Origin of the sequence: Sulfuriferula plumbiphila (genome assembly GCF_009938015.1) — a bacterium.
GTDB lineage: Bacteria > Pseudomonadota > Gammaproteobacteria > Burkholderiales > Sulfuriferulaceae > Sulfuriferula > Sulfuriferula plumbiphila.
Genome location: NZ_AP021884.1, coordinates 56,378 through 915,000, shown reverse-complemented (window position 1 = coordinate 915,000; position 858,623 = coordinate 56,378). Strand labels below are relative to the sequence as shown.

Genomic DNA, 858,623 nt, shown 5'->3' with positions numbered 1-858,623 from the left:
GTCAGTTCAAATGATGAATGCATTCAATATTTCGCGTTTACCGCGCATCCTGTTCGGACCGGGTGCGGTGCAGCAGCTTCCTGAATTGGCTGCCCGCCATGGCAGGCATGCGTTGCTTGTCACTGGCCGCACCGCCATCCGTGATCCCCGCATCTGGGCAACGCTCCTGAGCGATTTTGCGGCACAGGGGATAACCTGGCTGGAATTGCAGGTGGAAACCGAACCTTCGCCGCATCTGGTTGATGCGGCGGTTGCACGCTTGCGGAATTGTGAAATCGACGTGGTAATCGGCATTGGTGGTGGCTGCGCACTGGATGCGGCGAAGGCCATCGCCGGTTTGCTGCGACCGGGCAACTCCGTCATGGATCACCTGGAAGGCGTGGGACCAGAGTTGCCTTATACGGGCCCGGCCACCCCCTTTATTGCGGTGCCGACTACGGCAGGTACAGGCTCCGAGACCACCAAAAATGCCGTGTTGAGCCTGCATGGTGCGAATGGCTTCAAAAAATCATTCCGCGATGCAAGTTTGATAGCGGAGTATGCGGTGGTTGATCCCGATCTGCTCGCATCCTGCCCGGCTCCGGTGATTGCCGCAAATGGCATGGATGCGCTGACTCAGCTATTGGAGTCGTTTGTTTCCAGCAAGGCCAATCCATTTACCGATGCGCTTGCGCTGGATGGCCTGCGCGTAACGCGTGACAGCCTTTTGGCATGGTATCGGCAGGGTGCCGCCACCACGAATGCGCGCACCGGCATGGCTTATGCCGCACTCCTATCGGGCATTACCCTGGCGCAGATTGGGTTGGGCTCGGTACATGGACTGGCAGCACCGCTGGGTGCGTTTTTTCCGATTCCGCACGGCGTGGCTTGCGGTACCCTGGCCGCCGCAGCGACGCAAATCAATTTGCAGTCATTGAAGCAGCACGCATCAGACGGTACCGCGCTGCGTAAGTACGCCCAACTTGGCCGCCTGCTGGGCAGGGATGAAACGCTGGACGACCTGGCCGCGCACGCAGTGTTGATTGACACACTGGATCGCTGGACCGAGGAAATGCACCTGCCACGCCTTGGTCACTATGGCGTCAGCGCGGATGATCTGCCGCGTATCGCGGCCAACAGCCGGGGCAGCAGCATGAAGACCAATCCGGTGCTACTGACTGACGCCAAGATCGAAGCCATACTCAGGATGCGGCTATAGCGGCAGGCTGGGTGAACTGTTTGCGGTAGCGGTTCAGATCCTTGACACCCTCGAAAGACTGACCGAACAGATTGGACAGCTTGATCAGGATGGTGTTGACCACCTTGGCTTCCCAGCTGGTATCGAACTGGATTTGCTTATCCAGCCAGTGTTCCAGCCAGTCCGGATCGGGCAGGCGGCTCTGGATGGTGTCCTGCGGGAAAAATTCGGCGCTGACGTGCAGATTGGTCGGGTGCAGTGGCTTGCTGCTGCGCCCGGAACTGGTCATCAGCACGCCGACTTTGGCAAAAGCGGCACGCGCCTCGTCACCTTGACGTTCGATCGCCTGCTGCATGTAACGAAAATAGACCCCGCCGTGACGCGCCTCATCGCCCGAGAGCAGGCCGTAGATATGCCTGATCACCGGTTCGGTGTGCCACTGGGCAGCCCGGCGGTACCACTGGGTCAGGCGCATTTCGCCACAGAAGTGCAGCATGAGCGTGTCCAGCGGCGGTGCCGGGTCGAATTCGAAGCGTACCTGATGCAATTCTTCTTCGGTAGGCGCCATGTCCGGGCGGTAGCGGCGCAGGTATTCCATCAACACCAGCGCATGCTTCTGTTCCTCGTAAAACCACACTGACATGAATGCCGAAAAATCGCTGTCATGGCGGTTATCGCGCAAAAACATTTCCGTAGCAGGCAGCGCCGACCATTCGGTAATCGCGTTCATCTTGATGGTGGTGGCCTGCTCATCGTTCAGCAGTGCCGGATCAAAGCGATTCCAGGGCACATCCTTGGCCATGTTCCAGCGCAGTTTTTCCAGCGTGCCAAAAACTTCCGGGTAAAGCATGTGTACTCCGACAGTCAAAGTTATGAATTCAAAGTTGTTAAATTAGCGCAATTCCGTTGCGCCATTGCGACAAAGGCGTGACAAATTCCGTCAATGACACCGGACGAACATAACACATCCGCCGGGCAAGCATGTATTGCTTGCCACATGTCCGGCATCGGCATCAGGGACACGAGCGTTCGCCAAGTAGCACAGTGCAACATCAAAGTAACTTGCATCGCTAAAGAATCCGGCTTCCAGACTTTTGAGCTGCCCAAATTCACAGCAGACGAAATGGCCCATACCATGTAAATGTCAAAGCCTGTTTGGCTGAACATGGGCTGGATTGCCGAGCTCGGTCGCCTTTGGATCGGCTTCTCCTCCATATATGGATATCGCCCCATCTTGCGCTCAAGGCCCACTTGAAGCATCCCCTGCGAGTCATCCGGGATGGCCTGAAGGCGCATCGCAACCGCTTGGTGCGCGAAGATCCGGACAGCCTGGACACGGGCATATCCAGATCGCATTCCTGCCGCCGTACGCGCCGGACCTGAATCCCGTGGAGTACCTGTGGGTGTGGCACGCCCGGCCAGCCACTGCCCCGACAATCTGAGCGAATTGCCCATGACCGCGCGCAACCAGATCAAGAGCGCCCCTCGATCATTACCGCTTGCTGGATGCAGGCTACGCCTGGGTGATGTCATGAATTATTGACGTTTCAATAAATTGGAGCAATTGCAAATTTCCGATTCGGGACGGATTTCGTCTCTTCGCGCAAAAAAGCACCGCGCTCATGCGTCACCCAGCCCGCCTGGTTTCCAGCATCTCCCAACGCGCCAGCGCCGCTTCCAGCGCCGCGTCTATGTCGGCAAAACGCGCCTGCAGCCGTTTGGCTTCGGCGGGCTGGCTGCTGTATAGCGCGCCGTCGGACAGGCGTGCAGCAATCCCGGTTTGCTCCTCTTCCAGGGCGCGAATCCGGTCTGGCAGAGCCGCCAGCTCCTGCGCCTCTTTCCAGCTCAGCTTTGATTTGGCAGCAGCGGGCCTGGCGGGTTCCGGTTTGCTCGGCGCCGTGGCTTTTATGGCTGACTTGTCCGAACCGGACTTGGGGCGTTGCGCCAGCCAGTCGTCGTAGCCGCCCGCATATTCGCGCAGCACAGCGTCGCCCTCGAAGGCGATCACCTGGGTCACCACGTTGTCGAGGAAGGTGCGATCGTGGGACACCAGCAGCACGGTGCCGGGGTAGTCCTGCAACAATTCTTCCAGCAATTCCAGGGTGTCGATGTCGAGGTCGTTGGTCGGCTCGTCCAGCACCAGCACGTTGGCCGGGCGGGTAAACAAGCGCGCCAGCAGCAGCCGGTTGCGCTCACCGCCGGACAGCGATTTCACCGGCGAGCGCGAACGCGCCGGGGCAAACAGGAAGTCTTCCAGATAACTGATGACGTGCTTGCGCTCGCCGCCGATTTCGACGAAATCGCCGCCCTGGCTGATGGTGTCGGCGACGCTCATTTCTTCATCGAGCTGGGTGCGGAACTGGTCGAAGTAGGCAACCGAGAGCTTGGTGCCCAGTTTTACCGTACCCGCATCCGGCTCGATTTCGCCGAGGATGAGCTTGGTCAGCGTGGTCTTGCCGATGCCGTTGGGGCCGATCAGGCCGACCTTGTCGCCGCGCTGGATCACGCCGGAAAAATCGCGGATCAGCGTGCGCCCGCCATAGGCTTTGGTCACGTGCTCGAGCTCGGCCACGCGCTTGCCGGATTTCTCGCCGCTGTCCACATTGAGGTTGACTTGCCCCAGATGATTGCGGCGTTCGCTGCGCTCGCGGCGCAGCTGCTCGAGGCGGCGCACGCGGCCTTCGTTGCGGGTGCGGCGCGCCTTCACGCCCTGGCGCAGCCACACCTCTTCCTGCGCCAGCACCTTGTCGAACTTGGCCTGCTCGACCGATTCAATCGCCAGTTGCTCGGCCTTGATGCGCTGGTAATCGGAAAAATTACCCTCAAAAGTGCGCAAGCTGCCACGATCCAGCTCGACAATCTGGCGCGACACGTTGTCCAGAAAGCGCCGGTCGTGGGTAATCACGATGACCCCGCCGGCGTAGCTGCGGATCAGCTCTTCCAGCCATTCGATGGAAGCCAGATCGAGATGGTTGGTGGGCTCGTCCAGCAGCAGCAAATCCGGCTCGGTGACCAGCGCACGCGCCAGCGCCACACGCTTTTTCAGGCCGCCTGAGAGCGTGCCGACCAGGGTGTCTTCGGGCAGGTTGAGCTTGGTCAATACCGTCTCCACCCGCGCCTGCAGACTCCAGCCGTCACGGGCTTCCAAAGCGCTTTGCAGGGTCTGCATGTGCTCCATCAGCACCTCGAAATCGGCATCCGGCTCGCCCATCTTGTGGGTGACCTCGTGATAATCCAGCAGCAACTGGCTCACCTCGCCCAGCCCCTCCGCCACCGCTTCGTACACGGTGTGGTCGGGTTCGAGTTGCGGCTCCTGCGGCACATAGGCGAGCTTGAGACCGGGCTGGCGCCACACGCAACCGTCGTCGGGTTTGGTATCGCCCGCCAGCACTTTGAGCAGGCTGGATTTACCCGCGCCATTGCGGCCAATCAGGCCAATATGGGCGCCGGGCTCGATGACCCAGTCGGCGTGGTCGAGCAGTGGCACGTGGCCGAAAGCGAGGGAGGCATTTTCTAATGTGAGCAGCGGCATGGGACGGGGAACAATACTGTGAGAAAACCGGGCATTCTACATGGTGGCGGCGATCAGCGACTTCAAGTCGGCGAGGTTGCGCGTGTTCACCACGTCACCCGGCGCCAGCCAGCCACGCCGCGCCTGGCCGATACCGAATGCCAGGTCATCGAAAGCCGCCGTGCCGTGCGCGTCGGAATTGACCGCCACCAGCGCGCCTTCGGCCTTGGCCATGCGGCACCAGGTGTCCGGCAGGTCAAGCCGCTGCGGCTGGGCGTTGAGCTCCAGCCAGCAACCGCGCAGATGGGCGTGACGGATAATGCGCTGCATGTCCACCTCGATCGGCTCGCGCTCATTGATGAGGCGGCCGAAGGGATGGGCAAGCAGGGTGAAACGGGGATGATCCATGGCGCGCAGAATGCGTCTGGTCTGTTTTGCGCGCGGCAGACCGAAGTGACTGTGCAGCGCACCAATGACGATGTCGAGCCGGCCAGCCAGTCCCTCCGGCAAATCAAGGCTGCCGTCCTCGAGAATCTCCACCTCGCAGCCCTTGAGAAGGGTGATGCCGGCGAGTTCGGCATTGAGCCGGTCGATTTCGTCCAGCTGCCGGCGCAGGCGCTGCGGATCAAGTCCGTGGGCGATCTTCAGAGCGCCGCAGTGGTCGGTGATGGCGAGGTATTCCAGGCCCTGCGCCCGGGCCGCCAGCGCCATGGCGTGCAGGCTGGCGTGGCCGTCGCTGGCCATAGTGTGCGCATGCAGATCCCCCCTGAGGTCGGCCAGCTCGATCAGGCGCGGCAGCCGGCCGGCGCGTGCCGCCTCGATTTCGCCACGGTCTTCGCGCAATTCGGGCGCGATCCAGGGCAGCCCCACGGCGGCGTAAACCGACTCCTCGGTCTCGCCCGCGATGCGCGCCTCACCCTGAAACACGCCGTATTCGTTGACTTTCAGGCCGCGCTCCCGAGCCAGAGTGCGGATCGCGATAGTGTGTGGCCTGCTGCCAGTGAAATATTCCAGTGCCGCACCGTAGCTGGCGTCCTCCACCAGCCGCAGGTCAACTTGCAGGCCGCATTTCAGGGTCACGCTGGCGCGGGTGGTGCCGCCGGACAACGCTTCGGCCACTTCGTCGTAGCCGACGAAACGCTGGATCACCGGACTCCCGGAGGCGGCGCTGACCAGGATGTCGAGGTCGCCTACGGTTTCCTTGCGACGCCGGTAGCTGCCCGCCAGCGTGACCTGATGCACGCCAGGCACACTGCGCAGGTAGGCCACCAGCGCCGTAGCGTGCTGCGCCGCCGCTGCCAGTGGATAGCGGCGCGCCTTGCTGCCGTAGGCTTCGATGGCATGCAGGATGCTGGCTTCGGTTTTTTCACCGAAGCCATGCAGCTGGCGGATGCGCCCTTCGCGTGCCATACGTAACAGCTGTTCCGGCGTTTCAACCGCCAGGTCGTGATACAGCGCGCTGACTTTTTTGGGACCGAGCCCGGGAATCTTGAGCAATGCGGTCACGCCGGTGGGAAGCTCTCCGCGCAGGCGCTCGAGCAACGCACAATGGCCGGTGGTGACGATCTCGCGGATCTTGCCGGCCAGATCCGTACCGATGCCGGGCAGCCTGGGCAGGTCTCCACCATTTTCCAGCAGCGCCCGCAACTCGCGGCCGTATTCGCCCACCACCCGCGCTGCGTTGCGGTAAGCGCGGATGCGGAACGGGTTGGCACCCTCGATTTCGAGCAGATCAGCGATCTCTTCGAAGATTGCCGCAATATCGGCATTGTGGATGGGCATGATCGTGCCCTTTCCGGTGATCACAAACTGGGACGAGCCTGCCCCGCGTAGATACGTTCGTGCTGTTGTTGGCAGGCAATGCAGCGCTTGGCAGTGGGATAGGCCATCAGCCGATCGAAGCCAATGTCCGCGCCACAGTCCATGCAGACGCCATAGCTGCCTGCCTTGATGCGCCGTTTGGCTGCCTCGATATCACGCATCTCGTGGATTTGCCGATCCACAATCGCCAGGTTGAGATCAGCAACTGCATCCGCCACTGATGCATCTCCGATATCACCGGGAGCGCGTCCCATCACCTCCACGTACTGGATATTGCCGGTGCGTTCCATCTCCTCCTGCACCTCGTCCATCAGACTTTGGTAGCGGCCTAGCAAAGCCTGATCGAGTTGTGCGGTTTGCTGCGCGGTCAATTCATCCATACTCGCCTCCAGGTCAGATAAATCAATACCTGCAGGTTCAAATATAGTTGACCTTTGCGATTGCAGGATTTTGTTGACAGCAGTGCCGATGGAGAAGGTCAGGGAAGGCTCAACGCGCATCCGCACGCGCTGCCTCGAGCCTGGGCAGATCGGCAATCACCTGTTCGGAGTTGCGGCCGGCGTCGGCACCGGCATAGACCTTGGCAATCCTGCCCTGCGGGTCGATGATGAAAGTATTGCGTTTGGCCAGTTTCATTACCAGCAGATTCATCACCGAACCGTAACGCGCTGCCACCACGCCCTCCTTGTCTGCCAGCAGCGGGAACGGCAGGCCGTGTTTTTTGGCGAATTCGGCGTGGCGGCTGGCGTCGTCTATGCTCACCCCGACCACTTCTGCACCGAGCTTGCGGATTTTCAGAATATCGTCACGAAACGCGCACGCTTCTGTGGTGCATGCTGGGGTTTCATCTTTGGGGTAGAAATACAGCACCAGCCACTTGCCGCGATAATCCGCCAGATTCTGCAGCTTGCCGTTCTGGTCGATCAGGCTGAAATCCGGCGCCGGTTGCCCCGCCTGAGGTAGGGCTGCGGCGTGGCTCGAACGCATCCAGATCAAAGCCAGCGCGGCGATCATGGCGATAAACAGGATAATGAACTTCATGAGTTGCCTCTCAGTTTTGCGGGCCACGCCCAAAAATGCATCGACAGCGCGGCGGCCAGCGCCAGCACGCCGGCGTAACGGAACGCCCATTCCGCAGACTGCAACTGCCAGATCAAACCAAACGCGAGTCCCGCCGGAATCGCCGCCACGCCGGTCATCAGATGATACCAGCCGAACGCGGTGCCGCGCGTCTCCTCCCCGGCGAAGTCGCTGATCAGCGCGCGCTCCGGGCCTTCGGCAAAACCGGTGGTGAGGCCATAGATGATGGCTACCACCCACAGCCAGACACTATGCGCCACCCACCCCAGCAGCAGAAAACTCACGCCAAACGCGGCCCAGCCAAACAATATCAGCGGCTCTTTGCCAAGCTTGTCCGCCAGCACCCCGCCGCGTGTGGAAGTCAGCGCCTTGGCCAGATTCAGCGCCGCCCACAGCAGCAGCAGTTCGACCACGCTCATGCCCAGTTCGTGCCCGCGCAGCACGATAAATGTCTCGGAAGCACGCGCGAAGGTGAACAGCATCAATACCAGCAGATAGCGCTGCAGCGGCGCCGCCAGCACCGACCAGGGCAATGGCGGCAGCACCGGGGGCGGTGCGGCAATGGCAGGCCGCGGTTTTTCGCCCACGCCAAACGCAATCAGCAACACCCCCATTGTACCCGGCACTGCCGACCATAGAATCACCTGCGTGAGCGACATGCCCGACCACGCCAATACCGCTGCCGCAATCAGGCTGCCGCCCACCGCACCGGCATTATCCAGCGCACGGTGAAAACCAAATGCCAGGCCCCGGATTTCTGGCGCTGCGGCATCCGCCACCAGCGCATCGCGCGGCGCGCTGCGCAGCCCCTTGCCTACCCGATCCAGGCTGCGCAATGCGAGCAATACCGGCCAACTCCCGGCCACTCCCAGCAATGGCCGGGCGCTGTTGGACAACGCATAGCCCGCCAGCGCCAGCCCCTTGCGCCGTCCGCCCAGCAGGTCCGAGCGCCGCCCCGACCACAGCTTGAGCAAGGCCGCTACCGCATCTGCCACGCCCTCGATCAGCCCCAGTGCCACCGGCCCGGCCGCGAGCACCGTGGCCAGCAGAATGGGGATCAGCGGCACCACCATTTCCGAAGCCAGATCGTTGAAAAAACTCACGAAGCTGAGGACGATGACGGTGCGGGGCAGGCGCGGGAGGGGCATGGCAGTCTCTTGGCAGCTTATTTGAAGCGATATAATAAGCTAGAATGGCAGCCCTGCCCCCGTAGCTCAGTGGATAGAGCATTCCCCTCCTAAGGGAAGGGTCACACGTTCGATTCGTGTCGGGGGCACCAGCAAAAAAGGGGTTGGATGAATTATCCAACCCCTTTCCCTTTTCTGCGCGGCTGGTTAATTACCTGAACTGCATTTGCATGTTCTCTTTTTTGACACGCGCAATCAATTTGCGCTCTCGGTCATAGTCCTTGTCGGTTGACGGCTGAAAACCGTCATAACCCTGATCCAGCGTTTTTAATATGGATACAGCTTCAGGCGTCGGCTGGTTGAGCGCCATGAACGCGTCTTTCAATTTAGTCTGCGTTGCAGCATCAAGCTCACCGTTCACCACGAAAACATAGGAAGCGAGGGATGGAGAGGTATACACAACGCGCAGACCCTGCGGTGCGAATTTCTCATAAATGGTGTCTTTCATGATGCCACCATCAAAATCACCCAGCAGAACCGCTTTGGCGCTGCCAATTGTTTCCGTACCAAAGATGACAGGCGCCGTAAAAGACAGACTCTGACCTTCCTGGCCAAGAATTTTGTTCGTGCGTTCAACGACGATTTTTCCATTCCGATTGATAATCCTGAGTATCCGCACATCCGGTGCTGCACACAATACTGTCAGCAAGTGACTCCATGTTGGTGTAATCGTAGCCTGCCAGTAAATTGGAGAGCGATTTTGCAATCAGCGCAATACGCTCTTGACCAGAGCTGTTTGCAGCCTGGTCAATATTCTGCCTGTCCTGGTGTAATTTAAAGAATCCGAGAATGCTGACCCCGATGAGCAGCCCGATGACTACGACAAGCATCAGCCTTGTTCTTAGGCCAAGCATTGTTTTTTCATAATAATTTCAGCCTATTATGTTTCTAATTTGGCTGGATTTGGCATCATGAATTCATATCTTTTTAAAAGAAACACGGTTTCGGCCGCCTTCTTTGGATTGATACATCGCTTTATCTGCGGCCTTGAGCATCTCTGAAAAGTCAGTGGCGGCGTCTGTTGATGTCTGATCCGCAATCCCGATGCTCAATGTAACCTGGATGGTATGGCCGTTTACAATAAGTGGCGACGACATAATTGATGCCCGAATTGCTTCTGCACGGCGATACGCATTGCCGGGTGTGCAACCCGGCATGACAACAAGAAATTCGTCGCCGCCATATCGCACCACAAAATCTTTATCCCGGGTGTGGTTCTCAATTTCGCGCGCAACCCGAGTCAGGACGTAATCTCCCACATCGTGGCCGTAACTGTCATTTATCTGCTTGAATTGATCCACGTCAAACAACATGACCTGCATCGGCAGATACGATTCAGGATCTGACTGGTTGAGGTCTGACAATTGCGCCCACAGGGCACGCCGGTTTTTCAGATTTGTCAGCTCATCGATGTGGGCATGTTTGCTCAGTTTTTTATTGGCATCAGTCAGTTCCTGCGTTGCCTGCCTGACTCTGTTTTCCAGTTGGTGATTAAGTTCATCACGTGCAGCCACAGCCTCTCTGATACTGTCCACCATGTGGATACTGTGGTTGCGCAGTGTCTCGATTTCCTGTGGCGCTATCATTCCCAACGGGCTGAATATCCCGGAATAATCATTTTTACGTATGCGTTTGACACCCTCTGCCAGTGCATTGATGGGCTGGGTAATCCAGTTCGCCAGAAATATCGCCAACGACACGGAGATGACCAAACCCAATGCGCCGAATAATAAGCTTCCATTAATCAGGGTCTTCGCCTCAGCGGTCAATTCCGACAGCGGTTGAGGTGTCAAAATAACCCAGTTGAATTCAGGTACGGCAGCGTAACCGGCAATCATGTCCGCCTTGATAAAAGGGGAGTAAAAAGTCATCACGCCGCGCCTGCCCTGGAGGCCGGTTTGCACAATGGGCCAGCCTGATATGTTTTTGACGCTACTGACCCACTTGGAGTTGGGATGATGAACAATATTTCCAAACTGATCTGTAATCGCACAGTGCCCCAGTTTGCCAAAATGGATCGCCTCTGCCAGACTCTCGATAGGCTCGAGCCTCAACGACCCGACCAGCATATTTTTTCCAACAGGATGCAGAAAAAACAGGGAAGGCCTTTCGGTCAATGGATTTAGAACCATGCCTGAATTTCCGGCAACTTGTCTGGATACCATGGACTGAATGACAGGGTTGGTTTGAAGAAAATGCATGTATTCAGACTTGACCCTGTCGCCATCAAAGCCCTGAGCCGTTCCTTCCGGCGAAACCAGCACAATATTTTCGAAGTAAGTCTGGGAAGCAATCGTTTCAGCTATGGCAGCCTGATTCCTGGATTTTTCCAGAAGATTTGCCAACAGGTTAAGATTTCTCTGCGCCGCCTTGAGGTATAAATAAACCGGATTTGCCAGGTTTTCTGACAATAATTGATTCTTGTCATGGGCTTCTTTCATCACTCGGCTCTGAATACCCGAATACAGCCAGATGGTCATGACTGCAACAGGTGTTACTGAAATAACGATGAACGCCAAAATCAGCATGGTTCTGAGTGAGGGGCGAAATATACGCATTTTGTATGTTTGAATTTTTCTGGCCAAAATTAATGGCGTTAAGGCGGTTTTTAACAATATTGAAATTTCGTCATGTTTGTCGAGTATTTATACGCGCACTGCCGCAATCTTTGTGTGCCGCTCAATCAGGACTCATAAGTCCAGCATTACATGCAGATTATGCCCACTCTCTACCGTTAATGAGCAAGAATCAGACCTCCACGCAGCTAGCACCGACAAACGTCAACATAAGCCACACAAATTCTGCTCTGGCGCCAGCATTGGAAAGCGCTTTAACATAGCGTCAAACAGCGTTCCCCAAACTCTCCGGAGTTCAAGACGCCAACAACGCATCAGCCACCATATTCCAGCGATCCTTTCATGCACGACCAATTCGAACTCATGCGCGCCCAACTCAATACCGAAACTGCCCAGGTGGACTGGGCGGAACTGCAACGCTTTTTTGCCAAAGGCGTGCTTATCCAGGTGAACAGCAATCTTGATCTGGTCGATGTCGCCGCGCACATTGCCTGCGACGACAGCGTCACGGTGCAGACGTGGATGGCCACTGGCAAAGTGATCAAACTGAGCGACAAGACGGCCACAGACTGGCACAGCCGCAGTCCCTTATTGTGGGCAGTGGTGGTTGCGCCGTGGATTCTGGTGCAGGAGCGGGCGCACTGATCCCGCCCACTGTGACCGCACACCTCAAACCTCACCGTTTTGCCCTCACCGTGCTGCTCGCCGGACTGGCGACGCTGGGTCCGTTTTCGATTGACACTTACATGCCCTCGTTCCCGGACATGGGGGCAAGCCTGCACGCCACGCCGATTCAGCTCCAGCAGACATTGAGCGTGTATCTGCTGGCGTTTGCGCTGATGCTGCTGCTGCATGGCGCGCTGTCGGATGCATTCGGGCGCAGGCCGGTGATTCTGGTGTCATTGGTGGCATTTGTACTGGCCTGTATCGGCTGCGTATTTTCTTACGACATCAACCATCTGCTGTTTTTTCGCGGCATGCAGGGCTTCTCCGCCGGCGCGGGCATGGTGGTGGGACGGGCGATTATCCGCGACCTCTACGCCGGCCATGAGGCGCAGCGGCTGATGTCGCAGGTAACCATGATTTTCGGTATTTCGCCTGCCATCGCACCGGTGATCGGGGGCTGGCTGCAAACCGGGTTTGGCTGGCATTCGGTATTTGTTTTCATGACGCTGCTGGGCGCGTTGCTGTTTGCGCTGGGCTGGCGTTATTTACCGGAGACACTGCCGCCGGTTGGGCGCCAGCCGTTCTCACCCCGGCCGCTGGCGCGCAATTACCGCATGGTATTTACCCATCCGGTGTTTTTGCTGCTATCTGGCGCGGTGGCATTGCATTTTGCCGGCTTCTTCCTGTATATCGCTTCGGCGCCAGTGTTTGTCATTCAACATCTGAAGCTGGGCGAGAGCCAGTTTGCCTGGCTGTTTATACCGGCCATCTCGGGCGTGATTCTGGGCGCATTCCTGTCGGGCAGGCTGGCAGGTCACGTGTCATCCCATACCACGGTGAAATACGCCTATCTGCTGCTGTTCACCGCGGCCGGGGCGAACCTCGTCTATAACCTGACTTCCAGCCCGTCGTTGCCATGGGCGGTGCTGCCAATCACCCTGTACAGCACCGGCATGTCGCTGGCGATGCCCAGCATCACAATGCTGGCGCTGGATTTGTTCCCGCCCAATCGCGGCTTGGTGGCTTCATTGCAGGGGTTTGTCCAGACCATGCTGAACGCGTTGGTGGCGGGGGTGATCTCGCCCATGCTGTCGTGGTCACCCATTGCCCTGGCGAGCGGCATGCTGCTGTTTCTGATATTGGGGCGGATTGTGTGGATGGCTTATTTGCACAAGCAGCGCGCTGCATGAACCCGATTAAAAATCGGCGCTCTGACAATAAATAAATCCATCCATTTCCTGAACATTGTGCGCCCTGGCGTGTCCGAGAAACATTGACCGATAGGCACCTATTGCATCAATCACCCTGGAAACGGCTCAAACACGGGAAACTGTTTTCCAGGATCAACACAACGATACAACCAGACAGAGGACAATCAATGAGCACAACATTGGCGCAAAAAATATTGCCAGAGATGAGAATTTCGGATCCCTCAGCGGACAGGGTCTGCGACGAATACGTGATCGTGAAAAGCCTGTTGCCACTCAGTGGCGCACGCGTTCTGGAGCTGGGTTGCGGCAAGGCGGAAAAGACCCGTGCGATCGCACAGGGGGGGCTGGTAGCGTCGATCACTGCGCTGGAGGTGGATGAGATCCAGCACGCAAAAAACCTGCAGATCGGCGACCTGCCCAATGTCAGCTTTTGTCTCGGCGGCGCGGAGGCGATCCCGGCGGCGGACGCGAGCTTTGACATCGTCCTCATGTTCAAATCACTGCACCACGTACCCATGGACAAGATGGATCTGGCGCTGGCGGAAATTCGCCGCGTGCTGAAACCCGGCGGGCTGGCGTACCTGTCCGAGCCGGTCTACGCGGGCGAATTCAATGATATCCTGCGCCTGTTCCATGACGAGAAATCGGTACGCGAAGCTGCCTTTGCGGCCATTCAACGCGCTGTGCACGACGGCACGCTGGCACTCGTCAGCCAGACCTTTTTCAATACGCCCGCGCACTTTGATGATTTTGAGCAGTTCGAGGAACAGGTCCTGAAGGTCACGCATACGCACCACCAGCTTTCCCCCGAGGTATATGAGGCGGTTCGAGCCGCGTTCATGCGCCACATGGCAGCGCAGGGTGTCGATTTTCAGCATCCGATCCGGGTCGATCTGCTACGTAAAACACCCCTGTGAAAACAAGGAACCCGGCATGAAGTATCGGCAACTAGGCAGCAGCGATCTGAGGGTGTCGGAGATTGCGCTCGGCACCATGACCTTTGGCGAGCAGAACAGTCCGGAGGACGCCGTCCGGCAGCTGGATTACGCTGTCGCGCGGGGCGTGAATTTTATCGACGTGGCGGAGATGTACCCGGTGCCGCCGCGTGCCGAAACCCAGGGGCGCACCGAGGATTACGTCGGGCGCTGGCTCGGCAAGCAGTCACGCGACAAACTCATTGTTGCGACCAAGATCACCGGCCCGGGGCGCGGCCTCGAATGGATACGCGGCGGGCCGCGCATCACGTCGAAACAAATCAAGATGGCCATAGACAGCAGCCTCACGCGTCTGAAAACCGACTACATCGACCTGTATCAAATTCACTGGCCAGACCGCAATGTGCCCACGTTCGGCCAGAGTGAGTATGACCCCGGCAAGGAGCGCGACGCCACCCCGATCGTCGAACAACTGGGCGCGTTCGCGGATTTGATCCAGGCCGGCAAGATACGCCACGTCGGCTTGAGCAACGAGACGCCCTGGGGCGTGTGCCAGTTCACCCGCGCGGCTGAAACAGCCGGACTGCCGCGCGTGGTGTCGATCCAGAACGCCTACAATCTGATTAACCGGGTATTCGAGTACGGGCTTGCGGAAACCTGCCATCGCGAACAGCTAGGACTGCTGGCGTATAGCCCGCTGGGCTTCGGCACACTCACGGGGAAATACATCGGCGGCGCTGACGCCGGACGCATGACCCGGTTCCCCGGCTTCGGCCAGCGCTATGACAAGCCCATGGTGCCGGAAGCGGTGGCGGCCTACGTTGCGCTTGCCAAACAAGCGAACCTGCACCCGGCTGCGCTGGCGCTGGCATTCGTGCGCAGCCGCTGGTTTGTGACCAGCACCATTATCGGTGCCACCACGATGGCGCAGTTGCAACAAAATCTGGATAGCGTCGAAGTGGAAGTGAATGCCGATCTGTTCGGGAAAATTCAGGCCAATCATACACATTATCCCAACCCGGCCCCATAGCCGGCGCCCGATTGGCGGCCTGGGCGTTTATTTTGCAAACGCGCCCGATGTAGGGGCGCATCGTCCATGGTCCTTGATATTTTTAGAAAACCATTACGCCCAGCAAGACGCCAAATACCAATACAATCAAGAAAATAATGAGCGCAATGAAAAACAGGACTTTGGCTATGCCTTTTGCTCCCGCTGCAATATTTGTAAAGCCGAAAAAACCGGCAATAAGGGATATGACGAAAAATATAATAGCCAACTTCAACATGGTCGCTCTCCTGTAGTTGATCATTGTGCTTGAGCCTGGGCCAATACGAAGATTAGTCCAAAGGCTTTGCGGTTTCTGTACGGTCGCACACTAATGCGCCCACCTCGCTGCTATCCCCTCTTGCTGAACCATGTCGAAGTGACTTTGTACGCCACCACACAGACTGTGCGTGTTAACGGGATTAAATTGCATTCACTCACGGTTTATTCGCGACCTGCTGCCCCATGCCACCTACACGAAGAAACTCTCCTGCGGCAGTCAGATGGAGCAGAGTCAGCGCACCTGAGTTTCGATGCAGTCACACACAACTTCACCAAGGAGTACGTTATGGAAACAGTCACGATGCCGGTTAACCACGCTTCGGCCAATTTTGCGGAAGCCCGGCGGCAGGCCGTTTGTAAAGCCAATGAAATGCTTACTGACCCCGTTATTATCGCCTGGAAAGATGACCAGACCAGGAAGTACGGCCCCGAGATTCCGGGTGGAACCAGCGACCGCTGGCACGAATACGCAGATAGCCACGAGGGAAAACTGGAACTGAAGATCGGTGATGCATTTCACTTCATTTTCTTGGAGGCTGCCGACTTCGAGGAACCTGATTTAAATCTCAGTAGTATTTCCGAAAAAGACGGCACGGCTTTTTTGTGCCTAAACAACGCGTGTACGGAAGAAGACCAGCGAAAACTTGGATACTTCGCTGGCGGTGGCATGGGCGGTTAGTTTCGCGTAACAAGGGCCATAAGGCACTCGTATTGCAGGCCGGCTAATGGGTGTCGGACTTAAAGGAAACCGGCTGTAAATCCGACAGCTTTCTAGGCTTTGCGCAGATTCCAGCTTGGCGCCACCACAAACCCCCGCGTCACTTCTTGCCAGGCATTCCCTGCCGCCGTCAGCCCCGCCACCAGCAACGGGGCGCCGTTCACCACGAAATGCGCTTCTAAGGCCGCGTTAAAATCCGTCTCTGTTTGCAATCCCTCTTCGTTCCGACTCATGGCCGGGGCAAGCCATTCCAGCCGGGGCAGCACTTTCCAGCGCAATCCGGGTTGCGGGTTGAACGCGGTTTCGCCCCAGCGCAGCCACCAGCCGGACAAATGCTGAGGCGACACTTCCGGCGCCGGGATAATAGTCTGCCCGTGCGGGTAGAACAGCCAGCCCTTGAGCAGCGCGCGTGCGCTGACCGGCTCGCCGGGGTGGGGCAAGGCCGCCTCCCCGGCCGGTGTGGCGGCGAGCTTGAGTTGTTTGTCGCGCAGGTGGGCAAACTTCAAATCGAGCCGGTCGCGGGTGAGGGTGCCGACATACCCCGCCAGTCCCGCTGCGGCATCCACCTGCAAATAGCATTTCACCGAGGCTTCCCAGTGGTTGAGCGCACCGCTCACGTCGCGCCAGAGGAAATCGTATTCGCCCATGACGATATCGCCGGCTTTTACCGGCAGATTGGCGGCCACCAACCGGCCGCCCATGAGGTGGCTGAGCCAGTATTCCAGCAGGGTTTCAAAATAGCGGCCAAGGCGGTGCGGGCTGCGCGCAGCAATCCAGTCATGCAGCGCTGCGGGGTGGCGATCCAGTTCAAGCAGCTGTGGCATGGCGCGCAGCACAGCATCTTGGCCAAACGCATCGGGTACGGCAAAACATGGCGCGCTGGACCCGCCCATCAAGCTCGGGGCGGCCATCACCCAAACGAGGTCGCGCACGCGTGGATCGTGGATGGTTTGCAGCAAATTCGTCATCATGTCATTGTGCCACCAGATTGGCGCATCATCCCGGACTTGATCCGAAATGACGCCCTTCCCTCCACCCCGTACAATGCCGCCTTTGCCATTTCCTGAAAAACCGTGATCAGCCTGCGTCAACTCACCCTCGCGCGCGCCGCCAAAGTCCTGATTGAGGACGCCAGCGTGCAAATCCACCCCGGCCAGAAGATCGGCCTCACCGGCGCCAACGGCTCGGGTAAATCCAGTCTGTTCGCGCTGTTGCTGGGCGAGCTGCACGCGGAAGCAGGCGACCTGTTCATGCCGCCGGGCTGGGTGATCGCGCACGTGGCGCAGGAGACCCCGGCGCTGGATCAGGCCGCGCTGGAATTCGCACTCGACGGCGATACCGTATTGCGTCAGGTAGAGCGTGATCTGGCTGCCGCCAGCGCTGCGGATGACGGTCATCGGGTGGGCGAGCTGCATGGGCGTTTGAGCGAGATCGACGGTTATGGTGCGCGTGCCCGTGCCGCCGAGCTGCTGCACGGCCTCGGCTTTACCGACACGGACTTCGCCAAGCCGGTGGCGGCATTTTCCGGTGGCTGGCGGGTGCGCCTGAATCTGGCGCAGGCGCTGATGAGCCGCTCCGATCTGCTGTTGCTGGACGAGCCCACCAACCACCTGGATCTGGACGCGGTGATCTGGCTGGAAGGCTGGCTCAAGAGCTACCCGGGCACGCTGCTGCTGATCTCGCACGACCGCGATTTTCTTGACGCGGTAACCACCCATATCGTGCATATCGAAAACCGCGTGCTCAGGCTCTACACCGGCGGCTATTCGGATTTCGAGCGCCAGCGCGCCGCCCAGCTGGCGGTGCAGCAATCCATGTTTGAAAAGCAGCAGCGCGAACGTGCGCATCTGGAAAGCTTCGTCGAGCGTTTCCGCGCCAAGGCCACCAAGGCGCGCCAGGCGCAAAGCCGCATCAAGGCGCTGGCGCGAATGGAAGACGTGACCGCGGCGCACGTGGATTCGCCGTTCACCTTCCGCTTCCGCGATCCGGTCAGCGCGCCCGATCCGCTGCTGGATTTGCGTGAAGCGGCGGTGGGTTATGGTACGCAACCGATATTGTCCAACGTCGAACTCACCCTGCGCCCGGGCGAACGCATCGGCCTGCTGGGGCGCAACGGCGCGGGCAAATCCACCCTCATCAAACTGCTGGCGGACGAAATCAAGCCGCTGGCTGGCACGCGCAGCGAGGGCAAGGGGCTGGCCATCGGCTACTTCGCCCAGCACCAGCTGGAACAGTTGCGCCCGGACGAATCGCCGGTGCAGCACATGCTGCGCCTGGCGCCGCAAACCCGCGAACAGGAACTGCGCGATTTTCTCGGCGGCTTCGATTTTCGCGGCAACATGGCGCAAGCCCCCTGCGGCCCCTACTCCGGCGGCGAGAAATCGCGCCTGGCGCTGGCGCTGCTGATCTGGCAGCGTCCCAACCTGTTGCTGCTCGACGAGCCCACCAACCACCTCGACATGGAAATGCGCCACGCCCTCAATCTCGCCTTGCAGGAATTCGGCGGCGGCGTGGTGCTGGTGTCACACGACCGCTCCCTGCTGCGCGCCACCTGCGACCGCTTCCTGCTGGTGGCCGACGGCGGGACAGCCGCTTTCGACGGCGACCTCGACGACTATCGCGACTGGCTCAACCAGCAGCGCATCCAGCAATCCTCCGCCAATGCCAGCCCCGAAAAAACCGTGCGCCGCGAGCAGCGCGCAGCCAGCCAGGCTGACCGCCAAACCGTGCTGGCCAAGCGCCGCCCGATGGTAAAGGAACTGGAACAACTGGAAAGGAAACTTGCCGGCTGGCAGAGTGAAAAAGCACTGCTGGACGAGCGTCTGGCCGATACGGCACTGTACGAAGCCGGCCAGCGCCCCCTGCTGCAAGACCTGCTCAAGCGCCAGGGCGAGTTGGCACAGGCCATCGAAACGGGGGAAGAACGCTGGCTGGAACTGCACGCAGCGCTGGAGCAACTGCCCAGCATTTAGTGTGGCGCATGCCGGGATTCTCTTTCTGCATCACTTCAATTGAGCGGTCAACGCAAAGCGTTTTGCGCGGCTACTCGATCCACGTACCGGCCTGCTCCGCATGCTATTTCTCATATTTCTCTATGAGTCCGGTCGCCAGAAATATCTCACGCAGAAAACATAACAGGCCCGTGATTAACGCCACCATTGCGGAAATGAACAGCATAGAGATTGCGTCGGATGGATCCATGTTCATCTCGGATCCGACAAAAAGTGCCGCAATCACGATGCAGATGAACAGTGCAGACACGGTGCAGAGACTGATTGCCCAATGAATCCATCGAGCCCGGCTCAACAGCGTCGCCATTTCTTTTTCATGCGCGGTCCGCTCATCGCCTTTCGAGTTGTTCAGCGTCCGAAAGCGGTCGACTACGCGCGTCAGTCGACTGGTAAGCACGGCCAGAATTGCACCGATTCCGCTCAGCAGAAAGACGGGTCCGACTGCCAGTTGAATGACATGGGCGACAGTCGTGATACTAGCGGCGGTTTGCATGGGAATAGCTCATGTTGAAATCATCAGGAACGCACTGGGAAACATCCGGACATCGAACACCTTTTGCGCAGCGCTGCCAAATTAGCATGAAGTATGAAGGACGGCATCCTTATGATGCGGCTTTTTCCGCTTAACCGGCAGTTCAGTCCGGTCATGTTTTTCTTCCGCCAACGCGGATCATTACCGTGCTTATCATCACGCTGTTGGGAACAATAATTTCGTTCCCGTCTGTGTCACGCAGATGGCTGTAGCCAAGAGACACCTGCTCCAGCCTGGCCGTTGCCAGCCCCTTCGGGGTGCTCAGTTGCACGCTGTCGCCAACACTAATCGGCCGGTATAGCACGAGCGAGAAACCGGCAATCAGGTTACTCAGGGTATTCTGGGCAGCAAGCCCCAACACGACGGAAACGACACTCACCCCGGCAAGGAGCGTGGTCCCCAGAGCCCGCAATTCTGGAATGAGATGGGCATAGAGAATGAACCCAACAAGGAATACGACGACCTGGGCAAACGCGCTGGCGAAGGCAATCCCGGTCACATCGGTGAAGTGCGACTCCACCCGTCTCGAGAACCTCCGGACAAGGCGCCCCAGTATCATGGCAAACGCAAGAAACACGAGACCATAAAACGCCGCGCCCAACAGGGTAGCCGGATTGAGCAGATCGCGCTGCAAGACATTCAACAGTGGACTCATGATCTCCCTCGCTGTCCGGCTAACAAAGCTGTATAAAACATGAAGGCGTCACATCTTGTCTTGTGAATTTTTACCATTCCGCGCATTGATAATGCGGTCCATTATGGCGTAGTGCAAGCCTCCGGAAACCGCTCTTGCGCAGCGTTCCACTTGAACAGGCTATTTGACTTCTCAGGCAATCAATCATTCGCTTTATCTCGGTCCTGACGAAGAATCATGGCAACCCCGCCCAACACCAGCATGCCACCCGGAATGAACATGGGTGTAAGCCTTTCCCCGAGTACCAGAAAGGCGAATATCCCGGCGAACAGCGGAATGAAAAGTGAAATCATTGCCGTAACAATGGCTGGCAAATGCCTTGACGCCACTGCAAAACCTATTGTAGGAATGGCCGTAGACAGCACCCCAAGACCCAGGAATACCAGGAGTGCATCTCCATTCAGGGCACCCCATCCGGAAGGTGTCGGTACCAGCCCCAAGATCAACACCAGAATAAAACCCCCCAGGCCGAATGTCAGAAAAGCCACGCCCATTGTTTCCGGTGCACTGCCGCGTTCGGCCAGAATTCGGTACATATAAGCATAGAACGCGGCCAATCCCGCTGCACATATTGCCAGCAGCTTGCCCGTGAGGTGGTGAACTGGCAGTTCTCCTGTGAAGGACATTTTGGAACCCAGAATCAAGGTGATTCCGGCGACTGCCAGCACTGCGCCAGCGATTTCAGCGCGGTCCGGAATGGCGCCGCGCACGCGGCGGAAAATCAGTACAAAAAACGGAGGGCTACTCAGCAAAAGCGCGACTTCCGCCACAGGAGCCATTTGGAAAGCCGCCGTTGCCAACAGATAATATCCTGTCAATAACAACGCGAGAACATAAGCGACGGGACACCCCAGTGCGGATTTGAAACTCCGGCGGCTGCTGCGCAACAGCCCAAGCACAGGCAGCACCACTACCAGCGCTACCAGGAGCCGGCCCGCAGTGACAGGCAATGCCGAGAGAGGAGGCAGCAGCCGCACAAAGATTCCCGTGAGACCCCACATCAAGGAAGTCAACCCGGCTGCCAGCAAGGCGTTGCTTTTCATTGTCTATGGCGCACCCTGGGATGCCAACGTGATTTATTGATTCGAAATGGACATGTTCAAAGCCCGGCATGACGACAACTGCAAACTTCACCTGGCCTAACCAACCTGAAAACGGCGTTTGCGGCGAGCAGGGCACCCGCGCAAACCCCAATGCTTGACAAGCGTAATATATTTTTCACGGACATCATGATTGACTTCCATGTCGGTATCGAACAATCGTCAAGTGTTTCGTCAAGTGTTTTAAGGGCGCGCATTACACATCCCGATCAGAAGATCGGACGCGTTCCGCCAATCACTCTATGCCACTCAGGTGACAGGGAATGACATGGATAGCGCAAGCGCAGAAGATATTCATAACCCCACAAACAGTATTGTGATGCGATCCTGTAATGTACGGAGAGCCTGGTTATCCCCTTCCGCGTCGCCTTGTCTGAGCCGGCGGGGCGGAAGGTTCAGGCGCGCACTGTTCGAGTTCCGCAGCAGTTTGCGCTTTGTGCAAGCTGCCAGGACGTTTCGCAGCCCCGTCTGATCGGCTCGATCGTATTGCAAGATGTGACCCTAATACACAGGGAATCGGCAAACTCCATACGGATAGAACGAGACATGATGGGAGAAATATAGCAGGGAGGACGCCACTTATACAGACCTGACCCGCGTGACCCCTACCCCCGCAACTCCAGCCGAAAATCATCGCGCTCCGCCACCACGTCCGCCAGTATCTCCAGCAGCCGCCAGTAATCCTCTCCCAGCGCGTCGCGCGTGACGCCCGGCTTTTCCCAGATCAGTTCAAAGGGGCCTTCCACATCGTCGGTCATCACATCCCACAACGCGTCGAGGTTACGGCCGAAGTGCTCGGGGAAAGCGAAATCCCTGGCGATCTGGTCATAGAAGATTTTCATGCTGGTGATGCCTTGCAGGTGGCAGGTTTTCATTGGCAGGCGGGGATCTCGGTAAAGGTGCGGTAGTGGTCAACAGTGACGAAACGGCGGCCTTCGCGGGAGAAGATGAGGCGCTTGGCGCCGCGATGGCCGCCTTTGTAGTCGAGGTCGGCTTCACGCCACTGGCCATAGGGCAACTGGCGTTCGCGGTTGCCGAAACGGTCGCCGCCGATGCTTTTGCCGTTGAGCGGGGGGGCCTCCCACAGGTCGTGCCCGCGCTGCCAGCCTGCGGATAGCGCCTCGCGCTTGGTGACGAATTTACCCGGCAGGCGCGTATTGTGATCGGCGTTGAGGGTTTGCAGGGCCTGCGTCAGTTCGGCCTCGTCAATACGCGCGCTCGACTGCTGATTGAGCATGTGCACGACGTCGCGGCAACTGGCGGCCTGGACCGCAGGTGCAAACACCAGCAATCCGAGCAACGCCACCAGTCCGCGTGTCATAGCATTTCCGCCGCCCAGTCGGCCAGGCGCGAACGCTCGCCCCGCGCCAGGGTGATATGGCCGCCGTGGGGCCAGCCCTTGAAGCGGTCCACCACGTAGGTCAGGCCGGAGCTGCCCTCGGTGAGGTAAGGCGTATCAATCTGCGAGATGTTGCCCAGGCACACCACCTTGGTGCCGGGACCGGCGCGGGTGATGAGGGTTTTCATCTGTTTGGGGGTGAGGTTCTGCGCCTCGTCGATGATCAGGTATTTGTTGAGGAAGGTACGCCCGCGCATGAAGTTGAGCGATTTGACCTTGATGCGACTGCGGATCAGGTCCTGCGTGGCGGCGCGTCCCCAGTCGCCGGCGCTGTCGTCGGTCTTGTTGAGCACGTCGAGATTGTCTTCCAGCGCGCCCATCCACGGCGTCATTTTTTCTTCCTCGGTGCCGGGCAGGAAACCGATGTCTTCGCCTACCGGCACGGTCACGCGGGTCATGATGATTTCCGAATAACGCTTGTGCTCCAGCGTCTGCATCAGCCCCGCCGCGAGGGTGAGCAGGGTTTTGCCGGTACCGGCCTGGCCTAATAAAGTGACAAAATCCACCTCCGGATCCATCAGCACATTGAGCGCGAAATTCTGTTCGCGGTTGCGCGCGGTGATGCCCCACACATTGTTTTTCTGGTGGCTGTAGTCCTTGATGGTCTGCAGCTCGGCGACATTGCCCTTGATGGTTTTGACGATGGCGTAGAGCGGGCTGGCGCTCTCCTGATAGACGAATTCGTTGACCAGCAGGCGGGTCACCAGCGGGCCTTTGACGCGATACCAGGTGTGGCCATCAGCCTGCCAGGACTCGATACCCTTGCCGTGCCTGTCCCAGAAATCCTCCGGCAATTCACGCACCCCGGCATAGAGCAGGTCGGTGTCTTCGAGTACCTTGTCGTTGAAGTAGTCCTCGGCGGGTAAGCCCAGTGCACGCGCCTTGATGCGCATGTTGATGTCTTTGGACACCAGGATTATCGGGCGCCTGGGCTGCTCTTCGCGCAGGCTCAGAATCACGCCGAGAATCTGGTTGTCCACCTTGCTGTTGGGCAGGCTGAGCGGGGTTTCAATGCGCGCCATTCTGGTCTGCAGAAACAGCCGTCCGGTCGCTGCCTTGCGGCTATGGCTGCTGAGCGGAATCCCGGCTTCGATTGCATCTTCGCAACCCGATACGATTTCGTCCAGGAAGCGGCTGGCCTGACGCGCATTGCGCGCCACTTCGGTCATACCTTTCTTGTTGTGATCGAGTTCCTCCAGCGTGCCCATCGGCAGAAATATGTCGTGCTCCTCAAAACGGAACAAGCTGGTGGGGTCGTGCATCAGCACGTTGGTATCAAGAACAAACAGCTTGGTGGGCGCAGCGGCTTTGCGGGGCATTCAGATTTTCTCCTGGAGCGTTTTAATGGTATCCAGCACTTCCTGCGCGTGGCCGGCGGATTTCACGCCGCGCCATTCCTTGACCAGCTTGCCGTCGCTGTCGAACACAAAAGTGCTGCGATCAATGCCACGGACTTCCTTGCCGTACATGTTCTTCAGCTTTATCACGCCGAACAGTTCGCACACTTTTTCGTCTGCGTCGGACAACAGCTCGAACGGCAGGCTGAGCTTGGTCTTGAATTTCTCGTGGGATTTCATATCGTCGCGCGAAATACCCACGATCTCGCAATTGTGCGCCTGAAACCCGGCATACAAATCGCGGAAGTCGGAGCCCTCCACGGTACAGCCCGGCGTGTCGTCCTTGGGATAGAAGTACACCACCAGCTTCTTGCCGCGCATGTCGGTGAGTTTGAAGGTTCGGTTGCCGGTGGAAGGAAGTTCGAATTCGGTAATTGCGGTCATGGCATTCCTCCAAAAAGTTTTCATGAAGACTTGAGTAACACTACCACCGCGCCGCTGCCGCCGTCCACCGCACGCGCCTGGCAAAACGCCAGCACTTCGTCTTTTTGCATCAGCCAGTTTTTCACCTTGGTGCGCAACACCGGCTCGCGGTTTTTGGAACGCAGCCCTTTGCCGTGGATGATGCGCACGCAACGCAGGCCGCGCTTGCCGCAGCCGGCGATAAACGCGCTCAGCGCCTGGCGCGCTTCCACGCTCACCAGGCCATGCAAATCCAGTTCGGCCTGCAGCACCCAGTGCCCGCGCCGCAGTTTTTTGAGCGTGTCGCGGCGCAAGCCAGTGCGCAGGAACACCAGCTCCTCGCCGGTTTCCATGGTATCCTCCCACACGATGTGGTCAGACAGGCTGTCGGCCAAGACCTGACGCTCATCGCGAATACGCTGGCGCGGGATAGGGGAAACGCGCGGCAAGGGCGGTTCCACCTTGCCGTGGTCGGGTAGCGGCTGGGCGTCCTGCACCGCCGCTTTGAACAGTGCGGCTTCGTCCGCTGGAGGCACACGCCCGGCCATGGGGAGATTACTTGCCGAGGCTTTCCAGATAGCGGTCGGCGTCCAGCGCGGCCATGCAGCCGGTACCGGCGCTGGTCACCGCCTGGCGGTAGATGTGATCCTGCACGTCACCCGCGGCAAACACGCCGGGAACACTGGTGGCGGTGGCATTGCCCTTGTTGCCCCCCTGGGTGACGATATAGCCGCCTTCCATCGCGATCTGGCCAGTGAAAATATCGGTGTTGGGCTTGTGGCCGATGGCGATGAACACGCCGGTCAGGGCGATATCCCTGGTGCTGCCATCCACGGTGGACTTGATGCGCATGCCGGTCACACCCGTCTTGTCGCCCAGCACCTCGTCCAGTTCGCTGTTCCACTCCACGCTGATCTTGCCTTCCTTGACCTTCTCCATCAGATGATCGGCGAGAATTTTTTCCGACTTGAACTTGTCGCGGCGATGCACCACGGTGACATGACGCGCAATGTTGGACAGATACAGCGCTTCTTCCACGGCAGTGTTGCCACCGCCGATCACCGCCACGTCCTGATTGCGGTAGAAAAATCCATCGCAGGTGGCGCAGCCGGATACGCCCTTGCCCATGAACGCCTGCTCGGATTCCAGCCCCAGATACATGGCCGACGCGCCGGTGGCGATAATCAGCGCATCGCAGGTGTAGCTACCCTGGTCGCCGACCAGCGCGATGGGCTTGTCGGTCAGTTTGGCAGTGTGGATGTGGTCGAAAATAATTTCGGTGTTGAAGCGGCGCGCGTGCTTCTCGAAACGCGCCATCAACTCCGGCCCCTGCACGCCGTCGGCGTCGGCAGGCCAGTTGTCCACATCGGTGGTGGTCATCAGCTGACCGCCTTGCGCCATGCCGGTAATGACGACCGGATTCAGGTTGGCGCGCGCAGCGTAAACGGCGGCGGAATAGCCTGCGGGGCCGGAGCCGAGGATGATGAGACGGTGATGTTGAGGGGTGGTCATGTAGTACTCCGTAGCGGGATTGAAAACTGGAAAACTGGAACAGTATGGAAGATGGTCACGGACTGGACAAGGTTCAAGTTATAATTTTGCCTTCCGATTAAATTGCTGACCATGTCCATTCCCCGGCGCAATACGCCCAAATCCGTCCGCAAACCGCTCCCGCCCAGGCTCACCGGCCTGCTGCGCGAGGTCGGCTGGCTGCTGAGCGTGGCGCTGGCGGCGTTCCTGGCGGTCATCCTGTTCACGTACACCCAGTCTGATCCGGGTTGGTCGCACAGCGGACAAGGCAGTGTGCACAATATGGGCGGCACGCTGGGGGCGTATCTGGCCGACATTCTGCTTGCACTGTTCGGGCTCTCCACCTGGTGGCTGGTGATGCTGGCGCTGTATGCCACCTGGTGGGGATATCGCAAACTGGAGATTAGCGAGGCGCCCGACCGCCGCCCGTTATATATCCGCAGTGCCGGGTTTTTGTTGCTGCTGCTGTCCAGCGCCGGGCTGGAATCGCAGCGTCTGTATAGCTTGCACATAGCACTACCGGAGCACCCGGGAGGCATTCTGGGAGCGGTTGTGGGAGAAGCAGTCACCCATTTGCTGGGCTTTACCGGCGGCACGCTGGCCTTGCTGGTGCTGATTGCCGCGGGCTTGAGCCTGTTTACCGGCATCTCCTGGCTGGCGCTAGTGGAATCCACCGGGGAATACCTCGAACGCAGCTGGTTATGGGCAATCGAGACCTGGTCCGCGCGGCGCGAACGGCGCATGGGTCAAGCCGCCACGCTGCGGCGCGACGAGATTGTACTGGAAGAAAAGCGCCGCAATATGGACCGCGCTCCGGTGGTCATCGAAACCCCGCCGCCCACCATTATCAAATCGGAACGCGTGCAGGTGGAAAAGCAGGTGCCGCTGTTTGCCGAAATGCCGGATTCCCCGCTGCCGCCACTGCATTTGCTGGATGCTGCGACTGCCCATGTGGAGAGCCTGTCGGCGGAAACCCTGGGATTCACCTCGCGCCTGATCGAGCGCAAGCTGGCCGAATTCAACGTGCAGGCGCGCGTGGTCGCCGCTCTGCCCGGCCCGGTCATCACCCGCTACGAGATCGAGCCGGCCTCCGGGGTCAAGGGCAGCCAGATCGTCAACCTGGCCAAAGACCTGGCGCGCGCGCTGTCGGTGGTGAGCATCCGCGTGGTGGAAACCATCCCCGGCAAGACCACCATGGCGCTGGAAATCCCCAACCCCAAGCGCGAGATCGTGCGGTTATCGGAAATCCTTTCCGCCAAGGTGTACCACGCCATGGCCAGCCCGCTGGCAATGGCGATGGGCAAGGACATAGCCGGCAACCCGGTGGTGGCCGATCTGGCCAAAATGCCGCACGTACTGGTGGCGGGCACCACCGGCTCGGGCAAATCAGTTGCCATCAACGCGATGATCCTTTCCCTGTTGTACAAAGCGGACGCCAGCCGTGTGCGACTGATTCTGGTCGACCCGAAAATGCTCGAGCTGTCGGTATACGAGGGCATTCCGCATCTGCTCGCCCCGGTAGTCACCGACATGCGTCAGGCCGCCGCCGCGCTCAACTGGTGCGTGGCCGAGATGGAGCGCCGCTACAAGCTGATGTCCGCACTCGGCGTGCGCAACCTGGCTGGTTACAACCAGAAAGTGCGCGACGCGAAAAGGGCCGCCACCCCGCTCACCCACCCGTTCAGCCTGACCCCGGATAATCCCGAGCCGCTGGAAGAGCAGCCCATGATTGTGGTGGTGATCGACGAGCTGGCTGACATGATGATGGTGGTAGGCAAGGCCGTCGAACAGCTCATTGCGCGGCTGGCGCAGAAGGCCCGCGCCGCCGGGGTGCATCTGATCCTGGCCACGCAGCGCCCGTCGGTGGACGTGATTACCGGCCTGATCAAGGCCAACATCCCCACCCGCGTCGCGTTCCAGGTATCGAGCAAAATCGACTCGCGCACCATCCTCGACCAGATGGGCGCAGAAGCCCTGCTCGGCCAGGGCGACATGCTCTACCTGCCGCCCGGCACCGGCTATCCGCAGCGCGTGCACGGCGCTTTTGTGGCCGACGAAGAAGTGCATAAAGTCGTGGAATACCTGAAACAGCTGGGCGAGCCCGATTACATTGACGGCATCCTCGACACCCCGGAAGACAATGAAGGCAGCGGCGAAAGCGCGGTCGGCGGCAGTGACGCCGAAAGCGACCCGCTCTATGACGAAGCCGTCGCCATCGTGCTGAAAACCCGGCGCCCCTCCATCTCCGCCGTGCAGCGTCACCTGCGCATCGGCTACAACCGTGCCGCGCGGCTGATCGAGGCAATGGAACAGGCGGGTCTGGTGACGCCGATGCAGAGCAACGGCAACCGCGAAGTGATTGCACCTAACCGGGAATGAACAATGTGATTAGACAGGATTAACAGGATAAGGACCGGATCATTCAGAATAAATATGAATTTTGGGGGGTGTTGAATTTTCTGCACTAAAACCAGACCAACTCTCTTGTTAAGCATTAAAAATCCTGTCCATTCGACTTAAAGTCCCAATGAAAAAACTCAGTCTCTTTACCGCACTCTTGATCTTCTCTGCCAGCGCCGCAGCATCCAGCATCGACGCGCTCAAGGCGTTCGTCGCGGATACCCAGACCGCGCGCGCCACGTTCACCCAGACCGTGCTGGACAAAAACGGACACGCGCGCCAGCAGTCGTCCGGCACCATGGCTTTCGCGCGTCCCGGCAAGTTCCGCTGGGTGTATGAGAAGCCCTATGAACAGATAATCGTCGGCGACGGCAAAAGAATCTGGCTGTACGACGCCGATCTGCAACAGGTCACCATCAAGAAACTGGGCCAGGCGCTGGGCAGCAGCCCGGCGGCCTTGCTGGCGGGCAGCAAGGACATCGGCAGGTTTTACACGATCACGGACGCCGGCAGCCGCGACGGTCTGGAATGGCTGGACGCGCGCCCGCGCGACAAGGAAAGCGCGTTTGAGAACGTGCGCATGGGATTCAGCAAAAACACGCTGGTGGCGATGGAGATCAAGGACAACTTCGGCCAGACCACGGTGCTGAAATTCGCCGGGCTGGAACGTAACCCGGCCCTTCCCGCCAGCGATTTCCATTTCACCCCGCCCCAGGGCGTGGACGTCATCTCCGACGGCAAGTGAGCCACGCCGACCTGTTCGATCATCCGCTGGACAGCGCGCCGCTGGCCGAACGGCTGCGGCCGCGCAATCTGGACGAAGTGATCGGACAGACGCATTTGCTCGGCCCCGGCAAGCCGCTGCGCGTCGCATTCGAATCCGGCAAGCCACACTCGATGATCCTGTGGGGGCCGCCGGGCGTAGGCAAGACCACACTGGCACGGCTGATGAGCCACGGTTTTGACATGGAGTTCATCGCGCTGTCCGCCGTGCTCTCGGGGGTCAAGGAAATCCGCGAGGCGGTGGCGCGCGCCGAAATGATGCAAGGCCAGGGGCGCCGCACCCTGCTGTTTGTGGACGAAGTGCACCGCTTCAACAAATCCCAGCAGGACGCTTTCCTGCCGTTCGTTGAAGCCGGGTTGATTACTTTCATCGGCGCCACCACCGAGAATCCCTCGTTCGAGGTCAATAGCGCGCTGCTCTCGCGCGCCCAGGTGTATGTGTTAAAGCCCATCGTGGAAACCGACCTCGCCGCCCTGCTGGAGCGCGCGCGGATCAGCACCTATCCGGACATTGCCATCACCGGGGCGGCGCGCGCCCAGCTCACCGGCTACGCCGACGGCGACGCGCGGCGCCTGTTGAACCTGCTGGAACAAGCCGCCAATGCCGCACTCGATGCCGCCCGTCATGAGATTGACGAGGATTTCATCCAGACCACGCTGGCGCGCGGCGCACGCCGTTTTGACAAGGGCGGCGACAACTTCTACGACCAGATATCCGCGCTGCACAAATCGGTGCGCGGTTCCCATCCCGACGCCGCGCTGTACTGGATGGTGCGCATGCTCGACGGCGGTGCCGATCCGCTGTACGTCGGCCGCCGCCTGATCCGCATGGCCAGCGAGGACATCGGTCTGGCCGACCCACGCGCGCTGCGCCTGACCCTGGACGCGGTGGAAACCTACCAGCGCCTGGGCAGTCCGGAAGGCGAACTGGCGCTGGCGCAGGCGGTGATTTATCTCGCCTGCGCGCCCAAGAGCAACGCCGTGTACGTGGCGTACAATAACGCCCGCAGCTTTGTGGCGGCGGACAAATCGCGCGAGGTGCCGGTGCACCTGCGCAACGCCCCCACCAAACTGATGAAACAACTGGGCTACGGCCACGCCTACCGCTACGCGCACGACGAACCGGACGCCTACGCCGCCGGGGAGGACTATTTACCGGAAGGTGTCAACGCGCACTTTTACGCACCAACCCCGCGCGGGCTGGAAGGCAAGATCGCCGAACGGCTGGCGTATTTGCGCAAGCTGGATGAACAAGCCAACAAGAAAACAGGGCAAAAATAATGTTAGACATTCAACACCTCCGCAACGACCTCGACGACGTGGCGCAACGCCTTGCCATGCGCGGCTACACCCTGGACACTGCCGAATTCCAGCGCCTGGAAGCCGAGCGCAAACAACTGCAAACCCGCACCCAGGAGCTGCAGGCCAGGCGCAACGCCAGCTCCAGACAGATAGGCATGGCCAAGGCCAAGGGCGAGGATGTCTCCACCATCATGGCGGAAGTGGCGAATCTCGGCGCCGAACTGAAAGCCGCGGAATCCGCGCTGGAAGCCCTGCAAGCCCGGCTCAATGCGCTGTTGATGACCATTCCCAACCTGCCGCATGCATCGGTGCCGACGGGTAAATCCGACGCCGACAACGTAGAGATCGCACGTGTCGGCACACCGCGCGTGTTTGATTTTGCGGTGAAAGATCACGTGGACGTAGGTACCGCGCTGGGGCTGGATTTCGAGACCGCCAGCAAACTGGCCGGCGCGCGCTTTTCACTGCTGCGCGGCGGGCTGGCGCGGCTGCACCGGGCGCTGGCGCAGTTCATGCTGGACACCCACACGGCTGTGCATGGCTACACCGAAGTGTATGTGCCGTATCTGGTCAACGCCGACTCCATGCGCGGTACCGGGCAGTTGCCCAAGTTCGAGGAAGATCTGTTTCACGTGCCGCGTGCGGATGCGGAAAAACTCTACCTCATCCCCACCGCCGAAGTGCCGCTGACCAACATGGTGCGCGACGCGATCGTGGCGCGCGAGCAACTGCCGCTGAAATTCGTCGCCCACACCCCCTGCTTCCGCTCCGAGGCCGGTTCCTACGGCCGCGACACCCGCGGCATGATCCGCCAGCATCAGTTCGACAAGGTGGAGCTGGTGCAACTGGTCGAACCGGAGCAATCCTACACCGCGCTGGAAGCACTCACCGGCCATGCCGAGGCCATCCTGCAAGCACTCGGGCTGCCCTACCGGAAAATGGCGCTGTGCGGCGGCGACATGGGTTTTTCTGCCGCCAAGACCTACGATCTGGAAGTGTGGCTGCCGGCGCAAAATACTTATCGCGAAATTTCCTCGTGCAGCAATTTCGAGGCGTTTCAGACACGCCGCATGCAAGCGCGCTTCAGAGGTGAAAAAGGCAAGCCGGAACTGCTGCACAGCGTGAACGGCTCCGGGCTGGCGGTAGGGCGCACCCTGGTCGCGATTCTGGAAAATCATCAGCAGGCGGATGGATCGGTGGCGCTTCCCGAAGTGTTGCGTCCCTACATGGGGGGGCTGACCGTGCTGATGCCCGCCTAGGAAACGAGCACTGCGCACCAGCCAATACGTCATTCCGGATCAGGTCCGGAATGACGCGCTTGTGGACTACGCTCCGGCTTCATTCCCGGACAACAACAGCGGCTTGTAGGGCCGCTGGTACTTGACCAGAATATCGTAGTAGGTGCGGATGTTTTCCACGAATACCACCGCCTCGCCGCCGCGGCAGTAACCGTGCTTGACCGTGCCGTGATGCTCGGAGCGCGCCAGCAGCGGCAGGGTCTGCTTGACGTCGCTCCATGCGAGCGGATTGAGCTTGTGCCGCTGCGCCAGCACCCGCGCGTCTTCCAGATGACCTTGCCCCTGATTGTAGGCCGCCAGCGCCATCCAGGTTCGATCAGGTTCCTCAACCCTGGACGGCATCGCATCCACCAGCAACGCCAGGTACTTCGCGCCGGCAATAATACTCTGGCGCGGATCGAGGCGGTCAGTCACCCCCATCCTGTCGGCCGTATCCCCGGTCATCATCATCAGCCCGCGCACCCCGGTGGGCGACGTGGCATAGGGATTCCAGTGCGATTCCTGATAGCCGATGGCGGCAATCAGGCGCCAGTCAATGCCGGTCAACTCCTCCGCCTCCTGAAAATAGCGCAGGTACTTGGGCAGCGTGTCTTTCATCCGCTCCAGGATACCTGCCACGTCTGCGCTTTCCAGGCGATCGGTGTGGCCGTAGTAGCGTTCCATCAGGCGCTTGAGCGTGCCATCTTTCTGGATACGCTTGAAAAACGCTTGCACCTGGGCGTACAAATCAGGGGCGACATCCTTGGGAAAAGCCCACGCCAGCTGATCCGGGCGTTTAATCTCGAATGCGACGCCCAGATTGGCATACAGATTTTGGGCAATATCGAATTCGTTGGAATTCACGATCACTGCATCCACCGCTGATTTGGACAGCTCATCCAGCAGATCCTCCCCCCACTCGGTCTTGACCTCAGTCCAGTGCAGGCCGGAGATGCGCTGGCGCATGTCCAGCAAGGTTTCTGCCGCACTGCTGCCCGCTACCACCGCCACGCGCGCGCCCACCAGATCGGCAAAACCGCGCGGCTTGATCGTATCGGTGTTGTAGATCACCTGCTGTGTCACCTTGAGATAAGGTGGGCCAAAACGCATGCGCTCCTTGAGTGCATCGGTCTGGGTGATACCGGCAGCAGCAAAGTGCGCCTGATGTTGCGACAGCTTCTTGAACAGGCTGTCCAGGTCGTTTTCCACCACGAATTTCACCCGGTAGCCCGCCTCCCTGGCGAACAGCGTGACCAGGTCGTACTCGAACCCGGTGGGGTCACCATTCGGATTTTCATAATAGGTCGTGGGGCCATTGTGGGTCAGCACTACCAGTTCGCCGGTCTTGGAAACCGGTGCTACAGGTGGCGGCGGTTTGGGCAAGGGCACATCACAGGACACCAACAACAGGCTGAAAGTAAACAGCAGCAGTTTGCGCATGGCCGCCAGTCTCGCCGAGAATGCCGGGCTTGTCTACCCGCTTGTAACGCATGCCACACCAGCCACGCGGCTTCTATTTCATGGAGCTTGCAGGTACAATTGCGCCTCCTTGGAGAGGTGGCAGAGTGGTCGAATGCGCCGGACTCGAAATCCGGTATGGCGGTTTCCGTCATCGTGGGTTCAAATCCCACCCTCTCCGCCAATATATTTTCATCTGGCTGATTCGCTACCGTCTGACCGCAAGGCTTTGGGGAGCCCATCGGATCCCTGCTCACGCGCACCACTTCCAGCTCAAACCGGTGTCAAAATGCCTGCGTTGCCTGCTCATCTAAAATTCCTTCCGGCATGTGAATGATCAGCTATCGAGGTGTCTGGAAAATTAAACCACCACAAACTTCGATGCAAACATAGGCCAATTGCACTTACCCACCGATGAACAGTCCCACTGTTAAGCGCTATCTGCCCTGGGTCGTCGCCACCGCCCTGTTCATGGAGCAACTCGACTCCACCATTGTCAATACTGCAGTTCCGGCGATGGCGGCGAGCCTGCACGTGACGCCGCTGAGTCTGAAGGCAGTCATTACCAGCTACATCCTGAGCCTGGCCGTATGTATTCCGGTGAGCGGCTGGATGGCCGACCGGTTCGGCACGCGGCGTGTGTTTGGCGTGGCGGTGGCGGTCTTCATTTTTTCCTCGATACTGTGTGGTTTGGCCGTCAACGCGCCGATGCTGGTAGCGGCGCGTATTCTGCAGGGAATCGGCGCTGCGATGATGATGCCGGTAGGCAGGCTTGCGATCATTCGGACCTTTCCCAAAGCGGAATTGCTGACAGCGATGAACTTCGTCATCATCCCGGCGCTGATCGGTCCGCTGCTCGGACCCACGGTGGGCGGTCTCATCGTGCACTGGCTGTCGTGGCGGGAAATCTTCTTTGCCAACGTGCCGGTGGGTCTGGTCGCACTGCTGCTCATCCATCGCCACATGCCGGATTATCGCGGTGCTGCGCCTCGACCGCTGGATCTAGTCGGTCTGGTCTTGTTCGGCTCGGGCACGGCGCTGCTTTCGTGGCTGCTGGAAGTCTTCGGCGAGCATCACCTGGACGTGACTTCGGCGGCTATTCTGCTGCTGCTCTCCCTCAGCCTGCTGGCTGCCTACGTCTTGCATGCCCGCCAGGCGTCTTACCCACTACTCCGCCTCGCGCTGTTTCGGATACGTACGTTCCGCGTCTCGGTGGTCGGCGGCTTCATCACTCGACTGGGTGTCGGCGGGCTTCCATTTCTGCTGCCGCTGCTCTATCAGCTCGGTCTGGGCCTGCCTGCCTGGGAGTCGGGCCTGTTGATGATGCCTAGCGCCGCCGCTGCCATGGCGATGAAGCTCATCTCTGCGCGGGTACTGCGGCGCCATGGATACCGGCAGGTACTCATTGTGAATACGGTCATGATCGGACTCACCCTCTGCCTCTTCTCACTGGTGATCCCGGCCACGCCGATTATACTGATCGTGCTGCTGGGATTGGCGCAAGGATTCTTCAACTCGCTGCAATTTTCCGGCATGAACTCGATGGCCTATGCTGACATCGAAACGCCCGACTCGAGCATGGCCAGTACCATCGCCAGCACGCTGCAGCAGATATCAATGAGCTTCGGGCTGGCCTGCGGGTCGCTGATCGTCGCCTGGTACCTGGGCGGCCTGCCCCAAACCGACCGCGTGGCCGTGACGAATGCGCTGCACCACGCATTCCTGACCCTGGGCGGTCTGACCATCCTGTCTTCGCTATCGTTCCGGGCGCTCCGTTCCGGAGATGGCGAAAGTGTCAGCAGGGGCAACCTGCACGAGGCAGAATGAGCTGAGCGAGAAACGTTCGCCGACAAGCCATATGAGAGCAACATCTGGCAATCCATTACGAAAATCGGATATCCGTATATACGAACGCGTATTTTTAACTTATCAATCGTTTATAATTTGACCGGCATGCATTTCAACATGCCATGCTGATTATTGGTTGATTAAATCTGTATTCTTTCAAAAAATCAACATAGAATAATTGCAGTATTTCCATGGCGATATTTTTATGTGGCTCGATTAGCATTTACAAATAACTCATTCACCAAAACCGCACAGGAACCCACGATCATGACGACTTACAAAGAAATGAAAATCAGAATTGCCAAGCTTGAACAAGAGGCAGAAGCATTGCGTAAAGCAGAGCTGGTTACCGTCATTGCCGACATTAAAGCCAGGATGGCCGAGTATGGCATTACCAGCAAGGATCTGGGGGTCATTAAAAACAAAACGAAAAAACAGCCCGGTCATGCTTCCGGTACTGCAGGCCCTGTTGCCCGCTACAGAAACGATGAAGGTAAAACCTGGAGCGGAAGAGGCCGTAAACCGAAGTGGGTAATTGAGGCATTGGCAGCCGGGAAAACGCTGGAAGACCTGGGGTATTTTATTGGTTGAACCGGGCTCGGGCTGATTTGCGTTCCAATAGACCCGGATTTTCCGTTGCTTGATTTTTAAGCAACGGATAGGGAACTATTTCTTTAACTCCGATCCAACGATCGGATCGTTCCTCAGCAGAAACCATGTCAAAAAACATACCCTCCCCCAGTCTGAAAATAAAGGTATGGGATTTTCCTGTACGCTTCTTTCACTGGAGCCTGGCAATTTGTTTTGCCGCCTCCTGGACCAGTGCCGAACTTTTTGACAACGCCATGCAGTACCATATTTATGCAGGCTACGCTACATTGGTTTTAATCCTCTTCAGAATACTGTGGGGGTTTGTTGGCAGCACTACAGCACGTTTTGCAAGCTTCATTCGAAGCTTTCTCACCACATTGAAATATGCCGGCACCTTACGCGAACCGCAGCCAGGCAAACAGATCGGACACAACCCCCTCGGCGGCTGGATGGTGATAGCGATGCTGGGTTTTTTATTGGTCCAGGCGGGGACAGGCCTGTTTGCCAGTGATGACGTCGTCACCCAAGGGCCGCTGGCGTTTTGGGTTGGCGAAACCCTCAGCGACACCCTCAGCGGCCTTCATCAGCAACTGTTTAATTTCCTGCTCGCGCTGGTCGGACTGCATATTGCCGCGGTGCTGTTTTACCGGTTCTTCAAGCACGACAATTTGATTGTGCCCATGATCACGGGATACAAGGACCTGCCTAATGGCATTCCAGCACCGCATCTGCATTTTGTGAGCAACGGGCGCGCATTTCTGTTATTTGGATTGGTGATGATCGGCGTCCTGGTACCCATTTCTATCGTTTGAATGCCTCATATGCGACGCATCCGAAATTGGCGCGGAATCACTAGCGCGGGCCGCCCCGGAATTCACGATGGCAAGCCAGGCAGCTATCTGTCACCTTCCCGTAATCCGCGCGAATCACATCCATATTCCCTGTTTTTGCACCCTCGACCAGCTGCGCTGAGGCCGCTATGAAAGTCTGCTGCGCTTGTTTGAATTCCGCCGGCTTTTGCCAAACCACGGGCTTCGCTCTGGTCGGCGAGTAATTGCTGTCTGCCGTGAAGTATTTCCAGGGTTGGGTACTCAAGGTTTGCAGTGCCACTGCATACTGCAGGAACCGGTCCTTCTCATAAGGCTTGCGCCCACGCACCACCAGCCCCATGGGTTCAAAATTGCGCAGCATTTGTTTAAATACGAGTTTGCGTTTGGTAAGCGGCTGCCCGGCATGCGTATCTTTCTCGGCATGTCCACAGGATGCCAGTGCAACACAAGTGAAAAACATGAGCGGCAAGCGCAATGAGAAAATGCTGAATTTATCGCTGATTACTTTATTGCTTATCCGTTTTAACCAAATCTTAAAGCTGGGCATATCCAATTCCTTCGTTAAAATCCATTTGCCAATCAAGTTACCCAGGCATAATGGCACAGCCAGCCTTACACTGGCCTTACCATGCAGGAACAAAACCTGTGTAATCAATGCTGAACACGCACATGCATGCATGATGAAGACGGTTTTTTGTCTTACGCATGCTGCCCCGCTGTTTGCGTTAGCGCAGCGGCGGCGATGTGTGAGTAGATTAGTAATTGACAGTCCAGTTCAGTCACTCCACAAAAAACAGCATATAGACGATATCCTGCACAATACCCGCAACGGATCAGGCCTGTTTTTGCCGGATTTCAGGAATATCTGTAGCAGGAACCGGCTGTCATGAGCTGACCTTGCGCGCTCCGATCCATGCGGAACGATCAGGTGCCTGGCGGCCTGCATATTAGGGCATAATCGGGGATGTGCAAGGTCATTCGCGATTACTGCACGGGATACAGCCAGTGATGAAAAATCCGACGCCGTTCAATGCCTTTGTCAAAGCACGCCTGTTCCCGAATCGCTCTTTTGGGTTGCACCTCACCCTGGGCGTGCTGGTGCTGGCGGGCGCAAGTTGGCTGTTCGGGGATATTGCCGAAGCCGTCGTGTCCGGTGGCCAGCTCACCAGCGTTGATGCCCAACTGGCCGCGTGGTTTCACACGCATTCGACGCCGCTGCTTACCCGCTTCATGCTAATCGCCAGCAACCTTCAAGGCATGCTGGCGACAAGTATTTATGCGCTCCTGTTCGGCCTTTTTCTGCTACGGAGACAACAACGCTATTGGCTGCTTGCCTTGATCCTGACTGTGCCCGGCGGCATGCTCCTGAATGTCCTCATGAAGTTCGCATTCCAGCGCGCGCGCCCCGGCTTCACCGATCCTATCATCACCCTGACCACTTACAGTTTTCCCAGCGGACACGTTGCCGGCGCGACCCTGTTCTATGGCGTATTGGCCGCATTCCTGGTCGCGCGTACAAGCATGTGGCGCTGGCGCGCTGTTGTCGTCCTGGTGGCCATCCTGCTGGTGGCCTTGGTGGGGTTGAGCCGTATCTATTTAGGCGTTCACTACCTGAGCGATGTGCTGGCGGCTGGCGCCGAAGGCGTTGCCTGGCTCGCGCTGTGCCTTACCGCCATGCATACGTTGCGGCAGCGCCGCACGCCCTGACTCATGCGAGAACCCATGCCTGCCCCCATTGCCGTCATCATCAACGCCTGCGCCGGTGCAGGCTATACAACAGACTGGGTAGACAATCTGACCGAAATATTTCGTGCGGGCGGACTTGATGTGCAGGTCACGCTTGCGCGCGACGGCGCCGCGATCATCGACACAGCAAACCGCGCCATTGCCGAAAAACCTTCGACTATCGTTGCCGGAGGCGGGGACGGCACGATCAATGCAGTTGCGTCGGCATTGATTGGAACGGACACTGCCCTGGGCGTCCTTCCGCTAGGAACGCTCAACCACTTTGCCAAGGACCTGCATATTCCGCTCGACCTTGATGGGGCTATACGCAATATCATCGCCGGACATACCATCAAGGTTGACGTGGGCGAAGTCAACGAGCGTTTCTTTCTGAATAATTCCAGCCTGGGAATTTACCCCAGCATTGTGCGAGATCGGGAAAATCAGCAGAAGCGGTTGGGACGCGGCAAGTGGACTGCTTTTGTGTGGGCAACCGTGACGATATTACGCCGTTATCCGTTTCTGAACGTGCGCGTCACTGCCAATGGAAAAGAACACGCGCGCCTCACCCCCTTTGTCTTCATCGGCAACAATGAATACCTGATGGAAGGCTTCAATATCGGTGAACGCAGATGTCTTGATGCCGGGCAGTTATGTTTGTATGTGACGCAACGTAGCGGACGGTTCGGGTTGCTGCGGCTCGCCCTGCGCGCCCTATTCGGACGATTGCGCCAGGCAAAAGACTTCGATGCTCTCAGCGCTCAAGAAATCCTGATCGAGGTACGGCACCCGCATATGCGCATTGCCACTGACGGCGAAGTCACCGTGATGGAAACTCCGCTACGCTATCGCGTGCGTTCCGGAGCATTGCGCGTCATCGTGCCACCAATCCATGAACCGGATGGTGGATAAAAGCAGAATATCATGCGCACGCTCGTTCACCTCTCTGATCTCCATTTTGGTCGTGTCGATGATGCGCTTATCGGGCCTTTAATCAAGCTGGTTGCGCAGATCAAGCCCGATGTCGTGGTGGTTTCCGGCGATCTGACGCAACGCGCGCGCAGCGCGCAGTTCAAGCAAGCACGCCATTTTCTGGATTCCCTGCCGTCGCCACAGATCGTCGTACCCGGCAATCATGATGTGCCGCTGCATAATATTTTTGACCGTTTTACTCGACCGCTCGACAAATATCGGCGCTATATCACGCACGATCTCGAACCGTTTTATGTCGATGATGAAATTGCCGTCCTGGGTATCAACTCCGCACGCTCACTGACCTTTAAAAACGGACGCGTCAATGAACGCCAGATCGCGCGCGTACAGGCGCGGCTCTCCACATTGGGCGCCCACATCACCAAAATCATTGTGACGCACCATCCGTTTGATTTGCCCGCCGATTACGCTGATACAGAGGTTGTTGGACGTGCACCGATGGCAATGAAGATGTTCGCCAGTCATGGCGCAGACATGCTGCTTGCCGGTCACCTGCATGTCAGTCACGCGGGAAACACCGCTGCCCGTTATGCAATCAGCGGCTACGCCGCCCTCGTCGTGCAGGCAGGTACCGCGACATCGACCCGGAGCAGGGGGGAATCCAATTCCTTTAATGTCATCCAGGTAAATTCTCCGCACATCAGCATCAAGCGTTTTGCCTGGGCGCCGGAACTGGGCGCTTTTAGCGTTTTTACCACCGAATCGTTTCAACGCAGCGCCAGAGGATGGTCGCGAGATTCTGCAACAAAGGACTGACCGATGATCAGGACGGCGGCTCCATGGGCCTGATCTTTGCCTTTTACCTGCTTGTTTTCCCTGTGGTTAAGTGTTTTTTCCAGACTCATTCGCTTTTTCAGAACAATCATTGACACAAAATAGTAACCTGCGTTACTTTCCGCTCCGTTACCATCACTCAGAAAATCATCTTCGTGGTCACACAATGCCTGAAAGAATTCGAGTCGCGCCTCGATGAAGTTTCCAGCCGGGTGCCAGGACAGCCGCGCCAGGAAGTGGTGCTGTCGCGGCTGTACTACATGGTATTCAAGCGCCTGCAGGAAACCATCAACCACAACCTGCAACCCTACGGCATCAATGATTCGATGTGGACGGCGCTGATCATGATGTATTCCAGCCCGGAGCATTTCATTTACCCGAGCGATCTGAGCCACGTGACCGTGTCGTCGCGCACCCATATCACCCGGCTGGCGGACGAGATGGTCAGCAAGGGCTGGGTGAGCCGCCAGGGCTGCCAGAGCGACCGGCGCAAGATCATTCTCACCTTGACTAAGTCCGGCACCAGGCTGGTCGAAACGATATTGCCCCGGCAATGGGCGCTGTATGAAAAACTCTGGCAAAGCTTTGATGCTGCGGAAAAAGACCAGATGGAAGCCATGCAGCGCAAGCTGCTGGCAGCCTTGTCCAACTAATTTCCTCAACGGAAAACACCATGTCGCTTAACCCCCCTTCACCCTTCCCCGCACGCCGCTGGGCTGGCCTGTTGCTGATTCCTGTTGCGCTGCTGGCGGGCTGCAAGGGTGAGCAAAAGGCGGCATTCAACCCGATGCTGGCACCGGTCGCAGTCGAAGTGGCCGAGGTAAGGGTTGCCCCGTTGCAGCAGACCCTGGCCGCGGTGGGCAGCTTGACCAGCCCGCAATCCACACCCATCGCGCCGCAGATCGGCGGCAAGCTGGTGGAACTGAATATCCAGCAGGGTGCATTGGTGAAAAAAGGCATGGTGCTGGCGCGGCTGGATGACGCGGTGCTGCGCGCGCAGCTCATGGCCGCGCAATCGGCACTCACCAACGCTCGGCAAATCTACGCGCGCGACCAGCAAATCGCCGACAGCGGGGCGCTGTCGGCACAGCAGGTGGAAAGCGATGCGGCCGCGGTGCGCACGGCCGAGGCCAATCTGGCGCAGGTGCGCGCCAATCTCGACTACGCCACGCTGCGCGCGCCGTTCGCCGGCACACTGGGCATCCGCCTGGTCAGCCTGGGCAGTTACGTGGCCCCCGGCACCACGCTGGTGACGCTGCAAAGCCTCGACCCGCTGTATCTCGATTTCAGCCTGCCGCAAAGCGAGCTGGCACATGTGCGCAATGGCCAGACCGTACATTTCAGCGTGGACGGGGTGAAGGGCGATTTCAGCGGCAAGGTGGTGGCGCTGAACCCGGCGCTCAACACCGGTTCGCGCTCGATAGCAGTCCGCGCCAACGTAGCCAACCCCGGCCAGAAGCTTAAACCCGGCATGTTTGCCAATGTGCGCCTGCACACCGGCACCATAGCGCAGGCGCTGTTTGTGCCGCAACAGGCGGTGGTGGCGGAAGGCGTAGCGCGCAAGATATGGGTGGTGGACGCCGGCGGCAATGCGACTTTGCGCGACATCAGCCTCGGCCAGTATCAGACCAACTCGGTGCAGGTGACCGCCGGTCTCCAGCCCGGTGAGCGCGTGATCGCGACCGGGCTGCAAAAAATGCATCCCAAGGCCAGGCTCGTCATCAAGCCTTATCAGCCGATTCATAACCCGCGCCTTGACCTGAGCGATCCGGCAGAGATGGGCGGCGGTGCATGAAGCTCTCCGATACCTCGATCAGCCGGCCGGTCTTTGCATCGGTCATCAGCCTCATCATCCTGCTCACCGGGCTGGCCGCCTATTTCGGCCTGCCGGTGCGCCAATACCCGGACGTCAGCAACCCGGTGGTGTCGGTCACCACCACTTACATCGGCGCCAGCCCGCAGACGGTGGAGAGCACCATCACCAACCCGCTGGAAGAAGGACTCAACGGCATCGACGGCATCCGCGCCATCACCTCGCAAAGCTCGTTCGGCACCAGCGCGATTACCGTGGAATTCGAAAGCAGCCGCAATGTCGACGCCGCTACCCAGGACGTGACCAACGCGGTGAACAAGGTCATCAACCAGCTGCCCAACAACGCCAACGTCAACCGCCCGGTGATTACCAAGGTCAGCGCCGATTCCCAGCCCATCATCTGGCTGGTGTTGCAGGGCAAGAATTATTCGCCGGAACAACTCAGCCAGCTGGCCGACCGGGTAGTCAAGCAGCGTACCGAGATTTTGTCCGGGGTAGGCAACGTGATTATCGGCGGCTACCAGGAGTGGGCGATGCGCGCCTGGCTCAACCCGAAAAAGCTCGCCGCGTACGGGCTGACCGTGAACGACGTGGTGACCGCGCTGCAACAGAATAACGTGCAGTTGCCCGCGGGACAGATCAAATCCGACGCGCTGTTCTTCAACGTCATCGCCAACGGCCAGATGGCCGACCCCAGGCAATATGCCGACCTGGTGGTGCGCGAGGTGAACGGTGTGCCGGTGCGCATCCGCGATGTGGGCTGGGTGCAACTGGGCGCCAGCAGCTACAGCTCGTTCGCCCGCTTTAACGGCGAGCGCGTGGTGGGGGTGGGCATCGTGCCGCAAAGCAAGGCCAATACCCTGGATGTATCGACGCTGGTATACCAGGCGCTGCCCGGCATTCGCGCCGCGCTCCCCCACGGCGTGACCCTGAACGTGGCCGTGGACAAAACGCAATACATCCGCGATTCCATCCACGAAGTCAGCATTACGCTGTTCATTGCCTTTGGCCTGGTGGTGCTGGTGGTGCTGCTGTTCCTGCGCACTTTCCGCGCCACCATCATTCCGGTGGTGGCGATTCCGGTGTCCATCGTCGGCGCCTTTGCCGGCATGTGGGCGCTGGGCTTTTCCATCAACGTGCTGACCTTGTTTTCGCTGGTGCTGGCGATCGGCCTGGTGGTGGACGATGCCATCATTGTGCTGGAAAACATCTATCGGCGCCAGGAGCTGGGCGAATCGCGCCGCGTCGCCGCCATCAACGGCGCGCGCGAAATCGGCTTTCCGGTGCTGGCCACCACCGCCACGCTGATCGCGATTTTCATCCCGCTGTCGCTGATGCAGGGCAATATCGGCAAGCTGTTCCACGAATTCGCCATTACCGTGGCGATTGCCGTGGGCCTGTCCGGGCTCATCGCCCTGACCCTGACGCCGATGCTGTGCTCGCGTTTCCTGCGGGTATCCCACGCCAGCTGGGGCCTGTTTGTCTATACCGAGCGCCTGATCGAAGGCGCCCGCGCGCGTTATGCAAAAACCGCCAACTGGGCCACCCATCACCGCAAGTCGGTGGGCATTTTCATGCTGGTCAATCTGGCACTCCTGGGCACGCTGTATTTCTTTTCGCCCAGGACCTTCGTGCCGGTTGAAGACCAGGGTCTGATCCTGGCGGTGGTCAAGGCACCTGAAGGCTCCAATCTGTTCTACACCTCGCACTACCTGCGTCAGGTCGAGGCGGCGTTCAAGGCGCAACCCGCGGTCAAGCAATACTTCGCCGCCGCCGGCCTGCCGGTGGGCGGGCCGGCTTCGCCGCGCAATGCGATTGTGTTCGCGCGCCTGCAGGATTTCGACAAGCGCAGCCAGAGCCAGATGGATGTAGTGAAACATCTGTTTCCGCCATTGATGAAAATCTCCGGCGCGCTGGCTTTTCCGATCAACCCCCCGTCGCTGAACGGTGCGGCCACCGCACAGGACGTGCAGTTCGTGGTGCAGGGGGCGGACTTCAACACGCTGGCTAAGTTAAATCAGCAGTTGCTGGACAAGGCCAGGGCCACGCCGGGCATGGTCAACGTGCAAAGCGATCTGACCGACCACACGCCGCAGCTCGAGGTGGACTTCCATCGCCGCCAGGCGGCGGATCGCGGCATCAGCGTGGGTGCGCTGGCGCAAACCCTGCAAACCGCGATTGGCGGCACGCACGCCAGCGATTTCATCATGAACAACAAAAACTACCAGGTGATCGCGCAGCTGGAACCGAAATACCGGGCCACGCCGGACGCCATCAACGGCCTCTACGTGCGCGCTGCCAACAACGAGCAGGTGCCCATATCCGACCTGGTCAAGGTGAGCCACAGTTACGGCCCGGACACCCTCTACCACTACAATCTGCAGCGCTCGTTTACCCTGAGCGCCAGCCTGTTGCCGTTCCTGCCGCTGTCGACCGCGCTGGATGGCTTGCAACAGGAGGCCAACAAAATCCTACCGGACGGTTATCAGACTGCGCTCACCGGACAAAGCCGCGATTATGTGGAAACCTCCGGCTCGCTGTATGTCACCTTTGCGGTCGCGCTGATCTTTATCTACCTGGTGCTGGCGGCGCAGTTTGAAAGCTGGGTGCATCCGCTCACCATCCTGCTGTCGGTGCCGCTGGCGTTGACCGGCGCCCTGCTGACCCTGATGCTGGCGCAGCAGAGCCTCAACCTGTTCAGCGAAATCGGCATTATTCTGCTGATCGGCCTGGTCACCAAAAACGGCATCCTGATGGTGGAATACGCCAACCAGCTGCGTGCCGCCGGCAAGGATCTGATCTTTGCCGCAGTCGAGGCCGGGCGCATCCGCTTCCGCCCCATCATCATGACCTCTCTGGCGATGATGGCCGGCAGCCTGCCGCTGGCGCTGGCGACCGGCGCCGGCGCACAAACCCGTCAGCCGCTGGGCTGGGCGGTGGTGGGCGGGCTGCTGTTCAGCACCGTCTTCAGCCTGCTGGTGACGCCAGTGTTTTACATGCTGATTACCGGACTGGCGGACAAGCTGGGCTTCCGTACCATCCCGCCCAAAATACATTTCGAGGAAGAAAAAGACCTGGAGCCGGCAGCATGAAAGCACGCAACGCACTTAACGCTGCACTGCTGCTGACCGGCCTGTCCGGCTGCGCGGCCGGCCCCGACTTCATGCAAGCCAAGGCACCCGATGTGCCGCGCTACACCCGCGCCGCCCAGCCAACGCAAACCGGGTCTGCCGCTGGCGTGGCGCAAAGCTTCAGCGCCGGTGCGAAAATCAGCGCCGACTGGTGGCGGCTGTTCCAGTCGCCGGCGCTGGACAGTCTGGTAAAAGAAGCCCTTGCCAGCAACCTCACGCTGGAGGCCGCGCGCGCCCGTCTGACCCAGGCGCAGGAAGTGCTGGAAGCGGATTACGGCGCGCTCTATCCGCAACTCACCGGCAGCCTGGGCGCGCAGCGGCAGCGAACTCCCGCGGTGCGCTTCGGCACCATGGCCAGCAGCACGATATTCAACCTCTACACGGGTTCCGTCGGGGTGAGCTATGCGCTGGATTTCTTCGGTTACTCGCGCCGCACGCTGGAACGCGAACAGGCCAACCTCGAGAACCAGCGCATGCAGTTGCGCGCGGCGCAGCTCACGCTGACCGCCAACGTCATCAACGCCGCGTTCCTGCGCGCCTCGCTGGCTGCCCAGATCGCAGCCACCCAGGGCATCATCCGCACTCAGCAGTCTCAGCAAAGCCTGGTCGGGCGCCAATACCAAGCCGGCCTGGTGCCCTATTCCGACGTGCTCAGCCTGCAGTCGCAACTGGCCGCCAGCGAGGCCACGTTGCCGTCGCTGCAACAGCGTCTGAGCCAGGCCAGCCACCTGCTCGCCACCTACCTGGGCAGGCCGCCGGCAATGGCAGACTTGCCGGAAATTCGCCTGGCGGATTTCCGCCTGCCCGCCGCACTGCCGTTGAGCCTGCCCTCCGAACTGGTGCGCCAGCGCCCCGACATCCTCGCCGCCGAGGCGCAATTGAAAGCCGCCAACGCCCAGGTCGGCGTCGCCACCGCCGCGCTGTATCCGCGTTTCACGCTCAACGCCAGCTACGGTCAGAACAGCCTCAAGCTGGCCAGCCTGTTCGACTCCGCCAACAGCCTGTGGACACTCGCCGCCAACCTGTCGCAACCGCTGTTCGACGGCGGCACGCTCAGAGCGCAAAAACGTCAGGCCGAAGCCGCCTACCGGGAGGCGCTGGCCAACTACAAGCAAACCCTGATCACCTCGTTTGCCCAGGTAGCCGATGTGTTGCGCGCGTTGGAGAATGATGCCGACAGCCTGCGCATTCAGCAGCAGTCGGCCCAATACGCGAGCCAGGCCAGCAATCTGGTCAACCTGCGCTACAAGGCCGGCAAAGCCAGCTATCTCGACCTGCTCAGCGCCCAGCGCCAGGAGCAACAGACGCGCATCGCTCTGGTGCAGGCCCAGGCGCAGCGCTACCAGGACAGCGCCGCGCTGTTCACCGCGCTGGGCGGCGGCTGGTGGCAAAACCCCGAGGCTGCGGATAAAGCCGCGATCAAGACCGGTTCCTGAAGTAATGGGTGGCGCATCGCGCCCAGACTCGCGCCGTATCGGCTACTGCTCGACCACCCTGGGCGATCCGGTATGCCGGGGCATGCGACCGCACCAGCACCGAAGTGGATCAGTGAATTTTGCTGTCGGACAACCAGAAACAGGCGGTCCGGGAACGCATCGCGCTTGACGACACCATCAGGGACAGGCGCATGGAATGACCCTAATTGTCTTGCGCCTGCGCAATCCACGCAGGCCCAGCACGCCCACAACACCGTTGCGTTTATCGCCCCCAAGGCGAAGCTGTATCCGTAAACAACGGGGAATATCTGGCTACCGGGAATGGCACAAACGCGGTGTGTCACCAGCCATCCGTCTGTTTTCATGCTGCAGTCTTATTAAATTCCTCATTTACGTACGCTAACGCACGGAGCCGTGCCGATATTCGTTCTATCTTGACAACGCTTGCTGTGTTTTCGAAATAGGAATTAAGTGGCTTTCGGCCAATTCTGTTGGTGAAAAACAGTGGGCAGCAATATGTTCAATATGCGTAATTCATCACCGTTGAATGGATTTTTAATTTTCATTAGGAGTTCCAATCATGAACAAAGATCAAATCAAGGGTACGATCAAGGACGGCGTCGGCAAAACTCAGCAAGAGACAGGCAAACTGATTGGAAGCAAGGAGCAGCAAGCCAAAGGACTTAAAAAACAAGTGTCTGGCAAGATGCAAAAAAGTGTAGGCGACGCCAGGGAAGCCATCAAGGATGGAACAAAAAAAGCCTCACACAAGCGCTGATTTGATTTAAGGCCCGTTGTTTTGGCAATGCCTATCCTTTCGATGCATCGAAGAGTTCGAGCTTCTCAGGCCAGGGTTTTGGCCACATGCATGAGTGTGGCCAAAACCCACAGAAAGCATATATCTGCCATGGATCAAAAAGTCCAAATACCGATCATGAAATCCAAATTCGTGGCATTGGCTCTGACCATCTCATTCGCCACGGCACCCGGTATGACAGGCGCGGCAGGCTGCCCCAAAGGGGCGAGCAAAGCTTCCATTGCGGGGCAGCGCACGGTTCCTGAGGCAATGGGTGGCGATGCTGTTGAACAACGCTCAGCGAGGAAGCGCGCACTGGAAAAAAAGAAATTCATGCAGCAGAACAGGCCGCGATGGACGTAAGCCGTTCGGGAGTAACGCGTTCAGCGTGACAATTTGTGTCTTCAATAATTGCTCTTCACCTCCCAACTGGAGATGCAAAATGCGCCATTCATCGCCTGCTCGTCTGCCTGTTAATACTGAATCTTGGCGCCTGTGGTGAAGTGGCGACATTGCCGGAACAGGCGGGCGTCGGTCCCCATCCGACGCTACCGACGCCGCACCCCACATTATTGCCCACCGTCAATATAGCCCCGGCCAAAGGCTGGCCTGCGGGCGCGACACCGAGGACTGCCGTTCGCCAAGGTACCCTGTCTGGACACCTGAGGATGTACTCACCGGCTTTGTCAGTGCGCACGGTGATGCGCTAGGCCGTCCGGTTGGCGTGGCAGTCGACCGTATGGGCGCGCTGCTTGTCGCCGATGACGTTGGCAACATCGTATGGCGGGTGACCCCCGCCATGGCGAAATAGGGGCTGCTCCACGCCGATGATGAAACAGCATGCAAGCTTTCCGGATTCCGTATGATTTTTTACCCATCGCCAGCATCGCAGCATCCAATCAAACAATCAATTAAGGAGACCCGTTCATGGATCAAAAGCATTTCAGCCGGCGCGATGTGCTGCGTAGTACATTACTGGGTCTAGGCATCGCCAGCCTGAGTCTGGGCGTGGCACGCGCCGCAGGTTCGCGCGTCCAGGCCGCGAATCTGCTGGCGCCGGGCGCCAAGACCCTGCAGGCGCTGAACCAGCGCCTGGCTGTATTGCCGCGCCGGCGCGATTTCAAGACGGTGCCGATGATACTGAACGCGCCGCATCAATGGGACAGCAAGGCATTCAACGAAGTGCTGCAGTACACCGGAGGTCCCAAGCAGGTTTGGGACAATACCGACCTGGCAGGTCCGTGGCTGAATCTGATGCGTAACGCGATGAATGCACAGATATGGGCGTTCAGGCACCCGGACTTTCTGGCAGTTTCGGCTACCCACGGCAGTGCACATCTGGCGCTGTATGACGAAATGATCTGGGACAAATACGGTTTCGCCAAACTCAGCAAGGACAAGTTCAAGACCAACACATTTCTGGCTGCCCCACTCGGATCGAAGGCTAATCCCGCCGATTACGAAAACACCAAGGGTGTATTCTCTCCGTACGACAACAGCATCACCGTGCTGCAAAAGCGCGGCGTGGTATTCCTGGCCTGCCACAACGAAATCTGGGAGGTGACCATGGATCTGCACAATAAGGGCGTGAACCCCGACCACCTGAGCCACGAGCAGATGGCCGCCGAGTTCACCAACCATTTGATTCCGGGTGTGATTCTCACCCCGGGCGTTGTCGGCACGCTGGTGGAATTGCAAAACGCCGGCTATCATTACGCCACGTAAGCCAATCCCGAGGAGGCAACGATGAAACCAGCCGCCAAACATACCCTCTCTGCTGCGCTGGGTGCAGCACTGCTCTTTGTGTTACCTGCCTGCGCTACGACTGCCGGCTGGGGCGGCAAGGTGCAGCCGCCCCAGTATAAAGGGGAGATTTTTCCACCCTGGCAGCAGGGCGCCAACGCACCGGCGACCATCAAGGGGCTGCAGTTCACCGTGCCCGAGGTCAACGTCCTGGCGGATTTCCACGGCAATCTGAATAATCCAAAACTGGTGATTTTCGTCGCCGGCAACTACTACTTCGCAATGGCGCCGCTGGTGGCTGCGTTCGAGCAGGAACACCCGCAATACCAGGGGCGCATCTATTTCGAAACCCTGCCGCCGGGCATTCTGCTCAAGCAGATGCATGCAGGTGGCACCATTACCGTGGGCAACATGACCTGGACGGTCAAGCCCGATGTGTATGCGGCCGGGCTGAAAAAGATCCGGGCCGCGATCGCCGACGGTATCCTGACCGGTGCGGCCGTGCCCTACGTGACCAACGATCTGGCCATCATGATTCCAAAGAACAACCCGGCGCATATCACCGGCCTGACCGATCTGGGCAAGCCTGGCGTGCGCCTGTCCATGCCCAACCCGGAGTGGGAAGGTGTGGCCCGGCAAATCAAGGCCTCGCTGGCCAAGGCGGGCGGTGCTGCACTGGAAAAAAGCGTGTATGAGGACAAGGTCAAGGACGGCCAGACCATCCTGACCCATGTCCACCACCGTCAGACGCCGCTGTTCCTGATGCAGGGCCTGGCCGATGCCGGCGTGACCTGGAAATCGGAGGCGATTTTCCAAGAGCAGGTTGGCCACCCGATCAGCAATATAGCGATTCCGGCTGACCAGAATACGACTGCGATTTACGCTTCGGCAGTGGTCAAAGGCGCAGCGCATCCCGAGGCTGGCAAGGAATGGGTGGGGTTCTTGCGTTCACCCACGGCACGGGCTATTTTCGAGCGTTACGGGTTCAGGGCCTATAGCGCGGCCAGGTGAGTGCAGCAGGGCAGCTGCAACACCAGACACAACACATCCGGCCCATATTGAATCAAGGGGTCATATTTTGTGTTCTGGCGATTTTTCAGGTTGAAGCTGCCGAGTCATGCTATCGGGTGCCCAAGGGGGCCGAATCGGCATTTTCCCACAGCGGGTCAGGCGCGAGCTAAATCCATGGCTTGCCAACAGCGCCGGGCTTGATTTTTGCCTTCCTTGTTTTTTCCCCATGGTTAACTGTTCTTTCCAGGTTTATTCCGCTCAACATCGGTTTTAGCCTCTCCCGTATCCTGTGGCTGCTCCGCCGACACTCCCTGTTCATCCAGCGCCGCGAGAACCAGATGTGGGTCGGTCGATTCCTGGAATGCTTCCGCTTCAGGATCATAGCGGTTTTTGACCATGGGCAGATCGCGTCTCAGTTCTTCCAGCAGGTCAATGATTTTGGTACTTTTCTGTTCGGTCAGCAGATTGACCTGTAGATCCAGGTGCGCGCGCTGTTCCTCCATCTTGGCCATGCGATTTTGCTTGATCGCAACCACTGTTGTTGTCAACAACGCACCCAAACTGACCGTACCTTGCAGCCAAAGAAATGGAGGTTCGTCAAATTCCACCAACCCGAGTTGGCGCGCAAATACATTGGCCAAAATCCAGGCTGAAACAAACAGCAGGATCGAACCGAAATAAAGCGGCTGTCCGACAAAATGGCTAATGTTCTCCAGGAACCGTTGCGACGGACTGATCTTTTGTTTTTCGCGCGCGTAGAACGCTGAAATGGCGCCGATGTTCTCGTTGATCTGGTCCAGTCCAGCTTCGGATAATTTGTCATGGCTATGTGAAGGTGATACGGGTTTAGAAGGTTTAGAAGGTTTGGAATTCATCGGTCTGTCAAGCTCCTTTCAGCATTGCATGTAGCCTGGTCATCGCAAGTTCATTACAGCCCACTTGCCCGATCAGCGCGCCCGGATCCGGCCCGACCGATCCAGGTGGTGCCGAAGTCGCCACGCACCAGGTGCGGCGCCAGGAAGCGCACCGGGTTCATCAGGGCGCCACTGATCGGCGCCGCCCAAGCCCCTGCCAGGGCAAGCTAGCCGCCCACCGCGATGGCGCCGTTGGTGCCGGTGTTGCGCGCTCCTGAGGCGGTGCCGAGAATCGTGTTCACCAGTCCGGCACTCAGCGCCCGCCACCGGCAGCAACCATGACCAGCAGAAAGGTGCCCCAAACCTCGGTAAACAGACGCCGCCACTCGAGCGCGCGATCGAGGGAAGCCGAGCGCTGACGCGACCCCCACCATACGTTGTTTCTGCGCTGTATCGGGTCGATTTTTGCGCAATGCCGTCATGCACACCTCCGCTTGTTTCAGTTACATGGATGTGACTAGATGTATTCCCGGCAACAGGGGATTGAATAGACTAAACAGGGGGGTTGGTTTCACGCCTTGTCACGCATCAAACATAGCGTCACTTCCTCGCGGTCGTGATACAGCTGTTTGATCTGCAAAGTGTAGCTCATATCTTCGCGCTCCAGCCGTTTGGCGATAATTTCTTCGCAGCGGCGCACTTCTTCCAGGCGTTTTTTCATCGGCAGTTTGAGATTGAAAATGGCGTGGCGGGCATGGCCGCGCGCGATCCATTCCGCCACCAGCTGGGCAATGCGCGACGGGCTTTCCACCATGTCGCACACCAGCCAGTTCACCGGATGATGCGGCCGGTAGGTGAAGCCGTCGCCGCGCATGTGCTCGACCATTTCGGTGGCCATCGCCGCTGCAGCCATCGGACCGTTATCCACGGCGGTGACGCGGATGCCTTTTTGCGCCAGCACCCACGCCCAGCCGCCGGGCGAGGCGCCCAGGTCGACAGCGCGCATTCCGGCCTTGAGTTCATGCGCGTTGCTGCCGTCGAGAAACACCATCAGTGCTTCCGCCAGCTTGCCGGCGGAGCGGCTCGGTGCATCGCGCCCGACGCGCACGCGCGGGATACCCATGAACCACGGCGCGGAATTGGCCGGATCGGAGATGCCCACATAAGCCGCATCGTCGGCCACAAAACACACATGCAGGCGCGGCGCGCTCGCGCCGGGAACCAACTGGCGGGTTTTTTCCAGCGCCGCGGTGAGCGGACGGGTGAAACGCCCACAAAATCCCAGACGCGTTTTGGCGACATCGGTGTCGGGGGTTTCCACCCGGATTTCAGAATAGCGTGGCGCAAGCTGGCTCACGGCGGCCTTGACTGCGGTAAGGCGGTCGCCCTCAGGCATGCCCTGAATCAGCGCCGCGACTTGCACCCACTGGCGCGCAAAAATGAGGCGGGTAAAGGGTAGCTCGCTGGTAATCAGCGTGATCTCATCCTGCGTTTCAGCCTGGAACAGGACCCAGCCGGTTTGCTCGGCGGCTCTGACGTAGCCATGTACGCCCAGCTCGGTCGCCCAGGCCATGATTTCGCCCGCGCATTCTTTTTCGAACCCGGCGCGACAGTAGAGTAGCAGTGCATTCATGCTGCTCATTGGAATTCCTTTATTCGATTAACGGGGTATTTTGTCTGACGGGGTAAATCGCCGCTGCGATGGGTTGCGCTGTATGCAACAAGGCCAATTGCACGGCGCCATGCCTGTCAGTATAACCGGCTGCATGGCGCGCCGGGGAAGCGGTTGCATGGCACCCCTGATGCTGGTAAAACGCGCAAGGCGCCGCGCGGGCGCTATACTGACCCATCCCAATCAGTCCAGTTGCAGGAGGCCAGCGTGACAGAAAACAATATTGAAGCCGGCAAGTTGCCGGCGGATGGCCTGGTGACGATCACCCACGTGATTTATGGTCTGCATGCGTTCACCGTGGTCACGGGTTTGCTCAGCCCCATGCTCATCGTTACTGCCTTCCTCACCGGCTGGCCGTCGATCCTGGCGGTGGTGCTCAACTATATCAAGCGCGGCGAGGCACGCGGCACTTATCTGGAATCGCATTTCCGCTGGCAGATCCGCACTTTCTGGTTCGCCTTGCTGTGGGTAGTGGTGGCGTGGCTGCTGGTGTTTACGCTGATCGGCATTCCGCTGGCGATTGCGGTCGTCTCCATCGCCGGATTATGGGTGCTATACCGCGTGGCACGCGGCTGGCTGCGGCTTAACGACAAACTGGCGATGCCGTTGTAGCGGGTAATGACCTCTCTTCGAAAAACAGTTAACCACGGTCACGGAGAGCACGGAGGAAACTGCAATGCAAAATTCAAGACGCCTCTCTGGACTTGGTTTTTGTCTTTCCATTTTTGCTTTTTTCCTTTTGCCTTCCTGCTTCTCCCCGTGCTCCGTTAATGCCGTTTCCAGACTCACGCCAGACGGGTCAGAAATCGATCCAGCTGATTGGCAAACGCCTGCCGGTCACTATTTGAAAAGGCCGCCGGGCCGTCTGTCTGTACGCCGCTGCCGCGCAACGCGTCCATGAAGTTGCGCATGGTGAGTAAAGCCCGGATCGTTTCCTTGCTGTAAAACTCGCCTCTGGGGTTGAGCGCATGGCCGCCTTTTTCAATGACGTCCGCCGCCAGTGGAATATCCGCGGTAATCACCAGGTCGCCCGCTTGCAGCCGCTGCACGATCTCGTTATCCGCCACGTCAAAACCCCTGGCTACCTGCAGCGCGCGGATATACGGCGAAGGCGGCGTGCGCAACAGCTGGTTGGCCACCAATGTCATGGAAATGTGCGCCCGCTCTGCGGCACGGAACAGGATATCCCTGATGACGCCCGGGCAGGCGTCGGCATCTACCCAGATGTGCATGACCGAATCCCGGCAATCAATGGCGCATCTTTAGACCGGCGCCTGCAGTACGACAAATTCCACCGGCACCGTTTCGGTGTCGCTGGACAGCCAGATTGCGCCATCTTCTATCGTGCAACTGAGCTGCATGTTGCGTTGCGCCAGTTTGGCCAGCGCCTGGGTGACGGGCAATGGCAGATTGATCACGGTCAGGTTTTTCAGCCGCGCGAGTCTGGGGCTGATGGCAGCCCACCACAGGTTGGCGCCGTGGCCGCCATAGCTGTATATCGCCACCTGGGCGGCACGGCCGCTGGCTTTGAGGATGCGTTTTTCATCAGGCAGCCCCACGTCTATCCACAGTTCAATCGCGCCGGTCAAATCCTTCTGCCAGGCGTCAGGCTCGTCCGCTTCGGAGATGCCTTTGGCAAACGCCAGATATTCATGCGCGTGGCGGGCGAATGCCAGCAGGCGCACCATCATGCGCTCGTCGGTTTCCGACGGATGGCGCGCAAGGGTCAGCGCGTGGCTGGCATAATAGTGCCGGTCCATATCGGCGATTTGCAGGTCGGCTTTGAAGATGGTTGCTTTGAGTGCCATGGGCTAGGGGGTATCAGGGTGGCGTGAGCGCGACAGTTTAGCCCCGGATGCGCACCCGTGCGAGCGCATCCGGGTAAAATTCGCCCAACACAAGGAATACACATGGATATTATCGAACTCGCCGGTTATGGGCAGCTGAAAAAATTGCTCGAAGCCGCGCAGGGCGGCGATGTGACCGCGCAATACAACCTCGGCGTGCTGTATTTCGAGGGCAAGGACGCACCGCAGGATTATATGGAGGCCGCCAAATGGTACGGCGCAGCGGCCGATCAGGGCGACCGTCAGGCGCAGTTCAACCTGGGATTGATGTTCTACCGTGGTGTGGGTCTGCCGAAAAACCTGGTGCATGCCTACGCGTTATTCAGCCTTGCCGCCGCGCACGGCGACGAGCGTGCCAAACAGGGCATGGCGGCGATCCAGCGCGAGGCCGCACCGGAACAGCTTGCGGCAATCAACGCGCTCGGCACCGATTCACACAGGCATTGAAACAGGGGCGCGCGGCGGTTCGTGCGCAGGTGCTAAGTCGCGACGTCCAGGTGCCCTATCTTGACCAGGATGGTGCAACCCGGCTCGCTGAATGGCTGATGCACGCTCAGATGCGGGCTGCGCAGCCACATCCCCTGACCGTAATCGCCAAACTCATCCTGAAACACGCCATCCAGCACCAGAATTTCCTCGCCGCCATAATGCCGGTGCGGCTGAAAGCGCGTGCCGGGCTGCCAGCGCACCAGCGCGGTATGCTCGCCGCCGAATGCGGACAGCGGCAGCACCTGCAGCCCGTCCACCAGCCCCGGCAGCCACTGCGCTTCATGGGTGTTGATGACTACGCGCTGCGTGTCGTCCGGCTGCATGTAGCGCAGTTTCACAAACAAAGTACAACCGCTGCTGCTGAACGGACGGTGCGCCGAACCCGGCGGATTTTTCAGATAAGTGCCTGCCGGATAGACGCCGTATTCATCCTCGAAGATGCCCTCCAGCACCAGGATTTCCTCACCCTGCGGATGGGTATGCGCGTCAAATCCGGCGCCCGGCTGATAGCGCACAACCGAAGTGGCGCGCGCCGCTTCCGCGCCGTTGCGCTCCAGCATGCGGCGCGCCACACCGGGCAGCGGCGAATCCACCCAGCGCAGTTGGGCGGGGTCAACCAGTGCGCGCTGGCTGTGGTCTGCGTTGATCATCATGGTGTTTCCTGGGCCTGTGTTTTGATTTGAGCGGGAACGCTTTCAATTTGGCTGACTCTTAATTCAACAACAAGCTTGCCGGAGGCACGTATCATGTCACCCCTGTTCAGACGCAGCTTAACGACATTGCTGGGAGTACTGGCGCTATTCATGCTGCAGGCATGTGATTCGGCTGGCGCCACCCTGCCCGATCCGGCAGCGGATGCCGCGCTGACCCGCCACGCCGCGCCGCAAACGGCAGTACTCGCCGGCGGCTGCTTTTGGGGCATGGAGGCAGTATTCCGGCATGTCAAAGGAGTGACGGCCGTGCAAGCCGGCTATTCCGGCGGCGCAGCGGATAGCGCCCGCTATGAAACCGTCAGCGGCGGCAATACCGGACACGCCGAGTCGATAAGAATCACCTATGATCCGTCCGTAATCACGTACGGCCAGTTGCTCAAGGTGTATTTCTCTGTCGCACACAACCCTACCGAACTCAACCGCCAGGGGCCTGACCGCGGCACCCAGTATCGCTCCAGCATCTTTATTGCCAATCCCGAACAGCAGCGCATCGCACAGGCCTACATCAGGCAGTTGCAGGCAGCCAAGGTGTTGGCCCGGCCCATCGTCACCACGGTGACCCCGCTCCAGGCATTTTATCCTGCAGAAGCCTATCACCAGGATTACGCCATGCGCCATCCGCATGACCCCTACATCATGATTTACGATCTGCCCAAGCTGACCGCGCTGCGCCAGCAGTTTCCCGGTTTATACGCGGGCGGCTAGCGCCCATCAGAAACGAATATAGGCGTAACCACGCTGCTGCAGGTCAATCAGCCGGGTGTAGGCGTCATGGACGATGACCACGCCGGGCAACAAATCTTCTGGCGTGAACCCCTTGGCGCGCATGGTGACGTTGCAGATCTCCACACTCACGCCATGCTGCAGCAGTTCGGCCACCACCTGGCTGTTCGGGTTGTAGGCGAACCGGTCTTTTTTGTCACGCTGATAAGCCTGGTCATTGAGCAGCCAGTATGCCGTGGGGCCATGCAGCACGATGCTGATGTGCAACTGATCCTGCCGGACACCCAAGGATTTGTATGCTTCCAGCAAGCCGCGCAGATAATACAGTCCCTTGCCGATCCCCGCCTCCCACACATCGTCCTTGTCATCGTATACAACCTTGATGTCTGTGCGTTTCTGCACACCGATCATGTCTGTTTGCTGCGACTGCGCTGCGGCGGACATAACGGGCGCGATTCCAGACAGGCAGCCGATCAGCAGGCAAAAAATCAGGCTGGCTTGGCGGGTCATGGTCATTCTCCTTCTCCTTTTGTATAAACGCGTTAAACATAGACCTATTCGCCCAGCGGTGCCAGCGCCCAACAGAAATTGTCCAGGTTAATCCGTTCAAACTGATTGGGTGCGGGGAATTTGTCACACGGCCTCCCTGGCGCTGGCGGTTATAATTCCCTGACTGGAGATGGAATGGACACCTCCCTCCCTACGGGGAGGGGGCTAGCAGTAAGTAGTGGGTCCCCCAGGACCGAACGGCATCGATGTGCCAAAGTGGAGTTTCACAGCAACCACTTGAGGAACGAGGGGCCCGAAATGAATGTTACGACATACGGATTAGATGTAGCAAAGCGTGTTTTCCAGATGTACTGGGTTGACGCAACGACCGGGGAAGTCGTGAATCGACGGTTTGGACGAGAGGAATTGATTGCATTTCTGGCGCAGCGGCCGGCGGGCCGGGTAGCACTGGAAGCGTGCGGGAGCGGTCATTGGTGGGCCCGCAAGATCAAGTCGCTCGGACACAAAGTGAATCTGTTGCACGCGAAATTCATACGTCCCTTTGTGCAGACCAACAAGACCGACGCAGCAGATGCGCGTGCCATCTGGACGGCAGCGCAGCAGCCGGGAATGAGGACGGTGGCGGCGAAGACGGAAGATCAGCAGGCAATGCTCAGCTTGCACCGGATGCGCGCACAGTTGGTCAAGATCCGGACGATGCAGGTGAACCAGTTGCGAGGGTTGTTGTACGAGTTCGGCATTACGTTTCGAGCGGGACGACTGGCAGGACTGACGGAGATTCGCCGGCGCATGGCCGAGATGGAAGAGATACTGCCTGGCAGGGTATTGAAGGGTCTGCAAGATCAGTTGCAGCGCATCGACGCGCTGGGGCAGGAGATCGATGAGTTGGAGAAGCAAATAGGCACGTGGCAGAAACAGGAAGCGGCGTGTCGCGCGATCACGGAGATTCCTGGCATTGGCCGGCTGACGGCAACGGCGCAGGTGGCAATGATCGGTGATGCCCGGACCTTCAAGTCAGGGCGCGAGTTTGCATCGTATCTGGGCCTGGTGCCGCGCCAGAGTGGCACCGGCGGCAAGGTGAAACCGGGGTCGATCTCGAAGCGAGGTGATCCTTACCTGCGCACCTTATTGATCCACGGTGCGCGCTCCGTGCTGAGTCACGCCAAGGTACCGACGGACTGGCAGAAACAAATTCAGGCACGGCGCCCCGCAAATGTTGCAGCGGTCGCCCTGGCCAACAAGATGGCACGTACAGCGTGGGCGATTCTGGCCCACGACCGGGCCTGCCAGCAGGACTACGTGAGCGTAAGGCCTGCGTAGCCGATTAACTTTACAGAGGAGTGGATGAGCCGATAGGTTGCGAAGGTTGATTACCATGTGATGGCAAGACTGGTCGGACCGCAAGAACGCAAACCTGGATGTTTCCTTGTGCTTCCAAGCACGCGACGGAGATGAGGACGTTCTTGGCGAATTCCATCAGGGCCCGCAGACGGAAAAATGGTCTGTAACAAGGCCGGATATAAGACTGCAGCCGTTTCCTTGTCGAGGCATCACGTAAAAATCATCCTTGCAAACCGGGAGGTGTCCATATCAAGGAATCATGCTGGAAATCGTTATTGCCCTGGCGGCGCTCATTATCGTTGCCGTGCTGCTCTGGCTCGGGTTCAAGATCAATTTGCTGGCGCAGGCGCAGGCTGGCCTGCCGGGCACGCTTCATGACGGCCTGGAAGTGCGCCACCGCGCCATGCTCACCGATTTACACAATGGTTTGGCGAATCAGTCCGATCGCACCCAGGGGGCATTGACCGAGGTGTCCGAGCGCCTGCGCCACACCGTGACGGGTGAGCTGGCTGCCACGCGCGAAGCGGTACTGGCGCTGCAGCACGCGCAAACCCGCGAGCTCGCGGACAGCCGCAGCGCGCAAAATGCGCAGCTGGCGGATTTTTCCGCCAAAATCCAGGCCGCGCAAGCCGATACCCTCGCCCAGACCCTGCAAACCCTGGCCAGGCAGGGCCGCGAAGAACAAACGCTGATCCAGATCACCATGCAAAACGCCACCACCCAGCTGTCGGCCGCGGTGGAAACGCTGGCCAGGAGCGTGGATGCGCGCCTGGCGGAAATTTCCGGCAAGGTCAGCGAACGCCTCGATGAAGGCTTCAGGAAAACCAACGAGACCTTTGCCAGTGTGATGGCGCGGCTTGCCACCATCGACGAGGCGCAGAAGAAAATCGACGGCCTGTCCAGCAACGTGCTCACCCTGCAGGAACTGCTCGGCGACAAGCGCTCGCGCGGGGCGTTTGGCGAGGTGCAGCTGGAGGGGCTGGTACGCAATATCATGCCGCCGGATGCGTACAGCTTTCAGACCACATTATCCAGCGGCAACCGGGTGGACTGCCTGCTGGTGCTGCCGGAACCGACCGGGCGTGTGGCAGTGGACTCGAAATTCCCGCTGGAAAACTATAACCGCATGTTTGCCCGCGACGCCGCCGATACCGATCGCACCCTGGCCACGCGTGCTTTCAAGGCCGACGTGAAAAAGCACGTGGACGATATTGCCGGCAAATACATTATCGCGGGAGAAACCTCGGACGGCGCGGTGATGTTCGTGCCCGCCGAGGCGGTGTTCGCCGAAATCCACGCCTACCATTCGGATCTGGTCGAATACGCCATGAGCCGGCGTGTGTGGATCGTCTCGCCGACCACGCTGATGGCGGTGCTCAATACCGCGCGCGCCGTGATCAAGGACGTGGAAACGCGCCGCCAGGTGCACATCATCAAGGACGAGCTGTCCAAGCTGGGCAAGGATTTCTCCCGTTTCGACGTGCGCATGAAAAAACTCGCCGACCATATCCGCCTGGCCAATGAAGACGCCACGGAAGTCCACATCAGCAGCCAGAAAATCAGCAAGCGCTTCAGCCAGATTGAATCGGTGGACCTGGAGCATTTGCAGCCCGCAGCGCCCCTGCTGCCCGACGCCGAAGCATGAGCACGCCGCACCCGCGCATTGCCGCACGCATGGCAGGCATCGCGCCGTTTCACGTAATGGACATCCTGGCGCGCGCGCGCCAGCTGGAAGCGCAAGGCCACGCTATCATCCATCTGGAAATCGGCGAGCCGGACTTTCCCACCCCGCGCCCGATTATCGAGGCGGGCATGGCTGCGCTGAACCAGGGCGACCTGCATTACACGCCGGCACTCGGGCTGCCGCAGTTGCGCAGCGCCATTGCCGATTTTTACGCGCAACACTATGGCGTGCAGCTAAGCGCACAGCGCGTAATCGTCACCCCCGGCGCATCCGGTGCGCTGCTGCTCGCACTGGGCGTGCTGGCCAATCCTGGCGATACGGTTCTGCTGGCCGATCCGGGTTACCCGTGCAATCGGCATTTTGCGCGCTTCATCGAAGCGCGCACGCTGGCCGTACCGGTAGGTGCCGATACCGGCTACCAGCTCACGCCCGAACTGGTTGAGCGTTACTGGGCACCCGGGATCAAGGTCGTGCTGCTGGCTTCGCCGTCCAACCCCACCGGCACCGTAGTGCCGGATGCTGACGTGCGTGCCATTGCCGGTATCTGCGCCGCGCGCGGCGCCACGCTGATTGTGGATGAGATTTACCACGGGCTGATTTACGAAGGCAGCTATCACACTGCCCTGGCGCACTCGAACCAGGTGTTCGTGGTGAACAGTTTTTCCAAGTATTTTCAGATGACAGGCTGGCGGCTGGGCTGGCTGGCAGCGCCGGAGTGGGCAATAGAAGCACTGGATCGGCTGGTGCAAAACCTGTACCTCGCCGCCTCTACGCCTGCCCAATACGCCGCGCTTGCGGCTTTTATGCCCGCCACGCTTGCCATTCTGGAAACGCGCAAGGCCGAACTGAAAGTGCGCCGCGATTATCTCGCCAGCGCGCTGCGCGAACTGGGGTTTGACCTGCCCGTGCTGCCACAGGGTGCGTTTTATCTCTATGCCGGCTGCGGGCGATTTAGCCAGGACAGCTTCGCCTTTGCGGCGCAGATTCTGGAACAAACTGGTGTGGCCATCACCCCGGGCGTGGATTTTGGCACGCACCAGGCGCAGCGCTTCGTGCGTTTTGCCTACACGACTTCGCTGCCTGACTTGCAGGAAGCGGTGCGACGGCTGCGGGAATATCTCCAGCCCTGAAGCTTGCAGACCACTGGATTCTCGGCACGACAACAAATATCCAGACCGAAAAAAAACCGACCCAAAGGTCGGTTTTCTAACAGCAGATGAGTTTGCTGGATTACTTCTTGTCTGCAGGAGCAGCGGCGTCAGGAGCCGGTGCAGGAGCAGCGGCGTCAGGAGCCGGTGCAGGAGCAGCGGCGTCAGGAGCTGGGGCAGGAGCAGCGGCGTCAGGAGCTGGAGCAGGTGCAGGAGCAGGTGCAGGAGCCGGTGCAGTAGCGTCAGGAGCTGGAGCCGGTGCAGCGGCCTCTTCTTTTTTACCACAAGCAGACAGAGAAACGGCCAGAAGAGCGGCGAGCAGGATGGAATGTTTCATTTATGTTCCCTCTTAAAAATAATGACAAGCAACCACAGTGAATCGGCCCAAAGTCATTTATGATGACCGACGGCCAAAATTCTAGCAAAATTCAGGAAATTTACTAGGGGTATACGTTATTTTGCGCGTTATTTAATTCGGATTACGCAAAAAGGCCACTCATTTTCACCTATTTTGCATGTTTCGGCAATCGCTAACCGTGTCCAGCACCCAGCCTCAGAAAACCATCGAGATAAAACCCATACAGCAATGGCAACAAATCCGCATTCACTTCGGCAGGCGCTAGCCGACGCCTGTCGGCTAGCGCCTGCAAGTCAGTGCGGCTGGCTCCGCTACTTATACGCTCACCGTTCAGGAAAAAGCTGCCGCCCCGAAACAGCATGTGTGACCGAGCTGCCAGGCGCACGCCGGACTGCCGTGCCCGCCGGTTAAAACCCGCTTTACTCAATGGTGTGGCAGGCGGATCAAAAAACACATGCGGCTTGGGCTCGGTGAGATAACATCCAAGAAAATCCGCAATCTCCGTCCGCCCCCAGTGAATGCGCGCCAGCATCGTCTCGACCCGCTCCAGCATGGCATCACTGATTTGTGCGGGGTGCTTTTGCAAACGCAGGTCAGGGTCCTGGTAGATACCGGTCAATTCGATCCTATCCTGCAGGTACACCAGAAACTGGGTGGCAATCTCCTGCACACCGGGGGCACGAAACCCGATCGAATAGGTGATGCATTCGCCTACTGCCACACCATTGTGTGCATAGCGCGGTGGCAGATAGAGCATATCGCCGGGGTTGAGCAGCCACTCCTGCTCCACCTCGAAATGACGCAGGATTTTCAGCGGCACGCCCGCCACCAGATCAAGATTGTCTTGCGCACTGACTTGCCAAAGACGCTGCCCCATGCCCTGCAACAAAAACACGTCATAGGAATCAAAATGGGGCCCCACGCCGCCCCCGTCCACTGCATAGCTCACCATCAAGTCATCCAGACGCGCGTGCGGGATGAAATTGAAACGTGCCAGCAATGTTTCGGCAGCATCCAGATGGTGATTGAGTTCCTGTACCAGCAGCGTCCACGGCAGTTTGCCGATGCGTTTGAAACCGCTCCTGGTAAAGGGCCCGTGGTGCAGCTGCCAGCCGTGTTTTTTTTGGCGTACCAGCCGGGCTTGAACATCATCTGCGCAGGATAGTTCGATGAGGGCATCGGGGTTAATCAGCCCGGCAAATGCGGGCACCGCATTGCGTATCAGGAGGGGCTTTTTTTGCCAGTATTCACGCAAAAACCGGGTAGCGCTGAGCCCGCCAAGCAAGTGTTTGTCCATGGGCGGATTATAGCGCCGCTGCAAACGAGATTGCCTACAGCCAGGTTTGAAATAGGTTAGAATCCGCCCATTACGAAGCAGCACACGTAGGGGTCAGCATGTTGCAGCCGGGTCAGATTGCGCCAAATTTCAGTTGTGCCGATGCCGACATGGAGCTCATCAGGCTGGCGGATTACAAAGGACATGCGCATGTGGTGTTATATTTTTACAAACGCGACAGCGCACCCAGCTGCACCCAGGAAAATATCGAATTCAGCGATCTGGCAGCTGACTTCGCCGCGCATGAAACGGTACTTTTGGGTGTGTCACGTGATGATTGCCTCAGCCATGCAGCGTTTCGCGACCAGCATGGCATCAGCACACGCCTGCTGGCAGACAAGGATGCCGTGGTATGCCAGAAATACGGCGTGTTGCATGATAGAATCATCGACGGTGTAAGCCGTAAAAGCACGCTGCGCTCCACCTTCATCATTGATAAGCATGGTGTAGTGCGCCATGCGCTTTACGACGTTGCAAGCAAGGGGCACGCACAACAAGTGCTTGCATTGGTCAAGCAGCTTTAATCTAAACACCGGCACTGCATCATTGCTATACCGCTTTCACTAAATTATCAACCGGCCTACCGAGGACACCATGCAAATCGCCAAAGACACCATTGTCACCATTTCCTACCAGCTTACCAATCTGGCGGGTGATATCCTGGAAAAAAGTAGCGCGCCAGTAAGCTACCTGCACGGCGGCTATGACGGCATTTTCCCGACCGTGGAAGAAGCCCTGCAAGGCAAGCAGGAAGGTGACGATATTGATGTCACCCTGGAACCGGAATACGCCTTTGGCGAATACGAGGCAGAACTGCTGCGCGCCGAACCGCGTCACCTGTTCCCGGCGGAAATCGCTGTGGGCATGCAGTTTGAAGGTGCGGCTGAAGGCACCGATGAATTCATGCTCTACACGGTCACCGAACTGACCGAGGACACCGTGATGGTGGACGGCAATCATCCGCTGGCTGGCCAGACCCTCAAATTTTCCTGCCACGTGGACAACGTACGTCCTGCCAGCGCAGAAGAAATCGCCCACGGTCACGCCCACGGCGAACACGGCGAACACGGCGAACACGGCCATCATCATTAATACAATGACAGCCTGCGTGCGGCACGGGCTGGAATGCGATTCAGCCTGGCAACTGAATCGGCTACAATGCCGGTTTTTTCACGGCCCTGACTGCCCATGAAAACCACTTTTCTGGATTTCGAGCAGCCGATCGCTGAGCTGGAAGCCAAAATCGAGGAACTGCGCTATGTGCAGGACGATTCTGCGCTGGACATCTCGGAAGAAATCGGCCGCCTGCAAAAAAAGAGCGAAAAGCTCACCAAAGACATATACGCCAAGCTCAGCCCTTGGCAGATTTCGCAAGTGGCACGACATCCGCAGCGCCCCTATATGCTGGACTATGTGGGTGCCCTGTTTAACAATTTTGAGGAACTGCACGGCGACCGCGCGTTTGGTGACGACCCGGCAATTGTCGGTGGCCTGGCGCGTTTCAATGGCCAGAGCGTGATGCTCATCGGCCATCAGAAAGGCCGTGACACCAAGGAAAAAATTTACCGCAATTTCGGGATGCCGCGTCCCGAGGGCTACCGCAAGGCGCTGCGTCTGATGCGCCTGGCGGAAAAATTCGCCGTGCCGGTAATGACCTTCATTGATACTCCCGGCGCCTACCCCGGCATTGGCGCCGAGGAGCGCGGCCAGTCCGAGGCCATCGCACGCAACCTGTTTGTCATGGCAGAGCTGAAAACGCCCATCCTGTGCACCATCATCGGCGAGGGCGGCTCCGGCGGCGCGCTGGCGATTGGCGTGGGCGACCAGACCATGATGCTGCAATATTCGACTTATTCGGTGATTTCCCCGGAGGGCTGCGCGTCCATTTTGTGGAAAAGTGCGGATAAAGCGCCAGTGGCTGCGGAAACACTGGGCATTACCGCCACACGCCTGAAATCCTTCAACCTGATTGATGGTATCGTGGACGAACCGCTGGGCGGCGCGCATCGTGACCCGGCGCTGATGATGCAATCCATGAAAAAGGCGCTGCAGGATGCTTTGGACAGCCTCACCAGCCAACCCCTCGACGCCCTGCTCAAAACCCGCTACGAGCGCCTGATGAGCTATGGCCGATTCAAGGACGCACCAGCCAAGTAATCTGCTGGAAACGGTGCGGACGCAACTGGTCCGCCATGTCCCGCCCGGCAGTCGCATCACCCTGGGCTTGAGCGGCGGCGTGGATTCGGTGGTATTGCTCGACCTGCTGGCGCGCCTGGCAGCCGACCATCCCTTCCGACTCTGCGCCATCCACGTCAACCACCAGATCAGCCCCCACGCAAAAGACTGGGTAGACGCCTGCCGCACGCTCTGCACTGCACATCATATTCCGCTGCAGGTGCATACCATCCGCATCGAGGACGCCGCGACGCTGGGACTCGAAGCCGCCGCGCGGCGCGCGCGTTATGCCGCATACGCGCGCCTGGATACCGACTTCGTTGCGCTGGCTCACCACCGCGACGACCAGGCTGAAACGCTGCTGCTGCAACTGCTGCGCGGCGCGGGGGTAAAAGGTCTGGCAGCCATGCCGGTGTTGCGCGAGGCGGGCAGCCATCCCGCCTACCTGCGCCCGTTGCTGGATATTGACCGCAGCGTGATCGAGACCTGGGCGCGACAACATGCGCTGCAATGGGTAGAAGACGAGAGCAACCAGGACACCCATTTCAATCGCAATTTTTTGCGCCGCACCGTGCTGCCGCTACTGGGTGGACGCTTCCCGGCGTGGCGTGCCAGCCTTGCCCGCAGCGCGCAGAATCTTGCTGAGGCCGCTGACCTGCTCGACCAGCTCGCCGCGCTCGACGCCACCGACGCCATCCAGCCCCAGCGCCTGGACTGCGCCCGGCTGGCTGCCCTGCCCCCACCGCGTGCGCGCAACCTGCTGCGCCATTTTCTCGCGCTCAATCACATCCCCATGCCCAGCCAGGCGCGACTCGCCGCCATGCTGGGACAACTCACCCACGCCGGCGCGGATAGCCAGCCATGCATCCGCCACGCCAATTGGGAACTGCACCGCTACCAGGGCTGGGCGCACCTCGCAGCCCGACTGCCCAGTCCCGACCCCGGCCTGCACTGGCACTGGCAAGGCGAAGCGCAACTTGCACTCGATCAGCTCGGCGCCAGCCTGGGTTTTACCCATGTTACCGGCCAGGGTCTGGATCGCGCCAAACTCGGTCATGCCCCGGTCACCATCCGCCTGCGCCAGGGTGGTGAACGTTTCCGCCCCGACTGCCGGCGTCCGCGCCGCAGCCTGAAAAATTTGTTGCAGGAATCCGCCATCCCGCCCTGGCAGCGTGATCGTCTGCCTTTGCTGTATTGCGGCGCGACGCTGGTGTGGGTAGCCGCGATCGGGGTGGACTGCGCCTGGCAGGCTCCGGCGGGTGCAGCAGGCATACAGCCGGAATGGGATAACAACGCCTGCTAAGCCTTTATTTTATGGGCGTTTCGTGGTATTTTAGGCGGGATTTTCAACCCTGAAACCCCTTACATCCACGGAGTACCGCAATGGCTGTCGAACGCACCCTTTCCATCATCAAACCCGATGCAGTCGCCAAAAATGTAATTGGCAAAATTTACCAGCGCTTTGAAGACGCCGGCCTGAAAATCATCGCCGCACGCATGATGCATCTGTCCCGCGCTGAAGCTGAAGGTTTTTATGCGGTACACCGCGAGCGTCCTTTCTTCAAGGACCTGGTGGATTTCATGATCTCCGGCCCGGTGATGGTGCAAGTACTGGAAGGCGAAGGCGCGATCCTGAAAAACCGCGACCTGATGGGTGCGACCGACCCGAAAAAGGCAGCACCCGGCACCATCCGCGCCGATTTCGCCGACAGCATTGACGCCAACGCCGTACACGGCTCCGACGCAGCGGAAACCGCCGCGGTGGAAATTGCCTACTACTTCCCGGCGTTGAACGTTTACTCGCGCTAGCAGGCTGTCGGACTTGAAGAATCGTAGCGCAAAGGTTCAAGCAGGCAATCCGCACAGCGGATGCTCGCAAAATTCGGCTGGGCGCGGGCAGATTTTGCGAGCTTTTGCCTTACGGCGAAATGCCTGCTTACCCCATTTGCCGGTTGTGCAGGGGCGCGCGGACTCGTTAGTGGCGAAGTCGCCCGCTTGCGGGAAGCGCGCCTTTGCCCCGCCTCCCGCCCCGGATGGCTTTGCCAGCGCCGTGTCGGCGGGGCATAGCCGTTCTATTGACCGAAAAAACGGTGAAATAGGCACCGGCCACGCGGATTTGCAGCCGGTTTTCTTTAAGTCCGACCGGCTCCCAGGCAGTCCTACCCGGTTTCCGCCCGCCCCCAACCCATGACCGTCAACCTGCTCGACTACGACCTGCCCGGCCTCACCGGTTATTTCGCCGAACTTGGCGAGAAGCCGTTTCGCGCCAAACAGGTGATGCGCTGGATGCATCATTTCGGCGCGGCGGATTTCGCCGAAATGAGCGATCTGGCCAAATCGCTGCGCGAGAAACTCGGGCAGCTGGCAACGGTGACGCCGCCCAGCATGATGGCGGAGCAGGCGTCCTCTGACGGCACGCGCAAGTGGCTGCTGGACGTGGGCAGCATGAACGGGGTAGAAACCGTGTTCATTCCGGATGATGCGCGCGGCACGCTGTGCGTGTCGTCGCAAGTCGGCTGTGCGCTGGAGTGCACATTCTGCTCTACCGGCCGTCAGGGTTTCAACCGCAACTTGTCGGTGGCGGAGATCATCGGCCAGCTGTGGTGGGCGAACCATGCACTGGGACACGACCCGAAGGGCCAACGCATCATCACCAACGTGGTGATGATGGGCATGGGCGAGCCGTTGGCGAACTACACCAACGTGGTCACCGCACTCAATATCATGCTCGACGACCATGCCTACGGCCTGTCGCGGCGCCGGGTTACAGTGAGCACTTCCGGCCTGGTACCGGCCATGGACCGGCTGCGCGCGGATTGCCCGGTGGCGCTGGCGGTTTCATTGCACGCCCCCAACGACAGGCTGCGCGACGTGATTGTGCCGATCAACCGGAAATACCCGCTGGCTGAACTGATGGCAGCTTGCCTGCGCTATCTGGAAAAGGCGCCGCGCGATTTTGTCACGTTCGAGTATGTCATGCTGGATGGCATCAACGACCAGCCGGAACACGCGCGCCAGTTGATTGAACTGGTACGCGATGTGCCATGCAAATTCAATTTGATTCCGTTCAACCCGTTCCCGGATTCCGGTTACCGCTGTTCGCGCGGCGATGCAATGCGCCGCTTTCGCGATATTCTGATGCAGGCGGGCCACATCGTCACCACCCGCAAGACCCGCGGCGACGACATCGATGCCGCGTGCGGCCAACTGGCCGGGCAGGTGCAGGATAAGACCCGGCGGGTCATGCGCCGTATGGAGGTGTCGCATTGAACAAGCTTGCTGTCCTTCTCATTACCTTGCTGCTGGGCGCCTGTGCTCAACCTCCGGGCGCCGATGCGCCAAGTTCGCAGCAGACCGCCACCAGCAACGTCGGCGAAGCACAAAACCGCGCGCGCATACACACCGAGCTCGCTGCCGACTACTTCACCCGGCGCCAGTATGCAATCGCGCTGGAAGAGTTGCGTGATGCCATCCGTGCCGATAGCCGCTATGCACCGGCTTACAACATGTTTGGTCTGGTCTACATGGAATTGCATGAAGACAAGACCGCTGAGAACAACTTCCGCCGCGCCCTCGAACTGGCGCCTAACGAATCCGAAACGCACAACAATTACGGCTGGTTCCTGTGCACGCGCAACCGCTTTGAGCCAGCCATTGCACAATTCAATGAGGCGCTGCGCAATCCACTCTATCCCTCGCCTGAACGCGCACTCACCAATGCGGGTGTGTGTTCGCTGAAAGCGGGGAACCAGACTGCCGCTGAAGCCTATTTCGAACGCGCGCTCAAGCGCCAGCCCAACCAGCCGCAAGCCCTGGCACAGCTCGCCGATATCTATTATCGCCAAGGCCGCTATCCCGAATCGCGCGTGCTGCTTGCCCGTTTTTTCGACGTCAGCCAGCCCAGCCCGGCTCCGCTCTGGCTGGGCGTGCGCCTGGCGCGTAAAATGGGGGATCGCGATGCTGAGGCGAGTTACGGCCTGCAATTGCGCAGACGTTTCGCCGATTCGCCAGAAACGCACTTGCTATTGAACGGACAATACGAATGAGCGCAGACGAACAGTCCGGCCACAGCGCCATCCAGTCAGTCGGCGCGCAACTCGCCGCCCTTCGTCAGGCACAGAACATGAGCGTGAGCGATGTCGCCTATCGCCTCAAGCTCACCCCCAGGCAGATAGCCGCGATTGAACAGGATGATTTCGCCAGCCTGGGACCGCTATTCAGCCGCGGTTTTGTGCGCAACTACGCACGGCTGCTACAGCTTGATCCGCAGCCGCTGCTGGATGCGATGCAGGCAGCCTCTGCCAACCCTGCCGAAGCGCTCGCCATCCATGACGAACACATTGCGCTGACCAGCAGCCTGTCACGGCACTGGCTAAAACTCAGCCTGCTGGCGCTGGTCATCGTGGTCGCATTGCCGTTGACGGTGTATCAGTGGCTACGTGCCGACAACGCGCCACCGACAGCGCTTCCCGTCTCCCCGGTTGCAGCGCCGCCAATTCCTCCCGCCACCCCAAAAGTTGCACCTGCACCGGTCGCGCCGGCAGCCGCGCCTGCCATGGCAGCGCCGCAGTCCTCACCGCCGGCTGCCCCCGCTGTTGCAGCACCTGCCATACCCGCCCAGGCAGGGGACGGTCATATCCAGCTCAGGTTCGCGCAGGATGCCTGGGTACAAATCACCGACGCCCGTAAACGACGCCTCACCGCGCGCCTGTATCGTGCCGGGGAGACAGCGCAACTCTCCGGTGAAGCACCCTTTAGCGCAATCGTTGGCAACGCCGCAGGCGTCGCCATGACCTACAATGGCAAACCGGTTAACCTCACGCCGCGCTCCGGAACAAGTGTCGCGCACCTGACTATCGAGTAAGCAAATGTTTGATTTTCACATCTCGCGTCACCCCACACGCACGGTATGGATTGGCAATGTCGCTGTCGGCGGCGATGCGCCGATTGTGGTGCAGTCGATGACCAACACCGACACCGCTGACAGCGCTGCTACCGCTGAGCAGGTCTACGCGCTGTGGCGCGCCGGTTCGGAACTGGTGCGCATCACCGTGAATACCCAGGAGGCTGCCGAGGCGGTGCCACGCATCCGCGACCTGCTGGACCAGCGCGGCTGCGACGTGCCGCTGATCGGCGACTTCCATTTCAACGGCCACAAGCTGCTTGCCAGCGTGTCCGCCTGCGCCGAGGCGTTGGCCAAATACCGTATCAACCCGGGCAATGTGGGTAAAGGCAGCAGGCGCGACGAACAGTTCGCTGCCATGATCGAAACCGCCTGCCGCTATAACAAACCGGTGCGCATCGGGGTGAACTGGGGCAGCCTGGACCAGGCGCTGCTGGCGCGCATGATGGACGACAATGCGCGGCTGGCCGAACCGCGCGCAGCGGAATGGGTGATGCGCGAGGCGCTGATCACCTCGGCGCTGGATTCGGCACGCAAGGCCGAGGAACTCGGCCTGCCCGGCGATCGCATCATCCTGTCCTGCAAACTTTCCGGCGTGCAGGATCTGATCAGCACCTACCGCGAACTGTCCACACGCAGCGATTACCCGCTGCACCTGGGCCTGACCGAGGCGGGCATGGGCTCCAAGGGCATTGTCGCCTCCACCGCGGCACTGTCGGTGCTGCTCCAGGAAGGCATCGGCGACACCCTGCGCATTTCCCTGACACCGCAACCCGGCGGCGACCGCACCCAGGAAGTCGTGGTCGCTCAGGAAATCCTGCAAACCATGGGTTTGCGTTCGTTCACCCCGATGGTGGTGGCCTGCCCCGGCTGCGGGCGTACCACCAGCACCGTGTTCCAGCATCTGGCGCAAGACATCCAGCGCTACCTGCGCGAGCAGATGCCGGTATGGCGCAACCACTATCCCGGCGTAGAGGACATGCGTGTGGCAGTGATGGGCTGCGTGGTGAACGGCCCGGGCGAATCCAAACACGCCAACATCGGCATTTCCTTGCCCGGTAGCGGCGAAGTACCGGTCGCCCCGGTGTATGTGGACGGCCAAAAAACCGTGACGCTGAAAGGCGAGCGCATCGCCGAGGAGTTTCAGCAGATTGTCGAAGACTACGTGCACAGCCGCTATGCTGATGGACAGATGGTCAGCAAGCCCAAAACCATACCGATTGCGGTTGCCTAAAACCATTTGCCACTGAGCGCACAGGGGGAATGCCTTTCTCTGGGCCCTCTGTGCCCTCGCTGGCAAAAGAAACGATTGAAAAATGAGTAACACTATCCAGGCCATACGCGGGATGAACGACATCCTGCCCGAGCACAGCCCGCGCTGGCAACACTTCGAAGCGGTGGTGCGCGACTGGCTCGCCGCTTACGGCTATCGCGAGATTCGCACGCCCATCGTCGAGCAGAGCGCACTGTTCAAACGCGCCATCGGTGAAGTCACCGACATTGTCGAAAAAGAGATGTACGCGTTTGAGGACATCTTGAACGGCGAACATCTCGCGCTGCGTCCGGAAGGCACTGCCGCCTGCGTGCGCGCCGTGATCGAGCATAACCTGCTGTACAACACACCGCAGCGGCTATGGTACGCCGGCCCCATGTTCCGCCACGAGCGCCCGCAAAAAGGCCGCTACCGGCAGTTTCACCAGGTCGGCGTCGAGGCACTGGGCTTTGCCGGTCCGGACATGGATGCCGAGCACATCGTGATGACCGCTGACCTGTGGCGGCGTCTCGGCCTCACCGACATTACGCTGGAGCTGAACACGCTCGGCAATGCCGCCTGCCGTGCCCGTCATCGTGGCCGCCTGATCGCCCATTTCGAGGCGCATCAGGATCAGCTCGACGCGGACGCCAAACGCCGTCTGCACAGCAATCCGTTGCGTATTCTCGATACCAAGAACCCGGCCATGCAGGCGCTGGTAGAGTCCGCGCCGCGCCTGATGGACGACCTCGACACGGACGCCATCAGGCACTTCGAGGACGTACAAGGCCTGTTGCGCAGCAATGGCATCGAATACCGCATCAACCCGCGCCTGGTGCGCGGACTGGATTACTACAACTACACCGTGTTCGAATGGGTAACCGACAAGCTCGGTGCCCAGGGCACGGTGTGCGCCGGCGGCCGCTACGACAGCCTGATCGAACAGATCGGCGGAAAATCCGCTCCCGCCTGCGGTTACGCCATGGGCGTGGAGCGCCTGCTGGCACTGCTGGAAGGATCCGGGGCAGTTGTGCCCGCTACCCCGACGGATGCCTACATCGTGCACCAGGGCGAGGCTGCTACGGCGTTTGCCTGGCAGGTCGCCAATGCCTTGCGCCAGGCCGGTTTGAACGTGGTGTTACACTGCGGCGGCGGCAGCTTCAAAGCACAGATGAAAAAGGCCGATGCCAGCGCCGCTCGCTATGCGCTGATTATCGGCGACGACGAAGCCGCTGCCGGAGAAATCACCCTGAAATCATTACGTGAAGCAGCCGAACAGGCGCGCTGCAGCATCGTTGAGGCAACATACCTCTTGCAATCAAGGAACTGAACATGACTTTCGATCTGGAAGAACAGGAAAAACTCGACGCACTCAAAGACTGGTGGAAACGCTACGGCACCTGGGTGACGGGCGCCCTGGCCATACTGATCATCGCGGCGGCGGGCAGCCAGTGGTGGAAGCATCAACAGCGCGAAAAATCTGCCCAGGCCGCCGTGATGTACGGCGCACTGCAACTTGCCTTGCAGGCGAACCAGCCCAAAGCCGTCAAGGATGATGCCGCAGCCATTATCGACAAATACCCCGGCACACCCTATGCCCCGCGCGCGGCGATGATTGCCGCCAGCAGCAACGCCCGGGCCGGGGATATGAAAAGCGCGCAGGCGCAATTACAGTGGGCCATCGACCACACCCGCGAAGACGGCATTAAACAGCTGGCGCTACTGCGTCTGGCCGCCCTGTTGCTGGAACAGAAAAACCCGGCAGGGGCGCTTAAATTGCTCGATGCCCACTACAATGAAGCCTTCGCCGTGCGCTTCAATGATCTCAAGGGCGATGCGCTGGTACAGCAGAACAAGCTTGCCGATGCGCGTGCCAGCTACAAGATCGCACTAGAAAAAATCGACGCGCAAAGCCCGTTCCGCAAATATATTGAAGTCAAACTCGACGCCCTCGGCGGGGAACCCAAATGAACAAGCCCATGAACATGTTGCCGCGCATCGGCGTATTCGCACTCGTCGCCGCGCTTGCCGGCTGCTCCAGCATGAACCCGATGAACTGGTTCGGCAGCAGCTCCACTGCCGAAAGACCTACACCGCTGGTAGCGTTCAAGCCTGCAGTCAATCTCAAGACCGGCTGGCAAGCCAAGATAGGGGCGGCACACAACTATGCTTTTGCACCAGGCTTGAGTGCCGATGCGATTTACGTGGCCGGATACGATGGTCAACTGGCCAAGCTTGATGCCGCCAACGGTGCCACGCTGTGGCGCATTGCAACCGGCGGTAAACTGTCTGCCGGGGTCGGCATAGGCGCCGACCTGGAACTGGTGGGCACACCCAAAGGCCAATTGCTGGCTTTCGATGGCAATGGCAAGCCGCGCTGGCAGGTGCAACTATCCAGCGAGGTGCTGGGCGTACCGCAAGTTGCCGAGGGCACCGTCGTGGCGCGCACCGCTGACGGCCACATTTATGCGCTGGACGCCAGGGACGGCAAGCGCAAATGGATGTACGAGCGCGCATTGCCCGCACTGTCGCTGCGCAGTCAGCCCGGTGTGCTGATTACCCGGGGCGGCGTATTCGCCGGTTATGCCGGTGGCAAGTTGGTGGCGCTGGCACTGGATACGGGAGTCGTCGGCTGGGAGGCCAGCGTGGCGATTCCCAGGGGCGCATCCGAAATCGAGCGGATTGCCGATGTCACCAGCAGTCCGGTCGCTGATGACAAACAGGTGTGCGCCGCGGCCTACCAGGGGCGCGTGGCATGCTTTGACCTGCGCACCGGCAATCTCGACTGGGCGCGCGACCTCTCCAGCGTGGCCGGTCTCACCATGGATGACCGCAATCTCTATGTAACCAATGACAAAGGTGAAGTCGTTGCACTGGAAAAAACCCGTGGCGTGAACCTGTGGACACAGGACAAACTGCGCGCCCGTCACACTACCGCGCCGCGCCGGGTCGGCAATTATCTGGCGGTAGGCGATGGGCAGGGTTATGTGCACCTGCTGGCGCTGGATGACGGCAGTTTTGCCGGACGCAGCGCCACCGACGGCTCCGCCATTATCAGCCGTCCGCAACCGCGCAGCGGCGGTGTCGTGGTGCAAACCGCCAATGGCAGCGTCTACGCGCTTGCTTTGTAGCCAATAAACCGGAACCAATCGCCGCCGGATGCACGGCAGTGAATACACCATGAAACCTACTCTCGTACTGGTCGGCCGTCCCAATGTGGGCAAATCCACCCTGTTCAACCGCCTGACCAGGACCCGTGACGCCATCGTTGCAGACATCCCAGGCCTCACCCGTGACCGCCATTACGGCCACGGCAAAGTGGGCGACAAGCCCTACCTGGTGGTGGATACCGGCGGCTTCGAGCCGGTGGTCAAAGACGGCATCATGCACGAAATGGCACGCCAGACCCTGCAGGCCGTGGACGAGGCCGATGTCATCCTGTTCATGGTGGACGTCCGCACCGGCTGCACCGCACAGGACAAAATCATCGCCGACCGCCTGCGCCAGAGCGGGCGTCCGGTGTATCTGGTAGTGAACAAAGCCGAAGGCATGCGCCGTGAAGTGGTGACCGCCGAATTCCATGAACTGGCGCTGGGCGACCCGCTGGCCATCTCCGCCAGCCACGGCGAAGGGGTGCAGGAACTGGTGGAACTGGCGCTGGAGGACTTTCCCGATGCCACTGAGGACGAGTCCGACAAACACCCGAAAATCGCCATCGTCGGCCGCCCCAACGTGGGCAAATCCACCCTGGTCAATACGCTCCTCGGCGAAGAGCGGGTCATCGCCTTCGACCAGCCCGGCACCACGCGCGACAGCATCCACATCGATTTTGAACGCGCCGGCAAGAAATACACCCTGATCGATACTGCCGGAGTACGCCGCCGCGGCAAGATTTTCGAGGCTATCGAGAAATTCTCCGTGGTCAAGACCCTGCAGGCCATCGAAGACGCCAACGTGGTGGTGCTGGTGCTGGATGCGCAAACCGACATTTCCGAGCAGGACGCGCACATGGCCGGGTTCATACTGGAGACCGGGCGTGCGCTGGTGGTGGCGGTGAACAAATGGGATGACCTCGACGACTACAAACGCGACACCGTCAAACGCGAAATTTCGCGCAAGCTGCAATTCCTCGAATTTGCCAAATTCCATTACATCTCGGCGCTCAAGGGCAATGGTGTGGGCGGTCTGATTGGCTCGGTGGACATAGCCTATGCTGCCGCCATGGCCAAGCTGCCCACGCCCCAGCTCACCCGTATCCTGATGGATGCCGTCACTGCACACCAGCCGCCCAAGTCCGGCCCGTTCCGCCCCAAACCGCGCTATGCCCACCAGGGCGGCATGAACCCGCCACTGATCGTGGTGCACGGCAGCGCGCTGGATAAAATCAGTGCCAGCTATAAACGCTATCTGGAAAAAACCTTCCGCCAGGCGTTCAAGCTGGAAGGCACGCCCCTGCGGGTGCAGTTCAACGTGGGTGCCAACCCGTTCGCCGACAAAAAACCCGCTCCGCTCAGCGAGAGCGAAAAACGCCAGGCCCACCGCAAGCGCATGGTGGGACGCAAGCTATACGGCAAACAGCGCAAAAAAGACTGACCCGGAAAAAGTATTTAACCACGGAGTTCACGGAGAACACGGAGTAAAAAACAACGGATTGCAGGCCGCCTGGTATTCACCTGTTGGGTAAGACCATAAAAGCCCAGGATTGCCTTCCTCCGTGAACTCCGTGGTTCCGTGGTTTTGAATTAAGTTTTTTAGAATAATTAAGGAGACAACATGAGCGAGCCCAACGAAATCCGCGAAATCCGCATCAATCCTATCGTACCCGGCGAATCGGTGCTGGTCGCCACAGCGCGCAGCATGCGCCCGAAAAAAGCCGAGGATCTGGCGCCCCGCGACACCCGCAAGCACGTGGAAACCTGCCCGTTCTGCCGGGGTAACGAAGACAAGACCCCGCCAGAAATTCTCACCTACCCGGCCACCGGTGACTGGCACATCCGCATCGTGGAAAACCTCTACCCGGTGCTGGGCGACGACCGCACCCAGACCAATTTCAGCTTTGGCCTGCAGCAGACGATCGACGGCTATGGCCGCCACGAGGTCATCATTGACCACTATGAACACGGCACCGCCCTCCATGACATGAGCAGCACCCACCTGGCCCTGCTGTTTGGAACCTACCGGGATCGCATGGCACAGATTTACGCCTCCGACGACCGGCTCAAATATGTGCTGGTATTCAAGAACTTCGGCCCCGCGGCAGGTGCCTCTATTCCCCACACCCACAGCCAGGTGATTGCCATGCCGGTGGTGCCGGAGAACGTGCAGGCCGAGGTGGACAACAGCCGCGAGTACTTCCGCAAGCACCATCACTGCATTTTCTGCGCGCTGATTGACGAAGCGCTTACCTTTGAAGCCACCATTTACGATCGCAACTCGGGCGAAATCCGGCGCAAGATCGACGTTGGCCAATACGTGGTGGAACGCGGAGAAAAATTCATTGCCATCAAGCCGTTTGCCAGCCGCTTCGAGTGGGAAGTGCATATCCTGCCGCTGGCGCATCAAGCGGATTTCCTGGCCATCAGCGCGGACGATCTGGCCGACCTCGCCAGCGTGGTCAAACGCACCATGGCGCGCCTCGATGCGGTCATCGGCGGCGCCCAGTATAACTACTTCCTGCACGCCGTGCCGCATGATGCGCATACCGCCGAACATGCCGCCAGCTACCACTGGCATCTGGAAATCTGCCCGCGCACTTCGATCCCGACCGGCTTCGAGCTGGGCTCCGGACTATTCGTCAATACTATCAGCCCCGAAGCCGCCGCAGCACGTCTGCGCAACGCGCAAATTGCGCCGGAGTGAAGGCGTGTGTGGTCTTTTTGGCAATGTTGACTAGACTGGGAAGCAAAGTGTCCGATCCTCTGGAGTGCCTGTCCACACCAGCGCGCCATCCGGCAAATAGACCCTGATGAAAAACAACTTGTCCGGTACATCCGATGCGGGTCCATTCCACACCGACACGAGCCTGCAGGATCGTCTGCGCGCACTGTGGCGACTGGCCACGGATCGCACCCTGGACGAGATACAAAAAATCGACGCCATGCTCGAGGCTGCAGCACAGGCGATGAACATGGAAACCGCGCTGGTGGGTGAAGTCGACCAGCATTACACCCTGCGTTATTTATTCGATGCCACCGGAGTGTTCCATATGCCGTGGCAGATCGCGTTGCATGACTCGATTTGTCATGCAGTGGCGACCACCCAGAACAGCCTGTGCCTCCCCAACCTGAGTCTGGATAGACACTACCGCGCACATGCATTGCTCACCCAGTCGGGCTTTCATGTGTATGTGGGCACACCGATATGGGTAGGCGAGCAGCTCTACGGCACCTTGTCATTCATGCATCGCACACCGCTGCTGGCCGAATGTTCACAAGACGATATCGCATTTGTCGAACTGCTTGCTGCCTGGTTCGGGCAGTTTTTGCTGCAGAAGCGGCAGCGCGAAGAACTCAAGGCACTGGCGCTCTCCGATCTGCTCACCGGCTTGCCTAACCGTCGCGCTGCAGAAACCCGGCTGGCTGAAGAATTCGCGCGCACCCAGCGCAGCGGCGAAGCGTTTGCTATTGCAATTTGCGACCTGGACCGGTTCAAGCTGGTGAATGACCACTACGGTCATGAAACCGGCGATACCGTACTGCAACAGGCCGCCGCCATATTGCTTGGACAGATGCGCGATGGCGACTGGATTGCCCGTTGGGGTGGCGAAGAATTCTTCATCTACCTGCATAATGTGGACGGCATACAGGCGTTTGCGGTGATGGACAGGCTGCGCCAGGCATACGGGCAACACCCTGTTGCAACGCCGCATGGTAGCCTGGATCTCACCCTGAGCGCCGGTGTAAGCGTATGCAAGGGTGACGACAAGAATCTCACACGAATCCTGGCCGAGGCCGACAGCGCCTTGTACGAAGCCAAGAATGGCGGGCGCGACCGCGTGGTTTTGCACCAGATGGCGCAGCGCGGACTGCTTTGGCATGCCGGGGAACTGCAATCCGCCTTGCAGGACAAGCGCATCGTCACGGCCTATCAGATCATGGTGGATCTCACCACCAGCGAGCCGGTCGCAGACGAAGCGCTGGCCCGCTTGATCGGCAAAACCGGACGTGCGGCGCCTGCCGCTGAATTCATCGAAGCCGCAGAAGGGCTGCACCTGATCCATCTGGTGGACCAGAGCGTCACCCGCCAGGCCATAATGCGCTGTGCCGCGCGCCTGGATGCAGGCGCCACGCCGGAATTCGCCCACTTTGTGAATTTGTCACCGCAATTCCTGGCGCGCGGCGATCTGGTCAAACAGCTGCTTGAACACACTCAGCAGATTTGTGGCAGCTGCGCGGCAGCACGGGATGAGGTCAAACCCCTGGTGTTCGAAATTACCGAGCGCCAGTACATCGCCAACTTCGAGCTCCTGACGCGCGAGATACAGCCGCTGCTGGATTCCGGCTTTCGTCTGGCGCTGGACGATTTCGGCAGCGGCTATTCCTCGTTTCTGTACCTGGCCAAGCTCCCCGTCAGTTTCCTCAAAATCGAAGGCTGGATGGTGGCTAATTTACGTCACAACTTGAAAATTCGCGACATGATACAAAGTATCGTTGACCTGTCTCGCAAACAGGGCATTACCACCATTGCAGAAAACATTGAGGATGCCGAGACGGCGGAACTCCTGCGCGAAATGGGCGTCAACTGGGGGCAGGGTTACCACTTCGGGCGTCCGCAATTCGATACATCGACGGTCTGACCTGCACATCAGCAATTTCCCATAATTTGCCCGATGCGCAGCTTCACCGCATAATCAACTGATATCCAATAAGCTTGGGAGTACATAAAAATGAGCGTATCCAAGGGTCAATTGCTGCAGGACCCCTTCCTCAACGCCCTGCGCAAGGAACACGTGCCGGTCTCCATCTACCTGGTGAATGGCATCAAGCTGCAGGGGCATATCGAGTCGTTTGACCAATACGTTGTACTGCTCAAAAACGCGGTGACACAGATGGTATACAAACACGCCATTTCCACCGTGGTGCCGGCACGCGCGGTCAACCTTCGTCCGGAACAAGGCGCTGAATAAATCCTCCCGGCCTGACCGCCACCAGACGTATCCGCTGGTAGCCTGCGGTCTGGCCAAAATTAAAATTATTGTGGTGCGTTTCCATGTTTGAACGTCATGCCGGTAGCGAGCGCGTGGTGCTGGCCAGCCTGGATTTTGGCGAGCCGGATTACGCCGACAGCGTGGAAGAATTGCAGCGCCTGGCTGAAAGTGCCCAGCTCGATGTGGCAGGGCTGATCGAAGGGCGCCGTGCCCGGCCTGACGCCGCGCTATTCGCCGGCAGTGGCAAAGTGGATGAAATCGCCACCATGGTGCGCGCCACCGACGCCGGTGTGGTGATTTTCAACCATGCCCTGTCCCCCGCCCAGGAGCGCAACCTGGAAAAGCTGCTGGAGTGCCGGGTGGTGGACCGCACCAGCCTGATTCTGGATATTTTTGCGCGCCGCGCGCAGAGTGCTGAAGCTCAGCTGCAAATCGAGCTCGCCCAGCTCGGGCACATTTCCACGCGCCTGGTACGCGGCTGGACTCACCTGGAACGCCAGAAAGGCGGCGTCGGCCTGCGCGGCCCGGGTGAAACCCAGCTGGAAACCGACCGCCGCCTGATTGGCAAGCGTGTCAAGCTATTAAAGGACCGGTTGGCCAAGCAGCATCGCCAGCGCACCATACAGCGCCGTGCGCGCAGTCGTGGCCGGGTCATGTCAGTGTCGCTGGTGGGCTATACCAATACAGGCAAATCCACGCTGTTCAACACGCTTACCCACGCCGGCAGTTATGCCGCCGACCAGCTGTTCGCCACCCTTGATACCACCACGCGCCAGCTGTATCTGCCCAATGCAGGCGAAATCGTGCTGTCCGATACAGTCGGTTTCATCACCCGGCTACCGCATACTTTGGTGGAGAGTTTTCGCGCCACCCTGGAAGAAACCATCCAGGCCGACCTGCTGCTGCACGTGGTGGATGCCGGCAGCCCGAATCGCGACAAGCAGATCGCCGAGGTCAACAAGGTGCTGGCAGAAATCGGCGCGCTGCACGTACCGCAAATTCTGGTAATGAACAAGATTGACCTGGGTACGATAGAACCCGGCGTCGAGCAGGATGAGTATGGTAACATTACGCGCATCAGAGTGAGCGCCAAAACCGGCGCAGGCATTACCGCGTTGCGTGATGTGCTGACGCAAATGTCGCAGCGCCACCGCGAGCCTGCAGCCCCGCAATTGAGCACCGCCATCATCAACAACGAATATCATCCAGAACTGGATTAAAACCATGGCTTGGAACGACCCACAATGGGGCAAAAAAAACGAAGGACCGCCGGATCTGGATGAGCTTTGGCGACGCTTTACCGCCAGGCTCAAGGGCTTGTTTGGCGGCAGAAAAACGCCCGGCGGCAATTCCGGCCCGAATGGCTTCGGGGCTGCCGGTCTGGGCATTGTGGCAGCGATCATCGTCGCAGTGTGGCTGGCCAGCGGGTTTTACATTGTGAATACCGGCGAGCGTGGCGTGGTACTCCGTTTCGGCAAATTTATCGAAACCACCCAGCCCGGTCCCAACTGGCATTTGCCGTGGCCGATTGAGAGCGTACAGGTAGTGAATATCGAGCAGGTGCGTACCGTGGAAATCGGCTATCGCAACAACGTCAAAAACAAGATGTTGAAAGAATCGCTGATGCTCACCGATGACGAAAACATCATCGACATCCAGTTCGCCGTGCAATACACCCTGAAAGACCCGGAAGATTACCTGTTCAACAACCGCTCCCCGGATGATGCTGTACGCCAGGTTGCCGAAAGTGTAATGAGCGAAATCGTGGGCAAGAGCAAGATGGATTATGTACTCTACGAAGGCCGCGCCGATGTCGCTGCCCGCGCCACCAGGCATATCCAGGATGCGCTCGATCGTTACAAGACAGGCATCAGTATCAGCAAGGTCACCATGCAGAATGCACAGCCTCCCCAGGAAGTGCAAGGCGCATTCGATGACGCGGTAAAAGCCGGGCAGGATCGCGAACGTCTGAAGAGCGAAGGTCAGGCTTATGCCAATGATGTCATTCCCAAAGCACGCGGCATGGCCGCACGCCTGGCTGAAGAGGCTGCTGGCTACAAGCAGTCGGTGATTGCCAATGCCGAAGGCGATGCCAGCCGCTTCAAGCAGATACTGGTGGAATACAGCAAGGCGCCGGTGGTAACGCGTGAGCGCATGTATCAGGACATGATGCAGCAGGTATTGTCGAATACCACCAAGGTGCTGGTAGACAGCAGCAAAGGCGGCAATAACCTGCTTTATCTGCCACTCGACAAGCTGATGCACATGTCCGGTCAGGGCACTTCCCCCGCGCCGGTCATGCTGGATACCACACCCAAGCCCGGCACGGCACCCACCACTCAGGACGACAGCCACTCGCGCAATACCTTCCGCAGCCGTGATCGGGAGGATCGGCCATGAAACATTTCAATATCCTGATCGTAGCCGTGCTGGTTATCCTGATACTGGCCAGCCTCACCATGTATACCGTGGATCAGCGCCAGAATGCGATGGTATTCCAGCTAGGTGAAGTCGTCGCCGTGGACAAACAGCCTGGCCTGTATTTCAAGCTGCCACTGGTGCAGAACGTGCGTTATTTCGATACCCGCGTGCTTACCCTTGACCCGGCCGAGCCAGATCGTTTCATCACCTCGGAAAAGAAAAACGTGCTGGTGGATTACTTTGCCAAATGGCGCATTATTGACATCAGACAGTATTACGTCAGCGTCGGTGGCGATGAAACACGTGCCCAGACGCGCCTGCAGCAGACCATCAACGATGGGTTGCGCGCCGAGTTCGGCAAACGCAGCGTGCATGACGTGGTATCGGGTGAACGTGATCAGATCATGGCCACGCTGCGCCAGAAAGCCGACCAGGATGCGCGCAAGATCGGCGTGCAGGTGCTGGATGTGCGCCTCAAACACGTGGATCTGCCGCAGGAAGTCAGTGAATCGGTGTACCGGCGCATGGAAGCGGAACGCAAACGCGTGGCCAACGAACTGCGTTCCACCGGCTCCGCAGAAGCCGAGAAAATCAAGGCCGACGCCGACCGCCAACGTCAGGTGATCATCGCCAACGCCTACCGCGACGCCCAGGCCATCAAGGGCGAGGGCGATGCCAGGGCCAGCACCATCTACGCCACCGCCTACTCGAAGAATCCCGAGTTCTACGCCTTCTATCGCAGCATGGATGCGTACCGCCAGAGCTTCAAGAGCAAGAGTGACGTGCTGGTACTCGAGCCTAACAACGCCTTCTTTAAATACATGAAATCACCCAATGCGGGCAAATAGGCGATGAGCAGTGGCAAGCTCCCGGCAGCAATCGCACTGAAACGGGTGCTGGAAGGCGCGCTGCCGCTACAGCCACCCAATTTATGGCATGAGACGTTTCGCAAGATGATCGTGCCGCACGATGGCCAGTTGCGCTTCGTGGGGCTCGCGTCTATGCTCGGCGGTTTGATAATCCTGCTTGCATCTCACTCCCATGCATAACTGGCTATTACCTGAATATATCGAAGACCTGCTGCCGCCGGTCGCCTGGCGCCTGGAATACCTGCGCCTCAGTACCCTCAATCTGTTCCGCACCCACGGCTACCAGCTGGTCACCCCGCCCATGCTGGAGTATCTGGAATCCCTGCTCACGGGTACCGGCAGCGACCTCGACACGCGCACCTTCAAGCTGGTGGACCAGCTGTCCGGGCGCATGATGGGTTTACGCGCCGACATCACCCCGCAGGTGGCACGAATCGACGCACACCTGCTCAATCATCAGGGCGTGACGCGCCTGTGCTACGCCGGTGTGGTTGTGCACACCCTGCCCGAGGGCATGAATCGCTCGCGTGAACTGCTGCAAGTAGGTGCCGAGCTTTACGGTCACAGCAGCTACGAGGCGGACGTGGAAATCCAGCGCCTGATGCTGGAAGCATTGACCCTGGCCGGCGTCGGCGACCTCTATCTGGATATTGGCCATGTCGGTGTATTCAGCGGGCTGATGGCTTATGGGCACGTGCCGGCGGAAAAAGAAACCGCCCTGTTTCAGGCATTGCAGGCCAAAGATACCCCGGCCATCCGTGATTTGACGCATGGTATGGACGAGGCAACCCGCGCCGCATTTATCGCGCTGCCCACGCTCTATGGGGGGCTGGAGGTGCTCGACGAAGCATTCCGCATTCTGCCCAGCAGTCTGGAAATCACCCAGGCACTGGAACAATTGCGCGCCATCGCAAATGAACTCAAAGGCAGCGCCAGAATCACCATTGACCTGGCCGAACTGCGCGGCTACCACTACCACAGCGGCGTGGTGTTCTCCGCCTATGCCGGCAGTCATACCAGCGTGCTGGCACAGGGCGGGCGCTATGACGAGGTCGGAAAATCGTTTGGTCGCGCACGTCCCGCCACCGGGTTTAGCCTGGACCTGCGCGAAATTGCCACGCAGTTCTGGCGCGCACCAGGCACAAAAGGCATCCTCGCACCCTACCTCAAAAACGCCAGACTGGCGGAGAAAATTCAGCAGCTGCGCAGCAGCGGTGAAATTGTAGTCGTCGAACTGCCCGGCCACGAAGCGGATCGCAGTGAACTCAACTGCGACCGCATATTGCTCGACAACAAGGGCGAATGGGAAGTCGTCCCTCTGGCAAAATAATTTTTGATAAACCGTTTGGATAACAACATGACCAAGAACGTCGTCGTCATCGGCACGCAGTGGGGAGATGAAGGCAAGGGCAAGATCGTGGACTGGCTCACCGACCACGCCCAGGGCGTGGTGCGCTTCCAGGGTGGCCACAACGCCGGGCATACGCTGGTGGTGGCCGGCAAAAAAACCGTGCTGCATCTGATCCCGTCCGGCATCCTGCGTGACAACGTCACCTGCTTTATCGGCAACGGTGTGGTGGTATCGCCGCAGGCATTGCTGGAAGAAGTGGACATGCTGCAAGCAGCAGGCGTCAACGTGGCGTCACGCCTGAAAATTTCCGAAGCCTGCCCGCTGATCCTGTCGCACCACATTGCCCTCGACCAGGCACGCGAGCTCGCCAAAGGCGCGGGCAAGATCGGCACCACCGGACGCGGCATCGGCCCCGCTTACGAAGATAAAGTGGCGCGCCGCGCCATTCGCCTGCAGGACGTATTCCACCGCGAGCGCTTCGCTGCCAAGCTGGGCGAGGTACTGGATTACCACAACTTCGTACTGAAAAACTATTTTCACGCCGAACCGGTTGATTTTAGCCAGTCGCTGGAGGAAACCCTGCGGCTGGCCGAGCGCATCAAGCCCATGGTGGCCGACGTACCGCGTCTGCTGTATGAGGCCAACCGGGCCGGCAGCAACCTGCTGTTCGAGGGCGCGCAGGGCACGCTGCTCGACATCGACCACGGCACTTATCCTTTCGTCACCTCCAGCAACTGCACCTCGGGCGGCGCGGCAACCGGTGCAGGCGTTGGGCCGCATACCCTGCACTACGTGCTGGGCATCACCAAGGCTTACACCACGCGTGTCGGCTCCGGCCCTTTCCCCACCGAGCTGTTTGATGACAATGGCAGATACCTGGCCGAACGCGGCCATGAATTCGGCTCCACGACCGGACGCGCGCGGCGCTGCGGCTGGTTTGACGCTGCGGCATTAAAACGTTCGATCCAGATCAATGGCGTATCCGGCCTGTGCGTGACCAAGCTCGACGTACTCGACGGCATGGAAACGCTACGCGTGTGTGTAGGCTACAATCTGGACGGCGGCTTCTCCGACATCCTGCCGGTGGGCGCCGAAACGCTGGCCAAGTGCGAGCCGGTATATGAGGAAATGCCTGCGTGGAAGGAGAGTACCGTGGGTATCAAGCGTTACGAGGATCTACCCGGAAATGCGCGCGCCTATCTCAAACGCATGGAAGACTTGTGCGAAGTACCGATCGACATTATCTCCACCGGCCCCGACCGCGAAGAGACGATTGTGCTGCGTCACCCGTTTAACTGAACTACAACGCCGTATTCGTCCCATACGGATACGGCATTCAAGGCAATACGAATGACTGAATTCGGACTGGCGCTACAGGAAAACACAAAAGGGCAGCTGGCGCTGCCCTTTTGTGTTTGGTGTACTGCTAATCTGGTGCCCAGAAGAGGACTCGAACCTCCACAGTGTTGCCACCGCATGGACCTGAACCATGTGCGTCTACCAATTCCGCCATCTGGGCTGGAAAGACGCGCATTATAAATGAACAAGGATACTTGTCAATGAAAAAACCCACGGCACAAGCCGAAACCACGCCCCATACCGGCCTGCGCGCGACTGATCCAAATCTGGAGCGCGAACGCGAACGCTACGAGCACCCCCTGCCCAGCCGCGAATTCATCATGGACGTATTGCGCCAGCAGGGGGCGCCGCTGCAGCCGGAAACACTGGCTGAACTACTCGATATCACCCCCGACGAGATCGACCTGTTTGCACGCCGCCTGCGTGCCATGGAGCGCGATGGCGAGTTGATGCAGAACCGGCGCGGTGACCTTTGCGTAGTGGAAAAACTCGACCTGATCAAAGGCCGCGTCGAAGGTCACCCCGATGGTTTTGGCTTCCTTTCACCTGACGACGGCAGCGACGATCTGTTTCTGTCGTCGCGTGAAATGCAGAAAGCCATGCACGGCGACCGCGTCATGGCGCGCGAAATCGGCGTGGATCGGCGCGGGCGGCGCGAAGGCAAGATAGTCGAAGTGCTGGAACGCGCCAACACCCACATCGTCGGGCGCCTGCTGGTGGAGCACGGCATCATGCTGGTGTCCCCGGAAAACAAGCGCATCACTCAGGACATTCTCATCCCCCCCGGCAATGAAGGCAGCGCTCAGACCGGCCAGGTAGTCACGGTTGAGATCATCGAGCAGCCCGCCAAATACGCCAAACCCATGGGACGCGTGGTGGAAGTACTGGGCAGCTACGCCGACCCCGGCATGGAAATCGAAATCGCACTGCGCAAGCATTCCCTGCCCTATATCTTCCCCGAGGCCGTGGAAAAAATCGCCAGGAAACTGCCCAGGAAAGTGCTCAAAAAAGACCATGCCGGGCGCGAAGACATCCGTCACCTGCCACTGGTGACCATCGACGGCGAAACCGCACGCGATTTCGACGACGCGGTCTATTGCGAGCCGCAAGGCAAAGGCTTCCGCCTGGTGGTGGCGATCGCCGACGTGTCGCACTATGTACAGCCCGGCGATCCGCTCGATGCGGAGGCCTACAATCGCGGCAATTCGGTGTATTTCCCGCGGCGCGTTATTCCCATGCTGCCGGAGGAACTGTCCAACGGCCTGTGCTCGCTCAACCCGCAGGTTGAGCGGCTATGCATGGTGTGTGACATGCAAATCGGCGCGCTCGGCGCGGTGAAGGAATACCGCTTCTACCCCGCCGTGATGTACTCGCACGCGCGCCTTACCTACAACCAGGTGTGGGACTGGCTGCAACACCCGCAAAACGCCGGTGCCCACGGCGACCTGTTGCCGCAACTCAACGACCTCTACACGCTGTTCAAAGTGCTGTTGAAAGCACGCGGGCGGCGTGGCGCGATTGATTTCGAGACGCTGGAAACGCAGATGATTTTCAACGACGAGAAAAAAATCGAGCGCATCGTCCCGGTCACGCGTAACGATGCCCACCGCCTGATTGAAGAATGCATGCTGGCTGCCAACGTGTGTGCGTCGGATTTCCTGCAAAAGAAAAAACAGCCCGCGCTGTACCGCATACACGCAGGCCCCACCCCGGAAAAACTCGCCGCATTGCGTGAATTTCTGACCGAATTCGGCTTTGCGCTGGGTGGCGGCGATGACCCGCAGGCCAGGGACTACGCCGCCCTGCTGGAAAAAATCAAAGGCCGCCCCGATGCCGCCCTGCTGCAAACCGTGATGCTGCGCTCTCTGCAGCAGGCGGTATACAGCCCGGACAGTGTCGGCCACTTCGGCCTGGCTTATGAACATTACACCCACTTCACTTCGCCCATCCGGCGCTATCCCGATCTGCTCATCCACCGCGCCATCAAGGCCGCACTGAATGGCGAAAAATACCAGCCCGGCAACTGGGTGGAACTGGGCGGACACTGCTCGATGACCGAGCGCCGTGCCGACGACGCCACCCGCGACGTGGAAGCCTGGCTGAAGTGCTTCTACATGCAGGATCGGGTCGGCGAGGAATTCCCCGGCACCATTTCCAGCGTGACCGGCTTCGGCATTTTTGTGGCACTCGACGACATCTACGTGGAAGGCCTGGTGCACATCTCCGAACTGGGCAGCGATTACTTCCACTTCGACAAGGCGCGTCACCAGATTCTGGGCGAGCGCACCGGCACGCGCTATCGCATGGGCGACCGGGTACAGGTGAAAATCGTACGCGTGAGTCTGGATACCGCACGCATTGATTTCACCCTGGCCGGCGCTAGCCGTCCCACCCAGACAGCGGTGCAAGACCAGTCCCATGGCGGCAGCAAACAGCCCAAAAAATCAGCTGCCGGTAAACCATCCCACACCCAATCGGCTGCCGCAACCAGCGAGCCGGCGAAAAAATTGCGCCGGCGTCGCAAATCCAGCAAGGGAACGCACTAAATGGCCGGTATATTGATCTACGGTTTCCACGCCGTGACCTCACGTCTGCGCCAGAACCCAGCCAGTGTCGAGGAAATTTTCGTGGATGCTGCGCGCCAGGATGGACGCGCGCGCGAGCTGCTGGAACACGCCAAAACCCTTGGCGTCCGTGTCTTGCAAGTGGACGGCAAGCGCCTCGACGGCATCGCCGGCGGCCCGCGCCACCAGGGCATTGCCGCGCGCGTGACGATGGTGCAACAGCCGCGCCACGTGGATGAAGTGCTCGAAGGCCTGCAAGGCGACCTGCTGTTGCTGGTGCTCGACGGCGTGCAGGATCCGCACAACCTCGGCGCCTGTCTGCGCGTGGCTGATGCGATGGGCGCCAACGCCGTAATCGCGCCCAAGGACCGCGCCGTCGGCCTCACCCCCACCGTGGCCAAAGTAGCCTGCGGCGCAGCAGACACCGTGCCCTACCTCACCGTCACCAACCTCGCCCGCGCGCTGCGCGACGTCAAGGAATATGGCGTGACGATCGTCGGTGCCGATGGCGCAGCGCAAACCGAATTGCCGGCAGCCGGTGTCGGCGGCTCCGTCGCCTGGGTGCTGGGAGCCGAAGGTGGCGGCCTGCGTCGCCTCACCCGCGAGCACTGCGACGTGCTGGTGAAAATCCCCATGTACGGTACGGTGGAAAGCCTTAACGTGTCGGTGTCGGCGGGCATCTGCCTGTATGAAACCAGGCGTCAGCGCATAACCAGCAGTCATGATCAATAACGCCGAAGCCTGGCGCATCCTCGATGACGCCGATCTGATTTACTCGGAGGCCGAGGTACAGGCAGCCATCACCACCCTGGCTGCCGCCATTAGCGCGCGCTTTAAAGATACCACTCCGCTGCTGCTCTCGGTGATGGGCGGCGCGGTGGTATTTACCGGGCAAATTTTACCCAGGCTGTACTTCCCGCTCGATTTCGACTACGTGCATGCCACCCGCTATGGCAAAACCACGCGCGGCGGCGAGCTGGAATGGATCGTCGGGCCGCGCGAATCGGTGGCCGGGCGCAGCGTGCTGCTGCTCGATGACATTCTCGACGAAGGCCATACCCTGGCCGCCATCCGCTCCCGCCTGCTGGCGATGGGTGCCGCTGAAGTTGCCTGCGCCGTGCTGACCGAAAAACACACCGGGCAGAGCAAACCGATCCGCGCCGATTTTGTCGGCCTGGTATTGCCCAACCGCTATGTATTCGGCTGCGGCATGGATGTGGAAGGCGCGTGGCGCAATTTGCCGGCGATCTATGCCATGAAAGACGGCCAAACCTGATTACCTCGATTTTTTCTGAGGCTCATGCAAGTTTATTCTGTCAAACCTGCTCAGCTGTACTTGATAGAATCACTGTTCATTGCCTTATATTTGGAGTGCGAAATGCGTAAATTCCTTGCCTTATTCCTGACCCTGTTGCTGAGCATGAGCATGATTACCACCGACGCCTACGCCAAGCGCTTTGGCGGCGGCAAAAGCTTCGGCAAGCAACGTGAAAGCATCAGCCAGCAGGCCGCACCGCGCGCGCCCGCCGCACCTGCTCCTGCAGTCCCGGCAGCGGGGGGTAATAAGTGGCTCGGTCCTCTGGCTGGTCTTGCAGCGGGCGGCCTGCTCGCCTCGCTGTTCATGGGTGGCGCCTTCGGCGGTATCAAGCCGATGGATATCCTGCTGATGCTGGCACTGGCTGCCGGCGTGTTCTTCATCATGCGTGCCATGCGCCGTAAATCAGCCGAACCACAAGCCACCGCCTATACCGCCCATGGCCAAAGCATCCAGGTACCGATGCCGGTGAGCAACGCCGGGCTGCCCATGGGCAGCCCGGCAGTCGCACCTGTTGCCAGCAGCCGCCCCGACTGGTTTGACGACGCCGCCTTCGTGCGCGACGCCAAGGCCCATTTCATTCGTCTGCAAGCCGCTTACGATGTGGCCGATCTCAACGACATCCGCGAATACACCACGCCCGAAGTATTTGCCGAGATCAGCCTGCAAATCCAGGAACGTGGCGCCAGCGCGCAAAAAACCGACGTCACCCTGCTCAATGCCGACATGCTCGATGTGGTCACCGAAGGCAGTCTGGTCATCGCCAGCGTGCGTTTCCATGGCCTGATCCGCGAAGAAGCCAACGCCCCCGCTGCGCCGTTCGACGAAATCTGGAACATCCAGAAATCCGCCACCGACCGAACTGCACCGTGGTTCGTCGCCGGCATTCAGCAGGCACAATAGGCTCATGCTCGCCATTATCGGAGGCACCGGCCTCACCCAGCTCGCCAACCTGGAAATCACCCACCGGCAGGTCGCCCGCACTCCCTACGGCGAGCCTTCCGGGGCGCTGACCTTCGGCAACATCAACGGGCATGAGGTGATTTTTCTGGCGCGCCACGGCTACGGCCACACCATTCCGCCGCACGAGGTCAACTACCGCGCCAACCTGTGGGCGCTGCAGGAGCAAAAAGTCAGTCACATCGTATCCGTGGCCAGCGTGGGTGGCATCCACCCCGATCTCACTCCCGGCGCGCTGGTCGTCCCCGACCAGATCATCGACTACACCTACGGCCGCAAGCACAGCTTTTACAACGGTGGCGACAAATCCGTTACCCACATCGACTTCACTGAGCCCTACAGCCCATGCATGCGCGCCAAAATCATGGCCGCCATCGCTGCTGCGGGGGAGCGCGCGATTGATAGCGGGGTTTATGCCGCTGTGCAGGGTCCGCGCCTGGAAAGCGCCGCCGAAATCAACCGCCTGGAGCGCGACGGCGCCACCATGGTGGGCATGACCGGTATGCCCGAAGCCGCCCTGGCGCGCGAACTGGGTCTCAATTATGCCGCCATCGGGGTCGTCGCCAACCACGCTGCCGGGCGCGGCAACAGCAAAATCGCCATCAGCGGCGCCGAAGTACAAACGACCCTGGCACAAGCCATGGAGCGCGTGCGCACCGTGCTGGCGCACCTGGTGGCGCTGCATAACGAAGGATAAAGCGGGATATGGATTCTTTATAGGCAGACTCAGCCCTGCGTACAACACACACGAACTTCCTTCGGCACAACTTTGAGTTGATCAGACGGGAGGTTGCGGACAGGGTAAGCCTCTGAAATTAACCACGCTCCCGCGGTCAGTGCCGTTTTCAGGATGAATGAGCATTTTCAGTTTCGGAAATCAGGCCGAACACCCCACATCGTCATCGTCCAGTGCCAATAAACCCGAATTCACGTCGGCAATGATTTGCCTGGCCGCGACAGAGAATTCACTCGGCACCTGCAATCTGACCCCACCGGCTGCGATGGACAGCAGCGAGTATGTCTGATTGATATTGACGTCTGCCACAAACGACGGAATGCCTTCCGCCTCCAGCAGAGCGCTCAGTATGAGCATCTCGGAACTGTCCAGTGAGCGTGCAACCGTTACAAATTCCATGCTTTCATCCATGACGCGCTCCTTATGTTGCGGCGTTGCCTGGTACACAATAGCTCTTCCGTCCAGTTCCTCTTTTGCCACTTTCATGGCCAGGTCAGTCTATGTTCTCGACCCCATTCTTCGAAGAGGTATCTCTCAGCCAGTTCATCCCGAGGAGTGGTCAAACCGGATCCAAAAATAGCCAACGTTAAAACCCGGCTGTGTAGCAAAAGCAAGCCGGTATGGCCCACAGAAATGCCGTATCAAGCGCAATCAGCGGAACAACACCAAGAACACACACGTTGCAGTGACGACCCCAAGCACACCGCAGACGCCCAGCAGGGCGCGTGTGCGGACGCGCAGTATATCCACTGCCTGGACCAACTGGGCATTTTGCTGCGCAAGAGACTTGATCAGTTCTGACGACAGCAGCACTTCTTTGTGAAGCTCCGAGGCCAGCAACTCAAGCGATTGAACCCGGGCATCGAGAGCCGACAGACTCCTCGACTGCGACGAGGCTTTCTCTGCAGCATGATCATTACTGCGTTGTTGTTGCGCCGGCTTCCCGGTAATGATGCTCCATAGCTTCTCCGCTCCCTGAACAATGTAAGGCGCCGCAGTCAGCACGTCAGCCCACGGAATAATTTTGAATGTCGTGATCCAGCTTATTGCCATGTCGCCATCTCCTCGAAAGCAATGCCGTCCAACATCGCACATAAGGGGCATCTCCGGAGTGAAGGAGCTGCATCCTGTCTTATGCCGTTTTGCCTTATCATTTCAATGATGCAATCCAATCCATCCATCGCGTGCCCGCAGAGCTCAAGCATTACACTACCTGTTCCACTTGCAGGCAACGCACTTTGTGCATCTGCGTCTGCAGTCATCTCGTCACGGAAAGAGCCAACATGAGCGCACTGAAACAGCGCCATTCAACCCGGTAGCTACTCCAGCCCTCCCGGGGACAGGATGGGGTGAAATGGCCCGGACACCGTCAGGGCAGGCTCAATGACCGGGCAGCACCAGATCGGACGTGCCTGGGCAAACCCAGCGCGGATACTCGCGCGATGTGTCGATGCAGCCGCCGTCGACGTACACGCCTTTCGGCTCCCGAAGCCGCAGCATTGTTTTGAGGATGCGCTCGACCTCTGCCGGATCATGCATCGAAGTTCGGACAAGCGCTTCAACGATCGTCTCGTCAATTTGCAATTCGCCTGCCTGATCTCGATAGGTCGCATTGCGCCAATGGAACAACTCCAGGCATTTCGCCGTCAGCGTGTACGGCTCGGCCCGTTTCCAGAAGTTGGTGAACAACCCGTCACCGAGGTAGAGCACCCAGGATCCCTCGTAACCGGTCACGTCCGATGAATGATCGTCAGGATTGCGGAACCAGGTTCGATCCCCGGGGACGAAATATTTGAGCGGCAACGGATCGCTCATGGAACCGTATTCGCGCAGAAAGACCTCGTGGAATTCGCCTGACATGATCGCTCTGGTTTCACCCTGATGTTGCAGGCAGCGCAACAATTCCGGGTTGCAGGTCATTGCTTCCTGAGCAATGCTGAGCAGAATGACATACTCGGTAGCACGATAACAGGAGAAAGAGTAGAGCTTCCCGGATTCGTCGGGCTGGGTCGCCTTCTGCAGCGCCGCGATCAGGGGCGTGCCGGGCAGCAGCGTGAACCCGCGATCTTCGGAATAGGTCCAGCAGTCAGCAGGCCGTTCCGCCTGGTTCGTGTCAAAGGCCAGCATGGTCTTGCGCGCCGCTTCGACGATGTTTTTTCTGATACGGACCGCCGACGCGAGTTCGTCATGACTCGGAAACCGAAACGCAACCGGACCCAGCAGCATGGCCAGCAGGATTTCCCGTTCCAGATCGCTGGAATTGCCCTGGGTGTCGAGATTGCGTACCTGACACAACTGCGTCGTATCACTGTCCGGCGCCCACTCGTTGGCGAACTCTTCACGAAGCTGGAACCGGATGCAGGGGCGCCCGGCATCCGGTTCGACAGCGCTCTTCACATATGGAGCGAGCCCGAGCGCTTCGAGTTGAACCAGGAAATTGCGTCGTGCCGCTTCGAGAACCTGTGCCGTCGCCCCGTGTAGCTGTATCCCCCCGAGAGCCGGTGCGCGGCCGTTGGCTGTACCGTTCATCAGGCCTGGACCTCGCTTTCACCCGCGGACGCAGTGTCGATATTCACCAGGATTCCCATCGCATTCCTTTGCATGCATCTCGCCCGAAAGGATGGGATATTACATGCATTTCATCGCGTAGGCACTTCGGCAAAACCTGCAAAAGCTGGGGCAACAAGGGGCGCATCTTACTGCGCGGATGAACACCGCGCCGCTTTGACTGATTCGCCCTCCCGCTGCGGAAGCAAACGTCGTTGACGTCCGCTTCAGTGCAGGAGATTCCCGGTGCCAAACAGCCCAATCAGGCCGATGACAATCAAATAAATGGCGACGATGTAATTTAACAAGCGCGGCATGACCAGAATCAGAATACCGGCAACCAGCGACACCAGCGGGGTAAGGCTCAAGTGGAGATTCATCGGACACCCTTTATAGAAGAGGATAGATCGACACATTTCAGGCGGGACGCCGCGGTGAGGTGGGCCCAGAGCATAACGCCCCATTTCCGCACCGGACCGAATCAAGATTGGACTGACTGATCGCATAAGCAGGGTACACGAAATCGATCGCCTTGATGCAAATCCGCAACCCATCTCAAATTCGGGTCAGCTATCATCTTGCATTACACGCCTGCATGGGGCAATAAGGACTGCCGTTATTTCCCAATATCCATAAACGGTTTCGTGGAAAAATAAATAATAGCGACAATGGCAGCCAAATAAACGGCAAACCGCAGCGGATTTTCCTTGATCACGTCAATGATGGTCCGCTGCCTGCCCGCCCTTTGCAGCTGCGCATATTCTTCCCTTACCCTGACCAAGCGCTCGCGCTGGTATACATCAATCAACGATCGGGCCTTCTCCAGCTGGGTCTCATCGTTCAACCATATTGCCGGCACAGAGATACCCCAGTTGCCTGCGGGGGTTTCGTAAAAATCAATCTCATCCGCCGTCAATAACGCACGAACGTCCTCTGCCTCATCATCGGGCACACCATTCAGGGCAAACAGTTTGGTTGGCATAGCGACCTCCTTTCTCAATTCGGTGCAGCAATATATCGCCGAGGGTTAAAGACAATGCATGGCTGCTGATACGCAGGCCCTGTTTTTGCCTTCTTGCAAATTTTTCGCCACCTGCTATACAGGTAATCCCTCATTTCTATTTGTAAGGATTAACCATGCGCCGCACAGCACTGGCAGTATTGCTTGTTGGTTTTTTTGCAGTTCCGGCCTTCGCAGCCAAGGAAATGCCGATCACCATCAAGCTCGGAGCTCAAAATAACTCGGGGGAAACGGGTACTGCGAAACTCACTCCTGAAGGTCACAAAACCAAAGTCGTCATCGAACTGTCGAATACGCCAGCCGGTGTCGCCCAGCCCGCGCATATCCATGAGGGTACCTGTGCCAAACTCGACAAGGCGCCAAAATGGAAACTGGAGCCGGTCAAGGACGGGAAATCGACCACCATGGTACCAGTCTCACTGGAAACCATTCTGAAAAACAAAACGGCAATCAACGTTCACAAAAGCCCTGCCGACATACAGGTTTACGTTGCCTGCGGCGATATCGTCCATTCCAAGTAACAGCAGCGTGCATTGGGCCTGGGTGCAGCCTTCAGCAGCATCAATGGGGCTGCGCCCCTTTAACCGGTCCGGTGTCAAAAACGAAACCCGCCTGAGCCTGCTGTCTAGCTGACAGCAGGCTCAGGCGGGTTCGCGTTACAAGCCTCGCCTCGTCAGCAATGCTACTCAAACTAGATGCGATCTCTTTGTCTGGCCGGATTGAGCCAGGCGAAAACAATCGCGCCCGACGTCATTTATTTTGAGAAAATGACCGCTTCGTAATGCTCAAGAAGTGGAATCATGGATACGGAACTGAACGTAAAAGATAGCAACGGAACCTCCCTCAATGAGGGGGACGCCGTGCAACTCATCAAAGATTTAAAAGTAAAAGGCACCTCCGTTACGCTAAAAAGAGGAACGGTCATCAAGAATATCCGCCTCACTGCAGATGAAGAAGAAATCGAGTGCAATGCAGACAAGGTCAAAGGCCTGGTGCTGAAAACCTGTTTCTTGAAAAAAGTTTAGTGCGCTGAATCAAGCCCAAGAAATAATCGTGTCTGAGCTCCGCAGCCCCGCTTTTCCGGCCAATCCGAAGGTAACCCGAAGGGACGGCGCAGCAGGATGGTCTGCCTTTGGGTTACCTTTTCTTGGCCAAGCAAGAAAAGATACCTAGCCGCCGGGCTACCCCCGGCACCCAAAATGTCGCACGCGAAGCGCACCTACGCTTGTCGTCCAAAGCAACTTCAGGCGGCCTTCATCGGAGGATCCCTAAGAAATAATCGAGTCTGACCCCATTATTTCATTATTTATTCAAAACAGCGTCGGAAACAGTATTGTTTGTGCGTTTCACGGCACCCATTCTACGATTTGAAACAGGATGGCCTGCCGCTGTACTTCGGGCGGGGTTGTTCAGAGCATCCTTAGCTTTGTAGCGCAGGATTACCGGCATCGTCAACTGGCCCTAATTTACTCAACAAAAAAGGCGCAGGGAACTGCGCCTTTTTCCTGTCTCCCATCAATCCCAGCTCAACGCCCCGCCGGTCTGATACTCGGTCACCCGGGTCTCGAAGAAATTCTTCTCTTTCTTCAGGTCGATCATCTCGCTCATCCACGGGAACGGGTTGCTGGAGTTGGGATAGAGTTCGTCCAGGCCGATCTGCTGGCAGCGGCGGTTGGCGATGAAGCGCAGGTATTCCTTGAACATGCTCGCGTTCAAACCCAGCACGCCGCGCGGCATGGTGTCTTCGGCGTAGCGGTATTCGAGTTCCACGCCTTTTTGCATCAGGACGCGGATTTCCTCGCGGAATTCGGGCGTCCACAGGTGCGGATTTTCCAGCTTGATAGTGTTGATCACGTCAATGCCGAAATTGCAGTGCATGGACTCGTCACGCAGGATGTACTGGTACTGTTCGGCGGCGCCGGTCATCTTGTTCTGCCGTCCCAGCGCGAGGATCTGGGCAAAGCCGACGTAGAAGAACAGGCCTTCCATGATGCAGGCAAAAACTATCAAGGACTTGAGCAGATTCCGGTCGTTCTCCGGGGTACCGGTTTTAAACTCAGAGTTGGTCAGGGTCTCGATGAACGGGATGAGGAATTCGTCCTTGTCGCGGATGCTTTGCACCTCGTGGTAGGCATTGAAGATTTCACCCTCGTCCAGACCCAGCGACTCCACGATGTACTGGTAGGCGTGGGTGTGGATGGCCTCTTCAAAGGCCTGGCGCAGCAGATACTGGCGGCACTCGGGCGCGGTGATGTGGCGATAGGTACCGAGCACGATGTTATTCGCGGCGAGGCTGTCGGCAGTGACGAAGAAGCCCAGGTTGCGCTTGACGATACGGCGCTCGTCTTCGGTCAGCGCGTCGGGATCTTTCCACTGCGCGATGTCGCGGCTCATGTTGATTTCCTGCGGCATCCAGTGGTTGGCGCAGCCAGACAGGTATTTGTCCCACGCCCATTTGTATTTGAACGGCACCAGCTGGTTGACGTCGGCAGTGCCGTTGATGATGCGCTTGTCCTCGGCGCGCACGCGCGCGGTGGCAGCGGCAACCGCGGCAAGCGGCTTCATGCCGGGCATGGCAGCTTGTGGTGCAGGGCTGGAGAAAGTGTCTTCAAAGCTCAGCATGGTGATGGTTCTCCTTCATTTATTTGACCGGGGCAGCGCCAGGGGTTCCCTGTGTCGCTGCGGTATTGCTGGTGGGTATCGTCTTGCTCAGCCCACTAAAGTTTTCCCTAAAAAGCGGTTTCACCACGGAGAATACGGAGGAAACCAAAGAATCTGGAATTCAAATGCATCCCATGCTCTCCCCGTGCTCTCCGTGGTTAACTGCTTTTCCAGGTTTATGCATGGCTGCTACTGGCACGATTCGCACGTCGGGTCATCTATCGCGCAGAACTTGACCTCGGTGGCCGGTTCCGTGGCTGCGGTCTGATGGGTGCTTGCGCCCCCTCCGGCGCTCACCGCGTTGAGCTCGCCGCCCTTGCCGGTGGATTTCTCCGCGCTGGTGGCACCCAGGGTGCGCAGGTAGTAAGTGGTCTTGAGGCCGCGCAGCCACGCCAGTTTGTAGGTTTCGTCGAGCTTCTTGCCCGACGCGCCGGCCATGTAGATATTCAGGCTTTGCGCCTGGTCGATCCACTTCTGGCGGCGCGAGGCGGCTTCCACCAGCCAGCGCGTTTCCATCTCGAACGCAGTGGCATACAGTGCGCGCAGATCGGCCGGAATGCGGTCAATGCGGGCCAGCGAGCCGTCGAAGTATTTGATGTCGCCCACCATCACTTCGTCCCACAGCTTCAGTGCCTTGAGGTCTTTCACCAGGTACTGGTTGGACATGGTGAACTCGCCCGACAGGTTGGATTTCACGTAGATGTTCTGGTAGGTGGGCTCGATGCTGGCCGACACGCCGACGATGTTGGCGATGGTCGCGGTGGGCGCAATCGCCACGCAGTTGGAGTTGCGCATGCCGTGCTGCTTGATGCGGGCGCGCAGGGCGTCCCAGTCGAGCGTGCTGGATTCATCCACTTCCAGGTAGCCGCCGCGTTCCTCGGCCAGCAGCTTGAGCGAATCCTGCGGCAGGATGCCGCGATCCCACAGGCTGCCTGTGAAGCTGGAATAGCGGCCGCGTTCGCTGGCCAGCTCGGTGGAGGCCCAGTAGGCGTAGTAGCATACGGCTTCCATCGAGCGATCGGCGAATTCCACTGCGGCATCGCTGGCGTAGGGCACGCGCATTTCATGCAGGCAATCCTGGAAACCCATGATGCCCAGTCCCACCGGGCGATGCTGCAGGTTGGAATTGCGCGCCTTGCCCACGGCGTAGAAATTCACGTCCACCACGTTGTCGAGCATGCGCATGGCAGTGTGGATGGTGCGCTGCATTTTTTCCAGATCGAGCGTCTTGCCGCCCTGGCCGTCGTCCTTGAGGTGCGCGACCAGGTTGACTGAACCGAGGTTGCACACGGCGATTTCGGTGTCAGACGTATTCAGGGTGATTTCGGTACACAGATTGGAGCTGTGCACCACGCCGACGTGGCTTTGCGGGCTGCGGATGTTGCACGGATCCTTGAAAGTGATCCACGGATGGCCGGTTTCGAACAGCATGGACAGCATCTTGCGCCACAGCTGGGTGGCGGACACGCGCTTGAAATACTTGATGTCGCCACTGACGGTTCTGGCTTCGTAGCGGGTGTAGGTTTCCTCGAAAGCGCGGCCGTACTTGTCGTGCAGATCGGGCACGTCGGATGGCGAAAACAGGGTCCACTCGCCGTTTTCCATCACCCGCTTCATGAACAGGTCGGGAATCCAGTTGGCGGTGTTCATATCGTGGGTGCGGCGGCGGTCATCGCCGGTGTTCTTGCGCAGTTCCAGGAATTCCTCGATGTCCAGGTGCCAGGTTTCCAGGTAGGCGCACACCGCGCCCTTGCGCTTGCCGCCCTGGTTCACCGCCACGGCAGTGTCGTTGACCACTTTCAGGAACGGCACCACGCCTTGCGATTTGCCGTTGGTGCCCTTGATGCGCGATCCGAGCGCGCGCACCGGGGTCCAGTCGTTTCCCAGGCCGCCCGCATATTTTTGCAGCATGGCGTTTTCCTTGATGGCCTGGTAGATGCCGTCGAGGTCGTCGGTCACGGTCGTCAGGTAGCAGCTGGACAGCTGGCTGTGCTGAGTGCCGGCGTTGAACAGTGTGGGCGTGCTGGACATGAAGTCGAAATTGGACAGCACCTGGTAGAACTCGATCGCGCGCGCTTCGCGGTCGATCTCGTTCAGCGCCAGCCCCATCGCCACACGCATGAAGAACGCCTGCGGCAGTTCGATGCGGCGCTCTTCGATATGCAGAAAATAGCGGTCGTACAGGGTTTGCAGGCCGAGGTAGCCGAACTTCAGATCACGCGCAGCATCCAGCGCCTGCCCCAGACGCGCCAGATCAAACTGGGCAAGGCGCTCGTCCAGCAGTTCGGCCGCTATGCCTTTCTTGATATAGCCAGCGAAATATTCCGCATACACGCCGGCCATGTCCGCCTGCAGCACGGTGCGTCCGAGCACCTCGTGGCGGATGGAATTGAGCAGCAGCCGCGCGCTGACAAAGGCGTAGCCGGGATCCTGTTCGATACCGGCACGCGCCGCCAGCACCAGGGCTTTTTCCACCTCGGCCATGGGCACGCCGTCGTACACGTCGCGCAACACGGTTTGCAGGATGGGCTCGGGGTTGATTTCGGCGCCCAGGCCTGCGCAGGCGGTGACCACCAGCGCATTGAGCGCGGCCATGTCCAGCGGTTTGCGCACGCCGTCTTCGGTCACGCTAATGGCATGCGTTTGCGCGGTTTCGGCTTTGTGGGCAGCGCGTTCCTGATTGCGTTTCTCGCGATACAACACGTAGGCACGCGCCACTTCGTGCTCGCCGGAACGCATCAGCGACAGCTCGACCTGATCCTGGATGTCCTCGATATGGAAAGTGCCGCCGTGGGGCTGGCGCCGCATCAACGCCTGCACCACCGCATTGGTCAGTCCGTCCACCATTTCACGGATACGCGCCGACGCCGCCGCCTGACCGCCGTGCACCGCAATGAACGCCTTGGTCATCGCAATCGCGATCTTGGACGGCTCGAAACTCACCACCGCCCCATTGCGCCGAATGATTTTGTAGTCGCCGTAGGCTGCTGGCTGGGCTGGCGCAGCGGTATCTTCAGAAGGGTTGCGCATCGGGCTATCGGTAGAAACTGGAGTGGCAAGCTGCATTGGGCGTCTCCCTGGGATTGGTTTTGGTTACGAACAGGTTATGCACAGCTTCTGCAATGAGTTACACACAACATATTGTGTCTCGCTGGCAACCACCCAACAAATTGTAGTAATCCTGCCGGCATACCGCAAGGACAAATTTGCGCTGTTTCTGGTGGATTTGAGGGAATTGCTTTGGAATCAAGCAGCTCGGACACCACTAAATTTTTTAGCCGATTGCGGTTAGTTGACGAGTCTGGCTATGATGCGCAAAAGGGACCCGCCATGACTACTAAAAACACCGCCATCCTGCTCATCAGTTGCCCCGACCAGAAAGGACTGGTCGCCGCCATTGCTGATTTTCTGTACCAGCACAACGCCAATATCCTGCACGCCGACCAGCATCAGGACGCTGAACTGAAGCTGTTCCTGATGCGCGTGGAATGGGATCTGGCCGGATTCGACCTGGACCTGAATGATTTTGAGCAGGAATTTGCCGTGACCGCCACGCGTTTCCAGATGCAATGGCGGCTGGCGCGTTCGGCTTACCGCCCCAAGCTGGCGATTTTCGTGTCGCGTTACGATCACTGCCTGGCCGACTTGCTCTACCGTTACCAGACCGGCGAACTCAACTGCGACATCCCGCTGATCCTGAGCAACCACACCGACACGCAATGGCTGGCCGAGGCCTACCAGGTGCCGTTCCAGCACATTGCAGTGAACAGGGAGGACAAGGCGGATGCGGAAAAAACCCAGCTTGCCCTGTTGCGTCACCATCATGTCGATTTCATTGTGCTGGCGCGTTACATGCAAGTGCTGTCGGCAGATTTTATCCGCCACTATCCCAATCGCATCGTCAACATTCACCACTCGTTCCTGCCCGCGTTTCACGGCGCGCGTCCCTACCACCGGGCGTTCGAACGCGGTGTGAAACTGATCGGCGCCACCAGTCATTACGTCACCGAGGTGCTTGACGACGGCCCCATCATCGAGCAGGACGTGGCACGCATCTCGCACCGCGATTCGCTGGATGACCTGATCCGGCGTGGCGCCGACCTCGAGAAAATCGTGCTCTCGCGCGCGGTGCGCTGGCATATCGAAAACCGCGTGCTGCTGTATGCCAACAAGACGGTGGTATTCGACTAAACCGGATTGTCCCGGGCCATCATCTCCAGCGCATTGCCATCCGGGTCATTCACATACACCGAGCGCGTGCCGTCACGGTGCGTGGTCAGCGTGCCAAAGCGCGCTGCGTCGTCCACCTGAATGCCGATGTGCGGCGGGTGTTGTGCAGGGATTACCAGCGCCATGCTGGTATTGGCGAATTTCAGCAGCGCCCAGGTCGCATCCTGATACGCCACCCGGCAAGCGAAATTGTCCTGATACCAGCGTACTGAGGCGGCTACATCCTGCACTGCAATGGCGAGGTGATGGATGCTGTCGAGAGTTTCCTGGGTACTTGCAACTGTTTCAGTCATGTCAAAAGCCTCCATTCAAGCGCTCGCGTCGAATCAATCTGGAAAAAGCAGTTAACCACAGGGAAAACATTAAGGCAAAAAGCAAGATCCGCGGCGCTTCCCTGAGCTTGATTTTTGCCTTTTGCCTTCCGTTTCAAACATGGCGACGCATCGGGTCAGGTTCAAGCGCGCATTGGGCCGAATCAGTCCATACCGAGCGCCAGCGCCGTTTTATCCACTATCCGGCGCAGCACAAAGCTGGAATGCACGCCGGTCACGCCCTCGATGCGGGTGATCCGGTCGAGCAGCAGCACCTGATAGGCGTCCATGTCGCGCACAATGACCTTGAGCTGATAGTCGGCGTCCTGGCCGGTGATGAGCAGGCATTCGAGCACTTCAGGCAGCGCGCCCACCTGCGCCTCGAAATTGGCAAAGCGCTCCGGTGTGTGGCGATCCATCGAGATATGGATCAACGCCATCAAGCTCAGCCCGAGTTTTTTGGCGTCGAGCAGGGCATGGTAGCCGGTAATCAGCCCGGACTCCTCCAGCGCACGCACCCGACGCAGGCAGGGCGAGGCTGACAGACCGATACGGTCGGCCAGATCCTGATTGCTGATGCGGCCTTCCTGCTGCAATACCGCCAGCAGGCTGCGATCATAGCGGTCGAGTTCCATTGCATGGCCCTTTGGTAGTTAAACAAACAATATGTTTTAAGTATATTTAATAAAATGGCAATTATATTGCCATAAAAATCCAATCATAGACATATAACGCAAGCACATGCCATCTGCTTTGCCTTAATATTTCTCCTGCCCGTCTACCGCGGACGAAGGCAGCACGCAGCGCCACAAGCGCAGCCAGGATGACGCGCAACATGACTAGGAGAGAAACCATGCAAGCCTTTGACCACCGTAAATACCACCCCACCCCGGCACCGCAGATGCGTAACCGCCAGTGGCCGAATCGTACCCTCACCCGCGCGCCGCGCTGGTGTAGCGTGGACTTGCGCGATGGCAACCAGGCGCTGCTGGAGCCGATGAACGTGGCGCAAAAGCAGCGCCTGTGGACGCTCCTGGTCAAGCTCGGGTTCAAGGAAATCGAAGTCGGTTTTCCGGCTGCCAGCCAGCCCGACTTTGACTTCGTGCGCTGGCTGATCGAGGCGCACGCGATTCCGGATGACGTCACCATTCAGGTACTGGTGCAGGCGCGTGAAGCCCTGATCGTGCGCACCTTCGAAGCACTCAGGGGCGCAAGGCGCGCGATTGTGCACGTTTATAACTCCACCTCACCGGTGCAACGCGAACGCGTATTCGGGCTGGATCGCGACGGTGTCACCGCGATTGCGCGTCAGGGTGCCGCATGGGTCCAGCGCGAGGCGCAGAAATACCCGGCCACCGCGTGGACGTTCCAGTATTCGCCGGAGAGCTTCTCCAACACCGAAATGGATTACGCGGTGGAAATCTGCGAGGCGGTGCTGGACGTATGGCAACCCACGCCCGGGCAGCCGTGCATCATCAACCTGCCGTCTACCGTGGAGAGCAGTACGCCGAATATATTCGCCGACCAGGTGGAATATTTCGCCACCCATATCAGCCGGCGCGACAGCATCATCATCTCGCTGCATACCCACAACGATCGCGGCTGTGCGGTGGCGGCCGCCGAACTGGGCGTGCTGGCCGGTGCCGATCGCGTCGAGGGCACCCTGCTCGGCAACGGCGAGCGCACCGGCAACATGGACATCGTCACCATGGCGATGAACCTGTACAGCCAGGGCATAGCCCCGCAGCTTGACCTGTCCAACCCCGACGAGATCATCCAGGTCGCCACCGAATGCACCGCGCTGCCCGTGCACCCGCGCCACCCGTGGGTGGGCGAGCTGGTGTACACCGCGTTCTCCGGCAGCCATCAGGACGCCATCCGCAAATGCCTGCAGCGACAGCAAGCCGAGGAGCCCTGGCAAGTTGCCTACCTGCCCATCGACCCGCAAGACCTGGGGCGCGATTATCAGGCGGTGATCCGCGTCAACAGCCAGTCCGGCAAGGGCGGCGTGGCGTTTGTAATGGAGCGCGATTACGGCCTCAGCCTGCCGCGCTGGATGCAGGTGGAACTGGCGCAAGCGGTGCAGCGCGCCAGCGAAGCCGACGGCGGCGAAGTGGACAGCGCACGCATCCACGCCCTGTTCATGCAAACCTTCGTCAACGACCACACCCGCGTCAGCCTCAAGGGCTACCGCCTGGATCGCAACGGCGGCCACGACACCCTTGCTGCGCAGATCATGGTGGATGGCCAGACCCAGCTGATACAGGGCCACGGCGAAGGCGCCATTTCCGCCTTCGTACAGGGCTGGATGCGCCACAGCGGCCAGCACATCAACGTGGTGGATTACAGCGAACACGCCATCGGCAGCGGCACCGGTGCCGAAGCCGTGGCCTACATCCAGCTCAATCTCAATGGCCAGCGCGTGGCCGGTGCCGCGTTCGATCACGACACCGTGAGCGCCTCGCTCAAGGCGGTGTTGTCGGCGTTGAATCGCGTCAGCGTGGGTGAGGCGATCCTGCCAGCGGCTCTATCCCCGGCAGCGTCATGAACGCCTGCTCGCGCAGGGTATCGACAAAATCCCGATGAAACGCCCGCGGCGCGTCGCTCGCCCGCGCGGCAGTGTAGAGTCCGCTCCACAAGCCCTTCTTGCCGATCGGCCGCGCCACCACGTAGCCGCGCTCGAGAAAAGGCTGCACCGCCCAGGCGGGAAGCGCGGCCAGCCCCTTGCGGCTGGCGACGAGCTGCACAATTGCGATGGTGAGCTCGGCCAGGCGCCGCTCCGGATTGACCCCGGCCGGTTTCAAGACGCGTCGCACCACGTCGAGCAGGCGGTCCGGTGCCGGGTAAGTAATCAATGTATCTTGCGCAAAATCTTGCGCGCTTAAATAAGCCCTGGCCGCCAGCGCGTGGCCGGTCGCCATCAGTGCCAGCATTTCGTAGCGGAATAACGGGCTGAACGCCACGCCTTTGTGACGCGCCGTTTCCGATACGATCACCAGATCGGCTTTGTCTTCCGCCAGCAATGCCAGGGGATCGGTATGAAACCCGCCCACCAGATCCATCTCCACCTCCGGCCAGTGCGCGCGGTAGGCGTCCATGCCCGGCATCAGCCAGTCGTAACAGGTGTGGCACTCTACCGCGATGCGCAGCCGCCCCGGCTGGTTGTCCTCGGCCAGCCGCGCCAGGTCGCGCCGGGCAGCCTCCATTTTGGGCAACACCTCTTGCGCCAGTTGCAGCAGGCGCACCCCGGCCGGGGTGACACGCAACGGTCGGCTGCGCTCGAACAGCACTACGCCGTAGTGCGCTTCCAGCGCCACCAATTGATGCGACAGCGCCGACTGGGTCAGGTGCAGACGGGTGGCAGCGCGGGTCAGGCTGCCGGTTTCATTCAGCGCCTCGATCACGCGCAGATGCTTGAGTGTGAGCATGTATTAGTTTAATTCATATAAAACAGTAAAATTACTCGTTTGTATCATAAAGCAAGACGTCGCATCATGCATGACACTTTCAAATCTGGACCAGCCACCATGACCACCATCCATACCCTGGGCTTTCCCCGCATCGGCAAAAACCGCGAACTGAAATTCGCACTGGAAAAATTCTGGCGCGGCGAGATCGATGCCGACACGCTGGAAGCCACTGGCCGCGAACTGCGCGCGCGCCACTGGCAGCTGCAAGCCGACGCCGGTCTCGACTTTGTCAGCGTAGGTGACTTTGCCTACTACGACCAGGTGCTCAATCACATTCAGCTATTGGGTTGCGAACCGGCACGCTTCGGCTTTACCGGGCAGGAAACCGAGCTGGCGCGTTATTTCACGCAGGCACGCGGCGTGGCAAGCGCGGCGAAACCCTGCTGCGGCGGTCATGCCGAAACCGGCGATCAGGGCCCCAGGGCACTCGAAATGACCAAGTGGTTCGATACCAATTACCACTATCTGGTGCCGGAATTCACTGCGGACACGGTTTTCAGACTGGCGTCCGAACGCCTGTTCAACGAAGTGAGGGAAGCGCAGGCGCTCGGACATAAGCTTAAAGTCACGCTGCTAGGCCCGCTGACTTTCCTGTTTCTGGGCAAGGAGAAGGCTGCCGGCTTCGACCGCTTGTCGTTGCTGGACCAATTGCTGCCGGTCTACGGCGAAATCCTGGTGCGCCTGAAGAACCAGGGCGTGGAATGGGTGCAGATGGACGAGCCCATCCTGTGCCTGGACTTGCCGCCAGCATGGAAAGCCGCGTTCGAACCCGCCTACAACCGTCTCAACGCCGCCGGGATAAAAATCCTGCTGGCCACCTATTTCGGCGCGCTGGACGACAACGCCGTGCTGGCCTGCACGCTGCCGGTGGCGGGCTTGCATATCGATGCCGTGCGCGCGCCGCAACAGTTGACCACCGTGCTCGACCGCCTGCCGCACTACAAGGTGCTGTCGCTGGGCGCGATTGACGGGCGCAACATCTGGCGTGCTGATCTCGACCAAACACTGGCATGGGTGGCAGCGGCGCACGCGAAACTGGGCGACCGGCTGTGGATTGCCCCGTCGTGCTCGCTGCAACACGTGCCGGTGGACCTGGCGGGGGAAGACAAACTCGACCCAGAATTGCGCGCATGGCTGGCGTTTGCGGTACAAAAGCTGAATGAACTGGGTGCGCTGAAACTGGCGCTGGACCAGGACATCGGCGCCGCCGACCTGGCGTATGCCAACGCATTTGGCGCATCGCGCGCTGCCGCCGCCACACGTCGTACCAGCCCGCGCGTACACAACCCGGCGGTGGCTGCACGCCTGGCTGCGTTGCCGCAGGATGCCGACCGGCGCGCCACACCGTTCAAGACACGCCAAGCCAAACAGCGTGCGCGCTTCAACCTTCCCGCTTTCCCCACCACCACCATCGGTTCATTTCCGCAGACCAAAGAAATCCGCGCCGCCCGTGCCGCCTTCAAGCGCGGCGAGCTGTCCGCAGCGGATTACACCGAGGCGATACAGCGCGAAATCAAACTGGCGGTGGACAAGCAGGTCAGCCTCGGGCTGGACGTGCTGGTACACGGCGAGGCCGAGCGCAACGACATGGTGGAATATTTCGGCGAGCAGCTGGCCGGCTTTGCCTTCACCCGCAACGGCTGGGTGCAAAGCTATGGTTCACGCTGCGTGAAGCCACCGGTCATTTACGGCGACGTGTCGCGTCCCACGCCGATGACCGTGGACTGGACCGTCTACGCCCAGAGCCTGACCAGCCTGCCGATGAAAGGCATGCTCACCGGCCCGGTCACCATCCTGCAATGGTCGTTCGTGCGCGACGATCAGCCGCGCAGCGACACCGCCCTGCAAATCGCGCTGGCGATCCGCGATGAAGTGGCTGACCTGGAAGCCGCCGGCATCGGCATTATCCAGATCGACGAACCGGCCATCCGCGAAGGCTTGCCGCTGCGCCGCGGCGACTGGCAGGACTATCTGGCCTGGGCCGGGCGCGCGTTCCGCATTTCCGCCTCCGGCGTACGCGACGAGACGCAGATTCACACCCACATGTGCTATTCCGAGTTCAACGACATCCTGCCCGCGATCGCCGCGCTCGACGCCGACGTCATCACCATAGAGACCTCGCGCTCGGACATGGAACTGCTGCGCGGCTTTGGCGATTTCAAATACCCCAATGAAATCGGTCCCGGTGTATACGACATCCACAGCCCGCGCGTGCCGTCCAGCGCAGAGATGACGCGTCTGCTGAAAAAAGCCGCCGAGGTGGTGCCGCCGGAAAATATCTGGGTCAACCCGGATTGCGGCCTGAAAACCCGCGCCTGGCCGGAGACCGAAGCCGCGCTGGCCAATATGGTGCAGGCTGCCCGGGAGATGCGTGCAGCCCAGTAAAACATGCGCAGAAACAGCGACCCTCAAACGCCCGGCGCCGGACGAATGGCTGTCCGGCGCCGGGCGTTTGAAATTCTGGAATATTCCTTCCTGTGACTGATTAACGCCCGACTCATCCACAAACCGGCTTCAAAACCGCCTAGTGTACGTCACCGCACAGACCTGCCTCGCTGCATCTCTTAATGTGCATTGATGCGATACGCGCCCCATGCATGACCATCCATCAACAGGAAAAATGCAAACATTTCATCCGATGTGTCTTGCCAAAAATCATGGAGTGTCAATAGCCGTCAACGCATCTGCATATGCCCTTAGCCGGCAAACCGAGTTAATCACCAAGGAGATCGATCATGAGCAAAGACAAAACCATGAGGAATTCAGGAAAAAATCCACAGAAAAAGGGCGCAACCCCGAACGCGCACTCACAACATGCGGCCGGCGGTGAGTTGCACCAGATCGCGGGCGGCGAGCACCCCGCGCTCACCACGAACCAGGGCGTCGCACTTTCCGATAATCAAAACTCGCTCAAAGCAAATCCGCGCGGCCCTGCGCTGCTGGAGGATTTCATCCTGCGCGAAAAAATCACCCATTTCGATCACGAGCGCATTCCGGAGCGTATCGTTCATGCGCGTGCCACAGGCGTGCATGGATACTTCGAGCTGACCACTTCATTAAAGCAATACACCACCGCCAGGATACTCACCGAGGCAGGTGAGAAGACACCCGTGTTTACGCGCATATCGACTGTCGCAGGCGGCGCGGGTTCGGTCGACACCCCGCGCGACGTGCGCGGGTTTGCCGTGAAGTTTTACACCAGGGAGGGCAACTGGGACCTGGTCGGCAACAACATCCCGATTTTCTTCATCCAGGACGCCATCAAATTCCCCGACCTCATCCATGCCGTAAAGATGGAACCCGACCGCGGCTTTCCGCAATCGGCAACCGCGCACGACACGTTCTGGGATTTCATTTCGCTCACGCCAGAATCCATGCACATGGTGATGTGGATCATGTCCGATCGCACCATACCGCGTTCGCTTAGAATGATCGAAGGCTTTGGCGTACATAGTTTCCGGCTGATTAACGACGCCGGCGAATCAACCTTCGTCAAATTCCACTGGCGCCCCAAGCTCGGCTTGCAGTCCACCATTTGGGATGAGACCGTCAAGATTTCCGGCGCTGATCAGGACTTTCACCGCCGCGATATGTTCGAGGCCATCGCGGCGGGTAATTTCCCCGAGTGGGAATTCGCGGTTCAGCTTTTCACGCAGGAGGAAGCGGATAAATTTCCGTTCGATCATCTGGACGCGACCAAGCTGATTCCCGAGGAACTGGTGCCCTTGCAGGTGATCGGCCGCATGGTGCTGGATCGCTGGCCGAACAACTTCTTTGCTGAAACCGAACAGGTTGCTTACTGCCCTTCGCATGTCGTGCCAGGCATCGATTTCTCGAATGACCCACTATTGCAAGGCCGTTTATTCTCCTATCTCGACACGCAGCTTTCACGCCTGGGTTCGCCCAATTTTCACCAGATCCCGGTCAATGCACCCAAATGCCCGTTCGCCAACCATCAGCGCGACGGACACATGCAGATGGCGCAACCGGCGGGCCGGGTGGGGTATGAGCCCAACTCCTTGTCTGAAAACTCGCCACGCGAAACGCCGGTCAAGGGCTTTCATAGCGCTGCGGTAACTGAAACGGGCGAGAAAGGCCGCATCCGTGCCGGGAGCTTCGCCGACCACTACAGCCAGGCGCGGCAGTTCTATCTCAGCCAGACCACGTATGAGCAGGCGCACATCGCCTCGGCCTTAGTGTTTGAGCTTTCCAAGGTCGAACATGTACACGTGCGCGAGGCCATGGTCGGCCACCTGCGACATATCGAAGCAGACCTCGCCAAGCGGGTCGCCGCGGGTCTTGGGTTCGACAAAATGCCCGCTGCGCCGGTGGCCGCCGCGCCGGTGCAGGAGATGGAGCCTTCGCCCGCATTGCAGATCATCGGCAAGATGAAACCCACGCTCATGGGGCGCGCGATTGGCATCCTGATCGCGGATGGTTCAGACGGCGCTGTCATCAAGAAGATTAAAAAGGCCGCGACCGATGCGGGCGCTAGCGTGAAGCTCGTCGCCCCCAAAGTGGGCGGCGCGAAGCTTGCCGATGGCTCGATGCTGGCGGCTGACGGACAACTGGCTGGTACGCCTTCTGTACTATTCGACGCAGTCGCTGTCATCCTCTCCGACGCAGGCGCAAAGGCACTGTCGGTGGAAGGCGCCGCCATCGATTTCGTGCGCGACGCCTTCGGTCATCTCAAGGCAATCGCCGTCGACAAAGGCGGCCAGGCGCTTTTGAAAATGGCGCATGTCGGACAAGACGCGGGCATCGTGGATAGCAACGACAAAGACGCCTTTATTGCTGCGGCAAAGACGCGCCAATGGGACCGGGAAAAATCCGTTCGAACCTTGGCATAAGCGCCGGTTGCGTAGAGCGTGTTCTGTCCGGTCAAGCCCACATCGATCTGATTTCAGCCTGAGTCTCCGCAGCGCGCACCAGTTGGTGCAGGCGGGTAAGCCGGGTCAGGCTGACTGAAGTTCGCGCCGGGCCCGGCCCAGTACGCGCCACGCTGAGTGCAGAAACAATGCGGCGATACCCAGTCCCACCACCCAGTCCGGCCAGGGATGATGAATCACGGCTACCAGGGCGGCAGCAGCCAGCACGGAAACATTCGCGACAATGTCGTTACGCGAGCACAGCCACACCGAACGCATATTGATGTCCTCGTCGCGGTGACGGGTGAGCAGGCGCAGACACACCAGATTAGCGGCCAGCGCCAGCACACCGACTGCGCCCATGGTGGCCGCTTCCGGGGGCACGGCGCTGAACATGCGGTATGCAATCTGCCCCAGTACCAGCAGGCCGAAACCCACCATTACCAGGCCCTTGGCCAGTGCCGCGCCCGCCTTCCAGCGCAGTCCGCGCGCCACTGCGTAGAGGCTCAGCGCATACACCAGCGCATCGCCCAGCATATCCAGGGAATCCGCCATCAATGCGGCGGAACCCGCCGCCAGCCCGGCGCCCAACTCGACCCCGAACATGACGCTGTTGATCAGCAATACCCACTTCAGGGTGCGCGACTGGCGCGCCTGAAGCCGATCGATGGCACAGGCGCTATCTTCGCAGCAGGCCATTCATGTATCCTTATCAAGCTGCAAATTCGGCGACGTAGCCAGGCGTGCGCAGCATCTTGTTGACTTCTCCGGCGTGCAGTTCCTCCACGGCGATGAGTTCGCGCGCATATTCTTCCAGCAATACCGATTTTCCCTGAGCCAGTTCGAGCAATTCGTAGTAAGTGGCCAGCGCAGCTTGCTCGTGCTCCAGCGATTCGCGCAGGATGGCGCCGATGTCGTGCTGGTGGGTCTCCAGTAGCGGTCCGATACCCAGCGAGGGATGGCCGCCGAAGTGGGTAATCAGTTCGCCGGCACGGCGCGCATGGAGCAGTCCTTCATCGCCCTGTTCGGTGAGCCAGCTCACAATCGGGATACGGTTATAACCGTAAATCATCAGCGCGTAATGGGTGTAGCGCACCACGCCGGCGAGCTCCAGTTCCATGATGCGGTTGAGCAGCGTAATGGCTTTTTGCTTGTCCTCAGTTTGCATGATTTTCTCCTTGGCTGTGAAACACCGGTCACCCGGCGGGGCGGGAAGCCCTGCTTTGCCATGCGTATCCGCCCGGAATAACAGGCGCGGGCTTCCCGAACTAACAGCATTACTCTAGAACATATAGCCTACACCCAGGTTGAAGCGGTCTTTTTTGTTGTCGGTTTTGTAGTTTTGATAATCGGCTTTTAACACCACTTCACGGCTCAGGTTGAAGTTGGCACCGGCTGTCACTACCGTCTCGTTATTCAGCGGATTGGCGGTATAGCCCGCATCCACGCTGCCCTGGGTATTGTAGCGCTCGTAGCGCACAAACGGACTCAAACGCATGTCGCCTTTTTTCCACACATGGTAGGCAGCCTGACCGTACCAGCCATAGAAGGACTTGGGCGCCGCGTTGCCGGAGCCCGGCGCAATCCCTGCGGCATTGTTAATGGCCAGGGTATCGCCCAGCGTGCCGCGCGCGTACAGCGCCTGCAGTTCGAGGTCGCCCACGCTGTATTTGCCGTGGATATCCCACAGGGTCATGCGTGCATCCTTGCCAGCCAGCAATGCACTGGGTGTATCACCGACGCCGTTCTGGGCGGTATTGCCGCTGAACAGCCCGCTACCGATACTCCAGCCGGGCTGACGGTAATTGAGGCCCGCATACAGCGCGAGGTCGTTGGCGGCCGCCTTGAAGCCCTCCGAGCGCATGCCGCGTACGCCGCTGCTCGCGCCCGAGTATTTGCTGGCATCCAGACTGGTGGCGATACCCGCGTTGTATTCCAGCGCGTTATCCAGAACGCGGCCCTGCAAGCCAAAGCCCAGTTCGCGCCAGGTGGAGGGAATGATGCGCGACTCCACTTCGTTACGTTCAGCACCGTAGAAAGTGGGGGGCTCGTGGGTTTCATTGAGAAAACCCAGCGGCATCAGCATCAGACCGGCACGCAGGTTGGCTGAAGGCGTCAGCCCGTATTCGAGATAAGCCTGTTCCATGGCCAGTTCGCCCTGGCCCGATTCCACCAGCGCGTGTTCGACTTCCAGCTCGGAATACAGGCGCAGCCTGTCGTTGAAGCGGTGGCCGAAGAACAGCACGAAGCGCCTCAGGTCGGCCTGGTCCTTGACCGAGCCGTCGCGATAATTGTTATACACGGCTTCGCCGTAACCACCGATGCTGGTGTCATCCGCACGCGCCGGCGCGGCACTGGCAACGGCGGCCTTGACGGCGTTGTCCACCTGCTTTTCGCGCGCCGCCTTTTCGTCGGCCAGCTGTTGCTTGAGCGCCGTCATTTCCTGTTGCAGCTGATCGAGTTTTTGTTCCAGGCTGATGGCGGATGACTCAGCGTGGACGTTGAACGAGAGTGTGATGAGGGTCGCCAGAAGCGCCGGTTTCAGTTTGGGGTGATGCATGGTTTTTCCTTTCGGCAGAGCAAGCGGTGTTCGGCTGGCTGGCGACGCTGAAAGGCGTGGGGCTGGCTGGCGGGTTGAGATATGTATCTGGAGCAGATACGGGCTTAAAAACAGTTTGCGGCGCGGCGCGGCCGCGCTGGATGTGCAGCACCAGCATCAGCGGCAATGCCAGCCCGACCACCCAGTGCAGCAGCGGCAGCCAGGCTGCGTTGGCATCGGTGGCAAAGTAATACAGCGCGTAGCCGGTGAGTGACAGCCATAACAATACGGTCTGCAACAAAAAACCCGTGCTGCGGTTTTTGTGCAAATGCCAGGCGCGACGGGTGTGGATAGGAAGTACGGAGCCAGCGGCTACCAGCATGGCAAACCCCATCAGCCCATGCAGGCGCAGCCACCAGATTTCCAATGGGTGTGCAGTTGCACCGAATTCACCCGGCGCGCGCAGAAAATAATGAAACCCCAGCCACAGCGCGCCCGACAACCACAGCAGCGCGAACACGGCATACAACACGCGCTTGTGCGGCCCGGCAAAACGAATTGGCAACGGCAAGTGTTTATACATGGCGTGCCTGTCCGGGGTCGCTGGCGACACCCCAGCGCGCACGCCAGCCGGGCTGGCCGGTTGCGGCGCTATCGAAGATGCGGCAGCCGCCGGTCAGCGGGTCGTTTTCCAGCATCAGCGCACGCGCATTGAAACGCATCAGCACAGCGCCGGCCTGGGCGGGGTCGGCGTGCACGACCTTGGTCAGCGCATCGGCGGTCATGCAGTCTTGCGCCAATACGGTGACGCTGCGCTCCACCCCGCACGCCTCACGCGTGTGCGGGTGAATCAACGGCGTGATCATGCGTCCGCGATGACGACGCTGGGTGTAGTAACCGGCGGAGGTGGCCGCGGCACCTGCACGCAGTTCAACCAGCGGCACGATGCTGGCGGGCGCGCCTGGGTGGCGCGCATGCAGGGTCTGCGTGGTAGCGCCGAACAGGCGCAAATCGCCGCCGGCGTTGACCCGCCCTGCGCTCATGCCTGAATCCATCAGTGCCTTGACCGCCAGGTCCACCGCATAACCCTTGGCGATACCGGAAACATCAATGCGCAGACGCCGCAGCAGGCGCACCCGGTTGTCCGGCAGCAGCGCCACATGGCGCCAGTTACCCTGGCCGGAAATACGCGGGAAATCGGCATGACGCGGCAGAAAACCCAGTTGCGTCAGCGTCGGTGCAATGGTGATGTCGAACAGCCCGTCACTCGCTTCGGCCATTTCCCGGGCCGCAGCCAGCACCCGCCAGGTGTGTTCATACACCGGCACCGGGCGGTCGAAAGCGCAGCGATTGATGCGTGATACGTCCGAATCTGCAGCGTGATAACTCATCAGCGTGTGCACCATTTCCACCGCCTGGAAAGCGCGCTCAATCCCAGCCTGTACCCGCTCCGCGGTCGCGCCGATAGCAGCAATTTCCACCAGGGTGCCGAGCAGCGGGCGGGCGCGCAGATGTTTTACGCCGGGCTGCGGGTGCAGCAGGGCTGCATCAACCGGTGCATTCACTTCAGCGCCGCCACGTAGGTCGCCAGCAGCCGCTTGACCCCATCGGTGATGTGCTTGCACGACAGCGTGGCGCCGCTGATGTTCTTGATGTCCTCGTCCAGCTTCAACGTGTCGCCGGCCTTCTTGCCGGTGAATTGGGCACGCCATTTGGGATTTTGTACCTCGCCGCCGTGGGTTTCGCGGTAATCGAGGATTTCCATCCCCTTCACTGCGCCATCCAGGTCAACGGCCACGGCGTAGGTAATGAATTCGTGCTTGCCGTAGACTTCATCCAGCATGAACCAGCCCGTCGCCTTGCCGCCCTGTTTGGCACGCCAGGCGTTGACCTGCGCCGTGCGCACGCGCACACCCGAGGCGGATTCGATCGCACTACGCTGGGCGGCGCTGAGCGTGACGGGCTTGGCCACAAACTGGTCGGCGCCTGGAAACAATACCTTTTGCGCCTGCTCCACGCTCAGATACTGCACCGCGAATGCGGGCGCAGACGCCGCGGCTGGCAGAATCAACGCCGGAATCATCAGCCAGCGGTCGAGATTGCTCATGTTCATTCCTTAAAAATTGAAACCAAGCTTGACACGGACTTCCTGTTTGGTTTTTTCTATCAGGTGCAGACCGGTGTCGTTCTGTGCCGCAAATTTCTCCCCGCCACCGCGCAGCTGGGGCAGCCAGCTCAAGGTAAACCACCCGTTTTTGTCACCATAATGAATATTCGGCCCGGCCTGTACCGACCAGCGTTCCTGCCCCACCTCGGTTTCAAATTCGCTGTCGTAAAGCGCCTCCGCACCGACAAACCACTTGGGCGCGATACGATAGGAGACGCCCGTTCCCGCCAGGATGCCGATTTCCATTTCGGGCCCGGTAGGCCAGTCAAAACCGGCAGGCAGGCCATTGATCGGCTTGCGCTTGGCATAGCTGCTCTCCAGCCCGAGGTTACCCACCCAGATCAGCTGATCGTCGATAAAATTCTTTTGCGCCAGCAGCCAGGTCTCGACCGTGTACTTGTCTTTCTTCTGCCCGGAATGCGGATCCAGCGTGCTGTAGGCGCCGGACACATAGGCCGCCAGACCGAAATCATCCTTGGCCGGACTCAGAAAATTATACTTGGCCGATACTTCCAGACCCGACAGCTTGAGCCCGGAACTTTCATCCTTGGGGATATAGCCGTCGATCAGCAAACCCTGGGTACTGACCGACTGCCCCAGCAGATAAGCGGCGCTGGTAAAACGGTCTGTCACACCGTATTCAAGCTCGGTCTTGCTGTCATACCCGGTATAGTCGCCAGCGCCCTTGTCCCAGCGTCGCGTCACATGCTGTACCAGCTCCGCAGCCCCCTTGGGCAGCGTTTCTGCGCCCCTGAGATAGCCAAACAAACTTTCATCGGCACCTGCCGCACCGGAAAATAAAAACAGCGCAGCCGCGCCACTTAACCCTGTGGCTTTTAAATATTTCATGGTCCATTCCCTGACAACACAGTTAAAAACCTGGCTGGCTTGCCCGGGATCGGGCTGGCTGGCGAAACAGCGCCGGCGACAAAACGCCCGCGGCAACACACTTACATCTGGCTTTGCAGCCAGTTCTGGATGCCGACTTTCTGCATCACATCGAGCTGGGTTTCCAGCCAGTCGATGTGCTCTTCGGTGTCTTCCAGAATATGCTCGAACAATTCCCGTGAACCGTAATCCTGCACGCCCTCGCAGGCGGCAATCGCCGCCACCAGCGTTTCGCGCGAGCCCAGTTCCAGCCTGAGGTCACAGGCGATACATTCTTCGGTTTTTTCGCCGATCATGAGCTTGCCGAGTTCCTGCAGGTTGGGCAGCCCTTCCAGGAACAGAATGCGCTCGATCAGCAGGTCGGCGTGCTTCATTTCCTCGATGGATTCGTCGTATTCGTGCTTGCCGAGGCTGCTGAAGCCCCAGTTCTTGTACATGCGCGCGTGCAGGAAATACTGGTTGATCGCGGTCAACTCGTGCTGTAGCTGACGGTTGAGCCACTGAATGATGTCTGCGTTGCCTTTCATGTTTGCCTCCTCAGGCTGCTGCCTCGTATAGACGGCCAGGTTCAATGGATGCGTATTGCATCGTGCTTTGCTGTTGTACAAGCGCCTGTTCCAGCACCTCCTTGGCGTGACCTGCACACTTGCCGCATTGCGCGCTCACCCCCAGTCCCGCTTTCAGATCGCGCATCCGGCACGCACCCTGGCATACGGCCTCGCGGATTGCGCTATCGGTCACAGCCTTGCATATACAGATATACATGGTGAATGCCCTTTTGCCTACTTGGTCAGAATCAGTTTGCCGTTGCGGGTACGACGCAGCCGGTAATGCTCGCCCTGATGGGTGATAAGCACCTCATCATTCTGTGTGAACAAAGATTCACTACGGATCGGCAATGTCCGGTCGAGTACCAGATAACGCCTTTGACTGTTGGAGGCGGCGCCATCGCGTACTGAAATACTGTTGTGCTGGTCCATGATCTCACTCGCACCAGGATTGTTAATAGGAATGATTCGCAATATTACACACCTTTTCCAAGTGCGCAAGTATTTTTGAGAACGATTCTTATTTGTTTGCGGACAGGCCATCCAGACGCTGCCAATCAAAATGGGCTCCGGGATCGGTTTTGCGTCCCGGCGCAATGTCGGAATGACCCACAATATCGATGCCAGGATAGACAGTTTTGAAGAGCGCAATCAGCGCAGCGAGTTGTGCGTACTGAGCATCGCTGAACGGGGTGTAGTCATCCCCTTCCAGCTCCACGCCAATGGAAAAGTCGTTGCATTTCTCCCAGCCGCGCCAGCTGGATATGCCTGCGTGCCAGGCGCGTTTGCCGCAGGGCACGAACTGGATGATTTCACCCGCGCGGCGGATGAAGAAATGCGCAGACACGCGCAACGGATGAATGCTGGCGTAGTAAGGATGAGCGGCAGGGTCGAGGCGGTTGGTGAATAAGGCTATCACGCCATCGCCGCCGAATTCACCCGGCGGCAGCGCGATATTGTGCACCACCAATAGGCGAATATCAGCCGGGTTGGGGCGCCAGTCGCAGTTGGGTGAGGCGATGAAACGCACGCCGGAAACCACGCCGTTTTGCTGCAGCTTCATCAGGGCTCCTCGTGCGCCGGCGCGGATAAGGCCCGATCGATCGCGTCTGCGAATTTCACCGGGACCGGCTCAACCTGCAGCGGCGCATGGAACTGCCCGTCCACAAACAGGAACAGGCTGGGCAGATGAAATACCTCGTATTCGCGCGCCAGTGCGGTGCTTTTCTGTACGTCCACCTTGTACAAATGCGTCGCGCGTCCGGCAGCAAGCCGGGGCAGCAGTTGCTCCAGGCGCCGGCAGCCGCCGCAATCCGGTCCGCTGAACAGCACCAGGCTCACCCCGTTGCTGCGAGCGATGCGCGGGTGAAAATCGAATTCAGTGAGCTCGACCAGGTTCATTTATTCAATCAGTGCCACAACCCGCTCCAATGCACCGGCCTGCGTTTGCAGCCAGGCTTTGGCCTGCGCGGCAAGCTGCTGGCTGTAGGCGGGGTCGTCAATCAATTTTCTGGCGTGCGCAAAAATCTGTTCGTTATCGTCGCCCGCCAGCACCACTCCCGCCTCCAGCGCTGCGGCCAGCAGCGGATGATCACGCTGGGCAGGGCCGACAATCACCGGCCTGCCATGCAGCACGGGCGAGGCGATATCCGGCGCATTGCGGGCGTGGCGATGCAGCGTGGCGCCTGCCACCACGAAATCCACGCAGGCATACAGCGCCTCCAGCGGGTACGCGTCTTCGACATAGTAAACCCGGGTCTTGATCGGTATAAAGGAAGTGGACAGGCGGCCGTGCCGAATGGTTTGCAGGCGGTATTTGATGGACTCCCGATACACCGGCTCACAACGTGCCGGATCGCGTGGCGCAAGAATCATCAGGCCCATCTTGTGGCGCATCAGGCGGCTGAAAATGGCATACGCGAGGTCTTCCTCATCCTCGTCCGTACCCGCAAAATAGCCTACCCAGCGCCCTCCCTCACGCTGCTCCTTGAGACGCTCGCACAGAGCCGTATCCGTCACGATTTGCGGCAACTGCTCAACACCGGCGAGTGGATCGCCGGTAACAAGTGCGTTCGGCACACCCATTCCATCCTGGGCAACCGTCACCGCCCGGCAACCCACCTGTGCAGCATGCGCGTCGCGGGCGTTAATCCACCAGGCCGGACAGCCTGCCGCTTGCACCAGCCCGGCATGACTGCCGTCCAGACCCAGAATAATCAGCCGCTGCGGGCGAATTTTCTCCAGTTTGGCCTGCGCTTTATCCGCCTCGGCGGGGAGCGCCAGATAAGGTAATCCACCTGCGTAGCTGCCGGCATCGGCCAGCGCCAGCGCCACGTTGCCGAACCGGGCTTGTAAAGTATTGAGCAAGCCGGTTGCGCGCGCCAGTGCGGCAGCCTCTGTTACCACCAGCGTACTGCCCGCCAAACCTGCGGGCAGTTTGTTGAAACCGAGTAAATCCAGCAAACCCATCAGGCAATCCGTTCATACTTAAAAGACCCAACTTTACGGGATAAGGCTTTAGCGCCGCAAGCCTGCTAAAATCCTGTATTTTTGCTGTCCGGGAATATCGATATGCTTTGGCTGGAATTATTGGGTTTTCTGGTACTTATCCTGATCGCCGCAGAGGTGTTCGTGAACGCACTCGAGCACCTGGGCGAAAAGCTGAGAATTTCCGAAGGCGTTACCGGCTCAATATTTGCCGCAGTGGGCACAGCGTTGCCGGAAACCATGGTACCGCTGCTGGCGATTTTCGCCGGCACCCAGAACGTCCAGGTGAACCAGGAAATCGGCGTCGGCGCCATCCTCGGCGCACCGCTCATGTTGTCTACCCTGACCATGTTTCTGATTAGCCTGGCGGTGCTTAAAAAACGTGGCGTGCAAGGGCATTTCACCCCGGAACGCACCGGTCTCAAGCGCGACATGAATTTTTTCCTGGCCGCATTCGGGCTGTCCTGCGTGGCGCTGTTCATTCCGCACGACTCGGGCCAGATACGCTTCCTGTTCTCCATCATCATGGTGCTGATCTATTTTGTGTACGTGATGATGACATTGCGCGCCTCGGCTGCCCTGGTACAGGACGGTCACGCCACCGAGGCGGGCAAACCCATGTTCCTGTCCAAAGTCGGCATCCCCACCACCCTGTTCACCATCCTGATCCAGCTGGCACTGGGACTGGGGCTGCTGGTGGCGGGCGCAGAGGGCTTTATCCACGGCATCGAACAGGCCGCGCCGATACTGGGCATCTCCGCCCTGTTGCTATCGCTGATGATCGTACCGCTGGCCACCGAACTGCCGGAGAAGGTCAACAGCATCCTGTGGATCCGCAAACACAAGGACACGCTCGCCTTCGGCAACGTAACCGGCGCAATGGTATTCCAGGGTACGCTGCTGCCCGCCATCGGCATTGCGCTGACGCCGTGGGTGCCGCAGAAAGAAGTTCTGGCCGGCGTGGTCATCACTCTGGTTGCCGCTGCCTGGCTGCGTCTGATGATCGCACGCGGCCAGTTGCGGGTATGGCATTTGTGGGTGAATGGTGCCCTGTATGTGTCTTATCTGGTGGTGGCGCTGGCGTAAAGGGCATCTCTAAAGTGAAATCCGACTGGACAGGATTAGCCAGGAAAGACTTTCAAGGGGTTCTCCCTCAATTCCTGTCAATCTTGAAAAATCCTGTTAATCCTGTTCATCCGCTGTTCCGGAGTCACTCCATCCCCAGCCGTTCCAGCCGGTATCGCAGCGCACGAAAAGTAATCCCCAGCAGCTTGGCAGCGGCGGTCTTGTTATAGCGGGTTTTTTCCAGCGCCTCCTGGATGGCTTCGCGCTCGAGTTTGTCCAGGTAATCCTGCAACGGCCATTTCGCGCCAGGCTGCAATGCCTCCTGCAACCCTTCCTCCCGCGCCGGAGTAAGGTGCAAGTCCGTCGCATCAATTTTCCCGCCGCCCGATAAGGCCAGCGCGCGCTCCAGGATGTTCTCCAGTTCGCGCACGTTACCCGGAAAATCGTATTGCGACAGCGCCCTGCCTGCCTCCTTGTCGAGCCTGGGAGCAGCTACGCCAGCAGCCTGTGCCAGGCGTGCCAGCAAGACACCGGCAATTTCCGCTACGTCTTCACGCATTTCGCGTAACGGCGGCATTTTCAGTTCGATCACATTGAGGCGGTAGTACAAATCCTGACGGAAACGTCCTTCTTCCACACAGCGCGCAAGGCTCTGATGGGTAGCGCTGATGACGCGCACATCCACGGACTCTTCCAGCGTGCTGCCGACCTTGCGCACCTTTTTTTCCTGAATCACGCGTAGCAGCTTGACCTGCATTTGCAGCGGCAAATCAGCAACTTCGTCGAGAAACAGGGTGCCGCCGCTGGCGGCCTGAAAAAAGCCGTCGCGATCCGCCTCGGCACCGGTGAAAGCGCCCTTTTTATAGCCGAAAAACTCCGACTCCATCAGATTCTCGGGAATCGCGCCGCAGTTGACCGGCACGAATACCTTGTCGGCACGTGCGCCGTGTTCGTGGATAAGCCGTGCGGCGAGTTCCTTGCCGCTGCCGGATTCGCCGGTGATGTATACCGGCGCCTGGGTACGCGCCAGTTTTTCAATCAGTTCACGCGCCTGCTGCATGGCGGGCGAAGTACCGATCAGCGCACGTTCCGAGGCTGGCGGCACTGCATGACGCCGGGGCAGCTTGAGTGCCGATTTGACCAGGGCACGCAACTGTTCCAGCGTCACCGGTTTGTTGATGTAGTCGAATGCGCCGGCCTTGAGCGCAGCCACCGCATTTTCGGTATTGCCATGCGCGGTGATCACCGCCACGGGGATTTCCGGACGCTGTTCGCCAATGTAGCGCACCACTTCCAGACCTTCTCCGTCAGACAGGCGCATGTCAGTGAGGCACAGGCTGAAATCACCCTGTTTGAGTTTTGCAATCGCTTCCTGCACGCGCATGGCGCGCACCACGTCAAGCCCCATGCGTAATAGTGTCAACTCCAGCAGCTCAAGAATATCCGCCTCGTCATCCACGATCAGCACCGTTGCCCCTCCCCGCCCGGTGTTGTTTTCCCTGCTTTTTAACACGCGCCCTCCCTGCAACTGATTTTGAAGTGTCCGCCCGCCGTTTCCGCAATGTAGCCGAGGCTGGCGCGATTGGCTTCACACATTTCACGGGAAATATACAGCCCCAGCCCGGTGCCCTGGCTGTCAGTAGTAAAAAATGGCTCAAACAGTTTGCCCAGATTTTCCGCTGCTATGCCCGCACCGTCGTCGACAACGTGAATTTCCACCATCCCTGCGATCATCGCCTTATTCACCCGCAACCGCATACTGCCCGGCTGTCTGCGCGAATGCCGCCAGCCATTGCGGCACAGATTCCACAGCACCTGGTTGAGATGGCAGCGGTCAAAATACACGCTGTGCCGGCTATCAAAACTCAGGCTGAAACTGTTCACCGGGATATTTTCCGCCAGACAGAATTCCTCTACAAAGTTTGGCAGATAGCTCGCCAGCATGATGGTCTCGGGTTGGGCACGGTCGCGCCGGTTGAGTGCCAGCACGTCACCGACCAGACGATCAATACGCTGGGTATTGTCGCGGATAATCTGCAACAGGCGTGCATGGGTTTTATCTTCCATCACATCCTCCTGCAGGATCTGCGCGGCATGACTGATCGAAGACAGCGGGTTACGCACCTCGTGCGCAATATTGGCGGTGAGCCGCCCCAATGCTGCCAGCTTGATCTGCTGCGCCTGCTGGTGCACCCGGCTCATATCTTCCAGCACCAGTACGGCGCCCATCACGCGTTTGTCACCCACCGCAATGAAGCGCGGCTGGCATTGCGCATTGCTGCGTCCGACAGTCAATGCAGCAAAGCGTGCCTGCGAATTTTTGCGCCACTGTTCCAGGCAATCCACCAATGCCGGCACCACGCTGCCCAACGGCTGGCCCGTGCCTTCGCCGGCTTTGTCAGCGAGGTCGAGTATGCGCACCGCGTGGCGGTTGGCCTGGCGTATATTGCCTTCGCTGTCGAGCACGATGACGCCGTCCTGCATGTCTTCGATCACCAGCTGGTTGATCTGCGCCATGTTTTCCAGATCCACCGCACGCGTCGCCGCCAGTTGCTCGCTGGCATGGCTACGCCTGGCTAACACATGCGCTATCCAGGCGGTGGTAAAAAACGCCCCCCCCAGCAATCCCGCTTGAGCATAATCTCCCACAGCCTGATGGTAATCCAGCACACCAAAGGTATGCGCCACCAGCACCGCAACCGTGGCAAGTGCCGCATGCAACATGACCAGCCTGCCGCGACTGATGAGCCCGCTCGATACCAGCGACACGATCAGTAACAGACCCAACCCGCTGCGCACCCCGCCGCTGACCGACATCATCAGCACAATCAGCACAATGTCGGTCAATATCTGAAAGCTCACCTGCCACTCGAAACGCGGCCTGCGCAAGCTGATGGTGACAATGGCCAGCGCAGCCAGGCCGAGATAAATCATGCTATAGAGAAAAAACAGTCCGGGATTCTCCTGGCCCAGCAAGGGCTGGTCAGAAGACACCAGATTAGCGGTCAGAAACACACCGCCGAGGGTAAGCCGGTACAAATTGAGGTAATGCAGCGTGCGCCAGTAGCTGGCAGGCTGGGAGATATCGGGAGAGGTTACAATGGCAGCGGCCGTCCCCAATGGCTTGCTCGCGTGCTGATTCACTCAGGTTTGATGCAACTGGCGGTGTTCGTTTCCGCAAAAAAACTCACCGCGTGACAGCACCGCTTCACTGCGTGGCAAGTTCACGCCGCAATGCACGCAACGCACCATGTCTTCAGGCGGTTTGGCCTGGGGCGATACGTCTGCCCGGCCATCGCTGCGGCCGGAGGATTTGATTATCCAGTAAATCAGTGCGCCGACAACCAACAACAACAGTAGTTTTGCCAAGATTATCTCCCGGAAATCCAGCGCTACAGCGCTGGCTGCAGACTTGGCAGAGGATTGGACAGCATATTTAAAACTGGTCGGGGTGAGAGGATTCGAACCTCCGGCCTCTACGTCCCGAACGTAGCGCTCTACCAGGCTAAGCTACACCCCGAATTGACTTGCGGCGCAAAATAAATTCAACCAGGCAACTAATAATCGCGGTTGACAGCAAAGTCCGCCAATTTTAACAGACTCGATTTATATTGAGAATCCGGCAATCCGGAAATGGCCGCACAGGCGATCTCCGCCTCGCATGCTGCCTGGCGACGCGTGTAATCCAGCGCACCACTGGTAGCAATCGCTGCCAGTATGGTCTGAAACTCGGCCCGACCGCCTTCCTCGATGGCGCGGCGCACCAGATTTGCCTGATCGGGCGTGCCATGCTTCATCAGATACAGCAGCGGCAAGGTGGGTTTGCCTTCAGCCAGATCGTCGCCGATATTTTTGCCGGTTTCCTCATGGTTGCCTGAGTAGTCGAGCACATCATCAATCAGCTGAAAAGCTGTGCCCAGATGCATCCCGTAAGCCGCCATGGCATCTTCTGCATCGCGATCAGCGGCGCCGATAATCGCCCCCAGGCGCGCTGCCGCCTCGAACAGTTTGGCGGTCTTGTAACGAATCACCCGCAAATAATCCTCTTCGCTGATGTCCGCATCGTTGCAGTTCATCAACTGCAGCACCTCGCCCTCGGCAATGATGTTGGTGGCATCAGACAACACTTCCATTACCCGCATGTTGTTCACCGTGACCATCATCTGGAATGCGCGCGAATAGAGGAAGTCCCCCACCAGCACGCTGGCGGCGTTGCCGAACAATGCATTGGCGGTCTCACGCCCGCGCCGCAGTGCAGACTCATCGACCACATCGTCGTGCAGCAAGGTCGCAGTATGGATGAATTCGACCACGGCGGCGAGTTCGTGCTGCTGCCTGCCCTGATAGCCAAACGCACCCGCAGAGAGCAACACCAGCGCCGGGCGCAGGCGCTTACCGCCGCTATTGATGATATATTCGCTGACCTGGCTGACCAGTGCCACTTCGGAATGCAGGCGGGCGCGGATAACTGCATCCACGCTACGCATGTCATCTGCCAAAAACGCTTGAATTGCCTGCATTATCAAAAAAATTGCAAAAAAGAGGTGAATGGTAGGGAGACACATGCAGCCGTGTCAAGGACGGTTTGACCTTGCCTGTTGATTTCTTTATAATTCCGCGCTTCCTCTAGTTTAGAAGTTTGGAGCTCACCATGTATGCGGTCATAAAAACCGGCGGCAAGCAGTATCGCGTCGTCGCCGGCGAAAAACTTAAAGTAGAACAGATTACCGCGGACGTTGGCAGCGAAATCGTGCTGGATCAGGTGTTTATGGTTGCCGAAGGCGACAACATCAAGGTCGGCGCTCCGTTGGTTAACGGCGCCAAGGTCACTGCGACCATTATTTCGCACGGCCGCGGCGAGAAAATCCGCATTTTCAAGATGCGCCGTCGCAAGCACTACCAGAAGCATCAGGGTCATCGTCAAAATTACACCGAAATCCAGATCAGCGGCATTTCGGCCTAAGGAGATAAACCATGGCACACAAAAAAGCAGGCGGCAGTTCACGCAACGGCCGCGACTCCCATTCCAAACGCCTGGGCGTAAAACGCTACGGCGGTCAGGAAGTGCTGGCTGGCAACATCATCGTGCGCCAGCGTGGCACCCAGTTTCATGCTGGCGACAACGTCGGCATGGGCAAGGATCACACCCTGTTTGCCACGGCGAATGGCGTAGTGCAATTCGTTATCAAGGGCGCGCAAAAACGCAAGATGATTAATATCATCCCGGCTGCGTAAGCAGTTCCAGGCAGCATCCCTAAGCCCTATCCTGCGGATAGGGCTTTTTTACTTTGGCGGTATCAGCACATGAAATTCATCGACGAGGCAAAAATCGAAGTCTTCGCCGGCAGCGGCGGCAACGGCTCGGCCTCGTTCCGCCGCGAAAAATTCGTTCCACGCGGCGGCCCGGATGGCGGCGACGGTGGACGCGGCGGCAGCATCATCGCGGTAGCCGATCGCAATATCAACACCCTGGTGGATTTTCGCTATACACGCGCCTTCCGCGCCCGCCCCGGGGAAGGTGGGCGCGGTGCGGATTGCAATGGCAAAGGCTCCGACGACATCATCCTGCGCATGCCGGTGGGCACCGTGATCACCGATCTGGCCACCAGCGAGGTGCTGGTGGATCTGGCTCACGATGGCCAGCGTGCCGTTATTGCCAAGGGCGGCAAGGGCGGTCTCGGCAATCTGCACTTTAAAACCAGCACCAACCGTGCCCCGCGTCAATTCACCCGCGGCGAACCCGGCGAAGAACGCGAACTCAAACTGGAGTTGAAGGTATTGGCCGACGTCGGGCTGCTGGGCATGCCCAACGCGGGAAAATCCACCTTTATTCGCGCAGTTTCCGCAGCGCGCCCGAAAGTTGCCGATTACCCCTTCACGACACTGGCGCCCAATCTGGGTGTGGTACGCGTGGACATCGACAAAAGCTTCGTCATCGCCGACATCCCGGGACTGATCGAGGGTGCAGCCGACGGCGCTGGCCTGGGCCACCGTTTTTTGCGACATCTGGCACGCACCCGCTTATTGCTGCACCTGGTGGACATCGCCCCCATGGATGCAGGCACCAACCCGGTTTACGAAGCCCGCGCCATTGTCGGCGAACTGCGTAAATATGACGAGGCGCTCTACAATAAACCGCGCTGGCTGGTACTCAACAAGACCGACATGCTCGACGAAACCGAGCGCGTGCGCAAGATCGCCGATTTCATCCGCGATTATGGCTGGGAGGGCGAAGTGTTCAGCATTTCGGCGCTGACCGGGGAAGGCTGCAAGACCCTCACTTACGCCATCATGGCGCATATCATTGCCACCCGCGCTGCCGAAGAAGCGGCTGCGCAGCCTGCCGCCGAGCCCGTTACGCAGAGTTACGACCCGACATTATGAAACCGGTTCTGCAATCCGCCCGCCGCCTGGTGGTCAAGGTCGGCAGCGCGCTGGTGACCAATGACGGACGCGGGCTCGACCATGCCGCGCTGGCCAACTGGTCGGCGCAAATCGCTCAACTCACCCATATGGGCAAGGAAGTGGTGCTGGTGTCGAGCGGTGCGGTGGCGGAAGGCATGCAGCGCCTGGGATGGAAAGCCCGCCCCGGCGCCGTTCACGAGCTGCAAGCAGCCGCAGCGGTGGGACAAATGGGGCTGGTGCAGGCCTATGAGACCAGTTTTCGCAGTCACAATCTGCATACCGCGCAGATTCTGCTCACCCATGACGACCTGGCCGACCGCACCCGCTATCTGAATGCGCTCTCCACTTTGCGCACCCTGTTGGCATTGAAGGTCATCCCTATCATCAACGAAAACGATACGGTTGCCACGGACGAAATCCGCTTTGGCGACAACGACACCCTGGGCGCGCTGGTAGCCAATTTAATTGAAGCCGATGCGCTGGTGATTCTTACCGATCAGGCTGGCCTGTACACCGCCGATCCGCGCAGCAATCCGGATGCCACCCTGGTCAACGAGGCGCACGCTGGCGACCCGGCACTGGAAAAAATGGCCGGTGGCGCGGGCAGCACGATCAGCCGTGGCGGAATGCTGACCAAAATCCTGGCTGCCAAACGCGCTGCCCGCAGTGGCGCTCACACCATTATTGCCAGCGGGCGCGAAGCCGATGTGCTGGTGCGCCTGGCCAGCGGCGAGGCTATCGGCACCCAGCTCGAGGCCACCCAGACACCGTTGTCCTCGCGCAAAACCTGGCTCGCCGACCACCTGCAAGTGCGCGGCAAATTGACCCTGGATGCGGGTGCAGTCAAGGCCTTGACGCTGGATGGAAAGAGTCTGCTGCCGATCGGCGTGATCAGCGTCGAAGGCGAATTCGCGCGCGGCGAAGTGGTGGCCTGCGTATCGCCGGAAGGCGTGCAAATCGCGCGCGGCCTGGCGAATTACGCCGCCAGCGAGGCACGCAAGATTGTACGCCTGCCGACGACGCAGATTGAGGCGACGCTGGGTTACATTGACGAACCCGAACTGATCCACCGCGACAATCTAGTCTTGCTCTAAACGTTTTAGTCTGTCGGACAAATTACCATACAGCGCGCATGTTTCTGAGCGCCTCTTGCGGACTGTGCACCATCTCCCCCTGCGGACACAAATATTCGTCGGCAAGGGGTCGATGATAAGACAGCTGAGAAGTTGAAGCGATTGGCTGCCAGTGGCTGTCACGGGCGCGAGACCAGCTACCGTCAGGGTGACCAATCGCATAAATCTTGCGTTCACGGGTAGCGCAGCGAATGCCCTCGAAACTCACATTGGTCGCCCCACCTCGCGCCTTTATGGTCAGCACGTAGCGCACCACGCCATCCTTGCCCATATCCAGCGTAGTCTTGTCCACAAAATAATGATTCCCGGCGATGCCGCTCACATAGAACTCCTGCTGGTTTCCGGCTTTGGGATAGGGCGGCAGCCGGGTCTGCGATTCTTCCCCCGACTTTTTCTGGTCATCAATATCCCTGTCAAACCCCAGTCCCCACGCATGGGCAAACGCGGGTGCAACCAGCATTCCAAGCAACGCGAGCCGTACAAGTTGGCGCATGATTATCCATCGCAAAAAAACTGCATGATACACCGCAGCTGCACGCGAAGACGCCAAAATGGAGGGTGGAGCGGATAATGGCGCGAACCGGTTACTCCACCAAAGAGGGTTTCAGGTGTAAACGTGATCGCGGGTAAACGGGTACGGCAAACTGCCGTTGGCAAGGGGTTTGCCAGCCAGTATCTGAAACAGCGCCATCCAGCCGCGATCGAAGGCGTGGGCGGAGCCCGCCATGTAGATACGCCAGATACGGTATTTCTGCTCGCCGATCAGGCGTCGCGCCTCGCTGCTGTGCGCCTCCAGCCGGTGTACCCATTGCCACAGGGTGCGCGCATAGTGGGGGCGCAGGTTTTCCGCATCCAGGCATTCCAGCCCGCTGCGCGCCAGCGATTCGATGACCCGTGCAGCATGCACCAGCTCGCCGCCGGGAAACACATAATCGTCAATGAATTCGGAGATACCGCTACCCAGCCCCCGGCTATCCAGCCCGGCTGCGGTAATGCCGTGATTCATCACCAGGCCGCCGGGTTTGAGCAGGCTGAATATCTTGTCGAAGTAGCCATCCAGATTACCGCGTCCCACGTGTTCAAACATGCCCACGCTGGCAATCTTGTCGAACTGCATGTCGGGCGGCACATCGCGATAATCCATCAGACGCACTTCCACCCTGCCCTCCAGCCCGCGTGCCTTGACTTGCTCGCGCACATAGTCATGCTGGTTCTGCGACAGGGTGATGCCGACCGCGTGCACGCCATAATGCTGCGCCGCCCACAGCACCAGACCGCCCCAGCCGCAGCCTATATCGAGCAGGCTTTCACCGGACTGCAGCATCAGTTTTTTGCAGATATGATCGAGCTTGGCTTCTTGCGCGGCTTCCAGGGTATCGTCCGGGTGACGAAAATAGGCGCAAGAGTAGACCCGTTTCTGATCCAGCCACAGCGCGTAGAAATCGTTGGAAACGTCGTAGTGATAGCTGATGTTCTTGCGGTCGCGCGCGCGCGTATGGCGCCACCATTTCCACGCCTGGCTGCCTTTTTTGTCCTGCACCAGGCATTCACCCTCAGCGCAGAGTTTTTCGCCCAGGCTGAGAATTTCGTGGATGTCGCCTTCCAGGTCAATTTCGCCTTCGACATAACAGCGCGCGAACTTGCCCAGAGTGGGTTTGGATAAGGATGCCGCCGCCCTAGCTGAATTGAGCGACAGCAGCACGCTGGCACGTTCGCCAAAGCGCAGCGTCTCGCCATTCCAGAACCGGATAGACAGCGGTAACGATTGGCCGCCCAGGCCGGATTTAAAACGATTGATCATCATGTTGTCGAGCACGATATCCTCCCCATCTTCAATCCGGTCAGCAGTATTTTTGGCGTCAAACCAGCCGCAGAAGCTAAATGGATAAATCCGACATCAATGATGCGCGTGTCGCGGCGGACACTGCGTCCACATGTGCAGTATAGGCGGGATGATCCACCCCCATAGCCAGTGCCGCACCCGCCTTGAGCGATTCCACCATCGCTGGTTGCAGATCAAACCGCAGGAAATGTACCGATGAGGTTTTTTCCTCGTTTTCGCGTTCCATGTCTTCATCGGCAATGGCGTAAACGCGTGCGTGACCTGCTACCTGCACATAAACCTTGTCTTCAATCCCCTTGAGCCGGGCGAGCATCGCGCGGCGCTCATCCACGTCAGGGTATTCGATAAGCATGGTGGCTTTCCAGTTGTTGCCGTCCGGTACCAGCGGGGTGTAGGCATTGAGCTCGTCCTGAATACCCTCTTCGTGGAAGGTTTTTTCCACACGCAACATTTCCTGGATCTGGTAACGCAGGGTGAGTTCGTCCTCGAACATCAGCGCCACATGCTCGCCCAGCTGGACCCGGCGATTTTTCTTGTGCTCGATGGTCTGTGCGCGCATGGCGGGGCGCGCTTTGGCGTAGGCTTCCAGTGTCATCAAGCTGTCCCGGGTAATCCGCCCCATATCATTTCTCCTCATCCGCGTGCTGGCCGGCGATGCGGCCCTGTTTAAACAAAGTCTCGCGCAATTCGTGATCCAGCCTTGGATCCTGACGGCGTATCCATTCCAGCACCATCACCGCATGCTCTTTCTCCTCGTCACGATTATGTTCGAGGATCGCCTTGAGTTCAGCGTCGGTACACGCATCCACACGCTGGTTGTACCAGTCGACCGCCTCCAGCTCCTCCATCAGCGACACGATTGCGCGGTGCATGTCCTGCGTCGCGGCGGACAGCTTGTCGACAGGCTCGTGGTAAGCTTCACTGCTCATGCATTGCTCCTTATAGTCCGTAGGCGATGCGCATCAAAGTGATGGGATGCGCCTTCTGTGCGTGGTTCTCACCCATGCCGTGCTGAATGTGGCGTGCAGCAATGGCGCAGTCCGAACTGATATAGTCCGGATCGGCAGCAGCCATCTGCTTGAACACCGGGCTGCCAATTTTCATCGCGTTGGGGTAGTACTCCGTTTTCACCCCCCAGGTACCATCGTGGCCGGAGCAGCGCTCCACCATGGTGACCTCGGCGCCCGCCAGTTTCAGGCTGTCGCGGGTTTTATTGCCGATGTTTTGCACGCGCTGATGACAGGGCACGTGGTAAGCCACCTTGCCCAGCGGCCTGACGAAATCGGTCTTGAGAAAACCGTCAGCCTGACGCGCCATCAGGTACTCAAACGGATCCCACATCGCTGCTTTCACCGCCTGCACATCAGCGTCATCGGGAAACATCAGCGGCAGCTCCTGTTTGTACATCAGCGTGCATGACGGCACGGCGGTGAGAATGGCATAGCCCTCCCGCGCCAGCCTGGCCAGGTGCGGAATATTCACGTTCTTGTGCTTTTCCACGGTTTCCAGATCCCCCAGTTCCAGCTTGGGCATCCCGCAGCAGGATTCCTTTTCCACCAGCACGCTGGGAATTTCGTTGTGCGCCAGTATCTTTAACAAATCATGGCCGATGCCTGGTTCGTTATAGTTCACATAGCAGGTGGCGTATATCGCTACTTTGCCGGGCGTCTGCGCGCCAGCGCGGCTGGGGAAACTGCTGTCGGGACGCGCGGTGCTGCGAAATTTGGCGCTGTCGTATTCCGGTAATGCCTGATCCCGATGGATACCCAGCGTGTCATCCATGAGCTTGCGTGCGGCGGGGTTTTTCATCACCGCGTTGACTGCCTGCACCACCACCGGGATGGAAGCCAGCTTGCCCATGGCATCGGTGCTGGAGAGCAGCTTGTCGCGGAATCGGGTATCACCTTGCTTGAACTTGACCGCCTTGGCGCGCAGCATGGTATGAGGGAAATCCAGATTCCATGGGTGCGGTGGCACATACGGGCATTTGGTCATGTAACACAGGTCACACAGGTAGCATTGATCCACCACCTTCCAGTAATCCTGTTTGTTAACGCCGTCCACTTCCAGCGTGGGCGACTCATCCACCAGGTCAAACAGCGTCGGAAACGTCGTACACAGTGACACGCAGCGGCGGCAGCCATGACACAAATCGAAAACGCGTTCCATTTCGTGGAACAGCGCAGCTTCATTATAAAAATCGGGATTTTGCCAATCCAGCGGATGGCGGGTAGGGGCCTGCAGATTACCTTCGCGCACGGTCATTTTTTGTTCTCTGAGTGCAAACAGGGTTGAAACCTGCGAGTCGTGTGTGCATGTCACAGCCACAACCCGCAGTGTAATTGCGCTAATTCACAGCCGCAATGGTCGGGGTTTAGTCAACCAGTGCGTCCAGCGCCTTCTGGAAACGGCCGGCGTGGGAGCGCTCGGCCTTGGCCAAGGTTTCAAACCAGTCGGCAATTTCGTCAAAGCCTTCTTCACGCGCGGTTTTGGCCATGCCTGGATACATGTCGGTGTACTCGTGGGTTTCACCCGCGACCGACGCTTTCAGATTGTCTCGGCTGGCGCCGATGGGCAGGCCGGTAGCCGGGTCGCCACAGGCCTCCAGGTACTCCAGATGGCCGTGCGCGTGGCCGGTTTCACCTTCGGCAGTGGAGCGGAACACGGCGGCGACGTCATTTTGGCCTTCCACATCCGCTTTTGCTGCAAAATACAGGTAACGACGGTTGGCTTGGGATTCGCCGGCAAACGCTTCTTTCAGACTTGTTTCAGTTTTTGAACCTTTGAGCTGCATGGTAAATCTCCTCAGGTAACGTTCAGGTAACGCGAAGCTCGATAATACGAACATCGAACAGATTAGACTAAATCTAAACTGTAAACACAATATAGATCACAATTGGCGGGAATGTCAACGCCAAAACTGTGAAATTTGATTTCTTGCCATTTGCTGCCCATCTGCGGTCATAATTCTATCTTGTTTAAAAGGAATCCAAATGGCTGACAAATTAATTCTGGATGAACAGGCTCTGCGCGAAAGGCTCACTCCCGAGCAATACCATATCTGCCGCGAGCATGGTACCGAACGCGCTTTCACCGGTAAATACTGGGACCTCAAGGATGCAGGCACCTACCGTTGCGCGTGCTGCGGCGAGGCGCTGTTCGACGCCGATACCAAATTTGACTCAGGCACCGGCTGGCCAAGTTTCTGGCAGCCGCTCGACCAGTCTGCCGTGGAAACCAGTCAGGACAACAGCCTGCTGATGGCGCGCACCGAAGTGCATTGCCGTCACTGCGGCAGCCATCTGGGACATGTGTTTGCAGACGGCCCGGCACCAGGCGGGCTGCGCTATTGCATCAACTCGGCCGCGCTGGATTTCGAGGCAAAGAAGTAACTGCGTTCCAAACAAACTGTGCAACCATAACCATAGCAACCAGTCAGGGACAGCCTTGTTTAACGCAACCATCACCCACATCCAGCAGGAAACCCCCAGCGTCAAATCGTTCCGGCTTGGCGTGGACACCCCCCCATTCCGCTTTCTCGCCGGCCAATGGATAGACCTGTACGTCGAGATTGATGGCGAAACCCAGGTCGGTGGCTATTCGATGACCTCCTCGCCAGTGCTCACCCACAGCCTGGAACTTGCAATCAAATCCAGCACGCGCCACCCTGTCACACACTGGCTGCATGAGCATGCCAAAATCGGCGATACCGTGCGCATTTCCGGCGGCCAGGGGGTTTTCGTCTATCAGCCGGAAATGAGCCAGCGCGTGGTGCTGGTGGGCGCAGGTGTCGGCGTCACGCCGCTCATCAGCATTTTCCGCTACATTGCCGATGCCGTGCCCGCCACCCAGGCCACGCTGGTGTACAGCATCCCCAATCCGGACGAGTTCCTGTTTCGTAGTGAAATCGAACACCTCACCCAGCACCACGTCAATCTGCGTAGCCTGATCACTGTCACCCAGCCCGATGACACATGGCATGGGCGCACCGGGCGCATCGACGCAGAGCTGCTGAAAAGCGCCGCCATGAGTGCCGAGACGCTCTATTATCTGTGCGGACCGCCAGGCATGGTGGAAGATGTCGGTGCCGTGCTGGAGAGCCTTGCCGTGCCCGCCAGCCGTATCATTTTCGAAAAGTGGTGGTAGCGCCGTACCATTTCGCCGTACCAGGCTGTGCGGCATCATACAGACTTGCCCGGATATTGGAGGAGAATGGTATGGACGCTTCCCCCCGGCGACGGGCTACTGAGGTGGCGTAGGGTGGGGCGAAGGTGGATCCTCATGGGCCGACGGCATCTAAGTGCCAAATCGGGAGGAACATGAAGTTCTTCACAGGCAAACCCGAGGATCCATCATGAAGCATGGCGTAGTCGGCATTGATATTGCAAAACGGGTATTTCAACTGCATTGGGTTGATATTGAGACGGGAGAGATGGTGAGTTTGCAGCTCAAACGCGAGAAGTTTCTGGAGCATTTTGCCAGGCATCGTGATCGAAGCCCTGCGTGATCAGTGGCAGCGCATTACGGAGCTGGATATGCAAATCGCGGGAATTGAGCTCAAGCTTAAAAGCTGGTTAAAGGTGGACAAGGCGGCCCGCGCCATTGCTGACATTCCCGGTGTGGGCCTGTTGACCGCCACCGCTGCGGTGGCCACGATGGGCGATGCCAAAGCCTTCAAGTCAGGCCGTGAGTTTGCGGCTTGGGTGGGCTTGGTGCCTGGGCAAACCGGCACGGGCGGGAAGACGAGGCTACTGGGCATCAGCAAGCGTGGTGACACCTATTTGCGAACCCTGCTCATCCACGGCGCCCGCTCGGTATTGGTACACGCCAAGCAACCTGGGGCGTGGGTTGACGAATTAGGCAAGCGCAGGCCATCCAATGTGGTGGTGGTCGCGCTGGCCAACAAGATGGCGCGAATGATCTGGGCGATGCTGGCCCATGACCGGGCGTACCAGGGCGACTGGGTCAGCATCAGGCCAGCATAGGGCCATGCACTGGGCAGTCAAAGAATAACGAACACAGGAGTGAATGCTGAAAGGTTGCGATAGGTAATTGTGTGTGATGGCAAACAGGTCAGACCGTGGCTTGCTGAACCTGAATGATGAGCTGGACATCAATAGTCCGCCAGGAGAATGAGGGGTAAGTCAGCGAATTCCATCGGGGCCCGCAGGGAAATAGCCTGCAACAAGGCCGGATATAGAACTGCAGCCTTGTCTTGTTTACCAAAACACAGCAAAAACCCTTGGCAATCGGGAAGCGTCCATATAGCCCCATCATGAAGATAATTCACGTCCTGTGTCGATTGTTCGCGCCGCTGTTATTTCTGCCGCTGAACGCTGCAGATGCCGCTGAAAACCCGGTACGCGACTACCCTGCCGACAAGATGGCAAGAACGATTTTGAGATGAAGAACGCCGTCGCAACCAGGCTCGGCGCTTACAAGGACTGGTCAGGATTTAATCTAAAAACCGTAGTTGACCACTCATTTCCCTCATGAGAATCGCATGAATACTGAGTGTTCCGCCTTCGTTCGCATTCACCTTTTGGGTGACATCGCTACGCGCCCGCTGGTGCGTCCAACTGCGGTTTCTAGGTTTAATGAACAACTGGGCAGGCATATCAGCCTGGCGGTGCTGGAAATCGAGGCCAGGTAGCGCGGCTGTCTGAATCCCCTGCTGCACCGCTTCGTCTGAGCGGGTCGAGCGCGAGATTCGGACGAGCAGTGTTTGTGCTCCGCAGCAGCTTGCGTCTTGTGCAAGCTGCCGCCCATGAACCAGCGAATCCGGGTTAAACCATCCAGACATTCCCCAGCCTGACATTCTCCACCGTGCTGCCCAGCATCAGCACCACACCGCCGCGGCGGTTATCTCCGGTATCGCTGAATTCAAAACGGTAGAAACGCCGCAGGGTAACTTGCCCTTGAGAATTGCGCGCCAGGCGTATTGACGCCATTGCCACGGTGTCATCGAGCAGTTGCACGGCGTCAATGGTGCACGCGCGTTTCGCCGCGGCGATGGCGATTTCGCGGGTTTTCAGGCTGTCCAGCCAGAACCAGGCAAGCGCGCCCAGCGCGGCCACAACAACCAGCTCAATCATGTGCAGAGGTGTTGTTAACGGCTGGAATTCACCGGTGGCCGGAACAACGCAGCGACCTGTTTGCGTCCGCTACCGGCGGATTCTTTGACACGCACGCTGAGCGGCGTGTCGGCTACCTCGATGTCCACGCGTTCGCGCCGTGGCGCAGGGCTGCTGCCCGCCAGCGGCTCGCGTGCCGGCGGCGCGGGGCGCTCGCTGCGTGTGCGGGGCGGTCGCGCCAGTTCGGGCAGGGCGCCCAGCTCAGGCTCGAAACCGGGGATGATTTCGGAGGTGATCTTGGTGTTGAGCAGCCGTTCTATATCGGCCAGGTAACGCAGTTCGTCTTCTGCCACCAGCGACAGTGCAATGCCGCTGGCACCGGCGCGGCCGGTGCGGCCGATGCGGTGCACGTAATCTTCCGCCGCGTGCGGCAGATCGTAATTCACCACGCACGGCAGCTGGTCAATATCCAGGCCGCGCGCGGCGACGTCGGTCGCTACCAGCACCTGAATCGCGCCTTGCTTGAACTGATCCAGCGCTTCCACCCGCGCCTGCTGCGTTTTGTCGCCATGAATGGCGTTGGCCGGAATACCGTCGCGACACAAATGCTGCGCCAGCCGGTTGGCACCGATCTTGGTGCCGCAGAACACCAGCACCTGACGCAGCTCGCGGGTTTTGATCAGATGTGCCAACAATGCGTGCTTGCGTTCCTTGTGCACCGGCAGCACGCTTTGCGTGACCGTCTCGGCGGCAGTATTGCGCCCCGCCACCTCGATCAGCTGCGGGTTGTTCATCATGCTGTCGGCAAGCTTCTTGATCTCGCCGGAAAAGGTGGCGGAGAACATCATGTTCTGGCGCGCGGCCGGCAGCAACGCGATGATGCGGCGCAAGTCGGGCATGAAGCCCATGTCCAGCATGCGGTCGGCCTCGTCCAGCACCAGCATTTGCACCTGTGACAGGTTGAGCGTTTTGTTTTGCACGTGATCGAGCAGGCGCCCCGGCGTGGCGACCAGAATATCCACGCCAGCGCGCAGGGTATCAATCTGTGGGTTGATGTTCACGCCGCCATACACCACGGTAATGCGCAGTGGCAGGTATTTGCCATAACGGTGCACGCTCTCCTCCACCTGCATCGCCAGTTCGCGCGTGGGGGTGAGGATCAGCGCGCGGATCGGATGACGCGCGGGGGATGGGCTGGAACTGGCGTAAGGAGCCAGGCGGCTGAGTAGCGGCAGGGTAAATCCGGCGGTCTTGCCGGTACCGGTCTGCGCGCCGGCCATCACATCGCAGCCGGTGAGCGCGACCGGGATGACGCGCGCCTGTACCGGCGTGGGTTCGGTATAACCGCACTCTTCTACAGCGCGGAGTATCTCTGGCACCAGGCCGAGATCGGAAAAAGCCATGCGTATTGCTCCTGATAAATCAAGCGCTTATTGTACAGCATTGCGCAGGGTTTCTGTCAGTGCGGCGCTGGATCAGCGCGCCCGACGGCAAACAGCGCAAGTATGCCGGCCGCTGCAAACCCGGCGCCCACAGCACACACCGCAGGCCATCCGGCGTGCTGCCAGGCATATCCGCCCAGCGCCGAGCCTGCCGCGCCGCCCAGAAAATACGTCACCATGTACACGGCATTGAGACGATTGCGCAAATCGGGGTGGAGCGTGTAAATGCGCGCCTGGTTGGACAGGTGGCTGGCCTGCACGCCGGCGTCCAGCAGCACCACGCCCAGCGCCAGTCCCAATAGCGTGGTCCCGGTCAGCCCCATCAGCAGGAATGCCAGCAGCACCAGGAGCAAAGCTGCGCCGTTCAGCAGCGGCGCTGCCACGCGATCGGCAAGGCGCCCGGCCAGCGGTGCGACGAGTGCGCCGGTGACGCCGATCAGGCCGAACATCCCCGCCACTTCGCTGCCATAGCCGGGTGACAGTTGATGCAGATGAAACGCCAGGGTTGTCCAGAACACGCTGAACGCGGCGAACCCGCAGCCGCCCACCAGTGCATGGCGGCGCAGCACCGGCTCGCTGCGCACCAGTTGGATCAGCGAAGCCAGCAGCGCCGTGTAGGCGATCGGCCGGCTCGACGGCAGGCGCGGCAGGGTGCGCTGCAGCAACACCGCCAGCATCAGCATCACCCCGATTGCCAGCAGATACACGTCGCGCCAGCCTGCATAGGCGCCAATCAAGCCGCTCAAGGTGCGCGACAGCAGGATGCCCACCAGCAGCCCGCTCATCACGATGCCGATAACGCGTCCCCGCTGGTCGGGCGCTGCCAGGTGTGCCGCAAAGGGCACCGCCAGCTGCGGTACCACGCTGACCGCTCCCAGCAGGAAACTCGCCAGCATCAGCCAGCCCAGCGTGGGCGCCAGCGCCACACCGAGCAGCATCAATACTGCGCATAGCGTAGTCGCCACAATCAGGCGCCGGCGCTCCATGCTGTCGCCGAGCGGAACCAGCAGCAGCAAGCCGGCCGCATACCCCAGCTGGGTCGCAGTGGGCACCACGCTCACCGCCGCCGGACGCACGCCAATGTCGGCCGCAATCGCCACCAGCAACGGCTGGCTGTAATACAGATTGGCCACCGTGGCGCCCGCCGCTACAGCCAGCAGGCCGACCAGCCGTGGTGAAATCAGTGACGGGGTTTGCATCTGCCTACGGATGCTTCAAACCGTGCGCAGATCACGCCAGTCAAAACCCTCGTCCTGGGTGGCGTGGCTGAACCAGTCCGGCATACAGCCCAGCACTTCGGCCAATGCCTGCACTGCCAGCTGCGGCGTATTGTTGTGCATGGAGAGATGGGCGGCGACGAGGTGTTGCAAACGCCTGTTGTCCAGCCTGGACAGAAGCGCCGCGGCGGCGTGGTTGTCGAGATGGCCGAAGCGCCCCGCGATGCGGCGTTTCAAGCCAAGGGGATAAGCGCTGCTGGCGAGCAGGTCGCGGTCGTGGTTGCACTCCAGCACCAGGGCATCGCAACCCGACAGCATGGCTTCGATATGCGCGGTCGAGGCGCCCACGTCGGTAAGCACGCCGAGCCGGTGCACGCCATCGCCAAACACGAACTGGACCGGTTCACGCGCATCATGCGGTACGGGAAAGGGATGAATTTCGATGGCGCCGATTGCGAAGGCGGTATGGCTGTCGAGTTCGTGTACCTCGGGCAGTTGCGCACACTGGTTGCGGAATACCGCCAGGGTGCCGCACGTCATCCATACCGGGATACCATATTTACGCGCAAAGCGCGCTGCGCCGCCGATATGATCGCTGTGCTCGTGGGTAATGACAATGGCGTCAACCGTTTCGGGCTGGAGCGCCTTGGCGGCCAGGCGACGTACCGTGTCACGCAGACCGAAGCCGCAGTCGAGCATGATGCGCGTACGCCCTACCTCGACAACCAGGGCGTTGCCCTCGCTGCCGCTGCCGAGTGAAGCGAAACGCATTACTTGAGTTGTTCGAGCAGCAGCCTGATGATCTTGTTGGCTGTTTCCGGTTTTGCTGGCGCACCTTTGGCGGTCATTACGCGCACCTCGGCGCCATTGGAAGCCTGATTCTCGGATACTTCAACCTGGAATTTGTCACCATTTGCCGCGGCTTTCTTGTTACTGCGCCAGAACGCCAGCTTGCTCAGGAAACCACTGCTCTTCTTGGTTTCCACATCCTGCTGTGGATCAATATAGCGTACGTAATAAAGCCCCTTGGCGCGGTTACGGTCTTCCACGGTGAAGTTAATGCGGTCCAGCGCCAGACCCACCCGTCGCCAGGCGCGATCGAATGGATCGGTGAGCACCAGCATCGGCGTGCCGTCGGCCGCCTGGGCAAGCTTGGCGCGATCGGGCTGGTTTTGCTCGGCCAGCATGGCCTTGGCCTGTGCTTTTTCCACTCCGAAGCGCTCCATCAGGCGGCTCAGCATTTCAGCTTCCAGCCCGGGATCAGCCGGGCGCGGCTGCCACATGGTGCGTTTGTCCTCGTAGCCGCTGCCCACATACACCTCGATCATGCCGCGATGGCTGATGTAAATTTCGGTTTCGCCCGGCGGGTTGGTGGTGCGTTCGAGACGGGTACGGAATTTGTCGCGCTCGGGTGTGGAGTAAAGGTTATCCACCACCTTGCCCAACAGATTGCGAATCATGTCCTGAGGAATTTTGGCGCGGTTTTCCGCCCAGTCGGTTTCCATGATGCCGGTCTGGGGATCCTCGACGTTGATCACAAAACCGTTTTCCTGCCAGAAATCCTTGACGATCGGCCAGACTTTTTCGGGCGGCATATTGACGACCAGCCAGCGCTCGCTGCCGGCGCGTTCGATGCGCACCTTGTTCTGGGCAGGCAGAATCTCGCTTTTCCCGGCGCCGGCGTTCTCGCTGCGCTCTGCGCTGTACGCCGAATACGTGGCGCTGCCGCGCGGATTGAGGTCAGGCACCTGGTAGCGGCTGTCAACGGTGGGCGCGGTCAGGTCGGGCGGCACTTCCAGCGTGGGGACCGTGGTGGCGGACTTGTAGTCGATCTTTTTTGATTTCAGAACATCCATGCTGCCACAACCCGCAACGCTCATCGCCACGCCTGCGCCAGCCAGCGCCATCCACAATTTGCTACGTTTCATGGTTACCAATCCTTAAAATGCTTACATGGCATTGGCCTGGCGCATGGCCTGGCGCAATGTATCGTGGTGCTGTGCAGACAACGGCGTCATCGGCAAACGTATCCCTGCACCGATCAAACCCATCTCGGCCAGCGCCCATTTCACCGGGATCGGATTGGCCTCGACAAACAGTTTTTGGTGCAGTCCAAACAACTGCTGATTGAGTTCGCGCGCGCGCGCCAGTTCCCCGTTGAAGGCGGCCACACACATTTCGTGCATGGCACGCGGCGCGATGTTGGCGGTGACCGAAATCACCCCATGCCCGCCCAGCAGCATGAATGCCAGCGCCGTCGCATCATCGCCGGTATACAGGGCGAAATCTGCCGGCGCGCGCAGGATAAGATCGGTGGCGCGTTCGATGTTGCCGGTCGCATCCTTGATACCGACGATGCCGGGCACTTCGGCCAGCCGCAGCGTGGTGTCGTTGCTGATGTCGCTGACCGTACGCCCGGGCACATTGTAGAGTATCAGTGGTAAATCTTCGGCCTCGGCAATCGCCCGAAAATGGCGGTACAAACCCTCTTGCGTGGGCTTGTTGTAATAGGGCGCCACCGACAGCGCATAATCCGCACCGGCTGATTTGGCGCAGTGTGTCAGCTCGATTGCCTCCGATGTGGAGTTCGCCCCGGTACCGGCAATCACCGCCATACGACCGCCAGCCCGCTCGACCACGGCACGAATCAGCGCACAATGCTCGTCATAGCTCACCGTCGGCGACTCACCCGTGGTGCCCACCACGACTATGCCGTCCGTGCCCTGCGCTGCGTGCCAATCCACCAGTGCGCGCAAGCGTGCCAGGTCAAGGCTGCCATCGTCCTGCATGGGTGTCACAATGGCGACCAAACTGCCTTTTAACATGCCATCATCCGCTTGAATTTAAATCCGGCCAGTTTACCCGATAACACCGCCCCCGGAAACCAGTGCAGTGTGAGCACATTATGGAAGATAGTGCGGGTACAACGCGCAGAAAAGGACAGCAGCATGGCTGATAAAACGCTCAGATTCCTGTTGGTGGACGACTTTTCCAGTATGCGCCGTATGCTGCGCAGCCTGCTCAAGGACATCGGCCATACCCACTGCGAAGAAGCCGAAGACGGTGTGGCGGCGCTGGAAAAATTGCACACCGGTCATTTCGATATGGTGATTACCGACTGGAGCATGCCCAACATGACCGGTATCGAACTGTTACGTGAAATCCGCCGCGATTCGGCACTGCGGCACCTGCCGGTATTGATGGTCACCGCCGAAGCGCTGCCGGAGAATATTGCCGAGGCACGCAACGCGGGGGCTAGCGGCTATATTCGCAAACCATTCACTGCCGATGCGCTGCACACCGCCCTGGCACAGATACTGCCAGAAATTTAGGCCAATTCGGGCGTCATCACCGCGCGTACTATGGTTTGCTGCGTGGCCTGGCGCACCCGGTTGGTGAGCCACCACAGCCCACCCTTCTTGATCGACAAATCCGACTCGGCGCCGCACAACAGCAGCGCTGCAGCCTGCCCCAGGCTGGGCTGGTGTCCAACCACCACCACGCAGCCACCCGCGTCCGGCCAGCCTGCGGCGAGTACCACGCTCATGGCGTCGGCTCCGGGTGCGATTTTTTTTGCGGTGTCGAACGGCCGTCCCAACGCCTCGGCAGTCTGCAGCGCACGCGTCGCCGGGCTCACCAGAATCACGGCAGCCTTGGGTAGGCGCGCATTCAACCATGCTGCCATCTGTGCAGCCTGTTTGTGCCCTTTGGCGGTGAGCTCGCGTCCCATGTCAGGCAGCCCATCTACCGCATCGGCGTGACGCCACAGGATCAAATCCATCTCTGTTTCCAAAAAGTCCAGCATGCTAGCGCTCCAATGTTACGGGATTAAAACCGGAGAATTTCCAGGAGCGGACCGGGCGTGGCTGCAGACTACTGGCGCCGGCGCCGAGTACACTCAGTCTCATGTCGGCTTGCTCCAGAACGGGCGGATTTTTTTCATGCGCCGCCAGGCTGACTCGAGCTCGGCGATCCTCGCCCGGGCACGGCTTTCCACCCAGCCCTGCACCACACCGCAGGCCCAGGCGCGACGGGCCGCACGGCCGCCGCGCAAGCCGTCGAGCAGGCGTCCGGTCACGGCAATGTCGTTGAGCGCGCCCAAACCGTCCTGCAGCGCGGCCAGGTTTTTTATATAGGCCCGCGCCGCCTTGCGCGGGTAAAGTTCGGCGAAAAATTCGGCAGTGTAGCGCTGTTTTTTGGCGGCGACGCGCAAGCGGTGGCGCGCCGCCGGCGCCAGCCGGGAAAAATGCCTGCCGCGCCGCAGTAACTGGCGCTGGCGCCGATCCAGCACCGACTCGGCCAGGGCTGTGACCGGGGCACTTTGCCAGGCTGAGCCGATCCGGTCCACGGCCTGCTCCCACGGGCGCGGCAGCAACACCCGCCCGGTTTCCAGCAGCAGGCGGGTGAGCCGCCGCGACGACACTGCCGCCGTCATCGCGGCGCGCGCTTCGTCCCGCTGCGCTGCGCCGTCCCGGGCAAGGCTTGCCAGCGGCCGGCCGGGCATGGCGGCCATCAGCGGCGGCAATGTTTCCGTCGCGAACACATCCCAGTCCCGCGCCGGGCCGAGCGCGCCCATGAGCCAGCGCAGCTCCTCCCGCAGCGATGCCAGCGCCGGATCGGGCAAGGCCGGGGCAAACACCGACAGCGCCGAACGCAGCCGGCGCACCGCGACACGCGCCTGGTGCAGGTATTCAGGGTCGGTTTCATGGATGAGGCCGGCCAGGTTGGCAGTGAACTGCCCCAGTCCACTTTGCATCACGGCCACGCAGGCGTCAGCCACACGCATCTCCGGCTTCAGGCCGACAGGTGCGGCTTGCAGCGGCTGGGAATGCAGGTTCTGAAACAGCGCATAGCCGCGCCCCGCCTTGCTCACCGGGTCCGGGCGCAGATCGAAATCCGCTGCCAGGGCCAGCGCCAGATCATACAGCGCCGCCGGCTGGCCGGATTTCAGCTCCAGTTCCACTTCGCAAATCGGCTGGCTGCGTCCGCCGCTGCTCACTTCACCCTGGTCCAGGGCGACTTCGATGCTGCCGCCTCCGCTGACCGGCAGCGTCCAGGCCGTGCGCCAGAACCGGGTTTGGAACAGCGGGCGCAGCCGCACCACCCGGCCGGGGGTAAGCAAGGCCTTGACTGCCGGCGTATCAAAGCGCCCCGGCTCGGGCACGGCGCCGGCCACCGGCGTCTCCCACTCCGGCCGCTGATGCAGTCCGCCCGCCGAGCCGCCACCGATTTTCACTGTCTGCACCCAGCCGCGCCCCACGCGGCGCACGCGCAGCGCGGCTTGTGCGCGCATCAGGTCAAGCCCGGGGGTATCGAAATACACGCTGACCAGCCACCGCCGTAACGGCCGATCTGCCCCGGCCAGCAACGCATGGCGTTTCAGACGTGCGGCCTGCACCGGCGCGAGGGCGAGCTTGAGTTCGATTTCAACTGTCATGTTTTGTCACAAAAAATCCTGTTAATGGACGGGGAGGGCGCACTTTGGCTGCCATACAAACGATTTTAGCTTTACTTTGATAACATGCTGCCATGACCACGACCACTCCCGAACATTTTCTCAACCGCGAGCTGAGCCTGCTTGCTTTCAACGAACGCGTGCTGGCGCAGGCTGAAGATCCCGGCGTGCCTCTACTGGAACGGCTGAAGTTCATCTGCATCGTCAGCAGCAATCTGGATGAATTTTTCGAGGTGCGTGTGGCCGAGCTGAAAGAGCACATTGCACTGGACTCTTCCTCCGTGAGCGCAGACGGGCTAAGTGCGCGGCAAACTTTCCGCGATGTTGCCCCGCGCGCGCATGTGCTGGTGGAAAAACAGTACGAAACCCTCAACCAGGCCATCCTGCCGCAACTGGCAGAGCAGGGTATCCGCTTTTTACGCCGTACCTACTGGAATGAAGAACAGGCAGCGTGGATCCGCGCCTATTTTTTCCGCGAGTTGATGCCGGTGCTGACACCCATCGGACTGGATCCGGCCCACCCGTTCCCGCGCGTGCTCAACAAGAGCCTGAATTTCGCGGTGGAGTTATCCGGGCGTGATGCTTTCGGCCGCAATTCCGGAGCCGCGGTGGTGCAGGCACCGCGCTCATTGCCACGCGTGATCCGGATGCCGGAGGAAATTGCCGGCTGCGAATACGGCTTCGTGTTTTTGTCGTCCATCCTGCATGCGCATGTCGGTGAACTGTTCGCCGGGATGACGGTGCAAGGCTGTTACCAGTTTCGCGTCACGCGCAACTCCGACCTGTTCGTGGACGAGGAAGAAACCAAAAACCTGCGCGAAGCATTGCAGGGCGAACTGCCCCATCGACATTACGGCAACGCAGTCAGACTGGAAGTGGCGGATAACTGCTCACCGGAAATGGCGGATTTCCTGCTCGCGCAGTTCAATCTTGGACGCGAGGATTTTTACCAGGTCAATGGTCTGGTCAACCTGGTGCGGCTGATGCAGATACCTGATCAGGTGGATCGGCCTGACCTGAAATTTCCGCTGTTCATCCCCGGCCTGCCCAGTCAGCTGACCAAGCCTGGCGACGTGTTCCGCGCCGTACGCCGGGGGGATATTCTACTGCATCACCCGTTCCAGTCGTTCCAGCCGGTGATCGATTTTATCCGTCAGGCGGCAGACGACCCGCAGGTGCTGGCCATCCGCCAGACGGTGTACCGTACCGGCACCGACTCAATGCTGATGCAGGCACTGATCGCCGCAGCGCAAAGCGGCAAGGAAGTGACCGTGGTGGTGGAACTCATGGCGCGCTTTGACGAGGAAGCCAACATCAACTGGGCTGCCAGGCTGGAGGAAGCTGGCGCACACGTGGTGTATGGCGTGGTGGCGCACAAGACCCACGCCAAAATGGCGCTTGTGGTACGGCGCGAGGGCACCAAGTTGTGCCGTTACGCACATCTGGGTACCGGCAATTACCACGCCCGCACCGCGCGCCTGTACACCGATTTTGGCCTGCTCACCTGCAACGAGGACATCTGCGCCGATGTGAATGAAATCTTCACCCAGCTCACCGGACTGGGCAAGGCGTCGCGTCTCAAGCACTTGTGGCAGTCACCGTTCACCCTGCATAACCAGGTCATCGCTGCCATCAGGCGTGAAGCCGAACACGCGCGTAATGGTCTGCGCGCCACGATCATTGCCAAAATGAATGCGCTGCTGGAACCGGAAGTCATCCGCGCGCTGTATGAAGCGTCGCAAGCCGGGGTAAAAATAGAATTGATCGTGCGCGGGGTGTGCGCGTTGAAGCCGGGCATGCCCGGTCTGTCGGAAAACATCCGGGTGCGCTCGGTAATTGGCCGTTTTCTCGAGCACACACGCATTTTCTACTTCCGCGACAATGGCGCCGAGCGTGTTTACCTGTCCAGCGCGGACTGGATGGATCGTAATTTCTTCCGGCGCATTGAAGCGTGCTTTCCGGTGCTGGAGCCACGCCTGAAAAAACGCGTCATCGCCGAAGGCCTGAAGCCCTACCTCAAGGACAACCAGCAGGCGTGGGAGATGGACCACCAGGGCACTTATCGCCGCCGCATCCGGCGCCGCGCCCGGCCTTACGGAGCGCAGCAGGCACTGCTGGAACTATTGGCGAAACCGGTGGCGTAAGGGCGCCCTTGAGCCGTTTCAGCCAGGATACGTCAGCTTTAGCCCGACCGCTTTCAAATCAGCCTTTTCTTCTTCCAGCGCCGTTGCCGTCAGCGGGTTATCCGCCAGCCACTCTGCCGCCAGGGAGAGCTGGCATGTCTGATCGCGACACGCCAGACGCAACTCGGGCAGCGCCACATCCGCACGGCTGCGGTAGAACAGCACGGCCAGCCGCAGCGCCAGCACCGCCAGGCGTGTGGCAGGTTCGGTCGGCTCCAGGCTATCGGGCTGGAATTCAGGCAGCTTGTTCAGGCCGCCACGCTGCGCTCGCACCAGACGTGCCAGCAGCGCCTGATCCATGCGCGAAAAACCCGGCATGTCGGCGTTGGCCAGGATATACGCGCCGTGTTTATGGTAGCCGGAGTGGGCAATCGAAATACCGATTTCGTGCAACTGTGCCGCCCACTGCAAAAATGCACGCAGCTTGGCAGTGTCAGTCGTCGCATCCGCTTGCAACTGGTCAAACAGCCTGACAGCCAGCGCGGTCACCCGCACTGCCTGGCGTGTATCCACATGATAGCGGCGCATGAACTGCTCCACGGTGGCGGCGCGCATGTCGCGATGATGGAAACGTCCCATCAAGTCGTACAGCACACCCTCGCGCAGCGCGCCATCGGCAGCGGTCATATGCTCGATACCGAATTCGGCGAATACGCCGCTCATGATGGCAAAGCCCCCGGCAATCACCGGCTTGCGGTCGGATTTCAGGCCGGGTAGCTCCAGCTTGTCCAGGCTGCCGGCGCGAAGCAGCTGGGCACGCAACGTCGCCAGACCTGCGCGGGTGATGCCGGATTCGGCCCAGCCGTTGTGCATCAATACATCGGCCAGCGCCCGCGCCGAACCGCTCGATCCCACCGCGTCGCGCCATTGCCCGGCGTAGCTGGCGACGATGGTCTGCACCTCGGCGCGGGCGGTAAGCTCGGCCTGCTTCATACCATGCTTGTCAATGCGGCCGCCCGGGAAAAAGCGCTGGGTGAAATTGACGCAGCCCATGTGCAGGCTCTCCATCAGGTGCGGCGTGTAGCCTTTGCCAACGATACACTCGGTGGAACCGCCACCAATGTCCACCACCAGCCGGGGCTGGTTGCTGGCAGGCAGGCTGTGCGCGACACCGATGTAGACCAGCCGCGCCTCTTCGCGCCCGGCAATCACCTCGATCGGATAGCCCAGCGCCGCTTCTGCATTTTCCAGAAACGCCTCGGCATTTTCCGCGATGCGCAGCGCGCTGGTACCCACACAGCGCACCGCGCCTCGCGGCAGGCCACGTAAACGCTCGCCGAAGCGTTTCAGGCAATCGAGCGCGCGTTGCTGCGAGGCCGCATCGAGACGCTTGTCCGCATCCACGCCCGCCGCCAGCCGTACCGGTTCCTTGAGCGCATCCAGCGGATAAATCTGGTCGTCCACTACCCGCGCCACCTGCAGCTTGAAGCTGTTGGAACCGAGATCCACTGCCGCCAGGATTGAATATTCGTTCATTTCACCACATTACTCAGACAAAATTCGCCACGGGGTTCGCCGGGAAAAACGCGCAACATCCTCTGTGCTCCCGGTGTTCCCCGTGGCAAAGCGCATTACCCAAAAAACAGATACGTCACTGCAATCGCCGCGACCAGCCCGCCCAGATCCGCCAACAAGCCGCAGACAATGGCATGGCGTACGCGCTGGATGCCGACCGCACCGAAATACACGGCGAGCACATAAAAAGTGGTTTCGGTACTACCCTGGATCACGGAAGCGAGCCGCCCGGCGAAAGAATCCGCGCCGAAGCTGTGCATGGTATCGATCATCATCGCGCGCGCACCGCTGCCGGACAGCGGCTTCATCAGCGCGGTCGGCAGCGCATCGACGAAGCGGGTGTCCCAGCCCAGCATTGCCACGCCGCTGCGCACGCCATTCATCAGCAAATCCAGCGCGCCGCTGGCGCGCAATACGGCAATCGCCACCAGCATCGCAACAAGATACGGGATAATGGTGACGGCGGTATGGAAACCATCCCTGGCGCCCTCGATAAACGCTTCGTAGGCATTGACGCGCTTGACCGCCGCGCCGCCGATAAACAGCGTGACCAGGCCGAACAACAGCACGTTACTCACCAGCGCCGACTGGTGCAGCATCTGCGCCGCCGGCAATTGCGCGAAATACGCCACCAGGCCGAACACCGCTGCACTGATTGCGGCAAGATAAGCCAGCACTACACGATCAAGCAGGTTGATACGCTGGTAAAACGCCGTCGCCAGCAAGCCAGCCATGGTCGAGCAATAAGTCGCGATGAGGATGGGAATGAACACATCAGTGGGGTCGTGCGCCCCGGCCTGGGCGCGATAAGTGAAGATGGTCACCGGCAGCAGCGTAACCGAGGACGCATTGATCACCAGAAACAGAATCTGCGCGTCCGAAGCGGTTTTCTTGTCCGGGTTGAGGGTCTGCAATTCCTGCATGGCCTTGATGCCGATCGGCGTGGCGGCATTGTCCAGCCCCAGCATGTTGGCCGCCATGTTCATGGTGATGGCACCCAGCGCAGGGTGGTTGCGCGGCACGTCGGGGAACAGGCGCTGAAACAGCGGTGCCATCAGCCAGGTCAGCCCTTGCAAAAAACCGGCACGCTCGCCCACCCGCATCACGCCCAGCCACAACGCCATCACACCGGTCAGCCCCAGGGCGATTTCGAAGCCGTTTTTTGCCGCGTCGAAGGCCGCTTTCATCACCAGCGCAAAACTGTCGGCATGGCCGAAAAACACCAGGTTGACGGCAGCGAAGACAAACGCAATGAGAAAAAAACCGACCCAGATTGCGTTCAGCAAAATTTATCCCGCCAGCTTGGCCAGTGTAATCAGCAGCAATGTCAGAAGCCACAGCCCGAGTACGCGCCAGCTCAGGCTCACCGCGCTGCCCAGGTATTGCGCATCGGCGCTGTCGCCGAGGCCGAGCTCGGGACGCTGCAGCCGCCCGCCCGCAGCGCTGATCGCCAGCCCCAGGCGCACCCCGAGTGCGCCGGCGCCGCTGGCCAGCACGATCCCTTCGCTGGCATCAGGCCAGTCCTGCGCCTGGGTACGCCAGCAATACATGGCATCCTCGAAATCACCCGCCACGGCAAAGCTCAGTGCGGTGAGCCGTGCCGGAATCCAGTTAATCCAGTAATACACACGTGCGGCAAATTCACCAAACTGTCCGGCACTGCCCGCACTGCCCCACTTGCGCCCGAGAATCGAGGCCAGGCGATACAGTACCGCACCCACCGGCCCCAGCGGCGACAGCAATACAAAGCACACAATCACTCCGAACATCTGCCGATGCGCGCTCTCCAGGGTGCGTTCGGTGGCGAGCCGGGCGATATCGTCGGCATTCAGCATGCTGGCATCCAGGCCGCGCCATTCGGCCAATGCGTTACGCGCAGTGTCCAGGTCGCCCGCTTCCAGCGCGCGCGCGATGCGCGCGCTGATTTTGCTGAAATACTTGAAGCCCAGCGTCACATACACCACCAGCGCGCTCCACGCCCAGGCCAGCAGCGGACTTGCCGCACCCAGCAGGAAATACACCACGCCAACCGTAATCAGGACGGGCAACACCGCCACCAGCCAGGCAAGCACGCCATGCTGATATTGCCCGGTGTTGAGCTGGCGCTCGATGTATTGGGCGTAGCGCCAAAACGCCTGGTAATGCGGCAGCGGGTGGCCGAGCGGCCGGAAATGTTCGAGCAGCAGGGCGGCGAGCAGTGAGAAGAAGGTCATCGCGCCGCCTGCCGGTTAAATTGGCATTTCCACGGTGAGAATACCCATCTGGTTGATGGATTTTCCCGGCACATAAATCTCCACCGTGGGCATGCGGATATCCTGGCCGCTGGTCTTGAGGTAATCGTGCAATGCCTGGTAGGCAGTGCTGGGTGCCAGCAACATGCTGGCCTGCACGCGCGCCGCGAGCACCGGGCGCGCAGCAATGTCACCCACTTGCAGCGGCGCCTTGATGGACACACCCGGTGCCAACAAATAGCCGACGCGCGCACGCTGCCGGCTTTTGGGCGTGGTGCGCGGATCGTCGTAGAGAATGGCGATGGGCGCACCCGGCGTGATGCCCTGGGCGCGCAGCGCATCGGCAACCTTGATCTGGATGTCGGGTATCTTGCCGTAGTCGCCGGTGTGTTCGGCGTAGACATAATGATAGGGGCCTGACACCGTCTGCCCGATCGTCGCCCGGTTGAATCCGCCCCACCACCAGAACACCAGCACGATCGGCAGCACGAACGCCAGCACGAAAGGCAGCCAATTCTTCTTGATCAAAATCTGTCCTCAATGAGCCTGTCTACGACGCTGTGAAGATACCATACCGCAGCGCCGACTGTCGCGCGTACAATGCCCAGGAAACACGATAATACAAGGAGGGCACACCCATGAAAACACTCGTCGCGATATTCCTGGCCTGTCTGGTTTCATTCGCCCATGGTGCGGAATACGCCGCTGTCGGCGTCAAGGTCACACCGATCAAAGTGGGTGCCCATAGCTACTACGTGCAGGGGCTATCCGGCGCCGCCTCTTCTGCCAACGAGGGCTACATGTCCAACGCCGGATTTGTCGTCACTCCGGCCGGAGTGGTGGTATTCGATACGCTGGGCACACCATCGCTGGCGGCCGAGATGGTCAAACAAATCCACAAGATCACCAGGCAGCCGATCAAACGCGTCATCATCAGCCACTACCATGCCGACCACTATTACGGCACCCAGGTATTCAAGGCGCTGGGCGCGGAAGTGTGGGCGCATAAAAACGGCCAGGGCGCGGTCAATACCGAGGCCGCCGCCGATCGCCTGGCGCAGCGCAAGGAAGTGCTGTTCCCGTGGGTGGACGAAAATACGCATCTCACCCCTGCTGACAAATGGCTGGACGGCGATACCGATTTCGACATGGGCGGCATCCATTTTGCATTGCGTTATGTCGGCCCGGCGCACTCTGCCGAGGACATGGCCATGCTGGTGCAGGAAGATGGCGTGCTGTACGCGGGCGACCTGGTATTCAAAGGCCGCGTGCCGTTCGTCGGCGACGCCGACAGCAAAGCCTGGCTGGCCTCGCTCAACAAGCTCATCGCATTGAAGCCGCGCGTACTGGTGCCGGGGCATGGCGCGGTTTCCACTGCGCCGCTGGCTGACCTGACCCTGACCCGCGATTATCTCAATTATGTGCGCGCCGAAATGGGTAAAGCAGTACGCGATCTGGTGCCATTCGACGAAGCCTACGCACGCACCGACTGGTCCAAATACGCCAAACTGCCTGCTTTCGCGCAGGCCAACCGCCCCAACGCCTACAATACCTATCTGTTGATGGAAAAAGAAGCGCTGGACAAATAGCCATGCGCGCGCTGCACCGCGTCATCGCACTCTTCTGCCTGTTGCCCGCACTGGCGCTGGCCAACGGGATGGAAGTGATCACCCTGCAAAACCGCAGCGCCAACGAAGTGCTGCCGGCACTGCGCCCGCTGCTGGAACCGGGCGGTGTGCTGACCGGCATCAACGACCAGATTATCTTGCGCGCCTCCAGCGCCAATCGCGCGCAGATCAAAGCTGCACTGGCGGCACTCGACAAACCGGTACGCCAGTTGCTGATTTATGTCAGCCAGCACCGCCAGCAAAACAGCCAGCAGCACGAACTGGCGGTGGCCAGCCGCAGTGGCGGCGGCGATTCGCTACCGCTGCACCAGCCCATTTCTGGCCGCGACGGCGTCACTGCCAGCGTACACGGCGGCAGCAGCGCTGCTGACGTGCGCCTGGACAACCGCCAGCACAACCGTGCAGAGCAAGTCGGCCAGATACTGCGCGTGGCCGATGGCGGGCGCGCCTACATTCAGGCCGGCGTGTCCCTGCCCATGCGGCTGCATCAAGTCTATCTGTCACCCAGTGGTGCCATTATTTCGGACAGCACGGTATACCGTGACATCGGCAGCGGTTTTTACGCTACGCCGCACCTCAATGGCCGGCGCGTGACGCTGGAAATCAGCCCGCAACTGGATAGCCCGGCGGGCAATGGCGCAATCAACGTGCAACGACTTTCCACCACCATCACCACCCGGCTTGGCGAATGGACGCAACTTGGCGCTGCCGACACCCGGAATAATCAGCAAAACAAGGCGTTACCTGGCCATGCCAGTGGCAACAATTCCACCCAGGGGAATGTCTGGGTAAAAGTTGAAGAAACACCGCAATGAACACGGCAACATGCTGCTCGGGCTCGCCGATCACTTTCGAGCCGGGTTCCCCACGGCCAGGCACTCATGGCAGTGAGTGCTGACGCTCACCCTCGTCAAAGGACAACCTGGTGTGAGCTATTTCATGGGCCTGCGCCGCGTCATGGCTGCTTATCTGGCCGCTGTCGGCGGCGTCATGTATGCTCGCCTTCATCCAGCACAAGTAGGATAATATAGCTGCCCAATATGAAGCTGCGCATACCACGCCTGAGTGATGGCGCTATGGCCTAACCGGCGCGGAGGCGAACAGGAGAACCATGCAAGCTGAAATCACAACCATCACCAGCCACTACCACCGCATCGGCGGCGCTGATCAGGTACGCACGTTGGTCAAGCGCTTTTACCAGATCATGGACGAACTGCCCGAGTCCTACGGCGTCCGCAAACTGCACCCGGAAAACCTGCAGGGCTCGGAAGACAAATTGTTCAAATTCCTGTGCGGCTGGATGGGCGGACCGCAACTGTATGTGCAAGAATACGGTCACCCCATGCTGCGCCGCCGCCACCTGTCTTTTCCGATCAGCGCATCCGAGCGCGACCAGTGGCTGCTATGCATGGACACCGCCTTGCAAGAGGTGGTCAAAGACCAGCAACTGCGCAACGAACTGTCTGCCGCATTTGCTAAAGTGGCCGACCACATGCGCAATCAACACTGATTTTTTACAGGAGAAACCCAATGAGCATGACGCCTCAACAACTCGTCGCAGAAGCCAAAGCCCAGATCAGGGAAGTCGATGCCAACAGCGCTGCCCAGCGCATTAGCGCAGGTGCCGTGGTGATTGACGTGCGCGAACCGGCCGAATTCGATGCCGGACGCTTGCCCAATGCGGTGAACATTCCGCGCGGCGTGCTGGAATTCAAAACCAGCGATCATCCCGCCCTGGCCAACAAGGATGCCGAAATCCTGCTGTATTGCAAAACCGGTGGCCGCTCTGCGCTGGCCACCCTCAACCTGCAGCGTCTGGGCTACACCAGGCCGGTATCCATGGTGGGTGGCTTTGAAGCCTGGGTCAACGCTGGCCAGCCAGTGGTAACAGGCACCACCAGCTTCGACGCCTAATACACGCGCCAATCGGTTCAAGCCTAAAAAACGCCACTAACCACGGTCACGGGAAATAGGGAATACAGGAAAGCAAAAGCCAAGTCCCTCTCCGGACTTGATTTTTGTCTTTCCATTTTTGCCTTTGTCATTTCCCCGTGCCTCCCTTGGTTAACGGCTTTTTCACGGTTTATTGGTTTTCGCCGCGTTTCAGCAAACGCTTCAATGCCGCGCGTTGCGCGCCGCTGCCCTTGCCGTCGGCGCCACCCGGCTTGCCGCGCAACGCCAGCGCAGCAGTATTGCGCGGTTTCTGCTGCGGCACCTGGAACACTTGCTTCTGCCGGGTATTCAGGGTTTTGCTGGCCATTTTATTCGCGCCCGAACATGCGGCTTTTGTCCGGAAAAACCTGCAAGAACTTGCTCAGCTTGGGCGCCACAACGTGTTGGCAATACGGCTGCTGTGAGTGGTTGCGGAAATACTCCTGGTGGTAATCCTCTGCCGGATAAAAGGTCGTGACCGGACTGATTTCGGTGACAATCGGGTTCGCCCAGACCTGCCGTGCAGTCAGATCCGCGACCATTTTTTCGGCCGCCGCCTGCTGTGCGGGCGTATGGTAGAAAATCGCTGAGCGATACTGCGTGCCGCGGTCGTTGCCCTGGCGATTCAGCGTGGTAGGGTCGTGTATGGTAAAAAACACCTCCAGCAGCGTTTCGAGTTTCAGTTCCGCCGGGTCGAATTCAATCTGCACCACCTCTGCGTGACCGGTGCTACCTGTGCAAACATCCTCATAGCTGGGGTTGCCGGTATGGCCGCCCATATAACCCGAGGTCACCTTATGCACCCCCTGCAAGCGCTCGTACACTGCTTCCAGGCACCAGAAACAGCCCCCGGCCAGGGTGATGGTGGACAAAGATGGCGCAACTGCTGGGTTTGGCGTCATGACGCTTCCTTTTCGGCGGTACGGACTAATGGCATCAGCAGGATGCAAACGCCATGAATCTAAACTCCCCAGGTGGAAAATGAAAGCCTTGATGAGGCGGGGCCGTCGCCTCACGACAATGCGCGTGCGCTGAGCAGGGGCTCACGACTGCATTGGCCGGTGCTCCTCATCACCTAGCTACCATCCCGGCCTTGTATCTCGAGCTGGCCGCGTCCACGCCAGCGCTCGGCAGTGCCGAGCGGCACAGTGCAGGGTATTGTCGCGCTCGCCTATGCGGTCACCTGGTCTGAAGCTCGTACTCAAGGCGCTGTGAGGCGAGATTGAGGCGCTACGTGTCGAAATTAAACGCCCGAGAAACCAGGGGGAAAATGGGCGTCAGACAAATAAGCCGTGTTACTTCTTCATCGCGTCTTTGGCTCCATCGACAGCGCCTTTGGCGGCGCCTTCGACGACTGCGGCAGCGTGTTTGGCGGCGTCCTTGCTTGCATCAACAGCATGGCCTGCAGCTTCAACAGCCTTGTCGGCAGCCGCTTTGGCATCATTAGCAGCAGCATCGGCAGCGCCTGTAGAAGGCGTAGGTAGCGCTTCTTTCTTACTGCACGCGGTCAGGGTCAGGGCCATCATTGCAGCAATCAACAGGGAACGGGTCATCATCATCTCCAGTCTGTATTTACTTGACAATGAAAACATCCTGCTCACACCTTCCTTCCCGGGAAAGGCGTGGACTGGCAAACGAAAAAAGATTCGTCTGTCCATGAATTATACTCATGTTTTTCAAGCAAGCCGGGTTAGGTGTCAGTTTTTTCTACACATTTTCCGCGCTATGGCATGATAAAATGCGCAGCTTGATTACCCACAGGATGCCGACCGATGTTTAACCCTCAGCACACTCTCGCCCAAACCGATCCCGCTCTCTGGAAAGCCATGGAGGCAGAACGCGGCCGCCAGGAAGATCACATCGAGCTGATCGCTTCGGAAAATTATGCCAGTCCGGCGGTAATGGAAGCCCAGGGTTCGGTGCTGACCAACAAATACGCGGAAGGCTATCCCGGCAAGCGCTACTACGGCGGCTGCGAATATGTGGATATCGCCGAACAACTGGCAATTGACCGTATCAGGAAATTATTCGGTGCGGAAGCCGCCAACGTGCAGCCGCATTCTGGCTCGCAGGCCAACCAGGCGGTATTCCTGGCCTTCCTCAAGCCGGGCGATACCATCATGGGCATGAGCCTGGCTGAAGGCGGACACCTCACCCACGGCATGGCGCTCAACATGTCGGGCAAGTGGTTCAACGCCGTGGCCTACGGCCTGAATAAAAAAGAAGAAATCGATTACCCGCGTATGGAAGCGCTTGCCCGTGAGCATAAGCCCAGACTCATCATCGCTGGCGCCTCGGCGTATTCGCTGCACATCGACTTCGAGCGCTTTGCCAAAATAGCCAGGGAAGTCGGCGCGATTTTCATGGTGGATATGGCGCACTACGCCGGACTGATCGCGGCGGGGGTGTATCCCAATCCGGTACCGCATGCGGATGTGGTAACCTCCACCACGCACAAGACGCTGCGCGGTCCCAGAGGCGGCATTATCCTGATGAAAGCCGAACACGAAAAGGCGATCAATTCCGCCATCTTCCCGGGCTTGCAGGGCGGTCCGCTGATGCACGTCATCGCCGCCAAGGCAGTGGCGTTTCAGGAGGCAATGGGCAAGGACTTCAAGTTGTACCAGGAGCAGGTGATCGATAACGCCCGCGTGATGGCGAAGGTGCTGCAGGAACGCGGCCTGCGCATTGTCTCCGGCCGCACCGATTCGCATCTGTTTCTGGTGGACTTGCAGGCCAAAAGCATTACCGGCAAGGAGGCAGAAGCCGCGCTCGGACGGGCGCACATCACGGTCAACAAAAACGCCATCCCCAACGATCCGCAAAAACCCTTCGTCACCTCCGGCATCCGCATCGGCACGCCGGCAATGACCACACGCGGTTTCAAGGAACTGGAAGCCGAGCAACTGGCGCACCTGATTGCCGATGTGCTCGACGCGCCCAATGACGAGGCGGTCATTGGGCGCGCGGCCACTGCCGCGCAAGCCTTGTGCAAGAAATATCCGGTGTACGGATGAACGGGTAGCGTGCCGCCCAACCAGGCTGCCTGCTGCTGACTATTACCTTACCCGCTACAAACCGTCTTCATGAAATGTCCGTTCTGCAGCGCGTTCGACTCCCAGGTCGTTGATTCGCGCCTTTCCGAAGCCGGCGACTCGATTCGTCGCCGGCGCCGCTGCACGTCTTGCGACAAGCGCTTTACCACCTACGAAACCATAGAACTGCGCCTGCCGCAGGTGATTAAAAGCAACGGCGTGCGCCAGGAATTCAGCCAGGAAAAACTGCACGAGGGCTTTCGCCGCGCGCTGCACAAGCGCCCGGTACCGACCGAATATGTGGATGCGGCGATTGGGCGCATCGTCAAACAAGTGCTGTCGCTGGGCGAACGTGAATTGCCCGCGCGCCAGATTGGCGAGATGGTGATGAACGAGTTGAAGCGCCTGGACAAGATCGCTTACATCCGCTTTGCCTCAGTGTACAAGAGCTTCCAGGATGTGGGCGACTTCCGCGACGTGCTCAAGGACTTCGACAAATAAACCTGTGTTTTCGCAGACAGATTACATCCATATGGCGCGCGCGCTGCAGCTTGCGGAGCACGGCCTGTACACTACCAGCCCGAATCCGCGCGTGGGCTGTGTGATTGTCAGGAATGGAGCGATGGTCGGCAGCGGCTGGCACCAGCAGGCCGGACAGCCGCATGCCGAAATCCACGCGCTGCGCGAGGCCGGCGACGCAGCGCGCGGTGCCACGGTGTACGTCACGCTTGAGCCGTGCAGCCACCATGGGCGCACCCCGCCCTGCGCCGAGGCGTTGATAGCCGCAGGCGTGGCACGCGTCGTGGCCGCCATGCAGGATCCCAACCCCCAGGTGGCGGGCAATGGTCTGGCCCTGCTGCAAAAGGCCGGGATTGCGACTGAATGCGGCCTGCTCGAAGCGCAGGCGCGTGAACTCAACGCGGGCTTTATCAAGCGCATGGTCATGGGGCATCCGTGGCTGCGCATCAAGACCGCCAGTTCGCTGGATGGCAAAACGGCCTTATCCGGCGGTGCCAGCAAATGGATCACCGGAGAGCCTGCGCGCCGCGACGTGCACCGGCTGCGTGCGCGTTCATGCGCCATTCTGACCGGTATCGGTACGGTGCTGGCGGATAATCCGGAACTGAATGTGCGCGCAGTGGAAACCACGCGCCAGCCGCTCAAGGTCATCGTCGATTCGCGCCTGCAAACCCCGCCCTCGGCGAATATACTGGGCGGTGCCCCGACCCTGATTGCCTGTGCCGAACCGGACGCCCGGCGCAGCGCCGGACTGGAAGCCGCCGGGGCAGAAATCCGCTGTCTGCCGGGTGATGCCGGGCAGGTTGATCTGGGGGCGCTATTGTCACTCCTGGCGCAGCGCGGGATAAATGAAGTGATGACCGAAGCCGGTGCCACACTCAACGGCGCGCTGATCGCGGCTGGATTTGTGGATGAATGGGTGATGTATGTCGCCCCGGTATTGCTGGGTGACACGGCGCGTGGCCTGTTTTCCCTGGCCGAACCGGCGCAGATGCAAGAGCGCCGCAAACTGGTGCTGCGCGACATACGTCAGGTCGGTGCCGATATACGCATCACTGCACAATTTGAAAAGAACTAACATGTTTACAGGCATTATTCAGGCAGTAGGCAAGGTGGCGGCAGTGGAACCCAGAAACGCGGATGCACGCCTGGTGATCGACGCCGCCCATCTGGATTTGAGCGACGTGGCGCCAGGTGACTCCATCGCCTGCAACGGTGTGTGCCTGACCGTCGTGGCGCTGGGTGCGGCGAGCTTCTCGGTAGACGTATCGGCAGAGACTTTCCGCTGTACGACGGGCTTTCCTGAACACGGCCTGGTCAATCTGGAAAAGGCGCTGCGCCTGTCCGACCGTCTCGGCGGACACCTGGTTTCCGGCCATGTGGACGGGGTGGGTGAGGTGCTGCATTTCGCGCCGGCCGGGGATTGCTTCGAACTGGTCATCCGAGCTCCCGGCGATCTGGCCCGCTTTGTCGTCAGCAAAGGTTCCATCACCGTCAACGGTGTGAGCCTCACCGTTAATCGCGTAGACGGCGACCGTTTCAGCATCAACCTTATTCCGCATACGCTGGAACATACCAATCTGCATACGCTCCAACCTGCCAGCCGGGTCAATCTGGAAGTGGACATGATGGCGCGCTACGCCGAACGCATCCTTAATTATCGAGATCAAACATGAGCCTGAGCCCTATCGAAGACATCATCGCCGACCTGAAAGCCGGAAAAATGGTCGTACTGGTGGACGAGGAAGACCGCGAAAACGAGGGCGATCTGGTGATGGCGGCCGAATTCGCCACCCCCGAAGCGATCAACTTCATGGCCAAGCACGGACGCGGCCTGATTTGCCTGACGCTGACCGACGAGCGCTGCAAGCAACTGGGCTTGCGCCAGATGGTGGCCGATAACCAGACGCCCTATAGCACTGCTTTCACTGTCTCCATCGAAGCCGCCACAGGGGTTACCACCGGCATTTCCGCCGCCGACCGGGCGCTTACCATTCAGGCCGCCGTCGCCAAACACGCCAAGGCCGCCGACATCATCCAGCCGGGCCACATTTTTCCGCTGCGCGCCCAACCCGGCGGCGTGCTGATTCGTGCCGGCCACACCGAGGCAGGCTGCGATCTGGCCGGGCTGGCCGGCCTGGAACCTGCCGCAGTGATTTGCGAAATCCTCAAGGATGACGGTACCATGGCGCGTCTGCCGGATTTGCTGGAATACGCCAAAATTCACGGCCTGAAAATTGGCGCAATCGTCGACCTGATCCACTACCGCAGCCACAATGAAAGCCTGGTGGAGCGTGCAGGCAGCCGCTGTATCGAGACGGTTTACGGCGAATTCCAGCTCATCGCCTACCGTGAAAAAATCTCCGGGGCAGCTCATCTGGCCCTGGTCAAGGGCGAAATCAGCGCCGCCAGCGAAACGCTGGTGCGGGTACACGAGCCAGTGTCGGTGATGGACATGCTCGAAGTCGGCAGCCGTACCCATGCCTACAGTGTCAACCAGGCCCTGGCAAAAATCGCTGCGGTGGGCAAGGGCGTTGTCGTCCTGCTGCACCGTCCGGAGAGCGCAGCAGAACTGCTCACCCGCGCTATGCCTGAAGCCGGTGTCAGGCTTCCGCAAAAATGGGACGCGCGCAACCATGGCATTGGCGCGCAGATTTTGAAAGACGTCGGCGTGGGCAAAATGCGCCTGCTGGCTACTCAGCGCAAAATGCCGTCGCTGGCGGGATTCGATCTGGAAGTGACAGGCTACGACGAGAACACCTGAACCCGCCCCCGCCTTGCACAGGCAATACATGCAATCCAGTCTCATCAGGAGAAATAAATCATGGCAAGCTACGACGATATTCCCGAACTTGAATCCAGTCTCGACGGCAGCGCATTGCGTATCGGCATCGTCATGAGCCGCTTCAACATGGACATTTGCGAGGGTTTGCTGGCGGCTTGCACCACCGCACTTGGCAAACGCGGCGTGAAAACCGGCAACCTGCTCCTCGCCACCGTGCCGGGTGCGCTGGAAATTCCGCTGGCGCTGCGCAAAATGGCCATGAGCGGAAAATTCGACGCGCTGGTGGCGCTGGGCGCCGTGGTGCGCGGCGATACCTATCATTTCGAGGTGGTTGCCAACGAAATGGCCAACGGTATCGCGCGTATCCAGCTCGATACCGGCGTGCCTATTGCCAATGGCGTATTGACCACCGATACCGATCACCAGGCCACCTCGCGCATGTCGGTAAAAGGCGCCGAAGCGGGCGAATGCGCGATCGAAATGGCCAACCTGCTCAAACAGCTATGAGCGGCAATCGTCGCAAGGCCCGCGAATTCGCAGTGCAGGGCGTGTATCAGTGGCTGCTCAACCATCAGCCGACTGCCGATATCGTCAAACAGCTGCGCGACGATCCCGTGTATCGCAACATTGATGAAAAAATGTTCCTGGCACTACTGAATGGCGTGGTCGATGAAGCACCGGCGCTGGACCTGCGGCTCGCTGCCTATCTGGATCGCAAGCCTGCGGAACTGAGCCCGGTGGAGCATGCCATTCTGCTGCTGGGCACGCAGGAGCTGCTGCATCATCTGGAAGTGCCGTATCGCGTCGTCATCAACGAAGCGGTCGAACTCGCCAAGATATTCGGCGGTACCGATGGCCACAAATACGTCAACGGCGTGATGGACAAGCTGGCTGCCGAGGTGCGCACAGTGGAAGTGAACGCGCCGCGCCGCCAGGGTTGATGACCCAGAAAACCGCAAGCTAACCGCCAGGATGGCAATGCAACATCCATGACTTCCGAATTCGGCCTGATTCAGCGTCATTTCTCCCGCGCCACACCCGGCGCGGTGCTGGGAGTGGGCGACGATTGCGCCCTGCTGCAACCCGCAACCGGGATGCAGCTCGCCGTTTCCACCGACACCCTGGTCGCCGATGTGCATTTTTTCGCCGATGCCGACCCGGAAAAGCTCGGCTGGAAAAGCCTCGCGGTCAATCTCTCCGATCTCGCCGCGATGGGTGCCGCGCCGCGCTGGGCGACGCTGGCGCTGACACTGCCGGAAGTAGACGATGATTGGCTGGCGGCGTTCGCAACGGGACTGTATCGCTGTGCCGATCAATTTGGCGTGAGCCTGGTGGGTGGCGACACCACGCGCGGCGCATTGAGCCTCACCCTCACTATCCTGGGCGAGGTGCCGCCCAACCAGGCCCTGCGTCGCGACGGCGCTCAGGCGGGCGATGAAATCTGGGTATCCGGCACGCTGGGTGACGCAGCACTGGCACTTGCCGCCCTGCACGGCCGGGTCAATCTGACTGACGCCGATCTGATCACCCTGGCAGCGCGCCTATATACCCCCACGCCGCGTGTCGAACTGGGCCTGGCCTTGCGCGGGCTGGCGCGCAGCGCAATCGATGTGTCGGATGGCCTGCTGGCTGACTTGGGGCATATTCTGGCGCGCTCCGGTGTAGGTGCCATCGTTGAATATACGCATTTGCCATTGGGTGAAATCGTCCATGACTATGCCGCACATCCGGAATTTGATGCCTGCGTACTGAGCGGCGGTGACGACTACGAGCTGTGTTTCACTGCACCCGTCGCACACCGTAAGGCACTCGGCGAAATCGCCGCCCGCCTCGGCGTGCGGCTCACTGCCATCGGCAGCATTCGCGCCGAGCCAGGCCTGATAGTGCGCGATGCACAAGGACAAGTTCTGGATATGCGCCACACCGGCTATGACCACTTTTCCGCCTGACTGGCGTTTCATCACCCGCCACCCGGCCTATTTTCTCGCCTTTGGTCTGGGCAGCGGACTCGCACCCAGGGCGCCGGGCACGTTTGGCACCCTGGCCGCGCTGCCGCTGTACTACCTGCTGGCCTGGTTCGCCACGCCGACCCAGCTGTACCTCATCATCGGCATCGCGGTTGTCGCCGGCATCTGGATTTGCGGCAAAACCGGACGCGATTTGGGCGTGGCGGATCACGGCGGCATCGTCTGGGATGAGATTGCCGCGTTCTGGATCGTGCTCGCTGCCACCCCGCAAACGCCGCTGTGGGTCGCCGCTGCCTTTGGCCTGTTCCGGCTGTTCGATATCTGGAAGCCGTTTCCCATCCGCCAATTCGATGCGCGCCTGAAAAATGGCTTCGGCGTCATGCTCGACGACTTGCTGGCGGCTGGCTACACTTTGCTGGCACTGTTCCTCGCGCAAAAAATTCTGCCATGAGACCGACCGACGCAGCACTCTACCAACTGGCCGAACAAACCGGCCAGGCCCTCAGCCGGCGCGGCATCATGCTCGCCAGCGCCGAGTCCTGCACCGGCGGCTGGGCGGGCATGCTGATCACCGCCGTGCCGGGCAGCTCGGCCTGGTATGAGCGCGGCTTCATCACCTACAGCAACGCCGCCAAACACGACATGCTGGGGGTGAAAAACGCCACGCTGCAAGCATCGGGCGCGGTATCCGAACCCACCGTACTGGAAATGGCGCAGGGCGCACTCGCCCACAGCCGCGCGCAGATCGCCCTGGCCATCTCCGGCATTGCCGGGCCCGGCGGCGCCACCCCGCAAAAACCCGTCGGCACCGTGTGCATAGCCTGGGCGATGCAGGACGGTACCCGCCTCGCCACCACCTGCAGGTTATGCGGCGACCGCGATGAAATTCGCGCGCGCGCCGTGGCTGCCGCGTTGCGCGGGGTGATTGAGTTGCTGGACTAGACAAAAACCATTCGCCCGTGGCTAACGGGTTCTAACGGTTTATGCCATAATCCCGCACTAATTTGAGGAAAAACACATGGACGAAAACAGAAGCAAAGCCCTCGCCGCCGCCCTGGCACAAATCGAAAAAAGCTTCGGCAAAGGTTCCATCATGCGCCTCGGCGATGGCGAAGTCGTGCGCGATATTCAGGTGGTCTCCACCGGCTCCCTGGGCTTAGATATTGCGCTGGGCGTCGGCGGTTTGCCGCGCGGCCGCGTGGTTGAAATCTTCGGTCCGGAATCCTCCGGCAAAACCACGCTCACCCTGCAGGTCATCGCCGAAATGCAGAAACTGGGCGGCACCGCAGCGTTCATTGATGCCGAGCACGCGCTCGACCCGCAATACGCACAAAAACTCGGGGTGAATGTCTCCGACCTGCTCATCTCGCAGCCCGACACCGGTGAGCAGGCGCTGGAAATTGCCGACATGCTGGTGCGCTCCGGCTCGGTGGACGTGGTGGTGATAGACTCGGTGGCGGCGTTGACTCCCAAGGCCGAAATCGAAGGCGAAATGGGCGACTCGCACATGGGCCTGCAAGCCCGCCTGATGAGCCAGGCGTTGCGCAAGCTCACCGGCAACATCAAGCGCACCAATACCCTGGTGATCTTCATCAACCAGATCCGCATGAAAATCGGCGTCATGTTCGGCAACCCGGAGACCACCACCGGCGGCAATGCACTCAAATTCTACGCCTCGGTGCGCCTCGACATCCGCCGCACCGGCGCAATCAAGAAAGGCGACGAAGTGATCGGCTCCGAGACTCGCGTCAAGGTCGTCAAGAACAAGGTCGCGCCGCCATTCAAGCAGGCTGAATTCGATATCCTTTACGGCGAAGGCATCTCGCGCGAGGGGGAAATCATCGAGCTCGGCGTGGAGCACAAACTGGTGGAAAAATCCGGCGCCTGGTATGCCTATAACGGCGAAAAAATCGGCCAGGGCAAAGACAACGCGCGCGAATACCTGCGCGAGCACCCCGAGGTCGCCCACGAGATTGAAAATAAAGTGCGCGCGGCGATTGGTGTCGCACCGATGGCCGTTACGGCAGAAGTCGGCGCGTAATTATCACCGCGATGCCGTCATTTCTGGCCAAGCCTGGAATGACGGCATAAACCTGGAACCGCGGCACCGGCTGGAAGCATGGTAATGCCCAAGCCCCCTGAAAAATCCCTGCGCGCGCGCGCGCTCGAAGCCCTCTCCCGGCGCGAACATTCCCGCATGGAACTGATGCGCAAGCTCGCCCCGCACACCGACAGCCCGGATGAACTGAATACCCTCCTCGACGACCTGCAAGCGCGTGGCTGGCTATCCGATGCGCGTTACGCAGAGCAGATGGTCAATGCCAGACAAAGCCGCTACGGCAGCCGTAAACTCGCGTTTGAATTACGCGAAAAAGGCATCGACGAAGACCTGATCAACACTACCCTGGCCAACGTCCGCGACACCGAACTGGAACGCGCCCGCGCCGTATGGGCGCGCAAATTCGGGCAGATTCCCGCCAGCGCGCAGGAACAAGCCAGGCAGATACGCTTTTTGCAGAGCCGGGGATTTGTGTGGGACGTGATCCGGAAAATACTGGGCACCATCGAATAGCCGCCAGTGCCAGAACCAGGGTGGACCGGGTAAATACATGCATAAGGCTCATTTTTATCGCCCCTTGATAGAGATACCGGCAGAACACATTCGGATCATCAGTTATGGTGTATAAAAATGTCGTACCCATTGCGGCAATATAATAATGTGCGCAAACAGACATACACTTGCAGTCAAAGACGGCAGAATAATGCCTAACTATTGACCGTCGCTTTGATCCGTGCATACTCTTCAATCCGTCAGTTTCACGCCTCGCTTCAAGGCACGATCATTTGCCCAATGTGTCCTGGGAGCCCGGACTTAAAGGGAATCGGCTGTGCGGATTGCCTGCTTGAAGCTTTTCGCTACGATTCTTCAGGTCCGACAGGCTCCTGGATAAATTGTAAGGTCGCAATGGTAAGCTCCACGTATGCATATCGCTGACGTCACCATGTTCTATACGCCGGTCAGTGGCGGCGTACGTACCTATCTTGAAGCCAAACACCGTGGGTTGACGGGACGCGCGCAACACAGCCTGGTTGTTCCGGGTTCGCAACGCGCCCACCATGATTTCTTCCACACTGTACCGGCGCCGCTACTCCCTTTTGGCCATGGCTACCGGTTTCCGCTGCGCAAAAAAAGCTGGGTGGACACCCTGACCCGGCTTCGCCCGGACCTCATCGAGGCTGGCGATCCTTACGTCACGGCATGGGCCTGCATAGACGCGGGACAATGCCTGGGCGTACCGGCGGTCGGCTTTTATCACTCCGATTTGCCGCGCCTGGTGAATTCCCGGCTCGGACACTGGACGGATCCTTTACTGGACAGCTACATATGCAAACTTTACCGCCAGTTTGACCGCGTTCTCGCACCCAGTCAGGTGATGGCCGACAAACTGCTCAGGCTGGGCGTGGAAAGGGTGAGACTGCAACCGCTCGGGGTCGATACCACGCAATTCCATCCGCGCCATCGGGATCCGTCCCTTAAACAGGCACTGGGCATTGCTGACGGCGTTTACCTGCTCATCTTCGCCGGCCGCGCCGCACGCGAAAAAAATATCCCCATACTGCTCCGGACCATGGAACTATTGGGCAAAAATTATCATTTACTATTGGTTGGGCCGGGCATGCCGCGCGGCGTGCCAGACAACGTCAGCGTGATCCATGAGTATGTCCCGGCTGACCGGATCGCCCGCTATCTGGCCAGCAGCAATGCGCTGATTCACGCCGGTGACAGCGAGACCTTCGGCCTGGTGGTGCTCGAGGCAATGGCGAGCGGCATTCCGGTAATCGGCACCCGCAAGGGCGCGGTCGCCGAACTGGTCGTGCCCGGTTGCGGCCTGCTGGCCGAAACGGTGAGCGCCCCGGCACTGGCGCAAGCCGCGCGCAACCTGTTTGCCGACGGCCACCATGGCATGGGTCGCCTGGCCCGCAAACGGGTCGAGGAGTTTTATGCCTGGGACAGGATACTGGTTCAACTCCTCGGGCAATATCACGAATTAACCGGCCATACAGACCAGAAAACAGAGGAAAGCCGCCGTGCCTGATCAGCCTGCCAGCCTTGCCGTCAGTGTGGTTCTGCATGACGTGACGCCGGCAAGCTGGGCGGTCTACCGGGACTTCATCCATGCGGTGGATGCCATGGGAAGCGTACCCTTGACCTTGTTGGTAGTACCCGACTTCCACCGCCAACTCCACCTGGACCGCTTTCCGGACTTCAGGAACGCCATCGAGCAGCGTATCGCACGTGGCGACGAAGTCGTTCTGCATGGTTATTATCACAACGATGACAGCCCCCTCTACCCCAGCCCGGTGAATCTGTTCATGCGCCGCATCTACACGCATGAAGGCGAGTTCTATAGTCTGGATGAAATGCGCGCCAGGGAACGCCTGGAATGGGGACTGGAACTGTTCAGCCGCTATCATTGGCCGGTGGCCGGCTTCGTCGCCCCGGCCTGGCTGATGAGCAAGGGAACGCAAGCCGCCCTGCGCCACTTCCCGCTGCGCTACACCAGCGACCTGAGCGGACTCATCCGCCTGCCGGATTGGCAGCGCCTGGACACGCCAACGCTGGTGTGGAGCTCGCGCAGCGCCTGGCGGCGTCTGGCCTCGCGCCACTGGAACCGGTTCCGTCTGACGCAAAGCTTATCCAGCCCCCTGTTGAGGCTGGGTCTGCATCCCATAGACATGCGCTATGGCGAGGCCGTGCGTTTCTGGCTGGAAACACTGGAAACACTGTTAGCCACCCGAACTCCGCAAACCAAGGCGCAATGGGTGAATAGCTGCCCATGAGGCGCTCCCTCTGGCTTGTGGCGTTTGGGCTGGTACTGGGTCTGAGTATTCCGCTGTTGTATGGCGGCAGCGGTCTGTTCCAGCGTCTGGCGACATTTCCGTTATCCCTGCTGGGCGTGGTGCTGACGATGATTTTCGTCGGCTGGAATTTCAACGCCGGGCGCTTGCGCCTCATGCTCAGCGGCATCGGGCAGCCCATGGCGCACGGACGTGCCCTGGCCACGGTCATGGCCACTGAATTCGCCTTTTGCGCCACACCGGCGGGCAGCGGCGGTCCCCTCACCTATGTATTCCTGCTGCGACGCCATGGCGTACCCGGCAGCGATGGCGCTGCCCTGTATGCGCTGGATGTCCTGATGGATATGCTGTTCTTTACCACGGCACTGCTTGTCATCGCGCTTGCCCTGTTCATCCAGCCAGAACAGCTGCGGGCAGGCTGGCAGCTTGCGCTGCTGGCAGGATTGCTGATGAGCGTCATGGCCCTGGCATGGCTGGCGGCAAGACACCATCGTTCCGCCTTGCTATGGGGTGGCAAGCACTTGCGGAAGTGGCGGGTTTCCCCTGCTGCCCGCCGACGCTTGGCTCGTATGCTGTTGCGCTTCCGCCAGGGATTGCGTCTCACCCTGGGCCTGTCACGCGCACGCCTGCTCGCCATCTACGTGCTGTGCGTGGGCCATTGGCTGATGCGCTATAGCATTCTGTATGTGCTCATTGTGGGGCTGGATCGTCATATCTCCTGGGCCTACAGCTTCCTCATCCAGATGCTGGCGCTGACCGCCGGCCAGTTCAGCATGCTGCCCGGCGGCAGCGGCGGCGTTGAATTGAGCTTCACCGCGCTGCTGGCGCCGGTGCTCGATCACGCGACGCTGGGCGCAGTCCTCCTGATGTGGCGCTTCACCACCTACTACTGGTACCTGATCGCAGGCGCACCGGTTTTTGCCCTGTTCGCAGGCAAGGCGCTGTGGCAGCATCCGGGAAACGGCGCCCCGAAAAAGGCCGGGGAGAAGGTGGGGGTGTAGCATGGGCGCCAAACGAAGCGCATGTCGATCGAGCTAATTTGCCTACAACAGAGGTCACCCACCAAGCCGAAAACACACCGGAAAAAACAGAATCCGGTGCTGCCCATTTTTTTATGCGCTTAACTCTATTATCCGTAGCAATGGAGGGGGGATCTTATAAAGCAAGATGTGGCCTTTTTGTTTCAAAAAGCGGCGCTTTTGGGTTCCCGCCGCGCTGCGCGTTCCGCCACCCGGTTAGCTAACATGTTATGCATTAAATAAAGAAAATAAAACGAGATTTCCGCTTTTGGTCATCATTCTACTTGTTGCCGCAATTAGCGGTTGTGCACATGATCCCGCTTTGTTGTCCCGGCAAGGGGTAGCACAGGAAATGGGGAGAACAGTCGGAATGACGCTGGCGAGGCTGGCTGTCTCGTAGCTTCACCGCAAAGCGTCGACGGGTGTTACAGGTCGAAGACGGAATTTTGTTGACCTGATGGAATGACGCGGCCTACTCCGTGCTCTTATACACATGTTTCAGTTATTTCAATCAGCCGAGTCCAGCTATAACCAATGGGTGCGCGAGCACTATCGCTTCCTGTTGCGTAGCGCATGGGCTTTGACCGGCTCGCGCGCGGTGGCCGAGGACGTGGTGCAGGACTGCTACGCCAACGCCTGGAAACACCGCGACCAGTTGCGCCAGCCCGAGTTGGCGCGCGCCTGGCTGTTCCAGATCATGCGGCGCGGCGCGCTGCGTCATTTAACGCCGGGACCACAGTCGCTGGACGACGCGGATCTGCCCGAGCAGGAGGCGCCCGATGTCGGCCTGGATGACAGGCTCGACGTGGTGAAGGCGCTGTCCCGCATCGCACCGATCCACCGCGAGGTGCTGGTGCTGTACTACTTCGACGACATGCCGACCACGCAGATGGCCGAAGCGCTGGAGATTGCGCCAGGCACGGTACTCTCCAGACTGGCTCGGGCACGCGACGCGCTGAAGGCGGCGATGGCGGTGCCGACGCGACCGCAACCCTTATGCAGCCCTGGCACCGCACCTGCCGTCCCGGCCACCGTGCTGCGAAAGGTTTGAGATGACCCATGATCCCCAAGACAGCGAGTTTGACCTGCGCGTTCGCGCCGAGTTGGCGCTGGCCTTTGAACCCGGCCAGGCGCCGGCGCACTTGCTGCGGCGCACCCCGTTGCTGGCGCGCCGCCACATACAGGGCAGCATCGGCGCACTACTGTTGCTCGTCACCGGTGTAGGCGGTGTGCTGGCGATGCGCCCGCCCGCGCTGGTGCGCGATGCGATCGAACACGAGTACTACGAGCGCACGCTGCGCGGCAACTTCATGGAGGCCCGGTCGCTGCTCAAGCACTTGGGTCTGGGAGATCGGCAGATCGTGCCCGGCTACCCGCAATTGATGCGGCCTTGCGAGATCGACGGCAAGCTGGCGTATCACCTGACCACCTTCTTCGAAAAGGGCGGCATGGTCACCGTGTTCGCGTTCGACGCACCAGTCAAACTGAAAGAAGGCAGTGGCTGGTGGGGCAATGTCTACTGGCAGGTGGTCAGCTCGCGCGAGGGCAAGCCGCTGGTGCTGGTGGCCCAGAAGAAGAAAGCCCTGGCCTTCGCGCAGGCCAGTCTCACCAAGCCGTCCGGATAGTTCGGTCCAGCGCACGGGCATCCGGCACCCAAACCATAAGAGATACCACCATGAGGAGACAAAAAAAATGAGCAAGACCTTGATTTCACTATCCCCCCCTGAGGCGAAAGACAGTCAGACTGCGGCACCCTATCAGGAATCGCGACGCACGCTATTGAAATATCTGGGTGCGCTCGGTGTCGGCGGCACTCTGGGGGCGGGGCCCTTGCAGGCGCTCGCCGCTGGTGCCGCGCAGGTGATGTTGCCGTTCGAGAATGGCGAGCGCGAGCTGGTCGCCTTTCCTCAAAAGCGGCCGCTGATTCTGCTGACCAGTCGGCCGCCGCAACTTGAGACACCCTTTAGCGTCTTCAATGATGGGCTGATCACGCCGAATGATGCCTTTTTCGTGCGCTATCACTGGAGCGGCATTCCCACCTCCATCGACCCGCAAACCTACCGGCTGCGCGTGGGCGGCAAGGTGAATACCCCGCTGGAGTTGTCGCTCGACGAACTCAAGCGCCTGGCTGATCCCGTAGATATCATCGCCGTTAACCAATGCTCGGGCAACAGCCGCGGTCACTTCACGCCGCGCGCCAACGGCGGACAGCTCTCCAATGGGGCGATGGGCAATGCACGCTGGACCGGGGTGCCGCTGAAGAAAGTGCTGGAGAAGGCTGGCGTGCAAGCCGGCGCCGTTCAGGTGAGCTTCAACGGCATGGACATGCCCCCGATCGAAGGCGGTCCGGATTTCATGAAGGCGCTCAATATCGATCATGCCCTCGATGGCGAAGTGATGCTGGCCTGGGCGATGAACGGCGAGGACTTGCCCATGTTGAACGGCTACCCGGTGCGGCTGATCGTGCCGGGTTACTACGGTACCTACTGGGTGAAGCACCTGTCGGACATCCACGTGCTGGACAAGGCGTTCGACGGTTTCTGGATGAATACGGCCTACCGCATCCCCGACAACGCGTGTGCCTGTGTCGAGCCGGGGACGGCACCGGCCAAGACCACGCCGATCAACCGTTTCAACGTCCGCTCCTTCATCACCAGTCTCACCGACGGGGCCAAGGTACACGCCGGGCGGGAAACCGTGGTGCGCGGCATCGCCTTCGACGGTGGCTATGGCATCGCCGAAGTCGCCTTCTCGTCCGACGGCGGCCGCACCTGGAACGCAGCGCGCCTGGGCAAGGATCTCGGCCGCTATTCGTTCCGCGAATGGACGGCGGCATTCAAACCGCCCCGCAAGGGAACTTACGAGCTGAAGGTGCGCGCGCTCAACCGCATCGGCCAGAGCCAGCCCATGACCGGGTTGTGGAACCCTGCGGGCTACATGCGCAATGTCGTTGAAACCACGCGCGTCGTCGCGGCATAAGGAGGAACCAATGAACATTCAAAAAAACAAGTCTTTGCGGGGCGTGCTCGCGCTGCTGATGTCGCTGACGTTGACCTCTGCGGTCTGGGCGTTGGAGATCACCTTGCCGGAAGAGACCGCGCGCTACCAGCCGAGCGATCTGCCCGGCTATCCACTGGTGCAGCAAAACTGCCTGGTCTGTCATTCGGCTCAGTACGTGCAATATCAACCGCCGTCGCCACGCACTTACTGGGAAGTCACCGTCAAGAAAATGAAGAAGACATTCCATGCACCGTTCGCGGACGAGGACATCCCGGCGATGGTGGATTACCTGGTGAAGACCTACGGCGCCGAACAACCAAGGCATAAAAATAGGGTCCGACCCTGAGGTTTCCCCACAAATTCACCCTGCAGTGCACGAAGAAGACAGCGCATAGAGTGGTCGTAGTAGCTCTTGTTTACTGAAGAGATACTGGTTTTGTCGAACGATCTGTAACGCCAAAGAGATCACTGACAATACCGGGCGACTACGCCGGGAGTTGCTTTTGTAGGACAGGCTGTTGCGGAGTATACAAGCACAAAAACAGCGCATGGATGGCCAAGTTTAAGCACTTCATGCGTTGAGCGCACCTTGAATCTTTCTGTCCTCCAAGAGGATTTAATTTATTAAGGGTTCGAGGGGCTCAAGTATTGGTTGATGGTCGTAGTTACTCTAAGGCTTAGAGTCCCGAAACCATTGAACAGCCTTGACAGTACCACAGTCAATAAACCGACAACATGGAGGAAGCCAACATGACAACGCAGGATTCGTGGAACGAAAGCAGCGAAGTGGCCAAGGTACGCAGGCCAGGTTGGGGGGATCTGTATCTGAAGGAGGATTGGTGGGCAATCTGGATCGGCATCGGCATCATGGTCATCGCCGTCCTCCTGTTCGCCAACGGCAGCACATTTCTCAAATCGCTGGCCATCAATCCTGGTGGTCTTAAATGGACGTCATTCGGACAATTGACCGATCACTTCTCGCAACATGCCGGGATGTATTCCCTCCAGTTCGTCACTTGGCTCGTGGTCTTCGGCGTCACCACCCATATCATGGGGATCAAGCTTTCTCAATTTGTGCCATCGTTCGTCTTCCTCTACATCATGGCGATCATCATGTTCGCGATCGCCGGATGGGCAAATGCGGCCCAGTTTAACCTGGAACCGCCATTGGTCGCATTGGTGGTTGGCCTGGTCATCGCCAACTTCGTAAAGTTGCCGCGGTGGATGGATGCCGCCTTCCGGGTGGAATACTTCATCAAACTCGGCATTGTGCTGCTAGGGGCGACCTTTCCCATTACGCTGGTGCTCACGGCCGGGCCAGTAGCCATCGCCCAGGCGACCATTATCTCCTTGGTCACTTGCACGACGATTTATTTCCTCGGCACCCGGGTGTTCGGCCTGGATCGTAAGCTGGCCGCCGTGTTAGGTGTAGGCGGATCGGTTTGCGGGGTGTCGGCATCGATGGCGATCGCGGCTTCGGTAGGGGCGAAAAAAGACCACCTCTAGGGAAAAATAGGGTCAGACTCGACATATAAATAGCAGAAAAATAGGGTCAGACTCGACATATTATCTGACCTGAACTATCATGCGTTAACCTTGACAAGCTCTGACACAAACCATGGCCCGCCTGCCTCGCTATAACCAATGACATCCTGCAGAAAGTCATTCGTGCCAATCGCCGCATTGGCTCCAAGAAGAACGAAGCACTACACTAGCAGCGCAGCGGTCAGCGTGGCGCCTGGCGTTCGCGCAAGTAATCTGCAAACGCGGACAGCTTGGTTACGCGCTGTGTGTTGCGCTGATAATGTCAAAGGCAGCGTAATATCCGAGTTCCGCGATTGAATTCGCATAGGGGTTGAATGGCCCCCGCATGAACGGGACATCGATGGCATTCCGGACTGTTCGACCGTGCGCCGAAGTAGCACGTGATCGCCAGCAACCGCGTCGAATCGGCCGAACACACCCTGCTCTGGTATCCCATTTTCCGCCTCGGCCCCTCCAAACCCCTGCAACAGGATCGTGATATTTCAATCGCGGAATTTGGGGGATTGACTTCGGTTGACAAAACGCCGCACAATGGCGCCAATCAGTTTAGATGTTTATTAACTATTTAACTTTAAAGGATGAGACGATGTTTTTCAAACAACGTAGCAGCGCAGATGGGACACTCTCGTATTTTTATGGCTGCGGCGGCAAGGGACTCGCTATTGCCGTGGACGTCGTCGCTGGCGACGAGGCGTGGTTTGTGGCCGAGGCAGAGAAGGCAGCGGTCCGCATCAGCTTCGTTATCGACACGCATATCCATGCAGATCACCTCTCGGGCGGACGCGTCCTGGCGGAACGAGTCGGCGCATCCTATTGCCTGCATGAAAGTGATCAGGGCCAGGTGCAGTTTCCCATCCGAGGACTCCAGGACGGCGAGGTGCTGGATACGGGCAATGTGACGACTCGAGTCTTGCACACGCCCGGTCATACCCCAGACAGCATCTGTCTCCTGGTGACCGATCTGCGTCGCAGCCAGGAACCATGGTTCGTCCTCACCGGCGATACCCTCTTAGTCGGCAGCGTCGGGCGACCCGACCTGGGGGGCGCCCCCGAGGTCTTGGCCGGGCGAATCTACGACAGTATTCATGGCAACCTGCTGAACTTTCCCGATGATCTGGAGATTTTTCCGGGTCACTCCGCCGGGAGCGTCTGCGGTGCGGGACTGTCAGGAAAACCCTCCTCCACGCTCGGCTTTGAAAAGCGCTGGGATCCCTATCTGAGTATGGACCGGGAGAGCTTCATCGCTCAACTCGTGGCCACCATCCCCGATCGGCCGGCGGAGATGGAACGCATCATGGCGGCCAATCTGGGGATGGCGGCATGACTTCGGAGACCGTCCGTTTCGCCCTCTTTGCCGAGGTCTTCGCCGCGCTCGCGCACCCCAAACGTCTGGAGATCATTCATACTCTGGGTCGGGGTGAGCATACCGCCGGACAGTTGGTGGAACTGACTGGCCTATCCAAGGCGAATCTTTCCCAGCATCTCAATATTCTCAAGGCGCGCGGCCTGGTGCACTGCGACAAATGCGGCACCTTCTGCCATTACCGCCTGACCAGCCCCAAGGTGTTGGAAACCTGCGAAATCCTGCGTCAGCTCATCCTCGAGCAGATGAACCTCACCACTCAGCATCGTGAGGAAATGGCCGAGGTCGTCCCGATTCGCAAAGAGGCATTCTAATGAATAGTGCGACACGGGTGGCAAAGACACACCAAAGAGGTATCGGTGTTAATCTCGGCCAGTTTTTGATGCTGACCACGCAGGTCTTCTTCGTGGGTCTTGTCATCGGCATGGAGCGCAATGTGCTGCCGGCCATGAGCCAGAACTTCGGCGTGGCCCGGGGCGCGTTTTTCTTCCTGGCCTCCTTCGTCATTGCTTTTGGCCTGGTCAAGGGGGTGCTCAATTTTGTGGCCGGCGGCCTGTCGGACCGCATCGGCCGCAAGCGCGTGATGCTGTATGGTTGGCTGGCTGGTATTCCCATACCCCTCTTGATCTTCTTCGCGCCTAACTGGTGGTGGATCGTGGCCGCCAATATCTTTCTGGGCATCAATCAGGCCTTCACCTGGACCATGACGGTCACCAGCCAGATCGATCTCGCGGACCGCCATCAGCGGGGACTTGCCGTTGGGATCAACGAAGCCATGGGCTATGTCGCCGTAGGTCTGGCAGGGCTCGTCACCGGTTATCTCGCGGTCCTCTATGGGCCACGCTGGACCCTGCTGGGTTTCGGCCTTCTGGTCATCCTGGCAGCGCTGGTTCTGCTCTTGTGGATGGAGGACACCCTCGCCTGGGTCCATGCGGAACATGCCCAAAACCGGCAGTCGCCTGGAGCGTCCCAGCCCGCACAAAAAGCGGGGTTATGGGCAACCTTCGTGCGCGTGTCCTTCCAGGATGTAACCTATCGGGCTTTGTGCCAGGGGGGCGTGGCCAACAAGATCGCCGATACGCTGGTCTGGGTGCTTTTCCCAATTTTTTTCCGGTTGCATGGATTGGGAGTAGTCCGCATCGGCTGGATTACCGGGGTCTATGCCATGGTCTGGGGGTTGTTCCAGCTATGGACCGGTCATCTGGGCGACAGGATCGGTCGCAAAACGCCATTGGTCCTGGGTTTTGCCTTACTGGCAGTGGGCTTGATGGGAACGGCACTAGTCACTTTTTTTTGGGCATGGATCGCCACCGCCACCGTCATGGGGCTGGGGATGGCCCTCCTCTATCCCAACCTCATTGCCGCCATGTCCGATGTCGCACCGCCCTTGGAACGGGGGCAGATTCTCGGTACCTACCGTTACTGGCGGGATACGGGCTATGCCATTGGAGGTGTGATGCTCGGTTTGGTGGCGCAATGGCGCAATGAAGTCTTGCCCACGATCTGGCTCACCGCCATTCTCGTGGCCCTATCCGGTCTATGGATTGCCTCGGCCGTGCAGGAAACCAATTCCATATCCAGTTAACTTTGAGGTTACCATGACCATTGCACTAATCCTTCTACATGCAAGTCCAGAGGCTGAGAATTTCCGCGCCCACACGGCCGTGCGCCTAGCAGGCGCCATGCTGGCGGACGGCAAGGATGTCACGATGTTCCTGGTGGAAGAAGGACTCCACCTGATCCATCCGGCGGGTGCCGACGACAACCCGGCCCGCCAACTCTTCATTGAACTGCTGGAAGCGGGCATGGCGGTGCAGGTCTGCGGTGCCTCTCTGCGCAAACTCGGCTGGAACGAAAGCAATCTCCCCGCGGGTGTTATCAAAAGCTCCATGAAGACCCTGAGTGCCCTCTTGAGCCAAGCCGATGAAGTGGTTTCCATATAAACCGAGTGGAAAATACCTGATGAGATCAAGCAAACTGCTTGCGTTAACTTCTCCTTGCCACGTCCCTTGCCAGCCTCAGTCTGCCTGCATCTGCGCGCAGACGACGCGGCCGTCAAAGCGATGGAAGTAAATAGGGTCAGACTCTAGAGTAAATAGGGTCAAAGTAAATAGGGTCAGACTCGACATATTATCTGACCTGAACTATCATGCGTTAACCTTGTCAAGCTCTGACATAAACCATGGCCCGCCTGCCTCGCTATAACCTCCCCGGCCAACCCCAGCACGTCATTGTGCGTGGCAATAATCGGGATATCGTTTTCGTTGCAGCCGACGACTACCGCTTTTTCCTGGCGTGTCTGGAGGAGGCCGCAATGCGTAACGGTTGCGCCATCCACGCCTACGTACTCATGACCAACCACGTTCACCTGTTAATGACACCCGAGCAGGAGAACAGCATCGGCAAAACCTTGCAGTCGGTGGGACGGCGTTACGTACAGTATTTCAACTATGCGCAGAAGCGCACGGGCACTCTGTGGGAAGGCCGCTTCAGGGCGACTTTGATCGATAGCGAAGCCTATCTGCTGACCTGTTATCGGTATATCGAGCTTAATCCAGTGCGCGCCAATATGGTGACTCATCCGAGAGAATACCCGTGGTCGAGTTACGCCTGTCATGCGGAAGGGAAGCCTGATAAGCTTGTGACCGATCATGCGCTGTATCGTGACTTGGGGAAGACAGACTCGGAACGCCAGTCCGCCTATCGGGGGCTGTTCAAGGCGCGCCTGAGTCAAGGCACACTTGAAGAGATTCGCGAAGCGACGAACAAAGCGTGGGTATTGGGTTCTGACCGTTTCAAGGAGCGTGTCGCTGCGGCGGCAACCCGGCGCGTGGCCCCCCTACCGAAAGGAAGGCCGCGAAGCCGGGAGAGTTAATCGAGTCTGACCCCATTTTTTTAAATCCCCTTGAATCAAGCCCGATTCAATTTTCTGTATGCGGCCAGCAGCCGTTGATGCATATCGCACCCCGCCAATTCCGCGCCGGGGGCCTGCAGGTCAAAGAAGCGCTGTTCACCGCGCAACATGGCCTGGGCTTGCTGCAGGGTATCTGCGCCGTAAAGCGTTTGCAGACTGTCGCTGTAGAATACGGCGTCGTCCATGGATAGCAGGGCTTCGATGCAACGGTAGACACGGCGCCGAGCGGGGTCGAGCTGTTCGAAGTGACGCACCCAGTGACAGCCTGCGCGGATCGCTTCGCTGTCGCCGATCGCCAGCGCCAGCAGGGTCTTGAGTTCGCCCAGGCGCAGGTCTTTCCACAGCGTACCGGCGTCGGCGACGAGGCCGATCAGTGCGGCGACGGGACGCTGGTCGTCGAGGGCGAGTTCGTCGAGCTGGTCCAACAGCTCGCTGCACGCCACCTCATCGAGTTGCGCCAGGTTCAGGATGGCGTGGCGCAGCAGGTTACCGACGCTGTTGTTGTTCCATTCCAGGTCGTCGGCGGGATAGATTTCGGACATGCCGGGGACGATGATGCGGCAGGCATACACGCCCAGATCAGGGAAATCCGCGATATAGATGTCGCGCTCTTGCGCGTGGATGCGTTCGCATAGCCAGGCATATTCCTGCTCGGTGGTGCCGTTGAAGCTCCAGTCGGCGAAATCATGATCGGGCGTGGCGCGCAGGAATTCCCAGCTGATAATGCCGCTGGAATCGACGAAGTGAATTTCCAGGTTTTGCGGATCGGCAATTTCTTCCAGGTCGAAACCGGGTTCGGGGAAGTCGTCCAGCGCATCCAGCGCGCGGCCCTGCAACAGTTCGGTGAGCGCACGCTCCAGCGCGATTTCAAAGCGCGGGTGTGCGCCGAAGCTGGCAAAGCAGCCCTGGTCGCGCGGGTTGAGCAGGGTGACGTTCATCACCGGGTATTGCCCGCCCAGCGAGGCGTCCTTGACCAGGATGCCGAACCCAGCGGCGCGCAGGTCGCGGATGCCGGCCTCGATTTTGGGATAGCGCGCAATGACGGCTTCCGGCACATCGGGCAGGCACAGGCCCTCGGCGATGATGCGGAACTTGACGTGGCGCTCGAAGATTTCGGACAGTGCCTGCACGCGCGCCTCAGCGGGGGAATTACCCGCCGACATGCCATTGCTTACATACAGGTTGCCAATAATGTTGACCGGGAACCACAGCGTGGCGCCGTCGCGCTGGCGCTGGTAGGGCAGCGCGCAAATGCCGCGTTCGGCATTGCCGGAGTTATGTTCCACCAGTGCGCGCGCATGCACCGTCGCTTCAGGGTTATAAAACGCCTGCAACCCGGCATCCAGCAAATCCTCCGGCCAGTGGCCATCCGCGTTGAATGGAAACCATTTTTCTTGCGGGTAATGCACATATTCGCGCCGGGCAATGGTTTCGCCCAGATAGTAATGCGTCCAGAAATAATGGCAGCCGAGGCGCTCGAAAAATTCGCCCAGCGCGCTCGCCAGCGCGGCCTTTTGCGATGCGCCCTTGCCGTTGGTAAACAGGATCGGGCAATCTCGGTCGCGGATGTGCACCGACCAGACGCTGACGATGGGGTTGAGCCAGGAGCGTTCCTCAATGTGGAAGCCCAGCGCCGCCAGTCTGGACTGCATGGACTGGATGGAGGATTCCAGCGAAGCGTCTTTACCGGGGATGAAACTTTCAGTTTGCATAGTGGTTTCCATGAATGACCTGAAACGGCAATTTAATTAACCCTATGGTTAACTGCTTTTCCAGAATGAATCTGCACCATTTCCTCGGCAGGAAATAATCGCCGTAGTTGTCTTGCTGCAGCGGCACATCGATCATGCCGGCGTCAAGTGCCTGCGCTTGACGCCGGTCAAACCGGGGCAGGCAATGAGCCCGGCAGATCAGCCAGCACCCGGCCGCGCGCCAGGGTCAGCAGTGCTTGCATGTTGGCGCCCGAATTGTTGTCAGATCGCCCCCAGCAGGCACAGCCAGACTACGACTCGCCCTGTTGGCAGGCAACCCCTCACCAAATCACTCCCCGGCCACGGTCATGCGCTCAATCAGGATCGAACCGGTCTGCTTGGAGCCGCGCGCTTCGACGTCGCTGCCGATGGCGATGATCTGCAGGAACATGTCCTTGAGATTGCCGGCAATGGTGATTTCTTCCACCGGGTACTGAATCACGCCGTTTTCCACCCAGAAGCCGGCCGCACCGCGCGAGTAGTCGCCGGTGACGGTATTGATGCCATGGCCAAGCAGTTCAGTGACCAGCAGACCGGTATCCATTTTTTTGAGCAGGGCGGCGAAATCTTCGCCGGTACTGGACAAAATCAGGTTATGGTTGCCGCCGGCATTGCCGGTGGACGGCATCCCCAGCTTGCGCGCGCTGTAACTGCTGAGGAAATAGCCGCCCAGCACGCCGTCCTTGACCAGGTCACGATCCTGCGTGGCCACGCCTTCATTATCAAACGGGCTGCTGGCCAGCCCCTTGGGGATATGCGGGCGCTCGGCAATCTGCACGAGCGGGGCAAATACCTGCTGACCAAGGCTGTCGAGCAGAAACGACGACTTGCGGTACAGGTTGCCGCCGCTGGCAGCGGAAACGAAATGCCCGAGCAGTCCTGCCGCCACCGGCGCTTCAAACAGCACCGGCACCTGGCCGGTTTTCACCCGGCGCGCATCCAGCCGACGCAGGCTGCGCTCGCCGGCACGGCGGCCCACGGTGGTGCCGGCATCCATGTCCGCTGCATCGCGCGCAGTGGTATACCAGTAATCGCGCTGCATCCCTGCTGCCGATCCGGCAATCACCGCGCAGCTGATGGCGTGGCGCGAGGTCGGGTAGCCCGCCAGAAAGCCCAGGCTGTTGCCGTACACAAACAGCGACTCCTGGGTATTGACGCTGGCGCCTTCGGAATTGCTGATACGGCTGTCCACGGCGAGCGCGGCGGCTTCGCACTCGCGCGCTGCGTCAATCGCCTGCTCCACGCTGTACGCCCAAGGATGGTAGAGGTCGAGATCGGGAATGTCGCGCGCCAGCAATGCTTCATCCGGCAGCCCGGCAAAGCTGTCCTCGGCAGTGTAGCGCGCGATGGTGAGCGCCTTGTCCACCGTGGCATGCAGCGCCTCCGTGCCAAAATCGGAAGTGGACGCGTGGCCCTTGCGCTGGCCGATGTACACCGACACGGCGATGCCCTTGTCGCGGTTGTATTCGATGGTTTCCACTTCGCCTTTGCGCACCGTCACGCTCTGGCCGAATCCGGCGGAGGCCTCGGCTTCGCAGCCGGTGGCGCCCTGCTGGCGGGCGTAAGCAAGCATGTCGTGGACGAGGGTTTGCAGGTGGTCGCTGGAATGGCTGAATCGGTCGGTCACGGAGACTCCAGGAGAGAATGCCTAAAAAGCCGTTATCATAGCAACATTTACCCTCCCCCTGCGCACCATGGACGATCTCGAACAACCCATCAGCAAAAGTGAAATCAAACGCCAGATGACCGCGCTGCAAAAGCTCGGCGAAGAACTGGTCGCCTTACCCGCCAGCAAGCTGGATCAGCTGGACTTGCCGGAAACCCTGCGCGACGCGGTGAACCAGGCCAAACGCATCACTGCACATGGCGGCCTGCGCCGTCAGATGCAGTATATCGGCCGCCTGATGCGCATTACCGACGCGCAACCGATAGCCGACCAGCTCAACGCCTGGCGCGGCGACAGCGCCGAGGTGATCGCCGAATTTCACCGCATGGAAAACTGGCGCACACGCCTGCTGGCCGATGACGCGGTACTGACCGAGTTTGTCGATGCCTGCCCGCAGGCCGACGCCCAGCAGCTGCGTACCCTGATCCGCAATGCGCGCCGGGAAGCCGCAGCCGCACAGGCGCCGAAAAGCAGCCGGGCGCTATTCAAGTTGATTCGTGAACTGGTTTCAAGCGATGCAACGGATGGGCAGGAGCAGACGGATGAACAAGAAAAAGGGCAGGATGCCTAGTATCCTGCCCTCGTTTGAATCAGCTACGCTGCGTAGTTCAGGCTTCGCGCATCATGATCATGTATTGCACTTTCATGGTGATCGCGCTGCCCGCCACAATCGCGAAAAATGCGATAAATGAGCCCAGGGCAAGCGTAGACACCCCGGTAATGCCCTGACCGATGGTGCATCCCAGCGCCAGCACACCGCCGAAACCCATCAAGGCTGCACCGATAACATGGGTTACAAAGTCCTTGAAGGAAGCAAACCACTCGATGCGGAAACTGCGGCTCACCAGCGACCACAGGAACGAGCCTGCGACCACTCCCAGCAGTGCCATGACGCCAAAGGTCAGCAGGCCTTTATTGAATCCGGAAGCTGTATAACCCCACATCTGCCCCATCGGGTTGATAAAGGTGAATGATTGCGGGCTGAGCGGGCGGACGTCGGCCGGTTTGCCGGCATCCGAGTCCGCCAGGAAATCCCATTGCTGGCCATAGTCCAGCAGCGTGTGGCGTGAGCCATCCACCTGGACACTGATGTTGCTGGTCACATACCAGGCCCCGAGTACCGCCAGCCCCACCACCAGACCGCCGATAATGAGATCGCGGTTAGTGCGGAAATCGGCCGATTTGAAAATATAGGCGAGCAGCGCCAGCCCCAGTATTGCACCGATGATCAGGCGTGCCATGACAGCGTTTTGCGCGCCAGCCAGGAGGGTGCCCAAATCCTGGTGACCGCCCAGATTGATCGCAAGCGGACGCAGCCAGCCGTTAAACAGCACGCTGAACAGCGTCTTGTCTGAACCTGGAAACGGGTTGGTCATGTAGTAGGCGATGACAGCAATGATCAGCACCACGACAATGGATTTAAGGTTGCCGCCGCCAATACGGATCAGGCTCTTGTTACCGCAACCTGACGCCAGCGTCATCCCGATCCCGAACATCAAGCCGCCCAGCAGGTTTTCTGCCCAGATGAATTGCGCACCGCGGTACGGAGGGAAGGACGCATCCGGATTCACTTTTCCGAAATATTCCAGCACCACGACGCCCAGCAGTGCCACCGCAATGGCCAGCAGCCACGAGCGCATGCGACCGGTGTCGCCCATGTTGACCCAGTCCGATACGGCACCCATGGTGCAAAAGTTGGTCTTGTTGACGACTGCGCCCAATATCAACGCAATGCCGAAGGTAAGCCAGAGGAACATCGACTGTCCCTGCTGAAATGTATCAAAAATCATTTTTCCTTACTCCTGTTACGGTAACGCACTGCCGCACGTACAATTTTATATTTTGTAGCCATTTAACAACGTCCTGCGCCCAGCCATCCGGCGCCTGACGCATGTTTAATAGACTACCCGTTCACAACCATTGTCCTGATCAAACCCAGGGACGACGCTGAGTTACCCAGGACTCGCCACATACCGCGTTGCATCCGCCACGCCCGCTTCGACGAAGCCTTGCCGGCGCAACCGGCACGCATCGCATACGCCACAGGCACGCCCTGTCGCATCGGCCTGATAACAGGAAACTGTGGCCGTGTAATCCACCCCCAGCCCGGTTCCCAGGCCAACAATCTGCGCTTTGGACAACTGCATCAGGGGCGTGTGGATGCGCAGTTGCTTGCCTTCAACGCCAGCCCTGGTGGCCAGATTCGCCATCGCCTCAAAAGCTGCGATGTATTCTGGCCGACAATCGGGGTAGCCGGAGTAATCCACCGCATTCACGCCAATGAAAATGTCGCGGCTCTCCAGCACCTCTGCCCAAGCCAGTGCAATCGAGAGCATGATGGTATTACGCGCCGGGACATAGGTCACTGGTATGCCTGTACTGGCTTGCTCCGGCACGGCAATGTTCGCATCGGTAAGCGCGGAGCCACCGAACACCGCCAGATCGAGATTGAATACGCGATGCTCCGCCGCACCCTGCTGGGCAGCCACCCGCGCCGCCGCATCCAGTTCGGCGCGGTGGCGCTGGCCGTAATCAAAACTCAAGGCGTGACAGGCAAATCCGCTGCTGCGGGCAATAGCCAGAACCGTTGCGGAATCCAGTCCGCCGGAAAGCAATATGACTGCGCGTCGCGTCCCGCTCATCGCCCCGCCACTTCGCCCCAGAAAATCTTGTGCAGCTGTACCTGCACCCGCACTGGCAGGCGGTCACGCAGAACCCAGTCAGCCAGCTGGCCAGCGCCAAGCTGGCCATGCACAGGAGAGAACAATACCGGACAACGCTGCGCCAGCTTATGCTCATGCAGCATGGCGCGCGCCCACTTGTAGTCGGCTGCATCCGCGATGACGAATTTTATTTCGTCGTGCGGGGCAAGGTAATTCAGGTTGTCCCAATAATTTTTTGCCACCTCGCCCGAGCCCGGGGTTTTGATGTCCACTATTCTGGAAACCCGCTGATCAACGCCACTGATGTCCAGCGCACCGCTGGTTTCAAGGGACACATCGTAGCCGGCATCACACAGAGCAGCGAGCAATGGCGGTGCATTTTTTTGGGCGAGGGGTTCACCCCCGGTGACGGTGACATAGCGCGGCGCATACTCCGCCACCTGCTGCAGGATAGCGGCGATGGTCATGCCGGTACCGCCATGAAAAGCGTAGGCGGTGTCGCAATAACCACAGCGTAGCGGACAGCCGGTAAGCCGGATGAATACCGTAGGCAGGCCAGCACGGCTGGTTTCGCCTTGCACGGAATAGAAAATCTCGGTGATGCGGAGGGTGGCGTCGAACAAGATACTACTTCAACGCTTCCAGGCGTTTTTGCGCCAGCGCCGAGGCACTGCTGTCCGGGTATTTGGCAATCAGCGTCTGCAGGGTCTTGCGGGCGGCAGCAAGGTCACCCAGCTCCAGTTGCGCGCTGGATATATTGAGCATGGCATCCGGCACTTTAGGGCTATCGGGGTGAGACGCAATCAGTTTTTTCTGCTGCGCAATGGCCGTCTTGTAATCCTTGATGGAGAAATAGGCATTACCTATCCAGTATTGCGCGCTGGGTGTCAGCGCGCTGTCCGGATATGTCTTGATAAAACCCTTGAATGCGGTAATCGCGGCCGGATAGTTACCTGCCTTGAACTGGTTTAACGCGGCTTCGTAGTCGCGTGCGCTGTCGCCACCGGCAGCGGGCTGCGCGGGCACCGCGGACGCGGCTTTATCGGATGCGCCGCTGGTTGCCGCCGGGGCAGCAGGCGCGCTATCGAGATGCGCCAGGTTGCGCAGCCGGGTATCCAGGTCCATGTACAGGTCATTCTGGCGTTTTTGCGTCATGCTGATGTCGTTGGACTGCACGTCCACGTCGCCACGCAGGCGCTTGACCTGCGATTTGAGCGCTTCGACTTCAGACAACAGGTTGAGCATCGCACCGTTTTGCAGCATAGATTCAAGCCTGCCGATACGGGCATCCATGCTGCTGATCTGGGATTGCATATCGGCCAGACGGCGCGCCACCTCCGCGTCATCTGCCCATACCGGAAGGCAGACGCCGGCAAGGCAGACAGCCAGCAGCAGACGGGGAAATGACGCGCGCATCATCCGCTGTTACTCGCCTTGATAGACGATGTCGACGCGGCGGTTTTCTTTCCAGGCGGCTTCGTTTTCACCGATGGCTTTGGGTTTTTCTTCCCCGAAGCTGATCGCTTCCATCTGTGCTTCGGGCACACCCATGACATTCAGCACCTTGCGCACGCTGTCGGCACGGCGTTGACCCAGCGCCAGGTTGTATTCGCGGCTGCCGCGGTCATCGGTATTGCCCTGCAGCGTCACTTTGGCATCCTTGTGGCTGCTCAGGTAACCGGCGTGCGCCTGCAGGGTTGGACGGTAGCTCTCCTGCACCACCGAGCTGTCGAAATCGAAATACACGCTGCGTTGCGCCAGCGGGCTGTTAGGGTCTTTGAGCGGATCAACCTGCTTGTTCCTGGCGGCTTCCTGCTCGGCGATGCGGCGTTGTTCCAGCGCACGCAGCTCGGCAGCCTTTTCTGCTGCTGCTTTTGCCGCTGCATCCTGTTGTGCTTTTTGCGCGTTCATATCCACCACATTGGCGGGTTTTTCCTGCATCGACGAACAGCCGGCAAGCACGCCCACCAGCAGCAGACTCAGTATCGTTTTGTTCATGTTATTTCCTTTGAGTTTAGGTTAATTACAGGTGCAACCAGTCGAACAAGTCATTGCCCAGGCCAGCATGGCTGCATTGCGGCCTGGGCAAATTCATCATAGTGCCAAACATGCCCATGGCAAGCACAGGCATGTTAAAACATTTTCTGATGATCCTGCGTTCATGGCACAGTTTCCTGTGGAACAGGCATTCGCTTGTTGTTCAAGTGCGATTTTGGCCAACTCCCCAGATTGTGCCTGCACGTCGGGTACCTCCCAGCATGCACTTTATTACGAACAACAAAAGGCAATGCCACCCCCGCATCCAAGCCCAACAGGGCTTGGGATGCTGGATTTCATTGCGAGTTCCTTGCTGACAATTTCGTCAGCTTAAGGCCCCCAGGCCGGTTCGCGCATGTCGCCGGCGCGATCGGATAAACGGGTACGCGTTTTGCCATCGACCGACACCGTTGCCAGTATCCCGCGGCCGTTGATCTCGGTCGCGTAAACAATCATGCTGCCATTGGGCGCAAAGCTGGGCGATTCATCGTGCGTGGTATCGGTCAGCACCTGTACCTGGCCGCTGCCGAGGTCTTGCAGCGCCACCTGAAAACGTCCGGCATCGCGACGAATGTAAGCAAAACTTTTGCCGTTCGGACTCCACGCCGGCGAGACGTTATAGTTGCCGTCAAAGGTGACGCGCTTGATATCGCCGCCGCTGGCAGACATGCGGTAAATCTGCGGGCTGCCGCCGCGGTCGGAGGTAAACAGCAATGACTTGCCATCCGGACTCCATGCCGGCTCGGTATCAATATTGCCGCCATGGGTAAGTCGAGTCACACCTGTGCCGTCGGCCTTGATGGTGTAAATTTGCGAACCGTTGTCGCGCGACAGCACCACCGCCAGCTGCGTACCATCCGGCGACCAGGCGGGCGCGCTGTTGCTGCCCTTGAAATTGGCCAGCACGCGGCGTGAACCGCTGGCGAGCGACTGTACGTAAATCACCGGTTTTTTGTTCTCAAACGAGACATACGCGATGCGCGTGCCGTCTGGCGACCAGGCCGGCGAAATTAACGGCTGCACCGAATTCACCACGACTTGTGGATCCTGCCCGTCGGAATCCGCTACCAGCAACTGATAGTGTTTGCCGTGCTTGATGATATAGGCAATGTGGGTGGAAAAAGAACCGGGGATGCCGGTGAGTTTTTCATACACCACGTCGGCAATCTTGTGGCCGGTGGCGCGCAACTGCGCAGGTGCGATGGTGTAGTTGAGCGCGGCGACCTGGGTTTGCTTGACCACGTCCATCAGCCGAAAACGCACTTCCAGCCGCCCATCCGGCAGCGGAGTGATGCGGCCGATCACTGCGGCGTCGCTGCCCAGTGCACGAAATGCGGGGAACTGAACATCCCCTGCATCAGTGGGCGCCGGAACCACGCTGCGCGCGTCTATCAGCTTGAACTGGCCGCTACGCTCCAGGTCGCCTCCTACCACGTCGCTAATGACCTGCGCCTGCGCCGGCGCCCCGGCGAACGGCACAATGGACACCGGAATGCGGCTGATCGCGCCGCCGAACACCTCGATAGTCATCGCTGCCCACGCGCTTTGGCCCAGGCCAAACAGCAGCAGCAGAACGGCGAATCGGGTCAGCTTTGTATTAATCCAGTCGGTCTTCATAAGTTGTCCATTTTAACATATCCATCCATCTCAATTTTCCTGCTTGGGCTGGATCGGCAGGACCAGATCATGGAAGCGTGCGGCCACCGTTTTGTCCGGCGGCAACGGCAGCGGCACCGCTTTCAGAATGGCGCGTTCCACCGCCGTATCGTAAGCGGGCTGGCCACTGCTGCTGATCAGCTTGACCTGCGCGACTTCACCGCTGGGCAATACCGTCACGGCGAATACGGCCTTGGGGTTGCCGACCATGTTCTCCGGCAGATTCAACATGCTGGCGATCTTGCTACGGATGCGTTCCTTGTAAGCCGCCTCCATTTTGGCCTGCTCGGCACCCAGCCTGCTCGCCTGTTCGGCCTGACGCAGCCGGCTGGTTTCGTTCGCCAATTCCTTGTTCATGATATCGCGCGCTTGCTGCTCGTTCAGCTTACGCAGCGCTTCCTGCTTGTGTTTCAGCTCGTCCTGCTTGCGTTTTGCGTCCTGTTGCTGTTTTTGTTGCTGTTTTTCCTGCTCGGCCAGTTTGCGTTGTTCCGCCTCTTGCTGTTGCAGCAGCTGCTGCTTGCGCTGCTGCGCCTCAGCCTGCTTTTGCTGCGCAAGCTGCGCCTGCTGCTTGCGCTCCTGACGTTGCTTTTGCTCGCGTTCCTTCTGCTTTTTTTCCTTCAGCGCAATGTCGGGACGCGGCTGCGCCGGTGGTGGTTCCACCACCGGTTCGGGCTTGGGTTTTGGGGCCGGCCGAGGCTGGACCACTGGCCGCGCTGGAGGTGGCGGCAACGCTTCCCACAAGTCCGCCATCACCGGCGCCGGCGGATGGGATTTCCAGTTCACGCTGAATATCAAAAACACGATAAACAGCAAGTGCACCAGCACTGCCAGTATGGCCGCCGGCAAGCGCCCGGGAGAGGCCTTATCCTCACGCATCAGCTGGCTCCGGGTTTGGCTAGCAGCCCCAAACGCCTGACGTGGTTTTGCTGCATCAGGCTCATCACTTTCATCACTTCTTCATAGCGCACATTCTTGTCGGCGGCGATGACGACTGGCTGATCCGGATTGGCACGCTGTTTTTCGTTGATGATGTCGGCCAGCTCGGTGCGCGTGACGGCGTTATCTGCGCTGCCTGTGGCACGGTCGCGCAGACGCAGCCTGCCGTCGGCACGGATGGTGACTTCAATCGGTTCCACCGGAACCGACTGGGATTTGGCCACGCTGGGCAACGCCACCTGGCCGGGGTTGATCAGCGGCGCAGTGATCATGAAAATAATCAGCAGCACCAGCATCACGTCGATGTAGGGCACCACGTTGATCTGGTTCATCTGCTTGCGCGGGCGACGGCTGCTCATGCATCAAGCCCTGTGTGCCTGGCGTTGCAGGATGTTGGAGAACTCCTCCATGAAGCTCTCAAAGCGGTTGGCCAGGCGATCAATGTCGTGGGTATAGCGGTTGTACGCCACGACCGCCGGTATTGCGGCAAACAGCCCCATGGCTGTGGCAATCAGCGCCTCGGCAATCCCCGGCGCCACATTTGCCAGCGTGGCCTGCACCACATTGGACAGGCCACGAAAAGCATTCATGATGCCCCACACCGTGCCGAACAACCCGACGTAAGGGCTCACCGAGCCGACAGTCGCGAGGAACGCCAGGTTCGATTCCAGCCTGTCCATCTCGCGCTGATAGGTGGCGCGCATGGCGCGGCGCGCGCCATCCATCACCGCTCCCATATCCATGCCGGGCTGCCCCTTGAGCTTGCTGAACTCGCGGAATCCTGCTTCAAAAATACGCTCCAGCTCGCCCGCCTGTTTCCAGTCCTGCGCGGCGCGCTTGTACAGGGTGTGAAGGTCGGCACCGCTCCAGAATTCCTTCTCGAAGGCCTCGGCCATGCGGCTGGCACGCCGGATGGCGAACATTTTGAGGAAAATGTACCACCATGACATGAACGACGCGACCAGCAACAGCCCCATCACGAATTGCACTGCCAGACTGGCGTTTCCGACCAGCGCCAGCATGGAAAGATCCTGGCTTAACCCGATATTCACGCTAGTTGTTCCAATGCCTGTAAAAGAGTGTCCGGTATTTTAACCGGTTTGAATGACAGCGAGCTGACGCACGCCACTTCCGTCTCACCGCTTGCCAGCAAGCTGTCGCGCACAATATTCTGGGCAAAAACGATACGGCACTGGCCAAAGCGCTTGACCGTGCTGGCCACGCTGAGTTCATCGTTAAAGCGCGCTGGCCGCAGGTATTCCACTGTCGCGCGCCGCACCACGAACATCACGCCATGCGCGGCCGCCAGTACGGTCTGTTCGAAGCCCAGCGCACGCAGCCACTCGGTACGGGCGCGCTCCATGAACTTGAGATAATTGGCGTAATACACCACACCGCCGGAATCGGTGTCTTCGTAATACACCCGCACCGGCCACACGAACTCAGACATCGCCATCCCATAATTCCGCTGCTGCCGTCTTGCCGGGTGCGGCCAGACCAAAGTGGCGGTAAGCCATGGCGGTAGCCATCCTGCCCCTGGGCGTGCGCTGCAAATAGCCCTGCTGGATGAGATAGGGTTCGAGCACGTCCTCGATGGTGTCGCGCTCTTCGCCGATGGCAGCGGCGAGGTTGTCCAGCCCAACCGGGCCGCCGTCGAATTTCTCCAGCACGGCGGCGAGCAGTTTGCGATCCATCACGTCCAGTCCGGCGCTGTCCACGTCGAGCATCACCAGCGCGGCATCGGCCACGCTACGGCTCACGATGCCATCGGCGCGCACCTCGGCATAGTCGCGTACCCGGCGCAGCAGCCGGTTGGCGATGCGCGGCGTGCCGCGCGAGCGGCGCGCGATTTCGAATGCTCCGTCATCCACGATGGTCATCTCCAGCAGATGCGCTGAACGGGCCACGATGCGCGACAGCTCTTCCGGTGTGTAGAACTCCAGCCGGGCGACGATGCCGAAGCGGTCGCGCAGCGGGTTGGTGAGCATGCCGGCGCGGGTGGTGGCGCCGACCAGGGTAAACGGCGGCAGGTCGAGCTTGACCGAGCGCGCCGCCGGGCCTTCGCCGATCATGATGTCGAGCTGGAAATCCTCCAGCGCCGGGTAGAGTATTTCCTCCACCACCGGGCTCAGGCGGTGGATTTCGTCGATAAACAAGACGTCGTTGGGTTCGAGGTTGGTGAGCAAGGCGGCCAGATCGCCGGCGCGCTCCAGCACCGGTCCGGAAGTGTGGCGCATGTTCACGCCCATCTCGCGGGCGATGATGTGCGCCAGCGTGGTCTTGCCCAGTCCGGGCGGGCCGAACAGCAATACATGATCGAGTGATTCACGACGCTTGCGCGCCGCCTCGATGAAAATGCCGAGCTGTCCGCGCGCCTTCTCCTGGCCGACGTATTCGGACAAGTTCTTGGGGCGCAGCGCGCGCTCGATTTGTTCCTCTGCGACGCTTTGCGCAGCAGGGGCGATGAGCCGGTCGGTTTCGATCATGTTTTCGAGAGCAATTTAAGCGCCTGGCGGATGCCGTCTTCCACGCCGGTAGCGGCTGCCAACTGACGCACGGCGTGGACGGCTTCGCGTTCATTGTACCCCAGCGCCAGCAGCGCATTGAGCACGTCGCCTCCGGCGGCCGCCACCCCGCCCTGCCCCGCCCCCGGCAGGGCGTCGGCGAGCCTGCCCTTGAGTTCCAGCAGCAGGCGCTCGGCGGTTTTCTTGCCGATGCCGGGGATTTTGGTGAGGCGCCCGGTCTCCTGCATCGCCACGGCCTGCGCCAGCTCGTTCGCATTCATGCCGGACAGCACCGCCAGCGCCATTTTCGCACCGACGCCGGTGATCCTGATGAGCTGACGGAAAGTGGCACGCTCCGCTTCGCTGCCGAAGCCATACAGCAGCTGCGCGTCCTCGCGTACCACCAGATGAGTATGCAGGGCCACCCGTTCGCCGATGGCGGGCAGGTTGTAGAAGGTGCTCATGGGCACGTCGATTTCGTAGCCCATGCCGTGCACGTCCACCACCACCTGCGGCGGATGCTTTTCGATGAGGGTGCCGGTGATTCTGCCGATCATGGGTTGCCCTTATGGGGTTAAATCTGAAAACGGCTATTGAAGCACGGGGAGAACAGTGAAGGCAAAAGGCAAAATTCAAGCCCCCTGGGCTTGCCTTTTGCCTTCCCCGTGGCGAGCTTTAAACCAGACGCCCGTTTTTGACCCGATAGCCCGCCGTGGCGAAGCCGCCCAACCCTTGTCCGCCGTGAGCGTGGCAGAGGGCGCAGGCCAGCGCATCGGCGGCGTCCGGGCTGGGTACGCCGGGCAGATTCAGCAGGCGTTTGACCATCTCCTGTACCTGCTCCTTGGCGGCGTGGCCGTTGCCCACCACCGCCTGTTTCACTTGCAGCGCGGTATATTCGGCCACCGGCAGCGCCTCCAGCACCGCCGCGCATATTGCCGCACCGCGCGCCTGGCCGAGCAGCAGGGTGGACTGCGGATTGACGTTGACGAACACCTTTTCCACCGCCACCTGCTGCGGCTGGTTGCTCTGAATCACCTCGCGCAGGCTCAGCAGGATGACTTTCAGCCGCTCCGGCAACGCCCCCTCCCCGCTCTTGATGCAGCCGCTGGTGAGGTACTGGATGCGGCTGCCGGTTTTTTCGATGACGCCGAAGCCGGTGATGCGCAGGCCGGGGTCGATGCCGAGGATACGGATGCTATTCACCTTGACGCGTTCAAGCCGGTCAGATAATGGCGGCTACTCATTAATCACTGCGGAGGTAAACACCTCCTGCACGTCGTCCAGGGACTCCAGTGCATCCAGCAGCTTTTGCATTTTTTCCGCATCGTCGCCACTCAGCTCGGTTTCATTCAGCGCCTTCATGCTCACTTCAGCGAATTCCGGCTTGAATCCAGCCGCTTCCAGCGCCTGTTTGATGGTGTGCAACTCGTACGGCGGCGTAATGACTTCGATACTGCCATCCTCGTGGCTGACAATATCATCCACACCCGCTTCCAGTGCGGCTTCCATCAGCTTGTCCTCGTCGGTCCCGGGAGCGAACAAGAGCTGGCCACAGTGCTTGAACTGGAACGCCACCGAACCTTCGGCGCCCATGTTGCCGCCATGCTTGCTGAAGGCATGGCGCACGTCGGCGACGGTACGCACCTTGTTGTCGGTGAGACAATCCACTATCACCGCCGCGCCATTGATGCCGTAACCCTCATAACGCACTTCCTCGTAGTTCACACCCTCCAGCTCACCAGAGCCGCGTTTAATGGCGCGTTCCGTGGTGTCTTTCGGCATGTTGGCATCGAAGGCCTTGTCCATGGCCAGACGCAAGCGCGGGTTACAACTGCTGTCGCTGCCACCCAATCTGGCGGCGACGGTGATTTCTTTAATCAAGCGCGTGAAAATCTTGCCGCGCTTGGCGTCCGTCGCGGCTTTCTTGTGTTTGATATTCGCCCATTTGCTGTGGCCGGACATAACTACCTCTTGGTTCTGAAAAATGCGTCAATCTTACCATTTTGGCCCCGCTCCCGATAACCCACCACGACCGAACCTCTGCCCATTGCCAAAACCAGCCAATCGCTCTTCCTGCTGCCGCAAATGGCCAACCGTCACGGTCTCATATTATGTAAAAGAAGCGGATCGGGAATGCGCCTACGAACTACTCAAAGGCCGCACCGGCGAGCGGTTCGGAAATGGAGCGACGGATTATTCGTGGCATGCTGAGGTCACTCGCTGCGCGAGCAGTGGCAGGATGAGAGCAGACCACATTACGTTCACTACACACCAGTTTTTTCATAATCGTTTAACTTGACTTGGAACTGGATATTCACGCTGATCAAGCCAGCAGGAAGGTGAGCCTATTCGTGCCCCACTTCCGACAGGACGTGCACTACCTCGTTGAAAGACACCCCGGCGTTGCTTACAAAACAGACCACATTTGCGATCGTGCAGATGGACAACGCATCGCCCAGCATCATCCATCCCCGAGGCGGCCAACCCGCCATGCCGGAAATGGTCATGAGGACATTGCTGCTTTGATGAGAGATGCGCCCATTGGCGTAACACAGCTGCGCCGCCAGACTTGCATTCTCTTGATCCAACTCACCTACCGACTCGGCCAGGGAACCGTCATCATTGAAGCGAAATGCGGCAACCACGCCCTTGATCACAAGCAGGTTTTCCAGATCAATCATGGTTCCATCCTCCTTTCCCGACGCCGGCGTGGCTAGGTATCTTCATTGAAGAGCGTGTAAGCCTGGTCGTAATCAAAATCCTTGCCGCGCGCGAGGATGGCCTGGCCTCCCATACCCATCATGACATGATCCAGACTCAGGAAGGCAAAACCGCGTTCTGGCAGAAAACCCTGCTGGCCAGTATATTTTGCCCATCCCGTGGCCTGCATGCGGTAAATGGCTACGTTAGCGGCGCACATCTGAGCGACAACTTCGGCGAAACCACGTTCAAGTTCGCCACGCATCTCGCCCAGCTCTCCAGTGCAGGAAAACTCAATTGCACCATACACGCCCGGCAAAGACATCAATTGATCCAATGTAGGCATATTGCTCCCTTTCATTCAGTACTGTTTTCTTCAACACCCGCCGATTGGCGCATGACCGAGATCACCTCGCTGAACGAAGTCTCCTGCGCATGCAGAATGCACATGCTGTCGCGTATGCTGGTAATGCACATTTCGGGACCCCACATCGCCCAGCCATAGCAGGACTCCCAGCCCGACTTATCCGCCAGATGATCCAAGAAAAGGCCCTGCATCTCCATGGTGAGGGTAATGGAAGAACACAAACTAGCCATTGCTGCGGCTTCCGCCGCGGAGAAAGGTCCTTCGAACTCTTCCAGCAATCCTTTTCTTGAAAAAAGACCCGCAGCCATGACACCTGGAAGTTTCAGCAATTCGGATGATCTTGACATGGATACCTCTCAATTATTTTCAGAGCGGGGCGGGCAGCTATAAATAACGAAGTCCTTTTGACTATAGAAGAAATTGAAAAAATCGCATCAAATGGGATACCGATGGGGAAACACGAGCGTTGATCCCGCCAGGGTCTTGGCGCAACAGCCTTCCGGCACGCTTTTCGGAGGGGCCTGCGATCGAGGTGGCGCCCGACGCTGGCACAGATGGTCGATTTGTTAGATACTGTCGTCACAAGATGTGGCAAAATATGGTTTTCGTAAAAAACTCATAACCGAATGCCAGAAACCATCCATCGACACGACATTACGGACAAACATTGGGCCTTGCTCGAACCGCATTTACCTGGGCGCGCAGGTGTTTGGGGTGGAGTGGTACAAGATAACCGCCGATTTATCAATGCGGTGTTTTGGATTCTTCGCACGGGTGCGCCGTGGCGAGACCTGCCTGCCTCGTATGGAGGATGGAAAAACACCCATCGACGCTTTTGCCGTTGGCGCGATCAAGGCATTTGGGAGTCGTTGCTGGAAAAGCTCATTGTCGAGCCGGATTACGAATGGCTCATGATCGATGCCAGCCATTGCAAGGTTCCCCCCCATGCCGCTGGGGCACGCGGAGGCAATCAAGGCATGAGCCGTACAAAAGGGGGCTCAACACAAAGATACATCTGGCCGTGGATGCGCATGGTATGCCGCTCAGAGCAGTTATTACAGAAGGTACCCGAGCAGATTGCGCTGAGGCTGACCAATTGATTGAGGGATTTCAGATGGAGCACCTTCTTGCCGACAAAGGCTACGACAGCGATGCGATCGTGGCGAAAGTCGAGGAACAAGGAGCAAAAGCGGTTATTCCGCCGCGCAAAAACCGTAAACAACCCAGAGAGTACGATAAGCATCTCTACAAGCTACGCCATTTGGTCGAGAACGCATTCTTGCATCTCAAGCGGTGGCGAGGGATCGCCACCCGCTATGCGAAAAACTTGTCATCCTTCGTGGCTGCCGTACAAATTCGCTGTCTTACCCTTTGGCTGACTATCTCGTGACGACAGTACCTAGCGAGTGCTGCACCGGATTAATGCAAAATACGCTCTATATTAGTGCTCCGCCTGTGTCCGTCATGCCTTATTAAAAACGAACAGCGGAGAACCACGGGGGCAAGGCCAAGGCTTCTCGTTGTTTTAACGGCAAGGGCACCGGGAAAAGTCCAGCCATACAACATTTACCGACGCAACTCCCAGGCCGAAAGTGAATTTCAAACAGCTGTGGTATGACAAGCATGCGATGACCTCGGGGCGAAGGCGCTGATACGTTTCGCCCGGAGCACTACCGCAATTCAATGCAGGTCACAGCCCCACTAACTGTGCATCCACACCGCGGCCGGTGAGATTTTGATGGATGCTGCGCATGCTGGTGCAGTCGGGATCATAGGCGACCAGCATGAGATGCGGAGCAGATTGTGAAACATGCGCGCTGATGACGCAGGGGTCTTCGCGCACGCAGTCTTCCAGCACGCCTTTTTCGGAAGGACCGAGATTACGATCGAGATGGAACATGACACTGGCGATGGATGTGAGCATGATTCTGCCTCCTGTCATTTCAATATAGGCCAGCTATCCCGCATCTGGCTGGCCATAAGATAATTTCATCGCGCCACACATTCTTCAGCTTTGCTTGCCGTACCCCAGCATTCCCATCATGAAGCGCACCGTACCATAGGCCAGCCAGACCAGGCTGCGCTTGTACCAGGGCCGATGCACCCAACTGTCGTGAATAAGGCACTGGCTGCCTGTATCCATGGCTGTTTGCAGGCTGGCACGCAGTTGCGCGGCAAATGAGCTGTCTTCGACCACCACATTGGCCTCGCGCGCCAGCAACAGGCTGAACGGGTCTATATTGCTGGAGCCGACGGTTGCCCAGTAGCGGTCTATTACCGCTACTTTGGCGTGCAGAAAACTCTTATGGTATTCACATATTTTTATCCCTGCCGCCAGAAATTGGCCATACAGGGCGCGCGTGGCATAGTGCAGCAGGCGGTATTCCACCCTGCCCTGCAATAGCAAAGTAACGCGCACGCCGCGTTCGGCCGCCTCGATCAATGTACGGCGGAAACGGATACCGGGCAGGAAGTAGGCATTGGCAATAATAATTTCACTGCGCGCTGCACTGATGGCATCCAGATAAGCTTGCTCAATGTCGCGCCGATGACGCAGGTTATCGCGTATCAGCAGCGCAGCATGCTGGTCGCCTGCTGGTGCAGTGTGCACAACTGAGTGCGGCAGACGCGAGCGGCGGCGGCCTTGGGTCCATTTAACCAGCTTCCACAGGCGCCGCATCACGGGCACGATTTGAGCGAGTATCGGACCCTCCACCTGCACCGCATAGTCGTAGCGCGGCGGAATCTGGCCGGGGGTGTCCATGTCGTCAATGATATTGATACCACCCACGAACGCGATGCGCGCATCTGCCATGCACAGCTTGCGGTGCAGGCGGCGCAGGCGGTTGCGGCGCAGGTGCAGCAGGCCGGGCTCGGGGCGAAATATCAATATCTCGACGCCATCGCGGCGCATCTCGTTCAGCAACATGTGTGGCAGTGTCTTGCAACCGAATCCGTCCAGCATCAAACGCACATTCACTCCACGCAATGCAGCACGCGACAGGGCGGCGGCAATCGTGCGCCCGGTCGGGTCGTCTGCAAAAATATAGGTTTCCAGATGGACTTCGTGCTGCGCAGCGTCTATCGCCGCCTGCAGCGCGGGAAAAAATTCCCTACCGTTTTGTAGCAGGGTAATGCGGTTACCGGACAGGAGACCGGGTGTCATGCGTGTTGTAGGGTTGCAGTGAGCGCGGCGTGGTCAGAAATGCGCCGCCAGCTGGCGCCGTGCAATACGCGCGCGTCCGCCACGTCAAAGCCGCGCACGTAGATTCGGTCGAGGTGGAACATCGGAAATGCCGAGGGGAAACTGCGCGCCGGGCTACCGTGGGCAAGCTCGAACACTTCTCTAAGCCCCAATTCCTGCGCCAGCTGCTTCCCGGCCCGGATGCGCCAGTCGTTGAAGTCACCGGCAATAATGAGCGGCGCGCCATCCGGTACTGCGCTACGGATACGTTCGGCCAGCAAATGCATCTGAATGGTACGGCCGCGTTCGAACAAGCCCATGTGCACGCACAGGCAATGCAGCTCTCGTTTCATCCCCGGCACCGCCATCTCGGCGTGTAGCAGGCCACGTGATTCGTAGGCGTGGGCGGAAATATCCAGATTCTCCCAGCGCAGGATGGGATAGCGCGACAAGATGGCATTGCCGTGGTGGCCTGCATCGTAGACGGCGTTTTTGCCGTAGGCGAAGTCCTCCCATACGCTGTCGGCGAGAAATTCGTATTGGGGCGTGGTGGGCCAGTTAGCGAAACGCTCCGCGTGGCCAGCGTGGCTACCTTGCACTTCCTGCAGAAACACAATCTGCGCGGACAGCGCCCGTAGCCGCTCACGCAGCTCGTGGATGACCATGCGTCGGTTAAAGTGGGAAAACCCTTTATGGATGTTGTAGCTGGCGACGCGCAGAACGATACTCATGGCCCTATGATAGCAATTCCTGCGGTCGAAGCGTCGGCTCGATGTGTCCCTGAAGCACAGCCTGATGGAGGATGGCTTGTCCATGCGCATCATAATCATGGATGGCTATGCGGCAACGCGTGGCTGCTCACGCCCCGGCGCGCTGCTGCGCTTATCAACGTAGAGGCTGGAGCCCGGGGTGCGTTTTGCCATTTTTTTTACTTCCGTCGCAGCCGCAGCGACCTCGTGATGTCCGGCAAATCGTCCCGGCGCAACCTGTACCACCCCAATGGATAATGCGGGGAAAGAATGAAATTCCATGTTGCCGCGCCGGTCTTCCGCCACATAGCCGCCGTCAGCCAGGATTTGGGCTGACAGCATCCGCGCAAGGTTGCTGTCAAATGCATCCAGTGTCTTGCGGCAACGCTGCTCCCAATCCGTGCTCTGGAAAAGTATAAAGAAATCATCACCGCCGATATGCCCGACAAAATCCATGTCCGGATCGCAATGCACAGATAGCAAATTGGCTGTCATCTGGATGACTTCATCCCCCTTGCGATAGCCGTAGACATCATTGAAGGGCTTGAAATGATCCAGGTCGGCATAGCACGCACAAAACGCCTGCTTATTTTCCAGCAAACGTTCGGTATGTTCGCTGATCGGCACGTTTCCTGGCAGCAGGGTCAGGGGGTTGGCATAGCGCGCTGCCTGGATTTGCATCCGGGTGATTTCCTGCATCAGGTCAAAGCTCGATCCCACACCCATGTAGCGCCTCCGATCGGTGAAGATATACCCATCGGCAAAATTGCTTTTACCCTTGTTGACAACCAGTTGGCTCAATTCGGCCACGGATGTTTTGATATCGACAATCAGCGGGGCGCTGTCCATGAACATGGCGCAAGGCTTGCGGCCATACAATTCACGCGTGTACACACGTGAAAAACGGTCAATCAGCATGCCGCGATTGATCAACCCGACAGGCACGCCATCTTTAACCACCGGCAAGGCGTGGAGCTTGGGATGCGCCTGCAATACATTGAGCACTTCTTCGCTCATTGCATCCGGCGATACCGAAGGCGCTTCAATCAGCAATTTTCTGGATTGATTCTTGCGGGCGTCAATTTTCCGGGTATGTGGATAAACGCAAATTTGTGCACTGGCCATGCACTCCAGCACTTCCTGGCTGGGCGAATGGGCCGGACGGTCTAGCGGGTGACCTATGAAATAGCCTTGCCCGAAACAGATACCCATGTCCTTGATGACCTGGAACTCGGCCCGGTTCTCGATGCCTTCCGCAATCAAGCGCGCGCCGCCGTTCTCGGCGATTTGCTGTATGGAACGGATGAATTGCAGCTTGGTGGGGTCCTGGTGAATCCCATGGACAAAATGCTTGTCTATTTTTACATAATCCGGCTGCAGTTCTGACCACAGCCTGAGACTGGAAAAGCCTTCACCCAAGTCATCCAGCGCAATCTGGAATCCCTGTGCACGCAACGCCATGACCGCTTCCACCACCGGCGCCAACGCCATCTTGGGAGAACTTTCGGTAATCTCGAAAACAATACGATCACGCGGGAAATCTTCTCTGGTGAGGCGTGCCTGGACTGCATCGGTTTTCAGGCAACCTTCCAGCAAACCCAGCGGACTCACATTCAAAAACAGGCGTCCGGGTAGCGCTCGCTTGATGAACCAGTCAAGCACGGTAGCCGCACACAGGGACTCCAGGCGGGCTGACAAGCCAAATTGCTCGGCAGTAGTCAGCAGCTTGATGGGGGCATGCAACGGACTGTCGGAAGGACCGCGGATCAGGCCTTCATAGCCTATCAGCTGGCCCGCGCGCAAATCCATGATGGGTTGGAAAACAGCCTGGAGGGTTCCGTTTTCCAGGATATCCAGCAACAGGTCACGCGGTCCCATGGACATTCTACCCATTAACAAAATAACCTGTGCATCCTATATGCACAATATGTCATTTACGTGACCACCCTGGCTACGCAAAACATCCTGAACGGATGCCAGACCTGGACAGGATTGACCGGATTGCACGTGTAGACACAGCTGTTGTTTCCTATATTTCGAGCAGGCGTTTGATCGCCTCGGCATTGCTGGGAGAGAAGCATTTTGCCGCCGCCGCTTCAGCCGCCAGCCATGTATAACGCAGATGCTCGCGCGGCGCCACGGTGACCGGCAGTGCCTCGGGCAAAATCAGGCCGAATACGTGCTCGGTATTCTCGGTGATACCCGGCGCGTAGCGATGACGCCACTGCGGGTAGATGGCGTAAGTGTTTTGATAGCCCCAGTCGTCAAGCTGAAAACATCGTGCATCCAGCCCGGTTTCTTCCGCCACTTCACGTACTGCGGTCTGCCGCGGGGTTTCACTGCCATCCTGGCTCCCCGTGACAGATTGCCACCAGCCTGGATGGTCGGCCCGTTCCAGCAGCAATACTTGCGCGTGCGGTGTGTGAATAACGACCAGCACCGAAACTGGCCGTTTATATTCTTGTTCCATAACAATTCCTCAAGGTGCGGAAATAATTACCGTTATATGACAATAACCGGTATTAGATTACCAGTTGAACAATATAAAAACTGGAGATTGAAGATGAACCCTGCACTCTGTTATGTCCGCACCCCCCTTGGACGGGAAGAACTGCGGCAACCCAAACTCGGGCTCAAGCCACGCTGCCGGCAGTTGCTGTTTGTGCTGGACGGCACGTTATCAGTAGCGCAAATCGGCGAGACCATGCGCGGAATAACCGATCTGGAAGGCACGCTGCAAGACATGCTGCAGCTGGGTTTGATTTGCCCCAGTGGCGAGGCCCCTGCGCAGACCAGCGTCGCAGCAGCCAGTCACGACGATCTGGCAGACAAGCTGGATCACGCCATGCATCACAGCACAGATAGCGGAAACCGTTTCGAGGATGCGAAGCACCATGCTGTAGACATGATGACTGCGCTGTTTGGTGCCAAATCCTCGCATGTGGACAAGCTCGCACAAGCCAACACGCAAGGCGAGCTGCTGGCAGAAGTCGCCAAGTGCAAAAAAATCCTCGGCGCTGTGGCGAGTTCGTCCAAGGCACAGCACTTCGAGCAATCGGTACTCGCCGCGCTGCAAAAATAAGCCCGCCATTTTGGCGGCGGGCTGAGCGGTTTACGCCTTTGCTGCCTCTACATTGCGCAAACGCACGTGCAATTCACGCAGCTGGCGCTCGTCTACTGCATTTGGCGCTTGCGTCATCAGATCGTTGGCACGCTGGGTTTTGGGGAAGGCGATCACATCACGGATGGATTCCGCACCCGCCATCAGCGCCACCAGGCGATCCAGACCGAAGGCCAGACCGCCATGCGGCGGCGCACCAAATTGCAGGGCATCAAGCAGGAAGCCGAATTTCTCGCGCGCTTCTTCCGGGCTGATACCAAGGGCGCGGAACACGATTTCCTGGACTGCTTGCTGGTGAATACGCACCGAACCGCCGCCGACTTCCCAGCCATTCAGCACCATGTCGTAAGCGCGTGACAGCGCAGCACCCGGGTTGCTTTCCAGCAGGGCTTCGTGGCCCGGCTTGGGCGCGGTGAAGGGGTGGTGTAGCGCGTCCCAGCGCTGTTCACCCTCGTTGTATTCAAACATCGGGAAATCCACCACCCACAATGGCTTCCATTCATTCACAGCGTGGCCTTTTTCATGACCGACCCTGCTGCGTAGCGCACCCAGCGCGTCGTTGACGATACTGGCCTTGTCCGCGCCGAAGAAAATCAGATCACCGTTGCCAGCCCCGGTACGCGCAATGATCTCGGCCAGCGCCGCTTCCGGCAGGAATTTGACGATGGGCGATTGCAGGCCGGTTTCATTGAGCTGGGTCACATCGTTGACCTTGATGTAAGCCAGGCCTTTGGCGCCGTAGATTTTGACGAAATCAGTGTAGTCGTCGATCTCCTTGCGCGAGAGCTCCGCACCGCCGGGCACTTTCATCGCCGCCACGCGGCCACCCTGCATGTCTGCCGCGCCGCGGAATACCTTGAAGTCCACGCTTTGCATCAGGTCGGTGAGTTCGACCAGTTGCAGCGCCACACGCATGTCCGGCTTGTCGGAACCGTAGCGGTTCATCGCCTCGCTATATGGCATACGCGGAAACGGGTCTGGCAAATCGACGCCCATGACCTTTTTGAACATCTCGCGGATCATGGCTTCCATCAGGTTCATGATTTCCTCTTCGGACATGAACGAGGTTTCAATATCCACCTGGGTGAATTCGGGCTGGCGGTCGGCGCGCAAATCTTCGTCGCGGAAGCATTTGGTGATCTGGAAGTAGCGGTCGAAACCGGACACCATGAGCAATTGTTTGAACAACTGCGGCGACTGCGGCAGCGCGTAGAACATGCCGGCATGCACGCGCGACGGCACCAGATAATCGCGTGCGCCCTCCGGCGTGGAGCGGGTCAGCATCGGGGTTTCGATTTCCATGAAGCCGTTGGCGTCAAGGTAGTCACGCAAGGTCTTGGCAACGCGATAGCGCAGGCGCATGTTGTTCTGCATTACCGGACGGCGCAGATCGAGATAGCGGTGGGTGAGGCGCACGTTCTCGGACAGGTTCTCGTCGTCGAGCTGGAATGGCGGTGTGGCAGAGGCGTTCAACACCTCCATTTCCAGCGCCAGCACTTCGATCTCGCCGCTGGCCAGGCCGGGGTTGGCGGTGCCTTCCGGGCGCGCACGCACGCGACCGGTGATTCTCAGCACGAATTCGCTGCGCACGTCCTCGGCTATCCTGAAAGTATCGGCGCGATCCGGGTCGCACACCACTTGCACCATGCCTTCGCGGTCGCGCAGGTCAATGAAAATTACCCCGCCGTGGTCGCGGCGGCGATGCGCCCAGCCACACAGAGAGATGGTTTGATCGAGGTGGGTGCGGTTCACAGAACCGCAGTAGTGGGTACGCATGGTGATTTTTTGGAGGAGAAATGTTGAAAAATGAAGCTGCTTAATTGCTGGAATTTGTGACTATAGGGTGCTTGTCAGGCGACGACACCACACCCATCGAAACGATGTACTTGAGCGCCACATCCACGCTGATACCGAGTTCGATGGTGTCGGATTTTTTTACGAAAAAATAAAAGCCGTTCACCGGGCTGGGCGTGGTGGGGATAAACACCCCAACATATTCCGCGTCGAGGCTGCCAACCACATCGCCGGGGATATGGGTCTGAAACGCCAGCGACCATGCATCCGGGTGCGGGTAGCGCACCAGCAGCACTTTGCGGAACGCCTCACCCGAGCCGGAAAACAGCGTGTCGGATACCTGCTTGACGCTGTAATAAATCGACTTCACTACCGGAATGCGCCCCAGCAGGCTTTCCCAGAACAGCAGCAGGCGCTGGCCGATGATGTTGGCAGTCACCAGGCCGGTGAGCAGAATCACCGCCAAAGTCAGCACCACTCCCAGGCCGGGCAGGTGCATTCCCAGCCAGGCCTCTGGCCGCCACGCCCGGGGCAACAGCAGCAGGGTTTGATCCATGCTGCCGATGATGAGATTGAGCACCCACAGGGTGATCCCCAGCGGCACCCAGATCAAGAGTCCGGTGATGAAGTAGCGTTTCATATTGACTTATCCTCGCGCAGTCTGTGATTGCGTTTGGTCACGTACACGCCGGGCAGGCTCCACTCCCGCAGGCCGCAGCTGGAGCAGATTCTTCCTTTTTGGCCGGACTGCCGCCCTTGAAGTCGGTGGCGTAATAGCCATTACCCTTGAGCTGGAAACCGGCGGCGGTAAGTTGTTTACTGAAGCTGTCCTTGCCACAGTGCGGACATACCGTAAGTGCAACAGCGGACATTTTTTGCATGACGTCTTCGGCATGGCCACAGGCAGCGCATTTATAGGCGTAGATAGGCATAGCTGACTCCTGAAAAAACGGTTAACAATTCAACCTGTTATTGTACATTAAGAATGTCTGATATATGGGTTTTTCAGGGCGTTACAAGTGGGGTAGCGCTTCGGCGGCGGCATCGCCGGTAATCAGCACTGCGGGCATGGCCGCGCGCAATCCCCAGCCGGCCAGAAGGCTGCGCATGGCAATGAGAATTGCCTCATCGACACACCGACGCGGGCAACATCGGGTAGCGATGCATTCAACAGCTGAATCTGGCATGATCGGGGTTGATCAGACAATTCACAGCCAGTCGCGGGAGAGGGTGGTGCCGCCGGAATGTGCTTCTCCAGCATGGCGCCGGATTGTACCGGCCAGCGCGGTGTAGCGCTCATCCTGCTTCTGCACCACCGTAATGCGGTAATCCAGTGCGCCTGCGCGCCGCCGTAACGATACATGCCATCGCGCACGCCATTGTCGCCAACCGTCATGAAGGCAGGCTTACCCTGGGTTTGCGAAAGGTGTTTGGTGCGCCGGTCCACCCGCACTGGCATGCACCGCGAGAAGGCATCGCTCATGCCGTGACAGGTCACCACCGGTGATATTGGCGGCGTAATCGGATACGCCAAACCCCGGCACCAGGCAAAGCAAATCGGAAATCCCGCGAAAACCGGAGGCACGGATCATCTCCTGGCCGATCACCGTCACCGCTGCCGGGGCTTCCTGCTGCGGTTGCAACAGCCGCGGAGCGGACAGCACTACCGGCAAGTCGGTAAGGTAATCCGCCTCGGTGGCAGTTGTTCCGTAGCGGCCCGCAACGGACTGCTCCCTGCCAGCGCGAGCCCTGTTACCAGGCGCAGGAATGCTGATTGCACGTTTCTCCCTTTTTTGCATTTTATTATTATTCAAACTGGATGACTAACTACACGCTACATGCGGCTGCTTATATACCTCCGGCCAAAGCCTGTAGTGACACATAATCCACCTTGCCTGTACCCAGCACAGGCAAGGTCTCGATATATTCAAGCCGGCGCGGCACGGCGATTTCCGGCAATCCCATGGTCCTGGCCGCCTCCAGCAGGAGCTCGCGCGACAGCCCTTGCGCGGTAGTGAACAACACTATCGCCTCACCGCGCTGTTCGTCCTGCGCCGTCGCCGCGCCATGTTGACAATCCGGCGCCGCCTGGGCGGCGATAGCCTCAACCGTTTCCAGCGAGATCATCTCGCCAGCCACCTTGGCGAAGCGTTTGACGCGGCCAACAATACGGACGAAACCGTCGTGGTCAATTTCGACCACGTCGCCGGTGTTGTACCAGCCCGAGCCGACTTCTGACGCCGGCGGCTCCAGCACGCCGGGGTTCTCGACCCGGTAGTAGCCCAACATCAGATTCGGTCCACGCACATGCAACACACCACCGCTGCGGATGCCGGGGATCGGCACCACGCGCGCGTCTACCCCCGGCAACAAACGTCCCACACTGCCCGGGCGAATATCCGTCAGCGGGTTCACCGCCAGTACCGGTGCAGTTTCCGTCGCACCATAGCCTTCTATCAGTTCAATGCCAAATTTGCTGCGCCAGGTCTCGCGCACCGGCTCGGTCAGTTTTTCCGCACCTGCCACCACGATACGCAGGCTGCGGAAGTCCTCCGCTGCGGCGAATTTTGCGTAATTGGCAAAAAAGGTACTGGTGCCAAACAGCACGGTCGAGCCGCGCACGCGAATCATTTCGGGGATCTGCCTGTAATGCAGCGGCGTGGTGTAGAGCATGCTGGACACGCCGGTGAGCAAGGGCAACAGGACGCCCGCAGTCAGACCAAAAGAATGAAATATCGGCAATGCATTGAAAAATTTCTCATCTGCAGAAAAATCAATCGCCGCGCAGATTTGATCCACATTGGCGAGCAGCGCCCGGTTGGATAACACCACGCCCTTGGGCCTGCCCTCGGAGCCCGAGGTAAACAACACCACTGCCTGCGCATCGGCATTGCCTGGGCTGGCGGCGCGCGCCGGGAACAACATGGCATAGCCCGCCAGCCAGGCTTTATCCAGCCAGCCGAATCCAGCACGCATGTCTTCCAGATACACCAGGCGTACCTGTTCGCCCAGACCGGCGGCTTGCTGTTCGAGTTCGGCAGTTTCGAGAAATTGACGCGAAGTGACGACGGTTTTCACCTGCGCGGCGGTGCAGGCATCGAGCAGGTTTTGCACACCTGCGGTATAGTTAAGCATGGCCGGCACGCGCCGGAATGCATTCATGCCCAGCACCAGACCAACCGTGCTGGCGAGGTTGGGCATCAACACGCCGACATGCTCGTCCGGCGCGGTGATTTTACTCACCAGCCGTCCCAGCGCCAGCGTGATCTTGAGCAGTGCGCCATAGCTGTAGTGTGGCTGACGGATGTCCTCCAGCGCCACACGCTCACGCCCAAAATGCGTCAGAGTATCGAGAAAACGGGTATAGAGACTTTCTGCTGCGCCCGGCCCGACAAATTCAACCTGGGCAGTCGCTGCCATCAGAACGGAATATCGTCTTCCATATCGTCAAAGCTGGTGCCGCCAGATTTGGCCGCGCTATTCGATGCGGGCGCCGGACGCGCGGCAGCGGGGCGGCGGCTCTCGCCGCTATCGCTATCCATGCTGGCTGAGCCACTGCGGCCACCCAACATCTGCATTTTGTCAGCCACAATCTCAGTGGTGTAGCGTTCCTGGCCTTCTTTGTCGGTCCACTTGCGGGTCTGGATACGGCCTTCCACGTACACCTGACTACCTTTTTTCAGGTATTGACCCACCACTTCGGCAGTTTTTCCGAAGAACGATACCCGATGCCATTCGGTTTTTTCCTGTTTCTCACCGTTTTTGTCTTTCCAGTTTTCAGTGGTAGCCAGGGTCACGTTGGCGATGGCATCGCCGCTGGGCGCATAGCGCACCTCCGGGTCCTTGCCCAGGTTGCCTACCAGAATTACCTTATTGACCGATGCCATTATGTTGTCTCCCCTATCAAATTAAGCGCACCCCGCTCATCCCAGCCGTGCAGTGCGACTTTAAGTATGGCCACACCCTCTTCAGCAATCACGGCGGCTTCCATTACGCCCGACAGCGCACCGAGGCGGCGAGCAAGCTGTCCGGCCTGGTCGCTATCCAGCCGCCCGACATGGAACATGCGGGTTTTCACCGCTGGCGGGGTACGCATCCCTGCCGCCGCCACCAGCCACGCCAGCATCAGCCCGGAACTGAACATGAACACGGCGGAAAAACCGTAGTGCTGCGACAGCCAGCCACCCGTGGCGCCACCGAAAAACAGCCCCAGCGACTGCGATGTATTATACACCCCCATTGCCGTACCCTTGGCAGTGGTTGGAGCGAGTTTGGAGATCAGTGAAGGCAGGGTGGCTTCGAGGACATTGAACGCTATAAAGTACATGGTGAGCGCGACAACGATACCCCAGAAGTGATCCATGCTGGCCGCCATCGCCAACTGTGCGGCAAGCATCCCGGCCACAGCGGTAACGAATACCTGCTTCAACTTGCTGCGTGTCTCGCCATAAATGATGGCCGGCACCATCAGCACGAACGACACCAGCACCACCGGCAGGTATACCTCCCACTGGTGGTTGATATCCAGACTACTGGTGTTGCGCAGCGCAAAGGGCAGCACCACGAACATTGCCATCTGCGCTGCATGCAGCGAAAAAATACCGAAATTGAGGCGCAATAACTGGGTATCCCTGAGCACGTCCCCCAGCCTTGCCGGGTTGGTCTCCGCATCTGCATGAAAACGGCTAATCAGCGGATCAGGAACACCCCACTTGACTACCGCCAATGCCGTTGTCGCGAGGATGCCCGTCATCGCAAAAATTCCTGGCATACCGATAAACTGGTACAAGGCTGGCCCCATCACCAGCGACGCTGCAAAGGTCACGCCAATGGTGCCGCCGATCATGGCCATCGCCTTGGTGCGGTGCTCCTCGCGCGTCAGGTCAGCCAGCAGCGCGGTCACCGCGGCGGAAATCGCCCCGGCGCCCTGGATCACGCGGCCCAGGATAATCGTCTCGATGGTTGTCGCGCTGGCAGCGACAAAGCTGCCAATGGCAAACAGGATCAGGCCGAAGTAGATTACGCGCTTGCGTCCGAATTTGTCCGAGGCAATGCCGAATGGCAATTGCAGCAGCGCCTGGGTCAGACCGTAGGCGCCCAATGCCAGACCTATCATGGTGTGGTTGGCGCCGCCTGGAAGGTGCTCAGCATAAAGCGCGAACACCGGCAAAATCAGGAACATCCCCAACATACGCAGGCCAAAAATGCTGGCCAGACCAATACTGGCACGCAACTCGGTGGAGGTCATTTTTTCGGATGGCTGCATGGATTTGGGCACGCTCTCAAAAGTCGGTATATTAACAGGTTAGCCTTTTCCGATTAAGACGGAAAAGGCATTTAACCCGCGGAAGACCAGCTCTATTTTGAGCAGGCAACGCCCCGCTGGTTCCATTCACCCAAGGAACACGCAACCAGATGGAATACATCCGCATTCGCGGTGCCCGCACCCACAATTTAAAAGACATCAACCTCGATCTGCCACGCAACAAGCTGGTGGTGATTACCGGCCTGTCGGGCTCGGGCAAGTCGTCGCTGGCGTTTGACACGCTCTATGCCGAGGGCCAGCGCCGCTATGTGGAATCATTGTCTGCCTATGCGCGCCAGTTTTTGCAACTGATGGAAAAACCCGACGTGGATCTGATCGAGGGGCTGTCGCCTGCCATTTCCATCGAACAGAAGGCCACCAGCCACAATCCCCGCTCCACCGTGGGTACCGTCACCGAAATCCACGATTACCTGCGCCTGCTGTTCGCTCGCGTCGGCACGCCGCAATGCCCGGAGCACCACATCGAGCTGGCGGCACAGACTGTGTCGCAAATGGTGGATCACGTGCTGGCGCTGGCGGAAGATACCAGACTGATGATCCTTGCCCCGCTGATCGTGGGACGCAAGGGCGAGCATGTCGACTTGTTGGACGAGTTGCGCGCCCAGGGTTTCGTGCGCGTACGCATTGACGGCAAGGTCCATGAAATGGACGCCCTGCCCAAGCTCGACAAGAACAGGAAGCACACCCTCGAAGTAGTGGTGGATCGCCTGAAAGTGCGCGCGGACGCCAAGCAGCGCCTGGCGGAATCGTTCGAGACCGCGCTGCGCCATGCTGATGGCCGCGCGCTGGCAGTGGAGATGGATCGCGGCAAGGAAACCTTGTTCTCTGCACGCTTTTCCTGTCCGGTGTGCGACTACTCACTCCCCGAACTCGAACCGCGCCTGTTTTCCTTCAACAATCCGATGGGCGCCTGCCCCAAGTGCGACGGACTGGGTGCAATCCAGTATTTCGACCCCAAACGCGTGGTGGCCTTCCCGCACCTGTCGCTGGCTTCCGGCGCGGTAAAAGGCTGGGACCGGCGCAATCAGTTTTATTTCCAGATGTTGCAAAGCCTAGCGCTGCACTACGGCTTTGACCTGGAAACCCCGTTCGAAAAACTGCCATACCCCATCCAGCAAATTCTGCTCCATGGCGGCGACAAGGAAAAAATCGCGTTCCGCTACCCCGGCGAACGCAGACCGCGCAGCCATCCTTTCGAGGGCATCATTGCCAACCTGGAGCGACGCTACAAGGAAACCGACTCCAACGCAGTGCGCGAAGAACTGGCCAAATACCTCAACAACAAACCCTGCCCAGCCTGTGCAGGTACCCGTCTGCGCCGCGAAGCACGCCACGTGTTCGTCAGCGGCCAGACCGTTTATGCGCTGTCGGCACTGCCGCTGAAGCAGGCACTCACCTTCTTCGAAACCCTGCGGCTGTCTGGCAACAAGCAAGCCATCGCGGACCGTATCGTCAAGGAAATTGCCGCACGGCTGACCTTCCTCAACAACGTGGGGCTGGATTACCTGTCGCTGGACCGCTCTGCCGACACCCTCTCCGGCGGCGAGGCGCAGCGCATCCGTCTGGCCTCGCAGATCGGTTCCGGGCTGACTGGTGTGATGTACGTGCTGGATGAGCCTTCCATCGGCCTGCACCAGCGCGACAACGCGCGCCTGCTCGGCACCCTGAAACGCCTGCGTGATATCGGCAACACGGTGATCGTGGTGGAACATGACGAGGACGCCATCCGCATCGCCGACTACGTGGTGGACATGGGCCCCGGGGCGGGCGAGCACGGCGGCCGGATTGTCGCTGAAGGCACCCCCGCCGACATCCTCACCAACCCGGCTTCGCTCACCGCTGATTATCTGTCCGGGCGGCGCAGCATTGCCCTGCCCAAGGCGCGCCGGGCGCCGGACGCTGAGCGTATGCTCACCCTCAGCGGCGCCACCGGCAACAATCTGAAAAACGTGACGCTCGAACTCCCCGCCGGGCTGCTGGTGTGTGTCACCGGCGTGTCCGGCTCGGGCAAATCCACGCTCATCAACGACACCCTCTACACCGCGATGGCGCGACACCTGTACGGTTCCGCGGAAGAACCCGCGCCGCACACCGAGATCCAGGGTCTGGCGCTGTTCGACAAGGTAATCAACGTCGATCAAAGCCCGATTGGCCGCACCCCACGCTCCAACCCGGCAACCTATACCGGCCTGTTCACACCCATCCGCGAGCTGTTCGCCGGGGTGCCGGGGGCGCGCGAACGCGGCTACGGGCCGGGGCGCTTCTCCTTCAACGTCAAGGGCGGACGCTGCGAGGCCTGTCAGGGCGACGGCGTGCTCAAGGTAGAAATGCACTTCCTGCCGGATATCTACGTACCCTGCGACGTTTGCCACGGCAAACGCTACAACCGCGAAACCCTGGAAATCCAGTACAAGGGCAAGACCATCCACGAGGTGCTGCAAATGACGGTGGAAGACGCGCATGCCTTCTTCAGCGCGGTACCGGTGGTGGCACGCAAGCTGCAAACCCTGCTCGACGTGGGCCTGGGCTACATCCAGCTGGGGCAGGCTGCCACCACCCTGTCCGGCGGCGAGGCGCAGCGCGTCAAACTGTCGCTGGAGCTATCCAAGCGCGATACCGGACGCACCCTGTATGTCCTCGACGAACCCACCACCGGCCTGCACTTCCATGACATCGACATGCTGCTCAAGGTGCTACATCGCCTGGCGGACCAGGGCAACACCGTGGTGGTGATCGAGCACAATCTGGATGTGATCAAGACTGCTGACTGGATTGTGGATATCGGGCCGGAAGGCGGCGACGGCGGCGGCCAGATTCTCGCCACCGGTACCCCCGAGCAAGTGGCTGCCAACCCGGCAAGTCATACCGGTCATTATCTGAAACCCATTCTGGCACGTTAAAAATGCAGACGGCCCAGGCGCGCGCGCTGCTGATTGCCTCGTTTCACGCCGCCCTGGCAGGCGCTGATCCGCTGCGGCTGGTGCCGCCCTATCTACCCGCCCCACCCAGCGGACGCACGCTGGTGCTGGGAGGAGGCAAGGCTGCCGCCAGTATGGCGTGCGCGGTGGAAGCGCACTGGCCTGACAGTGCGCCATTACAGGGACTGGTCGTCACACGCTATCAACACAGCCTGCCAACCCGGCGCATTGCAGTCATTGAGGCCAGCCATCCGCTCCCCGATGGGCGTGGCGCAGAGACTGCACAACAAATGCTGGCACGGGCCGCTACCCTTACCCGGAACGATTTACTGCTCGCGCTGATATCCGGCGGTGGCTCCAGCCTGCTGGCATTGCCGGTTGCCGGTATCAGCCTGCAGGCGCTGCGCCGGGTTACGCGCGCACTGGTCAATTCAGGCGCATCCATTCAGGATATCAACACGGTACGCAAACATCTCACCCAGCTTGCAGGCGGTCAACTGGCACGCGCTGCCGGGGCTGCACAAGTACGCGCACTGATCCTGTCCGACGTGACGGGCGATGACCCTACCCACATCGCATCCGGCCCGTGCTGTGCCGATCCCAGCACGTTTGGTGACGCGCTCGCGATACTCGAGCGGTTCCGGATCGAAGCCGATGCTGCCGTCCATGCGTACCTGCGGCGCGGTGCTAAAGGCGAGATCGCCGATACGCCCAAGCCTGGCGATACCTGCTTCGCACGCACGGAAAACCGCGTCATCGGCGGCGCCCGGCAGATGCTCCGCGCAGCCGTGGACTATTTCCAGACACAGGGGGTCACGGCAACCATTGTCAACGAGGCTGAAACGCAGTCGTCGCAGCAGGTTGCGCAGATACACGTGCATCGGGTACGCCAAATCCTGGCCAACAGCGGCGCTGCGCGCCCGCTGGTCCTGCTGTCGGGCGGCGAAACTACCGTGGCAACGCAAGGCAGCGGGCGCGGTGGCCGCAACGCTGAATACCTGCTGGCGCTGGCGATCGAACTGCACGGCATGGATGCGATTTATGCGCTGGCTGCCGACACCGACGGTATCGACGGCACCGAAAACAATGCCGGCGCACTGATTGGCCCGGATACGCTGTCACGCGCACAGGCGCTTGGGCTCAATCCCGCAAGATTATTGGCCAGCCACGATAGCCATACCTGCTTCGCCGCCCTGGGCGACTTGTTGGTAACCGGACCCACGCGTACCAACGTGAATGATTACCGCGCCATTCTGATCGCCTAGTTGGGCTTCAGCACACTAACCACATCCCCCACCTGCAAGCCGAAATCCGCAGCCGCGCTGCCGCGATTGACCGCCAGTTCGAGCAGGTCCACGCTGTTGCCGAACCAGAAACCTTGCCCCCTGCCGAGCCTTCCAAACGTCTCGCCATGGCCCAGTTCCATGCCGCGCACACGCACCCGGCTGGATGGCGGGATGCCTGCTGCACGAATGCCGGTAAACGCATTGCCATAGTGGTCGATATAAATGATCCGTGCCAGATCATCCGTATCGAACTCGACTTGTAGTTTGTTGGCCGGCAATAATTTGTGCGCAGGAAATTCACCGCGCGCAATTTCTGCCGCAATCACGGCAAACAGGTCGCGCCCATGAAAGGTGCTGGATAACAGCTCCGGCTGCCAGTCTATGTGCCAGATTTTGGCCTGTCGATCGCGTCCGGCCACTATCGACAGCAGACCATTGTCCGGCCCGACATACCAATGCCCGCCTGCGCTAACGACGGCGCCAGCGCGGTCTGTGCCCACTCCCGGATCCACCACGGCCAGGAATACGCTAGCCGGTGGAAATCCTGCCGCAAATGCAGCCAGCAGATGCGCGCCGGCATGGGCATTGAAATCCGGAACCTGGTGCAGCAAATCCACTACCAGCTGTCCTGGCGCTTCAACTGACAGGCGCGCCCTGACCTGCCCTGCATAGGGATCGTGTGCGCCAAAATCAGTGAACAATACGATCATGACCAAGCTCGCATACAGATCAAGTCCGACACTATGCAGAAGACAAAAAAGCCGGGCAAGCCCGGCCTTTTTGTTTATCAAGAATACTTATTCTGCAGCTTCGACCACGCCGGCATCTTCGGCACGATCCACCATCTCGATCAACGCCATGGGTGCATTGTCACCATCACGGAAACCGTATTTGAGGATGCGCAAATAGCCGCCGTTGCGGCTGGCAAAACGCGGGCCCAGCTCATCGAACAGCTTGACCACCATGTCACGGTCGCGCAGACGGTTGAAGGCCAGACGACGGTTAGCCAGCGAGGGCTTTTTACCCAGGGTAATCATGGGCTCGGCAACGCGACGCAGCTCCTTCGCCTTGGGCAAGGTGGTTTTGATAACCTCGTGACGCAGCAGGGCGTTGGTCAGGTTGCGCAACAGCGCAGCACGGTGGCTGCTGGTGCGATTCAGTTTGCGATTGGCAAGACGGTGGCGCATCGTTATATTCCTTCTGCTTAATTACGGCTTCTCAAGACCTGCGGGCGGCCAGTTTTCGAGTTTCATTCCCAGGCTGAGGCTCTTGGAAGCCAGCACGTCCTTGATTTCGTTGAGCGACTTGCGCCCCAGGTTAGGCGTCTTGAGCAGCTCGGTCTCACTGCGCTGAATCAGATCGCCGATATAGTAAATGTTTTCTGCTTTCAGACAATTAGCAGAACGCACAGTCAACTCCAAATCGTCCACCGGACGCAGCAGCATGGGATCAACCTGTGCAACTTTGGGCAACTCGGCAGCGACTGGAGTCCCCTTCAGATCAGCAAACAACGCCAGCTGGTCCACCAGAATGCGGGCGGCATAACGCACCGCCTCTTCTGGTTCGATGGTGCCGTTGGTTTCCACGTCCAGCACCAGTTTGTCCAGGTCAGTGCGCTGTTCAACGCGCGCACTTTCCACCGCATAAGCTACGCGACGCACTGGGCTGAACGAGGCGTCCAGTTTGATTGCGCCGAGGGTTTGCGTGTCTTCCGGCTGGCGACGTACGGAAACCGGCTGGTAGCCGCGCCCCTGTTCAACCTTGATTTCCATGTCCAGCTTCCCACCTTTGGTCAGGTGAGCAATGACATGATCCGGGTTGAGAATTTCCACATCGTGACCGACTTCGATGTCACCGGCGGTCACCGCACCTTCGCTGGATTTTTTCAGCTTGAGCAACACTTCACTACGGTCATTCAACTTGAGCGCGATACCTTTCAGGTTCAGCAGGATGTCAACCACGTCTTCCTGAACCCCTTCCAGGGTCGAATACTCGTGCAACACGCCGCTGATGGAAACTTCAGTTGGAGCAGCGCCTGGCATGGATGACAACAGAATACGACGCAGGGCATTGCCCAACGTATGCCCGTAACCACGCTCGAACGGCTCCATGATGACACGGGCGCGTAACGGCGAGACGCTCTCAACGTCGATGATACGGGGCTTCAATAGATCGGCGGTACTGCTTTGCATAAACGGTGTCCCTCATACATAAAAGCGTCGGGATTACTTGGAGTACAATTCCACCACGAGATGCTCGTTGATGGTAGCGGGCAGTTCGGCGCGTTGTGGCTTGGCTTTGTAAGTGCCTTTCATGTCTTTCGCACTTACCTCAACCCACTCCGGAAAACCGCGCTGCTCGGCAGCCTGCAAGGCTGCCTTGATGCGCAACTGCTGCCTGGATTTTTCGCACACTTCCACCACGTCGCCGGGTTTGACCACATAGGACGGAATGTTCACGCGCTTGCCATTCACCAGGATGCTGTTGTGACGCACGACCTGGCGGGATTCGGCGCGCGAAGCACCAAACCCCATACGGAAGGCAACGTTGTCCAGACGGCTCTCCAGGATCTGCAACAGGTTTTCACCGGTCACACCGCGCTGGCGGTCGGCTTCTTTGTACACATCACGGAACTGGCGCTCAAGCACGCCATAGGTACGACGCAGTTTCTGCTTTTCGCGCAGCTGAACGCCATAATCGGAAAGGCGATTGTTCTTCTTCTGGCCGTGCTGACCGGGAGGGTAAGGGCGACGTTCAATCGCACACTTGTCGGTGAAGCACTTCTCGCCCTTCAGAAATAGCTTCTCGCCTTCACGACGACACTGGCGGCATTTAGCATCAAGATTTCTGGCCACGTTGGACTCCTGCTTTAGATACGGCGTTTCTTGGGCGGACGGCAGCCATTATGGGGCACTGGCGTCACGTCGGAGATGCTGGTTATTTTAAAACCGGCGTTGTTGAGTGCGCGAACTGCAGACTCACGGCCTGGACCTGGCCCTTTAATGCGTACTTCAAGATTCTTGACGCCACATTCCTGCGCCAGCTTGCCTGCATTTTCAGCAGCAATCTGGGCGGCAAATGGGGTGCTTTTGCGTGAGCCTTTAAAACCTGCACCACCCGAAGTCGCCCAGGACAGGGCATTGCCCTGCCGGTCGGTGATGGTGACGATGGTGTTGTTAAAGGATGCATGAATGTGGGCAATGCCTTCCGCCACATTCTTTTTGACCTTTTTACGGACTCTGATATTCGCCTTAGCCATGATTCTCTGATCCTTTATTTGGTCGCGCGAACGGCCTTGCGCGGGCCTTTGCGGGTGCGGGCGTTAGTACGAGTGCGCTGGCCACGCAGTGGCAAACCGCGACGGTGGCGCATACCACGGTAGCAGCCCATATCCATAAGACGCTTGATGTTCATGGTGACTTCGCGGCGCAGGTCACCCTCAACCGTGTGCCTGGCCACGCCTTCGCGCAGCTTTTCCATCTCAGCGTCGGTCAGATCCTTGATCTTGGCTGCAGTATTCACACCCGCGTCCGCACAAATCTTGCGCGATACGGTGCGGCCGATACCGTAAATTGCAGTGAGTGCAATTTCGGCATGTTGGTGGTTCGGGATGTTTACCCCTGCGATACGGGCCATCTAATCACTCCGGAATCGAAAAACATAGAATTCTATCATTTAAAGCCAAGCTGAAACAGTCAGCCTTGGCGTTGCTTGTGACGTGGGTCTTCACAGATTACCCGTACCACGCCTTTGCGACGTACAATCTTGCACTTACGGCAGATTTTTTTAACAGACGCCTGTACTCTCATGAAAAACTCCTCAACATAACCGTGCGCTGCACGGGCAAATAAGCTACTTGGCGCGGAACGTGATTCGAGCTTTGGTCAAATCATAAGGCGTCAACTCAACCGTCACCTTGTCTCCTGGCAGAATGCGGATGTAGTGCATGCGCATTTTCCCGGAGATGTGCCCAAGCACCACATGACCATTTTCCAGCTTGACCCTGAAAGTCGCATTCGGCAGGGTTTCCAGAACCTCGCCTTGCATCTGGATGGTATCTTCTTTTGACATACTATCGATTCACCAACCGCTTAGCGCGAAACAAAACCATTACCCTTGAAGTTCGCCTTCTTGAGCAGCCCCTCATATTGGTGGGACATGATGTAGGCCTGAACCTGTGCCATGAAATCCATGGTCACCACCACAATGATCAGCAGTGAGGTGCCACCAAAATAGAACGGCACATTAAATTTCACGATCAGAAACTCGGGCAGCAAACACACCAGCGTGATGTAGATTGCACCCACCAGGGTCAAACGCCCCATAATCTTGTCGATGTAACGTGCGGTCTGCTCACCAGGACGAATTCCCGGTACAAACGCGCCGCTCTTTTTAAGGTTATCTGCCGTCTCCTTGGGGTTAAACACCAGGGCGGTATAGAAAAAACAGAAAAAGACAATTGCAGACGCATACAGAATCACGTAAATCGGCTGCCCCGGTGACAAAGTCGCGCCGACATCTTTCAACCAGCTCATGCTTTCATGGCTACCAAACCAGCCAGCCAGGGTTGCCGGGAACAAAATGATGCTCGAGGCAAAAATCGGCGGAATCACCCCAGCCATGTTCAGCTTGAGCGGCAGGTGCGAACTTTGCCCGCCATAAACCTTATTCCCCACCTGGCGCTTGGCGTAATTCACCAGAATTTTGCGCTGGCCGCGCTCCACAAACACCACCAACGCAGTTACCAGCACTACCGCAACGAACAACAGCAGCACCAGCGGTATCGAGAACGCGCCCGTACGCGTCAACTCCAGCGTGCCCCCAATCGCATGGGGCAGCCCGGCAACAATACCACCGAAAATAATCATCGAAATACCGTTACCAATGCCGCGCTCGGTAATCTGCTCACCCAGCCACATCAGGAACATGGTGCCGGCAACTAGCGTCATTACCGCCGTCAGACGGAACATATAGCCCGGATCGATCACCAGACCAGGCTGCGCCTCCAGCGCGATGGCAATACCCAGCCCCTGAAAAAAGGCCAACGCCACGGTGCCATATCGGGTGTACTGGGTTATCTTGCGGCGCCCACTCTCGCCTTCTTTCTTCAGCGCTTCCAATTGCGGGGAAACCACCGTCAGCAGCTGCATAATGATGGATGCCGAAATATACGGCATGATCCCCAGCGCAAACACGGTGAAGCGCGACAACGCACCACCCGAGAACATGTTAAACATGCCCAGGATGCCGCCCTCCTGAGAACGGAATAACTGCTCCAAGGTAACCGGGTCAATGCCAGGTACCGGAATATGCGCGCCGATGCGGTACACCACCAGCGCACCGATCAGGAACAGCAAGCGCCGCTTCAAATCGCCGAATTTGTCGGCACCACCAGTACTGGGCTTATTCGCAGCCAAGATTTATTCCGCGAAGCTGCCGCCGGCAGCTTCAATAGCTGCGCGCGCACCTTGAGTGGCCAATACACCATGCAGCTTCACCGCACGCTTTAATTGGCCGCACAGAATCACTTTCGCCGTCTTGGCACGGGCATGGACAATGCCAGCCTGCTTGAGCACCAGGATATCGATGTCATCAACCGGCAGCTTGTCCAGATCGGACAACCGCACTTGTGCAGTATCGCCTGCGCTCAGCGAAACAAAACCCCGTTTCGGCAGACGGCGCTGCAAAGGCATTTGTCCACCTTCGAAACCGACTTTATGAAAGCCGCCAGCACGCGACTTTTGTCCCTTGTGGCCACGACCTGCAGTCTTGCCCAGGCCGCTACCTATGCCACGACCGACGCGGCGCCTTGCGCTGTTGCTGCCGCCGGCAGGTTTGATAGTATTAAGTTGCATTTAGCCCTCGCACTTCACGAGATAATTGACTTTGTTGACCATGCCGCGATTGGCCGGGGTGTCCAGCACTTCCACGGTATGGTGCATACGCCGCAGACCCAGACCGCGGACGCAGGCACGGTGGGATTGTTTGGTACCAATAACGCTTTTAACCAGCGTCACCTTCATCGTTTTGGCAGTAGCAGTCATCACTTACTCCATGATCTCTTCGATGGATTTGCCGCGCTTGGCAGCAATTTCCGAAGGAGAATTTACCTGTAGCAGACCGTTGATGGTTGCACGCACCACGTTATAAGGATTGGTGGAGCCTATACACTTGGCCAGGATGTTATGCACGCCCATCACTTCGAACACGGCACGCATTGGGCCGCCGGCGATAATACCGGTACCTTCGGAGGCCGGCTGCATGTAAACCACTGCAGCGCCATGCTTGCCTATTACGGCGTGATGCAGGGTGCCGTTTTTGAGGTTGACTTTAACCAGTTTGCGGCGCGCCTCATCCATTGCCTTCTGCACCGCAACCGGCACTTCACGCGACTTGCCTTTACCCATACCGATGCCGCCATCACCATCACCGACCACGGTCAGTGCGGCAAAGCCCAGGATACGGCCACCCTTCACAACCTTGGTCACACGGTTAACGGCAACCATCTTCTCACGCAGGCCGTCGGTACTCTCTTGATTTGTTTCAAATCTTGCCATCATTCACCCCAATTAGAAGCTCAGGCCATGCTCGCGGGCAGCGTCGGCCAAAGCCTTGACGCGTCCGTGGTAACGGAATCCGGAACGGTCAAACGCCACTTCGCTGATGCCAAGACTCCTGGCTTTTTCGGCGATACGCTTGCCCACCGCAACTGCAGCACTGATGTTGCCACCGCTGGCAACCTCCTTGCGCACATCGACTTCGACGGTGGAGGCGCTGACCAGCACCCTGGCGCCTGCTGCATCGATAATCTGTGCGTAGATATGGCAGTTGGAGCGGTACACCACGAGGCGGGTGACTTTTTGCTCTGCAATGCGAGCACGGGTTTTGCGTGCTCTGCGCAGACGCGCGGTATTCTTGTCCATGATTAACCCTTACCTATTTTTTCTTGGTTTCTTTGATCACAACAACTTCATTGGCGTAGCGCACACCTTTGCCTTTATAGGGCTCAGGCTTACGATAGGCGCGCACGTCAGCGGCCACCTGTCCAACTTGCTGGCGATCAATACCCTTGATCAGGATCTCGGTCTGGCTGGGCGTTTCCACTTTCACGCCGACGGGCATCTTGTGCACAACCGGATGCGAATAACCCAGAGAAAGATTCAACACATCCCCGGCGGCCTGGGCACGATAACCCACACCCACCAGAGTCAGTTTTTTCTCAAAGCCCTTGGTCACCCCCTGCACCATGTTGGCCAATAATGCGCGCATGGTGCCGGACATGGAATTGGAACGAATGGTTTCAAAAGCAGCCCTGAATTGCAGGGCATCGCCATCACGCTCGACGACAACATCCGCATTGGCACGTTGCACCAACGTGCCCAGCGGGCCTTTGACGGTAATTGCATCAGCACTCAGGGTCACTTCGACACCTGCAGGCACAGCAACCGGATTTTTAGCTACACGAGACATTGCAATACCCCATCAGGCCACGATGCACAGAACTTCGCCGCCCACGCCATTGGCGCGCGCCTTGCGATCGGTCATCACCCCGTGAGAGGTGGACACGATAGCGATACCCAGTCCGTTCATCACTTTAGGAATTTCCTGGCTGCCTTTATAAATCCGCAGACCAGGACGGCTTACACGTTCGATTCTTTCGATAACGGGACGGCCGGCATAATATTTGAGACTGATGTTCAGCTCAGGCTTGCCGTCATTTTCACGCACAGCAAAATCGTCGATATAGCCTTCATCTTTTAATACTTGCGCAATGGCAGTCTTGACCTTGGAGGCAGGCATCACCACCGCGGTTTTTTCGACGCTCTGGGCATTGCGGATACGCGTCAGCATATCGGCAATCGGATCACTCATACTCATTCGATATTCCCCCGCTTACCAGCTGGCCTTAACCATGCCCGGCACTTCACCGCGCATGGCGATCTCGCGCAGCTTAATGCGCCCCAGACCAAACTTACTGTATACGCCACGCGGACGACCAGTCAGCTGGCAACGATTGCGCAGACGAACCGGGCTGGCATCCCTTGGCAGCTTTTGCAGTTTAAGGCGCGCCTCGTAGCGCTCCTCATCAGACAATTTTTCATTACCGGCAGCAGCGAGCAACTCGGCGCGCTTGACAGCATATTTCTTGACCGTTGCACGGCGCTTTTTATCACGGTTGATCAAAGCAAGTTTTGCCATGACGTCCTCAGCTCTTGAACGGGAATTTAAAGGCGGCCAGCAGTGCACGCGCCTCTTCGTCGGTATTCGCAGTGGTGGTAATGGTAATATTCATACCACGCAACGCGTCGATTTTATCGTATTCGATTTCCGGGAAAATGATCTGCTCACGCACACCCATGTTGTAATTGCCGCGGCCGTCAAAAGACTTGCCCGACAAACCACGGAAGTCGCGGATACGCGGAATGGCAACCGTCACCAAACGATCCAGGAATTCATACATGCGTTCACGACGCAGGGTCACCATACAGCCCACCGGGTAATCATCACGGATTTTGAAGCCCGCAATCGATTTCTTCGATTTGGTGACCACCGCCTTCTGTCCGGCAATTTTTTGCATGTCACCCACAGCGTGCTCCATCACCTTCTTGTCAGCCACCGCCTCGCCCACGCCCATATTCAGCGTGATCTTTTCGATACGCGGCACTTCCATCACGGACTTGTAGCCAAACTGCTGAGTCAGCTGCGGGGCAACCGTGGTTTTATAAAATTCCTGTAAACGAGCCATGCTCACCCCTTAAGCGTCAACGACTTCGCCGTTAGACTTGAAAATCCGGACCTTGCGGCCATCTTCAAGAACCTTGAAGCCAACACGATCAGCGCGCCTGGAAACCGTGTTAAACAGCGCGACGTTGGAAATATGGATCGGCATTTCCTTCGACACAATCCCGCCGGCCTCACCTTTGACCGGATTCGGCTTGACGTGTTTTTTTACGCTATTGACACCCTCGACCAGCAGGCGGTCATCATCACGCACACGCAGCACCGAACCGCGCTTACCCTTGTCTTTGCCAGCAATGACGATCACGTCATCGCCCTTACGAATTTTGTTCACATTGCTCCCCTTACAGAACTTCAGGAGCCAAGGACACAATTTTCATGAAGCGCTCGGTACGCAACTCACGCGTCACCGGGCCGAAAATACGTGTACCAATCGGTTCCAGCTTGTTGTTCAACAGGACAGCAGCGTTGCCGTCGAACTTGATTAACGAACCATCGGGTCGGCGCACACCCTTGGCAGTACGCACCACCACGGCGTTATATACGTCGCCTTTTTTGACGCGGCCGCGCGGGGCAGCATCCTTGATGGTAACCTTGATGATGTCACCTATGCTTGCGTAACGTCGCTTGGATCCACCCAGCACCTTGATGCACATAACAGAACGCGCACCCGTGTTATCAGCAACATCCAGCCTGGACTGCATTTGAATCATTTAAACTCTCCAACTTAACCCGCCGAGCCAGGTTACCCTGCCAGGACAGCTAGTTTTGGACCCGTACGGGAAGATCGCCGTTTCCGGCGGGACGAAAAGCGTTATATTATACCAGCTCTTTAGCCAAAGTACAATACATTAAGCTGCGTGCGCTTTCTCTACCAGTCCGGCAACACGCCAGGACTTGGTTTTGGCGATCGGACGGCACTCTTCGATAATAACCATGTCACCCTCGTGAAACTCATTGTTCTCATCATGGGCGTGGTATTTCTTGGACAGGCGCATCACCTTGCCAATTACCGGGTGTTTCACCTTGCGCTCAACCAGGACAGTGACCGTTTTGTCCATTTTATCGCTGACGACGCGCCCAGAAAGACTACGTGCGACCTTGATTTCGACTTCGCTCATTTGTTTACCGCTTTCAGTTCATTCTCACGCTGAATCGTATGGATACGCGCAATATTTTTGCGCAGCTTACCCAATTCGCTGGTTTTGCTGGTTTGCTGGGTCGCCACCTGCATACGCAGACTGAATTGGGCACGCAACAAATCCAGCAATTCCTGCTTGATTTCCGGGGTGGATTTGGCTCGCAGTTCGCTCGCATTCATAATCAGCTACCTATCATTCGAGTTACAAACACTGTCTGAATTGGCAGCTTGGCAGCGGCCAGGCGGAATGCCTCGCGCGCCAACACCTCATCAACACCGTCCATTTCATAAAGCATCTTGCCAGGCTGGATTTCCGCCACGTAGTACTCTGGGTTACCTTTACCGTTACCCATACGCACTTCAGCCGGCTTTTCCGAGATCGGCTTATCCGGGAAAATGCGAATCCAGATACGCCCACCACGTTTGATGTGACGTGTCATGGCGCGACGGGCGGCTTCAATCTGGCGCGCAGTCAAACGGCCACGACCGATTGCTTTCAAGCCGTATTCACCAAAACTGACCTTGTTGCCGCGTGTAGCAATGCCGGTATTACGACCTTTTTGCTCCTTGCGATACTTCCTTCTAGTTGGCTGCAGCATGTTTCGCTCCTGGCTTTCTTACGCGTTTTTCCGGCTCGGCGGGAGCGGCGGCAGGCTGCTCGCCCTTGGCCAGCGCGTCACCCTTGTATACCCACACCTTGACACCAATAATGCCGTAGGTGGTTTTGGCTTCATGAAAACCATAGTCAATATCTGCACGCAAGGTATGCAGGGGTACACGACCTTCGCGGTACCATTCAGTACGCGCGATTTCAGCCCCGTTCAGGCGGCCGGAACTCATGATTTTTATGCCCTGCGCACCCAGACGCATGGCATTCTGCATGGCGCGCTTCATGGCGCGACGGAACATGATGCGCTTCTCCAGCTGGCTGGCAATATTGGCTGCGATCAGCTGAGCATCGACTTCCGGCTTGCGCACTTCCTCGATATTGATATGCACAGGCACGCCCATCATCTTCTGCACTTGTGATTTCAGCGCCTCAATATCTTCGCCTTTTTTACCAATCACAATGCCTGGACGCGCACTGTGAATCGTAATGCGCGCGTTTTTAGCGGGACGCTCGATAACAATCTTGCTTACCGATGCATTAGCCAGCTTCTTTTTCAGGAAGTCGCGAACTTTCACATCTTCATTCAAGGTAGCTGCAAACGTACGGCTACCGGCATACCACTTGGAAGTCCAGTTACGCGCGACTGCCAGGCGAAACCCAATCGGGTGAATCTTCTGTCCCATTGCCGTTCCTTATTCGTCGCCGACCGTCACAACAATGTGACAAGTCTGTTTGTTGATGCGGTTACCGCGACCTTTGGCACGCGCCATGAATCGCTTCATGGACGGTCCTTGATCAACGGTAATGACAGCGACTTTCAACTCATCGATGTCTGCGCCCTCATTGTGCTCGGCATTGGCTATCGCCGACTCCAGCACCTTCCTGATCACACCAGCGCCTTTTTTGGGGCTGAAAGCCAGGATATTGAGGGCCTTGTCCACCGGCAGACCGCGAATCTGGTCGGCTACCAGGCGGCCTTTTTGGGCCGACATGTGGGTGCCACGTAATACAGCAGAAACTCTCATCATGGCTCCTATTTCTTGGCTTTCTTGTCGGCCGCATGTCCCTTGAAGGTGCGAGTCAGGGAGAACTCCCCCAGCTTGTGGCCTACCATGTTTTCGGAAATGAACACCGGCACATGCAGCTTGCCGTTGTGAACCGCAATTGTCAGACCAATGAAATCAGGCAGCACCGTGGAACGGCGTGACCAGGTCTTAATCGGACGCTTATCATTGCCCGCGCGCGCCGCATCCACCTTTTTCTGCAGATGATCGTCAACAAACGGGCCTTTTTTAACTGAACGTGGCATAACTCTCTACCCTTTAACGTTGATGACGGCGGCGCACAATCATGCCGCTGGTACGCTTGTTGCGACGCGTACGGAAACCCTTGGCAGGCACACCCCACGGACTCACCGGGTGACGCCCTGCCGCAGTTTTACCCTCGCCGCCACCGTGCGGGTGATCGACCGGGTTCATCACCACACCGCGCACAGTCGGGCGGATACCGCGCCAACGGGTTGCACCTGCCTTACCCAGTGAGCGCAGGGAGTGCTCACCATTGCCCACCTCGCCGATCGTAGCGCGGCAGTCTACGTGAACCTTGCGAATCTCACCCGAGCGTAAGCGCAACTGGGCATAACTGCCCTCACGCGCCAGCAGCTGCACCGAAGTACCGGCGGAACGCGCAATCTGCGCACCCTTACCCGGCAGCATCTCCACACAATGCACCGTGGTGCCCACCGGAATATTGCGCAGCGGCAGGGTATTGCCAGCCTTGATCGGGGCATCGGATCCGTTCATCAATTGCATGCCGGCTTCGATACCTTTCGGGGCAATCACGTAGCGGCGCTCGCCGTCGGCATAACACAGCAATGCAAGATGCGCGCTACGGTTAGGGTCGTACTCCAAACGCTCGACCTTGGCCGGGATACCGTCCTTGTTGCGGCAGAAGTCCACCAAACGATAATGCTGCTTGTGCCCCCCCCCCATGTGACGCGTGGTAATGTGGCCATTATTATTGCGCCCTGCGGTTTTGCTCTTGCTTTCAACCAGGGAGGCAACCGGCCTGCCTTTATGCAGACCCGGCGTGACGACCTTGACGACGGCGCGACGGCCAGGGGAAGTTGGTTTAACTTTAATCAGTGCCATTTTCTACTCCTACTGCCCGGCCGTGAAGTTGATTTCCTGCCCCGGCTTCAGGCAGACAAAGGCTTTTTTCCAGTCGCTGCGGCGACCCATGAAGCGGCCGAAGCGCTTTTGCTTGCCCTTGACGTTGGCAATCTGCACGCTTTCCACCTGCACCTTGAACAACAGCTCAACAGCAGCCTTGACCTCGGGCTTGGTGGCATCCGAAGCGACGCGGAAAATGACCTGTTCATGCCTGTCTGCAACGTAAGTGCTTTTTTCTGAAACCTGGGGCGCAAGGATAACCTGCATCAGGCGCGCATCATTGAATTTAACGGGGCTCATGCCAGCATCTCCTCAACCATCTTGACCGCGTTTTTGGTCATCAGCACATTGCCGAAATGCACCATGCTTACCGGGTCAATGTGACGCGCTTCGACCACCAGCACATTAGGCAGGTTGCGCGAGGACATCCACAAATTGTCATCGAGACTGTCGATCACGATCATGACGCGACCCAAACCCATACCCTTCAGCCTGTTTGCCAGGTCTTTGGTCTTCGGCGCCGCCATGGCCATGCTGTCCACCACCGACAAACGGCCTTCGCTGGCCAGCTTCGACAAGATCGACGCCAAACCTGCGCGGTACATCTTGCGGTTGACCTTCTGCGAGAAATTCTCTTCCGGGCTGTTCGGGAAAGTGCGACCACCGCCACGCCAGATGGGGCTGGAGGTCATACCGGAACGCGCCCGGCCGGTACCTTTTTGACGCCATGGCTTTTTCGTACTGTGCTTGACCATTTCGCGGTCTTTTTGCGCACGGTTACCGCTGCGGGCGTTCGCCATGTAGGCGGTCACCACCTGGTGTACCAGCGCCTCGTTGTATTCACGCGCAAACAGCTCGTCGGAAGCGGCCAGCGTGCTGGTCGCCTGACCTTGTTCGTTAATTACCCTGAGTTCCATTATGCACCTGCCTTCACGCTGGGACGCACAACCACGTGGCCGCCCTTGGATCCGGGCACGGCACCCTTGATCAGGATCAACTGGCGTTCGGTATCCACACGCACCACTTCCAGCTTCTGCACGGTACGCTGAACCGCGCCCAGATGGCCGGTCATGCGCTTGCCCGGGAACACGCGACCCGGGTCCTGCGCCTGTCCGATCGAGCCGGGCACATTGTGCGAACGCGAGTTACCATGACTCGCACGGTTAGAGGAAAAATGATGGCGCTTGATAACACCGGCATAGCCCTTGCCCTGGGTTGTGCCGGTCACATCGACCAGCTGACCGGCCTGAAATATTTCTACGCTAACCACACTACCCAGCTGCAGGGCGGCGACATCGGCATCAGCCAGACGAAATTCCTTGAGCAGCTCACCCGCTTCAACCGCAGCCTTGGCGAGATGGCCTGCCTGTGCCTTGGTAACGCGACTGGCACGACGCACACCATAGGCAACCTGCACCGCCGCATAGCCATCGGTGGCAGGGGTTTTGATCTGAGTCACACGGTTGTTCGACACGTCCAGCACAGTGACGGGAACGGTTGAACCGTCCTCGGCAAATAGCCGGGTCATGCCGATCTTGCGACCGACGAGTCCTAAACTCATTTTTCTGTCCTTAACAAAAAGGCGCCGATTTCAATTGACCGGCATTTTTATCCCCGGGAAAACCGCCCGGTACGGATTTAAACCTTGATCTCGACTTCCACGCCCGCAGGCAGGTCCAGTTTCATCAATGCATCTACGGTTTTGTCTGTGGGATCAATAATGTCCATCAGACGCAGGTGAGTGCGGATTTCAAACTGGTCGCGCGATGTTTTGTTGACGTGGGGGGAACGCAATACGTCAAAGCGCTCAATTGAGGTAGGCAGCGGCACCGGGCCCTTTACCACAGCGCCGGTACGTTTCGCAGTCTCGACGATTTCGAGTGCGGACTGATCAATGAGACGATAGTCAAACGCCTTGAGACGGATGCGAATTTTTTGGTTTTGCATAGCAGTACCCTAAAGAGCGGAGCATCAAACGCGAAAGGGCGGGATTGTACCGCCCTTTGCGCTTTTCAGCAAACTTGTTATTTACTCGACGATTTTCGCCACCACACCGGCCCCGACGGTACGGCCGCCTTCGCGAATCGCGAAGCGCAGACCCTCTTCCATCGCCACCGGCGCAATCAGCGCCACCGTCACCGATACGTTGTCGCCCGGCATCACCATTTCGGTGCCGGCCGGCAGCTCCACCGCACCGGTGACGTCGGTGGTGCGGAAGAAAAACTGCGGGCGGTAGCCGTTGAAGAACGGGGTGTGACGGCCGCCCTCGTCCTTGCTCAGCACGTAGATCTCGGCGCTGAACTTGGTGTGCGGGTTGATCGAGCCAGGCTTGGCCAGCACCTGGCCGCGCTCGACGTCTTCGCGCTTGGTGCCGCGCAGCAGGACCCCAACGTTGTCGCCGGCCTGCCCCTGGTCGAGCAGCTTGCGGAACATTTCAACACCGGTGCAGGTGGTCTTGACGGTGGGCTTGAGCCCGACAATCTCGACTTCTTCGCCCACCTTGATGACGCCGCGCTCTATACGGCCGGTCACCACGGTACCCCGACCGGAAATGGAAAACACGTCTTCCACGGGCATCAGGTAGGTGCCGTCGATGGCGCGCTCGGGATCGGGAATGTAGCTGTCAAGGGCCGCCGCCAGCTTGAAGATGGAGGGCTCGCCAATGTCGGACTGGTCGCCTTCCAGCGCTTTGAGCGCACTGCCGATGATGATCGGGGTGTCGTCGCCCGGAAAGTCGTATTTGCTGAGCAGTTCGCGCACTTCCATTTCAACCAGCTCGAGCAGTTCGGCGTCGTCCACCATGTCGGCCTTGTTCATGTAGACAACAATGTAGGGCACGCCCACCTGGCGCGCCAGCAGGATGTGCTCGCGCGTCTGCGGCATGGGGCCGTCGGCCGCCGAGACAACCAGGATGGCCCCGTCCATCTGCGCGGCACCGGTAATCATGTTCTTGATGTAGTCGGCATGGCCCGGGCAGTCGACGTGGGCGTAGTGGCGTTTCTCGGTCTCGTATTCTACGTGGGCGGTGTTGATGGTGATGCCGCGCGCCTTCTCTTCGGGAGCCGAGTCAATGTCTGCGTAGTTCTTCGCCTCACCACCAAATTTCTTCGACAGAATGGTGCTGATCGCCGCCGTCAGCGTGGTCTTGCCGTGGTCAACGTGACCAATGGTGCCAACGTTGACGTGCGGCTTGGTGCGTTCAAACTTGCCTTTTGCCATGATATCTATCCTTTAAATCAGACGTTATTTCTTGTTGATAATCGCTTCAGCGACGTTTTTCGGCGCCTCTGAGTAATGCTTGAATTCCATGCTATAGGTCGCACGCCCCTGGCTCATTGAACGCAGCGTGGTCGAGTAGCCGAACATTTCTGCCAGCGGCACTTCCGCCTTGATCGCCTTGCCGCTCGGCAAGTCTTCCATGCCCTGAATCATGCCGCGGCGCGACGACAAATCGCCCATTACATCCCCCATATAGTCTTCCGGGGTTTCCACCTCGACCGCCATCATGGGCTCCAGCAACACCGGACTGGCTTTGCGCATACCGTCCTTGAAACCCATCGAAGCGGCCATCTTGAACGCATTTTCGTTGGAGTCCACGTCATGATAGGAACCATCGAACAGGGTCACCTTGACGTCAACCACCGGGAACCCTGCAAGCACGCCGTTTGGCAAGGTTTCGCGCAAGCCTTTTTCCACCGCGGGAATAAATTCGCGCGGCACCGTCCCGCCCTTGATGGCATCAACAAATTCAAAGCCCTTACCGGCTTCATTCGGCTCCAGCTTGAGCCAGACATGACCATATTGACCTTTACCACCCGACTGCTTGACGAATTTCCCTTCAACTTCAACCGCTTTTCTGATGGCCTCACGGTAAGCAACCTGCGGCGCGCCCACGTTGGCTTCCACACCGAACTCGCGACGCATGCGATCCACCAGAATTTCCAGATGCAACTCACCCATACCGGAAATAATGGTCTGGCCCGATTCTTCGTCAGTGCGCACTCGGAAAGACGGATCTTCCTGCGCCAGACGGTTCAGGGCCATGCCCATTTTTTCCTGATCAGCCTTGGTCTTTGGCTCAACCGCGACGTGAATCACCGGCTCCGGAAATATCATGCGCTCCAGAATGATGGTCTTATTCAGATCGCACAAGGTATCACCCGTGGTTGCCTCTTTCAGCCCCACCGCAGCCGCAATGTCACCGGCATGCACTTCCTTGATTTCTGCACGCTGGTTGGCGTGCATCTGCAGAATGCGGCCAATGCGCTCTTTTTTGCCCTTGATGGGGTTGTAAACGGTGTCCCCGGATTTCATGGTGCCGGAGTAGACCCGGAAGAAAATCAGCTGACCCACAAACGGGTCGGTCATGATCTTGAATGCCAGGGCTGAGAACGGCTCATCATCAGCCACTTTGCGCTCGCCCTGGGAACCGTCTTCCAGCTCGCCCTTGACCGGAGGAATGTCCAGCGGCGAAGGCAGGTAATCAATCACCGCATCCAGCATGGCCTGCACGCCCTTGTTCTTGAACGCAGAACCGCACAGCATCGGCATGATTTCGCTCGCAATGGTGCGCTTGCGCAGCGCGCCTTTGATTTCTGCAGCGCTCAAGTCACCTTCTTCAAGGTACTTGTTCATCAGCTCTTCAGAAGCCTCAGCCGCAGCCTCGACCATCTTTTCACGCCAGGACTCACACTCGGCCTGCATGCCAGCAGGGATGTCACGCTCGTCGAACTTCATACCCTGGGTGGAATCATCCCAGTAAATGGCTTTCATTTTGACCAGGTCAACCACGCCCTCAAATTTTTCTTCAGCCCCGATCGGCAACTGGATAGGCACCACGTTGGCCTTCAAACGCAAACGCATCTGCTCGTAGACCTTGAGGAAGTTGGCGCCGGTACGGTCCATCTTGTTCACGAATGCCAGACGCGGCACGCCGTATTTGTTGGCCTGGCGCCATACGGTTTCGGATTGCGGCTGCACACCGCCCACCGCACAATACACCATGCAGGCACCATCCAGTACGCGCATGGAACGCTCAACCTCGATCGTGAAATCAACGTGCCCCGGGGTGTCAATGATATTGATGTGGTGTTCCGGGTAGTTGTTTTCCATGCCCTTCCAGAAGCATGTAGTCGCAGCCGAAGTAATGGTGATCCCGCGCTCCTGCTCCTGCTCCATCCAGTCCATGGTCGCAGCGCCATCATGCACTTCGCCGATTTTGTGCGACACACCGGTGTAATACAGGATGCGTTCAGTGGTCGTGGTCTTGCCAGCGTCAATATGTGCGCTAATGCCGATGTTGCGGTAACGTTCTAGAGGAGTTTTGCGTGCCACTTTATTACTACCCAGTTAGTGCCGACGCCATTGCGCCCGGCCATTGATCTTAGAAACGGAAATGCGAGAATGCCTTGTTGGCTTCCGCCATACGGTGCACTTCATCACGCTTCTTCATGGCACCGCCACGACCTTCGGCAGCATCCATCAATTCACCAGCCAGCCGGAAGCCCATGGACTTCTCGCCGCGCTTACGGGCAGCCTCTTTCAGCCAGCGCATTGCCAGCGCGGAACGGCGCGCAGGCCGCACTTCAACCGGAACCTGATAGTTGGCCCCCCCCACGCGGCGGCTTTTAACCTCAACCACCGGGCGAATATTGGACAGCGCAAGCGTGAATATTTCCAGCGGATCTTTACCGCTTTTTTGACTGATCTGTGCAAATGCACCGTAAATGATTCGCTCGGCAACGGACTTCTTGCCGCTGGACATCAACACGTTGACGAACTTGGCCACATCCTGGCTGGCAAATTTCGGATCCGGCAATATGTCACGCTTGGGTACTTCTCTACGTCTTGGCATGTTTTACCTCAATGTTGAATACTGAATTCTTAATGCTGGCAGTTGTGGCGCGCGTCGCGCTCTACGCAACCCAGCACCAAAAACGCAAACGCCCTAGGCCTTCTTGGGACGTTTGGCGCCGTATTTGGAACGGCTCTGTTTACGATCCTTAACGCCAGCCGTATCCAGACTGCCGCGCACGGTGTGGTAACGCACACCGGGCAAATCCTTGACACGGCCACCGCGGATCAGCACCACCGAGTGCTCCTGCAGGTTGTGACCTTCACCACCGATATAGCTGCTGACCTCGAAACCGTTAGTGAGGCGAACACGGGCGACCTTGCGCAGCGCCGAGTTCGGCTTTTTCGGAGTGGTGGTGTACACACGGGTACATACGCCGCGTTTTTGTGGGCAAGCTTCCAGCGCCGGCACCTTGCTTTTAACACGCTTGGCGACGCGGGGTTTGCGCACTAGCTGATTGATTGTTGGCATGCTTTTTCGTTTCCCAAGTATGGTTGTTCCGCTTTCGACCCTGATTTGGGCCGCTTTAAACAACGCGGACGGCATAACGCCGTCCCGTCAAAGCTGTCCGGCTGAGCAAAATTTACAGACCGGTAAAAAAGACGGTGGATTCTAGGGGCTTATGCCCCAGATGTCAAGCCACCTGCTCGCTTCCCGCTGCGCTGTCTTCGCCTTCGGCAAAGTCCGTTTCTGCGCCCATATCCTCACCCAGTTTCTGGCGGCGGCGGGTGTTGTGATAGGCCAGACCCGTACCAGCCGGAATCAGACGCCCCACAATGACGTTCTCCTTGAGACCGCGCAGATCGTCTTTCTTGCCCATGATGGCGGCTTCCGTCAGCACCCGCGTGGTTTCCTGGAAAGATGCCGCAGAGATAAATGAGTCCGTAGACAGCGATGCCTTGGTGATGCCCAGCAGCACGTATTCGAAACTAGCCGGCTGCTTGCCTTCGGCCAGCACGCGTTCGTTTTCAGCCAGCAACTCGGCGCGTTCCACCTGCTCACCCTGGATAAAGCGGGTATCGCCGGCATCGGCCACATTCACCCGGCGCAACATCTGCCGGACGATGACTTCGATGTGCTTGTCGTTGATTTTCACACCCTGCAAGCGGTACACATCCTGAACCTCGTCGGTAATGTAACGCGACAATGCTTCCACGCCCTTCAGGCCCAGGATGTCATGCGGATCAACCGGACCATCCACGATCATCTCGCCCTTGTTGACCACCTGACCATCGTGGGCAGTGACGTGTTTTTCTTTCGGAATCAGGTATTCATGCGCAACACCGTCAAAGTCGGTAATGACCAGACGCTGCTTGCCCTTGGTATCCTTGCCGAACGAAACCGTCCCGGTGACCGCGGCCAGCACGCCGGCGTCCTTGGGTGAGCGTGCCTCAAACAGCTCAGCCACGCGCGGCAGACCACCGGTAATATCGCGGGTCTTCGAAGTTTCTTGCGGAATACGCGCCAGCACTTCGCCCACGCCAACGTCCTGACCATCTTTCACGGTAATAATGGAGCCGATCTGGAAGGTGATATTGACCGGCGTTTCAGTGCCGCTCATTTTCACTTCTTTGCCGTTGGCGTCAAGCAATTTGACCTGCGGGCGCAGACCTTTGACGGCTGCACCAACGCGGCGCTTCGGATCAATCACCACCAGCGTGGACAAACCCGTCACATCATCAATCTGTTTGGCGACCGTGGCGCCTTCTTCCACGTTTTCAAAACGCACGCGGCCGGCATATTCAGTAATGATGGGGCGGGTGTGCGGGTCCCAGGTGGCCAGGATCTGGCCGGCTTTTGCCTTGTCACCATCCTTGACGCTGAGTAGCGCACCGTAAGGTACCTTGTGGCGCTCACGTTCGCGACCATTGTCGCCCATGATGATGATCTCGCCGCTGCGCGCAATGGCTATCAGTTCGCCTTTGGCGCTGGTGACATAACGCATCGCGGGGCTGTAATTCACCACACCGGCGGATTTGCATTCCAGCTGGCTGGCAACGGCAGCACGCGAGGCTGCGCCACCGATGTGGAAGGTGCGCATGGTGAGCTGAGTGCCCGGCTCGCCAATGGACTGCGCAGCGATGACGCCCACCGCCTCGCCCACGTTCACCAGGTGGCCGCGACCGAGGTCGCGGCCATAGCACTTGGCACACAGGCCGTAACGGGTATCACAGGTCAGCGCGGTACGCACCTTCACCTCATCGACACCCAACGCCTCGATATGCTCAACGGCATCTTCATCCAGCAGGGTGCCGGCATCAATCACCGTCTCGCCGGTCTCCGGATGAATCACGTCAAGCGCGGTTACGCGGCCCAGAACACGCTCGCGCAACGGCTCGATTACCTCGCCACCCTCCACCAGCGCCTTCAGCACCAGACCTTCACGCGTGCCGCAATCGTCCTCGATCACCACCAGGTCCTGGGTCACGTCCACCAGACGGCGGGTCAGGTAGCCCGAGTTGGCAGTCTTCAGTGCCGTATCGGCCAGACCTTTACGCGCGCCGTGAGTCGAGATGAAATACTGCAGCACGTTGAGGCCTTCGCGGAAATTCGCGGTAATCGGCGTCTCGATGATAGAGCCGTCCGGTTTCGCCATCAGGCCGCGCATTCCCGCCAGCTGGCGAATCTGCGCAGCCGAGCCACGCGCGCCGGAATCGGCCATCATGTAGATGGCGTTGAACGACTCTTGCGTGGTTTCCTTGCCGTCACGCGTGGTTACCGGTTCGCTGCCCAATTGCGTCATCATGGCCTTGGCCACCTGATCGCCAGCGCGCCCCCAGATGTCCACCACCTTGTTGTAGCGCTCACCCTGGGTCACCAGACCGGAGGTGTATTGCGCCTCGATTTCCTGCACTTCCTTTTCGGAGGCGCTGATGATGTCCTGCTTCTGCGTCGGCACCAGCATGTCATCCACGCAGATCGACATGCCGCCCCGGGTAGCATAGGTAAAGCCGGTGTACATCAGCTTGTCGGCAAAAATCACCGTCTGCCGCAGGCCGCAGCGACGGAAGCTGGCGTTGATGAGCCTGGAAATTTCTTTCTTCTTGAGTATCTTGTTGACGTGGGTAAACGACAGGCCGATCGGCAGAATTTCAGATAGCAGCGAACGACCCACGGTGGTTTCATAGCGGGTAATTTTTTCCGCGCGTTCGCCCTGCTCGTCGTAGTAGGCTTCCTTGATACGCACTGTCACCCTGGCGTTCAGCTCCACCTGGCGCGACTCGTAAGCACGCGACACTTCGTCCACGTCGGCAAACATCATGCCCTCGCCGCGCGCATTCACACGCTCGCGGGTCATGTAGTACAGCCCCAGCACAATATCCTGCGACGGCACGATGATCGGTTCGCCGTTGGCGGGCGACAGCACGTTATTGGAGGCCAGCATCAGGGTGCGGCACTCCATCTGGGCTTCCAGCGACAGCGGCACGTGCACCGCCATCTGGTCGCCGTCGAAATCGGCATTAAACGCCGCGCACACCAGCGGGTGCAACTGGATGGCCTTGCCCTCGATCAGCGTCGGTTCGAATGCCTGAATGCCGAGGCGGTGCAGTGTCGGTGCGCGGTTCAACATCACCGGATGTTCGCGAATGACGTCTTCGAGGATGTCCCATACCACCGGTTCTTCGGTTTCCACCATGCGTTTTGCAGCCTTGATGGTGGTTGCCAGCCCCATCACTTCCAGCTTGTGGAAAATGAACGGCTTGAACAGTTCCAGCGCCATTTTCTTGGGCAGACCGCACTGGTGCAGGCGCAGCTGCGGCCCCACCACGATCACGGAACGGCCCGAGTAGTCGACGCGTTTGCCCAGCAGGTTCTGGCGGAAGCGACCGCCCTTGCCCTTGATCATGTCGGCCAGCGATTTCAATGGGCGCTTGTTGGCACCGGTCATGGCCTTGCCGCGGCGGCCGTTATCCATCAACGAATCCACCGCTTCCTGCAACATGCGTTTCTCGTTGCGCACGATGATTTCAGGTGCCTTGAGTTCGAGCAAACGCTTCAAGCGGTTGTTACGGTTAATCACGCGGCGGTACAGGTCATTCAGGTCGGAGGTGGCGAAGCGGCCGCCATCCAGCGGCACCAGCGGGCGCAGCTCGGGCGGCAGCACAGGCAGCACTTCCAGCACCATCCATTCCGGTTTGATACCGGATTTCTGGAACGCCTCGATCACCTTGAGGCGTTTGGACAGCTTCTTGATCTTGGTGTCGGAGCCTGTCTTGGCCAGATCGTTGCGCAGCGTTTCTGCCTCGCTGTAGATATCAATGCTCTTGAGCAGGTCACGAATACCTTCAGCACCCATGCTGGCCTTGAACTCGTCACCGTATTCTTCGACCTTGGCAAGGTAGTCATCTTCGGTCAGCAACTGTGCGCGGTTGAGCGGGGTCATGCCCGGATCGGTCACCACGTAGGCTTCAAAATAGAGGACGCGCTCGATGTCGCGCAGGGTCATGTCCAGCACCATGCCAAGACGCGACGGCAGGGATTTAAGGAACCAGATATGCGCCACCGGGCTGGCCAGCTCGATGTGCGCCATGCGCTCGCGACGCACCTTGGACAAGGTGACTTCCACGCCGCACTTCTCGCAAATCACCCCACGGTGCTTGAGGCGCTTGTATTTGCCACACAGGCATTCGTAATCTTTTACCGGGCCAAAGATTTTGGCGCAGAACAAGCCATCACGCTCCGGCTTGAAGGTGCGATAGTTAATGGTCTCCGGCTTTTTGACTTCGCCATACGACCAGGAACGAATTTTGTCAGGCGACGCGAGGCCGATTTTAATCGCGTCGAATTCTTCTTCCTGAGTGACCTGCTTGAATAAGTCGAGCAATGCTTTCATAGTTTCCTCCAGAGCTTAGTGGCTTGCAGCGGATTGGCGCCGGCTCTTACCGGCGAGCGTGCTACGCACCGTCAGTAACGCTCCAAATCAATATCGATTGCCAGGGAACGGATCTCTTTCACCAGCACGTTGAAGGATTCCGGCATACCCGCTTCAATCTTGTGCTCGCCCTTGACGATGTTCTCGTACACCTTGGTACGTCCGGTCACGTCGTCGGATTTCACCGTGAGCATTTCCTGCAGCACATAAGCCGCGCCGTAGGCTTCCAGCGCCCACACCTCCATCTCGCCAAAGCGCTGGCCGCCGAACTGTGCCTTGCCGCCCAGCGGCTGCTGGGTCACCAGACTGTAAGGGCCAGTGGAGCGGGCGTGCATCTTGTCGTCCACCAGGTGGTGCAGTTTGAGCACATGCATGTAACCAACCGTAACCGGCCGATCGAATGCCTCACCCGTGCGACCATCGCACAGCGTGATCTGGCCGCTACGCGGCAGACCCGCCAGCTCCAGCATGTCCTTGATCTCGGCTTCGTTGGCGCCGTCGAACACCGGCGTGGCAAAGGGCACGCCATTGCGCAGGTTGCGCGCCAGCTCGATGATTTCGTCGTCGCTAAAACTGGCGAGATCTTCCGACTTGCCCGTGGCGTTGTATATCTGGGTGAGGAACTTGCGCACCTCCGCCACTTTTTTCTGCGCCTGCAGCATGTCGTCGATCTTCTTGCCCAGTCCTTTGGCAGCCCAGCCCAGATGGGTTTCCAGAATCTGCCCGACGTTCATACGCGAAGGCACGCCCAGCGGGTTCAGCACAATATCCATCGGCGTACCGTCCGCCATGAATGGCATGTCCTCGATCGGTACGATTTTGGAGACCACACCCTTGTTACCGTGGCGACCGGCCATTTTGTCACCGGGCTGCAGGCGGCGCTTGACTGCCACATACACCTTCACCATCTTTTGCACGCCGGGCGGCAGCTCGTCGCCGGCAGTGAGCTTTTTCTTCTTTTCTTCAAACATGGCATCAAATTCGATGCGCTTTTGATCCAGGCTGTCCTTGAGCGATTCCATCTGGCGGCTGGCTTCATCGTCAGCCAGGCGGATGTCAAACCAGTCGTGGCGATTCAGGCTATCCAGGTAGTCCTGGGTGATCTTGCTGTCCTTGGCCAGTTTTTTCGGACCCCCTTTAACCACTTTGTTCTGCAACAGGCGCTGCAGGCGGGCGAATGCGTCTTCTTCGACGATGCGCATACGATCCGCCATGTCCTTCTTGTATTCGGACAGCTGATTGTCGATGATCTGCTTGGCGCGCGCATCGCGTTCGATGCCTTCGCGGGTGAATACCTGCACGTCTATCACTGTACCCGCCATGCCGGACGGCACGCGCAGCGAGGTGTCCTTAACGTCGGAGGCTTTTTCACCGAAAATGGCACGCAGCAACTTTTCTTCCGGCGTAAGCTGGGTTTCACCTTTGGGCGTGACCTTGCCCGCCAGCACGTCGCCGGCTTCCACTTCGGCACCGATGTAGCAGATACCCGATTCGTCCAGACGCCCGAGCATGCGCTCGGACAGATTGGAAATATCGCGGGTAATTTCTTCCGGTCCCAGCTTGGTATCACGCGCAACGACGGTCAGTTCTTCAATATGGATGGAGGTATAGCGGTCTTCCGCCACCACGCGTTCGGAAATCAGGATTGAATCTTCGAAGTTGAAGCCGTTCCACGGCATGAATGCAACCAGCAGGTTTTGTCCCAGTGCCAGTTCGCCCATGTCGGTGGAAGCGCCATCGGCGATGACATCGCCACGCGCCAGCATGTCACCCACCTTGACCAGCGGACGCTGGTTGATGTTGGTGTTCTGGTTGGAACGGGTGTATTTGATCAGGGTGTAAATATCCACACCCACTTCACCTGCGGTAGTTTCCTCGTCACTGACGCGCACCACGATACGGCCTGCGTCCACGTAATCCACCACACCTCCGCGACGCGCCTGCACCGTGGTGCCGGAGTCCACCGCAGCGGTGCGCTCGATACCCGTCCCGACCAGGGACTTCTCGGCACGCAGGCAGGGTACGGCCTGACGCTGCATGTTTGAGCCCATCAACGCACGGTTGGCGTCGTCGTGCTCGAGGAATGGAATCAGCGAAGCGGCCACCGAGACGATCTGTGACGGCGCCACGTCCATGTACTGAATACGGTCCGGGCTGGCCAGCTCGAATTCGTTTTTGTGACGGCACGACACGATTTCGCTGGTGAATTTGCCGTTCCTGTCCAGCTCCGCGTTGGCCTGGGCGATGACATATTTACTTTCCTCAATGGCGGACAGATATTCGATCTGATCCGTCACCTTGCCGTTTTCCACCTTGCGGTAAGGCGTTTCCAGGAAGCCATACTTGTTGGTCCGGGCGAACAACGCCAGCGAGTTGATCAGTCCGATGTTCGGACCTTCCGGGGTTTCAATCGGGCACACCCGGCCATAGTGAGTGGGGTGCACGTCACGCACTTCGAAGCCGGCGCGCTCGCGCGTCAGTCCGCCCGGACCCAGCGCAGAAACGCGGCGCTTGTGGGTGATCTCGGACAGCGGATTGGTCTGATCCATGAACTGGGACAGCTGGCTGGAGCCGAAGAACTCTTTCACTGCTGCCGATACCGGCTTGGCATTGATCAGGTCATGCGGCATCAGGTTTTCCGATTCCGCCTGCGACAGGCGCTCCTTGACCGCACGCTCGACGCGCACCAGCCCGGCACGGAACTGGTTCTCTGCCAGCTCGCCGACGCTACGCACACGACGGTTGCCGAGGTGATCGATGTCGTCGATCTCGCCGCGGCCGTTACGCAGCTCCACCAGTATCTTGATCACCGCGACAATGTCCTCGGTGCTCAGGATACCGGCGCCTTCCAGTTCGTCGCGGCCAACCCGGCGGTTGAATTTCATGCGCCCGACGGCAGACAGGTCATAGCGATCTTCATTGAAGAACAAACCCTTGAACAACGCTTCCACCGCATCTTCGGTAGGCGGCTCGCCTGGCCGCATCATCCGGTAGATGGCGACCCTTGCCGCATACTGATCCGGGGTCTCATCGGTACGCAGGGTGGCAGAAATATATGCGCCCTGGTCCAGGTCATTGGTGTAGATGGTATTGACCTTGGCGATACCTGCCTCATGCAGCTTGGCGAGCAATGTTTCGGTGATCTCGTCGTTGGCGTTGGCGACAATTTCACCGCTATCCTTGTCCACCACATTGGCCGACAGCACGCGTCCCAGCACAAACTCTTCCGGTACCGCGATCTTGGTCAATCCGGCTTCCTGCATCATGCGGATATGCTTGACGGTAATGCGCTTGTCTTTGGGGACAATCACCGCGCCCTTCTTGTCCACAATGTCGAAGCGCGCAATCTCGCCACGCAGGCGATCCGGCACCAGCTCGAACTGCACCCCCTTCTTGGCAAAGTGGAAAGTATCGGTGGTAAAGAATTCCGCCAGGATCTGCTCGTTATTGTAGCCCAGCGCCTTGAGCAGGGTGGTCACGGGCATCTTGCGACGGCGGTCAATACGGAAATACAGGTAATCCTTGGCGTCAAATTCGTAGTCCAGCCAGGACCCGCGATAAGGAATAATCCGCGCCGAGAACAGCAGCTTTCCGGAGCTGTGCGTCTTGCCGCGGTCATGCTCAAAGAATACGCCTGGCGAACGATGCAGCTGTGACACGATCACGCGATCGGTGCCGTTGATGATGAACGAGCCAGTCGGTGTCATGAGCGGAATCTCGCCCATGTAAACCTCTTGCTCCTTGACCTCCTTCACAGTCGGCTTGGATGCTTCGCGATCCATGATGGTCAGGCGCACCTTGGCACGCAGGGGCGCAGCATAGGTCAGGCCGCGCTGCTGGCATTCCACCATGTCGAATGGCGGCTCACCCAGTACGTAGCTGACGAAATCCAGCTTGGCATTGCCGGAATGGCTGGCGATGGGAAAAATCGAGGTGAATGCGGCCTGCAAACCTTCATTGGCACGGCTGTCGGGCTTGACATCGGCCTGCAGAAAAGCCCTGAAGGAATCAATTTGGGTGGCCAGCAAAAAAGGCACTTGGAGGATGCTTGCGCGCTTCGCGAAACTTTTCCGGATGCGTTTTTTCTCGGTGAATGAGTAACTCATGGATTCTCCTAGAGGGCCCTGCGCAGAAGACAAAAGACAAAAGACAACACGCGCCTAATCCGCATTGATGTTGTGCCCCTGTCTTGTGTATTCTGCATTGGCCGGGATTCCCCGGCCAATGACAGAAGTTGTGTTGCGTGATGCGTAATTACTTGACTTCGCAAGTCGCGCCTGCTTCCACCAGCTGTTTCTGGACGGATTCGGCTTCTGCCTTGGAAACACCTTCCTTAACAGCCTTGGGGGCGCCGTCAACGAGGTCTTTCGCTTCTTTCAGGCCCAGGCCGGTAATCGCGCGCACCACCTTGATGGTGTTCACTTTGTTTTCGCCAGCGCCGGTCAGAATCACATCAAACTCGGTTTTTTCTTCAGCGGCAGCAGCGGCGGCAGGCGCAGCAGCGACAGCCACAGCGGCCGCCGCCGCGGATACGCCAAATTTTTCTTCCATTTCCTTGATCAGTTCGGACAGATCAAGCACAGTCATGCCAGCGATGGCATCCAGAATCTCAGCTTTGGACAAAGCCATGGTATTTCTCCTGATTGAAAAGTTTTAAATTGGTTCATTACGGCGCCCTATCGCGCCGTCAATGCTTCAAGCAGCCTGCTTGTCGCGTACCGCAGCCAGCCCACGCACAAACTTGGTCGGAACCTCGTTAAGCGTACGCACAAACTGGGTAATCGGCGCTTGCATGGTGCCCATCAGTTTCGCCAGCAACTCGTCGCGGCTTGGCATGCTGGCCAGGTTCGAGACATCTTTGGCGGACATCACGAAATTGGCCATCGCACCCGCCTTGACAACGATTTTGTCGTTACCTTTGGCAAAATCCGCAAGCACTTTTGCAGCGGCTACCGGATCTTTGGAAATCCCGTATGCCAACGGCCCGACCAGATGGTCGGACAAGCCGGCAAAGGGCGTTCCGGCAACCGCACGACGCGCCAGGGTATTTTTCAATACCCGCAGGTAAACGCCGTTAGCCCGTGCCTTGGCACGCAAAGCGGTCATGCCCACAACACCGATTCCCCGGTATTCAGCCACCACCACCGTCTGGGCATTTGCCAGTTCGGCACCCAGTTCGGCTACAACTGCCTTCTTTTCCTCTAGATTCAGACTCAAGGTCTTACCTCCTTCTATAAACACCGGCCGTCATCAGGGGAGAAACCCCAACAGCTGCCGAGAGTCGGCGACCTTTCATCAGGAGAAACATCCACAAACAAACGCTTTTCCTGTATCGGGGCACGCCATCTGCGTTGGGATCAGGACATAACGCACGCGTCCTGAAAATTAAATCGGGCATATCTCACAGGAAAATATTCCCTGTCATTTACACCCCAACCCCAACGGTCTTTGACAACCTGCCGGCACTTGCGCACCAGCAGCCCAAAGTTCTGTCCGGAACGCTGGTCACGCCCGGATTATTACCAATTACTGTGTCAGGCTGGCGTGGTCCACACGCACGCCGGCACCCATGGTGCTGGACACAGAAATTTTCTTCATGTACACGCCCTTGGCATTGGCAGGGCGGGCTTTCGCCAGCGCATCCAGCAGCGCGGCCAGATTCTCGCGCAGCGCTTCCACTTCGAACGAAGCACGCCCGATGGTGCACTGCACAATGCCGCCCTTGTCGGTACGGTATTGCACCTGACCGGCGCGCGCGTTCTTCACTGCGCCTGCGACGTCGGGCGTAACCGTACCCACTTTAGGGTTGGGCATCAGGCCGCGCGGACCCAGCACCTGCCCCAGCTGACCCACTACGCGCATGGCGTCCGGACTGGCAATCACCACGTCAAAGTCCATGCGACCTGCCTTGATCTCGGCAGCCAGATCATCAAAACCGACGATATCAGCACCGGCTTCCAGCGCAGCCTTTGCGGCCTCACCCTGGGCAAACACCGCAACCCGCACGGTTTTACCGGTGCCGCGCGGCAGCACCACGGAACCGCGCACCAGCTGGTCAGATTTGCGCGCATCCACACCGAGATTGATGGCCACGTCCACGGATTCGTCAAACTTGGCAGTGGCGGTTTCTTTGACCAGACCCAATGCGTCGTTGACCGGATAAGTTTTGCTGCGATCGATTTTGGCCTGGATCGCTTGCTGGCGTTTGGACAACTTGGCCATTTATACGCCCTCCACTTCAATACCCATGCTGCGGGCGCTACCTGCAATGACACGCACCGCCGCGTCCATATCAGCGGCAGTCAGATCCGGCATTTTTGCCTTGGCAATATCTTCTGCCTGGGCGCGCGTCAGCTTGCCCACCTTGTCCGTATGCGGTTTCGGACTGCCCTTTTGTATGCCTGCCGCCTTTTTGATCAGGATGGTGGCAGGCGGCGTCTTCATCACGAAGGTGAAGCTTTTGTCTGCAAAGGCGGTAATCACCACAGGAATCGGCAAACCCGGCTCCATACCCTGAGTCTGGGCATTGAATGCCTTGCAGAATTCCATGATGTTCAAACCGCGCTGACCCAGCGCCGGGCCGATGGGCGGACTGGGGTTTGCCTTGCCCGCAGGGACTTGCAGCTTGACGTAGCCAACGATTTTTTTTGCCACTTGGCACACTCCTGAAAATGGGTATTAGCGGATCACAAACGGCTGTTTGCACCCTCCCCGTTACACAAAAAACCTGGCGGCACACCGCCATTATTCAAAACCTCAGGCTTTTTCCACCTGGCTGAAATCCAGTTCAACGGGTGTAGCGCGACCGAAGATCAGCACCGACACACGCAACTTGCTCTTGTCGTAATTGACATCTTCCACGTTGCCGTGAAAATCGTTGAATGGCCCTTCGGTCACGCGCACTGCTTCGCCCACCTCGAATAGCACTTTGGGACGCGGTTTCTCCACGCCCTCCTGAATCTGGTGCAGGATTGCCTCAACTTCTTTGTCGGTGATAGGCGTGGGCTTCATCGCAGAACCGCCGACGAATCCGGTAACCTTGGGCGTATTCTTGATGAGGTGCCAGGTCTCATCGTTCATTTCCATCTGCACCAGGACATAGCCCGGGAAAAACTTGCGTTCGGAAATCGACTTCTGGCCGGCCTTCATCTCGATGACCTCTTCCACCGGCACCAGAATCTCGCCAAACTTGTCCTGCATTCCGGCACGTTCGATGCGCTCCCTGAGCGCACGCTGAACACTTTTCTCAAACCCGGAATAGGCGTGCACTACATACCAGCGCATACTCATGTGTCGCTCCGCCCCATCAGCAATTTCACTGCCCACAACAGCCCCGCATCCACCAGCCAGAGGAACAAAGCCATCACCACAACAAATGCAAATACAATTCCCGTGGTCTGAATGGTTTCCTTGCGCGTCGGCCAGACCACCTTGCGCGCCTCGACCACCGACTCCTGGCTGAACGCGAAGAACTGCCGTCCCGCCTGGGTAAACCAGAAAATCGCAATCGCCGCCGCAAATCCCGCCAGAATGGCACCCAGGCGAACCACTGCCGGACTGTCGGCTAAATAATAAAAGCCGGCAATGCCTGCGATAACCATCAGCACGGCAGCCAGCAACTTGATTTTGTCGGTCATATGAACCTTGTGAGACTCACCAGCACCTGTGAGATGGTCACGCTCCCGTTATATAGTGGCAGGCCAGGAGGGCCTCGAACCCCCAACCTTCGGTTTTGGAGACCGACACTCTGCCAATTGAGCTACTGGCCTAGAATCCAGCCGGCGACTGGCAGCGAACAGCGCGGAACCCGCACCAGCCGCCAGCCACCGGACAATTACTTTACTCGACGATTTTCGCCACCACACCGGCCCCGACGGTACGGCCGCCTTCGCGAATCGCGAAGCGCAGACCCTCTTCCATCGCCACCGGCGCAATCAGCGCCACCGTCACCGATACGTTGTCGCCCGGCATCACCATTTCGGTGCCGGCCGGCAGCTCCACCGCACCGGTGACGTCGGTGGTGCGGAAGAAAAACTGCGGGCGGTAGCCGTTGAAGAACGGGGTGTGACGGCCGCCCTCGTCCTTGCTCAGCACGTAGATCTCGGCGCTGAACTTGGTGTGCGGGTTGATCGAGCCAGGCTTGGCCAGCACCTGGCCGCGCTCGACGTCTTCGCGCTTGGTGCCGCGCAGCAGGACCCCAACGTTGTCGCCGGCCTGCCCCTGGTCGAGCAGCTTGCGGAACATTTCAACACCGGTGCAGGTGGTCTTGACGGTGGGCTTGAGCCCGACAATCTCGACTTCTTCGCCCACCTTGATGACGCCGCGCTCTATACGGCCGGTCACCACGGTACCCCGACCGGAAATGGAAAACACGTCTTCCACGGGCATCAGGTAGGTGCCGTCGATGGCGCGCTCGGGATCGGGAATGTAGCTGTCAAGGGCCGCCGCCAGCTTGAAGATGGAGGGCTCGCCAATGTCGGACTGGTCGCCTTCCAGCGCTTTGAGCGCACTGCCGATGATGATCGGGGTGTCGTCGCCCGGAAAGTCGTATTTGCTGAGCAGTTCGCGCACTTCCATTTCAACCAGCTCGAGCAGTTCGGCGTCGTCCACCATGTCGGCCTTGTTCATGTAGACAACAATGTAGGGCACGCCCACCTGGCGCGCCAGCAGGATGTGCTCGCGCGTCTGCGGCATGGGGCCGTCGGCCGCCGAGACAACCAGGATGGCCCCGTCCATCTGCGCGGCACCGGTAATCATGTTCTTGATGTAGTCGGCATGGCCCGGGCAGTCGACGTGGGCGTAGTGGCGTTTCTCGGTCTCGTATTCTACGTGGGCGGTGTTGATGGTGATGCCGCGCGCCTTCTCTTCGGGAGCCGAGTCAATGTCTGCGTAGTTCTTCGCCTCACCACCAAATTTCTTCGACAGAATGGTGCTGATCGCCGCCGTCAGCGTGGTCTTGCCGTGGTCAACGTGACCAATGGTGCCAACGTTGACGTGCGGCTTGGTGCGTTCAAACTTGCCTTTTGCCATGATATCTATCCTCTCGCCGTAAACGATCGCTACAAACGCTATAAAACTATGGTGCCCATGACGTGGATTGAACACGTGGCCTCTCCCTTACCAAGGGAGTGCTCTACCACTGAGCTACATGGGCTCTGAGGTGCCCAATAAAACCGGACAGCCACTAAACTGGAGCGGGTGAAGGGAATCGAACCCTCGTCATAAGTTTGGAAAACTTCTGCTCTGCCATTGAGCTACACCCGCACACATTTGCCGGATGATGTTTTCCGGACATGACCGCACGTGCGATCCGCAACATCAAAACCACCAGATTCTGGTGGAGGGGGAAGGATTCGAACCTTCGAAGGCAGAGCCGTCAGATTTACAGTCTGATCCCTTTGACCGCTCGGGAACCCCTCCAAAACAAGCCGAAAATTATCCCAATAATCGCTACTTTTGTCAAACGTTAAAGCGGAAATGCATCACATCGCCGTCTTTTACAACATATTCCTTGCCTTCCAGGCGCATTTTCCCGGCCTCTTTCGCACCCTGCTCGCCTTGGCAGGCTATAAAATCGTCATACCCGGTGACTTCGGCGCGGATAAAACCGCGTTCGAAATCGGTGTGAATGACCCCGGCAGCCTGCGGCGCGGTACTGCCCTTGTGAATTGTCCAGGCGCGCACCTCCTTTACCCCGGCGGTGAAATACGTCTCCAGCCCCAGCAATTGGTATGCGGCACGGATCAGACGATCCAGACCCGGCTCTGATTGCCCCAGGTCTGCCAGAAACGCCTGCCTGTCGGCATCATCCATATCCACCATTTCCGCTTCGAGGGCGGCGCATACCGCCACCACGGGTGCGCCCTCGCGCGCGGCAAACTCACGCACCCGCTCCAGCAACGGATTGTTGTCAAAGCCCTGCTCATCCACATTGGCCGCGTAGAGTACCGGCTTGGCAGTGAGCAGGCACAACGGCCTGAGCAAGTCCTGCTGCTCGGCATCCAGGGGCATGGCATGCACCGGCTTGCCCTGATCGAGGTGGGCGCGCACCTGATCGAGCAAGACCACCAGCTTGGCCGCCTCCTTGTCACCCGAGCGCGCCGCCTTCTGATAGCGCGTGCAAGCTTTTTCCAGCGTACCCAGATCCGCCAGCGCCAGCTCGGTCTGGATGGTTTCGATGTCGGAAATGGGATCAACCTTGCCTGCCACGTGAATCACATTGTCATCTTCGAAGCAGCGTACCACGTGGGTAATTGCGTCGGTTTCACGGATATTGGCCAGAAACTGGTTGCCCAGACCCTCGCCCTTCGAGGCACCTGCCACCAACCCGGCAATGTCCACAAATTCGACGATCGCCGGCAGTACGCGTTCAGGCTTGACAATCTCGGCCAAGCGGGCCAGACGCGGGTCAGGCACCTCCACTACCCCGGTATTCGGTTCAATCGTGCAGAATGGATAATTCTCGGCGGCAATGCCGGCGCGCGTCAGGGCATTGAACAGGGTGGACTTGCCCACATTGGGCAAGCCGACAATTCCACATTTGAGGCTCATGATTTATTTGGTTTGTGTGTGCAGTTTAAGCATGGCGACAGCAAAATCACCGCGCAGCATGTCGGGCAATACGCGCAGCCCATCGCTAATGGCATCTTCGATCAGCGCAAGTTCATCGGGGCGGGGCGGGTTCAACACATAGTTCACCACCTGGCTTTTTTCACCGGGATGGCCGATACCCAGGCGCAGCCGCCAGAAATCCCTGCTGCCAAGTTGCGCGGCGATGTCCTTGAGGCCGTTGTGGCCGCCGTGGCCACCGCCCATTTTCAGACGCGCCACACCCGGCGCCAGATCCAGTTCGTCGTGCACCACCAGAATCTGCGCCGGTTCGATTTTATAAAAACGCGCCAGCGCCGCGACCGACTTGCCGCTCGCGTTCATGAAAGTCTGCGGCTGCAGCAAAAAAACTTCGCCGGGCGCAGAATTTCCACGTCCGGCGATACCGAAATAGCGGGCCTCGGGTTTAAGCGCAATGCGCAAGTCCTCTGCGCAACGCTCTATCCACCAGAATCCGGCATTGTGCCGGGTACGCGCGTAATCGCGTCCGGGATTGCCCAGCCCCACAATAAGCCGGAGGGCAGTCATGGGACCGGCAGTTCCGGGATTTAGGCAGCCGGGGGCATGGCTGCAGGTGCAACTGCAGTTTCAGCAGCTTCTTCTGCCACCGCACCACGCGGCACCACAATGGTGACAACTGCAGAATCGTCACCCCTGTGACTGACAGCTTCCACACCTGCGGGCAGTTTCAGCTCGGAGAGATGGATGGAGTGGCCGGCCTGCAAGTCCGCCAGGTCCACCGCAATGAATTCCGGCAGGTTGTCCGCCAGGCATGACACATCCAGATCGGTCATGATGTGGGTGACGACGCCGGCAGCCAGCTTCACGCCCGGTGCAATGTCGGCATTGATAAAGTGCAGCGGCACTTTGACGTGGATTTTCTGGGTCTTGTCCACACGCTGAAAATCAATGTGCTGCACCTCCATCCGGAACGGGTGCATGATGTAGTCACGCAGCAGCACGGCTTCTCTGGCGCCATCGATAGCCAGGGTGAGGATGGAGGCGTGGAAGGTCTCGCGCTTGAGGGCGTGAAACAGCGCGTTGTGATCCAGCTCGATATTGACAGCGTCCTTGCCGCCACCATATACCACGCCGGGTGTTTTGCCCTGGCGACGCAGGCGGCGGCTCGCACCCTTACCCTGTACGTCACGTGTGTTAGCGATTACTTCCATGATCTACTCCAGTAAATTATGACTAAACCGACTCAGTGCCGGTTTCGTCCGGTTACTCCGCACCCGCGACCAGACTACGGAGGCGTGACACACGCAAGCGTGCACCACTAAAACTATTCCATAAACAACGAACTGACCGAATCCTCATTGCTGATGCGGCGCATGGTTTCCGCCAACAATTCTGCGACCGAAAGCTGACGGATGCGATTGCAGTTTTTAGCCTCATCACGCAGCGGAATGGTGTCCGTTACCACCAGCTCATCCAGCGCAGAATTCTCGATGCGCTGCACCGCAGTACCGGACAGTACCGGGTGGGTACAATAGGCCAGCACACGCTTGGCGCCCTTGTCTTTCAGCGCCTGCGCCGCTTCGCACAAGGTGTTGGCGGTATCCACCAGGTCGTCCATGATAACGCAGGTGCGGCCCTGCACATCGCCGATTATATTCATCACCTTGGCCACGTTGGGCTTGGGACGGCGCTTGTCGATAATGGCCAGATCGGACTCGAGACGCTTGGCCAAAGCGCGCGCGCGCACCACGCCGCCAACGTCGGGCGACACCACGATCAGGTCAGGATACGACTGCTTCCATACGTCACCCAGCAAGATCGGGGAAGCATAGATGTTGTCAACAGGAATGTCGAAAAACCCCTGAATCTGATCCGAGTGCAGATCCATGGTGAGCAGGCGATCCACACCGGCGCCGGCCAGCATGTTGGCCACCACCTTGGCGGTAATCGCCACGCGCGCCGAACGGGGACGGCGATCCTGGCGCGCGTAGCCGAAATACGGTATCGCCGCCGTGATACGCCCTGCCGAAGCACGCCTCAAGGCATCCACCATGACCATGATTTCCATCAGGCTGTCATTGGTGGGGGCACAAGTGGACTGCAGCACGAACACGTCCTTGCCGCGCACATGCTCGAGCAATTCCACCATCACCTCGCCATCGGAGAAACGCGCCACCGTGGCGCGCCCCAGATGAATATTGAGATGGCGCACTACATCTGCGGCCAGCCGGGGATTGGCATTGCCGGTAAACACCATCATGCTGTCGTACGCCACAACTCACCCCACCCAAAAAAAACTAAAGCGTGTAACGACCATTACACGCTTCTCGCTGGCGCCCGCATGGGCTACCGTAAAATTCTGGCAGGGGAGGTAGGGATCGAACCTACGAATGCCGGAATCAAAATCCGGTGCCTTACCACTTGGCGACTCCCCTGTTACTTGCTCTGTGCTACTTCACTGTCACCCGCATAATCATAAAGCGGGTGCATATCCAAACCAGCCGCCACGAAACCGCGCATATCCGGCGGAAGTTGTGCCAGCACGCGCTGCGCGGCAGCGGCAGTATCAAACGCTGCAAACACACTGGCACCCGATCCGCTCATGCGCGCCTCACCATGCTGAGAAAGCCACGCCAGATGTCGCGCCACTTCTGGATAATCACGGCAAACCACGGCTTGCAGGTCGTTCCGCATAGCAAACTGACTGGCTTCGGAAAAGTCGGCTATTCTGATGATTTCGCTGTCTCTTGTCAAATCCGGATGTGCAAATATTGCCGCTGTCGAAACACTCAGCGCGGGCGTCAGCACCACATACCAGGCTGGCGCAAGCGCCACGGCTTGCAGCGCCTCGCCGATTCCCTCGGCAAATGCGGTCTGGCCGAATACAAACACCGGCACATCCGCTCCCAGTTTTAGCGCCAGTTCCTGCAGCCGGGCGCGCGACAGGCCCAGTCCCCACAGCCGGTTGAGGCCAAGCAGCACGCTGGCCGCATCCGAGCTGCCGCCGCCCAGCCCAGCGCCCATGGGCAGGCGTTTTTCCAGCCGGATACCCACACCCAGCATGCAACCTATCTCAGCCTGCAACAGTTGCGCTGCACGCATGCACAGGTCATTTTCCTCTGCCACCCCCGCCAGCGGCTGCTGACGCACGATGCGCCCATCTTCACGCAGCATGAGGTGCAGGGTATCGCCATAATCTATCATGCGAAACAGCGTCTGCAACAGGTGGTAGCCATCTGCACGCCGCCCTACCACGTGCAGGAACAGGTTTAATTTGGCGGGTGCGGGGCATACCAGGGTGGTCATTGCGCGCCGGCTTTCAACGTCCACTGGTCCATCACCAAACGGATTTCCAGATCATCACGTTGCAGCGTCATTGTGCGCGGCAAGCCCTGCCCATCGACAGTTTGCCAGGTACTGTAATTCACCCGCCAGCCATCCTGCACGAGCTGCGTGGGGCGTTGTTGTGCATCACGTTCGGCTTGATACGGTAGTGACGGGGCCGGCTGCCCCACCACCCAATAGCCCAGCCCGGAGAGCGGCAAACGCCATCCCAGCAATTCCTGAGTGAGGGTTTCCGTGTCGGCGGCACGGTGGATTTTGTGCGCCTGATCAATCAGCGTCACGCCGTCCGCACCACGGGTAATTTGCGTGACCGTCTGACCCAGTGGTGACAGCAAAGTAATGTCGTCCTGGTCTGGCCGATGCCGCCAGCGCAGACTGCCGGAGGATGACTGGTCGCGATACTTCACCGCAATCCGGCCGGCGAGATCGAATACACGGGGCGCCTGACTTGCCACAGGCGCTACCGCCGCAGGGGGTAAAGCAGCGCAGCCAAACAGACCAAGCACAAAAAAAATGCTGGCGGGCATGCGCCAGCAGTGATTAATCCAGCGCAGGGTCACGGCTTATTAAACTTTTGCATCACGCCCAGCAAGGCCTGGTTTTGCGGATTGCCGTCCAGTGCGGTCTGCCACAGTTTGCGCGCCTCATCGCGATTGCCCTTGACCCACAGCACTTCGCCCAGGTGTGCCGCAATTTCCGGGTCTTTGCGCAGGGCAAATGCACGCTGCAGATAGTCCAGCGATTTGCCCAGATTGCCCTGGCGGTACTGCGCCCAGCCCATGCTATCGAGAATGAAAGCATCGTTGGGGGCAAGTTTCAGGGCATGCTGCAGGAGTTGCACTGCCTCGGCGAGTCGATTGGTGCGATCGGCCAGGGTATAGCCCAAGGCATTGTAGGCCTGTGCATAATCCGGCTTGATCTGGATCAGATGGCGCAGGTCTTTTTCCAGTATGTCAAGCTTGTTGACGCGCTCGGCGGCCATCGCATGGTCGTACAACAGCTCGGGCGAATCCGGCCTGGTCGCCAGCGCGCGACTCAGCAATTCGTACACGCCATTGTAGTCCCTGGCTTCACGCAGCAACTGCGCTTCCGCCTCAATCAGCAGGATTTTGTCAGCCTCGCCATCCACCTTCAGATTGCGCAAATAAGCGCGCGCCTCGTCCACCTTGCCCTGTTTCGCCAACAGTCCGGCATAGCGGATTTGCGCCGGGATATAGTGTGTACCGGGAGCGACCGACTGATACCAGTTGGCGGCCTGGTCGTATTGTTTGCGTATCTCGGCCACCTGGCCCAGATAGATCTGCGCCGCACCCGCATCAGCATAGCCCGTTTGCAACACGCCCTTGAATGCGCTCTCGGCGCCATCAAGGTCATTCAGCTGCAGCGACAACAGTCCAATGGCCATACCTATCTCAGGGTTGCCAGGCACCTCCTTTTCGAGTCGCCGAAACTCATCCCGCGCCGCGGCATACTGGCTCAGGCTGACCAGTTGGCGCGCGTAAATCAGGCGCACCTCTTTGGCATCGGGGTACTGTTTGAGGAACCCCCGCAGAAACGCAACGCCATCCGTTTTGGTTTCACGCCCAACCAGCTGAAACTGGAACAGCGCTGCCAGCTCCCAGCCCGGCTTGAGCTTGGCCGCTGCTTTAATTTCATTCAGCGCCTCGTCGTAGCGGGTGGCGTTCGCCGCTGCCTGGGCGATGGCGAAATGCGCTTCTGCCAGATCGGGATAGGGCGCGGCCAGGCTTTTGACCAGCTCCAGCGCGGCTTGTTTGTCCTTCTGGCGCGCCAGCAGGGTATCCAGGTGCATAAAACCGGCGCCCGCGTTGTCTCCCCCGGCTGCAATGAGTTTTTCCAGGTGCGGCCGCGCCTCGTCGAGCTTGCCATCACTCACCAGCACTGCCGCCAGGGATTTTTGCGCATTGAGCGAATCCGGTTGCACATCCAGCCACAGGCTGGCGGCAGCGCGCGCGGCGGCGGCCTGGTGCGCATACATCGCCACTTCAGTCGCACGCTTGGCAATACGCGGATCGCGCGTGGTTTTGGCGAGATCAAGATAAGCTGCGCTGGCAACCCCCAGATCACCGCGCTGGCCAGCGATTTCTGCCACCAGAAACTCATACAGCAACTGACTGGTCAGTTCCACTTTGGGAAGCGCAGCTTGCGTTTTCAGCTTTGCCGCCCTGGCGGGCGCTGTCTGCGCCGCCAAGGCCAGCGGCTGCGCACCAAACGTCAGGCACAGGCCCATGGCAGCAAGATAAAGGGGTGTCGGGCGCATGATTGCTCCAGGTTGAGATAAGTCTTTAGAGATTGTAGAGGAAATTAAGTTGCATGACCGCTGCCGTCGTCAAAAGCGGTGATAGTGCTGTCCATGCTCATGCAACACGCTGCGCGCAGCGGCAAAATCCGGATAGAGTCGAGCCACCTCGCGCCAGAATGCCGGAGAGTGGTCGAGATGCGCGAGGTGCGCCAACTCATGCGCCAGCACATAATCAATCTGCGGGTCAGCTGCCTGAACCAGGCGCCAGTTGAGCCGCACCACACCCGCACGCGTACAACTCCCCCAGCGCGTACGCGCATTGCTGACCAGCAAATTGCTGGGAGAACGGCGCAACAACGGCAAGAACAGTCGCAAACGCGCTTGAAAGTGAATCAGGGCGACATGCCGGTACCAGGCCAGCACGGCTGCCTGCACAGAGGCGCCGGTCTTTACCGGCAACCCAAGTTGCTGGCCTGTCACCGCTGCCATGCCGCCCTGAGGGAGGAGACACAAGTGCAGTTGGCCGCCCAGATAGGGCAGCAGCATTCCGTCACGCCAGTCGATAACCGGCGCCGGGACGGGTTTGGCGGCGTCGAGTTTGGCGCGCACCCAATCCGCCTTGTGGGCGATGAAACGCTCCACCTCGGTGAGCGGCAAGCGCCAGGGTGCGCTGACCGACAGCCCGCTGGCATTGATGGTGAGCGCCAGCGTGCGACGTGCGTTGCTGCGTTTCAGGGTGTAGCCAAGCTTTTCGCCATTGAGGCTGACGCTGCGCGTTTCGCTGCTGCGGCGCCGTTCAGGCATGGCGTTGCAGTTGCTTCATTTCAGTCTCTATCCAGGCTTTCACCTGCTCGTTAAGGGCGTCTGGCTTCATACCGGCTGCATCTATCACTGGACCAATGCTCAGCGTAATCAGGCCGGGGTGCTTGAGAAAGGAATTTTTCGGCCAGAGTTCACCTGCATTGTGCGCCACCGGCACCACCAGCGCATTCACATGGCTGGCCAGCCAGGCGCCGCCTATGCCGTATCGCCCGATTTCGCCTGGCGCCATGCGTGTTCCCTCCGGGAAAATCATCACGCCAAAACCCTCGGCCAGGCGCACGCGCCCCTGCTCCACGATTTGCTTGAGCGCAGCGCGTCCTTCTGCGCGGTTGATGGCAATCGGTGACAGCATCGCCATGCCCCAGCCGAAAAACGGCACCCACAGCAATTCGCGCTTGATCACCAAGGCCATCGGCGGCAGCAGCACCGGCAGCGCAATGGTCTCCCATGCGGACTGGTGTTTGGCCATCACCACCGCTGGCGTGTTGGGCAGGTTTTCCAGACCGATCACCCGATAGCGGATGCCGCATACGACTTCGGCCAGCCACACCACAATGCGGTTCCACAAGGTAATGGTGCGGTAGCGAATGCGCGCGGAAAAGGGAAACGTAAGCAGCGCAACGAGAGAAAACACTATGGTCAACAGAGTTTGCAAAACGGCAAATAGCGCCGAACGCAGAAGCAGAACAATCATTGCGCAAGAAGGTGGGTAACCACTTCGGCCAGATCAGTGAAAACCAGGGTGCCTTCGGGCAGGTTACCCGCATTTAACGTGGCCGTACCCTTGCCGGTTTTGACCAGCATGGGTGCGGCGCCGACTGCGGCGGCGGCCTGCAGGTCACGCAAGCTGTCGCCCACTGCGGGTATGGCTGACAGTTGCACATTGAAACGCGCAGCCATCTCCAGAAACATGCCCGGCAATGGTTTGCGGCACGCGCATTTCACGTCGGCCGCATGCGGACAATAAAACAGCGCATCGATCCGCCCACCTGCCTGCGCCAGCGCCTTGTGCATCTTGGTATGGATGGTGTTGAGCATGGCCATGTCAAACAGACCGCGCCCCACGCCCGACTGATTGGTTGCCACAGCCACGCGGTAACCGGCCTGGTTGAGGCGCGCAATCGCCTCCAGACTGCCGGGGATGGGTTTCCATTCATCCGGAGTTTTGATGAAGTGATCGGAATCCATATTGATGACGCCGTCACGATCGAGAATGATGAGTTTCATGGGGTAAAGAGTATACCCCGGAAAGCCGCAATTTAGGCGTACATGCGTATACGGTATCGCGTGTACGGTATTGGTGAACCCCGATTTCCGGACAGTTATTCAAGTTGCTAGCCTGCTGTTAAAAGGAGCAGGGGGTGAATGTGAAGAAGCGCAAGAATTTCAGCCGTCAGTACAAGGCCAGGGTGGCGCTTGAAGCGATACGAGGGGTCAGCACGGTAAATGAGATCACCCGGGAATCGGTGTACCTCCGCAATGCTGTGAGTCATCACCTGGATTAACGTTTCATTGCCCTTGCGGGGCGGGTATTGCCTGGTGCGCCTGCGGATTGGATCCGTCCCCTGGGGCACCCTATCACTGGCAACACCATAACAACCAGATGGATGCCACACTGCCGGTAAAATCGGGCTCGCCCGCTTTCTGGAGTTCCGCGGCAGGCTTTCGGCCGTCTTGTGGCTCAGGCCGGATGTTTCTCTACCACTGCAACAGCCACGCGCGCGTACCGGTGCGATCAAGGAGGGGGAACCGCCTGATATCCCGCCCCGGCTCCCGTGGCGGAACTGGCAGCGCAGGGGCGCGGATCCGGACCGCATTTCCCGGTTGGTCCGCGGGCTGTCGATCACGCTGCCAAACAGGAAAGCAGTACTGTTAAGTGAATTATTTCCCAAGCCGCGGCAGATTTATTGCCATTTTGTGGATCATGTGATAAAAGTAAAAACCATGATTATTGAATGGGTATTGCCAGACTGCTGACGCACGCGGCCATCGTTGCCATCCTTGGGCGGGAACACTGCACCCGGTTGTCGCGGCGCAGGATGTGTTGCAGGACGTTTGGCGCGCCGCCGGGCTATCGCATGGACTCTGAATAAGGGAAATACGCAATCCGCCGATATGCCATGCACACCGCCCGGCGTGCATGCACGTCGGGACAGAGCATCAAGAATGAACAAAACCTCCGCAACCTGGAAAGCCAAGATGGAAGAAATCTTGCGCAAGCAAGCAAGCAAGCAAGCCTGACGTCCTCCACGCCGCCGCTGGCCCCATAGAAGGAGCCGGGCCATGAATCTCCCGGACGAGGCCCTCGCTGCTCTGGCCCGGTCGGTCGGGATCGACGCGCAAGAGATTGCCCGCCGCCAGGCATTCCTGGAGTTCGACGAAACCGATGCCAGCCTGCTCACGCAGATGCACGCGCGCCTGCAAGATGTGTCACGGCGGTTCGTGGACGACTTTTACGCCCATTGCATCAAGTTCGAGGAAACCCGCCGTTGCATCCCGGACCCCCAATCCCTCAAGCGTCTGAAGCGGGCTCAGACGGCCTACTTCGACAGCCTGAGCGCGGGCGACTACGGCCCCGAACGCATTCTCCGCCGCCTGCGCGCAGGCGGCGTCCATCAGCGCATCGGTCTCGAACCCAAGTGGTACATCGGCGCCTACAGCAAGTATCTCATCGGGCTGTTACCCGAGCTATGGCGCCTGCTTGGCGACAGCCCGGACAAGTTTCTCGCCACGTACCGCGCGCTGCAGAAGAGCGTGTTCCTGGATATGGGGCTTGCCTTCGATACCTATATCCAGGCCGACCGGCACGCCATTCTCGGCCTCAAGCGCTACGCCGAGGACATCATTGCGAGCCTTCCTGTCGGACTGCTGGTCCTGGACCAAGCCCTCAAGGTGCAGAGCGTCAACCTCTCCTTCCGCGAAATATCCGGACTGAAGAACGGAGAAGACATTTCCGGGCGCGAACTCGAACATATCCTGCCGCTGTCCGATCTGCACCAGCAGGCGCAAGCTGTCCTGGCGAGCGGCACGGCATTGCACGGCATTGACGTCGCGCTGGGTGAAAAACGCTTGCGCCTCACCATCACCGGAATCCGTCTGGCAGCAGAAAACCGCCTGCTGGTAGCCGTGGAGGACATCACTGAATACAAACGGGCAGAGGAATGGCAGCAGCACTACACGCAGACGCTCGACTTGTTCACCGCGGATGCGCCTCTTGGCGAAGTACTGGAAGGCTTTGCCGCGTTTGCCGAGCAGCAGTGTGCGGGGGCATCCTGCTCGATCCAGCTGCTTTCCCCCGACCGCAAACACCTGATGCACGGCGCAGCGCCCAGCCTGCCCGAGTTCTATAACCGCGCCATCGACGGCCTCGAGATCGGCGAGGATATCGGGTCTTGCGGGACGGCCGCGCACACCGCCCGCACCGTGATCATCGAGGACGCGCTCACCCACCCTTACTGGGCCCCCTACCGCGAACTGGCCATCCGCGCCGGACTGCGCGCCTGCTGGTCCGAACCCATCCTGTCCGCCGACAACAAGGTGCTTGGCACCTTTTCCCTATACTACCGTGAGCCGCGCACACCGACCCCGGAAGAGCTCAAGCTCATTCGCCAAGGGGCCAGGCTCGCCGCCGTTGTAATCGAGCGCGCCCGGCAGCAGGAGAACCTGCGCCTGGCTGCCGTGGTATTCGAGCAAGGCACCGAGGCTGTGGTGATCACGGACGCCGAGCAGCGCATCCTCAGTGTGAACCACGCTTTCACCCAGACAACAGGCTATGCGCCCGAAGAAGTGATCGGTCAGACCCCACGCATCCTGCAATCCGGGCGGCACGATGCGGCCTTCTATCGCGCCATGTGGGAAAGCATTCAAGCAACCGGCCGCTGGCAAGGGGATGCATGGGAACGAAAAAAAACCGGGGAGTTTTATCCAAAACGCTTGTCCATTTCCGCTGTGCGCGGTGTGCAGGGGGAGATCACCCACTATGTGGGCAGCTCGGTTGATATCACCGAACAGAAGGCCCATGTCGCCCATATCGAACAGCTCGCCTTTTACGACCCCCTGACCGGCCTGCCCAACCGGACGCTGTTCATGGATCGCCTGAAACAGGTTCTGGCCGTCGCCCAACGGCATGGGCAGCGGGTAGCGATCCTGTTTATGGATCTTAACCGCTTCAAGGAGATCAACGATACCCAGGGGCACAATGTCGGCGACCAGGTCCTGATCGAAGTCGCCCGGCGCTTTCAGGCCACTACGCGAGGGGAAGAAACCCTGGCGCGCCTGGGCGGCGACGAGTTCGTCGTCATCGCCGAGGAAGCCGACCAGGCGGCTGCGACCCTCATCGCCAAACGGTTGCAACAGGCACTTGCCGAGCCCATTGCGGCAAAGGGGCAGACTTTTACCCTCGGGGTGAGCATCGGCATCGCCTTCCATCCCGAGGATGGCGCAACCATCGAGGACCTGCTCAAGCGGGCCGACATCGCCATGTATCGCGCCAAGGCATTCGGGGGCGGCCATCGCTTCTATCAGCCGGAGATGAGCGTGGGATTGGCCGAACGTATGCAGCTTGCCAAAAATTTAAGCCGCGCCCTGAACGCCGGGAACTTGGAACTGCATTACCAGCCCCAGGTGAATCTCAAAACAGGCACCCTGATCGGCGCCGAGGCTTTATTGCGCTGGAACGATCCCGAACGGGGCTGGGTGAGTCCGGCAGAATTCATCTCGATTGCCGAGGAGCGCGGCATGATAGGGGCGCTAGGGAAGTGGCTGGCAGGGAAGGCTTGCCGCCAGATGAAAGACTGGCAGGAGGCTGGTCTGAATTTCCCCGGCCGGCTCGCCGTCAACCTTGCCGCCCAGCAGCTTGAAGAGGCCGGAATTGCCGGCAAGCTTCAGGCGATCGTGCGCGCGGCAGGCTTAACGCCCGCCTGTCTTGAACTGGAACTCACCGAAAGCAGCCTGATGCGGAATGTGGAGCAGGCGATCGTGGTCATGGAGGCCCTGAAAACGGCGGGGTTTGCACTCGCGATCGATGATTTCGGTACCGGCTACTCATCGCTTACCTATCTCAAACGCTTGCCGGCGGACAAGCTCAAGATCGACATGTCGTTTGTGCGCGACATGCTGCAAGATCGCAACGATTACACCATCGTCGCCACCATCATTGGCATGGCACACAGCCTCGGCCTCAAGGCGCTTGCCGAAGGTGCAGAACAAGCGGAGCAGGCGGAAACCTTGCTGGCACTGGGTTGCGATGAAGCGCAGGGATATTACTTCGGCCACCCTGAAACGGCGGAAATCTTTGCGCAAAAATGGCTCAGGACTGGCGCCGCGCCCGAATAGACCTTGCCCGTAATGACCATACCGCTGTATGAGGTCCGGCACCGGAATGGGTCTGATTGAAAAACCGGCAACATGAATTTCACCTCAACACAGTAATGATTTTTACGCTCCATCCGACATTTACGTGGACCGAGCAGGGGCAGCCCTTCTTATTCAGTTAACCACTGAGCACGTGGCATGCATTTCGAATCATGGTACTGCATGATTTTCTCACATCACCCACTGGGTGGGATGATTTGAATTGCAAATTCGTTGGCTTTCCCCGTGCCCCCCGTAATGGAATGGACGCCCGCTTCCTAAAACGGCATCTGGGTGCCAAAGTAGTGGTGGCCTTACTACACTAAAATAGAAACGTCAGGAGGACAAGGCGGAAATATCGGCTACCCGGTTCATCAACCTGCCAAGTGCGCTTAGCAGCGCCAGGCGGTTGTTGCGAATCAGCGGTTCATCGGCCATTACCATCACTTCGTCGAAAAAACGATCCACCCCGATGCGGGCACTGGCGAGCGTGGTCAGCGCGTCAGCGTAGTCGCCGTTGGCGGCATAGGATTCCACCACCGGGATCAGCTGGTTGATGGTGGCGAACAGCGCTTTTTCCGCAGCTTCCTGCATCAGGGCGATATCCGCCGCGCCGTCGGGGGCGGCGGTCTTTTTCAGGATATTGCGGATGCGTTTGTTGGCAGCGGCAAGTGCCGCAGCCTCCGGCAGCTTGCGGAAGGCCTGCACGGCCTCAATGCGCGCCAGGATCAAATCCATGCGGGCGGGATTGCCTGCCAGCACGGCTTCGATTTCACCGGCCTGATAGCCTTTTTCTTTCAGGTAACCACGCATGCGCTCCAGCATGAAAGTGTACACATCCACCGCCACGCTGTCGGCGACCACCCCGTCGGGGAAAGTGGCGCGAGACTGTTCCAGCAACTGGGGCAGTTCCAGCGGCAGTTGGGCTTCCACCAGAATGCGCAGTATGCCCAGCGCCGCGCGACGCAGGCCAAAGGGGTCTTTGTCGCCGGTGGGGATCAAGCCAATACCGAAGATGCCAATCAGCGTGTCGAGTTTGTCGGCCAGTGCCACACTCGCGGCGACCTTGCCGGCGGGGATGGCGTCACCGGCAAAGCGCGGCTGGTAATGGGCGGCGATCGCGCTGGCCACGATGTCTGACTCGCCGTCGTAGCGGGCATAATAGGCGCCCATCACGCCTTGCAGTTCAGGGAATTCGCCCACCATGTCGGTGAGCAGGTCGGCCTTGGCGAGATACGCGGCGCGCTGGACGGCGGCGTCATCCGCGTGCAATAGGCGCGCGATGCTGCCAGCCAGCTTCTGGATGCGTTCGACGCGCTGTAACTGGGAGCCGAGTTTGTTGTGGTACACCACCTGAGCGAGTTTTTCCACGCGCGCGTCCAGGCGGATTTTTCTATCCTGGTCGAAAAAGAATTTGGCGTCGGATAGGCGTGCACGCAGCACCCGCTGGTTGCCGTGGATGATATGGCTGGGGTCGTCAGTTTTCAGGTTGGACACCACCAGGAAACGCGGCAGCAGCTTGCCGTTGTGGTCGGCCAGCGGAAAATATTTCTGATTCTGCTTCATCGACAGTATCAGGCACTCCTGCGGCACGGCGAGGAAATCTGCGCTATATGTGCCCGCGTAAACCATGGGATATTCGACCAGCGCGGTCACTTCGTCCAGCAGCGCCTCGTCCCATAGCACCTGAGCGTCGCCGGCAAGTGCTGCAAGCTGGGCGCGGATGGCGGCGCGACGTTCGGCGTAACCCGCCATCACATGACCGACTTGCATCAGCGTGGCGGCGTAGTCGCTGGCGTGGGCAATGCCCACCACGCCAGTGGAAAGGAAACGGTGTCCCAGTGTGGACTTGCCGCTGGCCAGCCCCAGCACTTCACCGGGCACAAGCTGATCGCCGTGCAGCATGACCAGTCCATGCACCGGACGCACGAACTCCACATCAGAATCGCCCCAGCGCATGAGCCTGGCGACCGGCAGTTTTTTCAGCGTCTCTGCCACCATCCCCGCCAGATGCTGCGCCAGCGCTGCGCCCGCTTTGGTGCTGCGGAACACGTAGCATTCCTGCCTGCCATCATTGGCGGTGGCGAGCGCGTTCACCTCCACGCCACAGGAGCGGGCAAAACCCAGCAAAGCCGGTGTTGGCTGGCCATTTTGCATGCCCGCCGCCAGCGTCGGGCCTTTACGCTCGACTTCGCGCTCGGGTTGGATGGCGACGACATGGGGGATCACCACCGCCAGTCGGCGCGGCGTGGCATAGGCTTTAAATCCGGCATCGCCAGCAACAAAACCTTGTGCCTTGAGGCTATTGAAAATACCGCTGGCGAACGCGTCAGACAGCTTGTTGAGGGATTTGGGGGGCAGCTCTTCGGTGAGCAGTTCGATCAGCAGTGTATCGGTCATCATTTCAATTCCTGGCCAGCATCGGAAAGTCCAGGGCTGCGCGGGAGTCATGGTAAGCCTGCGCCACTTTGCGCGACAGGGTGCGCACGCGGCCAATGTAGGCGGCACGTTCGGTCACCGAAATCGCACCACGGGCGTCAAGCAGATTGAAGGTATGTGAGCACTTCATCACCATCTCGAAGCCCGGTAGCGCCAGCCCAACATCCATCAGGCGTGCGGCTTCGCGCTCAAAGTCATTAAATTGCTGGAACAGCCATTGCGCATTGGAATGCTCGAAGTTGTATTTGGACTGCTCGACTTCATTCTGATGGTACACGTCGCCATAAGTCACGCCCGGCGTCCAGGTCAGGTCATAAACGTTTTCCACGCCTTGCAGATACATGGCCAGCCGTTCCAGACCATAAGTGATTTCCCCCAGAACCGGCTTGCACTTCAGCCCGCCCACTTCCTGGAAATAGGTAAACTGGGTGACCTCCATGCCGTTCAGCCACACCTCCCAGCCCAACCCCCAGGCGCCGAGGGTGGGCGATTCCCAGTCATCCTCGACGAAACGGATGTCGTGGATGCCGGTATCCACACCGAGCGCGCGCAGACTGTCGAGATACAGTTCCTGGATATTGTCAGGGCTCGGCTTTAATACCACCTGAAACTGGTAGTAATGCTGCAGGCGGTTAGGATTTTCACCATACCGGCCGTCTTTGGGACGGCGCGAGGGCTGCACAAACGCCGCTTTCCACGGTTCCGGTCCCAGGGCGCGCAGAAAGGTGGCCGTGTGGAAAGTACCGGCGCCCATTTCCATATCGTAAGGCTGTAGCAACACACAGCCCTGTTTCGCCCAGTATTGCTGGAGCGTGAAAATGATTTCCTGAAAAGTCAGCATGAGACACGCGCTTGGTTAATAAAAGCGCGATTTTACTGTGTTTGCAGCCAAATTGCGCTGGTGCCGGTTGCAGGCTGTCGAAAACACGACAGGAGTGTCCACAGTTCCACGCAATAACCGCCTGGCCAACCCCGCCACGAACACATAGATCCGCATGGACAGGGCATCTCGCAAGCAAGCATCAGCAGGCATGACGATTGCAGATATCTGCAAAAGGTAACCAGCATGAATCTGCAGCTATCCGACACAATCACCATTGAATTTGCTCCTACCCAGGCGCTGTTCGATTTTTTCAAGGCCAAGACCAATCGCACTCTGATGGTGTGCGTGAGCTTGCTGTTTCTGGAAGTGAAAATACTCAAGCAGCGTCCCTGGTAGGACGACGCACCCTCTCTGCCACAGAGTATCGTGTGCAGACTTCGGCCCCCGTGCTCGCACGGGGGCTTTTTTTATGCCCGCTCCGATGTGGCAGCGGGGGGGCGGAGCGGGATACGCACCTCGGCAACCAGGCCGCCGCCCGCGCGCGGCAGCAGTTGCAGTTGCCAGTGATTGGCTTGGGCCAGTTGCCGGGCTATTGCCAGCCCTAGCCCGCTGCCACCGGTAGCCTTGTTGCGCGATGTTTCCAGCCGGTGGAACGGCCGGAACACCGCCTCGATCTGGTCTGGCGGAATGCCCGGGCCACGATCCATCACGCGGATTTGCGCAGCGCCGGCAGTGCATACGCATTCCAGCGTGACCGGCTGGTGATCGCCATAGCGCAGCGCGTTCTCGATCAGATTCGACACCACCCGGCGCAGAGCGTGGGGCCCCACGGCAGCCATGCAGATGTTCTGCGCCGACCACTCCACCATACCCCCGCCACGGCGGGCGTCCCCGGCCAGTTCATCGAGCAGCACATTCAGGTCGAGCAACTGCACCGGCTCTGCCTGCAAGCCGCGCGACAGCTCAAGGAAGCCGCCGATCAGGCGGTTCATTTCTTCCAGGTCGTGCTCGATTTGCCCGATCAGCTGCGCATCAGCGTCCTGCGGCAACATGGCCAGCGCCAGTCGCATGCGCGCGATGGGCGTGCGCAAGTCATGTGAGATACCGGCCAGCAAGGTGGTGCGATTGGCAAGCAAAGCCTGCACCTCATTGGCCATGCGGTTGAAGGCGCGGGTCAGCGAAGCCAGCTCGGTGGAGCCGGATTCCGGCAGCGGCTGCGGCACCTGCCCTTGTCCCACCTCGCCCGCCGCCGCACCCAGCCGCACCAGAGTACGGCTGATGCGTCGCACCATGATGATGGCGGTCAGCCAGGTCAGCAGCGCGCCCAGGCTGACCAGCCCGACCGCAGCCAGCGGGGGTTGCACGCCGTAGCGTTCCTGTTCGAAACCGATGCGGATGAGATGTCCGCCCATGCGCATTTCTGCCCACACCCAGCCGTTTTCGCCGGCCTTGAGCACAATATCCTGCCCGGTACGCCGGGTGAGCGATTGTTCGATATAGCGACTATTGAGAAAACTGTCGGCACGCGCTGCCAGGGGCGCATCCACGCGCTTGATGAGCAAATGGTGATGCACGGCGAGCTCATGCTCGAAATAAGGCCGGGTTTCCGGTGGCAATTCCACCCAGGTCTGTACCGACAACACCATCAACGCAGCCAGATCATCGGCAGAACGCAACGCCATCGGCTTGAGGATAGTGACCGCCACCACCGCCAGTGCGGCTATCTGAAAGACCAGAAAGGCCAGCCCGAGGATCGCGGCGGTGCGTCCAAATAGCGAAGCCGGCCACAACCTCATGCAGCCGCGCCTTTCGGCGCAAACAAATAACCCTGTCCCCACACCGTGCGGATGAACACCGGATTGGCAGGGTCGGGCTCGATCTTGCGCCGCAGACGGGTGACGCGTACATCGATGCTGCGGTCGAACGGGTCACGCTCGTAGCCTTTGATCATGTCCATCAAACCATCACGGGTCAGCACCCGGTTGGGATGCTCGACAAAAATACGCAGAATGGCGAATTCGGCTGTGGTAATCGGTATTTCTTCGCTGTCGCGCAACAGGCGCTGGGCGTCCAGATCCAGGCTGAATGGGCCAAAACGGGCAACGTTGTTGGGCGCTGCAGCCGCGCCGAGTGTCGCCTGCCTGCGGCGCAACACCGCACGAATACGCGCCAGCAACTCGCGCGGGTTGAACGGCTTGGGCAGGTAATCGTCCGCGCCCACCTCCAGCCCGACGATACGATCAATATCCTCGCCCCGCGCTGACAGCATGATGATGGGCAACGCCGTGCTGGCGCGCAGACGACGCGCAATCGACAGTCCATCTTCGCCGGGCAACATCAGGTCGAGGATAACCAGATCGGGGCTTATCCGGGTTAATGCCTCGTCCATTTTGCCGCCATCTGCAGCACACGTTACCGTATAGCCCTGGCCGGTAAGATATTGCTCCAGCAGCGCGCGCAGCCCGGCGTCGTCGTCCACTACCAGAATGTGTTCCTGGGTATTTTCCATGCCGCCAATATACAACTGTCGCGGCAGGTTTCGCCACACGGTTACACACTGTTACAGTTTTATGCTGATTGGAAACGCTTTTGCAAACACTATCATCCATTATGCAATCGTGGATCCGGAAAAACCGGATCACAGACAAGGAGTAAACCATGAAGATACGCAACCTGATTCCTGTCGTTTCCCTCGGGCTTGGTCTGGGCGGGGTTGCACCGGCATTTGCTGCACCCGCCTTCTACCTCGGCCCGGCTCTGGATCATGCCACGCCACTCTTGCTGGCGAGCCGCGACGGGGATACCGAATCTCGCGGTAATGGCCGGGATCGTGCTGGACAGCGCGGTGACGGCGACAACCGCAGGCAACAGAATGAGGTACGCCGCGATGAGCGCCAGGGCGGTTTTGGCTATGGTTTTGAACGCCGCCAGGAACGCGGCGAGCGGCCGGCGAACGATGGCCGGGATCGCCAGCAAAACTGACCTCAGTCAGGGTGAATCACAATTGCATACCAGGAGAAAAATCATGCATACCCAAAAAATCATTGTATCTGCCCTGCTGCTGGCAGCCACTTCCACGGTTGCGCTGGCCGATCCGGGAATGAGTTTTACCGACCGCGCGCAAGTGATCTCATCCACCCCGATCTATGAGCAGGTAAACGAGCCGCATCGCGAGTGCTGGACAGAAACTGTCGGTGGTGAATACCGCAGTGAAGGCCGCTCATATGGGGGCGCCATACTCGGCGGCCTGGTAGGTGGCTTGCTCGGCAACACGGTGGGTCAAGGGAACGGACGCACTGCCGCTGCGGCAGTCGGCGCGGTTACCGGCGCCATGGTGGGCGACAACATCAGCAACCGTGACAGCTATGGTTACCAGCCACGCCAGGTGGAGCGTTGCCGGGTGCAGAACAACTATCGTCAGGTGGTATCCGGCTACAACGTGGTGTACCGCTATCGCGGCCGCGATTTTACCACTACGCTGCCCTACGACCCAGGCAACACGCTCAATCTCAACGTGAGCGCGACAGTGGCGCAAAACCAGGGCAACAACTGGTAATCACATCACTGGCGGCGCGATACTCTCACACAGTTTGCTAGGATTGCGGGGCATCGTCGTCCTGCGCCGCGCCCAGCGCATGACGAATTGCCTGCAGACGCGCGGCGCGGATTCGCTCCCCGACATCGTTCGTTTCACCGCTACGCGCAATCGCTCCGGCATCCACACCCTGCGCCGCCGCCAGTGCTGTACGCAGGTGGTCCGCCGCTGGATAGGCGCAGGTTTCAAAACCCGGCCGGCCGCGTGCGTCGCACTCACAGGCTTGCAGAAATTGCGCAAAGCGCTCCGGCCGGCGCAAGGCGTCGGTGGCTTCCAGCATGTTGAGGATGGTGGCAGGGCGCAATTGTAACGCGCGGTGCGCGTCGCCGTGATAGCGAGCGGTGATCAGCGCCAGATCACGACACCCGTTAGGCACACGGACGCGTTGGCATAGCGTCTTGACCAGTCCCACACTGCGCGCCTCGTGGCCGTGATGGCGCGGCCATTCCCCGGGCGGTGTGGTGCCCTTGCCCAGGTCATGGGTAAGCGCGGCAAAGCGCACTGCCAGGCTGTAATGCTGGGCAGCAGCGTAGTCCACCACCAGCATCACGTGGATACCGGTATCGATTTCGGGATGGTATTGCGGCGGTTGCGGCACACCGAACAGCCGATCGACTTCAGGCATGATCCGCGCCAGGGCAGCGCAGGCGCGCAGCGTCTCGAACATGCGCGACGGCTGCGCTTCCATCAGGCCGCGCGCCAGTTCCTGCCAGACGCGCTCCGGTACCAGGTGATCGACTTCGCCGCTGCTGACCATCTCGCGCATCAACGCCATGGTTTCGGGCGCGACGGAAAAATCGGTAAAACGTGCCATGAAACGCGCCACGCGCAAAACCCTGACCGGGTCTTCAACAAATGCAGCGCTGACATGGCGCAATACGCGTGCCTCAATATCGCGGCAACCGCCGTAAGGATCGACCAATTCGCCGGACTCGGCCTTGGCGATGGCGTTGATGGTGAGGTCGCGCCGGGCGAGATCCTGCTCCAGCGTGACCGCGGGTGCGGCGCTGACCTCGAATCCTTTATAACCTCGGGTCGTCTTGCGCTCGGTGCGGGCAAGCGCGTATTCATCATGCGTGACGGGGTGCAAGAATACCGGAAAATCGCGGCCTACCGGCTGGTAACCCAACCGTGCCATGGCCTCGGGCGTACTGCCCACCACCACATAATCACGGTCTTGGACGGGCAGGCCGAGCAATTCATCCCGTACTGCGCCGCCGACCGCGTAGATCTGCATGACAGCGGTCAGCGCCCGGCGCGATTGCGGAACGCCTGATAACGCCCGCGCGGGTGGCTGTCGTCGAGGTACTCGGCAGCGACGGCCTCCAGCGCAGCGGGCTTGTAGCCCGAGGGCGGCGGGAATTCACCGCTGCAGATGTTGTCCACTTGCATGGCGTAGTAATTGTCGCGCGTCATGATTTTTTTGCCCGGCTTGAATTCCATCGCCCATGCCTGCAAGTACGACATCCTGTCGCACAGCGCAATGATGCGCGGATGTGCGCCTACCGTCTGCCCGGCCAATTCCACCAGTTCCTCCAGGGTGTAGACCTTGGGACCGCACAAGTCATAGGTCTGGCCGAAGCTGGCGGTGTCGTCCAGCGCATTGACATACGCGCGCGCCACATCCTCCACCCATACCGGCTGAAAACGGGCGTGGGCATTGGCCAGCGGGATGATCGGAAAAGTCTGCGCCAGCCCGGCAAACAGGGTGAGGAAACTGTCACCCCGGCCAAAGATCACCGAAGGCCGAAAAATCGTGGTGTAGAGCCTGGCACCCCGCACGAACTTGGGGCCATCCAGGTACCAGCGTTCATTATCCGAATGCGCCATACCGGCTTCGCGCACCAGCGCCTCACCTATCCCCTTGGAGCGCTGATAGGCGCTGCGGGAGGTGCCGGAAGCGCCCAGTGCGCTCATGTGCAACAGACGCTGGATGCCGTTTTCGGTGCAGGCATGGATAAGCTTGCGCGGCAGCTCGATGTGCACATGCTGAAAATCACCCCGCCGCGCGGCGGGTTTGTCGATGCGTCCCGGATGAGTCTCGTGCAGGATGCCGACCAGATTGATGATCGCATCCATGCCATGAAAATGCTGCTTGAGTTGCGCCGGGTCGTGGATATCTGCGTCGATCACATCCACGCCAGGCAATACGATCAGGTCTTTGGCGCGCTCGCGGTTACGCGTGAGTACGCGCACACTGCGTCCTTGCGCGGCCAGCATGCGCACAATATTGGCTCCGACAAACCCGCTGCCGCCCAACACACAGATATTATTGAATTTCATGCCTGTTCCTGAAGAGAAATCTTACAAAGCTGTGGATTTTAACCTAAAACCCGCGCTCGCTGCGGAGCGGGTCAGTTGTCGCAGGCCGGAGCATTTTCATCCGCTCCGCCGCACAGCGGTGGGACTGCCACCCCGGCTATGCTACCCAGCCGCGCCTTGAGCGACTGTCCCGGCTGACCGAAACTGCGCGCGTAATAGATGGCATTGGCCATGACTTTCTTGACGTAATCGCGGGTTTCGCCAAAAGGAATGCTCTCCGCATAAATCGCGCCCTCCAGCGCCTGCCCGCCGCACCAGCGTCGTGCTCTGCCGGGCCCCGCATTGTAGGCCGCGGTCGCCAGCACCAGAGAGCCATCCAGGCTTTGCTGAATGGTTTTCAGGTAGTACATGCCAAACTGCATGTTGGTATCCAGTCCGTGGATGCTGTCCGCCTGAAAATGGCGGATACCCAGTTTGCTGGCGATCCAGCGTGCCGTCGCCGGCATCACCTGCATCAGGCCGGAAGCGCCCACTCCGGACTTGGCACGCGACACAAAGCGGCTCTCCTGGCGCATCAGACCGTATACCCAGGCCTCGTCCAGCCTATATTCTTTGGCGTATTTGTGGGCAATGTCCCGATAGGGTGCCAAAAAGCGCAGGTCAAAGTCGTGCAGCTGCTGGGTGCGATCGGCGGTATTGATGGCGCGGTCATACCAGTCGTTCTGCCGCGCCAGCTCGGCAGCGGCGAGCAGGCGCCGGTCATCAAAATTGCGCGTTGCCCAGATCCATTCATGATTGGCATCGGTACGCAAATCCAGCCTGTACAGGGCGAGCGCCCGGGCAATCGCCGGTACGCGCCCCATCGCCGCGACTTCATCACTGCCGACTTTAAAATTAATTGTTTGCGCACCCAGTGCGGCACCCAGCTCTTCTTCCGCCAGCAGTCCATAGAAATTGTGCTCGCGCGATAGCGATGCCAATAATGCATTGGCCTGAAACAGCTTGTTGTGCAGCTTGTAGGCGCGCGCCAGCCAGTAACGCCACGCCGGTTCAGCGCGGGCGCTATCGCTCATTTGCAGAATGGCCGCCTGCACCACACTCCAGTTACCCACTCGCAGTGCCTCGCGTGCCTTCCATGCCAGCAGGTCATCATTCATGCCGTCGACGCCGGCACGGTCAAACCAGCCCAACGCGTCGCGGAGATGCTGGCGTGCGCCATACAGCCCCAACTGCCCCCATACATAGCGCTGATCGGACACGGAAAAATCGGCACGGATCGCTTCCCAGAGCTGCGCCGCATTGCGTGCATCGCTGCGGGCCAGACGCGCAATTGCATAGATCGCCAGTTCGCGCTCGACACGGCTATCCAGGTCCAGATTGGGCTTGCCCAGCAGCCGCTCAGGCCTGGCGGTCACCGTATCCACCAGCCGCGCATCCGGTTGCTGCTGTTTGGGAAAATAGGCAAGCACCGATTTCGCCACACCCGGGTTGCCGGATTCAAGCGCCAGACGGAAGCGCTGCCAGATGTCTTCATGGCTGATCAGCTGGTCGGCGATCAGTTTTTCGAACAATGGTGTGCACGCCTCTGGCAGGTCCTTGCCGGTGAACCACAGCGCCACGCCATCCTTCAGCGCCAGCGTCTCGCCCTGCGCGATGCGGCCACGTATGGCATAACACTGCAGACTCACGTCGGATTTGACCAGCAAGGGGTATTCGGCCAGAAAAGTTGTCCAGTCCTGATTTTTCCCAAGCAGCCGCAGCCAATCGCCACGCAGCCTGTCAGACAGCACGCTGTCGGTATTGCGCGCCATGAAATCGCGAATTTCGTCTGCGCTCGCGTCTTTCAGGCGTGCCGATAACGCCCAGTATTGAATGTAAGGCAGCAGGATAGAACCTTTGAGGCGCTCAGCGTACCCGGGTAGCAATTGGGTTTTGCCGGTGCGAAAGGCTTCGCGCGCAGCCAGGAAATCGGCATTGTCGTCCGCATATCCAGGCAGCGGCAGCAGCCCCAGGCAAAGCACCGCAACGGCCAGCGCTGCGCGCAAACCTGCGCCCGGGCGCAACAGATATTTGACCCTATTCTCCACAGGTTTAACTCAGAAACAGCGTATAAGCAGGATTCTGGCTTTCGTCCCAGTAGCGATAACCCACCTGATCCAGCGATGCCTGAAAACTCGCATGATCTTCCGGCGGCACCTGGATGCCCACCAGCACGCGGCCATAATCAGCCCCATGATTGCGGTAGTGGAACAGGCTGATGTTCCAGTGGTGGCCAATGCTGTTGAGAAAACGCATCAGTGCGCCGGGGCGTTCCGGGAATTCGAAACGAAACACCCGCTCGTATTCAACCTGCGGCGCGTGGCCGCCAACCAGATGGCGCACATGCAGCTTGGCCATTTCGTTGTCCGTCAAATCCACTGCAACAAGACCGTTGTCCTTGAGCATGGCAACCAGTTGCGTAGCCTCGTCGCGGCTGGCCACCTGCACGCCGGCAAATACGTGGGCGTCGCTGTTATCCGAGTAACGGTAGTTGAATTCGGTAATATTGCGCGCACCCAGCAACGTGCAAAATGCCTTGAAGCTGCCGGGTGTCTCGGGAATGGTTACCGCCAGCACGGCCTCGCGCTGCTCGCCCAGTTCGGCACGCTCGGAAATATAACGCAGACGCTCGAAATTCATGTTGGCACCGCTGGCAATCGCCACCACGGTTTTGTCAGTGACGGCTTCGCGCGTGCACCACAGCTTGGCGCCGGCTATGCTTAATGCACCGGACGGCTCCAGGATGGAACGGGTATCCTCGAATACATCCTTGATCGCCGCGCAGATGGCGTCATTGTCCACACGGATGACTTCATCCACATACTGGCTGGCCAGGCGAAAGGTTTCCTTACCCACCTGCTTCACCGCCACGCCGTCAGCAAACAGTCCTACCTGGCTCAGCAATACCCGTTCATGCTGTTCCAGCGAGCACGCCATGGCATCGGCGTCTTCTGGCTCCACGCCGATCACCTTGATCTCCGGTTTGAGCGTCTTGATATACACGGCCACCCCTGCTATCAAGCCGCCACCACCTACCGGCACAAACACTGCGTCAATGTGGCCGCCGTGCTGGCGCAGGATTTCCATGGCAACCGTACCCTGTCCGGCAATCACGTCCGGGTCATCGTAGGCGTGCACATAGGTGGCGCCGCTTTCCTGTGCCAGCGCACGCGCATGCGCATAAGCCTCATCGTAGGAATCGCCATGCAAGACCACCTCGGCGCCGCGCGCCCTGACCGCGCTGACCTTGATCTGCGGCGTGGGCAGCGGCATGACGATGGTGGCGCGGCAGCCCAGCTTCTGCGCAGCCAGCGCGACGCCCTGGGCATGGTTGCCGGCAGATGCAGTAATCACTCCCGCCACCAGCGCCTGTCTGGACAAACCGGAAATCTTGTTGTAAGCCCCGCGCAGCTTGAACGAAAATACTGACTGCAAATCCTCACGCTTCAACCATAGCTGGTTACCCATGCGCGCCGACAGATTGGGCGCGCGCTCGAGCGGGGACTCGATGGCAACGTCGTAGACACGGGAGGTGAGGATGCGAACCAGGTAATCGTTGGGTGCGTGTGCGGTTGACATGATGCAGCTTTGGACAAGGACAGCGCCCAAGATTAGCAGGCTTTGGGACGTTTGTGAAAAAAGCGGATTGTGGCTATCCTGCGGGTTTTGTTATAAATGAGGATTGCATAATGACAATGAAGCAGGATGAGCTGAAACAGGCTGTCGCGCGTGCCGCGATTGATTATGTTCCACAAGGAATTATCGGCGTGGGAACGGGTTCCACCGCCAATTTTTTTATTGATGAACTGGCCACAATCAGAGGCCGTTTCGAAGCCGCGGTGGCAAGCTCCGAAGCCACTGCACAGCGCCTGAAAAACCATGGTATTCAGGTACTCGATCTGAACAGCGTGGGCGAACTGGAAATTTATGTGGACGGTGCCGACGAAATCACGCGTCACATGCACATGATCAAGGGCGGTGGCGGTGCGCTTACCCGCGAAAAAATCGTCGCTGCGTGCAGCAAAAAATTCATCTGCCTGGCGGATGACTCCAAACTGGTGGAGGTGCTCGGCAAGTTTCCGCTGCCTGTCGAAGTCATTCCCATGGCACAGAGCCATGTGGCGCGCGAGCTAGTCAAACTGGGCGGTCAACCCGTGCTGCGCACAGGCTTCACCACCGACAACGGCAATGTGATTCTGGATGTGCACAATCTTGCCATCACCAACCCGGTGGAGCTGGAAAAACAAATCAACCAGATCGTTGGCGTGGTCACCAACGGTCTGTTTGCCCAACGCCCTGCCGATATACTGCTGCTGGGCACCGCCGACGGGGTCAAAACCATGCAGGCGGGCTAGCCTTCGTTATCGAGATCGGTATTTTCTGACTCGCGCTTGCCGGTGTCGGGGATGCGATAGCCCTCAGCAGCCCATTGCCCTAAATCGATCAAGCGACAGCGTTCCGAGCAAAATGGCCTAAATTTGTTTTGCGCTGTCCATTCCACCAGGGCGCCGCAAGTCGGACAGGTGACGGTAACTGGCTTTTTCACAGATTAAAACGTAATCTTTAACATGGCTTGCAATCCCCTATCCATGCGGGTCTATGTATTTGAGCATCGCGCCAGCTACCCACCTAGCTACCCACGCCATGCCCGCTGGGGTCAATTTTAACCAAGATTGCTGCCAGTGACTCACGGATTGCCGATAAATTTCGCTTTCATGGGGTGGCGTTTCGATAATCCTTCCATGGGGGGTTTTGAGAACGCGCCCAGCAGTCAAAACCACGCGCGCGCGTACTGGTCGGAATATTTAGCTTTTCCCTTTGTCAGCATAACCGCGCTTGGCTTCCATAAAATTAATTATCAATCATAAGGTTTAAACCACCGGCTTTAGCCGGTCAGCTTTAGCTGCGAGAATAGGCTGCACGAAAGGAGGTGCGGCGTGGAATACAGATACGGCAGTCATACGGTATTTCAAATAGAGTACCACTTTGTATGGGTAACGAAGTACCGCTACAAAGTGCTGAGCGGAGAGGTTGCGGAGCGAGTTCGAGAACTGGTGAGAGAGACCTGCGAAGCCTTTGAGATCAGGATAGTAAAGGGTGTGGTGAGCAAGGATCACGTGCACATACTGGGCAGTTGTCCGCCGACCATGGCGCCGAGCGAAATCATGAGGCGGATCAAGGGGCGCACATCGAGCAAGCTGTTCGAAGAGTTTCCGCACCTGAAAAAGAAATATTGGGGTCGGCATTTCTGGGCAAGAGGGTACTTCTGTGCCACGGTAGGCCAGATGACGGAAGAAATGATAGAGCAGTATTTGGAACATCACTTTGAGCCGAGACCGAACGATGATTTCAAAATGGAACCCGATTAAGACGCGTCGTTCAGGCGACGCGTATCCGGACTTTCAGTCCGCCACTCAAACCCACCGGCTTTAGCCGGTGGTTGTTTAGTTCTTCAACGGATGCGTACGGCAGCCCTGCCCGGCATTTTCTGGATTCGATACAAAGCCAACGGCCAAACAGCCAAGCCTTGCGAATGGTGAACCTGAAAGCGTTACGACTGGATACCGCCTTGCCTTCGGGTGTGCGCGCACCTGTGCTGTGCGTCCACGGTTGCCAGCCATGTATCAAGGCAGCTTGCCGCAGCATTCGATGACGGACATCCACGATGTGAGTGCCGAGGCAGCGAGCTTGCCGGCGGCAGCGTAGAAATTACTCAACCTGCCGGGGAGAAATTTACACCAGCTTGACGAACGCTACCTGCCACATCCGATTTTGGAGCGCGGCTTAGATATTCATGGATAGCTCTATCCAGAAATTGCTCAAACCTTAATAGCTCCGTCATAGCACACCCCCTCTAAGTCTTGATGCGGCTCAACGCTTACGCGGCAGCGGGTGTCAGCTTCACCGATGCGCGGTAACCCACAGCATGAGCATAGCGCGCCAGGGTGCGCAGTGAAGGCAGGGTTCGCCCGCTCTCCATGCGGGCGATAACCGATTGCGTGGTGCCCATGCGCAGGGCAACTTCGGATTGCGTCAACCCGGCATGAATGCGCGCCGCTATCAGTTCATGCGCCACCGAAAATTCAGCCTCCATTGCGTCATAGGCTCTTAGGGTTGCGCTGTCCTGTAGCAGCGCGGTTTTGACTTCGGACAAGGTTTTCATGGTTCCAGCTCCTTAACGCGCGCCAGTGCGGTTGCTATCGCCTGAGGGTCATCTCCCGATGCTTGCCGCTGAAACGGTAGCGCAAAGTCCATGACGCCGTGCCCGATGCCGATAGCTTGAAGGTCAGGCCGTCCCCGTCCGACTTCGCCACGGCCTCCCCCGCCTTCACCCAGTTCTTGATGTGTACGTCTGTCAGCTTGCCGGCCATGATCGCCCCCTTGTGTGTAGCTAGAATCAGTCTAGCTACACACAAAACCCCTGATGCGAGGATAGCGCATGACACGGCAAGAAACAAAAAACCCCGCATTGGCGGGGCTTTTAAGGGTGTTTGTGATACGCCGTGAGACGGTAGGAAACAGCCCTACAGATTACAAAACGTCAGTTCAAACTCGATATCGCTCTCGCACAAGCGTGGACGGCCTTTGCCTAGCGACATGAAGCGAATATTGAGTGCATATTTATTCGCGCTGATTTCTGGTGCGCAAGGCAGCTCGCGACGCAGATTGATGCGCAACATCTGCGCGCTCTTACCCGCCAGCATTTGCTGATAGGCACCGGCGAAAGCAATATGATGGGTAGGCTTGCCACTCTCGCGCAGCAGTTTGAGCACCACGCTCAAACCATCATAAATCGGCAACATCGGGGTGAGCCATTCACCGATCTCATCCTGACGGCGTACCACGGGCAGGTGCAGCCAGTAGTGATACGCTGGCAGGTCAAACTCGCAGGCACCACCGGGAATATTGGTGCGCTGTTTGATCGCCATCAGCCATTCGTTGTCGCGCAGGTGCTGGCCAAGCTTGCCGGGAATGCCGTGGATATTAGCCATGCAGCGGGCGATCTCGGCCAGTACCTGGTTTAGCCGCTGCTCGGAAATTGCAGGATTGCTGCGCAATAGCTCCAGCCCCTGGCGCTGGCGTTCAAGCTCCTGGAGCAGATCGGATTTGAGATCGGCGCGACTGGCCACTTCGAGAATTTCAAACAGCGCCAGCAGTGCCGCGTGGTGTTGCTGACTGTCTTCCTGGGCGGCGAAATAGCGCACCTTGTCAAACATATCCTCCAGCCGCAGCAGGGTACGCACACGCTCGCTCAGGGGATATTCGTAACAGATCACCGCTGCATCCGGAAAAAATCAAAAGGAAGGATGGAAAGACTCACAACCTGCACGCCTCTTAGCTATGAACGAGGGGATCAGTACACGCCAACCCGTGTCATTGAAGTGTTTGACTGGGCCGATTCTGACTGATAAAGATTGAGTTGGCAAACATTATTCAGGCGAAGGATGAGAACGCTCGCTCAGCTTTTCGCAAGTGCAAGATAGGCTTGATGCAGTGTCTGGACCTGCTGGCACAAATCATCCAGGCCACCATTATTGACAATAATGTCGTCCGCTCCTGCCAGTCGCACCTTGCGCGGCAGCTGGCTGGCCATGATGGCACGCACCTGCTCCTCGGTCAGTGCGGCGCGCTGCATGGTGCGTGCGATTTGCAATCGCTCGTCGCAGTCCACCACCAGTACCCGCTTGGCCCTCCCCTGGTAGTTGCCTGTTTCCAGCAGCAGCGGCACCACCAGCACTGTATACGGCGCGCTTGATTGCGCTATGGCCATCAACGCACGAGCCTGAATCATGGGGTGGAGAATAGCTTCAAGCTGTGCTTTGGCAGTGCTGTCGGCGAATATCAGCGCACGCATCGCAGCCCGATTGAGGGCGCCGTCGGCAGTGACAAACTGATCGCCGAATGCAAGTCTGATTGCCGCCATCGCCGCACCATCCGGGGCAGTCAGTTCATGCGAAATCTCATCGGTATCCACCACGCCGGCGCCAAGTTCAGCAAATAACCGACTCACACTGGTTTTGCCGGACCCAATGCCGCCGGTCAATCCCACGCACAAACCCATGCTTAAAACCCGGCCAGGTAGGCCTGCAGGATGGGCTGCCCCCAAAACAGGGCAACCAGTCCGCCGCCCGCCAGATAAGGGCCGAACGGAATCGGCACCGAACGCCCACGCTGCGCCAGAACGATCAGCACAATGCCGACAAGGGCTCCGATAAAGGATGACAACAGGATAACCAGAGGCAGCATTTTCCAGCCCAGCCAGGCACCGATGGCGGCGAGCAATTTGAAATCGCCATAGCCCATGCCCTCTTTGCCGGTGACCAGCTTGAATAGCCAGTAAATACTCCATAGCACCATATAGCCCATCATTGCCCCGACTACCGCCTGGTCCAGCGGCACGAATACACTACCGAGATTGAACAGCAGCCCCAGCCACAACAGCGGCAGCGTGATATCGTCCGGCAGGAGCTGAGTATCGAAATCAATAAAGGTCAGCGCGACCAGTGCCCATACCAGCAGCAAAGCACCCGCTGCCGCCCAGCCAAAACCGAAATGCCAGGCGGCAAACGCGGACAGCAGCCCGGTAAGCAATTCCACCAGCGGGTAACGCAGGCTGATATGCGCGCTGCAGCCAGCGCACTTGCCACGCAGCCAGACATAACTCAGCACCGGGATGTTTTCCAGCGCGCCAATCAGGTGGCCGCAACTCGGGCAGGCAGAACGCGGTACCATCAGATTGTATGCGGCGGCCGACGGCGCATCTTCTCCCCTCAGCGCAGCACACTGGACACCCCAGTCCCGCTCCATGATTTTTGGCAGGCGGTGGATGACGACATTCAGAAAGCTGCCGACCAGCAGACCGAGTACGCCACACAGCATGGCAAACAGCTGCGGGTCAGCAGCGCCCAGCAGCGCGGTGAAGGACAAGGACATGATTATCGGCTCCTGGAATGGCGAAGCCCGGAGTTAACCGACCACGCTGCCCATTTTGAAAATAGGCAAATACATGGCAATTACCATGCCGCCAATCAGCGTGCCCAATACCACCATGATGATCGGCTCCATCAGGCTGGAGAGGGAGTCCACCGCATCGTCCACCTCACGTTCGAAGAAATCTGCCACCTTGCCCAGCATCGAATCGAGCGCGCCGGATTCTTCGCCAATAGACACCATCTGCTGCACCATGTTGGGGAAAATGCCGCTGTTCTGCATGGCCACGGTCAGGCTGGTACCGGTGCTCACTTCGGCCCGAATCTTTTGCGTCGCTTCATAAAACACATGATTGCCCGCTGCGCCTGCAACCGAAGTCAATGCGTCCACCAGCGGCACACCCGCTGCGAACATGGTGGACAGGGTGCGCGTCCAGCGCGCGATGGCTGCTTTCTCAATCAACGGACCGAAAATGGGTAGTTTGAGCATGGCTCGATCCATCACTGCCTGCATTTTTCTGGAACGCTTCCAGGTATAGAAGAAGAACCAGAACCCGCCGCCTATCACACCAAATATCAACCACCAGTAGGCCACGAAAATATCGGATATTTTCATCATGACCAGAGTGGGTGCCGGCAGGTCGGCACCAAAACTGCTGAACAGCTCTTTAAACGCGGGAATCACGAACAGCATGATGACTGCGGTGATGATGAATGCCACCACCAGCACAGCCGACGGATAAAACAACGCAGACTTGATCTTGCCTTTGATGGCGAGGATTTTTTCCTTGTAAGTAGCCAACCGGTCGAGCACGCTGTCCAGAATGCCGGCCTGTTCACCCGCGTTCACCAGATTGATGTAGAGCTGGTCAAAATACAAGGGATGTTTGGCAAATGCCTGGCTCATGCTGCTGCCGGTTTCAATATTGCTTTTGATGTCAATCAGGAGCTTTTGCACGGCAGGATTGGCATGCCCGCGCGACACAATATCAAACGATTGCAGCAGCGGCACGCCCGATTTCATCATCGTGGCAAGCTGGCGTGTGAACAGCGCCACATCTTTTTCAGTGATTTTCTTGCTGCGCCCGAAACTGCTCTGTTTTTTTACCTTGGTGACGGTAATACCCTGGCGGCGCAGGGTTGCATTGACCACAGCCTCGCCGCCGGCGTTCATCTCACCTTTGACTTTTTTGCCTTTTTTGTCCACCCCCTCCCACACGAACGGAATGTCTTTTTTGAGCGTTGCTGTTGTTCTTGCTACTGCCATATCGGGCTCCGCGTACCAGCTAGGGATAAATTCAGATTCATATCTGGAAATGTCATAAATTCGCGTGACTGATTAAAACTTAGAATGGGCACGCAATAAAATATTCAATACGGAATCCTGTGCAGACATGGGCGGTGATTCATGCGCCGGCTGAACAAGGTTTTCATATCAGGCAAAGACGCGCCAATTTATTATGGAATTATCCGGGTTAAGCCTTTAACGACCCGTTACGCCCTAACTTTATTTATCTATTCATTGGTTACGGCTTCAACTTCTTCCAGCGAAGTCATTCCGGCTTTGACCTTGAGCAATCCGGCCTGACGCAAATCGCGCACACCCTCACGCCGCGCCTGGTCTGCAATATCGATGGCGTTGCCGTTTTTCATGATGATGCGGGTCATCTCTTCAGTAATCGGCATTACCTGGTAGATGCCTACCCGCCCCTTGTAGCCGGTATTTTTGCATAGCTCGCAGCCCACCGCACGATATGGCTGCCAACTACCGTCCAGGTCTTCCTCCCTGAAGCCGGCGCGCAGCAGCGCTTCCCTGGGAATGATAGCCGGCTGCTTGCAGCTGCACAGTCGCCGCGCCAGACGCTGAGCGGTAATCATGATCACACTGGAGGCAATATTGAACGGCGCTACGCCCATATTCATCAGGCGCGTGAGCGTGGAAGGCGCATCGTTGGTGTGCAGGGTGGAGAGCACCATATGCCCGGTTTGCGCGGCCTTGATGGAAATATCCGCGGTCTCCAGGTCGCGAATCTCGCCCACCATGATGATGTCCGGATCCTGGCGCAGGAAGGCACGCAGCGCGGCAGCGAAGGTCAGTCCGGCCTTGTCGTTGACGTTGACTTGATTGATGCCGGGCAGGTTGATTTCCGCCGGATCTTCAGCCGTGGAGATGTTGACCCCCGGCTTGTTGAGGATATTCAGGCAGGTGTAGAGCGACACGGTTTTACCACTACCGGTGGGGCCGGTTACCAGTACCATGCCATAGGGGCGCTGCACGGCATTGAGCAACAACTCTCTTTGATCCGGGTCGTAGCCCAGCGCATCGATACCGAGCTGTGCACTGGCCGGGTCGAGAATTCGCATCACGATTTTTTCGCCATACAGCGTGGGCAGCGAACTCACCCGGAAATCGATGGCGCGGTTCTTGGACAGCACCAGCTTCATGCGCCCGTCCTGCGGCACACGTTTTTCGGCAATATCGAGTTTGGAGATCACCTTGATGCGCGAAGAGATTTTCTCCTTGATAGCTATCGGTGGCTGGGCTACTTCATAAAGCTGTCCGTCCAGGCGATAACGGATGCGATAAAATTTTTCGAATGGCTCAAAGTGAATATCGGATACGCCGGTGTTGATCGCATCCAGCAGGATTTTTTGCAGGTAACGGACGATGGGCGCATCGTCAATATCCGTACTGGCCGCTTCGTCCACTTTGGCCAGCGCATCGTCGTCGGCAAACTCCAGATCGATATCTTCACTATCGAGGCTGTCCAGTACGCTGGCACTACCCTCGCTGAACTGCTCGATCAGCTTGCCGAGCTTGTCATCCTCCACCACCACAATATCCACGCCGAGGTTGGTCTGGAACTTGACCTCGTCAATGGCCAGCAGATTGGTAGGATCAGATACTGCAACCGACAGCCGGTTGCCGCGCTGATAGAGGGCAAGCACACGACGTTTTTGCACCAGCTTGGGATCAAGCAGGCTTTTCGGCAAGACCTCAAGGTCAAGTGCCATCAGATCAAAATACGGGAAACCAAATTGCGCAGCAGCGAATTCGGCAATTTGCACTGGCTTGATTTTTTTGACGTTGATCAGTTGGGTGACGAACCCCTCGCCCATGCTCGCAGCCTGCTTGGCCAATGCCTCCGCCTCCGGCTCGGAGAGCCATTTTTCGTGAACCAGCGCGCGCGCCAAACCGGTCAGGCCGGCATTAGCAATGGTAGCAGCCATACTTTAATATCTCGAGAAAATGACAAGGTCAGTTAATGCAGTTTGCCAAATAGTGCGCTGCCGACCCTGATTTGTAAAGAATACCGACTAGCCATTTGCCGTATCGACGTTGCCCGCAATCGGGAAGATGCGCGCCACTTTGACCGCGCGTTCCTGTACCTGAACAATTTCGACTGCGTAACCCGCAATCTTCAGGGTGGTACCCGGCTCGGGGATATCTTCCAGGTGTTCCAGCACCAGACCGTTGAGGGTTTTCGGGCCCTCCAGCGGCAGGTGCAGCCCCAGCTTGCGGTTGATACTACGTACCTGACTGGCACCTTCCACCAGCCAGCTGCCGTCCGGCTGAATGATAAAGCCCGACAGTTGCGCGGGCGCCTGGGTGGTGAATTCGCCGACGATTTCTTCGAGAATATCTTCCAGTGTAACCAGCCCCATCAGTTCACCGTATTCGTCCACCACCAGCCCGACGCGGCGCTGGTTTTCCTGAAAATGGCGCAATTGGGTAAACAGTGGCGTACCTGACGGAATGAAATACGCCTCCTGGCGGCTCTGCATCAGTGCCTCGGCATCGAGCTCGCCACTACGCATGTGATACGCTGCATCGCGCACGTGCAACATGCCGACAATATCGTCCAGATGTCCGCGATACAGCGGCAACCGGGTATGGTGGCTGGTGGACAACTGGCGCAACAAAGTGTCTGCTTCGGCCTCGATGTCGATCGCCTCCATCTGGCTGCGCGGAGTCATCAAATCGTCCACGCTGATTTCTTCCAGATCCAGCAGATTAAGCAATATGCCGCGATGGGCCGAAGGCAGCAGTTTCCCCGATTCCAGCACCAGGGTACGCAGTTCTTCGATACCCAGAACACTGTCCTGATTTTCCCCGGATGGCCGCAGTCGCAGCAAGCGCAACAAGCCCTGCACAAACAGGTTTATAAACCACACCACCGGATAGGCCAACTTGAGCAGCGGCGTCAGCACAAAGCTGGCGGCAAAGGCTATTTTTTCCGGATAGGTTGCGCCAATCACCTTGGGTGTCACTTCGCTGAACACCAGGATGACGAAGGTCACCGCCAGTGTCGCCATACCCAGCGCCAGTTCACCCTGACCGAATACACGGATGGTAATCACCGTGACCAGCGTGGCGGCCGCCGCATTGATCAGGTTATTGCCGAGCAAAATCACCCCCAGCAGCTTGTCGGTATTGGCCAGCAAGCGGGCTGTGCGCATTGCACCACGGTGGCCATGCCGGACCAGGTGACGCAGCCGATAGCGGTTGATCGCCATCATGCTGGTCTCGGAGGTGGAAAAAAATGCTGAGATAAGCAGCAGGACTACCAGCGCTGCCAGGAGCGCACTAATCGGTATGTCGTTCAAGCGGGGTGTGAATCAAAAAAGGGATAGGCAAAGTTTAGATGCTGGACGGCGGCTGTCAAGTCATGGAAAATTAACGGTGCAACAGGATTTCCAGCACAAACTTGCTGCCAATATAAGCCAGCACCAGCATCACAAAACCTGCCAGCGTCCAGCGGATGGCGATGCGCCCGCGCCAGCCCCACAGGCGGCGGCCGCTCAACAGCGCGGCAAATACCAGCCACGACAGAATGGCAAATATGGTTTTGTGGTTGAACTGCAGCGGCTCGTGAAACAGCTCTTCCGAAAACAGCATCCCGCTCACCAGAGTCAAGGTCAACAACACAAAACCCACGCCGATGATGCGAAACAGCAGGCTCTCCAGCGTTAGCAAAGGCGGCAGATTGGCGACCACCCCCGGCTGGTTGACGTTGTGCAGACGCTTTTCCACGACTGCCATCAACGCGGCATGAAGCGCGGCGATGGTGAACAGACTGTAAGCCAGCAAGGCAATGATCAAATGCACCCGGAACGCCAGCAGTTCGGTATTGCCCAACACATGCGTCGCGGGCAACGCCAGCGGGGTAAGCACTGCCACTGCTGCCAGCAGCGCCAGCGGTGCCTGCAAAACCTCGAGCCGATAGCGGAAACTGCCCAGCCAGTAAATCAGTCCTGCCAGCCAGATGATGGCAGACAGCGCATTGCCCACTCCCAGATTGAGCCCGGCCGGATTTGCCACGGTGTCGACCAATAGCAGCAAATGCAGTGCCAGCGCGGGCAGGGGCAGCATTTTTTCCCATGCCGCGCCGGGCTGCACGCTGCGCCAGCGGGTACGCCAGAAATGCCAGCCTACCAAGGCGTATAACAAGCTGACCAGTGGATAGAACAAGGCAAGGTTCATCTGGGTTAGAATAGAAAAAAACAGCATTAGTCTACACCAACAGCGCCGCTTTGGCCGCCACCGGAACACACCCCATGCTTGATAATCTGACTTCCCGTCTATCTTCCGTCATCAAAAACCTGCGTGGCCAGGCCCGGCTCACCGAAACCAACATCCAGGATGCGCTGCGCGAAGTGCGTATGGCGCTGCTGGAAGCCGACGTCGCCCTGCCTGTAGTCAAGGACTTCATCGCCCAGGTCAGGGACAAGGCGCTGGGCGTGGAAGTGCTGCAAAGCCTGACTCCCGGCCAGGCCCTGATTGGCGTGGTACACGACGAGCTCACCCGCCTCATGGGCGAGCATAACGCCGCGCTGAACCTGGCCACCACGCCGCCCGCCGTGATCCTGATGGCGGGGCTGCAAGGCTCGGGCAAGACCACCAGCAGCGGCAAGCTGGCCAGGCTGCTCAAGGAGCAGATGAAGAAAAAAGTCCTGCTGGTGAGCTGTGACGTCTATCGCCCCGCCGCCATCGAGCAGCTTAAAACCCTGGCCGGGCAACTCGGTGTGGATTGCTTTCCTTCCAGCAGCGCACAAAAGCCGGTGGACATCGCGTTGGCCGCGCACGATTACGCCAGAAAACATTTTCACGACGTGCTTATCGTCGACACCGCCGGACGACTCGGCATCGACCAGGCCATGATGGACGAAATCCGCGCGCTGCATGGCGCCGTCAAGCCCATCGAAACCCTGTTCGTGGTAGATGCCATGCAGGGTCAGGACGCCGTCAACACCGCGCGCGCCTTCAACGACACGCTGCCGCTCACCGGCGTCATCCTAACCAAGCTGGACGGTGACTCACGCGGTGGCGCAGCGCTGTCGGTGCGCCACATCACCGGCAAGCCGATCAAGTTTGTCGGTGTCGGTGAAAAACTCACCGGGCTGGAAGCGTTCCACCCCGAGCGCATGGCCTCGCGCGTGCTGGGCATGGGCGACGTGCTGTCGCTGATCGAGGAAGCCCAGCGCGGCGTGGATCACGCCGAAGCCAAGAAACTCGCCGACAAGGTCAAATCCGGCAAGAATTTCGATCTCGAAGACTTCAAGGCACAGATCACCCAGATGCGCAAAATGGGCGGTCTCTCGGCCATGATGGACAAACTGCCGGGCGCAGCGGGCGCGGCCCTGCCGGCAGGCGCCGACGAAAAAGCCATGAATCGCGTCGAGGGCATCATCAATTCCATGACCCCGGCCGAGCGCCGCAAGCCCGAGCTGCTCAAAGCCGCGCGCAAACGCCGCATCGCTGCCGGTGCGGGAGTCCAGGTGCAGGAAGTCAACCGCCTGCTCAAGCAGTTCGAGCAAGCACAAAAAATGATGAAAATGATGTCCAAAGGCGGGCTCGCCAAAATGATGCGCGGCATGAAAGGCATGCTGCCGGGAATGTAGCGCTTGCAGACGCAACTTGTCAGCGCGGCAATTTTCCTCGTATAATCACGCTCTTTTTTAATTTCAACTGGTTAGGCACTCACGATGGTTATTATTCGTCTTGCCCGTGGCGGCGCCAAAAATCGCCCCTTTTATAACGTGGTGGTGGCCGATTCGCGCAATCGCCGTGATGGCCGCTTTATCGAGCGCGTCGGCTTCTACAATCCGGTTGCCAAAGAAGGCACCGAAGGTCTGCGTCTGAGCCTGGATCGTGTGACCCATTGGCAGTCCCAGGGCGCACAAGTGTCTGACGCCGTTGCCAAGCTGGTCAAACGTGAAAGCGCCAAAGTCGCTGGATAATCTGGTGGTAATGGGGCGCATCGCTGCGCCCTATGGCATCAAGGGCTGGGTCAAGATCCAGACCTTCAGCGAGTCGGTAGACACACTCGCAGATTATCCCGAATGGCAGATCGGCCGTGCTGGCAACTGGCGCGCAGTCCGTATTTTAAACGCGCACCTGCACACCAAAACACTGGTCGCTGAACTGGAAGGCATCGCTGACCGTGATGCCGCGCTGGCACTGAAGGGCAGCGAAATCGCCGTACCCCGCGAAACGCTGCCACCGGCACCGGAAAATGAATACTACTGGTCGGATTTGATTGGTCTGGATGTCACCAATGCCCAGGGCGTCGCATTCGGCAAGGTCACGGAATTGCTGGAGTCCGGCGCGCATGACGTGCTGGTGGTCAGCGGCGAGCGCGAACGGCTGATTCCGTTTGTCGGCCAGATTGTGAAAACGGTCGACCTCGCGGCCGGGACGCTGCAAGTGGACTGGGAAACCGACTACTGATGGCACTGCAGATCGACGTGGTGACGCTGTTCCCGCCGATGTTTGCTGTGCTGAGCGGGTACGGCATCAGCAGTCGCGCTTTCGAGCGCGGCCAGGCCAGTTTGCATCTGTGGAATCCGCGTGATTTCACCGAGAACAACTACCGTACCGTGGACGACCGCCCCTACGGCGGCGGCCCCGGCATGGTGATGCTGGCAGCGCCGCTGGATGCGGCACTCGACGCCGCCGAAGCACGCCAGCGTGCAGCCGGGGTGGCAATCCCCCGGGTGATTTATCTGTCGCCGCAGGGACGCACGCTGGATCACGCACGGGTAATGGAACTGGCGGCACGTCCCGGCCTGATTTTATTGGCCGGACGCTACGAGGGCGTAGACCAGCGGCTGCTGGATAGCCGTGTGCACGAGTCGGTTTCCATCGGCGATTATGTGCTGTCCGGCGGCGAACTGGCGGCGATGGTGGTGATCGATAGCGTGGTGCGGCAACTGCCCGGTGTGCTGGGCGATGCGGAATCAGCGGTGCAGGATTCGTTTGTCAACGGCCTGCTGGATTGTCCGCACTACACCCGCCCCGAGATTTATCGGGGCATGCCGGTACCGGCAGTGTTGATGGGCGGCAATCACGCCAGCATTACGCGCTGGCGCTTGAAACAGGCGCTCGGCGCGACCTGGCAGCAACGTCCGGATCTGCTGGAACAACGGGGCATGAACCCAACCGAGATTTCCCTGCTTGAAGAATTCAGGCAGGAAGCGCAAGCGGCTGGCAACAGTACGCAATAAAAAACCCGCGTGTCAGGCGGCGGCCTGCTCCACCCGGCTGAGCCCAAGGCTCAAACTTTTTTGACTAGGAGAAACGCAATGAACCTGATCCAGCAACTGGAACAAGAAGAAATCGCCCGTCTGGGCAAGACCATCCCCGATTTCGCACCCGGCGACACTGTCGTAGTGCAGGTCAAGGTGAAGGAAGGCACGCGCGAGCGTCTGCAGGCTTACGAGGGCATCGTCATTGCCAAACGCAACCGCGGCCTCAATTCTTCTTTCATCGTGCGCAAAATTTCCGCCGGCGAAGGCGTGGAGCGCACTTTCCAGACCTACTCGCCGCTGGTCGCCGCGATTGAAGTCAAGCGCCGTGGCGATGTGCGCCGCGCCAAACTGTACTACCTGCGTGAGCGTTCCGGAAAATCCGCGCGCATCAAGGAAAAGCTGCCGACCAGCAAGCGCAAGGCACAAGCGGCAGCCTGATCAACGCTGTGCTGTTGCAAAAAAATGGCAAGTCTTGCGACTTGCCATTTTTTGTTGGCAATGTGCGATTTGGCGCTAGAATCCAGCAATGAAAAGCCGCACGATTCAATCACCTTATCAGGCCGTGCTGCCCACGCCATTCGGCTGTGTCGGCATGAGTGTGGCCAATGAAAAACTTCACGGCATCGATTTTTTGCCTGCGGATTACCCTTTGCAAGCCCCCGACTCACCGCTGTCACGCCGCGTCGCCGCTGCCTTGAATCACTATTTTGATAACCCCGGCAGCAGCTTTGACCTGCCGCTGGCAATCCTTGGCACAGCGCATCAAGTCAGGGTATGGCGCGCGCTGACTGCGATCCCGCCCGGCCATACCACCACTTACGGGCAGCTCGCGCGTTGGCTGGATTCGAGTCCGCGCGCGGTGGGTCAGGCCTGTGGCGCCAATCCGCTGCCCATCATTATCCCCTGCCACCGGGTGGTGGCAGCAAACGGGCGCGGCGGCTTCATGCACGCCGCAAGCGGGGCGCCGCTGGCTTACAAGGACTGGCTACTCAACCATGAATCCGGTATCGCAGCAGGCGCTTGACAGCTTTTGCGACCTGCTGTGGCTGGAGGATGGACTCTCCCCCAACACGCTGCAAAGCTACCGGCGCGACCTGACGCAGTTCTCGGCCTGGCTGGAGGCACTGCGCAGCACGCTGTTGCTGGACGCTGGCCAGGCGGATATCGAGGCCTATCTGCAATACCGTTTTTCGCGTAAAACCAGCCCGCGCAGCACTGCGCGCCTGCTCTCCGCACTGAAACGCTTCTATCGGCTGGCGCTGCGCGATGGCCGTATCGTGCTGGACCCGACACTGAAAATCGATACCCCCAAGCTGCCGCGCTCATTACCCAAGAGCTTGTCGGAGGCCGACGTGGATATGCTGTTGAACGCACCCGACACATCACAGCCACTCGGGCTACGCGACAAGGCCATGCTGGAAATCCTCTACGCCAGCGGCCTGCGCGTCTCCGAACTGGTGACACTGAGAGTGGCAAATGTGAGTCTGGACATGGGCGTGCTAAGCGTGATGGGCAAAGGCGGCAAGGAGCGCATGGTACCGCTGGGTGAAGAGGCACTGCTCTGGCTGGCGCGCTATCTGACTGGCGCACGCCCGCAGATACTGGCAGGCACGATCAGCGATGCGCTGTTTGTCACCCGGCGCGGCACGGCCATGACGCGCCAGGCATTCTGGTATCTCATCAAGCGCCGCGCGCAGCAGGCCGGGCTGGCGCGCCTGCCCTCGCCCCACGTTTTGCGTCATGCCTTCGCCACGCATCTGCTCAACCACGGCGCGGATTTGCGCGTGGTACAGATGCTCCTCGGCCATGCGGATATTTCGACCACGCAAATTTACACGCACGTCGCACGCGAGCGCCTGAAACAGCTGCACGCCAGGCATCATCCGCGCGGCTAATTCAGCGCGCTGGCTGCATATGACTCATTACGCATCCGCGCTGACCGCGCTCGATGGTGATGCCCAGCGCCTTGACGCCGCGCACGATGGCGAGCTTGGTCACGGTGACCCTGACCCAGGGCGCGCCAAATTCATTGCGTATCAATTGTGCAACATGCTCTGCCAGCGCCTCTACCAGGGCTGGGCGCAGTGCGGCACAGGCCGCCCTGATACGCGCGGCAACCTGGCCATAGTCAATGGTATCTGCCACATTGTCGGTTTCACCGGCACGACTATTGGGCAGGCCGATTTCCAGGTCGAGCAATACCGGCTGGGGTACTTTGCGTTCCCACTCGTAAATACCGATAATGAGCTCGACTCTGAAATCCTTGAGAAACAGAATATCCATGCGTAGTTGTCAAAGCGCGAAAATCCTATATCTTAAGCGGAATCCCTGATGTTCATTTCATTTTTCATCGTATCGGCTTACCTGATCGGCTCGCTGTCCTTCGCGGTTATCGTCAGCCGCCTATTCGGCCTGCCTGACCCGCGCAAGCATGGCTCGGGCAATCCGGGTGCGACCAACATGCTGCGCACCGGGCGCAAATCAGCGGCGCTGCTGACCCTCGTCGGCGACATGGCCAAAGGCTGGCTGGCGGTGTATCTGGCGCGTTATTTTGGCAGCCAATACGGCGTGGAAATTGCCGCAACTTACGGCGCTGCGGTCGCCGTGTTCCTCGGACATTTATATCCGCTGTTTTTCGGCTTCAAGGGGGGCAAGGGCGTGGCCACCGCGCTGGGTATACTGCTCGCGATTTCGCCGTGGCTGGGTTTGGCAACGCTGGCCAGCTGGCTTGTCGTGTTTGTCCTCACCCGCATCTCGTCACTGGCCGCACTCACTGCGGCCACACTGGCGCCAGTACTCGGTACCTATTTAATCGGTGGCGCCCTGCCTGTGGTCGCGTTATGCATCATCAGTGCGCTGATTTTTTGGCGTCACCGCACCAATATCCGCCGCCTGCTGGCGGGTGAAGAAGGGCGCTTCGCCAAACCGGCGGACACCTCTTCCGAATAAACCGGGACAGACATGGCCTGGTTTGAAAAAGAAATCAACTACGCGCGCGAGAGCCTGGCCCAGGTCTCGAAAGACAGCATCGAGTTGGCGGGCGACAAACTGGGCAGCGTGGTCAAGGAAGGCGCAGCCAGCGTCGGTGCGGAATTACGCGACGTGGTCGTGGGCGCCAGCCAGGAAATCGACGCCAAGCTCGACAAGATTTCTGCCGAATTGCACAACCAGCGCCAGTTCACCAAGGACGACGTGCGCGAGCTGGTGGACTATGCTGCTGATCGTCTGGGCGCTGTTCTGGATGAACGCATGGCGGTGGCCAAACGCGAAATTTCTGCGCTGGTACAGGACAAGGTGGAATACTTTAAGCTGGAAGTGGACAGCTTTTTCATCCAGCGCCAGCAGGATTTGTCGCGCGAGCGGCGGCGACTGTTTTTCAATGTGCTCATTGCGGTAAGCGCTTCCATCCTGGTGGGGTTTGTGTCGTGGCTGTACCAGCACTTTGTGGCAGGCAGCATTGATTTGTTTGGCGTGTTCCGCATTGTGTTCGCCGCGCTCACCGGCGGCTATGCGGTGTATTTGGTGGTGCGGCTGGCATTGCGCTGGCGGCGCATGTCAGAGCATCGCAAGGATGTCATGTTCCTCGCCATGCGCTACTGGGGGGTGTTACGCCCGCAGAGCGTGTTTTCCACCCTGTTATTGATCTGCGTGCTGGCGCTGTTGTTCGGCCTGGTTTTGTTCCCGGAGGTGCTGGCGCAACTGCCGGGCGGCAAGCTGTTGCTTGGCTGGGTGCACGGCATGGCACCGCATCTTAAGCCATGACGGTGCCCGGATGATTATGGGGTGCCGGGATTTCCTGCAAGTCCCAGCGTGGCCGTACCGTAAACACCCCTGCGGCACGCCCGCCATGCACCAGGCGCATCGCGCCGGCAAAGGCAATCATCGCGCCGTTATCGGTACAAAACTCCAGGCGCGGGAAAAATACCGCACCGCCCAGTTTGCTAACGCCTGCGTTCAAGGCCTCGCGCAACTGCCGGTTGGCACCCACGCCACCGGCTACCACCAGCCGCCTGGATCGGGTTTGTTTGAGCGCCGCCAGCGATTTGGCCGTCAGCACCTCGGCCATGGCAAGCTGAAACGCAGCAGCGATGTCGGCGCGGTCAGCGGGACCGGGATGTTTTTGCGTGAGTGTGAGCACCGCGGTTTTCAAACCGCTGAAACTGAAATTGAGGTCGCCCGAATGTAACATCGGACGCGGCAGCTTGAAGCGCTGCGGGTCGCCGGTCTGCGCCAGCGTCGATAACGCCGCCCCGCCCGGATAGCCCAAACCAAGCAGTTGTGCGGTCTTGTCGAACGCCTCGCCCGCAGCGTCATCCAGGGTATCGCCCAGCGTGGTGTAACGCCCCACGCTGTCGACCTGCATCAATTGCGTATGCCCGCCCGATACCAGCAGCGCCACAAACGGAAATTGCGGCGGCGTATCGGAAATCAGCGCCGAGAGCAAATGCCCCTCGAGGTGATGTACCCCCAGCACCGGCACCCCCAGCGCCACGCCCAGCGCATGGGCGATGCCGGCACCTACCAGCAGCGCGCCAGCCAGACCGGGACCTTCGGTATAGGCAATCGCGTCAATGTCGGCCAACGTGCACCCTGCCTGTGCCAGTACCTGGCGGGTCAGCGGTAGCGCACGCCGGATATGGTCGCGTGAGGCGAGCTCGGGCACCACACCGCCATATTCGGCGTGCATGGCAACCTGGGAATGAAGTGCGTGCGCCAGTAGTCCGCGCCCGGTGTCGTATAGGGCGATACCGGTTTCGTCGCAGGAAGATTCGATTCCCAGAATAAGCATGGGCAGGAGTTTAATCGCGCCACACGGACAGGGCAATGCATAGCCTTGAAAAAAACGCTTTTTCAGTTATAATTGAGGTTTTTTCCGTCCCTGGAGACAAGATTTCATGCCGAACATTCGCGTCAAGGAAAACGAGCCTTTTGAAGTTGCCATGCGTCGTTTCAAGCGCACTGTTGAGAAAACCGGTCTGTTGACCGAACTGCGCGCACGCGAGTTTTACGAAAAGCCCACTGCCGAGCGCAAGCGCAAGCTGGCCGCCGCAGTCAAGCGTCACTTCAAACGCATCCGCAGCCAGACCCTGCCACCCAAGATGTATTAATCATCAAACCGGGCGCTGTTCCAGCCGGTAATAAGCTTATGAGTCTCAAAGCACGCATCACCGAAGACATGAAAACCGCCATGCGCGCCAAGGATGCGGCACGCCTGGGGGCAATTCGGTTATTGCTCGCCGCGATCAAACAACGCGAGGTGGATGAGCGTATCGAACTGGATGATGCACAAATCATCGCCGTGATCGACAAAATGCTCAAGCAGCGCCGCGATTCGATTACCCAGTTTGAGGCTGCCGGACGCCAGGAGCTGGCGGACATCGAAAAATTCGAAAGCGGCGTGTTGCAAGCTTACATGCCTCAAGCCGCATCCGCTGAAGAAATAGATAGCCTGATCATCCAGGCCATTACGAATACCGGCGCTGCCGGCATCAAGGATATGGGCAAGGTGATGGCGCTTCTAAAAACACAACTCGCCGGGCGCGCAGACATGGCGCAAGTTTCCATCCACATCAAAGCCAAGCTGGCGGGCTGATTGTCCGCCGCGTAGCGGCGTTGTTACGTCACCACCCCGAGGGAACAAGATGATCCCGCAGGATTTTATCCAGACGCTGCTGAACCGCGTGGATATCGTGGAGGTGATAGACCGCCGTGTGCCGCTGAAAAAAGCCGGCGCCAACTATCAGGCGTGTTGCCCGTTTCATAACGAAAAATCCCCTTCTTTCACCGTCTCGCCCACCAAGCAGTTCTATCATTGCTTTGGCTGTGGCGCCCACGGCAGCGCCATTGGTTTTTTGATGGAATACGCCGGGCTGGGCTATGTGGACGCCATCAGGGAACTGGCCGGCCAAATGGGCATAAGCGTGCCGGAGGGGCCTGCCGCCAACCCGGAACGCGCCAGGCAGGCCGCCAGCCTGGTCGAAATCATGCAGCGCGCCGCACAGTTCTATCGCCAGCAACTCAAACAAACACCGCACGCAATTGACTACCTCAAGAAACGCGGCTTGACGGGCGAAATCGCCGCCCGCTTTGGCCTTGGCTATGCCCCAGCCGGCTGGCAGAATCTCGCAGCGGTGTTCGACCAGTATGCCGATCCGGCGCTGGCCGAAGCCGGGCTGGTCATCGTTAACGACGCCGGGCAGCGTTATGACCGTTTTCGCGACCGCATCATGTTCCCGATTGTCGGGCAACGCGGGGATGTCATCGGCTATGGCGGCCGCGTGCTCGACGCAGCTGAACCCAAGTACCTGAATTCACCGGAAACGCCGCTATTCCAGAAAGGTAACGAGCTGTATGGCCTGTTCCAGGCACGCCGCGCAATCCGCGATGCGGGACGCGTGATTGTGGTGGAAGGCTATATGGACGTGGTGGCACTGGCGCAGCATGGGGTGGAGTACGCCGTCGCCACCCTGGGCACCGCCACCACCGCGGCGCACGTGCAAAAACTGCTGCGCCACACTGATGAGCTCGTGTTCTGCTTTGATGGCGACGCCGCCGGACGGCACGCCGCCTGGCGCGCATTGGAAAACAGCCTGGCCATACTGAGCGATGGCAGTCGTGTCGGGTTTTTGTTTCTGGCGCCGGAACACGACCCGGACAGCTATATTCGCGCATTTGGCAAAGGCGCTTTCGAAGCGCTGCTGGGCGGCGAGGTGGTACCGCTATCTGCCTATCTGTTCAAGGAGCTGGCAGCCCAGCATGACCTGGCCAGCAGCGAAGGACGCAGTGCCTTTTTGCAGGCTGCGCACCCCCTGTTAAGCCAGATACGCGCACCCGCCCTGGCACTCCTGCTGCGCAAACGTTGCGCCGAACTGGCAAATCTGCAGCTGTCCGAACTCGACAGCTTGTGGCAGATCAAATCCCGGCAATTCAACCCGGCGCGTGCACCTGTCCGTGCCCCACGCCAGGCACCCGCTTCCATTTGGCACTGGCTGCTGCGTGCGATTCTGTTTATGCCCAGCCTGGCACGGGAACTTGACGCCAGTTTGATTGCCCCAACTGACCCGGATGCAGACGCGCTACGCGCTGTGGTTGAATTGCTGCGCGTTCATCCCAATTTAGGCACTGCGAGCGTGATAGACCATTTTCGCGATAACGCTTTGGCGTCCATCCTGCAGCGCGCCAGCGCGGAAATAATGGGCTGGGCAGCCGATCTCGACATCAGCGCCGAATTTGCTGACGCCTGTTATCAGGCACGCATGCAACTCGACAAACAGCGGGGTGCGCGTGTAACCGACAAGCCCGTCAGCGCACTGAGTGAAACCGAAAAAGCAGCGTTGCGACAATTGGTTAATGCCAGACAGCAGGTGGAAAAATGAGCGATCAGGCTCGAACAAAGGTATAATTGTCAGTTTTTTTGATGCACCAAATTTTACTGGACCAAGACATATGGCAAACGATCACGAAAAAGGCGAGGTGAAAACGGTAGATGTCGAAGCCCGACGCACACGCCTGAAGAATCTGATTGTGCTCGGCAAGGAGCGGGGCTACCTGACCTACGCCGAGATCAACGACCATTTGCCAGATGACATGCTGGATGCCGAACAGATCGAAGGCGTCATCAGCATGATCAATGACATGGGCATCCAGGTCTATGACGAAGCCCCTGATGCCGAGACCCTGTTGATGTCCGACGCCGCCCCGGCAGTCGCCGATGAGGACGTGGTGGCCGAGGCCGAGGCTGCGTTATCTACCGTGGATTCCGAGTTCGGCCGCACCACTGACCCGGTGCGCATGTACATGCGCGAAATGGGCTCGGTGGAACTGCTCACGCGTGAAGGCGAAATCGAAATTGCCAAACGCATTGAAGACGGCTTGAAACACATGATTCAGGCCATCTCCGCCTGTCCCACCACGATTCAGGAAATCCTGACACTGGTGGACAAGGTTGAGCGTGAGGAAATTCGCATTGACGATTTCGTGGATGGTGTCGTAGCAGAAGAACTCGAAGCGATCGCCAGCGAGCCCGAGGTTGACATCAGCGAACTCGAAGAAGAGCTCGACGAAGATGCCGAGGAAGATGACGGTAGCGCGCTGGCTGCAGCCAATCTCGCTCAGCTCAAGATCGACGCCATGGCGCACTTTGAAGTCATCCGCAAGGTATTCAAGCGGATACAGGCCACGTTGAAGAAAAACGGCTTCGGCAGCCCGCAGTATCTGCAACTGCAGGAAGAGCTCTCCGCTGAGCTAATGAATATCCGCTTTTCTGCCAAGCAAGTCGAGGCGCTATGCGAAGGCTTGCGCAATCTGGTGGAAGAAGTCCGCAGCCACGAGCGTGACATCATGGAATTCGCGGTGAACAAATCAGGTATGCCCCGCGCCCACTTCATCAAGGTGTTTCCAGGCAACGAAAGCAATCTGGACTGGGTTACCAAGGAAATCAATTCGAAAAAGGCCTACTCAGAGGATTTGACACGCTACCAGCACACTATCGTCGAACGTCAGCAACGCCTGATTGCCCTGCAGGAAAAAGTGGGCATCCCGATCAAGGACTTGAAGGAAATCAATCGCCAGATGTCCACTGGCGAAGCGCGCGCGCGCCGCGCCAAACGTGAAATGATCGAGGCCAACCTGCGCCTGGTGATTTCCATTGCAAAAAAATACACCAACCGTGGCCTGCAATTCCTCGACCTGATCCAGGAAGGCAACATCGGCCTGATGAAAGCCGTGGACAAATTCGAATACCGGCGCGGCTACAAGTTCTCGACCTACGCCACCTGGTGGATCCGTCAGGCCATCACCCGCTCCATCGCGGATCAGGCACGCACCATTCGTATTCCGGTGCACATGATCGAGACCATCAACAAGATGAACCGTATCTCGCGTCAGATTCTTCAGGAAACCGGCAAGGAACCCGACCCGGAATTGCTGGCCGAAAAAATGGAAATGACCGAGGAGAAAATCCGCAAGATACTCAAAATCTCCAAAGAGCCTATTTCCATGGAAACCCCTATCGGCGACGACGAGGATTCCCATCTGGGCGATTTCATAGAAGACACCGCCACGCTGGCGCCGATAGACGCCGCCGTTTACGGCAGCCTGCAGGAAGTGACCAAGGATATTCTCGATGGCCTGACGCAACGCGAAGCCAAAGTGCTGCGCATGCGTTTCGGCATCGAGATGAATACCGACCACACCCTGGAGGAAGTCGGCAAACAGTTCGACGTAACCCGTGAGCGTATCCGCCAGATCGAAGCCAAAGCGCTGCGCAAACTGCGCCACCCATCGCGCTCTGACCGTCTCAAGAGCTTCATCGACAACAGCGGCAATTCCTGAACGTCCGCAACACCGGGGCCGCCTCGGCGCCTTGTGGCGTAGCGCAGCATTGCAGCCGATGGTATAGTTCGCCTCGTTTTCGGGTCTGTAGCTCAGATGGTTAGAGCAGGGGACTCATAATCCCTTGGTCCACGGTTCAAGTCCGTGCAGACCCACCATAAATAGCGGTTTTGCGAGTGCAAAACCATGTTGATCCCCCTTAAAGGTTCAACGAAAGTTCAACGCAGCCAGCGGATTCAAAGTTTTAGATTCCTGAAGCTGCTCTGGTGCCTAGCGTGCGTATTTCATAGCCATCGTTAGGCTTTATCACAGTGTTTTCTGTGGTGTTCATGTATTTCCGGTTCGAGCTCAGACGCAATAGGCACAGATCTGACTTTATCAGCTCATTGAATACTGCTCTCAAGCAAGCCAATTCATGATTCATAGTATTGGCCGTGACTCCGCTTCTATTCGTGCTGCCCGGTGATGTGCAAACAGGTCGGCGCTGCAAACCTCAGCGCGAGGATTGCCCATAGCCACACACAAGGCCAGCAATTTGTGATGTCCACCTGCCCCATCCCTGAGCCAGGGTGCCGATACCGGTGCCTTGCTCCACGTTACACACGGGCAGAGACCTACTTCGCCATCCACGCCAAGTCCTATACAAACAGCGCCGCTATTTCAACCTAGAAACCGCAGTGGGACGCGCCCGATGGTGCGTCTGGGCGTGTGGCTGCCGCAAAGCAACGAGGCGCGACAAAGGCAGGCGCGCGACCGGACGTACCGGCGGGTGCGTAGCGATGTCACCCAGAAGGTGAATGCGAACGAAGGCGGAATACTCAGTATTCATGCGGCTCTCATGAGGGAAATGAGCGGTCAACTACGGTTTTTAGGTTCAAACCGGTGGACAAACCGGGCTGCGTTCAATACGATCCAGCCATCGGGCTGACCAGCAACTTCGATAATTTAACGAGGGGTGAAATGGGTACATTGCAACAGTACGGCTTGCTGCTGGGCCTAACCAGCGGTGTGATCGGACTGGTTCTGTGCCTCTTTGCCCTGACCCGCGCTATTGGCCGCACGCAACAGGAACCGGGCAAGAACGTACCTGCCACGGCAGGCAAACTTTCGAGAAATCCTGTCTGGGTGCGCTACCACGCACGTTATTATGGCTATACACTGCTGTTCCTGGCCTTCGACATGGAAATGGCCTACATGTACCCGTGGGCGGTGGTATACAGGCAGGAAGGACTGGTCGCCCTGCTGGATATGGGCGTTTTCCTGGCCATCCTCTTTCTCGGCCTGCTGTACGGCTGGAGTCAGGGTGCACTGCGCAGGCAATAAGATGATTTCCGGCGCCCGGCGGGGTAAACCAACATGGCTGCACCGCCTGGTGGCCACGGGCATGGCGCGGGATTTGCGCGCACTCGTTGTGCCGGGGTTGGAAGTGGCACACGCCAGAGGCCTGGATCCCGGTGCAGCCGGTCTGCGGATCGTCGTCACACCGCGTCATGCCAATATATTGCTGCTGGTCGGCCCCGTCCCCCCTGAACTGGGAGCCGCCGCGGCCGTTCTGTACGCACAGATGATGCGTCCGCGCGCGATCTTTGCGCTGGGCTGCGGTGAACTCGCGTCTCTGCCCAAAGCCGACTTGACCGCAGCGCCGACTCAGCAGCATCTTCTCAATGGTGTGGCCCAGCTACGAAAGCTGCTGGCTCAGGGTGCCTTCCAGGCCGATCCCGCCGATTTCAATGCGCCGATGCTGGAAGCCCGCATCGAGTACACCTGCCCCATGCACCCGGAGGTTGTGCAGGACATGCCGGGTTCCTGTCCCAAGTGTGGCATGGCCCTGGTCCCCCGTGAAAGCGTACCGGCCGGCGATTCTGGCCATGATCATGTGGGCATGGATCATGCGGATAGGGATCACAGCGAGATGGGGTTCATGTCCATGGTCGAAGTCACGAAGGATCTGCCACGCAGTCCGGATGGCCTGCCGATGGACTGGATCGAGGTGCCGTTCGGCCCCTTGTTCCCCGGCCTGCCTGGTGGCCTGCTGCTGACCCTGACGCTCGACGGGGACGCCGTCGCGAAGGCGCATGCACAGTCGCTGGTCGGTGGGGCAGGGTCGCTGCCGGCAACCGGGATGGAGGCAACCCGCTTCGTTGACCACCTTGGCGCGATGGATCCCCTCACGCCAGTGGCCTACCGCCTGCTCGCCTGCCGCGCGCTGGAGGCCGCAACCGGACGCACGCCCGACCAGGAAATACTGCGCGGACGCGTCGTGGCGCTGGAGCGCGAGCGCATCGCCAGCCATCTGGGCTGGCTGGCGCAACTGGGCCGCCAGACCGGTTTTGCGTGGCTCGAACGGCACGCGGCCCGGATGCAGCTGGAATGCCTGCGGGCCGATCTGCCCGGGATCATGCGCCTGCGCCCGGCCGTGCATGCACTGGCGGGCCGGCTGGCACGCACCCCACTGCTGCGCTCCCGGCTTTCCGGAATCGGCCCCGTTGCGTCGGCCCCTGGCCTGCGGGGACCGGTGGCGCGGGCTGCGGGCATGTGGTCCGATGCACGCACTACCGATGAAACCTATAACGCGCTGTCATTCCGGGTGATGCGCCGGAAAGGCGGGGATGCCCTCGACCGTCTGCGCATCCGGCTGGAGGAAATGCGGCAAAGTCTCGCGCTCATCCAGTCGGCGGGCGTATTGAAGGAACCAGCGTCTGTCGATAGCGGGGCAGCTTCGGGTGAAGGGCAGGCCACGGTGGAAACACCACGCGGCGAAGCGCGTCTGAACCTGATCCTGGACAGCGGCCGGGTGATTCAGGCGCGCCTGGATACCCCCTCCACGTTTCACATGAGCCTGCTGCCGGACCTGCTGGCCCAACAGGAGCTGGGCGATGCGCTGACGACAGTCTGTTCCCTGGATCTGTCGCCCTGGGAGGTCGTGGCATGAACACCCTGATAGTCGTGTCGTTTCTATTGGCGGGTGCATACCTGGTCGCGGTCCTGGAGGCCTGGCTTGCGAGTGGTCGTTTCCGGCTGGCAGCCCCGGCATGGGCAGCCATGGCACTGCTGGGCCGGGAATCCATCGTACCCCGGACACCGGACAGGCTCTTCTTCGAAACCGCACCGGTCCTGCTGCTCGTCGCCGCGCTGCTGGCCGCCGCCGTGCTGCCACTGAGCCCGCAGCTGGTCATTACCGATCTGGCTACCGGCGCCCTGTTCGTCAACGCGGCGCTGGCCTATGTGCTGGTAGCGCTGTTGATGGCAGGGTGGGGGGTGGACGGTGCCTACGCACTGGTGGGCGGCTGGCGGTTCCTGGGACAGGTGATCGCCTACTCCATGCTCATCGTCATGCCCATCACGGCGGTCGCCATGCGCGCCGAGTCACTGCTCACCACGGATATCGTCGACTCGCAGGGCGCGGTATGGAACATCGTCTATCAGCCGCTGGGTTTCGTGCTGTTCTTCATCGCCGCCCTGGCCGTGTCCTTTCTGCCACCTTTCGACCTGCCCACCGCGGGCGGGGAGCTGGCGGGCGGCGTGGAGGCCGAATACACCGGCGCGCGCCTGGCCGTGTTCCGGCTGGCCAGGATGGTGCTGGTCGTGTCGCTGGCGGCGGCCACGACGGTATTCTACCTGGGCGGCTGGCTGGGCCCGGCACTGCCGCCCTGGGTGTGGAGCGCCATCAAGATCCTCGCCGTCAGCGCCGCCATGCTGCTGACCGGGCATTATCTGCCGCGCATTCGTGAGGCGCATCTGCTGGCCTGGAGCTGGAAACTGGGCATCCCGCTGGCTCTGCTCAACCTCTTTATCGTCGGCGTTTTGGTACTGATATGGCCATGATCACTCTGCAGACGCTGTTCATTGCTTTTTTCGGTATCGCCTCCGTCGCGTTCGGCGTATCCGTCTTTCGCACCTCTTCGATGATGCGCTCGGCCCTGGCGCTGCTGTTCTCGCAGACCGCCCTCGGCGCCATGTTCCTGGCCATGCAGGCGGAGTTTCTCGGCGTCCTGCAGATCATGATGATGGCCACGGAGATGAGCATCATGGCCATCTTCATGGTGATGTTCATGATGGATCCGGGCGGACTCGGTGAAATGGAAATGACTCACCAGAAGCAACTGTCCATCCTGGCCGGCGTGGCGGGTGCGCTGGTCACGGCCGGCATCGCCCTGTTCACGCACTGGGGCGCGGATGGCGTTGCAGCCCCGGCGGCGGCGGAACAGACGCGCGCGCTGGGTATGGAACTGCTCGGCCGATCGATGCTCATCTTCGAGACCGCCGGTGTCACCATCCTGACCGCGATGATCGCTGCCACTGCGGTGGCGATGCCGGCCCTGCAACGGAAGAAAACGTCATGAGTCTGGACCTGCTGCTGGCCCTGTTCATCGGCGCCGCGCTGTTTGGTGTGGGGATCTATGGTGCCTTGTCGCAGACCAATCTGGTCATGATCATGATGGGCGTGGAGCTGATTTTGGCCGGCGCCCTGGTTAACCTGGTCGCCTTCTGGCGCTTTTTGCACCCGGATAGCTATGCTGGCCAAATGTTCGTGCTCATTGTCATGACGGTGATGGCACTGGAAATGGCAGTCGGTTTCGGGGTGGCGATCGCGCGTTTTCGCACTAAGGGGTCTGTGGAAATGGAAGAAGCTCAGGAGCTGAAAGGATGAGCTTCCTTGCCCTTGTCGTGCTCGCGCCGCTCGCGGCGGCAGCTCTGATCCCGTTGGTGCGTCGCGCACCCGCTGCATTCGCCCTGGCGGGTGCGGGAATTGGTTTGGTTGCGAGCCTGTGGCTGCTGGCCGATGCCTTCGACGGCGTGCACCACACGCTGATCCTGCCCGGCCTGCCGGACATGCCCTTGCGCCTGATTTCCGAACCCCTGAATGCGCTCCTGTCCGTAATGGTCGCCGTCGTGGGCGCCTTCGTACTGGTCTATGCCGTCGGCTATATGAAAGAGGATCCGGACAAGCCCCGTTTCTTTGCCACCCTGTCGTTTTTCATTGCCGCCATGCAGACGTTGGTGCTGGCCGGCGATTGGGTGTTGTTGCTGGCGGCCTGGGAACTCATCGGGCTGAGCAGTTATCTGCTGATCGGCTTCTGGTACCAGCGCCCCGGCGTATGGGCGGCCGCCACCCGCGCCTTTCTCTATACGCGAACGGCCGACCTGGGTCTCTACACGGCGGTTTTCATCCTGATCGCCGCGACCGGCAGCAGCGAAATTGCCGCCGCCCTGCACACGGGCGGCGCTGCCGCCTTCGCCGCAGGGCTCCTGCTGCTGGTCGCCGCCATGGGCAAGTCGGCACAGACACCGCTGCACGACTGGCTGCTGGGTGCGATGGCCGGTCCCACACCGGTCTCGGCCCTGCTGCACTCGGCCACGCTGGTGGCGGCCGGGGCCATCCTGCTGATCCGTACCTCGCCGCTGCTGCCGTCCGATGCCCTGCTCGCCGTTGGCCTGGTCGGCGGTGTGACCACGGTCGTCACGGGCCTCATCGCCTTGGGCGAGAAGGACCTCAAGCGCCTGTTGGCGGCTTCGACCTCCAGCCAATATGGCCTCATGCTGGTAGCGGTGGGCGCCGGTGTACCCCTGGCGGCGCTGCTGCACCTGATCGCGCATGCGGCCATCAAGAGTTCGCTGTTTCTCGGCGCAGGCGTGTTTCAGCACAGCCGCGAGTCCACACGACTGACGGACCTGCATGGTGCCGGGCATGACCGGCCGCGCATCTTCGCCGGCTTTGCGCTGGCAGCGTTGGCGCTGGCCGGCATCCCGCCTTTGAGTGGTTTCTTTTCCAAGGATGCTGTCATTGCTGCAGCCCTGTCTTCGGAACATGCCGCCCTGCTCGGTTCACTCGCCCTGGCTGGGACGCTGCTGACGGGGGCCTACATGGCTCGGGCGCTGCGCATCCTGTGGCGCGGCGAGCGCCAGAAGCGGCCGGTGGCTGGGCTGGCCTGGATGGGCGCGGGACTCGCCGGTCTGGCCAGCCTGGCCGTCATCCTGGGACGCGCCTTTCCGTCTATCGAGGGGGTGCTGGTCAGCCACCTGCCTGAAAGCACCGTGGCGCAGATTGCAGGACTGGGGGCGGCGCTAACCGGCCTGGTGCTGGGCTGGTTTGCCGGTGGCCAGCGCCTGCTGGGGCCTCTCCTGACCTGGGCACAGCAAGGCTTTGCCATCGCAGGCGGCATGGATGCCTGGGTCGTGCGCCCTGCCCTGGCCCTGGCACAGGCCTGCGAGCAACTCGAAAGCAGGCTCTATAGGGCGATCCTCGCAATGGGTCGGCTCGGCCTCGCCATTGGCCGGGTGGTACGCAAGAGCGACGAACGCGGGGTCGATGGACTGATTTTCGCCCTGGTGCGCGGCAGTTTGGCGTTGGGCGCCCAGGTGCGCACGCTGCAAAGCGGTCTGATCCACCGCGAGCTGGCCATGAGCGTGGTGGGTGCGGCCCTTATCCTGGCGGCCCTGATGGCCAGCCTGCTGGCTTTAACATGATCATTCAGAATATTTGAAGAGGAGAATCCGGCGTGTTTCCCATTGTGTCGACGACCCTGTTTCTGCCTCTGCTGGGGGCGCTGTCTGTCATGGCCCTGCGCCGGACACCGGCCTCTGTTGTGCACGGCATAGGCATCCTCACCAGCGCACTGGTGCTGGCCGGCGCGCTGTGGATGTGGTCGCGGGGTGTGGATTCAGGGGGGTTCTCGCAGGTGGAGCAGTTCGACTGGATACCGACCATCGGCGCCAGCTATCGGGTGGGGGTGGATGGCATCAGCCTGTCCCTGGTGTTGCTGACCGCGTTCCTGTTCTTTCTGACCTTCATCTTTTCGGCCAACGTGAGGGAGCGCCCCCACGCCTACGTGATCCTGATGCTGCTGCTGGAGACGGCCTCGATCGGCACCTTCACGGCACTCGACGCACTGCTGTTCTACGTCTTTTTCGAAGTGTCGCTGGTTTCCATGTACTTCATGATCGCCGGCTGGGGTCATGAGGACAGACAGCGTGCGGCGCTGATGTTCTTCCTCTATACCCTGCTGGGCAGCCTGCCGCTGCTGCTCGCCATTCTCGGCCTTTACCTGGGCAGTGATCCGCATACCTTTGACATGCGCGCCTGGATCGCCAGTCCACCGTTGACCGGCACGGCGGCCATGCTGACGCTGGTCGCGATGCTGTTTACCTTCGCGGTGAAGACGCCGGTCTTCCCCCTGCATACCTGGCTGCCGGCTGCCCACGTCCAGGCGCCGACCGCCGGCAGCGTCATCCTCGCCGGCGTCATGCTCAAGTTCGGCGCCTACGGCCTGGTGCGCTTCGCCCTGCAGATGACACCCGATGCCTTTCGCCAAGCCGGCGTTGTGGTCCTTGTTTTCGGCGTATTCAGTGCACTATATGGCGCCTTTGCAGCGCTGGCACAGAGCGATCTGAAGCGCATGGTCGCCTATACTTCAGTCAACCACATGGGCTATGTCATTGTCGGCGTCGCTATCGCTGCGCTGACCACCCAGCCTGCTATACGCGCTATGGCGCTGGATGGTTCGGTTCTGCAGATGGTCAGCCATGGTCTGGTCACAGGCGCGCTGTTCTTCCTGATCGGCATGCTGAATGATCGTGCGCACACGCGCGAGATGGACAGTTTCGGCGGCCTGCTGAAGTTTGTACCGCTGCTCGGCTGGTCATTTGTACTGGCAGCATTCGCCTCACTCGGCCTGCCGGGGCTTGCCCATTTTCCGGCCGAGTTCCAGATCTTCCTCGCCACACTGCGCGAGGAACCGGTGGCGCTCATTGTGATTCTCGGCATTGTGATTACGGCTGGCCTGTACCTGCGCGCCATCGGCAAAGTATTTTTCGGCGCACCCCGCGAACAGTGGGCGGGCATGCCTGATCTGAACGCGCGTGAAGTTCTGACGCTGGCGCCGCTCCTGGTGCTGATCATCAGCATAGGCATTGCACCATCATGGCTACTGGGCACGATTCACCAGACCACTGCGGCCCTGCATTTTTGATGGGTACACGACTGGCATGACTCAGATGGCGCACGACCTGCCGTACCTGATCCCCGAGATGGTGGTGCTGATCGCCGGTGCCGGTGCCTTGGTGTTCGAGATGTTGCGCCTGTCGCGCGCTGCGCTGGCTTTTGCCGCTGGCGGGCTATTGCTCGCTACGGGCTTGACCCTTCCGTTGCTGGGTGTGGATACCGAGGTATTCGGAGGCACCTTCCGCATCGATACGCTGAGTATTTGGGCCAAGCTGATTCTACTGCCAGCCACCGTGCTGTCGCTGTTGTTGGCGCGCGCCGAACTCGCCGGCAGCGATCGGGAAGGTACCGTCTACAGCCTGCTCTGCTTCGTCACGTTTGGCGCGCTGGTACTGGCCGGGAGTGGCGACACCATGTTTTTGGTGCTGGGTGTGCTGTTGTCCTCGCTCGGAGCTTTCGCACTGGTCGCGCACCCTCGAAACGACGCCGCGACCGAGGCCGCCATGAAGTTTTTCGTATTCGCTTCGGTGACGGGTGGCGTGATGATTTTCGGCCTCTCCTACTGGTTCGGCGGAACCGGATCCACGCTGTTCACTGATCTGGTGCATCTCGACAAGACACCGCTCGCCGCAACGATCGGCCTGGCCGCCGTGATTACCGGCCTGGGTTATAAGGCGTCACTGGCACCATTCCATTTCTGGGCCCCCGATGCCTACGAAGGTGCCCCTATATCGGTCGCCGCGTATCTCTCTGTGGTGCCGAAGATCGGTGCAATTTTTGCCCTGGCCCAGGTTGCCCGCGACCTGCCCACGACCACCGGCTGGCCGTTTGTAGTCGCATCCGTGGCCGTGCTGACCATGTCCTGGGGTTATCTCGCTGCCCTGGTGCAGGAAAACGTCGTGAGACTCCTGGCCTATTCATCGATTGCCCAGGCGGGCTATTTCCTGCTTGGCATCGCCGCGGCAGGGGCAAGCTCCCTTGCGCTTGCGTCCCTTGTCGTGTTCGCTGCCGCCTACGCAGCCATGAACCTTGGGGCGTTCGCCATCATCCAGTGCACGGGCCGTACGCTTGATGCATTTACGGGCATGGGGCGTACCAGGCCGGTCACCGGCATCGCGATGACGATATTTCTCATGTCACTCGTCGGCATCCCGCCGCTTGCAGGATTTTCTGGAAAATTCCTGCTGTTTGGTGCCGCCATTGACGCACATTTCACCTGGCTCGCCTTCGTGGCTATCCTCAACAGCGTTCTGTCGCTGGCGGTGTACCTGCGGATTATCGTGCCCATGTTCCGTCCGCGCGATGAGGGTGGCGAGACCGTCGTGCAGCTGCACGGACACATGCTCCTGATCAGAACGGTCTGGCTCATTGCCTTGATCGTTTCTCTTGGCCTTGGCTTGGCGGCACAGCTGCTACTCGGAGCCATCGATTAACCCATTCATAAGCTTGATTTTGAATGGTGATGAGGTTGTTAGTGGCACCTGGGGTTTGTGAGCGGCCAATGACACATTGTGAGCAGTCTGTCGCTTTGCTGAAATGGGGCGCCGGGCGGCGCGCTGGTCACCGCGAAAAAGCCGTGCGCGTGCCGCAGAACCTTAGCGTGCTTTATTTTCCGCTTTCCGAGACCACCCTTAATACGTATGCGTGTTATCCGGATCGACCTTGCCGCGGAACACCACGTACTGGTAAATATTGTAAGTAATCATCACCGGGATCAGCATACCGATGCCGACCAGCATGAACACCAGCGTGTTGTTCGATGCTGCCGCCTGATCGATGGTGATGTAGCCGGGAATGATGTAGGGAAACCAGGTCGCCGCCAGCCCGGCAAAGGAAAACAGGAAGATCAGTGTGGTCCATACAAACGGCGCCACCTCGGAACGGTTTTTGAGCGCGCGCAGCAGCATGACCAGACTGAAAAGCGCGGCCAGCGGCAGCAGCGCAAAGTAATACACGTTGGGAACGCTGAGCCAGCGCGCAAAAATGGCCGGGAATTGCAGCGGTGTCCACACCGTGACCACGGCAGCAGCCACCATCATGGTCAGTGCCAGCCACTGGCCGCGGGCAAAGCAGGCGTCCTGCATCATGCCGCGCGATTTCATGATCAGGTAGGTCGAGCCCAGCATGGCGTAACCGGCCACGACACCGATGGCGACAAATACGCTGAATGGCGACAGCCAGTCCATCGTACCGCCCGCATAGACACCGTTGACCACTTGCACGCCATTCAACAGCCCGCCCAGAGTAAAACCCTGCGCCAGGGCGGCAATCAGACTGCCCAGCCCGAATGTGAAACTCCAGATGGGTTTGTTGGTAGACAATTCGTGGAATTCAAACGACACGCCGCGCAGCATGAAGCCAAGCAGCATGACGATGACCGGAATGTACAGCCCGTGCAACACGGTGCCGTACACCAGTGGAAATGCGCCGAACAGCGTGCCGCCGATGACCACCAGCCAGGTTTCGTTGGCGTCCCAGATGCTGCCCAAACTGGACATCATGGCCGCGCGACGCGGCTCGTCGCCGACAAACAACGAGAGCACACCGACGCCGAGATCGAAGCCATCGAGCACCACATAAATCACCATGAACAGCCCGATGATGAGGAACCAGATGGTCGCCAGCAGGTGGTGCGTAGAATCTAGCGCGATAACATCCATCAATGACCTCCTCCAACAACAACGGGCTGGGTCACAATATCGGCGTGCCGGGCAGGTTGATGCGGCGGATCTTCAAACACCGGCCCTTTACGCAGGACGCCGCGCATGAAGACCAGCGCCGCGATGCCGATGGCGCTATAAAACACCACGAAAGACAGCAATGACCACTGCAATACCGCCACGGAAATTTTGCTGACGCCTTGTGCGGTGCGCATCATGCCGTACACGATCCACGGCTGCCGCCCCACCTCGCGTACCAGCCAGCCCGCTTCGATGGCGATATACGCCGCCGGGATGGCCAGCATCCAGCCACGCAACAGCCATTTATTCTGCCCCACGCTGGCGGGCTGCATACGCTCGCGTCGACGCCACAGCAGCCACAGCGTCGTCAACGCCATGAAGGCGATGAACCCCCCTGCCGCGACCATCACGCGAAAACCGTAAAACGGGATCAGCACCGGCGGCTGGTCGGCGGGTTTGAAGTCGGTCAACCCCTGCACTGTGCCGTTCAGCGAATGGGTGACAATCAGGCTGGTGACGTCCGGAACGGTGATTTCCCAGTCGTTCTTTTGCGCCGCCGGGTTGGGTGCAGCGAGGATTGCCCAGGGCGCGCCCTCGCCCGGCTTGTTGGTGTGCCACAGCGATTCGATTGCCGCCAGTTTGGCCGGTTGCGTCTGCGCCAGCGCGGCACCGGCCGAGTCGCCAATCAGGATTTGCAGGGGTGCCACCAGTACCAGTGACAGCACTGACCATTTGAATGCGGGTAAAAAGAAATCCCTGTGGCGGTTGTTCAGCAGGTAGTAGGCACTCACGCCAGCGGTCACCACCAGGGAGATTTCAAGACAGGCCATGAACATGTGCCCGAAGCCGTGCGCCAGATCCGGATTGAATATCGCGTCGAAGTAGCTGGTGATGGCAAGCTTGCCATTCTGCATTTCGACCCCGCTGGGAGTCTGCATCCACGAATTGGCGACCATGATCCAGAACGCCGACAGCGTGCTGCCGAACGCCACCATGCCGGTGGCAAACAGGTGCATGCCGGCACTTACACGCTTCCAGCCGAACAACATGATGCCAAGGAAACCGGCCTCCAGCATGAACGCCATGGCGGTTTCAAAACCCAGAATATTGCCGAAAAAGTCGCCGCTGGCGATGGAGAATGGCCCCCAGTTGGTACCGAAGGAAAACTCCATCGGCAAGCCGCTGATCACGCCGACACCGAAGTTGATGAGGAAAATTTTGGTCCAGAAGCGTGCCTGGTGGTAATAAACGACTTTCCCGGTTTTGACCCAGGCGGCCTCAAGACCAAACAGAATCAGGGCAAGGCCGATGGTCAATGGCGGCCAGAGGATATGAAACAGGGCAATGAAACCGAATTGCGCGCGGGACAGAAACTCCGGGTTGTGCAGAAGATCCATGTTGTAACTCCTCAACCAGCAGACGACACATCGGACAGCTTGATTCAAATCGGATCCAGTATATCAGCGTATTGGAATCTACTGATTTAGAAATTATCAACCAATAATTGCGAGGCCTCGAATCGTTCACTTTCTCCGGTGGTTTTTTAGCCATTCGTCCACCAAACGGTAGGTTTGAAGACAGCTGGAACCAGGGCACTAACTGCGCTATTTTTTTGCGGGATCTGTCAAGCAGACGGCCCACAGATCCATGTCAATAACGTTACCGCTTTTACTCATGATAAAAACGTTATCTGGAGTAATGTCAGGCCATGGCTCGGATGCGCTGGAGTCGGCCAAGGTGCGTGCTGATAAAAGAGTATTTTGCAGGGACCAGCCGGGTGTATGAGGCATTGCGGAAAAAGCGGAGGGTGACGGGTAGTGACTGATTGATCAATAGCGCTGGATTCCTTTTGATTTCAGGCACACATCCTTGACAAGCCGGTTCCAGAATATCGGAATATAGGTTGTAGTATTGATGACCATTGGCGCCAATTCTCAGTTAGAATTAGCGCCCGGTTGACCTTGATTAAGGCATCAATTGGGGCAACAAAAACGTGCGGCGCAATAGTTCAACGCAGGCTCAGCGGCGTAGTCGTACAACAAAGCCATAAAGCAAACATGTTTTTATCTAACCTATTAATAATAAATAATTGTTATCCAATGTTACCCTATGCCAGGGACTCATAATCCCTTGCTACACGGTTCAAGTCCGTGCAGACCCGCCATTATTCAGTTAAACAGTAATCAAACGCTTAGCATCGCTAAAAATTCAAAACCATGAGCGCGACGGGACACGAATGATTTTTTGTGCGTCCCGTAATAATTTCCATGCAAGCACTCAAGTTTCTGGGCAACGCCTGGTCGCAACGAGGTTTGGATTTTCATAGATGCTCACTATAAAAGGGGAACGGCGTGGCAGCACCCGGAGAGCGCAAATTTCAGATTCTGCAAACTTTAGCTGGCATGCTGGAAACGCCCGGTGGTGAAAAAATCACCACTGCCGCGCTGGCAGCCCGGCTCGATGTATCCGAAGCCGCGCTGTACCGCCACTTTGCCAGCAAGGCGCAGATGTTCGAGGGGCTGATTGAATTCATCGAACAGTCGGTGTTTGGGTTAATCAATAAAATCACCGGCAGCCAGCAAAGCGGGCTCAGCCAGGCCGAGGCAATTCTTTCGCTGCTGCTTGGTTTCGCACAAAAAAATCCGGGCATGACGCGGGTATTGATTGGCGATGCACTGGTCAACGAAAACGATCGCCTGCAGGCGCGCATCAATCAATTGCATGACCGCCTGGAAGCCACCTTGCGCCAGTGCCTGCGTATCGCTGCAGGGAATGGCGATACCCGTGCCGAGCTGGATACGACGGCAGCGGGCAATCTGCTGCTATGCTATGTCATTGGGCGCTGGCACCAATTCGCCAAAAGCGGATTCAGGCGCCTCCCCGCAGAGGCATTTACGACGCAATGGGCATTATTAAGTGCCGACCTGAAGGCGAAAGTCTAACGCAGGATCCCGCATACCCCGCAACCCGGATCTTTCTGCAAACGGACACTGCGCCACTGCATGTTGAGGGCGTCAAGCAACAGCAGCCTGCCATTGAGCGATTCACCCGCGCCACACATTAATTTGAGCGCTTCGGCAGCCTGCACTGTACCGATCATCCCTACCAGCGGTGAGAACACGCCATTTTCTGCACAGCGTATTTCGTCACTGCTGCCGGTATCGGGATACAGACAATGATAGCAAGGGCTGCCTGCGTAGCGCAGATCGAATACCGTGACCTGGCCGTCGAATCCTATCGCAGCGCCAGAGACCAAAGGCTTGCGGTGTTCCACACAGGCGCGATTCACGGCATGGCGTGTAGCAAAGTTATCGCTGGCGTCTATCACCACGTCGGCAGCGGCGACCTGGGCTGCCAATGCCGCGCCTGCCAGGCGCTGTGTCAACACCTGCACATCTATGCCGGGGTTGATCGCGCGCATGGCAGCGGCGGCAGATTCGGCCTTGTTACGACCGATTGCATCGCTGCAATGGGCAATCTGGCGCTGCAGGTTGCTGATGTCCACGTTGTCGTCATCGCACACGGTAATCTGCCCAACCCCGCTCGCAGCCAGGTACAACAACACCGGCGAGCCCAGTCCGCCGGCGCCAATCACCAGCACGCGCGCATTGGTGATGCGCTGTTGGCCAGGCACGTCTATTTCGCGCAGCAGGATGTGGCGGCTATAACGCAGCAGCTGGTCGTCGTTCATGTCAGGGTGCGGCGGCTGCGTTACTTGTAAGTACGCCACTCTTCCGGAGTGTCGTCCTGGTCGCCGTGGGGATGATGCTGAAAGGCCTCCACGAAAGGTTTGGCGGATTTTTGTTGGGACGGCGGCACGCTGAGATTGTCGCGCTGGTTACGCTCGCAAAAATATACCAGCGCGCGGCGCAGTTTCTGCAACAGGGCATTATCGAGGTGAAATCCTTGTGCCAGCAAGGCAGACTCCAGTTTTTCCAGGGTGTAGTCACACACGTCGTAATGCACCACGATACTATTGGGGTGGCGGCCCGGCTCCACATGCATGCCCCGCATGCCATCCAGCAAAGCCAGCGCAGCCTCGGCCTGGCGCACAGGCATCGCGCTGAACACGATTTCGCGGGTTTTTTCCTGATCGCTGGGTTTCATCACAAGCACTTGAAAACGCCGACTTTCCGGCACGCGTGATCAGAATACGCGCAACCGGGCAGCCCTAGCAAGTCAGCCGTTTTTCCGGGCGCTTATTTTTCCCGTGCACGGATAATGCTCAAGCCCTTAAGCAGGCTTAAGGCCTGGTTGAACTGGAAATCATTTTTGGAGATGACTTCGCCTGGTTCTAATTTTTCCGGCTTAACTGGCTTGGCGGGTTTTTCCGGCACGATGATGATTGCTGGTGTAGTTGCGGGCTTGTGCGTGCCTGTTTGGGGATTGTCAAGATGCCGGTCCAGATCGGCCTCACGGATATTCAGATTGGGGTCGCGTTGGGCTCCGGTGACCGTGCCCTCTTCCACCACGATATCCGGGGTGATGCCCTTGTTCTGGATCGAGCGTCCGGCTGGCGTGTAGTAGCGCGCAGTGGTGAGCTTGATGCCCGTACCGTTACCCAATGGCAGGACCGTCTGTACCGAGCCTTTGCCGAAACTTTGCGTACCCATGATGATGGCGCGTTTGTCGTCCTGCAACGCACCTGACACGATCTCCGATGCCGACGCTGAACCGCCATTGACCAGTACCACGATGGGCACAGTTTTGGTCCAGGCAGGCAAGCCCTTGAGGTAATCTGCCTGGTTGCCTCGCAGGTAATATTCAGGACTGGCGTTGAGTTTCATCTTGGCATCCGCAGTACGGCCATCAGTGTAAACCACCAGCGAATTGGGTTTGACGAAAGCAGCTGCCACACCGACTGCGCTGTTGAGCAGGCCACCCGGATCATTGCGCAAATCCAGCACAAGACCTTTCAGTGGCGCGCCCCCGTTATCCTTCTGCAGGACTTCCAGGGCATGGGCCAGGTCTTCCCCGGTACGTTCCTGAAACTGGGTAATACGGATATAGCCGTAGCCATTCTCGGCCAGCTTGTATTTCACGCTTTTGACCTTGATGACAGCACGTATCAGAGTGACGGCAAACGGCTTGGATACGCCTTTACGCAGTATGGTCAACACAATCGGCGTGTTGGGTTTGCCGCGCATGCGCTTGACCGCATCATTGATCGTCATGCCCTTGACTGGTGTATCGTCCAGCTTGATGATCAGATCGCCCGGTTTCAGACCGGCCTTGAAGGCCGGAGTGTCATCAATCGGCGAAACGACTTTGACAAAGCCGTCTTCCATACCCACTTCTATGCCCAGGCCACCGAATTCGCCCTGGGTACCGACTTGCAAATCCTTGAATTCGTCGGCGTTCATATACGCCGAGTGCGGATCCAGCCCGGACAGCATGCCATTGATGGCGGAATCGATGAGGGTTTTGTCATCCACCGGCTCGACATAATCGCTTTTGATCTTGCCGTATACTTCGGCAAAAGTGCGCAGTTCGTCCAGCGGTAGCGCTTGCGTGGCTTCGCGATCTGCCACGGCAGAATAATTGAGGGTGAGTGCCGCACCCAGCATGACCCCCGCACCGACCAGACCGATTTTTTGCAGTTTGCTGCGCATTGCCTGTTCCCTCATTTACCTGCCATCCAGCTCATCGGGTCAAATGCCCGACTCTGATAGCGCAATTCAAAATATAACCCCGCATCCGGGTCGCCTCCACTATTGCCCACGGCAGCAATGGTTTCGCCCGCCCTGACGGCATCACCCACCTGCTTATACAATGTTTCATTATTACTGTACAGACTCATGTAGCCACTGCCGTGGTCAACAATGATCAGATTGCCAAACCCGCGCAGCCAGTCTGCAAACACCACCCGGCCAGCAGCAACAACATGTACTGGCTGGCCGGCGCGCGCCTTGAAGAACAAACCTTTCCACAACGAGCCGCCCCGTTCCCGTGGAGTACCGAAACGGTGAACAAGTTCCCCATGAACCGGTAACTCGAGCCGCCCTTTAAGGCGTCCAAACGAAGTTCCGGTTATAGCCAATTCCGGCACAGGTGTTGCCGGCCTGGGCCGAGGGGATTCCGGGGTGACTTCCTGGCCGCGTTCAGGCGCAGCCTGATGATGCTTCCTGCGCGCTGCAGCGGCTCTCTCTTGCGCGGCTTTTCTGGCGGCAGCGCGTTTAGCCGCCGCTTTGGCGAGCGCTTCTACGAGTTGGGTAAGGTGTTTTTCGTTGCGCTCCAGCGTGGCAATTTCCTTGCGCTGGCTTTGTATCTGCGCGCCCAACTTGTCTATTACACGGCGTTTTTCCTGACGCTGCACTTCGAGTTGCTGACGCTGGGCAAGCCGCTGCTGGCGAATACTGTCGAGCTGCGCCTGTTTTTCCTGTTGTGCCTGGGCAAGCTTATCGAGGCGCGCCAGCCCTGCATGCAAGCTCGCAATCAGGGCCGAGCGCGCTTGCGCAAGGCAGGCATAGTAGTGCAGGTTGCGTGCCAGCTGGTTGGGATCCTGGCCATTCATCAGCAGTTTGGCGGTGTCGTCCCGACCGCGCATATACTGCTGGTTGAGAAGCTGCGCCAGTTGTTGCTGCTGACGGGTGACGGACAGTCTGGCAGCGTCGCTATCCGCACGCAGTTGCGCCAGGCTTTGCTTCACCGCTCCCTGCTCGCGATCGAGCTGATAAACGCGCCGGTTGGCATCGCTGATGGCGCGCTCCGATTGCTGCAGGGCATCCGCCGCCTGGCTGCGGTTGGCCTGCGCATTTTCGTTGTCGCGGCGCAGCGCTTCGATATGCTGACGCAGCCTGACCAGATCTTCCTGGGACACTGCGACCGCATTACCCGCCCCACTCAGCAATACCAGCAATACGAACAGTCTGGGCGCGTGTTTCACTCGAACTCGATCAGCGATCTTCCGGACATTTCGGACGGCTGAGGCAGCCCCATCAATTTGAGCAGTGTGGGGCTCACATCTTCCAGCGCACCGTTTTCCGCCAGATGCACACGGCGCTTGCCGACATAAAGTAACGGCACCAGGTTGGTGGTATGTGCGGTGTGTGCCTGGGTGGTTTGCTCGTCCAGCATCATCTCGGCGTTGCCGTGGTCGGCGGTGATGATGACCTCGCCACCGGTTTCCAGCATCGCCGGGATGACGCGCCCGATGCATTCGTCCAGCACTTCGATGGCGCGCACGGCGGCAGGCAGATTGCCGGTGTGGCCGACCATGTCCGCATTGGCATAGTTGCAGATGATGGCGTCGAACTTGCGGGTTTCAATTGCACTCACCAGCTTGTCGGTGAGCTCATAAGCGCTCATCTCCGGCTTCATGTCGTAGGTGGCAACATCCGGCGAAGCGATCAGGATGCGCTCCTCGCCCTCGTAAACCGTTTCCTCGCCACCATTGAAAAAGAACGTGACGTGCGGATATTTTTCAGTCTCGGCAATGCGCAGCTGTTTCAGGCCTGTTTTTGAGACATACTCGCCAAAGCCGTTGCGAATGCGCTCCGGCGGGAATGCCACCGATACATTGAATTCGTCACTGTAACCGGTGAGCGTACAAAATGCGCCAAGCCGGGGTTGGTACTCGCGTTCGAATTCACTGAAATCCGGTTCGATAAAGGTGCGCGAAATCTGCCGTGCACGATCTGACCGGAAATTCATGAACACCACCGCATCACCATTTTCGATACGCACAGGCTTCTCGCCCGGTGCCACAAGCGCCGTGGCCTTGATGAATTCGTCGCTTTCGCCGCGCGCGTAGGCTTGCGCCAGGCCGGTCAATGCATCAGGCGCGGTGTATTCGGCACGCCCTTGAGTAATCAGATCATAGGCAGCTTTGACTCGCTGCCAGCGACGGTCGCGATCCATGGCGAAATAGCGCCCGATCATCGAGGCCACACGCCCGACTTGCAACTGTTCGATTTTTGCCTGCAAACGCTGCAGATTGACTTCTGCACTTTTGGGGGGCGTGTCGCGACCATCCAGAAACACATGCAGGTATATTTTTTCCAGGCCTTCGCGCGCGGCCATTTCCAGCATGGCGTGGATGTGCAGCTCGTGACTGTGCACACCGCCATCGGAGAGCAGCCCCAGGATATGCAGCGCCTTGCCGTTGTTTTTTGCGGTGGCTATCGCCGCCAGCAACGCCGGGTTGGTATAAAACGAACCGCTGCTGATGGACAGATCGATACGCGTGAATTCCTGGTACACCACACGCCCTGCACCGATGTTGAGGTGCCCCACTTCGGAGTTGCCCATCTGCCCGGAAGGCAACCCTACAGCGGATTCTGAGGCCTGGATGAGGGTGTGCGGGCTGGTTTGCCAGAGTCTGTCCCAATTGGGTTTGCGGGCTTGCGCGATGGCATTGTCGGTGCGGCAGCGACGGCAGCCAAAGCCGTCGAGGATAATCAGCAGAACGGATTTTACCTTCATGTTTATATTTGCTTTCGGTGCGCAAACAGGCGCAACCTTTTCTATACTGAATCTATTTTTTTAATAATTCAATTTTAGTATATTTTAATACTGATTGCATTATAATATTCTTTAAATCAGTTGATTTTTAAAGGGTACTTTACCAATGAGTACTGTTAACGCAAGCACTGCAACCATCCTGAACCTTGAACACGTGGACCTGATCGACAAAGACGAGCACATTGAGCAAGCCTCGCGCGCCATGAAGGCAATGTCGCATCCGTTGCGCCTCAAGATATTGTGCGTACTCGGTGATCGCGAAGTCAGTGTGCAGGACATTGTGGACAGTGTCGGCACCTCACAGAGCAACATCTCCCAGCACCTGGCCATTCTGCGCGACAAGGGTGTGCTGCGCACGCGCAAGGACGCCAACCGCGTATTCTACCGCGTCGGCGATACCCGCACCTTGCGCCTGATCAGCATGATGCGCGATGTTTTTTGCGGTTTCTCAAAATAAACCTTCCTCACGCGCAGCCATGGACAAGGTCCATGGCTGCGCGTTCTGATCGCCATTCCTGCCTTCCCAATCATTCACTTCAGCCAGCATCCGGTCAGACAAGCGCTCTAACACGCTTATAATCCAGAATATCGTTTGCTTCGACTATAATAGTTAGAATATAATTATTCTCTAATATATAAGCATGTCGTGTTGTTCAGAACTACAGCCTGTGCGGGGGTAATGCACGCGATTCCGTGCCAGCCCGATCAGGCCACGAGCCAGGGGGCAAGTAAAAATGCATCTGCGTCAACCACGCTATAACGTCAGGCGGCTCAGTGCCCTGCTGCTATCCGCTGCATTTTGGCTGGCGCACCTTCCCGCTGCGACGGCACAAACACTTGACTTTGACCAGTGTGTGGCAACCGCGCTGCGTCAGAACCCGGACTTATCCGTCAGCCGTGCCCAGCTTGATCAGGCCCTGGCCGGCCTGCGCCAGGCGCAAGGCAGCCGGCTGCCCCGGCTCACCGCCTCGGTCAATGCCACGCGTACCAACGACGCACTCAACGCGTTTGGCATCAAGCTATCGCAGCGCAACGCCACATTCAATGATTTTGGTGCCAGCCAGTTCACCGGGCCGGCCGCGCTGGGCGTTGCGCCAGACAACCTCAACCACCCGGGCAGCGTCAACAATTTCAACACGCGTCTGGAAGCCCAGCTGCCGCTTTATACCGGCGGCCTGATTGAGGGCAACATCGAACAGGCGCAGGCCTACATCAGGGCCGCCCAGCATGGCGATGTGGCGGCACGCCAGCAGGTCATTTTCAACGTATTGCAAGCCTATCAGGGCGTTCATTCCGCGCGCGCCTTCGTCAGCGTGGCGAAACAGGCTGAGGCTGCCGCTGCCGCCCAGGTCAAAACCATCGACAGCCTGGTCAAAGGCGGCGTGGTGGTGAAGAGCGACCTGTTGTCTGCGCAGGTGCGACTGGAAGACGTGCGCATCCAGCTGTTGCAAGCCAGGAACGCCGAAGCCGCCGCACTGGATCAACTGCATCTTCTGCTAGGACTGCCCTTGTCCGAACCGCTCGACGTCGGCGCACCGGTCATGCCGGCCGCCATCCCCGGAAGCGCCGCTGCTTTGCGCGCACTGGCGCTGGCTGACAACCCGAAGCTGAAGGCCATGCGCGACCAATTGGGCGCCTCGCAGGCGGGTGTCAAAGCAGCCAAAGCCGGCCTGTACCCGCAGGTCGGGCTGATGGCGCGGCAGGACTGGAATGACAGCAAGATCGGCTTTTCTGCCAGCTCTTACACACTGGGCGGCTCGCTAAGCTGGACCATGTTCGACGGCAACGTCACGCGCGGCGCGGTAGATCGCGCCTCAGCCAAGCATGCCGAGCAGCAGGCGCGCCTGGTGCAGGCAGAAAACGGGGTTGCCTTGCAGGTGGATGATTCGCGCCGCAAGGCCGAAGAAGCCGAATTTCGCCTGGCTGCGCGCCAGCTCGCCGTGACCAGTGCCGATGCGGCAGCCAATCTAGTCAACAAGCGCTATGCCAGCGGCGTGGCCACCATCGCCGAACTGCTCGCTGCCCAGGCCCAGCAGGACAAGGCGCATGCCGATGTGGTGGCAGCCCAGTATGACCTCGCCGTGCAGCGCGCCAGCCTCAAGCTGGCGATCGGCAAGCTCGAACCAGACCAGTTATAAAGACCAGGGAGTTGATCGTGAATCATCGAGCCATGAAAGCCATTAAATCCGCTGCTGTTGCGCTGGGGCTGGCGCTTGCACTAGCCGGATGCAGCGAAAAGGACCAACAACAGCAAACCACAACTCAGGCAGCCACAGTCACAGCCGATATGGCCGTGGTGCAGAAAACCGTGCTGCCCATCATCGCCACTGCTCCCGGCAGCGTCATTGCCGAACAGCAGGCCCAGATCGCTTCGCGCCTGATGGGTTTTATCCGTGAAATGAATGTGCAGGAAGGGCAAAGCGTCGTCGCCGGCCAGCGCCTGTTCACGGTCGATCCGACCGATATCCAGGGTCAGGTTAGCCAGGCCAAAGCCGGGCTGGCACAGGCGGAAGCGGCGCTCGCCGACGCCAAAAATGATTACCAGCGCTTTGGCGCCTTATACAAGGAAGAGGCCATTCCCAAGCAGCAATGGGACAAGGTGCGCCTGCAATACCAGGTGGCCCGGCAGCAGGCAGCGGCTGCCCGCGCCGGTCTCGGTACTGCCGCCGCGCAAATGCGCTACGCTACGCTGACCGCGCCGTTCGCCGGCATCATTACGCAGAAACTGGCCAACGTGGGCGACCTCGCCACACCGGGCAGGCCCGTACTGATGCTGGAAAACCCGGCCCGCCTGCAGGTACAGACAAGCGTGTCGTCCGATGTGTTCGCCCACTTGAAGCTGGGAGACAGCGTCAGCCTGCAAGTAAATGGTACCGGCACCGCCATCACCGGCACGATCGCGCGCCTGGTGCCCGCCGCCGATCCGGTCACGCGCACCTACCTGGTCAAAATTGATTTGCCTCAGGGTACCCGGTTCAAGAGCGGCATGTATGTACTGGTCGCCTTCCCCACCGGCCAGCGTGAGGGCGTGCGCGTCCCGCAGCCGGCTGTGCTCGACCGTGCCGGCATCACCGGCGTGTTCGTGGTGGACGCCCAGGGCATCGCCCATTACCGTATGGTGCGCGTCGGTGATACCAGCGCTGGCCAGGTGGAAATCCAGGCCGGCCTGACCCCCGGCGAGCGCGTCGTGACCTCGGCCACCGCCAATCTGCAATCCGGCGACAAAATAGTCAGCGCAGGGGGCGGCAATGTCTGATCCGCACCCGGCACCCCTGAATATCGCGGGCAGGATCGCCCGCACTTTCCTGGAATCAAAAATCACCGCCATGCTGATGCTGGCGGTAACGCTGGCCGGTGTGATGGCGCTATTCGTCACGGCGCGGGAATACAACCCGCAGATCGTGGTGCCGGCCGCCAACATTATTGTCGCCAAGCCGGGGGCATCGGCCACCGAAATCCAGAACCTGGTGGTAAAACCGCTGGAAGCGATCATGAACGCCCAGTCCGGGGTGAAACATACCTTCGGCTATGCCGCCCCCGACTTCGGCGTCGTCACCGTTCAGTTCGACGTCGGCGAAGACCAGGAAAAAAGCCTGGTCAAGCTCTACAACCAGTTGATGCAGAACCTCGACAGCATCCCGCCGGGCGCCATGCAGCCACTGGTCAAGCCGATCAACGTGGACGACGTGCCGATCATGACACTGACGCTGAGTTCCACCCAGATGGATGACTATCAGCTGCGTCAGGTGTCCGCCCGCGTGCTTGAACAGCTGCGCAATGTGCCGGGCGTGTCCTTCACCCAGCTGGTGGGCGGCGCGCAGCGTGCAATCAACGTGTGGATCTCCCCCGCCAAACTGGCGGCAGCCGGTGTGAGCCTCGACCAGGTGGACAAGATGCTGCAAGGCGCCAACGTCTCCGTGCCGATCGGCACCCTGGTCGACGCCAATCGCAACCAGCCGTTGCGTCTGTCCGGCTTTATTGGCAACGCACGCGAAGTGGGCCAGATCATCGTCGGCGCACCCAATGGCAAACCGGTATTCCTGAAAGACGTTGCCACCCTCCAGGACGGCGCGGCGGAAACCGATGAACAGACCCGTTTCGCCTATGGCCCTGCCGCTCATGATCCAGCCTATCGCGGCGAGGCACCGGCGGTCACCATCGCCATCGCCAAGAAGGCCGGCACCAATGCGGTAGTCGTCGCTGACGCGGTACTCCAGAAGCTGGACAGCCTGAAACGCCAGGCCATTCCCCAGGGCATTGAAGTCGCCGTCACCCGCGACGACGGCGCCAAGGCCAACGACGCGGTGAATACCCTGATGGAACATCTGGGCATCGCCATCGGCTCGGTGGTGGTGATTCTGGTGCTGTTTCTGGGCTGGCGCGAAGCCGCCATCGTTACCCTCACCGTACCGCTGATCCTGTTTGTGGTGCTGACCGTCGGCCTCATCGCCGGCCAGACCATTAACCGCATTACCCTGTTCGCGCTGATTCTGTCCCTGGGGCTGCTGGTGGACGCGGCGATTGTGGTAGTGGAAAACATCCACCGGCACATGCACCACGGCGGCGGCAAGAACTTCAAGGAAGCCCTGGTAACCGCCACCAACGAGATCGGCAACCCCACCAACATCGCCACCATCGCGGTCATCCTGGCGTTTATCCCGATGGCTTTCGTCACCGGCATGATGGGGCCCTTCATGCGTCCCATCCCGTTCAACGTGCCGATAGCAATGATTGCTTCGCTGGTGATCGCCTACATGGTGGTGCCCTGGGCTGCCAACCGCTGGCTCGCCGGCAAGGCCGCCAAGTCGCTCGCGCAGAAGCCCGCACTGGGGGAAAACGACGCCGACCCGAAAGACCGGCTGCACCGCGCCTACGTGGCGGTGATTACACCGTTTATCAGACACGCTGGCCGCCGCAACCTGCTGTTCCTGGTGATACTGGGCCTGCTGCTGGCGGCAATGATCCAGCCCGCCTGGCAGTTTATCCGGCCTTCCGGCATGAACGGCCCGTTGTCCGCTCTGGGCGTGGAGCTGAAAATGCTGCCCAACGACAACACCAACACCTTCCTGGTGCAGGTGGATACACCGGCCGGCACCACCCTGGCCGAAACTGATCGGGTGGCGCGTGCGGTAGGCGACGTTCTGGCAAACACAAAATACGTGACCGACTACCAGACCTTCCTCGGCATGACCGCCCCGGTGGATTTTGCCGCCCTGGTGCGCGGCGACATGCTGAAACGCGGCGACAACATCGCCCAGTTGCGCGTCAACCTCACCAGCAAACATGATCGCTCCGTGCCGTCGCACGCAATCGTGAACGACTTCAACGCGGCGCTGGCACCGGTACGCAAGGCCTTCCCGCAGGCCAGGCTGAAACTGTACGAAACCCCGCCCGGCCCGCCGGTACAGTCGCAGATTCTGGCCGAACTGTATGGCCCGGACTACAACAAGCTGCGCGCCGCGGCGGCAGACGTGGATCGAGATTTCAGCAAGATCTACGGCATCGTCAACGTGGACGATTCGGTGACCGCCACCGTGGATGCGTTCCATGTGAAAGTGGACCGCGAAAAAGCCGCACTATCGGGCGTGGCTGTAGGTCAGGTAGGCAGGCTGTTGCACGACTATGTATCCGGTTTCTCCATCGGCACCGTGCACGTGGATGATGCGCGCGAACCGGTAAACATTACCGTGCGCCTGCCGCAAAGCGAACGCCAGACGCCGGCCCAGATCCTGTCCATCCGCGTCACCAACCTGTCCGGCCAGCAAGTGCCGCTGTCTGCCATCGCCACCGTGGAACGCGCCACCCAGGACAAGCCGATCTACGACCGCGATCAGCATCCCGTGGTCATGGTCGGTGGCGAACTGCTCAAGTCCAGCCCGGTATACGCCGTGCTGGCGCTGGACAAAATGCTCGACGGCAAACTGCTGCCCGCCGGGGTGACGTTCAAGACCGGCAACCTTGGCTTCACCCAGGCCCAACCCGATGACGTGATGAGCTACCACCTGCTGTGGGGCGGCGAAATGCGCCTCACCCTGGACGTGTTCCGCGATCTGGGTTCCGCCTTCATCGTGGCGCTGGTATTCATCTACCTGATGCTGGTGGGTTACTACAAGTCGTTCATGATGCCGCTGATCGTGATGGGTGCGATTCCGCTCACGCTGGTGGGCGTGTTCCCCGGCCACTGGATCACCCAGCAGGCATTCACCGCCACCTCGATGATCGGCGTCATCGCCCTGGCCGGCGTGGTGGTGCGCAACTCGCTGCTGCTGATCGACTTCATCATCGATTACCGGGCGCGCGGCTACGGCCTCGAGGAAGCAGTGATCGAGGCCGGCGCGGTACGCTTTCGTCCCATCATGCTGACTGCGCTCGCCATCATCCTGGGTTCGGCCATCATGGTGACCGACCCGGTATTTGGAGGCTTGGCGGTGTCGCTGATTTTCGGTACCTTTGCTTCTACAGCGCTGACACTGATCGTGATTCCGCTGATATATTACCTGTGGGAGCGTCGCCTGCTGGCGCGTCAAAGCAGAACCATTTAACCAACCTGAAGGAAACACCATGACTGTAGAACGCGCAGTTCGTATTATCGCCGGCCTGTTCATCATGACCTCCCTGCTGCTGGCGCATCTGGCCGGCAGCGTGGACATGAGCCATATCAGCTGGCTGTGGCTGACCGCCTTTGTTGGCTTCAACCTGTTCCAGAGCGGCATTACCCGTTTTTGCCCGATGGATGTCATGCTCAAAAAAGCGGGCGTCAAAACAGGTTGCGGTCTTTAATCCCGGGAGCCCATTTTGGAATTTCTTCAACAAAACATCTGGCTGGTTCTGCTGGCTGCGTTTTCCGGCATCATGCTGATCCTGCCCATAATACGCGGCAAACTGAGCGGTGCACTCAGCGCTGACACCACCCAGGCGGTGCAGCTCATCAATCATCAGGATGCGCTGGTTCTGGACGTGCGCGAAGCCAACGAGTTCGCCGCCGGACACATTGCCAATGCGCGCCACATCCCGCTTGGGCAGCTGGCTGCCGGCCTCAAGCCTCTGGAAAAGCACAAAGACAAGACCATCCTGGTGAATTGCCAAAGCGGTACGCGTTCGGCCATGGCCTGCGGGGTCCTGCGCAAAAACGGCTTTAGCCAGGTTTACAACCTCAAAGGTGGCATCAAGGCTTGGGAACAGGCCGGTCTGCCGACGGTGAAATAGCATGCCCACAGTCATCATGTATTGCACCGCAGTATGCCCCTACTGCGTCATGGCTGAACGCCTGCTGCAGGGCAAAGGGGCCAGCGTGGAAAAAATCCGCGTCGACCTCGATCACACCCGCCGCGCGGAGATGATGACGCGCACCGGACGCCGCACCGTGCCGCAAATCTATGTGGGTAACACCCACGTGGGTGGCTTCGACGATCTCTCCGCATTGGACCGTGCCGGTAAACTGGACGCTCTGCTGAAAAGCTGATCGCCCGGCTTGAAAAACGCCTGAAATGCCGCACCTACCGGATATATTTTAACCGAGGTGCTTAATATGAATCTGGTCTGCCCGTCCTGTCAGGCGGTTAACCGTATCCCCGCCGAACGCGTCAATCAAACACCCAAATGCGGCAAGTGCGGCGCACTGCTGCACGCCGGTTTACCACTTGATCTTGGCGCCAGCAACTTCGACCGCTTCATCACGCGCAACGATTTGCCAGTGCTGGTGGATTTCTGGGCGAGCTGGTGCGGCCCCTGCAAAATGATGGCGCCTGCCTTTAAACAGGCCGGCGCGGAACTGGCCAGCCAGGTGCGCTTTGCCAAGGTCGAGACTGAGGCCGAGCAGGCGCTGGCTGCGCGCTATCATATCCGCAGTATCCCCACCCTGATTTTGTTCAAAAACGGCACCGAGGCAGCGCGCATGTCGGGCGCACTGGATGCCAGCGGACTCAAACGCTGGCTGGCGCAAAATCTGTAAATTCGGAAAAAAACAAGTTAACCACGGAGAACACGGGGTTCACGGAGGAAAAGCGAATATATGAATTTATCGTATTTAAGGTTTCCTCCGTGAACCCCGTGTTCTCCGTGGTTAAGCCATTTTTAAAGGCATTAGTACGCCACGACCTGCGGATCCAGGCTGCGCCACAGGTACCAGGTCGCCACCGAACGCCACGGGCGCCAGGTTTCGGCCAGGCTGCGCATTTTGATTTTGCTGATCGGTGCGCCGTTCTGATACTGTGCGGCCATGGCTTTTTGCAGGCCGATATCATCCAGCGGCAGCACATCCGGACGTAACAGATAGAACATCAGAAACATTTCCGCAGTCCAGCGGCCAATGCCGCGCACCCGGCACAATTCGACAATCACCGCCTCGTCGTCCATATCCTGCCACAAGCCGGGATGCAATGAGCCGTCGACAAATTTGGCCGCAAGATCGCGCAGGTATTCAACCTTGCGCAGCGAGAAACCGCAAGTACGCAAAACTTCCGGCGCAGTGTTTGCGATAGCTTCCGGGGTAAGCACAGCACATGCCAAAAGGCGCTGCCATACAGCTTCGGAGGCTTTCACCGAAATCTGCTGCCCGGCGATGGAGCGCGCCAGTGTAGAAAACGCGTCACCCCGACTGCGCATGCTGACTTCCGGGTAACGCGCAATCAGCGATTTCAACACCGCATCGCCGGCGGCCAATTCGCTCGTGGCTTGCTGCCAGTATTGCGGGTGCATCAGGCGTTCAATCGGGCGAGCAGCGTTTGCAGCTTGTCCGGCTCATGGCCGCGCATGATTTTGCCAGCCTGGGCGGCGGCTTCCACGCTATTGCTTTTGAGCACGCGCTGTTTGACCGAGAGCAGGCTGGCCGGGTGCATGGAGTAGCTGCGCAGCCCCAGACCCAACAACAGGCGTGTGAGCAGTGGGTCACCCGCCATTTCGCCGCACACCGATACCGGCTTGCCCGCTTTCTCGCCGGCGCGAATGGTCATCGCGATCAGCTGTAGCACCGCCGGGTGCAGCGGGTCGTACAGGTGCGACACGCTGTCGTCGGCACGATCAATCGCCAGTGTGTACTGGATCAGATCGTTGGTGCCGATGGACAGAAAATCCATACGCTCGGCAAAGCTCTGTGCGGCCAGTGCAGCGGCAGGGATTTCGATCATGCCCCCCACCTTGACAGCCGGATCAAACGCGATGCCATCGGCAACCAGACTGGCCTTGGCCGCCTCGATAGCGTACTGGGTCTGGCGCAGCTCCGGCAGGCTGGACAGCATGGGGATAAGGATGCGTACCTGACCAAAGTGCGAGGCCCGCAGAATCGCGCGCAACTGGGTGCGGAACAATTTCGGTTCAGCCAGACACAGGCGAATCGCGCGCAGACCGAGTGCCGGATTGAGGGTGTGGGCAGTGAGTCCGGCCAGTGGTTTGTCAGCACCCAGATCGAGGGTGCGGATGGTCACCGGCATTCCGTTCATCGCCTCCGCCACTTCGCGATAAGCTTCAAACTGCTCGTCCTCGCCGGGCAGATCGGCGCGGTTCATGAACAGGAATTCGCTGCGGAACAGACCAATGCCCGTTGCACCCGATTCCTGCACCGCCGCTACGTCTTGCGGCAGTTCGATATTACCGTGCAGTTCCACCACCACGCCATCGAGCGTGGCGGCGCGGTTGCCCTTCAGGCGCTTGAGCTTCTGGTGTTCAATCTTCCACTCGTTCTGGCGCAGGCGATACTCTTCCAGCACCGTTTCATCCGGGTCGAGAATCACCACACCGTGATCGCCGTCCACGATGATGGTTTCATTTTCACGAATCAGGCTGCGTGCGTTGTGCAGCGCCATCACCGAGGGGATGTTCAGGCTGCGCGCGAGAATGGCGGTATGTGAAGTGGTGCCGCCCATATCAGTAATGAACGCGGCAAACTGCTGGCGCTTGAAACCGATCATGTCGGCAGGCGACAGATCATGCGCCACCAGGATGCCGTCATGGCGCGCATCTTCGGCCAGTGGCAGATGGCCGGGATGCCCCAGCAGCACCTTGATGACGCGCTCCACCACCTGTACCACGTCGGTCTTGCGCTCGCGCAGATAGGCGTCGTCAATTTCGTCGAACTGCGCCACCAGCTGTTCCATCTGCTGGGTGAGCGCCCACTCTGCGTTGCATTGCTGGGTTTCGATGAGCTGCTTCGGCGCTTGCGACAGCATCGAATCATTCAGAATCATCAGATGCATATCAAGGAACGCGGGCAACTCCGCCGGGGCGTTGGCAGGGATCTGGCTGCGCAGTGCGCTCATCTCGGCGCGCACGGTTTGCACCGCTTCGTCGAAGCGCTCCAGCTCCTCGGCAATATGTGCTTTTTGCAGCACATAGTGGGCAACTTCGATGCGTGTATGCGAGGCCAGCCGCGCAGGACCGATGGCAATGCCGCTGGAAACGCCGATGCCGTGCAGGGTGGCGCTCACTCGCCTTCTCCAAACTTGTCGTTGATCAGCGCCAGCAGGGCGTCCATGGCCGCAGCCTCATCCGCACCCTCGGTTTCGATACTGAGAGTGCTGCCTTTGGCCGCTGCCAGCATCATCACGCCCATGATGCTTTTGGCGTTGACCCGGCGGTTGTTGCGAGTGAGCCAGATTGCGCTCTGGAACTGCCCGGCGGTCTGCGTGAGCTTGGCCGATGCGCGCGCATGCAGCCCGAGCTTGTTGATGATTTCAACGTCCTGTTGCAGCATCACACAGCTCCGGTGAAATATGCAGAATGCCTTCGTGGCCACCGGAGAGTGCCTTGATTACCAGTTTGTCGAGCGGCTCATGACGATAGGTGAGCGCGCGGATCAGCATGGGCAGGTTGACCCCGGCAATACCTTCCACGCGCCCCGGATAAAGCAGGCGACAGGCAGTATTGCACGGTGTGGCGCCATAGATGTCGGACAGCATCAACACGCCGTCGCCCTGGTCAAGCTCTTCAATCAGCTGCTGGGCTTTTGCCGTCATCGTCATGATGTCCGGGCAATCAATCACGTTCAACGGAGTGAGCAAAGGCGGGCGCTCGCCCATTACGTGCGTGGCGCATTGAATCAGACTTTCGCCCAGACTGCCGTGGGCGACGATGAGTATGCCAATCATGGTTATCGAATCAGATTAAGCGGGACTATCATTCTACCGCAGTCAGGAGCGTGGTTCGAAACGCAGGCGCTGTTTCATGCTGTCGGTGAGTTCAACATGCCCCTGCCCGTCTATAAACATCACATTGGCGACCCCCATGCGCTGCGCTGCTGCGCGCCAGCCTGCGCTGCCCGCAATGAAAATGGGCTTGCTGGCGACATCGGACAAGGTGCCGGCATGAGCTGACGGCGGAACCAGCACCGTGACCGCCTGCACCCCCTGCGCGGGCCAGCCGGTGCGCGGATCGATGATGTGGCAATAGCGCTTGCCGCCCACTTCGAAGTAGCGCTGATAATCACCCGAGGTGCCGATGGCTTCGCCGTCGCGCAATTCCAGCGTGGCAATGGGGCCAGGAGCGCGCGGATTCTGGATACCCACGCGCCAGGGACGGTCGCCGTGCTGCCCCAGCGCCAGGATATTGCCGCCAATATTGATCAGTGCGTTTTTTACCCCCTGGCTGCGCAGGTAGCTGGCTGCCACGTCCAGCGCATAGCCCTTGGCGTAGCCGCCCAGATCGAGACGCACGGCAGGGTTGGTGCTATGGAATAGAATGCCGTCGATGACAATGTCATGCATTTGCGGGTTGGCGCGCACCAGTTCGGCGATTTTTGCCGGGTCGGGCAATTTCGCCTTGAAAGTATCGGACTGGAACCCCCACAGCCGGATCAGGTTGCCTATGGCCGGATTGAACAGGCCTTGCGATTGTTCCGAATAGCGGGTGGCGTCACGAATAATCGGGATCATGCCGGGTGCAATCGCTGCCTTGCTCGGACTCAGCGCGAAAATGCCGTTCATACGCTCCAGCGTGCCCGGCTCCCAGGCATGCAGGCTGTGATGCATCTGGTCGAAATCACGCAATATTTGCGCCGTGACACGACGTGCCCTGGCTTCCGGTTCGCCGTAGATGCTCACCTCCACACGCGTGCCGAAGACATAGCTCTCCTGAGTGTAGAGAGGATGCTTGGCGCAACCCGTCAGCATCAGCAGCAATAGCGCAACAACGCTCATCAGGCGCATCGCCGCTCCAGCGCATCGATGAATATCCCTGCCACGTTAAAACCGGTCTGCTGGGCGATTTCCTGAAATCCGGTGGGGCTGGTGACGTTGATTTCGGTGAGATGGTCGCCGATCACGTCCAGCCCGACCAAAAACAGGCCCAGATCGCGCAACACCGGCGCAATGGTATGCGCAATTTCACGGTCGCGTGCGGACAAGGGCTGCGCGACACCGCGTCCGCCCGCAGCCAGGTTGCCGCGCGTCTCACCCTCGGCGGGAATACGCGCCAGGGCAAACGGCACCACCTCGCCATCAATCAGCAGGATACGCTTGTCGCCCCGGGTAATTTCCGGGATATAACGTTGCGCCATAACCGTACGGGTTTCCAGCCGGGTCAATGTTTCCACGATGACATTGAGATTGGCGTCACCGCGACGCACCCGGAAAATACCCGCCCCGCCCATGCCGTCCAGCGGCTTGAGAATCACATCGCCGTGCTCGGCGAGGAATGCGTGGATGTGGAAGGCGCACCGCGTCACCAGGGTGGGCACGGTAAATTGCGGGAAGCGCGCGATGGCGAGTTTTTCATTGAAATCGCGCAAGGCATCGGGGCGGTTGAATACCCGTGCACCGTGGCCTTGCGCCAGCTCCAGCAGATGCGTGGTGTACAGGTATTCGGTATCGAACGGCGGGTCTTTGCGCATCACCACCGCGTCGAAGCGGTTCAATGGCGTCGCCTCGGCGTGTCCCAGCTCAAACCAGTTGGCGTTGTCGGCAGCAACGCGCAGTGGCTTGGCATAGCCGATGACTTGATTGTCACGCAGGATAATGTCCGCCTGGCGCAGTGCAAACAGCGCATGCCCGCGTGCCCCCGCTTCGCGCAGCATGGCAACCGAACTGTCCTTATAGGCCTTGAGCGTGGCTGGCGGGTCGAGGATGAAGGCAAGATTCATTGATTGTCCGGGTCGGTTTGTTCCAGCTCGATGGATGCCGCCAGCATCGCCAGCCGTGCCACCACGCCGTAAGTATAGAAGCGGTTGGGGGTGGAATCGGGATTGGCTGACCGGTTGGGTGTGCAACACGGGGTTGCGAATGCCAGCGGCACGAAGTGCATCCCCGGTGCGTTCAGGTTCTCATCCGGTCCGCGCCCGGTATGCACGCGATAAAACCCGCCCACCACGAAATGGTCCACCATGTACACCACCGGTTCTGCCACCGCGTCGTTGATACTCTCGAAGGTGTGCACCCCCTCCTGGATAATGACCTCGGAAATTTGCTGGCCTTCCTTGCCCACCGCCATTTTGTTGCGCTGCTTGCGATTCAGCTCGCGCACTTCGGACGGGTCTTTCACCGTCATGATGCCCATGCCGTAGGTACCGGCATCCGCCTTGGCAATCACAAAAGGCTCGGCGTCAATCCTGTATTCAGCGTATTTCTTGCGGATTTTTTCGAGCACGATGGCAGCGTTCTTCTCAAGGCATTCCTCGCCCTGGCGCTCTTGAAAATTGACGCGTCCGCAGGTGGAAAAATACGGATTGATGAACCATGGATCGAGCCCGATCAGCGCGGCGAACTCCGTCGCCACCTGATTGTAGGCAGCAAAATGGCGTGACTTGCGGCGCACATGCCAGCCAGCGTGCAGGGGCGGCAGCAGCGATTGCTCAATGTTTTGCAGCAGCGCGGGGATGCCGCCGGAGAGATCGTTGTTGAGCAGGATCGCACACGGGTTGAACCCCGCCACACCGATGCGGTTGCCATGACGCACAACGGGTTCGAGCAGCAGCGATGCGCCGTCTGGCAAATCCACCTTGAGCGGCCCGGTGAGCTCGGGTATCAGGCTGCCCAGGCGCACTTCCATGCCGGTTTGCTGCAGGATACTGGCCAGCTGCGCCACGTTTTGCAGATAGAACAGATTGCGCGTGTGGTTTTCCGGGATCAGCAACAGGCGCTGCGCATCCGGGCAGATTTTTTCCACCGCGCTCATCGCCGCCTGCACCGCCAGCGGGATGAAATCGGGATTGAGATTATTAAACCCGCCGGGGAACAGGTTGGTATCTACGGGTGCAAGCTTGAAGCCGCTGTTACGCAAATCCACCGAGGTGTAAAACGGTGCGGCGTGCTCCTGCCACTGGTTGCGAAACCAGCGTTCAATCTGCGGGGTAGCGCCCAAAATCAGCCGCTCCATGTCCAGCAGCGGCCCGGTGAGGGCAGTCGTTAAATGCGGTACCATGCGCAAACCTCGTGTAATCGTTATGCATTGATTATATCCCGTAAACCCGGTCTTTCCGCCCATGTTCAACATCGTTCTCTATCAGCCGGAAATCCCGCCCAACACCGGCAATGTCATTCGCCTCGCGGCCAATACTGGCTGCACCCTGCATCTGGTCAAACCGCTGGGCTTTGTGCTGGAAGACAAACAACTACGCCGCGCCGGGCTGGATTACCACGAGTACGCCAGGGTGATGGTGCATGAAGACTGGGCGGCGTGCCGCGCCGGGCTGAACGGACAGCGCATGTTTGCGCTCACTACCAAAGCTTCGGCCAGTATCGGTTGCTGCCAATTCGCGCCGGGCGACGTGTTTGTATTCGGCCCGGAAACGCGCGGGCTGCCGGGTGACGTGCTGGATGAATTCACCAGCGAGCGGCGCATCCGCCTGCCGATGATGGCGGGGAGCCGCAGCCTGAATTTGTCGAACTCGGTAGCGGTGACGGTGTTTGAAGCATGGCGGCAGAACGGGTTTGGCGGTGGTATTTAGCAGCCCTGGCCCAGGACTTGGGCAGGGAGACGAAAATGCAAAGACCTACGTGAGCAAGCCGGTCGATTGTGGCGGATTAATAAGAAGTATGTGAAAATCCCCGGCCAGTGAATGTTCAGTCGCCATGGCCTGCTTGTATGGTTGCGCCCGTGCCGCAAGCCAAAAACCGCCGTGCGCAGGGCCTTTTGCATGGCACCAAGGCAGAGCCGTGTGTCCCGCAGTGTCCATCCGGTGACCACACTGCATCGCACACGCAGTAAGCGCATCGCCGCCTGAAAGCATCGTCCGATGAACCACGGGAATACAATCATCAAAATCTCCTTCATCATCAAGAAACACCTTCATGGCGTGAATCCTCCCATTGGAGCGATATCCGATGTCAGCGGCTTCGTACCCATGTCGGCGATCGTAGCAGCAGCAATATGCTGGCGGCAGCAAGCTCTTGAACATCAAATTTTTGCCATGCACGCTGTTTACGATCGCCACCAACATCACCGACCCCAATCACATGCTGCCGCCTTCTGCTGAAGATCCCCTGATCAACCTGCTTTCCCGCTGCGCCCTCAGGGATCAGCAGGCATTCGAGCGTCTATATCGCGTCACGTCCGCAAAACTGTTTGCCGTTGCATTACGTATAGTCAGAAGACAGGACTGGGCAGAAGAGGTTTTGCAGGAGGCGTTCGTCAATATCTGGCATCATGCCCCGGGCTATGTGAGCGGGAAAGCGGCACCGTTGACCTGGATGACGCATATTGTGCGCAATCGTGCCCTGGACTGGCTGCGGCGTCCACAGCGCGAGGACGCTGCGGACGAGGATGCCGAGGAAACCTGGAAGGACGAATCCGCAAGCCTGTTCGAACGGCTTGAGCAGTCACGCGATGCAACAGCGTTGAATGACTGCATGGGACGGATCGAAGCCAGGCTAAGACAAACGATTGCACTCGCTTTCTGGCATGGCTTGACGCATTCAGAGCTGGCGCAACATATGCAGCAGCCAATAGGTACCGTAAAAACGTGGATCAGACGCGGAATGGGCGCAATTAAAAAGTGTTTGGAAGATTCGCATGAAGTATAACGATCCCGAACTACAGCAAAGGTTGGCAGGCGAATATGTGCTGGGCACACTTCAGGGCCGTGCACGGGCGCGCTTCGAGCGTTTGCTGCTGCGCGACGCAAGTCTACGCGATGAGGTAGCGGCGTGGCAGACGCGGCTGATGCCGCTGGCGCACGCGCTGCCGCCGGTTGCTCCCCCACCGCGCGTGTGGCGCCGCATCCAGGCGCGCATCGGGGTTCAAGCAGTATCACGCTGGAGTCTCGTCTTCTGGCGCAATCTTGGCCTGGTTTCCACCGCCGCTGCGGCTGGGCTCGCACTGTATATCGCTGTTGCGCCTATGCGCACTCCGGAGATTGCTTATGTGGCGCTCATTACAGATACACATGCCAAACCGGCATGGATAGTGAGCGCGCGCGCTTCCCAACTCACCATCAAGGCCTTGGCGCCACGCATGCTGGCCGCGAATCAATCCCTGCAACTGTGGCTGCTCCCCGAGGGTGGCAAACCCGTGTCTCTGGGCCTCGTGCCACTTGCCGGCAGCAAAACCGCAGTGCTGCCGACGCAGGTACGCGGCCAGTTCGCGCACGCACAAGCGGTAGCGATCAGCCTGGAACCTGCCGGCGGTTCTCCTACTGGCCAACCTACTGGTCCAGTGTTATATCAGGGGCCTTTAGTCGTTTCCTGAATCCAATTTGCATTGGCTCTCGTAAATGGTAGTGGGTAGCTTACCCAATCACCTAAAAGGAGAGTGGAAATGCAAAACGATCTGAGCAACATTCTTAACGACCCCGCACGCCGGGGATTCATGCGCCAGGCGAGTGTATTGTCCCTGGGCGCACTGGCGGCTGTCAGTCTTGCGCACACCAATCCAGCCGCCGCTGCGGCCATGAAAGCCGGCATCTCCAAGAGCGACCATGACGACGTCGCCGTCCTCAATACTGCGCTGGCTCTTGAATATCAGGCCATTGCAGCTTATCAGGTGGGCGCAGAAAGCAATTTACTGCAAAAACCCGTGCTTGCAGTGGCGGTGAAATTTCAGGGGCACCATCGCGCCCATGCTGACGTATTGAGTGCCACCGTCAAGAAACTGGGCGGCACGCCAGTCGAAGCGCTCGCAGCGAACGGCTACGGCTTTCCGGTAGAGAAGCTCAAGAACCAGGCCGACGTACTTCGTTTCGCTGCGGGCTTGGAACATGGCGCGGCACTCGCGTATCTAGGCGCAGTACCGGTATTTCATAACCGTGAACTAGCCAAGGCGGCGGCAAGCATACTCGGCGATGAAACCATGCATTGGTCGGTCTTGCTCAATGCCTTGGGTGAAGACCCTGTCCCTGCGGCATTTATTGGCTAACTGGCATTGTTTCCCGGTTGTGTTTTCAGCCCATTGTCGAGGCCCTGCCGCAACCCAATTTACAGGCGTTTTCCTGAGCCATGAATCAATGCGGCAGGACACCCACTGTACCGGGAAACATCCGCAAGAAACATTTTATGAATATTGAAATTTACGAGGAGGCTGTATGTCTGGAGTCGCGTTGAGAAGGAAAAAACTGAACAGCGCCCTGCTGTCGTGTGGCTTGGCATTGGGATTGTGTGTATCAGGCGCATCAGCCGCACATGCCGGCGGGCGCCTGCTGGCTACCGGAGGCGCTACCCAGATTGAAGGTTCTGCGGGCGGCGGGATAGTGCCCTGGGCGCTCATTTCCGGCTACGGAACCGAAGATGAAATTGGTGGCAGCGCATTCCTGACGAATGTCAGAGTTCCCAATTATGACCTGGTCAGCACCGGTGCGGCGATCGGCCTGTATGATCGCGTGGAATTGTCATACGCACGGCAAAGACTGAGCCTGGACAATACCGTATTGTCAGGACTTGGGCTCAATATATCGCCGGCTATCCGCCAGGATGTTTTTGGTGCGAAAGTAAAATTATTCGGCGATGCGATTTACGCTCAGGACAGCCTGCTGCCGCAGGTTGCATTTGGCATACAGTACAAGCGCAACCTCGATTACAGCTTTATTCCAAAGGTGCTGGGAGCACGTCACGACTCGGGCACCGACTTCTATCTGGCGGCCACCAAAGTATTTCTGGGTGGCCTGGCAGGCCGCAATGTGCTGTTGAACGGTACGGTGCGCATGACCAAAGCCAACCAGATGGGATTGCTGGGTTTTGGTGGCCCCGGCAACGACAGCTATAAAGCCAGATTTGAAGGTTCGGTGGGCGTATTCCTCGACCCGGCCAATACCTGGCTGGTGGGCGCAGAATACCGTCAGAATCCGGATAACGGATTAGGCGCACCGCTTGGCGTGCACACCAAACAGGATGCCTACAAAGATGCTTATATCGCTTACATTCCCAACAAACGCTTTGCGTTGGTGGCAGCGTATGCCGATTTGGGAGCGTTACCCGATACCACTCGACCTGACGCCAATTCGACCAGTAAGCGCGGTGTGTATGTGTCCGGTCAATTCAGTTTCTAATCCAGGAGCAATTTCATGAAACCAACTCGTATTCTTCTCACCGGACTGCTTGCGGCGCTGTCCATCAATCTGGCCGTGGCAGCAGACAGTCCCATCCTGTATGACCAGCTGGGCGGCAAGCCGGGCGTTACCAAAATCATTGACGACTTGTTGACTCACGTACTGGCGGACAAGCGGATCAACCCAATCTTTGCCAATGCCAACATCCCGCACTTGAAAATGATGCTGGTAGAGCAGGTATGTGCAAAGACAGGCGGTCCGTGTACTTATACGGGCGAAAGCATGGCTGAAGCGCACAAGGGCATGAACATCAATTCCGCACAGTTCAACGCACTGGTGGAAGACCTGCAAATGTCCTTTGCCGACAACAATGTGCCCATTGGTGCGGGCAACAAGCTGCTGGCGATTCTGGCGCCCATGAAAAAAGACGTTGACCATAAGTAAAATTCCCGCCGGACGCGCGACTGCGCGTCCGGACGGATTATGCTGGCTACAAGGAGTACCGGAATGCTCGAAAGCTTGAAAAATTCTCTACTACTGGCGGCGTTAGTATCGTTGTCGGCAGTGACGTTACATGCCTATGCAGACAGCAGCGTGACAATTTTCACGTTTGCTTTCGCACCTGCGTCCATTGAGGTGCCGGTCGGCAGCCAAGTGACCTGGACCAATCAGGACAAGGTGAATCACAGTGTTGTCGGCGATGCGGGGGGGGTTGCTTCTGACACGCTGAAACAGGGTGACAGTTTCAGCCACACCTTCAGCGTAGCCGGCACGTATAAGTATCATTGCGGGTTTCACAAATACATGACCGGCACGGTTGTGGTGAAATAAAGCGCTGGCAGCGCAAGCCTTCACGTTTCCGTTTCAGACCAGGAGCAATGTCAACTCAAGCCTGCCGGATTTAATCCAGTCACTTCAGTTAAACGCCTCTACAGGACTGATCCTGCCGGCACTTAACCCGGTCAGGTTTTGACGCCCGGCCCGTACAGGTAATGCGAGAACTGCGCGTGATCGCTGCTCACCGCACGGAACAGGTGGTCCATGCTCAGCACCGCCTGCTCGACAATATTTATGGCGATATAGGGATGTTCGACTTTCATGCGTTTGTACATGGCGCGCGGCAGCTTCAGCACCTGCGTATCCGCAGCCTTGGCGACCAGTCGCACCGAACGTGCGCGCTTGTCGAAAAACGACATCATGCCCAGCATTTCACCTGCGCTCGAGCGCACCACTTCATATTCGTTGGTGCCATCCGGAATCACCAGTGCGACCTCGCCTTTGACCACGAAATACAGTTCGTCGCCGACGTCGCCGACGTCCGAGATCACCGCGTCGCTGCTGAAGCGCAACACGGTCAGGTAATTGAGCAAGGTATTCACCTCAGCCACGGTGAGCGATTCGCACAAGTACTGCTGAGTCAGAAACTGGGTCAGCTGGGCATGTTCGGTGTTGTCGCGGATAATGGCAGCTTCGGCCATGGTGATCTCCATAGGTTGTTATTCGGTGTTGATTTGAGGTGCCCTCGATTATAAACCGTCATCGTCCAGACTGGCCCGCTGCATCAGTCGCATTCCGCCGGTCATGCCCTCCACACGCTCGCGAATGCAAACTGCCAGCGCGGTCCAGGCAGGCTTGTCGGCCACATCGGGTAGCGGCTCGAACGGGTAATGGCGATGCTGCAGGCCGGGGCGCAGCGGCGGACGCGCAGCGTTGGCTACGGCATCCAGGGTGACCAGTAAATCCGCCCACGCCACAGCGCTGTCGCTGAGAACCGGCACATCGCCCGCCACGCCGGGCAGCACCGCGGCGCGCGCCTCCATCCATCCGGCTCCCAGACGATTGGCATAGTGCGCGGCGAGATTGGGGGGCACCGGATGCAGACCACCGAGAAACAGTATGCGGGCTTTACGTTTGTAGCCCATGTTTTTTATGCCGGGAGATGCAGCTTAACAATGTGATCCCTTTATCTCATTATCCATGTTGTTCAGTTTAACGCATCCCGGCATGGCACCACCGCACAGGTGACGGGAAAATGACGGACAGGAAGCGCATGCAAATCCGCTGCGAGCCACGGCAACTGCGCCCCGCCATACTCGCCGCCAGGTCGGAAACATTGTCCAGTACGATAAGGAGAAAACCCTTTGCTTTCCGCGTGATCCCCGTGCGCTCCGTGGTTAGTCGCGTTTTCAAAGTTTTTGAACTCCCGCTGGCAAGAACAGGAAAAAAATCATGGCTAAATTCTATCCCGCACTTACCGAACAACAGCAGCTTTTTATTCGTCGCCAGAAAATTTTTTTTACTGCCACGGCACCGGCGGCCGGGCGCATCAACCTTTCACCCAAAGGCATGGACAGCCTGCGCGTGCTCAGCCCTGACCGGGTGGTGTACCTTGACCTCACCGGCAGCGGCAACGAGAGCGCCGCACACCTGCTGGAAAACGGGCGCATGACGCTGATGTTTTGCAGCTTCGACGCCGACCCGCTGATCCTGCGGCTGTATGGGCAAGGCCGCGCAGTGAAACCGCGCGATGCCGATTGGGCGTCCTTGCGTGCACATTTCCCTGCGCTGCCGGCGCAGCGTCAGATCATCGAGCTGAACGTGGATTCGGTGCAGACTTCGTGCGGCTACGCGGTACCGCAATATGTTTACGCGGGCGAGCGTGACACCCTGGCACGCTGGGCGGAAAAGAAAGGCGCTGCCGGGCTCCTCGACTACTGGCGCGAGAAAAACCGCATGAGCATAGACGGCCTGCCCAGCGGGCTGCTGGAGGACTAATCCGGCATGCTAAACTCGTGCAAATCCAGTCCCGGTTGTGTGCTTTGAATCCATTATTGCTCCCTCTGCTGCGTGTCCTGTCCGACGGTGAATTCCATTCCGGGGAAACGCTTGCGCAGCGCTTTGGCGTGTCGCGCGCCAGCGTGTGGAATGCACTGCAGGTGGCACAGGATCACGGCGCGGTGCTGTACAAGGTGCGGGGCCGCGGCTATCGTCTGCCCGCTGCGCCCGACTGGCTCGACGCCAGCATGATTGAGGATGCGCTGGGCACACACGCCGGGCGTTTTCACATCCGCGTGGCCGAGCACCTCGACTCGACCAATACCGAGCTGATGCGGGCAGCGGCAGACGGCGCACCGCACCGCAGCTGTCTGGTGGCAGAGATTCAGCTTGCCGGGCGCGGCCGGCGCGGACGCGTCTGGCAAAGCGTGCTGGGCGGCAGTCTCGCCTGCTCGGTGCTGTGGCGTTTTGATACAGGTATCGCGGCGCTTTCAGGCTTGAGCCTGGCAGTGGGGGTGGCGCTGCTGCGCGCATTGCGCCAATCCGGCGCGGATGCGGTACAACTCAAATGGCCGAACGACCTGCTCTGGCACTACCGCAAGCTGGGGGGAATTCTGATTGAAGTGCAGGGCGATGTGATGGGACCGTCACTTGCGGTGATCGGCATCGGAATCAATTTGCAGCTGCCAGCGCCGGTGCGCGCTGAAATCGACCAGGCAGTGACCGACCTGAACGAAGTGTGCGGCACACGCGTCGAGCGCAACACCTTGCTGGCTGCGCTGCTGATTCACCTGGATGACGTGATGCAGGATTTCGAGCAATCCGGGCTCGCCCAGCTGCGCGCGGAATGGCTTGCCGCACACGCTTACCAGGGCAAGCCGGTGCGCGTGCTGCTCGCCAATGGCAGCGACCAGATCGGCACTGCCATTGGCTTGTCCGCAGACGGTGCGCTGCTGCTGCAAAGCGCAGACGGAAAGCAGCTGGCGCTCAATGGCGGTGAAGTCCATCTGACCCGCCGCATTTCATGATACTGGCGATCGACGCGGGTAACACCCGCATTAAATGGGGGCTGCACGACGGGCTGACATGGCTGGTCCACGGTCAGTGCGCGCACCGTGAAATAGCCGAATTTGAGCGCGCGCTGGACAAGCTCCCCGCGCCGCAGCGAATTGTGCTCAGCAATGTCGCCGGAGCGCAACTGCAAGCCGCGCTCGAACCCGGCCTGGCGCGCTACGCGATCAGTGTGCAACAAGTGACTGCCCGCGCCAGCCAGTGCGGGGTACGCAATGCTTACGCCGCACCCGCACAGCTGGGCGCAGACCGCTGGGCTGCGCTGATTGGTGCGCACCACCTCGGCGCCGGTACTGCGCTGGTGGTCAACGCCGGCACGGCGATCACCGTGGATGCGCTGCACCAAGGCGATTTCCTGGGCGGCATCATCCTGCCCGGCTACCGCATGATGGGCAGCATGCTGCAGCAAGGCACTGCGGGGCTGGCAAACGACTCGGGCAGGTTCAGCGCGTGGCCGGACAATACGGCGGATGCGCTGGAGAGCGGGCGCATCCTGGCGATTACCGGTGCGGTGGCCCTGCTCCACGCGCAACTGGCACACCATGCCGGGAGTATGCCGGAGTTGATGGTCAGCGGGGGCGATGGCGCGCGTCTTGCCACGCATCTTCCGCAACCGCTGCGGCTGGTGGAAAATCTGGTACTGGAGGGGTTGCGCACCATTGCGCACGAGGAGTATTTGTGAGACTGCTGTTTTTATTATTGCTGCTTGCCAATTTGGCCGTATTCGCCATGCTGCAATGGGGTGACAGCATGACTGCTGCGCGCAACGTGCATCCTGCGTTGTACCCGCAGCGTATCGCGCTGGTTGGGGAGCCGCGTGCCACTCCATCCCCCGGGACGCCGCCCGTGCGCGCACCCATACCCGCGTCGCAGCCCGCACTGGCATCAGTCTCAAAGCCCAACACCAACGACAAAATCTGCATGACGTGGGGACCGGTAGCGCCGGCGCAACTGGACAACGCCGTCGCCGCGCTGGATCAGCTCAAACTGGGCGAGCGCCTGACACGCCAGGATCAAGGCACGCCAGGCGGCCCCTACTGGGTGTATTACCCACCGCTGGCATCCAAGGCGGACGCCGATAACAAGGCTGCGCAACTGGCAAACCTGGGGGTGCGTGACCTTGCCGTGGTACGCCCGGCTGGCAAGTGGCAAAATGCCATTTCGCTCGGGCTGTATGCCAAACAGTCGATTGCCGAGGCGCGCGTGGCCGAACTGCGCAAGAAGGGCGTGCAGACTGCGCGCATCGAGGCGCGCGGCAAAACCGCCAGCGTATTTGCGTTGCGCGACCTGGACGCTGCCGAGCAGGCAACAATGGCGCAACTCCGGCAGGCTTTTGCGGACACGCAACTCAAGCGCGTGGATTGCACGCAAAAAACTGATTGAGGCTGGAAAAGGCTATTGGCCACGGAGAACACTGAGGAAAACGAGAAAGCAAAAGGCAGAATTCAAGACACTTCCCTGGGCCTTAATTTTCGCCTTTTGCCTTCATTGTTTCATTGCTTCCCTCCGTGCTCTCCGTGGCCCATCGCCTTTTCCGGGTTGGATTAACGCAGCCAGTAGTCCAGCGCAATTCCGGCGAACACCGCCGCGCCCAGCCAGTTATTGTGCAGAAAAGCCTTGAAGCAGCGCGTGCGGTCGCGGCCCCGGATCAGCGTGTAATGGTAAACAGCGATTGCCGCCGCCACGCCCAGCCCGGCGCCGAACCATAGCCCCCTGCCCTGGCGCCAGCCCACGTACGCAAGCAATACCAAAGTCGCGGCATAACACAGCATCACTGCCGCCACATCGAAACGGCCAAACGTCAGCGCTGAAGTCTTGATGCCGATTTTCATGTCGTCGTCACGATCCACCATGGCGTACTCAGTGTCGTAGGCAATCGCCCAGAAGATATTCGCCCCCAGCAGCAGCCAGGCTTCCAGCGGCACGCTGTCGAGCTGGGCGGCATAGGCCATGGGGATACCAAAGCCAAAAGCGATGCCCAGATACGCTTGCGGAATGGCAAAAAAGCGCTTGGTGAAGGGATAGCTGGCTGCCAGGAACAGCGCCGGCACGGACAACATCATCACCAGCCGGTTGAGTGGCAGGATCAGCAAAAAAGCCAGCACGGACAGGGTAGCAGCAAGCAGCAGCGCCTCCTTGCCGCTCACCCTGCCTGCCGCCAGCGGGCGATCTTTGGTACGCGCCACGTGGGCGTCGAAATCGCGGTCGGCATAGTCATTGATGACACAGCCGGCAGAGCGCATCAGCACCGTGCCCAGCACAAAAATCCACAGCACCATCAATTCCGGGCGTCCCGCCGATGCGAACCACAGCCCCCACAGGGTGGGCCACAGCAGCAGCAGAATGCCGATCGGCTTATCCAGGCGCATCAGTTTTTCGTACAGGCTCAAGCGTTGCGCCAGTGTCATGACAACTCCATAAGCGTGGGTAAAAAAACCTCGGTGACCAGAATGCGACGGCCCTGCAGGCCAAACAGCGAGCGCCGCGCCCACAGATACGGCGGGCGCTGGTCAAGCTGTGCGCAGGCACGCTGGTACAACGGATGGCGTGCGCCGAGACGTTTGAATGCGAGAGGCGCGCGGCGCACGCACGGATTGGCGAACAGTGCTGCGCCCAGGGGGCGGTTACCCAGCTTGCCGAGTTTTGTCCAGGCGCCGCGCAAGCTGCTGTGCGGCAACACGCTGTGGGCGAACACCACCGGGGTGTCGTGACAATACAGAAATACTTCGCGCAGCAACGCCATCGGTGCCGCACTCAGCCCGCACATCGCCGCCTCGTCCAGATCCGCCCGGCCCGAATACTGGCGCAGATGACGCACACTGAACTGTGGGCAATGCTCGATAATGCGGCGCGTGAGCGAACCCTGATCGGTAAGCCAGCCGCGCGCGGCGCCGTGAACGCCAATCAGCTGGGTGCGCCAGGAAGATGAATTGCACAGGCCGGACATGGTAGGCGATGGTTAAGCAAACCCCGCCATTATGCCATGCGGCATACACCCAATTGAACCTGGAAAAAGCGGTTAACCACGGGCAGCACGGAACCATTACCTGACACGCACAACTGCAACTTTCCGGATAAGCTCAGTGGATGTTCAACAACAGAACCATATCTTTATAATCAGCCAGGCTGGCCGGCTCGAAACTGGAGTAGCCGGTATTCCTGAAGTAACTTTGTGCTTCCTTATCCTTGTCTGCGCGTACCAGCGCCTGGGCAACTGCCTGTTTGATTTCGCTCGGCAGGTCTCCGCGCGTGGCAAAGGTGAGGTGGGGCACGCCCTTGCTCTGCATGATAAGGTTGAGATCCATGCCGTTGTTGTTCCATAGGCTCAACACCCCGGTATTGGCTACGCCGACGTCGATCAGCCGGTACTTGAATGCGGTCACAATGCCGTCCACGTCATGGTAATAGGCCACGCTCTTGAAGTATTTGGCCGGATCAATATGCTTGCTGCGCAACTCCGCCAGCGCCAGCTGGGTGACCATGGAGTCCTCGTCGGTAAAACCGATGCGCTTGCCTTTCATGTCCTCCGGAAAAGCAATGCCGCTGGACGCCAGCGCCATGAAACCGGCAGATATCTGTCCCGGAATTTTAGCTATTGGCTCATAGCCGGCCAGTTTGTTGGCCTGCATGATCATGGAGGGTGGCGCAAACATGAAGGCGAATTGTTTTTGTTTGGCTTCTGCCAGATACTTGCTGTAGTCGCGCACCGTTTCGACTTTGACCGGACGCTTCAGCACCCGACTGAGGTAACTGGTCAGCCCATGGAACTCCTCCGCCACTACGATGGGACTGCGGTTGTAGTCCTGTATCCCGAGAAACAGCGTTTCCGCAGCCATGCCTGGCCGTGCAATCAGCATGCCGAGTAATATCAACCCCTGCCATAGTCGCATGTTCATCTGCAATCTCCTGTTTATTGGCGGAGCTTATGATTGCGCCGTACGTAGCGTTAACGACATCTGCCGAAAAAGCTGTCTGGTACATTACAACCATTCAATCAGGTTTTAATATAATCCTGGCGTCCGCCCAGCCAGCGCAAGACATGGTTCCGTGCCGCCAGTCCATCATGAATGAGCAGCCATTCGGCGGCGGCGCGCGCCTGTTCGAGTATATCGGCATCCGCCTCGATATCGGCAAAGCGCAGCATGGGTGCACCCGACTGGCGTGCGCCGAGGAATTCGCCCGGGCCGCGCAGGCGCAAATCCTCGCGTGCGATGACGAAGCCGTCGCTGTTCTCGAAAATCACCTTGAGCCGGGCACGGGCGGCGTCTGACAACGGCTGCTGGTAGAGCAGGATGCACGCGCTTTGCGTACTGCCGCGCCCGACCCGGCCGCGTAACTGATGCAGCTGTGCCAAGCCCATGCGCTCGGCGTGTTCGATCACCATCAGCGAGGCGCGCGGCACATCCACGCCCACCTCGATCACCGTGGTCGCCACCAGTAATTGCAGATCACCACATTTGAAACCGGCCATTACCACCGCCTTGTCGCGGCCGTTCATGCGCCCGTGGACCAGGCCGATATCGAGCTCGGGCAGCGCAGACGCGAGCACTGCGTGGGTATCCAGCGCGGTCTGCAACTGCAGTTTCTCCGATTCTTCAATCAGCGGACACACCCAGTAGACTTGCCCCCCTGCGCGGCAGCGTTCGCGCACCAGCTCGACCACCTGCTCACGGCGACTGTCGGCCAGAAGCTTGGTCACAACCGGGCTGCGCCCCGGTGGCAGTTCGTCAATCACCGACACATCGAGATCAGCGTAATAGCTCATGGAGAGCGTGCGCGGGATCGGGGTGGCGCTCATCATTAATTGATGCGGCTGGTTGCCCTTCCGGCGCAGCGCCAGGCGCTGGGCGACGCCAAAGCGGTGCTGCTCGTCAATGATGGCAAGCCCCAGATTGGCAAATTCAACCTGCTCCTGAAACAGCGCGTGAGTACCCGCTGCAAGCCGTGCTTCCCCAGACACCAGCCGCGCCACCGCGGCCTGTTTGTCTTTTTTGGACAGGCTCCCAGCCAGCCATGCCACCTCAATGCCCAGTGGCGCGAACCATTGCGTGAGCTTGTGATAATGCTGCTCGGCGAGAATTTCGGTCGGCGCCATGAACGCGGCCTGATAGCCATGCCCGATGGCCTGCGCAGCGGCGAGCGCGGCAACCACCGTCTTGCCGCTGCCCACATCGCCCTGCAGCAGGCGCTGCATGGGGTGGCACGCGGCAAGGTCGGTACGAATTTCATGCCACACGCGCTGCTGAGCGGCGGTGAGCCGGAACGGCAGGGAATTCTGCAGTTGTGTCACCAGCGCCACCTCACCCGCCAGCATGGGTGCGCCCTGTGCGCGCCGGGCGTTGCGCGCCAGACGCAGCGACAATTGCTGCGCCAGCAGCTCGTCGAACTTGATACGCCGCCACGCCGGATGGGTGCGGTATTCGAGTTGAGCTGGCGGGATGTCGGGAGGGGGGTTGTGCAGGGTACGCACACTGCTGGCAAAGTCGGGCAGATTAAAGCGGCTGCGCAGGCTGTCCGGCAGCGTGTCGGTCAAATCCGCCTGCGTCAGTGCGGCACCGATGTGTCTGCGTAGCAGCGTTTGCGCCACGCCTGCGGCGGCGGGGTAAATCGGCGTGAGGCTGTCCGGCAACGGCGCTTCGGCACTCACCACGCGGTAGCGCGGATGCACCATCTCCAGCCCCCAGAAGCCGCCGCGTACCTCGCCCAATGCGCGGATCAGGTTGCCCTCGGCAAACTGTTTGGCCTGGCTGCCGTAAAAATTGATGAAACGCAGGCTGATCTCGCCGCCGCTGTCGTCGCGAATGCGCGCAATCAGCGCGCGGCGCGGCTTGTATTTGGCCTCACAATGGGTAACCACGCCCTGTACCTGGGTGGCGCGGCCTGGCAGGGCATCGGCAATGGCGGAGATACGGGTTTCATCCTCATAGCGCAACGGCAGATGCAGGATCAAGTCCGCCGGGGTATGCAGTCCCAGTTTGGTGAACACCGGAGGCAGCGCATTGCCCGCCCCGGCGGGCTTGGACGGTGCAGCCAATCCGCTTAACCCAGCACCATTACCCCGTCGGCCTCGATCTCGGCGCCGCGCGGCAGTGCCGCCACGCCCACCGCGGCACGCGCCGGGTAGGGCTCGCTGAAATATTCAGCCATGATCTGGTTCACCCTGGCAAAGTGGCTCAGGTCAGTCAGAAACACATTGAGCTTGACCACATCGGCCAGGCTGCCGCCTGCGGCTTCAGCCACTGCCTTGAGGTTCTGAAATACGCGGTGAATCTGCGCCTCCGTGCCCGCGGCCATCTGCATGGTGGCCGGGTCGAGGCCGATCTGGCCGGACAAGTAAACGGTATTGCCCGCTTTCACTGCCTGCGAATAAGTGCCAATCGCGACGGGTGCGGCGTCGGTGCGGATGATGTGTTTGCTCATGAGCGTTCCTGTTCGATTTGAATTTCAGTGGCTGGCCGCCCGCACAACTACTGCGTCTGCACGCGCCCATCCTTGCGGTTTTTCACACGCATGATGCGCACCACCTCGGGCAGAACCCGCAAGCTGCGCATGATGCGAGCCAGGTGCATGCGCTGTTCTACCTGCAAAGTGAAATAGATGGTGGTGTACTGGCTGCCGTCTTCTTCCTCCATCGCCACATTGTCGATATTGGAGCCTTCCTCGGCAATAACTGCCGCCAATTTGGCAAGCACCCCACGCTGGTTGAGCACGATGAGCTTGATGTTGACGTCGAACATTTTAGTCAGCCCCGGCTCCCACTCCACGTCCAGCCATTTGTCCGGATCGTCGCGATAGTGCTTGATGGAGGGACAATCGTGGGTATGAATAACCAGGCCCTGGTCGGATTTGATGAAACCGATAATGGGGTCGCCCGGTATCGGATGGCAACATTTGGCCAGCTGTACCGCTACCCCTTCGGAGCCGCGGATGGCGATGGCCCCATGGGGACGCTGCACCGGCTGGCCGGTTTCCTGCGCCAGCAACTGGCGTGCCACCACCACGTTGAGGCGCTTGCCCAGACCGATATCGGTGAGGACTTCCACGCGCTCCTTGCCGGTTTCCTTGTGCAGGCGCTCCCAGCAGCTGGCCTGGATTTTACCCGGGTCGGCGCCCAGCGCGCGCAGCGCCTGATCAAGCAGACGCTCGCCGAGCTGGGCGGATTCTTCGGCGTGCATGGTGCGCAGATAGTGGCGGATATGGGCACGCGCTTTGCCGGATACAACAAAATTGACCCACGCCGGGTTGGGCCAGGCATTGGGTGAAGTCAACACCTCCACCTGGTCGCCGTTGCGCAACTGGATACGCATCGGCATCAGTTCGCCATTCACCTTGACCGCCGCGCAATGATTACCGACATCGGTGTGCACGGCGTAGGCAAAATCCACCGCTGTGGCGCCGCGCGGCAGCGAGAGTATCTTGCCCTTGGGCGTGAATACGTACACCTCATCCGGGAACAGGTCCACCTTGATGTGCTCCAGAAATTCCGCCGAGTCGCCGCCGCCTTCCTGGATTTCCAGCAGCGACTGCAGCCACTGGTGGGTTTTTTGCTGCGCGTCGTTGATGCTGGTGTCACTGCTCTTGTAGAGCCAGTGCGAGGCCACACCCGCCTCCGCCAGCTTGTGCATGTCCTGGGTACGAATCTGGATCTCGATAGGCGTGCCGAACGGGCCGAACAGCGTGGTGTGCAGCGACTGGTAGCCGTTGGCCTTGGGGATCGCAATATAGTCCTTGAATTTGCCGGGAATGGGCTTGTACAGCCCATGCATACAGCCCAGCGCCAGATAGCAGGCGGGAATGTCGTCCACCAGCACGCGGAAGCCGTAGATGTCGAACACCTCGGAAAACGCCAGGGATTTTTCCTGCATTTTCTTGTAAATGCTATACAGATGCTTCTCGCGCCCGCTGACCAAGGCATGGATATTGGCGCTGGCGAGCTTGCCCTGGATCGCCTCGCGCACTTTTTCCACCACTTCCTTGCGGTTGCCGCGCGCGGCCTTGACCGCCTTGGCCAGTACGCGGTAACGGTTGGGATGGAGGTTTTGAAAGCACAGATCTTCCAGTTCCTGGTAGATACTGTTGAGCCCGAGCCGGTTGGCAATCGGGGCGTAGATATCGAGCGTTTCCTGGGCGATGCGGCGCCGCTTTTCAACAGCCATCGATCCCAGCGTGCGCATGTTGTGCAGGCGGTCAGCCAGCTTGATGAGGATGACACGTACATCCCGCGCCATGGCCAGCAGCATTTTGCGGAAGTTTTCCGCCTGCGCGTGCTCCTCGGTCTGGAACTCCATTTTATCCAGCTTGGACACCCCATCCACCAGTTCCGCCACGGATTTACCGAAGCGCGCGCTGATTTCGTCCTTGGTGGTGGGGGTGTCTTCCACCACATCGTGCAGCAACGCAGCCATCAAGGCTTGCGGGTCAAGATGCCACTGCGCCAGTATCCCCGTTACCGCGACCGGATGGTGGATATACGCCTCGCCACTCTTGCGGAACTGGCCGCTGTGCGCGGCGCGGCTGTACTCGAACGCGGCAGTGACCTGGCGGATATCGTCAGGTTTGAGGTAGGCCAGCTCTGCGCCGATTTCCTCGAGTTCGGGCATGGACTGATAGTGATCAGGCGCGCCCGCGATTGAGGATTTCCCTGCCTACTTTGCCGGCAGCGATTTCCTTCAATGCCACCACGGTAGGCTTGTCGCGACCGGCTTCAACGAGCGGGGCATGGCCATTGGCAATCTGGCGCGCGCGAATGGTGGCGACCAGGGTCAATTCAAAACGGTTGGTAATGTTGTTGATGCAATCGTCAACGGTAATACGCGCCATGGTGAAATCCTCAAGGGTTGAATTGGTGAAACAGGGACGCGTATCGCGCCAGTTGCCGGCTGGTCTGCAAACGCCGGGTGCGGAACAACGCACACAGATCCGCCACTGCCTCGGCAAAATCGTCATTGATAATAACATAGTCAAACTCGCTGACATGGCTGATGTCCTCGCGCGCAGCGGCCATGCGCCGCGCGATTATCTCGGTGCTGTCCTGGCCGCGCCCGGTCAGGCGCTGCTGCAAGGCCTGCAGCGAAGGCGGCATGATAAACACGCCTATCGCCTCGGCAAACAGGCGCCGCACCTGGGCTGCGCCCTGCCAGTCTATCTCCAGCAGAATATCGTCACCCGCCGCCATCGCTTCGCGTATCCAGCGCTCCGACGTGCCGTAATAATTGCCGTACACTTCGGCGCTCTCGAGAAACTCACCGGCCTCGAGCAGGGCGATGAATTTTTCCTTGCTGACAAAATGATAGTCGCGGCCATCCACCTCGCCGGGACGCGCCGCGCGCGTGGTGTATGAGATGGACAGGCGCACCCGCTCATCGCGCGCCAGCAGTTCGCGCACCAGACTGGTTTTGCCCGCCCCGGAGGGCGCAGCGACTATAAACAGACTCCCTGGGATCATTTCTGCTCCTTATTCCAGATTTTGTACCTGCTCGCGCATCTGCTCGATCAGCACCTTGAGTTCCATTGCCACCTGGGTGGTCTCCACGCTCACCGACTTGGAACCCAGGGTATTGGCCTCGCGGTTCAGCTCCTGCATGAGGAAATCCAGGCGTTTGCCGGCCGCACCGTCCGTGTCGAGAATACGCCGCACCTCTCGAATGTGCACACCGAGGCGCGACAGCTCCTCGTCCACATCTATTTTCTGCGCGAACAGCGCGATTTCCTGACGGATACGTTCATCATCTGCGCTGCCCAGCACTTCGGTAAAGCGCTGCGCCAGCTTGTCCTGATAAACGCGCACCAGTTCCGGCAGGCGCGGTGCAACGCGGCCGATGTGCGCCTCCATCTGCGCTGCACGCTCCAGCAGGTGCGCACGCAGCCTGGCACCTTCGCGCTGCCGGCTGGCAACAAATTCATCCAGCACCGTGTCGAGTAGCTGCAGGCAGGGCCGGGTCAGATCCTGGTTGGCCAGCGGGTCATCCAGCATACCCGGCCAGCGCAGCACCTCGGCCACACTCATTTGCAGCGCGCCAGGCAGGTGCCGGGTCACCACCTCACCCAATCCGCTCAGGCGTTCCAGCAAGGCCAGATTGAGCTGCAATTCGCGCTCTGCGCCAGCGCTGCTGTCCAGCAGCACACGGCATTCCAGCTTGCCGCGCTGGACGTGCTGGGCGATACGTTCGCGCAGATGCGGCTCGATGGTCCGGAATTCATCGCCGCAGCGGAAATGGATTTCCAGATAGCGCGAGTTTACCGAGCGCAGATCCAGGCTCAGATGCAGTCCGGCGTGGTGCACAGACGCCGCCGCGTAACCGGTCATGCTAGATATCATTTAGGGTACCCACTAAACTTTCTTTACTTTGTTGCCGTTAATCGCACACAATTCGATTCAAAACGTCGGCGGGATGCGCCATTAAAACCAACACGACAAACCCGCATGGTACATCGCTGATTCATGGCTGCTCAACCCAACTACGCTCTGCCCAATGGCTATCTGCTCATGGACTACCGCATCGTGCGCAAAATCGGCGGCGGCGGTTTCAGTCTGGTTTACCTGGCCTACGACAGCGCCGACCAGCCCGTGGCAATCAAGGAATACCTGCCCGGCAGTCTGGTCAAACGCGGTGAAAACGATCTGGTCGAACCCATCACCCAGGAAAACGCCAACGCCTTCCGCTACGGCATGAAATGCTTCTTTGAGGAAGGCCGCTCGCTGGCGCGCATTCTCCACCCTAACGTAGTACGGGTGCAGAATTTTTTCCGCGCCAACGACACCGTGTACATGGTAATGCGCTACGAGCGCGGCAAGACCCTGCAGGATCACATCCGCGCGCACCGCGGCGAAGTGCGCGAAGGCTTCATTCGGCGCGTGTTTGCTGAACTGCTCAACGGCCTGCGCGAGGTGCATACACAAAAGCTGCTGCACCTCGACATCAAGCCCTCCAATATTTACATACGCATGGATGGCTCGCCGGTGCTGATTGATTTCGGCGCCGCGCGTCAGACCCTCACCCTCGACCAGCCCCTCCTTGCACCGATGTATACGCCAGGCTTTGCAGCACCGGAACAGTACACCGACCAGACCATGCTGGGGCCGTGGACTGACATCTACAGCGTGGGCGCCAGCCTGTATGCGTGCCTGGCCGGATTTGCCCCCCAGGCAGCCGACGCACGCCTGGTCAGCGACAGACTTGCCTCAGCGCGCTCGACCTGGACAGGCGAATACTCTGAGCGTCTGCTGGAAATTATAGATGGCTGCCTGCGGCTGGACTACATGGCACGTCCGCAGAGCGTTTTCACCCTGCAAAAAGCGCTGATGGAACCCCCCCCGCCGCTCAGCAAAAAGCGCAAAATAATGGCCAGCCTGCGCAAGACATTCAACCGCGAAATTTTCTGATTCAGGTGTAAGGGACAAGATACCAAAATGCACTTTTCCATCTATCAGGCAAGCCGTCAGGGTGGCCGTAACTATAATCAGGATCGAGTTGCCTATTCCTACAGCCGCGATGCCCTGCTGATGGTGGTCGCCGACGGTATGGGCGGCCATTCGCACGGCGAGCTGGCCGCACAGATTACCGTTCAGACCCTGGCAGAAACCTTCCAGCGCAATGCCCGGCCCAAGCTCAATGAGCCCGCTGCATTCCTGCATGGCGCACTGGAGCGCGCGCACCAGGCCATCAACGACCACTCGCGCACGCATAATCTGGCCGAAATACCGCATACCACTTGCGTGGCCTGCGTGTTGCAGGATGATACCGCGTGGTGGGCGCATGCGGGCGATTCGCGGCTCTACCTGTACGGCGACAGCGGCCTGGTGACGCGCACCCGCGATCACTCCACCGTGCAACAGTTATGCGATGACGGTTTCATCACCCAGGAAGAGATGAAAACCCATCCCGACCGCAACAAAATCTACAACTGCCTGGGCGGCCACATGCCTCCCGAGGTGGAAGTCTCGCGTCCCATACCGCTATCCGAGCACGACACCATCCTGCTCTGCACCGATGGCCTGTGGGGTGCGCTCACCGAAGAACAGATTGCCGCCACGCTGCGCGCTTTCCCGCTGGCACGTGCGGTCGAATTTTTGATGGATCACGCGGAGCTGCGCGCTGGCCATGCCGGTGACAACCTGTCAGCGATTGCCATGACCTGGGGTGCGCTGGGCGAACCCGGCAGCCAGTCGGTGTCCACCTTGTCCATGCCGGTTAATACCTTCACCACCAGAATGGACGAGTTCCCCGCAGCGCCGCCGGATCTGGCCGAAGACGAAGTCGAGCGCGCCATCGCCGAAATCCAGAATGCCATCAAAAAATACTCAGGAAAGTAAGCACTCATGAGCACCCCCCGTCCCAGCCAGCGTCAGCCTGACCAGTTACGTGACATCCGGTTCACCCGCAACTACACCAAACACGCCGAAGGCGCAGTGCTGGTCGAATGCGGCGACACCAAGGTGATCTGCACCGCCAGCGTAGTTGAAAAAGTCCCTGCCTTTCTCAAAGGCAAAAACCAGGGCTGGCTCACCGCCGAATACGGCATGCTGCCGCGTTCCACCGGCAGCCGCATGGACCGCGAAGCCGCGCGCGGCAAACAGTCCGGCCGCACCCAGGAAATCCAGCGCCTGATCGGGCGCAGCCTGCGCGCCGCGGTAGATCTGGACAAACTCGGCGAACGCACCCTGCACATAGATTGTGACGTCATCCAGGCTGACGGCGGCACGCGTACCGCCTCCATCACCGGCGCCTTCGTTGCCGTGCACGACGCCATTGGCACCCTGCTGGCGCGCAGCCTGCTCACCGAATCGCCGATCCGCGATTTTGTGGCGGCCATTTCGGTTGGCATTTATCAGGGCGTACCCGTGCTCGACCTCGATTACCTGGAAGACTCCGGCTGCGACACCGACATGAACGTGGTGATGACCGGGCGCGGCGGGCTGATTGAAGTACAGGGTACCGCCGAGGGTGCAGCCTATTCGCGCGCTGAATTAAACGCGCTGCTGGATCTGGCCGACAGCGGCATCCGTCAGCTGGTCGCGTTGCAAAAGCAGGCGCTGGGAATGTAGCGTCACCCGCCATCCGCGCGCCGGAATGGCAGCGTATCTGTTCTGAATGGATAACATGCAAAAACTCGTCATCGCCAGCAACAACCCCGGCAAACTGCGCGAAATCAGCCGCATTCTCGCCCCGCTGGGATTCGAGGCCGTGCCGCAATCCGCCTGTAACGTGCCCGAGGCTGAAGAGCCCTTTGTCACCTTTGTCGAGAACTGTATCGCCAAGGCACGCCACGCCGCGTACCTCACCGGCCTGCCGGCGCTGGCTGACGACTCCGGCATCTGCGTGGATGCCCTCGGCGGCGCGCCCGGCGTGTATTCCGCCCGCTACGCCGGCGAGCCCAAATCCGACCGGCGCAATAATGAAAAACTGGTTGCCGCGCTTGCCGGACAAAGCAACCGGCGCGCTCACTATTACTGCGTCATCGTCTACCTGCGCCACGCCGACGATCCGCAGCCCCTGATTGCCGAAGGCAGCTGGCACGGTGAAATCATCGACACCCCGCGCGGCGATGGCGGTTTCGGCTATGATCCCTATTTTTTAGTGCCTGAATTGGGCAAGACCGGTGCCGAACTGGCACCGGATGAAAAAAATGCGATCAGCCACCGCGGGAAGGCGCTGCTCCAGCTGGTGGACAAACTGCGCCCTGGCCAGGGACATACATGATCAGCCAGCGCTCACATGTTTAAATCGGTAAACGCATTCAGATCGAATCCCCACTGCTGCGAGTCTTCCAGATTGGTGATGGCGTCCGGCGCTTTCGACAAATCGACCAGTTCCGGCCTGATATGTGAATTCGAACGGGTGGAGAAAAACACCTTGACCACAGGCATGAGCAAGTTCTTTTCGGTCTGCTCCATCACCACACCCAGACGCCCGGATTTAAGCTTCACCAGGGTGCCTGCGGGATAGATGCCTACTGTTTTGACGAACGCGCGGAAAACAGCCTCGTCAAAGCGGCCATCTTTCCATCCGGTCATTTTGCGGATGGCTTCTCCCGGTTCCCACCCCGTCTTGTAGCAGCGATTCGAAGTGATGGCGTCATACACATCGCACACTGCACCCATACGCGCATACAGGGTCAGCGCCTCACCGGAAAGCCGATCGGGATAGCCTGTGCCGGCCACGTTCTCGTGATGATGCAAACACACGTCCAGCGCCATATCGTTCACACCGGGACAGTTCTTGAGCAGTTCCCAGCCCTTTTGCGGGTGCGCCTTGACGACAACGAACTCCTCGTCCGTGAGGCGTCCCGGCTTGTTCAATACGTCGCCAGGAATGAACATCTTGCCCACGTCATGCAACAGGCCGGCCATCCCGGCTTCATTCAGAACTGCGCCTTCCAGGCCAAGCTGGCGGCCCAGGGCAATCATCAAGGCGCACACCGCGACCGAATGCAAATAGGTGTAATTGTCGGCATTTTTCAGGCGCGCGAGGCTGATCAACGCATCTGAATTACGTGCAATCGACTGGTTGATCTCCCCTACCAGCGTAGCCACCTGCTCCACCTTGATGGCATTTCCCATGCGCGCTTCGCCGAACATGGAGGCCACCACCCGCGCGGCTTTGGCGTGTATTTTTCTGGCGCGCACCAGTTCATCTTGCAAACTCGCACGCGCTGGCGCTTGTTCTTTTGCGCATTCAGCCGCCAGATGAAATGTGTTTTCTGCGCGTGGGTTTTCTGCTGCGGCGCAGCGTGCTCCTGCCGGCGCTTCAACATCCAGTCCCTTGCTGGTGTCGATCCACACCTCTTCCACGCCACAATGTACGAGCGTATTGAAATCCGTTTCATCGGAGAGCGTAAACGATCTCTTCCAGAACGGATGATCCATCCAGCTACCGCAGATTTCGTGAATACACATCCCCAGGCGCACATCCTGGATATTGATTTTTTTCAGCATAAACGGTTATCGGCCAAGTTCCGTCCGACTTGAAAGCGCCCAGGTTTAAATACGCAGTCTGGCGCCGCTCCCAACCAATGACCTGAACAGGCTATACCGCAGCCACGTCAGTGAGCAGACGCTTGATTTCTATTTTGACCACGCTGTAACACTCGCAAACCCGGCTCTCCAGGCCTGCCCGATCAAGCACCTCGATATGGCCACGGCTATAGCGAATCAAGCCATCCCGCTGCAGCTTGCCGGCCGCCTCGGTAACACCTTCGCGCCGCACGCCGAGCATGCTGGCAATCAATTCCTGGGTGATGGTCAACTCATTTGAAGGCAAGCGATCGAGGGTCAACAATAGCCAGCGACAAAGCTGCTGGTCCACCGAATGGTGCCGGTTACACACTGCGGTCTGCGACGTTTGTGTCATCAGCGCCTGGGTGTAGCGCAGCAACAGGTGCTGCAATACCCCGGCGCGGCGCCCCCCGATACGATTGAATTCCTCCAGCAGCAACTTCGCCTTGAGCCGATAGCCATAGCCGGCAGTGTGCACAATCGCCCGGCTGGGCGTGGTGTCGCCCCCCATGAATAGCGAAATGCCAACGACGCCCTCGTTACCCACTCCGGCAATTTCGGCCGATGAGCCATTCTCCATGACGTATTGCAGGGACACGATCGCGCTGGTAGGGAAGTAGACGTATTGCAACTGCGCGCCGGACTCATACAGCACTTCGGCGAGCGGCATTGGAACCAGCCCCAGGTGGGGCAGCAAGCGCTCGAATTCGGCATCCGGCAACGCAGCGAGCAGATGGTTTTGTCGTGGGTGATGAGGCGTGGTCATCAGCGACCTCCAGATAGGCAACCAGGATAGTTTGATCCTGACCATGGGGTTGAATGTAGCGCTTAGCGCAAGGGCAGTATACCCTCTGTCCCCTATGCGCGACACCGCACAGACAGCAGTTTTGTTCCGGGTTGATTTCATGCCCCATGAGTTGATGGCGTGAGCGTCGGCAATGCCCATCTTTCAACAATCATGGCCTTCTCCCCCAGCGGCGGTACAATCCCGCGCATGATTACTCTGCCGCTTGAATCCCGCCTCATCGCGCTGCCACCGCTGGCGCTGTATATCCACATTCCGTGGTGCGTAAAAAAATGTCCGTATTGCGACTTCAATTCGCATACGGCGCGCGATGCGTTGCCGGAGGCGCGTTATATCGAGGCGCTCACGCGCGATCTGGAATCGGCGCTGCCGCTGATCTGGGGACGCGGCATCCATTCCATCTTCTTCGGCGGCGGCACGCCCAGCCTGTTTTCTGCGGCGGGGATCGACGCCATCCTCAGCATGGTGCGCACGCTGACCAAACTCGATCACTTTGCGGAAATCACGCTGGAAGCCAACCCCGGCACGGTGGAGGCGGAGAAATTCGCGGGCTTCAAGGCGGCGGGAGTGAACCGGCTATCACTGGGTATCCAGAGTTTCGACCCCGGCCACTTGCGCGCACTGGGGCGTATTCATGACGCCCAGGAAGCGCATCGCGCGGCGGAGATTGCCGCATCCACGTTCGATAATTTCAATCTCGATTTGATGTACGCACTGCCGGGGCAAACCCTGCAGCAGGCGCAGCGCGATGTGGATACGGCGCTGAACTACGCGCCGCCGCACCTGTCATGCTACCACCTCACGCTGGAGCCGAACACGCCGTTTCACGCCGCACCGCCGCCGTTGCCGGACGATGACTTGTCTGCCGACATGCAGATGATGGTGGAAGCCACCCTGGCCGCTGCGGGCTATCAGCATTACGAGACCTCTGCCTTCGCCCGGCCGCGTCGCCAGTGCCGGCACAACCTGAATTACTGGCAGTTTGGCGACTATCTCGGCATCGGCGCGGGGGCACACGGCAAACTGTCGTTCCACGACCGCATCCTCCGCCAGATGCGCCACAAGCATCCGCGCGAGTATATGGAGCACGCGCTGGCCGGCACGCCGGTACAGAGCGAGCATGGCGTCGCCCGCGCCGATCTGGCGTTTGAATTCATGATGAATGCGCTGCGCCTCACCGGCGGCTTTGACACGGCGCTGTTCACCGAGCGTACCGGGCTGCCGATTACCGCCGCGCAAACCGCGCTGGATGAGGGGGAGCGACGCGGCCTGATCGTTCGTGACCATTTGCGCATCGCGCCGACGCAGACCGGGCGGCGTTTTCTCAACGACCTGCTGGGCCTGTTCCTGCCATGAACCCCGCCGTGACGCCGCTGCAAGCCGCACTGCTGTTCGCCACGCTGGGCGTGCTGACATGGTCGGGTATTCATCCGCACGATTATTTCACCTGGCTGCTGGAAGTAGCCCCAGTGCTGATCGCGCTGCCGCTGCTGATTGCCACGCGCAAGGCTTTCCCGCTCACGCCGCTGGTGTACCTGTTGATTGCGTTGCACAGCGCCATCCTGATGGTGGGCGGACATTACACCTACGCTGAGATGCCAGCGTTCAACTGGCTGCGCGACACCTTTGATCTCGCGCGCAATCACTATGACCGCGTCGGGCATTTTGCGCAGGGCCTGGTGCCGGCGCTGCTGACACGGGAAATCCTGGCGCGGCGCACGCCGTTGCAACCCGGCAAGATGCTGTTTTTTCTGGTGGTGTGCGTGTGCCTGGCCATCAGCGCGACCTATGAGCTGATTGAATGGGGCGTGGCCGAAGCCAGCGGCAGCGATGCCGTGGCCTTTCTCGCCACCCAGGGCGATGTATGGGACACGCAAAAAGACATGGCCCTGGCGCTGCTGGGCAGCATCCTCGGGCAGCTGGGGCTCGCGCGCCTGCATGACCGCCAGCTGCGCGCCTTGACAGGTGCATACCGGTCGGTATGATGCATCCATGGAACCCGCCACCCTCATTCGCCAACCCGATGTAACGCGTGCACGCCTGCTGGAAGCGGCATTCACTGAAATCCACCGCAATGGCTACCAGGCAGCCAGCCTGGCCAACATTCTGGCAGCGGCGGGGCTCACCAAGGGCGCCCTGTATCACCACTTTACCGACAAACGGGCGCTGGGACTGGCGGTGCTGGATGAAGTCATTGGTGCGTACATCCTGCACAACTTCGTCACCCCGCTTGCCAACGCCAAGGCACCGGTGGCCGCGCTGCTACGGATACTCAACGAGATCGGGAGTTCCGCCTGTGATGCCGCGATTGCGCTGGGTTGTCCGTTCAATAACCTGATGCAGGAAATGAGCGGCGTTGAACCCGCCTTCCAGGCGCGGCTGGCACACTGGCTCGGGGTGTGGCAGACCGCATTCGTCAATGCACTGCAACGCGCACAGGATAACGGTGAAATCCGCGCCGATGTGGATTGCGATGCCGCCGCACTGTTTATCATCGCGGGCATGGAAGGCTGCATGAGCCTGGCCAAAAACCACCAGTCCGCCGCCACGCTGCGCCAGTGCGGCAGCCAGCTCATTATGTATATCAACCTGTTGAAGGTCTGACACCATGACTGATCCGATCCGGCGCCCGCGTACCCTGGCACCGCCGCCACTGGTTTATGCCGTCGGGCTGATCGCGTCCTGGTGGCTGGAGCATCACTACCCGCTGGGCTTTGGCGTCAGCCCGCTGCTGCACACGCTGGGCTGGGCCGGCGTGGGACTGGGCGGCGCACTGATGCTGTGGGCGGCGTTCACTATCTGGTGCCATCACACCACGGTGAACCCCTACAAAGGTGCATCCGAACTGGTTACCAGCGGGCCTTTTGCATTCTCGCGCAATCCGATTTATCTCGCCGACGTGGTGATCTATCTGGGCGTGATGCTGCTTATCGGCAGCCTGTGGCCGCTGGTATTCGCACCGCTGGTATGGGTCATCGTGCGCTATGGCGTGATCGCCCACGAAGAAGCCCACCTGCGCGCCAAATTCGGCGCGTCCTATAACGACTATTGCGCCCGTGTGCGGCGCTGGATTTAACGACACCGCCATGCGCGCCATTTTCATTACCCCATTGTTACTGCTCGCCCTGTCGGCATGCAGCAGACACACCCAGCCGCCCGAACCATTGCAACCAGCGCTGGTATATACCGTGACCGCAACCGGCAACGGCCAGGCCGGGGTATATTCCGGCGCGGTACACGCGCGCCGCGAAGCAGATCTCGGTTTCCGCGTCGGCGGCAAGGTCACGGCGCGGCTGGTAGACCTGGGCAGCACCGTCAAACCGGGCCAGATTCTCGGCCGGCTCGACCCGCAGGACGCGCGCTTTGCCACCACCGCGGCACGCGCGCAGCTGGCCGGGGCAGAATCGGAAGTCGCCAATGCCGCCAGCGAGCTGGCGCGTGCGCAAAAGCTGGTGGAGCAGAAATTTCTCAGCCAGGCTGCGCTGGATACGCGCATCAATGCCGACAAAACGGCACGCGCCAAGCTCGCCGCCATGCGTGCCCAGCTCAATATCAGCACCAACCAGTCGCGCTACACCGCGCTGACCGCCGATGCGGCAGGGGTGGTGACCGCCGTCAATTTCGAGGCGGGACAAGTAGTGAGCGCCGGCCAGCCGGTGCTGCGCGTAGCTTACGCGGGCGACCGGGAAGTCCGGGTGCGCGTGGGTGAGGCGCAGGCACGCCAGCTCAAAGTGGGCGCACCAGCGCCTGTGCAACTGTGGTCGGCACCTGGTAAAACCTATACCGGCGTAATCCGCGAAGTCGCCCCCGCAGCCGATGAGAACCGCACCTATCTGGTGAAAGTCACCCTCAAGGACGCCGATGACGCAGTCAAGCTGGGCATGAGTGCCAGCACCCTGTTTGCCGGTACGGCCAACAGTGCGTCCAGCATCGCCCTGCCCCCTGGCGCGTTGTTCCAGCACCGGCAACAGCCTGCGGTATGGGTGGTCAACGCCCGGCATCGGCTCAGCGCGGTTCCCGTTGAAGTAGTGCAATACCGCAGCAACGCCATCCTGGTGCGCGGCGCGCTACCCACAGGCAGCCAGGTGATTGCCGCAGGTGCACACATGCTGCTGGCCGGGCAAAAAATCCAGCCTGTACCCTATGACGGCGTCTCCCCAGTCGGCGCCGGGAGCCGCCTGTGAACCGATTCAACCTGTCGGAATGGGCACTGGCGCACCGCAATTTCGTCCTTTACCTGATGGCGCTGTTCACTATTCTGGGTGTACTCGCCTACGGCAAGCTGGGGCAATCGGAAGACCCGCCGTTCACCTTCAAGGTGATGCTGGTGCAGGCCTACTGGCCGGGCGCCACCGCCAAGGAAATGGAACAACTGGTAGCCAATCCCATCGAAAAGGCGCTGCTGGAATCACCCCACATCGACACGGTAAGAAGTTTTTCCCGCCCCGGCGTGACGCAGCTTTTTGTCACCGGCAAGGATGCGACCCCCGCGCGCGCTATCCCGGACATGTTCTACCAGGTGCGCAAGCGGGTCGGCGACATCCAACGCACGCTGCCGCAAGGCGTGGTCGGCCCTTTTTTTAATGATGAATTTGGCGAAACCTACGGCAATGTGTTTGCGCTGACCGGGGATGGTTTCAGCCTGGCACAGCTGCGCGATACGGCTGACAAGCTGCGCAAGGAGCTGCTGCGTGTGCCGGGGGTGGCCAAGGTGGACGTGATCGGCGTGCAGGACGAAAAAATTTACGTCGAGCTATCCAACCAGAAACTCGCCAATCTGGGGTTTAGCGCCAACGAGATCGTCACTGCGCTGCAGGCCTGGAACGCGATGAGCGCAGCGGGCAGCTTCGAGACCGCAACCGACCGCATCTATCTGCGCCCGGGCGGGCGTTTCCGGACCGTCGAACAAATCCGCGACCTGCCCATCCGCGTGGACAAGCGTACCGTGCTGCTGAAAGACATCGCCGAGGTCAAGCGCGGCTATGCCGATCCGGCACAGCCCGAAATGCGCTTTGAAGGCACCCCGGCAATCGGCATCGGCGTATCCATGCAGGCGGGCGGCGACATCATCGCGCTGGGCGAGCATCTCGATGCCGACATCGGCCGCATCGAGATGCAGCTCCCGGCGGGACTGGTGCTGCACCGGGTGAACGACCAGCCGCGTGCAGTGCGCGCTGCGATCAGCGTGTTCCAGCGCTCCGTGGCGGAGGCCGTCATTATCGTGCTGGCGGTGAGTTTTTTCAGCCTCGGACTGCGCGCCGGCACCGTGGTGGCATTGTCCATCCCGCTGGTGCTGGCAGCGACCTTTTTCTTCATGAACATATTCGACGTCGGCCTGCACAAAATATCGCTCGGCGCACTCATCCTGGCGCTTGGCCTGCTGGTGGACGACGCCATCATCGCGGTGGAGATGATGTCGGTGAAAATGGAGCAGGGCTTCGACCGCATCCAGGCCGCCAGCGCCACTTACGCCACCACGGCGTTTCCCATGCTCACCGGCACGCTGGTTACCGCGGCCGGTTTTTTGCCGATCGCCACGGCGCAATCCACCGTGGGCGAATATACGCGTTCGCTGTTCGAGGTGGTGACCATTGCATTGCTGCTGTCGTGGCTGGCTGCGATAGTGGTGATCCCCTATCTGGGCTACAAACTGCTCTTGCCCAACCCGCACCGGGGTGAAGCAAAGCCCGGCCATTTTGCCGGCTTGCGGCGCAGGATGCAGGCTGTCAGCGCACGCCAGCATGCGTTGGGCGAGATGTTCTACAAACACTTTCGCGGCGTGGTGACGTGGTGCGTAACCCGGCGCAAGACCGTGATCCTGATCACGCTGCTGGTTTTCATCGGCGCCGTGTTCAGCTTCCAGTTTGTGCAGAAGCAGTTCTTCCCTGACGCCACCCGGCTGGAGCTGCTGGTCGATCTGAAACTGCCGGAAGGCAGCTCTCTGGCCGCCACCCAGCGCCAGGCAGTCAGGCTGGAGCGCTGGCTCAACCAGCACAACACCGGAGTGGATAATTATGTGGCTTATGTCGGCAGCGGCTCGCCACGCTTCTATCTGCCGCTGGACCAGCAGCTCCCGGCAGCTAACTTTGCCCAGTTTGTGATCACCACCAAAAACATCGAAGCCCGCGAGCGCTTGCGCAGCCAGCTCATCGCCTTGCTCGACAGCGCCGAATTCGCAGCCCTGCGCGGGCGCGTGCTGCGTCTGGAAAACGGCCCGCCGGTAGGCTTCCCGGTGCAGTTCCGCATCTCCGGCGATAATTTCGATACCTTGCGCAGCATCGCCGGGCGCATGGCCGCCAGCATGCGCGCCAATCCCAATCTGCGCAACGTGCAGATGGACTGGGGGGAGCGCTCCAAGGCGATCTTCCTTGACGTGGACCCGGCCCGCGCACAGGCGCTGGGAGTAACCCAGCAGGGGTTGTCGCAGGTTTTGCAAACCGCCATCCAGGGTGCCGATATCACGACCTACCGCGAGCGCGACCAGCTCATCGAAGTGGTATTGCGCGGCGCTCCGCTGGAGCGCGAACACATCGGCTTGCTCGCCAGCCTCAACGTGCCCACGGCCAGCGGGCGCACGGTGCCGCTATCGCAGATTGCCACGCTGCGCTATGGACTGGAGGACAGTCTGATCTGGAAGCGCAACCGCGTACCCACCATCACGGTAATGGGCGATATTTACAGCCATATCCAGGCGCCGACAGTGTCCGCCCAGCTTGAACCACTGATGGATAAAATTCGCGCCACGCTGCCGCTCGGATATCGACTTGAAACGGGCGGGGCAACAGAAGAAAGCGCCAAAGCCAATGCCTCCATCAATGCCGGGTTACCGATTTTTCTGGTGGCGGTTCTGACCCTGCTGATGCTGCAATTGCAGAGCTTCCAGCGTGTGATAATGGTAGTGCTGACAGCACCGCTCGGGCTGATCGGCGTGGCGCTGGCGCTGCTGCTGTCCAATCGTCCGTTCGGCTTTGTCGCCATGCTGGGCACGCTCGCACTCACCGGCATGATCATGCGCAATTCGGTTATCCTGATCGACCAGATTGAACGCAACATCCGCGCAGGCCAGACGCCGTGGGACGCCATTATTGAAGCTGCGGTACGCCGTTTTCGCCCGATCATGCTCACCGCCATGGCGGCCATCCTGGCGATGATTCCGTTGTCGGACGACGTGTTTTTCGGGCCCATGGCAACCGCCATCATGGGAGGCCTGTTCATCGCCACGGTGTTGACCCTGCTGTTTCTGCCGGCGCTTTACGCAGCCTGGTTTCGCGTTAAGCGCCCTTGAACAGGTCAACATCCTGAAGACACTATTCGGCCACGGAAAACACAGAGTGCGAAGAGTAAAATCAAAGCATTGCCAAATCCTGCGGGTGAAAAAAACCGGCCGGATTGGTTTCATCTCTGTGATCTCTGTGGCTAAATATTTTTTAAGGGACTTATCATGAGCGATCATGGCTGCGATCACGATCCTGCAGGGCACCCCATCCCAGGCAGCATCGGCATTCCGCGCCAGGGCGAATTCGACCCGGCCGCCTTCGAGCGGGCCGTCACCGATTTGCTATTGGCCTGCGGGGTCAACCCGGACAGCACCCACACCGGCAAAACCGCGCAGCGCGTGCGCGAACTGTGGCAAAAACGCCTGCTTGGCGGCTACGCCATCGACCCCGCCGGGGCGCTGGGCGAAGGCTTCGAAGACACCCGCCAGGACATGGTGGTGGTGCGCGGCATCGCCATCCACGGCGTGTGCCCGCACCATCTGGTGCCGTTCCGCGGCGTCGCGCACGTGGCCTACATCCCCGGCGGACGCCTGCACGGCTTCGGCCGCATCGCGCGGCTGGTGGACGCCATCGGCCACCGCTTCACCTATCAGGAATGGATGACGCGCGACATCGCCGAGGCGCTGATGAGCCACGGCCACGCGCTGGGTGCGGCATGCATCATCGAAGCGGAGCAATTGTGTCTGTTACTCGGAGAAGACCGGCGCGGCGACGAACGTGTCGTCACCCAGGCGTTTACCGGCTGTTTTGACACCAGCCATCAGACGCGCAACGAGTTTTTGCGCGCGCTGCAGGGGTGAAAAAGCATCTGGAATTCAATGTGGGAAGCGCAGGGTTGGGCAGCCACTGCAGTTATGAAGATTTAGTTTTGAGGCGCGGGATCCAGGACTGCTAACGACTCACAAGAGACCGTCGTGATTTACATGTGGGCGACCTGACATGACGGCTGCAAAGAAGCCACCTTTGGGCGGTTTCAGATGAATGAAATGAGGCAACCCGCTTTGCCAAAGAATAAAAAAACCCGCTTGGTGGGTTTTTTGTTCAGCCCACTTCAGGCGTATGTTGACGCGTTGCGGCGCACAACGAATAGCCAGCGCACTGCCGAAAAATCAGCGTAATTGGCGGGCTTGCCGAGTATGGCCCGCACTGGATTGCAGCATGCCCCCGCGCGCGCACCAGCTTGAATCACGCTTTGCCCTTTCCCTGCGCCACGCACCATGCCAGTGCACAATGACTATACTGGGTTCATGCCAGTGTCATGCAATGGCACCATTTGCCCTCAATCCAGTCCAAAGTCTGACGTTATTTATTTGGCATGCACCTTGCTGAAGTCAGTACAGCACCCGATTGTTCAACAATTAGGAGTTCGTCATGGGTCTATTCAATCAGTACATCGAACGCTACCGCCGCGAAGAAGAGGAATACTCGCTGGAGGAATTCCTTGATATTTGCAAACAGGACTCGTCTGCCTACGCCAGTGCTGCGGAGCGCATGCTGGCCGCCATCGGCGAGGCGGAATTGGTCGATACCCGGCTCAACCCGCGCCTGTCGAGGATTTTTTCCAACAAGGTCATCAAGGTCTATCCGGCATTCAAGGATTTCTATGGCATGGAGGAGACCATTGAGCAGATCGTGTCCTACTTCCGCCACGCTGCTCAGGGGCTGGAGGAACGCAAGCAGATTCTCTATCTGCTGGGACCGGTAGGCGGTGGAAAATCGTCGCTGGCGGAAAAGCTCAAACATCTGATGGAAAAAGCGCCGTTCTATGCGATCAAGGGTTCACCGGTGAACGACTCGCCGCTTTCGTTGTTTTCAGTGGACGAGGACGGCGACATTCTGGAGCAGGAATACGGTATTCCGCGTCGCTATCTGGGCAAGGTGCTATCGCCGTGGGCAGTCAAGCGCCTGCACGAGTACAACGGCGACATCACAAAATTTCGCGTGGTCAAGCGCTGGCCTTCAGTGCTGGGGCAGATGGGGATTTCCAAGACCGAACCGGGCGATGAAAACAACCAGGATATTTCCTCGCTGGTGGGTAAGGTCGACATCCGCAAGCTGGAAAAATACTCGCAGGACGACGTCGATGCCTACAGCTTTTCCGGCGGACTGTGCCTGTCCAACCAGGGGCTGATGGAATTCGTCGAGATGTTCAAGGCACCCATCAAAGTGCTGCACCCGCTGCTGACCGCCACGCAAGAAGGCAACTACAAGGGCACCGAGGGCTTCGGCGCGATTCCATTCGACGGCGTGGTGCTGGCGCACAGCAACGAATCGGAGTGGATGGCGTTCCGCAACAACAAGAACAACGAAGCGTTTCTCGACCGTATCTACATCGTCAAGGTACCATACTGCCTGCGCGCGTCCGAGGAAGTGAAGATCTACCAGAAGCTGCTGTACCACAGCTCGCTGTCGGAAGCGCCCTGCGCCCCCGGCACACTGGAAATGCTGGCGCGATTTTCAGTACTCACGCGGCTGAAAGAGCCGGAAAACTCCAGCATTTATTCCAAGATGCGCGTTTATGATGGCGACAATCTCAAGGACACTGACCCCAAGGCCAAGAGCTATCAGGAATACCGCGATTTTGCCGGAGTGGACGAAGGCATGACCGGAATTTCCACGCGCTTTGCGTTCAAGATTCTGTCGCGTGTCTTTAATTTCGACCACACCGAGGTCGCTGCCAACCCGGTACATCTGCTATACGTGCTGGAGCAGCAGATCGAACAGGAGCAGTTTGCACCCGAAGTGGAACAGCGTTACATCGCCTACCTGAAAGAGTTTTTGTCGCCGCACTATGCCGAATACATTGAGAAGGAATTGCAGACTGCCTATCTCGAATCCTATTCGGAGTACGGTCAGAACATCTTTGACCGTTACGTAATCTACGCCGACATGTGGATACAGGATCAGGAATACCGCGACCCTGACACCGGCGAGAGCCTCGACCGCGGCCAGCTCAACGCCGAGCTGGAAAAAATCGAGAAGCCTGCCAGCATCGCCAACCCCAAGGATTTCCGCCACGAGGTGGTCAACTTCGTACTACGTGCGCGTGCCCAGAATCACGGCAAAAACCCGGCCTGGACCAGCTACGAAAAGCTGCGCGTGGTAATCGAAAAACGCATGTTCTCCAGCACCGAAGACTTGCTGCCGGTGATTTCCTTCAACGCCAAGGCGTCCAGCGAAGAGCAGAAAAAGCATCACGACTTCGTCCAGCGCATGGTGTCCAAAGGTTACACCGAGAAGCAGGTGCGGCTGCTGGCCGAATGGTATCTGCGCGCCCGCAAGGCCTCATGATGGAATCGCTGCCATGAGCCAACTCGTCGACCGTCGCCTGTCCGGCAAAAACCGCAGCGCTGTCAACCGCCAGCGCTTTCTGCGCCGTTTCAAGGAGCAGATACGCAAAGCCGTGACGCATGCGGTTTCCAGCCGCAAGGTGGCTGACCTGGAGCGCGGCGAGAAAATTTCCATACCCGCCAAGGACATGTCCGAGCCGGCGTTCCATCATGGCCCGGGCGGCCGCCGTAACATCGTCCACCCTGGCAACCGCGAGTTCGTGCGCGGCGACAAGGCGGATCGCCCCCTCAGTGGCGGCGGCAACGGGGGCAGCGGCAGCGCCTCAAAAGACGCCGAAGACATGGATGATTTCGTGTTCGAACTGTCGCGTGAAGAATTCATGGACTATTTCTTCCAGGATCTGGCGCTGCCGGACATGGTAAAGAAACAGCTCGCCGCCGTACCTGAAGTGAAGCGCGCACGCGCCGGTTTCGTCAGTCAGGGCAACCCGTCCAGTCTGCATGTGGTGCGCTCCATGAAACAGGCCATCGGCAGACGTATGGCGATGTCATCCAGCCCGCGCGAAGCATTGCGCGAAGCCGAAGAAGCGCTGCAGGAACTGCTTGCCAACGGCCTCGACGCCAGCCCTGAAGCCGACGCCTTGCGTGAGGAAATTGTCAGTCTCAAGGCGCGCATTGCCGCCGTACCTTTCATCGACACCTGGGACTTGCGCTACGCCAACCGGGTGGATCAGCCCACGCCGAGCAGCCAGGCTGCGATGTTCTGCCTGATGGATGTATCCGGTTCGATGGACGAAAACCGCAAAAATATCGCCAAGCGCTTTTTCATGCTGCTCTATCTGTTTCTCACCAAGAGCTACGAGCGCATCGATCTGGTGTTCATTCGCCACCACACGACAGCCAAAGAGGTCAATGAGGAGGATTTCTTTTCTTCGCGGGAGTCCGGTGGCACGGTTGTATCGAGTGCGCTGGTGCTGATGCGCGACATCATCCGGGAGCGCTATCCTTCGGCCAGCTGGAACATCTACGCCGCGCAGGCGTCGGATGGCGACAACTGGGAAAACGATTCGCCGCGCTGTCGGGAACTACTGGTGCAGGACATTCTGCCTCTGACGCAGTATTTCGCTTACGTCGAAATCGAAACCGAACAGCCGCAAAGCCTGTGGCGCGAATACGCCCAGGTAAGTGCAGCCAGCCGCCGCTTTGCCATGCAACGCATCCACTCGCTGGAAGACATCTACCCGGTATTTCGTGAACTGTTCAGGAAAAAGGTGGCCTGAGATGACCGATGCAAAGCCCGTCGCCGAACGTCAGCCTTTGTCCGAAGGCTCCGAATGGACCTTCGAACTGCTCGACACCTACGATCGCGAGATCGGCCTGGCCGCCGCGCACTACGGTCTGGACACCTACCCGCGCCAGATTGAGGTCATCACCTCCGAACAAATGATCGACGCCTACGCCTCGGTCGGCATGCCGGTCGGCTATCACCACTGGTCCTACGGCAAAGGCTTTCTTTCTACGCAAAAAAGCTACCAGCGCGGCCAGATGGGGCTGGCCTACGAAATCGTCATCAATTCCAGCCCGTGCATCGCCTACCTGATGGAAGAAAACACCATGACCATGCAGGCACTGGTGATTGCGCATGCCGCCTATGGCCACAATTCGTTTTTCAAAGGCAATTACCTGTTTCGCACCTGGACCGACGCCGAGGGCATCCTCGACTACCTGGTATTCGCGCGTAATTTCATTGCCGAATGCGAGCAACGCCACGGCGAAGAAGCCGTCGAAAATATGCTCGACTCCTGCCACGCCCTGATGAACTACGGTGTAGACCGTTACAAGCGCCCGACCCGGCTCTCCATGGCCAAGGAACAGGCGCGCCTGATCGAACGCGAAACCTATCTGCAGTCTCAGGTCAACGACCTGTGGCGCACCCTGCCAACCCGTCAGGCCGCCGACGAACAGCGCCAGAGCAGCCGCTTTCCCGCCGAGCCGCAAGAAAATCTGCTGTACTTCATCGAAAAAAACGCCCCGCGCCTCGAACCCTGGCAGCGCGAAATCGTCCGGATAGTCAGGAAAATCGCCCAGTATTTCTATCCCCAACGCCAGACCCAGGTGATGAACGAAGGCTGGGCCACGTTCTGGCACTACACCCTGTTAAATCACCTGTACGACGCGGGGAAACTCACCGATGGCTTCATGATGGAATTCCTGCAAAGTCACACCAATGTGGTCTACCAGCCGCCGTTTCACAGCCGCGCCTACAGCGGCATCAACCCTTACGCGCTGGGGTTTTCGATGTTTCATGACATTCGCCGCATATGCGAACACCCCACCGACGAAGACCGCCACTGGTTCCCGGAACTGGCCGGCAGCGACTGGAAACAGTCGCTTGATTTCGCCATGCGCAACTTCAAGGACGAAAGCTTCATCGCCCAGTACCTGTCGCCCAAACTCATCCGCGACTTCAAACTGTTCGCCGTGCGCGACGACGACAGTGAAGATAAGCTCGAAATCAGCGCCATCCACGACGACGCCGGCTATCGCGCGGTGCGCCAGCGACTGGCCGAACAATACAACCTCGGCAACCGTGAACCCAACATCCAGGTCTATAACGTCGACGTCTACGGCGACCGCGCCCTTACCCTGCGTCACTACATGCACGATCGCCGCCCGCTCGGCGACACCACGCCGGAGATGCTGCGCCACATTGCGCGCCTGTGGGGCTACAGCGTGCGGATGGAGAGCGTGGATCAGGACGGGATAGCCACCACCGTGGGGCTGTGCGAAGTCTGAATCACACAGCAAACCTACGATCACAACACGAGGCAGCCAATAAAAACCCCGCCGAAGCGGGGTTTTTTCAGCCATATTCAAACTTATTTTTTCATGTTTTCCGGGCCTTTGGCTTTCAGGCACTCGCTCATGAATTTTTTGTGCTCCGCACCTTTCATGCCTTTGGAAGCAGTCGAGCATGCGCCCATGGCATTTTTGGGTTTGGCGGCAGCGGCAGGCTCGGCTTTCGCTGGTGCAGCGGCGGCGGCAGGTGCGGGACCAGCCGACAGGCAGCTCTTCATGAAAGCTTTGCGTTGCTCGCCTTGGAGTGACTTGGCAGCGGCATCTTTATTGCAAGCGCCCATTTTGGTTTGCTGTTCGGTTTTTGCCGATGCAGCGAACGGGGTAAGGGCAAGTGCTGCGGCCATAATCAGTGCGGTCATCAATTTATTCATGTTGTCTCCACGATTCGGTTAAGAAAAGCCAGCCACGGGTGTAACCAGTGCAGTATAACGAATCATGCTGTTGGATAGTTGACACGGCTTTTCGTCAATATGCCAATTTTTGCAACACGTCCACGCGCTCGATACAAGCCGCCTTCCCGTACAATACACGGATGGAAACACACGCCTTTGCCGGTTTGACGCCGGATCACGTGCTCGATGCGGTCGACAGTCTCGGCTTGCGCAGCGATGGCCGCCTGCTAGCGCTCAACAGTTATGAAAACCGCGTTTATCAGATCGGCATGGAGGACAGCGCGCCCATTGTCGCCAAATTCTACCGCCCGCAGCGCTGGAGCGACGCCGCCATACTTGAGGAACATGCCTTTGTGAGCGATCTCGCCAGCCGCGAGATCCCGGTCGTGCCGGCACTGGCAATGCACAATCGCACACTGCACACCCACGCCGGCTTCCGTTTCAGCGTCTTCGCCAAACACGGCGGCCGCGCCCCGGAGCTGGACCATCCCGCCACGCTGGCGTGGCTGGGGCGTTTCATCGGCCGCATCCACGCGGTCGGCGCCATCGCCCCCTATCAGCACCGCCCCACGCTCGATATCGCCAGCTTTGGCGAGGAACCCGGCGCCTACCTGTTAAGCCACGACTTCATCCCGATTGAACTCGTTGAAGTCTATCGCGGCGTCGTGGCGCAAGCGCTGGACGGCGTGCGCCATTGCTTCGACCGCGCCGGTGCGGTGGCCAGCCTGCGCCTGCACGGCGACTGCCACATCGGCAACGTACTGTGGACCGACGCCGGCCCGCATTTCGTGGATTTCGACGACAGCCGCATGGGGCCCGCGGTGCAAGACCTGTGGATGCTGCTCTCCGGCGAGCGCAATGAGATGACGCGGCAACTTGCCGACCTGCTGGCCGGCTATGAAGACTTCCACGATTTCGACCCGCGCGAACTGCACCTGATCGAAGCCCTGCGCACCTTGAGGCTGATCCACTACGCTGCCTGGATTGCCCGGCGCTGGGACGACCCGGCTTTCCCCGCTGCGTTTCCCTGGTTCAACACCCAGCGCTACTGGCAGGACCGCATCCTGGAACTGCGCGAGCAGATCGCGCTGATGGACGAACCGCCGCTGTGGGTTGGGTAATGCATCATGCATGACACCTCACCTAAACTTCTTGGACAGGATTAACAGGATTTCTCAGGATTAACGAAAACCAGTCCTGCTGATTTTGTTTTTTCCTGTTAATCCTGCAAAAAATTCTGTTAATCCTGTCCATTACTTTCTTCTCAGGAGGCACACTATGCCCACCGACACCGAAATCATTGCCGCCACCCGAACCTGGCTCGAAAAAGCCGTCATCGGCCTCAACCTCTGCCCCTTCGCCAAGGCCGTGCATGTCAAACAGCAAATCCGTTATGTGGTGAGCCCGGCCACCACGCCCGAGGCGCTGCTCGAAGACCTGCTGGCGGAATTGCGTGCCCTGCAGGACGCCGACCCCGGGCAAACCGATACCACGCTGCTGATCCACCCGCACGTGCTGGGCGACTTCCTCGACTACAACGATTTTCTCGACATCGCCGATGCCGCCACCGCCGAGCCCGAATTTGGCGACGCGCTCCAGATCGCCAGCTTCCATCCCCAATACCAGTTCGCCGACACGCTCTCCGACGACATCGAGAACTACACCAACCGCTCGCCCTACCCGATGCTGCACCTGTTGCGCGAGGCCAGCGTGGAGCGCGCCATAGCAGCCTTCCCGGAAGCAGATGCGATTTTTGAGAAAAACAGGGCAACGCTGCAGGCGTTAGGACACGCGGGGTGGAAAAAGCTGGGGTTGGATAAATCCAGACCCTGAGCATTTTTCAGTAACCAGCGCCCTATTTTACTCCCGCATACCATCGGCTGGCCTGCCGAGCCAGTCCAGCATCCCCAGCCCCGCCGCGCGCCCGCTGGCAAGACACGCAGTCAGTAAATAGCCGCCGGTGGGCGCTTCCCAGTCGAGCATCTCACCCGCGCAGAATACGCCTGGCATTGTACGCAGCATCCCGTGCGCATCGAGCGCCTCGAACATCACGCCACCCGCGCTGCTGATGGCTTCGTCGAGTGGGCGCGGGGCGGCAAGACGTACCGGCAGAGCCTTGATGAGGGCGGCCAGGCGCGCTGGTTCGGCGAAATCCCCAGCGCTGCCGATTTCGCGCAGCAGCACCATTTTGACGCCATGAATATTGACCCGGCTGTGCAAGTGGCTGGACAGTGAACGCGCGCCGCGCGGGTGGGCGATTTCCTGGGTGAGGTGCGCCGCTTCCCAGCCGGGGGCGAGGTCGAGGTGGATCACGGCTGACCCGGTTTCGGCAATGGCGTCGCGCAGCCGTGCGGAAGCAGCGTAGATCAACCCGCCTTCCAGCCCGGTGGCAGTCAGCATCAGCTCGCCCTGTTTACTGAATGGCGCGCCTGTGGCATCAGTGAAATTCAGCACCACGGACTTGATCGGCTGGCCGGCAAAGCGGGTGCGCAAGTGTTCGCTCCAGCCCACGTCGAAGCCGCAGTTGGCAGGTTGCAGCGCGGCGACCGGTACGCCCTGCGCCTGCAGTATCGGCACCCAGGCACCGTCCGAACCCAGACGTGCCCAGCTGCCGCCGCCCAGCGCCAGCACCACGGCATCGGTGCGGATCCGGCGTTCGCCGTCCGGGGTGGCAAAGCGCAGTGCGTTGTTTTCTGCCCAGCCCAGCCAGCGGTGCCGCACATGCAACACAACGCCGGATTCACGCAGGCGATGCAGCCAGGCGCGCAGCAGCGGCGCGGCTTTCTTGTCGGTGGGGAATACGCGTCCCGATGTACCAACGAAGGTGTCATGCCCCAAGGCATGCACCCAATCACACAAGGCTTGCGCGTCGAAGCCTTGCAGCCACGGCGCGACAGCTTGACTGCGATTGCCGTAGCGGCTCAGGAATTGTGCAGGCGGTTCAGTATGGGTGAGGTTCAGCCCACCCCTGCCCGCCAGCAGAAACTTGCGTCCCACAGAAGGCATGGCGTCGTATACATCCACGCGCGCACCCCGTCCGGCCAGGGTTTCCGCCGCCATCAATCCGGCTGGGCCGCCGCCGATGACGGCAACCTGTCTGTTGGTTGGCATGGATCAGGCCTGCTGGTTCAGCGCATCGCCGCGCCAAGCCAGCGTATCAAACTCAAACGCTGCCTGGTCAAAAATCGAATCCAGTCGCCATACCACCCGATTGCGGTACACAGCCAGCATCCAGGTCTGGTGTTCGGTAGGTGCATTGGCGGCAAAGGCGGCATGGCTCAACAGCACTGCGCAGCCGCCATGCTGCGGGTCGCGCACCGATTCATAGCGGATCATCTGTACCCCTGCGAGCCGTGCCCGGTGCGCCAAATCCTGACAGGCTTGATAATCGCTGGCATGGGTCCAGCGCGCGCGCTGGGCCAAAAACGGCGGCTGGCGCAGATCGATGGCCGTGCCGCGCAGCGGAGTCTTGAATACGGTTTGCGGCATCGGTTCGATGGCGTCCAGCGCGGGGCTGTCCAGCAACAGACGCCAACGCCAGTAGCCCAGTTCTGCGCAGGAGGTACGGCGCTCATCCGCGCCGTAGAACACCCCGGGATCATCGGGCGCGCGAAAGCGTGATCCGGACGGCAGCGGCGGGTAGCGGAACGGCGTGAACAGCAGCCAGTGCAGCGCGCGCTGTGGTTGCGCAACGGGCGGTTTGGATTGCTCCAGCAAGCGCTCCAGCAGCGCCTGTTCATCCAGCGTATCCACCAGCACCATGGTGGATACGCGGTGTTGCGCCTCGACTGCACGCCACACATCGAGTTCGATTTGGACCGGGCTAAATTCGGCCACGATGGGCGTCGAGATAGTGCACTACGCGCACCAGGCCTTCGGTGGTTTCGATCAGATCAAGCGGGCGGGCGTTGAGCGCGCTATTGTGGCCGGCGAGCCATTTTTGCGCGTTGTCGCCATGTCCGAGAATGGCGTCCAGCGAGCGAAACAGGCGCACGAACAGCAAGGCGAATTCCCATTCCTTGGCGCGGCTCGGGTTTAGGGTGTAAGTACCGGCGCACAGGCGCGACACCGTCGCCGCGCTTACGCCCAGGATGCGCGCCAGCGTCGATTGCCGGAGTTGGAGCAGATTGAGTGTGCGCGCCACAGCTTTGGTGAGCGTGGCACCCGCTTCAGGACGATGGGCAGGATGAGTAGCGATCATGAATTTCTCCTCGTTCTAGAGAAATTTTATTCCAAAATAATTTCTTTGGAAATATTATTTTGCCTTATTGAACACAATATCCCACACACCGTGCCCCAACCGCAGCCCGCGCTGCTCGAACTTGGTCAGCGGACGGTAACCGGGGCGCGGCGCGTAGCCTTCCGCGGTATTGGCAAGCGTCGGCTCACCCGACAATACCGCCAATATCTGGATGGCGTAATCTTCCCAGTCGGTGGCGCAATGCAAATAACCGTCCGGGGCGAGCTTGCTGGCAATCAGCGCAACGAAATCCGGCTTGATCAGGCGACGCTTGTGATGGCGCTTTTTGTGCCAGGGATCGGGAAAGAAAATATGCACACCGGCAAGGCTGGCGTCGGGAATTATGTCGCGCAGCACTTCTACGGCGTCATGCTGGATGATGCGCAGGTTGGCGAGTGCGCGCTCCCGGATCTGGTTCAGCAGACTGCCCACGCCGGGGCTGTGCACTTCGATGCCGAGGTAGTCATTTTCGGGATGGGCAGTAGCGATAGCCGCCGTGGCATCGCCCATGCCGAAGCCGATTTCCAGAATTTTCGGGGCATTGCGTCCAAACGCTGCGGCGAGGTCCAGCGGCTGAGCGGCATAAGGGATGCCGTACACCGCTTTCAGGCTGTCATGCGCGCGCTGCTGGGCAACCGACATGCGCCCCTGGCGCAGCACAAAGCTGCGGATCGGGCGCCCGACCGGGCTGGTTTCGGCCATTATTCAGGAACCGATCACGCCGCTGGTGGGTGAGGACGGGCTGGCGGTGTAGATTTTCTTCGGCATGCGTCCGGCCAGATACGCTTCGCGCCCGGCCTGCACCGCTTTTTTCATGGCTGAGGCCATCAGCACCGGGTTTTTCGCCCCGGCGATGGCGGTGTTCATCAGCACCCCGGCGCAACCCAGTTCCATGGCAATGGCTGCGTCCGACGCGGTGCCCACACCCGCGTCCACGATCACCGGCACCCTGGCTTCGTTGATGATGATTTGCAGATTCCACGGGTTGAGGATGCCCATGCCCGAACCGATCAGGGACGCCAGCGGCATGACCGCCACGCAGCCCATTTGCTCCAGCTGTTTGGCGATGATGGGATCGTCGGAGGTATACACCATAACCTTGAAGCCTTCCTTAATCAGCACCCCGGCGGCCTTGATGGTCTCCACCACGTTGGGGTAGAGCGATTTCGGATCGCCCAGCACCTCCAGCTTGACCAGGTCATGCCCGTCCAGCAGCTCGCGCGCCAGGCGCAGTGTGCGTACCGCGTCATCGGCCGAGTAACAGCCGGCGGTGTTGGGCAGATAGGTATATTTCGACGGCGGCAGCGCGTCCAGCAGATTAGGCTGGCTGGCGTCCTGGCCGAGGTTGGTGCGGCGAATGGCAACGGTAACGATCTCGGCACCACTGGCTTCCACAGCCAGACGCGTCTCGTCGAAATCCTTGTATTTGCCGGTGCCGACCAGCAAACGGGAAGCATAATCGCGACCTGCGATGTTTAAGGTGTCCATATGGGTTCTCGAAAGTAGGGTTCAGGATGCGCCAAGCTTCAGGGCTCGTTCATGAATAACTTGGACTTACGTTGCCGTGTATTCGTGATGGATGCAAGGCGCGAAGATGGCAGACTAACCGCCGCCGACAGCGACCACGATTTCCAGCCGGTCGCCGGATGCCAACGCCACAGCGTCGAACTGACTGCGCGGCACGATCTCGCCGTTGCGTTCGATGGCGATGCGTTTGCCAGCCAATTCCAGACCGGCTATCAGCTGGGTAAGGTTGAGTGGCTGCGGAAATTGTTTGGCCGCGCCGTTAATGGTGAGTTCGATCAACTTCAAATACCCTGGCAATTCAAGTATGATGCGTTTGCAATTTTACCATAGCGGGCGTCGTATAATGGTAATACCCTAGCTTCCCAAGCTAGAGCCGTGGGTTCGATTCCCATCGCCCGCTCCAGATGCCACCCTAAAGTTCCCAGAATTGCTGCCGTAATCCAATGCGACGGGCATGAAACCTGCCTACCCGTTACAGATGCATTCCATCTCACGACGAACCATACATTTGCCAGGGTAAATCCGCTGCAAGGCGGAGACGCAAAATTTCCCGTCTGATGGGCTCAGGCACCATGACAACGGGGTTGCCAAATGCGGGGTTATCGCTCCCGCCATTCAGCATCGCATCGCCTATCCGGGCGCTGCCGTCATTTGCGTCCGCAACCTCGTCTGAAGGACAAACGTCATGACGGACACGCTGCAACGCAATGTGGTGAATCTCAACCAGTTCGACAGGTCGCGCAAGACACTGACGGCTGCGGAGGCGCTCGCCCTGCTGCACGCGTGTCGCGACCAGACGATTGAAGCCGTCTGCCACGCCTGGCAGGAAAAAGGCGCGCAGGTGGAAGATAGCCTGCTGGCTCATGCGGATCAGTCCCCTACACTGGAAACCCGCAACCTCTACTATGCCGCGCAGGGTATTGTGCATAACCGCGGCGATGCGCTTACGCTTGCACTGCGCAAGCATTTCATCGAATCTTTCGAGCGCCAGATCAGGAACGGCGGATCGGGCAGCAGCGAGGCCAAACCGGGCGGACTGAGTATGGAACTGGCGCTGGTGGACGAGGAGGATTTCGAACAGTCGCTGGCCCTGAGCAAAGCTGCCGCCCGCCTGCGGTTTGATTCTATAGAGGAGCTGGCGGCGCTGGATCAACGCATTTCTGCCCTGCTGCATGACCCGCAAGCCAGGGATGAACGCAATCCACTTGGCGCCAAAACTGTCTGCCAGGCATTTCTTGCTGCCTGCGAACAACTCGAAGTGGGTTCCCAGATCAAGCTGGTACTACTGCAGCAATTTGGACAAAAAATTGCGCGCGACCTGCCCAAAATATATCAGCAGCTGAATCAGTTCCTGGTCGGCAAGGATATCCTGCCATCGATTCGCGTCGGCCTCGCCGGGCATAAGGACCGTCCACGCCATACCACCGGCAGCACTGGCATGGCTCAAACAGAAACAGCCAGTCAACAAGATATTTTTACGCTGCTGCAACAGCTGGTCGGGAGAGCTGCTGCGCCCGGGTCGGGCGGCGTCTCGCCGCCTGCAGGCGGCGCCCTGCCTGCCGCTTCGCACTCGTCGGCGGCCAGCCCCATCAGCGCGCTCACCCATCTGCAACATGGCGTGATGGGTACGTCACTCGGCGCCATGCCGGGTTTCGATACCGGCTTATTACAATCCGGCACAGCCAACATTTTGCGCGACATCCGCGCGGCCGGTCTGGTCATGGTCGACAGCCATGTGGACGCATTCACCATCGATATCGTGGCCATGCTGTTTGACTACATCTTCGATGACCGCACCATACCGGACAAGCTCAAGGCGCTGATTGGCCGCCTGCAGATCCCGGTGCTGAAGGTGGCGATGCTGGACAAGCAGTTTTTCTCAAAAAAAGCGCATCCGGCACGGCGCCTGCTGGATGAGATTGCTGCCGCTTCCATCGGCTGGCACGATGCGGGGGAATACAACACCCGGCTATTCGATAAACTCGACGGCACCGTGCAATCCATCCTGGCGGATTTCTCCGAAGACGTAGGGATTTTTACTACCCTGCTCGACGACTTGCTGGAATTTTTGGCGACACACCGGTCGCAGACAGAATCGGCTATAGAACAATCAGCGCAAAATATACAAGCGGCGGAACGTGCCGAAATTGCCAAAGTCGTCGTTGCCGACGAAATCAGACGCGTGTCAGCGGGCTTGCAGCTTCCTGATACGATACGCGAGTTTCTGGATGGCCCCTGGCAACAGGTGCTGAGCCATGCCTTTGCAGAACAGGGGGCGCACAGCCAGGCCTGGAAAACCAGTCTGCAAACCATGCAGGATCTGGTGTGGAGCGTTAAACCAAAACGCAACACCGAAGACCGTTTATCACTGGTCATCATGTTGCCGGACCTGCTCAAACATCTGCGTGAAGGCATGAATAGTGCCCAGATTGACCCCACCGAGCGTGAAGTCGTGTTCTCGCGGCTGGTGACGTGCCACGCCGCGGCGGTCAAGGCAGGCCTGCAGCTACAGCAGGAGCTGCAATCAGGCGATCTGCACGCATCCGCGATGGCGGACAGCCCCGCCGCAGGGCGCGCTGCACCCACTGAAACAGGCGGCGCGTCACTACCTGTTAGCGCCGAGCGCTTTGAACTCGATGCAGCCGACGACGACCGGACAGAAGACGAATACACCAATCTGGCACACAGCCTGAAAAAAGGCGACTGGCTGGAATTTCACAACGACGACGGCATGCGTCTGGCGCGGCTGTCGTGGGTGAGCTCGATGCGCGGCATTTATCTGTTTACCAATAACGAGGGGATGGATGCCCTCACCATAGCCTTGCCACGTCTGGCTGCACGGCTGCGCGACAAAGAAGCACGCATAGTCGAAGCCGCCCCGCTGACTGAGCGCGCAGTCGAGAAACTCATTCTCAACCTGCAAAACGTCACTGCCTGAATACTGCTCAATAGCTGCTTGAAGCGCCCGTCAGTGCCAGCTACACTGGGTCGAACCAACTCGTTCAGACCTTCCCCCATGTCCGACTTCGCCCAGCACCTGATCCGCTGGCAAAAAGCCCACGGCCGCCACAATTTACCCTGGCAGGGCACCCGCGACGCCTATCGTATCTGGCTGTCGGAAATCATGCTGCAACAGACCCAAGTGGGCACGGTGATCCCTTATTACCTGCGTTTTCTGGAGCGCTTCCCGAACCTCGCCCGGCTCGCCGATGCCCCTCTGGATGAAGTGCTCGCACTGTGGAGCGGGCTCGGCTATTACTCGCGGGGACGCAACCTGCATGCGGCGGCGCGACTGGTGATGGAGCGGCATGGCGGTGCATTTCCCGAATATATTGAAGACATTATTGCCCTGCCTGGAATCGGCCGTTCCACCGCTGCCGCCATCGCTGCATTTGCGTACGGGGCACACTGTGCCATACTGGACGGCAACGTCAAGCGTGTACTCACTCGTCATTTCGGCATAGCGGGCCACCCCGGCGCGAAAAAAACCGAAACCGAATTATGGCTGCTGGCTGAATCCTTGCTGCCGGCGCATCAAGTGAACACTTACACCCAGGCGCTGATGGATTTTGGCGCCACGCTGTGCACCCGCGCAAAACCCAGGTGTGCCAGCTGCCCGCTAGGCTCGAGTTGCGTCGCACTGGCAACCGATAGCGTCGCCCGACTGCCTACGTCGCGCCCGAAAAAAATCACACTGCAAAAGACCACCCGCATGCTCATCCTGCGCCACGCAGGCGAAATACTGCTGGAAAAACGCCCACCCACCGGCATCTGGGGCGGACTCTGGAGCCTGCCCGAAGCAGACATGGAAACCGACCTTGCCCACCATTGCCGTACCCATCTTGGCATGGAGGTAGCAACAGCTGCAAACCTGCCAGCGCTCAGGCACAGCTTCACGCATTTTCGCCTGCACATCGCGCCCCTGTTGCTCGACGTGACACGCCTTTTCCCCCGCGTCGAGCAGGCCGAGCAATTATGGCTGGCACCACGCGACGCGCTGAGTGCCGCAATTCCCGCAGCGGTGCGCAAATTGTTACAACAGCTGGTCGCACTGGAGGCTCCGGGATGATCTGGCTGCAATTCATCCTGTGCGTGGCGCTGATCGGTTTTGCCGGTACCAGGCTGCGCGCTACGGCGACATCCTCGCCAGCCAGGACCGCATCCTGGCCACCCGGTTTGACGTGTCCCCGGTTTCGTCTACTTTAGGCTGGTACCGGGAAACCAGACCCGACCATCGGGCAACATGGGTCTGTTGGACGGATCAACTGCCCAGGCGCACAGGCTGAGCCAGCCTGCTTTTATTCAGCGCCCATCTGCTCAATTCCCACCTCGACACCTACCTGTTGATTCCGCATTCATTATTAATGAATAAATAGACGCGCCGTATCTAAAAGGCGTCTAAACTTGCCTATATTGTTTTGTGCACATATAATTTGTACAAATGAAACACAGAGAATCTCATCAAGGCGAATCCCTGTCCAGTCAGGAATCCACTCCTGCCAGGAAACCCAGAATGACGCAGGTCAAAGACGTTCTGATGCTTTTCCGGGTGGTGTTCCGCTCTGTCCAGAAACATTCTGCCTGGGTCGAGAAGCAGTGCCAGGTGAGCGGCGCACAGCTTTGGGTCATGTGGGAACTGCTGGTTTCGCCCGGCCTGAGGGTGGGCGATCTGTCCAAAGCCATGACCATTCACCAGTCCACAGCCAGCAACCTGGTCGACAAGCTCGAAAAAAGAGGCTTCCTGCGCCGTGAGCGTGGCGGGCCGGATCAGCGCGTGGTGCGACTCTATCTCACTTCCGCCGGGCTTGAGGTTGTGAATCGGGCGCCGCGACCAGCACAAGGGGTGCTCATGGAGGCACTCAATTCCTTGCCTGACGAAATACTGGATGGGCTGGGCAACCATCTCACCCACCTGGTAGGGGTACTCGACATCAAGGATGAAAACGCCGGGCTGGAACCGCTCGCTGAGGAGGTGATGCATGCACCTGCACAGGAGGGCGATAAATCACCCGGAAAACGGCACTAACCACGGGAGTCACAGTGAGCACGGAAAAGCAGCGAATTTGAGTCAGTATTCACCCAACAGGTGATATGCGAAAGCCCACCCTCCTGATGTCCAGTTCACTGCTCTCTCTTTGAGCTGCTCCGGCCGGCTTCCCGGATTCATGTTGAGCGCCGCTTGCAACATGCTGGCAGCTAAATCGAACCAGACAGGAGATCACGCCCATACCCGGCTCAATTGTTCACCCGGCTCAGCGGCATCCCAACTCTTGATGAGCACTTCAAAAACAGCATTCCCGGATTTGCCATCAATGCCGCCAAATCAGGCAAGTACCGTGGCGCTGTTCGGCGAGGTTCTGGCAGACGTATTCCCGGACCGCACCGTGCTGGGTGGCGCCCCGTTCAACGTTGCCCGGCATCTGCGGGCATTTGGCCTGCACCCGGTGTTGATCACCCGCACCGGCAACGATGCAATGCGGGAAGAACTGCTCGCTGCAATGGACCGTTTTGACATGGACACGTTAGGGGTGCAGTGCGATCCCGCGCACCCGACCGGACAAGTAGTCGTGCACATGGAACAAAACAGGCACAGCTTCGAGATTCTGCCCGGCCAGGCCTACGATTTCATTCATGCCGGTGTGACGCGCATGATCGCCCTGTCCACGCAGCCGGAACTGGTCTATTTCGGAACCCTGGCCCAGCGCCACAAGGTCTCTCGGCGCGCGCTGCATACCTTGCTGCAGAGCATTGACGCGCCGCGCATGCTGGATATCAACTTGCGCGATCCCTGGTATGACCTGCCAACGGTAAGACGCGCCCTGCAACGCGCAGACATCGTGAAAATGAACGAGGATGAACTGGCAGTGCTGGCAGCTCAGTTGCGCCTGCCTGGCAAAAGCGCGCAACAGCAAGCAAACGCCTTGGTCCATCAATTCTCTCTGCAGCGCGTGCTGGTCACTTGTGGGGCGAACGGCGCCTGGCAACTCAACGCCGACGCCACAGAGGTGCACGTCGACGGTACAGAAAAACACATCCAGGTGGTCGACACTGTAGGCGCCGGGGATGGCTTCACTGCCGTGTTTATCGTCGGCAGCCTGCTAGGCTGGCCGGTCGCCCTCAGCCTGTCACGTGCCAATGCCTTTGCCGCCGCGCTGTGCGGGATACGCGGGGCAATCCCGTCTGACCAGGACTTCTATGCCCCGTTTCTGGAACAGTGGAAGATATGACAAACAGTGCAATCAGGAGCAAATCCCCGCTGTACATCCTGATGATCAGCGTGCACGGCCTGGTTCGAGGCAAGGATATGGAGTTGGGACGCGACGCCGATACGGGCGGACAAATCACTTACGTAGTCGAATTGGCACGTACATTGAGCCGTCATCGTGAGGTCGAACAAGTGGATTTGCTGACCCGCCAGATCGAAGACCCGGCAGTATCACCGGACTATGCACAGGCCGAGGAAGAGATCGGGTCCGGAGCGCGCATCCTGCGCCTGCCTTTCGGCCCGCGGCGCTATCTGCGCAAGGAATTGCTGTGGCCGCATCTCGACCAGATGGTTGACCGCTGCCTGCATCTACTGCGTCAGCAGGGTCGTTTGCCAGACCTGATTCACACCCACTACGCCGACGCCGGCTACGTAGGACAACAGCTGTCCCTGCTGCTGGGCATTCCCCAGATTCATACCGGGCATTCGCTCGGCCGCCCGAAACGCGCGCAACTGCTGGCAAGCGGTCGCAAAGAACAGGCCATCGAGCGCCAGTTCAATCTGGCGCGCCGCATTGCCGTGGAAGAGGAAGTGCTGGCGCATGCTGCGCTGGTGGTAACCAGCACGCGCCAGGAAATCGAGGATCAATACGGCATGTACCAGAATCACGACCCGCGTCGCTGCGTCGTTATCCCGCCGGGCATCGATACATCGCGTTTTTCTCCCTCCGGGCGCCTCCCTCCTGACCCGCATATTGCCGACAGGATAAAGCGTTTCCTCACCCATCCGGAAAAGCCCATGATCCTGGCCATTTGCCGGCCGGATACGCGCAAGAATCTGCAAGGGCTGGTGACGGCATACGGCACCCATCCGCAATTGCAGCAAATGGCTAATCTGGTGATCGTGGCGGGCAACCGGGACGACATCCGCACCCTGGATGACGCGCAGCGGAAAGTTCTCGGCGACCTGCTGTTCGATATTGACCGCTACGATCTATGGGGCAAGGTAGCGATTCCCAGGCACCATGCGCCCGCTGATGTGCCGGAACTGTATCGCCTGGCGGCACGGCGCCGCGGCGTGTTCGTCAATCCCGCATTGACCGAACCCTTCGGCCTGACCCTGATCGAGGCGGCTGCAAGCGGTCTGCCCTTCGTCGCCACCGAGGACGGTGGCCCCCGCGACATCGTGGCAAATTGCCGCAACGGGTTATTGGCAAATCCCCTCGATCCCGACGCCATCGCCGTTGCTCTGGAGCAAGCGCTGGCCAACAAGGAACAGTGGCGTCAGTGGGCCAGAAATGGCCTGCTCGGCGTCAAGCGCCATTACAGCTGGGATGCCCACGTGGCGAAATACATGCAAGCGGTGCGCCACCTCTTGCGGCGCGACCGCAAGCGTCTGCGCCGCCAGCTCGCGTTTACCCAGCATGCCGACAAATCCCCCATGCCCCTGGTGCGCAGAATGCTGGTCTGCGATATCGACAACACACTGATCGGCGACAGGGAAGGTCTCAAGGAACTGGTCTCCTGGCTGCGGCAACATGCCGGATCGGTCGGCTTTGGCATTGCCACCGGCCGCACGCTGGATAGCGCGGTCAAGGTGCTCAAACAGTGGCGCGTCCCGCTACCCAACGTGCTGATCACCTCGGTGGGCAGCGAAATAAATTATGGACCGAAGCTGCGACCCGATAGCGGCTGGACCAACCATATCCGTCACCTGTGGCGTCGCGATGCCCTCGTCAATGCGCTGGCCGATATCCCCGCCCTCGAATTGCAGGCTCAGGAAAACCAGCGCGAATTCAAGCTGAGCTACAATGTCAAGCCCGGAATGATGCCGCCCCTCAAAGAAATCTATCGCCGCCTCCATCAACACCACCTGCACGCCAAGCTTATCTATTCCCACGCGGCATTCCTCGATGTACTGCCGGTGCGGGCTTCCAAAGGCCTGGCTATCCGCTACCTGGCCTACAAGTGGGCGCTGCCGCTGAGGTGTTTTCTGGTGGCCGGAGACTCCGGCAACGACGAAGAAATGCTGGTGGGCGACACGCTCGGTGTGGTAGTTGGCAACCATAGTCCCGAGCTGGCAATCCTGCGCGGTCAGGAGCAGATCTATTTCGCGCGCGGCCACTGCGCCAGCGGCATCGTGGAAGGCCTCAAGCACTATGGCTTCGACCACGAAGCAAACCCGCAATTAGAAAAGGAGGCCCTGGCATGATCGAAGAATTAAACGATTTCGCCCACCATGACCGCGATGCCGTCTACACCCTGCTTAGACGCTATTTTGCGCAAAACCGTCCGTTTCTGCTGCAGTCCGACCTGCGCGCGGAATTCACAGCCCTGGACTCAGAGCACAATCTGGCCGATCTGGCGGCATCACCTCTCGGCCATTTCGTGCAACGCCTGCAGGAAGGCGTTTTTCAGGCACCCTGGGCTTATTTCGCTGTGCGTCCCGGGAGAGGCCAGCTGGCCTATCTGCGCATACATGGGGAGTCTGTGGTGGCCGAACAGGTGAGTACCTCGGAATTCCTGCAGTTCAAAGAACTGCAGATCGACCCCACCGCGGTGGCGCCGCCCATGCTGGAAATCGACTTCGGCCCTTTCGGACGCGGTTTCCCCAGACTCAAGGAGCCACGCTCCATAGGCCAGGGCATGAGCTTTCTCAACCGGCAGTTATCCAGCGACATGTTCAACCGGCCACAGGAAGGCGCGGACAAGCTGCTGCATTTTCTCAGTGCCCGCGCCATCGACGGCCAGCAACTGATGATCAATGGCGGTTTTCGCGATACGAACGGGCTGCGCACGGCGCTGCGGCGTGTTCTGACAGAACTGGAAAAGGTGAGCGAAGACACGCCATGGTCCGATCTGGCCGAAAAGCTGGGCAGGCAGGGCTTCGCGCCCGGCTGGGGTGACAATGCCGCGCGCGTGGCCGACACCATGAGCCTGCTCGCCGACATTCTGGAAGCACCTTCGCCCACTGCCCTGGAAGCGTTGCTGGCGCGCATTCCCATGATCTCGCGCCTGCTGATTCTTTCCCCCCACGGCTACTTCGGCCAGGACAATGTGCTGGGCCTGCCAGACACCGGGGGGCAGGTGGTGTATATCCTCGACCAGGTGCGCGCTCTGGAACGGGAAATGCGCGCGCGCATGGCACGCCAGGGCGTGCCGGTGGAACCCAAGATCGTGATTGTCAGCCGCCTTATTCCTGACGCCGGACAAACCACCTGCAACCAGCGCATGGAAAAGGTCAGTGGCTGCGATAATACCTGGATCCTGAGGGTGCCTTTCCACAAGAAAAATGGCGCGATCGTGCGGCACTGGATTTCGCGCTTCGAGATCTGGCCCTATCTCGAAGACTACGCCCACGACGTGGAAAGGGAAGCCCTGGCGGAACTGGGCGGCCGCCCCGACCTGATCATCGGCAACTATTCCGACGGCAATCTGGTGGCTTCCCTGCTCAGTCAGCGCCTCGGGGTGCCCCAGTGCAACATCGCGCATGCCCTGGAAAAAACCAAATACCTCCATTCCGATCTTTACTGGCGCGAAAACGATGCTCAGTACCACTTCTCCTGCCAGTACACCGCGGATCTGATCGCCATGAATGCGGCGGATTTCATCATTGCGAGCACCTATCAGGAGATCGCCGGCACGGAAGAGACGGTGGGTCAATACGGAAGCTATCATGCTTTCACCATGCCAGGCTTGTATCGCGTCATTAATGGCATCGACCCGTTCGACCCGAAGTTCAACATCGTTTCGCCGGGAGCGGATGCGGAAGTCTACTTTCCCTATAGCGATAGCGAGCGCCGCCTCCGCGGCCTCATCACGGAACTCGAAACCATGATTTTTGGTGAGACGCCCATCCCCCAGGCGCGCGGAGTACTGACGGAAAAAACCAAGCCCCTGATCTTCACCATGGCACGTCTGGACCGTATCAAGAACCTGACCGGTCTGGTGGAGTGGTATGCAGCCTCGCAGGATTTACGCGACCGCGCCAATCTGCTGGTCATCGGTGGCTACATCGACCCGAACCAGTCTGCTGACCACGAGGAGCAGGCACAGATCCGGCGCATGCATGCACTCATGGATCAACATGGCCTGGACGGACAGATGCGCTGGCTGGGCATGCGCCTGGACAAGAATCTGGCGGGGGAACTGTACCGCTATGTCGCGGATCGCCGCGGGATTTTCGTACAACCGGCGCTGTTCGAAGCCTTTGGCCTGACCATCATCGAGGCCATGGCATCAGGTCTGCCCACCTTCGCCACCTGCCACGGCGGCCCCCTGGAAATCATCCAGCACAATCACTCAGGCTTCCATATCGATCCCAACGACGCCACCAGCGCAGCGCAGCAGATGGCGGATTTTCTTGCCCGCTGCACGGCCGACCCGCATGAATGGGAGCGCCTGTCGCGGGGCGCGCTGGCCCGAATCGAAGCCCGCTACACCTGGAAACTGTATGCTGAACGCATGATGACCTTGTCACGCATCTACAGCTTCTGGAAGTTTGTCAGCGGCCTGGAGCGGGAGGAAACTGCGCGCTATCTGGACATGTTCTACCATTTGCAATTCCGCCCCCTGGCAGCCAGGATCGCAGCGGAGCAGTAAATTCAGGGCGCCTTTATGACAATGTCATGAAAACAATGGAAGCACTCATCAACATGGCCGGCACAACCGATTTGAAGGAATTGCTGCACCTGTCCCAATCGGCACTGCATATCCTGTTAATCCTGGTCCTGGCCTGGATACTGCTGCGCTTGTCGACGAAGGCCATCCGGATGTTGCAGATCTACTCGACACGCCATACGGACAACAATCCGGAAGAGCTCAAGCGCATCGCAACGCTGAGCCGGGTATTCCGCTATATTTCGTCAGTGGTTATTTATGTGGTCGCGGGCATGGTGGTTTTGAGCGAGTTGGGTGTTTCCATCGCACCGATCCTGGCTACCGCCGGAGTACTCGGCCTCGCAGTCGGATTTGCTGCGCAGAGCCTGATCAAGGATTACTTCAACGGCATCTTTCTGCTGCTGGAAAACCAGGTACGGCAAGGCGATGTGGTAGAGGCGGGTGGCAAGGGTGGGCTGGTAGAAGAAGTAACGCTGCGCTATATCAAGATGCGCGACTACGACGGCAACGTGCACTTCATTCCCAACGGCATTATCACCACGGTCACTAACATGAGTCGAGGATTCGCCTACTCGGTGATCGATGTCGGCGTTGCTTACCGGGAAGACACCGACGCGGTGATGAATTTGATGCTCCAGGTAGGAGAAAATTTGCGCAAGGACGAGACCATCGGTCCTAAAATCATGGAAGACATGGAAATGGCTGGAGTCGACAAATGGGACCATTCTGCAGTCATTATCCGCTGCCGCTTCAAGGTGCTGCCGCTTGAGCAATGGGGCGTGCGCCGGGAATTTCTGCGCCGGCTGAAACAGGTCTTTGATCAGCACGGTATCGAGATACCCTACCCGCACATGACCATCTATCCCGGACAAGCCAAGGATGGTTCAGCGCCATCCTTGCATATCGCCTCCTGGAATGAGCCCACAAAACCGGACGCGGGTTGACGTGCCATCCCGTTATTTTTCAAGCTGGCGGCACGTTTACATGAAGGCGTAACAAATGGTCATCGATACCCACTGCCATCTGGATGCGGCCGAGTTCGACGCTGACCGCGACACAGTGGCAACACTGGCCCACGCGGCAGGCGTCCAGATCATTGTTGTTCCGGCGGTGCAGTATGCCAACTTCAACGCCGTACTGGCTGTCAGCCAGCGCTATCCCGGCTGCGTGCCGGCGCTGGGGCTGCATCCGATGTATATCCACGCACACCTGCCGGAACACCTCGCCTTGCTGCGCGCCGCCATTGAGCGGCAGCGCCCCGTGGCTATCGGCGAAATCGGGCTGGATTTTTTCGTGCCGAATCTGGATGTGGCGACGCAGGAATACTACTTCACCGAGCAGCTTAAAATCGCCCGCGATTTCGACCTGCCGGTATTACTCCATAGCCGTCGCGCCAACGACCAGGTATTGAAGCAATTGCGCCGCTTCGGCATCCGGCGCGGCATCGCCCACGCCTTCAGCGGCAGCCGCCAGCAGGCGGAGGCATTCATCCGTATTGGCTTAAAACTGGGCTTCGGCGGCGCCATGACTTATACTCGGGCCTCGAATTTGCGCCGTTTGGCAGCCGAGTTGCCGCTCGAAGCCATCGTGCTGGAAACCGACGCGCCGGACATGTCACCAGCCTGGCTACATCCGCAACGCAACAGCCCTGAGCAACTCCCGCGCATGGCCGCTGTGCTTGCCGATCTGCGCGGCATCACGCTGGATGTCGTCATGCGTATAACTTCAAATAACGCCAGCACTGCTTTGTCTCTTCGACTGGAAACGATTTCTCAACATGGAAGCGCATAATTTTTTTCTCACCCTCGCTGTTTTATTGTTGGCGGCGCGGTTTTTATCCGAGCTGGCGATACGCATCGGTGTTCCGGCGGTAATCGGCGAACTCGCCGCCGGCCTCATCATTGGCCCGTCCTTGCTCGGGCTGGTCAGCCCGGACGCCACCATGAAGCTGTTGGCGGAAATCGGCATCATTTTGCTGCTGTTCGAAGTGGGCATGGATACCGACGTGTTCCGCCTCGCCAAGGCCGGCTCCAAACCCATTGTCGTGGCAATCGCCGGCGTGGTGTTCCCGTTCGGACTCGGTTACCTGGTCAGCCACCAGTTATTTGGCATGTCACTGCTGACCAGCCTGTTCATCGGCGGCACCCTTACCGCCACCAGTATCGGCATTACCGTGCGCGTGCTGACCGACCTGCGACGCCGCAACAGTGACGAGGCGCAAATCGTCATTGGCGCTGCGGTATTGGATGACATCGTCGGCGTCATCCTGCTCGCTTTTCTCTACCAGTTTGCCGCCTCCGGAGAAATGTCACTGGCGGCGACCGGCAAGGTGGGCGCTTACATCATCCTGTTCATGCTGCTGTCGCCGTTTGCCGCCAAACTCATGGCTTTCATCATCGACCATTTCGACCGCCGCAGCAATTCGCCGGGGCTATTGCTGACCATGGCACTGAGCCTGATCATGCTGTTCAGCTATTTTGCACATGCCATCGGCGCACCCGAGATCATGGGGGGATTTGCTGCCGGCATCGCCATGGGACAACACTTCCGCGTCACCCTCACCGAACGGCTGCACATCCCGTTTTCCGCTTACCTGAACCGGATTTTCGCTCCCAGTCCGAAACTCGCCCACCGCCTGGAGGGCCAGATGCGGCCGTTGATCCATACCTTCACGCCGCTGTTCTTCGTGATGGTAGGCGTCTCGCTCAACCTCAACCAGGTGGACTGGTCGTCGGCCTTCGTCTGGGGTTTGTCTGCCTCGTTGCTAGTAGTCGCCGTCACTGGCAAACTGGTTGCCGGCTTTCTGATCAATGAGCCGCGCCTGCAGCAGACGGTGATTGGTCTGTCCATGATCCCGCGCGGCGAGGTGGGCTTGATTTTCGCCCAGCTCGGCTTTGCCAATGGCATTCTGGACGCGCAAGTCTATGCCGCGCTGCTGATTGTTATCGCATTGACCACCGTAGTGCCACCTTTCATCATCAAGTGGATATATCAACTTAACGACACTGCTACTGCACGCATTCAGGCGGGTAAATGACCATACCACCACAATTCGAACGCACCCACATCCTGCTGGGTGCCGCTGGTTTGCAACTGCTTGCCGGCAAACACATCTTTGTCGCAGGGCTGGGCGGCGTCGGCTCTTATTGCGTGGAGGCCCTGGCACGTGCAGGCGTGGGCAAGCTCACGCTGGTGGATCATGATCTGGTAGCCACGAGCAATATCAACCGCCAGTTACCTGCACTGCTTTCCACGCTTGGGCAATTCAAGGCTGAACTGATACAGGCGCGCATCATGGACATTAACCCCGCCTGCCAACTGACCATCCATCGTGTTTTCCTTACACCAGACAACATTAATGAGTACGTACCGCAAACCGTTGATTACGTGATTGACTGCATCGACTCACTGAATTGCAAAGTAGCTTTGGTGCAGAGTAGCCTGCAGCGCGGCCTGCTCGTTGCCTCCAGCATGGGTGCGGGCAACCGTCTCGACCCTTCCAGGATCAAGCTGGCCGACATCAGCCAGACTGAGATGTGCCCGCTGGCGCGCATCATGCGCAAACGGCTTCAGCGTCACGGCATCAAAAATGGGGTCTTAACGGTATTCTCCGATGAAGCACCCAGCGCACCATTGCCTCCTCAACCCGTAGATGGTCCTGGCCGTGCGCGCGCCATCAACGGCACCATCAGCTACATGCCGGCACTTTTCGGCCTCATGCTAGCCGGAGAAGTGCTTCGTCGCCTCCTGCTGGAGAGGGCAGGAGCATCAGAAATTGTGTTGGCGCAAAAATAAAAAACCCCCGGGTTATTCACCTGGGGGTTTTGGGTAGAGGAGTCTGACGATGACCTACTTTCACATGGGTAATCCACACTATCATCGGCGCTGTCCCGTTTCACGGCCCTGTTCGGGATGGGAAGGGGTGGTTCCAGGACGCTATGGTCGTCAGACGTAAGCTGTTCGGACGCGGGTGATTTTGAGGTCAACCAACGCCCGGAATCGGGAAGAAGTAAAGGGGTGTTGCGTGTTTTGATTGTACTGCGCTGTATTAACCTAAGCTTGTTACTTCACTTAAGGTTATAGGGTCAAGCCTCACGGGCAATTAGTACTGGTAAGCTTAATGCATTACTGCACTTCCACACCCAGCCTATCAACGTCCTGGTCTCGAACGACCCTTCAGGGGGGTCTAGCCCCCGGGAAATCTCATCTCAAGGCGAGTTTCACGCTTAGATGCTTTCAGCGTTTATCTCTTCCGGATTTAGCTACCCGGCGATACCACTGGCGTGATAACCGGTACACCAGAGATCCGTCCACTCCGGTCCTCTCGTACTAGGAGCAGGTCCCTTCAAATTTCCAGCGCCCACGGCAGATAGGGACCAAACTGTCTCACGACGTTTTAAACCCAGCTCACGTACCACTTTAAATGGCGAACAGCCATACCCTTGGGACCGGCTACAGCCCCAGGATGTGATGAGCCGACATCGAGGTGCCAAACTCCCCCGTCGATGTGAACTCTTGGGAGGAATCAGCCTGTTATCCCCAGAGTACCTTTTATCCGTTGAGCGATGGCCCTTCCATACAGAACCACCGGATCACTATGACCTGCTTTCGCACCTGCTCGACTTGTCAGTCTCGCAGTCAAGCATCCTTTTGCCATTGCACTATCGCTACGATTTCCGACCGTAGCTAGGATACCTTCGTGCTCCTCCGTTACGCTTTGGGAGGAGACCGCCCCAGTCAAACTGCCCACCATGCACGGTCCCCGATCCAGATAATGGACCCAGGTTAGAACCTCAAACACACCAGGGTGGTATTTCAAGGGTGGCTCGACGATATCCGGAGATACCGCTTCAACGCCTCCCACCTATCCTACGCAAGTATGTTCAAAGTCCAATGCAAAGCTACAGTAAAGGTTCATGGGGTCTTTCCGTCTAGCCGCGGGTAGATTGCATCTTCACAAACACTTCAACTTCGCTGAGTCTCAGGAGGAGACAGTGTGGCCATCGTTACGCCATTCGTGCGGGTCGGAACTTACCCGACAAGGAATTTCGCTACCTTAGGACCGTTATAGTTACGGCCGCCGTTTACTGGGGCTTCGATCAAGAGCTTGCACCCCATCACTTAACCTTCCAGCACCGGGCAGGCGTCACACTCTATACGTCCACTTTCGTGTTTGCAGAGTGCTGTGTTTTTATTAAACAGTCGCAGCCACCTTTTCACTGCAACCCCGTTCTGCTCCGCGAGCAAGTCGCTTCACATAATAAGGGCACACCTTCTCCCGAAGTTACGGTGTTAATTTGCCGAGTTCCTTCTCCTGAGTTCTCTCAAGCGCCTTAGGATTCTCACCCTGCCCACCTGTGTCGGTTTGCGGTACGGTCGTCCTTGAACTGAAGCTTAGTGGCTTTTCTTGGAAGCAGGGTATCGCTCACTTCAGTGCCGTAGCACCTCGTCATCATGCCTCGGCATTGACCCCCCGGATTTGCCTAAGGAATCTGCCTACACACTTAAACCAACTATTCCAACAGTTGGCCGAGTTAACCTTCTCCGTCCCCACATCGCATTCAAGGCCGGTACAGGAATATTAACCTGTTTCCCATCGACTACGCTTCTCAGCCTCGCCTTAGGAGCCGACTCACCCTGCGCCGATGAACGTTGCACAGGAAACCTGGGGCTTTCGGCGAACGGGCTTTTCACCCGTTTTATCGCTACTCATGTCAGCATTCGCACTTCTGATACCTCCAGCAAGGTTCTCACCTCACCTTCAACGGCCTACAGAACGCTCTCCTACCATATGCATGCTCCTTTAAACGCACTTGTCAGCCCTTTAACGCAACTTTGGGGAACGCTTTGTCGCACTGCGTGCGACAAGCTTTCGCCCTAAATGCCCTTAAAGGAGCATGCATATCCGCAGCTTCGGTGCACAGTTTGAGCCCCGTTACATCTTCCGCGCAGGACGACTCGACCAGTGAGCTATTACGCTTTCTTTAAATGATGGCTGCTTCTAAGCCAACATCCTGGCTGTCTATGCCTTCCCACATCGTTTACCACTTAACTGTGTCTTTGGGACCTTAGCTGGCGGTCTGGGTTGTTTCCCTTTTGACACCGGACGTTAGCACCCGATGTCTGTCTCCCAAGCTCGCACTCTTCGGTATTCGGAGTTTGCAATGGGTTGGTAAGTCGCGATGACCCCCTAGCCATAACAGTGCTCTACCCCCGAAGGTGATACTTGAGGCACTACCTAAATAGTTTTCGGAGAGAACCAGCTATTTCCAGATTTGTTTAGCCTTTCACCCCTATCCACAGCTCATCCCCTAATTTTTCAACATTAGTGGGTTCGGACCTCCAGTGCGTGTTACCGCACCTTCATCCTGGCCATGGATAGATCATCTGGTTTCGGGTCTACGCCCAGCAACTATCGCCCTTATCAGACTCGGTTTCCCTACGCCTCCCCTATTCGGTTAAGCTCGCTACTGAACGTAAGTCGCTGACCCATTATACAAAAGGTACGCAGTCACCCCTGCACGAAGAACCCTCCGGGTTCTTTACCTGCCCAAAGATCTATTTCATCTTTAAGTTCTTTTGAGTCGCGCTGCGCGCTCCTCGAAAGAACCCCGAAGACTCTTTGTGCAGGGGCTCCCACTGTTTGTATGCATGCGGTTTCAGGATCTATTTCACTCCCCTCCCGGGGTTCTTTTCGCCTTTCCCTCACGGTACTGGTTCACTATCGGTCGATTACGAGTATTTAGCCTTGGAGGATGGTCCCCCCATGTTCAGACAGGATTTCTCGTGTCCCGCCCTACTTGTCGCAAGCTTGGTTCCACACACAGGTTTTCACGTACGGGGCTATCACCCTCTCTGGCCAGCCTTTCCAGGCTGTTCTGTTAACGTGTGCGCTAAATCTTGCAGGCTGTTCCGCGTTCGCTCGCCACTACTTGCGGAATCTCGGTTGATTTCTTTTCCTCGAGCTACTTAGATGTTTCAGTTCGCTCGGTTCGCTCCTCTGAGCCTATGTATTCAGCTCAGGGTACCCTTGCGGGTGGGTTTCCCCATTCGGATATCTGCGGATCAAAGCTTGCTTGCCAGCTCCCCGCAGCTTTTCGCAGGCTGCAACGTCCTTCATCGCCTGTAATCGCCAAGGCATCCACCACATGCACTTAGTCGCTTGACCCTATAACCTTAAGCCTCTCTCGCGAGAGCATAAAAGCTACAGGTTAATAAGCGTTTGCTACCCGATCCAGGCCGACTAAGCCTGAACCGGTCGATACAATCAAAACCCATTGTCTACCGCCCTTCAGGTAGCGATCTCTCGCTGCCCGGCCGGCAATAAACACTTTACTTCTTCCGATTTTTTAAAGAACAGCTCCACTCATAAAGAGTGAGGTCTAAAGCGCGCGCACTTTACACCTGACGCTTCATGGCCACTTCACACGAAACCTGGTGGAGGATGACGGGATCGAACCGACGACCCCCTGCTTGCAAAGCAGGTGCTCTCCCAGCTGAGCTAATCCCCCATTAAGCCCTGATAACCGGCGCATTGCTGCGTGGCTCATCGTCTTGTGTGCAACTAGCACACGGCGACGATTCGCGCCTTGCACTGCTTGCTTCTCAAGGTTTAATGAACCAAGCTACGCCCGTCGCTTAATCTGGTGGGTCTGGTTGGAGTTGAACCAACGACCCCACGCTTATCAAGCGTGTGCTCTAACCAACTGAGCTACAGACCCGGTGTGCAGGATCTGGTCAAAGATGCTTGACTCAGGCTGGGACACTGCCCGGGTCCTGGATCTCGCTTCCGTTTCCTGTTCGACAACAACAACCGATAAGTGTGGATATTTACAACAGGCTTGCTCTAGAAAGGAGGTGATCCAGCCGCAGGTTCCCCTACGGCTACCTTGTTACGACTTCACCCCAGTCATGAATCCTACCGTGGCAAGCGCCCTCCTTGCGGTTAAGCTACCTGCTTCTGGTAATACCCACTCCCATGGTGTGACGGGCGGTGTGTACAAGGCCCGGGAACGTATTCACCGCGACATGCTGATCCGCGATTACTAGCGATTCCGACTTCATGGAGTCGAGTTGCAGACTCCAATCCGGACTACGATCGGCTTTCTGGGATTGGCTCCCCCTCGCGGGTTGGCAACCCTCTGTACCGACCATTGTATTACGTGTGAAGCCCTACCCATAAGGGCCATGAGGACTTGACGTCATCCCCACCTTCCTCCGGTTTGTCACCGGCAGTCCCATTAGAGTGCCCAACTGAATGTGGCAACTAATGGCAAGGGTTGCGCTCGTTGCGGGACTTAACCCAACATCTCACGACACGAGCTGACGACAGCCATGCAGCACCTGTGCCCAGGTTCCCTTTCGGGCACCCGGCCATCTCTGGCCAGTTCCTGGCATGTCAAGGGTAGGTAAGGTTTTTCGCGTTGCATCGAATTAATCCACATAATCCACCGCTTGTGCGGGCCCCCGTCAATTCCTTTGAGTTTTAATCTTGCGACCGTACTCCCCAGGCGGTCAACTTCACGCGTTAGCTGCGTTACTAAGGAGGTCTCCCTCCCCAACAACTAGTTGACATCGTTTAGGGCGTGGACTACCAGGGTATCTAATCCTGTTTGCTACCCACGCTTTCGTGCATGAGCGTCAGTGTCGACCCAGGGGGCTGCCTTCGCCATCGGTATTCCTCCACATATCTACGCATTTCACTGCTACACGTGGAATTCTACCCCCCTCTGCCGCACTCTAGTCTTTCAGTTTCCAACGCAGTTCCCAGGTTAAGCCCGGGGCTTTCACATCAGACTTGAAAAACCGCCTGCGCACGCTTTACGCCCAGTAATTCCGATTAACGCTCGCACCCTACGTATTACCGCGGCTGCTGGCACGTAGTTAGCCGGTGCTTCTTCTTCAGGTACCGTCATTGGTCAAGGATATTAGCCTCAACTGTTTCTTCCCTGCCGAAAGAGCTTTACAACCCGAAGGCCTTCTTCACTCACGCGGAATGGCTGGATCAGGCTTGCGCCCATTGTCCAAAATTCCCCACTGCTGCCTCCCGTAGGAGTCTGGACCGTGTCTCAGTTCCAGTGTGGCTGATCATCCTCTCAGACCAGCTACTGATCGTCGCCTTGGTAGGCCTTTACCCCACCAACCAGCTAATCAGACGTCGGCCGCTCCAATAACGCAAGGTCCGAAGATCCCCTGCTTTCCCCCTCAGGGCGTATGCGGTATTAGCACAGCTTTCGCTGCGTTATCCCCCATTAATGGATACGTTCCGACGTGTTACTCACCCGTTCGCCACTCGCCACCAGGTGCAAGCACCCGTGCTGCCGTTCGACTTGCATGTGTAAAGCATTCCGCCAGCGTTCAATCTGAGCCAGGATCAAACTCTTCAGTTTAATTCCTGTGTGCGATCCAATTGCGTCCGTAAACCCAATCAAACCGCGGTCGCTCATTCTCAAAGCTTTATTACTACTTCAAGTCTGAGCACTTGCAATTTTACTTTGGCCTTCGCCTCTCCACCAATATCCCGGCTTCAAAACTCCAGCACCCATCGCAAATACCCACACTTATCGGTTGTCTTGTTGTTAAAGAGCGGTGATGCCTATGTCATTCTTGCTTGCTCGCCTCAAACAGCGAGGTGCGAATTATACTTGCTTAAATCCACATGTCAACAAAATTTTTCAAAATCCAGAACTCAAAAGCTTTCACAAAACGCTAATAACTTAATGATTTTAATCTGTTTTTTGTGCATGCAGACCAACAACGAGATGCGAATTATACAGCCCTAAAACACGCCGTCAATCGTTTTTTTCATAAAAAGTACATCATGCCAAGCGAGAAGTTTTAAATTCAATATGTTAGGTGATAGTTACCCGGGAAAATTTACGTTTTCCAACTTGCAGCACAACGCATGCCCCCACATTTAAGACCCGCGTTCTGTCGCTAAGTTTTTCACCATCCATCTTGACCCCGCCCTGCTCGATCATGCGCATGGCATCGGAAGTGCTGGCGGTGAGCCCAGCCTGCTTGAGCACCTGCGTAATGGACAGACCGCCATTATTGGCCTGCAAACATATCTCCGGCATCACATCAGGGATGGCGCCCTGCCTGAAGCGCGCCTCGAAATCGTTTAGCGCCTGGTCAGACGCCGCAGCGCCATGAAAACGCGCCACAATTTCCTGGGCGAAGCGCACCTTGATATCACGAGGATTCGCACCGGCACTTATTTGGGCCCGCCAACCCGCTATGGTTTCCAGGGATTCGAAAGAAAGCAACTCGATATAGCGCCACATCAGTTCATCAGACACCGACATGATTTTGCCAAATATTTCCGAGGGCGCTTCTGTGATGCCTATATAATTACCCAGCGACTTGGACATCTTGTTGACGCCGTCCAGACCTTCCAGTAGCGGCATGGTGAGGATGCATTGCGGCGCCTGTCCATGCTGTTTCTGCAGTTCACGCCCCATCAGCAGGTTGAATTTCTGGTCCGTACCACCCAGCTCCAAGTCCGCATTGAGCGCAACAGAATCATAGCCCTGCACCAGCGGGTATAGAAACTCATGAATGGCGATAGGCTGGTTGCCCTTGTAACGTTTATGGAAGTCATCCCGCTCCAGCATACGCGCTACAGTATGGCTTGCCGCAAGCCTGACCATACCTGCCGCCCCCAGCTTATCCATCCAGGTGGAGTTGAATACCACTTCAGTTTGCTCGGGCTTGAGTATCTTGAATACCTGATCGGTATAAGATTTAGCATTTTCCAGCACTTGCTCGCGCGTCAATGGCGGACGCGTGGCATTTTTACCAGCAGGGTCACCAATCATGCCGGTGAAGTCGCCAATCAGGAATAATGCATGATGCCCCAAATCCTGTAACTGGCGCAGTTTGTTGAGCAGCACCGTGTGGCCCAGATGCAGATCGGGTGCGGTTGGGTCAAAACCAGCCTTTACGCGCAGACGCTTACCTGCGCGCAACCTGTCTATCAGCTCCTGCTCCACGATCAGCTCATCGCACCCACGCCGGATAATGTGCAGGGTTTCCTGTATTTCTGAATCAATCATTACCGCCTCGAGTGTATTTTCATCGATATGTATAAATTAAAGCTATCTGCCTATTGACCGCTATATGTGCATATTGCGAATCATGAACCGGATCACCGCACTTTCCGCTCCGTCCCTAATCTGTTAAGCTCTCGCGTTGATTTGTATGGAAAGGCTGGCACAATGGCAAACCAAAAGGCAGTAAGTTTAACGCATGCAGACAAATTGCAGGCACGTAAAATACGTCTGCGCTGGCTTGTTGCTGCTTCCACCCTGCCCCTTTTCGGCATCATTGCCGCATTCGGTGTTGCCCCACAAACCGACACAAACCGGATCCCGGTCAGAACCGTTATTGAGAATCTGACAGTACCAGCAACTGTAATCCAAGCCGACAATTCCATACCGACGGCAGCATATTGGCGTGACGAGCGTATTGAATCCGGCGATACCGTGGCCAAAGTGCTCGATCGCCTCGGCGTGTCCAGCGAAGAAATCGCACGCTTTCTGCGCAACCCGGAAGCTACGCGCGCGCTCGCGCAAATCAAACCCGGCAAGCGTATTCAGGCGCAGACGAGCGACTCCGGCGAACTGCTATGGCTACGACATATCAGTTCTACTGGCGCGTTGTTGCAAATCTCCAGACAGGAACAAAATTTTACGGTATCGCAACAGCAGGCTGCGCTGCAAACCAGAACCGTCATGAAATCCGGCGAAATTCGCAGTTCATTGTTTGGTGCCACGGATGCTGCTGGCATACCCGACAGCATTGCCACACAAATGGCTGACCTGTTTTCCACCGACATTGACTTTCACCAGGATCTGCGTCGTGGCGACCAGTTCAAGGTTGTTTACGAAGTGTTGTACAACAACGGCGAACCAGTCATGACCGGACGCATACTGGCAGCCGAGTTTACCAACGATGGCCAGACCTACCGGGCTGTCTACTTCCAGGAGCCCAATGGCAAGGGCGGGTACTACACCCCCGACGGCAAATCCTTGAAAAAAGCCTTCTTGCGCTCCCCGATCGAATTCTCCCGGATCACCTCAGGCTTTAGCATGCGTTACCATCCCATCCTGAAACAATGGCGCCAGCATAAAGGCGTGGATTATGCGGCGCCCACGGGTACCAAAATCAAGGCCGTCGCCGATGCGGTGGTGGCTTTTGTGGGCCAGGAAAGGGGTTACGGCAATTTTATCCTGCTGCAGCACAACGGAAATTACAGTACGGCCTATGGCCACCTGTCAGCCTTCGCCAAGGGCCTGCACAAAGGCGAAAAAATCCACCAGGGTGACGTGATTGGTTATGTTGGCAGCACCGGCTGGGCTACCGGTCCCCATCTGCATTTTGAGTTCCGCATTGCGGGCGTGGCGGTAAATCCGCTTACCGCAAAAATCCCTTATACCTTCCCGATCTCGGCCCAATATCAGCCCATGTTCCGTAGCACCACCCAGCCACTGGTCGCCAGGCTCGACTTGCTGAACGGTACCAATCTGGCCGCGCTGGAATAACCGCCCGTCAAGTTGACCGGTTCAACACATTTCGTCGGACTCATGTCCGGTACCAGCCTGGATGGTGTCGACGCCGCGCTGGTGCATTTTGATGCCGGCCAGTCCGCCGGTCAGCTCATTCACACGGCGTATCTGCCCTATCCGGAGCCATTGCGCGAGAGGCTGCTGGCGATCCATTTCCCTGGCAATAACGAACTCCACCGTGCCGCCTTGCTGGCCAATGAATTATCCGGGCTATACAGCCAGGCGGTATCCAGATTACTGGCCGAAAGCGCTACTGCACCGGACAAAATTGATGCTATCGGCTGCCACGGCCAGACTGTAAGACATCGACCTGATGCAGGCTACACGACACAGCTGGTCAATCCCGGCTTGCTCGCAGAACTCACGGGCATAGCGGTGGTGGCGGATTTCCGCAGCCGCGATATTGCCGCCGGCGGGCAAGGTGCGCCGCTCGTTCCCGCCTTTCATGCAGCCGCCTTGCACCACCCTGCGATACATCGCGTCATCGTCAATATTGGCGGCATTTCCAACCTGACGGATTTGCCGCCCAGCGGAAAAATCACCGGTTTTGATTGCGGTCCTGGAAATTTGCTCATGGACGCTTGGTGCCAGCGCCATACCGGCCAGCAATTTGACCACGCTGGCGCATGGGGCGCAGGAGGAGTGTATCTTCCCAAGTTATTGAAAAAGCTTGCGGCGCACGTGTTTTTTTCGACGCCAGCGCCGAAAAGTGCAGGCCGCGAGGCATTCAATCCGGATTGGCTCACCAGTCATCTGTCGGGCGATGAATCGGCGCAGGACGTACAGGCAACGCTGCTGCAGCTGACTGCTTACGGCATAGTCCATGCCATTGAAACGCATTGCCCCAACGCACAAGAGGTTTACATTTGCGGCGGCGGCGCGCGCAATACTGCGCTCATGCAATCGTTACGCACAGCCCTTCCGGGCAAACTGCTTGCCTGCACAGACACGTTAGGGATTAGCCCTGACTGGCTCGAAGCGCATGCCTTTGCCTGGCTGGCCCGGCAGACACTGCTGGGTTTGCCGGGCAATTTGACTGAAGTCACCGGCGCGCGCCATCCCTGTGTGCTGGGCGCGATATACCCTGCCTAGCGCTGGCCTAGGCAAAAAAACAGGCGGTCATGTGACCGCCTGTTTTTTCAGAAAATACCAGCTCAGGCAGAAAACGAAGAACCACAACCGCATGTGGATGTGGCATTCGGGTTCTTGATCACAAACTGCGCGCCTTCCAGCCCTTCCTGGTAATCAATCTCGGCACCGGCCAGATACTGGTAGCTCATAGGATCAATCAACAGCGTCACGCCATTCTTGACCATCGGCGTATCGTCTTCATTCATCACTTCATCAAAGGTGAAGCCATACTGGAAACCGGAGCAGCCGCCACCCGTGACGAATACACGCAGTTTCAGGTCAGGATTGCCTTCTTCTTCAATCAACTGTTTCACCTTGTTGGCAGCGTTGTCGGTAAAGACAAGCACGCTGGGCATTTCGGTCATGGCATTCATGGCTTACTCCTTAAACTTGGAAATTTCGTCCTTCATTATGGACAGGACATATGCTTACGTCAATGGCTAGTCGTTGGTCAAGGTAACAGGCCGATTAGTTCCAGTCCCAGGGTTTCAGGCAAACCAAACATGATGTTCATGTTTTGCACAGCCTGACCGGATGCGCCCTTCACCAGGTTATCAATCGCCGCCAAAATCACCAGCATATCGCCGCCCTGCGGGCGATGCAGCGCGATACGGCAGGTGTTGGCACCGCGTACCGAACGGGTTTCCGGATGCGCGCCAAATGGCAGCACATCCACAAACGGTTCATGCTGATAGCGCTGCTCAAACAATGCCTGAAAATCGGCCTCACCGGTCAGGCGCGCATATAGCGTGGCATGAATGCCGCGAATCAGCGGCGTGAGATGCGGCACAAAAGTCAGGCCTACCGGTGTGCCGGCATAGCGCGTCAGCCCCTGGCTAATCTCCGGTAAATGGCGATGACCCGAGGCGGCATAGGCCTTGAAATTATCACCCGCCTCTGCAAACAGCGCGCCCACCTCGGCTTTGCGGCCTGCACCACTGACCCCCGATTTGGCATCGGCAATCAGGTAGCGTTCATCCACCAGACCTGCTTCCAGCAATGGCAAAAAGCCCAGTTGCACCGCCGTGGGATAACAACCGGGATTCGCAATCAGCCGCGCAGTCTTGATCTGCTCGCGATTCACCTCGGGCAGACCGTACACTGCCTGCGCCACCAGATCAGCGCAGGCGTGCTCCATGCCGTACCATTTTTGCCATACCTCGATATCCTGAATGCGGAAATCCGCCGCCAGGTCAATGACACGCACACCAGTTGCCAGCAATTCACGTGCCTGCTGCATGGCAATACCGTTGGGTGTGGCGAAAAACACCACGTCGCATTCATCCAGACCGGCCTCTTGCGGGTCGCAAAATCTCAAATCAATATGGCCGCGCAAATTGGGGAACATGTCCGCGACCGGCATCCCGGCTTCTTTGCGCGACGTAATCGCCACCAGCTCTGCCTGTGGATGACGCGCCAGCAAACGCAATAACTCCACACCCGTGTAGCCGGTGCCGCCAACGATACCCACCTTGACCATCTGTCTTCCCTTCTTGCTGAAAACATCCCAATGATACCGCGAACGCATAATGAAAAAAGCCGCCCGATGCGGGGCGGCTTTTTTTGTGCTCCGAACGCTTAACGCTTGGAGAACTGCTTGGCCCTGCGCGCTTTACGCAAACCAACTTTCTTGCGTTCGACTTCGCGCGCATCGCGCGTCACCAGACCCGCTTTCTTGAGGGCAGGTTTGAGCTCTGCATCAAACTCGATCAGGGCACGCGTAATGCCATGGCGAACTGCACCCGCCTGACCGGATTCACCACCGCCATGCACGTTGACCATGATGTCGAAGGTTGCGGAGTTATTGGTCAGTTCCAGGGGCTGACGCACCACCATGCGGCCGGTTTCGCGCGAAAAATACTCGTCAACAGGTTTGTCGTTGACGACGATATTGCCCTTGCCGGGCTTGATAAACACCCGCGCCACAGAACTCTTGCGGCGGCCAGTGCCGTAATAATAGTTTCCGATCATTGCTTATCCTCTGATTTCCAGCGCTTTGGGTTGCTGCGCAGCGTGGGGATGCTCACCACCGGCATAGCACTTCAGCTTCTTGATCATGGCGTAGCCCAACGGGCCCTTAGGCAACATGCCTTTAACCGCTTTTTCCAGCGCACGACCAGGAAACCGCGCCTGCATCTTGGCAAAAGTGGTTTCGTAGATACCGCCAGGGTAGCCGGTATGGCGGTAGTATTTTTTGTCTTCCGCTTTATTGCCGGTTACTTTCAGCTTGTCCACGTTCACTACCACGATAAAATCGCCGGTATCCACGTGCGGGGTAAATATGGGCTTGTGCTTGCCGCGCAGACGATACGCAACTTCGGCCGCCACGTGGCCGAGCACTTTGTCCGTGGCGTCAACCACGAACCAGTCGCGCACGACTTCATGCGCTTTAGCGGAAAAGGTTTTCATTCGAAACCCCTGAGAATCTGGATGAGGAAAGCCGCGCATTTTACGGCCATCTGCGGCGGCTGTCAAACCACTGTTAGAATTCTGCTTTTACATTCTTCTCTTCGCGCCAAACTCCATGACCTGGCTAGCCACCAACCTGATTAGCGCCGTGCTGCTGCCTCCCCTGGATCTTGTTTTGCCGGGTCTGGCAGGGTTAATGCTGCTGCGCCGCCGACCGACGCTGGCACGCGTGCTGCTAGTCGTATCACTGGCATTGCTGACGGCCTTGTCCATGCCCGTGGTAGCGGATCGCCTGCTGGCGCAACTGGAAACCTACCCCGCGCTGGATCCGGCACGTCTGCCGCAGGCAGATGCCATCGTCATTCTCGGCGCGGGCACCTACTTCGACACGCCAGAATATGGCGGCGACACCATCGACTCCCTGGCGCTGGAGCGGCTGCGCTACGGCGCACGTCTGGCGCGAATGACCGGCTTGCCCATCCTGGTAACAGGGGGCAAACCGGCTGGCGGCAAGTCCCAGGCCAGGCTTATGCAGGCTGCGCTGGAACAGGACTTCCGCGTACCGGTACGCTGGGCGGAAGCGCATTCCGCCACTACCTGGGATAATGCCCGCAACAGCTACACCCTGCTTGCGCCCACCAGGATAAGACGCATATTCCTGGTAACCCATGCCTGGCATTTACCGCGCGCGGTTTACGCGTTTGAAAAAGCGGGGTTTCGTGTCATCCCTGCCGGCACCGGCTTTACGTTTGCAAAAACAACCCGCGTAATGGATTTTATTCCCCAGCCACGCGGCCTGCAGGCCAGTTATTATGCGATGCACGAAGCCATCGGGCTTATCTGGTACCGGTTAAAAGGCTAAAATCACCACTCGCCAGCACAGGAGTTACACATGCAAGCACGCATCAAATGGGTAGAAAATGTCGCCTTTCTGGGAGAGACCGGCAGCGGGCACGCCGTATTAATGGACGGCGCAGCGGAGGGCGGCGGGCGCAACCTGGGACCGCGTCCGATGGAATTGGTGCTCATCGGCACCGGCGGCTGCGCCGCCTATGACGTGGTGCATATCCTGAAAAAATCGCGTGCCGGGATCAGCGATTGCGTGGCAGAAATTCAGGCAGAGCGGGCTGACACAGACCCCAAGGTATTCACCAAGATCCACTTTCATTTCATCGTTACCGGCAAAAATCTCAAACCGGAACTGGTCGAACGCGCCATCAACCTGTCGGCGGAGAAATATTGCTCGGCCTCGATCATGCTCGGCAAAACTGCCACGATCACCCACGATTTCGAGATACGGGAAACATAGCCGGACGAGGCCTGGCTGGCTGCAATTACGCCGGGTAACAGCGCACCGAGTAATAGGTGTTGTGCTCAATCGATTGCAGCAGGCGGTCAATATTCGGATGCCTGCCGGGATGCGCGCGCGCGTCCTCGGCGTGCTCGGCAAATAGCACCAGTGCCTCCTGCGCGGCTTTGGGGCCGACCCCGCCCCATTTGAGCGCGACGTGGTAATACACGCGGAACGAACCGCTGCTGCCGGGCTTGTTTTCAATCACCGCCGTCACTTCGCCGTCTTCGCCAAACAGTTTCATCAACCCGAAGGCATCCACGTTTTCCAGCTTTTCCAGGTTTTCCGCAAAATTCGTCATCACTTAACCCTCAGGCGCAAAGGCGTGGATTATACCCAGTAAGCGGTTTTCGTCATTACTTTCGAGGCCAGTTGCATTGCCGCCTTGACCGGCGCAGGCAATTCACGCGCACCATGCGCTATCGCAGTCTCGGCATGGCGCGCCTCGTCTTCCTGCATTTGCGCGACCACCGCGCGGCTCTTGGTATCTGCCTCTGGCAGCGTATCCAGATGGCCGCCCAGATGCGCTTCGACCTGGCGCTCGGTTTCGGACAGAAAGCCGAGACTCCACTTGTCGCCCAACGCCCCCGCTGCCATGCCCAGTGCGAGCGAGCTGGCGTACCACACCGGGTTCAACAGACTCTTGCGCCCGCCCAGCGCGTGAATGCGCGATTCGCACCAGGCCAGGTGTTCGGTTTCCTCGCGCGCAGCGTGTTCGAGCGCCATCCTGGCTGCCGGGTCACGCGCGCCCAGCGCCTGCCCCTGATATAGGGCCTGCGCGCACACTTCCCCGACGTGGTTCACGCGCATCAGACCTGCCGCGTGTTTTTTGTCCGCCGCCGCCAGTTCCGGCTCACTCAAAGCGCCGCCAGGTAACGGGCGCGCACTCTGCGCCGGTGCCAGCAGGGTACGCAGACCCTTGTCGAATTCAATAATCAGTTTGTCCAGCGTCATGATCGAAACACTCTCAGGAAATCAGTAAATCTCAATTAAACCCATGTGGTCATTCATCAATCCCGCATCAATCCCGGCTCGCGCACCCAGCAACGCGTCCGCGACCTGCTGATTTGTACAGTTGCCCATCGACACGCATTTGTAGCTGGCTGGTAATGACGATAGCGCGTTGAAATCGTGCGCTGTACATACTCGGCATTGTAATCACAAATTATGGCAGCCCATAACAAAGGGCCACCGAAGTGACCCGTTTCAAATCTGCTTCGCAGCATGGACAGATGCCGACAAGCGCTTAGAAGTCGTAGATCATACCCAGCGAGCGGCCGCCTGGAGTGTTGTCTGACGCGACGCCAGGGTTATCGCCGCGACCTCGCCGACGTGGTTGTTCGCCCGCATAATTTTTCCAGCGCCCGGGTCACGGCCGCTTCATCAGACCCGGTCAGGCGACCTATTTTACCCAGCACCAGGCGGTGATCCAGGGTAAACAATTTCATCCGCACCACGGACGGCGCGGGCAGAGCCGCCGCCGCCAAATCCGTGACAGGCACATCCAAGGGCCATGCGGCATGCTTCGCGCTGGTAATCATCGCCATCACACTATGCCCGGCTCGTGCATTGAATCCAGCGTTGCCGGACACGACCAGCGCCGGGCGCCTTTTGGTTTGATCCCTGTCGGTGAAAGGGAAAGGCACCTTCACCACATCGAAGCGTTCATAGCTCACGGTAAGCTTCGGTGTCACTGGCCGAATCCCACTCCCCCAGGGTTGCGGCCAAAGCCTGTGCATACTGGAGATCGAGCGGCGTCGCGCGGCGCAACCTGACCTCGTCGTTGACCACCTCGAACGCCAGCGTATCGCCGCTGTGTATGCCCAGTTTTTTGCGCACCTCCGCCGGAATGGTCGCCTGGTACTTGCTTGTCACCTTGCTCGTCAGCATGTAAAACTCCGTAATACGTAATGGGGTATTACGCCAATATAGGCAGCCCGTGCCGCCGCGTCAAGCCCGACATGTACCGGTTCGGACGTGCTGCGCGGTTCGTTCAACTGGATGGCCGTACCTCGAAACTCGCCCGAGACGCTGCTTGCGCGGGCTCGTTTGGCCGTACCTCGAAACTCGCCCGAGACGCTGCTTGCGCGGGCTCGTTTTCCGTATCTAGTACGGAATGACGGAGGGAATTATAAGTTTTGTTGATTGCAAAGGCCTCATCAGGATGAATCCTTGTCATGACCACAACACCTCAACAGAATATTGACGGATGGTCTCATCCGCCGTCACCAGGGTCAGCCCCTCGCAACGAGCCTGAGAAATCAGCATGCGGTCAAAGGGGTCGCCATGTAAACGGGGGAGCGTACCCAAGTCCCAGACATGCGCCAGCTGGATGGGCAGGATGGAGAACGTTTTTTCGGGCAAATATTCCGCAACCATGCGCTGCAATGGCGTTCGTGTTTCCAGCTTGCCCAGCATGGTCTTGATCTGCATCTCCCACACACTGGCAACGCTGAGATACACCTCGTTATCCGCAGACTCACACGACTCGCGCACCGTCGCGGGAAACCCCGGCGCGCCCTCGTCCAGCCACAAGAAAACATGGGTATCCAGCAGCAGCTTCATAGCGGGCCATTACCCAGCCAGAACGCATCTGCCAGCGGCGCATCGAAATCATCGCTGATGTAGAGCACATTGCCCTTGTGCAGACCGAATGTGCGCTGTTTCGGCTTGGCCTCGATGGGCACCAGGCGCGCCACCGGCTTGTTCGCCTTGGCGATAATCACCTCATCCCCGGCCTGCACGGCGGCCAACAATGCGGAGAGTTGGGTTTTCGCTTCGTGAATGTTGACGGTTTTGGTGGCCATGTCGCGCCTCGTGTTAGCCAATAATATGGCTAAGCATTCTATGAGACGCTGTGCAGCGCGTCAACCAATAAAAAACGAGCGCCGGAGCGCCCGTTTTAACCCAGCAGGTTTCCAAGTCAGCTTGCGCCGAAGGATTAAATCAGCGCTTCTCTAAAAAGAGTACTGCACCATAACCCGATTATATACAAAAGACTTATTACCAGGATTGAGACCGCTCCCTCCATTCGAAACCTCGACCCGGTCTCGGACTGACAATCCTTTTAGCCTGCCTTTGGGGAGATAGGTCAAATCTAAATAGGTGTCTTGGCTATTACCGAAGTAAGTGGTGCGATATCTTGCGTAGGCAGCGGCAAGCAGAACTTTTTTATCCAGAAAGCTTGTAGCATAGCCAATTTTTATTGCATTCCCCGGTCCCTGCTCGACCAAACCCCGGATCATCGAAGTGGTATAAAGCGGATCAGTTGCATAGCCTACCGTATAGGGGGAAACCAGCGCCCCCCCGCCTACCGCACCGGAATGGGAAACGATTTCGTTGTAGGCCACCGTGAATTGCCCATATGGGGAATTCATGCCTACCTTCACACCACTCGCAGTTGCTTTGACTCCGCTTCCTACTTGAGTATTTACCTTAGTCCCATTAAGAAGGCTGGCGTTATTTTCTTCGTGTATTAACTGGGCGCCTATGAATGGATCAAAACCGGTACCCGTCTTGTAGGTATATGTCGCGTCGCCATAAGCCATCCTTGCAAACCGGTAAAAATCGTAATACCAGGCCTGAGAAGTTATCGCAGGTGTCGTATAAGCGGCTCCAACAGCGGCAACGCCTGAACTCTGCTGCGCTCCGGCTCCAAGTGCCGACGCTGCACCATACATAGAGTCGCCTGCATAACTCACTGGGTAATACAGGTTATCTTTATAATATTCATTAGAAGTCCGGCTTTTCCACTTATTTATCCGCAGACCATATAATCTCAGGTTTTCGAGTGGCGCCATTTCCGCATAAACTCCCCGATATGTCGCAGGAAGAAGTCTGGAATCGGAACTGCCCAGCCAGGGCGTATTAATCACCTGATCTCCGGCGCGGATCAGAAAATTTGAATTTTTGTATTGCAGAAATGCCTGTCCCAGCGCATTCAGGCTGGAACCATTTCCCATCAAAGTGACGTCAGTATGCCCCGGTTTATCGTTGTTGAGCCCCAATGAGTTCGCTGTAAAAAAGCTGATGCCCGCCCCAAATCCCCCCAAGAACGGCTTTGTTTCAACATTCAAGATGCCCCCCGCGGAAAAAGCATTGGCATCCGGGACTCCAGGCGCGTTATTAAGCCGGCTAAAGTAATAGGACCTTGCCTGCCCATTAATCTTTAAAAAGTCTATTGATTCAGCACTGGCCAGGGACGACCCCAAGCTGATCGCACCTATTGCTATTTGAACCAGGCGAAAGGCCAACTTCATTTATCCACTCCTAATCTACAAAAAAATATTGATGGAAACAACCCAAAAAATTCCAGCACCTTCAATCCTTCAACGATCAATATTTATACAGCATTAGTATTACAAAATTATTATGGACTAATTTAAAATGGAAATTATCCAACCTCAATTTTCGCTTCCCTGACCAGGTAACGATAAAAACGCAAAAACGGGGGTATGCAGCTGCGCGCGTGCGCTTTTTTTCTTTCAAAAAAAAACGGGCGCCCGAAGGCGCCCGTTTAGACGAACCAGTGACCGCTAGGTCAGCTTGCGCTGCATTAGAAGCTGGTTATCATGCCGACGGAAACAGCGCGCGGGTCCGAACCATAAGAGCCCGGGGCCACGGCCTGAATGCCGGTACCCGCACCACCCAAGGAGTAGGAACCATTACTGTCGTTCCTGACCTGGCTGTATAGTGCGTAAACCGAGGTGCGTTTGGACATGGCGTGATTCACACCCAAGCTCCACTGGTTGGCACCGTCGCTGCCACTCATATCAGCACCAGTTGAACTCTTCTGGTTGCTCTTGCCCGCCTTGGTATAGGCAAGCTTGAAGGTGTTGCTGCCCATTTGGTAAGAAATCGGCACATACCAGGCATCGCGGTTAAGGCTAACTGCGCTGGTTGAGCCAACTGGAACCGTGCCGTCGCCCTTGATGCGCTCATAGGCCAGGCCGACTTTCAAGCCGCTGAAGTTGAAGCCGACACCGGTGCGCCAGTTTTTAAAGTCAAAATCCGTGCTTGTGGTGGTATACCTGTTATCTTCATATGCCAAGGTGGCAAAGAGCGGGCCATTCGCATAGGTACCGCCCACCGAATAGTAATGCCCAGTGGCGCCAGAACCCGTGCCGGTATAATTGCCGCTTTCATTCTGAGCGGCACCCATGGCCTTGATGGTAAAACCGCTCAGGTTGGGGCTGGTGTACAGCACCGAGTTTTGCGCGCGAATGTTCGCAATGTTGGCGCCATTCAGCGATATACTGCTGGCGACGTTGGCACCGTTGATCGTGCCCCACAGGCTGCGGTAATCCGCCAGCGTATGCTGGCCAAACGCGTCCATAGGCCCAGTAGAGGTTTTGACTGGCGAATCCTGCACACCGAAGGTCACACTGCCCAGGTCCTTGCTGGACAGGCCCGCAAACGTGTTACGCCGCGACTGGCTGCCGAAAAAAGTAGGGTATAAACCGTTACCGCCCACAGCAACAGGGCCATTGTCGTTGGTGTTTTGTCCATCCAACGCAATCGCGTTTTCAAACTGCCATACAGCGCTCAGGCCATTGCCGAGATCTTCGGAGCCTTTGAAACCGATGAAGCTGTTATTGCTGGAAATGCGTCCGCGTCTCTGCGCGCTACTGGTGCTAGCGGCATTAATGGGACCTGTGCGCGTACCCGTCACCACTGGGTTGTAACTACCGCCATCCACGCTGTCCGCAGACACGGCCATATCGCCGTAAATCACCACGTTGCCGTTATCCGCCATGGCCACCGGGGCCGCAAAGGCGCCAGCAATGGCCAGCGCGATCAGTTTCTTGTTCATGCGAATCTCCTTAGTTTGAAGTGTGTATCCCACCGAGTTTCACTCATAGTGCAAACCCCTCTTGCGAGAAGCTGAGAGCATTATGCCCAAGGCTTTTTATGCGCTGCAATCTTTACAACGAATTTGCGTAACTTTTGTGCGGTTATGTTGTTTTTTTGCAACACCCGGTTTTTGGACAAGGTTCAGAGCAGCGTCCGGTTGCGCACGATGGCCTGCCTGGGTACCGGGTCGTCCAGTGTATCCAGATGGATGACGTCCAGCCTGTAGGTAAATGGGCGTCTGTTCCAGCGCCTCGATCAGATCGCGCCAGCGCGCGGGGGCCAGAACAGGGGCTTCAATGGCGAGATCAATGTCGGATGCGCGTCGCACCCGGCCGGCGGCTTCCATGCCAAGGCAACCAGGCCGCTATTTGCGCATCGTCCACCACACAATGCCCAGCAGCAATGCGAGCGCTACGCCCGCTTCGAATACCAGCCAGGCGAGGCTGATCATTCCGGTCTCATCCATGTTTGCGGCCTTTCTGGTTAACTGCCGTTCCAGCAACGGCGTTCATTTCACCGGGGTAGGAAAATTGCGGATGAGGTCGAGACGGATCCTGACGGCTTCACCCGTTTCACTGCGCGCCACCAGCCATTCTGCGCCGTTTTCTTCGGCCACAGCCAGTGGCCATACCCGCGCCATGTACGATTGCTGGCTGCCGGGGTCATGCCAGTGCAGGTCCATCGACTCGTTGCACAGCGTGGCGATGGTGATACGCTCAATATAAAAACGTGGGACAGGCTGGTAGGGCGGGTGCATGGCTTTGTTATACTCGGTGCTGTTTGCTTATCTGTGATTTTCGCATGAGACAACTCGTTCGCACAGCTCTGATATTAGCCGCCCTGGTTAGCGGCGGCTGCGCCACCCAGCCCAGAGTACCCGTCACGCCGCCTGCACCCAGGCCGGTGCCACAGACCGCAGCGCAGCCAAAACCGGCACCGTCGGTGGTGTGCCCTCCGCCCGCGCCGGAAACACCGCCAGCGGCACCCGTCGTGATGCCCAACCTGAGCCCGGCCGATTGGTCCAGCCTGCCCGGTTGGCAGGACGATAATCTGCTGTGGGCGTGGCCGGCGTGGCTGCAATCGTGCACGGTGCTGAAAACCAGACCGGAATGGCAGGCAGTGTGCGCCGCATCCGAGGCGTTAAAACCCGTCGATGCAGAAACGGTGCGGGCGTTTTTCGAGAGCCGGTTCGCGTTGTATCAATCGCGCCAGCCCGACGGCAGCGAGGACGGGCTGATTACCGGCTACTATGAGCCGCTACTGCATGGCAGTCTCACCCCCAGCGCGAAGTACTCGGTGCCGCTATATAGCCCCCCCGCCGATTTGCTGACCATTGACCTCGGCAGTGTTTATCCGGAATTGAAAAACATGCGTCTGCGCGGACGCGTGCAGGGCAACAAGGTGGTGCCGTACTTGGCGCGCGCCGATATTGATAACGGCACCCATCCGCTTAAGGGCAGCGAGCTGGTATGGGTGGATAATCCGGTGGAGGCGTTCTTCCTGCAAATCCAGGGATCGGGGCGCATTCAACTGCCCGACGGCAGCATGATGCGGGTGGTTTATGCCGACCAGAATGGCTATCCCTATCGCGCCATCGGCCGGGTGTTGGCCGAGCGCGGCGAACTGCCTCTGGCGCAGACTTCGATGCAGAACATCAAGGCGTGGGGTGAACGCAACCCGGACAAGCTGCCGGAACTGCTGGCGCAAAACCCGAGCTATGTGTTTTTCCGCGAGCTGCCGAATAACGGCAATGGCCCCATGGGCGCACTGGGCGTGCCGATTACCGGCGGACGCAGCATTGCCGTGGATGCCCGCGCCATCCCGCTGGGCGCACCGGTGTGGCTGGCCACCACCCTGCCCGCTTCCGACCAGCCGCTCGACCGCCTGGTGCTGGCACAGGATACCGGCGGCGCAATTCGCGGCAACGTGCGCGCGGATTTTTTCTGGGGCTTTGGGAACGAGGCAGGCAAAAAAGCCGGCATGATGAAACAAACTGGACGGATGTGGGTGCTGCTGCCCAAGGACATGCCCGTGCCTGCCGAGCTGCCCGGGCCGTCGGCTGCGAAAGCCAAAATGGTTAGCAAGTAGTCACAGAAGCCGCACTCACCACGGGGAGAACAAGAAGGCAAAAGGCAAAATTTAAAATCTCTCCCTGGGCTTGATTTTGCCTTTTGCCTTACTGATCCAGCTCGTAACGCACTTTAATCACCACCAGCGATTTCACTGCGCGACCGGCTTTTTGTGCAGGGGCGAAATGCGCTTTGCGGAATGCGTCGAGCGCGCTCTGGTCGAAAATGCCAGGCGGGCTGGCGTCACTGACTTCGACATCCTGCACGCTACCGGTCTCGTCCAGTTTCAGCTTGAGTACGACCCAGCCGCTGGTGCCGCGCGCGACAGCGTCTTGCGGGTATACCGGGTTGATGGCGGCCAGCGCGCGCGGCTGAATATCCAGCTGCGCGGCGGTGTAATAAACAGGATCGACCAGCAGCGGCACATTGACCGCAGGCAACGTGCTACTGGACGGCGGCGCAGGGTTGGCGGGCGCGGCCTGCACTGGCAGCGGCGTACCGGCCACGGGCGGCGGAGGCAAGGCTGGCTTTGGTGGTGCTTGCGGTGTTGGCTGTGGCGGCATTTCAGGTACGGCAGCCTGCGTTTCGATTTGCCGCACTGGCACGGCGGGGGGCGGTGCAGCGGGCTGCAGGCGTACCTGGATGACCGGAATACTGGCCGCCACCGGGGCAGCAACAGGATTAACGCGCAGCAGGCCGATCAGCGCCAGATGAACGGCTATCGAGATGGATAGGGCGGCCACCACGCGCTGCTTGGCCGGGCTGAGCCCAGGCTCCTGGAGATCGGCTGGGCGCGGCATGCCCGTGCATCAATGCAATACACGCGGCATGGCGAGGGTAAACACGGGAATCTCTGCGTCGAAGTGTTCGCCGTCTTCCGCCACCATCTGATAGCTGCCGTACATGGTGCCCACCGGCGTATTGATCGCCGTGCCGCTGGTGTATTCAAAGCTCTCGCCGGGCTTGAGCAAGGGCTGCTCGCCCACCACGCCCAGGCCGCGCACTTCCTGTACCTTGTTCTCGGCGTCGGTAATCACCCAGTGGCGTGAAACGAGTTGCGCCGGGATGGTGCCGGTGTTGGTAATGGTGACGGTGTAAGCAAATACATAGCGATCCTGGTGCGGATCGGATTGATCGGGGATGAATGCCGTCTCGACGCTTACTGTCACGTGATTTTTTCTGCTGTCGCCCATCTGTGCCTGTCCTTGAGTCAGTCGCGCTGTTACCTCGACGCGATTCCGGGTAAAATTGATTTCCTTATCCAAAGGCTTGTTGAAAGGGTCACCATGTCCAGGCAGTTCCGTATCGCACCGAGCATTTTATCCGCAAACTTCGCCAAGCTGGGGCAGGAAGTCACCGACGTGATCGCTTCCGGTGCGGACATCATCCACTTCGATGTGATGGATAACCACTATGTGCCCAATCTGACCATCGGTCCGCTGGTATGCGAATCGCTGCGCCCGGTGACGGACGCGATCATTGACGTGCACCTGATGGTCAAGCCGGTAGACCGCATTATCCCCGATTTCGCCAAAGCCGGGGCGAACATCATCACCTTCCACCCGGAAGCGTCCGAGCACATCGACCGTACCCTGTCGCTGATCAGGGAATGCGGATGCAAGGCGGGCCTGGTGTTCAACCCGGCCACCTCGCTGAGCTATCTGGACTACGTGATGGACAAGGTGGACATGATCCTGCTGATGTCGGTCAACCCCGGCTTTGGCGGGCAGAAATTCATCCCGGAAACACTCAACAAGACGCGTGCCGTGCGCCAGCGTATCGACGCCTCAGGCCGCGATATCTGGCTGGAAGTGGACGGCGGCGTGAAAGTCGACAACATTGCTGAAGTAGCGCGCGCGGGCGCGGACGTGTTCGTGGCAGGCTCCGCCATTTTCGGCGCGGCCAAGGACAGCGACGCGCACCGCTACGATAGCGTGGTGACGGCGCTGCGCGCGGAACTGGCGCAGGCTTGACCCCATACAGCGCGGCGCCGCAGCCGGCAAGATAATGGGCGCTGCGCGCCACTGGATGCCGGATCCAATCCGGCATGACGCAACCAGGATTAGGCATCAAATGAACTTCCCAATCAAAATCAGGGCCGTGGTGATCGACCTCGACGGCACGCTGCTCGACACCGCACCCGACCTCGCCCACGCCGCAGAACTGATGATGGCCGAACTCGGCCTGCCACCAGTGCCGCTGGCAACCATCAAGACTTACATCGGCAACGGCGTTGCGCGCCTGGTGAAACGCGTACTTACCGGCAGCATGGATGCAGAACCGGATGCCACGCTGTTCGCCCGCGCCTACCCGATTTACCAGAAGCACTACGGCGCCCATGTTTCGCTGCATTCGCGCCCTTTCCCGGGCGTCGTGGAAGGCCTGCAGGCGTTGCGCGCAATGGGCTTGCACGTGGCCTGCATTACCAACAAGGCAGAGGTGTTCACTCTTCCGCTGCTGCGCGATACCGGCCTGCTGGATTATTTCGAGCTGGTACTGTCGGGCGACACCCTGCCCAAGCGCAAGCCCGACCCGCTGCCCTTGCTGCATGCCTGCAGGCACTTTGACGTCGAGCCTGGCGAACTGCTGCTGATCGGTGATTCGCTCAACGACACCCAGGCCGCGCGTGCTGCCGGCAGCCCGGTGTTCTGCGTGCCCTACGGCTACAACCGTGGCCGCCCGGTGGCAGAACTGGATCAGGATGCGGTGGTGCCCAGCCTGCTGGAAGCCGCGCAGCTGATTACAAAAGCCTGAAAAACATGAGCCACACTGACATGGAAATACATAGAGAAAAACGCCCTTCATGGCGATGGCACTGATCCGCCAGCTTTTCCGGTAGTGCGATTGATTCGTGCCGTACCTCGCTATGGCCTCTATGACTTTGTGGTGAAATCATGACTGAACAGGAATTCAACCAGCTCGCCCGTGAGGGCTATAACCGCATCCCGCTCACGCGGGAATTGCCGGCCGATCTCGACACGCCGCTATCGGTCTATCTCAAACTCGCCGACGCACCTTATTCCTACCTGCTGGAATCGGTAGTGGGGGGGGAGCGCTTCGGGCGCTACTCATTCATCGGCCTGCCCGCCCATACCGTGCTGCGCGTATACGGCCATCTGGTCAGCGTCGAAACCGACGCGGTCAAGGTCGAGCAGGAAGAAGTCGGCGATCCGCTGGCGTTTGTCGAACAGTTCCTGGGCCGTTTCAGGGCTGCCGTTCTGCCGGGTCTGCCGCGTTTCGCGGGCGGGCTGGCGGGCTATTTCGGCTATGACACGGTGCGCTACATCGAGAAGCGCCTCAAGGCGACGCACCAGCCGGATGTGCTGCATGCCCCGGACATCCTGCTGCTGCTCACCGATGAACTGGCTGTGGTGGACAATCTCACCGGCAAGCTGACGCTCATCGTCTATGCCGACCCGATGCAGGCGGATGCTTATGCTGAAGGCTACCGCCGCCTGAATGCGCTAAGTGCACAGATCAGGGCGCCCTACAGTGCGCCCACGCCACAAAAGGTCAGTGCCGCCGCGGTTGAATCCGAGTTCGGCGAAGCGGCTTTCAAGCAGGCGGTATTACGCGCCAAGCAATATATCGTGGAAGGCGACATCATGCAGGTGGTATTGAGCCAGCGCATGTCGCGCCCGTTCGATGCCAGCCCGTTGACCCTGTACCGGGCGCTGCGCAGCCTCAACCCATCGCCTTACATGTTTTATTACGATATGGGCAGTTTTCACGTGGTGGGTGCGTCGCCGGAAATCCTGGTGCGACTGGAAGAGGATACTGTCACCGTGCGCCCCATTGCGGGTACCCGTCCACGCGGTGCCAATCGCGAACACGACACGCGGCTGGCTGCCGAACTGCTGGCCGATCCCAAGGAGTGCGCCGAGCATTTGCAGCTGTTGGATCTGGGACGCAACGACGCGGGGCGCGTGGCGGTCACCGGCAGCATCCAGGTAACTGAAAACATGCTGATCGAACGTTATTCCCACGTCATGCACATCGTCTCCAACGTGGAGGGCAAGCTCAAGCCGGGCCTGTCAGCGATGGACGTGCTGCGCGCCACCTTTCCCGCCGGCACCGTGTCCGGTGCGCCCAAGGTACGTGCGATGGAAATCATCGACGAGCTGGAGCCCAGCAAGCGCGGCGTGTATGCCGGAGCGGTGGGCTATCTCGGCTTTGGCGGCGGCATGGATCTGGCTATCGCCATCCGCACTGCGGTAGTCAAGGACGGCACGCTGTACGTGCAGGCGGGCGCAGGCATCGTTGCCGACTCAGTGCCCGAGAACGAATGGACGGAAACCCAGAACAAGGCGCGCGCGGTGATCCGCGCGGCGGAATTGGCGCAGGCAGGCCTGGACGGGGTGGAAGAATAAGCATGCTACTGCTGCCCGATAAGCAGCATGAACTTTCCGCACCATGTCATTGCGCCTCATGATCCATCATAACCAATTGTAAATACCGCTGTTTTAGACTCGCTACGCCTCACTGGCCTTACCGCCATCCCAGGAAAAAAGCGGCTATCGTTGAGCATAATGACGATACCCGTTCCTGCTGGTACCCGTTATGAATCGGTCATCGTGGCCGGGCTCAGCAGAATCCAGCCAATGCGCCCGGTTTTCTTGCCTTCTTCTGCGGCTTCGGGGTGCCTCTAAAAATTCAAAACGCCAGGCGAGACAAGGCGCGAGAGAAATTTTAGCGCGTGGCATATGTTTGATCTGCAAGCGATAAAATTTCTTGCGCAACGCCGTATCGCGTCGCGGCGCGGTCTGGATTTCTAGAGCTGCCCTTCGGACTCCGTGCCGGACACGGCGGCTGTCCGCCGGGCGCCCGGGACTTTGCGCAGGAACGGGGTTCCCTTGACCAGCGTGGCGCATGTTGCCCATCCCGCCCAGAATGTAAGCCTGGCCTGGCTTGATGAAAGGGGCAACAAAGCAGGGGCGCCTCACGAAACGGAATTATTTAAAGCGCGCAAAGATTTTTGAAACGGTCGTGGCGGCCTGAATTTTCCCTTTTCGCCCTTCTTGGGGTCGCCTTATGGTTTTTCGTGTTTTTCTGCTTTTCTGAAAATCGCCCCATAGTGATACGGTGGCAGTTCAACCAGCGCTTCCAGTTCGAAGCCGGCCGGTTCGACCACCGCCCGGGTCTGCTCCGTGGACATGCGCAGCTCCGTGCGCGGCCCGCGTGGCTGGCCCAGAACAGGCGTCTCTTCGCGTGCGCGGGGATACCAATTGACGATGGCGAAGTGACCGGCGCGTGCCAGGACGGCGGCGATCTCGCGGGCCAGTGCCGTCTTGTCCGGTACGCCGTGGAAGGTGTTGGCGATCAGGACATAGTCCGCCGGCGCGCCAATCAGATGGCTTAGCTCCATTGCATCGCCGCGCAGCCAGTCACAGTTCGCCATCCCGTCACACGCGGCTTGCGCTTGCTCCAGCATCGCCGGGTCAAGGTCGAATCCGATGACGCGCCCCCGGCCAAGCTGCCGGGCGATGGCGGCGGTGAAATAGCCGTCTCCGCAACCCAAATCGACAACGGTCATCGCGGATTCGATACGCAAGTCCCTGACGATGCCATCGGGGTCGGGCCACAAGGCGTGCCACCAGTTCTGGTCCGGCATAGCCGTGGCCGGGAATAATCGCTCTTCAAGCATCATTCGATCATTTCATTGCTGTTATCCGAGATCTTTTTTCATCTGCTGATATTCCTCGCGGCTGATTTCCCCGCGCGCGTAGCGCCGGTCGAGAAGTTCACGCGCGCTTTCTCCTCTCTTGCGCGGTCCATGGCCGCCGCACACGGGCCAACCGCTCCCTCGGAAAAGGAAGAGCAATATCACGATGAGAAAGATCAGCGGGAATATCCACATCCACGGAAACCCGCCCCACGCTCCATAATTCCACATCATTACCTTACCCTCCTGGTTTTCGCCGCCGCCGAATTGTGCCTAATTGGACGGCTATGCTGATTGACCTCGCTTGTGACCGTGGCCGGGTGTGCATCCAGCCAATGTTTCAAGCCGTGCAGGATGCGCAACAGCCCGGTGTCGGCGAGGCAGTAATAGATAAAAGACCCGCGCCGCTCGGCACGGACGAATCCCGCCTCACGCAACACGCGCAGGTGGAATGACACGTTGGTTTGCCCCAGGCCCGTTGCATTGATGATATCTGTCACCGGACGGCATTCCGGCCCTAAACCACACAAGATGCGTAGGCGGTTCGGTTCTCCGAGCAGTTTGAGTGCCGGAATGATCTGCTGTTGGTCGTGTTCAGGGAATTTCATGATTTCATATGAACATACGCTCATATAAATACAAGCTCATATTGTAGCCGTAACCGGAGCCGTGTCAAACGGATCAGCGTGTTCAGGAACTGCTGACTTCGCACCGCCGATGGGGAGGTCTGCGACTGCCGGGTTCTGCACTCGGACGGGGCCGCGCATCACGGCTTTCCCGAACCGTTGCGACGTATCCGCTTCAAGGATGCCGGCATGACACCCAGATTTACAGCCATTATGCCGTCCTGTTTTTATCCATGCGCCGATGCCCATCTGCTGCTGGACTTACTGGCAAGAACCCGCAGACCACGGTTGTGGTCATCGACAGAGTTGACGGCGCCAACCGGGGCACTGCGGGCGAGAGCGCGACGCAACGTTGCAAGCCCGGGAAGTGACCACGACTTTCAGTCCAGGCCCAGCAAGCCGGGCAGTTCATCCAGGGTTTTAATCTGAAAGTCGGGCTTTCCCGGCAACCGCTCGGGCTGCTGTCCATAGCGGTTGCACCACACGACGCGCATGCCGAACGCTGATGCTGCATGGGCATCCCAGGCATTGGAGGATTGAAAACAAATCTCCTGCGGGTCAATGCCCAGATGATCAACGGCCATTTGATACACGCGGGGATGCGGTTTGTACACCCGCACCGCGTCCACAGACAGGATTGCATCCAGAAGGTGTTCGACCCCTGCACTGCGCACCGCAGATTGCAGCATGGCAGTCGACCCGTTGGACAAAATCGCAGTGACAAACCCGGCTTCCTTGAGCCGCCGCAGCGTGTTGGCCACCTCTGGAAACGCTTTGAGTGCGCGGTACATATCCATCAGCTTCGCATGCATGGACGCATCCTGAATGCCCAGCGTTTGCATCGCAAACTCCAGCGCCTCGCTGGTGACCTGCCAGAAGTCAACATAGCGGTCTTGCAGAGAGCGCAACCATGTGTACTGTAACTGCTTGTCCCGCCACAACGCCGCCAATGGGATGGCTTTGTCTGCCAGCTCATTCCGCAATGCGGCCGCGGCAGAACTCACATCCAGCAAAGTGCCATAAGCATCAAAGACCAGGGTACGCACACCGGGCAAGCAGTTTTTCATAGAGTATCCTCAGGTTGATCTTTATTCTAACCCTGTCATTCCAGACCATGTTTGTACTATACGCCAGATGTCAATCACGATGGCGCCTTGCGGATTGGGCTTCACGCCGACACGCGGCAATCCAGCAGTCCCTGGAAGCGGCGCTGCGGACATGGAATGCGGCCGGCTAAAAACGTTGAACGGCTTGAGTCGTTCAGGGTCTTGTGCCGGGTCGTGATGGGCAAACGGGAGATATGCTGCTGCGTTCTTCGTATTTTTCTTCATTTTTCTTGTCTGCACCAGGCGGGCAAGAGATAATGTCAAGTTCTCTGGTGCCGTCCGCACCGGCAAACTTCCAGCGCGAAAAATAGCGGGTAACAATCGGCGGCATTCAAGGTAAATACCTTGTAAATCAATAAGTTGGTGTTAATATGCTGCTGATGATCGATAAGCAGCATTACGATTTCACTACATTCCTTTGCGTCTCAGAATTCCTATAAATATACTGTAAAAACAACGATGTTTGTCTAACGTCGTTCCACTGACTTTCTTCACATCCCAGAAAAAAGCGGGTATCAAAGCGGGTATCGTTTGAGTATAATTACGATACCCGCTGGTTGTAATTACGATGCATGCCACCACCAGCCGCGCGCAGCCAGAGCCGTTGCGGTTGATGTTGACTCCCGAATTCAACCGGTATTCTTGCTGTGCGATTTACCGTTTCGTGGAGACTGCATTCGTCCGGAACCTAGTGATCAAGCAATAGGCCATCACAAGAAGTTCAATGGGATTGGACACCAGATCGCGGCGCAAGGGAACAATATTGAACATGAGAGGTTGTCATGCCCTTAACCGACGTCAAAATCAGGCAAGCCAAGGCAGCCGACAAGCCGCTGAAGCTCGCTGATAGCCACGGCCTCTACCTGGAGGTCAAACCAAATGGCTCAAAGTTCTGGCGCTACCGCTACAAGATCGCCGGCAAAGAGAACCTCTTTGCCATAGGCGAGTATCCCACCGTGGGCCTGTCGGACGCACGCAAGGCCCGCGACGACGCGCGCGATCTAGTGAAGGATGGCCAGCACCCTTCCCACATCCGCCAGACTGAGCGTGCGCGAAACATCGTCGGAAACACCAACACCTTCAAGGCCATCACCCAGGAGTGGGTCGAGAAACAGCGTGCAAAATGGTCGCCTTACTACCTGGGGCAGGTTGAGCGTTTCATGGAAAACGATGTCTATCCGCACATCGGGCGCCTGCCAATCCGGTCCGTGACGGCTGCAAATATTCTCACCATTCTTAACTGTGTCTCCGACCGCGGTGCCGAGACGGTCGCCCTCAACTTGCGTCAGTGGTGTTCAGCCGTGTTCCGGTACGCTGTGGTTACGCTCCGGGCCGACAGCGATCCGGCGGCTGCGCTACGTGGCGCGGTCATTCGCCCGCCGATCAATCACAGCAAGCCAATGTCCCGCGAGGAGATCGGCGAGTTCGTCCTCAAGGTGCGTGGGTATGGCGGCAATCGCACGACTACAATCGCCGTGCGGATCCTGCTGTTGACGTTCGTTCGGACGGTCGAGATGCGGAAGGCAGAATGGACGGAGATCAACCTGGACGAGTCCGAGTGGCGAATCCCATCTGAGAAGATGAAAATGAGACGTCCTCACATCGTGCCGCTCTCGCGGCAGGTGGTCGCCTTACTACGTGAACTGCAACGTATTACCGGTGCCGGGCGTTGGCTGTTTCCCAACAACCGCCGTCCAGATGACGTGATGAGCGCAACAACGGTCAACCGCGCACTCGAGTATATGGGGTATGCCTCCGGGGCGGTGACTGGGCACGACTTCCGCGCCACGGCTTCTACCCAGCTTCACGAGATGGGATTCCGGCCCGACGTAATCGAACGGCAGCTCGCGCACGCCGAACAAAATAAGGTGAAGGCAGCCTACAACCACGCTGAGTATTTGCCCGAGCGCCGCGAATTGATGCAAAGGTGGGCGGATTGGGTCGGCCAGATCGAGGCCGAGCTGGTTAAAGAGGCGGCATCCGCTGAGTGATGGCATCAGCAATCATCGGCGGTAGACGAGTAACAGTAGTAGAGTGAATACCTTGGAGCCGCAATGCTGGCAGGATTCTGTGGCCCTCTTCGTTTAGGAGTTTCGAATGAAAAAAACACCTATCTTTGTTGGAATGACACTCGGCGCAATCGCAGGATTGTTCGTCGCGATTCCTGATGGGCTGGGATTAAAGATCGTAATGATGTCCATCGGGGCGGTCGCGGGAACAGCTGTCGGAGGCGCGATTTCGCGAATAGGCGAAAGGGGCCGCAAGATACCTCTTCAGAAAGATTCGATTCCTGGAGTTGGGTTCTCTTCAGAGGACCGAATGAAAACGTACTGGCGTGACAAAGGAAAAATTTATCCGATGCCCGGTCATCCGGATCCGGAGGGCGCGACGCGCGATCCTGTAGTGGTCTAATTTACACAGACACTCCGATAGGTGGATCATTCACCTATGGAGGAAACCTGGATGGGCAAGCAACGTCGGCAATTTGATGCTGGTTTTAAATTGGAAGTAGTACGCATGGTCAAGGATCAAGGGCTGAGCGTCAGTCAGGTTAGTCAAACCATGAGTTTGGGCGAGAGCGCCATCCGTCGCTGGATTCGTCAATACGAGAGTGAGCTGGCAGGCCAGCCTGGCATAGGTAAACCGCTGACACCTGAACAGCAGCGTATCCGTCAGCTTGAAGCCGAACTGCGCCAGCTGCGCATGGATAACGATATCTTAAAAAAGGCATCGGCCTTCTTTGCCCGCGAACTCAAATGAGCTATCAGATGATCCAGCAACTGCAACAGAAGGCCATTCCGGTACAACAGGCGTGTCGTGTCCTGTCGGTGAGCCGTGCGGGTTATTACCAGTCGTTACGACGTCCAGTGAATGCTACGCGGTTGCTTGCTACGACACACCTTAAAGCGGCTTTTGTCGCCAGCGGTCAGTGCTATGGCAGCCGCCGCCTGGTGCATGCGTTGCAGGCGCAGGGCATGACCATGGGTCGGCACCAGGTAAGCAGCCTGATGCGTGAAGCGAACATCCGTCCGGTCTGGAAACCCAAGTTCGTCGCCACTACCGATAGCAAACACGACATGCCGGTGGCTGGAAATTGGCTGAATCGTCAATTTGAAGTGGCCGCGCCGAATCAGGCGTGGGTGTCTGACATGACCTATATCCGCACCCGCTCAGGATGGCTGTATTTGGCGGTCGTGCTGGATTTATATGCGCGCAAAGTGGTGGGCTGGGCAACCGCCCCCACCATGCCCACCGCGCTGGTGGTCGCTGCATTGACCATGGCGCTGCAACAGCGGCGCCCAGATGCGGGCCTGTTGCTGCATTCAGATCGGGGGAGTCAGTATGCCAGCCGGGAATATCAGGCTTTGCTGGCCCAAAACGGTATTCAATGCAGCATGAGCCGCAAGGGCAACTGCTGGGATAATGCGGTGATGGAGCGTTTCTTCCTGAATTTGAAGATGGAGCGTGTGTGGCAACGCGACTATGCCAATTTCGATGAGGCCAAACACGACATTACCGATTACATCGTTGGCTTCTACAATTGCACCCGGCTGCATTCAACGCTGGGCTATCTGTCGCCCGCCGCCTTCGAGCGCAAAATGGCAGTAAAACAACCTATCGCTGTGTCTGAAAATACTTGACCACTACATCCAGATCAATTGTTCTGATCACTTGTCTCGTTTAAGCAAATCTTTCACTGCGTCCTTAGCGTTATCGATAGTAGCACCTGCGTCCTCCGCCACCTGCTTACCTGTCTGCTTGAATAATGATTTCTTGGACGCGAGCGTTCCGTCCGGTGCCCTGACAATTTCTGCTTTCGCATCGAAGTCCTTACCTGCAGAACCTGTCTGTCTGCGAATTTCCGCGCCTTGCGCTTGAATATCACTGCGCATGGCGGAGGGTGTCGCAGAACCGGCAGCGCTTGGTGCAGATGTCTTGGCGCGAGAGACTTCCTTGCGATGTTGATGATCTATTGCAGCCGTATCTGGGTTCAATTGCGGATCAGTAGCGGCTTGGTCATGTCGTGCGCGAATATCATCGAATGAGGCAGGTAGCGCAGTCCCATCCGAGAAGACGTGATTGGGACGCAAACCCTGACGCGCGAGTTCTGCATCGAATAGCGCGAACGCCGCGGCACTGTTGCCGCCGTACTGCTCCGCATACCGCATGAACATATCAAGATTATGGGGGTCTTGGGCAATGTCGATGGAAATGGTTTCCCCATGTTCACGGGCCGTGGAGAGCCGTTCCGCAAACGCTGTACGTTCGGCGAACGTGGCATCTGCGCGTTCTGACCTTGAAGTCGCAGTCGCAAGACGCGACGACATCTCTTTCGCCTCTCTGGAATCGGAGGCGATGACGTTCATGACGCTCGAATCTCGCGATACTCGGTCGCCGAATTGCTTGAACTCGGCGATCTGGTCGTTGGTCAGCGTGCCCAATATCTTCTGCTGGTCTGCCGATAGGCCGGACTGATAGTTTTTACTTGAATTTGCTTGAACCTGTGCTCCTGCAAACGAGGTGTTGATCCCAAGATGCCCGGATGCGCCGAAAGCGATCTGAGCAACTTGGGATTGCGTGAGTCCGGTTCTGTCAGAAACGCCCTTGGTGATTTGATCCAGTCGATTCAGGTTTTCACCCATTTGCTCGAAGCTGCTGGACGTCGTTCCGCCGCTGCTGCGCGACGACCGATACTTGGCCAATCCACGCGTGAATGTATCCGACAGCATTGCCGAGCGTTCCGTGTTGGCGGAGATGGCCTCGCTGCGCGCGGTATCCGCCTGCTTGTTCGCCTCCGTCACATCCTGCTCGGACACTCTCATCGACACGACCCGGGACGCAAAACCCTGGTTGCGCAAGAGACTGACGCCGGTACGTCCGTTCAGAACATTCGAAGAAAAGGTATTGCCCGTCATGTCGTCCTGCCACGTATTCATGAATGACGAGGTACGGTTCGGCGCGAGTTGCATCTGATCCATGGATACATTGCCCATGCTGACGTTGCCGGCTGCTGCGCCGCCTGTCGCACCAGTCAACGAGCCCTGCAGACCGGACAATCCCCCCACCAGAGCCGTGCCAAAGTTTTCCATACGCTTCAACGCAGCCCACGCAATGATGGGAACGCTGATTACGAGATAACCGACCACCGCCTCGCCGGAGATCGCGCTGGAATAAATCGTCGATGCAGTCTGCAATGAAAGTGCCTTGAGGCCGCCGCCAAGATCGGCGGCGGCGGCCAGATCGTAGGATGCGTAGATTGACGCCATGTAGTTGAGAACCGCATAGAGCGGCGGCCACAATTGAATCCAGATCAGAATGGCGATGTACGACTTTACCGCGAGCATGGTATCGCGGCCGCTGGTGAGCAGGAGCAGCAGCACGAACAATGGGAACAGTGCATAGGTCACCGCTTCCACGACGTTGCGAAAAACCGGCAGCGCCTGTTCGGCGACCTTGCCGTAGTTGAGCCACGACGCATTCGTTTGCGCCACCGCCTGCGCACGCCCGACAGCCAGGATCATCGAAGCCGGGTCATTCACCTTTTGGCCGATGATCTTGCTCGTGTCGTTGATGGCGTTGATGACCGCGTTCTGACGAATCAGGTCGGCAGCCGTGGCCGCAGCGTCGGCGATGCTGTTCTTGAGGTAGGCTTGCTGTATCTGACTCGCGATGACCGCGGCCGCGGCGGCACTGGGTAGTGTCGGGTTCAACTGGAAAGCCAATCGTCCTTGTATTTGCGTAATCTGAGCGGGAATACGGCCATTCAGGTTGAGATAGACGTTCGGGCAAGTATCGATTGTGACCGCACCGCCCGAGGCGGTGAGCGTGCTGAATCGGGCCGGATTCGGTGAGGCCATCAAGCTCCAAACGTCGGCAGAACTGGAAAACGTGGCGGGGTCGATCGTGCCGTCGATCAGGTCGTACATCGTGCAGTTGTGAATGAAGTTGATCAGATCGGTTCTGAAGCCCGGATCCTGAAAGACGACGTTGCGCGTGTCGCGGATGAGGCGGTTGCCGAACATCAGGCCGTTTTTCTGATAGGTCAGCTCGCTGGGCAGCGCGCCTGGGCCGGGAATGACCTGAAAGGCGGTCTCGAAGAGATCGGTGAGCGTATGACCGATCATATTGGTCAGGCCGCCGAACATCGCCACGCCGAAGGGCACGTTGGCGACCACCTTGACCGGCGCGCCGCCGGTCTTGTCGACGATGCCGACCGTGACCTTGGGCACGATCAGGATCGAGAACACCAGAACCACCGAGCCCAACCACTTCCAGCCCTGAAGTTTTTCGGGGGCGAACGCGTATGCTATCAACGCGGCGACAAAGCCGCAGAATGCGACCACGGCCACAGCGCTCAGGTAATCGCTCGAACCGAAGATGGCCGCAATGGCGTTGAAGATGCCGAAGAGACTGTCCGAGTTCTGGTACGCGTAGATCTCCCACATGATCGCGCCTCTCGTCTTTCTTCGCTGCCTAATTCGCCATGTAGGCGGCCTACCGCCCCAGCATGTCTATCACTTGCTGCGGCATGCTGGAACGTAATTGGCGCTCCAGTTGCTCAAGATGGCTTGAGACCGCCTTGAACGATCCTACTTTTTGGTTCAACAGATTTTTCTCCTGGGCCAGTTGCAACAGCATGGCCTGTGCGCGCCGGCGGATGTCATTGGCCCGATCGCGCTGCACCTGCTGCAGGGTGTAGTCTTTATCGAGGGCGGCCATGCCCAGGCGAAGATTGCGATCGAGAAATACATAGGCGTAGTCGGCGGCGATCACATCGCGATACTGGGCGATCAGGCTGTCGGCCAGTCCCGAACCCGGTATCGTGGCGCCGATCGAGAGCATCTTGTAGACTGGCTCAGTGGTCTGATTGACGAAACCGACCTCCGCGGAGTTGTTCGGAATGGCGGTGCGAGTGGCAATTTTCGACGCGATCGAGCGCATCATGTTCTCGACCTTGGCGGTGAAAGGGGTATGGGTGTAACTCGTATTGAGCGTGACCGAATCGCAGTTTGTGTAGTCGTTGCACTTCAGCAGATGTTGCACGACATCGGTACCGGAAGCTGCGGCCTGACCATACAGCAACTGGCTGATCGAGGTAATCGTGGGTGCAATCGGTTCTGGATCGCGGCCCGTCTCGTCGGGGTAGTAGATGATCGTACCCACTATGCTCATGATGAGTTCGCGCTCCTGGTCATCGAGGTAGGATCCGGTGTACTGCAACGCCTTCCAGGTCAGATTGCCGACGAACGGAGCCTTGTTGCGGATGTTGGGGTCACCGGATGAGCGGGCAGAAGCGAGGACGCCCGGGCGATCCGAGCCGCAGCGGCGACGCGCCGCATCACGATCCGTCTCGAGTCCCATCTCGACCGCGAGATCTGCGCAGGATTCCTGCGAACTGTAACCGACGGCTTCGGCGGCGCTGCTGACGATGGCCTTTGCGGTTTCGCAGGAGTTGATGCGGGCATTGTTGATCCATGTCTCCAGACCCTTGGCCCATTTTGTCAGGCCGCCGAGTAGCGGCGAGACGGATTCCAGCGCAAGCTGAAACGCAATGCCGGGCAGCGCCGCCGTGATGTTCCTCAACATGTTCTTGAATTCGGTCGCCGAGATATGCGAGAACGAGCCGCCGAACACATCGATGCCGCCGCACCCGGCCTTGGCGCTCGGGAACTGGATTGCCGTGAGCTGGTAGACCTTGTTGGGCGAGCGCATGAACAGGCTGCCACCGGTGTAGGTGTTGAAGGTCTGGCCGCGAAACGCGCCGGGCGAGGTGTAGTTGCCGATCGCGCCGAGGTTGTTGAACATGGTGTTCACCTCGCTGTTCAGATCCCCCGCGCATACGGAAACAGAAGTGAGGACAAGCACCACGGCCATCACCGTGCTGACAGTGCGTTTCATCAATCCGGTGGTCATGGCAATGCTCCTATCGAAGGACAACATGCTTGCTCGCACTTGGAACCATCGCCTCGGCGGAGGGCGTGGAGACGATGGATATCCGCTCGATCAACTGGGACTCGGACAGCACGCCGAAACCGATCGGCGTGATCTTTCCGGTATAAGGTTGCGCCAGGAAGACGGCCGGCACCTGCGTCACGTTCAGGGTGCGCGCGATTCCGTTGTCGGGTCTGGCATTCGGGAAACCCGGCATCGGGCCACCATCGACACTGATCGCCACGACGTTGATGCCGTGACGGGCTTGGAAAGCCTCCAGCGTCGGAGCGAAGGCGTGGCAGTACGGGCAGTCGCCGCGGAAAAAAAAGAACAGCACGTGATCCTTGCCCAGTTCGGCAATGGATCGGGAGCGCGACGTCAGTTGCTCCTGCTCGAACACTTCGAGCGCCTTCGCGTTGACCGGACGCCCCTGGAGCGTCGGATCCAGTTCTGGCGTGGCCCATGCGACGCGTTGCGCCACGTCGGCGAAATAGGATGCCTGGGCGACAACCTTGGCTTCGAGTTCCATGTAGCGGCGCACATTCACCTCGGTCGGTTTGATGATGGCGATATTCCGGTATTCCTCGAGCGTCTTTTGCAAACGTTCGAACTGGACGAGTTCAGGGGCTTTCGGTGGCAGCGTTGTTGCCGGGGACGAAGGAGCGGTAATGGCCTTGGGCGGTGGGACGGCTTCGTCGTCCGGTGCGGGTTCTTCATAGAAATGCCAGCCTCGCCAGCTATCGGACCAGTAACCGGGCGCCGCCACCGTTACTGTCACCTTTCCGGCTTGATCCTGTGCAAAAGAGGCAAGCGGCAGCAGCAATGGTGCGAATAGGAGCAGGGTGAGCTTTGACAGGGAGCGCTTCATCTCTGATCCTTCACAACAGCGATTTCGGCGGCAGGCCGTCGCGGCAATAATTGATGCCCATTTCGATGGTTTGCTTTCTCGGCGCTGGAGCGCCCGGCAGTAGCACGCCCTCCTGCCAGAACACCACCTTGAGCCGGCTGCAGCCGGATTGCGCGTAGCGGCGTTCCGTCGAGACATCGATATAGATCGGCGACGTCGCCTTGAAGCGTCGAGTGATGGCATCAGCCATGTCGCCTGCCAGGACGCCGTGCGCAACGCCTGCGGGCGAGTCGATCGCGGCGATCATCAATGGACGTGCATCCGCTACGGGCGTGCGCTCAGCGGCTTGCGCCTGGGTGAAGGTGGACCATGCCGTAAACAGGAATACGATCGGGATAGTTTTCATTGGCAGCGTCCTTGTCCGTAGTAGCAGTTAGAGATGCGTCCGGCGTTGTTGCTCTGGATGGCGTTCACATTAGGCAGGTTGGGCACGATCGACGCGTAGAACTCGCTCAGATCCATCGCGGCGAAATCCAACGACTGCAGTTGTGCGATGGTGAAGCCGGAGCAGTCGGGGCTCTCGCCGCTGCCCCAGCCCTTGCCGACCTGTGTGCGGCCCTGTTCGTTGACGATGCGGGACAGGCGGCTGTTGAAGCAGCACTTGCCGGTGGTGTGCTCGATGCACGACACGCAATGGCCCAGGATGCGGATACAGGACGAGCAATAGGTGCCGATGCTGTGGCACAAGCCCGCGCCTTCCTTCATCGCGAGCTTCCCCTCTTCCTCGTTGCACGACGTCATCGACATGACGATGTAAATCACGACGGCGATGGCCAGCGTCCACGGGTCGACGGCCACGACGATATTGCCTTCGGATGCGAGCACGACCGAGCCGGCGGGCAGCGCAGTGCCGTTGACGGCGACCGTCACGCCGTAGGTGGTGAAGGAACCGCTGAAACCGCCGCTGGTAAGCAGGGCCGAAACCCCCTGGTACAGAAACTCGCGGTTCTCGGCATTCATCAGGACGTCATAGACCAGCCGCGAGCCGACACCGAACAGGCTCTGGTTGGTCATGCCGGCACCCGCTGAATCGGAATAGCAGCAGTTCTTCAGGAGCCGGTCGCGGCAGCTGTTCGCCTCGCCCTTGAATACCTGCATATTGTTGGTGTCCAGGTAGACGCCTGCCTCACGTGCGGCTTCCATCATCGACATGCTGCGGGCGAAGTCGGCGTCGTTGGTGTAACTGGTGTTGAAGCAACTCGAGCCGAGGCAGAAGACGTTCGCCGGGCAGTTGGATGCCGTGGTGGTGGTCTCAGGGCTGGTCGGGCAGCTGTACGTATCCTGGTAGACCTCGCACACGCCGGTGGCGGCGTTCATCTGTTTGCATACGCTGCCGGTCGGCGCGCATCCAGCGCTGGCCAGCGGAGCGCATTCATTTACCGGTGCGCCCGAGGTGCATGACAGGCCGCGCTCGTAGGACCAGCAGGCGCGCGTCACCGCACGGCCGCCGATATTCTTCGTCGATGGCCCGTCGACGCAGCGATCGGCCAGGGTGGCCGTGCAGCGCCCACCGGCACCGAGTACCGGGCATTTGTCATCCCACACGTCGGTCTCGGTGTGGTTCATCGTGGGCTGGGTGAAGGACAAGGGGATACTCCAGCCGGATGCGCCGATCAGGGTGACCGCACCGGACGCCAGCGCGCACTGGAAGGATCCGTTCTGGTCGGTGGCCCCTTGCGCGCCGCCCGCGCAGGATCCCCATATGTCCGGCGGGGAAAGCGTGAAGCACTGATCGGCCGGACCCGGGGCATCGCTTCCGCCCAACCCGGTCAACTGATCGCCCCGAACGTTGCCGGACGGACAGGCGTAGACCGGCGTGCCGAACTGGAAGTTGTAATTGCAGTTGCCGCTGACACACCCGGAACCTGGCATCACCACCACCTTGAAGGGGCTCCAGCAGTGGCCCTGCCAATGCGGCGAGAGGTCGATGACGAAGGATGCCTCGGTCGAGGGCGCGGTCGGCAGGTCCAGCGCCTGCCAGCCGATGCACGCGCCCATGCCCCCCGCCGCGTAAAACCGGAAGTGCTGTTTACCATCGGCTCGAATCCGGCACTGGGCCTGGGCATACATGTGATCCGCCCCGTTCCGGTCGGCGACGCCCTGGGCAAACCAGGTGCCCTCGGCGCAACTGGGCACGAGGTTCACTTCGACGCTGAGATCCCGCCGGCATGAGTAATTGCCGACGCCGGCATAGCGGTTGCAGATTTTCGTGGTGGTGCCCGAAGGCGTGGTGATGTCGGACGTACTGCAACCGGTGTAGTAGGCGGAAAGACTCCCAAGGACGGACGAGGGGTTGCGCGCAATGTCACGAGCACCGGCGACTGAGGGATCGTAGGGCGACACTGCCGGCCGTGGGGTGTTGGCGGAGGACACGGCGCCACGCTGTGCCTGGCACACCGGGTCGTTCGGCATCGTCGCACAACTGGCCAGCCGGGCATCGGCCTGGCTGGCCAGGTTGGTCTGCCCGTAGTAGGCCGATTCCGGCGGCGTGGTCGTATAGTCCGGCACGGTGGTGGACGCGCTCGGTGCATCGATGTTGCCGCGAATGAGGGGATTGGCGGCCTGGCCGGCCGCGATCCCTTCATCAAAGGGACCGGCGACGGCACCGGTCTGAGTCGTCACGAAGCAGATCAGCGTGAACCAGGTAATGAGCTTACGCATCGCTATCTCCGGATTCTGTTCAGGAAGCCCGCAGCATCCCCCGCGAACTTGGGCGCCATGCGCTGGATGTTTTCGAGCGCGTAATCGAGGCTGACGTCGCCGGCGGTCGTGACAAAGGCATCGGCGGCGAAGCACTGGCCGCTGGCACAATCTTTTGCCTGCGCGCCGTCGCGTACCAGCACGAAGCTCGGCGTTTTGTTGATGGCGAAGCGGTCGAAGGCTTGCGGGTCGATCTGGAAGGCGACGTCGCGGTTGCCGATCAGCCGTTGCACGTGCAACACCGTTTCCTGCAGCGACCCGTTGACGAAGCCGCGCAGCACGAGCGAAGCCTTGGCGCGCGCGGCCTGCTCGACCAAGCGCTTGAGCGTCGCTTCCGGCATCGAGAAGCTCACGAACACCAGCAGTCCGGGGCCGGAAACCAGGCCCTGGGCCTGCGCGATCCGGTCGGTGCTGGCTGCATAGCCTTTGGCGATGGCTTCGAGGTCGAGCGGCTTCGTCGCCTTCGGCTGCGGCAATGCATCGACGTTCGGCGTGGATGGCACCGGCACGCTGCGCAACTCGGCCTCGGCCGGCATGCGGTATTTCTTCTGCGCGTGTTCGATGTCCTGCTCGGTGACTATCGGCTGGGAGCGTTTTGCACGCTCGATGTCCGCGTCGGTCACGGTGGCAGACGATTGCGCGAGCGCCGCCCGCATCGACAGCAGAAATAGCACAGCGATGAGGCCAGTTGCCCGGCCAAAGGTGCGGGTGATCTCAGTAGCCGACACAGCAGTTCCTTTTCCTGAAGAGCATGAAAGCGAAGTCTTCGCCGCGGACCGGATATTCCTTGCCCGCACCCCACAGCACGGTCGTGCGGCCGAAGGGCTGGCAGCATTTGCCGTCGGTCTTGTCGGTGTTGGGAATGGGATAGGTCAACTGAGTCTTGTAGGCGGTCTTGTCCATTACCGGCAGGAAGTAAGGGCCGCACAGGCCGGCCTTGCCGTGCCAGCCCCAGGCGATCAGTTCGCGGTGCATCTTGGCTGTCAGTCGTTGCGCCATCAGCGCCGCGGTGCGCACGCCGCCCATGTGGTAGGGCACCTGACCATCGAGGGGATAGATGCCGCCCTGGCAGCCGGCGCACCAGAACATTTCGCGGATACCGAAGCCGACGGAAGCGGCGACGCAATCGGCGGCGCAGGCGGCAATGGCGACCGGATTGGCGAACAACACGGCATCCGGGTTCAGAATCAGCGTCAGTTCGTCGTCGTTCCACAACGGATCGACCTCGGTCAGGTAGGCCACATCGAAGGAACCGTGCTCGAGGCAAGGGAAATCGGTGACCACGTCCAGCCAGTACATGACCGGGTTCACGTAAAAGTGCGCCTGGTAGAAGCTGCCCCCGTCGCCATCGCTCTCGGGCCGGGTGAAGCGGGCCGCCTCCGGTGCCGGGATGCCGGGATCGAGATCGATCCCGCCAAGCGACACCAGGCAGAACGGCTTGCGCACCACCTCGACATGGCGCGCGGGCTCCCAGAAACCGATCGACAGGCCGATAGTGGGATTCACACCGCAGCTACACACTGGGCTCCCCGGGTTGTCGATGTCTTCCTGGCCGCCGAAATTCGCTACCCGCACGCTGCCGATGCTGATCGGCAGGATGCAGCTCCAGCAGATATCCGTGATCGGGTTCGGGAATTTGCCGGTGCAGGTGGCCGCGCCGGCAGCGTGTGCGGCACCGAACGGAATGACCAAAGTCAGGGCGAGAAAAAGACGGGTGAGTGTTTTCATTGCAGCACCAGTTCATCGATACGAAGACGCAGGCCTTCCTGCGAGACGATCGCGGGCACTTGCGTGATGCCGAGGCGATGCGTCAGTACGCCTTGCTGGTCGTAGTACACCGGCGCACGCCACGACTTCATCAGGTCGAGGTAGGAACCGCCGACCAGGATTGGCTTGACGCGGCCCCGGTAGAAGGCGATCAGCTCGCGCGCCCGCGTCACCTGGCGTTTGTCGCGCGCGTCGAAAAATAGCAGGTGCTTGGACAGCGCGACGATTTCGAGCGGGTTCTTGCGCGTGCCGGCGGGAAACAACAGCTTGCCCTTGTCGTCGAGGACGTTCCGGTCCAGCGTGAATGTCGGGTCGAAATAGAAGGTACGGGCCGTTTCCGCCAACTTGATGCCCGCGACCGGTTGCGGATGGGTGACGGCATCGATGCCGCGCGCGCGTGCCTGTTCTTCAAGTTTCTTCAGTTCGCCGCTGCGTTCCTTCTCCTGCAGGCGCTGCCGGATGAAATCGAGCAGGTGCGGCTCCTGGATCGGATAGACCGGCCCGATTGTGCCAAGGTCGCTCGCGCGTGCAAGGCCTGGGATGACCAGCGTGACGGCGATCAGGTACAGGACGATGCGACGTAACATGGCTCATTTCCCCCGCACGCACGAAACGGAGTCGGACAGGTGTTGCAGCGTCGCCGGGTCGCGCTGGAAGGCGGCGCGCATCATCGCCATCAACACGGGATCGCCCGCGCCGTCGGCGATGGCTTGGCGCAGTTCGACCGTCCTGAGCGGGCGGCCACAGCGACGCCGAAAAGCATCCAGGTAGGTGGAGGCTCCCTCGCGTGCCGCCGGCGAGATCTGCGCCAGCGCGTCCAGATAGGCATCCAGCGGCACATCGTCTTTCAGCGGTGTGGGCGTCTCGCGCTGGGCCGGCGCAGCCCCGGCTGAGAAGAACATCACCATCAGAAGAAAGGTTCTGCGCATGATCGTCTCCGCTAGAACAAAGGGTTGACCTTGCCGATCACCTGATTCGCGCGCACCAGACCGCTGGCGCGGTAGCGCGAGTCGAAGCTGTCCGGATGGGTCCCTTGCACGTAGTAGTAACCGGGCGGGATCACCGTTTCGGCGATCGGGTCGAGCGCATGGCGATCGAAGGTGTATGCCTTCGCGAAGCCCACCGGCTGGCCATTCACGAACACCTGACGGCCGACGACCGTGACGCGATCTCCCGGCACGCCGCGAATTTGTTTGAAAAAAGGTTGCGCGCGCAGGCCCGGATAAATGCGCTGGGCTTCCCCGTCGAACGCGTAGACGACGAAATCGCCACACCTGAGCGATTGCTGCCCCCCGTATTGCACGACCGCGACTTTGTACGGGACACTGGGTGTCCAGTTGAAGAGAATCGGCAGGTGCGGCGTCGGATCGATGAAGACGCGTGCGAACGCGAATCCCCATATGGCAAATACCGGCGTATAGAGAATCCAATGCGCACGCGCGTGACGCAGCGAATTGCCGAAGAGCCGGAGCGCCCGACGTGGTAGTCCACCAGCCTGAATGCGTGGATCCAATGTGGAGTAATCAGTATTCATGGCGCGTCCACCTTGCGCTTCAACAGCGCCGTGAGATCGACAGTGTTCGGTGGGACGCCGGCCACCGCCGTGCGGACGATGACCAGACAATGGCAGTCGCGGGGCAGTTCTTCCAGCGCAAGCGGCAGCCGCTGCGCGAACTGACGCGCCATCAGCAGCGCTTTCTGGCGGTCGTCCTCGGAAGTGGTCTTGGTGACGATCTGGGTGAACTCGGCCTCTTTCAGCCGGTACACCTCGCCGACATCGACGACACCGATCAGCTGCGCGGGGCGCACCACCATGCGGTCGTAGGCGAGCAGCGCGATCGCCACGACGAAGGCGGTCGTGAGAAAGTGGACAATGAATACCTTCATACCACATGCCCTCTTTGGCGCAGCAACTCGCTGATCGCGTCATCGATGCTGTAGCCTCGTGCGCGCAGTTCGTCGATCGGTGCGTTGTCTTCCAGCTTGTTGGAGAACAGCAGGTGCGTCGCCGGATCGAGTATGTTGCGGGCGACCCCTTCGCCCACCGGCGAGGAGATGTAGAGCTCGGAGAACACGCCGGGCTCGGTGCGCAGCGAATTGAGCAGGCGTTTCTTCGATTCATCCATCGTCAGCCGGCCTTTGCGGTCCAGCATCTCGATCGATTCTTTTTTTTGCCGCAGCAGGAAGACCCAGTCGGAGCAGTTGAACGCGGCTTCCATCTGCGCCGATCCGTAATAGTCGTCGGCGCTCTGCGTCGCGGTGCCCAATGCGCCGCCGTACTTGCGGGCGCGCCGTGCAGCTTCTTCGACCACGGCTGCCTTGACCGGGTCGTCGGCGCCGATATCGCCGAGCTGCTGTTTCAGTTCGTCGATGAATAGCACCTTTTTGCGATTGCGCGTCAGGTACATCTCACCAGTGATCTGGTACAGCAGCAGAATGTTGACGACCGCGTGCAGGTCGGGCTTGCGCTTGAGTTCCTCGTTCTCGATGACGATGAAGTCGTTGCTGAAATCGATGCTGCTGCGCCCCTCGAAGAAGCGCTCATATTGGCCGCCCCTGGCATAGGGGTTGAGCATGATCGCCAGATCGCGGATGCGTGAATCGTTGACCACGCCGAGTTCCTCGATCGTGCCTGTCTTGAAGGCGTCGCGCAGGCCGGTAACCGTGAGGTCGCGACCGTACTCCCGAAAGAGCTTCAAGATCATCGCCGAAATGGCCTTGTACTGTACCTCTTCGAGCGTGTGCTGCATCGATGCCATCTTGGCGATCGCGGGCACCAGCATGTCGACGTCCTCGTTGATGTCTTGCACGATCGAGAACGGGTTCAGGCAGATATCGACGTCCGGTCGGAACTCGATGTAGGTGCCACGGGCCTTGCGGCACAGCTTCTCGAACGAGCGCCCCAGGTCCAGCATCCAGACCTTGGCGCCGATCGCGCGATACGACCAGGCCATCTCGTTCATCAGCACCGACTTGCCGGAGCCAGGGGCGCCGATGATCGCGAAGTTGTAATTGCCTAAATCGTTGTCGTATAGGTCCAGCGTCATCAACTGGCCGCGCCGGCCGCCGAAGACCAGCGTCGGCGTGCGCGTGCCGCGCCATTCGGCGATCAAGGGCGCTAAGTGAATGGCGTTGGCCATGGTCTTGCGGGTGACGCGACGCATCTTCCTGAGATCACCATGGAACCGTTCGGACAGCGTCATCGGCAAGCTGGCGATCAGCGCTTGGCGGTGCATGTACACGTCGGCGTTGAGTTCGAATCCCCGCGCGCGCCAGATCGCCTTGGCGGTTTCCTCGACCGCGACCGCCTTGTCGGGGGGCGTGAAAATGGCGAACTGGTGGTACATGCTGACCAGCGCGCCGCCGACATCGATCGCATCGGCGGCGGCATTCCAATCCTTCAGCTTCTTGTTGACGTCCGGCATCACCGCGGCCATCTTGCTCTGGGCGTTTTGCGTCGCCCGGACGTGGTTGGCCGTCACCATGGTCTTGGTCGCGTTGGGGTCGAGCATGTGGACGCCCATCGTCAGCAGGAACGGGGCGTTGTATTGCAGCGCCGGCTGCATCAGGTCGCCGATCAGCGAACCCATCTGCCACAGCGCAAAGCGCTCCGGGAAGGATTTGATCGAGTAGAACCGCGCTTCGAGCGCGTTGGAGTCGCCTTCCTTCCACAGGCGCAGCCCGTTCGCATAGGCGTCCTGGATCGTGTCGAAATCGACGATCTGGTCACGGATCTCGCGGCCGTCGTCGTAGCGCAGATCGGGTGTGTCGGTACGCGAGATGCGGTCCGGGTTGGTGAACAGCGAGCACCAGTTGATCAGGTCGGCGGCGTCGCAGACACGGTTGGGCAGCGAGGCTGCACGCAAGGTGGTGGACATGGCCTCGCGCAGCGCGATCAGTTCGTCGCGCCGGTTCAAGTCGTCGGCACTGCCCGGTAGCGCCACGCTCATCATCAGCCGGAAGTCGCGGATGGTGTAATGGAATCCGGACGTCATCGACTTTTGCGCGCCGTGCAGCAGATGGCCGACACGTTGGCGCGCGAGCCGGCGAAACAGGTTTTCGTTGCGTGCGGGACGGCCCCAGTGCTTGGCCTTCTCGGCCTGGTCCTCGTCCTCCATGCGCAGATTGGCGTAGTGGCGCAACAGGCCGCGCACATGCGGCGACGCGAACAGGTGAAACTGCACCCCCGCGCCCTTGGGGCAGGTGGCGTATAGGGAGATCAGCACTTCGACCATGCGTTCGTCCGCGCCGGACTGAGGCATGACCTCGAGCATGAAGCCGAGGTTGTCGCGGTTGACGAAGATGTCGTCGCCGCCGATATAGGCCGAATAGGGCAGCCAACTGGCGAATTGCTCGGCGGGCGATTCGTCCCGCCCGCGCAACCCGAAAAAACCATTGCTCCCGTGACCGGCGCCGACGGCATCGAGCAATCCTGTGCGAATGGAATCGAACATGAGTATCTCCCTGGTTTACGCGGTCATTGGCCGTCGTCGGCAGGCAGATCGCTCGCGCCCGGCAACGGTTTCGAGGGGGCTGCCAGGGGGCCGGGCGTGTTCTCTGGCGGAGCGGCACCGAAGAAACCGGGATCGGCCGGCTTGGCTGGTGCGGTGGTGGGCTGCGACACCGATGCCGAAGCGGCCGGGTGCGGCGGACGAATCGGTGCATAGGCATCGCGGATCCGCCGCTGCGCGTGATCGATCAGCCAGCGGCCATTGTCGATCTGCACGTAGACGAAGCCCTGGTCGTACAAGTCGTAGTCCGCGTCTTCCCAGGGTTTGAACCAGAGCCGCAGCACGCGGGCCTGGGAGCGCAGGGGCAAGGCCGCGAGTGTCACGGGCGGCGTATTGCCGGTGCCCGTTTGGCCGATAACCGGCAAACGTGCGGCTGCCACTGCCGAGGCATTCACGGCGGCCGGTCGCGGACCAGCGGCAGCAGTGCTGCCCGCCGCATCGGTCTGGCGGCGCTGGCTCGGCAGATCGTTCCGGATCGCGTTGTAATAATTGCCGGACACCGAATCGCACTGCATGCCCTGCGGCGCCTTGCAGCCGTACTCGGTACTGCCGCCCAGGCCGCTGATGCTGGCGCACGCGGACAACAGGAGCGAAACGCAGGCGACCAGCGCGGTGATGCCGCGCGTCGAAATGAATGGGAGGGTCATTGCGGGGCCTCCTTCTGACGGGCAGCGCCGGCATCGGGCGAATGGGAGGCCGCAAGCACCAGACGGGATTCGATTTCGGCGGCATCGACATAGCCATCGCTGCGACGGCCGTCCGCATAGAAGATCGTGGGCGTGCCGCGCACCTTCAGCCGCTGGGCGAGCGCGAGATTGCGTTCGAGCGGATGCGCGCAGGAGGTGGGCGATGGGGACGTGGCTAGCAAACTCTGGTCGCCCCGCTGCATGGTTTGGTGCCAGGCTTTCTGCCGGTCAGCAGCGCACCAGACGGCGGTCGGTAGCGCATAGCCCTGGAACGGCACCAGGAACGTGTAGATCGTCACGTTGTCGAGCTTATCGAGCTCCGGTTCCAGCCGCTTGCAATAAGGACAGGCGGGGTCGCTGAAGATGACGACGGTGCGGCTGGCGTTGCCGCGCACGGTCTTGATGGCGTCGGCCAGCGGTAACTGCTCGACCGGGACGGCGGGCGCGATGTCTTCCCGATCCCCGGCGACCAATCGCAGGCGCTCCGCTTGGGCGAGTCTCGGCGCGGTCAGGTCGGTCATGGTCTTCGTGTCGAACACGCGGCCGAAGACCAGGTAGCGCAGGTTCCTGTTGGAAACGAACGCCACGTTGGGACCCATCCACACCTCGTACAGACCGGGAATGGGTGTGCGGGAGACGCCGGTGAAGTGTGTGCCGGGGTGCGCCTTCTGCAGTGCAGCCAGCAGGCGCGTCTCGTCGGCTGCCGCAGCGGCGTCGAAAGAGATACCCGCAAGGGCCAGGGCGACAGCCAGCAGCGCACGGTCAGTAGTCTTCATCGTCGGATTCCTTCAGGTAGCGTTCTTCGGGCGAACGGCGCGCAAAGGCGACGTTCGATGTCGGGCGAGCTTTGGCGATGACGGGTGCGTCAATGCGCACACCCTTGGTGATGACGACATCGACCTCGCGACCGGCGTCGATTTCGACGACGGGGAAAGTCTGTTCGGCGAGCTTGATGTAGTACTGGGCCAGCCGGTCCAGCGCGCGGCCGACGCCGCTGCCGAGCCCGGCGCGGTAGGTTTCGCTGCCTGAGGTGCTGGCGATGGTGCCGAGCGCCGAGGTGCTGTAGTTCGTGGAGGATGTCGACAGGCCTTGGCCGATGCCGCTGGCGATGCCGGCGAGCAGGGCGTTGGCCAGCATCTGTCCCTGCTTGGTGACCAGACGCCCGCGCATGCCGACCTTGCCGTCTTCGCCATACACGCTGCCCTGTATCTTGACTTCGAGCGTGGAGCCGTCATCGCGTACGCATGACAGGTTCTCGGTGCGCAGGTAGGCGCGCTCGGAACTGATGTCGCCATAGCCGGCGGCGATGACGAAGCACTCCCGATACTCGCCCCGGAACTTGTTGGGCAGCACGGAGTTGTCGGAAAGCCGGATCAGCACCGGCTGCGGATTGGATTGGGACTGGCCGCCAGTCGGTGCGTCCAGCCCGCCAAGCAAAACGCCGCGCGTGAAACTGACCGGCAGATAGGTGTCGATCGTGCCGGTGCGGCCGCCGCCATTGCGCCCCGGCTTGGCGGACGGAGACTGGGGTGCCTGGGACTGCGTCACCTTGCCTGCGTCGGCCATCGACACATGCACCAGTCCCGGTGTCCGTGTTTCCACGCCGTCGGCCGGCGCACCCGCAGGCACTGCCGCAGACGGAACGGATCGCCCAGGCGGCGGAGGCAGATTGGCGGGCAAAGCGCTGGGAGGTGGATACTGCGTCGGTGCCGGTGGTGTTGGCGTTGGCGGTGGTGTTGCAGCGGCAGTCTGAGCCTGTCCGGCCGCAGTCAGCCGTTGCTCCAGCTCGCCGAAACGCTGCATCGTCCTGTCTTCGAACTCCTTGCGGTCCCGGTTGACGCGGGATTGCTCTTCGCGCTCGTGCTCGTACTGGGCGAGCTTGCGGCCGGCGGTACCGACCCACTGGTCGACCGGATTGACCTGCTGGCCCGGCGACATGACGCCGATGTTGGTGACCGAGGCCGCACCGGCGGATACGGCGGACTGTTGTGAATCGGCGATCTTCGTTGCGCCGCCGGTGAAGGCAAAGACGGCCCACAAGGCCCCGACGCCGCACGCCATGATCGCCGCGAGCGTTGCGTACTGGCGCTGCTTCGGGGTGAGACGCCCAATCGCGCTCCTGAACTTCGATGTATCGAATGCGCCCATGGTCAGCTCCCCAGCCGGATCACGTAGACGCTGGTGCTTTCACCGGGGCGGAGATTGAGGTTCTCGATGGCGACGCCGACGACGCCGCCCTCCTCCCGGTCGAATTCCTGTTCGGCCAGCACCATCGTTTGATCGCTGATATTGGTCAGCAGGTATTTCTCGCCGACCAGGCCGCGTCCCTCGTAGGTCCGCATCAGCGAGAACTTGGCCTCGCTCCAGAGCTGGACCGGCCGGTCGATTTCTTCCACGCGCACATCCGGTGCGACCCGGTCGGAGGCCATCGCCACCAGCAGCGCTTTCATCGCGCGGATATGATTGGCGGACGCCCCGAGCGGACCTTGACGCGTGGGGGAAAGTTCGGGCCCCGCCAGTCGCGCTGTCCTGTCGCGGATGACGATGGTGTCGGACGGCGTGTCCGAGCGCCGCAGCAGCAGTGTGTAGGTGGCGTTCGCCGAAGACACGAACAGGTTGACCGGCTTGGTCGAGTCGCCGACCGGGCGCACGTAGATTTCCCCCTTGTCGCGGTCGCACTCCAGCGCAATTTCGCCGGCCGGATTGACGGTTGGTGTCGCGGGCGACGGCGTACCCGCCGCGGCGGCGGGCAGCCCGCAATTGCTCGAGTAGAGGTTGCCGAACACGTCGGTGATCGATGCGTTCTCGATCCGGATGCGGGTCGGTTCCTTGATCGCGATGACCGCTTCGACAGTGACGCCGTCGTGCGCTTCGACGATCTGCAGGGCATGGGCGGAGAGGCTGGCGAGCGCTGCCGCCGTCGCCAGCGGCGGCAAAAACCACGGCTTGCTGATCATTGGGAAATCTCCTTGAAGGCTTTCAGATGCATGCGGCCGCCGACGTACTGGAACTCGGCGAGGTAGGCCTTGGTTTCCGTCGCCGTGTCCTGGCCGTTCACCTGGGTGCGCAAGCGCCCACGAACGACGACGGTCTGGTTGTCCTCATTCGCGACGAGCTGCTGCGGCAGGAAAAAAGTGCTGGCGTTGATGCGCTTGAGCCGCTCGGCCTCGATTTCCTGGCGCGACTTCATGGCGCCGTACCGGTCGGGCGCGACGTAGTTGAGCAGGATGTCTTTCTTCCAGTCGATCGATGCGGGCGTGACGTCCAGAATCAGCCAGGCGACGAAGCTGCCCATCTGCTCCAGATACTCGCGGCTGACGCGGTCCTTGGTGACCCAGAAGGTCTTGTCGATCGACGGCGGCACGACGATGGTGCGCTCCGTGCCGATCAGGTTGAGGATGATGACGAGGCAGGTAAGCAGTGCTGCGACCAGGCCGCCGATGGCCAGACCTAAGCCCCGGTTGCGGCGGCGCATCTCCTTCAGATCGCTGCTGAGCTTGGCGTAGTCCATAGCGGGCCCGTCCGGTTCAGCCGACCATGCGGCGCAGGTGAGAAGGCGGCGTCACACGCATCGCGGTGAGCGGATTGGGCGGCAGGCGCCAGTAGATCCAGTGCATCGCGAAGGCCGGGTGCTTGTCCGCCTTGGTGCGGGAGAGCCAGCGGGAGAGGAAGATGCCTACGCCCAAGCAGACGGCGAATGAAGCCTTGGAGCCGGACATGTAACCGACGAAGAAGCAGAAGAGGATCGGGGCGGCAACGTCGACGTCCCAGAATCCGAGCTTCCACTGGTCGTCGAGACGCCGGGGAATATAGGTTTCCGCCTGCATAGCGCTCTCCCGCTCGTGGTCGGCAATCGATGCTCAGAGAACCGCGCCCATGATCGCGCCGGCGATCACGAGGCCCACTGCGGCAAAGATCGCCAGACCGATGTAGAACAGCACCGGTCCGAAGTTGCGCAATGCGGAGAGCGAGATCAGCGCGACGACGAATCCCACGAACCCGACCAGCGCCTTGATACCCGGCCCCAGGCTGGCGATCTGAGTGAGCGCGGACGTCAGCGGACCCGTGATGCCGGTGAAGGCCACCAGATCCAGGGCATAGCCCGGGAAGGCGGTGCACAAGCCGATCAGGAGCGAGATCATCAGGGTCACGGCTAGCGGTTTGCGGCTCAAGTTGGGATGCGTCGTGGGCGAATTGAGAAGTGCTGTACTCATGAGAAGTTCTCCAAGGAAAGTTGAACGTCGAATGACTTGACTCGACACGTAGTGAGCAGGTGAAGACTTAAGCGTCATGGCGCCACCCGCTCGGGAACGCTGAAGACGATCTCGACACGACGGTTCTGCCGTCGGCCTTCCGGCGTGTCGTTGGATGCGATGAAGCAGCAGCGGCCACGGGCTTCGATCACCATGAGAGCGGGAAGCATGGGCTCGCGCCGGCGCAGGTAGTCGCGCACGGCGAACGCGCGTGCGCGGGCAAGCGACTGATTGGGGTTGCCGGCACCGATGCTATCGGTGCGACCGGAGATGACGATGCGATTGGCTTTACGCGCATAGGCGAGCGATTGCGTAAGTGCGGCCTTGCCTGCAGGTGTGAGCGCAGCGCTTCCCGACATGAAATGCACGATCACCTCGTGTCGTTCTGCGACGGGAATGGCGGCAAGCGCGGTGGTGGCGCGATCGGCCACCGGCTGGGGAACATCGGTACTCGACGCCGCCGAATTGACCGTTGGTTTGGGTGCTATCGACGCAGCGGCATCCGGCGCGACAGCCAAGGATTTTCGGGTGACCGTGGGGCATGCCGGTTCCGTGCAAACGGCAAACGCTGCGTCGCGGCCGAATTCCATCTGAGCGATACGCTGGACGGGAGCGCGTTGACCAGCGTGGCTGGCTTTTCCACCTTCGCCCTGGCGTTTTGGCAGCAGACTGCACGATGTCACGAACAGCACAATGCTCGCTGCCATGCTTGCTACGGCGAAGAGCCGGCAGGTGCTGAGCGTCATGGCGACACCCGCGCGGAAAGAATCAGCGGATGCCCGTCTTGGGCAACATCGTGGGAACGTTTGGCCTTCGTTGAAGCGGGTTGCCGTTGCGAAGCTTGTTGGGACGGAAGCTGCCGATAGACCAGCCACGCATATCTGGCGCGGGCGTTCTGGCAGGCCGCGCCCTTGAGTTGGGTGCAGACCGCGTTGTAGGCGCCGACACCGTCCCAGGTAGCGCCGTGCCGCGAAAAACTATGGGCGAGCAGCCAGGCGCCGACGTGGATGTTGGTGCAGGAATCGTAGAGATCGCGCTCGTGGATGCCGTAGCGCGCGAGCGTGCGCAGGTTCGAGCTGTTGATTTGCATCAGCCCGATGTCGTACGACCCGGTGCGGCTCCGGTGCGAGCGATTGACCGCCAGGGGGTTTAGATGCGACTCGACGCGGGCAATCGCGTACAGCAGCTGCGCGGAAACGCCATAGCGTTGCGCGGCTTGCTCCCAGCAGGCTCGGGCATACGCGGGAGCACACAGCAGCAAAAGCAGTCCAGCGGTTTGAAGATGTCGCATCACTCACCCCAACGAAGACCAGTGCGTCGCGCACGGTGCGCGGGCATCGATGTCGGGACCGGAATGTCCGGCCGTGGTCGGGTTCGGGTGAGCCTTGGCGACGATGGCCTAGGCGGGGTGGTACAGCAGCGGGTGAATCAGCAGGTCAGGGTGGCGGGCACCGTTGTTACAGGTCTGGCCTTGATGGCCAAGTCAGCTTGTCAAATGCGATTCCCTCCTTCTAGCAGCCCGACTGGCCATGTTGACGCGGGCCTGCTGCAGGACATTCGCGCCCGACAGGTCGGCCTGACTGCTCAGAGCCACACATGCAGTCGTCAGTTGGTCGAGTTGAAACTTCGGATTCGGATGCCGGTTTGCCGGTGACCGCTGCACGGCCAGCAGCAGGTCGTATTGCGGCATCCACATGGACTCACGACGGCGCGGGCCGTGCGGCGGACGCAGTACCAGTTCCGTGCCGAGGAATTCGAAGATACGCTCCGAGGCATCGTCGTTGGCGAAAACCAGCGATACGCAGGCACTGATCAAGTCGGGGAAGCGAAACGTCGGCGAGACGTTTTGTTCGCTCTTCAGAAGCGCGTATAGCCAATCGTGCTCTTCGAGCCAGAGCCGGGTTTCGATCGTCTCATCCGTGTGTTCGGCATCGAACCGGGTTGTCATCGAAACATCCTTTTGCTTGGTCGATGTGGCGGAGTACATAGGCATTCTCTCCCTTCGGTCAGTGTGCACCCTGGTGGGTGTGGCTGATGGAAACAGATTAGCGATGGATCGAAAGAAAGTCTCGGAGGAATAAGCCGTTTTACATGGGGTTTTTGCGATCAGCATCAAATTTGCCGTATTCGGAAAAGATTGTATGAATTGGGTTAAAGTCACTCATGCAAACTCAACCGCGTACATAATCCGCCAAGCAAGTGTTGCGGCGGATGACCAAGACGCTCTTCATGTACCCAGCCCTAGGGAAGCGCCGAACAATCGAGTGCACCGCACAAAATCTGAATTTCGGTGAATTTTCAGATTGCTTTTGAGCCCGGACATTTCAACCTAAAAATCTCAGTTGACGGTGTGTAAACTGCTTGAAACTCAGGCAGGCTGTGGGATTCATAACCATTAAAGGGGTCACCCAATGGGTGAGTCGAAAAAGAAGCTGGCGAAGCGCGAAGAAATGCTTTTGTCGTGCGCAGGTGTGCAGACGATGGCGGGTCGGGTACAGGTACGCTGGGATACCGAAAGTACCGCCACGCCGATGGGACAACTGGCCTATTTCATCGAGTTTCTCACCTTGACTGGACTGTGGTCGCGCTGGCTGGAAAGCTGTCCGCTGAGTTACACCAGCCCCAATGCGCCGAGCCGGGCGGATGTGCTGGGCACTTGGATGCTCTCGGTGCTGTCGGGCCACAAGCGCTACTCGCACGTAACAGCCATACGCTGCGATGGCGTCAACCCCGGCCTGCTCGACATGAAGAGGGTCATCTCCGAGGATGCCTTGCGCAATGCCTTGAAACGCATTCCCGAAACTGAAGGCACGGCCTGGCTGGACGCACACTTGTCCGGCAGCATTACCCGGCTGCTCGATGCGCCCTGGATTCTCGATACCGATACCACCGTCAAGCCGCTGTATGGCCATCAGGAGGGCGCGGTCATCTCCTACAACCCGAGAAAGCCGGGTCGCCCGTCGCACAGCTACCACACCTACCTCATGGCCAACACCCGCCTGGTGCTGGGTGTCGAAGTCCGTGCCGGTAACGAGCACACGGCCAAGCACACCCAACCCGGACTGTTGCAGATTCTCGACGACTTGCCCCCGGGCAAGAAACCGAAGCTGGTGCGTGGCGACAGCGCCTTTGGCAACGACCCGCTGATGACGGCACTGGAGGAACGGAGCCAACCCTACCTGTTCAAGCTCAAGCTCTCGAAGAACGTCAAGCGCCACATCGGCAGCCTGTTCCGCCAATCGGGCTGGACGGACGCCGGCCAAGGCTGGGAGGGAAAAGATGGGGAACTGGCGCTCACCGGCTGGGAAACGAAACGCCGGGTCGTCGTGATACGCCGACCGCTCACTGGCGAAATCATGATATGCGGGGAGGATGACGGCCAGCAGTTGCTGGCCCCTTTATCGAGGCAGATAAAAAGTCCGGCAAGGGCATTACCGGCTATGAATATGCCGTGCTGGTGGCCAACACGGACTACGAGATTCTCGGTCTGGGCCAGCTCTACCGGGATCGGGCCGATGCCGAGAACGCCTTCGACGAGCTGAAGAACCAGTGGGGCTGGGGTGGGTTTACTACGCATGATCTGCACCGCTGCCAACTCGCCGCGCGCGGTAGCGCTCATCTACAACTGGTGGAGTCTCTTCGTTCGTCTGGCCAATCCAGAGGCTCGGCGCGAGGCGATTACCCGCCGCCCGTGGTTGATGTCCTCGGTGGGGCGCCGAACGGAACATGCGGGCCAAACGACGATCACGCTGACCGGTTTGCACGCCCATTTCGAGAAGGCTCGGGCAGCGCTGATGCGTGTCTCTGCTTTGCTTCAGACCTGGGTCGCCCAGGCTGCGGAGCAGTTGAGTCAGACTACCGTCTGGAATCTCGTCTGCGATCATCTCAAATGGGTTCTCGCCGGAATCTCTCCTCTTCCAGCGCAGCGACTGCTCCAAAATCATGCGAGCAGGATCGGGTAACCGCTTTTTTCTAGGATCATTGGATACGTCATAGTGGAAAGCGATGGCCTGGCGATCCCGTGTCTTGGAATGCGCGCCCGCCAGGCGGGTAGCCAAGGATGCGCGCCAGCCTGGCGAAGCGGTACCTGCATCCTCATCTGCAGAATTCCCCAACAAAAGCGCTCCAGAAAGATAAGGCGGCCTTCTCGATGATGGACAGGCGCAAGGATTGCAGATAGTCCTTAAGATGCAAGGCGGCATAGAGATCACCCTCAATATCCACCTTCCCCAGAAAATAGGCTTCGGCCAGACGCAACGGATCGCGCGACAGGATCAGTTCCCGCAAGGGCCGGGGTTCCCGAAAAGCTAGGGTGAATGCAGGCGCGCCAGTGCCGAAGGCCAGGGTTTGTCCATCCCACAAACGCACTGCCATGCTGCCGGGATAATCCCGGAACACGCGCGCCACGATGCGTTCTGCCCGCTTTGCACCAGCGTTTGCAGATAAGAACAAATCCATGCGACCTCCTGTTGAGATTAGCCATGTTATTGTTACGCAACCTGAACAAGCTTTCGCGCTCGCTCTTCCCGCGCGCCATCCTCGGATGCATGAGCGCGTGTAGGCACTGTACAACCTATGCGCAGGTGACAGGTCAACCGCAACCTCGACCCTCGTAAGGCGCCACATCGGCAATCACCGCGCTGGACGCCGATTAGAGCATCGCGGATGCGCGCAACGTGGGGCGCTTCAGCTACGCCCCAGACAACCGTTCGCGCTCGTCCTTCCCTGTGGTCACGCGCCGGAAAGCTGCCTCAGGCGCTCGCGGAAGGCATCCTCCTCAAGTCCCCCGGTGTATTCGAGCTTGCCATTGAGCACGATGCCGGGAGCGGACAGCACGCGGTACTGTTGCAGGATCTCCGGGTGCACGGTGACGTCGATGTACTCCACCTTCAGCTCCGGGAAATCGGGCTGCACCTTCTCGATCACGTGCTTGGCCTTGGCGCATTGGGCACAATTGGGAACAGTGATGAAGAGCATGTCGATCATGTCCTCTCCTCCAGCCGGTAGCCCAACCCTTCCAGCGCCTGGTTCAGCGCTGCCAGACCGGCCTGGATGTCGTCGTACTCGACCTCCGCGCTGCGCGCGTCGTAGTCCGCGTGCGCGGATTTCACACCCTTCACGGTCTTGAGCACCATGCCGGTGGAAACGGCGCACGCACCGCAGTGCATGCCCTCCACCCGGAACATCTTCCGTACGATCGTCATATCGTTCCTCCTAAAAAGTTGCCAACAAAACGAGAATTGTCGCAAGCGCTGCGAGCCCAGCAAGATGGCGCGGCACGTCCGGTCAGCGCCATCGCATAACATCAGTCAAAGAAATATTTTTTAACCAGTTCATCCAGCAGGCGCGCTACGGTTGTTTCATCCGCGCCGTTTATCTGCGTGTAAACCGTGTGCACTATATCGACGAACGCATCCAGCAGGACCGGATCGAAATGTTTGCCGCGCTCGCGCTCAAGCAGACACAGCGCTTCGTCAATGGGCCACGGTTCTTTGTAAGGGCGCTTCGACACCAGCGCGTCGAATACATCGGCGATCGCGAAAATGCGAGCGTTCAAAGGAATCTGCTCGCCTTTGAGCCCGCGCAAATAGCCGTTGCCGTCGTAGCGCTCGTGGTGGAATTCCACCACGTCGCGGGCGTTCTGCAGCCACTCCGATTTGCGCAGGATATCGACGCCTAGCGATACATGGCCGTGCATGACGCGCAACTCGTCATCACTAAGCTGACCGGACTTGAGCAGGACTGTGTCGCTGATGCCGATTTTGCCGACATCATGTAGAAAGGCGCCCGCGATCAACTTGCGTAGCTGCGACGGCGCGAGGCCGATTGTTTCGCCGAGCCGGGCGGCATAAATCGTGACGCGATAATTGTGCGCCCCGGTATCGGCATCGCGCATTGCGATGGCGCTTCCCAGCACCTCCATCAGATTGATGTTTCCTTTTAGTAAATCACCCGAAAATTTGATCAATTCGCGGTTCAGCGAAATAATCACAGGATACAGCGCCAGCGCGCTAGCAAGCGTCACCAGCACCACTAACGACAAGGCGCCGAGCACGTCGTTGCGAATACGCGCGAACGTCTGGGGATCGACTTGGTACACGCCCTCGAAATAGCCGGCCAGCGTATCGTCAGACTGCTTGAGGGGCAGCAAAATATGCATCAGCAGCCGCTGGCGAAAAAAAGTGGCATTGTGCTGCGCCGTCCGCCCGGGGAGTAACAAGTGCCGATGCTGTTGCATCAGATCAACTGCGCTTGCTCCGGGCGCCGCGACTTGCAGAATCGGGTGCCGGTCGCGGTCATATAGCGTGATCATTAAAAATTGCTGCCTGAGAAGCTGCTCGGCCTGCCGTCTCAATGCGGCTTCATGCGCCTCGCCGGGGCGATTGAAGTGATACAGATTAGACGCTGCGAAACTGCGCGATCCGGCGATCGCGAGTTGCAGCACCAGCGCTTCCGCCTTGCGTATTTCGAAATACGACACTGCGGCGCCGATGACTACAGATAGCGCGAGCCAGGCAATCAACAGCCGCAAAATTACCCGTTTGTGGATTGACGCGCGATTCTTCATTCAGCGGATGCTATTGATCTCATGCGTTATACCGATACTCGTCCCCGCCACCGCCACGGTCGCCATGCCCGCCGTGTCCGAACAGATGCATGCCGATGAATAGGACGAAAATCACAACCCATATCCAGTTCTGCGCTAACCAGTCCATATCCTATCTCCTCGCTCATTATTTGCCGCCGCGTTTCACGAATGCCTCATCGGATGTACGCCTCCGTCGCATAGCGGCGCATCATGCGATGGCTGTTGAAATAGGACGCGTTCTTGCTGATCACGCCTTTCATCACTTTGACCCAGCCAGCCGGATCGCCGCTGTCTCCGTAATAAAGCGGCAGCACCGCTTGCTCGAGCTTGTCGTAGAGCGCACTCGCTTCATCATCCGCCACACCCGCCGCATTGCAGATCGCCCAGCCGGTCACGCCCTCGATGCAGCCCTCAATCCACCAGCCGTCGAGCACCGATAGGCTCGGTACGCCGTTGAACGCGGCCTTCATGCCACTGGTGCCGGAGGCTTCGAGCGGACGCAGCGGCGTGTTCAGCCACAGGTTCACGCCCGACACCAGGGCAAGCGCGGTTTCCATGTCGTAGTCGGGCAGATAGGCGACCGGCAAGCTGCCTTCGAGTGCGCGAGCATACGCATGCAGTTGCTCGATCAGGTGTTTACCTCCCTCGTCGCGCGGATGCGCCTTGCCGGCGAGCACGATCTGGAACGGGTGGCTGCCGGCGATCGCCTTCAGCCGCTCGTAGGGTGTTTGCTCTCCCGGCTGTTCCTCCAGCAGGTAGAGTTCGCGCTGGTCGCCGACGAACTCCTTGCCGGCGCGCTTGACGCGTGCGGCGAGGGCGACGGCAGCGTTGGGAGAGAGACGGAAGCGCAGATAATTGGCCCGGCCGTCCACCGGGGCTGAATCGTCGAACAGCCTTTGCGGCGGCGGCTTCAACTCCACCAGGACCTCGGCCGCAGTTTCAGCCAGACATTTGCCGGAGCGCAGATACCACGGCACCCCTTCCCAGCGCCACGAATCGATGAACAGCCGCAGAGCGCAGAACGTCTCGACATCCGAGCCCTGCGCCACGCCCGGCTCTTTCCGGTAGCCGGTGTACTGGCCGCGCACCACGTCGTCCGGCTGCAGCGGGCGCATGGCCTGGAACACCTTGGTTTTCTCGCTGTGCACGGCGCCATAGCCCTGATAGGCCGGCGGCTCCATGGCCAGCAGCGCGACAATCTGGAACAAATGGTTCTGGATAACATCACGCAAACAACCGGCGCTTTCGTAAAACGCGCCGCGGCCCTCCACGCCGAAATCCTCGGCCAGCGTGATCTGAATGCTGGCCACAAAGTTGCGGTTCCAGATCGGCTCGAGAAACGAATTGGCGAAACGGAAATAGAGGATATTCATGATCGCCTCCTTCCCGAGATAGTGGTCGATGCGGAAGATCGCGTCTTCAGCGAACACCGACAGCGCGATGCGGTTGAGCTTCCGCGCCGACGCCAGGTCGCGCCCGAACGGTTTTTCGACGATGACGCGCGGGCGGGATGGCCAGGTAGTGCGCCGGGCGCCGCCCAGCGCCTCTTTTATCGCCGTGAACGTGCCCGGGGCGTTATAGTCACCGCTCACGTAGCTAAGCAGCGAGAGCAGATGGTCGAGGGCTTTCCGGTCATCGATCCCGCCCGATTTCGCGATGCTCTCCGCCGCCCGCTCGCGCAATTGCGCCGAGCTCAACTTCGAGGTGGCGACGCCCACCACCGGCACGTTGACGCCGCCGCGTTTCGCCATTGCATAGAGCGCCGGGAAAATTCTCTTGTGGGCAAGATCCCCCGTGATGCCGAAGAGCACCAGTGCATCGGATTGCGTCGCGCCGTCATCGCGGTGGCCCATCTCGCTTTCCTCCTTTGAACTACGTATACGCGGCATAGCGCAGCGCAAACTTCGCATGCTGGATGACGGGCATGGTGTCATCCCGGTGTCCTGATCGCTGCGTCTTCAAAGCATGCGCTGGCGAGTGTGTTTTGATGGGCGATCAGCAAACCACATTTCCCACAGCGAAAAGAAAATTTGCACGCCCAGCGCCGAGCCCAGGAGCGCGCCGCCGCCCACGACCACATATGCAAACACCGGCTCGTACTTGGTCATCCACCACGAGCCGATGTCCGCCCAGATGGCGAGGTAGGGAATCACAAGGATCGGCAAGCGCCATTTCCAGGAAATTTCGCTCATCGCAAAAATTGTCCCGGTGAGCAGAAAAATGATGCTGATGCCGAACAGATGCACATGGGAAACGCGTGCCAACACGAGAAGAGAGGTTCCCATATCCACTTGGGCTAACGCCTTCACTTGCTCGAAGGTCGTCAGAGGCGGGATCGGCAAACCCGGCTTCGCGCTGTGACAAACAGCGCAAGTGTTCTCGAAGATGGGCTGGACGCCGGCGAATCCATCCTGCGTCGCGCCATCTCGCAGCCAGCCGACGACCTTCGCCTTGTCCGCAGCGCTGATCCGGCTCGACATGGATCCGCGTAAAGCGGACTCAAGACGAGTGCCACTCCGTTCACCATAGTATTTCGCTGCCACACTGGGGACGAGCGACATACCCATCCGCTGGTGCGGGTCGACATCTTGCAGAAAGAGGTAGTAGATCGCCGCGAGAAATCCCATGCCGATCGTGATCAGAAAGCATGAGAACAGCGCGCGCATCGCGACCGGCAACCTGCGCAGCGTCATACCTGTTATGGGCTGAGGATACTGTTTCAGGTCATGGTTCATCGATACCTCCCGAGAGTTCCTAAACAATATATCGATCCCAGCCCGCATAAGAATCCTTGACCGGGCCGCGCGGGATCGCCAATGCAATCAGCAGTATTCCGCAGATGACACCGTTCCAGATTGCCAGCGGCGAGGCGATACCGTCGAGCAGCCACGGTGCGGCGATCAACCATACGCCGAACGGGATGTTGATGAAGCGCACGGCGCGGCCGACCTCAGCGTAGGCCATGATCGAGAAGGTCACCACCAATGCACCGATCAGGTGATCGCTGTCGGCCATGGCGCCCGAGGTGTCGAAGCTGAGCCGCGTGAACGTGAGCCACACACCGATCGCGATGCTGAGCGTCAGCGTCCAGGGATAGGTCACACCGCGCGTGGCCTGTGCGATCTGCTCGCGCGGTGTTCCGATGAGCCCTTTGGACCTGTCGGCGCTGCCGCCTTCCATCGCGTCGCCGGTCCAGAAGGTGCGCCAGAACGGTTTGCCCTGGCGGCGCGCCCAAACCAGGAATTGGCCCATCGCCACGAATTCGTTCAGCGCGTAGGGAATCATCACCGCCATCGCGAGCGCGGCGATCAGGCACAGCGTGCACCAGGTGCCGATCACAATCGGCTGGATGATGACGAAATAGATACTCACCACGCCCAGCGGCAGGATCAGGATGGCCAGCGCGAGTACCATCCACGGCATGGTGCGCCAGCGAGTTTTTCCACCCATCCAAACCATCACCAGTTCGGCCATGTAGACGATGCCGCCCAGGGCGCCATCGGCAATCGGCCAGGCCTTGGACACGTCCGAAGTAATGATCGTCTCCGTGCCGTTCATCACGCCCTTCATGTCACCGCTACCGGCGAAGAATGGCTCCCAAACACTATCGATATGGCCGAGCTGATAGGCGCCGAGAATGCGTGCGATAAGAAAACCGATCAGCGCGAGCACCCCGATCGGCATGCGCTGCAACCAGCTTGACGGCGTATAGGCCCATCCCGGTGGTACGTCGGGCCCGCCCATCATGCCGGCCATGCTCATGCCCGGCATCATCGGGACCAGCACGGAAAACGCGATCACCAGCGCACCGATCAGCGTCCCATTCGCATAAGCCTCTGGCAACGGTGTCCAGAATACCAATGGAGCGAACAGCAACCAGACGCCGACGAAGGCGTTTGCCCACTGCGCCCACGGATAGCGGCGCGACGCGTTGGCGGACAAGGCACTCAAGACCACAACCAGAATTCCGCTGATGACATCGCTCCAGGTCATCAGCAGGTTGCGCAGATCAAACGATGGCAGCCCGCGCTCGGCCATAACGCGCAGTTGATTCGCGTCGGGGACGAAATCGCTCAGATAGCCGAGCGTAAACGGGCTGGTCAGCAGCCACAAGCCGAGCATCATGTTGAGATAGTGCGGCCAGAGCATTTTCCGATGCTCGTCGACCATCATGTCGGGATGTTCGTCCGCGTGCTCCACCGGGGCGCTGCGCGGCACCAGTGTCATGCCGCACTTGGGGCAATTGCCCGGTTCGTTGCGCACGACTTCGGGATGCATCGGGCAGGTGTATTCGACCGCCTGCGGCGATGGCGGCGCGAGGGGTTCCAGGTTCGTGTCGCACCGCGGACAGTTTCCCGGCGAAGACTGACAGACTTCCGGGTGCATCGGGCAGGCATGCATCAGGCAGCCTTGCGCATGCACATGCACATGCGCTGACGCCGGCGCGTGCTCGGGCTGCTCGGTCACCTGCGGCACGGCTTGCTCTGCTTTCTGCGTTATCGACGCGGGCGGCTCCAGGCCGTGCTCGCGGTACCAGCTGAACGGATCGGCCTGCAATGCCGCTACCATCTTGGGCAGTGTCTGGCGCAGCGAACGACTTGGCGCCCAATCAAGCAAGGTGCGGGCGCGCGTGATGTCGAGGGCGTAATGATCGTTAGCCCGATCGATCATCCACGGCTTGATGAACTGATCCTGGCCGGGAATGTGGTCCTGAACCCATGCGCCGGCCTTCGCGATCGGCCCGGGAATATTGTGCGTCTCCCACGACTCGTCGCGAATCAGCCGCGAAAACGTATGCTGCAGTTCATCGTAGCTCAGCGTCTCCGGCTCGCCGATGAGGATCGCCGCCTCCGGCGGCAGTTGGGCGCGACGCTCCACGGCGCGCTCGATGGCATCCACCACGTCGTCCAGGTGGATGAAGGCTTGGCCGTGCGAGGTCTCGCCGGAATACAGATGGCCGGCGAGCTGCCGCTCGTAGATGCGCTGAATTTGGTGCGCGAGCGGCGGCGAGTGGCAGACATCATCGTAGACGCCGGCGAAGCGAAGCAGCACGGCGGGAATCGCGCCGCGCTCCGCCCGGATGAGCGCCTCGGTGCGGACCTTCGACTCCGGGTAGGCCCAGGTTGGCCCGATCGGCCAGTCCTCGGTGATGAACTGGCCCGGCTCGCCCGGCCGGTGCACGAGCATGGTGCTGGCGAAAATGAATTGCTCGACCTCGAAGCCCTCGCGCAGCATGCGTCCGGTGCCCTCGCGCAGCCCACGCAGCAGACGTCGCGTGCCCTCGACTGTGATCGCGTCGTATTTCGGGCTCGGCTTGCCGAGGAAATCGTAATAGGCAGCTAAATGGACCACGGCGGCGATGCGGGTTCCGTGGTGTTCCCGCAGGATGCGCAGTCCCTCGCGTAAGCTGTCATCAGAAGCGATATCGACCGGTATGCGCACGCAGTCGGGCGGCGGCGGAGAGGGCGCGTTGCGGTCGAAGCCCACGACATCGCTGAAACGTCCGGTCAGCCGCCGCATTACCGCATCGCCGATGCGTCCGTTGCAGCCGGTGATCAGGACAATATTTTTTTTGGGTTTCATGGCAGTATTCCCCTAATTAATGAGAGATATGGATCACCTCTTACGCATGTCCTGTTACTTAAGCTGGGCCACCATATAATCCACCGCAGCCTTGATGTCGGCCTCTGACAAGGTGGCGTTACCACCCTTTGCTGGCATCGCACCCATACCCTTTAACACTGAAGCCGCCAAGACATCGGTACCCTTTTTGAGGCGTGGTGCCCATGCGGCCTTGTCGCCGAGCTTCGGCGATTCTATATTGGGCAGATGGCACACGATTTGTTGTAGACCTCTTTGCCATCGGCGGCCAAGGTTTGGCCCGTAATCAATAGTGCCGTCGAAGCGGCAAGTCCCAGTAGCGCAAGTTTCATGGTTTTCCTTTCTTATAGTGCTTCCTGTTGTTATTCTTTTACCGAATTCAGAACAACAGCCAACTAAACAGATAGAGGCTGTTGTTGTCGTTTGCGTTGCGACCAAAACCATCACAGTTGTTACCAGCACCGTTGAGCTGCGTGTAACACACGTGTGATGTCAGTGGCAGCTCGAGCCACCACAGCAGGATCCTTTGCCACCCTGCGCGCCGCCCGCATACTTCTGCGGCTCGGCGGTAAACGCCTTGTGGCAGGCCTCGGAGCAGAAGTAGTACACCTGTCCGGCATGTTCCGCTTTGGCCACCGCCTTCTCCGGCTCCACATTCATCTTGCATACTGGATCGATCGCCATGTTCCGCCTCCATATCATCATGCCAATGGTTGCCACGCTCTTTGGGTACTGTCGGCTCCGGGGGCAACCCATCCGGAATCGGCACAAGCTCTGCTGCGGTACGACCTCTGCCTACCGGCGGCCCGGCATTCACCGGGGCTCCATGCGGCTACGGCTGGCCGTTATCCCAGCGCCGCTTGAGAAAGTTGTAAATCGGCACATACACCAGCCCGGCATACACGCCATACAAAAAACTCTCCGCGAGCCCGAGCAGGAAGCCCCACCAGGTGAGCCACTTGAACGCCGGCAGCACTTGCTCGAGAAACGCATGCATGTGCAGGCTTTCTGGTGTGACTAGCCCGTAGATCACGCACACCACAAAAGTGACCGCGCCCCACAAGCCGAGCGCCCAAGAAACGAGCTTGATATTCAGCATGACGGTTCTCCTTAATGTTGATGGCCTTGCGGTTTGTCCTTGCCCGGTTCTGCTCCGTCCGCAGGCTTTTGATCGTCCCCGCCGCCACAACCGCCGTGACCGCCATGGCCACCGCGCCCTCCATGCCCGCCATGGCCGAACAGATGCATCCCGATGAATACCGCGAACACCACCACCCATACCCAGTTCTGCGCTAACCAGTCCATATCCACCTCCTCGCTCATGCTTACGTTAATAATGGCCGCGTTACTTGTGCGGCTGCGTGTCGCGTTCGAGCTTGGCCTTGCGCTCTTCGTACTCCTCGGACGATATCTCGCCTGCGGCATAGCGGCGCTGCAACACTTCGAGCGGCGTCTCGCGCCGCCGACTTCGCGGCACCGGTTCAATCAGCGTGAAGAACACTACGATCAGTGCGATCCAGAACAGCCACCACAGCGCGTGCATTCCCATAAAACCCCATCCAACGTAGCTCATAAGTCCTCCTTATCAAACACCACGAATCGCAGCTTGTCCGCGCCCATTCATTCGAGTTACCCCATCTTTTCCTGGCGCCCATTAACTTGGGCCACCGTAGCCGCCTGTTAGCCGATACTTTTCAGGGTATCCGGATCCATGACGCTACCTCACCGCAGTCTTTTGCTCCAGAATCTCTGCGCGATTCCATAGAGCGCGCCGAGCACAAAACCGGCGGCGGTGAACAGCGCGAATCCCGCCAGGAAAGCGATGGGACTGCCGGAGATCGGCCACGGGCTGGCCGGCGCAAGCACGGCGAGCAGCCCGAAGGGTGGAAACAGCGTATCGAAAATGGCGCATAGGATATATGCCACACCCAGAGTCGTCGCCAGCGAAAATGCATGCACTTCCCAGAAGTCAGTCATGACACACCTCCTTAAATATTATCGGTTCCATAAGCGGTTCGGTTTCAGCTTGTGAGAGCGGGCCTGCGGGTACCCCATTTCCCCTGTTATTTACCGTCACGCGGATGCAAATGCGGCGCGGGCTTCTTCGTACCGGTCCCCGCCGCAGCGTCCTTGTGCATCGCATCCACCTGCTTGCGCATCTCGCTCATTTTCTTCTGCTGTTCGGCATCCATCATCATGCCCTTGCCTATCATGCCGGACATGTCATCCATCATTATGGACATCTCCCGCATGCGTTCGGACATCTGCTTCTGCCGCGCTGCGTTCATGTCGCCCTTGCCAATCTCGCCCGACATCAACATCATGGTGTCGGCCGTGTCGTGCATCATGCTGGACATCTGCGTCATGCCGCCCTTCTGGTCGCCCATCATGCCCTTGCCCATATCCTTGCCGCCCGGCATCTCGGCATAGAGGGGGGTGGCCATCAACCCAAGGCCGGCGATAAGCGCGATTGCTGCGTTGCGAACGTATTGTGCTTTCATTTTTCGATCTCCTTTGCATTAAACAATCATTGCACCCGATGGCAGGTCCTTCCATTCCGGGTTTCCCCGAATTCTTTGGCGCTCAAGCCCCAAGCTTTGCTTGATGCAGATGCGGAAAAAACGCCGGTGTCGCCGCCGCATAGCGCCGGTAGGTATCGCCGAATTCATCTTCCACCTCGTGCTCCTCGCGCCGCGCCAGGCGCAGGTACATATAGGTGAGCACCGGGAACATGGCGAGCGTGAGCAGCGTCGGCCATTGCAACAGAAATCCGAACAGGATGAGCACGAAAGCCACGTACTGCGGATGGCAGATATAGGCATACGGCCCGGCAGTGGCGAGCGTGTGGGTACGCTGCGCCGCGTAGAGCACCTTCCAGGCGTTGGCGAGCAGGATGAATCCGCCGCCGATGAGCACGATGCTGAGCACGTGAAACGGGCCGAAATGGGGGTTGGCGCGCCAGCCGAACAACTCCTCCAGCAGATGACCGGCGTCGTGCGAGAACCAGTTCACACTCGGATAACGGCTCTGCAGCCAGCCCGAGAGCAGGTAAATGGTGAGCGGAAGCCGTACATCTCGGTGAACAACGCCACGAGGAATGCGGAAAAGGCGCCGAACGAGCGCCAGTCGCGCGCAGTCTTCGGCCGGGTGAAGCTGAAGGCAAAAATGATGAACACCAGCGAGTTGATGATGACCAGCGTCCACAAACCATATGCGGGGGGTGACGGGTTCATTGATCGGCTCCTTTCGAAGGGTGCTCGGCATCATGCAGGCCGCCGTGCCCATGGCCACCGCCCAGGAAAAGGAGCAGCGCAAGGCAGGCGAGCAGCAGATAGGGCAGAATGCCGAGCAGATGCGCCCGGTGTTCCATGAAAAGGAAAAACGCGCCGATGGCGAGCGCCGCGATCCATGCCCAGTCCACGCCGCCGGAATGAGAAAAATGCCGATTCGTCATGAAAGTATCGCCCCCTTATATTTAAATATGGTAAATAGCCCGCGTGGGCCGCCTTATCCGTGCCGGGGGCGTCCGTGCCGGTGGCGCGGATCCACCTCGAGACTGCCCACTTCGCACTCTTCGATATAATGCACAAAGCCGCGGCGCAATCGCTCCGCCCAGCCCTCGCCCAGCCTCGCGCCCACCTCCGCCATCTTCGCTTCGAGCTGCTCCGCCGTCGCCTGGATCAGGTCGTAAGTAATGCTCACGGTGTCGCCGTGGAGGCCGACCGCCTGGATGCCCATCATCGATCGCAATTCCTCCCCGAGCAGGTTCGCTCCCGCCGCGGAGAGTGGCCGGTCGAGCTGGAAACGGCGTTGCTTGATCACCGCCATCCCCCTCCGCTTGGGCGCTTTTTCGCCCGGCACCCCTGTATAGAGATGGGGATTGGCGACGAACCGCTCCTGACACTGTCTGGAGCAGGGTAAAACGACTCGGCGAACGGAAAGCCGAACAGCGGCGGCAGCACGACGAGCAGCCCGGCGCCTATCAGCACCACGGGCACGAAGATGCGCTCGAAGCGGTCGGTGAAGCGCTGGCCATGCCCACTGCGGCTGTCGCCCAGAGTGTTGCGGCGGTCGTTAGCCCTGCCACGCCCCCCTTATCCTGGAAAATGACGCCTGCCCCGATAAAGCCTATGCCGGTGACGACTTGTGCCGCGATACGGGTCGGATCATTGGCCACATGGGCGGATATCAGGCTGAATGCGCACGCCCCTATAGCGATCGCCATGTAAGTCCGAATGCCCGCGTCGCTCGCATGGCGTTCTCTTTCCCAGCCGATCAAGCCTCCTATCAGCGCAGCGACCATCATGCGCGAGGCATAAAGAAGTTCAGTTCCGATATCCATTTTTTTGTTCATCTCCTCTTCCTATACAACGGCCACAAGGACCAGCGCTGCGCCATACCCTGATAAAAAGCTTGCAGCCAAGGCGCGCGGCTCACTGCCCTTGTCCAAACCGGCAAGCAACTGGTGGACTGCCATATACAGGGCCGCACCGAATCCCGAAGCAAGGCTGGCGACAAGGCCTGCCCCGGTTAATCCTTCCGCAAGCGCCATGCCCACCATTAGGCCAAGCAGCACGATAACGGCGAGCGCCAATCCCATCGTGGCGCGTGCAGCAAACTTCACGGCTGGGGTTGCAAGCGCGAAGGCGAGCCAAAAGAGCTGCACGGCGAGGGAGAGCATCACGGCCATGGACTCGGCGATCTTCGCGGAATACGCGACACCGATGCAAAAGGCGACGAGCAGCACGGCTAAAATGGTATTTGCGACACGTTCTTCCTCGTTCCGTACCTCCCGTACCTCCCGACGACTGCCTCGCAGGTTCGCCAGATTCCGGGGCCATAAGAATTCCGTCAACGCGTAAACGGCGATGCCTGCGACGCATCCCAAAGTGAGACCCAGCAATAAGGCGAAGGCAGGCTTGGTCCCCGTCATGGCAGGAAGCAGGCTCGCCCCGGCGGCGGCGAACACCGCGCCCGCGGCAAACCATCCCCCATACTGCCTGGTGCGCAGTTGCCCTACGCCGATCCCTGCCAGCACAGCGCCGGCCAGGGGAACAAGCGCGAGAATCAACAACATCTTCCCCGAGGGAATCAAGGAGTATTCCTCACCCTAACACTGGGATGGCTGCGTCAAGGATGCTAAGCCCCGGCATCGCGCGCCGGCGTTCCGCACTGGCCGCAAAACCTGGTACCCGCCGGCAGCTCGGCACCGCAGCCGGAACATTTACCGGCCGACAGGGAAGTGCCGCATTGCTGGCAGAAGCGCGCATCGCCCGCATTGGCGCTGCCGCACTTGGGGCAGGGATTGCCGGGATTGCCGCCGCCTGGGCCCGTGCCCTGCGGATAGCCTGGATAACCGCCGTAGCCGCCGTGTCTGGAACCGCTGCTATGGTGGCCGCCTTGATAGCCGCCGTGGTGTCCGCCGAATTTGCCGCCCCTCAAATTGCCCAGCATTCGTTCAAACAATCCCATGATTTGCTCCTTTCAAAAAAACGTGGTCTCCCGCAAAAATTGCACCTTGTTCATTCCTACAACCAGCGGATGGCTGCCGCGCTGACGATGTCGGTCACATAAATCCACCCTGCGTCGGCCTGGCCGGTGCGGGCGGCGTGCCCGATGATGGCCACCAGCTCGTCCACCTGGTGATCCTCGCAAACCAGTTCCAGCTTCGATTCGTTAATGACTGTCTCGGCCAATTCAATGGAATAGTGTTGTTCCCTGGCATCCATCGCCTTGAGCAGGATTTTTACCGGGATGACGGCAAGATTGCGGCAGCCAGGCGTTCCGTCCGTGTTGCACAGTCCTGACTCCTTGAGAGCGCGAATCACATCGGCGATGCGGTGGTTATGGATATAAGCCTTGATTTCTTTCATGCGTTTTCTCCTGTCTGGTGATTGCGTGCGGCCCGTACGGGCCGCGCGTCTGGTTTACTTCACTTGTTTGCGTTCGCGGCGGTTCTCCACCCACTCGTACATCAGCGGCAATACGTAGGACTCGGGGGCAGCGTGACTCGCTATAAATTTGACGCTGCTCCTGCCTTATCTTTCGCATCACCTGCTGCATCCAACCGTTCTGTCGGCTCATGGCCGTTCCTCCAAGGGTGGTGCGTTGCCGGGCGGTTGTGCAGGTGGCTTGATCTCGCAAACAACCGGAGCAGCAATCTTGCGCGCGATGAGAAAGATCGACAGGAGAAGCAGGGCGATGCTCAGCAGCCCCAGTTCCCCACCCTGTAGCGGCAACAGCGCAAGCGCTCCAGATGCCCCGAGGAATGACAGGATGGTGACGAGCAGGAACGAGCCGCAGGCGGCGCATCCGGCTGCGACAACCCCGCTCGCCGCGCCGCCGACGCTGGCGGCAATTTCTCCGTGCGGCAACCGCGCGCGCCGGCGCCGCAGGAAATAAACAAGCATGGCGATGTCCACGCCGAACAGCAGGGGAATGGTCGCGGCGGAGAACGCGGCGAACGCGCCAAAGTTGGTGCTGATCCCCGCGAGCAGGCTCGCCAGCAGTTGCAGCTTGGTATCGAGTGTCACGTCCGGCGTGATGAATACTGCGCCGATCAATTTGTAATTTGGAATCCAGAGAGACGCCAGAAAAGCGGCCAGCGCGATCGCCACCGCCAGCCCGAGATACGCCGGCCGCGCGAATACTTCCTTGGCGGCTTCGACGCTGGTGCGGATGAGATGCGGCTTGTCCATGGCGGTCATTTCTTCTGCTGCAAGGCGATCTCGACCACCAGCTTCACCGAGGCATAGGGCTGGGCGCCGAGAATGGCGAACTTCCTGCCGTTTGGGGCGACAACCACGGTATACGGAGTGCCTTGAGCGCCGGCGGCGAGGGCGTCGTCCAAATCCTCCGCCACCCGCTGGGCGTATTTGCCGCTTTCCAGGCACTGCTCGAACTTCGCGCGGTTGAGGCCGACGTATTCCGCGATGCGCGGCAGTTCTGCAGGGTCGAGACGGTTGTTGCTCGGCGTGATTTTGTACAGACGGTCCAGGTACGCCCAGAATTTTTCGTTGCCGCCGAGATCGTTGGCGCACTCGGTGGCTTCCGCCTCCTTGCGCGCCTTGGGATGGATGTTATCGAGAGGAAAATGGCGGAACACCCAGGCGACCTTGCCCGGGTATTCCGCCACGATGCGTTGCAGCGTCGGATGGAAGCGCTTGCACAACGGGCACTCAGTGTCAGCGAATTCGACGATCTTGACCGGCGCATCGGGATTGCCACGAATGTGATCGCGTTGGGTCACCGGCTGGATAAAGTCGGCTGCGGCCGGCGCCGCCGATGGTTGGTTCGGCTGGGCGGCGGTGTTGCCTGCGGCCAGCGTGCCGGTGATCAAGAGGACGGCTGCGGCCCGTCCGAGAGGCGATGACTTGAAGTAGCGGAGCATCATTTTCTTTCCTTTCGTTTCGTTGTCGCGATCCGTCGCGCCTGGCCGGATGAGGATTTCCCTCTTTTATGCTGCGCTGGACGCATCTCTCCTGTCATCGGTGTTCAGCGCTCGGATGGCCGCCTGCGTATCACGCTTGATCAGCTGCCCCAAACACTTCATGTTGTAGGCCAGATTCATCATCCTGATCTTGACTCTTGCCCGCAGTTTGCAGATGGGTGCGCACAATGTGCCCACCCATCTGCGCTTGACTTCCGAAGACGTGCTCCACCAGCACTCGGGTTTTGGATTTGATGTGGCTGAACTCTTTTTTCGGGCGTGAGGCGCTGGAAGAGCTTGTCAAACCTCCCCCTAATTAGCCCGAATTGTCTTCAAGACCCCTTTCAATTTCAGCAAGTTCGACGCTGCCGCTGCCTTATCTTTCGCATCGCCTGTTGCATCCAGCCGTTCCGCCAGAGTGGCGACGTACTTGCTGGAGGCTTTGATTTGCGCTATTTTTTCGGCCGGCAAGGCGCCGGAACGGCTGGGCAATGCCGCGACCAAATCACGGATAGCGAATGCGTGATGGTGCAGTTCCTCAAGCTTACCGGTTCGTATCAGCGTGTCCAAAATTGCAGTTTCTTTATCTATCGACCGCCAAATGGCTTCACTGGTAGCTGGAATTTGCACCGGAGCGACCGCTTTTTCCGCTGCGTGCGCAAGCGGGTTGAATACCAGGCTACTTGCCAGTATTGTTCCCAGAGCGGCGGCTCTGAAACCTGAAACTTTCATCAATGTTGCTTTCATACCGTGAGTCCTCCTGTGTGGCTGGTTAAACTGCGCTGAGCTTGCTTTGGCGCCTTTCGCGCCAGAGTTCGATGTGGTTGTAAACCGTGGGCACGACGATCATGTTCAGGAAAGTGGATGTCACCAGACCGCCCAGCACCACCTGCGCCAGTGGTTGTTCCAGTTCCTTGCCGACGGGCGAACCCCACAACAGCGGGATCAGCCCCAATGACGCGGTGGCTGCCGTCATCAAGACCGGCACCAGACGGTCAAGGGTGCCTTGCACCACGACTTCCTGCAAAGGTTTTCCTTCCTTGCGCAGTTGGTTGTAATGGGTGACCAGGATGATCCCGTTGCGGGTAGCGATGCCAAATAGCGTGATGAAGCCGATCACCGCTGCGACACTCATGTTCGCCCCGGCGAGATAGAGCGCAACGATACCGCCGATCATGGCGAGCGGCAGGTTGAACAGCACCAGCAGCGCCTCGCGGAACGTGCCAAATACCTTGTATAGCAGGATTGCGGCGCCAAACAGGGCCAGCAGGCCGAAGCTCAATAGTGTCTGGTTGGCCTGCCGCTGGCTTTCAAACTGACCGCCAAATTCGATGTGGTAGCCTGATGGCAGTTTTACCTGGGCATCGATTTTGGACTGCGTATCCCGGATAACGCTTGCCAAATCCCGCCCCTGCACGTTGAAGGCGACGACAATCAAGCGCTGTACGCTTTCGCGGTTAATGGAATAAGGCTCGTCCTGAACCTCTACGTCAGCCACTTCCCGCAGCGGTATCTTGGCCTTTCCATCGGGATTGAGGCCGGGCGCATCCACCAACAGGTCACGGATGGCTTCCATGCTGTTACGCGCGGCCGGCTCCAGGCGCACATACAGATCGAAAGTACGGCTTCCTTCCTTCACGCTGGACAAGACTTCCCCATTCAATGACATCTGGATGTCCTGTGCAATGTCTCCGACCGCCATGCCATAACGGGCGGCCTTGCTGCGGTCAATCTTGATGGTGACTTGCGGTACGCGGATCTGCTGTTCCAGATTGATATCGACCGCACCGGGTACGCTATGCAACACCTGCTGGACATTCTGTCCCAGTTGATACAGCGTGGACAGGTTACTCCCGAAAATTTTGATGGCAACCTGGGCGCGTACCCCGGATTGCACTTCATCCATTCGATGTGCGATGAACTGTCCAACGTTGAATACGACACCCGGTATCCCGGCCAGATCCTGGCGAATTTTCTCAAGCAAGGTTTCTGCGGTCATATTCGGGTTTTTGGCAAAATCAAGCCGAACGTCAAATTCACTGAAATTGGGCGGCTGCGCATCTTCGTCCAGGTCGCTGCGCCCAGCACGCTGATCGATCGAGACCACCTGTGGATATTTGAGCAGATCCTGACGCACCAGGGCGCCCAGGCGCATCGATTCTTGCAGCGAGGTACCCGGCAAAGTGTTCATGGCAATGATGTAGTTGCCTTCGCGAAACTCCGGCAGGAAAGACAGGCCGAAATACGGCAGCAAGGCCAGCGACGACGCCAGCGCTACCAGCGACAGCCCGACTACCCACCAAAATTTGCGTAATGCCAGGTTCAGGAGGCGCAGAAAATGACGTTTCAGCCAGAGGACAAAACGGGTCTCCTGTTCCCCGGTTTCGCCAATCGGCGTGGTGTCGGCAAGCAATTCGCGGCTGTCCGTGGCATGCAGGACCACACCCTCATCCTGAGTTTTTTCCTTGCTTCGCACCAGCAGCAGATAGCATAGGGCCGGGACCATGGTCACCGCCACTACCAAAGAAGCGGTCACCGAAGCGATATAGGCCACCCCCAAGGGACTGAAGATGCGCCCGGCCAGTTCTTGCAGGAAGAAGATCGGCAGAAAGATCATGATCACGATCAGCGTCGCGTACACCACCGAGTTGAGGATTTCCTGCACCGCGTCGAACACCACCTCGATCGGTGGCAACGGACGTGCCGCATTGCGGTTTAGCCGCAATCGCCGCACCACGTTTTCCACCGTGATAATGCCGTTGTCGACCACTTCGCCGATGGCGATCGCCAGACCGCCCAGAGTCATGGAGTTGATGCCGATGCCGAAAGCGTGCATCACCAGGATGCCGCCGACGAAGGAGGCCGGCATGGACAGAAAGGTAATGAACGAAGCGCGCCAGTTCATCAGGAACACGAACAGCACGGCGATCACGATCAACGCGCCCTCCAGCAGGGACACGTTCAGATTGTGAATCGCGGCCTCGATGAAGTTCGCCTGCCGGAACACCTGCGTATCCATCTGGACGCCCGCCGGTAATTGTTTTTTTAATTCGGCGAGTGCTTTTTCCACCTTGTACGTCGTGGTAAGGGTATCTGCGCCATAGGCCTTGGAAATGGTTCCGATTACCGCATTCTTCATTGCGAAGGCACCGTCGCCGCGCTTGATCTCGCCGCCGAAGGCGACTTCCGCGACATTGCCGATCGTGATCGGGGCGCCATTGCGCATAACGATAATGGTATTTTTCAGGTCGTCCAGCGAGGTAATGCGCCCGACGCCGCCGACGATCAATTCCTGCCCGGGATGCTGCAGAAAGGCGCCCGGCACGTTGGTGTTGGATTTTTCCAATGCCTTGCGCACTTCTTCGGCGCTGATCTGATAGGCAAGCATTCGGCTTGGATCCAGGCGTACCTGGTATTGCTTGACCTCACCGCCAATGGATACCACCGATGCGATGCCACCCAGCGCCAGAATGCGCGGGCGGATTTCCCAGTCGGACAACGTGCGCAGTTCCTCCGGGGATAAGGTATTGCTGGTCAGGGCATATTTAACCAGCCACCCCACGGCCGATGTGACAGGCAGCATCACCGGCGGCTTGGTCCCTGCGGGAAGCCGGCCGGTCACGTTCTGGATACGCTCGTTGACCAGTTGCCGGTCCAGGTAGACATTGGTATTTGCGTTGAATATGACGGTAATGGTCGATAGTCCCACGGAGGTCTTGGAACGTACGTCGCTTACACCCGGCGTACCGTTGATCGCGCTCTCTAGCGGATAGGTCACCAATGACTCCACATCCTGCGGCGCCATACCGGGCGCTTCGGTTTGTATCACCACTTGGGGTGGAGCGAACTCGGGGAAGACGTCTACCGACATCCGCTGCAATGCATATCCGCCGGCGACAAATAAGACCAGCGTGATAGCGAGGACTATCAGGCGGTTGTGGAGCGACCAGGCAATCAGGCGATTGAACATGACTCCTATTCCCCCGCTTTCGGTTGGCCGCCGGTAAGCCACATGGTGTAGATCTGGCGATTGCCTTGGGTCACCACCTCATCTCCAGGTACCAGGCCATCGGTGATTTCACTGTATTCATCATCTTTGGCGCCAATACTTACTTCCACACGGTTATATTTTCCTCCATTGCGAACAAATACGAATTTCTCGCCATTGGCTTCGATAATGGCGCCGTTTGGTATGGTCAGCGCCGCCTCGTTAGCCCGCAAAATAACGCTGGCACGAGCAAACATGTTGGGTTTGAGCAAGCCCTGCGGATTGGCGAGCTGTACCCACACCTTCACGGTACGGTTCAACGGGTCCAGATTGGGATCGATCAAGGTGACCTTACCGGTGAACACCTGCTTCGGATAGCTCAGCACGCGGACGCGAGTTTCCTGTCCTGGCTTGATCTTGCCGATATCTTCTTCATACACGCTCGCGACTACGAAAACCTGAGAACGGTCGCTGATATGGAACAATACCGTGTTGGGTTCCACCGCTTGGCCAACGACTGCATTGCGGGCGTCGATCACGCCACTCATGGGTGCATTAATGGTCACGCTGGGCGGCGGGTCTCCCACCAGCCGGGATTGCACCAGCGCTAAACGCTGGCCGGCCCGAACCGTCTCTCCCAGGTTGGCGTACAGTGCTTTGATCTGGCCACTGATGCGCAGGCTGACGTCGGCCTGGCGATTAGGCTGCAACTGTACCTCGCCGTTCAGATTCAGCTCGGTGGAGAGTGGACGGAAGCTGGCGGGCGCCAACTGCAAGGCGATCGCCTTCTGCTGTGCGGCGCTCAATTGCACCGGACCGCGCGCTCCGCCACCCACTTCGATCTCCCCCCCATGCGCAAAGGCGGAAGGTAATGCGCCGGGCGCAGTGAATAAGGCCAGAAAAAGCAGGCCGCGCAATTGCCTAAGCAGCTGACTGCTCATACGCGGTTTGGAAAAATTTCGCATGGTATTTCCTTCAAAATGATTCTATGGTGTCTTTTGCTCGGGTACATATCCGGCATAATCCCCGGTGGCGATATGCAATCTCGCCAATGCCTGAAGGTATTGATCGAGCGTATCCAGATAGGCAATATTCAACTCGCCCTGCTGGCGCTGTATCCGAACCACGTCACCGACAGGGATTAGCCCCTGGTTGTACCCCTGCAGGGCAAGGCGTACGTTGCGCGCGCTGAGCGCCAACATATTGCGCTGGTATTCCGATAGCGCCTGTTGCAAACGCTCGGTTTCTGCGTAAGTGCTGGCCACCTCGTTGCCGATACTGAGCTTGAGCGCTTCAATACGCGTGTAAGCTTGTGCTTCGGTAGCTGCTGCTTCAGCGATGTTCCCCTGATTCTTGTTCCGCAATGGCAATGGAATCGACAGGCTCAACCCCAAGGCACGGCTGCTTCCCTGGGATGGCCCCCCGTCGATCACCAGATGGCTTTGTTCCAGCACCACGCCCACAGTCCAGTCTTCCCAACGTTGCACGCGCGCCAATGCCTGGTTAGCCTGGGCCCGGTTCGCGCTGAGCAGTGCAAAACGCAGGTCCGGCCGTGACGACAATGCCTGGCGTTGCTGGTTTGCCAAACTCGGCAGTGAGTCACTGGCCGGCAAGGCATCGTTCAACGCTATGGCTTGTGTTGCAGGTCTTCCGAGAAGTTGATTCAACTGGGCCAGTTGGGTTATCCGCTGACTCAGCAACAGCGCGCGTTCCTGAGTTAGACGCTGTAGCTCGAGCTGAGCGGTGTTGACGTCAAGCTCGGAAACTTCGGCAGCCTTGAAACGGTTACGTGTACCCAGTACCAGTTTTTGATCGACATCCATCAAACGTTCGCGTACCTCGATCTGACGATTCAGCGCCAGGATGCGATAAAATCGGGACGTTACATCGCCTGCCAGCTTGAGCTCGGCTTGTCTGATCTCGGCCAAAGCCAAGGCCACATCCACGCGCGCAACTTCTTTTTGATGGGCAATACGGCCCACTACAGAGAACTGCTGGCTGATGCCAATGCTGGCCGCGTACTCTCCCTGGTTTCTAAAAATGAGATCATTTCGCGCAGCGATATCCAGCCGTGGATTAGGCGGCAGCCCTGCCTGCAGCAAACGCGCGCGCGCTTGTTCCACGGTATAGCGCGCGGCTTGCAGATCTTTATTGCTTTGAACAGCAATATCGATTGCTTGTAGTCGTGTCATTCCCGCGGCGTTGGCGGTCTGGCTGAGACCGCCTAACAAGGTGCTACCAATCAGGAAAATCAAGAGGCGCCAAGACGCCCGGTTGATGCAAGGTGACGACATAAAGGTATTCCTAAATCAAGTGACCCGGCAAAGCCGGGTGGGTACTGGATGAACCCCTCAAAAGGGCCTTAAACCCGTGAGCCGCCCAAGGTGACTACGCGCCCAGTTTGATCCGGTTATAGTGTTCATCCTCTTGCTCCTGATTGCGACTGTATGCTTTGACCATCTCTTCATCCAACCCCACCATGGAAACAAAAGAATGTTTGATGTGAGCAGTTTGCCTGTGCTTGTCCCACAGAAAGATGACGCGAAGATTACTTTTTTGTAAGGAAACTCCATCCTATCCCTACCGCCTGACCATGATCTTGCCTGCCATGCCAGCCTCGAAGTGGCTCGGCACGAGACAGGTCAAAGTCGTCTCCAGTCGCTACTTTCTTCCCACCAACAGCAACGAACCGCCCATCGGAAACGAAGCCCCTCTTTTGATTGCGAAACGCTCGAGCTCCAGAACAAAGCCTAGGAGCTTGTCGATAGGAGCTTGTCGGACTGGAAGAATCGTAGCGAAAAGGTTCAAGCAGGCAATCCGCACAGCGGATGCTCGCAAAATTCGGCTGGGCGAGCTATTGACCAAAAAAGCGGTGAAATATGCACCGGCCAGGCGGATTTGCAGCCGATTTCCTTTAAGTTCGACAGGCGCTTAGCTTGCTTTTTTGTCTGCGCCTATCAATAGGCGGGTCGCGCTCAGGTAAGTGTGTTCCGGGATTTTCAGATTGAGCGGCGCCGGCACGTCCTTGAATACACGGCCTGCCAGATCGTATTTGGAACCGTGGCAGGGACAGAAAAAGCCCCCCGGCCAATTTGCCCCCAGATCAGGCGCTCCCACCTCCCTGCGGTAGGTTGGGATGCAGCCGAGGTGAGTGCAGATGCCAATTGCGACAAAGTATTCCGGCTTGATTGAACGGGTCGCGTTCTGGCAATAAACGGGCTGTTGCGGCTGCTGCGACAGCGGATCGAGCAGCAGCTGATCATGCTTGCCCAGCCTGTCGAGCATTGCCTGGGTGCGATGCAGCACCCATACCGGCTGTTTGCGCCATGCGAAGGTAACCAGCATACCTGGCTCTATCGGACGGATATCCGCGTCGATTGGCCCGCCTTCGGCCAGTGCTTTCTGGCTCGGCATCATGCTCATCACGAATGGATAGGCGGTCATCACGAATCCTGCGCCCCCCACTGCGGCGGTAGCGGCAATCAGGAATCGCCGGCGATTCATGTCGATTTCTGGCGTCGCGGCCATTTTCAGAGCATCTCGAAAGTAAGCACAAGCGAGGCTGCCGTCATGCAAATCAGGCCGACTATAAACATGGTGTCAGCCATATCTTCAAGGTTCACAGACATCCGCTCATAGCGCATTGAAGCATAGGACAGGATGGCGCTGAGTAGAAACACCACATTGTCGAAGCCGAGTATTTTGTATAGCAGCCTGCTCGCTGTATCTGCTCCACCCGCATGAATGAGCTTGACGATGCTGAGAATCATCAAGCAAACGCCCACCATCGAGGCCGAGGCTTGCAAAATATGTGACGAAAGGTTTTTGAACTGGCTCATGCGTCAGTTTGATAGTTTGCCAAAAACAGCGACTGCCCGTACGCCACCTCCACACCCGCGTCGAGCAGCACCGACAGGCAGCGCACGCCGACATCATGGTAGGCAAACACCACGGCGCGGGTCACGGTTTGTCTGCCCCGGTCTGCTCCAGCACCGCTTCGATCAGGTAGCGCGGACGCTGGCGCACCTGCTGGTAAATGCGTCCGGTGTATTCGCCCAGCAGGCCGATGCCGAACAGCACCACGCCAAGCAGGAAAAATATAATCGCAAACAGCGTGAACACGCCGTCCACTTCCGGCCCCAGGAAGATGCGACGCAGGCCCAGATAGACCACCAGCAGCCCGGACAGCAGCGACAACACCAGCCCGACCATGGAGAACATCTGCAACGGTACCAGCGAAAACCCGGTCACCAAATCGAAATTGAGGCGGATCAGGTTGTACAGCGAGTATTTCGATTCGCCCGCCGCGCGCTCCTCGTGCGCGACTTCCACCTCGCCCGGATTGCGTGCGTAGGTGTAGGCCAGCGCCGGAATGAAGGTGTTGACCTCATGGCTGTTATTGATGGCGGCAATCACCTCGCGGCTATAGGCGCGCAACATGCAGCCCTGGTCGGTCATCACCACGTGGGTGATGCGCTCGCGCAGATGGTTCATCGCCCACGAGGCATGGCGCCGCCAGGACGAATCCTGGCGTTGCTGACGCACGCCGCCGACGTAGTCGTAGCCTTCGTCCATGCGCGCCAGCAGCTTGCCGATTTCCTCCGGCGGGTTTTGCAGATCGGCGTCCAGCGTCACCACGCGCTCGCCTTGGCAGCGCGAGAACCCGGCCATGATCGCCATGTGCTGGCCGAAGTTGCCGGCCAGCAGCACCACGCGCGTTACATCCGGGCGGCGCGTAAATTGTTCGCGCAGCATCGCGGCGGAACGGTCGCGGCTGCCGTCGTTGATGAAGATGACCTCGTAACTCAGGTTCAACGCGTCCAGCGCCGGGTACAGGCGCGCGAACAGCACGTCGAGCCCGGCCTCCTCGTTGTAAACCGGGATGACCACGGATAGCTGCAGCGCGCTCATTGCAACGCTCTGCGTCATATTCATGACACCGCTCCACGCAGCACTTCGCTCACCGCCGCACACACCCGCTCGACGTCGTCTTCGTCCATGCCCGGGAACAGCGGCAGGCTGATGATGCCCGCGCCGACGCGCTCGCTGGCAAGCTTGAGGCCAATCGGCCAGACGTTGTCGGCGGTGAACGAAAACGTGCCGACGCTATTGGTGCCCGCCTTTAACAGCAATTGCGCGCAGGCGTTGAGCAGCACGCCGGACAGAACCAGCAGCCAGCTGATGGCGCTCATGGCGTTGTCACCACAACGCGCCGCGTGTCCCGCGCAATCACGCGCATCGGCAGCTTCTCTGCCGCCAGTTGTTCATACAGCGGCGGCGTAATCACCGCCAGCGCGTAGGGCTGTTTCAGCCAGATTTGTTTCCAGGTATCCACGCTCGGTATCCATTTCCACGGCTCCTGTTGCAAGCCAAACGCCATTTCATCGGTATGCGCCACCAGCGTCACAGTGCGCTGAATGTACGGCGTCAAGGTCTGCTCGTACATGCCGACGCTGTAAAACGGCACACCCGGTTTGAGGTAGGGCTTGATCCGCTGCGCGATGGTGTAGGCCGAACTGGCGGGCGCGATGGCATCGTAGCCGATGAACGTGAGTTGCCCGGTGAGCAGGCCCGCCAGCCCCAGCGCAATCACCGCCGCACGCACCTGTTCACGGCGCGCAAACCACAGCGCCAGCAGCGTACCGGCCAGCCAGCTCGCCCCCGCCGCCTGAATCCACGGCACCATGTTGGCGTACAGACTGGCCGGTACCGACACACTGCCCGCACGCACCGCCAGCGGGGCAAACACGATGGCAGCCAGCGCAATCGACAGCATGATGATGAGCTGCCAGAATAGCGTCTTGCCCGAGATGCGCGTCAAGCGGTCGCCAATCAGCAACGCCAGCGCCGGAAAAATCGGCAGGATATAGGGCACCAGCTTGGAATCCGATTTGGAAAAGAACAGGAAAATAAACACGATCCAGATCAGCAGCATGCGGCGCGGCGCAAACTGGCCTCGCGCCGGGGTATCGGTTTTCCAGCTACGCCACAGGCTGTCGAACATCGGCACCAGCCACGGTAAAATCCCCAGCATCACCACCGGAATAAAGGTGTACCAGGGATGTACCCGGCCGTGTATCGTGGTCAGAAAGCGCATGAAATGTTCATGCACGAAAAAGAACCACGGAAACTCCGGGTTATCAATCGACACGGTAATGAACCAGGGTGCAGCAATCGCCAGGAAAATCAGCATGCCGATACCCAGATGCAGGCGCTTCCACAAGCCCCAGTCGCGCTGGATCAGGGTATACAGCACCAGCACCGCGCCCGGCAGCGCCACGCCGATCAATCCTTTGCTGAGCATGGACAGGCCCATGCCGGCCCAGCACACGTACATCCACCCGCGATTTTCCTGTGCGCTTACCCCGTCGCGTTGTGCCAGCAGCATGGCGGCCAGGGTCAGCCCCATGAAGAAACTGACCCCCATGTCGAGGATATTGATATGCCCCAGCATCACATAGAGAAAGCTGCTGCCCAGCACCAGGGCGGCCATCAGCCCTGCCTCGCGTCCGAACAGGCGCATGCCGGTGAAATACACCAGCAGGATACCTAGAAAACCGGTCAACGCCGACCACAGCCGGGCAGTCCAGTTATGCTCGCCGAACAGCGTGAAAGCGGTGGCCGTGGCCCAGTATTGCAGCGCCGGTTTTTCGAAATACTTGATTCCGTTCAGGCGCGGCGTGTTCCAGTCGCCGGTGGCTACCATCTCGCGCGGAATCTCAGCGTAGCGGCCCTCGTCGGGCCGAATCAGCGCGTTGTAATCGAGGGGAGCGAACCAGGTAAACGCCGCAACAAGCAGCAGCAACCAGAGCCAGGCTCGCGACAAGGGAGGATGAGCAGTGTTCAAGGATGGCTTAATTGAATATTTGATATGAGCAGTTTGCCTGTGCTTGCCCCACAGAAAGATGACGCGAAGATTACTTTTTTGTAAGGAAACTCCATCCTATCCCTACCGCCTGACCACGATCTTGCCTGCCATGCCAGCCTCGAAGTGGCTCGGTACGAGACAGGTCAAAGTCGTCTCCAGTCGCGAGGGTGTCCGCGATTTTGTAATGGAATGGACGCCCACTTCCCCAAACGGCATCGTAGTGCCAAAGTGTAGTTGTATAGACCACACAACGGAGAGAAGCGTCCGAGATGAAGATTACGCCCATTGGCATCGATTTGGCAAAGGAAGTTTTTCAGATCCACGGCGTGGATGAGCGGGGCAAAGTTGTGGTTCGCAAGCAGTTGAAGCGAAACGAGATGGCGAAATACTTTGCGAGCCTGGAATCCTGCCTGATTGGCATGGAAGCGTGTGGCAGTGCGCATCACTGGGCCAGGAAGCTTGGCGGCTATGGGCACACGGTCAAACTGATGGCGCCGCAATTTGTGAAGCCGTACGTCAAGACAAACAAAAATGACATGGCCGATGCGGAAGCGATCTGCGAAGCAGTGCGCCGGCCGAACATGCGCTACGTTCCGCAGAAAATGATCGAACAGCAGGCGATTCTCTCGGTACACCAGGCAAGGCAGGGGTTCGTAAAGGCCAGAACGGCACAGGGCAACCAGATCAGGGGCCTGCTATCGGAATTCGGTATTGTGATACCAAAAAGTATCGATGCCCTTGCCAAACGCGTGCCGGAGATACTGGAAGATGCCGAGAACGGCTTGCCGGGCGTGATGCGGCGGTTGCTTGAACGCTTGACCGACAATCTGAAAGAGATGAATCGTCATGTGAATGAACTGGAGAAACAAATCCAGTTGTGGCATCGGGAGAATGAAGCAAGCCGGAAACTGACGGAGATACCAGGGCTAGGGCCGATCACGGCGAGTGCAATTATTGCTACGGTAGGCGATGCACGAGAATTCAAGAACGGTCGCCAGTTGGCTGCCTGGCTGGGGCTAGTACCCCGACAGCATTCCAGCGGGGGCAAGCAAACGCTGCTTGGCATCAGCAAGCGTGGCGATACGTACTTGCGTACCTTGCTGATTCACGGGGCAAGGGCAGTAATCAGGTATGCACAGAACAAGGCCGAGCCCGATAGTTGGCTCAGAAAGCTAATGGCAAGGCGCAACAAGAACGTAGCTGCCGTTGTGCTGGCGAATAAGAATGCCCGCATCATTTGGGCGCTGCTCACCAAGGACAGCCTGTTCCGGGCCGATTACACCTCGGCAGTAGCAGTGGCGTAATCGAGTTGATTGAGAAAACCATTTATTAACGAGTTGAAGGAGTCGTTCCACCGATTGCACAGGCAATCATGAAGTGATGGCGAGACAGGTCAGACCGTGGCAGGGTAAATCCGTCGTTTACACTGATCCTTAAGAGATCGCTTTTGTGTTGGGAGACCGGTTAGCGGATTCCATCAGGGACAGAAGCCACAGGCTTCACTTAAAGTCCGGATGTATGGCTGCAATCTTTACCTACTCAAAATCATCTATTGAAAGCTTGGCAAAAAAGTGGGCGTCCATGTATGTAAACGGGAAATCGTTTAATGCTGCGGCATACGCTCACCGAACAGGATAGTGAACCGGTTCAGCGCCGCTTTCCAGTTCTGAATCGGCATTGTCCATTTCTTGCTGATGTTGCGTAGTGCCAGATAATACAGCTTGACCAAGGCATCGTCATTGGGAAACGAGCCCCGGCTTTTGGTGACTTTGCGCAGACTCATGTTGACCGACTCGATGGCGTTGGTGGTGTAGATCACCTTGCGGATTTCGGCAGGATAGTCGAAGAACGGAATGATCCGCTCCCAGTTGCGCCGCCAGGACTGCACGATAGACGGATAATCAGCGCCCCATTTAACATCGAACTCAGCCAGGCGCATGACCGCTTCTTCGGCGGTCGCGGCGGTGTAAATCAGGCGCAGATCGGCCGCCACCGTCTTGCGCAGTTTCCAGCCCACGAAGTTCAGACTGTAGCGCACCATGTGCACGATACACAGCTGCACCGCCGTGTTCGGGAACACCGCCTCAATCGCCTCGGGGAAGCCCTTGAGGCCGTCCACACAGGCAATGAAGATGTCCTGCACGCCGCGGTTCTTGAGTTCGGTCACGACCTGCAGCCAGAACTTGGCGCCCTCGGTCTGGGCCACCCACAGTCCGAGTAATTCCTTCTCGCCATTGAGATTGACGCCCAAGGCCAGATACACTGCCTTGACGCGTACCGTGCCGTCATCGCGTACTTTGGCATGAATGCAGTCGAGGTAGACAATCGGGTACAGCGCATCCAGCGGACGCACTTGCCAGGCTTTGACTTCGTCCATGACGGCATCGGTGACCGATGAAATCAATGTCGGCGAGACCTCGGCGCCGTACATTTCTTCGAGATGGCTTTGAATTTCCCGCACTGTCATGCCGCGCGCATACAGCGACAGGATCTTGTCGTCAAAACCGCTCCAGCGGGTCTGGTGTTTGGCAATGAGCTGCGGTTCGAAGCTGCCGGCGCGGTCGCGCGGAATCTCGATAGGCAAGGCACCAAAATCGCCCTTGAGCGTCTTGGCGCTGCTGCCGTTGCGGGTGTTGCCGGTGTCGTTGGTAACGGCTGCATGCTTGTCGCCCACCCACTCCCAACCCTCGCCCGTGAGGGCAAGGGCTATCCCCACCCCCCGCCCGCCCCAGGGCGGGTGCGAGAGAGGTTCGAGCGAGAGGATCAATTTTTAAAAATCGACTGGTTTCCGGTCGGCGTCCACGGCGTTTTCCGTGGCTTTGCTTAAGAGGTTTTATGAATACCACCGTTTACAGCAGAATCTACGCAGGGCTGCTTGAAATTATTCCCGACTTACCAACGGTTAAACAAGGTGATTATCGTTGTTCCAATGTTTCTGGGTCAATGGCATTGGGCTTGGATGTTTTGTATAGCTCAAAAACAGAAGTTCACCTAGAGCTGGCCCATCACTTCGAACAAAACGGCGTCCTGGTTCCAGACCCGGACATGGAAATCTGCGTTTATCTTGTTTCGGGGGCAGAAGCGCTGATGTTTCATAATCAATCCGGCTTTCGCTATGTATACGGTGAAGGCGAGGTAGACGTCCGCGCGCAAAAAAGTCTGAATGAGTTTTTACATATTTGGCTTGTCAGCCTCAAGCAACAAGGTCATTGCCTTATCAACATCGAGCGAAGCGCTGCATAACAGACTGCACCCTCATTACAAGTTGCCTGGGCGTCAACGCACGAACAACCAGAGGCGCCCCTTGTTATCCCCCGGACGCCCACCCTGCCATACTTGCCGCCAGGCCGGTGCAAGCAGGCCGGGCGGCGTATCCGCCGAGCCTTCCACCAGCACTACGTCGCAATCAATGTCAGGGTGAATTTCACGGCGCAGCGTTTGCACGCCGAGAAAATAATCCAGCATGCCGCGCTCGGATTCGCCCAGGCCGATGCTTTCTACACAGTTGCGCTGTACAGGTAAATTTGGTTGCATCGCCACAAACACGCTGCGGTAGCTTTTGGCGTTGTCCAGCCACGGCAGCCACAGTGTGGCAAACAACACCCAGCACAGCGTCAGCCCGGCGACAAAACTCACGATGGAGCGCTCATACAGGCGTGGCAGGCCATACCAGGCAGCGAGCCAGACCAGCGTCGCCACGGCCGCGACAGCGACCGCCAGCGGCAGAAACGGCATGACGAAATCGACGGGCAACACGCGCGTGAGGAACGTCCAGTGCGGCGCGTGGCCGGTGGCGATCATGCTGCCCCATACGCCCCAGAACAGCGCCGCCAGCGTACCGAAAAACAGCCGCGCGCCCCAATCCAGCCAGCGGCTCAGAGCAGCGGGCAGCGTCGCCGCCTGCGGTGCCGCCAGCAGTGCCAGCGCCACCAGCATGGGCAGACCGTAAGACGCGCGCGCCGACGCCGACGTCAGCAGCACCGCCAGATACACGCCAAAGCTGACCAGTCCCAGTTGCAGCGGTGCGCTGCGACGAATGTCATGGCGCCGTTGCCAGACGCTGGCCAACGCCAGAAACAAGGCAGGAAAGGCAAACCACAGCAGCGTTTTCAGCCAGGACCAGGGCTCATTGTTGGGGGCACCCAGCTCGGCGACGGAAAAGCCCAGATAGCGGCCGACGTTATTCAGCCAGAACCACACATAAAACTGATGCGGGTCGCGCAGATACAGGGCAATCGGCCAGATCAGCAGCCACGGCAGCGCGACCACAAACGCCACTCCCAGGCTGTGGGCGTAGGTTTTGCTGCGCCAGTTTTGAAATAACAGCGGCAGCAGCAGCGCGGTTACGCCGACCGCACCCGGCACCAGCACACCCTTGCCGAGAAAACCAACGCCGACGCCGACGCCAAGCCAGATGCCCGCCGCCAGCGGGCGTGCGCGGCTCAGGATAAAGCCGTAACTGGCGATGGAAAATCCGGCCAGCATCGGCACATCGGTGATCATGATGTGACTCTCGTAGAGCAGGCCAAAGCAGCTCATCAGCACCAGCACGGCGTAGCGGCCATGCCCCGTTCCCCAGGCATGTCGCGCCGTCAGCCCTGCAAACAGGAAAGTGATCGCCATGAACACGCCGGTGGCCAGGCGCGCACCATCGTGCAGCGGCAGCCAGCCTGAAAAACTGTGTGCCAGCGCCGCACCCAGCCAGTAATACAGCGGCGGCTTTTCCATGAAAGGCTCACCGGCCAGGTGCGGCACGACCCAGTCGTGGTTCTGCAACATCCGGTAGAGGATGTCGAAGACGTAGGTTTCATCCTGCTTCCACGGGTCGTGCCCGATCAGGCCGGGCAGCACATACGCCGTTGCCAGCAGCAGAAACCAGCCAAAAGAGATAGGTAAACGGGGGGATTCGACGGCCTGATTCAGCTCACTGCTTGCAAGCCGATCAGGCTGGAGGTTTTTTGCCATGAATTTTCTCTGTCGTTTTTTTATGGGCGGTGGTGCATCATGGCGTTCAGGCGCGGCGTGTTCCAGTCTCCGGTGGCCACCATCTCGCGCGGAATCTCCGCATAGCGGCCCTCGTCGGGCCGAATCAGCGCGTTGTAATCGAGGGGAGCGAACCAGGTAAACGCCGCAACAAGCAGCAGCAACCAGAGCCAGGCTCGCGACAAGGGAGGATGAGCAGTGTTCAAGGATGGCTTAATTGAATATTTGATATGAGCAGTTTGCCTGTGCTTGCCCCACAGAAAGATGACGCGAAGATTACTTTTTTGTAAGGAAACTCCATCCTATCCCTACCGCCTGACCACGATCTTGCCTGCCATGCCAGCCTCGAAGTGGCTCGGCACGAGACAGGTCAAAGTCGTCTCCAGTCGCTACTTTCTTCCCACCAACAGCAACGAACCGCCCATCGGAAACGAAGCCCCTCTTTTGATTGCGAAACGCTCAAGCTCCAGAACAAAGCCTAGCACGCGGTTGAGCGGGTTACCGATTTTGAAGCCTGCGTCGATGGGATTCGACTCGGTGGCGGGTTTGCGCTGCAAGAGGCGTGACAACACCATCAATGGCAACAGCAAAGAGACGAAGGAGCTGACACGCTGAACGATAAAACCCGCGCTTTCAACTTTGCCCACTAACTCCTGACGGGTGTAACGGCGTTTGTGGCACGCATACTCGTCGGTCGCGCTCCACAGAAAAGGATGTTGCGGAACGGTCAAGATTATCCCCCCTCCTTGCCTGCACGCGCGATACATCTGGCGAAGCACACGCTCGTCCTCTTCGATATGTTCGAGCACGTCGAATGCGCCAATTACCTCGAATTCGGCGTCGAATGGTATGGCGCGGGCATCCATTTGAAAAACCGTGGCATCCGCGACGCGTTTCGCCGCATAGCCCAAGCCGCTTACCAACGCTTCAGTGCCGGTAAGCGATAGATCCGGGAAACGTTGCCTTATTCCGGCCAGCACGACCCCAGTCCCGCACCCGATCTCCAAAAGATTTTGCGCTACCGGGAAATAGGATGCGAGCATGTCCGCAATGAGTTCGTTTCTTCCCTTGAACCAAAAATGCGAACTTTCGATCGCCGCAAATTGCTCGAACAGATACGCGTTGAATCCCTCACTGCGTTCTGCAATTTCGGGGGCGAAACATGTATAGCCAAAACGCTGAGGCGGGCTGAACCCGCAGGCTGGGCATAACCAATCAGACGAAACAAATCCATCACCGCATTTAAGACACACTTTCATAGCAAACCTCATCGACAACCAAGCCGAACGCCGTCCGGCGCAGGCAAAATAACGCCGCCCACTAGTGCTTTAAGCGAGCGAACCGGGATACCGGGAAAGACTGGAGGGATTACCGGGGAGGAGCGTTGGCGCGGAGAGAATCTGCGATGAGTCGATACAGCGGAATACCGGGCGGTGCGAGTAAGGCGGCGAGCCTAAAGCCGGGCAGTCTTCGGGCGGAATGATAAAGAAGTGGCAGGCAAACGAAGGCAACAACAAGGGCTACGATTTCTGATGAGAAGCGACTGGAGGGCGTTGCAGAATCGTCAAACGTATCGCAATCTTCGAATGAAGAGGGGAAAGTATCGTCGGAGGTATGCTTAATGGGGTCGAGTAGGGTTTGTTCCGTCGGGTTCTGTTGCTGTTTGGAGTGGCTGTGCATGCCGCCGCCGTCGTTATGGCCTGCCTCCGGTTGATGTGCACAGACCACACAGGCGATGAACTGCACCAGCCAAATCGCAAGAATTGTCCAGGCTGCTGCGCGCAGCCGCGTGTCGCGAAGACATGAGTGGATAGTCATGGGCGGACCGCCACCAGCCAGACGCCGACGATGATGAAACCGATGCCGAGCAGATTCTGGGAAGAGACGTTTTCGCCGAACCAGAAACTGGCGATGATCGCATTAACGATGTAACCGATGGAGAGCATCGGATAGGCAACGCTGACAGGCGTCCGCGACAAAGCCATGATCCACACCACCACACCGACCGCGTAGCAACTCAATCCCCCGATGATGTGCGGCTCGAAGGCGAGCCTGAGGCCCACGGGAATGACGTTGTCGAGACGGAATTCGAAATGGCCGATGGCATTAGTGCCTGCCTTCAGCAGCAATTGGGCGGCGGCATTGAGCAGCACGCCGGTGAGGATGAGGACGAAGCTGACGATGGTCATTGCCGTCAGGGCTTGGCCACGATGGTACGGCACGTATCTTGCCCTACCAGGCGCATCGGCAGGCCCTTACCCAGGAATTCCCGATAGGTGTGCGGCGGCATCAGGGCCAAGGCCCAGAGCGCCGCCCGCCAAGCCGGTTCGAACGCGGCAAGATCCGCGATGAATTTCTCGGGCTCATGAGCGATGCCGAAACCGAGTTCGTCCTTGTAGGCAACCATGATCACCGCACGCTTGATGTAGAAGGGTAGAGTCTGGGTAGGTATCGACGCTGAAGAAGGCGATGTCCTGGCGCAGTTCGGGGCGGGCGCGTTCGGCGATATGGTAGGTAAACTGGAAGGGGAAAGGCTTGTCGTGTCTGAGCAGGACGATCTGCGCATAAGCGTGGTGTGTTCTTGGAGCGCCGCCTGGGTGTCATCACCATTTCGTGCTTGATCTTGCCGATGTTGGTCACCAGAAATTTTACCGTGTCGCCCTGTTTTACCTTGATCGTGGCGAGGGTAAAGCGCATGGTGTCGCTCATGGTAATATGCAGGGTGCGGTTGGCATTTTTCGTGTCACCGGGCTGGCTCAAGGGTGGTGTCGCTGCCATCGCCGTGATCGCGGTTAAGGCGGTTTTCATCGTGATGTTTTCCTTGTGTGTGTAAACCAGGCATTGGGCAGGATGTTATCGGGTATGGGCATTTCCATTTCCACCATGCTGAACCATGACCATCTGGAAATGTGTTTGAACAGGGCCAGAGTAAACCACTGGTGATAACGCCAGCGTGACGGCCGGATTACATTTTTGTAATGTCGCGTTCATGCGCCAGGAGCCTGTCTGATCCCGCTTGTTCCATTTTTTTCCACGCATTATCTTGATGCCGTCAAGCATGCTGTGCATGGGGTTCTGCAAGAAATTTTGGCGTTCCTGCGGATTTTGGCCTGGCTTGCCATCGTCAGCGCCTGCTGAAAGCGCAATCTAAGTTGAGTAAGTGAGACAGGCAGGCAAGCAAGCGAAGGCGCCGCGAGGGACCGACGCCGACCCGTCGTACCCCGTTCAGATCATGACAATGATAAACGTTTATTTGCCCAATGGTTTGAGTGTGGTCAGCCCGAGGCTTTCCCAATCCTGCATACCGCCGCGATACCAGAGGATTTTGTGCGCCGGATAACCGATTTTCAGTAGGTCTTTGATCGTGGTCGATGACTGTCCGCACCAAGGGCCATTGCAGAACATCACCAGCGTCTTGACGTTGTCGAAATCCCAGAACTCATCCCGCCGCTTGGCGCCCAGTTGGTTTTCCAGAATTTCTTGCACGGCGGCCGGATCCGCCTTGCCGATGTTAAGTGTGTCCCACGGGATGTTCACCGTCCCGGGGATGATGCCCTTTTCTACCCAGGCCGGCGTACGCGAGTCGATCACCATCATGGACGCATCGCCGTCGCTTATTTTCTTGAGAAAGTGCAACACTTCGAGTTCAGCTATGGTTTTCACGCCAGGCGCCAGCTCATTGGGCTGAATGCAGAATGGTGGGCATTTGCGCGAAGTCTTGGCGAAATCCGAATTGACAGCGTTGCTCTGGTTCTGATTGCGCATGATGGTGACCTTCCGGCCATGATGCATCACGTCCACCGACGCCAGAGCGGCGGTGATGTTCACCGCCAAAGTCGGCGCTGCGCCCGGCACAAGCAACTCAGTTGGCAATGCGGTTGAAGCAGGCGGTTGGTAATTCTTCATGCGCTGTCTCTCCTAAAGTTATTGTTATGCAGATTTCCATCCCTTGGCAGCCTCCATTTTGGCGGCCCCGCCTGATCGGCGGATGCCCGCCAGCCTGGTGCGCTTCAACATCAGTGCATTAACGGCCACCAACGCCGAGCTGCCGGACATGGCAAGAGCCGCGATCTCGGGGCTCAGCGTAAACGGGTAGAACACACCCGCGGCGAGCGGGAAGGCGATGACGTTGTAGCCGACCGCCCAGCCGAGATTCTGGTGCATCTTGCGCAGCGTGGCGCGGGAAAGCTCCAGTGCGCCCACCACATCGTAAGGGTCGCTCTTCATCAGCACCACATCGGCGCTCTCCATCGCCACGTCGGTGCCGGCGCCGATGGCGAAGCCCACGTCAGCTTGGGTCAGGGCGGGCGCATCGTTGATGCCGTCGCCCACCATGCCGACCTTGTTGCCTTGCGCTTGCAGCTCCTTGAGCTTCTCCGCCTTCTGACCCGGCAGCACGTCGGCGAGCACGATGTCGATACCGAGTTCATGGCCGATGCGCTCGGCGGTGGCACGGTTGTCGCCGGTGAGCATGGCCACTTTCACGCCGCGTCGCTGCAGCGCCTGGATGGTGTCCTTCGATGTCGGCCGCAGCGCATCGGCGATGGCGATGAGCCCGAGCAGCTTGCCGCCGTGAGCCACATGCACGACGGTGCGACCCGCGCCCTGCATCTCGTCGGCCTTGGCGACCAGGCCGTTCATATCAACCTGTTCTGCGTCCATCAATTTACGATTACCCAGCAGCACAGTGCGTCCTTCGACTTCCGCCTTGGCGCCCATGCCGTCGATATTGGTAAAGCCGCTGCTTGGTTGCGTCGGCATGCCGGCCGCACGTTTTAGAATCGCCTGGGCGAGGGGGTGTTCGGAACCTTGCTCAACCGCGGCGGCCAAGGCCAGCATGGCATCCACGTCGGTGCCCATTGCCGTCGCCACATCCACGACCTCGGGCTGCCCCAGGGTCAGCGTACCGGTCTTGTCGAAGATAATCACGTTAAGCTTGGTGGCTTCTTCCAAGGCGGCGGCGTTCTTGAACAGGATGCCGTTCATGGCCCCCAGCCCGGTGCCGACCATGATCGCCATGGGCGTGGCCAGGCCCAGTGCATCCGGGCAGGCGATCACGAATACGGTGATGGTCAGCGTCATGGCAAACAGCAGCGGCTGGCCGATCCACCAGAACCATACCGCAAAGGTAGCAAGACCGGTGACGATCGCGGCGAGTACCAGCCATTGCGCAGCCCGGTCGGCCAGCCGTTGGCCGGGTGCCTTGGAGTTCTGCGCCGCTTGCACCAGTTTCACGATCTGGGCGAGTGCAGTGTCGGCGCCGACCTTGGTCGCGCGGTATTTGAAGCTGCCGCTTTTGTTGATGGTGGCGCCGATCACGGCAGCGCCGAGTGTCTTTTTGACCGGCATGGATTCGCCGGTGAGCATGGATTCGTCTACCTGCGATTCGCCCTCGATGACTTCGCCATCCACCGGAATTTTATTGCCGGGCCGGATGATCACCGTGTCGCCGACTTTCAACTCGGCCGTTGGCAGTTCTATCTCGCGTCCCTCGCGCAGCACGGTCGCTTGCGGCGGGGCAAGGTCCATCAGCGCGCGGATGGCATCGGACGCCCCGGCGCGGGCGCGCATCTCCAGCCAATGGCCCAGCAGAATGAAGACCAGCAGCACCGACGAGGCTTCGTAGAACTGTTCGCCTGCGAAGAAAAAAGTGGTGCCCACACTGAAAAAATAGCCCGTTCCCACAGACAGAAGAACGAGCACGGCCATGTTGGCCACGCCGTTTCTGACGGCACGCAACGCGGCGACGTAAAACGGCCAGCCGGGGTAGATAATCGCGCCGCTCGCGAGCAGAAACAGAAAAAGATTGCGGTCCATCCCAAACGGCGGTTCAAGCTTGAGAAACTCCATCCCCATCGAGGCATAGAGAAACACCGGTAGCGCAAATACCAGCGCAATGAAGAAACGGTTGCGCATGTCGCGCGCCATCGCCTGCATGTCCATGCCGGCGCCGTGGCCCATCTCATGGCCCATGCTGTCCCTATCCGCATGCTCGGCAGCTTGCGCGGTTTGGGCTTGCCCGGTGTGCTGGTGATGTTGCGCGGGCGGCGCTGCGGAGACCGGCGTAGCCTTTGCAGGATCCGCCTTGACTTGTGCATCGCCAGGCGGATGTTCTTGTTCACAAAGATGCTTGGGCACAATCTCGCCGCCACAGTGATGGCCGCACTCGCGTACTTTCGCCTTGATGGCATTGAGGCCCGTCACCGTCTCGTCATACACCACCATTGCGCTGCCTGAAACGCAGTTCACATCGACCTGCTTTACCCCTGGCGCCTTGGCGAGTTGCTTCTCGACGCCCCAGGCACTCAACGGGGAGAGCAGGCCGCGCACATCAATGACGGTTGTTTTCATCGTTGTTCCTCAGTTGTCTTCAGCAGGTCTTGTAAGTCTCCGGCTACGGCGCAAGCAGGCCGTTGTCGAGATTTTCTTTTATGGTGGTTCCGGTCACGGTGGCTCGCTCGTAAATACCCTGCCTCCGAGATGATGGGGCACGAGTAAATGCGGCAGTCCGAGGCTTAGCAGGAAGCCCAGTGCGGCAAGGCCCGCGGTCAGGACGAAGGGGGCGCCAGGCAAGGTGGCGATATTGAAGAGGAGTCCGCCTGCCGCCGAGCCCAGGGTGACCCCCAGGCTGGCGGCTGCCGTCTGCTTGCCGAGTTCCCAGCCCTGCGCGCTCCCGGCCTTGGCCGAGATCCAGTAAGTCAGTATCGGCGAGAGGATGCCGGCGCTGGCCGCGACCGCACCGATCACGACCAGCATCGACGTAAAATCAGACGTCCACGATACCAGGAACAAGCTGGCCGCCAGCACGGACAGCGCGGGCGCGATGAGCCAGCGGGTCCTATCCGGCTTGAACCATGGCGAGAATACGATTGCCTGTATCACAAACATGACCAGGCTGCACTCGGTGAACATCAGCGCGATCTGGTACGGGGTCAAGCCGAGCTCCTGCTTGCCGCGCAGTGCGAGTCCGACCTCGAACACCCCGACGCCGGCCGAGACGATGAAGGTGAGGATGAGCAGCTTCGGCACAAGCCATGCAGCCTTATCGACCGAGACGCCCGTCGTCTTCTGTGACCGATCGTGGCTCTCGCCACTCGGCACGGCAAACGCGACAGCGGGGGCCACGAGGAAGGCGAGCAGTGCAGTCGCCACGAGCGGAATCGCGACCGATCCGGCGGGCATGGCGAGAGTAAAGAAATCCGCTGCAAAGCGCGTGACGAACACACCCAGCATCGGTCCGAGCAGGAAGCCGGCGATGCCGGCCATGCTCACAAACGCGAGCCGGCGCGCGCGCCCCTGTTCGGTGGGAGTGAGGTTGCCGATCACGGCCGCCGCCACTGGCGTCACCGCTGCAGCAAACATGCCGCTCAAGAAACGCTCGGCGTAAACCGCAATGAGACTCTCAACGAACGAGAAAACCAGCATGGTGACGCCGAAGCCGAGCAGCCCGACAAACAACACACCACGCGGGCCGCGTCGATCGGATAGCCGGCCCCACATGGGAGCAAACAGAAAAAGCGAGAGGGTGTAGACAGCGGTCAGTAGCCCGGTGTGCCGGGAAACTTGCGCAGCCGCTACGCCCGCTCCCAGGAGCCGCTCGATCAGGTAGGGCAGAAGCGGAAGCACGACGCCAAAGCCGACTGACACCGTGAAGACGGCGAGCATGAGCGTGGCCATGGTGGCACGGGGCACGCCGACTGGGCGCTGCGTGGTGACCGTCACGCCGGCACCTGCGCCGCAACAGTCGCCGCCGCTCCGCCAAGCCGACGGATACCTGCCAGCTTGGTCCGCTTCAGCATGGGCGCATTGATAGCCAATAGCGCGGAGCTGCCGGACACGGCGAGTGCCGGGATGTTCGGGTTATTCATTAACGAGCCTTACCTCCGCCGCGCGTCTGATTCACTCTGCAATCATGCCGTTTTTCAAATACGTTTCGTCGTACATAAAGACAACATCAGGGTCCGGCAGGATCAGCCGCTCGTCCTTGTCTGCATAGTGAAGCCGGCTGAGCAGATTCTTGATGATGTTGAGCCGTGCCAATTGTTTGTCGTCGGCGCGCACGATGGTCCACGGTGCTATGGCGTTGTGGGTGTGTGCCAGCATCTCGTCGCGCGCCAGGCTGTACTGCTTCCACTTCTTGAGCGCCAGGTTGTCAAGCGTGCTGACTTTCCATTGTGTGAGTGGATCACTCTTGCGCTCATTCAAGCGTTGCTTCTGCTCGGGTTTGCTGATGTCGAGATAGTACTTGAGGAGCTTGATTCCAGAGCGCATCAACATATGCTCGAAGTCTGACACCGAGCCCATGAACTCTTGGTACTCGGCCTCGGTGCAGAAGCCCATTACCCGCTCCACCCCCGCCCGGTTGTACCAACTGCGGTTAAACAGCACGAGTTCCTGAGCCGCCGGCAAATATGGAACATAACGCTGGAAGTACCACGATGTACGGTCTCGATCCGAGGGCTTGCCGAGGGCCACAACGCGTGTTTCGCGCGGACTCAAATGCTCAACGATGCGCTTGATCGTGCCGTCCTTCCCGGCGGCGTCCCGGCCTTCAAAGATGATCAGGATTTTGTCGTCGCACTGAATGAAATGCCGCTGCAGCTTAACCAGTTCGATCTGGAGCTTGTGCAGGCTGTCCTTGTAGGACTTTTTTGAAATTGAGGGCGCGGGTCCACTCGATTCTTTTTCATTGGCTTTCTTATTCATCTATTGTCTTATCCACTTGCGATGCAGAAAATTGTAAATGGGCACGTAGACGAGACCCGCGTATGCGCCATAGAGGAAACTCTGAATCAACCCAACGAGAAAGCCCCGCCAACTGAGCCATTCGAATCCCGGCAATACTTGCTCGAGAAACGCAACCATGTGCACGCTTGACGGCGTCAGCAGGCCGTAGACGACACAAAACACGAACGTAAACGTGGTCCAAATCGCCAATGACCAAGTCACGACTTTTATATTCAGCATATCGTCGCCCCCTGTTTAAAAACCAATATCTAGCGGGTCAATGTTGATGATCCGGCCCTTGTTTCGAAGCACGTTGCTCTCTGTCTTTGCTTGAGGGCTTGGGGTCTTTATGGCCGCCGCCACTCCCACCGCCGTGGCCGAACATATGCATCGCGATCATCCCGGCGAAGAACAGCACCCAAACCCAGTTTTGTGAAAACCATTCCATGATTCGCTCCTCTACTCAATTAAACAAAAAAATGGCGATTTCACTGATGGATATCAGTTCGAGTTAACTGCAGCAGCCACCCTTGCCTTGAGGTTTCTGAGCAGTGTTGGTGGTATCCACGCCATAGCCCGCGCCTTTCACGGCCGATTTCAGTTGATCGGTCGAGGTCAGCCGCTCGTCGTATTGCACCGTGGCTTCGCCGGCCGAGAGCGACACTTTTACCTCGCCGACCCCGGGAATCGCCTTCAGCGCGTGCGTTACGTTGCTGGTGCAGCCGCCGCAAGTCATTCCCGTTACTTTTAAAAGTTCAGTTTGCATAGTGATGCCTCTTTCCGAAGGGTTGATAAAAACTACACGCCAATACGCCTTCAAGTCGTTGTATCCTCGCCGACGATACGCGGGTACCCGATGCATAGCGATGAGACGGGATGACAGGAGTGGTTGAGCTACAGCATCACCGCCTGAATACCGCTGACTACACTGCCTTCGTAGTTCGAAAGGATAAGTGTCGACTTGATGAGGCCCTCCTAAAATTCTATTGGTGATAAACCCGGATGCCCGGGCCGGCTTTATTTCTTGGTGTCGAAATAGGCGTGCAGTTCCACTTCCGTCGGCTGTTTCCGGAACACGACTTCATCGTCCACCACCAGATTCGGCGAATGCCGGATGCCGAACTTTTGGACAAGGTCGGCGCAATCTTCGACGAAACACACGCGGTACGGAATCCGCAAGCATTCGAGTTCCTTTTCCAGGTTCTTGCGATGCGTGCAGGCTTTCGTGGCGATGATCATGACATCCATGGTTGCCTCCAAGAAAGCCAGGCGGCTTGACCGCCTGGTTTAACGCGCTCACATCTTTGCGGGTGTGGCAGGCATGTCCTTGTGCATCCGGTCCATCTGTTTGCGCATCTGGCCCATCTTCTTCTGCGTACCGGCGTCCATCGCCATATCCTTGTTCATCATGCCCGACATGTTGTTCATCATGCCGCCCATTTGCTTCATCTGCCTTGACATCTTCTTCATCGTGTCCGGATTCATGCTGCCGCTTTCTATCATGCCGGACATATCTTTCATCTCACTCGACATGTCGTTCATCAGCCCTGACATTTGATGCGCGCCGGACTCGCCCTTGTCCCCCGTCATTCCCCCCATGCCGGGCATCATTCCTCCCTGCCCGGCATGGTTTTCTGCAAAGACCGGAACCGAGAATGCGGTGCCTGCGATCAGTAATAACGTGCCAACTTTTCCTATAACTGAATGTTTCATGATTCGCTCCTTGGTTAGCGGGGACATCCCCTGGTTTTTTGCCACTGCATTCACATTCAGGTTGTCACACGTGTCAGCAGTAAATTGTTAAAGCTGTTTGTATACAAACGTGACCGCCTCAATTCGTTCTTTGTTACTGAATATATCTATACTGCGATTTTGTATTCCCCTTGCCATGGTGGGGTTTCCTAATCAGCCAGCCATCTGGCTGCAAGCCTCGGCCAGCGCCTACATTGCTCCATGCCATCCACATCGCCTTGCTTCGCGCACCCGTCGCAAATGTCCACGCACTGCTTGCAAATCTGCTTGGCGATTCATCTTTTCAGGTCGCTCACTTCTTCTGCCCAAAGATGGCCCAAACGAGCAGGGCACCGAGACCGAGCATAAGTAAAGTAGGAATCCACATCCAATTGATTCCACCCATCGCTCCGTTCCCCATCATCCCGCCGCTCAGCGTTGCCCCTGTCATCGCGCCGCCAACGAACAGCAAAAGCAACACTATGACGATAGAAAATGCGATGACGAGGGCTGTTTTAGTTGTTGCGTTCATGAGATTAATCTCCTTGTAATATGTGGGATTGATTGATGTCTGTGAATAGAACAAGTGACACTGACCGTATTGTTTACACTGTTATTCCTATTTTCGCCGTTTTTTTTGTTTCTTTAGGCGTGTTCTGGCCACTTTTTGTATCATCGCACATCATTTCTCCCTTCTTTATGGTCTGCATATGCCAGTGCGCTTGCATGAGCAGATATCTTAAATATTCATGAATTTTTCACAGATTAGTAAGGAGTGCCTTTGAGCAGATCATCCATATCCTTGTAATGACCTTTAACTCTGTCCACTTCATATTCATACATAATCGCGTTTTCCGTAAATTTTGCCCGCTCGCTATCCATATCCACGGTATTCCCATCCACACTCCCTTGGCTTGGAACAGCGTATTTTATGTCCACTGATTGGGGCGTCTTTCCTGTGCGCAGCGCTTCTTGAATGTCAATGTCTACCGCCTTGTAGCCCGGTGTATCGGCATTCGCTATATTTGACGCAAGTAATTGCTGCCGGTAAGCGCGCAGTCCCAGTGCCCGTTCGTGGAAGCTATCTTCTCCAGCCTCATTCTGCGAAGCGCGCAATGAAAAATGGCTAGGTAGTACACTAGACGACGATAGTGAGCCTGGGACAGGTAACGAAGTGGTTAGGGATGCATTGCTCCCTGCCATTTGCAGCGGTGGGGCAATGGTTGCCACAGCCTTCCCTTTAACCTGAGCTAAGGCTTCGGCGAAAGAGCCGCCAACAGGCGTTAAGAGTTTCAGCTCCCCTTTTGTGGAGGAGTCCGTGCTATTCAAAGGTAGCACTGAGGGTCCTAGGATGTTTGCCATGCATTACCTCCATTGAATCAGTCAACTAATAAATGGTATTGATTTTCTTATAAAAAATGTCGCGGTCACATCCCAAGTTAATCTGAGTGGCATTGGTGCTATCTACTTAGAAAGACGCCCCCGGTTTCGGGCTGCCCTCGATATGAACACTCATCTTCACCTGCATTACACCGCAGTGACGCGATGGTTCACCATCATGCCCTGGTCTTCGTGCTCCAGATTATGGCAGTGGAATAGGTATAGCTGATCGCCTTTAAACTCATTGGTAAAATCAATCGCGATGCGGACGGTCTCTCCGGGCCACACCAGAATCGTGTCTTTCCACCCCAGATCGGTAATCAGGCGTCCGCTCGCGTCCTGGGCCAGCTTGCGCACCTGCCCCGGGCTGTTCTGACGGCTGACGACCTGGAACGAAAAGCCATGCATATGCATCGGGTGTGGCATGCTCATTTTTGCGTTCTGGATGTCCCATAGCTCGACGGTGTTGCTGCGGCTCTGGATCGGATAGCTGTCCATGTTGAAGCTTTCGCCGTTAATCAACCAGCGCATGCGTTGCATCGTCAGACTGATGTTGCGTACTGCTGCGCCGCGCGTATCAATGCGCGCAATGGTCGACAGCTGGCGCGGCGGCACGGATGGCGTGGCCGGGCCCTGACGGGTGACTGCGAGTTTCATGATCTCGAATTCGGCGCCGAGCGCGAGGCTGGCGCCACCCATTCCCCCCATGCCGGACATACCTCCCATCATCCCGCCCATGCCGGGCATCATTCCGCCCTGCATCGCATCGAAGGCGAGACTCTTGAGCAAAACTTCCTCACCGGCGCGCAACTGGCTGGCATCGAACAAGATATCTACCCGTTCGGCCGGGGCTAAAAAGACTTCTTGCGCGGTGTACGGCCGTTCCAGCAAACCGGCATCGGTGCCGATGATTGCATACGGCAGCATTTTTCCGCGGTGAATGAAGGCGAGCTTGTAAATACGCGAATTCGAGCCGTTCAGAATGCGCAACCGGTACAGGCGATTGGCGATGTCCAGTTGCGGCTGCGGCGTAAGGTTGACCAGGATCGTGTCGCCAAGCTGGCCCATCATCTGCTGCATCGGATTGTCTGCGTAGGTGAGTTTGCCCGCGCTGTTGAATTGCTTGTCCTGGATCAGCAGCGGTAGTTCGGTTACGCCGGGCGCGAGTTGGAGTGTGTTACGCAACGCCGCCTCATCTTCGTCTTCGACCATGAACAGGCCCGCCAGACCGAAATAGGCTTGTTTGGCGGTGAGATTGTGGGCGTGCGTGTGATACCAGTACATGCCGCCGCGATTGGTCACCGGGAACGTATAGTCATAGTGTGCGCCGGCGGCAATCGTTGTGCGCGGGTGGCCGTCCATCGCGCCCGGCACGTGCAGACCATGCCAGTGAATAATCGTCGGTTCGTTTAAATCATTTTGAAGGCGGGCATTGAACTGGCTGCCGCGTTGGATGCGAATGATTGGATTTTGATAAGTCTGGTTAGCGTATTGTGCGTTGTAGATCAGAAATGGCGACGGCTTGCCCTGAATCAACGGCAGCGTCGCGGCTCGGGCGTTGAGTGTCATCGGGGCATCCGTCATATCGAGGACGCCGAGCGGGCCACTATCGCCGGGGATGAATAATGGCGTGCTGTCCGCCATGTTGCGTGCCGCTGCGCTGCCTAGAAAGTTATTCTGACGGGTGTTCGTCGCGTATTGATACAGATAACCGCCACCCAATATGCCCAGCCCGGAGGCTGCGGCATATTGGAGAAATTTGCGTCTTTGCATGCCGGTTTCTCCCTAGGAAGGCGTTTGCCTAAAGCCAGAGTAGACCGCTGACCATAACACCAGCGTGACAGCTGGATTACATTTTTGTAATGTCGCATTCATGCGCTAGCTAGAGGTCATAATTAAAAACATATGTTGGGGGTGCGATGAAAATTCTGGTGGTCGAGGACGAACCGAAAACTGGTGATTACCTGCGCAAAGGCCTCACCGAATCCGGTTTCACCGTGGAGCTGGCGCGCACCGGGACCGACGGCGAACTATTTGCGCTGTCCGATGAGTATGACCTCATTGTGCTGGACGTGATGCTGCCGGGCATGGACGGCTGGCAGGTGCTGCAAAGCATTCGCAGGACCAAACCGGTGCCGGTGCTGTTCCTGAGCGCGCGCGATACGGTGGAGGACCGGGTGCGCGGGCTGGAACTGGGCGCCGACGATTACCTGCCCAAGCCGTTTGCCTTCGCCGAACTGCTGGCGCGCATCCGCAGCCTGTTGCGGCGCGGCGTACGGCAGGTGCCGCAGACGCTGCGCGTGGCCGACCTGGAACTGGATCGCATCAAGCGCCGCGTGAACCGGGACGGCCAGCGTATCGATCTCACCGCCAAGGAATTTCTGCTGCTGCAACTGCTGATGGAGCGGCAGGGCGAAGTGCTGTCGCGTTCGCTGATTGCCTCCCAGATGTGGGACATGAATTTCGACAGCGACACCAACGTGGTCGATGTGGCGATACGGCGGCTGCGTGCCAAGGTGGACGACCCCTATCCGCACAAGCTGATCCACACCCTGCGCGGCATGGGCTACGTGCTGGAAACCCGGCCATGACGTTGCGGCGAGGCATTTCCCTGACCCAGCGGCTGACCCTGCTGTTCGCCGGGGTGACCGCCCTGGTATTTGCCGCCACCGGTTTCTACCTGTATCAGGCGCTGGCCCGGCAACTGGAAATCCGCAACGACGTGGAACTGCTCGGCAAGGTGCAGCAACTGCGCCATCTGCTGTCGGAAGTGCCGGATGTGGCGGCAATCCGAGCTGATCCCCACCGTTTCCGCGATGTGGCCATTGGCACTGAGGGGCTGCGCCTGCGTATCCTGGATGAAGATGGCCGGATGGTGGCAGGTGTGGGAGACGTGCCGAGCCTGTCCTTGTCGGCGGTCACGGCGGCGGGCATGCCTACGCCAGACGCGATACGCGACTGGCGCATGAACGATGGCGGCCACGGGCGCGTGCTGGCGGCGTGGGCGCATCTCGGAGCGAATGCTCAGGATTCCGCGGTTCTGGTGGTGCTGGCGCAGGAAAGTCCGCAGCGCATGGCCTTACTGCAGAACTACCGAACCAGACTGCTGATTGCGCTGGGTGGCGGCGTGGCGGCCATGGCGCTGCTCGGTTTCCTCGTGGTGCGGCGCGGCCTGGCGCCGCTGGGCCGGGTCACCGCTGCGGCAGGCAGCATTAGCCCGAACCGGATGGATCAGCGTCTCGACATCGCCAAGGCGCCGGCGGAAATCGCCGATCTGGCGCGCGCCTTCAATCACATGTTGGATCGCCTGCAGGAAGGCTATGAGCGGCTGAGCCAATTTTCTGCCGATCTGGCCCATGACCTGCGTACGCCGATCAGCAACTTAATGGTTGAGAGCCAGGTGATTCTGGCGCGCCCTCGTTCCGTGGAGGAATACCAGGCGCTGCTGGCCTCCAATATCGAGGAGTACGAGCGCCTGGCACGGATGGCGGAGAGCATGCTGTTCCTGGCGCGGGCCGACAACGCACAGATCGCGCTGCGTCGGGAAAACCTGGACATGGGGCGCGAACTGCGCCGTATTGCGGAATACTTTGAGGGGGTGATTGATGAGGAAGGGATAGTGTTGGAGGTGAGCGCCGCGGGTACGCTCAACGCCGATCCGGTACTGCTCAACCGGGCCTTGAGCAATCTGATCGCCAATGCCATACGTTACACCCCGCGCGGTGCGACGATCCGGGTCAGCGCCCGGCCTCGCCCAGACGGAGGCTATGGCATCCAGGTCGCCAATCCCGGCGCGGGTATTGCTCCCGAACACCTGGGCCGGTTATTTGACCGTTTCTATCGGGTGGACAGCGCCCGTGCGGATTCCGGGGCTGCCTCCGGGCTGGGGTTGTCCATTGTCAAGGCGGTAATGGTATTGCACGGCGGTGCAGTGCGGGTGAACAGCGGTTTGAATGGGGAGACGATATTTGAATTGGCGTTTCCCGTGGAACCTCAAGGTCGCGTCTTGTATTAGGACATTTTTAATAATTAGTGTCCTGAGTCAATACTGTTCGTTTAGATAGATTCCCTCTGGATTTTCCTTTGCGTCAAAGGGAAAGGCGCGAGCAATTGTGATGAGAAATGGTATAGACAATTGCGCGGCAAGTTACGGTTATGGGTAGCATTAGGGCGAGTGGCGCTACTTGAGAATGTGCTGGTTACAGCGTTCTTTACAGCTGGCACAGCGCAATGAAGCAGCTTCTGCCAGCAATTGGTCAAACCAGGGTTTGCGTTTTCTTGGCTGCTTCTGGGGGGAAATGCGCCGGAAAGAGGTTGAGCGCGGCGCAGCAACGGTCGGTACATTCGCCGTGAACGATAAGCGTTGATCGGGTCGGCGATGCGCCGTTGCTGCTTGATGGATCAGCCAGCGCACCTCATAGTGCGCCAGCACCCATCCGCATGTTTGGCGCGTTGGCCGAGTTCGAGCGCAGCCTGATTCGCGAGCGGACGATGGCCGGGCGGAAGGCTGCTCGCGCACGAGGGCGCAAGGGCGCGCATCCAAAGAAGCTGTCGCCGAAGGACTTGAGAACGATCAAGGTATTACTGAAATTTGGCGACGTGACCATTGCCCAGCAGTTCGGCATCTCGCGTTCGACGATTTACCGCTACGCGGGTAGACCTTCATGAGCCAGTGCCTGGGGCTTGACCTCCGTCAGCCACGAAACGAGTGCCAGCGCTTGGATCGCTGAGTTGGCGACCTGCAATCGCTGGCCGAACCTTGGTCGGATAGCGCATTGCTGCGCCATCCCCCTAAGAACCGGACTTGAGAGTTTCCCCTCATCCGGCTCAAGCCCTACACAAGCACCTTTTGGCACTCGGTGCCACCACTGCATTTCTTGATATGGTGCTGCGACGATTGAGATGGTGCATCAGAAGGTTGCTTGCGGCATCCGTTCCGCCCTCAGTTTTTTTCCCAATATGGGAACTGGCTTCTTTTTTACAGTACCCATCCTTATCAAGCGCGGGCGTCATCTGGTGCGCTCACATCGGCTTTGACCACGTGCTTGGTTACGGGCTTAAGTATTCAGCGGGATTTCGCTTTACGCACCTTGGCAGCATCAGTCGGTCTATTGTGCCCACACCTGCGGCCTGACTGAAAAGTAAACGGTGTCCATTTCTCGCGGGTTCGTTTGTCTGGCAATGGCCTTGCCGATATTTTCAGAATGTGACCAAAGCACGGCACTGGCACTCGCTCCAAAACCCGCCAGCACGGTAGAATATCGATATGACCCGATCCGAACTCATTGCCCGCTTGACCAGCCGCTATCCTCAACTGATCCGGAAGGATACCGAGTTGGTAGTAGCGGAGATACTCGACGCTATTCAGATGACTTTAGCGCAGGGTAACCGTGTTGAAATTCGCGGTTTCGGCACCTTTGCCCTGAACTACCGTTCTCCTCGCACTGGGCGTAACCCAAAGACAGGGGAATCGGTATCGGTACCTGAAAAGTGGGTCCCTCACTTCAAGGCCGGCAAGCCACTTCGGGAGCGCGTTGATCGCTTACTCCTGAAACCACCGCACTTGCTTGCGTAATCTCTTTTTACTCTGCGACATACCAACACTCACAATGCAAATGGCCGGCAAGGTAGGTGACGAAGTACTCGATCATTTCGGTCGACAGTCCGCCGGACTGATACAAATTCCACACGTCGAACAGGTCGCGAGGATGTTGTCTGTCCATGGCGGCCACGAGCTTGCTGCCATAGAGCTCATCGGGCGCGAGGATCGGCAGCTCGAGTTCTGCGCTGAACATCTCGGCAGTGTTGGCGCAAAGGGCTCGACGTTCGGGCGGCAGGAGCGTCCCTCGAAACACGACATTGACCTCGATCTTCACCTGATTTTCAGCATCTTCAACGATGAGCTTCGTGTCGCCGCGCCCTTTACTGGCGATTCTTCTGCTGCTCAGATCAAGTTTCTCCAGACGCCGGGCGATGGCATCCAGTTCATCGGCGATGGCCTGCAATGCTTCATCGCGCGGAGTCGACCAGGGAAGGTAGACGGCATCGATGTCGACGGACAGTCGCGGCATGCCCTGAACGAAAAGATTGATCGCCGTGCCGCCCTTCATCGCAAAAATGTCGTTGGCGAAAACGTCGGGTGCCGCTGTTAGCAGGAGGCGCGCCGTTGGCACGTAGCTATTGTCCATGTGGTCGGAGTTCGGGGTGGTCCGCTGGCTGGAGCGACAGGGCAATCATCGCCCTTGCAGTGCCGGGGCGGATGTGGGCATAAATGCTTCATAGGTCCATACTATGCACAGTACTGCTAACGTCAGCCAAATAATGACAACGGCAGCTCCCGCAATACGGCTCACAGGTTTGCCATTCAATGCAACTTCTTGCGCCCTCGCCCTGCATTCGGCCAGAACGGAAGGCGGTACCATTTTAATGGCGAAGGCGATGCCTATGGGAATGAGGATAAGATCATCCAGGTAACCCAAAATCGGTATGAAATCAGGGATGAGATCAATGGGACTGAAGGCATAGGCTACAATGGTCGCAATGAGAAGCTTCGCGTACCAGGGTGTTTCGGGATGGCGCGCAGCGAGATAGAGGGCAAAGGTTTCTGCCTTCAGGCGACGCGCACGTTGTTTAAATTCTGCAAGCAGCGGCATATCGAGGCTGTAGAAAAACCCCAGCCTACCCGGAACAAAGCGCCCCATCAAGCCTCGAACGCCTGACCCATCAACAAGGGGAGAAGACAGCGCATGGCACGCTACAAACCCATCGACACCAGCCCCCGATTTCTTGCCGTTGACCTTCAACGCCAACTGCTGCCCGGCACCTTCGAGCACGCCCTCAACCACCTCATCAACTTTGAGCTGGATCTATCCAGCTTCGATGCCCGGTTCAAGAATGATGAAACCGGCGCGGCCGCCTATCCGCCCGCCATGCTCCTGAAGGTCGTTCTGTTCGCCTACAGCCAGGGCATCGTATCCAGCCGTGGCATCGAGCGCGTGTGCTGCGACCACGTCACCTTCATCGCCCTGTCCGGCGACACCCAGCCCCACTTCACCACGATTGCCGGATTTGTCTCGAACCTCACCGACGACATCGCCCGCCTCTTCACCCAGATCCTCTACCTGTGCGACCGGCAGGGGCTGATCGGGCGCGAGATGTTCGCCATTGATGGCGTCAAACTGCCGGGCAACGCCAGCAAGCAAAAGAGCGGCACCCGTGCCGACTTCGAACACCAGGCCGCCAAACTCGAAGCCGCTGCCCGCGTCATGCTCGAACGCCATCGCGAAGCAGACCAGAAGCCCATCGAAGCCGAGCTCAGACAGAAAGAAATCCAACGCATCACCCGCCTGCAAACCGACGCCGCCCAGCTTCGCCAGTGGCTGGCCGCCCACCCCGAAGACCGCAGAGAAAAGCGGCGTGTTTGTCGACCACTCATCAATCAATCGCTGGGCAATCAGGTTTCTTCCATTACCTGAAGCCGTCTTCCGCATACGCAAGCGGCTGGGTGGTAAAAGCGTGCGGATGGACGAGACTCATATCAAGGTAAAGGGCGTCTGGAAATACCTTTTTCGCGCCGTTGACAAGCAAAGCCGGACTGTCGATTTTCTATTAACAGTATCTCAACAACATTGTTGAGCCAGACCATCGCGCAGTGAAACGCACCACACTCAACCAATGCTCGGTTTTAAAGCCCTTCACTCAACCGAAGCATCTTGACTGGCATTGAACTCATGCACACGATCCGCAAAGGTCAGATGCTCGTTGGGCAAGAAAGCGGCTGTCTTTTGCCGACCAGGTTTACGCGCTGGCAGGATCAATCCGCCCAGTTTCGAGTGCGGGCATAATCACTCGCCCAAAACCCGCTTTCCCGCGGATAATGCGGCAGAACCGCAAAAAAGGAGCCTGTCTTGCAAAAAGATTTGCCGCGCTTCGTCAGTCGTCTCACCAAAAATACCGTGGCGCTGATTCTTGCCGGTGGCCGCGGTTCCCGACTCAAGCAATTAACCAACTGGCGCGCCAAGCCCGCTGTGCCATTTGGCGGCAAGTTCCGCATCATCGATTTTCCGCTGTCCAATTGCATGAATTCCGGCATCCGTCGGGTGGGCGTGTTGACGCAGTACAAGGCGCACTCGATGATCAAGCACATCCAGCGTGGTTGGGGGTTTTTGCGCGGCGAGTTCAATGAGTTCATCGAGCTGTTGCCTGCGCAGCAGCGTATCTCCGAACTGGACTGGTACAAGGGTACCGCAGATGCGGTGTTCCAGAACATGGACATCGTGCGTAATTACGAACCCGACTATGTGCTGATTCTGGCGGGCGATCACATTTACAAAATGGACTACGGCGAAATGCTGGCCTGCCACGTGCGCTACGCGGCCGACATAACGGTGGCGTGTATCGAGGTGCCGATTGAAGAGGCGTGCGCGTTTGGCGTGATGACCGTGGACGGCGACGAGCGCGTGGTGGATTTTGCCGAGAAACCCGAGCACCCTACGCCCATTTCAGATAACCCGGAGCGTGCGCTGGTGTCCATGGGCGTGTATGTGTTCAATGCCAGCTTCCTCTACGGACAACTGATTCGCGACGCGGATGACCCCAATTCCGAACACGATTTCGGCAAAGACATCATCCCCCATTTGATTTCGCGCTATCGCGTCTACGCCCACCGCTTCAAGGACAGCTGTGTCAACACTCTGCCCGGTGGGGAACCCTACTGGCGCGATGTGGGGACGGTGGATGCCTATTGGGCGGCCAATCTGGATCTGGCCAACATCACGCCGGAGCTTAATTTGTACGATAAGCAATGGCCGATCTGGACCCACCAGGAGCAATTACCGCCGGCCAAGTTTGTGTTCGATGACAAAGAACGGCGCGGCCTTGCGGTGGGCTCTACGGTGTCGGGTGGCTGCCTGATCAGTGGTGCCACGGTGCGGCACTCAGTGTTGTTTTCCAATGTCCAGGTCCACAGCTTCGCCATGGTGGAAGACGCCGTGGTGCTCCCGGAGGTGGATATCGGGCGCCATGCCTACCTGCGCCGCTGTGTGATTGACAAGGGCTGCAAGATCCCCGAACGCATGGTGGTGGGCGTGGACCGCAAGGAGGATGAACGGCGTTTTCATGTGACCGAGAACGGCATTACGCTGATTACGCCCGATATGCTCGGCCAAAACTCACACCGGATACGTTGATGCTGTAGAAAACCCCATTTTCCAGTGATTTCCGGGCCGAATTTCCCCATCAGAAACGGTTGTGATTTTTACTTCGTCGGGTGTGATGAGCCTTCTACTCTATGAAAGAGGTGACAATTTCTTCCACATCATTCCACGAAGTCGTCGATTGACGGCAGTTACCGAACGCTGAATAAAAGACGGCTTTAAACACAAAAAATCGCTAGCCCGCTCACCATCTAAAATCAACGGGCACATTTCTCACACCGACGCACAATGGGCACGGCATTGCTGCCGCCGAATGCGAAGGAGTTGGAGAGCACTGTGTTGAATTGCGCGCCATGCTAACCCGCCATTTGCCTGGAGCCCTGACTCATGCTGTCATTCGCAAAGTCGGGGCATCCCGTTGGTTTCCAAGCCCAAGTCCGGGTCAGATGAACATGCAAATTCATGGCCCAAACCTGCACGTAAATCAACACGGCGTTACGCGCATCAACGAGTTGAATCATCTGCGTCCGATAGCCGTTTTTAGGATTACTCCTCCAGCACTGGCGGATCGACTGCAAGATCGAACAGCGTCAAGTCAGGCGGCAGGATCCCATCGAGGATGGCCTTTAGGTCAGTCGCGACCGGAACTGGAATTCCGTGTACTTCGCAGTAGCGGGAGAATTTCCTCCGCCGGCAGCGGTTTGCTGTAAAAATAACCTTGCATGGCGTCGCAGCCGCGTTCGAGCAGGAAGTCGAACTGCTCCTGCGTTTCCACCCCTTCGGCCACTACCTTGAGGCGCAGGCTGTGGGCCATGGCGATGATGGCGGCCACGATCGCTGCGTCATCCTGATCGGTCGTAATATCCCCCACGAAGGATTTGTCGATCTTGATGGTGTCGATGGGCAGGCGCTTGAGATAGCTTAAGCTCGAATAACCGGTGCCGAAATCGTCGATGAAGATGCGCATTCCCTTGGCACTCAGCGCCTGCAGGATATTGGCTGCCGTCGACAGGTTTTGCATCAGAATGCTTTCGGTAATCTCCAATTCCAGGCAGGATGGATCCACCCCCGTTTCCCCCAGCACGCGCTCGATGGTTTCAACCAAGTCGTGCACTCCGGCCGCTTCATCCGAGAGCGGTCTCCCCTCGGTTTCACCGCTGGCCGAGGGTTGCCTGAACTGACGCGCCGACAGGTTCACCGCCACCGGGAGAAGGGGCATCCCTTCCCCTTGCCAGGCCTTGATCTGCAAACACGCCGTGCGCAAGACCCATTCGCCGATCGGGACGATCAGGCCGGTTTCCTCCGCCAGGGGAACAAACTGGTCGGGCGGGATCATGCCTCTGACCGGATGTGCCCAGCGCAGCAGCGCCTCCAGCCCGATCACGGCCCCGCTCGCGAGATCCACCTTGGGCTGGTAGTAAAGCCGCAACTCGTCACGTTCCAAGGCCCTGCGCAAACTGTTCTCCAGGGTGAGCCGCTCTGACGACAGATTTTCCAGATCGAGCCGGTAGAACTGATACCCCAGGCCTTGTTCCTTGGCCTGGTACATGGCGCTATCGGCGCACCGGATGAGGTTGTCCGCATCGATGGCGTCCGAGGGATAGAAAGCGATGCCGATGCTGGCGGAGACGAAGGCTTCATGCGCTTCCAGTTGGAAGGCGTGAGCGAAGCCATCCATGATTTTCTGGGCGACGAGGGTGGCATCCTGCTTCCCGGAAAGCCCTCGCAGCAGCACTACGAATTCATCGCCCCCCAGGCGGGCCAGCATGTCGCCCTTGCGAAAGCAGCCGGCGAGCCGCTCGGCCACCATCAGCAGCAGCTTGTCGCCCAGCGCATGGCCAAAGGTGTCGTTGATCAGCTTGAAGCGGTCCAGGTCGAGAAACAACACCGCCAGCTGCTCCTCGTTCAACGCCGCCTCGTCCAGGCTGATGCCGAGGCGATCCTGGAAGAACTTGCGGTTGGGAAGATGGGTCAGCGGATCGTGATTGGCCAAGTGTATCAACTGGCGCTCGAACTGCTTGCGCTCGGTCAGGTCGCGCAGCACGTAGGTGATGAAACGCCCCGCGGAACCTTCGAACACGCTGCTGGAACCCTCTACCATGAAAAACGTGCCATCCTGACGGCGCCCCTGGGTTTCCCACACCGGGGTATGCTGCAATCCTTCATCCAGTTGGCAGGACAGCGGTTCCGGCAGCACCGTTCCGATCGACCGCTGCAGCGCCTGGTTGCGGCGATAGCCGAACATGCGTTCTGCCGCCCGGTTGAAATAGGCGATTTTCCCCTGGGGATCGGTCATGATGATTCCGTCGTGTGCGGTTTCCGCCAAATCCCGGAAACGGCGTTCGGATTCCAGCGCGGCGGCACGCAATGCCTGCTCTTCGGTCAGGTCCTCCACGATCAAAAGGAGCCGGGCTTCTTCTTCTTCTTCTTCTTCCGCAAGCCGGATTCCAGTCAGCGTCACGCGCACCGGTTTGCGCTCATCGCTGCCCGCCGGCCCCATGCTGAAAAGCACGTCATGCTGGGCGACGCCGGTGGCCAGAACTTCCAGGGCCCGTCCGCGCAATCCGTCGGCCGCGAGCACTTCCATCAGATAGCGGCCGCGCACGGCCTCCTCAGTGAGCCCCAACCGCTCCAGGAAGGCCCGGTTGGCGGACAAAACGGTGAGGTCGGGCGAGAGCACCAGCAGTCCGTCGGGGATGCTGGCGAACACGATGTCGGCATACTCTTTCAGCGTCAGGATGGTTTGCCGGTCAGCCTGGATATAGGTGTCGATGGCCAGCCCCATGTCCAGCAGGACGATCTTGATCAGCGCCTGGCAGGTGGCGACAAAGGCCTCGGGGTCTTTCCCGAGCCGCTGCCAGAGTTCGGGGAACAACCCCGCCAGATATTTACTGTAGCCCCCCAGATACCATGCCGGCGCAAGACCGGCGCGCTGGTGGGCCGCTCCCACGCGCAGGCGGTGGAGGATGTAATCCGGCCCGTAGTCGCCCGCGGTGAGGTTGTCGAAATACGCCGCCTGGGTACGCTTCAAACGTTCCAGCGTTTGCGCGTGGGGCAGCAGCGCCCGTGTTTCCTCGAAGGCCAGGAGATGGGTGTAAAAGGCGTCGACGAAATCCGGCGCCAGATCTTGCAGGGCTGCGTGCAGGGTCCGCAACCGCGCGACGTCGTCATCGGTGAATTCCAGAAAGGCCTTGCGCCGGACGACCGCGGCATCGTCCAGTCCCAGCGTCCGCATCACGGCCTCGACGGTCTCATCCAGAGACTTCATATTGCCGGACCTCGCCGTAAGCCAAGAAAGGGAGATGAAGCTGCCGTCAAGCTAGCTTGCTTGCTTGCTTGCTTGCGCAAGATTTCTTCCATGTCACGCCGCCGAACCTTATAGTTGTTCTTGTTCATGCTTTATTTAGTGCCCGAAATCGGCTCGGGTAATGTACCGGATAGTGTATATGATATATCGGTATATCGGCGGGTTGCGCGCTTTCTTAAGGGCTCATGCGGTTACACGGCGGGGACACGCCGAAGGTCTCGCAAAATACCTGGTACAACTCCCGCTCCACCACGCGCCAGTCTGTACTGATCAGGCGAAACCGCACCCGCGCGGCGCCATCGGCCACGTGGCGATACAGCAGCGCATTAGCGCTGCTGCCGCGCAGGTGATCGCCCAAGCGCTTGCGCAAATCACCGGCCGAGCCGATGTAGACCACGCCGTGCGGCACTGGCGGCACACTTTTCCCGGGCCAGGCCTTTTCTTCACCGAGGCGGAAAGTGAAAGCCGTCCGGATCTCGTACACACCGGAATGGGCCGGAACCGCAGTGCGCAGTGCTTGAGCGGTCAGCGGCACCAAGGCGGAAAATCCCTCGGTAGCGGCCAGGTAATCCGTGCGCTGGCTGCGGCTCTTGTAATCGGGAATCGCCAGACCATGGCGGATATTGGCCACTGTGCGCCGCGACAAGCGGATGCCATGTTCCCGCTTAAGGATGGCGGCGACAGCCTCGTCCGTCAGCGGTCCCCGCAATAGCCCTTCTGCCATCCATGTTTTTTCTTCTTTTATCATATAATCCACGAAATGGCAATGCACCTGCCGCGGCTTCGGGAACAGGGTGTTTAACGGCACCGCTTTCCCGTTTGGCAGCATGATCGACAGCCCACGCACCAGCCGGGAGATGCGGCCCGCATCCGCCACCACGGCAAGATTCGACTCCGACCGCAGCCGGGCGGAAATTGCCGCCTGGGTCAAAGGCAGGAGCGTCAAGACCTGCCCGGAACGCAGATATGCCGCCTGCGATGCCAGTACCGCCTGCATCAGGGCATGGGTGAGACGGTTCCGGGTATTGATGAGGCGCAACCGGCTCACTACGCCTGCCAGTTCCGCCGGGAGGTCCGGGCGCGCCATCAGGCGGTTCACCCCCTCCTCATCGAACCGGTATTCCCGCACGTAGCTGTCGCGGTGGTAGAGGAACATCAGGCCCCGGCCCGCCTCGTGAACCTCCCCCAGAATCGGGGGTGCCCGGGTTTGGGGGATGTCGGCCGCATCATGCGCCACCCGCGCGCCTTCCAACCGACCCACGCTCACCCAGGGACGCAGGGCGGTAAAGCCGGCGGAGGACTCCATCTGGGCCGCGAGACGGTCTACCGCCCGCAGCGGCAACTCCAGAAAGCGGGCGAGCACGATTTTACCGAGCAGTGCGGCGTCAATCTTATTGTTATGGTGTTGCAAAGGATATTACGCCGACAAAACGTTTTTGTTCTTAAAGGTTCCCTATTATAGGGGATGGAATCCCCCTTCCTGCTCATGCAACTCGATGGAACATCTAACCTCCACACTGAAACGAGACGACTGAGGTCTGGGGCAAATGCGGCTGGTTACGTGTGTCGACGAATGCGAATCGCATCAAGCTGGCGAGTGGTGGTCGTTACTAGCCACGACGATGAAAGTTGGCGAGCGCGCGACTGGCAAGGACGCTGACAGCCACTGGCACGATCGAGAAAACCAGCGGGGGGAGCGTGACAGGCAGAACAAACGCAACGACCGTTGCGCATACGGTCACAATCGCCGCACAGGCATGCAGCGCATACATCTCGGGGCTGTGCTGGAGAAACTCCTTGGACTTGATGATACGCAGCAGAAAACCATCGAACAAGGCGGCCACCATGAACACCAGCAGAACCGGCAACCACTCGACAAATGCGGAGAAGCGGTAAGTAGCCAACGCCAGCAACGTGTCAATAGACCGGAAGTACGGGTTGTTGAAAAGACGGGTGTTGACTTCGGACATCTGCTTGGCCACTGCGAGATCGACCGGGTTCGGCGCAGGCGCGTTGGCCAGGGATGGCACCGGGCTGGCCTGTTGCGCCGTTGCCTGGAGATCGAGCATGCGCGACAGGATGCGCATTGCATGATCGTGTCCCCAGAAATCGACGGCCAATTCGTGCTCGGTACGCAATTGATTGATGAAGCTTTCCGGCGGGTAAGCGGATGGCAGATACAGCACCAGGACGAGAAGTGCCAGCAGTGAAGCCGTCGACACGAAGCTGATCATGTCGGCGCTTCCGAAGCGGGGCGGTCGTAATCGGGGTTCAGGATGGGGAAGCGTCCCTTGATAATCCGGCCGCCAGACACTGATGCGAAATATTGCAGGTTAGGCAGTTTTCCGAGGATGTCCGCCGGAATGAGTTCTTCCATGCTTTCGGTGAGTTGCGACGAGTACGCCGAGGTGAAGTCCCCGAGGTGAGCATCCGATGCATTGTTCAGGCCGACACGCAATGTATGAATCGCCGTCTTGCCGAAGGTTTCGACGATGAAGTCTTGCGTGGGGCGATCCTTGGAACGAAGAGCGATCAAGTTGTTGAGGTTGCCCAGCGCCATGCGCGCGGCATCTTCGCTGCCGAGTCGTTTGGCAAGATCGGCCAGCGTCTGCATCGCGCAAGTCGTGAAAATGCCGCCCTCGGCGCCCTTGTTGAGAATCTCGATCAGCGGCTGGTTGATGACGTTCGACACTTCGTCGACGAATAGCGAAATCCGCCGGTAACCGCCCAGGTTGTAACGCATGCCCGCACGTGCGGCCAGGTCTGCCAGCGACAGCGCGCCAATGGCCGAGGCCACCGATGGATCGGGCAGCGAGTCGAGGCACATGTACAGGACATGGCCGCCGCGCTCGATCTTCTCGAAGTTCATGATCGCCCGGACATCGTCGGCGTCGAAGGGGTCGGGAGAGAGGCTCAGGCCCAGATCCCCCGAGGTCAGCATCGACAGGATCGGCAGCAGGTTGGCGGTGATTTTCTGGTAGTGCTCGCGGTTGTGCCGGAACGTGCGAACTTGCGAATCGATGACCTTGTTACGCTGGTTCTGCGGCACATGGTGTTCATAGAAGGCAACGAAGGCGAGTAGATCGGTGCTGGCCGCTTCCGACGGGCGTTTGAGGTTGCCGCGCTGCGCATCATTCAGCAATTTCTTCATGTCCGGCTGATCGCGCCACGTCGGGCCCAGGATGGTGTCGAAAAAGCGCCGCAGTGAGGCTTCCAGTACCGGTTCGATACCCCCTTCAATGTACTTGGTCAGCTTCATCAGGTTCGGTCGCTCTTCCAGATCGACCAGTCCCTGAACCACGACATTGACCGCGTCCCAGCCGAATGCCGAAAAAGCCCCGGCAGTGTCCGGCGCCATGATCGACTGAATGCGCGATGCGATCTCGGTCGGCTTTTGCCAGTTGAAGGTGAAGTCCAGGCGTACCCCTGTCTCGGGAAATGCGGGATGAAACTCGATGAAGGTGTCACGCTCCCGGTAGTCTTCGCAGGCTCGGATAGCAGCGCGTTTCAGCCGATGGCTGTTCTTGGGGTCGACGATGATAACGACGTCACCGCGCCGGACCGCCTGCGTGATGAGACTGGCCAGCGCAACACCCTTGCCGGACTGGGTGGTACCGACCAGCAGCGTGCCGCCCTCGAAATTCTGCAACGGACGGTACAGCGCTTGTTCCCTGGGTTCCACGCCGTGGATGTACGGCAGGCCGATCTCGCTATCGGGTTGCGGGCTGACTTCGTAACCCAGCCATCGCAGCAACGAGGGAGACACGGCATAGTCGCGGAAATTCACCTTGGCGAGCTCATACAAACGCTGCGAGTGGACAGGCAGCCACTCGAAGCCGAAGCCGAGGAAAACATGCTCGGGGTTCTTGCACAGCTTGCCTAATTCCTTCGTGGTGACGATCTGCATCGCCCGGCCGGAAAGCGAGGCGCGCACGACCAGTATTCGAAGCGCCTGGCCCATGCGCAGAACCGCCATCCACAGGCACACCACCGCAAGTGGGCCGGTGAATCGCCACGGCAATTCTTCCCGGACTGAGATGGTGACGAAGGAGATCAAGGCCACGCACCATGCGATGCCGGCGTAGGACTCATACGCGCGGCGCCAGGGCATCTCGTACTTGCGGATCAGCACGTCAATCCCTGCCGATATCCGGGACGTCGAAGTTGTCGGCTTCGAGACCCGCAACGAAGTGGGGACTGAGCACCAGGCCCACCTTTTGCTCGCCGCCAAAGTCGCGCGCCAAAGTTTGCGATTTGGTGCCCGCAGCTTGCACCAGCATCTTGACTTCAGTCAGTGCGCGCAGAGCCAGCGAAGGTTCGATTTTCCTGCGCTCGAATTCAGCGAGAGGAATGAATAGTCCCGACGCGACCGTGCACGCGGCCACATCGGATCCATCGCGGTTCAGCGTGTCGACAATCTGTGCAAGCGCGTCTCGCACGGCGGGATTCAAACGCATCGGCGCTTCGAGCTTGAACGCCGGCATAACCACTAACGCAGGCTTGGCCGGCACAGAATCATTCGGAGCGGGTATGGGTACCACGACGTCTTCAGCGGTGCGTGCTGGCGACGCAGAGGCGACTTGATCTACCGCAACCGGCTCCGTTTCAATCGGCAGCGGGAGCTGCTGCGCAACGGGGAATCTCTTGCCGGTTGTGGCTGGGGGGGCGGCCGGAGCGGGTGGACCCGGAAGCGGCGTGCTCGAGTCAGTGGGGGCGCGAACCAGCGCGATTGAAAGCGGCTTGGGGGCCGAATCGATGCCGGCGAACAGGATTGCGGGCGACGATAGCTTGACTGCCTCGATGGCTGTTTTGCTTTCGGGTGGAACGATCTGCCAGGTGGCTAGAGAGGAATCCTGCGGTTCGAAAACCCCGGCCGCGACCAGAATCTCCAGCATCGTTTCGGGCGCCTTGGGAATCCCCGGCAACTGGTCGGACTCGAGCAGTTTGCGGATTTCCGTAGCAGCGTTGGGCCAGACAATGAAAAGGCCATCGGCGCCGAACCACACCCTCGACTTTTCGGCGTTGGGATTCCAGGCGGAGTTGGAACTGACCAGTCGGCGTAGCGCGTCGACCAGGTAGCGCTCCAGATGCGAGCCAAGTTGCGGTTTGCCGTAGCGGTCCGCGCTCGCCCGCAGGTAACGATCGATGACGAGTGCGACCGAGCGCCGCACCAGGTCGTCCAGGATATTGTGTTCCCGGTAGACCGGCATGCCGGAAATGCTGGCCATCATGTGCGGCACGATGATGGAATTGCCGGTGGCAAGGTGCTGTAACACCTCGGCCGGAATCACATGGGGTAAGACGAATATGCCCAGGGTGCGGCTTTCGTGGACATTGGGCAGCCACTTCAGAAAAAAGCGCGCGACGTGGTGCCGGGTAAGCCAGCTCGACAACGGCAGCAGGTAAGGCTGCCATTCGTCGCCGTTTTCGTTGGTGACGATGACATGGCAGAGGGTGCGATGAATCTCGCAGCACAGCCCCGCAATGAAAGTAGCATGCCGCCAGCGCGGCTCGAGGTGGCGGCGCGTGGTGATCGTGGACCGACCGGAAAAGATATGGCCATCTGTGCCTTGCAAGCTGAAGAAGGCCACCTCGAGGCCCATGCGCAGCAGTCCGCCCGGCGCGTTGAAGTAATTGTCCGGCGTGGCGGGAAGCAGGTGTACGAATTCGGCGTAACGGCGAATCAGAGAAAGCAGTTCATGCTCAAAAGTCTGGCGATCCACGCCGTAGCACACCTTGATCCGGTCGATCAGGTCCTGGTGCGCGCCGAGCACTTCTTCGATGGGCAGAGCGGGAATGCCGGGGTCGACCGGCGGGTAGGCGAGCGCGTTTCCCCGCTTGTCCGGGGAGCTTGGCGGATCGGAGTCCGCGACGGGAGGCACGGACGAACGTTGCAGACCGAGGCCGCCCAGGATATGACCGAAGCCGCGCATGAGGGTACCGGAATCTGATGGGACGTTCGATTCTTGCGCTGGAGGGTGCCTGCGTCCAATTGAAATGGGCCGCCTGGAAGGCCGCTTTCGACATTAGCCATCTAACCGCTCATGCGCTTCGACAAGGCGATCACACCCAGCTGAATGGCGGTGACGTCGGGTAGTGCGCTTACCGGGAAAGACATTTGGATGCGCGGATCCCGTGGGTAACGGTTGACTAGTTTACAAAACGGGCACTCGTGATTCGTGACCGGATGAGCGCAGACTGATGTGACGTATTGACTGGCGCAGACCGGGCAGGTGAGGAGCGAGAAATTCGGTGCTCTCACGATCCAGAGCCCGTCCATATGGGACGCCAGGTCGAAGGCTCGATCGAAACTGATGCGTGGATGTACGCGGCAAACCGCTAGATAGTGCTTGTAACCGGACACGAGCGCTTCGGCGGGGCCAAAACCGAGCTCCCGAATACGCCGATAGGTCGACACGAAGATCGATGCTTCGGTACGGTTGAGCAAATTTGCACTGTGATACCAGTCTGGGGAGTCCGGCGGCCGGCCACGCGGCGCGGACTTGCGATCAGCGAAAAACAGGCGGGCGAGTTGGCCGCGGGTCAAACCAGTCACGTATTCCATGGTGCGGATACGTGCGCCGAGTGCGGCACATTCCTTGGCCAGTCCGAGAGCGCGGATATGGCGCTCGGCATAACTGGTATCCATCGCCGCGGATTTTCAGCTTTCAACGCGATTGCGTGCGTTGACAAAATGATTCCTGCGGCGGAGATGACACTGCCTTGTGTGGGGGATGGACTGAGGTAATCAGGCCTGAGAGAGGCAGCGGCAGTTTGAGCAAAGAAAGAATGTCTTGTCTTGGTGGAAACAGGCACTCCTGGCCGACATTGGCGACGATGACGAGGATCTGATTGATCGATAGATCGCCGAAGAAACTGGCTTGATCCGCGCGCAATCCGAACTCGCAGCAAGCGGACACGAGGTCATGCTTGATGTTGTCCCTGATCGTTATTAGCATCGACAGGTTAATGAGTTGCACATCGGAAAACTGAACATTGCCCATAATCTTTCCTTTTCGGTAAGCCCTGAAGGGGCGTGGTTGCTTCGCAAATGCGGGAACCCGAAAACGATCGATGCAGGCGAATTCTTTATAGGTATCAGGGCGCGATCTTGGTTGCACACATGCTTCTTGAGCGTATCTTTAGACCGACAATTCGGTCAAGAGCAAATGTTCGCATAACCACATATCGCCACGAGCAAATGCTCCAATTTGGGGGCGTTTTTTCGGGCACGATGAAATGCCCAAAAATTGGGTCGTTCAGACTTCTTTAGGAACAGGCGGAAAAATGAATACAGGTAACCAGTCATCGACCAAGCGACGTGTTCAAACACGGGGCGAGAAGCCGACCCCGAAGATCATCGAGTTGGATTTGGCCCCGGGGTTTCGAGATAGGTTGATAGAGAAGATGGATAAGGCCAGGGTACCTAAAGAGGCAAGACTGGCCCACTTGTCAGCGATGACAGGACGTGTCCACCAGACTTCGAGACGATGGATCGACCCGATCAAGCCGGGTCTTCCAGACCTGGAGTCATTTGCGCTGTTGTGCATAGGATTTCACAGCGATGCGAACTGGTTCCTTGGATTGGCAAACACCCGGTATGCAATGGTGCGTGAAGGCGCTCGCGCGGAGGATCGGGAATCGGCCACCGATTCCTCTGCCGCGGCAGCATGGATTGCGGCCATTGTCCGAGATCTGGCGTATGAGGTGGCGGGTTGCGAACCGATGAGGATGTCAGGCGATGATATGGATCCAATCATCCACGATGGCGACATGATGTTTGTCGACTATGGGACGCAAAATGTTGCCGGGAACGGTATCTATGTAGTCGAGTACGACGGGCGCGTCATGGTACGAACCGTGGAAAGCCGTATCGGAGAGGGGCTGGTGCTGGGCTGCGAGAACCGCAAGTACAAGGAGTGCGTGGTGAAGGACGCGGTTGCAGCAAAACGAATGGGTTTGAAGGTGATGGGGAAAGTTCGAGGACGCATCGGCATTGCAAAGTTCTGGGGAGCGAATTGATCGCGCCCATCGGAAATATCACGGCAGATAGCGTCGGTATGTTCTGTGCCGAAAAGCGTATTTGCCGCTGAACGAGTTGTCGGCCCAAGAGCCGAAATAGGCGCGGCTCATATTGTCGAAATGCACTCTCGAAACGTGGCCGTGTACAGCCAGTCACGCCGTTGAGTTTCGAGAAGATCAGGCGTGTAACGACTTGAGCGCCACTTCCGGGGCAGTTGATACGATCTTGAGCAGTGCGGCAGCGGGGCCGGTCGGATTGCGGCGGTGCTGCTCCCAATTCTGTAGCGTTTTGATGCTGACCCGCATCAGCCGGGCAAACTCGCTTTGCGATAGCCCAATTTGCTCGCGCACCGCCTTGACATCGGGCGGCGTGACATCGAATCGGCGCGAAGCTTTGGTTTTGCCTTTGGTGATGGCATCGGCTTCTTTCAGGCTTTGCACCAGATCATCAAACAGTGTTTTTTCCATGTTCATAGCTCCTTCACATAGTTGCGCAGGATGGCAGTTTCCTGATCGGTCAGATCGTCCTTTTTTGACTTCGGATACACTACCAGCATGTAAATCTGGTGGTTGTCCTTGACCCAGTAGTAAATCAACCGAACCCCGCCGCTCTTGCCGCGCCCTTGCATGGCATAGCGCAGCTTGCGGATACCGCCACCACCCTTGATGAGATCGCCGCGCTCCGGGTCTTCCACCAGTTCGTTTTGCAATTCTCGGTACTCATCATCGGATAGCAGTGCCGTGACCATGCGGGTGAAGGTTGGGGTCTCGATGAATTCCATAAAACCCATTATATCCGCCATTGGCGGATAGCTCAATTGTTATTGATCCGGCCTGATTTATCCGTGAATCACGCTGCATATTTTACGCGTGCATCCTGGAAGAACTTTCTCACCCGCTCGGGCGATTTCTCCAACGCCTGCATGTGCTCGGTTGCAGCGGCTTTCAACTTGACCTTGGTGCGTACCGGAACCTTGGTATAAAGCGCCTGCTTCAAATCGGCATTGAGCCGCTCTTCCGGATTGAGCTCCGGGCTGTAGCTGGGCAGATAGAACAACTCGATCTTGTCTTTACGCGCCTCAACCCAGGCCTTGACCGGCTTGCTGTGATGGACGCGCAGGTTATCGAGGATCAGAAACACTTTCTTGTCCGCGTCCCGGATCAAGGCTTGCAGGAACTCAATCAGCTTGTCCGAGTTGAATGACTCATCAATGATCATCCAGCGTGTCTTGCCCTGATTGGTGACAGTGGCGATCATCGACAGTTTCTGGCGCGTGCCGCCTACCGCAAAGGTCACTGGTGTTTTACCCGCCGGTGCGTAACACCGGCCACGCACGTCGGTATTCACGACCGCCGTTTCGTCGCCCCAGTGAATCTCGGCACCTTCGGACTTGGCGCGTTGTTCGATTGCCGGATATTCGTTGTCCAGCCATGCCTGCACAGCCTCCGGGCGTTGCTCATACGCCTTCTTGATCGGCTTTTGCGGGGTGAATCCCCAACGCTTGAGGTAGTTGCCAACGCCGCGCACAGACAACTTGATTCCGCATTCGCGTTCAACCAACTGCATGACGGCGGCGCGATTCCATAGTGCAAATTCCATCTTCATCTGTTCGGGGCGCTTGTCGCAGATGATTTGCCGAACAGCGCTCTCTTGCGATTCGCTCAACATGCGTCCACTGCCCTGTTTCTTGCCGCGCGCAGCAGGCTTGAGTGCCGCCGCTCCCGCAGTCGAATAAGCGGTGATCGCAGTGTTCACGGCATACCAGCTGAGGCCGCTGTGCTCAACAATCTGCATCACCGGCATCCCTTTGCGGTGCAGGCGGATGACTTGTTTTCGTCTCTCGTGCAGTACTTCTCGCGACTGCTTGCGGGCGTCTTCTTTTTCCATGCGCGGTGAGGCACGTTACAAACCTTAAAGTTCACGGATAATTCGTGCCGAGTCTATAGCGTATGATTTTTTCTGTTTTCTGCGGCCCCAATGACGGACGTATGTTCCAACGTGGCGAAGAATAATTTTCGGTGCCGCCTTGTGTTGGCCGCACCGAAAAAGTGACCATCCTGGCGGACGGTCAAAGGGGGCTGATGCTCCTGACAAAGAATGCGGTCGAAGTTTCTAGGCTGCTTCCGCAAGCCCTTTCCACTCGCTGGCAGGCAGTTCGATCAGCTTGCCGCCCAGCGCTTCGAACTCAGTCGCCCGGTCGTAATCCTCGACATCATGCGAGTAATGCGTGACGGCGTTGACCAACCCATAGCCGGACAGATCACCTTCGACAATCAGGTGACGGAGCACGCCGATACGCTCAATTTCGTTGAGGGTGTAACGGTTGGCGAGCACCTCGACGGTTTTCACGGGATCACCCGTGAGCTTGATGTCGAGCGTCTTCTTCATCTTCTCCACGACCTGACGGAAGGTCGCTTCGGAAACCGCAGCTTCGACGACGTCTCGTACCTTCAGGAAGAAGGCCTTGTCGTCCGCAGCAAGCGTATCGTCCCGGAACACGGTGATCGCTTCGTCGTCCGATTGCAGGATGCGTCCGACATGCGTCTTGCGCAATGCCCGGTCAGAGGCAATCAACCCGTTGCTGCACACCAGGCGGTAAACCAGCGGCTGCACCGACAGCGTGCCGTGGCCGACTTCGGAGTTCGTAATCACGATACCCGCTTGTACCACGTCACCCGGTGTCATTTCGTACTGAAGACGGGGCGTGACGAGTTTGATGTACATCTTCGTTTCGGTCAGTTCGACCGACTCGAACCGTGCATCCGGAAGCCTTTGCAGGATCGGCAGCACGTTCTCCGCCAGATCGAAATTGTCCAGGCGGCGATAGCGGTCCGACAGCACTGCGCGCACCTGACCGTCCAGCGTGCGAATCATCCGGCGCTCGTTGTCGGTCTGCAGCCACGTGTTGACGTTGCGGTCGAGCAGCGCGGGTTGTTCAACCCGCATGCGTTCGAAGTACGCGAACGGAATCTTCAACTTTTCAGCCAGTTGGCGGCGTGCGAGGTTGGTGATGCCGTATTTCCCGACACCGCCAGTTTCTTCGATCATCATTTTGCAACTGCCGACCTCGTCGGTATGGCAGCGCATCAGGGACGAGGGCACGACCATGTCCTGCTTGGTCACGAGTTGCCGCTCGAGTTCTTGCGCCAGATTTACGAGAGAACGTCCGCTTTTCATAGTAAATACTCCAAAGAAAAGCGGGGACGGCATGACCCCATGACGGGGATGCACGTCCCCGCTGGGGTCAATGACTGACTCGGAAATTCCGAGTCAACTGAGCGCGACTGATATCGCGTGATGATTCAAGTGCTGCCTTCGATGCGCGCAGAGCGCGCATCCTGGTGCGACAGCTACCAGTGGGAAACCTTTTCGCCGGCACCTCGGTTGAAGTCCCGCTGAAAACGAAGTTTCTGCGTTGGCTAACGTGAGCGCAGCGACTAAAGCTAAAAAGCGGGTGCGATATGACTATCGCACCCCAAGAAACTATGTCGCCTGACTCACGTTTTCAACACGCGAACACCAGACATCGGCCCAGTCGGTTCCTGCATGTCGCGGTACAAAAACCTCGACACGCCGGGGACCGATTTTTTTCTCCTCTTTCTTCAAGCGCCGGGCGAGGACAAACGCGCAGGCCTGGCCGTCGTACTCGGTGTTGGCGTCGTTGTCGGCATAGATGCAGATGCGGCGCACCGTTTCCGGGAGCCACAGCTTCTCCATGTTGCCGGCATTGATGGCGGCCCACACCGGCTTGCCGGTACTCAGATGAATGGCGAGCGCGGTTTCGATTCCTTCCGCGATCGCCAATTCTTCGGTCGCTTCGAACAGCCTGACCGCAGCACCGTTGATGCCGGCCGACAACACTTTCTTCGCGTCGCGTTGCAGCGCCTTCTGACCATCCTTCAGGTAAGTTCGATGGAGCGTTACCGCGTGCCCATCGGCCCCTTGAATGCAGGCCAGCATGGCCGGATACTCGGCGGCTTTCCGCGACTTGCCCGCGTCGTCCTTTTCGTAATATCCAAGGGCTGGATGAAACCGCAACACCCTGGGATACTCGGTCAGTGACAAGCCGCGATTGCAAAGATAGCGATCGACTTCGTCGCCTTGGGTCACGGGTTGAGCTTCGTCCCATATCCGTTTTGCCAGCTTCTTCATCCTGTCCGCAGACGGTTCGTTCGACCGGCTGCGCGATTGGACGTGTATGGGCGCTACACTGCCGACACACCCCTCGATACGCTTCAGAACTGTGCCGAAATCCCAGCCCTGTATCCCCTGTAACAGCTTGAGACCGCCACCGGGACCGCAGCCGCGGCAATGGTAGTTCCCTTCTCCATACTTGTCGGTGTACTGGAACCGGTCGGTTCCGCCGCACAGCGGGCAAGGCTGGTTGCGCTTGTTGAGGATATTCTCGTCGATGCCGAGCGTGCGTAGCATCTCGGTCCACCGACCATGCGCGCGTCGCTTGATTTCCTCGACGCGCGCTTCGAACTCATAGCTTTCCATCATGATCTCCTTTCGGTCGCTACTGCGTTACCCACGAGGCAAGGCCTCACGGTGCGGACACCGCGACGCTCGGCTGCGCTCTATGGGGGAATGCGAAAGGGACGGTTGCGAGACTGCAATGCAGCCGCCCGCGTTCGCGGTGGCATACAACGCGAGCTGACGGCGATCCCTATAGGAGCCGACGCCGGGCACGCTATGACTACGGGGCTGACTTGCGAATTCGCAGGATGCGGATTCCAGGTTTGTCAGCTACCTGGGGGGAAAGCTTTCCAGAACGCTCGCGAGGCGGGCACTCTGGAAAGGAAGCAATGCGCTCCCTCCCCTCGAAAACATCAGCCAATCAGTTCGACCGCATGCTCGCCGCAGTTTTGACCAACCCGCAACTGGAAAGTCTTGCCCTGCAACAGCGGGTATTTTTCAAGCTTCAATTCCTGCAACAGCGAATCGAGCGTCGCCTTGGGATCGACCGAACGCAGCCGGCGTATGAGATCGACCAGCGCGTCGCGGTCCGCATCGCATTGATCCTCGAGAAACTGATCGTGCTCATCGATGAAGCTTGACGCCTGGCGTACCGGCTCGCCGGAACACTCGCCGGACGGAATGAAGAGCGAACCGTCGTGATAAACGCCATCCTCGGTGAGGTCGACGCGATCATCGCCAATCGTTACTGAGACGGCATCGCACAGAATCACCTGCGGCCAGATCCAACGCCCTTCGAGCGTTGCCCGGCAGTGTTCGCCGACTGCTTCGACACGGGCCGCCTGTTCATCGATGGTGCGCACGTAGCGCTGAACCCAGTGATCGTGATGCAAGGAAGTCGACGAGATGACGATGTAACCCTTCGTCCTTGCAACCATCCAGCAGGCAGCGCTTTCGTCACTCATGTTGTCGAGCTCGACCAGGACGACGCTACCTTCTTCAATATCGCTTCGCGTCAGGAAACGCTGCACTGTCTCCAGGTAGTCGCAATCTTCGTACCCCTCCTGAATCGGGTAGCCGACGATGCGCTCGCACAGGCACTTGGGCAATAGCGGAATGGCATTGAGGAGATCGAGATGACCCCACCGGCGCATCGCCTCGAAGAAAGTGTCGACAAACGCTTCAGCTTCCATCCCCGCCTTTGCTTCGAGCAGCGCCTGCCGCCAGAGAGACTTCAGGCACGCATCGATGCGCTTGCGCTGATCGTCTTCGTCGATGAGTTTGTCACGGTCTGGTAGACGCGCAACAAATTCCTTCGAGTCCAGATGCACGACGTTGACTTGAGCAGCATCGAAATAGGATGATCGCATCACGCAGAAGCCTTGCAGGAAGACCAGCGTATCCGATGCGTGCTTGCCGTCACGTGTGCCGGTCAAGTAGACGTGCCCGATGTTCGCTGACACGAATGGAAGATGACCGATCGCGTGAATTCGCGGCAACTCGATGCCGTTGAGCCAGACGGCAACTGGAAAGCCGCTGCACATCGTTTCCAGGTGATTCTTCAAGCCCGGCAATTGAACATCGTGGAGTTCGATGACGGTATGGGGATGGTGCTCGATATCAACAACATCGATAGGCCTTCGACTGAGCGCTTCCTCGGTCAGAAAGTCGATCTTCCGGTTGCGCGACGCGACAATGCAGCGAGACGCGGAATACAAGCACTTTGAAAAGCCGATCCCGAACGGGCGCTCCTCGTCGCATGTATCCTTGTCCCAGCCGGACTCGTTAAATGTCAGCAACTTCTGAAAGTCACTGATGCCGCAGCCATCGTCGACGACCCGAAGGATTTTGGATGTCTCGTCATACGAAATCTCGATGCGCCGCGCGCCGGCACGCCGGGCGTTTTGCATCAGCTCGGAGATGAGCGTGAACTTGTCGGTGAAGGCATAGCGCTGATTGCGCAGCGCGCCCTCTTCGTTGATGCGAACCTGTATCTGCATTTGAGTGCTCCATGAGTGCGGGCGGAACACCGCCCCGAGCGGAGCAATGGCCCGCCAGGGGTTGGAAATAAGGACAGCCTCAGCGGCTGACCGGTGGTGAGAACAACTGTCCCGCACGCAGCGCTTCGCCCAGACTGTGCATGTGGAACTCGCCAGGGAGCATGTACAGCGTGCAGGTGGGATTGTCAGCGTCGTCGAGACGTTGGACCTTGTAGCCGATGGGGTGCCATTGGATCCGATAGACGAGACGATCGGCGCCCGAAATGACGAACTTGCGTCCGGGTCGGCCGGTGATGACCTCGCTTTCCTTCACCAGGTATTCGATGTCTCCGGGCGCACGCACCGGGAGCATCGTGTCAAACTTCTGGCCGTGGTGGATTGCGGTGATCATGGCGATCTCCTCAGTAAACCAGGGCGCTGCAAGGATCGGCAGGCTTGCTCGCCGATTCGTCGGAAATGTCTGCCAGACCGGTTTGCACCGGTTGGGTCTGGCGTGTCGACGAGGCAGAAGCCACCCTCAGGCAGTCCGGATGGGCCGCCTGCTTTTGCGCGTTTTCCATCATCACGGCATCGTCGTAATCCATGCGGCCCACCACGCCGTAGGCGCAGAGAATGGCCAGCAGCGACAAAATGGTCTTGATCGTGGACATGCTGTACTCCTTGAAAAAACGAGCCCTTTCAGGGCTCGCGTGAATGAGTCAGGCGAACAAATCGCCTTGCACGGTATGTTTCTTGACCTGCTCGTTGATCCATTGCGGATTTTTTGCCAGGCGGCTTTCGACCCAGTCGGGATTCTTGAGGACGGCTTCGCGCACCCAGCAGGGATAGCGTTCGAGCGTGGCGTTCAACCACGCCTTGACCTGATATCGGATCGAGTCACGAATCTCCTCGGCGTCCACGAGCCCGAAGTAGGGTGTTGGCGACAGGGGGCTGCAACCGACGACTTTCAGGCAATTGGCGAACGAGAACGGCAGGCTCTCTTTGTCGCGCTCGGTAAAGACCCAGCGCAAGGTGTCGAGCTTTTCTTCGAGTGGTGTTTCCGGATCACGGAGATCGCCTACTTCCTTGAGCAGGCGCCAGTGAAGAAACACGATGTCTTCTTCGCTCCATTCGACGGCTGTGTCGTCGTCGAGAGCGTCGAACGTGACAGTGGCCTCGGGGGCGGGCCAGATAGCCCTCAACATGGCCGATTGGCCGCTACCGGAAATGGTTTCCCAGAAAAAGGCATCGGGGAATGCGGCTATCGATTGAGTTTGGGATGAACTTGGGTTCAGCATCATTGCCTCCAGAAAAAAGGAGGCAATGCGCACCACGGGCAGGGGCAATTGCCCCCGCAGGGTGATGAACGACCGGTGTAAAGACCGGCGCTAATGGGACTGGCTTGACTACATGGCGGTACGAACCGCTTGACCGGTGTGCCAGCTACCGATCGGAGAAAGCTTTCGGCGCGAGATGGGATTCCCGCCTCGAAAGAGATCTTCGATGGCGGCGCAAGACAGGCACCGCAGATGGCGTGCCGACAAGGCGTGTGGATACACGGGAGACTCTGGGGCTTGCCCGACTGCTTGCAGGGCTAGCTGCTGCATGATGTGAATTTAATTCGCAGCGCAGGCGAAGTCAACACCGTTTCCGCGCAAATCCCGGGCTGGTGCCGAAAAGCCCCCTGCCGATGCGCCTTTTCTTGTGGCGAGTGCGGGTGACAACCCCGAAGATTGGGTTCGATCATGGTTACCCGGCGGAGCTCGAACATGGCAGACACCCAAATTGTGAAAGTGGATCAGGGCGCAGTGAACGATCGCATCCTGGCCAAGGAAGTCAAGACGGATTTTCGTCGTGTCGAAGCGGCGAGCGTGAAGATGATGACGCATTTCACGAGCGCCGAAGCGAAGCGGCTGTTCGTGCGGTTTTTCAGCACCTTGCAACTCAACGCCCATTTCGTATCGGTCATCGCCCGTACCAAGCTCAAACACGAGGACGTCGAGCGCGTCGAAGCCGCGCTGCGAGAACGACTCGAATCGGTGACCGACGATCTGAACAAGGCGATCGACGGGGCCGAGGCGCTGTTCAAGAATAACGGCATTACCAGCTTTGCAACCTACGATACCATGCCGCTTGAACTCGAAGTGGGCATCATCTCGTCGAGCGGAAGGCGCTATTTCGAGGTCTTGAACAAGCTGGATCAATTGATGCCGTTGCTCCAGACGCTTGAGATCCATGAAGTGATTACGTCGCGCGATGCAGACATTCAGCGCGCTGGCTTCAAGCGGGCGATCCGCAGTGTAGCAGGAACAGCTCGCAATCTGGCCACCGGGTTGAGACGGCGCATGAATGAATTCTCGGCCAAGGAAGCCGAGCATGAGCGCTTGAAGGCAGCGACGAGCGACGGGAAAATGGAATCGGCTGAAGAGGAAGCGAGCTTGGCCGGAGGTGAGGAACTGGATGATGGCAAGGAGCAGTTACCCGTCCTGCCGCACGAGGCAGCCGACGCAGAGGCGTCCACGGAAAAAGTGGCCGAAGAGAAAAAACCTCGTCGGAAAACGTCAGCGCCGCTGGCTCAGCGTGAAGCTGTCGAAGGAACTGAGAGTTAGGCCCCCCAAGCGACTTCGCCGCGAACGCTGGAGTAGGCAGCTTTTGGACGAAGATGTTTGCAGCAGTCCAAGTCCGGCGCGCGATATGCCAACCGAAATTCTTCCAAGCCAGAAGCGTTTTCGCTATCGCACCGAGCGCTGTCTGTTGCGGCTCTTGAATTTGTTTTGCATCTGATTTACGGTTTCATTAGGTCGCACAACGTTGCGGCCGCAGTGCTCGAAGAGCGCTGAACCCGTCGCATTAGGCGCGGCGGCGTCGCAGTCGATACCTGCCCTTCCATTCGCGTCCGATCCAAGCTGTTCCTAAGCGGGTACAGGTCGGAGATCGCGGCCAAATTCCCTGAGTGTTTTTGTTATTGATCGTGTCGTTCGTGTGCTTTTTCGTGCACGCGAGCGCAAACGCGATTTCCAATCCACACCGATCGGCCGGGACTGCCGTGGTGTGTTGTCGAGCTTTGAAATCCCTACCGACCCTGCGAAACTGGCCTAGCATGGTCGCGACAGAGCGGGTCACCTTCTTCCATCCGGCGCGTGCCGGTGAGAGGTCAGATCATGTCAACAACGCTTTCAACCAATGTAACTCTTCCTCAAACTGGCTTTCTGCGGCAACCGCAGGTATTGACCTTCGTTCCCATATCCAAGTCCACCTTGTGGCGGCGCGTGGTGGCCGGGACATTCCCGGCACCGGTGAAGCTTTCACCGCGAGTGACTGTTTGGCGTGTTGAAGACGTGCGGCGCTGGATTGTGGAGCAAGGGGCGCAGACCTGACTGGAATTGGTTTGACACGCGTCAAGTAGTACATCGGGCGACGTGGATGGCTGGCGCATTGATTACGGTGATGTAAATATAAGCTGAACCCTACCCCGAATTGCATCCAAATCTTTATGTTTCAGCACATCTTCTGCGAGGCCATGAAGCATTAGCCCGCGTTCGGTCGCATATGCTGTACTAGCAGGGAAATTTGGAAGTACAGCGGCGGGCCGTTTATTTGTGCTCAATTGATATTCCTTTCGAATAAGTCTAAATCTGTCTGTTTATCTCCGCCGAGCTTACCAATTCCAACGCTGTTTGCGTTAGAAGCCAAGCACTTCTTTCCGCATTTTGCTTTGTCTTGCGGCGAGCACACAGAATCAACGGCGGACGCCACCAAACCGGTCGGAATCCAGAATTGCCAGTACTCACGGTTCCATTCCCTTGAGCAAGTCGACGCTCGTTTTCAAGCGCCTTGTGGCGGATTGAGCCTCTGCCAGCAGATGATCCCAGTCATCGGGCGGATGACCACTTTCCAGCATTTTTTTGAAAACCCGGTAGGCGTCGTCGCTACTTTCAAAGGCGCGCTTCGTATCGTCATCGTTCATCCAAGCAAACACAATCACTTTGCTCGACGCATGGTAGCGGAAGAACAGCCGGTACTGCTGGAAGAACTTGGCGCGGAACCAGTGCTTGCGATCTTCGCCGAGCGTGCTGCCCTGCCTATATTCAGCCCGCGACGGATCTTGCGGAATCACCTCGAACACCAGCTTGGCAATCGCTGCCAGCCGCTTGGTTGCGTTCTTTTTGGTGAATCCGGCCGGGTCTTTTTGCTTGAGCCCTTCGACCTGCCGGGTAAGCACTTCAAGTTGGGCGAGGAACAGGGGGTGGGCAAAGATCGTCCATCTGTTAACCACCAATGGCGCGGGCTCACTCCCGCTCATTCATCGTCTGCCGACAGGACAGCGTCGAGATCGACTTCAATGCCACCGACCAATGAATGGATGCGCTGCACGAGGCTGGCGTCGACGGCCTGGAGCCGTTCCGGATGACTGGCAATGTCGCGAGCCAAGAAACCCAAGAACTGCCCGAGCACCGGGTCGTCTTCCTCGGAGGCATCAACGCGGGTGAGCACGACCTCACCACCGGGACGGATCGTGTAGTGAATTTTGTCCCGCTTGCCCAGTTTAAGGGCGCGGCGAACAGTTTCCGGCACCGTGGTCTGGTAGCGGTCTGTCAGGGTGGATTCGACTTCGAGGGTGGCAGCCATGGCTCGCTCCGGTCAAATTGGTAGATACTATAAATAGTAATGCAAACGCCTTGCCATGTCAATGCAACTGCATTGCCGCCAGCCTTTGCCTTCCTGCTTCCAAAGTCGGAGTACAACTGGCTTGGTTCATCGGAATGAGCAATGTGCAAAATTTACACATTGCTTTCTTCCGGCAGTTCACGCTCGAACAATTGGGCGATCTGTTTCTATGTCAGCCACACCATTTCACCGTCCATTCGTACATCGACATGGATAAGGCGTCTTCTGGACTTGTCCAGACGGCAGGAAAGGATGTCGCGCGAGGGCAACTATTCCCTTGCCGTGGCACGATGGTTGTCCTTCGGCGCGATGCCATCTGCTCTACAAACAAGGATCGGTCCGGTATGACCATCGAACACCGAGCATATTCATGTGCGCCATGCTTGACGAAAAAAACCCGCCACCTTTCGGTAGCGGGTTAAGTATTTAAGCAGCTTGTTTTATTTCTTCAGCGCCCATCCTGGCGGTACCAACTTCGTCCTTATCCAGATCAAGCAACTTGAGAAGCTCGCGCTGTCTTGCGATCAACTCGACCAGCCGGTTTTCATACTCGAACGGACGATCCAACTCACGTTGGATATCCTCCAGGCGTTTGCGCTTCATCTCCAACTGGGTGACAGCATTGGCATGATGCTGGGGAATCGACTCCAGTACCGCGAGCAACGCTGCCACCAAGCCAGGCCCGGTTTGATACGGATCGGCGTGATAGATGCAGCCCCCGGCGAGATACAGATTCGGTGACTCCGCGCCGCGCGAGGACTGCACGCCCAGCTCGAAACCGGCGAAGCGGCCGATGATCCGTTCGATCGCGCGGCTTGCTGTGCGCAAATCCTCTTTCGCCGAACGGATGCTCGGACGAAGTGCATCGCCAACGGCATCGGCGCCAACAACGCGCCGACCCGACAATTCAAGCACGATGCCTTGCATGGTCTGCGGTTCGATCCGCTCGCAATCTTTCGCGTACAGATCGATTTTCCGCTCAAGCGCTTCGATGGTCATGGGCAGACGCCCGACTTCACTCTCGTTGGCGTAGCGCTGATTGCGCCACACCGAGAACAGCGTCGAGAGTTTGGCGACTTCCGCATCGACCCCGGCTTTCTCGATCACCATCGGATTGCCGGACGCCAGGGCCTTGACCTCGGCGTACGACAACGCTGCCAGCTCCACATCCTCCAGCGACCGGATACCTTGGTCGCCCTTCATCACCTGGGCGATGAAGCGGGCCTTGGTTTCCAGGGTCTGCCACAGATAGGCGTCAAAACTGCCTTCCGTGACATAGCGGAAAATCTCCACCTCATCGCACGTCGAGCCCTGGCGCAAGATGCGCCCTTCGCGCTGCTCGACGTCGCAGGGCCGCCACGGTGCATCGAGGTGATGCAGCGCATACAGTCGGGTTTGCACGTTGGTGCCGATACCCATCTTTGCGGTGGACCCGAGCAGCACCCGCACCCGCCCTTCGCGCACCGCCTTGAACAGCGTGGCTTTCTGGACATCCGTGTCGGCATCGTGGATGAAGGCGATTTCCTTTTCGGGAATACCTCCGGCGAGCAACCGATCGCGCAGGTCGTCATAGACGCTGAACGACTTGCCGCCCTTCGGTGACGACAGGTCGCAGAAGACAATCTGTGCGCCGCGAAACGATGCGGTCCGCTGCCAGATGTCAACCACTTCCCGCACGCATGCGCCGATCTTGCCGTCCTCGTCGAACGCGGCGTGTGGCGCTACCAGCCGGAAATCCAGCGCGGCCTTGCGGCCATCCGTGGTGATCGCCAGCATGTTGTCTTCTTGAGGCTTGACCTCGCCGTTGCGGATCGCCACCGCACGCATCACCAGGGTCTGGACGAAGGCCTTGAGCGCACTGCTCGCCGGGCAGGCGATGATGCGCGCCTTGCCGCCCTTCAGCCTGGGTACGGGCAGGTTCAGCATCTCGGCGGTGCGAATGTCGGCCACCTCGCCGAAGATGTTCATCAACTCCGGGACATTGATGAAGCGGGCGAACCTGGAGTTCATCCGGTAACCGCTGCCGTCGGGGGCAATTTCCAGCGCCGTGACGCTCTCGCCGAAGGTCGCAGCCCAGGCGTCGAACTGCTGCAGGCCCAGTTCCTCCAACCGGTTAGGCTGCAGGTAGCGCATCATCGTGTGAATCTCTGCCATCGTGTTTGCCACCGGTGTTGCGGTGGCAAACACGACGCCGCGATGCGCATGGCCATGCACCTGCATCGTGTAGCGCGTCTTCAGGAAAAGATCGAAGGCGCGTTCGGAGCTGGTGAGCGGCAAGCCGGCGACGCGGGTCATCTTCGTGAACCGGTAGAGGTTCTTGAAGAGGTGGGCTTCATCGACGAACAGGCAGTCGATGCCCAGCAGCTCCCACGTGAGCAGATCGTCCTTCTTCTTGTCTGCGAGCAGCTTTTCCAGTCGCGCCGCCCAATTCTTTTTCATCATCTCGAGTTGCTTGACGATCCGGTTGGATCGGTCGTTTCGCTTCTCGGCGCGCACTGCCATCTCGATTTCACGGATGATGTCCTTGATGAACACTTCGGTAAAATGCGGGGACATCTTGATGCGCTCGAAGCTCGAATGCGTGATGACCACCGCGTCCCAGTCGCCGGTGCCGATGCGGGAGACGAGTTCCCGGCGGCGCTCGCCTTCGAGATCGTCTTTCGTCGCCATCAGCACCGACGCGTTCGGATAGAGCCGCACGAATTCGGCCGTGTACTGGGCCAACATGTGATTCGGCACGACGTGACAGGGCTTGTTGACGAACCCCAAGCGCCGAAGCTCCATGCTGCTGGCGACGCATACCGCCATCTTGCCGGCACCGACCACATGGAACAGCCCGGTGTTGCCGGTCTGCACCACGCGCCAGATGGCATCCTTTTGATGCGGATGCAATTCGAAGCAGCGGGAGAACCCCGGCAGCTTCAGTTGTGCGCCATCGAATCGACGCGGCCGCGTGGCGTTGAACAGATCGTTGTAGATCCGGCACAGCTTCTCGCGTCGTGCCGTATCGTCGAAGGCCCAGCGGGCGAATCGCTCTTTGATCAGCCCAAGCTTTTCGCGCGCCGCCAAGGTTTCGTCCGAGTTGACGAAGTAGCGATCGGTAACCGGATCGCGATCCCGGATGGTCGGAACCTGGACATTGAGCGCGCACTGCACCAGCTCAATTGCGTTCATGCGCGACGTGCCGAACTCCTGCGTTACTTTGATGTTCTGACGAGCGGCATATTCCTGGTAGTGGATCGACCACGCACCGGCCTGCGCCGAATAGCCCACCTCGCAATCCTTGAGTTCAAGGACTTCGTGAATGAACCCTTCGACGTCGACGGCTGGAATCCAGACAGCACCCAGGCGCGGTTCGATCGACGCCGGCGGCAAATCCTCCGGCTGCACCTTTTCGAGCGCTTCGATGTTGCGTTGGAACGCTGTCCCTGAAGCAATCGCCTGCTTGAATTTGTCCTTCACATTGCCGGACAAATACTCGTCGGCTGTTTTCCATCCATTGCAGGCCGGATCCAGGAATATCTGTCCGCCTTCGGCCAGCGCATCGAGTACTGCTTGCCCGGGTGCCGACAAAAGGCAGTCATATTGCGGCCGCGCCGTATTCTTGCCACTCGCGTGCTCTTCGGAGAGTTAGGGGCAGTTCGTCTGCTTCAGAGCGTCCCGCTGCAAGTTCAGAATTTGATCGTCGGTTTATACGCGGGCATAGCCGATTCTCATGTCTCAAATCCTTATCGAAGAAACCTATTCTGCAACATAAGTTATGCAACGACTTTTGAGCCATTGCAAAGCGCAAGGGCGCGTGCCCTGAGTCGGTCGGCGCGAATGTCGCAATAACTTTGGAATTTGACACTGATGAGAAAATACGTAATGATAACGATTCGTATTAATAATTTATGGAGAACTGCCATGAGGATTATCATGTCCCTCACCGCCATTGCAGCCCTGGCAAGCGTGCTGGCCCAACCTGCTACGGCTGGCGAATCGCCCTTCGGTTGGATATATACCACCGATACCCATCCCAAGGGCAAGAAGGAGTTTGAGCAGTGGATCGAGACACAGCGCGGCCAGTCCCAAGGTGACTACACGAACACACTGCTGCGCAGCGAGTTCGAGTACGGCGTCAGCGACAACTACCAGATCGCGCTCTATTACAACCAGCGCTACGTGAATGCCTACCGCAACGGCATCGATGGCACCACTGGCGGTCCGGATGTGGATGCACCGAGCGGCTTCGATCCGATGTCCCGCTACAGTAAATTCCGCTTCGAGTCTGTCTCGATGGAGAACCTGTACCGCCTCTCCAACCCTTACACCGATCCGATCGGAATGGCGATTTACTTCGAGCCGTCGATCGGGCCGCGTGGCTGGGAGCTTGAATCAAAATTTATCCTGCAGAAGAACTTTCTGGACGACCGCCTCATTTGGGCAACGAACCTGAACGTCTCGGTTGAAAGGACGAAGAGCGCAACCGGCGAGGTCGAGCGGGCTACCCCGGTCGATGTGCTTACCGGCTTGTCCTATCGCTTCCGCAACAACTGGTCGGCCGGGATGGAAGCGCGCAATCACCGGGAGTTCACGGGCTATGGTTTTGGACAGCCAGACCACTCCGCCTGGTTCATTGGCCCGAACGTGCATTACGCCACTAAGGCGTGGTGGGTAACGGGGGCGTGGCGGTCCCAGCTGAAGCAGGCCAGCGGCTTCACCGATGAGCAGCGCGCAGTGATCCAGAACGGACGCATCTACGGTGGGGAGCACGCCCGTAACGAGTTCATGGTCAAAGTTGGGGTGCCGTTCTAATCATGCGCTGGGAACCGATTCTTGCCGCCCCGCTTGTCTTCATCTCGACGGCCAGTTGGGGCAATGTTTACTTCTCCACAGAGCAGGCGCAGCAGGCCATGTTCCCGGGTGCCAAATTCACCCAGGTGGGCTTGGCGTTAACCCAGGAGCAGCGCGATGCGTTACGTACCCGTTCCGGTGTCTATGAACCCTTTCAGGAAAACCGAGCGTGGGCGGTCGAGGGCCACGGATTCTTCGTCATCGATCAGGTGGTCGGCAAGCACGAAATGATCACCTATGCCGTTGGTATCAACCGCGACGGCAGCGTCAAGCAAGTCGAAATCCTCGAATACCGCGAAACCTATGGCTACGAGATTCGCGATCCCGCTTGGCGCAAGCAGTTCGTCGGCAAAACGGCAGCCTCCCCGGTCAAGCTGAACAAGGACATCACCAACATCGCCGGCGCGACACTTTCTTCCAAGCACCTCACTGATGGCGTGCGCCGCGTGCTGGCCTTGTACGATATGGTTCTGAAGGGGCTGCCGAGTGTCGGTCGTTGAACGCATGCGCCCCTTGCTGGGTACGTTCGTGACGATTCGCGTGGAAGCCACTGCTGACATCACGCAGGCGCATGTCGAGTCGGCGGTAGAGTGCGCTTTCCGCGCCATTAGTCGCGTGAATCGGCTGATGAGTTTTCATCGGCGCAGTAGTGATATCGGGCGCTTGAATCGCGCGCGGCCAGGTGCGTGCCTGCGCGTGCATAGCTGGACTTACCAGGTGCTGCGCGAAGCACAGCGGCTCTGGCACTGGAGCGGTGGTGCGTTCGATTGCAATGTCGGTGTGCCGTTGATGCGTTCCGGCTTGCTGCCTAAAGCGACTGGCGGTTACGTATGCCGCCGCCACCGTCCCTGTGCGGCGGCCATCCATCTTCGCCATAACCGAACAGTCAGACTGAATACGCGCGTGGCGCTGGACCTCGGTGGCATCGCCAAGGGATTTGCCGTCGATAAGGCCGTGGAGGCCCTCCTCTCTCATGGCGTGAAGTGCGGCCTGGTCAATGCCGGCGGGGATTTGCGTGTCTTTGGAAGCGATTCGCAGCCCGTGTGGGTGCGTCGTCCCGAAGACCCGACTCGGGTTCAGATGATTGGGGCGCTCACGAACGGCGCAGTGGCGACTTCTGCATCCTATTACACCGGCACAAGCCGCCCTGGCGAGGCAACGGCGAGCGCGATCGTGGATACCACATGTGGCCGCCGCGTCTCGATGACCAGCAGCGTCTCCGTGATCGCCCAGACCTGCATGCTGGCCGACGCGCTGACCAAGATCGCTATCCTCAAGGGGCGACTCCCCGCCCATTTCGCCAGACACGCACATGCCAGGATCGTGACACTATGACGACATATCATCACCTGTTCAGCATTCGCTTGCCGAACATGCAGCGCTGGGCCACCTACTTGGCACTTTCAGCGGTAGCTGTCAGTGGACTCCTGTCGAGTCTGCTGCACGATGTCCTGCAGTGGGGCTGGATGCTCACTGAGCGCCGCCTGCTCACTGCGCACGGCATAGCTACGGCCGTCTCGCTGGTGGTGGTCGGCGGCCTGTTGCCGTTACATATCCGGCTCGCATGGCGCATTCGGCGCAATCTGGCCTCTGGCGTCGTTTCACTGTCAGTGATGGCTCTACTCGGGGGCACGGGCTTACTGCTTTACTATGGCGGTGAGGAGTGGCGCGACTGGGTGCGATGGGCGCATATTGGGGTCGGCATCATCGCTACAATAACCATACCGGTGCATATCTGGCTTGGGCATAGACGGATAGCACGCTCAGCCGCGCCAATGAGCGCAACGGCGCTTGGCTCGAGCACCGAACGCGTGACGGCATGACGTGAAACACCCACGCCCCCGTCGCTCGATCCTTTCTGCCTCCGAGCGCGAAAGCCTGCTGGCCCGAATGTTATCATTTTATAGAGGAAATTTTAATGGCGCACTTTAACTCCTTACCGGGAAATAAGGGACTGGCTAAGTATATGTATATGTCAGCGCTAGGAGCCTTATTCTTCTTAGCGCTGACCTTCATGAGCGGGGCTGCTTTCGCCGCAGGGGAACCCGAACGACTGTTGCAATTGCTCGATTATGTGGCAGTCGATTATAGTGGCACGGTAGCTGGCAGCAAGGTGGTCAATGCCTCGGAATATGCAGAGCAGATTGAGTTTGCCGGCCACATTCGGGAGTTGGCCGCTCAGTTGCCGCCGAGCGAAGCCAAAGGCGCGCTGGTGACCGGCGCAGACCGGCTTGTCGATCTGATCGGGAGGAAAGGGGATCCTGCCGGTGTCGAATCGGCTACCGCCGACATGAGGGCGCTGCTCATGAAGAATTTTCCCGTTTCCACGGTGCCGAAGGGCACGATTGACCTGAGCGGTGCGGCTCCGCTATTTCAGCAGCGCTGTGCCGCTTGCCATGGCGCCCAGGGAAGAGGTGACGGGCCGCTGGCCGCCGGCCTGGAACCTAAACCAGCCAATTTCCATGATGCGGGACGTCAGGCTCAGCGCAGTGTTTTCGGGCTATACAACACCATCACGCTAGGCGTTCCAGGAACCGGCATGCCGGCCTTCAAGGATATGAGCGACGCACAACGCTGGGTGCTGGCCTTTTACGTGAGCACGCTTGCAGCCAGCGACGCCGAGCGTCGACAAGGGCAGGCGCTCTGGGAAAAGGGGGGCGGGAAAGATCGTTTCGTGGACCTCAACAGTATCACCATGACCACGATGCAGCAGGCGCGGCGTGAAGGCGGGGAGGACGCGGCTGCGACTCTTGCGTTCCTGCGGACTAACCCGCAGGCTGTCGGTGCGGCCCATGGCTCACCCATCGGCTTCAGTGTTCGTATGCTCGGCCAGAGCTTGAACAAATATCGTCGGGGCGACACCGATGGTGCTTACCAGGATGCGGTCGCGGCTTACCTGGACGGCTTCGAACTGGCCGAGACAGGACTGAAGACAGTGGATCCGGCTCTGCGCACCACAATCGAACAGGACATGATGAAGTTTCGTAGCTTGGTTCGGGAACGGGCCGCCGTGCAACTCGTGACCGCGCAGCATGATACCCTGCTGGACCTGCTGCGTAAGGCGGACGAGCGCCTGAGAGGACCGGAAATTGCTCCTGAAGTGAGCTTCTTCAGCGCCTTCGGCATCCTTGCCCGGGAAGGGCTGGAGGCGATTCTGATCATCGCGGCGATCATCGCGTTTCTCACCAAAACAGGCCGCCGCGATGCGCTTCCCTATATTCACGCCGGATGGATTGGTGCGCTGGGGGCCGGCTTCGCCACGTGGTTTGCAGCCTCCTATTTGGTTGCCATCAGTGGAGCAAGCCGGGAATTGACAGAAGGCGTGACCGCGCTTCTGGCAATGGGGATTTTGCTCTACGTGAGCTTCTGGCTCATCAACAAGCTCCACGTCGAGCGCTGGAAGCATTTCATCGAGAGCAAGGTGCGGGGGGCGTTGAGCGGCCGCACTTTGTGGGTGCTGGCGGCGGTGGCCTTCTTCGCCGTCTACCGCGAGGTGTTCGAGACTGTTCTGTTCTTCCAGGCGCTCTGGGCGCAGACGGGGCCCAATGGCAGCACCATGATCGTGTTGGGGGTGGTTGCAGGCGTGGCGTCGTTGGGCGTGCTGGGGTGGGCGATTTTCCGGCTGGGTATCCGCCTGCCGCTGCGTCAGCTTTTCGCAGCCAGTTCCGCGCTCCTCTATGGGCTGGCGGTGGTGTTCGCCGGCAAGGGCGTTGTAGCCCTGCAAGAGGCCGGCGTGATGGCGGTTACAGCTGTGAGTTTTCCCCGCATCGAACTTCTTGGAATCTATCCGAGCCTGCAAAGCCTCGCAGCCCAAACAGCGTTGGTGGCCTTGGCACTGCTTGCCTTGGCTGTAACGTTCTGGCTGCGGCGAGGGAAACGTACGCCTTCAGCGGCTTGAGCCTTTTGACTACTGCAATCCTTGGTTCCTTAAGATTGCATTGTTGAATACTTGCATTATAATGCAAGTATGCATTCAATAAATATTAAACCACAGGAAATCTTTCAAGCCCTCGCGGATCCGACTAGGATTCGAATTGCCCGCCTTCTGGCCCAGACGGGGGAGGAAGCGTGCCTTTGCGAGCTGGTGGACAGCCTCATGGAGCCACAGTACAAGCTGTCGCGCCATCTCAAGGTCCTGCGCCAGGCTGGCCTGCTGTCCGCCGTCAAGGATGGCCGCTGGGTGTACCACCGGTTGGTGCAGGGCGTGCCGCATCTCGACCGCTTGTTCGACATGCTCAAGGCGTTGCCGGACAGCGATAGCCTGTTCGCGACTGATCTGGCAAATTTCCAGAACCGCATGTGCCTGCGCGAGGGCGGGCGCTGTCGGCTGGGGATCCAGACCCGGACGCTCGCCGTGGAGGGGGAGTGATGGCCTGCTCGTCCTGCGGCTCCGCTGCCCAGTCATCGCCTATGCCGCCCCCCTGGCGAAATCTCAAGGTAGTGACGTCCGCCGTCTCCGGCGCATTGCTGGCGGTCGGCTTTTTCGGTGCCCTGGCGGGCCTGCCGGCTTCGCTTGCGACATTGCTGTATGTTTCCGCCGTGCTCATTGGCGGCTACTTTTTCGGGCGCGAGGCGCTGGAAGAACTCGTCAAAGAGCGCGAGATCGGCATTGAACTGCTGATGTCGGTGGCCGCCATCGTAGCGGGTGTCATGGGCCAGTGGGCCGAAGCAGCCACGCTGGTGTTTCTTTATTCGATTTCCGAGGCGGCGGAGGGCTACACGGCCGAGCGCGCCCGTTATGCCATTCGGTCGCTGATGGACCTCACGCCAAAGACCGCCCTGGTTCGGCGTGGGGGTCAAGAAATGCGGATTCCCGTGGAGGAATTGCGCGTCGGGGATGTCTTCATTGCGCTGCCCGGTGAGGCGCTCGCCACCGACGGCGAAGTGATCGAAGGACGCTCCAGCGTTAACCAGGCGCCTGTAACCGGCGAATCGGTGCCGGTGGAAAAATCGCCCGGCACCAAGGTTTTCGCCGCCACGCTCAACGGCGAAGGGGCGCTCACCGTGCGCGCCACCAAGACCTTCGCCAACAACACCATCGCCCGCATTATCCAACTGGTGGAGCAGGCGCAGCAGGCGAAGGGGCGCAGTCAGCGCTTCATCGAGCGTTTCGGTAAACGCTACAGCCCAGCTGTGCTTGCGGTGGGCGTACTTATTGCTGTGTTGCCACCGCTATTCGGGTTGCCTTGGCAGGAGTGGCTGACCCGTGCCACCGTCTTCATCGTCGCCGCCGCGCCGTGCGCGCTGGTGATCTCGATCCCCATCACCTTGGTGGCTGCAATTGGTACGGCGGGCCGCAACGGATTACTGATCAAGGGTGGGGTGCATCTGGAAAACCTCGCCAAGGTACGGGTGATTGCCATGGACAAGACTGGTACCCTGACCATGGGGCGTCCTCAGGTGACCGAGATCATTCCACTGAACGGGAGCGATGCGGAGCAGGTTCTTGCTGTTGCCGCCGCGCTGGAAAGCCGCTCGCAGCACCCGTTGGCGCGCGCGGTGGCCGAACACGCCGCATCGCTGGGAATCGGCGCGTTGCCGGTCGAGGATTTCCAGTCGCTTACCGGGATGGGGGTCAAGGGGCGTGTCCAAGGCAGTGAGTGGCACATCGGCAGCCCGAAGCTGTTCAGGGAGCTCGGAACGCCGCTATCAGCGATTGAGGACGAAATCGCGCGCCTGCAGGGCGAGGGAAAGACCGTGGTGCTGGTAGGAACGGCGCAACGGGCAGTAGGGATCCTTGCGGTTGCGGATCCGCTGAGACCCGGCGCAGCCGCCGCAGTGGCTGCGCTCAGGCAGGCAGGGATCGAGCGGATCGTCATGCTCACGGGAGACAACCCGGCTGCCGCCCATGCCATCGCCCTGCAGGCAGGCGTGGACGAGGTGCATGCCGAGCTTTCGCCCGAGGACAAGACACGTGTGGTGGCGGAATTGCAGCGGCGTTACGGCCATGTGGCGATGGTAGGGGACGGCGTCAACGACGCCCCGGCGCTGGCGGCAGCCGAAGTCGGGATCGCCATGGGTGCGGCGGGCACCGACGTGGCGCTGGAGACCGCCGATATGGCCCTGATGGGGGATGACCTGTCCCGGCTTGCCTACGCCGTGACGCTCAGCCGCCGGAACCGGCGGGTGATCGGGCAGAACCTCGGGCTTTCCGCCGTCGTCATCGGCGGCTTGGTTGCAGGGGCCATCGCGGGGGTCTTCACCCTGCCGATAGCCGTCTTGGCCCACGAGATCAGCGAGTTTGTGGTGATCGCGAGCGGGTTGCGTATGTTGCGGTCCTGATGCGCTTTATTTTCATTTGACGAAAGGAATCGAAAATGACCAAGTATGGCTTCGGAACAACCGTCGACATGTCGTTCGACGATGCGATTGTGCATGTGACTCAAGCACTCCAGGGAGAGGGATTTGGCATACTTGCCGATATCGACGTGGCGGCGACCCTGAAGAAGAAGCTCAATGAGGACATGCCGCCTTACCGCATCCTCGGCGCGTGCAATCCGCCGCTGGCACACCGGGCGCTCGTCACCGAGCCCTCGATCGGCCTGCTGCTGCCCTGCAATGTGGTAGTGCGGCAGGACGAGGCTGGCGCGGTTCATGTGGAATTCATGGACCCGAATGCGGTGCTGGAACTGGTGAACAAACCCGAGATTACTGCGTTGGCAAGCGAAGTCAGGCAACGGCTGGAGCGGGTGTCCGTCGCGGTAGGCGGGACTGAAGAAGCACGCAGCGCGCAATCCGACGAGACCATGGCGAAGGTGAAGGTGGATATGCAGCAGATGCAAGCGAACATGGAAAAAATCCATCAAGCCCAGGATCCACAGGAACAGCAGCGGCTTATGCGGGAACACATGCAGCAAATGCGCGAGACCATGCACATGATGGGTGGCGAGATGCATGGTAAATGCATGTGCTGCGGTCATTAAAGACGGAGGTCACCATGGACATCAAACTGCTTATCACCCGGACCTGCCACTGCAGTAGCATCGAGCAGGAGTTGCGGGATCTAGGACTCGCATATGAGCGTTGCTACGCCGAAGAGCACCCCGAACTCGTGGAGCGTTTCCAGGTTCGTCATTGCCCCGTGCTGATTATTGATGAGGCGCGCGTCATCCCCGTGGATGGCCTGATGGAGGGACAGATTAGAGTCTTGCTGAGCCTGAATTAGCAAGACATGCAAACTGTAGTTAAAGACATAAGTAAAGTGTAATCGCTTAAAACAGCCGTCATTTTTTCACATTAGCTTAAAAGGAAATACATCATGAAAAATTCGATTTTATTTACCGCGCTCGCGACGGTCGCGTTATCCGCGCCTCTTGCATTTGCCGATGAGGCGCACCACCCGAAGCAGGATAAAAAAGCCGCGCCAGCCAAATCAAGCAAGACTGCGGGTATCGCAGACAAACAAACCGATATGCAAATGGGCCAGATGCAGGAGCAGATGACAAAAATGCAAGCGCAGATGGAAGAAATCCGCAAAACCACGGACCCCGAGGAACGCCAGAAACTCATGCGGCAGCATATGCAAAGCATGCGCGAAGGCATGAAGACGATGCGCGGTATGTGTGACGACATGGAAGAGGGTGGCGGCATGATGGGCGGAGATATGAAAAGTGGAATGATGGGAGGCGACATGATGGAAAAGCACATGGAGATGATGCAGATGATGATGGACCAAATGATGGAACACCAGGGTCAGCAGGAGTCCATGCCAATGCAGAAATAAGCATCCTGTTCGCGTCCAGGACAGGCGCTGACTTCACAGAATAATAGGAGAAAGACCATGAAATGCCCGGTATGCAAAGAAACGAATCTGGTAATGACTGAGCGCCAAGGAATCGAGATCGACTACTGCCCAGAATGTCGCGGCGTGTGGCTGGATCGCGGTGAGCTGGACAAGTTCATCGAGCATGCGGAGCGTCAGGCCGGCGACCGGCCGCGTGGCGATCCCCTCGGCCAGGCGCGCGAACCTGAGCGTCACTACCGCGATGACGAGTACCGGGGCAAGCCGCGCAAGTCCTTCCTGCGCGATTTGTTTGACTGAGGGGCGGATATGAGCAGATGGTTCTGGATCGGCGGTCTGGGCTTGGTGATTTTACTGGTACTCCTCGTCTGGGGGGTTATCACCGGCGTCGGTCTTGTCACGGACAGGTTGCCCCAGTGGCTCGCCGGCGGCAAACAAATCGCCGCGCAGCCCATGCAAAAGGCCGAAGAGATGTTGCCCGGACTCAAGGAGCGAGTTAAGGCGCTCGTGCCGCCAGAGCTGGGGCAAAAGGTCGAAGAGTGGGTGCCGGGCGCGGCCCTGCCCAGGCAGGACGTAGGCGGCGAGGACATCACGGGCATCCCGCGTTTTCCCGGCATGGTACGAGTCGCCTTCGCTATCCAGGAGCAAAAACGACATGTGACCTATAAGGGCGAGACCGGTTTCGCCGAGGTCATCGCGTTTTACGCCCGCGAGATGGCGACGCGGGGATTCACCAAAGAAGTAACTGCCGCCTCCCCCACGGAAGAGACCCATGTCTACGCCAAGGGAAACAGTCGCATTGCGCTTAAGCTTGTGAAAACGGCGCGACTCGGCATGGAGATGACCGAGGTGGAAGTCCGGGAATTGTGAACCGCTGGCTGAAAGACATTACGACAGAGCCGCCGCACGATCCATGGCGGTTTCATCAAGGAATGTGTTTTGTTAGGTGTCCAAGCTAAAAGGTTAACAAGGCAGAAATCACTCAGTTGGCCGACGAGGTTCGGCAAAAGCCGGAGTGTGTATCGCGGGCTCTGTTGATATTTTTGCGAGGCAAGCATTTCTTCTTAAACGTATGGCAACGGAGGTGAATCATGGGAAAAAGCAAAACTGTTTCAAACGTGGCTGCCGGCGCAGCGGTTGCACTTTGTCTTTCTACAGTCCATGTGGCCCGGGCTGACGGAAATCCATTCGAGATGCAGACTTTTCAGAAGGGTGGCGCAGCTGGCCAGAAACTGGCGCAAGGCATGTGCGGCAGCCGCTGGGGTGGCATGATGGAAGGGCGATGCGGCGGAATGATGGAAGGCATGATGATGGGAGGAGAAATGCCGCGTGGCGTAGATCCGGCGCAGTTGCCGGAACCTCAATCGGCAGGGGCGCGACTGGTCAATCAGTACTGTACGCAGTGCCATGGCCTTCCCACGCCTGCTCTGCACAGTACCCCCGGATGGGCGCCGGTGGTAGGACGCATGAATGCGCGCATGCAATGGATGAAGCAAAACAGCGGCATGGCAATTGCCGCACCGACTCCAGAGGAGTTGCAAGTAATTCTCGGATATATGCAGGCTAATGCCGCTAAATAGGAGGGTTACCACGCGATAGCATTTTATCGAGGCAGGCTGCTCAGTACCTATATTGAAGGAGCGCAGAATGTGGATGAATTATGACGGCTACGGCATGGGCTGGCATTGGTTGGGGCAGCTAGGGATGGCATTTTTCTGGCTGATTCCGATACTACTGGTGCTGGCGGCAGTGAAGTACCTGATGGGTAATCGCCGCTCGAACAGCACGGATGGCGAGAAAAAGCCCGACGCGCTGTCCGTCCTGGAAGAACGATATGCTCGGGGAGAAATCGATCGCGAGGAGTACTTGCAGAAGCGCGACGATCTGAAACGAGGTTAGGCGCTCTAGTGCCCGTCATGAAAATGAACCGGGAAATCCTTGTCGCTAGCGGTGCAATGGAGGTTGCAGCACGATGATCGCGATCCCCGCGCCAAGTAAATCCCAGCGCGTAGGCGTTACGCCGTCCACCTGCCACAGCCAAATCAGCGCAACGGCAATATAGGCCCCGCCGTAGGCCGCATAGGTGCGACCAGCAGCGCTGGGATGCAACGTGAGCAGCCAGGCGAACAGTGCCAGGCTCACCGCTGCCGGTAACAGCAGCCACCCGGGCTTGCCCTGCTTGAGCCAAAGCCAGGGCAAGTAACAGCCTACAATTTCGGCGACGGCGGTGGCGATGAACAACGCCGTCGTTTTAGCTAGCTCCGTGATCACTCGTGCGCCTTTCGTTTAGACAAGCCGGTGTTGGCGTCGGACGGGTGGCACGCGCACGCCTCGCCATGGGCAGCTGCAACCAAGTCTTGCAAAATCCCACAATCTGCCGCCCGGTGGCCGGTGTCGCATTGGGTACGAAGCCGAGCGAGTTGCTTTTCCAGCGTTCGGAGAGATTGAAGCTTGGCGCGCACGCGAGCAAGATGCTCATCGAGCAAGTGATTTACGTCTAAGCAGTCGGCGTCGGGTTTCGATGTAAAATCGAGCAGGCGCTTGATGTCTCCCAACCCCATGTCCAGCGTGCGGCAATGCCGGATAAAATTTGCCCGTTCAATTGCATCCTGGCCATAGGCCCTGTAACCATTGGTTTGGCGGGCTGGTAGCTGCACCAGCCCCACGCGTTCGTAGTAGCGCAGTGTTTCAACCTCGATGCCAGTAATTTTTGCCAATTCACCAATGCGCATAAATCCCTCCCCATAATAATCCGATCATTTTAATCACTTGACCATGAAGTCGCTACAGGGTTTAAAGTCCTTGTATCTTACTCACAGATCAAGTTAAATACCCAACTATGTCTGCCGCGTTCCGACGAATTGTTCAGTTCCTGCTGATCACCTTAGTGATCAATGGGGGCGGCTGGACGTTCAATCGCGAAGCCGTGGCCGACGCGTTCCTCATGGAGGCGTCGCAAACGGCACTGGCCGATGATGAATCGTCCACTGAGCAGTCCAGCGATGGAAAACCCAGCCTCAAGGGCGTGGTGTGCAACCACTGGTGCCACGCCGTGGATCATTTTGTTGGAATTTTTCCGCTGCATCCGATCCTCCAGGCGGCGACGCCTGAGGATTACTTCGTCTTTTTGCATAGCATCGTTCCTCCCGCTCTTCCCGAAGGCCGCTATCGGCCCCCGCGTCTGTTCTCCTAAATCTGATTCAAATCATGTTGTGATTTTGTCTTGAGTGCACGCTCGCCTCAAGCGAGCTGCTGTGCATGCATCAGAAGGAGTTATCGTGCAATTCGTCCCTATTTACCGCAGCCTGCGCAGCCGGATGCGGCTAATGTGCCGCCTTATCGGCGTGCCATTGTTGCTCGCATCACTTTATCCACTTTCAGCCCTGTCGGCTCCGCTTACTCTGGAGCAAGCCTGGCAACAGGCTGAACAGGCCAACCCCGCACTGCGCGCAAGCCAGGCGAATCTTGCCGCGGCGCAGGGCGAGCTCACCGACGCCCGTGCGCCGCTGTGGAACAATCCACAACTCGCTACGGAGTGGCGCAAGCGCACTATTCCTCAAACGACAGATCCCGCCCGGAGCAACCGCGAGTGGACAGTGGGGCTGGCGCAGACTTTCGAAATAGCCGGACAACAGGACAAGCGCCGCAGCGCAGCGGAGCAGTCTCTTGCCGCGACGCAAGAGGTGATCACGGAAACCCGGCGCCAGTTGCGCGCGGAAGTGGAGCAACGCTTCGTGCAAGTGCTCAGCCTGCAACTGCGCATTCAAATGGAAGAGCGGACGCTCAAGCTCATCCAGGAGGCAGCGACGGCGGTCAGAAAACGCGTCGCGGCGGGTGAAGACAGCCGCCTCGATGGCAATCTCGCCAAAGTGGAAGCGGAGCGCGCACAAAACCAGGTGTCTGTGTTGCGGGAGCAACTGGTCCAGGCACGGGCCGAGCTGGCCACCTTGCTGCAACTGCCGGCCGATAACTTGCCCGAAGTCGGCGGATATCTCGATCCCTCATCGGCTTCGTATACCTTGCAGGAACTGCTGGCTTCGGCCGCCAACCGCCCGCTGCTACGCGCGTTCGACTATCGGGAAAAAGCCGCCAGAAGCCGGCTCGATCTGGAGCGCGCGGCGGTTTATCCGGACGTGACACTGGGCCTCTCCAGCGCGCGCGAAGGTCCGGCCAATCCCCAGGACAGGATCACTGGTTTGAGCATCACCCTGCCGCTGCCGCTGTTTCGCCGTAACGCCACCGGAATCGGGCGCGCGACCACCGAGTTGACCCAGGCGCAGGTGCAGCAACAGGCCGTGCAACGCGACGCGCGCGCTCAGGTGCTGGCGCTGTGGGAGCGCTGGGAGAATCTGAAAACGCGCGTCAAACGGCTGAGCGAATCGGTGCTGCCGAGCCTGCAGGAAAACCAGCACCTGTCCTCCGTTTCCTTTCGCGCCGGCGAGATCGGGCTGCTGCAATTGCTGTTGGTCAACCGCCAGGTACTGGACGGGCAGCGCGACCTGCTCGACGCCCGAACCGATTTGCGCTTGACCCAAGTGACTCTGGAAGCGGCAGCGGGCTGGCAGTCTGCGCGCGAAGCACGCTGAACATAATCGAATATCAAGGAATTCATGACATGAAAAACTCACGCAGCCAACAAAAAAATGCCCTGGGGCGATGGTCCGCTTGGTTACTGGCCGGCAGTTTGTCTGCAAGTCTTCTGGCAGGGTGCGGCGACAAACCCAAAACACCAGAAAATGACGCAGCGCAGCCCAAGCAAACGGAACCGGCAGGCAAAGACGGGACAGCACCCGCACCGGAAAAACAGGGCGCCGGGAAATTGCTCGCCCTGAGCGCCGAAGAAGCCCAAACAGCCGGCATCAAGGTGCAGAAACTGGAATTGCAGCAAAAAGCCGAACAGGTCGTGGTCACGGCGACCATTCAGGCTAACCAGGATAAATTGGCGCACGTAGGCCCGCGTGTGCCGGGGCGTGTCGTCAAGGTGAATGCCAGCCTGGGCGACCGGGTGAAACCGGGGCAGGCGCTGGCGGTGTTGGACAGCATTGATCTGGGCGAGGCACGTTCCGCTTATCTGCAAGCGGCGAGCGAAGCAGCGCTGGCCCAGGCCAATTTCGAGCGTGCCCAGCGGCTGAATGCCGACAATATCATTCCCGAGAAGGACTACCTGCGCGCCCGCGCCGAACACGAAAAGGCCCGGGTCACCCTGCGTGCCGCCGGTGACAAGCTGCGCATGATGGGGGTCGCCCCGGAGAAATCGTCCAGCTCGGTGTTTCCGCTGTCCGCCCCGTTTGCCGGCACCATCATCGAGAAAAAGGCGGTACTGGGGGAACTCGTCCAACCGGACCAATCCCTGTTTACCGTGGCCGATCTGTCCACCCTGTGGATCGAAAGCGATCTGTTCGAGAAAGACCTTGGCAAGGTCCGCGTCGGCGCCCAGGCCACGGTCACTGTATCCGCCTATCCGGGCGAGGTGTTCAAGGGGCGGCTCACCTACATCAGCAGCACGATGAACAAGGAAACCCGTACGGCCAAGGCGCGGGTGGAAGTGCCGAACCCCGACGGCAGGCTGAAACCGGAAATGTTCGCTAGTGCGGCGATCAACACCACCGGGGCGAGCGCCAAAGCGCTGATCGTGCCGGAAGACGCCGTGTTGCTGTTGCAGGGGCAACCGACGGTATTTGTCGCCGAAAGCGGTGGATTCGAGCCGCGCGCCGTGGAAGTGGGCGAACGTGCACAGGGATATGCCGTGCTGAAATCCGGCGTGGCAGCGGGTGAGAGCGTGGTGGTGAGCGGTGCCTACGCGCTCAAAGCCCGATTGCTCAAATCGCAAATCGGCGCGGAATAGGGGACGGCCATGTTAAATCATATTGTTGATCTATCCTTGCGCTACAAGGTGCTGGTGCTGGTGGCGTTCCTGCTGGTGGTGTTGCTGGGCGTGAAAGCCTGGCGCGAAGTGCCGGTGGATGCCTTCCCCGACGTGACACCTGTACAGGTGAACATTTATACGGAGGCGTCTGGGCTTGCGGCCGAGGATGTGGAAAAGCTGCTGACCTTTCCAGTGGAAGGTGTCATGGCCGGCCTGCCTGGAGTGGAGGAAATACGCTCGGTTTCCTTGTTTGGACTGTCTTATGTCAGCGTGTACTTCAAGGACAATGTGGACATCTACTTCGCCCGCCGGCTGGTGGGTGAGAAGCTACAGGAAGTCAAGGGCCGCATTCCGGAAGGCTATGGGGAGCCTGTGCTCGGTGCCAATAGTTCGGGGTTGGGGCAGGTGTTCTGGTACACCATCGAAAGCGCCGACAAGAAATTATCTGAAATGGACCTGCGCACCCTGCAGGACTGGAACGTTCGCCTGGTGCTGAGAACCGCACCGGGTGTCGACGACGTGATGTCATGGGGCGGACAGGAAAAGCAATATCAGGTGCTGATCAATCCGCAAAAGCTGATCAAATATGGCCTGAGCTTCAAGACCGTGATGGAGACCCTCACCGCCAACAACCGTCAGGTCGGCGGGCAATATCTCGATATCGGGCAGGAGCAGTATCTGGTGCGCGGCCTTGGCTTGGTCGGCAACGTGCGGGATATCGGCAATGTGGTGTTGGCCACCCGCGAGGGGACGCCGGTCTATGTGCGCGATGTGGCTGAAGTCAAGGAGGCACCGTCCCTGCGCTCCGGCGCGGTGACCAAGGACGGCAAGGAAGTCGTGCTGGGGATAGCGTTGCAGCGTATCGGCGAGAACGCCAAGAACGTGGTGGACGCCGTGAAGGCAAAGCTCAAGACCGTACAGCAGGCGCTGCCGGCTGGCGTTGCCATCAATACGGTCTACGACCGTACGGAACTGGTGGAGAAGGCGGTCAAGACCGCGGAAAACGCCCTGGTCGAGGGCTCCATCCTGGTGGTCATCATCTTGTTCCTGTTTCTGGGAGAGATCCGTTCCGCAGTGGTGGTCATCATCGCCCTGCCGCTCGCCATGCTGATCAGCTTCATCCTGATGCAGCAGTGGGGGTTGTCGGCCAACCTGATGTCGCTGGCGGGTCTGGCGGTGGGGATCGGGATGATGGTGGATGGCGCCGTGGTGATGGTGGAGAACGGCTTCCGCCTGCTCTCGCATCAGGCCGGCAAGGCGGTGAACAAGACGCACGTTATCCTGGAAGCGGCGCGCGAGGTGATCAATCCGACCGCGTTCGCGATCCTGATCATCATTGTGGTGTTTCTGCCGCTATTTTCCCTCACCGGGTTGGAAGGTAAGCTGTTCAAGCCGATGGCGCTCACCATCACCTTCGCGATGGTGGGTTCCCTGTTGCTGACCATGACGCTGGTGCCGGTCATGTCGGCGCTCATCCTGAAGCCGAAGGAGGAGAAAGACACCTTCATCGTCAAGTGGGCGAAAAAACTTTATTTGCCCTTGCTCGACTGGGCGCTGGAGAACAAGAAAAAAGTGTTTTCCGGTGCGCTGGTGCTGCTGGTGGCGTCCGTCGCGGTGATTCCCTTTCTTGGTAAGGAATTCATGCCCACTTTGCAGGAAGGCGGCATCATGTTCCGAGTGACCAGTATTCCTTCCACCTCGCTCGACGAATCCATCCGTATCTCCGAGCGCCTCGAAACCGCACTGAAAACCTTCCCGCAAACCACTTCGGCCATAGCCATGATCGGGCGCGCGGAAAAGGGCGAAACCGCGGACGTGAACTACATGGAAATCCTGGTGAATCTCAAACCACGTGACCAGTGGCCCAAAGCCATTTCCTTCCCCGATCTCTCCAGGGCGATGCAGGATAAGCTGGAACAGGTCGTGCCGACCTCGGTGATTTCGGCTACCCAGCCGATCCAGATGCGCGTCGAGGAGTTGATTTCCGGGGTGCGCGCCACGCTCGCGCTAAAACTCTACGGCGAAGACTTGACCACCCTTGACCGCCTGTCCGGTGAGCTTAAGTCCGCCCTGGAGAAAGTGCCTGGCGTCGCGGACCTGTCGCTGGAAGCGAACAAAGGCAAGCCGCAGATGGTGGTCAAGGTGAACCGGGATGAGGCTGCGCGCTACGGCATCAACGCCGACGAAATCCTCGAGGTGGTGCAGGCCGGCATCGGCGGCAAGGCGGTGAGTACGCTGATCGACGGCGTCAAGCGCTTCGACATCCAGGTCTGGCTCGCACCCGATTTCCGCAACAGCGTGGAAGCCATCAACAACATCCCGATCCGTACCCAGAGCGGCGCGCTGATTCCCCTTTCCAGAGTCGCCACGGTGGAACTGGACGAAGGTTATTCCTTCATCCGACGCGAACAGCTGCAACGTTACGCCGTGATCCAGATGGACGTGAAAGGGCGCGACGTGGACAGCTTCGTGAAGGAAGCCGGCGCAAGGATCAAGCAGCAGGTGAAGCTGCCGGCCGGCTACTGGATCGAATGGGGCGGCGCGTTCGAGAACCAGCAGCGCGCCATGGCCAAGCTGGCGCTGATCGTGCCGCTGACCATCGGGCTGATCTTCATCCTGCTCTACACCGCGTTCAACTCGCTCACCTACGCCACGCTGATCATCGCCAACGTGCCGTTCGCCACCATCGGCGGGGTAATCGGGCTCGCGGTCACCGGCCAGTACCTGTCGGTGCCGTCGGCTATCGGTTTCATCGCCGTGTTCGGGGTGGCGATGCTGAACGGCATCGTGCTGGTGTCGTTCCTCAATGATCAGCGACGGCAAGGGCTGTCGGTCAGGGAAGCGGTCAAGCAAGGCGCTGCGCTGCGCCTGCGGCCGGTGCTGATGACGGCCTCCATCGCCATCTTCGGCCTGGTGCCGATGCTGCTGTCCAGCGGGGTAGGAGCGGAAACCCAGCGTCCGTTGGCAACCGTGGTGGTGGGCGGATTGTTCACCTCCACTGCGCTGACCTTGCTGCTGTTGCCGCTGATGTACGAGTGGGTGGAGAACCGCCGCGAACGCAAACAAGCGAAATAAACCAGCAGCGTGCGGCCTGACCGGGCCGCACCCAATTACCCAACAGGAGAATCCGCATGAAAGAAATCAAGGCTTATATCCACAACCACCGCATCGCCGACGTGATTCGCGCCCTGAAGGAGTCAGGACTGTGCAACACGGACGGAACGCCTGGCTGCCGCAATCTTGCCGTCATCCCGGTAAAAATCCTGCTCAAGGCGATGGATACCCAGGAACAGCACTATTCCATCGAATTGGCCGAGGTAGTCATCAACGAATCGAAGCTGGAACTGGTTTGCGAGGATAACCAGGTGGACGAGCTGGTGACCATCATCGGGCACGCCGCCCGCACCGGCCAAGCCGAGGCAGGCTGGATTTATGTGACCGACATCGTCAGCGCGGCAGCCATACGCTGGTTGTAGGAATGAACAAGGTGCAATTTTTTGCGGGAGACCACGTTTTTTGGAAAGGAGCAAATCATGGGATTGTTTGAACGGATGCTGGGCAATTTGAGGGGCGGCAAATTCGGCGGCCACCACGGCGGCTACCAAGGCGGCCACCATAGCAGCGGTTCCAGACACGGCGGCTACGGTGCTTATCCAGGCTATCCGCAGGGCAGCGGCCCAGGCGGCGGCAATCCCGGTAATCCCTGCCCCAAGTGCGGCAGCGCCAATGCGGGCGATGCGCGCTTTTGCCAGCAATGCGGCACTTCCCTGTCGGCCGGTAAATGTTCCGGCTGCGGTGCCGAGCTGCCGGCGGGTACCAGGTTTTGCGGCCAGTGCGGAACGCCGGCGCGCGATGCCGGGGCTTAGCATCCTTGACGCAGCCATCCCAGTGTTAGGGTGAGGAATACTCCTTGATTCCCTCGGGGAAGATGTTGTTGATTCTCGCGCTTGTTCCCCTGGCCGGCGCTGTGCTGGCAGGGATCGGCGTAGGGCAACTGCGCACCAGGCAGTATGGGGGATGGTTTGCCGCGGGCGCGGTGTTCGCCGCCGCCGGGGCGAGCCTGCTTCCTGCCATGACGGGGACCAAGCCTGCCTTCGCCTTATTGCTGGGTCTCACTTTGGGATGCGTCGCAGGCATCGCCGTTTACGCGTTGACGGAATTCTTATGGCCCCGGAATCTGGCGAACCTGCGAGGCAGTCGTCGGGAGGTACGGGAGGTACGGAACGAGGAAGAACGTGTCGCAAATACCATTTTAGCCGTGCTGCTCGTCGCCTTTTGCATCGGTGTCGCGTATTCCGCGAAGATCGCCGAGTCCATGGCCGTGATGCTCTCCCTCGCCGTGCAGCTCTTTTGGCTCGCCTTCGCGCTTGCAACCCCAGCCGTGAAGTTTGCTGCACGCGCCACGATGGGATTGGCGCTCGCCGTTATCGTGCTGCTTGGCCTAATGGTGGGCATGGCGCTTGCGGAAGGATTAACCGGGGCAGGCCTTGTCGCCAGCCTTGCTTCGGGATTCGGTGCGGCCCTGTATATGGCAGTCCACCAGTTGCTTGCCGGTTTGGACAAGGGCAGTGAGCCGCGCGCCTTGGCTGCAAGCTTTTTATCAGGGTATGGCGCAGCGCTGGTCCTTGTGGCCGTTGTATAGGAAGAGGAGATGAACAAAAAAATGGATATCGGAACTGAACTTCTTTATGCCTCGCGCATGATGGTCGCTGCGCTGATAGGAGGCTTGATCGGCTGGGAAAGAGAACGCCATGCGAGCGACGCGGGCATTCGGACTTACATGGCGATCGCTATAGGGGCGTGCGCATTCAGCCTGATATCCGCCCATGTGGCCAATGATCCGACCCGTATCGCGGCACAAGTCGTCACCGGCATAGGCTTTATCGGGGCAGGCGTCATTTTCCAGGATAAGGGGGGCGTGGCAGGGCTAACGACCGCCGCAACACTCTGGGCGACAGCCGCAGTGGGCATGGCCAGCGCTTTCGGGATGTACGTGCTGGCGATCGTCACGGGAGGGCTGATTTTTGCAACCCTCGCGCTTCATCACCTACCCGGCTGGAAGCGGCTCAGCCGAAAACCTGGCAACCAAGACCATCCCGAGTAAGCAGGTGTCGTCAATTAGCATGGACAATTTTTGTCATCTTTAGATCAACTGCAAAGGAGTAAATCATGGGATTGTTTGAACGGATGTTGGGCAATTTAATGAGCGGCAGATTCGGAGGCGGCCATGGTGGTTATCAAGGCGGTCATCACGGCGGCTCCAAACATGGCGGCTACGGTGGTTATCCAGGCTATCCGCAGGGCACTAACCCAAGTGGTAGCAATCCCGGCAATCCCTGCCCCAAGTGCGGCAGCGCCAATGCGGGCGATGCGCGCTTTTGCCAGCAATGCGGCACTTCCCTGTCGGCCGGTAAATGTTCCGGCTGCGGCGCGGAACTGCCGGCGGGCACCCAGTTTTGCGGCCAGTGCGGCAAACCCCAGCAGTAACGCAGCGCATACCCCGCTGTAGTCATTTGATTCTTGAGGAGCAGCATCATGACCGAAAAACTTAAACTGGACTTGTCCCTGGTCTTGCCGGATGTCGCTGATGAGCGCGACGCTTGCGTAGGGCGGCTGACTAGATTGCTGCAGGCCGAGGGCTTGGAAAAGGTACACCTGGTCAGCGAAGACGGCGGCACCCGCCTTTGCCTGCACTACGACCCGCAGCAGTTCAGCGTGAGCCGGGTGCGCGAGCTGGCGCAAGCGGCCGGGGCCAAGCTCGGCAACCACTATCGTCACGAGAGCCTGCGTATCGACGGCATGGACTGCCCTACCTGCGCCACGGTGATCGAGCACGCGCTGTCGCGCATGGACGGCGTGCTGGAAGCCTCCGTGAGCTACGCCGCAGAACGGCTGCGCCTGGAGTACGACAGCGAGAAAATTGAGCGTCTGGCGATTGTCCGGCGCATCCAGGCGCTGGGTTATACCGTGCGGGAAGAAGGCCATGAAGCCGGATGGTTCGCCGAGCATCGCGAGCTTATTTTGAGCGGCGTTGCCGGCTTGCTGTTGCTGGCCGGCTGGCTGGCGGGTCTCGCCGACGCACCGCGCGGCCTGGAGCTCGGCCTGTTGCTGGGCGCCTACGCCGCCGGCGGCTTTTATACTTTGCGCGACGCCTGGCAGAGTTTGCGCAGCCGCCGCTTCGACATCGATACCCTGATGATCGTCGCGGCGGCCGGGGCGGCGGCGCTCGGCGCCTGGGTAGAAGGCGCGCTGCTGCTGTTCCTGTTCAGCCTGGGTCATGCGCTGGAACACATGGCCATGGACCGGGCGCGCAAGGCCATCGAGGCGCTGGCGGAACTGGCGCCCAAGACCGCCATCGTGCAGCGGGACGGTGCTGAGATCGAAGTGCGGGTCGAAGCCTTGCAGCGCGGTGACCGGGTGGTCGTCAAACCCGGCCAGCGCATTCCCGCCGACGGCCAGGTGGCCTCGGGCAATTCAGCGGTGGACCAGGCTCCGATCACCGGCGAATCGATGCCGGTGGACAAGCAGTCCGGTGACAAGGTGTTCGCCGGCACGGTCAACGGCGAGGGCGCGCTCATGGTCGAGGTGACTCGGCTGGCGCAGGAGAGCACGCTGGCGCGCATGGTCACGATGGTGGCTGAGGCGCAGACGCAGAAATCGCCCACCCAGCGCTTCACTGACCGCTTCGAGCGGATTTTTGTCCCGGCCGTGCTGGTGGGGGTCGGGTTGCTCATCGTGCTGCCGCCGCTATTTGGTTTCCCTTTCGCCGAATCCTTTTACCGCGCGATGGCGGTACTGGTGGCGGCCTCGCCCTGCGCGCTCGCCATCGCCACCCCGTCGGCAGTGCTGTCCGGCATCGCACGCGCCGCGCGCGGCGGCGTGCTGATCAAGGGCGGCGCGCATCTGGAAAATCTCGGCGTGCTAACGGCCATCGCCTTTGACAAGACCGGCACCCTGACCATCGGCAAGCCCAAACTGACCGATGTCGTCGCCGTTACCGGAAACGAGGAGCGCCTGCTGACCATTGCCGCTGCTGTGGAAAACCGCAGCGCCCATCCCCTGGCGCAGGCGGTGGTGACGGAGGCGAAGGGGCGCGGTTTAAGCTGGCGTGAGGCCGGGGAGGTTGAAGCCGTTACCGGAAAAGGCGTGCGCGCCGAATTTGAGGGGCAAAAGGTAGCCATCGGCAACGCCAAGTTGTTTGATGGCGAATCCCTCCCTGAGGTGATTCAGCAGCATGTATTGCGCCTCCAGGCGGAAGGCAAAACCATCATGCTGATCCAGGTGGACGGGCAGTTCCTCGGCGTCGTGGCCTTGGCTGACACGCCGCGCGAGGGGGTGCGCGGGGTGCTGGAGCGCCTGCATCAACTCGGCATCCGCAAAACCATCATGCTCACTGGGGACAACGAAGGCGTGGGCCGCGCTATCGCCAACACAATTGGCCTGGACGAAGTGAAAGCGGGCCTGTTGCCGGAAGACAAGGTCAAGGCCATGGAAGAGCTCGGACAGCGCTACGGCCAAGTGGCCATGGTCGGCGACGGCGTCAACGACGCCCCCGCCATGGCGCGCGCCACGGTGGGCATCGCCATGGGCGGCGCGGGAACCGATGTGGCGCTGGAAACCGCGGACGTGGCGCTGATGGCCGACGATCTCTCCAAGCTGCCCTTTGCGGTGGCCTTGAGCCGTGCATCAAGGCGCATCATTCGCCAGAATCTGTGGGTGTCGCTGGGCGTGGTGGCGCTGCTGATCCCCGCCACCCTGTTTGGCTGGGCCGGGATCGGCGTGGCAGTATTGATACACGAGGGCTCAACCCTGGTGGTTGTGATTAACGCGTTACGTTTACTGGCATACAAAGAGTAATGTACGCGAAGAGTCAGAATGGTATTTATTCACTTAACAACTAACATTTTTAATAGAAAATGCAGCTGTGAGTTAAGAAGATCATGGCAGCGCAAAAGCGACCAGGTTTATCTATTCCACTGCCACAAATGGAACACGAAGATCAAGACAGGATAGTTAACCATCTCAGTCAGATTGACTTTGGATTGACTCTGACAATTTTTTGTACGGTTGCGTTGAGAAAATCAATGCGGTCTATAAATTTCTTAATTCAATGGAGGTAAATACATGGCAAACATTCTAGGGCCCTCAGTGCTACCGTTGAATAGCACGGACTCCTCCACAAAAGGTGAGATGAAACTCTTAACGCCTGTTGGCGGCTCTTTCGCCGAAGCCTTAGCTCAGGTTAAAGAGAAGGCTGTGGCAAGCATTACCCCACCGCTGCACCCGGCAGGGAGCAATGCATCCCTAACCACTTCGTTACCTGCCCCAGGCTCACTATTGTCGTCTAGCGTACTACCTAGCCATTTTTCATTGCGCGCTTCGCAGAATGAGGCTGGAGAAGATAGCTTCCACGAACGGGCACTGGGATTGCGTGCTTACCGGCAGCAATTACTTGCGTCAAATATAGCGAATGCCGATACGCCGGGCTACAAGGCGGTAGACATTGACATTCAAGAAGCGCTGCGCACAGGAAAGACGCCCCAATCAGTGGACATAAAATACGCTGTTCCAAGCCAAGGGAGTGTGGATGGGAACACCGTGGATATGGATAGCGAACGGGCAAAATTTACGGAAAACGCGATTATGTATGAATATGAAGTGGACAGAGTTAAAGGCCATTACAAGGACATGGATGATCTGCTCAAAAGCACTCCTTACTAACTAACCCGCAGCGCACTGAAAGATTGCCGAATGACACTGAATGCTGAGATCAAGAAAAGGCCAGCGATCATGACGCCAACCCCAATGTCCGGCCATCGGGAAGTAAGCATATAACTTCCACCTGCTGCGGCCAGCACCCCGGCGTTGGCGATCAAGTCATTCCGCGAACAAAGCCAGGTCGAAGACATATTCAGGTTGTCTGCGCGATGGCGATACAGCAAAAAGAAGCAAATCAGGTTTGCGGCCAAGGCGATTGCGCCCACCACGCCCATTATTTCCGCCCTGGGCATGACCGGGTGCAATATTTTGTACACGGCTTCAGCAAGCACGCCCAGGCCAAATAGCAGCATGAAACTGCCCTTCGCCAGCGCCGCACCTACCTGCCAGCGCGCGGAACGCGCGAGCACGAACAGACTGAATCCATACACGAGCGCATCACCCAGCATATCCAGGGCATCCGCAAGCAGCGCCGTGGAATGAGCGAATAGGCCCGCCCCGCCTTCGAAAACAAACATCGCGGCGTTGATGGACAAAACGATCCACAGCACACGGCCATGACTCTCCCGCAGTGCGCTCACCTCACAACTTTTATCCTCGCAGCAACTGGCCATGATTGATGCCTCTGAAGTTTTGAATGGCTACGATCTCTTGTATGTATCCAGGAGTTAGTCCCGATCTTGACCTCAACTTCAGCATCTTCATCGTTGTCACGAAAAATCGCAATAAAGTGATCAAGCTCTCAAGAAACACGTCCCAAGTAACTGGTTATAAATGATGTTTTCAGGCTGGCTGTTCAGTGGCGACGAGTTTCATGCCCATTTTTTCGGCGCGCTGGGCCAGTTGCCGCAGCACCCGTTGGCGGTAGCGTTCCTCGTAGTAGTCCTGACCTTGGTCGGTGTATTCCTCGCCCTTGGTAAGCATGGTGTAGATCAGCCGCGCCAACTTGTGCGCAGCCGCAGTTACGGCCTTGGGCTTGTCCATGCGTGAACACATTCGACGGAAGTACGCGCCCAGCGCCGATTGGCTGCTGCGCAGCGCCGCCGCAGCCAATCTCAAAGCCTGGGCCGCACGGTTGGCGACGCGACTGGTCTTGCCGCTCATCACCTTGCCGCCGGTGATCTTGGTGCCCGGGCACAGCCCCAGCCAACTGGTGAAGTGCCCGACCGTGGCGAAGCGTGACATGTCCGCGCCAGTCTCGGAGATCACCGCGAGCGCGGTGGTCACGTCGATGCCGTCGATGCGTGTCAGGTCAACCCCGCACATCCTGAACAGTTGCGTGCGCAGATCAAACTTCGGTGCGTTGCGGGCGCGGCCACGCTTTTTTCCCTTCGCCGGTTCACCGTCATGAGCTTGCAGGCTTTGCAACTGTTGCTCGATCTCCCGGTCGCACTCGGCCAGTTGCGTGACAATGAAGTCGAACATGGCCAACGCCTGCTTCAGCGCAAACAGATGCTCGGCGCGCCAGTTGCCTGAGAGGCTCTTGGCGATCTCGTCCTGACTGGCACGAATGCGCACGTTCTTCATCGCGGCCAGCACCTGACCGTCGCGCTCGCCATTGACGATGGCACGCAATATCTTCTGGCCGGTCTCGCCCACCACGTCAGAGATGACGTTGGCAAGCTGGATGTTCATCTGGGTGAGCGCCTTTTGCATGTGTTGCACATGCCGCCCCTGGCTGCACAGGAGCATCCCGCGCTGGCGCCACAGCGAGCGCAATGCGCACACCGCGTCGGCCGGGCGAAACGCGCCATTGAGCAAGCCGTAGGTCATGAGCTGTTGCAGCCACTGGCAGTCCAGCACATCGGACTTGCGGCCCGAGACGTTCTTCACATGCCGCGCATTAACCAGCAGCACGGTGAAGCCGCGCGATTCCAGCAGCTCGAACAGGGGAATCCAGTACACGCCGGTGGATTCCATCGCGACGGTGTCGACGCCGGAGGCACGCAGCCAGTCGGCCAGGGCATGGAGGTCGACGGTGAAGCTGGGAAACTCGCGCACCGGTTCGTCGTCCCGGTCCGGCGGCACGGCGACAAAGTGGCTGGCGCTGCCGATGTCGATGCCGGCGGCGTTGGGGTGGGTGATCGTCAGGGCGGCTCGGGATTTGCGGGGTTTGAGATTGGTTTTTGCGAGACTGATTTTTGCGTTGCGTCGGGACATGGCTTGCTCCATCATTCAGGTTGGAATGTGGCGCTGCATCGGGTACGTCGTCTAGCTCACTCTCTCAAACGGGATATCGGCTCGGCGGCTCTGAACCACCAGGACGATTCACCAATGTCGATGACGTCTCCCAGGACCACGCTAACCCGCGGGCAATATGCACCATTGCTACATCGGTCTTCCGCAGCGCCGCATTCCACTTTGCCACAACGTGGCCGCCACGTGTTTCTTCGGCGCGATTTGCGGCATGGGGCCGATTACTTCGCTAACTTCCAGATCAGACCCAGGATGCCGACCATCAAGCAGTACCAGCCGAACGGACGAAGCGCCTCGACATCGTGCCGGTTAAAGTAACGCATCAAGAACCAGATACTGAGATAAGCACATACACCTGAAATGACACCACTCACACCAATCAATGCAAACGGAATGTCACCCGTCATGTGCATCAGTTTCGGAATTTCCAGCAAACCAGCCGCAAGGATGATCGGGGTCGCAAGCAAAAAGGAAAACCGTGCTGCACTTGCATAGTCAAGCCCGCTCCCAAGCCCTGCCACCAGCGTACTGCCTGAGCGTGAAATGCCGGGAAACAACGCCAGCGCTTGCGCAAAACCGATGCGCAGTGCACTGCCATAGCCCAGTGCGTCCAGTGGCTTGCCACCACCACGTCGTTTGAGCCGATCACCAACCAGCAGTATCACGCCATTGACGCTGAGAAAGACCAATACGAGTGTGGTGTTGCCGAACAGAAGACGCAGTTTCTTTTCGAACAGTAGGCCCAATAAACCCGCTGGCAATGTCCCGACGGCGAGCTGCCACAATAACCGCGATTGCGGATTGTCCGGCTTGCCGCTGGCGCGGAAAAAACCACGAAACAGGTCAATCCAGTCGCGATGGAAATACACAAGCAGCGCCGTCGCAGTGCCAAGGTGCAGCACCACCATGAAAGGCAGAAAAGCTTCGCTATTACGGTCCATCTGCCAGCGGAACAGGTCTGGCACAATGACGCCATGTCCGAGACTACTGATGGGGAAGAGTTCGGTCACGCCTTGCAGTATCGCGAACAAGATGGCTTCAAAAATGGGCATGAGAATATCCGAGAATGCTCGTCAAAAAGAGTATGGTTATCGTCGATCTTTGTCGGGCGGTCACTTTCAGGCTATGGCAATTCATGAGCGATTTGCACGCAATCGCCGCAACCCAATGAATACCACGATCAAAATCGCCCCCCATCGCCAAAAATACCATCGATAGATACTTGGCAAATATTACGAGAAGTACCAAGAATTAATCAAATTTATGAAACAGCGCCAGCCATTGATCCAATTGCTTGATTTCATTTTTTTGCGACTCAATGATTCTATTTGCCATGCTGCGTAACATGGGTTCTTTTCCGTGTTCCAGTTCAGCCTTGGCAATGTCGAGCTCCGCTTGGCGCTGCATGCGCGCCATCATCGCAAAGTCAAAGTCGGTATTGCCGGTCACCTGAAAGGCGGCCGTTTTTTCTTTTAGGCTGTCGATGGATTTTTGCATCTCCGTAGCGGATTTCCCCTCCACAGTGTCGGCGGCAGGCTCCAATGCTCTGGTTGCGCCGTCGGCAGGCACTGGCCCAGACTGTGCATTCGCCCATGGCGGGGTTGCCAACGCCGCGAGCGCCATAATTGTTATGCAAGCGCGCTTCCAATCACGATTATTTTTCAACATATCCTGTTTTCTTTGTTGCGACATGAGGAATCTCCTGGAAACCATGGTGTGCTGTGCGCTTTCGCCGCGAGGCATAAGCCTGATCTGAATACTGAACCCGAATTTTAAATCAGACAACTTCAGCCGGTGCCAATTTGCATGGATGGGGCGAGTCATTAATTTCTATCTGGATAGTGGAATGCGCGATCTTAAACCGCTCATGCAATGTGTCGACCACCGTGCTGCGGAATGCGTCACTCGGATAGCCCGCCGGCATCACCAAATGGACCGTCAACGCCGTTTCGGTCGTACTCATGGCCCAGATATGCAAATCATGCACTTCGCTGACACCCTCAACAGACGTTAAGTAAGCGCGAACCTTGTCCGAGTCGATTCCTTCCGGCACCGCATGCAAGGCAAGGTTGACCGAATCGCGCAACAGACCCCATGTTCCGATCACAATGAGAATTGAAATAATCAGGCTCACGGCTGGATCAAGCCAGTGCCAGCCGGTGTATATGATCACGAAACCGGCAATGACCACGCCTAATGATATGGCTGCATCAGCGGCCATATGCGTGAACGCTCCGCGCACATTCAAATCGCCTTTACGCCCGGCCATGAATAACAAGGCGGTACCCAGATTGATTGCTACACCAAACGCGGCAACGACAATGACCGTCATGCCTTCAACATCGCTCGGATGGCGGAAACGCAACACGGCCTCCCAAGCGATGCCACCGGTGACCACCAACAGTAATACCGCATTGATCAGCGCAGCGAGGATCGACGTACTGCGCAACCCATAGGTGAAGCGCTTCGATGGAATACGTTTTACCAGGGTACTGGCACCCCATGCGAGCAATAGGCCTAGCACGTCGCTCAAATTGTGTCCGGCGTCAGCCAGCAGCGCCAGCGAATTGCCGAGAATGCCATAGACGGCTTCGGCAACGACAAAGCTTGAATTCAGGATGATGCCAAATAAAAATGCACGGCCAAAATCCTTCGGTGCATGCGTATGCCCAGGCGCGTGATCGTGGTGGTCATGCTCGTCGTGGTGAGGGTGGTCGTGATGCGGATGGTCATGGGCCATGATGAATACGTCCTTTTACGAGAAGAGGTGCACGGTGCAGCGGTTCTTTAGTTGGACATGTCATAGCATCATCTCAATGATGAGCAAGACAATAAAACCAACAAAAAACATAGCAGTTTGGGTAGCGGTTTCAGGCACCTCATGCGCTTCAACCAGCAACTCTTCCGTCACCAGATAAAGTAACGCTGCAAGACCGAACGCAAGTACAGCATCCAACAGTGCGCCAGACGCCCCCGCCAGCAATACTGTACCCGCTGCTGCCCCCGTTAAAAGCAAAGCACCGAAACCGAAAGTGATTGCAATGACCGTGCCACGAGATACCCCCGAGCCTCTAAGCGCCGCCCCTCCTGATAAGCCGAGAAAGATCACTTCAAGCGTCAACGCAATCGTCAGCAACAGCCCCTGCTTCTGGCCTGCCGCAAATCCTAGCCCAATGAGTACACCATCGAGCGTAATATCAACGGCCAGAGTGGCGATTAGGCTGGTAGGCCGTCTGGTTTTCGTTACTCCTTTTTGGCCAAACTTTTCCGTGAAATGCTTCAGGGCAAGCATCACCGCCACACCCAGGACAAAACCGCCGAGCGTAATCCATGGCAGGCGCCAGTGAAGCAAGTCCGGCAACAGCTCAGTTGCCAGCGCACAAAATAATACGCCCGCAGTGAAATGTTGAATCGCGCTGCTCAATCGTGGGCCAGGAGGCCGCCAAAGTGATATCGCACCTCCGGCAAAGACTGCCGTGGCTGGATACAGCGCGAACTGCAATATATCGAACAAGGTTTGCATCATGCCTCAGACCAAGCAGTCACCGCATCAAATTGAAATCCAGATTGTCAACGCTTGTCACCTCTTGATATGTTTGCAGATACAACGATCTTTCAGCCCGGCTTTAAACTTATCGATTTGCATCGTCAGCGCGCACCGGGATGTGTTCAATGCAAGGTGAACAGTCGCGATACGGATATCGTAGCTCCAGAAAACATATATATTTCCATTAAAAACCTTATAGCAAGTACAGGGTCAAGCTTTGAGTTTTTAAATTGTGAGGGTGGTTATGCAAATTCCGATTCGCTCCTCGTCCCTGCTGAAGACCAGGCTGATTTGTTGTGGGCCGTCGCTAAACCTGCGGATGCAGCGGCTAATGCCGAAAGCACCTGGTTTTAAGAGCGATTTTGCCTGGCGAGTGAAAGGCCGAGACGGGAACATCGGGTGCACCATCAACAAGGTGTGCACTCGATATGGAAACAGATTCGATCTTGATCTCGATCGCGATGCTCAAGGAAGTCATTGCCGGAAAGACCTACGATGCCGTCGCGGCACAACATGGGGTAACGCGTACAGCCATAGAGCGGCGCATAAAAGCGCTGGCACTGAGACTGAGCAGGGAAGTCGGGATCGATGGACTAAATGAACAAGGGCTTGCCTTCGTGCAGCGGCTCAGAACCTGCAGGTCGGCGATTACGACTGCGCTCGAACGGTATGAGCCGCAGGTATCCCAGGAAAAGCGTGTCGGGCGAATACTGACGGATGAAGATATTCGGCTCGCTGTCCAGAGGACACGAACGCGCAGCGCCTGCCCAAATCGCGATGTGGCGCTTCTTTATGTGTTGTTGACCACGGGAGCGCGGCCGCTGGAGATTGCGCGATTGGAGGTGCGCGACTACCTGAATGCCGATGGTAGCGTCAGGGAAGAGTCGGTGATGCGTACGGACGTGGCAGTCAACCGCAAAACCAGGCCGCTGTTCTTTGCTAGCGGGAAAGCCAATGAGTCGATCGACGGCTACTTGATCGAGAGACTGCGTCGAGGTTTTTGCACGGGAAGTCATGCCGATTCTCGGGGGCTCAATCCTTTCAGTCGACTGTTCTTGACTGAGACGGGTGCGCCGTTCGAGATCGTGAGCTACGGCGAGCAGGGGCAGACGCGTTTTCTGTGCAGAGGCATCCTCGATACGTACCGCAAGATCTTCCGGCGCGTTGGTCTGGAGGGCGTGTCGGCGTTAAACGTACGGCGTACGGTAGCCGCCCGGCTGTTCGAGCGTGGCGCCGCAGAGGACCAGATTGGAGAGGTATTGGGTATCAGCGAGATGAAGTCGGTGCGGGAGCTGTTGCCCAAGCTGCGCCAACCGTTGCAGTCGATCGTGCGCGAACTGGTCTGATCCCGCTCATGATTTCGACCTCAATCTTCCAGGTGTGAAGGCGAACCAGGGGGCGGGCATAATGGCGCACGACGGCGTAAGTAAATAAGTAAAGGCGCTCAGCCCAATGGCGACGGCGTGTGAGCTCATATGCCCGCCGCCGGCGAGCAGTGCCATCGAGTTAAACTACCATCCGGCGACGATTTTCACGGCCATCATGGCGGCTGCAATCCACATGACGATGCGAGTGCCTCGTTCTGCCACGCGCTTGCCTTCGTCAAAGACGTGATCGTGGGTTCAATCAAAGAGGTTCTGAGTATGCATCGCTTTATCCCCTTGAAACCGTCGATGGGGTTGCCGTATTGGGCAATGTGATCTGAAACCGCGTCCTGCCGTTAGTGGAACTTGCCGTGACGGTCCCGCCATGCGCATCGATGATGGCTTTGACGATGGCAAGCCCCAGTCCGGCTCCATCGCCTTGACGATGACGCGAAGAATCGACGCGGTAAAAACGATCAAACAATCGCGGGAGGTGTTGCGGCGGAATCTCTTTTCCGGGATTGTCAACAACAACAACACGGGTTCCGTCTGTGCATGCTTCCAACCTTACTTGCACCGCTTGATCGGAGGGTGTGTGGCGGATGGCGTTCGAAAGGAGGTTACTCAATGCCCGGCGCAACATCAGCCGATCGCCTGGTACGTTAGCTGGCGCACCTTTCAGCACGAGTGCGACGCTGCGCTCTTCTGCCCATGCCTCAAAGTAGTCTGAAGAGCGCCCGTACCTCTGCAACCAGGTCTACATCAGCCAGACTTGGCTTCAACAGACCGTTGTCGGCCCGTGCCAGAAACAGCATATCGCCGATCATCTGGGCCATGCGTTCATATTCTTCGAGGTTTGAGTAGAGAATCTCGCGGTATTCGTCGTTGCTCCGCACGCTGGAAAGGGCGACCTGCGTTTGCGTCATCAGGTTGGTCACCGGCGTGCGCAGTTCGTGTGCGATATCGGCGGAAAAATTCGAGAGCCGGTGAAACGCATCCTCCAGTCGGCCGAGCATGTTGTTGAATGACGTAGCAAGCTCTGTGAGTTCGATCGGCACCGTCTCTGGAGACAGACGAACGTGTAGTTGATCTGAAGTTATTCTTTGGACTTGGGCGGTGATCCGGCGCAGCGGCGCGTGACCGTGATGCACGGCGAACCAAACCGCGACGATCGTGAGCGCTATGGCGCCCAGTGCCGTGATCCACAATGTCCGGCGAAAGTCCGTCAGGTAATGCAGGTGAAAATCGATCGCCGTGGCAAGCACCACGAGGAATGGCTGTTCTGCCGAACTCGCGTTCGGCCCCATGCGCAAGATGATTCCGCATAAGGTTCGTGGCGGGTCTTGCCAGACGCGGAATGCGTCGGTCTCGATGCGTGGCGCCGGCGGAATTGACCGGGCGATCGCCGTCAGGTCGAGGCCAGGGCTGGAAAACAGTGTTTGACCATCGGCACCGGCGACGTAAAGGAACATTCCATGATGCCCCGCCAGAGAGGCGGCGAGGCTGCGTTGTAACACCTCGATATCACCGTCGGATGATGCGGCGGCAAGCGGCTGCTGTACCGCCTGCGCAAGAGCCCTGAGTTCTCCGGCGTCCTGTTCGGCGAAGTGATTCTCGACCGAACGCCCGATAACCCAACCGAAGGCGAGCAGCACCAGCGTGATCGCTATACCGATGAACCCCGTCAGGCGCAGCGCGAGCGAGGCGGGCCGGCGCATTTTGCGGATCAGGGCGCGTCCGGCACATCCAGCATGTAGCCCATGCCGCGTACCGTGTGGATTAGTTTGGGCTCGAACTCTTTGTCGATCTTCGCCCGCAGGCGGCGGATGGCCACGTCGATAATGTTGGTGTTGGTGTTGGTGTCGCTGTCGAAGTTCATGTCCCATACCTGGGAGGCGATGAGCGTGCGCGGTAGCACCTCGCCCCGACGGCGCACCAGGAGTTCAAGCAGGGCGAACTCCTTGGTGGTCAGGTGGATACGCCTGCCAGCGCGCATCACGCAGTGGCGCACTACGTCGAACTCGAGATCCGCCACCTGGAGCTGGTCCATTGATGCGGGAGTGTTGCCCCGGCGCAGCAGGGTGCGTACCCGTGCCAGCAACTCCGCGAACGCAAAGGGTTTGACGAGGTAATCGTCTGCGCCCAGTTCCAGCCCCTTGACGCGATCATCCACGCTGTCGCGTGCGGTCAAAAACAGAACGGGCATACGCTTGCCGGCCTCGCGCAGCGACTTCACGATGCGCCAGCCATCGACGTCCGGCAGCATGACGTCCAGAACGATCAAATCGTAGGTCTCGGTCATGACGAGGTGGTGGCCGTCCAGCCCGTTGCGTGCCAGATCGACCACGAAGCCAGCTTCCGTCAGCCCTTGCCGCAGATATTCACCCGTTTTGGTTTCGTCTTCGACAACGAGAAGTTTCATGTGCAATTCCTACCCGTTCTGACCTGGAGCCGGTGCGAGGCGCGGCTCCTGATTGGATACCGAATATGCTCCATGGGGTTATTGCTGATTAGGATACTCGCGAGAGTCTGTCGATAAAGTGACGACTCGATTACAAAATTGTAATGGATCGGTCATGCTTGGGACAGTAGCCCGCTGTTATTATTTGATCCTGTACTAAGTTCAACGGCCATGGGCATTGCAGGCAGCCCAAGCCAAACGCGATTTTTTGCCTGGAGGATATACCAAGATGATGAAGCCTCATTCCCGATCCCGTTTGATTTTGCCGGACTTGCCGCGTCGACAATTCCTTCAGGGGCTTGCCGCAGGGGGAGTCATGCTGGGCCTGGGTCCATTGATCACTCCCGCCTGGGCACGGGAGGCCGATGGGACGGCCATCGGAACGGCCAAGGTGCTCACCGGCACCGAATTTGACCTCACGATTGCGGAAACGCCGGTCAATTTCACCGGCGCGCCGCGCATGGCTACCACCATCAACGGCTCCATTCCGGCGCCCACCTTGCGCTGGCGCGAGGGCGATATGGTGACCCTGCGGGTCACCAACCGGCTTGCCGAGGACACCTCCATTCACTGGCACGGCATTCTCCTGCCGTTCCAGATGGACGGCGTGCCGGGCATCAGCTTCAAAGGCATCCCGCCCGGGGAAACTTTTACCTACTGTTTCAAGGTCATGCAGACCGGCACCTACTGGTACCACTCCCATTCCGGCATGCAGGAACAGACCGGCATGTACGGCGCCATCATCATCGACCCGGCCGACCGTGATCCGATCCGCGCCGATCGCGATTACGTGGTGCAGTTGTCCGACTGGACCGACGAAGATCCAATGATGGTTTTTTCCAAGCTCAAGATGCAGAGTGACTACTACAACTTCAACCAGCCGACCGCCGTCGATTTTTTTCGCGACGTCGCCAACGAGGGTTTCAGTACCGCTATCAGCAAGCGGAAGATGTGGAACCAGATGCGCATGAACCCGACCGATCTGGCCGACATCTCCGCTTACACGTACACCTACCTGATGAACGGCACTACGCCGGCCGGCAACTGGACCGGGCTGTTCCGTCCCGGTGAGAAAGTGCGGCTGCGCTTCATCAACTCCGGCGCGATGACCTTCTTCGACGTCCGCATACCGGGGCTCAAGATGACGGTGGTCCAGACCGACGGTCAGGACGTCGAGCCGGTGACGGTGGATGAGATCCGCATCGGGGTGGCCGAAATCTTCGACGTGATCGTTAGCCCTAAGGACGAGGCCTACACCATCTTCGCCCAGTCGATGGATCGCACCGGCTTCTCTCGCGGCACCCTGGCGCCGCGCGCCGGCATGACGGCGCCGGTCCCCGTGCCGGACAAAGCCGAACCGCTCAGCATGGGGGATATGATGGGCGACATGGGCGGCGGGATGTCGGGCATGGCGGGGATGGATGACGGTGGTATGGGGGGGATGGCGGGGATGGATCACGGCGGCATGACCGGTATGGCGGGAATGAACCATGGCGGCATGGCCATGGGTGGTGGAAACGTGCGCGTGCGCCACGCCAAAACGGAGTACGGCCCCAGCGTTGATATGCACGTCGACACCCCCCGCACTAATCTGGACGACCCCGGCATCGGCCTGCGCAACAACGGTCGCCGCGTGCTGACCTATGCCGATCTGCACACCATCGGCGGGCCGATGGACCCACGCGGCGCGGAGCGCGAGATTGAGCTGCATCTCACCGGCAACATGGGGCGCTACACCTGGTCGCTCGACGGCCTCGAGTTCGGCAAGTCCACGCCCGTGCATTTCCGCTATGGCGAACGACTGCGCGTGGTCTTCGTCAACGACACGATGATGACCCACCCCATGCATTTGCACGGTATGTGGAGTGAGTTGGAAAGCCCCGACGGGCGCTTCCAGGTGCGCAAGAACGTCATCAGCGTGCAGCCGGCACAACGTATCACCTTTCTCGTGACCGTTGACGCCCTGGGCCGCTGGGCATGGCATTGTCATCTGCTCTTGCATATGGATGCGGGCATGTTCCGCGAAGTGGTGGTGGCCTGAGTGTGGTGTAATCGAATAACGGAGAAAGCAACGATGACGAACAATCGAGTGAAGTTGATGGTCGCCGCTGTGACCGCCCTCAGTATTTCTTCCGCGTGGGGGCAGGACCAAATGTCTGCCGGGAGCATGCAAGAGTCCGCTCCCACGGATCAAGTCAACGGTTCCAAAGCACAGGCGCACGCGCAGCATGGCAAAAAGAAGCCGGCCAAAACGCCGCCCAAGGCTGGTGGAGGCAAGGAAATGATGCCTGGGATGGGCAGCGGCGGGATGAGTCACGAGGCCACGCCCGCGATGGCCGGGTCGATGCCGGGAATGAACCATGACGCGCCCAGCGGCGATGCATCTACACCAAAGCAGGACATGAGTGGCATGGATCATGGCAGTGGCGGGATGGATCAGGGCGACATGCAGATGCAGGGTGGTTCGGCGCCACCTGATGCCCGCGACCCGCACGCCTGGTCAGGGGGCTATACCCTCGATTCGGGCCCCTATGCCCTGCCTGGGCAGCGACAGCTCCGTCTGGCCGACGAACATAACTTCGGCGCACTGCTGGTCGATCGGCTGGAACGCATGAACACCAACGACGGTAACGTCACGGCCTATGACGCGCTGGCTTGGTTTGGTCGCGACTACAACCGCTTGGTGCTCAAGGCCGAGGGCGACATCGCCGGCGGCAAGCTTCAAGATGCCAGGACAGAGTTGCTCTGGGGACATGCGGTAGCCACCTTCTGGGATACGCAACTGGGTGCGCGCTACGACAGCGGTGTGGGGGCGGGTCGTGGCTGGCTGGCTTTGGGCATCCAGGGACTGGCGCCTTACTGGTTCGATGTCGAAGCCACCGCATACCTCGGCGAACAGGGCCGCAGTGCGCTGCGGCTCGCCGCGAGCTATGACCTGCTGCTGACCCAAAAGCTCATTCTACAACCCCGCGTCGAAGCCAACCTCTACGGCAAACGCGATGTGGCGCGCGCCATCGGCGGCGGGCTTTCCGATGGCGCGGCCGGCTTGCGTCTGAGGTACGAAATTACCCGCCAGATCGCCCCCTACGTAGGGGTCGAGTGGGCAGGCAAGTTTAGTGAGACTGCCGACTTCGCCCGCGCCGCGGGCAAGAAAACCGATGAGGCTCGCTGGGTCGCCGGTATGCGTTTCTGGTTCTAGATGTTCCGGGTGTATCCCGCTGGATGCTCCCGATCTTTCAACTCAACTGAAGAGGTTATTTATGAAGAAGACACTTTCGATTCTGATTTTGGCGGTATTGCCCGGCCTGGCACTGGCAAGCGGTGAGCATGCTGGCGGTCATGACATGCGGGGGGGTGGGCACGACATGTCGCAGATGTCCGGCATGGAAGGCATGTCCCGCAGCGGACACGATGGCGCCATGGGGCAAGCCGGCGATCCGGCCAAGGTCAGCCGCACCATCGAGGTCACAATGGCTGACACCATGCGATTCACGCCGGACGAGATCAAGGTCAAGGCGGGTGAAACTGTTCGTTTCTTCGTCAAGAACACTGGCAAGATACCCCACGAAATGGTGATCGGAACCGCTGACGAACTCAAGGAGCACGCTGAGGAGATGCGCAAGATGCCCGGCATGCAGCACGCCGAGCCCAACATGATCACGCTGAAGCCCGGCCAGCGTGGTGGCATCGTCTGGCAATTCGACAAGGCAGGCTCCGTTAACTTTGCCTGCCTGGTGCCGGGACATATGGAAGCCGGCATGGTGGGGAAAATCGAAGTCGAATGACCCGTCAGCCGATGGGTCGCCATGGCCGTTACACGCTCTTCGGGGCCGAGCGTTGAAACCGGTAGCCGATCACCACTTAAGTACCGCCTGCAACGTCTTTGCTCGCGGCGTGCGAATCGAATCCAGGAGAACGACGTGAACACATCGATCCTCAAGATCCTCCTCATCGGCCTTATGGCGCCGGCGGCATGGGCGGCTTCAGGCATCCCGGTTGTGGAAGTCTACAAGAGTCCCACCTGCGGGTGCTGCAACCAGTGGGTGAAGCATCTAAAGGCCAACGGTTTCCAGGTCATCGCCCACGACACCAACAACGTGGTGGCGCACAAACAGCGGCTGGGCGTGCCACCCGGCATGGGTTCCTGCCACACCGCCGAGGTAGGAGGCTACCTGGTGGAAGGCCACGTACCGGCCAAGGATATCCGGCGCCTGCTAAAAGAGCAGCCTCGTGCCCGGGGGCTGGTGGTACCCGCCATGCCCATGGGTTCGCCTGGCATGGAAGGTGGTCGCAAGGACGCGTTTGATGTGTTGCTGGTCAATCGTGATGGTTCGACCCGCACCTATGCCCGTTACTGATCTAAGTCGCGCGCAGCTATTACGTCTTGTGCGGGCCAGGCCCACGGAAAAACCGGGCTCAGAGGGCGTCTTCGGAGGGTGAAGGGCTGAGCAAGCTCACTGGTGCGTTGCCGTGACCTGGTCGGAAACGCCAGCGGCGGTGAGCGCTGTTGGTCAACCGCTCAAAACCTCATCGGAGCGGGCAATTTCTTGATGCTGTCGGCGCTCACCGGGAATTGACCAGTTCGCTCGCCGCCCTGCCTAAGACCATCCGAATCCAGTGCCAGTGTGGCCTTCGCTAAGCCACCCCGATCACTCGAAAACGCACAAACCGGTCAATCCAGCGCGGGCGTCAACAATACAGGGTTTCTTGTGACGCCGGGCATCCTTCCAGCTAAGAACGAAACCCTCCCCTTTTCCGGCGGCTTTCAATTGGCAATTGGGCGTGGTCGGCCGCACCATGGTCGGATTTATGTTGCCCAATCAGGTGGCCCGACAGGCTAGCACCTGGACTTACGAAAGGCAGACCATGGAAGAACAGCGCTTTTTCATCAATGGACGCACCTACTCGGCGACTGATGGGCAGTTGCAGGATGCGCTCGCGCGGATCTACGAGATGCCCGAACGCCCCCGCTGCATGTGCGTCCGGGGCGGAGTCGAGATGTACGTCGCCAAGCACAGGCTGTTCGTGGTCAAGCGCATGCCTGATACGGGATCCAAACACCACCCCACTTGCACTTCGTTCGAGCCGGAGCTGCATCAATCCGGGCTCGGGGAATTGATGGGCGAGTCGGTGATCGAGCATTCTCCCGAATTCGTGGAACTACGGGTGGATTTTCCGTTTGCACGGATATCCGGCCGGGCGGTCCCGCGTGGCGAGCAACAGGAACCTTCGGACGTCAATGTTCCCAGACGCCGGATGAGTCTGCGCGCCGTCATGCACTTTCTGTTCGAACGCGCGGGGATGAACCGGTGGTATCCGGCGATGGAAGGCAAGCGTAACCAGGCTGTGCTGCATAAGTATCTGACGGAGGCGGCCGAAGACGTGATGACCAAAGGGCTGCGGCTATCGGAACGCTTGTACGTTCCGGAACCGTTTAGCGAGGCGACCAAATCGCAGACTGCGGAACGGCGGCGCAGCAAGCTCGCGGTACTTCAGTCAGCCGAGGACGATACGCAGTTCAAGATGGCATTGGTGCTGGGGGAGTTCAAAGGCAGCGAAGCCACGGCTTTGGGGCGCAGGGTTTGGGTCAAGCACATGCCCGATGCGCCATTACTCATCAATGCCAAGGCTTGGGAACGGATCGAGCGGGTATACGGCAATCTATTTGAGGCGCGCGATGCCGATACCGCCCATAAGCCGCGCGTGGTGATGTGCGCCCTGATCTACGCCAGGCGGGAGCATACGTATCAGATCGACACGGCGAGCTTCATGCTGACGACCGACCACTGGATTCCGATCGAAGGCATGCACGAACTCGATCTCATCTATGCGCTGATCGAGCACAAGCGCGGTTTCATGAAACCGCTACGGTACGACGCGAAGAGCGCCGCTCTCTTTCCAAACGCGTTGCTGCTCGACGTCGGCGAGACGCCGATGGCCTTGCACGTCTTGAGTGGGTTCATGGACCCGAAGGAACGGGGAATAAAGGAAAAGGCACTCAGGTCGAACGATGGGGCGCAATGGGTCTGGTACACCGATAAGCCGATGCCCGCCTTACCCGCTGTGATGAAATGGGACGCAGTGCATCGTTGAAGCCATCGTCCGCATGACGCTTGCTGTTGCAGCCGTTGATACGCGGAATTTCGCAGCAATGCTGCAAACCGTCGTGCTCGATGTGCGTAACACGATCCAAGTCGCAAACGCATGCCCTTGAAGCGGTGAGGATGCACGAGATCATGAATGGGCGAGATGTCTCGCATTTCATGAAGGAGCGCATCCATGACGAATGCAATAGTGGCTATCAAGGGCAATGGCGCGGCGTGGCCCACGCTGCTAGGGCAAGGCCCAGCGCGTATTTCAACCGGCGGCAAGATTCGCGCTGGCATCAAAGTCCTTACGAAGAAGGCGGCGGAGAATCCGAAAGCCAAGGAAATCTACGATCAGGGCGTGGCCGCCGGGCAGTCTTTCGAGCAGATCGAAAAAATTCTCAGCGAAGCACTGCCGAACCTGAAGACGCCGCTGGTACCCAAGAACGTGCCATGGTTCACGGTGCGTGGACAGGACTTCCCGAACCCGGAAATCGCCAAACAGATTCTCGATGCCTGCGGCGAGGACCGGGGCGACGGCGTCAAGCGCCTGTACCGGTTTCCGGTGGTGTTCCCGTCCGACATGTGGCAAGCGGTGATGCCGCACGAACTGGCCGCCTGGGGCGCGAGCGAGAAGAAATTCTGGTCGGAATATGCGCCGGACGGACGTGTGCGCTACTGCAAGTGCTACGCACCGGTTCCGCTCGACGACACGGGCAAACGCGTGATCCGCGTTTTCGGCGGGCGCAAGACCACGCTGCGCAGCGAGAATGGCGGGTTGTGCGATCCGGAAAGCTGCGGCGAGTATCAGCAGCGGCAATGCAACCTGTCGGGTCGCTTCATCTTCTTCATCCCTGGCATCAAGTCGATCAGCGCGTTCGAGCTGCACACCAACAGTTTTTACGCGATGAACGCTGCAATCCAGAAATTCGAAACCATCGCCTTCATGCGCGGCGGACGGATCTCGGGCTTTCTCGACGCCAAGCAGACGCCGTTCTACATCACCAAGAAGCTGATGGAAGTGCCGCACATCGATGAAACCGGGCATGCGGTTCGGGTCAAGCAATGGATCATCGAGCTCGATGCGCCGGTCGACGTGACCGCGCTGCTGCGTGCGAACGACGACGAGGAAACGGCGATCGTCAACGCGCAGATGGCGAGCCAGATTCTCGAAGGCCCGGCCACTGTGGGCGATGCACCGCACGCGTTGGCCCCCATCGACATGCCGGCGACGCAGATCTGGCCCGAGAACGGCGGCAACGAGGTGCCGGTGCAGTCGGCCACGGCGCGGGCGGACAGCAAGTCCCCCCAGGCTCCAAAAACGCCCAGTCGCACACGCGTAGCGGGAATAAATTCCGGCCCCAGCTTGGAGCAGGTGATCGAGGCAGCACACTCCTATGGCATCGATGCGGCGCGCTATGAGGAGTACGCGGACCGACGCTGGGGCAGCGGTTGGAAGATCAACGCGGGCGGACGTCGGGGGGCGCTGGAGGAACTGGAGCGTTACCGCAATGACCCGCGCGGCTACCTCGACAAGATCGATACCGAATTGAAGGTGTTTTCCTGAGGGTGACCGACCCCGAAGGCGGCAGGGCGAACTCAGTCGCCGAGGGCTTGAAGCACGGGCGCGCGGCGAGACGATAGTCGTGCGCCCCCCTTCAAGCGCACAAGGAGAAAACGATGAACGCATCAAGCATGAAAGACCTGTTTTCCGATGAGGAAGCCGCGCTGGTGCTGGAGGCCCTGTACGGCCTCCGCAAAGTGAAGCTCGAAGCGATGGCCGTTCTCGATGGCGAAGGTCTGCAGGCAGGAAGCCGCCCGTTCGAGGAACGCGACTTCGCGGTTCCGGCAATCAACAAGCTAATCGCGCGCTTCGACGACAGCGATTCGGAAACCGGGGAGGATCGGCCATGATCCGAATCGCGCAGTTTTCCGACCTGCACTATAGCGAGAAGCACCTGACGGAAGCCGATCGCTGCTTCACCTACGCCATCGATCGCGCCATCGCTATCAAGGTCGACGCGGCGGTCATCTCGGGCGATGCGACCGACCATGCGCTCGACGTGCATGCGCCGGCGGTGGAACGCCTGGCGCGCAACGTCAGGCGGCTGGCGGACCATTGCCCGATCCTGATGTTGCAGGGAACCTACTCGCATGAACCGCCGGGAACGCTGTCGATCTTCCGCCTGCTGGGCGGGCGCTATCCCGTGCACGTCGCGGATCGCATCGGCCAGGTGGCCCTGACGCCCGACGGCCGCTGGATCGCCTCCGATGGCTGGCGCTTCGATCAGGCGCCGAACGCCATGCGGGCGCTGTTCTCCTGCGTGCCGACGGTGAACAAGGCGGCCGTCGCAGCGGCGGTGGGCGCGAGCGCGGCTGCGGAAGCCGTCGGCGAGCAGCTCGGGATACTGCTACGCGGGTTTGCACCGTCCAATCAGGCGGCGCGGGAAACGGCTGTGCCGACCATCGGCGTCTCGCACGGCACCGTCTATGGATGCCTGACCGAGCACGGCGTACCGATGGCCGGGTTCGATCATGAGTTCACGACGGGGACGTTGTTTGGTGCGCAGGCGCAGGCGTTCATGCTCGGTCACATCCACCGCCACCAGGGATGGGAGGCGAATGGCCGGAGGGTCGCGTATGCGGGCTCGATCGGGCGCTTCCATTACGGCGAGGAAGGCGACAAGGGCTTCCTGCTGTGGGAGATCGGCGCGGCGACGGCACGCTTCACGCTCGAACCCACGCCGGCGCGGCGAACCATCGACATCTGTTTCGATGGCAAGCCGGACCTCGAAGCGATCCAGGCCGCCGTGCACGCGCAGGGTATCGAAGGCGCCTTCGTGCGGGTGCGCTGGAACGTGCCCGACGAAGACCGGCACGAAGTCGACCGCGGGGCGATTCAGCGGATGCTCCATGCAGCGGCGGAAGTGAAGCTCGAGGGGCGCATCGTGCCGGTCGTGAGGACACGCGCAGCCGGTATTTCGCAGGCCGCGACGATCGCCGACAAAGTGCGGGCGTGGGCGCAAGCGACCGAAGCGAAGGCTGGCCCGCTGTTGGCTTGTCTGGAAGCCCTGCAGGTGCGCGCGCCGGAAGCGATCGCATCGGACATCCTGGAACGGCAGATCGAGACGGCGGCCCCGGTTCTGGTAAGCGCGGTGGCCATTGCACTGCCAGCGCTGCGCGAACGTGCCATCGCCGACGCCACGCCGAAATTGTTTTAGGCGGGTTGAAGCGCACGACGAGCGCGCGACACTGGATCAAGATCAACAACGGAGATCGAAATGCTGACATTCAGACAAGAACAACTGCCGGACGGGTGCTACATCGCCATTCCCGGCAACCCGGCAGATCAGAAGGTGGGCCGGGTCATGCTCGGGCATACCGGCCACTGGCCCGCGCCGGCCATCGCGAGGACTCAGACATGAAACCGCTCTCGCTGACGCTCAAAGGGTTTCGCGGCATCCGCGATGGTCTGGGACGCGACGAACTGACGCTCGATTTCGAGCGCCTTGCCGGCGATGCGCAACTGATTGCCATCGCGGGACCGAACGGCCGCGGCAAGACCACCCTCATGGACAACATGCACCCTTACCTGACCATGCCGTCGCGGGCGGCAATCGGCGGTCCGGGCGGGTTTTCCTATTACGACCACGTATATCTGCCCGAGAACGAAAAGGATCTGATCTGGGTATACGGTGGCCGGTGTTATCGGTCGCAGACCGTATTCCGGCTCAACGGCAAGCGCAAGACCGAGGCCTTCCTGTTCGTGCACGGCGCGACGGGCTGGGAGCCCGTGCGGCTGGAAGACGGCACCACGTCCGATGGCAGGGTCGAGACGTACGAGCGGTGTGTGGAAGCCATCTTGGGGAACGCCGAGACGTTCTTCACGTCGGTCTTCTCGGCGCAGGGGAAACGCCAACTCACCGCGTACAAGAACGCCGAGATCAAGACGCTGCTGGCGGACCTGCTCGGGCTGGACGAGATTCGTGTCTTGGGCCAGAAGGCGACGGAGACGGCCAAGCTTCTGAAAGCCGGGCTCACGGCCATGCGCCACGAGCAGGCGGGATTCGATGACGAGTCGCATCGGATAGAAACCGAGCGCAGCCGGCTGATTGGTGCAAGAGCGCGCGTGGAAACCGCTGTTGCGGCCAGGCAGGCCGCACAACAGGCGCTCGACGCAGCCAGGGCGACGCAGACGCAACTCGCTGCGGAACGGAATCTGGCACAGCGAACCGAGGCCCGGCGTTCGGAATTGCGTGCGGAGCGGCAAGCGCTGATCCAGACCGGACGGGATGCAGGCCAATCGCTGGATGCACAGGATGCCCGTGAGCGGCAGCGACTGGCCCAGTTGCAACAGCGGATCGCGGCGCGGACCGAGCAGGCGCGGGCGCGGCGGCGGTTCCTGGAGGGAAGACGCGGGGACCTCGAACGCATTGTGTCCGGAGCCGCTGCCGTGATGCGGGCCGGCCGGCGTCAGCCCTTGGCCGTGCGCGTGGTCGCCGCCCGCACGGTACGCGTCACGCAACTTCGCCACAGCGTGCAGCGGCTGGCAGAACTCCAGGGCAACGAGAAGGCGGCGCTGCAGAAACTGGCGGCCATCGAGCGCGAGGCGGGCCATGCGTCCCTGAAGGCTGCGGAGTTGGCGCGGCGCCTCAATCTGACGGAGGAAGTACCGTGCTTTGGCACGGAACTGCAAGGACGTTGCAAGCTCCTGGGCGACGCCCGCGAAGCGAAGATACTGATACCGAGTGCCGACCTGCAAATCGCCAAGCTGGCGCAGCAGCAAAGCGGCGTCAGCAGCAAACTGGTCGCAATCCGTGCGCAACGCGCGGTTCTTGCCGATGCCACAGTCCGCCTCGATGATGCGGAACATCGGCTCGAAAAGGCCCGTGCGCGCGTATCCCGGCTCGCCGTGTTGGCGGCGAAGGCTGGCGAGATCGAACAGGCCCGTGCAGCCTTGTCCAGCGTGGACCAGGAACTGGCTTCGGTCGCTCAAACCGATGCCGGAGGCGAAACGGCGGAAGAGACCGTAGAGCGTCGGCAAATCGCGACCACATGTCAGGCCATTGCCGCGCAGCGGGAACGGCAAGCAGCGCAGGTTCGGAATGCGCTGCAACGCATCGAGACCGCCGTTGCCGCGCTGCCCGCAGCCTACGACGAGCAGCGACTGGTCGCAGCCGGACGTGCAGTAGAGCGGGCGGCGACCGCCGTTACGGCAGCGGAGCAGGCGCATGTCGCCGCTGTGCAGGAGGCGCAGGCGCTGGATATGGCAGATCGGCAGGCATCCGAACTGGCCGTGCGCAAGGCACGGGTCATGGCGCGGGTAGTCGCCGTGGAAACGGAGCTCGGGGGCTGGACGCTGTTTGCCAAGTGCTTGAGCAACGACGGCGTGATCGCGCTGGCGATCGATGATGCGGGGCCGGTCCTGTCCGGACTGGCGAACGATCTGCTGCTGGCCTGCTACGGGGCGCGGTTTACGGTTTCGATCAAAACACTGGTGGAAACCGGCAAGGGAGAGCAGCGAGAGGGTTTCGACATCGTGGTGCACGATGCCGAATCGACCGAGAGCAAGAGCGTCAGCCTCATGAGCGGGGGCGAGCGGGTCTGGATCAACGAGTGCCTGGTCCGCGCGGTGGCCTTGTATCTGGCGCAGAACACCGGGCGGCGCTATGCGACATTGTTCTCTGACGAAGCGGACGGCCCACTCGACCCGGAGCGCAAGCGGATGTTCATGGAAATGAAGCGGGAGGTGTTGCGGCTGGGTGGCTACGATCAGGAGTTCTTTGTGTCGCAGACGCCGGAACTGACTGCGGTGGCGGATGCGGTAATCGATCTGGATGCGATGGCCATGCGTGAATCATTGGAGGTGTGAAAACACCGGGGCACTGATGGAAGATGAAAGCTTTTCCCCGTTTGCCACTTCAAAATCCCCTAGGCAGTACGTGCAGATTATCAGTTGACTAACAGTTTGTTGAATTTCTCCCGCAACCAATGGAAGCATGTCGGGTCATAAAAACAGTAAGTTTTGTTGCGGAGACATGTGATGCGCGGTGCCGATGGATGCAAGGATCGTTGTTCACGGTGAAACGGCTGGAGGACTTTGTGCCGAAGGCGCATCCCCTGCGCGACATACGCGATATTCTCAACACCGCGCTACGGCAAATGGATGCCGGCTTCAACGCCATGTATGCCGCCAGCGGCCGCTACTCGATTGCTCCGGAGAAACTGCTGCGCGCCCTCGTCCTGCAAACACTCTACGGCATCCGCAGCGAACGGCAGTTGTGCGAGCACCTGGAATACAACCTCCTCTACCGCTGGTTCGTCGGGCTGTCCATGGACGACGCGGTCTGGGACCACTCCAGCTTCACCACCAACCGCGACCGGCTGATCGAGCACGATGCGGTACGCAGCCTGTTTGGCCAGATCGTGGCGCAGGCTGACGCGGCAGGATTGTTGTCCGACGAGCACTTCTCGGTGGACGGCACCCTGATCCGCGCCTGGGCCAGCAACAAGAGCCTGGTGCCGCGCGATGGCGAGCCTCCGCCCAGCGGTGGCGCCAAGCACAACCCCGAGGTTGATTTCAAAGGCCAGCGGCGCAACAACGACACTCATGTGAGCAAGACGGATCCGGACGCCCTGCTCGCGCGGAAGAGCAAGAACGAGGGAGCGTATCCGTCCTATACCGGGCACGTGCTGATGGAGAACCGCAACGGACTCGCGGTCGATGTGCGGCTCACCCAGGCCACCGGCCGCGCGGAGCGCGAGGCCGCGCTGGACATGCTCAAGGATCAAGCGCGTGCCCAGACCGTGGGGGCGGACAAGAACTACGACACGCACGGTTTCGTGGCAGCCTGCCGTGAACACGGCATCACGCCGCATGTGGCGCGCAACACGGCGCGGCGCGGCGGCAGCGCCATCGATGGACGCACCACCCGGCATGCGGGTTACGGTATTTCTCAAGTCATTCGTAAATTGATCGAGACCCACTTCGGCGACAAGAAACAGCATCGCGGCGGCAGGCAGGTGAAGGTGCGCAGCCTGGCCAAGGTGGACTTCGTGTTCACGCTGGGCGGGGCGGTGACCGACCTGGTGCGCATGGCGCGCCTGCTGGGGCCGCCGCAGGCGGCATAAGGACAGGTGCGTCACTTGCACCAGGGCACCGCGAATCAGCGGTGAATCGACAAAGCGGCGCAGATAAAAACGCTCCACGGGTCATCAAGCAGTGACCTGGATCAGAAAAACGAATTTTGAAATTACGCATCCGCATTTTTAGGGGTGATTTTCAACAAACTGCTAAGGCAAGGAATGCCTGAGGTGCCCCTCCTGCTCGTGCCGTTCTATCGCCAATTGCACGAGGCGATGGAGTAATTCGGTGTAACTCACGCCCGACGCCTCCCACAACTTGGGGTACATACTTATCGACGTGAAGCCGGGCAATGTATTGATCTCGTTCACCAGCACATCGTCATCATCCTTGAGGAAGAAATCCACGCGCGCAAGGCCCGAGCACTCCAGCGTCTCGAACACCTTCACCGAGAGCTCGCGTACCTTAGCACTGGCCTCGGCGCTGATCTTGGCGGGAATCTCCAAAATCGCGTCGTCGACGTTTAGATACTTCGCCTCGTAGGAGTAGTAATCGGTGTTCAGCCTGATTTCTCCCGGTACGGATGCGATAGGATGATCGTTACCCATGACGGAGCATTCGATTTCCCGGCCATGTACCGCCTCTTCGATGAGGATCTTGCGGTCGTAACCGAATGCGCCGTCCACTGCGCGCACGAACTCCGCCTCGCTCGCTGCCTTAGCCACGCCGACCGATGAGCCAAGGTTGCAGGGTTTGACGAAGACCATGCGCCCGAGCTCGCGCGCGACGCTTGCGTAGGAAAGGCCGCGCCGATCCTGATCCCGCACCGTGACGAAGCGGGCGATTGGGATACCCGCGTCTCGCAGCAACCGCTTCATTACGTCCTTGTCCATGCCGACGGCCGATCCTAGCACCCCCGATCCGACGAATGGCACGTCGAGCAACCGCAGAAATCCCTGCAAGGAGCCGTCTTCGCCGAAGGTACCGTGAACGACTGGAAAAAAGACGTCGATCTCCAGCGTATGCGAACGCGCGCCGCGCTCCAGGAGCGCGGCGCGCTTGCCTTGCATCACCGGCACGATCTCGCGTGACCCGGAGTCCGATATCTTTCCGAGACGGAGGTGCTCTTCGCTCTCGAGTCGCCAATGCCCGCGCTTGTCGATGCCGATGAGCGTGACATCGTATCGGCTACGGTCGAGCGCGCTCGCGATGCTGGCGGCCGAGCTGATAGACACCTCGTGTTCGCAGCTTCGCCCGCCGTAAATAATTCCCACACGAATATTCATTTGGTTCTGGCTCGCCCCGTATGCTGATCCATAGTCGCGCCTCCAGACGTGTACGCGTCTCCTCGAGACACCTTACATAACAGAGGGCTGTTGGCCCTTTGTGGCTATTGCAACAGCGGATTCAAGGATGAAATGCAACTTTGAGTAGCTATGGTTAAGAAGGTGGATGCAGTAGCATACGAGCCCCTTGACCACCACGCCGAAGTTACAGGAATGACATACACACATCTCACCCAAGAAGAACGATACCAGATTTACATACTGAAAAAAACAGGTCACAAGCCCAGCGAGATTGCCAAAGTGATAGGCTGGAACAAATCGACGATCAGCCGAGAACTTTCGCGCAATAGCGGGAGGCGTGGCTACCGGCCGCAGCAACCCCCCATGCCATCCCTGTCGGCTATCCATTACACCACTTCCCTGGACTCTATCGCCATGGATCTCTTCAGCTTCAACAGTGCGTTGGGGATCAAGATCGGGAACAATGTTGTCGAGCCGCTGAACTCAATGAGATCCGTCTGGGAGGCTCAGAACAAGTCTCAGACTTATCGTTTCGTACGTCACCTCAGAGTTTCCCAGATGTGCGTTTGGAAGACAGCAGTACAGGAAACAATGTACTGATCCTGCTCGGTATAGAGTTAAAGGCTAGTTCGCATTAGCTAAAGAAGGTGGGACATCGTTCCATTATGTGGTCAATCCAGCCGCCTGTACCGAACCAGATTTTCTGGTGGTCACCGCCCCGGTTTATCCCGGCTTTATTCTGATCCAGATCTGACGTTGCAGGCATAGTGCGAGTGGGATTGCGCGTGCAAATGCGCCCGTTCGGTCAGGAAGCGGCGGAACCGTTTGCTGATTTCGCGCAAGGGAATCGGGATGCGGGGCGCGATCGGTGCCGCGACGCCGTCCAGCACGGCGTGGATGAGAGCAGGTCCAGAACCAGAGACCAACACGCGTTTGAGCAGCCGTTCAAAGTCAGGCAACGTGGTTACCGTTTCACCGAATCTGTAGCCGCTGTGCAGTGCGACCTTGGCGAAGTCCACGCTGTCGGCAATACTTTTTTGGCCACCCGTCGACTCGTAAGAGCGGTTGTCAAGCACGAGGTGGACGAGGTTCGCGAGACGCAAATGGGCGGCGAGAAATAGGTTCCCGGGATTCATGAGGAGAGCGCCGTCACCGTCCACGACAATAGTCGGCAAACGCGTGCACAACGCGACACCGATACCGATTGATCCCGCGAGCCCCATCGATCCCACCATGTAAAAGCTTCCCTCTCTATCGTTAAATGCGAAGGCATCGCGACAGGTGTACCCGGTCGTAAGCACGACCGGTGCCTCAGGCGCGGCGGCGAAGATCGCCTTCAGGCAATCAGTACGCGTCACTGGGACCCCCGAGGCTGTGTGGCGTGACGAGTATCGCGCACGGCATTCCTGTGTCGGTCATGGCTCGCGCCCAGTCGACCGCCTGCTCGACGTTCTCGGTCGTCAGTATAGTTGTCGGCACACGCATGTCGTCCAGCAGTTTTTTGGTGATCTCGCCCATCATCCGATTCTCCTCTGTGTCGCCGCCCTTGTAACCGCGAATGCTCACCACCATGCTGATCGGTAAATGGAACGGCTTGATCAACGATGCGATCGCGTTCACCGACTGGCCGAGGCCCGAGTTCTGCATGAGCACAAGAGGACGCCGGCCCGCCAGGAAAGCGCCGCACGCCACGCCCAGGGCGATGTCCTCTCGCGGGGCGAGGACATGCGGCAGGCCGCGATCCCTCGATGTGATGTCGACCTGGCGGATGATTGGGCTGAGCATTCCGCAGGGCACGCTCGCAAAAAAATCATAGCCCGCACGAAGCATGGATTTCGTCATCGTGTCCGGCACACGCGCGGTCATATCTGCCACGCACCGGTCATGCCCGCGCCTCGCGCCGCGCACAGGGCAGCGCCTACGCGCGCGACCGCCCGCGGCGACAGGCCGTAGACCTCTCGCAGCTCGTGCTCTAGCCCCGATTCCCCGAACGTGTCCTGCATCCCGAGCTTGACCAAGCGCGCATGCACATGGGCTTGCGCCAGAACTGAGGCCACGGCATCGCCTAGGCCGCCGATCACGTTGTGATCTTCGACGGTAATGACGCGTTCAGTCGCCGACACCGCCGCGACGATCTCCTCCGCTTCGAGCGGTTTGAGGCTGGGCGCGTGGAGCACGGCCGCGTCGATGCCTTCCGCCGCCAGCAGCTCCGCGGCCTCGAGCACCACGAAGGTACTGCCGCCAGTGCCGATCAACGCGACGTCGCCGCCCTGCCGCAGACAGTACACCTCGCCCGGACGGAAACGGTGGCACCGATCGAAGATCGCGGGGACCTCGTTGCGCCCGACCCGCACGTAGAGTGGCCCTGGAAACGTCAGACTCGCCTCCATCACTTGCGCGAGCTCAGCGTCGTCGCCCGGCGCAAACACCGCCATATTGGGCATCGCGCGCATGATGGCGATGTCCTCAATCGCCTGGTGCGTGGCCCCCGCCTTGCCGCTCGAGAGCCCGCTGTATCCGCCGCAGATGCGCACGTTCGTATTCGCGTGCGCAACGGCTACGCTTATTTGTTCGCATGCGCGCTTGGTCGCGAACACCGCGAAGGTCGTGACGTAAGGTAGGAGGCCCGTCGCCGCCAAACCAGCCGCGACGCCGACCATATTCTGCTCCGCGATTCCCGCTTGCACGAACCGGTTGGGGAACCGCTCCTTGAAATACACCGCCTTGGTAGAGCCGCACACGTCACCGTCGAGCACGATGACGCGTTCGTTCTGCTCGCCCAGTGCCACCAATGCTCTACCGAACGCCTCGCGCATGTCCGACCTCAGTGCCGCTGTCCGAGGAGCTCTTGGCGCGCGACCATCAGCTCGGCATGGGTAGGGTGACGCACGTGCCAACTGAGATCTCCTTCCATGAAGGAGACGCCTTTGCCCTTGACAGTACGCGCGATGATACAACGCGGCTGGTCCTTGGTTCGCCGTGCCCATGCGATGCCCTCCTCCAGCTCCTCGAAGTTATGGCCGTTGATGACCGCTACTTCCCAACCGAACGCCTCGACCTGTTTCGCGAGGCGCTCAAGCGGGAGTGCTTCCGGTGTCGCCCGCGACTGTTGGTAACCGTTGTAATCGACGATGCAGATTAGCCGCGAGAGTGACCGCTCGGCGGTGAAGCGCATCGCTTCCCACACCTGCCCCTCTTGCATCTCGCCGTCGCCAAGGACAGCGTATACATGGAACCGCGCGGCCCGGAGGCATCCGGCCAGCGTCATTCCAGCGGCTACGGACAGCGCCTGACCGAGGGAGCCCGTCGAAAAATCAACGCCGGGCGTTTTGTGCATGTCGGGATGACACTGCAGCGGCCCGCGCACTTCGCCGTACTGATGCAATACATGGTCATGCATGTAACCGCGCCGGCTGAGGACCGCATAGAGCGCGGCGGTCGCATGCCCCTTTCCCAGGATTAGGCGATCGCGGGCGTCCCACTGCGGCGTCTCAGGTCGCACATTCATTGCGCGGAAATACAGATGTACTAGGATGTCAATAACCGACAGGCTGCCGCCTGGATGGCCCGCACCCGCCCAATGTATCATTTCAAGCGCCCGATAACGAACCTCCCGCGCAATATCGCTGAGCGCCTGCTTCCACTCCGTTGTCGCCGTCGTGTCGGGCGATTCGGGTTCGACCCCAACCACCGCGCGGCCGGAAACACCCTCGCGCGCCGTCATACGTTCGCACCAGACGCCGGCGCACGGCCACGCGGCTCCCTTGTCCACAGGGGCAACTGCGCGAAGATATCCTCGGGCGCCAGGCCGGCGAGCCGCCGCAGCCCCGGAATGTCGCCGTGCGGCAGGAAGCAGTCGTTCACGCCGAACAACCGCACTGGCGGCATGGTTTTGTCCTCCGCGCTCAACTTCGCGATCTCGCTGCCAATGCCGCCGATGACGGTGTTCTCCTCGAGAACCACAATGAACGCATAGTGCTGCATATGATCCTTCAACGCATCCACCGCCAGCGGCTTTATCCAGCGTAGGTGCACGAGCCCGCACGAGTATCCGTTCGCGGTGATGTGCTGTATCAGACGCTTGGCGTCATCGATGAGCGGGCCGGTGGCGACGATCAGAACATCGTGGCCGCGCTGCATGCAATCTAGTGGCTCATCCACCACCGTCGCGCGCGCGTCGTTCAGCGAGAACGTCGTGTTCGCGTGCGGGGTGAGCACTGCTATCGGGCCTCGCGCCTGCATCACTGCATGGCGTATCGCCGCAAAGTACTCCTCACCGCTCTTGGGCCCGATCATCTGCAAGTTTGGCAGACAGCGCAGATACGACATATCGAATACGCCATGGTGCGTGGGACCATCCGGCCCCGCGAGGCCGCTGCGTGCGACGAGAATGACCGCATGGATATTCTGCAGGCATATATCTTGAAAAATTTGATCGAACGCGCGCGGGAGAAACGCCGAATGCAATGCGATTATCGGGATCTTGCCTGCGATGCTGATGCCGTTGGCACTGCTTAACGCGTGCTGCTCGCACATACCCACATCGACGAAGCTCTCCGGGAACCGTGCGTGAAACTCGTCGAGCCCGTTGCCGCCACGCATGGCCTGCGTAACCACCACGACGTCCTTTCCCTCCTCGCGCAGCTCCGCCAAGGTGATGGAGTTCACATCGACATACCGGATCGTCCCTGACACCGGCGTTCTACGCGCGCCGGTGTCAGGGAAGAACGGCTCGGTGTAGTGCATCTTGCGGGCTACGTCGCCTTCAGCGACCGGGAGCCCGTGGCCCTTGCGCGTACGCGCATGCAGCACGCAATTCGCCCGCGATCGTTTGACATGTGCCCACGCAGATGCAAGCGCGGCCAAATCGTGCCCGTCCTCGCAGTAGACGTACTCGAGGCCGAACAGGGTGAAAAACCGCTCGGCCAGCGCGGGATCGCGCAGCAGGCCGTTTATGTTGCCCACGTTCTGCTCTATGGAGTAGCCGTTGTCGTTGAGAACGACGATGAGTCTTGCGCCCCCCGCCACACGTATGTTGTTCAAGGCTTCGAGAGCGACGCCCTCGGCCAGGGCGGCGTCGCCGATGACGCACACCACGTTCTTCGTGCCCGCGCCATCGTCGCGCTCCAGCGCCTGGGACAAGGCAACCGCCGTGGAAAAACCGGCGCCACCGTGGCCAGAGATGTAGCGGTCGAAGCGGTTTTCGTGCTTGTCCATGAACCCGCTCAGGCCGCCGAGCTTGCGAATCGACGCGAACTCCTTGGGGCGCGGCGTGAAGAGCTTCATCAGATAGCTCTGGTGACCAGTATCGAAGATCACGTAATCACGCGTGTAATCGAACTCCTTCAGCACTGACAACAGCAGTTCGACGATGCCCAGGTTGGAGCCGACGTGACCGCCGTTCTTCGAGAAATGCTCGATAAGATGTTCGCGCACGCGCGCGGCGTAGGTAGGCAGCTCCTTGTAAGAGCGCCGCTCTATGTCCATCAAGGAAAATTCTACGTTCTCACCCATGCGTCCCTCCGTGTCTAGTCGCGCTAGTCCGCGACCAAGGTATTGTGCAGCTTCTCTTCGTACGGCACGTCGTAAATCTTGCAATTGAAGTCGCGCTCCCGCTCCAATGCCGCCCAGCGAACCAGCCTATCCAGATACTTTCCATCGTGCCCGAGCCCGAGCCGCGGTATGTCGACGTACCCTATGTTCGATATGCGCTGCACGCCGCGTTCCGCGAGCGCGTCCTTCAACTCATGCCCGACTTCAATGGGATCGACGCCGACGGTCTGGTTCCGGCAATCTAAGAATTGCACGCACTCGCGCACATCGTGCACCGGGCGCACGTATATCGTTCTGCCGAGCGGATGCTCCAACGCGATATCGTGCCCCACCGGCAGCTTGACAATCAGCCAACTCAGACGTTCGCACGCCCGCACGTCACCGCCCTTGTATAGGTGCGCGAGCTTGACGTAATTCATGTGCGCATAATGGTCGACCTCGTACTGGCCCTTCGGCCATATCTTAGTGTAGCGTTCGAGCGCCTCGGACAGCGCCTCTATGAACGAATCGATATTGCCCTCCAGGTAAATGATTTGCGGGCAGAAGCAAGCCTCTTGGTCGAATACGGCGATGTCGTGCGCCACGCGTATCGGCAAGTTACCCGCGTCGGCCTCATTCCAGCGTATGATCTGTGCGCCCAGCTTCGGTCCATACTCGATGACCTCCACACCGATGCGCGCCTTCGACTTGTATATCTCCACCGATTTCTCGCCTCCCCAGATGCAGAGCCCGTGGGCGATGTCCATGAATCTGTCTATCCATTGGTCCTCGTTGCGGTCCCAGTAGACTACGGACGTAGTCTTCGTAATGGGGTGCTCGGGCGCAAGATCGAAGAACGAGCGCGCGAACAACGAAAGTGTGACCACATCCCGGCTCGGGAGCTTAGCGATGTTCACGTTCTTGGTCAGTATGCCCCGCACCAACGAGTACACGCTCGCAACCGGCACGTTGCCAACGATGATGTGCAGCAGCCGCCCGAGCGGTTCCGCGCGCAGGTATACGTTGTGGTATGGCACCCACTCGTCGAGGTAAAGGCGGTTTCGGAGTTCAGCGTCAATGATGTCACCGAGATAGGCTTTGGTCGAGATGAGGCCAATGAAGAGGTCAAGGCTGTGACGATAGGTATCCACGGATTCGCCCGTTGCCTTGGGGCCGAGGTCAAGTAGCAGCCGGCGCAGCGGATAGTCGTCGTCGCGCCACAGTTTTCCGATGCGGCTCAGGAAGCCGATAATGTCGTTAACCGAACAGTTGCGCAACGGAATACCGTCGGCGTCCCTGATCGCCTGAAACGACAGGTCGTCCAGCCTCGGTATGGCGAACTCCACGTCGTCGTTGTAGAACACGTAGCGCTCCCCGCCATCCGCGGCTTCGATCAATCGCCCCGCAGCGATCAACGGTAACTCGTAATGCTGCATCGTCTCGCCCTCGTTTACACGCCCGCCACCGTGAGGCTGTCCGCTTCCTCGTGCGCGCGATCGATACGACTGTTCGCGACGATCTCGCGAAACGATGGGAATCGCGGATCGCGTTTTTTCACGTCGATCGCGCGCATATAGCTGCCTACCACCTCCCGAAAAAGTTGCTTGCACGCGACGAGATTCCGGTCGAGTTGGTGCGATGAATTTTCTAACACCACCATCTGTTGCGTGCGTTCGTATCGCGAGAAAAGGCTCAGGACCTCGTCGTACCGCACCCATTCGTCCTTCGGGGCCGCGAACACAAGGAGGTCGCGGTCAGCATGCCGGAGATCGTCCATGACACTAGTCACCGAGTCGTACTGCTGCTGTATCACATCGCGAACGAAACGCTCGGCTCGCACACGGTTGCCTAGGATATCCACCTCGATAACAGGATCGCCGGCCCGTTCGCGCTCGAAAAGGTCAATACCGACGATGTGGTTTATCGTATGTTCGACATTGACGACTGGGAGAAGGAGCCCGACCAGCTCGTAAATCCCGGCCAGAGGAGAGCGCAGGTGCCTGAGCATCACCCGCCCCATGAGGCTGGTGGCGAGCACAGAAACGCGTGACTGGAAGCGATCCCGCACGAAGGCGGTGACCTGTTCGAGGGTGAATAGGCAATCGGACAGGTTGAAGTCGTAGATGCTGCCGGAGCTGCGGCCTAGATGGTTGACGTTATCGTAGCGGATGACGAGGAAGTCGTTGTAGACGAAATAAAGTGACAGCAGGAAATAGTCCCGCATGGTCTTGTTGAACGCCGGTGGCATGACGATGACCGGCAGCTCTTCGGTCTGTGCCGATTTCGGCCGATCTATCGCGAGTTGAATGCGGTGACCGGCAACCTCGATCTGTGCTGGCTCGATCGTAATCATTTCGCTATGCCTCCGCCACGTAGCTGTCCATCTTGATCGCGCAACCGCGCGACTCAACTCGGTTCACGCGCCGCTCTACCTCGATCACCTGACCCGTGCGCCCGCACGGGCACCCGCCGATCACACGACCTATATCCTCGGAGATGATGAAGCAGGGATAGCTCACGTTGCTGGCGTCCAGATAGGACAGAATGCCCGAGCGATCCTCCCCGACGTCCATCAAGGTGGTCGGATTGCGCGCGATCACCTTGAGCCACGGCGGCACGTGCTTGCGTTTATGTTGACATTCGAATATGACCGTATTGAGTTCGACCTGGTTGAACGAGTCACGCACGTTTTCGGCGCGCACGCCCAGCCGCTCGCTCAGCAGGAGTTCCAGACGATCACGCTGTATAGCTTCGCCCGAGTACTTCTTCCATCCGCCCGCGGTAATGACAAGCGCGCCAAGCGGCATGCGCAGACGCAGGTTCTTTTCCTCCATGTATGCGAGCAGGTGCTTGAACATGATGGGCGCGCCGAGCAAGATCGGCGTCTTTTCGCTCCGATACTCCGCGAGGAAGTCAACAAGTTGCGGCAAAAGGTACTTTTGCTCGGCCACGAAGTAGTATGTTTTGTACAAGAGATCGGCGATGCTCGTGACATACGAGAACCATATGTCTCCGGCCTCCTCGGTGCTCGGGCCGAGATTGAGGACGATGGCCCTATCGTTGTCGATGTCGTAGATGTACTTCATGCCCGCGATGATCGAGCACAGCAGCCGGTCCAGCGTGACCTCGTCGCGGAATACGCGGCTGACGCGACCACGCGTCCCACTGCTCTCGCACGTCTTTGCGATGTCGTCTCGCGCCACGCTTAGAATCTCGGTGCTCTTGAACAGAATCGTCGGTATCTGCGGCACCCGGTTCAGGATATTCCCGCGGCGCAGCGCCTCTGGGCCTATTCCTTGCCCCTCGGCATAGCGCCGGTAGTCGCGGCAGCGCTCGAAATGCCAGGCGAAGGCAGTGCGTACATATTCCTGCTGGAATGCAGTGCGCCGACGCTCGTCCCAGTGGAATATGGTTTCGTCTTGGTATGCGTTGAAGTCGAATGCGTCCGGCGTAATTACCCGCTCGGGATGCGCGTAAGACATCTTTAGTGTCGCGCCCATTGTCTCGCTCACGCTTCCACCCCCGCTGCGCCGCTGGCCGGGGCGGGAATATAGAATACGGCGCCTTCCGCCAACATATTGGGCCACGCGCGATGCCAGCCGGGCTCGCTCGCGTTCTCGAACGGGAAGCCGTTGGTCGTGAGCATGCAGTAGCGCGCGAACCCGAGCGTTTCCAACGTCGCGCCGAAGTCCGTGAACGACCAGTAGCGCACGTGCTCGCTGGGATGCCACTGCCATTGGATGGGAAAGCGTCCCGTGAGCATGCGCCAGCGATGCTTGTAGTAGGCAATGTTGGGAATCGTCAATATCAGCGCCAAGCGGAAGTGCGAAGCCACCTTGCGCAACACCTGTTCCGGGTTGAGGATGTGCTCGAGCACTTCCGTGATGACGATGTAGTCGTACTGGTCCGGGACCTCGAACCCCGGGCGGGTGATGTCCACCTGCATGCAGCGCATACCCTTCTTCCTCGCCTTTTCGAGCGCGATCGTCGATACGTCGAGGCCGAACCAATCGAGACTATCGACCTTGCGCGTGGCGTACGAGTACAGCTCACCGTCCCCGCAACCGATGTCGAGCACGCTGGAATTGGGGCAGAGAAGCTCGGTAATTGCGCACACCCGCGGTGGTAGTGGCCTCGCCGCCCTGACCTCCCAATACCGCTCATAGTCCATTTCTGGCAATACGGGTGCTGGATAGCCGCCCGTCATGGGAGCCAGGCCAAACAACCTTCGTAGCACGTTCATAATATCCCTCGTTGCTCGCACCCAAGTATGTCCTCGCGAATCACCCACCTGCCGCCAGGCGCGGGCCGCCGCGCTTCGACATGCGCCCGAGATCATGCAAAAACGCGTCGAGCCGCACAAACATATCCACGAGCGCGGATGGCGTGACCGTCATCATCGGAAACAGCGTGATCACATTGCCCAGCGGACGCAACAACAGGCCGTGGCGTCTTGCCAAGAGCGCGAGCGGCCGCTGCGGCTTGTACGGCTCCTTGGTCACGCGGTCAGTGACAAGCTCGATCCCCGCCATCAACCCCTTTTGGCGAATATCGCCGACCAGGTCATGGTGTTTGAGGGCCTCGAGACCGGCAGCGAATTCCCCCACGAGGGCGTGCACCCGCGCCGCGAACTCCGGCCGCGACACGAACTCCAGGTGGGCGATCCCGGCCGCGCACGAGAGTGGATTCCCGCCGTACGTATTGCCGTGCATGAACACCTCGTCGGCAGCGGTGAACGTGTCGAAGATTTCGCGGCTCACCACCGTCGCGCCCAGAGGTAGCACGCCGCCGCTCATACCTTTCGACAACACCAAGATATCGGGCGCCACGCCCTCCGCCTGGAATGCGAACCGCGCTCCGGTACGCCAATAGCCGGTCACGACTTCGTCGAGGATGAAGACGATGTCATGCTCGCGGCAAATGCGGTGCAGCTCGCGCAAATAATCAGGCGGCGGCACGATGATCCCGCCCGCCCCTTGCACCGGCTCGACGATCAACGTCGTGATCTCGCCAGGGTGCTGTGCTATGAGCCGCTCCAGCGATTTCGCGCATGCGAGCTCGCACCGGGGGCGCGAAAGGCCGTAGGGGCAGCGGTAACAATGCGGACTCTCCGCGGCGATAAACTCGCGCGACAGATGCGCCTCGAATCCCATGCGATCGCCTTCGATGCCCATGGCGGACAGCGCGCCGAGCGTCACGCCGTGGTAAGCGCGCTTGAGATACACGACCTTGTCGCCTCCGCGGCCGCGAATCTTGTTGTACTGGATGGCGACCTTCAGGGCGGTCTCGACGGCCTCCGACCCGCCCGAGGAAAAAAATACCTTCCTCAGCCGCGCGTCGTCCACGAAGGCGACCAGCCGGGAGGCCAGATCCAACGCTGCCATGTGCGCCGAACCGAACAGTGATGCCGACGTCAGGGCGCCATCGAGTTGCGCTTTGATCCGGTCGAGATAGTGGCGGTTACCGTGGCCGACCCCGACGTGCCAAAGCGAGGATATGCAATCCAAATACTCGTTTCCGTCGATGTCGTAGACATACGGGCCCTCCGCCTTCTGCAGCACCAAGGGATCTCGTGCAAACGCCTGCATGTCGGTGAAGGGCATCCACAGGCAATCCAACTTTTGCGCCAACGAATTACTTTCCGTCATGATATAAGTGCTCGTTTAGTAACTTTCTGCTCCATACATTCCCGAATACGCGAATCCTTACCATCCGAATCGATCAGTGGCCGAGATCGTGCGTACTCATAGTCGACGAGCTTTTGATGCAGCGCGCGACTCGTCTCGCAGCGGGCATTCTGGCGGGCGTCGAGGAGATCGGCTATGCCCGGAAACGTGAGTATAGGCGCCATAGTATCGTCCGGTATTCGCCGAACGATTTCCGCCATGGGCATATGCGATATCCGCGACAATTCGCGCAGGCACGCACGGCTGGCATTCTGTGACTCGCGCCGGTGAGCGGGATAGCCGACGCCCCATTCGCGGCTATCGATGCCGAACAAAGGTTCCAGCAGAAACGAAAGATTCACCTCTCCCGCCCATCCGTAGCCCTGATTCAATTGGAGCGCCGCCGCGTTGCCGCCGTTGATCCGCGCGAACAACCATGAATCGAGCGGGTTCGTGACAAGCCCGCAGACCACGCCTGGGTATTGCATGATCGAGTTGAGGTAGCCGATGCCAGTACCACAGCCGCCGACGACGAATTCGGCGGCACCCGTGTCGAGCAGTAAAGCCGAAAGCAGCCCGGTGTGGATGTATGTCAGGTCGTGCGGCCGTCGATCCGGCGCCATGCCGGCGTTGATGATCTCGTGCCCGCTCGAGCTCAGGGCCGCGACGATCGCGGGATTCTTGTCGATGGTGGAGATTTCGTTGACGATAGCGACGCGCATTTAATTAATCCCTCTCTGCATCATGCATACATTATCAAGGCACCACTGCGTATTTTTATGATCGTGATCACTTCGTTGACGCGGTAGGTATCCGTTGGGTGCGACACATCCATATGCATATGTATCAGGCCTTCTTCAATGTCGCTTGCATGCTGATCACCTTGCGCCAGTTATGAAACCGTTGCCAGCAGCCCTGTTCAGCACATCTTTGGGGATAGGTTTATCCAGAATCACATCCAAGTAGCGCATAACGTTTTCTCCACCTTAAAATGAGGCATCATTAAATTTGAGAAACAGTCTAACCCGGAGATATCCCTCATAAATGGCTTTCATTGTCGCCAGTCGGCATTGCCTTTATTATTACAAACGCCGTCCAGCTCAATCCAGCAGGCGAATACCGGATGGTCGTCAATAATCATTGGCGGCCCGGCTCGATGTGCATGAAATCCCACCCTATGCAACAATCTTTCCACACCCAGCGGTGATACTGTGATCAGTCGCTTTGCGCCAAGCGCGGCGGCGCACACCATCGCTTCCTGCAGCAACTTGATCGCAACCGGCGACGAAAACTGGCCCGATGCTGGGGTTTGACTGTTGAGATCCACGGCCGCGAAACGTGACAGCTCCCAGACTTCCGAAGAGCAGGGTGGTGGCAAACCATTGAGCAGCTGGGGAAAAACTTCCCCCAGGAGATAGGGGTGGGTGGTGGGAAGAAGGCGGGCGCAGCCGAGGACCTGGTCTGCGTCATCCTGCGCCACGACGTACACGGTATCCGGACGGTCAAACTGATCCGATTCCATGGACTGTTGCGAGCGAAGCGCCCAGCCGAGCTGCTCGACAAACACCCGGTGGCGATAACAGGCTACTTCCGCATACAAATCCTGTGGAAGATGCTCTAGTGTGCCGGATATGACCTGCATATTTCCCCCGAACAATATCTTGTCACTGGAGAGAACTCTAGCAAGGCCTAAGTGCCTGCATAACTGTCAACCTTGACAGGTGATCAGGCGTATCGGGTACTGAGGTGCCGATGGACAGCCTCCTGCCAGGCCAGCGTATCAATGGCAGTTTCAAGCAGCATCAAAGTCCTGGCGGCCCCTAGGTCGTGTTGCTCCGCATCCACGAGCATGACATTGCTTCGCGGGGTACCCAGGCTTGCGTAGTGCACTTGACTAGATGCCCCATCCAGCTGCCAGTCCCACCCCAGAGTGAGGATCGGTGTCGTGCTACTGACCCACTCCGTGTAGCCGGCAATGCGGGTCAGGCGCGCCCCCGTGTGGGAGGGCATGGCTTTATCTTCATCCAGGCCGGATAAGAGATGCCGCAACGGGGTTGCTAACAGGGTTTCCGGCGTCAGGCGCACATAGCCGTCCCGGGACAAGTACATCATGGTCTCTTGGGCATGAGTGTGTGTCTCGGTATCGGACTGATCATTCATGGTCGTTCCATTCTCTCGCAAAGTGCTTGTGAAAAAGGATATATGACCGTTTCGTGGCACGCTAGTGTCAACCCTGACAGGCAGGTATAAGATATTCACAGTTGGATCCCGGTGTACCGATTGCGTCCAGAGGGCTGAAGCCCGGAGACAAAGGGGGTATTATGGATGTCTGGCAGGAAGAGCAGCTGCACGCGCTGCAGACTGTCCAATGTGAACACCAGTTATTTTCATTGCTCGTGTTGCTAGCGCGCCCACTCAACTTCGATTACTGCGCCTACGGTCTGCGCATGCCCCTCCCCCTTACGCATCCCAAGACAGCGCTGTTCAACAATTACCCGGCCACTTGGCAAAGACGCTATCAAGAGCAGCGGTATATTGCCGTCGACCCGACCGTGCAGCATGGCATGCGTTCGCTGTCGTCCGTCCTCTGGTCTGATGGCCTGTTCGCCCCCCAGCGCGCCTTCTGGGAAGAGGCCCGCTCCTTCGGGCTGGCGGTAGGCTGGGCGCAGGCTTGTCGCAATGTAAACGGTGTGCGCGGGATGTTAACGTTGGCGCGTTCGGGCGAAGCCCTGTCCGCGGCCGAACTGCAGGATAAAGGATTCAAAATGGCTTGGCTGGCCCAGGCGGCCCATCTGGGCATGTCGCGCCTGCTGGCGCCCAAGCTGCTGCCGGAAGCTGGGGGGCAGTTGTCTGATCGGGAGATCGAGGTACTCCGTTGGACCGGCGATGGCAAGACCTCCGGTGAGATTGCGGATATTCTCCATATCGCCGAGCGCACGGTCAACTTCCATATCAATAATGCCATGGTCAAACTGCACGTCGCCAACAAGACCGCCGCGGTGATTTGGGCAGCTACACCAGGTCGAGGAAGTGGACGGTGCGCCGGTCATTCTCGCCGGTCAGGCGATGACGCCGCGCGCGGCGATTCAACTTGCCCGTGCTTTGTCGAAGAGCGTCGCGCATGGCGGATTCCTGCCGGAGACGGTGCTCTACATGGATGGCGATCTGCTGCTGTGGTGGGTGCCACCAGCCAAGCGCCATATCGTTTTCCGCGCACCGGAATTGGGTGCGCCGGAACGTGGTGAGGTCGTGCCGCATCCGGGGCTGGTGTTCGCGGCGTCGAGCCGCGTATGGAAGGTGTGGGCGGTCAAGGGGCGGAGCCGCCCTGCTTTGCAGACCCCATTGTTCCAGTCGCCGTATTTCAACGTATGGGAAGGTGGCGATATTTGCCGTGGCAATGTCCAAGTCCCCGAGGGGACGGCCACCGAAAAAATCGACGCATGGAACGCCGCCTTCCTGGGCTCGTTTTTCACGCATCCGAATAGCCAGGGAAAGCTGGTTCGGTATCGCGGTGGCGCTTATCCGTTCTGGCGCGACATGTTGGACGGCAAATTCAAGAAATTTCCCGAGCGCGTGTTGATCGATGCCAAGACTACGCTCGGCAAATTGTTAGGGATGGGAGCGCAGGACGATGATTGATCCGCGTGATGTGGCGTTGCAGAGAACGTGTCCGATCTTGGCCGCGCCGCGTTTCGGAGTGCTGCCTGAGATGAAAAATGGTCAACGGGTCGTCGTCGCTGCCAACGGCGTGTTCATCCAGATGAAGCTCGACTGGCTGGACTGCACCCTGCGCCTTGCGGATGTCGCTTCGGCCCCACCGCTGCCCTATGGGACGGTTCAGGAGCGCATTGCATTCGCGTTCGGCGTGATCCCGGTGCGCCTGCTGGAAGCATTCATCGAGGCAGGACGAGCGCGGCTGCCGAACGAGGCCGCAGGCGGTCTTATCTATTCGCGCCGCACCAATGGGCTGCGCCTGCAGATGTATGACGCGCTACAGACATCACCGGACGGTATCGATTACCGGATGCCGAAGTTGGAGGAAGATGAATCCATCGCCATCGACTTGCACACGCATGGCCGGTCACCGGCATTCTGGTCGCCGACCGACAACCGGGACGATCAAGGCGTCAAAGTCGCCGGGGTATTCGGCCATTTGCATCAGGCAAGGCCGAGTGCGGCCTTCCGGCTCGCGGTGAACGGGTATTACCAATCGCTGCGTCACCCCTGGGAAGCGGCAAAGCCGCCGGAGGACGACCTTGAGGCGGGTTCGTGCTGGCTGATACTGAAGTGGTTGGGTTTGGCGCGAGGTGGGCAATGGAACATTTGATCGATGCAAGCCTGCTGGATAAGCGGGTGCAGATTCACTTGATTGGCGTTGGCGGCAATGGTGCGCAAATGGCGGCATGTCTGGCGCGGCTCGATATCGCGATGAAAGCGCTCGGACACCCTTACGGCCTGCATGTCACTGCGTTCGATGGTGACCGCGTGAGTGAGGCGAACGTAGGTCGCCAGCTTTACAGTCCGGTCGATGTGGGGCGTTTCAAGTCCGTGGTGACCATCCACCGGCTAAACCAATTCTATGGGCTGGACTGGATTGCTCACCCCCATCGATACGAGGATTGCCAGCGCAACAGCCTGCACCGTCCGAGCGCCGATCTGATCGTGAGTTGCGTGGACACGCGAACGGCGCGGCAGGCAATCCATGCGTGGGTGTTCGAGGGCAACGGGCATTGCCGCTATTGGCTCGATCTCGGCAATACAGAAGCGACGGCGCAGGTGGTGCTTGGCGAAGCGCCCCGGCGATGGGGGCGACACCAGACCGGTCGTTCCCCGCGCTTGCCGTGCGTCACGGAGCTTTTTCCGGAACTGCTGGACGAGTCGGTGCCGGATGACAATACCCCTTCGTGCTCGGTGCGCATGTCATTGGCTTCGCAGGGCCTGTTCATCAACGATGTGGCGGTACGGTTTGCGGCCCAACTGCTGTATGAACTGTTTTCCAACGGACGGATTCGGCAGCACGGCGTGCTGGTCAATCTCGACTCCAAACGCAGCGGCCCCATCGAGGTGGACGTGGTTGCGTGGCGGCGGTTCGGCTATCAGGTCAACGATGGTGACGGCCAATTGGAACAAGCTGCATGACGTGCGGCAGACACGGCAGAACAGAGGTGCGCTTGACACGATTCATAAAAAGTGCGTAAATGATGCATAAACAGTTCGTTCTTTGCTTCGGAGCTAACCCCTATGACAACCGCCGCCCATGCCGTTCCAACGTTCAGCAAAAACTTCGAGGGCTTTCTGGATTTCCTCCGCGAGGAGGGGGCAGGTGCCTCGACGCTTTCGCCGAATCGGTTCAGTGAGGTATTGAGCATTGATCTGCAGACGCTGGCCGCGCAGGCGCATGTCCACCGCAATACCCTCAGCCGCGCCCCTGCGTCCGAAAGTGTGCAGCGCTTTCTGCGCGAAGCGCTCAGAGTGCTTCGCGCTGCAACCGACCTGTCTGGCGATGTCGACCGCGCCATCTTCTGGTATCGCAATGAACCGCTACCCACCTTCGGCTACAAAACGGCCGAACATTTGGTGACAGATGGACGTACGGAAGACTTGCTGCGCTACATTGAGTCGCTGGAAGCCGGGGCGGCGGGATGATCTTGGCGCGGCTGGACAACGTGACGGTCTACCGAATGCATGCGCCGAAGTGGGCCGTTGCGCCAACCAGCGGAGCGGGTGCCGCGAAGCATGGGGGCCGAGTCAACCGACCTGGCGTGGGTACTCTTCTGGCGCTGGAAGCAGAATGCGTATTCCACTCCAAACCCGCCACCGATAACAATGAAAAGTAGGCCACCTGTTCCGTGCAAAACCTGCCACCAGAAACGATTGGGGTAGCCTCACGTAAGAAATCGTTTCTCGGTTTCTCGCCGGCAAACATCCCTACCGGTCTTCCCGCGTGTGCCAGAACCGCAGCACGTAAAGCGTGGATTCCTGAATCTCGTAGCGCATTTCATAGTGCCCGACCATAATGCGCCGCACCTCGCGGGGCTCGAACTCCTCCAACTTCTCTCCGATGCGTGGATTCGCCAGTAGGCTGACCGGCGCGGCGGTCAGGGATTGCACCGTGCGCGCGGCGGCCTGCCCGTTCACCGGAGCCAGGAACTCATAAAGCCGCGCGAGATCGGATAGCCCTTTGCTCGTCCATTTCAGTTCCATCAGCGCGGCACCGGCAGCGGCCTGTCGGTACCGAGGCTATCAGCCCACGCTTGCACAGCTTGGTGGTCGATGACGTGCCCGGCATCAACATCTGCTAGTGCCTCCCGTGTCAAACGGCTGCGTTCTTCTTCCTGGTCGATCCAGGCTGCCAATGCTTGCTTCACAATCCAGCCACGCGAGCGCTCCAAGCGAGCGGCCATCTGATCAACCTTTTCGGCAAGCGGTAGTGGGACATGGGCGGTAAGTACTTTGGTGTTCATGAGTGACTCCTCTTGAATTAATTTAAATCATAGTGATTTAATACGATTAAATCAAGATCGTATTGTCAGTTTGGGGTATACCTCGGAATGCGTGGCGAGCTTGCAATTAGAATCAGCGGTAGGTGGTCGGGTTTCATCGGAATAAGCAGCGGGAACGGCGATTCAGGAATATCAGCAGATACAGCCGTACAACCACTCTGGGCTAACGGCATAACGAAGCGAATAGGCCAATTTTCAGGGTAAAAGTGCCACACAAGGCCAATTTCGCCGATCTCTTGGGAAATGCGAGCGACTCGATCTATCGCATCAAACAGCAAGGATTCACCGATCCTTCGCCCTTTATGCTTATTGGCTGTCGCCAACCTTCCCAGCCGAAATACAGGCACCTTTTCAGGCAACTGCTTTCGGTACTGCGTAGGAAGATCGGCATTGACCAATTCTGCGAAAGTGATTGCGTAGAATCCGAGCACTTCCGTACTGGATTCCTCGGCAACAGCCACGAAGGTCGAGGAAACTCCCTTTTCCTTGTGCTGCCTCGCTACTTGAGCAAACCACTTATTGAGATCACCGTCACCGCAGTCAAATCCCTTCCTGTCATGCCGGATGTTCAGTGGTAGAAAGATCATTGTTCTTCATCCTCTGATACCGGGCCATTGCCTGAAGAAATTTTTCGTTCCTGGGCGGCGGGTTTTCGATCAATTCAAGCAGCCTCAACGATTCCCTGCGAGTCAGGACAATCGTCGATTCACTTTCAATGACCTTTTCCGCCTTTTCCAGGGCTGCCTGCACAACAAACTGGTTTACCGTCGCCCCCACGAGATCTGCCGCCATTTGCAGTTTATCCTGCACATGGCCGGTGATGCGGGCTGTAAGTCGTTTATTAACAAGCATGTCAGCCTCCTGACTTAAGCGATCTTTATGATTTGCTTAGTATAACTAGTGGCGTCATTTTGTCACCTTAAACGGAAACGCGGAACCACGACTCTTGCGGGTACATGACATACCCGCGATGGGTTGGAATGCCCTTCGCACAGCCTTAACAAGCGATCGCGAGCGTTCGCGCTGCTGTGGCGGTAGATAAGCACCCTCCTTCGTCGCTGCATTGCCTTCGCGTCAAGGATGGATCACCATCAACGGATAATTGTGTTGGATACCCATAAATAGAAATGCCCCGCCACCAAAAAGGTGACAGGGCATTCAGTCCATTCGATACGTGGAATTACGCTGCCAGTAGCAGCAATTCCTTGGCATTTTCCAACGGCCAGTAACCGCCCGCCTTAGCCTCAAGAATCGTGATTTCCACGATTCCCTTTGTGCCAAAGCCAATATTGACATTCCAGCCATGGGATACATCCTTGATTATCGGTTCCTTCGAGAACTCGATGTGGAGGATGTCATCCTGATCATCGTATGTTATTTTCATATTTCGTCCTCCAGTTCCCAGCTAATCATGACGGTCTGGATAATGATGGCTTCCGACTCAACGGCTGCCGCGCAAATCATGTTGTCCGTTCGCCCGTCGATGTGCATGTAAACCCACAGATGCACGTCGTCTTTTCGTTTGATATCACCAGCCTCGACTATCTGCTCGAGCGTTGCGTCATCAATTCCTCGATGCTGCATACTTTGTCTGGCATGGCGAGTGATCCAAACGTTTTTGCCGAACCTCTGACTAAAGAAATCGGCCATTGCGCCACCTTTCCATTTGGTTGTTTTAACAACCGAGGCGCCCCAATCGGGGTTCCCCGATTGGGTTTTTTCGATGCTACCCTTGTAGTGGCTTTTCTGGCACGCAATGCACTGAGTAGCAAGGTGAAACTAGCATTCAGAATCCGCATTGTCAATTGCGATGCAAATCAACCTATCACGCGTATTGCAGCTACTGGCGTGGCTCGAAAGACCTCCCGGTTTCTACGCTCGCCGTGGACCGCTAGCACTCACACTGCCTTGGCGGCAGTTGAAGATGCATTGGCCTCTTCAGCGCTGGCCTGCTTGGGAAGTCGTGCAGCAGCCCGACTGCCGAATTCCGATTGCGCTTGTGCGAACCCGTGTTCCTTGGTCAAGCTACGGACACGTCGCGCAGCGGGTTCGCTGGTGACATTGGGCAGACACTCGACGGCAATTTCGCCGCTTTGATGCAACAACCTCTGGATCGCGATGACCGGCGCCACAAACATGGCACTGGATAGCATGCGAACGAACTGGCCGATGCGCTTGTTGCGCGCCAGCCGTGCCTTCTGCGTGCGCAGGGTTTCCTTGCAGCGCAGATAGAGGGCGAGGTGCGTCCGCTTCATCTCCGGATCGGATTCGAGCTGGTTCATCACTTCGGTGGCGATGGCGGGGTTTCCGACACGGCGGTAGAAGCTGACCCAGGCTTTCTCTTCTTCGAAGTCGACGCCGAAGCGTCGGGAGCGGGAACGATGGATTTTCTCTTGGGACATGGGGTTCTCCGGAAAAAAGGGGAACGCCATCCCCGGTGGGGAAACGGCGCAGTCTCCCCAGGGTTGCGGCGATGTAAAACACTGATAAACTGACCAGCGTTCATATGGAGGCCATCACGATGCTTCGTTCAGGCAACTCACTACGATTCACGGCCAAGAAGGTCGAAGAACACCAAGGATTCGGTGTCGACCTCGGTGGCGTGAAATCTCCGGACGACTTCGTCAACGCGCTCGTTCCTTGGATCGAGGCGTTGGGCGAAGTACGACCGGATCTCCTGGACAAGCTGGCTCAGGATCTGGCGAAGGCCAAGGGTGCGAAACTGCCACCGCGACTCAGCGTCGTGCCTTCTTCAGATTATCCCGAGAAATCTTGACCCATTGGCGGGCGATACGCTCGACGTGAACCAAATCGTCGGCTTCGATCTCACCATCAGACCCGAAGGCCTGCCGGTATGTACAATATTCAGCGGTGAGGCTGAATGGATACGAAGCCACTTTCGCGGCTTGACCGGAATTGCTTCCGGTCGCTTCAGGGCGGGTAACGACCGCAACGCCAGCAGTGAATGCCGGACTTCACAGAAGGCCTGAAGACAGGTCCGAGTGAAGGCTGTGTAGGTACGATACCCACAATAAGCGATTCGAGTATTGCACGGTGCGCAGGCACGTTCAAGGGAACGGGAGGCTTCTTGACGCTACGCCACCCGCAAGCCTGCCTTTATCCGCCAGCTTTTGCATGGCGAAGGGGTCGAGGCGCTTATGACAAGCCTCATCCCTCGTTGACCACCGTCCGCGCATGTTCGATCGCAGCAACGCGTTCCGGTGTGTCCAATGCGACGAAGCGCTCGCGACCGCCCTTGCTGCCACCCTTGATGCGCGCATACAGGTCGGCTTTCCTTTTGTGGAGCGGCAGTCCGGTGGCTTCGAACGCTACGACGCATACGTGGGGCCGGAACATGATCGCCTCCTTCCTGCGTAGGCCCATTGTCCGAACCAGCCACATCGCCGCACCCACATACGGGTCGAACCGGCACATCTTCCCGAGGAGGCCATCGATATCGATCTGTTGCGCAGACCAACTCTTGTCTCGCTCGGCTGCCTCATGGCGCTCATACTCATCGGGTTTCAATCCATAGTGCTGCGGCTGTCTCACCAGCCCGTGTTTCCCGAGCCACTGGGCGAGCCCCCGCAAGAAACTCAGGTAAGTCTGAATCGTCGCCGGTGCGAGTTTTTCTTTTTGCCAAACAGCCACCATCGCTTTGATGTGACGCTCACCCAGATTGCGCGGATCGGGCAGCGTCTTGAATCCGGCCTTATGTTTGAGGTCGCGAAAAAATCGCCGCAGGAAGTCCGCCCGTTCTTGCCGCGTCTTGAAGGACACCTCCTTGTGCCTGGCCGTGTGCTGCTTGTTGAAAAGATCGATCAAGAGTTCGAGCACCTTGAGCGGTGGCGTTTTACCGGTCGGGTGGCGAGCAAGAATTTCCTGTGCGCTGAGTCCATTCCATTCCTGGCGGCGGCGCGGTTGATGGACGAGCGAGGTCGCCGTACGCGAGGTACGGGTGTGAACTGTTGCTTTGGACATGATGTCCTCCGTTGTCGACCGCCCGCCGCTCGAATAGCGGGCGGGTCCAGCAAACGTGGAATCGAAAGAGTGTCGACCAGGGTGACTGATTCCATCGCCACACCTGTCCAGTGGTCATTTCAATGCGCAGTGCGCGACCACGAGCGTCGCTGCGCTTACCCATAGATGCGCCAACCCCATGCGTGGGCGAGGGGCTAGCTCGGTCAATCTTAAAAATGGTTCTGTTGATCCGTCCCGCTTGTGCATTTCTGCGCCGCACGGGGTTGGAGACGCCGCCAGACCTCAAGGGTCATAGCAAGGCATCAGCGTCGAGATCGAGTCTCGCGCTCTGGGGGGATCAGTTCTTGGTAGCCGTTACCCCACCTGCATGGGCCCGCCCCTTACCGATAGTCCGGGGTGGTGTCAGGTGTTCAAGCCAAAACGCGCGGGGAGCCTAAGCAGGCAAACACAGCCGCGCGTTGCGTGAAACGCGTGCTCAAAATGGGTGACGAGGAATAGTGGTCCGGCATCGGGCACCGGATAAGCCATCTGCTAAGGCCTGACGCTTTCTCGAGGAAAGTCAGCGGTGTGTTGCTGAAGAGTCAAAAGGCGAATTGCACTACGGGGAGTTTCACTGCACAGCACGACCTCGAGGGTCGCGCCAAAACCGATTCTAGGATCGGACTTGCAAGGGCGGGTAACGACCGCGACGCCTTTTGGTTCCCGCGATGGGAACAGGGCAAGGAGCCTTTCGAGCACGATCAGTTGACCGCATTGCGCAGCGTGCGTCAAGCGCTTTCCGGCGGTTTCGTGTGGCGTCGGATAGGGTGCTTGATGCGCAATTATCTTCCGATAGGAGGCCGCAGCGAGGCTATAGGCGGGGTTGACGGGAGGAATAGTCGCCTCTGGTTCCCCATCTCGAGTTGACCGATGTAGCGCGCCCTTGACGTGTGCATTTCTGGTGTGACCGTAGTGATACGCGAAGACGCACCGATCTGCGGAGGCACCCGCCGGTGTGACTCTGGCTTGACCTGGATGACACTGTGGGGGCAATAGGCATCGATCTGGTGTCGAAATGCGGTCTGCACCGTGTGCGTTTCGCGTGGAGCGGCGGCATCGAATAGTCGATGCTGGTCGCATTCAATCGACCTGACCGGAGATGACATGGAAACGATCGTTAGAGCAGTAGATGTTGGATTTGGCAACACCAAGTACGTGACTGGTTGTAGCGGCAACGAAATCCGTTGCACCACCTTCCCCTCGATCGCTTATCCGAGCGCGCGTGACCTGTCTGCCGTGCCGGCGGCTGAGCGACGTAAGACCGTCGCAGTACCGATCAACGGGCTGTTTTATGAAGTGGGGCCGGAAGTGAATTTGGCCGCTGACACTTTCCGGGCGACCCAGATGCATGACCGCTACATTGAGACACCCGAGTACGCGGCACTGTTGCGCGGCGCGCTCAACCTGATGAAAGTCAACACGATCGATTTGCTGGTGGTCGGGCTGCCGGTTGCAGCATTTGCCGCGAAGAAGGCGGCGCTGGAAAAGGCAATGACCGGCAAGCACGAGGTTGGCGGTGGCCGGACTGTGATGGTACGGAAGGCTCTTGCGGTGGCCCAGCCGCAAGGTGCGTTGGTCTACTACGCATCGCTGCATCAGAAACTCAAGGCGATCGAGAACGAACAGAGCCTGATCATCGACCCCGGTGCCCGCACGTTCGATTGGCTGGTCACGCGAGGGATGCGCCTCGTTCAGAAAAAGAGCCACTCGATCAATCGTGGCATGTTCGACGTTCTGCAGGCGATCGCTACTGAGATCAGCGACGACATCGGCACGCCGTATCGGGATTTCGATGCAATTGATATGGCACTTCGCACCGGCAGGAATCCGGTGATTTATCAGAAACCATACGACATGTCCCGCCTGATGCCCATTGCCCGGACGATCGCACAGCAGGCGGTTTCATCGATGATGCAGTGGATCGAGACGTCCTACGGCTTCCAGAACATTATCCTGGTCGGCGGTGGCGCATTCCTGTTCAAGAAGGCGGTCAAGGATGCGTTCCCGAAGCACAAGATTCACGAGATCAAGGATCCGATCTACGCCAACGTGAAAGGCTTCCAGATCGCCGGAATGAACTATGCCCGCAGCACGTTTGAAAAGGATGCGCGTGTCGACGCGGCGGAATCCAAAATGGATGGAGAGTCGATATGAACGATGGCATATCGATTCCGCTAGAGCCTATCCGGCTGGTATTTGAGTTGGAGCGTGCCGACAACCCGCGTCTTTACGACGAGCTGATCCGGTTCAAGAAAGGTACCAAGCGGGTGAACCGGCTTCGGACTTTGGCGCAGGAAGGGTTGCTGGCCCAGCACTGGCCGATAGGATTTGCCGGACACATGGCTGAAGCCAAGAGTGAAACGGCGCCTCGCGATAGGGGCGACGCTTCGATCACCAACCAGGTGTTCGACGAACCCATCACCGAATAGCGGTGGGACGTGGACCCCAAAGTAAATGGAAAGCGCCAAGGAAATTTTCTCCATGAATAGGAAAACCCGGCAGAAAAAATCGAGAGCCGTGAGCGCGTCCGAGCTGGCGCAGATGGGGGTTTGCGAACGTCTGGTGGTCTTTGAACACCGATATGGCAAGCGCAGCACCGCATCTCAGCGCACAGCGATCCGGCGCGGATTGAAAGAGCACGACCGGTTTTACCGGGACGGAGTCCGGACGTCTGAAAAGAAAGGGCGCTGTTATATCGCAACGCTCACCTTCGGGCCGGGTCGTGAGGTCACCGCGCTCAGAATGTTTCGTGATCGGGTATTGCGTCCCAACGCAACGGGGCGCTGGTTGATCGGGGTGTACTATCGAACGGCGCCCGGGGTGTGCATGGTACTGGAGCGCTGTCCGTGGCTGCAACCCGTTGTCCGGACGATGCTGAGACCGATTGTGTGGATAGTCGATCACGCGCTACGTGGCAATGGAGGCGATCATGCCATCTAGCGAATTGACCTCGTTCGCATTCGTTATTGTCGCCCTGTTGATCCTTCTTCGTTGGGTTCGGCGTGCTCGCCTGGTGGCATCGGAGAGAGCATGGCGACCAAAGGAGCTGCAGGACGCCGAATTGGTTTATGCGGAGCGGATATTCAAAGCGAACGGGCCGGTAACGCTGGTTGCGAAGGTGGATCGCGGCTATCGTGACGTGCGAGGTGTCATCACCTTGGTAGAACTCAAGACACGGCGCGTCGATCGACCCTATCTATCCGACGTGATCGAGCTATCTGCGCAAAGATCCGCGTTGGCGGCACAAACCCAGGGACTCATTGCGACCCACGGCTATGTGCTCGTCCAACAACCCGGAAGCGGGCGGAGGACGCTCCATCGCGTGCAACTGCTGACGCACGAGGAAGTAATCTCGCTGGCTAAACGGCGAGAGGCCATTCTGGCCGATCGGAAAGAGGCGCGGTACGCCCGCTCGTCCGGTCTGTGCGAACAGTGCGCTTTCAGGCAGCAATGCAAACCGCCGTTGGTCTGTTAGGCGATATGCTGCTGCATTCTTCGTATTTTTCTGTGTTTTTCTTGCCCGCGTAGTGCAGACAAGAGATAATGTCAAGTTCTCTGGTGCCGTCCGCACCGGCAAACTTGCAGCGCGAAAAATAGCGGGTATAAAAGCGGGTATCAATCGGCGGCATCCAAGGTAAATTCCTTGAAAATCAATAATTTGGTGCAAATATGTTGCTGATGATCGATAATTACGACTCTTTCACCTACAACCTGGTGCAGTATTTTGGCGAGCTGGGTGAGGACGTGCGCGTGTTCCGCAACGACGAAATTGACCTCGCCGCGATTGCTGCCCTGCAACCCGAGCGTATCGTGATTTCACCCGGCCCGTGTACGCCCAATGAAGCGGGCGTGTCGGTACCGCTGATCAAGGAATTTGCCGGGAAAATTCCGCTGCTCGGCGTATGCCTCGGCCACCAGAGCATCGGCCAGGCGTTCGGCGGCAGGATTGTCCACGCCAAGCAATTGATGCACGGCAAGACCTCGCTGATCCATCATAAGGATGTCGGCGTGTTTCACGGGTTGTCCAATCCGTTTCGCGCCACCCGCTACCATTCGCTGGTGATCGAGCGCGACAGCCTGCCCGATTGTCTGGAAATTACTGCCTGGACCGAGGACGGCGAGATCATGGGAGTGCGCCACAAGACCTTGCTCGTCGAGGGCGTGCAGTTTCACCCGGAATCCATCCTCACCGAATACGGGCACGAGATGCTGGCAAATTTCCTCGCTAACCTAGCGCCCTTTCCCGCCACCGGAGAGGGCGCATGATGAGCCCGCGCGACGCGCTCGATCATCTGCTGGAAAAGCACGACCTCGAACGCGAAGACATGCTCGCGCTGATGCACACCATCATGGGCGGCGAACTCGCGCCGGTGCAGATTGCCGGTTTGCTGGTGGCGTTGCGCTGCAAGGGCGAGAGCGTGACCGAAATCGCTGCCGCCGCCGAGGTGATGCGCGAGCTGTCCACCAAGGTGCCGCTCACGGACGTGGCGCATCTGGTGGATACCTGCGGCACCGGCGGCGACGGCGCGCATACCTTCAACATCTCCACCGCCGCCGCTTTGGTGGCGGCTGCGGCCGGGGCCAAAGTCGCCAAACACGGCGGGCGCTCGGTGTCGTCCACCTCGGGCAGCGCGGATGTGCTGGAGGCGCTCGGGGTGAACGTGAATCTCACCCCGGAAAACGTGGCACAGGCGGTGCGCGAAATCGGCGTGGGCTTCATGTTCGCGCCCAACCACCACAGCGCGATGAAGCACGCCGCCCCGGTGCGGCGCGAGCTGGGCGTGCGCACCCTGTTCAACCTGCTGGGGCCGCTGACCAACCCGGCGGGTGCGCCAAACCAGGTGATGGGCGTCTTTGCCCGCGACCTCACCAGCAAGCTCGCCCAGGTTCTGAAAACCCTGGGCAGCCGGCATGTGATGGTGGTGCATGCCGCCGACGGGATGGACGAAATCAGCCTGGGCAGTGCGACCTACATCGCCGAACTGAAGGACGGTGCGATTCGCGAATACGCCGTCACACCTGAAGAATTCGGGTGCGCACGTTGCAACGCAGCCGATCTGGCGGTGCACAGCGTGACCGAGGCCACTGCCATGCTGCTGGCGGCGCTGGAAAATCGCCACGCTGGCGCTACCGACATTGTGGTGCTCAACGCCGGAGCGGCGATTTATATCGCCGACCTGGCGCCCACACTGACAGACGGAATTGCCATGGCACGCCGGCAAATCATCTCTGGTGCGGCGCGCGCCAAGCTCGACCAGCTCATCGAATTTACCCAGCGACCCGCCTGATCATGTCCGACATTCTCAATCGCATCCTTGCCAGCAAGCGTGAGGAAATCCGCGCAGCCCGGACTCGCACGAGCCTGGCCGAAATTCAGGCCGCCGCCCGCGATACCCCGCCCACGCGCGATTTCAGCGGCGCAATGCGCAGCCGGATTGGGGCAGGACAAGCCGCGGTCATCGCCGAGATCAAGAAAGCCAGCCCGTCCAAAGGACTGCTGCGCGCCAATTTCCAGCCCGCTGCAATCGCCGCCAGCTATGCCCAGCATGGCGCGGCGTGTTTGTCGGTACTCACTGATGCGCCGTATTTTCAGGGCAGCGCGGCATATCTGATCGAGGCCCGCGCCGCGTGCAGCCTGCCGGTGTTGCGCAAGGATTTCATGATTGACCCGTACCAGGTGTACGAGGCGCGCGCACTGGGTGCGGATTGCATCCTGCTCATCGTGGCGGCGTTGGGCCTGGCCGAGATGCAGGCTCTGGAAGGTATCGCGCATGAACTTGGCATGGCAGTGCTGGTGGAATCGCATGACGCCACCGAGCTGGAACAGGCCTTGCAGCTCGCCACCCCGCTGCAAGGCATCAACAACCGCAACCTGCGCACTTTTGAAACCTCAGTGCAGGCCACGCTCGACCTGCTGACCATGCTGGGCGACCAGCACATCGCCGTTACCGAGAGCGGCATCCACAGCCGCGCCGATGTGAGGCTGATGCGCGAACATGGCGTCAACGCGTTTCTGGTGGGCGAGGCATTCATGCGCGCGGATGACCCGGGTGCCGAGCTGGCGCGGTTGTTTGGGTCAAGTCAACCACAGAGGTACGGGAAACACGGAGAAAACCGGGAAAGCTGAATTCAAATCGTCTCGGCCGATAAGTGAAATGAGAAAACCAAGCAGCACTGTAATTTGAGATGGGTTCCTCCGTGTTCCCCGTGACCTCCGTGGTTATCTGCTTTTTCCAGGTTTATACGCCACCAGATCAATCAACGCCGACATCCCCGCATGGTGGCTGCCCTCGTTGATGACGTCATCGTGCTCGCGCAGATGCTGAATATCCCAGTCGCCAAACCATTCGCGCAGCATCGACCCGGTGTAGAGATTTTCCGGCGCTGACGGCCCGCCAGTCCTGTATTCCATCTGGCGCGGCGTATAGCCCTGCAACAGCAGCAGGCCGCCCGGCTTGAGCGCGCGGCGGATGCCATCGAACTGGCGCGCACGCCCCTGCGCATCCGCGAACTGGATGAAAATGGCGACGATGACGTCGAAGCGTGCATCGCCCCAATCCCACGCCAGCATGTCGGCGGTTTCAAACTGCAGCGCCACGCCGCGTTGCGCTGCCAATTTTCCGGCTTTGGCTTGCGCCACGCCGGAACTGTCCACTGACAGCACATGCAGGCCCTGCTGCGCCAGCCACACGCCGTTGCGGCCTTCGCCGTCGGCCACGGCCAGCGCAGACTGGCCGGGTTGCAGGCGCGCGGCCTGCGACACCAGAAAGGCATTGGGTGAAGTCCCGAAAATATACCCTTCAACTGCGTAACGCTGGTCCCAGAATGTCGCCATTATTTGCCTTTTCCGGCCGCGTCGAGCAGCTCGTTGACCTTGTCCGCCGGTACCATGCCGGGTACGCGCTGCCCATTTGCAAAAATCAGCGTGGGGGTGCCGGTGACGCGGTATTTGTTGCCGAGCGCGATATTGGACTCGACCGGATTTTTGCAGGTGCCGTTGTTTTTCGGCATAACGCCGCGCAGCATGGCGTCATCCCATGCCTGGTTGCGGTCCGGCGCGCACCAGATGGCCTTGGCATTGGCAGCGGAATCCGGATGCAGGCTGACGATGGGGTAAAGGAAGGTATAGATGGTGACGTTGCTGACCTTGGTCAGCTCCTGTTCCAGCCTTTTGCAGAACGGGCAATCCGGATCGGAGAAAATCGCCAGCTGACGCTTGCCGTTGCCCTTCACGGTTTTGATCGCGTCGGCGAAAGGCAGGCTGTCGAACCTGATTGCATTGAGCTTCTCCAGGCGCTCGTTGGTCAGGTTCTGGCGGGTTTTGACGTCCACCACACTCCCCACAAACAGATAATTGGCGTTTTCGTCGGCATACACTACCTGGCCGTCTATCAGCACCTCGTAAAGCCCTGAATACGGGGTTTTAGTGATACTGGTGATGTCTGCACCGGGAAATTTTTCCAGCAGGGTTTTCTTGATGCCGGCTTCGTCTGCGTTGGCAGTGCACGCCAGCAGAGTGGCCAGAAGGGTGGTGGACAACAGGGTGCGTTTGAGCATGTCTACTCCAGGGTTTTGAAAGAAAATGGCTCAGGCCAGTGCGTGTCGTATCAGCAGGTTTTTGACCAGGCCCAGCCGATTGGTGAGGTCGAGACCGCTATTGCGCAACCGGGTCAATCCCGGATGGGTGCTGCCAAACAGTGTATGCAGCCCGTCGGTCACGCCTTGCATGGTGAGAATATCTTCCTTGCGCGCGCGTTCATAACGGCGCAGCAACGGCAGCTCGCCGCAGCTTGCAGCACCGCGCGCGCGCAACACTTGCGCCAGTTCGCGCGCATCGCGCAAGCCAAGGTTGACACCCTGTCCGGCCAGCGGATGCACGCCGTGGGCGGCGTCGCCGAGCAGTGCCAGGCCGGGCTTGACCAGCGTATCCACACGGCTGAGAGCCAACGGAAACGCAGCCGGCACAGCCGGCGCACCCAGCGCACCCAGCGCATGGCCGCCGGCCTGCGCCACGCGTTCTGCCAGTTCGGCACCCGGCAATGCCAGCAGCGTCTGCGCATGCGCTGCATCCGTTGACCACACCATGGAAAAGCGCCGGCCGGGCAGCGGCAGCCACGCCAGCACGCCATCAGCGCGGAACCACTGGCGCGCAATATGGGCGTGGGGACGGCTGCATTCAAAATTGGCGACTACGCCCAACTGGCCGTATTCGCGGCGCGTCACCGCGACATCTGCCTGCTGGCGCACCCAGGAATGGCCGCCATCCGCCGCCACAATGAGCTTGCTGTGCAACACCGTACCATCCGCCAGCGCCAGCCGCGCACCCGAGGCCGACCAGCCCAGTTCGGCGCACCGGGCTCCGGCAAACAGCGTCAGATTGGATTGCTGCTGTAATGCAGCCCATAAACCATGCTGGATGCGATTGCCCTCCATGATCCAGGCGAGCTGCGGCAAGCCTGCCGCGTAGGCGTCAAACACCAGCTGTGCACCGCTGTCGCCGCTGATTTCCATGCCATATACCGGGGCGATGCGCGCGGCGTCAAGGCCTTGCCACACGCCCAGCTCGTCCAGAAAACGCGCACTGCCGGGACTGATGGCATAAATGCGCACATCCCAATCCTGGGTGGGCACAGCGGGCGGATGCGGTTCCACCAACGCCAACTCTAGCCCGCTCCCCTTGAGCGCTGCACTGAACGCGGCGCCGACTATGCCTGCGCCGACGACGACGACGTCGAATGTCGTGGCAGTCATCCGCGTGCCCCGAAGATCATGCGCCGCGCCACAAAGCGCTTGACCGGCGGCAGCGCCTGCAGTGCCGCCAGACCGACGCTGCGGCCATGGTGCAGCAGCGCGTTGTCGTTGGAAAACAGGCGCACCAGCAAATCGGTGAAAAAAATTCCGCCACGCGTGTCCAGCCGCCGCGCGCTAGTGTAAGCGGCGAGCATGGCGGCGCCGCCCAATGCCTCGCGCGTGCTGGTGCGGATGCGGGCGGCCAGCTCCCAGGCGTCGCGCAGCCCAAGATTGAAACCCTGTCCGGCCACCGGGTGCAGCATTTGTGCGGCGTTGCCGATCAACACCGTGTGCGGGCGCGTGACCTGAGCGGCATAGCGCAATCCCAGCGGAAAGCTCGCGCGTTGCGCAACACTTAAAAACCGGCCCACGCGGTCGCCGAAATGCTGCTGCAGGGCGCGCAGGAATTCGGCGTCCGGCAGCGCCAGCAGGGCCTGCACGCGCGCCGGGCCGGCCGTCCACACCAGCGCAAAACCCGCGCCTTGCGGCAACAGCGCGGCAGGGCCATCAGGGGTGAAACGCTCGTGAGCGCAGCCGTTGTGGGGCAACTCGGTGGTCACCGAGGCAATCAGGGCATGCTGGTCGTAGTCGCGGCTCACCCGCTGCGTCGTGGCGGCACCGCCGTCGGCCACCACCGCCAGACGGGCGGTAACCGGAGTAACGACACCGGCACGGCTGGCTTTCAGCATGGCATAGCCGCTGGCGACGCGCACCTCATCCACGCGCGCGCCGCTCACTACGGCCACCGCGCTGTCGCGCAGGCGCGCGTGCAATGCGGCATCGAGTTCGGCATAGTCCACCACATAACCCAGCGCCGGCAGCTTTTCTTCGGTTGCGCGCAGCCAGGCCATGCCCAGACCGCCGCGCTGGGAGATGTGAATGGTGGTGATCGGCGTGACTTCGCCTATGCCTGACCAGACCCCGAGCCGTTCCAGTATCAGACGGCTGCCGTAAGACAGCGCCAGGGTGCGGCGATGTGCCGGGCGGGCGAGATCCGCGCGCGCTTCCAGCAACTGGATGGAGCAATCGCTATCGGCCAGCAGCAGCGCCAGCGTGGTGCCCACCGGTCCACCCCCGGCGATGACAATGTCGCTGTGTTCACGCATGACGCATCGCGGCCTCGATCTCGGCCACGGTTTTTGGCGCGGCGGCAGTGATGACCTCGCAACCGCGCGCCGTCACCAGCACGTCGTCTTCAATGCGGATACCGATATTCCACAATGCCTGCGGCACGTCGTCGGCGGGGCGGATATAACAGCCGGGCTCGACGGTGAGGGTCATGCCGGGCTGCAATGCGCGCCAGGCGCCATCGGTCTTGTAGCTGCCTGCGTCGTGCACGTCCAGCCCCAGCCAGTGGCCGGTACGGTGCATGTAAAAGCGCCGGTAGTCGCCGGATTCCAGCACCCCGTCCACGCTGCCTGCACACAGGCCCAGATCGATCATGCCCTGCGCCAGCACGCGCAGCGCGGCTTCATGCGGCTGGTTCCAGTGATTGCCGGGCTGCACCGCATCCAGCGCGGCGTATTGCGCGGCCAGCACCATCTCGTACACGTCTTTTTGCGCGGCGCTGAAGCTGCCGCTCACCGGGAAGGTGCGGGTGATGTCGGACGCGTAGCCATCGAGTTCGCAGCCGGCGTCGATCAGCAGCAAGTCGCCGGCATGCAGTTGTGCATTATTTTCCACATAGTGCAGCACGCAGGCATTGGCGCCGCCTGCAACAATCGAAGTGTAGGCCGGCGCCTGGCTGCCGTGGGCGCGGAAGTGGTGCAGCAGTTCGGCTTCGATCTCGTACTCGAAACACCCCGGCGCGGCGGCCTGCATGGCGCGGCGGTGGGCAGCGCAGGAAATCGCGGCAGCGCGGCGCAGGGTGGCCTGTTCCACGCTGTCTTTGAACAGGCGCATTTCGTCCACCAGCTCGCGCACATCCCGCAAGCTGGTGGGCGCAGCCACGCCGCTGCGCGCCTGTTCGCGCACGCTGTTGAGCCAGCCCAGCACGCGCGCATCCCACGCGGTATCCTGCCCGAGCGCGTAATGCAGCGTGGGCTGGTCGGCCAGCAGTTCAGGCAGGCGCGTGTCGAGTTCGCTGATGGAATACGCCTCGTCGAAGTTGAAAGTGGCGCGTGCCGCCTCCGGGCCGTAACGGAAACCATCCCAGATTTCGCGCTCCCCATCCTTGTCGCGGCAGAACAGCACCGTGCGTTGGGTGCCTGCCAGCAACACCACGACGGCCTCCGGCTCGGTGAAACCGGTGAGGTAGTAAAAATGGCTGTCGAAGCGATACGGATAATGGCTGTCGCGGTTACGCACACGCTCGGGCGCGGTGGCGAGCACAGCGATACCGCTGCCCATTTGCTGCATCAGGCGGCGGCGGCGGGCGCTAAAAGGGGTAGGGTCAGTCATCGGTGTCCTGGTCGAGATATTGTGAATCGAGTAAGGCTGCCCAGATATTTTCCAGTTCCGCCAGCCGGATCAGCAAAGACTGGTGCAACTGCACAGCCAGCGCGCCAAATACGGCGCTATCGTTGCCGCCGTCCATGTCCTGCGCGGCACGTTCAAACTGCAACAAGGCGTCTTTCAGGCTGAATGCGGAGCCCAGCGCGTTTTTCACCTGCTCGCGCGGGTGCGGAATCCAGTCGCGGCCGGCAGCCAGCGAACGCAACTTTTCGCCCACGTCCAGCAGGCGCTTGCGCATCCGCGTCGCCGCGCCCATGCGTGAGGATTTCACCTCGCCCCATACCGCGAGTTCCATCAGAGCCGTCCATTGGGCGCGAAGTTCCGCGACCCAGACCGGGTCGAGGGTGACTGCCTGGCGTACTTCGTCAATATCCATATCTGCATCTCAAATGAAAGACATTTTTTTACCCCAGCAATTCCGCATTGAGTTCACTCAGCCGCTGCGGCGTGCCAATGTCGCGCCAGCATCCGGCGTAGTACTCACCGCTGACCTGCTCGCGTTGCATCGCCCAGCGCAGCAGCGGGGCGAGCCTGGCCTGGCTGCCGGGGGCCACACCCGCAAACAGCGCCGGGCGATAAATGCCAATGCCGCTGAAGGTCAGCAGGGCATTGCCGTCGCTGTGCACAGTGTTGGCGGACAGGGCAAAGTCACCACGACTGTGCTGCGGCGGATTATCCACCATGACCAGATGCGCCAGACACCCGGCACGGTGGCTGCACATGGCGCCGAGGCGCGGCAGGATGTGACGAAAATCGTAGTCCGTCCAGATATCCGCATTGACTACCAGGAACGGCGCGTCGCCGAGCAGATGCAGCGCGTTGGCGATACCGCCTGCGGTCTCCAGCGCCTGCACCTCATGCGAGTAGCGGATGCGCACACCAAAGGCGCTGCCGCTGCCCAGCACCGCCTCGATCTGCTCGCCCAGGTGCGCATGGTTGATTACCACACTGCTAAATCCGGCATCCGCCAGCTTTTCCAGATGCCACACAATCAGCGGCTTGCCGCCCGCCATCAGCAACGGCTTGGGGGTGTGGTCGGTGAGCGGGCGCATGCGTTCGCCACGCCCGGCAGCCAGAATCATGGCGCTGCTCAAAAGGTATACCCGACGGATTCGGGGGCTTGCCCCTGCAATGTGTCGAGCAATTGCAGCAGGGGCCCGAGTTGGCGATAACGCGTACAGGCCCTGCGCAGATAGTCCATCACCAGCGGCATGTCCTTGAGATAGCCGGTTTTGCCATCGCGGTGATACAGCCGCGCAAAAATGCCCAGAACCTTGATGTGGCGCTGCACCCCCATCCACTCGAAATCGCGGTAAAACGCCCCGAAATCGGCATCCACCGGCAGCCCCGCACGGCGGGCTTTTTCCCAGTAGCGGATGGCCCAGTCCAGCACGATTTCTTCATCCCAGCGGATGTAGGCGTCCTTGAGCAGCGACACCAGATCGTAAGTCACCGGGCCGTATACTGCGTCCTGAAAATCCAGTACACCGGGGTTGGGCTCGGTCAGCATCAGGTTGCGGCTGTGGTAATCGCGGTGCACGAACACTTTCGCCTGCGCCAGGTTGTTGGCGAGGATAGCCGCAAACACGGTATCCAGCGTTTGCGCCTGCTGCACATTCAATTCCACCCCCAGATGGCGCGTGATATACCATTCCGGAAACAGGCGCAATTCGCGCTCCAGCAGGACGCGGTCGTAGCCGGGCAATACCCCGGGACGGCTGGCGACCTGGATTTTGACCAGGGCATCCCGTGCATCGCTGTACAGCGCGTCGGCGTTGTCGGCGTTAAGCACGGAGAGATAAGTCACATCGCCCAGATCGGTCAATAGCAGGAAACCCTGTGCCAGATCCTGCGCCAGCACTTTAGGCGTATTGGCACCCGCCGCACCGAACAGCGCAGCGACCTCGATGAAGGGACGGCAATCTTCATACTGCGGTGGTGCGTCCATAACGATATAATGGTCGCCATTCGACAATACGGCGCGAAAATAGCGTCGAAAACTGGCATCCGCCGAAGCTGGCGCGAGGCGCACAGCCTGCCCTGGAAACAGACTCTCCAGCCAGACCTGAATGCGGTGTTGACGTTCCAAACGATCTCCGGACGATGATATATTGAGCCACGATTCTAGCATTATTCGCTGACCCGACCCCATGCCGCCATCCCATCTCAAGTGCTGCTTTGCTGCCTGCCTGGTGCTGTTCTGCGACGCCGCACTGGCTGAAGACACGCCTGCTGCGCAAACCAGCTCGGTCCTGTTGCCACAGCAAAAAACCGAAGACACTCCGCTATACCTGCATGCCGACCATATTGAGGGCACCGCAAACCAGCAGGTGAAAGCCAGGGGTAACGTTGAGCTGCAGCGCAACGACACGGTGCTGACCAGCGATTACCTGCAATACACCCTGGATACCGATGAAGCCCACGCCACAGGCGATGTCACGTTGCAGCAGCAGGGATTGAGGGTCAGCGGTCCGGAACTGCGTGTGCGCCTGGCCGACCAGGTGGGGCAGATGCAGCAGCCGGTATATAGCCTGACCGATCTGATCGCGCATACCCAGGCCACTGCATTGACGCGCAAGATACGCGGCGCGGCGCGGCTACTGGATTTTGAGGGCAAAGGACAATACCGCCTCAAAGACGCTACCTATACCACCTGCCCGGTCAACAACGATGACTGGTACCTGCACGTCAAGGATCTGAACATTGACCGCGGGCGTGAAGTCGGCACCGCGCGCAACGCCTATCTGGAATTCAAGGGCGTGCCCATTCTGTACACGCCATTCATGGATTTCTCGCTCAACAATCAGCGCAAATCCGGTCTGCTCGCCCCCACCTTCGGCACCACCGGCAGCAGCGGCCTGGAACTGCGTCTGCCGTATTACTGGAACATCGCGCCGAATTACGACGCCACCATCAGTCCGCGCATCATGACCAAACGCGGCCTGCAGCTGGGAGGTGAATTCCGTTATCTGGCCGACAGTTACAGGGGCATACTCAATGGTGAATTTCTGGCGGACAAGGCTACCAATACCAATCGCTGGAGCGTGCTCGTCAACCACCAACAGAATTTCGCTCCAGGGTGGAGCGGCCACCTGCATTATGAGCGGGTCTCGGACAACAACTATTTTCGCGACCTGTCCAACCAGATCAGCATCACTTCGATTACCAACCTGTCGCAGGAAGGCGGCGTCAACTACACCGCAGGCTGGTGGAGCGCCGCTATCCGCGCGCAAAAATTCCAGACCCTGCAGGATCCGCTGGCACCCATCGTTCCGCCCTATAATTTGCTGCCCCAGCTCACCCTCAACGCCAATCGCTATGACTGGCACGGGGTGGATTTCAGCTTCACCGGTGAAGCCGTGCACTTTGATCACCCGACGCTGGTCACCGGTACGCGGGTGTCAGCCTACCCCAGCTTCAGCATGCCGATGGCCAATAATTTCGCCTACCTCACCCCCAAATTCGGCGTGAGCCAGACCAATTACTATCTGGATTCGAGCACGCTGCCCAATACCGTGCGCACCCTGCCCATCACCAGCGTGGACAGCGGTTTTTACATGGATCGCAATACCCGGTTGTTTGGTCGCAACTACCAGCAAACGCTGGAACCACGATTCTTTTACGTTTACATCCCGTATCAGGATCAGAGCCAGATACCCAACTTCGACAGCGGTCAGATCGATTTCAACTTTGCCCAGATGTTCACCGAAAACCGCTTTGCCGGTGGCGACCGCATCAACGACGCCAACCAGCTTACGGCGGCAGTGACCTCGCGCCTGATCGAGCCCGATAGCGGCCTGGAGCGCCTGCGCGTTTCCCTTGGCCAACGTTTCTATTTCGCGCCGCAGCGAGTGGTATTGCCAGGCGGCGTCCCCAATGCCAGCACATCCAGCGACGTCCTCGCCAGTGTCGGCGGCCAGATCAGCCAGGCGTGGCGCGCCGAGGCGGCGGTGCAGTTCAACACCAATCTGGGCGCGAGCATTCGGGACAGCATCTCCGCCAACTATCGCCCGGCGCCGGGCAAAACACTCAATTTGAGTTATCGCATCATCCGTGGCACATCCAGCCTCGATGCCATCCGCCAGGTGGATATCTCCGCGCAATGGCCCCTGGCGCCGCGCTGGTATGGCCTGATGCGTTACAATTACTCATTCGTGGACGGCCGTCTGGTGGAAGGTTTGGCGGGGCTGGAATACAATGCCGGCTGCTGGGCGGCGCGCGGTGTGCTGCAGCGCATTGCCACAGCGACCGGCACTTCCAGCAATTCATTCTTCATCCAGCTCGAATTGAACGGTATTGGCCGACTCGGCTCTAATCCGCTCGATGTCCTCAAACAAAGCATTTCCGGCTACGTGAATACCAATGAACTTCAAAATCCTTAATCACACCCTGCATGTCATTGCCCTGCTGGCCGCTTTGTTACCGGGCGCGGCGCAGGCGGCGCAAGACGACACCCCCCAGCATCCGTCCGGCACAAGCAACAGCACCCATGCCACGCGCACCGCGCTCCCCATCAAACCACTCGACAGCATCGTCGCCGTGGTCAATGACGACGTCATTACCCGCCACGATCTCGACGAGCGCTACGATCGCGCCGTGCAACAATTAAAGACGCGCAACATACCGCTACCGTCGCGCGCGGTGCTGGAAAAACAATTGCTGGAACGCATGATCAACGACCGCATCCAGCTGCAGTTTGCCAGCCAGACCGGCATCCGCGTGGATGGCCCGACACTGGATCGCGCCCTGAACCGCATCGCCGCGCAGAACAACATGAATCTGGAACAGTTCCGCACTGCATTGGCCAAGGAAGGCATGGCGTTCAACAAATTCCGCGACGACATCCGCGATGAAATTATCCTGCAACGTCTGCGCGAGCGCGAAGTGGACAGCAAGATCAACATCACTGAAGCCGAGGTGGACGCCTATCTGGAAAACCAGGCCAAACAAGGTCAGGAGGACGAGTACAACATTGCCCACATCCTCATCCGCATTCCCGAGGCTGCCACCACCGAACAAATCCAGCAACAGCGCGCACGCGCGCAGAAGGTACTCGACGAGCTCAGGAAAGGCGCCGATTTTGCCCAGCTGTCAGCCAGCTATTCCGACGCTTCCAATGCACTGGAGGGCGGCAACATGGGCTGGCGGCGCGGTTCGCAATTGCCCACCCTGTTTGCCGATGCCCTGGCCAGGATGCAACCCGGCCAGATATCCGACATTATCCGCAGCAGCAATGGCTTTCATATCCTCAAGCTGATCGACAAGCGCGGCCAGAACGCCAAAATGGTGGTCCAGCAGACCCATGTGCGCCATATCCTGATCAAGACCAACGAACTGGTATCCGAGGACGATGCCAGAAACCGCTTGCTGCAAATCCGCGAGCGTCTCCTCAATGGTGCCAAATTCGAAGACATGGCACGCCAGTACTCGGACGATAGTTCGGCTGCCAAGGGCGGCGATCTGGGCTGGGTATCACCAGGCGAGACGGTGCCCGAATTCGAACGCGCGATGAATGCGCTGAAACCGGGCGAGATCAGCCAGCCGGTGCAGACGCCGTTCGGCCTTCATCTGATCCAGGTGCTGGCGCGGCGCGATCAGGATGTCACCAAAGAACGCCAGCGCCTGTTGGCACGCCAGGCACTGCGCGAGCGCAAGATCGAGGAAGCACAGCAAGAATGGCTGCGCCAGCTGCGCGACAGCGCCTACGTCGAATACCGCAACGCGGAATAAATAGGGCCGTGACTGCACCCGTCATCGCCATCACTGCCGGCGAACCCGCTGGCATCGGCCCAGACCTGTGCGTGATGCTGGCACAGCAGCCGCGTGAACAGGCATGGGTCGCCATCGCCGATCACGATCTGCTGGCCCAGCGTGCTGGCATACTTGGCCTGCCGCTGGCGCTGCAGCGCTATGGCGGCACACCGGTCAGCCATGCAGCGGGCACGCTGACCGTCCTGCATGAGCCGCTGCACGCGCATACCACCCCTGGCCTGCTTAACCCGGCCAATGCTCAGTATGTGCTGCAAACCCTGAAACTTGCCGTGCAGGGCTGCATGGATGGCGAATTCGCCGCCATGGTCACCGCCCCCATCAACAAGGCCGTCATCAATGACGCCGGCATCCCCTTCACCGGCCATACCGAGTTTCTCGCCGAGGAGACCAACACCCGGCGCGTGGTGATGCTGCTGGCCGGCGGCGGGATGCGCGTGGCACTCGCCACCACCCACCTGCCGCTCGCCCATGTCGCCGCCGCCATCACCCGCGAATCCATTGCCGCCACATTGCACATCCTGCACCACGACCTGGTGCACCGTTTCGGCATCCCGCAACCCCATATCCTGGTGGCCGGACTCAATCCGCACGCGGGCGAATCCGGCTACCTCGGGCGTGAAGAAACCGACATCATCAGCCCGGTGCTGGATGAGCTGCGCACGCGCGGGATGCACCTGAGCGGACCGTTGCCCGCCGATACGCTGTTCAACCCGGCGCGCCTGGCCGATGCCGATTGCGTGCTGGCGATGTATCACGATCAGGGCTTGCCGGTGCTCAAATACGCCAGCTTTGGCGGCGGTGTGAATATTACCCTCGGGCTGCCCATCATCCGCACCTCGGTAGACCATGGTACCGCACTCGAGCTGGCTGGCACCGGCCGCGCCCAACCTGGCAGCCTGCAAGCCGCGCTGGATCTTGCGGCGCAGCTGGTGGCGCACAGCCAGACCAGCTAGGTACACCATCATGTCCCGACACATTCCGCGCAAACGCTTCGGTCAGCATTTTCTGCGTGATCCCGATATCATCGCCGCCATCGTTCACGCGATTCGCCCACAGCGCGCTGACAACATGGTGGAAATCGGCCCTGGCCTGGGCGCGCTGACGCGGCCCTTGCTGGCGCATCTGGCCCATCTGCAGGTGATCGAACTCGACCGCGACATCATTGCCCGCCTGGCGCGCGAGCATGCACCGGAACGTATGTCCATACACGCCGGCGACGCGCTGGCGTTCGATTTCGCCGGCCTGGGTGAAAAGCTGCGCATCGTCGGCAACCTGCCTTACAATATTTCCACCCCGCTGCTGTTTCACCTGGCTGGATTCGCGCCGCATATCGCCGACATGCACTTCATGCTGCAAAAGGAAGTCGTCGAGCGCATGACGGCCAGCCCGGGCACCAGTGACTTTGGCCGCCTCACAGTCATGCTGCAATACCGCTTTGACATGGAAGCGTTGTTCGATGTGCCCCCGGATGCCTTCGACCCGCCGCCCAAGGTCAACTCCGCCATCGTGCGCATGCTGCCGCGTCTGCCTGATGCAATGACCGCAGCGGACAGCGGATTGCTGGAGAAAGTGGTTGCCCGCGCCTTCGGCCAGCGCCGCAAAACCCTGCGCAACACGCTGGGCGGGATGTTGTCAGCAGCCGAATTTGCACAGCTGGCCATTGACCCGGGCCGTCGCGCCGAGACGCTGGCGGTGGAGGATTTCGTATGTATCACCAATTATTTACATGGTAAGGAAGCCCAATGAACCTGATTGATACGGTGCAGTCCTGTCTGGAACACATGCAGCTCCCTGCCACCCGTGTACCCAACCTGCCCGTCGTCAACCTGCCGGTGGAAATCGAGAACGGCAGGCTGAACATTTTCATCCACGCCCATGAGGATGCCGCGCGTGTCTTCGTTTACGCCCGTCCGCAGGATATGCTGGTGCCGATCGAACGCGTTCCCGCCGTGGCCGAATTCCTCACCCGCGCCAACTATGGCCTGCCATTGGGCAACTGGGAAATCGACATGAATGATGGCGAAATGAACTTCAAAAACAGCGTGGACGTGAGCGGCGGCGAACTCACTCAAGGCATGGTGAAAACCCTGCTGGTGTTCGCCATGGAATGTGCCAACCGCTACCTGCCCGGCATCCGCGCGGTGATCGATGGCAGCGCTGCCAAAGCCGCCCTCGAAGCGATAGACGGCCCCACCAGGGTCGTCATCAAATAGGCCCCGGGCGATGTCTGTGCGCATGATTGCCCGTGGCATTGCGGTGGAAATGTACGTCGGCATCCGCGATTTTGAATACCAGACGCCGCAGACCGTGATTGTCAACGTCGAAGCCGAGGCCGCGCTGGCATACCGCCCGCGTGACATCGGCGAGTGCCTCGACTACACGCGCATGTGTGATTTCGTCCACGCCTGGAAAGATCGCCCGCATACCGAACTGGTGGAAACCCTGCTGTTCGATGTGGTGGAATTCTGCTTTGCCGATGCCCGCGTCACCCGTGTCGATGTGGAAATCCTCAAACCCACGGTCATCGCACAAGCCGACGCCGTGGGCGTGGGCATGCGCGTAACACGCGCTGATTACCAGCAACTGCGCGTCAACCGGAGCGCAACATGAACACGCAGCGCCCGCTGGCCGTGGTCACTGGCGCGGGCAAGCGCCTCGGGCTGACCATCACCCAGACACTGCTGGAAAACGGCTGGGAAATTCTTGCTTTGGTGCGTACCCCCAGCGCGGCACTCAACGCGCTGGCTGCATCCGGCCAGGGCGTGCATATCATCCAACACGATGTTGCCGATCCCGCCGTGTGGTTTGATCTCTGGCCGAGCTTGCGTGCGCGTTTCGGGCGGCTGCCGGAAGCGCTGGTGCACGCCGCCTCGCTGTTTGAACACGACACCGCCGCCAGCAGCAACTGGGCGGCCATCGAAGCGCACCGCCGCATCAATTACGACAGCTTCGTCGCCGCCGCCAGCGCCTGGCTGCAATGCGCCGACGCCACTCAGCGCGGTGCGTTTGTAGCGCTGGTGGATCAAAAAGTGCTGCGTCTCAACCCGGATCATTACGCCTACACCCTGAGCAAACTCAACCTCGCCGCCAGCATCCCGTTTCTGGCACAGGCGCTGGCACCGCAGCTGCGCGTGAATGGCGTGGCACCCGGGCTGACCTTGCCCAGTGGCGGACAGACCGACGCCGATTTCCACGCTGCGCAGGCCGTATTTCCGCTGGGCGCGGGACTCGCACCCGGCGACATCGCCAATGCCGTGCTGTTTTTGTTGGGCCAACCCTGGATCACTGGCCAGCTACTCGCTGTAGACGGCGGCCAGCACCTGCAAAGCGATTGTGACCTGGTACTGCGCGCGCCGCCATGATCCCGCAGGTCAGCATCTACATTCCGGTACGCAACCGCCCGGAACTGCTGGCCGAGACCCTGCGCGCGATACAGGTGCAAACTTTTAACGACTGGGAATGCCGGGTGGTGGATGATGCCTCCACCGACCATACCTTTGCAGTGATTCAATCCTTCCAGCGCGAGGATGCGCGCATCCAGGGCACGCGGCTTAATCGGCCCGCTGGCGATGCCGCTGCCAGCAACACCGCGCTGGGCCTGCTGCGGGGCAGCTATGCCGCGCGCATGGATTCCGACGATCTACCCCTGCCCACCTGGCTGGAGGCCGCGATGGACTTTGCGCGCCACTTCAAGGGCGTGGGCTTCGGCTGCCAGGCAGAATGGTTTGGCAGCGTCTCCGATTTCAATCCCGGCAAGTCCAAGGAAACCGATCCGCAACGCTGGCAGGCGTGGAGCCTGTTCAATTTTGAGATCAATCACAGCGGCCTGATTTTCCATCGCGCAGTCCAGCAGCGTGCCGGGGTCATGTATCGCCCGATCACGCTGAATAACGACTGGGATTTCGTCAACCGGCTCAGCCAACATGGCGCGTTTTCCAATCTGCCCAGTGTGCAAGTGCATATTCGCCGCCATGCCGATAACGCCACGCGCGCAGATCGTGTGATCGAGGATCGCGACAGCACATCCGTCGCCATCCGCCGCCAGCGGGTCGAGCGCCTCGTGGTGCATCCCAGCGATGAGGACATGCTGCTGCACTGCACCGCGCACCCGGCGCCATACTGGCCGTTTGCCGATCAGGCCTATGTTTGGCTGCACCGCGACGACTACCCGGAGCGACTGAATATCTGGTTGCAACGCCTGTTGGCTGCAAATCTGGCAAGCGGATGTCCGTACCCTCCCGCAATATTGCGGCAGGTATTGCTGGATGAACTGCTGCAAACTGCCACGGCCAGCTGGCGCAATCTGCCCGACAGCCCACCGCCGCAATTCAGGATGTCATGGCTACCCGGCTGATTCAGGATTTTTTCTGAATGAACTCGATCTTGTAGCCATCCGGGTCTTCCACAAACGCGATTACTGTGGTGCCATGCTTCATCGGTCCGGCTTCACGGCTGACCTTGCCGCCCAGACGCCTGACCTCGGCGCAGGCTTGATAGGCGTCATCCACTTCCACCGCAATATGGCCAAAGCCATTGCCCGGATCGTAGGCGGGGGTGTCCCAGTTGTGCGTGAGCTCCAGCACCGTATGGCCGGATTCATCGCCATAGCCGACAAATGCCAGGGTAAAGCGACCCTCCGGGTAGTCCTTGCGGCGCAGCAGCTTCATTCCCAGTACTTTGGTGTAAAACTGGATGGAACGATCCAGGTCGCCGACCCGAATCATCATATGCAGCATGCGCATGTTTGGCTCCTTTTGCTCAGATTTATGGATAACGGACGCGTCAACCGGGCTCATCAGCACGGATGGGCAAGCTACCCGTTATGCTGGTCATGAATGGGTCTTGCGCGGCAGAACAGGTCCACTCAAGAGACAGCGCGCGCAGAAATTTCGCGTTAAACTTGGCCGGGATCGTAAAATCATTCTTCTGTTTTCCAGTGTTGTCATTGTAACGCCTACCATTCACTCATGCCCGAGCTTCCCGAAGTTGAAACCACCTGTCGCGGGCTGGCCCCGCATTGCATTGGGCGCCACCTCGTTACTGCGCTGGTGCGCAACGCGCAACTACGCTGGCCGGTACCTGCCGACCTGGCGCAGCAAGTGGCCGGACAGGCCATCCTGAGCCTGACGCGGCGTGCCAAATATCTGATTGTGACGCTGCAGCGCGGCACCCTCATCCTGCATCTGGGTATGTCGGGTAGTCTGCGTATCATGGACAGCAACTCACCGGCAGGCGTACATGACCATGTTGATCTGGTGCTCGACAATGGCACCTGTATCCGCCTGCGCGACCCGCGCCGTTTTGGTGCCGTATTGTGGACGCAAAGCGACGTTTTACGTCACCCCCTGCTGGAAAATCTGGGACTGGAGCCCTTGTCGGATACATTCGATGCGCATTACCTGCATGGATGTTCACGCGGCCGCAAAGTGTCCATCAAAACGTTTCTGATGGACAGTCACGTGGTGGTTGGCGTGGGAAATATTTATGCCAATGAAGCGCTGTTCCATGCCGGCATCCGCCCCACCACGCCTGCCGGCAGGCTGTCGCGCACGCGTTACGCCAGGCTGACAACGGCCATCCGTGCCATCTTGGCGCGCGCGATCGAGGCCGGTGGCAGCACACTGCGCGATTTCGTCAACAGCGCGGGCGAGGCTGGCTATTTCCAGCAGCAATATATGGTGTATGGGCGCAGCGGGGAATCATGCCGGGTATGCGCTGGTTCCATCAAACACATGCGCCAGGGACAGCGCTCCACATTTTATTGCCCCCATTGTCAGACTTGAATGGGCATGAGCTTTGCTTCGGGTTATTTATAGAGAAATTCACAAACCATTGAAGCGGTTAAATATTTGGCCGATAATGAGCCGGCAAAATACAAAAAACGCCCATTCAGGAGAGCGCATCATGTCCAACAATACCCTGGTCGAACAGTTCGAGCATTACAGCGCCTGGCGCGAACGTCTGGCGCACAGCATTGCGGGTTACCGCGACTGGCTCAGCGAACAGGAAATCAACGACGGCCAGATTGATCTGCGCCTGCAGCATCTGCTCGACCGGCTGGCGGAGGACAAGCTCAATGTGGCTTTTGTCGCCGAGTTTTCGCGCGGCAAGTCGGAACTGATCAACGCGATCTTCTTTGCTGATTACAAGCAGCGCCTGCTCCCCTCCACTGCCGGGCGCACCACCATGTGCCCCACCGAGCTGCTCTACGACCCGGAACGGCCGCCCTCGATCCAGCTGCTACCCATCGAAACCCGTGGCAGCAGCGTGACCACCGCCGAGTACAAACGCTATCCGGAGGAATGGATTACAACCCCGCTCAATACCGATTCAGCCGAGGCGATGACCGCTGCCATGCTGCAAGTCGGCGAAACCCGTAAGGTATCCAAGGATGAAGCTGCCAAATACGGCCTCTATCACGAAGGGGATGCCGATGCCATGCTCACCGTGGATGATGATGGCCGTGTGGAGATTCCGCGCTGGCGCCACGCCATCATCAATTTTCCGCATCCGCTGCTGAAAAAAGGACTGGTAATACTCGACACGCCGGGACTCAACGCCATCGGCACCGAACCCGAACTTACCCTCAACCTGTTGCCCAACGCCCACGCCATCGTGTTCATTCTCGCCGCAGACACCGGCGTGACCAAGTCCGATATCGAAGTGTGGCGCAACCACATCGCCACCCTGCAAAGCCGCAATAAAGGGCGGCTGGTCGTGCTCAACAAGATTGATGGACTGTGGGACGACCTCAAACAGGCCGACGCGATCGACCGGGAAATCACCAGCCAGGTGCATAGCTGCGCCAATCTGCTTGGCCTGGATGCCACCCAGATTTATCCGGCCTCTGCCCAAAAGGGTCTGCTCGCCAAGGTCAACGGCGATGCCGCGCTGCTTGCCAGAAGCCGGTTGGGTGAACTGGAGCGCGCGTTAAGCGAAGAGCTGATCCCGTCCAAACGCGAGATCGTGCGCGACAATACCGAAAGCGAAATGCATGACCTGATGTCCGGCACGCGCGCCTTGCTCACTGCGCGCATGACCAACATCGACGAACAGCTGGACGAACTGACCGGCCTGCGCGGCAAAAACGAAGAGGTTGTACAACACATGATGACCAAGGTGGAGGAAGAAAAAACCCACTTTGAAAAAGGCCTGCAACAGTTCCAGGCGCTGCGCAGCGTGTTCTCGCAGCAATCCAACGCGCTATTCGATTATCTGGGCATGGATCGCATCAAGACCGAGGTGCGCGACACCCGCATCGCCATGGAAAGCAGCCGCTTCACCAAGGGTCTGCGCGAGGCGATGAGCGCTTTCTTCATCCATGTTAACGCCAACATCACCCACTCCGCGGAACAGATCGAAGAGATCAAGTCCATGATGACGGCGATGTACAGGAAGTTCAGCGAGGAACATGGCCTGATCGAAGCCACTCCGCCCAGCTACTCGACCTTCAAGTACAAAAAGGAGATGGAGCGTCTGGAAAAGAGCTACAACGAGCACTTCAACACACTGCTCAACATGCTTACCAACGAACAGTACACACTGACTGCCAAATTCTTCGAGACACTGGCCAGCCGCGTGGTCAATATTTATGAAGTGGCCAACCGCGAAGCCGACAACTGGCTCAAGGCGGTGATGGCACCGATGGAAACGCAGGTCCGCGAACACCAGATGCAGCTGCGCCGGCGTCTGGAAAGCATCAAACGTATCCACAAGGCCACCGACACGCTGGAAGACCGCATCGCCGAACTGCAGCAGATGCAGGTCACCCTGCGCAGACAACTGGATGAGCTGGATGGCATGCAGTCACATGTCACCACCGTGCTCAACCCTGGCCTGACCGAAGTCAACACCGCCGCTGCCTGACGCCTTATTCAGCCCTAATAAAAAAGCCCCGCTCGCGGGGCTTTTTTAGGTAAACCCAAGCTCAGACTGACGCTTTCTGCCCGGTCAGCGACAGATAGCGATCCATCAATTGCTCGTGGGTTTCCTCAATCCCCAGCGGGATGCAATCCACCGGGCATACCTCCACACACTGCGGGGCATCGTAATGACCCACGCACTCGGTGCATTTGTTCGGGTCGATTTCATAAATGCTGTCGCCCTGATAAATCGCCTCGTTGGGGCACTCCGGCTCGCATACGTCGCAATTGATGCATTCATCGGTAATTAACAGAGACATTTCACTATCCTTTACTTGGTTGATTCAATTCTAGCCTGGAGCCGCTGTGCTACCAAGTGCGGAACAAACTGGCTCACGTCGCCGCCCAACAGGGCAATTTCGCGCACCATGCTGGCGGAAATAAACATCAGCTGTTCGGCCGGGGTCATGAACACCGTTTCCACTTCGGGATTGAGGTGGCGGTTCATGCCGGCGAGCTGAAATTCGTATTCAAAATCCGACACCGCACGCAAGCCGCGCAGGATGATGTGTGCTCCCTGCTCGGCGACCAGTTGCATGAGCAGGCCGGAAAAACCCACCACGCGTACCGGCGGCGCATCGGCAAACACCTGCTGCGCCATCTCCACGCGCTCGCTCAAATCAAAAAACGGGCGCTTGTGGCTGCCTGCAGCGACCGCCACCACGACTTCGTCAAAAATACGCAGCGCACGCCGCACCAGGTCTTCATGGCCGCGGGTAACCGGATCAAAAGTGCCGGGGTATACTGCAATTTTATACATGACCGTCCTGTTCCTGCGCCTGTTTGAGCAGGCAAAAATGCGCTTTACCCGAGCGTCCTTGGCGCCACACCTTCCAGCCAGCCGGTGTTGCCAGATCTCCGTCGTGCTCGACATACACGCTGGCGCCGGAGTTCAGATGCGGCGGCAACGCTGCCAATACCTGCACCTGCAAACCCGCGGCATAAGGCGGGTCGAGGAACACCACGTCAAAGCAGCCACGATACTCAGACAGGAATTTTACCCCATCCCCCTGCAACACGACGACATTGTTCGCTGCCAGTGCGGCTGCACTGAGCTGCAGCGCATTCAGCACGACACGGTTTTTTTCCACCATCACCACGCGCCGTGCACCGCGCGAAGCTGCTTCAAATCCGAGTGCACCGCTACCGGCGAACAAATCGAGACAGTCCAGGCCATGCAATTCCTGACCCAGCCAGTTGAACAGCTTTTCACGCACCGCATCCGGGGTGGGGCGCAGACCCTCGGCGTCGGGAAAGGTGATCAGGCGCCGCCGCCACTGGCCGCTGATGATGCGCACCCGGTTGCGCGCGGTACTGGCGTGATTCATTTGCCGCTGCCGCCCACCACGATGGTGACCAGCCTGTCTGGATGGATATGGCGTTTGAATGCAGCCTGAATTTGTTCAGCGGTGACCGCTTCGACCCGCTTCGGGAATTCGTCCAGGTAATTCAGCGGCAGGTCATAAAAACCGATCACGGCAAGGTATTCGAGGATTTCCTTGTTGCTGTCTATGCGCAGCGGGAAGCCGCCAACAATGTTGTTCTTGGCCTGGGTCAGCTCCGCGTCGGTCACCCCCCTGGTGACAAAATTCGCCAGTGTCTGGCGCACTACCTGCAGCGCCTCGCTGGTCTGGTCGGTGCGGGTTTGCAGGCCAATCTGAAATGCGCCCGCCTCGCGCATGGGCATGAAATAACTGTATACGCTGTACGCCAGGCCGCGTTTTTGGCGCACCTCATTGAGCAGACGTGAATCGAAACCACCGCCGCCCAGGATGTAGTTGCCCACATACAGGGCGAAATAGTCCGGATCGCCGCGTTTCACGCCGGGCTGGCCAATGAGCACCTGGCTCTGCTTGGCGGGGAAGGGAATGGTGCGCGACAGCGCCTGCTGCAATGCAGGCACCGGCGGTATGCTCAGGCTGGCCGCGCCGCTGGCTGGCGGCAATTGATCGGTGAGCTGGTGGGCAATGCGGTCCGCCTCGACACGGCCGATATCGCCCATCAATGCAACCACCGCGCCCGATGCGGCATAGTGGCTACGATAAAAATCCTGCACATCGGCCACATTGAGCTTGCTCACGCTGTCGATCTCGCCACTGTCGCGACGCGCGTAGGGGTGGTTGCCAAACACCGCAATCTGAAACGCCTTGGCAGCAATACTCTCGGGCCGGGCTTCGGCTTCTTGCAAAGTGGCGATGACACGCGCTTTTTCCCGCGCCAACACAGCCTCGGGAAAAGCCGGCTGTTGCAGCACTTTGGCCAGTATCGCCAGGGCAGCATTGCGTTGCTCCGGGCTGCTCAGGGTGCGCAGCGTCAGCCCGGCCCGATCCGCGTCGAAACGTCCGCCCAGCTCCGCACCCACGTCGGCCATCCCGCGTGCGATCTGGTTGTCATCCAGCCCGCCCGCGCCCAGGCTCAGCAGGTGGCGTGTAAGATTGGCCACCCCGCCCTTGTTGGCGGGCTCCAGCGCCGTACCGGCGGGAAAATCGACGCTGACATCCAGAATCGGCAAATCGTGGCTTTCCACAAAATACACCTTGGCACCATTGGCCAAAACCCAGTGCTGGATGGGCAGGCTGGCGTGCGCGCTAAGCGCGGCGAATACAGCAAACAGGGCAAACAGCGTACGCATTATCGAAGTTCTCCACCAGTATGACGCATCTCCGGAATGTCGGGACGCGGGGGCTTGTTGTCGAATGGTTGCGGATCCAGCGTAGCCACGGTCAGCTCGTCATCCACCAGGTATTTGCGTGCCACGTCGCGTACCTGTTCGGGGGTCACCGCCTGCAATTTTTTCACGCGCGCCTCAATCTCGGATACCGGCAGTCCGGCAGTTGCATACTCGCCCAGTTGCATGGCCTGGTAAAAAGTGGAATCGCGCTGATACACGTCGGACGCGATTACCTGCGCCTTGACCCGCTTCAATTCGTCGGCACTCACACCATCGCGCTTGATGAGTTCGATCTGGGCACGCAGCGCAGCTTCCAGATCGGCAGCAGTCTTGCCCTCGGAAGGCGTGCCATCGAGCAGGAACAGGCCCGGGCCGCGCGCCACGGCGTCGTAATCGGCGCCTGCAGCGCTGGCCACGCGCTGCGCGCGCACCAGGTTGCGGGTCAGACGCGCGGCATCGCCGCCGTCCAGCACCGCCGCCAATACTTGCAGCGCATAGGGTTCCCAGTCCTTGTCGACATCACGCAGTACCGGCGCGTGGTAAGCCATGATGAGATACGGCAGCTTGGCGGGTGCCTTGACCGTCACGCGCTTGATGCCGGTTTGCGCCGGCTCCGGCTGGGGTTTGCGTGGCGCCAGCAGCCGCGCTGGAATCGGCCCGAAATAACGCTCAGCCAGCTGTTTCACCGCATCAGCCTGGACGTCACCCACCACCACCAGCGTGGCGTTATTGGGCGCGTACCAGCGCTGGTACCAGTCGCGCGCATCATTCACGGTCATGTGCTGCAGATCGTTCATCCAGCCGATGACCGGGCGCCGGTAGGGGCTTTCCTGAAATGCGGTGGCCATCAACTGCTCGTACACCAGCGCCTGCGGCTTGTCATCGGTGCGCATGCGGCGCTCCTCCATCACCACCTGGATTTCCTTGGCAAAATCGGCGTCGGACAGGATGAGATTGTGCATGCGGTCGGCTTCCAGCTTGAGCGCCAGCCCCAGCCGGTCTTTTTGCAGTTGTTCAAAATAGGCGGTATGGTCACGGCTGGTAAACGCATTTTCACGCCCACCCGCTGCCGCAATCAATCTGGAAAACTGTCCGTCGGGCACATCCCGGGTGCCCTTGAACATCATGTGTTCGAGCACATGGGCAACCCCGGTGGTGCCGTTGAATTCATCCAGACTGCCGGCGCGGTACCATACCTGCGATACCACAATCGGCGCGCGATGGTCTTCCTTGACCAGGACGCGCAAACCGTTGGCGAGATGAAATTCCTGCACTGCGGCCAGGGCTGGCGTTGCCAGGCATAAAATGCCGATGGCGAGATAGTGTTTTATAAGCTTCATTACAATCCCGGAATAAGTTAGGACAGGACGCATGATAAAATAGGCGTCGCGATTATGCTGCGTTTCCGCACACTGTTTAAAGACTGCCCACACTGTGTTTAGTTTCTTCAAGAAATCCGGCGACAAGCCCATCCCTGCCGAAACCGCGCCCACGCCGACTGCACCGGCAGCCGCTGAGACGCCTGCCGGACCTGCGTACCAGTTATCCTGGGCGCAACGTCTGAAGCAGGGTTTGAGCCGCACCCGGGAACAACTGGGCAAGCAACTGACCAGCCTGTTTTCACGCGGCGGCAAGATAGACGCAGACCTGTACGACGAACTGGAAACCATCCTGCTCACTGCCGATGTGGGCGTTGATGCCAGCCAGTATCTGCTCGACAGCCTGCGCCAGCGGGTAAAAAAAGACCGGCTTACCGACGCCGCCCAGCTGCAGTCTGCCCTGCACGATGCACTGTGCACGCTGCTCGCACCGCTCGAACAGGCATTGGATGTAAGCACCCACAAACCCTATGTGATCATGCTGGCGGGAGTGAATGGCGCAGGCAAAACCACCACCATCGGCAAGCTGGCCAAATATTACCAGGCGCAGGGCAAATCGGTGCTGCTGGCGGCGGGCGACACATTTCGCGCCGCCGCGCGCGAGCAACTGATGGTGTGGGGCGAGCGTAACAATGTGGCGGTGATTGCGCAGGACGGCGGCGATTCGGCGGCGGTGATTTTCGATGCCATTGCCGCCGCCCGCGCCCGCGGCATTGACATCGTGCTGGCCGACACTGCCGGCCGCCTGCCCACCCAGCTCAACCTGATGGAGGAAATCCGCAAAGTCAGGCGCGTGATCCGGAAAGCTGAACCCACGGCCCCGCATGAAGTATTGCTGGTGCTCGACGCCAACACCGGACAAAACGCGGTAACCCAGGTAACAGCGTTTGACGATGCACTGAACGTCACCGGCCTGGTGCTCACCAAGCTCGACGGCACGGCCAAGGGCGGGGTGATTGCAGCCATCGCCAAAACCCGCCCGCGCCCGATCCGCTTTATCGGGGTGGGCGAGGGCCTGGATGATTTGCGCCCGTTTGTGGCACATGATTTTGTTGATGCACTATTCGAGGCACCGGCGCCATGATACGTTTTGATGCAGTGACCAAGCGCTATCCGGGCGGCCATGAGGCCTTGTCCAATGCATCCTTTGAAATCGCCAGCGGCGAGATGGTATTTCTCTCCGGGCACTCGGGTGCCGGCAAGTCCACGCTGCTCAAACTCATCGCCGCTATCGAGCGCCCCACTGCGGGCAGCGTGACGGTTAACTGCCAGAATGTGGGCAAAATGCGCCGTGCCGCGGTTCCCTACCTGCGTCGCAATATCGGCTTGATATTCCAGGATCACAAACTGTTATTCGACCGCAGCGTCATGCAAAATGTGCTGCTGCCTTTACAGATCGCCGGGTTTTCACGCCATGAGGCGGCTGGCCGCGCGCGCGCGGCACTCGACAAGGTGGGACTGCTCAAGCGCGAAAAAGCCAATCCCATCACCCTCTCGGGGGGCGAGCAGCAGCGCCTGTGTATTGCCCGCGCCATCGTGTCGCGCCCCAGCCTGGTGTTGGCCGATGAACCCACCGGCAACCTGGACGCGGACTACGCGCGCGACATCATGGATATGTTCAAAGCGTTCAACCAGGTGGGCGTCACCCTGGTCATCGCCTCACACAATGAAGACGCCATCCGTGCCTATGGCAGCCGGGTGATACATCTGGAACACGGGATACTGCTGTCATGATGACCTGGCTCGCACACCATCGCCATGCACTCATTGCAACCTTGGCGCGCATGGGCAAAACCCCATTCGCCACCTTGTTTGCCATTATCGCCATCGGCGTCGCGCTAAGCCTGCCTGCCGGGCTGTTTGTATTGCTGCACAATGTCACGCGCCTCGCCGGCAATCTGCCCGCCCGGCCCGAAATCAGCGTTTTCATGCACCAGGATGCACATGACACCGACATCGCTGCCATGCGCCAGCGCCTGCAGGCACGCCCTGATCTCGCCGGTTTTCGCTTCGTGCCGCGTGCGCAGGCGCTGGCGGCACTGTCGGAGCAAGCCGGCATGAGCGATCTTACGGCGGGCTTGAACAATAACCCGCTGCCGGATGCATGGATCATCACCCCGGCGCAGGCCGACGCCCAAAACATGGCGCGCATCGCCGCAGATATTCGTGGCTGGCCACAAGTCGCCCAGGTACAGGATGACAGCCAGTGGGCGCAGCGCCTCACTGCACTGCTTGGCCTGGGACGCGATCTGGTATTAATGCTGGCAATCCTGCTGGGCGCGGCCCTGGTGGCCGTATCGGGAAATACCATCCGTCTGCAAATCCTTACCCGCCGCGAAGAAATCGAAGTCAGCCGCCTGATCGGTGCCACCGATCGCTATATCCGCCGCCCATTTCTGTATTTCGGCGTAGTGCAGGGGCTGTTCGGAGGGCTCACTGCGTGGCTGATTGTGGCGGTCTCCGTACTTCTGCTCGACCTGCAGGCGAGCAAGCTGGCGGCACTCTACGCATCACGGTTTCATTTGCTTGGCCTGGGGCTGACGGAGGCACTGGTTCTGCTTGCCACGGCGGCAGCACTTGGCTGGCTCGGCGCTTACCTTGCTGTGAGCCGCAGTCTGCGCCTGATAGAGCCTCGGTAATCGCGATATTCTTGTGAACTTTACACAGTTAGCACTCTCTTATACGGAGTGCTAAAATGAGCTCAAGGAGGAACACACCATGTCACACGCTTTTGCATTACCGGTATTGAGCAACAGTGCCGGCAGCCTGGACAGTTATATTCACACCGTCAACAGCTATCCCATGCTGAGCCCGGAGGAAGAAATTTCGCTGGCGCGCCGCCTGCGCGATGATAACGACCTGGAAGCCGCTGGCCGCCTGGTGATGTCGCATCTGCGTGTGGTGGTGAGTATCGCGCGCAAATACATAGGCTATGGCCTGCCTCAGGCCGACCTGATCCAGGAAGGCAACATCGGCCTGATGAAGGCAGTCAAGCGCTTCGACCCGGAGCGCGGTGTGCGCCTGGTGTCATTTGCCATGCACTGGATCAAAGCAGAAATGCACGAATACATCCTGCGCAACTGGCGCATGGTAAAAATCGCCACCACCAAAGGCCAGCGCAAGCTGTTTTTCAACCTGCGCAGCCACAAATCCGGACTTAACAGCCTCACTCCGGATGAAGCTAGCGCCATGGCTAAAGAACTGGGCGTCAAGCGCGAGGAAGTGCTGGAAATGGAGGCGCGCTTTTCCGGACAGGACATCACGCTGGAGCCTTTGGGCGAAGACGGCGAGGAGGGTTACGGCCCGCTGGCGTACCTGACCAATGCCGAAGATGAACCATCGCAAATTCTGGCGCGCAGTGAAAACGAGCAGCGCACCAGCACTGGCCTGATGTCTGCACTGGACAGCCTCGATGCGCGCAGCCGCCACATCGTCGAGGCACGTTGGTTACGTGAGGATGAAAGCGCCACATTGCACGACCTGGCCGCGCAATACAACATTTCTGCCGAACGCGTACGCCAGATCGAGCAAAAGGCATTTCAGAAAATGAAGGCTGCGATGGTTTGATACCCTTGCCAGGGCCAATAAAAAACTCCGCCTGTGCCTAGGCGTATAGTTGCCGTGTTGATGATTTTGGCGCTGGGGTAAAAGACTGAACCTCGATTATTTTGCTAATCGCACCGAGACCCGCACATGCCGGAAGGCATTGCGGGTTTATATTTTTGGCACTACGCATGCCATAACCTTGGGGCACACACGACCGTGTCTTACGGAGATGAATTGTCATATATGCACATATTTCTATCGTATCTAGATTGATATTTCGCCTATTTTCGTATATATTTATGTGCAAATGGAAAACGAATGCACCATTCAACTTTATGCTGCCAGTAGATGGCACGATGTTGCCAATACGGCTCTGCTTGGGCCGGCGCAGCTAGGCTGGCGCACGCCCACCTACACTGGCTACGATGCGGAATGGGCGTTGGAACACGCAGGTGCTCGTGATGCCTGGGCACTTGGGAGTCGGTTCCCTGTGTCTCTGGCTCCCCAGAAGTTCAACCATTGGCCGGTGTTCCTGATTGATATGCTGCCCCAGGGGTACGGTCGCGGCGAACTGCTGCGGCAGCTGAAACTGCCCGAGACCCTGGAGTCTGCGGGGGACTGGCCCCTGCTGCTCGCGGGCGCGGGTAATCCAATTGGCCATCTGAGAATAAAGGAAGCTGCGCAATGGCTGCAGGATCGCAGTGGCCCCGTGCGGGGATTCACAGACACGGTCGTGGCGGAGCGATCCGAGGACTTTATGCACTACCTCAGCTTGCACGGCCTTTTCGTGGCAGGCTCCTCCGGCGTGCAGGGTGAATGGCCAAAGTTGCTTATGACCCGGGCCAAGGACGGGTTGCTGTATCTGGATCATACCCTGCCCGATAGCGAGGGAGTCGAACACTTCATCGTCAAATTCGGGCGCGGAGCCAACGAACAACTGGCAACCATTCTTCGCCAGGAAGCCCCTTACATGACTATCGCTGCGCATCTGGGTGTTCGCGTGCACGCGCCACTGACTTTGCGCGAGCGGGCCTTGTTCATTCCACGTTTCGACCGCGCACGAGTAGACGGCCAGCTTGTTCGGCTGGGCCAGGAAAGTCTGGCTGCACTGACGGGACGTGCCGGATTCGGCGTCGTTCCATCACATGATGAGGCCTGCGTGAAGCTCGCCGAGGTGTGCAGTGATCCGCAAGCAGAAATTCTTGAGTATCTTCGCCGGGACATCGCAAACATCGCCTTTGGCAACACGGATAACCACGCCAGAAACACTGCCATCCAGCGAGACTTCGATGGCCGCATCCGGCTAACTCCAGTGTTCGATTTCGCGCCCATGTATCTGCACCCTGACGGCCTAGCCAGGCGCATCCGCTGGGAAGACAAAGAGAACGTCACCCAGGACTGGAACGCCGTATTGGGTTGGGTGGCTGAGACTTGTGAGTTGAAGCGTGGCAAGTTGGTTGCCGGACTTCAGGCAATGGTCAATCCTCTCCTGGACGTTGCAGAGAACGGTAAGGCATTCGGCCTGGAACCTGCTGTACATCAGTACCTGGAACCCGGTATCAGGGCCCAAGCACGAGCCCTGGAAGCATTGCATTGAACGAGGCACCCCGTGGATAGACGCTATAAGCCGATTTCGCTTTACCAGCAAATGCAACTGCGGCAGCAGGTCATAGACGAGCTGCTGGCGCATCCAGAGTGGTCGCTGCAGGAGTCGGTATGCCAGCTCAAAAAGGGTCTGCGGTTGACTACCGCGGAGCTGGCCAAGTTAGCCGGGGTTTCCTACCGCACCGTGCAGGACATTGAGCTGGGGAACAGTCCCGGTACAGTAAAAACCCTGAATCGCATCCTTGGCGTGCTGGGGTTGCGCTTAAGCGTGGCCCTGGATAAAGCCAAGGAGTCTTACTTCTGAAGAAAAATTCTTTTCCGCGGAATCAGGCAGCCAAGCCAAGAGAGGCGTGGCTTTCAATCAAATCATCAACACCATAGCTTAACGCCTAGCGCCTGTGCGGGGTTTGTTATTGGCTATGGCGTATCAGCCAAACAGAATTACCGAGAAGAAGCTGAGCCAGGCAAACACAATGAGGCTCACCACAATGGTCATCGGCATATTAGTTTTGTTGAACAGCTGATTCATGATCCATCCTCCTTACGCGACGATATTAACGATGGTCTCAATTTTAAACTATTTCTTTTTGTCGCTCAATTGATTGGACGGCAGCATCGGGTCATCCTCATCCATCAGAATACGCTGCGCCGGGCCTTCCATGTCTTCGAACTGGCCGCTTTTGATTGCCCAGAAAATACCGAAACCGATCAGCAAAATAAATATGACCGTCAAGCCCAGCAGAAATACCAACGTAGAAGTCATCTTAGCCTCAAAGCATTCAATACCACCACCATGGAACTGATGGACATACCCAGCGCAGCCAGCCACGGCGAAACATAACCCAGCGCGGCAAACGGTAATGCAATCAGATTATACGCCGCCGCCCAAAACAGATTCTGGCGCATCACCGATAGCGTGGCGCGTCCGGTTTCCAGCGCCTGCGCAACATCGCCCAGCCGGTTCGAGAGCAACACGATGTCGCTACTCTGATTAGCCACAGCAGTACCTGCCCCCATGGCAAACGACACCTGCGCACCGGCCAGTACCGGCGCATCATTGATGCCATCACCTACCATCGCCACGATGGCGCCAGCGCGCTGTATGGCTTGCAAAGCTGCCAGCTTGTCCTGGGGTTTTTGCTGCCAGTGGAGATTGCTCACGCCCAGCGCATTCCCGACATGGCGTACCGTAGTTTCGTTATCACCGCTTAAAATGCTGACATCAATCCCGCGCGCCTTGAGCGTCGCAACAGCCTGCACAGCATCGCCGCGCAGCGGGTCTTCCAGCACAAACACGGCCAATGGCCGCATGGCGTCGCACAGCCATACCAAAGTGGCGCTGGGGTAGCGCGTGGCATAATCTTCAACGGCCACGCCGTGGCTTGCAGATGAAAATGCCTGATTACCCAGGGTATAACATTGCCCGCCAGCTTCACCCGACACCCCCTGGCCCGGGTGATTACGCGCCATTTGCACGGCCAGCAAATCAGGCGCCGATACGCGCCCTTTAAACGCCGCTGCCAGCGGGTGTTCCGAGGCCTGCTCCAGACTCGCTGCCAGCACATCACACTGCGCTGCCGGCACATCCGCCAGTGCGATCACGTCTACCACCACTGGCTTGCCTTGCGTCAGGGTGCCGGTCTTGTCGAACACCACATGATTCACTCGCGCCAGGGTTTCCAGTGCATGGCCACGCGTCACCAGGATACCGCATTTGATGAGATGCGAGCCTGCCGCTGCCAGTGCCGCAGGTATTGCCAGCGACAATGCGCATGGGCAAGTCACCACCAGCACCGCAAGTACAATATCCAGCACCTGACTGCGGTCAACGAATAACCAGACCAGCCCGACGAACGCAGTAAAAATCAGCAGCGCCACGGTAAACAAGGAAGCGGCACGGTCGGCGAGCGCGGCGATGCGCGGTTTTTCGGCCTGCGCCTTGTCCACCAAACGTACGATGCCGGCGAGTACGGTATTTTCACCCACCCCGGTCACCGTCAGGATAAGTGGGCTTTCCAGATTAACGCTACCTGCGATCACACTCTGCCCCGGCTGTTTGACAACCGGGCGTGACTCGCCGGTCAACAGCGCTTCATCCACCGTAGACACACCTTCCGCCACCAGGCCATCTGCGGCTACCGTTTCGCCAGGTTTGACCAGGATGCAGTCACCGCACACCAGATCCAGTACCGGCACATATTCCTGTTGACCAGCACGCAGCCGGATGGCCATGGTGGGCTGAAGCTTGAGCAGATTCTCTGCCGATTCAACCGATTTTCCACGTGCGCCCGCTTCCAGCAGGCGGGTGCCCAGCAAGAACAGGGTAAACATGCCGATGGAATCGTAATAAACATGCGCGCCGCCGAACAGGGTGACCCACACGCTACCGATGAAAGCAGTAATAATCGCCAGCGCCACGGGCGCATCCATATTCAGATGCCCGGACTTGATGCCACTCCATGCCGCGCGGTAAAACGGCATTGCAGAAAAGGTCACCACCGGCAGCGTCAACAGCAGGCCGAACCAGCGCAGCAGCATCACCGTATTGGGATCCATGCCATCCCAGTTACCTGCATACAGGCCGACCGACAGCATCATTGCCTGTGCCGAACCGATTCCGGCTATGGCAATACGCTGCAAATCTTTTTTGCGCCGGGATTTGCGCAAGGCATCGGCTTGCAGTGCGCTGTAGGGATGCGCGTTATAACCGAGCAGCTGGATTTCCTGCAGAATACGCGACAGCGTGATTTCGCGGCTGTCCCAGGCAACCCGGGCACGATGATTGGCGTAATTGACCTGTACCGATTTCACCCCAGGCAGTTGTTTGAGGTGGCGCTCATTGAGCCAGACACAGGCCGCGCAGGTGATGCCCTCCAGGATCAGCACCGCCTCGCGCAGGTGTTCGCCACTATCGATTACAAAGCTACGCTGGATATCGGGATGGTCATACAGGGCAAGCTTTTTCAGCTCATCGGGCAACACTTCATGCCCTTGCCCGGGTAGCGCGGTGCGATTGTTGTAATACTCGGAGAGTCCATTATCCACAATCGCCTGAGCGACCGCCTGGCAACCAAGGCAACACATTGCCCGCGACTGACGCGCGATATTGACACTGAAGCCTACACCGCCAGGGACTGGCTGGCCACAGTGATAACAGGATTCGGAGGCGCTCATCTACTCCTCAGGAGGCCGTCACGCTCACATCATGCTCGCGTTCGATGCGTTTACCATCGGCCTCAATCACCAGCTTGACCACCCATGAACCCGTATCGGGAATGCTGATACTGCCGTCGTACTCACCCGGTTTATTCTGCTGCAACTGAAGGGGCGGCAGGGTTTGCACATAGCCTGGCCGGAAAAAATTCAAGGTGACCACGGCATTCTGCATGGGCTGTTTCTGTCTGTCGTGCAGGCGCATGGTGAGTTTATTCGAAGTGGCCGATCCTGCCTTCAGAGTATTCAGGCCTATCATCTCCACCTCCCAGCCCAGCTGCTGTTCATCCGAGAGCATTTTAAGATGCTCATTGACCGCCTTCGCAGCCTGGTCATTGTGCTCGGTCACCCCGGAGAAACCGGAATACACCGGGTGGTCCTTGGCGCGCGGCATGATCATGCTGGCCACCCAGGGTGGTACGCCCTGGGTGGAAATGGAAACGAATGTGCCATCGATCACGGCCAGCAAGCCAAAAAATACCACCAGCGCTTTCGGCACCCAGTGCATGCGTTTCCCGGTATTGCTTTTATCGCTGGCAAGCAGGCTCAGCACTGTCGCAGTGGCCAGGAAGATCGCGACGTGAATGGCGATCACATCCAGGCCATCACCGTTGATAACGGCGTAGAACGCATAAGCGATGGTGGGAACCGCGCCCGAAATCACTCCGCGCCAGTAGTTTGCGAGCCCCAGGCGCCCGAGCAGCCAATGCAATATCACCACGATTACCGTGCCGCCAAACAGCGTTTCCAGCAAGCTCATTGTTCGTCCGTCCTTGAATAAAAGTTTACCTGCTCTACCACCTTGTCCTCCGGTGCGGATAACGGGGTGATCACAAAATCAAACCTGGGATATTTTCCGACCTGCTGCGGCGTGAGTTTGATACTGGCCTGCACAATCACGCTATTGCCACTGTGCACCTTGACGGTTTGCATCTCGCCCAGATCCAGCGCCCCTGGCGGCAGGCCCTGCGTGGTGATGCGATATTCCATATCAGCGCCGCTCTTGTTGGTGAGACGGATCTGATAACGGTTGCGGATGTCGCCATTGGACAGCACCACGTATAGCGGCTGGCGTATCTGCTGCACGTCGTGTTCAAAATTGGTACGGGTAGCGATGCTGTATACCAGCGCGCCGGTCATGACGCCAAGCGCGACAAAATAGCCGACAACTTTGAGTCGCTTCCAGTGAATATGCGGCTTGGCAGGTTGCGGCAGTGCCAGATTGGCTTCGGAATCGTAACGGATCAGGCCGCGTGGATAGCCCACCGAATCCATGATGTTGTTGCAGGCATCAATACATAAGCCGCAGGATATGCAGCGGTATTGGAGACCGTCACGAATATCAATTCCCGCCGGGCACACCTGTACGCAGAACCCGCAATCAATGCAGTCGCCGTAGCCTTTCTGCTGGCGGATTGCGTGAATTTTCAGCTCCGCTCTGGGCGCGGCACGTCCCATGCTGCCATCTCCACGTCTGGCGTCATATGCGACGGCCAGCGTTTCGGGGTCGTACATGACGCTCTGGAAGCGGCCGTACGGGCATACATAGGCGCAGATTTGTTCGCGCATCAGCCCTGCTGCAGCGTAGGTGGTGGCGGTCAGGGCAAATACCGTGACATAGGCGGCATAGGCAGCGTGGCCGGTAAAAAACCGTACCAGCAGATCAGGCGCATAGCCGTAGTAGAGCATGAACGTCATGCCGGTCCAGAACGAAATCAGCAGCCACAGAGCGTGCGTCACCCCCAGTTTGAGAATTTTCTCCCGGTCCCATGGCTGACGCTGCAGACGGATGCGCGCGGGGCGCTCACCCTGCACAAGCTTCTCGATCCAGATGAATATATCCGTCCACAAAGTCTGAAAACAGAAGTAGCCGCAAAAAGCGCGGCCAATCAACGAAGTGGCAAAAAACAGGAAAGTGGCGGCAATGAACAGCAATAACGCCAGCCAGAACACATTCTGCGGATACATTACCAGGTCGAAAATGAAGAAGCGGCGCCCTCCCAGGTCAAACATGACCGCCTGCGAAGCCACACCGTGGCGCGTCCAGGGCAGCCACGGCAGCCCAAAGAACACGGCGTAGGCCAGTACCATCACCCCCCATTTGAAATTGCGAAAACGCCCTTTGACTGAACGAGTTACAATCGGGATACGCTTCTGATATAGCGCCCGTGGTTCTTCAATACCAACGTCCAAGCATGCTCTCCATGAAAAAAACCCCCGCACAACATGGCAGGGGTTTTATTAAGGCCGCGAGTCCGGCCTGAACCGGATCAGGGGTCAATGATTACTTATTTACCACCACCCAATTCATGAACGTAGACTGCCAATAACTTGATTTGTTCAGGCGACAGGCGATCTTTCCAGGATGGCATGACACCCTTGTTCAGACCTTGGCGAATCACGTTTTTCACCGCGGCTTCCTTCAGTGGAATGGTGCCGGCGCCGGGTACGTTTGCCCACAGCCAGATGCTGTCGGTCAGGTTGGCGGAGCCCAGCACCTGGCGCCCTTTGGCATCAGCACCGTGGCAGTAATAGCAGGCAGCCGTCTCGGAATGAAACAATGCGTCACCCGCCCTGGCACTGTCCGGATTGACCGCAACATGCGACAGGCTCAACACATAATCAGCCAGCTGCGTGATTTGCGCATCGGTCAACACCTCGGCGAAAGGCGGCATGTAGCCATGTCGGCCATTGGTGATGGTTTGCTGAATATTGGCGTAATGGCCGCCGTAGAGCCAGTCGTCGTCGGTCAGATTCGGAGCAAAACCCATCTTTCCGCCACCACCCTGCTGATGGCATGCTGCGCAGTTGTCAGAGAACAGCTGCTTGCCTGCGGACACCACAAAGCTGTTGAGCTCGGGGTCCTTGGCGATCTGCTCGAACGGCGTGGCCGCAACCTTGTCGAAATAAGGTTTCTGCGCAGCGACCGCCTCGTTGGTTTCTTTCATGAACAGGGCACGCGTATTCCAGTGCGTTGTCTTGGTCACACCCTTGTCGTTAACGTAGGTAATATGGTCAAAACCCGTGGTGAAACCCTTGCCTACTGGCCATGCCGGATAAGTAAACCAGTACGCGATCGCGGCCAGCACGGAGATATAAAATGCATACAGCCACCAGTTCGGGATCGGATTATTGTATTCCTGCAGGTCACCGTCCCATGCGTGACCGGTGGTCTGTACCGTGTGGGACTGTAATTTTTCCTGGCTCATTTCCTGTCTTCCTTGCTTTCAGATTCATCGTCCATGAACGGCATGTATTTGTAGGTTTCCAGCCGTTCTCCGCGCTTCTTGCTGCCGTATACATAGAGCACAATCAGCACGAAGGTGACGAACAGAATCACCAACGCCAGCGGCTTGGTATTCTCGAACGAAGCAAACCAATTCAACCATTCCATGGGGCGGCCTATTGTTAGCGGTATTTTACAAACGCGTCGTCGTCATACTTGCTGAAGTCCACCATGGTGCCCAGCACCTGCAAATATGCAACCAGCGCATCCATTTCCGTAATCTTGCTGCGGTCGCCGTCATAGTTTCCCGACTCTGCCTGGGCGATTAGGTTTTTGCGCGCATCGGGGATGCTCAACATTTCGGCCGTTGCCGCCCCGAACTGCTTGACGTTGGCCTGGTATTCCGACTTGGTTAGCGAATACGGGACTCCAACCTTGCGCAAGGCTTCCATGCGCTCGGAAATATCGGAAATATTCAGTTCGTTCCTTTCCAGCCAGGGGAAGTTCGGCATCACCGATTCCGGCACCATGGAGCGGGGACTGATAAGGTGCGCAACGTGCCATTCGTTAGAGTATTTTTTGCCGACACGCGCCAGATCCGGCCCGGTACGCTTGGAACCCCACTGGAATGGATGATCGTACTGCGACTCTGCCGCCAGCGAGTAGTGGCCATAACGCAGCGCTTCGTCGCGGAACGGACGAATCATCTGCGAGTGACACAGGTAGCAGCCTTCACGCTGATAAATATCGCGCCCACGCAATTCCAGCGGGGTGTAGGGACGTACACCGGCCACCTTCTCCACTGTGTCCTTGATAAAGAACAGCGGTGCGATTTCGACCAGGCCACCAATACTGATCGCCAGCATGGTCAGCACCAGCAAGAGACCAATATTGGTTTCAATCCATTCGTGCTTGAAATTGAACATGTCTGTTTCCTTGTACTTTAAGCGCCGGCCAAGCCGGATTTGGCCATTTTGGCGGACATTTTGGCTTCCAGCTCAGATGCCTCGCGCTTGGCCTGGCGAATGGTCATGCCCACGTTAACGAACATCATCACCATGCCCGTCAGGAAGAACATGCCACCAATTGCCCGCATCGCATAAAACGGGTGCATGGCTGCAACAGACTCGACGAACGAATACTGCAGATTGCCGTACTGATCGAATGCGCGCCACATCAGGCCCTGGAGAATGCCGGAAATCCACATCGCAGTGATGTACAGCAGCACGCCGATGCTGGCAAACCAGAAATGCACACCCACCAGCTTCTGGCTCCAGATTTTGGTGTCCCACAGCTTGGGTATCATGTGATACATGGATCCAAAGGTGATCATCGCTACCCAGCCCAGCGTGCCGGAGTGCACGTGACCAACCGTCCAGTCGGTGTAATGCGACAGCGCATTCACGTCTTTCAGCGCCAGCAGCGGGCCTTCAAAAGTGGCCATGCCATAGAACGATAACGCCACAATCAGGAAGCGCATGACCGGATCCGTGCGCAATTTGTCCCATGCGCCGGACAAGGTCATGATGCCGTTGATCATGCCGCCCCAGGACGGCAGCAACAGCATGATGGAGAAGGTCGCCGCCAGGGTGGAAGTCCAGTCCGGCAGGGCGGTCCAGTGCAGGTGGTGGGCGCCGACCCACATATACAGGAATGACAGCGCCCAGAAATGGACGATGGACAGGCGGTAAGAGTAAATCGGGCGACCGGCCTGCTTGGGCACGAAGTAATACATCATGCCCAGAAACGCCGCCGTCAGGAAGAAGCCAACCGAGTTGTGACCATACCACCATTCCGTCATCGCATCCTGGACACCCGAAAACAGGCTGTAGGACTTCATCGAGAACAGGCTGACCGGCACCGCCAGATTGTTGAAGGTATGCAGCAGCGCAGTGGCAAGAATGAAGGCCAGGAAGAACCAGTTGGCCACATAGATATGCGGCTGCTTGCGGCGCATGATGGTGCTGACAAACAGGGCGAGATAGGTAACCCATACAATCTCGATCAGGATGTCGATCGGCCACTCCATTTCCGCATATTCGCGCGACTGGGTGTGGCCAAGCATATAGCTGATATCCGCCAGCACGATAATCGCCTGCCAGCCCCAGAAGGTGAAGCTTGCCATGCCATCACTGGACAGACGCGCCTGACAGGTACGCTGCACGATGTAGTAGGACGTCGCAAACAATGCGCTGCCACCAAAACCGAAAATCGCGCTGGTAGTATGCACCGGGCGCAAACGTCCGAATGTGATGTACGGAATGTCGAAGTTCAGGAGTGGCCACGCCAGCTCAGACGCGATATATACGCCCGCCGCCATGGCAATCACACCCCACACCATGGTCATGATGGAGAACTTCTTCACAATATCGAAATTGTATTGCTCGGTACTGCTCAATGCCGTAACCGCCATGGGTCTCTCCTGCGCCGCCTAGTCTAAAAAACAGTGTAAGTAAATTGGAATATTACAGATTTCCTAATTTTACCAGCGACGGGTTGCCGCACGCAAGATGTGCTTCAATCCTTGAGCAGTAACGAGATGTCGTGCGCGATGGCCGGCGGCCCCTGACCATAGGCCATGTAGAGTCTCAGGCGGCCTTGCGTATCGTAGATATAGGTTCCGGCGCTATGGTCCACCGCGTAGCGGCCATGCCCATCCGCTGGCTGTTTTTGATAGAATACCTTGAACGCCTTGGCCAGGGCGGCGGTACCAGCGGGGTCGGCATACATTCCCAAAAAGCCGGGATTGAAGGCTGGCACATAATGGGCCAGCACGGCCCGGGTATCACGCTCAGGATCCAGGGTTACAAAAATCACCTGAACCCTGGCAGCGTCCTTACCCAGCAGTTTCATCGCCATGGCAAAATCCGACAGTGTGGCAGGGCACACATCCGGGCAGTGCGTATAGCCAAAAAAGATTGCTACCACCTTGCCGCGAAAATCGGCCAGGGTACGTACCTTGCCGGTTTGGTCAGTCAGACGAAAATCGCGCGCGTAGCCGACGCCAGTGATATCGGTAGCCAGATAATGCACCGGCTGTTTCTCGCCACATCCGGTCAGAACCAGCACCAGAAACAAAAATAGAAAACGGGCAAGGCGCAGCATGACCATGTTGCCTCATCGAACATTACCCCACAGGGGAAAGCTTGCCGCGCTCATGTCACGGGCAGACCAGGATTGTATTCGCGCTGTCCGAATGATGGAATACGAATACCGCAAGACTAGCCCGCAGGCTGAATCAAGTTGATCATCCAGTAATGATCAATCAACAACAGTGCGAACAACAAGCTCAGGTACAGAATGGAATAGCGGAACGTTTTTTGTGCCAGTGCATCGCTGTAATGCCGATAAATGGAAACCGCATAATAGAGGAACACCGCATCCAGTATGAGCGCGCCGCCCAGGTAAATCAGTCCGCTCATGCCGGTCACAAATGGCAGCAGCGTGACAGCCGAGAGCGCGATGGTGTAGAGCAACACTTGCAGACGCGTGTATGCCTCGCCATGGGTTACCGGCAGCATGGGCAATCCGGCCTTGGCATATTCTTTGCGTCGGTACAGGGCCAGGGCCCAGAAATGCGGCGGCGTCCACACAAAAATAATCAGGAACAACAACAGCGCATCGCTGCTCACCTCACCGGTTACCGCAGCCCACCCCAGCACCGGTGGCATGGCGCCCGACGCACCGCCAATCACAATATTCTGCGGGGTGGCCGGTTTGAGAAATATGGTATATACCACGGCATAGCCAACGAACGTCGCCAAGGTTAACCACGCCGTCAGCGGATTGACATATGCGTGCAGCAAATACATCCCTCCGCCGCCCACCAGGCCAGAGAACACCAGTGTTTGCATACTGCTGACCTCGCCCGTGGGCAGGGGGCGCGCGCGCGTGCGCGCCATCACTGCGTCAATCTTCTGCTCGACCAGGCAATTGAATGCGGCGGCTGCCGCCGCCACCAGTGCAATGCCAAGTGTGGCAGCCAGCATCGGCACCAGGGGTGGCCAGCCGGGCACGGCGAGGAACATGCCAATCACCGCAGTAAATACAATCAACGATACAACACGCAGTTTGCACAGCCGCAAAAACTGCTGACAGCGACAGGCGCTTACTTGCAAAATCAGGCTGCTTGTCATCCTTCACCTCCGTCCATTCGGCGCTGGTTCACACCGTGTGTTTTTCTATTTGATTAGCCAATTTGTGATGTCTTGAGCAAATGCTTGATGTCCTTGATCATTGCACTCGGGTTCGGATTTTTCGGAAAACGCATCATCAGGTTACCCAACGGGTCGACCAGATAAATATAATCCTCTATGCGTCCATTCGCAGGGAATTCTGCACTCGCCGCTTTATCCGCTGTCACCACGGTGGTACCGGCGTAGCCAGCCATCAACTCAGGGACCGGCACGACATTGTCAGTGACCAGCCAAAGCCGCTGTACCCTGTCCCGCTCGGCCCCCTGGGCTGTGCGCACTTGACGCATGGTATACAGCTTCTCGCGACAATACGCATCACACTTGCCACTATCAAATTCCACCATCACCCATTTGCCTTTGAACTGATCCAGGCTAAATGCCGCACCGCCCGCCTGGATGCCGGTAACGCCAGCGAGCATCTGTACCGGGAGCAATTCGCCATAGTTGGATGTTTTTCCGCCTGGGGTCCAGATGTAATACGCAACATATGAAGCCGCAACCGGCAACGCAAAGAGTGCGAACAGCAGTAGCAGCTTGATGCGGAAACGCTTGTTCTCAGATTGGGACACGTTTGACATTGAGCACCAGATAGATAATCAGAATTGCAGTTGCGATGGCAAACCATTGTACGGCATAGCCCATATGCATCGCAGCACCCGCATCGGGGCGATCCCATACTCGCACCAGGCCATCCTGCGTGTCATTGATCTGCTGGATCAGAACGGCCTGCACGGCATAGGGAAGCGTAGTTGCGTAGCGTTTGAAATGCAGGTTTTCCCATACCCGCCCCTGCACCGTTGCAGCCGACAGCTCCAGGTAGCGACTGTTCGGGCTGGTAACGATACCTTCGATGCGTATCTGACCCGGCACCTGGGCTGCCATAGGAGGAATGGCGCGATTGCTGCCTGCGGCCAGCCAGCCCCGGTTGACCAGCACATAGCTACCGCTGTTGTCGTCACGAAACGGCGTGATTACATAGTAACCGGCTCGCCCCCGGTACAGCTTGTTGTCGATATAAATTTCGTGGACAAAATCAAAACGGCCGCGCAAAGCCACCTTCTGGTACAGCAGGCCTGTGCTATCGGCCTGCTTGCCTGGCAGCGTCACCGCCGGGTCTTTCTGCATCAGGTCATAACGCGCCTGCAACGCACGCTTCTGATCTGCCCGGTCAAGCTGCCAGTTGGCTAAAAACAATGTCAGGGCAATCATTACTACCATGGCCAATGTGGGCACCAGCGTCGGCTTGAATTGATACGCTCCAAATCTCATCTTGCTCGTGTCTCGCTGGTATGTATCAGTAGGCTGGGATAGACTGGATTATTGTATTGTGGAGACCCGTCATGCGCACAGTTGTGTTGATTTTTATTTTCCTGATTCTCGCCAGCCTGTTCAGTGCACTCTACTATCTCATCAAAGACAAAGGCCAGTCCGAACGTACAGTCAAGGCACTCACTGTACGCATCGTATTGTCCATCAGCCTGTTCGCCCTGCTGATGCTTGGCTTCCATTTTGGCTGGTTGCCGCAACGCAGTTTGTGACCCCTGAATAAAAGCGCCGCACACTTGCGCGTGCGGCGCAGTTCCCCTTTAATCCCCATCTTGCCCTTATAACCAGTACACCACCACAAACAGTAGCAGCCAGACCACGTCCACAAAGTGCCAGTACCAGGACACCGCCTCGAACGCAAAATGATGGCTTGGCTTGAAATGCCCAGCCATCGAACGGAACAGAATCACAATCAGCATGATCGTGCCAATGGTGACATGAAAACCGTGGAAACCGGTCAGCATGAAAAAGGTAGCGCCGTACACTCCTGCCCCTAGCGTCAACCCCAGCCGGGTATAGGCCTCATGGTATTCATATGCCTGCAGGCCCAGGAAGCTCATACCTAACGCCACCGTCATGATCAGGCCAAGCACCAGCTGGGTACGATTATTCTTCTTTAATCCCCAGTGCGCCCAGGTGACGGTCAGGCCGGAAGTCAGCAACAGCAGGGTATTGATTGCTGGTATGCCCCAGGCTTCCATCGGAGTGAACTTTGCTGCCAGGCCGGGGCCGGCTGTCGGCCAGGTGGCGGTATAGTGCGGCCACAGCTGCAGCATGGTTTCGCCCGAGCCCAGACCGGGAACCGAGATCGTGCGCGTATAGAACAGGGCGCCAAAAAAAGCCGCAAAAAACATCACTTCGGAGAAAATGAACCAGCTCATGCTCCAGCGAAATGACAAATCCACCTGCTCGTTGTATTTGCCGCCTTCGCTCTCGCGTATAACCGTGCCAAACCAGCCGAACAGCATGACCAGCAGCACCCCCGCTCCGGCAAGCATGACGGGTTTGCCATTGCCCATGCTGTTGAGCACCATGACGAATCCGAATGCCAGCAGCATCAGTGCAATCGACCCCAGAATCGGCCAATGCGATGGCGGTGCGAGGTAATACCTATCCTGATGGGTTTCCATGACTGCGTTCCTCCTTTACTGTTACTGTTTTATTTTTTCACACGCCTATAATTTGCTTTACCTGGTCACCAGATAGACCAGAAACAAAATTGCGCCTACCAGCAGCGCGACGCCAATCAATCCGGCCACAATCACCTGCACAGGCTTCAGATGGGTCACATCTGACTGGTAATCCGACTTGCGCCGGATGCCCAGAAAACTCCAGAATACCGTCTTGGCAGCACGCCAGCCGGTGAGTGTTTTATGCTGGTCATGCTCAGCCATGTACGTCCTTGTCGGTTGCCGCGGCGGTCTGAGCACCCGGGTTGAGGTTAAAAAACGTATACGACAGGGTAATGGTCTTTACGTCCTTCGGTAGCGCCGGATCAATCACAAATAGCACCGGCATGATTCTGGTTTCATGCGGTTTGAGCACTTGTTTGGTGAAACAAAAACACTCGATTTTCTTGAAATACTGCACCGCAAGCGCGGGTGCGTAACTCGGAATTGCCTGACCGGTAACCGGCACATCGCTGTTATTTACCGCCTTGTAGTCCACCTGCATCAATTGCCCCGGGTGCACTTCGACGATGGGCTGCATGGAGGAAAATTTCCATGGCATGTTTTCGTTGAGGTTGGCATCCAGTTCCAGCCGAATTTTTCGGCTGGTGTCTACCTGGGTATTCTTGGCGAGTTCCTGCTCACCGCCTTTGTTGAGGCCACTGACTTCGCAAATCTTGTTGTAAAACGGTATCAGCGCAAAACCGAATCCGAACATTGCAATGGCAACAATGCCCAGTTTTTTCAGCATCACCCGGTTAGCATGCGTCGGGTTCATTGCCAGTGGTAAATAATGGTGTAAAGAAACAAACCGACCGCTATCAATGCAAGCGAGATCGCCGTGAAATATTTTTTAGCTTCATTGCTCAACATGTTCACCCATTCCAGTTCGAGCAGGGCGAAGTCCCTGCCCTGCAAGCGCTCACTTCACCATCGGCGCCGTTTCAAACGTGTGATAGGGCGCGGGGGACGGCACTGTCCACTCCAGCCCTTCTGCACCTTCCCATACCTTGTCGGTAGCCTTGGCTCCGCCACGCACCGCCTTCAGCACCACGATCAGGAAAATCAGCTGGCTGGCGCCAAAGATAAATCCGCCGATAGATGCAATCTGATTGAACTGGGTGAATTGCAGCGCATAGTCCGGAACCCGCCGCGGCATGCCAGCCAGCCCGAGGAAGTGCATGGGGAAGAACAGGATGTTCATGGAAATGACCGAGAGCCAGAAATGCAGCTTGCCCAGTTTTTCGTCATACATGTGCCCGGTCCATTTGGGCAGCCAGTAATACGCGCCCGCAAAAATCGAGAACAGCGCACCGGACACCAGCACATAGTGAAAGTGTGCAACCACGTAATAGGTATCCTGCAACTGGATATCCACTGGCGTAATTGCCAGTACCAGCCCCGAGAATCCACCCATGGTGAACAGACAGACGAAGGCCACCGCAAACAGCATCGGCGTCTCGAAAGTCATTGAGCCTTTCCACATGGTGGCTACCCAGTTGAACACTTTCACCCCGGTGGGCACCGCAATCAGCATGGTGGAATACATGAAGAACAGCTGCCCTGCAGCAGGCATGCCCACGGTGAACATGTGGTGGCCCCATACGATGAACGACAGGATGGCGATGGAACCTGTGGCATACACCATTGATGCATAACCAAACAGCGGTTTGCGCGCGAAAGTCGGAATGATCTGGGAGATGATGCCAAACGCCGGCAAAATCAGGATGTACACCTCAGGGTGCCCGAAGAACCAGAAAATATGCTGGAACATGACCGGATCACCGCCCCCGGCCGCATTAAAGAAATGCGTGCCGAAATGGCGGTCGGTGAGCAGCATGGTCACTGCACCTGCCAGCACCGGCATGGTCGCGATCAGCAGATAGGCGGTTATCAGCCAGGTCCACACAAACATCGGCATCTTCATCATCGTCATGCCGGGCGCACGCATGTTAAGGATGGTAGTGATGATGTTGATCGAACCCATAATGGACGAGGCGCCCATGATATGTACGGCGAAAATGGTCAGGTCATAAGACACCCCTCCCTGAATGAACAGCGGCGGATACATGGTCCAGCCACCTGCGACAGCGCCACCCGGCAGGAAGAACTCGCCAATCAGAAAGATCGCAGCCACCGGCAGCAGCCAGAAACTCCAGTTGTTCATGCGCGGGAACGCCATGTCCGGCGCCCCGATCATCAGCGGCACCTGCCAGTTCGCGAATCCGGTAAAGGCCGGCATGATCACACCGAAAATCATGATGAGACCGTGCATGGTGGTGAGCTGGTTGAAGAACTCGGGGTGCACAAACTGCATGCCCGGCTCAAACAGTTCGGCGCGGATCATCATCGCCAGGCTGCCGGCAAAGAAGAACATGATCAGCGCAAACCACAGATAGAGCGTGCCGATATCCTTGTGGTTGGTGGTTTTTACCCAGCGCATCAAACCACTGGGGTGATGGTCATGACCATGGTCGTGAGCGTGTGTCGCATCCATATCGGGTCTCCTCTTCTTGCTCGCTTGATTATTTACGCAGTGCTTTGATTTCAGACGGCTGGATCACATCGCCGGTGTGGTTGCTCCAGGCGTTGCGCTCATACGTGATCACCGCTGCAATCTCGGTATCGGACAGTTGCGCTGCAAACGCAGCCATCGCCGTACCCGGCTTTCCGTTCATCACCCGATCAATGTGTGCCGCCTTGTCGCCAGTGGCAATCTTGGAGCCGTTGAGGGCCGGGAATGCGCCCGGTATACCCATGCCAGAGGCCTGATGGCAGGCTGCGCAATGGCTGGTGAACACCTTTTCACCCTTGCTCTTCATTTCATCCAGGGTATAGACCTTGTTGGGGTCCTCCACCACTGCTGCCATTTTTGCTTTCTCGTCAGCCAGCCATTTAGCGTAGTCTTCCGGTGTTTTAGCCTCGACCACGACAGGCATGAAGCCGTGATCCTTGCCGCATAGTTCGGAACACTGACCGCGATAAATGCCCGGTTTCTCAACCTTGAACCAGGTATCGCGGATAAATCCGGGTATCGCGTCCTGCTTTACACCGAAGGCCGGTACCGACCAGGAGTGGATGACATCATCGGCGGTAACCAGCATGCGAATTTTTTTGCCCGTCGGCACCACCAAGGGGTGATCCACCTCAAGCAGATAGTGCGCATCCTTGGCGACCTTATTGTCAATCTGGTCTCGCGGCGTAGACAGATTGCTGAAAAAATGAATCCCTTCCTGCAAATAATCGTATTCCCATTTCCACTGAAAGCCGGTCACTTTAACCGTCATGTCCGGACTGGAGGTATCCTTCATCGCCAATACGGTTTTGGTCGCCGGAAACGCCATGCCTATCAAAATAAAAAATGGAATAATGGTCCAGATAACCTCAACCGTGGTGTTTTCATGGAAATGTGCAGCCTGATGACCCCTGGACTTGCGGTGCGCATAGATCGAATAAAACATGGCGCCGAACACCACCACAAATATCGCCAGAACCACATACATGATCAGCGTGTGCAGATGATAAATCTGTCCGGCGATGGGCGTTTCCGGCGTTTGCAGATTCAGCTCATAGGCCGCATGCGCCAAATCCGTCGCCAAACCCAGCACCATGCCTGTGGCTGCGCCCAATATCCGTTTTATTTTCATGCCTTCTCCCCCATCCTCATGATTCTGCTTATTTATTGACACCCCAGCCGCCGTTCCAGCTGGTGCGCCAGTTCGGTACGTTGCTCATCGTTAAGATGACGCCCCAATTCCTGCTCGGCGCCGTGCGAACGTAGCGCCACCCGGCACTGCTGGCCAACCGACCGGCACTGCAGCACGACCTGCGCCCAGCAGCGGTTATATTCTGAACGCATGACGCGCACATTATCGCGGCGTTCCAGCACCAGCGTGTTGCCTTCAATGGTAATGCGCTCGTAATCGCGCTCATGACAGGAAACTTGATAAAACGCCAGCAATACAGCCAGCATTTCCAGTCCGGCAAAAGGCAGAATCGGCCAGGCGCCCATCATGGCAAATACCCCGGCCGTGACCGACAGAATCAGAAAAAAAGAAGCTAAAACAAGGATCTTGCCCGACCGCGACAGCGAACAATTGGGGCGCGCAGTGATACAACAATCCACTGCGCCAGTCTGTGTGATTTGTATGCCGCCGTACATTACCTGCAAATCCCGCTTGTTGTCGTTAGTCGGATGCCCTGCGACCCTTTGCCGTCGCTGGATAAAGTAGCACGGCATAGCAGCGAAAACAAGCAAAATATGTAATGCAAGCGTTTGAAATATTTATGTATTTATTAATTAAATAACACTATTCTAATTTTCTGTTAGAGCAGCTTTTCCAGCAGAAGATGGGTGGAAAGTGCAGAAAAATCCATCCTGGCCAGCCACGGCACCACTCCCAGCAAAGGCGCATTGAGGCGCTGCAGCAGCGTCGCCAGGCTGGCGTCAAATTGCGCCATGGCGGGATCAATCCGGTTGGCCACCCAACCGGCCAGCGGCAACCCGGCATGATGGATGGCTTCGGCGCTAAGCAACGCATGGTTGATGCAACCCAGGCGCATCCCCACCACCAGAATCACCGGCAAGGAAAGCCTGCGAGCGAGGTCGGCCATGTCCTGATGCTCATTCAGCGGCACGCGAAAACCGCCTGCGCCTTCTACTATCACGACATCAGCCTGCGCCTGCAGCGCATCACAAGCCCGCGCAATGACATCCAGCCGGATTGTCACCGCAATCTGGGCAGCCGCGATATGCGGCGCAATGGCGGGTTCGAAACGGTACGGGTTCACGAGCGCTTGCGCCGCGTCCACATTGGCTGCGGCGCGCAGTTGCTCTACGTCATCCCAATACGCGACGCCATCGCGCCACTCGCACCCCGCCGCCACCGGCTTCATCCCCACCGTGCGCAGGCTGCGTGCAGCAAAAGCATGGAGCAGGGCAGCCGATACCAGCGTCTTGCCCACGCCGGTATCGGTGCCGGTGACGAAGTAGCCCCGGGCCGTCATAACAGGCCCTTTTCCGTGCGGCGACGCTGGAGGTTCATCCGGATGATTTGGTGCCCGTCTGCGGTGCGGGTTTTCTGGTTCACCCAGGCGTGGCCATAAACCACTTCATAAGTGGCGGGCAGGCGGCCTTCCAGGCGAAATTTTTCATACGCACTTTCCAGTGCCTGCCAGCGCGTGCGTCCCATCAGTCCGGGATTGCGCCCAGCCGTGACGTTGTGTGCGCCGATCGCCTTAAGTTCCTGCATCAGCGTTTTGAGATCGGCGTAGGTCAGCGTGATGTATTCCATGTCCATCACGGGTGTACTGAACCCGGCCTGTACCAGCACATCGCCAATGTCGTGCATATCCACGAAACGGTTGACGTGGCTGTAGCCATCCACCGTGTGGAACGCCTGACGCAATTCCCTGAGCGTGTCCGGGCCGAAAGTGGAAAACATCAGCAAACCGTTTGGCGCCAGCACGCGGTACATTTCCGCGAAGCTCACATTGAGGTCGTTGCACCATTGCAGCGCGAGACTGGACCACACCATGTCCACGCTGGAAGTTTTCAGCGGCAGCTGGTCAATGTCCGCGCACACCGCGCTAAACCGCGCGGCACGGCTGATGCGCTGCCACAGGCTGGGTTTGGGTCGGGCGATTTGCAACATGGATTCAGCCAGGTCCAGCGCCACCAGATGCGCTTCCGGGTAACGGCTACGCAACCTGGCCGCGCCGTAACCGGTGCCCGCACCGGCGTCCAGTAGGGTGCTGGGCGTGTGCTTCACGTAATCGAGCCGCTCCAGCATGCGGTCGCAAATTTCGCGCTGCAAGACGGCATGGGTGTCATAGCTGGCGGCAGCGCGGTCGAAGGCGGCACGTACGCGTTTCTTGTCGAGATCGTAAATTGCGTCAGTCATGCAAAAAATCCGTCAGCGCCAAAACAAACCCGGCACTATGCGAGAGGAAGGGCGCGTGGGAGGCGCCGGAAACGCGGCACAAATGTCCATCCGGCAAGTGTTGCGCCAGCCATTCGCCTGCAGCCAGCGGGGCCAGGGCATCGTGACTGCCATGAATCACCAGCGCGGGATGGGGGATGCCGGTCACGCTGGCGCGCAGATCGGCATTGAGCAATATAGCCAGTCCGGCCTCGAGTACTGCTTGATCCGGCCTGCCACGCGCAAACAGCAAATCGCGCAATCGTGCCAGCACTGCCCGCGCCGACTCGTCACCTCTGGCTTGCAGTGCAAGGAAACGCTTCAGCGTGCCTTCGTAGTCGTTCACCAGGCTGTCTGCGAAGATTTGCAACACCTCACGCTGGATACCCTGCGGCCAGTCGGCGCGGGTCGCAAAACATGGATTGGTGCCGACAGTTACCAGTCTGTTCACACGTGCGGGATATAACTTCGCCAGGGTCAGCGCAACCTGTCCGCCCAGCGACCAGCCGCATACATTGAAATAGTGCGGCAATGCATCGATCAAACGCGCCGCCAGCGTTTCCAGCGCGTAAGGAGCGAGAGTTGCACTACCGCCGTAGCCAGGCAAATCCACAATATGCAATTGATCATGCCGTGCCAGCTCGTCAGCCACACCTGCCCAGACGCCGCCGTGCATGCCCCAGCCATGCAACAGCACCAGCGGCATACCCTGGCCACGTATTTCGATATGCAACTCAGCCATCTGCATGAATGCTGTTGAGCGCATCCACCAGCTGCGCCACATCGGTTTCGGTATGTGCTGCACTAAGCGAAATACGCAGACGTGCACTGCTGGCGGGTACCGTGGGCGGGCGAATCGCCGGTACCAGGATGCCGCGTTCAAGCAAGCGCTGGCTTGCCGCCAATGCCGCATCGTTGCTGCCGATCAGCACGGGCTGGATAGGCGTGGGAGAATCCATTAGTTGCCAGTTTGGAATGCACAAACCCGCTCGCAGTTGCACGATCAGTTTTTGCAAATGCGTGCGCCGCCCGTTACCCGCTTCTATCAGATCCAGGCTGGCGAGCAAAGTCGCTGACAGCAGCGGCGGCGTCGCGGTCGTATAGATATAGGTGCGTGCCTTTTGCAGCAGCCATTCAATCACCTCCGCCTCGCCTGCCACCACCGCCCCGAACACCCCGGCGGCCTTGCCCAGGGTGGCCATGTACACGATGCGCGGCGAAGCCAGCCCAAAGTGCGCCAGCGCACCGCGTCCGCCCGGACCCAGCACGCCAAAACCGTGGGCATCGTCCACCAGCAGCCAGGCGTCGTAACGCTCGCACAGCGCCAGCAAATCGGGCAGCGGCGCCAGGTCGCCGTCCATGCTGAACACCGCATCCGCCAGCACCAGCTTTTGCGATGCGCGGCTGGCTGTCAGCCGGGTTTCCAGCGCAGCCAGATCGTTGTGCGGGTAGCGCGTGAATTTTGCGCGCGACAACAGCGCGGCATCGTTGAGTGAGGCGTGGTTGAGCCGGTCAGCAAACACCTCGCCGCCGCGCCCGACCAGTGCCGTCACCACGCCGATATTGGCCATGTAGCCGGTAGAGAACAGCAGCGCAGCAGGCAAGCCGACGAATTCGGCAAAGCGCGTTTCCAACGCATGATGGACGGCGTGGTGACCGGTGATGAGGTGCGACGCGCCCGCGCCCACACCCATGGTTTGCGCGGCTGCGCCGGCAGCGGAAATCAGTGCGTGGTGGCTGGCAAGACCGAGGTAATCATTGCTGCAAAACGACAGCACCGCGCGCCCATCCACGCGTACATGAGCACCCTGGGGGCTTTCCAGCAGCCGACGGCTGCGCTGCAGGCCTCGGGCTTTGAGCTGCGCCAACTCATGGCGGATATGTTCCAGTGCCTTGAATGTGGGAGACGGCTTGATCAATTGAGTCGCAAAATAGACAGAATTAACAGGACTTCAAGCTGCATGTAATTTTCATCCTGTTACTCCTGAGGAAGCCTGTAAATCCTGTCCAAATCAATGCGTCGACCCCAGCGCCCGCATCCCCAGCTTGGCCAGCAAATCACGGTCACGCGCCACGTCCGGGTTGCCGGTGGTGAGCAGTTTTTCGCCATAAAAAATCGAGTTGGCACCGGCCAGGAAGCACAGCGCCTGAATGGCTTCCGGCATCTGCTGGCGCCCGGCGGACAGCCGCACATAACTCCTGGACAAGGTGATGCGTGCCACCGCGATGGTACGCACGAATTCCAGCGGGTCGAGCGCCTCGGCGTCCTGCAACGGCGTGCCCTCCACCTGCACCAGCAGGTTGATGGGCACCGATTCCGGCTGCGGGTCGAGGTTGGCGAGTTGTGCAATCAGCCCGGCGCGCTGGGTGCGCGATTCACCCATGCCGACAATGCCGCCGCAGCATACATGCAGGTCGGCACCGCGCACCCGTTCCAGCGTATCGAGCCGATCCTGGTAGGCGCGCGTGGTGATGATCTCGCCGTAGAACTCGGGCGCGGTATCAAGGTTGTGGTTGTAATAGTCCAGCCCGGCATCTTTCAGCTGCTCGGCCTGGCCGTCTTTCAGCATGCCCAGCGTGGCGCAGGTTTCCAGCCCCAGCGCCTTTACCTCGCGCACCATGTCCAGCACCGGATCCAGGTCGCGCTGTTTGGGTCCGCGCCAGGCTGCACCCATGCAAAAACGGGTCGCACCGGCGGCCTTGGCGGCGTGCGCTGCCTCCAGCACGGCATCCATTTCCAGCAAGCCCTGGCTTTCCACCCCGGTGTCGTAGCGCGCCGCTTGCGGGCAATAGCCGCAGTCCTCGGAACAGCCGCCGGTCTTGATTGAAAGCAGCGTGGACAACTGCACCGTGTTGGGATCGAAATGCTCCCGGTGCACGCTCTGCGCACGAAAAATCAAATCGTTGAAGGGCAGCGCGAACAACGCCTCCACCTCGGCCACACGCCATTTTTCGCTTGCCGCCGCTGCCATGGCGGCGGGTTGGGTCAGGTCATTCATTGGTGTCTACCTCTATCGTCATATCCTGCCATTGTTCATGGCCCGCTTTGTAAATACTCCATAGTCCCCACGGCACCACCACGATGGCCAGTATCGCCCACACCGCCACTAACCCATGCCAGTTGTCAAACAGCTTATAAACCGGCTGGCCAAACACCATCATCGTCCCGGCCGCCCCATAAAACCGATAGCCGGAAATGCGGTTGTAATACGCCGTGCGCGGGTTGGGATGATGGGCGATCGAGGCATACACAAAAATCGATATCGCTATCCAGACCATCAGCAAAGGTGGAATCAACGTGGCAATTACACTGGCGATGTTGAATAGCTGCGCGGAAAACCGTGATTGCGCGGCGGTAATGACCTTTTTGACCTTCATGCTCGTGTCAGCGCGTTAGAATGGGCTGAATTGTCTTTTATTCCAGCTCGATAGTCAATTTATGCCAGGCTCATATTGAACATCTGCACAAATTTTATGCACTCCATGCTGCCGCAGAATTGCCTGCTATGCGGCACATTCTCCGGCCGCGCCAAGCTCTGCGCGGACTGTGCTGCTGACTTGCCCTACCATCCCCAGGCTTGTTGTCCGGTGTGCGCGCTGCCCACCCTGAATGGCGCAATATGCGGCCACTGCCTCAAACGCCCGCCGCATTTCGGCAGCACGCGCGCCGCCTACACCTATGCTTTCCCGCTGGATCGTTTAGTACAGTCGCTCAAATACCGGCACAACCTCGCCGTTGTCTCTCTGCTGGCGGACACCCTGGCAACACAGGCCGCCAGCCACCCCCTGCCCGACGCGCTCATCCCCATGCCGCTGCACCCCAACCGGCTCAGGCAGCGCGGCTTCAACCAGGCGCATGAAATCGCGCGGCACATTGCCCGGATTCTGCGCCTGCCGGTGTTGCCTCATGCCGCCACGCGCATCATCGACACTGCCCCCCAGGCCAGCCTGCCGCTCAACGAGCGCCGCAAAAACCTGCGCGGTGCGTTTGTCTGCGACCACACCCTGCAAGGCAAACGCGTGGCGATCGTGGATGACGTGCTGACCAGCGGCAGCACACTGGATGCGCTGGCCGGGGCGCTGCTCAAGGCGGGCGCACTGGAAGTGCAATGCTGGGTGGCAGCGCGGGCAGTAATGCAGCGCAATTTTTGACGGGATCGCGCACTCCGCGCCGGTCACAGGTGGTCCGGCGCCCGGCTTGACCGCGCACAGGTTCAGGCAGCCAGTGCGAAAACCTGCCGCGAGCGCGCCACGTCGATATTCTGATGTTCGCCAAGCGCGACCATGCCGTGTCGTTCCAGTTGCGCCACCAGCGCCGGAATGGCGTCGGCGCCGATACCGTAGTCGGACAGGCGCGTCAGCACCTGCATCGATTCAAAAAATTGCCGGGTATGCTGAATGGCTGCATCGATGCGCGCGTCCTCATCCCCGTCGCGCAAGCCCCATACACGCTCCGCATACTGCAACAGCTTTGCGCGTTTTTCCGTGCGCTGCACCTGCAGCATCGCAGGCAGCACTACCGCCAGCGTTTGCGCATGGTCGAGTCCGTGTAGCGCCGTGAGTTCGTGACCGAGCATGTGGGTGGCCCAGTCCTGCGGCACGCCGGCGCCGATCAGGCCGTTAAGCGCCAGTGTCGCTGTCCACATCAGGTTGGCGCGCACCGCGTAGTTGTCCGGTGTTTGCAGGGCTTTTGGCCCCTCTTCGATCAGGGTGAGCAGCAGGCCTTCGGCAAAGCGGTCCTGCACCTTGGCGTCGGCCGGGTAGGTGAGGTATTGCTCGGCGATATGCACGAAGGCATCGACCACACCGTTGGCTACCTGGCGTGGCGGCAGCGTGTAGGTCCGGGTGGGGTCGAGCACCGAGAAACGCGGGAACACCAGCGGGCTGGCGAAGGCCAGCTTGTCGTTACCCGCGCGCCGGGTTATCACCGCGAAGCTGTTCATCTCCGAGCCGGTGGCGGGAAGGGTGAGCACGGTACCAAAGTGGACGGCGCTGTCGATGGCGGCATGTTCAGCAAGTATGCTCCACGGATCGCCGGCAAAGGGGATGGCGGCGGCGATGAACTTGGTACCGTCGATCACTGAACCGCCGCCAACGGCGAGGAGGAAATCGATGCGCTCGCGGCGGGCGAGCTCCACCGCCTGCATCAGGGTTTCATAAGCGGGGTTGGGTTCAATGCCGGCGAATTCAAATACAGTGAAGTCTTTGAGCGCGGCCTTGACCTCATCCAGCGTGCCGGTCCTGACCACACTGCCGCCGCCGTAGGTGATGAGTATGCGGGCACCGGCCGGGATTTCTCGACCGAGGTCGGCGAGATGGCCCTGACCGAAAAGGATGCGCGTCGGGTTGTGGAAGTTGAAATTCTGCATGATTCAGGCCCTGGTATGGTCGAGGAAAGGATAGTCTGTATAGCCGTGTTCGCCGCCGCCATAAAGGGTAGCCGGATCCAACTCGTTAAGCGGCGCATTGCGGCGCAGGCGCTCGACCAGATCGGGGTTGGATATGAAAGGCCGGCCGAAGGCGATGAGATCAGCGGTATTGTTGCCGCGTGCGGTCAGCGCCATTTCACGCGTATAACAATTATTGGCAAGATAGGTATTGGGGAAAAGCTGGCGCAGATCTTTGAAATCCAGGTCGCGGCCGGTTTCACGCGGGCCGCCGGTATTGCCTTCGATCATGTGCAGATAGCCAAGATTGCGCAGCGCCAACTGCCTGACCACGTAACTGAATAGCGGCGCCGGATTGCTGTCGTCGATGTCGCTGAAAGTGCTGAGCGGCGAGAGGCGAACCCCCACGCGGTCAGCGCTCCATATAGAAAGGACTGCATCAGTGACTTCCAGCAACAAGCGACTACGGTTCTCGATGCTGCCGCCATACACGTCGCTACGCTGGTTGGTCTTGTCGCGCATGAACTGGTCGAGCAGGTAGCCGTTGGCAGCATGAATTTCGACGCCGTCGAAACCCGCATCGTACGCGTTCTGCGCCGCTTTGCGATAATCGGCGACAATGCCGGGAATCTCTGCCGTTTCCAGTGCGCGCGGGGTAACCATGTCTTCCTTGCCCTTGCTGGTATGCACCGTGCCTGCAGGCCTGATTGCCGAGGGCGCGACGGGAAGCGCACCACCGGGCTGAAACTCGGGGTGAGAAATGCGGCCGACATGCCAGAGCTGGATGAATATCTTCCCGCCCGCAGCGTGCACCGCGTCAGTCACTTTGCGCCAGCCAGCAACCTGCGCGGCGCTGTAGATGCCTGGCGTCTGGGCATAGCCTTTTCCCTGCTGCGATATCTGCGATGCTTCACTGATAATCAAACCGGCGCTGGCACGTTGCGTGTAATACGTCACCGCGAGCGGGCCGGGCACATCGCCAGCAAGTGCACGGCTACGGGTGAGCGGAGCCATGACGATACGGTTTGCCAGCGTCAGCGGGCCCATGGCGTAGGGCTGGAACAGGTCAGTCAGAGTCGATGCGTGGGTGTTGCTATTGTGCTGAGTGGTCATTAACTTGCTCCCATTGTTATGGACTGAACAGTCCAAAATATTCAAAAAAAGTTCAATGTGAATGCCCAAGCAGGCAATCCAATTGCACATCAATAATTGCCGCCAGTCTGTGCGTTTCCACACCACTCTTGGCCAGTACCTGTATACCGGCGATCAAATTGAGCAACATGTCGGCGCCGTGGGCGGGCTCAAACCTTGTCGGTATCGAACCATCGGCATGCCCGCGCTGGATGGCTGCAGCCAAAAAAGCCGCGAGCATATCGAGGTGGCGGCGCACAGCATCTTCAATTTCGCCATCATGCGGTGCCAGCTCTACGGCGACATTCACGATCAGACAGCCGCAGCGCTGGCTGGGACGGCATGCCGCCGGATCAATGCTGTGCCTGACCCAGGCCGCGAGCAGCGCAGCGACCGGCCCAGCGGCGCTGAAATGGCGCCGGGTTTCGGCCAGTTCGCGTGCGCTGTAACGGCTCAAGGCTGCCAGCAGGGCCTCGCGCTTGCTACCAAAACACTCGTAAAAACTACTTTTGCTCAACCCCATGGCGGCCATCAGATCCGTCATCGACGTTGCCGCATAGCCTTTGAGCCAGAACGCATTAAGCGCCTGGTCAAGAGCTTGGTCGATATCGAATTCGCGACAGCGGGGCATTAACTGTTTGTTTGTAAAATACAGGAATGCGGATTATATCGAACCGATCGGTCCATTACAAGAATTATTATCCATGCACTGAAGCGACCAAAGCCCGTCCGGGATTTATGGGCGCGTGACCACATACATCGAAGCGAAATCGGCTGATGAAAAACCAGGCGCAGGCAAAATCTACAAACTCACTTCCTCAATCGTAAACAGCCTTCGATACTCGCGCATGGCATAGCGGTCGGTCATCCCGGCGATATAGTCGGCGATGGCTCTGGGTGCGTCGCTGCGGGCTTTCTCCTGATGTTCAGTGGGCAGCAGGCCGGGGTCGGACAGGAACACGCCGAACAGGTCAGTGACGACGCGCGCAGCCTTGCTGCTCATGCGCGCGACGCGGTAGTGACGGTACAGGTGTTTGCGTAACAACTGCTTGAGTTCGCGGTTTTCTGCGGCAATGGCGGGGCTGAAACCGATGAGCATGGGCGCGGCGCGCACTTCATCCACGCTTTGCACCCCGGCTGCATGGATGGCGGCCTGGCTGTGTTCCACCAGGTCGAGCACCAGGGTGTTGATCATGCGCCGCACGGTTTCGTTGATGAGGCGGCGGCCATTAAGCTGCGGGTATTTGGCCTTGGCCGCTTGCAGATGGCGCGCAAACAGACTGATTTGTTCCAGTTGCTCCAGTGTGATCAAGCCCGAGCGCAGACCGTCATCGACATCGTGGTTGTTGTAGGCGATCTCATCAGCGAGATTGGCAACCTGCGCCTCCAGGCTGGGCTGCTGCTTCATGATGAAGCGCTCGCCGACGTCGCCCAGCATGCGCGCATGATGCAGCGCGCAGTGTTTGAGGATGCCTTCGCGCGTCTCGAAGCATAAATTGAGGCCGTCGAATTCGGCGTAGCGTTCTTCCAGCTTGTCCACCACGCGCAGGCTTTGCAGGTTGTGTTCGAAACCGCCGTATTCCTTCATGCAGGCGTTGAGGGCATCCTGCCCGGCGTGGCCGAACGGCGTGTGGCCAAGGTCGTGCGCCAGCGACACCGCCTCCACCAGGTCTTCATTCAGCGTCATGATGCGCGCGATGGTGCGGCCGATCTGGGCGACTTCCAGGCTGTGGGTAAGGCGGGTGCGGAACAGGTCGCCTTCGTGGTTCACAAACACCTGGGTTTTGTATTCCAGGCGGCGGAAGGCGCTGGAATGGATGATGCGGTCGCGGTCGCGCTGGAATTCGCTGCGCGGTGCAGCAGGTGGTTCGGCATGACGCCGCCCGCGAGAATCGGCGCTGCGGGCGGCGTAGGGGGCGAGTTCAGGTCGGCTGGACATAGTGGGTAAGGGCCGCCTCCAGGTCGGCCTGCGGCACTTCGGCGGTGACAAACGCCGCCCCGATGCCGCGCAACAACACAAAGCGGATGCGCCCTCCTTCAACTTTTTTATCCAGCCCCATGTGTTGCATGTATGCTTCCACGCCCAGATCGGGCGCGGTGTCGGGCAGGCCGGCCTGACGGTAGAGGATGCGCACGCGCTCGACTTCTGCTTCGCTCATCAAGCCCATGCGCCGCGACACATCCGCCGCCAGCACGGTACCGGCGGCCACCGCCTCGCCATGCTGCCAGTTGCCGTAACCCATGCCGGATTCGATGGCGTGGCCGAAAGTGTGGCCGAGGTTGAGCAGGGCGCGCAAACCGGATTCGCGTTCGTCCTTGGCCACCACCTCCGCCTTGACCTCGCACGAGCGGCGGATGGCGTGGGCGATGGCATCATGATCCAGCGCGCGCAGTTTTTCGATGTTGGCTTCGAGCCAGTCGAAGAAAGCCGCGTCGTAGATCAGGCCATATTTGATCACCTCCGCCAGCCCGGCAGACAGCTCGCGCGGCGGCAGGGTTTTCAGGGTATCGGTATCGGCCAGCACCAGTTGCGGCTGGTAGAACGCGCCGACCATGTTCTTGCCGAGCGGGTGATTGATGCCGGTCTTGCCGCCCACCGAGGAATCCACCTGCGCCAGCAGGGTGGTTGGGATCTGGATGAACGGCACGCCGCGCAGGTAGCTCGCCGCCGCAAAACCGGTGAGGTCGCCGATCACGCCGCCGCCCAGGGCGATCAGCGTGGTCTTGCGTTCGCAGCGATGGGTCAGCAACGCGTCAAATATCGTATTCAGCGTTTCCCAGGTTTTGTATTGCTCGCCGTCGGGCAGGACGATGGGCACAACTTCCACGTCGTTCAGCGCGAGGCTATCGGTGAGGGTTTGCAGATACAACGGCGCCACCGTGGTGTTGGTGACGATGGCAACGCGCCTTTGCGCCAGATGCGGCAGGATCAGGCCGGGCTGGTGCAACAGGCCGGCGCCGATGTGGATGGGGTAGCTGCGGCTGCCCAAGTCTACGGTGAGTGTTTGCATTTAGAGATGCGGTTAATAAATTTGTGTGATATCCCAGTAATTATACTCGGGCAACTGTCCGACCCGCATAATCTAAGCAAATTGCTGGTGTAGAATCCCGATGAACTCCGGTATGAGACTCACAGGTTTGTTAGGGGGAGAGGCATGTCTATAGTTAAAGAATATTATCAGCATCGCCACGATGAAATGCTGGCGTATATTCCGTCTGATGCCACTCGTACGCTGGAAATCGGATGTGGTGCAGGCATTTTCAGCGCCCAAATAAAAGACTCATTGGGCGCTGAAACATGGGGGGTGGAATATCAGCCAGAAGTGGCCGCACTAGCCGCGCAAAAGCTGCACCGCGTATTAACCGGAAGCATCGAGGACACCATGCCCGAGCTACCCGAGCATTACTTTGACTGTATTATTTTCAATGACGTACTTGAACACTTGGTAGATCCGTATTCCGTATTTGTTCAAGTACAGAGCCTGTTAAACAAAACCGGTGTCGTTGTTGCTTCCATACCCAACATTCGCCACTGGCCCGAGTTTGTTGACTACACCTTGCGCGGCAACTGGAATTATGTGGATAAAGGGGTTCTGGATCGCACTCATGTGCGCTTCTTTACTAAAAAAAGCATCATCGCTACTGTCGCGCAATGCGGTTATGCATTAATAAGTATTCAGGGTATCAACCCACACTATTCACGTATGCAGAAAATTGCCAGCCTGCTATCCATGGGTACACTTGCAGATACGCTATATCAACAATATGCAATCGTCGCCCAACCTATGAACAACATAACGCCATGACATCACGGCATTTCGCATGACCCATCCCCTGATTTCCGTCGTCGTTCCCGTTTATAACGGCAGCCTATATCTGCACAAGAGTATTGACAGTGCGCTCAACCAAACCTATCCACTGGTTGAAGTAATCGCAATCAATGACGGTTCTAAAGACAACAGTATCGAAATCCTCAAAAGCTACGGAGATCGCATCCAGATCATTGACCAAGCCAATAGCGGACCAGCCGTCGCCAGAAATAACGGTGCTCTAGCCAGCCGTGGTGAGCTCCTGGCATTCCTCGACCAGGACGACATCTGGGATGCAAACAAACTGGAAAGCCAGGCAGCGTTGTTGAACCGACACCCCAGCGCACTCGCGACTTACTGCGACCATCGCAGTATTGACGAGAACGGCATGGTGACCAGTTCGACCGGCGCGCTTTATTACCCCCGCGCATCGGGTCAGATACTGGAACATCTGATTCGCGGCAACTTCATCTTGAGTGCATCGCTGGTGATGCTTCGACGCACTGCGTTTGACATGGCTGGTGGCTTCGACATCAGCCAGCCACACTGGGCGGATGATTATGATTTATGGATGCGAATTGCTGCACAGGGACCATTTCTGTACCAAACAGAAACACTGGCAAGTTACCGTCGCCATAGCAACAACACCTCGGGAAGCGCCGACGAGATGCAAATCGGCAATGCGCATGCGTTGCGTAATCTTGAACGCCACCTCGACAAGCAAAAACATCACAAACTTCTCCCGTTGCTATCCGAAGCGATTTATCGCAGCAGCCTGGGCACGGCCTGGCATTACCGCCTGCAGGGTCGACGCAAATTGGCGGCGCATGCCTACCGCGCAACATTAGCATTGCGCCCGACCAGCCTAGCTGCATGGACAGGCTTGATGCGCACATTACTCATATCAGAAAGGCCCCCTTGTGAGCGCAGGTCAATCCATCCGCAATAGCACCAAATGGGTGTTTTTCGGCGGCATAGGCAGTCAGGCGCTGGGATTTATCTTCGGCGTCATTCTTGCGCGCCTGTTGGTGCCTGCTGATTTCGGCGCACTGGTCACTATCCAGATTTTCACCGGGCTGGTGGGCTATATCGCCGGGGGCGGCATGGGACAGGCACTGGTACAAGCGCGCACCGCCAGCAATGAAGACTATCAGATGGTTTTCACCTTGCAGCTGATCATTGGCATTGCCATTTATGCCGGTTTTTTTATGCTCTCGCCTTTCATTGCACACTGGTTCGACAACCCGCTCTACAGCAGTCTGTTGAGACTATCCGCACTGTCGTTCGTCTTGCGCCCCTTTGTGAACGTCCCCAATTCGAAGCTATTCCGCGAAATGCGCTTCAAGGAAAACACTTTTATCTCGCTATTCACCTTACTGGTATCCTCGCTCACCAGCATCACCTTGGCCTGGCACGGCTACGGCGTGTGGAGCCTGGTATGGGGTGGGCTGGCCGGCTCGATTGCGGGCATGTTCATCGTTATCCCCGTCTCCGGCTGGAAACCCGGTCTGCGCCTAAATGGCCCGCGTGCCCGTGAACTGGCCCGCTACGGCTTTACCGCGTCAAGTAATGACCTGGCGGTCTATTTGCGGGGGCAAACCAGCAACTTTATTCTCAGCCACCAGCTCGGCACGAGCGCCGTTGGTCTGTTCAACAAGGCCGACAGTCTGAGCCAGATGCCTAACGGCATGATCAGCGGTGCGGTATATCATCCGGTGTTCCGCGCGCTATCCAAAGAACAGGACAACCTGGATAAATCACGCTACCTGTATTTCCGTGCGCTGTCTTTGGTCGTGCTCTACGGCTTACCGTTTTATGTCGGCCTGTGGTGGCTGGCCGACCCATTTATCCTGGTTGTCTACGGTGCCAAATGGCAAGCGTCGGCACAGCCGTTAGGAATACTCGCACTGGGTGGCCTGTTCTTTGCCATTGAAAATCAGTCTGGCGCGGTCGCTGCCGCCCAAAACCAGCTCGGCATCGAGTTGCGCATTCAACTGGTGAGTTGGGCGCTAATGGCGCTGGCGGTATACAGTGGGCTGCATTTTGGGCTGCCCGGCGTGGCTTGGGGGCTGCTTTGTGTCTACGCGTTCAATGCGGCAGCCATGAGCTGGCTGGCGCAACGCAGCCTGCAGGCGCGTTGGGGTATGCTATTGGTGGCTTTAAAACCTGCGCTGGTGCTCAATGCCCTGCTTTTCGCCAGTCTGCTGCTATTGGATCATTTCATCCATGCGCTGATGCAGGGCAAGCCCCTCATCTACATGCTCAGCATGGCCGCAGCGGGTGCTGTCACCTATACCCTGCTGTTTTTATTCATGCCGCTGTCCGGCCTGCGCGACGAACAAGCCACCTGGAAACGAAAAATAGGGCTACAGCCTCAATTTCAGCCAAAATAAACGGGTAGGCACAGGAGGCGAATAGCGAACTTTAGGGCAGCGTGCGTAACCTGGATCTGATATGAGTATAGCCATTCGTACTATCGCTTTTTATTTACCGCAATTCCATCCCGTGCCGGAAAACGACACATGGTGGGGTACCGGCTTTACCGAATGGCGCAATGCCGCCAAGGCCAAGCCCCTGTTCCCTGGGCATTATCAACCGCACCTGCCGGCTGATCTCGGCTTTTATGATCTGCGCGTGCCCGAAGTGCGCGCCGCACAGGCAGCACTGGCACGCGAACATGGCATTCATGGTTTTTGCTATTACCATTACTGGTTCAATGGCCGACGCATATTGGAGCGCCCTTTTAACGAAGTGCTGGCATCGGGCCAGCCGGATTTTCCTTTCTGCCTGTGCTGGGCCAACGAGAACTGGACACGGGCTTGGAATGGCGGCGAAAAAGACGTGCTGTTGGAACAAAAATACAGCCACGAAGACGACCTGGCACACATCCAGAGCCTGATGCCCGCCTTTCGCGACGCGCGCTACATTCGCATCGATGGCAAACCTTTGTTTGTGGTCTATCGAACCGAGATGATGCCCGATCCGGCACGCACCGCTGAAATCTGGCGCACGGCGGCTTTGCACGCTGGTATAGGGGAGTTGTATCTGGCCCGGGTCGAGAGCTTCGACAGCGGCCTCGATCCCAAAACCATAGGGTTTGATGCGGATATCGAATTCGCGCCCAACTGGCGGCGACTCGGGATCCCCATTCATCGCAGCACCCTGTCCCGTCTGCTTATTAAATCCGGTGCTTTGCCGGATGTTTATTTGAAGCAAACCGTGGTCACATACGAGGGTATGATCGAAGGCATGCTATCCAAGCCCGTTCCGGATCATGTGCGCTTCCGGGGGGTCACACCCGGATTCGACAATAGCGCCAGACGTGCCGAGGGCGCCGCAATCCTGATTGAATCCTCGCCGGAAAAATATGCAGCCTGGTTACGTGAGATTGCCATACAAACTCTCAAGCAGCGTCGTGGTGACGAACGCATCGTTTTCGTAAACGCGTGGAATGAATGGGCAGAAGGCAACCACCTGGAGCCGGATTTGCGGCATGGGCTTGCGTTCCTGCAGGCAACCGCCAATGCACTCAGCACGGACGCACTGACATTACCCGATGCCCAAACGGGAAGCGCAAATGCTGAAGAGGGTGCATAGGCATGAGATCATGAAAAACAAGCTTGACCCACTCACCGCGCGCCTGCTGCGCAGCAGCGCCCCTCATGGCAGCATCGCGCTGATGTACCATTCGGTTGCCCCCGGCAACGGGACGCCAGACTGGCGCTATGCAGTGTCCATGCAGCGTTTTCGGGCACAACTCGATTTATTGCAAGGTGAGGGATGGAGCACGCACCGACTAACCGAGCTGGGTGCCAGACCTTTGCCCGCACGCAGTGTCGTCATCACCTTTGACGACGGCTATCAGGACAATTTCGCTGCCTTCAGCGAGTTGGCAAAGCGCGGCATGACCGCCAGCTGGTTCGTGGTCAGCCGTGATGTAGGCCGCAGCGCAGCCTGGCAGGATTCAGGCAGCCCGCAATTGCCCATGCTGAGCGCCGCACAACTGCGCGAGATGCAATCCGGCGGCATGGAAATCGGCTCGCACAGCCATACCCACCGACGTTTGACCGAGTGTGATGACGCTGCGCTCATGGCCGAATTAACGCTGTCAAAATCCGTCCTGGAAGACCTGCTCAACACGCCAGTCACCAGCCTGGCCTATCCATACGGCGCACACGATGCGCGCGTCGTTGCTGCTGCGCAGGCGGCGGGCTATCTCGCCGCCTATACTACCCGCCCAGGCTGGGCGCTGCGCACTAACGACCCGCTGCAGATTCGCCGCCTGAGCATTTACGCGGACGACAGCCTCAATCGCTTTGCACGCAAGCTGGCGTTTGCCGACAATGCGGTTGCCTGGGGCGCGCTGCTGCATTACGCCTGGCGTCAAGCGATGGCGCGCCTGCGCAAGCCGGCCAGATCATTGCCATGAGTGCGCGTATCGCCATCGTCATGCCGTGCTACAACTGCGCGGCGCACCTGTCCGCCAGCATCGGCAGTGTACGTGCGCAAACGTATCCGGACTGGGAACTGATCGTGGTGGACGACGGCTCTACCGACACCAGCGCCGCGCAGGTCGCAGCCATCAACGACCCGCGCATCCGCCTGATACGCCAGGCCAATGCCGGAGTATCCGCCGCACGCAATCGGGCATTGAATGAGACCAGCAGCACATTTGTCGCGTTTCTGGATGCGGACGACACCTGGACACCGACTTTTCTGGAAAAAATGCTGAGCGCGCTGGAGGCATACCCGGCAGCCGTACTGGCCTACTGCGGCTGGCAAAATATTGGACTGCCAGGCGGGCGCGGGGCGCCGTTTGTGCCACCCGATTACGAAACGCCGCTGAAACTGGAAAAACTACTGGGCGGTTGCCGCTGGCCGATACACGCCACCCTCACGCGCCGCGCTGCAATTGCGGCAGCAGGTGGCTTTAACCCGCGCTATAGCCACGCGGAGGATTTTGCCCTATGGCTGCAAATCGCCAGCGTCGCGCCGATTATCCAGGTAGCCGACGTGCTGGCGTTTTACCATTTTCACGGCGCGGCGCAGGCCTCCGCCAACCGCGCGCGCGCCGCTTTGCAACTGTGGCAGGCGCAGCGCGACTATATTGCCCGGCACCCTCATGTGGTACAACAACTGGGCCGACCGGCACTGGCGCGGCTGACCCACGGCACCTTGCTCGAACGCGGCTACGTCAGCTACTGGGCGCGCGATCTGGCTACCGCGCGCAGCCTGTTTCGCCGCGTCATGCGTCATGGCTATGGTGGTTTACGTGACTGGAAATACATGCTGCCCGCGTTGCTACCGCTACGCTGGCAGCAGGCATTGCTGCGCCTGACCGATCATCATCAGAAGAAAATACCGCTCTCGCACAAAGATTGACGATGCTGACTTTTGCCTTCTGTACTTACAACCGCGCGGATCGCCTGGAAAAACTGGTGACTGCCATGCGCGCGCAGTCTTGCCCGTTACCCTTTGAAATCCTGGCCGTCAATAACAACAGCAGGGACGACACCCTCGCCATCCTGGAAAAACTCACGCGCGCGCCAGGCGCAAAGCTGCGCTTCGTCACCGAGACCGCCCAGGGTATCGTCCCGGCCCGCAACCGGGCCATTGAAGAGGCGCTGGACAGCGACATTCTGGTATTCATGGATGACGACGAGCTCCCTCAAAAAGGTTTGCTGAATGCAGCCCATGACGCCATCGTCAATGAGGGGGCGCAATGTGCCGGTGGACGCGTAAAGGTGGATTTCCCCCTCGGGGGCCGCCCAGCCTGGCTGAGCGATGACCTGCTTGGCTTTCTGTCAGCAGTGGATTACGGCGAGCGGCCATTCTGGATCAAGCATACCGACACCCCGGTGTGGACGGGCAATGTGGCTTACGACATGCGCCTGTTTCGGGATGACCCGGACTTGCGTTTTGACCCACGTTACAACCGGACAGGCACAGCCGTGGGCGGTGGCGAAGACATTGCCATGTTCAATCAGCTGTTGGCACGCGGCACCCCCATGCGCTATCGCCCCGACATGCAGGTGGAGCATTTTGTCGAGCCCTGGCGTTTGCGACGGCGTTATTTCCTCAAGCTGCATTATCAGGCGGGACTGCGTAAGGGCCTGCATGAGCTGCCGATTTATACCAAAACCGTACTGGGCATTCCGCCCTTTCTGGTCGCGCAATTTTTTAGCCATTGCCTGCGCACCCTGGCGATGGGTATCACGCGCCGCAGCGGGCTATTGCGCCAGGCCATGAACGCCACCCATGCCCTGGGCATGCTGACCGGTTACGCAAAGCGCCAACGAAGCTGAGACGACAACCATGACCTACCCTAGCGTCAGCATCATCATGCCGGTCTACAATGGTGCCAAATACCTGGCAGGCGCAATTGACAGCGTCCTCGCACAGACCTGGCCCGCGATTCAATTGATCCTGGTGAATGACTGCGCTACCGATAATTCTGCCGAGATCATTCAGGGCTATCTGCCCGACCCGCGCATTACCTATATCACCAACCGCACCAACTCGGGTGTCGCCACCAGCCGCAATGTCGCGCTGGAACACGCCACCGGCGCCTTTATTGCGTTTCATGACCAGGATGATCTGTGGCTGCCCGACAAACTTGCATTGCAGATGGCAGCTTTACGGCGACATCCTGAAGTCGGTTTGCTGCATACGCGCTACGCCCGCATTGATAGCGAGGGTGCGTTGCTGCCGGAGTATCGCGCGCTGAACCAGGATGCATTTGGCAATCGCGCCGCAGAGACCATAGTGGACAACGTATTCGAAGAAATTTTTATCAGCAACGACATCCAGCCGCTGACCTCGCTCATCCCGAAAAAAGTGCTGGACGAAGTCGGCTGGTTCAACCCGGATCTGCCCGGTGTGGACGATTACGAACTCTGGCTGCGCATTGCCCGGCGCTACCCGGTTGGCCATCTGCAGACCATTACCGGCTTCTGGCGCCAGCATGCAGCGCAGCAATCGAAACAGGGTTACGCCATGCTGCTGATACGTCTCAAGGCCATGGACACCTTTCTGGCGGCCGATCCCGACGCTGCCAAAAGCGTCACTCGCGCGGCTTTAGTAGCACGCATGCACGGCATGAACAGGGGCGTGGCCAATCATTATTTTTACAATCTGCAGGACTACAGAACCGCACGGCAGTATTTTAAAAAGGCGCTCAAATTCAAGCCGGGCGATGTAGGGTCGCGGGTTAAACTGGCTTATTGCGTATTGCCCAACCCAGCCCGAAACCTGCTGCGTCAACTCAGGAACAGCTTGAAACGCCAGCACGGATAAGCCCATGGCGCCGTCACAAAATAAGGGAAAATCAAATAATGGCTCAGACCCCACCCACTGTGAGCTTCACCGTCAATGCGTGCAACTCCGATGCGCCATATCTTGAACAAACCTTGCGCCATATGTTTCGCGCCCTGAATTTTGCGTTTTGCGAAAAGCGCGTGGCATACGACCCGGGGAGGCAGGAGGGCAAATACATCGAGCGCATCCAGGGCAGCCAGAATGCCGTCGAGGCTATCCTGAAGCGCCTCATGAATGAAAAAATTATTGACCACGTGGATGTGATTCCGTGGGATGAGGCCGAACAAAACCGCATCCTCTGGCATTATTTTGGCCGCGCAGACATCGATCTCAAAGACTTTTCCGGTGCGCCGATTTACCAATATTTATATGCGCTGGATCGGTGCAGTGGCGACTATATTTTTCATGTCGATTCGGACATGCTGTTTCATCGGTCAGTGGCACAGTCCTGGATTGATGAAGGTCTGGCCCTGCTCCAGCGCGAGCCGCAAGTGATCGTGGCCACCCCGCAAGGCGGCCCGCCCCAGGCCAGAAACTGGTTCGAGCGTTTGACCGGACGTTCATTTGAAGGCAAACCCAAAACTAACTGGCATCATGCCAGCTTCACTTCGACGCGCTATTTCCTGATGGACAAAGCCAAATTTCATGCCTGCCTGCCGTTGCAGCAGACCAGGCCGGGCGAGCCACTGGAAAACAGCCTGAGCCACACTTTCACCGCAAAAGGCTATCAGCGCTGGTCGATGAATGGCTACAGGCATTGGGCGATCCATCCATGGAAACACGACGCCAATTATGTGCGTTATCTGGACGACCTGATCTGGGCCGTCGAAAACGGGCTGTACCCATTTAAAAGAACAGGTTTCCAGTGGGATATGCGCACCGAAGGCGAGCACATAGAAGAATGGCTGGCGGTACTGCGTGCGCATGGTCGTGCGAGCTGAGTTGAGTGGATCGTTCGATGACGCCAACCGTCCGCCTTGCAGTCGTAATCTGCACCCATAACCGCGCCCGGTCGCTCACAGCAACCCTCGATTCGCTGTATGCCTGTCGCTACCACGGCACCGAAACCGTCGACATCCTGGTGGTGGCCAATCACTGTCACGACGACACCCTGGCGACGCTGGCGGCGTTCCGCTCGCGTCACGATCAGGCCGTGTTACGCCTGCGCTGGATAGAAGAGCCGGTAGCCGGCAAATCACACGCGCTCAACACGGCTATCGCCAGCACCGGCAACGACTACCTATGCTTCATCGACGACGATCAGGTGGTTGAAAACGGGTTTTTGCAGCACCTGCTGAACGGCCTGGACGCGTATCCGGACGACGCCATTTTTTGCGGGCGCATCTGGCCGGCATGGGACGGCAGTGAACCGTCCTGGGTGCATGCGCAGGAACCCTACGCCATTCCCATCCGTCCCTTTCCCGAATTTGATCTCGGATCGCACAGCGTCGCAATCGGGCCGGATCAACGTTTCCCCAGTGGCGGCAATATCACCGTGCATCGACGCGTGTTTGCCCAAGTCGGCAACTTTGCGGTCGAACTGGGCCCCACCGGGCACAACCTGGCGGGCGGCGAGGATCACGACTTTATCGGTCGGGCGGTCGCACAGGGTCATAGCATTCGCTACCTGCCCAAAGTCAGGCAATTACACGCGATAGATGCCAAACGCACGAGCACGCTTTATACGCTCAGAAAAAGCTATTTTCGCTCACGCTCATACTTTCTGATTAACGCTGAGGACATCAAACCCCAGCCTTACATGTTCAGGAAAATCCTGAGCCACCTCGGTAACGCATTGTTCACCCTCAATCCAGATCGTCGATTTTTCTATCTCAGCAGATTGGCTGCCAGCGTGGGTGAATTGTCCGGCGCGATGACATCGACACTGAATCCATTGACTCGGTCATCACGTCCAACAGTCGCCCATAGCGAGCGCCTGTTGAAAACCACGCACCTATGGCTGGCCTTGACCATCTCCGGCACATTGCTCGTCGCATCCAGCGTGGCGTTATTTCCTGCCCAATTGTTACGCCAGTCTGAGGAAAGTGCGCTGATGGCCGTAATGGCTGCCGTTTTGATCACTTTGCTGATTGCGGTTAAGTCACTGCGCGACTTCTCGCAAACCGGGCCACAGATTCAAGCCGAAATTCGCCGCCATTATCGCTGGTACAGCCTGACTGCCTTTGTCCGGCTGACTGGCTGGACATTACTGTTACTCATGCTGATGGGTGGGCTTGGCACGATAGTTTATGCAGCGCTGGCTGCGAGCAGCGGTCTCCCCTATACGCCTGTCGGAGCATTCATCGCTGCACTGCTAGGCATGGCACTAATCACCGCCTGGCAATTTTGTCGCCACTTGCTGTACCTTCCAGCCAGCCTCGTCGCCTCCATGCATTACCGCATGAGCCGGTTATATCCGCTATGGCGTAGACTCACCCCCGCACGGTTAGGCAGATTTTCTGCTGGCCTGGGCGCCCTCACTCTGGTGTTGTTGGTATTTGCCAGCCTGCGCCTTATTCAGACAGACGCGATCATGCCGCTGCTGGCACTGTGGGGCAGCATGACAGTATTCATCGGCCTGGCTGGGTGGGCAAATTGTGTCGCAGAGCCTGTTCCTGTGCAATCTCGGCACGCCCATTCACGCCCAAATATCTTGATGCTGGGCTCGGATACTCTGCGCGCCGACCGGCTCGGGGTGGCCGGCTACCGACGCCAGCTCACCCCCAATCTCGACAAATTGGGTGCTGCAGCGAGCCAGTTCACTCAGTGTTATGTTCCATGTGCGCGTACTGCTCCAAGCCTGGTTTCGCTTTTTTCTGGCTGTTGGCCCCACCGCCATGGCATTCGCGACAATTTCATCGCAGATGCGGAAACCCGCCTGTCGATGCCCTGCATGCCACAAATCCTCGCCGAGGCGGGTTACACCACGGTCGCCGTGAGCGATTGGTGCGGTGCCGATCTGGGCAAATTTTCGCTGGGATTCCAGCAGGTGGATGCACCGGACGACCAGTGGAACATCAAATACCTGATACGCCAGGGGCCCAAAGACCTGCGCCTGTTTTTGTCACTGTTTACTCACAACCGCTTCGGCAAACGTTTTTTGCCGGAACTGTATTACCTGGCTGGGGTACCACTTACCACGCAGGTTGGACGTGATGCCCGCGCTCAGTTGTCGCGTCTGGCAGCAGCTGGCCAGCCATTCCTGCTTAATGTGTTTTTGTCTGCCACGCATCCACCGTTCGGTTCGGAATATCCTTATTACACGCGTTTCTCTGACCCTGCCTATACCGGTGAATCCAAGTTCGTCATGGCGCGGCTCACCGACCCGCAGGAAATCATTCGTCGCCAAGGCGATGGTCGCAAGGAGTTCGATCTCGACCAAATTATCGATCTCTACGATGGCTGCGTGCAAAGTTTTGATGTTGAAGCCGGGCGCATCCTTGACCATCTCGCCGCCTGCGGGCTGGCCGACAATACCATCGTGGTGGTATATAGCGATCATGGCATGGAGTTTTTCGAGCACGAAACCTGGGGACAAGGTAACAGCGCGGTGGGTGATTTCTCAGCCCGCATCCCGCTCATCATCCATGACCCGCGCACGCCTGGCAGCGGCGTGCAGCAACAAATTGTGCGCAGTGTGGATATTGCACCGACGCTGCTGGAACTGGCCGGGCTGGCGCTTCCCGAGACGATGGAAGGTGTTTCGCTGGCGAGCCTGGTACGGGGTGAAAAACGCGATCTAGGCCTGGCCGCCTACAATGAAACCGGTATCTGGATCACCGATCTGCCGGGTATGCCAGAAGGTCACCTGCGCTATCCCAATCTGCTGGAACTGCTGGAAGTCCCTGACAAGGCCAACGGTACCATGGCGATCAAGCCGCAATACCGCGACATCGTGTTTGAAGCCAAGGACCGCATGATCCGCGTCGGGCGCTGGAAACTGGTGTACCAGCCAGTGTGGAATGGCGCGCTGTACCAGTTATTTGACCTCGAAACCGACCCGGCGTGTCAGCACGATCGCGTCGCCGACGAGCCGGAGCGGGTGGCTGTACTTAAACAGCAATTAATGGCCTGGGTTGAAGAAGGGGGTGCCGACCGGCGCTAAGACAGTACGCCAGCCTGCATCCGGGTGCGTCGAGAGACACGTCATTTATGGGCAAAAACGGCAATAAGGATTGCCCGGCACACCGATTTTATCGGGTACCTGCGCAGGAGCGACTTCGGCAGTGGGCTTGGCTGCGGCAGCATCGCCAGGCGTCGCCGCTGCTTTAGTTGAAGCGTCTGGCGCCTGTTTGGGCTGTGCCTGTTCGGCGTTGGCAGGGGGCACAAATGCCTTACCCGCCAGTTGCCTGTAACGCCGTTGCAAGGGCTTATCCAGGGGCGCGTGTTGCAAACCCTGTTCCACACTGGCGAGGGCTTTGGCTTGCTGACCTAAATCGCGGTATATGTCACTCAAGGTCGCGTAGGCTGGGGCGTAATCCGGATTGGCCTTGAGCGCCACCTCCAGCGCGCCTATGGCGTCAGCATTGCGCTTGGCTGCGGCCAGAATGCGCGCCTTTTGCGTGCCGATCTCGGCGCGCATCCAGAAGTCCGGCGTGGCATGTTCCAGCACGTAGTCGTAATTGTTCACCGCTTGTTTCAGATCGTCGGCCTGCGCCATTCGATTACCGTAATCCCTGTAGTAGCGATTGGAAAAGTTCAGCGCGAAACAGTAGTGATGAATGTGCAGCCAATCCGGGCCAATGCTGTCGGAATATAGCTTGTCATCGGTGGGGTCGGCGCTCAGTTTTGCCTTGCAAAACGGTGGGAGAACAGCGATTTCGCTGGCTGAAGGCGCAAACGTGGCTGCACTGGCCTGCTGCATGCCCAGCCCGATCCAGATCGTCAGCGCTGCCAGCCCGAAAGCATGTCGTAATACCCCTGATTTCATCATTTTATCCTCTGTTCAAGTGGCGCATTGCTGCGGTTTTTCTGGCCACGACTTCCCATGAAAAATCATCCAGTACCCGTGCCAACCCCATTTGCCCCATTGCCGCCGACGCGTTGACTGACTGCAACATCTGTTGCAGTGCGTTTTCAACCGATGCCAGACGGGTGCCATCCACCTGCAATCCGGTCACGCCATCCAGCACGGCCGCACCCGTACCGCCCGCCTGCCCCGCAAGGGCGGGTTTGCCACACGCTGCCGCCTCGATGAACACCATGCCGAACCCTTCGGTGTCGCCGTTGATTTCGCGGTTGGGCATGGCAAATACATCACAGGCATTGTACCAACGCGGCAGATCAGCGGCGCTGACCTGCCCCAGCAAGTGTACGCGTTCTGCCACGCCGTGTTCACGTGCGAGGCTGAGCAAATAATCCTGATCTTCGCCGATGCCGATCAGCGTGTACTGCACATCCAGACCGGCGTTGACCAACGCAGGCAGTGATTTGATCACCTGATCAAAGCCCTTGCGCCGCGACAGGCGTCCGACAGATAAAATCAACTTGCCCGCTGCGCCCACCCCGACCGACTGCCGCAAATCGCCGCACGCCAGGCCGGGGCGGAAACGCGTCACATCGACACCAGGGTAAATCAGCGTGATGCGCACCGGATTGACGTCCATTTTGATCAGCTCATCGCGGGTGAATTCGCTGTTGGCAATCACGTGATCCGCATGGCGCAGGGCGAAGCGCATGGCCTGGTACTTGCCGCCGCGCCCCCAGGTGGTGAGTTCCTCGCCATGGGCGTAGATCGCCACCGGATGGAATGTCAGCCGCGCTACCAACCACGCGGTCAGCCCTTCCGGTAGCGCGCGCCCGGCGTGGATCGCGTCAAAACGGTGAGTGAGCGCCAACCACAGGGATTTGGCAAACAGATTGACGTACATACCCAGCGATTCGGGCTTGAGCCAGGGCACGCGGCGCATGTTGATGCGGTGCACGCTGTTGGGATGGCCGGCATCCACCTCGGCGGCTCCGGGCACGTCGGCAGTCACGATGTGGGTTTCCTTGCCGGACAGGCGCCGGTACACCTCGGCAAACCACACGGCGGTGCCGCCCTTGGTGGGCAGGAATAATTCGGTGAGTACCAGGTAACGCGGCATATGTAGGGCTCGTTAATGAATAATTTGAACATACGTTGCTATGTATTCGGGATGGATGCAAGGCGCGAAGCGCGGCGAATGGTTGTTTCATTCGCAAGCTTTGCAACGCCGCAGCCGCCCGAATACACAACAACCCTCCGGGCTGGGGTCGCTTTGGACGCATGCCGGCGTTGCAAGCCGCTTGTTGTGAATGACACAACTGCGCGTCTCGCGCCTTGGCCTGCACCCAAAGCGGCCCCAGCGTATGTCCATTTATTCATTAACGAGCCCTTAAGGATGCTCTGAACAACCCCGCCCGAAGTACAGCGGCAGGCCATCCTGTTTCAAATCGTAGAATGGGTGCCGTGAAACGCACAAACAATACTGTTTCCGACGCTGTTTTGGACGTTTTTCGCCCCGTTTAGGGCTTTTGCCCGGTTTTCAGGCGCACTCATCCCTGAGTCTCGATCAACTTGCTTCGTACCATCCACAAGTTGGACAGCGCAAACAGCGTGACAAGCTGCGCTGTGTTCTTCTTGAGGCCGCGGTAGCGCACCTTCACGTAGCCAAACTGGCGCTTGATCACCCGGAACGGGTGCTCTACCTTGGCTCGAATGCCGGCCTTGAGTTTCTCGACCTGGTCAATCAGCGCGTCTGTGGGTTTGTCCTTGTCCAGCGCACGGCGCTTGCCCGGGCGCATGGCCACGTGCCAGGTGACGCGGGCTTGGGCATTCGGGCGTTTGTCTGCGCCCTGGTAGCCTGCGTCGGCAAAGACATCCGTCTCCAGGCCCTGCAACAGGTCGTTGCCTTCGGTCACGTCGTTCACATGCGCGGCAGTGCCGCGCACGGTGTGCACCAGCCCGGACTCGGCATCGGCGCCAATGTGGGCTTTCATGCCGAAGTACCACTGCCGGCCCTTCTGGGTGGAGTGCATTTCGGGGTCGCGTGCCTTGTCGGCGTTCTTGGTGGAGGTGGGCGCTGCAATCAGGGTGGCGTCTACCACAGTGCCCGCTTTGAGCAGCAGGCCACGCTGGATCAGCAGTTCGTTGATGGTGGATAGAATGCGGTCTGCGAGCTGGTGCTTTTCCAGCCGATGGCGGAAACGCAGGATGGTGCTCTCGTCGGGCAGGCGGGCGTAGTCTTCAAGCCGGGCAAATTCGCGGTATAGAGGGATGTCGAAGAAGGCTTCTTCCATGCCCGGGTCGGACAAGGTGAACCATTGCTGCATGAAGTGGATGCGCAACATGGTTTCCAGAGAAAACGGTGGGCGGCCATTGGTGCCTTTGGGATAGTACGGGGCAATCAGCCCGACCAGCGCTGCCCAGGGCACGACTTGTTCCATCTGCTCCAGAAACTCGCGCTTGCGGGTCTTCTTGAGGCTCAGGTTGATATCCAGTGTGGTTTGTTTCATAGGCTCAATATTGCCATACTTGCCTTGAACAATGCGCTCTGGGTGGGGGAGTTTTGCAGAGTTTCCTTAACCTTTAAGAATGGACAGCAGATTGCGCACGCTGGCCCAGCCGGGCGACTCCATCAGCGACGGCAGCACGGCGCGCATGGCCTCCAGCCGGCGGCCTGATTTTGCAAGCGCATAGCCGAGGTTGAGCCGCGCCTGGCGCAGCCGGGTGGCATAGCCGCGGCGTACTGCGGGCGGCAAGCTGGCAGCCTGTTCACCCAGGGCAACCAGGGTACGGACGTTCTCGAACTGCGCGCGCACCGGATCAGCGCGGGTAGCGCTGGCGCTGTGGATGAGGTACACCGCCATCGGCGCACAGATCACTCCGGCACGGCGGCTGCGCGCGACCAGACGGGTGAGCAGGTGCACGTCCTCACACACTCTGAAACCGAGCGGATAGCCGCCCAATTCCAGGAACGTGGCGCGCGGCAGGCTCAGGGTGTGGGTGTCGCCGAAATGGTCGGCCGCGAAGGCTTCGAACTCTGCGCCCTCCATCACCACTTCGCGGCTGCCTGCAGCCTTGTCCAGCATCGCCCGGCCGGATGCCTTGCCCTGCATCGAGCGCCCCAGCAGCGCGCCGCTGGCGTCGCGGTATTCGTAATCGCCGGTGAGGAAATCCAGCGTTGGGTCGCGTGCAATCCATGCGGCGTGCCATTTCAAGCGGTCGAAGTAGTACCAGTCGTCGGCGTCGAGGAAGGCCAGCCAGTCCCCGCTCGCCGCCTGCGCGCCACGGTTGCGCGCCGCGGACACGCCCGCGTTGTCCTGGCGCAGATAGCGTATTTTGTCCCCATAGCCTGCCGCCACTGCGGCGCTGGCGTCGGTCGACCCATCGTCCACCACGATGATTTCATGCGCTGCATATGTCTGTGTCAGTACCGAATCCAGTGCGCGCGCCAGCGTCGCCGCCGCATTGTAGGCAGGGATGATGACGGAAAATCGCGGGGTGTTCATGCTGTCCACTTTGTCAGCAACCATAGCGGTAGTGCCAGCCCGGTGAGGCGCGCCAGTTTGGCAAAACGCGGCACGGTATGGATGCGTGCCAGCCAGGCGCGCAGACGCGGGTGCAGGCCGGTTTCGATCAGCTCCGCATCCCTGCGCGCCATTGCCGCGGCGATTTCCTGGGTGGGCAGGAAGCGCAGCGCGGGATAAGCGGCGCATGCCTTGCCCAGCAGCCGGTCGACTTCGTGCAAGGCAGCGTCGGCAGATTCGCCGAGAAAATTGAAGCGGTGGGTTTCCAGCAGCGTCGGACGAGCGCACGCAGTTTGCTGCGCCAGTGCCGCCAGTCCTTGTTCAGCGCGGTGGCCGAGCGCGGGCTCGAAATACTGGTCGCGCACCACGTAGAGCACGTCGTCCTGGCCGCGTTCGCCGTTCAGTATATTCCGCCCATCACCCGCCGGACGGCCTTGTGCATCGCGGTATTCGTGACGGGTGCCGGGGGTGACGATGCAGCGCACGCCATGCGCCGCCCAGGCACGTTCGACCGCGTCGCTCCACACAAAGGTAGGGGGCACGGCAACCTGCGCCGTGATGCCGAAAATGCGCTGGAATGCAGCAGTTTCATCGGCAGCGGCTGCGTTGATTTCCGGGATTGAGAGCGGCAGCGAGGGCAACACGGCAGCGGCAGTCCAGCGGCTTTGCAGGGGGGCGGGCAGGTCTTCGGTGCGCGGCAGGGCGTCGCCCGCCAGCCACGCTGCCACCCGCTTGTCGGTTTGGGCGGCGGCCATGACGGCAGCGGGCCAGTAGTGTTCCATGCCGTGCAACTGGGGGGCGAACACGCCTTCAGTGATGCCTGCACGCAGCGCAGCCAGCACCGGCGTCAGGCGCGCATCGTCCAGGGCGATATACAGATACTCACGGCCAGCAGCAGCGCGTATCGCCCCGGTGTCAGCGATGGCCAGCACGATGCCCAGCGCCATTACCGGGCACCGCCCGGTATGATCGCGGTGCCGGCCCAGCAGCGCACGCAGCGCATCCAGCGCTGCCGCCTGAGGCAGCACGCCCGCGCCCCAGTCGTCGCTTTCGATAACCAGTACCGGGCAGCGCCATGCCGGCTCGCGCCACAGGGCGATCAGCCGCTTGGCATACCCCGCCAGCACCAGCGCCCAGGCCAGCGGCAGCAGCCACAGCAGCGCCCACATGTTCAGAGTGCGTACCCCATCGCCCGCGCCACAGCGGCCACTTTCGGCAGCACGCGCTCGACGCGGTCACGGTTGCGCCCGTCTTTCCACTTATCCAGGCGGATTTCGGAGAAGGCGTTATACGGAGTATCCAGCACATTTTCGCAATGCGTCTGCATGGCCGCATCGAAAGGCAGGCCGGCCTCGCCAAACAGGCGTTTGAACCCCCCCACCGGATCACGCACCAGGTCTTCGTACAGCACCTCGCTCCATTGGCGGGCGGGGATCGCCGCTCTGGCGTCGAGTATGGCCTGGTTGATGGCGTTGTACTGGAATGCGCATACCTCTTCCACCGGCGCGTTGACATAGTCGCGCCAGCCGTCGGCGAGGAAAAAACACCATTGCGTGTAACGGCCGTTTTCCACTGCGACTTTTTCCGGAAGCCGCTGCGACCAGGTGGCGAATTCGTCCGGCTTGCCCCAGCCCTCGATCAGCGAATTGAGGTTGTCGCCGGGACTGCGCTTGATGAACACGAAATGGGCATCGGGGAACAGCGCATGCAGATAAGGCACGCACAGGCCGTTCTGGTTGTTCTTGTCGACGAAGCGGGATTGCCCGGTCCATCTGTAGAAATAGCGCGATACGTAGTCGCGGTCGGCGGCGCTGGCGTCAGCCGCATCCAGGCCGTGGGTGTCCCAGTTCTTGTTGGCGAGCGGATGCATGCCCACCCAGAAATCATGGGTTTCACGATTGAGCGATCCCAGCACTTGCGACTCGGAAAAGGTCTTGTACACCAGCGTGGTGCCGGCACGGCTGCAACCTACGATAATGACTGGCCGCTGTGCCGGCGTGCGCGTCACGTTCCACCAGCCAGCGCGTGCCGCACGCAGGGCCTGGCTGCCATGGTGGTTCAGGGTTTTTTCAACCTTCAGCCAGAATTCACTCAAAATTTTCTCTCATTATTAAATCCGGAAAAAGCAATTGACCACGGAGTTCACGGAGAACACGGAGTAAAAACAACGGATAGCAGGTCGCCTGTTATTCACCTGTTGGGTGGGCCATAAAAGCCCCGGGATTGCCTTCCTCCGTGCCCGCCGTGAACTCCGTGGTTTAGAACTAAGTTTTTTTGGTTCATGGTGTTACATGATTTTCTCATATCGCCCATTGGGTGAGGGGATTTGAATTTCAAATGCCTTGGTTTCCTCCATGCCTCCGTGGCCAGTGCCGTTTTTAGATTAAAAGCTTGGCGGGATTGGGTTACCATCCAATCACTAAAAAACGCTGACAGGGGAGATGCTATGGCCGGAATCTGCGGCTGGCTGGATAACAGGCTGGATCGGGTGCGCGGGCAGGGTGTCCTCGACACGATGTGCGCCGCACTCGGCCACCCTACTGCGCGACTGGAGAGCACCCTGCGCGATGGCGCGGCGCTGGCGGCAAGCTCGCCATTTGGCGACATCAGCCTGTATGAAGCCGGCGGCGTGATCGCCGTGTTGCGCGGCCGCATCCACAGCGGCGACCCTGCCATCGCCAGTGCCATCGCCCGGCACAACCCGGCGGCGGGGGTGCTCGCCGCCTGGCGCCAGGCCGGCCGCGACGGACTGGCACAGATCCATGGCAGCTTTGCCCTGGCGGTGTGCGAAACGACAACGAATACCCTGCTGCTGGCAGTGGATCGCGCCGGCGCGCAACCCTTGTGCTACGCGGAAGTCGCCGGCGGGCTGGCGTTTGCCGCGCGTGCCGACGCGCTCACCGCCCACCCCGAGGTGAGCAGTGCGCTCGATCAGCAGGCCATTTTTGATTATCTGTATTTTCATCTTGTCCCTGCCCCCACTTCGATTTTCCAGGGGGTGAAAAAGCTGCTCCCCGCCCAGTTTGCGGAGTGGCGCAACGGCCAGCTCAGCAGCGGATTTTACTGGCACCTGCATTACGACGACCACAGCAGCGCATCGCAAGCCGAGCTTGCCGCACGCTTTCATCCCATCCTGCGCGACTCGGTGGCACGTGCTGCACACGGCAATCAGCTTGGCGCATTTCTCTCCGGCGGGCTGGACAGCAGCACCGTCACCGGCACGCTTGCCGGGCTCGGCAACACACCCGTCAACACCTACTCCATCGGTTTCGAGGCCGACGGCTTCGACGAAATGGAATACGCGCGGCTGGCCGCCCGAACCTTTGCCGCGCACGCGCATGAGTATTACCTCAGGCCCGCCGATATTGTGGCCGCCATCCCCATCATCAGCGCCGCCTACGACGAACCGTTCGGCAACGAATCGGCGGTGCCCACTTATTTCTGCGCCAAACTTGCGCATGACGACGGTATCCGCATCATGCTGGGCGGCGACGGCGGCGACGAAATTTTCGGCGGCAACGCGCGCTACGCCAAGCAAAAAATCTTCGAGGTCTACGGTCTCATCCCTTCCTGGCTGCGCGCCGGCGTCATCGAGCCGCTGGTGCAGCTGCCCGGCCTGGCTGCGCTGCCGCCGGGACGCAAGCTGCAGAGCTATCTCCACCAAGCCAGGGTGCCGCTGCCAGACCGCATGGAGTCGTATAACTTCCTGCAGCGCACGCCGCTTGCCGAGATTTTCAACGCGGATTTCCTCGCCCGCATCCAGCCCGGCCAACCCGCCGAACTGTTGCGCGAAGTCTATCAACGCAGCGATTCACAGCATTTCATCAACCGCATGATGCACCTCGACCTCAAGTTCACCCTGGCCGACAACGATCTGCGCAAGGTCGGGCGCATGACCGAAGCGGCCGGCGTGGAAATACGCTACCCGCTGCTCGACGATGCCCTGCTCGACTTTTCCGGTGAAGTGCCGGTGCACCTCAAGGTCAAGGGCATGCGCCTGCGGCATTTTTTCAAGGAAGCGGTCCGCGACCTGCTCCCCAATGAGATCATCAACAAATCCAAACACGGCTTCGGCCTGCCGTTCGGGGTGTGGGCAACCACCCATGCGCCGCTACACGAACTGGTGCAGGACAGTCTGGCCGCGTTCGAGCGCCGCCACATCCTGCAACCCGCTTACCTGGCCGAGTTGCGCCGCCAGCACCAGGACGGCCACGCCACCTACTACGGGGTGATGATCTGGGTGGTGGTGATGCTGGAGCAGTGGCTGAGCAAGCGTGGGCTTTAACATGACCAAAAGATGGACAGGATTAACAGGAATATCTGATTAAATACGGATGTCGTTTTGTTCCTGTCAATCCTGAGAAATCCTGTTAATCCTGTCCCCGCCGCTCCTCACAAACGGCTGCGGCGCTGTTCGGATCGGTGTCATCACAACCTTGCCCGCAGCGGAACTCTGCTTCAGCGCCACCACCCCGGTCATCACCATGATTGCGATCAGGTGGTAATACAAATCAAAGTTCGCCAATCCCAGAAACGCCCCAGCCGAGGCAAAACCGACCATGCTGACCTGCAGCATGCGCGCTAAATCGGCCGCCCATTTTCTTTCCGGGTCTTTGCCGCATTCGCGAATGATCCTCGCGCCCTTGCGCCAGGTGAGCCAGGCCAGCAGCATGAACAAGCCAAAACCGACGTAACCGTGTTCGCCCAGCATCTCGAAATAGATGCTGTGTACATCGTGCACATTGTAGGGATCAGGGGCATATGCCTCGAACACCGCCGGCTGGAAAGTATCGAACCCACCCCCCACCAGGGGCCTGTCCTTGGACAGATTAAACGCGGTCCACCAGGCATTGATGCGGCCTTCAGCGGACGCATCATTCTGATAAGTATCAATGGTAGACATGCGTGCATGCCACTCTGCGGGCATGATCGCCAGAATCGCCACCACCGCCAATGCCATGACAAGACCGGTAAACAGCTTGTTGCGGGTTTTCAGCCAGAGGAAAACACCCATTGCCACACCCCCCACCAGCGCGCCGCGCGACTGACTGCCAATGACGGCTATCGCGCACAGGAACATCGCAGCGGTATACGAGTGGCGCATCCAGATTTTTTTTGCATTGAGATGCAGGTACCAGATCAGCGGTATGGTCATGATCAAGGCCAGCGCCATCTCATTGTTCCCGCCGATAAAGGTGCCGTACGGCCCCTGCACGCGGTAGGCGCCGCCGTGGACGATGGTGAAAATACCGCCTTTAATGCCGTAAAAACCCAGTGACAGGGCAATGATCAGCACCAGCGTTTCAAGCTTCTCGCGCGTGTTGATGAGCACCATGGTGAGGAAAATCATCAGCTGGATTTTCGCCACCTTCTCCATCTGCAACCACGCCAACTGCGGATACAGCGAGAAAATGGTGGTGACCAGCATCCATAAAATCAGCATGAGCAAAACGATACTCTCACGCGTCCACGGAACACGCCTGGGCTCACGTGAAAACACCAGCGCCGCCAAGGTGACGATGGCCACGATAAAAGCGAACGGGAAATTGTAGGCGAAGCCCCAGGCCAGCCGGTGCGGATTCATATAGCCCAGCCACGACCACAGATAAATGCCGATGTAAGGCTTGCCGAGTATGAAGGGAAGCGTGCCAAACACCACGGCAAAGACAAATATATCTCTCATGCTGCGTCTCTCCTGCCGCTGCTGGCACCGGATGGCGGCGCCACATGGCTGACTACATAACGGTATTTACCGGATTTTTCCTTGGGCACTTCATTCATCCGTTCTATCTCCACGCGCACGTCCGAGCCCAGGCGTTGCTGGATACCCGACAGGATTTTGCCGATGTTCGCCTCGTCAAACTGACGGTCGGTAGCGAGCAGGACACGCGTCAGTTGCAGATTTTCCTGCACCACCTTGAACTGGCGCACGCCGGGCAGATCGCGGATCATATACACCAGCGCCAGACCGTGCATCACCGTGCCGTCCTGCGCCACCACGAAATCGGTGCTGCGCCCTTCGATGGCTTTCAGCAGCGGCAGGCCGCGTCCGCAGGCGCAGGGCTGGTCATCAAGCACGCCGACATCGCCGGTACGATAACGGATAAACGGGAAATCGCCGGTGGCCAGATGCGTCACCACGATTTCGCCCGATTCGCCGTGCGGCAACACGCGGCCTGCTGCATCCACGATTTCCACGATGATGTCCTCGGCGGTGAGGTGCATCCCGCCTGCCGGGCACTGGTGCGCGATGAAGCCGGCGTCGCGCCCGCCGTAGCCATTCGCGACCGGGCAACCGAAAGTCTTTTCAATTTGTGAGCGCTGGTGGTCGTACAGCGCCTCGGAGGTGACGAAGGCGACTTTGATGCCCAGATCGTTCATGGCGATACCATGCCCGTCGGCGTGGCGCGCGATATGCGCCAGCGCGGACGGGTAGCCGAACAGCATTTTCGGGCGCATGGCACGAATCTCGCCGATGAAAGCGTCGAGTTTTTGCGCGGACATTTCAAACGCGGGCAGCAATTTCGTGCGCAGCAGCTTGTCGCGCAATTGCTTCACCCGGTCCTGCGCACCGAGTTCAATCGGCGATCCCCACACCACGATCTCCGGGTCGCCGATGTCCACGCCCCACCAGCGCGTGGCGCGCCACTTGGCGGCGACATCGTGACTGACGCGTTCGCGGCCAATCAAGAAAATCAGCGGCTCACCGCTGGAACCGCCGGTATTGAAGCGCGCCAGACCGATGGCGTTGTCCGCCTTGAGTTTTTCCAGATGGGCGCGGATTTCGGCCTTGGTCAGGAACGGCAGCCGCGCCAGATCGCCCGGATCGCGCAGCGCGCCGGGGTTGAAACCGGTGCGCCCGAACAGCTCGCGGTAGTACGGCACATGCGCCTGCGCGTGCATGAGCAGGGCGCGCAGGCGTTCCAGCTGCAAAGCCTGCAGACGTTTTGTATCCCACCACTGGGTCTCTTCCATGCCACGGCGCACCGCAACAGTTGTGTGGTGTTTGAGTCGCTCGTGCAGCGGGAACAGGATATTGGCGGCGAAGGCTGTGTACATGGGATGTTCGCTCAGTTCAGATGGCGTCGCAGCCAGCGCGCAAACGGGGTGAAAGCAGCAGTTTTCGGGGCCGCGTACTGGCGTGCCTGTCTGACCAGCCACAAGCAGTCGGACAGGGCGGTCCTAGCCAAGATGGCCTCCCTTATTCAGACTGATTTGCCTGCCGGCTGCGCGCGCGGCCAGCGTGCCGGCATGCAGTGCGTTGAATTCCTCCACCAGCACAGTGACACGTTTTTGCCAGTCGTTGTCGCGCGCGTAGGCAAGGATGGCTGGACGATCCCAGTCTTTTGCCAGTGCTGCCATGAGGGCAACACTCAAGGCGGCGTGGTCACCGAACGGCACGATCATGCCCAATTCGTCCCGGCACACCACCTCGGCATTGCCGCCCACATCGGTGCTGATGACCGGCAGACCGCATGCCATCGCCTCCAGAAAAACATTGGCCCAGCCCTCGTTGCGCGTGGCTAGCACGAACACATCGGCAGCCGATAGCGGCCATTTGAGCGAGGTGGCGGGGACGATACCGAGAAAGCGTACCGTATCGTGCAGGCCCAGCACTGCCACCTGTTGCTCAAGCTCGACGCGCATGTCGCCCTCGGCACCGGCGCCGCCGGCGATAAGGTAAACCAGTCCGGGGAAGCGTATTTTCAATTCCGGCAGGCATTCGATGACACGATGAAAGCCCTTGCGTTCAACCAGCCCGCCTACCGAAATCAGCACCGGCGCATCAGCGCCGATACCCAGCTGCGCACGCGCTTCGGCACGATCAACGCGGTGGAATTTGGCGCTGTCCACGCCGTTGCCCACCACGCGGATTTTGTCGCCGGGGATGCCCAGGCCAATGGCATGGCGGCGCAGCGAATCGGACACCGAAAACACCCGCGCCGCACGTGTCAGCGCGCGCACCAGCAGCGGGCGCAGTTTTGCATTTTTGGAATGAGGCACTTCCGTGCCGCGCAGGGTAATGGTCACCGGCACCCCCAGCCACTTGCCGAGCAGTGTGGCGGCATAGCCGTCGGGGTAGGCAAAGTGGGCGTCGAGGATGTCGAGTTTGCCGGCGCGCCGCAGTTTCTTCAGGGTGAAATAACTCCCCAGCGCCATGCACAGGCCATCCAGTTGTTTGAATGCGCCCGGCACCGAAAAGAAACGCGGGTGCAGCACTTCGATGCCATGCTGGCTCTCGTGAGGCAGCGCGTCCGGGCGAAAATGCGGCTTCCAGCGCCGCAGCAGCGATTGTCCCGGAAACCACGGCTGCGGCGACACCACGGTGAGCGGCAACACCTCACCCACACGGAACATGCGCTCGCGGATGAACGGGCCGGCATTGGGTGCACCGGCGTGCGGGAATAGCGTTGAAAAGACAACCAGATGCGGTTTCATGGCAGCAAGGTCTGACGTTTGGCGTAGTCGTAGACCGCTGCATAGCGCGCTACGCTGAGCGCCCAGTTGCGCTCGGTTTCGACAAAACGGCGGCCATGGGCGGCGAGTTGCGGCCAGCGCGCCGGCGCATTGAGCAGGCCAGGCACTTTTGCCGCCAGATCGGTCGCGTCGCCGGCGCGGAACAGCACGCCCGTCTCGCCGTCGCGGATCAGCTCCCGGTGGCCGCCCACGTCCGACGCCACCAGCACCCGCCCCTGCGCCATCGCTTCCAGCGGCTTTAACGGCGTGACCAGTTCAGTCAGGCGCATGGACAGACGCGGATACACCAGCACGTCGACCAGGTCATAGTACCGTTGCACCTGGTCATGCGGCACGCGCCCGCAGAATACCACCTTGTCCGCCACACCCAGTTGCACCGCCTGCGCCTTGAGCGCGTCTTCCTGCGGCCCGCCGCCCACCAGCAGCACGCGAATATCGGGGTTGGTTTGCAGCATCAGCGGCAGCGCGTCGAGCAGCAGGTTCAAGCCTTCGTAAGCATAGAACGAGCCGAGAAAGCCCAGCACCTGTCTGCCTTGCAGACCGAGCTGCGCCTTGAATGCGGCATCCGCCACGCCGCTCACGGTGAATTTCTCGATGTCCACCGCATTCGGTATGACCGTGATTTTTTCTGCCGCCACCCCCTTGCGCGCCGCGAGGTCGCTACGCAGCCCCTCGCATATCGTCGTCACCGCATCGGCATGCTGCACCGCCCAGGTTTCCAGCGAGCGGCTCAGCCGATAGCGCGGCCCCCACTCGGAACTGGTGCCGTGATCCACTGCGGCGTCTTCCCAGAACGCGCGAATCTCATATACCACCGGGATATTCAGCGCGCGCCCGACGCGAATCGCGGGCAGCGCGTTGAGCGCCGGCGAGTGGGCATGCAGAAAATCGGGCTTGCCGCGTTCCACCACTTCGCGCAGGCGGCGCTCGGTCGCATTCATCAGTGCGATCATGTTGAAAAACGGCAGCCGTGCGACCAGGCCGGTGACCGGCGGCGTGCGGTAGAAATGCAGGCCGTCGACCACTTCCTCGGCCACGCTGCAGTTGATCTGCTTGGGGCTGGTGAGGTGTTCGGTGTGCCAGCCGCGCTTGCGCTGCTCGCGCAGGATCGCGGCAGTGCGAAAGGTGTAGCCCGAGTGCAGCGGGATGGAATGATCGAGGATGTGCAGGATACGCATCGTTTAGACCCTCACCCCTGCCGGTCGACGACACACCAGCCAGAAACCCAGCCAGGACATATCTTCATCACTCAACTGACGGAACGGCCGCGCCAGATAGGGCCGTATTTCGTCAATCACCTGTTGCTCCGCCAGGGCGGTTGCCGTCAGCGTTACCGTATCCAGCCCCACATCGGCAAGTATTTGTCGGTAACGATCCACGCGCCAGCGGTTGGGTACACCTTTATGTCCATACATCAGCGCCCATAGAGGCAACGGCCAGGTCAAGAAATCCAGCTGGGAGCGTCGGTGCAAACCATGGCTTTTGAGATCCACCAGGTGTACGGCAATTCCTTTCGCGCGGAGCGCGGTGCGCATATCGACGAAAGTCGCGTACAGGCTGTTTACATGTTCCAGCACCGCTCGTGAAACAATCAAATCTGCCCAGTCTGTCAAACCGGATAGCCCACCCGGTTTGACCATGTAATGGATACGTTCCGGATTGAGGCCGCTGGCTGGCTCACCACGCCGCACGAAACACTGTTCGGCACGTTCACGCTGCCCTCCTTCAAGCGCGTCGAGCAGGTTCTGCAATACCTGAATGCAGCTATCCGAGAGGCGGCACAGTGGAAACCGGTCCACACAAATCACGCTTTGCGCACCATGCGCAATCATCAGCAGCGCCACCCCGGGCAAGTCGCCCGGCCCATACTCCAGCACGTGCTTGCCATCCAGATAAGTCTCAACTTGCCCGGAAGGCATGCCCGGCACCAGAAAATAATCCAGGAAACAGGTCCGGAAATAATCAGCGGTTCGCGCCACGCCCTCGTCATCACCACGTCCGGTCTGCCCGGTAAGGCGCACATACAGGGAGGGCGCCAACCACGCCACCTGATCAGTAAGCATGGCTCTTGCCATACGTTTCACATCCGCAACGGGATTGAGCCAGTACATCAGATACCTCCTGTCATCAGGATAGGTTCTTGACGCTGCAGCGGCGCTGTCGCTCCGGTTTCGTCGGCGTTGCGCAAAAAAGCCTCGAACATCAGCACCGACCACAGCGCTGCACCGTAGTCGCGCCGCCCGCTGGCGTGCTGATCGACCATTTCCTTGAGAAACGCCGCATTGAACAGACCGGTGTCGAGCAGGCGCGGCGACAGCACGGCGCTGCGCAAACGCTGCAACAGGGGTCCGCGGAACCATTCGGACAACGGAATCGAAAAGCCCATTTTCTTGCGATACAGAATGTCGTGCGGCAGATACGCTTGCAGGGCGTATTTGAAAATGTGCTTGCCCTCGGTTCCCTTGAGCTTCATGCCGACCGGCAGGCCGGATACCCATTCCACCAGCTGGTGGTCGAGCAGCGGCACGCGCACTTCCAGCGCGTGCGCCATGCTGGCGCGGTCCACCTTGGTCAGGATGTCGCCGGGCAGATAGGTTTTCATGTCCAGGTACTGTACCCGGGAAACGGCATCGCGGCCGGGGTTGCTGGCGTCGTGGCGGCGCAGCACTTCCACCGCCGAATAGCCTTGCAACTGGCGCTTGAGGTGGTCCGAAAACAGTTGCGCGCGCAGCGCATTGCTGCACACCGACACACCGTGAAAATAGCCTTCCACGCTATCGCGCGCCATGGCCTCGAAGGTGGTCTTGGCGCGCAATACTTTCGGCGCCCAGTCGGCCTTCGGGTAAGCGCGTCCCAGCCAGCCGAACAGAGGGCGGCGCATGCCCAGCGGCAGCAGCGCGCGCATTTTCTCTTCGTAGCCGTGCCAGCGGTAGCGCCGGTAACCGGCGAAATTCTCGTCGCCGCCGTCGCCGGACAGCGCCACGGTGACGTTGTTGCGCGCCAGTTCGCACACCCGGTAGGTGGGCATGGCGGAGCTGTCCGCATACGGCTCGTCGTAGAGATGCGCCAGTTCGTCAATCAGCGAAAAATCATCGGCCTCGACCTGGCCCACGCGGTGCGCAGTCTGATAACGCGTGGCCACCTGCCGGGCGTATTCAGCCTCGTTGTACCTGGGGTCACCGAAGGAAATCGAGCAGGTGTTGACCGGCGCATCGGACAGCTCCGCCATCATCGCCACCACGGCGGAAGAATCCACCCCGCCGGACAGGAAAGCGCCCAGCGGCACTTCCGCCACCATGCGGATTTTCACGGCTTCGCGCAGGCGCGCCACGGTTTCCTCGGCGGCGTCGTCTTCACTCATCGGTGCATGCGGGGTAAACGGGATGTCCCAGAACTGGCGTGGCTGGGGCAAGCTTTTGCCACGCTGCAAGGTGAGCGTGTGGCCGGGGGAAAGTTTGAGTGCCTGCCGGTAGATGGTGCGCGGCTCGGGCACATAGCCGTAGCCGAAGTAATCTTCGATTGCTAACGGATCGAATTCACGCTTGAAACCGGGATGGGCGGCGAGGGCTTTCAGCTCCGAGCCGAACACGAAGCAGCCGTTGTCGAGCAGCGCGTAGTAGAGCGGCTTCACCCCCATGCGGTCGCGCGCCAGGAAAAAAGTCTGACTATTGCGATCCCATAACGCGAAAGCGAACATGCCGCGAAAATGCGCGACGCAGGCTTCGCCCCATTGTTCCCAGGCATGCACGATCACCTCGGTGTCGGAGCGGGTGCGGAAGGTGTGGCCGAGGCTTTGCAACTGCGGGATCAGGTCGACGAAGTTGTAAATCTCGCCGTTGAACACCACCACCACGCTGCCGTCCTCATTGAACAGCGGCTGCTGGCCGCTGGCGATATCAATAATCGCCAGGCGCCGGTGACCCAGCCCGACGCCCGGCTCGATGTGCAGTCCCGCCTCGTCCGGCCCGCGGTGCGACTGGATATCGTTGATGCGCGACAGCAGTGTCCGGTCGATCGGGCGCACGCCTGTCAGGTCAAAAATTCCGGAGATTCCGCACATGGTAAAACAGTCCTCGTTTAGCCGCCATTGCGTGACGGTTCGTCATTATTGTCGGGTACGCAGCACTTGGTCATACACCTGTTCGTAAGCTTGCGTCATTGACTCAAGGCTGAATTGACGCTCAATTTTCTGACGCGCTGCCTGGCCCTGGCGGGTCGTCTGAGTGGGGTCATTAAAATAGCTCAGCAAGGTGCGTGCCATCGTCTCCACATCGCCCGCATTAACCAATGTTCCATTACCGCCGGACTGCACCAGCTCGACGTTGCCGCCCACTGCCGTGGCGATCACCGGCAGGCCGCTGGCCTGCGCCTCCAGAATGGTGTTGGATATGCCTTCACCCAGCGACGCCAGCACGAATACATCCATGGCACGCATCAGCTCGGGGATGTCGGTGCGCTCGCCGGGCAGCCAGGCCAGCGCCTCGGCGCCCGCCGCACGCAACAGTTCCAGGCACGGGGCGCGGGAAATCCCCTCGCCCACGATCACCAGGCGCGCCCGCTGCCGTGCCTCGGGGTGCAGCTCCAGCAGGCGCAGGAAAGCGCGCACCAGCGTGGGATAGTCCTTCACCTCGGCCATGCGCCCCACACTGCCGAACACCACCGCGTCATCCGCGGCAAAGCCTGCCGGCAGGCCGTTACGCTGCCCGGCGCGCGGATGGAAGCGCATGCTGTCCACGCCGCTGTAGATCTGGGTAATGCGGCTGGCAGGCACACCCACCATGGCTTGCAGCCAGGCCTGCAGGTCGCGGCTGACGGTGATGTAGTGCCCCACCAGCGGGCGTGCCGCGCGCCGCAGCAGGTTGTATTTGCGGCTGCTGCCGTACAGGTCGAACACGTCGCGCCCATGCTCGCCATGGACGCGGCGCCGCACCCCGGCAGCCGCGGCGACGAACTGGCCTTCCAGCGCCGACAGGTTGCGCGTGTGCACCAGATCCGGTTGCAATTCGCGCAGCTTGCGCCACAGCCGGGGGTAGATGGAAACATCCCGCCCCGGCTGCTTGTGCAGCGCATAAAACGGCACGGGCTGGGCCACGATACGCTGGGCAAAAGAGGTGTAATCGGTCAGGCACACCACCGCGTGGCGGTATTTGTGCGCCGGCAGGCTATTCAGGATATTGACCATGCCGTTCTCCATCCCCCCCACGGCGAAGTGATGCACAACGTGGACGATCAGCGGAATCCTTGCAGCGCTCAAGACTGTGCAACTTGCCTGAGGCTGGCAGCGATGGCCGGCTGCATGTCCCGCATGAATTCGCGCAGTACCGGCTGCGCCTGTTCCACACCGTCCGCATAAGGCGTGGCCATCACGATTGCCGCGCCGTCATCGCGCGCGCCGCGGACCCTTGCGCCGGCCAGCAGCAGCTTGGCGAGATAGTCATTGGTGGTGTCGCGCCCATCCAGTTGATTCCAGCGCCACACCAGCAGGCGTTGCGGCGCTGAACGCAGCCTGGCCTGGATTACCTCGGCAGGTTGCGCGCCTGCGCCCGGTGCGATATTGGTCTCACCCATGTTCAACCACTCCGGATGTTTCTGCCGGATCATGTAATTCTGGCTGCTGATCTGCTCGGCACCCTGGCGCTGGGTGCGGTAATAGGCCAGATACAGCATCACCTGCTGGTTGCCCTTGCGGTAATACAGGGCGCGCTCGGCATCCGGTCCGACATAGTGCGGATGCCAGTCGGTAAACGGCGCGGCCTCCAGCGCCCAGCCATTGGCCGGGGCGGGCGGCGCAATCTGCAGGCCATGCGGCAGCACTCTGCGCCCATCCAGCCAGGCTGCATACACAGGGCCGGTAAGCGCAACGGCAATACTCAGCAGCGCCGCCAGCGCTATCCTGGCTAGCGGCGCGGCGGGGGCATCGTGGGCCAATACCTGCGCCGACGGCACAACCGACGCTTCATCCTCGCGCCAGAAGCTGCCGATCCAGAACAGCAACAGCATCACCACGCCGAAAAACACCCAGCCGTAGATCAGGTGGTCGAAGCCCAGCGCCAGCTTCATGTCGGACAGCACAGCGATCATCACAATCATGTAGGCACGCAGGCCGTTGGCAATCACCGGCACCACGATGGCAGCCAGCGCAAACAGGATGCGCCGGACGTTACTGCGATAAGTGAGATAGGCATACAGGCAACCCAGCGTGAACGAGGCAATCAGATAACGCAGCCCGCTGCAGCCCTCCACCACCGACCATTCGCCACTGGGAACGGTGAAGAAAGTCCCTTCCTGATAAACCGGCATGCCGGTCAATTGCAGCGCCTTGACGGTGAAATTGGCGGTAAACGTCATCATGTGCGGAATCAGCGCCTCGCCCATGGGCACCGCGAGGAGCAAGAAACCCAGCGGAAACGCCATGGCGCGCACCACGCGGCTGCCGAGTATGGTCCACACTGCCGCCGGCAGCATCGCCACCAGCATGAGCTGCTCGCCCACCAGCACGCCGCCGCTGTGCGCGAACAGCCAGCCCGCCGCAAGCAGCAACAGCAACACCAGGCCGCGCCAGTCCGGCCGGTATGCCAGGCGCGCCAGTTCGCTGCGCCGGCGCCAGATCAGCCAGGCGCTGATGGGAAAAATCAGGAAACCATGGGTGAAGGTTTCAGAACGTTCCCAGATCGCCACCGTGGACGCGCTGGTGGAGTAAAAAATCAACAGCAAGGCAACGACAGTGGCAATGGCAAGTGCGGCGGCGGCAGGCCAGCCACGCACCATTGACGGTTCAGCAGCAGCGGGTTGCAAGGTAGCGCTCATGTGTGGTGTTCCCTGAGTGAAACCACCCTGGCGGCGGGCGGTTGTTGAATCGGAGAAGGGTTACGGCATTCCAGCAGGGCATCCACCCGGCGCAGATTATCCGGCCAGGCGTAATGCCCCAGCATGGCGGCGCGCGCTGCCGTGCCCATGCCAGGATGTGCGTCGCCCAACACCACCATGACCTGTTCGGCAAAACGGGCTGCGTTGTCCGCCACCAGCAAGTCGCGACCCGGCACAGCCTGGATACCCTCCAGCGCCTGCGCGCTGGCGACCACGGGCAGCGCCATCGCCATCGCTTCCAGCACCTTGTTCTGCACCCCCCGGGCGATACGCAATGGCGCCACCGCCAGACGCGCGTGGCGCAACCAGGGACGCACGTCCCCGACGCGGCCAGTCACCGTCACGCCCGGCAATTGCGCCAGATCCTGGACCGCCTGGCCGGGGCAGCCACCGACGATGACGAATTGCGCCTCGGCAAAGCGCGCGCGGATGATGGGGAAAATCTCGCGCGCAAACCACATCACCGCATCCACATTCGGCCAGTAGTCCATGGCCCCGGTAAACACCAGCGGCAGGCGGCCTGCCGGGTAAGGATCAGGGTAGTCGCGTTGCGGCGAGAAATACTCGGAATCCACGCCGTTGTTGAACCAGCCGATATGCGCAGCCGATTCGGGGGCAAGCTGGGTGAAATGGCGCGCCTCGGCTTCCGATACAAACAACGCCGCGTCACTGCGCGCCGCCAGCTCGCGCTCCCACGCCAGCAGCGTGCGGCCTTCGCGCCGATACAGCCAGGACAGCGGCCACGGCTTGGCCCGTGCGTACTGCGTCCATTTGTCGGAATCCACATCGACAAAATCCACCACGCTGTGCAGCGCGTGATCATGCGGCACGAACTGCCCCATCGCCGAGGAAAACACCAGCACTTTGCCCACGCCGCGCGCAGCGAGCATCTGCGTAACCCAGCGCTGCATCCCGGCGTGCGCGTAGTAGGGCAGGGTCAGCGGCGCGCCGCTGGCAAACCCGGCAAGGCTTTTCAGTTTGGCGCTGCGGGGTTTGAGCGGCGCGAAAAAAGTCTCGCCGCAGATGGCCTGCAGATGGGCGGTGTATTGCCAGTCTGCGGCATCGTCGACAAAACACCCCAGGTGCACGCGGTACCGCTGAGCGAGGTGTTTGAGCAGATGGTACGAGCGGATCTTGTCGCCCTTGTTGGGGGGAAAAGGGATGCGGTGCGCCAGGAAAAGCAGCTCCTCCATTGCCTAGCCCAGATTCTTGACAATATGCGGGCCGATGACATTGGCCAGCGCCAGCGGCAGCCGCTGCCACGCCTTGATGAACAGCCGGTACCTGGGATTGAGCGGGTTGTGGTCGGGCACGCTGCGGCCGCGCACCAGGTGGTATTCGTAATACAGGGGCTGCGCTTCAAAGCCCCAGTTTTTCTTGAAATCGTAGGAGCCGGTGCCGAGCTTGCTGCGCCCGTAGTCGAATACGCGGCAGCCCTTTTCGCAGGCGCGGCGCATCACTTCCCAGTACATGAAATCGTTGCCGGCCAGATGGCGCGCTTCCGCGGTACCGCCGCCGTAGTAAGGCAGCACTTCATCGCGGAAGTAAAAATTCATCACGCTGCTGATGACGCGTCCATCCAGGGTGATGGTGAGAATTTCGCAGGCCTCGCCGAACACCTGTTTCAGCAGCCGGAAATACTTGCGCGAGAACACCGGCGTGCCGAGCCGATGCACGCTGCTGGAATAAGCATGGAAGAAGCGCTGCGTGTGCGCGTCTATCGCGCTCACCAGCCCGGCCTTGATGCCTTTGCGCACCATGGCGCGCTGCTTGCGCGGAATGGCAATCATGTTGCGCTCCACTTCCGGGTCGATTGCCTTGCGGAAGGTGACGTATAAATCCTTGCCTGGCCAATCCGTATGGAAAGGCTGGCGGTTGCGATATTCGAGATGCTCGACGCGCAGCGCGCCGGCAAGCTTCAGCGCAGCTTGATCCAGCGCGCGCCTTGCCGCTTCGTTGAGTGCCGCCGGGCCGCCATATACGCAGAACGGCAGGGCAGAGAGCGAATGCCCAAACAGGCGGCTGTTGATTTCGGCGAGCGGCAACACACCGTGGATTTCACCGTCCACTTCGGCCAGCAAAAAATGCGTGCGATGGCCGAACGCCCGTTCGATCACCTCGCGCCAGCCCGCACGGTGAAAGAAAGTCGCCTCCGGGCAGGACTGTACAAAGGCATCCCAGCGCGCCGCGTCGGTTGCCAGCATGGGGCGCACGGTCACGCCGGCTGATTCGGGCGGGAGTTTGACGGATGCGTTCATGCCGCATCCTTCATGAACACCCGATCCACCCGATCCCACTGGAAATCGCGCAGCAGGTGGGCAATGCGCCCTTCCATGCGGGTGAGGTTCACATAGTGGCGAAACCGCGTCCTGAAACCGATACCGCGCTGGCGCGGCTGTTCCGGGTCGATTTCCCAGGGATGAAAATAGAACATGCAGGGCTGGCCGTCGGTGTGGTTCACGCGCCGCATCAGCCAGCGCGACAGGGCGTAAGGCATCAGGCGGAAGTAGCCGCCGCCGCCGGCGGGCAGGTTGCGCCCGAACAGGTGTACGGTGCTGGGCGGGAATTCCAGCAAGTCGTCGTCCAGCGGGCGGAACGCAAAGCGTGGCGCGTCGGGCATCCCGTAGTGATCGTGCGCCACCGGATAAATGCTGGAACTGTAGCGGTGGCCGGCTTCGCGCAACACTTCCAGCGCCCACAGATTGCGGCTGCCGATGGAAAAACTCGGCGCGCGATAGCCGCGCACTGCCACGCCGCCGATGTCTTCCAGCAGACCCTTGGCGCGGGTGATGTCGGCGCGAAACTGCTCCGGGGTCAGGTCTGAGGCGCGCTGGTGGCCGTAGCCGTGGCTGGCCAGTTCGTGGCCGTTGTCGACGATGGCGCGCACCACTTGCGGATAGCGCTCGGCTATCCAGCCCAGGGTGAAAAAAGTGGCATGGGTGTGATGCTCGTCGAGCATAGCCAGGATGCGCGCCATGTTGCGCTCTATCCGGCACGGCCGGGCATCCCAGCTGTCGCGCGCGATATGCGGGGCGAAAGCGGATACCTGGAAGTAGTCTTCCACGTCGATGGTCATGGCATTGTGCACGATAGGTCCTTTATGCGACGGCATGATTACGTGCGTCCAGCCAGTGCAGCAAAATCGCGGCAATGCGTACTGCTGCGCGGCCATCCCAGAATTCGGGAATACGCCCGGCCTTGCCGCCGCCATTGAGCAGCTCTTCCACCGCTCCCAGAATCCGCTTGCGCTCGGTGCCGACGATGGTGTTGGTGCCTTCGTCTACGGTAATCGGGCGCTCGGTATTGTGGCGCAAGGTCAGGCAGGGCACGCCCAGCGCAGTGGTTTCTTCCTGAATGCCGCCGGAATCGGTCAGCACGATACGCGCGTCCTTCATCAGGCCGAGCATTTCCAGATAGCCTTGCGGCGGCAGCACTTTGATACCCGGCCTATCCAGCCACGCCGCCAGGCCGAGACGGTCAATACTGGCGCGGGTGCGCGGATGCAACGGGAAAACGATGGGCAGGTCTGCGGCTATCATTGCCACGGTTTCCAGCAGATTACCGAGGATGTCGGCGTCGTCCACATTGGACGGGCGGTGCAGCGTCAGCACGCCATATCCTTCAGGCAAAACCTCGCCCAGCGTCATGGCAACGGGCACTGCGCGCGGCAGGTTGTGATGCAGGGTGTCGATCATCACATTGCCGACAAAATGCACGCGTGCGGCGGCTATGCCCTCGCGCGCCAGATTTTTGTGGGCGTCTTTTTCAGTGATGAACAGCAAGTCGGAAATCTGGTCGGTGAGCACGCGGTTGATTTCCTCCGGCATGCTGCGGTCATGGCTGCGCAGACCGGCTTCGACGTGAATCACTGCCACACCGCGTTTGGCCGCCACCAGCGCGCAGGCAATGGTGGAGTTGACATCACCCACCACCAGAATCGCGGCCGGCTGCTCCTGCTCCAGCACCGGTTCGAAGCGGCGCATGATTTCAGCGGTCTGCAGCGCGTGGCTGGCGGAACCGACTTCGAGATTGATGTCGGGGTGGGGGATGCCAAGATCGGTGAAGAAGCGGCCGTTCATCGCCGCGTCATAATGCTGGCCGGTGTGCACCAGCTTGGCACGGATGCCGGCGCCCGCGAGGGCGGCCATCACCGGCGCGATTTTCATGAAATTGGGGCGCGCACCCACCACGCACAAGATATCGGTCATGCTGATCCCCGGGCTTTGTTCTATTGGTTGGCTTCCGGCGACTCATTCGCCGTGGGCGTGTTTTTCTCCGATACCATGAACAGTATCTTGCGTACGATCGGCAATATGCGGTTGAGCGAGCGTTCCATCTGCTCGACCCGGCCATTGAGCCGCAGCATGTCGTCGGGCATGCCATGGCCGCCATCGGCAGAGGCGCCGTTGCCGCGCAACATACCAGCGCCGGGGATATCCTGATGTGCGACTTCATGGCGCAGGTCTTCCACCACCTCCTTCACGGCGACGCTGTCGAAGGCGATCTTTTCTTCCAGGAAGCCATACAGCAGCAGGCGGTCGCAAAAAGTATTGATACGCCGCGGTATGCCGCCGGTAAATTGATAAATGGTCTCGAATGCATCGTCGCTGAATGAAGGCACGCCCTTCCAGCCCACGGTACGCAGGCGGTGCTCGATATAGGCGCGGGTTTCAATCGCATCCAGCGGTCCGAGGTGGTAGGAAGCCGTCACGCGCTGGCGCAGCTGCTGCATGTCCTGGCTTTGCAGGATGTTGCGGAACTCGGGTTGGCCCAACAGGAAACTCTGGATCAGCGAACGCTCGTTGTTCTGAAAATTCGACAACATGCGCAACTCTTCCACCGCGCGCGGGGTGAGGTTCTGTGCTTCATCCACCACCAGCAACGCGCGCTTTCCCTGTTGTGCTGCGGCGAGCAAAAAAACCTCAAGGTTTTTCAGGATTGCGGATTTGTTGATGCCTTCGTGCTCCAGTCCGAACGATGCAGCCACGCTGCGCAGCGTGTCATCCGCATCAAGCTGGGTGCTGACCAGTTGCGCCGCAACGATATTCTCCGATTCCAGCTGCTTGAACAGGTTGCGCACCAGCGTGGTTTTACCCGCTCCCACCTCGCCGGTGATGACAATAAACCCCTCTCCCAGCGACAACCCGTACTCCAGGTAAGCCATGGCGCGCTTGTGGCCTTTGCTGCCAAAGAAAAAACGCGGATCGGGGCTCAGCTGGAATGGCTTGGCGTTGAGATGGTAATACGCTTCGTACATGTCATTGCATCCTAGAAGGTCATATTGACCAGTGCAGTGATGCTGTTTTCGGTAAAGTCATTGCCGGGCAGGTTGGAACTGCGTGCCTGGTGGCGAACGATGACGGAGCCGTTTAATTTGGGCTGGAACTGATGGGTCAATCCGCCCGCAATACTCCACAGGTCGTCCTGGCGGTTTTGGGATGGCACCTGAATGCGCGCCAGATTTCCATACAGATTGAATGTGGTACGCGGGGCAAAATGCCAGTTCCAGCCGGCGTTGACGCCCGACTGGCGATCATAAGTCCCACTCGTCTGCAAATCGCGGCGCAGGCTGTAGAGGCCCAGGTTGTAGTCACTCTTGCCCACATTCACGCCCACGCCCGCGGTCAGATTTTTGAGAATGAATACCTCGTTGACCAGGCTCAGGCTGGGGGTAACGGCTGCCACAGCCAGCTGACAACCTGCGGGAACCGGATTGCCGAGCGGAATCGCCACCACAAACCCGGTGGGTGACGCAGTGGAGGGAAAATAGGAATACCCGGCCGGGATGGTCTGGCATACATAAAACCCGCCCAGCACTGCGTACGACAGGCTGGTGGCGCTGCTGGTGGCGAGGTCTTCGCTGTAACCGGCGCGCCAGTTGGTATGACGGGTGCGTTCGCTGAGGTCAAACGAATAGGTCCTGCCAAAAAAACGGTGGCCATATGTGGCTGCCACACTGGTACGGGATGTGGGCGCCCAGATGAATCCCGCATTCCAGAAGGGGCCGCCAATCTTGCTGCCGCTCAGGCTGATGTAGTTATTGCGCTCCTGGCCGGCCGTGGCGTTAACCCTGAATTTGCGCGTCAGTGCATAACCCAGCGTGGCGGAAGCGCGTTCGAATTCGGTGTCAGCTATGAACTGGTTTTTGTTCTTGTTGTAGCTGTAATTGATGCCCCAGAACAGGTCGTTGAATGCGCTGCCACTGGTCAACGCCCCCACCACGCTGTCGGAAACCGTGTTGGAAATACCCTGGGTATCGTAATAAACGCCGCTCTGGCTTACCCGCAAATTGGCATCGGCAAAGCTGTCGAAACGTTTTTTAATATAAGGACTGATGCTGTAGGTCCCAACCGTGGTCAGATTTTTGGGCGCATTGGTGTTGCCGAACCCCACAGGTGCCAGCGCATTCAGGTTTTGCTGGGAAATCGCAGTGTTTGCATCGAGAAACAGGAAATCCTTCAGCAATTCGGCGTTGGCGGCTGCATAGAGCTGGTGATTGAGCGCATTGTAATTGCTGTTATTCAGGTAGGTCAGGGATTGCAGCGCGTAGCTGGCCCGGACCTTGAGGCGCGCGCCGTCCTTGCTGATTTGCACACCCGGACGAACCTCGGTAATGAAATCACTCTCCCTGGACTGGCCGGAAGGTGCGAGGTTGACGTTATCGGTATAGCGCTCGCTCACGGTCAGATTCGGCGTGATTTTCCAGTCGGCCGCCACTGCCGGCAACGCCCCCCCCGCGAGCAGCATGGCGTACGCGAGCGTAACGCGCACGCCGAGCCGTGTTGCAGAACTGAGCCGCGACCTATTTTCCGTATGTGCCATAGTATCCGTAGTAGTTATCGTTGCCGAGTACCGCGGTCGCCTTGTTCAGCACCATGCCGATGACTTCACATGACGCAAGCTGATTGAGTGCATCTTTGACGGCTTCCTGCGAGGTTTTTTCTGCTTCCACCACCATCACGATTTGCCCCATGTGGGTGGCCAGCACGCTGGCCTCACTGGTGGACAGCAGCGGCGGGGAGTCAAAAATGATGACGCGATCCGGGTAACGATTGGCCAGGTCTGCGACCAGCCGGCTCATCGCAGAACTCGCCAGCAACTCGGTGCCGTGCTTGTAAAGGTACCCGGCAGGCAACAAGGAGAGCTTGGGGATATTGGTGCGCAACATCACCTCTGACAGCTCCAGGCTGGGATCCTGCAGCACATCCAGCAAGCCCTTGCCGGCACGAATCCCCAGGTATTCGGGCAGGCGTGGTCGCGCCACGTCGGCATCCACCAGCAGCACGGTGCGTTCCATTTCCGTTGCAATACTGATCGCGAGATTGAGAGAGCAGAATGATTTTCCCTCTCCAGGCAGCGCGCTGGTCACCATGATCAGGTTGCCGTTCCTGACTGCCGCACCACCGTGACCAAACGCATTGGCCAGCAAGGGGCGCTTGATCAGACGGAACTCTTCTGCGACCTGGCTGCGTTCAGCGTCCGGCGTGACGCCACCCATGCGTGCCAGGCGCTTCAAATCAATCTCAACCCGCATGGAAGTTGCGGCAACGGCGTCTGCCTCGCTGTCCACATCCGCTCGCGTGGCGAGTGCACCCGACGCGGCCTGGGCATGCTCACGCTGCATTGCGGCTTCAATCCGGCTGGCAGGTTTTTCCATTGCCACATTCGCTACTGCGGCCTCCGGCCGCGACGCCGGATCGTTGTGTACCAGCTTGTTGGCTGCTTTTTCGATAATGCTCATCTATCACTCCCTATCCGGACTCAGCTTAACCGGCCGCTGAAACTGCTGCTGAGCATGTCTGCGACGTTGCGCGGTGCCCGTTCCTTCGCCATCGGCCGGGTATGTCCTGGGCGGCGCCGCGTTTTCATCGCGGTCAGCGCGCCATGAACATCTGCAGCGTCAGCAGAATGCCGTATGCACCAATCAAGCTGAAAAATGACAGCCCGTAGGCGATCAAACCTTTGCGTTTTTTGATCTTGACGGCGTCGGTCTCGATCCGGGTTACCGAGCCCAGCAATGGCAAACCGGTCAATTCGCGCAATACACGCCTGTCGGTAACGGTACGGCGCAGCTGGCTTACCAGAAAAGCCACAACAATGCCTGCGAGTATCCCTGCCAGCGGCACCAGCGAAATCAGCAACGGACGATTCGGCCAGGACGGTTTGAGCGGAACACGCGGCGGGTCGATCACCCGGAAATCCACTACGTCAGTTTTGCTTTCCACTTCACCGGACAGACTCGCCGTCTCGCTGCGCGCCAACATGGCGGCGTAGTTTTGCTTATACATCCCATAATCGCGCGTCAGCTGGGTGTACTCTGCCTCAACATCGAGCGAGCTGTCCACGGCCCGTTTGAGCTGATTAAGGCGGCTCTGATATTCGTCCACCCTTGCCTTGAGGGAAGCCACCGTGGCATCTGCCTCGGCAATGGCGATGGTCAATTGTTGGTAGACCGGGTTCTGTGCACGGCCACTGCCATTGTTCTTGATGGTTTTGGCCTCCTGTTTTTTCTGCGCCTCCAGTTCCTTGATGAGGCGCTTGGTAGACACGATATCAGGATGCAGCTCGGTATAGGTGAGACGCAGGGTATCCAGATTTTTTTGCAATGACTGGATACGCGCATCCAGCTCCGGATTGCTTTGCGTCTGTATCGCTGCGGCGGAAATCTCCGGCTCTTCATCGGCCAACTGGCGTTTGAGCTGGTCGCGGCGGTCGGTGGCTTCACGCAAATCCAGTTCCGCCTGACGCAACGCGGTCGAGGTTGCGGACAGCTTGGCGTAGTAGTCGCCACCTTCTCCAGGCATCAGGCCCATGTGTTTGCGCTTGAACTCCTTCATGGCGTTCTCGGTATCGATGAGTTTTTGCTCGTAGACCTTGAGCTGCTCATCAATAAATTTCCGGGAAGATGAAAGGTCCTTGCGGGTTTTTCCCAGACTGCTTTCGACGAAGATGGTCAATAATGCCTGCACCACGCGTTTGGCCAGTTCCGGGTGCTCATTCTGGTACGCGATGGTGTAGAGATTCGCTCCCGTATTGGACGCCTCCAGCTTGATCTGGCTGGCCAGACCATCCAGCATGGCCTCGGTCTGCTGCGGCGTCTTGGCCTTGATGTCCATGTCGGTCATGCGCGCAACCTTTTCCAGGTTGGGGCGGCTTACCAGGGTGCGCGTCATCAGCCGGATTTGCTGGTCAACATTGGGCTCGACAGTAAGCCCGCTGAGCAGCGGCTTGAGCAGGGTTTGGGTATCCACATAGACGCGCGCGGAAGCCTCAAACCGGCTGGGGAGGGTATATACCCAGAACCAGCCCGCAATCGAGACTACCCAGGCAACGATGACAATGTACCAGCGACGATGCCAGGTCGCCCGTACATAGCCCATCAACTGGTTTAACAGCTCATCCATGTTTCCCCCTACAGTTTTTCAGAAGTTCGTGGCAACTGAAAATTATTATCAGAAAAAGCTTTCCGGGATCACCAGCACATCGCCCGGGAGAATTGGCACATCGGCGCTGATATCGCCGCCGTTGACCAGATCGTCCAGACGCACTCCCAGACGCTTCTGTTTGCCGTCCACGGTACGCAAGATATAAGCCTTGTTGCCTGCCGCGAAATCGGTAATACCGCCCACATCGATCATCAGGTCAATCAGGCTCATGTGTTCGCGGTAGTTCAGCGCCTGCGGCTTGGTCGCCTGACCGATCACCCGAACCTGCTGGCTGAACGGACCAATACCGCCCGCCACCACCACTGTCACGATCGGTTCCTGAATATATTTGGACAGCGCTTTTTCGAGGTCGCGCGCCAACTGGGTCGGCGTTTTGCCGCTGGCGGGCATATCTTCCACCAGGTGCATGGTCATTTTGCCGTCAGGACGCACAGGAAAAGTGCCGGAGACTTCAGGATTACGCCAGACAAAAACACTGACACTGTCGCCGGGCCCGATCAGATAATTCCAGTCAGCCTGTTTGCCTGTCTGTGCTGGCGCCATTGGATAATTCGTTGCACATCCTGACAGGCCCATCAGCACAGCCAGCAATATCATCCACCGGAAAGAAATCAGGGGTTTGATTGCGTTCACGGTATTCCTCCCACTTATCAATTAGTTAAAAGTTTCGCAAAGCATTATGCCATAGGTGCCAAACGCGCAATTCTTTAAAACGACTGTTGCTGCAGTGAGCATGCCATACGCAGTGAGTCGTATCATAAGCACATTCCAGGCCAAACATCGATATATTTACTTATCAATCAGTTAGCATTTTTATGTACGTAATCAGCGCATGTCAGCGACGATGCGCATTACACACCCGTCGAGGTACCAACAGCCAGGTTACAGGCCAGCGCGCCTGAGCATACCCATGTGCAGCCACTACGCACATCATCCAAAAGTGATAGCGGCTGACATTCGTGGCCTTCAGTCCATGCGATCCATACCGGCGGCCTGCAATGCCGCCTGGCGCTGTAAACATTGCGGACAATGCCCGCATGGCTTGGCATAACCCAACAGACAGCTATATGTATCGCTTAAATTTATACCCAGTTTGAAAGCAAGTTCTATCACCTGTACTTTATTCAGTTCAGCCAGCGGCGTGTACACTGCAATATTACCCAGACTGCGCGCCATATTGCTGAAGCGCTGCACAAACAGCGGCGACGCGCCCGGATAGGCGCCCGCGTCATCGCGATTGAGCGCCAGATGCAGGCATGTGGCGCCGATTTGCGTGGCATAGCTCATCCCCAGCGCCAGCGCCACCAGATTGCGATGCGGCAGGGGCACGTGCAGGCGTTGCGTCTGCCCGGCGCGAAAAGCGTCTCCCACCGCCGCCATATCCAGCCGTTGCAGCGGCACACCCAGTGCATTGCTGTGAATGCTCGCGGCACGCAGCTCCTCGCGGCCGGCACGTTGGCCATAGTCAATGAACAGTGCGTGCAGCGGTGCACCCTCACTGTGCTTGAGATGCAGAAGGGTCACGCTATCGATGCCGCCGGAGAGCAGGACAAGTTCGGTCATGACGAGGATGCTACACTATCCACCCGCAACAGGAGGCACGTGCATGTCCACCGATAGCATTGAGCAACTACAGGCCGAGATTCGCCGCTTTGCCGAAGATCGCGACTGGCAGCCGTTTCATACGCCGAAAAATCTGGTCATGGCGCTGGCGGTAGAGGCCGCCGAGCTGATGGAACATTTCCAGTGGGCCACCCCGCAACAGAGTCAGCACCCGGACCCTGCCAGGCTGGCTGCCGTCGGCGAGGAAATGAGCGACGTGCTGATTTATCTGGTGCGCCTGGCGGATGTGCTTGAACTGGATCTGCTTGCCGCCGCGCGCGCCAAACTCATCCACAACGGGCAAAAATATCCCGCCGCTGCAGCGCGCGGCAACGCCAGAAAATACACCGAACTCGCGCAGGATCCCCAATCATGAGCTACTACAAGCACCACGTTTTTTTCTGTACCAACCAGCGCGATGACGGCGCCAGATGCTGCGGCGCATCCGGCGGTCAGGCCATGCGCGACTACGCCAAAAAGAAAATCAAGGCGCTGGACCTCAATGGCGAAGGCAAGTGCCGTATCAACAGTGCCGGCTGCATGGATCGCTGCAGTGAAGGACCGGTGCTGGTGGTGTATCCGGAAGGCACCTGGTACACCTTTGTGGACGAACAGGACATTGACGAAATCATTGAACGGCACCTGCAACATGGCCAGATCGTCGAGCGATTGAAAATCTGACGTGAAGCGCTCCAGACTCCGTATCAAGACCGCCATCGGCAACGTGGAGACCGTGGTCAACGACCCCGGCAGCCAGCGGCGCGGCCTGGCGTTCATCGCGCATCCTCATCCGCTGCACGGCGGCACCCTGGACAACAAGGTAGTGCAGACCCTGGCGCAGACCTGCCACGATCAAGGCTATGTTGCGGTGCGCCCGAATTTTCGCGGCGTCGGCGGCAGCGACGGTGTCTACGATGGCGGCATCGGTGAAACCGAAGACATGCTGGCGGTGATTGAATTCGTGCGCGGCCATTACGACCTCGCCCTGCCCGTGCTGCTGGCCGGCTTCTCGTTCGGCGCTTATGTGCAGCACCGCGTGGCGCAGCGTATCGCCGTCCGCAAGCTGATCCTGATCGGCCCTGCCGTGAACCTCTACGAATTCAGTTGCGTGCCCCCCGCGACCACCATCATCCACGGCGAAACCGATGAACTGGTACCGCTGGCTGCTGCGCAAGCCTGGGCGCAGGCCTGCGGCACGCATATCGAAATCATCTGCGGCACCGGGCACTTCTTTCATGGCAAGCTGGCCGAACTCAAATCGGCGGCGCTGGCGGCATGTCACTCATAAGCGTGCGCAGTCTTGGCAAACGGTATGGCGACACCGCAGTGGTACGCGGGCTCAATCTCGACATTCATGCGGGCGAATGCTTCGGCCTGCTGGGGCCCAACGGCGCCGGCAAAACCACCACGCTGAAAATGCTGCTCGGGCTGATCGCGCCAGATGACGGCACGATCGAGATCCTGGGTGAGCCGGTGCCGCTACGCGGCCGTGAGGCGCGCATCCGCATCGGCGTGGTGCCGCAGATGGACAATCTCGACCCGGATTTTTCCGTGGCGGAAAATCTGCTGGTGTACGGGCGTTATTTCGGCATCAGCGACATGCTGATCCACAGCCGCATCCCGGCGTTGCTGGAATTTGCCGGACTGATGAGCAAGGCGGATGCGAAAATCACCACGCTATCGGGCGGCATGAAGCGGCGCCTGACGCTGGCGCGCGCGCTGATCAATGATCCGGAGCTGATCGTGCTGGACGAGCCCACCACCGGCCTCGACCCGCAGGCGCGACATGTGATCTGGCAGGGTTTGCGGCGGCTGATTGCGCAGGGCAAGACCATCCTGCTCACCACCCATTTCATGGAGGAAGCCGAGCGCCTGTGCGACCGGCTGGTGATTCTCGACCATGGTGCGGCCATTGCCGCGGGCAGCCCGCGTGAGATGATTGCCGCCGAGATCGAACCCAGTGTGATCGAAATTTACGGCGAGGGCGTAGCCGAGTGGGGCAGCACCCACGCCAAGGCGCTGTGCGCGCGCCATGAAATCACCGGTGAAACGCTGTTTTGCTATACCCATGACGGCACCGGGCTACTCGCCCGGCTGCATGCACAAAACAGCCTGCGCTACCTGCACCGGCCATCCAACCTGGAAGACGTGTTTTTGAAATTTACCGGACGCGAGCTGCGTGATTCATGATTGCAGCCACAATGAACATTCAACACTTTTCCCCGCCTCGCCTATCGCTGCGCTTCATCCCGGTATGGCGGCGCAACTTTCTGGTATGGAAAAAACTCGCCGGACCCAGCATCCTCGGCAACCTGGCCGATCCCATGCTCTATATGCTCGGCTTTGGCTACGGCCTGGGCAGCCTGATGCCGGAGGTAGGCGGCGCGCGTTACATCACGTTTCTGGCGGCCGGCACCATCTGCTACTCGACCATGAACAGCGCCACCTTCGAGGTGCTCTACTCCGGCTTCTCGCGCATGCATGTACAAAAAACCTGGGATGCCATCCTCAACGCTCCGCTCAATCTGGACGACGTGATGCTGGCCGAGCTGGTATGGGGCGCATCGAAGAGCCTGTTGTCCGGGCTCGCCATTGTGGCGGTGATCTGGGTCATGGGACTGCAGCAAAGCTGGCTGCTCAGCCTGTGGGTACTGCCGGTGGTCATCCTCATCGGCCTGACTTTCTCCGCGATGGGGCTGGTGATAACCGCGCTGGCGCCCAGCTACGATTTTTTCATGTACTACTTCACCCTGGTGATTACGCCGATGGTACTGCTGTGCGGCGTGTTCTACCCGGTGGACCGGCTGCCGGATTTTCTCCAGATTGCAGCCGCCTGGCTGCCGCTGTCTCACGCCATCGACCTGGTGCGCCCGCTGATCCTCGGCCACATCCCGGCGCATATCGCCGGGCATGTGGGGGCACTGGTCGCATGGGGTCTGCTGAGCTACTGGCTGGCGCTGGGATTCACCCGCCGCCGACTGCTGAAATAGCCCCCGCCCTTGCCAGCCCGACCGCGGAGTGCGCCTGAGCCAGCCCGGCGGCGCCAGGCGAGCTGCTTTACTTTCAAGCCCGCGCCGACCCGCGACACGCCTTCCGGCATCCTCAACTCCGCTGCCGGCAACCCGGGATTCCCGCATCAGCGCAGCGCCGGCCGGCGCTTCCACGAATCCCCGCTGGAGAGCTACCGCAAGCTCGGCCATTACTTCGCCGCACGGGTTTTCGACGATGCCTGCCGGGAAATGCCCGGCAACGATTACAATACGGAAAAAAGACCTTCCCCAGCACAACCGGGCCGGGCTGTTTCAAACTCTGCGGGCACGCGCTGACACCGCTTTCCGCAAACAAAACGGGCAATAACCAACACATGGCATCCCACGCACTCGAAGGCTGGCTGGAAGAAAAACGCTCGGTGTATCTGTACCGGGCCGTGGCCGCGGCCGAATCCGGCACACCGCGTCAAACCCTGTTCAACGAGCTGGCCGCGGCCGCGGAGGGGCAGGCACGCCTGTGGGCCGCGGAAATCCGCAAGCAAGGAGGCACCCCACCCGCCGCCTATCATCCCGATATGCGCACCCGGCTGGTGGCATGGCTGCTACACCGGCTGGGCACGCACGCCATGCGCCACATCCTGGCGGCAATGAAAGTGCGCGGCATGTCGCTGTATTTCAAGCCTGGTGCCACACACGGCATGCCTACCACGCTGGCCGAGGTAGGCAAGCGCCACCAGGGGCACGGCGGCAACGGCAACCTGCGCGCGGCCGTGTTCGGCATCAACGACGGGCTGGTGTCCAACGCCAGCCTGATTCTGGGCGTGGCCGGGGCGGCAGCCAATAGCCAGACCATACTGCTGACGGGTGTGGCGGGTTTGCTGGCCGGCGCATTTTCGATGGCGGCGGGAGAGTATATTTCGATGCGTTCGCAGCGCGAAATGTTTGAATACCAGATCGGTCTCGAGCGTGAAGAACTCGACCAGTACCCGCAGGAAGAAGCCGCCGAACTGGCGCTGATTTACGCCGCCAAGGGCATTCCCGAGGCCGAGGCGAAAAAACTCGCGGATACGCTCATCGCCGATCCGGCACGGGCACTGGATGCGCTGGCACGCGAGGAACTGGGGCTCAACCCGGATGAACTGGGCTCGCCATGGGGCGCGGCAATTTCCTCATTCATTTCGTTTTGCGCCGGGGCGGCCATTCCGCTGGCGCCCTTTCTCATCACCAGCGGCAATCCGGCGCTGCTGGTGGCGGTGGTACTGACTGCTGCGTCGTTGTTTGCGGTGGGTTCCACACTGAGCCTGTTCACCGGCCGCCATGCCATTCTGGGCGGCCTGCGCATGTTGGCAATCGGCGGCGCGGCGGGGGCTGCGACTTACTTCATCGGCAGGCTGATGGGAGTGAGTTTGGGTTGATTCCGGTTCTCTAAAAACGATCATAAAATTTTCAGAGTATTTAACCTAAAAACCGTAGTAGACCGCTCATTTCCCTCATGAGAGCCGCATGAATACTGAGTGTTCCGCCTTCGTTCGCATTCACCTTCTGGGTGACATCGCTACGCGCCCGCCGGTACGTCCGGTCGCGCGCCTGCCTTTGTCGCGCCTCGTTGCAGGCCCCGGCCTGGCGGCAACAGCTTGCTCCGGCTCTTGCCGGCAGGCATCTGTATCCGTTGATGTATATTGTACCCACAAATGGGGCGCATGCCTGAATATCGCCGCAATCAGGCGGCACGCTTTTTCGCGGCGGACGCGTTATCTTTCAGGCTGTCGCGCAAGCGCTTGCCCTCGTCCAGCAGGTAGCGCTGATAGTCATCCAGATCGCCATCAAATGGCTCCACGCCGCCGCGCGTGACCAGCCAGAATTCGTCGCAGACGGCACGCAGCAGGGCGCGGTCGTGGCTGACCAGCATGACCGTGCCTTCAAATTCGTTGAGCGCCATGGCGAGCGCCTCGCGCGTGGCAAGGTCGAGGTGGTTGGTCGGCTCGTCCAGCAATAACAGATTGGGGCGCTGCCACACGATCATGCACAGCACCAGCCGCGCTTTTTCGCCGCCGCTCATGGTGCCCACGGCTTGCTTGACCATGTCGCCGCTAAAGTTGAAGGTGCCTAAAAAGCTGCGCAGGTCCTGTTCGCGGGCGTTGCCGCGGCCATTGGCGGCGGTTTCCTTTACCAGCCGTATCATGTGCTCCAGCGGGGTGTCTGTCGGGCGCAGCACGTCCAGTTCCTGCTGCGCAAAGTAGCCGATATTCAGCCCGCGTCCCTCGGTAAGCTCACCGCCGGTGGCCGCCAGCGTGCGCGCCACGGTTTTCACCAGGGTCGATTTGCCCTGCCCGTTGGCGCCCAGAATGCCGATGCGCTGAGCGGCGAATACCGAGCGGCTGACGTTTTGCACGATCACTGTTGACGGCGTCCCGGCAGGCGCATCCGCAGGTGGCGGATAGCCGCAGCTGACGTCCTGCATCGCCAGCATCGGGTTGGGCAGGAAGGCGGGCTCCTTGAACTCGAAGGTGAAGTCGGCACTGGCCAGCAGCGGTGCCAAGCGCTCCATGCGATCCAATGCCTTGACCCGGCTTTGCGCCTGCCTGGCCTTGCTGGCCTTGGCTTTGAAACGGTCGATGAACTTTTGCAAGTGGGCGATTTTGTCTTGCTGTTTGGCAAACGCCGCCTGTTGCAGCGCCATTTGCTCTGCGCGCATGTCTTCAAATGTGCTGTAGTTGCCGCCGTAGCGGGTAAGCTGCGCGTTGTCGATATGCAGCGTCACCAGCGTCACCGAATCCAGAAACTCCCTGTCGTGGCTGATCACCACCATGGTGCCTGTGTAGCGTTTGAGCCACGCTTCCAGCCATACCAGCGCATCCAGATCCAGGTGGTTGGTGGGTTCGTCCAGCAACAGCAAATCAGACGGACACATCAGCGCCCGCGCCAGTTGCAGGCGCATGCGCCAGCCGCCGGAAAAGCTGTTGACCGGGTTATCCAGCTCGCTGGTTTTGAAGCCCAGCCCGAGGATGAGTGCCTGCGCGCGCGCCTGCGCATCGTGCGCGCCCGCGTCGTACAGTGCCATGTACGCATGTGCCATGCGCTCGCCATCCTCGCTTGCCTCTGCGGCGTCCACCTCGGCTTGCGCCGCTGCCAGCGCCGTGTCGCCCTCGATCACGAAGTCGGTCGCGCTGCGCCCGGTCTCGGGCATATCCTGCGCCACCTGCGCCATGCGCCACTGCGCGGGCATGGAAAAGTCGCCTTTGTCTTCATGCAGGGTGCCGTTGAGCAGCGCAAACAGCGTGGATTTGCCCGCGCCGTTGCGCCCCACCAGGCCGATCTTTTCGCCGGGATTCAGGGTGACGGATGCGTTATCCAGCAGCACCTTGGAACTGCGCCGCAAGCTGAGGTTTTTAAGGATGATCATGGGTAGGGTTTACCAGCCTGTTTGGGGAGTGCGCGCAATAAAAACGGGGCCAGATGCCCCGTGATTCATTGCGCAGATTGATGCCTATAGTACTTGTTTCAGCGACGACAGGCAGTAATCAATATTTTCCGTGCGGCTGGCATGCCCCATCAGGCCGAAGCGCCATACCTTGCCCGCCAGGTCGCCCAGACCTGCACCGATTTCCAGATTGAATTCGTTGAGCAGGCGGGTACGCGCGGCGGCGTCGTCCACGCCTGCGGGGATATACACGGTATTCAATTGCGGCAGGCGGTAATGCTGGTCCACTACGAATTTCAGCCCCAGGACCTCGAAGCCGTCACGCAGCATTTCGTGATTGTGGGCGTGACGCGCCCAGCTGTTTTCGATGCCCTCCTCGGCCAGCATGACCAGTGCTTCGTGCAGGCCATAGAGGGGGTTGACCGGCGCCGTATGGTGATAAGTGCGCCTGCCCGCGCTGCCCCAATAACCCAGCACCAGGTTGAGATCGAGGAACCAGCTCTGTACCGGAGTTTTGCGCGCCTTGAGCCTGGCGATGGCGCGTTCGCTGAAAGTCACAGGAGAGAGGCCGGGCGTGCACGACAGGCACTTCTGGCTGCCAGAATACACCGCGTCGAGTTCCCATTCGTCCACCATCAGCGGGATGCCTGCCAGCGAGGTGACGGCATCGACGATGGCCAGGGCGCCGTATTTGTGCGCAATGGCGGCCAATGCCTGCGCGTCGGAGCGCGCGCCGGTCGAGGTCTCGGCATGGACAAATGCCAGCACCCTGGCGTCCGGGTTGGCGGCAAAGGCTTCTTCCACCTTGACGGTATCCACCGGCGCACCCCAGGCATCGTCCACCACCACCGGCACGCCGCCGGTACGTTTCACGTTCTCCAGCATGCGCCCGCCGAATACGCCGTTCCTGCATACGATGACTTTATCGCCCGGTTCCACCAGGTTCACAACGCACATCTCCATCCCCGCCGAGCCAGGCGCGGACACCGGCATGGTGAGCGCGTTTTCAGTCTGGAATGCGTAACGCAGCAACGCCTTCATCTGTTCCATCATGTCCACGAAAGCCGGGTCAAGGTGGCCGATGGTGGGGCGTGCCATGGCGTCGAGAATGCGCTGGGGTACGTCGGAGGGGCCAGGCCCCATCAGGGTGCGGCGCGGCGGGATAAAGGAAGGGATATTCGGTTTTTGCATAATTGACCTGTGGATTCTCGGAAAGTTGACAAAAAGTGGGGGGCACGTAACCTGAGCGCCGAATTCTAACCTAACTGGCGCCATGCAAATACCATGCTAATCATGGGGTTGTTAATTGATGCAGTTGACACCGCGACAGGGGGCAAGCTAGCTTGGACCAATACGAGCGGAGAAGTGACAACCATGCGCTAGCAGGAAGAGCGGCGTGGAAGAAACCATGAACTTGAAAAAAGCCGTTAGCCGGAGACACTTCCCCGGGGTCGTTTTTTGTCTTTCCATTTTTGCCTTTTGCCTTCCCCATGTTCCCGCGGTTAGTGCCAATTTCAGGATTAACAGTATGAAAAAATTCACGCTATTTTGCATGGCTTTTCTGAGCGCGCTAACCAGTACTTTTGCGCTGGCAGACGCGACTCCAGTGAAGGGTATTGCCCCTGCCGGCGCTATTCAGGATGTGTGTCATCCCCATCCCGAACCTGGCCAAAACCAGTACATTGCCGGCTACGGCAGCTTGCTGGAAAAAGCGTCGCGGCAGCGCACCGTGCCGAATGCTGGCGCAGCAGTACCGGTGCGCGTGCAGGGATTTCGGCGCGCCTGGATTGCGCAAGGTTCGCCCACTGGCTTCAGTACCACATTTTTAGGGGTGTCGATGGATGCGCGCTCCCGAATGAATGCCGTACTCTTTGCCCTGCCGGATGAAACTGCAATCTCCGCCATGGACAGGCGGGAGAATGGCTATTGCCGGGTCAAAATCAGCGCAGCGCAAATCACCGCGCTGGATAAATCTCCGATCCAGCCAGGAGAACGCTGGATTTACGTGAACAAGCCGCAAAATACTGCGCCACCTTCGAGAACCTACCCCATCGTTCAGTCATACGTGGATGTGTTTCTTTCAGGGTGCCTGGAAGTCGAGCGGGCGTTTCAACTGGAAGGTTTCGCACGCGAATGCATCGTCACCACGCATGGCTGGTCAAGCCACTGGGTGAATGATCGCATTTATCCGCGCCGCCCTTTTATTTACCAGCCAAACGCAGGCGCGATCGATGCGTTGCTGAAGCGCGAACTGCCGCTCCGTTTCCGCTCGATCCGGATCGAGTGAACACCGCTATAACCCTGATGCCCTCACCACAGGGGGCTCGGGGAAAACCATGCGATACCATGATTTAAGATGTATCCCTGCGTGCTCGCCGTGATTTTTCCAGAATAACCGGCGGCAGAGTCAGGCAGGCGGTGATTGCATCAATGGCCGCATCGCCGTCAACAAGCTGGAGAACAGCTTGGGATGCGCCTTTTCCTGCTCGGCCAGCAGCAGTTTCATGCTTTGGCGCTGCATCGGCATGGAGAAGCACGCCGGGCAGTTTTCGGGGACCACGGGCAGCGCGGCATGTTTGGCGAAAGCGGCGGTCTGGCGTTCACGCACATACACGAACGGCCGGATCACGCGCACATCGCCGGCGTCGTTGGTGTAGTGCGCCTGCATGGTGCGCAGCTTGCCGCCGAAGAAGGCGGACATCAGAAAGGTTTCGGCCAGGTCGTCCAGATGCTGCGCCAGCGCCAGCACGCTGTAGGCGTTTTCGCGTGCCACGCGGTAGAGTATGCCGCGGCGCATGCGCGAACAGTAGGCGCAGAACGAGTCGCCGTCCATATTGCGTTTGGCTTCTTCCAGTACCGGCTGGCTTTCAAAAAAATACGGCACGCCCAGTCCCGCCAGGTAGGGTTTCAGCACGCCGGGGTCGTAGTCCGGCGATTGCGGGTCCACGGTGCAGGCGGCAAGTTCGAATTTCACCGGCGCGCGGCGTTGCAGATCGAGCAGCACATGCAGCAGCGACAGCGAATCCTTGCCGCCGGAGATGCCCAGCAGGATACGGTCGCCGTCACGGATCATGGCAAAGTCGCCGATTGCGCGGCCTGCTGCGGAGAGCAGCGAACGCGGTGGTTTGACGGGCTGGATGGTAGGTTCGGTCATTTTCTTGAAAATCTTTTAGCCCCACAGAGAACACGGAGCGAATCGGCGTTTGCTGACAAGCCACTTCGGTCGCCCAGAATACGAGTGGCTTGCCAAAATAAAGGGTTTTCTCTGTGATCTCTGTGGCAAAAGGGACTCATCATTTTGGCTCGTGGAATTGCAGGCGATGCAAATGGGCGTAAGCGCCGTTTTTATCCAGCAGTTCGCGGTGGCTGCCGATCTCGATAATACGCCCCTGCTGCATCACGGCAATACGGTCGGCATTCTCGATGGTGGACAGGCGGTGCGCGATGACCAGCGTGGTGCGGCCCTGCATCAGGGCTTCCAGCGCGGCCTGGACGTGGCGCTCGGACTGGGTATCGAGCGCCGAAGTAGCCTCGTCGAGGATCAGCACCGGTGCGTCTTTCAGCAGCGCGCGCGCGATGGCGATACGCTGGCGCTGACCGCCGGAGAGCTTGACGCCGTTCTCACCGACCATGGTTTGCAGGCCGTGCGGCTGCTCGCAGATGAACTCCATGGCGTGGGCGGCCTCGGCGGCACGGATGATGTGCGCTGCAGTTGCCCCGGCCTGGGCGCCATAGGCGATATTGGCGGCGATGCTGTCGTTGAACAGCACCACGTCCTGCGATACCAGCGCGATATTGGCGCGCAGGCTGGCCAGCGTGATGTCGGTAATGACCTGGCCGTCGAGCAGAATCTGTCCCGAATCCGGCGTGTAGAAGCGCGGGATGAGATTGACCAGACTGGTCTTGCCGCTGCCCGAGGCGCCGACCAGGGCCACGGTTTCGCCGGGACGAATGGCGAGGTTGATATCGTTGAGCGCCGGGGTGGGCTTGTCCGGGTAGGCCAGGGTAACGTGGCGGAATTCCAGTGCGCCCCGGGCGCGGCCAATCACCTGGCTGCCGGTATCGGTTTCGGTGTCGCGGTCGATCAGCTCGAATACCACTTCCGCCGCGGCCAGACCGCGCTGCAATTGCTCGTTCACCCCGGTGAGCCGTTTCACCGGCCCGAAAATCATCAGCATCGCGATCATGTAGGAGACAAAGCCGCCCACGGTGAGTTCGCCGCGCTGCGCCTGCTGGGTGGCGATGTATACCACCAGCGCCACGCCCAGCGCGGCCACCAGTTGCACCACCGGACCGTTGGCGGCAGCGGCGGAAATGCCTTTCATGAAATAGCGCCGGGCGTTGTTCACCGCCGTGCCGAAGCGCTGCAATTCGTAATCCTGGCCGCCGAATATTTTCACCACCTTGTGCGCGCCGACCGATTCTTCCACCACGTGGGTAATCTCGCCCAGATTCTGCTGCGCCTGGCGATTGATGTTGCGCAGACGGCCGCTGACTGTGCGGATAATGAAAATGGCCAGCGGGGCGATGGCGATAATGATCAGCGTAAGTTTCCAGTTCAGCCACAACAGCCAGCCCAGCAGCCCGGCGATGGCGAGCGTGTCGCGCACCAGCAGCGTCACTGCGCTGGTGGCGGATTGCGTGACCTGGGTGACGTTGAACACGATATGCGCGATCAGCGTGCCGGTGGAGCTGTCATCGTAAAAGCGCGTCGGCATCGCCACCAGCTTGCGGAACATCGCCGTGCGCAAGTCCATCACCAGCCGGCTGCCCACCCAGTTCATGCCATACGTCGCAGCAAAGTCGGCCAGTCCGCGCACCACAAACAGCGCAATCATCACCAGCGGGATGAGCCGGATCATGTCCGGGTCCTTCTGCACGAAACTGCCGTCCAGCAGCGGCTTGAACAGCGCCGGGATGGCCGGCTCGGCCGCCGCGGTCACCGCCATCGCCAGCAGCGCCCCGGCGAACATTTTCCAGTACAGGCGGACGTGGCGCAGCAGGCGCAGGTAGAGGGACAATCCGGTCTTGGGAGGCGAGGTCATAATGCTGTTTTCAGTTTTCGTCCGCCGGCAACGCTGAATCCTTCGCGCTCGTAGAATCCCAGCGTGCGGTCAAATTGGGGCAGTTGTGGCGTGGTCACTTCCAGACGTTTCCATTGTCTGGTATGGCCGAACGTCCTGGCAGCCTGGATCAGCTGTTGCCCGACATGCTGTGAACGCAGTTCCGGACGTACATACAGTTCGGGGATGGTTCCGTAGGCGCCTTCGGCATACAGCGCAAAGCTTTCGCACAAGGTAAGGAATCCGACTTCCGTGCCAGCCGTTGCGTCGCGTGCGACCAGCACATGGTATTTCTCCTGTTCGAGAAATGTCCTGAGTCGAGCCGTGGTTTCTTCCAGGTTGAAATGGAAAGCCTGGTTGCCCGTGGCACGCATGATTTCATTCAGCAACTCGCCCACCATTTCAGCGACGACGGGCGCGTCGGCAGCGCAGGCATGGTCGATGCGGATGGAAGATTTCATTCGGATTATTCCCCAAACACCTGCTGCGCCAGTCCCCACTTTGCCGCCAGCGTCTCGGTCGCATTCTGGATTTCCTCGGTTCTGGCCGGGTGGTTGTAGAACATGCCGGCGAACCGGGCCAGGGCGTCGTCGTGGCCGAACTGCTGGGCGATGGCGTGGATCATTTCGCCGGCTTCGGCACCCACCACCTCCGCGCCCAGCAACGCGCCGCTGTCCATGTCGGCAATCAGGCGCACGAAGCCGTCGGTGTCGTCCTGGCCGAGCGCACGCGGGTTGGTTTCGAACGCGGCAAAGCCGACGGCGGGCTCCAGTCCGGCGTCTTCGGCGTCGTCCTCGTTCATGCCGATGCGCCCCAGCTCGACCGCCGAGTAAACCAGTTCCGGCACGGCGCCGGCATCCTGCTGGCGCGAACCGGAGCTGAGGATATTGGCGACGGCCACGGCGGCATCGGCCAGCGCCTGGTTGGCGGTCATGCGCGGATTGGCGACGTCGCCGATGGCGTAGATGTGCGGCACGCTGGTTTGCAGGTAAGCGTTCACTTTGACGTAGCCCTGGGCGTCGAGCGCCACACCGGCCGCGTCGACGACGAGATTGTCGGTATGCGGGCGGCGCCCGGTGCCGAGCAATACCCAGTCCACGGTTTCCACGCTGCCGTCGCCGAGGGCGAGCCTGACGCCGTCCGGCAGGACCTCCACGTACTCTGCGCGGCAGCCGGTGCGGGCCTGGATATCGTGCCGGGCCAGCGCTTCGTGCAGGATTTTCAGCGCCGGTTGTGAGTAGGCGCTGCCGGCCAGCGGTTTGCTGTTGGCGATCCACAGCACCTCGCGTCCGAGCTGGCTGAGGATGAAGGCGAATTCGGTACCGATCACGCCGCTGCCCACTACCGCCACGCGCTTGCCCGCGGGCGGCGCATGGTTGAACAGATCATCGGTGGTGAGCACGCGGCCCGGGGTGAGCGGATAAGCGTCGGGAACCAGCGGGCTGGAGCCGGTGGCGATGATGATGTGTTTGGCGTTAAGGCTTGCTTCTCCCACGGCGACAGTGTGGGCGTCGACAAAATTTGCTGCGCCATTGAAGGCGCCAATGCCAAGGCGCTTCATGTAATCGGTGTAGCTGTCACGCACGGTTTCCACGACCTTTTTCTGGTGCTGCCAGGCGCCGTCCAGTTCTGCGCTCAGCACACCGCTGATGCCACGCCGGGTGAAATGTCTGCTCGCCGCTACCAGTTGCGCGGTATGGTGCCAGTCCTTCTTGGGCACACAGCCGCGGTTCAGGCAGCAGCCGCCCCAGTCGGCTTTTTCAATGATGGCGACCGACAGGCCGCGCAGGGTGGAGAGCACGGCAGCGCGGTAGCCGCCCGGGCCGGAGCCGATTACGATGAGGTCAAATTGCTGCATGGTGTATTCCGTTCATTTAATGAAAAACTGGAGGGACAGGATTTACAGGACAAAGCAAAAACCAACCAGAAACCAGTTTAATGAATTAAGGTGTTTTCCTGTAAATCCTGCAAAAAAATCCTGTCCATGCCCTTACCCCAGATACGCCATAAACAGCGTCGCCAATCCCAAAAAGATGAAAAACCCGCCGCTGTCGGTGACGGCGGTAATCAATACGCTGGAACCGACAGCCGGGTCGCGGCCGAATTTGTGCATGAGCATGGGGATGGATACGCCCATCACTGCTGCGAGCAGCAGGTTGAGCGTCATCGCACCCATCATCACCAGGCCCAGCGCCGGTTTGCCGTACAGCAGGTAGGCAAACAGGCCGACCATGCTGCCCCAGATCAGGCCGTTCAGTGCGGCCACGCTGATTTCCTTGGTGAACAGTTTCCTGGCGTTGTCCGGGTGGATTTGCCCAAGCGCCAAGGCACGCACGATCATGGTGATGGTCTGATTGCCGGAGTTGCCGCCGATACCGGCGATGATGGGCATCAGCGCAGCCAGCGCCACCAGTTTGCCGATGGTGTTTTCAAACATGCCGATAACGCGCGAGGCGATGAAGGCGGTCACCAGATTGATGGCGAGCCACGCCCAGCGGTTTTGTACCGACTTCCACACGCTGGAAAAGATGTCCTCGTCCTCGCGCAAGCCGGCGATGGAGAGCATGTCGCTGTCGGATTCCTGGCGGATGTAGTCCACCACCGCATTGACCGTGAGCCGCCCCACCAGCCGGTTGCGCGCGTCCACCACCGGCGCGGATACCAGGTCGTAGCGCTCGAACGCCTGGGCGGCATCGGTGGCGTCGTCCTGGGGGCGGAAGGTCACCACTTCTTCCGCCATCACATCAGCCACCTTGGCCTCGGGGTCTTGCAGCAGCAGGCGTTGCAGGGGCATCACGCCGCGCAGCGCACCATCGCGATCCACTACAAACAGCTTGTCTGTCTGATCCGGCAATTCCTTCAGCCGGCGCAGGTAGCGCAGCGCAACTTCCAGCGTCACATCGGCACGGATGGTGACCATATCATAGTCCATCAGTGCGCCCACGCTGTCTTCCGGGTAGGACAGCGCCGATTGCAGGCGCGCGCGTTTTTGCGCGTCGAGCGACTCCAGCAGGTCCTGGATCACGTCCTGCGGCAGGTCGGGTGCCAGGTCGGCGATCTCGTCGGTGTCCAGCGTCTCGGCAGCAGCGAGCAGCTCGTCGCTGTCCATGCTCTTGATGAGCGACTCGCGCACCGCGTCGGAGACTTCCAGCAGTATCTCGCCGTCGCGTTCGGCCTTGACCAGGTCCCACACCAGCAGGCGATCGCCGAGCGGCAGCGCTTCCAGCACGCGCGCCACGTCCGCCGGGTGCATGTCGTCGAGCACCGTGTGCAGTTCGGCCAGGTGCTGTTTGTGCACCAAACCCTCCACCAGGTCATGGTGCGGCATATCCTGTTTATGCACCAGATTCGCCACCAGATGATGCTTGCGCAGCAACGAGACCACCTGATCCAGGTTGTCTTCGATGTTGTCGTGGGCTTTGCTTTTTTCCGGGGTGTCGTCCATGCGTTAGACGTGAATCAGGGAGCGTGGCTAAAGGCGTGATTGTACGGGAACTTGCCTGACGCCCGAAAGCGCCTTGTCGTCGGCACAGACGACGAAATTGTGCAGGTGTTGAAAGGCGTGAGGAAACGAACTCAGCGGGTACCGAGAATAGCTTGTTCGGCGTGCAGGTTTTGCAGTATGCCCATACCAAAGCGCAGCACATTTTCTGGTTCCGGGTGGTGCATTTCTTCGGCCAGCCGGAGCAGCGCTGCACGCCCGCTGAGCTCACCTGTTTCAAGCAGGCTGACCAGGCGCGCGCTGACCGGATTCAGTACAATAAAACGTATCCGATCCGCCAGGTCGCGCAACACCAGCAGCTGGGTGATTTGGGCAGGTGCCTGGACAGGCTTGAACCTGGGGCTGATGCGATGCACCGGGTAGACGTAGCTGAGCAGTGCCAGGACCGGATTGAGTGCGGGACGTCTTTCCAGCAGGTCGGCGCGCGGATCGAGTTCGCTCAGATCCGCTTCGCGCGCGGAAACCGACAGTACCAGCTCGATCCATTCGTAATGCGCCAACTCCAGCATAAACGGCGGGTAATCGGCAGCTGGCGTCCACTCGTCCTGCAGAAACCGGATGAACTCGTCGGGTATCTGGCGGACATACGGCGTGCGGCTGCGATGCTGTGCAAAAAAGCTGCGTATCAGCTTACCCCATTTGCGTTTCCCCAGTACCCGGCGCAGCACCGGAAAACAGGCCAGCAGCGCGCTTTCCACGCTGTTGTAGAGCAGTTCGTGATATACCGCCATGCGCCGGGCTTCGACCGCGCGTGGGCGTGGATGTGCCTTGGGATCGCGGAGGTGGGCGGTGAAGGCGAACTGATAGCGCTGGAATGCCAGCAGTTCAGGCGCTTTGGCGGCGCTCATGAGGGAGGGTGTTGATGGCTGCGTTGCAGGGCGGCGATACGCTCGACTTCGCCCGCCAGCCGGTCCAATGGGGGAATGTTGAAATCGCGTTCCAGTAGCGTAGGTAGCGCGCCGGCATGGCGGTATGCCTCATCCAGCAGTGCCCATACCGGCTCGATGACGTCCGCGCCGTGGGTGTCCACCAGCAGGTCGGGGGCCTCCTGGTAATGTCCGGCCGTGTGCATATACACCACGCGCTGTGCGGGCATGGCGCGGATGAAGGCGCTCGCATCGAACTGGTGGTTGACGCTGTTGACATAGACGTTGTTGACGTCAAGGTGCAGCAGGCAGTCGGCTTCTTCCAGCACGGCATTGATGAAGCTGGCCTCGTCCATTTCCGCGATGTCGGCCATTACATAAAAAGAGGCGTTTTCGATGGCGATTTTGCGTTCCAGGATATCCTGGGTGCGGCGAATGCGCGCTGCCACGTAAGTCACCGCCTCGTCAGTGAAGGGGATAGGCAGCAGGTCATATAAATGCCCGTCATCCCCGCAGTAAGACAGATGTTCGGTAAACAGGGCGATGCCGTGCGCATCCATAAAGGCCTTGGTTTTGCGCAACAGGATTTCGTCCAGCGCAGCGGGGCCGCCCAGCGATAGCGACAGACCATGGCAGACACACGGATAGCGCTCGGTAAATGGGCGCAGGCGACGGGCCAGTGCCCCGCCCATGTCGATCCAGTTTTCCGGCGCGATTTCGAAGAAGTCGATTGCGGAGGGAACCCGGACTTCCAGAGCGTTTAGCAGTTCTCTGCGCAGTCCAAGCCCCGCGCCATGCGGATTGAGCGGGCCCATCTTTGTCGCGAAGCCTTAATTACATGGCGGCTGGCGCGTCAGCCGCTTTCTTATTGGCGTCGTTTTTGCTCTCCTCCATTTTTTTATGGCTGCCCTCTTTGCCTTTTGTCATCTTTTTCTTGCCGGAACAATTGCCTTCATTGGCTTTCGTGTGGGCGGCCCCGCAACTGCCTTCCATTGCCTTGCCATCTTTGGCCATCTGCGAGTCGGCTGTCATATACCCCTTGTCCATGCTTTGCATGGCAAACGGGTTTTGCGCGGCGTTAACCACCGCAGCGGTGCTGAAAGTGGCAACAAAAGCGCCGCCCAGGGCAGCGTTCAGAACATCTTTTTTGCTGATCATGGTTATCTCCAAAATTAATCCAGTTTGCTGGCTATCCGGTGTGAATGTCCAAGTGTTTCGCGAAGGGTTCAAACCTGGCATCGATTCACCTGGCTGTGAGTCGGGTGAGCTTGAAATACCTTACAAGAAATTTCTTTCCGGCGCTGAAATTTTTACTACACAACGTAATTCAATCGCACATCGCATTGAACCGGTCAGCCGACAGGTACGGTTAGTTCGAACTTGGATGAAAAAGTTCGCCGCAACAAGCGCCCCGAATCGCAGGGCCTTGGCCGGATGTAGCAGATGCGAAAATGATGCGCCGCTTTTTTGTTTTCCCCCGTGCAGTTAGAATTCAGCCAGTCCATTCCGAAGCCAGCCATCATGCCGACCAGCAAATTCACCCCGGGCGATAAGGCCAATATCCTTTCCGAAGCGCTGCCGTACATTCAGCGCTTCTTCGACAAGACCATCGTCATCAAATACGGCGGCAACGCGATGACCGACCCCAAACTCATGGAGAGCTTCGCCCAGGACGTGGTCTTGCTCAAACTGGTGGGCATGAATCCGGTCGTAGTCCATGGTGCCGGGCCACAGATTGGTGATTTGTTGAAACGCATCGGCAAGCAGAGCGAATTCATCCAGGGGATGCGCGTCACCGACGAGGAAACCCTGGACGTGGTGGAAATGGTGCTGGGCGGCCTGGTCAACCAGGACATCGTCACCCTGATCAACAAGCACGGCGGCAAGGCGGTCGGCCTCACCGGCAAGGACGGCAACTTCATCCATGCCAAGAAAATGCTGGTGGAAAGCAAGGAAGAGCTGGGGAAAATGCTGGACATCGGTCAGGTGGGAGAAATTACCAGCATCGACCCGGAGATTATTCAGCTGCTCGACTCCGGCGATTTCATTCCGGTGGTCGCGCCGCTGGGTACCGATTCCCAGGGCAACGCCTATAACATCAACGCCGATGTGGCCGCCGGCAAACTGGCGGGTGTGCTCAAGGCAGAGAAAGCGGTATTCCTGACCAATACCGCCGGCGTGCTGGACCAGGCAGGCAAGCTCCTCACCGGCCTCACACCCAAACAGATAGACGCATTGATCGAGGATGGCACCATCTCCGGCGGCATGATTCCCAAGGTGGGCTACGCGGTGGACGCGATCAACAGCGGCGTGCACTCCGCGCATATCATCGATGGCCGGGTCGAGCATGCGCTGCTGCTGGAAATCCTGACCAAGGAAGGGGTGGGCACGCTGATCAGGCGCGCATGAGCCGGTCACCCACCTGCGCATTGGCATACCAGGCATTCAGGCTGGCGTCGTCCAGCTCGACCCCGGGGAGATAGTCGCCCGCGGTAATGGGCAAATACGGCCCATGCTTCACTTCAAAAATCACCCCGCCTGCATCCAGCGATAACACCCCATGCCAGACACCGGCGGGGTGTTCCAGCGCCTGCACATCTTCACTCAGCACGGCACGCGCAACCACTGTGCCGCTATCGTCAAAGTGCAGCACCACGAAACGCCCGCGCAGCGCGGTGAGGAGCTCCCAGGTCTGCAGATGCCGGTGCGGGCGGATGCAGGTATCCGGCTCCATGGCAATCGCCAGGCGCTGGATCGGGTCGCTCAAATCTTCGTGCAGATTGTGGTTGGCGCGCTTGCGCGGCGACTGTTGTGCCTGCTGCGCAAGCGTGTCGAGCATGGCGTTGTCGAGTTGTTTCAAATGCGGTTTCCTAATGCAGGGTTGTTGGTGCCGGAGTGAAGAGCGGCACGTCGTGGCGGTGTGCGCTTATGGTGAGAAATTCCGCACGCGGCAGGGGCGAAAAATTTGCGACCTGATGATTTTGGTTGACTGCGTCATAGCACTCCGATTCGGCACCGATCAGCGCCGCGAAATAGACTTCAAGTTCTTGCGGGTCGACGCGCAGTTCGCCAAATGGGTCATGTGTGTCATGCGGTTTCCAGAACAGCACCGGATCCCAGTCGTGGTACTGAATTGCTGGGTGCTGGAACCAGTCTTTCAGTTTCATTTCCAGGTGAGTCATGGCAGTCTCCTTAAACGGGGAAGGAATACCAATATAGACCCTGTCAGGCATAGACGCGAGTCAGCAGCGGCAACTCGTGACGGCGCGCATTGGCCGCCAGAAAATCGCCACGCAGCATGTAATCGCCGCGCACCTGCGATTCGGCATTGAGCGCAGCCATGCACTCGGAGGGTTCGCCAATCAGCGTGGCAAACAGCACCTCCAGTTCGCGCGGCTCCACTTTCAGCGTGCCGAACGGATGGCGCGCGTCGATTTCTTTCCAGAACAGGCGCGGTTCCCAGTTGTGGGCTTGCACGGCGGGTTCCTGATACCAGCGGATGAGTTTTTCTTCGAGCAGGCTCATTTGTATTTCCAGTAAAATCGGAAAAATCCGAAGAACTGATTATATGCCGAGGAAGCCATGCGTTACTGGTTAATGAAATCCGAGCCGTCCGATGTGAGTATTGATGACCTTGCCGCGCTGCCCGGGCAGACGGTGGCCTGGTACGGTGTGCGCAATTACCAGGCGCGCAATTTCATGCGCGACCAGATGCGGGTGGGGGACAAGGTGCTGTTCTACCATTCCAGCTGTGCGGAGCCGGGCATCGCCGGACTGGCCGAAGTCAGCCGGCAGGCTTATCCGGATGAAACGCAGTTCGATCAGGCCAACAAATATTTTGACCCCAAGGCGACGCGGGAAACACCGCGCTGGTTCAATGTGGACGTCAGGCTGGTGAAAAAAACCCGGCTCATGCCGCTCAAGGAAATCCGTGCAGCGCCGGCCCTCGCCAGCATGCGCATCCTGCAAAAGGGTAACCGGCTGTCGATTACGCCGGTGGATCCCAGGGAATACGATTTCATCGTCAGTCACTTGTAGCGCGCAGGCTGCCCTAAACAATGACAACAGCGCAGCCGGAACGCGCAGCACGGTCATGCGGAGAACGCCTTCGCCTGTTCCATTACTGGTCATCCATGCCCGCGCAGCGGGTGCGTCTGGCGCTGGCTTGCAAAGGTGTCGATCATGAGCTGGTGGCGCTCAGCCACGACGATGACGCAAGGTTTTTTGAACTGGGCATTGCCCACGCCGATCTGGTGTTATGTCTGGCGGACGGCAGCTTGCATACGGATTCGCTGGCAATATTGCGCCAGCTGGATGGCTGGGTTGGGGGCAGGCCGATCTTTGACGGCCTGGTTGAACCGGCCGCCTGGCAGGCGCTGCTGGATTGGCGGCAATCAGTCGAACATCTGCTGGTCAGGCTGTATGCGCCAGTGGCACCCGCATTTGCCGATATTGGCGCTGACCCGGCGATGCAGGCGGCTTATAAAGCACAAATCGAGCACCGCTTTGGCATGAGTGTGGAGGCGTTGTCCAATGATCGCTACGATGGCTTCAACCAGTTTGCAGCGCAGTCCCGGCTGGCTGAGCTGGCGCGTCATTTGGGCCGTCAGCGCTTTTATGTCGGCGGCGCGCTCAGCGCCTGCGACGTGCTGCTGGCGTGTGACCTGTTTCCGCTACAATTGCTGGACGGCGTGACCATGCCGCTGGATTTGATGTACTACATCGAGCGTGTCGAAAAGGCTTGCGGCGCCAGTCTGCGCGACGGACTTATCATGCAACATTAAGGAGTTACATATGACTTTTATTGAACTTTTGACTTATGTTGGCAGCCATTCCAAATATGACGTCATGGATGGCGATGCGATGGCCACCCTGGAGGCGGCACGTAACGGTTCGCACAAAAACCCGCTCGCGGGGAAAGTCATCGCCGACATGTATCAGAACAGCGGCCTGGCCACACCGGCAGACGCCATTGAACGCGCCCAGGCCATCAAGACCCTGGGACCGATCCGGCTGTTCTACATGAAAGACGACGCGCCGGTAGAGGGTTTCCGCATGGTGGAAGACATCGTGCACAAGATAGACGGCGCGTTCAACGAAGAAGCCATGCGCCAGAAAGCGCAAATCTAGGCACCGGCGTGAGTCCTTATCTTCCGCACTACCTCGCGCTGGGTCTGGTATCGGGCTTTGTGGCGGGCTTGCTGGGCGTGGGCGGCGGGCTGCTGATGGTGCCGGTGCTGGTGTTTATTTTCACTGCCGAGGGATTCCCCGCTGATCGCGTGCTGCTGTTTGCGCTGGCCACCTCGCTGGCGATCATCGCCTTCACTTCACTCTCCAGCGTGCGTGCGCATCATGCGCACGGGGCGGTCAACTGGATTGCGCTGCGTCGCATCAGTCCGGGGATAGTTACCGGCACGCTGCTCGGCGCCCTGCTCGCGACCTTGTTGCCTGCCACGTTTCTCAAGTATTTTTTCGTCGCGTTCCTGTTTTACGCCGCCACCCAGATGCTACTCAACATCAGGCCGCAGGCCCATCGCGGCTTGCCCGGCAGCGCCGCGATGTTTGTCGTGGGCAATGTGATCGGCATGGTGTCGAGCTGGGTAGGCATCGGCGGCGGCACGCTGTCGGTGCCGTTTCTGCTATGGTGCAACGCCAAAATGCACGAGGCCATCGGCACTTCCGCAGCGATCGGTTTTCCCATCGCGCTGGCCGGCACGCTGGGCTACATTCTGTCCGGTTGGCACGCCACGGCCATGCCCGCACATAGCCTTGGCTATGTCTACCTGCCGGCACTGGTACTGGTGGCGCTGGCGAGTATTTTTACTGCGCCGCTGGGCGCACGCGCTGCACACAGGCTGCCCGTTGCGACGCTGAAGAAAATTTTTGCGATACTGCTCTATAGTCTGGGCATAAAGATGGCCTTGAGTCTGACTTAAGCTCAATCCGGGAAGGAGAAACAGAATGCGCATAGTGTGGATGTTTGTTTTGTTGGCGATGACCAGCAGCGCCTTTGCGGCGGATTATGCGCGCGAGAAAAAGTGGGCGGACGAGGTTGTTCCCGGTGTGGTGGTGGGCGACCCGGTCTATCTGGAACAGTCTAACGGGCACAAGTTTTTAACGCTCTACACCCCAGCCAAGGATGCCAAAGCGGCCCTGGTGATCGTGCATGGGATGGGTATCCATCCGGACTGGGGTTTCATCGGCGAGGAGCGCAGCCAGTTGCCAGACCGTGGCTATACCACGCTGTCGGTGCAGATGCCGGTGCTGGATAATGCGGCCAAAGCGGCGGCATACCCGGCCACCTTTCCGGAAGCGGCGCAACGCCTGAAACTGGCCGTGGATTTTCTCAAGGCCAAGGGCTATAGTAAAATCGGTTTTGTTTCGCACAGCATGGGGTCGCGCATGAGCTATGTGTATCTCTCTGACAAGCCCGACCCGGCGGTCAAGGCATGGGTCGCGATTGGCATGCCGAGCCGCGCGGATTACCGCAAGGTCAACATGCCGGTGCTGGATTTGTATGGCCAGAACGACCTGCCCGACGTGCTGAACAATGCGGCGGCACGCAAAGCTGCGCTGCAGGGCAAGCCGGGATCAGAGCAGATGCAGGTGGCGCATGCCGACCATTTTTTCACCGATATGCATGCACAACTGCTGGATATCGTAACGGCCTTCATGAACAAGCAGTTCAAGTAGTCAGGCGCGCTACCGCTTCCCGATATTTCTCTCCGGTTTTTGCAGCGACTTCAACAGGTAATTCTGGGGCAGGCGCCTGCTTGTTCCAGCCGGAGGCCTCCAGCCAGTCGCGTACGAACTGCTTGTCGTAGCTGGGCGGATTGCTGCCGGGCTGGTACTGATCGGCCGGCCAGAAGCGGGAAGAATCCGGGGTCAGCACTTCGTCGATCAGATACAGCTTGCCAGCGGTATCCACGCCAAACTCGAACTTGGTGTCGGCGATGATGATGCCGCGGGTGAGCGCATACGCCGCCGCCTGAGTATACAGGGCAATGCTGGCGTCACGCACCTGGGCGGCGATGCCGGCACCCAGCAGTTGCTCGGCGCGGGCGAAATCGATGTTCTCGTCGTGCGCGCCCATCGCCGCCTTGGTGGAGGGGGTGAAAATCGGCTGCGGAAGTTTGCCCGCCTGTTGCAGGCCAGCGGGCAGCGCGATGCCGCAAACGCTGCCATGGCGCTGATATTCCTTCCAGCCCGAACCCGCCAGATAACCGCGCACAATGGCTTCCACCGGCAGCGGTTGCAGGCGCCTCACCAGCATCGCCCGGCCTGCCACCTGGTCGCGCTCGTTTTCCGCCACCACCGATTCCGGCGTGTCGCCAGTCAGGTGGTTGGGGATGACGTGCCCCAGCTTGCCGAACCAGAAATGCGAGATTTCCGTCAGCACCGCGCCCTTGCCCGGGATCGGCGTGGACAGCACCACATCGAAGGCGGACAGGCGATCGCTGGCGACAATCAGCAGGCGCTGGTCGTCCACCGCGTAAACATCGCGCACCTTGCCACGCGACAGCAGTTGCAGGGAGGGAATGGCGGATTCGAGTAGCGGCGTGGTCATGGCAGTAGCAATCGTGGCAAAAGCCACATTATCCTGGAAACGCCGGCTGGACGCACCCGGGTGTTGATATCGGGGACACGGAAATCACAATTCACGCGCAGCCCCAGCCAGAGAGAGGGGGCAGCAGCCATTCCCGGGATTGTACCGTTCAATCCTGATACAGACTGCTGTGCTGATAGGCCGCCCGGATGTGACGCAGTCCCACCAGCAGTATGGCGGAGATGGGCAGGGCCAGCAGCACGCCGAAAAAACCGAATACTTCGCCGAACGCCAGCAGCGCAAAAATCACCATCACCGGATGCAGGCCGATGCGTTCGCCGACCAGGCGCGGCACCACCACATAGCCCTCCATCAGCTGGCCGATGCCGAATACCACCCATACCGGAATCATGCCCGACAGGCTGGAGAACTGCACCAGTCCGGCCAGGGTGGCCAGCGCCATGCCCGAGATCGCACCCATATACGGCACGAACACCAGCAGTCCGGCCAGAATGCCGATCGGCAGGGCATAATCCAGCCCGGCAATCCACAACCCGGTGGTGTAGAACACCGCCATGATGAGCATGACCGAGAGCTGCCCGCGCAAAAACTCCGACAACACTGCATCAATCTCCGTGGCCAGCTTGCGTACTTTGGCGTGCCAGCGGCGCGGTACCAGTTCATCCGCCCAGTTGACCATTACACACCAGTCGCGCAGGAGATAAAAGAACACCACCGGCACCAGCACCAGGTTGGCGACAAAGCTGACTATGCCCAGCGTACCGGTTTTCAGCCATCCTGCGGCACTGCCAGCGGCGCTACCCGCGCCTTGCAGATGCTCGGACAGTAGCTGCTTGAGCCCGGCGGCATCCGGCAAGGTGATGCCCAGGCGGGTCTGCAACCAGGGTGCGGCGCGGGTTTGCAGCCAGTCCACGTATTTCGGCAAACTGGCAATGAAGTGGCTGGTTTCGGTTTGTATCATCGGCAACAGGATCAGTGCCAGCAGGAAAAACACCAGCCCCAGCACGATGATCACGATGCCTGCCGCCGCCCCGCGCGGCAGTTTCAGCTGCTCCAGCCGATCCGCCAGGGGGTGGCAGATATAGGCCAGAATCGCCGCCAGCAGAAATGGCGTAAGAATGGGGGAGAGCAGGTACAGCAGCACACCCGTGACAAGCACGGCGGCGAGTATCCAGGCAAAATCGCGGTTCGGTCGGGTAGCGTTCATTTGCGGTAAAATAGCATGAATTTCCCAATCAAAACGCGAGCCTGCCGTGACTTCTCCCAACAAACCTTCCCTCTCTTACCGTGACGCAGGCGTGGATATCGACGCCGGCGATGCCCTGGTAGACCGCATCAAACCCTGGGCAAAACGCACCATGCGCCCGGAAGTGCTGGGCGGCATCGGCGGTTTCGGCGCGCTGATGGGCCTGCCCGCCAAATACAAAAACCCGGTGCTGGTGTCCGGCACCGACGGCGTCGGCACCAAGCTCAAACTCGCCTTCAAGCTGAACCGGCACGACACCGTCGGCATCGACCTGGTCGGCATGAGCGTCAACGACATCCTGGTGCAGGGCGCCGAGCCGCTGTTCTTCCTCGACTACTTCGCCTGCGGCAAGCTCGACGTGGACGTGGCGGAACAGGTCATCAAGGGCATTGCGCAGGGCTGCGAGCAGGCCGGTTGCGCGCTGATCGGCGGCGAGACCGCGGAAATGCCGGGCATGTACCCGGCCGGCGAATACGACCTGGCGGGCTTCGCTGTGGGCGTGGTGGAGCGTGACGCGGTCATCGACGGCCGCACCATCCGTCCCGGCGACGCGGTGCTCGGGCTGGCCTCCAGCGGCGCGCACTCCAACGGCTACTCGCTGATCCGCAAAATCCTCGAAATCAGCGGCGCCGATGTGAACGCCGATTTCCATGGCCGTCCTTTGGGCGACGTGTTGATGACCCCCACCCGCATCTATGTCAAACCGCTGCTGGCCCTGATGCAGGCCATGCCGGTGAAAGGCATGGCGCACATCACCGGCGGCGGACTGACCGGCAACGTGCCGCGCATCCTGCCCGAACATCTGATGGCGGATATCGACGTCCAGTCGTGGGACATGCCGCCGCTATTCCACTGGATGCAGAAACACGGCGGCGTGGCAGACAGCGAGATGCACCGTACCTTCAACTGCGGTATCGGCATGGTGGTGGTGGTGGCCGCTGAACATGCCGAGGCAGCGATGCAGAATCTGGTTGCGGCGGGGGAGACGGTTTACCGGATCGGGGAGATCCGCGCGCGCGGCGAGGGCGAGGCGCAGACGATGGTACGGGTTTGGTTTTGATGAGCTGTTCATGGTTCGCTTGTCAGCTTTGTTTTGATGCTGGTCCTGGGCTTGTGGCGTAGAAACCGTGGTTTCCAGTTGCTCGGTTTGGATGCAATAGCGCAAATGACCGGGCTACGCTGCGAAGCCATACCACGCAGTAGATACAAGCTAAGCCTGATGTTCTGCTACATACTTTATGTTCTGTTTTCAGGGAGAGAATAACTATGAAAAAGATCATTTTTACTTTTTTTGCTCTTGTTGGCATTTTTGCACTTGGCGGGTGTGCTCATCACCCCGTAGATTGTGCAGTTGGTTTTGCTTGGGCTGATTGTCTTCCAGGGACGGCTGGATATAACAATGGTGTAGGGCAGCCGACCAAAGAAAATGAAACTAGGCAATCCAACGTTAATATTGCACAACCTGAAAAAGCAAAGGACGTGTACACGGAGTTAACCAAGTTAGACGAACTACGAAAGAAAGGCATCATCAGCGAAGCTGAGTTTGATGCACAAAAGAAAAAAATTCTTAATGAGAAATAAAAACGTGAATCTTCGGAGGCTAGTCTCTGGTCAATGGCGCCAAGTCTTGCCTTGTGTCTTGTCAGCTGTACCAGCAAAAGGCAAGATTTGATCCAAAACTGTGCGGAAGGTCCAGGGGGCACTTTTCTGAAAGTGAGTTTAAAGTGAATCTGGACCCCTGTTGCTTTTTAGGTTACGAAAGGAGAGCAGCATGGGCGCTGTACGCCAAGCATCAATCCTCCTGGTTCTTCTCGGAACTCTGTTCGCCTTTTCCGATGCAAGCGCACAACTGCGTGTGCCGATGTACGAATGGAGAAAATGTACCCCTATGCAGTAGCACCATGGAGATTCCTCCAATTTGCTCCCCTATGGTCTGCCCCATCGTACCACCGTCGATTGAGCCTATTCAGCCCCCGCAGTTGCCTCCACTTGGGACACAAAATTGCTGGCAGCAGCAAGTCTTGAATCCCTATACCAATCAATACGAGTGGCAGCGTGTGTGTCGCTAAGCGAAAGAAAAACAAAATGGCACTCCTTCAAGAAAGTGAAAAGCAAGATTTCTGGGCTACGGTTGTTGACGCTGGTTTTTTTAAGGACGACTTCGATCTGAAAGAGATTGAATACAAACCAGCGAACGTGAGTATTTACGCTGTCACAGGCACCGTTATCGTCCGAAGAAAGTCCACAGGTGTGTCGCGCCAATACTCAGCAGGGCATGGAATTGCGTGGTTGGCTGACTTCGAGACCGAGTTGCGCGGTCATGTTTTCGGCGTGGCCTAACAGGCTGTTGAAATTCGCATAGTTAGAGTGCTCTGAAAAATGACTGCCTCTCAAAACGCACCACATTCGACTTCCTCGATGTCGGAAGGGATTTTGGCACACCGAAAATGCCGCAATTTGACCGTATGAATCGAATTTCAACAGCCTGCTAACGTTTCATCCCATGGGACACTTTGTCTATCGGCGACGCGTCTCTGAACTCGAACGCCAAGCATCGGAATAGGAGACCCCAATTGGAATCTGTAGAGCAGAAAATGTCGCGCCGGGTCTATATTTTCAGGTGGGTTGCGGTACTGCCCGGCGCCTTGCTTTGTGCATTTCTTGTGCTATTTCCGATTCATTGGATTGTCTTGCTTATTCAATACCTCGGCACAAGCTCTGACGACAGCGGCAGCGGCAGTGCTCTCAGCGTCTACTACTACTTGGCGGCTCTTCCGCCTGAGGTGCTCCAGTATTTTGGAAACGCCTTCTTTACTCCGTTTGTCGTTATTACCGCTGGCGCAAACATAGCTCCGAAATTCAAATTTCCAACGGGCATAGCTTTAGCCATAGCTCTCGGAGTTGTCTACGGTGTGGTTGCCACCATAATTGTCGGTGAAATCTCGAACGGACTGTACACGCCTGAGCGGTTGCTACGCTTGGGAATTACAGTATTTCTTTGTGTTGGAGGCATTGCTGCCGGTCTATTTCAGGCCCGCAAGGCGGAAAGACAAGCTATCACTCAGGCTCTACTCTAAACAGGGAAAGCGTCGTTTGTTCGCGCGCGGGATTATGCGGACGGCATGCTGATCAAGATGTAAGCTTAGTCGTTATAATTTGCTTATAAGGAAGTGCAACTATGTTCGATGACTTGACGGGAAATATCGATGCGATGTTCGGACAACTTTCCGATGGGTACGAAGGTAAACACCAACAGGTGCTCGATCTTATCCAAGCGGCGCGTGCAGCCTTGACGCAGGAAAATGGGGAGCTCGGCCCGTGGGAGGCTCATCAACTCGACTATGCTGAGAGCGCGTTGAAATCCAACTATCTCCGTTTGGCACTTGGATCGACAGAAAAAGCCCTTGTCGTGAGCCAGCTTCCGCGTGACGAGTACGACTATGGTTTTAATCGCCCAGAATGAAGGGGTTCAAATCAATTGATTTCCGTGGAACTGCCCTTGCGATTCTTTACGAACAAGTCCGGTAGGGCGCAATCATTATTGCGCCGAATGAAGACATCCGGTGCAATGCGCTTCGCTTATTGGCACCCTACGTACCGCCTTACGCGGGTTGGTCCAATGTTGCTGCGCTTGCGATCGCCCGGTCGTCAAACGAAGTTTTTGCATTATGCATACTATATATGCATAATTAGCTCATGCATGTTGAATTCGACCCGACAAAAGCCGCCACCAACCTGAAGAAGCACGGGATTTCATTTTCGGATGCCGAGCTGGTGCTGTTTGACCCGATGGCGCTGACGAATGAAGATGATGCGACACAGGGCGAGGCGCGGTTTGGAACAGTTGGCGTAGGTGCGCAAAATCGGGTGTTGACGGTGGTATGGACGCAACGTGGAAATATAATTCATCTGATTTCTGCACGCCTGGCAACCAGCCATGAACGGAGGACTTATGAAAGCTGAATACGATTTTTCCAAGGCCAAGCGTGGTGCGATGATTGATCCTGCGGGCAAGACGCGCATCACGATTTATATTGACGACGAGGTGCTGGCGGCGTTTCGCGCGCGCGCCGAAGCCGAAGGTCGCGGCTACCAGACGCTTATCAACGAGGCACTAAAAATATCGATGCAGGCAGGTGATGCGCCGCTTACGCTGGATACGCTGCGCAAGGTGTTGCGTGAGGAATTACACGCGGCGGCTTAGGCCACCAGTGCAATACGTGAAAACATAAACCAGACTAACAGAACCTGGTTTACAAGAGACTCCCCATGCGCACCGTTAATATTCATGAAGCTAAAACCCACTTGTCGCGGCTGGTCGAAGAAGCCGTCAAGGGTGAGTCGTTCATCATTGCCAAAGCGGGCAAGCCGCTGGTCAAGGTCACCGCATTGAATGCCCCGACAGCCGGGCAGATGCAACGTATCGGTTTCATGGCGGGTGAAATTGAGGTGCCGGACGATTTTGACCGGATGGGCAGCGCGGGAATCGAACAACTGTTTGGTAACGATGCCTGAAGTTGTTACTGGATACACACTTGCTGCTATGAGCTGCCGGGCAACCGGGTGGCCAGGTGCTGATCGAAGGCATCACCTTGCTGGACTGCAGATCCGCTCGTCGCGCAATATCCCGGCCCAGTGCGTAGCGTTTAACCTAAAAACGCCGATTTATCCACGAAAGACACGTAATGCGTAATGCGTAATGCCAGGGTCTTGCATTAACTCATGCCAATGAGCTAAAAGGGGGTGCGTCTTGTGTTGTGATATTCCAAAAAAGATGGCGCGCCTATTCGACATGTATCGCTTAAGCATAGCTTGCCGGGGGTAGCCCGGCGGCTAGTCACCTTTTCTTGTGTGGCCAAGAAAAGGTAACCCAAAAGAAGGCCACCCCACTGCGCCGTCCCTTCGGGATGCCTTCGTCTGAGCCGGTCAGACGGGGGCTGCGCAACTCGCCCTGACAGCTTGCACAACCCGCAAGCTGCTGCGGAGCTCGGACAGTGCTCGCCTGAACCTCCCGCCCGACCGGCTCAGACGAAGCGACGCAGAAGGGGATTCCGGGCTGTGCTGCCTAAGCTAATTCTCTCAACAGCCGCTCCATCATCCCCTCCGCCTGTCGCGCATAGCTGCCGCCGAACAGATTGGCGTGGTTGAGGATGTGGTATAGGTTGTAGAGATTTTTGCGTACCGAATAACCTGCATCCAGTGGCCAAGCCTCTCGATAAGCTGAGTAGAAATCAGCCGGGAAGCCGCCGAACAGTTCGGTCATGGCGATATCCGCTTCGCGGTCACCATAATAGACAGCGGGGTCGAAGATGACGGGTTCGCCCGCTTGCGTATAGCCGTAGTTGCCGCTCCACAGGTCGCCGTGCAGCAGCGAGGGTTGCGGCTGGTAGCCGTCGAACAGGCCGGCGAATTTTCCCATCAGGCGCTCGCCTTGGCTTTGCAGGCTGCCGCCGAAACCGTTGCGCGCGGCCAGTTCGAGTTGAAATCCCAGGCGCTGGTCGCGCCAGAAGTCTATCCAGTTGTCGGTCCAGGGATTGTGCTGAGGGGTGGCACCGATGGTGTTGTCGGACGCGAAGCCGAAGCGCGGTGCGCTGGTCCGGTGCAGCGCGGCGAGTTGTTGTCCGAGTTGTGCGGCGCTGCCGTGGCCGTCCAGATCCAGCCATTCCAGCACCAGAAATGCTTCGTTGCCCGCCACGCCGCTGGAGACGGGATGCGGCACGCGCAGGGTGTGGCTGGCGGCGAGTGCGGCGAGACCGGCTGCTTCCGCCTCGAACATGGGCAGTTTGGCAGCGCTGTTGGTTTTAACGAAATAACGCGTTGTGCCGCTCTCGATGCACCAGGCGGCGTTGATGCAGCCGCCGCCGACCGGAGTGGTGCGCTGGATAGGGAATGCTGCGCCGGTGGCGGCCTGGATGCCTTGTGCTACGCTTTTCCACAGGCTCATCGGGTTGGACTTTTGGTCAGCGCCACGTCGGGCTGGATATCAAAAACCAGTTCGGCATGGGCGGTGCGCAGCGCGGCTTCGGCTGCTGCAGAAGTGGCAGCGCGGCTGAAGATGAAGCCGAGGTAGCTGGCGCCTTCCGGGGCGGACGCAATGCGCTGGCCGGGGGCAGCGGTAATGCGGATGTCTTCGATGTGCGGCACGCCGCGTGCGGCTTCCAGCCCACTCACGTTTTGGTAAATGCCGCGCGCGGGCACCGGGATCATCATCACGCCAGTGGCGTCGCTATGTTCGGGTTGGGTAATCGGCAGCCCCAAGGCATGGCGCAGGATGAGTTCTTCCAATGTCATGCCCAGGCGCCGGCGCAACATGCGCCCGCACAGGCCGCCGATGGAGCGCGCGGCGATTTCAAGCAGCCACACGCCGGCGTCGTTCACGCGCATTTCGGCGTGAATGACGCCGTGGCTGAGTCCGGCGGCAGCGCAGGCGCGTTGCACGCTGTCGGCGATGGCGGTCTGCAGCTCATCGGACAGCCGCGACGGCGTGACATAAATGCTTTCTTCGAAATACGGGCCGTCCAGCGGATCGGGCTTGTCGAACAGCGCCAGCACGCGCAGCTGGCCGTTTTCCAGCAGGCCTTCGAGGGCATGTTCGCTGCCGGGGATGAAGCTTTCGACGATCAGGCCCAGTTCGCTGGCGTCGCGGTCGGCAATAGACTGGATGCGGCTGACCCGGCGCACTTGCTGCAACAAATCCTCGGCGTCATCGGCGCGAATCACGCCGCGGCTGGCGGACAGCCGGCGTGCCTTGACCACCACCGGATAGCGCAACTGCGCTGCGCGCGCGCGCGCCTCCGGTTCGCTGGCGAGGTGGTGAAACGCCGGGCAGTTGAGGCCGTTTTGCTGCAGCAGCCGGCGAAAGACGAGCTTGTCGCGGGTGGGGCGCACCGCCTCCGGCGAATTGCCGGGCAGGCCGAGTTTTTCGCGCAGCAGGGCGGCCAGTTCGACGCCTGCATCGTCCACCGCCAGTACCGCATCCACGCGCCGCCCCAGCGACGCCAGCACCTGCGTAGCAGCGGCCTCGGGCTGGTCGAAATGCAATGACAGGATGGGACTCAGTCCGCGTTGCGGGGCGAGCTGATGGCAGTGGTCGGCGCCGCTGACTACTTCCACACCCAGGTGGTGCGCGGCGTCGAGGAAATCCTGATTGCGGTAACTGGCAACCGGCAGCAACAACAGCACCCGCGGTACGGGCAAAACAGGGACAGGATGAACAGGATTTTTTGCAGGATTTACAGGGCAGTCCATACCATGCGCTTGTGCTTTCATTTGCCAGGAAATCCTGTTAATCCTGTCTGTTTTTTCAAAATGACTGCAATTGCTGGTCGGTGGGTTCGGCGCAGCAGTACCACGGCTCGGACAGGTGGGCGATGGTCTCGCCGAAGTCGGCGTGTTCCAGCGTTGGTGCGGGGAGCCCTGCGGCGCGATGGGCGAGCAGCCAGATGGCACGAAACACCTCGCCGCGCGGTGCGTTTTCCATCTGCATCGCGGTGCTCATGACCTGTTGCTGCAGGGCGTCCACGCGCGGGTCGGCGTGACGCCAGGGGTAGCCCAGCAACGCCGGGTCGAAGGCTTCGAGCCTGTCGGCAAAGCCGGAAAGCTGCAGCAGATAGGAGCCCTGCGGCACCAGCAGACGGATGGCGAGCTGTACCGGCGGCACCGCTTGCACCAGTTTCAGGCGCAGCAGTTCGCCCAGCAGATCAATGTAGCCGGTCAGCGTCGTCCACGGGTTGAAGGGCACAAAGGTGGGCGCGAGGAAAATGCCGTTCGTGCGGCACAGGCCGAGCGCGCGTTCGAAGCCGGCGCGGGTATGGTTTTTGTCCAGATACTCAAGGACGGCATCGTCCACCGACTCCACCGCGCTGGTGATGAACAGGCAGCCGTAGTCACGCAGCCTGGGCAGCAGGTCGGCGTGGTCAAGCAGGTGCTGGATCTTGATGGTGGCGTCGAAACTGAGGTTGGGAAAACGCCGGTGCATGGTTTCCAGCACGCGCAGGGCGTGGGTGGGGCCGTTGAAAAAATCCGGGTCGCCGAAGGATATGTGTTGCGCGCCTGCCACCACCTGCTGTTCGATGTCGGCCAGCACCACGTCCACCTGCACCGGGCGGAACCTGCCCTGATACACCGGCACCACCGGGCAATGCCGGCACAGGTGCTTGCAGCCGCGCGTGGTCTCGGTGAAGCCGACGACTTTTTTGCCGCCGTCGGGCAGGTTGAGGTGGGCGTAACGGGTAAGTTTGGGCAATCCGCTGCGGTCCGGGAGCAAAAATTCCACTTTGGCGAGCTGCACCATCGGCGTGCTTTGCGCGCTGATATCACCGTCGCGCAGGCGTTCAGCCAGCGCCATCAGGGCCGGCTCGGACTCGCCGCCGAGCAGGGTGTGTACGCCCAGTCCGCGCAGCAGGTCTGCGTTCATCGGCGCATACAGGCCGTACATGGCGAGGTGCGCGCTGGGCGCCAGTGCGCGGATTTTCGGCAGCGCGGCGATGGCGATGCGGGTGGCGGTGTGCATGCCGAGGTGGATGGCCACCAGTCCTGCGCCGCGCAGGGTGCCGGGTTCCAGCTTTTGCAGTGTCAGGTCGAGACAGGCGACCTCGCACCCGGCAGCCTTCAACAACGCTGCCGGGGCAGCCAGGTTAAAGGACTGGCGGCCGAGCTCGTAGGGATTGATCAGCACGACTTTGAAAGGTGCGCTGCCGGTGCCGGTTTCGCCCCAGTCTACGGCGAAATAGTCATTCATGTTTATTTGGTCTTGGGACGCTCTTCAAAACCGGGGATGGGCTCGCGTGAGGCGCCCGCAGCGGACAGGTTTTGCAGGTAGCGCGCCCACAGCGTGTCCTGGTTTTGACCCAGTTCGTAAAGGTAATCCCAGGAAAAAATTCCGGTGTCGTGGCCGTCCGAAAAAATGGGCTGCACGGCGTAACTGCCGACCGGCTCGATACCGGTGATTTCTACATTCAGCTTGCCCACCTGCAATACTTCCTGGCCGTGGCCGTGGCCGCGCACTTCGGCGGAGGGTGAATACACGCGCAGGAATTCATAAGGCAAATGGAATCGGCTGCCATCAGCGAAGGCGATTTCCATCACCCGCGATTTCTGGTGCAGCTTGATTTCAGTGGGCTGAGGGGTGTTTTTGTCCAGTCCTGCCATGTGAGCTCCGCCGGATGGGATTGCAAGGTGTGGTGCGCCCAGCAGGATTCGAACCTGCGACCCTTGGCTTCGGAAACCAATACTCTATCCATCTGAGCTATGGGCGCGAGAACTGTCAAGAATAGCGATTTTCGCACCCAGCGTCTATATCAGGTGCTTTTGCCAACTCGGCTTTTGCCGCTATAATCCGCGTTTTAAACTTTTTTCCGCCAAGTTAAGGAAGCAAGCATGAGCGATGATCACGCCAAGATGACCAAAACAACGCCGCAACAATTTTTTGTTGCGCTATGGGCGGGGATGTTTGCGCCCATTATTGCCATTGCACTTATACTCGGTCTGATAGCCAAGATTGAGGGCAGTCATGGTGAAAAAGATTCGCTTGCATACAATGACAAGGCTACGCTGGCGCGCATCAAGCCGGTTGGCGATCTGAACATTGTCGACGCCAGCGCGCCGCGCGTGGAAAAAGAAGGCAAGCAGGTATTTGACGAAGTGTGTACCGCTTGCCATACCCCTGGTGCGCTGGGCGCACCCAAGTTCGGCAACAAGGCCGACTGGGGGCCGCGCATCAAACAAGGCTACGACACCCTGATCAAGCATGCGGAGCAAGGTATCCGCCAGATGCCACCACGCGGCGGCAACCCGGATCTGTCCGATATCGAAATCGCCCGTGCCGTGGCCTATATGGCGGATGCTGCCGGAGCTAAATTTACCCCGCCGGCTGCCCCGGCCGCAGGTACCGCCCCGGCCGCCAAACCGGCGGCAGCGGCCAAAAAGGCTGGCTAATCACCACCAGGCTGGCGCGTGATGGTTAAGCATTACAAGGGCGACTGACTTGTCTGGCGCCGCGCTCATGTACAGGAACTGTCCTGCGTGCGGAAGCGCCAAACTGCGCGGCTCCTCTGCCCACGCGGGGGATACGCTGGTGCAGCGTCTAATCTACACGCCGCTGCGCTGTCGCGAATGCCGCGCGCGTTTCTGGATTTATAGCCCGTTCAAAATCGTCTTTTTGGTGCTCGTGCTGTTGGGGATAACGTTGTGGCTGGTGCGTGTCCGGCTGAACCCTGCCCCGGCATCCGATGCAAGCAACCTTACTGTCGCAGATCGGCAGTTCTCCAGGCTGTCGGCACAGGCACTCAAGGGCGATGCGGATGCGCAGCTACGACTCGGAAAAATGTATGCCAATGGCGAGGGCGTGATCGTCGACGTGACCAAGGCTGCCAAGTGGTTCGAAAAAGCCGCGCATCAGGGCAATTCCGAAGCACAGTTCCTGTATGGCACCGCACTGCTTGATGGCCGCGGCCTGGTACAGGACTATCAGGCTGCGCTGAAATGGATCGAGATGCCGGCCAGCCGCGGCAACCCGGAGGCGCAATACCGGCTGGGCCAGATGTATCGTTTCGGCATCGGTACGCCGGTGGACAAGGTCAAGGCTTATATGTGGTTCAATCTGGCTGCCGCGCAGGGTAAGGACGACGCAGTCAGAGCGCGTGAAAGCGTGGTGGGACAGCTGAAGCCGGAGCAGATCGCGCAGGCGCAGACAGATGCGCGCCATATCAGCGAGCAAATGCATCATAAAGCGGGCGCCGGCAAGCGCGCGACTACTTCCCCGCCAGCATCGCCTTGAGCTGCGCCAGGCGCGCGTTACCCTGCTGGCGCTGCTCCGCCGGGTCGGCGTCTTGCCCGGTCTTGCGCACATCTTCCTGGGAAATCTCGCTGATGAAGCGCGACGGCTCGCAGAGCTGAAACTCCCCGGCGCGTTTGCGCTTCTTGCAAAAACTGATGGTCAGCGAGCGTTCGGCGCGGGTGATGGCGACATACATCAGGCGCCGTTCTTCCTCCAGCGTGCCGTTCTCGACCGCTTCGCGGTGCGGCAGGATGTCTTCTTCGGCGCCGACCAGGAATACGTGCCCGAATTCCAGTCCCTTAGCGGCGTGGATGGTGGACATGCGCACCGCATCGATCTCGGCGTCGTCGCGGTTTTCCAGCAGCGTGATGAGGGCGATGGTCTGGGTCAGCGCGATCACGTCCTTGCCGTCCTCCTCGCCCTTCTTGCCGAGCCAGCCGACGAACTCCTGCACGTTGTTCCATTTGTTCTGCGCACTGCGGGTTTCCTCGCTGTCGAACAGATAGGTTTCGTAAGCTATCGCCTTCAGCAGGTCGGCCATGATCTCGGCGGCGGGCGTCTTGCGCACGCGAAATTCCAGCGCGTTGATGAAATTGCAGAACTCGATCAACGGCTCCAGCTGGCGTGCCGGTAGCTGGCTCTGGAAGCCTGCCTCGAAGGCCGCTTCGAACAGGCTGACATGGCGCTGGCCGGCATATTCGCCGAGCTTCTCCAGCGTCGCCGCACCCACCCCGCGCCTGGGCGTGGTCACCGCGCGGATGAAGGCCGGGTCGTCGTCGCTGTTGGCCAGCAGCCGCATGTAGGCGATGATGTCCTTGATCTCGGCCTTCTCGAAAAACGACTGTCCTCCGGACATCACATAAGGCACTTTTTCATTGCGCAGGAATTGCTCGAACACGCGCGCCTGGTGGTTGCCACGGTAGAGGATAGCGTAGTCGCCATAGCGCGTGCGATGCTCGAATTTATGCGCCAGCAGCCGCATCACCACGTTTTGCGCTTCTTCCTCCTCGTCCCTGGCGGCCATGACGTGCAGCGGGTCGCCATGGCCGTGCTCGCTCCACAGCTGTTTGTCGTAGAGCCGCGTGTTGTTGGCGATGACGCTGTTGGCGGCACGCAGAATGCGTATCGTGGAGCGGTAGTTCTGGGTAAGCTGGATCACTTTCAGGCGCGGATAATCTTCGTGCAGCTGGTGCAGGTTTTTCACGTCCGCGCCGCGCCAGCCGTAGATGGCCTGGTCGTCGTCGCCTACCGCAGTGAAGGCGCCGGACACGCCGGTGAGCAGTTTTACAATCTGATACTGGCAGGCATTGGTGTCCTGGTATTCGTCCATCAGCAGGTAGCGCAGTTTTTTGCGCCATTTTTCCAGCACCTCGGCGTCGCTGGCGAATAATTCGGCGGGCAGACGGATCAGATCGTCGAAATCCATCGCCTGGTAGGCCTTGAGGGTGTCCTGATAACGCAGATAAATCTTGGCATAGGTGGCGTCGATGTCAGTAGCAGCGATGTCCAAGGCGGCAGTGGGCGAAACCAGCGCATTTTTCCACGCCGAGATGCGCCATTGCGCACGGCGGATCTCCTGCTTGTCGGTGGTTTTCAGTATCTCGTTTACAATCTGCATCGCATCCGCAGAATCGAGAATCGAAAACTGCGGTTTGTAGCCGAGCCGTCCTGCTTCCTGGCGCAGGATCTGTACGCCGAGTGCGTGGAAGGTGCATACCGTCAATCCCCTGGCGGGTTTGCCCTGCAGCAGCCTGGCGACGCGTTCCTGCATTTCGCGCGCAGCCTTGTTGGTGAAGGTGATGGCGGTGATATGCTGCGGCGCGTAACCGCATTCTTCGATGAGATAGACGATTTTCTGGGTGATGACGCGGGTCTTGCCCGAGCCGGCGCCGGCCAGTACCAGCAACGGGCCATCCAGGTATTTGACCGCTTCGCGCTGGGGGGGATTGAGATGAGACAGCATGAGAAACCACAACGGGACAGGGTGGCAATTTTAACCCAGATTCGGTAGCGGGATTGTTGAACAGGCAATCATGACTTACCGAGAAAGCGCAACTGCCATGGATTTAAATCACCAATTAAGCGTTCAACCACCGAGCCTGGGTTTGCTGCCATGAGCACCTACGCCATCGGCGACTTGCAGGGCTGTTTTCAGGCCTTGCAGTTATTGCTGGAAAAGATCCGCTTTGACCCTGCGCATGACCGCATCTGGCTGGTGGGTGACCTGGTCAACCGCGGTGCCGATTCGCTCGCCGTGCTGCGCTGGGCGCGTGCCATGGGGAATGGTGTGACCGCCGTGCTGGGCAACCACGACCTGCACTTGCTGGCAGTCGCAGAGAATTTTGTAAAGCCCCATCGCAACGACACGCTGGGCGGCATCCTCACCGCGCCCGACCGCGACGAACTGCTCGCCTGGCTGCGTCACCGGCCACTGGCGCACACCGGGGAAGGTTATTTTATGGTGCATGCCGGGCTGTTGCCGCAGTGGACCACGGCGCAGGCGCTGATGCTGGCAGCCGAGGTGCAGGAGCGCTTGCAAGCGCCCAATTACCGGGGGTTTCTGGCGCACATGTACGGCAACCGTCCGAATCGCTGGGACGAGAATGTCAAGGGGATTGACCGTTTGCGCCTGATTACCAACGCCATGACCCGGTTGCGTTTTTGCACACTGGACGGGACGATGGAATTCAAGACCAAGGGCAGCCCGGGGCAGCCGCCACCCGGTTGCTTGCCGTGGTTTCAGGTGCCGGGGCGGGCCAGTGCGGGCAGCCCGATCGTATTCGGCCATTGGTCGGCGCTGGGGCTGCGCGTGGAATCCGACTGCATGGCGCTGGATACCGGCTGCCTGTGGGGAGGCCGCCTCACTGCATTGCGCCTGGAGGATCGGCAGGTGTTTCAGGTGGAATGCGCGGGACTGACAGGGACAACACACTGGCAATAGCTGTCTCGGCCTGTAGCGCGAGCGCGCGCCGGGTCTGGTGGGCACCTGCCATGCACGGACAAAAAGTCAGTTCGGCGACGATGCCGCGTGCGGCCGCGATGCGCAGGATGGAATCCGCAAAGCTCATCTCGCCCACCCAGATCGGCGCCGGATGCGCGCGGCCCGCTTGATCGACATAGCGAATCGCCACCGGACACAGGCGTGCGCCAGCGGCGCACGCCGCCTGCAACAGCGCGGGCTTGAACGGGTTGAGCGCCGTGCCGTCGCCAGTGGTGGACTCGGGAAACAGGCCGACATTCTCACCTGCGCGTAATAGCCGAGTGAAAGCGGTGCTAATCCTGGCCACATCCTGGCGCCGCTCACGTTCGATAAACAGCGTGCCGGATTGTGCCGCCAGCCACCCCAGCACCGGCCAGCTGCGCACCTCGGACTTGGCGACAAAATGCGCCGGACAATGCGCCAGCACCAGAAATGGATCCAGCCAGGACAGATGGTTGGCGGCAAACATCACGCCGCCGTCCGCTACCTCCGGCGCGGTGCCGGACACACGCAAACGGATGCCCAGGGTGGCGAGCAGGATGCGTGACCAGCGCATCGTCAGTGCCGCGCGCGCCGCGCGGCTGGCCCACGGGAATATCCCGGCCAGTATCAGCAGCCCTACCAACACCAGTACAACGACGCCACCCAGGCGCAGCACGCGCAGCATTACCCGTCCCCACAAAGCAAAAATCCAATTGTGCCCGGAGCGGCGCGTGATCGCAGCCTTATTTGCTCATGAAGTGGCGTGCGTAAAGCTGGTTCATCTGTTTAATGGACAGCAGCAGCATCAGGTCGGCGGTATTGAAATCCGCGTCCCATGCCGGTTCTCCGCATACATAAGCGCCCACACGCAGATAGCCCTTGATGAGCGGCGGGATGGCCACCTGGCGGCTGCCATCAAGCTGGCCAAGCGCCAGGGGATTGCGCGGAAACACGTGCCATTCCACCGGTGCCAGGCGGGTTTGCGCCAGGGTGTTGTACAGGCTGGCCGCAGTATGGCCGCCGTCATCCATGCTCACGCTGGCGCAGCCAATCAGGTAGCTGTAATCACGTGCCCGCAGATAGTCCGCCAGCCCCGACCACAGCAGCGTGATGACAGCGCCGCCACGATAATCCGGATGCACACAGGAGCGGCCGATTTCGACCATGCCCGGGCGCAAGTGTGCCAGACGCGTGAAGTCGAACTCCTGCTCGGAATAATAACCGCCGATCTGCCTGGCGCGGTGCGGCGGCAGGATGCGGTAAGTGCCGATTACCTCTCCGCTGCCGTTGTCGCGCACCAGCAGATGGTCGCAATAGGCGTCGAAAACATCCTCATCCAGCCCGGCTTCGCGCGAGGCCAGCCGGGCGCCCATTTCCTCGGCAAATACCTTGTAGCGCAGGCGCTGGGCCTCGCGCACTTCGCCGCTGGCGCGCGCCAGGGATACGCAGAGGCGCGGTTTGCTGCGGGTTTGTGCATGGATTTGCGGGTCAGGCATGCTGTGCACTCCATTTTGGTGACAATGGAATGCACAATAAGCAGCGCCCGTGACGCTGAAATTACGGCCAAATGAAAATTCGGTGACGCAGCGCAGGAGAAAAACCTGCTCTCAGGCCAGGGGATTGCGCTTGGCGAATCAGCGCGTGACGCGGGTGGTGCCACCTTCGCTCAACACGCGTACGCGGTCTCCGGGACGAAAGTATTCATCTGCTCCCTGGGTGACGGCAATGGTGCGGCCGGAATCCAGCCTGACGGTGATTTCCAGGCCTTGTTGCCGGGTTACGCCTTCTTCGACTGCCGAACCAGCCAGCCCGCCCACCACGGCGCCGAGCACTGCCCCGGCAATGCTGCCGTTGCCACGCCCAACCTGGCTCCCAGCGATGCCACCGACCACTGCGCCGGCGCCGGCGCCGATCGGCGTTTTGGTGCCCTCGATGTTTACATTGCGCACTTCCACCACCACGCCGGTTCGTACTTCCTGCGCGCCGCGTGCCTGGTCGCGGCTGTAGTCACGGCTACCGAGGCCGCTGGCACACCCGCCCAGGGTGAGTACGGCAGCCAGGCCAAATGCAGCTAATTTGAATGGATTCATGATAGGACTCCTGCGTATTAATCTGACATTTGCAAAGACAGCCCAATACAGGCTTAGTTCAAGGTATAGCCAAACTGCGCGTGAAACAGAGCGCTAATTTCGTCACGGCTGTGCAGGTGATTCTGTGCGCCCTGCCGTGCAATCTTGAGCGCCCCCATCAGGCTGGCGAGCCGTCCGGTGGTGGCCCAGTCCATGCCGTTTTCAATGCCGTACAGCAACCCGGCGCGGTAGGCATCGCCACAGCCGGTGGGATCCACCACGGCCACCGGTTTGGCGCAGGGAATCTCGATCACGCCGCCACCGGCATGGATGCTGGAGCCTTGTTCGCCGCGCGTCACGATGAGCGCGCGCACCCGTCTGGCAAGCTCGTCCAGGGACTTTCCGGTACGCGTTTGCAGGAGCTCTGCTTCGTAGTCGTTGAGGGTTACGTAATCGGCCAGGTCGACAAAATGCGTGAGCTCTTCGCCATTGAACATTGGCATCCCCTGACCCGGATCAAAAATGAACGGGATGGCTGCCGCATGAAACTGCTCTGCGTGCTGCAACATGCCATCGCGGCCATCCGGCGAGACGATGCCGAGGGTGACGCCGCGGGCATCCTGCACGCGGTTGAGGTGCGATTGGTTCATTGCGCCGGGGTGGAATGCGGTGATCTGGTTATCCGACAGATCGGTGGTGATGAATGCCTGTGCGGTGAAGCTGCCGGGTACCGGGCGGATGTGGGTCCGGGCGATGCCCAACCCGTCCAGGCGTGCTGCGTAGGGCGCGAAATCTTCGCCGCAGGTTGCCATGATCAGCGGGTCGCCACCGAGCAGTTTGAGGTTGTAGGCGATATTGCCCGCGCAGCCGCCGAACTCGCGGCGCATTTCCGGCACCAGGAACGACACATTCAGGATATGAATCTTCTCCGGCAGGATGTGGTGCTTGAAGTGATCCTGAAACACCATGATGGAATCAAACGCGAGCGAGCCGCAAATCAGAGCAGACATTGTGTAAGCCGTAAGAATGAAATAACCGGCGGATTATAACAGCGCGAACCCATCCTGCTTTCATCAAGGCTTCACCCGGATTTAACCGCACTGTCGCAGGCACGCCTTAGCCTGTTGCGAATGAAACAGGCCATGCGCGTATTGTTGTGGAGCATCCCGCTGCTGTGCCAGTCACACGACGCGCTGGCGTGGGGACTTTATACCCACGTATTTTTTGCGCAGTGGCTGCTGTGGGGGGTGTCGCTGCTCGACCCCAGGTTACGCCATGCAGCATGGCGCTATCCCAGGCTGGTCATGGCCGGGGCGTGTCTGCCCGATCTGGCGCTGGTGGGCAAACACGTGGGTACCCAGGCTTTCAACAATACGCATGACTGGGACAGTGCCCTGCGCATGATGCGCGAGGCGGATAGCGATGTCCGGCGTGCGCTGGCGCTGGGTTACCAGAGCCACCTGCTGGTGGATGTGATTGCCCACCATCATTTTGTTCCCGCCCATGAACATCTGTGGCTGAACCTGCCGGTACTCACTCACGCGGCTTCCGAATGGGCAATGAACGCGCATATCCAGCCCCATTTGCTGGCGACCCCGGACACCCTGCTGCGCGATGGCGCGGACGAAATCGGTCAGCATATTGCCCGGCATTGCAAATCCGCCGCGGTCAGCCGTTGCCGGGCGATTGCTTTTACAGCAGCAGCGAAGCCATTGCCACCATACTACCCAGTGCAATGCCAGCCAGCACATCGGTAGGGTAGTGCAGCCCCAGAATCAGGCGCGAGACTGCCACCAGCGCAGTAAATGGCAATACCAGCCAGATCAGGCCCGGGTAGTAATGCACCGCCACCAGACTGAATGCCACCGCATGCAGGGTGTGTCCGGACGGGAAGCTGAAACGGTCGAGCGGTGCGGTCAGGCACAAAATATCGCCAAACTGCTGGAATGGGCGCGGGCGCAAAGTCTTGCCCTTCAGCCATGTATAGAGCAGTGTCGCAACCAGACCGGCACCCGTCATGTTGAGCACGGCCGGAACCGCCGCATAGCCATCCCAAGCCAGCAGCGCCAGCATCAGCGTGTACCAGAATACCCCGTTGCCCAGGCGGCTGATCAGCCGGAACGCGTCGGCCACCCCGCGAAAGCGCCGCGCCCGGTTGAAGCGCGCGGCCAGCGGCGCCTCCCACTCAGCGAGTGTTTGCCAGTGCCAGTCGAGTCGTATCATCGCGCCCCTCCTTCGCCACGATTGCGTATAACACCTGCTCAAAACGGTCGTGAATGCTGTCCCAGCTCATTTTCTGGGCGGCATGGCGCGCTGCCTGCGCCATGCGTTGTGCCAGCGCGGGGTCAGCCGCCAGACGCGCCGCCTGCGCAATAAAAGCTTCCGCGTCATCATGGGCGGCCAGCACCCCGCTCCCGTTGTGGCGGATTAGTTCCCCTGCCGCTGCATAGTTGTATGCCACCACCGCCAGGCCGCTGGCCATGGCCTCGATGGTCACGTTGCCAAAGGTTTCGGTCAGGCTGGGGAACAGGAACACATCCGCCGACGCATAGTGGCGCGACAAATCCACGCCGCTGCGCATGCCGCAAAATACCGCCTGCGGATACGCTGCCTGCAACGTTGCCCGATCCGGGCCGTCGCCCACCAGCACCAGACGTGTGCGGGGATTGCATTGATGCATCGCGGCAAAGGCAGCGAATACCAGATTCAAATTTTTTTCCGGCGCGAGGCGGCCAACATGCAACACCACCTGGGTCGCCTCATCCACGCCCCAGCCGGCGCGCAGGCTGGCATCGCGGTGTGCCGGGGAAAACAGTTCGGTATCCACGCCGCGTGCCACCACCTCCAGATTGCCGTAGCCGTGCACCTGCAATTCGCGCCGGATACCCTCGGTGGGTACCAGCGTCACGCATGACTTGTTATGAAATTTGCGCAGATACGCCAGAATGGGGCGACGCAGCCAGCCGATGCCATAGTGCTGGCTGTAGCTGTGGAAGTTGGTGTGGAAATCCGTGCTCACCGGGATGCGCAGCTTGTTGGCCGCCACCAGGGCCGACCAGCCCAGCGGTCCTTCGGTGGCGATATGCACCAGATCAGGCCGTTTCAGACTCCACAGCCGGGTCAGTGCCGATTTGGCAGGCAAGCCCATTTTCAGCCCGGCGTAACGCGGAATCGCCACGCCGGGCTTGAGCACTTCCTCCAGGCTGGCGCTGGACGCTGCCAGGTCACGCGCAGTCTGGCGTGGACGCACCAGCTGAATCTGGTGCCCGCGTTGTTGCAGATCCGCCACCTGCCGGCCCAGCGTCATTGCCACGCCATTGATTTCCGGCGGATACGTCTCCGTTACCAATGCAATCCGCAATGGCAACGGGCGAGTAGAAAATGTCTGTAGTAGCAGGTCATCGTCATCCATGCCGCCAGTTTCGCGACTAATGGCGACAATTTTGTGACGGAAATTTGAAGGTTTGGAGTATGTCCCCGATCACTACCGAGAGTGCCAAAGGTCATAGGCGGAAGACGTCCGGCGAGAGTTGATTCGAAACCTTGTGTTTTTTGTAACCGGACACCTATTTCTGGTTCAGATCATCGCGTTTTTGCAAGTAGGCCTCGCGTGTCAATTCCCCGCGTGCATACGCTTCATCCAGAATATCCAGCGCTGCCCGGCGCGTTTCTCCCGTGGGACACGCGCCGGATTCCCGATTGCCGAACAGATATTTGACGAGAGCGAACAACAGCAGGATGGGTACCAGCCCAATGAGCCAATGAGTGCCATCCAGAACCAGCCGAAAATCATCCAGCCACCGCCGTCACCGAACATCCAGCTGCCGTGATCCCATCCATACATGTCGTGCTCCTTTCAATATGCTGCCGCGGCTGGTGGTGCATGACTTATGCCTTCAGGCTGTCGCGCACGCGTTCCAGTCGGCTACGCGCTTCGCTGGCAACCGCTTGTACTTCCGGATTGCTGACCAGCTTTGCCATGATGCCGGGATCAAGAAAGGCGACGGTGATTTTCCCGTCTGCTTCTTCACGCACCACGACATTGCAGGGCAGCAACAGACCGATGTCGGCTTCCGCATCGATGGCGCGATTGGCCAGCGGCGGGTTGCAGGCGCCGAGGATGCGGTAGGGGCGCTTGTCGAGATTGAGCTTGGCCTTCAGGGTGGCCTTGACGTCGATGTCGGTGAGCACGCCAAAGCCTTCCTGCTTCAGGCCTTCGATGGTTTTTTCTACTGCGGTGTCAAACGGCATGTCGAGCTGAATGCTGAAACCATACATGATGCAATCTCCCTAGAAGGTATCGATTTGAACGCAATCCATGCGGGCGCGCATTGATGAAATAACAATATAGCCCAGCATCGGGTTGTTTTCGGAGAATTTGCAGATGCAGGCAGCCGGCGTCATTTTACTTGCGGATTTTTACCCGCTTCATCCACAGGCTCCAGGTGCATCACCGTGAGCGCGCCACCTACCTTGTCTGCGGCAAAGCGGATTTTGTCCCCGTTTTTCACCTGTTCGAGCATGGCAGCATCCTTGACCCGGAATACCATGGTCATGGCCGGCATGCCGAGGTTGGTGATGGGGCCGTGCTTGAGGGTCAGTTTGCCGGCATCCTTGTCCACCTTTTTCACTTCGCCGTCGATCAGCGGCAGGCTGGATTCGGCAGAGGCAAGTTTGGCTTGCCCTGCGGATGTGCCGTGATGCTCGGCAGCGGCAACGGCGGTGCCACTCAGGGTGAGCAGCAAAGCAAACACAGGGGAAAATTTTAGCAGCATGTCGGCTTTCCTTATACAGGGGTGATAAAAAGGGTGAACTGGCTCGCGCAAGATTTGGCCTGGATCAATCGCCGGCATGCGTGTGTCCGCCATGCATGTGGCCGCCTGGAGCCGGCATGGCTGCACCGTCCATCGGGCCCATGTCTTCGTCCGGCGGCGCCTTGGCAACGATCTCCTGGTACTGCGCAGGCGTCATGCCCGGCAGCTTCTGCAGGAAAGCAACCATGCTCCAGATCGTCGCATCATCGTGGCTCATTCCCCAGGCCGGCATCGCGCTCATCTTGATGCCGTGCTTGATCACCCAGAATGCCACGCGCGGGTCTACGCTAACCTTGCTCAGATTGGGTGGCTGGGGATACAGTCCAGGGCGCAGCTCGGAATTCTCCTTGCCTGGCGCCAGATGGCAGCTGGTGCACATTGCCGCGTACTGACCGGCGCCTTTCAGTATTAGCTGCGGGTCATTGAGATTGGCAGGTACTGTGATTCCTGAGGAATGATAGGCAAGAGAACGTCCACGCGCGACCTGCAACAGCGCGTAGGTGATTTTCCAGTGTGGGCTGTCTGCGGCAATGTTGAATATACCCGACCCGATGAATATGCCCACCCCAAGCGTGAACACCAGCAGCAGGGCCAGCGCCATCTTTACGTGTTTCATGATCTCCCATTCAAGGAGCGTGCCCAGGCTTGTCAATGCCCGCTTTAAAGTATTCATGGTTCCCTTTGCAAAATTTTAAACAAGCATGGAGTAAAGTCTTTCCTGTCTATCCATGCAGACAGTAGTGCAAGTGGTTCGACATGGCTGGAGAGACAGTTCAGAACCAGATACGCACACCAGTTACGAGTTGGAAGTCGTGTGCCGGTGTTCCTTCTGCACGCGAAAAATCCGCAGTTTTCCCGTATTTTTGCACTGCGTTAAATCCTATGTAGGGCGCGAACTCGCGACGGATTTCATAACGTAAGCGCAAGCCAAAGGATGCGTCGGATAGCCCTGCACCAACCCCACGATCGCGGTCATCCTTGCTGTAGAGGTTGGCATCCAATTCGGGCGTCAGGATCAGTCGTTGCGTCAACAACAGATCGTACGAGGTTTTCAGCTTCAGGGCAGTGCGGCCGGAAGATCCCACGTATGCTGTAGCTTCGACATCAAATTTGTAGGGCGCCAGCCCCTGGATTCCCAGCGCTGCCCAGTCTCGTGACGGTCCTGTGCCAAAATCGTGTCGCGCACCGGTCATTACCGTCCAGAAGGGCGCAAACGTGTGACCCCACAGCAATTCCGCTTCTGCGTCCTGAATTCTTCCCTTAGCCCGCTGACCTTCACTGCGAATCCACAATTGATTCAGATCGCGGCCTAGGCGATAGCGCCCGTCCCAGACCATGCTGTCACTCTTGCCATGGACATATTCCAGCTTGTCGAGCATGAGTTGGCTGATTAGCGCATTGTCGCCCATGCGTGTGGTGATGCCGTAATCGGCGTAGGGCTTGCCTGCCGAACCATCGCTGCGCGGCAAACTACCCACCGGCGGTCCGGGCTGCGGTTGGTCCGGGTTGCCGGCTCCCTCCATGCCCTCCATGCCCTCCATGCCCTTCATGCCCTTCATGCCCTTCATGCCCTTCATGTCTTTCTTGCCTTTCTTGCCGGGCATGTCATGCATTCCGTGATTCATGTTTTCCATGGAGCCGGCCTCCATGTTTTGCATTGCGGGTTGTTGCGCGGGGAGGGGTTCCGGGCTTTGCTGGGCAGATGCGTTTGTATCGGATGGTAATTCCTGAGCGAACGCGGCCGCAGGGAGGGCAAGCAGTGCACACAGCAAAGACTGGACAATGGGTTGAATGTTTTTCATTGAGATAATCCCGATCTGTTCATAGACGAATCAAGCGACCACGATGGCGCGGAACATGCCCGCCTCCATGTGATAAAGAAGATGGCAGTGATAAGCCCACTTGCCGCGCGCATTGGCACTGACGCGATAAGTGATGCGATGCCCCGGCGCCACACTCACGGTGTGCTTGCGTACCTGGAATGCCGCGTCGGGAGATTCAACCTCGCTCCACATGCCGTGCATGTGAATCGGGTGATTCATCATGGTGTCGTTGACAAGGACGATGCGCAGGCGCTCGCCGTAATGGAATAGCAGCGGTTCTGAATCGGAAAACTTCTGTCCATTGAAGGACCACATGTAGCGATCCATATTGCCGGTCAGGTGCAGCTCTATCTCGCGCGTTGGGTCGCGCGGATCCAGCGCGCCGCCCACAGTATGCAGGTCAGCGTAGGTCAGTACACGACGCCCGTTATCGCGCAGTCCCGCACCAGGATCATCCAGCCGCGTCGACACTTCTTGCGCACGCACTGTATTGCCCGCGCCATATTCTGCCGGGGCGTGGTGCTTGACCGGAACGTCACCGCCCTGAGCATCATTCGGCGGTGGCGGGTTTTTCTGCGCGCCTGACATATCCATGCCCTTCATGTCGGAGGCTTTCATGCCATTGATGCCTGCCATATTCATTCCGTGCATGCCACCCATGTCCATGCCGCCTTTGCCACCCATGTCCATGCCACTCATGCCCGCCATGGACATGCCCATGTCAGCCATGGTCAACATCGGTACGGGGTCGAGTTTCGGGACGGCGTCACGCATCCCTTGCCGCGTAGCCAAGGTTGCCAGCGCATAGCCGGATCGGTCGATTGCCTGCGAAAATATGGTGTAAGCCCGGTCTCCAGTGGGCTCGACGATGACGTCGTAAGTCTCGGCTACGCCAATGCGGAATTCATCGATGCTGACCGGGTGCACATATTGCCCGTCTGCCGCGACTACGGTCATCTTCAACCCCGGGATGCGGACATCGAAGTAGGTCATCGACGAGCCGTTGATGAAACGCAGGCGAACTTTCTCGCCGGGCTTGAACAGGCCGGTCCAGTTTCCCGCCGGCGTGACGCCGTTGGTGAGATAGGTGTAAGTCGCCCCGCTTACATCGGACAAGTCACGCGGACTCATACGCATTTTGTCCCACGTGGCGCGCGTCGACAACGCTTTGGCCCAGCCTTCTTTTTCAGCCTGCCTGACAAGATCGCCGGCGGTTGGCCGGATATAGTTGTAGTAGTCGCTCATCTGCTTCAGATGCTCGAAAACCTCTTCGGGATTTTCGTCAGTCCAGTCAGACAACATCACCACATAATCGCGGTCATAAGCGAACGGTGCGGGCTCGCGGGGTTCGATGATGATAGGACCATACATCCCGGTCTGTTCCTGAAAGCGGGTGTGGCTGTGGTACCAGTAAGTTCCAGCCTGGCGAACATCGAACTGATAGACATAGGTTTCACCCGGCGCAATGCCGTTGTAGCTCAAACCAGGAACGCCATCCATGGGTGACGGCAGGAGGATGCCGTGCCAGTGAATGGAACCCGATACCGGCATACGGTTCTTCACCCGCAGGGTGACGCGATCGCCTTCGCGCCAGCGCAGTAACGGCCCCGATACCTGACCATTCACCGTCGTCGCCATGCGCGGTGTGCCGGTGAAATTCACCGGCGCTTCAATAAGGTCAAGCGCAAAGTCGGTTCCGCTGAGTACTGCGGGCTGCCCGGGACTGGTCGCTGCCCAGGCGGATGTGGTCCATAGCCCTGTCCCAGCCAATGCGCCCCCTGCGACAAGGCCTTCAACAAAGCGGCGGCGGGATAAGTTTGCAGGCGGGGTTTTGAGAATCGGTTTTTTCATGAAAAGAATCCTTGAACAATCGATGGGTCCATTAGTATCAATGTCCTGTACATATCGGGTTAGAGGCGTGCAGTTGCAACGCAGAATGCTGTCTTACGCTATCTTCCGGGCAGTCGCTTCAACTGCGCCAGCCGGATGATCGTTGACTCAGCAATAACGCGCGTTTCCGAGTTGCTGTTTGAACGGAACCAGATTAGACGGCTGGCCATAACGCCAGCCTGACAGCCGGATTACATTTTTGTAATGTCGCGTTCGTGCGCTACGGGATGCTCACCTCCAAGGTCGGCGCTGCGCATGTCGCGCCCCATCGCCTGCAGGGTCGACCGTGACGCCTGCATCGCCGGGCTGATCTTCGTGTTCACCAAGATGCTTGGGCACAAGCTGACATGGTTGGGTTTACGCTGAAAATCCAGGGAGTTAAGTGCGTTGTCGAACATAGGCTGACTTGATTAATCGTCGGGTTGGCCTCGATATCACCCCCCTCTTCACCTGCATTACACCGCACTGACGCGATGGTTAACCATCATGCCCTGGTCTTCGAGCTCCAGGTTTGCGTTCTGGATGTCCCATAGCTCGACGCTGTTGCTGCGGCTCTGGATCGGATAGCGGTCCATCCAGAAGCTTTCGTTGTTCTGACGGATGTTCGTCGCGTATTTGTACAGATAACCGCCACCCAGCAAGCCAAGCCCGGATGCTGCGGCATATTGGAGAAATTTGCGTCTTTGCATGCCGGTTTCTCCCTGGGAGAGGCGTTTTCCTAAAACCAGCGTAGACCGCTAATCGTAACGCCAGCCTGACAGCTTGATTAAATTTTTGTAATGTCGCATTCATGCGCCAGAGGGCATAATCAACAGGATAATTGGGGGAGTGCAATGAAGATTCTGGTGGTGGAGGACGAACCCAAAACCGGCGATTACCTGCGCAAAGGCCTCACCGAGTCCGGTTTTGCCGTGGACTTGGCCCGCACCGGGACGGAGGGCGAATTGTTGGCGCTGTCCGATGAGTATGACCTCATTGTGCTGGACGTGATGCTGCCAGGCAGGGATGGCTGGCAGGTACTGCAAAGCATCCGCAAGACGAAACCGGTGCCGGTGCTGTTCCTGAGCGCGCGCGACACAGTGGAAGACCGGGTAAGGGGGCTGGAACTGGGCGCCGACGATTACCTGCCCAAGCCGTTTGCCTTCGCCGAACTGCTGGCGCGCATCCGCAGCCTGCTGCGGCGCGGAATACGGCAGGTGCCGCAGACGCTGCATGTGGCCGACCTGGAACTGGATCGCATCAAGCGCCGTGTGAACCGGGGCGGCCAGCGCGTCGATCTCACCGCCAAGGAATTTCTGCTGCTGCAACTGCTGATGGAGCGGCAGGGGGAGGTGCTGTCGCGTTCGCTGATCGCCTCCCAGGTGTGGGACATGAATTTCGACAGCGACACCAATGTGGTCGATGTGGCGATACGGCGGCTGCGTGCCAAGGTGGACGACCCCTATCCGCACAAACTGATCCACACCTTGCGCGGCATGGGCTACGTGCTGGAAGCCCGGCCGTGACGTTGTGGCGCGGCATTTCCCTGACCCAGCGGCTGAGCTTGCTGTTTGCCGGGGTAACCGCCCTGGTATTTGCCGCCACCGGTTTCTATCTGTATCAGGCGCTGGCCCGGCAACTGGAAATCCGCAACGACGCTGAACTGATCGGCAAACTGCAGCAGTTGCGCCACCTGTTATCGGAAGTGCCCGATACGGCCACTATCCGTGCCAATCCCCACCGTTTCCATGATGTAGCCATTGGCACTGAGGGGCTACGCCTGCATATTCTGGATAAGGACGGCCGGGTGGTAGTGGCCGTGGGCGCGGTGCCGGGCATGCCCCTGCCTGCGGCCGTTCCTGCGGCAGATATGCCTACGGCAGACGCGATACACGACTGGCGCATGAGCGATGGCGGGCATGGGCGTCTGTTGGCGGCATGGGGCCGCCTGGGAGTGAATGGGGCGGGCCCCCGCGTGCTGGTGGTGCTGGCGCGGGAAAGCCCGGAGCGGATGGCGTTACTGCAGAACTACCGAACCAGACTGCTGATCGCGCTATGTGCCGGCGTGGCGGCCATGGCCCTGCTCGGCTTCGCCGTGGCGCGACGCGGTCTGGCGCCGCTGGGCCGGGTCACCGCTGCGGCAGGCAGCATTACCCCGAGCCAGCTGGATAAGCGTCTCGATATCGCCAAGGCACCGGCAGAAATCGCCGAGCTGGCCCGCGCCTTCAATCACATGCTGGATCGCCTGCAGGAAGGCTACGAGCGGCTGAGTCAGTTTTCCGCCGATCTTGCCCACGACCTGCGTACGCCGATCAGCAATTTAATGGTGGAGAGCCAGGTGATTCTGGCGCGCCCCCGTTCCGTGGAGGAATACCAGGCGCTGCTGGCCTCCAATATCGAGGAATACGAGCGGCTGGCGCGCATGGCGGAGAGCATGCTGTTCCTGGCGCGGGCCGACAATGCGCAGATCGCGCTGCGCCGGGAAGACCTGGACATGGGGCGCGAACTTGACCGTATCGCGGAATATTTCGAAGGCGTGGCGGAAGAGGCGGGGGTGACGCTGGCGGTGAACGCCGCGGGCACGCTCAACGCCGATCCGGTGCTGCTCAACCGGGCCTTGAGCAACCTGATCGCCAACGCCATACGTTACACCCCGCGCGGCGCGACGATCCGGGTCACGGCTCAATCCCGTACAGGGGGAGGATATGGTATTGAGGTCGCCAATCGCGGCGCAGGCATTGCGCCCGAGCACCTGGGCCGTTTATTTGACCGTTTCTATCGGGTGGACAGCGCCCGTGCGGGTTCCGGGGCTGCCTCCGGGCTGGGGCTGGCCATCGTCAAGGCGGTGATGGTGTTGCACGGCGGCGCGGTGCGCGTGGAAAGCGGGAAGAATGGGGAGACACTGTTTGCATTGACGTTTCCGGCAGCCGGTTCCTAAACCAATACAATCAACCAGATGACTGCCACATTGATCAAGGCAACCAGTACCGCCGCACTGCCCATGTCCTTGGCGCGCTTGATGAGGTGGTGGTTTTCCATGGAAATGCGGTCTACCGCGGCTTCTACGGCCGAATTCAGCAGTTCGACGATGAGCACCAGCAGCACCGGGGCGATCATCAGCGCACGGCCAATGGTCCCGGGTTCCAGGTAGAGCGCAAGCGGGATGAGGATGATTGCCAGGAGTGCTTCCTGACGGAATGCGTCTTCGTGTTTGAGAGCGGCCTTGAGGCCGTCGAGCGAATAAAAGAAGGCATTGAAGACGCGCTTGACGCCGGTTTTGCCTTTGAATGGGGATTCTTGCATATCGGCCCTGTCTTGGTATAAACCCATAGCCTAATTAAAACGCAGGCACTGTGCTACCGTGCCCGCGTTACCCGGAGGTGTGACGGATCTGCTTTTTCCAGGTCAAATCCAGCTCGCGTGCGGCTTTGACGTCATCGAGGCGCCGTACCGGCTGGGTATAGGGCGCGCCCTTGACCAGCTCGGGATTGCGGCGCGCTTCTGCCAGGATGGTTTTCATGGCCTCGATGAAACCATCCAGGGTTTCCCTGGATTCGGTTTCGGTCGGCTCGATCAGCAGGCACTCCGGCACCAGCAACGGGAAATAGATGGTGGGGGCATGGTAGCCATAGTCGAGCAGGCGCTTGGCGAAGTCCATTGCGGTCACGCCGGTTTCGTCCTTGAGTTTTTTCAGGGTGACGATGAACTCGTGACTGGCGCGGCGTGTGGGAAAAGCAATGTCGAACCCGGCTTTTTTCAGCTCTGCCAGCAGGTAGTTGGCGTTGAGCGTGGCGAATTCCGCCACGCGGTGCATGCCTTCCGCGCCCAGCATGCGCGCGTAGATGTAGGCGCGCAGCAGCACGCCGGCATTGCCGTTGTTGGCGCTCATGCGGCCGATGGATTGCGGGATGTCGGCTTCCACCAGCAGGCGGTAGGCACCCCTGTCATGAGCGACAACCGGCACTGGCAGGAACGGCAGCAGGCGCTCGGCGACACCCACCGGGCCGGCGCCGGGGCCACCGCCGCCGTGCGGGGTGGAGAAGGTCTTGTGCAGGTTCATGTGGATTACGTCGAAGCCCATGTCGCCGGGTTTGACGCGCCCCAGAATGGCGTTGAGGTTGGCGCCGTCGTAATACAGCAGGCCGCCTGCGTCGTGCACGATTTTCTGGATGTCCTGGATCTGTTTCTCGAACACACCCAGGGTGGAGGGGTTGGTGAGCATCAGTCCGGCGGTGTGCGGGCCGACAGCGGCGCGCAGCGCCTCCAGGTCGACGTCGCCTTCGCGGTCGGTGGGAATTTCACGTACTGTATAACCGCACATAACAGCGGTGGCCGGGTTGGTGCCGTGCGCGGCGTTGGGGACGATGATCTCGCGGCGGGCGTGGTCGTTGCGCGCATCGTGGTAGGCGCGGATCATCGCCACCCCGGCGAATTCCCCCTGCGCGCCGGCCATCGGTGCCATCGACACCCCGGCCATGCCGGTGACGTCTTTCAGCATTTCCTGCAGTTCATACATGCAGGCCAGAAAACCCTGTCCGGTTTCTGCCGGGGCATGCGGGTGACGCGCCAAAAACTGCGGCAGCATCGCCAGCGAGTTGCAGGCGCGCGGATTGTACTTCATGGTGCATGAACCCAGCGGGTAGAACTGGGTGTCAATCGAGAAGTTTTTCTGCGACAGGCGCGTGTAATGGCGCACCACATCCATCTCCGAGGCTTCGGGTAGCCTGGGCGTATCTTCGCGCAACAGGTGAGCGGGTAAATCGCTCACGTCGGCGACGTGTTCCGGCATCTGCGCGTGGGCGGCACGGCCCGGGCGGGAGTGTTCGAATATCAGCATGGGTCCAGCCTAATTTTGTACTTGATAAAAAAGCCGCGTGCGCCACAGAGAATGCAGGGATTTTCCTCCGGGTCCTCTGTGTTTTCTGTGGCTAAGTGGTTTTATTGCAACACCGCCAAAGCAGCGTCGTAGTCGGGTTCGTCCTTGATTTCCGGCACCAGCTGGGCGTGGATAACCTGGTTCGATTCATCCAGTACCACAACAGCGCGGGCGGTGACGCCAGCCAGCGGGCCATCGCTGATTTTCACGCCGTAGGCCTGCATGAAATCGGTACCGCGCATGGTGGATAGGGTAACCACATTGTCCAGCCCGGCGGTACTGCAAAAGCGGTCCTGGCCAAACGGCAGGTCGGCCGAGATGACGAGTACCACAGCGTTGTGCATGCCTGAGGCGGCTTCGTTGAAGCGTCGGGTGGACTGGGCGCAGACCGGGGTGTCCAGGCTGGGCACAATGTTGAGTATCTTGCGCTTGCCGGCGAAATCGGCCAGCGAGACGTCTGCCAGATCCTTGTTCACTAGCCTGAAATCAGGGGCGGTATCACCTGTTTTGGGGAAGTTGCCTGCCACTTGGATGGGGGTGCCGCCTAGGGTTACTGTACTCATGGTCGTGTCTCCTTGGTGGGGTGATAAATCAGGATTTATACGCGCAGGGTGGGCCTTCGCGTCGCTTGGACAGTATGCGCGCCAACTGTTGCGCGTATAGATCGAGGTCGGCGGCGGTTTTGGTTTCGGTGGCGCAAACCAGGATGGCGTTGCCGAGCTCAGGGTAGTGTCCACTCAAATCATAGCCGCCCAGGATGCCTTGCGCCTGCAATGCGCGCAGCACTTCACCCGCGGGCGCGTCGATGCGGATCACCGCTTCGTGGAAGCAGTGCGCGCTGAAAACGCGCTTCACGCCGGCAATGGCGGTCAGCTTTTCCAGCAGGACGCGGGTATTGGCGTGGCTGGCAGCGGCGACCCGCTTCAATCCATCCGGGCCCAGCAGGCTCATGTAAATGGTGGAGGCGGTGACCACCAGGCCCTGATTGGTACAGATATTGGAGGTGGCCTTGGAGCGACGGATGTGCTGTTCGCGCGCCTGCAGGGTCAGCGCAAAGCCCTGTTTGCCGTCCAGGTCCACGGTGCGGCCGACGATGCGGCCGGGCATCTGCCGCACCAGTTCCTGTTTGCAGGTCATGAAGCCGTAATAGGGGCCGCCGCTGGACAGCGGCGCACCCAATGGCTGGCCTTCGCCTACCGCAATGTCAGCGCCTTTTGTGCCCCATTGACCGGGCGCTTTCAGTAACGCCAGCGAAGTCGGGTTGACCAGCGCAATGACACGTCCGCCCTGTGCGTGCGCCCAGTCGGTGAGCGCATCCACGTCTTCCAGCGCGCCAAAGAAATTGGGCTGCGGCACCACCAGCGCGGCGAAGTCACCCATATCCGCAGTCGGAACAGGGGTGGCGCCGGTGGCCGGGTCGTAGCCCAGCTCGATGATTTCGATGTGCTGGTTTTTGACGATGCCGCGCACCACGGCCCGATACAGCGGAGAGACGGTCCTGGGCATCAGCACGCGCGCGGCGCCCTTGTGCGCGCGCACCGCCATCAGCACCGCTTCCGCCAGGCCGGAACCACCGTCGTAGAGCGAGGCGTTGGACACGTCCAGCCCGGTCAACGAGGCCATCATGGTCTGGTATTCGTAGATCAGTTGCAGCGTGCCCTGCGAGGCTTCCGCCTGGTACGGCGTGTACGCGGAATAGAACTCGCCGCGCGTGGCGATCTGCCACACTGCCGCCGGAATATGATGCTCGTAGGCACCGGCGCCGATGAAGTTGAGATAGCGGCCGTCGGTTTCGGCGCGTTCCTGCATCAGGCGGCTGACTTCCATCTCGTTCAGCGCGGCGGGCACCTTGGTGAGCTTGCCGCTGCGCAGCGCCGCAGGAATTTCGTCGAACAGCGCGTCGATGGAAGGCGCGCCGATCTTGGCCAGCATGGCCTGGATGTCGTTTTCGGTGTGCGGGATGAAGGGCATGACGTGTCCTGTTGATTCAGTTTAATGCGCTTCGGATTCCACCAGTGCCTGATAGGCGGCGGCGTCGAGCAGGCTGTCGAGGTCGGCGGCATTGTCCGGCTTGAGGGTGAACATCCAGGCAGCGTGGGCGTCTTTGTTGATCGCTTCAGGGGCAGCTTCGACGGCGGCGTTGGCGGCAACCACTTCACCGGCGATGGGCGCATACACGTCGGACGCGGCCTTCACCGATTCCACCACCGCGCATTCTTCACCGGCATTGAGTTTGCGGCCTACCGCAGGCGTTTCCACAAATACCATGTCGCCCAGCAAATCCTGGGCGTGGTGGGTAATACCGACAGTTACCGTGCCATCGGCATTGAGTTTGGCCCACTCGTGGGACTTGGTGTATTTCAGGTCGGCGGGGATGCTCATTGTGTTCTCCTGGAGAAGTATCGAATTTTTAAACCAAAGCCTTGCCGTTGCGGGCGAAGGGGTAGCTGACTACCTTCGCCTTGCGTTTCCTGTCGCGGATTTCCACTTCCACTTCCGCACCCGGCGCGATGCCCAGCGGGATACGCGCCAGCGCGATGGATTGCTGCAGGGTGGGCGAGAAGGTGCCGCTGGTGATTTCGCCGACGCCATGTTTGGTATGGACGGGCTGGTGCGCGCGCAGCACGCCTTTATCCAGCAGCACCAGGCCGACCAGCTGGTGATTGATGTCGCGCGCTTGCAGCGCGGCCTTGCCGATGAAATCGCGCCCGCTGTGCAGGTCAACCGTCCACGCCAGGCCCGATTCCAGCGGGCTGGTGGTTTCGTCCATGTCCTGACCGTACAGATTCATGCCCGCTTCCAGGCGCAGCGTGTCGCGCGCTCCCAGGCCAATCGGCTTCACACCCAGTGTGGCGAGCAGGTGCCAGAAAGCCTGCGCCTCGGCCGCCGGCAGGATCACCTCGAAGCCATCCTCGCCGGTATAGCCGGTGCGGGCGATGAAGTATTGCTGGAATTCAACCGCATTAAATGGTTTCACCGCCTCGGTCACGGCTTGCGCACCGGGTATCGCCATCCACACGCGGGCGCGGGCATTGGGCCCCTGCACCGCGATCATGGCGAGGTCGCGGCGCGGCGTGATGGTGAGACCGCGCCCTTGCGCCTGTTTTTGCATCCACGCCACGTCCTTTTCCGCGGTGCCGGCGTTGACCACGATGCGGAACCAGTCTTCCGTCATGAAATAAATGATGAGGTCGTCAATCACGCCGCCTTGCGGATTCAGCATGCACGAGTACAACGCCTTGCCCGGCACCTTGAGCTTGTCCACGTTGTTGGCGACCAGGTTACGCAGGAAGCCGCGCACATCGGCGCCGTTCACGTCCACCACCAGCATGTGGCAGACGTCGAACATGCCGGCGTCGCTGCGCACCTGGTGGTGTTCGTCAATCTGCGAGCCGTAGCTGACCGGCATGTCCCAGCCGCCGAAATCCACCATCTTGGCGCCCATGGCACGGTGCGCGGCGCTGAGCGGGGTTTGTTTAAGCATGATTATCTCTCGTTAAAATCGGAGGGACAGGATTAACAGGAAAAATCAAATCCGCCTAATCCTGTTAATCCTGCCCAATTGTTTGTGCCTGAATTTCCTCGGCGTAATAACTGCTGCGCACCAGGGGGCCGGCCTTGACCCAGGCGAAGCCCAGCGCGCGCGCGTCGTTTTCATATTCGGCGAACACATCCGGATGGATGTATTCCGCTACCGGCAGATTGTCCAGCGACGGGCGCAGATATTGCCCCAGCGACACCCGCGACACGCCGGCGGCGCGTAAATCCCGCAGCACTGCCAGCACTTCCGCGCGGGTTTCGCCCAGCCCCAGCATCAGCGCGGATTTGGCTTCCACGCCGGGTTGCTGCGCGGCCTTGTCCAGCAGGGTGAGCGAGCGCGCGTATTGGGAACCCTTGCGCGCCGTTTTATACAGGCGTGGCACGGTTTCCACGTTGTGCCCCCACACCAGGTCGCGGCGGGCGCCTTCAGGCAGGCTCGCCAACGTGCCGGTGATGGTGGCGACAGCCGCATCCTGGCAGGCACGGAAATCCGGGGTCAGGTATTCCACGCCGATCTGCGCATCGCGCCCGCGCAGTTGCTGCAAGGTTTCGGCAAAAATCCCCACGCCGCCATCGGGCAGGTCATCGCGGTTGACCGAGGTGAGCACGATGTATTGCAGACGCAACGCCATCACCGCCTCCGCCACGCGGCGCGGCTCGTCGGCGTCAAACCAGGCGGGTTTGCCGGTTTTCACCGAGCAAAAGCCGCAGGCGCGGGTACAGGTATCACCCAGCAGCATGAAGGTGGCGGTGCCGCGGCTCCAGCATTCGCCCCGATTCGGGCAGCGCGCTTCCTCGCAAACGGTATGCAGGCGGTTGCCATGCACCGCTTCGCCGGTTTTGCCGTAGAGCGCATCGTTGCCGAGGTTCTGGCGGATCCAGATCGGCATGCGCGCGGCATTCGGAATGCGTGCAGGCAGGATGGTGAGGGTGTCTGGTGTCATGGGCTCGGCAAATAAAAAAGGGGTGACGACTGCGCGCATTCAAAGCGCGGATTCAATCGTCACCCCCCTGTCCTGTCTACCTGAGAGATTACGGCGTGAGTAAAACACCGTGTGCCCCTTCGGTGGGCGCTGGCCGAGTATTGCGGCGCGCCGCTCTCCAGAGATGTCCGTGCTTTCACTGCGGTTCGGGAGCCTGAGCGGTTCTGGGTGAATTACGCCTTCGGCGGCGCGTCGGGCGCGCACTCTCCCGCAATGACTGCGGACAAGGGCGCACTATACCTCATGCGACAGGATTCAGACAATCAACCAGTCTATAATTCCACCTGCAACACATTATTATGTTAACGCGTATTCGCGCGATCAATGGTGACTGATTCGGGCTGTTGGTGCCGCCGGCGCGCATTGCCCCGGCAACGCCCAATCAGCCTGCGTAGCCCGCTGTTAGCTTTCTTCCTTTTTCTCGTGTTCACACGGGTTCGCCAGCTGCGTTAATTCATCCAGATGTTTTGTTTTAAGTCGCCATCCGGCGCAATGCGCGTTGCATATTGACGTCCTACGCGGCTTATCTCGTCCCGTGCGCTGCCTGCGGTCACGCGACAATCATGGATAAAACACCAGCACCCGGTAACCTGTTGCGGGCAGGTTGCCGATGTCGAGCAGCAGGTCGACGCTCGCCTCGCTGCCCGGCCTGATGCCTGCGGCGGCTTTGGCAGGAACCTTGAGATATTCGGCAGGCGCAAAAATGCGCCGTGCCAGCGGGGCATCGTGGGTGTCGGTGAGGGTGAGTTCGATATGCGGATAGGCTTCGGCATAACCCGCCTCATTGGCGATCAGCAAACTGACCTGGATGCGCGCCGGATGCGCCGGATCGGATAGCAGGTCGGAGCTGGAAATCTTGATGGCATCGGCGTCACGCGGCAGCGGCACGCTGCAATCGAGGGCGCTACAGGCGGCGACCAGCCAGGGTTTGACGGCAGGTATTCGCGCCGCGATCGGGGTGCGCAGAAAGTAGACCAGCTGCACTGCCAGCAACAGTCCGAGCAGGGCACTGCCGGTGCCGAGCAGCAGGGTACGGATACGTTTGCGCCGTGCCAGGGCCGTAGCACCTGTTGGGGAGGTTGGGGCCGGGGGTGGATGAGCAGATTCCGTCTCGGCTATGGCGGGTTCCGTTATGGGTTCCACAACGGATTCCTCGACGGAGGATTCCTCGGCGGGCGCGGCTATCTCCTCTGCCAGGCTTGCCGGCGCGACTGCTTCGGGTGCGCTGATATCAGCTGCTTGCAGGGGCTCCTCGGCTGCAGCGGTGAACTCCTCCACGCTTGAGGTATCCGGCTCGACGGCCGCGTCATGCGGCATGCCGGTTTGGCCGACTTGATCCGCTTCCGGCGTCAGGTGCGCGCGCGCGTCGAATACGCTGCTGCATATCCCGCAGCGCACCTGTCCGTCGCGCGCTGCCAGGAGCTCCGCAGTGACGCGAAACACGGTATGGCAGTGCGGGCAGGTGGTGAGCAGGCTCACGGTCGTTTTGTGCCGGCCAGACAGGCCCAGCCATCCTCCGCGTGCCACAGGCTGATATCGAACCAGCTGGCGTAAGCGGCAATGACCTTATCCACCTGCTCGACCAGGATGCCGGACAGCACGATGCGCCCGTCATGCCGGCAAGCGCTTGCGAGCAGGGGGGCGAGTGCCAGCAATGGGTTGGTGAGGATGTTGGCGATCACAATATCGACAGGCGCTGTCGGGGTGGCGTCGGGCAGGTAGAAATCCGCCTGCACTGCGTTGTTGCGCGCGTTGTCCTGCGCGGTGGTGACCGCTTGCGGGTCAATGTCCACACCGCATGCGCAGCCGGCGCCAAACTTCAGCGCGGCGATGGCCAGAATGCCGGAACCGCAACCGTAATCGAGCACGCGCTCGCCGCCCGCGATATGGCTGTCCAGCCATTGCAGGCACAGGCGCGTGGTGGGGTGGGAGCCGGTGCCGAACGCCAGGCCGGGGTCGAGCTTGAGGTTAATGGCGGCGCCGTCGGGGGCCGCGTGCCAGCTGGGAATGACCCACAATCGTTCAGAAATGCGGATCGGGTCGAACTCGGCCTGGGTGAGGCGCACCCAGTCCTGTTCGGCGACGCGCTCGATGCGGTATGCCGGAACAGTAAAGCCGGCAGCCTGTGCGGCTTCGGTCAGTATTGCCGTTACATCGGCAGTTTGCGCAAACAGGGCGAGCACTTTGTTGTCGCGCCACAACTCATCCGCCGGCATCCCCGGTTCACCGAAAATCGGGGCTTCTGCAGCGGTGCCGGCTGCGGCGTCTTCAATGCTCACCGACAGCGCCCCCGCTTCCATCAGCGCATCGGACAAACGTTCTGCCTCGTCTGCGGTGGCGGCCAGGGTGACGGATTGCCAGGACATAAGCGCCTAAGTATTGGACGGCTTGGCGAGCTTTTGCTCGAGATAGTGGATGCTGGTGCCGCCCTCGACGAAGGCAGCGTCGTACATCAAATCCTGGTGCAGCGGGATGTTGGTGTGGATACCTTCCACGATCATTTCCATCAGTGCCGTGCGCATCCGTGCGATGGCCTGCTCGCGCGTGGCGCCGTGCGCCAGCAGTTTGCCGATCATGGAATCGTAATGCGGCGGCACGAAGTAGTTCTGGTACACATGCGAATCCACCCGGATGCCAGGGCCGCCGGGCACGTGATACGCGGTCAGGCGCCCCGGCGAAGGCACAAAGGTGTAGGGATGCTCGGCATTGATGCGGCACTCGATGGCGTGGCCGCGGAACTCGATGTCCTTTTGCTTGAAGCGCAGTTCTTCGCCGGCAGCGATGCGGATTTGTTCCTGCACGATATCCACGCCGGTAATCAGCTCGGTGACCGGGTGCTCGACCTGCACGCGGGTGTTCATCTCGATGAAGAAGAATTCGCCGTCTTCGTAGAGGAATTCAAACGTGCCCGCGCCGCGGTAGCCGATCTTGCGGCAGGCGGCAGCACAGCGCTCGCCGATTTTGTCGCGCAGTTTGCGGTCCAGGCCGGGAGCGGGGGCTTCTTCGAGGATTTTTTGATGGCGGCGCTGCATCGAGCAGTCGCGCTCGCCCAGGTGGACGGCGTGGCCGTGCTCGTCGGCCAGCACCTGGATTTCGATGTGACGCGGTTTTTGCAGGTAGCGCTCCATGTACACTACCGGGTTGCCGAAGGCGCTCTGCGCCTCGGCCTGGGTCATGGCCACCGCGTTGAGCAGCGCGCCGTCGCTGTGTACCACGCGCATCCCGCGCCCGCCCCCGCCGCCCGCAGCCTTGATGATGACCGGGTAACCCACGTGGTTGGCGATACGCATGATTTCTTCCGGATTGTCCGGCAGCGCACCGTCAGAGCCGGGTACACACGGCACGCCGGAGGCTTTCATGGCATCCTTGGCGGAGACCTTGTCGCCCATCAGACGGATGGTTTCCGGGCGCGGACCGATGAACACGAAGCCGGAAGATTCCACACGCTCGGCAAAGTCGGCATTTTCCGACAGGAAACCATAGCCGGGATGAATCGCTTCGGCATCGGTGAGTTCGGCCGCGCTGATAATCGCCGGCACATTCAGGTAACTGAGTGCCGAGGCAGCGGGGCCGATACACACTGATTCGTCGGCGAGCTTGACGTACTTGGCGTCGGCGTCAGCCTCGGAGTGGACGGCGACCGTCTTGATACCCATTTCGCGACAGGCGCGCTGGATACGCAGGGCGATTTCGCCACGATTGGCGATGAGGATTTTTTCAAACATGGAGTGCCTGTTAAATGATTGGACAGGATGAACAGGATTGCTACAGGATGAACAGGAATTTTTTTTGAACCAGTTCTGCCGGATGCTATTGAGCTGTATTTACGCTGTTTAAAATCCTGCTGATCCCGTCCAATTTTTTCAGCCAATAATAAACATCGGCTCGCCGTATTCCACCGGCTGACCGTTCTCGACCAGAATTGCTTTGATGATACCGCCCTGGTCGGCCTCGATTTCATTGAGCAGCTTCATCGCCTCGATGATGCACAGGGTATCGCCGGCAGCCACGCTTTGCCCGACTTCTACGAAGACTTTAGCCCCCGGGCTGGAAGAGCGGTAGAACGTGCCGACCATCGGTGACTTGACGATGTGCCCCTCGGGTGCGGCAGGCGCAGCCGGTGCGGCGGCTACAACAGGCGCACTTGCCACGGGTGCAGCCGGAGCGGGCGCATAGCCCGGCATATTGCTCATGTAGATGGGCTGGGTATTCTGCGCAGTGCGGGTAATGCGGACTTTTTCTTCACCCTCGGTGATTTCGAGTTCGGCAATGCCGGATTCCTCCACGAGGTCGATCAGTTTTTTCAGTTTTCTCAGATCCATGTTCAGGCCTTGATGGTCAGTTGAGTGAGCGCGTGTTCGAGCGCCAGTTCGTACCCTTGCGCGCCGAGCCCGCTGATGACACCCACCGCCAGATCACTGAAATACGAATGATGGCGGAAAGTTTCACGGGCAAACACGTTCGACAGGTGGACTTCAATGAAAGGGATGGCCACCGCAGCCAGCGCATCGCGCAGTGCGACGCTGGTGTGAGTGAACGCTGCCGGATTGATGATGATGAAGTCGGTCTGCTGCCAGGCGGCGTGGATGCGTTCAATCAACGCCGCCTCGCTATTGCTCTGCCAGCACTCCAGCATAACTCTGTCAGCCTTGGCGCGGGCAGCCAGGCGCGCATTGATATCGGCCAGGGTAGCGCTGCCATAATGCTCGGGCTCGCGTGTCCCTAGCAGGTTCAGATTCGGGCCGTGCAGCACCAGAACATGCGGGGTTTCAGCCTTGCGTGCAGGCTGGTCGGAGCGTGTGCGCTGGGAATTCATGGCCGCAAGTTTGCCGCAAGTTGGGTGAAGTTGTCCAGACGTTTAACGAAAATGCCGCCAAATGGATGTTTTGGCGGGACGCCAGATTGCGGCGTATTTCAGGTCAGTGTGTTGCCAGCAGCGGTTTGAGTGCGGCTTCGAGTTTGGCGGTGCTCAATCCGCCCAGCTCGGTGGCAACGATTTTGCCGGAACGATCCACGATGACGGTGTAAGGCAAACCGCCCAGGCGGTTGCCTGTAGCCTGCGACAAGGCAACGGCATCAAGATCGCCCACCAATACCGGATAGTTGATACCCATCTGGTCGGAGAAGGCTTGCACCTTGGCTGTCTCGTCAATGGCTATGCCGACAAACTGCAAGCCCTGCGCGCCGTATTTGGTTTGCAGTTTGACAAATTCGGGGATCTCCTTGCGGCACGGTGGGCACCAGGTCGCCCAGAAATTGACCACCAACACCTTGCCGCGCCATCTTGACAGCGGCTGGCGGATACCGGCCAGATCCTTGAATCCGGCCTTGAACAGCGTTGCGGCGGCGGCGCCGTCTGCGGCAGCCGGCGCTGTAGCGGATTGTGCCAGGTTGTGCTGGTACACATAGTAGCCCCCCCCCAGCGCCAGCAGGCCGATCAACACAAACAGAATGAGTGACAGATTTTTTTTCATCATGGATCAGCGCAAGGCTGCCTCTAAACTGTTCAGGAATTGTGCGGGTGGCTGATAGCCGATCACCCGGTAAGCCACTTCTTTGCCGTTACGATCAAAGAATATCAGCCCGGGTGGGCCGAACAGGCCGAAACGTTTGAGCAGGGCCTTGTCGTCACCGGTGTTGTTGGTGACATCCGCCTGCAGCAACACTGCATCCTTGAGCGCGGCCTGCACTTTGGGGTCGGAAAAAGTGCCGTGTTCCATTTCCTTGCATGACACGCACCAGTCAGCGTAAAAATCGAGCACTACGAATTTTCCGTTTGACTGGCTGATCCTGGTGTCGAGTTCAGCCAGGTTTCTGACCCGGGTAAACTTCAACTCGGTTTGTGCCGCACTTGCTCCACCCGCGCCGCCCTTGAATACGGCCAGGGGTTGCAGCACCTCGCGCCCACCCGCCAGCATGCCCACAATGAGGGCAACGCCTGCCAGCAGCGCGATTATGCCCAGCCCCTTCCACAGGCGCTGCCAGCCGGAGGCGTTGACGGCGAGGGGTTCAACGGCCTTGAGGTGCATGGCCGATGCGATGAGCAGCGTTGCCCACAGCAACATTTGAATCCAGGCCGGTATCAGCGGGGTAATCAGCCAGATGGCGATAGCCAGCATGAGTACGCCGAAGAAATACTTCACTGCGTTCATCCAGCCGCCGGCGCGCGGCAATAGCGTGCCGGCGGAGATGCCGACCAGCAACAACGGCACGCCCATGCCGATGGCCAGCGCGAACAGCGCCCAGCCACCGAGTACCGTGCTGCCGGTCTGGGCGATGAACGCCAGTGCGGCAGCCAGGGGTGGCGCGACACACGGGCCGATAATCAGTGCCGACAGCGCCCCCATTACAAACACCCCAATGAAATTGCCACCCTTTACCTTATTGCTGGCATCGGAAAATTTGCTCTGTATGAAACTGGGCAACTGCAGCTCGAAAAAACCGAACATGGACAGTGCCAGCAGCACGAACACGGCTGCACCAAGGGACAGCGCAATCGGGTTCTGCAGGGCGTTGGAAATCAGCGTGCCGGACAATGCCGCCGCCACCCCGGCCAGTGCATAGGTAATGGCCATACCCAGTACATAGGCGAGTGACAGCATGAAACCGGACAGGCGCGTGACCTGTTTTTGCCCGGCGATGATGCCCGACAGAATCGGGATCATCGGAAATACGCACGGGGTCAACGACAGCAACAGTCCTGCGCCGAAAAACGTGGCAATGATGGTCCAGAAATGTCCGCCCTTGAGGACGCGCTCGATTTGCGACGATTCCGATACCGGGGCCTGTGCTGCGGCAGTCGCAACGGGTGGGGCCGCAGTTGCGGGTGACGAGGGTGCCGCAGCCGGCATGATGGGTTCCAGATTCGCCGCCGCCGAGTTGGCCGATGCTGCTGCGGTGGCCGCAGGCAGGGTCAGGGTAAAGGTTTTGCTGATTGGCGGATAGCACACGCCTTTTTCACTGCATCCCTGGTAGCTTGCCTCCACCACGACCTTGCCGGCACTGCCGGCGGGGCGGTTGAGGATGATGTCGCCACTGAAATTATGGTGATAAACCTCAAGGCGGCCAAAGTTGGGATCCTGTTCGATATCACCTGCTGGCAGTACGACTTTGGCCACGCTTACCCCGGCAGGCGATTTCACCGTGAAGTGGATTTTGTCCTTATATAGATAATAGTCTGGAGCCAGAGTGAAGCTGGCTTTCAGAGTCTGGCCGTTGACAGCACCCAGGCTCAATTTAAAGGCCTGGTCCGGGGGCAGAAATTGAGGTTGCGCGTTGCCGGTGATCTGGTCGCCCAGATTGCGCAGGCCTGCCAAGATACCTGCAGGCTGCCCGGCAGGCGGCTGGGATGAAGCCGGATCGGCAGCCGCGAGTCTGATGGTTGCCATGCTGTCCATCGGTGTGTAGCACACCCCCGCATCTGCGCAGCCTTGCGATACTGCCTTGAGCGTCACGCTCTGAGCGTTGCCGGTACGGGTAAAAGGCAACTTGACGCGCACTTCGTTACGGTAGGTTTCCACCTGGCCAAACGTCGGATCCGCGTGCATCTTCCCGGCAGGGAACTGGGGCGTGCCCAGCGTGCCGCCATCCAGGCTGAACTTGAAACGTTGGCGGTACATGTAATAACCATCCGCAATCTGGTAGCGTACCTCCAGCGTATTGGCGTCGGCCTGCTGTGCAGAGAATCTGAACGCCTGCTCGGGTTCCAGCAAATCCGCAGCGTGCACCTGCAGCAGGCTGGTGAAAAACAATAATAAAAAAGCAAAAATACGCATCTAATTCAGTCTCCAAACGGCTGGTATTCATACATAATATTGTTAACTCTCAACTTGCCGCATACACGCTTTAAATTTTCAGGAATGACCTAATCTGGACATTCATGCGCCGTCGGTTGTTTCCGTGGCGATCCAGTCCAGATAATCGGCCAGGCCGGCCACGACGGGCAGAGCGATGATTTCAGGCAGCGCGTAGGGATGGCATGCGCGGATGACTCGTTCAACCGCGTCATAATGGCATCGCCGGGTTTTAATCAGGACAGGCACTTCGGTTGCGGATTCGACCGTTCCCCGCCACCGGTAGGTGGACACGCAGGGTGCCATAATGTTCACACACGCGGCGATTTTTGTTGCCACCAGCTGTTTTGCCAGGCGCTGCGCGCTGTCGCGATCAGGCAGATTGGTCAGAATAACGATTGCTTCCATATTGAATTAGAGGATTTCCGCGATGCGCGTCTTGTTGGGCATGATTATAGTGTTGAGTTTCCCTGCGCTGGAGATTTATACCCTGGTTCAGATATACCACTATATCGGCTGGTGGATCATTGCTGTGCTGGCGGGCGGCATGCTGGCAGGGTGGCTGTTGATCGTGGGTGAGCGCCTGGCGTTTTTTGCGCGCATGAGCATGACCCTGCAATCAGGCGGTTCTCCGTTGCGCGCGCTGATCGACAGCGGCCGCACCATGATTGCAGGTGCGCTGTTTATTTTCCCGGGGGTAATCAGCGACGTGCTGGCCGTGCTGGTGTTGCTCTTGCCACTGCGCCTGATAGGCGGGCGTTCACGGCAGCAAACAGGCGGCGCGTCCGGCGTGATCGAAGGCGAGTACCGGCGCGAGCATGATGACCGGCTGGGACGCTGAGCTGGTCGGTGCCGCCCTACCCATCCCGGTTACCGCCCGCCCTGCAAAGACCATAAACAAGGCGAGATGGCTGATACCACCCTCAATGGCGCCGTTCTCGCCGTCATCAGCGAGTGGTGCCTGTCAGTTCGATAAAGCGCGCCTTATCCGCATCGAATTTGGCGCGCGTGCCGGTCATTTCCTTGCGTTTTTGCGCAATGATGCCTTCCAGCCGGACGATTTCGCGGGCGTTGGCATCACGCGTCTCAGTGACGTGTGCCGGTATCGGACGTTTGTCGCGCGCGCTAACTGCCATTTGCTGATCGAGCTGTGCCTGACGGGCACGTATCTGGCGCAGCTGGATCTGGTTGCTGTTGATGGTCAGTTTGGCCTGTTCCAGGTTGCGGTCACGCGCCAGATCTATCTCTGCGGGAGTGGTATAGGTGTTAAGCAATGCGGTGTCGCGCCGTTTCTGCTCGGTTTTGGTTTGTAATTCCTGTTGCAGGCGCGCCTGTTCGGCGGCGTGCAGCTGGCGCTGCTCCGGCGTCATGGTGCCGGCGTTTTGCCTGACCGTCAGGCCCTGTTTGTCAAGTTCCACATTGGCGCGCCCGGTGGCCTGTTGCGGCAGGGTGTCGCTATAATGCGTGCGGCCCTGGACATCCACCCATTTATACAGGGCGGCCTGTGCGGGGAGTGCCAATCCGAAGATCATTACCCAGAACAAAACGCGCATTTTTATTCTCTTATGTCACACCGTAGACTTCCCGGTAACGGGCAACTGCGAGCAAATTCTGTTCCATGTTCGGATGGCCATGCAAATACGCCAGCAGGTCAGCAAGGCTGGCAATGGCGAATACCGGCATGCCGTATTGCGCTTCCACCTCCTGCACTGCCGACAAGGCGCCCTGGCCGCGCTCCATGCGGTCCAGCGCGATAACCACGCCAGCCGGAGTGGCACCGTGGCCGAGAATCAGTTCCACCGACTCGCGCACCGAGGTGCCGGCCGAGATCACGTCGTCAATAATCAGCACTCGTCCCTGCAGCGGCGCACCGACGATGGTGCCCCCCTCGCCGTGGTCCTTGGCTTCTTTGCGGTTGAAACTGTACGGCACTTTCTGCCCCTGAGCGGCCAGCGCCACGACCGTTGCTGCCGCCAGCGGGATGCCCTTGTAGGCAGGGCCATACAGCACGTCAAATTTGATTCCGGCAACGCGTATCGCTTTCGCGTAAAATTCGCCCAGCTGTTTCAAGGCCATGCCATCGGCAAACAGCCCGGCGTTGAAGAAATACGGACTGATGCGCCCGGCTTTGGTCTTGAATTCGCCAAAGCACAACACGTTTTGCTCGATGGCGAAAGATAAAAATGCTTGTCTGAAGTCGGACATGATTAGGGCTCGTTAATTCTGGAAAATAAACAGTGCGCATTATAACCGCCAACCTCAACGGTATCCGCTCCGCCGCCAGCAAGGGTTTCTTCGACTGGCTTGCCACGCAAAACGCCGACATGGTGTGCGTGCAGGAACTGAAAGCACAGATGACCGACATGCGCCGCGAAATGCTCCAGCCAGACGGCTTCTACGGCTACTTCCATTATGCGGAAAAGAAAGGTTACAGCGGTGTCGGCATCTATGCCAAAAAACAGCCTGATGCGGTGATCGAAGGCCTGGGCATCGCCGACATTGACGCCGAAGGGCGCTACATTGAAGCGCAGTTCGGCAATTTGAGCATCATTTCGCTGTACTTGCCATCCGGTTCCAGCTCCGCCGAGCGCCAGCAGGTCAAATTCAGCTTCCTGGAGCGGTTTTACCCGCGCCTTGCCGAGCTCAAAAACTGCGGGCGCGAAGTCATCCTGTGCGGCGACTGGAACATCGCTCACAAAGAAGTGGATCTGAAAAACTGGAAATCCAACCAGAAAAATTCCGGCTTTTTGCCTGAAGAGCGTGCCTGGATGAGCAAGGTTCAGGACGAACTCGGTTTTGTGGATGTGCACCGTGCACTATGTCCGGATGCCACCGGTGACGCCTACACCTGGTGGAGCAACCGTGGCCAGGCCTGGGCCAACAACGTCGGCTGGCGCATTGATTACCAGATTGCCACTCCCGGCATCGCCGCCCGGGCGCGCGCCGCCAGCGTGTATAAGGACACGCGCTTTTCCGACCACGCTCCCCTCATCATCGACTACGAACCCTGGCAATGACCCAGCCCATACCGAAGTCCGGCTGGCGGGAAACATTCAGGTCCATTTTCAGTGGCCGCATGCTGGTGGCGCTGGTAATGGGCTTTACCTCCGGGCTGCCGCTGCTGCTCACCAGTTCGGTATTGCAGGCATGGCTGAAAGATTCCGGAGTGAGTCTGGCCGCCATCGGCGCGGCGTCGCTGATCGGGCTGCCGTATACGCTGAAGTTCCTGTGGGCGCCGCTGTTCGACCGTTTCACCCTGCCGCTGTTCGGGCGGCGACGCGGCTGGCTGCTGCTGATGCAGGCGATTCTGGCAGCGGCGCTGGTGGGCTTGAGCTGGTCCAACCCGGCGACCAATCTGTGGGGCGTCGCGCTGGCAGCGCTGCTGGTGACGTTCTTTTCCGCGTCGCAGGACATCGTGGTCGACGCCTACCGGCGCGAAAGCCTGCGTGACCTGGAACTGGGCTTCGGTTCGGCGCTGTTCGTCAACGGCTACCGCATCGGCATGCTGCTGGCGGGCGGCGGCGGACTGATTCTGGCCGACCTGCTGAGCTTCCCGGTAATGTACCAAGTCATGGCAGCGTTCATGGGAGTGGGCATCATCACCACGCTGCTGGCGCGTGAGCCGACGCTGCCCCCAGGCGCGCCACGCACGCTGAAAAGCGCGGTAATTGAACCTTTCGTGGAATTTTTCAAGCGCGAGGAAGCGTGGCTGATCCTCGCCTTCATTCTGTTCTACAAGCTCGGCGACACCCTCGCCACTGCCATTTCCACGCCGTTTTATCTGGATCTCGGTTTCACCAAGACCGAGATTGGCGCGGTGGTCAAGCTGTTCGGCTTCTGGGCCACCATCCTCGGCGGCACTTTGGGCGGCATCTGGATATTGCGCCTGGGTATGTACCGGGCGTTGTGGACATTCGGCATCCTGCAAATGCTGTCCACGTTCGGCTTTGTCCTGCTGGCACACCTGGGCCCTCACCTTACCGGGCTGGCGACGGTGGTCGCGGTGGAGAATTTCACCGGCGGGCTGGGCACGGCAGCGTTTGTCGGCTTCATGGGGGCGATGACCGACAAGCGTTTCACCGCCACCCAGTACGCGCTGCTGTCGAGCCTGATGGGCGTGCCGCGGGTGATTCTGTCCGCCCCTACCGGATGGATGGCGGAAAGCATGGGCTGGTCGCTATTTTTTCTGACCTGCACGCTCATGGCGTTACCGGGTTTGTGGCTGTTGCGACGCTTCAAGGGGTGGACGGAGCCAGCCAATGCCTGAAATTTCCTACCTCTCGGTATTCCTGGTCGGCCTGTTGGGCGGGGTGCACTGCGTGGGCATGTGCGGCGGGATTGTCACGGCCCTGTCGCTGTCATCGCCCGCTGGCCGCCCAGCCGTGCCGATGCTGCTGGCCTACAATTCCGGGCGCATAGCCAGCTACGCGCTGGCAGGGACAATTGCCGGGGCAGTGGGAGCGAGCACTTTATTGCTGGAAGGTTTCATGCCTGCCGGGCGTGTGCTTTATGTCGCGGCCAATATCATGCTGATCCTGCTCGGCCTGTATCTGGCCGGGTTGTCACGCGCGGTGCTGGCGCTGGAACGCGTGGGTAGCGCGGTGTGGGCGCGGCTGCAACCGCTGATGAAGCGCTTCATCCCGGTGCGTACTCTGCCGCAGGCGTTTTTCACTGGCGCAGTGTGGGGCTGGTTGCCGTGCGGACTGGTATATTCGGTGCTGATCTCGGCGCTGTCCACCGGCAGTGCCGCACACGGCGCGCTGCTGATGCTGGCGTTTGGCGCGGGTACCTTGCCCAATCTGTTGACGATGGGCTTGTTCGCCCGGCGCCTGCAAACGCTTACCCGCAAGCCGGGCGTGCGGCTGGCAGCCGGACTGCTGGTGGCGGCATTTGGGGTGTGGGGATTAACCCGGCTGATTTTGCATGTCTGAGCCCATCCATCAACCCCCGTTGCGCCAGTTATTGAAACGCGCAGCTTGTGCACTAGATGCCGTGGTGCACAAAGGCCAGAACCTCAATCACGTGTTGGCGCAGCAGCCTGTAGCGGGGCGCGCCACAGTGCAGGACATCAGCTACGGCAGTTTGCGCGAGTATGCGTTGCTGGCGGCGCTGCGGGATGCGCTGCTGAGTAACCCGCTCAAGGATAGCGTGGTCGCCGCGCTGCTGGTGGTGGCGTTGCGCCAGCTGCGCGTCCGTCCGGATGCGACGCATACCGTGGTCAACGAAGCAGTTGAAGCCGCCGCCGCGATCCAGCCGTGGGCGCGCGGACTGGTCAATGGCGTGTTGCGCAATTACCTGCGGCAGGCCGATGCGCTCACTGCCACGCTGGTCCAGAAAGAAAGTGTGCGCTGGAATTACCCGCAGTGGTGGATAGACAGGCTGCGCGTCGCCTACCCGGAACACTGGCAAGCGGCGCTGGCAGCGGGCAACCGGCATGCGCCGATGACGCTGCGGGTGAATCAGCACCACGGCAGCACCGCAGCGTACCTGGAACTGCTGCGGGATGCGGGGGTGGAAGCCACGCAAACCGGCGAATTCGCACTGCAACTGGCACACCCGATTGCTGTGGCGCAACTGCCAGGCTTTGCGTCCGGACGGGTGTCGGTGCAGGATGCCGGCGCGCAGCTTGCCGCGCTGCTGCTGGATTTGCACGACGGTCAGCGCGTGCTGGATGCCTGTGCTGCGCCGGGCGGCAAGACCGGACATATTCTGGAAACCGCGGATGTGGCGCTCACCGCGCTGGATAGCGACACAGGCCGCCTGGAGCGGGTGCGCGAAAACCTCGAACGCTTGCAGCTCAAGGCCACGCTTGCCAGCGGTGACGCCGCACAACCCGACACCTGGTGGGATGGCCGGCCGTTCGAGCGCATTCTCGCCGATGTGCCGTGTTCGGCCTCGGGCGTGGTGCGCCGCCACCCGGACATCAAATGGCTGCGGCGCCCGCACGATATTGCGCATTTTGCGGCACAGCAAGCCGCCATGCTGCCTGCGCTCTGGCGGTGTCTGGCGCGCGGTGGTAAATTGCTGTACGCAACCTGTTCCATTTTTCCTGAAGAAAATCAGCGCCTGGTGGATGCCTTTCTTGACCGGCATGAAAATGCGCGCCAGCTGAGCTTGGCAGGCGAATGGATCAACCCCGGCCAGCTGCTGCCCAATGACCAACACGACGGTTTTTTTTATGCGCTGCTTGCCAAGAATTAGCTGGTTGGCGCCGGCAATGCTGGCGCTGTTCATGCAACTCACCCTGTTCGCACCCGCCGCGCGCGCGGCGAGCGAGGGCATCCAGATCAGGTCCGCCGAACTCAAGCTGGTGGACGAGGTGTATCAGCTCAATGCGCAGCTGACCATAACACTCGGCGCCACGCTGGAAGAAGCTGTCAAAAAAGGCATCGCGCTCAATTTCATTACCGAATTCGAATTCCAGCGCCGGCGCTGGTACTGGTTCAACGAAGAAATCGCCAAAGTCACCCGCAACACCCGCCTGACCTACAATCCGCTGTTACGCCAGTACTTGCTTGCAGCGGGTTCGCAACAGCTCAGCTTTGACACGCTCGATGATGCGCTCGCTGCGCTGGGTGAAATCAGCGCCTGGCCCGTGCTGGACCGGCGCTTGCTATACAGGCGCTACAGCTATGTGGCCAGCCTGAGTATGCGCATGGATGTGTCGCAGTTGCCCAAGCCGCTGCAAATCAATGCCATCAGCTCGCGCAAGTGGGATCTTGAATCCGCGCCGTTTGTGTGGAGCATGTCGCCGTGAGCAGCAGTAGATGAAGTACCTGGTCCTGCTCGGGTTCGGCGTTGGTGCCGTGCTGGTTTATCTGCTCTCCAGCGCCAGCGCCAATACCGAGCTGTTCGCGCGCAATTTCCCGTATCTGCTGGCGGTAACGGGCGCGCTGGTAGCGGCGTTGCTGGTGCTGGTTGGCTACCAGGTAGTGCAGCTGCGCCGCAAGATCAAACATGGCGTGTTTGGTGCCAAGCTCACCGTGCGGCTGATGCTGGTATTTGGCCTGATGGCGCTGCTGCCGGGCGCGGTGGTGTATGGTGTGTCAGTGCAATTCTTGTCCAAGAGTATCGAATCCTGGTTTGATGTGCGCGTGGACAATGCACTGGGCAGCGGTCTCAACCTGGGGCAGGCGGTGCTCGACAACCTGCAGCGCGAGCTCACCAAAAAGGCCGAATCCATGGCGCTGGCGCTGGCTGACCAGCCACCCGCCGCACACATCCACTTGCTGAACAACCTGCGCGAGCAGTCCGGGGTACAGGAGGCCACCCTGTTCAGCGAGCGGGGCAAAATTATCGCCTTTGCCGGCAACGAGCGCGCCGGGATGCTGCCAATGATTCCCGGCAACACCATTCTGTGGCAGGTACGCCAGCAGCAGCCTTACTCGCGCATCGAATCCATCCCCAATCGGGGCCTGTTTGTGCGCGTGGTGGTGCCGGTCAATCTGCTGTCGTTCACCGAAAATATCCGCGTGTTGCAGCTGATGCAGCCGGTGCCGCCCAAGCTGGCCGAGGACGCCGAAGCAGTGCGCACGGCATATCAGGATTATCAGGAGTTGTCGCTGTCGCGGCTGGGTTTGAAACGCCTGTATGGGCTGACGCTGACGCTGGCCATGCTGCTGGCGCTGCTGGCAACGGTGGCGCTGGCGTTTCTCATCAGCGAACAGATGGCCGCACCGCTGCGCGCCCTGGCCAAGGGCACACGCGCCGTTGCCAAAGGAGATTTCACGCAGATGCATCCGGTGCACAGCCGCGACGAACTGGGCATCCTGACCCAGTCGTTCAACCGCATGACGCGCCAACTGGCCGAAGCACGCAATGCCGCTGAAGTGAGCCGCGAGCAGATCGAAAAATCGCATGCCTATCTGGAAAACATTCTCGCCAACCTGACCTCGGGCGTGGTCGCGTTCGACGAGCAATTGCAGGTGCGCAGCATCAACCCGCTGGCCGAGCAGATACTCGACGTGACGACGGGCACGTTGCGTGGTGTGCAACTATATCAATGGGGTAGCCGGACGCCTGCGCTGGCCGAATTTGCCGGCGCGATTGCCGCACAGTTCAAGCTGCATGGCGACGTCAGCTGGCGCCAGCAGATTGAATACGGTGCGGATGGCAACAAGCGCACTCTGCTGGCGCACGGCACCCATCTGCCGAGCGGGGTGGATAACGGCTATGTACTGGTGTTCGATGACATTACCCATCTTATCAAGGCGCAGCGCGATGCCGCATGGGGCGAGGTGGCGCGGCGTCTGGCGCACGAGATCAAAAATCCGCTGACGCCGATCCAGCTCTCCGCCGAGCGCATCCAGCACAAGTTTGCCGCCAAGCTGGCGCCCGCCGACGCGGAGACCCTCACCCGTTCCACCCAGACCATCGTCAACCAGGTATCGGCGATGAAAGAAATGGTCAACGCCTTTGCCGAATATGCGCGCACGCCAGCCGTGCAGCTGGAGGCGATAGAGCTTAATGCGCTGGTGCGCGAGGTGCTGAGCCTGTATGAACCGGCGCCTGGCATGACGCTTGATCTGGCGACGGATTTGCCGCAGGTATCGGGGGATCGCAAGCTGTTGCGCCAGGTCATCCACAATTTGCTGCAGAATGCCCAGGACGCACTGGCCGATTCACCCGAACCGCATATTGTATTATCTACCGCACAGACCGAAAGCGGCGTCCAGCTAACCATTATGGATAATGGACCGGGGTTTCCGCCTGCGCTCATGGAGCGTCTGTTTGAGCCCTACGCCACCACCAAACCCAAGGGCACCGGTCTGGGGCTGGCTATTGTCAAGAAAATTATCGAGGAACATCACGGCATGATTCGCATCGAGAACATCAGGCCCCACGGGGCCAGCGTGCATATCCGCCTGCCAGTTGCAGCCGTCATGGAGGCGAATGTATGAGCGGGCAGATTCTGGTAGTGGACGACGAGCCGGGTATTCGTGAACTGCTTTCGGAAATTCTTTCCGATGAAGGTTACGACATCAGTCTGGCGGAGAATGCCGGTGCCGCCCGCGCATTGCGCCACAAAGTGCGCCCCGATCTGGTGCTGCTGGATATCTGGATGCCCGATACCGACGGCATTACCCTGCTCAAGGAGTGGGCGGGCAACGGCCAGCTCACCATGCCGGTAGTGATGATGTCCGGCCACGGCACCATTGATACCGCAGTCGAAGCCACGCGCCTGGGCGCGGCGGACTTTCTGGAAAAGCCCATTGCGCTGCATAAATTACTGTCCACCATCAAGCGCGTGCTGAAGCCCGGCGAAGCCCGTGCCCAGCCCAGCATGAGCCTGGCCGGACTGGGGCGCGGCGCACTGATCCAGCACCTGAAAGAACAACTCACGCGTATTGCCAACCTGAAAACCCCGGTGCTGCTGCTGGCCGAGCCGGGCAGCGGGGCGCGCATCTGCGCACGTTTCCTGGTGGCTGCCAACAGCAACTGGGTTGAGCTGGACGATACCGGCCGCCTGGTGGAGGCGCCGCTGGATTTGCTGCAGCAGGCGCGCGATGGGGTGCTGTACATTCCGGAAGTCGCCAACCTTGGCAAACTCGCGCAAAAAGGCCTGGCGCTGGCACTGGAGCGCGCCGAAAAGTACAACGTGCGTGTGGTATGCGTAAGCAGTGAAGACCTGTCGCGCTGTGCGGCCGAGGGTGAATTCGATAGTCGCCTGTATTACGCACTGGGTGCGCTCACCATCCGTGTGCCCAGCCTGCGCGAGCACCGTGAAGACATTCCCGACATCGCCGCCTACATGCTGGCACAGCTGGTGGAAGCCAACCAGCTACCGCCGCGCCGGTTTGGCACCGCCGCGTTGAATGCGCTGCGCAACGCCGACTGGCCGGGTAATCTGCCGCAGCTGGATAACATCGTACACACCCTGGTGATGACCGCTGACGGTGACGAAATCAGCGCCGAAGCCGTGCAGCATGCGCTGCGTCCACTGGCATCGCGCGATACCCTGCCCGCAGCAGTGGAGGTCGCTGCGGAACTGCCGCTGCGCGAGGCGCGCGATGCTTTCGAGCGCAGTTATTTCGAACGCCTGATCGCGCTGGAACAAGGCAACATGAGCCGCGTGGCCGAGCATGCCGGGGTGGAGCGTACCCATCTGTATCGAAAATTAAAACAGCTCGGCATCAAGCTCGGCAAAAAGGCAGGTCTTTGAAAATCATCATTCTCGGTGCCGGACAAGTCGGCGCCACCCTGGCGGAAAACCTGGTATCTGAAGCCAACGACCTGACCATCGTCGATCTCGATGCGGACAAGCTGACCCTGCTGCAAGACCGCCTCGACCTGCGTACCGTGGTAGGTTCCGCTTCACACCCTTCGGTGCTGCGCGCAGCCGGAGCAGAAGACGCCGACATGCTGGTGGCGGTGACGCAGAGCGATGAAACCAACATGCTGGCATGCAAGCTGGCTGAAGCGCTGTTTAATATCCCCACCAAGATCGCGCGCATCCGCGCAGCCGATTATCTCAAGCACCCGCAAATCTTCTCGGCGGAAAATCTGTGCGTGGATTACACCATCAGCCCGGAGCAGGAAATCACCAATTATCTGCGCCGCCTGATTGACTACCCCGATGCATTGCAGGTACTGGATTTCGCTGCCGGCAAAGTGCGGCTGGTCGCGGTGCGCGCCTATCATGGCGGCCCGCTGGTGGGACACGAACTGCGCGACATGCGCAAACACTTGCCGAATCTGGATGCGCGCGTGGCGGCGATTTTCCGGGGTAACCGCGCCATCCTCCCGGAAGGCAGCACGGTGATCGAATCCGGCGACGAAGTATTTTTTATCGCCGCCACCGAAAACATTCGCAGCGTGATGAAAGAAATGCGCCGCCTTGACAAAAAAGTAAGCCGGGTAATGATTGCCGGCGGCGGCAATATTGGTCGCCGTCTCGCCGCCGCACTGGAAAACGACTATCAGGTCAAGCTCATTGACCACAACAAAAACAACAGCGCGCGGCTCGCCGCCGAGCTGCACAACACTCTGATCCTGGTAGGCGACGCCACTGACGAAACCCTGCTCGGCGACGAAAACATCGACGACATGGACGTATTCTGCGCGCTCACCAACGACGATGAGGACAACATCATGGCCTCGCTGCAGGCCAAGCGCATGGGCGCGCGCAAAGTGATTGCGCTGATCAACCGTGCCAGCTACGTGGATCTGGTGCAGGGCGGCCAGATCGACATCGCAGTTTCACCGGCCCAGGCCACCATCGGGCCGCTGCTCGCGCACGTGCGGCGCGGCGATATGGCCGTCGTGCACAGCCTGCGGCGGGGCGCGGCGGAAGCGCTCGAAGCCGTTGTGCATGGCGATGCAAAAACCTCCAGGCTGGTGGGCCGCCGTGTGGATGATGTGAAATGGCCGGAGGGAGTGACCGTCGGCGCCATTATTCGCGGCGAACAAGTCATTATCGCCCACCACGACACCCTGATTGCGGCGCAAGACCACATCATTCTGTTCGTACCCAACAAGAGCATGGTGCACAAGGTGGAAAAGCTGTTCCAGGTCGGTTTCGGATTTTTATAAATGCTGCGCGTTTTCCCCATCCTGAACGTGATCGGCCTGGTCGTGCTGCTGTTCGCCTTCACCATGCTGACGCCGCTGGCGGTTTCGTTTTATTACCAGGACGCCGCCCGCCACGCCTACGACGCAGCCATCCTCATCACCTTTACCGCCGGGTTGATATTGTGGCTTGCCACACACAGCATGCGGCGCGAACTGAAAACCCGCGACGGCTTCCTGCTGGTGGCGCTGGCATGGGCGGTGTTGCCCGCCTTCGCCACGCTGCCACTGCTGTTCTATATGCCTCACCTGTCGTTTACCGATGCCTATTTCGAAACCATGTCAGGCATGACCACCACCGGCGCCACAATACTCTCCGGGCTGGACCAACTGCCACCTTCCATTAACCTGTGGCGGCACTTGCTTAACTGGCTGGGCGGCATGGGTATCATCGTGCTGGCGGTCGCCATCCTGCCGCTGCTGGGCGTGGGCGGACGCCAGCTCTACAAGGCGGAAACGCCGGGGCCGATGAAGGACGCCAGGCTCACCCCGCGCATCGCACAAACCGCCAAATCGCTGTGGCTGGTGTATGCCGGCATTACCCTGGCCTGCATCATCGCGTTGAGAATCGCCGGCATGAGCTGGTTCGACGCGGTTTGCCACGCCTTCGCTGCGATGAGCCTGGGGGGATTTTCCACCCACGATGCCAGCGTCGGCTATTTCGATTCGCCGGCCATTGAAGCAGTTTTGATTTTCTTCATGCTGGTTGCCGCGATGAATTTCGCCACCCACTTCCTCGCCCTGCGCGGGCGTTCGCTGCGCGTCTACCTGCATGACCCGGAAGTGCCCGCTCTGCTCGGCCTCATCGGGGTAAGCTGTATCGGCGTGGCGTTTTATATCTGGCATGCCGGCACCTACGCCAGCTACTGGACGGCGCTGCGCTATGTCAGCTTCAACCTGGTGTCGATCGCCACCGACTGTGGCTTCGCCAATACCGACTATGGTAAATGGCCGATTTTCGCACCGCTGTGGATGCTGCTGCTGAGCTGTGTCAGCGCCAGCTCCGGCTCGACCGGCGGCGGCATCAAGATGATTCGCGTCCTGCTGATGCTCAAGCAGGGCAAGCGCGAACTGGAAAAACAGATCCATTCTGCCGCCCTGCTGCCGATAAAAATCAGGCAAAGCATGATCAGCAACCAGATCGTGTTTGCGGTACAAGCCTTCGTCATGCTGTATGTCACCAGCCTGGTGCTATTGAGCCTGATACTGGTCGCCAGCGGCCTGGATTTCATCTCCGCCTTCACCGCCATCATCGCCTGTATCAACAACGCCGGCCCGGGCTTGAACCAGGTCGGCCCGGCCACCACCTATGCCGTACTCACCGGCTTCCAGACCTGGGTCTGTAGCTTCGCCATGCTGCTTGGCCGACTCGAAATTTTCACCCTGCTGGTATTATTCACACCGGCTTACTGGCGCAAATAACCATGACCACACCGATTATACTGAGCTTCGAAAAAATGCTTGCTGCAGGCAAGGACAACGCCCTGCTGCGCTTCTCGCTGGGCAACGAATATCTCAAGGCCGGCGACCCTGCCAATGCCGCACATCACCTGAAACAGGCCGTGGTGCAGGACCCGAAATACTCCGCCGCCTGGAAATTGCTCGGCCGTGCGCTGGTCGAATCCGGCCACCCTGCCGCAGCGCTGGCCGCCTATCGCGACGGCATTGCCGTCGCCGAAGCCAAGGGCGACAAACAGGCGGCGAAAGAAATGACGGTATTTGCCCACCGCATCGAAAAACAACTCAGCGCAACCGATGAGGGATAACGGCTCCGTAAGGCACGCCATATCCAGGGTGGGTTCAACTTTTCTGGCAGCCTGCAGACAATGCTGCCCGCGCAACACAAAAATGGAGGTGCGGAAATGATCGATGTTTATTACTGGACGACACCGAATGGCCACAAGGTCACGATCTTCCTGGAAGAGTCGGGTGTTCCCTACAGGATTGTGCCGGTGAACATCGGCACGGGCGATCAGTTCCAGCCGGATTTTCTCAGGATCGCGCCCAATAACCGCATCCCGGCGATCATCGACCATGCGCCCGCAGAGGGTGGTACCGCGATCAGCCTGTTCGAGTCCGGTGCCATTCTGCAATATCTCGCGGAGAAGACCGGCAAATTCCTGCCTGCCGATATTCGGGGGCGCACCGAAGTCATGCAATGGCTGTTCTGGCAAATGGCCGGACTCGGCCCGATGGCCGGACAGAATCACCATTTCGCGCAATACGCGCCTGAACACATCCCCTACGCGATAGAGCGCTACGTCAAGGAAACCAATCGTCTCTATGGTGTACTGAACAAGCGCCTGGCCGATCGTGAATTCGTTGCCGGCGCCTATTCTATCGCGGATATGGCGGCCTATCCCTGGGTCGTTCCGTATCAGCGCCAGGGCCAGAAGCTTGACGATTTCCCGCACCTCAAGCGCTGGTTCGAGACAATCCAGGCACGACCGGCCGTGCAACGTGCCTATCAGCTGGCGCAGGAGATCAACGAGCAGCCAGTTGTATCCGATGCCTCGCGCTCGATACTGTTCGACCAGACAGCGGCGGTGGTGCGATGAACAGATGCATGTGCCTGATCGGGCGTGCCGGGACCACCATCCCGAATCGAACAACAGCAATAAGCAGCAAATCAAGGAGGAAACGCCGTGAACGAGATCATTATTCATCACTACCCGGCATCGCCTGTATCCGAAAAGATACGCACCGGAATGGGCCTCAAGAAGCTCGCCTGGCGCTCTGTCGAACACAACCGTCTGCCGGATCGGCCGGAACTGTTCGCCATGACTGGCGGCTACCGCCGCATTCCTGTCATGCAAATCGGTGCTGATATCTATTGTGATACACAGTGCATCCTGCGCGAGCTGGAGCGCCGGGTGCCGAGCCCGACCTTTTTCCCGAATAAAGATGCAGGTCTGCCCTTCGCGCTCTCGCGCTGGAGCGATGGACCGATGTTCGAGCTTGCGTTCCGTGTGGCTTTCGCACCGGTTGTCGACCGCCTGCCACCAGCACTTGTTACGGATCGCACGCGGCTCTATCTGGGTGCGCAGGGTGACCTCAAAAAAGAAGCCGCTGACCTGCCACACACGCTTGCCCAGCTACGCCCTCAGCTCGGCTGGCTGGAAGCGTGCCTGGTGACCGGGCACCATTTTATGCTCGGTAGCGAGCCCGGCATGCCCGACCTGCTCGCCTGGTACCTCGTCTGGTTCGTGCGCGAACGCTATGCGGCGGCACGGGAGTTCCTGGCCGAGTTCCCGATGCTCAACGCCTGGGCGCAGCGCATGCAGGCGATCGGCCATGGTACATCGACGCCCATGACGCCCATTGAAGCATTGGCTATTGCGAAGGCGGCGGAACCCGCAACCGGGGAAAAAACCGATGCGCATGATCCGCAGGGTCTGAAGCCTGGCATGAAAGTCACGATAGTGCCCATCACGCACGGCGGCGACCAGCCCATTGCGGGAACCGTCCGCGCTGTCGATCGCGACACGATCGCCGTATCGCGGGAGCATGCGGATTGCGGGCGGGTCGCCGTGCACTTTCCGCGAGTTGGATACCGCGTGACAATTTGCTGATGCCGGCGCAGCCTTCTCGATCGGGATAAGCGGGACATGCCTTTCGGGAGAAGGCAAACTGAATTAGAATGGCAAGACAGCTGATATATTATTGGTATTGGTTATTGGCTGCATTTTTGTAGGTAGAATGCCATGCCGGATTCTATTTTATGTTATGGGTTTGCTTTTCTTTCTTACTGGAGGTTAAGTTGGACACTTTAAATAGCAAAAAAGTCTCTCGCCGTTCATTCCTGAAAGGTGCCGCTCTTTTGGCAAGTATCGCAGTCGTTCCGGCCATCGTCGCCAGCAAAGAAGCGTCTGCTGCAGCCAAAGCGACTAAGGCGGCCATGCAATATCAGGACCACCCGAAAGGGAAGCTGGAATGCAGTAACTGCATTCAGTTTATACCCGGCAAAAATGCCAAGGCAAAAGGCACTTGCAAGGTGGTGGAAGGTGCAATCAGCCCACAAGGATATTGTATTGCCTACGCACCAAAAGGCTAAGCTTGCCGATTAGCGTCCAATATATCAGCACGCCTTCCCGACCCGCAAAGTGACGAAAAGCCTCGCCAGGCATGTCTTTGTCCTGCCTGTTCTGGCCGCTTGTCGCCGCTGGCAGGTAGCTAAATGGTGTACTGATATACGGATTCTTTAGCGATTCCCCCAAAACATCGGTTGTCGCGCAAACGGCGCATGAGACTGGAACCATAAAACTGCAGTAGGGGGAAGCATATTGTTCAGAAAACCCGTCTTTTTGTGTCTTTAACACGTCCAGGCCTGGGGTTCAAAAACCCATAAATTTGCACCTTGTCTGCCACGCGTGCACGCCCTTATTCCGCATTGAAACCTCCCCGCCGTATCGGCGCACTATTGCCCTGCGCGATCCCAATTACCATGAGCCGTCAGTGCAATCCAGATGGGCCGTTGGGCTGCTTGCACCTATTCAAATTGATATTTCCATTGTTGCAAAACTCAAGGCCGAACTCCTCTTCGGGGCTCTGCCTTTTTCGTCCCGGGGATGTTCGGTTGGATTCCGGGCGCCTCGTTCGCCGGAATTTGTATGCCGTACGCAGAATCCTGGACGGCTGCAGCACATTGCGGAATGCTAGCCAGGTATCCGCGGCGGGTGAGCGCATTGGATTGCCCAGTCCGGATTTCAGCACCCGGCGCAAGTGCTGGTCAAGAACATCCGGCTGCATCGGTTTGACCAGCACTAGGCCGATATCCTCTGAATAGCGCATCACTGGTGCCAGGTGCACCTGGTGCAGTGCCGTGCCGCCGCGCATTGCCAACCTGGCGTCTGGCTTACCGCTCCTCGAAGAAGCGGATGGCGTTTAGCAACTCAGGGAAATTGTAAATAATATAGTCGGGCTTTACGCCCTCTTTTTCCTGTGTCCCCTGGTTTGACTTGAAAAAGACCGTTTTCATCCCGAGTCTCTGCGCCCCATAAACATCGCGGTACATGTCGTTGCCCACAAACACAACCTCTGACGGCTCCATTTTCATGCAGGTCAATGCTGCTGTGAACAGGCGTTCGTCTGGCTTGCGGTACCCGAAGTCTCCCGAGATTATGATCGGGTCGAAATAACCCGATAGCCCGACGGCATTCAGTTCTGGGACTGCGCAGGCGGTCTGACCATCGGAAATTATTGCAAGATGATATTTCGTGTGCAGTTGCCGGATGGTGTCCTCTACGCCGGGATAGAGCTGCAGCCGGAGGCGGGATGCCGCACGGTGCGTCTCGGCAAGAAGTCTCGGGAGCCGTGCAATCTTCTTGGCCGGCAGGCCGCGGGTGAAGTCCGTCGAGTACCGCGTGATGATCTCGCGGAAGATGCCGATGGCATCGAATTCCGGGTGACGCTCACCGGACGCCGCGCGTTGTTCCTTCATTATCTGGAAATAAAGATCCTTAACAACGTTTGGGTCGAGCAATATGCCTTGATATGACAGCAGATTGCTGATGACGCGATACACATCGTCATGCCATTCGTTCGTCTGGATATCCGAAAGTGTTCCGTTGTTATCGAAAATAATGCCTTTGACGATCATTTAAAACCTCCTCAGGCATGCTTTCGCCTCGCGGATCAGGCGCTGGCGGTATTCCGGTTCGATCCAACTATTTCGCGCAATGCGCAGTAGCGTAATTCCCATGTAGAACGGCGTCCTGCCAGTGATCGATTGAAAGGCGCTATCGCGGTTTGGAAAGTGGCAGGCATATTCCCAGAGGAAATGGCCGATGAAAGGATCGGCGGCGTCCTTGTTGCCGGTTGCACGCATGAAGAAATGCTTAAGTTCTCCGGCGATGCGGCCTGTGTCGAAAACGCGATCGGCGCGCTTGGTTCTCTCCAGATCGAACGTGATTACTTGCAGTCCTTTGCCGAACATAAAGTTCTCAGGTGTCGCGTCCCCATGCACAAGTACCTTCTGGTCTTCCCACATCCTCGGCTGATTGCGCCACTGGTCGCGCAGCCAGTACAACTCACGCGCATCGTCTCCTCCGATTGCCCTGATTTCAAGCAGTTTGTTGGTCAAGCGATCCATATAATCGCAGTCTTGGTGGAACTCGACCCCCACGCCTATGGCCGTCCGGTTGTGAAAGGCCGACAGGAAGTATGCGAGTGCGGTTAATTTGTGAAAGAGTTTGCCTTGGTCACCGCCCTGAATCACCTCCAGGATCACTTCGCTGAGCAGTTCTCCCTGGCAGCATTCGGTGACCAGAAGCGCGTTCATCGAATAGTTGCGACCAAGCGGCCTGACGACGTGGTGCTGATCGCCCGCCAGCCCGAAGTCGCGCATCATGCAGAGATTGTCGAATTCGCGCGTCAGGCGCGAGGCAGCCTTTGCTGCGTCCTTCTTTCTTGATGAGAGAAAAAACTTGCCTATGACCTTTGTGCCGGTATTGCGGTCTTCATACAGGTACACATCGTTTGAGCCATTGAGCCTGAATACACGGTACTTCGAGCTGCCCGAGGCAGCGTTGATCTGCGGCTGAATGTCATGCTGGAGATAACCGTGCAGAGGGTCGTGTTCCGACAGGTGCCCAAGATAAATTCTGCTCATTGTTGTTTATATCGAACCGATGATGCGCAGTTCGATGATAGATAATTGTCAAGAATTATTCTGTGCGATGGCGTACATAGATACGGCTGTTCTGGCTGAAAAATTGCGGGGTTGTGGGCGATTGCTCTGGCGGTTTCCATAGGAATTTTACTTGACGCTGGGTTTCACTTTTCTGTGGCAGGTCTTGCCCGGCGGGGGCGCCACCGGCTTGACGCGCGCACCCCTTTGCTATTGGTGTTGATTTTCGGATCCGTTGTTCCTGCGCCAAATTGATGTTGCCGCTGACCTCGGGAAGGGCATCGTCCGTAACGACGATAAAAGTGCGCGTTTGCATCAAGCCACGGATCGCGCCAAAATCGGTCGCCATACAATCGAGCTTGACTTGCTTGTCGCCGGACAGCCCGGTGATGATTACATTGCCGATATTTAAGCCCATTTCCTCGAGCAGGAGTTTGCTGACAGTGCCTTGCTTGATCCAAACGGCGGCGTCTCCTCTTGGCCGGTTGGCGATGGCAAGTGCCACTACCCTTCTCGGGAAAATCCGCCAACCGCTCGTGTAACGGGTGGCGAAAATCCCCTTTAGCCGGATAACTATCGCTTTATACACAAAATAACAGGTGGTCAATGCTGGATAAAAATGTCCCTTGGCGTAATGTCATAGGGGCACTTTTTGAGACAGCATATCGTTGCAGTTTGCTGGGAAGAATAACTTTGCATTTACTGCAATTTTATGGTTCCAGTCTCATTAAGGATTTCTTTGGACTATCTGATGGTGGAGACGAGGAGGATCGAACTCCCGACCTTCGCATTGCGAACGCGACGCTCTCCCAGCTGAGCTACGTCCCCACATTTGAAAAACTGAAAACAGATTCTACACGCAAATTTTTCGCCCGCCGGATGCAGCCTCCAAGCTGCGGCGACGAGCAGTTGCGATTCTAGCAGCTCCCTGAATATTTTTCTTTACCTGCCCTTCAATACCTGCCAAGTGCAAAAATAAACCCGCAGCGACTGGAAATGCTGTATTCTTGTCCGCGTTCTATAGAATTCAAGCTCCAAATTGCGGTACTTTGAAGTTGGCCCTGTTTTTTTCTTGATTCGATAGACCACGGGCAACCGCCCAAACGACTTATGAGTTAGGAAAATAAAATGGCATTAGGTACTGTTAAATGGTTCAACGACGCTAAAGGTTTTGGATTCATTACCCCCGATGATGGCGGCGATGATCTGTTCGCACACTTTTCAGCAATCCAGGCGGGCGGTTTCAAAACGTTGCAAGAGAATCAGCGCGTGACCTTCGATGTCACAACCGGACCCAAGGGCAAACAGGCCTCGAACATCCAGGCAGGTTAAGCTTCGCTGAGAACCATAAAAACCCCCGCATGTCGGGGGTTTTTTGTTGCTGTATGCGGCGCTGCTTTTTTAATATCGAAGGGCAAACCCAACGCTTACGAAGCTTCCAGCGCCGGTTGCGACAGCCTGCGCGCGCCAGCCGCCAGCCCACCGCGTTCATTCAGGCCGGCCGAAGTCAAAAATGTTTGCATCGCCTTGCGTGCGCGGTGCACGCGCACCCAGACATTGGCTTCGCTGATAGCAAAGCGCCGCGATATGGCACGCGCAGATTCGCCCTCGATTTCTCTGGCGAAAAATACCGCCGAGATGCCTTCCGGCATGGCTTGCAGGGCCTGATCCACACCTCTTAGCAACTGCCGCAACTCGATGGCTTTTTGCGGGTTGGGTAGCAGGCTGTCGGCAACTTGGTGCAGGCTGAATGCGGCGGGGTCGTGTTCCAGCAGGTTGTCACCGGCTTCGTCTTGCAGGCACAGGTGGCGCCCGCGTTCACGAAAGGCATCCAGCATTTTGTGTTTGAGTATGCCGGTGAGCCACACGCGGTAGGTGGAGCGGGCAACATAGTCGCTGGCGCTCTGCAGCGCGGCGAGCAGGGTTTCCTGCACCAGGTCGTCGGCCAGATGCGCGTCACGCACGTGTTTGAGTGCAAAACCATAAAGATAAGCGCGATGGCCGGCGGCCTGGTGCGCGCTGGCATGGGCTTGGCTGTGTTGCATGGTACGCCTCCGCTTGCTTTGAGTGACAGCCTGCAGTTTGCTGGCTGATAATCTCGGCTGCGTTGCGCGAACATATCGTTTCGATAACAAATATTGTGAATCCGGTGTCAGGTTGGACGCACACACAAGACTAAGGGGCATGGATATGCTCAATGATTGCCGCACCCTGGTGGTGGAGGACACTGCAGAAATTGCCGATCTGATCCGTCTGCATCTGGAGGATTTGGGCTTGCAGGTGACGTGTGCAGCAGATGGAATCGCCGGGCTGGAGCTGGCGCGCAGTGGCATGTTTGACTTGATCGTGCTGGATTTGATGTTGCCTGAGCTGAACGGTCTGGAGGTGTGCCGCGCGCTGCGTGCGGATACCCGGCATTACACGCCGATTTTGATGCTGACCGCCAAGGCCAGTGAAATTGATCGCGTAGTGGGGCTGGAACTCGGGGCAGATGATTATCTGGGCAAGCCGTTCAGCATCCCGGAATTGCAGGCACGCGCCAAGGCGCTGCTGCGCCGTTCGGAAAAAATGCGTGGCACGGTGACGCCGGATGATAAGTCGCTGGTGCGCGCAGGCAATCTGGAGATAGATACGCTGCGCCACGAAGTGCGGCTGTCCGGCAAGCCCATCGCGCTGACCGCCAAGGAGTTCGATCTGCTGTTGTTTCTGGCGCACCATCCTGGCCGGGTCTATTCGCGCGCGCAGCTGCTGGATGCGGTTTGGGGCACCACGCTGGAATCTTACGAGCACAATGTGAATACCCACATCAACCGGCTGCGCGCCAAGGTCGAAGCCGACCCGGCCAATCCGCAATACGTTCTTACCATACGCGGTGTCGGTTACCGCTTCGCGGACACCTGATGCGGCTGCTTGCAGACAGCCTGCGTGCACGCATTACCATCCTGGTCATCGGATTTTGCGTGCTTATCGCGGCGATTTTCACCCTGGCGGTGCATTTTGCCCACAGTGCCTACAACGACGAACTGCGCCAGCAGCAGGGCTTGCAGTTCACCCGTAACGTGGCGTGGATGTACCCGGAGCTGGGAAAACTAGAGCACATCCGGCGCGAGCAGATTGAAACCCGGTTTGAGCAGATGTTGTTGCTGGAGCCATCCAGCGCGCTGTATCTGATCGACAACCAGGGCCGGGTGCGCGTCGGCTATTCCAAGCAGCGCTCGATAGGCGGCAGCAGCCATGTCGCCCTGGCCCCCATCCGGCAGTTGTTGGATAACCCCGGCGGAAAAATCGTGTATGGCAGCGACCCGGATTTCCCGGGCATGAAATGCCTGTTTGCTGCCACGCCGATTTATGACGGCAAGGTGCAATCCGGTTACCTCTACATGCTGATGCGACCGCCGGAAACCAATCCCGGCCAACTACTGGCCTCCAGCTATGCCAACCGCACGGCGCTGCTGGTCGCCTTCGGCGCGAGTATCCTCAGCGCCTTGTTTGTGCTGGTGGTGATGGCGCAGATCACGCGCCCCCTGCGCCGCCTGGCTAGCGCAGCCGACCAGGTGCGCGCAGCAGGGATCGAGGATATTCCCGATCCCGCCAGCTTCCCGCATCAGGATCGGCGTGATGAAATCGGCCATCTGTCACGCGCCTTCCGTGACATGGTGCAGCGCCTGCATGAACAGGTGCAGCGGGTGCGGCGCATGGATGCCACCCGGCGCGACTGGGTGGCGAGCATTTCGCATGATCTGCGCACGCCGCTCACCTCGCTTACCGGTCATCTGGAAACGGTTATCCTGCGCGGCGAGCGTCTGGACAAAGCGGAACGCGAACGCTTTCTTCAGGTCGCATTGAAAAATGCCCAGCACCTGGATCGTTTGTCCGCGTCCCTGTTTGATTTTGCCCGGCTCGACAGCGACGCCATGCGCCTGGAAAAAGTCCCCACCCACCTCGGTGAGCTGATTGACGACATCGCCCAGCGCTTTGCCCCTGCCGCAGAAACACGCGGAGTGCACATTGACAGCAGCTACCCGGATGTTCTGCCGCTGGCGGAAGTGGACGCCGCACTGATCGAGCGCGCCATTGCCAACCTGATGGAAAACGCGCTGCGCTACACCCCCACCGGCGGCACTATCTGCCTCACTGCCCAGCCCCGGGACGGTGGCATCGCGCTGATTCTGACGGATACCGGCGCGGGGATTGCTGCAGCCGACATTGCCAGGGTGTTCGAGCGTTTTTTCCAGGGCAGCCAGCAACGCGAAGGCCGTGGTCATGCCGGGCTGGGCTTGGCCATCGTCAAGCGTGTGGCGGAGCTGCACCAGGGCCATGTACGGGTGAGCAACCGGACGGAAGGTGGAGCGTGCTTTACGCTCTGGTTACCCTTGAACGAGGCGGAATAGTGCGAATGCCATCATGCGCCTTGTGGCGGTAACGGCTGGCTTGGGCCGCCAGCACTATTTCGATTCGCGCACCCCGTCCATGATTGCCAGCAAGCCGGGGGCAGGAAAAAATGCTTCCAGCATGCGCGGATGGCTCGCCACCAGTATGGCCTGGTCGCCTTCCGCAAAAATGGTGATGTTCAGTGGCAGGAACGGGATGAGTTCCGGGAACTGGTTATCCGTGCGTTCCATGAGCAGGCCCTCCGCCATGGCAGCGCGCTCAAAAACAGCGTCAGGCCGACCCCTATCCACTGCATCAGCTTGTTCATAACGTCGCCTCCTCCATGATGGTGGTGTAGCTTTTTCTCATCTGCCCACACAGGCGGTTAAGCTCGGAATTGTTGAACAGCTTGCTCAGTACTTCCGGATTCACCGACATCACCTGTACCTTGCCATGGTGCTCGACGATGGTGATGCGGCACGGCAGGAACATGCCCACGCGCGGATCGATGCCCAGCGCCTGATTGAGCAGGCTGATGTTGCAAAAATAGACGATGACCTGCCTGGGGTTTTCCTTGTCCGGCGTGGTCAGTCCATAGTCCAGCGTCTGCACCCGGCCGTAGAAAAAATTGTTGTTGCTGACCGCCTGCTTTACATTTTCCACCGTGGTTTTCAGGTCATAAGGCGAGTCGCGCACAATGACCGGATTCTCCACTTGCAATAGCTTCGCGCTTTCCGCCAACGGCTGTTTTTCGAAGCTGCGTACATAGCTGACGATATCGTTGATGTCGCGTTCCTGCAGTCCGCGCTTGCTGAAGGAAACCATCGGCGTGCCTTCCCGGCCCTGCATCAGCGTGGCCTTGATCATGGCATCGGTGGCCGAGGCAAGGAAACCGGGGTTATGCAGTGCGGGCGCCATGACCGGCAAATCGCGCGGACGTGAAAATGTAACGCCAGTGCCCCTGCCGCCTTCACCGCTGGCGCCGTGGCATGCCGCACAGTATTGCGTGAACAGTTGCTTGCCATGCACTGCATTGCCCTGGATCGGCTGCGTGGAATAGGTGACGGCCGGTCCCTTGTTCCAGGCGCGCACGTAGCTGACGATGGCCTCGATCTCGTCCGGTTTCAAATTGCCAAACGCCGGCATCACTCTGCCGGGCCGCCCCGGGTTAGCACAAACCCGACTGGAATTTGCCTCGCTGAGGAACCGGCAGGCTGATTTTGCGCCGCATGATTTCCGGATCAGGATGCGACATCAGCGCCGCTGCAACCGCTTATCCGGACAAGGCGCTGTCGCACCCTGTTTGTCACTCCACCGTCACCGATTTCGCCAGATTCCTCGGCTTGTCCACGTCGGTGCCTTTTTGCAGGGCAGCATGGTAAGACAGCATTTGCAGCGGGATGGTGTGCAGGATGGGCGACAGCGGCCCGGCGTGGTCGGCCAGTTGCAGCACGTGGATGCCCTCGCTGGGGACGATATGGGTGTCGGCATCGGCAAACACGTAGAGTTCGCCGCCGCGGGCGCGCACTTCCTGCAGGTTGGATTTGAGCTTTTCCAGCAGGATGTCGTTGGGGGCGATGGCCACTACGGGCATGTCCTTGTCCACCAGTGCCAGGGGGCCGTGCTTGAGCTCGCCCGCCGGGTAGGCTTCGGCGTGGATGTAGGAGATTTCCTTGAGCTTCAACGCGCCTTCCATGGCAATCGGGTAGTGCATGCCGCGTCCCAGGAACAGCGCGTGCTGCTTGTCGGCGAAGCGTTCCGCCCAGCGTTCCACTTCGGGTTCCAGCGCCAGCACTTGCTGCACCTTGCCAGGCAGCTGGCGCAGTGCTTGAATGTGCGCGACCTCGGCAGCCGGGGTCAGGCGCCCGCGCTGTTTGGCGAGCAGCAGCGTGAGCAGGAACAACGCGGCCAGCTGGGTGGTGAACGCCTTGGTGGAGGCTACACCGATTTCGGGACCGGCACGGGTCAGGAAGCGCAGTCTGGACTGGCGTACCAGCGCCGATTCCGGCACGTTGCAGATCGACAGGGTGTGCTGGTGGCCGAGTGTTTTGGCGTGGTTGAGGGCGGCCAGGGTGTCGGCAGTCTCTCCCGATTGCGACAGGGTGATGAGCAGCGCATCGGGATTGGCGACGCTGTCGCGGTAGCGGTATTCGCTGGCGATTTCGGCACGGCATGGGATGCCGGCCAGCGCTTCGATCCAGTAGCTGGCGACCTTGCCGGCGTGGAAGCTGGTGCCGCAGGCGAGGATGGTGACGGCGTTGATGCAGCCGAACACCTCGCCGGCCTCAACGCCGAACAGTTCGGGCAGCAGGCTTTCCCCGGCCACGGCGTCGTGCAGGGTGTCGGCCAGCGCGCGCGGCTGTTCGTGGATTTCCTTCTGCATGAAGTGGCGGTAATTGCCCAGTTCGGCCATCTCCGAAGACTGCTCGGAGATGTGCGCGGCACGCTCTGCCAGGTTGCCGCCGGCATCATAAATGCGGATGTTGAGCAGGCCGATGTCGGCCACGTCGCCTTCTTCCAGATAAATCACTTTCTGCGTGACCGGCAACAGCGCGGAGATGTCCGAAGCGATGAAATTTTCTTCTATGCCCAAGCCAATCAGCAGCGGGCTGCCGCGGCGCGCGCACACCAGCTGGTGCGGTGCATCGCGCGCCACCACACCTATGGCATAGGCGCCATGCAGTTCGGCGACGGCACGGCGCACCGCGCTGAGCAGGTTTTTGTCGGCGTGATAGTAATGGTGGACGAGATGGACGATGACTTCGGTATCGGTTTCCGAGGTGAACGCATAGCCCAGTTCGCGCAGGCGGCTGCGCAACGCCTCGTGGTTTTCGATGATGCCGTTGTGCACCACCGCCAGGTCATCGCGGCTGATATGGGGGTGGGCGTTGAGCTCGGTGGGGGCACCGTGGGTGGCCCAGCGCGTATGGGCGATGCCGAGGTGACCGTGGATCTTTTGCACTTGCGCAGCCTCAGCCAGCGAGGCGACGCGCCCGATGCTGCGTACCCGGCTCAGGCCGCCATTGACGGTAACCAGCCCGGCAGAGTCATAGCCGCGATATTCCAGCCGGCGCAGGCCTTCGAGCAGGATGGGAACGACATTGCGTTGCGCCACGGCGCCGACGATGCCACACATAATGGTTTCCTCCTATGCTTTCGGTTTTTTAACCGGGCGTTGCCAGCCGGTAATGCTCGATTGCTTGCTGCGCGACAGAGTGAGTTCGCCTGCCGGTGCATCCCTGGTAATCGTCGAGCCCGCGCCTATCGTCGCCCCCCGGCCTACGGTCACCGGCGCCACCAGCTGCGTATCCGAGCCGATAAACACGTCGTCCTCGATCACCGTGCGGTGCTTGTCGGCACCGTCGTAATTGCAGGTGATGGTGCCTGCGCCGATATTCACTTTTTTGCCCACCGTGCTGTCGCCGACATAAGACAGGTGGTTGATTTTGGAGCCATCGTCCACCTGGCTGTTCTTGATCTCGACAAAATTGCCGATATGCACATCAGCCGCCAGCACCGTGCCGGGTCGAATGCGCGCGTAGGGGCCGATGTGGTTATGGCTGCCTAATGTGGCTTCCACGATGTGCGAGAACGGCGCAATTTGCGTGCCTTTGCCGACGCGCGCATCGCGCAAGACACAGTTGGCGCCCACACTCACGCCGTCTTCCAGCTCGACCCGGCCTTCAAATACGCAGTTCACGTCGATGCTCACATCGCGCCCGCACAGCAGCATGCCGCGCACGTCCAGGCGCGCCGGATCGAGCAGGGTCACGCCTTGTTCCAGCAAAGTGTGTGCCACATTGGCCTGATGCAGGCGTTCCAGTTGTGCCAGCTGCACCTTGCTGTTCACGCCGAGAATCTCCCATGCATGGCGCGGGCTGCATGTGCGCACCGGCACGCCGTCGGCCACGGCCATGCCGATGATGTCGGTGAGATAGTACTCGCCCTGGGTGTTGCCGTTGGTCAGCCGTGCCAGCCAGCCGGCGAGCAGCTGCGTGGGCAGCGCCATCAGGCCGGTATTGACTTCGTGTATTGCACGAACGCCGGCATCGGCGTCCTTGTGCTCGACAATGCGCACGACTGCGCCGCTGCCGTCGCGCACGATGCGGCCATAGCCGCTGGGGTCGGGCAGCTCGATGGTGAGCAGCGCGAGGCTGTCCTGTGCGGCAAGCGCGGACAGTTCGCGCATGGTTTCCAGCGTGGTGAGCGGCACGTCGCCATACAGGATCAGGGTCACGCCGGAGCCACCCAGATGCGGCAGCGCCTGCATGACCGCGTGGCCGGTACCGTGCTGTTCAGCCTGCAGCGCCCAGGCGATGTTGGGGTCGGCGATGGCATGCGGCACCGCATCGCCGCCGTAGCCATACACCACGCAGGTTTGTACCGGGTCGAGGCGGCGCGCAGTGTCCAGCACGTGTGCGAGCAGCGGTTTTCCGGCCAGCGGATGCAGCACCTTGGGCAGGGTGGATGCCATGCGTGTGCCGCGCCCGGCGGCCAGCACGACAATATTGAACGGAGCGGTCATTGTTCTCACGGATCAGGATTTCGCGCAAGTATACCCAATTGCTGTTATGGGCGAATCAACCTTAAAAACTTGGTTCAAAACCACGGAGTTCAGGGAGGAAGGCCATCCGGAATCTTTTATGGCCACCTCCAACGGGTAAAAGCCAGACGACCTGCAATCCGTTGTTTTTACTCCGTGCTCTCCGTGAACCCCGTGGTTAACCGCTTTTTCCAGGATCATCCCAGCTTGCGCTTGAGGATGTCGTTCAACTGCTGCGGATTGGCTTTACCCTTCATGGCTTTCATTGCCTGGCCGACAAAGAAGCCGAACATCTTGTCCTTGCCGCTGCGGTATTCGGCGACCTGATTCGGGTTGGCGGCGAGGATTGCGTCCACGATGGCTTCAATCGCGCTGCTGTCGGACACCTGTTTCAACCCGCGCGCCTCGATAATCGCATCCACGTCGCCCTCGCCCTGCCACAGCGCTTCGAATACTTCCTTGGCCAGCTTGCCGGACAGCGTGCCGTCGGCGATGCGCTGTATCAGTGCAGCGAGCTGACTGCTGGATACCGGGCTGTTGGCAATGTCGAGTTCGCTGCGGTTGAGCGCGGCGGAGAGATCGCCCATCACCCAGTTGGCGCAGATTTTGGCCTCGCCGCCTGCCGCGGCCACCAGCGCCTCGTAATAAGCGGCCAGCGTCTTGGAAGATGTGAGCAGGCCCGCATCGTAAGCGGGCAGGCCATATTGCGTCACAAAACGGCGGCGCATCGCCTCCGGCAGTTCCGGCATGGCGGCGCGGGTGCGTTCTATCCATTCCTCGGAAATCACCAGCGGCAGCAGATCCGGGTCGGGGAAGTAGCGGTAGTCGTGCGCATCTTCCTTGCTGCGCATGGTGCGGGTTTCGTCGCGCTCCGGGTCGTACAGGCGCGTTTCCTGGCGGATGCTGCCGCCGTCCTCGATGATCTCGATCTGGCGCCGCGCCTCGTATTCGATGGCGCGTTCCAGGAAGCGGAACGAGTTGAGGTTCTTGATCTCGCAGCGCGTGCCGAGAGCGCTGCTGCCCAGGCGTCGCACCGAGACGTTGGCGTCGCAACGGAAGCTGCCTTCCTGCATGTTGCCGTCGCAGATTCCCAGCCATACCACCAGACTATGCAGCGTTTTGGCGTAGGCTACGGCTTCAGCCGAGCCGCGCATGTCCGGCTCGGAAACGATCTCCAGCAATGGCGTGCCGGCGCGGTTCAGATCGATGCCGGTCATGCCGTGGAAGTCTTCGTGCAGCGACTTGCCGGCGTCTTCTTCGAGGTGGGCGCGGGTGATGCGGACGGTTTTCTCGCGCTCGCCGACTTGAATCGTGAGGCTACCGCCTTCCACGACAGGCAGCTCCATCTGACTGATCTGGTAGCCCTTGGGCAAGTCCGGGTAGAAGTAATTCTTGCGCGCGAATACCGAGCGGCGGCTGATGTTGGCACCGATGGCGAGGCCAAGCTGGATCGCGCGCTCCACCGCGCCCTTGTTCAGCACCGGCAACACGCCGGGCAGCGCGATATCCACCGCGCTGGCCTGGGTGTTGGGCGCTGCGCCAAAGGCAATGCTGCTGCCGGAGAAGATTTTGGAGCGGGTGGAGAGCTGGGTATGAACCTCAAGCCCGACGACGATTTCCCAGTTCATGTTATTGGGCCTCCGGCATGCGCGTGTGCCAGTCGGTGACGAGCTGATACTGGTGGGCGACGCCCAGCATTTCCGCCTCGGCAAAATAGTTGCCGATGATCTGCAGGCCCACCGGACGGCCGTTGGCGCCGAAGCCGCACGGCACCGACATGCCCGGCAGCCTGGCGAGATTCACGGCGATGGTGTAGATGTCGGACAGATACATGGACACCGGGTCGCCGGCTTTTTCGCCGAAATTGAACGCGGTGCTGGGTGCCGTGGGCCCCATGATGATGTCGCATTGCTTGAACGCCGCATCGAAATCCTGTGCGATCAGGCGACGGATTTTTTGTGCCTGCATGTAATAGGCATCGTAATAGCCGTGGCTCAATACGTAGGTGCCGATCATGATGCGGCGTTTGACTTCGCTGCCAAAGCCCTGCGCGCGGGTTTTCTGGTACATGTCGGTGAGGTCGGTGTAATCCGGCGCGCGGTAGCCGTAGCGCACGCCGTCGAAACGCGACAGGTTGGTGGACGCTTCCGCCGGGGCAAGCACGTAGTACACCGGAATCGACAGCCGGGTGTTGGGCAGCGAGATGTCCACGGTTTTGGCACCGAGCTTGCGGTATTCGGCTAGCGCCGTTTCCACTGCTGCGCCCACGTCGGCGGAGAGGCCTTCAGCAAAATATTCGCGCGGCAGGCCGATTTTCAGCCCGGCCAGCGGCTGGTCCAGATTGCGGGTGTAGTCCTCGTCCGGGCGTTCCAGGCTGGTCGAGTCGCGCTCGTCGAAACCCGCCATCACGTTCATCAGCAGCGCGCAGTCTTCGGCGGATTTGGCCATCGGCCCGGCCTGGTCGAGGCTCGAGGCGAACGCGATCATGCCGTAACGCGACACCACGCCGTAGGTGGGTTTGAGGCCGGTGATGCCGGTCAGCGCGGCGGGCTGGCGGATCGACCCGCCCGTGTCCGTGCCGGTGGCAGCGGGCGCCAGGCGTGCCGCCACGGCTGCTGCCGAGCCACCGCTGGAGCCGCCGGGAACTGCGTCCGCGTCCCACGGATTTTTTACCGCGCCGAAATACGAGGTTTCATTGGAAGAGCCCATGGCGAACTCGTCCATGTTGGTTTTGCCCAGGCTGACCATGCCCGCCGCCCTGAACCGGCTGATCACATGGGCGTCGTAGGGGGCGATGAAGTTGTCCAGCATCTTCGAGCCGCAGGTGGTGCGCCAGCCGTCGGCGCAGAAGATGTCCTTGTGCGCGATGGGAATGCCGGTGAGCGGCGCAGCGGCGCCGGCGGCGATGCGGGCGTCGGCGGCGCGGGCTTCCGCCAGCGAGCTTGCTTGGTTGAGCGTGACAAAGGCGTTGAGCGCCGGATTGAGCGCGTGGATGCGCTCCAGGTAGCTTTGCGTCAGCTCCAGGCTGGAAATTTTTTTCTCGGCCAGCAGCGCGGCGAGTTGTTTCAGGCTTGCGTTGATCATGGGGGGAGGGCTATTCGATGACTCTCGGTACCAGGTACAACCCGGCTTCGACCTGCGGCGCGATGGCCTGGAACTTTTCGTGCTGATCGGTTTCTGTCACGGTGTCGTCGCGCAAGCGCTGGCACACATCCTGGGCATGAGACATGGGCGCCACATCCGTGGTGTCCACCGCCTGCATTGCTTCAATCAGGCCGAAAATTTCGTTGAGCTGCTGTTGATAGGCCGCCGCCTCCTCATCGGTAACGGCAATGCGGGCGAGCAGGGCGACACGTTTCACGTCTTGCAGGGATAGGGACATAAAGCGCAAATCTTCACAGGAAACAAGCCTGTTAGGGTAACATATACGGTTTATTCAAGGCTAATCCGGGAGCCTGCCGGACGCAAAGTTCTTCAAGTCCACAGGCCCCTGGCCTTGAATCCCCGGTTCCACTTTAGCGGAAACACAAACATGTTCGGATTTCTACGCGGTTATTTTTCTACTGACCTGGCCATTGACCTGGGCACCGCCAATACGCTGATTTATGTGCGCGGCAAGGGCATCGTGCTGGACGAGCCGTCGGTCGTGGCGATACGCCAGGACGGCGGCAGCGCCAAGAAAACCATCCAGGCGGTGGGACTGGAGGCGAAACAGATGCTCGGGCGCACCCCGGGCAATATCACCGCCATTCGCCCAATGAAAGACGGCGTGATCGCCGATTTCACCATCACCGAGCAGATGCTCAAGTATTTCATCAAGAAAATCCATGACACGCGCATGTTCCATCCCAGCCCGCGCATCATTATTTGCGTGCCATGCGGCTCCACCCAGGTGGAACGGCGTGCCATTCGCGAATCGGCGATCGGCGCCGGTGCGCGTCAGGTGTATTTGATCGAGGAGCCGATGGCAGCGGCGATTGGCGCCGGTCTGCCGGTGGCAGAAGCGACCGGCTCCCTGGTGGTGGACGTCGGCGGCGGCACCACCGAAGTCGGCGTGATTTCGCTGGGCGGTATCGTCTATGCCTCGTCGGTGCGAGTAGGCGGCGACAAGTTCGACGAAGCCATCATCAACTACATCCGCCGCAATTACGGCATGCTGATCGGCGAAGCCACCGCGGAGAACATCAAGAAGGGCATCGGTTCGGCCTTTCCCGGCTCCGAAGTGCGCGAAATGGAAGTCAAGGGGCGTAACCTGGCGGAAGGCATTCCGCGCAGCTTCACCATCTCCAGCAACGAAATCCTGGAGGCGCTCACCGATCCGCTCAACAACATCGTCAGTGCAGTGAAGTCAGCGCTGGAACAAACCCCGCCCGAGCTGGGTGCCGACATCGCCGAAAAAGGCATGGTGCTGACCGGCGGCGGGGCGCTGTTGCGCGACCTGGATCGCCTGCTGATGGAAGAAACCGGCCTGCCGGTGATCGTTGCCGAGGATCCGCTCACCTGCGTGGTGCGCGGCTCAGGCCGCGCGCTGGAAGAAATGGACAAGCTTGGTGCGGTATTCGCCCAGGATTCCTGATCTGCAATGCTGCACCGCCGCACCTCATCGCCGCCTCAAGCCATTGGAATACCTCGATAGCCCATGCCCAACCGGGACGCCCAACTGCAACTATTTCCGCGCGGCCCGGGCGCGGGCGCGCGCCTGTTGATCTATGTGCTGATCAGCATTGCGGTGATCGTGGCAGATACGCGTTTCAAGGTATTGGGTGGCGTGCGCAGTGTTTTGTCTACCCTGCTCTACCCGATCCAGGAAGCAGCCCAGACACCGCTGGGCATATATGACCAGGTCAGCGGCTTTTTTGTCAATCACGCCGACCTCCAGCACGACAACGCCGTGCTGCGCCAGCGCAACCTGGATTATGCCGGTGCCGTACTGCGCTACCGTGATCTGGAGCAGGAGAATAACCGTCTGCGTACCTTGCTTGATGCGCGTAAACGCACCGCATTGCACACCCGCCTGGCCGAAATCATCTCGGTGCCGCGCGACCCGTACAGCCGTAAAATCATTGTGGATCGTGGCAGCCAGGATGGCGTGCGCGCCGGCCAGCCGGTAATGGATGAAATCGGGCTGCTGGGCCAGGTTACCCGCGTCTATCCCTACACCAGCGAAATCACCTTGCTCACCGATGCCGGGCAGCCGGTGCCAGTGCAAATCCGGCGTAACGGTTTGCGTGCGATCGCTTTCGGCAAAGGAACGGATGGCGTTATCGATGTACCTTACCTGCCGCAGAGCGCGGATATTCGCAATGGCGACCTGCTGGTGACTTCCGGAATTGACGGAGTGTACCCACCCGGCCTGCCGGTGGCCACGGTAGCGCGTATTGACCATAGCGCGAATCATGCATTCCTGCGCGTTGAATGCATTCCCAAAGCCGCTATTAATAGTTATCGGCAAGTGTTGATCGTGGATGGCACACCCGCTTCCCGCGCAGCGCTGCCGGCACGGCACGTTCCTCAAGGCAAGCCGAAATGAGCTTTGTCACGCCCAAGGGTCCGACCATGCCGGTCGCGGCGCGCACCCCGCTGATCGTGATCAGCCTGCTGGCGGGATTGGCGCTCAACCTGCTGCCATGGATGGGTACGGCACTGTGGTGGCGGCCGGACTTTTTGCTGGTAATCATGCTCTACTGGGTGGTGCAGCAGCCGCGGCGTGTCGGCATGGGCGCGGCGTGGGGGCTGGGCCTGCTCACCGATCTGGCGAATGGCGGGGTACTCGGCCAACACGCCATGGCCTATACCGTGGCGGCGTTCGGCGCGTTGCTGCTGCAGCGCCGCATCCTCAATTTCAATCTCTGGCAGCAGACACTGCAGATGCTGCCGCTGCTGCTGGCCGAGCAATTGACCAGCATCCTCGCGGCCACTTTTGCCGGGCATGCGTTCAGCGGGGCCGAATATTTTCTGGCAGTCCCTAGCGGCACGCTGCTATGGCTGCCGGTATCCCTGCTGCTGCAGTGGCCGCGTCAGGCACCGCGGGCTGCAGATGCCTCATGAGCCGACCTGCGCAGCTCAGAAATTACCAGCTTGAACTAGCCGGGTTTCGCCAGCGCGTAGTCATCGCCGCGGGGTTTGTGGTGGTGCTGTTCCTGCTGCTGCTGGCGCGGTTTTTTTATGTACAGGTGCTGGAATACCAGCGCTACCACACCCTGGCCGAAAACAACCGCATCACGGTTGTGCCCACGCCACCCAATCGAGGGCTGATTCTCGACCGCCACGGCGTGGTGATGGCGCACAATTATTCTGCCTACACTCTGGAGATCACCCCGAGCAAAACCGGCGATCTGGACGCCACCATCAATGGCCTGGCGCAGCTGGTCGAGATCACCCCGGCACAGCGCAAGCGTTTTGCCAAGCTGATGGCCGAGAGCCGCAATTTTGAGGCGCTGCCGCTGCGCACCCGGCTCACCGATGAGGAGGTGGCGAAACTGGCGGCCAATCGCTATCGCTTTCCCGGAGTCGAGGTCAAGGCGCGTCTGTTCCGGCAATACCCGCTGGGGGCCTCCGCCTCGCACCTGCTGGGTTACATCGGGCGTATCAACGATGCCGACCTGAAACGCCTCGATGAAGAGGGCGTCATGGCCAACTACCGGGGTTCCGACCACATCGGCAAGGTGGGCATCGAGCAGAGCTACGAAACCGAGTTGCATGGCATCACCGGCGCCGAGCAGGTGGAAACCGACGCGGGCGGCCACGCGGTGCGCACCCTGTCGCGTATCAATCCGGTATCCGGCAACAGCCTGGTGCTGTATCTGGATAGCAAGCTGCAGGCGGTGGCGGAAAAAGCCTTCGGCAGCTATCGCGGCGCGCTGGTGGCCATCGATCCCAAAACCGGCGGGGTGCTGGCATTTGTCAGCACGCCCGGTTTCGATCCCAACCTGTTCGTGGATGGCATTGACACGGCGAGCTGGAACGCACTCAATGACTCGCCCGACAAACCGCTGCTTAATCGCGCGCTGCGCAGCGCCTATCCGGAAGGTTCCACGATCAAGCCGTTCATGGCGCTGGCAGGTTTGAGTTACGGGGTACGCAAGCCCAGTGACACCATCTTCGACCCCGGTTATTTTTCGCTGCCCAACAGTAGCCACCGCTACCGCGACTGGAAGGCAGGCGGACACGGCATGGTGGACATGCACAAATCCATCGTGCAGTCGTGCGATACCTATTACTATCGTCTTGCCAACGACCTGGGCATAGACCGCATGCATGCCTTCCTGTCCCAGTTTGGCTTCGGCCGGAAAACCGGCATCGACATGGAGGGTGAGGTGGCGGGGGTATTGCCGTCGCGCGAGTGGAAGGCCAAACGCTCCAGACAACCCTGGTACCCCGGCGAGACAGTGATCGCCGGTATCGGCCAGGGCTATAATCTGGTCACGCCGTTGCAACTGGCGGTGGCCACGGCTGCGCTGGCCAATGGTGGCATCGCCTTTCGCCCACAACTGGTGCAGGCGATTATCGATAGTCGTACCGGCCAGCGCCGCGCAGTGCTGCCGCAGGTGCTTAACCGCATCAAGCTCAATCCGGCTGATCTGCAGGTCGTGGTGGCTGCAATGGAGGATGTCACTCGTCCCGGGGGCACCGCAGCCGCAGCGAATGCGGGCGCGCCCTATCTGATTGCCGCCAAGACCGGCACCGCCCAGGTGGTCGGCATCAAACAGGGCGAGAAATACGACGCCCGGCGTGTTTTGGCCCGCCACCGCGACCATGCGGTGTATATTGCATTTGCGCCGGCGGACGCACCCAGGATCGCGCTGGCGGTGCTGGTGGAAAACGGCATGCACGGCGGCACCACGGCGGCGCCGATTGCACGCGCGGTGATGGATTATTATCTGCTTGGCAAGCTGCCCAAAAGCGAGGTGCTTAAGGCCCCGGCGGGCGCAACAGGAGAAGTGCATGCGGATTAGACGCTGGCTGCTCAAAGTGCTGTCGCACATCGATGCGCCCCTGCTGCTGCTGCTGCTGACGCTGATGCTGATGAGCCTGTTTGTGCAGTACAGCGCGGCCAGCCAGAGCGATGCGCGACTCCTGTCGCATGGCCTCAACATGCTGGTGGCGTTGGGCGTCATGGTGCTGGTGGCCAATATTCCGCCGCAATATCTGCTCAGCCTGGCGTTGCCGCTGTATGTGGTGGGAGTGTTGCTGCTGCTCGGCGTCGCCACGGCAGGCGAAGTGGTCAATGGCTCGCGGCGCTGGCTCGATCTGGGGGTGACGCGCATCCAGCCCTCCGAGATCATGAAAATTGCCATGCCGCTGATGTTGGCCTGGTATTTCCACCACCACGAAGCCACCCTGCGCCTCAAGGATTACGGCATTGCCGCGTTGCTGCTGGCAATACCGGTGGCGCTGGTAGCCAAGCAGCCCGACCTGGGCACCGCGCTGCTGATTTCCGCGTCTGGTTTTTATGTGCTGTTTTTCGCCGGCCTGCCCTGGCGCATCATGCTGGGCATGCTGGCGGCACTGGCTGCCAGCCTGCCGGTGGCGTGGCATTTTCTGCATGATTACCAGCAAAAGCGCGTGCTGACGCTGATAGACCCGACCCAGGATCCGCTGGGCGCGGGCTACCACATCATCCAGTCCACCATTGCCATGGGGTCGGGCGGCAGCTTTGGCAAGGGCTGGTTGCAGGGCACCCAAACCCACCTGGATTTTTTGCCGGAACGCACCACGGACTTTGTTTTCGCGGTATTCAGCGAAGAGTTCGGTCTGCTCGGCAACGTGCTATTGCTCACCCTGTTCCTGGCCATCATTGTGCGCGGCTTGATGATCGCTGCCAGCGCGCCTACACTGTTTGCCCGGTTGATGGCAGGCAGTTTGACGCTGGCATTTTTTACTTACGCATTCGTCAACATGGGCATGGTCAGCGGCATCCTGCCGGTGGTGGGCGTGCCGTTACCGCTGGTGAGTTACGGCGGCACGGCAATGGTCACGGTGATGTTGGGCTTTGGCATTTTGATGAGCGTAAAAACCCACCGAAAGTTACTCAAATCATGAAACCACAGTTTACACTCTACATCGCCGTTCTGGTGCTGGCGGGCTGCGCCGGCCAGCCGCTGCGTACCGTGCCGGAAACGCCCGCCACGCCGGCTGGCGGTGCCGCCAGGCCCGCCGAGCCTGCGGCCAGCGGCAATGTAGCCAAATCCGCCAAGCCGGGAGGTTATTATCTGGACGACGGTCCGGGCGACAATCCGCCGCCCGATCTGGATGCAATACCCGATGCCGTACCCAGGCCAGAACCGCTGTACAAATACGCCAATAGACCTTACCTGGCGCTGGGTCATGAATATACGCCCCTGGCCACCAGCAAGGGCTATAAAGCAGAAGGACTGGCATCCTGGTATGGACGCCGGTTTAATGGCAAACGCACGTCTTCCGGCGAGACTTACGACATGTATGCAATGACGGCTGCACATCCCACTTTGCCGCTGCCCAGCTACGCGCGGGTGACGTCACTGGCTACGGGGAAATCCGTGGTGGTGCGCATCAATGACCGCGGCCCGTTTCATAGCGGGCGTATCATTGATCTGTCGTATACCGCCGCACACAAGCTCGGCATCGTGCAGGGCGGCAGCGGCCGGGTTGAGGTGGAGAGCATTACCCCCGGAGACATTGCGCGCGACCGTGACGCAGGCAGCGATTCCGGAACTTATTTGCAACTGGGTAGTTTCACCCGTCGCGCCAATGCCGAGAAATTGCTGGCGCGCGCCGCCACCCAGCTCGATACCCAAAGCAATGAGCTGGTCATTTTCAACCGCGACGACCGCTACCGGGTCGCGCTGGGACCTTATGCCGATACGGACAGTGCCGACCAGGCAGCGCGCGAAGTGCAACAGCGGATGAATCTGAAGCCGGTTCGTGTTATCCGTTGAACCAAAACCTTCCTGATTGCTCACTGATTAGCTGATGAAAAAATTCTTTGCCCTCCTATTGTTGTTTATTTCCTTCACCGCACTGGCTGCCCCGGCTGACCTGCCGATGGCGCCGCCGCCCCAGTTGGCGGCCAAGGCCTGGCTGCTGCTCGACACCCAAAGCGGTCAGGCACTGGCCGAGCACAATGCCGACCAGCGTATCGAACCGGCATCGCTGACCAAGCTGATGAGCGCGTATCTGAGCTTCGCCGCCCTGCGCCAGGGGCGCATCAAGTTGACCGACACCCTGCCGGTGTCGGAAAAAGCCTGGAAGGCCGAAGGCTCGCGCATGTTCATCGAGCCCAACAAACCGGTCACCGTGGCCGAGCTGCTGCGCGGCATGATCGTGCAATCCGGCAACGACGCCACGATTGCCCTGGCCGAGACCATTGGCGGCAGCGAGGCCGGGTTTGTCACGATGATGAACAAGCAGGCCCAGCGCCTGGGCATGAGCAACACCCACTTCGTCAATTCCACCGGCCTGCCGGATCCGCAGCACTACACCACAGCACGTGATCTGGCGCGGCTGGCAGCGGCCATCGTGCGCGATTTTCCCGAGTTCTATCCGCTCTACTCGATCAAGGAATACACCTACAATGGCATCACCCAGGCCAATCGCAACCGCCTGCTATGGACTGACCCCACCGTGGACGGCATGAAAACGGGCCACACCCAGAACGCGGGCTACTGCCTGATTGCCTCGGCGCGGCGCGGCGAGCGCCGTTTGTTGTCGGTGGTGCTGGACACCGACGCCGATGCAGTGCGTGCGATGGAGAGCCAGCGCCTGCTCAATTACGGCTTTCAGTTTTTCGACAGCGTGAGGCTATATGCCAAAAACCAGACCGTGGCCAAGCTGAAAGTCTGGAAAGGCGCCTCCAATACCATCAAAACCGGCTTCACCCGCGACGTCTACCTCAGCCTGCCGCGCGGTCAGGCCAGAGACATCAAAGCCAGCCTGACCACGCGCCAGCCGCTGCTGGCGCCGCTGGTGGCAGGCCAGCAGGTGGGCACCGTCACCCTTACGCTGAATAACAAACCGCTGGCGCAATATCCGTTGCTGGCCCTGGAAAGCGTGGGCGTAGCCAACCTCTTCGGGCGTGCCTGGGATGGCCTGCGCCTGATATTCAAATGAGGTGGAGATCCGATGAGCGAAGCCAGCCTGATTGAATACCCGAGCGATTTCCCCATCAAGATCATGGGCGCGGCGCACCCCGAGTTTGCCCGGACCATCCTCGAAGTGGTACTGCAGTACGCGCCGGATTTCGACGCCGCCAGCATGGAAATGCGTCCCAGCAGCGGCGGCAACTACCTCAGCGTGACCTGCACCGTGCGCGCCACCTCGCGTGAACAGCTGGATAACCTGTACCGGGCACTGAGCAGCCACGCCATGGTCAAGCTGGTGCTGTAAGCCTTGGCAGACGTGCTGATTCGTCACCTCGGGCGGGTGGATTACACGCCCACCTGGCATGCCATGCAGGATTTCACCGCACAGCGCGATGCCGCTACGGACGACGAAATCTGGCTGCTGCAACATCCGCCTGTCTATACCCTGGGGCAGGCCGGCAAGCCGGAACATCTGCTGCACCGTACCGACATTCCGCTGGTCAAAATCGACCGCGGTGGCCAGATCACCTACCACGGCCCCGGCCAACTGGTGGCTTACCTGCTGGTGGATTTGAAACGGCGCGGGCTGGGCGTGCGCGAACTGGTCAGACGCATGGAGCAGGCCGTGATCGACCTGCTGGCAGAACACGGCATAAGCGCTGAACGTAAGGCCGACGCCCCCGGCGTCTATGTGAACGGCGCCAAAATTGCCGCGCTGGGACTGCGCATCAAACACGGCTGCAGCTACCACGGAGTGGCGCTGAATGCGGACATGGATTTAACCCCGTTCAGCCATATCAATCCGTGTGGCCACCAGGGCATGGCCGTGACGCAAACCCGCGATGTGGGCATCGCCGCGACACCGGCCGAGCTGGCTGAAACACTGGCCGCCCATCTGACCCGACATATCACGCTGTGAAGCACAGCAAAGGAACCTGAACATGGCCGATATCAAACTGCACAAAGGCGAAGCCAAAACCGCGCGCATCCCGATCAAGATCGTGCCGCAAGAACGGCTCAAAATGCCGCCCTGGATCCGCGCCAAATCGCCCAACTCGCCCGAGGTCGCCGAACTCAAGGCCATCCTGCGCGAGCAAAAGCTGCACACCGTGTGCGAGGAAGCCTCCTGCCCCAACCTGGGCGAATGCTTCCGTCACGGCACCGCCACCTTCATGATCCTGGGCGACCTGTGCACCCGGCGCTGTCCGTTCTGCGACGTCGGCCACGGCAAACCGCTGGCACCCGACAGCGAAGAACCCGCGCACCTCGCCCACACCATCGCCGCGATGAAACTCAAATACGTGGTCATCACCAGCGTCGACCGTGATGACTTAAGGGACGGCGGCGCCGGACATTTTGCCGAGTGCATCCGCGCCGTGCGCGCAACCGCGCCCCACACCCGCATCGAAATTCTCACCCCGGATTTTCGCGGCCGCCTCGACATTGCGCTGGACCTCTTGGGCCGCGCCCTACCCGACGTGATGAACCACAACCTGGAAACCGTGCCGCGCCTGTACAAGGCCGTCCGACCCGGCGCCGACTACGCCCATTCCCTGCAACTGCTCAAAGCTTTCAAAGCGCAGCACCCCGGCATCCCCACCAAATCCGGCATCATGGTCGGCCTCGGCGAAACCGACGACGAGGTGCTCGAAGTCATGCGCGACTTAAGAGCCCACCACGTCGACATGCTCACCATTGGCCAGTACCTGCAACCCTCCAGCCACCACATCCCGCTGACCCGCTACGTCACCCCGGCGCAGTTCGCCGTATTCGAGGCTGCCGCCACCGAGATGGGTTTCAAACATGCCGCCTGCGGGCCGATGGTGCGCAGCAGCTATCATGCGGATCAGCAGGCGCGGGGGGTGACAACATAATGCCGGGACAATAACGGGCGAATCGGCGTTCCCGTTTTTTATACAGGCTAAAAATTCCGGAGGCGTTTTTCGCGCCGGGGTCAGCCGCCTGCCAAGCGCCGATACTGGATGGTTTCGGCGATGTGGCGCGTGGCGATGTGTTCGCTGTCGCCCAGGTCGGCCACACTGCGCGCTACCTTGAGGATGCGATGGTAGGCACGGGCGGACAGGTTGAAGCGCGCGATGGCGTGTTTGAGCAGTGCCTCACCCGCTGCATCCGGTACGCAATGGGTGTCGATTTCCTTGCTACCCAGTTCCGCATTGGGCTTGCCCTGGCGCGCAATCTGGCGGGCACGGGCGGCTTCCACCCTGATCTGTATCGCGGCGCTGGTTTCGCCGTTGGACTGGCGCAACAAATCGTCGTGCGACAGCGCAGGGACTTCGATCTGGATGTCGATGCGATCGAGCAGCGGGCCGGAGATGCGCCCCCGGTAGCGCGCAATCTGGTCCGGCGTGCAGCGGCACTTGCCAGTGGGGTGGCCGAGGTAGCCGCATGGGCACGGGTTCATCGCTGCGATCAATTGAAAGCGCGCCGGAAAATCGGCCTGCCGAGCGGCGCGCGAGATGGTGATGCGTCCGGATTCGAGCGGTTCGCGCAGCACTTCCAGCACGCTGCGCGGGAATTCCGGCAACTCGTCGAGGAACAGCACACCATGGTGCGCCAGCGAAATCTCACCCGGGCGTGGGATACCGCCGCCGCCCACCAGCGCCACGGCAGAGGCGGTGTGGTGCGGGCTGCGGTAGGGGCGGCGCTTCCAGTGCTCAATGCGAAAGCCGCCATTCAAGGAATGCAATGCAGCAGATTCGATGGCTTCCCGTTCGTTCATGCCGGGCAGGATGCCAGGAAAGCGCGCCGCCAGCATGGACTTGCCGGTACCCGGCGGCCCCGCCATCAGCACCGAGTGGCCGCCGGCAGCGGCGATCTCCAATGCGCGCTTGACGCCGAGCTGGCCTTTGACTTCGTTGAAATCCGGGTAGTGCGCTTGTGCAAGCGCCACTGGCAGTACGGCTTGCAGGGGAAGCGGGGGTTGTCCGGCAAGATGGGCACATACGGCCAGCAGCGAATCGGCGGGGTGGACGACGGCGTTTTCCACTAGCGCGGCTTCCTGCGCGCTGGCGCTGGGCAGGACGAAGGCCCGCCCGCTGGAAACCGCACCCAGGGTCATCGCCAGCGCACCGCGGATCGGGCGCAGCTCACCGGTCAGGGCCAGTTCGCCGGCGAATTCGTAGTCTTTCAGCTTATGGGCGGGAATCTGCCCGGAGGCGGCAAGGATGCCCAACGCGATAGGCAGGTCAAAGCGCCCGGATTCCTTGGGCAAGTCGGCCGGGGCGAGGTTGACGGTGATGCGCCGCGCCGGGAATTCAAAGCGTGCGTTCTGGATCGCCGCCCGCACCCGGTCGCGGGATTCTTTTACCTCGGCCTCGGGCAAACCGACAATGGTAAAGCTGGGCAGGCCGTTGGCGAGGTGCGCTTCCACCACCACCTGCGGCGCGTCCATGCCGGACAGCGCCCGGCTATAGAGGACGGCGATGCCCATTACCGGAGGTCAGGGTTCCAGCTGTTGCGGCTGATCGGAGACGGGCGGCGTCAGGGCTTCCAGCTGTGCCAGGCGCGTTTCCAGTTCGGCGAGTTTTTCGCGCGTGCGCAGCAGCACTTCCTGCTGCACGTCGAATTCCTCGCGCGTCACCAGATCGAGCTTTTGCAGCGCGCCCTGCATCATGGCGCGGATGTTTTTCTCAATGTCTTTGGCCGGGCTCTGGCTGATTGCCTGGCTGATTTTTCCGCCGATTTCGTCGAGCAGTTTCTGATTGGGCAGCATCTGGGTTCTCCTGACAGTAAACACCGGCCAGTGTACCAAATAAGCGGCCGCTGAATGTTCAAACTCTGGTGATGGCAATCCCCGTAAACCAGTCAGCCAGATGGCCTAATCCATCATGCCCTTACGCAGTGCATTTGGTAATTTATGTGCACTGTAATAGTGCGTTAAAAAGCGGATGGTTATCAAAAATATCCATAACCCATTGTTATACATTTATTAAAAAAGTGGCATGCAGCGTGCTTAGTGGATTGTCGCAATGTTGCGATTTTGAAGACATTAGGGAGATTTCTCATGCACAAACTGACTCAAGCATTAATTTTTGCCGGGGTACTGGCTAGTCCGGCCATGGCATTGGCCGAAGGCGCTCCCGCTACTCCCGCTCCGGCCGCCATCCCGACCCTGTCTGACGTGCTGAATGCGTCCAACATTTCCGTTACCGGCTATGTGGACCTCGGCTACACCCATCTGAACAGTACCGGGCTGTTTACCAATGCTGGCCCCACTCGCGTGTTCGATGCACCCAATGCCTCAGCCGGCCATGATTTTAATAGTTTCAATCTAAATCAGGCGGCGGTGACCGTCGCCATGCAGCCGAAAGAAGGGTTTGGTGGATTGGTGAACTTGACCGCTGGGCAGGACGCCCAAGTCATCGCCTCGGCAGGGGAAGGCGCAACACCATTCCCCTACTCTGGCCATTATTTTGATATCACCCAGGCTTATCTGAGCTACGCCACCGGCCCACTCACCATTATCGGCGGCAAATTTGTCACCTTGGCCGGCGCTGAGGTCATTGCCAGCCCATCGGACACCAATTATTCCCGTTCGATTTTGTTCGGTTACGCCATCCCCTTTACCCATACCGGCGTACGCGCCACCTACGCAGTAAATGACACCCTGAGCCTGCTTGCCGGGATCAACAACGGTTGGGATCAAGTGTCGGATCTGAATAAAGACAAAACTGTGGAGTTGGGTTTCATCGCCACCCCGGTCAAAATGTTCTCGCTGGCCGGCACGTTTTACGGTGGAAAAGAACTGACGACGGCTCCCTTTGCTGGTGGAGTCAACGGCACGCGTAATTTGTACGACCTTGTTGCCACCATCAATGCCACTGACCAACTGGCTTTTGTCTTGAACTACGATTATGCCACCCAGGAAAATGCCACGTTACCCAGTGGCGGGAAGGGTAAAGCAAAATGGGACGGCCTGGCCGCCTATGCAAATTACCAGTTCAACGACCAATGGCGTATTTCGCTACGCGGCGAGTATTTTAATGACACGGACGGTTTCCGTACTGGTATTGCGCAGAAGTGGAAGGAAGGAACCTTCACCGTTGCCTATATGCCGACCAAGCATGTCGAACTGCGTGCTGAAGTGCGCAAGGACAAGTCGGACAAGCCGGCTTTCTTGACCACCGCTGGCACCGGAAAAGACAGCCAGACTTCCGCGGGTTTGGAAGCCATCTACAAATTCTGAGGTTTGGATAGAACCCTTGGCTCAATCTGTGTTTAAGGAGATAACATGAAATTCGTTACGGCAATCATCAAGCCGTTCAAGCTCGACGAGGTGCGTGAAGCGCTGTCCGCCATTGGCGTGCAGGGCATCACGGTGACCGAGGTGAAGGGTTTTGGACGGCAAAAGGGGCATACCGAGCTGTATCGCGGTGCGGAATACGTGGTGGATTTCCTGCCCAAGGTCAAAATCGAGGCGGCGATTGCGGCCGATCTGCTGGATCAGGTGATCGAGGCAATCGAGAAATCCGCACACACCGGCAAGATCGGTGATGGCAAGGTTTTCGTATTCAACCTGGAGCAAGTCGTGCGCATCCGCACCGGCGAATCCGGGCCTGAAGCACTTTAAGGGAGAGCAACATGAAGAAATGGCTCATTGCAATCAGCATGCTGTGCACGCTGGGCTTGTCCGGCATGGCCAGCGCAGACGAGGCGGCACCGCCAGCCGCTGCCCCGGCAGCCGCAGCGGCTCCGGCAACTGACACCGGCGCCACACCGGCTGCGACACCACCGGCCACGACTGCACCCGCCGCTGCACCGGCTGCGGCAGCGCCCAACCCGGCGGCCTTTATCAACTCTGGCGACAACGCCTGGATGCTGACTTCCACTGCGTTAGTACTCATGATGACCATCCCGGGTCTAGCCTTGTTCTATGGTGGTATGGTACGCAAGAAAAATGTGCTGGCCACGGTGATGCAGAGCTTTGCAATCACCTGCCTGGTCACGGTGCTGTGGATGATCGTTGGCTACAGCCTGGCGTTTACCACAGGCAGCGGGTTTATGGGGGGGCTGAGTCGATTCTTCCTGTCGGGTCTGGGTCTGGATAGCGTGAACGCGTTGGCGCCGACCATTCCGGAAACAACTTACATGACCTTCCAGATGACATTTGCGATCATCACCCCGGCACTGATTGTAGGCGCGTTCGCTGAGCGCATGAAGTTTTCCGCACTGCTATGGTTTATGGGTGCCTGGTTGATTGCTGTATACGCACCGATCGCACACATGGTATGGGGCCCGGGCGGCTGGCTTGGCGCCGATGGCGTGCTGGACTATGCCGGCGGCACGGTGGTGCATATCAACGCAGGTGTGGCGGGTCTGGTAGCCGCACTGGTGATTGGTAAACGCGTGGGATATGGCAAAGAGCCCATGCCGCCGCACAACCTGGTGCTGACCATGATCGGCGCTGCATTGTTGTGGGTGGGCTGGTTCGGTTTCAACGCCGGTTCAGCCGTTGCCGCCAGCGATCGTGCCGGCATGGCGATGGCTGCTACCCAGATCGCCACCGCAACCGCAGCTTTGAGCTGGATGTTTGTTGAATGGATGGCGAAAGGTAAACCAAGCCTCCTGGGTATCTGCTCAGGCGCGGTAGCCGGTCTTGTTGCCATCACCCCGGCCTCGGGTTTTGTCGGTCCGTCCGGCGCGCTGTTTATCGGAATCGCTGCGGGTGTGGTGTGCTTCTGGGCTGCGGTATACCTGAAAAACATGATTGGTTATGACGACTCGCTTGACGCCTTCGGCGTACATGCCATCGGTGGTATTGTGGGCGCGATGCTGACTGGTGTATTCGCTGTTAAAGCCATCGGCGGTACCGCCGGCATGCTCGAAGGCAATATCGCTCAACTAATGATCCAGGCCAAGGGTATAGGGGTTACTATCGTTTATGACGCGGTCGTGACTTTCATCATTCTTAAGGTGGTAGACATGGTCATTGGCCTGCGTGTGACCGAAGATCAAGAGCGCGAAGGTCTGGATATCAGCCTGCACGGTGAGAAATTAGAGTAGACCAACCACGAGCAGCGCTATATGGTTCCGGACTGGCTTCACTGGTACTCATTGCCTGCTCCAACTCCTAAACGCCCCGGAAGGGGCGTTTTTTATGGTTTTCTGGCTGACTTTTGCGGTCATTATCTCGAAATTCACCGTGGGCTGCGAAGGCAACCCCCACATAGCAATACATTGTGAGGGGGTAAGAAGCAGCTACCTGCTGATGGATTGAATGTCAGGCGGTTCCACGGGCACCGGAAACGGTGCCGTTTTTACTTCCAGCACCATCGGACACGAAAAGCCACAGCGGAATTCCTTCAAGCCCGACTGTTCCTAGCGTTCCACCAGATCGCGGTAAACATGCCAAGTGGCGTGGCCGATAAGCGGGAACACCACCGCCATGGCGATAAACGACGTGACAAAACCCAATACGCTCAGCGCAACGATGATGAGCGCCCACTCCAGCATCAATAGCGGATTGGTACGCACCACCCACAGGCTGGTCATCAGCGCCGTGGCCAGATCAGCCTTGCGGTGCAGCATCATGGGCAGCGATACCACGCTCAACGCGAATACCAGTATTGCAAGCAATCCCCCCACCACGGCGTAGGGCAGCAGCAAGCCAAACTGTCCGGAACCAGCCAGCAGAGCATGAGGGAAGCCCGCAAAGCCCACCTGATCGCCGGATACGTATACGCCCACCAGAATGGCGGAGAGCCGTTCCCAAACACTGAAAATGAATGCCAGCAGCAGTGCATAGAAACCAATCGACGCACCGTTAGCGCGCAAAGGCTTGAGGATATGCGCGAGACGTGGCGCGTGATGATGTTCCGCCTGACGGCTGAGATCGTAAAACACCACAGCAAGAAACGGTGCAATCAGCAAGAACCCGCTGGTCAGCGTCATCCCCGCCTGCACCCCGTTCCAGGCAAGGTGCACCAGTGCGTAACCCAGCGCCGCGAACAGGGCCCCAAATCCCAGGCTCAACAGCGGGGTGCGCCGCATGTCACTCCAGCCCTGGCGCAACCACAGCAAGGGGCGGGTGTAGCCGGCGATGCGGTCGATGGCGGGCAGATCTATCGCATGCAGATTGGGCTTGATGGCGATTTTGTCCATGATTTTCTCCTTGGTAAATGGGCGGATACCCTACCAGTCTAGAACATCATGGCAATTTCGGATTCGCAGGATAATTTCAGTCCGGCTCGCTGAAAGCGGCATCAAAATCCACCGCGTTATCCGACACCGGTATCCCGCGCGTGACGGCAAAGCCCTTGCCTCCGGCGCTCAGCACAAGGTGGGCGCGGTCGGGAAATTCACCCAGCATCCAGTAAATTTCGGAAGGGTGAACCGGGGCATGGTTGCGGGTGAGGTGGCGGATCAACAGCTGCCCGCCGTTCACTTTCACCAATAAGGGCAGCGGCAGCTTATGCGGCAGAATGTGATGGTGCACCACCCATTCAATCGGGGTGGGTTTGCGGCCCGGCGCGTTACGTGCATCAATGCGAAAATGCGATCCGCCGCCGGCCTCTTTGTTCAACTCGCCCACCCAGCCGATGCTAAGACCTGCGTGGACGATAATGGTCTTGCCCGCAAAGCGCTGTAAAAAGCGCGTACGCAAGGCTGTGGGGTCGGGACGGAATGCGGCTATAATCTTCGCTAACATCGCTAAATTATAACCAGACATGCAGCCTGCTTCATCTGTTGGCATTGTCGTACCCCAGACCGCCCATTTCACCACCCCGCTCACCCTCAAAAGTGGCGCGGTGCTGCCGTGCTACGACCTGGTGTATGAAACCTACGGCACGCTTAATGCGGATAAAAGCAATGCGATCCTGGTGTGCCATGCGCTGTCGGGCAACCATCATGTGGCGGGTGTGTATGCCGAGCATGACAAAAAACCGGGCTGGTGGGACAACATGGTGGGGCCGGGCAAACCGATCGATACGGAGCGCTTTTTCGTGATCGGCTTGAATAATCTGGGCGGTTGTCACGGCTCCACCGGCCCGGCCTCGATTGACCCCGCCAGCGGGCAACCGTTCGGCTCGCGTTTTCCGCTGGTGACGGTGGAGGACTGGGTGGAAAGCCAGACGCGGCTGGCGGATAGCCTGGGCATTCGGCAATTCGCTGCGGTCATGGGTGGATCGCTGGGCGGCATGCAGGCGCTGCACTGGAGTATTCAACACCCCGAACGGGTGCGCCATTGCCTGGTGATCGCCTCTGCGCCCAAGCTTACCGCACAGAACATCGCTTTCAATGACGTGGCGCGACAGGCGATTCTCACTGATCCGGATTTTCACGGCGGCGATTTTTACGCACATAACACCCGCCCGCGGCGCGGCCTGCGCCTGGCGCGCATGCTGGGGCACATCACGTATCTTTCCGACGATGTGATGGGCAGCAAGTTTGGCCGCGTGCTACGCTCCGGCGCATTCAATTATGGCTACGATGTGGAATTCGAGATCGAATCCTATCTGCGCTACCAGGGCGACAAATTCGCCGAAAGTTTCGATGCCAATACGTATTTGCTGATGACCAAGGCGCTGGATTATTTCGATCCCACCCATCACCACGCCAGCGGCAAGTTATCGGACGCCCTGAAACCCGCGCAGGCAGATTTTCTGGTGCTGTCATTTACCAGCGACTGGCGCTTTGCGCCGGAACGCTCGCGCGAAATCGTCAAGGCGCTGCTGGATAACGAATGCCGCGTGAGTTACGCCGAGATTACCTCCGGCCATGGCCACGACGCCTTTCTCATGCCCGATACGCATTATCACAGCCTGGTGCGTGCCTATATGGAAAGGGTCGCGTCATGATGCGCCATGATTTCCATACCATCGCCAACTGGGTCAAGCCGGGTTCCAAGGTGCTAGACCTCGGCTGCGGCGACGGCAGTCTGCTCAAATTCTTGCAGGACACGCGCCAGGCGCGCGGCTATGGCGTGGAGCTGACCGACGCCAATATCCTGGCCGGGGTGAAAAACGGCATCAACATCATCCAGAACGACCTTGAATCCGGATTGTCGGTGTTTGAATCCGGCTCCTTCGATCACGTCATCCTGTCGCAAACGCTGCAAGCCATGCGCCACACCGAGGCCATTCTGCGCGAGATGCTGCGCGTGGGACGCGAAGGCATCGTCACTTTCCCCAATTTCGGCTACTGGAAAAACCGTCTGCAAGTGCTGCGCGGCAACATGCCGGTGTCGGACGACATTCCCTACCAGTGGTACGACACGCCCAACGTGCACCTGTGCACCATGCACGATTTCGAGGCGCTGTGCATAAAACTGGGCTTCCACATCCGCGAACGCGTGGTAATGACCGCAGGCACGCCGGTGCGCTTCCTGCCCAATCTGGCCGGCAGCCTGGCGGTGTATCGCTTCGGACGCGTACAATAATCCATGCCCACCCCGCTCATTGCCCTGGAGTCTCAAGCGGACAGCGCGGTGGTGCGGGTATCGGGCGACTGGCTGCTGCACAATCTGGCGAGCCTGGCGTCGGCGCCGTTACCTGCGTTGCCAGCCGGCGGCATGGTGCTCGATGGCGCCGACCTCGCCGCACTGGACACCAGCGGCGCACTGCGTTTGCTGGAGCTCATGCGTGACGCCGGGGCAGACCCGCAACAAATTACTCGGGTCAATTTTTCTGATGCCCATGCGGCGGTGTTCGAACTCGTGGCGCGCAATTTTGCCGACACCATGATCACCACGCCGCCGACGCGTGGCGGCATGCTGACGCATATTGGCCGCGGCTCTTTGGCGGCATGGCGACACGTGTGTGGCACGGTCAATTTTGTCGGTGTGTTAAGTTGCCATTTGCTGCAACTGCTGCGCCACCCTGGCGCATTTCGCCATAAGGAGTTTGTCGCTCAAATCGAGGCAGTATTCGTCAACGCCATTCCATTGGCATTTGCCATGATGTTCCTGATGGGCGTGGTATTCGCTTACCTGCTTGGCATTCAGGCGCAGCAATATGGCGCCAGCATTTTTGTGGTGGACGGTGTGGCACTGGCCATGTCTCGCGAACTGGCGCCGGTGATCGTTGCCATCCTGGTGGCGGGACGCTCCGGTGCCGCGATGACCGCACAGATCGGGTCGATGAAGGTGAATGATGAGATTGACGCGATCAGCGTGCTGGGACTGTCGCCCTACACCGTGCTGGTGGTACCGCGCATTTTGGCGCTGCTGATTGCGTTACCGCTGCTGGTATTCATCGGCGATGTGGCGGGTATCCTGGGGGGGATGCTGGTGGCCGAGCGGCAGCTGGGAATCGAAGCGTCCGCGTTCATTGCCCGTCTGGATCAGGTGCTGCCTATCAAAACTGCTGTGTTGGGGCTGATCAAGGCACCGGTGTTTGCCCTGTTTATCGGCGTGATTGCCTGCCGCATGGGATTTACCGTAGCGCGCGACGCCCAAAGCGTAGGAGCAAATACTACATCTACCGTGGTACAGAGCATTGTCGCGGTGATTATTATCAATGCAATGTTTGCGGTTGCTTTCGTCGAGCTGGGATTTTGATGGACGCGCAACCCATTATTCAACTCGATAACATCGTGACCCGCTTTGCCGCGCAGAGCGTACACGATGGCGTGAGCTTAAGCGTGAATCGTGGCGAAGTGGTTGCACTGATTGGTGGCAGCGGATCAGGCAAGTCGGTTTTGCTCAAGGAACTGGTTGGCTTGATCAAACCGACAGCCGGCACGGCACGCCTGTTTGGCGAGGACGTGTGGGCGGCGGATAGCGCGCAACTCAACCGCCTGCGCCAGCGTTTCGGCATGTTGTTTCAGGATGGCGCGTTATTCTCATCGTTGAGCGTGGAGCAAAATGTGGCGGTGCCCCTGCTCGAATACACGCGCTTGCCCAAGGCGGAATGCCTGCGTCTGGCGCGGCTCAAGCTGGCGCTGGCCGGGCTGCCCGAATCCACCGCCACAAAAATGCCCAGCGCGTTGTCGGGGGGAATGCGCAAGCGGGTCGCACTGGCGCGCGCGCTGGCACTGGATCCGGAGCTGCTGTTTCTTGATGAGCCCACGTCCGGCCTGGATCCGATATCGGCGCGCGCATTCGACCAGCTTATCCGTGTGCTGTCGGATGGGCTGGGGCTCACCGTGTTTCTGATTACCCACGATCTGGATACACTCTTGTCGATCATAGATCGGGTGATTGTGCTGGCGAATCATCAGGTGCTCGCCGACGGCACGGTGGCGGCACTGAAGAAAATTGATGATCCCTGGCTACGCGATTATTTTTCGTCGCGCTCCAATGTGGTAGAGGCCTAAAGGAAGCATTATGGAAGCGGAAGCCCGGTATACCCTGGTGGGCACTATTGTGCTGATTGTTTCACTCCTGTTGATCGCCGGGCTGCTGTGGCTGGCTGGTGGAGCAGACAGGGTCTCCTATCGACATTACACGATTTATTTTACTCACCAATCCATGGATGGCCTGGATGTAAGCAGCGCAGTCAAAATGCGCGGCATCAAGGTAGGTGTGGTGGATAGCTACCAGTTCGCCGGCGGTGGGCTAGATGCAGTACGCATGGATATCAAGGTGGACCAGGCCACGCCGATACGCAGCAATGCCGAGGCACTTGTCAAACGTAACTTTGTGACTGGTGTAGCGACCATTGAAATACGTAACCCGGATGCAACCAGTCCACTGTTGACCGAGGTGCTGCCGAATGAGCGTTACCCGGTGATTGCCGAAGGCAAATCGGACCTGGATAATGTTGCTAATGCGCTATCGAAAATGGCCGAAAACGGCGCGCAAGTGCTGGACAAGGTGAATCTGCTGCTGTCTGACGCCAACCGCAAAGGCATCTCCGACACCATACAAAATCTGCAGGCGATTTCCACCAACCTGGCCGACAATAAGCAGGCGTTTAATACAGCTGTGCAAAGCATACATGACGCCGCCGATGAGTTTCGCGTAGCGGGTGTTAGCATCACCAGGGCTGCTCGCAGTGCCGAAAGCAGCATCCAGAGCGTAGGCAAAAATGCCGACGGCGCAATCAACCAAGCCACCACTGCCATGGAAAACCTGCAACGCCAGACTAGCGACGTGTCCAACCGCTTGCAGGGACTGGCGGAAATTGGCACGCTGGAATTCACCAGTGTCAGCCGGGATCTGCGCAGCAGCGCCGACGCTGTCAGCAGCGCCGGACAGCGTCTGTCCAATCCGCGTGGCATCCTGTTCGGCACGGGCAAACCACAACCGGGGCCGGGAGAATAATAAACATGCGCGCCAACATTAAAAACTACCTGATTGCTGGAATGCTGGCGCTGAGTTTGGGCGGATGTATTAGTTTGGCGGGCAATAAAAACGCGCCGGAAATCACCACTTATGTACTCGAAGACCCAGGCCATGCTACGCCCGCTGCCACCGTCAACCCGCGTACCCTGCTGGTGCTGGACACCACAACCGATGCTTTCTATAACACCGACAGTATTGCCTTCAGCCGGGCACCCGGCACGCGTGGCCTGTATCAGTATGCGCGCTGGGCAGATCGTCCCGGCAAGCGTTTGAGTGAACTGCTGCTGACACGCCTGGATGCAGACCGTATTTTCGCGACAGTCGCCTCCGGCGGCAGCGGCGTCAAGGGCGACTGGGTGCTCGATACCCGGCTGCTGGCGTTCTATCATCAGGCCAGCGCCGCACCCGGCAGCGTCCATGTCGAGTTGCGCGCAGAAGTCATGGATTTGCGCAGTCGGGTTCTGGTGGCGCGCAAGCTGTTCATCCAGGAGCTACCCGCACCAACCTACAACGCGGCGGGTGCTGTCGCTGCCTTCAATATTGCCACCGGCAAGCTGCTCGATGATATTGAGGCGTGGCTGCAAACTTTGCCCGCAACCGGGGCAGACCGGCGATAAACAAGCTTCCTTAACTGCCTGCGGGATTTTGTCTATATTGGTAGCAACACCATAACCATAAAGGAGTGCCCCGTATGAAAGCCCTTGTCACCTTCACCCTGGCCGCCAGCCTGCTGGCATTACCTATTGCCGCTCATGCCGGGCAGGCATATCCCGCCGAGCAGGTTGTCAAATACGGCAGTATTGAAATCCATTACAACGCCATGCCCACCGATGAGCTGCAGCCGGAGGTAGCGAAAAACTACCATATCGAACGCAGCCATAACCGCGGGTTACTCACTATTGCAGTACTGCGCAAGAACAAGCTGGGCGTCGCCGAGCCGGTTCCCGCCGTGCTTGCTGCCACCGTGGTCAATCTCAGCTCGCAGCTGGCTGAGATTTCCATGCGCGAAATCAGGGAAGGCAGCGCAGTCTATTATCTCGGCGAGTTTCGTGTAACACCGCCAGATACGCTGAAATTTAGCGTCAGCGCGCAACCGGCCGGTGAAACGCGGAAATACCAGGCCAATTTCAGCAGGCCGTTTTTTTAAACAGGAAGCCTCATAAGCCGCTTCTTTTACAACCGGCATTTCATTTTTGGGCCGGGCGCGAGCGAGAGAACCTTTATACCATCCTGCCGCGCATGGCCAGCAGGCGTGCCACGCGTTCGTCAGTAGCGGGATGGGTGGCAAACAGGTTCTTGATACCGTCCCCGGAGAGCGGGTTGATGATCATCATCTGCGCGGTTTCCGGGTGCAGTTCGGCCGTCTCCAGGGGGGTGCCATGCGCACAGGCCTCGATTTTGCGCAGCGCCGAAGCCAGCGCTTCGGGATCGCCGGAAATTTCCGCACCGCCCTGGTCCGCGCCAAATTCGCGCGCGCGTGAAATCGCCATCTGGATCAGCATCGCCGCGATTGGCGCCACGATCATGATGAGGATGGCCACCGCCGGGTGCACGTTGCGCTCGCCATTGTTGTTGCCGCCGCCGAACAGCATGCCAAATTGCGCAAGCGCCGAAATCGCCCCGGCCACCGTAGCCGACATGGTGGAAATCAGGATGTCGCGGTGTTTGACGTGGGTGAGTTCATGCGCCATCACGGCACGCAGTTCGCGGTGACTCAGTAACTGAATAATCCCGGTGGTGGCGGCAACCGCCGCGTGTTCCGGGTTGCGCCCGGTAGCAAACGCATTGGGCTGTGCCTCGTCAATAATGTACACCCTGGGCATGGGCAGCCCGGCACGCTGGGCCAGCTCAGCCACGATAGCGTAGAACGCGGGCGCGGTGGCGGCATCGACCTGTTGAGCGTTGTACATTTTCAACACCATCTGGTCGGAAAACCAGTAGGCGTACACGTTCATTCCGCCCGCGAACAGCAACGCAATCAGCATGCCTTTTTGCCCACCCAGCAGCATGCCCACTGTGCCAAACAGGACGACGATACCCGCCATCAGTATGGAAGTTTTTAGCCAGTTGCCAAACATTGCCTGATTCCTTTCAGCCGTCGAAATTGACGCTGGTTAGATGGTGCGCGCAGCGCAAAATTCAATTGCCGAAGGGTGTACCGAAAGGCAGCGCATGACCCGCCAAAAACCGGCTGGCGGATTGACGCTTGCCGCCAGCGGGCTGCACCTCGGTGAGGCATAGCGCGCCGGTGCCGCAAGCGACCAGGATGCCCTGCGCATCGGCAGTGATCACCCTGCCCGGTGTGCCGCGGTGATCTGTAGCGTGAGCTGACCACACCTTGAACGGTGTGCCGTGCAGTCGGGTAGCCGCACCCGGAGCGGGATTGTATGCCCGCACCGCACGCGCCAACTCGGTGGCCGGCCGGGTAAAATCCAGTGCAGCCTCGGCCTTGCCGATTTTGGCGGCGTAGCACGCACCTTCATCTGGCTGTGGCGTTGCCTTGAGCGGGCCCTTGCTCATCTGGTCAAGCACGGTGACGATGGCCCGCCCGCCCAGCATGGCGAGCTTGTCATGCAGGCTGGCGCTGGTATCGTCTTGCGCGATCGGGATGGCATCACGGCGCAGCATGGCACCGGTATCCAGCCCGGCGTCCATCTGCATGATGGTGATGCCGGTCTCGGTGTCGCCCGCCAGAATGGCGCGCTGGATCGGCGCGGCACCCCGCCAGCGCGGCAGTAGCGAAGCGTGGATATTCAGGCAGCCGCGGCGCGGGATGTCCAGTACCGCCTGCGGCAGGATCAGGCCGTAGGCGGCTACCACCATCAACTCGGCGTCCAGCGCGCGCAGCGTATCCTGAATCCCTGGCGCTTTCAGGGAAACAGGCTGTAATACCGGCAGACCCAGCCGCAGCGCTTCCTGCTTGACCGCGCTGGGCTTGAGCTTCATGCCGCGCCCGGCAGGCCGATCCGGCTGTGTGAGCACGGACACAACGGTGTTTCCCGCTGCGTGCAGGGCAGTGAGCGCGACCCGGGCAAATTCCGGGGTTCCGGCAAAAATGATATGCATGGGAGTGACCGGTGAGGTCTGCGCTCACATGGTTTCGCGCAGGTGCTTTTTGAGTTTGTTCTTGATGCGGGTCTGTTTCAGGCTGGACAGATACTCGACAAACACCTTGCCCTTGAGGTGGTCCATTTCATGCTGGATGCACACCGCCAGCAGGCCGTCGGCATCGAGCGTGAAGGACGCGCCGTCTGTGTCCAGCGCCTCGACCGTAATGCGCTCGGCGCGGGTGACCTTCTCGTAAATGCCGGGTACAGACAGACAGCCTTCTTCGTGCACTGCACTGCCGTCGGCTTTGAGCAATTTCGGATTGATGAACACGCGCAGCTCGTCGTGTGTCTCCGAGATGTCAATCACGATCACCTGCTGGTGCACATCCACCTGGGTAGCAGCCAGGCCAATGCCGGGCGCGGCATACATGGTTTGCGCCATGTCGGCAACCAGTTTGCGGATGCGCTCGTCTACCTGCGCAACAGGTTTGGCAATGGTGTGCAAACGCCGGTCAGGGTAGTGGATAATATTCAGTAGCGCCATAATTGCTTGCCCGCATAAACCATTCCATGCAGAATCCAGATCAAGTCTCTAAATTAATTGCCGAATCAGCCGTTAAAACACAGGCTGACGTCTGAAAGACGTCACATTACTACACGGCACTTGTGATAGACAAGGTCCAAACTAAAAAATCCGCGCCAAGGGGATACCATGCGCAAGCTCGCTTTATCGTTGTTTTTAACTGGTTTTATGGCGCTTTCCAGCCATGCCGATACCCTCAAGATGCAGGAAAATGCGCCGGATCGCTATGTTGTGGTCAAGGGCGATACCCTGTGGGACATTTCCGCAAAATTCCTCAGGGATCCCTGGAAGTGGCCACAGATCTGGGGTATGAACAGGAAGGAAATTCAAAATCCGCACTGGATTTACCCGGGTGACGTGATCGTGCTCGACCGCAGCGGCGCCACGCCCAGGCTTTCCCTGCTCAAGGCAGAACAATACGGCACGGTGAAACTGTCCCCGCAAGTTCGCGTTGAAGCCGAAGCCGACCAGGGTGTGCCGTCGATCCCGGCGTCTGCAGTGAGTGCGTTTATCAGCCAGCCATTCGTGATGGAAGAAGGTGCGCTCAACGATGCCCCACGCATTATTGGTGCGCAGGAAGACCGCATCGTCCTCGGAGCAGGCGACCAGGCCTACGCCACCAACGGCAAGGGCGATACCCGCAACTGGAAAATCCTGCGTCCCGGCAAGGCGCTTAAAGACCCCGACACCAAAGAGCTTCTGGGTTACCAGGTTGAATACCTGGGCGAGGCGCATACCGTCGCAGAAGGTGATCCACAGCGCATCCTGATTACCCGCTCGTCGGAAGAAATCCAGCCTGGTGACAGGCTCAAACCGGCTACTGACGCCTACTCGTTCCGCTATATTCCCCACCCCCCCGCGGTCAGCATCCTGGGCCGGGTGATTTCAACCTATGGCGGGGTATCCGAAGCCGGGCAGTATGCCACCGTGGTGCTCAACAAAGGCAAGCGCGATGGCCTGGACGTAGGCACGGTGCTGGCGGTGTATAAAAAAGGCAACGTGGTGGACAACATCCGGCTACCCGACTCGCGTAGCGGGCTGGTGATGGTATACCGCGTATTCGACAAGGTGTGTTACGCGCTGGTGATGCAGACCCATCGCCCGGTTAACCTGCTGGATATTGTGCGCAATCCTTGAACCAGTCTGAACGCCGTGCCTGGCTGGGGTTGGCGCTCACTCGCGGGCTGGGCGGACAGTCCTATCGTGCCTTGCTTGCCGCATTTGGCGGTCCCGAGCAAATCTACGCCGCACCCGGCAGTGCATTGAAACCCTACCTTAGCCAGCCCGTTGTCCAGCGTATCGCGGCCGGCGTGGATGACGCCGCCATCGCACCTGCTCTGCGCTGGCTCGATGCGCCCGGCAATCATCTGCTCACCCTGGCCGACAGTGACTATCCGCCGCGTCTTCTGGAAATCCCCGATCCGCCGCCATTGCTGTACCTGAAAGGCCGCCGCGAATTGCTCGGTGCACCGATGCTCGCCATCGTCGGCAGCCGCAACGCCACGCCTCAGGGCGCGACCAACGCCGAAGCTTTTGCCGGTGCGCTGTCGCAGGCAGGGCTCACCATCGTCAGCGGACTGGCGTTGGGCATTGATGCTGCCGCGCACCGGGGGGGTCTGGTGGGCGCGGCCAGCAGCCTGGCGGTAGTCGGCACCGGGCTGGATATTGTTTACCCGGCGCGCAACAGGGCGCTGGCGCATCGGTTGGCCGAGGACGGTGCGCTTATCTCGGAATTTCCCATCGGCACGCCTTCCATCGCCGCCAATTTTCCGTGCCGCAACCGTATTATCAGCGGTATGGCCCTCGGTTGCCTGGTGGTGGAGGCCGCTTTGCAGAGCGGCTCGCTCATTACTGCACGGCTGGCGGCAGAACAGGGAAGGGAAGTCTTCGCCATTCCCGGTTCGATCCATTCGCCGCTGGCGCGCGGCTGTCACATGCTCATCAAACAAGGCGCCAAGCTGGTGGAATCGGCGCAGGACGTGCTCGATGAATTGCGCTGGCAAGCTGCCGTTCCCGCCGCTGCCGCTACCGGAACGTGCGACGACCCACTGCTGGCGGCGCTGGGTTTTGAACCGGTCAGCATGGATGTGCTGGCCGAGCGCTGCGGGTTGACGCCTGATAGGCTTTCCGCCATGCTGTTGGAAAGGGAGCTTCAGGGCAGTGTCGCCACACTTCCTGGTGGTTTCTACCAACGTATTGTTTAAAAAAGATAATGTTAGAAATCCTCATTTACCTGTTTGAAAATTACCCGCATATTGAACTGGCACCGCATCGCGATGCGCTGGCGCTCAAATTGACCGCAGCCGGCTTTAACGGCGATGAGATAGACTGCGCGCTGGACTGGTTCTCCGATCTGGGCACGCTCAACAGCGCAGAATACCCGGCCAGCCTGATGCACAGCCGCGCCATCCGGTTTTATGCCGAGGTTGAACAGGACCGGCTGGATAGCGAGAGCCAGGGCCTGCTGATGTTTCTGGAACAGGCCGGCATCCTCAACCCGCTGCAACGCGAGTGGGTCATCGACCGCGTGCTGGCGCTGGACGAAGACGAAATCACCCCGGACAAAATCAAGTGGATCGCGCTGATGGTGCTGTGGAGCCAGAACCCGAACCAGGACTATTTATTACTGGAGGATATGCTGTTTAACGATGGCAACAGCCTCCCCATCCACTAACGCCCCTGCGGCGCGCAGATACACATGTCATTTCTCGTTATTGTCGAGTCGCCTTCCAAGGCAAAAACCCTGAAAAAATACCTCGGCGCGGATTACGAAATCCTCGCCAGCTACGGTCACGTGCGTGACCTGGTGCCGAAAACCGGCGCGGTGGATACGGACAACCAGTTCGCCATGAAGTACCAACTCATCGAGCGCAACGAAAAACACGTCGACGCCATCGTGCGTGCGGCGAAAAAGGCGGATCGCATCCTACTGGCAACCGACCCGGATCGCGAAGGCGAGGCCATTGCCTGGCATCTCGCGGAAATCCTGCGCGAGAAGAAGATCACGCCGAAGAAGCCGATCGCGCGCATCGAGTTCCACGAAATCACCCAGAGCGCCATTCAGCACGCAGTCGACCACCCGCGTGAAATCGCCATGCCGCTGGTGGATGCGCAACAGGCGCGGCGTGTGCTGGATTACCTGGTAGGCTTCAATCTGTCGCCGCTGCTGTGGCGCAAAATCAGCCCGGGGCTGTCCGCCGGTCGCGTGCAAAGTCCGGCGCTGCGCCTGATTGTGGAGCGCGAGCTGGAAATCGAAAAGTTCCAGGCGCGCGAATACTGGACCATCCACCTCGACAGCCACAAGGGCAGGCAGGCATTTTCCGCGCGCCTGGTGCAGTACCAGGGCGAAAAACTCGACCAGTTCAGCATCGCTACGGGTGAGGCGCAACAGGCCGTTCTCGATGCCCTGACCAATGCCAAAACCGGCAATGTCACGCGCGTGGAAAAGAAGCGCAAATCGCGCAGCGCGGCCGCGCCGTTCACCACCTCCACGCTGCAACAGGAGGCGGTGCGCAAACTCGGCATGACCACCGAGCGCGCCATGCGCACCGCCCAGCAACTGTACGAAGGTATTGATATCGGCGGCGGCGCAGTGGGTCTGATCTCCTACATGCGTACCGACTCGGTGAATCTGGCGCGCGAAGCCATCGAAGACGTGCGCGCCTATATCGGCAAAAATTTCGCCGCCGACTACCTCCCCAATGCGCCGGTGTATTTCCGCAACAAATCCAAAAACGCCCAGGAAGCGCACGAGGCGATCCGCCCCACCGCGATTTCGCGCACCCCGGAATCGGTGCGCAAGTTCCTCACCATCGACCAGGCGCGTCTCTACGAAATGATCTGGAAGCGCACCCTGGCGTGCCAGATGAGTCCGGCGCAGTTCGACACGGTGAGCCTGGACATCGCCGTGGGCGGCCCGGCCAACCTGTTCCGCGCCACCGGCCAGACGCTGGTATTCCCCGGCTTCATCGCCGTGTATCAGGAAAACCAGGACGACGAGGAGAGCGAGGAGGAAGCCAAGCTGCCGGTGCTGAGTGAGGGCGAGACCGTGCCGGTGGACAGGCTCTCCGGCGAGCAGCACTTCACCCAGCCGCCGCCGCGCTACACCGAAGCCAGCCTGGTGAAAACCCTGGAAGAGTACGGTATCGGCCGGCCGTCCACCTACGCCAGCATCATCTCCACGCTGCAGGACCGCGAATACGCGGTACTCGACAAGAAACGCTTCATGCCCACGCCGATCGGGCGGCTGGTGAACTGTTTCCTCACCACTCATTTCACCCACTACGTGGACTACGACTTCACCGCCAAGCTGGAAGACCGGCTCGACGACGTCTCCAACGGCACACTCAAATATATTCCGCTGCTGGACGACTTCTGGCAGGAATTTTCCGGCACGCTCGCCGCCAAGGCCGACGTCGAGCGCGGCTGCCCGATCCCCGATGAACCGTGCCCCAAGTGCGGCGCCAGACTGTTCCTGCAGGCCAGCAAGCGCGGGCTGTTCGTCGGCTGCTCGGCGTATCCCGGGTGCGATTACACGCGCCCGCTGCACGGCGGCAACGAGGACGGCCCCACCGTGCTGGGGCAAGACCCGGACAGCGGGCAGGACATCCTGCTGCTGAATGGCCGCTACGGCTGGTACGTGCAGATCGGTGCCACGCCGGAAGACAAAAAGCTCAAACCCCGGCGCGCTTCGTGGCCGAAAACCCTGCCTGCCGAGCACGCCGATCTGCCCACCGCGCTGAAGTTGCTGTCGCTGCCGCGCGAAGTGGGCATGCACCCCGACACCCAACTGCCCATCATCGCCAACATTGGCCGTTTCGGCCCCTATTTGCAGCACGACGGCAAGTTCAAATCCCTCCCCAAGGCCGACGACGTTTACAGCATCGACCTGGCGCGCGCACTGGACGTGCTGGCCATGGCGAAAGAGCCGCGCGGCGGTGCGCCTGCCGGCAAGCCGCTGGGCAATCATCCCGAAGACGGCAAGCCGGTGACCCTGCACAACGGCCAATATGGCTGGTACGTCAAGCACGGCAAAGTCAATGCCACCCTGCCCAAGGATGCCGATCCGGCAGCCTGTACGCTGGAAGAGGCGCTTTCGCTGCTCGCCGCCCGCGCCGCCAAAGGCCCGGTTACCCGCAAGAAACCCGCCGCCAAAACCAAAGCCAAGCCGAAAACGCCCGCCCGGCGCACCAAAGCGGCTGCCTGATTTATCGGCGTGCTTTCGGACGGCACTGGCCCGCCGTACACAGCAATGTCAAAACCCGGCTTGGCTGGGATTCCCTTAAATTATGGGCGCTGTTTTACCATGTATCTTGAAAGAACGGTAATCAGCAAGTCATTCCATGCCGTGGTGCGGGTTAGGCGAAGCCGTGCAGCCTGTTTTAACCCGGGGTTTGCAAGCCCGTTTTTAGCAGATGGCGCACGCTTTATGCCATTCTGGTGAGCCCGAATAGTTGCTAAAAACGGCTGTTGGCCACCAGGAGCCTGTCGGACTTGAATGAAATGGGGTTCGCAGGGCTGGGCGGCGCGGCGCGGCGCTCAACTCGCAAATACAGGGCATGGGTGGCTGTTCCAGATTCACCCATCATCAGAAAAAATCACTTCTACTCAAAACCCGCGTCCCCTCCGTGTTCTCAGTGGCTTCAACTGCTTTTTTCTTCTTTATTGTTTTCTACCCTCCCCGTCAGATGGCTGCAAGGCTAAGCCGGGATCATTGCCGACTTTCGATAGGCCTGCCACGCATCGTCCAGATGCGCGCATGGCGTGAACCGGGGGAGTCCTGTGAAGCTGATTTTGCCGCTTGTGATTGCATGGGCCCTGGCTTGTGCGGCACCTTTTGTCGCCCGGGCGGCCACGGATGCTGCGCCGCTGACGCTCACCCTGGAGCAGGCCGAAGCGCGGCTGCTGTCAAATAACCGCGATATCCTGGCCGGGCAGCGCGCCGTCGAGTCCGCCGATGCGGTGCTGATGTCGGCGCGCGCGCGTCCCAATCCGCAGGTTTCCATCAACAGCGTCAGCATCACGCCGTCACGCGGGCTGGGTGCGGGCACACCTTACGATAAACGCATTGATACCATCGTGCGCGTGGACGAACTCATCGAGCGCGGCGGCAAGCGCGCCTTGCGCATGCGCACTGCGCGGCAATTGCAACAGGCAAGCCAGGATGATTTGTCCGATACCCGCCGCCAGCAGCGTGTGGCGCTGGATGCAGCTTACTACGACCTGCTGCTGGCGCAGGACAAAATGCGGCTGACTGCAGACAGTGCACAACTCGCCCAGGCAGCCCTGGACAAAGCCGAATTGCGCCTCAGGGCGGGCGACCTGGCGGCGTCAGAAGTGGCGGTTATTCGCGTTGATACGTTGCGCGCCAGCAACGACGCCGCACAGGCCGCAGCCGATGTGGCGACGGCGCGGCTGGCACTGGCCTACCTGATCGGTGCGGATGCCGATGCGCCGCGCATCCAGGCCACATCCGCCTGGCCGGTGCCAGGCGATCTGGCAACAAACGCCGATATCGAAGCTCTCATTGCCCGCCGCCCCGACATGCGCGCCGCTCAGGCACGTGTGGATGCGGCGCGCAGCGCGCGCGACCTGGTGCGGGCGCAACGCGTGCGTGACATTTCTGTTGGCGCGCAAGTTGAGCATTACCCGCCCGACAATGGCAACAGCTTCGGCGTGGGCGTGAGCTTCCCGCTTTTTCTTGGCAATGATTATGCGGGGGATATCCGCAACGCCGAGGTCGCGTTCGACGCTGCGCAAGACAACCTGGAACGTACCCATGCGCTGGCATTGGGCGAGCTGACACGTGCGCGCAACGCCCTCGACAGCAGCACCCAGCGACTCCGGCGCTATCAAACCGAGCTCATCCCCGCCGCGCGTCGCGCCGCCGATGCCGCCGAATTCGCCTTTGCCCACGGTGCCATTTCGGCGGTGAATGTGCTCGACGCACGCCGCACCTGGCGCGCCATCCAGATCGAGGCGCTGACAGCCCAGGCCGATTACGCGCGCGCCGTCGCTGCATGGCGCATCAATACCCAGCTTGCCAAGGACTGATGATGAAAATTTCCCGCCTCCTAATCGCATTGGCTGTCGTGGCAGCTGGTGCCGCTTATTTCATGTGGCATGCGCGCCCATCAGCAGCGACGGTTGCCGCCGCCCCGCGCGCTCCCAGCGACCCCGACGTATTGCGTTACCCGGCCGGCGCCCCGCAACTGGCGTCGATTCGCGCCGAGCCGGTGCAGCGGGTGGCGCTGCCACTGGCTGGGCCGCTCAATGGCCGGGTGGTGTACAACGAGGACGCTACCGCGCGCATTTCTTCGCCAATCAACGGCCGCGTGGTGACCATCAAGGCGCAACTGGGTGATAGCGTGCGTGCCGGACAAACCCTGCTGGTGCTGGATTCGCCGGATCTGGGCAGCGCCGAGTCGGATCTGGAAAAAGCCCAGGCCGATGCCAATGTCAAACGCCTGGCGCTCGTCCGTGCGCAAACCCTGTACCGCGGCGAAGCCCTGGCGCGCAAAGACCTCGAAGCCGCCCAGGCCGATTACGCCGCCGCGCGTGCCGAATCGCGCCGTGCCCGTCTGCGTTTGCATAACCTTGCCCCGGCGGGTGCGGTGAATGCCGACGAAGGCTACCCGCTGCGCAGCCCGATTGCGGGTGTGGTGGTCGAACGCCAGGTGAATCCCGGCATGGAGGTGCGCCCGGATTTGCCCAACCCCTTGTTTGTGGTCACCGACCCGGCACGGCTGTGGGTCAGCGTGGATTTGCCGGAAAACCTGCTTGGCAAAGTCGCGCTTGGTCATCCGGTAGCCATTGAGGTGGATGCTTACCCCGGCCAGCGTTTTGCCGGTCACATCGACAAAATCGCCCCGGCACTCGACCCGGTCACCCGCCGCATCATGCTGCGCTGCAGTGTGGATAGCGGAGCTGCCCGGCTCAAGGCGGAAATGTTTGCACGGGTCACCCTGCTCGCCGATGCGGACCAGCTGGCATTCCGCATCCCCAATGCAGCGCTGGTCAGCGACGGCCTGTACAGCTATGTGTTTGTCGAGCAGGCACCCGGCGTATTACGCAAGCGCCGCGTCACCCTCGCTGCACAGGATCGTGACTATGCCTACAGCGTGGACAGCCTGCGGCCGGGCGAACGCATTGTTACCAGTGGCGCGCTGCTGCTCAATTCCGAACTGGGCGTGACCCAATAACCGGGCGAATACGATGCTGGATAAACTGATTACCTTTGCCCTGCAGCAACGCGTATTTGTGCTGCTGATGGTGGTTGCGCTGGTGCTGCTGGGCTGGCATGCGTTGAGCGACCTGCCGATCGAAGCCTTCCCCGATGTGCAGGACGTGCAGGTACAGGTGGTGACCCAAATGGCCGGGCAGGCGCCGGAAGAAGTCGAGCGCAGCGTCACCCTGCCCATCGAGCGCGAAATGAGCGGGGTGGCGCGCATCACCCAGCTGCGCTCGGTATCGATGACCGGGCTGTCCATCGTCACGCTGACTTTTTCTGATCATACTGACGATTATTTTGCACGCCAGCAGGTGCTGGAAAAATTGCAGAACGTCAACCTGCCGCCCGGCGTGCAGCCCTCGCTGGCGCCGCTGACCACGGCGGTGGGCGAAATTTATCGCTATGTGCTGGATACCCCGGTCAATATGCCGCTGACCGAGGTGCGCGCGATTCAGGATTGGCAGATCCGTCCTGCCCTGCGCATGGTGCCGGGTGTGGCCGATGTGGCGAGCTTTGGTGGGCTGATCAAGGAATATCAGGTCAATGTTAATCCCGCATTGCTGAAAAAATACGGCGTCACTCTGGACCAGGTCAGCCAGGCACTCGCCAATGGCAGCGCCAACGTGGGGGGCGGCCTGATCAAGCGTGGCGACGAGGCATTGGTGGTGCGTGGTCAGGGGCTGTTCAACAGCGTGGACGATATTGCCCGCGTGGTGGTGCTGGCCAGGGACGGCAAAACCGTGCTGGTGCGCGACATTGGTGACGTGGGGATCGGTGCACGCCCGCGTTCCGGCATTGTTGCCTTCAACCAGCGCGATAACGTGGTTGAAGGCATCGTGCAGATGGTCAAAGGCCAGAATGCCGCCAAGGTGGTCAAGGCATTGCGCCAGAAAATTGTCGAGGTCGACGCCAAGCTGCCGCCGGGGGTGAGCATCCATCCCATCTACGACCGCACCCAGCTGATTAACCACACGGTGCACACGGTGAGCGAAAACCTCATCATGGGGGCGGTGCTGGTGATTGCCATTCTCATCGTGTTTTTGCGTAACTGGCGCGCGGCACTGATTGTGGCCTCAGTGATTCCGCTCGCGCTGCTGTTCGCTTTCATCCTGATGGACGCACGCGGCGTGTCGGCCAACCTGATTTCACTGGGGGCAGTGGATTTCGGGATTATCATCGACAGTGCCGTGGTGCTGGTCGAGGCGCTGATGGTGCGCCTGGCGCTGGCGGCGCAGGATGGACACGCCGCTCACCATACGCCGGCCTGGCGGATGCAGGCGCTCAAGCACACCGCCATCGAGCTGGGGCATCCCATCCTGTTTTCCAAGGCGATTATTATTTTGGCGTTTTTGCCGATTTTCACGTTCCAGCGCGTGGAGGGAAAAATCTTCACCCCGGTGGCGCTGACCTTGAGTTTTGCCCTGCTGGGCGCGCTCATCCTCACCCTTACCCTGGTGCCGACCTTGCTCTCCTACACCCTCAAGGGCGAACGTATGGCAGAGAAGCACACCCCTTGGATGCACAAGTTGCAGGAGCGCTACCGGGCGTTACTGGCGTGGTCGGAGGGCTATCGGCCATTCATCTTCGGTGGAGCGTTGCTGATGCTGGTGGTGGCACTGACCAGCGTGCCGCTATTGGGCAGTGAATTTCTGCCCAAGCTGGATGAAGGTAATATCTGGCTGACCATTACTCTGCCGCCGCAGACCGCGCTGGACAAGACCAAGGCCGTGGAGCGCCAGGTGCGTTCGATCCTGCTCAGTTATCCGGAAGTAAGCAATGTGATCAGCCAGGTGGGGCGGCCCGACGATGGCACCGACCCCAAAGGCCCCAACAATATGGAAATACTGGCCGACCTGAAACCGCACGCAACCTGGCGCTTTGCCGACAAGGACGCGCTGGTGGCGGATATGACGCAAAAGCTGAAAAGCATTCCCGGCCTGCCCACCAACTTTTCCCAGGTAATCGAGGACAACGTGGAAGAGGCGCTGTCCGGGGTGAAGGGTGAGATTTCGGTCAAGGTAAGCGGACCCGATCTGGATATCCTGGAGGCCAAGGCCGAGCAGATCGCCACACTGCTGGCCAGCGTGCGTGGTGCGAGCGACGTGGCGGCGATCAAGGTGGGCGGGCAGACCGAGCTTAATATCAAGCTGGACCGGGTACGCATGGGGCGTCTTGGCATCAGCGTCGCCGACGCCAACAGGGTGATCCAGAGCGCACTGGCGGATCAGGCGGTAAACAGTTTTTACCAGGGGGAACGGCGCTTTGACGTTACCCTGCGCCTGCAGGCGCCCTATCGCGATGCAGTGGATGACATTGGTAACCTGCAAGTGTCGCTGCCGGGCGGCAACGGCAGCGTGGCGCTGTCCGATATTGCCAGTATCAGCATCAAACAGGGCGCGGCGCGGATCAGCCGCGAGGCGGGCAGCCGCAATGTTTCGGTGAAGGCCAACCTGCTTGGGCGCGACCAGGGCAGCTTTGTCGCCGAGGCACAGCAACTGGTCAGGCAGCAGGTGAAATTGCCGTCCGGTTATACCGTCACCTGGGGCGGCCAGTTCGAGAACCAGCAACGCGCGATGAAACGCCTGAAAATCATCGTCCCGATCAGCCTGTTCCTGATTTTCTCGCTCCTGTTCTGGGCGTTTCGATCGGTCAAGCAGGCGGTGCTGGTGCTGCTGATGGTGCCGTTTACCCTGATCGGCGGCATTGCCGGACTGGGGCTGGCGGGGCTGCATCTTTCGGTATCGGCGGCGGTGGGCTTCATTGCCGTAGCGGGCATTTCGGTGCAGAACGGCGTGATCATGCTCGAACAGATCATCGCGCTGGTCAGGAACGGCGCCGATCTGCAGGCCGGTATCATGGACGGTGCGGTACAGCGCCTGCGCCCGATTCTGATGACTGCGCTGATGGCCGGCTTGGGTTTGCTGCCAGCAGCGCTCTCGCATGGTATCGGCTCGGAGACCCAGCGCCCGTTTGCGGTTGTGATTGTCGGCGGGATTGTGTCCGGCACGTTGTTTACCCTGTGGCTGCTGCCGCTGGCGTTTCGGTGGTTTAATCGCAATGTGGAAGGACAGCAGCCAGCGCGTTTATGAGGAAAACCCATGCGTATTCTGATAGTGGAAGATGACGAACTGCTCGCCGCCGGGCTGGCAGTTTCGCTGGCGTTGCCGGGCTATGCCGTGGATCGCGCGGTCAGCGGCGAAAAAGCATTACTTTCACTGGGTGCCGAGCATTACGACCTGGTCGTGCTGGATATCGGCCTGCCCGGCCAGGATGGCTTTGCAGTATTGCGCAAGCTGCGTGAACGCGGGCTTACCGTGCCGGTACTGATCCTCACCGCGCGTGACGCGGTGGCCGACCGGGTGCGCGGCCTCGACCTGGGTGCGGATGACTACATGGTCAAGCCGTTTGCATTGGGCGAATTCGAAGCGCGTGTGCGCGTCCTGCTGCGGCGCGGCCATCATGCGCAGAGCGCCCAGCTCAGTTGCGGACGTCTCACCATGGATACGCTGGCGCACCGGGTATGGCTGGGTGATACTCCGATTGGGCTCACCGCGCGCGAATGGGGGGTGCTGGAATATCTGCTGATGCGCCAGGGGCAGGTGCTGAGCAAAGACAAAATCATGCAGGCGGTGTGTAACTGGGACGAGGAAATCAGCCCCAACGCAGTGGAGGTGTACATGTCGCGTCTGCGCGCCAAGCTGGAGCCCGCCGGCATCAATATCCGCACCATACGCGGGTTTGGCTATCTGCTCGAAGAAGCAAAAAATGTACACCCGTAGCCTGCGGCGCCTGCTGCTGGGCTGGCTGCTGATTCCGCTGCTGGTGCTGCTGGTACTGGGGTCGGTCGGTACTTTTTACATGGCCCGCAACGCCGCCAATGACGCCTACGACAAGGAGCTGCTCGACCCCATGCTGGCGCTGGCGCAGTATATCCAGGTAGTGGACGGCAAGCCGGTGTTGAACCTGCCGCCCAGTGCCCGCGACCTGCTGCTGGTGGACGCCTACGATAATATCTACTATCAGCTTATCGCCGCCGATGGCACGCGTCTGGCGGGCAACCTGTATTTGCCGATACCCGCGCAGGTCAACGATAAGCCCCTGTTTTACAATACCGCGTTTCGCGGACGCAACATCCGCGCCGCCGCATTAAAGATGCACTTAAGCGGGGGCGGCAGCGCCTATCTGCAGGTGGCAGAAACGCTGGACAAGCGCGACCATCATCTGGTCGGCATTTTGGCCGGGATGCTCGCGCCTGCCGTGGTGATTGCACTGGCCGCGGTGCTGCTGGTGTGGTTCGGCATCCGTCGCGGCCTCGCCCCGCTGCAAAGCCTGCAGAAAGAAATCGCCGCACGCTCGCACCGCGACCTGCGCCCGGTACCCGAGCATCACGCGCCCGACGAAGTGCGGCCAGTGGTCGCCTCGCTCAATGCGCTGCTGGCACGGCTCAACGATTCCATGGATGGCCAGCAGCGCTTCCTGGCCAACGCCGCGCACCAGTTACGCACGCCGCTGTCCGGACTGCAAACCCAGGTCGAGCTTGCCTTGCGCGGCACCATGCCGGCTGAGCTGCGGGTCATGCTTACGCATCTCCTCGATGCCACCGTGCGCATCGCACATCTTGCCAACCAGTTGCTGACCCTGGCGCGCGCCGAACCCGGCGCCATGCCCCCCGATGCCATGCAGCCACTGGATCTGCGCAATGTGGTCGAAGACGCCGCGCGTGAATGGGTGCCACGCGCCATGGAACGGCAGATTGATCTCGGCTTCGATATGGAAAACGCATCCCTGGTAGGCGAGCCGCTGTTGATTCGTGAACTGCTCGCCAACCTGATTGACAACGCCCTGCGTTACACCCCGGCGGGCGGCAGCGTCACCGTACGGTGTCGCCAGGCCGGCGCTGCGGTGCTGGAAGTCGAGGACAACGGCATCGGCATCCCCGAGTCGCAACGCGACAAGGTGCTGGAACGTTTTCATCGGGTGGAAGGCAGCCCTGGTGACGGCTGCGGCCTGGGGCTGGCAATCGTGCAGGAAATTGCCCGGGTGCACGACGCCATGCTGGAAATCATCGCGCCGCCAGCGGGGCGCGGCACCCTGGTCCGGGTGAGATTTTCTCAGTCCAGCGCTTTTTCCAGCACGTAGTCATCCATCACCCACCCTGCGCCAATCTCGGTGACCACCGCCGCCGTGACGATAAAACCGTATTTTTGATAGGCGGCGAGCGCGATGTGGTTGTGTTTGTTGGTGCGTAGCGTGAGCGTGCCGCAGCCTTGTCTGCGCGCTTCGGATTCGACGCGCCCAAGCAGCGCGGCACCCACACCGCGGCGCTGCCAGGCAGGGTGCACATAGAGCTTGTCGAGCTTGATGCGCTGCGGGTCGATATCCAGGAAATAATGCGCAAAGCCGATCATTCCGGCTTCATTCTGCGCCATATCCCACCAACTGCCGAACTGGCCAAGCTGTTGCCTGATGAGCGCGGCGCGGTAGCGCTGATGCAGCATGTAATCAATCTGCGCCGGGCTGATGATGCCGGGATAATGCCTTTGCCAGATGTACCGTGCCAGCGCGCCCAGCGCCTCGATCTGGTCGGCTTGCAGCGCAGTAATTTGCCAGCTGGGGGCAATCATCCTAGAAAAAGCAAGTTAACCACGGCGTTCACGGAGAACACGGAGTAAAAACAACGGATAGCAGGTCGCCTGGCATTCACCCGCTGGGTGAGGCCATAAAAGCCCCGGGATTGCCTTTCTCCGTGCCCGCCGTGAGCTCCGTGGTTTAGAACCAAGTTTTTTAGGTTCATGGATACAGCTTTGGTTCGCCCTGCGGGCGCGTCTTGAAGCGCTTGTGCAGCCAGAAATATTGCTCTGGCATCTCTAGCACGCGGTCTTCGATGAAGGCATTCATGCGCCGTGTGTCGGCTTCCACATCAGCGCTGGGGAAATTGTCCCAGGCCGGGTAGAACTGCGCCACGTAGCCCTTGCCGCCAGGTAACTGACGCGTGACACAGGGCACCACCCTGGCATCCGCCACGCGCGCGATGCGCGGCAGCGCGGTCACTGTGGCAGCAGGAACACCGAAAAATGGCACGAATGCCGCATCCTTGGCGCCGAAATCCTGGTCCGGCAGGTAATACAGCGGCAAGCCCTGGCGTACCTCGCGCACCAGCGGGCGCACGCCGTCGTGGCGGGAAAACATTTTCGAGCTGCCGAAACGGGTACGGGCATGCAGCATGAGCCGGTCGAAATGGGGGTTTTTCATGCGGCTGTACATGGACACAATCGGCGCATAGCTGGCGGTGAAACGCACGCCGCCCATGTCCAGACCGACGAAGTGAGGCGCCAGCAGGATCACCGGCTGGCCGTGTAGCGGCTGGAAGTGCTCCAGTCCCGCAAAGTGCACCAGGCGCTTCACCCGCTCAACGGGTGACCACCACAGGATACCGTGCTCCAGCGCGCCACGTGCGGCACAGCGGAAATGATCGCGCAGCACTGCGTCGCGATGGATCCGATCCCATTGCGGGAAACACAATTGCAGGTTGATTTCACCGATGCGGCGGCGCCTGCCGGCAAAGCGGTACAGCAGGCTGCCCAGCGCATTGCCCAGCGTGGCTTGCATGGACAGCGGCAGCCAGTGCACCAGCCAGAGAAAAAATATGCCGATTCGGGACATGCGCCTAGTGCTCCGGCGGCGGCTCAATCCCGCCGGGGCGCTTGTAGCGGTTGTAGCTCCACAGATATTGCGCCGGATACTTGCGGATCAGCGCTTCCAGTGCAGCGTTGAGTTGCGCGGCGGTATGCTCCTTGCTGCCGGTCAGGTCGGCCTTGAGCGGCTCGATGTGGATGCGATAGCCCTGCCCCCTGGGCAGCCGCTCGCCAAACATCAGCAGCGGCACTGCGCCGGTGGACTGGTGCAGGCGCGCGACCAGCGTCGGGGTATAGGCCTGGCGGCCAAAGAAGCTCGCCCACGCGCCTTCGCCCTTGCTTGCCACCTGGTCGGGCAAAATCCCGACCGCTTCACCTTTTTTCAGTGCGGTGAGCAGCGCGCGCACACCTTTGACATCGGTTTTGGCGAGATTGACTTTGCCGCGTCCGCGTCCGGCACGCATGATGCCTTCCAGCCATTGCTGGCGCGGCGGACGGTACAACACCGTCATCGGCAGACGTGCCGCGTAATACAGGCTGACGATCTCGAAGCAGCCCAGATGCGGGGTCATCGCCAGCACGCCCTTGCCCGCACCTACCGCCGCCTCGACGTGTTCCCAGCCCTGGCAGTCTTTCACCAGTTTTAAAGTCTGCTCGTAAGGACGCAGCCAGATCGGAATGATTTCCGCGCCGCCCTTGCCGATTTCCGCTGCGCACTGGCGTAGCAGAGCCTGGTATTCGCTCGCGCCGGCAGCGATGCCGCTGTGCCGCAAATTGTCCGCCAGACGCGTGGCGTAGCGCGCGTTGTAGCGGTACGCCAGGCGTCCGCCCAGCGCACCCGCTGCGTGCCACAAGCGTAGCGGCAGACGGGCGAATAAGCGAAGCAGAAATTGCGTCATGATGGGGAATGGTGTCGGGCAGGACTAAAGTTTGCTACCATCCTCGCCTGTTGCGATTTTGGAATGGTGCCATGAAAGAATTTATTTTTACCTCGGAATCCGTGTCAGAAGGCCATCCGGACAAGGTCGCCGACCAGATTTCCGATGCCGTGCTGGATGCGATTCTAACCCAGGATCGGCACGCGCGTGTAGCCTGCGAGACGCTGGTCACCACCGGGCTGGTGGTCATCGCCGGTGAAATCACCACCCACGCCACCGTTGATTACAACCTGGTGGCGCGCGAGGCGGTCAAGCGCATCGGCTATAACAGCTCGGAAATCGGCTTTGATTATCATACCTGCTCCGTGCTCACCACCTTCGGCAAACAGTCGGCGGACATCGCCCAGGGCGTGAACGAGGGTGAAGGCCTGGATCTCGACCAGGGCGCAGGCGACCAGGGGCTGATGTTCGGCTACGCCTGCGACGAAACGCCGGCGCTGATGCCGTTGCCGATTTACCTGGCGCACCGCCTGATGGAGCGCCAGGCCGAGCTGCGCAAGGATGGCCGCCTGCCGTGGCTGCGCCCGGACGCCAAATCCCAGGTGTCCATCCGCTATGTGGAAGGGGTGCCGCAACACGTGGACACCGTGGTGCTCTCCACCCAGCACGACCCGGACATCTCCCACGCGCAGATTGAAGAAGCCGTGATCGAGGAAATCATCAAGCCGGTGATTTCCGACGACCTGCTCAAGGACGATGTGCGCTATCTGGTCAACCCTACCGGCCGTTTCGTCATCGGCGGCCCGATGGGCGATGCCGGCCTGACCGGCCGCAAGATCATCGTCGACACCTACGGCGGCGCAGCCCCGCACGGCGGCGGCGCATTCTCCGGCAAGGACCCCAGCAAGGTGGATCGCTCCGCTGCCTACGCCGGACGCTATGTGGCAAAGAACATCGTCGCCGCCGGTCTCGCCAGCAAGTGCCTGGTGCAGGTGGCCTATGCCATCGGCGTGGCGCGCCCGGTGTCGCTGATGGTGAATACCTTCGGCACCGGCAAAATCGCCGACGAGAAAATCGCCAGGCTGGTGGAAGCGCACTTCGACCTGCGCCCCAAGGCGATTATCCAGACTCTCAACCTGCTGCGCCCGATCTACACGCGCACCGCCAGTTACGGCCACTTTGGACGCGACGAGCCGGAATTCACCTGGGAGTCCGTCGACAAGGCCGCGGCGCTGCGCGCGGATGCCAGTCTTTAAGCCGTATAGGGAAGATCCGCAAAAATTGCTGCGCATTGCGCGGCCACTGCGGTAGAATTGCCCCCCAGCCTTGAGGAGCGTTGCGACGGGTTTCATCCCGCCAGGCTCAAGGCGTTTCAATTTGAAACGGCGCTCACGTCTTGCTTTTTTGGTCTTTTTACAGAAAGGAGGGCGTGATGAACGCCGTCACCCATTCCAGCAGCACTCCCGATTACATCATTGCCGACCTGTCGCTGGCCGACTGGGGGCGCAAGGAAATCAACATCGCCGAAATCGAAATGCCCGGCCTGATGGCGATCCGCGAGGAATTCGCCGCCAGTCAGCCGCTCCAGGGCGCGCGCATCACCGGCTCGCTGCACATGACCATCCAGACCGCGGTGCTGATCGAAACCCTGCAGGCGCTGGGTGCCGAAGTGCGCTGGGCATCGTGCAACATCTTCTCCACGCAGGACCACGCGGCCGCGGCGATTGCCGCCACTGGCACGCCGGTATTCGCGGTCAAGGGCGAATCGCTGGCCGAATACTGGGACTACACCCACCGCATTTTTGAATGGCCGGATGGCGGTTATTCGAACATGATCCTGGATGACGGCGGTGATGCCACCATGCTGCTGCATCTGGGCACGCGCGCCGAGTCCGACCGCGGCGTGCTGGCCAATCCCGGCAGCGAAGAAGAGCGCGTGCTGTTCGCGGCGATCAAGGCCAGGCTGGCAGTCGATGCTACGTGGTATTCCACGCGCCTGGCGCAGATCAAGGGCGTGACCGAGGAAACCACCACCGGCGTGCATCGCCTGTACCAGATGTTTGAACGCGGCGAGCTGAAATTTCCCGCGATCAACGTCAACGATTCGGTTACCAAGTCCAAATTCGACAACCTCTACGGCTGCCGCGAATCGCTGGTGGACGGCATCAAGCGCGCCACTGACGTGATGATTGCCGGCAAGGTCGCCGTGGTCGCGGGGTATGGCGACGTCGGCAAAGGCTCCGCGCAGGCCTTGCGCGCTTTGTCCGCGCAGGTCTGGGTGACCGAAATCGACCCCATCTGCGCGCTGCAGGCGGCGATGGAAGGCTACCGCGTGGTGACCATGGACTACGCTGCCGACAAGGCAGACATTTTTGTCACCGCCACTGGCAACTACAATGTCATCACCCACGACCACATGGTGAAAATGAAAAACCAGGCCATCGTCTGCAATATCGGCCACTTCGATAACGAGATCGACGTCGCCGGCATCGAAAAATACCAGTGGGAAGAAATCAAGCCGCAGGTGGATCACGTGATTTTCCCCGACGGCAAACGCATCATTCTGCTGGCCAAAGGCCGCCTGGTGAATCTGGGCTGCGCCACCGGTCACCCGTCCTACGTGATGAGCTCGTCCTTCGCCAACCAGACCATCGCCCAGATCGAGCTGTTTACCCGTAGCGCCGACTATCCGATTGGCGTGTACACCCTGCCCAAGCACCTGGACGAAAAAGTGGCGCGCCTGCAGCTGCGAACGCTGAACGTGCAGTTGACCGAACTGACCGAGCAGCAGGCTGCCTACATTGGCGTGGACAAGAACGGCCCGTACAAGGCGGCGCATTACCGTTACTAGGCCGACTAGCCGCGACGGCTGGTACGACGTATACAGGCGAATCGGAGAACGATGATGCGTATATTGTTATTGTGGTTATTGAATGCCGTGGCTTTGCTTGCCGTTGCCTACCTGTTGCCTGCCATCCAGGTGGCGAGTTTTGGCTGGGCACTGGCGGCCGCGCTGGTACTGGGCTTGATCAACAGCGTGGTACGCCCAGTGCTGACCATTTTGACCCTGCCGATTACCTTGCTGACACTGGGCCTGTTTTATTTTGTGCTGAATGGCTTGCTGTTCTGGCTGGCGGGCAGTTTGCTGCCGGGCTTTCGGGTAACCAACTTTGGCGCTGCGTTTGTGGGCGCCATTCTTTACGGCGTGATTGCCTGGGTGCTCGCGGCTTTCATACCCGGCAATAAGGATTAGACTTGAATATGGTCAAGCGCACTTTCAGCTTTGAGTTTTTCCCGCCCAAAACGCCGCAAGGCATAGACAAGCTGCGCGCCACGCGCGACCAGCTGGCCTTGCTTAAGCCCAAGTTTTTCTCGGTGACGTTTGGCGCGGGCGGCTCCACCCGCGATCACTCGCTGGAAACCGTGCTCGACATCCAGCGCGCCGGCTATTCAGCCGCACCGCACCTGTCCTGTATCGGCTCCACCCATGACAATATCCGCGCCATTCTGCAGGAATACCAGACACATGGTATCCGCCACATTGTGGCACTGCGCGGCGACCTGCCCTCGGGTATGGCCAGCACCGGCGAGTTTCGCTACGCCAACGAACTGGTGGAATTCATCCGTAACGAGAGCGGCGACTGGTTCAATATTGAAGTGGCGGCTTACCCGGAATACCATCCGCAAGCCCGCAGCGCGCGCGAAGATCTGCTCAACTTCAAGCGCAAGGTAGAGGCGGGCGCCAATTCCGCGATCACGCAGTATTTTTTCAACGCCGACGCCTATTTCAATTTTGTGGATAAATGCGCCGCACTGGGGGTCGGCCTTCCCATTGTGCCGGGCATCATGCCGATCGGCAATTTCACGCAACTGGCGCGTTTCTCCGACGCCTGCGGCGCGGAGATACCGCGCTGGATGCGCAAGCAGATGGAAGCGTACAGCGACGACATCGAATCCATCCGCGCCTTCGGGCTGGATGTGGTGACCGATTTGTGTGAACGCCTGCTCAAGGCGGGTGCGCCGGGACTGCACTTCTACACCCTGAACCAGGCGGCGCTCACCACCGCCATCTGGCAGCGGCTGGGGTTGTAGCCCGTCAGGCAAAGACGGCCAGAATCACGTTTTTAGTGCCATTCCGGCAAGCCAGCCTTCACTGCCAGCCATAACGGCGCGTATAGAATCCTTTCATCGCCTGGATCAGCAGCACATAGCCGAGCAGGATTACGACCAGGAACGGGAAGTAGGCGAGCGGCAGCGCTTGCAGCTTGAAGTAATGCGCGAACGGCCCCATCGGCACGAGGATCCCGACGACCATGACAGCCATCGTCGTCACCAGCAGCGGCCAGCCAATGCGGCTCTGGATGAACGGGATTTTCTGCGTGCGCAGCATATACACGATCAGCGTCTGCGACAGCAGGCTCTCGATGAACCAGCCCGACTGGAACAGGGTCTGATGTGCTACCGTGCTGGCGCCAAAAATGAACCACATCAGGCCGTAGGTGGCAATGTCGAAGATGGAGCTGACCGGCCCGAAGAACACCATGAAGCGGCTGATATGCTCCGGATTCCAGCGTTGCGGCAGTCTGACCTGGTCCTCGTCAACGTTGTCGAAGGGAATAGCGGTCTGCGAGATGTCATAGAGCAGGTTCAGCACCAGCAGATGCAGCGGCAGCATCGGCAGGAACGGCAGGAAGGCGCTCGCCACCAGCACCGAGAACATGTTGCCGAAGTTCGAGCTGGCAGTCATCTTGATGTACTTGAGCATATTGGCAAAGGTCTTGCGGCCTTCGATCACGCCTTCTTCCAGCACCATCAGGCTCTTTTCCAGCAGGATGATGTCGGCCGCCTCCTTGGCGATGTCCACCGCGGTATCCACCGAAATGCCGATGTCGGCGGCGCGCAGGGCCGGCGCGTCGTTGATGCCATCGCCCATGAAACCCACCACATGACCATTGGCTTTGAGCGCGCGCACGATGCGCTCCTTGTGCGCAGGCGAGAGCTTGGCGAATACATTGTGCTGTTCGACCACGAGCGCCAGCTCGGTATCGCTGATTGCCTCGATCGTACTGCCCAGGATCACGCCTTGCGGCGGCAAGCCGACTTCACGACAGATTTTGGCGGTGACGCGCTCATTGTCACCAGTCAGCACTTTCACGACCACCCCGTGTCCCTGCAGCGCCTTGAGTGCAGGAGCGGTGGATTCCTTGGGGGGATCGAGGAAGGCGATATAGCCCACCAGGACCAGGCCGGATTCGTCCGCCACGCTGTAAACGTTCTGTGTGGGTGGAGTTTCTTTCATTGCTACCGCCACCACGCGCAGGCCCTCTTCATTGAGGGCGGCAGTGAGGCTGTTCACCTGCGCCAACAGTTCAGCAGTAAGCGGCTCAATCGCATCGCCATGCTGCACGCGGCTGCACACACCGAGGATCTCCTCCACCGCACCCTTGCAGATCAACTCGTGATGATCGTCGCGTTCTGACACCACGACAGACATGCGCCGCCGCTGAAAATCAAACGGGATTTCGTCCACCTTGCGGTAGTGCTTTGCGACGTTGAGTTCACGATGCACTTCGGCGTGCTCCAACACCGCTACGTCGAGCAGATTTTTCAAACCGGTCTGATAATAGCTGTTGAGATAGGCATACTCCAGCACCTGATCCGACACCTCGCCAAACACATCGGTGTGGCGTGCCAGAAAAATTTTGTCCTGGGTCAGGGTGCCGGTCTTGTCGGTGCACAGCACGTCCATCGCGCCGAAGTTCTGGATCGCGTCCAGACGTTTGACGATAACTTTCTTGCGCGACAGAATCACCGCGCCCTTGGCCAGGGTGGCGGTGACGATCATCGGCAGCATTTCCGGAGTCAAGCCCACCGCAACCGACAACGCAAACAGGAACGCCTCTACCCAATCGCCCTTGGTAAAGCCGTTAATGAGCAGCACCAGTGGCGTCATCACGAACATGAAGCGGATCAGCAACCAGCTCACCTTGTTCACCCCGGCCTGGAAGGCGGTCGGCGCGCGGTCTGTAGTGGTCACGCGCTCGGCCAGCGCCCCAAAATAAGTGTTGCTGCCGGTAGTGACGACTACGGCTGTTGCCGAACCACTTACCACATTGGTGCCCATGAACAGGATGTTGTCCAGTTCCAGCGGATTGGTGGCCTCCGGGTTGCGCGGGTAGGCGTACTTCTCCACCGGCAGCGATTCACCGGTCATTGCCGCCTGCGCCAGGAACAGGTCTTTGGCGGTCAGCACACGCAGATCGGCGGGGATCATGTCGCCCGCCGACAGCACCACCAGATCACCCGGCACCAGGTGTTTGATCGGCACTTCGACTTTGCGCGGGCCTTTCGGATGCAACACTGCGTTGAAGTATTTGCGCGCGTCCTCGGCGGCATCCTCGGCCGGGTCACGGCGCATCACGGTGGCCGTGTTGCTCACCATCGCCTTCAGCTTGTCCGCCGCCTTGTTGGATTTGGATTCCTGCCAGAAACGCAGCAGCGTAGACAGCACTACCATGGTCGAAATGACGATCGTGGCCTTCATGTCCCCGGTAAGGTAGGAGACCAGCGCGAGAATGGTGAGCAGCAGGTTGAACGGATTGCGATAGCTGTGCCACAGGTGCTGCCACCATGGCATGGGTTTTTCGTGCTCGACCTCATTGGCCCCGACACGCTCGCGGATAGCCTCGGCCTCGTGTTCGCTCAGGCCGTCGGCATGGGAACCAAGGCTGTTCAGCAGCGCATCGGCGTCGCTTTTGGCGGCGCCGGCCAGGGTCTGTGCCAGCGATGCTGGCACCTCTTTGCTCACACCCGTGCCGGTGAGCGCCTCGAGGAGGGCAAGCCGCCGGAAGTGCCGGCTCATGGCGCGGCTGCGAATGAAACCGGCGAAGACCTGTTTCAGAATTGTGAAGTTCATTTTTTTCTTCTTCCATTCAAACGGCTGATTTGAATTAAGCACATTATGCCGCAGCAGGCTGTCCCGCAGCTTACCGCGGCAATTGCAGTCCAATGGAGAACGATGTGGCGGGTTCCAGGCCATACGCCACCGCGTCAACGAATTGACACCAGGCAGTAAGCCGCGCGTTATAGCAAGTAAGATAATGCGAAGTGATGCGTGAAAGGCGCCAGTCAGAGGCTGACCGGTGTTTGACACCGCTTCTCGCTCCCGGCGAGATAGCGGCAGAGGATGTTCTGCGGATTATCTAACCGGGAGAGTACCAGTTACACACTGGCTACAACTATCGCCTGAACATGTACCCACAAAGGAACCCCGCTATTACATAACAGCGCGCATGTTAGCCCAAGATTATGGGCTTGGAAAGTTACTTTTTTGTGTCGGTCAGCACTGTTCCCAGGGCAAGCCTTCACTGCGCCAGCCGGCAAGGCTGCCGCGATGATGGTGCTCGTCGAGCGGACCTTCGAAGCCGTGCAGCACATTGTACACTTCGGAGTAGCCATGCTGTTCGAGGAACAGGCCGGCTTCGGCGGAACGGTTGCCGCTGCGACAGATCAGCACCAGTGGGCGGTTCACCGAGGTGGCGCGGCGCACCTGGGCGAGAAAGTGCGGGTTCACTTCCCAGTCCGGGAATTCGTTCCAGGGGATGTGGATGCTGTCGCGCGGATGACCAACGAACAGGAACTCCATTTCCGAGCGCACATCAATGAACACCGCGTCGGGATGGTTTTGCAGGAAGGTGTGTGCTTCTTTCGGGGTAAGGTGCTGCATGATGCGACTCCTTGGAGTGAAGGGTGCTAAAACATGGAACAGGATTAACAGGAATATCCCCTTAAACACGGATTTCGTTTTGTTCCTGTCAATCCTGAGAAATTCTGTCAATCCTGTCCATGCCGTTCCTGAGGCTGCGTCAGCAGCATTGGCTTAAGCCCCTGATTCCCCGTATCATAACCGCCTTTCCGCCGCACCGTACACCGTCATGACCACGCGCACCGATTTGCTCCTCGCCGCCCTCAAAAATCGCATCCTGATCCTGGATGGCGCCATGGGCACCATGATCCAGAGTTACAAGCTGGAGGAGGCGGATTATCGCGGTGTGCGTTTCGCCGATTTCACCCACGACCTGAAGGGCAACAACGACCTGCTGGTGCTCACCCAGCCGCACATCATCCGCGCCATTCACGCGGCCTACCTGGAGGCGGGCGCGGATATCCTGGAGACCAACAGCTTCAACGCCACATCCATTTCGATGGCGGATTACCACATGCAAGACCTGGTGTACGAGCTCAACGTCGAGGCGGCCAGGCTGGCGCGCAGTGCAGCGGATGAATACTCGGCCAAAACGCCCGACAAGCCGCGCTTCGTCGCCGGCATTCTGGGACCCACCAGCCGTACTGCCAGCATGTCGCCGGACGTGAACGACCCCGCCTATCGCAACGTCAGCTTTGACGAGCTGGTCATCGCTTACACTGAAGCAACGCGTGGCCTGGTGGATGGCGGCGCCGACATCCTGATGGTGGAAACCATTTTCGACACGCTCAACGCCAAGGCCGCGTTGTTTGCGGTTGAAAAATATTTCGATGCGCACGGGCTGCGTTTGCCCGTCATGATTTCCGGCACGATTACCGATGCTTCGGGGCGCACCCTGTCCGGCCAGACCACTGAGGCGTTCCTGAATTCTGTGCGCCATGTGCGGCCATTGTCCATCGGCCTCAACTGCGCGCTGGGTGCGAGCGAACTGCGCCAGTATGTCGAGGAATTGTCCAACAAGGCGGATTGTTTCGTCTCCGCCCACCCCAATGCCGGGCTGCCCAACGCGTTTGGCGAATACGACGAATCACCCGCAGCAATGACCGCGCAAATCCGCCAATGGGCACAAGCCGGAATGCTCAATATCGTCGGCGGCTGCTGCGGCACCACGCCTGCGCATATCCGGGCAATGCGCGAGGCGGTGGAAGTTTATCCGCCGCGCGTCATCCCCGTCATCGAGAAAAAGCTGCGCATATCCGGACTGGAGCCGTTCAATCTCGGCGCCGGCGACCTGTTCGTCAATGTCGGCGAGCGCACCAACGTCACCGGCTCCAAGATGTTCGCGCGCCTGATCATCAACGGCCAGTATGACGAGGCGCTGGCGGTGGCGCGCAGCCAGGTGGAAGCCGGCGCGCAGATCATCGACATCAACATGGACGAGGGTATGCTCGACGCGGAAGCGGCGATGGTGCGCTTCCTCAACCTGATCGCTTCGGAGCCCGATATTGCACGGGTGCCGATCATGATCGACTCGAGCAAATGGTCGGTGATCGAGGCGGGTTTGAAATGCGTGCAGGGCAAGTCCATCGTCAACTCGATCTCGATGAAGGAAGGCGAGGCCGAGTTCATCGAGCGCGCCAAACTGTGCCGGCGCTATGGCGCGGCGGTGATCGTGATGGCGTTCGATGAAGTGGGGCAGGCCGACACCCAGGCACGCAAGGTGGAAATCTGCACTCGCGCTTACAAGATACTCACCGAACAGCTCGATTTTCCGCCTGAAGACATCATTTTCGATCCCAATATCTTCGCCGTCGCCACCGGCATCGAAGAGCACAACAACTACGCAGTGGACTTCATCGAAGCCACCCGCGAAATCAAACGCACATTGCCTTATGCCAAGATCTCGGGCGGCGTGTCCAACGTGTCGTTCTCGTTTCGCGGCAACGAGCCGGTGCGCGAGGCGATCCATACCGTGTTCCTCTATCACGCCATCCAGGCCGGCATGGACATGGGTATCGTCAACGCCGGACAGCTGGGTGTATATGACGCCATTCCCGCCGATTTGCGCGAGCGCGTCGAGGATGTGATTCTGAACCGCCGTCCCGATGCCACTGAACGCATGGTGGCGTTTGCCGACAGTGTGAAAGGCTCGGCCCAGGAGCAGGTGGAAGATCTGTCCTGGCGTGAAGCGCCGGTCGGCGAGCGCCTTACCCACGCGCTGGTGAAGGGCATCACCACTTACATCATCGAGGACACCGAACAGGCCCGCCGGCAGGCCGCGCGTCCGATCCACGTCATCGAAGGCGCGCTGATGGACGGCATGAACGTGGTCGGCGACCTGTTCGGCGCCGGCAAGATGTTCCTGCCGCAGGTGGTGAAATCCGCCCGCGTGATGAAGCAGGCGGTGGCGCACCTGATCCCTTACATCGAAGAAGAAAAGACACTCAGCGGTGTGGCCGCCGAGGCCAAGGGCAAGATTATCATGGCCACGGTAAAGGGCGACGTGCACGACATCGGCAAGAACATCGTCGGCGTGGTGCTGGCGTGCAACAACTACGACGTGGTGGACCTGGGCGTGATGGTACCCGCCGCCAGGATCCTGCAAGCCGCGCTCGACGAAAAAGCCGACATCATCGGCCTGTCCGGGCTGATCACCCCTTCGCTGGAGGAAATGGCCCACGTTGCCAAAGAGATGGAGCGCCTCGGCCTGAAGCTGCCGCTATTGATCGGCGGCGCCACCACTTCGCTGGCCCACACCGCGGTTAAAATCGAGCCCAACTACAGCGGCGCCACCGTGTATGTGAAAGACGCCTCGCGCGCAGTCGGCGTGTGTACGCAGCTGCTCTCGCCGGAGCTGCGCGATGCCTACATGGCCGAGGTCAAGGCTGATTACATCCGCATCCGCGAAAGCCACAAGGGCAAGCGCGCCCAGTCCAGGCGCGCCACGCTGGCGCAGGCGCGCGCCAACGCACTGGTCACCGACTGGAACGCCTACACGCCACCGGTTCCCAGACAGCCAGGCCTGCACGTGTTCCGGCAATACCCGCTGGCGGAAATCGCCCGCTATATCGACTGGACGCCGTTCTTCCAGACCTGGGAACTGCATGGCCGCCATCCGAAAATCCTGCACGATGAAGTGGTGGGTGAAGAAGCACGCAAGCTCTACGCCGACGCCCAGGCCATGCTCAAACGCATCATCGAAGAAAACTGGCTGGAGGCGGCGGGCGTGATCGGCCTGTTCCCCGCCAACAGCGTGGGCGACGACATCGAAATCTACACCGACGAATCGCGCACCCAAGTGGCGATGACCTACCATGCCCTGCGCCAGCAGATGGAAAAGCCGCCCGGCCGCCCGAACATGTGCCTGGCCGACTTCATCGCGCCCAAGGATTCCGGCGTGAAAGATTACATCGGCGGCTTCGCCGTCACCGCCGGGCTCAACATGGACGGGCGTGTGGCCGCGTACGAAAAAGACCTCGACGACTACAACGCCATTCTGCTCAAAGCCCTGGCAGACCGCTTTGCCGAGGCTTTCGCCGAGTGCATGCACGCCCGCGTGCGGCGCGAATTCTGGGGCTACGCCGCTGACGAAACCCTCAGCGACGAAGAGCTGATCGATGAAAAATATCGCGGTATTCGTCCCGCGCCAGGATATCCAGCGTGCCCCGAGCACAGCGAAAAAGCGCCGTTGTTCGAGCTGCTGCATGCCACCGAAAACACCGGTATGCAACTGACCGAAAGCTTCGCCATGCTGCCCGCCTCGAGCGTGTCCGGGTTCTATTTCTCCCATCCGGAATCCAGCTACTTCGCCGTCGCTAAGATAGACCGTGACCAGCTCGAGGATTATGCGCAGCGCAAGGGCTGGGATATTGCCACCGCCGAGCGCTGGCTGGCGCCCAACCTGGGCTACGATGGCGAGGTATAAAGGCAGCTGCTTTTCCTCAACCTGGAAAAAACGATTGCGCATGGAGAGGCGGCGTGTCAACGTCCGGCTCCGGAGCCGCGTTGGTTTTCATGGCTTGTGCCAAAACCAAATACCCTATACACGGAGGATATGATGAAAAAAATCTGGTTGGTTATCGCTGTACTGCTGGCTTCCATCAACATGACATTGGCGGCAGTGAACATCAACACCGCCTCCCAGACGGAACTCGAGACACTCAAGGGGATCGGTCCGGCCAAGGCAAAGGCCATCGTTGAAGACCGTGCCAAAAACGGCCCGTTCAAAAGCGTGGATGATCTGGATCGGGTGAAAGGTTTTGGCAAAAAATCCGTGGACAAGCTGCGCAACAATCTGACCATCAGTGGTGGGAACAGCTCCGCAGCGCCAACTCCCAAGACAACTGCAAGCAAAGCCAAGCGTGTGCCAATGGGCAAGCCGGCCACTGCGCCGGCCACAAAATAAACGCCGGATTTCTATTCTCGTCCCCGCCTGCTGGAACGACCGTACGCACCTTTCTGTCTCTCGTTAAATTAGGCGGGTTGCTTTACCTGTATAAAAATGTAGACATGTCCATCCACCATACCGCATCGTTACCATGTTTATTTTTACTCTGCTGACGCAGTCATCCCGCTTCAAAACAAGTGTTCTCCAAAGCCCGAGACCGACCCCAACAGCCGGTCAGGGTTTGCTCGTTGAAGGTTCGTTGCGTAGCGAGAGCGGTCAACCACAGCCAGTGCCCTAACTGGCACTTTTCACAAGAACCGGTCACTCAAATATCTTCCCTACCAAATGACATGCTCGTAGTTGAGCGCTCAAAAGAATCCGCCTGCAACCGGCCTCCTGTTTCATAACGTATTAACCGGAGTCAGGTGCAAGAGGAAGCGGCAGATCATAGTCATGTTTCAGAATATCTTGGTGTTTATTTGCCTCGTAGCAACACGACAACCTAAACGACGGCTCTAAACGCTCAACCTGGGCTGGTATCGAACGCTATGGGAATAGCTCATATGGTTGTGTAGGTCCGACCCGAACTAGGTGCGGGCTGGGCAGTTTGACATTCAGAGATGCAATTTAGCCGACCTTGTCAGAGATGTTGGCTGTCAGTTCATGCGGAGCCGCGCCTCGAGCTCTGAGGACTCCAGGCTCTTCTCGATGGCCTCCGCAGTCGCGCGCGCCTTGGCGCAGTGACGCTGTGCGGCATCGCGCTGCCCCTGCGCAGCAAGCAGGCGGGCCAGCGCGGCCTGCGCGTCCATCTGCAGGCGCACGCGGCCGATATCCTCCGCCAGCGCCGCGGCGCGGGACAACTCTGCCTGCGCCTCCACGTAATCTTGCTCTACAAACATCGCTTCACCGCGCCAACGTCGCGCCACCGCCTCAAGTTCGCGCAGGCCGTTCGGTGTGGCGATCGCGAGCAGTTCGTCACCGTACGCGCGACAGCGGCTCGCGTCGCCCGCGGCGAGTGCAATCTCCGCCAACCCGTCAATACACCGGACCATCATATAGCGCTCCGAAGTGCGGCGCGTTTGTGCGAGCGTGGTTTGCAGCGCCGGCGTGACGTCCTTTTGCCCGAGCCGCGACCGCGCGACGGCGAGGTGTGTGTCGATCCCGGCGCGCCAGAACAGGATGCCGGTGTCGCGCCCGAGTGCGAGTCCGCGCTCCAGTTGTTCAATCGCCAGTTCGTTCAGGCCAAGGTCGAGCAGGAGATGGCCAATGAAATCGTGGGCGATGAACTGATAGCGCGTCTGCTTGAGACTCTCGAGCCAGTGCAGGGTCTTTTGCATACCGGTCCACGCCTCGCCGTAGTGGCCCATGCACGCCCGAATATGGTCGAGTCCGAGCAGCGTTGGCCCAAAATGCCACTGCAAGTCTGCGGCACGTGCGATGTCGAGTGCCGCCTCAAAGTTTGTCGTTGCGCGCGGATAGTCGCCGAGCCCCCTGGTGCCGACGCAGGCATGCCCGATCATCATCAGGTTCTCGGACTCATAGCTCTTGTCGCCGATGCCGCGGGCCAGTTCGAGCGACCGGGTGTAGCACGCGATTGCCGCCGCGGGCTCCGCGTTCGCGAAGTGCGCCTCGCCGCGGCCGTGCCAGGCCTGCACCGCGACGAGATCGGTGAAACCCGTGCGCCCGCAGATCTCGACCGCCTGCTGGTGGAATCCGATCGCCTGATCGTTCCGCCCGGTGCTCCACGCGACTGTCCCAAGGTGATAGAGGGTGTCGGCAGCGTGGCGCCCGTCGTTCATTGCGCGGGACTCGGCCAGCGCTTCGGTGAGGCACGTCGTTGCCTCTTCGTAGGCGTCGGCGCGCCGATAGGCCATGCCCAGCTGGATCAGCGCGTCACGCGTCTTTGCGCGTTCGCCGCCGGCACGCAACGCTTCAATGACGCGGCGTATGTCGGCGACGGCGCCTTGCGTCTGTCCGGCCTGCGCGCGCGCCGCCCCGCGCTGCTCGTAGATCGCAAGGCGTTGCCGCGCGTCCAGCGATTCCGGGTGCGCCTCGGACAGCGCGACCGCGCGATCCAGCCAGTGCAGGGCATCGCGCATCGCGAACAGCGTCTGCGAGTGTTCTCCAGCAAGGACAAGGTAATGGAGCGCCTTCGACCAGACGTGCGCGCGCTCGTAGTGCTCCGCAAGCTGGGCGTCGCGTTCGTGCGCTGCGTTATCGCCAATCCGTTCCAGCGCTTCAGCCACCGACTGATGCAGCAGCCTGCGCCGCGCCCCGCCGATGTCACGATAGGCCACCTCGCGCAGCTTGTCGTGACTGAAATCGTATACGCCTCCCTCGGGTTCTTCGCGCAGCAAACGCCGCTTGACGAGCGCCTCCACCGCATCGAACAGTTGCGCCTCGGGCCCGCGTGTTACATCGAGAAGCGTATCGAAGTCGAAACGCCGGCCGAGGACTGCAGCGGTATCGAGCAGCGGCCGGATCGCTTTGGGCACGTGCGCGAGCCGCACGCGCACGGCGGCACGCAACGCGTCGGGAAGCAATCCCGGTGCGCCGCTCGCGCGGGACTCCAGCTGCGTCTCGCCATCGCTCAGGGATTGCAGGATCGACATCAGGAAGAACGGATTGCCTTCGGTTTCGCGATGCAGGCGCTCGGCCAGGCCGGGTACCCCGAGGTTCGCATCGGCGAGCGCCGCGACCAGGCTCTCAGTATCGGCATAACCCAGTCGGGTGAGTGGCACACGGCGCGCACCGGTGTCGCGGCGCAAGCTCTCAACCAGCTGTGCGAACCGCTCGTCGCTGTCGACAGCTTCGTCACGATAGGCGTAGATCACAAGCACCGGGCGCTGCGCGGCGTGGCGCGCGAGATAATGCAACACTTGCGCGCTGGCGTCGTCGGCCCACTGGATATCGTCCACCATAAGTACAGCCGGGCGGCCGCCTCGCGATGCCTCGAGCAGCTGGTCCAGCGCACGGGATAAACGCGCCTGCCGCGCCTCGGGAAAATCGTTCGACAATTGCGGCAGATCCGGAAAGCGCTCGCCGATTTCGGGAATCAGGGCGGCAAGCTCAGCGAGCGACACCGGTGCCAGGGTGCGCAACGCCGCGGCCGATACACGCTCGAGCGCGCGCGTGACGAGGCCAATCACGGGCTGGTACGGCATCGCGCATTCGATTTCGTAGCAGTTCGTCGCGAGCGTCGGCAAGTCCCGGGCGTGCGCATAGCGCGTGACCTCGCGCAGCAAGCGGCTCTTGCCGATCCCCGGCTCGCCCTCGATCAGGACGGTGTACCCGGCGCCAGCGGTGAGCCGCGCGATGAGTCCGATGAGCAGGCCGTACTCGTTACTGCGCCCGACGAAGGGGGCGGCATCGCTCGCGACGCCGATGGCCGAATCGGGCGGGGGATGAATCAATGCGGCGGGTGCAACGGCGCACGCGTCGATGGCGACCGGCGTGGGGTCCAGTTGCAGGCGGTTCGTGGCGTGCAATGCGCGTGCCGCATCGAGGAAATCGCGCCGCTCCAACTCGGGTATGGCGAGTGATGCGGCGAGCCGTTCGGCGAGCCGCCGCGAAGGGCGACGCTCGTCGGCCTCGATCTTTCGGATGGTGAAACCCGAGCAGCAGACCCGCTGGGCAAGCGCCTCCTGGGTGAGATCCAGCGATTTGCGGCGGCGCCGCAACCAGTAACCAAATGAATGTGTCCGGTCCTCCATGTCGCTTGACTCTCCGTTGCATCCTGCACGCTTGAGTCTAGCAGCTTAGTCCGCGCTTTTGTCCCGCTTTTTGTCCCGCTTTGCGGGACCCCGTTCCCTCCCTCCCGGGATGAAATAGGCATGTCGACCGGCAGCACCAGGCCCGGTTCCGACGACGCGCAACAGGACCGCGTTGCTTCACCCTGACAAGTCCTGATCCACGTCACTGGGGAGCACAGCCATGTCAGCAGTCATTTCCACTTCTGTCCCCGTCATTGACCTTGCGGCCGTGAAGAACAAGCAGCACCTTGCCTGGTCGGCAGGTGACTACGCCGTCGTCGGCACCACGCTGCAGATCGTCGGCGAATCGCTTTGCGAAGCGCTCGACCTGCGTGCCGGTGAGCGCGTGCTCGACGTCGCCGCCGGCAACGGCAATGCGACACTGGCCGCCGCGCGGCGCTGGTGCGACGTCGTCTCGACCGATTACGTTCCGGCGCTGCTCGAGCGTGGGCGCACCCGGGCGAACGCCGAAGGGCTGCCGGTGCAGTTCGAGCAGGCGGACGCCGAGAATCTGCCATACCCCGACCACAGTTTCGATGTGGTGTTGTCCACCTTCGGCGTGATGTTCACGCCCGACCAGGATAAGGCCGCGGCGGAAATGGCGCGCGCCTGCAAACCCGGCGGCCGGATCGGCCTCGCGAACTGGACGCCGACCAGTTTTGTCGGCGAAATCTTCAAGACGATGGGCAACTACGTGGCTCCGGCGGCCGGCGTGAAGTCGCCCGCGCTGTGGGGCACCGAAGCGCGGCTACGCGAGCTCTTCGGCGCGCGGCTCGACTCGATCGCTATCGAGCGCAGGAACTTCGTGTTCCGCTACCACAGCGCGGCCCATTGACTGGAAGTCTTTCGCACTTTTTACGGCCCGATGCACAAGGCATTCGGGGCACTCGACGCAGCGAAGCAGGAAGCGCTGGCCGCCGACCTGGTCGCCCTGGCCGAAAAATTCAATCGCGCGGCCGATGGCACGCTGGTGGCCCCGAGTGAGTACATCGAGGTAGTCATCAAACGCAACTAGTCGACCATCGTCGGCGTTGGCCACCTATTGCTTGAAATGGATGCGGCGATAGACAGACCAGCAAAGAAAGCATCCATTGGCACACAGGAGAAACGATCATGCGAATAGTCAAAGAGGACATAGACGTCAGGATGGAGATTCCAGGTGCCGTGATCCGTCAGCGAACGGATTTCGGCGACGCAACTGGATTAGGCAAGATCAGCTGCGAGTACTTCAGTCTCTCGGCGGGCGTAGACACCACCCCGCTGTTCCAGGGACTGGAAGGCAATTTGTGCCAGTGCCCCCACTGGGGCTTCGTCTTGCGCGGCCAACTCACCACAACTGACGCGGATGGCGCACAGGAGACGGTCAACGCGAATGATCTGTTTTACTGGCCACCCGGGCACAACGTAAAGGTCGACGCAGACGCGGAGATCATCATGTTCAGCCCGCAGCGCGAGCACAGCCATGTCATCAACCACATGATTGAGAAGGTGAAAAGTTAAGCCCGGTGCCGGGAGTTGGGCGCGGGCTCCGGCGGCCCGGAGCCACGGAGCCCTACACGGGTAAGGACATGCTCGCTGCACATAAAGGCATGCACATCAGTGAGCAAGCGTACTTGGCAGCGATGGATGACATTGTCGGCGCAATGAACAAAAAACATACACTCGACGAGGGCACGAAGAATGACGTGATCGCCATTTTCTACTCGCTGAAGGGCAACATCATTCGCGTATGACAAAGCCTGACCCTGCATTCTGGAGAGACGCGCCAAAAAGCTGCGCTCCCCTCAATTTGGACCTTGGGCGAGGAAAAACAAAGGAGTCATGTTTTATAAAGAACTATAAAAGAGCTATATAGCCGACGCCGCCGGCAAGATCCGGCGGCCAGGCGGGTAACTGGGGAGAACGGCCATGGGCAAGCGCTTCGACAGCATTCTGGGCACCATCGGCAACACGCCGGTGATTCGCATCAACAAGTTGGGTCCCAAGGGCATCAACCTCTACGTCAAGGTGGAGTCCTTCAATCCGATGGGATCGGTGAAGGACCGGCTGGCCGTGGGGGTGATCGAAGACGCCGAACGCCGCGGTGAACTCAAGCCCGGGCAGACGATCGTCGAAGCCACGAGTGGCAATACCGGCATCGGCCTGGCCATGGTCTGCGCCCAGAAAGGTTATCCGCTGGTCGTCACCATGGCCGAAAACTTCAGCGTGGAGCGGCGCAAGCTGATACGATTTCTCGGCGCCAGGGTCGTGCTGACGCCGGCCGCCCAGAAGGGCTCGGGGATGATGGCGAAGGCCGAGGAGTTGGCCAAGGCGCATGGCTGGTGGCAACCGCGCCAGTTCGAGAACCCGGCCAATGTGGAGATCCACGCCCGTACCACCGCCGTGGAGATCTTGAATGACTTCGCCGATGTGTCGCTCGACTACTGGGTCACCGGTTTCGGCACCGGCGGCACGCTGAACGGCGTGTCGCGGGTGCTGAAGGAGAAGAGCCCCCATACGCAGATCATCGTCTGCGAGCCGGACAATTCGGCCATGCTGGCCAGCGGCATCGCGCAGCCAAGGCACGGCGACGGATCGCACAGCGCGAGCCATCCCCGGTTCCGGCCGCATCTGATGCAGGGCTGGTCCCCGGACTTCATCCCCCGGCTCGTGGAACAGGTCACGGCGGAAAGCCGCATTGACGGCTTTGTGCCGATCGACGGCCAGGACGCGCTGCGTTGCGCCAGGGAACTGGCGCGGCGCGAAGGCCTCTTCGTCGGCATCTCGGCGGGCGCCACGTTCTCGGGTGCGCTGCAGGTCGCCCAAGCCGCGCCGCAGGGTGCCAACATCCTGTGCATGCTGCCCGATACCGGCGAACGCTATCTTTCCACACCGCTGTTCGACGACATTGCCGTCGAGATGACCGGGGAGGAGTTCGAACTGTCGAGGTCGACGCCGGGATTCCGATTCGATGTCACTCCGGCGGCAGCGCCGGCGTCAGTGGAAGCGGCGGATGCCCTGGACGAAGCAGCCTCCAGCGAGGTCGATGCCATGTTGCGCGACCCCGACCGGCCTGTCGTCATGTTCGCATATGATGAAGTCAGGCCAGCTGTATAGCCGCCTGCAAAAACACGGTGTCACCGTCGACTCGTCCGTCAAGACCAATCCCTATGAACGTCTGCCCAAGTGGTTGCACCCATGTTGAACCGGCGTCGATCTGGTCCTCGACCCATGCCCGATTACCAATGCGCCTCCAGCCCGGTCCTCCATTCATCCACGAACTGCTGGATTGAGTCGATGAAGTCCTGATCTTGTTCGGTACGGTTGATAGTGAGATGAATAACGGTATGCTGCGGGTCAGGTAGATGTCCGGTAGTCACAGTCCATTGCAAGGCATTGGGACAGCCGGGCAACGAAAAGCGCACGCCATGACTCAAATCCTCCCGGTTCGTATGGAACGTCCCCCACACGCAATAGATTTCACCGCTCGACTTTGCGTCGCTCAGCACCTTTTCGATAGACGCACACCAGTGTGGCAATTCGCTGATAGTCAGCCGGCGCTGCAGATCAGCAGCCGAAGCGGAAATAATTGTCGTGGCAAAGAATTCCATGCGTAAATACTAATCGGAAACTGCGTAGCGCGTACCCGATAAAAAAACAGAGCGCCAAGACTTCTGAACGCTGGGGCTACGCAGTACAGCCGTGCCCGTCCCGGTAGTTTTCAAGGAAGGTGGGCGGGAATAAATACCTCGCGAAAATGACATTCATGTGATGCCGGGTAAGATTTTGAGGGCAAAAAAATACCCCATAACTCTTTGAAGCCAAGGGATCTGGATAGGATAAATAATGATATTTTCAATAGATTAAGCCACCCGCCTGGCCTACTAAAGCGGGGTTTATCAATCGCATCGTCAAAAATGACGAGGTTAGCGCACCGAAATCGACACAATACGGCCGTCGATAAGTTTTACATTCCCGCCCGGGTAGTGGCGCCGGCACGCCGTGCTTCCATCCACCTCGCTTCTTCCAGCGTCATCAGACGCAGCACGGGCAAGGTCGTATCTGGCCGCGCTACGTCAGTCTCAGACTGTGCTGCCCCGGTGGGGGGGTGATTAAAACTGGGGGCGTCAATGCGTCCGGATTCGATGTCGAATACAATCATGATGCACCTCCGTAGTGAAACCGCTCATGCCTGATATGCTGCCTGGCACCCAAATTACAAGCAATATTTGCACCTGATTAATGCCATGTCCATCCCTGCCGCCTATCTGGGCGTAATCCTGATCTGGTCCACCACCCCGCTGGCCATCCAATGGAGCGAGGTAGGAGCGGACTTCGTGTTTCCGGTACTGGTACGCATGGCCATTGGGCTGGTGGCGTGCACCATCCTGGTGCGTGCGCTGCGTATCCCGATGCCGCGTTCGCATGCCGCACTCAATGCCTATGTGGCTGCCGGCTCCGGTATTTTCGGTGCCATGCTGCTGGTGTACTGGGGGGCGCGTTATGTGCCATCGGGCCTGATTGCCGTGCTGTTTGGCCTGATTCCGCTGTTTACTGGGCTGATCGGGGTGTGGCTGGCGGATGCGGAACGCCTGACCCCGGCCAAACTGGCGGGTATTGTGCTGGGACTGGCCGGGCTAATCGTCATTTTTGGCGCGGGTGCAAAAATAAGCACGCAGGCCTTGCCCGGTATTGCGGCCATCCTCGGCGCGGTGGCGATTCAGGCAGCCAGCCTGGTGTGGGTCAAACGCACCGGGGCAGCGGTGCCGGTACTGGCGCTGACCACGGGTGCGCTGACTTTCGTGGTAGGGCTGCTGTTGCCGCTGTGGTGGGCGCTGTTTGGCCACGTGCCGCAGTGGAGCGTGCGTGCCGGGCTGTCCACGCTTTACCTGGGGATTTTCGGCTCGGTGGTGGGGTTTACCCTGTATTTTTACGTCACCAAACATCTGCAAGCCGGCCAGGTCGCGCTGATTACGCTGATTACGCCGGTGAGCGCGCTACTGCTCGGCCAATGGCTCAACGGCGAGCAACCAGGGCTCGATATCTGGCTGGGAACCGCGCTGATTCTGGTTGGACTGGGTGTGCATCAATGGCGTTTGCTGGTGTCCGCAAGGCCTTGATTAAGTAAAACCAAGCAACAATTCACCCTCACTCCATCCAAGCGGCTTTACCGGAACCAGCCTTTGCATGAGCGGTTTTAACAGCACTAATCAGGGAACCCTAAGACGGGCTTTTTTAATCCGGGCGGAACAGGCTATCATGCCCGATTGCCCGAACAAGGACAGCGCATGAGCCTCATCATCAACCCCAATGCTCCCCCTCCCCAGCCGCAGGAAAAACGCGTCACGCTCAAGACCCGCTCCGGCGAGATGGTGAGCGCGGACCTCACCCTGCAAGACGACAAAGGCCGTCAGAGCGCAGCCGAGTACATCCATCACCTGTTCCAGTCGATCCGCGAGAAACTGGGCGAAGTGGTCATCACGCAAGTGACGGAAACCGCCGACCCCGACGACGTGACCGAAAACAAACGCCGCATTCTCTATATCGCCGCGTTTCACGATTCCATGTTCGGCACCTTCAACCGCGTCACCAAACTGCCAGAGGACGAACGCAGCGAATTCGTCGAAATCTTCCTGCTGGCAGTCGCCACGCTGATACCGGGGCGCAATATTCTGGTGGATCTGGCCAAGGGCTCGATTAGCGATGGCGCAGGACTCAGCTAGCGCTTTGGCCAACCCACTGTTCACTTTTATACGATAGCGATTCCATGCACCTGCACATTCTGGGTATCTGCGGCACCTTCATGGGCGGCATCGCCGCCATCGCCCGCGCAGCCGGCCACACCGTCACCGGCTGCGATGCCAACGTCTATCCGCCCATGTCCGACCAGTTGCGCGCGCTGGGCATTGACCTGATCGAGGGCTTCGACCCTGCCCAGCTTGATCTCAAACCGGACGTGTTCGTCATCGGCAATGTGGTCACGCGCGGCAACCCGTTGATGGAAGCCATCCTCGACCAGGGCCTGGCGTACATTTCCGGTCCGCAATGGCTGGCGGAGAACGTCCTGCAGGGCAAATGGGTGCTGGCCGTCGCGGGTACCCACGGCAAAACCACCACCACCTCGATGCTGGCGTGGATACTGGAGGACGCAGGCTTGACGCCGGGCTTCCTGGTGGGCGGCATCCCGCAGAATTTCGGCATCTCCGCACGCCTCACCGAGTCGCCGTTTTTCGTCATCGAGGCAGATGAATACGACACCGCGTTTTTCGACAAGCGCTCCAAGTTCGTCCACTATCGCCCGCGCACCGCGATACTCAACAACCTGGAATTCGACCACGCCGACATCTTTCCCGACCTGCCTGCCATCGAAACCCAGTTCCACCACCTGGTGCGTACCGTGCCGGGGCAGGGGCGGATTATTGCCAACGGTAGCGAAGACAGCCTGCGCCGCGTTATTGCACGCGGCTGCTGGACCCCGGTGGAATGGCTGGGTATGGCGGACGGCTGGACCGCCAGCGGTGGCGAGGCCGGATTCGACGTGCAGTTCAACGGCAAACCTCAAGGCCGGGTTGAATGGCGCCTGATGGGTGTACATAACGTACACAACGCCATGGCTGCCATTGCCGCCGCACGTCACGCGGGGGTTTCCACGCAAGTGGCGTGCGAGGCACTGGGGCGCTTCGAAAACGTCAAACGCCGCATGGAAATGCGCGGCACCGTCAACGGTATCACCGTGTATGACGACTTCGCCCATCACCCCACCGCCATTGCCACCACCGTCGGCGGCCTGCGCCGCAAGGCAGGCGGGGCGCGCATCCTCGCCGTGCTGGAGCCGCGTTCCAACACCATGAAACTGGGGGCCATGAAAGACGCCCTGCCCGCCAGCCTGAAGGATGCGGACAAGGTGTTCTGCTACGCTGCCAATCTGGGCTGGGACGCTGATGCGGTATTTGCACCCATGGGCGAGATCGCCCAAATACACGACCAGCTTGACGCTCTGGTAACAGCGGTGGTCACCGAAGCCCGGCCCGGCGATCAAGTGCTGGTGATGAGCAACGGCGGCTTTGGCGGCATACACGAAAAGCTGCTGGCGCGCCTGGCCACGCGTTGACCGCATCGCTCTGCGTCTGTCGAAAAATACCAATCATGGACATAAGCTTCAAGTTTGGCACCCAAAAACCGATATTAAGAGTTCGATGGAATCACCCTGCGGGCCAGAACCCCGCATCACAAAAACACCGGCTAAGGGAGCAGGGCACGAGAAACCGGAAGTAGCGAGGAGAGAAGGATATGGGAAGGTTCTTGTCTGGTAGAGGCTGGCTACTGGCCTGCCTGCTGGCGCTATGGCCCATTCCGGGTGCGGCGCAGGGAACCCTGCTGATCGTGGGCGTGTTGCCGACCCTGAGTCCGCGCGTCCTGCTCAATAACTACCAACCGTTTCGCGCCTATCTGGAACAGACGCTAAAGCGCCCCGTGGAGATGGTGACGGCGACGGATTTCGCTGCCTTCCACAAGGGCACGATGGCGGGCGATTACGACATCGTGGTGACGGCCGCTCACCTGGGTCGGCTCGCCCAAATGGAAGGTGGTTATCTGCCCCTGGCGACCTACAAAGCGGCGAATCGGGCAATGCTGATGACCTCCCGGGCCGCCCCGCTCAAATCCATCCGGGATTTGCGCGGGCATGCGGTCGCCACCCTGGATCGCTTTGCCCTGATTACCGGGCAGGCCTTGTTGTGGCTGGAAACGCAGGGATTGCGGGAACGTATCGACTTCCGGCTGCTGGAGACACCCAGCCACAACAGTGCCGCCTACTCGGTACTGAGCGGAGAAAGCGCGCTGGCCATCATCTCGCCGGCGGGCTGGAAGCAGATGCCAGCGAACCTCCGGGATGGCCTCCAGGTTTTTGCCAAACTGCCTGCAATACCCGGCCTCATGTGGCTGGCCAATCCGCGCCTGGCACGTGAAGTTGCGCGCCTCAAACCGGCTCTGCTCGCTTTTTCCCCGGATTTGCCTGAAGGCAAACAATTTTTCGAAGTGACTGGCTATCAGGGCATGCGTGAAATCACGCCCGAGGAAATGAAGTCCCTCGATCCCTATACCCAATATCTTCAGCAACACCTGGGCCACTAGCCTTGTTATTGAAGATGCCGCGCGGTTTGTCACTGCGTTCCAAGCTGGTACTGCTCTCGCTGATCGTGGAAGCGGTGATGCTGACCCTGCTGGTGGTCAACAGCGTACGCCTGAGCCAGGACAGTCTGCTCGCCCAGGCGCGGGCGCGCTACACGGAGCTCAACACCCTGTTCAATGCGGCCCTCGCCGCGCCGCTATCTCAGCGGGATTACGCCACCCTGAATGAGATACTTGCCGAGAGTGAGCGCCTGGAAGGGATTGTCTATGCCGTGCTGGTCGATCGCTCCGGACATGTCGTTGCATCCGCCGGCTGGAAAAAAGGACGAACATTGCCGGTTGTCGCTCCGTCAACGAAAGTTGCCGACACCGGCGCAGGCCGGTTTGATACCAGCACGCAAATCATGCTGGCGGGCCAGGAATACGGCACACTCCACTATGGTGTTTCCACTGCATTTCTGACAGAGGCACGTGTTCACCTGGTTCGACAAAGCATGTTGATCGCGGGCGTGGAAATTCTCTTGTCGACCCTGCTGCTGGCGGGTCTGGGATTCTGGTTGACGCGTCACCTCGCCAGCCTGACCCGCGCCTCCGAAGCCTTTGCCCAAGGGCAGCTGGATATCCGTCTGCCGGTACTCAGCGATGACGAGGTCGGCTCGCTCACCCATGCCTTCAATTCCATGGCTGACGCCATAGCCGCACAGATCGGTGCGCTCAAGGGAAGCACGGCCCAGTTGCATGAAGAGCAGGCGCGCCTGGTCGCATTGCTGCACGCCATGAAACTGGGTATTTTGTTTGCCGATACGAACAACCGCATCATCTATTACAACCCTGCGTTTCAGCATATCTGGAGACTGCCCATGGGCCTGTCTTTGCATGGCAAGTTCCCCGCCGAGGCGATCATCCAGACCGGCTGTACACTGGCCGAACCGGACCAGCTCGCTGAGCTGATGGCGGAACCGGCGGGCCCCCATGAAGACCGCCAGGCCACTGAAATCCGCCTGGCCGATGGCCGGCTGGTGACCCGGCTCAGCCACCCGGTATACGACAACGCAAACAAGTTTACCGGCCACCTGTGGATGTTCGAGGATGTCACCCAGGAGCAGCAGACCGCCCAGCAACTCATCTATCTCGCCGAGCGCGACTCCCTTACCGGCTTGTTCAATCGCCACCGCCTGCGCGAGGAGATGGAAAAGCTGCTTGCTGATGCAGGGCGCACGGGCAGCCAGGGAGCGTTGCTGTTCTTCGATCTGGACGAATTCAAGTACATTAACGACACTTTCGGACACCATGCGGGCGACGCCACGTTGATCCGTGTCGCAACAGAACTTTCCGCCCTGGTGCGCCGCAACGAGGTCCTCGCCCGGCTGGGCGGCGACGAATTCGCATTGCTGATCCCCCAGGTTTCCGATCTGAAACAGGCTGAAGGTCTGGCGGACCGTGTCGTGCGGGCCATCGCCCGGCTCCCGCTCATTTTTGACGACCAGCCGCTGCGCGTCACGGTGAGCCTGGGGATCGCGCTTTATCCGCAACATGGTTCCTCTATCGAGGAGCTGATCGCCCATGCCGACACCGCCATGTACCAGGCCAAGGCATGTGGCAAGAACACCTGGCAGGTATACCGTCCCGAGCTGGATATGGGCAAGGAGATGGTCGCCCGCCTCACCTGGAATGACCGGCTGTCGCGCGCATTCGAAAAAGACCTGTTCCGGCTGCATTTCCAGGGTGTGTATCACAGCGCCGATCGCACCCTGTCGCACCTCGAGGCATTGGTACGTATCGTTGATGAGGAAAAACCGGAACAGTTGATCATGCCCGGGCTATTCATCACCATCGCCGAAAAGACCGGCAAAATCCTCGAGCTTGACCGCTGGGTGATCGGGGAGGCTGTCGCCACCCTGGCACACCATCCCAGGCTGCGCGCCCTGGCAATCAATCTTTCCGGGCGCTCCCTGGCAGACCCGTCATTGCCTCGCTACATTCAGGACACCCTGATCCGGCATGCCGTCGACCCCAGCCGTCTGCTGATAGAGATCACCGAGACTTCAGCGATCGGCGACCTGCATGACGCAGGACGTTTCATCGAAGCCGTTCATCTGACCGGCTGCTCCACCTGCCTGGACGATTTCGGTACCGGCTTCTCGTCTTTTGCTTATCTCAAATACCTCAAGGTGGACACATTGAAAATTGACGGCCTGTTCATCCGCGACCTGCCCCATGATCATGACAACCAGTTGTTCGTCAAATCCATTGCCGACGTTGCCAGGGGAATGGGCAAGGTCACCGTGGCCGAATTCGTGGAGGATGAGGCCACACTCGATCTGTTGACCCAGTTCGGGGTCGACTTCGTGCAGGGTTATTTCCTGGACCGCCCGATAGCCGATCACCCGGCTCTGCAAGGGTAATCATCGCGGGCATCGCGAAGCGGCGCACAAACGTCACAACGCCCTGGCCACAAGCTGAGCGAGAAGCCAGGCAGTCGCATCCTGAAGCAAGCGGGATGCGCAGCACGGATCAGTATGTCTTGTAGGGCAAAAATTTTCCGTTCAGCACAATCTTGACGCGGTCGCCCTTGGGGTCGGTCTCGCGCTGGATATCCATGCTGAAATCAATGGCGCTCATGATACCGTCGCCGAATTCCTCGTGGATCAGTGCCTTGATGCTGGTGCCATAGACGTTGATCAACTCATAAAAACGGTAGATCAGCGGGTCGGTGGGGATGGCGCTGGGCAGCGAACCTTTGTAGGGAACGATTTGCAGCGCGTCCACGGCTTCCGGCGGCAGTCCGAGCAGCTTGCCGATAGTGGTGGCCTGTTTCTTGTCCAGGGTCATTTGTCCCATCAGCGCGGCGGTTGTCCATTCCTTGCTCAAGCCGATTTTTTTGGCAATGTCTGCCCATTTCAGGCATTTTTTGAGCTTGGCGGCGACGATGATTGCGGTGACTTCGGTACGCTGCATGGTTTCTCCTTGTCAGGTTGTTGAGTGATTACACCAGGTGCATGGCAGGCTGTTTTTGCACACGCGGCGTTGCTATCGGATCATCATCCATTTCGCCCGGCCTGACTTCGGGCGGGTGGCGCGGGTCGCTGTCTGCGGCGGGCGCCTGCGCCATCTCGCGCGAGCGGCTCACCAGGAAATCCACCAGATGGTTGCGGATGCGGTAGTACTGTGGATCCTTGTGCACGTCGTTGCGGGTGCGGTTGCGCGGCAGCGTATTCACCACGATTTCGGCGATACGGGCGCGCGGACCGTTGGTCATCAGGATGATCTTGTCGGACAGCAGCATGGCTTCGTCCACGTCGTGGGTAATCATGAACACGGTTTGCCCGGTGGAGGCGCAGATTTTCAGCAGTTCATCCTGAATTACGCCGCGGGTCAGCGCATCAAGCGCGCCGAAGGGCTCATCCAGCAGCAGCATTTTCGGCTGGATGGAAAAGGCGCGGGCGATACCCACGCGCTGCTTCATGCCGCCGGAAAGTTCGGAGGGCTTTTTATGCTCGGCACCGGTCAAGCCTACCAGATCGATAAACTGCTGGCAGTGGCTGCGTACTTTGTCTTTTGGCCAGTCCGGCCAGCGTGACTTGACGGCGAATTCGATATTTTTCATCACCGACAGCCACGGCATCAGCGCGTGGCCCTGAAACACTACGCCGCGATCCAGGCTGGGGCCGGCCACCTCGCGCCCATCCATGATCACCACGCCGGCGCTGGGCTCATCCAGCCCGGCCAGTACGTTGAGGATGGTGGATTTGCCGCAGCCGGAGTGGCCGATGATGCAGACGAATTCGCCCTTGCCGATGCTGAAATGGATGTTCTCGAACACCACCAGCGGCGCCTGACCGCGACTGGCCGGATATACCCGGCTCAGGGCTTCAACTTTCAAAAAATCGGTTTGCATGGTCCAGACCTCAATCGTTATACGCCACCAGCCGCGACAGCCCGCCGAACATCATGTCCAGCATCATGCCCACCACGCCGATCATGAGGATGGCGAAGATGACGTTGGTGAGACTCAGGTTGTTCCACTCGTTCCACACAAAGTAGCCGATGCCGGTGCCGCCCACCAGCATTTCCGCCGCCACGATCACCAGCCAGGCAATGCCCATGGAAATGCGCATCCCGGTGAGGATGGTGGGCGCGGCAGCGGGCAGCACCACCTGGAACGCTTTGCGCAGCGCTGACACCTCCAGTGTTTTGGCGACATCGAGCCAGTCGCGCCTGACCGCGGCTACACCGTAGGCGGTGTTGATCAGCATCGGCCACAGCGAGCAGATGAAAATCACGAAAATCGCCGAAGCGGACGAGTCCTTGATGGTATAGAGTGCCAGCGGCATCCACGCCAGCGGCGAAATCGGCTTGAGCAACTGGATGTAGGGGTTGAGTGCGCGCTGCATCAGCGGCGACATGCCCACCACAAAACCCAGCGGGATGGCCACCAGCGCGGCCAGCGCAAACCCGGACAGCACCCGCGCCAGCGAATAGGCGAGCTGGATGCCGATGCCCTTGTCGTTTGGGCCGTGGTCATAGAACGGGTCCGACAGCCGTTCGCGCAGTGTGTGACCAAATTCGGCCGGTGTCGGCATCCCCGATTTCTTCACCGCACCGCCGCCCATCAGCGCCGCGTATTCGGGGTCTACATTGGCCGTGAGCGCCGCCTGCGGCAGGGTGGCGATATACCATCCCAGCAGCAAAGCGCACAGCAGCAGCACGGATATAAGCAGTGATTTGAAATTCAGCGACTTGGTCATGATCATGCCCGGCTGATCTTGAACGACTTCAGGTATTGCTCCGGTTTGGCAGGGTCGAACACCTTGCCCATGATGGTGTACCTGGCGTAGTTGCTGGCAGGGACAGGCAAGCCCATCTCTTTCAGGCGCTTGCGCGCATCGGTGGCGAGGAACACGTTTTCCGCCACTTGCCGGTAGTTCACCTCGCCCTTGAGATAACCCCAGCGCTTGAGCTGGCTCAGCATCCACACCGCCATGGACGGCCACGGGAACGGGTCGAAATCCACCCGGTCGGGCA

At 59.4% G+C, this 858,623-nt stretch carries 905 protein-coding genes, 15 tRNA genes, 3 rRNA genes, 6 pseudogenes and 4 riboswitches (1 of these 933 cut by a window edge); of the genes and pseudogenes, 393 read left to right on the top strand and 536 right to left on the bottom strand.

The features are described from left to right. Positions 1-10 precede the first annotated feature (10 nt). Positions 11-1,198, top strand: coding sequence for an iron-containing alcohol dehydrogenase (locus GZH91_RS04880; RefSeq protein ID WP_147071073.1), 1,188 nt, complete (start codon positions 11-13; stop codon positions 1,196-1,198). Here the strand turns inward: GZH91_RS04880 and GZH91_RS04875 are convergent. Beyond that, positions 1,182-2,027: an acyl-ACP desaturase gene (locus tag GZH91_RS04875; protein WP_147071075.1), complete on the bottom strand. Its 846-nt coding sequence runs from the start codon at positions 2,025-2,027 to the stop codon at positions 1,182-1,184. The two genes, GZH91_RS04880 and GZH91_RS04875, sit on opposite strands and share 17 nt — an antisense overlap. Before the next feature lie 386 nt (positions 2,028-2,413). Here GZH91_RS04875 and GZH91_RS17955 point away from each other — a divergent pair. Continuing rightward, positions 2,414-2,704 (top strand): annotated as a pseudogene (locus tag GZH91_RS17955) (transposase); the annotation flags it as partial. Between the two features lie 100 nt (positions 2,705-2,804). On the opposite strand, the gene GZH91_RS04870 reads toward GZH91_RS17955, so the two are convergent. The 5 genes from GZH91_RS04870 to GZH91_RS04850 all read right to left on the bottom strand — a co-directional run bounded on the left by GZH91_RS04870 (position 2,805) and on the right by GZH91_RS04850 (position 8,737). After that, on the bottom strand, positions 2,805-4,709 hold the full coding sequence (locus GZH91_RS04870) for an ATP-binding cassette domain-containing protein (RefSeq protein ID WP_147071080.1): 1,905 nt from the start codon (positions 4,707-4,709) through the stop codon (positions 2,805-2,807). Between the two features lie 36 nt (positions 4,710-4,745). Further along, positions 4,746-6,470 (bottom strand): DNA polymerase/3'-5' exonuclease PolX, encoded by a 1,725-nt coding sequence (gene polX / locus GZH91_RS04865; RefSeq protein WP_147071082.1) that lies wholly within the window; start codon positions 6,468-6,470, stop codon positions 4,746-4,748. A 20-nt stretch (positions 6,471-6,490) separates the two neighbouring features. Beyond that, positions 6,491-6,889 (bottom strand): TraR/DksA family transcriptional regulator, encoded by a 399-nt coding sequence (locus GZH91_RS04860; protein WP_147071084.1) that lies wholly within the window; start codon positions 6,887-6,889, stop codon positions 6,491-6,493. Positions 6,890-6,998: 109 nt separating this feature from the next. After that, on the bottom strand, positions 6,999-7,550 hold the full coding sequence (locus GZH91_RS04855; protein WP_147071086.1) for a peroxiredoxin: 552 nt from the start codon (positions 7,548-7,550) through the stop codon (positions 6,999-7,001). Further along, positions 7,547-8,737: an MFS transporter gene (locus GZH91_RS04850; RefSeq protein WP_147071088.1), complete on the bottom strand. Its 1,191-nt coding sequence runs from the start codon at positions 8,735-8,737 to the stop codon at positions 7,547-7,549. Before GZH91_RS04850 ends, GZH91_RS04855 begins: the two co-directional genes overlap by 4 nt. A gap of 55 nt (positions 8,738-8,792) precedes the next feature. Here GZH91_RS04850 and GZH91_RS04845 point away from each other — a divergent pair. After that, positions 8,793-8,868 (top strand) — tRNA-Arg (locus tag GZH91_RS04845). 59 nt (positions 8,869-8,927) lie between these two features. Here the strand turns inward: GZH91_RS04845 and GZH91_RS04840 are convergent. The 3 genes from GZH91_RS04840 to GZH91_RS04830 all read right to left on the bottom strand — a co-directional run bounded on the left by GZH91_RS04840 (position 8,928) and on the right by GZH91_RS04830 (position 11,391). Then, positions 8,928-9,425 carry a PhnD/SsuA/transferrin family substrate-binding protein gene (locus GZH91_RS04840; RefSeq protein WP_161984174.1) on the bottom strand — a complete coding sequence of 166 codons (498 nt, stop codon included), beginning with the start codon at positions 9,423-9,425 and terminating at the stop codon, positions 8,928-8,930. Beyond that, a complete protein-coding gene (locus GZH91_RS04835; RefSeq protein WP_161984173.1) occupies positions 9,349-9,606 on the bottom strand; it encodes a hypothetical protein in 258 nt (85 codons plus the stop codon). The genes GZH91_RS04840 and GZH91_RS04835 overlap by 77 nt, the downstream gene beginning before the upstream one ends. 87 nt (positions 9,607-9,693) lie before the next feature. Then, the gene (locus GZH91_RS04830) at positions 9,694-11,391 is read right to left on the bottom strand and encodes a sensor domain-containing diguanylate cyclase (protein ID WP_161984172.1); all 1,698 of its coding nucleotides are present in this window, start codon (positions 11,389-11,391) and stop codon (positions 9,694-9,696) included. A gap of 303 nt (positions 11,392-11,694) precedes the next feature. Here GZH91_RS04830 and GZH91_RS04825 point away from each other — a divergent pair, with 303 nt between their 5' ends. The 4 genes from GZH91_RS04825 (at position 11,695) to GZH91_RS04810 (ending at position 15,194) form a co-directional block, all read left to right on the top strand. Further along, positions 11,695-11,997, top strand: coding sequence for a DUF2288 domain-containing protein (locus GZH91_RS04825; protein WP_147071094.1), 303 nt, complete (start codon positions 11,695-11,697; stop codon positions 11,995-11,997). Further along, on the top strand, positions 11,967-13,208 hold the full coding sequence (locus GZH91_RS04820; protein WP_223264489.1) for a multidrug effflux MFS transporter: 1,242 nt from the start codon (positions 11,967-11,969) through the stop codon (positions 13,206-13,208). Before GZH91_RS04825 ends, GZH91_RS04820 begins: the two co-directional genes overlap by 31 nt. A 188-nt stretch (positions 13,209-13,396) precedes the next feature. Beyond that, positions 13,397-14,146, top strand: coding sequence for a class I SAM-dependent methyltransferase (locus GZH91_RS04815; RefSeq protein WP_198415402.1), 750 nt, complete (start codon positions 13,397-13,399; stop codon positions 14,144-14,146). 16 nt (positions 14,147-14,162) lie between these two features. Beyond that, a complete protein-coding gene (locus GZH91_RS04810) occupies positions 14,163-15,194 on the top strand; it encodes an aldo/keto reductase (RefSeq protein WP_147071096.1) in 1,032 nt (343 codons plus the stop codon). Positions 15,195-15,276: 82 nt separating this feature from the next. Here GZH91_RS04810 and GZH91_RS04805 read toward each other — a convergent pair whose 3' ends face one another. Beyond that, complete coding sequence (locus GZH91_RS04805) at positions 15,277-15,450, bottom strand: DUF1328 domain-containing protein (RefSeq protein WP_147071098.1); 174 nt, start codon at positions 15,448-15,450, stop codon at positions 15,277-15,279. Positions 15,451-15,777: 327 nt separating this feature from the next. Between GZH91_RS04805 and GZH91_RS04800 the strand changes: the two genes are divergently transcribed. Continuing rightward, entirely contained in the window at positions 15,778-16,170 is a 393-nt protein-coding gene (locus tag GZH91_RS04800) for an AF1514 family protein (protein WP_147071100.1), read from the top strand. 92 nt (positions 16,171-16,262) lie between these two features. Here the strand turns inward: GZH91_RS04800 and GZH91_RS04795 are convergent, their stop codons facing one another. Continuing rightward, positions 16,263-17,180, bottom strand: coding sequence for a DUF1853 family protein (locus tag GZH91_RS04795; RefSeq protein WP_147071102.1), 918 nt, complete (start codon positions 17,178-17,180; stop codon positions 16,263-16,265). Between the two features lie 102 nt (positions 17,181-17,282). Between GZH91_RS04795 and GZH91_RS04790 the strand changes: the two genes are divergently transcribed. Further along, complete coding sequence (locus GZH91_RS04790; protein WP_147071104.1) at positions 17,283-19,181, top strand: ATP-binding cassette domain-containing protein; 1,899 nt, start codon at positions 17,283-17,285, stop codon at positions 19,179-19,181. Between the two features lie 103 nt (positions 19,182-19,284). Here the strand turns inward: GZH91_RS04790 and GZH91_RS04785 are convergent, their stop codons facing one another. From GZH91_RS04785 to trxB, 9 genes are all read right to left on the bottom strand, one after another. After that, the gene (locus tag GZH91_RS04785; protein WP_147071106.1) at positions 19,285-19,713 is read right to left on the bottom strand and encodes a DUF2721 domain-containing protein; all 429 of its coding nucleotides are present in this window, start codon (positions 19,711-19,713) and stop codon (positions 19,285-19,287) included. A gap of 151 nt (positions 19,714-19,864) precedes the next feature. Next, positions 19,865-20,407: a mechanosensitive ion channel domain-containing protein gene (locus tag GZH91_RS04780; protein ID WP_147071108.1), complete on the bottom strand. Its 543-nt coding sequence runs from the start codon at positions 20,405-20,407 to the stop codon at positions 19,865-19,867. Between the two features lie 179 nt (positions 20,408-20,586). Further along, positions 20,587-21,489, bottom strand: coding sequence for a DMT family transporter (locus tag GZH91_RS04775; RefSeq protein ID WP_147071110.1), 903 nt, complete (start codon positions 21,487-21,489; stop codon positions 20,587-20,589). 662 nt (positions 21,490-22,151) lie between these two features. After that, the gene (locus GZH91_RS04770; RefSeq protein ID WP_223264490.1) at positions 22,152-22,421 is read right to left on the bottom strand and encodes a barstar family protein; all 270 of its coding nucleotides are present in this window, start codon (positions 22,419-22,421) and stop codon (positions 22,152-22,154) included. Beyond that, positions 22,418-22,867 (bottom strand): ribonuclease domain-containing protein, encoded by a 450-nt coding sequence (locus GZH91_RS04765; protein WP_147071113.1) that lies wholly within the window; start codon positions 22,865-22,867, stop codon positions 22,418-22,420. The genes GZH91_RS04770 and GZH91_RS04765 overlap by 4 nt, the downstream gene beginning before the upstream one ends. Beyond that, the gene (locus GZH91_RS04760) at positions 22,864-24,264 is read right to left on the bottom strand and encodes a PhoH family protein (protein WP_147071115.1); all 1,401 of its coding nucleotides are present in this window, start codon (positions 24,262-24,264) and stop codon (positions 22,864-22,866) included. The genes GZH91_RS04765 and GZH91_RS04760 overlap by 4 nt, the downstream gene beginning before the upstream one ends. Beyond that, positions 24,265-24,726, bottom strand: coding sequence for a peroxiredoxin (locus tag GZH91_RS04755; protein ID WP_147071117.1), 462 nt, complete (start codon positions 24,724-24,726; stop codon positions 24,265-24,267). 20 nt (positions 24,727-24,746) lie between these two features. Further along, positions 24,747-25,292, bottom strand: coding sequence for a Smr/MutS family protein (locus GZH91_RS04750; protein WP_147071119.1), 546 nt, complete (start codon positions 25,290-25,292; stop codon positions 24,747-24,749). Between the two features lie 7 nt (positions 25,293-25,299). Beyond that, positions 25,300-26,256 carry a thioredoxin-disulfide reductase gene (gene trxB, locus GZH91_RS04745; protein ID WP_147071121.1) on the bottom strand — a complete coding sequence of 319 codons (957 nt, stop codon included), beginning with the start codon at positions 26,254-26,256 and terminating at the stop codon, positions 25,300-25,302. 111 nt (positions 26,257-26,367) lie between these two features. Here trxB and GZH91_RS04740 point away from each other — a divergent pair, with 111 nt between their 5' ends. The 4 genes from GZH91_RS04740 to serS all read left to right on the top strand — a co-directional run bounded on the left by GZH91_RS04740 (position 26,368) and on the right by serS (position 32,018). Then, complete coding sequence (locus GZH91_RS04740; RefSeq protein ID WP_147071123.1) at positions 26,368-28,653, top strand: DNA translocase FtsK; 2,286 nt, start codon at positions 26,368-26,370, stop codon at positions 28,651-28,653. A 148-nt stretch (positions 28,654-28,801) separates the two neighbouring features. Further along, on the top strand, positions 28,802-29,419 hold the full coding sequence (lolA, locus tag GZH91_RS04735) for an outer membrane lipoprotein chaperone LolA (RefSeq protein WP_147071125.1): 618 nt from the start codon (positions 28,802-28,804) through the stop codon (positions 29,417-29,419). Beyond that, entirely contained in the window at positions 29,416-30,738 is a 1,323-nt protein-coding gene (locus tag GZH91_RS04730; protein ID WP_198415401.1) for a replication-associated recombination protein A, read from the top strand. The genes lolA and GZH91_RS04730 overlap by 4 nt, the downstream gene beginning before the upstream one ends. After that, positions 30,738-32,018 carry a serine--tRNA ligase gene (gene serS / locus GZH91_RS04725; protein ID WP_147071127.1) on the top strand — a complete coding sequence of 427 codons (1,281 nt, stop codon included), beginning with the start codon at positions 30,738-30,740 and terminating at the stop codon, positions 32,016-32,018. Before GZH91_RS04730 ends, serS begins: the two co-directional genes overlap by 1 nt. 66 nt (positions 32,019-32,084) lie before the next feature. On the opposite strand, the gene mltF is transcribed toward serS, so the two are convergent. Then, a complete protein-coding gene (gene mltF, locus GZH91_RS04720; RefSeq protein WP_147071128.1) occupies positions 32,085-33,476 on the bottom strand; it encodes a membrane-bound lytic murein transglycosylase MltF in 1,392 nt (463 codons plus the stop codon). 111 nt (positions 33,477-33,587) lie between these two features. Between mltF and GZH91_RS04715 the strand changes: the two genes are divergently transcribed. The 4 genes from GZH91_RS04715 (at position 33,588) to GZH91_RS04700 (ending at position 36,745) form a co-directional block, all read left to right on the top strand. Then, positions 33,588-33,678: transfer RNA gene (locus GZH91_RS04715), tRNA-Ser, on the top strand. A gap of 230 nt (positions 33,679-33,908) precedes the next feature. Beyond that, the gene (locus tag GZH91_RS04710) at positions 33,909-35,321 is read left to right on the top strand and encodes a DHA2 family efflux MFS transporter permease subunit (RefSeq protein WP_147071130.1); all 1,413 of its coding nucleotides are present in this window, start codon (positions 33,909-33,911) and stop codon (positions 35,319-35,321) included. A 288-nt stretch (positions 35,322-35,609) separates the two neighbouring features. Next, a complete protein-coding gene (locus GZH91_RS04705; protein WP_147071132.1) occupies positions 35,610-35,933 on the top strand; it encodes an H-NS histone family protein in 324 nt (107 codons plus the stop codon). A gap of 125 nt (positions 35,934-36,058) precedes the next feature. Beyond that, positions 36,059-36,745: a cytochrome b/b6 domain-containing protein gene (locus tag GZH91_RS04700; RefSeq protein ID WP_147071134.1), complete on the top strand. Its 687-nt coding sequence runs from the start codon at positions 36,059-36,061 to the stop codon at positions 36,743-36,745. Between the two features lie 40 nt (positions 36,746-36,785). Here GZH91_RS04700 and GZH91_RS04695 read toward each other — a convergent pair whose 3' ends face one another. Continuing rightward, on the bottom strand, positions 36,786-37,310 hold the full coding sequence (locus GZH91_RS04695; RefSeq protein ID WP_161984171.1) for a c-type cytochrome: 525 nt from the start codon (positions 37,308-37,310) through the stop codon (positions 36,786-36,788). 461 nt (positions 37,311-37,771) lie between these two features. On the opposite strand from GZH91_RS04695, the gene GZH91_RS04690 reads away from it, so the two are divergent. The 11 genes from GZH91_RS04690 (at position 37,772) to GZH91_RS04635 (ending at position 50,185) form a co-directional block, all read left to right on the top strand. After that, positions 37,772-38,470 carry a phosphatase PAP2 family protein gene (locus GZH91_RS04690; protein ID WP_147071137.1) on the top strand — a complete coding sequence of 233 codons (699 nt, stop codon included), beginning with the start codon at positions 37,772-37,774 and terminating at the stop codon, positions 38,468-38,470. Between the two features lie 15 nt (positions 38,471-38,485). Further along, on the top strand, positions 38,486-39,400 hold the full coding sequence (locus tag GZH91_RS04685) for a diacylglycerol/lipid kinase family protein (protein WP_147071139.1): 915 nt from the start codon (positions 38,486-38,488) through the stop codon (positions 39,398-39,400). 12 nt (positions 39,401-39,412) lie between these two features. Continuing rightward, a complete protein-coding gene (locus GZH91_RS04680; protein WP_147071141.1) occupies positions 39,413-40,237 on the top strand; it encodes a metallophosphoesterase family protein in 825 nt (274 codons plus the stop codon). A 173-nt stretch (positions 40,238-40,410) separates the two neighbouring features. After that, on the top strand, positions 40,411-40,908 hold the full coding sequence (locus GZH91_RS04675) for a MarR family transcriptional regulator (RefSeq protein ID WP_198415400.1): 498 nt from the start codon (positions 40,411-40,413) through the stop codon (positions 40,906-40,908). Between the two features lie 20 nt (positions 40,909-40,928). Next, a complete protein-coding gene (locus tag GZH91_RS04670) occupies positions 40,929-42,050 on the top strand; it encodes an efflux RND transporter periplasmic adaptor subunit (RefSeq protein WP_147071145.1) in 1,122 nt (373 codons plus the stop codon). Beyond that, the gene (locus tag GZH91_RS04665) at positions 42,047-45,160 is read left to right on the top strand and encodes an efflux RND transporter permease subunit (RefSeq protein ID WP_147071147.1); all 3,114 of its coding nucleotides are present in this window, start codon (positions 42,047-42,049) and stop codon (positions 45,158-45,160) included. Before GZH91_RS04670 ends, GZH91_RS04665 begins: the two co-directional genes overlap by 4 nt. Beyond that, positions 45,157-46,635: an efflux transporter outer membrane subunit gene (locus tag GZH91_RS04660; protein WP_147071149.1), complete on the top strand. Its 1,479-nt coding sequence runs from the start codon at positions 45,157-45,159 to the stop codon at positions 46,633-46,635. Before GZH91_RS04665 ends, GZH91_RS04660 begins: the two co-directional genes overlap by 4 nt. 580 nt (positions 46,636-47,215) lie before the next feature. Continuing rightward, a complete protein-coding gene (locus tag GZH91_RS04655) occupies positions 47,216-47,413 on the top strand; it encodes a CsbD family protein (protein ID WP_147071151.1) in 198 nt (65 codons plus the stop codon). A gap of 129 nt (positions 47,414-47,542) precedes the next feature. Then, positions 47,543-47,794 (top strand): hypothetical protein, encoded by a 252-nt coding sequence (locus GZH91_RS04650; protein ID WP_161984170.1) that lies wholly within the window; start codon positions 47,543-47,545, stop codon positions 47,792-47,794. Positions 47,795-48,358: 564 nt separating this feature from the next. Continuing rightward, positions 48,359-49,156 (top strand): thiosulfate dehydrogenase, encoded by a 798-nt coding sequence (gene tetH / locus GZH91_RS04640; protein WP_147071155.1) that lies wholly within the window; start codon positions 48,359-48,361, stop codon positions 49,154-49,156. 21 nt (positions 49,157-49,177) lie between these two features. Then, entirely contained in the window at positions 49,178-50,185 is a 1,008-nt protein-coding gene (locus GZH91_RS04635) for a substrate-binding domain-containing protein (protein WP_147071157.1), read from the top strand. Between the two features lie 230 nt (positions 50,186-50,415). Here the strand turns inward: GZH91_RS04635 and GZH91_RS04630 are convergent, their stop codons facing one another. Together GZH91_RS04630 and rlmM are read right to left on the bottom strand one after the other, a co-directional pair. Next, positions 50,416-51,060, bottom strand: a complete 645-nt coding sequence (locus GZH91_RS04630; RefSeq protein WP_147071159.1) for a DUF1003 domain-containing protein — start codon at positions 51,058-51,060, stop codon at positions 50,416-50,418. Between the two features lie 550 nt (positions 51,061-51,610). Further along, positions 51,611-52,681, bottom strand: a complete 1,071-nt coding sequence (gene rlmM, locus GZH91_RS04625; protein WP_198415399.1) for a 23S rRNA (cytidine(2498)-2'-O)-methyltransferase RlmM — start codon at positions 52,679-52,681, stop codon at positions 51,611-51,613. Between the two features lie 237 nt (positions 52,682-52,918). Between rlmM and GZH91_RS04620 the strand changes: the two genes are divergently transcribed. Continuing rightward, on the top strand, positions 52,919-53,323 hold the full coding sequence (locus GZH91_RS04620; protein ID WP_147071161.1) for a DUF4870 family protein: 405 nt from the start codon (positions 52,919-52,921) through the stop codon (positions 53,321-53,323). 173 nt (positions 53,324-53,496) lie between these two features. Here the strand turns inward: GZH91_RS04620 and GZH91_RS04615 are convergent, their stop codons facing one another. Continuing rightward, entirely contained in the window at positions 53,497-53,943 is a 447-nt protein-coding gene (locus GZH91_RS04615) for a YaiI/YqxD family protein (protein ID WP_147071162.1), read from the bottom strand. A gap of 30 nt (positions 53,944-53,973) precedes the next feature. Then, positions 53,974-54,519, bottom strand: coding sequence for a YaeQ family protein (locus GZH91_RS04610; RefSeq protein WP_147071164.1), 546 nt, complete (start codon positions 54,517-54,519; stop codon positions 53,974-53,976). 102 nt (positions 54,520-54,621) lie between these two features. Here GZH91_RS04610 and GZH91_RS04605 point away from each other — a divergent pair, with 102 nt between their 5' ends. Then, positions 54,622-55,005, top strand: coding sequence for a tetratricopeptide repeat protein (locus GZH91_RS04605; RefSeq protein ID WP_147071166.1), 384 nt, complete (start codon positions 54,622-54,624; stop codon positions 55,003-55,005). Between the two features lie 32 nt (positions 55,006-55,037). On the opposite strand, the gene GZH91_RS04600 is transcribed toward GZH91_RS04605, so the two are convergent. After that, complete coding sequence (locus GZH91_RS04600; protein ID WP_147071168.1) at positions 55,038-55,700, bottom strand: cupin domain-containing protein; 663 nt, start codon at positions 55,698-55,700, stop codon at positions 55,038-55,040. Positions 55,701-55,793: 93 nt separating this feature from the next. Here GZH91_RS04600 and msrA (GZH91_RS04595) point away from each other — a divergent pair, with 93 nt between their 5' ends. Then, positions 55,794-56,465 (top strand): peptide-methionine (S)-S-oxide reductase MsrA, encoded by a 672-nt coding sequence (gene msrA / locus GZH91_RS04595; RefSeq protein ID WP_147071170.1) that lies wholly within the window; start codon positions 55,794-55,796, stop codon positions 56,463-56,465. Positions 56,466-56,471: 6 nt separating this feature from the next. Here the strand turns inward: msrA (GZH91_RS04595) and GZH91_RS04590 are convergent, their stop codons facing one another. Next, positions 56,472-56,999 carry a DsrE family protein gene (locus GZH91_RS04590; protein WP_198415398.1) on the bottom strand — a complete coding sequence of 176 codons (528 nt, stop codon included), beginning with the start codon at positions 56,997-56,999 and terminating at the stop codon, positions 56,472-56,474. A 291-nt stretch (positions 57,000-57,290) separates the two neighbouring features. Between GZH91_RS04590 and GZH91_RS04585 the strand changes: the two genes are divergently transcribed. The 3 genes from GZH91_RS04585 (at position 57,291) to GZH91_RS04575 (ending at position 61,148) form a co-directional block, all read left to right on the top strand. Further along, positions 57,291-58,313: an IS110 family RNA-guided transposase gene (locus GZH91_RS04585; protein WP_147071172.1), complete on the top strand. Its 1,023-nt coding sequence runs from the start codon at positions 57,291-57,293 to the stop codon at positions 58,311-58,313. 280 nt (positions 58,314-58,593) lie between these two features. Then, positions 58,594-59,979, top strand: a complete 1,386-nt coding sequence (locus GZH91_RS04580; protein WP_147071174.1) for a DNA recombination protein RmuC — start codon at positions 58,594-58,596, stop codon at positions 59,977-59,979. Further along, positions 59,976-61,148, top strand: coding sequence for a pyridoxal phosphate-dependent aminotransferase (locus tag GZH91_RS04575; RefSeq protein WP_223264491.1), 1,173 nt, complete (start codon positions 59,976-59,978; stop codon positions 61,146-61,148). Before GZH91_RS04580 ends, GZH91_RS04575 begins: the two co-directional genes overlap by 4 nt. Positions 61,149-61,696: 548 nt before the next feature. On the opposite strand, the gene GZH91_RS04570 is transcribed toward GZH91_RS04575, so the two are convergent. After that, positions 61,697-62,821 (bottom strand): cupin domain-containing protein, encoded by a 1,125-nt coding sequence (locus tag GZH91_RS04570; protein ID WP_147071178.1) that lies wholly within the window; start codon positions 62,819-62,821, stop codon positions 61,697-61,699. Between the two features lie 98 nt (positions 62,822-62,919). On the opposite strand from GZH91_RS04570, the gene GZH91_RS04565 reads away from it, so the two are divergent. From GZH91_RS04565 to GZH91_RS04460, 22 genes are all read left to right on the top strand, one after another. After that, positions 62,920-63,384, top strand: coding sequence for a peroxiredoxin (locus GZH91_RS04565; protein WP_147071180.1), 465 nt, complete (start codon positions 62,920-62,922; stop codon positions 63,382-63,384). A gap of 70 nt (positions 63,385-63,454) precedes the next feature. Then, positions 63,455-63,952, top strand: a complete 498-nt coding sequence (locus GZH91_RS04560; protein WP_147071182.1) for an FKBP-type peptidyl-prolyl cis-trans isomerase — start codon at positions 63,455-63,457, stop codon at positions 63,950-63,952. Between the two features lie 96 nt (positions 63,953-64,048). Continuing rightward, entirely contained in the window at positions 64,049-65,017 is a 969-nt protein-coding gene (locus GZH91_RS04555) for an acetyl-CoA carboxylase carboxyltransferase subunit alpha (RefSeq protein WP_147071184.1), read from the top strand. Then, a complete protein-coding gene (tilS, locus tag GZH91_RS04550; protein WP_223264492.1) occupies positions 64,986-66,338 on the top strand; it encodes a tRNA lysidine(34) synthetase TilS in 1,353 nt (450 codons plus the stop codon). The genes GZH91_RS04555 and tilS overlap by 32 nt, the downstream gene beginning before the upstream one ends. 80 nt (positions 66,339-66,418) lie before the next feature. After that, positions 66,419-66,844 (top strand): nucleoside-diphosphate kinase, encoded by a 426-nt coding sequence (gene ndk, locus GZH91_RS04545; RefSeq protein ID WP_147071186.1) that lies wholly within the window; start codon positions 66,419-66,421, stop codon positions 66,842-66,844. Between the two features lie 378 nt (positions 66,845-67,222). After that, the gene (rlmN, locus tag GZH91_RS04540) at positions 67,223-68,305 is read left to right on the top strand and encodes a 23S rRNA (adenine(2503)-C(2))-methyltransferase RlmN (protein WP_147071188.1); all 1,083 of its coding nucleotides are present in this window, start codon (positions 67,223-67,225) and stop codon (positions 68,303-68,305) included. Further along, on the top strand, positions 68,302-69,081 hold the full coding sequence (gene pilW, locus GZH91_RS04535) for a type IV pilus biogenesis/stability protein PilW (protein ID WP_147071190.1): 780 nt from the start codon (positions 68,302-68,304) through the stop codon (positions 69,079-69,081). The genes rlmN and pilW overlap by 4 nt, the downstream gene beginning before the upstream one ends. Further along, positions 69,078-69,899, top strand: coding sequence for a helix-turn-helix domain-containing protein (locus GZH91_RS04530; RefSeq protein ID WP_147071192.1), 822 nt, complete (start codon positions 69,078-69,080; stop codon positions 69,897-69,899). Before pilW ends, GZH91_RS04530 begins: the two co-directional genes overlap by 4 nt. Before the next feature lie 4 nt (positions 69,900-69,903). Further along, a complete protein-coding gene (ispG, locus tag GZH91_RS04525) occupies positions 69,904-71,172 on the top strand; it encodes a flavodoxin-dependent (E)-4-hydroxy-3-methylbut-2-enyl-diphosphate synthase (protein WP_147071194.1) in 1,269 nt (422 codons plus the stop codon). Between the two features lie 82 nt (positions 71,173-71,254). Beyond that, a complete protein-coding gene (hisS, locus tag GZH91_RS04520) occupies positions 71,255-72,520 on the top strand; it encodes a histidine--tRNA ligase (RefSeq protein WP_147071196.1) in 1,266 nt (421 codons plus the stop codon). Positions 72,521-72,522: 2 nt separating this feature from the next. Further along, entirely contained in the window at positions 72,523-73,161 is a 639-nt protein-coding gene (locus GZH91_RS04515; RefSeq protein ID WP_147071198.1) for a YfgM family protein, read from the top strand. Further along, the gene (bamB, locus tag GZH91_RS04510; RefSeq protein WP_147071199.1) at positions 73,158-74,321 is read left to right on the top strand and encodes an outer membrane protein assembly factor BamB; all 1,164 of its coding nucleotides are present in this window, start codon (positions 73,158-73,160) and stop codon (positions 74,319-74,321) included. The genes GZH91_RS04515 and bamB overlap by 4 nt, the downstream gene beginning before the upstream one ends. Positions 74,322-74,370: 49 nt before the next feature. Further along, positions 74,371-75,783, top strand: a complete 1,413-nt coding sequence (gene der, locus GZH91_RS04505) for a ribosome biogenesis GTPase Der (protein ID WP_147071202.1) — start codon at positions 74,371-74,373, stop codon at positions 75,781-75,783. 180 nt (positions 75,784-75,963) lie between these two features. Beyond that, on the top strand, positions 75,964-77,049 hold the full coding sequence (locus GZH91_RS04500; RefSeq protein WP_147071204.1) for a galactose-1-phosphate uridylyltransferase: 1,086 nt from the start codon (positions 75,964-75,966) through the stop codon (positions 77,047-77,049). Between the two features lie 106 nt (positions 77,050-77,155). Next, positions 77,156-78,985, top strand: coding sequence for a putative bifunctional diguanylate cyclase/phosphodiesterase (locus GZH91_RS04495; RefSeq protein WP_147071206.1), 1,830 nt, complete (start codon positions 77,156-77,158; stop codon positions 78,983-78,985). Positions 78,986-79,075: 90 nt separating this feature from the next. Beyond that, entirely contained in the window at positions 79,076-79,315 is a 240-nt protein-coding gene (gene hfq / locus GZH91_RS04490) for an RNA chaperone Hfq (protein WP_147071208.1), read from the top strand. Between the two features lie 83 nt (positions 79,316-79,398). Then, complete coding sequence (gene hflX / locus GZH91_RS04485) at positions 79,399-80,556, top strand: GTPase HflX (protein WP_147071210.1); 1,158 nt, start codon at positions 79,399-79,401, stop codon at positions 80,554-80,556. A gap of 4 nt (positions 80,557-80,560) precedes the next feature. Beyond that, positions 80,561-81,736: an FtsH protease activity modulator HflK gene (gene hflK / locus GZH91_RS04480; RefSeq protein ID WP_147071212.1), complete on the top strand. Its 1,176-nt coding sequence runs from the start codon at positions 80,561-80,563 to the stop codon at positions 81,734-81,736. Continuing rightward, the gene (gene hflC, locus GZH91_RS04475) at positions 81,733-82,605 is read left to right on the top strand and encodes a protease modulator HflC (RefSeq protein WP_147071214.1); all 873 of its coding nucleotides are present in this window, start codon (positions 81,733-81,735) and stop codon (positions 82,603-82,605) included. The genes hflK and hflC overlap by 4 nt, the downstream gene beginning before the upstream one ends. Before the next feature lie 3 nt (positions 82,606-82,608). Next, the gene (locus tag GZH91_RS04470; RefSeq protein WP_147071216.1) at positions 82,609-82,806 is read left to right on the top strand and encodes a DUF2065 domain-containing protein; all 198 of its coding nucleotides are present in this window, start codon (positions 82,609-82,611) and stop codon (positions 82,804-82,806) included. Further along, on the top strand, positions 82,799-83,956 hold the full coding sequence (locus GZH91_RS04465; RefSeq protein WP_147071218.1) for an ATP phosphoribosyltransferase regulatory subunit: 1,158 nt from the start codon (positions 82,799-82,801) through the stop codon (positions 83,954-83,956). Before GZH91_RS04470 ends, GZH91_RS04465 begins: the two co-directional genes overlap by 8 nt. A gap of 27 nt (positions 83,957-83,983) precedes the next feature. Continuing rightward, positions 83,984-85,276, top strand: a complete 1,293-nt coding sequence (locus tag GZH91_RS04460) for an adenylosuccinate synthase (protein WP_147071220.1) — start codon at positions 83,984-83,986, stop codon at positions 85,274-85,276. 133 nt (positions 85,277-85,409) lie between these two features. Here the strand turns inward: GZH91_RS04460 and GZH91_RS04455 are convergent. Further along, a tRNA-Leu gene (locus tag GZH91_RS04455) sits at positions 85,410-85,496 on the bottom strand. Positions 85,497-85,536: 40 nt separating this feature from the next. Between GZH91_RS04455 and rnr the strand changes: the two genes are divergently transcribed. From rnr to GZH91_RS04430, 5 genes are all read left to right on the top strand, one after another. Then, positions 85,537-87,882: a ribonuclease R gene (gene rnr, locus GZH91_RS04450; protein ID WP_147071222.1), complete on the top strand. Its 2,346-nt coding sequence runs from the start codon at positions 85,537-85,539 to the stop codon at positions 87,880-87,882. Further along, positions 87,883-88,632 (top strand): 23S rRNA (guanosine(2251)-2'-O)-methyltransferase RlmB, encoded by a 750-nt coding sequence (rlmB, locus tag GZH91_RS04445; protein WP_147071224.1) that lies wholly within the window; start codon positions 87,883-87,885, stop codon positions 88,630-88,632. Beyond that, entirely contained in the window at positions 88,622-89,176 is a 555-nt protein-coding gene (locus GZH91_RS04440) for a hypoxanthine-guanine phosphoribosyltransferase (RefSeq protein ID WP_147071226.1), read from the top strand. Before rlmB ends, GZH91_RS04440 begins: the two co-directional genes overlap by 11 nt. A gap of 102 nt (positions 89,177-89,278) precedes the next feature. Further along, a complete protein-coding gene (locus tag GZH91_RS04435; RefSeq protein ID WP_147071228.1) occupies positions 89,279-90,118 on the top strand; it encodes a Tim44 domain-containing protein in 840 nt (279 codons plus the stop codon). Between the two features lie 4 nt (positions 90,119-90,122). Next, a complete protein-coding gene (locus tag GZH91_RS04430) occupies positions 90,123-90,872 on the top strand; it encodes an S-methyl-5'-thioinosine phosphorylase (RefSeq protein WP_147071230.1) in 750 nt (249 codons plus the stop codon). A 180-nt stretch (positions 90,873-91,052) separates the two neighbouring features. On the opposite strand, the gene GZH91_RS04425 is transcribed toward GZH91_RS04430, so the two are convergent. From GZH91_RS04425 to GZH91_RS04405, 5 genes are all read right to left on the bottom strand, one after another. Further along, positions 91,053-91,322 carry a putative signal transducing protein gene (locus GZH91_RS04425; RefSeq protein WP_223264493.1) on the bottom strand — a complete coding sequence of 90 codons (270 nt, stop codon included), beginning with the start codon at positions 91,320-91,322 and terminating at the stop codon, positions 91,053-91,055. Between the two features lie 240 nt (positions 91,323-91,562). Further along, complete coding sequence (locus GZH91_RS04420; RefSeq protein WP_147071231.1) at positions 91,563-91,964, bottom strand: hypothetical protein; 402 nt, start codon at positions 91,962-91,964, stop codon at positions 91,563-91,565. Positions 91,965-92,291: 327 nt separating this feature from the next. Beyond that, entirely contained in the window at positions 92,292-93,440 is a 1,149-nt protein-coding gene (locus GZH91_RS04415; protein ID WP_161984169.1) for a hypothetical protein, read from the bottom strand. 245 nt (positions 93,441-93,685) lie between these two features. Then, positions 93,686-93,838 (bottom strand): DUF3096 domain-containing protein, encoded by a 153-nt coding sequence (locus tag GZH91_RS04410; protein WP_147071233.1) that lies wholly within the window; start codon positions 93,836-93,838, stop codon positions 93,686-93,688. Between the two features lie 236 nt (positions 93,839-94,074). Continuing rightward, positions 94,075-94,440 (bottom strand): DUF6164 family protein, encoded by a 366-nt coding sequence (locus GZH91_RS04405; RefSeq protein WP_147071235.1) that lies wholly within the window; start codon positions 94,438-94,440, stop codon positions 94,075-94,077. A gap of 155 nt (positions 94,441-94,595) precedes the next feature. Here GZH91_RS04405 and GZH91_RS04400 point away from each other — a divergent pair, with 155 nt between their 5' ends. Together GZH91_RS04400 and GZH91_RS04395 are read left to right on the top strand one after the other, a co-directional pair. Continuing rightward, positions 94,596-95,000 (top strand): hypothetical protein, encoded by a 405-nt coding sequence (locus GZH91_RS04400; RefSeq protein ID WP_147071237.1) that lies wholly within the window; start codon positions 94,596-94,598, stop codon positions 94,998-95,000. A 279-nt stretch (positions 95,001-95,279) separates the two neighbouring features. Next, complete coding sequence (locus tag GZH91_RS04395) at positions 95,280-95,504, top strand: alkylphosphonate utilization protein (protein WP_147071239.1); 225 nt, start codon at positions 95,280-95,282, stop codon at positions 95,502-95,504. A 490-nt stretch (positions 95,505-95,994) separates the two neighbouring features. On the opposite strand, the gene GZH91_RS04390 is transcribed toward GZH91_RS04395, so the two are convergent. Together GZH91_RS04390 and GZH91_RS04385 are read right to left on the bottom strand one after the other, a co-directional pair. Then, on the bottom strand, positions 95,995-97,101 hold the full coding sequence (locus GZH91_RS04390) for a ribonucleotide-diphosphate reductase subunit beta (RefSeq protein WP_147071241.1): 1,107 nt from the start codon (positions 97,099-97,101) through the stop codon (positions 95,995-95,997). A 228-nt stretch (positions 97,102-97,329) separates the two neighbouring features. Then, positions 97,330-100,206 carry a ribonucleoside-diphosphate reductase subunit alpha gene (locus tag GZH91_RS04385; protein ID WP_147071243.1) on the bottom strand — a complete coding sequence of 959 codons (2,877 nt, stop codon included), beginning with the start codon at positions 100,204-100,206 and terminating at the stop codon, positions 97,330-97,332. A 264-nt stretch (positions 100,207-100,470) separates the two neighbouring features. On the opposite strand from GZH91_RS04385, the gene purU reads away from it, so the two are divergent. Further along, positions 100,471-101,331, top strand: a complete 861-nt coding sequence (gene purU / locus GZH91_RS04380) for a formyltetrahydrofolate deformylase (RefSeq protein ID WP_147071245.1) — start codon at positions 100,471-100,473, stop codon at positions 101,329-101,331. Here the strand turns inward: purU and GZH91_RS04375 are convergent. Together GZH91_RS04375 and GZH91_RS04370 are read right to left on the bottom strand one after the other, a co-directional pair. After that, on the bottom strand, positions 101,328-101,663 hold the full coding sequence (locus tag GZH91_RS04375) for a VOC family protein (RefSeq protein WP_147071247.1): 336 nt from the start codon (positions 101,661-101,663) through the stop codon (positions 101,328-101,330). The genes purU and GZH91_RS04375 overlap by 4 nt on opposite strands. Before the next feature lie 182 nt (positions 101,664-101,845). Beyond that, positions 101,846-102,316, bottom strand: a complete 471-nt coding sequence (locus tag GZH91_RS04370) for an Lrp/AsnC family transcriptional regulator (protein ID WP_147071249.1) — start codon at positions 102,314-102,316, stop codon at positions 101,846-101,848. Positions 102,317-102,534: 218 nt separating this feature from the next. Between GZH91_RS04370 and leuA the strand changes: the two genes are divergently transcribed. Continuing rightward, a complete protein-coding gene (gene leuA, locus GZH91_RS04365) occupies positions 102,535-104,229 on the top strand; it encodes a 2-isopropylmalate synthase (protein ID WP_147071251.1) in 1,695 nt (564 codons plus the stop codon). Here leuA and GZH91_RS04360 read toward each other — a convergent pair. After that, positions 104,177-105,109: a LysR family transcriptional regulator gene (locus GZH91_RS04360; RefSeq protein WP_147071253.1), complete on the bottom strand. Its 933-nt coding sequence runs from the start codon at positions 105,107-105,109 to the stop codon at positions 104,177-104,179. The two genes, leuA and GZH91_RS04360, sit on opposite strands and share 53 nt — an antisense overlap. Positions 105,110-105,208: 99 nt before the next feature. Between GZH91_RS04360 and metE the strand changes: the two genes are divergently transcribed. Continuing rightward, positions 105,209-107,536, top strand: coding sequence for a 5-methyltetrahydropteroyltriglutamate--homocysteine S-methyltransferase (gene metE, locus GZH91_RS04355; RefSeq protein WP_147071255.1), 2,328 nt, complete (start codon positions 105,209-105,211; stop codon positions 107,534-107,536). A 350-nt stretch (positions 107,537-107,886) separates the two neighbouring features. Continuing rightward, positions 107,887-110,001, top strand: coding sequence for a catalase (locus tag GZH91_RS04350; protein ID WP_147071257.1), 2,115 nt, complete (start codon positions 107,887-107,889; stop codon positions 109,999-110,001). Between the two features lie 105 nt (positions 110,002-110,106). On the opposite strand, the gene GZH91_RS04345 is transcribed toward GZH91_RS04350, so the two are convergent. The 13 genes from GZH91_RS04345 to GZH91_RS04285 form a co-directional block, all read right to left on the bottom strand. Next, the gene (locus GZH91_RS04345; RefSeq protein ID WP_147071259.1) at positions 110,107-110,718 is read right to left on the bottom strand and encodes a cation transporter; all 612 of its coding nucleotides are present in this window, start codon (positions 110,716-110,718) and stop codon (positions 110,107-110,109) included. 13 nt (positions 110,719-110,731) lie between these two features. Then, positions 110,732-111,187: a ferritin-like domain-containing protein gene (locus GZH91_RS04340; protein WP_147071261.1), complete on the bottom strand. Its 456-nt coding sequence runs from the start codon at positions 111,185-111,187 to the stop codon at positions 110,732-110,734. Between the two features lie 114 nt (positions 111,188-111,301). Then, complete coding sequence (locus GZH91_RS04335; RefSeq protein ID WP_147071263.1) at positions 111,302-112,579, bottom strand: porin family protein; 1,278 nt, start codon at positions 112,577-112,579, stop codon at positions 111,302-111,304. Next, positions 112,509-113,141: a DUF4405 domain-containing protein gene (locus GZH91_RS04330; RefSeq protein ID WP_147071266.1), complete on the bottom strand. Its 633-nt coding sequence runs from the start codon at positions 113,139-113,141 to the stop codon at positions 112,509-112,511. The genes GZH91_RS04335 and GZH91_RS04330 overlap by 71 nt, the downstream gene beginning before the upstream one ends. Then, positions 113,134-114,123 (bottom strand): FAD:protein FMN transferase, encoded by a 990-nt coding sequence (locus tag GZH91_RS04325; RefSeq protein ID WP_198415396.1) that lies wholly within the window; start codon positions 114,121-114,123, stop codon positions 113,134-113,136. The genes GZH91_RS04330 and GZH91_RS04325 overlap by 8 nt, the downstream gene beginning before the upstream one ends. Beyond that, on the bottom strand, positions 114,120-114,665 hold the full coding sequence (locus GZH91_RS04320; RefSeq protein ID WP_147071268.1) for an FMN-binding protein: 546 nt from the start codon (positions 114,663-114,665) through the stop codon (positions 114,120-114,122). Before GZH91_RS04320 ends, GZH91_RS04325 begins: the two co-directional genes overlap by 4 nt. Before the next feature lie 9 nt (positions 114,666-114,674). Beyond that, positions 114,675-115,574 (bottom strand): DUF6662 family protein, encoded by a 900-nt coding sequence (locus GZH91_RS04315; protein WP_147071270.1) that lies wholly within the window; start codon positions 115,572-115,574, stop codon positions 114,675-114,677. A gap of 101 nt (positions 115,575-115,675) precedes the next feature. Further along, positions 115,676-116,140 (bottom strand): bacterioferritin, encoded by a 465-nt coding sequence (bfr, locus tag GZH91_RS04310; protein ID WP_147071272.1) that lies wholly within the window; start codon positions 116,138-116,140, stop codon positions 115,676-115,678. 10 nt (positions 116,141-116,150) lie between these two features. Then, a complete protein-coding gene (locus tag GZH91_RS04305; RefSeq protein ID WP_147071274.1) occupies positions 116,151-116,378 on the bottom strand; it encodes a bacterioferritin-associated ferredoxin in 228 nt (75 codons plus the stop codon). A gap of 17 nt (positions 116,379-116,395) precedes the next feature. Next, entirely contained in the window at positions 116,396-116,593 is a 198-nt protein-coding gene (hemP, locus tag GZH91_RS04300; protein ID WP_147071276.1) for a hemin uptake protein HemP, read from the bottom strand. Between the two features lie 88 nt (positions 116,594-116,681). Next, positions 116,682-117,224: a 1,6-anhydro-N-acetylmuramyl-L-alanine amidase AmpD gene (gene ampD, locus GZH91_RS04295; RefSeq protein WP_147071277.1), complete on the bottom strand. Its 543-nt coding sequence runs from the start codon at positions 117,222-117,224 to the stop codon at positions 116,682-116,684. Next, entirely contained in the window at positions 117,224-117,562 is a 339-nt protein-coding gene (locus tag GZH91_RS04290) for a thioredoxin family protein (RefSeq protein ID WP_198415395.1), read from the bottom strand. Before GZH91_RS04290 ends, ampD begins: the two co-directional genes overlap by 1 nt. Continuing rightward, the gene (locus tag GZH91_RS04285; protein ID WP_147071279.1) at positions 117,563-118,630 is read right to left on the bottom strand and encodes a 3-deoxy-D-manno-octulosonic acid transferase; all 1,068 of its coding nucleotides are present in this window, start codon (positions 118,628-118,630) and stop codon (positions 117,563-117,565) included. It abuts the gene before it with no gap. Between the two features lie 102 nt (positions 118,631-118,732). Between GZH91_RS04285 and GZH91_RS04280 the strand changes: the two genes are divergently transcribed. Further along, on the top strand, positions 118,733-119,734 hold the full coding sequence (locus GZH91_RS04280) for a sodium:calcium antiporter (RefSeq protein WP_147071281.1): 1,002 nt from the start codon (positions 118,733-118,735) through the stop codon (positions 119,732-119,734). Between the two features lie 124 nt (positions 119,735-119,858). Here the strand turns inward: GZH91_RS04280 and GZH91_RS04275 are convergent, their stop codons facing one another. From GZH91_RS04275 to ispB, 5 genes are all read right to left on the bottom strand, one after another. After that, the gene (locus GZH91_RS04275; protein ID WP_223264494.1) at positions 119,859-121,226 is read right to left on the bottom strand and encodes a sigma-54-dependent transcriptional regulator; all 1,368 of its coding nucleotides are present in this window, start codon (positions 121,224-121,226) and stop codon (positions 119,859-119,861) included. Continuing rightward, positions 121,220-122,857 (bottom strand): two-component system sensor histidine kinase NtrB, encoded by a 1,638-nt coding sequence (locus GZH91_RS04270; RefSeq protein ID WP_147071283.1) that lies wholly within the window; start codon positions 122,855-122,857, stop codon positions 121,220-121,222. Before GZH91_RS04270 ends, GZH91_RS04275 begins: the two co-directional genes overlap by 7 nt. After that, on the bottom strand, positions 122,858-123,082 hold the full coding sequence (locus GZH91_RS04265; RefSeq protein ID WP_147071285.1) for a PP0621 family protein: 225 nt from the start codon (positions 123,080-123,082) through the stop codon (positions 122,858-122,860). Between the two features lie 74 nt (positions 123,083-123,156). Then, positions 123,157-123,233, bottom strand: a tRNA-Pro gene (locus GZH91_RS04260). Positions 123,234-123,270: 37 nt separating this feature from the next. Further along, positions 123,271-124,239, bottom strand: coding sequence for an octaprenyl diphosphate synthase (gene ispB / locus GZH91_RS04255; RefSeq protein WP_147071286.1), 969 nt, complete (start codon positions 124,237-124,239; stop codon positions 123,271-123,273). Between the two features lie 125 nt (positions 124,240-124,364). Between ispB and rplU the strand changes: the two genes are divergently transcribed. The 4 genes from rplU to proB all read left to right on the top strand — a co-directional run bounded on the left by rplU (position 124,365) and on the right by proB (position 127,212). Beyond that, positions 124,365-124,676 (top strand): 50S ribosomal protein L21, encoded by a 312-nt coding sequence (gene rplU / locus GZH91_RS04250; protein ID WP_147071288.1) that lies wholly within the window; start codon positions 124,365-124,367, stop codon positions 124,674-124,676. 11 nt (positions 124,677-124,687) lie between these two features. Then, entirely contained in the window at positions 124,688-124,948 is a 261-nt protein-coding gene (gene rpmA / locus GZH91_RS04245; protein WP_147071290.1) for a 50S ribosomal protein L27, read from the top strand. A gap of 69 nt (positions 124,949-125,017) precedes the next feature. Beyond that, positions 125,018-126,097: an Obg family GTPase CgtA gene (gene cgtA / locus GZH91_RS04240; RefSeq protein ID WP_147071292.1), complete on the top strand. Its 1,080-nt coding sequence runs from the start codon at positions 125,018-125,020 to the stop codon at positions 126,095-126,097. Beyond that, positions 126,094-127,212, top strand: a complete 1,119-nt coding sequence (proB, locus tag GZH91_RS04235) for a glutamate 5-kinase (protein ID WP_147071294.1) — start codon at positions 126,094-126,096, stop codon at positions 127,210-127,212. The genes cgtA and proB overlap by 4 nt, the downstream gene beginning before the upstream one ends. Positions 127,213-127,234: 22 nt before the next feature. Here the strand turns inward: proB and GZH91_RS04230 are convergent, their stop codons facing one another. From GZH91_RS04230 to GZH91_RS04205, 6 genes are all read right to left on the bottom strand, one after another. After that, entirely contained in the window at positions 127,235-127,744 is a 510-nt protein-coding gene (locus GZH91_RS04230; protein WP_223264495.1) for a CNP1-like family protein, read from the bottom strand. Between the two features lie 111 nt (positions 127,745-127,855). Then, a complete protein-coding gene (locus tag GZH91_RS04225; protein ID WP_147071296.1) occupies positions 127,856-129,067 on the bottom strand; it encodes a class I SAM-dependent methyltransferase in 1,212 nt (403 codons plus the stop codon). Between the two features lie 61 nt (positions 129,068-129,128). Beyond that, positions 129,129-129,716 carry a DUF3501 family protein gene (locus GZH91_RS04220; RefSeq protein ID WP_147071298.1) on the bottom strand — a complete coding sequence of 196 codons (588 nt, stop codon included), beginning with the start codon at positions 129,714-129,716 and terminating at the stop codon, positions 129,129-129,131. A 1-nt stretch (position 129,717) separates the two neighbouring features. After that, positions 129,718-130,023 carry an encapsulin-associated ferritin-like protein gene (locus GZH91_RS04215; protein WP_147071300.1) on the bottom strand — a complete coding sequence of 102 codons (306 nt, stop codon included), beginning with the start codon at positions 130,021-130,023 and terminating at the stop codon, positions 129,718-129,720. A gap of 10 nt (positions 130,024-130,033) precedes the next feature. Further along, complete coding sequence (locus GZH91_RS04210; protein WP_147071302.1) at positions 130,034-131,359, bottom strand: heterodisulfide reductase-related iron-sulfur binding cluster; 1,326 nt, start codon at positions 131,357-131,359, stop codon at positions 130,034-130,036. A gap of 109 nt (positions 131,360-131,468) precedes the next feature. Next, positions 131,469-131,888 carry a rubrerythrin family protein gene (locus tag GZH91_RS04205; RefSeq protein ID WP_124704763.1) on the bottom strand — a complete coding sequence of 140 codons (420 nt, stop codon included), beginning with the start codon at positions 131,886-131,888 and terminating at the stop codon, positions 131,469-131,471. A 199-nt stretch (positions 131,889-132,087) separates the two neighbouring features. Here GZH91_RS04205 and msrB point away from each other — a divergent pair, with 199 nt between their 5' ends. From msrB to GZH91_RS04175, 6 genes and pseudogenes are all read left to right on the top strand, one after another. Next, positions 132,088-132,486 (top strand): peptide-methionine (R)-S-oxide reductase MsrB, encoded by a 399-nt coding sequence (msrB, locus tag GZH91_RS04200; RefSeq protein WP_147071304.1) that lies wholly within the window; start codon positions 132,088-132,090, stop codon positions 132,484-132,486. Between the two features lie 55 nt (positions 132,487-132,541). Next, the gene (locus tag GZH91_RS04195; protein ID WP_223264497.1) at positions 132,542-133,240 is read left to right on the top strand and encodes a ferredoxin--NADP reductase; all 699 of its coding nucleotides are present in this window, start codon (positions 132,542-132,544) and stop codon (positions 133,238-133,240) included. 208 nt (positions 133,241-133,448) lie between these two features. Beyond that, the gene (locus GZH91_RS17945; RefSeq protein WP_161984168.1) at positions 133,449-133,601 is read left to right on the top strand and encodes a hypothetical protein; all 153 of its coding nucleotides are present in this window, start codon (positions 133,449-133,451) and stop codon (positions 133,599-133,601) included. Further along, positions 133,570-134,079, top strand: a pseudogene (locus GZH91_RS04185) (IS110 family RNA-guided transposase); the annotation flags it as partial. The gene GZH91_RS17945 and the pseudogene GZH91_RS04185, both read left to right, overlap by 32 nt. A gap of 230 nt (positions 134,080-134,309) precedes the next feature. Continuing rightward, positions 134,310-134,501, top strand: coding sequence for a hypothetical protein (locus GZH91_RS04180; protein WP_161984167.1), 192 nt, complete (start codon positions 134,310-134,312; stop codon positions 134,499-134,501). 96 nt (positions 134,502-134,597) lie between these two features. Continuing rightward, positions 134,598-134,747 (top strand): hypothetical protein, encoded by a 150-nt coding sequence (locus GZH91_RS04175; RefSeq protein WP_161984166.1) that lies wholly within the window; start codon positions 134,598-134,600, stop codon positions 134,745-134,747. Between the two features lie 133 nt (positions 134,748-134,880). Here the strand turns inward: GZH91_RS04175 and GZH91_RS04170 are convergent, their stop codons facing one another. Genes GZH91_RS04170 through dapA form a run of 6 tightly spaced genes read right to left on the bottom strand, consistent with a single transcriptional unit; the run spans position 134,881 to position 140,652 of the window. Beyond that, on the bottom strand, positions 134,881-135,189 hold the full coding sequence (locus GZH91_RS04170) for a DUF3301 domain-containing protein (RefSeq protein ID WP_223264610.1): 309 nt from the start codon (positions 135,187-135,189) through the stop codon (positions 134,881-134,883). A gap of 14 nt (positions 135,190-135,203) precedes the next feature. After that, entirely contained in the window at positions 135,204-136,571 is a 1,368-nt protein-coding gene (locus GZH91_RS04165) for a DEAD/DEAH box helicase (protein ID WP_147074483.1), read from the bottom strand. 56 nt (positions 136,572-136,627) lie between these two features. Then, entirely contained in the window at positions 136,628-137,809 is a 1,182-nt protein-coding gene (locus GZH91_RS04160) for an MFS transporter (RefSeq protein WP_147074484.1), read from the bottom strand. Positions 137,810-137,824: 15 nt separating this feature from the next. Beyond that, positions 137,825-138,598, bottom strand: coding sequence for an MBL fold metallo-hydrolase (locus GZH91_RS04155; protein WP_147074485.1), 774 nt, complete (start codon positions 138,596-138,598; stop codon positions 137,825-137,827). Continuing rightward, positions 138,598-139,755: an outer membrane protein assembly factor BamC gene (bamC, locus tag GZH91_RS04150; RefSeq protein ID WP_147074486.1), complete on the bottom strand. Its 1,158-nt coding sequence runs from the start codon at positions 139,753-139,755 to the stop codon at positions 138,598-138,600. The genes GZH91_RS04155 and bamC overlap by 1 nt, the downstream gene beginning before the upstream one ends. A 21-nt stretch (positions 139,756-139,776) precedes the next feature. Then, positions 139,777-140,652, bottom strand: a complete 876-nt coding sequence (dapA, locus tag GZH91_RS04145) for a 4-hydroxy-tetrahydrodipicolinate synthase (protein ID WP_147074487.1) — start codon at positions 140,650-140,652, stop codon at positions 139,777-139,779. A gap of 123 nt (positions 140,653-140,775) precedes the next feature. Here dapA and GZH91_RS04140 point away from each other — a divergent pair, with 123 nt between their 5' ends. Beyond that, entirely contained in the window at positions 140,776-141,159 is a 384-nt protein-coding gene (locus GZH91_RS04140; protein ID WP_147074488.1) for a response regulator, read from the top strand. On the opposite strand, the gene GZH91_RS04135 is transcribed toward GZH91_RS04140, so the two are convergent. Further along, positions 141,156-141,632: a SixA phosphatase family protein gene (locus GZH91_RS04135; RefSeq protein ID WP_307723891.1), complete on the bottom strand. Its 477-nt coding sequence runs from the start codon at positions 141,630-141,632 to the stop codon at positions 141,156-141,158. The genes GZH91_RS04140 and GZH91_RS04135 overlap by 4 nt on opposite strands. Before the next feature lie 99 nt (positions 141,633-141,731). Beyond that, positions 141,732-143,264 carry a CYTH and CHAD domain-containing protein gene (locus GZH91_RS04130; RefSeq protein ID WP_147074489.1) on the bottom strand — a complete coding sequence of 511 codons (1,533 nt, stop codon included), beginning with the start codon at positions 143,262-143,264 and terminating at the stop codon, positions 141,732-141,734. A 92-nt stretch (positions 143,265-143,356) separates the two neighbouring features. On the opposite strand from GZH91_RS04130, the gene ppk1 reads away from it, so the two are divergent. Then, complete coding sequence (gene ppk1, locus GZH91_RS04125; protein ID WP_147074490.1) at positions 143,357-145,426, top strand: polyphosphate kinase 1; 2,070 nt, start codon at positions 143,357-143,359, stop codon at positions 145,424-145,426. 18 nt (positions 145,427-145,444) lie between these two features. Here the strand turns inward: ppk1 and ppx are convergent, their stop codons facing one another. The 4 genes from ppx to GZH91_RS04105 form a co-directional block, all read right to left on the bottom strand. Further along, positions 145,445-146,941, bottom strand: coding sequence for an exopolyphosphatase (gene ppx, locus GZH91_RS04120; protein WP_147074491.1), 1,497 nt, complete (start codon positions 146,939-146,941; stop codon positions 145,445-145,447). Positions 146,942-147,036: 95 nt separating this feature from the next. Further along, positions 147,037-148,266: a nucleoside recognition domain-containing protein gene (locus tag GZH91_RS04115; protein WP_147074492.1), complete on the bottom strand. Its 1,230-nt coding sequence runs from the start codon at positions 148,264-148,266 to the stop codon at positions 147,037-147,039. 3 nt (positions 148,267-148,269) lie between these two features. Further along, positions 148,270-149,193, bottom strand: a complete 924-nt coding sequence (locus GZH91_RS04110) for a CobD/CbiB family protein (RefSeq protein ID WP_147074493.1) — start codon at positions 149,191-149,193, stop codon at positions 148,270-148,272. A 15-nt stretch (positions 149,194-149,208) separates the two neighbouring features. Further along, positions 149,209-149,739, bottom strand: a complete 531-nt coding sequence (locus GZH91_RS04105) for a GyrI-like domain-containing protein (RefSeq protein WP_147074494.1) — start codon at positions 149,737-149,739, stop codon at positions 149,209-149,211. 110 nt (positions 149,740-149,849) lie between these two features. On the opposite strand from GZH91_RS04105, the gene GZH91_RS04100 reads away from it, so the two are divergent. From GZH91_RS04100 to GZH91_RS04085, 5 genes are all read left to right on the top strand, one after another. Further along, entirely contained in the window at positions 149,850-150,800 is a 951-nt protein-coding gene (locus GZH91_RS04100; protein ID WP_147074495.1) for an MBL fold metallo-hydrolase, read from the top strand. A 2-nt stretch (positions 150,801-150,802) separates the two neighbouring features. Further along, positions 150,803-151,654 carry a secretin N-terminal domain-containing protein gene (locus GZH91_RS04095; protein ID WP_147074496.1) on the top strand — a complete coding sequence of 284 codons (852 nt, stop codon included), beginning with the start codon at positions 150,803-150,805 and terminating at the stop codon, positions 151,652-151,654. A 76-nt stretch (positions 151,655-151,730) separates the two neighbouring features. Continuing rightward, the gene (locus GZH91_RS18230; RefSeq protein ID WP_269778470.1) at positions 151,731-151,865 is read left to right on the top strand and encodes a hypothetical protein; all 135 of its coding nucleotides are present in this window, start codon (positions 151,731-151,733) and stop codon (positions 151,863-151,865) included. 85 nt (positions 151,866-151,950) lie between these two features. Then, positions 151,951-152,349: a group II truncated hemoglobin gene (locus GZH91_RS04090; RefSeq protein WP_147074497.1), complete on the top strand. Its 399-nt coding sequence runs from the start codon at positions 151,951-151,953 to the stop codon at positions 152,347-152,349. Between the two features lie 20 nt (positions 152,350-152,369). Continuing rightward, entirely contained in the window at positions 152,370-152,753 is a 384-nt protein-coding gene (locus tag GZH91_RS04085) for a rhodanese-like domain-containing protein (RefSeq protein WP_147074498.1), read from the top strand. Between the two features lie 169 nt (positions 152,754-152,922). Here GZH91_RS04085 and GZH91_RS04080 read toward each other — a convergent pair whose 3' ends face one another. The 3 genes from GZH91_RS04080 to GZH91_RS04070 all read right to left on the bottom strand — a co-directional run bounded on the left by GZH91_RS04080 (position 152,923) and on the right by GZH91_RS04070 (position 154,429). Beyond that, positions 152,923-153,099 carry a hypothetical protein gene (locus tag GZH91_RS04080; RefSeq protein WP_161984165.1) on the bottom strand — a complete coding sequence of 59 codons (177 nt, stop codon included), beginning with the start codon at positions 153,097-153,099 and terminating at the stop codon, positions 152,923-152,925. 1 nt (position 153,100) lies between these two features. Continuing rightward, positions 153,101-153,673 (bottom strand): peptide-methionine (S)-S-oxide reductase MsrA, encoded by a 573-nt coding sequence (gene msrA / locus GZH91_RS04075; protein WP_147074499.1) that lies wholly within the window; start codon positions 153,671-153,673, stop codon positions 153,101-153,103. 393 nt (positions 153,674-154,066) lie between these two features. Beyond that, complete coding sequence (locus tag GZH91_RS04070) at positions 154,067-154,429, bottom strand: hypothetical protein (RefSeq protein ID WP_198415394.1); 363 nt, start codon at positions 154,427-154,429, stop codon at positions 154,067-154,069. Between the two features lie 114 nt (positions 154,430-154,543). Here GZH91_RS04070 and glyA point away from each other — a divergent pair, with 114 nt between their 5' ends. The 26 genes from glyA (at position 154,544) to GZH91_RS03940 (ending at position 175,739) form a co-directional block, all read left to right on the top strand. After that, positions 154,544-155,788 (top strand): serine hydroxymethyltransferase, encoded by a 1,245-nt coding sequence (glyA, locus tag GZH91_RS04065; protein WP_147074500.1) that lies wholly within the window; start codon positions 154,544-154,546, stop codon positions 155,786-155,788. Between the two features lie 69 nt (positions 155,789-155,857). Then, positions 155,858-156,307, top strand: a complete 450-nt coding sequence (nrdR, locus tag GZH91_RS04060) for a transcriptional regulator NrdR (protein ID WP_147074501.1) — start codon at positions 155,858-155,860, stop codon at positions 156,305-156,307. Between the two features lie 31 nt (positions 156,308-156,338). After that, positions 156,339-157,403 carry a bifunctional diaminohydroxyphosphoribosylaminopyrimidine deaminase/5-amino-6-(5-phosphoribosylamino)uracil reductase RibD gene (gene ribD, locus GZH91_RS04055; protein ID WP_198415393.1) on the top strand — a complete coding sequence of 355 codons (1,065 nt, stop codon included), beginning with the start codon at positions 156,339-156,341 and terminating at the stop codon, positions 157,401-157,403. Position 157,404: 1 nt separating this feature from the next. Next, the gene (locus GZH91_RS04050) at positions 157,405-158,001 is read left to right on the top strand and encodes a riboflavin synthase (protein ID WP_147074503.1); all 597 of its coding nucleotides are present in this window, start codon (positions 157,405-157,407) and stop codon (positions 157,999-158,001) included. After that, positions 157,998-159,089 carry a bifunctional 3,4-dihydroxy-2-butanone-4-phosphate synthase/GTP cyclohydrolase II gene (gene ribBA, locus GZH91_RS04045; protein WP_147074504.1) on the top strand — a complete coding sequence of 364 codons (1,092 nt, stop codon included), beginning with the start codon at positions 157,998-158,000 and terminating at the stop codon, positions 159,087-159,089. The genes GZH91_RS04050 and ribBA overlap by 4 nt, the downstream gene beginning before the upstream one ends. Positions 159,090-159,149: 60 nt before the next feature. After that, on the top strand, positions 159,150-159,617 hold the full coding sequence (ribH, locus tag GZH91_RS04040) for a 6,7-dimethyl-8-ribityllumazine synthase (protein WP_147074505.1): 468 nt from the start codon (positions 159,150-159,152) through the stop codon (positions 159,615-159,617). Beyond that, on the top strand, positions 159,614-160,051 hold the full coding sequence (gene nusB, locus GZH91_RS04035) for a transcription antitermination factor NusB (protein WP_147074506.1): 438 nt from the start codon (positions 159,614-159,616) through the stop codon (positions 160,049-160,051). Before ribH ends, nusB begins: the two co-directional genes overlap by 4 nt. Before the next feature lie 48 nt (positions 160,052-160,099). Next, complete coding sequence (thiL, locus tag GZH91_RS04030; RefSeq protein WP_147074507.1) at positions 160,100-161,059, top strand: thiamine-phosphate kinase; 960 nt, start codon at positions 160,100-160,102, stop codon at positions 161,057-161,059. Then, the gene (locus tag GZH91_RS04025) at positions 161,040-161,528 is read left to right on the top strand and encodes a phosphatidylglycerophosphatase A family protein (RefSeq protein ID WP_147074508.1); all 489 of its coding nucleotides are present in this window, start codon (positions 161,040-161,042) and stop codon (positions 161,526-161,528) included. The genes thiL and GZH91_RS04025 overlap by 20 nt, the downstream gene beginning before the upstream one ends. Next, positions 161,525-162,019 (top strand): CinA family protein, encoded by a 495-nt coding sequence (locus GZH91_RS04020; RefSeq protein WP_147074509.1) that lies wholly within the window; start codon positions 161,525-161,527, stop codon positions 162,017-162,019. Before GZH91_RS04025 ends, GZH91_RS04020 begins: the two co-directional genes overlap by 4 nt. A gap of 76 nt (positions 162,020-162,095) precedes the next feature. Next, positions 162,096-163,118 carry a recombinase RecA gene (recA, locus tag GZH91_RS04015; protein WP_147074510.1) on the top strand — a complete coding sequence of 341 codons (1,023 nt, stop codon included), beginning with the start codon at positions 162,096-162,098 and terminating at the stop codon, positions 163,116-163,118. Positions 163,119-163,202: 84 nt separating this feature from the next. Continuing rightward, a complete protein-coding gene (gene recX / locus GZH91_RS04010; protein WP_147074511.1) occupies positions 163,203-163,649 on the top strand; it encodes a recombination regulator RecX in 447 nt (148 codons plus the stop codon). Positions 163,650-164,058: 409 nt separating this feature from the next. Continuing rightward, positions 164,059-165,174 carry a glycosyltransferase family 4 protein gene (locus GZH91_RS04005; protein ID WP_147074512.1) on the top strand — a complete coding sequence of 372 codons (1,116 nt, stop codon included), beginning with the start codon at positions 164,059-164,061 and terminating at the stop codon, positions 165,172-165,174. Next, complete coding sequence (locus GZH91_RS04000; RefSeq protein WP_147074513.1) at positions 165,167-165,919, top strand: DUF2334 domain-containing protein; 753 nt, start codon at positions 165,167-165,169, stop codon at positions 165,917-165,919. Before GZH91_RS04005 ends, GZH91_RS04000 begins: the two co-directional genes overlap by 8 nt. After that, a complete protein-coding gene (locus GZH91_RS03995; protein WP_147074514.1) occupies positions 165,916-166,938 on the top strand; it encodes a lysylphosphatidylglycerol synthase transmembrane domain-containing protein in 1,023 nt (340 codons plus the stop codon). The genes GZH91_RS04000 and GZH91_RS03995 overlap by 4 nt, the downstream gene beginning before the upstream one ends. A 511-nt stretch (positions 166,939-167,449) precedes the next feature. Continuing rightward, positions 167,450-168,007: an RNA polymerase sigma factor gene (locus GZH91_RS03990; protein WP_147074515.1), complete on the top strand. Its 558-nt coding sequence runs from the start codon at positions 167,450-167,452 to the stop codon at positions 168,005-168,007. A gap of 1 nt (position 168,008) precedes the next feature. Further along, positions 168,009-168,581: a hypothetical protein gene (locus GZH91_RS03985; protein ID WP_147074516.1), complete on the top strand. Its 573-nt coding sequence runs from the start codon at positions 168,009-168,011 to the stop codon at positions 168,579-168,581. A gap of 67 nt (positions 168,582-168,648) precedes the next feature. Next, positions 168,649-169,935 (top strand): SorA family sulfite dehydrogenase catalytic subunit, encoded by a 1,287-nt coding sequence (gene sorA / locus GZH91_RS03980; RefSeq protein ID WP_147074517.1) that lies wholly within the window; start codon positions 168,649-168,651, stop codon positions 169,933-169,935. A 10-nt stretch (positions 169,936-169,945) separates the two neighbouring features. Then, complete coding sequence (gene sorB / locus GZH91_RS03975) at positions 169,946-170,302, top strand: SorB family sulfite dehydrogenase c-type cytochrome subunit (protein ID WP_147074518.1); 357 nt, start codon at positions 169,946-169,948, stop codon at positions 170,300-170,302. A gap of 404 nt (positions 170,303-170,706) precedes the next feature. After that, positions 170,707-171,462: a putative sulfate exporter family transporter gene (locus GZH91_RS03970; protein WP_147074543.1), complete on the top strand. Its 756-nt coding sequence runs from the start codon at positions 170,707-170,709 to the stop codon at positions 171,460-171,462. 419 nt (positions 171,463-171,881) lie between these two features. Beyond that, a complete protein-coding gene (locus GZH91_RS03965; protein ID WP_147074519.1) occupies positions 171,882-172,070 on the top strand; it encodes a hypothetical protein in 189 nt (62 codons plus the stop codon). Next, entirely contained in the window at positions 172,052-172,825 is a 774-nt protein-coding gene (locus tag GZH91_RS03960; RefSeq protein ID WP_223264611.1) for an MBL fold metallo-hydrolase, read from the top strand. Before GZH91_RS03965 ends, GZH91_RS03960 begins: the two co-directional genes overlap by 19 nt. Continuing rightward, positions 172,822-173,178, top strand: a complete 357-nt coding sequence (locus tag GZH91_RS03955) for an ArsR/SmtB family transcription factor (protein ID WP_147074520.1) — start codon at positions 172,822-172,824, stop codon at positions 173,176-173,178. The genes GZH91_RS03960 and GZH91_RS03955 overlap by 4 nt, the downstream gene beginning before the upstream one ends. Next, positions 173,178-174,449, top strand: a complete 1,272-nt coding sequence (locus GZH91_RS03950; protein ID WP_147074521.1) for an MFS transporter — start codon at positions 173,178-173,180, stop codon at positions 174,447-174,449. The genes GZH91_RS03955 and GZH91_RS03950 overlap by 1 nt, the downstream gene beginning before the upstream one ends. A 13-nt stretch (positions 174,450-174,462) precedes the next feature. After that, positions 174,463-174,807 (top strand): DsrE family protein, encoded by a 345-nt coding sequence (locus tag GZH91_RS03945; protein WP_147074522.1) that lies wholly within the window; start codon positions 174,463-174,465, stop codon positions 174,805-174,807. 239 nt (positions 174,808-175,046) lie between these two features. Continuing rightward, entirely contained in the window at positions 175,047-175,739 is a 693-nt protein-coding gene (locus tag GZH91_RS03940; protein ID WP_147074523.1) for a transposase, read from the top strand. Between the two features lie 35 nt (positions 175,740-175,774). Here the strand turns inward: GZH91_RS03940 and ycaO are convergent, their stop codons facing one another. Together ycaO and pmbA are read right to left on the bottom strand one after the other, a co-directional pair. Beyond that, entirely contained in the window at positions 175,775-177,490 is a 1,716-nt protein-coding gene (ycaO, locus tag GZH91_RS03935; RefSeq protein ID WP_147074524.1) for a 30S ribosomal protein S12 methylthiotransferase accessory factor YcaO, read from the bottom strand. A 328-nt stretch (positions 177,491-177,818) separates the two neighbouring features. Next, positions 177,819-179,156, bottom strand: a complete 1,338-nt coding sequence (gene pmbA, locus GZH91_RS03930) for a metalloprotease PmbA (protein ID WP_147074525.1) — start codon at positions 179,154-179,156, stop codon at positions 177,819-177,821. Between the two features lie 67 nt (positions 179,157-179,223). Between pmbA and yjgA the strand changes: the two genes are divergently transcribed. Then, the gene (gene yjgA, locus GZH91_RS03925; RefSeq protein ID WP_147074526.1) at positions 179,224-179,766 is read left to right on the top strand and encodes a ribosome biogenesis factor YjgA; all 543 of its coding nucleotides are present in this window, start codon (positions 179,224-179,226) and stop codon (positions 179,764-179,766) included. Positions 179,767-179,803: 37 nt separating this feature from the next. Here yjgA and GZH91_RS03920 read toward each other — a convergent pair whose 3' ends face one another. From GZH91_RS03920 to pal, 5 genes are all read right to left on the bottom strand, one after another. Further along, positions 179,804-180,985 (bottom strand): YeeE/YedE family protein, encoded by a 1,182-nt coding sequence (locus GZH91_RS03920; protein WP_147074527.1) that lies wholly within the window; start codon positions 180,983-180,985, stop codon positions 179,804-179,806. A gap of 162 nt (positions 180,986-181,147) precedes the next feature. Further along, entirely contained in the window at positions 181,148-181,837 is a 690-nt protein-coding gene (queC, locus tag GZH91_RS03915) for a 7-cyano-7-deazaguanine synthase QueC (protein WP_147074528.1), read from the bottom strand. Beyond that, positions 181,834-182,484, bottom strand: coding sequence for a 7-carboxy-7-deazaguanine synthase QueE (queE, locus tag GZH91_RS03910; protein WP_198415453.1), 651 nt, complete (start codon positions 182,482-182,484; stop codon positions 181,834-181,836). Before queE ends, queC begins: the two co-directional genes overlap by 4 nt. 1 nt (position 182,485) lies before the next feature. Further along, positions 182,486-183,277, bottom strand: coding sequence for a tol-pal system protein YbgF (ybgF, locus tag GZH91_RS03905; RefSeq protein WP_223264613.1), 792 nt, complete (start codon positions 183,275-183,277; stop codon positions 182,486-182,488). Positions 183,278-183,283: 6 nt separating this feature from the next. Next, positions 183,284-183,856 carry a peptidoglycan-associated lipoprotein Pal gene (pal, locus tag GZH91_RS03900; protein ID WP_147074530.1) on the bottom strand — a complete coding sequence of 191 codons (573 nt, stop codon included), beginning with the start codon at positions 183,854-183,856 and terminating at the stop codon, positions 183,284-183,286. Positions 183,857-183,887: 31 nt separating this feature from the next. On the opposite strand from pal, the gene GZH91_RS03895 reads away from it, so the two are divergent. Then, positions 183,888-184,229: a hypothetical protein gene (locus GZH91_RS03895; RefSeq protein ID WP_147074531.1), complete on the top strand. Its 342-nt coding sequence runs from the start codon at positions 183,888-183,890 to the stop codon at positions 184,227-184,229. Here the strand turns inward: GZH91_RS03895 and tolB are convergent. The 12 genes from tolB to GZH91_RS03835 all read right to left on the bottom strand — a co-directional run bounded on the left by tolB (position 184,226) and on the right by GZH91_RS03835 (position 192,405). Beyond that, positions 184,226-185,512 (bottom strand): Tol-Pal system beta propeller repeat protein TolB, encoded by a 1,287-nt coding sequence (tolB, locus tag GZH91_RS03890; protein ID WP_147074532.1) that lies wholly within the window; start codon positions 185,510-185,512, stop codon positions 184,226-184,228. The two genes, GZH91_RS03895 and tolB, sit on opposite strands and share 4 nt — an antisense overlap. A gap of 30 nt (positions 185,513-185,542) precedes the next feature. Beyond that, a complete protein-coding gene (locus GZH91_RS03885) occupies positions 185,543-186,427 on the bottom strand; it encodes a cell envelope integrity protein TolA (RefSeq protein WP_147074533.1) in 885 nt (294 codons plus the stop codon). After that, a complete protein-coding gene (tolR, locus tag GZH91_RS03880; protein ID WP_147074534.1) occupies positions 186,427-186,846 on the bottom strand; it encodes a protein TolR in 420 nt (139 codons plus the stop codon). Before tolR ends, GZH91_RS03885 begins: the two co-directional genes overlap by 1 nt. A 3-nt stretch (positions 186,847-186,849) precedes the next feature. Beyond that, positions 186,850-187,533: a protein TolQ gene (gene tolQ / locus GZH91_RS03875; RefSeq protein ID WP_147074546.1), complete on the bottom strand. Its 684-nt coding sequence runs from the start codon at positions 187,531-187,533 to the stop codon at positions 186,850-186,852. A gap of 2 nt (positions 187,534-187,535) precedes the next feature. Further along, positions 187,536-187,937 carry a tol-pal system-associated acyl-CoA thioesterase gene (gene ybgC, locus GZH91_RS03870; RefSeq protein WP_147074535.1) on the bottom strand — a complete coding sequence of 134 codons (402 nt, stop codon included), beginning with the start codon at positions 187,935-187,937 and terminating at the stop codon, positions 187,536-187,538. Beyond that, complete coding sequence (ruvB, locus tag GZH91_RS03865; protein ID WP_147074536.1) at positions 187,930-188,973, bottom strand: Holliday junction branch migration DNA helicase RuvB; 1,044 nt, start codon at positions 188,971-188,973, stop codon at positions 187,930-187,932. Before ruvB ends, ybgC begins: the two co-directional genes overlap by 8 nt. Next, positions 188,970-189,548, bottom strand: coding sequence for a Holliday junction branch migration protein RuvA (gene ruvA, locus GZH91_RS03860; RefSeq protein WP_147074537.1), 579 nt, complete (start codon positions 189,546-189,548; stop codon positions 188,970-188,972). The genes ruvB and ruvA overlap by 4 nt, the downstream gene beginning before the upstream one ends. A gap of 118 nt (positions 189,549-189,666) precedes the next feature. Then, on the bottom strand, positions 189,667-190,194 hold the full coding sequence (gene ruvC, locus GZH91_RS03855) for a crossover junction endodeoxyribonuclease RuvC (RefSeq protein ID WP_174861866.1): 528 nt from the start codon (positions 190,192-190,194) through the stop codon (positions 189,667-189,669). Between the two features lie 33 nt (positions 190,195-190,227). Next, positions 190,228-190,953, bottom strand: a complete 726-nt coding sequence (locus GZH91_RS03850) for a YebC/PmpR family DNA-binding transcriptional regulator (RefSeq protein ID WP_147074538.1) — start codon at positions 190,951-190,953, stop codon at positions 190,228-190,230. A gap of 383 nt (positions 190,954-191,336) precedes the next feature. Then, entirely contained in the window at positions 191,337-191,672 is a 336-nt protein-coding gene (locus GZH91_RS03845) for a DUF2173 family protein (protein WP_147074539.1), read from the bottom strand. 32 nt (positions 191,673-191,704) lie between these two features. Then, positions 191,705-192,037: a DUF2173 family protein gene (locus GZH91_RS03840; RefSeq protein ID WP_223264614.1), complete on the bottom strand. Its 333-nt coding sequence runs from the start codon at positions 192,035-192,037 to the stop codon at positions 191,705-191,707. Positions 192,038-192,048: 11 nt separating this feature from the next. Beyond that, entirely contained in the window at positions 192,049-192,405 is a 357-nt protein-coding gene (locus GZH91_RS03835) for a DUF2173 family protein (RefSeq protein ID WP_147074540.1), read from the bottom strand. Between the two features lie 279 nt (positions 192,406-192,684). Between GZH91_RS03835 and GZH91_RS03830 the strand changes: the two genes are divergently transcribed. Next, positions 192,685-193,448, top strand: a protein-coding gene (locus tag GZH91_RS03830) for an IS5 family transposase (RefSeq protein WP_161984164.1) whose coding sequence is annotated in 2 segments (ribosomal slippage) — positions 192,685-193,057 and positions 193,057-193,448 — 765 coding nt in all. Because the reading frame shifts where the segments join, the coding sequence is not laid out codon by codon here. 300 nt (positions 193,449-193,748) lie between these two features. Here the strand turns inward: GZH91_RS03830 and GZH91_RS03825 are convergent. From GZH91_RS03825 to nudB, 5 genes are all read right to left on the bottom strand, one after another. After that, positions 193,749-193,982, bottom strand: coding sequence for a hypothetical protein (locus GZH91_RS03825; RefSeq protein ID WP_147074850.1), 234 nt, complete (start codon positions 193,980-193,982; stop codon positions 193,749-193,751). An 84-nt stretch (positions 193,983-194,066) separates the two neighbouring features. Further along, positions 194,067-195,224 (bottom strand): cardiolipin synthase ClsB, encoded by a 1,158-nt coding sequence (gene clsB / locus GZH91_RS03820; protein ID WP_147074851.1) that lies wholly within the window; start codon positions 195,222-195,224, stop codon positions 194,067-194,069. Beyond that, positions 195,221-195,973 carry an endonuclease/exonuclease/phosphatase family protein gene (locus tag GZH91_RS03815; RefSeq protein WP_147074852.1) on the bottom strand — a complete coding sequence of 251 codons (753 nt, stop codon included), beginning with the start codon at positions 195,971-195,973 and terminating at the stop codon, positions 195,221-195,223. Before GZH91_RS03815 ends, clsB begins: the two co-directional genes overlap by 4 nt. Before the next feature lie 105 nt (positions 195,974-196,078). After that, positions 196,079-197,869: a phosphodiesterase gene (locus tag GZH91_RS03810; RefSeq protein ID WP_198415390.1), complete on the bottom strand. Its 1,791-nt coding sequence runs from the start codon at positions 197,867-197,869 to the stop codon at positions 196,079-196,081. A 151-nt stretch (positions 197,870-198,020) separates the two neighbouring features. After that, complete coding sequence (nudB, locus tag GZH91_RS03805; RefSeq protein WP_147074853.1) at positions 198,021-198,461, bottom strand: dihydroneopterin triphosphate diphosphatase; 441 nt, start codon at positions 198,459-198,461, stop codon at positions 198,021-198,023. Between the two features lie 93 nt (positions 198,462-198,554). Here nudB and GZH91_RS03800 point away from each other — a divergent pair, with 93 nt between their 5' ends. Continuing rightward, a complete protein-coding gene (locus GZH91_RS03800) occupies positions 198,555-199,073 on the top strand; it encodes a hypothetical protein (RefSeq protein WP_147074854.1) in 519 nt (172 codons plus the stop codon). 30 nt (positions 199,074-199,103) lie between these two features. Here the strand turns inward: GZH91_RS03800 and aspS are convergent, their stop codons facing one another. From aspS to GZH91_RS03765, 7 genes are all read right to left on the bottom strand, one after another. Continuing rightward, positions 199,104-200,888: an aspartate--tRNA ligase gene (gene aspS / locus GZH91_RS03795; RefSeq protein ID WP_147074855.1), complete on the bottom strand. Its 1,785-nt coding sequence runs from the start codon at positions 200,886-200,888 to the stop codon at positions 199,104-199,106. Between the two features lie 40 nt (positions 200,889-200,928). Next, positions 200,929-201,546, bottom strand: a complete 618-nt coding sequence (locus GZH91_RS03790; RefSeq protein ID WP_147074856.1) for a DUF502 domain-containing protein — start codon at positions 201,544-201,546, stop codon at positions 200,929-200,931. Between the two features lie 37 nt (positions 201,547-201,583). Further along, entirely contained in the window at positions 201,584-201,838 is a 255-nt protein-coding gene (locus GZH91_RS03785) for an FmdB family zinc ribbon protein (RefSeq protein ID WP_147074857.1), read from the bottom strand. Positions 201,839-202,312: 474 nt separating this feature from the next. Beyond that, on the bottom strand, positions 202,313-202,705 hold the full coding sequence (locus GZH91_RS03780) for a hypothetical protein (RefSeq protein WP_147074858.1): 393 nt from the start codon (positions 202,703-202,705) through the stop codon (positions 202,313-202,315). 49 nt (positions 202,706-202,754) lie between these two features. After that, a complete protein-coding gene (locus GZH91_RS03775; protein ID WP_147074859.1) occupies positions 202,755-204,326 on the bottom strand; it encodes an AMP-binding protein in 1,572 nt (523 codons plus the stop codon). Further along, complete coding sequence (gene ssb / locus GZH91_RS03770) at positions 204,326-204,793, bottom strand: single-stranded DNA-binding protein (RefSeq protein WP_147074860.1); 468 nt, start codon at positions 204,791-204,793, stop codon at positions 204,326-204,328. Before ssb ends, GZH91_RS03775 begins: the two co-directional genes overlap by 1 nt. Beyond that, complete coding sequence (locus tag GZH91_RS03765; protein WP_198415389.1) at positions 204,793-206,172, bottom strand: MFS transporter; 1,380 nt, start codon at positions 206,170-206,172, stop codon at positions 204,793-204,795. Before GZH91_RS03765 ends, ssb begins: the two co-directional genes overlap by 1 nt. A 149-nt stretch (positions 206,173-206,321) precedes the next feature. On the opposite strand from GZH91_RS03765, the gene uvrA reads away from it, so the two are divergent. Beyond that, a complete protein-coding gene (uvrA, locus tag GZH91_RS03760) occupies positions 206,322-209,132 on the top strand; it encodes an excinuclease ABC subunit UvrA (RefSeq protein WP_147074861.1) in 2,811 nt (936 codons plus the stop codon). A gap of 2 nt (positions 209,133-209,134) precedes the next feature. Then, positions 209,135-210,415, top strand: coding sequence for a glycerate kinase type-2 family protein (locus tag GZH91_RS03755; protein WP_147074862.1), 1,281 nt, complete (start codon positions 209,135-209,137; stop codon positions 210,413-210,415). Here the strand turns inward: GZH91_RS03755 and GZH91_RS03750 are convergent. From GZH91_RS03750 to gmhB, 58 genes are all read right to left on the bottom strand, one after another. Next, the gene (locus tag GZH91_RS03750; protein WP_147074863.1) at positions 210,412-211,146 is read right to left on the bottom strand and encodes an SAM hydrolase/SAM-dependent halogenase family protein; all 735 of its coding nucleotides are present in this window, start codon (positions 211,144-211,146) and stop codon (positions 210,412-210,414) included. The two genes, GZH91_RS03755 and GZH91_RS03750, sit on opposite strands and share 4 nt — an antisense overlap. An 87-nt stretch (positions 211,147-211,233) precedes the next feature. Continuing rightward, a complete protein-coding gene (rplQ, locus tag GZH91_RS03745; RefSeq protein WP_147074864.1) occupies positions 211,234-211,623 on the bottom strand; it encodes a 50S ribosomal protein L17 in 390 nt (129 codons plus the stop codon). 21 nt (positions 211,624-211,644) lie between these two features. Next, on the bottom strand, positions 211,645-212,628 hold the full coding sequence (locus tag GZH91_RS03740) for a DNA-directed RNA polymerase subunit alpha (RefSeq protein WP_147074865.1): 984 nt from the start codon (positions 212,626-212,628) through the stop codon (positions 211,645-211,647). Positions 212,629-212,661: 33 nt separating this feature from the next. Continuing rightward, a complete protein-coding gene (gene rpsD, locus GZH91_RS03735; RefSeq protein ID WP_147074866.1) occupies positions 212,662-213,291 on the bottom strand; it encodes a 30S ribosomal protein S4 in 630 nt (209 codons plus the stop codon). A gap of 14 nt (positions 213,292-213,305) precedes the next feature. Further along, positions 213,306-213,695, bottom strand: coding sequence for a 30S ribosomal protein S11 (rpsK, locus tag GZH91_RS03730; protein WP_087447756.1), 390 nt, complete (start codon positions 213,693-213,695; stop codon positions 213,306-213,308). A gap of 14 nt (positions 213,696-213,709) precedes the next feature. Further along, entirely contained in the window at positions 213,710-214,072 is a 363-nt protein-coding gene (rpsM, locus tag GZH91_RS03725; RefSeq protein ID WP_147074867.1) for a 30S ribosomal protein S13, read from the bottom strand. 59 nt (positions 214,073-214,131) lie between these two features. After that, positions 214,132-214,245 (bottom strand): 50S ribosomal protein L36, encoded by a 114-nt coding sequence (gene rpmJ / locus GZH91_RS03720; protein WP_087447758.1) that lies wholly within the window; start codon positions 214,243-214,245, stop codon positions 214,132-214,134. 43 nt (positions 214,246-214,288) lie between these two features. Further along, positions 214,289-214,507: a translation initiation factor IF-1 gene (gene infA, locus GZH91_RS03715; RefSeq protein WP_087447759.1), complete on the bottom strand. Its 219-nt coding sequence runs from the start codon at positions 214,505-214,507 to the stop codon at positions 214,289-214,291. A 20-nt stretch (positions 214,508-214,527) separates the two neighbouring features. Next, positions 214,528-215,853: a preprotein translocase subunit SecY gene (gene secY, locus GZH91_RS03710; RefSeq protein WP_147074868.1), complete on the bottom strand. Its 1,326-nt coding sequence runs from the start codon at positions 215,851-215,853 to the stop codon at positions 214,528-214,530. Between the two features lie 3 nt (positions 215,854-215,856). Continuing rightward, entirely contained in the window at positions 215,857-216,291 is a 435-nt protein-coding gene (gene rplO / locus GZH91_RS03705; protein WP_147074869.1) for a 50S ribosomal protein L15, read from the bottom strand. Beyond that, complete coding sequence (rpmD, locus tag GZH91_RS03700; RefSeq protein ID WP_147074870.1) at positions 216,292-216,480, bottom strand: 50S ribosomal protein L30; 189 nt, start codon at positions 216,478-216,480, stop codon at positions 216,292-216,294. It lies immediately after the preceding gene. Positions 216,481-216,483: 3 nt separating this feature from the next. Then, positions 216,484-216,993 (bottom strand): 30S ribosomal protein S5, encoded by a 510-nt coding sequence (gene rpsE / locus GZH91_RS03695; protein WP_147074887.1) that lies wholly within the window; start codon positions 216,991-216,993, stop codon positions 216,484-216,486. Between the two features lie 12 nt (positions 216,994-217,005). Then, positions 217,006-217,359, bottom strand: coding sequence for a 50S ribosomal protein L18 (rplR, locus tag GZH91_RS03690; RefSeq protein ID WP_147074871.1), 354 nt, complete (start codon positions 217,357-217,359; stop codon positions 217,006-217,008). A gap of 13 nt (positions 217,360-217,372) precedes the next feature. After that, a complete protein-coding gene (rplF, locus tag GZH91_RS03685) occupies positions 217,373-217,906 on the bottom strand; it encodes a 50S ribosomal protein L6 (RefSeq protein WP_147074872.1) in 534 nt (177 codons plus the stop codon). A 12-nt stretch (positions 217,907-217,918) separates the two neighbouring features. After that, a complete protein-coding gene (rpsH, locus tag GZH91_RS03680; RefSeq protein WP_147074873.1) occupies positions 217,919-218,314 on the bottom strand; it encodes a 30S ribosomal protein S8 in 396 nt (131 codons plus the stop codon). Between the two features lie 15 nt (positions 218,315-218,329). Next, positions 218,330-218,635, bottom strand: a complete 306-nt coding sequence (rpsN, locus tag GZH91_RS03675; protein ID WP_147074874.1) for a 30S ribosomal protein S14 — start codon at positions 218,633-218,635, stop codon at positions 218,330-218,332. A gap of 7 nt (positions 218,636-218,642) precedes the next feature. Then, positions 218,643-219,182, bottom strand: a complete 540-nt coding sequence (gene rplE, locus GZH91_RS03670) for a 50S ribosomal protein L5 (RefSeq protein ID WP_147074875.1) — start codon at positions 219,180-219,182, stop codon at positions 218,643-218,645. 9 nt (positions 219,183-219,191) lie between these two features. Continuing rightward, positions 219,192-219,509, bottom strand: a complete 318-nt coding sequence (rplX, locus tag GZH91_RS03665) for a 50S ribosomal protein L24 (protein ID WP_147074876.1) — start codon at positions 219,507-219,509, stop codon at positions 219,192-219,194. 10 nt (positions 219,510-219,519) lie between these two features. Beyond that, on the bottom strand, positions 219,520-219,888 hold the full coding sequence (rplN, locus tag GZH91_RS03660; RefSeq protein ID WP_124705141.1) for a 50S ribosomal protein L14: 369 nt from the start codon (positions 219,886-219,888) through the stop codon (positions 219,520-219,522). 138 nt (positions 219,889-220,026) lie between these two features. Then, complete coding sequence (gene rpsQ, locus GZH91_RS03655; RefSeq protein ID WP_147074877.1) at positions 220,027-220,296, bottom strand: 30S ribosomal protein S17; 270 nt, start codon at positions 220,294-220,296, stop codon at positions 220,027-220,029. Continuing rightward, complete coding sequence (gene rpmC, locus GZH91_RS03650; protein ID WP_147074878.1) at positions 220,293-220,496, bottom strand: 50S ribosomal protein L29; 204 nt, start codon at positions 220,494-220,496, stop codon at positions 220,293-220,295. Before rpmC ends, rpsQ begins: the two co-directional genes overlap by 4 nt. 2 nt (positions 220,497-220,498) lie before the next feature. After that, on the bottom strand, positions 220,499-220,915 hold the full coding sequence (gene rplP, locus GZH91_RS03645; protein ID WP_147074879.1) for a 50S ribosomal protein L16: 417 nt from the start codon (positions 220,913-220,915) through the stop codon (positions 220,499-220,501). Next, on the bottom strand, positions 220,899-221,609 hold the full coding sequence (gene rpsC, locus GZH91_RS03640; protein WP_147074880.1) for a 30S ribosomal protein S3: 711 nt from the start codon (positions 221,607-221,609) through the stop codon (positions 220,899-220,901). Before rpsC ends, rplP begins: the two co-directional genes overlap by 17 nt. A 9-nt stretch (positions 221,610-221,618) precedes the next feature. Further along, complete coding sequence (rplV, locus tag GZH91_RS03635) at positions 221,619-221,951, bottom strand: 50S ribosomal protein L22 (RefSeq protein WP_147074888.1); 333 nt, start codon at positions 221,949-221,951, stop codon at positions 221,619-221,621. An 8-nt stretch (positions 221,952-221,959) separates the two neighbouring features. After that, positions 221,960-222,235, bottom strand: coding sequence for a 30S ribosomal protein S19 (rpsS, locus tag GZH91_RS03630; RefSeq protein ID WP_147074881.1), 276 nt, complete (start codon positions 222,233-222,235; stop codon positions 221,960-221,962). 13 nt (positions 222,236-222,248) lie between these two features. After that, on the bottom strand, positions 222,249-223,076 hold the full coding sequence (gene rplB, locus GZH91_RS03625; RefSeq protein WP_147074882.1) for a 50S ribosomal protein L2: 828 nt from the start codon (positions 223,074-223,076) through the stop codon (positions 222,249-222,251). 9 nt (positions 223,077-223,085) lie between these two features. After that, the gene (rplW, locus tag GZH91_RS03620) at positions 223,086-223,397 is read right to left on the bottom strand and encodes a 50S ribosomal protein L23 (RefSeq protein WP_198415388.1); all 312 of its coding nucleotides are present in this window, start codon (positions 223,395-223,397) and stop codon (positions 223,086-223,088) included. After that, positions 223,394-224,014, bottom strand: a complete 621-nt coding sequence (rplD, locus tag GZH91_RS03615; protein WP_147074883.1) for a 50S ribosomal protein L4 — start codon at positions 224,012-224,014, stop codon at positions 223,394-223,396. Before rplD ends, rplW begins: the two co-directional genes overlap by 4 nt. Then, positions 224,014-224,658 carry a 50S ribosomal protein L3 gene (gene rplC / locus GZH91_RS03610; protein WP_147074884.1) on the bottom strand — a complete coding sequence of 215 codons (645 nt, stop codon included), beginning with the start codon at positions 224,656-224,658 and terminating at the stop codon, positions 224,014-224,016. Before rplC ends, rplD begins: the two co-directional genes overlap by 1 nt. 77 nt (positions 224,659-224,735) lie before the next feature. Continuing rightward, a complete protein-coding gene (gene rpsJ, locus GZH91_RS03605; RefSeq protein ID WP_124705151.1) occupies positions 224,736-225,044 on the bottom strand; it encodes a 30S ribosomal protein S10 in 309 nt (102 codons plus the stop codon). A gap of 81 nt (positions 225,045-225,125) precedes the next feature. After that, positions 225,126-226,316 (bottom strand): elongation factor Tu, encoded by a 1,191-nt coding sequence (tuf, locus tag GZH91_RS03600; protein WP_147075184.1) that lies wholly within the window; start codon positions 226,314-226,316, stop codon positions 225,126-225,128. A 24-nt stretch (positions 226,317-226,340) separates the two neighbouring features. After that, on the bottom strand, positions 226,341-228,431 hold the full coding sequence (gene fusA, locus GZH91_RS03595; protein ID WP_147075041.1) for an elongation factor G: 2,091 nt from the start codon (positions 228,429-228,431) through the stop codon (positions 226,341-226,343). Positions 228,432-228,480: 49 nt separating this feature from the next. Beyond that, a complete protein-coding gene (gene rpsG, locus GZH91_RS03590; protein ID WP_147075042.1) occupies positions 228,481-228,951 on the bottom strand; it encodes a 30S ribosomal protein S7 in 471 nt (156 codons plus the stop codon). Between the two features lie 93 nt (positions 228,952-229,044). Further along, positions 229,045-229,422, bottom strand: a complete 378-nt coding sequence (gene rpsL, locus GZH91_RS03585) for a 30S ribosomal protein S12 (RefSeq protein WP_124705464.1) — start codon at positions 229,420-229,422, stop codon at positions 229,045-229,047. Between the two features lie 163 nt (positions 229,423-229,585). Continuing rightward, positions 229,586-233,785 carry a DNA-directed RNA polymerase subunit beta' gene (rpoC, locus tag GZH91_RS03580; protein ID WP_147075043.1) on the bottom strand — a complete coding sequence of 1,400 codons (4,200 nt, stop codon included), beginning with the start codon at positions 233,783-233,785 and terminating at the stop codon, positions 229,586-229,588. Between the two features lie 71 nt (positions 233,786-233,856). Continuing rightward, positions 233,857-237,930, bottom strand: a complete 4,074-nt coding sequence (gene rpoB, locus GZH91_RS03575) for a DNA-directed RNA polymerase subunit beta (protein WP_147075044.1) — start codon at positions 237,928-237,930, stop codon at positions 233,857-233,859. 148 nt (positions 237,931-238,078) lie between these two features. After that, positions 238,079-238,453, bottom strand: coding sequence for a 50S ribosomal protein L7/L12 (gene rplL / locus GZH91_RS03570; protein WP_147075045.1), 375 nt, complete (start codon positions 238,451-238,453; stop codon positions 238,079-238,081). A gap of 66 nt (positions 238,454-238,519) precedes the next feature. Then, entirely contained in the window at positions 238,520-239,041 is a 522-nt protein-coding gene (gene rplJ, locus GZH91_RS03565; protein WP_147075046.1) for a 50S ribosomal protein L10, read from the bottom strand. 309 nt (positions 239,042-239,350) lie between these two features. Beyond that, on the bottom strand, positions 239,351-240,046 hold the full coding sequence (gene rplA / locus GZH91_RS03560) for a 50S ribosomal protein L1 (RefSeq protein WP_147075047.1): 696 nt from the start codon (positions 240,044-240,046) through the stop codon (positions 239,351-239,353). After that, positions 240,047-240,478, bottom strand: a complete 432-nt coding sequence (rplK, locus tag GZH91_RS03555; protein ID WP_147075048.1) for a 50S ribosomal protein L11 — start codon at positions 240,476-240,478, stop codon at positions 240,047-240,049. Between the two features lie 102 nt (positions 240,479-240,580). Next, positions 240,581-241,114 carry a transcription termination/antitermination protein NusG gene (gene nusG, locus GZH91_RS03550; protein ID WP_147075049.1) on the bottom strand — a complete coding sequence of 178 codons (534 nt, stop codon included), beginning with the start codon at positions 241,112-241,114 and terminating at the stop codon, positions 240,581-240,583. After that, positions 241,111-241,461: a preprotein translocase subunit SecE gene (gene secE / locus GZH91_RS03545; RefSeq protein ID WP_147075050.1), complete on the bottom strand. Its 351-nt coding sequence runs from the start codon at positions 241,459-241,461 to the stop codon at positions 241,111-241,113. Before secE ends, nusG begins: the two co-directional genes overlap by 4 nt. Before the next feature lie 56 nt (positions 241,462-241,517). Beyond that, positions 241,518-241,593, bottom strand: a tRNA-Trp gene (locus GZH91_RS03540). A gap of 70 nt (positions 241,594-241,663) precedes the next feature. Continuing rightward, positions 241,664-242,854 carry an elongation factor Tu gene (gene tuf, locus GZH91_RS03535; protein WP_147075184.1) on the bottom strand — a complete coding sequence of 397 codons (1,191 nt, stop codon included), beginning with the start codon at positions 242,852-242,854 and terminating at the stop codon, positions 241,664-241,666. Positions 242,855-242,903: 49 nt separating this feature from the next. Next, positions 242,904-242,978: transfer RNA gene (locus GZH91_RS03530), tRNA-Thr, on the bottom strand. A gap of 36 nt (positions 242,979-243,014) precedes the next feature. Continuing rightward, positions 243,015-243,088, bottom strand: a tRNA-Gly gene (locus GZH91_RS03525). Between the two features lie 71 nt (positions 243,089-243,159). Then, positions 243,160-243,244: transfer RNA gene (locus GZH91_RS03520), tRNA-Tyr, on the bottom strand. Positions 243,245-243,283: 39 nt separating this feature from the next. Next, complete coding sequence (ychF, locus tag GZH91_RS03515) at positions 243,284-244,375, bottom strand: redox-regulated ATPase YchF (RefSeq protein ID WP_147070836.1); 1,092 nt, start codon at positions 244,373-244,375, stop codon at positions 243,284-243,286. Positions 244,376-244,378: 3 nt separating this feature from the next. Continuing rightward, on the bottom strand, positions 244,379-244,960 hold the full coding sequence (pth, locus tag GZH91_RS03510; protein ID WP_147070834.1) for an aminoacyl-tRNA hydrolase: 582 nt from the start codon (positions 244,958-244,960) through the stop codon (positions 244,379-244,381). A 20-nt stretch (positions 244,961-244,980) separates the two neighbouring features. Then, complete coding sequence (locus GZH91_RS03505; protein WP_147070832.1) at positions 244,981-245,604, bottom strand: 50S ribosomal protein L25/general stress protein Ctc; 624 nt, start codon at positions 245,602-245,604, stop codon at positions 244,981-244,983. Between the two features lie 113 nt (positions 245,605-245,717). Continuing rightward, the gene (locus GZH91_RS03500) at positions 245,718-246,668 is read right to left on the bottom strand and encodes a ribose-phosphate pyrophosphokinase (protein WP_147070830.1); all 951 of its coding nucleotides are present in this window, start codon (positions 246,666-246,668) and stop codon (positions 245,718-245,720) included. An 85-nt stretch (positions 246,669-246,753) separates the two neighbouring features. Continuing rightward, positions 246,754-246,828, bottom strand: a tRNA-Gln gene (locus tag GZH91_RS03495). Between the two features lies 1 nt (position 246,829). After that, the gene (ispE, locus tag GZH91_RS03490; RefSeq protein WP_147070828.1) at positions 246,830-247,699 is read right to left on the bottom strand and encodes a 4-(cytidine 5'-diphospho)-2-C-methyl-D-erythritol kinase; all 870 of its coding nucleotides are present in this window, start codon (positions 247,697-247,699) and stop codon (positions 246,830-246,832) included. Then, entirely contained in the window at positions 247,696-248,265 is a 570-nt protein-coding gene (gene lolB, locus GZH91_RS03485) for a lipoprotein insertase outer membrane protein LolB (protein WP_147070827.1), read from the bottom strand. The genes ispE and lolB overlap by 4 nt, the downstream gene beginning before the upstream one ends. Positions 248,266-248,294: 29 nt before the next feature. Further along, on the bottom strand, positions 248,295-250,016 hold the full coding sequence (locus GZH91_RS03480; RefSeq protein WP_147070824.1) for a tetratricopeptide repeat protein: 1,722 nt from the start codon (positions 250,014-250,016) through the stop codon (positions 248,295-248,297). A 69-nt stretch (positions 250,017-250,085) separates the two neighbouring features. Further along, positions 250,086-250,802 carry a M48 family metallopeptidase gene (locus tag GZH91_RS03475; protein WP_147070822.1) on the bottom strand — a complete coding sequence of 239 codons (717 nt, stop codon included), beginning with the start codon at positions 250,800-250,802 and terminating at the stop codon, positions 250,086-250,088. Next, positions 250,795-251,514 (bottom strand): lysophospholipid acyltransferase family protein, encoded by a 720-nt coding sequence (locus GZH91_RS03470; protein WP_147070820.1) that lies wholly within the window; start codon positions 251,512-251,514, stop codon positions 250,795-250,797. Before GZH91_RS03470 ends, GZH91_RS03475 begins: the two co-directional genes overlap by 8 nt. Continuing rightward, entirely contained in the window at positions 251,511-252,047 is a 537-nt protein-coding gene (gene gmhB / locus GZH91_RS03465; protein ID WP_147070819.1) for a D-glycero-beta-D-manno-heptose 1,7-bisphosphate 7-phosphatase, read from the bottom strand. Before gmhB ends, GZH91_RS03470 begins: the two co-directional genes overlap by 4 nt. A gap of 134 nt (positions 252,048-252,181) precedes the next feature. On the opposite strand from gmhB, the gene GZH91_RS17940 reads away from it, so the two are divergent. Both GZH91_RS17940 and GZH91_RS03460 read left to right on the top strand, forming a co-directional pair. Then, positions 252,182-252,325: a hypothetical protein gene (locus GZH91_RS17940; protein WP_232522212.1), complete on the top strand. Its 144-nt coding sequence runs from the start codon at positions 252,182-252,184 to the stop codon at positions 252,323-252,325. 778 nt (positions 252,326-253,103) lie between these two features. Then, the gene (locus GZH91_RS03460) at positions 253,104-256,154 is read left to right on the top strand and encodes an EAL domain-containing protein (protein WP_147070817.1); all 3,051 of its coding nucleotides are present in this window, start codon (positions 253,104-253,106) and stop codon (positions 256,152-256,154) included. 354 nt (positions 256,155-256,508) lie between these two features. Here GZH91_RS03460 and glyS read toward each other — a convergent pair whose 3' ends face one another. Next, complete coding sequence (gene glyS / locus GZH91_RS03455) at positions 256,509-258,572, bottom strand: glycine--tRNA ligase subunit beta (protein WP_198415452.1); 2,064 nt, start codon at positions 258,570-258,572, stop codon at positions 256,509-256,511. 4 nt (positions 258,573-258,576) lie between these two features. After that, positions 258,577-259,452, bottom strand: coding sequence for a glycine--tRNA ligase subunit alpha (glyQ, locus tag GZH91_RS03450; RefSeq protein WP_147070813.1), 876 nt, complete (start codon positions 259,450-259,452; stop codon positions 258,577-258,579). A gap of 225 nt (positions 259,453-259,677) precedes the next feature. Here glyQ and GZH91_RS03445 point away from each other — a divergent pair, with 225 nt between their 5' ends. Further along, on the top strand, positions 259,678-259,830 hold the full coding sequence (locus tag GZH91_RS03445) for a hypothetical protein (protein WP_161984163.1): 153 nt from the start codon (positions 259,678-259,680) through the stop codon (positions 259,828-259,830). 71 nt (positions 259,831-259,901) lie between these two features. Here the strand turns inward: GZH91_RS03445 and GZH91_RS03440 are convergent, their stop codons facing one another. Together GZH91_RS03440 and GZH91_RS03435 are read right to left on the bottom strand one after the other, a co-directional pair. Further along, positions 259,902-261,230, bottom strand: coding sequence for an ATP-binding protein (locus tag GZH91_RS03440; RefSeq protein WP_147070811.1), 1,329 nt, complete (start codon positions 261,228-261,230; stop codon positions 259,902-259,904). Continuing rightward, the gene (locus GZH91_RS03435; protein WP_147070809.1) at positions 261,227-261,943 is read right to left on the bottom strand and encodes a response regulator; all 717 of its coding nucleotides are present in this window, start codon (positions 261,941-261,943) and stop codon (positions 261,227-261,229) included. Before GZH91_RS03435 ends, GZH91_RS03440 begins: the two co-directional genes overlap by 4 nt. Positions 261,944-262,092: 149 nt before the next feature. On the opposite strand from GZH91_RS03435, the gene GZH91_RS03430 reads away from it, so the two are divergent. Both GZH91_RS03430 and GZH91_RS03425 read left to right on the top strand, forming a co-directional pair. Beyond that, positions 262,093-262,416 carry a hypothetical protein gene (locus tag GZH91_RS03430; protein WP_147070807.1) on the top strand — a complete coding sequence of 108 codons (324 nt, stop codon included), beginning with the start codon at positions 262,093-262,095 and terminating at the stop codon, positions 262,414-262,416. Between the two features lie 43 nt (positions 262,417-262,459). Beyond that, positions 262,460-262,990 carry a glycine zipper 2TM domain-containing protein gene (locus tag GZH91_RS03425; protein ID WP_147070805.1) on the top strand — a complete coding sequence of 177 codons (531 nt, stop codon included), beginning with the start codon at positions 262,460-262,462 and terminating at the stop codon, positions 262,988-262,990. A 37-nt stretch (positions 262,991-263,027) separates the two neighbouring features. Here GZH91_RS03425 and GZH91_RS03420 read toward each other — a convergent pair whose 3' ends face one another. The 4 genes from GZH91_RS03420 to ilvA form a co-directional block, all read right to left on the bottom strand. Beyond that, on the bottom strand, positions 263,028-264,266 hold the full coding sequence (locus GZH91_RS03420; protein ID WP_147070803.1) for a multifunctional CCA addition/repair protein: 1,239 nt from the start codon (positions 264,264-264,266) through the stop codon (positions 263,028-263,030). An 8-nt stretch (positions 264,267-264,274) separates the two neighbouring features. Next, positions 264,275-265,312 carry a complex I NDUFA9 subunit family protein gene (locus GZH91_RS03415; RefSeq protein ID WP_147070801.1) on the bottom strand — a complete coding sequence of 346 codons (1,038 nt, stop codon included), beginning with the start codon at positions 265,310-265,312 and terminating at the stop codon, positions 264,275-264,277. Positions 265,313-265,383: 71 nt separating this feature from the next. Next, positions 265,384-267,378 carry a transglycosylase SLT domain-containing protein gene (locus GZH91_RS03410; RefSeq protein ID WP_147070799.1) on the bottom strand — a complete coding sequence of 665 codons (1,995 nt, stop codon included), beginning with the start codon at positions 267,376-267,378 and terminating at the stop codon, positions 265,384-265,386. Positions 267,379-267,382: 4 nt separating this feature from the next. Then, the gene (gene ilvA / locus GZH91_RS03405) at positions 267,383-268,909 is read right to left on the bottom strand and encodes a threonine ammonia-lyase, biosynthetic (protein WP_147070797.1); all 1,527 of its coding nucleotides are present in this window, start codon (positions 268,907-268,909) and stop codon (positions 267,383-267,385) included. 116 nt (positions 268,910-269,025) lie between these two features. Between ilvA and rpiA the strand changes: the two genes are divergently transcribed. Next, the gene (gene rpiA / locus GZH91_RS03400) at positions 269,026-269,685 is read left to right on the top strand and encodes a ribose-5-phosphate isomerase RpiA (RefSeq protein WP_174861822.1); all 660 of its coding nucleotides are present in this window, start codon (positions 269,026-269,028) and stop codon (positions 269,683-269,685) included. On the opposite strand, the gene yacG is transcribed toward rpiA, so the two are convergent. After that, positions 269,682-269,876, bottom strand: coding sequence for a DNA gyrase inhibitor YacG (yacG, locus tag GZH91_RS03395; protein WP_147070793.1), 195 nt, complete (start codon positions 269,874-269,876; stop codon positions 269,682-269,684). The two genes, rpiA and yacG, sit on opposite strands and share 4 nt — an antisense overlap. A gap of 391 nt (positions 269,877-270,267) precedes the next feature. Between yacG and tnpA the strand changes: the two genes are divergently transcribed. Beyond that, a complete protein-coding gene (tnpA, locus tag GZH91_RS03390) occupies positions 270,268-270,699 on the top strand; it encodes an IS200/IS605 family transposase (protein ID WP_147070791.1) in 432 nt (143 codons plus the stop codon). A gap of 509 nt (positions 270,700-271,208) precedes the next feature. Here the strand turns inward: tnpA and GZH91_RS03385 are convergent. The 9 genes from GZH91_RS03385 to GZH91_RS03345 form a co-directional block, all read right to left on the bottom strand. Continuing rightward, entirely contained in the window at positions 271,209-271,493 is a 285-nt protein-coding gene (locus GZH91_RS03385; RefSeq protein WP_147070789.1) for a helix-turn-helix domain-containing protein, read from the bottom strand. 34 nt (positions 271,494-271,527) lie between these two features. Then, positions 271,528-271,701, bottom strand: a complete 174-nt coding sequence (locus tag GZH91_RS03380; protein ID WP_147070787.1) for an Arm DNA-binding domain-containing protein — start codon at positions 271,699-271,701, stop codon at positions 271,528-271,530. 153 nt (positions 271,702-271,854) lie between these two features. Beyond that, positions 271,855-272,607, bottom strand: a complete 753-nt coding sequence (zapD, locus tag GZH91_RS03375; RefSeq protein ID WP_147070786.1) for a cell division protein ZapD — start codon at positions 272,605-272,607, stop codon at positions 271,855-271,857. A 182-nt stretch (positions 272,608-272,789) separates the two neighbouring features. Then, complete coding sequence (coaE, locus tag GZH91_RS03370) at positions 272,790-273,392, bottom strand: dephospho-CoA kinase (RefSeq protein WP_147070784.1); 603 nt, start codon at positions 273,390-273,392, stop codon at positions 272,790-272,792. Between the two features lie 2 nt (positions 273,393-273,394). Next, positions 273,395-274,264, bottom strand: coding sequence for a prepilin peptidase (locus GZH91_RS03365; protein ID WP_147070782.1), 870 nt, complete (start codon positions 274,262-274,264; stop codon positions 273,395-273,397). A gap of 33 nt (positions 274,265-274,297) precedes the next feature. After that, positions 274,298-275,527 (bottom strand): type II secretion system F family protein, encoded by a 1,230-nt coding sequence (locus GZH91_RS03360; protein WP_147070780.1) that lies wholly within the window; start codon positions 275,525-275,527, stop codon positions 274,298-274,300. 248 nt (positions 275,528-275,775) lie between these two features. Further along, positions 275,776-277,491 (bottom strand): type IV-A pilus assembly ATPase PilB, encoded by a 1,716-nt coding sequence (gene pilB, locus GZH91_RS03355; protein WP_147070778.1) that lies wholly within the window; start codon positions 277,489-277,491, stop codon positions 275,776-275,778. A gap of 87 nt (positions 277,492-277,578) precedes the next feature. Further along, the gene (locus GZH91_RS03350) at positions 277,579-278,868 is read right to left on the bottom strand and encodes an HlyC/CorC family transporter (protein ID WP_147070776.1); all 1,290 of its coding nucleotides are present in this window, start codon (positions 278,866-278,868) and stop codon (positions 277,579-277,581) included. 70 nt (positions 278,869-278,938) lie between these two features. Next, positions 278,939-279,772, bottom strand: a complete 834-nt coding sequence (locus tag GZH91_RS03345) for a cytochrome C assembly family protein (protein WP_223264475.1) — start codon at positions 279,770-279,772, stop codon at positions 278,939-278,941. 47 nt (positions 279,773-279,819) lie between these two features. Between GZH91_RS03345 and ffh the strand changes: the two genes are divergently transcribed. The 7 genes from ffh (at position 279,820) to xerD (ending at position 284,687) form a co-directional block, all read left to right on the top strand. Next, positions 279,820-281,163 (top strand): signal recognition particle protein, encoded by a 1,344-nt coding sequence (gene ffh, locus GZH91_RS03340; RefSeq protein ID WP_147070773.1) that lies wholly within the window; start codon positions 279,820-279,822, stop codon positions 281,161-281,163. Between the two features lie 84 nt (positions 281,164-281,247). Continuing rightward, positions 281,248-281,502, top strand: a complete 255-nt coding sequence (gene rpsP, locus GZH91_RS03335; RefSeq protein WP_147070771.1) for a 30S ribosomal protein S16 — start codon at positions 281,248-281,250, stop codon at positions 281,500-281,502. Further along, positions 281,477-281,992 (top strand): ribosome maturation factor RimM, encoded by a 516-nt coding sequence (rimM, locus tag GZH91_RS03330; protein WP_307723870.1) that lies wholly within the window; start codon positions 281,477-281,479, stop codon positions 281,990-281,992. Before rpsP ends, rimM begins: the two co-directional genes overlap by 26 nt. Continuing rightward, complete coding sequence (trmD, locus tag GZH91_RS03325) at positions 281,992-282,768, top strand: tRNA (guanosine(37)-N1)-methyltransferase TrmD (protein ID WP_198415387.1); 777 nt, start codon at positions 281,992-281,994, stop codon at positions 282,766-282,768. Before rimM ends, trmD begins: the two co-directional genes overlap by 1 nt. A 78-nt stretch (positions 282,769-282,846) precedes the next feature. Next, entirely contained in the window at positions 282,847-283,230 is a 384-nt protein-coding gene (rplS, locus tag GZH91_RS03320) for a 50S ribosomal protein L19 (RefSeq protein WP_147070768.1), read from the top strand. Between the two features lie 88 nt (positions 283,231-283,318). After that, positions 283,319-283,816 (top strand): methylated-DNA--[protein]-cysteine S-methyltransferase, encoded by a 498-nt coding sequence (locus tag GZH91_RS03315; protein ID WP_147070766.1) that lies wholly within the window; start codon positions 283,319-283,321, stop codon positions 283,814-283,816. After that, positions 283,788-284,687 carry a site-specific tyrosine recombinase XerD gene (gene xerD / locus GZH91_RS03310; protein WP_147070764.1) on the top strand — a complete coding sequence of 300 codons (900 nt, stop codon included), beginning with the start codon at positions 283,788-283,790 and terminating at the stop codon, positions 284,685-284,687. The genes GZH91_RS03315 and xerD overlap by 29 nt, the downstream gene beginning before the upstream one ends. A gap of 1 nt (position 284,688) precedes the next feature. Here the strand turns inward: xerD and GZH91_RS03305 are convergent, their stop codons facing one another. Beyond that, on the bottom strand, positions 284,689-285,075 hold the full coding sequence (locus GZH91_RS03305; RefSeq protein ID WP_147070762.1) for a dihydroneopterin aldolase: 387 nt from the start codon (positions 285,073-285,075) through the stop codon (positions 284,689-284,691). 48 nt (positions 285,076-285,123) lie between these two features. Between GZH91_RS03305 and plsY the strand changes: the two genes are divergently transcribed. Further along, entirely contained in the window at positions 285,124-285,741 is a 618-nt protein-coding gene (gene plsY / locus GZH91_RS03300; RefSeq protein WP_174861819.1) for a glycerol-3-phosphate 1-O-acyltransferase PlsY, read from the top strand. 12 nt (positions 285,742-285,753) lie between these two features. Beyond that, the gene (locus tag GZH91_RS03295) at positions 285,754-286,554 is read left to right on the top strand and encodes a hypothetical protein (protein WP_147070758.1); all 801 of its coding nucleotides are present in this window, start codon (positions 285,754-285,756) and stop codon (positions 286,552-286,554) included. Here the strand turns inward: GZH91_RS03295 and tsaD are convergent. After that, positions 286,544-287,581: a tRNA (adenosine(37)-N6)-threonylcarbamoyltransferase complex transferase subunit TsaD gene (gene tsaD, locus GZH91_RS03290; RefSeq protein WP_147070756.1), complete on the bottom strand. Its 1,038-nt coding sequence runs from the start codon at positions 287,579-287,581 to the stop codon at positions 286,544-286,546. The genes GZH91_RS03295 and tsaD overlap by 11 nt on opposite strands. A 106-nt stretch (positions 287,582-287,687) precedes the next feature. Between tsaD and rpsU the strand changes: the two genes are divergently transcribed. The 5 genes from rpsU to GZH91_RS03265 all read left to right on the top strand — a co-directional run bounded on the left by rpsU (position 287,688) and on the right by GZH91_RS03265 (position 292,283). Then, the gene (gene rpsU / locus GZH91_RS03285) at positions 287,688-287,900 is read left to right on the top strand and encodes a 30S ribosomal protein S21 (protein ID WP_124706067.1); all 213 of its coding nucleotides are present in this window, start codon (positions 287,688-287,690) and stop codon (positions 287,898-287,900) included. 38 nt (positions 287,901-287,938) lie between these two features. After that, the gene (locus GZH91_RS03280; RefSeq protein WP_147070754.1) at positions 287,939-288,385 is read left to right on the top strand and encodes a GatB/YqeY domain-containing protein; all 447 of its coding nucleotides are present in this window, start codon (positions 287,939-287,941) and stop codon (positions 288,383-288,385) included. A 49-nt stretch (positions 288,386-288,434) separates the two neighbouring features. Then, positions 288,435-290,168, top strand: coding sequence for a DNA primase (dnaG, locus tag GZH91_RS03275; RefSeq protein ID WP_147070752.1), 1,734 nt, complete (start codon positions 288,435-288,437; stop codon positions 290,166-290,168). A 70-nt stretch (positions 290,169-290,238) separates the two neighbouring features. Beyond that, complete coding sequence (gene rpoD, locus GZH91_RS03270) at positions 290,239-292,125, top strand: RNA polymerase sigma factor RpoD (RefSeq protein ID WP_147070750.1); 1,887 nt, start codon at positions 290,239-290,241, stop codon at positions 292,123-292,125. Positions 292,126-292,206: 81 nt separating this feature from the next. Then, a tRNA-Ile gene (locus GZH91_RS03265) sits at positions 292,207-292,283 on the top strand. A gap of 497 nt (positions 292,284-292,780) precedes the next feature. On the opposite strand, the gene GZH91_RS03260 is transcribed toward GZH91_RS03265, so the two are convergent. Next, a complete protein-coding gene (locus GZH91_RS03260) occupies positions 292,781-292,954 on the bottom strand; it encodes a hypothetical protein (protein WP_161984162.1) in 174 nt (57 codons plus the stop codon). Positions 292,955-293,085: 131 nt separating this feature from the next. On the opposite strand from GZH91_RS03260, the gene GZH91_RS03255 reads away from it, so the two are divergent. From GZH91_RS03255 to GZH91_RS03215, 9 genes and pseudogenes are all read left to right on the top strand, one after another. Further along, positions 293,086-293,448, top strand: a complete 363-nt coding sequence (locus tag GZH91_RS03255; RefSeq protein WP_147070727.1) for an NADH-quinone oxidoreductase subunit A — start codon at positions 293,086-293,088, stop codon at positions 293,446-293,448. 415 nt (positions 293,449-293,863) lie between these two features. Beyond that, positions 293,864-293,962: pseudogene (locus GZH91_RS18500) on the top strand (heavy metal-binding domain-containing protein); the annotation flags it as partial. Then, a complete protein-coding gene (locus GZH91_RS17745) occupies positions 293,948-295,057 on the top strand; it encodes an NADH-quinone oxidoreductase subunit D-related protein (protein ID WP_443098181.1) in 1,110 nt (369 codons plus the stop codon). The pseudogene GZH91_RS18500 and the gene GZH91_RS17745, both read left to right, overlap by 15 nt. Further along, on the top strand, positions 295,054-295,950 hold the full coding sequence (locus GZH91_RS03240; protein WP_147070725.1) for an NADH-quinone oxidoreductase subunit H: 897 nt from the start codon (positions 295,054-295,056) through the stop codon (positions 295,948-295,950). The genes GZH91_RS17745 and GZH91_RS03240 overlap by 4 nt, the downstream gene beginning before the upstream one ends. Continuing rightward, entirely contained in the window at positions 295,947-296,468 is a 522-nt protein-coding gene (locus GZH91_RS03235) for an NADH-quinone oxidoreductase subunit J family protein (RefSeq protein ID WP_198415385.1), read from the top strand. The genes GZH91_RS03240 and GZH91_RS03235 overlap by 4 nt, the downstream gene beginning before the upstream one ends. Beyond that, complete coding sequence (gene nuoK, locus GZH91_RS03230; protein WP_147070723.1) at positions 296,465-296,776, top strand: NADH-quinone oxidoreductase subunit NuoK; 312 nt, start codon at positions 296,465-296,467, stop codon at positions 296,774-296,776. The genes GZH91_RS03235 and nuoK overlap by 4 nt, the downstream gene beginning before the upstream one ends. Continuing rightward, positions 296,773-298,593, top strand: a complete 1,821-nt coding sequence (locus GZH91_RS03225; RefSeq protein WP_147070721.1) for an NADH-quinone oxidoreductase subunit 5 family protein — start codon at positions 296,773-296,775, stop codon at positions 298,591-298,593. Before nuoK ends, GZH91_RS03225 begins: the two co-directional genes overlap by 4 nt. Positions 298,594-298,625: 32 nt before the next feature. After that, on the top strand, positions 298,626-300,095 hold the full coding sequence (locus tag GZH91_RS03220; protein WP_147070719.1) for a complex I subunit 4 family protein: 1,470 nt from the start codon (positions 298,626-298,628) through the stop codon (positions 300,093-300,095). Positions 300,096-300,111: 16 nt separating this feature from the next. Continuing rightward, entirely contained in the window at positions 300,112-301,500 is a 1,389-nt protein-coding gene (locus GZH91_RS03215) for an NADH-quinone oxidoreductase subunit N (protein WP_198415384.1), read from the top strand. 198 nt (positions 301,501-301,698) lie between these two features. Here GZH91_RS03215 and cydB read toward each other — a convergent pair whose 3' ends face one another. Next, positions 301,699-302,727: a cytochrome d ubiquinol oxidase subunit II gene (cydB, locus tag GZH91_RS03210; protein WP_147070718.1), complete on the bottom strand. Its 1,029-nt coding sequence runs from the start codon at positions 302,725-302,727 to the stop codon at positions 301,699-301,701. Then, positions 302,727-304,145, bottom strand: a complete 1,419-nt coding sequence (locus GZH91_RS03205; RefSeq protein ID WP_147070716.1) for a cytochrome ubiquinol oxidase subunit I — start codon at positions 304,143-304,145, stop codon at positions 302,727-302,729. Before GZH91_RS03205 ends, cydB begins: the two co-directional genes overlap by 1 nt. Before the next feature lie 954 nt (positions 304,146-305,099). Here GZH91_RS03205 and slmA point away from each other — a divergent pair. Continuing rightward, positions 305,100-305,690 carry a nucleoid occlusion factor SlmA gene (gene slmA, locus GZH91_RS03200; RefSeq protein ID WP_147070714.1) on the top strand — a complete coding sequence of 197 codons (591 nt, stop codon included), beginning with the start codon at positions 305,100-305,102 and terminating at the stop codon, positions 305,688-305,690. On the opposite strand, the gene GZH91_RS03195 is transcribed toward slmA, so the two are convergent. From GZH91_RS03195 to gpmI, 5 genes are all read right to left on the bottom strand, one after another. After that, positions 305,687-306,439 (bottom strand): HesA/MoeB/ThiF family protein, encoded by a 753-nt coding sequence (locus tag GZH91_RS03195; RefSeq protein ID WP_147070712.1) that lies wholly within the window; start codon positions 306,437-306,439, stop codon positions 305,687-305,689. The two genes, slmA and GZH91_RS03195, sit on opposite strands and share 4 nt — an antisense overlap. A 20-nt stretch (positions 306,440-306,459) precedes the next feature. Further along, the gene (locus GZH91_RS03190; protein ID WP_147070710.1) at positions 306,460-306,855 is read right to left on the bottom strand and encodes a hypothetical protein; all 396 of its coding nucleotides are present in this window, start codon (positions 306,853-306,855) and stop codon (positions 306,460-306,462) included. A 92-nt stretch (positions 306,856-306,947) separates the two neighbouring features. Further along, positions 306,948-308,360, bottom strand: coding sequence for a S41 family peptidase (locus GZH91_RS03185; RefSeq protein ID WP_147070707.1), 1,413 nt, complete (start codon positions 308,358-308,360; stop codon positions 306,948-306,950). Positions 308,361-308,371: 11 nt separating this feature from the next. Continuing rightward, a complete protein-coding gene (locus GZH91_RS03180; RefSeq protein ID WP_147070704.1) occupies positions 308,372-309,634 on the bottom strand; it encodes a murein hydrolase activator EnvC family protein in 1,263 nt (420 codons plus the stop codon). Beyond that, the gene (gene gpmI, locus GZH91_RS03175; protein ID WP_147070702.1) at positions 309,631-311,172 is read right to left on the bottom strand and encodes a 2,3-bisphosphoglycerate-independent phosphoglycerate mutase; all 1,542 of its coding nucleotides are present in this window, start codon (positions 311,170-311,172) and stop codon (positions 309,631-309,633) included. Before gpmI ends, GZH91_RS03180 begins: the two co-directional genes overlap by 4 nt. 145 nt (positions 311,173-311,317) lie before the next feature. Here gpmI and GZH91_RS03170 point away from each other — a divergent pair, with 145 nt between their 5' ends. From GZH91_RS03170 to trxC, 8 genes are all read left to right on the top strand, one after another. Continuing rightward, positions 311,318-311,668: an ArsR/SmtB family transcription factor gene (locus GZH91_RS03170; RefSeq protein WP_147070700.1), complete on the top strand. Its 351-nt coding sequence runs from the start codon at positions 311,318-311,320 to the stop codon at positions 311,666-311,668. Between the two features lie 277 nt (positions 311,669-311,945). Beyond that, positions 311,946-313,349 carry a TolC family protein gene (locus GZH91_RS03165; RefSeq protein ID WP_198415383.1) on the top strand — a complete coding sequence of 468 codons (1,404 nt, stop codon included), beginning with the start codon at positions 311,946-311,948 and terminating at the stop codon, positions 313,347-313,349. Between the two features lie 32 nt (positions 313,350-313,381). Continuing rightward, positions 313,382-314,467, top strand: coding sequence for an efflux RND transporter periplasmic adaptor subunit (locus tag GZH91_RS03160; RefSeq protein WP_198415382.1), 1,086 nt, complete (start codon positions 313,382-313,384; stop codon positions 314,465-314,467). After that, positions 314,460-317,753, top strand: coding sequence for an efflux RND transporter permease subunit (locus GZH91_RS03155; protein WP_147070696.1), 3,294 nt, complete (start codon positions 314,460-314,462; stop codon positions 317,751-317,753). Before GZH91_RS03160 ends, GZH91_RS03155 begins: the two co-directional genes overlap by 8 nt. Positions 317,754-317,772: 19 nt before the next feature. Then, positions 317,773-317,991 carry a YgaP family membrane protein gene (locus GZH91_RS03150; RefSeq protein ID WP_147070694.1) on the top strand — a complete coding sequence of 73 codons (219 nt, stop codon included), beginning with the start codon at positions 317,773-317,775 and terminating at the stop codon, positions 317,989-317,991. Positions 317,992-318,006: 15 nt separating this feature from the next. Continuing rightward, a complete protein-coding gene (locus GZH91_RS03145) occupies positions 318,007-318,417 on the top strand; it encodes a rhodanese-like domain-containing protein (RefSeq protein WP_147070692.1) in 411 nt (136 codons plus the stop codon). Position 318,418: 1 nt separating this feature from the next. Beyond that, positions 318,419-318,673, top strand: coding sequence for a glutaredoxin 3 (grxC, locus tag GZH91_RS03140; RefSeq protein WP_147070690.1), 255 nt, complete (start codon positions 318,419-318,421; stop codon positions 318,671-318,673). Between the two features lie 66 nt (positions 318,674-318,739). Then, positions 318,740-319,162 carry a thioredoxin TrxC gene (trxC, locus tag GZH91_RS03135; protein ID WP_147070688.1) on the top strand — a complete coding sequence of 141 codons (423 nt, stop codon included), beginning with the start codon at positions 318,740-318,742 and terminating at the stop codon, positions 319,160-319,162. Between the two features lie 131 nt (positions 319,163-319,293). On the opposite strand, the gene GZH91_RS03130 is transcribed toward trxC, so the two are convergent. Genes GZH91_RS03130 through gshA form a run of 7 tightly spaced genes read right to left on the bottom strand, consistent with a single transcriptional unit; the run spans position 319,294 to position 325,557 of the window. Beyond that, the gene (locus GZH91_RS03130; protein ID WP_174861818.1) at positions 319,294-319,908 is read right to left on the bottom strand and encodes a DNA-3-methyladenine glycosylase family protein; all 615 of its coding nucleotides are present in this window, start codon (positions 319,906-319,908) and stop codon (positions 319,294-319,296) included. Further along, on the bottom strand, positions 319,908-321,632 hold the full coding sequence (ptsP, locus tag GZH91_RS03125) for a phosphoenolpyruvate--protein phosphotransferase (protein WP_147070684.1): 1,725 nt from the start codon (positions 321,630-321,632) through the stop codon (positions 319,908-319,910). Before ptsP ends, GZH91_RS03130 begins: the two co-directional genes overlap by 1 nt. Continuing rightward, complete coding sequence (locus GZH91_RS03120; protein WP_147070681.1) at positions 321,629-321,898, bottom strand: HPr family phosphocarrier protein; 270 nt, start codon at positions 321,896-321,898, stop codon at positions 321,629-321,631. Before GZH91_RS03120 ends, ptsP begins: the two co-directional genes overlap by 4 nt. After that, positions 321,879-322,292 carry a PTS sugar transporter subunit IIA gene (locus GZH91_RS03115; RefSeq protein ID WP_147070679.1) on the bottom strand — a complete coding sequence of 138 codons (414 nt, stop codon included), beginning with the start codon at positions 322,290-322,292 and terminating at the stop codon, positions 321,879-321,881. The genes GZH91_RS03120 and GZH91_RS03115 overlap by 20 nt, the downstream gene beginning before the upstream one ends. 42 nt (positions 322,293-322,334) lie before the next feature. Then, positions 322,335-323,348 (bottom strand): FAD:protein FMN transferase, encoded by a 1,014-nt coding sequence (locus GZH91_RS03110; protein ID WP_147070678.1) that lies wholly within the window; start codon positions 323,346-323,348, stop codon positions 322,335-322,337. Then, complete coding sequence (gshB, locus tag GZH91_RS03105; RefSeq protein WP_147070677.1) at positions 323,339-324,280, bottom strand: glutathione synthase; 942 nt, start codon at positions 324,278-324,280, stop codon at positions 323,339-323,341. The genes GZH91_RS03110 and gshB overlap by 10 nt, the downstream gene beginning before the upstream one ends. Beyond that, positions 324,277-325,557 (bottom strand): glutamate--cysteine ligase, encoded by a 1,281-nt coding sequence (gene gshA / locus GZH91_RS03100; RefSeq protein WP_147070675.1) that lies wholly within the window; start codon positions 325,555-325,557, stop codon positions 324,277-324,279. Before gshA ends, gshB begins: the two co-directional genes overlap by 4 nt. 61 nt (positions 325,558-325,618) lie before the next feature. On the opposite strand from gshA, the gene GZH91_RS03095 reads away from it, so the two are divergent. Beyond that, a complete protein-coding gene (locus GZH91_RS03095; protein ID WP_147070673.1) occupies positions 325,619-326,083 on the top strand; it encodes a tRNA (cytidine(34)-2'-O)-methyltransferase in 465 nt (154 codons plus the stop codon). Between the two features lie 45 nt (positions 326,084-326,128). Here the strand turns inward: GZH91_RS03095 and GZH91_RS03090 are convergent, their stop codons facing one another. Then, positions 326,129-326,428, bottom strand: coding sequence for a hypothetical protein (locus tag GZH91_RS03090; protein WP_147070671.1), 300 nt, complete (start codon positions 326,426-326,428; stop codon positions 326,129-326,131). A 97-nt stretch (positions 326,429-326,525) separates the two neighbouring features. On the opposite strand from GZH91_RS03090, the gene GZH91_RS03085 reads away from it, so the two are divergent. From GZH91_RS03085 to GZH91_RS03060, 6 genes are all read left to right on the top strand, one after another. Continuing rightward, the gene (locus tag GZH91_RS03085; RefSeq protein WP_198415380.1) at positions 326,526-327,158 is read left to right on the top strand and encodes a sigma-70 family RNA polymerase sigma factor; all 633 of its coding nucleotides are present in this window, start codon (positions 326,526-326,528) and stop codon (positions 327,156-327,158) included. After that, the gene (locus GZH91_RS03080; protein WP_147070669.1) at positions 327,148-327,822 is read left to right on the top strand and encodes an anti-sigma factor; all 675 of its coding nucleotides are present in this window, start codon (positions 327,148-327,150) and stop codon (positions 327,820-327,822) included. The genes GZH91_RS03085 and GZH91_RS03080 overlap by 11 nt, the downstream gene beginning before the upstream one ends. A gap of 69 nt (positions 327,823-327,891) precedes the next feature. Then, on the top strand, positions 327,892-328,488 hold the full coding sequence (locus GZH91_RS03075) for a ferritin-like domain-containing protein (protein WP_147070667.1): 597 nt from the start codon (positions 327,892-327,894) through the stop codon (positions 328,486-328,488). Between the two features lie 166 nt (positions 328,489-328,654). Next, positions 328,655-329,614, top strand: a complete 960-nt coding sequence (locus GZH91_RS03070) for a DUF3034 family protein (RefSeq protein ID WP_147070666.1) — start codon at positions 328,655-328,657, stop codon at positions 329,612-329,614. Between the two features lie 15 nt (positions 329,615-329,629). Continuing rightward, positions 329,630-330,058, top strand: a complete 429-nt coding sequence (locus GZH91_RS03065; protein ID WP_147070664.1) for a group I truncated hemoglobin — start codon at positions 329,630-329,632, stop codon at positions 330,056-330,058. 63 nt (positions 330,059-330,121) lie between these two features. Further along, positions 330,122-330,445 (top strand): cupredoxin domain-containing protein, encoded by a 324-nt coding sequence (locus GZH91_RS03060; RefSeq protein ID WP_161984161.1) that lies wholly within the window; start codon positions 330,122-330,124, stop codon positions 330,443-330,445. A gap of 131 nt (positions 330,446-330,576) precedes the next feature. Here the strand turns inward: GZH91_RS03060 and GZH91_RS03055 are convergent, their stop codons facing one another. Then, positions 330,577-331,092: a Crp/Fnr family transcriptional regulator gene (locus GZH91_RS03055; protein ID WP_147070660.1), complete on the bottom strand. Its 516-nt coding sequence runs from the start codon at positions 331,090-331,092 to the stop codon at positions 330,577-330,579. A 48-nt stretch (positions 331,093-331,140) separates the two neighbouring features. After that, positions 331,141-331,536 carry a hypothetical protein gene (locus GZH91_RS03050; RefSeq protein WP_147070658.1) on the bottom strand — a complete coding sequence of 132 codons (396 nt, stop codon included), beginning with the start codon at positions 331,534-331,536 and terminating at the stop codon, positions 331,141-331,143. Positions 331,537-331,843: 307 nt separating this feature from the next. Here GZH91_RS03050 and GZH91_RS03045 point away from each other — a divergent pair, with 307 nt between their 5' ends. From GZH91_RS03045 to GZH91_RS03030, 4 genes are read left to right on the top strand one after another with little or no spacing between them, the layout of a single operon-like run. Then, positions 331,844-332,389 carry a pyridoxamine 5'-phosphate oxidase family protein gene (locus tag GZH91_RS03045; RefSeq protein WP_147070657.1) on the top strand — a complete coding sequence of 182 codons (546 nt, stop codon included), beginning with the start codon at positions 331,844-331,846 and terminating at the stop codon, positions 332,387-332,389. A 44-nt stretch (positions 332,390-332,433) separates the two neighbouring features. Next, a complete protein-coding gene (locus GZH91_RS03040) occupies positions 332,434-333,417 on the top strand; it encodes a biotin--[acetyl-CoA-carboxylase] ligase (protein ID WP_147070655.1) in 984 nt (327 codons plus the stop codon). After that, complete coding sequence (locus GZH91_RS03035) at positions 333,414-334,142, top strand: type III pantothenate kinase (RefSeq protein ID WP_147070653.1); 729 nt, start codon at positions 333,414-333,416, stop codon at positions 334,140-334,142. Before GZH91_RS03040 ends, GZH91_RS03035 begins: the two co-directional genes overlap by 4 nt. Then, complete coding sequence (locus GZH91_RS03030; protein WP_147070651.1) at positions 334,139-334,843, top strand: SPOR domain-containing protein; 705 nt, start codon at positions 334,139-334,141, stop codon at positions 334,841-334,843. The genes GZH91_RS03035 and GZH91_RS03030 overlap by 4 nt, the downstream gene beginning before the upstream one ends. A gap of 161 nt (positions 334,844-335,004) precedes the next feature. Here GZH91_RS03030 and ubiA read toward each other — a convergent pair whose 3' ends face one another. The 9 genes from ubiA to GZH91_RS02985 form a co-directional block, all read right to left on the bottom strand. After that, positions 335,005-335,868, bottom strand: coding sequence for a 4-hydroxybenzoate octaprenyltransferase (ubiA, locus tag GZH91_RS03025; protein ID WP_147070649.1), 864 nt, complete (start codon positions 335,866-335,868; stop codon positions 335,005-335,007). Continuing rightward, positions 335,865-336,407, bottom strand: a complete 543-nt coding sequence (locus tag GZH91_RS03020) for a chorismate--pyruvate lyase family protein (protein ID WP_147070647.1) — start codon at positions 336,405-336,407, stop codon at positions 335,865-335,867. Before GZH91_RS03020 ends, ubiA begins: the two co-directional genes overlap by 4 nt. A gap of 133 nt (positions 336,408-336,540) precedes the next feature. Then, positions 336,541-337,356, bottom strand: coding sequence for a phosphate/phosphite/phosphonate ABC transporter substrate-binding protein (locus GZH91_RS03015; protein WP_147070645.1), 816 nt, complete (start codon positions 337,354-337,356; stop codon positions 336,541-336,543). A 98-nt stretch (positions 337,357-337,454) separates the two neighbouring features. After that, the gene (gene recG, locus GZH91_RS03010; RefSeq protein ID WP_147070643.1) at positions 337,455-339,494 is read right to left on the bottom strand and encodes an ATP-dependent DNA helicase RecG; all 2,040 of its coding nucleotides are present in this window, start codon (positions 339,492-339,494) and stop codon (positions 337,455-337,457) included. A gap of 5 nt (positions 339,495-339,499) precedes the next feature. Continuing rightward, positions 339,500-339,880, bottom strand: a complete 381-nt coding sequence (locus GZH91_RS03005) for a RidA family protein (protein WP_147070641.1) — start codon at positions 339,878-339,880, stop codon at positions 339,500-339,502. A 47-nt stretch (positions 339,881-339,927) separates the two neighbouring features. Beyond that, positions 339,928-342,060 (bottom strand): RelA/SpoT family protein, encoded by a 2,133-nt coding sequence (locus tag GZH91_RS03000; protein WP_147070639.1) that lies wholly within the window; start codon positions 342,058-342,060, stop codon positions 339,928-339,930. A 13-nt stretch (positions 342,061-342,073) separates the two neighbouring features. Continuing rightward, positions 342,074-342,280, bottom strand: coding sequence for a DNA-directed RNA polymerase subunit omega (gene rpoZ / locus GZH91_RS02995; RefSeq protein WP_147070637.1), 207 nt, complete (start codon positions 342,278-342,280; stop codon positions 342,074-342,076). Positions 342,281-342,290: 10 nt separating this feature from the next. After that, positions 342,291-342,905, bottom strand: coding sequence for a guanylate kinase (gene gmk / locus GZH91_RS02990; protein ID WP_174861817.1), 615 nt, complete (start codon positions 342,903-342,905; stop codon positions 342,291-342,293). 9 nt (positions 342,906-342,914) lie between these two features. After that, positions 342,915-343,766 (bottom strand): YicC/YloC family endoribonuclease, encoded by an 852-nt coding sequence (locus GZH91_RS02985; RefSeq protein WP_232522210.1) that lies wholly within the window; start codon positions 343,764-343,766, stop codon positions 342,915-342,917. Positions 343,767-343,901: 135 nt separating this feature from the next. Between GZH91_RS02985 and GZH91_RS02980 the strand changes: the two genes are divergently transcribed. The 4 genes from GZH91_RS02980 to rdgB are packed head-to-tail and all read left to right on the top strand — an operon-like array spanning position 343,902 to position 347,160. Beyond that, a complete protein-coding gene (locus tag GZH91_RS02980) occupies positions 343,902-344,843 on the top strand; it encodes a serine/threonine protein kinase (protein WP_147070632.1) in 942 nt (313 codons plus the stop codon). A 27-nt stretch (positions 344,844-344,870) separates the two neighbouring features. After that, the gene (locus tag GZH91_RS02975) at positions 344,871-345,773 is read left to right on the top strand and encodes a PP2C family protein-serine/threonine phosphatase (RefSeq protein WP_147070630.1); all 903 of its coding nucleotides are present in this window, start codon (positions 344,871-344,873) and stop codon (positions 345,771-345,773) included. Positions 345,774-345,779: 6 nt separating this feature from the next. After that, a complete protein-coding gene (gene rph / locus GZH91_RS02970) occupies positions 345,780-346,505 on the top strand; it encodes a ribonuclease PH (protein ID WP_147070627.1) in 726 nt (241 codons plus the stop codon). Between the two features lie 55 nt (positions 346,506-346,560). Continuing rightward, positions 346,561-347,160, top strand: coding sequence for an RdgB/HAM1 family non-canonical purine NTP pyrophosphatase (gene rdgB / locus GZH91_RS02965; RefSeq protein ID WP_174861816.1), 600 nt, complete (start codon positions 346,561-346,563; stop codon positions 347,158-347,160). Positions 347,161-347,171: 11 nt separating this feature from the next. Here the strand turns inward: rdgB and GZH91_RS02960 are convergent, their stop codons facing one another. Both GZH91_RS02960 and GZH91_RS02955 read right to left on the bottom strand, forming a co-directional pair. Further along, entirely contained in the window at positions 347,172-348,395 is a 1,224-nt protein-coding gene (locus GZH91_RS02960; RefSeq protein WP_147070623.1) for an HD-GYP domain-containing protein, read from the bottom strand. Positions 348,396-348,486: 91 nt separating this feature from the next. Next, positions 348,487-349,221 carry a Crp/Fnr family transcriptional regulator gene (locus GZH91_RS02955; RefSeq protein WP_147070621.1) on the bottom strand — a complete coding sequence of 245 codons (735 nt, stop codon included), beginning with the start codon at positions 349,219-349,221 and terminating at the stop codon, positions 348,487-348,489. Positions 349,222-349,449: 228 nt separating this feature from the next. Here GZH91_RS02955 and hemW point away from each other — a divergent pair, with 228 nt between their 5' ends. From hemW to GZH91_RS02905, 10 genes are all read left to right on the top strand, one after another. Next, complete coding sequence (gene hemW / locus GZH91_RS02950) at positions 349,450-350,616, top strand: radical SAM family heme chaperone HemW (protein WP_198415451.1); 1,167 nt, start codon at positions 349,450-349,452, stop codon at positions 350,614-350,616. Further along, positions 350,613-351,245 carry a DUF2238 domain-containing protein gene (locus GZH91_RS02945; protein ID WP_147070619.1) on the top strand — a complete coding sequence of 211 codons (633 nt, stop codon included), beginning with the start codon at positions 350,613-350,615 and terminating at the stop codon, positions 351,243-351,245. Before hemW ends, GZH91_RS02945 begins: the two co-directional genes overlap by 4 nt. Positions 351,246-351,252: 7 nt before the next feature. Further along, the gene (locus GZH91_RS02940; protein WP_147070617.1) at positions 351,253-351,864 is read left to right on the top strand and encodes a TetR/AcrR family transcriptional regulator; all 612 of its coding nucleotides are present in this window, start codon (positions 351,253-351,255) and stop codon (positions 351,862-351,864) included. Positions 351,865-351,868: 4 nt separating this feature from the next. Beyond that, on the top strand, positions 351,869-352,336 hold the full coding sequence (locus GZH91_RS02935) for a methyltransferase family protein (protein ID WP_147070615.1): 468 nt from the start codon (positions 351,869-351,871) through the stop codon (positions 352,334-352,336). 10 nt (positions 352,337-352,346) lie between these two features. Beyond that, entirely contained in the window at positions 352,347-353,444 is a 1,098-nt protein-coding gene (locus GZH91_RS02930; protein WP_147070614.1) for an efflux RND transporter periplasmic adaptor subunit, read from the top strand. Continuing rightward, positions 353,441-356,545: an efflux RND transporter permease subunit gene (locus GZH91_RS02925; protein ID WP_147070612.1), complete on the top strand. Its 3,105-nt coding sequence runs from the start codon at positions 353,441-353,443 to the stop codon at positions 356,543-356,545. The genes GZH91_RS02930 and GZH91_RS02925 overlap by 4 nt, the downstream gene beginning before the upstream one ends. A gap of 156 nt (positions 356,546-356,701) precedes the next feature. Next, a complete protein-coding gene (folE, locus tag GZH91_RS02920; RefSeq protein WP_147070610.1) occupies positions 356,702-357,337 on the top strand; it encodes a GTP cyclohydrolase I FolE in 636 nt (211 codons plus the stop codon). Positions 357,338-357,908: 571 nt separating this feature from the next. Next, positions 357,909-359,828, top strand: coding sequence for a PrkA family serine protein kinase (locus tag GZH91_RS02915; RefSeq protein ID WP_147070608.1), 1,920 nt, complete (start codon positions 357,909-357,911; stop codon positions 359,826-359,828). Between the two features lie 13 nt (positions 359,829-359,841). Then, the gene (locus GZH91_RS02910) at positions 359,842-361,107 is read left to right on the top strand and encodes a YeaH/YhbH family protein (RefSeq protein ID WP_147070606.1); all 1,266 of its coding nucleotides are present in this window, start codon (positions 359,842-359,844) and stop codon (positions 361,105-361,107) included. 1 nt (position 361,108) lies between these two features. Beyond that, complete coding sequence (locus GZH91_RS02905; RefSeq protein ID WP_147070604.1) at positions 361,109-362,623, top strand: SpoVR family protein; 1,515 nt, start codon at positions 361,109-361,111, stop codon at positions 362,621-362,623. Between the two features lie 83 nt (positions 362,624-362,706). On the opposite strand, the gene GZH91_RS02900 is transcribed toward GZH91_RS02905, so the two are convergent. Then, on the bottom strand, positions 362,707-363,057 hold the full coding sequence (locus GZH91_RS02900; protein WP_147070602.1) for a PsiF family protein: 351 nt from the start codon (positions 363,055-363,057) through the stop codon (positions 362,707-362,709). A 161-nt stretch (positions 363,058-363,218) separates the two neighbouring features. Here GZH91_RS02900 and GZH91_RS02895 point away from each other — a divergent pair, with 161 nt between their 5' ends. Continuing rightward, entirely contained in the window at positions 363,219-364,199 is a 981-nt protein-coding gene (locus tag GZH91_RS02895; protein ID WP_147070600.1) for a serine/threonine protein kinase, read from the top strand. A gap of 157 nt (positions 364,200-364,356) precedes the next feature. After that, positions 364,357-364,911, top strand: a complete 555-nt coding sequence (locus GZH91_RS02890; protein WP_147070598.1) for a DUF1415 domain-containing protein — start codon at positions 364,357-364,359, stop codon at positions 364,909-364,911. Between the two features lie 27 nt (positions 364,912-364,938). Here GZH91_RS02890 and GZH91_RS02885 read toward each other — a convergent pair whose 3' ends face one another. The 6 genes from GZH91_RS02885 to thiS form a co-directional block, all read right to left on the bottom strand. Continuing rightward, complete coding sequence (locus GZH91_RS02885; protein WP_147070596.1) at positions 364,939-366,189, bottom strand: TIGR03862 family flavoprotein; 1,251 nt, start codon at positions 366,187-366,189, stop codon at positions 364,939-364,941. Between the two features lie 3 nt (positions 366,190-366,192). Further along, complete coding sequence (locus GZH91_RS02880; RefSeq protein WP_223264472.1) at positions 366,193-366,915, bottom strand: RES family NAD+ phosphorylase; 723 nt, start codon at positions 366,913-366,915, stop codon at positions 366,193-366,195. Next, a complete protein-coding gene (locus tag GZH91_RS02875) occupies positions 366,902-367,279 on the bottom strand; it encodes an antitoxin Xre/MbcA/ParS toxin-binding domain-containing protein (RefSeq protein ID WP_147070594.1) in 378 nt (125 codons plus the stop codon). Before GZH91_RS02875 ends, GZH91_RS02880 begins: the two co-directional genes overlap by 14 nt. A 54-nt stretch (positions 367,280-367,333) precedes the next feature. Beyond that, a complete protein-coding gene (gene trmB / locus GZH91_RS02870) occupies positions 367,334-368,020 on the bottom strand; it encodes a tRNA (guanosine(46)-N7)-methyltransferase TrmB (protein WP_147070592.1) in 687 nt (228 codons plus the stop codon). 3 nt (positions 368,021-368,023) lie between these two features. Beyond that, the gene (locus tag GZH91_RS02865; RefSeq protein WP_147070590.1) at positions 368,024-368,806 is read right to left on the bottom strand and encodes a thiazole synthase; all 783 of its coding nucleotides are present in this window, start codon (positions 368,804-368,806) and stop codon (positions 368,024-368,026) included. Positions 368,807-368,920: 114 nt separating this feature from the next. Further along, on the bottom strand, positions 368,921-369,124 hold the full coding sequence (thiS, locus tag GZH91_RS02860; protein WP_147070731.1) for a sulfur carrier protein ThiS: 204 nt from the start codon (positions 369,122-369,124) through the stop codon (positions 368,921-368,923). A gap of 50 nt (positions 369,125-369,174) precedes the next feature. On the opposite strand from thiS, the gene GZH91_RS02855 reads away from it, so the two are divergent. The 11 genes from GZH91_RS02855 to GZH91_RS02805 all read left to right on the top strand — a co-directional run bounded on the left by GZH91_RS02855 (position 369,175) and on the right by GZH91_RS02805 (position 383,464). After that, a tRNA-Gly gene (locus GZH91_RS02855) sits at positions 369,175-369,248 on the top strand. Positions 369,249-369,350: 102 nt separating this feature from the next. Then, a riboswitch (cyclic di-GMP riboswitch) is annotated at positions 369,351-369,437 on the top strand. A 93-nt stretch (positions 369,438-369,530) separates the two neighbouring features. After that, positions 369,531-371,783, top strand: coding sequence for a DUF1631 domain-containing protein (locus GZH91_RS02850; protein WP_147070588.1), 2,253 nt, complete (start codon positions 369,531-369,533; stop codon positions 371,781-371,783). 78 nt (positions 371,784-371,861) lie between these two features. Next, the gene (mutY, locus tag GZH91_RS02845) at positions 371,862-372,914 is read left to right on the top strand and encodes an A/G-specific adenine glycosylase (protein WP_147070586.1); all 1,053 of its coding nucleotides are present in this window, start codon (positions 371,862-371,864) and stop codon (positions 372,912-372,914) included. Positions 372,915-373,358: 444 nt separating this feature from the next. Further along, entirely contained in the window at positions 373,359-373,871 is a 513-nt protein-coding gene (locus GZH91_RS02840; protein ID WP_147070584.1) for a MarR family winged helix-turn-helix transcriptional regulator, read from the top strand. A gap of 286 nt (positions 373,872-374,157) precedes the next feature. Beyond that, positions 374,158-375,072, top strand: coding sequence for a carbohydrate kinase family protein (locus GZH91_RS02835; RefSeq protein ID WP_147070582.1), 915 nt, complete (start codon positions 374,158-374,160; stop codon positions 375,070-375,072). Beyond that, positions 375,069-377,261, top strand: coding sequence for an HAD-IIB family hydrolase (locus GZH91_RS02830; protein ID WP_147070580.1), 2,193 nt, complete (start codon positions 375,069-375,071; stop codon positions 377,259-377,261). The genes GZH91_RS02835 and GZH91_RS02830 overlap by 4 nt, the downstream gene beginning before the upstream one ends. Beyond that, positions 377,258-379,651 (top strand): sucrose synthase, encoded by a 2,394-nt coding sequence (locus GZH91_RS02825; protein ID WP_147070578.1) that lies wholly within the window; start codon positions 377,258-377,260, stop codon positions 379,649-379,651. The genes GZH91_RS02830 and GZH91_RS02825 overlap by 4 nt, the downstream gene beginning before the upstream one ends. 35 nt (positions 379,652-379,686) lie before the next feature. Next, a complete protein-coding gene (locus GZH91_RS02820) occupies positions 379,687-380,613 on the top strand; it encodes a mechanosensitive ion channel family protein (RefSeq protein ID WP_147070729.1) in 927 nt (308 codons plus the stop codon). Positions 380,614-380,668: 55 nt separating this feature from the next. Then, positions 380,669-381,460 (top strand): TatD family hydrolase, encoded by a 792-nt coding sequence (locus tag GZH91_RS02815; RefSeq protein WP_147070575.1) that lies wholly within the window; start codon positions 380,669-380,671, stop codon positions 381,458-381,460. After that, the gene (locus GZH91_RS02810; RefSeq protein ID WP_147070573.1) at positions 381,447-382,706 is read left to right on the top strand and encodes a cation:proton antiporter; all 1,260 of its coding nucleotides are present in this window, start codon (positions 381,447-381,449) and stop codon (positions 382,704-382,706) included. The genes GZH91_RS02815 and GZH91_RS02810 overlap by 14 nt, the downstream gene beginning before the upstream one ends. Further along, on the top strand, positions 382,703-383,464 hold the full coding sequence (locus tag GZH91_RS02805) for a tRNA threonylcarbamoyladenosine dehydratase (RefSeq protein ID WP_161984160.1): 762 nt from the start codon (positions 382,703-382,705) through the stop codon (positions 383,462-383,464). Before GZH91_RS02810 ends, GZH91_RS02805 begins: the two co-directional genes overlap by 4 nt. A 41-nt stretch (positions 383,465-383,505) precedes the next feature. On the opposite strand, the gene rrf is transcribed toward GZH91_RS02805, so the two are convergent. From rrf to tyrS, 6 genes are all read right to left on the bottom strand, one after another. After that, positions 383,506-383,619: ribosomal RNA gene (rrf, locus tag GZH91_RS02800) — 5S ribosomal RNA — on the bottom strand. Positions 383,620-383,750: 131 nt separating this feature from the next. Next, a 23S ribosomal RNA gene (locus tag GZH91_RS02795) occupies positions 383,751-386,837 on the bottom strand. A 267-nt stretch (positions 386,838-387,104) separates the two neighbouring features. Then, positions 387,105-387,180 (bottom strand) — tRNA-Ala (locus GZH91_RS02790). Between the two features lie 133 nt (positions 387,181-387,313). After that, positions 387,314-387,390: transfer RNA gene (locus GZH91_RS02785), tRNA-Ile, on the bottom strand. Between the two features lie 129 nt (positions 387,391-387,519). Then, positions 387,520-389,058 (bottom strand): 16S ribosomal RNA (locus GZH91_RS02780). Together the 16S, 23S and 5S rRNA genes with 2 tRNA genes alongside form the textbook arrangement of a ribosomal RNA operon. A 462-nt stretch (positions 389,059-389,520) precedes the next feature. Further along, entirely contained in the window at positions 389,521-390,726 is a 1,206-nt protein-coding gene (tyrS, locus tag GZH91_RS02775) for a tyrosine--tRNA ligase (protein ID WP_371860382.1), read from the bottom strand. Positions 390,727-390,888: 162 nt separating this feature from the next. Between tyrS and GZH91_RS02770 the strand changes: the two genes are divergently transcribed. Beyond that, the gene (locus GZH91_RS02770) at positions 390,889-392,214 is read left to right on the top strand and encodes an OapA family protein (RefSeq protein WP_147074396.1); all 1,326 of its coding nucleotides are present in this window, start codon (positions 390,889-390,891) and stop codon (positions 392,212-392,214) included. 12 nt (positions 392,215-392,226) lie between these two features. After that, positions 392,227-393,330 (top strand): anhydro-N-acetylmuramic acid kinase, encoded by a 1,104-nt coding sequence (locus tag GZH91_RS02765; protein WP_147074394.1) that lies wholly within the window; start codon positions 392,227-392,229, stop codon positions 393,328-393,330. A 62-nt stretch (positions 393,331-393,392) separates the two neighbouring features. Here the strand turns inward: GZH91_RS02765 and erpA are convergent, their stop codons facing one another. The 4 genes from erpA to rplM all read right to left on the bottom strand — a co-directional run bounded on the left by erpA (position 393,393) and on the right by rplM (position 395,778). Further along, entirely contained in the window at positions 393,393-393,743 is a 351-nt protein-coding gene (gene erpA / locus GZH91_RS02760; protein WP_124704664.1) for an iron-sulfur cluster insertion protein ErpA, read from the bottom strand. Positions 393,744-393,820: 77 nt separating this feature from the next. Further along, on the bottom strand, positions 393,821-394,849 hold the full coding sequence (gene argC, locus GZH91_RS02755; protein WP_147074407.1) for an N-acetyl-gamma-glutamyl-phosphate reductase: 1,029 nt from the start codon (positions 394,847-394,849) through the stop codon (positions 393,821-393,823). Between the two features lie 98 nt (positions 394,850-394,947). Beyond that, positions 394,948-395,340: a 30S ribosomal protein S9 gene (rpsI, locus tag GZH91_RS02750; RefSeq protein WP_124704662.1), complete on the bottom strand. Its 393-nt coding sequence runs from the start codon at positions 395,338-395,340 to the stop codon at positions 394,948-394,950. Between the two features lie 3 nt (positions 395,341-395,343). Beyond that, a complete protein-coding gene (rplM, locus tag GZH91_RS02745; RefSeq protein ID WP_147074392.1) occupies positions 395,344-395,778 on the bottom strand; it encodes a 50S ribosomal protein L13 in 435 nt (144 codons plus the stop codon). A 115-nt stretch (positions 395,779-395,893) separates the two neighbouring features. Between rplM and GZH91_RS02740 the strand changes: the two genes are divergently transcribed. Beyond that, positions 395,894-396,640: a YdcF family protein gene (locus GZH91_RS02740; protein WP_147074390.1), complete on the top strand. Its 747-nt coding sequence runs from the start codon at positions 395,894-395,896 to the stop codon at positions 396,638-396,640. 30 nt (positions 396,641-396,670) lie between these two features. Beyond that, positions 396,671-397,087, top strand: coding sequence for an OsmC family protein (locus GZH91_RS02735; RefSeq protein ID WP_147074388.1), 417 nt, complete (start codon positions 396,671-396,673; stop codon positions 397,085-397,087). A 25-nt stretch (positions 397,088-397,112) separates the two neighbouring features. Here the strand turns inward: GZH91_RS02735 and GZH91_RS02730 are convergent, their stop codons facing one another. From GZH91_RS02730 to GZH91_RS02685, 10 genes are all read right to left on the bottom strand, one after another. Then, positions 397,113-397,430, bottom strand: coding sequence for a DUF2322 family protein (locus GZH91_RS02730; protein WP_147074386.1), 318 nt, complete (start codon positions 397,428-397,430; stop codon positions 397,113-397,115). Between the two features lie 29 nt (positions 397,431-397,459). Next, positions 397,460-398,086 (bottom strand): 2-polyprenyl-3-methyl-6-methoxy-1,4-benzoquinone monooxygenase, encoded by a 627-nt coding sequence (gene coq7, locus GZH91_RS02725; RefSeq protein WP_198415450.1) that lies wholly within the window; start codon positions 398,084-398,086, stop codon positions 397,460-397,462. A gap of 353 nt (positions 398,087-398,439) precedes the next feature. Further along, complete coding sequence (locus GZH91_RS02720) at positions 398,440-398,805, bottom strand: type II toxin-antitoxin system PemK/MazF family toxin (protein WP_147074382.1); 366 nt, start codon at positions 398,803-398,805, stop codon at positions 398,440-398,442. After that, a complete protein-coding gene (locus GZH91_RS02715; RefSeq protein ID WP_147074380.1) occupies positions 398,795-399,019 on the bottom strand; it encodes an AbrB/MazE/SpoVT family DNA-binding domain-containing protein in 225 nt (74 codons plus the stop codon). The genes GZH91_RS02720 and GZH91_RS02715 overlap by 11 nt, the downstream gene beginning before the upstream one ends. 285 nt (positions 399,020-399,304) lie before the next feature. After that, complete coding sequence (locus GZH91_RS02710; RefSeq protein WP_147074378.1) at positions 399,305-399,694, bottom strand: type II toxin-antitoxin system VapC family toxin; 390 nt, start codon at positions 399,692-399,694, stop codon at positions 399,305-399,307. Beyond that, positions 399,691-399,936 carry a type II toxin-antitoxin system Phd/YefM family antitoxin gene (locus GZH91_RS02705; RefSeq protein ID WP_147074376.1) on the bottom strand — a complete coding sequence of 82 codons (246 nt, stop codon included), beginning with the start codon at positions 399,934-399,936 and terminating at the stop codon, positions 399,691-399,693. Before GZH91_RS02705 ends, GZH91_RS02710 begins: the two co-directional genes overlap by 4 nt. Positions 399,937-400,086: 150 nt before the next feature. Further along, complete coding sequence (locus tag GZH91_RS02700; protein ID WP_147074374.1) at positions 400,087-401,388, bottom strand: OprD family outer membrane porin; 1,302 nt, start codon at positions 401,386-401,388, stop codon at positions 400,087-400,089. Between the two features lie 296 nt (positions 401,389-401,684). Next, a complete protein-coding gene (locus tag GZH91_RS02695) occupies positions 401,685-402,941 on the bottom strand; it encodes a porin (protein WP_147074372.1) in 1,257 nt (418 codons plus the stop codon). Positions 402,942-403,037: 96 nt separating this feature from the next. After that, entirely contained in the window at positions 403,038-403,328 is a 291-nt protein-coding gene (locus GZH91_RS02690) for a hypothetical protein (protein WP_147074370.1), read from the bottom strand. Between the two features lie 162 nt (positions 403,329-403,490). Beyond that, positions 403,491-403,739 carry a hypothetical protein gene (locus GZH91_RS02685; protein ID WP_147074368.1) on the bottom strand — a complete coding sequence of 83 codons (249 nt, stop codon included), beginning with the start codon at positions 403,737-403,739 and terminating at the stop codon, positions 403,491-403,493. A gap of 44 nt (positions 403,740-403,783) precedes the next feature. Between GZH91_RS02685 and mltA the strand changes: the two genes are divergently transcribed. Continuing rightward, positions 403,784-405,070 (top strand): murein transglycosylase A, encoded by a 1,287-nt coding sequence (mltA, locus tag GZH91_RS02680; protein WP_147074366.1) that lies wholly within the window; start codon positions 403,784-403,786, stop codon positions 405,068-405,070. A gap of 88 nt (positions 405,071-405,158) precedes the next feature. Here the strand turns inward: mltA and GZH91_RS02675 are convergent, their stop codons facing one another. Further along, positions 405,159-405,851, bottom strand: coding sequence for an energy transducer TonB (locus tag GZH91_RS02675; RefSeq protein ID WP_147074364.1), 693 nt, complete (start codon positions 405,849-405,851; stop codon positions 405,159-405,161). A gap of 9 nt (positions 405,852-405,860) precedes the next feature. Then, positions 405,861-406,244 (bottom strand): Co2+/Mg2+ efflux protein ApaG, encoded by a 384-nt coding sequence (apaG, locus tag GZH91_RS02670; RefSeq protein WP_147074362.1) that lies wholly within the window; start codon positions 406,242-406,244, stop codon positions 405,861-405,863. A 93-nt stretch (positions 406,245-406,337) separates the two neighbouring features. On the opposite strand from apaG, the gene rpe reads away from it, so the two are divergent. The 3 genes from rpe to trpE all read left to right on the top strand — a co-directional run bounded on the left by rpe (position 406,338) and on the right by trpE (position 409,421). Continuing rightward, a complete protein-coding gene (rpe, locus tag GZH91_RS02665; protein ID WP_147074360.1) occupies positions 406,338-407,024 on the top strand; it encodes a ribulose-phosphate 3-epimerase in 687 nt (228 codons plus the stop codon). Positions 407,025-407,124: 100 nt separating this feature from the next. Further along, positions 407,125-407,805, top strand: a complete 681-nt coding sequence (locus GZH91_RS02660) for a phosphoglycolate phosphatase (protein WP_147074358.1) — start codon at positions 407,125-407,127, stop codon at positions 407,803-407,805. Positions 407,806-407,945: 140 nt separating this feature from the next. Next, positions 407,946-409,421 (top strand): anthranilate synthase component I, encoded by a 1,476-nt coding sequence (gene trpE, locus GZH91_RS02655; RefSeq protein ID WP_147074356.1) that lies wholly within the window; start codon positions 407,946-407,948, stop codon positions 409,419-409,421. Between the two features lie 659 nt (positions 409,422-410,080). Here the strand turns inward: trpE and GZH91_RS02650 are convergent. The 5 genes from GZH91_RS02650 to GZH91_RS02630 form a co-directional block, all read right to left on the bottom strand. After that, complete coding sequence (locus GZH91_RS02650; protein ID WP_147074354.1) at positions 410,081-410,698, bottom strand: class I SAM-dependent methyltransferase; 618 nt, start codon at positions 410,696-410,698, stop codon at positions 410,081-410,083. 18 nt (positions 410,699-410,716) lie between these two features. Then, positions 410,717-410,947, bottom strand: coding sequence for an SHOCT domain-containing protein (locus tag GZH91_RS02645; protein ID WP_198415379.1), 231 nt, complete (start codon positions 410,945-410,947; stop codon positions 410,717-410,719). After that, positions 410,947-411,321 (bottom strand): ArsR/SmtB family transcription factor, encoded by a 375-nt coding sequence (locus GZH91_RS02640; protein ID WP_147074352.1) that lies wholly within the window; start codon positions 411,319-411,321, stop codon positions 410,947-410,949. The genes GZH91_RS02645 and GZH91_RS02640 overlap by 1 nt, the downstream gene beginning before the upstream one ends. Positions 411,322-411,719: 398 nt before the next feature. After that, on the bottom strand, positions 411,720-412,406 hold the full coding sequence (locus tag GZH91_RS02635; RefSeq protein ID WP_147074350.1) for a haloacid dehalogenase type II: 687 nt from the start codon (positions 412,404-412,406) through the stop codon (positions 411,720-411,722). Positions 412,407-412,427: 21 nt separating this feature from the next. Beyond that, complete coding sequence (locus GZH91_RS02630; protein WP_232522208.1) at positions 412,428-412,709, bottom strand: hypothetical protein; 282 nt, start codon at positions 412,707-412,709, stop codon at positions 412,428-412,430. Between the two features lie 518 nt (positions 412,710-413,227). On the opposite strand from GZH91_RS02630, the gene GZH91_RS02625 reads away from it, so the two are divergent. The 3 genes from GZH91_RS02625 (at position 413,228) to GZH91_RS02615 (ending at position 416,086) form a co-directional block, all read left to right on the top strand. Further along, positions 413,228-414,436, top strand: a complete 1,209-nt coding sequence (locus GZH91_RS02625; protein WP_147074346.1) for a tyrosine-type recombinase/integrase — start codon at positions 413,228-413,230, stop codon at positions 414,434-414,436. Positions 414,437-414,542: 106 nt separating this feature from the next. Then, a complete protein-coding gene (locus GZH91_RS02620) occupies positions 414,543-414,857 on the top strand; it encodes a hypothetical protein (RefSeq protein ID WP_147074344.1) in 315 nt (104 codons plus the stop codon). Between the two features lie 51 nt (positions 414,858-414,908). Then, positions 414,909-416,086, top strand: a protein-coding gene (locus tag GZH91_RS02615) for an IS3 family transposase (RefSeq protein ID WP_223264601.1) whose coding sequence is annotated in 2 segments (ribosomal slippage) — positions 414,909-415,176 and positions 415,176-416,086 — 1,179 coding nt in all. Because the reading frame shifts where the segments join, the coding sequence is not laid out codon by codon here. Positions 416,087-416,113: 27 nt separating this feature from the next. On the opposite strand, the gene GZH91_RS02610 is transcribed toward GZH91_RS02615, so the two are convergent. From GZH91_RS02610 to GZH91_RS02505, 22 genes are all read right to left on the bottom strand, one after another. Then, on the bottom strand, positions 416,114-418,891 hold the full coding sequence (locus GZH91_RS02610) for a conjugal transfer protein TraG N-terminal domain-containing protein (protein ID WP_147074342.1): 2,778 nt from the start codon (positions 418,889-418,891) through the stop codon (positions 416,114-416,116). Positions 418,892-418,940: 49 nt separating this feature from the next. Next, positions 418,941-420,359: a conjugal transfer protein TraH gene (locus GZH91_RS02605; RefSeq protein ID WP_147074340.1), complete on the bottom strand. Its 1,419-nt coding sequence runs from the start codon at positions 420,357-420,359 to the stop codon at positions 418,941-418,943. 10 nt (positions 420,360-420,369) lie between these two features. Further along, positions 420,370-421,245, bottom strand: a complete 876-nt coding sequence (traF, locus tag GZH91_RS02600) for a conjugal transfer protein TraF (RefSeq protein ID WP_147074338.1) — start codon at positions 421,243-421,245, stop codon at positions 420,370-420,372. Positions 421,246-421,255: 10 nt separating this feature from the next. Further along, positions 421,256-421,630: a hypothetical protein gene (locus GZH91_RS02595; RefSeq protein WP_198415378.1), complete on the bottom strand. Its 375-nt coding sequence runs from the start codon at positions 421,628-421,630 to the stop codon at positions 421,256-421,258. After that, a complete protein-coding gene (gene traN / locus GZH91_RS02590; RefSeq protein WP_147074336.1) occupies positions 421,627-423,945 on the bottom strand; it encodes a type-F conjugative transfer system mating-pair stabilization protein TraN in 2,319 nt (772 codons plus the stop codon). The genes GZH91_RS02595 and traN overlap by 4 nt, the downstream gene beginning before the upstream one ends. A gap of 2 nt (positions 423,946-423,947) precedes the next feature. After that, on the bottom strand, positions 423,948-424,712 hold the full coding sequence (trbC, locus tag GZH91_RS02585) for a type-F conjugative transfer system pilin assembly protein TrbC (protein ID WP_198415377.1): 765 nt from the start codon (positions 424,710-424,712) through the stop codon (positions 423,948-423,950). Continuing rightward, on the bottom strand, positions 424,699-425,712 hold the full coding sequence (gene traU, locus GZH91_RS02580; RefSeq protein WP_147074334.1) for a conjugal transfer pilus assembly protein TraU: 1,014 nt from the start codon (positions 425,710-425,712) through the stop codon (positions 424,699-424,701). Before traU ends, trbC begins: the two co-directional genes overlap by 14 nt. Then, positions 425,709-426,338 carry a type-F conjugative transfer system protein TraW gene (gene traW, locus GZH91_RS02575; protein WP_147074332.1) on the bottom strand — a complete coding sequence of 210 codons (630 nt, stop codon included), beginning with the start codon at positions 426,336-426,338 and terminating at the stop codon, positions 425,709-425,711. The genes traU and traW overlap by 4 nt, the downstream gene beginning before the upstream one ends. Before the next feature lie 3 nt (positions 426,339-426,341). Further along, a complete protein-coding gene (locus GZH91_RS02570; protein ID WP_147074330.1) occupies positions 426,342-426,680 on the bottom strand; it encodes a hypothetical protein in 339 nt (112 codons plus the stop codon). Positions 426,681-426,691: 11 nt separating this feature from the next. Beyond that, the gene (gene traF / locus GZH91_RS02565) at positions 426,692-427,285 is read right to left on the bottom strand and encodes a conjugative transfer signal peptidase TraF (RefSeq protein WP_147074328.1); all 594 of its coding nucleotides are present in this window, start codon (positions 427,283-427,285) and stop codon (positions 426,692-426,694) included. Continuing rightward, the gene (locus tag GZH91_RS02560; protein WP_147074326.1) at positions 427,282-427,638 is read right to left on the bottom strand and encodes a hypothetical protein; all 357 of its coding nucleotides are present in this window, start codon (positions 427,636-427,638) and stop codon (positions 427,282-427,284) included. The genes traF (GZH91_RS02565) and GZH91_RS02560 overlap by 4 nt, the downstream gene beginning before the upstream one ends. Then, a complete protein-coding gene (traC, locus tag GZH91_RS02555; RefSeq protein ID WP_147074324.1) occupies positions 427,635-430,205 on the bottom strand; it encodes a type IV secretion system protein TraC in 2,571 nt (856 codons plus the stop codon). Before traC ends, GZH91_RS02560 begins: the two co-directional genes overlap by 4 nt. A gap of 23 nt (positions 430,206-430,228) precedes the next feature. Next, positions 430,229-430,909: a TraV family lipoprotein gene (locus GZH91_RS02550; protein ID WP_147074322.1), complete on the bottom strand. Its 681-nt coding sequence runs from the start codon at positions 430,907-430,909 to the stop codon at positions 430,229-430,231. Then, positions 430,906-431,724, bottom strand: coding sequence for a DsbC family protein (locus GZH91_RS02545; RefSeq protein ID WP_147074320.1), 819 nt, complete (start codon positions 431,722-431,724; stop codon positions 430,906-430,908). Before GZH91_RS02545 ends, GZH91_RS02550 begins: the two co-directional genes overlap by 4 nt. Beyond that, positions 431,711-433,096, bottom strand: a complete 1,386-nt coding sequence (locus tag GZH91_RS02540; RefSeq protein WP_147074318.1) for a TrbI/VirB10 family protein — start codon at positions 433,094-433,096, stop codon at positions 431,711-431,713. The genes GZH91_RS02545 and GZH91_RS02540 overlap by 14 nt, the downstream gene beginning before the upstream one ends. A gap of 2 nt (positions 433,097-433,098) precedes the next feature. Next, complete coding sequence (locus GZH91_RS02535; protein ID WP_147074316.1) at positions 433,099-433,905, bottom strand: type-F conjugative transfer system secretin TraK; 807 nt, start codon at positions 433,903-433,905, stop codon at positions 433,099-433,101. Further along, positions 433,902-434,459: a type IV conjugative transfer system protein TraE gene (gene traE / locus GZH91_RS02530; RefSeq protein ID WP_147074314.1), complete on the bottom strand. Its 558-nt coding sequence runs from the start codon at positions 434,457-434,459 to the stop codon at positions 433,902-433,904. Before traE ends, GZH91_RS02535 begins: the two co-directional genes overlap by 4 nt. Before the next feature lie 16 nt (positions 434,460-434,475). Next, the gene (gene traL, locus GZH91_RS02525) at positions 434,476-434,775 is read right to left on the bottom strand and encodes a type IV conjugative transfer system protein TraL (protein ID WP_147074312.1); all 300 of its coding nucleotides are present in this window, start codon (positions 434,773-434,775) and stop codon (positions 434,476-434,478) included. Between the two features lie 33 nt (positions 434,776-434,808). After that, positions 434,809-435,162: a hypothetical protein gene (locus GZH91_RS02520; protein WP_147074311.1), complete on the bottom strand. Its 354-nt coding sequence runs from the start codon at positions 435,160-435,162 to the stop codon at positions 434,809-434,811. Between the two features lie 74 nt (positions 435,163-435,236). Next, the gene (locus tag GZH91_RS02515) at positions 435,237-435,908 is read right to left on the bottom strand and encodes an OmpA family protein (protein ID WP_161984158.1); all 672 of its coding nucleotides are present in this window, start codon (positions 435,906-435,908) and stop codon (positions 435,237-435,239) included. A 35-nt stretch (positions 435,909-435,943) separates the two neighbouring features. Beyond that, the gene (locus tag GZH91_RS02510) at positions 435,944-436,492 is read right to left on the bottom strand and encodes a lytic transglycosylase domain-containing protein (protein ID WP_147074307.1); all 549 of its coding nucleotides are present in this window, start codon (positions 436,490-436,492) and stop codon (positions 435,944-435,946) included. 192 nt (positions 436,493-436,684) lie between these two features. Further along, positions 436,685-437,188, bottom strand: a complete 504-nt coding sequence (locus tag GZH91_RS02505) for a hypothetical protein (RefSeq protein ID WP_147074305.1) — start codon at positions 437,186-437,188, stop codon at positions 436,685-436,687. A 424-nt stretch (positions 437,189-437,612) separates the two neighbouring features. Here GZH91_RS02505 and GZH91_RS02500 point away from each other — a divergent pair, with 424 nt between their 5' ends. Further along, the gene (locus tag GZH91_RS02500; protein ID WP_198415376.1) at positions 437,613-438,743 is read left to right on the top strand and encodes a transposase; all 1,131 of its coding nucleotides are present in this window, start codon (positions 437,613-437,615) and stop codon (positions 438,741-438,743) included. A 33-nt stretch (positions 438,744-438,776) separates the two neighbouring features. Next, positions 438,777-439,163: a hypothetical protein gene (locus tag GZH91_RS17740; protein ID WP_198415375.1), complete on the top strand. Its 387-nt coding sequence runs from the start codon at positions 438,777-438,779 to the stop codon at positions 439,161-439,163. A gap of 133 nt (positions 439,164-439,296) precedes the next feature. On the opposite strand, the gene GZH91_RS02495 is transcribed toward GZH91_RS17740, so the two are convergent. The 36 genes from GZH91_RS02495 to GZH91_RS02330 form a co-directional block, all read right to left on the bottom strand. Continuing rightward, positions 439,297-439,659: a DUF7884 domain-containing protein gene (locus GZH91_RS02495; protein ID WP_147074302.1), complete on the bottom strand. Its 363-nt coding sequence runs from the start codon at positions 439,657-439,659 to the stop codon at positions 439,297-439,299. Between the two features lie 273 nt (positions 439,660-439,932). Next, positions 439,933-440,187 (bottom strand): thioredoxin family protein, encoded by a 255-nt coding sequence (locus tag GZH91_RS02490; protein ID WP_147074300.1) that lies wholly within the window; start codon positions 440,185-440,187, stop codon positions 439,933-439,935. Next, complete coding sequence (locus GZH91_RS02485; RefSeq protein WP_161984157.1) at positions 440,184-440,405, bottom strand: heavy-metal-associated domain-containing protein; 222 nt, start codon at positions 440,403-440,405, stop codon at positions 440,184-440,186. The genes GZH91_RS02490 and GZH91_RS02485 overlap by 4 nt, the downstream gene beginning before the upstream one ends. A 101-nt stretch (positions 440,406-440,506) precedes the next feature. Beyond that, positions 440,507-441,769, bottom strand: a complete 1,263-nt coding sequence (locus GZH91_RS02480; RefSeq protein WP_223264600.1) for an HD-GYP domain-containing protein — start codon at positions 441,767-441,769, stop codon at positions 440,507-440,509. 19 nt (positions 441,770-441,788) lie between these two features. After that, on the bottom strand, positions 441,789-441,917 hold the full coding sequence (locus tag GZH91_RS02475; protein WP_147074297.1) for a DUF2933 domain-containing protein: 129 nt from the start codon (positions 441,915-441,917) through the stop codon (positions 441,789-441,791). A gap of 46 nt (positions 441,918-441,963) precedes the next feature. Next, on the bottom strand, positions 441,964-443,643 hold the full coding sequence (gene glgP / locus GZH91_RS02470) for an alpha-glucan family phosphorylase (protein ID WP_174861864.1): 1,680 nt from the start codon (positions 443,641-443,643) through the stop codon (positions 441,964-441,966). 105 nt (positions 443,644-443,748) lie between these two features. Beyond that, a complete protein-coding gene (locus GZH91_RS02465) occupies positions 443,749-444,525 on the bottom strand; it encodes a hypothetical protein (RefSeq protein ID WP_198415373.1) in 777 nt (258 codons plus the stop codon). A gap of 19 nt (positions 444,526-444,544) precedes the next feature. Beyond that, positions 444,545-447,373 (bottom strand): SPW repeat domain-containing protein, encoded by a 2,829-nt coding sequence (locus GZH91_RS02460; RefSeq protein ID WP_147074295.1) that lies wholly within the window; start codon positions 447,371-447,373, stop codon positions 444,545-444,547. A gap of 54 nt (positions 447,374-447,427) precedes the next feature. Further along, a complete protein-coding gene (locus GZH91_RS02455; RefSeq protein WP_223264599.1) occupies positions 447,428-447,853 on the bottom strand; it encodes a c-type cytochrome in 426 nt (141 codons plus the stop codon). A gap of 30 nt (positions 447,854-447,883) precedes the next feature. Beyond that, complete coding sequence (locus tag GZH91_RS02450) at positions 447,884-448,075, bottom strand: YHS domain-containing protein (RefSeq protein ID WP_198415372.1); 192 nt, start codon at positions 448,073-448,075, stop codon at positions 447,884-447,886. Between the two features lie 148 nt (positions 448,076-448,223). Further along, positions 448,224-448,490, bottom strand: coding sequence for a DUF5676 family membrane protein (locus tag GZH91_RS02445; protein ID WP_147074290.1), 267 nt, complete (start codon positions 448,488-448,490; stop codon positions 448,224-448,226). Between the two features lie 11 nt (positions 448,491-448,501). Then, entirely contained in the window at positions 448,502-448,696 is a 195-nt protein-coding gene (locus GZH91_RS02440; RefSeq protein ID WP_147074288.1) for a DUF2933 domain-containing protein, read from the bottom strand. Positions 448,697-448,736: 40 nt separating this feature from the next. After that, a complete protein-coding gene (locus tag GZH91_RS02435) occupies positions 448,737-448,964 on the bottom strand; it encodes an SHOCT domain-containing protein (RefSeq protein WP_147074287.1) in 228 nt (75 codons plus the stop codon). 149 nt (positions 448,965-449,113) lie between these two features. After that, positions 449,114-449,368: a hypothetical protein gene (locus tag GZH91_RS02430; RefSeq protein ID WP_147074285.1), complete on the bottom strand. Its 255-nt coding sequence runs from the start codon at positions 449,366-449,368 to the stop codon at positions 449,114-449,116. Between the two features lie 86 nt (positions 449,369-449,454). Then, complete coding sequence (locus GZH91_RS02425) at positions 449,455-449,892, bottom strand: hypothetical protein (protein WP_147074283.1); 438 nt, start codon at positions 449,890-449,892, stop codon at positions 449,455-449,457. Positions 449,893-449,974: 82 nt separating this feature from the next. Then, positions 449,975-450,403 carry a methyltransferase family protein gene (locus tag GZH91_RS02420; protein WP_223264598.1) on the bottom strand — a complete coding sequence of 143 codons (429 nt, stop codon included), beginning with the start codon at positions 450,401-450,403 and terminating at the stop codon, positions 449,975-449,977. Further along, positions 450,400-450,624 carry a hypothetical protein gene (locus tag GZH91_RS18495; RefSeq protein WP_223264597.1) on the bottom strand — a complete coding sequence of 75 codons (225 nt, stop codon included), beginning with the start codon at positions 450,622-450,624 and terminating at the stop codon, positions 450,400-450,402. The genes GZH91_RS02420 and GZH91_RS18495 overlap by 4 nt, the downstream gene beginning before the upstream one ends. Next, complete coding sequence (locus GZH91_RS02415) at positions 450,621-450,845, bottom strand: DUF2933 domain-containing protein (RefSeq protein ID WP_147074281.1); 225 nt, start codon at positions 450,843-450,845, stop codon at positions 450,621-450,623. Before GZH91_RS02415 ends, GZH91_RS18495 begins: the two co-directional genes overlap by 4 nt. Before the next feature lie 53 nt (positions 450,846-450,898). Then, the gene (locus tag GZH91_RS02410) at positions 450,899-451,219 is read right to left on the bottom strand and encodes a hypothetical protein (protein WP_174861863.1); all 321 of its coding nucleotides are present in this window, start codon (positions 451,217-451,219) and stop codon (positions 450,899-450,901) included. 154 nt (positions 451,220-451,373) lie between these two features. Further along, complete coding sequence (locus GZH91_RS02405) at positions 451,374-451,745, bottom strand: MgtC/SapB family protein (RefSeq protein ID WP_232522207.1); 372 nt, start codon at positions 451,743-451,745, stop codon at positions 451,374-451,376. Positions 451,746-451,754: 9 nt separating this feature from the next. Then, positions 451,755-452,468 (bottom strand): hypothetical protein, encoded by a 714-nt coding sequence (locus GZH91_RS02400; RefSeq protein ID WP_161984143.1) that lies wholly within the window; start codon positions 452,466-452,468, stop codon positions 451,755-451,757. Between the two features lie 62 nt (positions 452,469-452,530). Then, positions 452,531-452,863 carry a zinc ribbon domain-containing protein gene (locus tag GZH91_RS02395; protein ID WP_161984156.1) on the bottom strand — a complete coding sequence of 111 codons (333 nt, stop codon included), beginning with the start codon at positions 452,861-452,863 and terminating at the stop codon, positions 452,531-452,533. Positions 452,864-452,919: 56 nt separating this feature from the next. Beyond that, entirely contained in the window at positions 452,920-453,264 is a 345-nt protein-coding gene (locus GZH91_RS02390) for a P-II family nitrogen regulator (RefSeq protein WP_161984155.1), read from the bottom strand. Between the two features lie 207 nt (positions 453,265-453,471). Beyond that, positions 453,472-454,098 (bottom strand): hypothetical protein, encoded by a 627-nt coding sequence (locus GZH91_RS02385; protein WP_147073635.1) that lies wholly within the window; start codon positions 454,096-454,098, stop codon positions 453,472-453,474. Continuing rightward, positions 454,095-454,784 (bottom strand): DsbA family protein, encoded by a 690-nt coding sequence (locus tag GZH91_RS02380; protein WP_147073636.1) that lies wholly within the window; start codon positions 454,782-454,784, stop codon positions 454,095-454,097. The genes GZH91_RS02385 and GZH91_RS02380 overlap by 4 nt, the downstream gene beginning before the upstream one ends. Positions 454,785-454,911: 127 nt before the next feature. After that, complete coding sequence (locus GZH91_RS02375) at positions 454,912-455,124, bottom strand: hypothetical protein (RefSeq protein ID WP_147073637.1); 213 nt, start codon at positions 455,122-455,124, stop codon at positions 454,912-454,914. 8 nt (positions 455,125-455,132) lie between these two features. After that, positions 455,133-455,567: a transporter gene (locus GZH91_RS02370; RefSeq protein WP_147073638.1), complete on the bottom strand. Its 435-nt coding sequence runs from the start codon at positions 455,565-455,567 to the stop codon at positions 455,133-455,135. A 25-nt stretch (positions 455,568-455,592) separates the two neighbouring features. Further along, positions 455,593-458,790 carry an efflux RND transporter permease subunit gene (locus tag GZH91_RS02365; RefSeq protein ID WP_147073639.1) on the bottom strand — a complete coding sequence of 1,066 codons (3,198 nt, stop codon included), beginning with the start codon at positions 458,788-458,790 and terminating at the stop codon, positions 455,593-455,595. Between the two features lie 5 nt (positions 458,791-458,795). Next, positions 458,796-459,773 carry an efflux RND transporter periplasmic adaptor subunit gene (locus tag GZH91_RS02360; protein WP_198415371.1) on the bottom strand — a complete coding sequence of 326 codons (978 nt, stop codon included), beginning with the start codon at positions 459,771-459,773 and terminating at the stop codon, positions 458,796-458,798. Between the two features lie 21 nt (positions 459,774-459,794). Continuing rightward, positions 459,795-461,000 (bottom strand): TolC family protein, encoded by a 1,206-nt coding sequence (locus tag GZH91_RS02355; protein ID WP_161984154.1) that lies wholly within the window; start codon positions 460,998-461,000, stop codon positions 459,795-459,797. A 739-nt stretch (positions 461,001-461,739) separates the two neighbouring features. Beyond that, complete coding sequence (petA, locus tag GZH91_RS02350) at positions 461,740-462,312, bottom strand: ubiquinol-cytochrome c reductase iron-sulfur subunit (RefSeq protein ID WP_232522206.1); 573 nt, start codon at positions 462,310-462,312, stop codon at positions 461,740-461,742. 26 nt (positions 462,313-462,338) lie between these two features. After that, positions 462,339-462,647: a hypothetical protein gene (locus tag GZH91_RS02345; protein WP_147073644.1), complete on the bottom strand. Its 309-nt coding sequence runs from the start codon at positions 462,645-462,647 to the stop codon at positions 462,339-462,341. Beyond that, the gene (locus GZH91_RS18225) at positions 462,644-462,772 is read right to left on the bottom strand and encodes a hypothetical protein (RefSeq protein WP_262982466.1); all 129 of its coding nucleotides are present in this window, start codon (positions 462,770-462,772) and stop codon (positions 462,644-462,646) included. The genes GZH91_RS02345 and GZH91_RS18225 overlap by 4 nt, the downstream gene beginning before the upstream one ends. After that, entirely contained in the window at positions 462,769-463,743 is a 975-nt protein-coding gene (locus GZH91_RS02340) for a glycosyltransferase (protein WP_223264574.1), read from the bottom strand. Before GZH91_RS02340 ends, GZH91_RS18225 begins: the two co-directional genes overlap by 4 nt. After that, positions 463,740-464,000: a hypothetical protein gene (locus GZH91_RS02335; protein ID WP_147073646.1), complete on the bottom strand. Its 261-nt coding sequence runs from the start codon at positions 463,998-464,000 to the stop codon at positions 463,740-463,742. The genes GZH91_RS02340 and GZH91_RS02335 overlap by 4 nt, the downstream gene beginning before the upstream one ends. Beyond that, positions 463,997-465,655: a glycosyltransferase family 39 protein gene (locus tag GZH91_RS02330; protein ID WP_232522205.1), complete on the bottom strand. Its 1,659-nt coding sequence runs from the start codon at positions 465,653-465,655 to the stop codon at positions 463,997-463,999. The genes GZH91_RS02335 and GZH91_RS02330 overlap by 4 nt, the downstream gene beginning before the upstream one ends. A 290-nt stretch (positions 465,656-465,945) precedes the next feature. On the opposite strand from GZH91_RS02330, the gene GZH91_RS02325 reads away from it, so the two are divergent. Next, positions 465,946-466,980, top strand: coding sequence for an IS110 family RNA-guided transposase (locus tag GZH91_RS02325; protein ID WP_147073648.1), 1,035 nt, complete (start codon positions 465,946-465,948; stop codon positions 466,978-466,980). Positions 466,981-467,279: 299 nt separating this feature from the next. On the opposite strand, the gene GZH91_RS02320 is transcribed toward GZH91_RS02325, so the two are convergent. Then, positions 467,280-468,392, bottom strand: coding sequence for an IS256 family transposase (locus GZH91_RS02320; protein WP_371860372.1), 1,113 nt, complete (start codon positions 468,390-468,392; stop codon positions 467,280-467,282). Between the two features lie 119 nt (positions 468,393-468,511). Between GZH91_RS02320 and GZH91_RS02315 the strand changes: the two genes are divergently transcribed. Then, complete coding sequence (locus GZH91_RS02315) at positions 468,512-468,919, top strand: DUF1249 domain-containing protein (RefSeq protein ID WP_161984153.1); 408 nt, start codon at positions 468,512-468,514, stop codon at positions 468,917-468,919. 33 nt (positions 468,920-468,952) lie between these two features. Here GZH91_RS02315 and GZH91_RS02310 read toward each other — a convergent pair whose 3' ends face one another. The 21 genes from GZH91_RS02310 to GZH91_RS02215 all read right to left on the bottom strand — a co-directional run bounded on the left by GZH91_RS02310 (position 468,953) and on the right by GZH91_RS02215 (position 484,270). Beyond that, positions 468,953-470,641, bottom strand: a complete 1,689-nt coding sequence (locus tag GZH91_RS02310; RefSeq protein ID WP_161984152.1) for an ArnT family glycosyltransferase — start codon at positions 470,639-470,641, stop codon at positions 468,953-468,955. A 20-nt stretch (positions 470,642-470,661) separates the two neighbouring features. Continuing rightward, on the bottom strand, positions 470,662-470,865 hold the full coding sequence (locus tag GZH91_RS02305; RefSeq protein WP_147073657.1) for a hypothetical protein: 204 nt from the start codon (positions 470,863-470,865) through the stop codon (positions 470,662-470,664). Between the two features lie 183 nt (positions 470,866-471,048). After that, positions 471,049-471,918: a class I SAM-dependent methyltransferase gene (locus GZH91_RS02300; RefSeq protein ID WP_147073659.1), complete on the bottom strand. Its 870-nt coding sequence runs from the start codon at positions 471,916-471,918 to the stop codon at positions 471,049-471,051. 109 nt (positions 471,919-472,027) lie between these two features. Then, entirely contained in the window at positions 472,028-472,477 is a 450-nt protein-coding gene (locus GZH91_RS02295) for a hypothetical protein (protein WP_147073661.1), read from the bottom strand. Beyond that, on the bottom strand, positions 472,474-472,848 hold the full coding sequence (locus tag GZH91_RS02290) for an SMR family transporter (protein ID WP_147073663.1): 375 nt from the start codon (positions 472,846-472,848) through the stop codon (positions 472,474-472,476). Before GZH91_RS02290 ends, GZH91_RS02295 begins: the two co-directional genes overlap by 4 nt. 5 nt (positions 472,849-472,853) lie before the next feature. After that, a complete protein-coding gene (locus GZH91_RS02285) occupies positions 472,854-473,066 on the bottom strand; it encodes a hypothetical protein (RefSeq protein ID WP_147073665.1) in 213 nt (70 codons plus the stop codon). Between the two features lie 2 nt (positions 473,067-473,068). Further along, a complete protein-coding gene (locus GZH91_RS02280) occupies positions 473,069-473,467 on the bottom strand; it encodes a cupredoxin domain-containing protein (RefSeq protein WP_147073666.1) in 399 nt (132 codons plus the stop codon). Positions 473,468-473,512: 45 nt separating this feature from the next. Further along, positions 473,513-473,728 (bottom strand): hypothetical protein, encoded by a 216-nt coding sequence (locus GZH91_RS02275; protein WP_161984150.1) that lies wholly within the window; start codon positions 473,726-473,728, stop codon positions 473,513-473,515. A 180-nt stretch (positions 473,729-473,908) separates the two neighbouring features. Further along, entirely contained in the window at positions 473,909-474,565 is a 657-nt protein-coding gene (locus tag GZH91_RS02270; protein WP_147073670.1) for a rhodanese-like domain-containing protein, read from the bottom strand. 24 nt (positions 474,566-474,589) lie between these two features. Then, positions 474,590-477,010 (bottom strand): heavy metal translocating P-type ATPase, encoded by a 2,421-nt coding sequence (locus GZH91_RS02265; RefSeq protein WP_147073672.1) that lies wholly within the window; start codon positions 477,008-477,010, stop codon positions 474,590-474,592. A gap of 93 nt (positions 477,011-477,103) precedes the next feature. After that, positions 477,104-478,381: an MFS transporter gene (locus GZH91_RS02260; RefSeq protein ID WP_198415370.1), complete on the bottom strand. Its 1,278-nt coding sequence runs from the start codon at positions 478,379-478,381 to the stop codon at positions 477,104-477,106. Further along, positions 478,378-478,527: a hypothetical protein gene (locus GZH91_RS02255; protein ID WP_161984149.1), complete on the bottom strand. Its 150-nt coding sequence runs from the start codon at positions 478,525-478,527 to the stop codon at positions 478,378-478,380. Before GZH91_RS02255 ends, GZH91_RS02260 begins: the two co-directional genes overlap by 4 nt. A 31-nt stretch (positions 478,528-478,558) precedes the next feature. Next, positions 478,559-479,365, bottom strand: a complete 807-nt coding sequence (ppk2, locus tag GZH91_RS02250; RefSeq protein ID WP_147073674.1) for a polyphosphate kinase 2 — start codon at positions 479,363-479,365, stop codon at positions 478,559-478,561. Then, entirely contained in the window at positions 479,366-479,626 is a 261-nt protein-coding gene (locus tag GZH91_RS18365) for a DUF5676 family membrane protein (protein ID WP_147073676.1), read from the bottom strand. It lies immediately after the preceding gene. Positions 479,627-479,663: 37 nt separating this feature from the next. Beyond that, entirely contained in the window at positions 479,664-479,834 is a 171-nt protein-coding gene (locus GZH91_RS02245; protein WP_147073678.1) for a DUF2933 domain-containing protein, read from the bottom strand. A 63-nt stretch (positions 479,835-479,897) separates the two neighbouring features. After that, on the bottom strand, positions 479,898-480,152 hold the full coding sequence (locus tag GZH91_RS02240; protein WP_147073681.1) for a heavy-metal-associated domain-containing protein: 255 nt from the start codon (positions 480,150-480,152) through the stop codon (positions 479,898-479,900). Positions 480,153-480,403: 251 nt separating this feature from the next. Continuing rightward, positions 480,404-480,634, bottom strand: a complete 231-nt coding sequence (locus GZH91_RS02235) for a thioredoxin family protein (protein ID WP_112486603.1) — start codon at positions 480,632-480,634, stop codon at positions 480,404-480,406. 48 nt (positions 480,635-480,682) lie between these two features. Then, complete coding sequence (locus tag GZH91_RS02230; protein ID WP_147073683.1) at positions 480,683-481,099, bottom strand: hypothetical protein; 417 nt, start codon at positions 481,097-481,099, stop codon at positions 480,683-480,685. A 331-nt stretch (positions 481,100-481,430) separates the two neighbouring features. Next, entirely contained in the window at positions 481,431-481,649 is a 219-nt protein-coding gene (locus GZH91_RS02225; RefSeq protein ID WP_147073685.1) for a hypothetical protein, read from the bottom strand. A 233-nt stretch (positions 481,650-481,882) separates the two neighbouring features. Next, complete coding sequence (locus GZH91_RS02220) at positions 481,883-482,479, bottom strand: flagellar basal body rod protein FlgB (protein WP_223264576.1); 597 nt, start codon at positions 482,477-482,479, stop codon at positions 481,883-481,885. Between the two features lie 165 nt (positions 482,480-482,644). Then, positions 482,645-484,270: a multicopper oxidase family protein gene (locus tag GZH91_RS02215; RefSeq protein WP_147073687.1), complete on the bottom strand. Its 1,626-nt coding sequence runs from the start codon at positions 484,268-484,270 to the stop codon at positions 482,645-482,647. Between the two features lie 146 nt (positions 484,271-484,416). On the opposite strand from GZH91_RS02215, the gene GZH91_RS02210 reads away from it, so the two are divergent. The 5 genes from GZH91_RS02210 (at position 484,417) to GZH91_RS02190 (ending at position 488,072) form a co-directional block, all read left to right on the top strand. Beyond that, entirely contained in the window at positions 484,417-485,088 is a 672-nt protein-coding gene (locus tag GZH91_RS02210) for a heavy metal response regulator transcription factor (RefSeq protein ID WP_147073689.1), read from the top strand. After that, the gene (locus GZH91_RS02205) at positions 485,085-486,512 is read left to right on the top strand and encodes a heavy metal sensor histidine kinase (protein WP_147073691.1); all 1,428 of its coding nucleotides are present in this window, start codon (positions 485,085-485,087) and stop codon (positions 486,510-486,512) included. Before GZH91_RS02210 ends, GZH91_RS02205 begins: the two co-directional genes overlap by 4 nt. Positions 486,513-486,937: 425 nt before the next feature. Beyond that, on the top strand, positions 486,938-487,165 hold the full coding sequence (locus GZH91_RS18220) for a helix-turn-helix domain-containing protein (protein ID WP_147073693.1): 228 nt from the start codon (positions 486,938-486,940) through the stop codon (positions 487,163-487,165). 214 nt (positions 487,166-487,379) lie between these two features. Continuing rightward, a complete protein-coding gene (locus GZH91_RS18360) occupies positions 487,380-487,631 on the top strand; it encodes a DUF4260 family protein (protein ID WP_147073772.1) in 252 nt (83 codons plus the stop codon). Between the two features lie 132 nt (positions 487,632-487,763). Beyond that, positions 487,764-488,072, top strand: a complete 309-nt coding sequence (locus GZH91_RS02190; protein WP_147073695.1) for an integration host factor subunit beta — start codon at positions 487,764-487,766, stop codon at positions 488,070-488,072. Between the two features lie 7 nt (positions 488,073-488,079). Here the strand turns inward: GZH91_RS02190 and GZH91_RS02185 are convergent, their stop codons facing one another. Both GZH91_RS02185 and GZH91_RS02180 read right to left on the bottom strand, forming a co-directional pair. Beyond that, positions 488,080-488,685 carry a nucleotidyl transferase AbiEii/AbiGii toxin family protein gene (locus GZH91_RS02185; protein WP_147073697.1) on the bottom strand — a complete coding sequence of 202 codons (606 nt, stop codon included), beginning with the start codon at positions 488,683-488,685 and terminating at the stop codon, positions 488,080-488,082. A 45-nt stretch (positions 488,686-488,730) separates the two neighbouring features. Then, a complete protein-coding gene (locus GZH91_RS02180) occupies positions 488,731-489,198 on the bottom strand; it encodes a YkvA family protein (protein WP_223264577.1) in 468 nt (155 codons plus the stop codon). A gap of 45 nt (positions 489,199-489,243) precedes the next feature. Between GZH91_RS02180 and GZH91_RS02175 the strand changes: the two genes are divergently transcribed. The 3 genes from GZH91_RS02175 (at position 489,244) to glgC (ending at position 491,685) form a co-directional block, all read left to right on the top strand. After that, complete coding sequence (locus GZH91_RS02175; RefSeq protein WP_147073699.1) at positions 489,244-489,972, top strand: transposase; 729 nt, start codon at positions 489,244-489,246, stop codon at positions 489,970-489,972. 46 nt (positions 489,973-490,018) lie between these two features. Next, the gene (locus tag GZH91_RS18355) at positions 490,019-490,132 is read left to right on the top strand and encodes a DDE-type integrase/transposase/recombinase (protein ID WP_198415368.1); all 114 of its coding nucleotides are present in this window, start codon (positions 490,019-490,021) and stop codon (positions 490,130-490,132) included. A gap of 272 nt (positions 490,133-490,404) precedes the next feature. Next, entirely contained in the window at positions 490,405-491,685 is a 1,281-nt protein-coding gene (gene glgC / locus GZH91_RS02165) for a glucose-1-phosphate adenylyltransferase (protein ID WP_147073701.1), read from the top strand. Positions 491,686-492,283: 598 nt separating this feature from the next. Here glgC and GZH91_RS02160 read toward each other — a convergent pair. The 7 genes from GZH91_RS02160 to GZH91_RS02130 form a co-directional block, all read right to left on the bottom strand. Further along, on the bottom strand, positions 492,284-494,920 hold the full coding sequence (locus tag GZH91_RS02160; protein WP_161984147.1) for an EAL domain-containing protein: 2,637 nt from the start codon (positions 494,918-494,920) through the stop codon (positions 492,284-492,286). Positions 494,921-495,134: 214 nt separating this feature from the next. Beyond that, positions 495,135-496,370, bottom strand: coding sequence for a GIY-YIG nuclease family protein (locus GZH91_RS02155; protein WP_147073705.1), 1,236 nt, complete (start codon positions 496,368-496,370; stop codon positions 495,135-495,137). Positions 496,371-496,569: 199 nt separating this feature from the next. Beyond that, on the bottom strand, positions 496,570-497,193 hold the full coding sequence (locus GZH91_RS02150; protein ID WP_147073707.1) for a DUF4400 domain-containing protein: 624 nt from the start codon (positions 497,191-497,193) through the stop codon (positions 496,570-496,572). Beyond that, positions 497,190-499,091 carry a conjugative transfer system coupling protein TraD gene (gene traD / locus GZH91_RS02145; protein WP_147073709.1) on the bottom strand — a complete coding sequence of 634 codons (1,902 nt, stop codon included), beginning with the start codon at positions 499,089-499,091 and terminating at the stop codon, positions 497,190-497,192. Before traD ends, GZH91_RS02150 begins: the two co-directional genes overlap by 4 nt. A gap of 1 nt (position 499,092) precedes the next feature. Next, positions 499,093-500,892 carry a MobH family relaxase gene (mobH, locus tag GZH91_RS02140; RefSeq protein WP_147073711.1) on the bottom strand — a complete coding sequence of 600 codons (1,800 nt, stop codon included), beginning with the start codon at positions 500,890-500,892 and terminating at the stop codon, positions 499,093-499,095. A gap of 101 nt (positions 500,893-500,993) precedes the next feature. Beyond that, positions 500,994-501,608, bottom strand: a complete 615-nt coding sequence (locus tag GZH91_RS02135) for a FlhC family transcriptional regulator (RefSeq protein WP_147073713.1) — start codon at positions 501,606-501,608, stop codon at positions 500,994-500,996. A 19-nt stretch (positions 501,609-501,627) separates the two neighbouring features. Next, complete coding sequence (locus tag GZH91_RS02130; protein WP_147073715.1) at positions 501,628-501,963, bottom strand: hypothetical protein; 336 nt, start codon at positions 501,961-501,963, stop codon at positions 501,628-501,630. Between the two features lie 283 nt (positions 501,964-502,246). Here GZH91_RS02130 and GZH91_RS02125 point away from each other — a divergent pair, with 283 nt between their 5' ends. Continuing rightward, on the top strand, positions 502,247-502,981 hold the full coding sequence (locus tag GZH91_RS02125) for a S24 family peptidase (protein ID WP_161984146.1): 735 nt from the start codon (positions 502,247-502,249) through the stop codon (positions 502,979-502,981). Positions 502,982-503,158: 177 nt separating this feature from the next. On the opposite strand, the gene nadS is transcribed toward GZH91_RS02125, so the two are convergent. The 9 genes from nadS to GZH91_RS02080 all read right to left on the bottom strand — a co-directional run bounded on the left by nadS (position 503,159) and on the right by GZH91_RS02080 (position 510,678). Further along, positions 503,159-503,449, bottom strand: a complete 291-nt coding sequence (nadS, locus tag GZH91_RS02120) for a NadS family protein (protein ID WP_147073719.1) — start codon at positions 503,447-503,449, stop codon at positions 503,159-503,161. 2 nt (positions 503,450-503,451) lie between these two features. After that, the gene (locus tag GZH91_RS02115) at positions 503,452-503,772 is read right to left on the bottom strand and encodes a type II toxin-antitoxin system RelE/ParE family toxin (protein ID WP_456300578.1); all 321 of its coding nucleotides are present in this window, start codon (positions 503,770-503,772) and stop codon (positions 503,452-503,454) included. Between the two features lie 59 nt (positions 503,773-503,831). Continuing rightward, entirely contained in the window at positions 503,832-504,869 is a 1,038-nt protein-coding gene (locus tag GZH91_RS02110; protein ID WP_147073721.1) for an IS630 family transposase, read from the bottom strand. 225 nt (positions 504,870-505,094) lie between these two features. After that, the gene (locus GZH91_RS02105) at positions 505,095-506,159 is read right to left on the bottom strand and encodes a DUF932 domain-containing protein (RefSeq protein ID WP_147073723.1); all 1,065 of its coding nucleotides are present in this window, start codon (positions 506,157-506,159) and stop codon (positions 505,095-505,097) included. 306 nt (positions 506,160-506,465) lie between these two features. Continuing rightward, complete coding sequence (locus GZH91_RS02100; RefSeq protein ID WP_198415367.1) at positions 506,466-507,485, bottom strand: DUF7146 domain-containing protein; 1,020 nt, start codon at positions 507,483-507,485, stop codon at positions 506,466-506,468. Positions 507,486-507,814: 329 nt separating this feature from the next. Beyond that, a complete protein-coding gene (locus GZH91_RS02095; RefSeq protein WP_147073725.1) occupies positions 507,815-509,401 on the bottom strand; it encodes an ATP-binding protein in 1,587 nt (528 codons plus the stop codon). A gap of 79 nt (positions 509,402-509,480) precedes the next feature. Then, positions 509,481-509,792, bottom strand: a complete 312-nt coding sequence (locus GZH91_RS02090) for a hypothetical protein (RefSeq protein WP_147073727.1) — start codon at positions 509,790-509,792, stop codon at positions 509,481-509,483. A gap of 10 nt (positions 509,793-509,802) precedes the next feature. Next, positions 509,803-510,051, bottom strand: a complete 249-nt coding sequence (locus GZH91_RS02085) for a hypothetical protein (protein WP_147073729.1) — start codon at positions 510,049-510,051, stop codon at positions 509,803-509,805. Between the two features lie 48 nt (positions 510,052-510,099). Continuing rightward, positions 510,100-510,678 carry a hypothetical protein gene (locus GZH91_RS02080; RefSeq protein ID WP_198415366.1) on the bottom strand — a complete coding sequence of 193 codons (579 nt, stop codon included), beginning with the start codon at positions 510,676-510,678 and terminating at the stop codon, positions 510,100-510,102. A gap of 471 nt (positions 510,679-511,149) precedes the next feature. Between GZH91_RS02080 and GZH91_RS02075 the strand changes: the two genes are divergently transcribed. Then, entirely contained in the window at positions 511,150-511,989 is an 840-nt protein-coding gene (locus GZH91_RS02075; protein WP_147073731.1) for an AcaB family transcriptional regulator, read from the top strand. Between the two features lie 552 nt (positions 511,990-512,541). After that, complete coding sequence (locus GZH91_RS02070; protein WP_147073733.1) at positions 512,542-512,757, top strand: helix-turn-helix transcriptional regulator; 216 nt, start codon at positions 512,542-512,544, stop codon at positions 512,755-512,757. A 410-nt stretch (positions 512,758-513,167) separates the two neighbouring features. On the opposite strand, the gene GZH91_RS02065 is transcribed toward GZH91_RS02070, so the two are convergent. From GZH91_RS02065 to GZH91_RS02055, 3 genes are all read right to left on the bottom strand, one after another. Then, a complete protein-coding gene (locus GZH91_RS02065; RefSeq protein WP_147073735.1) occupies positions 513,168-513,683 on the bottom strand; it encodes a type II toxin-antitoxin system YhaV family toxin in 516 nt (171 codons plus the stop codon). Beyond that, a complete protein-coding gene (locus tag GZH91_RS02060) occupies positions 513,680-514,009 on the bottom strand; it encodes a type II toxin-antitoxin system PrlF family antitoxin (RefSeq protein ID WP_147073737.1) in 330 nt (109 codons plus the stop codon). The genes GZH91_RS02065 and GZH91_RS02060 overlap by 4 nt, the downstream gene beginning before the upstream one ends. A gap of 465 nt (positions 514,010-514,474) precedes the next feature. Further along, positions 514,475-517,621: a hypothetical protein gene (locus GZH91_RS02055; RefSeq protein WP_198415365.1), complete on the bottom strand. Its 3,147-nt coding sequence runs from the start codon at positions 517,619-517,621 to the stop codon at positions 514,475-514,477. Positions 517,622-517,966: 345 nt separating this feature from the next. Between GZH91_RS02055 and GZH91_RS02050 the strand changes: the two genes are divergently transcribed. The 14 genes from GZH91_RS02050 (at position 517,967) to GZH91_RS01985 (ending at position 528,524) form a co-directional block, all read left to right on the top strand. Beyond that, entirely contained in the window at positions 517,967-518,845 is an 879-nt protein-coding gene (locus GZH91_RS02050) for a DUF6662 family protein (RefSeq protein ID WP_198415364.1), read from the top strand. Positions 518,846-518,847: 2 nt separating this feature from the next. Beyond that, positions 518,848-519,384, top strand: a complete 537-nt coding sequence (locus GZH91_RS02045; RefSeq protein WP_147073741.1) for an FMN-binding protein — start codon at positions 518,848-518,850, stop codon at positions 519,382-519,384. Continuing rightward, positions 519,371-520,219 carry an FAD:protein FMN transferase gene (locus tag GZH91_RS02040; RefSeq protein WP_147073743.1) on the top strand — a complete coding sequence of 283 codons (849 nt, stop codon included), beginning with the start codon at positions 519,371-519,373 and terminating at the stop codon, positions 520,217-520,219. Before GZH91_RS02045 ends, GZH91_RS02040 begins: the two co-directional genes overlap by 14 nt. After that, a complete protein-coding gene (locus GZH91_RS02035; protein ID WP_147073745.1) occupies positions 520,216-520,707 on the top strand; it encodes a hypothetical protein in 492 nt (163 codons plus the stop codon). Before GZH91_RS02040 ends, GZH91_RS02035 begins: the two co-directional genes overlap by 4 nt. Positions 520,708-520,802: 95 nt before the next feature. After that, positions 520,803-522,782: a cytochrome c/FTR1 family iron permease gene (locus tag GZH91_RS02030; protein WP_147073747.1), complete on the top strand. Its 1,980-nt coding sequence runs from the start codon at positions 520,803-520,805 to the stop codon at positions 522,780-522,782. A gap of 69 nt (positions 522,783-522,851) precedes the next feature. Beyond that, entirely contained in the window at positions 522,852-523,253 is a 402-nt protein-coding gene (locus tag GZH91_RS02025; RefSeq protein WP_147073749.1) for an ArsR/SmtB family transcription factor, read from the top strand. A gap of 71 nt (positions 523,254-523,324) precedes the next feature. Continuing rightward, positions 523,325-525,166 carry a heavy metal translocating P-type ATPase gene (locus GZH91_RS02020; RefSeq protein WP_198415363.1) on the top strand — a complete coding sequence of 614 codons (1,842 nt, stop codon included), beginning with the start codon at positions 523,325-523,327 and terminating at the stop codon, positions 525,164-525,166. 35 nt (positions 525,167-525,201) lie between these two features. After that, on the top strand, positions 525,202-525,807 hold the full coding sequence (locus GZH91_RS02015; protein ID WP_147073753.1) for a DUF302 domain-containing protein: 606 nt from the start codon (positions 525,202-525,204) through the stop codon (positions 525,805-525,807). 14 nt (positions 525,808-525,821) lie between these two features. Next, positions 525,822-526,049 (top strand): thioredoxin domain-containing protein, encoded by a 228-nt coding sequence (locus GZH91_RS02010; protein ID WP_147073755.1) that lies wholly within the window; start codon positions 525,822-525,824, stop codon positions 526,047-526,049. Positions 526,050-526,142: 93 nt separating this feature from the next. Then, positions 526,143-526,607 (top strand): hypothetical protein, encoded by a 465-nt coding sequence (locus GZH91_RS02005; protein WP_147073757.1) that lies wholly within the window; start codon positions 526,143-526,145, stop codon positions 526,605-526,607. A gap of 93 nt (positions 526,608-526,700) precedes the next feature. Further along, positions 526,701-526,925, top strand: a complete 225-nt coding sequence (locus tag GZH91_RS02000; RefSeq protein ID WP_232522204.1) for a TFIIB-type zinc ribbon-containing protein — start codon at positions 526,701-526,703, stop codon at positions 526,923-526,925. Positions 526,926-526,934: 9 nt separating this feature from the next. Continuing rightward, positions 526,935-527,495 carry a hypothetical protein gene (locus GZH91_RS01995; protein WP_147073761.1) on the top strand — a complete coding sequence of 187 codons (561 nt, stop codon included), beginning with the start codon at positions 526,935-526,937 and terminating at the stop codon, positions 527,493-527,495. 323 nt (positions 527,496-527,818) lie between these two features. After that, entirely contained in the window at positions 527,819-528,205 is a 387-nt protein-coding gene (locus tag GZH91_RS01990) for a hypothetical protein (RefSeq protein WP_147073763.1), read from the top strand. Between the two features lie 67 nt (positions 528,206-528,272). Next, positions 528,273-528,524, top strand: coding sequence for an SHOCT domain-containing protein (locus GZH91_RS01985; RefSeq protein ID WP_147073765.1), 252 nt, complete (start codon positions 528,273-528,275; stop codon positions 528,522-528,524). Between the two features lie 45 nt (positions 528,525-528,569). On the opposite strand, the gene GZH91_RS01980 is transcribed toward GZH91_RS01985, so the two are convergent. Both GZH91_RS01980 and cadR read right to left on the bottom strand, forming a co-directional pair. Beyond that, positions 528,570-528,896: a YnfA family protein gene (locus tag GZH91_RS01980; protein WP_456300577.1), complete on the bottom strand. Its 327-nt coding sequence runs from the start codon at positions 528,894-528,896 to the stop codon at positions 528,570-528,572. Continuing rightward, on the bottom strand, positions 528,893-529,357 hold the full coding sequence (gene cadR, locus GZH91_RS01975; RefSeq protein ID WP_147075111.1) for a Cd(II)/Pb(II)-responsive transcriptional regulator: 465 nt from the start codon (positions 529,355-529,357) through the stop codon (positions 528,893-528,895). Before cadR ends, GZH91_RS01980 begins: the two co-directional genes overlap by 4 nt. A 107-nt stretch (positions 529,358-529,464) precedes the next feature. Between cadR and GZH91_RS01970 the strand changes: the two genes are divergently transcribed. The 11 genes from GZH91_RS01970 to GZH91_RS01920 all read left to right on the top strand — a co-directional run bounded on the left by GZH91_RS01970 (position 529,465) and on the right by GZH91_RS01920 (position 541,212). Next, positions 529,465-529,818, top strand: coding sequence for a hypothetical protein (locus GZH91_RS01970; protein ID WP_147075113.1), 354 nt, complete (start codon positions 529,465-529,467; stop codon positions 529,816-529,818). A gap of 85 nt (positions 529,819-529,903) precedes the next feature. Next, complete coding sequence (locus GZH91_RS01965; RefSeq protein WP_223264663.1) at positions 529,904-531,211, top strand: TolC family protein; 1,308 nt, start codon at positions 529,904-529,906, stop codon at positions 531,209-531,211. A 29-nt stretch (positions 531,212-531,240) separates the two neighbouring features. Continuing rightward, a complete protein-coding gene (locus GZH91_RS01960; RefSeq protein WP_147075114.1) occupies positions 531,241-532,470 on the top strand; it encodes an efflux RND transporter periplasmic adaptor subunit in 1,230 nt (409 codons plus the stop codon). 9 nt (positions 532,471-532,479) lie between these two features. Then, positions 532,480-535,566: an efflux RND transporter permease subunit gene (locus GZH91_RS01955; RefSeq protein WP_147075115.1), complete on the top strand. Its 3,087-nt coding sequence runs from the start codon at positions 532,480-532,482 to the stop codon at positions 535,564-535,566. 56 nt (positions 535,567-535,622) lie between these two features. Beyond that, positions 535,623-535,967, top strand: coding sequence for a P-II family nitrogen regulator (locus tag GZH91_RS01950; protein WP_161984145.1), 345 nt, complete (start codon positions 535,623-535,625; stop codon positions 535,965-535,967). Positions 535,968-536,024: 57 nt separating this feature from the next. Continuing rightward, positions 536,025-536,357, top strand: a complete 333-nt coding sequence (locus tag GZH91_RS01945) for a zinc ribbon domain-containing protein (protein WP_161984144.1) — start codon at positions 536,025-536,027, stop codon at positions 536,355-536,357. A gap of 62 nt (positions 536,358-536,419) precedes the next feature. Further along, positions 536,420-537,133, top strand: a complete 714-nt coding sequence (locus tag GZH91_RS01940; protein ID WP_161984143.1) for a hypothetical protein — start codon at positions 536,420-536,422, stop codon at positions 537,131-537,133. 9 nt (positions 537,134-537,142) lie between these two features. After that, a complete protein-coding gene (locus GZH91_RS01935) occupies positions 537,143-537,595 on the top strand; it encodes an MgtC/SapB family protein (protein WP_161984142.1) in 453 nt (150 codons plus the stop codon). Between the two features lie 65 nt (positions 537,596-537,660). Further along, entirely contained in the window at positions 537,661-537,978 is a 318-nt protein-coding gene (locus GZH91_RS01930; RefSeq protein WP_161984141.1) for a double zinc ribbon domain-containing protein, read from the top strand. Positions 537,979-538,026: 48 nt separating this feature from the next. Continuing rightward, entirely contained in the window at positions 538,027-540,348 is a 2,322-nt protein-coding gene (locus tag GZH91_RS01925) for a heavy metal translocating P-type ATPase (protein WP_161984140.1), read from the top strand. A gap of 333 nt (positions 540,349-540,681) precedes the next feature. Continuing rightward, positions 540,682-541,212: a flagellar basal body rod protein FlgB gene (locus GZH91_RS01920; RefSeq protein WP_147075076.1), complete on the top strand. Its 531-nt coding sequence runs from the start codon at positions 540,682-540,684 to the stop codon at positions 541,210-541,212. Here GZH91_RS01920 and GZH91_RS01915 read toward each other — a convergent pair. From GZH91_RS01915 to GZH91_RS01890, 6 genes are all read right to left on the bottom strand, one after another. Next, complete coding sequence (locus GZH91_RS01915) at positions 541,209-541,790, bottom strand: cation diffusion facilitator family transporter (RefSeq protein ID WP_223264656.1); 582 nt, start codon at positions 541,788-541,790, stop codon at positions 541,209-541,211. The two genes, GZH91_RS01920 and GZH91_RS01915, sit on opposite strands and share 4 nt — an antisense overlap. Positions 541,791-541,992: 202 nt before the next feature. Then, a complete protein-coding gene (locus tag GZH91_RS01910; protein ID WP_223264657.1) occupies positions 541,993-543,369 on the bottom strand; it encodes an IS110 family RNA-guided transposase in 1,377 nt (458 codons plus the stop codon). A gap of 257 nt (positions 543,370-543,626) precedes the next feature. After that, positions 543,627-544,457: an undecaprenyl-diphosphate phosphatase gene (locus tag GZH91_RS01905; protein WP_147075078.1), complete on the bottom strand. Its 831-nt coding sequence runs from the start codon at positions 544,455-544,457 to the stop codon at positions 543,627-543,629. A gap of 199 nt (positions 544,458-544,656) precedes the next feature. Next, on the bottom strand, positions 544,657-545,097 hold the full coding sequence (locus tag GZH91_RS01900; RefSeq protein ID WP_198415362.1) for a DUF305 domain-containing protein: 441 nt from the start codon (positions 545,095-545,097) through the stop codon (positions 544,657-544,659). 85 nt (positions 545,098-545,182) lie between these two features. Then, complete coding sequence (locus GZH91_RS01895) at positions 545,183-546,145, bottom strand: cation diffusion facilitator family transporter (protein ID WP_147075079.1); 963 nt, start codon at positions 546,143-546,145, stop codon at positions 545,183-545,185. Positions 546,146-546,205: 60 nt separating this feature from the next. Then, positions 546,206-546,931: a ZIP family metal transporter gene (locus GZH91_RS01890; RefSeq protein WP_223264658.1), complete on the bottom strand. Its 726-nt coding sequence runs from the start codon at positions 546,929-546,931 to the stop codon at positions 546,206-546,208. 51 nt (positions 546,932-546,982) lie between these two features. Here GZH91_RS01890 and GZH91_RS01885 point away from each other — a divergent pair, with 51 nt between their 5' ends. The 3 genes from GZH91_RS01885 to GZH91_RS01875 all read left to right on the top strand — a co-directional run bounded on the left by GZH91_RS01885 (position 546,983) and on the right by GZH91_RS01875 (position 548,652). Next, the gene (locus GZH91_RS01885; RefSeq protein ID WP_161984139.1) at positions 546,983-547,306 is read left to right on the top strand and encodes a hypothetical protein; all 324 of its coding nucleotides are present in this window, start codon (positions 546,983-546,985) and stop codon (positions 547,304-547,306) included. Positions 547,307-547,380: 74 nt separating this feature from the next. Beyond that, positions 547,381-548,298 carry a site-specific integrase gene (locus GZH91_RS01880; protein ID WP_147075081.1) on the top strand — a complete coding sequence of 306 codons (918 nt, stop codon included), beginning with the start codon at positions 547,381-547,383 and terminating at the stop codon, positions 548,296-548,298. Between the two features lie 129 nt (positions 548,299-548,427). Beyond that, on the top strand, positions 548,428-548,652 hold the full coding sequence (locus tag GZH91_RS01875) for a hypothetical protein (protein WP_161984115.1): 225 nt from the start codon (positions 548,428-548,430) through the stop codon (positions 548,650-548,652). On the opposite strand, the gene GZH91_RS17915 is transcribed toward GZH91_RS01875, so the two are convergent. The 3 genes from GZH91_RS17915 to GZH91_RS01865 form a co-directional block, all read right to left on the bottom strand. Further along, on the bottom strand, positions 548,606-548,959 hold the full coding sequence (locus GZH91_RS17915) for an ATP-binding protein (protein WP_223264659.1): 354 nt from the start codon (positions 548,957-548,959) through the stop codon (positions 548,606-548,608). The two genes, GZH91_RS01875 and GZH91_RS17915, sit on opposite strands and share 47 nt — an antisense overlap. A gap of 73 nt (positions 548,960-549,032) precedes the next feature. After that, a complete protein-coding gene (locus GZH91_RS01870; protein WP_232522203.1) occupies positions 549,033-550,034 on the bottom strand; it encodes a heavy metal sensor histidine kinase in 1,002 nt (333 codons plus the stop codon). Between the two features lie 8 nt (positions 550,035-550,042). After that, entirely contained in the window at positions 550,043-550,738 is a 696-nt protein-coding gene (locus tag GZH91_RS01865; protein WP_161984138.1) for a heavy metal response regulator transcription factor, read from the bottom strand. A 268-nt stretch (positions 550,739-551,006) separates the two neighbouring features. Between GZH91_RS01865 and GZH91_RS01860 the strand changes: the two genes are divergently transcribed. The 11 genes and pseudogenes from GZH91_RS01860 (at position 551,007) to GZH91_RS01810 (ending at position 563,994) form a co-directional block, all read left to right on the top strand. Next, on the top strand, positions 551,007-552,818 hold the full coding sequence (locus tag GZH91_RS01860) for a copper resistance system multicopper oxidase (RefSeq protein WP_456300576.1): 1,812 nt from the start codon (positions 551,007-551,009) through the stop codon (positions 552,816-552,818). A 126-nt stretch (positions 552,819-552,944) separates the two neighbouring features. Further along, positions 552,945-553,976, top strand: a complete 1,032-nt coding sequence (locus tag GZH91_RS01855; protein ID WP_147072013.1) for a copper resistance protein B — start codon at positions 552,945-552,947, stop codon at positions 553,974-553,976. Positions 553,977-554,037: 61 nt separating this feature from the next. Then, positions 554,038-554,562, top strand: coding sequence for a cupredoxin domain-containing protein (locus GZH91_RS01850; protein ID WP_147072016.1), 525 nt, complete (start codon positions 554,038-554,040; stop codon positions 554,560-554,562). A gap of 135 nt (positions 554,563-554,697) precedes the next feature. Continuing rightward, entirely contained in the window at positions 554,698-555,135 is a 438-nt protein-coding gene (locus GZH91_RS01845) for a DUF411 domain-containing protein (protein WP_147072017.1), read from the top strand. Between the two features lie 508 nt (positions 555,136-555,643). Further along, a complete protein-coding gene (locus GZH91_RS01840; protein ID WP_147072019.1) occupies positions 555,644-556,870 on the top strand; it encodes a DUF1173 family protein in 1,227 nt (408 codons plus the stop codon). 186 nt (positions 556,871-557,056) lie between these two features. Then, positions 557,057-558,430 (top strand): recombination directionality factor, encoded by a 1,374-nt coding sequence (locus tag GZH91_RS01835; protein WP_147072021.1) that lies wholly within the window; start codon positions 557,057-557,059, stop codon positions 558,428-558,430. 113 nt (positions 558,431-558,543) lie between these two features. Beyond that, entirely contained in the window at positions 558,544-558,777 is a 234-nt protein-coding gene (locus tag GZH91_RS01830; RefSeq protein WP_147072023.1) for a hypothetical protein, read from the top strand. After that, positions 558,774-560,084 carry a metallophosphoesterase family protein gene (locus tag GZH91_RS01825; RefSeq protein WP_198415361.1) on the top strand — a complete coding sequence of 437 codons (1,311 nt, stop codon included), beginning with the start codon at positions 558,774-558,776 and terminating at the stop codon, positions 560,082-560,084. The genes GZH91_RS01830 and GZH91_RS01825 overlap by 4 nt, the downstream gene beginning before the upstream one ends. 60 nt (positions 560,085-560,144) lie before the next feature. Then, the gene (locus tag GZH91_RS01820) at positions 560,145-560,288 is read left to right on the top strand and encodes a hypothetical protein (RefSeq protein ID WP_161984137.1); all 144 of its coding nucleotides are present in this window, start codon (positions 560,145-560,147) and stop codon (positions 560,286-560,288) included. Beyond that, positions 560,285-562,735: an AAA family ATPase gene (locus tag GZH91_RS01815; protein ID WP_147072025.1), complete on the top strand. Its 2,451-nt coding sequence runs from the start codon at positions 560,285-560,287 to the stop codon at positions 562,733-562,735. Before GZH91_RS01820 ends, GZH91_RS01815 begins: the two co-directional genes overlap by 4 nt. A gap of 171 nt (positions 562,736-562,906) precedes the next feature. Further along, a pseudogene (locus tag GZH91_RS01810) lies at positions 562,907-563,994 on the top strand (IS5 family transposase). Positions 563,995-564,156: 162 nt separating this feature from the next. On the opposite strand, the gene ddlA reads toward GZH91_RS01810, so the two are convergent. Further along, positions 564,157-565,233, bottom strand: coding sequence for a D-alanine--D-alanine ligase (gene ddlA / locus GZH91_RS01805; protein WP_147072029.1), 1,077 nt, complete (start codon positions 565,231-565,233; stop codon positions 564,157-564,159). A gap of 150 nt (positions 565,234-565,383) precedes the next feature. On the opposite strand from ddlA, the gene GZH91_RS01800 reads away from it, so the two are divergent. Next, entirely contained in the window at positions 565,384-565,854 is a 471-nt protein-coding gene (locus GZH91_RS01800) for a helix-turn-helix domain-containing protein (protein ID WP_147072031.1), read from the top strand. Positions 565,855-565,988: 134 nt separating this feature from the next. On the opposite strand, the gene GZH91_RS01795 is transcribed toward GZH91_RS01800, so the two are convergent. From GZH91_RS01795 to GZH91_RS01735, 13 genes are all read right to left on the bottom strand, one after another. After that, positions 565,989-566,612 (bottom strand): thiamine pyrophosphate-dependent enzyme, encoded by a 624-nt coding sequence (locus GZH91_RS01795; RefSeq protein ID WP_147072033.1) that lies wholly within the window; start codon positions 566,610-566,612, stop codon positions 565,989-565,991. After that, positions 566,599-567,120: a sulfopyruvate decarboxylase subunit alpha gene (locus GZH91_RS01790; RefSeq protein ID WP_147072035.1), complete on the bottom strand. Its 522-nt coding sequence runs from the start codon at positions 567,118-567,120 to the stop codon at positions 566,599-566,601. Before GZH91_RS01790 ends, GZH91_RS01795 begins: the two co-directional genes overlap by 14 nt. Further along, positions 567,117-568,070, bottom strand: a complete 954-nt coding sequence (locus tag GZH91_RS01785; RefSeq protein ID WP_161984136.1) for a transketolase family protein — start codon at positions 568,068-568,070, stop codon at positions 567,117-567,119. Before GZH91_RS01785 ends, GZH91_RS01790 begins: the two co-directional genes overlap by 4 nt. An 8-nt stretch (positions 568,071-568,078) precedes the next feature. Further along, positions 568,079-568,978 (bottom strand): transketolase, encoded by a 900-nt coding sequence (locus GZH91_RS01780; RefSeq protein WP_147072039.1) that lies wholly within the window; start codon positions 568,976-568,978, stop codon positions 568,079-568,081. After that, the gene (locus tag GZH91_RS01775) at positions 568,975-570,768 is read right to left on the bottom strand and encodes a 1-deoxy-D-xylulose-5-phosphate synthase (RefSeq protein ID WP_147072040.1); all 1,794 of its coding nucleotides are present in this window, start codon (positions 570,766-570,768) and stop codon (positions 568,975-568,977) included. The genes GZH91_RS01780 and GZH91_RS01775 overlap by 4 nt, the downstream gene beginning before the upstream one ends. Positions 570,769-570,791: 23 nt before the next feature. After that, on the bottom strand, positions 570,792-572,222 hold the full coding sequence (locus GZH91_RS01770; RefSeq protein WP_147072042.1) for an acyl-CoA reductase: 1,431 nt from the start codon (positions 572,220-572,222) through the stop codon (positions 570,792-570,794). Positions 572,223-572,236: 14 nt separating this feature from the next. After that, positions 572,237-573,139, bottom strand: a complete 903-nt coding sequence (locus GZH91_RS01765; protein ID WP_147072044.1) for an alpha/beta hydrolase family protein — start codon at positions 573,137-573,139, stop codon at positions 572,237-572,239. Positions 573,140-573,143: 4 nt separating this feature from the next. Then, positions 573,144-574,298, bottom strand: a complete 1,155-nt coding sequence (locus GZH91_RS01760) for a LuxE/PaaK family acyltransferase (RefSeq protein ID WP_147072046.1) — start codon at positions 574,296-574,298, stop codon at positions 573,144-573,146. Further along, on the bottom strand, positions 574,295-575,029 hold the full coding sequence (locus GZH91_RS01755; protein WP_161984135.1) for a methionine biosynthesis protein MetW: 735 nt from the start codon (positions 575,027-575,029) through the stop codon (positions 574,295-574,297). The genes GZH91_RS01760 and GZH91_RS01755 overlap by 4 nt, the downstream gene beginning before the upstream one ends. Positions 575,030-575,069: 40 nt before the next feature. After that, positions 575,070-576,434, bottom strand: coding sequence for an aminotransferase family protein (locus GZH91_RS01750; RefSeq protein ID WP_147072050.1), 1,365 nt, complete (start codon positions 576,432-576,434; stop codon positions 575,070-575,072). Continuing rightward, a complete protein-coding gene (locus GZH91_RS01745) occupies positions 576,431-577,174 on the bottom strand; it encodes an RpiB/LacA/LacB family sugar-phosphate isomerase (protein ID WP_147072052.1) in 744 nt (247 codons plus the stop codon). The genes GZH91_RS01750 and GZH91_RS01745 overlap by 4 nt, the downstream gene beginning before the upstream one ends. 329 nt (positions 577,175-577,503) lie before the next feature. Further along, positions 577,504-578,094: an acyl-homoserine-lactone synthase gene (locus GZH91_RS01740; RefSeq protein WP_147072053.1), complete on the bottom strand. Its 591-nt coding sequence runs from the start codon at positions 578,092-578,094 to the stop codon at positions 577,504-577,506. Positions 578,095-578,177: 83 nt separating this feature from the next. Next, positions 578,178-578,612, bottom strand: a complete 435-nt coding sequence (locus GZH91_RS01735; protein WP_223264522.1) for a DUF4902 domain-containing protein — start codon at positions 578,610-578,612, stop codon at positions 578,178-578,180. Positions 578,613-578,773: 161 nt separating this feature from the next. Between GZH91_RS01735 and GZH91_RS01730 the strand changes: the two are divergent. The 6 genes and pseudogenes from GZH91_RS01730 to GZH91_RS18350 form a co-directional block, all read left to right on the top strand. After that, positions 578,774-579,451, top strand: a pseudogene (locus GZH91_RS01730) (autoinducer binding domain-containing protein); the annotation flags it as partial. Between the two features lie 67 nt (positions 579,452-579,518). Next, positions 579,519-580,091, top strand: a complete 573-nt coding sequence (locus GZH91_RS01725) for a PRTRC system protein B (RefSeq protein ID WP_232522202.1) — start codon at positions 579,519-579,521, stop codon at positions 580,089-580,091. Beyond that, a complete protein-coding gene (locus tag GZH91_RS01720; protein WP_147072057.1) occupies positions 580,084-580,779 on the top strand; it encodes a PRTRC system protein A in 696 nt (231 codons plus the stop codon). The genes GZH91_RS01725 and GZH91_RS01720 overlap by 8 nt, the downstream gene beginning before the upstream one ends. Continuing rightward, the gene (locus GZH91_RS01715) at positions 580,767-581,591 is read left to right on the top strand and encodes a PRTRC system ThiF family protein (RefSeq protein ID WP_147072059.1); all 825 of its coding nucleotides are present in this window, start codon (positions 580,767-580,769) and stop codon (positions 581,589-581,591) included. The genes GZH91_RS01720 and GZH91_RS01715 overlap by 13 nt, the downstream gene beginning before the upstream one ends. A 102-nt stretch (positions 581,592-581,693) precedes the next feature. Next, positions 581,694-582,098 (top strand): DUF2384 domain-containing protein, encoded by a 405-nt coding sequence (locus GZH91_RS01710; RefSeq protein WP_147072060.1) that lies wholly within the window; start codon positions 581,694-581,696, stop codon positions 582,096-582,098. Beyond that, on the top strand, positions 582,095-582,289 hold the full coding sequence (locus GZH91_RS18350; RefSeq protein ID WP_408646907.1) for an RES family NAD+ phosphorylase: 195 nt from the start codon (positions 582,095-582,097) through the stop codon (positions 582,287-582,289). The genes GZH91_RS01710 and GZH91_RS18350 overlap by 4 nt, the downstream gene beginning before the upstream one ends. A gap of 91 nt (positions 582,290-582,380) precedes the next feature. On the opposite strand, the gene GZH91_RS01705 is transcribed toward GZH91_RS18350, so the two are convergent. From GZH91_RS01705 to GZH91_RS01675, 7 genes and pseudogenes are all read right to left on the bottom strand, one after another. After that, positions 582,381-582,656, bottom strand: a complete 276-nt coding sequence (locus GZH91_RS01705; RefSeq protein ID WP_147072061.1) for a type II toxin-antitoxin system RelE/ParE family toxin — start codon at positions 582,654-582,656, stop codon at positions 582,381-582,383. Then, on the bottom strand, positions 582,656-582,916 hold the full coding sequence (locus GZH91_RS01700) for a CopG family ribbon-helix-helix protein (protein WP_147072062.1): 261 nt from the start codon (positions 582,914-582,916) through the stop codon (positions 582,656-582,658). The genes GZH91_RS01705 and GZH91_RS01700 overlap by 1 nt, the downstream gene beginning before the upstream one ends. A 65-nt stretch (positions 582,917-582,981) precedes the next feature. Next, on the bottom strand, positions 582,982-583,542 hold the full coding sequence (locus GZH91_RS01695) for a hypothetical protein (protein WP_147072064.1): 561 nt from the start codon (positions 583,540-583,542) through the stop codon (positions 582,982-582,984). Then, positions 583,511-583,810: pseudogene (locus tag GZH91_RS01690) on the bottom strand (type II toxin-antitoxin system TacA family antitoxin); the annotation flags it as partial. The gene GZH91_RS01695 and the pseudogene GZH91_RS01690, both read right to left, overlap by 32 nt. Before the next feature lie 325 nt (positions 583,811-584,135). Further along, entirely contained in the window at positions 584,136-584,339 is a 204-nt protein-coding gene (locus tag GZH91_RS01685) for a DUF2283 domain-containing protein (protein ID WP_147072068.1), read from the bottom strand. After that, a complete protein-coding gene (locus tag GZH91_RS01680) occupies positions 584,336-584,605 on the bottom strand; it encodes a DUF4258 domain-containing protein (RefSeq protein ID WP_147072070.1) in 270 nt (89 codons plus the stop codon). Before GZH91_RS01680 ends, GZH91_RS01685 begins: the two co-directional genes overlap by 4 nt. 248 nt (positions 584,606-584,853) lie before the next feature. Further along, positions 584,854-585,357: a hypothetical protein gene (locus tag GZH91_RS01675; RefSeq protein ID WP_147072072.1), complete on the bottom strand. Its 504-nt coding sequence runs from the start codon at positions 585,355-585,357 to the stop codon at positions 584,854-584,856. Positions 585,358-585,461: 104 nt separating this feature from the next. Between GZH91_RS01675 and GZH91_RS01670 the strand changes: the two genes are divergently transcribed. Further along, complete coding sequence (locus tag GZH91_RS01670) at positions 585,462-585,731, top strand: hypothetical protein (RefSeq protein WP_147072074.1); 270 nt, start codon at positions 585,462-585,464, stop codon at positions 585,729-585,731. Positions 585,732-586,123: 392 nt separating this feature from the next. Here the strand turns inward: GZH91_RS01670 and GZH91_RS01665 are convergent, their stop codons facing one another. Further along, a complete protein-coding gene (locus GZH91_RS01665) occupies positions 586,124-586,936 on the bottom strand; it encodes a phage integrase N-terminal domain-containing protein (RefSeq protein WP_147072076.1) in 813 nt (270 codons plus the stop codon). A gap of 1,143 nt (positions 586,937-588,079) precedes the next feature. Here GZH91_RS01665 and GZH91_RS01660 point away from each other — a divergent pair. The 7 genes from GZH91_RS01660 (at position 588,080) to trpC (ending at position 593,102) form a co-directional block, all read left to right on the top strand. Further along, on the top strand, positions 588,080-589,129 hold the full coding sequence (locus tag GZH91_RS01660) for a PRTRC system protein D (RefSeq protein ID WP_147072078.1): 1,050 nt from the start codon (positions 588,080-588,082) through the stop codon (positions 589,127-589,129). Continuing rightward, complete coding sequence (locus GZH91_RS01655) at positions 589,126-589,404, top strand: hypothetical protein (RefSeq protein ID WP_147072080.1); 279 nt, start codon at positions 589,126-589,128, stop codon at positions 589,402-589,404. The genes GZH91_RS01660 and GZH91_RS01655 overlap by 4 nt, the downstream gene beginning before the upstream one ends. A 52-nt stretch (positions 589,405-589,456) precedes the next feature. Then, positions 589,457-589,915: a CFI-box-CTERM domain-containing protein gene (locus tag GZH91_RS01650; RefSeq protein WP_147072082.1), complete on the top strand. Its 459-nt coding sequence runs from the start codon at positions 589,457-589,459 to the stop codon at positions 589,913-589,915. Beyond that, positions 589,905-590,450, top strand: a complete 546-nt coding sequence (locus GZH91_RS01645) for a PD-(D/E)XK nuclease family protein (protein ID WP_147072084.1) — start codon at positions 589,905-589,907, stop codon at positions 590,448-590,450. The genes GZH91_RS01650 and GZH91_RS01645 overlap by 11 nt, the downstream gene beginning before the upstream one ends. Positions 590,451-590,644: 194 nt before the next feature. Continuing rightward, positions 590,645-591,241, top strand: coding sequence for an anthranilate synthase component II (locus tag GZH91_RS01640; protein ID WP_147072087.1), 597 nt, complete (start codon positions 590,645-590,647; stop codon positions 591,239-591,241). Continuing rightward, positions 591,238-592,263, top strand: coding sequence for an anthranilate phosphoribosyltransferase (trpD, locus tag GZH91_RS01635; RefSeq protein WP_147072088.1), 1,026 nt, complete (start codon positions 591,238-591,240; stop codon positions 592,261-592,263). Before GZH91_RS01640 ends, trpD begins: the two co-directional genes overlap by 4 nt. Before the next feature lie 2 nt (positions 592,264-592,265). Continuing rightward, positions 592,266-593,102, top strand: coding sequence for an indole-3-glycerol phosphate synthase TrpC (gene trpC, locus GZH91_RS01630; RefSeq protein WP_147072090.1), 837 nt, complete (start codon positions 592,266-592,268; stop codon positions 593,100-593,102). A 93-nt stretch (positions 593,103-593,195) separates the two neighbouring features. On the opposite strand, the gene GZH91_RS01625 is transcribed toward trpC, so the two are convergent. The 8 genes from GZH91_RS01625 to GZH91_RS01590 are packed head-to-tail and all read right to left on the bottom strand — an operon-like array spanning position 593,196 to position 600,308. Then, entirely contained in the window at positions 593,196-593,810 is a 615-nt protein-coding gene (locus GZH91_RS01625) for an SAM-dependent methyltransferase (RefSeq protein ID WP_147072092.1), read from the bottom strand. After that, positions 593,810-594,532: a DsbC family protein gene (locus tag GZH91_RS01620; protein WP_147072094.1), complete on the bottom strand. Its 723-nt coding sequence runs from the start codon at positions 594,530-594,532 to the stop codon at positions 593,810-593,812. Before GZH91_RS01620 ends, GZH91_RS01625 begins: the two co-directional genes overlap by 1 nt. Before the next feature lie 30 nt (positions 594,533-594,562). Continuing rightward, complete coding sequence (locus GZH91_RS01615) at positions 594,563-595,726, bottom strand: UbiH/UbiF family hydroxylase (protein WP_147072097.1); 1,164 nt, start codon at positions 595,724-595,726, stop codon at positions 594,563-594,565. After that, positions 595,723-596,871: an FAD-dependent monooxygenase gene (locus GZH91_RS01610; protein ID WP_147072099.1), complete on the bottom strand. Its 1,149-nt coding sequence runs from the start codon at positions 596,869-596,871 to the stop codon at positions 595,723-595,725. Before GZH91_RS01610 ends, GZH91_RS01615 begins: the two co-directional genes overlap by 4 nt. After that, positions 596,864-598,165 (bottom strand): aminopeptidase P N-terminal domain-containing protein, encoded by a 1,302-nt coding sequence (locus tag GZH91_RS01605; RefSeq protein WP_147072101.1) that lies wholly within the window; start codon positions 598,163-598,165, stop codon positions 596,864-596,866. Before GZH91_RS01605 ends, GZH91_RS01610 begins: the two co-directional genes overlap by 8 nt. Further along, entirely contained in the window at positions 598,158-598,595 is a 438-nt protein-coding gene (locus GZH91_RS01600; RefSeq protein ID WP_147072104.1) for a hypothetical protein, read from the bottom strand. Before GZH91_RS01600 ends, GZH91_RS01605 begins: the two co-directional genes overlap by 8 nt. 28 nt (positions 598,596-598,623) lie before the next feature. Then, positions 598,624-599,301 carry an N-acetylmuramate alpha-1-phosphate uridylyltransferase MurU gene (gene murU, locus GZH91_RS01595; RefSeq protein WP_147072237.1) on the bottom strand — a complete coding sequence of 226 codons (678 nt, stop codon included), beginning with the start codon at positions 599,299-599,301 and terminating at the stop codon, positions 598,624-598,626. An 8-nt stretch (positions 599,302-599,309) separates the two neighbouring features. Beyond that, on the bottom strand, positions 599,310-600,308 hold the full coding sequence (locus tag GZH91_RS01590; RefSeq protein ID WP_223264523.1) for an aminoglycoside phosphotransferase family protein: 999 nt from the start codon (positions 600,306-600,308) through the stop codon (positions 599,310-599,312). 61 nt (positions 600,309-600,369) lie between these two features. On the opposite strand from GZH91_RS01590, the gene GZH91_RS01585 reads away from it, so the two are divergent. From GZH91_RS01585 to GZH91_RS01550, 8 genes are read left to right on the top strand one after another with little or no spacing between them, the layout of a single operon-like run. Next, a complete protein-coding gene (locus tag GZH91_RS01585) occupies positions 600,370-602,601 on the top strand; it encodes an LPS-assembly protein LptD (RefSeq protein WP_147072108.1) in 2,232 nt (743 codons plus the stop codon). Continuing rightward, a complete protein-coding gene (locus GZH91_RS01580) occupies positions 602,582-603,949 on the top strand; it encodes a peptidylprolyl isomerase (RefSeq protein ID WP_147072110.1) in 1,368 nt (455 codons plus the stop codon). The genes GZH91_RS01585 and GZH91_RS01580 overlap by 20 nt, the downstream gene beginning before the upstream one ends. A gap of 8 nt (positions 603,950-603,957) precedes the next feature. After that, positions 603,958-604,944: a 4-hydroxythreonine-4-phosphate dehydrogenase PdxA gene (gene pdxA, locus GZH91_RS01575; RefSeq protein WP_223264524.1), complete on the top strand. Its 987-nt coding sequence runs from the start codon at positions 603,958-603,960 to the stop codon at positions 604,942-604,944. Positions 604,945-604,954: 10 nt separating this feature from the next. After that, the gene (gene rsmA, locus GZH91_RS01570) at positions 604,955-605,737 is read left to right on the top strand and encodes a 16S rRNA (adenine(1518)-N(6)/adenine(1519)-N(6))-dimethyltransferase RsmA (protein ID WP_147072113.1); all 783 of its coding nucleotides are present in this window, start codon (positions 604,955-604,957) and stop codon (positions 605,735-605,737) included. Continuing rightward, on the top strand, positions 605,734-606,204 hold the full coding sequence (locus tag GZH91_RS01565) for a YbjN domain-containing protein (RefSeq protein ID WP_147072115.1): 471 nt from the start codon (positions 605,734-605,736) through the stop codon (positions 606,202-606,204). The genes rsmA and GZH91_RS01565 overlap by 4 nt, the downstream gene beginning before the upstream one ends. A gap of 10 nt (positions 606,205-606,214) precedes the next feature. Next, on the top strand, positions 606,215-606,601 hold the full coding sequence (locus tag GZH91_RS01560) for a dihydroneopterin aldolase (protein ID WP_147072117.1): 387 nt from the start codon (positions 606,215-606,217) through the stop codon (positions 606,599-606,601). Further along, entirely contained in the window at positions 606,598-607,353 is a 756-nt protein-coding gene (locus GZH91_RS01555) for an SDR family oxidoreductase (RefSeq protein WP_147072119.1), read from the top strand. Before GZH91_RS01560 ends, GZH91_RS01555 begins: the two co-directional genes overlap by 4 nt. Continuing rightward, positions 607,350-608,345: a glycosyltransferase family 2 protein gene (locus tag GZH91_RS01550; RefSeq protein WP_147072121.1), complete on the top strand. Its 996-nt coding sequence runs from the start codon at positions 607,350-607,352 to the stop codon at positions 608,343-608,345. The genes GZH91_RS01555 and GZH91_RS01550 overlap by 4 nt, the downstream gene beginning before the upstream one ends. 1 nt (position 608,346) lies before the next feature. Here GZH91_RS01550 and gloA read toward each other — a convergent pair whose 3' ends face one another. Then, positions 608,347-608,733 (bottom strand): lactoylglutathione lyase, encoded by a 387-nt coding sequence (gene gloA, locus GZH91_RS01545; RefSeq protein WP_223264525.1) that lies wholly within the window; start codon positions 608,731-608,733, stop codon positions 608,347-608,349. 225 nt (positions 608,734-608,958) lie between these two features. On the opposite strand from gloA, the gene mutM reads away from it, so the two are divergent. After that, positions 608,959-609,774 (top strand): bifunctional DNA-formamidopyrimidine glycosylase/DNA-(apurinic or apyrimidinic site) lyase, encoded by an 816-nt coding sequence (gene mutM, locus GZH91_RS01540; protein WP_147072125.1) that lies wholly within the window; start codon positions 608,959-608,961, stop codon positions 609,772-609,774. Positions 609,775-609,895: 121 nt separating this feature from the next. After that, entirely contained in the window at positions 609,896-611,857 is a 1,962-nt protein-coding gene (locus GZH91_RS01535) for a dynamin family protein (RefSeq protein WP_147072127.1), read from the top strand. Between the two features lie 61 nt (positions 611,858-611,918). Here GZH91_RS01535 and GZH91_RS01530 read toward each other — a convergent pair whose 3' ends face one another. From GZH91_RS01530 to GZH91_RS01510, 5 genes are read right to left on the bottom strand one after another with little or no spacing between them, the layout of a single operon-like run. Beyond that, positions 611,919-612,173 (bottom strand): YfhL family 4Fe-4S dicluster ferredoxin, encoded by a 255-nt coding sequence (locus tag GZH91_RS01530; protein WP_147072129.1) that lies wholly within the window; start codon positions 612,171-612,173, stop codon positions 611,919-611,921. 11 nt (positions 612,174-612,184) lie between these two features. Continuing rightward, positions 612,185-612,673, bottom strand: a complete 489-nt coding sequence (coaD, locus tag GZH91_RS01525; RefSeq protein ID WP_147072131.1) for a pantetheine-phosphate adenylyltransferase — start codon at positions 612,671-612,673, stop codon at positions 612,185-612,187. After that, entirely contained in the window at positions 612,666-613,241 is a 576-nt protein-coding gene (gene rsmD, locus GZH91_RS01520; protein WP_147072133.1) for a 16S rRNA (guanine(966)-N(2))-methyltransferase RsmD, read from the bottom strand. Before rsmD ends, coaD begins: the two co-directional genes overlap by 8 nt. Then, positions 613,238-614,545: a M16 family metallopeptidase gene (locus GZH91_RS01515; RefSeq protein ID WP_147072135.1), complete on the bottom strand. Its 1,308-nt coding sequence runs from the start codon at positions 614,543-614,545 to the stop codon at positions 613,238-613,240. The genes rsmD and GZH91_RS01515 overlap by 4 nt, the downstream gene beginning before the upstream one ends. After that, positions 614,545-615,924, bottom strand: a complete 1,380-nt coding sequence (locus tag GZH91_RS01510) for a M16 family metallopeptidase (protein ID WP_147072137.1) — start codon at positions 615,922-615,924, stop codon at positions 614,545-614,547. Before GZH91_RS01510 ends, GZH91_RS01515 begins: the two co-directional genes overlap by 1 nt. 94 nt (positions 615,925-616,018) lie before the next feature. Between GZH91_RS01510 and ftsY the strand changes: the two genes are divergently transcribed. The 6 genes from ftsY to GZH91_RS01480 all read left to right on the top strand — a co-directional run bounded on the left by ftsY (position 616,019) and on the right by GZH91_RS01480 (position 621,418). Further along, complete coding sequence (ftsY, locus tag GZH91_RS01505) at positions 616,019-617,047, top strand: signal recognition particle-docking protein FtsY (RefSeq protein ID WP_147072139.1); 1,029 nt, start codon at positions 616,019-616,021, stop codon at positions 617,045-617,047. Continuing rightward, positions 617,044-617,697 (top strand): cell division ATP-binding protein FtsE, encoded by a 654-nt coding sequence (gene ftsE, locus GZH91_RS01500; RefSeq protein ID WP_147072141.1) that lies wholly within the window; start codon positions 617,044-617,046, stop codon positions 617,695-617,697. Before ftsY ends, ftsE begins: the two co-directional genes overlap by 4 nt. Continuing rightward, positions 617,694-618,602: a permease-like cell division protein FtsX gene (ftsX, locus tag GZH91_RS01495; protein ID WP_147072143.1), complete on the top strand. Its 909-nt coding sequence runs from the start codon at positions 617,694-617,696 to the stop codon at positions 618,600-618,602. Before ftsE ends, ftsX begins: the two co-directional genes overlap by 4 nt. Before the next feature lie 79 nt (positions 618,603-618,681). Further along, positions 618,682-619,530 carry an RNA polymerase sigma factor RpoH gene (gene rpoH / locus GZH91_RS01490; RefSeq protein WP_147072145.1) on the top strand — a complete coding sequence of 283 codons (849 nt, stop codon included), beginning with the start codon at positions 618,682-618,684 and terminating at the stop codon, positions 619,528-619,530. A 286-nt stretch (positions 619,531-619,816) separates the two neighbouring features. Continuing rightward, positions 619,817-621,106 carry a type II toxin-antitoxin system HipA family toxin gene (locus GZH91_RS01485; protein ID WP_147072147.1) on the top strand — a complete coding sequence of 430 codons (1,290 nt, stop codon included), beginning with the start codon at positions 619,817-619,819 and terminating at the stop codon, positions 621,104-621,106. Between the two features lie 12 nt (positions 621,107-621,118). Beyond that, a complete protein-coding gene (locus GZH91_RS01480; RefSeq protein ID WP_147072149.1) occupies positions 621,119-621,418 on the top strand; it encodes a helix-turn-helix domain-containing protein in 300 nt (99 codons plus the stop codon). A 273-nt stretch (positions 621,419-621,691) separates the two neighbouring features. Here the strand turns inward: GZH91_RS01480 and ccoS are convergent, their stop codons facing one another. From ccoS to GZH91_RS01420, 12 genes are all read right to left on the bottom strand, one after another. Further along, on the bottom strand, positions 621,692-621,877 hold the full coding sequence (gene ccoS / locus GZH91_RS01475; RefSeq protein WP_147072151.1) for a cbb3-type cytochrome oxidase assembly protein CcoS: 186 nt from the start codon (positions 621,875-621,877) through the stop codon (positions 621,692-621,694). Continuing rightward, positions 621,874-624,288 carry a heavy metal translocating P-type ATPase gene (locus GZH91_RS01470; RefSeq protein WP_147072153.1) on the bottom strand — a complete coding sequence of 805 codons (2,415 nt, stop codon included), beginning with the start codon at positions 624,286-624,288 and terminating at the stop codon, positions 621,874-621,876. Before GZH91_RS01470 ends, ccoS begins: the two co-directional genes overlap by 4 nt. Before the next feature lie 7 nt (positions 624,289-624,295). Next, positions 624,296-625,087, bottom strand: coding sequence for a FixH family protein (locus GZH91_RS01465; RefSeq protein ID WP_147072155.1), 792 nt, complete (start codon positions 625,085-625,087; stop codon positions 624,296-624,298). Continuing rightward, positions 625,084-626,520, bottom strand: a complete 1,437-nt coding sequence (gene ccoG / locus GZH91_RS01460; protein ID WP_147072157.1) for a cytochrome c oxidase accessory protein CcoG — start codon at positions 626,518-626,520, stop codon at positions 625,084-625,086. The genes GZH91_RS01465 and ccoG overlap by 4 nt, the downstream gene beginning before the upstream one ends. A gap of 95 nt (positions 626,521-626,615) precedes the next feature. Beyond that, positions 626,616-627,536, bottom strand: coding sequence for a cytochrome-c oxidase, cbb3-type subunit III (gene ccoP, locus GZH91_RS01455; RefSeq protein ID WP_147072159.1), 921 nt, complete (start codon positions 627,534-627,536; stop codon positions 626,616-626,618). Further along, entirely contained in the window at positions 627,533-627,721 is a 189-nt protein-coding gene (locus GZH91_RS01450) for a cbb3-type cytochrome oxidase subunit 3 (RefSeq protein WP_147072161.1), read from the bottom strand. The genes ccoP and GZH91_RS01450 overlap by 4 nt, the downstream gene beginning before the upstream one ends. 14 nt (positions 627,722-627,735) lie before the next feature. After that, positions 627,736-628,479 carry a cytochrome-c oxidase, cbb3-type subunit II gene (gene ccoO, locus GZH91_RS01445; RefSeq protein WP_147072163.1) on the bottom strand — a complete coding sequence of 248 codons (744 nt, stop codon included), beginning with the start codon at positions 628,477-628,479 and terminating at the stop codon, positions 627,736-627,738. Positions 628,480-628,496: 17 nt separating this feature from the next. After that, positions 628,497-629,966: a cytochrome-c oxidase, cbb3-type subunit I gene (gene ccoN / locus GZH91_RS01440; protein WP_147072165.1), complete on the bottom strand. Its 1,470-nt coding sequence runs from the start codon at positions 629,964-629,966 to the stop codon at positions 628,497-628,499. Positions 629,967-630,070: 104 nt separating this feature from the next. Further along, positions 630,071-630,658, bottom strand: coding sequence for an SCO family protein (locus GZH91_RS01435; RefSeq protein ID WP_147072167.1), 588 nt, complete (start codon positions 630,656-630,658; stop codon positions 630,071-630,073). Between the two features lie 116 nt (positions 630,659-630,774). Then, positions 630,775-631,689, bottom strand: coding sequence for a heme o synthase (gene cyoE / locus GZH91_RS01430; RefSeq protein WP_147072169.1), 915 nt, complete (start codon positions 631,687-631,689; stop codon positions 630,775-630,777). Between the two features lie 53 nt (positions 631,690-631,742). Next, a complete protein-coding gene (locus tag GZH91_RS01425; protein ID WP_147072171.1) occupies positions 631,743-632,318 on the bottom strand; it encodes an SCO family protein in 576 nt (191 codons plus the stop codon). Continuing rightward, entirely contained in the window at positions 632,305-632,982 is a 678-nt protein-coding gene (locus tag GZH91_RS01420) for an SURF1 family protein (protein WP_161984134.1), read from the bottom strand. Before GZH91_RS01420 ends, GZH91_RS01425 begins: the two co-directional genes overlap by 14 nt. A gap of 107 nt (positions 632,983-633,089) precedes the next feature. Here GZH91_RS01420 and GZH91_RS01415 point away from each other — a divergent pair, with 107 nt between their 5' ends. Then, on the top strand, positions 633,090-633,287 hold the full coding sequence (locus GZH91_RS01415) for a twin transmembrane helix small protein (RefSeq protein ID WP_147072175.1): 198 nt from the start codon (positions 633,090-633,092) through the stop codon (positions 633,285-633,287). A gap of 66 nt (positions 633,288-633,353) precedes the next feature. Here GZH91_RS01415 and GZH91_RS01410 read toward each other — a convergent pair whose 3' ends face one another. From GZH91_RS01410 to GZH91_RS01355, 12 genes are all read right to left on the bottom strand, one after another. Next, positions 633,354-634,205: a cytochrome c oxidase subunit 3 gene (locus GZH91_RS01410; protein ID WP_147072176.1), complete on the bottom strand. Its 852-nt coding sequence runs from the start codon at positions 634,203-634,205 to the stop codon at positions 633,354-633,356. 57 nt (positions 634,206-634,262) lie between these two features. After that, positions 634,263-634,469 (bottom strand): DUF2970 domain-containing protein, encoded by a 207-nt coding sequence (locus GZH91_RS01405; protein WP_147072178.1) that lies wholly within the window; start codon positions 634,467-634,469, stop codon positions 634,263-634,265. Beyond that, a complete protein-coding gene (locus tag GZH91_RS01400; RefSeq protein WP_147072180.1) occupies positions 634,462-635,022 on the bottom strand; it encodes a cytochrome c oxidase assembly protein in 561 nt (186 codons plus the stop codon). Before GZH91_RS01400 ends, GZH91_RS01405 begins: the two co-directional genes overlap by 8 nt. A gap of 144 nt (positions 635,023-635,166) precedes the next feature. Next, positions 635,167-636,741, bottom strand: coding sequence for a cytochrome c oxidase subunit I (ctaD, locus tag GZH91_RS01395; RefSeq protein WP_147072182.1), 1,575 nt, complete (start codon positions 636,739-636,741; stop codon positions 635,167-635,169). Between the two features lie 28 nt (positions 636,742-636,769). Then, positions 636,770-637,891 carry a cytochrome c oxidase subunit II gene (gene coxB / locus GZH91_RS01390; protein WP_147072184.1) on the bottom strand — a complete coding sequence of 374 codons (1,122 nt, stop codon included), beginning with the start codon at positions 637,889-637,891 and terminating at the stop codon, positions 636,770-636,772. Between the two features lie 32 nt (positions 637,892-637,923). Next, complete coding sequence (locus GZH91_RS01385) at positions 637,924-638,406, bottom strand: DUF2244 domain-containing protein (RefSeq protein ID WP_161984133.1); 483 nt, start codon at positions 638,404-638,406, stop codon at positions 637,924-637,926. A gap of 164 nt (positions 638,407-638,570) precedes the next feature. Continuing rightward, a complete protein-coding gene (gene bioD, locus GZH91_RS01380; protein WP_147072189.1) occupies positions 638,571-639,251 on the bottom strand; it encodes a dethiobiotin synthase in 681 nt (226 codons plus the stop codon). Then, positions 639,248-640,147, bottom strand: coding sequence for a malonyl-ACP O-methyltransferase BioC (gene bioC / locus GZH91_RS01375; RefSeq protein WP_147072191.1), 900 nt, complete (start codon positions 640,145-640,147; stop codon positions 639,248-639,250). The genes bioD and bioC overlap by 4 nt, the downstream gene beginning before the upstream one ends. Next, positions 640,140-640,907 carry a pimeloyl-ACP methyl ester esterase BioH gene (gene bioH, locus GZH91_RS01370; protein ID WP_161984132.1) on the bottom strand — a complete coding sequence of 256 codons (768 nt, stop codon included), beginning with the start codon at positions 640,905-640,907 and terminating at the stop codon, positions 640,140-640,142. The genes bioC and bioH overlap by 8 nt, the downstream gene beginning before the upstream one ends. Then, positions 640,900-642,084 (bottom strand): 8-amino-7-oxononanoate synthase, encoded by a 1,185-nt coding sequence (gene bioF / locus GZH91_RS01365; RefSeq protein WP_223264526.1) that lies wholly within the window; start codon positions 642,082-642,084, stop codon positions 640,900-640,902. The genes bioH and bioF overlap by 8 nt, the downstream gene beginning before the upstream one ends. A 93-nt stretch (positions 642,085-642,177) precedes the next feature. Further along, on the bottom strand, positions 642,178-643,164 hold the full coding sequence (gene bioB, locus GZH91_RS01360; RefSeq protein ID WP_147072196.1) for a biotin synthase BioB: 987 nt from the start codon (positions 643,162-643,164) through the stop codon (positions 642,178-642,180). Further along, entirely contained in the window at positions 643,157-643,543 is a 387-nt protein-coding gene (locus GZH91_RS01355; protein ID WP_147072198.1) for a hypothetical protein, read from the bottom strand. The genes bioB and GZH91_RS01355 overlap by 8 nt, the downstream gene beginning before the upstream one ends. A 96-nt stretch (positions 643,544-643,639) precedes the next feature. On the opposite strand from GZH91_RS01355, the gene GZH91_RS01350 reads away from it, so the two are divergent. Beyond that, the gene (locus tag GZH91_RS01350; protein ID WP_147072200.1) at positions 643,640-644,317 is read left to right on the top strand and encodes a ComF family protein; all 678 of its coding nucleotides are present in this window, start codon (positions 643,640-643,642) and stop codon (positions 644,315-644,317) included. A gap of 62 nt (positions 644,318-644,379) precedes the next feature. Here the strand turns inward: GZH91_RS01350 and yqhD are convergent, their stop codons facing one another. The 5 genes from yqhD to aroB all read right to left on the bottom strand — a co-directional run bounded on the left by yqhD (position 644,380) and on the right by aroB (position 649,694). After that, positions 644,380-645,534: an alcohol dehydrogenase gene (yqhD, locus tag GZH91_RS01345; protein ID WP_147072202.1), complete on the bottom strand. Its 1,155-nt coding sequence runs from the start codon at positions 645,532-645,534 to the stop codon at positions 644,380-644,382. Between the two features lie 3 nt (positions 645,535-645,537). Further along, positions 645,538-646,665, bottom strand: coding sequence for an alkene reductase (locus GZH91_RS01340; RefSeq protein WP_147072204.1), 1,128 nt, complete (start codon positions 646,663-646,665; stop codon positions 645,538-645,540). Between the two features lie 52 nt (positions 646,666-646,717). Continuing rightward, positions 646,718-647,314: a TetR/AcrR family transcriptional regulator gene (locus tag GZH91_RS01335; RefSeq protein ID WP_147072206.1), complete on the bottom strand. Its 597-nt coding sequence runs from the start codon at positions 647,312-647,314 to the stop codon at positions 646,718-646,720. A gap of 171 nt (positions 647,315-647,485) precedes the next feature. Further along, positions 647,486-648,622, bottom strand: a complete 1,137-nt coding sequence (locus tag GZH91_RS01330) for a deoxyguanosinetriphosphate triphosphohydrolase (protein WP_147072208.1) — start codon at positions 648,620-648,622, stop codon at positions 647,486-647,488. Beyond that, positions 648,606-649,694: a 3-dehydroquinate synthase gene (aroB, locus tag GZH91_RS01325; RefSeq protein WP_147072211.1), complete on the bottom strand. Its 1,089-nt coding sequence runs from the start codon at positions 649,692-649,694 to the stop codon at positions 648,606-648,608. The genes GZH91_RS01330 and aroB overlap by 17 nt, the downstream gene beginning before the upstream one ends. 144 nt (positions 649,695-649,838) lie before the next feature. Here aroB and GZH91_RS01320 point away from each other — a divergent pair, with 144 nt between their 5' ends. From GZH91_RS01320 to GZH91_RS01275, 10 genes are all read left to right on the top strand, one after another. Next, positions 649,839-650,489, top strand: coding sequence for a class I SAM-dependent methyltransferase (locus GZH91_RS01320; protein ID WP_147072213.1), 651 nt, complete (start codon positions 649,839-649,841; stop codon positions 650,487-650,489). Positions 650,490-650,505: 16 nt separating this feature from the next. Then, the gene (locus tag GZH91_RS01315; protein WP_147072215.1) at positions 650,506-651,441 is read left to right on the top strand and encodes a glycosyltransferase; all 936 of its coding nucleotides are present in this window, start codon (positions 650,506-650,508) and stop codon (positions 651,439-651,441) included. Beyond that, positions 651,413-652,885, top strand: coding sequence for a lipopolysaccharide biosynthesis protein (locus tag GZH91_RS01310; protein WP_147072217.1), 1,473 nt, complete (start codon positions 651,413-651,415; stop codon positions 652,883-652,885). The genes GZH91_RS01315 and GZH91_RS01310 overlap by 29 nt, the downstream gene beginning before the upstream one ends. Positions 652,886-652,946: 61 nt before the next feature. Next, positions 652,947-654,089 (top strand): glycoside hydrolase family 99-like domain-containing protein, encoded by a 1,143-nt coding sequence (locus GZH91_RS01305; protein WP_147072219.1) that lies wholly within the window; start codon positions 652,947-652,949, stop codon positions 654,087-654,089. Between the two features lie 10 nt (positions 654,090-654,099). Then, positions 654,100-654,921, top strand: coding sequence for a polysaccharide deacetylase family protein (locus GZH91_RS01300; protein ID WP_198415359.1), 822 nt, complete (start codon positions 654,100-654,102; stop codon positions 654,919-654,921). Next, positions 654,918-655,874 carry a glycosyltransferase family 2 protein gene (locus GZH91_RS01295; protein ID WP_147072220.1) on the top strand — a complete coding sequence of 319 codons (957 nt, stop codon included), beginning with the start codon at positions 654,918-654,920 and terminating at the stop codon, positions 655,872-655,874. Before GZH91_RS01300 ends, GZH91_RS01295 begins: the two co-directional genes overlap by 4 nt. A gap of 2 nt (positions 655,875-655,876) precedes the next feature. Beyond that, positions 655,877-656,797: a glycosyltransferase gene (locus GZH91_RS01290; protein WP_147072222.1), complete on the top strand. Its 921-nt coding sequence runs from the start codon at positions 655,877-655,879 to the stop codon at positions 656,795-656,797. A gap of 10 nt (positions 656,798-656,807) precedes the next feature. Next, a complete protein-coding gene (locus tag GZH91_RS01285) occupies positions 656,808-657,788 on the top strand; it encodes a glycosyltransferase family 2 protein (protein ID WP_147072224.1) in 981 nt (326 codons plus the stop codon). A gap of 38 nt (positions 657,789-657,826) precedes the next feature. After that, on the top strand, positions 657,827-658,750 hold the full coding sequence (locus GZH91_RS01280; protein ID WP_147072226.1) for a glycosyltransferase family 2 protein: 924 nt from the start codon (positions 657,827-657,829) through the stop codon (positions 658,748-658,750). A gap of 17 nt (positions 658,751-658,767) precedes the next feature. Next, positions 658,768-661,914 carry a sulfatase-like hydrolase/transferase gene (locus GZH91_RS01275; protein WP_147072228.1) on the top strand — a complete coding sequence of 1,049 codons (3,147 nt, stop codon included), beginning with the start codon at positions 658,768-658,770 and terminating at the stop codon, positions 661,912-661,914. Positions 661,915-661,959: 45 nt separating this feature from the next. On the opposite strand, the gene GZH91_RS01270 is transcribed toward GZH91_RS01275, so the two are convergent. The 6 genes from GZH91_RS01270 to GZH91_RS01245 form a co-directional block, all read right to left on the bottom strand. Further along, on the bottom strand, positions 661,960-662,742 hold the full coding sequence (locus tag GZH91_RS01270) for a tetratricopeptide repeat protein (RefSeq protein WP_147072230.1): 783 nt from the start codon (positions 662,740-662,742) through the stop codon (positions 661,960-661,962). Position 662,743: 1 nt separating this feature from the next. After that, positions 662,744-663,895, bottom strand: a complete 1,152-nt coding sequence (locus tag GZH91_RS01265) for a glycosyltransferase family 4 protein (RefSeq protein ID WP_147072233.1) — start codon at positions 663,893-663,895, stop codon at positions 662,744-662,746. A 430-nt stretch (positions 663,896-664,325) separates the two neighbouring features. Then, positions 664,326-665,285 (bottom strand): IS5 family transposase, encoded by a 960-nt coding sequence (locus GZH91_RS01260; RefSeq protein ID WP_161984131.1) that lies wholly within the window; start codon positions 665,283-665,285, stop codon positions 664,326-664,328. A 66-nt stretch (positions 665,286-665,351) separates the two neighbouring features. After that, complete coding sequence (locus tag GZH91_RS01255) at positions 665,352-666,281, bottom strand: glycosyltransferase family 2 protein (protein ID WP_147069987.1); 930 nt, start codon at positions 666,279-666,281, stop codon at positions 665,352-665,354. Next, positions 666,278-667,468: a hypothetical protein gene (locus GZH91_RS01250; protein WP_223264449.1), complete on the bottom strand. Its 1,191-nt coding sequence runs from the start codon at positions 667,466-667,468 to the stop codon at positions 666,278-666,280. Before GZH91_RS01250 ends, GZH91_RS01255 begins: the two co-directional genes overlap by 4 nt. Before the next feature lie 2 nt (positions 667,469-667,470). Then, positions 667,471-668,394: a sulfotransferase family protein gene (locus tag GZH91_RS01245; protein ID WP_147069983.1), complete on the bottom strand. Its 924-nt coding sequence runs from the start codon at positions 668,392-668,394 to the stop codon at positions 667,471-667,473. Between the two features lie 351 nt (positions 668,395-668,745). Here GZH91_RS01245 and GZH91_RS01240 point away from each other — a divergent pair, with 351 nt between their 5' ends. Next, positions 668,746-670,584, top strand: a complete 1,839-nt coding sequence (locus GZH91_RS01240; protein WP_198415358.1) for an asparagine synthetase B family protein — start codon at positions 668,746-668,748, stop codon at positions 670,582-670,584. Positions 670,585-670,650: 66 nt separating this feature from the next. Here GZH91_RS01240 and GZH91_RS01235 read toward each other — a convergent pair whose 3' ends face one another. From GZH91_RS01235 to GZH91_RS01150, 18 genes are all read right to left on the bottom strand, one after another. Further along, positions 670,651-671,982 carry a putative O-glycosylation ligase, exosortase A system-associated gene (locus tag GZH91_RS01235; RefSeq protein ID WP_147069981.1) on the bottom strand — a complete coding sequence of 444 codons (1,332 nt, stop codon included), beginning with the start codon at positions 671,980-671,982 and terminating at the stop codon, positions 670,651-670,653. Beyond that, the gene (locus GZH91_RS01230; RefSeq protein ID WP_147069979.1) at positions 671,979-673,358 is read right to left on the bottom strand and encodes a phenylacetate--CoA ligase family protein; all 1,380 of its coding nucleotides are present in this window, start codon (positions 673,356-673,358) and stop codon (positions 671,979-671,981) included. The genes GZH91_RS01235 and GZH91_RS01230 overlap by 4 nt, the downstream gene beginning before the upstream one ends. A 123-nt stretch (positions 673,359-673,481) precedes the next feature. Next, entirely contained in the window at positions 673,482-674,738 is a 1,257-nt protein-coding gene (locus tag GZH91_RS01225) for a glycosyltransferase (protein ID WP_147069977.1), read from the bottom strand. Then, on the bottom strand, positions 674,735-675,955 hold the full coding sequence (locus GZH91_RS01220; RefSeq protein WP_147069975.1) for a TIGR04063 family PEP-CTERM/XrtA system glycosyltransferase: 1,221 nt from the start codon (positions 675,953-675,955) through the stop codon (positions 674,735-674,737). The genes GZH91_RS01225 and GZH91_RS01220 overlap by 4 nt, the downstream gene beginning before the upstream one ends. 3 nt (positions 675,956-675,958) lie before the next feature. Next, positions 675,959-676,888, bottom strand: a complete 930-nt coding sequence (locus GZH91_RS01215) for a methyltransferase domain-containing protein (RefSeq protein WP_147069973.1) — start codon at positions 676,886-676,888, stop codon at positions 675,959-675,961. Further along, a complete protein-coding gene (locus tag GZH91_RS01210) occupies positions 676,888-678,837 on the bottom strand; it encodes an XrtA/PEP-CTERM system amidotransferase (RefSeq protein WP_147069972.1) in 1,950 nt (649 codons plus the stop codon). Before GZH91_RS01210 ends, GZH91_RS01215 begins: the two co-directional genes overlap by 1 nt. A 45-nt stretch (positions 678,838-678,882) precedes the next feature. Beyond that, positions 678,883-680,031, bottom strand: a complete 1,149-nt coding sequence (locus tag GZH91_RS01205) for a TIGR03088 family PEP-CTERM/XrtA system glycosyltransferase (protein ID WP_223264448.1) — start codon at positions 680,029-680,031, stop codon at positions 678,883-678,885. Then, entirely contained in the window at positions 680,028-681,584 is a 1,557-nt protein-coding gene (gene xrtA / locus GZH91_RS01200; RefSeq protein ID WP_223264447.1) for an exosortase A, read from the bottom strand. Before xrtA ends, GZH91_RS01205 begins: the two co-directional genes overlap by 4 nt. Beyond that, a complete protein-coding gene (locus GZH91_RS01195; protein WP_147069970.1) occupies positions 681,581-682,837 on the bottom strand; it encodes a TIGR03087 family PEP-CTERM/XrtA system glycosyltransferase in 1,257 nt (418 codons plus the stop codon). The genes xrtA and GZH91_RS01195 overlap by 4 nt, the downstream gene beginning before the upstream one ends. A 3-nt stretch (positions 682,838-682,840) precedes the next feature. After that, entirely contained in the window at positions 682,841-683,902 is a 1,062-nt protein-coding gene (locus GZH91_RS01190) for a FemAB family XrtA/PEP-CTERM system-associated protein (protein ID WP_147069968.1), read from the bottom strand. Continuing rightward, entirely contained in the window at positions 683,899-684,720 is an 822-nt protein-coding gene (locus tag GZH91_RS01185) for an XrtA system polysaccharide deacetylase (protein ID WP_147069991.1), read from the bottom strand. The genes GZH91_RS01190 and GZH91_RS01185 overlap by 4 nt, the downstream gene beginning before the upstream one ends. Positions 684,721-684,742: 22 nt before the next feature. Beyond that, complete coding sequence (gene wecB, locus GZH91_RS01180; RefSeq protein ID WP_147069966.1) at positions 684,743-685,852, bottom strand: non-hydrolyzing UDP-N-acetylglucosamine 2-epimerase; 1,110 nt, start codon at positions 685,850-685,852, stop codon at positions 684,743-684,745. A 20-nt stretch (positions 685,853-685,872) separates the two neighbouring features. Next, entirely contained in the window at positions 685,873-686,901 is a 1,029-nt protein-coding gene (locus GZH91_RS01175; RefSeq protein ID WP_147069964.1) for an XrtA/PEP-CTERM system-associated ATPase, read from the bottom strand. An 11-nt stretch (positions 686,902-686,912) separates the two neighbouring features. Beyond that, positions 686,913-688,415: a TIGR03016 family PEP-CTERM system-associated outer membrane protein gene (locus tag GZH91_RS01170; protein WP_161984130.1), complete on the bottom strand. Its 1,503-nt coding sequence runs from the start codon at positions 688,413-688,415 to the stop codon at positions 686,913-686,915. A 31-nt stretch (positions 688,416-688,446) separates the two neighbouring features. Then, a complete protein-coding gene (locus tag GZH91_RS01165; protein ID WP_147069960.1) occupies positions 688,447-689,385 on the bottom strand; it encodes an XrtA-associated tyrosine autokinase in 939 nt (312 codons plus the stop codon). A 133-nt stretch (positions 689,386-689,518) separates the two neighbouring features. After that, positions 689,519-691,048, bottom strand: coding sequence for an XrtA system polysaccharide chain length determinant (locus tag GZH91_RS01160; protein ID WP_147069958.1), 1,530 nt, complete (start codon positions 691,046-691,048; stop codon positions 689,519-689,521). Between the two features lie 48 nt (positions 691,049-691,096). Further along, positions 691,097-691,687 (bottom strand): XrtA/PEP-CTERM system exopolysaccharide export protein, encoded by a 591-nt coding sequence (locus GZH91_RS01155; protein ID WP_147069989.1) that lies wholly within the window; start codon positions 691,685-691,687, stop codon positions 691,097-691,099. Positions 691,688-692,056: 369 nt separating this feature from the next. Continuing rightward, entirely contained in the window at positions 692,057-692,653 is a 597-nt protein-coding gene (locus tag GZH91_RS01150) for a 7-cyano-7-deazaguanine synthase (protein WP_147069956.1), read from the bottom strand. Positions 692,654-692,696: 43 nt separating this feature from the next. Between GZH91_RS01150 and GZH91_RS01145 the strand changes: the two genes are divergently transcribed. From GZH91_RS01145 to GZH91_RS01115, 7 genes are read left to right on the top strand one after another with little or no spacing between them, the layout of a single operon-like run. Then, positions 692,697-693,068, top strand: a complete 372-nt coding sequence (locus tag GZH91_RS01145; protein WP_147069955.1) for a nucleotide pyrophosphohydrolase — start codon at positions 692,697-692,699, stop codon at positions 693,066-693,068. Then, complete coding sequence (locus GZH91_RS01140) at positions 693,065-693,373, top strand: (2Fe-2S) ferredoxin domain-containing protein (protein ID WP_147069952.1); 309 nt, start codon at positions 693,065-693,067, stop codon at positions 693,371-693,373. The genes GZH91_RS01145 and GZH91_RS01140 overlap by 4 nt, the downstream gene beginning before the upstream one ends. A gap of 1 nt (position 693,374) precedes the next feature. Further along, positions 693,375-693,980: an alpha/beta hydrolase gene (locus GZH91_RS01135; RefSeq protein ID WP_147069950.1), complete on the top strand. Its 606-nt coding sequence runs from the start codon at positions 693,375-693,377 to the stop codon at positions 693,978-693,980. Further along, positions 693,968-694,882, top strand: a complete 915-nt coding sequence (locus tag GZH91_RS01130; protein WP_147069948.1) for an ATP-binding cassette domain-containing protein — start codon at positions 693,968-693,970, stop codon at positions 694,880-694,882. Before GZH91_RS01135 ends, GZH91_RS01130 begins: the two co-directional genes overlap by 13 nt. Positions 694,883-694,893: 11 nt before the next feature. Continuing rightward, on the top strand, positions 694,894-695,682 hold the full coding sequence (locus GZH91_RS01125) for an ABC transporter permease (RefSeq protein ID WP_198415356.1): 789 nt from the start codon (positions 694,894-694,896) through the stop codon (positions 695,680-695,682). 9 nt (positions 695,683-695,691) lie between these two features. Beyond that, positions 695,692-696,018: a hypothetical protein gene (locus GZH91_RS01120; RefSeq protein WP_147069944.1), complete on the top strand. Its 327-nt coding sequence runs from the start codon at positions 695,692-695,694 to the stop codon at positions 696,016-696,018. Between the two features lie 38 nt (positions 696,019-696,056). Then, positions 696,057-697,097: a VIT1/CCC1 transporter family protein gene (locus tag GZH91_RS01115; RefSeq protein WP_147069942.1), complete on the top strand. Its 1,041-nt coding sequence runs from the start codon at positions 696,057-696,059 to the stop codon at positions 697,095-697,097. A 305-nt stretch (positions 697,098-697,402) separates the two neighbouring features. Here GZH91_RS01115 and GZH91_RS01110 read toward each other — a convergent pair whose 3' ends face one another. Together GZH91_RS01110 and GZH91_RS01105 are read right to left on the bottom strand one after the other, a co-directional pair. After that, positions 697,403-699,085: an ABC-F family ATP-binding cassette domain-containing protein gene (locus GZH91_RS01110; protein ID WP_147069898.1), complete on the bottom strand. Its 1,683-nt coding sequence runs from the start codon at positions 699,083-699,085 to the stop codon at positions 697,403-697,405. 84 nt (positions 699,086-699,169) lie between these two features. Continuing rightward, the gene (locus GZH91_RS01105) at positions 699,170-700,294 is read right to left on the bottom strand and encodes a pyridoxal-phosphate-dependent aminotransferase family protein (protein WP_147069897.1); all 1,125 of its coding nucleotides are present in this window, start codon (positions 700,292-700,294) and stop codon (positions 699,170-699,172) included. A 337-nt stretch (positions 700,295-700,631) separates the two neighbouring features. Between GZH91_RS01105 and GZH91_RS01100 the strand changes: the two genes are divergently transcribed. Then, positions 700,632-701,390 (top strand): gamma-glutamylcyclotransferase family protein, encoded by a 759-nt coding sequence (locus GZH91_RS01100; RefSeq protein WP_161984129.1) that lies wholly within the window; start codon positions 700,632-700,634, stop codon positions 701,388-701,390. A gap of 120 nt (positions 701,391-701,510) precedes the next feature. Here GZH91_RS01100 and GZH91_RS01095 read toward each other — a convergent pair whose 3' ends face one another. The 8 genes from GZH91_RS01095 to GZH91_RS01060 form a co-directional block, all read right to left on the bottom strand. Then, entirely contained in the window at positions 701,511-702,257 is a 747-nt protein-coding gene (locus GZH91_RS01095; protein WP_147069893.1) for an ATP-binding protein, read from the bottom strand. A 139-nt stretch (positions 702,258-702,396) separates the two neighbouring features. Beyond that, complete coding sequence (msbA, locus tag GZH91_RS01090; RefSeq protein WP_147069891.1) at positions 702,397-704,148, bottom strand: lipid A export permease/ATP-binding protein MsbA; 1,752 nt, start codon at positions 704,146-704,148, stop codon at positions 702,397-702,399. Then, positions 704,145-704,627, bottom strand: a complete 483-nt coding sequence (locus GZH91_RS01085; protein ID WP_147069889.1) for a GNAT family N-acetyltransferase — start codon at positions 704,625-704,627, stop codon at positions 704,145-704,147. The genes msbA and GZH91_RS01085 overlap by 4 nt, the downstream gene beginning before the upstream one ends. A gap of 5 nt (positions 704,628-704,632) precedes the next feature. Beyond that, the gene (locus tag GZH91_RS01080; protein WP_147069887.1) at positions 704,633-706,024 is read right to left on the bottom strand and encodes a dihydrolipoyl dehydrogenase family protein; all 1,392 of its coding nucleotides are present in this window, start codon (positions 706,022-706,024) and stop codon (positions 704,633-704,635) included. 132 nt (positions 706,025-706,156) lie between these two features. After that, a complete protein-coding gene (gene mgtE, locus GZH91_RS01075; RefSeq protein WP_147069885.1) occupies positions 706,157-707,611 on the bottom strand; it encodes a magnesium transporter in 1,455 nt (484 codons plus the stop codon). Between the two features lie 131 nt (positions 707,612-707,742). Beyond that, positions 707,743-708,516: an HvfC family RiPP maturation protein gene (locus tag GZH91_RS01070; protein ID WP_147069883.1), complete on the bottom strand. Its 774-nt coding sequence runs from the start codon at positions 708,514-708,516 to the stop codon at positions 707,743-707,745. Next, the gene (locus GZH91_RS01065) at positions 708,513-709,349 is read right to left on the bottom strand and encodes an HvfB family MNIO-type RiPP peptide maturase (protein ID WP_147069881.1); all 837 of its coding nucleotides are present in this window, start codon (positions 709,347-709,349) and stop codon (positions 708,513-708,515) included. The genes GZH91_RS01070 and GZH91_RS01065 overlap by 4 nt, the downstream gene beginning before the upstream one ends. Before the next feature lie 19 nt (positions 709,350-709,368). Further along, positions 709,369-709,692 carry a low-complexity protein gene (locus tag GZH91_RS01060; protein ID WP_174861808.1) on the bottom strand — a complete coding sequence of 108 codons (324 nt, stop codon included), beginning with the start codon at positions 709,690-709,692 and terminating at the stop codon, positions 709,369-709,371. A gap of 363 nt (positions 709,693-710,055) precedes the next feature. On the opposite strand from GZH91_RS01060, the gene argB reads away from it, so the two are divergent. Further along, positions 710,056-710,943 (top strand): acetylglutamate kinase, encoded by an 888-nt coding sequence (argB, locus tag GZH91_RS01055; protein WP_147069879.1) that lies wholly within the window; start codon positions 710,056-710,058, stop codon positions 710,941-710,943. On the opposite strand, the gene GZH91_RS01050 is transcribed toward argB, so the two are convergent. The 3 genes from GZH91_RS01050 to GZH91_RS01040 are packed head-to-tail and all read right to left on the bottom strand — an operon-like array spanning position 710,930 to position 712,059. Continuing rightward, positions 710,930-711,394, bottom strand: coding sequence for a WbuC family cupin fold metalloprotein (locus GZH91_RS01050; protein WP_147069877.1), 465 nt, complete (start codon positions 711,392-711,394; stop codon positions 710,930-710,932). The genes argB and GZH91_RS01050 overlap by 14 nt on opposite strands. A gap of 10 nt (positions 711,395-711,404) precedes the next feature. Beyond that, positions 711,405-711,716, bottom strand: coding sequence for a hypothetical protein (locus tag GZH91_RS01045; protein WP_147069875.1), 312 nt, complete (start codon positions 711,714-711,716; stop codon positions 711,405-711,407). 43 nt (positions 711,717-711,759) lie between these two features. Next, a complete protein-coding gene (locus tag GZH91_RS01040; RefSeq protein WP_147069873.1) occupies positions 711,760-712,059 on the bottom strand; it encodes a hypothetical protein in 300 nt (99 codons plus the stop codon). Between the two features lie 57 nt (positions 712,060-712,116). On the opposite strand from GZH91_RS01040, the gene GZH91_RS01035 reads away from it, so the two are divergent. The 5 genes from GZH91_RS01035 to GZH91_RS01015 are packed head-to-tail and all read left to right on the top strand — an operon-like array spanning position 712,117 to position 715,227. Continuing rightward, positions 712,117-712,572 carry an EVE domain-containing protein gene (locus GZH91_RS01035; RefSeq protein WP_147069871.1) on the top strand — a complete coding sequence of 152 codons (456 nt, stop codon included), beginning with the start codon at positions 712,117-712,119 and terminating at the stop codon, positions 712,570-712,572. 20 nt (positions 712,573-712,592) lie between these two features. Next, entirely contained in the window at positions 712,593-713,318 is a 726-nt protein-coding gene (locus GZH91_RS01030) for a glutathione S-transferase N-terminal domain-containing protein (protein WP_147069869.1), read from the top strand. Between the two features lie 10 nt (positions 713,319-713,328). Continuing rightward, positions 713,329-713,664: a hypothetical protein gene (locus tag GZH91_RS01025; RefSeq protein WP_147069867.1), complete on the top strand. Its 336-nt coding sequence runs from the start codon at positions 713,329-713,331 to the stop codon at positions 713,662-713,664. Positions 713,665-713,672: 8 nt separating this feature from the next. After that, positions 713,673-714,470 carry a sulfite exporter TauE/SafE family protein gene (locus GZH91_RS01020; RefSeq protein WP_147069866.1) on the top strand — a complete coding sequence of 266 codons (798 nt, stop codon included), beginning with the start codon at positions 713,673-713,675 and terminating at the stop codon, positions 714,468-714,470. A gap of 25 nt (positions 714,471-714,495) precedes the next feature. Then, positions 714,496-715,227: a DUF3530 family protein gene (locus GZH91_RS01015; RefSeq protein ID WP_147069865.1), complete on the top strand. Its 732-nt coding sequence runs from the start codon at positions 714,496-714,498 to the stop codon at positions 715,225-715,227. Here the strand turns inward: GZH91_RS01015 and GZH91_RS01010 are convergent. Continuing rightward, on the bottom strand, positions 715,220-716,101 hold the full coding sequence (locus GZH91_RS01010; RefSeq protein WP_147069863.1) for a phosphoribosylaminoimidazolesuccinocarboxamide synthase: 882 nt from the start codon (positions 716,099-716,101) through the stop codon (positions 715,220-715,222). The two genes, GZH91_RS01015 and GZH91_RS01010, sit on opposite strands and share 8 nt — an antisense overlap. Before the next feature lie 148 nt (positions 716,102-716,249). After that, a complete protein-coding gene (locus tag GZH91_RS01005) occupies positions 716,250-717,308 on the bottom strand; it encodes an AI-2E family transporter (RefSeq protein ID WP_147069861.1) in 1,059 nt (352 codons plus the stop codon). 46 nt (positions 717,309-717,354) lie between these two features. Here GZH91_RS01005 and purM point away from each other — a divergent pair, with 46 nt between their 5' ends. The 8 genes from purM (at position 717,355) to GZH91_RS00965 (ending at position 721,862) form a co-directional block, all read left to right on the top strand. Next, complete coding sequence (gene purM / locus GZH91_RS01000) at positions 717,355-718,407, top strand: phosphoribosylformylglycinamidine cyclo-ligase (protein WP_147069858.1); 1,053 nt, start codon at positions 717,355-717,357, stop codon at positions 718,405-718,407. A gap of 206 nt (positions 718,408-718,613) precedes the next feature. Further along, positions 718,614-718,928, top strand: coding sequence for an SHOCT domain-containing protein (locus GZH91_RS00995; protein WP_198415354.1), 315 nt, complete (start codon positions 718,614-718,616; stop codon positions 718,926-718,928). 504 nt (positions 718,929-719,432) lie between these two features. Continuing rightward, positions 719,433-719,687, top strand: coding sequence for a hypothetical protein (locus tag GZH91_RS00990; RefSeq protein ID WP_147069856.1), 255 nt, complete (start codon positions 719,433-719,435; stop codon positions 719,685-719,687). 233 nt (positions 719,688-719,920) lie between these two features. Continuing rightward, positions 719,921-720,424: a hypothetical protein gene (locus GZH91_RS00985; RefSeq protein ID WP_147069855.1), complete on the top strand. Its 504-nt coding sequence runs from the start codon at positions 719,921-719,923 to the stop codon at positions 720,422-720,424. A gap of 101 nt (positions 720,425-720,525) precedes the next feature. Next, positions 720,526-720,810, top strand: a complete 285-nt coding sequence (locus GZH91_RS00980) for a hypothetical protein (RefSeq protein WP_147069853.1) — start codon at positions 720,526-720,528, stop codon at positions 720,808-720,810. Positions 720,811-721,043: 233 nt separating this feature from the next. Beyond that, a complete protein-coding gene (locus tag GZH91_RS00975; protein WP_147069851.1) occupies positions 721,044-721,310 on the top strand; it encodes a BrnT family toxin in 267 nt (88 codons plus the stop codon). Beyond that, positions 721,300-721,551, top strand: a complete 252-nt coding sequence (locus GZH91_RS00970) for a BrnA antitoxin family protein (protein ID WP_147069849.1) — start codon at positions 721,300-721,302, stop codon at positions 721,549-721,551. The genes GZH91_RS00975 and GZH91_RS00970 overlap by 11 nt, the downstream gene beginning before the upstream one ends. Positions 721,552-721,616: 65 nt before the next feature. Next, positions 721,617-721,862, top strand: coding sequence for a type II toxin-antitoxin system Phd/YefM family antitoxin (locus tag GZH91_RS00965; RefSeq protein ID WP_147069846.1), 246 nt, complete (start codon positions 721,617-721,619; stop codon positions 721,860-721,862). Between the two features lie 550 nt (positions 721,863-722,412). On the opposite strand, the gene GZH91_RS00960 is transcribed toward GZH91_RS00965, so the two are convergent. The 5 genes from GZH91_RS00960 to GZH91_RS00940 form a co-directional block, all read right to left on the bottom strand. Further along, complete coding sequence (locus tag GZH91_RS00960; RefSeq protein ID WP_147069845.1) at positions 722,413-723,291, bottom strand: fructosamine kinase family protein; 879 nt, start codon at positions 723,289-723,291, stop codon at positions 722,413-722,415. Further along, complete coding sequence (locus tag GZH91_RS00955; RefSeq protein WP_198415353.1) at positions 723,288-724,544, bottom strand: ATP-grasp domain-containing protein; 1,257 nt, start codon at positions 724,542-724,544, stop codon at positions 723,288-723,290. Before GZH91_RS00955 ends, GZH91_RS00960 begins: the two co-directional genes overlap by 4 nt. A 106-nt stretch (positions 724,545-724,650) precedes the next feature. After that, positions 724,651-726,087 carry a CUAEP/CCAEP-tail radical SAM (seleno)protein gene (locus tag GZH91_RS00950; protein WP_198415352.1) on the bottom strand — a complete coding sequence of 479 codons (1,437 nt, stop codon included), beginning with the start codon at positions 726,085-726,087 and terminating at the stop codon, positions 724,651-724,653. Positions 726,088-726,089: 2 nt separating this feature from the next. Then, positions 726,090-726,497 (bottom strand): gamma-butyrobetaine hydroxylase-like domain-containing protein, encoded by a 408-nt coding sequence (locus tag GZH91_RS00945; RefSeq protein ID WP_147069843.1) that lies wholly within the window; start codon positions 726,495-726,497, stop codon positions 726,090-726,092. Positions 726,498-726,527: 30 nt separating this feature from the next. Continuing rightward, positions 726,528-726,604, bottom strand: a tRNA-Arg gene (locus tag GZH91_RS00940). Positions 726,605-726,725: 121 nt separating this feature from the next. Between GZH91_RS00940 and GZH91_RS00935 the strand changes: the two genes are divergently transcribed. Together GZH91_RS00935 and GZH91_RS00930 are read left to right on the top strand one after the other, a co-directional pair. After that, a complete protein-coding gene (locus tag GZH91_RS00935; protein ID WP_147069841.1) occupies positions 726,726-727,283 on the top strand; it encodes a c-type cytochrome in 558 nt (185 codons plus the stop codon). A gap of 67 nt (positions 727,284-727,350) precedes the next feature. Next, positions 727,351-728,124 carry a tetratricopeptide repeat protein gene (locus GZH91_RS00930; protein WP_147069838.1) on the top strand — a complete coding sequence of 258 codons (774 nt, stop codon included), beginning with the start codon at positions 727,351-727,353 and terminating at the stop codon, positions 728,122-728,124. Here the strand turns inward: GZH91_RS00930 and GZH91_RS00925 are convergent. Next, entirely contained in the window at positions 728,099-730,087 is a 1,989-nt protein-coding gene (locus GZH91_RS00925; protein ID WP_147069837.1) for a UvrD-helicase domain-containing protein, read from the bottom strand. The two genes, GZH91_RS00930 and GZH91_RS00925, sit on opposite strands and share 26 nt — an antisense overlap. Before the next feature lie 150 nt (positions 730,088-730,237). Between GZH91_RS00925 and GZH91_RS00920 the strand changes: the two genes are divergently transcribed. Beyond that, on the top strand, positions 730,238-731,065 hold the full coding sequence (locus tag GZH91_RS00920) for a symmetrical bis(5'-nucleosyl)-tetraphosphatase (RefSeq protein ID WP_147069835.1): 828 nt from the start codon (positions 730,238-730,240) through the stop codon (positions 731,063-731,065). Here GZH91_RS00920 and GZH91_RS00915 read toward each other — a convergent pair. The 4 genes from GZH91_RS00915 to GZH91_RS00900 form a co-directional block, all read right to left on the bottom strand. Then, positions 730,986-731,771, bottom strand: coding sequence for a lysophospholipid acyltransferase family protein (locus tag GZH91_RS00915; RefSeq protein WP_147069833.1), 786 nt, complete (start codon positions 731,769-731,771; stop codon positions 730,986-730,988). The genes GZH91_RS00920 and GZH91_RS00915 overlap by 80 nt on opposite strands. A gap of 58 nt (positions 731,772-731,829) precedes the next feature. Further along, the gene (locus GZH91_RS00910) at positions 731,830-732,582 is read right to left on the bottom strand and encodes a GNAT family N-acetyltransferase (protein WP_147069831.1); all 753 of its coding nucleotides are present in this window, start codon (positions 732,580-732,582) and stop codon (positions 731,830-731,832) included. Between the two features lie 138 nt (positions 732,583-732,720). Beyond that, complete coding sequence (locus GZH91_RS00905) at positions 732,721-733,176, bottom strand: outer membrane lipoprotein (protein WP_147069829.1); 456 nt, start codon at positions 733,174-733,176, stop codon at positions 732,721-732,723. Between the two features lie 53 nt (positions 733,177-733,229). After that, positions 733,230-734,165, bottom strand: coding sequence for a carbohydrate kinase family protein (locus tag GZH91_RS00900; RefSeq protein ID WP_147069827.1), 936 nt, complete (start codon positions 734,163-734,165; stop codon positions 733,230-733,232). 132 nt (positions 734,166-734,297) lie between these two features. Between GZH91_RS00900 and GZH91_RS00895 the strand changes: the two genes are divergently transcribed. Beyond that, positions 734,298-734,912 carry a zinc dependent phospholipase C family protein gene (locus GZH91_RS00895; protein WP_161984128.1) on the top strand — a complete coding sequence of 205 codons (615 nt, stop codon included), beginning with the start codon at positions 734,298-734,300 and terminating at the stop codon, positions 734,910-734,912. Here GZH91_RS00895 and GZH91_RS00890 read toward each other — a convergent pair. The 10 genes from GZH91_RS00890 to GZH91_RS00845 all read right to left on the bottom strand — a co-directional run bounded on the left by GZH91_RS00890 (position 734,848) and on the right by GZH91_RS00845 (position 742,371). After that, positions 734,848-735,378 (bottom strand): phosphatase PAP2 family protein, encoded by a 531-nt coding sequence (locus GZH91_RS00890; protein WP_147069823.1) that lies wholly within the window; start codon positions 735,376-735,378, stop codon positions 734,848-734,850. The two genes, GZH91_RS00895 and GZH91_RS00890, sit on opposite strands and share 65 nt — an antisense overlap. After that, positions 735,341-736,567, bottom strand: a complete 1,227-nt coding sequence (locus GZH91_RS00885) for a glycosyltransferase family 4 protein (protein ID WP_147069821.1) — start codon at positions 736,565-736,567, stop codon at positions 735,341-735,343. Before GZH91_RS00885 ends, GZH91_RS00890 begins: the two co-directional genes overlap by 38 nt. Positions 736,568-736,721: 154 nt before the next feature. Further along, positions 736,722-736,886 (bottom strand): SHOCT domain-containing protein, encoded by a 165-nt coding sequence (locus tag GZH91_RS00880; protein ID WP_223264443.1) that lies wholly within the window; start codon positions 736,884-736,886, stop codon positions 736,722-736,724. A 157-nt stretch (positions 736,887-737,043) separates the two neighbouring features. Further along, entirely contained in the window at positions 737,044-737,433 is a 390-nt protein-coding gene (locus GZH91_RS00875) for a DUF302 domain-containing protein (RefSeq protein WP_147069818.1), read from the bottom strand. 122 nt (positions 737,434-737,555) lie between these two features. Further along, positions 737,556-737,930 carry a copper-binding protein gene (locus GZH91_RS00870; protein ID WP_147069815.1) on the bottom strand — a complete coding sequence of 125 codons (375 nt, stop codon included), beginning with the start codon at positions 737,928-737,930 and terminating at the stop codon, positions 737,556-737,558. 64 nt (positions 737,931-737,994) lie between these two features. After that, positions 737,995-738,642, bottom strand: a complete 648-nt coding sequence (locus GZH91_RS00865; RefSeq protein ID WP_223264442.1) for a c-type cytochrome — start codon at positions 738,640-738,642, stop codon at positions 737,995-737,997. Between the two features lie 100 nt (positions 738,643-738,742). Further along, positions 738,743-739,603 (bottom strand): copper resistance protein B, encoded by an 861-nt coding sequence (locus GZH91_RS00860; RefSeq protein WP_232522201.1) that lies wholly within the window; start codon positions 739,601-739,603, stop codon positions 738,743-738,745. A 198-nt stretch (positions 739,604-739,801) separates the two neighbouring features. Continuing rightward, positions 739,802-741,643 carry a copper resistance system multicopper oxidase gene (locus GZH91_RS00855; RefSeq protein ID WP_147069812.1) on the bottom strand — a complete coding sequence of 614 codons (1,842 nt, stop codon included), beginning with the start codon at positions 741,641-741,643 and terminating at the stop codon, positions 739,802-739,804. A gap of 230 nt (positions 741,644-741,873) precedes the next feature. Further along, positions 741,874-742,080 carry a hypothetical protein gene (locus tag GZH91_RS00850; RefSeq protein WP_147069810.1) on the bottom strand — a complete coding sequence of 69 codons (207 nt, stop codon included), beginning with the start codon at positions 742,078-742,080 and terminating at the stop codon, positions 741,874-741,876. Between the two features lie 57 nt (positions 742,081-742,137). Continuing rightward, positions 742,138-742,371 carry a cupredoxin domain-containing protein gene (locus tag GZH91_RS00845; RefSeq protein ID WP_147069808.1) on the bottom strand — a complete coding sequence of 78 codons (234 nt, stop codon included), beginning with the start codon at positions 742,369-742,371 and terminating at the stop codon, positions 742,138-742,140. Between the two features lie 144 nt (positions 742,372-742,515). On the opposite strand from GZH91_RS00845, the gene GZH91_RS00840 reads away from it, so the two are divergent. Both GZH91_RS00840 and GZH91_RS00835 read left to right on the top strand, forming a co-directional pair. Continuing rightward, on the top strand, positions 742,516-743,187 hold the full coding sequence (locus GZH91_RS00840; protein WP_147069806.1) for a heavy metal response regulator transcription factor: 672 nt from the start codon (positions 742,516-742,518) through the stop codon (positions 743,185-743,187). Beyond that, positions 743,184-744,599, top strand: coding sequence for a heavy metal sensor histidine kinase (locus GZH91_RS00835; protein WP_147069804.1), 1,416 nt, complete (start codon positions 743,184-743,186; stop codon positions 744,597-744,599). Before GZH91_RS00840 ends, GZH91_RS00835 begins: the two co-directional genes overlap by 4 nt. On the opposite strand, the gene GZH91_RS00830 is transcribed toward GZH91_RS00835, so the two are convergent. The 15 genes from GZH91_RS00830 to cutA all read right to left on the bottom strand — a co-directional run bounded on the left by GZH91_RS00830 (position 744,596) and on the right by cutA (position 759,261). Next, the gene (locus GZH91_RS00830; protein ID WP_170227422.1) at positions 744,596-744,964 is read right to left on the bottom strand and encodes a diacylglycerol kinase; all 369 of its coding nucleotides are present in this window, start codon (positions 744,962-744,964) and stop codon (positions 744,596-744,598) included. The two genes, GZH91_RS00835 and GZH91_RS00830, sit on opposite strands and share 4 nt — an antisense overlap. A gap of 67 nt (positions 744,965-745,031) precedes the next feature. Further along, entirely contained in the window at positions 745,032-746,498 is a 1,467-nt protein-coding gene (gcvPB, locus tag GZH91_RS00825) for an aminomethyl-transferring glycine dehydrogenase subunit GcvPB (protein ID WP_147069800.1), read from the bottom strand. Positions 746,499-746,599: 101 nt separating this feature from the next. Further along, complete coding sequence (gene tpx, locus GZH91_RS00820) at positions 746,600-747,100, bottom strand: thiol peroxidase (protein ID WP_147069799.1); 501 nt, start codon at positions 747,098-747,100, stop codon at positions 746,600-746,602. Between the two features lie 28 nt (positions 747,101-747,128). After that, positions 747,129-748,508 carry an aminomethyl-transferring glycine dehydrogenase subunit GcvPA gene (gene gcvPA / locus GZH91_RS00815; RefSeq protein WP_147069797.1) on the bottom strand — a complete coding sequence of 460 codons (1,380 nt, stop codon included), beginning with the start codon at positions 748,506-748,508 and terminating at the stop codon, positions 747,129-747,131. Positions 748,509-748,529: 21 nt separating this feature from the next. Then, complete coding sequence (gcvH, locus tag GZH91_RS00810; RefSeq protein ID WP_147069795.1) at positions 748,530-748,919, bottom strand: glycine cleavage system protein GcvH; 390 nt, start codon at positions 748,917-748,919, stop codon at positions 748,530-748,532. A gap of 28 nt (positions 748,920-748,947) precedes the next feature. Continuing rightward, on the bottom strand, positions 748,948-750,021 hold the full coding sequence (gene gcvT / locus GZH91_RS00805) for a glycine cleavage system aminomethyltransferase GcvT (RefSeq protein WP_147069793.1): 1,074 nt from the start codon (positions 750,019-750,021) through the stop codon (positions 748,948-748,950). 64 nt (positions 750,022-750,085) lie between these two features. Next, positions 750,086-751,060, bottom strand: coding sequence for a lipoyl synthase (lipA, locus tag GZH91_RS00800; protein WP_232522200.1), 975 nt, complete (start codon positions 751,058-751,060; stop codon positions 750,086-750,088). 18 nt (positions 751,061-751,078) lie between these two features. After that, positions 751,079-751,192: riboswitch (glycine riboswitch) on the bottom strand. Then, positions 751,193-751,281: riboswitch (glycine riboswitch) on the bottom strand. Between the two features lie 340 nt (positions 751,282-751,621). After that, positions 751,622-752,539 carry a DUF3426 domain-containing protein gene (locus tag GZH91_RS00795; RefSeq protein WP_147069789.1) on the bottom strand — a complete coding sequence of 306 codons (918 nt, stop codon included), beginning with the start codon at positions 752,537-752,539 and terminating at the stop codon, positions 751,622-751,624. Beyond that, positions 752,536-753,426 (bottom strand): 50S ribosomal protein L11 methyltransferase, encoded by an 891-nt coding sequence (gene prmA, locus GZH91_RS00790; protein WP_147069787.1) that lies wholly within the window; start codon positions 753,424-753,426, stop codon positions 752,536-752,538. The genes GZH91_RS00795 and prmA overlap by 4 nt, the downstream gene beginning before the upstream one ends. Positions 753,427-753,432: 6 nt before the next feature. Further along, positions 753,433-754,785, bottom strand: a complete 1,353-nt coding sequence (gene accC, locus GZH91_RS00785) for an acetyl-CoA carboxylase biotin carboxylase subunit (RefSeq protein ID WP_147069785.1) — start codon at positions 754,783-754,785, stop codon at positions 753,433-753,435. A 138-nt stretch (positions 754,786-754,923) separates the two neighbouring features. After that, positions 754,924-755,382: an acetyl-CoA carboxylase biotin carboxyl carrier protein gene (gene accB / locus GZH91_RS00780; RefSeq protein ID WP_147069783.1), complete on the bottom strand. Its 459-nt coding sequence runs from the start codon at positions 755,380-755,382 to the stop codon at positions 754,924-754,926. 2 nt (positions 755,383-755,384) lie between these two features. Then, positions 755,385-755,876, bottom strand: coding sequence for a type II 3-dehydroquinate dehydratase (gene aroQ, locus GZH91_RS00775; RefSeq protein WP_147069781.1), 492 nt, complete (start codon positions 755,874-755,876; stop codon positions 755,385-755,387). A 103-nt stretch (positions 755,877-755,979) separates the two neighbouring features. Next, a complete protein-coding gene (locus GZH91_RS00770) occupies positions 755,980-756,537 on the bottom strand; it encodes a TlpA family protein disulfide reductase (protein WP_223264441.1) in 558 nt (185 codons plus the stop codon). A gap of 3 nt (positions 756,538-756,540) precedes the next feature. Beyond that, positions 756,541-758,835, bottom strand: coding sequence for a protein-disulfide reductase DsbD (dsbD, locus tag GZH91_RS00765; protein ID WP_147069779.1), 2,295 nt, complete (start codon positions 758,833-758,835; stop codon positions 756,541-756,543). A gap of 102 nt (positions 758,836-758,937) precedes the next feature. Next, positions 758,938-759,261, bottom strand: a complete 324-nt coding sequence (gene cutA / locus GZH91_RS00760; RefSeq protein WP_147069777.1) for a divalent-cation tolerance protein CutA — start codon at positions 759,259-759,261, stop codon at positions 758,938-758,940. A gap of 22 nt (positions 759,262-759,283) precedes the next feature. Here cutA and GZH91_RS00755 point away from each other — a divergent pair, with 22 nt between their 5' ends. Next, entirely contained in the window at positions 759,284-759,694 is a 411-nt protein-coding gene (locus tag GZH91_RS00755; protein WP_147069775.1) for an FxsA family protein, read from the top strand. Positions 759,695-759,800: 106 nt separating this feature from the next. On the opposite strand, the gene GZH91_RS00750 is transcribed toward GZH91_RS00755, so the two are convergent. Together GZH91_RS00750 and pyrE are read right to left on the bottom strand one after the other, a co-directional pair. Further along, complete coding sequence (locus tag GZH91_RS00750) at positions 759,801-760,406, bottom strand: DUF4124 domain-containing protein (RefSeq protein WP_147069774.1); 606 nt, start codon at positions 760,404-760,406, stop codon at positions 759,801-759,803. 10 nt (positions 760,407-760,416) lie between these two features. Further along, positions 760,417-761,058, bottom strand: coding sequence for an orotate phosphoribosyltransferase (gene pyrE, locus GZH91_RS00745; protein ID WP_147069772.1), 642 nt, complete (start codon positions 761,056-761,058; stop codon positions 760,417-760,419). Between the two features lie 32 nt (positions 761,059-761,090). Between pyrE and GZH91_RS00740 the strand changes: the two genes are divergently transcribed. The 13 genes from GZH91_RS00740 to GZH91_RS00680 all read left to right on the top strand — a co-directional run bounded on the left by GZH91_RS00740 (position 761,091) and on the right by GZH91_RS00680 (position 774,475). After that, complete coding sequence (locus GZH91_RS00740; RefSeq protein WP_147069770.1) at positions 761,091-761,870, top strand: exodeoxyribonuclease III; 780 nt, start codon at positions 761,091-761,093, stop codon at positions 761,868-761,870. Further along, positions 761,867-763,120, top strand: coding sequence for an AmpG family muropeptide MFS transporter (locus GZH91_RS00735; protein ID WP_147069768.1), 1,254 nt, complete (start codon positions 761,867-761,869; stop codon positions 763,118-763,120). The genes GZH91_RS00740 and GZH91_RS00735 overlap by 4 nt, the downstream gene beginning before the upstream one ends. Next, positions 763,113-763,784 (top strand): sulfite exporter TauE/SafE family protein, encoded by a 672-nt coding sequence (locus GZH91_RS00730; RefSeq protein ID WP_147069766.1) that lies wholly within the window; start codon positions 763,113-763,115, stop codon positions 763,782-763,784. The genes GZH91_RS00735 and GZH91_RS00730 overlap by 8 nt, the downstream gene beginning before the upstream one ends. Continuing rightward, positions 763,777-765,054, top strand: coding sequence for a 16S rRNA (cytosine(967)-C(5))-methyltransferase RsmB (gene rsmB / locus GZH91_RS00725; RefSeq protein WP_147069764.1), 1,278 nt, complete (start codon positions 763,777-763,779; stop codon positions 765,052-765,054). Before GZH91_RS00730 ends, rsmB begins: the two co-directional genes overlap by 8 nt. Before the next feature lie 16 nt (positions 765,055-765,070). Beyond that, on the top strand, positions 765,071-765,610 hold the full coding sequence (locus tag GZH91_RS00720; protein WP_161984127.1) for a DUF4390 domain-containing protein: 540 nt from the start codon (positions 765,071-765,073) through the stop codon (positions 765,608-765,610). Positions 765,611-765,620: 10 nt separating this feature from the next. Beyond that, a complete protein-coding gene (locus GZH91_RS00715) occupies positions 765,621-767,753 on the top strand; it encodes a sensor histidine kinase (protein ID WP_147069761.1) in 2,133 nt (710 codons plus the stop codon). After that, the gene (locus GZH91_RS00710) at positions 767,750-769,015 is read left to right on the top strand and encodes a sigma-54-dependent transcriptional regulator (RefSeq protein WP_147069760.1); all 1,266 of its coding nucleotides are present in this window, start codon (positions 767,750-767,752) and stop codon (positions 769,013-769,015) included. The genes GZH91_RS00715 and GZH91_RS00710 overlap by 4 nt, the downstream gene beginning before the upstream one ends. Further along, positions 769,012-770,385, top strand: coding sequence for a Trk system potassium transporter TrkA (trkA, locus tag GZH91_RS00705; protein WP_147069758.1), 1,374 nt, complete (start codon positions 769,012-769,014; stop codon positions 770,383-770,385). The genes GZH91_RS00710 and trkA overlap by 4 nt, the downstream gene beginning before the upstream one ends. Then, positions 770,386-771,843, top strand: coding sequence for a TrkH family potassium uptake protein (locus GZH91_RS00700; RefSeq protein WP_147069756.1), 1,458 nt, complete (start codon positions 770,386-770,388; stop codon positions 771,841-771,843). A gap of 2 nt (positions 771,844-771,845) precedes the next feature. Further along, positions 771,846-772,187 carry a tetratricopeptide repeat protein gene (locus GZH91_RS00695; protein ID WP_147069755.1) on the top strand — a complete coding sequence of 114 codons (342 nt, stop codon included), beginning with the start codon at positions 771,846-771,848 and terminating at the stop codon, positions 772,185-772,187. Positions 772,188-772,283: 96 nt separating this feature from the next. After that, positions 772,284-772,979: a glutathione binding-like protein gene (locus GZH91_RS00690; RefSeq protein WP_147069753.1), complete on the top strand. Its 696-nt coding sequence runs from the start codon at positions 772,284-772,286 to the stop codon at positions 772,977-772,979. A gap of 87 nt (positions 772,980-773,066) precedes the next feature. After that, entirely contained in the window at positions 773,067-773,993 is a 927-nt protein-coding gene (locus GZH91_RS00685) for a glutathione S-transferase family protein (RefSeq protein WP_198415351.1), read from the top strand. A gap of 188 nt (positions 773,994-774,181) precedes the next feature. Next, positions 774,182-774,475: a twin-arginine translocation signal domain-containing protein gene (locus tag GZH91_RS00680; RefSeq protein WP_198415350.1), complete on the top strand. Its 294-nt coding sequence runs from the start codon at positions 774,182-774,184 to the stop codon at positions 774,473-774,475. Positions 774,476-774,873: 398 nt separating this feature from the next. On the opposite strand, the gene GZH91_RS18345 is transcribed toward GZH91_RS00680, so the two are convergent. The 5 genes from GZH91_RS18345 to GZH91_RS00655 form a co-directional block, all read right to left on the bottom strand. Beyond that, complete coding sequence (locus tag GZH91_RS18345) at positions 774,874-775,263, bottom strand: hypothetical protein (protein WP_371860349.1); 390 nt, start codon at positions 775,261-775,263, stop codon at positions 774,874-774,876. 13 nt (positions 775,264-775,276) lie between these two features. Beyond that, entirely contained in the window at positions 775,277-776,020 is a 744-nt protein-coding gene (locus tag GZH91_RS00670) for an HAD family hydrolase (RefSeq protein WP_147069748.1), read from the bottom strand. Next, a complete protein-coding gene (locus GZH91_RS00665) occupies positions 776,021-777,031 on the bottom strand; it encodes a phosphotransferase (protein ID WP_147069747.1) in 1,011 nt (336 codons plus the stop codon). A gap of 55 nt (positions 777,032-777,086) precedes the next feature. Beyond that, positions 777,087-777,554 carry a hypothetical protein gene (locus tag GZH91_RS00660; RefSeq protein ID WP_161984126.1) on the bottom strand — a complete coding sequence of 156 codons (468 nt, stop codon included), beginning with the start codon at positions 777,552-777,554 and terminating at the stop codon, positions 777,087-777,089. 247 nt (positions 777,555-777,801) lie between these two features. Further along, a tRNA-Ala gene (locus GZH91_RS00655) sits at positions 777,802-777,877 on the bottom strand. 300 nt (positions 777,878-778,177) lie between these two features. On the opposite strand from GZH91_RS00655, the gene GZH91_RS00650 reads away from it, so the two are divergent. Beyond that, the gene (locus GZH91_RS00650) at positions 778,178-778,381 is read left to right on the top strand and encodes a cold-shock protein (RefSeq protein WP_147069745.1); all 204 of its coding nucleotides are present in this window, start codon (positions 778,178-778,180) and stop codon (positions 778,379-778,381) included. A 95-nt stretch (positions 778,382-778,476) separates the two neighbouring features. Here the strand turns inward: GZH91_RS00650 and GZH91_RS00645 are convergent, their stop codons facing one another. Next, positions 778,477-779,094: an RNA polymerase sigma factor gene (locus tag GZH91_RS00645; protein WP_161984125.1), complete on the bottom strand. Its 618-nt coding sequence runs from the start codon at positions 779,092-779,094 to the stop codon at positions 778,477-778,479. A gap of 139 nt (positions 779,095-779,233) precedes the next feature. On the opposite strand from GZH91_RS00645, the gene GZH91_RS00640 reads away from it, so the two are divergent. Together GZH91_RS00640 and GZH91_RS00635 are read left to right on the top strand one after the other, a co-directional pair. Beyond that, positions 779,234-779,950, top strand: coding sequence for a response regulator transcription factor (locus GZH91_RS00640; RefSeq protein ID WP_198415349.1), 717 nt, complete (start codon positions 779,234-779,236; stop codon positions 779,948-779,950). Then, a complete protein-coding gene (locus tag GZH91_RS00635) occupies positions 779,950-781,440 on the top strand; it encodes a sensor histidine kinase (protein WP_147069740.1) in 1,491 nt (496 codons plus the stop codon). Before GZH91_RS00640 ends, GZH91_RS00635 begins: the two co-directional genes overlap by 1 nt. Before the next feature lie 54 nt (positions 781,441-781,494). Here the strand turns inward: GZH91_RS00635 and GZH91_RS00630 are convergent, their stop codons facing one another. From GZH91_RS00630 to gatC, 7 genes are all read right to left on the bottom strand, one after another. After that, positions 781,495-781,671 carry a hypothetical protein gene (locus GZH91_RS00630; protein ID WP_223264440.1) on the bottom strand — a complete coding sequence of 59 codons (177 nt, stop codon included), beginning with the start codon at positions 781,669-781,671 and terminating at the stop codon, positions 781,495-781,497. A gap of 73 nt (positions 781,672-781,744) precedes the next feature. Further along, positions 781,745-782,566: a c-type cytochrome gene (locus tag GZH91_RS00625; RefSeq protein ID WP_147069738.1), complete on the bottom strand. Its 822-nt coding sequence runs from the start codon at positions 782,564-782,566 to the stop codon at positions 781,745-781,747. 160 nt (positions 782,567-782,726) lie between these two features. Next, a complete protein-coding gene (gene glmS / locus GZH91_RS00620) occupies positions 782,727-784,556 on the bottom strand; it encodes a glutamine--fructose-6-phosphate transaminase (isomerizing) (RefSeq protein ID WP_147069736.1) in 1,830 nt (609 codons plus the stop codon). A gap of 12 nt (positions 784,557-784,568) precedes the next feature. Further along, positions 784,569-785,945, bottom strand: a complete 1,377-nt coding sequence (glmU, locus tag GZH91_RS00615; protein ID WP_147069928.1) for a bifunctional UDP-N-acetylglucosamine diphosphorylase/glucosamine-1-phosphate N-acetyltransferase GlmU — start codon at positions 785,943-785,945, stop codon at positions 784,569-784,571. A 215-nt stretch (positions 785,946-786,160) separates the two neighbouring features. Next, positions 786,161-787,591, bottom strand: a complete 1,431-nt coding sequence (gene gatB / locus GZH91_RS00610) for an Asp-tRNA(Asn)/Glu-tRNA(Gln) amidotransferase subunit GatB (RefSeq protein ID WP_147069734.1) — start codon at positions 787,589-787,591, stop codon at positions 786,161-786,163. A gap of 1 nt (position 787,592) precedes the next feature. Continuing rightward, positions 787,593-789,047, bottom strand: coding sequence for an Asp-tRNA(Asn)/Glu-tRNA(Gln) amidotransferase subunit GatA (gene gatA, locus GZH91_RS00605; protein ID WP_147069732.1), 1,455 nt, complete (start codon positions 789,045-789,047; stop codon positions 787,593-787,595). A gap of 10 nt (positions 789,048-789,057) precedes the next feature. Beyond that, positions 789,058-789,345 (bottom strand): Asp-tRNA(Asn)/Glu-tRNA(Gln) amidotransferase subunit GatC, encoded by a 288-nt coding sequence (gatC, locus tag GZH91_RS00600; protein ID WP_147069730.1) that lies wholly within the window; start codon positions 789,343-789,345, stop codon positions 789,058-789,060. A gap of 150 nt (positions 789,346-789,495) precedes the next feature. Between gatC and GZH91_RS00595 the strand changes: the two genes are divergently transcribed. The 10 genes from GZH91_RS00595 (at position 789,496) to lipA (GZH91_RS00550) (ending at position 798,897) form a co-directional block, all read left to right on the top strand. Beyond that, the gene (locus GZH91_RS00595; protein WP_147069728.1) at positions 789,496-790,539 is read left to right on the top strand and encodes a rod shape-determining protein; all 1,044 of its coding nucleotides are present in this window, start codon (positions 789,496-789,498) and stop codon (positions 790,537-790,539) included. A 63-nt stretch (positions 790,540-790,602) separates the two neighbouring features. Beyond that, on the top strand, positions 790,603-791,493 hold the full coding sequence (gene mreC, locus GZH91_RS00590; protein WP_147069726.1) for a rod shape-determining protein MreC: 891 nt from the start codon (positions 790,603-790,605) through the stop codon (positions 791,491-791,493). Beyond that, positions 791,490-792,011: a rod shape-determining protein MreD gene (mreD, locus tag GZH91_RS00585; protein WP_147069724.1), complete on the top strand. Its 522-nt coding sequence runs from the start codon at positions 791,490-791,492 to the stop codon at positions 792,009-792,011. Before mreC ends, mreD begins: the two co-directional genes overlap by 4 nt. Further along, positions 792,008-793,918: a penicillin-binding protein 2 gene (mrdA, locus tag GZH91_RS00580; RefSeq protein WP_147069722.1), complete on the top strand. Its 1,911-nt coding sequence runs from the start codon at positions 792,008-792,010 to the stop codon at positions 793,916-793,918. Before mreD ends, mrdA begins: the two co-directional genes overlap by 4 nt. Continuing rightward, positions 793,908-795,005 (top strand): rod shape-determining protein RodA, encoded by a 1,098-nt coding sequence (gene rodA, locus GZH91_RS00575; protein ID WP_147069720.1) that lies wholly within the window; start codon positions 793,908-793,910, stop codon positions 795,003-795,005. Before mrdA ends, rodA begins: the two co-directional genes overlap by 11 nt. Then, positions 795,002-795,880, top strand: a complete 879-nt coding sequence (locus GZH91_RS00570; protein WP_147069718.1) for a septal ring lytic transglycosylase RlpA family protein — start codon at positions 795,002-795,004, stop codon at positions 795,878-795,880. The genes rodA and GZH91_RS00570 overlap by 4 nt, the downstream gene beginning before the upstream one ends. Positions 795,881-795,914: 34 nt before the next feature. Next, positions 795,915-797,051 (top strand): D-alanyl-D-alanine carboxypeptidase family protein, encoded by a 1,137-nt coding sequence (locus GZH91_RS00565; RefSeq protein WP_147069716.1) that lies wholly within the window; start codon positions 795,915-795,917, stop codon positions 797,049-797,051. Between the two features lie 12 nt (positions 797,052-797,063). Then, positions 797,064-797,327, top strand: a complete 264-nt coding sequence (locus tag GZH91_RS00560; RefSeq protein WP_147069714.1) for a DUF493 family protein — start codon at positions 797,064-797,066, stop codon at positions 797,325-797,327. Between the two features lie 3 nt (positions 797,328-797,330). After that, positions 797,331-797,942 (top strand): lipoyl(octanoyl) transferase LipB, encoded by a 612-nt coding sequence (lipB, locus tag GZH91_RS00555; RefSeq protein ID WP_174861807.1) that lies wholly within the window; start codon positions 797,331-797,333, stop codon positions 797,940-797,942. 22 nt (positions 797,943-797,964) lie between these two features. Next, on the top strand, positions 797,965-798,897 hold the full coding sequence (gene lipA, locus GZH91_RS00550; RefSeq protein ID WP_147069712.1) for a lipoyl synthase: 933 nt from the start codon (positions 797,965-797,967) through the stop codon (positions 798,895-798,897). 80 nt (positions 798,898-798,977) lie between these two features. Here lipA (GZH91_RS00550) and GZH91_RS00545 read toward each other — a convergent pair whose 3' ends face one another. Further along, complete coding sequence (locus GZH91_RS00545; protein WP_147069710.1) at positions 798,978-800,474, bottom strand: YifB family Mg chelatase-like AAA ATPase; 1,497 nt, start codon at positions 800,472-800,474, stop codon at positions 798,978-798,980. Between the two features lie 9 nt (positions 800,475-800,483). After that, positions 800,484-800,756: an accessory factor UbiK family protein gene (locus GZH91_RS00540; protein ID WP_307723863.1), complete on the bottom strand. Its 273-nt coding sequence runs from the start codon at positions 800,754-800,756 to the stop codon at positions 800,484-800,486. A gap of 291 nt (positions 800,757-801,047) precedes the next feature. Between GZH91_RS00540 and GZH91_RS00535 the strand changes: the two genes are divergently transcribed. Genes GZH91_RS00535 through GZH91_RS00525 form a run of 3 tightly spaced genes read left to right on the top strand, consistent with a single transcriptional unit; the run spans position 801,048 to position 804,046 of the window. After that, positions 801,048-802,229: an outer membrane beta-barrel protein gene (locus tag GZH91_RS00535; protein ID WP_161984124.1), complete on the top strand. Its 1,182-nt coding sequence runs from the start codon at positions 801,048-801,050 to the stop codon at positions 802,227-802,229. A 45-nt stretch (positions 802,230-802,274) separates the two neighbouring features. Continuing rightward, complete coding sequence (glnK, locus tag GZH91_RS00530; protein WP_147069706.1) at positions 802,275-802,613, top strand: P-II family nitrogen regulator; 339 nt, start codon at positions 802,275-802,277, stop codon at positions 802,611-802,613. A gap of 11 nt (positions 802,614-802,624) precedes the next feature. After that, positions 802,625-804,046 (top strand): ammonium transporter, encoded by a 1,422-nt coding sequence (locus GZH91_RS00525; RefSeq protein ID WP_174861806.1) that lies wholly within the window; start codon positions 802,625-802,627, stop codon positions 804,044-804,046. A 315-nt stretch (positions 804,047-804,361) separates the two neighbouring features. Here the strand turns inward: GZH91_RS00525 and GZH91_RS00520 are convergent, their stop codons facing one another. Together GZH91_RS00520 and GZH91_RS00515 are read right to left on the bottom strand one after the other, a co-directional pair. Then, entirely contained in the window at positions 804,362-805,144 is a 783-nt protein-coding gene (locus tag GZH91_RS00520) for a DUF2189 domain-containing protein (RefSeq protein ID WP_147069704.1), read from the bottom strand. A gap of 76 nt (positions 805,145-805,220) precedes the next feature. Beyond that, complete coding sequence (locus tag GZH91_RS00515) at positions 805,221-805,691, bottom strand: hypothetical protein (protein WP_147069702.1); 471 nt, start codon at positions 805,689-805,691, stop codon at positions 805,221-805,223. 19 nt (positions 805,692-805,710) lie between these two features. On the opposite strand from GZH91_RS00515, the gene metX reads away from it, so the two are divergent. From metX to GZH91_RS00480, 7 genes are all read left to right on the top strand, one after another. Further along, positions 805,711-806,841 (top strand): homoserine O-succinyltransferase MetX, encoded by a 1,131-nt coding sequence (gene metX, locus GZH91_RS00510; protein WP_147069700.1) that lies wholly within the window; start codon positions 805,711-805,713, stop codon positions 806,839-806,841. Continuing rightward, a complete protein-coding gene (gene metW / locus GZH91_RS00505; RefSeq protein ID WP_147069698.1) occupies positions 806,838-807,422 on the top strand; it encodes a methionine biosynthesis protein MetW in 585 nt (194 codons plus the stop codon). The genes metX and metW overlap by 4 nt, the downstream gene beginning before the upstream one ends. A 3-nt stretch (positions 807,423-807,425) precedes the next feature. Then, entirely contained in the window at positions 807,426-808,541 is a 1,116-nt protein-coding gene (locus GZH91_RS00500; protein ID WP_147069697.1) for an ABC transporter permease, read from the top strand. Beyond that, positions 808,541-809,299, top strand: coding sequence for an ABC transporter ATP-binding protein (locus tag GZH91_RS00495; protein ID WP_147069695.1), 759 nt, complete (start codon positions 808,541-808,543; stop codon positions 809,297-809,299). The genes GZH91_RS00500 and GZH91_RS00495 overlap by 1 nt, the downstream gene beginning before the upstream one ends. A 10-nt stretch (positions 809,300-809,309) precedes the next feature. Then, positions 809,310-810,248, top strand: coding sequence for an MlaD family protein (locus GZH91_RS00490; RefSeq protein ID WP_147069693.1), 939 nt, complete (start codon positions 809,310-809,312; stop codon positions 810,246-810,248). Positions 810,249-810,253: 5 nt separating this feature from the next. After that, entirely contained in the window at positions 810,254-810,886 is a 633-nt protein-coding gene (locus GZH91_RS00485) for an ABC-type transport auxiliary lipoprotein family protein (RefSeq protein ID WP_223264437.1), read from the top strand. 74 nt (positions 810,887-810,960) lie between these two features. Continuing rightward, the gene (locus GZH91_RS00480; RefSeq protein WP_223264436.1) at positions 810,961-811,416 is read left to right on the top strand and encodes a DUF4426 domain-containing protein; all 456 of its coding nucleotides are present in this window, start codon (positions 810,961-810,963) and stop codon (positions 811,414-811,416) included. Positions 811,417-811,489: 73 nt separating this feature from the next. Here GZH91_RS00480 and htpX read toward each other — a convergent pair whose 3' ends face one another. The 3 genes from htpX to def form a co-directional block, all read right to left on the bottom strand. Next, entirely contained in the window at positions 811,490-812,347 is an 858-nt protein-coding gene (gene htpX, locus GZH91_RS00475; protein ID WP_147069691.1) for a zinc metalloprotease HtpX, read from the bottom strand. Between the two features lie 61 nt (positions 812,348-812,408). Beyond that, positions 812,409-813,335 (bottom strand): methionyl-tRNA formyltransferase, encoded by a 927-nt coding sequence (gene fmt / locus GZH91_RS00470; protein WP_147069689.1) that lies wholly within the window; start codon positions 813,333-813,335, stop codon positions 812,409-812,411. 24 nt (positions 813,336-813,359) lie between these two features. Further along, positions 813,360-813,863, bottom strand: coding sequence for a peptide deformylase (gene def, locus GZH91_RS00465; protein WP_147069687.1), 504 nt, complete (start codon positions 813,861-813,863; stop codon positions 813,360-813,362). Positions 813,864-814,031: 168 nt separating this feature from the next. On the opposite strand from def, the gene GZH91_RS00460 reads away from it, so the two are divergent. The 9 genes from GZH91_RS00460 (at position 814,032) to GZH91_RS00420 (ending at position 827,271) form a co-directional block, all read left to right on the top strand. Next, positions 814,032-815,039 (top strand): LysM peptidoglycan-binding domain-containing protein, encoded by a 1,008-nt coding sequence (locus tag GZH91_RS00460; protein WP_147069685.1) that lies wholly within the window; start codon positions 814,032-814,034, stop codon positions 815,037-815,039. Continuing rightward, positions 815,036-816,106 (top strand): DNA-processing protein DprA, encoded by a 1,071-nt coding sequence (gene dprA, locus GZH91_RS00455; RefSeq protein ID WP_147069683.1) that lies wholly within the window; start codon positions 815,036-815,038, stop codon positions 816,104-816,106. Before GZH91_RS00460 ends, dprA begins: the two co-directional genes overlap by 4 nt. A gap of 8 nt (positions 816,107-816,114) precedes the next feature. Beyond that, entirely contained in the window at positions 816,115-816,576 is a 462-nt protein-coding gene (locus GZH91_RS00450) for a DUF494 family protein (protein WP_147069681.1), read from the top strand. 24 nt (positions 816,577-816,600) lie between these two features. After that, the gene (topA, locus tag GZH91_RS00445) at positions 816,601-819,108 is read left to right on the top strand and encodes a type I DNA topoisomerase (protein ID WP_147069679.1); all 2,508 of its coding nucleotides are present in this window, start codon (positions 816,601-816,603) and stop codon (positions 819,106-819,108) included. A gap of 575 nt (positions 819,109-819,683) precedes the next feature. Further along, the gene (locus GZH91_RS00440) at positions 819,684-820,955 is read left to right on the top strand and encodes a TolC family protein (protein WP_161984123.1); all 1,272 of its coding nucleotides are present in this window, start codon (positions 819,684-819,686) and stop codon (positions 820,953-820,955) included. Beyond that, on the top strand, positions 820,955-822,103 hold the full coding sequence (locus GZH91_RS00435) for an efflux RND transporter periplasmic adaptor subunit (RefSeq protein ID WP_223264435.1): 1,149 nt from the start codon (positions 820,955-820,957) through the stop codon (positions 822,101-822,103). Before GZH91_RS00440 ends, GZH91_RS00435 begins: the two co-directional genes overlap by 1 nt. 13 nt (positions 822,104-822,116) lie before the next feature. Next, positions 822,117-825,221, top strand: coding sequence for an efflux RND transporter permease subunit (locus GZH91_RS00430; RefSeq protein WP_147069675.1), 3,105 nt, complete (start codon positions 822,117-822,119; stop codon positions 825,219-825,221). Positions 825,222-825,230: 9 nt separating this feature from the next. After that, positions 825,231-825,911 carry a response regulator gene (locus tag GZH91_RS00425; RefSeq protein ID WP_147069673.1) on the top strand — a complete coding sequence of 227 codons (681 nt, stop codon included), beginning with the start codon at positions 825,231-825,233 and terminating at the stop codon, positions 825,909-825,911. Beyond that, positions 825,898-827,271, top strand: a complete 1,374-nt coding sequence (locus tag GZH91_RS00420; RefSeq protein WP_147069672.1) for a sensor histidine kinase — start codon at positions 825,898-825,900, stop codon at positions 827,269-827,271. The genes GZH91_RS00425 and GZH91_RS00420 overlap by 14 nt, the downstream gene beginning before the upstream one ends. On the opposite strand, the gene GZH91_RS00415 is transcribed toward GZH91_RS00420, so the two are convergent. The 3 genes from GZH91_RS00415 to GZH91_RS00405 form a co-directional block, all read right to left on the bottom strand. Next, a complete protein-coding gene (locus GZH91_RS00415; RefSeq protein ID WP_147069670.1) occupies positions 827,244-827,756 on the bottom strand; it encodes a GNAT family N-acetyltransferase in 513 nt (170 codons plus the stop codon). The two genes, GZH91_RS00420 and GZH91_RS00415, sit on opposite strands and share 28 nt — an antisense overlap. Positions 827,757-827,922: 166 nt before the next feature. After that, positions 827,923-828,795, bottom strand: a complete 873-nt coding sequence (locus tag GZH91_RS00410) for an LpxL/LpxP family acyltransferase (protein ID WP_147069668.1) — start codon at positions 828,793-828,795, stop codon at positions 827,923-827,925. Positions 828,796-828,799: 4 nt separating this feature from the next. After that, positions 828,800-829,666, bottom strand: coding sequence for a lysophospholipid acyltransferase family protein (locus GZH91_RS00405; RefSeq protein WP_147069666.1), 867 nt, complete (start codon positions 829,664-829,666; stop codon positions 828,800-828,802). A gap of 71 nt (positions 829,667-829,737) precedes the next feature. Between GZH91_RS00405 and metK the strand changes: the two genes are divergently transcribed. From metK to metF, 4 genes are all read left to right on the top strand, one after another. Then, positions 829,738-830,901: a methionine adenosyltransferase gene (metK, locus tag GZH91_RS00400; RefSeq protein ID WP_147069664.1), complete on the top strand. Its 1,164-nt coding sequence runs from the start codon at positions 829,738-829,740 to the stop codon at positions 830,899-830,901. A gap of 66 nt (positions 830,902-830,967) precedes the next feature. Beyond that, positions 830,968-831,043: riboswitch (S-adenosyl-L-homocysteine riboswitch) on the top strand. A 34-nt stretch (positions 831,044-831,077) separates the two neighbouring features. Further along, positions 831,078-832,496 (top strand): adenosylhomocysteinase, encoded by a 1,419-nt coding sequence (ahcY, locus tag GZH91_RS00395; protein WP_147069662.1) that lies wholly within the window; start codon positions 831,078-831,080, stop codon positions 832,494-832,496. Between the two features lie 54 nt (positions 832,497-832,550). Next, on the top strand, positions 832,551-832,898 hold the full coding sequence (locus GZH91_RS00390; protein ID WP_147069914.1) for a phage holin family protein: 348 nt from the start codon (positions 832,551-832,553) through the stop codon (positions 832,896-832,898). A gap of 8 nt (positions 832,899-832,906) precedes the next feature. Continuing rightward, positions 832,907-833,737 (top strand): methylenetetrahydrofolate reductase [NAD(P)H], encoded by an 831-nt coding sequence (gene metF, locus GZH91_RS00385; protein WP_147069912.1) that lies wholly within the window; start codon positions 832,907-832,909, stop codon positions 833,735-833,737. Between the two features lie 58 nt (positions 833,738-833,795). On the opposite strand, the gene mgtA is transcribed toward metF, so the two are convergent. Both mgtA and GZH91_RS00375 read right to left on the bottom strand, forming a co-directional pair. Continuing rightward, positions 833,796-836,561: a magnesium-translocating P-type ATPase gene (gene mgtA, locus GZH91_RS00380; protein ID WP_147069660.1), complete on the bottom strand. Its 2,766-nt coding sequence runs from the start codon at positions 836,559-836,561 to the stop codon at positions 833,796-833,798. Positions 836,562-836,984: 423 nt separating this feature from the next. Further along, a complete protein-coding gene (locus tag GZH91_RS00375) occupies positions 836,985-837,371 on the bottom strand; it encodes a rhodanese-like domain-containing protein (RefSeq protein WP_147069658.1) in 387 nt (128 codons plus the stop codon). Between the two features lie 208 nt (positions 837,372-837,579). On the opposite strand from GZH91_RS00375, the gene metH reads away from it, so the two are divergent. Together metH and GZH91_RS00365 are read left to right on the top strand one after the other, a co-directional pair. After that, positions 837,580-841,275 (top strand): methionine synthase, encoded by a 3,696-nt coding sequence (gene metH, locus GZH91_RS00370; protein ID WP_147069656.1) that lies wholly within the window; start codon positions 837,580-837,582, stop codon positions 841,273-841,275. Positions 841,276-841,404: 129 nt separating this feature from the next. Then, entirely contained in the window at positions 841,405-841,755 is a 351-nt protein-coding gene (locus tag GZH91_RS00365) for a ComEA family DNA-binding protein (protein ID WP_307723862.1), read from the top strand. 638 nt (positions 841,756-842,393) lie between these two features. On the opposite strand, the gene GZH91_RS00360 is transcribed toward GZH91_RS00365, so the two are convergent. Further along, a complete protein-coding gene (locus tag GZH91_RS00360) occupies positions 842,394-845,450 on the bottom strand; it encodes an ATP-binding protein (RefSeq protein WP_147069654.1) in 3,057 nt (1,018 codons plus the stop codon). A gap of 220 nt (positions 845,451-845,670) precedes the next feature. Here GZH91_RS00360 and GZH91_RS00355 point away from each other — a divergent pair, with 220 nt between their 5' ends. The 5 genes from GZH91_RS00355 (at position 845,671) to cysK (ending at position 848,585) form a co-directional block, all read left to right on the top strand. Then, positions 845,671-846,324, top strand: a complete 654-nt coding sequence (locus tag GZH91_RS00355; protein ID WP_223264434.1) for a class I SAM-dependent methyltransferase — start codon at positions 845,671-845,673, stop codon at positions 846,322-846,324. A gap of 30 nt (positions 846,325-846,354) precedes the next feature. After that, positions 846,355-846,504 (top strand): hypothetical protein, encoded by a 150-nt coding sequence (locus GZH91_RS17910; protein WP_223264433.1) that lies wholly within the window; start codon positions 846,355-846,357, stop codon positions 846,502-846,504. A gap of 98 nt (positions 846,505-846,602) precedes the next feature. Beyond that, positions 846,603-846,989: a cupin domain-containing protein gene (locus GZH91_RS00350; protein ID WP_147069652.1), complete on the top strand. Its 387-nt coding sequence runs from the start codon at positions 846,603-846,605 to the stop codon at positions 846,987-846,989. A gap of 68 nt (positions 846,990-847,057) precedes the next feature. Then, positions 847,058-847,222: a globin family protein gene (locus tag GZH91_RS00345; protein WP_174861805.1), complete on the top strand. Its 165-nt coding sequence runs from the start codon at positions 847,058-847,060 to the stop codon at positions 847,220-847,222. Between the two features lie 175 nt (positions 847,223-847,397). After that, entirely contained in the window at positions 847,398-848,585 is a 1,188-nt protein-coding gene (gene cysK / locus GZH91_RS00340) for a cysteine synthase A (protein WP_147069650.1), read from the top strand. A 122-nt stretch (positions 848,586-848,707) separates the two neighbouring features. On the opposite strand, the gene GZH91_RS00335 is transcribed toward cysK, so the two are convergent. Together GZH91_RS00335 and GZH91_RS00330 are read right to left on the bottom strand one after the other, a co-directional pair. Next, positions 848,708-849,079: a hypothetical protein gene (locus GZH91_RS00335; RefSeq protein ID WP_147069648.1), complete on the bottom strand. Its 372-nt coding sequence runs from the start codon at positions 849,077-849,079 to the stop codon at positions 848,708-848,710. A gap of 356 nt (positions 849,080-849,435) precedes the next feature. Continuing rightward, complete coding sequence (locus tag GZH91_RS00330) at positions 849,436-849,630, bottom strand: hypothetical protein (RefSeq protein WP_147069646.1); 195 nt, start codon at positions 849,628-849,630, stop codon at positions 849,436-849,438. Positions 849,631-849,715: 85 nt separating this feature from the next. Here GZH91_RS00330 and GZH91_RS00325 point away from each other — a divergent pair, with 85 nt between their 5' ends. The 5 genes from GZH91_RS00325 (at position 849,716) to GZH91_RS00305 (ending at position 856,003) form a co-directional block, all read left to right on the top strand. After that, positions 849,716-850,588, top strand: a complete 873-nt coding sequence (locus GZH91_RS00325) for a DMT family transporter (RefSeq protein WP_147069644.1) — start codon at positions 849,716-849,718, stop codon at positions 850,586-850,588. A gap of 168 nt (positions 850,589-850,756) precedes the next feature. Then, positions 850,757-851,191: a hypothetical protein gene (locus GZH91_RS00320; RefSeq protein WP_147069642.1), complete on the top strand. Its 435-nt coding sequence runs from the start codon at positions 850,757-850,759 to the stop codon at positions 851,189-851,191. Between the two features lie 44 nt (positions 851,192-851,235). Next, positions 851,236-852,579, top strand: coding sequence for a UDP-N-acetylmuramate:L-alanyl-gamma-D-glutamyl-meso-diaminopimelate ligase (gene mpl, locus GZH91_RS00315; protein WP_147069640.1), 1,344 nt, complete (start codon positions 851,236-851,238; stop codon positions 852,577-852,579). 179 nt (positions 852,580-852,758) lie between these two features. Beyond that, complete coding sequence (locus GZH91_RS00310) at positions 852,759-853,601, top strand: phosphate/phosphite/phosphonate ABC transporter substrate-binding protein (protein WP_147069638.1); 843 nt, start codon at positions 852,759-852,761, stop codon at positions 853,599-853,601. A 2-nt stretch (positions 853,602-853,603) separates the two neighbouring features. After that, positions 853,604-856,003: an EAL domain-containing protein gene (locus tag GZH91_RS00305; RefSeq protein WP_232522199.1), complete on the top strand. Its 2,400-nt coding sequence runs from the start codon at positions 853,604-853,606 to the stop codon at positions 856,001-856,003. 109 nt (positions 856,004-856,112) lie between these two features. Here GZH91_RS00305 and cynS read toward each other — a convergent pair whose 3' ends face one another. The 4 genes in view from cynS to GZH91_RS00285 are tightly spaced (at most 28 nt apart) and all read right to left on the bottom strand, a layout consistent with a single transcriptional unit that may run on beyond the window. Next, positions 856,113-856,556 carry a cyanase gene (gene cynS / locus GZH91_RS00300; protein WP_147069635.1) on the bottom strand — a complete coding sequence of 148 codons (444 nt, stop codon included), beginning with the start codon at positions 856,554-856,556 and terminating at the stop codon, positions 856,113-856,115. A 28-nt stretch (positions 856,557-856,584) separates the two neighbouring features. Next, the gene (locus GZH91_RS00295) at positions 856,585-857,496 is read right to left on the bottom strand and encodes an ABC transporter ATP-binding protein (RefSeq protein ID WP_147069633.1); all 912 of its coding nucleotides are present in this window, start codon (positions 857,494-857,496) and stop codon (positions 856,585-856,587) included. Positions 857,497-857,506: 10 nt separating this feature from the next. After that, complete coding sequence (gene ntrB, locus GZH91_RS00290) at positions 857,507-858,346, bottom strand: nitrate ABC transporter permease (protein ID WP_198415348.1); 840 nt, start codon at positions 858,344-858,346, stop codon at positions 857,507-857,509. Positions 858,347-858,348: 2 nt separating this feature from the next. Beyond that, positions 858,349-858,623: the final stretch of a CmpA/NrtA family ABC transporter substrate-binding protein gene (locus GZH91_RS00285; protein WP_147069629.1), read on the bottom strand. Its footprint extends 1,075 nt past the window's final position; 275 of the gene's 1,350 nt are visible here — the last part of the coding sequence; its start codon lies off the right edge, out of view — the gene reads right to left on this strand; the stop codon is at positions 858,349-858,351.

Coding starts and splice junctions, on each gene's coding strand:
- GZH91_RS04880 (WP_147071073.1), top strand. CDS start 11: ATGATGAATGCATTCAATATTTCGCGTTTACCGCGCATCCTGTTCGGA.
- GZH91_RS04875 (WP_147071075.1), bottom strand. CDS start 2,027: ATGCTTTACCCGGAAGTTTTTGGCACGCTGGAAAAACTGCGCTGGAAC.
- GZH91_RS04870 (WP_147071080.1), bottom strand. CDS start 4,709: ATGCCGCTGCTCACATTAGAAAATGCCTCCCTCGCTTTCGGCCACGTG.
- polX (WP_147071082.1), bottom strand. CDS start 6,470: ATGCCCATCCACAATGCCGATATTGCGGCAATCTTCGAAGAGATCGCT.
- GZH91_RS04860 (WP_147071084.1), bottom strand. CDS start 6,889: ATGGATGAATTGACCGCGCAGCAAACCGCACAACTCGATCAGGCTTTG.
- GZH91_RS04855 (WP_147071086.1), bottom strand. CDS start 7,550: ATGAAGTTCATTATCCTGTTTATCGCCATGATCGCCGCGCTGGCTTTG.
- GZH91_RS04850 (WP_147071088.1), bottom strand. CDS start 8,737: ATGCCCCTCCCGCGCCTGCCCCGCACCGTCATCGTCCTCAGCTTCGTG.
- GZH91_RS04835 (WP_161984173.1), bottom strand. CDS start 9,606: ATGCTTGTCGTAGTCATCGGGCTGCTCATCGGGGTCAGCATTCTCGGA.
- GZH91_RS04825 (WP_147071094.1), top strand. CDS start 11,695: ATGCACGACCAATTCGAACTCATGCGCGCCCAACTCAATACCGAAACT.
- GZH91_RS04815 (WP_198415402.1), top strand. CDS start 13,397: ATGAGCACAACATTGGCGCAAAAAATATTGCCAGAGATGAGAATTTCG.
- GZH91_RS04810 (WP_147071096.1), top strand. CDS start 14,163: ATGAAGTATCGGCAACTAGGCAGCAGCGATCTGAGGGTGTCGGAGATT.
- GZH91_RS04805 (WP_147071098.1), bottom strand. CDS start 15,450: ATGTTGAAGTTGGCTATTATATTTTTCGTCATATCCCTTATTGCCGGT.
- GZH91_RS04800 (WP_147071100.1), top strand. CDS start 15,778: ATGGAAACAGTCACGATGCCGGTTAACCACGCTTCGGCCAATTTTGCG.
- GZH91_RS04795 (WP_147071102.1), bottom strand. CDS start 17,180: ATGATGACGAATTTGCTGCAAACCATCCACGATCCACGCGTGCGCGAC.
- GZH91_RS04785 (WP_147071106.1), bottom strand. CDS start 19,713: ATGCAAACCGCCGCTAGTATCACGACTGTCGCCCATGTCATTCAACTG.
- GZH91_RS04780 (WP_147071108.1), bottom strand. CDS start 20,407: ATGAGTCCACTGTTGAATGTCTTGCAGCGCGATCTGCTCAATCCGGCT.
- GZH91_RS04775 (WP_147071110.1), bottom strand. CDS start 21,489: ATGAAAAGCAACGCCTTGCTGGCAGCCGGGTTGACTTCCTTGATGTGG.
- GZH91_RS04770 (WP_223264490.1), bottom strand. CDS start 22,421: ATGAAAACCTGCCACCTGCAAGGCATCACCAGCATGAAAATCTTCTAT.
- GZH91_RS04765 (WP_147071113.1), bottom strand. CDS start 22,867: ATGACACGCGGACTGGTGGCGTTGCTCGGATTGCTGGTGTTTGCACCT.
- GZH91_RS04760 (WP_147071115.1), bottom strand. CDS start 24,264: ATGCCCCGCAAAGCCGCTGCGCCCACCAAGCTGTTTGTTCTTGATACC.
- GZH91_RS04755 (WP_147071117.1), bottom strand. CDS start 24,726: ATGACCGCAATTACCGAATTCGAACTTCCTTCCACCGGCAACCGAACC.
- GZH91_RS04750 (WP_147071119.1), bottom strand. CDS start 25,292: ATGGCCGGGCGTGTGCCTCCAGCGGACGAAGCCGCACTGTTCAAAGCG.
- trxB (WP_147071121.1), bottom strand. CDS start 26,256: ATGACCACCCCTCAACATCACCGTCTCATCATCCTCGGCTCCGGCCCC.
- GZH91_RS04740 (WP_147071123.1), top strand. CDS start 26,368: ATGTCCATTCCCCGGCGCAATACGCCCAAATCCGTCCGCAAACCGCTC.
- lolA (WP_147071125.1), top strand. CDS start 28,802: ATGAAAAAACTCAGTCTCTTTACCGCACTCTTGATCTTCTCTGCCAGC.
- serS (WP_147071127.1), top strand. CDS start 30,738: ATGTTAGACATTCAACACCTCCGCAACGACCTCGACGACGTGGCGCAA.
- mltF (WP_147071128.1), bottom strand. CDS start 33,476: ATGCGCAAACTGCTGCTGTTTACTTTCAGCCTGTTGTTGGTGTCCTGT.
- GZH91_RS04710 (WP_147071130.1), top strand. CDS start 33,909: ATGAACAGTCCCACTGTTAAGCGCTATCTGCCCTGGGTCGTCGCCACC.
- GZH91_RS04705 (WP_147071132.1), top strand. CDS start 35,610: ATGACGACTTACAAAGAAATGAAAATCAGAATTGCCAAGCTTGAACAA.
- GZH91_RS04700 (WP_147071134.1), top strand. CDS start 36,059: ATGTCAAAAAACATACCCTCCCCCAGTCTGAAAATAAAGGTATGGGAT.
- GZH91_RS04695 (WP_161984171.1), bottom strand. CDS start 37,310: ATGCCCAGCTTTAAGATTTGGTTAAAACGGATAAGCAATAAAGTAATC.
- GZH91_RS04690 (WP_147071137.1), top strand. CDS start 37,772: ATGAAAAATCCGACGCCGTTCAATGCCTTTGTCAAAGCACGCCTGTTC.
- GZH91_RS04685 (WP_147071139.1), top strand. CDS start 38,486: ATGCCTGCCCCCATTGCCGTCATCATCAACGCCTGCGCCGGTGCAGGC.
- GZH91_RS04680 (WP_147071141.1), top strand. CDS start 39,413: ATGCGCACGCTCGTTCACCTCTCTGATCTCCATTTTGGTCGTGTCGAT.
- GZH91_RS04670 (WP_147071145.1), top strand. CDS start 40,929: ATGTCGCTTAACCCCCCTTCACCCTTCCCCGCACGCCGCTGGGCTGGC.
- GZH91_RS04665 (WP_147071147.1), top strand. CDS start 42,047: ATGAAGCTCTCCGATACCTCGATCAGCCGGCCGGTCTTTGCATCGGTC.
- GZH91_RS04660 (WP_147071149.1), top strand. CDS start 45,157: ATGAAAGCACGCAACGCACTTAACGCTGCACTGCTGCTGACCGGCCTG.
- GZH91_RS04655 (WP_147071151.1), top strand. CDS start 47,216: ATGAACAAAGATCAAATCAAGGGTACGATCAAGGACGGCGTCGGCAAA.
- GZH91_RS04650 (WP_161984170.1), top strand. CDS start 47,543: ATGGATCAAAAAGTCCAAATACCGATCATGAAATCCAAATTCGTGGCA.
- tetH (WP_147071155.1), top strand. CDS start 48,359: ATGGATCAAAAGCATTTCAGCCGGCGCGATGTGCTGCGTAGTACATTA.
- GZH91_RS04635 (WP_147071157.1), top strand. CDS start 49,178: ATGAAACCAGCCGCCAAACATACCCTCTCTGCTGCGCTGGGTGCAGCA.
- GZH91_RS04630 (WP_147071159.1), bottom strand. CDS start 51,060: ATGAATTCCAAACCTTCTAAACCTTCTAAACCCGTATCACCTTCACAT.
- rlmM (WP_198415399.1), bottom strand. CDS start 52,681: ATGAGCAGCATGAATGCACTGCTACTCTACTGTCGCGCCGGGTTCGAA.
- GZH91_RS04615 (WP_147071162.1), bottom strand. CDS start 53,943: ATGCACATCTGGGTAGATGCCGACGCCTGCCCGGGCGTCATCAGGGAT.
- GZH91_RS04610 (WP_147071164.1), bottom strand. CDS start 54,519: ATGGCACTCAAAGCAACCATCTTCAAAGCCGACCTGCAAATCGCCGAT.
- GZH91_RS04605 (WP_147071166.1), top strand. CDS start 54,622: ATGGATATTATCGAACTCGCCGGTTATGGGCAGCTGAAAAAATTGCTC.
- GZH91_RS04600 (WP_147071168.1), bottom strand. CDS start 55,700: ATGATGATCAACGCAGACCACAGCCAGCGCGCACTGGTTGACCCCGCC.
- msrA (WP_147071170.1), top strand. CDS start 55,794: ATGTCACCCCTGTTCAGACGCAGCTTAACGACATTGCTGGGAGTACTG.
- GZH91_RS04590 (WP_198415398.1), bottom strand. CDS start 56,999: ATGACCATGACCCGCCAAGCCAGCCTGATTTTTTGCCTGCTGATCGGC.
- GZH91_RS04585 (WP_147071172.1), top strand. CDS start 57,291: ATGAATGTTACGACATACGGATTAGATGTAGCAAAGCGTGTTTTCCAG.
- GZH91_RS04580 (WP_147071174.1), top strand. CDS start 58,594: ATGCTGGAAATCGTTATTGCCCTGGCGGCGCTCATTATCGTTGCCGTG.
- GZH91_RS04575 (WP_223264491.1), top strand. CDS start 59,976: ATGAGCACGCCGCACCCGCGCATTGCCGCACGCATGGCAGGCATCGCG.
- GZH91_RS04570 (WP_147071178.1), bottom strand. CDS start 62,821: ATGGACAAACACTTGCTTGGCGGGCTCAGCGCTACCCGGTTTTTGCGT.
- GZH91_RS04565 (WP_147071180.1), top strand. CDS start 62,920: ATGTTGCAGCCGGGTCAGATTGCGCCAAATTTCAGTTGTGCCGATGCC.
- GZH91_RS04560 (WP_147071182.1), top strand. CDS start 63,455: ATGCAAATCGCCAAAGACACCATTGTCACCATTTCCTACCAGCTTACC.
- GZH91_RS04555 (WP_147071184.1), top strand. CDS start 64,049: ATGAAAACCACTTTTCTGGATTTCGAGCAGCCGATCGCTGAGCTGGAA.
- tilS (WP_223264492.1), top strand. CDS start 64,986: ATGGCCGATTCAAGGACGCACCAGCCAAGTAATCTGCTGGAAACGGTG.
- ndk (WP_147071186.1), top strand. CDS start 66,419: ATGGCTGTCGAACGCACCCTTTCCATCATCAAACCCGATGCAGTCGCC.
- rlmN (WP_147071188.1), top strand. CDS start 67,223: ATGACCGTCAACCTGCTCGACTACGACCTGCCCGGCCTCACCGGTTAT.
- GZH91_RS04530 (WP_147071192.1), top strand. CDS start 69,078: ATGAGCGCAGACGAACAGTCCGGCCACAGCGCCATCCAGTCAGTCGGC.
- ispG (WP_147071194.1), top strand. CDS start 69,904: ATGTTTGATTTTCACATCTCGCGTCACCCCACACGCACGGTATGGATT.
- hisS (WP_147071196.1), top strand. CDS start 71,255: ATGAGTAACACTATCCAGGCCATACGCGGGATGAACGACATCCTGCCC.
- GZH91_RS04515 (WP_147071198.1), top strand. CDS start 72,523: ATGACTTTCGATCTGGAAGAACAGGAAAAACTCGACGCACTCAAAGAC.
- bamB (WP_147071199.1), top strand. CDS start 73,158: ATGAACAAGCCCATGAACATGTTGCCGCGCATCGGCGTATTCGCACTC.
- der (WP_147071202.1), top strand. CDS start 74,371: ATGAAACCTACTCTCGTACTGGTCGGCCGTCCCAATGTGGGCAAATCC.
- GZH91_RS04500 (WP_147071204.1), top strand. CDS start 75,964: ATGAGCGAGCCCAACGAAATCCGCGAAATCCGCATCAATCCTATCGTA.
- GZH91_RS04495 (WP_147071206.1), top strand. CDS start 77,156: ATGAAAAACAACTTGTCCGGTACATCCGATGCGGGTCCATTCCACACC.
- hfq (WP_147071208.1), top strand. CDS start 79,076: ATGAGCGTATCCAAGGGTCAATTGCTGCAGGACCCCTTCCTCAACGCC.
- hflX (WP_147071210.1), top strand. CDS start 79,399: ATGTTTGAACGTCATGCCGGTAGCGAGCGCGTGGTGCTGGCCAGCCTG.
- hflK (WP_147071212.1), top strand. CDS start 80,561: ATGGCTTGGAACGACCCACAATGGGGCAAAAAAAACGAAGGACCGCCG.
- hflC (WP_147071214.1), top strand. CDS start 81,733: ATGAAACATTTCAATATCCTGATCGTAGCCGTGCTGGTTATCCTGATA.
- GZH91_RS04470 (WP_147071216.1), top strand. CDS start 82,609: ATGAGCAGTGGCAAGCTCCCGGCAGCAATCGCACTGAAACGGGTGCTG.
- GZH91_RS04465 (WP_147071218.1), top strand. CDS start 82,799: ATGCATAACTGGCTATTACCTGAATATATCGAAGACCTGCTGCCGCCG.
- GZH91_RS04460 (WP_147071220.1), top strand. CDS start 83,984: ATGACCAAGAACGTCGTCGTCATCGGCACGCAGTGGGGAGATGAAGGC.
- rnr (WP_147071222.1), top strand. CDS start 85,537: ATGAAAAAACCCACGGCACAAGCCGAAACCACGCCCCATACCGGCCTG.
- rlmB (WP_147071224.1), top strand. CDS start 87,883: ATGGCCGGTATATTGATCTACGGTTTCCACGCCGTGACCTCACGTCTG.
- GZH91_RS04440 (WP_147071226.1), top strand. CDS start 88,622: ATGATCAATAACGCCGAAGCCTGGCGCATCCTCGATGACGCCGATCTG.
- GZH91_RS04435 (WP_147071228.1), top strand. CDS start 89,279: ATGCGTAAATTCCTTGCCTTATTCCTGACCCTGTTGCTGAGCATGAGC.
- GZH91_RS04430 (WP_147071230.1), top strand. CDS start 90,123: ATGCTCGCCATTATCGGAGGCACCGGCCTCACCCAGCTCGCCAACCTG.
- GZH91_RS04425 (WP_223264493.1), bottom strand. CDS start 91,322: ATGGATGAAAGCATGGAATTTGTAACGGTTGCACGCTCACTGGACAGT.
- GZH91_RS04420 (WP_147071231.1), bottom strand. CDS start 91,964: ATGGCAATAAGCTGGATCACGACATTCAAAATTATTCCGTGGGCTGAC.
- GZH91_RS04415 (WP_161984169.1), bottom strand. CDS start 93,440: ATGAACGGTACAGCCAACGGCCGCGCACCGGCTCTCGGGGGGATACAG.
- GZH91_RS04410 (WP_147071233.1), bottom strand. CDS start 93,838: ATGAATCTCCACTTGAGCCTTACCCCGCTGGTGTCGCTGGTTGCCGGT.
- GZH91_RS04405 (WP_147071235.1), bottom strand. CDS start 94,440: ATGCCAACCAAACTGTTTGCCCTGAATGGTGTGCCCGATGATGAGGCA.
- GZH91_RS04400 (WP_147071237.1), top strand. CDS start 94,596: ATGCGCCGCACAGCACTGGCAGTATTGCTTGTTGGTTTTTTTGCAGTT.
- GZH91_RS04395 (WP_147071239.1), top strand. CDS start 95,280: ATGGATACGGAACTGAACGTAAAAGATAGCAACGGAACCTCCCTCAAT.
- GZH91_RS04390 (WP_147071241.1), bottom strand. CDS start 97,101: ATGCTGAGCTTTGAAGACACTTTCTCCAGCCCTGCACCACAAGCTGCC.
- GZH91_RS04385 (WP_147071243.1), bottom strand. CDS start 100,206: ATGCAGCTTGCCACTCCAGTTTCTACCGATAGCCCGATGCGCAACCCT.
- purU (WP_147071245.1), top strand. CDS start 100,471: ATGACTACTAAAAACACCGCCATCCTGCTCATCAGTTGCCCCGACCAG.
- GZH91_RS04375 (WP_147071247.1), bottom strand. CDS start 101,663: ATGACTGAAACAGTTGCAAGTACCCAGGAAACTCTCGACAGCATCCAT.
- GZH91_RS04370 (WP_147071249.1), bottom strand. CDS start 102,316: ATGGAACTCGACCGCTATGATCGCAGCCTGCTGGCGGTATTGCAGCAG.
- leuA (WP_147071251.1), top strand. CDS start 102,535: ATGCAAGCCTTTGACCACCGTAAATACCACCCCACCCCGGCACCGCAG.
- GZH91_RS04360 (WP_147071253.1), bottom strand. CDS start 105,109: ATGCTCACACTCAAGCATCTGCGCGTGATCGAGGCGCTGAATGAAACC.
- metE (WP_147071255.1), top strand. CDS start 105,209: ATGACCACCATCCATACCCTGGGCTTTCCCCGCATCGGCAAAAACCGC.
- GZH91_RS04350 (WP_147071257.1), top strand. CDS start 107,887: ATGAGCAAAGACAAAACCATGAGGAATTCAGGAAAAAATCCACAGAAA.
- GZH91_RS04345 (WP_147071259.1), bottom strand. CDS start 110,718: ATGGCCTGCTGCGAAGATAGCGCCTGTGCCATCGATCGGCTTCAGGCG.
- GZH91_RS04340 (WP_147071261.1), bottom strand. CDS start 111,187: ATGCAAACTGAGGACAAGCAAAAAGCCATTACGCTGCTCAACCGCATC.
- GZH91_RS04335 (WP_147071263.1), bottom strand. CDS start 112,579: ATGCATCACCCCAAACTGAAACCGGCGCTTCTGGCGACCCTCATCACA.
- GZH91_RS04330 (WP_147071266.1), bottom strand. CDS start 113,141: ATGTATAAACACTTGCCGTTGCCAATTCGTTTTGCCGGGCCGCACAAG.
- GZH91_RS04320 (WP_147071268.1), bottom strand. CDS start 114,665: ATGAGCAATCTCGACCGCTGGCTGATGATTCCGGCGTTGATTCTGCCA.
- GZH91_RS04315 (WP_147071270.1), bottom strand. CDS start 115,574: ATGAAATATTTAAAAGCCACAGGGTTAAGTGGCGCGGCTGCGCTGTTT.
- bfr (WP_147071272.1), bottom strand. CDS start 116,140: ATGAAAGGCAACGCAGACATCATTCAGTGGCTCAACCGTCAGCTACAG.
- GZH91_RS04305 (WP_147071274.1), bottom strand. CDS start 116,378: ATGTATATCTGTATATGCAAGGCTGTGACCGATAGCGCAATCCGCGAG.
- hemP (WP_147071276.1), bottom strand. CDS start 116,593: ATGGACCAGCACAACAGTATTTCAGTACGCGATGGCGCCGCCTCCAAC.
- ampD (WP_147071277.1), bottom strand. CDS start 117,224: ATGAAGCTGCAGCAAAACGGCGTGGTTTCCGGCGTGCGTTTCATCGCC.
- GZH91_RS04290 (WP_198415395.1), bottom strand. CDS start 117,562: ATGAACCTGGTCGAGCTCACTGAATTCGATTTTCACCCGCGCATCGCT.
- GZH91_RS04285 (WP_147071279.1), bottom strand. CDS start 118,630: ATGGGTTTGCTGGATTTACTCGGTTTCAACAAACTGCCCGCAGGTTTG.
- GZH91_RS04280 (WP_147071281.1), top strand. CDS start 118,733: ATGCTTTGGCTGGAATTATTGGGTTTTCTGGTACTTATCCTGATCGCC.
- rplU (WP_147071288.1), top strand. CDS start 124,365: ATGTATGCGGTCATAAAAACCGGCGGCAAGCAGTATCGCGTCGTCGCC.
- rpmA (WP_147071290.1), top strand. CDS start 124,688: ATGGCACACAAAAAAGCAGGCGGCAGTTCACGCAACGGCCGCGACTCC.
- cgtA (WP_147071292.1), top strand. CDS start 125,018: ATGAAATTCATCGACGAGGCAAAAATCGAAGTCTTCGCCGGCAGCGGC.
- proB (WP_147071294.1), top strand. CDS start 126,094: ATGAAACCGGTTCTGCAATCCGCCCGCCGCCTGGTGGTCAAGGTCGGC.
- GZH91_RS04230 (WP_223264495.1), bottom strand. CDS start 127,744: ATGCGCCAACTTGTACGGCTCGCGTTGCTTGGAATGCTGGTTGCACCC.
- GZH91_RS04220 (WP_147071298.1), bottom strand. CDS start 129,716: ATGGGGCGGATTACCCGGGACAGCTTGATGACACTGGAAGCCTACGCC.
- GZH91_RS04215 (WP_147071300.1), bottom strand. CDS start 130,023: ATGAGCAGTGAAGCTTACCACGAGCCTGTCGACAAGCTGTCCGCCGCG.
- GZH91_RS04210 (WP_147071302.1), bottom strand. CDS start 131,359: ATGACCGTGCGCGAAGGTAATCTGCAGGCCCCTACCCGCCATCCGCTG.
- GZH91_RS04205 (WP_124704763.1), bottom strand. CDS start 131,888: ATGCAGCTCAAAGGTTCAAAAACTGAAACAAGTCTGAAAGAAGCGTTT.
- msrB (WP_147071304.1), top strand. CDS start 132,088: ATGGCTGACAAATTAATTCTGGATGAACAGGCTCTGCGCGAAAGGCTC.
- GZH91_RS17945 (WP_161984168.1), top strand. CDS start 133,449: ATGAAGCATGGCGTAGTCGGCATTGATATTGCAAAACGGGTATTTCAA.
- GZH91_RS04175 (WP_161984166.1), top strand. CDS start 134,598: ATGAATACTGAGTGTTCCGCCTTCGTTCGCATTCACCTTTTGGGTGAC.
- GZH91_RS04170 (WP_223264610.1), bottom strand. CDS start 135,189: ATGATTGAGCTGGTTGTTGTGGCCGCGCTGGGCGCGCTTGCCTGGTTC.
- GZH91_RS04165 (WP_147074483.1), bottom strand. CDS start 136,571: ATGGCTTTTTCCGATCTCGGCCTGGTGCCAGAGATACTCCGCGCTGTA.
- GZH91_RS04160 (WP_147074484.1), bottom strand. CDS start 137,809: ATGCAAACCCCGTCACTGATTTCACCACGGCTGGTCGGCCTGCTGGCT.
- GZH91_RS04155 (WP_147074485.1), bottom strand. CDS start 138,598: ATGCGTTTCGCTTCACTCGGCAGCGGCAGCGAGGGCAACGCCCTGGTT.
- bamC (WP_147074486.1), bottom strand. CDS start 139,755: ATGAAACGTAGCAAATTGTGGATGGCGCTGGCTGGCGCAGGCGTGGCG.
- dapA (WP_147074487.1), bottom strand. CDS start 140,652: ATGTTAAAAGGCAGTTTGGTCGCCATTGTGACACCCATGCAGGACGAT.
- GZH91_RS04140 (WP_147074488.1), top strand. CDS start 140,776: ATGGCTGATAAAACGCTCAGATTCCTGTTGGTGGACGACTTTTCCAGT.
- GZH91_RS04135 (WP_307723891.1), bottom strand. CDS start 141,632: ATGCTGGACTTTTTGGAAACAGAGATGGATTTGATCCTGTGGCGTCAC.
- GZH91_RS04130 (WP_147074489.1), bottom strand. CDS start 143,264: ATGACAGTTGAAATCGAACTCAAGCTCGCCCTCGCGCCGGTGCAGGCC.
- ppk1 (WP_147074490.1), top strand. CDS start 143,357: ATGACCACGACCACTCCCGAACATTTTCTCAACCGCGAGCTGAGCCTG.
- ppx (WP_147074491.1), bottom strand. CDS start 146,941: ATGAACGAATATTCAATCCTGGCGGCAGTGGATCTCGGTTCCAACAGC.
- GZH91_RS04110 (WP_147074493.1), bottom strand. CDS start 149,193: ATGACCTTCTTCTCACTGCTCGCCGCCCTGCTGCTCGAACATTTCCGG.
- GZH91_RS04100 (WP_147074495.1), top strand. CDS start 149,850: ATGAAAACACTCGTCGCGATATTCCTGGCCTGTCTGGTTTCATTCGCC.
- GZH91_RS04095 (WP_147074496.1), top strand. CDS start 150,803: ATGCGCGCGCTGCACCGCGTCATCGCACTCTTCTGCCTGTTGCCCGCA.
- GZH91_RS04090 (WP_147074497.1), top strand. CDS start 151,951: ATGCAAGCTGAAATCACAACCATCACCAGCCACTACCACCGCATCGGC.
- GZH91_RS04085 (WP_147074498.1), top strand. CDS start 152,370: ATGAGCATGACGCCTCAACAACTCGTCGCAGAAGCCAAAGCCCAGATC.
- GZH91_RS04080 (WP_161984165.1), bottom strand. CDS start 153,099: ATGGCCAGCAAAACCCTGAATACCCGGCAGAAGCAAGTGTTCCAGGTG.
- msrA (WP_147074499.1), bottom strand. CDS start 153,673: ATGACGCCAAACCCAGCAGTTGCGCCATCTTTGTCCACCATCACCCTG.
- GZH91_RS04070 (WP_198415394.1), bottom strand. CDS start 154,429: ATGGACAGACGAATCTTTTTTCGTTTGCCAGTCCACGCCTTTCCCGGG.
- glyA (WP_147074500.1), top strand. CDS start 154,544: ATGTTTAACCCTCAGCACACTCTCGCCCAAACCGATCCCGCTCTCTGG.
- nrdR (WP_147074501.1), top strand. CDS start 155,858: ATGAAATGTCCGTTCTGCAGCGCGTTCGACTCCCAGGTCGTTGATTCG.
- ribD (WP_198415393.1), top strand. CDS start 156,339: ATGGCGCGCGCGCTGCAGCTTGCGGAGCACGGCCTGTACACTACCAGC.
- GZH91_RS04050 (WP_147074503.1), top strand. CDS start 157,405: ATGTTTACAGGCATTATTCAGGCAGTAGGCAAGGTGGCGGCAGTGGAA.
- ribBA (WP_147074504.1), top strand. CDS start 157,998: ATGAGCCTGAGCCCTATCGAAGACATCATCGCCGACCTGAAAGCCGGA.
- ribH (WP_147074505.1), top strand. CDS start 159,150: ATGGCAAGCTACGACGATATTCCCGAACTTGAATCCAGTCTCGACGGC.
- nusB (WP_147074506.1), top strand. CDS start 159,614: ATGAGCGGCAATCGTCGCAAGGCCCGCGAATTCGCAGTGCAGGGCGTG.
- thiL (WP_147074507.1), top strand. CDS start 160,100: ATGACTTCCGAATTCGGCCTGATTCAGCGTCATTTCTCCCGCGCCACA.
- GZH91_RS04025 (WP_147074508.1), top strand. CDS start 161,040: ATGACCACTTTTCCGCCTGACTGGCGTTTCATCACCCGCCACCCGGCC.
- GZH91_RS04020 (WP_147074509.1), top strand. CDS start 161,525: ATGAGACCGACCGACGCAGCACTCTACCAACTGGCCGAACAAACCGGC.
- recA (WP_147074510.1), top strand. CDS start 162,096: ATGGACGAAAACAGAAGCAAAGCCCTCGCCGCCGCCCTGGCACAAATC.
- recX (WP_147074511.1), top strand. CDS start 163,203: ATGCCCAAGCCCCCTGAAAAATCCCTGCGCGCGCGCGCGCTCGAAGCC.
- GZH91_RS04005 (WP_147074512.1), top strand. CDS start 164,059: ATGCATATCGCTGACGTCACCATGTTCTATACGCCGGTCAGTGGCGGC.
- GZH91_RS03995 (WP_147074514.1), top strand. CDS start 165,916: ATGAGGCGCTCCCTCTGGCTTGTGGCGTTTGGGCTGGTACTGGGTCTG.
- GZH91_RS03990 (WP_147074515.1), top strand. CDS start 167,450: ATGTTTCAGTTATTTCAATCAGCCGAGTCCAGCTATAACCAATGGGTG.
- GZH91_RS03985 (WP_147074516.1), top strand. CDS start 168,009: ATGACCCATGATCCCCAAGACAGCGAGTTTGACCTGCGCGTTCGCGCC.
- sorA (WP_147074517.1), top strand. CDS start 168,649: ATGAGCAAGACCTTGATTTCACTATCCCCCCCTGAGGCGAAAGACAGT.
- sorB (WP_147074518.1), top strand. CDS start 169,946: ATGAACATTCAAAAAAACAAGTCTTTGCGGGGCGTGCTCGCGCTGCTG.
- GZH91_RS03970 (WP_147074543.1), top strand. CDS start 170,707: ATGACAACGCAGGATTCGTGGAACGAAAGCAGCGAAGTGGCCAAGGTA.
- GZH91_RS03960 (WP_223264611.1), top strand. CDS start 172,052: ATGTTTATTAACTATTTAACTTTAAAGGATGAGACGATGTTTTTCAAA.
- GZH91_RS03955 (WP_147074520.1), top strand. CDS start 172,822: ATGACTTCGGAGACCGTCCGTTTCGCCCTCTTTGCCGAGGTCTTCGCC.
- GZH91_RS03950 (WP_147074521.1), top strand. CDS start 173,178: ATGAATAGTGCGACACGGGTGGCAAAGACACACCAAAGAGGTATCGGT.
- GZH91_RS03945 (WP_147074522.1), top strand. CDS start 174,463: ATGACCATTGCACTAATCCTTCTACATGCAAGTCCAGAGGCTGAGAAT.
- GZH91_RS03940 (WP_147074523.1), top strand. CDS start 175,047: ATGGCCCGCCTGCCTCGCTATAACCTCCCCGGCCAACCCCAGCACGTC.
- ycaO (WP_147074524.1), bottom strand. CDS start 177,490: ATGCAAACTGAAAGTTTCATCCCCGGTAAAGACGCTTCGCTGGAATCC.
- yjgA (WP_147074526.1), top strand. CDS start 179,224: ATGGACGATCTCGAACAACCCATCAGCAAAAGTGAAATCAAACGCCAG.
- GZH91_RS03920 (WP_147074527.1), bottom strand. CDS start 180,985: ATGATTTTTGATACATTTCAGCAGGGACAGTCGATGTTCCTCTGGCTT.
- queC (WP_147074528.1), bottom strand. CDS start 181,837: ATGAGCGGGACGCGACGCGCAGTCATATTGCTTTCCGGCGGACTGGAT.
- ybgF (WP_223264613.1), bottom strand. CDS start 183,277: ATGATGCGCGCGTCATTTCCCCGTCTGCTGCTGGCTGTCTGCCTTGCC.
- pal (WP_147074530.1), bottom strand. CDS start 183,856: ATGAACAAAACGATACTGAGTCTGCTGCTGGTGGGCGTGCTTGCCGGC.
- tolB (WP_147074532.1), bottom strand. CDS start 185,512: ATGAAGACCGACTGGATTAATACAAAGCTGACCCGATTCGCCGTTCTG.
- GZH91_RS03885 (WP_147074533.1), bottom strand. CDS start 186,427: ATGCGTGAGGATAAGGCCTCTCCCGGGCGCTTGCCGGCGGCCATACTG.
- tolR (WP_147074534.1), bottom strand. CDS start 186,846: ATGAGCAGCCGTCGCCCGCGCAAGCAGATGAACCAGATCAACGTGGTG.
- ybgC (WP_147074535.1), bottom strand. CDS start 187,937: ATGTCTGAGTTCGTGTGGCCGGTGCGGGTGTATTACGAAGACACCGAT.
- ruvB (WP_147074536.1), bottom strand. CDS start 188,973: ATGATCGAAACCGACCGGCTCATCGCCCCTGCTGCGCAAAGCGTCGCA.
- ruvA (WP_147074537.1), bottom strand. CDS start 189,548: ATGATCGGCAGAATCACCGGCACCCTCATCGAAAAGCATCCGCCGCAG.
- GZH91_RS03850 (WP_147074538.1), bottom strand. CDS start 190,953: ATGTCCGGCCACAGCAAATGGGCGAATATCAAACACAAGAAAGCCGCG.
- GZH91_RS03845 (WP_147074539.1), bottom strand. CDS start 191,672: ATGATTGATCTGGAAAACCTGCTTGTGATCAAGGGCGTGGTTGCCGCA.
- GZH91_RS03840 (WP_223264614.1), bottom strand. CDS start 192,037: ATGCCTACATTGGATCAATTGATGTCTTTGCCGGGCGTGTATGGTGCA.
- GZH91_RS03835 (WP_147074540.1), bottom strand. CDS start 192,405: ATGTCAAGATCATCCGAATTGCTGAAACTTCCAGGTGTCATGGCTGCG.
- GZH91_RS03825 (WP_147074850.1), bottom strand. CDS start 193,982: ATGCTCACATCCATCGCCAGTGTCATGTTCCATCTCGATCGTAATCTC.
- clsB (WP_147074851.1), bottom strand. CDS start 195,224: ATGACACCCGGTCTCCTGTCCGGTAACCGCATTACCCTGCTACAAAAC.
- GZH91_RS03815 (WP_147074852.1), bottom strand. CDS start 195,973: ATGAGTATCGTTCTGCGCGTCGCCAGCTACAACATCCATAAAGGGTTT.
- GZH91_RS03810 (WP_198415390.1), bottom strand. CDS start 197,869: ATGGGACCGCGTGACCTGTTGCTGGATATCCTGGAAAACGGAACCCTC.
- nudB (WP_147074853.1), bottom strand. CDS start 198,461: ATGGAACAAGAATATAAACGGCCAGTTTCGGTGCTGGTCGTTATTCAC.
- GZH91_RS03800 (WP_147074854.1), top strand. CDS start 198,555: ATGAACCCTGCACTCTGTTATGTCCGCACCCCCCTTGGACGGGAAGAA.
- aspS (WP_147074855.1), bottom strand. CDS start 200,888: ATGCGTACCCACTACTGCGGTTCTGTGAACCGCACCCACCTCGATCAA.
- GZH91_RS03790 (WP_147074856.1), bottom strand. CDS start 201,546: ATGAAACGCTACTTCATCACCGGACTCTTGATCTGGGTGCCGCTGGGG.
- GZH91_RS03785 (WP_147074857.1), bottom strand. CDS start 201,838: ATGCCTATCTACGCCTATAAATGCGCTGCCTGTGGCCATGCCGAAGAC.
- GZH91_RS03780 (WP_147074858.1), bottom strand. CDS start 202,705: ATGCAAAAAAGGGAGAAACGTGCAATCAGCATTCCTGCGCCTGGTAAC.
- GZH91_RS03775 (WP_147074859.1), bottom strand. CDS start 204,326: ATGGCAGCGACTGCCCAGGTTGAATTTGTCGGGCCGGGCGCAGCAGAA.
- ssb (WP_147074860.1), bottom strand. CDS start 204,793: ATGGCATCGGTCAATAAGGTAATTCTGGTAGGCAACCTGGGCAAGGAC.
- GZH91_RS03765 (WP_198415389.1), bottom strand. CDS start 206,172: ATGCAGCCATCCGAAAAAATGACCTCCACCGAGTTGCGTGCCAGTATT.
- uvrA (WP_147074861.1), top strand. CDS start 206,322: ATGGAATACATCCGCATTCGCGGTGCCCGCACCCACAATTTAAAAGAC.
- GZH91_RS03755 (WP_147074862.1), top strand. CDS start 209,135: ATGCAGACGGCCCAGGCGCGCGCGCTGCTGATTGCCTCGTTTCACGCC.
- GZH91_RS03750 (WP_147074863.1), bottom strand. CDS start 211,146: ATGATCGTATTGTTCACTGATTTTGGCGCACACGATCCCTATGCAGGG.
- rplQ (WP_147074864.1), bottom strand. CDS start 211,623: ATGCGCCACCGTCTTGCCAATCGCAAACTGAATCGCACCAGCAGCCAC.
- GZH91_RS03740 (WP_147074865.1), bottom strand. CDS start 212,628: ATGCAAAGCAGTACCGCCGATCTATTGAAGCCCCGTATCATCGACGTT.
- rpsK (WP_087447756.1), bottom strand. CDS start 213,695: ATGGCTAAGGCGAATATCAGAGTCCGTAAAAAGGTCAAAAAGAATGTG.
- rpsM (WP_147074867.1), bottom strand. CDS start 214,072: ATGGCCCGTATCGCAGGGGTAAACATCCCGAACCACCAACATGCCGAA.
- rpmJ (WP_087447758.1), bottom strand. CDS start 214,245: ATGAGAGTACAGGCGTCTGTTAAAAAAATCTGCCGTAAGTGCAAGATT.
- infA (WP_087447759.1), bottom strand. CDS start 214,507: ATGTCAAAAGAAGATACCATCCAGATGCAAGGCGAGGTTCTGGAAACC.
- rplO (WP_147074869.1), bottom strand. CDS start 216,291: ATGCAACTTAATACTATCAAACCTGCCGGCGGCAGCAACAGCGCAAGG.
- rpmD (WP_147074870.1), bottom strand. CDS start 216,480: ATGACTGCTACTGCCAAAACGATGAAGGTGACGCTGGTTAAAAGCGTT.
- rpsE (WP_147074887.1), bottom strand. CDS start 216,993: ATGGCAAGATTTGAAACAAATCAAGAGAGTACCGACGGCCTGCGTGAG.
- rplR (WP_147074871.1), bottom strand. CDS start 217,359: ATGGACAAGAATACCGCGCGTCTGCGCAGAGCACGCAAAACCCGTGCT.
- rplF (WP_147074872.1), bottom strand. CDS start 217,906: ATGTCTCGTGTAGCTAAAAATCCGGTTGCTGTGCCTGCAGGTGTCGAA.
- rpsH (WP_147074873.1), bottom strand. CDS start 218,314: ATGAGTATGAGTGATCCGATTGCCGATATGCTGACGCGTATCCGCAAT.
- rpsN (WP_147074874.1), bottom strand. CDS start 218,635: ATGGCAAAACTTGCTTTGATCAACCGTGATAAAAAGCGCCGTGCAACG.
- rplE (WP_147074875.1), bottom strand. CDS start 219,182: ATGGCTCGTTTACAGGAATTTTATAAAACCACGGTTGCCCCGCAGCTG.
- rplN (WP_124705141.1), bottom strand. CDS start 219,888: ATGATTCAAATGCAGTCCAGGCTGGATGTTGCTGATAACACGGGTGCG.
- rpsQ (WP_147074877.1), bottom strand. CDS start 220,296: ATGAGCGAAGTCGAAATCAAGGTCGCACGTAGTCTTTCTGGGCGCGTC.
- rpmC (WP_147074878.1), bottom strand. CDS start 220,496: ATGAATGCGAGCGAACTGCGAGCCAAATCCACCCCGGAAATCAAGCAG.
- rplP (WP_147074879.1), bottom strand. CDS start 220,915: ATGCTGCAGCCAACTAGAAGGAAGTATCGCAAGGAGCAAAAAGGTCGT.
- rpsC (WP_147074880.1), bottom strand. CDS start 221,609: ATGGGACAGAAGATTCACCCGATTGGGTTTCGCCTGGCAGTCGCGCGT.
- rplV (WP_147074888.1), bottom strand. CDS start 221,951: ATGAGAGTTTCTGCTGTATTACGTGGCACCCACATGTCGGCCCAAAAA.
- rpsS (WP_147074881.1), bottom strand. CDS start 222,235: ATGCCACGTTCAGTTAAAAAAGGCCCGTTTGTTGACGATCATCTGCAG.
- rplB (WP_147074882.1), bottom strand. CDS start 223,076: ATGGCACTGATTAAAGTTAAACCAACTTCCCCTGGCCGTCGCGCCGTC.
- rplW (WP_198415388.1), bottom strand. CDS start 223,397: ATGAGCCCCGTTAAATTCAATGATGCGCGCCTGATGCAGGTTATCCTT.
- rplD (WP_147074883.1), bottom strand. CDS start 224,014: ATGGAACTCAGGGTAATTAACGAACAAGGTCAGGCGACCAGCACGCTG.
- rplC (WP_147074884.1), bottom strand. CDS start 224,658: ATGAGTTTAGGACTCGTCGGTCGCAAGATCGGCATGACCCGGCTATTT.
- rpsJ (WP_124705151.1), bottom strand. CDS start 225,044: ATGCAAAACCAAAAAATTCGCATCCGTCTCAAGGCGTTTGACTATCGT.
- tuf (WP_147075184.1), bottom strand. CDS start 226,316: ATGGCAAAAGGCAAGTTTGAACGCACCAAGCCGCACGTCAACGTTGGC.
- rpsG (WP_147075042.1), bottom strand. CDS start 228,951: ATGCCAAGACGTAGAGAAGTACCCAAGCGTGACATATTGCCGGATCCG.
- rpsL (WP_124705464.1), bottom strand. CDS start 229,422: ATGCCAACAATCAATCAGCTAGTGCGCAAACCCCGCGTCGCCAAGCGT.
- rpoC (WP_147075043.1), bottom strand. CDS start 233,785: ATGAAAGCATTGCTCGACTTATTCAAGCAGGTCACTCAGGAAGAAGAA.
- rpoB (WP_147075044.1), bottom strand. CDS start 237,930: ATGAGTTACTCATTCACCGAGAAAAAACGCATCCGGAAAAGTTTCGCG.
- rplL (WP_147075045.1), bottom strand. CDS start 238,453: ATGGCTTTGTCCAAAGCTGAGATTCTGGATGCCATCGCTGGCATGACT.
- rplA (WP_147075047.1), bottom strand. CDS start 240,046: ATGGCCAAGTTGTCCAAACGCCAGCAAGCGATCCAGGCCAAAATCGAT.
- nusG (WP_147075049.1), bottom strand. CDS start 241,114: ATGAGTATGCGCTGGTATGTAGTGCACGCCTATTCCGGGTTTGAGAAA.
- secE (WP_147075050.1), bottom strand. CDS start 241,461: ATGACCGACAAAATCAAGTTGCTGGCTGCCGTGCTGATGGTTATCGCA.
- tuf (WP_147075184.1), bottom strand. CDS start 242,854: ATGGCAAAAGGCAAGTTTGAACGCACCAAGCCGCACGTCAACGTTGGC.
- ychF (WP_147070836.1), bottom strand. CDS start 244,375: ATGAGCCTCAAATGTGGAATTGTCGGCTTGCCCAATGTGGGCAAGTCC.
- pth (WP_147070834.1), bottom strand. CDS start 244,960: ATGACTGCCCTCCGGCTTATTGTGGGGCTGGGCAATCCCGGACGCGAT.
- GZH91_RS03505 (WP_147070832.1), bottom strand. CDS start 245,604: ATGGAAGTAATCGCTAACACACGTGACGTACAGGGTAAGGGTGCGAGC.
- ispE (WP_147070828.1), bottom strand. CDS start 247,699: ATGACCACCCTGGTATGCCCCGCACCCGCCAAATTAAACCTGTTCCTG.
- lolB (WP_147070827.1), bottom strand. CDS start 248,265: ATGCCCGCCAGCATTTTTTTTGTGCTTGGTCTGTTTGGCTGCGCTGCT.
- GZH91_RS03480 (WP_147070824.1), bottom strand. CDS start 250,016: ATGCGCCCGACACCCCTTTATCTTGCTGCCATGGGCCTGTGCCTGACG.
- GZH91_RS03475 (WP_147070822.1), bottom strand. CDS start 250,802: ATGCCTGAACGGCGCCGCAGCAGCGAAACGCGCAGCGTCAGCCTCAAT.
- GZH91_RS03470 (WP_147070820.1), bottom strand. CDS start 251,514: ATGATTGTTCTGCTTCTGCGTTCGGCGCTATTTGCCGTTTTGCAAACT.
- gmhB (WP_147070819.1), bottom strand. CDS start 252,047: ATGAAACTCATCATTCTCGATCGTGACGGCGTCATCAATATGGATTCC.
- GZH91_RS03460 (WP_147070817.1), top strand. CDS start 253,104: ATGAATCTCCCGGACGAGGCCCTCGCTGCTCTGGCCCGGTCGGTCGGG.
- glyS (WP_198415452.1), bottom strand. CDS start 258,572: ATGACCGATACACTGCTGATCGAACTGCTCACCGAAGAGCTGCCCCCC.
- glyQ (WP_147070813.1), bottom strand. CDS start 259,452: ATGCTGACTTTTCAGGAAATCATTTTCACGCTCCAGCAATACTGGGCG.
- GZH91_RS03445 (WP_161984163.1), top strand. CDS start 259,678: ATGAATCTGCAGCTATCCGACACAATCACCATTGAATTTGCTCCTACC.
- GZH91_RS03440 (WP_147070811.1), bottom strand. CDS start 261,230: ATGAGGTTGTGGCCGGCTTCGCTATTTGGACGCACCGCCGCGATCCTC.
- GZH91_RS03435 (WP_147070809.1), bottom strand. CDS start 261,943: ATGGAAAATACCCAGGAACACATTCTGGTAGTGGACGACGACGCCGGG.
- GZH91_RS03430 (WP_147070807.1), top strand. CDS start 262,093: ATGAAGATACGCAACCTGATTCCTGTCGTTTCCCTCGGGCTTGGTCTG.
- GZH91_RS03425 (WP_147070805.1), top strand. CDS start 262,460: ATGCATACCCAAAAAATCATTGTATCTGCCCTGCTGCTGGCAGCCACT.
- GZH91_RS03420 (WP_147070803.1), bottom strand. CDS start 264,266: ATGCAGATCTACGCGGTCGGCGGCGCAGTACGGGATGAATTGCTCGGC.
- GZH91_RS03415 (WP_147070801.1), bottom strand. CDS start 265,312: ATGAAATTCAATAATATCTGTGTGTTGGGCGGCAGCGGGTTTGTCGGA.
- ilvA (WP_147070797.1), bottom strand. CDS start 268,909: ATGTCAACCGCACACGCACCCAACGATTACCTGGTTCGCATCCTCACC.
- rpiA (WP_174861822.1), top strand. CDS start 269,026: ATGAAGCAGGATGAGCTGAAACAGGCTGTCGCGCGTGCCGCGATTGAT.
- GZH91_RS03385 (WP_147070789.1), bottom strand. CDS start 271,493: ATGAAAACCTTGTCCGAAGTCAAAACCGCGCTGCTACAGGACAGCGCA.
- GZH91_RS03380 (WP_147070787.1), bottom strand. CDS start 271,701: ATGGCCGGCAAGCTGACAGACGTACACATCAAGAACTGGGTGAAGGCG.
- coaE (WP_147070784.1), bottom strand. CDS start 273,392: ATGGGTTTGTGCGTGGGATTGACCGGCGGCATTGGGTCCGGCAAAACC.
- GZH91_RS03365 (WP_147070782.1), bottom strand. CDS start 274,264: ATGTCCTTGTCCTTCACCGCGCTGCTGGGCGCTGCTGACCCGCAGCTG.
- GZH91_RS03360 (WP_147070780.1), bottom strand. CDS start 275,527: ATGGCAGTAGCAAGAACAACAGCAACGCTCAAAAAAGACATTCCGTTC.
- pilB (WP_147070778.1), bottom strand. CDS start 277,491: ATGGCTGCTACCATTGCTAATGCCGGCCTGACCGGTTTGGCGCGCGCG.
- GZH91_RS03345 (WP_223264475.1), bottom strand. CDS start 279,772: ATGCTGTTTTTTTCTATTCTAACCCAGATGAACCTTGCCTTGTTCTAT.
- ffh (WP_147070773.1), top strand. CDS start 279,820: ATGCTTGATAATCTGACTTCCCGTCTATCTTCCGTCATCAAAAACCTG.
- rpsP (WP_147070771.1), top strand. CDS start 281,248: ATGGTTATTATTCGTCTTGCCCGTGGCGGCGCCAAAAATCGCCCCTTT.
- trmD (WP_198415387.1), top strand. CDS start 281,992: ATGGCACTGCAGATCGACGTGGTGACGCTGTTCCCGCCGATGTTTGCT.
- rplS (WP_147070768.1), top strand. CDS start 282,847: ATGAACCTGATCCAGCAACTGGAACAAGAAGAAATCGCCCGTCTGGGC.
- GZH91_RS03315 (WP_147070766.1), top strand. CDS start 283,319: ATGAAAAGCCGCACGATTCAATCACCTTATCAGGCCGTGCTGCCCACG.
- xerD (WP_147070764.1), top strand. CDS start 283,788: ATGAATCCGGTATCGCAGCAGGCGCTTGACAGCTTTTGCGACCTGCTG.
- GZH91_RS03305 (WP_147070762.1), bottom strand. CDS start 285,075: ATGGATATTCTGTTTCTCAAGGATTTCAGAGTCGAGCTCATTATCGGT.
- plsY (WP_174861819.1), top strand. CDS start 285,124: ATGTTCATTTCATTTTTCATCGTATCGGCTTACCTGATCGGCTCGCTG.
- GZH91_RS03295 (WP_147070758.1), top strand. CDS start 285,754: ATGGCCTGGTTTGAAAAAGAAATCAACTACGCGCGCGAGAGCCTGGCC.
- tsaD (WP_147070756.1), bottom strand. CDS start 287,581: ATGCTTATTCTGGGAATCGAATCTTCCTGCGACGAAACCGGTATCGCC.
- rpsU (WP_124706067.1), top strand. CDS start 287,688: ATGCCGAACATTCGCGTCAAGGAAAACGAGCCTTTTGAAGTTGCCATG.
- GZH91_RS03280 (WP_147070754.1), top strand. CDS start 287,939: ATGAGTCTCAAAGCACGCATCACCGAAGACATGAAAACCGCCATGCGC.
- dnaG (WP_147070752.1), top strand. CDS start 288,435: ATGATCCCGCAGGATTTTATCCAGACGCTGCTGAACCGCGTGGATATC.
- rpoD (WP_147070750.1), top strand. CDS start 290,239: ATGGCAAACGATCACGAAAAAGGCGAGGTGAAAACGGTAGATGTCGAA.
- GZH91_RS03260 (WP_161984162.1), bottom strand. CDS start 292,954: ATGAATACTGAGTATTCCGCCTTCGTTCGCATTCACCTTCTGGGTGAC.
- GZH91_RS03255 (WP_147070727.1), top strand. CDS start 293,086: ATGGGTACATTGCAACAGTACGGCTTGCTGCTGGGCCTAACCAGCGGT.
- GZH91_RS17745 (WP_443098181.1), top strand. CDS start 293,948: ATGGCCCTGGTCCCCCGTGAAAGCGTACCGGCCGGCGATTCTGGCCAT.
- GZH91_RS03240 (WP_147070725.1), top strand. CDS start 295,054: ATGAACACCCTGATAGTCGTGTCGTTTCTATTGGCGGGTGCATACCTG.
- GZH91_RS03235 (WP_198415385.1), top strand. CDS start 295,947: ATGATCACTCTGCAGACGCTGTTCATTGCTTTTTTCGGTATCGCCTCC.
- nuoK (WP_147070723.1), top strand. CDS start 296,465: ATGAGTCTGGACCTGCTGCTGGCCCTGTTCATCGGCGCCGCGCTGTTT.
- GZH91_RS03225 (WP_147070721.1), top strand. CDS start 296,773: ATGAGCTTCCTTGCCCTTGTCGTGCTCGCGCCGCTCGCGGCGGCAGCT.
- GZH91_RS03215 (WP_198415384.1), top strand. CDS start 300,112: ATGACTCAGATGGCGCACGACCTGCCGTACCTGATCCCCGAGATGGTG.
- cydB (WP_147070718.1), bottom strand. CDS start 302,727: ATGGATGTTATCGCGCTAGATTCTACGCACCACCTGCTGGCGACCATC.
- GZH91_RS03205 (WP_147070716.1), bottom strand. CDS start 304,145: ATGGATCTTCTGCACAACCCGGAGTTTCTGTCCCGCGCGCAATTCGGT.
- GZH91_RS03195 (WP_147070712.1), bottom strand. CDS start 306,439: ATGAACGACGACCAGCTGCTGCGTTATAGCCGCCACATCCTGCTGCGC.
- GZH91_RS03190 (WP_147070710.1), bottom strand. CDS start 306,855: ATGAAACCCAGCGATCAGGAAAAAACCCGCGAAATCGTGTTCAGCGCG.
- GZH91_RS03185 (WP_147070707.1), bottom strand. CDS start 308,360: ATGCGCAGCAAACTGCAAAAAATCGGTCTGGTCGGTGCGGGGGTCATG.
- gpmI (WP_147070702.1), bottom strand. CDS start 311,172: ATGAAGGTAAAATCCGTTCTGCTGATTATCCTCGACGGCTTTGGCTGC.
- GZH91_RS03170 (WP_147070700.1), top strand. CDS start 311,318: ATGAGTACTGTTAACGCAAGCACTGCAACCATCCTGAACCTTGAACAC.
- GZH91_RS03165 (WP_198415383.1), top strand. CDS start 311,946: ATGCATCTGCGTCAACCACGCTATAACGTCAGGCGGCTCAGTGCCCTG.
- GZH91_RS03160 (WP_198415382.1), top strand. CDS start 313,382: ATGAAAGCCATTAAATCCGCTGCTGTTGCGCTGGGGCTGGCGCTTGCA.
- GZH91_RS03155 (WP_147070696.1), top strand. CDS start 314,460: ATGTCTGATCCGCACCCGGCACCCCTGAATATCGCGGGCAGGATCGCC.
- GZH91_RS03150 (WP_147070694.1), top strand. CDS start 317,773: ATGACTGTAGAACGCGCAGTTCGTATTATCGCCGGCCTGTTCATCATG.
- grxC (WP_147070690.1), top strand. CDS start 318,419: ATGCCCACAGTCATCATGTATTGCACCGCAGTATGCCCCTACTGCGTC.
- trxC (WP_147070688.1), top strand. CDS start 318,740: ATGAATCTGGTCTGCCCGTCCTGTCAGGCGGTTAACCGTATCCCCGCC.
- GZH91_RS03130 (WP_174861818.1), bottom strand. CDS start 319,908: ATGCACCCGCAATACTGGCAGCAAGCCACGAGCGAATTGGCCGCCGGC.
- GZH91_RS03120 (WP_147070681.1), bottom strand. CDS start 321,898: ATGCTGCAACAGGACGTTGAAATCATCAACAAGCTCGGGCTGCATGCG.
- GZH91_RS03115 (WP_147070679.1), bottom strand. CDS start 322,292: ATGATTGGCATACTCATCGTCGCCCACGGCAGTCTGGGCGAAAGTCTG.
- GZH91_RS03110 (WP_147070678.1), bottom strand. CDS start 323,348: ATGCGCCTGATGAGCGTTGTTGCGCTATTGCTGCTGATGCTGACGGGT.
- gshB (WP_147070677.1), bottom strand. CDS start 324,280: ATGAATCTTGCCTTCATCCTCGACCCGCCAGCCACGCTCAAGGCCTAT.
- gshA (WP_147070675.1), bottom strand. CDS start 325,557: ATGGTACCGCATTTAACGACTGCCCTCACCGGGCCGCTGCTGGACATG.
- GZH91_RS03095 (WP_147070673.1), top strand. CDS start 325,619: ATGTTCAACATCGTTCTCTATCAGCCGGAAATCCCGCCCAACACCGGC.
- GZH91_RS03090 (WP_147070671.1), bottom strand. CDS start 326,428: ATGAAGGTGTTTCTTGATGATGAAGGAGATTTTGATGATTGTATTCCC.
- GZH91_RS03080 (WP_147070669.1), top strand. CDS start 327,148: ATGAAGTATAACGATCCCGAACTACAGCAAAGGTTGGCAGGCGAATAT.
- GZH91_RS03075 (WP_147070667.1), top strand. CDS start 327,892: ATGCAAAACGATCTGAGCAACATTCTTAACGACCCCGCACGCCGGGGA.
- GZH91_RS03070 (WP_147070666.1), top strand. CDS start 328,655: ATGTCTGGAGTCGCGTTGAGAAGGAAAAAACTGAACAGCGCCCTGCTG.
- GZH91_RS03065 (WP_147070664.1), top strand. CDS start 329,630: ATGAAACCAACTCGTATTCTTCTCACCGGACTGCTTGCGGCGCTGTCC.
- GZH91_RS03060 (WP_161984161.1), top strand. CDS start 330,122: ATGCTCGAAAGCTTGAAAAATTCTCTACTACTGGCGGCGTTAGTATCG.
- GZH91_RS03055 (WP_147070660.1), bottom strand. CDS start 331,092: ATGGCCGAAGCTGCCATTATCCGCGACAACACCGAACATGCCCAGCTG.
- GZH91_RS03050 (WP_147070658.1), bottom strand. CDS start 331,536: ATGGGCTACAAACGTAAAGCCCGCATACTGTTTCTCGGTGGTCTGCAT.
- GZH91_RS03045 (WP_147070657.1), top strand. CDS start 331,844: ATGGCTAAATTCTATCCCGCACTTACCGAACAACAGCAGCTTTTTATT.
- GZH91_RS03035 (WP_147070653.1), top strand. CDS start 333,414: ATGATACTGGCGATCGACGCGGGTAACACCCGCATTAAATGGGGGCTG.
- ubiA (WP_147070649.1), bottom strand. CDS start 335,868: ATGACACTGGCGCAACGCTTGAGCCTGTACGAAAAACTGATGCGCCTG.
- GZH91_RS03020 (WP_147070647.1), bottom strand. CDS start 336,407: ATGTCCGGCCTGTGCAATTCATCTTCCTGGCGCACCCAGCTGATTGGC.
- GZH91_RS03015 (WP_147070645.1), bottom strand. CDS start 337,356: ATGAACATGCGACTATGGCAGGGGTTGATATTACTCGGCATGCTGATT.
- GZH91_RS03005 (WP_147070641.1), bottom strand. CDS start 339,880: ATGAGCAAACACATCATCCGCACCGACGCCGCACCCGTCGCGATTGGC.
- GZH91_RS03000 (WP_147070639.1), bottom strand. CDS start 342,060: ATGCCCGAACTCGAGGAAATCGGCGCAGAGCTGGCCTACCTCAAACCT.
- rpoZ (WP_147070637.1), bottom strand. CDS start 342,280: ATGGCGCGTATTACCGTTGACGATTGCATCAACAACATTACCAACCGT.
- gmk (WP_174861817.1), bottom strand. CDS start 342,905: ATGATCCCAGGGAGTCTGTTTATAGTCGCTGCGCCCTCCGGGGCGGGC.
- GZH91_RS02985 (WP_232522210.1), bottom strand. CDS start 343,766: ATGACCGGTTACGCGGCGGCGTCTGTGCACCACGCCGGACTGCATCTG.
- GZH91_RS02980 (WP_147070632.1), top strand. CDS start 343,902: ATGGCTGCTCAACCCAACTACGCTCTGCCCAATGGCTATCTGCTCATG.
- GZH91_RS02975 (WP_147070630.1), top strand. CDS start 344,871: ATGCACTTTTCCATCTATCAGGCAAGCCGTCAGGGTGGCCGTAACTAT.
- rph (WP_147070627.1), top strand. CDS start 345,780: ATGAGCACCCCCCGTCCCAGCCAGCGTCAGCCTGACCAGTTACGTGAC.
- rdgB (WP_174861816.1), top strand. CDS start 346,561: ATGCAAAAACTCGTCATCGCCAGCAACAACCCCGGCAAACTGCGCGAA.
- GZH91_RS02960 (WP_147070623.1), bottom strand. CDS start 348,395: ATGCTGAAAAAAATCAATATCCAGGATGTGCGCCTGGGGATGTGTATT.
- GZH91_RS02955 (WP_147070621.1), bottom strand. CDS start 349,221: ATGACCACGCCTCATCACCCACGACAAAACCATCTGCTCGCTGCGTTG.
- hemW (WP_198415451.1), top strand. CDS start 349,450: ATGATTACTCTGCCGCTTGAATCCCGCCTCATCGCGCTGCCACCGCTG.
- GZH91_RS02945 (WP_147070619.1), top strand. CDS start 350,613: ATGAACCCCGCCGTGACGCCGCTGCAAGCCGCACTGCTGTTCGCCACG.
- GZH91_RS02940 (WP_147070617.1), top strand. CDS start 351,253: ATGGAACCCGCCACCCTCATTCGCCAACCCGATGTAACGCGTGCACGC.
- GZH91_RS02935 (WP_147070615.1), top strand. CDS start 351,869: ATGACTGATCCGATCCGGCGCCCGCGTACCCTGGCACCGCCGCCACTG.
- GZH91_RS02930 (WP_147070614.1), top strand. CDS start 352,347: ATGCGCGCCATTTTCATTACCCCATTGTTACTGCTCGCCCTGTCGGCA.
- folE (WP_147070610.1), top strand. CDS start 356,702: ATGAGCGATCATGGCTGCGATCACGATCCTGCAGGGCACCCCATCCCA.
- GZH91_RS02915 (WP_147070608.1), top strand. CDS start 357,909: ATGGGTCTATTCAATCAGTACATCGAACGCTACCGCCGCGAAGAAGAG.
- GZH91_RS02910 (WP_147070606.1), top strand. CDS start 359,842: ATGAGCCAACTCGTCGACCGTCGCCTGTCCGGCAAAAACCGCAGCGCT.
- GZH91_RS02905 (WP_147070604.1), top strand. CDS start 361,109: ATGACCGATGCAAAGCCCGTCGCCGAACGTCAGCCTTTGTCCGAAGGC.
- GZH91_RS02900 (WP_147070602.1), bottom strand. CDS start 363,057: ATGAATAAATTGATGACCGCACTGATTATGGCCGCAGCACTTGCCCTT.
- GZH91_RS02895 (WP_147070600.1), top strand. CDS start 363,219: ATGGAAACACACGCCTTTGCCGGTTTGACGCCGGATCACGTGCTCGAT.
- GZH91_RS02890 (WP_147070598.1), top strand. CDS start 364,357: ATGCCCACCGACACCGAAATCATTGCCGCCACCCGAACCTGGCTCGAA.
- GZH91_RS02885 (WP_147070596.1), bottom strand. CDS start 366,189: ATGCCAACCAACAGACAGGTTGCCGTCATCGGCGGCGGCCCAGCCGGA.
- GZH91_RS02875 (WP_147070594.1), bottom strand. CDS start 367,279: ATGATCGCTACTCATCCTGCCCATCGTCCTGAAGCGGGTGCCACGCTC.
- trmB (WP_147070592.1), bottom strand. CDS start 368,020: ATGGCCGAAACCAGCCCGGTCGGGCGCCCGATCCGCAGCTTTGTGCTG.
- GZH91_RS02865 (WP_147070590.1), bottom strand. CDS start 368,806: ATGGACACCTTAAACATCGCAGGTCGCGATTATGCTTCCCGTTTGCTG.
- GZH91_RS02850 (WP_147070588.1), top strand. CDS start 369,531: ATGACGGACACGCTGCAACGCAATGTGGTGAATCTCAACCAGTTCGAC.
- mutY (WP_147070586.1), top strand. CDS start 371,862: ATGTCCGACTTCGCCCAGCACCTGATCCGCTGGCAAAAAGCCCACGGC.
- GZH91_RS02840 (WP_147070584.1), top strand. CDS start 373,359: ATGACGCAGGTCAAAGACGTTCTGATGCTTTTCCGGGTGGTGTTCCGC.
- GZH91_RS02835 (WP_147070582.1), top strand. CDS start 374,158: ATGCCGCCAAATCAGGCAAGTACCGTGGCGCTGTTCGGCGAGGTTCTG.
- GZH91_RS02830 (WP_147070580.1), top strand. CDS start 375,069: ATGACAAACAGTGCAATCAGGAGCAAATCCCCGCTGTACATCCTGATG.
- GZH91_RS02825 (WP_147070578.1), top strand. CDS start 377,258: ATGATCGAAGAATTAAACGATTTCGCCCACCATGACCGCGATGCCGTC.
- GZH91_RS02820 (WP_147070729.1), top strand. CDS start 379,687: ATGGAAGCACTCATCAACATGGCCGGCACAACCGATTTGAAGGAATTG.
- GZH91_RS02815 (WP_147070575.1), top strand. CDS start 380,669: ATGGTCATCGATACCCACTGCCATCTGGATGCGGCCGAGTTCGACGCT.
- GZH91_RS02810 (WP_147070573.1), top strand. CDS start 381,447: ATGGAAGCGCATAATTTTTTTCTCACCCTCGCTGTTTTATTGTTGGCG.
- GZH91_RS02805 (WP_161984160.1), top strand. CDS start 382,703: ATGACCATACCACCACAATTCGAACGCACCCACATCCTGCTGGGTGCC.
- tyrS (WP_371860382.1), bottom strand. CDS start 390,726: ATGATTGATTCAGAAATACAGGAAACCCTGCACATTATCCGGCGTGGG.
- GZH91_RS02770 (WP_147074396.1), top strand. CDS start 390,889: ATGGCAAACCAAAAGGCAGTAAGTTTAACGCATGCAGACAAATTGCAG.
- erpA (WP_124704664.1), bottom strand. CDS start 393,743: ATGAATGCCATGACCGAAATGCCCAGCGTGCTTGTCTTTACCGACAAC.
- argC (WP_147074407.1), bottom strand. CDS start 394,849: ATGGTCAAGGTGGGTATCGTTGGCGGCACCGGCTACACGGGTGTGGAG.
- rpsI (WP_124704662.1), bottom strand. CDS start 395,340: ATGATCGGAAACTATTATTACGGCACTGGCCGCCGCAAGAGTTCTGTG.
- rplM (WP_147074392.1), bottom strand. CDS start 395,778: ATGAAAACCTTTTCCGCTAAAGCGCATGAAGTCGTGCGCGACTGGTTC.
- GZH91_RS02740 (WP_147074390.1), top strand. CDS start 395,894: ATGACCTGGCTAGCCACCAACCTGATTAGCGCCGTGCTGCTGCCTCCC.
- GZH91_RS02735 (WP_147074388.1), top strand. CDS start 396,671: ATGCAAGCACGCATCAAATGGGTAGAAAATGTCGCCTTTCTGGGAGAG.
- GZH91_RS02730 (WP_147074386.1), bottom strand. CDS start 397,430: ATGACGAATTTTGCGGAAAACCTGGAAAAGCTGGAAAACGTGGATGCC.
- GZH91_RS02715 (WP_147074380.1), bottom strand. CDS start 399,019: ATGCTGACGAGCAAGGTGACAAGCAAGTACCAGGCGACCATTCCGGCG.
- GZH91_RS02710 (WP_147074378.1), bottom strand. CDS start 399,694: ATGAAGCTGCTGCTGGATACCCATGTTTTCTTGTGGCTGGACGAGGGC.
- GZH91_RS02705 (WP_147074376.1), bottom strand. CDS start 399,936: ATGGCCACCAAAACCGTCAACATTCACGAAGCGAAAACCCAACTCTCC.
- GZH91_RS02700 (WP_147074374.1), bottom strand. CDS start 401,388: ATGAAGTTGGCCTTTCGCCTGGTTCAAATAGCAATAGGTGCGATCAGC.
- GZH91_RS02695 (WP_147074372.1), bottom strand. CDS start 402,941: ATGAACAAGAAACTGATCGCGCTGGCCATTGCTGGCGCCTTTGCGGCC.
- GZH91_RS02690 (WP_147074370.1), bottom strand. CDS start 403,328: ATGGAAGCCGCCGGCCGGGTGCGACGCGCATCCGACATTGATCTCGCC.
- GZH91_RS02685 (WP_147074368.1), bottom strand. CDS start 403,739: ATGCACCCGCCCTACCAGCCTGTCCCACGTTTTTATATTGAGCGTATC.
- mltA (WP_147074366.1), top strand. CDS start 403,784: ATGAGACAACTCGTTCGCACAGCTCTGATATTAGCCGCCCTGGTTAGC.
- GZH91_RS02675 (WP_147074364.1), bottom strand. CDS start 405,851: ATGCCGCGCCCAGCCGATCTCCAGGAGCCTGGGCTCAGCCCGGCCAAG.
- apaG (WP_147074362.1), bottom strand. CDS start 406,244: ATGGGCGACAGCAGAAAAAATCACGTGACAGTAAGCGTCGAGACGGCA.
- rpe (WP_147074360.1), top strand. CDS start 406,338: ATGTCCAGGCAGTTCCGTATCGCACCGAGCATTTTATCCGCAAACTTC.
- GZH91_RS02660 (WP_147074358.1), top strand. CDS start 407,125: ATGAACTTCCCAATCAAAATCAGGGCCGTGGTGATCGACCTCGACGGC.
- trpE (WP_147074356.1), top strand. CDS start 407,946: ATGACTGAACAGGAATTCAACCAGCTCGCCCGTGAGGGCTATAACCGC.
- GZH91_RS02650 (WP_147074354.1), bottom strand. CDS start 410,698: ATGATGCTTGAAGAGCGATTATTCCCGGCCACGGCTATGCCGGACCAG.
- GZH91_RS02645 (WP_198415379.1), bottom strand. CDS start 410,947: ATGATGTGGAATTATGGAGCGTGGGGCGGGTTTCCGTGGATGTGGATA.
- GZH91_RS02640 (WP_147074352.1), bottom strand. CDS start 411,321: ATGAAATTCCCTGAACACGACCAACAGCAGATCATTCCGGCACTCAAA.
- GZH91_RS02635 (WP_147074350.1), bottom strand. CDS start 412,406: ATGAAAAACTGCTTGCCCGGTGTGCGTACCCTGGTCTTTGATGCTTAT.
- GZH91_RS02625 (WP_147074346.1), top strand. CDS start 413,228: ATGCCCTTAACCGACGTCAAAATCAGGCAAGCCAAGGCAGCCGACAAG.
- GZH91_RS02620 (WP_147074344.1), top strand. CDS start 414,543: ATGAAAAAAACACCTATCTTTGTTGGAATGACACTCGGCGCAATCGCA.
- GZH91_RS02610 (WP_147074342.1), bottom strand. CDS start 418,891: ATGTGGGAGATCTACGCGTACCAGAACTCGGACAGTCTCTTCGGCATC.
- GZH91_RS02605 (WP_147074340.1), bottom strand. CDS start 420,359: ATGACCACCGGATTGATGAAACGCACTGTCAGCACGGTGATGGCCGTG.
- traF (WP_147074338.1), bottom strand. CDS start 421,245: ATGAAGCGCTCCCTGTCAAAGCTCACCCTGCTCCTATTCGCACCATTG.
- GZH91_RS02595 (WP_198415378.1), bottom strand. CDS start 421,630: ATGAAAACTATCCCGATCGTATTCCTGTTTACGGCATGGTCCACCTTC.
- traN (WP_147074336.1), bottom strand. CDS start 423,945: ATGCGTAAGCTCATTACCTGGTTCACGCTGATCTGCTTCGTGACGACT.
- traU (WP_147074334.1), bottom strand. CDS start 425,712: ATGAAAACACTCACCCGTCTTTTTCTCGCCCTGACTTTGGTCATTCCG.
- traW (WP_147074332.1), bottom strand. CDS start 426,338: ATGTTACGTCGCATCGTCCTGTACCTGATCGCCGTCACGCTGGTCATC.
- GZH91_RS02570 (WP_147074330.1), bottom strand. CDS start 426,680: ATGCGCAGAACCTTTCTTCTGATGGTGATGTTCTTCTCAGCCGGGGCT.
- traF (WP_147074328.1), bottom strand. CDS start 427,285: ATGAATACTGATTACTCCACATTGGATCCACGCATTCAGGCTGGTGGA.
- GZH91_RS02560 (WP_147074326.1), bottom strand. CDS start 427,638: ATGAAGGTATTCATTGTCCACTTTCTCACGACCGCCTTCGTCGTGGCG.
- traC (WP_147074324.1), bottom strand. CDS start 430,205: ATGTTCGATTCCATTCGCACAGGATTGCTCGATGCCGTCGGCGCCGGT.
- GZH91_RS02550 (WP_147074322.1), bottom strand. CDS start 430,909: ATGACCCTCCCATTCATTTCGACGCGCGGCATCACCGCGCTGGTCGCC.
- GZH91_RS02545 (WP_147074320.1), bottom strand. CDS start 431,724: ATGAAGACTACTGACCGTGCGCTGCTGGCTGTCGCCCTGGCCCTTGCG.
- GZH91_RS02540 (WP_147074318.1), bottom strand. CDS start 433,096: ATGGGCGCATTCGATACATCGAAGTTCAGGAGCGCGATTGGGCGTCTC.
- GZH91_RS02535 (WP_147074316.1), bottom strand. CDS start 433,905: ATGATCAGCAAGCCGTGGTTTTTGCCGCCGCTGGCGACGGCGGCAGCG.
- traE (WP_147074314.1), bottom strand. CDS start 434,459: ATGGACTACGCCAAGCTCAGCAGCGATCTGAAGGAGATGCGCCGCCGC.
- traL (WP_147074312.1), bottom strand. CDS start 434,775: ATGCAGGCGGAAACCTATATTCCCCGGCGTCTCGACGACCAGTGGAAG.
- GZH91_RS02520 (WP_147074311.1), bottom strand. CDS start 435,162: ATGAGTACAGCACTTCTCAATTCGCCCACGACGCATCCCAACTTGAGC.
- GZH91_RS02515 (WP_161984158.1), bottom strand. CDS start 435,908: ATGGCAGCGAGCATTGTGCTGTTCGTGACATCGTGCAGTCTGCTGCCA.
- GZH91_RS02510 (WP_147074307.1), bottom strand. CDS start 436,492: ATGCGACATCTTCAAACCGCTGGACTGCTTTTGCTGCTGTGTGCTCCC.
- GZH91_RS02505 (WP_147074305.1), bottom strand. CDS start 437,188: ATGTACTCCGCCACATCGACCAAGCAAAAGGATGTTTCGATGACAACC.
- GZH91_RS02500 (WP_198415376.1), top strand. CDS start 437,613: ATGGGTGAGTCGAAAAAGAAGCTGGCGAAGCGCGAAGAAATGCTTTTG.
- GZH91_RS17740 (WP_198415375.1), top strand. CDS start 438,777: ATGATCTGCACCGCTGCCAACTCGCCGCGCGCGGTAGCGCTCATCTAC.
- GZH91_RS02495 (WP_147074302.1), bottom strand. CDS start 439,659: ATGGATTTGTTCTTATCTGCAAACGCTGGTGCAAAGCGGGCAGAACGC.
- GZH91_RS02490 (WP_147074300.1), bottom strand. CDS start 440,187: ATGATCGACATGCTCTTCATCACTGTTCCCAATTGTGCCCAATGCGCC.
- GZH91_RS02485 (WP_161984157.1), bottom strand. CDS start 440,405: ATGACGATCGTACGGAAGATGTTCCGGGTGGAGGGCATGCACTGCGGT.
- GZH91_RS02480 (WP_223264600.1), bottom strand. CDS start 441,769: ATGAAGAATCGCGCGTCAATCCACAAACGGGTAATTTTGCGGCTGTTG.
- GZH91_RS02475 (WP_147074297.1), bottom strand. CDS start 441,917: ATGGACTGGTTAGCGCAGAACTGGATATGGGTTGTGATTTTCGTCCTA.
- glgP (WP_174861864.1), bottom strand. CDS start 443,643: ATGGGCCACCGCGATGACGGCGCGACGCAATCCGATGCACTGGTGCTC.
- GZH91_RS02465 (WP_198415373.1), bottom strand. CDS start 444,525: ATGAACCATGACCTGAAACAGTATCCTCAGCCCATAACAGGTATGACG.
- GZH91_RS02460 (WP_147074295.1), bottom strand. CDS start 447,373: ATGAAACCCAAAAAAAATATTGTCCTGATCACCGGCTGCAACGGACGC.
- GZH91_RS02450 (WP_198415372.1), bottom strand. CDS start 448,075: ATGGCGATCGATCCAGTATGCAAGATGAATGTGGAGCCGGAGAAGGCG.
- GZH91_RS02445 (WP_147074290.1), bottom strand. CDS start 448,490: ATGCTGAATATCAAGCTCGTTTCTTGGGCGCTCGGCTTGTGGGGCGCG.
- GZH91_RS02440 (WP_147074288.1), bottom strand. CDS start 448,696: ATGGACTGGTTAGCGCAGAACTGGGTATGGGTGGTGGTGTTCGCGGTA.
- GZH91_RS02435 (WP_147074287.1), bottom strand. CDS start 448,964: ATGAGCTACGTTGGATGGGGTTTTATGGGAATGCACGCGCTGTGGTGG.
- GZH91_RS02430 (WP_147074285.1), bottom strand. CDS start 449,368: ATGACTGACTTCTGGGAAGTGCATGCATTTTCGCTGGCGACGACTCTG.
- GZH91_RS02425 (WP_147074283.1), bottom strand. CDS start 449,892: ATGAAAGCACAATACGTTCGCAACGCAGCAATCGCGCTTATCGCCGGC.
- GZH91_RS18495 (WP_223264597.1), bottom strand. CDS start 450,624: ATGAACCCGTCACCCCCCGCATATGGTTTGTGGACGCTGGTCATCATC.
- GZH91_RS02415 (WP_147074281.1), bottom strand. CDS start 450,845: ATGACGAATCGGCATTTTTCTCATTCCGGCGGCGTGGACTGGGCATGG.
- GZH91_RS02410 (WP_174861863.1), bottom strand. CDS start 451,219: ATGGCGGTGATCAAGCAACGCCGTTTCCAGCTCGACCGGCCACTCTCC.
- GZH91_RS02405 (WP_232522207.1), bottom strand. CDS start 451,745: ATGAACAAAAAAATGGATATCGGAACTGAACTTCTTTATGCCTCGCGC.
- GZH91_RS02400 (WP_161984143.1), bottom strand. CDS start 452,468: ATGTTGTTGATTCTCGCGCTTGTTCCCCTGGCCGGCGCTGTGCTGGCA.
- GZH91_RS02395 (WP_161984156.1), bottom strand. CDS start 452,863: ATGGGATTGTTTGAACGAATGCTGGGCAATTTGAGGGGCGGCAAATTC.
- GZH91_RS02390 (WP_161984155.1), bottom strand. CDS start 453,264: ATGAAAGAAATCAAGGCTTATATCCATAACCACCGCATCGCCGATGTG.
- GZH91_RS02385 (WP_147073635.1), bottom strand. CDS start 454,098: ATGACCGCCATGGACAAGCCGCATCTCATCCGCACCAGCGTCGAAGCC.
- GZH91_RS02380 (WP_147073636.1), bottom strand. CDS start 454,784: ATGATGCTCCGCTACTTCAAGTCATCGCCTCTCGGACGGGCCGCAGCC.
- GZH91_RS02370 (WP_147073638.1), bottom strand. CDS start 455,567: ATGAAAGCAACATTGATGAAAGTTTCAGGTTTCAGAGCCGCCGCTCTG.
- GZH91_RS02365 (WP_147073639.1), bottom strand. CDS start 458,790: ATGTTCAATCGCCTGATTGCCTGGTCGCTCCACAACCGCCTGATAGTC.
- GZH91_RS02360 (WP_198415371.1), bottom strand. CDS start 459,773: ATGCGAAATTTTTCCAAACCGCGTATGAGCAGTCAGCTGCTTAGGCAA.
- GZH91_RS02355 (WP_161984154.1), bottom strand. CDS start 461,000: ATGACACGACTACAAGCAATCGATATTGCTGTTCAAAGCAATAAAGAT.
- petA (WP_232522206.1), bottom strand. CDS start 462,312: ATGAATCGCCGGCGATTCCTGATTGCCGCTACCGCCGCAGTGGGGGGC.
- GZH91_RS02345 (WP_147073644.1), bottom strand. CDS start 462,647: ATGAGCCAGTTCAAAAACCTTTCGTCACATATTTTGCAAGCCTCGGCC.
- GZH91_RS02340 (WP_223264574.1), bottom strand. CDS start 463,743: ATGAATATGACGCAGAGCGTTGCAATGAGCGCGCTGCAGCTATCCGTG.
- GZH91_RS02335 (WP_147073646.1), bottom strand. CDS start 464,000: ATGAGCGCCATCAGCTGGCTGCTGGTTCTGTCCGGCGTGCTGCTCAAC.
- GZH91_RS02325 (WP_147073648.1), top strand. CDS start 465,946: ATGAAGATTACGCCCATTGGCATCGATTTGGCAAAGGAAGTTTTTCAG.
- GZH91_RS02315 (WP_161984153.1), top strand. CDS start 468,512: ATGAATACCACCGTTTACAGCAGAATCTACGCAGGGCTGCTTGAAATT.
- GZH91_RS02310 (WP_161984152.1), bottom strand. CDS start 470,641: ATGGCAAAAAACCTCCAGCCTGATCGGCTTGCAAGCAGTGAGCTGAAT.
- GZH91_RS02300 (WP_147073659.1), bottom strand. CDS start 471,918: ATGAAAGTGTGTCTTAAATGCGGTGATGGATTTGTTTCGTCTGATTGG.
- GZH91_RS02295 (WP_147073661.1), bottom strand. CDS start 472,477: ATGACTATCCACTCATGTCTTCGCGACACGCGGCTGCGCGCAGCAGCC.
- GZH91_RS02290 (WP_147073663.1), bottom strand. CDS start 472,848: ATGACCATCGTCAGCTTCGTCCTCATCCTCACCGGCGTGCTGCTCAAT.
- GZH91_RS02285 (WP_147073665.1), bottom strand. CDS start 473,066: ATGGTTGCCTACAAGGACGAACTCGGTTTCGGCATCGCTCATGAGCCC.
- GZH91_RS02280 (WP_147073666.1), bottom strand. CDS start 473,467: ATGAAAACCGCCTTAACCGCGATCACGGCGATGGCAGCGACACCACCC.
- GZH91_RS02275 (WP_161984150.1), bottom strand. CDS start 473,728: ATGCACAGCATGCTTGACGGCATCAAGATAATGCGTGGAAAAAAATGG.
- GZH91_RS02270 (WP_147073670.1), bottom strand. CDS start 474,565: ATGAAGAATTACCAACCGCCTGCTTCAACCGCATTGCCAACTGAGTTG.
- GZH91_RS02265 (WP_147073672.1), bottom strand. CDS start 477,010: ATGAAAACAACCGTCATTGATGTGCGCGGCCTGCTCTCCCCGTTGAGT.
- GZH91_RS02255 (WP_161984149.1), bottom strand. CDS start 478,527: ATGAATAACCCGAACATCCCGGCACTCGCCGTGTCCGGCAGCTCCGCG.
- ppk2 (WP_147073674.1), bottom strand. CDS start 479,365: ATGAATAAGAAAGCCAATGAAAAAGAATCGAGTGGACCCGCGCCCTCA.
- GZH91_RS18365 (WP_147073676.1), bottom strand. CDS start 479,626: ATGCTGAATATAAAAGTCGTGACTTGGTCATTGGCGATTTGGACCACG.
- GZH91_RS02245 (WP_147073678.1), bottom strand. CDS start 479,834: ATGGAATGGTTTTCACAAAACTGGGTTTGGGTGCTGTTCTTCGCCGGG.
- GZH91_RS02240 (WP_147073681.1), bottom strand. CDS start 480,152: ATGCAAACTGAACTTTTAAAAGTAACGGGAATGACTTGCGGCGGCTGC.
- GZH91_RS02235 (WP_112486603.1), bottom strand. CDS start 480,634: ATGGATGTCATGATCATCGCCACGAAAGCCTGCACGCATCGCAAGAAC.
- GZH91_RS02230 (WP_147073683.1), bottom strand. CDS start 481,099: ATGAAACATTCAGTTATAGGAAAAGTTGGCACGTTATTACTGATCGCA.
- GZH91_RS02225 (WP_147073685.1), bottom strand. CDS start 481,649: ATGAACGCAACAACTAAAACAGCCCTCGTCATCGCATTTTCTATCGTC.
- GZH91_RS02220 (WP_223264576.1), bottom strand. CDS start 482,479: ATGGCAAACATCCTAGGACCCTCAGTGCTACCTTTGAATAGCACGGAC.
- GZH91_RS02215 (WP_147073687.1), bottom strand. CDS start 484,270: ATGCAAAGACGCAAATTTCTCCAATATGCCGCAGCCTCCGGGCTGGGC.
- GZH91_RS02210 (WP_147073689.1), top strand. CDS start 484,417: ATGAAAATTCTGGTGGTCGAGGACGAACCGAAAACTGGTGATTACCTG.
- GZH91_RS02205 (WP_147073691.1), top strand. CDS start 485,085: ATGACGTTGCGGCGAGGCATTTCCCTGACCCAGCGGCTGACCCTGCTG.
- GZH91_RS18220 (WP_147073693.1), top strand. CDS start 486,938: ATGTTTGGCGCGTTGGCCGAGTTCGAGCGCAGCCTGATTCGCGAGCGG.
- GZH91_RS18360 (WP_147073772.1), top strand. CDS start 487,380: ATGGTGCTGCGACGATTGAGATGGTGCATCAGAAGGTTGCTTGCGGCA.
- GZH91_RS02190 (WP_147073695.1), top strand. CDS start 487,764: ATGACCCGATCCGAACTCATTGCCCGCTTGACCAGCCGCTATCCTCAA.
- GZH91_RS02185 (WP_147073697.1), bottom strand. CDS start 488,685: ATGGACAATAGCTACGTGCCAACGGCGCGCCTCCTGCTAACAGCGGCA.
- GZH91_RS02180 (WP_223264577.1), bottom strand. CDS start 489,198: ATGGGGCGCTTTGTTCCGGGTAGGCTGGGGTTTTTCTACAGCCTCGAT.
- GZH91_RS02175 (WP_147073699.1), top strand. CDS start 489,244: ATGGCACGCTACAAACCCATCGACACCAGCCCCCGATTTCTTGCCGTT.
- GZH91_RS18355 (WP_198415368.1), top strand. CDS start 490,019: ATGGACGAGACTCATATCAAGGTAAAGGGCGTCTGGAAATACCTTTTT.
- GZH91_RS02160 (WP_161984147.1), bottom strand. CDS start 494,920: ATGAAGTCTCTGGATGAGACCGTCGAGGCCGTGATGCGGACGCTGGGA.
- GZH91_RS02150 (WP_147073707.1), bottom strand. CDS start 497,193: ATGATCAGCTTCGTGTCGACGGCTTCACTGCTGGCACTTCTCGTCCTG.
- mobH (WP_147073711.1), bottom strand. CDS start 500,892: ATGCGCGGCTTCGGTCATATCCTGGGCGGCCTCGGTCTGCAACGTTCG.
- GZH91_RS02135 (WP_147073713.1), bottom strand. CDS start 501,608: ATGGATACCAGTTATGCCGAGCGCCATATCCGCGCTCTCGGACTGGCC.
- GZH91_RS02130 (WP_147073715.1), bottom strand. CDS start 501,963: ATGGGCAATGTTCAGTTTTCCGATGTGCAACTCATTAACCTGTCGATG.
- GZH91_RS02125 (WP_161984146.1), top strand. CDS start 502,247: ATGAATACAGGTAACCAGTCATCGACCAAGCGACGTGTTCAAACACGG.
- nadS (WP_147073719.1), bottom strand. CDS start 503,449: ATGGAAAAAACACTGTTTGATGATCTGGTGCAAAGCCTGAAAGAAGCC.
- GZH91_RS02115 (WP_456300578.1), bottom strand. CDS start 503,772: ATGGGTTTTATGGAATTCATCGAGACCCCAACCTTCACCCGCATGGTC.
- GZH91_RS02110 (WP_147073721.1), bottom strand. CDS start 504,869: ATGGAAAAAGAAGACGCCCGCAAGCAGTCGCGAGAAGTACTGCACGAG.
- GZH91_RS02105 (WP_147073723.1), bottom strand. CDS start 506,159: ATGAAAAGCGGACGTTCTCTCGTAAATCTGGCGCAAGAACTCGAGCGG.
- GZH91_RS02100 (WP_198415367.1), bottom strand. CDS start 507,485: ATGATGGAAAGCTATGAGTTCGAAGCGCGCGTCGAGGAAATCAAGCGA.
- GZH91_RS02095 (WP_147073725.1), bottom strand. CDS start 509,401: ATGCAGATACAGGTTCGCATCAACGAAGAGGGCGCGCTGCGCAATCAG.
- GZH91_RS02090 (WP_147073727.1), bottom strand. CDS start 509,792: ATGATCACCGCAATCCACCACGGCCAGAAGTTTGACACGATGCTCCCG.
- GZH91_RS02085 (WP_147073729.1), bottom strand. CDS start 510,051: ATGTCCACGATCAAGACCATTTTGTCGCTGCTGGCCATTCTCTGCGCC.
- GZH91_RS02080 (WP_198415366.1), bottom strand. CDS start 510,678: ATGCTGAACCCAAGTTCATCCCAAACTCAATCGATAGCCGCATTCCCC.
- GZH91_RS02075 (WP_147073731.1), top strand. CDS start 511,150: ATGGCAGACACCCAAATTGTGAAAGTGGATCAGGGCGCAGTGAACGAT.
- GZH91_RS02070 (WP_147073733.1), top strand. CDS start 512,542: ATGTCAACAACGCTTTCAACCAATGTAACTCTTCCTCAAACTGGCTTT.
- GZH91_RS02065 (WP_147073735.1), bottom strand. CDS start 513,683: ATGAGCGGGAGTGAGCCCGCGCCATTGGTGGTTAACAGATGGACGATC.
- GZH91_RS02060 (WP_147073737.1), bottom strand. CDS start 514,009: ATGGCTGCCACCCTCGAAGTCGAATCCACCCTGACAGACCGCTACCAG.
- GZH91_RS02050 (WP_198415364.1), top strand. CDS start 517,967: ATGTCCCTCACCGCCATTGCAGCCCTGGCAAGCGTGCTGGCCCAACCT.
- GZH91_RS02045 (WP_147073741.1), top strand. CDS start 518,848: ATGCGCTGGGAACCGATTCTTGCCGCCCCGCTTGTCTTCATCTCGACG.
- GZH91_RS02035 (WP_147073745.1), top strand. CDS start 520,216: ATGACGACATATCATCACCTGTTCAGCATTCGCTTGCCGAACATGCAG.
- GZH91_RS02030 (WP_147073747.1), top strand. CDS start 520,803: ATGGCGCACTTTAACTCCTTACCGGGAAATAAGGGACTGGCTAAGTAT.
- GZH91_RS02025 (WP_147073749.1), top strand. CDS start 522,852: ATGCATTCAATAAATATTAAACCACAGGAAATCTTTCAAGCCCTCGCG.
- GZH91_RS02015 (WP_147073753.1), top strand. CDS start 525,202: ATGACCAAGTATGGCTTCGGAACAACCGTCGACATGTCGTTCGACGAT.
- GZH91_RS02010 (WP_147073755.1), top strand. CDS start 525,822: ATGGACATCAAACTGCTTATCACCCGGACCTGCCACTGCAGTAGCATC.
- GZH91_RS02005 (WP_147073757.1), top strand. CDS start 526,143: ATGAAAAATTCGATTTTATTTACCGCGCTCGCGACGGTCGCGTTATCC.
- GZH91_RS02000 (WP_232522204.1), top strand. CDS start 526,701: ATGACTGAGCGCCAAGGAATCGAGATCGACTACTGCCCAGAATGTCGC.
- GZH91_RS01995 (WP_147073761.1), top strand. CDS start 526,935: ATGAGCAGATGGTTCTGGATCGGCGGTCTGGGCTTGGTGATTTTACTG.
- GZH91_RS01990 (WP_147073763.1), top strand. CDS start 527,819: ATGCAGACTTTTCAGAAGGGTGGCGCAGCTGGCCAGAAACTGGCGCAA.
- GZH91_RS01985 (WP_147073765.1), top strand. CDS start 528,273: ATGTGGATGAATTATGACGGCTACGGCATGGGCTGGCATTGGTTGGGG.
- cadR (WP_147075111.1), bottom strand. CDS start 529,357: ATGCGCATTGGTGAATTGGCAAAAATTACTGGCATCGAGGTTGAAACA.
- GZH91_RS01970 (WP_147075113.1), top strand. CDS start 529,465: ATGTCTGCCGCGTTCCGACGAATTGTTCAGTTCCTGCTGATCACCTTA.
- GZH91_RS01960 (WP_147075114.1), top strand. CDS start 531,241: ATGAAAAACTCACGCAGCCAACAAAAAAATGCCCTGGGGCGATGGTCC.
- GZH91_RS01955 (WP_147075115.1), top strand. CDS start 532,480: ATGTTAAATCATATTGTTGATCTATCCTTGCGCTACAAGGTGCTGGTG.
- GZH91_RS01950 (WP_161984145.1), top strand. CDS start 535,623: ATGAAAGAAATCAAGGCTTATATCCACAACCACCGCATCGCCGACGTG.
- GZH91_RS01945 (WP_161984144.1), top strand. CDS start 536,025: ATGGGATTGTTTGAACGGATGCTGGGCAATTTGAGGGGCGGCAAATTC.
- GZH91_RS01940 (WP_161984143.1), top strand. CDS start 536,420: ATGTTGTTGATTCTCGCGCTTGTTCCCCTGGCCGGCGCTGTGCTGGCA.
- GZH91_RS01935 (WP_161984142.1), top strand. CDS start 537,143: ATGAACAAAAAAATGGATATCGGAACTGAACTTCTTTATGCCTCGCGC.
- GZH91_RS01930 (WP_161984141.1), top strand. CDS start 537,661: ATGGGATTGTTTGAACGGATGTTGGGCAATTTAATGAGCGGCAGATTC.
- GZH91_RS01925 (WP_161984140.1), top strand. CDS start 538,027: ATGACCGAAAAACTTAAACTGGACTTGTCCCTGGTCTTGCCGGATGTC.
- GZH91_RS01920 (WP_147075076.1), top strand. CDS start 540,682: ATGAAACTCTTAACGCCTGTTGGCGGCTCTTTCGCCGAAGCCTTAGCT.
- GZH91_RS01910 (WP_223264657.1), bottom strand. CDS start 543,369: ATGTCCCGACGCAACGCAAAAATCAGTCTCGCAAAAACCAATCTCAAA.
- GZH91_RS01905 (WP_147075078.1), bottom strand. CDS start 544,457: ATGCCCATTTTTGAAGCCATCTTGTTCGCGATACTGCAAGGCGTGACC.
- GZH91_RS01900 (WP_198415362.1), bottom strand. CDS start 545,097: ATGTCGCAACAAAGAAAACAGGATATGTTGAAAAATAATCGTGATTGG.
- GZH91_RS01895 (WP_147075079.1), bottom strand. CDS start 546,145: ATGGCCCATGACCATCCGCATCACGACCACCCTCACCACGACGAGCAT.
- GZH91_RS01890 (WP_223264658.1), bottom strand. CDS start 546,931: ATGATGCAAACCTTGTTCGATATATTGCAGTTCGCGCTGTATCCAGCC.
- GZH91_RS01880 (WP_147075081.1), top strand. CDS start 547,381: ATGGAAACAGATTCGATCTTGATCTCGATCGCGATGCTCAAGGAAGTC.
- GZH91_RS01875 (WP_161984115.1), top strand. CDS start 548,428: ATGCCCGCCGCCGGCGAGCAGTGCCATCGAGTTAAACTACCATCCGGC.
- GZH91_RS17915 (WP_223264659.1), bottom strand. CDS start 548,959: ATGTTGCGCCGGGCATTGAGTAACCTCCTTTCGAACGCCATCCGCCAC.
- GZH91_RS01870 (WP_232522203.1), bottom strand. CDS start 550,034: ATGCGCCGGCCCGCCTCGCTCGCGCTGCGCCTGACGGGGTTCATCGGT.
- GZH91_RS01865 (WP_161984138.1), bottom strand. CDS start 550,738: ATGAAACTTCTCGTTGTCGAAGACGAAACCAAAACGGGTGAATATCTG.
- GZH91_RS01860 (WP_456300576.1), top strand. CDS start 551,007: ATGATGAAGCCTCATTCCCGATCCCGTTTGATTTTGCCGGACTTGCCG.
- GZH91_RS01855 (WP_147072013.1), top strand. CDS start 552,945: ATGCAAGAGTCCGCTCCCACGGATCAAGTCAACGGTTCCAAAGCACAG.
- GZH91_RS01850 (WP_147072016.1), top strand. CDS start 554,038: ATGAAGAAGACACTTTCGATTCTGATTTTGGCGGTATTGCCCGGCCTG.
- GZH91_RS01840 (WP_147072019.1), top strand. CDS start 555,644: ATGGAAGAACAGCGCTTTTTCATCAATGGACGCACCTACTCGGCGACT.
- GZH91_RS01835 (WP_147072021.1), top strand. CDS start 557,057: ATGACGAATGCAATAGTGGCTATCAAGGGCAATGGCGCGGCGTGGCCC.
- GZH91_RS01830 (WP_147072023.1), top strand. CDS start 558,544: ATGAACGCATCAAGCATGAAAGACCTGTTTTCCGATGAGGAAGCCGCG.
- GZH91_RS01825 (WP_198415361.1), top strand. CDS start 558,774: ATGATCCGAATCGCGCAGTTTTCCGACCTGCACTATAGCGAGAAGCAC.
- GZH91_RS01820 (WP_161984137.1), top strand. CDS start 560,145: ATGCTGACATTCAGACAAGAACAACTGCCGGACGGGTGCTACATCGCC.
- GZH91_RS01815 (WP_147072025.1), top strand. CDS start 560,285: ATGAAACCGCTCTCGCTGACGCTCAAAGGGTTTCGCGGCATCCGCGAT.
- ddlA (WP_147072029.1), bottom strand. CDS start 565,233: ATGAATATTCGTGTGGGAATTATTTACGGCGGGCGAAGCTGCGAACAC.
- GZH91_RS01800 (WP_147072031.1), top strand. CDS start 565,384: ATGGTTAAGAAGGTGGATGCAGTAGCATACGAGCCCCTTGACCACCAC.
- GZH91_RS01790 (WP_147072035.1), bottom strand. CDS start 567,120: ATGACCGCGCGTGTGCCGGACACGATGACGAAATCCATGCTTCGTGCG.
- GZH91_RS01785 (WP_161984136.1), bottom strand. CDS start 568,070: ATGCGCGAGGCGTTCGGTAGAGCATTGGTGGCACTGGGCGAGCAGAAC.
- GZH91_RS01780 (WP_147072039.1), bottom strand. CDS start 568,978: ATGACGGCGCGCGAGGGTGTTTCCGGCCGCGCGGTGGTTGGGGTCGAA.
- GZH91_RS01775 (WP_147072040.1), bottom strand. CDS start 570,768: ATGGGTGAGAACGTAGAATTTTCCTTGATGGACATAGAGCGGCGCTCT.
- GZH91_RS01770 (WP_147072042.1), bottom strand. CDS start 572,222: ATGCAGCATTACGAGTTACCGTTGATCGCTGCGGGGCGATTGATCGAA.
- GZH91_RS01765 (WP_147072044.1), bottom strand. CDS start 573,139: ATGATTACGATCGAGCCAGCACAGATCGAGGTTGCCGGTCACCGCATT.
- GZH91_RS01755 (WP_161984135.1), bottom strand. CDS start 575,029: ATGAACGTGCTACGAAGGTTGTTTGGCCTGGCTCCCATGACGGGCGGC.
- GZH91_RS01750 (WP_147072050.1), bottom strand. CDS start 576,434: ATGACGGAAAGTAATTCGTTGGCGCAAAAGTTGGATTGCCTGTGGATG.
- GZH91_RS01745 (WP_147072052.1), bottom strand. CDS start 577,174: ATGCGCGTCGCTATCGTCAACGAAATCTCCACCATCGACAAGAATCCC.
- GZH91_RS01740 (WP_147072053.1), bottom strand. CDS start 578,094: ATGCAGGTCATATCCGGCACACTAGAGCATCTTCCACAGGATTTGTAT.
- GZH91_RS01735 (WP_223264522.1), bottom strand. CDS start 578,612: ATGAATGATCAGTCCGATACCGAGACACACACTCATGCCCAAGAGACC.
- GZH91_RS01725 (WP_232522202.1), top strand. CDS start 579,519: ATGACGCCGCGCGCGGCGATTCAACTTGCCCGTGCTTTGTCGAAGAGC.
- GZH91_RS01720 (WP_147072057.1), top strand. CDS start 580,084: ATGATTGATCCGCGTGATGTGGCGTTGCAGAGAACGTGTCCGATCTTG.
- GZH91_RS01715 (WP_147072059.1), top strand. CDS start 580,767: ATGGAACATTTGATCGATGCAAGCCTGCTGGATAAGCGGGTGCAGATT.
- GZH91_RS01710 (WP_147072060.1), top strand. CDS start 581,694: ATGACAACCGCCGCCCATGCCGTTCCAACGTTCAGCAAAAACTTCGAG.
- GZH91_RS18350 (WP_408646907.1), top strand. CDS start 582,095: ATGATCTTGGCGCGGCTGGACAACGTGACGGTCTACCGAATGCATGCG.
- GZH91_RS01705 (WP_147072061.1), bottom strand. CDS start 582,656: ATGGAACTGAAATGGACGAGCAAAGGGCTATCCGATCTCGCGCGGCTT.
- GZH91_RS01700 (WP_147072062.1), bottom strand. CDS start 582,916: ATGAACACCAAAGTACTTACCGCCCATGTCCCACTACCGCTTGCCGAA.
- GZH91_RS01695 (WP_147072064.1), bottom strand. CDS start 583,542: ATGATCTTTCTACCACTGAACATCCGGCATGACAGGAAGGGATTTGAC.
- GZH91_RS01685 (WP_147072068.1), bottom strand. CDS start 584,339: ATGAAAATAACATACGATGATCAGGATGACATCCTCCACATCGAGTTC.
- GZH91_RS01680 (WP_147072070.1), bottom strand. CDS start 584,605: ATGGCCGATTTCTTTAGTCAGAGGTTCGGCAAAAACGTTTGGATCACT.
- GZH91_RS01675 (WP_147072072.1), bottom strand. CDS start 585,357: ATGTCCCAAGAGAAAATCCATCGTTCCCGCTCCCGACGCTTCGGCGTC.
- GZH91_RS01670 (WP_147072074.1), top strand. CDS start 585,462: ATGGAGGCCATCACGATGCTTCGTTCAGGCAACTCACTACGATTCACG.
- GZH91_RS01665 (WP_147072076.1), bottom strand. CDS start 586,936: ATGTCCAAAGCAACAGTTCACACCCGTACCTCGCGTACGGCGACCTCG.
- GZH91_RS01660 (WP_147072078.1), top strand. CDS start 588,080: ATGGAAACGATCGTTAGAGCAGTAGATGTTGGATTTGGCAACACCAAG.
- GZH91_RS01655 (WP_147072080.1), top strand. CDS start 589,126: ATGAACGATGGCATATCGATTCCGCTAGAGCCTATCCGGCTGGTATTT.
- GZH91_RS01650 (WP_147072082.1), top strand. CDS start 589,457: ATGAATAGGAAAACCCGGCAGAAAAAATCGAGAGCCGTGAGCGCGTCC.
- GZH91_RS01645 (WP_147072084.1), top strand. CDS start 589,905: ATGCCATCTAGCGAATTGACCTCGTTCGCATTCGTTATTGTCGCCCTG.
- GZH91_RS01640 (WP_147072087.1), top strand. CDS start 590,645: ATGTTGCTGATGATCGATAATTACGACTCTTTCACCTACAACCTGGTG.
- trpD (WP_147072088.1), top strand. CDS start 591,238: ATGATGAGCCCGCGCGACGCGCTCGATCATCTGCTGGAAAAGCACGAC.
- trpC (WP_147072090.1), top strand. CDS start 592,266: ATGTCCGACATTCTCAATCGCATCCTTGCCAGCAAGCGTGAGGAAATC.
- GZH91_RS01625 (WP_147072092.1), bottom strand. CDS start 593,810: ATGGCGACATTCTGGGACCAGCGTTACGCAGTTGAAGGGTATATTTTC.
- GZH91_RS01620 (WP_147072094.1), bottom strand. CDS start 594,532: ATGCTCAAACGCACCCTGTTGTCCACCACCCTTCTGGCCACTCTGCTG.
- GZH91_RS01615 (WP_147072097.1), bottom strand. CDS start 595,726: ATGACTGCCACGACATTCGACGTCGTCGTCGTCGGCGCAGGCATAGTC.
- GZH91_RS01610 (WP_147072099.1), bottom strand. CDS start 596,871: ATGCGTGAACACAGCGACATTGTCATCGCCGGGGGTGGACCGGTGGGC.
- GZH91_RS01605 (WP_147072101.1), bottom strand. CDS start 598,165: ATGACTGACCCTACCCCTTTTAGCGCCCGCCGCCGCCGCCTGATGCAG.
- GZH91_RS01600 (WP_147072104.1), bottom strand. CDS start 598,595: ATGGATATTGACGAAGTACGCCAGGCAGTCACCCTCGACCCGGTCTGG.
- murU (WP_147072237.1), bottom strand. CDS start 599,301: ATGATTCTGGCTGCCGGGCGTGGCGAACGCATGCGCCCGCTCACCGAC.
- GZH91_RS01585 (WP_147072108.1), top strand. CDS start 600,370: ATGCCGCCATCCCATCTCAAGTGCTGCTTTGCTGCCTGCCTGGTGCTG.
- GZH91_RS01580 (WP_147072110.1), top strand. CDS start 602,582: ATGAACTTCAAAATCCTTAATCACACCCTGCATGTCATTGCCCTGCTG.
- rsmA (WP_147072113.1), top strand. CDS start 604,955: ATGTCCCGACACATTCCGCGCAAACGCTTCGGTCAGCATTTTCTGCGT.
- GZH91_RS01565 (WP_147072115.1), top strand. CDS start 605,734: ATGAACCTGATTGATACGGTGCAGTCCTGTCTGGAACACATGCAGCTC.
- GZH91_RS01560 (WP_147072117.1), top strand. CDS start 606,215: ATGTCTGTGCGCATGATTGCCCGTGGCATTGCGGTGGAAATGTACGTC.
- GZH91_RS01555 (WP_147072119.1), top strand. CDS start 606,598: ATGAACACGCAGCGCCCGCTGGCCGTGGTCACTGGCGCGGGCAAGCGC.
- GZH91_RS01550 (WP_147072121.1), top strand. CDS start 607,350: ATGATCCCGCAGGTCAGCATCTACATTCCGGTACGCAACCGCCCGGAA.
- gloA (WP_223264525.1), bottom strand. CDS start 608,733: ATGCGCATGCTGCATATGATGATTCGGGTCGGCGACCTGGATCGTTCC.
- mutM (WP_147072125.1), top strand. CDS start 608,959: ATGCCCGAGCTTCCCGAAGTTGAAACCACCTGTCGCGGGCTGGCCCCG.
- GZH91_RS01535 (WP_147072127.1), top strand. CDS start 609,896: ATGTCCAACAATACCCTGGTCGAACAGTTCGAGCATTACAGCGCCTGG.
- GZH91_RS01530 (WP_147072129.1), bottom strand. CDS start 612,173: ATGTCTCTGTTAATTACCGATGAATGCATCAATTGCGACGTATGCGAG.
- coaD (WP_147072131.1), bottom strand. CDS start 612,673: ATGTATAAAATTGCAGTATACCCCGGCACTTTTGATCCGGTTACCCGC.
- rsmD (WP_147072133.1), bottom strand. CDS start 613,241: ATGAATCACGCCAGTACCGCGCGCAACCGGGTGCGCATCATCAGCGGC.
- GZH91_RS01515 (WP_147072135.1), bottom strand. CDS start 614,545: ATGCGTACGCTGTTTGCCCTGTTTGCTGTATTCGCCGCGCTTAGCGCG.
- GZH91_RS01510 (WP_147072137.1), bottom strand. CDS start 615,924: ATGAAGCTTATAAAACACTATCTCGCCATCGGCATTTTATGCCTGGCA.
- ftsE (WP_147072141.1), top strand. CDS start 617,044: ATGATACGTTTTGATGCAGTGACCAAGCGCTATCCGGGCGGCCATGAG.
- ftsX (WP_147072143.1), top strand. CDS start 617,694: ATGATGACCTGGCTCGCACACCATCGCCATGCACTCATTGCAACCTTG.
- rpoH (WP_147072145.1), top strand. CDS start 618,682: ATGTCACACGCTTTTGCATTACCGGTATTGAGCAACAGTGCCGGCAGC.
- GZH91_RS01485 (WP_147072147.1), top strand. CDS start 619,817: ATGGAAAACGAATGCACCATTCAACTTTATGCTGCCAGTAGATGGCAC.
- ccoS (WP_147072151.1), bottom strand. CDS start 621,877: ATGACTTCTACGTTGGTATTTCTGCTGGGCTTGACGGTCATATTTATT.
- GZH91_RS01470 (WP_147072153.1), bottom strand. CDS start 624,288: ATGAGCGCCTCCGAATCCTGTTATCACTGTGGCCAGCCAGTCCCTGGC.
- GZH91_RS01465 (WP_147072155.1), bottom strand. CDS start 625,087: ATGAGCTTGCTGGAAACGCTGTTTGGCGGCACGGTAATCGTGGTGATA.
- ccoP (WP_147072159.1), bottom strand. CDS start 627,536: ATGAGCCAGGAAAAATTACAGTCCCACACGGTACAGACCACCGGTCAC.
- GZH91_RS01450 (WP_147072161.1), bottom strand. CDS start 627,721: ATGGAATGGTTGAATTGGTTTGCTTCGTTCGAGAATACCAAGCCGCTG.
- ccoO (WP_147072163.1), bottom strand. CDS start 628,479: ATGTTCAATTTCAAGCACGAATGGATTGAAACCAATATTGGTCTCTTG.
- ccoN (WP_147072165.1), bottom strand. CDS start 629,966: ATGGCGGTTACGGCATTGAGCAGTACCGAGCAATACAATTTCGATATT.
- GZH91_RS01435 (WP_147072167.1), bottom strand. CDS start 630,658: ATGCTGCGCCTTGCCCGTTTTCTATTTTTGTTTCTGGTGCTGGTTCTG.
- cyoE (WP_147072169.1), bottom strand. CDS start 631,689: ATGACAAGCAGCCTGATTTTGCAAGTAAGCGCCTGTCGCTGTCAGCAG.
- GZH91_RS01415 (WP_147072175.1), top strand. CDS start 633,090: ATGCGCACAGTTGTGTTGATTTTTATTTTCCTGATTCTCGCCAGCCTG.
- GZH91_RS01410 (WP_147072176.1), bottom strand. CDS start 634,205: ATGGAAACCCATCAGGATAGGTATTACCTCGCACCGCCATCGCATTGG.
- GZH91_RS01405 (WP_147072178.1), bottom strand. CDS start 634,469: ATGGCTGAGCATGACCAGCATAAAACACTCACCGGCTGGCGTGCTGCC.
- GZH91_RS01400 (WP_147072180.1), bottom strand. CDS start 635,022: ATGAACCCGACGCATGCTAACCGGGTGATGCTGAAAAAACTGGGCATT.
- ctaD (WP_147072182.1), bottom strand. CDS start 636,741: ATGGATGCGACACACGCTCACGACCATGGTCATGACCATCACCCCAGT.
- coxB (WP_147072184.1), bottom strand. CDS start 637,891: ATGAAAATAAAACGGATATTGGGCGCAGCCACAGGCATGGTGCTGGGT.
- GZH91_RS01385 (WP_161984133.1), bottom strand. CDS start 638,406: ATGTACGGCGGCATACAAATCACACAGACTGGCGCAGTGGATTGTTGT.
- bioD (WP_147072189.1), bottom strand. CDS start 639,251: ATGACGGCCCGGGGCTACTTCGTCACCGGCACCGATACCGGCGTGGGC.
- bioC (WP_147072191.1), bottom strand. CDS start 640,147: ATGACTGACGCAATTTACGATCTCGACAAGAAACGCGTACGTGCCGCC.
- bioH (WP_161984132.1), bottom strand. CDS start 640,907: ATGGCTGAGTTGCATATCGAAATACGTGGCCAGGGTATGCCGCTGGTG.
- bioB (WP_147072196.1), bottom strand. CDS start 643,164: ATGAATGACCTGACCCAACCCGCCGCCATGGCAGCGGCGGCAAGCGAA.
- GZH91_RS01355 (WP_147072198.1), bottom strand. CDS start 643,543: ATGAAGGTCAAAAAGGTCATTACCGCCGCGCAATCACGGTTTTCCGCG.
- GZH91_RS01350 (WP_147072200.1), top strand. CDS start 643,640: ATGCACTCCATGCTGCCGCAGAATTGCCTGCTATGCGGCACATTCTCC.
- yqhD (WP_147072202.1), bottom strand. CDS start 645,534: ATGCAGAATTTCAACTTCCACAACCCGACGCGCATCCTTTTCGGTCAG.
- GZH91_RS01340 (WP_147072204.1), bottom strand. CDS start 646,665: ATGACCACTCAGCACAATAGCAACACCCACGCATCGACTCTGACTGAC.
- GZH91_RS01335 (WP_147072206.1), bottom strand. CDS start 647,314: ATGCCCCGCTGTCGCGAATTCGATATCGACCAAGCTCTTGACCAGGCG.
- GZH91_RS01330 (WP_147072208.1), bottom strand. CDS start 648,622: ATGTCCAGCCGACCTGAACTCGCCCCCTACGCCGCCCGCAGCGCCGAT.
- aroB (WP_147072211.1), bottom strand. CDS start 649,694: ATGCAAACACTCACCGTAGACTTGGGCAGCCGCAGCTACCCCATCCAC.
- GZH91_RS01320 (WP_147072213.1), top strand. CDS start 649,839: ATGTCTATAGTTAAAGAATATTATCAGCATCGCCACGATGAAATGCTG.
- GZH91_RS01315 (WP_147072215.1), top strand. CDS start 650,506: ATGACCCATCCCCTGATTTCCGTCGTCGTTCCCGTTTATAACGGCAGC.
- GZH91_RS01305 (WP_147072219.1), top strand. CDS start 652,947: ATGAGTATAGCCATTCGTACTATCGCTTTTTATTTACCGCAATTCCAT.
- GZH91_RS01300 (WP_198415359.1), top strand. CDS start 654,100: ATGAAAAACAAGCTTGACCCACTCACCGCGCGCCTGCTGCGCAGCAGC.
- GZH91_RS01295 (WP_147072220.1), top strand. CDS start 654,918: ATGAGTGCGCGTATCGCCATCGTCATGCCGTGCTACAACTGCGCGGCG.
- GZH91_RS01290 (WP_147072222.1), top strand. CDS start 655,877: ATGCTGACTTTTGCCTTCTGTACTTACAACCGCGCGGATCGCCTGGAA.
- GZH91_RS01285 (WP_147072224.1), top strand. CDS start 656,808: ATGACCTACCCTAGCGTCAGCATCATCATGCCGGTCTACAATGGTGCC.
- GZH91_RS01280 (WP_147072226.1), top strand. CDS start 657,827: ATGGCTCAGACCCCACCCACTGTGAGCTTCACCGTCAATGCGTGCAAC.
- GZH91_RS01275 (WP_147072228.1), top strand. CDS start 658,768: ATGACGCCAACCGTCCGCCTTGCAGTCGTAATCTGCACCCATAACCGC.
- GZH91_RS01270 (WP_147072230.1), bottom strand. CDS start 662,742: ATGATGAAATCAGGGGTATTACGACATGCTTTCGGGCTGGCAGCGCTG.
- GZH91_RS01265 (WP_147072233.1), bottom strand. CDS start 663,895: ATGCCGCGTTACCTGGTACTCACCGAATTATTCCTGCCCACCAAGGGC.
- GZH91_RS01260 (WP_161984131.1), bottom strand. CDS start 665,285: ATGAAACAAACCACACTGGATATCAACCTGAGCCTCAAGAAGACCCGC.
- GZH91_RS01255 (WP_147069987.1), bottom strand. CDS start 666,281: ATGAACACCCCGCGATTTTCCGTCATCATCCCTGCCTACAATGCGGCG.
- GZH91_RS01250 (WP_223264449.1), bottom strand. CDS start 667,468: ATGTGGGCGCTGCTGTGGCTGCTGCCGCTGGCCTGGGCGCTGGTGCTG.
- GZH91_RS01240 (WP_198415358.1), top strand. CDS start 668,746: ATGGCCGGAATCTGCGGCTGGCTGGATAACAGGCTGGATCGGGTGCGC.
- GZH91_RS01235 (WP_147069981.1), bottom strand. CDS start 671,982: ATGAGAGATATATTTGTCTTTGCCGTGGTGTTTGGCACGCTTCCCTTC.
- GZH91_RS01230 (WP_147069979.1), bottom strand. CDS start 673,358: ATGTACACAGCCTTCGCCGCCAATATCCTGTTCCCGCTGCACGAGCGA.
- GZH91_RS01225 (WP_147069977.1), bottom strand. CDS start 674,738: ATGAAACCGCATCTGGTTGTCTTTTCAACGCTATTCCCGCACGCCGGT.
- GZH91_RS01220 (WP_147069975.1), bottom strand. CDS start 675,955: ATGCGTATCCTGCACATCCTCGATCATTCCATCCCGCTGCACTCGGGC.
- GZH91_RS01215 (WP_147069973.1), bottom strand. CDS start 676,888: ATGTACTGGCTCAATCCCGTTGCGGATGTGAAACGTATGGCAAGAGCC.
- GZH91_RS01210 (WP_147069972.1), bottom strand. CDS start 678,837: ATGTGCGGAATCTCCGGAATTTTTGACCTGACAGGCGTGCGCCCGATC.
- xrtA (WP_223264447.1), bottom strand. CDS start 681,584: ATGAGCGCTACCTTGCAACCCGCTGCTGCTGAACCGTCAATGGTGCGT.
- GZH91_RS01195 (WP_147069970.1), bottom strand. CDS start 682,837: ATGGAGGAGCTGCTTTTCCTGGCGCACCGCATCCCTTTTCCCCCCAAC.
- GZH91_RS01190 (WP_147069968.1), bottom strand. CDS start 683,902: ATGAACGCATCCGTCAAACTCCCGCCCGAATCAGCCGGCGTGACCGTG.
- GZH91_RS01185 (WP_147069991.1), bottom strand. CDS start 684,720: ATGACCATCGACGTGGAAGACTACTTCCAGGTATCCGCTTTCGCCCCG.
- wecB (WP_147069966.1), bottom strand. CDS start 685,852: ATGACCGATATCTTGTGCGTGGTGGGTGCGCGCCCCAATTTCATGAAA.
- GZH91_RS01175 (WP_147069964.1), bottom strand. CDS start 686,901: ATGTACGAAGCGTATTACCATCTCAACGCCAAGCCATTCCAGCTGAGC.
- GZH91_RS01165 (WP_147069960.1), bottom strand. CDS start 689,385: ATGAGCATTATCGAAAAAGCAGCCAACAAGCTGGTACACAACGATCCG.
- GZH91_RS01160 (WP_147069958.1), bottom strand. CDS start 691,048: ATGGATGAGCTGTTAAACCAGTTGATGGGCTATGTACGGGCGACCTGG.
- GZH91_RS01155 (WP_147069989.1), bottom strand. CDS start 691,687: ATGATATTGCTGGCTGTGCTGATGGGCCTGTCAGGATGTGCAACGAAT.
- GZH91_RS01150 (WP_147069956.1), bottom strand. CDS start 692,653: ATGACCGAACTTGTCCTGCTCTCCGGCGGCATCGATAGCGTGACCCTT.
- GZH91_RS01145 (WP_147069955.1), top strand. CDS start 692,697: ATGTCCACCGATAGCATTGAGCAACTACAGGCCGAGATTCGCCGCTTT.
- GZH91_RS01140 (WP_147069952.1), top strand. CDS start 693,065: ATGAGCTACTACAAGCACCACGTTTTTTTCTGTACCAACCAGCGCGAT.
- GZH91_RS01130 (WP_147069948.1), top strand. CDS start 693,968: ATGTCACTCATAAGCGTGCGCAGTCTTGGCAAACGGTATGGCGACACC.
- GZH91_RS01125 (WP_198415356.1), top strand. CDS start 694,894: ATGAACATTCAACACTTTTCCCCGCCTCGCCTATCGCTGCGCTTCATC.
- GZH91_RS01115 (WP_147069942.1), top strand. CDS start 696,057: ATGGCATCCCACGCACTCGAAGGCTGGCTGGAAGAAAAACGCTCGGTG.
- GZH91_RS01110 (WP_147069898.1), bottom strand. CDS start 699,085: ATGATCATCCTTAAAAACCTCAGCTTGCGGCGCAGTTCCAAGGTGCTG.
- GZH91_RS01105 (WP_147069897.1), bottom strand. CDS start 700,294: ATGCAAAAACCGAATATCCCTTCCTTTATCCCGCCGCGCCGCACCCTG.
- GZH91_RS01100 (WP_161984129.1), top strand. CDS start 700,632: ATGAAAAAATTCACGCTATTTTGCATGGCTTTTCTGAGCGCGCTAACC.
- GZH91_RS01095 (WP_147069893.1), bottom strand. CDS start 702,257: ATGACCGAACCTACCATCCAGCCCGTCAAACCACCGCGTTCGCTGCTC.
- msbA (WP_147069891.1), bottom strand. CDS start 704,148: ATGACCTCGCCTCCCAAGACCGGATTGTCCCTCTACCTGCGCCTGCTG.
- GZH91_RS01085 (WP_147069889.1), bottom strand. CDS start 704,627: ATGAAATCTTCCATCCGCATCGACCATGCCTGCGCTGCCGACGCGCCC.
- GZH91_RS01080 (WP_147069887.1), bottom strand. CDS start 706,024: ATGCAGCAATTTGACCTCATCGTAATCGGCTCCGGCCCGGGCGGCTAC.
- mgtE (WP_147069885.1), bottom strand. CDS start 707,611: ATGGACGACACCCCGGAAAAAAGCAAAGCCCACGACAACATCGAAGAC.
- GZH91_RS01070 (WP_147069883.1), bottom strand. CDS start 708,516: ATGAGCGCCGCCAAAGCGCCTGAACTGCTGGCATTCCAGCGCTATCAG.
- GZH91_RS01065 (WP_147069881.1), bottom strand. CDS start 709,349: ATGGGCCCGCTCAATCCGCATGGCGCGGGGCTTGGACTGCGCAGAGAA.
- GZH91_RS01060 (WP_174861808.1), bottom strand. CDS start 709,692: ATGATCAGCAAAAAAGATGTTCTGAACGCTGCCCTGGGCGGCGCTTTT.
- argB (WP_147069879.1), top strand. CDS start 710,056: ATGCCGACCAGCAAATTCACCCCGGGCGATAAGGCCAATATCCTTTCC.
- GZH91_RS01045 (WP_147069875.1), bottom strand. CDS start 711,716: ATGACTCACCTGGAAATGAAACTGAAAGACTGGTTCCAGCACCCAGCA.
- GZH91_RS01040 (WP_147069873.1), bottom strand. CDS start 712,059: ATGAGCCTGCTCGAAGAAAAACTCATCCGCTGGTATCAGGAACCCGCC.
- GZH91_RS01035 (WP_147069871.1), top strand. CDS start 712,117: ATGCGTTACTGGTTAATGAAATCCGAGCCGTCCGATGTGAGTATTGAT.
- GZH91_RS01030 (WP_147069869.1), top strand. CDS start 712,593: ATGACAACAGCGCAGCCGGAACGCGCAGCACGGTCATGCGGAGAACGC.
- GZH91_RS01025 (WP_147069867.1), top strand. CDS start 713,329: ATGACTTTTATTGAACTTTTGACTTATGTTGGCAGCCATTCCAAATAT.
- GZH91_RS01015 (WP_147069865.1), top strand. CDS start 714,496: ATGCGCATAGTGTGGATGTTTGTTTTGTTGGCGATGACCAGCAGCGCC.
- GZH91_RS01010 (WP_147069863.1), bottom strand. CDS start 716,101: ATGACCACGCCGCTACTCGAATCCGCCATTCCCTCCCTGCAACTGCTG.
- GZH91_RS01005 (WP_147069861.1), bottom strand. CDS start 717,308: ATGAACGCTACCCGACCGAACCGCGATTTTGCCTGGATACTCGCCGCC.
- GZH91_RS00995 (WP_198415354.1), top strand. CDS start 718,614: ATGAAAAAGATCATTTTTACTTTTTTTGCTCTTGTTGGCATTTTTGCA.
- GZH91_RS00990 (WP_147069856.1), top strand. CDS start 719,433: ATGGCACTCCTTCAAGAAAGTGAAAAGCAAGATTTCTGGGCTACGGTT.
- GZH91_RS00980 (WP_147069853.1), top strand. CDS start 720,526: ATGTTCGATGACTTGACGGGAAATATCGATGCGATGTTCGGACAACTT.
- GZH91_RS00975 (WP_147069851.1), top strand. CDS start 721,044: ATGCATGTTGAATTCGACCCGACAAAAGCCGCCACCAACCTGAAGAAG.
- GZH91_RS00970 (WP_147069849.1), top strand. CDS start 721,300: ATGAAAGCTGAATACGATTTTTCCAAGGCCAAGCGTGGTGCGATGATT.
- GZH91_RS00965 (WP_147069846.1), top strand. CDS start 721,617: ATGCGCACCGTTAATATTCATGAAGCTAAAACCCACTTGTCGCGGCTG.
- GZH91_RS00960 (WP_147069845.1), bottom strand. CDS start 723,291: ATGAGCCTGTGGAAAAGCGTAGCACAAGGCATCCAGGCCGCCACCGGC.
- GZH91_RS00950 (WP_198415352.1), bottom strand. CDS start 726,087: ATGAATGACTATTTCGCCGTAGACTGGGGCGAAACCGGCACCGGCAGC.
- GZH91_RS00945 (WP_147069843.1), bottom strand. CDS start 726,497: ATGGCAGGACTGGACAAAAACACCCCTCAGCCCACTGAAATCAAGCTG.
- GZH91_RS00935 (WP_147069841.1), top strand. CDS start 726,726: ATGAGCGATGATCACGCCAAGATGACCAAAACAACGCCGCAACAATTT.
- GZH91_RS00930 (WP_147069838.1), top strand. CDS start 727,351: ATGTACAGGAACTGTCCTGCGTGCGGAAGCGCCAAACTGCGCGGCTCC.
- GZH91_RS00925 (WP_147069837.1), bottom strand. CDS start 730,087: ATGCTGTCTCATCTCAATCCCCCCCAGCGCGAAGCGGTCAAATACCTG.
- GZH91_RS00920 (WP_147069835.1), top strand. CDS start 730,238: ATGAGCACCTACGCCATCGGCGACTTGCAGGGCTGTTTTCAGGCCTTG.
- GZH91_RS00915 (WP_147069833.1), bottom strand. CDS start 731,771: ATGCTGCGCGTGCTGCGCCTGGGTGGCGTCGTTGTACTGGTGTTGGTA.
- GZH91_RS00910 (WP_147069831.1), bottom strand. CDS start 732,582: ATGCCTGACCCGCAAATCCATGCACAAACCCGCAGCAAACCGCGCCTC.
- GZH91_RS00905 (WP_147069829.1), bottom strand. CDS start 733,176: ATGAATCCATTCAAATTAGCTGCATTTGGCCTGGCTGCCGTACTCACC.
- GZH91_RS00900 (WP_147069827.1), bottom strand. CDS start 734,165: ATGTCTGCTCTGATTTGCGGCTCGCTCGCGTTTGATTCCATCATGGTG.
- GZH91_RS00895 (WP_161984128.1), top strand. CDS start 734,298: ATGCGCGTATTGTTGTGGAGCATCCCGCTGCTGTGCCAGTCACACGAC.
- GZH91_RS00890 (WP_147069823.1), bottom strand. CDS start 735,378: ATGATACGACTCGACTGGCACTGGCAAACACTCGCTGAGTGGGAGGCG.
- GZH91_RS00885 (WP_147069821.1), bottom strand. CDS start 736,567: ATGGATGACGATGACCTGCTACTACAGACATTTTCTACTCGCCCGTTG.
- GZH91_RS00875 (WP_147069818.1), bottom strand. CDS start 737,433: ATGTATGGTTTCAGCATTCAGCTCGACATGCCGTTTGACACCGCAGTA.
- GZH91_RS00870 (WP_147069815.1), bottom strand. CDS start 737,930: ATGCTGCTAAAATTTTCCCCTGTGTTTGCTTTGCTGCTCACCCTGAGT.
- GZH91_RS00865 (WP_223264442.1), bottom strand. CDS start 738,642: ATGAATACTTTAAAGCGGGCATTGACAAGCCTGGGCACGCTCCTTGAA.
- GZH91_RS00860 (WP_232522201.1), bottom strand. CDS start 739,603: ATGGAAAACATGAATCACGGAATGCATGACATGCCCGGCAAGAAAGGC.
- GZH91_RS00855 (WP_147069812.1), bottom strand. CDS start 741,643: ATGAAAAAACCGATTCTCAAAACCCCGCCTGCAAACTTATCCCGCCGC.
- GZH91_RS00850 (WP_147069810.1), bottom strand. CDS start 742,080: ATGTTCGACAACGCACTTAACTCCCTGGATTTTCAGCGTAAACCCAAC.
- GZH91_RS00845 (WP_147069808.1), bottom strand. CDS start 742,371: ATGCAAAGACGCAAATTTCTCCAATATGCCGCAGCATCCGGGCTTGGC.
- GZH91_RS00840 (WP_147069806.1), top strand. CDS start 742,516: ATGAAGATTCTGGTGGTGGAGGACGAACCCAAAACCGGCGATTACCTG.
- GZH91_RS00830 (WP_170227422.1), bottom strand. CDS start 744,964: ATGCAAGAATCCCCATTCAAAGGCAAAACCGGCGTCAAGCGCGTCTTC.
- gcvPB (WP_147069800.1), bottom strand. CDS start 746,498: ATGCTGATATTCGAACACTCCCGCCCGGGCCGTGCCGCCCACGCGCAG.
- tpx (WP_147069799.1), bottom strand. CDS start 747,100: ATGAGTACAGTAACCCTAGGCGGCACCCCCATCCAAGTGGCAGGCAAC.
- gcvPA (WP_147069797.1), bottom strand. CDS start 748,508: ATGCCCTTCATCCCGCACACCGAAAACGACATCCAGGCCATGCTGGCC.
- gcvH (WP_147069795.1), bottom strand. CDS start 748,919: ATGAGCATCCCCGCCGACCTGAAATACACCAAGTCCCACGAGTGGGCC.
- gcvT (WP_147069793.1), bottom strand. CDS start 750,021: ATGCTTAAACAAACCCCGCTCAGCGCCGCGCACCGTGCCATGGGCGCC.
- lipA (WP_232522200.1), bottom strand. CDS start 751,060: ATGCGCGCAGTCGTCACCCCTTTTTTATTTGCCGAGCCCATGACACCA.
- prmA (WP_147069787.1), bottom strand. CDS start 753,426: ATGTCCTGGCAATCCGTCACCCTGGCCGCCACCGCAGACGAGGCAGAA.
- accC (WP_147069785.1), bottom strand. CDS start 754,785: ATGTTTGAAAAAATCCTCATCGCCAATCGTGGCGAAATCGCCCTGCGT.
- accB (WP_147069783.1), bottom strand. CDS start 755,382: ATGGATCTGAGAAAACTGAAAAAACTGATCGACCTCGTGGAGGAATCC.
- aroQ (WP_147069781.1), bottom strand. CDS start 755,876: ATGAATTCCCAGCGCACACGCTCCGACCAGCCTGCACGCAAGGCTGAA.
- GZH91_RS00770 (WP_223264441.1), bottom strand. CDS start 756,537: ATGATGAAAAAAAATCTGTCACTCATTCTGTTTGTGTTGATCGGCCTG.
- dsbD (WP_147069779.1), bottom strand. CDS start 758,835: ATGCGTATTTTTGCTTTTTTATTATTGTTTTTCACCAGCCTGCTGCAG.
- cutA (WP_147069777.1), bottom strand. CDS start 759,261: ATGGAAGCAATCGTTATTCTGACCAATCTGCCTGATCGCGACAGCGCG.
- GZH91_RS00755 (WP_147069775.1), top strand. CDS start 759,284: ATGCGCGTCTTGTTGGGCATGATTATAGTGTTGAGTTTCCCTGCGCTG.
- GZH91_RS00750 (WP_147069774.1), bottom strand. CDS start 760,406: ATGCGCGTTTTGTTCTGGGTAATGATCTTCGGATTGGCACTCCCCGCA.
- pyrE (WP_147069772.1), bottom strand. CDS start 761,058: ATGTCCGACTTCAGACAAGCATTTTTATCTTTCGCCATCGAGCAAAAC.
- GZH91_RS00735 (WP_147069768.1), top strand. CDS start 761,867: ATGACCCAGCCCATACCGAAGTCCGGCTGGCGGGAAACATTCAGGTCC.
- GZH91_RS00730 (WP_147069766.1), top strand. CDS start 763,113: ATGCCTGAAATTTCCTACCTCTCGGTATTCCTGGTCGGCCTGTTGGGC.
- rsmB (WP_147069764.1), top strand. CDS start 763,777: ATGTCTGAGCCCATCCATCAACCCCCGTTGCGCCAGTTATTGAAACGC.
- GZH91_RS00720 (WP_161984127.1), top strand. CDS start 765,071: ATGCTGGCGCTGTTCATGCAACTCACCCTGTTCGCACCCGCCGCGCGC.
- GZH91_RS00715 (WP_147069761.1), top strand. CDS start 765,621: ATGAAGTACCTGGTCCTGCTCGGGTTCGGCGTTGGTGCCGTGCTGGTT.
- GZH91_RS00710 (WP_147069760.1), top strand. CDS start 767,750: ATGAGCGGGCAGATTCTGGTAGTGGACGACGAGCCGGGTATTCGTGAA.
- GZH91_RS00700 (WP_147069756.1), top strand. CDS start 770,386: ATGCTGCGCGTTTTCCCCATCCTGAACGTGATCGGCCTGGTCGTGCTG.
- GZH91_RS00695 (WP_147069755.1), top strand. CDS start 771,846: ATGACCACACCGATTATACTGAGCTTCGAAAAAATGCTTGCTGCAGGC.
- GZH91_RS00690 (WP_147069753.1), top strand. CDS start 772,284: ATGATCGATGTTTATTACTGGACGACACCGAATGGCCACAAGGTCACG.
- GZH91_RS00670 (WP_147069748.1), bottom strand. CDS start 776,020: ATGATCGTCAAAGGCATTATTTTCGATAACAACGGAACACTTTCGGAT.
- GZH91_RS00665 (WP_147069747.1), bottom strand. CDS start 777,031: ATGAGCAGAATTTATCTTGGGCACCTGTCGGAACACGACCCTCTGCAC.
- GZH91_RS00650 (WP_147069745.1), top strand. CDS start 778,178: ATGGCATTAGGTACTGTTAAATGGTTCAACGACGCTAAAGGTTTTGGA.
- GZH91_RS00645 (WP_161984125.1), bottom strand. CDS start 779,094: ATGCAACACAGCCAAGCCCATGCCAGCGCGCACCAGGCCGCCGGCCAT.
- GZH91_RS00640 (WP_198415349.1), top strand. CDS start 779,234: ATGGATATGCTCAATGATTGCCGCACCCTGGTGGTGGAGGACACTGCA.
- GZH91_RS00635 (WP_147069740.1), top strand. CDS start 779,950: ATGCGGCTGCTTGCAGACAGCCTGCGTGCACGCATTACCATCCTGGTC.
- GZH91_RS00630 (WP_223264440.1), bottom strand. CDS start 781,671: ATGGAACGCACGGATAACCAGTTCCCGGAACTCATCCCGTTCCTGCCA.
- GZH91_RS00625 (WP_147069738.1), bottom strand. CDS start 782,566: ATGCCGGCGTTTGGCAATTTGAAACCGGACGAGATCGAGGCCATCGTC.
- glmS (WP_147069736.1), bottom strand. CDS start 784,556: ATGTGTGGCATCGTCGGCGCCGTGGCGCAACGCAATGTCGTTCCCATC.
- glmU (WP_147069928.1), bottom strand. CDS start 785,945: ATGACCGCTCCGTTCAATATTGTCGTGCTGGCCGCCGGGCGCGGCACA.
- gatB (WP_147069734.1), bottom strand. CDS start 787,591: ATGAACTGGGAAATCGTCGTCGGGCTTGAGGTTCATACCCAGCTCTCC.
- gatA (WP_147069732.1), bottom strand. CDS start 789,047: ATGATCAACGCAAGCCTGAAACAACTCGCCGCGCTGCTGGCCGAGAAA.
- gatC (WP_147069730.1), bottom strand. CDS start 789,345: ATGTCCCTATCCCTGCAAGACGTGAAACGTGTCGCCCTGCTCGCCCGC.
- GZH91_RS00595 (WP_147069728.1), top strand. CDS start 789,496: ATGTTCGGATTTCTACGCGGTTATTTTTCTACTGACCTGGCCATTGAC.
- mreC (WP_147069726.1), top strand. CDS start 790,603: ATGCCCAACCGGGACGCCCAACTGCAACTATTTCCGCGCGGCCCGGGC.
- mreD (WP_147069724.1), top strand. CDS start 791,490: ATGAGCTTTGTCACGCCCAAGGGTCCGACCATGCCGGTCGCGGCGCGC.
- mrdA (WP_147069722.1), top strand. CDS start 792,008: ATGAGCCGACCTGCGCAGCTCAGAAATTACCAGCTTGAACTAGCCGGG.
- rodA (WP_147069720.1), top strand. CDS start 793,908: ATGCGGATTAGACGCTGGCTGCTCAAAGTGCTGTCGCACATCGATGCG.
- GZH91_RS00570 (WP_147069718.1), top strand. CDS start 795,002: ATGAAACCACAGTTTACACTCTACATCGCCGTTCTGGTGCTGGCGGGC.
- GZH91_RS00565 (WP_147069716.1), top strand. CDS start 795,915: ATGAAAAAATTCTTTGCCCTCCTATTGTTGTTTATTTCCTTCACCGCA.
- GZH91_RS00560 (WP_147069714.1), top strand. CDS start 797,064: ATGAGCGAAGCCAGCCTGATTGAATACCCGAGCGATTTCCCCATCAAG.
- lipA (WP_147069712.1), top strand. CDS start 797,965: ATGGCCGATATCAAACTGCACAAAGGCGAAGCCAAAACCGCGCGCATC.
- GZH91_RS00545 (WP_147069710.1), bottom strand. CDS start 800,474: ATGGGCATCGCCGTCCTCTATAGCCGGGCGCTGTCCGGCATGGACGCG.
- GZH91_RS00540 (WP_307723863.1), bottom strand. CDS start 800,756: ATGCTGCCCAATCAGAAACTGCTCGACGAAATCGGCGGAAAAATCAGC.
- GZH91_RS00535 (WP_161984124.1), top strand. CDS start 801,048: ATGCACAAACTGACTCAAGCATTAATTTTTGCCGGGGTACTGGCTAGT.
- glnK (WP_147069706.1), top strand. CDS start 802,275: ATGAAATTCGTTACGGCAATCATCAAGCCGTTCAAGCTCGACGAGGTG.
- GZH91_RS00525 (WP_174861806.1), top strand. CDS start 802,625: ATGAAGAAATGGCTCATTGCAATCAGCATGCTGTGCACGCTGGGCTTG.
- GZH91_RS00520 (WP_147069704.1), bottom strand. CDS start 805,144: ATGGACAAAATCGCCATCAAGCCCAATCTGCATGCGATAGATCTGCCC.
- GZH91_RS00515 (WP_147069702.1), bottom strand. CDS start 805,691: ATGTTAGCGAAGATTATAGCCGCATTCCGTCCCGACCCCACAGCCTTG.
- metX (WP_147069700.1), top strand. CDS start 805,711: ATGCAGCCTGCTTCATCTGTTGGCATTGTCGTACCCCAGACCGCCCAT.
- metW (WP_147069698.1), top strand. CDS start 806,838: ATGATGCGCCATGATTTCCATACCATCGCCAACTGGGTCAAGCCGGGT.
- GZH91_RS00500 (WP_147069697.1), top strand. CDS start 807,426: ATGCCCACCCCGCTCATTGCCCTGGAGTCTCAAGCGGACAGCGCGGTG.
- GZH91_RS00495 (WP_147069695.1), top strand. CDS start 808,541: ATGGACGCGCAACCCATTATTCAACTCGATAACATCGTGACCCGCTTT.
- GZH91_RS00490 (WP_147069693.1), top strand. CDS start 809,310: ATGGAAGCGGAAGCCCGGTATACCCTGGTGGGCACTATTGTGCTGATT.
- GZH91_RS00485 (WP_223264437.1), top strand. CDS start 810,254: ATGCGCGCCAACATTAAAAACTACCTGATTGCTGGAATGCTGGCGCTG.
- GZH91_RS00480 (WP_223264436.1), top strand. CDS start 810,961: ATGAAAGCCCTTGTCACCTTCACCCTGGCCGCCAGCCTGCTGGCATTA.
- htpX (WP_147069691.1), bottom strand. CDS start 812,347: ATGTTTGGCAACTGGCTAAAAACTTCCATACTGATGGCGGGTATCGTC.
- fmt (WP_147069689.1), bottom strand. CDS start 813,335: ATGCATATCATTTTTGCCGGAACCCCGGAATTTGCCCGGGTCGCGCTC.
- def (WP_147069687.1), bottom strand. CDS start 813,863: ATGGCGCTACTGAATATTATCCACTACCCTGACCGGCGTTTGCACACC.
- GZH91_RS00460 (WP_147069685.1), top strand. CDS start 814,032: ATGCGCAAGCTCGCTTTATCGTTGTTTTTAACTGGTTTTATGGCGCTT.
- GZH91_RS00450 (WP_147069681.1), top strand. CDS start 816,115: ATGTTAGAAATCCTCATTTACCTGTTTGAAAATTACCCGCATATTGAA.
- topA (WP_147069679.1), top strand. CDS start 816,601: ATGTCATTTCTCGTTATTGTCGAGTCGCCTTCCAAGGCAAAAACCCTG.
- GZH91_RS00435 (WP_223264435.1), top strand. CDS start 820,955: ATGATGAAAATTTCCCGCCTCCTAATCGCATTGGCTGTCGTGGCAGCT.
- GZH91_RS00430 (WP_147069675.1), top strand. CDS start 822,117: ATGCTGGATAAACTGATTACCTTTGCCCTGCAGCAACGCGTATTTGTG.
- GZH91_RS00425 (WP_147069673.1), top strand. CDS start 825,231: ATGCGTATTCTGATAGTGGAAGATGACGAACTGCTCGCCGCCGGGCTG.
- GZH91_RS00420 (WP_147069672.1), top strand. CDS start 825,898: ATGTACACCCGTAGCCTGCGGCGCCTGCTGCTGGGCTGGCTGCTGATT.
- GZH91_RS00415 (WP_147069670.1), bottom strand. CDS start 827,756: ATGATTGCCCCCAGCTGGCAAATTACTGCGCTGCAAGCCGACCAGATC.
- GZH91_RS00410 (WP_147069668.1), bottom strand. CDS start 828,795: ATGTCCCGAATCGGCATATTTTTTCTCTGGCTGGTGCACTGGCTGCCG.
- GZH91_RS00405 (WP_147069666.1), bottom strand. CDS start 829,666: ATGACGCAATTTCTGCTTCGCTTATTCGCCCGTCTGCCGCTACGCTTG.
- metK (WP_147069664.1), top strand. CDS start 829,738: ATGAAAGAATTTATTTTTACCTCGGAATCCGTGTCAGAAGGCCATCCG.
- ahcY (WP_147069662.1), top strand. CDS start 831,078: ATGAACGCCGTCACCCATTCCAGCAGCACTCCCGATTACATCATTGCC.
- GZH91_RS00390 (WP_147069914.1), top strand. CDS start 832,551: ATGCGTATATTGTTATTGTGGTTATTGAATGCCGTGGCTTTGCTTGCC.
- metF (WP_147069912.1), top strand. CDS start 832,907: ATGGTCAAGCGCACTTTCAGCTTTGAGTTTTTCCCGCCCAAAACGCCG.
- mgtA (WP_147069660.1), bottom strand. CDS start 836,561: ATGAACTTCACAATTCTGAAACAGGTCTTCGCCGGTTTCATTCGCAGC.
- GZH91_RS00375 (WP_147069658.1), bottom strand. CDS start 837,371: ATGCAGCACCTTACCCCGAAAGAAGCACACACCTTCCTGCAAAACCAT.
- metH (WP_147069656.1), top strand. CDS start 837,580: ATGACCACGCGCACCGATTTGCTCCTCGCCGCCCTCAAAAATCGCATC.
- GZH91_RS00365 (WP_307723862.1), top strand. CDS start 841,405: ATGATGAAAAAAATCTGGTTGGTTATCGCTGTACTGCTGGCTTCCATC.
- GZH91_RS00360 (WP_147069654.1), bottom strand. CDS start 845,450: ATGGAGGACCGGACACATTCATTTGGTTACTGGTTGCGGCGCCGCCGC.
- GZH91_RS00355 (WP_223264434.1), top strand. CDS start 845,671: ATGTCAGCAGTCATTTCCACTTCTGTCCCCGTCATTGACCTTGCGGCC.
- GZH91_RS17910 (WP_223264433.1), top strand. CDS start 846,355: ATGCACAAGGCATTCGGGGCACTCGACGCAGCGAAGCAGGAAGCGCTG.
- GZH91_RS00350 (WP_147069652.1), top strand. CDS start 846,603: ATGCGAATAGTCAAAGAGGACATAGACGTCAGGATGGAGATTCCAGGT.
- GZH91_RS00345 (WP_174861805.1), top strand. CDS start 847,058: ATGCTCGCTGCACATAAAGGCATGCACATCAGTGAGCAAGCGTACTTG.
- cysK (WP_147069650.1), top strand. CDS start 847,398: ATGGGCAAGCGCTTCGACAGCATTCTGGGCACCATCGGCAACACGCCG.
- GZH91_RS00335 (WP_147069648.1), bottom strand. CDS start 849,079: ATGGAATTCTTTGCCACGACAATTATTTCCGCTTCGGCTGCTGATCTG.
- GZH91_RS00330 (WP_147069646.1), bottom strand. CDS start 849,630: ATGATTGTATTCGACATCGAATCCGGACGCATTGACGCCCCCAGTTTT.
- GZH91_RS00325 (WP_147069644.1), top strand. CDS start 849,716: ATGTCCATCCCTGCCGCCTATCTGGGCGTAATCCTGATCTGGTCCACC.
- GZH91_RS00320 (WP_147069642.1), top strand. CDS start 850,757: ATGAGCCTCATCATCAACCCCAATGCTCCCCCTCCCCAGCCGCAGGAA.
- mpl (WP_147069640.1), top strand. CDS start 851,236: ATGCACCTGCACATTCTGGGTATCTGCGGCACCTTCATGGGCGGCATC.
- GZH91_RS00310 (WP_147069638.1), top strand. CDS start 852,759: ATGGGAAGGTTCTTGTCTGGTAGAGGCTGGCTACTGGCCTGCCTGCTG.
- cynS (WP_147069635.1), bottom strand. CDS start 856,556: ATGCAGCGTACCGAAGTCACCGCAATCATCGTCGCCGCCAAGCTCAAA.
- GZH91_RS00295 (WP_147069633.1), bottom strand. CDS start 857,496: ATGCAAACCGATTTTTTGAAAGTTGAAGCCCTGAGCCGGGTATATCCG.
- ntrB (WP_198415348.1), bottom strand. CDS start 858,346: ATGACCAAGTCGCTGAATTTCAAATCACTGCTTATATCCGTGCTGCTG.